This window comes from Cellulomonas sp. S1-8, assembly GCF_026184235.1.
Lineage (GTDB): Bacteria > Actinomycetota > Actinomycetes > Actinomycetales > Cellulomonadaceae > Cellulomonas.
In genome coordinates, this window is the sequence record NZ_CP110806.1 from 566,778 (window position 1) to 1,489,523 (window position 922,746).

At 74.5% G+C, this 922,746-nt stretch carries 769 protein-coding genes, 10 tRNA genes, 3 rRNA genes, 3 pseudogenes and 1 riboswitch (2 of these 786 running past the window's edge); of the genes and pseudogenes, 467 read left to right on the plus strand and 318 right to left on the minus strand.

What is annotated here, in order from left to right; all coding sequences use genetic code 11:
• The 8 genes from OKX07_RS02660 to OKX07_RS02695 all read left to right on the plus strand — a co-directional run.
• A protein-coding gene (locus OKX07_RS02660; protein WP_265630322.1) for an iron-containing redox enzyme family protein crosses the window boundary here: on the plus strand, window positions 1-340 show its 3' portion. The gene continues 725 nt to the left of window position 1, outside the view; the window shows 340 of its 1,065 coding nt (coding positions 726-1,065); its start codon lies off the left edge, out of view; it ends in the stop codon at window positions 338-340.
• On the plus strand, window positions 337-576 hold the full coding sequence (locus tag OKX07_RS02665; protein WP_416220816.1) for a CDGSH iron-sulfur domain-containing protein: 240 nt from the start codon (window positions 337-339) through the stop codon (window positions 574-576). The genes OKX07_RS02660 and OKX07_RS02665 overlap by 4 nt, the downstream gene beginning before the upstream one ends.
• A gap of 36 nt (window positions 577-612) precedes the next feature.
• The gene (locus OKX07_RS02670) at window positions 613-927 is read left to right on the plus strand and encodes a hypothetical protein (protein WP_265630323.1); all 315 of its coding nucleotides are present in this window, start codon (window positions 613-615) and stop codon (window positions 925-927) included.
• On the plus strand, window positions 927-1,166 hold the full coding sequence (locus OKX07_RS02675) for a hypothetical protein (RefSeq protein WP_265630324.1): 240 nt from the start codon (window positions 927-929) through the stop codon (window positions 1,164-1,166). The genes OKX07_RS02670 and OKX07_RS02675 overlap by 1 nt, the downstream gene beginning before the upstream one ends.
• A 181-nt stretch (window positions 1,167-1,347) precedes the next feature.
• Window positions 1,348-2,178, plus strand: a complete 831-nt coding sequence (locus OKX07_RS02680) for a CPBP family intramembrane glutamic endopeptidase (RefSeq protein WP_265630325.1) — start codon at window positions 1,348-1,350, stop codon at window positions 2,176-2,178.
• 2 nt (window positions 2,179-2,180) lie between these two features.
• A complete protein-coding gene (locus OKX07_RS02685) occupies window positions 2,181-3,335 on the plus strand; it encodes a sensor histidine kinase (RefSeq protein WP_265630326.1) in 1,155 nt (384 codons plus the stop codon).
• Window positions 3,332-3,991 (plus strand): response regulator, encoded by a 660-nt coding sequence (locus OKX07_RS02690; RefSeq protein ID WP_265630327.1) that lies wholly within the window; start codon window positions 3,332-3,334, stop codon window positions 3,989-3,991. The genes OKX07_RS02685 and OKX07_RS02690 overlap by 4 nt, the downstream gene beginning before the upstream one ends.
• A gap of 56 nt (window positions 3,992-4,047) precedes the next feature.
• Window positions 4,048-4,236, plus strand: a complete 189-nt coding sequence (locus tag OKX07_RS02695; protein WP_265630328.1) for a hypothetical protein — start codon at window positions 4,048-4,050, stop codon at window positions 4,234-4,236.
• A 5-nt stretch (window positions 4,237-4,241) separates the two neighbouring features.
• Here OKX07_RS02695 and helR read toward each other — a convergent pair whose 3' ends face one another.
• The gene (helR, locus tag OKX07_RS02700) at window positions 4,242-6,392 is read right to left on the minus strand and encodes an RNA polymerase recycling motor ATPase HelR (protein WP_265630329.1); all 2,151 of its coding nucleotides are present in this window, start codon (window positions 6,390-6,392) and stop codon (window positions 4,242-4,244) included.
• Between the two features lie 437 nt (window positions 6,393-6,829).
• Between helR and OKX07_RS02705 the strand changes: the two genes are divergently transcribed.
• Entirely contained in the window at window positions 6,830-7,579 is a 750-nt protein-coding gene (locus OKX07_RS02705) for a DUF4143 domain-containing protein (protein ID WP_265630330.1), read from the plus strand.
• 21 nt (window positions 7,580-7,600) lie between these two features.
• Here OKX07_RS02705 and OKX07_RS02710 read toward each other — a convergent pair whose 3' ends face one another.
• Window positions 7,601-8,170: an NADPH-dependent FMN reductase gene (locus OKX07_RS02710; RefSeq protein ID WP_265630331.1), complete on the minus strand. Its 570-nt coding sequence runs from the start codon at window positions 8,168-8,170 to the stop codon at window positions 7,601-7,603.
• A gap of 192 nt (window positions 8,171-8,362) precedes the next feature.
• On the minus strand, window positions 8,363-9,382 hold the full coding sequence (locus OKX07_RS02715; RefSeq protein WP_265630332.1) for an aldo/keto reductase: 1,020 nt from the start codon (window positions 9,380-9,382) through the stop codon (window positions 8,363-8,365).
• A 145-nt stretch (window positions 9,383-9,527) separates the two neighbouring features.
• Here OKX07_RS02715 and OKX07_RS02720 point away from each other — a divergent pair, with 145 nt between their 5' ends.
• Complete coding sequence (locus OKX07_RS02720) at window positions 9,528-10,118, plus strand: TetR/AcrR family transcriptional regulator (protein WP_265630333.1); 591 nt, start codon at window positions 9,528-9,530, stop codon at window positions 10,116-10,118.
• A 107-nt stretch (window positions 10,119-10,225) separates the two neighbouring features.
• Window positions 10,226-12,187 carry a right-handed parallel beta-helix repeat-containing protein gene (locus OKX07_RS02725; protein ID WP_265630334.1) on the plus strand — a complete coding sequence of 654 codons (1,962 nt, stop codon included), beginning with the start codon at window positions 10,226-10,228 and terminating at the stop codon, window positions 12,185-12,187.
• A gap of 60 nt (window positions 12,188-12,247) precedes the next feature.
• Here the strand turns inward: OKX07_RS02725 and OKX07_RS02730 are convergent, their stop codons facing one another.
• The 4 genes from OKX07_RS02730 to OKX07_RS02745 are packed head-to-tail and all read right to left on the minus strand — an operon-like array spanning window position 12,248 to window position 15,265.
• Window positions 12,248-13,030: an anti-sigma factor gene (locus tag OKX07_RS02730; protein ID WP_265630335.1), complete on the minus strand. Its 783-nt coding sequence runs from the start codon at window positions 13,028-13,030 to the stop codon at window positions 12,248-12,250.
• A gap of 7 nt (window positions 13,031-13,037) precedes the next feature.
• Window positions 13,038-13,610 carry an RNA polymerase sigma factor gene (locus tag OKX07_RS02735; protein ID WP_265630336.1) on the minus strand — a complete coding sequence of 191 codons (573 nt, stop codon included), beginning with the start codon at window positions 13,608-13,610 and terminating at the stop codon, window positions 13,038-13,040.
• Window positions 13,611-13,667: 57 nt separating this feature from the next.
• On the minus strand, window positions 13,668-14,396 hold the full coding sequence (locus OKX07_RS02740) for a class F sortase (protein WP_265630337.1): 729 nt from the start codon (window positions 14,394-14,396) through the stop codon (window positions 13,668-13,670).
• A gap of 23 nt (window positions 14,397-14,419) precedes the next feature.
• The gene (locus OKX07_RS02745; RefSeq protein ID WP_265630338.1) at window positions 14,420-15,265 is read right to left on the minus strand and encodes a DUF4397 domain-containing protein; all 846 of its coding nucleotides are present in this window, start codon (window positions 15,263-15,265) and stop codon (window positions 14,420-14,422) included.
• 306 nt (window positions 15,266-15,571) lie between these two features.
• Between OKX07_RS02745 and OKX07_RS02750 the strand changes: the two genes are divergently transcribed.
• Window positions 15,572-15,868, plus strand: coding sequence for a DUF1540 domain-containing protein (locus tag OKX07_RS02750; protein WP_265630339.1), 297 nt, complete (start codon window positions 15,572-15,574; stop codon window positions 15,866-15,868).
• A 21-nt stretch (window positions 15,869-15,889) separates the two neighbouring features.
• Here OKX07_RS02750 and OKX07_RS02755 read toward each other — a convergent pair whose 3' ends face one another.
• Window positions 15,890-16,642 carry a phosphotransferase gene (locus OKX07_RS02755; RefSeq protein ID WP_265630340.1) on the minus strand — a complete coding sequence of 251 codons (753 nt, stop codon included), beginning with the start codon at window positions 16,640-16,642 and terminating at the stop codon, window positions 15,890-15,892.
• Between the two features lie 60 nt (window positions 16,643-16,702).
• Window positions 16,703-17,782 (minus strand): hypothetical protein, encoded by a 1,080-nt coding sequence (locus OKX07_RS02760; protein WP_265630341.1) that lies wholly within the window; start codon window positions 17,780-17,782, stop codon window positions 16,703-16,705.
• 245 nt (window positions 17,783-18,027) lie between these two features.
• Here OKX07_RS02760 and OKX07_RS02765 point away from each other — a divergent pair, with 245 nt between their 5' ends.
• A complete protein-coding gene (locus tag OKX07_RS02765) occupies window positions 18,028-21,975 on the plus strand; it encodes a sigma-70 family RNA polymerase sigma factor (protein ID WP_265630342.1) in 3,948 nt (1,315 codons plus the stop codon).
• A gap of 103 nt (window positions 21,976-22,078) precedes the next feature.
• On the opposite strand, the gene OKX07_RS02770 is transcribed toward OKX07_RS02765, so the two are convergent.
• Together OKX07_RS02770 and upp are read right to left on the minus strand one after the other, a co-directional pair.
• A complete protein-coding gene (locus OKX07_RS02770) occupies window positions 22,079-22,465 on the minus strand; it encodes a hypothetical protein (protein WP_265630343.1) in 387 nt (128 codons plus the stop codon).
• Window positions 22,466-22,752: 287 nt separating this feature from the next.
• Window positions 22,753-23,388, minus strand: a complete 636-nt coding sequence (gene upp, locus OKX07_RS02775) for a uracil phosphoribosyltransferase (RefSeq protein WP_265630344.1) — start codon at window positions 23,386-23,388, stop codon at window positions 22,753-22,755.
• Window positions 23,389-23,565: 177 nt separating this feature from the next.
• Here upp and OKX07_RS02780 point away from each other — a divergent pair, with 177 nt between their 5' ends.
• Complete coding sequence (locus OKX07_RS02780) at window positions 23,566-23,997, plus strand: nucleoside deaminase (protein ID WP_265631784.1); 432 nt, start codon at window positions 23,566-23,568, stop codon at window positions 23,995-23,997.
• Between the two features lie 185 nt (window positions 23,998-24,182).
• Here the strand turns inward: OKX07_RS02780 and OKX07_RS02785 are convergent, their stop codons facing one another.
• Window positions 24,183-25,073, minus strand: coding sequence for a Sir2 family NAD-dependent protein deacetylase (locus OKX07_RS02785; protein WP_265630345.1), 891 nt, complete (start codon window positions 25,071-25,073; stop codon window positions 24,183-24,185).
• 84 nt (window positions 25,074-25,157) lie between these two features.
• On the opposite strand from OKX07_RS02785, the gene OKX07_RS02790 reads away from it, so the two are divergent.
• Window positions 25,158-25,244, plus strand: a tRNA-Ser gene (locus tag OKX07_RS02790).
• A 143-nt stretch (window positions 25,245-25,387) separates the two neighbouring features.
• Here OKX07_RS02790 and OKX07_RS02795 read toward each other — a convergent pair.
• The 4 genes from OKX07_RS02795 to OKX07_RS02810 all read right to left on the minus strand — a co-directional run bounded on the left by OKX07_RS02795 (window position 25,388) and on the right by OKX07_RS02810 (window position 27,841).
• Window positions 25,388-26,173: a hypothetical protein gene (locus OKX07_RS02795; protein WP_265630346.1), complete on the minus strand. Its 786-nt coding sequence runs from the start codon at window positions 26,171-26,173 to the stop codon at window positions 25,388-25,390.
• A 257-nt stretch (window positions 26,174-26,430) separates the two neighbouring features.
• Window positions 26,431-26,913 carry a hypothetical protein gene (locus OKX07_RS02800; protein WP_265630347.1) on the minus strand — a complete coding sequence of 161 codons (483 nt, stop codon included), beginning with the start codon at window positions 26,911-26,913 and terminating at the stop codon, window positions 26,431-26,433.
• A complete protein-coding gene (locus OKX07_RS02805) occupies window positions 26,901-27,548 on the minus strand; it encodes a hypothetical protein (protein ID WP_265630348.1) in 648 nt (215 codons plus the stop codon). The genes OKX07_RS02800 and OKX07_RS02805 overlap by 13 nt, the downstream gene beginning before the upstream one ends.
• Before the next feature lie 14 nt (window positions 27,549-27,562).
• Window positions 27,563-27,841, minus strand: a complete 279-nt coding sequence (locus OKX07_RS02810) for a hypothetical protein (protein WP_265630349.1) — start codon at window positions 27,839-27,841, stop codon at window positions 27,563-27,565.
• A 221-nt stretch (window positions 27,842-28,062) separates the two neighbouring features.
• On the opposite strand from OKX07_RS02810, the gene OKX07_RS02815 reads away from it, so the two are divergent.
• From OKX07_RS02815 to OKX07_RS02830, 4 genes are all read left to right on the plus strand, one after another.
• Complete coding sequence (locus OKX07_RS02815; protein ID WP_265630350.1) at window positions 28,063-29,121, plus strand: peptidoglycan-binding domain-containing protein; 1,059 nt, start codon at window positions 28,063-28,065, stop codon at window positions 29,119-29,121.
• Window positions 29,109-29,747, plus strand: a complete 639-nt coding sequence (locus tag OKX07_RS02820) for an ABC transporter ATP-binding protein (protein ID WP_265630351.1) — start codon at window positions 29,109-29,111, stop codon at window positions 29,745-29,747. The genes OKX07_RS02815 and OKX07_RS02820 overlap by 13 nt, the downstream gene beginning before the upstream one ends.
• Window positions 29,748-29,836: 89 nt before the next feature.
• Window positions 29,837-30,922 (plus strand): hypothetical protein, encoded by a 1,086-nt coding sequence (locus OKX07_RS02825; protein WP_265630352.1) that lies wholly within the window; start codon window positions 29,837-29,839, stop codon window positions 30,920-30,922.
• Window positions 30,923-31,025: 103 nt separating this feature from the next.
• Window positions 31,026-33,320, plus strand: coding sequence for an esterase-like activity of phytase family protein (locus tag OKX07_RS02830; RefSeq protein WP_265630353.1), 2,295 nt, complete (start codon window positions 31,026-31,028; stop codon window positions 33,318-33,320).
• Window positions 33,321-33,452: 132 nt separating this feature from the next.
• Here the strand turns inward: OKX07_RS02830 and OKX07_RS02835 are convergent, their stop codons facing one another.
• Window positions 33,453-34,709, minus strand: a complete 1,257-nt coding sequence (locus OKX07_RS02835; protein ID WP_265630354.1) for a DUF418 domain-containing protein — start codon at window positions 34,707-34,709, stop codon at window positions 33,453-33,455.
• 141 nt (window positions 34,710-34,850) lie between these two features.
• Between OKX07_RS02835 and OKX07_RS02840 the strand changes: the two genes are divergently transcribed.
• Entirely contained in the window at window positions 34,851-35,642 is a 792-nt protein-coding gene (locus OKX07_RS02840; protein ID WP_265630355.1) for a Pr6Pr family membrane protein, read from the plus strand.
• A 96-nt stretch (window positions 35,643-35,738) separates the two neighbouring features.
• The gene (locus tag OKX07_RS02845) at window positions 35,739-36,515 is read left to right on the plus strand and encodes a class I SAM-dependent methyltransferase (RefSeq protein ID WP_265630356.1); all 777 of its coding nucleotides are present in this window, start codon (window positions 35,739-35,741) and stop codon (window positions 36,513-36,515) included.
• Window positions 36,516-36,600: 85 nt separating this feature from the next.
• Here OKX07_RS02845 and OKX07_RS02850 read toward each other — a convergent pair whose 3' ends face one another.
• The gene (locus OKX07_RS02850) at window positions 36,601-37,590 is read right to left on the minus strand and encodes a pirin family protein (RefSeq protein ID WP_265630357.1); all 990 of its coding nucleotides are present in this window, start codon (window positions 37,588-37,590) and stop codon (window positions 36,601-36,603) included.
• A gap of 104 nt (window positions 37,591-37,694) precedes the next feature.
• Between OKX07_RS02850 and OKX07_RS02855 the strand changes: the two genes are divergently transcribed.
• Both OKX07_RS02855 and OKX07_RS02860 read left to right on the plus strand, forming a co-directional pair.
• On the plus strand, window positions 37,695-38,375 hold the full coding sequence (locus tag OKX07_RS02855) for a hypothetical protein (protein WP_265630358.1): 681 nt from the start codon (window positions 37,695-37,697) through the stop codon (window positions 38,373-38,375).
• Between the two features lie 67 nt (window positions 38,376-38,442).
• Entirely contained in the window at window positions 38,443-39,051 is a 609-nt protein-coding gene (locus OKX07_RS02860; RefSeq protein WP_265630359.1) for a dihydrofolate reductase family protein, read from the plus strand.
• A 26-nt stretch (window positions 39,052-39,077) separates the two neighbouring features.
• Here the strand turns inward: OKX07_RS02860 and OKX07_RS02865 are convergent, their stop codons facing one another.
• The 3 genes from OKX07_RS02865 to OKX07_RS02875 are packed head-to-tail and all read right to left on the minus strand — an operon-like array spanning window position 39,078 to window position 42,255.
• Window positions 39,078-39,794, minus strand: a complete 717-nt coding sequence (locus tag OKX07_RS02865; protein WP_265630360.1) for a glycosyltransferase — start codon at window positions 39,792-39,794, stop codon at window positions 39,078-39,080.
• Window positions 39,791-41,221 (minus strand): bifunctional PIG-L family deacetylase/class I SAM-dependent methyltransferase, encoded by a 1,431-nt coding sequence (locus OKX07_RS02870; protein WP_265630361.1) that lies wholly within the window; start codon window positions 41,219-41,221, stop codon window positions 39,791-39,793. The genes OKX07_RS02865 and OKX07_RS02870 overlap by 4 nt, the downstream gene beginning before the upstream one ends.
• A complete protein-coding gene (locus tag OKX07_RS02875) occupies window positions 41,215-42,255 on the minus strand; it encodes an acyl-CoA dehydrogenase (RefSeq protein WP_265630362.1) in 1,041 nt (346 codons plus the stop codon). The genes OKX07_RS02870 and OKX07_RS02875 overlap by 7 nt, the downstream gene beginning before the upstream one ends.
• A gap of 141 nt (window positions 42,256-42,396) precedes the next feature.
• On the opposite strand from OKX07_RS02875, the gene OKX07_RS02880 reads away from it, so the two are divergent.
• From OKX07_RS02880 to OKX07_RS02890, 3 genes are read left to right on the plus strand one after another with little or no spacing between them, the layout of a single operon-like run.
• The gene (locus OKX07_RS02880) at window positions 42,397-43,791 is read left to right on the plus strand and encodes an FAD-dependent oxidoreductase (RefSeq protein ID WP_265630363.1); all 1,395 of its coding nucleotides are present in this window, start codon (window positions 42,397-42,399) and stop codon (window positions 43,789-43,791) included.
• An 11-nt stretch (window positions 43,792-43,802) separates the two neighbouring features.
• Window positions 43,803-44,228 carry an NUDIX hydrolase gene (locus OKX07_RS02885; RefSeq protein WP_265630364.1) on the plus strand — a complete coding sequence of 142 codons (426 nt, stop codon included), beginning with the start codon at window positions 43,803-43,805 and terminating at the stop codon, window positions 44,226-44,228.
• A gap of 1 nt (window position 44,229) precedes the next feature.
• Window positions 44,230-44,538 carry a hypothetical protein gene (locus tag OKX07_RS02890; RefSeq protein WP_265630365.1) on the plus strand — a complete coding sequence of 103 codons (309 nt, stop codon included), beginning with the start codon at window positions 44,230-44,232 and terminating at the stop codon, window positions 44,536-44,538.
• Between the two features lie 133 nt (window positions 44,539-44,671).
• Here the strand turns inward: OKX07_RS02890 and OKX07_RS02895 are convergent, their stop codons facing one another.
• The gene (locus tag OKX07_RS02895; RefSeq protein WP_265630366.1) at window positions 44,672-45,850 is read right to left on the minus strand and encodes a hypothetical protein; all 1,179 of its coding nucleotides are present in this window, start codon (window positions 45,848-45,850) and stop codon (window positions 44,672-44,674) included.
• A 297-nt stretch (window positions 45,851-46,147) separates the two neighbouring features.
• On the opposite strand from OKX07_RS02895, the gene OKX07_RS02900 reads away from it, so the two are divergent.
• The 3 genes from OKX07_RS02900 (at window position 46,148) to OKX07_RS02910 (ending at window position 50,361) form a co-directional block, all read left to right on the plus strand.
• A complete protein-coding gene (locus tag OKX07_RS02900; RefSeq protein ID WP_265630367.1) occupies window positions 46,148-47,416 on the plus strand; it encodes a threonine/serine ThrE exporter family protein in 1,269 nt (422 codons plus the stop codon).
• Window positions 47,417-47,478: 62 nt separating this feature from the next.
• A tRNA-Ser gene (locus OKX07_RS02905) sits at window positions 47,479-47,568 on the plus strand.
• A gap of 162 nt (window positions 47,569-47,730) precedes the next feature.
• On the plus strand, window positions 47,731-50,361 hold the full coding sequence (locus tag OKX07_RS02910) for a PQQ-dependent sugar dehydrogenase (protein ID WP_265630368.1): 2,631 nt from the start codon (window positions 47,731-47,733) through the stop codon (window positions 50,359-50,361).
• On the opposite strand, the gene OKX07_RS02915 is transcribed toward OKX07_RS02910, so the two are convergent.
• From OKX07_RS02915 to OKX07_RS02925, 3 genes are all read right to left on the minus strand, one after another.
• Complete coding sequence (locus OKX07_RS02915; protein ID WP_265630369.1) at window positions 50,307-53,645, minus strand: hypothetical protein; 3,339 nt, start codon at window positions 53,643-53,645, stop codon at window positions 50,307-50,309. The two genes, OKX07_RS02910 and OKX07_RS02915, sit on opposite strands and share 55 nt — an antisense overlap.
• On the minus strand, window positions 53,642-54,967 hold the full coding sequence (locus tag OKX07_RS02920; RefSeq protein WP_265630370.1) for an SWIM zinc finger family protein: 1,326 nt from the start codon (window positions 54,965-54,967) through the stop codon (window positions 53,642-53,644). Before OKX07_RS02920 ends, OKX07_RS02915 begins: the two co-directional genes overlap by 4 nt.
• A 78-nt stretch (window positions 54,968-55,045) precedes the next feature.
• A complete protein-coding gene (locus tag OKX07_RS02925) occupies window positions 55,046-55,636 on the minus strand; it encodes a hypothetical protein (protein WP_265630371.1) in 591 nt (196 codons plus the stop codon).
• A gap of 352 nt (window positions 55,637-55,988) precedes the next feature.
• On the opposite strand from OKX07_RS02925, the gene OKX07_RS02930 reads away from it, so the two are divergent.
• Together OKX07_RS02930 and glsA are read left to right on the plus strand one after the other, a co-directional pair.
• Window positions 55,989-56,061, plus strand: a tRNA-Arg gene (locus OKX07_RS02930).
• 78 nt (window positions 56,062-56,139) lie between these two features.
• Window positions 56,140-57,138 (plus strand): glutaminase A, encoded by a 999-nt coding sequence (gene glsA, locus OKX07_RS02935; RefSeq protein WP_265630372.1) that lies wholly within the window; start codon window positions 56,140-56,142, stop codon window positions 57,136-57,138.
• A 3-nt stretch (window positions 57,139-57,141) separates the two neighbouring features.
• Here glsA and OKX07_RS02940 read toward each other — a convergent pair whose 3' ends face one another.
• A complete protein-coding gene (locus OKX07_RS02940) occupies window positions 57,142-57,600 on the minus strand; it encodes a hypothetical protein (RefSeq protein ID WP_265630373.1) in 459 nt (152 codons plus the stop codon).
• Between the two features lie 268 nt (window positions 57,601-57,868).
• Here OKX07_RS02940 and OKX07_RS02945 point away from each other — a divergent pair, with 268 nt between their 5' ends.
• The 4 genes from OKX07_RS02945 (at window position 57,869) to OKX07_RS02960 (ending at window position 63,067) form a co-directional block, all read left to right on the plus strand.
• Window positions 57,869-59,167, plus strand: coding sequence for a ricin-type beta-trefoil lectin domain protein (locus tag OKX07_RS02945; RefSeq protein WP_265630374.1), 1,299 nt, complete (start codon window positions 57,869-57,871; stop codon window positions 59,165-59,167).
• Window positions 59,168-59,358: 191 nt separating this feature from the next.
• Entirely contained in the window at window positions 59,359-60,492 is a 1,134-nt protein-coding gene (locus OKX07_RS02950; RefSeq protein ID WP_265630375.1) for an iron-containing alcohol dehydrogenase, read from the plus strand.
• A gap of 199 nt (window positions 60,493-60,691) precedes the next feature.
• Complete coding sequence (locus tag OKX07_RS02955; RefSeq protein WP_265630376.1) at window positions 60,692-61,417, plus strand: ANTAR domain-containing protein; 726 nt, start codon at window positions 60,692-60,694, stop codon at window positions 61,415-61,417.
• A gap of 213 nt (window positions 61,418-61,630) precedes the next feature.
• The gene (locus OKX07_RS02960) at window positions 61,631-63,067 is read left to right on the plus strand and encodes a lectin (RefSeq protein WP_265630377.1); all 1,437 of its coding nucleotides are present in this window, start codon (window positions 61,631-61,633) and stop codon (window positions 63,065-63,067) included.
• 199 nt (window positions 63,068-63,266) lie between these two features.
• Here OKX07_RS02960 and OKX07_RS02965 read toward each other — a convergent pair whose 3' ends face one another.
• Window positions 63,267-63,599 (minus strand): STAS domain-containing protein, encoded by a 333-nt coding sequence (locus tag OKX07_RS02965; protein WP_265630378.1) that lies wholly within the window; start codon window positions 63,597-63,599, stop codon window positions 63,267-63,269.
• Window positions 63,596-64,234: a PAS and ANTAR domain-containing protein gene (locus tag OKX07_RS02970; RefSeq protein ID WP_265630379.1), complete on the minus strand. Its 639-nt coding sequence runs from the start codon at window positions 64,232-64,234 to the stop codon at window positions 63,596-63,598. Before OKX07_RS02970 ends, OKX07_RS02965 begins: the two co-directional genes overlap by 4 nt.
• 312 nt (window positions 64,235-64,546) lie before the next feature.
• On the opposite strand from OKX07_RS02970, the gene OKX07_RS02975 reads away from it, so the two are divergent.
• The gene (locus tag OKX07_RS02975; protein ID WP_265630380.1) at window positions 64,547-64,999 is read left to right on the plus strand and encodes a GatB/YqeY domain-containing protein; all 453 of its coding nucleotides are present in this window, start codon (window positions 64,547-64,549) and stop codon (window positions 64,997-64,999) included.
• A 437-nt stretch (window positions 65,000-65,436) separates the two neighbouring features.
• Complete coding sequence (locus OKX07_RS02980) at window positions 65,437-67,815, plus strand: LPXTG cell wall anchor domain-containing protein (RefSeq protein ID WP_265630381.1); 2,379 nt, start codon at window positions 65,437-65,439, stop codon at window positions 67,813-67,815.
• 173 nt (window positions 67,816-67,988) lie between these two features.
• On the opposite strand, the gene OKX07_RS02985 is transcribed toward OKX07_RS02980, so the two are convergent.
• Window positions 67,989-69,353: an MFS transporter gene (locus OKX07_RS02985; RefSeq protein WP_265630382.1), complete on the minus strand. Its 1,365-nt coding sequence runs from the start codon at window positions 69,351-69,353 to the stop codon at window positions 67,989-67,991.
• 208 nt (window positions 69,354-69,561) lie between these two features.
• Between OKX07_RS02985 and OKX07_RS02990 the strand changes: the two genes are divergently transcribed.
• From OKX07_RS02990 to OKX07_RS03015, 6 genes are all read left to right on the plus strand, one after another.
• The gene (locus OKX07_RS02990) at window positions 69,562-70,533 is read left to right on the plus strand and encodes an ATP-binding cassette domain-containing protein (RefSeq protein ID WP_265630383.1); all 972 of its coding nucleotides are present in this window, start codon (window positions 69,562-69,564) and stop codon (window positions 70,531-70,533) included.
• On the plus strand, window positions 70,530-71,333 hold the full coding sequence (locus OKX07_RS02995; protein ID WP_265630384.1) for an ABC transporter permease: 804 nt from the start codon (window positions 70,530-70,532) through the stop codon (window positions 71,331-71,333). Before OKX07_RS02990 ends, OKX07_RS02995 begins: the two co-directional genes overlap by 4 nt.
• 53 nt (window positions 71,334-71,386) lie before the next feature.
• Entirely contained in the window at window positions 71,387-71,929 is a 543-nt protein-coding gene (locus OKX07_RS03000) for a hypothetical protein (RefSeq protein ID WP_265630385.1), read from the plus strand.
• A 195-nt stretch (window positions 71,930-72,124) separates the two neighbouring features.
• Window positions 72,125-72,322: a hypothetical protein gene (locus OKX07_RS03005; protein WP_265630386.1), complete on the plus strand. Its 198-nt coding sequence runs from the start codon at window positions 72,125-72,127 to the stop codon at window positions 72,320-72,322.
• A gap of 141 nt (window positions 72,323-72,463) precedes the next feature.
• Entirely contained in the window at window positions 72,464-74,947 is a 2,484-nt protein-coding gene (locus OKX07_RS03010) for a glycogen/starch/alpha-glucan phosphorylase (protein WP_265630387.1), read from the plus strand.
• Between the two features lie 265 nt (window positions 74,948-75,212).
• Window positions 75,213-76,661 (plus strand): hypothetical protein, encoded by a 1,449-nt coding sequence (locus tag OKX07_RS03015; RefSeq protein ID WP_265630388.1) that lies wholly within the window; start codon window positions 75,213-75,215, stop codon window positions 76,659-76,661.
• Between the two features lie 146 nt (window positions 76,662-76,807).
• Here OKX07_RS03015 and OKX07_RS03020 read toward each other — a convergent pair whose 3' ends face one another.
• The 7 genes from OKX07_RS03020 to OKX07_RS03050 form a co-directional block, all read right to left on the minus strand.
• Window positions 76,808-77,566: a LysR substrate-binding domain-containing protein gene (locus OKX07_RS03020; protein WP_265630389.1), complete on the minus strand. Its 759-nt coding sequence runs from the start codon at window positions 77,564-77,566 to the stop codon at window positions 76,808-76,810.
• Window positions 77,563-78,294: a tRNA (guanosine(46)-N7)-methyltransferase TrmB gene (gene trmB, locus OKX07_RS03025; RefSeq protein WP_265630390.1), complete on the minus strand. Its 732-nt coding sequence runs from the start codon at window positions 78,292-78,294 to the stop codon at window positions 77,563-77,565. Before trmB ends, OKX07_RS03020 begins: the two co-directional genes overlap by 4 nt.
• Window positions 78,295-78,317: 23 nt before the next feature.
• Window positions 78,318-79,097, minus strand: coding sequence for a VOC family protein (locus tag OKX07_RS03030; RefSeq protein WP_265630391.1), 780 nt, complete (start codon window positions 79,095-79,097; stop codon window positions 78,318-78,320).
• A gap of 131 nt (window positions 79,098-79,228) precedes the next feature.
• On the minus strand, window positions 79,229-80,242 hold the full coding sequence (locus tag OKX07_RS03035; protein WP_265630392.1) for an alpha/beta hydrolase: 1,014 nt from the start codon (window positions 80,240-80,242) through the stop codon (window positions 79,229-79,231).
• A gap of 134 nt (window positions 80,243-80,376) precedes the next feature.
• A complete protein-coding gene (locus OKX07_RS03040) occupies window positions 80,377-81,033 on the minus strand; it encodes a histidine phosphatase family protein (RefSeq protein ID WP_265630393.1) in 657 nt (218 codons plus the stop codon).
• A 117-nt stretch (window positions 81,034-81,150) separates the two neighbouring features.
• The gene (locus tag OKX07_RS03045) at window positions 81,151-81,552 is read right to left on the minus strand and encodes a type II toxin-antitoxin system VapC family toxin (RefSeq protein WP_265630394.1); all 402 of its coding nucleotides are present in this window, start codon (window positions 81,550-81,552) and stop codon (window positions 81,151-81,153) included.
• The gene (locus tag OKX07_RS03050) at window positions 81,549-81,821 is read right to left on the minus strand and encodes a type II toxin-antitoxin system VapB family antitoxin (RefSeq protein WP_265630395.1); all 273 of its coding nucleotides are present in this window, start codon (window positions 81,819-81,821) and stop codon (window positions 81,549-81,551) included. Before OKX07_RS03050 ends, OKX07_RS03045 begins: the two co-directional genes overlap by 4 nt.
• 157 nt (window positions 81,822-81,978) lie before the next feature.
• On the opposite strand from OKX07_RS03050, the gene clpB reads away from it, so the two are divergent.
• Complete coding sequence (gene clpB, locus OKX07_RS03055) at window positions 81,979-84,576, plus strand: ATP-dependent chaperone ClpB (protein WP_265630396.1); 2,598 nt, start codon at window positions 81,979-81,981, stop codon at window positions 84,574-84,576.
• 145 nt (window positions 84,577-84,721) lie between these two features.
• Window positions 84,722-85,420 (plus strand): DedA family protein, encoded by a 699-nt coding sequence (locus OKX07_RS03060; RefSeq protein ID WP_265630397.1) that lies wholly within the window; start codon window positions 84,722-84,724, stop codon window positions 85,418-85,420.
• Between the two features lie 6 nt (window positions 85,421-85,426).
• Here OKX07_RS03060 and OKX07_RS03065 read toward each other — a convergent pair whose 3' ends face one another.
• The 3 genes from OKX07_RS03065 to OKX07_RS03075 all read right to left on the minus strand — a co-directional run bounded on the left by OKX07_RS03065 (window position 85,427) and on the right by OKX07_RS03075 (window position 88,363).
• Window positions 85,427-85,912, minus strand: coding sequence for a septum formation family protein (locus OKX07_RS03065; RefSeq protein ID WP_265630398.1), 486 nt, complete (start codon window positions 85,910-85,912; stop codon window positions 85,427-85,429).
• Between the two features lie 125 nt (window positions 85,913-86,037).
• Window positions 86,038-87,480 (minus strand): DUF4190 domain-containing protein, encoded by a 1,443-nt coding sequence (locus OKX07_RS03070; protein ID WP_265630399.1) that lies wholly within the window; start codon window positions 87,478-87,480, stop codon window positions 86,038-86,040.
• A gap of 88 nt (window positions 87,481-87,568) precedes the next feature.
• On the minus strand, window positions 87,569-88,363 hold the full coding sequence (locus tag OKX07_RS03075; RefSeq protein ID WP_265630400.1) for an exodeoxyribonuclease III: 795 nt from the start codon (window positions 88,361-88,363) through the stop codon (window positions 87,569-87,571).
• A gap of 220 nt (window positions 88,364-88,583) precedes the next feature.
• On the opposite strand from OKX07_RS03075, the gene OKX07_RS03080 reads away from it, so the two are divergent.
• Window positions 88,584-89,336: an SDR family NAD(P)-dependent oxidoreductase gene (locus OKX07_RS03080; RefSeq protein WP_265630401.1), complete on the plus strand. Its 753-nt coding sequence runs from the start codon at window positions 88,584-88,586 to the stop codon at window positions 89,334-89,336.
• A 119-nt stretch (window positions 89,337-89,455) separates the two neighbouring features.
• Complete coding sequence (locus OKX07_RS03085) at window positions 89,456-90,484, plus strand: family 43 glycosylhydrolase (protein ID WP_265630402.1); 1,029 nt, start codon at window positions 89,456-89,458, stop codon at window positions 90,482-90,484.
• Window positions 90,485-90,529: 45 nt separating this feature from the next.
• On the opposite strand, the gene OKX07_RS03090 is transcribed toward OKX07_RS03085, so the two are convergent.
• Window positions 90,530-91,090 carry a hypothetical protein gene (locus tag OKX07_RS03090; RefSeq protein ID WP_265630403.1) on the minus strand — a complete coding sequence of 187 codons (561 nt, stop codon included), beginning with the start codon at window positions 91,088-91,090 and terminating at the stop codon, window positions 90,530-90,532.
• An 11-nt stretch (window positions 91,091-91,101) separates the two neighbouring features.
• On the minus strand, window positions 91,102-92,250 hold the full coding sequence (locus OKX07_RS03095) for a zinc-dependent alcohol dehydrogenase (protein WP_265630404.1): 1,149 nt from the start codon (window positions 92,248-92,250) through the stop codon (window positions 91,102-91,104).
• Between the two features lie 409 nt (window positions 92,251-92,659).
• Between OKX07_RS03095 and OKX07_RS03100 the strand changes: the two genes are divergently transcribed.
• The 5 genes from OKX07_RS03100 (at window position 92,660) to OKX07_RS03120 (ending at window position 95,930) form a co-directional block, all read left to right on the plus strand.
• Complete coding sequence (locus tag OKX07_RS03100; RefSeq protein WP_265630405.1) at window positions 92,660-93,475, plus strand: hypothetical protein; 816 nt, start codon at window positions 92,660-92,662, stop codon at window positions 93,473-93,475.
• Window positions 93,472-93,975 carry a phage holin family protein gene (locus tag OKX07_RS03105; RefSeq protein ID WP_416220817.1) on the plus strand — a complete coding sequence of 168 codons (504 nt, stop codon included), beginning with the start codon at window positions 93,472-93,474 and terminating at the stop codon, window positions 93,973-93,975. The genes OKX07_RS03100 and OKX07_RS03105 overlap by 4 nt, the downstream gene beginning before the upstream one ends.
• Window positions 93,968-94,699 (plus strand): DUF3618 domain-containing protein, encoded by a 732-nt coding sequence (locus tag OKX07_RS03110; RefSeq protein WP_265630406.1) that lies wholly within the window; start codon window positions 93,968-93,970, stop codon window positions 94,697-94,699. The genes OKX07_RS03105 and OKX07_RS03110 overlap by 8 nt, the downstream gene beginning before the upstream one ends.
• 233 nt (window positions 94,700-94,932) lie before the next feature.
• Window positions 94,933-95,280: an STAS domain-containing protein gene (locus OKX07_RS03115; protein ID WP_265630407.1), complete on the plus strand. Its 348-nt coding sequence runs from the start codon at window positions 94,933-94,935 to the stop codon at window positions 95,278-95,280.
• Window positions 95,277-95,930: an ANTAR domain-containing protein gene (locus OKX07_RS03120; protein WP_265630408.1), complete on the plus strand. Its 654-nt coding sequence runs from the start codon at window positions 95,277-95,279 to the stop codon at window positions 95,928-95,930. The genes OKX07_RS03115 and OKX07_RS03120 overlap by 4 nt, the downstream gene beginning before the upstream one ends.
• A 79-nt stretch (window positions 95,931-96,009) precedes the next feature.
• Here the strand turns inward: OKX07_RS03120 and glpK are convergent, their stop codons facing one another.
• From glpK to OKX07_RS03135, 3 genes are all read right to left on the minus strand, one after another.
• Window positions 96,010-97,530, minus strand: coding sequence for a glycerol kinase GlpK (gene glpK, locus OKX07_RS03125; protein ID WP_265630409.1), 1,521 nt, complete (start codon window positions 97,528-97,530; stop codon window positions 96,010-96,012).
• Between the two features lie 63 nt (window positions 97,531-97,593).
• Window positions 97,594-98,331, minus strand: coding sequence for an MIP/aquaporin family protein (locus OKX07_RS03130; protein ID WP_265630410.1), 738 nt, complete (start codon window positions 98,329-98,331; stop codon window positions 97,594-97,596).
• A 110-nt stretch (window positions 98,332-98,441) separates the two neighbouring features.
• Window positions 98,442-100,253 (minus strand): glycerol-3-phosphate dehydrogenase/oxidase, encoded by a 1,812-nt coding sequence (locus tag OKX07_RS03135; RefSeq protein WP_265630411.1) that lies wholly within the window; start codon window positions 100,251-100,253, stop codon window positions 98,442-98,444.
• 174 nt (window positions 100,254-100,427) lie between these two features.
• On the opposite strand from OKX07_RS03135, the gene OKX07_RS03140 reads away from it, so the two are divergent.
• Window positions 100,428-101,405, plus strand: a complete 978-nt coding sequence (locus OKX07_RS03140) for a sugar-binding transcriptional regulator (protein ID WP_265630412.1) — start codon at window positions 100,428-100,430, stop codon at window positions 101,403-101,405.
• A gap of 182 nt (window positions 101,406-101,587) precedes the next feature.
• Entirely contained in the window at window positions 101,588-102,103 is a 516-nt protein-coding gene (locus OKX07_RS03145) for an amino-acid N-acetyltransferase (RefSeq protein WP_265630413.1), read from the plus strand.
• A gap of 85 nt (window positions 102,104-102,188) precedes the next feature.
• On the opposite strand, the gene OKX07_RS03150 is transcribed toward OKX07_RS03145, so the two are convergent.
• Window positions 102,189-103,079 (minus strand): A/G-specific adenine glycosylase, encoded by an 891-nt coding sequence (locus tag OKX07_RS03150; protein ID WP_265631786.1) that lies wholly within the window; start codon window positions 103,077-103,079, stop codon window positions 102,189-102,191.
• Between the two features lie 848 nt (window positions 103,080-103,927).
• On the opposite strand from OKX07_RS03150, the gene OKX07_RS03155 reads away from it, so the two are divergent.
• On the plus strand, window positions 103,928-104,554 hold the full coding sequence (locus OKX07_RS03155) for a hypothetical protein (protein WP_265630414.1): 627 nt from the start codon (window positions 103,928-103,930) through the stop codon (window positions 104,552-104,554).
• A 51-nt stretch (window positions 104,555-104,605) separates the two neighbouring features.
• Here OKX07_RS03155 and disA read toward each other — a convergent pair whose 3' ends face one another.
• Together disA and radA are read right to left on the minus strand one after the other, a co-directional pair.
• Complete coding sequence (gene disA / locus OKX07_RS03160) at window positions 104,606-105,682, minus strand: DNA integrity scanning diadenylate cyclase DisA (RefSeq protein ID WP_265630415.1); 1,077 nt, start codon at window positions 105,680-105,682, stop codon at window positions 104,606-104,608.
• A gap of 44 nt (window positions 105,683-105,726) precedes the next feature.
• Complete coding sequence (radA, locus tag OKX07_RS03165) at window positions 105,727-107,151, minus strand: DNA repair protein RadA (RefSeq protein WP_265630416.1); 1,425 nt, start codon at window positions 107,149-107,151, stop codon at window positions 105,727-105,729.
• A gap of 144 nt (window positions 107,152-107,295) precedes the next feature.
• Here radA and OKX07_RS03170 point away from each other — a divergent pair, with 144 nt between their 5' ends.
• Window positions 107,296-108,135: a hypothetical protein gene (locus tag OKX07_RS03170; protein ID WP_265630417.1), complete on the plus strand. Its 840-nt coding sequence runs from the start codon at window positions 107,296-107,298 to the stop codon at window positions 108,133-108,135.
• Between the two features lie 3 nt (window positions 108,136-108,138).
• Here OKX07_RS03170 and OKX07_RS03175 read toward each other — a convergent pair whose 3' ends face one another.
• The 3 genes from OKX07_RS03175 to OKX07_RS03185 form a co-directional block, all read right to left on the minus strand.
• On the minus strand, window positions 108,139-108,540 hold the full coding sequence (locus OKX07_RS03175; RefSeq protein WP_265630418.1) for a VOC family protein: 402 nt from the start codon (window positions 108,538-108,540) through the stop codon (window positions 108,139-108,141).
• A 100-nt stretch (window positions 108,541-108,640) separates the two neighbouring features.
• Window positions 108,641-109,393, minus strand: a complete 753-nt coding sequence (locus OKX07_RS03180) for a response regulator transcription factor (protein WP_322746820.1) — start codon at window positions 109,391-109,393, stop codon at window positions 108,641-108,643.
• A gap of 91 nt (window positions 109,394-109,484) precedes the next feature.
• Entirely contained in the window at window positions 109,485-110,135 is a 651-nt protein-coding gene (locus tag OKX07_RS03185; protein WP_265630419.1) for a TetR/AcrR family transcriptional regulator, read from the minus strand.
• Window positions 110,136-110,242: 107 nt separating this feature from the next.
• Here OKX07_RS03185 and OKX07_RS03190 point away from each other — a divergent pair, with 107 nt between their 5' ends.
• The 13 genes from OKX07_RS03190 to OKX07_RS03250 all read left to right on the plus strand — a co-directional run bounded on the left by OKX07_RS03190 (window position 110,243) and on the right by OKX07_RS03250 (window position 126,493).
• Window positions 110,243-110,950 carry a DUF998 domain-containing protein gene (locus OKX07_RS03190; RefSeq protein ID WP_265630420.1) on the plus strand — a complete coding sequence of 236 codons (708 nt, stop codon included), beginning with the start codon at window positions 110,243-110,245 and terminating at the stop codon, window positions 110,948-110,950.
• Between the two features lie 76 nt (window positions 110,951-111,026).
• Window positions 111,027-111,989 carry a phosphatase PAP2 family protein gene (locus OKX07_RS03195; protein WP_265630421.1) on the plus strand — a complete coding sequence of 321 codons (963 nt, stop codon included), beginning with the start codon at window positions 111,027-111,029 and terminating at the stop codon, window positions 111,987-111,989.
• Between the two features lie 110 nt (window positions 111,990-112,099).
• A complete protein-coding gene (gene topA, locus OKX07_RS03200) occupies window positions 112,100-114,844 on the plus strand; it encodes a type I DNA topoisomerase (protein ID WP_265630422.1) in 2,745 nt (914 codons plus the stop codon).
• 169 nt (window positions 114,845-115,013) lie between these two features.
• Window positions 115,014-116,003, plus strand: a complete 990-nt coding sequence (locus OKX07_RS03205; RefSeq protein WP_265630423.1) for a hypothetical protein — start codon at window positions 115,014-115,016, stop codon at window positions 116,001-116,003.
• 123 nt (window positions 116,004-116,126) lie between these two features.
• Window positions 116,127-116,972, plus strand: coding sequence for a hypothetical protein (locus OKX07_RS03210; RefSeq protein ID WP_265630424.1), 846 nt, complete (start codon window positions 116,127-116,129; stop codon window positions 116,970-116,972).
• Window positions 116,973-117,050: 78 nt separating this feature from the next.
• Window positions 117,051-118,064: a Gfo/Idh/MocA family protein gene (locus OKX07_RS03215; RefSeq protein ID WP_265630425.1), complete on the plus strand. Its 1,014-nt coding sequence runs from the start codon at window positions 117,051-117,053 to the stop codon at window positions 118,062-118,064.
• Window positions 118,065-118,156: 92 nt separating this feature from the next.
• Window positions 118,157-118,837 carry a dTMP kinase gene (tmk, locus tag OKX07_RS03220; protein ID WP_265630426.1) on the plus strand — a complete coding sequence of 227 codons (681 nt, stop codon included), beginning with the start codon at window positions 118,157-118,159 and terminating at the stop codon, window positions 118,835-118,837.
• Window positions 118,834-119,970: a DNA polymerase III subunit delta' gene (locus OKX07_RS03225; protein WP_265630427.1), complete on the plus strand. Its 1,137-nt coding sequence runs from the start codon at window positions 118,834-118,836 to the stop codon at window positions 119,968-119,970. Before tmk ends, OKX07_RS03225 begins: the two co-directional genes overlap by 4 nt.
• A 103-nt stretch (window positions 119,971-120,073) precedes the next feature.
• Window positions 120,074-121,597 carry an alpha/beta hydrolase gene (locus tag OKX07_RS03230; RefSeq protein ID WP_265630428.1) on the plus strand — a complete coding sequence of 508 codons (1,524 nt, stop codon included), beginning with the start codon at window positions 120,074-120,076 and terminating at the stop codon, window positions 121,595-121,597.
• A gap of 78 nt (window positions 121,598-121,675) precedes the next feature.
• A tRNA-Thr gene (locus OKX07_RS03235) sits at window positions 121,676-121,748 on the plus strand.
• Window positions 121,749-121,936: 188 nt separating this feature from the next.
• Window positions 121,937-125,410 (plus strand): hypothetical protein, encoded by a 3,474-nt coding sequence (locus OKX07_RS03240; protein ID WP_265630429.1) that lies wholly within the window; start codon window positions 121,937-121,939, stop codon window positions 125,408-125,410.
• Window positions 125,411-125,533: 123 nt separating this feature from the next.
• Window positions 125,534-125,728 carry a hypothetical protein gene (locus OKX07_RS03245; RefSeq protein ID WP_265630430.1) on the plus strand — a complete coding sequence of 65 codons (195 nt, stop codon included), beginning with the start codon at window positions 125,534-125,536 and terminating at the stop codon, window positions 125,726-125,728.
• Between the two features lie 54 nt (window positions 125,729-125,782).
• The gene (locus OKX07_RS03250) at window positions 125,783-126,493 is read left to right on the plus strand and encodes a LiaI-LiaF-like domain-containing protein (protein ID WP_265630431.1); all 711 of its coding nucleotides are present in this window, start codon (window positions 125,783-125,785) and stop codon (window positions 126,491-126,493) included.
• A gap of 22 nt (window positions 126,494-126,515) precedes the next feature.
• On the opposite strand, the gene OKX07_RS03255 is transcribed toward OKX07_RS03250, so the two are convergent.
• Together OKX07_RS03255 and OKX07_RS03260 are read right to left on the minus strand one after the other, a co-directional pair.
• Window positions 126,516-126,860 carry a hypothetical protein gene (locus OKX07_RS03255; RefSeq protein ID WP_265630432.1) on the minus strand — a complete coding sequence of 115 codons (345 nt, stop codon included), beginning with the start codon at window positions 126,858-126,860 and terminating at the stop codon, window positions 126,516-126,518.
• A gap of 32 nt (window positions 126,861-126,892) precedes the next feature.
• Window positions 126,893-128,527 carry a hypothetical protein gene (locus OKX07_RS03260; protein ID WP_265630433.1) on the minus strand — a complete coding sequence of 545 codons (1,635 nt, stop codon included), beginning with the start codon at window positions 128,525-128,527 and terminating at the stop codon, window positions 126,893-126,895.
• Window positions 128,528-128,687: 160 nt separating this feature from the next.
• On the opposite strand from OKX07_RS03260, the gene OKX07_RS03265 reads away from it, so the two are divergent.
• Window positions 128,688-129,710 (plus strand): M15 family metallopeptidase, encoded by a 1,023-nt coding sequence (locus tag OKX07_RS03265; protein ID WP_265630434.1) that lies wholly within the window; start codon window positions 128,688-128,690, stop codon window positions 129,708-129,710.
• A 4-nt stretch (window positions 129,711-129,714) separates the two neighbouring features.
• Here the strand turns inward: OKX07_RS03265 and OKX07_RS03270 are convergent, their stop codons facing one another.
• The 5 genes from OKX07_RS03270 to OKX07_RS03290 are packed head-to-tail and all read right to left on the minus strand — an operon-like array spanning window position 129,715 to window position 135,440.
• Window positions 129,715-130,182: a hypothetical protein gene (locus tag OKX07_RS03270; RefSeq protein ID WP_265630435.1), complete on the minus strand. Its 468-nt coding sequence runs from the start codon at window positions 130,180-130,182 to the stop codon at window positions 129,715-129,717.
• Complete coding sequence (locus OKX07_RS03275) at window positions 130,179-131,186, minus strand: MFS transporter (protein ID WP_265630436.1); 1,008 nt, start codon at window positions 131,184-131,186, stop codon at window positions 130,179-130,181. Before OKX07_RS03275 ends, OKX07_RS03270 begins: the two co-directional genes overlap by 4 nt.
• A gap of 16 nt (window positions 131,187-131,202) precedes the next feature.
• Window positions 131,203-132,267 carry a non-homologous end-joining DNA ligase gene (ligD, locus tag OKX07_RS03280; protein ID WP_265630437.1) on the minus strand — a complete coding sequence of 355 codons (1,065 nt, stop codon included), beginning with the start codon at window positions 132,265-132,267 and terminating at the stop codon, window positions 131,203-131,205.
• 3 nt (window positions 132,268-132,270) lie between these two features.
• A complete protein-coding gene (locus OKX07_RS03285; protein WP_265630438.1) occupies window positions 132,271-135,240 on the minus strand; it encodes a helix-turn-helix transcriptional regulator in 2,970 nt (989 codons plus the stop codon).
• Complete coding sequence (locus OKX07_RS03290; RefSeq protein WP_265630439.1) at window positions 135,237-135,440, minus strand: hypothetical protein; 204 nt, start codon at window positions 135,438-135,440, stop codon at window positions 135,237-135,239. Before OKX07_RS03290 ends, OKX07_RS03285 begins: the two co-directional genes overlap by 4 nt.
• A 329-nt stretch (window positions 135,441-135,769) precedes the next feature.
• Between OKX07_RS03290 and OKX07_RS03295 the strand changes: the two genes are divergently transcribed.
• Both OKX07_RS03295 and OKX07_RS03300 read left to right on the plus strand, forming a co-directional pair.
• A complete protein-coding gene (locus OKX07_RS03295) occupies window positions 135,770-136,003 on the plus strand; it encodes a PspC domain-containing protein (protein ID WP_265630440.1) in 234 nt (77 codons plus the stop codon).
• Between the two features lie 69 nt (window positions 136,004-136,072).
• The gene (locus OKX07_RS03300) at window positions 136,073-136,507 is read left to right on the plus strand and encodes an ATP-binding protein (protein ID WP_265630441.1); all 435 of its coding nucleotides are present in this window, start codon (window positions 136,073-136,075) and stop codon (window positions 136,505-136,507) included.
• Window positions 136,508-136,534: 27 nt separating this feature from the next.
• Here the strand turns inward: OKX07_RS03300 and OKX07_RS03305 are convergent, their stop codons facing one another.
• Window positions 136,535-139,024: an InlB B-repeat-containing protein gene (locus tag OKX07_RS03305; RefSeq protein ID WP_265630442.1), complete on the minus strand. Its 2,490-nt coding sequence runs from the start codon at window positions 139,022-139,024 to the stop codon at window positions 136,535-136,537.
• Between the two features lie 270 nt (window positions 139,025-139,294).
• Here OKX07_RS03305 and OKX07_RS03310 point away from each other — a divergent pair, with 270 nt between their 5' ends.
• From OKX07_RS03310 to OKX07_RS03330, 5 genes are all read left to right on the plus strand, one after another.
• Complete coding sequence (locus tag OKX07_RS03310) at window positions 139,295-140,761, plus strand: Fic family protein (protein ID WP_265630443.1); 1,467 nt, start codon at window positions 139,295-139,297, stop codon at window positions 140,759-140,761.
• A 242-nt stretch (window positions 140,762-141,003) separates the two neighbouring features.
• Window positions 141,004-142,590 (plus strand): MinD/ParA family ATP-binding protein, encoded by a 1,587-nt coding sequence (locus OKX07_RS03315; RefSeq protein WP_265630444.1) that lies wholly within the window; start codon window positions 141,004-141,006, stop codon window positions 142,588-142,590.
• A gap of 177 nt (window positions 142,591-142,767) precedes the next feature.
• The gene (locus OKX07_RS03320; RefSeq protein ID WP_265630445.1) at window positions 142,768-143,343 is read left to right on the plus strand and encodes an RNA polymerase sigma factor; all 576 of its coding nucleotides are present in this window, start codon (window positions 142,768-142,770) and stop codon (window positions 143,341-143,343) included.
• 124 nt (window positions 143,344-143,467) lie between these two features.
• Complete coding sequence (locus OKX07_RS03325; protein ID WP_265630446.1) at window positions 143,468-145,123, plus strand: hypothetical protein; 1,656 nt, start codon at window positions 143,468-143,470, stop codon at window positions 145,121-145,123.
• 42 nt (window positions 145,124-145,165) lie between these two features.
• The gene (locus tag OKX07_RS03330; RefSeq protein WP_265630447.1) at window positions 145,166-146,149 is read left to right on the plus strand and encodes a 5'-3' exonuclease; all 984 of its coding nucleotides are present in this window, start codon (window positions 145,166-145,168) and stop codon (window positions 146,147-146,149) included.
• A 102-nt stretch (window positions 146,150-146,251) separates the two neighbouring features.
• Here the strand turns inward: OKX07_RS03330 and OKX07_RS03335 are convergent, their stop codons facing one another.
• The 4 genes from OKX07_RS03335 to OKX07_RS03355 form a co-directional block, all read right to left on the minus strand.
• Window positions 146,252-146,788 carry a hypothetical protein gene (locus OKX07_RS03335; protein ID WP_265630448.1) on the minus strand — a complete coding sequence of 179 codons (537 nt, stop codon included), beginning with the start codon at window positions 146,786-146,788 and terminating at the stop codon, window positions 146,252-146,254.
• 132 nt (window positions 146,789-146,920) lie between these two features.
• Window positions 146,921-147,814, minus strand: coding sequence for a DUF3806 domain-containing protein (locus OKX07_RS03340; RefSeq protein WP_265630449.1), 894 nt, complete (start codon window positions 147,812-147,814; stop codon window positions 146,921-146,923).
• A 141-nt stretch (window positions 147,815-147,955) separates the two neighbouring features.
• The gene (locus tag OKX07_RS20390) at window positions 147,956-152,080 is read right to left on the minus strand and encodes a S8 family serine peptidase (RefSeq protein ID WP_322746821.1); all 4,125 of its coding nucleotides are present in this window, start codon (window positions 152,078-152,080) and stop codon (window positions 147,956-147,958) included.
• A 247-nt stretch (window positions 152,081-152,327) separates the two neighbouring features.
• Window positions 152,328-152,732: a hypothetical protein gene (locus tag OKX07_RS03355; RefSeq protein ID WP_265630450.1), complete on the minus strand. Its 405-nt coding sequence runs from the start codon at window positions 152,730-152,732 to the stop codon at window positions 152,328-152,330.
• 220 nt (window positions 152,733-152,952) lie between these two features.
• Between OKX07_RS03355 and OKX07_RS03360 the strand changes: the two genes are divergently transcribed.
• The 8 genes from OKX07_RS03360 to OKX07_RS03395 all read left to right on the plus strand — a co-directional run bounded on the left by OKX07_RS03360 (window position 152,953) and on the right by OKX07_RS03395 (window position 165,674).
• Window positions 152,953-154,146 (plus strand): M15 family metallopeptidase, encoded by a 1,194-nt coding sequence (locus OKX07_RS03360; protein WP_265630451.1) that lies wholly within the window; start codon window positions 152,953-152,955, stop codon window positions 154,144-154,146.
• Window positions 154,147-154,176: 30 nt separating this feature from the next.
• Window positions 154,177-155,331, plus strand: a complete 1,155-nt coding sequence (locus tag OKX07_RS03365; protein WP_265630452.1) for an AAA family ATPase — start codon at window positions 154,177-154,179, stop codon at window positions 155,329-155,331.
• A gap of 68 nt (window positions 155,332-155,399) precedes the next feature.
• Entirely contained in the window at window positions 155,400-155,840 is a 441-nt protein-coding gene (locus OKX07_RS03370) for an OsmC family peroxiredoxin (protein WP_265630453.1), read from the plus strand.
• 57 nt (window positions 155,841-155,897) lie between these two features.
• Window positions 155,898-156,161: a FeoA family protein gene (locus OKX07_RS03375; RefSeq protein ID WP_265630454.1), complete on the plus strand. Its 264-nt coding sequence runs from the start codon at window positions 155,898-155,900 to the stop codon at window positions 156,159-156,161.
• A complete protein-coding gene (gene feoB / locus OKX07_RS03380) occupies window positions 156,158-158,092 on the plus strand; it encodes a ferrous iron transporter B (RefSeq protein ID WP_265630455.1) in 1,935 nt (644 codons plus the stop codon). Before OKX07_RS03375 ends, feoB begins: the two co-directional genes overlap by 4 nt.
• A gap of 61 nt (window positions 158,093-158,153) precedes the next feature.
• Complete coding sequence (locus OKX07_RS03385; protein ID WP_265630456.1) at window positions 158,154-158,387, plus strand: hypothetical protein; 234 nt, start codon at window positions 158,154-158,156, stop codon at window positions 158,385-158,387.
• A 134-nt stretch (window positions 158,388-158,521) separates the two neighbouring features.
• A complete protein-coding gene (locus OKX07_RS03390) occupies window positions 158,522-162,622 on the plus strand; it encodes a cutinase family protein (RefSeq protein ID WP_265630457.1) in 4,101 nt (1,366 codons plus the stop codon).
• Between the two features lie 73 nt (window positions 162,623-162,695).
• The gene (locus OKX07_RS03395) at window positions 162,696-165,674 is read left to right on the plus strand and encodes an FAD-binding and (Fe-S)-binding domain-containing protein (protein WP_265630458.1); all 2,979 of its coding nucleotides are present in this window, start codon (window positions 162,696-162,698) and stop codon (window positions 165,672-165,674) included.
• A 27-nt stretch (window positions 165,675-165,701) separates the two neighbouring features.
• On the opposite strand, the gene OKX07_RS03400 is transcribed toward OKX07_RS03395, so the two are convergent.
• Window positions 165,702-165,995: an MTH1187 family thiamine-binding protein gene (locus OKX07_RS03400; protein WP_203674967.1), complete on the minus strand. Its 294-nt coding sequence runs from the start codon at window positions 165,993-165,995 to the stop codon at window positions 165,702-165,704.
• A gap of 215 nt (window positions 165,996-166,210) precedes the next feature.
• On the opposite strand from OKX07_RS03400, the gene OKX07_RS03405 reads away from it, so the two are divergent.
• The gene (locus OKX07_RS03405; RefSeq protein WP_265630459.1) at window positions 166,211-167,569 is read left to right on the plus strand and encodes a hypothetical protein; all 1,359 of its coding nucleotides are present in this window, start codon (window positions 166,211-166,213) and stop codon (window positions 167,567-167,569) included.
• A 40-nt stretch (window positions 167,570-167,609) separates the two neighbouring features.
• Here OKX07_RS03405 and OKX07_RS03410 read toward each other — a convergent pair whose 3' ends face one another.
• The 5 genes from OKX07_RS03410 to OKX07_RS03430 form a co-directional block, all read right to left on the minus strand.
• Entirely contained in the window at window positions 167,610-168,686 is a 1,077-nt protein-coding gene (locus tag OKX07_RS03410) for an alpha/beta hydrolase (protein WP_265630460.1), read from the minus strand.
• A gap of 6 nt (window positions 168,687-168,692) precedes the next feature.
• The gene (locus tag OKX07_RS03415; RefSeq protein WP_265630461.1) at window positions 168,693-169,652 is read right to left on the minus strand and encodes a zinc-binding dehydrogenase; all 960 of its coding nucleotides are present in this window, start codon (window positions 169,650-169,652) and stop codon (window positions 168,693-168,695) included.
• 246 nt (window positions 169,653-169,898) lie between these two features.
• Window positions 169,899-170,621, minus strand: a complete 723-nt coding sequence (locus OKX07_RS03420) for a maleylpyruvate isomerase N-terminal domain-containing protein (RefSeq protein ID WP_265630462.1) — start codon at window positions 170,619-170,621, stop codon at window positions 169,899-169,901.
• 223 nt (window positions 170,622-170,844) lie between these two features.
• A complete protein-coding gene (metX, locus tag OKX07_RS03425) occupies window positions 170,845-172,155 on the minus strand; it encodes a homoserine O-acetyltransferase MetX (RefSeq protein WP_265630463.1) in 1,311 nt (436 codons plus the stop codon).
• A 39-nt stretch (window positions 172,156-172,194) separates the two neighbouring features.
• Window positions 172,195-173,514, minus strand: coding sequence for a bifunctional o-acetylhomoserine/o-acetylserine sulfhydrylase (locus tag OKX07_RS03430; RefSeq protein ID WP_265630464.1), 1,320 nt, complete (start codon window positions 173,512-173,514; stop codon window positions 172,195-172,197).
• Between the two features lie 682 nt (window positions 173,515-174,196).
• Here OKX07_RS03430 and OKX07_RS03435 point away from each other — a divergent pair.
• On the plus strand, window positions 174,197-175,603 hold the full coding sequence (locus OKX07_RS03435; RefSeq protein WP_265630465.1) for an NlpC/P60 family protein: 1,407 nt from the start codon (window positions 174,197-174,199) through the stop codon (window positions 175,601-175,603).
• A 100-nt stretch (window positions 175,604-175,703) separates the two neighbouring features.
• On the opposite strand, the gene OKX07_RS03440 is transcribed toward OKX07_RS03435, so the two are convergent.
• Complete coding sequence (locus tag OKX07_RS03440) at window positions 175,704-176,201, minus strand: inorganic diphosphatase (protein WP_191780394.1); 498 nt, start codon at window positions 176,199-176,201, stop codon at window positions 175,704-175,706.
• Window positions 176,202-176,350: 149 nt separating this feature from the next.
• On the opposite strand from OKX07_RS03440, the gene dacB reads away from it, so the two are divergent.
• The 22 genes from dacB to OKX07_RS03550 all read left to right on the plus strand — a co-directional run bounded on the left by dacB (window position 176,351) and on the right by OKX07_RS03550 (window position 211,269).
• A complete protein-coding gene (dacB, locus tag OKX07_RS03445; RefSeq protein ID WP_265630466.1) occupies window positions 176,351-177,763 on the plus strand; it encodes a D-alanyl-D-alanine carboxypeptidase/D-alanyl-D-alanine-endopeptidase in 1,413 nt (470 codons plus the stop codon).
• A 97-nt stretch (window positions 177,764-177,860) separates the two neighbouring features.
• Complete coding sequence (locus tag OKX07_RS03450) at window positions 177,861-178,952, plus strand: zinc-dependent metalloprotease (RefSeq protein ID WP_265630467.1); 1,092 nt, start codon at window positions 177,861-177,863, stop codon at window positions 178,950-178,952.
• A gap of 84 nt (window positions 178,953-179,036) precedes the next feature.
• On the plus strand, window positions 179,037-180,263 hold the full coding sequence (gene tilS / locus OKX07_RS03455) for a tRNA lysidine(34) synthetase TilS (RefSeq protein ID WP_265630468.1): 1,227 nt from the start codon (window positions 179,037-179,039) through the stop codon (window positions 180,261-180,263).
• Between the two features lie 3 nt (window positions 180,264-180,266).
• The gene (gene hpt / locus OKX07_RS03460) at window positions 180,267-180,821 is read left to right on the plus strand and encodes a hypoxanthine phosphoribosyltransferase (RefSeq protein ID WP_265630469.1); all 555 of its coding nucleotides are present in this window, start codon (window positions 180,267-180,269) and stop codon (window positions 180,819-180,821) included.
• Window positions 180,822-180,956: 135 nt separating this feature from the next.
• The gene (gene ftsH, locus OKX07_RS03465; RefSeq protein ID WP_265630470.1) at window positions 180,957-183,008 is read left to right on the plus strand and encodes an ATP-dependent zinc metalloprotease FtsH; all 2,052 of its coding nucleotides are present in this window, start codon (window positions 180,957-180,959) and stop codon (window positions 183,006-183,008) included.
• Window positions 183,009-183,081: 73 nt separating this feature from the next.
• A complete protein-coding gene (gene folE / locus OKX07_RS03470) occupies window positions 183,082-183,684 on the plus strand; it encodes a GTP cyclohydrolase I FolE (RefSeq protein WP_416220860.1) in 603 nt (200 codons plus the stop codon).
• Between the two features lie 9 nt (window positions 183,685-183,693).
• The gene (gene folP / locus OKX07_RS03475) at window positions 183,694-184,638 is read left to right on the plus strand and encodes a dihydropteroate synthase (protein WP_416220818.1); all 945 of its coding nucleotides are present in this window, start codon (window positions 183,694-183,696) and stop codon (window positions 184,636-184,638) included.
• Window positions 184,635-186,128 carry a 2-amino-4-hydroxy-6-hydroxymethyldihydropteridine diphosphokinase gene (folK, locus tag OKX07_RS03480; RefSeq protein ID WP_265630471.1) on the plus strand — a complete coding sequence of 498 codons (1,494 nt, stop codon included), beginning with the start codon at window positions 184,635-184,637 and terminating at the stop codon, window positions 186,126-186,128. The genes folP (OKX07_RS03475) and folK overlap by 4 nt, the downstream gene beginning before the upstream one ends.
• A complete protein-coding gene (locus tag OKX07_RS03485; protein WP_265630472.1) occupies window positions 186,125-186,619 on the plus strand; it encodes a DUF3180 domain-containing protein in 495 nt (164 codons plus the stop codon). The genes folK and OKX07_RS03485 overlap by 4 nt, the downstream gene beginning before the upstream one ends.
• A gap of 187 nt (window positions 186,620-186,806) precedes the next feature.
• A complete protein-coding gene (locus tag OKX07_RS03490) occupies window positions 186,807-187,328 on the plus strand; it encodes a PH domain-containing protein (protein WP_265630473.1) in 522 nt (173 codons plus the stop codon).
• Window positions 187,325-188,983 carry a PH domain-containing protein gene (locus tag OKX07_RS03495; RefSeq protein WP_265630474.1) on the plus strand — a complete coding sequence of 553 codons (1,659 nt, stop codon included), beginning with the start codon at window positions 187,325-187,327 and terminating at the stop codon, window positions 188,981-188,983. Before OKX07_RS03490 ends, OKX07_RS03495 begins: the two co-directional genes overlap by 4 nt.
• Window positions 188,980-190,035 (plus strand): Rossmann-like and DUF2520 domain-containing protein, encoded by a 1,056-nt coding sequence (locus OKX07_RS03500; protein WP_265630475.1) that lies wholly within the window; start codon window positions 188,980-188,982, stop codon window positions 190,033-190,035. Before OKX07_RS03495 ends, OKX07_RS03500 begins: the two co-directional genes overlap by 4 nt.
• On the plus strand, window positions 190,032-191,018 hold the full coding sequence (gene panC / locus OKX07_RS03505; RefSeq protein WP_265630476.1) for a pantoate--beta-alanine ligase: 987 nt from the start codon (window positions 190,032-190,034) through the stop codon (window positions 191,016-191,018). The genes OKX07_RS03500 and panC overlap by 4 nt, the downstream gene beginning before the upstream one ends.
• The gene (gene panD / locus OKX07_RS03510) at window positions 191,015-191,485 is read left to right on the plus strand and encodes an aspartate 1-decarboxylase (RefSeq protein ID WP_265630477.1); all 471 of its coding nucleotides are present in this window, start codon (window positions 191,015-191,017) and stop codon (window positions 191,483-191,485) included. Before panC ends, panD begins: the two co-directional genes overlap by 4 nt.
• Before the next feature lie 24 nt (window positions 191,486-191,509).
• Complete coding sequence (locus OKX07_RS03515; protein ID WP_265630478.1) at window positions 191,510-193,228, plus strand: L-aspartate oxidase; 1,719 nt, start codon at window positions 191,510-191,512, stop codon at window positions 193,226-193,228.
• A 160-nt stretch (window positions 193,229-193,388) separates the two neighbouring features.
• Complete coding sequence (locus OKX07_RS03520; protein WP_265630479.1) at window positions 193,389-199,061, plus strand: endo-1,4-beta-xylanase; 5,673 nt, start codon at window positions 193,389-193,391, stop codon at window positions 199,059-199,061.
• 256 nt (window positions 199,062-199,317) lie between these two features.
• Complete coding sequence (locus tag OKX07_RS03525; protein WP_265630480.1) at window positions 199,318-204,255, plus strand: endo-1,4-beta-xylanase; 4,938 nt, start codon at window positions 199,318-199,320, stop codon at window positions 204,253-204,255.
• 310 nt (window positions 204,256-204,565) lie between these two features.
• The gene (locus tag OKX07_RS03530; RefSeq protein ID WP_265630481.1) at window positions 204,566-207,736 is read left to right on the plus strand and encodes an endo-1,4-beta-xylanase; all 3,171 of its coding nucleotides are present in this window, start codon (window positions 204,566-204,568) and stop codon (window positions 207,734-207,736) included.
• A gap of 426 nt (window positions 207,737-208,162) precedes the next feature.
• Entirely contained in the window at window positions 208,163-209,080 is a 918-nt protein-coding gene (nadC, locus tag OKX07_RS03535; protein ID WP_265631791.1) for a carboxylating nicotinate-nucleotide diphosphorylase, read from the plus strand.
• 105 nt (window positions 209,081-209,185) lie between these two features.
• On the plus strand, window positions 209,186-210,652 hold the full coding sequence (lysS, locus tag OKX07_RS03540) for a lysine--tRNA ligase (RefSeq protein WP_265631792.1): 1,467 nt from the start codon (window positions 209,186-209,188) through the stop codon (window positions 210,650-210,652).
• Between the two features lie 22 nt (window positions 210,653-210,674).
• The gene (locus OKX07_RS03545) at window positions 210,675-210,839 is read left to right on the plus strand and encodes a hypothetical protein (RefSeq protein WP_265630482.1); all 165 of its coding nucleotides are present in this window, start codon (window positions 210,675-210,677) and stop codon (window positions 210,837-210,839) included.
• A gap of 82 nt (window positions 210,840-210,921) precedes the next feature.
• Window positions 210,922-211,269, plus strand: coding sequence for a histone-like nucleoid-structuring protein Lsr2 (locus OKX07_RS03550; RefSeq protein WP_265630483.1), 348 nt, complete (start codon window positions 210,922-210,924; stop codon window positions 211,267-211,269).
• Window positions 211,270-211,491: 222 nt separating this feature from the next.
• Here the strand turns inward: OKX07_RS03550 and xylB are convergent, their stop codons facing one another.
• Entirely contained in the window at window positions 211,492-212,931 is a 1,440-nt protein-coding gene (gene xylB, locus OKX07_RS03555) for a xylulokinase (protein ID WP_265630484.1), read from the minus strand.
• A gap of 146 nt (window positions 212,932-213,077) precedes the next feature.
• Entirely contained in the window at window positions 213,078-214,268 is a 1,191-nt protein-coding gene (gene xylA / locus OKX07_RS03560) for a xylose isomerase (protein ID WP_265630485.1), read from the minus strand.
• Window positions 214,269-214,368: 100 nt separating this feature from the next.
• Here xylA and OKX07_RS03565 point away from each other — a divergent pair, with 100 nt between their 5' ends.
• Both OKX07_RS03565 and OKX07_RS03570 read left to right on the plus strand, forming a co-directional pair.
• Window positions 214,369-215,688 (plus strand): ROK family transcriptional regulator, encoded by a 1,320-nt coding sequence (locus OKX07_RS03565; RefSeq protein ID WP_265630486.1) that lies wholly within the window; start codon window positions 214,369-214,371, stop codon window positions 215,686-215,688.
• Between the two features lie 169 nt (window positions 215,689-215,857).
• Entirely contained in the window at window positions 215,858-216,940 is a 1,083-nt protein-coding gene (locus tag OKX07_RS03570; protein WP_265630487.1) for a lactonase family protein, read from the plus strand.
• 80 nt (window positions 216,941-217,020) lie between these two features.
• Here OKX07_RS03570 and OKX07_RS03575 read toward each other — a convergent pair whose 3' ends face one another.
• Window positions 217,021-217,608 carry a TetR/AcrR family transcriptional regulator gene (locus OKX07_RS03575; protein WP_265630488.1) on the minus strand — a complete coding sequence of 196 codons (588 nt, stop codon included), beginning with the start codon at window positions 217,606-217,608 and terminating at the stop codon, window positions 217,021-217,023.
• Window positions 217,609-217,661: 53 nt separating this feature from the next.
• Here OKX07_RS03575 and OKX07_RS03580 point away from each other — a divergent pair, with 53 nt between their 5' ends.
• The 4 genes from OKX07_RS03580 (at window position 217,662) to OKX07_RS03595 (ending at window position 221,061) form a co-directional block, all read left to right on the plus strand.
• The gene (locus OKX07_RS03580; protein WP_265630489.1) at window positions 217,662-218,132 is read left to right on the plus strand and encodes a DUF2867 domain-containing protein; all 471 of its coding nucleotides are present in this window, start codon (window positions 217,662-217,664) and stop codon (window positions 218,130-218,132) included.
• 166 nt (window positions 218,133-218,298) lie between these two features.
• Window positions 218,299-218,748: a hypothetical protein gene (locus tag OKX07_RS03585; RefSeq protein ID WP_265630490.1), complete on the plus strand. Its 450-nt coding sequence runs from the start codon at window positions 218,299-218,301 to the stop codon at window positions 218,746-218,748.
• A gap of 71 nt (window positions 218,749-218,819) precedes the next feature.
• A complete protein-coding gene (locus OKX07_RS03590) occupies window positions 218,820-220,154 on the plus strand; it encodes a glycosyltransferase (protein WP_265630491.1) in 1,335 nt (444 codons plus the stop codon).
• Window positions 220,155-220,320: 166 nt separating this feature from the next.
• Entirely contained in the window at window positions 220,321-221,061 is a 741-nt protein-coding gene (locus tag OKX07_RS03595) for a phosphoglyceromutase (protein ID WP_265630492.1), read from the plus strand.
• Window positions 221,062-221,167: 106 nt separating this feature from the next.
• Here the strand turns inward: OKX07_RS03595 and phoU are convergent, their stop codons facing one another.
• Entirely contained in the window at window positions 221,168-221,842 is a 675-nt protein-coding gene (gene phoU / locus OKX07_RS03600; RefSeq protein ID WP_265630493.1) for a phosphate signaling complex protein PhoU, read from the minus strand.
• 159 nt (window positions 221,843-222,001) lie between these two features.
• Between phoU and OKX07_RS03605 the strand changes: the two genes are divergently transcribed.
• The 6 genes from OKX07_RS03605 (at window position 222,002) to pstB (ending at window position 228,276) form a co-directional block, all read left to right on the plus strand.
• Window positions 222,002-223,264: a sensor histidine kinase gene (locus OKX07_RS03605; RefSeq protein ID WP_265631793.1), complete on the plus strand. Its 1,263-nt coding sequence runs from the start codon at window positions 222,002-222,004 to the stop codon at window positions 223,262-223,264.
• On the plus strand, window positions 223,261-223,971 hold the full coding sequence (locus OKX07_RS03610) for a response regulator transcription factor (protein WP_265630494.1): 711 nt from the start codon (window positions 223,261-223,263) through the stop codon (window positions 223,969-223,971). Before OKX07_RS03605 ends, OKX07_RS03610 begins: the two co-directional genes overlap by 4 nt.
• Before the next feature lie 198 nt (window positions 223,972-224,169).
• Window positions 224,170-225,291 (plus strand): phosphate ABC transporter substrate-binding protein PstS, encoded by a 1,122-nt coding sequence (pstS, locus tag OKX07_RS03615; protein WP_265630495.1) that lies wholly within the window; start codon window positions 224,170-224,172, stop codon window positions 225,289-225,291.
• Window positions 225,292-225,395: 104 nt separating this feature from the next.
• Window positions 225,396-226,397 carry a phosphate ABC transporter permease subunit PstC gene (gene pstC, locus OKX07_RS03620; protein WP_416220819.1) on the plus strand — a complete coding sequence of 334 codons (1,002 nt, stop codon included), beginning with the start codon at window positions 225,396-225,398 and terminating at the stop codon, window positions 226,395-226,397.
• Window positions 226,397-227,461, plus strand: coding sequence for a phosphate ABC transporter permease PstA (gene pstA / locus OKX07_RS03625; protein WP_265630496.1), 1,065 nt, complete (start codon window positions 226,397-226,399; stop codon window positions 227,459-227,461). The genes pstC and pstA overlap by 1 nt, the downstream gene beginning before the upstream one ends.
• 35 nt (window positions 227,462-227,496) lie before the next feature.
• Window positions 227,497-228,276, plus strand: a complete 780-nt coding sequence (gene pstB, locus OKX07_RS03630) for a phosphate ABC transporter ATP-binding protein PstB (protein WP_265630497.1) — start codon at window positions 227,497-227,499, stop codon at window positions 228,274-228,276.
• A gap of 93 nt (window positions 228,277-228,369) precedes the next feature.
• On the opposite strand, the gene OKX07_RS03635 is transcribed toward pstB, so the two are convergent.
• A complete protein-coding gene (locus OKX07_RS03635) occupies window positions 228,370-228,975 on the minus strand; it encodes a hypothetical protein (RefSeq protein ID WP_265630498.1) in 606 nt (201 codons plus the stop codon).
• A 342-nt stretch (window positions 228,976-229,317) separates the two neighbouring features.
• Here OKX07_RS03635 and OKX07_RS03640 point away from each other — a divergent pair, with 342 nt between their 5' ends.
• The 4 genes from OKX07_RS03640 to OKX07_RS03655 all read left to right on the plus strand — a co-directional run bounded on the left by OKX07_RS03640 (window position 229,318) and on the right by OKX07_RS03655 (window position 231,560).
• A complete protein-coding gene (locus tag OKX07_RS03640; protein ID WP_265630499.1) occupies window positions 229,318-229,800 on the plus strand; it encodes a CarD family transcriptional regulator in 483 nt (160 codons plus the stop codon).
• Between the two features lie 121 nt (window positions 229,801-229,921).
• On the plus strand, window positions 229,922-230,665 hold the full coding sequence (gene ispD / locus OKX07_RS03645) for a 2-C-methyl-D-erythritol 4-phosphate cytidylyltransferase (RefSeq protein ID WP_265630500.1): 744 nt from the start codon (window positions 229,922-229,924) through the stop codon (window positions 230,663-230,665).
• The gene (ispF, locus tag OKX07_RS03650) at window positions 230,662-231,150 is read left to right on the plus strand and encodes a 2-C-methyl-D-erythritol 2,4-cyclodiphosphate synthase (protein ID WP_265630501.1); all 489 of its coding nucleotides are present in this window, start codon (window positions 230,662-230,664) and stop codon (window positions 231,148-231,150) included. The genes ispD and ispF overlap by 4 nt, the downstream gene beginning before the upstream one ends.
• A gap of 140 nt (window positions 231,151-231,290) precedes the next feature.
• Window positions 231,291-231,560: a hypothetical protein gene (locus tag OKX07_RS03655; protein WP_265630502.1), complete on the plus strand. Its 270-nt coding sequence runs from the start codon at window positions 231,291-231,293 to the stop codon at window positions 231,558-231,560.
• Here the strand turns inward: OKX07_RS03655 and OKX07_RS03660 are convergent.
• Both OKX07_RS03660 and OKX07_RS03665 read right to left on the minus strand, forming a co-directional pair.
• Window positions 231,550-232,485 (minus strand): NADP-dependent oxidoreductase, encoded by a 936-nt coding sequence (locus OKX07_RS03660; protein WP_265630503.1) that lies wholly within the window; start codon window positions 232,483-232,485, stop codon window positions 231,550-231,552. The two genes, OKX07_RS03655 and OKX07_RS03660, sit on opposite strands and share 11 nt — an antisense overlap.
• A 93-nt stretch (window positions 232,486-232,578) precedes the next feature.
• Entirely contained in the window at window positions 232,579-233,922 is a 1,344-nt protein-coding gene (locus OKX07_RS03665; protein ID WP_265630504.1) for a D-arabinono-1,4-lactone oxidase, read from the minus strand.
• A 143-nt stretch (window positions 233,923-234,065) separates the two neighbouring features.
• On the opposite strand from OKX07_RS03665, the gene OKX07_RS03670 reads away from it, so the two are divergent.
• The 4 genes from OKX07_RS03670 to rlmB are packed head-to-tail and all read left to right on the plus strand — an operon-like array spanning window position 234,066 to window position 238,470.
• A complete protein-coding gene (locus OKX07_RS03670) occupies window positions 234,066-234,767 on the plus strand; it encodes a TetR/AcrR family transcriptional regulator (RefSeq protein ID WP_265630505.1) in 702 nt (233 codons plus the stop codon).
• Window positions 234,764-235,969 carry an alanine racemase gene (locus OKX07_RS03675; protein ID WP_265630506.1) on the plus strand — a complete coding sequence of 402 codons (1,206 nt, stop codon included), beginning with the start codon at window positions 234,764-234,766 and terminating at the stop codon, window positions 235,967-235,969. Before OKX07_RS03670 ends, OKX07_RS03675 begins: the two co-directional genes overlap by 4 nt.
• A gap of 57 nt (window positions 235,970-236,026) precedes the next feature.
• Window positions 236,027-237,469, plus strand: coding sequence for a cysteine--tRNA ligase (gene cysS, locus OKX07_RS03680; RefSeq protein WP_265630507.1), 1,443 nt, complete (start codon window positions 236,027-236,029; stop codon window positions 237,467-237,469).
• Window positions 237,469-238,470, plus strand: a complete 1,002-nt coding sequence (rlmB, locus tag OKX07_RS03685) for a 23S rRNA (guanosine(2251)-2'-O)-methyltransferase RlmB (RefSeq protein ID WP_265630508.1) — start codon at window positions 237,469-237,471, stop codon at window positions 238,468-238,470. The genes cysS and rlmB overlap by 1 nt, the downstream gene beginning before the upstream one ends.
• Window positions 238,471-238,572: 102 nt before the next feature.
• Here rlmB and OKX07_RS03690 read toward each other — a convergent pair whose 3' ends face one another.
• The 3 genes from OKX07_RS03690 to OKX07_RS03700 form a co-directional block, all read right to left on the minus strand.
• On the minus strand, window positions 238,573-239,877 hold the full coding sequence (locus OKX07_RS03690; protein WP_265630509.1) for a DUF4032 domain-containing protein: 1,305 nt from the start codon (window positions 239,875-239,877) through the stop codon (window positions 238,573-238,575).
• A gap of 109 nt (window positions 239,878-239,986) precedes the next feature.
• On the minus strand, window positions 239,987-241,111 hold the full coding sequence (locus OKX07_RS03695; protein WP_265630510.1) for an ABC transporter ATP-binding protein: 1,125 nt from the start codon (window positions 241,109-241,111) through the stop codon (window positions 239,987-239,989).
• A gap of 166 nt (window positions 241,112-241,277) precedes the next feature.
• On the minus strand, window positions 241,278-242,012 hold the full coding sequence (locus OKX07_RS03700) for a DUF4386 domain-containing protein (protein WP_265630511.1): 735 nt from the start codon (window positions 242,010-242,012) through the stop codon (window positions 241,278-241,280).
• A gap of 87 nt (window positions 242,013-242,099) precedes the next feature.
• Here OKX07_RS03700 and OKX07_RS03705 point away from each other — a divergent pair, with 87 nt between their 5' ends.
• The gene (locus OKX07_RS03705) at window positions 242,100-242,774 is read left to right on the plus strand and encodes a TetR/AcrR family transcriptional regulator (protein WP_265630512.1); all 675 of its coding nucleotides are present in this window, start codon (window positions 242,100-242,102) and stop codon (window positions 242,772-242,774) included.
• 13 nt (window positions 242,775-242,787) lie between these two features.
• Here OKX07_RS03705 and otsB read toward each other — a convergent pair whose 3' ends face one another.
• Together otsB and OKX07_RS03715 are read right to left on the minus strand one after the other, a co-directional pair.
• A complete protein-coding gene (gene otsB, locus OKX07_RS03710) occupies window positions 242,788-243,588 on the minus strand; it encodes a trehalose-phosphatase (RefSeq protein ID WP_265630513.1) in 801 nt (266 codons plus the stop codon).
• 1 nt (window position 243,589) lies between these two features.
• Complete coding sequence (locus OKX07_RS03715; protein WP_265630514.1) at window positions 243,590-245,026, minus strand: alpha,alpha-trehalose-phosphate synthase (UDP-forming); 1,437 nt, start codon at window positions 245,024-245,026, stop codon at window positions 243,590-243,592.
• A gap of 110 nt (window positions 245,027-245,136) precedes the next feature.
• Here OKX07_RS03715 and OKX07_RS03720 point away from each other — a divergent pair, with 110 nt between their 5' ends.
• The 4 genes from OKX07_RS03720 to OKX07_RS03735 all read left to right on the plus strand — a co-directional run bounded on the left by OKX07_RS03720 (window position 245,137) and on the right by OKX07_RS03735 (window position 249,259).
• Window positions 245,137-247,512, plus strand: coding sequence for a serine/threonine-protein kinase (locus OKX07_RS03720; RefSeq protein WP_265630515.1), 2,376 nt, complete (start codon window positions 245,137-245,139; stop codon window positions 247,510-247,512).
• Between the two features lie 71 nt (window positions 247,513-247,583).
• A complete protein-coding gene (locus OKX07_RS03725; RefSeq protein WP_265630516.1) occupies window positions 247,584-248,123 on the plus strand; it encodes a hypothetical protein in 540 nt (179 codons plus the stop codon).
• Window positions 248,124-248,183: 60 nt separating this feature from the next.
• Window positions 248,184-249,104 (plus strand): DsbA family protein, encoded by a 921-nt coding sequence (locus OKX07_RS03730; RefSeq protein WP_265630517.1) that lies wholly within the window; start codon window positions 248,184-248,186, stop codon window positions 249,102-249,104.
• A gap of 78 nt (window positions 249,105-249,182) precedes the next feature.
• Window positions 249,183-249,259 (plus strand) — tRNA-Thr (locus tag OKX07_RS03735).
• 34 nt (window positions 249,260-249,293) lie between these two features.
• Here OKX07_RS03735 and OKX07_RS03740 read toward each other — a convergent pair.
• Window positions 249,294-250,055, minus strand: a complete 762-nt coding sequence (locus OKX07_RS03740; protein WP_265630518.1) for a deoxyribonuclease IV — start codon at window positions 250,053-250,055, stop codon at window positions 249,294-249,296.
• 55 nt (window positions 250,056-250,110) lie between these two features.
• A complete protein-coding gene (locus tag OKX07_RS03745) occupies window positions 250,111-250,782 on the minus strand; it encodes a response regulator (RefSeq protein ID WP_265630519.1) in 672 nt (223 codons plus the stop codon).
• Between the two features lie 84 nt (window positions 250,783-250,866).
• Here OKX07_RS03745 and OKX07_RS03750 point away from each other — a divergent pair, with 84 nt between their 5' ends.
• The 5 genes from OKX07_RS03750 to OKX07_RS03770 all read left to right on the plus strand — a co-directional run bounded on the left by OKX07_RS03750 (window position 250,867) and on the right by OKX07_RS03770 (window position 255,000).
• On the plus strand, window positions 250,867-252,039 hold the full coding sequence (locus OKX07_RS03750; protein WP_265630520.1) for a sensor histidine kinase: 1,173 nt from the start codon (window positions 250,867-250,869) through the stop codon (window positions 252,037-252,039).
• A 140-nt stretch (window positions 252,040-252,179) separates the two neighbouring features.
• Window positions 252,180-252,647: a hypothetical protein gene (locus OKX07_RS03755; RefSeq protein ID WP_265630521.1), complete on the plus strand. Its 468-nt coding sequence runs from the start codon at window positions 252,180-252,182 to the stop codon at window positions 252,645-252,647.
• Between the two features lie 620 nt (window positions 252,648-253,267).
• Window positions 253,268-253,825 (plus strand): hypothetical protein, encoded by a 558-nt coding sequence (locus OKX07_RS03760; RefSeq protein ID WP_265630522.1) that lies wholly within the window; start codon window positions 253,268-253,270, stop codon window positions 253,823-253,825.
• A 63-nt stretch (window positions 253,826-253,888) separates the two neighbouring features.
• Window positions 253,889-254,485 (plus strand): signal peptidase I, encoded by a 597-nt coding sequence (locus OKX07_RS03765; protein WP_265630523.1) that lies wholly within the window; start codon window positions 253,889-253,891, stop codon window positions 254,483-254,485.
• Complete coding sequence (locus tag OKX07_RS03770; RefSeq protein ID WP_265630524.1) at window positions 254,482-255,000, plus strand: hypothetical protein; 519 nt, start codon at window positions 254,482-254,484, stop codon at window positions 254,998-255,000. Before OKX07_RS03765 ends, OKX07_RS03770 begins: the two co-directional genes overlap by 4 nt.
• Window positions 255,001-255,003: 3 nt before the next feature.
• Here the strand turns inward: OKX07_RS03770 and OKX07_RS03775 are convergent, their stop codons facing one another.
• Complete coding sequence (locus OKX07_RS03775) at window positions 255,004-255,822, minus strand: SGNH/GDSL hydrolase family protein (protein WP_265630525.1); 819 nt, start codon at window positions 255,820-255,822, stop codon at window positions 255,004-255,006.
• Window positions 255,823-255,845: 23 nt separating this feature from the next.
• Window positions 255,846-256,520: a uracil-DNA glycosylase gene (locus OKX07_RS03780; protein WP_265630526.1), complete on the minus strand. Its 675-nt coding sequence runs from the start codon at window positions 256,518-256,520 to the stop codon at window positions 255,846-255,848.
• 150 nt (window positions 256,521-256,670) lie between these two features.
• On the opposite strand from OKX07_RS03780, the gene OKX07_RS03785 reads away from it, so the two are divergent.
• The 3 genes from OKX07_RS03785 (at window position 256,671) to OKX07_RS03795 (ending at window position 258,041) form a co-directional block, all read left to right on the plus strand.
• On the plus strand, window positions 256,671-256,982 hold the full coding sequence (locus OKX07_RS03785; protein ID WP_416220820.1) for a DUF3263 domain-containing protein: 312 nt from the start codon (window positions 256,671-256,673) through the stop codon (window positions 256,980-256,982).
• Window positions 256,983-257,081: 99 nt separating this feature from the next.
• A complete protein-coding gene (locus OKX07_RS03790; protein WP_265630527.1) occupies window positions 257,082-257,699 on the plus strand; it encodes a LytR C-terminal domain-containing protein in 618 nt (205 codons plus the stop codon).
• Between the two features lie 138 nt (window positions 257,700-257,837).
• On the plus strand, window positions 257,838-258,041 hold the full coding sequence (locus OKX07_RS03795; RefSeq protein ID WP_265630528.1) for a cold-shock protein: 204 nt from the start codon (window positions 257,838-257,840) through the stop codon (window positions 258,039-258,041).
• 66 nt (window positions 258,042-258,107) lie between these two features.
• Here OKX07_RS03795 and OKX07_RS03800 read toward each other — a convergent pair whose 3' ends face one another.
• On the minus strand, window positions 258,108-259,565 hold the full coding sequence (locus OKX07_RS03800) for a glycoside hydrolase family 15 (protein WP_265630529.1): 1,458 nt from the start codon (window positions 259,563-259,565) through the stop codon (window positions 258,108-258,110).
• A gap of 228 nt (window positions 259,566-259,793) precedes the next feature.
• Between OKX07_RS03800 and groL the strand changes: the two genes are divergently transcribed.
• Both groL and OKX07_RS03810 read left to right on the plus strand, forming a co-directional pair.
• Window positions 259,794-261,419, plus strand: a complete 1,626-nt coding sequence (gene groL, locus OKX07_RS03805) for a chaperonin GroEL (protein ID WP_265630530.1) — start codon at window positions 259,794-259,796, stop codon at window positions 261,417-261,419.
• A gap of 160 nt (window positions 261,420-261,579) precedes the next feature.
• Complete coding sequence (locus OKX07_RS03810) at window positions 261,580-262,038, plus strand: hypothetical protein (RefSeq protein WP_265630531.1); 459 nt, start codon at window positions 261,580-261,582, stop codon at window positions 262,036-262,038.
• Between the two features lie 7 nt (window positions 262,039-262,045).
• Here the strand turns inward: OKX07_RS03810 and OKX07_RS03815 are convergent, their stop codons facing one another.
• From OKX07_RS03815 to OKX07_RS03860, 10 genes are all read right to left on the minus strand, one after another.
• Window positions 262,046-262,552, minus strand: coding sequence for a hypothetical protein (locus OKX07_RS03815; protein ID WP_265631984.1), 507 nt, complete (start codon window positions 262,550-262,552; stop codon window positions 262,046-262,048).
• A gap of 26 nt (window positions 262,553-262,578) precedes the next feature.
• Entirely contained in the window at window positions 262,579-263,808 is a 1,230-nt protein-coding gene (locus OKX07_RS03820; RefSeq protein WP_322746822.1) for a pyridoxal phosphate-dependent aminotransferase, read from the minus strand.
• 171 nt (window positions 263,809-263,979) lie between these two features.
• The gene (locus OKX07_RS03825) at window positions 263,980-264,762 is read right to left on the minus strand and encodes an urease accessory protein UreD (protein ID WP_265630532.1); all 783 of its coding nucleotides are present in this window, start codon (window positions 264,760-264,762) and stop codon (window positions 263,980-263,982) included.
• A 92-nt stretch (window positions 264,763-264,854) separates the two neighbouring features.
• Window positions 264,855-265,661, minus strand: coding sequence for an urease accessory protein UreG (gene ureG, locus OKX07_RS03830; protein WP_265630533.1), 807 nt, complete (start codon window positions 265,659-265,661; stop codon window positions 264,855-264,857).
• Entirely contained in the window at window positions 265,654-266,436 is a 783-nt protein-coding gene (locus tag OKX07_RS03835; RefSeq protein ID WP_265631797.1) for an urease accessory protein UreF, read from the minus strand. The genes ureG and OKX07_RS03835 overlap by 8 nt, the downstream gene beginning before the upstream one ends.
• Before the next feature lie 135 nt (window positions 266,437-266,571).
• Window positions 266,572-268,275, minus strand: a complete 1,704-nt coding sequence (locus OKX07_RS03840; RefSeq protein WP_265630534.1) for an urease subunit alpha — start codon at window positions 268,273-268,275, stop codon at window positions 266,572-266,574.
• Complete coding sequence (gene ureB, locus OKX07_RS03845) at window positions 268,276-268,614, minus strand: urease subunit beta (RefSeq protein ID WP_265630535.1); 339 nt, start codon at window positions 268,612-268,614, stop codon at window positions 268,276-268,278.
• A gap of 70 nt (window positions 268,615-268,684) precedes the next feature.
• The gene (locus OKX07_RS03850) at window positions 268,685-268,987 is read right to left on the minus strand and encodes an urease subunit gamma (protein ID WP_265630536.1); all 303 of its coding nucleotides are present in this window, start codon (window positions 268,985-268,987) and stop codon (window positions 268,685-268,687) included.
• 125 nt (window positions 268,988-269,112) lie between these two features.
• Complete coding sequence (locus tag OKX07_RS03855) at window positions 269,113-269,643, minus strand: hypothetical protein (protein ID WP_265630537.1); 531 nt, start codon at window positions 269,641-269,643, stop codon at window positions 269,113-269,115.
• Between the two features lie 95 nt (window positions 269,644-269,738).
• Entirely contained in the window at window positions 269,739-269,966 is a 228-nt protein-coding gene (locus OKX07_RS03860; RefSeq protein WP_265630538.1) for a hypothetical protein, read from the minus strand.
• A gap of 445 nt (window positions 269,967-270,411) precedes the next feature.
• Between OKX07_RS03860 and OKX07_RS03865 the strand changes: the two genes are divergently transcribed.
• The 9 genes from OKX07_RS03865 to OKX07_RS03905 all read left to right on the plus strand — a co-directional run bounded on the left by OKX07_RS03865 (window position 270,412) and on the right by OKX07_RS03905 (window position 279,086).
• Window positions 270,412-271,263: a peptidoglycan-binding domain-containing protein gene (locus OKX07_RS03865; protein ID WP_265630539.1), complete on the plus strand. Its 852-nt coding sequence runs from the start codon at window positions 270,412-270,414 to the stop codon at window positions 271,261-271,263.
• Window positions 271,264-271,265: 2 nt separating this feature from the next.
• Window positions 271,266-271,907, plus strand: a complete 642-nt coding sequence (locus OKX07_RS03870; protein WP_265631798.1) for an ABC transporter ATP-binding protein — start codon at window positions 271,266-271,268, stop codon at window positions 271,905-271,907.
• Entirely contained in the window at window positions 271,904-272,992 is a 1,089-nt protein-coding gene (locus OKX07_RS03875; RefSeq protein ID WP_265630540.1) for a hypothetical protein, read from the plus strand. The genes OKX07_RS03870 and OKX07_RS03875 overlap by 4 nt, the downstream gene beginning before the upstream one ends.
• A 201-nt stretch (window positions 272,993-273,193) precedes the next feature.
• Complete coding sequence (urtA, locus tag OKX07_RS03880) at window positions 273,194-274,477, plus strand: urea ABC transporter substrate-binding protein (protein ID WP_265630541.1); 1,284 nt, start codon at window positions 273,194-273,196, stop codon at window positions 274,475-274,477.
• A 115-nt stretch (window positions 274,478-274,592) separates the two neighbouring features.
• Entirely contained in the window at window positions 274,593-275,477 is an 885-nt protein-coding gene (gene urtB / locus OKX07_RS03885; RefSeq protein WP_265630542.1) for an urea ABC transporter permease subunit UrtB, read from the plus strand.
• Entirely contained in the window at window positions 275,474-276,691 is a 1,218-nt protein-coding gene (gene urtC, locus OKX07_RS03890) for an urea ABC transporter permease subunit UrtC (protein ID WP_265630543.1), read from the plus strand. The genes urtB and urtC overlap by 4 nt, the downstream gene beginning before the upstream one ends.
• A complete protein-coding gene (gene urtD / locus OKX07_RS03895; RefSeq protein ID WP_265630544.1) occupies window positions 276,688-277,596 on the plus strand; it encodes an urea ABC transporter ATP-binding protein UrtD in 909 nt (302 codons plus the stop codon). Before urtC ends, urtD begins: the two co-directional genes overlap by 4 nt.
• Window positions 277,596-278,291 carry an urea ABC transporter ATP-binding subunit UrtE gene (gene urtE, locus OKX07_RS03900; RefSeq protein WP_265630545.1) on the plus strand — a complete coding sequence of 232 codons (696 nt, stop codon included), beginning with the start codon at window positions 277,596-277,598 and terminating at the stop codon, window positions 278,289-278,291. The genes urtD and urtE overlap by 1 nt, the downstream gene beginning before the upstream one ends.
• Before the next feature lie 72 nt (window positions 278,292-278,363).
• Window positions 278,364-279,086 (plus strand): GntR family transcriptional regulator, encoded by a 723-nt coding sequence (locus OKX07_RS03905; protein ID WP_265630546.1) that lies wholly within the window; start codon window positions 278,364-278,366, stop codon window positions 279,084-279,086.
• A 69-nt stretch (window positions 279,087-279,155) separates the two neighbouring features.
• Here OKX07_RS03905 and OKX07_RS03910 read toward each other — a convergent pair whose 3' ends face one another.
• Complete coding sequence (locus OKX07_RS03910; RefSeq protein ID WP_265630547.1) at window positions 279,156-279,290, minus strand: methionine/alanine import family NSS transporter small subunit; 135 nt, start codon at window positions 279,288-279,290, stop codon at window positions 279,156-279,158.
• Complete coding sequence (locus OKX07_RS03915) at window positions 279,287-280,954, minus strand: sodium-dependent transporter (RefSeq protein WP_265630548.1); 1,668 nt, start codon at window positions 280,952-280,954, stop codon at window positions 279,287-279,289. The genes OKX07_RS03910 and OKX07_RS03915 overlap by 4 nt, the downstream gene beginning before the upstream one ends.
• 164 nt (window positions 280,955-281,118) lie before the next feature.
• On the opposite strand from OKX07_RS03915, the gene uca reads away from it, so the two are divergent.
• From uca to OKX07_RS03930, 3 genes are all read left to right on the plus strand, one after another.
• Entirely contained in the window at window positions 281,119-284,796 is a 3,678-nt protein-coding gene (uca, locus tag OKX07_RS03920) for an urea carboxylase (protein WP_265630549.1), read from the plus strand.
• Window positions 284,793-286,610: an allophanate hydrolase gene (atzF, locus tag OKX07_RS03925; protein ID WP_265630550.1), complete on the plus strand. Its 1,818-nt coding sequence runs from the start codon at window positions 284,793-284,795 to the stop codon at window positions 286,608-286,610. Before uca ends, atzF begins: the two co-directional genes overlap by 4 nt.
• Window positions 286,611-286,808: 198 nt before the next feature.
• Complete coding sequence (locus OKX07_RS03930) at window positions 286,809-287,825, plus strand: energy-coupling factor ABC transporter permease (RefSeq protein WP_265630551.1); 1,017 nt, start codon at window positions 286,809-286,811, stop codon at window positions 287,823-287,825.
• 49 nt (window positions 287,826-287,874) lie between these two features.
• On the opposite strand, the gene OKX07_RS03935 is transcribed toward OKX07_RS03930, so the two are convergent.
• Window positions 287,875-288,144 carry a DUF4031 domain-containing protein gene (locus tag OKX07_RS03935; RefSeq protein ID WP_265630552.1) on the minus strand — a complete coding sequence of 90 codons (270 nt, stop codon included), beginning with the start codon at window positions 288,142-288,144 and terminating at the stop codon, window positions 287,875-287,877.
• Between the two features lie 165 nt (window positions 288,145-288,309).
• Between OKX07_RS03935 and OKX07_RS03940 the strand changes: the two genes are divergently transcribed.
• A complete protein-coding gene (locus OKX07_RS03940) occupies window positions 288,310-288,600 on the plus strand; it encodes a WXG100 family type VII secretion target (RefSeq protein ID WP_265630553.1) in 291 nt (96 codons plus the stop codon).
• A gap of 26 nt (window positions 288,601-288,626) precedes the next feature.
• Here the strand turns inward: OKX07_RS03940 and OKX07_RS03945 are convergent, their stop codons facing one another.
• The 3 genes from OKX07_RS03945 to OKX07_RS03955 all read right to left on the minus strand — a co-directional run bounded on the left by OKX07_RS03945 (window position 288,627) and on the right by OKX07_RS03955 (window position 291,844).
• Entirely contained in the window at window positions 288,627-289,403 is a 777-nt protein-coding gene (locus OKX07_RS03945) for a hypothetical protein (protein ID WP_265630554.1), read from the minus strand.
• An 83-nt stretch (window positions 289,404-289,486) separates the two neighbouring features.
• On the minus strand, window positions 289,487-290,959 hold the full coding sequence (locus OKX07_RS03950) for a sensor histidine kinase (RefSeq protein ID WP_265630555.1): 1,473 nt from the start codon (window positions 290,957-290,959) through the stop codon (window positions 289,487-289,489).
• Window positions 290,960-291,115: 156 nt separating this feature from the next.
• Window positions 291,116-291,844: a response regulator transcription factor gene (locus OKX07_RS03955; RefSeq protein WP_265630556.1), complete on the minus strand. Its 729-nt coding sequence runs from the start codon at window positions 291,842-291,844 to the stop codon at window positions 291,116-291,118.
• Window positions 291,845-292,035: 191 nt separating this feature from the next.
• On the opposite strand from OKX07_RS03955, the gene OKX07_RS03960 reads away from it, so the two are divergent.
• Window positions 292,036-292,821, plus strand: coding sequence for a type 1 glutamine amidotransferase (locus OKX07_RS03960; RefSeq protein WP_265630557.1), 786 nt, complete (start codon window positions 292,036-292,038; stop codon window positions 292,819-292,821).
• 82 nt (window positions 292,822-292,903) lie between these two features.
• On the opposite strand, the gene OKX07_RS03965 is transcribed toward OKX07_RS03960, so the two are convergent.
• A complete protein-coding gene (locus OKX07_RS03965; RefSeq protein WP_265630558.1) occupies window positions 292,904-293,683 on the minus strand; it encodes a Crp/Fnr family transcriptional regulator in 780 nt (259 codons plus the stop codon).
• A gap of 162 nt (window positions 293,684-293,845) precedes the next feature.
• Here OKX07_RS03965 and OKX07_RS03970 point away from each other — a divergent pair, with 162 nt between their 5' ends.
• Entirely contained in the window at window positions 293,846-294,109 is a 264-nt protein-coding gene (locus OKX07_RS03970; protein ID WP_265630559.1) for a heavy-metal-associated domain-containing protein, read from the plus strand.
• A 75-nt stretch (window positions 294,110-294,184) separates the two neighbouring features.
• Complete coding sequence (locus OKX07_RS03975) at window positions 294,185-296,050, plus strand: heavy metal translocating P-type ATPase (protein WP_265630560.1); 1,866 nt, start codon at window positions 294,185-294,187, stop codon at window positions 296,048-296,050.
• Here the strand turns inward: OKX07_RS03975 and OKX07_RS03980 are convergent.
• From OKX07_RS03980 to OKX07_RS04010, 7 genes are all read right to left on the minus strand, one after another.
• Window positions 296,043-297,080 carry a GNAT family N-acetyltransferase gene (locus OKX07_RS03980; RefSeq protein WP_265630561.1) on the minus strand — a complete coding sequence of 346 codons (1,038 nt, stop codon included), beginning with the start codon at window positions 297,078-297,080 and terminating at the stop codon, window positions 296,043-296,045. The two genes, OKX07_RS03975 and OKX07_RS03980, sit on opposite strands and share 8 nt — an antisense overlap.
• 106 nt (window positions 297,081-297,186) lie before the next feature.
• The gene (locus OKX07_RS03985) at window positions 297,187-297,966 is read right to left on the minus strand and encodes a PspA/IM30 family protein (RefSeq protein ID WP_265630562.1); all 780 of its coding nucleotides are present in this window, start codon (window positions 297,964-297,966) and stop codon (window positions 297,187-297,189) included.
• Window positions 297,967-298,082: 116 nt separating this feature from the next.
• Window positions 298,083-300,167 carry a TPM domain-containing protein gene (locus OKX07_RS03990; protein ID WP_265630563.1) on the minus strand — a complete coding sequence of 695 codons (2,085 nt, stop codon included), beginning with the start codon at window positions 300,165-300,167 and terminating at the stop codon, window positions 298,083-298,085.
• Between the two features lie 165 nt (window positions 300,168-300,332).
• The gene (locus OKX07_RS03995; RefSeq protein ID WP_265630564.1) at window positions 300,333-301,868 is read right to left on the minus strand and encodes a hypothetical protein; all 1,536 of its coding nucleotides are present in this window, start codon (window positions 301,866-301,868) and stop codon (window positions 300,333-300,335) included.
• Window positions 301,869-302,062: 194 nt separating this feature from the next.
• Window positions 302,063-303,709, minus strand: coding sequence for a DNA repair helicase XPB (locus OKX07_RS04000; protein ID WP_265630565.1), 1,647 nt, complete (start codon window positions 303,707-303,709; stop codon window positions 302,063-302,065).
• Window positions 303,710-303,829: 120 nt separating this feature from the next.
• Window positions 303,830-306,211, minus strand: coding sequence for a helicase-associated domain-containing protein (locus tag OKX07_RS04005; protein ID WP_265630566.1), 2,382 nt, complete (start codon window positions 306,209-306,211; stop codon window positions 303,830-303,832).
• An 85-nt stretch (window positions 306,212-306,296) separates the two neighbouring features.
• Entirely contained in the window at window positions 306,297-307,217 is a 921-nt protein-coding gene (locus tag OKX07_RS04010) for a hypothetical protein (RefSeq protein ID WP_265630567.1), read from the minus strand.
• Between the two features lie 211 nt (window positions 307,218-307,428).
• Here OKX07_RS04010 and OKX07_RS04015 point away from each other — a divergent pair, with 211 nt between their 5' ends.
• Complete coding sequence (locus OKX07_RS04015) at window positions 307,429-308,673, plus strand: M20 metallopeptidase family protein (protein ID WP_265630568.1); 1,245 nt, start codon at window positions 307,429-307,431, stop codon at window positions 308,671-308,673.
• 7 nt (window positions 308,674-308,680) lie between these two features.
• On the opposite strand, the gene OKX07_RS04020 is transcribed toward OKX07_RS04015, so the two are convergent.
• The 17 genes from OKX07_RS04020 to OKX07_RS04100 form a co-directional block, all read right to left on the minus strand.
• On the minus strand, window positions 308,681-310,207 hold the full coding sequence (locus OKX07_RS04020) for a sugar transferase (protein WP_265630569.1): 1,527 nt from the start codon (window positions 310,205-310,207) through the stop codon (window positions 308,681-308,683).
• An 83-nt stretch (window positions 310,208-310,290) separates the two neighbouring features.
• Window positions 310,291-311,307 (minus strand): glycosyltransferase family 4 protein, encoded by a 1,017-nt coding sequence (locus tag OKX07_RS04025; protein WP_265630570.1) that lies wholly within the window; start codon window positions 311,305-311,307, stop codon window positions 310,291-310,293.
• Window positions 311,308-311,314: 7 nt separating this feature from the next.
• A complete protein-coding gene (locus OKX07_RS04030) occupies window positions 311,315-312,472 on the minus strand; it encodes a hypothetical protein (protein ID WP_265630571.1) in 1,158 nt (385 codons plus the stop codon).
• Window positions 312,469-313,467 (minus strand): glycosyltransferase, encoded by a 999-nt coding sequence (locus OKX07_RS04035; RefSeq protein ID WP_265630572.1) that lies wholly within the window; start codon window positions 313,465-313,467, stop codon window positions 312,469-312,471. Before OKX07_RS04035 ends, OKX07_RS04030 begins: the two co-directional genes overlap by 4 nt.
• Window positions 313,468-313,663: 196 nt before the next feature.
• Window positions 313,664-314,944: a hypothetical protein gene (locus tag OKX07_RS04040; RefSeq protein WP_265630573.1), complete on the minus strand. Its 1,281-nt coding sequence runs from the start codon at window positions 314,942-314,944 to the stop codon at window positions 313,664-313,666.
• A gap of 34 nt (window positions 314,945-314,978) precedes the next feature.
• Window positions 314,979-316,694 carry a hypothetical protein gene (locus tag OKX07_RS04045; protein ID WP_265630574.1) on the minus strand — a complete coding sequence of 572 codons (1,716 nt, stop codon included), beginning with the start codon at window positions 316,692-316,694 and terminating at the stop codon, window positions 314,979-314,981.
• Entirely contained in the window at window positions 316,691-318,160 is a 1,470-nt protein-coding gene (locus OKX07_RS04050) for a hypothetical protein (protein WP_265630575.1), read from the minus strand. Before OKX07_RS04050 ends, OKX07_RS04045 begins: the two co-directional genes overlap by 4 nt.
• 29 nt (window positions 318,161-318,189) lie before the next feature.
• Entirely contained in the window at window positions 318,190-319,434 is a 1,245-nt protein-coding gene (locus tag OKX07_RS04055) for a glycoside hydrolase family 5 protein (protein WP_265630576.1), read from the minus strand.
• A 114-nt stretch (window positions 319,435-319,548) separates the two neighbouring features.
• Window positions 319,549-320,655 carry a polysaccharide pyruvyl transferase family protein gene (locus OKX07_RS04060; protein WP_265630577.1) on the minus strand — a complete coding sequence of 369 codons (1,107 nt, stop codon included), beginning with the start codon at window positions 320,653-320,655 and terminating at the stop codon, window positions 319,549-319,551.
• Window positions 320,656-320,678: 23 nt separating this feature from the next.
• Window positions 320,679-321,638 carry a glycosyltransferase family 2 protein gene (locus OKX07_RS04065; protein ID WP_265630578.1) on the minus strand — a complete coding sequence of 320 codons (960 nt, stop codon included), beginning with the start codon at window positions 321,636-321,638 and terminating at the stop codon, window positions 320,679-320,681.
• The gene (locus tag OKX07_RS04070) at window positions 321,635-322,576 is read right to left on the minus strand and encodes an alpha/beta hydrolase (RefSeq protein ID WP_265630579.1); all 942 of its coding nucleotides are present in this window, start codon (window positions 322,574-322,576) and stop codon (window positions 321,635-321,637) included. The genes OKX07_RS04065 and OKX07_RS04070 overlap by 4 nt, the downstream gene beginning before the upstream one ends.
• Entirely contained in the window at window positions 322,573-323,748 is a 1,176-nt protein-coding gene (locus OKX07_RS04075) for an acyltransferase family protein (RefSeq protein WP_265630580.1), read from the minus strand. Before OKX07_RS04075 ends, OKX07_RS04070 begins: the two co-directional genes overlap by 4 nt.
• Window positions 323,741-324,646, minus strand: a complete 906-nt coding sequence (locus OKX07_RS04080) for an alpha/beta hydrolase family protein (RefSeq protein WP_265630581.1) — start codon at window positions 324,644-324,646, stop codon at window positions 323,741-323,743. The genes OKX07_RS04075 and OKX07_RS04080 overlap by 8 nt, the downstream gene beginning before the upstream one ends.
• A 53-nt stretch (window positions 324,647-324,699) precedes the next feature.
• Complete coding sequence (locus tag OKX07_RS04085; RefSeq protein ID WP_265630582.1) at window positions 324,700-326,175, minus strand: lipopolysaccharide biosynthesis protein; 1,476 nt, start codon at window positions 326,173-326,175, stop codon at window positions 324,700-324,702.
• A complete protein-coding gene (locus OKX07_RS04090; protein ID WP_265630583.1) occupies window positions 326,172-327,200 on the minus strand; it encodes a glycosyltransferase in 1,029 nt (342 codons plus the stop codon). Before OKX07_RS04090 ends, OKX07_RS04085 begins: the two co-directional genes overlap by 4 nt.
• Window positions 327,201-327,446: 246 nt before the next feature.
• Window positions 327,447-327,785, minus strand: coding sequence for a TraR/DksA family transcriptional regulator (locus tag OKX07_RS04095; protein WP_265630584.1), 339 nt, complete (start codon window positions 327,783-327,785; stop codon window positions 327,447-327,449).
• Between the two features lie 77 nt (window positions 327,786-327,862).
• Complete coding sequence (locus OKX07_RS04100; RefSeq protein ID WP_265630585.1) at window positions 327,863-329,485, minus strand: hypothetical protein; 1,623 nt, start codon at window positions 329,483-329,485, stop codon at window positions 327,863-327,865.
• Window positions 329,486-329,616: 131 nt separating this feature from the next.
• Here OKX07_RS04100 and OKX07_RS04105 point away from each other — a divergent pair, with 131 nt between their 5' ends.
• Genes OKX07_RS04105 through OKX07_RS04120 form a run of 4 tightly spaced genes read left to right on the plus strand, consistent with a single transcriptional unit; the run spans window position 329,617 to window position 334,854 of the window.
• Entirely contained in the window at window positions 329,617-330,000 is a 384-nt protein-coding gene (locus OKX07_RS04105) for a cold-shock protein (protein ID WP_265630586.1), read from the plus strand.
• A gap of 1 nt (window position 330,001) precedes the next feature.
• Window positions 330,002-330,952: a DUF3027 domain-containing protein gene (locus OKX07_RS04110; RefSeq protein WP_265630587.1), complete on the plus strand. Its 951-nt coding sequence runs from the start codon at window positions 330,002-330,004 to the stop codon at window positions 330,950-330,952.
• Window positions 330,949-333,996 (plus strand): sacsin N-terminal ATP-binding-like domain-containing protein, encoded by a 3,048-nt coding sequence (locus OKX07_RS04115; protein ID WP_265630588.1) that lies wholly within the window; start codon window positions 330,949-330,951, stop codon window positions 333,994-333,996. Before OKX07_RS04110 ends, OKX07_RS04115 begins: the two co-directional genes overlap by 4 nt.
• A 57-nt stretch (window positions 333,997-334,053) precedes the next feature.
• Complete coding sequence (locus OKX07_RS04120) at window positions 334,054-334,854, plus strand: CAP domain-containing protein (RefSeq protein ID WP_265630589.1); 801 nt, start codon at window positions 334,054-334,056, stop codon at window positions 334,852-334,854.
• A 6-nt stretch (window positions 334,855-334,860) separates the two neighbouring features.
• Here the strand turns inward: OKX07_RS04120 and OKX07_RS04125 are convergent, their stop codons facing one another.
• Both OKX07_RS04125 and OKX07_RS04130 read right to left on the minus strand, forming a co-directional pair.
• The gene (locus OKX07_RS04125; RefSeq protein WP_265630590.1) at window positions 334,861-335,154 is read right to left on the minus strand and encodes a DUF2530 domain-containing protein; all 294 of its coding nucleotides are present in this window, start codon (window positions 335,152-335,154) and stop codon (window positions 334,861-334,863) included.
• A gap of 43 nt (window positions 335,155-335,197) precedes the next feature.
• Window positions 335,198-335,767: a low molecular weight phosphatase family protein gene (locus tag OKX07_RS04130; protein WP_265630591.1), complete on the minus strand. Its 570-nt coding sequence runs from the start codon at window positions 335,765-335,767 to the stop codon at window positions 335,198-335,200.
• Between the two features lie 442 nt (window positions 335,768-336,209).
• Here OKX07_RS04130 and OKX07_RS04135 point away from each other — a divergent pair, with 442 nt between their 5' ends.
• Together OKX07_RS04135 and OKX07_RS04140 are read left to right on the plus strand one after the other, a co-directional pair.
• On the plus strand, window positions 336,210-338,012 hold the full coding sequence (locus tag OKX07_RS04135; RefSeq protein WP_265630592.1) for a DUF4012 domain-containing protein: 1,803 nt from the start codon (window positions 336,210-336,212) through the stop codon (window positions 338,010-338,012).
• A 76-nt stretch (window positions 338,013-338,088) separates the two neighbouring features.
• Entirely contained in the window at window positions 338,089-338,622 is a 534-nt protein-coding gene (locus OKX07_RS04140) for a peptidase (protein ID WP_265630593.1), read from the plus strand.
• Between the two features lie 285 nt (window positions 338,623-338,907).
• On the opposite strand, the gene OKX07_RS04145 is transcribed toward OKX07_RS04140, so the two are convergent.
• The 13 genes from OKX07_RS04145 to OKX07_RS04205 all read right to left on the minus strand — a co-directional run bounded on the left by OKX07_RS04145 (window position 338,908) and on the right by OKX07_RS04205 (window position 354,298).
• Window positions 338,908-340,317, minus strand: a complete 1,410-nt coding sequence (locus OKX07_RS04145; protein WP_265630594.1) for a hypothetical protein — start codon at window positions 340,315-340,317, stop codon at window positions 338,908-338,910.
• Between the two features lie 150 nt (window positions 340,318-340,467).
• A complete protein-coding gene (locus OKX07_RS04150; RefSeq protein WP_265630595.1) occupies window positions 340,468-341,646 on the minus strand; it encodes a lipopolysaccharide biosynthesis protein in 1,179 nt (392 codons plus the stop codon).
• The gene (locus OKX07_RS04155) at window positions 341,643-342,566 is read right to left on the minus strand and encodes an ATP-grasp fold amidoligase family protein (RefSeq protein ID WP_265630596.1); all 924 of its coding nucleotides are present in this window, start codon (window positions 342,564-342,566) and stop codon (window positions 341,643-341,645) included. Before OKX07_RS04155 ends, OKX07_RS04150 begins: the two co-directional genes overlap by 4 nt.
• 62 nt (window positions 342,567-342,628) lie before the next feature.
• Complete coding sequence (locus OKX07_RS04160; RefSeq protein ID WP_265630597.1) at window positions 342,629-343,840, minus strand: glycosyltransferase; 1,212 nt, start codon at window positions 343,838-343,840, stop codon at window positions 342,629-342,631.
• Window positions 343,837-344,946: a non-hydrolyzing UDP-N-acetylglucosamine 2-epimerase gene (wecB, locus tag OKX07_RS04165; RefSeq protein WP_265630598.1), complete on the minus strand. Its 1,110-nt coding sequence runs from the start codon at window positions 344,944-344,946 to the stop codon at window positions 343,837-343,839. The genes OKX07_RS04160 and wecB overlap by 4 nt, the downstream gene beginning before the upstream one ends.
• A gap of 16 nt (window positions 344,947-344,962) precedes the next feature.
• Entirely contained in the window at window positions 344,963-346,072 is a 1,110-nt protein-coding gene (locus tag OKX07_RS04170) for an NAD-dependent epimerase/dehydratase family protein (protein WP_265630599.1), read from the minus strand.
• On the minus strand, window positions 346,069-347,100 hold the full coding sequence (locus OKX07_RS04175) for a polysaccharide biosynthesis protein (protein ID WP_265630600.1): 1,032 nt from the start codon (window positions 347,098-347,100) through the stop codon (window positions 346,069-346,071). The genes OKX07_RS04170 and OKX07_RS04175 overlap by 4 nt, the downstream gene beginning before the upstream one ends.
• Window positions 347,093-348,421 (minus strand): glycosyltransferase family 4 protein, encoded by a 1,329-nt coding sequence (locus OKX07_RS04180; protein WP_265630601.1) that lies wholly within the window; start codon window positions 348,419-348,421, stop codon window positions 347,093-347,095. Before OKX07_RS04180 ends, OKX07_RS04175 begins: the two co-directional genes overlap by 8 nt.
• Entirely contained in the window at window positions 348,418-349,053 is a 636-nt protein-coding gene (locus OKX07_RS04185; RefSeq protein WP_265630602.1) for an acetyltransferase, read from the minus strand. The genes OKX07_RS04180 and OKX07_RS04185 overlap by 4 nt, the downstream gene beginning before the upstream one ends.
• Window positions 349,050-349,706 (minus strand): sugar transferase, encoded by a 657-nt coding sequence (locus OKX07_RS04190; RefSeq protein ID WP_265630603.1) that lies wholly within the window; start codon window positions 349,704-349,706, stop codon window positions 349,050-349,052. Before OKX07_RS04190 ends, OKX07_RS04185 begins: the two co-directional genes overlap by 4 nt.
• On the minus strand, window positions 349,703-350,842 hold the full coding sequence (locus OKX07_RS04195; protein ID WP_322746823.1) for a DegT/DnrJ/EryC1/StrS family aminotransferase: 1,140 nt from the start codon (window positions 350,840-350,842) through the stop codon (window positions 349,703-349,705). Before OKX07_RS04195 ends, OKX07_RS04190 begins: the two co-directional genes overlap by 4 nt.
• On the minus strand, window positions 350,842-352,656 hold the full coding sequence (locus tag OKX07_RS04200; protein WP_265630604.1) for a polysaccharide biosynthesis protein: 1,815 nt from the start codon (window positions 352,654-352,656) through the stop codon (window positions 350,842-350,844). Before OKX07_RS04200 ends, OKX07_RS04195 begins: the two co-directional genes overlap by 1 nt.
• Window positions 352,657-352,738: 82 nt before the next feature.
• Entirely contained in the window at window positions 352,739-354,298 is a 1,560-nt protein-coding gene (locus tag OKX07_RS04205) for a polysaccharide biosynthesis tyrosine autokinase (protein WP_265630605.1), read from the minus strand.
• A 101-nt stretch (window positions 354,299-354,399) separates the two neighbouring features.
• Here OKX07_RS04205 and OKX07_RS04210 point away from each other — a divergent pair, with 101 nt between their 5' ends.
• Complete coding sequence (locus tag OKX07_RS04210) at window positions 354,400-354,894, plus strand: CAP domain-containing protein (RefSeq protein WP_265630606.1); 495 nt, start codon at window positions 354,400-354,402, stop codon at window positions 354,892-354,894.
• 100 nt (window positions 354,895-354,994) lie between these two features.
• Window positions 354,995-356,476 (plus strand): NCS2 family permease, encoded by a 1,482-nt coding sequence (locus OKX07_RS04215; RefSeq protein WP_265630607.1) that lies wholly within the window; start codon window positions 354,995-354,997, stop codon window positions 356,474-356,476.
• A gap of 283 nt (window positions 356,477-356,759) precedes the next feature.
• Here OKX07_RS04215 and OKX07_RS04220 read toward each other — a convergent pair whose 3' ends face one another.
• The 12 genes from OKX07_RS04220 to OKX07_RS04275 form a co-directional block, all read right to left on the minus strand.
• Window positions 356,760-357,482 carry a YoaK family protein gene (locus OKX07_RS04220; protein ID WP_265630608.1) on the minus strand — a complete coding sequence of 241 codons (723 nt, stop codon included), beginning with the start codon at window positions 357,480-357,482 and terminating at the stop codon, window positions 356,760-356,762.
• Window positions 357,479-358,561 carry an acetamidase/formamidase family protein gene (locus tag OKX07_RS04225; RefSeq protein ID WP_265630609.1) on the minus strand — a complete coding sequence of 361 codons (1,083 nt, stop codon included), beginning with the start codon at window positions 358,559-358,561 and terminating at the stop codon, window positions 357,479-357,481. The genes OKX07_RS04220 and OKX07_RS04225 overlap by 4 nt, the downstream gene beginning before the upstream one ends.
• Window positions 358,558-359,064: an NADPH-dependent FMN reductase gene (locus tag OKX07_RS04230; protein ID WP_265630610.1), complete on the minus strand. Its 507-nt coding sequence runs from the start codon at window positions 359,062-359,064 to the stop codon at window positions 358,558-358,560. Before OKX07_RS04230 ends, OKX07_RS04225 begins: the two co-directional genes overlap by 4 nt.
• 40 nt (window positions 359,065-359,104) lie before the next feature.
• Window positions 359,105-360,328, minus strand: coding sequence for an MFS transporter (locus OKX07_RS04235; protein WP_265630611.1), 1,224 nt, complete (start codon window positions 360,326-360,328; stop codon window positions 359,105-359,107).
• The gene (locus tag OKX07_RS04240) at window positions 360,325-361,440 is read right to left on the minus strand and encodes an LLM class flavin-dependent oxidoreductase (RefSeq protein ID WP_265630612.1); all 1,116 of its coding nucleotides are present in this window, start codon (window positions 361,438-361,440) and stop codon (window positions 360,325-360,327) included. The genes OKX07_RS04235 and OKX07_RS04240 overlap by 4 nt, the downstream gene beginning before the upstream one ends.
• 71 nt (window positions 361,441-361,511) lie before the next feature.
• Complete coding sequence (locus OKX07_RS04245; protein ID WP_265630613.1) at window positions 361,512-363,161, minus strand: ABC transporter substrate-binding protein; 1,650 nt, start codon at window positions 363,159-363,161, stop codon at window positions 361,512-361,514.
• Window position 363,162: 1 nt separating this feature from the next.
• Window positions 363,163-364,170 (minus strand): ABC transporter ATP-binding protein, encoded by a 1,008-nt coding sequence (locus OKX07_RS04250; RefSeq protein WP_265630614.1) that lies wholly within the window; start codon window positions 364,168-364,170, stop codon window positions 363,163-363,165.
• On the minus strand, window positions 364,167-364,979 hold the full coding sequence (locus OKX07_RS04255; RefSeq protein ID WP_265630615.1) for an ABC transporter ATP-binding protein: 813 nt from the start codon (window positions 364,977-364,979) through the stop codon (window positions 364,167-364,169). The genes OKX07_RS04250 and OKX07_RS04255 overlap by 4 nt, the downstream gene beginning before the upstream one ends.
• Window positions 364,976-365,860 (minus strand): ABC transporter permease, encoded by an 885-nt coding sequence (locus tag OKX07_RS04260; RefSeq protein ID WP_265630616.1) that lies wholly within the window; start codon window positions 365,858-365,860, stop codon window positions 364,976-364,978. Before OKX07_RS04260 ends, OKX07_RS04255 begins: the two co-directional genes overlap by 4 nt.
• Window positions 365,857-366,957 carry an ABC transporter permease gene (locus OKX07_RS04265; protein ID WP_265630617.1) on the minus strand — a complete coding sequence of 367 codons (1,101 nt, stop codon included), beginning with the start codon at window positions 366,955-366,957 and terminating at the stop codon, window positions 365,857-365,859. Before OKX07_RS04265 ends, OKX07_RS04260 begins: the two co-directional genes overlap by 4 nt.
• Window positions 366,947-368,194 (minus strand): amidohydrolase family protein, encoded by a 1,248-nt coding sequence (locus tag OKX07_RS04270; protein WP_265630618.1) that lies wholly within the window; start codon window positions 368,192-368,194, stop codon window positions 366,947-366,949. Before OKX07_RS04270 ends, OKX07_RS04265 begins: the two co-directional genes overlap by 11 nt.
• Window positions 368,194-368,754 (minus strand): flavin reductase family protein, encoded by a 561-nt coding sequence (locus tag OKX07_RS04275; protein WP_265630619.1) that lies wholly within the window; start codon window positions 368,752-368,754, stop codon window positions 368,194-368,196. Before OKX07_RS04275 ends, OKX07_RS04270 begins: the two co-directional genes overlap by 1 nt.
• Before the next feature lie 247 nt (window positions 368,755-369,001).
• Between OKX07_RS04275 and OKX07_RS04280 the strand changes: the two genes are divergently transcribed.
• Window positions 369,002-369,703 carry a GntR family transcriptional regulator gene (locus tag OKX07_RS04280; protein WP_265630620.1) on the plus strand — a complete coding sequence of 234 codons (702 nt, stop codon included), beginning with the start codon at window positions 369,002-369,004 and terminating at the stop codon, window positions 369,701-369,703.
• Window positions 369,704-369,709: 6 nt separating this feature from the next.
• On the opposite strand, the gene OKX07_RS04285 is transcribed toward OKX07_RS04280, so the two are convergent.
• The gene (locus OKX07_RS04285; protein WP_265630621.1) at window positions 369,710-370,159 is read right to left on the minus strand and encodes a VanZ family protein; all 450 of its coding nucleotides are present in this window, start codon (window positions 370,157-370,159) and stop codon (window positions 369,710-369,712) included.
• A gap of 65 nt (window positions 370,160-370,224) precedes the next feature.
• Here OKX07_RS04285 and OKX07_RS04290 point away from each other — a divergent pair, with 65 nt between their 5' ends.
• On the plus strand, window positions 370,225-371,550 hold the full coding sequence (locus OKX07_RS04290; RefSeq protein WP_265630622.1) for a UDP-glucose dehydrogenase family protein: 1,326 nt from the start codon (window positions 370,225-370,227) through the stop codon (window positions 371,548-371,550).
• 52 nt (window positions 371,551-371,602) lie between these two features.
• On the opposite strand, the gene OKX07_RS04295 is transcribed toward OKX07_RS04290, so the two are convergent.
• Window positions 371,603-372,898 (minus strand): hypothetical protein, encoded by a 1,296-nt coding sequence (locus tag OKX07_RS04295; protein ID WP_265630623.1) that lies wholly within the window; start codon window positions 372,896-372,898, stop codon window positions 371,603-371,605.
• A gap of 108 nt (window positions 372,899-373,006) precedes the next feature.
• Here OKX07_RS04295 and OKX07_RS04300 point away from each other — a divergent pair, with 108 nt between their 5' ends.
• From OKX07_RS04300 to OKX07_RS04315, 4 genes are all read left to right on the plus strand, one after another.
• Window positions 373,007-373,465 (plus strand): MarR family winged helix-turn-helix transcriptional regulator, encoded by a 459-nt coding sequence (locus OKX07_RS04300; RefSeq protein WP_416220821.1) that lies wholly within the window; start codon window positions 373,007-373,009, stop codon window positions 373,463-373,465.
• Window positions 373,462-374,850 carry an MFS transporter gene (locus OKX07_RS04305; RefSeq protein WP_265630624.1) on the plus strand — a complete coding sequence of 463 codons (1,389 nt, stop codon included), beginning with the start codon at window positions 373,462-373,464 and terminating at the stop codon, window positions 374,848-374,850. The genes OKX07_RS04300 and OKX07_RS04305 overlap by 4 nt, the downstream gene beginning before the upstream one ends.
• 84 nt (window positions 374,851-374,934) lie before the next feature.
• Window positions 374,935-376,731: a DUF4012 domain-containing protein gene (locus tag OKX07_RS04310; protein ID WP_265630625.1), complete on the plus strand. Its 1,797-nt coding sequence runs from the start codon at window positions 374,935-374,937 to the stop codon at window positions 376,729-376,731.
• Window positions 376,732-376,873: 142 nt separating this feature from the next.
• Window positions 376,874-377,566, plus strand: coding sequence for an LPXTG cell wall anchor domain-containing protein (locus tag OKX07_RS04315; RefSeq protein WP_265630626.1), 693 nt, complete (start codon window positions 376,874-376,876; stop codon window positions 377,564-377,566).
• Between the two features lie 114 nt (window positions 377,567-377,680).
• Here OKX07_RS04315 and serC read toward each other — a convergent pair whose 3' ends face one another.
• Window positions 377,681-378,823, minus strand: coding sequence for a phosphoserine transaminase (gene serC, locus OKX07_RS04320; RefSeq protein ID WP_265630627.1), 1,143 nt, complete (start codon window positions 378,821-378,823; stop codon window positions 377,681-377,683).
• Between the two features lie 152 nt (window positions 378,824-378,975).
• On the opposite strand from serC, the gene OKX07_RS04325 reads away from it, so the two are divergent.
• The 4 genes from OKX07_RS04325 (at window position 378,976) to OKX07_RS04340 (ending at window position 382,695) form a co-directional block, all read left to right on the plus strand.
• Window positions 378,976-379,665, plus strand: coding sequence for a metal-dependent transcriptional regulator (locus OKX07_RS04325; protein WP_265630628.1), 690 nt, complete (start codon window positions 378,976-378,978; stop codon window positions 379,663-379,665).
• 206 nt (window positions 379,666-379,871) lie between these two features.
• Window positions 379,872-380,101: riboswitch (cyclic di-AMP (ydaO/yuaA leader) on the plus strand.
• A 3-nt stretch (window positions 380,102-380,104) separates the two neighbouring features.
• A complete protein-coding gene (locus tag OKX07_RS04330; RefSeq protein WP_265630629.1) occupies window positions 380,105-380,872 on the plus strand; it encodes a C40 family peptidase in 768 nt (255 codons plus the stop codon).
• 188 nt (window positions 380,873-381,060) lie between these two features.
• A complete protein-coding gene (locus OKX07_RS04335) occupies window positions 381,061-381,609 on the plus strand; it encodes an HNH endonuclease (RefSeq protein ID WP_265630630.1) in 549 nt (182 codons plus the stop codon).
• A gap of 153 nt (window positions 381,610-381,762) precedes the next feature.
• Window positions 381,763-382,695 (plus strand): universal stress protein, encoded by a 933-nt coding sequence (locus OKX07_RS04340; RefSeq protein WP_265630631.1) that lies wholly within the window; start codon window positions 381,763-381,765, stop codon window positions 382,693-382,695.
• Window positions 382,696-382,750: 55 nt separating this feature from the next.
• Here the strand turns inward: OKX07_RS04340 and OKX07_RS04345 are convergent, their stop codons facing one another.
• Window positions 382,751-383,233, minus strand: a complete 483-nt coding sequence (locus OKX07_RS04345; RefSeq protein ID WP_265630632.1) for an Lrp/AsnC family transcriptional regulator — start codon at window positions 383,231-383,233, stop codon at window positions 382,751-382,753.
• A gap of 165 nt (window positions 383,234-383,398) precedes the next feature.
• Here OKX07_RS04345 and OKX07_RS04350 point away from each other — a divergent pair, with 165 nt between their 5' ends.
• The gene (locus OKX07_RS04350; protein ID WP_265630633.1) at window positions 383,399-384,730 is read left to right on the plus strand and encodes a CAP domain-containing protein; all 1,332 of its coding nucleotides are present in this window, start codon (window positions 383,399-383,401) and stop codon (window positions 384,728-384,730) included.
• A 118-nt stretch (window positions 384,731-384,848) separates the two neighbouring features.
• Here the strand turns inward: OKX07_RS04350 and rocD are convergent, their stop codons facing one another.
• The 3 genes from rocD to OKX07_RS04365 all read right to left on the minus strand — a co-directional run bounded on the left by rocD (window position 384,849) and on the right by OKX07_RS04365 (window position 387,608).
• Window positions 384,849-386,072 carry an ornithine--oxo-acid transaminase gene (gene rocD, locus OKX07_RS04355; protein WP_265630634.1) on the minus strand — a complete coding sequence of 408 codons (1,224 nt, stop codon included), beginning with the start codon at window positions 386,070-386,072 and terminating at the stop codon, window positions 384,849-384,851.
• A gap of 3 nt (window positions 386,073-386,075) precedes the next feature.
• Window positions 386,076-386,903: a dimethylargininase gene (gene ddaH / locus OKX07_RS04360; RefSeq protein ID WP_265630635.1), complete on the minus strand. Its 828-nt coding sequence runs from the start codon at window positions 386,901-386,903 to the stop codon at window positions 386,076-386,078.
• Window positions 386,904-387,104: 201 nt separating this feature from the next.
• Window positions 387,105-387,608, minus strand: coding sequence for an SRPBCC family protein (locus OKX07_RS04365; protein WP_265630636.1), 504 nt, complete (start codon window positions 387,606-387,608; stop codon window positions 387,105-387,107).
• 33 nt (window positions 387,609-387,641) lie between these two features.
• Here OKX07_RS04365 and OKX07_RS04370 point away from each other — a divergent pair, with 33 nt between their 5' ends.
• Window positions 387,642-388,634: an aldo/keto reductase gene (locus OKX07_RS04370; RefSeq protein ID WP_265630637.1), complete on the plus strand. Its 993-nt coding sequence runs from the start codon at window positions 387,642-387,644 to the stop codon at window positions 388,632-388,634.
• Between the two features lie 129 nt (window positions 388,635-388,763).
• On the opposite strand, the gene OKX07_RS04375 is transcribed toward OKX07_RS04370, so the two are convergent.
• The 3 genes from OKX07_RS04375 to OKX07_RS04385 are packed head-to-tail and all read right to left on the minus strand — an operon-like array spanning window position 388,764 to window position 391,408.
• Entirely contained in the window at window positions 388,764-389,513 is a 750-nt protein-coding gene (locus tag OKX07_RS04375) for a hypothetical protein (protein WP_265630638.1), read from the minus strand.
• A 1-nt stretch (window position 389,514) separates the two neighbouring features.
• On the minus strand, window positions 389,515-389,982 hold the full coding sequence (locus OKX07_RS04380; RefSeq protein ID WP_265630639.1) for an OsmC family protein: 468 nt from the start codon (window positions 389,980-389,982) through the stop codon (window positions 389,515-389,517).
• A 46-nt stretch (window positions 389,983-390,028) separates the two neighbouring features.
• Window positions 390,029-391,408, minus strand: coding sequence for a GntP family permease (locus OKX07_RS04385; protein WP_265630640.1), 1,380 nt, complete (start codon window positions 391,406-391,408; stop codon window positions 390,029-390,031).
• Window positions 391,409-391,672: 264 nt separating this feature from the next.
• Between OKX07_RS04385 and OKX07_RS04390 the strand changes: the two genes are divergently transcribed.
• From OKX07_RS04390 to OKX07_RS04410, 5 genes are all read left to right on the plus strand, one after another.
• Window positions 391,673-392,080, plus strand: a complete 408-nt coding sequence (locus tag OKX07_RS04390; RefSeq protein ID WP_265630641.1) for a transferase — start codon at window positions 391,673-391,675, stop codon at window positions 392,078-392,080.
• A 154-nt stretch (window positions 392,081-392,234) separates the two neighbouring features.
• Window positions 392,235-393,152, plus strand: a complete 918-nt coding sequence (locus OKX07_RS04395; protein WP_265630642.1) for a hypothetical protein — start codon at window positions 392,235-392,237, stop codon at window positions 393,150-393,152.
• 8 nt (window positions 393,153-393,160) lie between these two features.
• Window positions 393,161-393,832, plus strand: coding sequence for an AIM24 family protein (locus OKX07_RS04400; RefSeq protein ID WP_265630643.1), 672 nt, complete (start codon window positions 393,161-393,163; stop codon window positions 393,830-393,832).
• A 129-nt stretch (window positions 393,833-393,961) separates the two neighbouring features.
• A complete protein-coding gene (locus tag OKX07_RS04405; RefSeq protein WP_265630644.1) occupies window positions 393,962-395,227 on the plus strand; it encodes a hypothetical protein in 1,266 nt (421 codons plus the stop codon).
• A 20-nt stretch (window positions 395,228-395,247) separates the two neighbouring features.
• A complete protein-coding gene (locus tag OKX07_RS04410) occupies window positions 395,248-396,498 on the plus strand; it encodes a hypothetical protein (protein ID WP_265630645.1) in 1,251 nt (416 codons plus the stop codon).
• Between the two features lie 86 nt (window positions 396,499-396,584).
• Here OKX07_RS04410 and OKX07_RS04415 read toward each other — a convergent pair whose 3' ends face one another.
• Complete coding sequence (locus OKX07_RS04415) at window positions 396,585-396,998, minus strand: DivIVA domain-containing protein (RefSeq protein WP_265630646.1); 414 nt, start codon at window positions 396,996-396,998, stop codon at window positions 396,585-396,587.
• A 230-nt stretch (window positions 396,999-397,228) separates the two neighbouring features.
• On the opposite strand from OKX07_RS04415, the gene OKX07_RS04420 reads away from it, so the two are divergent.
• Entirely contained in the window at window positions 397,229-397,483 is a 255-nt protein-coding gene (locus OKX07_RS04420; RefSeq protein WP_265630647.1) for a PLD nuclease N-terminal domain-containing protein, read from the plus strand.
• A gap of 63 nt (window positions 397,484-397,546) precedes the next feature.
• Window positions 397,547-398,005 (plus strand): hypothetical protein, encoded by a 459-nt coding sequence (locus OKX07_RS04425; protein ID WP_265630648.1) that lies wholly within the window; start codon window positions 397,547-397,549, stop codon window positions 398,003-398,005.
• Between the two features lie 56 nt (window positions 398,006-398,061).
• On the opposite strand, the gene OKX07_RS04430 is transcribed toward OKX07_RS04425, so the two are convergent.
• On the minus strand, window positions 398,062-398,883 hold the full coding sequence (locus tag OKX07_RS04430) for a hypothetical protein (protein ID WP_265630649.1): 822 nt from the start codon (window positions 398,881-398,883) through the stop codon (window positions 398,062-398,064).
• 120 nt (window positions 398,884-399,003) lie between these two features.
• Between OKX07_RS04430 and OKX07_RS04435 the strand changes: the two genes are divergently transcribed.
• The 4 genes from OKX07_RS04435 to OKX07_RS04450 all read left to right on the plus strand — a co-directional run bounded on the left by OKX07_RS04435 (window position 399,004) and on the right by OKX07_RS04450 (window position 401,129).
• Window positions 399,004-399,588, plus strand: coding sequence for a type IV toxin-antitoxin system AbiEi family antitoxin domain-containing protein (locus OKX07_RS04435; protein WP_265630650.1), 585 nt, complete (start codon window positions 399,004-399,006; stop codon window positions 399,586-399,588).
• Entirely contained in the window at window positions 399,585-400,199 is a 615-nt protein-coding gene (locus OKX07_RS04440; RefSeq protein ID WP_265630651.1) for a nucleotidyl transferase AbiEii/AbiGii toxin family protein, read from the plus strand. Before OKX07_RS04435 ends, OKX07_RS04440 begins: the two co-directional genes overlap by 4 nt.
• Window positions 400,200-400,449: 250 nt before the next feature.
• Entirely contained in the window at window positions 400,450-400,899 is a 450-nt protein-coding gene (locus tag OKX07_RS04445; protein WP_265630652.1) for a hypothetical protein, read from the plus strand.
• A 157-nt stretch (window positions 400,900-401,056) separates the two neighbouring features.
• Window positions 401,057-401,129 (plus strand) — tRNA-Arg (locus tag OKX07_RS04450).
• Window positions 401,130-401,223: 94 nt separating this feature from the next.
• On the opposite strand, the gene OKX07_RS04455 is transcribed toward OKX07_RS04450, so the two are convergent.
• The 3 genes from OKX07_RS04455 to OKX07_RS04465 all read right to left on the minus strand — a co-directional run bounded on the left by OKX07_RS04455 (window position 401,224) and on the right by OKX07_RS04465 (window position 402,551).
• A complete protein-coding gene (locus tag OKX07_RS04455) occupies window positions 401,224-401,466 on the minus strand; it encodes a toxin (RefSeq protein WP_265630653.1) in 243 nt (80 codons plus the stop codon).
• A complete protein-coding gene (locus OKX07_RS04460; RefSeq protein WP_265630654.1) occupies window positions 401,463-401,696 on the minus strand; it encodes a ribbon-helix-helix protein, CopG family in 234 nt (77 codons plus the stop codon). The genes OKX07_RS04455 and OKX07_RS04460 overlap by 4 nt, the downstream gene beginning before the upstream one ends.
• A 213-nt stretch (window positions 401,697-401,909) precedes the next feature.
• On the minus strand, window positions 401,910-402,551 hold the full coding sequence (locus OKX07_RS04465; RefSeq protein WP_265630655.1) for an FMN-dependent NADH-azoreductase: 642 nt from the start codon (window positions 402,549-402,551) through the stop codon (window positions 401,910-401,912).
• Between the two features lie 93 nt (window positions 402,552-402,644).
• Here OKX07_RS04465 and OKX07_RS04470 point away from each other — a divergent pair, with 93 nt between their 5' ends.
• Window positions 402,645-403,217, plus strand: coding sequence for a MarR family winged helix-turn-helix transcriptional regulator (locus tag OKX07_RS04470; protein WP_265630656.1), 573 nt, complete (start codon window positions 402,645-402,647; stop codon window positions 403,215-403,217).
• On the opposite strand, the gene OKX07_RS04475 is transcribed toward OKX07_RS04470, so the two are convergent.
• From OKX07_RS04475 to OKX07_RS04485, 3 genes are all read right to left on the minus strand, one after another.
• Window positions 403,214-404,008 (minus strand): DinB family protein, encoded by a 795-nt coding sequence (locus tag OKX07_RS04475; RefSeq protein WP_265630657.1) that lies wholly within the window; start codon window positions 404,006-404,008, stop codon window positions 403,214-403,216. The genes OKX07_RS04470 and OKX07_RS04475 overlap by 4 nt on opposite strands.
• A gap of 67 nt (window positions 404,009-404,075) precedes the next feature.
• Window positions 404,076-404,465 carry a hypothetical protein gene (locus tag OKX07_RS04480; RefSeq protein WP_265630658.1) on the minus strand — a complete coding sequence of 130 codons (390 nt, stop codon included), beginning with the start codon at window positions 404,463-404,465 and terminating at the stop codon, window positions 404,076-404,078.
• 56 nt (window positions 404,466-404,521) lie between these two features.
• A complete protein-coding gene (locus OKX07_RS04485; RefSeq protein WP_265630659.1) occupies window positions 404,522-405,052 on the minus strand; it encodes a CGNR zinc finger domain-containing protein in 531 nt (176 codons plus the stop codon).
• 157 nt (window positions 405,053-405,209) lie between these two features.
• On the opposite strand from OKX07_RS04485, the gene OKX07_RS04490 reads away from it, so the two are divergent.
• The gene (locus tag OKX07_RS04490) at window positions 405,210-406,013 is read left to right on the plus strand and encodes an alpha/beta fold hydrolase (RefSeq protein WP_265630660.1); all 804 of its coding nucleotides are present in this window, start codon (window positions 405,210-405,212) and stop codon (window positions 406,011-406,013) included.
• Window positions 406,010-406,402 carry a thioredoxin gene (gene trxA, locus OKX07_RS04495; RefSeq protein WP_322746824.1) on the plus strand — a complete coding sequence of 131 codons (393 nt, stop codon included), beginning with the start codon at window positions 406,010-406,012 and terminating at the stop codon, window positions 406,400-406,402. Before OKX07_RS04490 ends, trxA begins: the two co-directional genes overlap by 4 nt.
• Window positions 406,403-406,472: 70 nt before the next feature.
• Here the strand turns inward: trxA and OKX07_RS04500 are convergent, their stop codons facing one another.
• Window positions 406,473-407,099: a hypothetical protein gene (locus OKX07_RS04500; RefSeq protein ID WP_265630661.1), complete on the minus strand. Its 627-nt coding sequence runs from the start codon at window positions 407,097-407,099 to the stop codon at window positions 406,473-406,475.
• A gap of 81 nt (window positions 407,100-407,180) precedes the next feature.
• Window positions 407,181-407,306 carry a hypothetical protein gene (locus OKX07_RS04505; protein ID WP_265630662.1) on the minus strand — a complete coding sequence of 42 codons (126 nt, stop codon included), beginning with the start codon at window positions 407,304-407,306 and terminating at the stop codon, window positions 407,181-407,183.
• A 369-nt stretch (window positions 407,307-407,675) separates the two neighbouring features.
• On the opposite strand from OKX07_RS04505, the gene OKX07_RS04510 reads away from it, so the two are divergent.
• The 4 genes from OKX07_RS04510 to OKX07_RS04525 all read left to right on the plus strand — a co-directional run bounded on the left by OKX07_RS04510 (window position 407,676) and on the right by OKX07_RS04525 (window position 414,485).
• Complete coding sequence (locus OKX07_RS04510) at window positions 407,676-409,505, plus strand: endo-1,4-beta-xylanase (RefSeq protein WP_265630663.1); 1,830 nt, start codon at window positions 407,676-407,678, stop codon at window positions 409,503-409,505.
• Between the two features lie 203 nt (window positions 409,506-409,708).
• Entirely contained in the window at window positions 409,709-410,710 is a 1,002-nt protein-coding gene (locus OKX07_RS04515; RefSeq protein ID WP_416220822.1) for a 3-oxoacyl-ACP synthase III, read from the plus strand.
• Window positions 410,707-413,496: an alpha/beta fold hydrolase gene (locus OKX07_RS04520; RefSeq protein ID WP_265630665.1), complete on the plus strand. Its 2,790-nt coding sequence runs from the start codon at window positions 410,707-410,709 to the stop codon at window positions 413,494-413,496. Before OKX07_RS04515 ends, OKX07_RS04520 begins: the two co-directional genes overlap by 4 nt.
• Window positions 413,493-414,485, plus strand: coding sequence for an NAD-dependent epimerase/dehydratase family protein (locus tag OKX07_RS04525; protein WP_265630666.1), 993 nt, complete (start codon window positions 413,493-413,495; stop codon window positions 414,483-414,485). Before OKX07_RS04520 ends, OKX07_RS04525 begins: the two co-directional genes overlap by 4 nt.
• A gap of 57 nt (window positions 414,486-414,542) precedes the next feature.
• On the opposite strand, the gene OKX07_RS04530 is transcribed toward OKX07_RS04525, so the two are convergent.
• Window positions 414,543-415,151, minus strand: coding sequence for a hypothetical protein (locus OKX07_RS04530; protein ID WP_265630667.1), 609 nt, complete (start codon window positions 415,149-415,151; stop codon window positions 414,543-414,545).
• Between the two features lie 498 nt (window positions 415,152-415,649).
• Here OKX07_RS04530 and OKX07_RS04535 point away from each other — a divergent pair, with 498 nt between their 5' ends.
• Window positions 415,650-417,839: a DEAD/DEAH box helicase gene (locus OKX07_RS04535; RefSeq protein ID WP_416220823.1), complete on the plus strand. Its 2,190-nt coding sequence runs from the start codon at window positions 415,650-415,652 to the stop codon at window positions 417,837-417,839.
• A gap of 238 nt (window positions 417,840-418,077) precedes the next feature.
• Here OKX07_RS04535 and OKX07_RS04540 read toward each other — a convergent pair whose 3' ends face one another.
• Entirely contained in the window at window positions 418,078-418,635 is a 558-nt protein-coding gene (locus OKX07_RS04540; RefSeq protein ID WP_265630668.1) for a DUF427 domain-containing protein, read from the minus strand.
• A 204-nt stretch (window positions 418,636-418,839) separates the two neighbouring features.
• Here OKX07_RS04540 and OKX07_RS04545 point away from each other — a divergent pair, with 204 nt between their 5' ends.
• The 3 genes from OKX07_RS04545 (at window position 418,840) to OKX07_RS04555 (ending at window position 421,063) form a co-directional block, all read left to right on the plus strand.
• Window positions 418,840-419,919 carry a hypothetical protein gene (locus tag OKX07_RS04545; RefSeq protein WP_265630669.1) on the plus strand — a complete coding sequence of 360 codons (1,080 nt, stop codon included), beginning with the start codon at window positions 418,840-418,842 and terminating at the stop codon, window positions 419,917-419,919.
• Between the two features lie 92 nt (window positions 419,920-420,011).
• Window positions 420,012-420,503: a helix-turn-helix domain-containing protein gene (locus OKX07_RS04550; RefSeq protein WP_265630670.1), complete on the plus strand. Its 492-nt coding sequence runs from the start codon at window positions 420,012-420,014 to the stop codon at window positions 420,501-420,503.
• The gene (locus tag OKX07_RS04555) at window positions 420,500-421,063 is read left to right on the plus strand and encodes a PIN domain-containing protein (RefSeq protein WP_265630671.1); all 564 of its coding nucleotides are present in this window, start codon (window positions 420,500-420,502) and stop codon (window positions 421,061-421,063) included. Before OKX07_RS04550 ends, OKX07_RS04555 begins: the two co-directional genes overlap by 4 nt.
• Window positions 421,064-421,131: 68 nt before the next feature.
• Here OKX07_RS04555 and OKX07_RS04560 read toward each other — a convergent pair whose 3' ends face one another.
• Window positions 421,132-422,007, minus strand: a complete 876-nt coding sequence (locus OKX07_RS04560) for a nuclease-related domain-containing protein (RefSeq protein WP_265630672.1) — start codon at window positions 422,005-422,007, stop codon at window positions 421,132-421,134.
• 172 nt (window positions 422,008-422,179) lie between these two features.
• On the opposite strand from OKX07_RS04560, the gene OKX07_RS04565 reads away from it, so the two are divergent.
• Window positions 422,180-422,815, plus strand: coding sequence for a hypothetical protein (locus tag OKX07_RS04565; RefSeq protein WP_265630673.1), 636 nt, complete (start codon window positions 422,180-422,182; stop codon window positions 422,813-422,815).
• A gap of 19 nt (window positions 422,816-422,834) precedes the next feature.
• On the opposite strand, the gene OKX07_RS04570 is transcribed toward OKX07_RS04565, so the two are convergent.
• Window positions 422,835-424,034 (minus strand): PP2C family protein-serine/threonine phosphatase, encoded by a 1,200-nt coding sequence (locus OKX07_RS04570; RefSeq protein WP_265630674.1) that lies wholly within the window; start codon window positions 424,032-424,034, stop codon window positions 422,835-422,837.
• Entirely contained in the window at window positions 424,031-424,828 is a 798-nt protein-coding gene (locus OKX07_RS04575) for an alpha/beta fold hydrolase (protein ID WP_265630675.1), read from the minus strand. The genes OKX07_RS04570 and OKX07_RS04575 overlap by 4 nt, the downstream gene beginning before the upstream one ends.
• Window positions 424,829-425,078: 250 nt before the next feature.
• Here OKX07_RS04575 and OKX07_RS04580 point away from each other — a divergent pair, with 250 nt between their 5' ends.
• The 3 genes from OKX07_RS04580 to OKX07_RS04590 all read left to right on the plus strand — a co-directional run bounded on the left by OKX07_RS04580 (window position 425,079) and on the right by OKX07_RS04590 (window position 427,701).
• Window positions 425,079-426,335, plus strand: coding sequence for a hypothetical protein (locus tag OKX07_RS04580; RefSeq protein ID WP_265630676.1), 1,257 nt, complete (start codon window positions 425,079-425,081; stop codon window positions 426,333-426,335).
• Window positions 426,332-426,757 carry an NAD(+)--rifampin ADP-ribosyltransferase gene (arr, locus tag OKX07_RS04585; protein WP_265630677.1) on the plus strand — a complete coding sequence of 142 codons (426 nt, stop codon included), beginning with the start codon at window positions 426,332-426,334 and terminating at the stop codon, window positions 426,755-426,757. Before OKX07_RS04580 ends, arr begins: the two co-directional genes overlap by 4 nt.
• Before the next feature lie 62 nt (window positions 426,758-426,819).
• The gene (locus tag OKX07_RS04590; protein WP_265630678.1) at window positions 426,820-427,701 is read left to right on the plus strand and encodes a L,D-transpeptidase; all 882 of its coding nucleotides are present in this window, start codon (window positions 426,820-426,822) and stop codon (window positions 427,699-427,701) included.
• A gap of 18 nt (window positions 427,702-427,719) precedes the next feature.
• Here the strand turns inward: OKX07_RS04590 and OKX07_RS04595 are convergent, their stop codons facing one another.
• Complete coding sequence (locus OKX07_RS04595) at window positions 427,720-428,256, minus strand: Uma2 family endonuclease (protein WP_265630679.1); 537 nt, start codon at window positions 428,254-428,256, stop codon at window positions 427,720-427,722.
• Window positions 428,257-428,434: 178 nt separating this feature from the next.
• Between OKX07_RS04595 and OKX07_RS04600 the strand changes: the two genes are divergently transcribed.
• A complete protein-coding gene (locus tag OKX07_RS04600) occupies window positions 428,435-428,569 on the plus strand; it encodes a hypothetical protein (RefSeq protein ID WP_265630680.1) in 135 nt (44 codons plus the stop codon).
• Window positions 428,570-428,657: 88 nt separating this feature from the next.
• Window positions 428,658-430,250, plus strand: a complete 1,593-nt coding sequence (locus tag OKX07_RS04605) for a DNA polymerase ligase N-terminal domain-containing protein (protein WP_265630681.1) — start codon at window positions 428,658-428,660, stop codon at window positions 430,248-430,250.
• Window positions 430,251-430,268: 18 nt separating this feature from the next.
• Here the strand turns inward: OKX07_RS04605 and OKX07_RS04610 are convergent, their stop codons facing one another.
• Both OKX07_RS04610 and OKX07_RS04615 read right to left on the minus strand, forming a co-directional pair.
• Window positions 430,269-431,372: a YihY/virulence factor BrkB family protein gene (locus OKX07_RS04610; protein ID WP_265630682.1), complete on the minus strand. Its 1,104-nt coding sequence runs from the start codon at window positions 431,370-431,372 to the stop codon at window positions 430,269-430,271.
• A 110-nt stretch (window positions 431,373-431,482) separates the two neighbouring features.
• Entirely contained in the window at window positions 431,483-432,520 is a 1,038-nt protein-coding gene (locus OKX07_RS04615; protein WP_265630683.1) for a LacI family DNA-binding transcriptional regulator, read from the minus strand.
• A gap of 158 nt (window positions 432,521-432,678) precedes the next feature.
• Between OKX07_RS04615 and OKX07_RS04620 the strand changes: the two genes are divergently transcribed.
• The gene (locus OKX07_RS04620) at window positions 432,679-434,343 is read left to right on the plus strand and encodes a GH39 family glycosyl hydrolase (protein ID WP_265630684.1); all 1,665 of its coding nucleotides are present in this window, start codon (window positions 432,679-432,681) and stop codon (window positions 434,341-434,343) included.
• 77 nt (window positions 434,344-434,420) lie between these two features.
• On the opposite strand, the gene OKX07_RS04625 is transcribed toward OKX07_RS04620, so the two are convergent.
• The 4 genes from OKX07_RS04625 to OKX07_RS04640 all read right to left on the minus strand — a co-directional run bounded on the left by OKX07_RS04625 (window position 434,421) and on the right by OKX07_RS04640 (window position 438,176).
• Entirely contained in the window at window positions 434,421-435,731 is a 1,311-nt protein-coding gene (locus tag OKX07_RS04625) for a sensor histidine kinase (protein WP_265630685.1), read from the minus strand.
• Entirely contained in the window at window positions 435,728-436,423 is a 696-nt protein-coding gene (locus OKX07_RS04630; RefSeq protein WP_265630686.1) for a response regulator, read from the minus strand. The genes OKX07_RS04625 and OKX07_RS04630 overlap by 4 nt, the downstream gene beginning before the upstream one ends.
• The gene (locus OKX07_RS04635; RefSeq protein WP_265630687.1) at window positions 436,420-437,673 is read right to left on the minus strand and encodes a sensor histidine kinase; all 1,254 of its coding nucleotides are present in this window, start codon (window positions 437,671-437,673) and stop codon (window positions 436,420-436,422) included. Before OKX07_RS04635 ends, OKX07_RS04630 begins: the two co-directional genes overlap by 4 nt.
• A gap of 104 nt (window positions 437,674-437,777) precedes the next feature.
• Window positions 437,778-438,176 carry a hypothetical protein gene (locus OKX07_RS04640; protein WP_265630688.1) on the minus strand — a complete coding sequence of 133 codons (399 nt, stop codon included), beginning with the start codon at window positions 438,174-438,176 and terminating at the stop codon, window positions 437,778-437,780.
• Window positions 438,177-438,292: 116 nt separating this feature from the next.
• On the opposite strand from OKX07_RS04640, the gene OKX07_RS04645 reads away from it, so the two are divergent.
• Entirely contained in the window at window positions 438,293-439,327 is a 1,035-nt protein-coding gene (locus OKX07_RS04645; RefSeq protein ID WP_265630689.1) for a CPBP family intramembrane glutamic endopeptidase, read from the plus strand.
• Between the two features lie 57 nt (window positions 439,328-439,384).
• Window positions 439,385-440,680, plus strand: a complete 1,296-nt coding sequence (locus OKX07_RS04650; protein ID WP_265630690.1) for a helix-turn-helix domain-containing protein — start codon at window positions 439,385-439,387, stop codon at window positions 440,678-440,680.
• A gap of 400 nt (window positions 440,681-441,080) precedes the next feature.
• On the opposite strand, the gene OKX07_RS04655 is transcribed toward OKX07_RS04650, so the two are convergent.
• Window positions 441,081-441,305 (minus strand): hypothetical protein, encoded by a 225-nt coding sequence (locus OKX07_RS04655; protein ID WP_265630691.1) that lies wholly within the window; start codon window positions 441,303-441,305, stop codon window positions 441,081-441,083.
• 90 nt (window positions 441,306-441,395) lie between these two features.
• A complete protein-coding gene (locus OKX07_RS04660) occupies window positions 441,396-442,688 on the minus strand; it encodes an MFS transporter (protein ID WP_265630692.1) in 1,293 nt (430 codons plus the stop codon).
• A 357-nt stretch (window positions 442,689-443,045) separates the two neighbouring features.
• Between OKX07_RS04660 and OKX07_RS04665 the strand changes: the two genes are divergently transcribed.
• Both OKX07_RS04665 and OKX07_RS04670 read left to right on the plus strand, forming a co-directional pair.
• Window positions 443,046-447,602, plus strand: coding sequence for a hypothetical protein (locus OKX07_RS04665; protein WP_265630693.1), 4,557 nt, complete (start codon window positions 443,046-443,048; stop codon window positions 447,600-447,602).
• A gap of 229 nt (window positions 447,603-447,831) precedes the next feature.
• Window positions 447,832-448,155: a hypothetical protein gene (locus OKX07_RS04670; RefSeq protein ID WP_265630694.1), complete on the plus strand. Its 324-nt coding sequence runs from the start codon at window positions 447,832-447,834 to the stop codon at window positions 448,153-448,155.
• 36 nt (window positions 448,156-448,191) lie between these two features.
• Here the strand turns inward: OKX07_RS04670 and mscL are convergent, their stop codons facing one another.
• Window positions 448,192-448,851, minus strand: coding sequence for a large conductance mechanosensitive channel protein MscL (gene mscL, locus OKX07_RS04675; RefSeq protein ID WP_265630695.1), 660 nt, complete (start codon window positions 448,849-448,851; stop codon window positions 448,192-448,194).
• Between the two features lie 46 nt (window positions 448,852-448,897).
• On the minus strand, window positions 448,898-449,608 hold the full coding sequence (locus tag OKX07_RS04680) for an SAF domain-containing protein (RefSeq protein WP_265630696.1): 711 nt from the start codon (window positions 449,606-449,608) through the stop codon (window positions 448,898-448,900).
• Window positions 449,609-449,660: 52 nt separating this feature from the next.
• Here OKX07_RS04680 and OKX07_RS20395 point away from each other — a divergent pair, with 52 nt between their 5' ends.
• Window positions 449,661-450,035: a hypothetical protein gene (locus OKX07_RS20395; RefSeq protein WP_322746855.1), complete on the plus strand. Its 375-nt coding sequence runs from the start codon at window positions 449,661-449,663 to the stop codon at window positions 450,033-450,035.
• Between the two features lie 14 nt (window positions 450,036-450,049).
• On the opposite strand, the pseudogene OKX07_RS20400 reads toward OKX07_RS20395, so the two are convergent.
• A pseudogene (locus tag OKX07_RS20400) lies at window positions 450,050-450,430 on the minus strand (FmdB family zinc ribbon protein); the annotation flags it as partial.
• Here OKX07_RS20400 and OKX07_RS04690 point away from each other — a divergent pair.
• Entirely contained in the window at window positions 450,416-452,995 is a 2,580-nt protein-coding gene (locus OKX07_RS04690; RefSeq protein ID WP_265630698.1) for a penicillin acylase family protein, read from the plus strand. The pseudogene OKX07_RS20400 and the gene OKX07_RS04690 overlap by 15 nt on opposite strands.
• Before the next feature lie 67 nt (window positions 452,996-453,062).
• Here OKX07_RS04690 and OKX07_RS04695 read toward each other — a convergent pair whose 3' ends face one another.
• Window positions 453,063-453,728: a 5-formyltetrahydrofolate cyclo-ligase gene (locus OKX07_RS04695; RefSeq protein WP_265630699.1), complete on the minus strand. Its 666-nt coding sequence runs from the start codon at window positions 453,726-453,728 to the stop codon at window positions 453,063-453,065.
• Window positions 453,729-453,850: 122 nt separating this feature from the next.
• Here OKX07_RS04695 and glp point away from each other — a divergent pair, with 122 nt between their 5' ends.
• From glp to OKX07_RS04765, 14 genes are all read left to right on the plus strand, one after another.
• A complete protein-coding gene (gene glp / locus OKX07_RS04700; RefSeq protein ID WP_265630700.1) occupies window positions 453,851-455,086 on the plus strand; it encodes a gephyrin-like molybdotransferase Glp in 1,236 nt (411 codons plus the stop codon).
• Window positions 455,087-455,359: 273 nt separating this feature from the next.
• Window positions 455,360-455,962, plus strand: a complete 603-nt coding sequence (locus OKX07_RS04705) for a GNAT family N-acetyltransferase (RefSeq protein ID WP_265630701.1) — start codon at window positions 455,360-455,362, stop codon at window positions 455,960-455,962.
• 97 nt (window positions 455,963-456,059) lie between these two features.
• Window positions 456,060-457,202: a hypothetical protein gene (locus OKX07_RS04710; protein ID WP_265630702.1), complete on the plus strand. Its 1,143-nt coding sequence runs from the start codon at window positions 456,060-456,062 to the stop codon at window positions 457,200-457,202.
• 122 nt (window positions 457,203-457,324) lie between these two features.
• Window positions 457,325-457,397, plus strand: a tRNA-Ala gene (locus tag OKX07_RS04715).
• 188 nt (window positions 457,398-457,585) lie between these two features.
• Complete coding sequence (locus OKX07_RS04720; protein ID WP_265630703.1) at window positions 457,586-458,839, plus strand: hypothetical protein; 1,254 nt, start codon at window positions 457,586-457,588, stop codon at window positions 458,837-458,839.
• A gap of 148 nt (window positions 458,840-458,987) precedes the next feature.
• A complete protein-coding gene (locus OKX07_RS04725) occupies window positions 458,988-462,590 on the plus strand; it encodes a DUF4132 domain-containing protein (RefSeq protein WP_265630704.1) in 3,603 nt (1,200 codons plus the stop codon).
• Window positions 462,591-462,592: 2 nt separating this feature from the next.
• Window positions 462,593-466,213 carry a DUF4132 domain-containing protein gene (locus OKX07_RS04730; RefSeq protein WP_265630705.1) on the plus strand — a complete coding sequence of 1,207 codons (3,621 nt, stop codon included), beginning with the start codon at window positions 462,593-462,595 and terminating at the stop codon, window positions 466,211-466,213.
• 2 nt (window positions 466,214-466,215) lie between these two features.
• Window positions 466,216-467,319: an ATP-binding protein gene (locus OKX07_RS04735; protein WP_265630706.1), complete on the plus strand. Its 1,104-nt coding sequence runs from the start codon at window positions 466,216-466,218 to the stop codon at window positions 467,317-467,319.
• On the plus strand, window positions 467,316-469,772 hold the full coding sequence (locus OKX07_RS04740) for a DUF5682 family protein (protein ID WP_265630707.1): 2,457 nt from the start codon (window positions 467,316-467,318) through the stop codon (window positions 469,770-469,772). The genes OKX07_RS04735 and OKX07_RS04740 overlap by 4 nt, the downstream gene beginning before the upstream one ends.
• Window positions 469,769-470,908 (plus strand): VWA domain-containing protein, encoded by a 1,140-nt coding sequence (locus OKX07_RS04745; protein WP_265630708.1) that lies wholly within the window; start codon window positions 469,769-469,771, stop codon window positions 470,906-470,908. Before OKX07_RS04740 ends, OKX07_RS04745 begins: the two co-directional genes overlap by 4 nt.
• Entirely contained in the window at window positions 470,905-472,959 is a 2,055-nt protein-coding gene (locus OKX07_RS04750) for a hypothetical protein (protein WP_265630709.1), read from the plus strand. Before OKX07_RS04745 ends, OKX07_RS04750 begins: the two co-directional genes overlap by 4 nt.
• A 160-nt stretch (window positions 472,960-473,119) precedes the next feature.
• Window positions 473,120-474,019, plus strand: coding sequence for a F510_1955 family glycosylhydrolase (locus OKX07_RS04755; protein ID WP_265630710.1), 900 nt, complete (start codon window positions 473,120-473,122; stop codon window positions 474,017-474,019).
• A 126-nt stretch (window positions 474,020-474,145) separates the two neighbouring features.
• A complete protein-coding gene (locus tag OKX07_RS04760) occupies window positions 474,146-475,711 on the plus strand; it encodes a hypothetical protein (RefSeq protein WP_265630711.1) in 1,566 nt (521 codons plus the stop codon).
• Between the two features lie 51 nt (window positions 475,712-475,762).
• On the plus strand, window positions 475,763-477,193 hold the full coding sequence (locus tag OKX07_RS04765; RefSeq protein WP_265630712.1) for a 4Fe-4S binding protein: 1,431 nt from the start codon (window positions 475,763-475,765) through the stop codon (window positions 477,191-477,193).
• Between the two features lie 40 nt (window positions 477,194-477,233).
• Here OKX07_RS04765 and heR read toward each other — a convergent pair whose 3' ends face one another.
• From heR to OKX07_RS04780, 3 genes are all read right to left on the minus strand, one after another.
• The gene (heR, locus tag OKX07_RS04770; RefSeq protein ID WP_265630713.1) at window positions 477,234-478,037 is read right to left on the minus strand and encodes a heliorhodopsin HeR; all 804 of its coding nucleotides are present in this window, start codon (window positions 478,035-478,037) and stop codon (window positions 477,234-477,236) included.
• 142 nt (window positions 478,038-478,179) lie between these two features.
• Window positions 478,180-479,301: a sensor histidine kinase gene (locus tag OKX07_RS04775; protein ID WP_416220824.1), complete on the minus strand. Its 1,122-nt coding sequence runs from the start codon at window positions 479,299-479,301 to the stop codon at window positions 478,180-478,182.
• Window positions 479,298-480,017 carry a response regulator transcription factor gene (locus tag OKX07_RS04780; protein WP_265630714.1) on the minus strand — a complete coding sequence of 240 codons (720 nt, stop codon included), beginning with the start codon at window positions 480,015-480,017 and terminating at the stop codon, window positions 479,298-479,300. The genes OKX07_RS04775 and OKX07_RS04780 overlap by 4 nt, the downstream gene beginning before the upstream one ends.
• Window positions 480,018-480,190: 173 nt before the next feature.
• Between OKX07_RS04780 and OKX07_RS04785 the strand changes: the two genes are divergently transcribed.
• Entirely contained in the window at window positions 480,191-480,793 is a 603-nt protein-coding gene (locus tag OKX07_RS04785; protein WP_265630715.1) for a DUF305 domain-containing protein, read from the plus strand.
• Between the two features lie 124 nt (window positions 480,794-480,917).
• Here OKX07_RS04785 and OKX07_RS04790 read toward each other — a convergent pair whose 3' ends face one another.
• Window positions 480,918-481,376, minus strand: coding sequence for a nitroreductase/quinone reductase family protein (locus OKX07_RS04790; protein WP_265630716.1), 459 nt, complete (start codon window positions 481,374-481,376; stop codon window positions 480,918-480,920).
• A 276-nt stretch (window positions 481,377-481,652) separates the two neighbouring features.
• Window positions 481,653-482,492, minus strand: a complete 840-nt coding sequence (locus tag OKX07_RS04795) for an SMP-30/gluconolactonase/LRE family protein (protein WP_416220825.1) — start codon at window positions 482,490-482,492, stop codon at window positions 481,653-481,655.
• Window positions 482,493-482,686: 194 nt separating this feature from the next.
• On the opposite strand from OKX07_RS04795, the gene OKX07_RS04800 reads away from it, so the two are divergent.
• On the plus strand, window positions 482,687-484,078 hold the full coding sequence (locus OKX07_RS04800; RefSeq protein ID WP_265630717.1) for a UTP--glucose-1-phosphate uridylyltransferase: 1,392 nt from the start codon (window positions 482,687-482,689) through the stop codon (window positions 484,076-484,078).
• A gap of 103 nt (window positions 484,079-484,181) precedes the next feature.
• On the opposite strand, the gene OKX07_RS04805 is transcribed toward OKX07_RS04800, so the two are convergent.
• Window positions 484,182-484,451 carry a GlsB/YeaQ/YmgE family stress response membrane protein gene (locus OKX07_RS04805; protein ID WP_265630718.1) on the minus strand — a complete coding sequence of 90 codons (270 nt, stop codon included), beginning with the start codon at window positions 484,449-484,451 and terminating at the stop codon, window positions 484,182-484,184.
• 194 nt (window positions 484,452-484,645) lie between these two features.
• On the opposite strand from OKX07_RS04805, the gene OKX07_RS04810 reads away from it, so the two are divergent.
• Window positions 484,646-486,115 carry a family 20 glycosylhydrolase gene (locus OKX07_RS04810; protein WP_265630719.1) on the plus strand — a complete coding sequence of 490 codons (1,470 nt, stop codon included), beginning with the start codon at window positions 484,646-484,648 and terminating at the stop codon, window positions 486,113-486,115.
• 25 nt (window positions 486,116-486,140) lie between these two features.
• Here the strand turns inward: OKX07_RS04810 and OKX07_RS04815 are convergent, their stop codons facing one another.
• Window positions 486,141-488,012 (minus strand): dolichyl-phosphate-mannose--protein mannosyltransferase, encoded by a 1,872-nt coding sequence (locus tag OKX07_RS04815; RefSeq protein ID WP_322746826.1) that lies wholly within the window; start codon window positions 488,010-488,012, stop codon window positions 486,141-486,143.
• A 259-nt stretch (window positions 488,013-488,271) separates the two neighbouring features.
• Here OKX07_RS04815 and rsmI point away from each other — a divergent pair, with 259 nt between their 5' ends.
• The 16 genes from rsmI to OKX07_RS04895 all read left to right on the plus strand — a co-directional run bounded on the left by rsmI (window position 488,272) and on the right by OKX07_RS04895 (window position 506,661).
• Window positions 488,272-489,114, plus strand: a complete 843-nt coding sequence (gene rsmI / locus OKX07_RS04820) for a 16S rRNA (cytidine(1402)-2'-O)-methyltransferase (protein WP_265631806.1) — start codon at window positions 488,272-488,274, stop codon at window positions 489,112-489,114.
• Window positions 489,115-489,169: 55 nt separating this feature from the next.
• Window positions 489,170-490,459 (plus strand): PQQ-dependent sugar dehydrogenase, encoded by a 1,290-nt coding sequence (locus OKX07_RS04825; RefSeq protein ID WP_265630720.1) that lies wholly within the window; start codon window positions 489,170-489,172, stop codon window positions 490,457-490,459.
• 169 nt (window positions 490,460-490,628) lie between these two features.
• Window positions 490,629-490,796: a hypothetical protein gene (locus OKX07_RS04830; protein WP_265630721.1), complete on the plus strand. Its 168-nt coding sequence runs from the start codon at window positions 490,629-490,631 to the stop codon at window positions 490,794-490,796.
• Between the two features lie 52 nt (window positions 490,797-490,848).
• A complete protein-coding gene (locus OKX07_RS04835) occupies window positions 490,849-492,012 on the plus strand; it encodes a PH domain-containing protein (RefSeq protein WP_265630722.1) in 1,164 nt (387 codons plus the stop codon).
• Between the two features lie 9 nt (window positions 492,013-492,021).
• Window positions 492,022-493,809, plus strand: coding sequence for a methionine--tRNA ligase (gene metG / locus OKX07_RS04840; RefSeq protein WP_265630723.1), 1,788 nt, complete (start codon window positions 492,022-492,024; stop codon window positions 493,807-493,809).
• A 1-nt stretch (window position 493,810) separates the two neighbouring features.
• The gene (locus tag OKX07_RS04845) at window positions 493,811-494,758 is read left to right on the plus strand and encodes a TatD family hydrolase (RefSeq protein ID WP_265630724.1); all 948 of its coding nucleotides are present in this window, start codon (window positions 493,811-493,813) and stop codon (window positions 494,756-494,758) included.
• Between the two features lie 356 nt (window positions 494,759-495,114).
• Complete coding sequence (locus tag OKX07_RS04850; RefSeq protein ID WP_265630725.1) at window positions 495,115-496,311, plus strand: ubiquitin-like domain-containing protein; 1,197 nt, start codon at window positions 495,115-495,117, stop codon at window positions 496,309-496,311.
• A gap of 230 nt (window positions 496,312-496,541) precedes the next feature.
• Window positions 496,542-497,858 carry a resuscitation-promoting factor gene (locus OKX07_RS04855; RefSeq protein ID WP_265630726.1) on the plus strand — a complete coding sequence of 439 codons (1,317 nt, stop codon included), beginning with the start codon at window positions 496,542-496,544 and terminating at the stop codon, window positions 497,856-497,858.
• Between the two features lie 203 nt (window positions 497,859-498,061).
• The gene (gene rsmA / locus OKX07_RS04860) at window positions 498,062-499,021 is read left to right on the plus strand and encodes a 16S rRNA (adenine(1518)-N(6)/adenine(1519)-N(6))-dimethyltransferase RsmA (protein ID WP_265630727.1); all 960 of its coding nucleotides are present in this window, start codon (window positions 498,062-498,064) and stop codon (window positions 499,019-499,021) included.
• Window positions 499,018-499,956, plus strand: coding sequence for a 4-(cytidine 5'-diphospho)-2-C-methyl-D-erythritol kinase (locus OKX07_RS04865; RefSeq protein ID WP_265630728.1), 939 nt, complete (start codon window positions 499,018-499,020; stop codon window positions 499,954-499,956). The genes rsmA and OKX07_RS04865 overlap by 4 nt, the downstream gene beginning before the upstream one ends.
• Window positions 499,957-499,984: 28 nt before the next feature.
• Entirely contained in the window at window positions 499,985-501,454 is a 1,470-nt protein-coding gene (locus tag OKX07_RS04870; protein WP_265630729.1) for a sensor histidine kinase, read from the plus strand.
• On the plus strand, window positions 501,451-502,155 hold the full coding sequence (locus tag OKX07_RS04875; protein WP_265630730.1) for a response regulator: 705 nt from the start codon (window positions 501,451-501,453) through the stop codon (window positions 502,153-502,155). The genes OKX07_RS04870 and OKX07_RS04875 overlap by 4 nt, the downstream gene beginning before the upstream one ends.
• A gap of 148 nt (window positions 502,156-502,303) precedes the next feature.
• Entirely contained in the window at window positions 502,304-503,221 is a 918-nt protein-coding gene (locus tag OKX07_RS04880) for an ABC transporter ATP-binding protein (protein WP_265630731.1), read from the plus strand.
• Window positions 503,218-504,333 (plus strand): ABC transporter permease, encoded by a 1,116-nt coding sequence (locus OKX07_RS04885; RefSeq protein ID WP_265630732.1) that lies wholly within the window; start codon window positions 503,218-503,220, stop codon window positions 504,331-504,333. Before OKX07_RS04880 ends, OKX07_RS04885 begins: the two co-directional genes overlap by 4 nt.
• Before the next feature lie 96 nt (window positions 504,334-504,429).
• A complete protein-coding gene (locus OKX07_RS04890) occupies window positions 504,430-506,304 on the plus strand; it encodes an ABC-F family ATP-binding cassette domain-containing protein (protein WP_265630733.1) in 1,875 nt (624 codons plus the stop codon).
• Window positions 506,305-506,307: 3 nt separating this feature from the next.
• Window positions 506,308-506,661 (plus strand): ArsR/SmtB family transcription factor, encoded by a 354-nt coding sequence (locus OKX07_RS04895; protein ID WP_265630734.1) that lies wholly within the window; start codon window positions 506,308-506,310, stop codon window positions 506,659-506,661.
• A 1-nt stretch (window position 506,662) separates the two neighbouring features.
• On the opposite strand, the gene OKX07_RS04900 is transcribed toward OKX07_RS04895, so the two are convergent.
• A complete protein-coding gene (locus OKX07_RS04900; RefSeq protein WP_265630735.1) occupies window positions 506,663-507,889 on the minus strand; it encodes a CynX/NimT family MFS transporter in 1,227 nt (408 codons plus the stop codon).
• Window positions 507,890-507,911: 22 nt separating this feature from the next.
• Entirely contained in the window at window positions 507,912-508,430 is a 519-nt protein-coding gene (locus OKX07_RS04905) for a MarR family winged helix-turn-helix transcriptional regulator (RefSeq protein ID WP_265630736.1), read from the minus strand.
• 223 nt (window positions 508,431-508,653) lie between these two features.
• On the opposite strand from OKX07_RS04905, the gene OKX07_RS04910 reads away from it, so the two are divergent.
• Genes OKX07_RS04910 through OKX07_RS04920 form a run of 3 tightly spaced genes read left to right on the plus strand, consistent with a single transcriptional unit; the run spans window position 508,654 to window position 511,354 of the window.
• Window positions 508,654-509,856, plus strand: a complete 1,203-nt coding sequence (locus tag OKX07_RS04910; protein ID WP_265630737.1) for an SPFH domain-containing protein — start codon at window positions 508,654-508,656, stop codon at window positions 509,854-509,856.
• A 2-nt stretch (window positions 509,857-509,858) separates the two neighbouring features.
• Entirely contained in the window at window positions 509,859-511,076 is a 1,218-nt protein-coding gene (locus OKX07_RS04915; protein ID WP_265630738.1) for a TFIIB-type zinc ribbon-containing protein, read from the plus strand.
• Window positions 511,073-511,354: a hypothetical protein gene (locus OKX07_RS04920; RefSeq protein ID WP_265630739.1), complete on the plus strand. Its 282-nt coding sequence runs from the start codon at window positions 511,073-511,075 to the stop codon at window positions 511,352-511,354. The genes OKX07_RS04915 and OKX07_RS04920 overlap by 4 nt, the downstream gene beginning before the upstream one ends.
• A gap of 41 nt (window positions 511,355-511,395) precedes the next feature.
• On the opposite strand, the gene OKX07_RS04925 is transcribed toward OKX07_RS04920, so the two are convergent.
• Window positions 511,396-512,001, minus strand: a complete 606-nt coding sequence (locus OKX07_RS04925) for a TetR/AcrR family transcriptional regulator (RefSeq protein WP_265631807.1) — start codon at window positions 511,999-512,001, stop codon at window positions 511,396-511,398.
• 124 nt (window positions 512,002-512,125) lie between these two features.
• Here OKX07_RS04925 and OKX07_RS04930 point away from each other — a divergent pair.
• Both OKX07_RS04930 and OKX07_RS04935 read left to right on the plus strand, forming a co-directional pair.
• Window positions 512,126-512,197: transfer RNA gene (locus OKX07_RS04930), tRNA-Gln, on the plus strand.
• Window positions 512,198-512,353: 156 nt separating this feature from the next.
• Window positions 512,354-513,076, plus strand: coding sequence for a hypothetical protein (locus OKX07_RS04935; RefSeq protein ID WP_265630740.1), 723 nt, complete (start codon window positions 512,354-512,356; stop codon window positions 513,074-513,076).
• Here OKX07_RS04935 and OKX07_RS04940 read toward each other — a convergent pair.
• The 6 genes from OKX07_RS04940 to OKX07_RS04965 all read right to left on the minus strand — a co-directional run bounded on the left by OKX07_RS04940 (window position 513,060) and on the right by OKX07_RS04965 (window position 519,656).
• Window positions 513,060-514,292 carry an MFS transporter gene (locus OKX07_RS04940; RefSeq protein ID WP_265630741.1) on the minus strand — a complete coding sequence of 411 codons (1,233 nt, stop codon included), beginning with the start codon at window positions 514,290-514,292 and terminating at the stop codon, window positions 513,060-513,062. The two genes, OKX07_RS04935 and OKX07_RS04940, sit on opposite strands and share 17 nt — an antisense overlap.
• A 10-nt stretch (window positions 514,293-514,302) precedes the next feature.
• Window positions 514,303-514,932: a TIGR00645 family protein gene (locus tag OKX07_RS04945; protein WP_265630742.1), complete on the minus strand. Its 630-nt coding sequence runs from the start codon at window positions 514,930-514,932 to the stop codon at window positions 514,303-514,305.
• A gap of 119 nt (window positions 514,933-515,051) precedes the next feature.
• Window positions 515,052-515,567, minus strand: a complete 516-nt coding sequence (locus tag OKX07_RS04950; protein ID WP_265630743.1) for a gluconokinase — start codon at window positions 515,565-515,567, stop codon at window positions 515,052-515,054.
• Window positions 515,564-516,802, minus strand: a complete 1,239-nt coding sequence (gene manD / locus OKX07_RS04955; protein ID WP_265630744.1) for a D-mannonate dehydratase ManD — start codon at window positions 516,800-516,802, stop codon at window positions 515,564-515,566. The genes OKX07_RS04950 and manD overlap by 4 nt, the downstream gene beginning before the upstream one ends.
• Before the next feature lie 25 nt (window positions 516,803-516,827).
• A complete protein-coding gene (locus tag OKX07_RS04960) occupies window positions 516,828-518,264 on the minus strand; it encodes a mannitol dehydrogenase family protein (protein WP_265630746.1) in 1,437 nt (478 codons plus the stop codon).
• Between the two features lie 378 nt (window positions 518,265-518,642).
• Window positions 518,643-519,656 (minus strand): LacI family DNA-binding transcriptional regulator, encoded by a 1,014-nt coding sequence (locus tag OKX07_RS04965; RefSeq protein WP_265630747.1) that lies wholly within the window; start codon window positions 519,654-519,656, stop codon window positions 518,643-518,645.
• Window positions 519,657-519,794: 138 nt separating this feature from the next.
• On the opposite strand from OKX07_RS04965, the gene uidA reads away from it, so the two are divergent.
• The 9 genes from uidA (at window position 519,795) to OKX07_RS05010 (ending at window position 531,347) form a co-directional block, all read left to right on the plus strand.
• The gene (gene uidA / locus OKX07_RS04970) at window positions 519,795-521,588 is read left to right on the plus strand and encodes a beta-glucuronidase (protein WP_265630748.1); all 1,794 of its coding nucleotides are present in this window, start codon (window positions 519,795-519,797) and stop codon (window positions 521,586-521,588) included.
• 60 nt (window positions 521,589-521,648) lie between these two features.
• Window positions 521,649-523,064 (plus strand): glucuronide transporter, encoded by a 1,416-nt coding sequence (gene uidB, locus OKX07_RS04975; RefSeq protein ID WP_265630749.1) that lies wholly within the window; start codon window positions 521,649-521,651, stop codon window positions 523,062-523,064.
• A 2-nt stretch (window positions 523,065-523,066) separates the two neighbouring features.
• Entirely contained in the window at window positions 523,067-524,476 is a 1,410-nt protein-coding gene (gene uxaC / locus OKX07_RS04980) for a glucuronate isomerase (protein WP_265631808.1), read from the plus strand.
• A gap of 118 nt (window positions 524,477-524,594) precedes the next feature.
• On the plus strand, window positions 524,595-526,274 hold the full coding sequence (gene glmU, locus OKX07_RS04985; RefSeq protein ID WP_265631809.1) for a bifunctional UDP-N-acetylglucosamine diphosphorylase/glucosamine-1-phosphate N-acetyltransferase GlmU: 1,680 nt from the start codon (window positions 524,595-524,597) through the stop codon (window positions 526,272-526,274).
• Window positions 526,271-527,254 carry a ribose-phosphate diphosphokinase gene (locus OKX07_RS04990; protein WP_265630750.1) on the plus strand — a complete coding sequence of 328 codons (984 nt, stop codon included), beginning with the start codon at window positions 526,271-526,273 and terminating at the stop codon, window positions 527,252-527,254. Before glmU ends, OKX07_RS04990 begins: the two co-directional genes overlap by 4 nt.
• A gap of 1 nt (window position 527,255) precedes the next feature.
• Window positions 527,256-527,915, plus strand: a complete 660-nt coding sequence (locus tag OKX07_RS04995; protein ID WP_265630751.1) for an SIMPL domain-containing protein — start codon at window positions 527,256-527,258, stop codon at window positions 527,913-527,915.
• Window positions 527,916-528,216: 301 nt separating this feature from the next.
• Window positions 528,217-528,837: a 50S ribosomal protein L25/general stress protein Ctc gene (locus tag OKX07_RS05000; RefSeq protein ID WP_265630752.1), complete on the plus strand. Its 621-nt coding sequence runs from the start codon at window positions 528,217-528,219 to the stop codon at window positions 528,835-528,837.
• 151 nt (window positions 528,838-528,988) lie between these two features.
• Entirely contained in the window at window positions 528,989-529,609 is a 621-nt protein-coding gene (gene pth, locus OKX07_RS05005) for an aminoacyl-tRNA hydrolase (protein WP_265630753.1), read from the plus strand.
• 211 nt (window positions 529,610-529,820) lie between these two features.
• On the plus strand, window positions 529,821-531,347 hold the full coding sequence (locus tag OKX07_RS05010) for a sugar transferase (RefSeq protein WP_265630754.1): 1,527 nt from the start codon (window positions 529,821-529,823) through the stop codon (window positions 531,345-531,347).
• 16 nt (window positions 531,348-531,363) lie between these two features.
• Here the strand turns inward: OKX07_RS05010 and OKX07_RS05015 are convergent, their stop codons facing one another.
• Window positions 531,364-532,551, minus strand: a complete 1,188-nt coding sequence (locus tag OKX07_RS05015) for a lipopolysaccharide biosynthesis protein (protein ID WP_265630755.1) — start codon at window positions 532,549-532,551, stop codon at window positions 531,364-531,366.
• A gap of 137 nt (window positions 532,552-532,688) precedes the next feature.
• On the opposite strand from OKX07_RS05015, the gene OKX07_RS05020 reads away from it, so the two are divergent.
• The 3 genes from OKX07_RS05020 to OKX07_RS05030 all read left to right on the plus strand — a co-directional run bounded on the left by OKX07_RS05020 (window position 532,689) and on the right by OKX07_RS05030 (window position 536,770).
• Entirely contained in the window at window positions 532,689-534,062 is a 1,374-nt protein-coding gene (locus OKX07_RS05020) for an O-antigen ligase family protein (protein ID WP_265630756.1), read from the plus strand.
• On the plus strand, window positions 534,059-535,117 hold the full coding sequence (locus OKX07_RS05025; RefSeq protein WP_265630757.1) for a glycosyl transferase: 1,059 nt from the start codon (window positions 534,059-534,061) through the stop codon (window positions 535,115-535,117). Before OKX07_RS05020 ends, OKX07_RS05025 begins: the two co-directional genes overlap by 4 nt.
• A gap of 168 nt (window positions 535,118-535,285) precedes the next feature.
• A complete protein-coding gene (locus OKX07_RS05030; protein WP_265630758.1) occupies window positions 535,286-536,770 on the plus strand; it encodes a polysaccharide biosynthesis tyrosine autokinase in 1,485 nt (494 codons plus the stop codon).
• Window positions 536,771-536,849: 79 nt separating this feature from the next.
• Here the strand turns inward: OKX07_RS05030 and OKX07_RS05035 are convergent, their stop codons facing one another.
• From OKX07_RS05035 to OKX07_RS05055, 5 genes are read right to left on the minus strand one after another with little or no spacing between them, the layout of a single operon-like run.
• Entirely contained in the window at window positions 536,850-538,301 is a 1,452-nt protein-coding gene (locus tag OKX07_RS05035; protein ID WP_265630759.1) for a lipopolysaccharide biosynthesis protein, read from the minus strand.
• Window positions 538,298-539,425, minus strand: coding sequence for a polysaccharide pyruvyl transferase family protein (locus OKX07_RS05040; RefSeq protein WP_265630760.1), 1,128 nt, complete (start codon window positions 539,423-539,425; stop codon window positions 538,298-538,300). The genes OKX07_RS05035 and OKX07_RS05040 overlap by 4 nt, the downstream gene beginning before the upstream one ends.
• A complete protein-coding gene (locus OKX07_RS05045) occupies window positions 539,422-540,765 on the minus strand; it encodes an O-antigen ligase family protein (RefSeq protein ID WP_265630761.1) in 1,344 nt (447 codons plus the stop codon). The genes OKX07_RS05040 and OKX07_RS05045 overlap by 4 nt, the downstream gene beginning before the upstream one ends.
• Window positions 540,762-542,525 carry a WecB/TagA/CpsF family glycosyltransferase gene (locus OKX07_RS05050; RefSeq protein ID WP_265630762.1) on the minus strand — a complete coding sequence of 588 codons (1,764 nt, stop codon included), beginning with the start codon at window positions 542,523-542,525 and terminating at the stop codon, window positions 540,762-540,764. The genes OKX07_RS05045 and OKX07_RS05050 overlap by 4 nt, the downstream gene beginning before the upstream one ends.
• Entirely contained in the window at window positions 542,518-543,720 is a 1,203-nt protein-coding gene (locus tag OKX07_RS05055) for a glycosyltransferase family 4 protein (RefSeq protein WP_265630763.1), read from the minus strand. Before OKX07_RS05055 ends, OKX07_RS05050 begins: the two co-directional genes overlap by 8 nt.
• A 463-nt stretch (window positions 543,721-544,183) precedes the next feature.
• On the opposite strand from OKX07_RS05055, the gene OKX07_RS05060 reads away from it, so the two are divergent.
• The 7 genes from OKX07_RS05060 to OKX07_RS05090 all read left to right on the plus strand — a co-directional run bounded on the left by OKX07_RS05060 (window position 544,184) and on the right by OKX07_RS05090 (window position 556,177).
• The gene (locus OKX07_RS05060; protein WP_265630764.1) at window positions 544,184-545,743 is read left to right on the plus strand and encodes a hypothetical protein; all 1,560 of its coding nucleotides are present in this window, start codon (window positions 544,184-544,186) and stop codon (window positions 545,741-545,743) included.
• Window positions 545,744-546,106: 363 nt separating this feature from the next.
• The gene (locus OKX07_RS05065) at window positions 546,107-547,630 is read left to right on the plus strand and encodes a hypothetical protein (protein WP_265630765.1); all 1,524 of its coding nucleotides are present in this window, start codon (window positions 546,107-546,109) and stop codon (window positions 547,628-547,630) included.
• 195 nt (window positions 547,631-547,825) lie between these two features.
• Window positions 547,826-548,956, plus strand: coding sequence for a DUF1972 domain-containing protein (locus OKX07_RS05070; protein WP_265630766.1), 1,131 nt, complete (start codon window positions 547,826-547,828; stop codon window positions 548,954-548,956).
• Window positions 548,953-549,678, plus strand: a complete 726-nt coding sequence (locus OKX07_RS05075; RefSeq protein WP_265630767.1) for a hypothetical protein — start codon at window positions 548,953-548,955, stop codon at window positions 549,676-549,678. The genes OKX07_RS05070 and OKX07_RS05075 overlap by 4 nt, the downstream gene beginning before the upstream one ends.
• A 3-nt stretch (window positions 549,679-549,681) precedes the next feature.
• Window positions 549,682-554,253 (plus strand): PKD domain-containing protein, encoded by a 4,572-nt coding sequence (locus tag OKX07_RS05080; protein WP_265630768.1) that lies wholly within the window; start codon window positions 549,682-549,684, stop codon window positions 554,251-554,253.
• Window positions 554,254-554,255: 2 nt separating this feature from the next.
• On the plus strand, window positions 554,256-555,431 hold the full coding sequence (locus OKX07_RS05085; RefSeq protein WP_265630769.1) for a glycosyltransferase family 4 protein: 1,176 nt from the start codon (window positions 554,256-554,258) through the stop codon (window positions 555,429-555,431).
• Window positions 555,428-556,177 carry a CDP-alcohol phosphatidyltransferase family protein gene (locus OKX07_RS05090; protein ID WP_265630770.1) on the plus strand — a complete coding sequence of 250 codons (750 nt, stop codon included), beginning with the start codon at window positions 555,428-555,430 and terminating at the stop codon, window positions 556,175-556,177. The genes OKX07_RS05085 and OKX07_RS05090 overlap by 4 nt, the downstream gene beginning before the upstream one ends.
• 4 nt (window positions 556,178-556,181) lie before the next feature.
• Here OKX07_RS05090 and OKX07_RS05095 read toward each other — a convergent pair whose 3' ends face one another.
• Both OKX07_RS05095 and OKX07_RS05100 read right to left on the minus strand, forming a co-directional pair.
• On the minus strand, window positions 556,182-556,667 hold the full coding sequence (locus tag OKX07_RS05095) for an adenylyltransferase/cytidyltransferase family protein (protein ID WP_265630771.1): 486 nt from the start codon (window positions 556,665-556,667) through the stop codon (window positions 556,182-556,184).
• The gene (locus OKX07_RS05100) at window positions 556,664-557,920 is read right to left on the minus strand and encodes an acyltransferase family protein (RefSeq protein ID WP_265630772.1); all 1,257 of its coding nucleotides are present in this window, start codon (window positions 557,918-557,920) and stop codon (window positions 556,664-556,666) included. The genes OKX07_RS05095 and OKX07_RS05100 overlap by 4 nt, the downstream gene beginning before the upstream one ends.
• A 358-nt stretch (window positions 557,921-558,278) precedes the next feature.
• On the opposite strand from OKX07_RS05100, the gene OKX07_RS05105 reads away from it, so the two are divergent.
• From OKX07_RS05105 to OKX07_RS05135, 7 genes are all read left to right on the plus strand, one after another.
• On the plus strand, window positions 558,279-558,890 hold the full coding sequence (locus OKX07_RS05105; protein WP_265630773.1) for a hypothetical protein: 612 nt from the start codon (window positions 558,279-558,281) through the stop codon (window positions 558,888-558,890).
• Window positions 558,887-562,453, plus strand: a complete 3,567-nt coding sequence (locus tag OKX07_RS05110; protein WP_265630774.1) for a PKD domain-containing protein — start codon at window positions 558,887-558,889, stop codon at window positions 562,451-562,453. Before OKX07_RS05105 ends, OKX07_RS05110 begins: the two co-directional genes overlap by 4 nt.
• Before the next feature lie 166 nt (window positions 562,454-562,619).
• Entirely contained in the window at window positions 562,620-566,267 is a 3,648-nt protein-coding gene (gene mfd / locus OKX07_RS05115) for a transcription-repair coupling factor (protein WP_265630775.1), read from the plus strand.
• An 89-nt stretch (window positions 566,268-566,356) separates the two neighbouring features.
• A complete protein-coding gene (locus OKX07_RS05120; protein WP_265630776.1) occupies window positions 566,357-566,935 on the plus strand; it encodes a hypothetical protein in 579 nt (192 codons plus the stop codon).
• Between the two features lie 124 nt (window positions 566,936-567,059).
• Window positions 567,060-568,613, plus strand: a complete 1,554-nt coding sequence (locus OKX07_RS05125; RefSeq protein WP_265630777.1) for a Re/Si-specific NAD(P)(+) transhydrogenase subunit alpha — start codon at window positions 567,060-567,062, stop codon at window positions 568,611-568,613.
• A 5-nt stretch (window positions 568,614-568,618) separates the two neighbouring features.
• Window positions 568,619-570,010: a Re/Si-specific NAD(P)(+) transhydrogenase subunit beta gene (gene pntB / locus OKX07_RS05130; RefSeq protein WP_265631810.1), complete on the plus strand. Its 1,392-nt coding sequence runs from the start codon at window positions 568,619-568,621 to the stop codon at window positions 570,008-570,010.
• Between the two features lie 75 nt (window positions 570,011-570,085).
• A complete protein-coding gene (locus OKX07_RS05135) occupies window positions 570,086-572,197 on the plus strand; it encodes an endo-1,4-beta-xylanase (protein ID WP_265630778.1) in 2,112 nt (703 codons plus the stop codon).
• A gap of 212 nt (window positions 572,198-572,409) precedes the next feature.
• On the opposite strand, the gene OKX07_RS05140 is transcribed toward OKX07_RS05135, so the two are convergent.
• Window positions 572,410-573,276, minus strand: a complete 867-nt coding sequence (locus OKX07_RS05140) for a putative protein N(5)-glutamine methyltransferase (protein ID WP_265630779.1) — start codon at window positions 573,274-573,276, stop codon at window positions 572,410-572,412.
• 151 nt (window positions 573,277-573,427) lie between these two features.
• Here OKX07_RS05140 and eno point away from each other — a divergent pair, with 151 nt between their 5' ends.
• The 7 genes from eno to OKX07_RS05175 all read left to right on the plus strand — a co-directional run bounded on the left by eno (window position 573,428) and on the right by OKX07_RS05175 (window position 580,908).
• Window positions 573,428-574,708: a phosphopyruvate hydratase gene (gene eno, locus OKX07_RS05145; RefSeq protein WP_265630780.1), complete on the plus strand. Its 1,281-nt coding sequence runs from the start codon at window positions 573,428-573,430 to the stop codon at window positions 574,706-574,708.
• A gap of 278 nt (window positions 574,709-574,986) precedes the next feature.
• Window positions 574,987-575,733, plus strand: a complete 747-nt coding sequence (locus tag OKX07_RS05150) for an FtsB family cell division protein (protein WP_265630781.1) — start codon at window positions 574,987-574,989, stop codon at window positions 575,731-575,733.
• Window positions 575,734-575,786: 53 nt separating this feature from the next.
• The gene (locus OKX07_RS05155; RefSeq protein WP_265630782.1) at window positions 575,787-576,401 is read left to right on the plus strand and encodes a DUF501 domain-containing protein; all 615 of its coding nucleotides are present in this window, start codon (window positions 575,787-575,789) and stop codon (window positions 576,399-576,401) included.
• A gap of 80 nt (window positions 576,402-576,481) precedes the next feature.
• Complete coding sequence (locus OKX07_RS05160) at window positions 576,482-577,435, plus strand: Ppx/GppA phosphatase family protein (protein ID WP_265630783.1); 954 nt, start codon at window positions 576,482-576,484, stop codon at window positions 577,433-577,435.
• A gap of 219 nt (window positions 577,436-577,654) precedes the next feature.
• A complete protein-coding gene (locus tag OKX07_RS05165; RefSeq protein WP_265630784.1) occupies window positions 577,655-579,106 on the plus strand; it encodes a hemolysin family protein in 1,452 nt (483 codons plus the stop codon).
• Window positions 579,107-579,253: 147 nt separating this feature from the next.
• A complete protein-coding gene (locus OKX07_RS05170) occupies window positions 579,254-580,723 on the plus strand; it encodes an NAD(P)/FAD-dependent oxidoreductase (protein WP_265631811.1) in 1,470 nt (489 codons plus the stop codon).
• A gap of 111 nt (window positions 580,724-580,834) precedes the next feature.
• Window positions 580,835-580,908: transfer RNA gene (locus tag OKX07_RS05175), tRNA-Leu, on the plus strand.
• Between the two features lie 12 nt (window positions 580,909-580,920).
• On the opposite strand, the gene OKX07_RS05180 is transcribed toward OKX07_RS05175, so the two are convergent.
• The 3 genes from OKX07_RS05180 to OKX07_RS05190 all read right to left on the minus strand — a co-directional run bounded on the left by OKX07_RS05180 (window position 580,921) and on the right by OKX07_RS05190 (window position 582,861).
• Entirely contained in the window at window positions 580,921-581,313 is a 393-nt protein-coding gene (locus OKX07_RS05180; protein ID WP_265630785.1) for a PLD nuclease N-terminal domain-containing protein, read from the minus strand.
• A gap of 74 nt (window positions 581,314-581,387) precedes the next feature.
• Entirely contained in the window at window positions 581,388-581,852 is a 465-nt protein-coding gene (locus tag OKX07_RS05185) for a YciI family protein (RefSeq protein WP_265630786.1), read from the minus strand.
• A 121-nt stretch (window positions 581,853-581,973) separates the two neighbouring features.
• Window positions 581,974-582,861 (minus strand): siderophore-interacting protein, encoded by an 888-nt coding sequence (locus tag OKX07_RS05190; RefSeq protein WP_265630787.1) that lies wholly within the window; start codon window positions 582,859-582,861, stop codon window positions 581,974-581,976.
• A gap of 199 nt (window positions 582,862-583,060) precedes the next feature.
• Here OKX07_RS05190 and OKX07_RS05195 point away from each other — a divergent pair, with 199 nt between their 5' ends.
• Window positions 583,061-586,192, plus strand: coding sequence for an efflux RND transporter permease subunit (locus tag OKX07_RS05195; protein WP_265630788.1), 3,132 nt, complete (start codon window positions 583,061-583,063; stop codon window positions 586,190-586,192).
• Window positions 586,193-586,281: 89 nt separating this feature from the next.
• Here OKX07_RS05195 and OKX07_RS05200 read toward each other — a convergent pair whose 3' ends face one another.
• Window positions 586,282-587,145 (minus strand): ABC transporter permease subunit, encoded by an 864-nt coding sequence (locus tag OKX07_RS05200; protein ID WP_265630789.1) that lies wholly within the window; start codon window positions 587,143-587,145, stop codon window positions 586,282-586,284.
• Window positions 587,142-588,110, minus strand: a complete 969-nt coding sequence (locus tag OKX07_RS05205; RefSeq protein WP_265630790.1) for an ABC transporter ATP-binding protein — start codon at window positions 588,108-588,110, stop codon at window positions 587,142-587,144. The genes OKX07_RS05200 and OKX07_RS05205 overlap by 4 nt, the downstream gene beginning before the upstream one ends.
• A 237-nt stretch (window positions 588,111-588,347) precedes the next feature.
• Between OKX07_RS05205 and OKX07_RS05210 the strand changes: the two genes are divergently transcribed.
• The 9 genes from OKX07_RS05210 to OKX07_RS05250 all read left to right on the plus strand — a co-directional run bounded on the left by OKX07_RS05210 (window position 588,348) and on the right by OKX07_RS05250 (window position 599,652).
• Window positions 588,348-589,178 carry a Bax inhibitor-1/YccA family protein gene (locus OKX07_RS05210; protein WP_265630791.1) on the plus strand — a complete coding sequence of 277 codons (831 nt, stop codon included), beginning with the start codon at window positions 588,348-588,350 and terminating at the stop codon, window positions 589,176-589,178.
• Between the two features lie 185 nt (window positions 589,179-589,363).
• Window positions 589,364-590,770: a cystathionine beta-synthase gene (locus tag OKX07_RS05215; protein ID WP_265630792.1), complete on the plus strand. Its 1,407-nt coding sequence runs from the start codon at window positions 589,364-589,366 to the stop codon at window positions 590,768-590,770.
• A gap of 91 nt (window positions 590,771-590,861) precedes the next feature.
• The gene (locus OKX07_RS05220) at window positions 590,862-591,860 is read left to right on the plus strand and encodes an acetylxylan esterase (RefSeq protein ID WP_265630793.1); all 999 of its coding nucleotides are present in this window, start codon (window positions 590,862-590,864) and stop codon (window positions 591,858-591,860) included.
• 159 nt (window positions 591,861-592,019) lie between these two features.
• Window positions 592,020-592,424 (plus strand): FKBP-type peptidyl-prolyl cis-trans isomerase, encoded by a 405-nt coding sequence (locus OKX07_RS05225; protein WP_265630794.1) that lies wholly within the window; start codon window positions 592,020-592,022, stop codon window positions 592,422-592,424.
• 163 nt (window positions 592,425-592,587) lie between these two features.
• Window positions 592,588-593,529, plus strand: a complete 942-nt coding sequence (locus OKX07_RS05230) for a transglutaminase-like domain-containing protein (RefSeq protein WP_265630795.1) — start codon at window positions 592,588-592,590, stop codon at window positions 593,527-593,529.
• A 219-nt stretch (window positions 593,530-593,748) separates the two neighbouring features.
• Window positions 593,749-595,053: a prolyl oligopeptidase family serine peptidase gene (locus OKX07_RS05235; RefSeq protein ID WP_265630796.1), complete on the plus strand. Its 1,305-nt coding sequence runs from the start codon at window positions 593,749-593,751 to the stop codon at window positions 595,051-595,053.
• A 139-nt stretch (window positions 595,054-595,192) separates the two neighbouring features.
• Window positions 595,193-597,148 (plus strand): purple acid phosphatase family protein, encoded by a 1,956-nt coding sequence (locus OKX07_RS05240; protein WP_265630797.1) that lies wholly within the window; start codon window positions 595,193-595,195, stop codon window positions 597,146-597,148.
• 87 nt (window positions 597,149-597,235) lie between these two features.
• Window positions 597,236-598,432 carry a hypothetical protein gene (locus OKX07_RS05245; protein ID WP_265630800.1) on the plus strand — a complete coding sequence of 399 codons (1,197 nt, stop codon included), beginning with the start codon at window positions 597,236-597,238 and terminating at the stop codon, window positions 598,430-598,432.
• A gap of 158 nt (window positions 598,433-598,590) precedes the next feature.
• Entirely contained in the window at window positions 598,591-599,652 is a 1,062-nt protein-coding gene (locus OKX07_RS05250; protein ID WP_265630803.1) for a WxL protein peptidoglycan domain-containing protein, read from the plus strand.
• A gap of 104 nt (window positions 599,653-599,756) precedes the next feature.
• Here OKX07_RS05250 and OKX07_RS05255 read toward each other — a convergent pair whose 3' ends face one another.
• From OKX07_RS05255 to msrA, 4 genes are all read right to left on the minus strand, one after another.
• Window positions 599,757-601,031: an FAD-binding protein gene (locus OKX07_RS05255; RefSeq protein ID WP_265630805.1), complete on the minus strand. Its 1,275-nt coding sequence runs from the start codon at window positions 601,029-601,031 to the stop codon at window positions 599,757-599,759.
• Between the two features lie 11 nt (window positions 601,032-601,042).
• Window positions 601,043-601,786 (minus strand): type II CAAX prenyl endopeptidase Rce1 family protein, encoded by a 744-nt coding sequence (locus OKX07_RS05260; RefSeq protein ID WP_265631812.1) that lies wholly within the window; start codon window positions 601,784-601,786, stop codon window positions 601,043-601,045.
• A gap of 369 nt (window positions 601,787-602,155) precedes the next feature.
• Window positions 602,156-603,724 carry an ATP-dependent DNA ligase gene (locus tag OKX07_RS05265; protein WP_265630807.1) on the minus strand — a complete coding sequence of 523 codons (1,569 nt, stop codon included), beginning with the start codon at window positions 603,722-603,724 and terminating at the stop codon, window positions 602,156-602,158.
• A gap of 185 nt (window positions 603,725-603,909) precedes the next feature.
• A complete protein-coding gene (msrA, locus tag OKX07_RS05270; protein WP_265630808.1) occupies window positions 603,910-604,587 on the minus strand; it encodes a peptide-methionine (S)-S-oxide reductase MsrA in 678 nt (225 codons plus the stop codon).
• Between the two features lie 117 nt (window positions 604,588-604,704).
• Between msrA and OKX07_RS05275 the strand changes: the two genes are divergently transcribed.
• Genes OKX07_RS05275 through ilvA form a run of 3 tightly spaced genes read left to right on the plus strand, consistent with a single transcriptional unit; the run spans window position 604,705 to window position 608,416 of the window.
• Window positions 604,705-605,940, plus strand: a complete 1,236-nt coding sequence (locus OKX07_RS05275; protein ID WP_265630809.1) for a cystathionine gamma-synthase — start codon at window positions 604,705-604,707, stop codon at window positions 605,938-605,940.
• Complete coding sequence (locus tag OKX07_RS05280; RefSeq protein WP_416220826.1) at window positions 605,937-607,208, plus strand: AI-2E family transporter; 1,272 nt, start codon at window positions 605,937-605,939, stop codon at window positions 607,206-607,208. The genes OKX07_RS05275 and OKX07_RS05280 overlap by 4 nt, the downstream gene beginning before the upstream one ends.
• Window positions 607,205-608,416, plus strand: a complete 1,212-nt coding sequence (gene ilvA / locus OKX07_RS05285) for a threonine ammonia-lyase (RefSeq protein WP_265630810.1) — start codon at window positions 607,205-607,207, stop codon at window positions 608,414-608,416. Before OKX07_RS05280 ends, ilvA begins: the two co-directional genes overlap by 4 nt.
• Before the next feature lie 84 nt (window positions 608,417-608,500).
• On the opposite strand, the gene greA is transcribed toward ilvA, so the two are convergent.
• Window positions 608,501-608,986 carry a transcription elongation factor GreA gene (gene greA, locus OKX07_RS05290; RefSeq protein WP_265630811.1) on the minus strand — a complete coding sequence of 162 codons (486 nt, stop codon included), beginning with the start codon at window positions 608,984-608,986 and terminating at the stop codon, window positions 608,501-608,503.
• A 312-nt stretch (window positions 608,987-609,298) separates the two neighbouring features.
• Window positions 609,299-609,703, minus strand: a complete 405-nt coding sequence (locus tag OKX07_RS05295) for a DUF4307 domain-containing protein (RefSeq protein WP_265630812.1) — start codon at window positions 609,701-609,703, stop codon at window positions 609,299-609,301.
• Window positions 609,704-609,853: 150 nt separating this feature from the next.
• On the opposite strand from OKX07_RS05295, the gene mca reads away from it, so the two are divergent.
• Genes mca through OKX07_RS05310 form a run of 3 tightly spaced genes read left to right on the plus strand, consistent with a single transcriptional unit; the run spans window position 609,854 to window position 611,906 of the window.
• Window positions 609,854-610,717, plus strand: a complete 864-nt coding sequence (gene mca, locus OKX07_RS05300; RefSeq protein WP_265630813.1) for a mycothiol conjugate amidase Mca — start codon at window positions 609,854-609,856, stop codon at window positions 610,715-610,717.
• Window positions 610,714-611,064: a hypothetical protein gene (locus OKX07_RS05305; RefSeq protein ID WP_265630814.1), complete on the plus strand. Its 351-nt coding sequence runs from the start codon at window positions 610,714-610,716 to the stop codon at window positions 611,062-611,064. Before mca ends, OKX07_RS05305 begins: the two co-directional genes overlap by 4 nt.
• Window positions 611,061-611,906, plus strand: coding sequence for a carbon-nitrogen hydrolase family protein (locus tag OKX07_RS05310; RefSeq protein ID WP_265630815.1), 846 nt, complete (start codon window positions 611,061-611,063; stop codon window positions 611,904-611,906). The genes OKX07_RS05305 and OKX07_RS05310 overlap by 4 nt, the downstream gene beginning before the upstream one ends.
• 35 nt (window positions 611,907-611,941) lie before the next feature.
• Here the strand turns inward: OKX07_RS05310 and trhA are convergent, their stop codons facing one another.
• Window positions 611,942-612,745, minus strand: a complete 804-nt coding sequence (gene trhA / locus OKX07_RS05315; RefSeq protein ID WP_265630816.1) for a PAQR family membrane homeostasis protein TrhA — start codon at window positions 612,743-612,745, stop codon at window positions 611,942-611,944.
• A gap of 146 nt (window positions 612,746-612,891) precedes the next feature.
• Between trhA and OKX07_RS05320 the strand changes: the two genes are divergently transcribed.
• Together OKX07_RS05320 and OKX07_RS05325 are read left to right on the plus strand one after the other, a co-directional pair.
• Entirely contained in the window at window positions 612,892-613,653 is a 762-nt protein-coding gene (locus OKX07_RS05320) for an isoprenyl transferase (protein ID WP_265631814.1), read from the plus strand.
• A 370-nt stretch (window positions 613,654-614,023) separates the two neighbouring features.
• Window positions 614,024-615,391, plus strand: a complete 1,368-nt coding sequence (locus OKX07_RS05325) for a PhoH family protein (RefSeq protein ID WP_265631815.1) — start codon at window positions 614,024-614,026, stop codon at window positions 615,389-615,391.
• 44 nt (window positions 615,392-615,435) lie between these two features.
• Here OKX07_RS05325 and OKX07_RS05330 read toward each other — a convergent pair whose 3' ends face one another.
• A complete protein-coding gene (locus tag OKX07_RS05330; protein WP_265630817.1) occupies window positions 615,436-615,906 on the minus strand; it encodes a MarR family winged helix-turn-helix transcriptional regulator in 471 nt (156 codons plus the stop codon).
• A gap of 57 nt (window positions 615,907-615,963) precedes the next feature.
• Here OKX07_RS05330 and OKX07_RS05335 point away from each other — a divergent pair, with 57 nt between their 5' ends.
• The 5 genes from OKX07_RS05335 (at window position 615,964) to OKX07_RS05355 (ending at window position 624,528) form a co-directional block, all read left to right on the plus strand.
• Entirely contained in the window at window positions 615,964-616,575 is a 612-nt protein-coding gene (locus OKX07_RS05335; protein ID WP_265630818.1) for a class I SAM-dependent methyltransferase, read from the plus strand.
• Window positions 616,576-616,796: 221 nt separating this feature from the next.
• Window positions 616,797-620,921 carry a carbohydrate binding domain-containing protein gene (locus OKX07_RS05340; protein ID WP_265630819.1) on the plus strand — a complete coding sequence of 1,375 codons (4,125 nt, stop codon included), beginning with the start codon at window positions 616,797-616,799 and terminating at the stop codon, window positions 620,919-620,921.
• 191 nt (window positions 620,922-621,112) lie between these two features.
• Window positions 621,113-621,646, plus strand: a complete 534-nt coding sequence (locus OKX07_RS05345) for a hypothetical protein (protein WP_265630820.1) — start codon at window positions 621,113-621,115, stop codon at window positions 621,644-621,646.
• Window positions 621,643-622,719 carry a glycoside hydrolase family 53 protein gene (locus OKX07_RS05350; RefSeq protein ID WP_265630821.1) on the plus strand — a complete coding sequence of 359 codons (1,077 nt, stop codon included), beginning with the start codon at window positions 621,643-621,645 and terminating at the stop codon, window positions 622,717-622,719. Before OKX07_RS05345 ends, OKX07_RS05350 begins: the two co-directional genes overlap by 4 nt.
• A gap of 129 nt (window positions 622,720-622,848) precedes the next feature.
• Window positions 622,849-624,528, plus strand: coding sequence for an MDR family MFS transporter (locus OKX07_RS05355; protein ID WP_265630822.1), 1,680 nt, complete (start codon window positions 622,849-622,851; stop codon window positions 624,526-624,528).
• A 736-nt stretch (window positions 624,529-625,264) separates the two neighbouring features.
• On the opposite strand, the gene OKX07_RS05360 is transcribed toward OKX07_RS05355, so the two are convergent.
• From OKX07_RS05360 to OKX07_RS05390, 7 genes are all read right to left on the minus strand, one after another.
• Window positions 625,265-628,042, minus strand: coding sequence for an FtsX-like permease family protein (locus OKX07_RS05360; RefSeq protein ID WP_265630823.1), 2,778 nt, complete (start codon window positions 628,040-628,042; stop codon window positions 625,265-625,267).
• Window positions 628,039-631,353 carry an FtsX-like permease family protein gene (locus tag OKX07_RS05365; protein WP_265630824.1) on the minus strand — a complete coding sequence of 1,105 codons (3,315 nt, stop codon included), beginning with the start codon at window positions 631,351-631,353 and terminating at the stop codon, window positions 628,039-628,041. Before OKX07_RS05365 ends, OKX07_RS05360 begins: the two co-directional genes overlap by 4 nt.
• 86 nt (window positions 631,354-631,439) lie before the next feature.
• Window positions 631,440-632,165, minus strand: a complete 726-nt coding sequence (locus OKX07_RS05370) for an ABC transporter ATP-binding protein (protein WP_265630825.1) — start codon at window positions 632,163-632,165, stop codon at window positions 631,440-631,442.
• Window positions 632,162-633,202, minus strand: a complete 1,041-nt coding sequence (locus tag OKX07_RS05375) for an ABC transporter ATP-binding protein (protein WP_416220861.1) — start codon at window positions 633,200-633,202, stop codon at window positions 632,162-632,164. Before OKX07_RS05375 ends, OKX07_RS05370 begins: the two co-directional genes overlap by 4 nt.
• 17 nt (window positions 633,203-633,219) lie before the next feature.
• Window positions 633,220-636,000, minus strand: coding sequence for an FtsX-like permease family protein (locus OKX07_RS05380; protein WP_265630827.1), 2,781 nt, complete (start codon window positions 635,998-636,000; stop codon window positions 633,220-633,222).
• The gene (locus OKX07_RS05385) at window positions 635,997-639,347 is read right to left on the minus strand and encodes an FtsX-like permease family protein (RefSeq protein WP_265630828.1); all 3,351 of its coding nucleotides are present in this window, start codon (window positions 639,345-639,347) and stop codon (window positions 635,997-635,999) included. Before OKX07_RS05385 ends, OKX07_RS05380 begins: the two co-directional genes overlap by 4 nt.
• Window positions 639,348-639,564: 217 nt before the next feature.
• Window positions 639,565-641,007, minus strand: a complete 1,443-nt coding sequence (locus OKX07_RS05390; RefSeq protein ID WP_265630829.1) for a class II fumarate hydratase — start codon at window positions 641,005-641,007, stop codon at window positions 639,565-639,567.
• 142 nt (window positions 641,008-641,149) lie between these two features.
• On the opposite strand from OKX07_RS05390, the gene OKX07_RS05395 reads away from it, so the two are divergent.
• Genes OKX07_RS05395 through OKX07_RS05410 form a run of 4 tightly spaced genes read left to right on the plus strand, consistent with a single transcriptional unit; the run spans window position 641,150 to window position 645,521 of the window.
• A complete protein-coding gene (locus OKX07_RS05395; RefSeq protein WP_265630830.1) occupies window positions 641,150-642,433 on the plus strand; it encodes an extracellular solute-binding protein in 1,284 nt (427 codons plus the stop codon).
• Entirely contained in the window at window positions 642,430-643,386 is a 957-nt protein-coding gene (locus tag OKX07_RS05400) for a carbohydrate ABC transporter permease (protein WP_265630831.1), read from the plus strand. Before OKX07_RS05395 ends, OKX07_RS05400 begins: the two co-directional genes overlap by 4 nt.
• Window positions 643,383-644,216: a carbohydrate ABC transporter permease gene (locus tag OKX07_RS05405; RefSeq protein WP_265630832.1), complete on the plus strand. Its 834-nt coding sequence runs from the start codon at window positions 643,383-643,385 to the stop codon at window positions 644,214-644,216. Before OKX07_RS05400 ends, OKX07_RS05405 begins: the two co-directional genes overlap by 4 nt.
• A gap of 33 nt (window positions 644,217-644,249) precedes the next feature.
• Window positions 644,250-645,521: an ABC transporter ATP-binding protein gene (locus tag OKX07_RS05410; RefSeq protein ID WP_265630833.1), complete on the plus strand. Its 1,272-nt coding sequence runs from the start codon at window positions 644,250-644,252 to the stop codon at window positions 645,519-645,521.
• Window positions 645,522-645,623: 102 nt separating this feature from the next.
• Here the strand turns inward: OKX07_RS05410 and OKX07_RS05415 are convergent, their stop codons facing one another.
• The 4 genes from OKX07_RS05415 to xseA all read right to left on the minus strand — a co-directional run bounded on the left by OKX07_RS05415 (window position 645,624) and on the right by xseA (window position 648,925).
• The gene (locus tag OKX07_RS05415; RefSeq protein ID WP_265630834.1) at window positions 645,624-646,295 is read right to left on the minus strand and encodes a carbonic anhydrase; all 672 of its coding nucleotides are present in this window, start codon (window positions 646,293-646,295) and stop codon (window positions 645,624-645,626) included.
• Window positions 646,292-647,263: a carbohydrate kinase family protein gene (locus OKX07_RS05420; protein ID WP_265630835.1), complete on the minus strand. Its 972-nt coding sequence runs from the start codon at window positions 647,261-647,263 to the stop codon at window positions 646,292-646,294. The genes OKX07_RS05415 and OKX07_RS05420 overlap by 4 nt, the downstream gene beginning before the upstream one ends.
• Window positions 647,260-647,526 (minus strand): exodeoxyribonuclease VII small subunit, encoded by a 267-nt coding sequence (locus OKX07_RS05425; protein WP_265631816.1) that lies wholly within the window; start codon window positions 647,524-647,526, stop codon window positions 647,260-647,262. Before OKX07_RS05425 ends, OKX07_RS05420 begins: the two co-directional genes overlap by 4 nt.
• Before the next feature lie 193 nt (window positions 647,527-647,719).
• Window positions 647,720-648,925: an exodeoxyribonuclease VII large subunit gene (xseA, locus tag OKX07_RS05430; protein ID WP_265631817.1), complete on the minus strand. Its 1,206-nt coding sequence runs from the start codon at window positions 648,923-648,925 to the stop codon at window positions 647,720-647,722.
• A gap of 158 nt (window positions 648,926-649,083) precedes the next feature.
• Between xseA and OKX07_RS05435 the strand changes: the two genes are divergently transcribed.
• A complete protein-coding gene (locus OKX07_RS05435) occupies window positions 649,084-650,136 on the plus strand; it encodes a 4-hydroxy-3-methylbut-2-enyl diphosphate reductase (RefSeq protein WP_265630836.1) in 1,053 nt (350 codons plus the stop codon).
• A gap of 51 nt (window positions 650,137-650,187) precedes the next feature.
• On the opposite strand, the gene rmuC is transcribed toward OKX07_RS05435, so the two are convergent.
• Entirely contained in the window at window positions 650,188-651,585 is a 1,398-nt protein-coding gene (rmuC, locus tag OKX07_RS05440) for a DNA recombination protein RmuC (protein ID WP_265630837.1), read from the minus strand.
• A 104-nt stretch (window positions 651,586-651,689) separates the two neighbouring features.
• On the opposite strand from rmuC, the gene OKX07_RS05445 reads away from it, so the two are divergent.
• From OKX07_RS05445 to ychF, 3 genes are all read left to right on the plus strand, one after another.
• On the plus strand, window positions 651,690-652,544 hold the full coding sequence (locus OKX07_RS05445) for an ABC transporter ATP-binding protein (RefSeq protein ID WP_416220827.1): 855 nt from the start codon (window positions 651,690-651,692) through the stop codon (window positions 652,542-652,544).
• Window positions 652,520-654,076: a hypothetical protein gene (locus tag OKX07_RS05450; protein WP_265630838.1), complete on the plus strand. Its 1,557-nt coding sequence runs from the start codon at window positions 652,520-652,522 to the stop codon at window positions 654,074-654,076. The genes OKX07_RS05445 and OKX07_RS05450 overlap by 25 nt, the downstream gene beginning before the upstream one ends.
• A gap of 88 nt (window positions 654,077-654,164) precedes the next feature.
• The gene (gene ychF / locus OKX07_RS05455) at window positions 654,165-655,250 is read left to right on the plus strand and encodes a redox-regulated ATPase YchF (protein ID WP_265630839.1); all 1,086 of its coding nucleotides are present in this window, start codon (window positions 654,165-654,167) and stop codon (window positions 655,248-655,250) included.
• 82 nt (window positions 655,251-655,332) lie between these two features.
• Here ychF and arfB read toward each other — a convergent pair whose 3' ends face one another.
• Window positions 655,333-655,773 (minus strand): alternative ribosome rescue aminoacyl-tRNA hydrolase ArfB, encoded by a 441-nt coding sequence (gene arfB, locus OKX07_RS05460; protein ID WP_265630840.1) that lies wholly within the window; start codon window positions 655,771-655,773, stop codon window positions 655,333-655,335.
• Between the two features lie 113 nt (window positions 655,774-655,886).
• On the opposite strand from arfB, the gene OKX07_RS05465 reads away from it, so the two are divergent.
• The 4 genes from OKX07_RS05465 (at window position 655,887) to OKX07_RS05480 (ending at window position 661,556) form a co-directional block, all read left to right on the plus strand.
• Entirely contained in the window at window positions 655,887-656,546 is a 660-nt protein-coding gene (locus OKX07_RS05465) for a 4a-hydroxytetrahydrobiopterin dehydratase (RefSeq protein WP_265630841.1), read from the plus strand.
• A 321-nt stretch (window positions 656,547-656,867) separates the two neighbouring features.
• Window positions 656,868-658,727: an ABC transporter family substrate-binding protein gene (locus tag OKX07_RS05470; protein WP_265630842.1), complete on the plus strand. Its 1,860-nt coding sequence runs from the start codon at window positions 656,868-656,870 to the stop codon at window positions 658,725-658,727.
• A gap of 202 nt (window positions 658,728-658,929) precedes the next feature.
• Window positions 658,930-660,450, plus strand: coding sequence for an ABC transporter permease (locus tag OKX07_RS05475; RefSeq protein ID WP_265630843.1), 1,521 nt, complete (start codon window positions 658,930-658,932; stop codon window positions 660,448-660,450).
• Window positions 660,447-661,556, plus strand: coding sequence for an ABC transporter permease (locus tag OKX07_RS05480; protein WP_265630844.1), 1,110 nt, complete (start codon window positions 660,447-660,449; stop codon window positions 661,554-661,556). The genes OKX07_RS05475 and OKX07_RS05480 overlap by 4 nt, the downstream gene beginning before the upstream one ends.
• 32 nt (window positions 661,557-661,588) lie before the next feature.
• Here the strand turns inward: OKX07_RS05480 and OKX07_RS05485 are convergent, their stop codons facing one another.
• Window positions 661,589-662,209 (minus strand): hypothetical protein, encoded by a 621-nt coding sequence (locus OKX07_RS05485; protein WP_265630845.1) that lies wholly within the window; start codon window positions 662,207-662,209, stop codon window positions 661,589-661,591.
• A gap of 75 nt (window positions 662,210-662,284) precedes the next feature.
• On the opposite strand from OKX07_RS05485, the gene OKX07_RS05490 reads away from it, so the two are divergent.
• The 7 genes from OKX07_RS05490 (at window position 662,285) to OKX07_RS05520 (ending at window position 673,726) form a co-directional block, all read left to right on the plus strand.
• Entirely contained in the window at window positions 662,285-664,123 is a 1,839-nt protein-coding gene (locus OKX07_RS05490; RefSeq protein ID WP_265630846.1) for an ABC transporter ATP-binding protein, read from the plus strand.
• A gap of 220 nt (window positions 664,124-664,343) precedes the next feature.
• A complete protein-coding gene (locus OKX07_RS05495; RefSeq protein WP_265630847.1) occupies window positions 664,344-666,368 on the plus strand; it encodes an ABC transporter substrate-binding protein in 2,025 nt (674 codons plus the stop codon).
• 45 nt (window positions 666,369-666,413) lie between these two features.
• Window positions 666,414-668,363, plus strand: a complete 1,950-nt coding sequence (gene typA, locus OKX07_RS05500) for a translational GTPase TypA (RefSeq protein WP_416220828.1) — start codon at window positions 666,414-666,416, stop codon at window positions 668,361-668,363.
• Window positions 668,364-668,375: 12 nt separating this feature from the next.
• Complete coding sequence (locus OKX07_RS05505; protein ID WP_265630848.1) at window positions 668,376-669,332, plus strand: PIG-L family deacetylase; 957 nt, start codon at window positions 668,376-668,378, stop codon at window positions 669,330-669,332.
• A 5-nt stretch (window positions 669,333-669,337) separates the two neighbouring features.
• On the plus strand, window positions 669,338-669,709 hold the full coding sequence (locus OKX07_RS05510; RefSeq protein ID WP_265630849.1) for a hypothetical protein: 372 nt from the start codon (window positions 669,338-669,340) through the stop codon (window positions 669,707-669,709).
• Between the two features lie 10 nt (window positions 669,710-669,719).
• Entirely contained in the window at window positions 669,720-670,217 is a 498-nt protein-coding gene (locus tag OKX07_RS05515; RefSeq protein ID WP_265630850.1) for a flavin reductase family protein, read from the plus strand.
• 140 nt (window positions 670,218-670,357) lie between these two features.
• Complete coding sequence (locus OKX07_RS05520; protein ID WP_265630851.1) at window positions 670,358-673,726, plus strand: VanW family protein; 3,369 nt, start codon at window positions 670,358-670,360, stop codon at window positions 673,724-673,726.
• A gap of 2 nt (window positions 673,727-673,728) precedes the next feature.
• On the opposite strand, the gene OKX07_RS05525 is transcribed toward OKX07_RS05520, so the two are convergent.
• Entirely contained in the window at window positions 673,729-674,007 is a 279-nt protein-coding gene (locus OKX07_RS05525; protein WP_265630852.1) for a hypothetical protein, read from the minus strand.
• A gap of 92 nt (window positions 674,008-674,099) precedes the next feature.
• On the opposite strand from OKX07_RS05525, the gene fdxA reads away from it, so the two are divergent.
• The 3 genes from fdxA (at window position 674,100) to OKX07_RS05540 (ending at window position 677,152) form a co-directional block, all read left to right on the plus strand.
• A complete protein-coding gene (fdxA, locus tag OKX07_RS05530; protein WP_265630853.1) occupies window positions 674,100-674,426 on the plus strand; it encodes a ferredoxin in 327 nt (108 codons plus the stop codon).
• 28 nt (window positions 674,427-674,454) lie between these two features.
• The gene (dapC, locus tag OKX07_RS05535; protein ID WP_265630854.1) at window positions 674,455-675,603 is read left to right on the plus strand and encodes a succinyldiaminopimelate transaminase; all 1,149 of its coding nucleotides are present in this window, start codon (window positions 674,455-674,457) and stop codon (window positions 675,601-675,603) included.
• A gap of 238 nt (window positions 675,604-675,841) precedes the next feature.
• On the plus strand, window positions 675,842-677,152 hold the full coding sequence (locus tag OKX07_RS05540) for a citrate synthase (RefSeq protein WP_265630855.1): 1,311 nt from the start codon (window positions 675,842-675,844) through the stop codon (window positions 677,150-677,152).
• Window positions 677,153-677,200: 48 nt separating this feature from the next.
• On the opposite strand, the gene OKX07_RS05545 is transcribed toward OKX07_RS05540, so the two are convergent.
• Window positions 677,201-678,100: a hypothetical protein gene (locus OKX07_RS05545; protein ID WP_416220829.1), complete on the minus strand. Its 900-nt coding sequence runs from the start codon at window positions 678,098-678,100 to the stop codon at window positions 677,201-677,203.
• Between the two features lie 4 nt (window positions 678,101-678,104).
• Window positions 678,105-679,100, minus strand: coding sequence for a 2,3,4,5-tetrahydropyridine-2,6-dicarboxylate N-succinyltransferase (gene dapD, locus OKX07_RS05550; protein WP_265630857.1), 996 nt, complete (start codon window positions 679,098-679,100; stop codon window positions 678,105-678,107).
• Between the two features lie 40 nt (window positions 679,101-679,140).
• Here dapD and dapE point away from each other — a divergent pair, with 40 nt between their 5' ends.
• The 6 genes from dapE (at window position 679,141) to OKX07_RS05580 (ending at window position 685,364) form a co-directional block, all read left to right on the plus strand.
• On the plus strand, window positions 679,141-680,256 hold the full coding sequence (gene dapE / locus OKX07_RS05555) for a succinyl-diaminopimelate desuccinylase (protein WP_265630858.1): 1,116 nt from the start codon (window positions 679,141-679,143) through the stop codon (window positions 680,254-680,256).
• Between the two features lie 23 nt (window positions 680,257-680,279).
• On the plus strand, window positions 680,280-681,182 hold the full coding sequence (locus tag OKX07_RS05560; RefSeq protein WP_265630859.1) for a TIGR00730 family Rossman fold protein: 903 nt from the start codon (window positions 680,280-680,282) through the stop codon (window positions 681,180-681,182).
• On the plus strand, window positions 681,176-682,123 hold the full coding sequence (folP, locus tag OKX07_RS05565; RefSeq protein ID WP_265630860.1) for a dihydropteroate synthase: 948 nt from the start codon (window positions 681,176-681,178) through the stop codon (window positions 682,121-682,123). Before OKX07_RS05560 ends, folP (OKX07_RS05565) begins: the two co-directional genes overlap by 7 nt.
• Window positions 682,120-683,448 carry a hypothetical protein gene (locus tag OKX07_RS05570; RefSeq protein ID WP_265630861.1) on the plus strand — a complete coding sequence of 443 codons (1,329 nt, stop codon included), beginning with the start codon at window positions 682,120-682,122 and terminating at the stop codon, window positions 683,446-683,448. Before folP (OKX07_RS05565) ends, OKX07_RS05570 begins: the two co-directional genes overlap by 4 nt.
• Before the next feature lie 139 nt (window positions 683,449-683,587).
• A complete protein-coding gene (locus OKX07_RS05575; protein ID WP_013116243.1) occupies window positions 683,588-683,755 on the plus strand; it encodes a DUF3117 domain-containing protein in 168 nt (55 codons plus the stop codon).
• Window positions 683,756-683,765: 10 nt separating this feature from the next.
• The gene (locus OKX07_RS05580) at window positions 683,766-685,364 is read left to right on the plus strand and encodes a leucyl aminopeptidase family protein (RefSeq protein WP_265630862.1); all 1,599 of its coding nucleotides are present in this window, start codon (window positions 683,766-683,768) and stop codon (window positions 685,362-685,364) included.
• 28 nt (window positions 685,365-685,392) lie between these two features.
• On the opposite strand, the gene OKX07_RS05585 is transcribed toward OKX07_RS05580, so the two are convergent.
• Window positions 685,393-686,025: an O-methyltransferase gene (locus OKX07_RS05585; protein WP_265631820.1), complete on the minus strand. Its 633-nt coding sequence runs from the start codon at window positions 686,023-686,025 to the stop codon at window positions 685,393-685,395.
• Window positions 686,026-686,242: 217 nt separating this feature from the next.
• On the opposite strand from OKX07_RS05585, the gene sigE reads away from it, so the two are divergent.
• The 7 genes from sigE (at window position 686,243) to OKX07_RS05620 (ending at window position 691,883) form a co-directional block, all read left to right on the plus strand.
• The gene (gene sigE, locus OKX07_RS05590) at window positions 686,243-686,872 is read left to right on the plus strand and encodes an RNA polymerase sigma factor SigE (protein WP_416220830.1); all 630 of its coding nucleotides are present in this window, start codon (window positions 686,243-686,245) and stop codon (window positions 686,870-686,872) included.
• The gene (locus OKX07_RS05595) at window positions 686,869-687,771 is read left to right on the plus strand and encodes a zf-HC2 domain-containing protein (protein WP_265630863.1); all 903 of its coding nucleotides are present in this window, start codon (window positions 686,869-686,871) and stop codon (window positions 687,769-687,771) included. Before sigE ends, OKX07_RS05595 begins: the two co-directional genes overlap by 4 nt.
• On the plus strand, window positions 687,756-689,240 hold the full coding sequence (locus tag OKX07_RS05600; protein ID WP_322746828.1) for a S1C family serine protease: 1,485 nt from the start codon (window positions 687,756-687,758) through the stop codon (window positions 689,238-689,240). The genes OKX07_RS05595 and OKX07_RS05600 overlap by 16 nt, the downstream gene beginning before the upstream one ends.
• A 36-nt stretch (window positions 689,241-689,276) precedes the next feature.
• A complete protein-coding gene (locus OKX07_RS05605) occupies window positions 689,277-689,687 on the plus strand; it encodes a Sec-independent protein translocase TatB (RefSeq protein WP_265630864.1) in 411 nt (136 codons plus the stop codon).
• A gap of 66 nt (window positions 689,688-689,753) precedes the next feature.
• Window positions 689,754-690,278, plus strand: coding sequence for a hypothetical protein (locus OKX07_RS05610; RefSeq protein WP_265630865.1), 525 nt, complete (start codon window positions 689,754-689,756; stop codon window positions 690,276-690,278).
• A gap of 17 nt (window positions 690,279-690,295) precedes the next feature.
• Window positions 690,296-690,841: a 2'-5' RNA ligase family protein gene (locus OKX07_RS05615; RefSeq protein ID WP_265630866.1), complete on the plus strand. Its 546-nt coding sequence runs from the start codon at window positions 690,296-690,298 to the stop codon at window positions 690,839-690,841.
• Window positions 690,842-690,851: 10 nt separating this feature from the next.
• Window positions 690,852-691,883, plus strand: coding sequence for a YihY/virulence factor BrkB family protein (locus OKX07_RS05620; protein ID WP_265630867.1), 1,032 nt, complete (start codon window positions 690,852-690,854; stop codon window positions 691,881-691,883).
• Between the two features lie 66 nt (window positions 691,884-691,949).
• Here the strand turns inward: OKX07_RS05620 and OKX07_RS05625 are convergent, their stop codons facing one another.
• The 5 genes from OKX07_RS05625 to sdhC are packed head-to-tail and all read right to left on the minus strand — an operon-like array spanning window position 691,950 to window position 696,325.
• On the minus strand, window positions 691,950-692,792 hold the full coding sequence (locus OKX07_RS05625; RefSeq protein ID WP_265630868.1) for a phosphotransferase: 843 nt from the start codon (window positions 692,790-692,792) through the stop codon (window positions 691,950-691,952).
• 1 nt (window position 692,793) lies between these two features.
• Window positions 692,794-693,579 (minus strand): succinate dehydrogenase iron-sulfur subunit, encoded by a 786-nt coding sequence (locus OKX07_RS05630; RefSeq protein ID WP_265630869.1) that lies wholly within the window; start codon window positions 693,577-693,579, stop codon window positions 692,794-692,796.
• Complete coding sequence (sdhA, locus tag OKX07_RS05635; protein WP_265630870.1) at window positions 693,579-695,399, minus strand: succinate dehydrogenase flavoprotein subunit; 1,821 nt, start codon at window positions 695,397-695,399, stop codon at window positions 693,579-693,581. The genes OKX07_RS05630 and sdhA overlap by 1 nt, the downstream gene beginning before the upstream one ends.
• A gap of 39 nt (window positions 695,400-695,438) precedes the next feature.
• On the minus strand, window positions 695,439-695,897 hold the full coding sequence (locus OKX07_RS05640) for a succinate dehydrogenase hydrophobic membrane anchor subunit (protein ID WP_265630871.1): 459 nt from the start codon (window positions 695,895-695,897) through the stop codon (window positions 695,439-695,441).
• Entirely contained in the window at window positions 695,897-696,325 is a 429-nt protein-coding gene (sdhC, locus tag OKX07_RS05645) for a succinate dehydrogenase, cytochrome b556 subunit (RefSeq protein ID WP_416220831.1), read from the minus strand. Before sdhC ends, OKX07_RS05640 begins: the two co-directional genes overlap by 1 nt.
• A 208-nt stretch (window positions 696,326-696,533) precedes the next feature.
• Between sdhC and OKX07_RS05650 the strand changes: the two genes are divergently transcribed.
• The 12 genes from OKX07_RS05650 (at window position 696,534) to OKX07_RS05705 (ending at window position 711,406) form a co-directional block, all read left to right on the plus strand.
• The gene (locus OKX07_RS05650) at window positions 696,534-697,673 is read left to right on the plus strand and encodes a mannose-1-phosphate guanylyltransferase (protein ID WP_265630873.1); all 1,140 of its coding nucleotides are present in this window, start codon (window positions 696,534-696,536) and stop codon (window positions 697,671-697,673) included.
• 67 nt (window positions 697,674-697,740) lie between these two features.
• Window positions 697,741-699,027 (plus strand): amidohydrolase, encoded by a 1,287-nt coding sequence (locus tag OKX07_RS05655; protein WP_265630874.1) that lies wholly within the window; start codon window positions 697,741-697,743, stop codon window positions 699,025-699,027.
• A gap of 221 nt (window positions 699,028-699,248) precedes the next feature.
• Window positions 699,249-700,355: a BMP family lipoprotein gene (locus OKX07_RS05660; protein WP_265630875.1), complete on the plus strand. Its 1,107-nt coding sequence runs from the start codon at window positions 699,249-699,251 to the stop codon at window positions 700,353-700,355.
• Between the two features lie 163 nt (window positions 700,356-700,518).
• Window positions 700,519-702,036 (plus strand): ABC transporter ATP-binding protein, encoded by a 1,518-nt coding sequence (locus OKX07_RS05665; protein ID WP_265630876.1) that lies wholly within the window; start codon window positions 700,519-700,521, stop codon window positions 702,034-702,036.
• A gap of 47 nt (window positions 702,037-702,083) precedes the next feature.
• Window positions 702,084-703,352 (plus strand): ABC transporter permease, encoded by a 1,269-nt coding sequence (locus OKX07_RS05670; protein WP_265631823.1) that lies wholly within the window; start codon window positions 702,084-702,086, stop codon window positions 703,350-703,352.
• A complete protein-coding gene (locus OKX07_RS05675) occupies window positions 703,349-704,644 on the plus strand; it encodes an ABC transporter permease (RefSeq protein WP_265630877.1) in 1,296 nt (431 codons plus the stop codon). Before OKX07_RS05670 ends, OKX07_RS05675 begins: the two co-directional genes overlap by 4 nt.
• A gap of 14 nt (window positions 704,645-704,658) precedes the next feature.
• Entirely contained in the window at window positions 704,659-705,093 is a 435-nt protein-coding gene (locus tag OKX07_RS05680) for a cytidine deaminase (RefSeq protein ID WP_265630878.1), read from the plus strand.
• Entirely contained in the window at window positions 705,090-706,385 is a 1,296-nt protein-coding gene (locus OKX07_RS05685) for a thymidine phosphorylase (protein ID WP_265630879.1), read from the plus strand. Before OKX07_RS05680 ends, OKX07_RS05685 begins: the two co-directional genes overlap by 4 nt.
• A 92-nt stretch (window positions 706,386-706,477) precedes the next feature.
• Complete coding sequence (locus tag OKX07_RS05690; RefSeq protein ID WP_265630880.1) at window positions 706,478-706,714, plus strand: hypothetical protein; 237 nt, start codon at window positions 706,478-706,480, stop codon at window positions 706,712-706,714.
• Window positions 706,711-707,847 (plus strand): adenosine deaminase, encoded by a 1,137-nt coding sequence (locus tag OKX07_RS05695; RefSeq protein WP_416220832.1) that lies wholly within the window; start codon window positions 706,711-706,713, stop codon window positions 707,845-707,847. The genes OKX07_RS05690 and OKX07_RS05695 overlap by 4 nt, the downstream gene beginning before the upstream one ends.
• Entirely contained in the window at window positions 707,844-708,563 is a 720-nt protein-coding gene (gene deoC / locus OKX07_RS05700; protein ID WP_265630881.1) for a deoxyribose-phosphate aldolase, read from the plus strand. The genes OKX07_RS05695 and deoC overlap by 4 nt, the downstream gene beginning before the upstream one ends.
• A 464-nt stretch (window positions 708,564-709,027) precedes the next feature.
• The gene (locus OKX07_RS05705) at window positions 709,028-711,406 is read left to right on the plus strand and encodes a DUF6055 domain-containing protein (RefSeq protein ID WP_265630882.1); all 2,379 of its coding nucleotides are present in this window, start codon (window positions 709,028-709,030) and stop codon (window positions 711,404-711,406) included.
• A 40-nt stretch (window positions 711,407-711,446) separates the two neighbouring features.
• Here the strand turns inward: OKX07_RS05705 and OKX07_RS05710 are convergent, their stop codons facing one another.
• Together OKX07_RS05710 and OKX07_RS05715 are read right to left on the minus strand one after the other, a co-directional pair.
• Entirely contained in the window at window positions 711,447-713,273 is a 1,827-nt protein-coding gene (locus OKX07_RS05710; RefSeq protein WP_265631825.1) for a phospho-sugar mutase, read from the minus strand.
• 182 nt (window positions 713,274-713,455) lie between these two features.
• On the minus strand, window positions 713,456-714,331 hold the full coding sequence (locus OKX07_RS05715) for a purine-nucleoside phosphorylase (protein WP_265630883.1): 876 nt from the start codon (window positions 714,329-714,331) through the stop codon (window positions 713,456-713,458).
• A gap of 41 nt (window positions 714,332-714,372) precedes the next feature.
• Here OKX07_RS05715 and OKX07_RS05720 point away from each other — a divergent pair, with 41 nt between their 5' ends.
• Window positions 714,373-715,899, plus strand: coding sequence for an NAD(P)H-quinone dehydrogenase (locus tag OKX07_RS05720; RefSeq protein ID WP_265630884.1), 1,527 nt, complete (start codon window positions 714,373-714,375; stop codon window positions 715,897-715,899).
• Between the two features lie 27 nt (window positions 715,900-715,926).
• Here the strand turns inward: OKX07_RS05720 and efeB are convergent, their stop codons facing one another.
• The 6 genes from efeB to OKX07_RS05750 form a co-directional block, all read right to left on the minus strand.
• Window positions 715,927-717,309 carry an iron uptake transporter deferrochelatase/peroxidase subunit gene (gene efeB / locus OKX07_RS05725; RefSeq protein ID WP_265630885.1) on the minus strand — a complete coding sequence of 461 codons (1,383 nt, stop codon included), beginning with the start codon at window positions 717,307-717,309 and terminating at the stop codon, window positions 715,927-715,929.
• A gap of 4 nt (window positions 717,310-717,313) precedes the next feature.
• The gene (gene efeO, locus OKX07_RS05730; protein ID WP_265630886.1) at window positions 717,314-718,528 is read right to left on the minus strand and encodes an iron uptake system protein EfeO; all 1,215 of its coding nucleotides are present in this window, start codon (window positions 718,526-718,528) and stop codon (window positions 717,314-717,316) included.
• A 56-nt stretch (window positions 718,529-718,584) separates the two neighbouring features.
• Window positions 718,585-719,448 carry an iron uptake transporter permease EfeU gene (gene efeU, locus OKX07_RS05735; RefSeq protein WP_265631826.1) on the minus strand — a complete coding sequence of 288 codons (864 nt, stop codon included), beginning with the start codon at window positions 719,446-719,448 and terminating at the stop codon, window positions 718,585-718,587.
• Window positions 719,449-719,576: 128 nt separating this feature from the next.
• A complete protein-coding gene (locus OKX07_RS05740; protein WP_265630887.1) occupies window positions 719,577-720,059 on the minus strand; it encodes an NUDIX hydrolase in 483 nt (160 codons plus the stop codon).
• Between the two features lie 13 nt (window positions 720,060-720,072).
• Window positions 720,073-721,890: a biotin carboxylase N-terminal domain-containing protein gene (locus tag OKX07_RS05745; protein ID WP_265630888.1), complete on the minus strand. Its 1,818-nt coding sequence runs from the start codon at window positions 721,888-721,890 to the stop codon at window positions 720,073-720,075.
• Window positions 721,891-722,018: 128 nt separating this feature from the next.
• The gene (locus OKX07_RS05750) at window positions 722,019-722,684 is read right to left on the minus strand and encodes a Maf family protein (protein ID WP_265630889.1); all 666 of its coding nucleotides are present in this window, start codon (window positions 722,682-722,684) and stop codon (window positions 722,019-722,021) included.
• A 196-nt stretch (window positions 722,685-722,880) separates the two neighbouring features.
• Here OKX07_RS05750 and OKX07_RS05755 point away from each other — a divergent pair, with 196 nt between their 5' ends.
• The gene (locus tag OKX07_RS05755; protein ID WP_265630890.1) at window positions 722,881-723,609 is read left to right on the plus strand and encodes a vitamin K epoxide reductase family protein; all 729 of its coding nucleotides are present in this window, start codon (window positions 722,881-722,883) and stop codon (window positions 723,607-723,609) included.
• A 29-nt stretch (window positions 723,610-723,638) separates the two neighbouring features.
• Here the strand turns inward: OKX07_RS05755 and OKX07_RS05760 are convergent, their stop codons facing one another.
• The 4 genes from OKX07_RS05760 to OKX07_RS05775 form a co-directional block, all read right to left on the minus strand.
• Window positions 723,639-725,345, minus strand: a complete 1,707-nt coding sequence (locus OKX07_RS05760) for a DUF885 domain-containing protein (protein ID WP_416220862.1) — start codon at window positions 725,343-725,345, stop codon at window positions 723,639-723,641.
• Between the two features lie 68 nt (window positions 725,346-725,413).
• The gene (locus OKX07_RS05765; RefSeq protein WP_265630892.1) at window positions 725,414-725,671 is read right to left on the minus strand and encodes an acyl-CoA carboxylase epsilon subunit; all 258 of its coding nucleotides are present in this window, start codon (window positions 725,669-725,671) and stop codon (window positions 725,414-725,416) included.
• A complete protein-coding gene (locus tag OKX07_RS05770; RefSeq protein WP_265630893.1) occupies window positions 725,668-726,243 on the minus strand; it encodes a hypothetical protein in 576 nt (191 codons plus the stop codon). Before OKX07_RS05770 ends, OKX07_RS05765 begins: the two co-directional genes overlap by 4 nt.
• Window positions 726,244-726,262: 19 nt before the next feature.
• A complete protein-coding gene (locus tag OKX07_RS05775; RefSeq protein WP_416220833.1) occupies window positions 726,263-727,891 on the minus strand; it encodes an acyl-CoA carboxylase subunit beta in 1,629 nt (542 codons plus the stop codon).
• Between the two features lie 141 nt (window positions 727,892-728,032).
• On the opposite strand from OKX07_RS05775, the gene OKX07_RS05780 reads away from it, so the two are divergent.
• The 3 genes from OKX07_RS05780 (at window position 728,033) to OKX07_RS05790 (ending at window position 731,326) form a co-directional block, all read left to right on the plus strand.
• Window positions 728,033-728,902 (plus strand): biotin--[acetyl-CoA-carboxylase] ligase, encoded by an 870-nt coding sequence (locus OKX07_RS05780; RefSeq protein ID WP_265630894.1) that lies wholly within the window; start codon window positions 728,033-728,035, stop codon window positions 728,900-728,902.
• A gap of 14 nt (window positions 728,903-728,916) precedes the next feature.
• Window positions 728,917-730,044: an adenylate/guanylate cyclase domain-containing protein gene (locus OKX07_RS05785; protein WP_265630895.1), complete on the plus strand. Its 1,128-nt coding sequence runs from the start codon at window positions 728,917-728,919 to the stop codon at window positions 730,042-730,044.
• A gap of 307 nt (window positions 730,045-730,351) precedes the next feature.
• Window positions 730,352-731,326, plus strand: coding sequence for a type IV toxin-antitoxin system AbiEi family antitoxin domain-containing protein (locus tag OKX07_RS05790; RefSeq protein WP_265630896.1), 975 nt, complete (start codon window positions 730,352-730,354; stop codon window positions 731,324-731,326).
• Window positions 731,327-731,375: 49 nt separating this feature from the next.
• Here OKX07_RS05790 and OKX07_RS05795 read toward each other — a convergent pair whose 3' ends face one another.
• The gene (locus tag OKX07_RS05795) at window positions 731,376-732,170 is read right to left on the minus strand and encodes an SOS response-associated peptidase (protein ID WP_265631828.1); all 795 of its coding nucleotides are present in this window, start codon (window positions 732,168-732,170) and stop codon (window positions 731,376-731,378) included.
• Window positions 732,171-732,272: 102 nt separating this feature from the next.
• Here OKX07_RS05795 and OKX07_RS05800 point away from each other — a divergent pair, with 102 nt between their 5' ends.
• Window positions 732,273-733,571 (plus strand): multidrug effflux MFS transporter, encoded by a 1,299-nt coding sequence (locus OKX07_RS05800; protein ID WP_416220834.1) that lies wholly within the window; start codon window positions 732,273-732,275, stop codon window positions 733,569-733,571.
• Between the two features lie 4 nt (window positions 733,572-733,575).
• Here OKX07_RS05800 and OKX07_RS05805 read toward each other — a convergent pair whose 3' ends face one another.
• From OKX07_RS05805 to OKX07_RS05835, 7 genes are all read right to left on the minus strand, one after another.
• A complete protein-coding gene (locus OKX07_RS05805; protein WP_265630897.1) occupies window positions 733,576-734,784 on the minus strand; it encodes a pyridoxal phosphate-dependent aminotransferase in 1,209 nt (402 codons plus the stop codon).
• Window positions 734,785-734,831: 47 nt separating this feature from the next.
• On the minus strand, window positions 734,832-734,957 hold the full coding sequence (locus tag OKX07_RS05810; protein ID WP_265630898.1) for a molybdopterin oxidoreductase: 126 nt from the start codon (window positions 734,955-734,957) through the stop codon (window positions 734,832-734,834).
• A gap of 108 nt (window positions 734,958-735,065) precedes the next feature.
• Window positions 735,066-735,647, minus strand: coding sequence for a hypothetical protein (locus tag OKX07_RS05815; protein ID WP_265630899.1), 582 nt, complete (start codon window positions 735,645-735,647; stop codon window positions 735,066-735,068).
• Between the two features lie 235 nt (window positions 735,648-735,882).
• Complete coding sequence (adhE, locus tag OKX07_RS05820) at window positions 735,883-738,540, minus strand: bifunctional acetaldehyde-CoA/alcohol dehydrogenase (RefSeq protein WP_265631830.1); 2,658 nt, start codon at window positions 738,538-738,540, stop codon at window positions 735,883-735,885.
• Window positions 738,541-738,905: 365 nt separating this feature from the next.
• A tRNA-Arg gene (locus OKX07_RS05825) sits at window positions 738,906-738,978 on the minus strand.
• Window positions 738,979-739,017: 39 nt separating this feature from the next.
• Window positions 739,018-739,671 carry a FadR/GntR family transcriptional regulator gene (locus OKX07_RS05830; protein ID WP_265630900.1) on the minus strand — a complete coding sequence of 218 codons (654 nt, stop codon included), beginning with the start codon at window positions 739,669-739,671 and terminating at the stop codon, window positions 739,018-739,020.
• Between the two features lie 231 nt (window positions 739,672-739,902).
• Window positions 739,903-740,562: a 4'-phosphopantetheinyl transferase family protein gene (locus OKX07_RS05835; RefSeq protein ID WP_265630901.1), complete on the minus strand. Its 660-nt coding sequence runs from the start codon at window positions 740,560-740,562 to the stop codon at window positions 739,903-739,905.
• An 82-nt stretch (window positions 740,563-740,644) separates the two neighbouring features.
• Between OKX07_RS05835 and argS the strand changes: the two genes are divergently transcribed.
• Both argS and lysA read left to right on the plus strand, forming a co-directional pair.
• Window positions 740,645-742,327, plus strand: a complete 1,683-nt coding sequence (argS, locus tag OKX07_RS05840; RefSeq protein WP_265630902.1) for an arginine--tRNA ligase — start codon at window positions 740,645-740,647, stop codon at window positions 742,325-742,327.
• Window positions 742,324-743,706, plus strand: a complete 1,383-nt coding sequence (gene lysA, locus OKX07_RS05845) for a diaminopimelate decarboxylase (protein ID WP_265630903.1) — start codon at window positions 742,324-742,326, stop codon at window positions 743,704-743,706. The genes argS and lysA overlap by 4 nt, the downstream gene beginning before the upstream one ends.
• Before the next feature lie 83 nt (window positions 743,707-743,789).
• Here the strand turns inward: lysA and OKX07_RS05850 are convergent, their stop codons facing one another.
• Window positions 743,790-744,464, minus strand: a complete 675-nt coding sequence (locus OKX07_RS05850; RefSeq protein WP_265630904.1) for a heme oxygenase (biliverdin-producing) — start codon at window positions 744,462-744,464, stop codon at window positions 743,790-743,792.
• Between the two features lie 253 nt (window positions 744,465-744,717).
• On the opposite strand from OKX07_RS05850, the gene OKX07_RS05855 reads away from it, so the two are divergent.
• The 22 genes and pseudogenes from OKX07_RS05855 to nucS all read left to right on the plus strand — a co-directional run bounded on the left by OKX07_RS05855 (window position 744,718) and on the right by nucS (window position 765,880).
• Window positions 744,718-746,034, plus strand: coding sequence for a homoserine dehydrogenase (locus tag OKX07_RS05855; RefSeq protein WP_265630905.1), 1,317 nt, complete (start codon window positions 744,718-744,720; stop codon window positions 746,032-746,034).
• A gap of 47 nt (window positions 746,035-746,081) precedes the next feature.
• Entirely contained in the window at window positions 746,082-747,173 is a 1,092-nt protein-coding gene (gene thrC / locus OKX07_RS05860) for a threonine synthase (protein WP_265630906.1), read from the plus strand.
• 7 nt (window positions 747,174-747,180) lie between these two features.
• Window positions 747,181-748,152, plus strand: coding sequence for a homoserine kinase (gene thrB / locus OKX07_RS05865; protein ID WP_265630907.1), 972 nt, complete (start codon window positions 747,181-747,183; stop codon window positions 748,150-748,152).
• 348 nt (window positions 748,153-748,500) lie between these two features.
• Window positions 748,501-750,561, plus strand: a complete 2,061-nt coding sequence (gene rho, locus OKX07_RS05870) for a transcription termination factor Rho (RefSeq protein ID WP_265630908.1) — start codon at window positions 748,501-748,503, stop codon at window positions 750,559-750,561.
• A 131-nt stretch (window positions 750,562-750,692) separates the two neighbouring features.
• Window positions 750,693-751,157, plus strand: coding sequence for a type II toxin-antitoxin system PemK/MazF family toxin (locus OKX07_RS05875; protein WP_265630909.1), 465 nt, complete (start codon window positions 750,693-750,695; stop codon window positions 751,155-751,157).
• A 217-nt stretch (window positions 751,158-751,374) separates the two neighbouring features.
• Window positions 751,375-752,547: an NAD(P)-dependent alcohol dehydrogenase gene (locus tag OKX07_RS05880; RefSeq protein ID WP_265630910.1), complete on the plus strand. Its 1,173-nt coding sequence runs from the start codon at window positions 751,375-751,377 to the stop codon at window positions 752,545-752,547.
• A gap of 172 nt (window positions 752,548-752,719) precedes the next feature.
• Window positions 752,720-752,929, plus strand: a pseudogene (gene rpmE, locus OKX07_RS05885) (50S ribosomal protein L31); the annotation flags it as partial.
• Window positions 752,930-753,187: 258 nt separating this feature from the next.
• Window positions 753,188-754,252, plus strand: a complete 1,065-nt coding sequence (gene prfA, locus OKX07_RS05890; protein ID WP_416220863.1) for a peptide chain release factor 1 — start codon at window positions 753,188-753,190, stop codon at window positions 754,250-754,252.
• Entirely contained in the window at window positions 754,249-755,175 is a 927-nt protein-coding gene (prmC, locus tag OKX07_RS05895) for a peptide chain release factor N(5)-glutamine methyltransferase (RefSeq protein WP_265630912.1), read from the plus strand. Before prfA ends, prmC begins: the two co-directional genes overlap by 4 nt.
• Window positions 755,172-755,918: an L-threonylcarbamoyladenylate synthase gene (locus OKX07_RS05900; protein WP_265630913.1), complete on the plus strand. Its 747-nt coding sequence runs from the start codon at window positions 755,172-755,174 to the stop codon at window positions 755,916-755,918. The genes prmC and OKX07_RS05900 overlap by 4 nt, the downstream gene beginning before the upstream one ends.
• Window positions 755,915-757,030: an MraY family glycosyltransferase gene (locus OKX07_RS05905; RefSeq protein ID WP_265630914.1), complete on the plus strand. Its 1,116-nt coding sequence runs from the start codon at window positions 755,915-755,917 to the stop codon at window positions 757,028-757,030. Before OKX07_RS05900 ends, OKX07_RS05905 begins: the two co-directional genes overlap by 4 nt.
• Window positions 757,027-757,491 (plus strand): hypothetical protein, encoded by a 465-nt coding sequence (locus tag OKX07_RS05910; protein ID WP_265630915.1) that lies wholly within the window; start codon window positions 757,027-757,029, stop codon window positions 757,489-757,491. Before OKX07_RS05905 ends, OKX07_RS05910 begins: the two co-directional genes overlap by 4 nt.
• Before the next feature lie 161 nt (window positions 757,492-757,652).
• On the plus strand, window positions 757,653-758,438 hold the full coding sequence (atpB, locus tag OKX07_RS05915; RefSeq protein ID WP_265631831.1) for a F0F1 ATP synthase subunit A: 786 nt from the start codon (window positions 757,653-757,655) through the stop codon (window positions 758,436-758,438).
• Between the two features lie 105 nt (window positions 758,439-758,543).
• A complete protein-coding gene (gene atpE, locus OKX07_RS05920; protein ID WP_265631832.1) occupies window positions 758,544-758,774 on the plus strand; it encodes an ATP synthase F0 subunit C in 231 nt (76 codons plus the stop codon).
• Entirely contained in the window at window positions 758,771-759,352 is a 582-nt protein-coding gene (locus OKX07_RS05925) for a F0F1 ATP synthase subunit B (RefSeq protein ID WP_265630916.1), read from the plus strand. The genes atpE and OKX07_RS05925 overlap by 4 nt, the downstream gene beginning before the upstream one ends.
• Window positions 759,352-760,164 carry a F0F1 ATP synthase subunit delta gene (locus tag OKX07_RS05930; RefSeq protein ID WP_265630917.1) on the plus strand — a complete coding sequence of 271 codons (813 nt, stop codon included), beginning with the start codon at window positions 759,352-759,354 and terminating at the stop codon, window positions 760,162-760,164. Before OKX07_RS05925 ends, OKX07_RS05930 begins: the two co-directional genes overlap by 1 nt.
• A 68-nt stretch (window positions 760,165-760,232) precedes the next feature.
• On the plus strand, window positions 760,233-761,861 hold the full coding sequence (atpA, locus tag OKX07_RS05935; RefSeq protein WP_265630918.1) for a F0F1 ATP synthase subunit alpha: 1,629 nt from the start codon (window positions 760,233-760,235) through the stop codon (window positions 761,859-761,861).
• Between the two features lie 2 nt (window positions 761,862-761,863).
• Complete coding sequence (locus OKX07_RS05940; protein ID WP_265630919.1) at window positions 761,864-762,760, plus strand: F0F1 ATP synthase subunit gamma; 897 nt, start codon at window positions 761,864-761,866, stop codon at window positions 762,758-762,760.
• A 72-nt stretch (window positions 762,761-762,832) separates the two neighbouring features.
• The gene (gene atpD, locus OKX07_RS05945; RefSeq protein WP_265630920.1) at window positions 762,833-764,320 is read left to right on the plus strand and encodes a F0F1 ATP synthase subunit beta; all 1,488 of its coding nucleotides are present in this window, start codon (window positions 762,833-762,835) and stop codon (window positions 764,318-764,320) included.
• Between the two features lie 47 nt (window positions 764,321-764,367).
• Entirely contained in the window at window positions 764,368-764,655 is a 288-nt protein-coding gene (locus tag OKX07_RS05950; protein ID WP_265630921.1) for a F0F1 ATP synthase subunit epsilon, read from the plus strand.
• A gap of 30 nt (window positions 764,656-764,685) precedes the next feature.
• Entirely contained in the window at window positions 764,686-765,126 is a 441-nt protein-coding gene (locus OKX07_RS05955; RefSeq protein WP_265630922.1) for a DUF2550 family protein, read from the plus strand.
• A 58-nt stretch (window positions 765,127-765,184) separates the two neighbouring features.
• Window positions 765,185-765,880 carry an endonuclease NucS gene (nucS, locus tag OKX07_RS05960; RefSeq protein WP_265630923.1) on the plus strand — a complete coding sequence of 232 codons (696 nt, stop codon included), beginning with the start codon at window positions 765,185-765,187 and terminating at the stop codon, window positions 765,878-765,880.
• On the opposite strand, the gene map is transcribed toward nucS, so the two are convergent.
• Window positions 765,877-766,677: a type I methionyl aminopeptidase gene (gene map / locus OKX07_RS05965; RefSeq protein ID WP_265630924.1), complete on the minus strand. Its 801-nt coding sequence runs from the start codon at window positions 766,675-766,677 to the stop codon at window positions 765,877-765,879. The genes nucS and map overlap by 4 nt on opposite strands.
• 63 nt (window positions 766,678-766,740) lie before the next feature.
• Between map and OKX07_RS05970 the strand changes: the two genes are divergently transcribed.
• The 5 genes from OKX07_RS05970 (at window position 766,741) to OKX07_RS05990 (ending at window position 770,066) form a co-directional block, all read left to right on the plus strand.
• The gene (locus OKX07_RS05970; protein WP_265630925.1) at window positions 766,741-767,043 is read left to right on the plus strand and encodes a helix-turn-helix domain-containing protein; all 303 of its coding nucleotides are present in this window, start codon (window positions 766,741-766,743) and stop codon (window positions 767,041-767,043) included.
• 75 nt (window positions 767,044-767,118) lie between these two features.
• Window positions 767,119-767,640 carry a hypothetical protein gene (locus tag OKX07_RS05975; RefSeq protein ID WP_265630926.1) on the plus strand — a complete coding sequence of 174 codons (522 nt, stop codon included), beginning with the start codon at window positions 767,119-767,121 and terminating at the stop codon, window positions 767,638-767,640.
• Complete coding sequence (locus OKX07_RS05980; protein WP_265630927.1) at window positions 767,637-768,299, plus strand: TetR/AcrR family transcriptional regulator; 663 nt, start codon at window positions 767,637-767,639, stop codon at window positions 768,297-768,299. The genes OKX07_RS05975 and OKX07_RS05980 overlap by 4 nt, the downstream gene beginning before the upstream one ends.
• Window positions 768,296-768,730: a hypothetical protein gene (locus OKX07_RS05985; protein WP_265630928.1), complete on the plus strand. Its 435-nt coding sequence runs from the start codon at window positions 768,296-768,298 to the stop codon at window positions 768,728-768,730. The genes OKX07_RS05980 and OKX07_RS05985 overlap by 4 nt, the downstream gene beginning before the upstream one ends.
• Window positions 768,731-768,818: 88 nt before the next feature.
• Entirely contained in the window at window positions 768,819-770,066 is a 1,248-nt protein-coding gene (locus OKX07_RS05990; RefSeq protein ID WP_265630929.1) for an N-acetylglucosamine-6-phosphate deacetylase, read from the plus strand.
• 33 nt (window positions 770,067-770,099) lie between these two features.
• Here OKX07_RS05990 and OKX07_RS05995 read toward each other — a convergent pair whose 3' ends face one another.
• Entirely contained in the window at window positions 770,100-772,967 is a 2,868-nt protein-coding gene (locus OKX07_RS05995) for a glycoside hydrolase family 3 C-terminal domain-containing protein (RefSeq protein ID WP_265630930.1), read from the minus strand.
• Between the two features lie 336 nt (window positions 772,968-773,303).
• Here OKX07_RS05995 and OKX07_RS06000 point away from each other — a divergent pair, with 336 nt between their 5' ends.
• The 3 genes from OKX07_RS06000 to OKX07_RS06010 are packed head-to-tail and all read left to right on the plus strand — an operon-like array spanning window position 773,304 to window position 776,976.
• The gene (locus OKX07_RS06000; RefSeq protein ID WP_265630931.1) at window positions 773,304-774,962 is read left to right on the plus strand and encodes an extracellular solute-binding protein; all 1,659 of its coding nucleotides are present in this window, start codon (window positions 773,304-773,306) and stop codon (window positions 774,960-774,962) included.
• Window positions 774,959-775,993 carry an ABC transporter permease gene (locus OKX07_RS06005; protein ID WP_416220835.1) on the plus strand — a complete coding sequence of 345 codons (1,035 nt, stop codon included), beginning with the start codon at window positions 774,959-774,961 and terminating at the stop codon, window positions 775,991-775,993. The genes OKX07_RS06000 and OKX07_RS06005 overlap by 4 nt, the downstream gene beginning before the upstream one ends.
• Complete coding sequence (locus tag OKX07_RS06010) at window positions 775,990-776,976, plus strand: carbohydrate ABC transporter permease (RefSeq protein ID WP_265630932.1); 987 nt, start codon at window positions 775,990-775,992, stop codon at window positions 776,974-776,976. Before OKX07_RS06005 ends, OKX07_RS06010 begins: the two co-directional genes overlap by 4 nt.
• A 44-nt stretch (window positions 776,977-777,020) precedes the next feature.
• On the opposite strand, the gene OKX07_RS06015 is transcribed toward OKX07_RS06010, so the two are convergent.
• Complete coding sequence (locus tag OKX07_RS06015) at window positions 777,021-778,028, minus strand: LacI family DNA-binding transcriptional regulator (RefSeq protein ID WP_265630933.1); 1,008 nt, start codon at window positions 778,026-778,028, stop codon at window positions 777,021-777,023.
• Between the two features lie 281 nt (window positions 778,029-778,309).
• Between OKX07_RS06015 and OKX07_RS06020 the strand changes: the two genes are divergently transcribed.
• The 6 genes from OKX07_RS06020 (at window position 778,310) to OKX07_RS06045 (ending at window position 786,482) form a co-directional block, all read left to right on the plus strand.
• Entirely contained in the window at window positions 778,310-780,361 is a 2,052-nt protein-coding gene (locus OKX07_RS06020; protein WP_265630934.1) for a beta-galactosidase, read from the plus strand.
• Entirely contained in the window at window positions 780,358-782,631 is a 2,274-nt protein-coding gene (yicI, locus tag OKX07_RS06025) for an alpha-xylosidase (RefSeq protein WP_265630935.1), read from the plus strand. The genes OKX07_RS06020 and yicI overlap by 4 nt, the downstream gene beginning before the upstream one ends.
• A gap of 137 nt (window positions 782,632-782,768) precedes the next feature.
• Window positions 782,769-784,214, plus strand: a complete 1,446-nt coding sequence (locus tag OKX07_RS06030; RefSeq protein ID WP_265630936.1) for a GH1 family beta-glucosidase — start codon at window positions 782,769-782,771, stop codon at window positions 784,212-784,214.
• Between the two features lie 147 nt (window positions 784,215-784,361).
• The gene (locus OKX07_RS06035) at window positions 784,362-784,667 is read left to right on the plus strand and encodes a hypothetical protein (RefSeq protein ID WP_265630937.1); all 306 of its coding nucleotides are present in this window, start codon (window positions 784,362-784,364) and stop codon (window positions 784,665-784,667) included.
• Entirely contained in the window at window positions 784,664-785,560 is an 897-nt protein-coding gene (locus OKX07_RS06040; RefSeq protein WP_265630938.1) for an HAD family hydrolase, read from the plus strand. Before OKX07_RS06035 ends, OKX07_RS06040 begins: the two co-directional genes overlap by 4 nt.
• Before the next feature lie 172 nt (window positions 785,561-785,732).
• Window positions 785,733-786,482, plus strand: a complete 750-nt coding sequence (locus OKX07_RS06045) for an alpha/beta fold hydrolase (protein WP_265630939.1) — start codon at window positions 785,733-785,735, stop codon at window positions 786,480-786,482.
• A 20-nt stretch (window positions 786,483-786,502) separates the two neighbouring features.
• Here the strand turns inward: OKX07_RS06045 and OKX07_RS06050 are convergent, their stop codons facing one another.
• Window positions 786,503-786,949, minus strand: a complete 447-nt coding sequence (locus OKX07_RS06050) for a hypothetical protein (RefSeq protein ID WP_265630940.1) — start codon at window positions 786,947-786,949, stop codon at window positions 786,503-786,505.
• Window positions 786,950-786,959: 10 nt separating this feature from the next.
• Window positions 786,960-789,236, minus strand: coding sequence for a hypothetical protein (locus OKX07_RS06055; RefSeq protein WP_265630941.1), 2,277 nt, complete (start codon window positions 789,234-789,236; stop codon window positions 786,960-786,962).
• Window positions 789,237-789,577: 341 nt separating this feature from the next.
• On the opposite strand from OKX07_RS06055, the gene OKX07_RS06060 reads away from it, so the two are divergent.
• The 6 genes from OKX07_RS06060 to rrf all read left to right on the plus strand — a co-directional run bounded on the left by OKX07_RS06060 (window position 789,578) and on the right by rrf (window position 799,850).
• A complete protein-coding gene (locus OKX07_RS06060; protein ID WP_265630942.1) occupies window positions 789,578-791,641 on the plus strand; it encodes a hypothetical protein in 2,064 nt (687 codons plus the stop codon).
• On the plus strand, window positions 791,638-792,702 hold the full coding sequence (locus tag OKX07_RS06065; protein ID WP_265630943.1) for a hypothetical protein: 1,065 nt from the start codon (window positions 791,638-791,640) through the stop codon (window positions 792,700-792,702). The genes OKX07_RS06060 and OKX07_RS06065 overlap by 4 nt, the downstream gene beginning before the upstream one ends.
• A gap of 145 nt (window positions 792,703-792,847) precedes the next feature.
• Window positions 792,848-793,780 (plus strand): tetratricopeptide repeat protein, encoded by a 933-nt coding sequence (locus OKX07_RS06070; protein WP_265630944.1) that lies wholly within the window; start codon window positions 792,848-792,850, stop codon window positions 793,778-793,780.
• Window positions 793,781-794,604: 824 nt separating this feature from the next.
• A 16S ribosomal RNA gene (locus tag OKX07_RS06075) occupies window positions 794,605-796,123 on the plus strand.
• Window positions 796,124-796,545: 422 nt separating this feature from the next.
• Window positions 796,546-799,655, plus strand: a 23S ribosomal RNA gene (locus OKX07_RS06080).
• 78 nt (window positions 799,656-799,733) lie between these two features.
• A 5S ribosomal RNA gene (gene rrf, locus OKX07_RS06085) occupies window positions 799,734-799,850 on the plus strand.
• The 16S, 23S and 5S rRNA genes sit together here, the layout of an rRNA operon.
• 294 nt (window positions 799,851-800,144) lie before the next feature.
• Here rrf and glgB read toward each other — a convergent pair.
• From glgB to OKX07_RS06100, 3 genes are all read right to left on the minus strand, one after another.
• Window positions 800,145-802,358 carry a 1,4-alpha-glucan branching protein GlgB gene (gene glgB / locus OKX07_RS06090; protein ID WP_265630945.1) on the minus strand — a complete coding sequence of 738 codons (2,214 nt, stop codon included), beginning with the start codon at window positions 802,356-802,358 and terminating at the stop codon, window positions 800,145-800,147.
• Between the two features lie 72 nt (window positions 802,359-802,430).
• A complete protein-coding gene (locus tag OKX07_RS06095) occupies window positions 802,431-803,273 on the minus strand; it encodes a LacI family DNA-binding transcriptional regulator (protein ID WP_265630946.1) in 843 nt (280 codons plus the stop codon).
• A 65-nt stretch (window positions 803,274-803,338) separates the two neighbouring features.
• On the minus strand, window positions 803,339-805,915 hold the full coding sequence (locus OKX07_RS06100; protein WP_265630947.1) for a glycoside hydrolase family 2 protein: 2,577 nt from the start codon (window positions 805,913-805,915) through the stop codon (window positions 803,339-803,341).
• Window positions 805,916-806,068: 153 nt separating this feature from the next.
• On the opposite strand from OKX07_RS06100, the gene OKX07_RS06105 reads away from it, so the two are divergent.
• Entirely contained in the window at window positions 806,069-808,261 is a 2,193-nt protein-coding gene (locus OKX07_RS06105; protein WP_265630948.1) for an alpha-galactosidase, read from the plus strand.
• 90 nt (window positions 808,262-808,351) lie between these two features.
• Window positions 808,352-809,602 (plus strand): ROK family transcriptional regulator, encoded by a 1,251-nt coding sequence (locus tag OKX07_RS06110; protein WP_265630949.1) that lies wholly within the window; start codon window positions 808,352-808,354, stop codon window positions 809,600-809,602.
• Window positions 809,603-809,617: 15 nt separating this feature from the next.
• Here OKX07_RS06110 and OKX07_RS06115 read toward each other — a convergent pair whose 3' ends face one another.
• The 3 genes from OKX07_RS06115 to OKX07_RS06125 are packed head-to-tail and all read right to left on the minus strand — an operon-like array spanning window position 809,618 to window position 815,003.
• On the minus strand, window positions 809,618-810,910 hold the full coding sequence (locus OKX07_RS06115) for a maltokinase N-terminal cap-like domain-containing protein (protein ID WP_265630950.1): 1,293 nt from the start codon (window positions 810,908-810,910) through the stop codon (window positions 809,618-809,620).
• Window positions 810,907-812,874 carry a maltose alpha-D-glucosyltransferase gene (treS, locus tag OKX07_RS06120; RefSeq protein WP_265630951.1) on the minus strand — a complete coding sequence of 656 codons (1,968 nt, stop codon included), beginning with the start codon at window positions 812,872-812,874 and terminating at the stop codon, window positions 810,907-810,909. Before treS ends, OKX07_RS06115 begins: the two co-directional genes overlap by 4 nt.
• Window positions 812,871-815,003, minus strand: a complete 2,133-nt coding sequence (locus tag OKX07_RS06125; protein ID WP_416220836.1) for an alpha-1,4-glucan--maltose-1-phosphate maltosyltransferase — start codon at window positions 815,001-815,003, stop codon at window positions 812,871-812,873. Before OKX07_RS06125 ends, treS begins: the two co-directional genes overlap by 4 nt.
• A gap of 238 nt (window positions 815,004-815,241) precedes the next feature.
• Between OKX07_RS06125 and glgP the strand changes: the two genes are divergently transcribed.
• A complete protein-coding gene (gene glgP, locus OKX07_RS06130; RefSeq protein ID WP_265630952.1) occupies window positions 815,242-817,812 on the plus strand; it encodes an alpha-glucan family phosphorylase in 2,571 nt (856 codons plus the stop codon).
• Between the two features lie 1,286 nt (window positions 817,813-819,098).
• Here the strand turns inward: glgP and OKX07_RS06135 are convergent.
• The gene (locus OKX07_RS06135) at window positions 819,099-820,754 is read right to left on the minus strand and encodes an FAD-binding dehydrogenase (RefSeq protein ID WP_265630953.1); all 1,656 of its coding nucleotides are present in this window, start codon (window positions 820,752-820,754) and stop codon (window positions 819,099-819,101) included.
• Window positions 820,755-820,789: 35 nt separating this feature from the next.
• On the minus strand, window positions 820,790-822,997 hold the full coding sequence (glgX, locus tag OKX07_RS06140; protein ID WP_265630954.1) for a glycogen debranching protein GlgX: 2,208 nt from the start codon (window positions 822,995-822,997) through the stop codon (window positions 820,790-820,792).
• Between the two features lie 103 nt (window positions 822,998-823,100).
• On the opposite strand from glgX, the gene OKX07_RS06145 reads away from it, so the two are divergent.
• The gene (locus OKX07_RS06145) at window positions 823,101-823,895 is read left to right on the plus strand and encodes an electron transfer flavoprotein subunit beta/FixA family protein (protein ID WP_265630955.1); all 795 of its coding nucleotides are present in this window, start codon (window positions 823,101-823,103) and stop codon (window positions 823,893-823,895) included.
• Window positions 823,896-823,951: 56 nt separating this feature from the next.
• On the plus strand, window positions 823,952-824,932 hold the full coding sequence (locus tag OKX07_RS06150; RefSeq protein ID WP_265630956.1) for an electron transfer flavoprotein subunit alpha/FixB family protein: 981 nt from the start codon (window positions 823,952-823,954) through the stop codon (window positions 824,930-824,932).
• A gap of 18 nt (window positions 824,933-824,950) precedes the next feature.
• On the opposite strand, the gene OKX07_RS06155 is transcribed toward OKX07_RS06150, so the two are convergent.
• On the minus strand, window positions 824,951-825,943 hold the full coding sequence (locus tag OKX07_RS06155) for a phosphotransferase (RefSeq protein ID WP_265630957.1): 993 nt from the start codon (window positions 825,941-825,943) through the stop codon (window positions 824,951-824,953).
• Between the two features lie 142 nt (window positions 825,944-826,085).
• On the opposite strand from OKX07_RS06155, the gene OKX07_RS06160 reads away from it, so the two are divergent.
• The 5 genes from OKX07_RS06160 to OKX07_RS06180 are packed head-to-tail and all read left to right on the plus strand — an operon-like array spanning window position 826,086 to window position 831,196.
• Window positions 826,086-827,291 (plus strand): cysteine desulfurase family protein, encoded by a 1,206-nt coding sequence (locus OKX07_RS06160; RefSeq protein WP_265630958.1) that lies wholly within the window; start codon window positions 826,086-826,088, stop codon window positions 827,289-827,291.
• Entirely contained in the window at window positions 827,291-828,415 is a 1,125-nt protein-coding gene (gene mnmA / locus OKX07_RS06165; protein ID WP_265630959.1) for a tRNA 2-thiouridine(34) synthase MnmA, read from the plus strand. The genes OKX07_RS06160 and mnmA overlap by 1 nt, the downstream gene beginning before the upstream one ends.
• The gene (locus OKX07_RS06170; protein ID WP_265630960.1) at window positions 828,412-829,431 is read left to right on the plus strand and encodes a hypothetical protein; all 1,020 of its coding nucleotides are present in this window, start codon (window positions 828,412-828,414) and stop codon (window positions 829,429-829,431) included. The genes mnmA and OKX07_RS06170 overlap by 4 nt, the downstream gene beginning before the upstream one ends.
• The gene (locus OKX07_RS06175) at window positions 829,428-829,859 is read left to right on the plus strand and encodes a hypothetical protein (RefSeq protein ID WP_265630961.1); all 432 of its coding nucleotides are present in this window, start codon (window positions 829,428-829,430) and stop codon (window positions 829,857-829,859) included. Before OKX07_RS06170 ends, OKX07_RS06175 begins: the two co-directional genes overlap by 4 nt.
• Window positions 829,860-829,867: 8 nt before the next feature.
• The gene (locus OKX07_RS06180; RefSeq protein WP_265630962.1) at window positions 829,868-831,196 is read left to right on the plus strand and encodes a hypothetical protein; all 1,329 of its coding nucleotides are present in this window, start codon (window positions 829,868-829,870) and stop codon (window positions 831,194-831,196) included.
• Here OKX07_RS06180 and OKX07_RS06185 read toward each other — a convergent pair.
• The 4 genes from OKX07_RS06185 to OKX07_RS06200 all read right to left on the minus strand — a co-directional run bounded on the left by OKX07_RS06185 (window position 831,193) and on the right by OKX07_RS06200 (window position 834,166).
• A complete protein-coding gene (locus OKX07_RS06185; protein WP_265630963.1) occupies window positions 831,193-831,879 on the minus strand; it encodes a hypothetical protein in 687 nt (228 codons plus the stop codon). The two genes, OKX07_RS06180 and OKX07_RS06185, sit on opposite strands and share 4 nt — an antisense overlap.
• Window positions 831,876-832,547, minus strand: coding sequence for a hypothetical protein (locus OKX07_RS06190; protein ID WP_265630964.1), 672 nt, complete (start codon window positions 832,545-832,547; stop codon window positions 831,876-831,878). The genes OKX07_RS06185 and OKX07_RS06190 overlap by 4 nt, the downstream gene beginning before the upstream one ends.
• Window positions 832,544-833,230 (minus strand): hypothetical protein, encoded by a 687-nt coding sequence (locus OKX07_RS06195; protein WP_265630965.1) that lies wholly within the window; start codon window positions 833,228-833,230, stop codon window positions 832,544-832,546. Before OKX07_RS06195 ends, OKX07_RS06190 begins: the two co-directional genes overlap by 4 nt.
• Before the next feature lie 297 nt (window positions 833,231-833,527).
• On the minus strand, window positions 833,528-834,166 hold the full coding sequence (locus tag OKX07_RS06200; protein ID WP_265630966.1) for a hypothetical protein: 639 nt from the start codon (window positions 834,164-834,166) through the stop codon (window positions 833,528-833,530).
• Window positions 834,167-834,345: 179 nt separating this feature from the next.
• Here OKX07_RS06200 and ligA point away from each other — a divergent pair, with 179 nt between their 5' ends.
• The 3 genes from ligA (at window position 834,346) to OKX07_RS06215 (ending at window position 838,617) form a co-directional block, all read left to right on the plus strand.
• Window positions 834,346-836,856, plus strand: a complete 2,511-nt coding sequence (gene ligA / locus OKX07_RS06205; RefSeq protein WP_265631835.1) for an NAD-dependent DNA ligase LigA — start codon at window positions 834,346-834,348, stop codon at window positions 836,854-836,856.
• Window positions 836,857-836,864: 8 nt separating this feature from the next.
• Entirely contained in the window at window positions 836,865-838,121 is a 1,257-nt protein-coding gene (locus tag OKX07_RS06210) for a GNAT family N-acetyltransferase (RefSeq protein WP_265630967.1), read from the plus strand.
• Between the two features lie 73 nt (window positions 838,122-838,194).
• Complete coding sequence (locus OKX07_RS06215; RefSeq protein WP_265630968.1) at window positions 838,195-838,617, plus strand: pilus assembly protein CpaE; 423 nt, start codon at window positions 838,195-838,197, stop codon at window positions 838,615-838,617.
• Here OKX07_RS06215 and OKX07_RS06220 read toward each other — a convergent pair.
• Window positions 838,589-839,389 carry a hypothetical protein gene (locus tag OKX07_RS06220; protein WP_265630969.1) on the minus strand — a complete coding sequence of 267 codons (801 nt, stop codon included), beginning with the start codon at window positions 839,387-839,389 and terminating at the stop codon, window positions 838,589-838,591. The two genes, OKX07_RS06215 and OKX07_RS06220, sit on opposite strands and share 29 nt — an antisense overlap.
• 95 nt (window positions 839,390-839,484) lie before the next feature.
• Between OKX07_RS06220 and gatC the strand changes: the two genes are divergently transcribed.
• The 5 genes from gatC to OKX07_RS06245 all read left to right on the plus strand — a co-directional run bounded on the left by gatC (window position 839,485) and on the right by OKX07_RS06245 (window position 844,456).
• On the plus strand, window positions 839,485-839,781 hold the full coding sequence (gene gatC / locus OKX07_RS06225; RefSeq protein WP_265630970.1) for an Asp-tRNA(Asn)/Glu-tRNA(Gln) amidotransferase subunit GatC: 297 nt from the start codon (window positions 839,485-839,487) through the stop codon (window positions 839,779-839,781).
• A 2-nt stretch (window positions 839,782-839,783) separates the two neighbouring features.
• Window positions 839,784-841,301, plus strand: coding sequence for an Asp-tRNA(Asn)/Glu-tRNA(Gln) amidotransferase subunit GatA (gatA, locus tag OKX07_RS06230; RefSeq protein WP_265630971.1), 1,518 nt, complete (start codon window positions 839,784-839,786; stop codon window positions 841,299-841,301).
• Window positions 841,298-842,809 carry an Asp-tRNA(Asn)/Glu-tRNA(Gln) amidotransferase subunit GatB gene (gene gatB, locus OKX07_RS06235; protein WP_265630972.1) on the plus strand — a complete coding sequence of 504 codons (1,512 nt, stop codon included), beginning with the start codon at window positions 841,298-841,300 and terminating at the stop codon, window positions 842,807-842,809. Before gatA ends, gatB begins: the two co-directional genes overlap by 4 nt.
• Before the next feature lie 148 nt (window positions 842,810-842,957).
• Entirely contained in the window at window positions 842,958-843,506 is a 549-nt protein-coding gene (locus tag OKX07_RS06240) for a GNAT family N-acetyltransferase (protein WP_265630973.1), read from the plus strand.
• Between the two features lie 8 nt (window positions 843,507-843,514).
• Entirely contained in the window at window positions 843,515-844,456 is a 942-nt protein-coding gene (locus OKX07_RS06245; RefSeq protein ID WP_265630974.1) for a 2-hydroxyacid dehydrogenase, read from the plus strand.
• A 55-nt stretch (window positions 844,457-844,511) separates the two neighbouring features.
• Here OKX07_RS06245 and OKX07_RS06250 read toward each other — a convergent pair whose 3' ends face one another.
• The 6 genes from OKX07_RS06250 to OKX07_RS06275 form a co-directional block, all read right to left on the minus strand.
• Window positions 844,512-845,189, minus strand: coding sequence for a cation transporter (locus OKX07_RS06250; RefSeq protein WP_265630975.1), 678 nt, complete (start codon window positions 845,187-845,189; stop codon window positions 844,512-844,514).
• Window positions 845,190-845,330: 141 nt separating this feature from the next.
• Window positions 845,331-846,728 (minus strand): cryptochrome/photolyase family protein, encoded by a 1,398-nt coding sequence (locus tag OKX07_RS06255; RefSeq protein ID WP_265630976.1) that lies wholly within the window; start codon window positions 846,726-846,728, stop codon window positions 845,331-845,333.
• A 49-nt stretch (window positions 846,729-846,777) separates the two neighbouring features.
• Window positions 846,778-847,143, minus strand: a complete 366-nt coding sequence (locus OKX07_RS06260) for a hypothetical protein (RefSeq protein WP_265630977.1) — start codon at window positions 847,141-847,143, stop codon at window positions 846,778-846,780.
• The gene (locus tag OKX07_RS06265) at window positions 847,140-847,811 is read right to left on the minus strand and encodes an NAD(P)H-dependent oxidoreductase (protein ID WP_265630978.1); all 672 of its coding nucleotides are present in this window, start codon (window positions 847,809-847,811) and stop codon (window positions 847,140-847,142) included. The genes OKX07_RS06260 and OKX07_RS06265 overlap by 4 nt, the downstream gene beginning before the upstream one ends.
• A gap of 34 nt (window positions 847,812-847,845) precedes the next feature.
• Entirely contained in the window at window positions 847,846-848,325 is a 480-nt protein-coding gene (locus OKX07_RS06270) for a MarR family winged helix-turn-helix transcriptional regulator (protein ID WP_265630979.1), read from the minus strand.
• Between the two features lie 138 nt (window positions 848,326-848,463).
• On the minus strand, window positions 848,464-849,471 hold the full coding sequence (locus tag OKX07_RS06275; RefSeq protein ID WP_265630980.1) for a LacI family DNA-binding transcriptional regulator: 1,008 nt from the start codon (window positions 849,469-849,471) through the stop codon (window positions 848,464-848,466).
• A gap of 116 nt (window positions 849,472-849,587) precedes the next feature.
• Here OKX07_RS06275 and OKX07_RS06280 point away from each other — a divergent pair, with 116 nt between their 5' ends.
• The 5 genes from OKX07_RS06280 (at window position 849,588) to ilvD (OKX07_RS06300) (ending at window position 857,227) form a co-directional block, all read left to right on the plus strand.
• Complete coding sequence (locus OKX07_RS06280; RefSeq protein WP_265630981.1) at window positions 849,588-850,886, plus strand: ABC transporter substrate-binding protein; 1,299 nt, start codon at window positions 849,588-849,590, stop codon at window positions 850,884-850,886.
• Between the two features lie 65 nt (window positions 850,887-850,951).
• The gene (locus tag OKX07_RS06285) at window positions 850,952-851,932 is read left to right on the plus strand and encodes a carbohydrate ABC transporter permease (protein WP_265630982.1); all 981 of its coding nucleotides are present in this window, start codon (window positions 850,952-850,954) and stop codon (window positions 851,930-851,932) included.
• Window positions 851,929-852,813 (plus strand): carbohydrate ABC transporter permease, encoded by an 885-nt coding sequence (locus OKX07_RS06290; protein ID WP_265630983.1) that lies wholly within the window; start codon window positions 851,929-851,931, stop codon window positions 852,811-852,813. Before OKX07_RS06285 ends, OKX07_RS06290 begins: the two co-directional genes overlap by 4 nt.
• Window positions 852,814-852,940: 127 nt before the next feature.
• Window positions 852,941-855,223 carry a glycoside hydrolase family 3 N-terminal domain-containing protein gene (locus OKX07_RS06295; RefSeq protein ID WP_265630984.1) on the plus strand — a complete coding sequence of 761 codons (2,283 nt, stop codon included), beginning with the start codon at window positions 852,941-852,943 and terminating at the stop codon, window positions 855,221-855,223.
• A 141-nt stretch (window positions 855,224-855,364) separates the two neighbouring features.
• Entirely contained in the window at window positions 855,365-857,227 is a 1,863-nt protein-coding gene (gene ilvD / locus OKX07_RS06300; protein WP_265630985.1) for a dihydroxy-acid dehydratase, read from the plus strand.
• A 39-nt stretch (window positions 857,228-857,266) separates the two neighbouring features.
• On the opposite strand, the gene OKX07_RS06305 is transcribed toward ilvD (OKX07_RS06300), so the two are convergent.
• The gene (locus OKX07_RS06305) at window positions 857,267-857,824 is read right to left on the minus strand and encodes a hypothetical protein (protein ID WP_265630986.1); all 558 of its coding nucleotides are present in this window, start codon (window positions 857,822-857,824) and stop codon (window positions 857,267-857,269) included.
• Window positions 857,825-857,980: 156 nt separating this feature from the next.
• Here OKX07_RS06305 and ilvD (OKX07_RS06310) point away from each other — a divergent pair, with 156 nt between their 5' ends.
• The 16 genes from ilvD (OKX07_RS06310) to OKX07_RS06385 all read left to right on the plus strand — a co-directional run bounded on the left by ilvD (OKX07_RS06310) (window position 857,981) and on the right by OKX07_RS06385 (window position 884,309).
• Window positions 857,981-859,699 carry a dihydroxy-acid dehydratase gene (gene ilvD, locus OKX07_RS06310; protein ID WP_265630987.1) on the plus strand — a complete coding sequence of 573 codons (1,719 nt, stop codon included), beginning with the start codon at window positions 857,981-857,983 and terminating at the stop codon, window positions 859,697-859,699.
• Window positions 859,700-859,884: 185 nt separating this feature from the next.
• Window positions 859,885-861,594, plus strand: coding sequence for a carbohydrate-binding domain-containing protein (locus tag OKX07_RS06315; protein WP_265630988.1), 1,710 nt, complete (start codon window positions 859,885-859,887; stop codon window positions 861,592-861,594).
• Between the two features lie 113 nt (window positions 861,595-861,707).
• Window positions 861,708-863,396: a phenylacetate--CoA ligase family protein gene (locus OKX07_RS06320; protein WP_265630989.1), complete on the plus strand. Its 1,689-nt coding sequence runs from the start codon at window positions 861,708-861,710 to the stop codon at window positions 863,394-863,396.
• Window positions 863,396-864,196 carry a hypothetical protein gene (locus tag OKX07_RS06325; RefSeq protein ID WP_265630990.1) on the plus strand — a complete coding sequence of 267 codons (801 nt, stop codon included), beginning with the start codon at window positions 863,396-863,398 and terminating at the stop codon, window positions 864,194-864,196. Before OKX07_RS06320 ends, OKX07_RS06325 begins: the two co-directional genes overlap by 1 nt.
• Window positions 864,193-865,341 carry a hypothetical protein gene (locus tag OKX07_RS06330; protein ID WP_265630991.1) on the plus strand — a complete coding sequence of 383 codons (1,149 nt, stop codon included), beginning with the start codon at window positions 864,193-864,195 and terminating at the stop codon, window positions 865,339-865,341. Before OKX07_RS06325 ends, OKX07_RS06330 begins: the two co-directional genes overlap by 4 nt.
• A complete protein-coding gene (locus tag OKX07_RS06335) occupies window positions 865,338-866,432 on the plus strand; it encodes a hypothetical protein (RefSeq protein ID WP_265630992.1) in 1,095 nt (364 codons plus the stop codon). Before OKX07_RS06330 ends, OKX07_RS06335 begins: the two co-directional genes overlap by 4 nt.
• Before the next feature lie 180 nt (window positions 866,433-866,612).
• Window positions 866,613-867,452: a hypothetical protein gene (locus OKX07_RS06340; protein ID WP_265630993.1), complete on the plus strand. Its 840-nt coding sequence runs from the start codon at window positions 866,613-866,615 to the stop codon at window positions 867,450-867,452.
• A 55-nt stretch (window positions 867,453-867,507) separates the two neighbouring features.
• A complete protein-coding gene (locus tag OKX07_RS06345) occupies window positions 867,508-867,783 on the plus strand; it encodes a hypothetical protein (RefSeq protein ID WP_265630994.1) in 276 nt (91 codons plus the stop codon).
• Window positions 867,784-867,914: 131 nt separating this feature from the next.
• Window positions 867,915-869,012: a hypothetical protein gene (locus OKX07_RS06350; RefSeq protein WP_265630995.1), complete on the plus strand. Its 1,098-nt coding sequence runs from the start codon at window positions 867,915-867,917 to the stop codon at window positions 869,010-869,012.
• Between the two features lie 161 nt (window positions 869,013-869,173).
• Window positions 869,174-869,440 carry a hypothetical protein gene (locus tag OKX07_RS06355; protein ID WP_265630996.1) on the plus strand — a complete coding sequence of 89 codons (267 nt, stop codon included), beginning with the start codon at window positions 869,174-869,176 and terminating at the stop codon, window positions 869,438-869,440.
• 172 nt (window positions 869,441-869,612) lie between these two features.
• The gene (locus tag OKX07_RS06360; RefSeq protein WP_265630997.1) at window positions 869,613-873,983 is read left to right on the plus strand and encodes an FtsK/SpoIIIE domain-containing protein; all 4,371 of its coding nucleotides are present in this window, start codon (window positions 869,613-869,615) and stop codon (window positions 873,981-873,983) included.
• A complete protein-coding gene (locus OKX07_RS06365; protein WP_265630998.1) occupies window positions 873,980-877,015 on the plus strand; it encodes a hypothetical protein in 3,036 nt (1,011 codons plus the stop codon). The genes OKX07_RS06360 and OKX07_RS06365 overlap by 4 nt, the downstream gene beginning before the upstream one ends.
• The gene (locus OKX07_RS06370) at window positions 877,012-879,903 is read left to right on the plus strand and encodes a hypothetical protein (protein ID WP_265630999.1); all 2,892 of its coding nucleotides are present in this window, start codon (window positions 877,012-877,014) and stop codon (window positions 879,901-879,903) included. The genes OKX07_RS06365 and OKX07_RS06370 overlap by 4 nt, the downstream gene beginning before the upstream one ends.
• Window positions 879,900-880,871, plus strand: a complete 972-nt coding sequence (locus tag OKX07_RS06375) for an AAA family ATPase (protein ID WP_265631000.1) — start codon at window positions 879,900-879,902, stop codon at window positions 880,869-880,871. Before OKX07_RS06370 ends, OKX07_RS06375 begins: the two co-directional genes overlap by 4 nt.
• 10 nt (window positions 880,872-880,881) lie before the next feature.
• Complete coding sequence (locus OKX07_RS06380; RefSeq protein ID WP_265631001.1) at window positions 880,882-882,069, plus strand: DUF58 domain-containing protein; 1,188 nt, start codon at window positions 880,882-880,884, stop codon at window positions 882,067-882,069.
• Complete coding sequence (locus tag OKX07_RS06385; protein ID WP_265631002.1) at window positions 882,066-884,309, plus strand: transglutaminase-like domain-containing protein; 2,244 nt, start codon at window positions 882,066-882,068, stop codon at window positions 884,307-884,309. Before OKX07_RS06380 ends, OKX07_RS06385 begins: the two co-directional genes overlap by 4 nt.
• A gap of 9 nt (window positions 884,310-884,318) precedes the next feature.
• Here the strand turns inward: OKX07_RS06385 and OKX07_RS06390 are convergent, their stop codons facing one another.
• Together OKX07_RS06390 and OKX07_RS06395 are read right to left on the minus strand one after the other, a co-directional pair.
• Window positions 884,319-885,986: a serine/threonine-protein kinase gene (locus OKX07_RS06390; RefSeq protein WP_265631003.1), complete on the minus strand. Its 1,668-nt coding sequence runs from the start codon at window positions 885,984-885,986 to the stop codon at window positions 884,319-884,321.
• 51 nt (window positions 885,987-886,037) lie between these two features.
• A complete protein-coding gene (locus OKX07_RS06395) occupies window positions 886,038-886,964 on the minus strand; it encodes a hypothetical protein (protein ID WP_265631004.1) in 927 nt (308 codons plus the stop codon).
• Between the two features lie 186 nt (window positions 886,965-887,150).
• On the opposite strand from OKX07_RS06395, the gene OKX07_RS06400 reads away from it, so the two are divergent.
• The 4 genes from OKX07_RS06400 to OKX07_RS06415 all read left to right on the plus strand — a co-directional run bounded on the left by OKX07_RS06400 (window position 887,151) and on the right by OKX07_RS06415 (window position 891,490).
• Entirely contained in the window at window positions 887,151-888,881 is a 1,731-nt protein-coding gene (locus OKX07_RS06400; protein ID WP_265631005.1) for a glycoside hydrolase family 13 protein, read from the plus strand.
• Between the two features lie 8 nt (window positions 888,882-888,889).
• The gene (locus tag OKX07_RS06405) at window positions 888,890-889,471 is read left to right on the plus strand and encodes a pyridoxamine 5'-phosphate oxidase family protein (RefSeq protein ID WP_265631006.1); all 582 of its coding nucleotides are present in this window, start codon (window positions 888,890-888,892) and stop codon (window positions 889,469-889,471) included.
• A gap of 91 nt (window positions 889,472-889,562) precedes the next feature.
• Window positions 889,563-890,498, plus strand: coding sequence for an ABC transporter ATP-binding protein (locus tag OKX07_RS06410; RefSeq protein ID WP_416220837.1), 936 nt, complete (start codon window positions 889,563-889,565; stop codon window positions 890,496-890,498).
• On the plus strand, window positions 890,495-891,490 hold the full coding sequence (locus tag OKX07_RS06415; RefSeq protein ID WP_265631008.1) for a hypothetical protein: 996 nt from the start codon (window positions 890,495-890,497) through the stop codon (window positions 891,488-891,490). Before OKX07_RS06410 ends, OKX07_RS06415 begins: the two co-directional genes overlap by 4 nt.
• Before the next feature lie 12 nt (window positions 891,491-891,502).
• Here the strand turns inward: OKX07_RS06415 and OKX07_RS06420 are convergent, their stop codons facing one another.
• The 4 genes from OKX07_RS06420 to OKX07_RS06435 all read right to left on the minus strand — a co-directional run bounded on the left by OKX07_RS06420 (window position 891,503) and on the right by OKX07_RS06435 (window position 894,886).
• Window positions 891,503-892,159 carry a hypothetical protein gene (locus OKX07_RS06420; protein ID WP_265631009.1) on the minus strand — a complete coding sequence of 219 codons (657 nt, stop codon included), beginning with the start codon at window positions 892,157-892,159 and terminating at the stop codon, window positions 891,503-891,505.
• A gap of 80 nt (window positions 892,160-892,239) precedes the next feature.
• The gene (locus tag OKX07_RS06425; protein WP_265631010.1) at window positions 892,240-893,271 is read right to left on the minus strand and encodes an NAD(P)/FAD-dependent oxidoreductase; all 1,032 of its coding nucleotides are present in this window, start codon (window positions 893,269-893,271) and stop codon (window positions 892,240-892,242) included.
• 9 nt (window positions 893,272-893,280) lie between these two features.
• Window positions 893,281-893,805, minus strand: a complete 525-nt coding sequence (locus OKX07_RS06430) for an isoprenylcysteine carboxyl methyltransferase family protein (RefSeq protein ID WP_265631011.1) — start codon at window positions 893,803-893,805, stop codon at window positions 893,281-893,283.
• Window positions 893,806-893,809: 4 nt separating this feature from the next.
• A complete protein-coding gene (locus tag OKX07_RS06435) occupies window positions 893,810-894,886 on the minus strand; it encodes a type III polyketide synthase (RefSeq protein WP_265631012.1) in 1,077 nt (358 codons plus the stop codon).
• A 57-nt stretch (window positions 894,887-894,943) separates the two neighbouring features.
• Here OKX07_RS06435 and OKX07_RS06440 point away from each other — a divergent pair, with 57 nt between their 5' ends.
• From OKX07_RS06440 to OKX07_RS06470, 7 genes are all read left to right on the plus strand, one after another.
• Entirely contained in the window at window positions 894,944-895,834 is an 891-nt protein-coding gene (locus tag OKX07_RS06440; RefSeq protein ID WP_265631013.1) for a UbiA family prenyltransferase, read from the plus strand.
• Between the two features lie 292 nt (window positions 895,835-896,126).
• Window positions 896,127-897,995: an acetolactate synthase large subunit gene (locus OKX07_RS06445; RefSeq protein ID WP_265631014.1), complete on the plus strand. Its 1,869-nt coding sequence runs from the start codon at window positions 896,127-896,129 to the stop codon at window positions 897,993-897,995.
• 16 nt (window positions 897,996-898,011) lie between these two features.
• Window positions 898,012-898,536, plus strand: a complete 525-nt coding sequence (ilvN, locus tag OKX07_RS06450; protein ID WP_265631015.1) for an acetolactate synthase small subunit — start codon at window positions 898,012-898,014, stop codon at window positions 898,534-898,536.
• Between the two features lie 76 nt (window positions 898,537-898,612).
• Window positions 898,613-899,641, plus strand: coding sequence for a ketol-acid reductoisomerase (gene ilvC / locus OKX07_RS06455; protein WP_265631016.1), 1,029 nt, complete (start codon window positions 898,613-898,615; stop codon window positions 899,639-899,641).
• Window positions 899,642-899,924: 283 nt separating this feature from the next.
• Window positions 899,925-900,476 (plus strand): ASCH domain-containing protein, encoded by a 552-nt coding sequence (locus tag OKX07_RS06460; RefSeq protein ID WP_265631017.1) that lies wholly within the window; start codon window positions 899,925-899,927, stop codon window positions 900,474-900,476.
• 53 nt (window positions 900,477-900,529) lie between these two features.
• Complete coding sequence (locus tag OKX07_RS06465) at window positions 900,530-901,594, plus strand: 3-isopropylmalate dehydrogenase (RefSeq protein WP_265631018.1); 1,065 nt, start codon at window positions 900,530-900,532, stop codon at window positions 901,592-901,594.
• A gap of 122 nt (window positions 901,595-901,716) precedes the next feature.
• Window positions 901,717-902,823 (plus strand): branched-chain amino acid aminotransferase, encoded by a 1,107-nt coding sequence (locus tag OKX07_RS06470; protein WP_265631019.1) that lies wholly within the window; start codon window positions 901,717-901,719, stop codon window positions 902,821-902,823.
• A 78-nt stretch (window positions 902,824-902,901) separates the two neighbouring features.
• Here OKX07_RS06470 and OKX07_RS06475 read toward each other — a convergent pair whose 3' ends face one another.
• Window positions 902,902-903,462 (minus strand): DUF6069 family protein, encoded by a 561-nt coding sequence (locus tag OKX07_RS06475; protein WP_265631020.1) that lies wholly within the window; start codon window positions 903,460-903,462, stop codon window positions 902,902-902,904.
• A 402-nt stretch (window positions 903,463-903,864) separates the two neighbouring features.
• Between OKX07_RS06475 and cimA the strand changes: the two genes are divergently transcribed.
• From cimA to OKX07_RS06490, 3 genes are all read left to right on the plus strand, one after another.
• On the plus strand, window positions 903,865-905,496 hold the full coding sequence (gene cimA, locus OKX07_RS06480; protein WP_265631021.1) for a citramalate synthase: 1,632 nt from the start codon (window positions 903,865-903,867) through the stop codon (window positions 905,494-905,496).
• A gap of 87 nt (window positions 905,497-905,583) precedes the next feature.
• Entirely contained in the window at window positions 905,584-906,489 is a 906-nt protein-coding gene (locus OKX07_RS06485; RefSeq protein ID WP_265631022.1) for a hypothetical protein, read from the plus strand.
• A 45-nt stretch (window positions 906,490-906,534) separates the two neighbouring features.
• Window positions 906,535-907,611, plus strand: coding sequence for a lipoate--protein ligase family protein (locus OKX07_RS06490; protein ID WP_265631023.1), 1,077 nt, complete (start codon window positions 906,535-906,537; stop codon window positions 907,609-907,611).
• A gap of 36 nt (window positions 907,612-907,647) precedes the next feature.
• Here OKX07_RS06490 and OKX07_RS06495 read toward each other — a convergent pair whose 3' ends face one another.
• From OKX07_RS06495 to OKX07_RS06510, 4 genes and pseudogenes are all read right to left on the minus strand, one after another.
• Window positions 907,648-907,869, minus strand: a complete 222-nt coding sequence (locus tag OKX07_RS06495) for a hypothetical protein (protein ID WP_265631024.1) — start codon at window positions 907,867-907,869, stop codon at window positions 907,648-907,650.
• Window positions 907,866-908,000 (minus strand): annotated as a pseudogene (locus OKX07_RS06500) (DUF202 domain-containing protein); the annotation flags it as partial. The gene OKX07_RS06495 and the pseudogene OKX07_RS06500, both read right to left, overlap by 4 nt.
• Entirely contained in the window at window positions 907,997-908,377 is a 381-nt protein-coding gene (locus tag OKX07_RS06505; protein ID WP_265631025.1) for a YidH family protein, read from the minus strand. The gene OKX07_RS06505 and the pseudogene OKX07_RS06500, both read right to left, overlap by 4 nt.
• A 56-nt stretch (window positions 908,378-908,433) precedes the next feature.
• The gene (locus tag OKX07_RS06510) at window positions 908,434-909,189 is read right to left on the minus strand and encodes a YggS family pyridoxal phosphate-dependent enzyme (protein WP_265631026.1); all 756 of its coding nucleotides are present in this window, start codon (window positions 909,187-909,189) and stop codon (window positions 908,434-908,436) included.
• A gap of 122 nt (window positions 909,190-909,311) precedes the next feature.
• Here OKX07_RS06510 and OKX07_RS06515 point away from each other — a divergent pair, with 122 nt between their 5' ends.
• The 3 genes from OKX07_RS06515 to OKX07_RS06525 all read left to right on the plus strand — a co-directional run bounded on the left by OKX07_RS06515 (window position 909,312) and on the right by OKX07_RS06525 (window position 912,559).
• Window positions 909,312-909,863, plus strand: a complete 552-nt coding sequence (locus OKX07_RS06515) for a YqgE/AlgH family protein (RefSeq protein ID WP_265631027.1) — start codon at window positions 909,312-909,314, stop codon at window positions 909,861-909,863.
• 123 nt (window positions 909,864-909,986) lie between these two features.
• Window positions 909,987-912,041, plus strand: a complete 2,055-nt coding sequence (locus OKX07_RS06520) for a S8 family serine peptidase (protein ID WP_265631028.1) — start codon at window positions 909,987-909,989, stop codon at window positions 912,039-912,041.
• Between the two features lie 119 nt (window positions 912,042-912,160).
• Window positions 912,161-912,559: a YccF domain-containing protein gene (locus tag OKX07_RS06525; protein ID WP_265631029.1), complete on the plus strand. Its 399-nt coding sequence runs from the start codon at window positions 912,161-912,163 to the stop codon at window positions 912,557-912,559.
• Window positions 912,560-912,584: 25 nt separating this feature from the next.
• Here the strand turns inward: OKX07_RS06525 and ybaK are convergent, their stop codons facing one another.
• From ybaK to OKX07_RS06545, 4 genes are all read right to left on the minus strand, one after another.
• Window positions 912,585-913,085: a Cys-tRNA(Pro) deacylase gene (gene ybaK, locus OKX07_RS06530; RefSeq protein WP_265631030.1), complete on the minus strand. Its 501-nt coding sequence runs from the start codon at window positions 913,083-913,085 to the stop codon at window positions 912,585-912,587.
• A gap of 17 nt (window positions 913,086-913,102) precedes the next feature.
• Window positions 913,103-913,708 carry a VIT1/CCC1 transporter family protein gene (locus tag OKX07_RS06535; protein WP_265631031.1) on the minus strand — a complete coding sequence of 202 codons (606 nt, stop codon included), beginning with the start codon at window positions 913,706-913,708 and terminating at the stop codon, window positions 913,103-913,105.
• 282 nt (window positions 913,709-913,990) lie between these two features.
• A complete protein-coding gene (locus OKX07_RS06540) occupies window positions 913,991-916,594 on the minus strand; it encodes a DEAD/DEAH box helicase (RefSeq protein WP_265631032.1) in 2,604 nt (867 codons plus the stop codon).
• A 40-nt stretch (window positions 916,595-916,634) separates the two neighbouring features.
• Entirely contained in the window at window positions 916,635-917,453 is an 819-nt protein-coding gene (locus OKX07_RS06545; RefSeq protein WP_265631033.1) for an aminoglycoside 3'-phosphotransferase, read from the minus strand.
• Between the two features lie 87 nt (window positions 917,454-917,540).
• On the opposite strand from OKX07_RS06545, the gene OKX07_RS06550 reads away from it, so the two are divergent.
• Genes OKX07_RS06550 through rnhA form a run of 4 tightly spaced genes read left to right on the plus strand, consistent with a single transcriptional unit; the run spans window position 917,541 to window position 920,403 of the window.
• A complete protein-coding gene (locus tag OKX07_RS06550) occupies window positions 917,541-919,247 on the plus strand; it encodes an AMP-binding protein (protein ID WP_265631034.1) in 1,707 nt (568 codons plus the stop codon).
• A 52-nt stretch (window positions 919,248-919,299) separates the two neighbouring features.
• The gene (locus OKX07_RS06555) at window positions 919,300-919,518 is read left to right on the plus strand and encodes a type II toxin-antitoxin system Phd/YefM family antitoxin (RefSeq protein ID WP_265631035.1); all 219 of its coding nucleotides are present in this window, start codon (window positions 919,300-919,302) and stop codon (window positions 919,516-919,518) included.
• Window positions 919,509-919,907 (plus strand): type II toxin-antitoxin system VapC family toxin, encoded by a 399-nt coding sequence (locus tag OKX07_RS06560; RefSeq protein WP_265631036.1) that lies wholly within the window; start codon window positions 919,509-919,511, stop codon window positions 919,905-919,907. The genes OKX07_RS06555 and OKX07_RS06560 overlap by 10 nt, the downstream gene beginning before the upstream one ends.
• A gap of 55 nt (window positions 919,908-919,962) precedes the next feature.
• Window positions 919,963-920,403: a ribonuclease HI gene (gene rnhA / locus OKX07_RS06565; RefSeq protein WP_265631836.1), complete on the plus strand. Its 441-nt coding sequence runs from the start codon at window positions 919,963-919,965 to the stop codon at window positions 920,401-920,403.
• 39 nt (window positions 920,404-920,442) lie between these two features.
• Here rnhA and OKX07_RS06570 read toward each other — a convergent pair whose 3' ends face one another.
• The 3 genes in view from OKX07_RS06570 to OKX07_RS06580 are tightly spaced (at most 1 nt apart) and all read right to left on the minus strand, a layout consistent with a single transcriptional unit that may run on beyond the window.
• Window positions 920,443-921,624: a Gfo/Idh/MocA family protein gene (locus OKX07_RS06570; RefSeq protein ID WP_265631037.1), complete on the minus strand. Its 1,182-nt coding sequence runs from the start codon at window positions 921,622-921,624 to the stop codon at window positions 920,443-920,445.
• A gap of 1 nt (window position 921,625) precedes the next feature.
• Entirely contained in the window at window positions 921,626-922,723 is a 1,098-nt protein-coding gene (locus OKX07_RS06575; RefSeq protein ID WP_265631038.1) for a Gfo/Idh/MocA family protein, read from the minus strand.
• Window positions 922,708-922,746: the end of a ThuA domain-containing protein gene (locus OKX07_RS06580; RefSeq protein WP_265631039.1), read on the minus strand. 648 nt of this gene lie beyond the right edge of the window; only the last 39 of its 687 coding nucleotides appear in the window; its start codon lies off the right edge, out of view; its stop codon occupies window positions 922,708-922,710. Before OKX07_RS06580 ends, OKX07_RS06575 begins: the two co-directional genes overlap by 16 nt.

The following is a 922,746-nucleotide window of genomic DNA, read 5'->3' on the forward strand; positions in this document are numbered from 1 at the left end:
GTTCGGGCTGCACCGGCGGCTGCGCGGCGCGATCGTCGGGCACCTCGCGGCGTTCGAGATGACGTCGTCGGTCCCCAACCGCCTCTACGGCAACGGCATGCGGCGCGTGGGCCTCGGGACGGACGTCACCGAGTACTTCGACGAGCACGTCGAGGCCGACGCCGTGCACGAGCAGATCGCCGGACGCGACCTGGCGGGCCGGCTCGTCGAGCAGGAGCCGACCCTCGGGTCCGACGTCATGTGGGGCGCCGCGGCGTGCCTCGCGCTCGACGGGCTGTGGGCGGAGCACGTCCTTGCGCTCTGGGACGCGGGCGAGTCGTCGCTGCGGCAGGCGCTGTGACGGCCGCCGGCGGTACGGACGCCGACACGGGCGTGGGCTCGCGCCGCCCGGTCCGCATCACGCAGTGCCCGGACGGTCCGCTGCTGGTCCGCGGCCCGATCGAGCTCGTCGGCCCCGACGGCGAGCCGGTCCCGACGCGACGGCGCACGGTCGCGCTGTGCCGGTGCGGCGGCACGGCGGCGCCGCCGTGGTGCGACGGCACGCACAAGGTGAACGGGTTCCGCACGGCCGACTGACGGTCGCGGCGGGGCGTCGTGCGCCACCATGGGCCCATGGCAGGCGGCGTGTTCGTGTCCGAGGAGAGCTACTGGGGTGTGAACTCGTGGGTCTTCTCCTGGGCGGTGGAGACCCTGGCCGAGCGTGTCGCGTCGGTCCCCCTCGCCGAGCAGCTGCGGGAGATCGAGGAGCACCACCTCGGCAGCTTCGCCCTCGCGCAGTTCCCGCCCGAGCAGCGTTCCGAGCTCGTCGCGCAGATCCGCCTGCTGCCACAGGTCGCCGAGGACACGCTGGACGAGTCGGAGGGTCGCCCGCACGTCATCGCGTGGCTGCAGGAGCTGGCCGACATGGTGACGGCGGCGGAGGCGTAGTGGGCGCGGCGGCGTACGGGTCCCGGCTCAGCCAGGACGACGTCCACGTCCGGTACTCCTTCGGGGTCGACCCGGGCGTCCCCGAGGGGGTGCTGGTCATCCCGCTCGACGACCCGGGCGCGGTGTACGCCGAAGATCGCGACCGGCTGCCGATGGACGCCGAGCGCGTCTTCTGGAAGGCGCTGCGGATGCACCGCCAGACCGGGACCTGGCCGGAGCACGTGGCCTTCCAGTCGTAGGCGCGGCCTGCGGCAGACCCGTCGACCGCACCGCCGTCGGCACGGGCGCCGCACGCCAGGGGTCCCCCAAGCGAGGGACACCGAAGTGTCCACCCCGCGGTGACGATCGCCGGTCGCCTGGTCCCTAGCGTTCCAGGAGGCTGCAGCGCACCGCTGCGGCAGTCTGGCGGGAGGACGTGTCATGCGGGTGCTGAAGCAGGTCGTGGTCGTGGTGGGGGTCGCCGCCGTCGGCAGCCAGGTCGTGATGGCCGTGGAGGGCAGCTGGCCGCTGCGGTTCGTCGTCGGGGTCGCGGTGGCGGTGCTCGCGCTGCTCGCCTACGCGTGGGTGGTGCGCCGCACCGAGCACCGGGCGCCCGTCGAGGTGGGTCGGGCGCGGGCGGGCGGCGCGTTCGGACGCGGGCTGCTCCTCGGTGCGCTGTGGTGCGGTGCGGTGATCGCGTGCATCGCCGCGGGCGGTGGCTACCGGGTCGAGAGCGTCGGGTCGCTGACCGTCGTGGTGGGCATGGTCGGGTTCCTGGCCGCCGGCGCGGTGGCCGAGGAGCTGATGTTCCGCGGCCTGCTGTTCCGGCTCGTCGAGGAGCGCACGGGGACGTGGGTCGCCCTGGTCGTGAGCGCCGTGCTGTTCGGTGCGATCCACCTGATGAACCCCGACGCGTCCCTGTGGGGCGCCGTCGCGATCGCCGTCGAGGCCGGCGGGGTGCTGGGCGCCGCGTATGCCGCAACCCGCACCCTGTGGCTGCCGATCGGCCTGCACCTGGGGTGGAACTTCGCGCTGGGCGGCGTCTTCGGCGCCGAGGTCTCGGGCAGCGACATGACGCAGGGCCTGCTGCACGGGGTGACGTCCGGTCCGCAGATCCTCACCGGCGGCGCCTTCGGCCCGGAGGGCAGCATCTACGCCGTGGCGGGGGGCGTCGTGCTGACCGGTGCGTTCCTCCTGCTCGCCCACCGGCGCGGCACCTTGGTGCCGATGCGGCGACGCGAGGCGCGCGACGCCGCGCCCGTTACGTTGTGACCGTGATCGACGTGCCGCGGCTGCGGGACCTGTGGCACCGGCAGAGCGTCGTGGCACGGGACCTCCCGCTCGCGCTCGTGCTGGCCGCCGGCCCCCTGATCCCGTCGTGGCAGGACCAGGGGACGCAGATCGGCAACCTGCCGGACCGCCCGCTGGACGCCCTCGCGGTCGTCGCCGTCGCCCTGCAGTGCCTGCCGCTGGCGGTGCGCCGCCGGTGGCCGGCGGTGTGTCTCGCGCTGGTGTGCGCGGGCTTCGCCCTCGACCAGCTCCGCGGGTACCACACGGCGGCCGGCACCGCGCTGGCCGTGGCGCTCGTGAGCGCGGGCGCCCACCTGAACGGCCGCCGGAACGCGGCCGCGGTCGTCGCCACCGGCGCGTACGTCGCGCTGGCGGTGGCGCTGCACCAGCAGGGGTCGACCGAGGGCGTCAGCGGGTTCGTGACCTTCTACGTCCTGCTGGTCCTCGCCTGGGGCGTCGGGGCGTGGCTGCGGCGGTCCCGCGCCGCCGAGGCGGAGCACCGCCGTCGGGTCGCCGACGACGCCCGCGCAGCCGAGCGCGCCCACATCGCGCGCGAACTGCACGACGTGGTCACCCACCACGTGACGGCGATGGTCGTGCAGACGGAGGCGGCGCGGTACCTGACCACGCAGCCCGACCGCCTCGACCGGAGCCTCACCGCCGTCGCAGGCACGGGCCGCCAGGCGATCAGCGACCTGCGCCGGCTGCTCGACGTGCTCGACCCGGACCACGGTGCCGACGCGCGGACGCCGACGGTCCGCGAGATCCGTGCCCTCGTCGAGCAGACCCGACGGGCCGGCCAGCCCGTGGAGTACGTCGAGGAGGGGGCCACGCCGCCGACGCAGGGCAGTGCGCAGGTCGCGGCCTACCGCGTGGTGCAGGAGGCCCTGACGAACGCGTTGAAGCACGCCCACGGAAGCCGCACGACGGTGCACGTGCACCACGGCGACGACGCGATCACCGTCGAGGTCGGCACCGACGGGTCCGGCACGCGCGTCGCATCGCCCGGCGGGAGCGAGCGTGGGCTCGCCGGGCTGCGCGAACGGGTCGACATCCTCGGCGGCGAGCTCACCGCGCGGCCGCGGACCGGAGGCGGGTTCGTCGTCCGGGCCCGCATCCCCGCCGGGAGCGCGTCGTGACCGGGCCGATCCGGGTGCTCGTCTGCGACGACCAGCCCCTCATCCGCACGGGGTTCGCGACGATCATCGGCGCCCAGCCCGACCTCGAGGTGGTGGGGGAGTGCGGCGACGGGCGCGCGGCGGTCGACCTCGCCGCCCGCGTCGCGCCGGACGTGGTCGTCATGGACGTGCGGATGCCGGTGCTCGACGGCATCGAGACGACCAGGCTGCTCGCGGGCGTCGGCGTCGCGGACCCCGTCAAGGTGCTGGTGGTCACCACGTTCAACCTGGACGAGTACGTGTACGAGGCCCTGCGCGCCGGCGCCAGCGGCTTCCTGCTGAAGGACGCACCACCGGCGCAGCTGCTCCACGGCATCCGCACGGTCGCGTCCGGTGCCGCGCTGCTCGCGCCCGAGGTGACGCGGCAGCTCGTCGGCCGGTACGCGAGCCGGATCAGCCCGCCCGAGCGCACGCCCCACGACGCCGCGCTGACCCCGCGCGAGGTCGAGGTGCTGCGCCTGATCGCCCGCGGCATGTCGAACGGCGAGATCGCGGCCACCCTCGTGATCAGCCACGAGACCGTCAAGACGTACGTGTCGCGCATCCTCGCCAAGCTGGACCTGCGTGACCGCGTGCAGGCGGTGGTGTACGCGTACCGGAGCGGCCTGGTGGCCTAGGTGCCCCCAGGCGCCACCAGCTGCTGCGTCGTGCAGGTCACTGGCTCCCGTGTGACGTGGAGTGCAGCCGGTCGTACGGCCTCCTGGCCTCGGCGGCGCGCGCGACCGGTGCGACGGTGCGCGGCAAGGATGCCCTCATCGCGGCGCAGGCCCACCGGTACGGTGCCGAGGTCATGACCGCGAACGTCGCCGACTTCCGACAGTTCGACCACCTCGTCGAGGTGCGTGCGCCGGTGCGGCGCTGAGGCCGTCACCCGCCCGTCAGCACCACCAGCTGCTGCGTCGTGCGCGTCATGGCGACGTACCGGTCGACGGCGCCCTCGATCCCATCCCCGAACTGGTCGGGCTCGACCAGCACGACCAGGTCGAACTCCAGCCCCTTCGCGGTCTCCGGGGTGAGCGACCGCACCCGCGGTCCCGCCGGGAACGTCGGGTCACCGATGACGCACGCCACGCCGTCGTGCGCCGCGAGCCAGTCCTCGACGACGCGCGCGAGGTCGGCGCGTGCCCCGTGCACCACGGGCAGCCCGGTCGACCGCACCGACGTCGGCACGTTCGCGTCCGGGACCGCTCCCCGGATGACCGGCTCGGCCTCCGCCATGACCTCGGTGGGCGTGCGGTAGTTGATGCGCAGCGACGTCAGCGCGACGCCGCGCAGCCCGACGCGTTCCAGGCGCTCGGCCCACGACTCGGGGAAGCCGTGCCGCGCCTGCGCGCGGTCCCCGACGATCGTCACGCTGCGCGACGGGCAGCGGGTGAGCAGCATCTGCCACTGCGCGTCGGTGAGCTCCTGCGCCTCGTCGACGACGACGTGCGCGAACGGCCCGGCGAGCAGGTCGGGGTCAGCGGTCGGCAGGCCCGCCTCGTCGACGAGCGCGCTGCGCATGTCGTCGCCACCCAGCATGTGCATGACGCCCAGCGTGGAGTCGTCGCCGGCGACGAGGTTGTCGACGACGTGCCCCATGTACTCCCGCTCGGCGGTGACGGTCGCGGCACGCCGGCGGCGGCGCCGGGACTCCTCGGGGTCGCCGAGGCGGCGGCGGGCGGCGTCGAGCAGCGGCAGGTCCTCCACCGTCCACGCGCGCGGGTCGTCACGCTGCAGCGCACGCACCTCGTCGGCCGTCAGCCACGGCGCGCACAGCCGCAGGTACGCGGGCACGGACCACAGGTCGGCGACGAGGTCCGCGGCCTCGAGGATCGGCCACGCGCGGGTGAACGTGCTGGTCAGGTCAGGGATGCGCGTCAGCGCGCGGCGCAGCTGGTCGCGGGGGACGTCGTCGGCGTGCCCCGCCGCGAGGATCTCGACGAGCGCCTCCCACGCCTGGTCGCGCGCCTCGTTGTGCGGGATGCCCGGGTCGGGGGCGTCGAACGCGTCGGCCCAGTCGTCCGCGCTGAGCGGGACCACGGCCCAGGGCGTCTGCACGCGCATGGCCACGGTGGGCGGGCGCTCCGAGAACCGCACCGCCGGCTCGATCGCCCGAACCATGGCGGCCGACCCCTTGAGCCGCGCGACCTGCGGATCGGCCTCGGGCAGCGCCGTGGCGCCCTCGGCGACCATGTCCCGCAGCGTGCACGTCTGCACGCCCTCCTCGCCCAGCCCCGGCAGGGCGTCGGCCACGTACGCGAGGTACGGACGGTGCGGGCCGACGAGCAGCACGCGGCCGTGCCGGTCCCGCAGCCGCGGGTCCGAGTGCAGCAGGTACGCGGCGCGGTGCACCGCGACGACCGTCTTGCCGGTGCCGGGCCCGCCCTCGACGACGAGCGGCGTGCGCGACGCGGCCCGGATGATCGCGTCCTGGTCGGCCTGCAGCGTGCCCAGCACGTCGCGCATCTGCGCGGACCGGCTCGCCCCGAGGCTCGCGATGAACGCCGACTGCTCGTCGAGCGCGACCTGCTGGTCGTACCCCTCGGGCGTGAACACCTCGTCCCAGTAGTCGGTGACGCGGCCCCCGGTCCAGCGGTACCGGCGCCGGCTGACCAGGCCCATCGGCCGTGCGAGCGTCGCCGCGAAGTACGGCTCGGCAGCCGGCGAGCGCCAGTCGACGAGCAGCCGCTCACCCGTGCTCGTCGTCAGGCCGAGGCGTCCGACGTAGACGGGCTCGGGGCTGTCCTCCAGGACCATGCGCCCCAGGCACAGGTCGAGCCCGAACCGCTCGAGCAGCCGCAGCCGGCCGCTGAGCCGGTGGATGTCCTGGTCCCGGTCGAGGGCGGCCTGACCGTGACCACCGGGGGCGCGACGCAGGCGGACGATCCGCTCCCGCAGCGCGGCCACCTGCTCCTCGAGGGTCGCGGCGAGCGCCGCGAACAGCTGCTCGTCACGGGCGACCAGCGCCGCGTCGGCCTTGGCCGCACGGCTCTGGGGGAGGGCGAACGCCGACGTGGACGCAGCGGGGGTGGGCACGGGACGGCTCCTCGGCACGGGGGTGGACGCCGCGCGACGACCGCGGCACGGGCTCGATCATCCGCCCTCGCCGGGGTCTTGCCGCAAGGCACCCCCTGCGCTATACGTTGACAAGGGAGAGCACAGGGGTGCTCTCCCTTCGTGCGGCGCGGGGGTCAGCCGGCTCCGCACCGGCGTCCGGGCCCGTCGGAGTAGGCCGTGCGCGTTCAAGGCGTGCAGATCTTGCATCCGGCGCAGGTGCGAAACTTGTATCTCATCGAGATGTGGAATGTGTACTCGGCAGCCATGGCAGCGAGGGTGCGCAGGTCTCGCTGCGGCGGATGTTCGAGGGTGCGGCGCCCCGCGGGTTCGACGCGGCCTGGGACGCGACCTCTGCACGACAGTCGATCGCGGAGCGGGTAGTCGTCGGTGGGTGGCCGGCCCACCACCGGCGCAGTGTGGCAGCAGCAGCCAGGGCGAACGAGAGCTACCTCGCCCTGATCCGTCGGCACGACATCTCGCGTGCGACCGGCCAGCAGCTCAGCCCCGACGTGGCCGAGAAGGTCATGCGGTCTCTCGCCCGCGGCGTCGCCACCCAGATGGGAGAGTCGGCGGTCGCGCGAGACGCGCACGGCGCCGAGCCCGGGCGCACGCTGCTCGCCGACGAGAAGGGTCCGGACGCCACGAGCCGCACGGCAGTGGCAGCGCACCTGGATGCGTTGCGGCGCTTGCGGATCATCGAGGACCAACCCGCGTGGGGGGCGAGCATGCGCTCGGCCCGTCGCCTGCAGGCGACGCCGAAGCGGCACTTCGTGGACCCGTCGTTGGCGGCCGCCGCGCTCGGTGCGGGCGTGGAGAGACTGACCTCCGACGTGCTCACGCTGGGACTGCTCTTCGAGTCGCTGGCGATCCGCGACCTGCGGGTCTACGCCCAGCCTCTGCGAGGGCGCGTCGCGCACTACCGGGACGACAGGAAGCTCGAGGTCGACGCCGTCATCGAGCTCCCCGACGGTCGCTGGGGAGCCTTCGAGATCAAGCTCGGAACGACGCAGCGGGTCGTCGACGGCGCAGCCGCGACTCTGCGCCGCATGGCCTCGCTCGTCGACGACAACCGCTGCGCGTTCCTCGCAGTCCTCACGAACGGTGGGATCGCCACCCGCCGCGACGACGGCGTCGACGTCGTCCCCCTGACGATGCTGGCGCCCTGACGCCGTCGTGGGCGCCGCCTCTCAGCGCCGCGGCAGGACCGTCAGGACGCGCTCGACGTGCGTGTGGAACTCGCGCATGAAGGCGCGCAGGAACACCGCCGTCTCCTCGTCGGTGACCTCGCCGGAGTCGGTGTAGAACTCGGGTCGGAAGTAGATGTACGCCTCGGGTGCCGTCATCTGGCGGGCGTTGCAGAAGGTGAGGACGCCCCGCAGGCTCTGCTGGGCGACCGCGGTGCCGATCTGGCCGATGGACGCGCCGATCACCGCGGCCGGCATGTGGTCGAAGGAGTTCTGTCCCCAGGGCCGCGACGCCCAGTCGATCGCGTTCTTCAGCGCTCCGGGGATCGACCGGTTGTACTCCGGGGTGACGAACAGGACGGCGTCGCAGCCTGCGAGCGTGTCCTTGAGCGCCCGCGCCTCCGGCGGGTAGTCCTCGTCGAAGTCGGGGCTGTAGAGCGGCAGGTTGCCGATCGGGATCTCGGTGAACTCGAGCTCCTCCGGCGCCAGCCGGATCAGCGCCGTGCTGAGCAGCCGGTTGATCGACGTGGACGAGAGGCTGCCGACGAAGTACCCGACCTTGTACGCGCTCATGGCGACTCTTCTCGCTCGGGGCCTCGACGCGTCGCCGAGGTCGGGGTGGACCTGCCTCGTCCACCTTCTCAGGGGGTGCGCGGGTGCCGCCACCGGACCCGCCCGTCGCCCGAGCCCGTTGCCCGAGCCCGTCGGCGAGAAGCGTTCGGGACGCCCAGCGTCCCGAACGCTTCACGCCACGTCCCGGCGGGGTCAGCGTCGCCGCAGCCGCGCGTCCAGCAGCGCCGGCGGGGTGTCGTACTTCTCCTCGGGTGCCAGGTCGACGCCGGGCGGGACGATCGCGTCGATCGCGTCCAGGACGTCGTCGGAGAGCACGGTGTCGGCGGCCGCGAGCTGCGCGCGCAGGTGCTCGGGCGTGCGTGGGCCGATGAGCGCGCTCGTCACACCCGGGTGCGCGGTGACGAACCCGAGCGCGAGCTGGATGAGGGTCAGGCCCGCGTCGGCGGCGACCTTCGCGAGCTGCTCGACCGCGTCGAGCCGGGCACGGTTCGCGGGCACGTCGAGGTCGAAGCGCTCGGGCAGGACGCCGGCGCGGTGCGTGCTCGCCGGCTGCCCGGCGCGCACCGCCCCGGAGAGCCAGCCCGACGCGAGCGGGCTCCATGCCAGCACGCCCAGGCCGTGCTCCTGCGCGACGGGCAGCACGTGCGCCTCGATGCCGCGCTGCAGCGCCGAGTAGCTGGGCTGCTCGGTGACGTAGCGGGACAGGCCGCGCTCGCGGGCGGTCCACTGCGCCTGCACGATCCGGTACGCGGGGAACGTCGAGGAGCCGAGGTAGCGGATCTTGCCGGCGCGCTGCAGGTCGGTCAGGGCCGACAGCGTCTCCTCGTCGGACGTCTCGGGGTCCCAGCGGTGCACCTGGTAGAGGTCCACGTGGTCGACGCCGAGCCGACGCAGGCTGTCGTCGAGCGCGCGCGTCAGCCAGCGGCGGGAGCTTCCGCGGTGGTTGGGCTCGTCGCTCATGGGCATGTACGCCTTGGTGGCCAGGACGACGTCGTCGCGTCGGCCGGCGATCGCCCGGCCGACGAGCTCCTCGGACTGCCCGCCGCTGTACCAGTCGGCGGTGTCGATGACGTTGACGCCCGCGTCGAGCGCGGCGTCGACGATCGCCGTGGCGTCGTCCTGGGTGGTGCGTCCGATGGCGCCGAAGTTCATGGCGCCGAGGGCGAGGGTGCTGACCTGGACGCCGGTGCGTCCGAGCGTGCGGTAGCGCATGAGGGTCCTCCGGGGTGGGTGGGTGGGGGCCGGTCTGCCCCCGGACGGGCTGGCTCCGATGCGGCGGTGCTGCGAGGATGTGAAACGGAGCGCCGCTCCACAACATACGGAACAGTGTTCCGTTTAGCAAGAGGAGAGCACTGCCGTGGCCCCGACCGACCCGTCGACCGACGCACCGCGCCCCCAGCGCGCCGACGCGCGTCGCAACCAGCGCGCGCTGCTCGACGCCGCGGCAGCCGTCTTTGTCACGTCCGGCGTCGACGCCCCGGTCCGCGAGGTCGCCGCCGCCGCCGGGGTCGGCATGGGCACGATCTACCGGCACTTCCCGACGCGCGCCGACCTCGTCGTCGCCGTCTACCGCCACCAGGTCGAGGCCTGCGCCGACGCGGCGCAGGACCTGCTGCGCGAGCAGCCGACCCCGTACGCGGCCCTGGTCGCCTGGGCCGACCTCTTCGTCGACTTCCTCGCCACCAAGCACGGGCTGGCCGCCGCCCTGCACGACGACCGCGCCGGCTTCGAGACGCTGCACGCGTTCTTCCTCGAACGCCTCGTCCCGGCGTGCGAGCTGCTGCTCGGCGCCGCGGTCGAGGCAGGGGAGGTCCGTGACGACGTCCCGGCGCTCGGCCTGCTGCGTGGCATCGGGAACCTGTGCGCGTCGGGCGCGTCCGACCCGGGCTACGACGCGCGCGCGATGGTGCGGCTGCTGCTCGCGGGACTCCGCCGGCCGGCAGGCTGACGCGCGTCTCGGTCGAGCACCCGCACGGATCGTCGGCGGGTGCCGGCGCCGGCGTGAGGGACGCGACACGTCTCCTTCCCGGGCGCCGCCGCGCTTAAGGTCGGTCCATGGCACACGATCTCCATGTCTCCGTCCACGGGTCCGACGACGCCGACGGCACCCAGGACGCCCCGCTGCGCAGCATCGACCGCGCGGCCCGGCTCGCTCGCCCCGGCGACACGGTCACCGTCCACGCCGGCACCTACCGCGAGTGGGTCCGCCCGCGCCGCGGCGGCACGGGCGAGAACCGCCGCATCACGTACCAGGCGGCGCCCGGTGAGCACGTCCGCATCACGGGCTCCGAGCAGGTCGGCGGCTGGGAGAGCGTCGGCGACGGCGTCTGGCGCGTCGAGGTGCCGAACGCGCTGTTCGGCGACGTGAACCCGTTCGCGGTCGAGATCGACGGCGACTGGATCGTCCGTCCGGGTCGCGACGACCCGCGGCAGCACCTCGGTGCGGTCTACCTCGACGGCCGCCGCCTCGGTGAGGTCGCGAGCGTCTCCGACGTCGCGGACGCCCCCCGCCGCACCGAGATCGTCGACGACTGGACCGGCACGACCGTCCCCGTCCGGGACCCCGACTGGACGCCGCGCGTCTGGCACGCCGAGGTCGGCGCCGACGTCACGACGATCCACGCGAGCTTCGGCGACGCGGACCCGAACGCCGCGCTGGTCGAGATCAACGTGCGGCCCGCGGTGTTCTGGCCCGTCGACCACCACGTCGACTTCATCACCGTGCGGGGCTTCGAGCTCGCCCAGGCCGCGACGCAGTGGGCGCCCCCGACGGCGAACCAGCCCGGTCTGATCGGCCCCAACTGGGCGCGCGGCTGGGTCATCGAGGACAACGACATCCACGACGCGACGTGCTCGGCGGTCTCGCTGGGCAAGGAGGCGTCCACGGGTGACAACTACGCGAGCGACCGCGGCGACAAGCCCGGCTACCAGTACCAGCTGGAGTCGGTGTTCTCGGCCCGGCAGATCGGCTGGGACCGCGAGCACGTCGGCTCGCACGTCGTGCGCCGCAACCACATCCACCACTGCGGCCAGAACGCCGTCGTGGGCCACCTGGGCTGCGTGTTCTCGACCATCGAGGACAACCACATCCACGACATCGCGACCGACCGCGCGTTCTACGGCCACGAGATCGCCGGCATCAAGCTCCACGCGCCGATCGACGTCGTCATCGCGAACAACCGGATCCACGACTGCTCGCTCGGCATCTGGCTGGACTGGCAGACGCAGGGCACGCGCATCACGCGCAACGTCCTGTGGGACAACAGCCGCGACCTGTTCATCGAGGTCAGCCACGGCCCGTACGTCGTCGACCACAACGTGCTCGCGTCGCCCGTGTCCGTCGAGAACCACAGCCAGGGCGGCGCGTACGTGCGCAACCTGCTGTGCGGGACGGTCGGCCTCAAGCAGATGCTGGACCGCGCGACGCCGTACCACCGCGCGCACAGCACGCAGGTCGCCGGGTTCGCGGTCACCCTGTGCGGCGACGACCGGTGGATCGGCAACGTGTTCGCGGCCGGGGACCTCGACGCGGCGTACGACGCCGACTCGTGGGGCCGCATCGGCTCGCAGACCGGGACCAGCGCGTACGACGGCTACCCGACGTCCCTCGAGCAGTACCTCACCGAGATGGGCGACCGCTGGGACGGCGACCACAACCGGTTCGGCAGCCGCGTGCAGCCGTACTGGTCGCGGTCCAACGTGTTCGTCGGCGGCGCCCGCCCGGCCGACGTCGAGCACGAGCCGCTCGTGCTCGACGGCCCGGCGCGTGTCGAGGTCGTCGCGCAGGGCGACGAGGTCTGGCTGGAGGTCGACGTGCCCGGCGCGGACGCCGCCGTGCTCGACGTCGTCACCGGCGCGGACCTGCCGCCCGTGCGGCTCGTGGGCCTGGACTTCGAGGACCGCGACGGCCATGCGGTCCGCTTCGACACGGACCTCACGGGCGCCGTCCTCGACGGCGCGCACCCGGCGGGCCCGCTCGCCGGCGGCCTCACCTCCGCCCGCATCCGCCTCCTCTGACCCACGAGACCGAGGAATCCGGGCACACGACCCCCGGATTCCTCGGTCTCGTCAGACCGGTCAGATCTCCAGGGCGCCGCGGACGACCGAGACGCCCGAGTGGGCCGGTTCGCCGTCCAGGGGCTCGTCGCTGACGTCCACCACGGGGAACTCCGTCAGGTCCAGGCCCGCGGGGAGCGCGAACTCGCCGCTCGTCCCGTCGAGCGTGCCCAGGCTGACGAGCCCCGAGACGTCGGGGCGCAGCAGCCAGACCTCGAGGAACCCGTCGCCACCGGGCTCCGCGTCCAGGTCGACGACGAGCGAGCGTGACCCGTCGGACGCCGTGCGCACCTCGGCCGTGCCGCCGGGCGTCCAGCCCGGCAGCGGCTCCAGGACCGCGCTGGCGAGCAGGGTCGACCGGTCGGCCTGCTCCTGCCACAGGGCGGTCGCGCCGGCGCCACCGACGACGAGCCCCGCCGCAGCGGCCACCGCGAGCCACGCACGTCGCACGCGCCGACGCGGGCCCAGCGGTGTGACGGTTGCCTGCTCCCGGCCGGCCGGGGCGTCCTCGGTGGTGGTCCGGGCGGACGGGTCCGGGTGCGGCGGCAGCGGCAGCGACCTCACCCCGCCGGCCGCCGCGTACGCGCGCTCACCGAGGCCCAGCTCGGCTGCGACCCGGTCCCACACCTGCGGCGCGGGCGCCACCAGCTGCGGCTCCGGGCCCGACTCGCGCGCCAGGTCGGCGACCCCGCGCAGGGTCGCGACCTCGTCGCCGCACCGCGTGCAGGCGTCGACGTGCGCGAGCTCCTCACCGGACCCCACCTGCTCGCCCAGGGCGAGGAGGGCGAGCGTCTCGTCATCCACGTGCAGGTCATCGGACGGCACCATCCACCTCCCATCGGGTCCGCAGGCGCGCCAGGCTACGCCGCACGTGACTCTTCACGGTCCCGAGCGGCAGGCCCAGCCGAGCAGCGATCTGGTCGTGCGTGAGGTCGTCGAAGAACGCGAGCCGCAGGATCGTGCGCTGCGGGTCTCCCAGGTCCTCCAGGGCGTCGGCCACGACGACCCGGTCGACGACCCGTTGGTCGAGCGTCGGCACCGCCGCGCGGTCCGGGTCGCCGGCCACCTGCGGCTGCTCGCGCAGCCGCCGGTCGCGGGTCCGCTTCTCGTGCGCGTCGGCCACCGCGTGCTTCGTGATGCCCAGGAGCCAGGCGGGCAGGCGGGCACGGTCCGGGTCGAACCGCGCCCGTCCCCGCCACGCCTCGACGAACACCTGCTGCGTGACGTCCTCCGCGTCCGTCGTGTCGCCGAGCGAGCGCAGCGCGACCGTGTGGACCAGGGCGGACCACCGGCGGTACGCCTCGCCGATCGCCGCCTCGTCCCCGGACGCGAAGGCTCTTCCGAGCTCCTCCACGTCGTCGGGCACGGTGGTCGACGTGCTCACACCAGCTCCCTCCGACGCCGCCCCGGCATCGCGCGTACCGCGCCTCTCCCACGCCGCTCACCCACCTGCGGCGTCCACGACGGGGTCGGCGGTGACCGCGACGTTGTCGGCATAGTGCCCTACATCGCGGTCGAACGCTCCCCCACACGTGACGAGCACGAGCCGTGGTGCCCCCGTCCGGTCGAACCACTGCGCGACCGGCGCGTCCTGCTTGGGCACCTGCGTGACCTCCCGGACGACGTACGCGTGGACGCCACCGTCGGCCGTCGTGATCTCGATGCGAGCCCCGACGGCCACGTCGCGCAGCCGGGAGAACGGCCCGACGCCGGTCGACCAGGAGTCGACGTGGGCGGCCACGACGGTCGCCCCCTCGGGGGTCGCGGGGGCGGGTCCGTAGCGGTACCACCCCGCACGGCCGGCGTCCTCGGGGATCGTCATGGTGCCGTCGTCCTCGACTCCGACCGCGTCGACCGGCATGTCGAGGCCGAGGTCCGGCACGACGACCCGGGTGGGCGCCGGTGCCGCGGCCGGTGCGGGCTGCGCACCGAGGCTCGCGTCGCGGATCGGGACGTCCGGGACGGCGGGTCCCGCGGGGGGTGCCGCGGACGGGGACGCCGTCACGGAGGGAGCGGGCGTGGCCGCCGGGGGAGCGGCCGGCGGCGACGAGCACGCCGCCAGGAGCGCCACCACCGCCGCCGCGCACGCGGTGCGCGCGCGGCGGCGGTGGACGGACGCGCCCGGCGTCCGGCCGGCAGGGGCGGGCCGGTCGCCGGGCACGTCACGCATCACAGCTGCTCGTCCTCCGGGGTTCAGCGGCCGGCGGTGGCGCGGCGCGCGACCTGACGTCCGGCCACGGCCAGGCCGGTGAGCCCGGCGGCGACCAGCATGGTCAGGGCGACGGGCAGCACGGTCGAGCGCTGGTCGGCGGCGAGGCCCACCTGCCCGGCCTGCACGGCCGACGGGTCGGAGTGCAGACCCGAGACCGTCTGGGTCGCGAGCGCGAGGTTGCCCGCCTCGGCGGAGCCCCACGCGTAGACGACCGTCAGGGCGCCCTCGGTGACGGCCACGTCGGCCGGGCCGAGCAGCGCCGGCTCCGTCGTCCCGGTCGCGACCACGGAGGCCGAGACCGTGCCGGCGGGCAGGTCGAGCGTCTGCTCGTTCGGGTTCGTCAGGTTGGACACGACGGCGGCACCACCGGCGAGGACGTCGACGCCCGGTGCTGCGGCGACGTGCCGCACCGTGAGCCGGCCCTCGCCCGCGGCGGTCGCGGACGTGTCGTTGGTGAACAGCGTGGCGGTCGGGTCGCCCGACGCCCCGAGGTGCGCGACGGCGGTGTAGTCCATGCCGCCCGCGAGGGTCAGGTCGACCGGGCCGATGGCCGGTGCCGACGCGTCGGCGGCGTCGGAGGCCGTGATCGCGACGGTGTACGTGCCGGCCGGCAGCTCGAGCGGGCCCGCGAGGGTGCCGGGCGTGAAGTCGTCGAGGGTGCGCTCACCGTTGACGTACACGTCCACGGTCAGGTCCGGGACGCCGTGGAGCACGGAGAGCTTCGCGGTGCTGCCGGTGGCCGCGGTCGCTGGCAGGGCGGCGAGGGTGGCGACGAGGCCGAGGGCCATCGCTCCGGCAGCGGTACCGGTGAGGAGTCGTGCGCGCATCGGGGGGTCCTTCCACTGGGCCCGCGCGGTGGCGGGCATCGACGTGCTGACACCCCTACTTCCCCCGCAGGTGCCCATCCGGATGCACCTGGCGCGAGAAATCTTCGGCGGATCGTGGGGAACGCCCGTCTCCCGCGGTCCGAGGCCGTCGCGGTGACCTGCGCCGACATGCTTTGCAACACCACGCGTCCGTAAAAAAGGGCCTCTGACCTGCGGGTAAGCAAGTCCTGCCTTGCTGGCGGCACGGTCGCGACGGGGTTACCGTCGAGACGTACCGTCCTCGTCCCACTCCCCGGAGGTTTCACCATGAGCACCCTCGCAGAGCTCCCCGCCGTGGCCGAGTGCTCGGTCGCCGGCTGTTCGTACAACGACCACTCGTCCTGCCACGCCGCCGCCGTCACCATCGGCGGGGTCGGTGACGCGCAGTGCGCCACGTTCATCCCCCTGGGCGTCAAGGGCGGCCTCGACCGCGTCGTGTCGCACGTCGGCGCCTGCCAGCGTCAGGACTGCTCGCACAACTCCCACCTCGAGTGCGGCGCGCCGTCCGTGCGCATCGGCGCCGGGCACGACATCGCCGACTGCCTCACCTACGCCGCGCGCTGACCCCGGCACCCCGCGCGCGACTCAGAGGCGTGCGGTGAGCTCCAGCAGCGCGCGGACCAGGGCCGCCGCCTCCGGGACCAGCTCGCGCTCACCCGGCAGCAGAACGGGCGCGACCGAGCGCAGCGCCGCCGCGTCGTCGAGCGCGGCCAGCGGCGAGACGTCGCTCGCGTGCAGGAACGCGGCGAGCAGCGCCCGCGCCGCCTGGGAGTAGTCGCCGCCCGCGTCGACCGCGACCTCGGCCACGAGCACCGCGGTCAGCGCGACGTCGAGCTCCGCCGTCCCGGCCCGTGCGTTCGCCCAGTCGACGACGCCCGGCCCCGACTCCGTGAGGATGACGTTGCCCGGGTGCAGGTCCAGGTGCACCACGACGGGGCCGCCGTCGAGCTGCGGCCAGTCGTGGTCCGCCGGCACGGCCCACGACGGGGGTGCGGGGACCAGGTGCAGCCGGTGGTGCAGGGCCGCGAGCGTGTGCGCGGCGTCGGCGATGGAGATCTCGCCCGCGCCCAGCGCCTGGAGCAGCGTCGGGCCGTGCAGCCGACGCATGACGATGTCGGACCCTGACGCGTCGAGCACGTCCGGGGCGGGGAAGTCGTGCGCGCGCACGTGGCGCAGCAGCTCGACCTCGGGTGTCGCGTCGCGGCCGGCCCGGTAGCGCCGGAGCACGCGCTCGTCGTCGAGCGCGTACACGTCGGCGGAGGTACCCGAGGCCAGCAGCGGACCGGGCACCTCGGCGGGCGGCGCCGCGTCCGGAGGAACGACGTCGGCGGGTGACATGAGACCGACGGTAGCGCTGAGCGCAGGACCTGTCGCGGGGTGCCGCCGGGCGGCGGCGACCTACGGCGTCGGCCCGGTCCCGTCCTGCGGGCCCTCGGCGTGGCCCTCGGGCGGGCGCGACCGGTCGACGTGCCGCCCCGGCGCGGAGCTGTCCGCCGCGGAGCCGTCCGCCGCGGAGCCGTCCGCCGCGGACCGGGGGAGACCGCTCGGGCCACCGGGCCACAGGTCGGCCGACAGCAGCCCCGGCGGCAGCGCCGAGCCGATCTGCCCGATCGCCGTGCCCGCGCCCGTCCGTCGCGCGTGCTGGGGTCGGGGGACGTCCTGGTCGTGCGGCCCGGCGGGCCGCGGGATGCCGGCCCACGGCTCGGGCCGCGCCAGGGACGCGAGCCGGTGCACGGCCTCGGCGTGCGACTCGGGCAGCGGCTCCACCCACACCCGCACCGGCTGCCGCACGCTGATGCGCACGTCGATGTCCTCGCAGCGACGCGCGATGTCCGCGCGCAGGTCCGCGACCCGGGCGTCCACGTCGTCGTCGGTCCGCGTCAGGACGACGAACACACCGCCGCCGAGCGTGGCCATCGGGTGCCCCGTGCCGAACGCCTCGCGCAGCGCGGCGCCGACCGCCGCGGACCGTGCCGCGCGCATCATGCCGGTGACGTGGCCGGCGGCGACGTCCACGACCGCCAGCCGGTGGAGCATCGCCGGGTCCACGTCGTCCTGCTCCGCCTCGAGGTACGCCTCCGAGAGCCGCACCCCCAGGTACTGCTGCGTGGGCAGGCCCGTCTCCGGGTCCACGCACGCGCCCGTCGTGACGAGCGCCGCCTGCGCGTCCGACCAGCCCTCGTTGAGGGCGCGGACCGCGTCCATGGGCGGGGTCGCACGGCCCGTCGAGCGGTAGAGGCAGACGAGGTCGTCGAGCGCCTCGCCGATGCCGACGCCGTGCTCGCCGCGTGCCCGGCCCAGCTCCCAGGCGGCCGCCGACGGGTCGGCGTCCGCGAGGACGGCGACGGCGAGCGCGTCGACCGCGGGGTGGTACCAGTCGGAGGGGCGTCGCCAGACCGACGCGACGCTCTCCTCGCGCCAGCGCTCCCGCAGCCCCTCGGGCACGGCGTACCCGTCCTTGCCGATGTTGGTCGTCACACCGGATGAGAGTGGCGCCGGGGCGGATCGTGACGCGGTTCTGCGGACTTTTCACCCAGACGGACCTGCGGGGCCGATGACGGCCGAGAACGTTTGCCCCCGTGGAGTGCCGTGCACACCGGCTCCGACGGGGGATATAGCCAGGACTCCGCGTCCTGTTCATCCCTTCGGTCGGTTATGGCACTCTGTACCGGCGAGGTGGCCCGGTGGACGGCGACCTCACGAGCACATGACGAGGACTGCGCGTGGTAGTAGGCGCGAACCAGGGCGGGGTCATCGAGGATGACGCCGCGCTCCTGCGAGCCACCCGGGAGGGTGACGCCGCGGCATTCGGGCACCTGTACGAGCGGCACGCGGGGGCCGCGCTCGTCGTCGCCCGGCAGTACACGGACTCCGCCGCGGACGCCGAGGACGTCGTCGCGGACGCGTTCGCCAACATGCACCGCGCGCTGCTCGGCGGCGTCGGCCCCGAGTCCGCCTTCCGCGCGTACCTGTTCACCGTCGTGCGGCGCGTCGCCACCGTGCACCGCACCGCCGGCCGCCGCGCGGAGCCCACCGACGACGTCGCGACCCTCGAGACCGCGTCGACACCGGTCGAGACGGCCGAGGAGCCCACGCTCGCCGGCTTCGAGCGCAGCGTGGTCGCCCGCGCGTTCCGCTCCCTGCCCGAGCGGTGGCGCGAGGTCCTGTGGCACAGCGAGGTCGAGGGGCTGACGCCCGCCCAGATCGCGCCGATCGTCGGCCTGTCCGCCAACAGCACCGCCGCGCTGGCGTACCGGGCCCGCGAGGGCCTGCGCCAGGCGTACCTCCAGCAGCACCTGCAGGACCCCCTCGACGACGGCTGCCGCGCCGTCGCAGGCAAGCTCGGTGCGTACGTCCGTGGGGGCCTCGCCGCCCGCGACACGGGCCACGTCGAGACGCACCTCGACGAGTGCGCGCAGTGCCGGGCGCTCGTCCTCGAGCTCGGCGACGTCAACCACGGGATGCGCGCGGTCGTCGCCCCCCTCGTCCTGGGGCTGCTCGGCCTCGGTGCGCTCGCGCACGACCTGCCGGTCGGCGGCGGGCTCGCCGCCGGTGCGGTCGCGCTCGGCCAGCCCGCCGCCCCTGCCGCCGCGTCGGGCGGCTCGGGTGCTGCGGGCGCGGGTGCGTCGAGCGCTGGGGCGAGCGCCACGGGCACGGCGGCCGCGGGCACGGCGGCCGCGGGCACGGCGGCTGCCGGGACCACGGCCACGGCCACGGGCGCGGCCGGTGTGGTCGCGGGCATGTCGGCGAGCGCGATCGCCATCGCCGTCGCGGCTGTCGTGGTCGTCGCCGCCGCGATCGTCGGTGCGGTCCAGCTGCTGTCCGGCCCCGATCCGGTCGCCGGGCCCTCGCCCGACGTGTCCGGGGCCTCCGAGTCGGCGTCCGAGAGGCCCGGGGCGACCGCGACCCCGGGCAGCACGCCGTCCGCCACCACCCTCCCGTCCGTCTCCCCGTCAGCGGCGCCGACCGCGGACGACGACGACGCGCGGCCGGGCGCCAGGCCGAGCAGCGCACCGACGTCCCCGCCCCTGGCCGGCCCGCCGCCCGGTGCGCCGCCCGTGGTGCCCGCCGGCCCGACGCCGGGGCCGACGACCGCACCGACCACTGCGCCGACGACCGCCCCGACCACCGCACCCACCGCGGAGCCCACCCCGACCCCGTCGCCCCCGCCGGCGCCCGCCGACGTCGTCGTCGTCGGCCCCGACGGCGGCATTGCGCTGACCGCCGGCGCGGCGGGTCAGGCCATCGAGCTCTCGGTGAGCAACGCCGGGGGGCTGCCCGCGGCGGAGCTGGTCGCCGAGGTCGACCTGCCGCTCGGAGTGACGCTCGACGCCGATGCCGTGGCGGACCTCGGCTTCGGGTTCGCTCCCGCCGACACCGCGTGGCAGTGCGTGACGAGCGAGGAGGGGCGCTCCGCGACGTGCGTGCTCAGCGAGCTCCCGCCCGGTCAGGCCGCGGTCCTCGCCCTGCGCGTCACCGTCGACGAGTCGTACCTCTCCTCCGGCGACGAGGTCGTGAGCCTGCGGATCACCGGCGGCGGTCGCACCTGGGAGCCGGCACCGATCCGCATGCACGTCGCGTCCTCGCCCCCGCGGCTCGCCTTCGACGAGCAGGTGCCGACCGAGGTGCAGCTGGTCACCGGGCGCACCCGCACCCTGGACCTGCCGGTGCGCAACGCCGGGGGCACGGCGGTCACCGAGGTGCCGGCCGTCGTCGAGCTCGCCCTGCCGTCCGGCGTCACGGCCACGGCCTCCGCGCCCTGGACGTGCACGGGTGGCACGGGCCCTCTGCTGACGTGCGAGCACGCCGGGCTCGCGGCGTTCGAGCGGTCGACGCTCGCGCTCACGCTCGCCGCTGCGGACGGCGCCCCCGCCGCCGGTTCGATGCACCTGCGCCTCACGCCGTCCGCGTACCGGCCCGTCGAGACGCACGACGTCGCCTACACCGTCGTGCGGCCCGCGACGCTGACCGTCGAGGCGCCGACCGCCCTCGACGTCGCCCCGGGCACCGACGCGACGCTGGGTGTCACCGTCGCCAACGGCGGGGACCTGACCGCGGGCGGTGCCACGGTCTCGCTGACCGTGCCCGTCGGCGTCGACCTCACCGCGGTCGCGGGTGACGGCTGGACGTGCACGCTCGCCGACGCGACGGGCACGTGCGCGAGCGACCTCGCGGCGGGGGCACGCGGTGAGGTCGTCGCGACGCTCGGCGCCCCCGCGGGCACCGTGGGCGACCTCGGCCCGGTGACGGTCGCGGTGGTCGGCGACGACGCCGACGTGCCCGCCGCGCCCACCACGACGGCCCTCACCGCGATCGAGCCCGTGCTGTCCGTCACGGACACCACGGCCGTCGTCGACACCGTCAACGGTGGCGTCCTCGCGTTCGTCGTCCACGTCGCCGGCGAGCGCGAGGACGGCCGACCCGCCGCGGCCGCCTCCGACGTGCGCGCCGCCGTGACCCTGCCGCCCGGCGTCACCACCGACCCGCTCGCCGTGGGGACCCCGACGGCCGGGTGCACGACCGCCGGATCGGTCGTCACCTGCCCGCTCGGCGACCTGCCCGCCGGGTCCGACGTGCCCGTGCAGCTCAACCTCCGGGCCGCGGGCGCGGTCCGCGGCAGCCTCGACGTCCGCGTCACGGCGACGGGCGCGGCGCCCGCGTCCGCGTCGACGCGGGTGGTCGTGCCGTCGGCCAACCTCACGCCCGTGTGGTCCGGCGTCGGCGACCTCGAGGTCACCGAGGTGGGTGCGCCGCTGCTCGGCTGCGTCGACTCCTACGGCGCCACGTGCTCGGCCGTGCGCCTCGAGCGCGACAACAACGGACTCGACATGCGACCGCTCGACCAGGCCGCACCCCCCGGCGCGCGCGCGACGATCCCCGTGTCCTCGACGACGGGGCTCGAGGTGCGCGACGCGCGACCGGTCGTGTGGGCCGGGCTGTACTGGTCGGCCGTGCGCGGCTCCGCGGACTCCTGGAGCGGGGCGTTGGACACCGCGAGGCTCCTCGGCCCCGACGGCGTGTGGACGGACGTCACCGCCGAGTCCGTCACCCGGGTGACGGACAGCAGCCAGCGGCAGTACTACCAGGCGTCCGTCGACGTCACCGACCTCGTCGCGCGCGGCGGTGCCGGTGCGTGGTCGCTCGCCGACGCCGCCGTCAGCGCCGGTCGGACCGACCGCGACCCCAGCTACTACGCCGGGTGGTCGCTCGTCGTCGTCCACGGCACGCAGGCCGCGCCGGGCACCGCGGGGGAGTCGTCGGTGACGGTGCACGAGGGCGGCGCGTGGATCGGCTCCAACTCCACGGCGCCCGCGTTCGCGTTCGTCGGGGAGGCCGGGGCGCGCACCCGCATCGGCGTCGTCGCGTGGGACGGCGACCGCGGCACGACCGGCGACCGGCTCACGCTCTCGGGCGTCGGCGCGCTTACCCCCATGCGGTGGGACGGGACGGGTGTGGTCGGCGGCGGGTCCGCTGCCAACGCGCTCGACTCGACCGCGACGGGCTGGATGCACCCGAACGCCCTTGGCGTCGACGCCAAGGGCTTCGCCGAGGTCACGCTGCCGTCCGGGGTCGGCATGCTGACCCCGAGCACGGCGGGCGACCAGTACCTCATCGGGGTCGTCACGGTCCGCACGGCGTCACCGCCGCTGCTCACGACGCCCGCCGGCTGACGTCGGCGGCCCGCCGGCCGACGTCGGTGCCGGACCGGGAAGGTGCGCTGCCGAGCCGGTCGGGGTCCCCCGATCCCGGGCCCCGGCTCGGCAGCGCGTGTCCTCAGCGGGCGTCCCCCGAGCCGCTGAGGACGTCAGGGGCGCCCGGCGCCGCGTCGTCCACCGGGGCGAGGAGCCGCAGGTGGGTGAGGCGGTCGCCGACGCCGCGCTCGTCCCCGGTGGTGCCGGGGGCGAGCGAGATCGCCGCGAACGTCTCCGAGCCCGGCAACGCCTCCTGCGCGAGCTCGCGCAGGAGGTCGGCGGTCTCGGCGAGCTGCGCGCTGGTCGGACGGGGCGGGGTGCCGGCATCGTCGGGTCCATCGTCCGGGAGGCTGACGTAGAGCACGAAGCCGGCACGGTGGCCGAGCGTCGGCGGTGCGACGGGCGCCACGGGACGGGGAGCAGGGCGGTGGTCGGCGCGACGGGCGCGCAGACGAGCGGGTGTGGTCATGGTGGTGGTCTCCGTGAGCGACCGGCGGTGAGGCCGGAGGCGGTCGGCGGGATGGGCGGTCCGGCGGTCGGGTCAGGCCCGACAGCAGCCCGGATGCCACCCGGACGGGCGTGCGCGGCCGGGGCCGACGCAGGTCGTCACGAGGTTCACGGTGCTCACAGGGACGATCGTGGCACGTCCGGAGGTATCACCCCAAGGGGTTACGAGCCCCGTCTCAGGCCGTGGGATCGTGCCCACGCCCTGGTCAGCGGTCCAGGAAGCCCCGCGGACGGCGCGCCCGTCGGGTGTCAGACGATGCCGTAGAGGCGGTCGCCCGCGTCGCCGAGGCCCGGGACGATGTACGCGTGCTCGTCGAGACGCTCGTCGACCGCCGCGACGACGACCTGCACGTCCGCCCGGTCCCCGACGAACTGCTCGACGACCCGGATGCCCTCGGGCGCGGCGATGAGGCAGACGGCCGTCACGTCGCGCGCGCCGCGCTGCAGCAGGTAGTCGATCGACGCGACCAGGGTGCCGCCCGTCGCGAGCATCGGGTCCAGCAGGAAGCACTGCCGGCCCGTCAGGTCGTCGGGGAGACGGTTGGCGTAGGTGATCGCCTCGAGCGTCTCCTCGTCGCGCTGCAGGCCCAGGAACCCGACCTCGGCGGTCGGCAGCAGGCGCGTCATGCCCTCGAGCATCCCGAGCCCGGCGCGCAGGATCGGCACGACGATGGGGCTGGGGTCCGCGAGCTTCACGCCGGTCGTCGTCGCGACGGGCGTGACCACCTCGACCTCCCGCGTGCGCACGTGGCGCGTCGCCTCGTAGGCGAGCAGCGTGACCAGCTCGTCGACGAGCTGGCGGAAGATCGGGCTCGGGGTGGCGGAGTCCCGCAGGACGGCGAGCTTGTGGGCGACGAGCGGGTGGTCCGCGACGTGCAGGCGCATGTCGGCCAGGGTAGTGCGAGGATGCCCCCGACCGCCCGGGTCGCAGGTCGGGTGTCCGGATCGGGTACGGCCGGTTCGGGTGCGGTCCGCAGGACGGGGAGGTGCGGGGTGGAGGGGTCGTCGGACGTCGTCGTCGGCGCGCCGTCCCCGTTCGCGACGCCCGCGGACGAGGCCGCGATGGACCTCGCGCTGGCCGAGGCGCGGGCCGCGCTGGGGAGCGCGGACGTGCCGGTCGGCGCCGTCGTGCTGGGTCCCGACGGCGCCGTCGTCGGCCGCGGGCGCAACGTGCGCGAGGCGGACGGCGACCCGACGGGCCACGCGGAGGTCGTCGCGCTGCGGGCGGCCGCCGCGACGCTCGGCCGGTGGCGGCTGGACGGCTGCACGCTCGTCGTGACCCTCGAGCCGTGCCTCATGTGCGCGGGTGCGCTGCTGCAGGCCCGCGTGGAACGGCTCGTGCTGGGCGCGTGGGACGAGAAGGCCGGCGCGTGCGGCTCGCAGTGGGACGTCGTGCGCGACCGCCGCTCCCCCCACCGCGTCGAGGTGGTCTCAGGCGTCCGTGCGGCGGAGTCGGCCGACCTCCTGCGCACCTTCTTCCACCCCCACCGCTGACCCCACCTCCGACGACGGGCCCGCGCACCTCTCCCGGCGCATCCCTCCACGCGCCCCCCGCGCACCGCCTTCCCGCGAGTGCGGGGGCTACCGCACGAGTGCGGGGGTTGTTTCCCCCGTACTCGACGTGTTTCCCCCGCACTCGCGGAGGGTGGGGCGCGCGGGGGTGGGGCGCGCGAGGTGGGTCAGGGGGGTGGGGTGGGGAGGGTGGTGGACAGGGCCGTCAGGGTCTCGCTCGTGCCGGCGTCCAGGCGGACGTCCGCGTAGCGGTCGCCGCGGGTCGCGCCGCGGTTGACGACGACGACGGGCCGGCCGGTCTGCGCGGCGTGCCGGACGAACCGGCGCCCCGACTGCACCGTCAGCGACGAGCCCGCGACGAGCAGCGCGTCCGCCGCCTCGACCATCGCGAACGCCCGGTCGACGCGCTCGCGCGGCACGTTCTCCCCGAAGTACACGATCTCCGGCTTGAGCAGCCCCCCGCACCGCGGTGCGGCCCCGTCCGGGTCCGGCGCCCAGCACGCCTCCACGCGGAAGTCGGCGGTCTGCTCGACGACCGCGTCGGCGTCGGGCGCGATCTCGACGTCCGCGACCACGCCGACCCGCTCGGCGAAGCCCGGGTTGAGCGCCTCGAGCCGCTCCGCGAGCGCCGAGCGCGGCACCACGCGCCCGCACCGCAGGCACGCGACGCGGTCGTAGCGGCCGTGCAGGTCGATGACGTGCTGCGAGCCCGCGGCCTCGTGCAGCAGGTCGACGTTCTGCGTGATCACCCCGTGCACGACGCCCCGGGCCTCCAGCGCGGCGAGCGCCCGGTGCCCCGCGTTGGGCTGCGTGCGGTGCACGTGCCGCCACCCGACGTGGTTGCGCGCCCAGTAGTGCCGGCGGAACGCCGCGTCGCCGACGAACTGCTGGAACGTCATCGGCGTGCGCGGCGGTGAGTCCGGGCCGCGGTAGTCGGGGATGCCGGAGTCCGTCGAGACGCCCGCACCCGTCAGCACCGTCAGCCGACACCCCGCGAGCAGGGCGACGACGTCCGCGAGGGTGCCCGTCGAGGCGGGGGCGACCGGCGGCGTGCTCACGCGTCCACGGTACGACGGGCCCGGCCGGGAGGCGCCGGGGCGGATTGGGTCGCTGAGCGCCGAGCGGGTACTCTGAGCCGCCGAGGTAGCGTGTCCGAGCGGCCTAAGGAGCACGCCTCGAAAGCGTGTGTGGGTGAAAGTCCACCGTGGGTTCAAATCCCACCGCTACCGCCGCGGGGTACTGACGAAGCTCAGGCCCGAGAAGTGACAGAACCCCTCGCGGGGGCCCGGAAGGGCATCCCGCGGGGGGTTCTGTCGTTCTGGACGATCGCACGGGCGGTCATGCCGCGGTCGGGACCCCGCCGCGGCGGTCGTCACAAGACGCGGGTGTCGGAGCCTTCCGGCTGGCGGTGTCCGTACTTGTCCCGGAGGAAGATGCCGGTCGTGCTCAGCTCCGCCGTCAGGCGTCGGTGGTGGCTCGCGTCGAGAGCGTCGGCCTGGCCCGACAGGATCCACAGCTGCTGGGTCAGCTCCTCGACGGGGGTGCGCCCGTCGGGCTGGCGCTCGTGCACCCTGCTCGGCGAGATCGCCAGGTAGTTCCTGAGGACTGCGGGCAGGTACTCGCGGGCCATCGCGTCCAACTCGTACTCGAACCGCGGGTCTGCGGTGCGCTCATGCTGCTCGGCCGCGATCACGTCGTCCAGGACCTGGCAGATCTGCAGCACGGTCCGGTGGGTGTCGCCCGGCAGGCGGCGCCTGTTCCGGTCGGCGTGCAGGCGGACCCACGCGACCGACGAGGGCAGGTGCTCCGACCCCGCGACGACGATGGTGTGCCGCGTGCGTGCCCGATCGACGACGGTGGATGCCTCGGCCAGGGCGCGCTTCCACCACCGGCGACGCGCCGGGAGCCACAGGTCCCGCAGATGCCAGGAGCGGACGCCCGACGCGACCATGGCCGTCAGCGCGAGCAGGGCGGGCGGTCCCCAGACGTCGAGCACGAAGACGGCCATGGAGAACGTCACGGCGTAGAGCAGGCCTTCCAGCGCCGTCCTGAGGTCCTTCCGCACCGCGCCGATGACGAGCACCAGGTACGCGATCAGGGGCAGGAAGACGAGGACGGCCGCCACCTTGACGACGTTGCCGAACGTCAGCCGCGACACGGTCAGCGCCTCCCCAGGTCCGCTGTGACGGCGTCGGAGGAGCGGCCGACCTGCCCCGGCGACGGTGACTCGTCCCGGCCGAGGACGCTCGGGTTCGACATCAGGCCTCCCTCGAGCACTCGGCGTCTGAGTCGATCCTCTCAAACCTGTCAACGGCGAAGGCGTTGTCGCCGTGAGGTCGCAGGGCATCGGCAACTGGCAGGACCCTCGGGGGTCCCGCCAGATGAGTTGCCGGGGTTCATCGTCGAGGGTGCGCGTCAGCTCTCTCGCACGAGGAAGGCGACACTGGCTCCCGACGTCTCCGGGGCCGATCCGAGCGACATCTGGGTCGCTTCGTCGAGGTCGAACGCCCGGCGGACAACGGGGTCGTCCCCTTCGGGGCAGTCGACGAGGACGTCCTCGAATAGGTCGAGCGGGTGCTCCGACCGCAGCGTGTACGTCCCCGACGTCTCGCACAGGAGCACGATCGAGTACGTCCCCGCGTCGAGCCGGACGTCGGCGACGGACGAGCCGGAGCCGTCGGCGCAGTCCACGAGTGCCGTGCCCTCAGGAGCGGGCAGGGTGCCGCAACGGTCCTCGAGCGCATCCCCACCCTGACCGGCGAGCTGCATCGCGCCGACGTCAACGAGCGTCGGCTCGGGCTCCGCGGTGCAGGCGGCGGTCGCAAGGATCGTGAGCGTGACGCCCGCTGCAGCCCGGAAGACGTGCCGCCGGGCCGTGCGTGTGGTCAGCCCTTCCACGTCGTGTACCCGCTCTCGGTGATGCAGTCGGCCCCCTCGTCCTTGCTCTGCAGGTCCGTCGCGGCGTGGATCATGTCGAGCATCGTCGCGTCGTCGGGGAGGTCGACGTCGTGCTTCTCGAGGCAGGCGCGCATGATCGGCTTGATGGCGGCGTCGCGACGCTCTGCGTAGGCGATCGCGTCAGGGCTGGACACCTGCCAGAACCTGTCCACCTCGGTGCTCCAGGTCGTCCGGCACTCCTCGATGAGGGCGCGAGCGGATTCTGACTCCAGGTCCGTCCCGGAGGAGGTGCCCTCGACCTCGTAGTCGAGGAGCGTGACCCCGTTCGACGGCACCGTCCCCTTGACCCTGACCTCGAAGCCGCGCTCGCGCATGCACTCGAACGACCGGTTCATCGCGGACTCGTACTCGTCGTAGGTCACGGTGCCGTCCTGGAGGATCTCGACCTGGCTGGCGTCGGCGCCGGCGGCACGCGCGGCGAGGGCAGGTTCATCGGCGGCGCCCTGTTCGCTGGTGCTCGGCGCGCCACAACCGGCCGTCGTGAGCAGGAGCAGCGCAACGCCCGCGGCGGCGGCGGACCGGGGCAGGTGCCACCCGTCCGCCGCCGAGCGAGGACGACCAGTCGTCGTCGACATGAAACGGCTCGGGATCAGGAACCGGAGTGCTTGGAGGAGGTCAGCTCCGCCGCACTACCTGTCTGGGCCACGTCGCCGCCGTACTTCCACCCGGTGAAGAGGGAACCGCCTCCCCATGGCGTGAAGTAGTGCGCCGCACCGACGGAGCTGCACCCGCCACTCGCGTCGGTCGTCCGGGCGTAGTCCGAGGCCGTGTTGTTGTACTTCGTGATGAAGCAGCTCGCCGCGCTGGCGGGCGCGGCAGCGCCCGCGAGGCCCACCGACGCGACGACAGCGCCGACCAGGACGGCCACGAGAGGCTTCTTGCGCATGTGCTTTCCCCCTGACGTCTGGGCGGCCCGCGTCATCGGGAGCCTGGAGCCCCCTTGCGCAGGGCAACTTATCGGCTTCGCCATGACCTCGACAAGCACCCTGAGACGCTCTGGTCGGTCCGGCCTCGGGGCGCTAGCCTGCGATGTCACGTTCGCTCATGACTGGATGTCGAGCGGATCTGCGTCCCCGAGGAAGGTCCGCCGTGAGTCGTCGCAGCGGGCGCGACGGCGCGCCCCTCACCGCCTGGGTCGTGCTGACCGGGCTCCTCGTGGTGCCCGTGCTCGTGCTCGGTGGTTGGTGGGCGGTCGCGCGCGCGGACAATCCGACCCGTGCTGCGGCGCAGGTCGAGGCGGTCGTCGTCCCCGTGACGCACAGCGATGTGCGCGCCGAGACGGGCGTGACGATCAAGCTCGGCGATGCCCCCGGCCGCGCGGCGACCACCTCCGCTGCCGGCACGGTCACGTCGGCGCCCCGGGTCGGCGCGGCGCTCGACAACGGTGTCGAGGTCCTGCGCGTGGACGACCGTCCCGTCCGGGCGATGGTCTCCGCCGCGCCCCCGTGGCGTGCGCTCGCGGTGGGTGACTCAGGGCCTGACGTCGCGCGCCTCCAGGAGTTCCTCACGACCCTCGGCCTGTATGAGGGTCCCGTCGACGGCAAGTTCGGTCCGGCGGTGCGGCGCGCCGTCGAGCAGTTCAACGTCGAGGCAGGCCTGGGGCGCGCCGTGGCGGGGTTCGACCCGGCGACGGTCGTGTGGGTGGGGCCGACGCCGACCACGGTCGCGGAGGCCCTCGTCACGGAGGGCACGGCGGTCGCGCCCGGGGTGCCTGTGCTGAGCGGGCCGGCACGGCACGACGCGGTCGTGGTCCTCGAGCCGCAGGGGGGCATCGCGACCTCCGGCGACTTCGGCGGTGCCGCGACGTTGACGGTGGGCGCCGCGACCGTCGCGTACGCGCCGGGCTCGGGATCGGTCGACGACGCGGCCGCGGTCGAGGCTGTCCGCGCCGCGCTCGCCCCGGCGACCGAGGGCACGGCGCGCGTCGCGGCCGACCAGGCCCGCGAGGTCGCGGTCGTCCCGGCGTCGGCTCTCGTCCAGGGCGCGGACGGGACGCTGTGCGTCTACGGGTCGCCCGACGAGCCTCCGGTGGAGGTGGCCCCCGTCGGCGGGGGCGTCGGCAGCGTCCAGCTCGGCCCGGACCTGCCGCTCACCGAGGTGGTGTCCAACCCCGGCCGGGTCGGGCTGGAGACACCGTGCGGCTCGTAGCCGACGGGCTGGTCGTTCGGTACCCCGGCGCCGCGCGGCCGGTGCTCGTCGGTGCCGACCTGGACGTCGACGAGGGCGAGAGCGTCGCGATCCTCGGACCGTCGGGCTCTGGCAAGTCCACGCTGCTGTCGGTCCTCGGCGGTCTGGTACGCCCGGACGGCGGCACCGTGCGCGTCGACGACGACGAGGTGTCGGCCGCCGAGCTGCGCCGCCTGACCGCGTGGATCCTGCAGACCGTCAACGTGCTGCCCGAGCGCTCGGTGCTGGACAACGTGCTCGTGGCCGCCCTCACCCGTGGATCGACTCCTGCGCACGCGCGAACGGAAGCCGTCGCCCGGCTCGAGGCCGTCGGCCTCGCGGACCGTGCGCACGACCGGACGCGGCTGCTGTCGGGCGGTGAGGTGCAGCGCGTGGTGATCGCCCGCGCACTCGTCTCCGGGCGGCCGTTCCTGCTCGCGGACGAGCCGACCGGTCAGCTGGACCGCGCCACGTCCGAGGTCGTGCTCGACGGTCTGTTCGACGCCACGCGCGACGCCGGGGTGGTGGTCGTGACGCACGACCCGGCGGTCGCCGCACGGTGCACCCGCACGGTCCACATCCTCGACGGCGTGGTCGTCGCCGCATGAGCGTGCTCCGGGTGCCGCCGCCCGAGGCAGCACCGGGTCGCGACGCCGGGCCCGTACGCCCCCGGGTGAAGGGGGCGGGGGGGTGGCGGGTGCGGTCGTCACTCCGCGAGGGTGTGCTCAACCTGCGCGACGGTGCGACCCTCGGTGTCACCCTGGTCGCCCTCGTCGCGACGATGATCGCGGGGGCGGTGATGCTCGACGTCGTCACCGCGACACGCGTGGTTCGCGCCGAGCAGGAGTACCTCGACGCCGGTGGCGACCTGCTCGTGGCGATCTCCTCGGGCGATCGGCCCGTCGACGTGCCGGCGTGCCTGGCACTCCAAGGTGCCCGCGGGGTGCGCGCCGTCGCCGCCGTGTCCGTGCGGCCCGGCGCTGCGCAGATCGTCGGACGACCTGAGAGCAGCCAGACCCTCGTCACCGCGACCGCGGGCGTGCTCGACCTCCTTGGCGTACCGAAGCTCGCCGCCACCGAGGTCGTCGCTTCGCAGGCGATCGCGGACCGCTGGCAGTGGACGGTGGGCAGCCACCTTCAGCTCGACCGGGTGGCCGCGGCGCGGCTCGGTGCTCCGGCCGGCGTCCTGACGGTCGGCGCAGTGGCCGACCTCGGACTGCTCAGTGAGGGAGCTTCGACCGGCGTTCTCGCGATCAGCCCGCCGACGGGCACGGCTGACGGGTGCTGGGTGCGGATCGGACCGCAGTACCGCGAGGACCTGCACGCGGCGATCCCGGCGGTCCTCGGCGAGACGGGCACGACGTCCGTGACCGTCGCTGACCGGCTCCCCGCGGGCCCGCTCGCGCAAGATCCCGCAGCCGCCTTCGCTGGCCGCACGACACGTTGGGCGGGCGCGGCCGCGGGTGCGCTCGTCGGGCTCGTCTGGTGCCTGGTTGCGTGGACCCGGCGGGGCCGCGCCGCGCTGTATGCCTCCCTCGGTGTGCCCTGGAGCGGCGGGGTCCTGATCCGCTGGACCGAGGGCGCGTGCGTCGTCGTCGTCGGGACGCTGTGGGGCGTGGCCCTCGGTACGACGGGCGCTGTGGTGCTCACCGGTGCACCGCCGAGCCTGGCGCTCGACCTCGCGCTGCGCGCGGGCGCCGTGGCGCTCTGCCTGTCCCTGACGCTCGTGGTCGCGATCGGTCTGTGGCGTCCACCGACGCTGGCGGCACTCAAGGACCGCTGACGGCGGCTCGAGGCGTGCGTCACACCGGGCCGTTCACCACATCGACACTGCGTGCTCGCCAGGCGCTCGCCCGGAGGTGGTCCGACGGCGCTCCACTTGTCGGATGAGACGCGCATCACACCTCGCTGCGGCCGTTCTGACGGTCGCCCTCGTCCTGCCCGCCACCGGCGCGCTCGCGGCCGGTACCGACGGCAGCACCGACGCCGTCGCCGGGTCGTCGGCCGACGGCAGGCCGCACCCCGGGAAGCCGGGCAAGGGCCCGGGCACCGTCGTCGAGCCCACCCTCGTCGCGCGTGCGACGCTGTCCGCCGACCACCTCACCGAGGGGCCGCCGTCGGGCGCGCTCGCCACGCCGGCCAACGGCCGCCAGGGGCCGTTCGCCGGTCAGGTGGTGCCCGGGTTCTCCGCGATGGTCGAGGACCGCGACGGCACGTTCTGGGGCCTGCCGGACAACGGGTTCGGCTCGAAGGGCAACTCCGCGGACTTCCATCTGCGGATCTACCACGTCACCCCGCAGTGGCGGACGGCCGACGGTGGAACGGGTGAGGTCGTCCTCGACCGGTTCGTGCAGCTGCGCGACCCGAACCGCCTCGCGGGCTTCCCGATCGTCCACGAGGACACCGCGGACAGGCTGCTCACCGGCGCGGACTTCGACGTCGAGTCCCTCGTCCGCGCGCCCGACGGCACCTTCTGGATCGGGGAGGAGTTCGGGCCGTTCCTCCTGCACGTCGACGCGGACGGTGTGCTCCTCGCCCCGCCGGTCGAGCTGCCGGGCGTCCGCTCCCCGCAGCACCCGCACCTGGCCGAGGGTGAGCAGCCGACGCTCGCCGCGAGCAAGGGCTTCGAGGCGATGGCCGGCTCGGCGGACGCTCGGTACCTCTACCCGATCACCGAGGGCGCGCTCCTGACGGACCCCGACCAGCGCAACCGCACGATCCACGAGTACGACACCCGTCGCGGGGTCTGGACCGGCCGCACCTGGTCCTACGAGGTGGACCGCACGATCAACCTCACCGCCGACGCGTTCATGACGGGCCGCCACACCATGCTCGTCCTCGAGCGGGACGACTTCGACGGCGCGGCGTCCATCACCAAGCGGGTGTACGAGATCGACCTGCGCAAGGTCGAGCGGGACGGGCACCTCGCGAAGACGCTCGTGCTCGACGCGCTCGCGATCGCGAACCCGGACGACCTCGCCCCGGACGCGGGCTACGGCACGGGGGCGGAGTTCGCGCTGCCGTTCCAGTCGCTCGAGACCGTCGTCCGGCTGCGTGACGGGCGTCTGCTCCTCGCCAACGACAACAACTACCCGGGCAACGCCGCGCGCGTGCCCGGCACGCCGGACGACACCGAGCTCGTCGTCGTCGACCTGCGCAAGACGCGGGCGGCGGGTGGCACGGCGACGGTGATCGCGCACCGCGGCGCGTCCGGCTACCGCCCCGAGCACACGCTCGCGGCGTACGGTCTGGCGATCCGGCAGTGCGCGGACTACATCGAGCCGGACCTCGTCGCGACGAAGGACGGCGTCCTCGTCGCCCGGCACGAGAACGAGATCAGCGGCACCACGGACGTCGCTCAGCGACCGGAGCTCGCGGACCGCCGCACGACGAAGGTCGTCGACGGCGTCGAGATGACCGGCTGGTTCACCGAGGACCTCACGCTCGCCGAGCTGCGCAGCCTGCGCGCGGTCGAGCGCATCCCGGACGTGCGCCCGGGGAACACCGCCTTCGACGGGAAGTACGAGGTGCCCACGTTCGACGAGGTGCTCGACCTGGCGCGCCGGTCGCTGACCTGCGACGGCGAGCCGGTGGGCGTGTACCCGGAGACCAAGCACCCGACGTACTTCGACTCCATCGGCCTCTCGCTCGAGGAGCCGCTGGTCGCCGACCTGAAGGCGAACGGGCTCGACGGGCCGCGGGCGCGTGTCACGGTCCAGAGCTTCGAGACGGCGAACCTGCAGCAGCTCGACCGCATGACGCGCGTGCCGCTCGTGCAGCTCGTCAACTGCTCGGGTGCCCCCTACGACCTCGTCGCCGCGGGCGACGCACGCACCTACGCGGACCTCGTGACGCCGGCGGGCCTGCGGCAGGTGGCGCGGTACGCCGACGGCGTGGGGCTGTGCAAGAACGTGATGATCCCGCGGACGTCCGCCGGGACGCTCGGTCAGCCGACGCCGGTGATCCGGGACGCCCACCGGGCGGGGCTGGACGTGCACGGGTGGACCTTCCGGGCGGAGAACCAGTTCCTGCCCGCGGAGTTCCGCGTCGGCGACGACCCGGCCGCGCACGGTGACCTGGCCGGGGAGATCAGGGTGTTCCTCGACGCCGGGATGGACGGGCTGTTCAGCGACCACCCGGGCCTCGCCGTCGCGGCGGTCGAGGGGGACGGGCGCGGCTGAGCCGTTCACTCGGGCCGGGTCGCGGTGGGCGCCGTGACCCGGCCCGGGCCCGTCCCTGTGTGGGCGGCGGTCACGCCGTCGTCGGACACAGAGTCGCCCTGCGGGTCTGAGCGTCATCTCCGTCGCCGACGTTCACGATGGAGTGGAGACGCTCGAGTGCTGGTTTCGCCGTCGTCCGTAGGTCCACCGACGCAGCAGCGCCTCGAACGGGCCCGTCCTGCCGGCCCGCTGCAGCCCCACGGCCACACCGACGGTCACGGCCCACACGACCACCGCCAGCGCGGCGGCCTGCGCGGTGCCGAGTCGCGCACCCAGCCCGAGGCCCCACGCGCTGAGCAGCGGCGCGAACATGACCGACTGCAGCAGGTAGGACGTCAGCGACCGTTCGCCCGTCGCCGCGACGGCGCGCACGACGGGGCCCTGCCGACGGTCGGCCCACACGGCGGCGAGCCAGCCGAACAGGCAGACGTAGGCCAGTCCCGCGGCGATGCCGGACAGCTCGTGGGCCAGCAGGACGGTCGAGGCGAGCGCCCCCTGGGGATGCCACAGCTCGACCACTGCCAGCGCGTACGGCGCGTTCACCGCGATCGCCCCGAGGCCGGCGATCCCCGCGGTGCGGGCCAGCTGCACCCGGTGCCGCCCGGGGTCGGTGAGCCACCCCGAGCGCGCGAGCAGGATGCCGAGGACCACGTGCGGGACGAAGAACAGCAGCACCCCGGACAGCACGCTCGTCGTCGCGGCGTCGACGAGCCGCTCGACCGCCGAGGCGGCGTAGTCGGTGGTCGGTGCCTCCGCGTCGTCGCCCAGGTCGACCAGCCCGTACAGGACGGGGACGCCGGTCGCGGTCATCAGCGCGAACGCCCCCCAGAACCAGCGCAGCAGGACGGTGCGGCTGCGGTGCACGAGCGCCAGCGCCAGGAGCCCGGTCACGCCGTACGGGGCCAGGATGTCGTCGCCGAAGAGCAGGGCGGCGTGGGCGAGCCCCAGCACGATCAGCCCCACCGAGCGCCGCGCGAGGACCGCACGGACGTCGCGCGGCCCCCTCCCGCGTGCGGCGAGCCGCGCGGCCATCGTCGCGATCCCGAAGCCGTACAGGATCGCGAACATCGGGCGGGTCCTGCCGTCGACCAGCAGGGCGGTCAGCCCGTCGACGAGGCGGTCGACGTCGGACCCGTCGGCGGGCCGCTCACCCAGCGCGGTGAGGGCGCCGCCGTACAGGTACGTCCACACGTTCGCCAGGGCGATGAACAGCAGCAGCGCACCCCGGGCCAGGTCCGGCGCGAGCGACCGGCCGGGCGGCTGGGCCGCCCGGGGCGACGGCGGTTCGAGCACGGCCGGGCGGGCGGGTCCGGGAGCACGCAGACCGGCCGAGGGGGCGTCATCGCTCATGCCGTCGACGCTAGGACGGTGACGTCGCGCGCCACGAGGGGGCCGGCCCACGACCCCGGGTAGGGCCGACCCACCGGTCCACGAGGGCCGGCGGCGACCCGCGCCGAGGTGGCGACGTGGGCTCTCGCTAGGGTGGCGGACGTGTCGACCCCCCACCCGCCCGACGCCTCCGCGCGGCCTCTTGGCGCCGCCGCGCGACCTCTCGGCGCCTCCGCGCGATCCCTCGGCGCCTCCGCGCGATCCCTCGACGCCTCCGCGCGACGGATCGCCGTCGCCCGGGTCGTCACCGGTGCGCTCGTCGTCGGCGTGCTGGCGATCGCGTACGCCGCGGAGCGCGCGGGCGGCCGCGGCAGCCTCCTCGACTACCTCGGGTACTTCACGAACCAGACGGCGCTGCTCGCGAGCGTCGTGCTGGTCGTCACCGGAGCACGCACGCTCGCGGGGCGGCCGGCCCCGGCGTGGTGGACGCTCGCGCGGGGGGTCGCGACGGCGTGCCTGCTGGTCGTCGGCGTCGTCTACAACCTCGTGATCCCCGGGACGGGGTCCGCGGCGACGTGGATCAGCGTCGTGCTGCACGTCGTGCTGCCGGTCGTCGTGGCGCTCGACTGGCTGCTGGTCGCCGACCGCCCGGCGCTCCCGTGGCGGCGGCTGTGGCTGGTCCTGCCCTACCCGCTGCTGTGGCTGGCGGTCGTGCTGGTCCGCGGTGCGACGGACGGCTGGGTGCCGTACGGGTTCCTGCTGCCGGAGCGCGGGGCGGTGTCGCTCGGTGCGCACGTCGCGGGGCTGCTCGCCGCGCTGCTCGCGGCGGGGGCGCTGGTGTGGGCGGTGAGCCGGACGCGTGGGGTGTGGTTGCGGCCGCAGGTCCTCGTGCCGGCGGCGCAGGAGGAGCCCGCAGCCGGGCCGGTCAGCCGGTCGGGCTCTGCGGGCCGCTGAGCATCGCCGCCGCGTCCTGCTCTTCCCGCGCGGTCGGGCCGTCCAGGGGTGGGGGTGCGCCACCGCCACCCTCCGCGCGCCGGTAGGTTCACGCCCATGGGTGTGCGACAGCTCGCGTGGCGGGCCTGCTACGAGCTGCTGGGTGCGCGCGTCAAGCAGCCCGAGTGGACGTTCATGAACTACGGCTACGCGCCCGTGGACGACGCCGCGCCGCCGCTCGCGCTCGACCCCGCCGACGAGCCGGACCGCTACGGCATCCAGCTCTACGCGCACGTCCTCGAGGGTGTCGACGTCACCGGCGCGGACGTCCTCGAGGTGGGCTCGGGGCGTGGCGGGGGTGCGTCGTGGGTGGCGCGCACCCTCGGGCCGGCGACGACGACGGGCGTGGACCTCGCGGCGTCGGCGGTGGCGCTCAGCCGGCGCGAGCGCAGCGGGCCGGGCCTGCGGTTCGAGCAGGGCGACGCGCTGGCGCTGCCGTTCCCCGACGCGTCGTTCGACGTCGTCCTGAACGTCGAGTCGTCGCACTGCTACCCGTCGATGGAGGCGTTCGTCGCCGAGGTGCACCGGGTGCTGCGCCCGGGCGGCACCTTCGCCTGGGCGGACCTGCGCGCGGCCGACGAGGTCGAGGAGACCCGCGCGCAGCTGCGCTCCAGCGGGCTGGTCCCCGTCCGCGAGGACGACGTCACCGCCGAGGTCCTGCACGCGCTGCGCCTGGACGACGCGCGCCGTACCGAGCTGGTCCAGGCGTGGATCCCGCGCGTCGCGCGGCCGGCGTTCCGGCCGTTCGCCGCCCTCGACGGCTCGCGCACCCACGAGCGGTTCACGACGGGCGCGCTGCGATACCTCCGGGCACGGCTGGTGCGCTCGGCCTGAGGGCCGCCCGGAAGTGGTCACATCTGCGGGCGCGGAGTGCGGAAGTGGGCAGTTCTGTGACCACTTCCGGCCGGCGCCCGGGCCGTCAGCGCTCGCGGGGGCGGAGGCGGACGTTCGGGAGGTCCGGGGCCGGGAGGGGGGTGCCCTCGTAGCCGGTCACGCGGCCGTAGCGGGCCTCGCCCGTCGGGTCGCCGGTGATCGCGGCCTGCCACCGGGTGCGGGCCTCGACCACCTCGTCGTGCGTGCGGGCCACGAAGTTCCACCACATGAGCACCGGCTCGTCGAACGGCACGCCGCCGAGCAGCACCGCGCGCACCGGCTCGTCGCCCGCCTCGAGGACCAGGGCGTCGCGACCCGGCGGCGCGTACGCCAGCCACGACGGCGCCACGTCGTGACCCTCGAACCGCAACCGGCCGGAGTCGACCAGCACGCCGTGCTCGAAGGCGGCGTCGACGTGCAGCACCACGCGCGCACCGGCGGGCACGTCGACCTGCGCGGCGACGAGCGGGGAGAAGGCCTTGGCCGGTGACGCGACGCCCCCGAGCCGACCCAGGAACACCTGCACGTCGGCGCCGTCGACGGTGAACCGCGGGACGTCGGCGACGTGCTCGAACGCCCCGGGCCCGTGCCGCGCGGACTCCGGCAGGACGGTCCACAGCTGCACACCGTGCAGGACGCGCTCGCGGGGGAAGTGCGCGGGCGTCGCCTCCTCGCTGTGGCAGATGCCGTGGCCCGCGGTCATGAGGTTGAGCTGCCCGGGGGCGATGGTCTGCTCCGACCCGAGCGCGTCGCGGTGCAGCACGGCACCCTCGAACAGCCACGTCACGGTCTGCAGCCCGGTGTGCGGGTGCGGCGGGACGTCCATGCCGCCGGTCGCGGCGACGTCGTCGGGCCCGTAGTGGTCGGCGAAGCAGAACGGCCCGACGAGCGAGCGCGCCCGCGACGGCAGGGTGCGGCGCACGGTCATCGCGCGCGGCCCGCCCAGCGGCACGTCGCGCGGCTCGACGAGCTCGACGTCGGCGGCGGGGCCCGCGACGCACACCTGCTCCACGGGGTGCGGGTCGTGGTAGGTCACGTCGGCCAGGCTACGTGCGAGGGCCGCGGACCGCGCCGAGACTGGGGGCGCCGGGTCCGGCAAAACCGGCAGCACCCGCCGTGCGCTGCCCGTACGGTGGCCGCGTGAGCGACTCGCCGTACCTCGTCGCGGCCGGTGCCGCCTGGGACGACGGCCCCGACGCCGGTGCCTGGATCGCCGCGGGCCTCGGACCGTTCGGCGCGAGCATCGGGCACGCGGTCCCGCACGGGTACGCCGCGTACGCGGTCGTGACCTTCCGGCAGGCCGACGACCCGGGCGAGACGCTCGACGACGCCGACGTCCTCGCGCTCGTGCTCGACGTCCTCGCGGACGCCACCGGCGACCAGCCCGTGCACTGCGGCCTGTGGGAGGGCTGGGGGTTCCTGTACGACCACGGCGCGGACCCGCGCGGCGCGCCCGGCATGGGGGCGTTCGTCGCGTGGGACGGCGACGGGGTCCCCGACCCCGCGGAGCGGGAGCGCGCACTCGCCGAGGCCCGGGAGGCGCTCGCCCTGAGGCGCGTCGAGCGACCGGCCGCCGGGCGGCTGCACCTGCCGCACCGGGCCTACCACCTGTGGACCGGCCCGCTGCGGGCCGCGCTCGCGCTGCGCCACGAGGCGGTGCCCTCGCTGGTGTGGCCCGACGACCGTTCCTGGTTCGTGGGCGTGCCGATCTACACGCGGGAGATCGCGGTCGGTGCGGCCGCGGACGTCGTCGACGCGTTGGTCGTCCGGGCCTCCGCGCGCCGCGCCACCCTCGACGAGCTGCTCGACAGCGACGACTGACCCCGATGAGTCGCGCGGTCCGCGCGGGTCTTGACCCCTGACACACCGACACCCCGGAGGTACTGCCATGGCGACCGTCGTCTCGTCCCTGTTCATCTCGCTCGACGGGGTGGCGGAGATCGACCCCGAGTGGCACTTCCCGTACTTCGACGAGGCCATGGGCGCGGCCGTCGGCGAGGACTACGAGGACGTCGACGTGCTGCTGCTCGGGCGCGTCACGTACGACTCGTTCGCCGGGGCGTGGCCCGAGCGCGAGCAGGCCGGCGGTGAGGACGCGTCGTTCGCGGCGCAGCTCGGGGACACCCGCAAGCTCGTCGCGACGCGCGGTGACGCGGACCTCGGCTGGCGCAACGTCGAACGCACCGCCGACCTGCTCGCGTCCGTCCGCGCGCTGAAGGACGACCCCACGGTGGGCAAGGTGCTGGTCGGTGGCTCGCTCTCCGTGGTCCGCCAGCTGCTGGACGCACGTCTGCTCGACGAGCTGCGGCTGTTCGTCCACCCCGTCGCTGCGCGCACGGGCGAGCGCCTGTTCGGCGACGCGGACACGATCCAGCCGTTCACGCTGCTGCGCACCGACGTGTTCTCCCGGGGTGTCGTCAAGCACGTCTTCGCGCCGGGCGAGCTGCCCCCGGCCGCGACGTACGACGACGCGAAGGAGCACCTGCCGGACGCCTGACGGGCGCCACCGGTCCGCGCGCCGGCTCAGACCCGCAGCAGCCCCGCACGCAGGTGCCCGGCGTACCCGCCGGGGGTGCGGCCGGCTGCGCGGCCCGACGTGCGCACGTCGACCGCGTCGGACGCGACGACCCGCGCACCCGTGCCGCGCAGCCGGGCCACGAGGTCGACGTCCTCGTGCTCCGGTGCCGGGGCGAACCCGCCGGCGCGCAGGTACGCCGACGCGCGGACGCCCAGGTTCGCGCCGTGCACGTGCCCGTTGGGCCGGCCCGGGACGTGGGTGGCGCGCCACGCCGCCCACTGCGCGGGGGTGAGGTCGGCAGGGTCGGGGTGCACGGTCCCGACGACGACGTCCGCGCCCGCGTCGGCCAGCCGCACGTGCTCGACGAGCCAGTCCGGTGCGACGGCCGAGTCGGCGTCCGTGCAGGTCAGCCACGTGCGGGCGGGGTCGACGGGGGTCACCGCGAGCGCCGAGCGCGCGCCCGCGAGCCGCGCGGCGCCGACGTCGCCCGCGTCGAGCTCGACGACGCGCACCGACCCGTACCGGGCCACGACGTCCGCGCTGCCGTCGCGGCACGCGTCGAGCACCACGACGACGTCGACCGTGCACGCGCCGCGCACCAGCAGGGCACGGCGCGCCACCGCCACCGACCGCAGGCAGCGGCCCAGCAGGAGCTCCTCGTCGCGCACGGGGACCACGACGGCCACGTGCGCGACGCCGGTCTTCCCGTCTCTGCCCCTCACCGCAGCCCCGTGCGCTCGGCGACCGACCGCGGGTCGCGGCTCCACACGTCGAGCAGCAGGTCGACCTCGCGGTGCTCGACGAGCCGCGTCAGGCCGGCGTCCTGCGCGGCGTGGGTCAGCGCGCGGTGCACGGCGTCGCCGGGCAGCGGGTAGTCCTCGACGGCGTGCCGCCAGTGGCACGCGACGATCGTGCCGCCGCGTGCCAGCCGTGTCAGCAGGTCCGGCAGGGCTGCCGTGAGGTCCGCCCACGACAGGTAGTACCCGACCTCCGAGAGCACGACGAGGTCGAAGAGCCCGCCGGGCAGCGCGTCGTCCCCGGACCCGCCGAGCGCGCCGCGCACGAGCCGCACGTGCGGGGCGTCGACCAGCCGGCCGCGGGCGCGCTCCAGGGCGGCGTCGGCGACGTCCGTGCCGGTCAGCGCGTCGCAGCGGTCCGCGAGGTCTGCCGTGAGGACGCCGATCGAGCAGCCGACCTCCAGGGCGCGGGCGTAGCGCTCGTCGGGCAGGCTCGCGAGGGTCAGCGCGCGCTTGCGGGCCTCGTACGGGCGGTCGGTGAAGCCCCACGGGTCGTCGTGGCGGGCGTAGGTGTCGTCGAAGTACGCGGCCGGCAGGGTCGCGGGGTGGCCGCCACTCGCGTCGCCGGCCGCGCCCGCACCCGCGTCGGACGCCGGCCGCGCGGGCTCCCGCACGACGAACGGCTCCAGGTCCCGGTCGAACCCGCGCAGGAACCGCGGGTGCAGCACGGGCACGTCGGCGGGGTGCTCGGACAGCGCCTGCACCTGCGTCTCGTGCGCCGCGACGGCCCGCTGCTTGAGCACGACGGCGTGGTCGGACAGCGGCAGCGCGCACAGCTCGTCCCACGGGACCGCGGGGTGGTCGGGCGTCGCCCAGTGCCACAGCCACAGGGGCGCCTGCGCGAGGGTGCAGCCGAGCTCGGCAGCCAGGACCTCGCAGACCTCCGCGAGCACCCGGTGGTCGCGGTGCTCGTCGCCGGCCCACGTCGTGACGATCGTGCGCACCGCCGGGCCCTCCAGCAGGACCGCGCGCAGGTCCGCCGTGACCTCGTCGCGGGCCTCCCGCAGACGTCCGTCGGGGTGGCCCAGCAGCGTCACGCGCGACGCGGGCGACAGGATCTCGACCGCGCGGCGCACCTCGTCGACGCGGCGGCGCGCGAGGGACGCGGGGTCCAGCGTGGGGGAGCCGGGGTGCGAGCCGGCGCCGTCCGTCACGACGACGACGTCCGCCGGGTGGCCCGCCGCGGCGAGCTCGGCCAGCAGCCCGCCCGCCGTCAGGGTCTCGTCGTCGGGGTGCGCGGCGACGACGACGGTGCGCCCGTCGCGCGGCAGCGACCACGGCGGCAGGGCCGCGAGACGCGCGTCCCACACGTGCGGGTCCGTGCCGGCGGCCCGCGCGTCGAACGTCACCACGGGGCCACCTCCCGGCCGGCGAGGGTCGCGCCCAGGGACGCGTCGTCGCGCTCGGCGTGCTGCTGGCGCACGTAGACCTGCAGGTCGGCGACGCGCTTGGCGTGCTCGGGGTCCAGGGCGAGGGGCGCCGGGCCCAGCGCGTGGCCGACGCGCGTCAGGACGTCCTCGCAGGTCCGGGCCACGGTCGCGCGCACCCGCTTGGCGACGACCGACCCCGGGACACCCGCGTCGAGGTCCCCGTCGACGACGCGCGCCGCCTCGGCGAGCGCCCGGCGGGCGTCCTGCAGCGCGGCGTCCACGGCGCCGAGGTGCATCGCGACGAGCCGGTCGTCGTCCGTCGTCGCGCGCCGCCACAGCGCCCGGGCCAGGCCCACGGCCCCGCCGTACCAGCAGGCCGCGACCCCCACGCCGCCCCACCAGAACCCGGGGCGCTCCAGGTACCAGCCCGGCGCGCCGACGGGTGTGGCGGGGACGGCGTCGAACGCGACGGGCGTGGACGGGATCTCGGCGAGCCCGCGCGCGGCCCAGGGCGCCTCGACGAGCGTGACGCCCGCGGTGGTCAGGTCGGCCGCGAACAGCGCGCGCCCGCCGTCCGGCAGGTGCGCCGTGACGAGCGCCGAGTCCAGGCGGTCGGCCAGCGAGCACCACGGCTTGACGCCGGTGAGGAGCCAGCCGGGGGTGCCGCCGGGGTCGTCGGTGCCGGCGGCGCCGTCGGCCCGACGCGCGTCGAGGCGCACCCCCGGGCCCTCCGCGGCGAAGACGCCCCACGTGCGGGAGTCGTCGGCGGGCAGCCCCGCCTGGTCGCGGATCGCGAGCGCGTCGAGGTGCGGCTCCACCGCGCGGGCCACCCCCAGGTCGTGCGCCGCGAGCGACGCCAACGTCGACCACAGCGCCGCCGTCGCGCCGGCGCCCGGACGCAGGTCCGCGGGCCAGGACCGGACGACGGCGAGGGCGTCGTCCGGGTCGGCGGGCGGGGCGTCGGGCAGCCACGGCGGCGCGTCGCCGATCTGCACGGGGGTCGCGAAGGTGGGCACGGGCGTCCTCGGGGAGTCGGTGGGCCGCGCTGCGAGGCGGTCCCGCCGATCATCACCGCCGAGCGGCGCACCGGCGACCGGAACGCGGGGACGGTGGCCGGCCCCCTGGTCCGCGGGCGGGTGGCGCGGCGATGATGAGCCATGGCTGCGGACGGGGAGCACGTGCGGGACGTCGTCGTCGTGGGCGCGAGCGTGGCCGGGCTGCTGGCCGCCGCGGCGCTCGCCCGGGACGGACGCACCGTGACCCTGCTCGACCGTGACGACCTGCCCGCCACCCCCGAGGCGCGCCGCGGCGTGCCGCAGGGCCGGCAGCCGCACCTGCTGCTGCACCGCGGGCTGCGCGCGATCGAGGGCCTGCTGCCGGGGTTCGCGGACGACCTGCGCGGCGCCGGGGCCGTCGCCGTCGACACCGGGCACCTCGCGTGGCTCGGGTCCGTCGGGTGGTCGCCGCGGTCGCGGCAGCTCGACGTGCTGCTCGCGACGCGTCCCCTGGTCGAGCACCTGATGCGGCAGCGGGTCCGCGCGCTGCCCGGCGTGCGCGTCGTCGCGGGGGCCAGGGTCGAGGGGCTGCGGCGTCGCGACGTCGGCTGGTGGGTCGACACCGCCGAGCAGGCGTGGCCCGCCGACCTCGTCGTCGACGCGTCCGGACGGTCGTCACGCCTGCCGACGTGGCTCGACACGCTCGGGGTGGCACCGGCGACCGTCGAGGAGGTCGACGCGCACGTCGGCTACTCGACCGTCCGCGTGCGGCTGCCCGCCGACCGCGTCGGCGCCGCGGGCGTCGTCGTGCTGCAGCAGCGCGGCCGCGGGGGCGGTCTCGCGCTGCCCGCCGAGGGCGGCTGGTGGACCGTGACCGGCATCGGCGCCGGCGAGCAGCGACCCCCGCGGGACCTGGCGGGCCTGCGGGACTTCCTCGCCGCGCTGCCCGACGACTCCCTCGCCCGCATCGCCGCCGCCGGCCCGCTCGACGGCGACGTCGTCACGCACCGGCAGACCGGCAACCTGCGGCACCGGTACGACCGCGTGCGCGGGTGGCCCGACGCGCTCGTCGTCGTCGGGGACGCGCTGTGCGCGTTCGACCCCGTGTACGGGCAGGGCATCACCGTCGCGGCGCTCGAGGCGCACGTGCTGCGCGAGGCGGACCGCCGCGGACGGCTCACGACGCCCGGGGGAGCCGCGCGCGTCGTGCGGACGTGCCTGCGGCTGGGCGCGGTGCCGTGGCAGATCGCGACGGGGGAGGACCGCGCGCTCGCCGGGCTGCCCGCGTCGCGCGCCCCGATGTCGGTGCTCGCGGGACGCTGGATCGGCGAGCTCGGGAAGATGAGCGCGCACGGGGACGCCGACGCGCAGGTCGCGCTGGGGCGGGTGTACCACCTGGTGGCCCCGCCGCTGGCGCTGTTCCACCCCCGGCTGCTCGCGCGGGGGCTGCGAGCCCGCGTCCGCGGGTACGGCCCGCCCGTGCCGCGGCCCGTCGTGCTGCCCGACGACGTCCCGGGCGAGGTGCACGAGGCCGGCGTCGTCGGTGGCGGACGGTAGCGTCGTCGCCCGTGGAGATCCGGGTCGCTGCGTACGCCGTCGTCGTCGACGAGGGGCGGCTGCTGCTCGCCCACTGGGCGGAGGGCGGCCTGTCCGGCTGGACGATGCCCGGCGGTGGGATCGACCCCGGCGAGGACCCCGCGCACGCCGCCGTGCGGGAGGTCCGCGAGGAGACGGGGTACGACGTCGAGCTCGACGAGCTGCTCGGCATCGACTCGGTCGTCTTCCTCAGCGCGGACCGCGTCATCCCCGGCCCCGACCGGCACGCGCTGCGGATCGTCTACCGCGCGCACGTCGTCGGCGGGGAGCTGACGCACGAGGCCGACGGGTCCACCGACGAGGCCGCGTGGGTCCCGCTCGACGAGGTCGACGACCTGCACCGCGTCGGCCTCGTCGACGTCGCGCGTCGGTTCGCCGGGCTGCCCGTGCGCTCCTGACGTGCCGTCGTACCGCATCACCGCGACCGTCGGCCTGCTGCGCCCCGGGACGTCCGCCCCCGACGTGCTGCCGCAGGCCGTCGCCACCGCCCGCGCGCTGACGACCGTCGAGGCGTACGACGTCAGCGTGGTGCGCGGGCAGGCGCGCGTGCTCGTGCGGTTCGAGGCCGACGACGACCCGGCCGCCCGACGCATCGGCTGGGCCGTCCTCGAACGCCTCGACGAGCTCGCCGAGACCACCGACGGCCACCTGACCCGCCGCTACGGCAACCGCTGGTACCCCCCGCGCCGCCCGACCCACCACCCCTGAGCCCGGCCCAGCCCCACCCCACCTCCGTCGGTGAGAGAGCAATCCAGCACCACCCCACCCCCGTCGGTGAGAGAGCAATCCAGCACCACCCCACCCCGTCGGTGAGAGAGCAATCCAGCCCTACGAGGGACGGCTACGTCAGGTCGTCGGCCGCGCGGCGCTCCAGGTCGCGGGCGCGCTCCGCGGCCGCCGTCGCGCGGTCGAGCTCACGAACGGCGGCACGGACCGCCTTCTCGCGCTCGCGGGCGCGGCTCTTGGCCGCGACGAGCGTCTCGTCCGCCCGTGGCAGCGCGGCCCGGGCGTCGGCCAGGCGACGCCGCACGTCCGCGAGCGCGCGCACCAGCTCCTCCTCCGCCGCGTACGCGTCCGACGAGGCCGTCTCCGCATCCTCCAGCGCGGTGACCGCGTCGCGCTCGGCCGTCGCGGCGTCCTCGTGGCGCGTACGCAGGCGCTCCAGCTCGGCGTCCGCCTCCTCCCGCGCCGCGACCGCCTGCTCGTGGCGCCGCCGCAGCTTCTCCTGCTCGCGCTCGCGCTTCTCCTGCTCGCGGAGCCGCGCCGCCTCGGCGCGCTCCGCCCGCGCGGCGTCCGACGTCCCCCGCGCCTTGGCCGTGGTGTCCGACGTGCCGGTGTCCACCGCCGTCGATCGAGGCCCGCTGCGACTGCTCGCCGTCGTGCCCGACGCGCTCCGCTTCCTCGTCGTCGACGCCCCGGACCCCGCGCCGGCATCGTCCGCCGACGCGTGCCCACCACGACCGGCCGTCCCCGTCGACGCTGGGTCGACGGCGGGTCCACCCTGCGGGGCGTCGCCGGCGCCGTCGTCGGGACCGCGAGCGACCGTGGTGTCCGCGGCGCCGAACCCGACGTGCTCCGTGCCGTGCGTGAGCGTGCCGGCGGCGACCGCGTCCGCGACGCGCGGGTCGGCGAGCGCGGCGGTGAGCGTGCGCTCGACCTCCTGCGCGGCGGCCGTCGACACCCGCTGGCCGGCGTCGACGGCGAGACGGCGAGCGCGCGCCACGAGCCCCGACACCAGGGCGCGGCGCTGCTTGCCGAGCTCGCGCAGCGCGGGCCCGTCGAGCGACCGTTCCGCGTCGCGCATCCCCTCGCCGAGGTCGCGGAGCGTGCCCCCGAGCGTCGGGTCGTCCCGGACCAGCAGGTTCACCGCCCACGCGGCGAGCGTCGGCTTGCGCAGCGACGCGATCCGCCCGGCGAGGTCGCGGTCCTTCGCGGCCCGGGCGGCGCGCACGGCGGCGTCCCGACGCGCGACGAAGTCGTCCAGCGTCCCGCCGTAGAGCTCGTCGACGACGTCGTCCATCCCGGCCACACCCCAGCCTGCCCGTCGCGCCACCACGACCCCCACCCCGCCACGCCGGGCACCACCCCCCACCCCCGTCGTGAGAGAGCAATCCAGCACCACGGCGAGGGGGGTCGAGCACGCGGACCGCCGGTTGGATTGCTCTCTCGCGGGCCTGGGGGTGCTGGATTGCTCTCTCGCGGTGGAAGGGGTGGTGCTGGATTGCTCTCTCGGCGGGGGAGGGGAGGGTGCAGGTGTGGGGGGATCGGTAGGGCGGACGTCCCGTCGTGGGCGGGCGTGTCCGGCGATGATGGGCCCGTGCCCACCGAACCGGACGACGACGAGCTCGAGCTGATCCGCCGCTCGGGTGCGGTGCTGCGCGTCGGGCGGCTCAGCCTGGCGTCGGGCACCGGGTCGTACCGCGTGAAGGCGTCGATGGCGCGGGTCGCGCGGGCGCTGGGCATCGACCGGCACCAGGCGCACGTCACGCTCACGGAGATCACGACGACGTCGCACCGGGGACGCTCGTTCCGGACGGAGGTCACCGAGGTCCGGACGGTCGGCGTGAACACCGACCGGCTCGCCGAGCTCGAGCTGCTGTCGCAGCGCGTCGAGGCGCGCGCACCGGTGACGGTCGACGAGCTCACGACCGAGATCGACCGCATCACCGCCAAGCCACCGCTGTACCCCGTGGCGCTCAACGCGCTGTGGGCGGCGGTCGCGTGCGCGGCGTTCGCCTTCCTCAACAACGGCGCCGCGGTCGAGGTCGTCGGGGCGTTCGTCGGTGCAGGGCTGGGGCAGGGGCTGCGGCGGATCATGCTGCACCGCGGGTTCAACCAGTTCGGCGTCACGATGCTCTCGGCGAGCCTCGCGAGCCTGTCGTACCTCGGGTTCGTGCAGGCGTTGCACGCGCTGGGCGTCACCGGGGGCGCGCACGAGGCGGGCTACGTCGCCGCCGCGCTGTTCCTCGTGCCCGGGTTCCCGCTGGTCACCGGCGCGCTGGACCTCGCCAAGCTGGACTTCTCGGCCGGGGTCGCGCGTCTGACGTGGGCGGTCATGATCTTCGTGTCCGCGGCGTTCGCGGTGTGGGCCGTGTCGATCGCCGTCGGCCTGAGCCCGGACCCGCCGCAGGAGCTCGCGCTCGACGCCACGACCATGACGCTGCTGCGGGTGCTCGCGTCGTTCGTCGGCGTGCTGGGCTTCGCGCTCATGTTCAACAGCCCGTGGACGATGGCCCTGGTCGCCGCGAGCGTCGCGGCGCTGCCGAACCTGCTGCGCATCGAGGCCGTCGTCCAGCTCGACTGGCCGCCGCAGGCCGCCGCGGCGGTCGCCGCGTTCCTCGTCGGCCTGCTCGCCGCGTGGGTCGCGCCACGGCTCAACATCCCGCGGATCACGGTGTACGTGCCGGCCGTGACGATCATGGTCCCCGGCGTGCCCGCGTACCGGGCGGTGTACCACCTGAGCAACGGCGACGTCACGCAGGCGATGACGTACGGGGTGTCCGCCGCGCTCGTCGTCACCGCGCTCGCCGTGGGCCTCGCGGTGGCCCGCATGTGCACCGATCGCGAGTGGGGATTCGAGCACTGACCTGCCGTGCCGGTGCTCGCTTTGGTCCCACGACGGGCGCCCGGTACCCTGTGCAACGTCTTGGAGACGTCGCATAGCCCGGTCTAGTGCGCGGCCCTGCTAAGGCCGTGAAGGGGTCAACCCTTCCGTGGGTTCAAATCCCACCGTCTCCGCGTAGGGCGTCGAAGGACGCTGACGACAGCCCGGGCCCCTGAGGGTCCGGGCTGTCGTGCGTCCGCGGGCCCGTGACACCCGGCCCCTTCCCCCGTTGCGTCCGGATGCACCGCACGTCATGCTCGACGCACTGACGGCGTCGACGGAGACGGGGGGCCTCGATGCGTCGCATGCGTCGGGTCGTGCAGGTCGTGGTGGTGGCGCTTCTCGCAGCGGGGACGACGGCGGCGCTGTCGCCGCCGGCGCTCGCGGCGACGGTCCCCGCGGGGTTCACGGACGCGCTGGTCGCGGACGTCGACAACCCGACGGCGATCGCGTTCACCGCGGACGGGCGCATGCTCGTGGCGCAGCAGGCCGGGCGCCTGCGGGTCCGCACCGCGGCCGGCTCGCTGCTGGCGACCCCGGCGCTCGACCTCGCGGGCCGGCTGTGCACCAACTCGGAGCGCGGCCTGCTCGGCGTCGCGGTCGACCCCGATCCCGCGACGCGCGCGATCTACCTGTTCTACACGGCGCGCGGCACGAGCTCGTCGTGCCCGACGAGCCAGGGCGCGAACCCCGCGGGCGCCCCGACCAACCGTGTCTCGCGCTTCGTGCTGGGCGACGACAACACGGTCGACCCGGCGAGCGAGACGATCCTGCTCGACGGCATCTACTCCTCGGCGGGCAACCACAACGCCGGTGACCTGCACGTCGGCAAGGACGGCTACCTGTACGTCACGACGGGCGACAGCGGCTGCGACTACGCGGGCGACAGCGGGTGCGCAGGCAACAACGACGCGGCGCGGGACCGTCACGTGCTCAACGGCAAGGTGCTGCGCGTCGACCGGACCACCGGCGCCCCGGCCCCCGGCAACCCGTTCCTGGGGACCGGGACCGCGAGCTGCCGGCTCGCGCCGGCGGCCGCGGGGACGATCTGCCGCGAGACGTTCGCGTGGGGCCTGCGCAACCCGTTCCGCTTCGCGTTCGACCCCGACGCCGCGGGCACGGTGTTCCACGTGAACGACGTCGGCCAGAACGCGTGGGAGGAGATCGACCTCGGGACCGCGGGCGCCGACTACGGCTGGCCGGTCCGCGAGGGGCACTGCGCGAACACGGGGTCGGCATCGAGCTGCGGCGGGGCGCTCCCTGCGGGGATGACCAACCCGATCCACGACTACAACCGGTCCGGCGGCTGCGGCTCGATCACCGGCGGCGCGTTCGTGCCGAACGGCGTGTGGCCCGCCGCGTACGACACCGCGTACCTGTTCGCCGACTACGTGTGCGGCCGGATCATGTCGTTGTCCGGCAGCACGAGCACGAACCTGGCGACGGGCCTCGGCGGGGCCGTCCACCTCGAGTTCGGGCCGCACTCCGGGAGCCAGGCGCTGTACTACACGACGTACGCGAACGGCGGCGAGATCCGGCGGATCGCGTACACGGGCACCGCGAACCGCCCGCCGACGGCCGTGGTCACCGCGACCCCGGCGACGGGGGCGGCACCGCTCACCACGACGCTCGACGGCTCCGGCAGCAGCGACCCCGACGGCGGCGCGCTGACCTACCTGTGGGGCTTCGGGGACGGCACGCCCGACGCGACCACGACGACCCCGACCGTCGCGCACACCTACGCCGCCGGAGCGTGGACCGCGACCCTGCGGGTCCGCGACGCGGCGGGTGCGACGTCCGCGGCGGTCACGGTCCGGATCAGCTCCGGCAACACCGCACCCGTCGCGACGATCACGTCACCCGCGGCGGGGGCGACGTTCACCGTCGGCCAGACGATCCAGCTGTCGGGCTCCGCGACGGACGCGCAGGACGGCACGGTGCCCGGCACACGCCTGAGCTGGACCGTCGAGCGCGTCCACGACGCGCACACCCACCCCTTCCTCGGCCCGGTCACCGGGACGGGCACGACCTTCACCGCACCCGGCCCCGAGGACCTCGCCGCGGCGGCGAACAGCTACCTGCGGGTCATCCTCACGGCGACCGACTCCCAGGGCGTCGCGACGACCGTCAGGCGTGACCTCCAGCCACGCAAGGTCGCCGTCACGCTCGGCACCTCGCCCGCCGGCCGCACGCTGACCGTCAACGGCCAGACGGTCACCGGAGCGACGACCCTGACCTCGTGGGCGGGCTTCGACCTGCGGCTCGCCGTGCCCACGCAGGCCGACGCGCAGGGCGTCGCCTACGTGTTCGACCGGTGGTCCGACGGGTCGACGACGGCGACCCGCACCTGGACGACCCCCGCGAACGCGACGACGCTCACGGCCGTGCTGTCCCAGCGGGGTCTGCGCGGCACGTACTTCGACAACGTGAACTTCACGGGGACGAGCGTCACGCGCATCGACCCGTCGGTGAACTTCAGCTGGGCCAGCGGGGCGCCGGTGGCCGGCTTCGGCGTCGACACGTTCTCGGTGCGGTGGGCGGGCTCGGTGGTGCCGCGCTACTCCCAGACGTACACGTTCTCCACGACGAGCGACGACGGCGTCCGTCTCTGGGTCGACGGCACGCTCCTCATCGACCAGTGGAACGTCCACGGGACGCGGGTCGACACCGGGAGGATCGCGCTGACGGCCGGGCAAGCCGTGCCGATCCGGCTCGAGTACTTCGACGAAGCGCGGCTCTCGGTCATCCAGCTGCGCTGGTCGAGCAGCTCGCAGACCTCCGAGATCGTCCCGGCCGCGCGGTTACGCCCGGGCGGCCTGACCGTCGCGGCGGGCAGGGTGGGGCCGAGCGCGGCGACGCCGCGCACCACGGGTCAGGCCTTCATCGCGTCCGCGCCCGCCGGCGCCCGGTCCGCCGGCGCCCGGTAGGCCGACACCTGGTCGAGGTGTGCCGCGGCCTTGCGCCGGACGGTCGCCGATCCCGCGCCGGCCGCGAGGTCGTGCAGGCCCGGCCACGCGGCGGCGTCGGCGGGCAGGAGCCCGCGGTGCGCCGCCTCCCGGAGCGTGGCCGCGTGGTGCAGCGCGAGGTCGAGCACGCGGTTCAGCCAGCGTGGCGGTGCGCCGTCGACCGCGGCCGCGTGCCGGACGGACTCGACCAGGACGGGCCACAGGACGGGCAGGGTCGTGGCGTCCTCGTCGAGCAGGCGGAGCATGCGCGCCGGGCTGACGTCCGGGGAGGGCGCGAGCGCCCGCATCGCGAGCGTCACCGCGGCCGAGCCGACGCGCACCTCGTGCAGGATCGACGCGACGTCGTACGTGGGCGGGTGCTCCTGGCACAGCGCGAGCAGCAGCACGGCGACCATCGACGTGGTCAGGGGCGGCACGTCCCCGCGGCGCAGCGGCTCGTCGTCCCCGTCGCGCCAGTTGCGGTGCGGCGAGACGACGAGCCGGCCGGCCGACGCGTCCCACCGCAACCAGGAGTCGATGCGCGCCGACGCGTCCGCGGGCAGCGACCGTGCCGGGCACTGGCCCTCACGCGCGAGCGCGACCATCCACGACGGGCTGACGCGGTACGTCCCACCCCCGGGCAGGACGAGCTCGAGCGCGGGCGGCTGACGGGGTCCGGGGGCGGGCAGCACGGTGAGCGACGCGCCGTCGACGACCGGCGGCAGCGTCCCGGCGTCGACGGGCCACAGCCCGTCGAACGGACGTCCCGCGGGCGCGACCACGGGCGGCGCGACGGCCGGCTCCGGGAGTGCCGCGACCACGGCACGCGCCGCGACGACGGCCCGTGAGGACCCGCCCCGCGCGGCGAGCGCCCGCACGCCGGGCAGGTCGAGGGCCGACGACGGGGCGACACCGTCCGCGACGGCTGCCCGCACGTCCGGCAGCAGCGTCCGCGCGGCCTCGGCGATCTCGGCCGTCCCCGCGAGCAGTCGCGACGCCCCGAGCGAGACCTGCAGCAGGTCGTCGAGCAGCGGCCACACCACGGACAGCAGCCCCTCGTCGGCGAGCTGCGTGCACGCCCGCGCGAGGGCCGCGAGGTTCGACGGCGTCTGCGTCCAGTCGAGCAGACGGACGTCGGCGACGCCGGGACGCAGCAGCCCGCGCTCCCACGCCTCGTGCACGGCGGCGGTGCCGTCCGCGGCGGCGGCGGGGTGGAAGCCGCGCTGCGCACCCAGCAGGTTGACCGCGAGGCCGGGTGTCAGCGGGGTCGCGCGCCGGGCGAGCTGGCGCAGGACCAGGCCCGTGCCGGACTCCTTGTCGGCGCTGACGCCCGTGGACGCCGCGTCGCCCCAGGTCGGGAACTCGGCGGGGTCGGCGCGCAGGACCCAGCGGTGCGTGGCGACGCGCGCCGGGAACGCCGCCAGCGAGGCCGGGAGGGGTCCCTCCTCGGGGGTCCACTGCTGCCACTCGCCGAGGACCAGCGCAGGCTCCCGCACCGGGTCCCGCACGTACGCGGCCAGCGCCGGCCCCGCCGTGAACGCGGCCGACGCGCCGGACTGCAGCACCACGGGCACCGGCAGGGCCGCGAGCGCGGCCACCACCTCGTCGGTCGCGAGCGTGACGTCGCAGCGGGTCGCCGCGAGGAGCACGTCGGCCTCGGACGCCACGGCGTCCGCGTCGGCGTACGCGCGCAGCCGCGTGACGAGGTCCGCGGGGTCGATCCGCAGGTCGACCCACGTCGGCGTCGACAGCAGGACCGGCACCTCGCCGAGGCGCTGCACGACCGCCGCCTCGCGGGCCGTCAGCGGGTCGTAGACCGTCGGCGAGCGGTGCCGGTCGGCGGGGCGGTCCAGCCACCCCCCGGGCGTCCCCGCGACCCACGCAGCCACGCCCGCCAGCCCCGGCACCGACGTGGGGCGCACACCCCCGAGCGCGGTCCTCGCCGCGTCGCGGTCGGCGCGGGCCAGCGCGTTGGCCAGGGCGAGGAAGCGGTCGACCTCGATGTCGAAGCCCTCGTCGGGGCGGCCGGTGAGCGCGGCGGCGGCGGCCGTCAGGGCGGTGCCGCTGACGTCGCCGACCTCGAACTGCGGGACCTGCCACACGGGGGGAGTGGCGCGCCACCGGTGGGGCGGGGCGGAGTCGGGATCGGCGGTGCCCGCGGGCTCGTCGGCCGTCAGGTCCCACGCCTGGACCAGCGCGGCGGCGGCGCGGGCCAGCGCCCGGTCCGGGCTGGAGGCGTGCGGCGTCACGAGCGGCGCGACCGCCTCGCACGTGCTCGCGTGCGGGCGGGGGCGTGCGGCGGCGGCGGTCAGGACGGTCCGCAGCACGGCCCGCGTGCGGACGGGGAGCGCCACGACCAGGACGTCCGCGAGCGTGTCGTCGTCGACGCCCGCGACGAGCGCCGGCGCGAACGCCGCGACCACCGCCGCGTCACCGTGCGCGAGCACGGGCACGAGCACGTCGGCGCGGGCGACGACCTCCGCGTCGCTCAGGGCCAGCGACCCGGTCAGCACCTGCGCCCAGACCTTCCGGTCCCCGGGGCGCTGCGCGGCGTCGAGGGCGGCGAGGACGAGGTCGACCGCCTCGTCCCGGCCGAGCATCCCCTGCGCGACGGCGGCGGGCAGCACCGTGCCGAGCGGGCCCGTCGCCGGCACCCCCGCGGCGACGGCCGCGCGCACGTGCTCCCGCAGGCGTCGCGTCACGACGTGCGGCGGCGCCCAGCCGCGCTCGGACGGGTACAGGTCACCGCCCTCGCCGGTGAGCGTCCCCGACGCGTAGACCACCCAGTCCCGCAGGTACTCCACGTCGTCGGGCACGGGCAGGTCGTGCAGGTCGACGAGCCGCACGACGGGTCCGGCCAGCGCCGTCGTCGAGTGCTCCCACGGGCGGCGGACGGGACGGTACGCGGCGTCGAGCAGCGCGCCGGCGAACCGGGGGCCGCGGGCGGCCAGCACGCGGGTGAGGAGCTCGTCGTCGACCCTGCCGGCGCGCGTCACGCGGACCACGCGTGCAGCGTCGACCCCGACACGCGCGGCGAACACGCCGAGCATCACCTCGTCGACCTCGACGTGGCTGGTCCAGCCGTAGGTGCGCTCGTCGAGCTGCCCGTACTCCCCCCACTCGCCCTTCGCGAGGCCCGCGCGCGCGACCTGCTGCTGCTCGGGGGTGCCGATCGGCAGGTCCGCGGCGTCCTCGAGGCGCGCGTCGGCCCAGCCGAGCTCCCGGAAGACCTCCACGGCCGCGGCCAGGGCGGGGGTCGTGCTCATGCGTCCTCCTCCGTCACGATGCGGACCGCGAGCACGTGCGCGCACGGGCCGCGCCCGGTGCCGTGCCGCAGGTACCACGGGCAGGTGCAGCGGGCGTCGCGCCCGTCGCGGGTCACGCGGTACGCCGGGCCGTCGCCCGTGCGGCGGCGCACCGACCAGCCGTCGCCGTCGGGGACGACCCCGCCGTCGTCGACGAGCCGGCGTGCGCCGACGAGCCGCGGGTTGTCCTTCTCGACGCGTGCCGGGTCGTGCGGCAGCTCGCGGTGGAACCACGCGGCGTCGTGCAGGTCCCAGCCGATGCGCCCGTCGGCGGCGAGGACCGCGAGCGCGGCCCGCGCACGCGGCTCGTCGAGCGCGGTGTCGCGGGCGAGCCGCGGCACGTCCACGACGGGCTCGAACGCCAGAAGCGCGGCGACGAGGTCGGCGTCCTCGACGACCGTCGCCCCGGCGAGGGCCGACAGCAGCGACCCCTCGCCGGAGTGGCCGCGCCACGCCTCGTCGGTCAGGCCCAGGACGAGCCGGGCGCCGGGCAGCGCGAGCTCGACGACCACCGGGCCGGGCTCGGCCGTGCCGTGCACGGTGAGGCCCGTGACGTGCGTGAGCAGGCGCTTCGCGGCGCTGAGCCGGTGCAGGCCCACGACGTGCACGCCGCCGGGCGTGGCGCGCGGGGCGACCCGGACCGCGTCCCGCGCGGCGACGAGCCAGCCGGAGCGGCCCGCGGCCGTCGCGGGCGGGAGCGCGGCGACGAACGCGCGGGCGCCGGCCGCACCGACGGTGAACGCGTGCGGCAGCCCGTGGTGCAGCTCGGCGACGTTCCCCAGCGCGCGCACCCAGCGGCCCGGCATCTCGACGGGCCGCTCGACTGCCGTGCCGTCGGGGCCGGACACCGTCACGCCGTCGCGCCCGACGTCGAGGTGCAGCAACCGGTCCCGGCCCACGTGCGTCAGCGCCGCGCGCGTCGCCGGGCCGATGTCGACGTTCGTCGTCCCGCGGCCGAGGGTGCCGGAGTCGAACGCGTCGGGCAACAGGTCGAGCCGCGCGTACACGCCGTTGCACGCCGAGAAGCACTCGGCCCGCAGCCGGTCGCCGTGCGCCGTGAGGACCGGGTCACGCAGGCTGGTCGGGGTGTACTGGAAGTACCGCGTCGCGGTGACGTCGGCCAGCGTGACCAGCCCCCGCGCGAGCACCTGCGGGTGAGCCGCGAAGCCGTGGCAGAAGCTCGGGTCGGTGTCGAGGCCGTCAGGGGTCAGGGCCGGGGCCAGACCGAGCACGAGCCCGTCGTCCCCCAGGTGGGAGGCGCGGGCGAACGTCCGGGTCGTCACGGCGCGGAGTCTAGGGGTGGGCACCGACGCCGCGCGGGCGCGTGCTGCGGTTCCACACGGAAGGCCGCGGCGTCGGTCCTACGTGACCTCGGTGCGGGGCTGGTGCGGTGACTCGGTCAGGTGGGTCAGGTCGACGTCCCACGTGCCGTCGCGGGCGATGCGCCAGGTGCCCGTGTCGAGCATGTCGTGCCAGCGGGCGATGCGCTGCGGCAGCGTGGAGTGCGCGACGACGAGCCGGTCCGCGTGCGGGTCGTGGCGGAACGTGTCGGGGCCGGGCCGGGCGCCGTCCAGGACGAGGGGCAGCGCGTGACCGTGGACGGCGACCACCCAGTGCGGCTGCCACGGGACCCCGACGGCGGTCCCGGCGCGCGCGTCCGCGAGGGACGCCTCGAGGTAGTCGCGGGACCGGCGCAGGCTGTCGTCGAAGGACGCGAAGTCCTGACCGGGCGCGAGGTGCGCGGGTGCGCGGCCCGGACGCGCTCCCACGCCGTCGCGCCACGTCCACAGCGCGTAGACCTCCTCGCTCAGCTCGTAGCCGTGCAGGTGAGCCGTGTCCTGGGCCTCCGTGAGGGTCAGGCCGGGGCGCAGGCGCGTGACGACGATCGCGCCGAGCGACACGAGGCGGGCGGCCCACCCGTGCAGGGCGTCGTGCACCTCGCGTGCGCTCACCGCGCGCCCTCGTCGACGGGCGAGTGCGGACCCGCCCGCGTCGCCTCGCCGCGGTCCCGGAGACCGGCCACCGTGCCCTCCTTCATGCCTGTGACGTGCGGGGACGTCGTCGGACCCGCAGCGGGTCGTCACCGTGACACACCTGCGCACAGCGCGGCAGGGTGGGCATGACACGCCACCCGGTCGGCGGAGCGTGAGCGGGTGAAACGCAGCCCGAACGGCCCCTTACCGACCGGTAGCGCATCGTGGCCGGCAGTGGCCCGGTCAGGGCGTCGTGGCGCAGGTCGCACGGATCGGGTTTGGGCTGCAGCCGCCCGTGCCTGTATCGTTCTGGTCGGCCCGTGAGGGTCGTGCGCCCGTAGCTCAATGGATAGAGCATCTGACTACGGATCAGAAGGTTGGGGGTTCGAGTCCCTTCGGGCGCGCAGGTCGAGAGCCCGGCACACGACGTGCCGGGCTCTCGTCGTTCCGTGCTCTCGTCGTCCCGGGCCGCAGGAGGACACGTGCACCCCGTTCCCGTCCCGCAGGTCGCCTCCACCGGTGCGCTACCCCCGTGGGAGCGCGTCGAGGAGCTCGTGCAGGAGGCGCACGCGGCCTACCGGGACGACGACAGCGGTGAGGTCGCGGACTACATCCCGGTGCTCGCGCACGCCGACCCGGACCTGTTCGGGCTGTGCGTCTGCGAGGTCGACGGCGGGATGCACGTGGCGGGCGACGTGGACCACGCGTTCTCGGTGCAGTCGATCTCGAAGGCGTTCGTCCTGGCGCTCGTGACGCAGGCTCGTGGGCACGACGCGGTGCGCGAGCAGCTGGGCGTCGACAGCACGGGCCAGCCGTTCGACTCGATCGTGGCGGTCGAGCAGGCGGGCGGGCACCCGCGCAACGCCATGGTCAACGCGGGTGCCCTGGTCGCGACCGCGCTGGTGCCGGGCGGGTCCGTCGACGAACGGTGGGCGGCCGTGCACGACGGCCTGTCGAGGTTCGCGGGCCGCCGCCTCGAGCTCGACGAGGACGTGCTGGCCTCGGAGATGGCGGGCAACCAGCGCAACCGCGCCGTCGCGCACCTGCTGGCGAGCCACGGCCGGCTGCCGCAGGACCCGGCGGAGGTCGTCGACGTCTACACGCGCCAGTGCAGCCTGCTCGTCACCGCGCGCGACGTCGCCGTCATGGGCGCGACGCTCGCCGACGGCGGCGTGAACCCGCTGACGGGGGAGCGGGTCGTCGCGGCGGACGTGTGCCGCGACACCCTGGCCGTGCTCGCCACCGCCGGCATGTACGAATGGTCAGGACGGTGGCTCTACGAGGTCGGGCTGCCCGCCAAGTCGGGCGTCGCGGGCGGGCTCGTCGCCGTCACGCCCGGCAAGGCCGGGATCGGCGCGTTCTCACCGCGGCTCGACGGCGCGGGCAGCACGGTGCGCGGGCAGCGCGCGGTCGCGCACCTGGCGCGCTCGCTCGGGCTCAACCTGTTCGCGTCGGACGCGCACCCGTCGCACCGCGCCTGACGCTCACTCCACGGTGAGCGAGCTGCCGTCGACCTCCACGGTCAGGCCGGCGGCGTCGGGGGCCTCGTCCGGCAGGGCGACGACGCTGGTGGTCGGGGCCATGTCCATGGTGCAGGCCCGGTCGGCGTACGCCTCGTTGTCGGTGAGCTCGATCTGCAGCACCTCGGCGGTGGCGTCCCACATGACGTCGGTGGGCAGGACGGGGCAGGTGCTGCTGCCGAAGGTCACGACGAGGAGCTGCCGCGGGTCGTCGCCCGCGTGGACGGTGGTGCCGTCACCTTCGACGCCGTCGGGCGCCCCGGGGAACATCGTCTCGGCGACGTTCGGGATCTCGGCGGGGGCGGCGCTCTCGGCGGGGTCCGCCGTGGCGGTGTCGTCCATGCCGGTGTCCTGGGCGCCGGGCTCCTCGCTGCTCGCGCAGCCCGCCAGCAGGAGGGCTGTCACGGCCCCGGTCATCGTCATCGCTGCTCGTCGCACGGCACGAACCCCCTCGTCGCGCGGCCACCCGGCCAGCAGCCGTTCCCGGACATAGTGGCACGGTGGACGGCTGCGCGGGCAGGGTCACACCAGGTGTTGACCGTCCGTTTCGTCCGGCGCTACCGTCGGCAACATCAACTGACAGACCTGTCAGTGACCGGTGGCGTCGACGGCGACGCGCGACGCGGCGGACCCCCGCCCGCCGCCCTGGCCGTGTCCGGCGATCGCCGGAGCCGTCCCGCCAGGAGGCCCCATGCACCCCCGTCCCCGCCACCGGCCGTCCCGTCTGCTCACCGCCGCCGTCGCCGCAGCCGCGCTGGTCGTCACCACGCTGGCCGCCACCACCGCGGCCGCCGACCCGCTCGCCACCGGCACGCTGGCGACCGGCGCGCTCGCAGCCGCACCCGGCGCCGTCGTCTGGTCCCAGGAGTTCGACGGCCCCGCCGGCACCGCCCCCGACCCGGCGGTGTGGAACCACGACGTCGGCGCGAACGGCTGGGGCAACGCGGAGCTGCAGAACTACACGACGTCGCGCGCCAACTCCGCGCTCGACGGCGCGGGCAACCTCGTCATCACGGCACGCCGCGAGGCCGACGGCTCGTACACCTCCGCCCGCCTGCACTCCAACGACAAGGTCGAGCTGCAGTACGGGCGCATCGAGGCGCGCATCCAGATCCCGCGTGGCCAGGGCATCTGGCCGGCGTTCTGGATGCTCGGCGGCGACTTCCCCGGCAACGCGTGGCCGGGGTCGGGCGAGATCGACATCATGGAGAACGTCGGCAAGGAGCCGCACCTGGTGCACGGCACCGTGCACGGCCCGGGGTACTCGGGTGGCGGCGGCATCACCGGCAGCGCCATGCACCCGCAGGGCTGGTCGTTCGCCGACACGTTCCACACCTTCGCGGTCGACCGGAAGCCCGGCGAGATCACCTGGTACGTCGACGGCGTTCAGTACCACCGCGTGACGCGTGCGAGCGTCGGGTCCAACGCCTGGGTCTTCGACAAGCCGTTCTTCCTCATCCTCAACGTGGCGGTCGGCGGGCAGTGGCCCGGCTACCCCGACGGCAGCACGACGTTCCCGCAGTCGATGAAGGTCGACTGGATCCGCGTCACCGACAACGGCGCCACCGGCGGCGGCACGGGCGGCGGGACCGGCGCGGGCGCGCTCCCGACGGGCGTCGGCACGCTCCGCGCAGACGGCGGCCTGTGCCTCGACGTGCCGTGGGCCGACGCGTCCGACGGCAACCCGATGCAGGTCGTCAACTGCAGCGGCAACACCGCGCAGCGCTGGACCCGCGGGTCCGACGGCACGATCCGCGCGCTGGGCAAGTGCCTCGACGTCGCCGGCGGCGGTACCGCGGACGGCACGCGGGTCCAGCTGTGGCAGTGCAACGGCACGGGCGCGCAGAAGTGGACGTTCGACGCGGGCACGCGCGCGCTGCGCAACCCGCAGTCCGGCCGGTGCCTGGCGGTGGACGGCGCCCTGACCGACGGCCAGCGCGTCGTCATCCGCAGCTGCTCCGGCACGCCCCAGCAGCGCTGGGTGTTCTAGACGCCTTCCGGCGGCGTCGGCGCGCAGCGTTCGGGACACCAGGTGACCCGAACGCTGCGCACGCCCGCATCCGGGACGCATGCACACATGACGCGTGCGCCCAGGGCCCTTCGGCGCGCGTGTGCCCGCCGACTGGCAAGCGCACCTGCACCGTCAGGCCGGCGGGCGGGTCGCGGGCCTAGCCTCGGGGCATGTCCACGTTCTCCACCGCCGGTCGCATCGTCGTGGGTGCCGGTGTCGCCGCGCAGCTCGGTGACCTCGTCGCAGGTCTGGGCGGGCGCGTGCTCGTCGTCGCGGGACGCTCCGCCGACGTCGACGCGCTGACGGCCGGCCGCGACGCGTCGGTGTGGCGGTGGCGCGGCGAGCCGGACGTCGACGCGGTGCGGGCGGCGGTCGCGCACGCCCGGGAGGTGCGCCCGGACGTGGTCGTCGGCTGGGGCGGCGGGTCCGTGCTGGACCTCGCCAAGTGCGTCGCGGTGCTCGCACCCGGCACGACGGACGTGCTCGACCACCTCGAGGTCGTCGGACGCGGGCTGCCGCTGCCGGGCGGCGCGCTGCCCGTCGTCGCCGTGCCGACGACGGCCGGGACCGGCGCCGAGGTCACCGCGAACGCCCCCGTGCGGGTCCCCGACCGGGGAGTCAAGGCCAGCCTGCGGGGGCGCGCGATGCTGCCGGCGGTGGCCCTGGTCGACCCCGTCCTGACCCTCGGCTGCCCGCCCGACGTCACGGCGGCCGCGGGGGCGGACGCCCTCACGCAGTGCCTCGAGGCGTTCACGACGCCGCAGGCCACGCCCCTGACGGACCCGCTCGCCCACGACGGTCTGGTCCGCGCCGGCCGCAGCCTGCTGCGGGTGCACACGCACGGTGACGACCTCGACGCGCGTACCGACCTGGCCGTCGCGGCGCTGCTGTCCGGCATGGCGCTGGCCAACGCGCGCCTCGGCGTCGTGCACGGGCTCGCGGCGGCGCTCGGCGGGCGGCTCGGCGCACCGCACGGGCAGGTGTGCGCGGCTGTCCTCGCCGCCGCGACGGCGGCCAACGTCGCGGCGCTGCGGCGACGCGACCCCGACGGGCCGGGGCTCGCGCGGTACGACGCGGCGGCCGTCGCCCTCACCGGGCGGCCCGGGGCGCGCGCGGACGACGCCGTCGCCTGGCTCGCCGCCACCGTCGAGGCGCTCGCGGTGCCCGGCCTCGACGCGCTGGGCCTGGACGCGGCCGACGTGCCGGACGTCGTGGCCGCCACGCTCGCGGCGTCCAGCACCCGCGGCAACCCCGTCGTGCTGACGCCCGACGAGCTGCGCGACGTCCTCGCGGCGTCCCGCTAGCAGCCCCCACCCCACCCAGCCCGTGAGAGGGCGATCCGGCCCGTGGCCACGCGGTCCGCGTGGGGCGCCCCCGCGGGCCGGCCCTCCGGGGGTCGGCCACCCGCGGGGTGGGCTACCGTCGGACACTGGATCTGCGATCCACGACCCGCATCGCGGCGCCACCCGGACGGCCGGGGAGCGCGCCGGCAAGGAGGCCCCCGTGCTCGACGAGCAGCTCGGCGACACGATGACCCGTCTGCACACCTCGCTGGTGGCGGCGACGCAGGTCGAGCAGGTCGTCACCGCGGTCGTCGACAGCGCGGCGGCCGCCATGGCGGGTGCCTCGGAGGTGTCCGTCACGCTGCGGCGCAACGGCGCCTACCGGACGGTCGGGGCGAGCGGGGAGCGCGCGCTGCGCTGCGACGAGGCCGAGTACGAGGCAGCCGCCGGCCCCTGCCTCGACGCCGCCGACACGTCCCTGACGGTGCTGGCACCCGACCTGAGCACCGAGGTGCGTTGGCCGCACTGGACCCGCACGGCACTCGCCGAGGGCTTCGCCGGCGGCGCGGCGTTCCCGGTCGGCGGCGCCGACACCACCGTCGCGCTCAACGTGTACTGCGAGAGCCCGATCGAGTGGGACGACCGGACCGTCGTCATCGGCCAGCGGTACGCGGCCGAGCTCTCCCGCATCCTCGACTACTCGGTGCGGCTGGTCGACCTGGCCACCGAGACGTCGGACCTGCGCGCCGCGATGGAGTCGCGGTCGGTCATCGACCAGGCCATCGGCATCGTCATGGCGCAGAACCGATGCTCGGCGGACGCCGCGCTGGACCTGCTGCGGCGGGCGTCCCAGCGGCAGAACCTCAAGCTGCGCGACCTCGCGCTGAGCATGGTCGAGCGGGTCGGCGGGGCAGAGTCGGAGATCCTGTTCGTCCAGCGCAGCTGACGCGCCTCGGCCTCCCGCACGGGGCCCAGGGGCCCGCCCCGTGGGTTGACTGTCCGTTTCGTCCGATACTACGGTCGAGACTCCGCTTACAGATTGGTCAGTGAGTGGTGGCGCCCGCAACGGCGCGGGTCGGGGGGAACAACGGGGCCTGCCTCGCCGGCGTCGCCGCACCGACCGCCGGTTCCGTCCCGGAGCCGGACGTCAGGAGGCTCGATGTCCCCCCGCACCCGTCCCGGTCGCACCCGGCTGCTCTCCGCAGCCCTCGCGGCCGTCGTGCTCACCGCCCCCGTCCTCGCCGCCGCCGCGGCCCCCGCAGCCGCCCTGCCCGGCGGTGCCGCACCCGCGGCCGTCGGCGACGTCCTGTGGTCCCAGGAGTTCGACGGACCCGCCGGCACGTCCCCCGACACCACCCAGTGGCGCTTCGACACCGGCGCCAACGGCTGGGGCAACGCCGAGCTGCAGAACTACACGACGTCCCGCGACAACTCCGCGCTCGACGGTGCCGGCAACCTCGTCCTCACCGCCCGCAAGCAGGCCGACGGCTCGTACACGTCGTCCCGGCTGACCACCAAGGGCAAGGTCGCCCTGACGTACGGGCGCATCGAGGCACGCATCGACCTGCCGGAGGGGCAGGGGATCTGGCCCGCGTTCTGGATGCTCGGCGACAACAACGCGACGTGGCCCGCGACGGGCGAGATCGACATCATGGAGTACGTCGGCAAGGAGCCGAACTACGTCTACGGCACGGTCCACGGCCCCGGCTACCTCGGCGCGGGCGGCATCAGCGGCGCGTACCGGCACCCGCAGAACCAGGACTTCGCCGACGGGTTCCACACCTACGCGATCGACTGGAAGCCCGGCGAGATCACCTGGCTCGTCGACGGCCAGCAGTTCCACCGCGTCACGCGCGCCGACGTGGGCGCCAACCCGTGGCTCTTCGACGCGCCGTTCTACCTGCTGCTCAACGTCGCCGTCGGCGGCGAGTGGCCCGGCTACCCCGACGCGACGACGACCTTCCCGCAGGCGATGAAGGTCGACTGGATCCGCGTGACGGACAACGGGTCGAACCCGACGGTGTCGCCCACGCCGACGACGCCGCCCCGCCCCACCGCGACGCCGACGCCCTCGACGACGCCGAAGCCGTCCGCCACCCCGACGCCGTCCGCGACGCCCTCGGCCACCCCGAAGCCGTCCGCCACGCCGAAGCCGTCGGCCACCCCGACGCCGTCCGCGACCCCCACCGCCGCCCCCGGCCCTCTGCCCACCGGCACGGGCACCATCCGCGCCGACGGCACCCTGTGCCTCGACGTCCCGTGGGCGAAGACGCACGACGGCAACCCGATCCAGATCGTCCACTGCAACCGCAACGCCGCGCAGGACTGGACGCGCGGCACGGACGGCACCGTGCGCGCGCTGGGCAAGTGCCTCGACGTGGCGGGCGGCGGCACCAAGGCCGGCACGCAGGTCCAGCTGTGGACCTGCAACGGCACCAAGGCGCAGCGGTGGACGTTCGACGCGTCGACCGGCGCGCTGCGCAACCCGCAGTCCGGCAAGTGCCTCGACGCCCGCGACGGCCTGCCGCTGCGCGACGGTCAGCGCGTCATCATCTGGACCTGCCACGGCGGCGCGAACCAGCGCTGGGTGCTCTGACAGGTCCGCGCGAGCCGGGCCGAGCCGGGCCGAGCCGGGCCGAGCCCGTCCCGGCCGGTCCCGGTGCACGACCGGCGCAGGGCCCCGCGGTCACGTGACGACCGCGGGGCCCTGCGGGGCGTCCGCCGCCGAGCGGGTGCCGCTGAGCGGGTCAGCTGCCGAGCCGGTCAGCTGCCGAGCCGGTCAGCCGCCGAGCCGGTCAGCCGCCGAGCCGCACGCCGACCGCGTCGGCGACACGTCGCACCGGCTCCGGGACGGGCCCCACGATCCTGCCGAGCTGCCCGTCCAGGTGCCCGAGGGCCATGAGCAGCAGGGCCAGCCCGCGCGCGTCGAGGAACGTCACGCCCGACACGTCGACGTCCAGGCCCCCGCGCGCGGCCGCCGCGACGCGCTGCAGGAGGGCGTCGTCGACCAGGGCCGCGTCGACCTCACCGCGCAGCACGAGCAACGCCCGCGGCCCACGGCCCAGCACGACGTCGCCGGCGGGCGACGCGGACCCGGCGCCCGGTGCGTCGCGCGGTCGCCGCCTCATGGAGGGTCTCGGCGCGCCTGCTGCGGGCGCGCCTTGCCCAGCAGCAGCGCGACGTCGCCGGCCAGCGGCTCGACGGTGGCGCCACCACGGGCTGCGACGTGGTCGACGACCTGCTGCGCGATCGCACGCAGGTTGACGTTGCGGTGCATCGACGCCGTGCGCAGCAGCGTGAACGCCGCGTCGACGTCGAGCCCGTACGCGGCGGCGGCGACACCGGTGGCCTGCTCGATCGTCGCGCGTGACGCCGCGGCAGCGGTGATCTGCTCGGTCGCCAGGCGCCCGCCCTCGGCGGCGACGACGCGGGTGAGGTCGACGAGCAGCACGTCCACCGCGGCGTCGTCGGTGCGCCGGGCCACGCCGACGACCTGGAGCGGGCGGCCCGCCGCGTCACGCAGGCGGACGATGGCGTGCGCGCCGTCGCCGGACGCGGACCGCAGCGTCTCCCACCAGGTGTCGCGGTCCTCGGGGTGGACGTGCGCCAGCACGAGCTCGGTCGTGGGCACGACCTCACCCACGGCGAAGCCGTGCAGGAGGAAGCACGCGTCCGACCACCACCAGGTGCCGTCGGCCTGCAGGCGCAGACGTGCGGTGGTGGGGCGGGGAGGGACCGGCAGGTCCTGACTCGTCGTGGACACGTCGTTGGCCTTCGGATGTCGTCGTCCGGAGGGCCGTGTCCTGACCCGTGGCAGAACTTAGGTGACCGGTGGGCCGCGGCGCAAACCCCCGCACGGGGTCGCGTCAGCCGCCTGCGCGCGCCGGCGAGGACGGCGGAGCGTCGGCCGTCCTGAGGCGTGAGATGCATGCTCGTCGAGACCGTGCCGAGTCGTCGAAAGGGCCCTCTGACGGTGACTCAGCACGGTCTCGATGACGGGCCGTCTCACGGATCGGCCAGCGGGGGGTCGGTCAAACAGCGGGCGCTCCGGCCGGATCGTCGCGAGGATGGACCCATGAGCACCCTCGACCGCCTGACCGCCGACCTGACCACGTCCCTCAAGGCACGCGACACCCTGCGCACCAGCACCCTGCGCCAGGTCATCGGCGCCGTGCGCCACGAGGCGAAGGCCGGCACGGTCGAGCGCGAGCTCACGGAGGACGAGATCCTGCAGGTCCTGGCCCGCGAGTCGAAGAAGCGCCGCGAGTCCGCGCAGATCTACACCGACGCGGGCGCCCCCGAGCGTGCCGCGACGGAGACCGCCGAGGCGGACATCGTCGACGGGTACCTGCCGACGCGCCTCACCGACGACGAGCTCGCCGCGCTGGTCGACGCCGTCGTCGCCGACACCGGGGCGTCGAGCCTCAAGGACATGGGCACGGTCATGAAGGAGGCGGGCGCCCGGGCGCAGGGCCGCGCGGACGGCAAGGCGCTGTCGACGCTGGTCCGCGCCCGCCTCGCCGGCTGACGCCGAGCCCCGGCCCGGTGCTGATCGCTCTCCCACCTGGTGGTGAGAGAGCAATCCAGCACACCGAGAAGTCGCGCCTGCACTCCCACCTGGTGGTGAGAGAGCAATCCAGCACGCCGACGCGTCGTTCCAGCCCCCCCGGGGGGTCGTGACCACTGGTGCTGGATTGCTCTCTCGCGCATGGGGTGTGAGGGGTCAGGGGCAGGCGGCGCTTCGTCCTCGAGAGGTTCGGCCTGCACCGCGTCGGTCAGCGGTCCCCGAGGGCGTCCTGGGGTGCCGGGCCGTCCTGCGGCATGGCTCGTCCGGCGTGCCGTCGCGTCACGGGCGGCCGTCTCCCGCCTGCGGGTGAAGCGTCCACGGGTTAATGCTTGACCCTTCTGTGCTAATTGGGACAATCTGGCGGGGTTTGCGTCGTCGCTGGTCTGAGGGGGCCCCAGATGGACGTGTCACGCCAGGACCAGCCGCGCACGCAGCAGAGGCGTCGAGAGCGGCTCCGCCGCCTGCTCGTCCTCGCCACCGGGTTCCTGCTCGCCGTCCCGGGCGTGCTCGTCCCCGTCGGCGAGGTGGAGGCCGCGCCCCGCTTCGACGTCCGGTGCGACGAGCTGATCGACGGCATCGACGGCACGGCGGGGGACGACGACCTGCCCGGCGGCAAGAACGTGCCGGCCGGGCACAAGGAGAAGATCCCGGACTACACCTACGAGAACTCCTCCGAGGCTTTCAGGAATCGCGTGGCACCCACCCCGGCGGAGCTCAACGCGCTGCAGGGCGAGTACAAGAGCTTCCCCGCCGGGACCGAGGACCACATGCTCCGTCGCTGGAAGGAGTACCAGAACAACGGCGGCGAGTGGGACTGGGAGCGCTGGCGCAACACGTACATCCCGAACATGGCCAACGACTCGCGGGGTGACGGGTTCCACCGCAACGTCGGGCGGCGCCTCAAGCTCAGCGGACCGGACTGGATCTGCGAGGACACCAAGCTCTGGAACGAGAAGGGTCTCGGTTACGAGCGCCGGTACGACTCCGTCAACCGGGCGAAGGAGGTCGCCTTCGAGCTCAAGTCCGGTGGCTCACCCCTCAAGCTGGAGCAGCTCAAGGCTGATCAGGCCCTGATGCGGGGCTCGAGCTGGAGGGTGTACTACGTCTTCAGCCAGGAGCCGCTCCCCGGCCAGATCCGGCTGATGAACCAGCACGGGGTCAAGTACGTCGTGCTGGAGTCCAACGCCCGCCTGCAGAACCCGCCGGCGAAGCCGGCCAACACGGCCATGAACCCCGACCCGAACAAGCCGACCGGCGGGTCCGCCAAGGACCTCGCCTCGCGTTCCGGACGGACGGCGGCCGACGCCCGCGAGGCGCGGCGCCTCGCGGAGGACTTCTCGAACGACCAGCGCCGCCAGGGCTTCGGTTCCCGGCGTCCGGGCGGTATCGACTGGACCTCGCTCGAGCTCCACTACGTGTCCGACAACCCGCAGACCAAGGACTTCGGGTACGCGTTCTCCGCCGCGGAGCTGCCGGACGACGGCGAGGCCGAGCCGGGATTCGGGGGAGAGGCTGCGCTCGACCTCTCGTCGGACGCGCTGTTCACCTGGCTGGCTCTGGACCAGGCCCAGTTCTGGGTCAACCTCAACCCGGACACGCCGGAGTCCATCATCGACCCGCAGTTCGCGACCACGGACGCGGGGCGCGTGCTGCTGCAGGCGGACCTGCGTTTCAAGGAGACGCAGAACGAGTACATGGACCCGGGGACAGAGCACGGCCAGGCGTTCTGGGACTCGATGGAGCGCACCTCGGAGGGCCTGATCTGCCACGGGTCCTACCGGATGTGGGTCGAGCCCAAGCCGGCCACCGTCCGCGAGGACGGCGACCAGCTCTACATCCTGGACGCGCCCCTGGCGGCCAGGTACGAGCCGATGGACATCGACTGGCGCCCGCCGGGACAGGGTGAGGACCTCTGCGAGGACGCGCCCCAGGACATCGTGGACCGCAACACGCAGCGGATCGCCGACACGTTCGCGCCGCTGCTGGAGCAGCGGGTGAACACCGCCCCGGAGTACGCAGACCTTCGTCGCGTGTACACCTCGCGGGTGGCCGCCCAGTGGCTCAAGGAGCGTGACGCCGAGCGCCCGGGCGTGTTCCACGACGTCATCGGCTCCGGCGACGTGTCGCAGTGGCCGGCGCGTACCGCGTGGGACCCGCAGGACGTCTTCGACACGTACATCGAGGAGCTGAGCACACCGCTCTTCCGGTACGAGTGGACCCACGGGGACATGGAGTACTGGATCGACATCGTCGGCGGGGTCACCCTCCCGGACACGCCACGTGAGGCGATGCCCGCGGAGCAGTTCCAGCAGGAGCACCCGACCCTGCCGACGACCGTGCAGTCCTCGGTCCACGAGGCGGTCAGCGTGCCACTCGCCGCCCCGACCGGCGACGCCCTGGGCACCTTCGCCGAGGGCACGGAGAGCATGGCGTGGCTGGGCGGAGGGCCGATCGTCCAGCTCGCGCCGGAGCCGGAGCCGACCGACCCGCCGGACCCCGGCCCCACCGACCCCGGCCCCACCGATCCGGGCCCCACCGATCCCGGCCCCACCGACCCGGGCCCCAACGACCCGGGCCCCGGCGCGGCGCCGGGCGGCCCCGCCGACGGCCCGGCCCGCCCTCGCGGCGGCTCGCCCCGCGAGGGCGTGGCCTGGGCCGGCGGGACGCTGCCCAGGACGGGCTTCTCGGAGCCCTGGATCGTCCCGACCGCGCTCGGGCTGATCCTGGCCGGCGGGGCGCTCCTGGTGCTGCGGCACCGCTGGCCGCGGCGCCGGTGACCGCGCCGGCCTCGCCGGCTGACCCCCGGCCCAGCACCTGGTGCTGGATTGCTCTCTCGCGCCCGGGGGTGGGGCTGGATTGCTCTCTCGCGCCCGGGGTGGTGCTGGATTGCTTTCTCGCGCCCGGGGGTGGGGCTGGATTGCTCTCTCGCGCCCGGGGGTGACGGGACGGGTCAGGGGCGGGGGGCGGGTTCGTCCTCGAGAGGTTCGTCCTGCACCGCGCCGGTCAGCGCGCCCGCGTCGGCGTCCTGCGGCGCCGGTCCGTCCTGGAGCGCGGGGTCGTCCTGCGTGCCGTCCTGCGGGGCGGGGGCCTCGGCCTCCGCCATCGCGCGTCGTCCGGACGGCAGCGCGACGCCCGCGACGACGACGAGCATGAGCGCGATGCCCGCGGCGACCAGCAGCGACTGCACCGTGAACCGGTCGGCCAAGGGGCCGAACACGGCCATGCCCAGCGGCATCGCGACGGCCATGACGATGCCGACGAACCCGAAGACGCGGCCCTGCCGCTCGGGTTCGACCCGCTCCTGCAGGACCGTCATCGTCGGCGTCGAGAAGAACGGCACGCCCAGGCCGATGAGGAACATGAACACGAAGAACACCCACATGTTCGTCGACAGTCCCAGCCCCACGTTGAGCACGCCGAACACACCGGTCGTCAGGACCACCATGTGCACGCGGTTGCGCATGCCGCCCCACCACGCGATGACGACGCCGCCCAGCGTCATGCCGATGCTGAACGCGAGCTCGTTCACGGTGAGCTTCCACACCTCCTCGCCGAACGTCCGCACCACCATGAGCGGGGTGAGGAACGACGGAGCGACGATGAGCACGAACACGACGCCCCACATCGCGAGGATCCACCGCACGAACGGCGTCGTCGCGACGTAGCGCACGCCGCCGACGAGGTCCGCGAGGTACCCGCGCACTCCGGCGACCTGGTCGGTGCGCACCAGGCGCGGCACGGGGACCAGCAGCAGCATGCCGATGCCGATGACGGCGGTGACGACGTCGGCGAAGAAGATCGCCTCGATCGACGCCCAGGCGTACAGGCCCGCGGCGACCGCAGGTGCGACCAGCATCATCGCGGCCTGGATCGTGGCGTTGATGCCGTTGACGCGCATCAGCTGGTCGGTCGGGACGATCTGGGGGAGCAGCGCACCGACCGCGGGGGTCTGGATGCCGGCACCGGCGGAGCGGATCGCGGCGGCCACGTACAGCAGCCACAGGTCGTCGTACCCGGACAGCATGAGCAGCGCGAGCGCGAGGGTGGTCGCGGCGATCGTCGCGTCGGCCCCGATGATGAGGGCCCGCCGGTCCAGACGGTCGGCCCAGACGCCCCCGAACACCGAGACGACCGCCTGCGGCAGGAACCCGACGGCCGCGTAGACGGCCATGACGGTCCCCGACCGGGTCTCGAGCGTCAGGTGCCACAGGATCGCGTACTGCACCAGCATCGACCCGAGCAGCGAGAACGTCTGACCGGTGAGGAAGACGGTGACGTCCCGCCGCCAGCGGGGGCGGTCGGTCGAGGTCGTCATGGTGAGGCCTTCGCAGCTGGGGGGTGGGTCGCGAGGATAGACCGGGGCCGACCGCCGGAGTCATCGGGTTTTCCGGTGCCGACGTGATGCGGGGCGCGTTGTCGGTGGGCGGGTGCAGGATCGGGGTACGGGCGACGAGTTCGCGGTGCGGCGCTGGTCGGTAGGGGACGACGGACGACGACGGACGCGACGACGGGCGAGGAGTGCGATGACGGCCACCATCACCGCTCACGGGCTGGTCAAGCGGTACGGCGCGGTCGAGGCCCTGCGGGGGCTCGACCTGGAGGTGCCGGAGGGCACCGTGCTGGGCCTGCTGGGACCCAACGGCGCGGGCAAGACGACCGCGGTGCGCATCCTCACGACGCTGCTGCGCCCCGACGAGGGCACGGCGAGCGTGGCGGGCGCGGACGTCCTGCGTGCGCCGGAGGAGGTGCGACGCCGCATCGGGTTGTCCGGCCAGAACGCGGCGGTCGACGAGAACCTCACCGGTGCGGAGAACCTCGAGATGATCGGTCGGCTCTACGGGTTCCCGCGCCGACGCGCGCGCGCCCGTGCGGACGTGCTGCTGGGCGGCTTCGACCTCGCCGACGCCGGCGGGCGGCCCGCCAAGACGTACTCCGGCGGCATGCGACGGCGCCTGGACCTGGCGTGCGCACTGGTCGCCGAGCCTCCCGTGGTGGTGCTCGACGAGCCGACGACGGGCCTCGACCCCCGCAGCCGGCTGCAGATGTGGGAGGTCATCACGGACCTGGTGCGCGAGGGCACCACCGTGCTGCTCACCACGCAGTACCTGGAGGAGGCGGACCGCCTCGCGGACGCGATCGTCGTCATCGACCACGGCCGCGCGATCGCGCGCGGCACGGCCGACGAGCTCAAGGCGCAGGTGGGCGGCGAGCGCGTCGAGGTGCTGCTGGCCGACGTGGCCGGGTCGTCGGCCGCGCGCGCGGCGCTGGCCGCGGTCGCAGCCGGCGACGAGGTGCACGCCGACGGTGACGGTCGCGCGCTGTCGGTCGCCGTCGTCGACGGGGCACGAGCGCTGCGTGACGTGCTCGACCGGCTCGACGCCGACGGCGTCGCGGTCCTCGAGGCGGGCCTGCGACGCCCGACCCTGGACGACGTGTTCCTCACCCTGACCGGCCGCCCGGCCGAGGACGACGCCGCACCGGAGGTGGCCCGATGAGCACGCTGAGCCGCGCGCTGGTCGACACGCACGTCGTCGCCAAGCGCAACCTCATCAAGATCGTGCGCGTCCCCGAGATCCTCGTGGCCGTCCTCATCTCGCCCATCATGTTCGTGCTGCTCTTCGCGTTCGTGTTCGGCGGGGCGATCGACCCCGGGGACGGCGTCAGCTACCGCGAGTTCCTGATCCCGGGGATCTTCGCCCAGACCGTCGTGTTCGGCGCGACGTTCACGGGGGCGGGCATCGCGGAGGACATGCAGAAGGGCATCATCGACCGGTTCCGCTCGCTGCCGATGTCGCAGTCGGCGGTGCTCGCCGGCCGGACCATGTCCGACGTCGTGTACAACGTGCTCTCGCTCGCCATCATGGCGCTGACCGGGCTGCTCGTCGGGTGGCGGGTGCGCGGGTCGTTCCTCGACGCCCTCGCGGCGTTCGGGCTCCTGCTGGCGTTCTCGTACGCGGTGAGCTGGATCATGGCCCTGGTCGGTGTGCTCGTGCCCAGCGTCGAGGTCATCAACAACGCGTCGTTCATCGTCATCATGCCGCTGACGTTCGTCTCGAACGCGTTCGTGCCGCTGGAGTCCTTCCCGGAGCCGCTGCAACGGATCGTCGAGTGGAACCCGGTGTCCACGCTCACGCAGGCGTGCCGCGAGCTCTTCGGCAACACCAACCCCGCGGCACCCGTGCCCGACGCGTGGTCCATGCAGAACCCCGTGCTGTACACGCTGATCTGCGTGGTCGTCATCCTCGTGGTGTTCGCACCGCTGGCCATCGCGCGGTACCGGCACACGTCGCGCTGAGCCGGACGGATCGCCGGCGCGAGCCTCCGGCGGCGAGGAGAGGGGTGGCGGTCATGACGGGCTGCAGGGTCCAGGCAGGCGTGGCCCTCGTCGCCGGGCTCGTGCTGGTCGCGGGGTGCTCGTCGTCCTCCGGCACCGGGACGGAGCCCGTCGCAGGGACCACCGCGTCAGCGACCGGGAGCCCAGGTGCCGACGGGACGGCGTCGGTCGAGCAGTGGGCGTCGACGATCACGCCGATCGCCGAGGACCACGAGACGGCCGCGGTCGACTGGGACGCGGCCGGTTGCTCGCCGTCGGTGCTGGCAGCCGTCCCGGACTGCTCCGCCCGTCTCGCGGCGATGGTCCTCACTGCGGAGACGGCGGCCGTCACGATCGAGGGCCTGCGGGACGAGTCCGGCCCGCAGTACCTCGGTGAACCCCCGGACGAGATCGCGAGCCTCGTCGAGCAGACGGGCGTCGCCGCTCGAGCCGCAGCCAACGCGGGGAGCGGCGTGCGGTGCCCGGGGGAGGACTGCACCGTGACGGCGGACAAGTTCTCACGGGCGTGGGACGCACTGGGTGACGCGTACGCCGGCTGGGGTGCCGAGCGCGACTGAAGCGGACGACGCGCACGGGCCGCGGACGAGACGCACGAGGCACGTCTCGGCGCGTCGGCGGGTCCCGGAGCGGCGCAGCAGCGCCGGCGCTACGGCGATCGAACCGATTCGTTCGGCGTCCTCGCAGGTCAGCGCATCAGCGCTACCTACTCAGGCCACTGCGGGACCGCACTACGTGCCGCGTGCCCCGGCAACGTGTTCCTCGTCGGAAGCAACCGCCCCGGCGAGAACGTCATCGTCGGCCCCGCCGGCACGCCGATCGACGCCCTCTCCGAGAGCATCACGGTCGACGTCGTCCTGGCCGGGGTGCCCGCGGGCGGCTTCGGCCCGGGCACGACCTCCGTCGACGCGACCGTCACGATCGCGTTCGACGAGCCGCGACCGGCGAGATGAGCCTGGGCCTCGACCTGGGTGCCGCAGTGTGAGACACCGCACGGGACACGCCGGGGAACACGCAGGTCGCGGTGGTTTGTGATGAAGTGTCCGGGTCGATCGGCCTGGTCTCACCGTCACCGGGGAACTACCGTTGCGCAAGTGACTGAGAACCGTGCCAACGGCATCGCGCCGGTAACTGCCCCCCAGCATTCCGTCGAGGGCTTCGTGAAGGAGTTCCTCCACGAGCTGCACTTCGGGCAGGGGGTCACGATCGACCGCGCGAGCGTGAACGACCAGTACCTGGCGCTCGCCCGCACGGTGCGGGAGTACCTGATGGCGCGTTGGCTCGAGACGCTGCGTCGCCAGCGGGACGCCCAGGCCAAGTCGGTCGCCTACCTGTCGGCCGAGTACCTGCTCGGGCGGCAGCTCGACAACGCGCTCATCGCGACCGACATGGCGGAGATCGTCGAGGAGGGCCTGGCGTCCCTGGGCGTCGACCTCGGGACGCTGCGTGAGCAGGAGGTCGAGCCCGGCCTCGGTAACGGCGGCCTCGGGCGCCTCGCCGCGTGCTTCGTCGACTCCCTCGCGACGATGAACGTCCCCTGCATCGGGTACGGCATCCGGTACGAGTACGGCATCTTCCGTCAGACGTTCGTCGACGGCTGGCAGGTCGAGCAGGCCGACACGTGGCTGTCGCTCGGGGCGCCGTGGGAGTTCCCGCACCCGGAGACCGCGGTCACCGTGCACTTCGGCGGGGCGACCGAGCGGTACACCGACGACGACGGCGTCGAGCGCACCCGGTGGGTCCCCGCGTGGGACGTCCTCGGCGTGCCCTACAACTACATGGTCCCCGGCTACCAGAACGGCCGCGTCAACACGCTGCGGCTGTGGAGCGCCCGGGCCACCCGCGCGTTCGACCTCGCGATCTTCAACTCCGGCGCGTACGTCGAGGCCGTGCGCGCGCAGACGTTCGCGGAGAACATCTCCAAGGTCCTGTACCCGGAGGACTCCACGCCGCAGGGCAAGGAGCTGCGCCTGCAGCAGCAGTACTTCTTCGTGGCGTGCTCCCTGCGCGACTTCGTCGACAACGTCCTCCCCGAGGACTTCGACCTGCACAACCTGCCCGACCGCATCATCTTCCAGCTCAACGACACCCACCCGGTGATCGCCGTGCCGGAGCTCATGCGCATCCTCGTCGACGAGCAGAAGTGGGACTGGGACGAGGCCTGGGCCGTGACCCAGAAGTGCTTCGCGTACACCTGCCACACGCTGCTGCCCGAGGCGCTCGAGGTGTGGCCGGTCGAGCTGCTCGGCCGCCTGCTGCCGCGGCACCTCGAGATCATCTACCGCATCAACGACGACTTCCTCGAGGAGGTCGCCGAGCGCTTCCCCGGGGACGAGCTGCGGCTGCGCCGCATGTCGATCATCGCCGAGTACCCCGAGCGCTCGGTGCGCATGGCGTACCTCGCGACGATCGCCGGGTCGAAGGTCAACGGCGTCGCCGCGCTGCACTCGCAGCTGCTGCGGGACAAGGTGCTGCCCGACTTCTCGGAGTACTGGCCGGACAAGTTCACCAACGTCACCAACGGCGTCACGCCGCGGCGCTTCGTCCGCCTCGCCAACCCGGCCCTGTCGGACCTCATCACCGACGCCATCGGCCCGGGCTGGCTCACGGACCTGGGTCGCCTGCGCGAGATGGAGCCCTTGGCCGACGACGCGGAGTTCCGGGTCAGGTTCCGCGAGGTCAAGGCGCACAACAAGCGCCGGCTCGACGCGCTGCTGCAGCGCCGCGACGGCATCACGCTGCCGGGCGACGCGATGCTCGACGTCATGGTCAAGCGGCTGCACGAGTACAAGCGGCAGACCCTCAAGGTCCTGCACATCGTGTCGCAGTACGAGCGCATCATCAGCGGCGAGCTGGACCCGACGTCGATCCCGCCGCGTGTCTTCGCCTTCGGTGCCAAGGCCGCGCCGGGGTACAAGATGGCCAAGCAGACCATCGGCCTGATCAACCACGTCGGCGAGACGGTGAACAAGGACGCGCGCGTCAAGGGTGCGCTCACCGTCGTCTTCCCGCCCAACTACAACGTCACGCTCGCCGAGACGCTGATCCCGGCGGCGGACCTCTCCGAGCAGATCTCGCTGGCCGGCAAGGAGGCGTCGGGCACGGGCAACATGAAGTTCGCCCTCAACGGCGCGCTGACCATCGGCACCGACGACGGCGCCAACGTCGAGATCCGCGAGCTCGTCGGCGACGACAACTTCTTCCTGTTCGGCCTCGTCGAGCCCGAGGTCGAGAAGGTCGTCGCCGCCGGCTACCACCCGTCGCGGTACTACGAGGAGAACCCCCTGCTGCGCCGGGCGATCGACCGGATCGCGTCGGGGGCGTTCGCCGGCGGCGACCGCACGGTCTTCGAGCCGATCGTGTCGAACCTCCTGCACGAGGACCGGTTCCTCGTCCTGGCGGACTTCCAGTCCTACATCGACGCGCAGGACCGGGTCGACGCGGCGTACGTCGACACCGAGGCGTGGACCCGCTCGGCGATCCTCAACGTCGCACGCAGCGGCTTCTTCTCCTCCGACCGGTCGATGTGGGACTACATCGACCGCATCTGGCACACGCAGCCGCTGAACGGGCGCTGACCCGCCCGGCAAGGACCGGCCCCGCACCCCCGGCGACACCGTCGCGGGGGAGCGGGGCCGTCCTGCTGCCGGGGGCGTTCACGCGAACGTGGACGCGCGTCCAACAGTTCACCCGTCTGCGCCGTCCGGTTGCTCCGGAACCGCCGGTTCTGTGGGGTTTCTGATGAATGACCTGCACCGATGCCGCCCATAGCCTCGACGCGCAGCGTTTCCGTGCAACCCTGCCCGCCGGCGATGCGTTGGACGGGCACCGAAGGAGCAGCCCGTGTCCCCCACCCCCTTCCGGCGAGCAGCGGCAGTCGCCGCGCTGTCGGTCCTCGCGCTCGGCGGCAGCGCGCTCGGCGCCCAGGCCGTGCCTGTGGCGCCCCCCACCGTGGCCGAGTGCAGCTCCCCCCTCACGGGCCCGACGTACACGAGCTTCGAGGGCCCGGCCATCGAGGCCACCCTCACCGACGGCACGGCGGAGATCGTCGAGGGCGGCCTCGCGATCAGCACGACGAACGGCCAGGTCGCGTTCACCGACTACGGCATCACGTCCTTCCCGCTCACGGCCGCGGGCAGCCCGTCGCTCGACTACACCGCGACCAGCGGCTCCCTCCCGGGCCTGACGATGTCGTACGCGCTGGACGGCGCCTGGGCCGGCACGCTCGTCTACGAGCCGACGGTCTACGGCGAGGGCGAGTGGTGGAGCACGCGTGCCGTCGCCGACTTCGACCGCGCCGAGCTGTTCACGCTGAACGAGCTCCTCGCCGTCGAGCCCGACACGACGATCATCGGTGTCGGCTTCTCGCTGGGCTCCGGCGCGACCGGCGCGGGCACGGTGCACGGCTTCACGGCCGGCTGCACCACCTACGCGTTCGACGTCGAGAGCACCCCGACGCCCACGCCCACCCCGACGCCGTCCCCCACGCAGGAGCCGACGCCGACCCCGACGTCGACCCCGACCCCGACGCCGGCCCCGACGCAGGAGCCGACGCCCGCCACGGTCCCCGTGCCGGCGCTGACCGTCACCCAGCCGACGTGCAACGGCCTGGCCGTCGTCCCGAACGGCCGCTTCGTCATCGAGCCGGCGCCGTCCGTCGAGTGGCTCGTCACCCGCACGGGCGTGCTCTACGGGCTCAGCGAGGACGACGTCTTCGGTCAGGGCGAGGCCGGTGTCCGCGGCGACGTCGTCGTCCCGCCGGGCGTGTACGACATCTTCGCGTTCGCCGGTGAGGGCAAGGCGTTCGGCGACCTGGGTCAGTGGCAGCAGGTCCCCGACGAGGACTTCGTCTACCAGACCATCACCGTCACCGCGTTCACGGGCACCTGCCCGGTCGTCGGTGAGCTGACGGACGGCACCAAGGGCGGCTTCACCAGCCCGGCGACCGTCGGCACGGGCGGCGCGCTCGTCCTGTCCGGCCTGCCTGCCGGCGAGGTCCTGCACGCCTACCTGTTCTCGGTGCCCACCGACCTCGGTGTGGCGACGGTCGCCGCCGACGGCACGCTGCGTCTGACGATCCCGGCCTCGGTGGCCGCGGGCACGCACCGCGTCGCGCTGTACCGGGCGGACGGCACGCTCCTCGGCTGGCAGTACGTCGAGGTCCTCGCGGCCGGCGGCGGCACCCTGGCCGCCACCGGTGCCGACCCGCGCGCGGGCATCATCGGAGGGCTCGTGCTGGTCGCGGCCGGCGGGGCGCTCGTCCTGGCCCGTCGTCGCGTGACGACCCGCTGACCCACCCGCACCACCGCACCATCCGGCGCCCGGCCGGCCACCGCACGGTGGCCCGCCGGGCGTCGGCGTGCGTGGGTGTCGGCGTGCGTGGGTGTCGGCGTGCCCGGGTGTCGGCGTGTGCCGGGTGTCGGCGTGAGCCCGGCAGGTCAGCGGCCGCGGCGCGGCTGCGTCCGACCCGGTGGGCGGCCCGTCGTCCGTCCCGGCGTCCGGCCCTGGGCGGGGCGGGGCGTCCGCGGCGCGCGTGGCGGCGTCGTCGGCTCGTCGCCCCGCCCGTCGGCGCCCCGCCCGCGGGAGCTGGCCACGGTGCGCCCGCGCACGATCCCGACGAGCTCCTGCGCGTGCGGGTGCTCGCGGTCGGCGAGCCACACCAGCACGACGGGGGAGCCGGGGGCGTCGGGCACGGTCCGCACGGCGGTGCCCGGGCGGTCGTGCAGCCGCGCGAGGGCGTGGGGCACGAGCAGCACGCCCTGGCCGGCGACGACGAGGTCGGCGGCCGTGGGCACGTCGGGCACGTCGACGACGTCGACGTCCGGCGGCAGCCAGCCGAGCACGTCGTCGCCGGGCACCAGCACCGTCTCGCCCGCGAGGTCCGCGACGGCGACCTCCTCGACGACCGTGAGCACGTGGTCCTGCGGCGCGACGACGACGCTCTGCTCGGTCCACAGCGCGACCACCGCCCAGCCGGTGGCGGTGGTGGGCGTCGTCGTGGGCAGCCCGGACGGGGGAGCGCCACCGCCGGCGGGCGGCAGGCGCAGCACGGCCGCGTCGACGTCGCCGCGCAGGACGGCCGCGGCGGCGTCCGCCGGGGTGCCGTGGACGACGTCGAGCGGCTCGTCGGGCAGGCGCTCGCGCCACACGCGCGCCCACCGGTCGGGGCTGGTGCCGGGCACCAGGAGCAGCCTCATCGCACGCGCCGCACGATCACGTCGGTGACGTCGTGCCCCAGCGCCCGGCCGCGCTCCTCGAACCGCGTGACGGGCCGGTGGTCGGGCCGCCGCACGACGCCGCCGTCGAGGTCCGGGTCGCCACCGAGCACGTCGGCCATCTGCCGGGCGTAGTCCGCCCAGTCGGTCGCCACGTGCAGGGTCCCCCCCACGCGCAGCCGGTCGCGCAGCAGCGCGACGTGCGTCGGCTGCACGAGCCGCCGCTTGTGGTGGCGGGCCTTGGGCCACGGGTCGGGGAAGTACGCGTGCACGGCGTCGAGGCTGCCGGGGGCGACGTCGGCGCGCAGCAGCCGCAGCGCGTCGCCGTGCGCGACGCGCACGTTGGTGAGGCCCTCCCGCTCGACCAGCAGCAGCAGCGCCGCGACGCCCGGCTGGTGCGCCTCGACCGCGAGCCAGTCGCGGTCGGGGTCGGCGGCGGCCATCGCGGCGGTCGCGTCCCCCATGCCGGACCCGATCTCGACGACCAGCGGGGCCGCCCGGCCGAACAGCGCGACCGTGTCGAGCAGACCGTCGGGCGTCCGCGGCGGGGGGAGGCGCGCGTCGTCGACCGAGAAGCCCCACCGGGGGAAGAGGCGCTCGAGCGCGTCCGTGCGGTCCGTGCCGAGCGCGGTGCGGCGCGGGTGGAACGTGCGCAGCGGCTCGTGGGGTCGCGACGCGCGGTGGGTGAACACGTCGTCCGGGGGTGGCACGCCGTCCACCCTACGCAGCGCCGTCAGGCGACGAGGTCGTCGTCCGTGGTCTGCAGCAGCGCGACGACCTCGCCCGACGGGCCGCGGACCAGCAGCATCCGCCCGTACGGGGTGTCCTCCGGTCCGCTCACGACCTCGCCCCCCAGCTCGGCGACGTGCGGGGCGACCGCGTCGGCGTCCTCCACCGCGACGTACCAGGTCCAGGCGGCGGCGACGTCACCCGCGCCCGGGCCGTACCCGCCGATGCCGGCTGCCGGCGTCCCGCCGACGGACAGGGACGTGTACGTGAAGTCCGGGGCGCTCATGTCCTGCTGCTCGTACCCGAACACGGTGGTGTAGAAGCGGCGGGCGGCGACGGGGTCGTTCGACATCTGCTCGGCCCACGCGAAGGCACCGGGTGCGTCGGTCAGCTCCCAGCCGGTGTGCGTCCCCGACTCCCACAGCCCGACGACGGCGCCCGTCGGGTCGGCCAGCACCGCCGCCCGGCCCATGTCCGGGACCGTGACAGGTCCGGCGACGACGGTCGCGCTCGCCTCGACCGCACGTGCCACGCATCGCGCGACGTCGTCCGTCGCGAGGTACACGCACCACCCGGCCGGCTGCGGCGCGGCCGCGACCCGCAGCCCCGCGACCACGTGCCCGTCGACCGTCGCCGTGACGTACCCGCCCGTCTCGGGGCCGCCGACGCGCAGCTGCCAGCCGAGCAGCCCGCCGTAGAACCGCTGCGTCGGGCCGAGCTCCGTGACGGTGATCTCCGCCCAGGCGGGCACACCGGCGGGCCAGGGGCTCGCGCTGACGGTCATGGGGGTCCTCCGGGGTCGGGGGTGCGGACGTCGTCCGCGGTGGGGCGAGCACAGCCAACCACCGCCGTCCGGGTCGCGCACGACGTGCTCGTCGGCGGTGGGGCGGGGCCGCGCCGTCGGGTGGTGGTCGGTCAGTCCGCCGGCAGGCGGGTCGTGAGGAAGTCGGTGACCTCGTGCAGGTAGCGCTCGCGGGCGACGGGGCCGGACAGCGCGAGGTCGTGCGCACCGCCCGGCACCTCGACGTACGTCACGTCGGGTCCCAGCCGGTGTGCGCGCTGCGCCATGTGCGCCGGGTCGAGCACGGAGTCCGTGCTGAGCAGCGCGTCGTGCGCCGTGCGGTGGGGGCCGGCGGCGTCCGACGCGAGCACGATCACCGGGACGTCGACCTCGAGCCCGCGGGCGACCCGCGCGTGCCCGCGGCGCACCGAGCGCACGAAGCCGGCGCGGACGGGGAAACCGGCGTGCGGCTTCCACGCGAGGTCGAAGTCCCACTCGCCGCCGGTGTCCCGGTGCAGCGCCTGGCCGTAGTACGGGGCCACGGTGCGGACCTTGACACGCGGCACGGGCCGACCGATCACGTCGACCGCGCGCGCGAGCAGCGTGCGCTCGAAGAGCGTCCCGCGCACGTCGAGCCACGGGGAGTTGAGCACGAGGGCGTCCACGAGCCCGAGGCCGCGGCGGGCGTCGGCCCACAGCGCGGCCGTCAGGCCGCCGGTGGAGTGGCCCATCAGGACGAGCACGTCGTGCTCGGCGTGCAGCAGCCGGACGGCCGCGTCGAGCTCCTCCGCGTACACCGCGAGGTCGGTCGTGTCGTTGGGCGGGCGGCCGGTCCGGATCGAGCGGCCGTGGTCGCGCAGGTCGAGCGCGTACGTGTCGTACCCCGCCGCGGCGAGCGCGTCGCCGACGTGCGGGTGGAAGAAGTAGTCGATGAACCCGTGCAGGTACAGCACGGCACCGCGGGTGGGGGCGGCGTCGGCGTCCGGGACGCGGCGGACCAGCGTCGCGACGGGGTCGACGCGCGTGCGGCGCGTGACCGCGTCGGGACGCAGGTGCAGCGTGCGCGCACGCCACTGCTCGCCGAGCACGTCGGTGCGTTCGTCGTCCCACCGGCCAGGGGCCGGGCGGGGGTCCTCGTCGTCGGCCACGCGCCGATCCTCGCACGCGGCCCGCCGCGCACACGGGGACCCCACTGCCCAGCGTCCCTGGAAGTGGGCACATCTGGTGGTGCGGTGACCGGTAGTGGTCACTCGTGTGACCACTACCGGGCCTGCCGGGGCCGTCAGGCGACCGAGGGGACCGGGGTCGGGGTGCGCATCGGGCGGGCGGCGATGTGGCCCTGGCCGGCGACGTCGAGCGCGAGGGCCGTGATGCGGGACGTGCCGTCCGGGTCCACCTCGACCGTCGTGACCGACGCGTTGGGCAGGGGCACGAGGCCGACGTCGTCGACCATCGCGAGGTACGCGCCCAGCGCGAGCCCGTGACCGACGACGAGGACGTGCCCGTCGCGCTGGGTCTGCGCGATGCGCGCGAACACCTCGCGCGTGCGGTGCATGAAGTCGGCGCCCGGCTCGCCCCCCGGCAGGCCCGGGTGGGTGCCGGCGAGGACGTCGGTGACGAGGTCGGTCCACTGCACGACCTCGTCGAGGACGCGCTCGGGCCGCTGCTCGTAGATGCCGAAGGAGTACTCCAGCAGGTCGGGGTCGGTGCGCAGCGGGATCTCGGGGTGGTGGCGCAGCAGCTCGACGGCGGTCGCGACGGCACGTCCCGACGGGGACGACCAGGCGGCCGTGAACGGGGTGTCGGCCAGGTGGCGTGCGGTGGTGCGGACGCCGACGCGGCCGTCGCGCGTCAGGGGCGAGTCGCAGCGGCCCTGCAGGATGCGGCGGGCGTTGAAGTGGGTGCGGCCGTGGCGGACGAGCGTCATGGTGAGGGTCATCGGTGCCCTGCTCTCTCGTAGTTGTCGCATCGACGCTAGGGGCCCCACGTGTCGCGCCGACGACGCCGGTGTGACGCGTGCGTGACGGTTCGCCGTCCTCAGCCGGCCGGCGTGCCGTCAGTCCCGTGCCCGGGCGGGACGCAGGTCCGTGTGGGAGAAGTCGTCGCCGACGAACAGCAGCGGCTCGTCCTGCTCGGTGGCCAGGGCGTAGGAGAAGCAGTCGCCGAGGTTCAGGCGGGCGGGGTGCCCGCTGCCACGGCCGAGCTCGCGGTACGCGTCGGCCGCGATCCGGGCGTGCTCGGGCGTCATCGCGACCACCTCGATGCCGAGCCGCTCGAGCAGGGACTCGACGCGCCGGCGCTGCTGGGGCGCGCCCTTCTGGGCCACGACCGCCGAGAGCTCGACGAACGTCGGCGCTGACATGCGCGGGCGCGGGTCGGCCAGGACCGAGCGAACGAGCTCGTCGGCACCCGGCTCTCCCAGGAGGATCGCGACGACGGCCGAGGTGTCGACGATCACCTGGGGAGGCCGAGGTCGTCGTAGAGCGCGGAGTCCGCGTCCGCGATCCGGGCGCGGTCCTGCGGGCTCAGGTCGGCCCGGTAGTCGACGAGGAGCCGCTGCACGTCGGCCCACCGCGTGTCGACCCGCCCGACCGGGGCGAGCGACTCGACCTCCGCGAGGCGGCGCGCGACCGCGTCCTCCACGGCGGCGGTCTGAGACTGCCCCGTCAGCTCGGCGAGCCGGCGGACGAGGGCGTGCGTCCGCTCGTTCTTGATGTTGAGCGACATGGCGAGATTCTACCGTCGCTCCTTCTTCCGTCTACCCTCCCCGCTGCCCGCCGACGGTGGGCTCGCCGGCCGAAGTTGAGCGGAATACACTCAACTTCGCGGACCGTTGAGCATGACGGCACCACATCGACGCGCGACGTACGCACAGGAGGTCCCGTTGGACGCGAAGTTCACCACCCGCTCGCAGGAGGCGCTCGGCGACGCCATCGCCCAGGCGAGTGCGGCCGGCAACCCCCAGCTCGAGCCCGCCCACGTCCTGAACGCCCTGCTCCAGCAGGAGGGCGGGGTCGCGAACGGCCTGCTCGACGCGGTCGGCGCCGACCGCGCGACCCTCGGCCGCGCCGTGCGCGGCATCCTCGTCAACCTGCCGTCGTCGTCCGGCGCGTCCGTCGCGCAGCCGTCGGCGTCCCGGCAGACCGCCGTCGCGCTCGAGGCAGCGAACGCCGAGGCCCGCAGCCTGGGCGACGACTACGTCTCGACCGAGCACCTGCTCGTCGGGCTCGCCGCCGGGCAGTCCGGCGTCGCCGACGCGTTGCGCGCCGCCGGGGCGTCCCGTGACGCCCTGCTCGCCGCGCTGCCGACCGTGCGGGGCAGCGCACGGGTCACCAGCCCCAACCCCGAGGGCACGTACAAGGCCCTCGAGCAGTACGGCGTCGACCTCACGCAGCACGCCCGCGACGGGCGGCTCGACCCCGTCATCGGCCGCGACGCCGAGATCCGCCGCGTCGTGCAGGTGCTGTCGCGGCGCACCAAGAACAACCCCGTGCTCATCGGCGAGCCCGGCGTCGGCAAGACCGCCGTCGTCGAGGGGCTCGCGCAGCGCATCGTCGCCGGCGACGTCCCCGAGTCCCTGCGGGGCAAGACGCTCGTGTCGCTCGACCTCGCGTCGATGGTCGCGGGCGCCAAGTACCGCGGCGAGTTCGAGGAGCGCCTCAAGGCCGTCCTGGCGGAGATCACCGCGTCCGACGGTCAGGTCATCACCTTCATCGACGAGCTGCACACCGTCGTCGGCGCCGGTGCGGGCGGCGAGGGTGCCATGGACGCGGGCAACATGCTCAAGCCCATGCTCGCCCGCGGCGAGCTGCGCCTCGTCGGCGCGACGACGCTCGACGAGTACCGCGAGCGCATCGAGAAGGACCCCGCCCTCGAACGGCGCTTCCAGCAGGTGTTCGTCGGCGAGCCGTCCGTCGAGGACTCCATCGCGATCCTGCGCGGCCTGCGCGAGCGCTACGCCGCGCACCACCGCGTCGAGATCTCCGACGGCGCGATCGTCGCCGCGGCCACCCTGTCCGACCGGTACATCACCGGCCGTCGGCTGCCCGACAAGGCCATCGACCTCATCGACGAGGCCGCGTCGCGCCTGCGCATGGAGCTGGACTCCTCACCCGTCGAGATCGACGAGCTGCAGCGCGCCGTCACCCGCCTGGAGATGGAGGAGTCGTTCCTCGCCAAGGCCGACGACCCCGCGTCGAGCGCCCGCCTCGAGCGGCTGCGCGCCGACCTCGCCGACCGCCGCGAGGAGCTCGCCGCCCTCAACGCGCGCTGGGAGAAGGAGAAGGCCGGCCACAACCGCGTCGGCGACCTGCGCGCCCGCCTCGACCAGCTGCGCGCCGACGCCGAGCGCGCCCAGCGCGAGGGCGACCTCGCGACCGCCGGGCGCCTGCTCTACGGCGAGATCCCGGCCGTCGAGAAGGAGATCGCCGCCGCGGAGGAGTCCGAGGCGGCGGACGTCGAGCAGACGACGCTGCCGCCGATGATCGCCGAGAAGGTCGGCCCCGACGAGGTCGCCGAGGTCGTCGCCGCGTGGACCGGCATCCCCGCCGGTCGCCTGCTGGAGGGCGAGACCGCCAAGCTGCTGCGCATGGAGGACGTGCTGGGGACGCGGCTGATCGGGCAGAAGGCGGCCGTCGCGACCGTGTCCGACGCGGTGCGTCGTGCCCGGGCCGGCATCTCCGACCCCGACCGCCCGACCGGCTCGTTCCTGTTCCTCGGGCCCACCGGCGTCGGCAAGACCGAGCTGGCCAAGGCGCTCGCGGACTTCCTGTTCGACGACGAGCGCGCGATGGTCCGCATCGACATGTCCGAGTACGCCGAGAAGCACTCGGTGGCCCGGCTCGTCGGCGCGCCCCCCGGGTACGTCGGCTACGAGGAGGGCGGGCAGCTCACCGAGGCCGTGCGGCGCCGGCCGTACTCCGTCGTGCTGCTCGACGAGGTCGAGAAGGCGCACCCCGAGGTCTTCGACGTGCTGCTGCAGGTGCTCGACGACGGTCGCCTGACCGACGGCCAGGGCCGCACGGTCGACTTCCGCAACGTCATCCTCGTGCTGACGTCGAACCTGGGCTCGCAGTACCTCGTCGACCCGACGTTCGACGACGCCGCGCGACGCGACGCCGTCATGGGCGCCGTGCGGTCCGCGTTCAAGCCGGAGTTCCTCAACCGGCTCGACGACATCGTGCTGTTCGACGCGCTCACGCTGGGCGAGATCGGACGGATCGTGGACCTGCAGGTCGAGTCGCTGGCCCGTCGCCTCGCCGACCGCCGCCTCACCCTCGAGGTGTCCGAGGGTGCACGGGAGTGGCTCGCGCTCGAGGGCTACGACCCCGCGTACGGGGCGCGACCGCTGCGCCGCCTGGTGCAGAAGGAGATCGGCGACCGCCTCGCGCGCTCCCTGCTGGCGGGTGAGATCCGCGACGGCGACACGCTCCACGTCGACCTCTCCGACGCCGGCCTGACCCTGCGCACCACCACCCCCTGACCCGACCACCGCGAGCGCGGTACTCCGCGGCCGAGTGCGGTACTCGTTCGTGCCGCGCTCGGCCGTCGAGTACCGCGCTCGGCGTGGGGAGGGAGTGCGGGGGCGTGCGCGCGGGGCGGGTGGGGGCGTGGCAGCATCCGGAGACATGCCCCTGATCGCAGCCGCAGCCGACGCCGCACCCGAGCTCACCGGGCTGGCGGGGTGGGTGGTCTCCGTGATCGAGGCGCTCGGGCCCCTCGGCGTCGGGTTGCTCGTCGCCCTCGAGAACCTCTTCCCGCCGATCCCGTCCGAGGTCGTGCTGCCCGTCGCCGGGTACGTCGCCTCCCAGGGCGGCATGTCGCTGGTGTGGGCGGTCGTCGCCGCGACGATCGGCGCCGTCGTCGGCGCGTGGGCGCTCTACGGGCTCGGCCACGGGCTCGGACGCCTGCGCGTCCGCCGGTGGCTGAGCCGCATCCCGCTCATGGAGCCCGAGGACCTGGACCAGGCCGAGCGGTGGTTCCAGCGGCACGGCGACGTCGCCGTGCTCGTGGGCCGCTGCATCCCCGTCGTGCGCAGCCTCATCTCCGTGCCCGCGGGCGTCGCCCGTATGAGCTTCGTGCGGTTCACGCTGTACACGCTCATCGGGTCGGCGGTCTGGAACGGCGGGCTGGTCTGGGCCGGGTACGCGCTGGGGTCGCAGTGGGAGGACATCGGCCGGTACAGCGACTGGCTCAACGCGGCCGTGTACGCCGTGATCGCGGTCGTGCTCCTGCACTTCGTGTGGGCGCGCACCGGTGCGCGCGGCGAGCGGCGCCGGGCGGCGCACATCTCCGCGCAGGGCGACGCGACGGACCCGGTGGCCTGACCGGCCTCAGCCTGCGGGGGTCGGTGACTCGCCCGCCGGCGTCGCCGTGCCGTCGACGAACGACCCGGTCACAGGTCCCGTCGGCACCGCGAGGCACAGCCCCGTCCGGTCGCCGCGGGACCACCCGGCCTCGCTCGGCGCCCACGTCACCAGGCGGACGCCCGCGGCGACCTCCTCGTCGCTCAGGACGCAGGCCCGGGTGACGCGCTGGTGCGCACCGTCCTGCCCCGGCCAGGCGGCCGCGGCGTCGAACGCGTACTGCGCGACGACCTGCGCGGCGTGCGGGTCGGCGCACGGCACGACGCCCACGCGCCCCACCTCACCGTCGGCGGGCAGCGCCTCCAGGCACGACCCGGTGACGAGCTGCACCGCGTACGCCTCGACCGGCTGGGCGACGTCCGGTGCCAGGGGCCTGCTGCGGTAGTCGCTCAGCGTGCGCGTGCCCACCACCGCGAGCGCCGCGAGCACGACGACCGCCCCGGCGCCCGCCACACCGAGGACGACCCGGCGGCGTGCCCGCGAACGCTGGGCCGCCGCCTCCGGCCAGCCCTGCGCGTAGTGCGTCGGCGGGTTCGGGTCCTCGGGGACGTCCGGGACGGGGCGCGTGTCGTCGGAGGTCAGGACGACACCCCGGAGGCCGGTGCGACGAGCGAGCCCGTCGTGCCGAAGGTGTCCTCGTACACGCAGTAGCCGACGAGCTGACCGGCGGCGACCTGGTCGGGGTGGGGCAGCCACACGTCGGTGTAGCCCCAGCCCAGCAGCCCCGGGTCGAGCGCCTCGACCGCCGAGTCGCACTGCGCGTACGCCTCGGCGAGCACCGGGTCGTCGACCGTGAGGTCCGTGGCCGGCGCACCCGTGGCGGTCAGCAGTGCGACCACCTCGACCTCGTGGTCCTCGTCGCACGGCACGGTCACGGCGTCGGACAGGTCGTAGAACTCCGGCAGCGTCGCCCAGCACGTCCCGAGCGCGACGTCCTGCGGCAGGGCGTACGACGGCAGCACGTCGGCCTCGGGGTCGCCGAGCCCGTCGCCGAGCTGCTCGTCGAGCTCGTCCAGCAGCCCGTCGAGGTCGTCGGTGGTCCCGCTGTCGCTCTCCAGGTCCTCGAGCATCTCGTCGAGGCCCTGCTCGTCGAACGCGTCCGTCGCGTCCTGCGCGTAGGACGACTCGAGCTGCGCGAACCAGACGGTGACCCAGACGACCAGCGCGAGCACCACCGTCGCGACGGCGCCGACGACGATGCCCGCGATCGCCATGCCGCGGCCGCGGGCCCCGGTGCGGCGGATGCGCGCGAGCGCGCCGATGCCCAGGCCGATGCCGATGGGCCCCGTCGCACCCGCGAGCAGCACCAGACCGCCGACCGACGTGACGAGCGACGCGACCGCCAGCCCGTCGGTGGGCTGCGGCGGCGCCCAGCCGTACGGCTGCCCGGGTCCGCCGTAGGGGGGCGCACCCTGCCCGGGTCCGCCGTACCCAGGGCCACCCTGCCCGGGTCCGCCGGATCCCGGTCCGCCGGATCCCGGTCCGCCGTATCCCGGTCCGCCGTACGGCGGACCGCCGGGGGCCGGCCCCGCCTGCGGCGCGGTCCCGTACGGCGCGGCACCGTAGGCCGCGGTGCCGTACGGCGCAGCGCCGGAGGGCTGCCCGCCGAACGTCGGCGCCGCGGGCGGGGGACCTGCGGGCGGTGTCCCGTAGACGGGCGCGGGCGCACCAGGGGCAGCGCCGGACCAGGCGTCCTGCCGCACCGCCCACGGGTCGGCCGCCGCCGGGCCCGGTGCGGGCGCGGGCGGCGGCGTCGCCGTCAGGCCACCCGGCACGAGCGCGGGCGGCGTGGGTGCGGTCCACGCCGGGGGCTGCTGCGGGCCCGTCGCGAGCGGCTGGGTGTCCGCGAGGGTCGTCGTCAGCGGCTGCGTGTCGTGCACGCCCGCGCGGTAGACGGGGGAGGACGTCGTGCCCCACGACGCGGAGTCCGGGGCCGGGGCCGCGTCGGCGGTCGGGGGCTCCGGGACGGGGGGTGCCGCGGGCCCCTCGGGGGGCTCTGGCGTGCGGTCGTCGGACGTCATGAAACGCAACCTAGCCGAGCGCGGGCGCGCCCACGTCCCCCGGTCGGTCGTCGTTCCCGATACCACCCGCTCCCGCGGGGCGTCCGTGTCACGGCGTCCGGATCTCGAGGATCACGGGCACGTGGTCGGACGGCTGCTTGCCCTTGCGCTCGTCGCGCTCGATGCGCACGCCGTCGACGCGCGCGGCCAGCGCAGGGCTGGCGTACGTGAGGTCGATCCGCATGCCCTCGTTGCGGGGGAACCGCAGCTGCTGGTAGTCCCAGTAGGTGTAGGTGTGCTCCGCGGGGACGTGCACGCGGGACACCTCGGTGTAGCCGACGTCCGCGAGCGCCTCGAACGCGGCGCGCTCGGCGGGGGTCACGTGCGTGCGGCCCACGAACCGGGCGACGTCCCACACGTCGGTGTCGAGCGGGGCGATGTTCCAGTCACCGACGAGCGCGACCTGCGCCTGCGGGTCCGCGGCGAGCCAGCCCTGCGCGGCGTCGCGCAGCGCGCCCAGCCAGTCGAGCTTGTACGTGTAGTGGGGATCCTCGATCTCGCGGCCGTTCGGCACGTACAGGCTCCACACGCGCACCCCACCGCACGTCGCGCCGAGCGCGCGCGCCTCGGCGGCGGCAGGGTCGCCCCACGTCGGCTGACCGGGGAAGCCGCGCTCGACGTCCGTCAGGCCGACGCGTGAGATCACGGCCACGCCGTTCCACTGCGAGTACCCGTGCGTCGCGACCTCGTACCCCAGGGCCTCGAACGGCTCGCGCGGGAACGCCTCGTCCTTCACCTTCGTCTCCTGCAGCGCGAGGACGTCGACGTCCGCGCGCTCGAGGAAGGCGACGGCCCGGTCGAGCCGGGCGCGGATGGAGTTGATGTTCCAGGTGGCGAGGCGCATGGCGTGGAACGCTACCGGCGCCCACCGACGCCGGTCCTCCCGGAGGCGTCGCACTGGTCGGTCGGGGATGTCCGGTTCGTCCGGTCCGGTGACAGCGCTGCAGGTCGCTGGTGATCCGGACGGTCCGCGGTTACCGTGCGGTACCCGACATGCCGGGCGTCGGGCGACCGCGCGACCGCGGGTCGGCACACCGTCCCGCAGCGCCACGGAGGACCCGCCCATGACGTCCGACCTCGCCGGCCGCCGCGCCCTCGTCACCGGCGGCGCGGTCGGCATCGGCCGCGCCGTCGCGCTCGGCCTTGCCCGCGCCGGGGCCGACGTCGCGATCACGCACCTGGCGCACGACGCCGCGTCCGTCGTCGAGGAGATCGAGGCGCTCGGCCGTCGCGGCTTCGCGGTCCAGCTCGACGCGCGCCACAGCTGGGACGTCGACGCGGCCGTCGCGGCGGCCGCGGACGCGCTCGGCGGGCTGGACGTGCTCGTCAACAACGTGGGCGGGCTCGTCGACCGACGGCCCCTGACCAGCACCGACGACGCGCACTGGCACCACGTGATGGACCTCAACCTCTCGTCCGCGTTCTACGCGACGCGCGCCGCGCTCGCCCTGCTGCCCGACGGCGGCCGCGTCGTGACGATCAGCTCCCAGGCCGCGGTCGCCGGCGGCGGGTCCGGCGGGGTGCCGTACGCGACGGCGAAGGCCGCCGTCGAGGGCTTCACGCGGGCGCTGGCGCGCGAGCTCGGCCCGCGGCGCATCACGGTCAACGCGGTCGCGCCGGGGTTCGTCTCCGGCACGCCGTTCCACGCGACGCACACCCCGGAGCCCGCGCAGCGCGCGGCGGTCGCGGCCACGCCGCTGGGCCGTGCGGGCGTGCCCGACGACGTGGCGGCCGCGGTCGTCCACCTGGTGTCCGACGGTGCGTCGTTCGTCACAGGGACCGTGCTCGACGTCAACGGCGGCGCGTGGTTCCGCTGACGAGACGGGTGCCGGGACTTTCGGTGACGCTCCCGCAACAGAGCGGACACGCGGGGCCGGTATTCTGCCCAGGCGTCGCGTCCGAGACCGGGCCGGCGGCACCCAGGAGGTAGCACGTGGTGAGCGGAGCAGGCGCGGGCGTCGAGGACGCCCTGCGCGTGGCGGGGGCGGACGGCACGGCGACGGAGACGGTCGTGCTGGACGGGCCCCTCGTCGAGGGGGTGTGGACGGCGGACCCGTCAGGCCACGTCTGGGACGGCGTCCTGTACGTCTACACGTCGCACGACGAGGAGACGGGCGTCGCGCGCGACGACGACGGCAGCCACTACGACATGCGGGACTACCGGGTGATCGAGCTGCGCGACGCCGGCGGCCCGGCGCTCGACCACGGGGCCGTCCTGCACGTCGACGACGTGCCGTGGGCGGAGCGCCAGATGTGGGCCCCGGACGCGGCGCGACGCGGCGATACTTTCTATCTCTTCTTCCCGGCCAAGGACCTCGACGGCGTCTTCCGGATCGGCGTCGCGACGTCGTGCTCGCCGACGGGCCCGTTCACGGCCGAGCCCGAGCCCATCGCGGGGATCGGCAGCATCGACCCCGCGGTGCTCACGGACGACGACGGCAGCGCCTACCTGTACGTCGGCGGCATCATGGGCGGGCAGCTGCAGCGCTGGGACGGCGCCACCTACACCGGTGTCGACGCCTACCCCGCGCCCGACGCCCCCGCCCTCGGCCCGCGCGTCGCGCGCCTGACCGACGACCTGCTCGCGCTCGCCGAGCCGGCCCGCGAGGTCGTCGTGACCGACGCGGACGGGCAACCGCTCACCCAGGGCGACCCGCGCCGCTTCTTCGAGGGTCCGTGGGTCTCGCGGATCGACGGCGTCTACCACCTGCTGTACTCCACGGGCGGCGCCCACACGCTCGTCCACGCGACCTCCGACTCGCCGTACGGCCCGTTCACGTTCCGCGGCACGGTCCTCGAGCCCGTCGTCGGGTGGACCACGCAGGGCTCGATCGCGCAGCTCGACGGCCGGTGGTACCTGCTCTACCACGACGCCCGGGCGTCGGGCCACGACCACCTGCGCAACGTGCGCATCGCCCCGCTGACCGTGCACGCCGACGGGCGTCTGACGGCCGACCCGCGCTGACCCCGACAGGTCGCGCGGGCCGACCGCGTCTCGGACGTGCCGGTCTCAGACGCGTCGTCGCAGGGCGCGCACCGCTGCCAGCACCGCGACGCCCCCGACGATCCACGGCCCGGCGACGATGAGCGGGTCGAGCAGCTGGTGCCGCACGTCCGTGCGTCCCCGGCGGGACGCGACGGGGTGGCGGCGCAGCTCGGACAGGACGCCCGTCTCGGTGATCGGGTTGTCCGGCCGCAGCGTCGCCAGCGAGCGCAGGTGGGCACCGGCGGCGTCGACGCGGTCGGCCGCGATGAGCAGCAGCCAGTGTGCTGCGCGTGCCTCGCTGAAGCGCTCGTAGGAGTACCGGCGGATGGCACCCGACAGGCCGTGCGGCGGCTGCGCGGTGCCGAACACCGGCGTCAGCATCTCGTGCTCGATCGACCGCTCGCGCGGGTACGTCTCGGGCTGCCGCTCCGGGAGCTCCCAGTGCGCACCGTTCGGCAGGTCGGACCGCTCGCGCGGCACCTGCGGGCGGTTCGCGGTGTCGAGGTCGGCACCCCAGCCGGGGATGCGGGCACGCAGCTCGTCGGGCGTCTCGGGGAGCGGCGGCTTGGCGGCGGTGTACGGCATCGGCGGTCCTCTCAGTCCTCGGACGGGATGATCAGCGGCTTGATGCAGCCGTCGAGCTTGGACGACATCACGTGGTACGCCTCGGCGATGTGCTCGAGCGGGAAGCGGTGCGTGACGACGTCGCTGGGCCTGAGGTAGCCCGCCTGGATGTGCTCGAGCAGCCGCGGCCACTGCCGCTTCGCCGGCGCCTGGTTCATGTTCAGGGTCAGCCCCTTGTTCATGGCGTCCCCGAACTTCACGGCCGAGAAGAGCGGCCCGTACGCGCCGAGCACGGACACGGTCCCGCCCTTGCGGACGGCGTCGATCGCCCAGTTGAGCGCGACGGGGGAGCCGCCCTGCAGCTTGAGCTTCGCGGCGGTGATGTGCTGGGTCAGGTTGCCGTCCGCCTCGGCGCCGACGGCCTCGATGACGCGGTCCGCCCCGAGCCCGTCGGTCGCCTTCTTCAGCTCCACGACGATGTCGTCGTGCTCGTTGTAGTTCCGGGTCTCCGCGTAGGCGAACTCCCGGGCCTTGGCCAGGCGGTACTCGAGCTGGTCGACGACGATCACCCGGCCGGCGCCCATGAGCCAGGCCGAGCGTGCCGCGAACAGCCCGACCGGTCCGGCGCCCAGCACGACGACCGTGTCGCCCTCGACGACGTCCGCGATCTGCGCCCCGAAGTAGCCCGTGGCCAGGGCGTCGGTCATGAGCACGGCGTCGTCGTCGTCGAGCCACGCGGGGATCTTCGAGGGCCCGACGTCGGCGAAGGGCACGCGGACGTACTCCGCCTGCCCGCCGTCGTACCCGCCCGTGGAGTGCGAGTAGCCGTACATCCCGCCGATGGCGGTCGCGTTCGGGTTTACGTTGTGGCAGTTCGAGTACAGACCGCGGGCGCAGAAGAAGCACGTGCCGCAGTAGACGTTGAACGGCACCATCACGCGGTCGCCGACCTGCAGGTTCCGGACCGACGACCCGACCTTCTCCACGACCCCGACGAACTCGTGACCGAACGTGTGACCGATCCGCGTGTCCGGCATCATGCCGTGGTAAAGGTGCAGGTCGGAGCCGCAGATGGCGGCACGGACGACCCGGACGACGGCGTCGTTGGGGTGCTCGATCGTCGGGACGTCCTTCTCCTCGACGCGGACCTTGTAGGGCCCGCGGTAGGTCATCGCGCGCATCGGTCACCTTCCGGCTGGGGGCTCCAGGGTGCGCACCACATGTCCGGATCCGCATCCCGAGGACCGGCGTCGGACCGGCGGGGCTCTCGCCGCGCGCCGACCGCCGGGACGACCTAACGTTCGGGGAGCGGAGCACAGCTGCCCCGCACATCGCACCGACGGAGGAAGCCCGTCGGCGCCTACCCGGTCACGCCGGGCGGCGCCTGACCTGGCCCCGTCCTGCAGCCGTGGTTCTCCCTGCATCACCCCGTGCACGTCGCTGCGGTGACGGTCACGTGGGTGGCGCCCGACGCCGGGAGGCCTCGCCGACCACGCCCGACACGCGCACCACGGACCCCCCCGGTGCCGGACGTCGTGGGGCGGGCACCGGGACGCACGGACAGCTTCACGAGTGAGTGAGAGGACGACCATGACGCACGACATCCAGGGTGCGGCCGCTGCGACGGCGGGCACCGCGAAGCAGGAGACGGCCGACCTGGCCCACGCCGCGGTCGACAGCGGCCACGACCTGCTGCACGAGGTCAAGTCCGAGGCGGCAGGCATCGCCTCCGAGGCCGCCGGTCAGGCACGGGACCTGTTCGGCGAGGCCCGGGCGGGCCTGACCGACCAGGCCTCCGAGCAGCAGGTGCGCGCCGCAGCGGGACTGCGGGCACTCGGCGACGAGCTCGGGCGGATGGCCGACGACTCGCAGGACGCCGGGCTGGCGACGGACCTGGTCCGTCAGGTCTCCATGCGCACGGGCTCCGTCGCGACGTGGCTCGAGGACCGCGAGCCGGGCGACGTGCTGCACGAGGTCGCGGACTTCGCGCGGCGCCGTCCCGGTGTGTTCCTGGCGATCGCCGCGGGCGCCGGCGTCCTGGCCGGTCGGCTCACGCGCGGCCTGAAGGACGCGCCGCCGCCGCAGCCCCGGTCGCACCGCGCGCCGGGTGCGGCCACGACGACGGCACCCCCGGCTCCCACCGCCCCGACCCCTCCGCCGGCCCCGGTGGCGCCGGTCAGGACGACCGCCTACGACACGCCGTCCGCGGCCGGCCTGGGCACCTCCACGTCGCAGCCCGCGACGACGACCTCGTGGCCCCCCGTCGCGGGCGGGACGGCCGGCACGTCGTCCGTCGGCGGCCCGACGCCGGTCGCACCCGCGTCCGGCCACCTCGCGGGCTCGGGTGACGGGGGCACCGCCGGTGGTGACCCGCTGGCAGGGCTGACGCGCGAGGACCGGCCGTGACGGGCCCCGACCCCACCGTCGCGGGCACGCGCGCGACGCCGGGCGTCCCGCCGACGGGCGCCTACCCGCCGCCCGGCACCCCGCTGGGTGCGGGAGCCCCGCCGGTCGGCGCCGACGACGATCGCCCGTCCCTCGGTGATCTCATCAGCGCCGTCACGCAGGACCTCTCGCTGCTCGTGCGGCAGGAGGTCGAGCTGGCGAAGGCGGAGCTCTCGCAGACCGCCAAGCGCGCCGGCACGGGGAGCGGCCTGCTCGCCGGGGCCGGCGTGGCCGGGCACTTCGTCCTGCTGTTCCTGTCCCTGGCGCTGTGGTGGGGCCTGCCGATGGGCCGCGCCTGGGCCGCACTCGTCGTCGCCGTCATCTGGGCGATCATCGCGGCCGTCCTCGCCAAGCGCGGGCGCGGCGAGCTCAAGCGCGTCAAGGGCATGCCGCGTACCGCGGAAACCGTCAAGAAGATCCCGAACGCCCTGAAGGGTGACGAGGAGGCCAACCATGAGTGAGAGCCCGGAAGAGATCCGTCGTCGCATCGAGGCGACCCGTGCCGACCTGTCGGCGAACGTCGACGCGGTCGGCGACACGCTGGACCCGCGCCAGATCGCGCACCGGCAGGCCGACAAGGTGCGCGGCCGCGCGACCGCGGTCCGTGAGCGGGTGATGGGCACCGCGCAGGACGCCCGCGACCGTGTCATGGGCTCGGCGCACGACGCGGGTGACTCCGTCGGTGCGGGCGTGGGCGGTGCGGCGGACGCCGCACGGTCCGCCGCGGGGTCGGTCGCCCAGGGCGTGAAGGACGCGCCCGGCGCGGTGGCGCACCAGGCGCAGGGCAACCCGCTGGTCGCGGGGCTCGTCGCCTTCGGTCTCGGCTGGCTGGCGTCGTCGCTGGTCCCCGCCTCCAAGCCCGAGCAGCGGGCCGCGCAGTCGGTCAAGGAGAGCGCGCAGGCCGTCGTCCCGCAGGCGAAGGAAGCGGCGCAGCAGGTCGCCGACGACCTGCGCGGCCCCGCGCAGGACGCGCTCCAGGCCGTCAAGGACCGGGCCGCGGAGGCGGCGGCCGGGGTCAAGGAGCACGGTGCCGAGGCGGCGACGGACCTGCGCGACCAGGCGCAGCACTCGGCCGAGGAGGTGCGCCAGGCCCCCCAGCAGGGAGGGTCGCCGTCGCAGGACGGCGGGTCGCCCTCGCAGCACGCCGGCCCCAGCACCCCGTACGGCAGCCCGGCGCAGCACTAGCGGTACCGAGGTACGGGCCCGCCCCGGACGCCCCGCGCGTCCAGGGCGGGCCCGTGCCCGTGGGCCTTCCTGGGCGAATTCTCCCCCCGGTGTCGGATACCCCCGAACGGTGCGACCCTGAGGAGGTGCGGGGCGTCGCCGCACGAGATCCGGGCCCTGGAGCCCACGCGGCGTGTATGGCCGCTTCAGGACACGGGGTGGCGCGCCGGCCAGTCCCCTCAAGGGTCGTCCTCATGCCCAGCTACGCCTCCCTCCCCGGCTCCGTCACCGTCGAGCCGCACGGTTCCGTGACGCTCGTGCGTCTGCGCGGCGAGATCGACATCTCGCTGCGCGACCAGGCCTCCAGCGCGCTTCCCCGGCTGCTCGACCCCCGGCTGCCCGTCGAGGTCGACCTCGCCGAGGTGCGCCTGCTCAGCGCCACCGGGTTGTCCTTCCTGGTGCAGTGCAAGGACGCCTGCACCCGGGCGGGGCTGTCCTGCGTCCTGCGCGGGGTCCCGGCGCACGTCGCGGTGGTGCTCGCCGCCGCCGAGCTCACCGCCTACCTGGGCGACGACGACCGCCACGGGCGGGTGTCGTCATGACCACGCTCGCGCCCCGCGCCACACCGGCGGTCGACGTCCCGCCGGGCAGCCCGGCCGTGGTCGCCGTCCTGCGCCGCACGGTCGAGGAGAAGCTGGGCCTGCCCGTCGACGTCCGCGTGACGGCGGACGTCGCGGGGCACGCGCAGCACCTGACCTCGACGTCGGGGGCCGTGGCGCCGGACGTGGCGTGGCCGACCAGCGGCACCCCGGAGCCCCGCGCGGTCGTCGCCCAGCACGCGAGCGCCGGCGTGCTGACGTCGGTCGCCGCACGCGCGCCGATCGCGGTGGACTGGTCCGTCGTGGCCACCGACCTGGACGAGGCGGCGGCCGTCCTGGCGGTCATGGTGTCCGACCGGGTCGCCCTGACCGACCTGCGTCAGGACGTCGCCGACCTGACCGCGGCGATGGCGAGCCGCGAGGTCATCGACCAGGCGCTGGGGGTCGTGATGGCGCACCGCCGCTGCGCCCCGGCCGACGCCCTGCAGGCCCTGCGTGTCGCGTCGCAGCGCCGCGGCGAGAAGGTCAGCGTCGTCGCCGCGCGCATCGTCGCGCAGGTCGCCGGACCGCAGCCGGACGCCCCGCGCCCGTTCGTCTCCCGGCGCCACCCGTCGACGTCGCGCCCGGCGGGCACGGCGCTGCCGGTGACGTGACGAGACCCGGGGCTCCCCCTCCGCGCCCCGGGTCCTCGCCGTCCCCGGCACCCGGACTGCCGGGACCGGACGCAGCGCGTCAGCGCACGTCGTCGTCCACCCAGTCGAACGACTTGGTGACGGCCTTCTTCCACAGCCGGTACTGCCGGTCGCGCTCGTCGGAGTCCATCGACGGCTCCCAGCGCTTGTCCTCGGCCCAGTTGTCGATGACGTCCTGCTCGCCGGACCAGTACCCGACGGCGATGCCGGCGGCGTAGGCGGCACCGAGCGCGGTGGTCTCGGCGATCTTGGGCCGGATGACGGGGACGCCGAGGATGTCGGCCTGGAACTGCATGAGCGCCTCGTTGGCGACCATGCCGCCGTCGACCTTCAGCTCCGTGAGGTCGACGCCGGAGTCGGCGTTCATGGCGTCCAGCACCTCGCGCGTCTGGAAGGCCGTGGCCTCCAGCGCAGCCCGCGCGATGTGCGCCTTGGTGACGTACCGAGTGAGGCCGACGAGCGCACCGCGCGCGTCGGAACGCCAGTAGGGCGCGAAGAGCCCGGAGAACGCGGGGACGAAGTACGCGCCGCCGTTGTCCTCGACGCTCGCCGCGAGCTGCTCGATCTCGGGTGCCGAGGAGATGATGCCGAGGTTGTCGCGCAGCCACTGCACGAGCGACCCGGTCACCGCGATCGACCCCTCGAGCGCGTAGACCGCGTCGGCGTCGCCGATCTTGTAGCAGACGGTCGTCAGCAGGCCGTTCTTGCTCGGCACCGGTGACGTCCCGGTGTTGATGAGCATGAAGTTGCCGGTGCCGTAGGTGTTCTTCGCGTTGCCGACCTCGAAGCACGCCTGCCCGAACGTCGCGGCCTGCTGGTCACCGAGGATCCCCGCGATGGGGACGCCCGCGAGCAGGCCCTTCTCGCGGTCCTTGCCGTACACCTCGGACGACGAGCGGATCTCGGGGAGCATCGACAACGGCACGCCCATCTCCGCGGCGATCTCCTCGTTCCACGTGAGGCTGTCGATGTTCATGAGCATGGTGCGCGACGCGTTGGTGACGTCGGTGACGTGCACCCCGCCGTCGGGGCCGCCCGTCATGTTCCACAGCAGCCACGCGTCGGTGTTGCCGAACGCGAGGTGCCCCGCCTCGGCCTTCTCGCGTGCGCCCTCGACGTTGTCGAGGATCCACCGGATCTTCGGGCCGGAGAAGTAGGTCGCGAGCGGCAGCCCGACGCGGTCCTTGTACCGCTCGGCGCCGCCCCCCAGCGCCGCGAGCTCGTCGCAGATCTTCTGCGTGCGCGTGTCCTGCCAGACGATCGCGTGGTGGACGGGCTCGCCCGTGCGGCGGTCCCAGACCACGGCCGTCTCGCGCTGGTTGGTGATGCCGACCGCGGCGATGTCGGTGTTCTGCAGGCTCGCACGTCCCAGGGCCTGGCCGACGACCTCACGGGTGTTCGCCCAGATCTCCGTGGCGTCGTGCTCGACCCAGCCCGCCCTCGGGAAGATCTGCTCGTGCTCCTTCTGACCGACCGCGATGATGGCGGCCTTCTGGTCGAAGACCATCGCGCGTGTGCTCGTCGTTCCCTGGTCGATCGCCATGACGTACTTCTCGGACATGTGTCGTCCCTTCGGCGTGGGGTGGTCGGTGCGGGTGCGGTGCGGGTGTGCGTCGAGGGTCGGTCAGCCGAGGTACACGCGGGCGACGAGCCCGGCGAGGACGCCGCCGACCATCGGGCCCACGATCGGGACCCAGGAGTACGCCCAGTCGGAGGAGCCCTTGCCGCGGATCGGCAGGAGGGCGTGCGCGATGCGCGGGCCGAGGTCACGTGCCGGGTTGATGGCGTAGCCCGTCGGCCCGCCCAGGCTCGCGCCGATGCCGACGACCAGCAGGGCCACGGGCAGCGCCCCGAGGTCCGCCGGCGACTTCGCGAACGCGAGGACGATGAAGACGAGCACGAACGTGCCGATGATCTCGGTGACGAGGTTCCAGCCGTAGGAGCGCACCGCGGGGCCCGTCGAGAACACCGCGAGCTTGGTGCCCGGGTCGGCGTCCTCGTCGAAATGCTTCTTGTACGCGAGGAACGCGAACGCGGCACCGATCGCCGCGCCGGCGATCTGCGCCGTCACGTACAGCAGGCCGTTGACGACGGTCACGGGGATGCCGGGGGCGAACTCCTCGGCGCCGGTGGCCCAGATGCCGACCGTGACGGCGGGGTTGATGTGCGCGCCGGACTTGAACGCGGCGTAGACGCCCGCGAAGACCGCGAGCCCCCAGCCGAAGTTGATGAGGAGCCAGCCGCCGCCGAAGCCCTTGGTCTTCGGCAGGATCGCGTTGGCGACCACGCCCGCGCCGAGCAGCAGGAGGAGCGCGGTGCCGACGAGCTCGGAGACGAACGCCTCGCCGATGGTGTAGTCCACGGTCGACCTCTTTCGTTGACGTCGTTGTCACGGGGCCGTGCGTACCGCCGGGGAGGGCGGGTGGTGCGGGCCGACGCCGGCGGGTCGGCGGGACCCACCGGCGCCGGCGATCAGGTGCCGGCGGGGCCGGCGGAGCCGCGACCTGCGGGCGAGCCCGGCTTGGTGCCCGGGTCGGCGCCCCCGCCGAGCGGCAGCAGCGGGGCGACGTCCACCGCGGCGAGGCGGACCTGCTCGGCCGACGCGTCGTCGGGCTGGGCGGCCGCGGCCTCCTCGGCCTCGGCACGGGCGCGGTACGTCTCGATCTCGCGCAGACGCGTCGCGTCGTCCCAGCCCAGGACGGGCGCGACCAGGTCGGCGATCTCGTCGAGCGCGCCGACGCCCCGGTCGGCCTGCTCGTAGTTGAGGCGGGTCCGGTGCATGAGGACGTCGTCGAGGTGCAGCGCGCCCTCGTGGCTGACGGCGTAGACGATCTCGGCGCCGATGTACGCCGGGGCGTGGGGCAGCGGCTCGGCGAGCTCGGGGCGCTCGTCGCACAGGTCGGTGAGCTCCTGCAGCAGCGAGCCGTACCGGTGCAGCAGGTGGTCCATGCGGGGGCGGTCCCAGCCGTACCGGGCGGCGGTCGCCCGGGACTGCCGCTGCACGACCTTGAGTCCCGCGGCGCCCACGAGCGGCACCTCGTGCGTGATCGACGGCAGCGTCGTGGCCCGGGAGCCGAGCGCGAAGTCCACCGCGTCCTTCGCCATCACGCGGTAGGTCGTCAGCTTGCCGCCCGCGACGACCGTCAGGCCGGGTGCGGGGGAGGCCACGGTGTGCTCGCGCGAGACCTTCGCGGACGACGTGCCCGCCTTGGTGCCCGGCTGCAGCAGCGGTCGCAGCCCCGCCCAGGTGCCGATCACGTCGTCGCGCGTCAACGGGCGGGACAGCACCTGGTTGGCGTGCTCGATGACGTAGTCGATGTCGGCGCTCGTCGCGACGGGGTGCGTCAGCTCCTGCTCCCACGGGGTGTCCGTGGTGCCGATCACCCAGTACCGCGACCACGGGATGATGAACAGGACCGACTTCTCGGTCTGCAGGATCAGGCCCGTGTCGCCCTCGATGCGCCGCCGCGGCACCACGATGTGGATGCCCTTCGACGCCAGCACGCGCAGCCCGCCCTCGCTGCCCGCGAGGGACTCGGTCTGCTCGGTCCACACGCCGGTCGCGTTGATGACATGGCGCGCGCGGACGTCGATCCGGTCCCCGGTCTCCAGGTCCACGACCTCCGCGCCCGTGACGGCGCCGCCCGTCGTGGTCTGCATGCCGACGACCTGGGTGCGCGTCGCGGCGTGCGCGCCGTAGCTGACCGCCGTGCGCACCAGGGTCTCGACGAGCCGCGCGTCGTCGACGCTCGCGTCCCAGTACCGGACGGCGCCGATCGCGGCGTCGTGCCGCAGGTCCGGGAACAGGCGCTCCATGCCCTTGCGGGTCAGGTGCGTGTGCATCGGCATGGCGCGGCGGCTGCCGGAGACCGACGCGAGGGTGTCGTACAGCGCGACGCCCGCGCCCACGTACGCCCGCTCCCACACGCGGTTCTCCAGCGGGTAGAGGAAGCTGACGGGCTTGACCAGGTGCGGCGCGAGGTGCGTGATCAGCAGGTCGCGCTCGGTGAGCGCCTCGCGGACCAGGTGGAAGTCGAGCATCTGCAGGTACCGCAGGCCGCCGTGCACGAGCTTGCTGGACCGGCTCGACGTGCCGGACGCCCAGTCCTGCCCCTCGACGATCGCGGTCGACAGACCGCGGGTGACCGCGTCGAGCGCGATCCCGGCCCCGGTGACCCCACCGCCGACGACCAGGACGTCCAGCTCGCGGCCGCCCTCGGAGCTGCGGCGCAGCGCGGCCAGCGCGTCCTGTCGTGCCTGGGCTGTTAGCGGTGCGGTCCTCATGCGGCGGTCCCTCCCGTGGAGCCGTCCCCGGCGGTCGCGACCCCGCGGTCGGGTGGCGCTCGCCCGCCGGGTGCGTCGCCGCTATGGTCATCACGTCCAGAACGGACGCGCAACTCGGGTGCACGAACGTGCACGGGTTGACGCTCCCATGGGGATCCCGAGAGGCGGTGCTGGGTGTTCGTGGAGCGGGAGCAGGACGTGCTGCGCGCGGCGTCCATGTACTACCTGCAGGACCTCAAGATGGAGGTCATCGCGCGGCACCTCGGGACGTCCCGATCGACGGTGTCGCGCCTGCTCAAGCGGGCGCGCGAGACCGGCCTCGTCGAGATCACCCTGCGCCCGTCGAGCACCCGCGCACCCGGTCTGGGGCGCTCGATCTCGGCGGCGTTCGGCATCGACACGTACGTCGTCCCCGTGCCCGACTCCGCCGGATCCGTCGAGCGCCTCGACCAGGTCGCCATGACCGCCGCACGTCTGCTCGCGTCGTGGTTCGACTCCGACATGGTCCTGGGCGTCGCCTGGGGCACGACCGTCGCCGCCGTGTCCCGGTACCTCGCCCCCAAGCCGACGCGCGGGTCCGCGGTCGTCCAGCTCAACGGCGCCGCGAACATGCGCACGTCCGGCGTGGACTACGCGTCCGACCTCATCTCGTCGTTCGGCTCCGCGTTCGGCGCCGCCGTCCACCACTTCTCCGTCCCCGCGTTCTTCGACTACCCCGACACCAAGGACGCGATGTGGCGCGAGCGGTCCGTGCGGCGCGTGCTGGACATGCAGCGTCGCGCCGACATCGCCGTGTTCTCCGCCGGGGCCGTCGCCGGGGCCGTCCCCTCGCACGTCTACTCGGCGGGCTACCTCGACGAGGCCGACGTGCGCTGCCTGCACGACGAGGGCGTCGTCGGCGACGTGTGCACGGTGTTCCTGCGCGCCGACGGGTCCTGGTCCGACGTGTCCCTCAACAGCCGCGCCACGGGCCCGACGCCCGACGAGCTGCAGCGCATCGCCCGCCGCGTGTGCGTCGTCGCCGGCGACAACAAGGTCGCCCCGCTGCTCGCCGCCCTGCACGCCGACGTCGTCACGGACCTCGTCGTCGACGAGATCACCGCCACCGCCCTCGTCGACGCCGTCACCACCCGCCCCCACCGCCCCCACTGACCCCGACCGGAACCCCACTCACGGTGTGGCGGCCGAGACGGTGACCGGTGTGCCGTTCGACGCCGCACGACTCGCCGACCGGAACACGGGTCCCCGTCCGACGGGCTGGACGAGGAGCCGTGTACCGGTCGCGGGCGGGTGGGGCGGCGGCCGAGCGGCGTGGCCGTGCGTAGGTTGAGCCCGTGAGCACCCCCGCACCCGTCGACGTCGCACCGGCTCTCCCCGCGGACGTCCGCGCCATCCGCCGCCTCGTGGAGCCCTACGCGCAGGAGCGCATCCTGCTCGCCAAGGAGTGGGTCGGGTACTACGAGGCCGTGCAGGAGTTCCTCGTCGCGCGCCCGGCGGACGGCGCCGACGTCGTCGGGTGCGGGGCGCTGCACGTCATGTGGGAGGACCTGGCCGAGATCCGCACGCTCGCGGTCGACCCGGCCTACCGCGGGCGCGCCGTCGGGCACGCGCTCGTCGACGGCCTGATCGAGCGGGCCCGGGGCCTGGGGCTGCGACGCGTGTTCTGCCTGACGTTCGAGGTCGACTTCTTCGCCCGGCACGGCTTCCGCGAGATCGAGGGCACCCCGGTGCCCACGGACGTCTACGCCGAGCTGCTGCGGTCCCACGACGACGGTGTCGCCGAGTTCCTCGACCTCGCCCGCGTCAAGCCGAACACCCTGGGCAACACCCGCATGCTCCTCGACCTCTGACCCCACCCTGCGTCGAGTGCGGGGGTCGTTTCCCCCGCACTCGAGCGGTAACCCCCGCACTCGTGGGAGTGGGGTGGGCGTGGGGTCAGTGGGGGAGGCGGTACGTCGCGGCCGACGGGTCCGGGTCGTCGCCCGGAGGGGCGTCGCGCACGACGAGGCCGTCGGTGACCAGCGCATCCACGCACCGCGCCAGCTGGGCCGGGTCTGGCCAGACCACCGCGACCGCGTCGTGGGGGACCGGGCCGAGCGCTCCTCGCAGCAGGGCCATGACCCGGCCGCGGGCCTGTCGGTCCGTCCCCGCCCACGCCTGGGTCCTGCGCCGGTGCGCGTGCAGGTCGGGCGGCCGGCCGGCGGCGAGCCAGCGGCAGCGGTCGGCGACGGGGCACGCCTCGCACCGGGGTGCGCGCGCCGTGCAGACCAGCGCGCCCAGCTCCATCGACGCCGCCGACCACCGTGCCGCCGCCGCGTCGTCGTCGGGTACCCACGTGCCCGCGAGCTGCATCTCGGCGACGGTCTGGGTCGGCGCAGGCAACGCCTCGCCCGCCGCGAGCCGCGCCAGCACCCGTCGGACGTTGGTGTCGAGCACCACCGACCGTCGCCCGAACGCGAACGCCCGCACCGCCGCCGCCGTGTACGCGCCCACGCCCGGCAGCGCGAGGAGCGCGTCCTCGTCGTCGGGCAGCACCCCGCCGTGCCGCTCGACGACCACCCGTGCGCACTCCTGCAGACGCAGCGCCCGCCGCGGGTAGCCGAGCCGGTCCCACGCGCGCAGCACGTCCGCCGTCGGTGCGGCCGCCAGGTCGGCGGGCGTCGGCCACCGGTCCAGCCACGCGCGCCAGGCCGGTACGACGCGCACGACGGGCGTCTGCTGCAGCATCACCTCGCTGACGAGCACCCCCCACGGCGTCCGGTCCGCCGCCCGCCACGGCAGGTCGCGCGCGTGCTCGTCGAACCACGCGACGACGTCCGCGCGCACCCCCGCGATGTCCGCCGAGACGTCCTCCGCTGCGTCCACCGCGACGTCCTCCGGTGCGTCCACAGCGACGTCCTCCGCGATGTCCGCAGCGACGCGGTGTGTCGCAGTCGCGGGGGTCGGCGACGCGGGGCGGGGCGCGGGGTCGACGAGCACGCCCCATCGTCCCGCACGCAACGCAGCGGGGCTGGTCGGCCCTCTCGTCAGGGTGGGAACGTCTCGCCTGCGTCGGGAGACGTCGATCCGGCCCCGCGACGCTGGGGTAGGGGCTGGATCACCCTCTCCCGGGAAAGGGGTGGGGTCGGTGTGGGTCGCGCGCTCACCAGGGGGCTCCTCGTCCTGTCGCGAGAGAGCGAACCAGTTCCGGGTGCTGGGGGCTGGGTGGGGCTGGATTGCCCGCTGACGGGGGAAGGGGTGCCTCACCCTGTTGCGAGAGGGCCATCCAGCCCTTGGTGAGGGCCGTGGTCGAACTGGATTGCTCTCTCGCGGGGGGAGGGGGTGCCACACCCTGTCGCTAGGGCGATCCAGCCCTTGGTGATGGCCGTGGTCGAACTGGATTGCTCTCTCGCGGGGGGTGGGGAGTGCCTCACCCTGTCGCGAGGGCGATCCAGCCCTTGGTGATGGCCGTGGTCGAACTGGATTGCTCTCTCGCGGGGGGTGGGGGGTGCCACACCCTGTCGTGAGAGAGCAATCCAGTTCCGGGTGCTGGGGACTGGGTGGGGCTGGATTGCTCTCTCGCGGGGTTGGGGTTTGGGGTGGGTGTGGCGCGTCGGACGGGGCGACGGCAGGGTCGGGCTCGTACCGTGGGCAGCGACCCGCGGCGCCCGCGGACGCCCCGGACGGAGGTCCCGATGAACGACCGGCAGCGCCCTCCTGGCCCCGACCCCCGGTCGGCCGTGCCACCCCGGCCGCCCGCGCGGGTCTTCTGGATCCGACGGGTCGTGGTGCTCGGGCTGCCGCTGCTGCTCGTCGTCGCGCTCGTCGTCTGGCTGACGGGCCGCGGCGGCGACGCCGACCCCGTCGCCGGTCCGCAGGCCACCGCACCGGTGCCCGCACCTCCGCCCGAGGACGAGGACGACGCAGGGGTGGCCGACTGCGTGCCTGCCGAGCTCGCGCTCGCGGTCGCACCCGGCGCCGAGGCGTTCCCGGCGGGCGTGGAACCCACGTTCCAGGTGTCGGTGACCAACGCCGGTACCGAGCCGTGCCTCGTCGACACCGGTGACGGACAGCGCGAGGTCCTCGTGACGTCGGGCGACGACCGGGTCTGGTCGAGCCGCGACTGCGCGCCCGTCGAGGCGGACGCGCGGACGCTGCTGCTGGCAGGTGGCCAGAGCGACGTCACGCAGATGGCCTGGCCGCGCGTGCGGTCCGCCGAGGGATGCCCCGGTGAGCTGCCGTCGCCGGGCGCCGGGACCTACGCGGTGACCATGTCCGTGGGTGGTGCGACGTCAGCGGCCGCGGTGTTCGGCCTGGGGTGAGGCGGGGAAGCAGCGCGCGTCAGACGTCACGCACGTCAGGCGTCACGCATGTCAGACGTAACGCTCCAGGATGCTCGACTCGGCCAGACGCGACAGCCCCTCGCGCACGGAGCGGGCCCGCTGCTCGCCGACACCCTCGACGGTCATGAGGTCGTCGATCGTGGCGGCCAGCAGCTTCTGCAGGCCGCCGAAGTGTCCGACGAGGCGGTCGACGACGGGCCCGGGCAGGCGGGGCACCTTCGACAGCAGCCGGTACCCACGCGGGCCGACGGCGGCGTCGAGCGCCTCGCCGCCGCCCGGCAGGCCGAGCACGCGCGCGATGTGCGCGATGTCGAGCAGCTCGGTCGAGTCGAGCTCGGACAGCGCGTCGGGCACGGTCTCGACCGCCCGACGCGTCGTGTCGACGTAGTCGCGGATGACGAGCTCGCGCTCGGTGCCGACGCCGCCGACGAGCTCGTCGAGCTGCAGGGTCAGCAGGCGGCCGTCGGTGCCGAGCTCCACGACGTAGCCGGAGATCTCGTCGGAGATGCGGCGCACCATCTCGAGCCGCTGCACGACCGCCGACACGTCGCGGACCGTCACGAGGTCCTCGATCTCGAGCGCGGACAGCGTGCCGCTGACCTCGTCGAGCCGGGCCTTGTACCGCTCGAGGGTGGCGAGGGCCTGGTTGGCGCGCGACAGGATCGTCGTCGAGTCCTCCAGGACGTACCGCTGCGCACCGACGTACAGCGCGACGATCCGCATCGACGCGGACACGGAGATGACGGGCAGCCCGGTCTGCTTGGCGACGCGCTCGGCGGTGCGGTGCCGGGTGCCGGACTCCGAGGTCTGGATCGAGGGGTCGGGCAGCAGCTGCACGGCCGCGCGGACGATGCGGTCGCGCACCGGGTCGATGACCACGGCGCCGTCCATCTTCGCCAGCTCACGCAGGCGGGTGGCGGAGAACTCGACGTCGAGCACGAAGCCGCCGGAGCACAACGACTCGACCGTCGCGTCCATGCCGAGCACGATGAGCGCACCCGTCCGGCCGCGCAGGATCCGCTCGAGGCCGTCGCGCAGCTCGGAGCCGGGCGCGACCGCGGCGAGCGTCGACCTCAGCAGGTCGTCCTGGGGGTGCTGGTGCGGCACGGTCGAATCGTATCGGTGGCGTGACGTGTTGTCCGAGCCAGTTCTCACCCCGTCTCACCGGACGGGGCCAGACCCGCCAGGACGGCCGCCGCCAGGTCCGCCGCCTCGACCACCCGCAGCCCGTCCGGGACGGTCACCTCGGCGAGCGTCCCGGCGGGGACCACCGCGCGCGTGCAGCCCAGCCGGGCGGCCTCGGCCAGGCGTCGCCCCACGCCCGAGACCGAGCGGATCTCACCGGCGAGACCCACCTCGCCGATGGCGACGAGCCCCGCGTGCACGGGGACGTTCTCGCGGCCGCTCACGGCGGCGAGCGCGAGCGCGAGGTCCGCCGCGGGCTCGACGACGCGGGCGCCGCCGACCGTCGAGACGTACACGTCCTGGTCGGCCAGGCGTGCGCCGAGACGGCGCTGCAGCACGGCCAGGACCATCGCGAGCCGGCTGCCGTCGACGCCGCTGGTGGTGCGGCGCGGGTTGGGCACGACGCTCGGCGCGACGAGGGCCTGGACCTCCGCCGCGAGAGGCCGGCGCCCTTCCAGCGTGACGGTCAGGCACGTCCCCGGCACGTCGCTGACCAGGCGCGACGTGAACAGCCCGGACGGGTCGGCCAGCCCGACGATGCCGTGCTCGGACAGGTCGAAGCAGCCCACCTCGTCGGTAGGGCCGTACCGGTTCTTGGTGGCACGCAGCAGCCGCAGCCGGGAGTGGCGCTCGCCCTCGAACTGGCACACGACGTCGACCAGGTGCTCGAGTGTCCGCGGACCCGCGACCGACCCGTCCTTGGTGACGTGCCCCACCAGCACGACGGGCAGCGCGCGCGACTTCGCGGCCGTGATGAGTGCCGCCGTGACCTCCCGCACCTGCGAGATCCCGCCGGGGGACCCCTCGACCTGCGCGGACGTGAATGTCTGCACGGAGTCGAGCACGAGCAGGTCGGGGTCGACGCTCTCGATGTGGCCGAGCACGGTGCCGAGGTCCGTCTCGGCGGCCAGCAGCAGCGTGGGGGCCAGCGCGTTGATGCGGCCCGCGCGCAGGCGCACCTGCGCGGCCGACTCCTCGCCGGTGACGTACAGCACACGCCTGCCGGTGCGCGCGGCGCGCGCGGCGACGTCGAGCAGCAGCGTCGACTTGCCCACGCCCGGCTCGCCCGCGAGCAGCACCACGGCGCCCGGGACGAGCCCGCCGCCGAGCACGCGGTCGAGCTCGTCGACGCCCGTCGCCCGGGCGGCCGCCGCGTCGACGTCGATCTCCTCGATCGGGCGCGCGGGGTTGCGGGTCGGTGCGACCGCGACGGTCCGCGGCCCGCCGGACCCCGGCCCCGCGTCCTCGACCACCGAGCCCCACTCCTGGCACTCGCCGCAGCGACCGACCCACTTGGTCGCGGTCCAGCCGCACTCGGTGCAGCGGAACCCCGGGCGCTCGGGGGAGCGCTCACCCCCGGCACGGGCACGGCGCGTCGTCGTCTGGCTCACGTCGCGCACCGTACGCGGGACCACCGACAGCGCCGGGACGCCGCGGGCTCGCCGGTGCGGCGTCGCGACACCGACGGCTCGGCGATCGGTAGGCTGCGCGTGCCCCGGCGCTCAGCCGGCGCGCGACACGAGGGGAATCGGCGCATGAGCCACACGGGACGACCCGGGGAGCCCGAGCAGCGCCCGGGTGCCACGGGACCGACGCACCGACCTGCCGCGACGCCGCAGGGTGCGCCCGCGCCCGCCGCCGGCGGCTGGGCGTCGGAGCCCACGGACCCGACCCTCGACCCGGCCGGCCCGACCCTCGACCCGGTCGGCGACGCCGCACCGGCGTCCGGCCGCCCGGCGTGGCTGGTGCCGGTCGCGATCGGCGTGGCGGTGCTCGTGGTGATCGGCATCGTCCTGGGGATCGTGCTCACGCGCGACGGCGGCGGTGACGCGCAGGGCGCGACCCCCGCCGCGTCGACGGTCGTGGCGCCGCCCCCGACGCCCGCGGTCGAGCCTGCGGCACGGACGGCCACCACCGCGTTCGCGGCGGCGCTGCCGACCACGGTCCTGCAGTACGCGCTCGAGTCGTCGCAGGACGACGCCGAGTGGCTGGGGGCCGGTGCGCTCGAGGCGTACACGGAGACGTTCACGGACGGCGACGGTGCGACGCTGACGGTGCGCGCGGCGCAGCTGGAGACCCCGCAGGACGCGACGGCGCTGCTGCAGCAGCTCACCGCGGCGCTGCCCGTCGCGGCACCGGCCGCGGACCCGTCGGCCTCGGCGGCCACGGACGCTGCCGCCGACGCCACCGAGACGCCCGCGGACCTGCCGCAGACCGGTGAGGTCCTGGTCGCAGGGACGGCGGTCGGCACGTTCACGGTCGTCGACGCCGGCGACGGCACCGGTGTCGCGGTGTGGCAGAACGCGACAGCCGTGTTCCGGATCACCGCCCCCCTGGCCGACATCTTCGACGCCTACCAGGCCTACGGCTTGTGACGTTCAGCGGCGCAGGAGTGCGACGACGTTGCCCGCGGGGTCGGTGAACCAGGCGATGTCGGGGCCCTGGTCGCCGCCGCGCGCGATCCCGTCGTCGTCCGCCGGGATGCCCTCGTAGCGCTCGAACGTCACGCCCCGCCGCGTCAGCCACGCGACGACGCCCTCGAGGTCGTCCACCGCGAGGTTGAGGACGGTGAACGAGGCCGGCCGGTGCGCGTCGCCCTTGGGGTAGACGAACACGTCCGTCGCGGGCGTGCCCCCCTCGCCGCCCGGGCGGCCCGGGCGCAGCCACAGGCCCATGGGCGTGCGCTCGACGTCGAGGCCGAGCACGTCGGCGTAGAACCGTTCTGCCGTGTCGACGTCGTCGACCGAGAAGCTGCTGAAGGCGTGCGCGTCGTCGAGCATGATGCTGTCCTCCTGTGTCCGGCGCGGGCGACCGGGAGGCTGCCCCGCAGGTACGGACCCGCCGCCGCGACGCCGATGGGTCACCCGGACGGGCGACGCCTCAGTGCGCCGGGCGCAGCACGTACCCGACGCCGCGCAGCGTGTGCAGCACCGGGGCGCGGCCCTTGTCGATCTTGCGCCGCAGGTACGACACGTACAGCTCGACGACGTTCGCCTGCCCACCGAAGTCGTACTGCCACACCCGGTCGAGGATCTGCGCCTTGCTGAGCACGCGGCGCGGGTTGCGCATGAAGTACCGCAGCAGCTCGAACTCCGTGGCGGTGAGCCGGACCGCGTCGTCGCCGCGCCACACCTCGTGGCTGTCCTCGTCCATCCGCAGGTCGCCGACGACGAGCACGGGGCTGTCGCGCTGCGAGACCGCACCGGCGCGGCGCAGCAGCCCGCGCAGCCGCGCGACGACCTCCTCCAGCCCGAACGGCTTGGTCACGTAGTCGTCGCCGCCGGCGGACAGGCCCGCGACCCGGTCCTCGACCGCGTCCCGCTCGGACAGGAACAGCACGGGCACGTCGGGGCGGGACTCGCGGATGCGGCGCAGCACGTCGGGGCCGGGCAGGTCGGGCAGCCCGACGTCCAGCAGGACGACGTCGGGCTCCAGGGTCCGCGCCCGCGCGACGGCGTCGCCGCCGGTCAGCGCGTGCTCCACCTGCCACCCCTCGTACCGCAGCGCCGTGCACAGCAGCGCACCGAGCGCGGCCTCGTCGTCGACGACGAGCGCGCGCACCGGGGTGCCGTCGGGGCGCGTCAGCATCTCGGGCCGACGCGTCGGGTGCGGGGCGGGTGCGGTCGTGGTCATGCGACGAGGGTGGCCGCACCCGCTGGGGTGCGGCTGGGGCGTTCCTGTGAGTTCGCTGAGCGAGCGCGCGCACCGGCGACGGTCGCTCCGGTCAGACGACGTCGCCCACGGGGCGCGGGGCGTCGGCGCCGGCGAGCGTCGCCGCGAGGATCGCCTCGATCGCGAACGTCGTCGCCTCCGGCAGGTCGACGGCGTCCGCGTCGAGCAGCCACTGCACCTGCAGGCCGTCCATCACCCCGATGACCGCGGCGGCCGCGCGGACCGCCGCGTCCCGCGTCACGTGCGGACCCATGGCCTGCACCGCGTCCGCGATCTCCTCGCGCAGCACCGCGAACCGCCGCGTCACCCAGTCCCGGGCGGGGTGGCCCTGGGTGACCGACTCACCGACCAGCACCGTGTACCCCTGGATGATGCCGGGGCGCCCCTCGTTGGCGCGCACCGTGCGGACCAGGTGCCGGAAGAGCTCGCGCCCGCCGGGGATGTGCTGTCCCTCCAGGTCGCGCACACCGTCGTCGTCGCGCTGCTGCAGCACCGCGACGAGCAGCTGCTCCTTGGACCCGAAGTGGTGCAGGACCCCCGCGTGGGTGATGCCGACCTGCTCCGCGACGTCGACGAGCGAGCCGGTCCGGTACCCCTTGGCCGCGAACGTCCGCGACGCGGCGCGCACGATCTCCTCGCGTCGCGCCTGCGTGCCCGCACGTGGCCGCGTCACCTTGCCCGTCGTCGTCGCCGGCTCAACCATGGCCGAACTCTAGGCCGCGGGGAGGTGACGGGCCGATGATTCGGTGACGCGCCGCGGGTCGTCCCACAGGACGCGGCACGCGGCCACCGACCGACGAGGAGACCCGCATGAGCGCCACCGACCCCGGGGCCCGCGCCCCCCGGCCCGGCCCCCGGTCGCGTCCCGTCGACGTGGGTGCGGCCGTGACCCGCTCGCTCCTCGGCTGGGGCGTGGTCGCCGGGCCGTTCTACCTGGCCGTCGGGCTGACGCTGGCGCTCACCCGCGAGGGGTTCGACCTGGCCCGCCACCCGCTGAGCGCGCTCATGCTCGGACCCGGCGGCTGGATGCAGCGCACCACCCTGGTGCTCACCGGGTTGATGGTCGTCGCGGCCGGGATCGGGTTCCGGCGCGTGGCCCGGGCGGGCGTGCCCGCGCGCGGCGGCACGGCCGTCGTCGTCGCCGGCTGTGCAGCCGTGGTCGGGGGGATCGCGGTGCCCGACGCCGTCGCGGGTTTCCCGCCCGGGTCGGCGGGCGGGAGCGTCTCGGTGAGCGGGCTCGTGCACCTCGCGGCCGGCGGGGTGCAGCTCGTCGCGCTCTCGGTCGCCGCGCTCGCGCTGGGTGCGGCCGTCCGGCGGGCCGGGCGCCGGGCCGGGGGCCGGTGGTCCCGCGTCGCGGCTGTCGTCGTGCTCGTCGGGTTCGTCGGCGGGGCGGCGCTGTCGTCGGGGCCCGTCGGGATCCTCCTGCTGTGGTGCGCGGTCGTGGTGGCGTACGCGTGGCTCGCCGTCTCGTCCGTGCGCCTCTACCGGGAGTCCCCTCACCCTGAGGGCACGCGCTGACGCAGGGCCGCCCGCGGCCCCGGCCCTGACCCCGCTCCCGGCGCCGGGAGCCCGCCGGGTGCCCTACCGTGTGACGGTGCGCAAGGGCCTCTCCGTCCCGGTCGTCCCGGGCCCGTCCGCGCAGCGTCGGCCGCGAGCGCGTCGATGGGTCGTCCCCGCCTGCGGGTTCGTCGCCGTCCTGTGCGTCGTGGGCGTGTGGCTGCTGTGGCGCGTCTTCGTCGACACGTGGGCCGGGCAGCGCGTCGAGGACGCCGCCCTCGACGGCGCGGCCATCGGCCAGGGGGCGCTGTGGCAGGTCGCCGAGCCCGTGCTCGACGTCGTGTCCGTCGGGTTCGTGGCGGGTGGGCTGCTGGGTGCCGCGGCCGTCGCCGTGGCCCGCCGCCGGTGGAGCCTCGCGCTGCAGGTCGCGGTCCTCGTGGGCGGGGCCAACCTGACCACGCGCCTCGTCAAGAACGAGGTGCTGACCCGTCCCGTCCTGGGGGTGGGCGCCGACTACGGCAACACCCTGCCGAGCGGTCACACGACGGCTGCCGGGTCGGTGGCCGCCGCGGTGCTGCTGGCCGCGCCGCCGCGCGCGCGTCCCCTCGTCGCGGTGCTGGGCGCGGCGTACACGGCGCTGACGGGTGTCTCGACGCTCGTCGGGCAGTGGCACCGTCCGTCGGACGTGGTCGCCGGGACGCTCGTCGTGGTGCTCTGGACGGCGATCGTGTGCGGCGCCATGGCGGCGCGGCCCGGCGCCGCGGCCACCGCGACGGCGAGCCTGCGACGCGTCGGCGGCCCCGACCCGTGGTGGTTGCGGACCCGGCGCACGGCGTCGGCACTGGTCGTGCTGGGCGTCGTCACGGGGGGCGCGGCCCTCCTGCTGCTGGCGCGCACGTGGGCGTTCCGTGCGGGACCGGTGAGCCGCGCCGACGAGCTCCTGGCCTACGGTGGGGGTGTCGCTGGCGTCGTCTGCGCGTGCTGCCTGACCTTCGCGGTCATGCTCCTGCTGCGTCACGCGGCGGGTTCGCGGGACGAGACGGCGTCCCCGTCGGCTTGACCTGAGCACGTAGAGTCCCCTCGCAGGTGGGGTGCAGGCGTCGTGGCACGCCCACGGTGTGCCACGAGTTCGTCGTCACCCCGCCGCCAACGGCACGGAAGGCCGGTCAGATGTCTGCAGGTCGCAAGCTCGTCATCGTGGAGTCCCCCGCGAAGGCGCGCACGATCGCCGGGTACCTCGGCGAGGGGTACGACGTGGAGGCATCCGTCGGGCACATCCGCGACCTGCCGCAGCCCTCCGAGCTGCCCGCGGACATGAAGAAGGGCCCGTTCGGCAAGTTCGCGGTCGACGTCGACAACGGGTTCACGCCGTACTACGTCGTCGACGCGGACAAGAAGAAGAAGGTCGCCGAGCTGAAGAAGCTCCTCAAGGAGGCCGACGAGCTCTACCTCGCCACCGATGAGGACCGCGAGGGCGAGGCCATCGCCTGGCACCTGCTGGCCGAGCTGAAGCCGAAGATCCCCGTCAAGCGCATGGTGTTCCACGAGATCACGCGCGAGGCGATCACCCGGGCGCTGGAGAACACGCGCGAGCTCGACGAGCGGCTCGTCGACGCGCAGGACACGCGCCGGATCCTCGACCGGCTGTACGGGTACGAGGTCAGCCCCGTGCTGTGGCGCAAGATCGGTCAGGGCCTGTCGGCGGGTCGCGTCCAGTCCGTGGCGACGCGCCTGGTCGTCGAGCGTGAGCGCGAGCGCATGGCGTTCGTCGCGGCCGACTACTGGGACGTCACCGGCACGTTCGCGGTGGCCGACGCCACCGAGCCGACGTTCTCGGCGCGCCTGACGGGCGTCGGGGGCGCGCGCGTCGCGACGGGCCGCGACTTCGACGACCGCGGGACGCTGAAGACGCGCGACGCCGTGACGCTCGACGAGGCGCGGGCGAACGCCCTGGTCACCGGGCTCGACGGGGCCGCGTTCACGGTGCAGTCGCTCGAGACCAAGCCGTACACCCGTCGGCCCGCCGCGCCGTTCACGACGTCGACCCTGCAGCAAGAGGCGTCGCGCAAGCTGCGCATGAGCTCGCGGCAGGCGATGCGCACGGCGCAGTCGCTGTACGAGAACGGCTACATCACCTACATGCGGACCGACTCGCCCGCGCTGTCGACGCAGGCGATCGACGCCGCGCGCCGGCAGGTCGCCGAGCTGTACGGCTCCGAGTACGTGCCCGACAAGCCGCGCGTGTACACGTCGAAGGCCAAGGGCGCGCAGGAGGCCCACGAGGCCATCCGCCCCGCGGGTGACCACTTCCGCACCCCGGCGCAGGTCGCGCGTGAGCTGTCGGGCGACCAGTTCAAGCTGTACGAGCTGATCTGGAAGCGCACGGTCGCCTCCCAGATGGCCGACGCGCGCGGGCAGACCGCGTCCGTGCGGCTCGCGGCGACCGCGCAGGTCGCAGACGGGCCCGTCGAGACCGTGTTCTCCGCGTCCGGCACCGTCATCACGTTCCGCGGCTTCCTCGCCGCGTACGAGGAGGGCCGCGACCGCGGGCGGTACGACGAGACCGAGACCGAGGGCGGCGCCGGCGCCGCGTCGGCCGCGTCCGACGACGCCCGGCTGCCGCAGATGGCCCAGGGCGACCCGGTCACCGGATCCGACCTGACCGCCGACGGCCACCGCACGTCCCCGCCGCCGCGGTTCACGGAGGCGTCGCTGGTCAAGGCGCTCGAGGAGCGCGGCATCGGCCGCCCCTCGACGTACGCCGCGACGATCGGCGTCATCCAGGACCGCGGGTACGTCACCAACCGCGGGCAGGCGCTGGTGCCGACGTGGCTCGCGTTCGCGGTCACCCGGCTGCTGGAGGAGAACTTCGACCGGCTCGTCGACTACGGGTTCACGGCCGGCATGGAGGAGGGCCTCGACGCCATCGCCGCAGGTCAGAAGGGTCGCGTCGAGTGGTTGACGGAGTTCTACTTCGGTGACCGCTCGGACTCCGTGGAGACCGGCGGGCTGCGCGGGCTCGTCGACAACCTCGGTGAGATCGACGCGCGCGAGGTCAACTCCATCCCCATCGGCGACGGCATCACGCTGCGCGTCGGGCGGTACGGGCCGTACCTCGAGGCGCCCGGCGAGGGCCCCGACGACGACCCGCGCCGCTCGTCCGTCCCCGAGGACCTGGCCCCCGACGAGCTGACGGTCGCCAAGGCCCGCGAGCTCCTCGAGACCATGCCCGACGGCGACAAGGTGCTGGGGAACGACCCCGTGACGGGGACGCAGATCGTGGCGCGCAACGGCCGGTACGGCCCGTACGTCACCGAGGTGCTGCCCGAGCCCGAGCTGGACGAGGGGCTGTCCGCCGCCGCGCGCAAGAAGGCCCTCGCGGCCGCGCCGAAGCCCCGGACGGGGTCGCTGTTCAAGTCCATGACGCTGGCGACGGTGACGCTGGACGACGCGCTGCGGCTGCTGTCGCTGCCCCGCGTCGTGGGCGTCGACCCGGAGTCGGGTGCGGAGATCACCGCGCAGAACGGCCGCTACGGCCCGTACCTGAAGAAGGGCACGGACTCGCGGACCATCGCGTCGGAGGAGCAGCTCCTCGAGATCACGCTCGAGGAGGCGCTGGCGATCTACGCGCAGCCCAAGCGCGGGCGTGGCCAGAGCGCGACGCCACCGCTGCGCGAGCTCGGCGACGACCCGACGAGCGGCAAGCCGATCGTCGTCAAGGAGGGTCGCTTCGGTGCGTACGTCACCGACGGCGAGACCAACCGCACCCTGCCCCGCGACGTGACCCCCGAGTCGATCACCCCGGAGCAGGCCGTCGAGCTGCTGGCGGAGAAGCGCGCGGCGGGTCCCGCCAAGAAGCGCCCGACGGCCCGCAAGCCGGCGACGCCCCGCAAGAAGTCCCCGGCCAAGGGCTGACGCGGCGCGACCCTGGGTCCACGAGACCGGCCCTGGGTCGCTCATCGCTGTCGATGAGCGATCCAGGGCCGGTCTCGCGAGCCGACCACAGGCCCCGGGGGTGGGCAGCCGGTCCACCGTGACGCGGCGGGCCCGTCGATCGAGGTGGCCCGCGTGGTCGGGTCAGGGGATGCGACCCGCAGCACCGCTCCCTGACCGTCTGCTGGCGACCGCCCGGGCGCAGGAAGGCCTGCTGAGCGCTCGCCAGTGCGACGACGGTGGCGTCGGATCCGCGCGCCGGGCCGCGCTGCGCGAGGCAGGACTCCTGCGGCCGGTCGTCCGCGGTGTGCACGACGCGGCGGCGGCGCTGGTGCAGACACGGGCAGCCCGAGCCGGCGGGTGGGGCTCCGCGGATCCTGCGGACCGTGACCGTCGACGGAGCGCGTGGCTCGCGGTGCTCGCCCTCGGCCCTGAGAAAGCCGTCGCCGTCGGGTCGTGCGCCCTGGCGCTCTACGGTGTCCAGGGTCTGCCGCCGCGGATCCGCCCCGAGGCCTCACTCCTGGACGGCTCCGACCGGTCGCCGGGCGGCGGTATCCGCGTGCGCTGCACGGCCCCGAAGGACGTCCAGCGCATCGGGACGATCCTGGTCACGGGGCCGGTGACGGCACTGGCACAAGCCGTCTGCGAGCTGCCGCGCGACAGGGCGGTCGCCGTGCTCGACTCGGCCGTGCAGACCCGGCTGCTGCGAGCGGATCAGGTCGAGGACGTGCGCCGCGCGGTCCTCGGTCGCCGCGGCAGCCGACGGACCGCCGGGTGGTGGGGTCTGGTCGACGGTCGCGCACAGTCTCCGCTCGAGACCGTGGCCCGCCTGCAGTGCGTCGACGCCGGGGTCCCTCCGCACGACCTCCAGGTGCCGGTGCTCGACGCGGCGGGGCGCGCGTTCGCGTTCGCCGACCTGGGGTGGTGGCTCGCGGACGGCCGGCTGCTGGCTGCGGAGATCGACGGTGCGGGGCCGCACGGCGCACCGGAGGCCCTGTTCCGCGACCGGGAGCGCCAGAACCGCGTCGTCGCGACGGGCGCGGTCGTCCTGCGGTTCACGGCCCAGGACATCCGGGCGGGCCGGGTGGCCGGGACGATCGCGGCCCACACCCGGCCGTCGCGACTCACGAGACCGGGCTGAGGTCGCTCATCACCTGCCATGAGCGACCTCAGCCCGGTCTCGTTCGGGTGGGTGTCCAGGATGTGACCTTCTCCGGGGTGTGGCGCGGCCGTCGGGTGGGGGCGCGTCCGGCACCATGGGGTCGTGCGCAGCGATCAGGTCCCCGGGGCCCGACGAACCGGTGTCCTGGCCCTGGTCGTGGGGCTGCTCGTCGCAGGCTGCACGGGTGACCCCGCGCCGACCGTCCCGTCGCCCACGGTGTCGCCGACGCCGACCCCGGTGGCGACGCTGACGTTCGAGCAGGCCGCCGCCGCACTGGTCCCCGACCTCGTGCCGACCGCCGAGGTCCAGCCGTGCGAGGAGTACGAGGCCGGGTCGCCGGAGGCGCAGGAGTACCTGGACCGACTCTCGGCGGAGATGGGAGCGGCGTCGGACGAGGAGGCCGCAGCCGCCGTGACTGCGCCGACGCCGACCCTGCCGTCCTGCGGGTTCGCGGGCCTGGAGTCGGTGCGTGCCGCGAGCATCACGGGCTTCGCGCACGGGCCGGCCGACCCGGTCGTGCTGCCCGTCGCCGGGGGCGCGGCGCGGATCGTCGAGGTGTACGAGCTCGCGGACGCGCAGGCCGCGGCGACGACGTACGCGGCGCGGGTCGCCGACGAGGAGGGCTGGGCCGCGGACCAGGAGATCCCCGCCGAGGAGCTCGAGGGCGGCCACTACCAGCCACGGCGCGTCGTCAGCGGTGCGCGCCTGGAGGCGGTGGACCTGCCCGGGTGGACGGCGACGACCATGAGCCGCGACGAGGCGAGCTTCACGCGCGACGGCGCCCCGGCGTCCGACCCGGTGTCCTACGGCTACCTGTGGGCGGTCCGCGACGCGATCGTCGTCCGCGTGCAGGTCGCGGGCGACGCGCCCGGGGCCGCCGCCGCGACCGCGCTCGACACGGCACGCGCGCTCACCGCCGGGATCGAGGGTGCGTCGGCGGGCGGCTGACCCGGCCGGCCGGACCGTCGGGGTGTGACGTACGGGCCACGGCCTGCCAGTGTCCCCGTCGGACGCTAGGTTGGCGCCATGGCTCGCACCGAGGACCCCCGCACCGCACCGCCGATCCGCTGGGGCATCATCGGCCCCGGCGGCATCGCCAGCCAGTTCGCGAACTCCGTCCGTGAGTTCACGCGCGCGCAGCTCGTCGCCGTCGGCTCGCGCCACCGCGACCGCGCCGAGCGGTTCGCGACCGGGCACGGCATCCCGACGACGCACGTCGGCTACCGCGACCTCGTCGAGGACCCGCAGGTCGACGCGGTGTACGTCGCGACCCCCCACTCGGAGCACCGCGAGCACGCGCTGCTGGCGATCCGGGCCGGCAAGCACGTGCTCGTCGAGAAGGCGTTCACGCGCAACGTCGCCGAGGCGCAGGAGGTCTTCGACGCGGCACGCGAGGCCGGCGTCTTCGTCATGGAGGCGATGTGGACGCGGTTCCTGCCGCACGTCGCCGCGCTGCACCAGGTGATCGAGGCGGGCGAGATCGGCGACATCGTCAGCATCCGGGCGGACCACGGGCAGTTCTTCCCGTTCGACGCCGCGAGCCGGCTGTACGACCCGGCGCTCGCCGGGGGCGCGCTGCTCGACCTCGGGGTGTACCCGGTGTCGTGGGCGCACGACTTCCTCGGGGTGCCGACGGGCGTGCACGCGTACGGGCAGCTGACGAGCACGGGCGTCGACGGGCAGATCGCGATGGTCCTGGAGTACGGCCAGAACACGATCGCGACGCTGAACACGACGCTGTGGTCGAAGACGCCGACGACGTCGTCGATCTCCGGCACCGAGGGCTTCATCCGGGTCGCGGGCAGCTTCTACGCGCCGACCGTGTTCCGGGTGGAGCGCCGCGACGGGCGGCAGTGGACGTTCGAGCAGCCGTCGCCCCGGGGCCTGCAGTACGAGGCCGCCGAGGTCGCGCGGCGGGTGGCCGCCGGCGAGACCGAGAGCCCGCTGATGAGCTGGCAGCACACCCTCGACGTCATGACGACGATGGACGAGGTGCGCCGCCAGGTCGGCGTCGTCTACCCGGGCGAGGGCGGGGCCTGAGGCGCTGCCGCGCGCAGCCTGAGGCGCTGCCGCGCGCAGCCTGAGGCGCTGCCGCGCGCGGCGCTGTCGGCGGCGGCGGCTAGCCTGACGCCGTGAGCACCGACCCCGTACCCGCCGGCGACGACGCGGCACCCGCGGGGGTGTTCGTGTCGTTCGAGGGCGGGGATGGCGTGGGCAAGTCCACGCAGGTCGCGCTGCTGGGCGAGCACCTGACGTCCCTGGGCCGCGAGGTCGTCGTGACGCGGGAGCCGGGCGGGACGGCCCTGGGTCTCGAGCTGCGGCGCGCGGTGCTGCACGGCGAGCACCTCGACCCGCGGACGGAGGCGCTGCTGTACGCCACGGACCGCGCGCACCACGTCGCCTCGCTCGTGCGGCCGGCGCTCGCCCGTGGGGCCGTCGTCCTGACGGACCGGTACCTCGACTCGTCGGTCGCGTACCAGGGCTCGGGCCGCGGGCTCGGCGCGGACGAGGTCGAGCGGCTGTCGCTGTGGGCCGTCGAAGGGCTGCTGCCGCACGTGACCGTCCTGCTCGACCTGGACCCCGTGGTCGGGCTCGCGCGCCTGACGGGCGACCCGGACCGGCTCGAGTCCGCGGGCGACGCGTTCCACCGCGCGACGCGCGACGCGTTCCTCGCGCGTGCCGCCGCGGACCCCGACCGGTGGCTCGTCATCGACGCGACGCTGCCCGCGCAGGACGTCGCGGCCCTGGTGCGCGCCCGGGTCGCGCCGCTGCTCGGCGGCGTGGCGACCCCCGGCAGAGGGGATGCGGCGTGAGCGTCTGGGACGACCTGGTCGGGCAGGAGCCGGCCGTCGCGGTGCTGCGCCGGGCGGTCGAGGACCCATCCGCGATGACCCACGCGTGGCTGCTGACGGGGCCGCCCGGCTCGGGCCGGTCCAACGCGGCGCGCGCCTTCGCGGCGGCCCTGCAGTGCCTGGAGCACGGCTGCGGCACGTGCCACGCGTGCACGACCGTGCTGTCCGGCGCGCACCCCGACGTCACGTTCGTCGCCACCGAGGGCGTGTTCATCCGCGTCGACACGACGCGGCCGCTCGTCGAGCTCGCGCAGCGCTCCCCGTCGCAGGGCCGGTGGCGCGTCATCGTCGTCGAGGACGCCGACCGGTTCAACGACCAGAGCGCGAACGTGCTGCTCAAGGCCGTCGAGGAGCCGCCGCCGCGCACGGTGTGGCTGCTGTGCGCGCCGAGCCCCGAGGACGTCCTGGTGACGATCCGCTCGCGCAGCCGGTCGGTGGGGCTGCGCGTCCCCCCGGTCGACGCGGTCGCCGAGCTGCTGGTGCGTCGCGACGGCGCCGACCCGCGCACGGCGTACGTGGCCGCGCGCGCCGCGCAGAGCCACATCGGCATCGCGCGCCGCCTGGCCCGCGACCCGCTGGCCCGGGAGCGTCGGGCCGCGGTGCTGTCGCTGGCGTCGCGCGTCCGCGGCGTCGGGGACGCGGTGCTCGCCGCCGGGGAGCTCGTCGAGACCGCGCAGGCCGACGCCAAGGCCGCGACCGAGGAGCGCGACGCCGCCGAGCGCAACGAGCTGCTGCGCGGCATGGGCGCCGAGGGCGCGAACGTGCTGCCGCCGTCGCTGCGCGGGCAGGTGCGCCAGCTCGAGGAGGAGCAGAAGCGCCGCGCGACGCGGGCGCAGCGCGACGTCCTCGACCGCGCCATGGTCGACCTGCTGTCCCTGTACCGGGACGTCCTGGTCGTGCAGCTCGGCGCGGGCGTCGACCTGGTCAACGTCGAGCAGGAGGATGCCGTGCGGGCGCTCGCGGCCGACTCCGCACCCGAGCAGACGCTGCGCCGCATGGACGCGGTCGGTCAGGCGCGCACGCGGCTCGCGGGCAACGTCGCACCCCTGCTCGCGGTCGAGGCGATGGCGATCGCGCTGCGCCCGCAGGGGTGAACGGGGGCCGCGTCGCGGTGCCCGGCGGCACGGTACGGGACGTCCGGCCGTGGCGCAGGGCGTCGGTCCCTGGAGTGCCCGCCGGGACGACTACCGTAGGCGCATGCCGACGCATCCCGCCCTGCGCCGGTGCGCCCTCGTCGCCCTCGTCGTGCTCGGTCTGACCGGATGCGTCGCGCCGAAGCACCAGGCCTCCTCGCCGTCCTCGGACGCCTCGACGTCCGGCACCTCCGACCCCTCGCTCGCGCGGTTCTACGACCAGGTCCTGGAGTGGACGACGTGCGGCGACGAGCAGTGCGCGGACGCGACGGTGCCGCTGGCCTGGGACGACCCGGACGGTGAGACGATCACGGTCGCGCTGCGGCGCGCGCCCGCGTCGAGCGGCTCGCCCGTCGGGTCGCTGCTGGTGAACCCCGGCGGGCCGGGGCGGTCCGCCGTCGACAACGTGAGCTTCTTCCGGCAGATCGTGTCGCGCGAGGTGCTGGCGGCGTACGACCTGGTCGCGTTCGACCCGCGCGGTGTGCAGCACTCGTCGCCCGTGACGTGCGTGGACCCCCCCGAGCTCGACGCGCTCACGGCGTGGGTCCCGGACTTCACGACGGACGAGGGCATCGCCGACGCGATCGCCCGCAACGGGGAGTTCGGCCAGGCGTGCCTGGACCGGACCGGACCGCTGCTCGGCCACGTCGACACCGCCAGCGCCGCGCGCGACATGGACGTGCTGCGTGCCGCGCTGGGCGACGAGGCGCTGACGTACCTCGGCTACTCCTACGGCTCCGAGCTGGGCGCGACGTACGCGGCTCTGTTCCCCGAGCGCGTCGGCCGGCTCGTGCTCGACGGTGCGCTGGACCCCACGCTGGACTCGGGCGAGGTCGCGGCCGGCCAGGCCGCCGGGTTCGAGGGTGCGCTGCGCGCCTACGTCACCGACTGCCAGGCGGGGCCGTCGTGCCCCCTCGAGGGTGACGTGGACGAGGGCCTCGCGCAGATCGGGGAGATGTTCGACCGCATCCGGGCGAACCCGCTGCCCACGGGCTCCGACCGGGAGGTGACGGTCGCGCTCGCGTTCAGCGGCGTCGCCGCCCCGCTGTACACGCAGTCGAGCTGGCCGCTGCTCACGCAGGCCCTCACCGGTGCGATCGAGCGCGGCGACGGCTCGGTGCTGCTGCAGCTCTCCGACGGGTACTACGGGCGGCAGGCGGACGGGACGTACTCCTCGAACCAGAACGAGGCGTTCTCCTCGATCCTGTGCCTCGACGAGCGTCCGTCGGCCGACCCGGAGCAGATGCGCGCCGACGCCGCGGACGTGCAGGAGGTCGCCCCGACGGTCGGGGAGTTCTTCTCCTACGGCGGTGCGGCGTGCGCGGCCTGGCCGGTCCCCTCCGTCGGCGGGCTCCCGTCGTACGAGGCGCAGGGCGCGGCGCCCATCCTCGTCGTCGGCACGACGAACGACCCGGCGACCCCGTACGCGTGGGCGGAGCGGCTGGCCGACCTGCTGTCGTCGGCCGTGCTGCTGACCTTCGAGGGGGAGGGGCACACGGCGTACGGGCGGTCGAACCAGTGCATCAAGGGCGCCGTGGACACCTACCTGCTGACCGGCACGCCCCCCGCCGAGGGCACCCGCTGCTGACTTTGGAGACGGGCCGCGTGCCGGGTACAGTGGGCGCGCTCGCCGAACGGTCGTGGTCCTCCGCTGCCGCGCGACGACGCCGCCTTAGCTCAGTCGGCAGAGCGTCTCACTCGTAATGAGAAGGTCTGGGGTTCGATTCCCCAAGGCGGCTCGTAGACGACAAGGCCCCACCAGCAGCTGACCGCTGCGGTGGGGCCTTCGTCATGAGACGCGGCGCGCTGACCTCGACGGTTGCCTTCGCAGATGACACGTGCCAGCGTATGGGAGCGCACCCACGACCGCACCGACGCGGTCCCGCCCCGATCCGGCGGGGAGCGCTTCGACAGAGGGACATCGACGATGGCGTCGCAGACTTTCACGCTCGCACCCACGGACGAGACCGGCAGCGAGGGCCCGGTGCCCGACGCCCCCACGTCCGGGCTGGTCGACCTCGACGGACGTCGCTTCTACCGGATCGCGTCCTACGACGACCTGCCGCCGTTCTTCATGACGCTCGTCGGGGCGAGCGACCTGTGGGTGTTCATCTCCAGCACCGGCGGCGTCACCGCGGGCCGGGAGCAGGCCGACCGGGCGCTGTTCCCCTACGCCACCGAGGACAAGGTCGCGGCCGGTGCCGGCCGGACCGGCGGGCTCACGCTGCTGCGCGTCGACACGGACGACGCCCCGGTGTTCTGGCAGCCGTTCGCGCCGCGCCGGCCGGGGGACCCGGACGCCGAGCGGCACCTGCTCAAGGACCCGCTGGGCACGACCCTCGTGTTCGAGGAGACCCGCCCTGACCTGGGCCTGCGCGTGCGTGTGACGTGGGCGACCGCCGCGCGGTACGGCGTCGTGCGTGAGGTCGAGGTCGCCGCGACGAGCGACCGGACCGTCCGGGCCGAGGTGCTGGACGGCTTCGTCGACCTGCTGCCCGCGGGCGTCACCGTCCAGACGCAGGGCGAGCTCAGCAGCCTGCTCGACGCGTACAAGCGCGCTGAGGTCGACGCGGCGACGGGCCTCGGGCTCGTCTACCTGAACTCGACGCTCACCGACAAGGCCGACCCGAGCGAGTCGCTCTCCACGACGGTCGCCTGGCAGGTCGGCCTCGACGACGTCGACCACCTGCTCTCCGTGCGCCAGGTCGGCGCGTTCGCGACCGGCCGGCCCGTCGTCGCGGAGCACGAGGTGCGCGGCGAGAAGGGCGCCTACCTCGTCCGCGCCCACCTCACGCTCGCGCCGGGTGAGCAGCGCCGCTGGAGCGTCGTCGCCGACGTCGACCAGAGCGCCGCCGACGTCGTGCGCCTGCAGGCCGCGCTCGCCGACCCGGCCGCGGCCGCCGCGGCGCTCGCGGCGGACGTCGAGGGCACGCGCGACCACCTCGACCGGCTCGTCGGCACCGCCGACGCCGCGCAGCTCACGGGCGACGAGCTCGCCGCCGCCCACCACCGCGCGAACGTGCTGTTCAACGTCATGCGCGGCGGGGTCCCCGCCGACGGGTACACGGTCCGCACGGCCGACCTGCGGGCGTTCGTCGCGCAGCGCAGCCCCCGGACCGCGGAGCGCCGGGGCGCGTGGTTCGACGCGCTCGCCGCGACCGCGCAGGTCGACGACCTCGTCGACCGGGCCGACGTGTCCGGCGACCCGGACCTGCTGCGCCTCGTGCGGGAGTACCTGCCGCTGACGTTCAGCCGCCGGCACGGCGACCCGAGCCGCCCGTGGAACAAGTTCGCGATCGCCCTGAACGACGCCCGCGGCGAGACGCGCGTCGACTTCCAGGGCAACTGGCGGGACATCTTCCAGAACTGGGAGGCGCTGGCCTGGTCGTTCCCGGAGTACGTGGAGTCCATGGTCGCGGTGTTCCTCGACGCGACGACGGCCGACGGGTACAACCCGTACCGCATCTCGCGCTCCGGCATCGACTGGGAGGTGCCCGAGCCGTCGAACCCGTGGGCGAACATCGGCTACTGGAGCGACCACCAGGTGATCTACCTGGTCAAGCTCCTGGAGGCGTCGCGGCGGTTCCACCCCGGCCGCCTGGAGGCGTTCGTGGACCGTGCGGTGTTCACGCACGCCGACGTGCCGTACCGCATCGCGACGTACGAGCAGACGCTCCTCGACCCGATCGCGACGATCACGTTCGACACCGAGACGGAGGAGCGGGTCGTCCGGCGCGTCGCGACGCAGGGGGCGGACGGGCGCCTCGTGCACGGGCCCGACGGCGACCTGGTGCGCGTGTCGTTGGGCGAGAAGCTGCTGCTGATCATCCTGGCGAAGGTCGTCAACCTGGTGCCGGACGGCGGCATCTGGATGAACACCCAGCGCCCCGAGTGGAACGACGCGAACAACGCGCTCGTCGGCAAGGGCCTGTCGGTCGTCACCCTCGCCTACCTGCGCCGCGCGCTGACCCTGGCCCGGCAGCTGCTGGGCGACGGGTTCACGGTGACGAGCGAGCTCGCGGGCCTGCTGACGGACGTGCACGCGGCTCTCGACGGGCCGCTCGACCAGGCCGAGAGCGGGTTCGACGACCACGGCCGGCGGGCCGTCATGGACGCGCTCGGCGCCGCGGGCACCGCGTACCGCACGCGCGTGTACGCCGGGTTCAGCGGCACGCACACGCGCGTGTCGGCACCGGCGGTCCAGGCGTTCCTCGCGGACGCCCAGACCTACGTCGACGCCGCGCTGCGGGCCAACCGCCGGCAGGACGGGCTGTTCCACGCCTACAACCTGCTCGACCTGCGCGACGGGGCGACGGTGGGCCATCTGCAGGAGATGCTCGAGGGTCAGGTCGCGGTGCTGTCCTCCGGGCTGCTGAACCCCGCCGAGGCCCTGGACCTCGTGCAGGCCCTGCGGCGCAGCGCGCTGTACCGCGCTGACCAGGACTCCTACCAGCTCTACCCGGACCGCGACCTGCCGACGTTCCTGGCGCGCAACCTCGTCACCGCGGAGCAGGCCGCCTCCGCGCCGCTGCTCGCGGCGCTCGTCGCGGCCGGCGACTCCTCGATCGTGCTGCGCGACGTGCACGGCGACCACCGGTTCGCGCCCGGTCTGCACAACGCGCGGGACCTCGCCGCCGCGCTCGACGCGCTGCCCGGGCAGGTCCCCGGAGTGACCCCGCAGCAGGTCGCCGACGGGCGCGAGGCGGTGCTCGACGTGTTCGAGCAGGTGTTCCGCCACGCCCGGTTCACCGGTCGGTCGGGGTCCTTCTTCGCCTACGAGGGCCTCGGCAGCATCTACTGGCACATGGTGTCCAAGCTGCTGCTCGCCGTGCAGGAGAACCACGAGCGCGCGGTCTGCGAGGGTGCCGACGCCGCCGTCGTGGCCGGCCTCGCCGACGCCTACGAGGACGTCCGGCGCGGCCTCGGCTACTGCAAGACCCCCGAGGTGTACGGCGCGTTCCCCGTCGACCCGTACTCGCACACCCCCGCCGGCAAGGGTGCGCGCCAGCCCGGCATGACGGGCCAGGTCAAGGAGGAGATCCTCGCGCGGCTCGGCGAGCTGGGGCTGCGGGTCGAGGACGGGCGGGTCGTCGTGCGGCCGGTGCTGCTGCGCGCCGACGAGTGGACCGCGACGCCGGCGACGTTCACGTACCACGACCACGCCCACCAGGAGCGGGCGCTCACGCTCCCCGCGGGTGCGCTCGCGTTCACGTTCTGCCAGGTGCCGGTCGTCTACCGGCGCGTCGACGGACCCGGTGCGGCGCTGACCGTCGTCGCGCACCTCGCGGACGGCACCTGGGTCGAAGGCGTCGGCGGCGTGCTCGACGCTGCCGTGAGCACGGCCGTGTTCCGGCGCACGGGCGACGTCGTCCGACTGGAGGTCGAGGTCCCCGCCCCCTGACGGCCCGGCGGACGGCCCGGTGGACCTCAACGGACCGAGGTCCCTGTTCCCGGGTCGCCGCGCCTCCTAGCCTGCGAGAACGGCCCCGACGACGGGGTCCGGCGTCTCGGCAAGGAGGCCGACATGCACGTTCGTCCGTACCACTCCGCCCGCAGCGGCGCGCCCCACGTCTTCCACGAGGACGACGACTGTCCCGCCGGTGGCCGGCTCGCGTGGTTCGACAAGGTCGACGGGAAGGAGGACCGCGAGCCGTGCCCGCAGTGCGTGACCGCGACCGCCCGCACCGAGCACGCCGGGGCCGCCGCACCGGCGTCGTGACCTGGGCCGTCCGACCCGCGACGGGCGGGGCCCGGTGACGCTAGGTTGACCCCCATGGAGGGTCGCCGTTCGCTGGGTCAGGTGCTTGTCGGTGTGCTCGTCGTGCTCGCCGGGGTGGTGCTGCTGCTGGAGCGCACGGGCGCCATCGACGTCGACCTCGGGACGGTCGTGGGCACGCTGTGGCCGCTCGCGATCGTGCTCGTCGGCGCGACGTCGTTGCTGCTCGTGCCGCGCGCGTGGTTCGGGCCCGCGGTCATCACGGCCATCGGCGTCGTGCTGCTGCTCGACCAGCTCGACGTGCTCGACGTCAGCGTGTGGGACTACCTGTGGCCCGTCGCGCTGATCCTCATCGGCCTCGGCATCACGTTCGGCGCCACCGGTCGCGGCGAGCAGGAGGACCGCGTCACGGCGATCGCGTTCTGGTGGGGCGCCGAGCGGCGCACGCGGACACGGCACTTCCGGTCGGCCAGCCTCACGGCGATCATGGGCGGCGTCGAGCTCGACCTGCGCGAGGCCGACATCGAGGGCTCCGCCCGCATCGACGTCTTCACGTTCTGGGGCGGCGTGGAGATCAAGGTGCCGCGCACGTGGGAGGTCCGCACGTCGGGCCTTCCGCTGCTCGGCGGCTGGGAGAACAAGACCGAGCCGCCCGTGGGCGGGGGTCCGGTCCTCGACATCCGGATCGTCACGATCATGGCCGGCGCCGAGGTGCGGCACGGCAAGCAGAAGGTCGCCCCGGACGTCGAGGACGCGCCCGTCGTCTGACGGCCCACCCCGTGCCCGACGGTCAGACGGCGACGTACGCCAGCGCGGCCGCGACGTGGTCGTGCCAGACCTGCGGGTCGTCGGACAGGACCGCGACCCACTCCCGCATCGCCGGACGCCCCGACGGGAACGGCGCGCCCTCGCCCGAGGCGACGAGCTCCGCGACCCGCGCCGCGGGCAGCTTGACGACGAGGTGGTCGCCCGGTGTGAAGGCGGCGATCCGACCGTCCACCCGGAGCGTCGCGGTGCCGAAGTGCCGCGAGCCCGCAGCGGGGAGGACGACCCCCGGGAGGTCGGCGAACACGTCGGCCACCGCGTGCAGGCGTGCCTCGGCAGCCGCGTGGGCGGGCGTCAGACGGTCGGCCATGCGCCGAGCGTAGGACGGGCCGCCGACACCGGCTAGAGAACCGGGGCGGACTGCCCGACGACCTGCGGGCCGCCGATCTCGCGGCCCCCGTGCTCGTCGTGGGCGAACGAGTGCGCGACCCGGATGCCCGGTCGCCCCGCCGCCGACGCGTCGACGACGACCCGGGGGTAGGGGCGGGTGGCGTCGGCTGGGCTGGTCCACGCGACGGCCGCCGCGGTGTACGCGCCGCGGCGCGCGTCCTCGCGCGCCTGCGCGAGACCCGCGTCGGAGTGGGGGAAGTCCAGCACCGTGACGTCGTAGTCCTCACGCACGAGCACGAACGGCGCGCAGCCCGCGACGTCGGACACGGCCCGGTCGAGCGCGAGCTCGAGCGCCCGCAGCGCGAGGTCCTGGACCCGCTCGGACGGCCGGTGCGGCAGGTCCTCCGGTGTGAGCGGCTGGTCCGCTGAGACCGGCAGGCCGCGGCTGGGCGTGGGGGAGGTCGCGCCGACGGGGAACGAGTCGTGGCGCGGCGCGGCCGGGGCGTAGGGCCGCGGTGCGGCGACCGGCTCGACGGGCGCGAGGTCGACGGGCGCGAGGTCGACGGGTGCGAGGTCGATGGGCGCGAGGTCGATGGCGGCCGGCTCGACGGGCGCGGGTGCGGGTGCGACGACGACGTCGGCATCGGCCGGCTCGACGGGCGCGGGTGCGGGTGCGACGACGACGTCGGCATCGGCCGGCTCGACGAAGGTCGGCGTCCACAGCGGCGCCGCCGGGGTCGCCGCCGCGACGTCGGGCGCGGTCCGGTTCCACGCCATGGCCTCGGGCGTCGTCCGCTCGACGCGCAGCGGCGTCGGGGCCCACGCGGCGGCGGGCTGCTCGACGGGGTCGGCCTCGATCGCGGGCGCGATGACGTCCGTCTCCACGGGCACCGTCTCGGCGGTCGGCTCCGTGTGGTCGGCCGGGACGTCGACCGCGACGTCGACCGGCACGTCGTGCGTCCCGCCGACGACAGCCCCGTCCGCGACGTCGACCGCGTCCGCGCCCTCGTCGGCAGCGTCGCCCTCGTGGGCGGCGTCGACCTCGTGGGCGGCGTCGCCCTCGTCAGCAGCGACGATCTCGTGGGCAGCGACGACCTCGTCAGCGGCCATGACCTCGTCGACCGCGACGTGGCCGCCCGTGCCGACGTGCGCGACGGGCGACTCCGCCTCCGCCGCGGGGTGCGGCGTCGGGACCTGCCGGCCGGACTGCAGGTGCGCGGCCGCGCGCCCGACGTAGTCGCCGGTCCAGCCCGGGGAGCGCACGCGCCAGCGGGCGTGCGCGTCGAGGACCGGCAGGACGGGCATGTGCGGGCGGTCGAGCAGCAGCACGCCGGGCGTGGCGCCCTCGGGTCCGGGGCACATCATCCAGACCGCGTCGGTGACGGACGCGACGAGCAGGTCGCCGATGGCGATGCCGATCGCGGCGGCGACGCCCGCGGGCGCCGGGGCGTCGGCGGGGTGCGTCGCGAGCAGGCGTGACCAGCGGGCATCGAGCGCGGCGGTGTCGTGCGCGTCGGTGCCCTCACCCCGCAGCCAGGCCCGCAGCCGGTCGAGGTGCGCGGACTCGCCCGGGGACAGCGGACGTGCGAGCAAGGGAGCCGTGGGGACGGCGGACCTCGCCGCGAGAGCAGGCGAGAGGGTGTCCATGCCGGGACATCGGCGCGCCCCGTGCGCGTCTTGAGTTCTCGGACGTGTGATGCGTCGTGAGGCTCGGGGGCGGCGACCAGTGCCGGCCGTTGAGCACGGCCGCCGGGTGGGGCGCGCGCCTCTCGGCTACCGTGGCGTCCGTCCCCGGGGGAGGTCGCCTGTGCGTCGCGTCGCTGTCGCCGCCGTCACCGCGGTCTCGCTGACCCTCGGTGTCGGCACGGGTGCCGCCCTGTGGGTGGCGGGGGAGCGGCAGGACGTCCGCGACGCGCGCGACCTGGCGCAGGCCCGCGTCGAGGACGCGCTGGTGGCGGTCCGTGACGACGCGGCGGCACGTGCGGCGCTGACGGCGTCGGCCGACGTGGCGGGCGGCTCGGCCGTGCTCGCCGACGCCCGCGGGGCGCTCGACGCGGCGCTCGCCCAGGGCCGGCAGACGTGGGAGGCCTCGGCGGGGCAGGTCGGCGACGACGACGCGCCGCGCGCCGCCCTGGCCGCCCAGCTCGAGGCGGCGCAGGCGGCCGTCACCACGGCGTCGCCGGCGGTGGCGCGCGCGCTGGCCGCCGGGGTCGCCGGGTCGGACGCGGCGGTGCAGGCGGCGGTCACCGCGGAGCAGACCCGGGCGGCCGCGGCGCAGGAGGTGGCCCGTGCGGCGGCGGCGCAGCGGCCCGCGGCCCGTCCGTCGCCGGGCGGGTCGACCGGTGGGACCGACCGCTGTGCGACGACGTACAGCGGCCCCGCGTTCTACACCTCCGCGCCGACGGACGGCGGCGACGGCTCCAACGGCCGGCTGCCCGCCTCCGCGCTGGCCGCGGTGTCGTGGGCCCGTGACTCCCGCGGCACCCCGTTCTACCTGCGGGCCGACGCGACGGCGGCGCTCGAGCGGCTCAACGGCGCGTTCCGTGCCGCGCTGGGGCACGACCTCGCGCTGGACCTCACGTACCGCGACCTCGACACGCAGGTGGCGATGCGGGCGGCGCTCGGGTCGGTCGCGGCCGTCCCCGGCACGTCGTCCCACGGGACGGGCCTGGCGCTCGACGTCCCGGAGCTCCCGTGCGACTACGGCTGGGACTCGGCGGCGCGCGCGTGGCTCGTGGCCAACGGCCCGGCGTACGGGTGGGTCTCCCCGACGTGGGCGCAGCGCACCGGCTCGAACCCCGAGTACTGGCACTACGAGTACCGCGGCTGACCCGTCACACGCCGCCGGTCCCGCTCGCGGTCCCGCTCCCGGTCCCGCTCCCGGTCCCCGGAACGGCGGGCTCGGGTGGGCGGACGTCGGCGGCGGTGCGCGGCACGGTCACCCACGCGACCGCGGCCCCCGCGGCGAGCAGCACGGCGCACACCAGCATCGCGGTGCGGTGCGCCGGGGCGAGCCGGTCGGGGTCCGTGAGCGTCGCGCCGACGCCCGCGACCAGCGGCAGCACCGCGACGGCCAGCAGACTGCCGATGCGGGCCACCGCGTTGTTGACGCCGCTCGCGACGCCCGCGAGCCGGTCGGGGGCGGCGGCGAGCGCGGTGGTCGTCAGCGGGGCGACCGTCAGGACGAGGCCGATCCCCTGCAGGGTGACGCCCGGCAGGACGTGCATGACGTAGTGCGCGTCCGGGCCGACGAAGGCGAGCAGGACCGTGCCGAGCGCGACGACGAGCGGCCCGACCGTCATCGGGACCCGCGGACCGATGCGCATGCCGAGGCGCCGGCCCGCGGCGAGAGCGCGAGCAGCAGCAGCGTCGTCGGCAGGGGAGCCAGGCCCGCGGCGAGCGGCGAGTACCCGGAGACGACCTGCAGCGTCACGACGAGGAAGAAGCCGATGCCGGACAGCGCCGCATACACGAGGAACGTCGCGAGGTTGACGCCGGCGAACGGTCGCCAGCGGAACAGGTGCGGCGGGACGAGCGGTGCGCGGGCGCGGGCCTCCACCCGGACGAACGCGACCAGCGCGGCTACGCCGACGGCGAGCGTCCCGGCGACGAGCACCGGGGGCGCCCCGGGCGCGGTCCACACCGTGAACCCGTAGGTCAGGCCGGCGAGGCCGAGGGCGCCGAGCACCGTCCCGGCGACGTCCACCCGGGCCTGCGCGTCGGGGTCGGCGGACTCGGGCACGTGCCGCAGCGCGACCACCACGACGAGCGCCGCGAGCGGCACGTTGATGCCGAACACCCACCGCCAGTCGGCGACCTGCACGATCCAGCCGCCGATGAACGGTGCCGACGCCCCGGCGATGCCGCCGAGCCCCGACCACGCGCCGATGGCCCGGCCGCGGTCGTCGCCCGCGAACGTCGACTGCAGGATCGCGAGCGACCCGGGGGTCAGCAGGGCGCCGCCCACGCCCTGCAGGACGCGCGCGGCGACCAGCGTGCCGACGTCCGGCGCGAGCGCGCACCCGACCGACGCGAGCGCGAACCACACGACACCGAGCAGGAACACGCGCCGGCGGCCGAACCGGTCGCCCAGCGCGCCGCCCAGCAGCAGGAACGCCGCGAGCGTCAGCGCGTAGCCGTTGACGGTCCACTGCAGGTCGGCGGTCGACGCGTCCAGGTCCTCGGCGATGCGGGGCAGCGCGATCGTGACCACCGTCGCGTCGATGAACGCCAGCGACGACCCCAGGACGGTGGCGAGCAGCACCCACCGGCCCGCGGCCGAGCGGTACGCGACGGGCCCGCTCACGGGCTGGCCGGAGGAGTCATCGGGGGCGGTCGCGGTCCTTGCTCGGCTGCACGCGCTTGGGCTCGCCGGGCATCTTCGGGTACTCCGGCGGGTAGGGCAGGTCGCCGTGGCCGTCGTCCCGCTCCTGGCGGTCCGCGAGCTCGAGCAGGGAGTCGAGGCGGTACCGCGGTGCGGCGTGCGCGACGAGCGGGGCGTACAGGTCGCCCACCGCGGCGAACCGGTCGGGCATCGTCAGGACGTCGAAGTCGTCGGGGTGGACCTGGGGGACCTCGTCCCAGGTCAGGGGCGCGGAGACCGTGGCGCGCGGGTTCGAGCGGATCGAGTACGCCGACGCGATCGTGCGGTCGCGCGCCATCTGGTTGTAGTCGACGAAGATCTTGGCGCCGCGCTCCTCCTTCCACCACTTCATCGTGACCTCGTCCGGCATCCGCCGTTCCAGCTCGCGGCCCAGGGCGATGGTCGCGCGGCGGGCGTCGGTGAACGTCCACTCCGGCTCGATGGGCACGAAGATGTGCAGGCCCCGGCCGCCGGAGGTCTTGGGGTAGCCCTCGAGGCCGTGCTCGGCGAGCAGCTCGCGCACGAGCGGCGCGACGCGGGCCGCGTCGTCGAAGTCGGTGCCCGGCTGCGGGTCGAGGTCGATGCGCACCTGGTCGGGCAGGTCGACGTCGTCGCGGACGACGGGCCACGGGTGGAACGTCAGCGTGCCCATGTTCACGGCCCACGCGACCACCGCGAGCTCGGTCGGCGCGACCTCGTCGGCCGTGCGCCCCGAGGGGAACGCGATGCGCGACGTCTCGACGTAGTCCGGTGCGCCCTTCGGGACGCGCTTCTGGTAGAACGCGTCGCCCGACGAGTCCTGCCGGGTCGACATCCGCGCGCCCTCGAACACGCCCTTCGGCCACCGCTCCAGCGTCGTGGGGCGGTGCAGCAGTGCCCCCAGGATCCCGTCGCCGACGGCCAGGAAGTACTGCGCGACGTCGAGCTTGGTGAGCCCACGCTCCGGGAACACGACGCGGTCCGGGCTGCTGATGCGCACCGTGCGGCCGCGCACGTCCAGCTCCACCGCCGAGGTCTGTGCCATGGCTCACACCGTAGGGCCGGGCGCCGACACGCGCTCCCCGCCGTCGGCGTCGTCGCGGGGGCGTCCCAGCAGGCCGCGCTCGTGGGCGATCGCGACGGCCTCGGTGCGGCCCGACGCGCCCAGCTTGGCCAGCAGGTTCGACACGTGCACCGACACCGTCTTGCCGGAGATGAACAGGCGCTCCCCGACCTGCCGGTTCGACAGCCCCTGTGCGACGAGCCCCAGCACCTCGGCCTCGCGGGCCGTCAGGACGTCGGCGGTCGACGCCGCCGCACCGCCGGCGGTGAGCCGCGCGCGCCGCACGAGGTCCGCGACAGCGTCGGCCAGCGGTGTCGCGCCCAGTGCGCGGGCCTCGGCGAGCGCGGCCCCTGCCTCCGTCCGCGCCGCGGCACGGTCCCCGGTCGCGACGAGCGCCTCGGCGAGGCGCCAGCGGGTGCGCGCGGCCTCGTACCGGTGCCCGTACGCGAGCTCGGCGACGGCGGCGCGCCACAGGTCCGGGGCGGCAGTGCCCGTCGCGCGGGCGTGCTCGGCCCGTGCGCGGGCCAGCCACGCGCGGCCCTCGGGGCCGAGCCGCCCGCCGCGCGGCCGGCCGTGCTCGGCGGTGTGCTCGACGCGTGCGAGCCGGGTGTCGGCCTCGGCGAGCAGCTCCGTCACGTCGTCACCCGCGGACCGCCGCGCGACGGTCTCGTCCGCGACGGCGGCCAGCGTCAGTGCCGTCAACCAGATCCCCCCGAGGTACTCGGGCGACCACAGGGAGCGCACGTGCGCGTCGACCCGGTCGGCGTGCTCGCGTGCGGCCGCGGTGCGCCCCTGCCACGTCAGGGCGTCGACCGCGTTGCCGCCCGCGACCAGCGCGACGAGCGCGTCGCGCGCCCACCAGGGCGCCAGCGCGTGGGCGCGCTCGACCACGTCGGTGTCGCCGCGGGCCGTCGCGGCGTACAGGTCGATGGCCGCGACCAGCGCTCGCGCGTACCCGGGGGCGCCGTCGGCGTCCGCTGCCGGTGCGGGCGTGAGGTCCCCGCGGACGAACCGGACCAGCGCGTCGAGCATCCGCAGGTCGACGCCGTGCGGCGCCCACGTCATGCCGAGCTCGACCGCGCGCCGCCGGCCCGCGGACGCCTCGGCAGCGGCCCGGGCGAGGTCGCCCGCGTAGTAGCAGGTGGCGGTGAGGTTGAAGCGGATCCGCAGCTCGATGGCGTGGTCGTCGGTCTGCGTCGCGCGGGCCAGGGCCTCGGTGAGCAGGCGCGTCGACCGCTCGTGGTCGAGGCGCTCCGCGACGGCGCTCGTCGTCAGGGCGTCGGACTCCGCCGCCGCGTCGCCGACCTCGCGCGCGATCTGCGCCGCGCGCGTCGCGACCTCCTCGGCCTCGTCCTCGCGGCCCAGGTTGAGGGCCGCGCGTGCGTACGTCGCGAGCGCCCAGGCGCGCTGCGAGGACGGGGAGCCGGGCAGCTCGGTGAGGGCGGTCGCCGCCTCGGTCAGCGCGGCGTCGACCTGCTCCAGGCCGAGCAGGTGCCGTGCCAGGACCGTGCGGGCCTCGGCGCGCGCCACGGGGTCCTCGCCCGCGGCGGCCAGCGCCGACCGGGCGAGCTGGACGGCGCGCTCGGACTCCCCGGCGCTGCTCGCGGCGCCGGCGGCGAGCCGCAGCACCGCGGCGTGCGGCTCGGGCAGGGTCGCGGCGACGTCCGGCAGGGCGTCCCACAGCCGCAGGACGACCTGCAGGTGGCGCAGCTGCTCCGCGGGGGCCAGCACGCGCCGGGCCTGGAGCGCGGCCTCCCACGACGCGGTCAGCGCGACCGTGAGGTCCGGCACGCGCAGCGCGTGCGCGGCCCGCTGTGCGGCGGCCCCGGGGTCGTCGGCCGTGCTCAGCGCGACGAGGAACGCACGGTGCGCCGCGGCGGCCTCGCCCGGCAGCAGGTCGCCGTAGACGGCCTCGGCGAGCAGCGCGTGACGGAACGCGATCGCGCCGTCCTCGACGACGAGCACGTGCTGCGCGACCGCCTCCCGCAGTGCCGCGTCCACGGAGTCCTGCGGGGTACCGGGGCGCGACGCCGCGTCGGCAGCAGCCCGCAGCAGCGGCTCGGCGACGCGCCGGCCCGCCGCGGACGCGAGCTGCACGAGCCGCACCGTCGTCGCGTCGAGCCGCTCGACGCGTGTGCGCAGCACGTCGGTCAACGACCACGGCAGCGCGTCGGAGTCCGCACCTGCCTCGATGAGCTCCTCGGTGAAGTAGGCGTTGCCCTCGGCGCGCTCGCGCAGCCGGTGCAGCAGGGGGTCGGGCAGCGGGTGGCCGGCGACGGCCGCGGCGAACTCCCGCAGCTCGTCGCCTGCGAACGCCGCGAGCGCGAGGTGCTCGCTGCGAGGGTGCCGCGCCAGTTCTGCCGCCACGGGACGCCACGGGTGGCGGCGGTGCAGGTCGTCCGTGCGGTACGTCGCGACGACGAGGACGGGCTGCGCGGCCAGGCGCGACACGACGAACCGCAGCAGGTCCCGGCTGGACGCGTCGGCCCAGTGCAGGTCCTCCAGGACGAGCAGCAGCGGGTGGCCCGGCGACGCGCACGCCGTGAGCGCCTCGACGACGCCCTCGAACAGCTCGCGTCGCTCGTCGGTGCCCGACGACGACGCGACGTCGGCCCCGGCGGCGACCCCCGGGCCCCCGCCCAGCAGCCGCCCCAGCGCGGGCCGCGCCGCGACGACGCCCGCGACCGCGTCGGGGTCCAGCGTGCGCAGCACGCCCAGCGCCTCGGCGAAGGGCAGGTACGGCAGCCCGATCTCGCCCAGGTCCACGCAGTGGCCCGTCACGACGCGCGCGCCGTCCGCGGCGACCACGTGCCCGACGTGCCGCAGCAGGCGCGTCTTGCCGACGCCCGCGTCCGCGCCCAGCAGGACGAGGGACGGCGCGCCGGAGCGCGCGCGGTCGAGCGCCTCGGTCAGCCGGGCGACCTGCTCCGCGCGTGCCACGAACGGTGTGCTCATCGGGCCACGTGCCACGTCCCCGATCCAAGCAGCCACCACCGACGTCGGGAACGACGGACCGCGCGCGCGCCGCCCCCGACGGGTGCGGACGCCGCCCGCACCGGTCGCCGCTCGCGCGCCCGGCGCAGCCCCTCGACCAGCGACTCGCGGCGGTACGCGATCTCCGCGTCCAGCGCCGGGCCCCACAGCTCCATGCTCATGTCGTCCTCCTCGCCTCCGGCCCGCGGCCTCCACGTCGTCCCCGTCGTGCCGGCGGCGGACCTTCCCCGGCACGTCCTCCACGGTCGTCCTGAGGGCGGCACCCGTACATCGGTCGACCGCCCACACCGGCGCCCGTGGACGCGTCTGAGGTACCTCAGACGCGCTCGACCCCTCACCGCGCCGGGGCGGTCCGGGCCCGCACCAGGGTCGGGTCAGGGACGGATGGGGGACGGTCCCGGAGGCGCAGCGGTGCGCGGATCCGCCAGACTCGTCCTACTGACGGCAGGCGACGTGCCGACGTCGATGAGACGACGAGCAGGGAGAACCGATGGACGGGATACGCGGGGCGTTCGCACGGGCCGGTCTGGTGCGGCCGCAGACGGGTCGCTGGCTGGCCGGCGTGTGCGCGGGAGTGGCCGCGAAGCTGGGGATCGAGCCCTGGATCGTGCGGCTCCTGCTGGTGGTGTCGATCGTGCTGCCGGGCACCCAGGTGCTGCTCTACGCGGCCCTCTGGTTCTGCATGCCGCCCCAGGGCTGGGTGGCCCCGATGCGCGCCTCCTGACCCCCAGGTCGGGTGTCCGGGTCGTGGTCCGAGCGGCGCGACACGCCGACCTCGTGCACGCTGGTGCACGTGGGAGACGTCCGGGACCTTCGTAGCCGCCGCGGCACACCTCCGCCCCTGCTCGACGACGAGATCGTCCTGGTCGCCGAGCGCACCACCCCCCGGCAGGCGCGGCACTGGGTGATGCGGGCGGTCGCGGGCGCGGGCGTCGGGGGTGCGTCGAACCAGGTCATCGAGCTGCTGGCGGGTGAGCTGGTCTCCAACGCGGTCGTCCACGGCCCTTCCGGCGAGCCCGTCCGGGTGGCCGTCCGGGTGGACGGGTACGTCGTGCGCGTCGCCGTCACGGACCGTGGTGGCGGCACCCCGACGGTCCGCCACCCCGAGCCCACCGCGCCCAGCGGGCGCGGCATGGCTCTCGTCGAGGCCCTCTCGACGAGCTGGGGGTCCGCCCGGCTGCCCGACGGCGGCACGTGCGTGTGGTTCGAGGTCGACACGGACGAGTGACTTCTCGGGCCGTCGTGGCCCGCTGCGTCATCCCGCGCGGGACAACAGGTACACGTCGGTCCGGTTCGGTCGGTCGTCGTAGTAGTCCGAGTAGACCTCTGCCCGCAGCAGCGCGCCGTCGCGGCTCAGCGTCACGTGCCGGTCTGCCGCGTTGAGGTTGTCGTACAGGACGAAGACCGTCCCACCCGAGACGGTGCCCGGCTTGTTCCCCCAGTAGCACCCGGTCGGCGCGCAGGAGCCCCAGAACTCGAAGGCGCCCGACGCGGCACCGGTCGCGGTGACCACCGCCTGCAGGGTGGTCCCGTCGACGTCGTGCCACGTACCGGCGAAGGAGCCGATCGGGTACGGCTCGAAGGTCGCCCCGACGGCCGGGTCGGTGTCGACGGTGAGATCGCAGGTCGTGGACGTGCCGCTGCAGTCCTGCGCCCACGCGACGAAGCGGGCGTCCTCGTCCTGCGTCGCCGTGAGGGTCACGACCGCGCCCTCGTCCACCCACTCGTCGCAGTCGCCCGGGCAGTCGATCCCCGGCCCGGTGATCCGGCCGCCGGTCGGCTCCGTGACCGTGACGAGCTGCGGCTGCACGAACGTCGCGGTGACGGTCCCGCCGGCGCCGGGTGGGAGCTCGCAGTGGCGGCTGGAGCAGTCGCCGGCCCACGTCCCGCCCCGCGACCCGGGGTCGGCCACGGCGGTGAGCAGCACGGTCACGTCGGGGCTGAAGTCGGCCGTGCACGGGCTGGACGCGGGGTCGCAGGTCAGGCCGGGCGGGTCGCTCACGACGGAGCCGGGCCCCACGACGGTCACCACGACGGTGGCGCGGGCGGGCGGGTCACCGAACGTCGCTCCCGCCGCCGCCGCGCTCTGCACGGTGATCCGGCACGGCTCCCCGGCCGGGACCGCGCTGCACGCCCCGGACCAGCCGAGGTGGACCGCCGACGGTCCCGGGACGGCGGTCAGCGTGACCTCGGTGCCGGGGGCGACCAGCGCCTCGCACGTGCCCGGGCAGTCGATGCCCGCCGGCGTGCTCGTCACCCGGCCGGCGCCGGCCACGGTGACCTGCACGGCGACCCGCGTCGGCGGGGGAGGGGTCGTCGGTGCGGGGCTCGACGGGCTGGGGCTCGGCGTCGGCTGCACCGGGCCCGGCCCGCCGGGGCCCGGCACCGACGGTCCGGTCGGGGGCCAGGGGGCCGCGGGCTGCCCGAACGGTGCGGTGTCCGGCTCCCGCACCGGTGGCGTGGGCCCTGCCTCCGGCGTCCCCGCGTCCGGGGCCGGGGCGCCGGCGTCCGGCACGGGGTCGGGCTCGTCGGGGGTGACGACCGCGACCGGCTCGCCGTCGCCCCGGTCGTACTTGCTCAGCGCCGCGCCCTGGACCCAGACCCCGCCGGCCAGGTGCAGGACGCCGACGGCGTCGCCGTCGAGGTCGTTGTAGAAGACCACGCCGTCCTTGGCGACGAGCTGCAGCCGGTTGCCGGCGGGCGTGAGGTCCAGCCGCCCGGCCACCGCGTCGTCGCGGAGGTCGACCACGACCACCTGCCCGGTGAGGTGGTTGGGCACGAAGAGGAAGCGACCGCTCTGGGCCAGGGGGCCGAAGTCCACGGGCGTCCCGGGCTCCTCGACGGGGACCACGCGACCGCAGTCGTCCCGGCCGACCGCGGCGATCACGAGCGTCCCGGTCTCGGCGATCGTCGCGTAGACCTCGTCGCGGTCGGTCGAGCCGAGCACCTGCACGGTGTCGTCTGCACGCACCTCGAGGCACGACCGGGTGCCCACGGCGCCGGTGTCGCCGAGCGGTGCGACCGTGCGCCCCGAGGGGTCGACGAGCACCGGCCGCCCGCGGACCAGGACGAGGCGGTCGTCCGCGTCGGCCGCGTCCCGCTGCACGTGGTGCGTGCCGTCGAACCAGGTCAGCCCGCCGCCCTCGTCGTCGACGACCCACAGGCGCCCGTCGTCGTCGACGACCGCCTGCCCTGGCCCCGGACGCGCGCTGAGCGACACCTCGTCCAGGGCGCCGAGCGTCCGGGGGTCGACGACCGTCGCGGTGCGTCGTGTCGCGTCGAGCACGTAGACGTCGTCGACCCCCTGCAGCACCGACAGCGACCCGCCGGGCGTCCCGAACGCGATCGGTGCCGTGACCTCGTACGTCGCACCGTCGATCCGCGCGACGGTGCCCGCCGCGTCGTCGACGACGTACGCGGACGACCCGTCCTGCTCGACCTCGAGCGTCGCCGCCGGCGGGACCCGCAGGGCCGCCGCGACCGCGTCGGACGCGCCGTCCACCAGGGACACGATGCCCTGCTGGGGCGAGGCGACCCACGCGCTGCCGTTGGTCTGCGCGAGCTCGCGGATCGCGTGACCCTGGCCGAGCACCGCGACCAGGACGAGCGGGACGGCGACCGCCGAGGCGGTGGCGGCCCCGGTCCAGCGCGCCGGCCCGCCCCGCGGGAGGCGGCGCAGGACGCCACGCAGCCGGGCGGCGGGACGTGCGGCGACGACCCTGTCACCGCGTCGACCGATGGACAATGCTCCCCCTGGGCTGCCCCGCCCGCGCAGCCGGTGACCGGCAGGGTGTGGAGAAGGACAGACAGAGACATTTCACACCCTGGACGTGCCGGAGGGAAGGTGCTGACCGGGCGAGGTACGCGAGCCGGGATCGGACCGGCCGGTCCGGTGGGCAGGTGGCCACGGGTGGGGCGTTGCGAGGGCCGCCGCCTCTATCCGACACTTCCGTGCTCTAATCGACACTTTCCTGTAGGGTGGCGGTCGTAGACGACGGTTCTCGACGGGAGCGGCATGACCTTCTTCACCGCTGACGGTCGTACCGCCGTCGAGCACCGAGCAGGGCGGCTCCGACGGGTCACCCGCGGCCTGTACACCGACGACCTGACGACGCCCCTCGACGAGCAGGTGCGCCGGGGGTGGCGGGACGTCGCCGCGCTCACGGTGCCGGGCGCCGTCGTGACGGCACGTTCCGGCCCGACCGGGGCGCCGGTCGACGGTGTCCTGTTCGTCGCGGGTGGGCGGGCGCGCCCTCTCGTCCTGCCGGGACTCACCATCGTGTCGGTGCCGGGACCAGGTCCTGCACACGGCGACGTCCGGCTGGCCGACGCGCTGTGGTGGGCCACCGAGGCGCGATGGGTCGTCGACAACGCACGACCCAGCCGGGCCGTCGGTGGGCGGCCGCCCGCGACCCTGAGCCGAGCGGAGCTCCACGACCACGTCGCCCGCCTCGTCGCCTCCCGGGCGGCGGTGCAGGTGGACCGGGTGCTGGAGGCGGTCGCGCGCTACGCGGCGGACGCGGACCTGGTCGCGCAGGGCGAGTCCGTCGCCGTGTTCGTCGAGTCCGCCCGAGGCGGCCGTCCGACGGTGGAGACGGCGTCGACGGCGATGCGGTCGGCCCGGATCGGTCACGGTGTCGACGCCGCCCGGCTCGACACGCTCGCCCGGGTCGTGGGCCGGCTCGCGGACGTCCCGCCCCAGGTCCTGCCCGCCGCCCCCGGGTCCGTGACGCCGTTCTTCGAGGCGTACTTCTCCAACTTCATCGAAGGGACCGAGTTCACGGTCGACGAGGCCCGGCGGATCGTCGTCGAGCACCAGGTGCCCGACTCGCGGCCCGAGGACGCCCACGACGTCCTCGGCACGTACGCCGCGATCGTCGACGACGCGCTCGGCGGCGCGGTCACCCGTGATCCGGGCGACTTCGTGGAGCTCGTGCGCGCGCGCCACCGGCACGTCATGGAGGGACGGCCTGCGGCCGGGCCGGGCCGGTTCAAGGATCGCGCCAACCGCGCCGGGGTCACGGAGTTCGTCGCACCGCACCTCGTCGAGGGGACGTTGCGCGAGGGTTGGCGTCTCGCCGACGGCCTCCTCGACCCGTTCGCACGTGCGGTCTACGCGATGTTCCTCGTCAGCGAGGTCCACCCGTTCGCGGACGGCAACGGACGCGTCGCGCGCCTGACGATGAACGCCGAGCTGACCGCGCGAGCGGAGACGCGGGTCGTCCTGCCGACGATCCTGCGCGCGGACTACATGTCGGCCCTCGTCAAGGCGACGACGCACGCCGAACCCTCCGGCCTGGTCACCGTCCTGGGCTACGCGCGGCGCCACACCGCGCAGATGGACTACGGCGGTTTCGACGCCGCGGTCCGGATGCTGACCGCCACCCATGCCTTCACCGATTCCCGCGAGGCCGAGCGTGGGGGGGTGCGCCTGCTGCTGCCGTCGGCGCTCGAGCCCGAGTGGCGCTACCCACCACCGTGAGCCGGTCCGCGCGTCGTGCTGCTGCCGAGATCGACCGCTCGCGGTGAGGGGTCGTGCCACCTGAGCCCCGGTCCCGCGGGCGGTCGGCGGGTGTTCGTGCAGGTGCGCGCCGCGCGCCGCGGAGCCCTCCGTTGTGCGCGGATCGAGGTCTGGCGATACGTTCGTCCAGGATGTGGCGTGCTCGCGCCTGCGGGGTGCCGGTGACGGTAGGTCGCGTGCCGGGCAGGACGTAGGGAGCAGACATGAGGGGCAAGGGCGGCAACGTGGTCACGGAACCGGACACCGCGACGGACACGTCCGCGGCGACGGACGGCACGGACGCGGCAGCGCGACTGCCGCTGATCCTCGCCGAGGTCCGCGAGGACGGCACGGGCGAGATCTCGGTCGACGGCGTCCGCGAGACGATCGCGATGGCGGACCTCGCCGAGGCGGGGGCGGCGGTGACGTCGCGCATCGCCGCGATCGCCGCGGACGCCGGGCGGCCCCTGCCGGTCGAGGTGCGTGACCCCGACGGGCTGTGGGCGCTGCTCATCCACCCCGACGGTCGCGTCGACGAGGCCGACGAGTCGGACCTCGCGCCGCTGAGCGCACCGGTGCCCGTCGTGGCCGCCGCGTGGACGGAGCCGGACGCGCTGTCCACCCCGACGCCCGCGGTCCTGACGGGCGCGACACCCGTCGTCCCGACCGGCGCGACGCCCGTCGTCGCGGAGGCGCCGTCGGTCGTCGCGGAGGCGCCGTCGGTGATGTCGGCGCCCACCCCGGTCGCCCCGGACCCCGCCGGCGACGGGACGTACGCCGAGACGCGCGCCGAGAGCAGGACCGAGGCGCGCGCCGAGAGCAGGTCCGAGGCGCGCGGTGAGACGCGGGCCGAGCGCCGGGCGTCGGACACGACGTCGCTGCCCACGCTCGACGACCTGCTCGCCGCCCGCCACCCGGCCCACGAGGGCCCCGCCGAGCGCGGCTGGCAGCGCACCGTACGGCGCCTGACGTTCGGCGCCGTCTCCCCGCGCCCCGGGACCGCCGAGCGCGCCCGGCGCTCGCAGATCGAGGCGATCCGTCGCACGTTCGACGGTCCGCGCACGGTCGTCGTCGTCAACCCCAAGGGCGGCGCGCACAAGACGACCGCGACGATGCTCCTGGCCTCGACGTTCGGCCTGGCCCGCGGTGGCTACACGCTGGCGTGGGACAACAACGAGACGCGCGGCACGCTGGGCTGGCGGTCGTCGCACGGGGACCACACGCGCACCGCGGTGGACCTGCTGCACGCGCTGCCGGACCTGACGCAGCGCGGCACGCTGCGCATCGGCGACCTCGACGCGTTCGTCCGCACGCAGCAGGACGAGCAGTTCGACGTGCTCGCGTCCGACGAGAACGCGGCGTCGATCGAGAGCGTCGACGCGGCGTCGTACCGGTCGCTGCACGACGTGCTGACGCAGTTCTACCGCGTGCTCGTCGTCGACACCGGCAACAACATGCGCGCCTCCAACTGGCAGGCCGCGGTGCAGTCGGCCGACCAGCTCGTCGTCGTCTCGACGCTCCGTGAGGACACCGCGCAGTCCGCCGCGTGGGCGCTGGACGCGCTGCGGGCGACGGGCCAGGAGGAGCTGGTGCGGCAGGCCGTGACGATCCTGTCGTTCCCCGAGCCGAAGGTCGACAAGGACCTGCGCCTGCGGCTGCGCTCGCACTTCGGTGCGCTGACGCGTGCCGTCGTCGAGGTCCCGCACGACAAGGCGCTCGTGACGGGTGGTCCCATCGACCACGCCGCGCTGCGCCCGGCGACGCGCGACGCGTGGCTGCGGGCGACGGCGATCGTGGCCGACGGGCTCTGACGAGCTCTGACAGCGCGGGCAGGGCGGCGCGAGCGGGCGGGCGGCGCGGGCGGGCGGTGACGGGTGCACGACGACGTGCAAGATCCGCGCGTGCCACGACACCGGGAGGGTGAGGGCGGTGGTCGCACCGCGCCGCCCGCACACCCGTCCGCCCGCACGCCCGACCCGGGAGCCGCAGTGCCCGCGCACCCTGAGCACGACACCGACGCCCACCCTGCCCCCGGCGCCGGCGAGGACGCCGCCGCCGACGGTCCGGATCCCGGCGCCGACGGTCCGCGCGACGCCGCGTGGTTCACGCGGCTCGTCCACGCGCACGCGACGGCCGTCCACCGGTACGTGGTGCGACGGGTCGGCCCGTCCGACGTCGAGGACCTCACCGCCGACGTCCTGACCGTGGCGTGGCGCCGACGCGCCGACGTGCCCGCGGGTGCGGAGCTGCCGTGGCTGTACCGCACGGCGGGGTACGTCGTCGCGAACCACCGGCGCAAGAGCCGACCCGTGCTCGTCGCCGACGTGCCGGAGGAGACCGACGCCGACGACCCCGCGCTGCGCGCCGTGCGCGACGAGACGGTCCGCACGGTGCTGGCCGGACTGTCGGCCCGCGACCGCGAGGTGCTGCTGCTGCACGCCTGGGAGGGCCTGACGGGCGAGGGGCTCGCGGCGGCCCTCGGCATCGGGCGTGGCGGGGCGGACGCGGCGCTGTCGCGCGCGCGGTCGCGGCTGCGGGCGGCGTTCGAGGCCGCCGGCGCCTGACCGGCCGGAGGACCGGCCGGAGGGGCTGGGGCGGCCGGACGACGGGCCGGTGCAAGACGCGGCGTGCCCGGCACACAGACGGGGTAGAACCCGATCGGGCCCGCACGCCCCCCAGGAGGACCAGATGACCGACCCCCGCGACCCCCGCGCCACCCCGACCCCCGGCGACGACCCGCGCGACGCCGTCGCCGCCGACCGGTCGATGACGGCGCCGGGCGGTGCGCCGGACGACGCGCCGTACGACGCGACGGGCCGCGCGTCCGACGCCGCCGTGGCCCGCGTGCGGGCCGCCGACCCGGCCGTCGGCGCCACGCCGGACACCGCCCGGCTGCACTCCCACCTCGCCGACGCGACGGGCGTGGCGTTCGGCGCGGACGCCGCGACCGCGACGTCGGGCGCCGCGGCCACCGGTGCGGCACCGCCCGCGGACGAGCTTGCCGCCGCACGTGCGCGGCGCGGAGTCCCCGCGCGCTGGCTGCAGGTCGCCGCCGTCGCGGCGGGTGTCGCCCTGGTCGGCAGCGGCGGGTACGCGGTCGGCGCCGCCGGGACGGACGACCCCGCGGCGCCGCCGATCGCGCTGCAGGGCGCCGCCGGGGCCCAGGGCGCCGGCGCCGGTCTGGGAGCACCGGAGAGCGCCATGGCCTCGAGCGACGCGATGACCAGCAGGATCGCACCCGGCTGGTTCGGGGGCCGGACGGTCTTCACCGGCAGCGGGCTGGAGGGCGCTGCCGGGTCGGCGCGCGCGTGGACGTTCGACGCGTCGTCGGCGGCGACCGCCGCGACGACGGCACGCGTGGCCGCGGTGCTGGGCGTCGCGGGCGAGCCGCGGCAGGAGTGGGGGCAGTGGGTCGTCGGTGCGAACGACGGCATGGGCGCGAGCGTGCAGGTCGGCATCGACGGGCAGGCGCACATGTGGTTCTACGACCGGGCGTGGGACCCGTCGCTGTGCAGCAGCGGCCTGCCCGAGACCCTCGACGGCAGTGGTGCCGGCGGTGCCGAGCCGGGCGTCGTCGAGCCGGACCTGGCGGAGCCGGACGTGGCCGTGGACCCGGTCCCGGCCGTCGAGCCGGTGCCCGCGCCCGGCGACGCCCGCACCCTGCCCGACGACCAGGCGATGTCCGAGCCGGCCCTGCCGCAGGACCCGCCCCCGGCCGACCCCAGCGTGTGCGACCCCGCGAGCACCCCCACGGGAGACGCGGCGATCGCGGCGGCGCGCGACCTGATGTCGCGCCTCGGCGTCCCCTCCGACGGGTACGAGCTCACGGTGTCCGACGACACGGGCATCCCCGGGCTCGTGAGCGTGACGGGCGCGCAGGTCGTCGACGGCACGCAGACCGGGCTGGGCTGGTCGGTCCAGCTCGCCGGGACGGGCGTGCAGTCCGTGTCCGGCCCGCTGGCCTCGCTCGTCGAGCTCGGGACGTACGACCACATCAGCGCGGACGAGGCCGTCGAGCGGCTGAACGACCCGCGGTTCGGGGCGTCGTACGGCGGCATGATGCCGCTGGCCGCGCGGTCGGGGGAGATGCTGGCCGACGACTCCGCGACGATGGAGGCGCCCGCCGACGAGCCCACGGTGCCGCCGGTGCCCTCGGCCGGCGACCCCGTGGCGTGGCCCGTGCAGGAGGTGACGCTCACCGGTGCGCGGCTCGGCGTGACCCTGCTGGGGACGCCCACGGGCGCGAGCCTGCTCGTGCCCGCCTGGGAGCTGACGGACGCCGACGGCGCCACGTGGAGCGTCATCGCGGTCGTCGAGGAGCAGCTGGACCTGAGCGTGGGCTGACGCGCCCTCGTGGCTGTCGGCGGCGCTCGGTAGCGTGCCTCCATGACCGCCACCGCCGGCCCCGCCGGACGTCTGCTCCTGCTCGACTCCGCGTCGCTGTACTTCCGGGCGTTCTTCGGGGTCCCGGACTCGGTGCGCGCACCCGACGGGACGCCCGTCAACGCGGTGCGCGGGCTGCTGGAGATGGTTGCGCGGCTCGTCGTCGACCACCGCCCGACGCGCCTGGTGGCGTGCTGGGACGAGGACTGGCGGCCGGCGTTCCGCGTCGACGCGCTGCCGTCGTACAAGGCGCACCGCGTCGCGCACGAGGTGCCGGGCACCACCGGTGCCGAGGAGGTGCCGGACGCGCTGACGGCGCAGGTGCCCGTGATCGTCGAGGTGCTCGCGGCGCTCGGGATCCCGCGGCTGGGCGCGGCGGGGTACGAGGCCGACGACGTCATCGGCACGCTCGTCGCGCGCGAGGCGGCCCGCCCGGCGGGCACGCGTGCCGCGGTCGACGTCGTCACGGGCGACCGGGACCTCTTCCAGCTCGTCGACGACGCCGTGCCGGTGCGCGTGCTCTACCCCGTGAAGGGCGTCAAGGAGCTGCTGATCGTCGACCAGTCGGTGCTCGAGGAGAAGTACGGCGTGCCCACCGGCCGGGCGTACGCCGACATGGCGGTGCTGCGCGGCGACCCGAGCGACGGGCTGCCCGGCGTCCCCGGGATCGGGGAGAAGACCGCGGCGACGCTGCTGGGCCGCTACGGCACCCTCGAGGGCGTGCTCGCGGCCCGCGACGCGGGGGACCGCGGGCTGACGGCGACCCAGCGGACCCGGCTCACGGACGCCGCGGACTACCTGGCCGTCGCGCCGCTCGTCGTCACCGTCGCCCCCGACGCGCCCGTCGCCGACGTCGACGACCGGCTGCCGACCACGCCGGCGGACCCCGACGCGCTGGTCGCGCTCGCGGAGCGCTGGGGGATCGCGTCCAGCGTGCGACGCCTCGTCGACGTCCTCACCGACGCCGCCGCGCGCCGCGCCACCTGAGCCCACAGCCACCGGCGAGCGCGGCACACGACCGTCGAGCGCAGGGGAGACGACTACCGCGCTGGGCCGTCGACTACCGCGCGCGGTGGGACGGAGCGGGACTCAGTCGGCGGCGGGTGCGTCGAGGACCCAGATGTTCGTCCCCGCGGCGCGCCAGCCCTCGGCGGGGTCGGGCGCCGGCGCCTCGTCGGTCCCGAGGCGCACGCGTGAGCCGTCCGCGCCCGTGAGCGTCACGGTCGCGGCGGCGGCGGACGCGACGCACACGGCACGAGCCGCGTCACCGTCCGGCACGACGACGAGGCACAGGTCACCGTTCCACCGCAGAGCCGCGTAGTGCTGGCCGGCCGTCGTGCGGACCGCGAACCGCGAGCTCGACGGGTCGATGCCCGTCTCGTCGACGACGCCGGCCGTCAGCTCGTCCGTCGGCTGCGCCTCGCGGGTGAGCAGCCCCACGGACATCGGCTCCGCGGCAGGCCCACCCGAACCGCCGACCGCCAGGAGCCACACGACCCCCGAGGCGACCAGCAGGGCGGCGACCACGAGCACGACGACGACCCGCGCACCGCGGCGCGGGGGGTCGGACTCGTGCTGGTCAGCGTCGACCAGCTCGAAGATGCCGGTGTCGTCGAACGTCGTCACCGCACCAGTATCGGCACGTCCGGTGCCCGACGTGAGCCGACTCGCGGCTAATCGTCCCTTCCGTGCACCGAACGCGGGCCCCAGCGCCTCGCGGGGGACGGCGAGGCGCCGGGCCCACGGGCCGGTGGGACGTCAGACGTCGGTGGGCGTGAGGTCCGGCACGACGCCGCGCACGACGTTCGCGAGGTGCGTGATGAACCAGCCGGGCGCCGCCGCCTGCCAGGACTGCGCGACGGCCGCGATCGGGTACACGAGCACCTCGGGGTCCTCGCGTGCCAGGACGATCTCCGTGCCGAAGCGGTCCGCGCAGGTCGCCCACCCCAGGTCGGGTGCCTCGGCGCACACCAGGTCGCCGAGCGCGACACCGAACGCGTCGGCCAGCGGGCCCGGGTCCGGCGGGTCCTCCGCGTCCCGCCACTGCGCACGCACGCGGTCGAACAGCGCGCCGACGGCCGCGGCGTCCGTGGTGTCGGGGCACAGGTCGCCGATCAGCGCGCGCTGCTGCGCGAGGAAGATGCGCTCGGCCGGGTTCAGCTCGTCGATCCGGTGCCGCGTGTCGGACAGTGCGGCGGCCACGGGGCCGACCACGTCGACGGGTGCCGCGTCGGGGGAGGACGCGGCGTCGTCCGGTGCGTCCTCGTCCGGTGCGTCCTCGTCCGGTGCGTCCTCGTCGCCCGCGACGTCCGAGGCTTCGCCCTCAGGGGCCGCCGTGTCCTCGGCGTCCTCGTCGACCGCCGTCTCGTCGACCGCCGTCTCGTCGACCGCCGTCTCGTCGACCGCCGTCTCGTTGACCGCCGTCTCGTCGCCCGCCGACCCCTCGCCCGCCGCTTCGTCGCCCGCCGACGCCTCAGCCGGGGGTTCGTCCCCCGGATCCTCGGCCCCGTCCTCGATGTCCGGCACCTCCGCGAGATGCTCGACCACGCGCAGCAGCGCGACCTCGTCCACGGTGCGGCCCGCCTCCACGGTGACGTCCGCCGCACCCGCGGGTACGGGTGCATCGGCTGGTCCGTGGGGTGTGGGCAGCACGGATCCGCTCCCTTGCGGTGTCCGTCGGTCCAGTCCCATGTGGGGACAATCGGTCGCAGGGGGGTGCGCCTTGACACGCCGGAGCGGGTGTCGCCCGGACGGACGCCCGGTCGACACCCGCTCGTCGGCGGTCTGCGGGCGTCAGCCCACGCGCAAGACGCGTGCCGTCGCGGTCGGCAGGTAGCCGTCGTCGCCGAGGTACAGCACCGTCACGACGGTCGACGACCTGACCGCCGGCAGCCTCACCGCGGCGGCGCCGTCGACCAGCGTGTAGTAGCCGACGGGCCGCACGCCCAGCAGCACGACGACCCGGCCGGTGGCGGGCGGCGAACCCGCACCACCGTCGACTCGCACGGTGACGGTCGGGGTGCTCCCCGACGGCACGGTCCACGACTCCGTCGTGAGCGTCGCCGTCGAGTACCCCTGGATGACCCGCACCTGGCTGGTGCCCTGGGAGGCCTCGACGTCGGCCGTGCCCTCGAAGACCGCCACGAGCGGGTGCGTGCCGACCCGCAGGTTCCGCGGCAGCTCGATCGTCGCGGTGCCCGTGAGCCCGTCGACCGTGAGGTCGGCGGTCGCGACGACCCGGCCGCGCTCGCGGATCGTCACGGGTCCCGACGGTGCCCAGCTCTGCCCCGTGACCGTCACGGTGGCGACCGCCGGCTGCCCGTACCGCACCACGGCCGGCGTGACCTTCAGCGTGGTGGTCGACGCCGACGGTGCGAGCTCGATCTCCACGACGGGTGACGACGACGGCGCGTACAAGGGCGTGTCGGGCGTGTACTGCGCGCGCAGCAGGTGCGGACCGGCACCCAGGGTGTAGCTGCTCCAGACCCCGGCCCCGTCGACGACCTCGGTGGTCCCGAGCTCGGTGTCCCCGTCGTAGAGCGTGAACGTGCCCGTGGCCTCCCGCGGGCTGACGGTCATCTGGAACAGCGTCTCCTCGCCGGCGATCCACACCGACTCGACGTCCAACGTGGTCGTGGTCTCGATCACGTCGGGCACGGTCACCCCGACGACCTGGGCGCGGTCGCCCGTGCCGTTGAGGTGGTGCAGCACCAGCACGTCGGCGTCCGCCGCCCCCGGGCCGCCGTGGACGGCGACGGTCGCGCCGTCGAACGTCTGGGACACGAAGTCGGCGCCGATGTTCGACTCGAACCACAGCGGCGGGTCGTACGGGTCGACGCTGAACGACTCGACCTCGTCGACGATGCCGTCGGCGGGGAAGGCGTAGGAGCTACGCATCTGCGTCCGCACGCCGACCTGCGTGCCCGGCTCGATGCCGAGCGCGGCGAGCGGGATCGGCACGACGACCGTGCTGTTGTCGAACGCGCCCATCTCGATGTCGCCGCCGAACGGGTAGAGCAGCTCCGGATCGACGAGCAGGTCGCCCGAGTCCCAGTCGTAGGTCTCGACGATCGAGTAGTCGGTGTCCGTGAGCTTGCTGACGATCGACGCGACGTCGGTCTCGCCGTCACCGTCGGTGTCGAGCAGGACCCACGGCTGCAGGGAGTGGCCCAGGACCGCCCAGTCGCCGTCGGTCGCGATGCCGACGCCCAGGTAGCCGTCGGCGGCCGGGTCGCCGCCCGCGGCCTCGACCGCGGGTGCGCTGGACGCCCAGCCGACGTGCCGGATGTCACCGGCAGCGATCGTCGAGCGGGACGTCTGCGCGTTCGCCGGCAGCTGCTCCAGCCGCGGCGAGTCGGCCGCGTGGATCAGCGGCGTGGCGAGCCCGTACCAGCCGTCGGACACGACGTCGCGCCCGCTGAACGCGAGCTCGGCCGTCCCCGCCGTCGGGTCGGGGAACGTGACGTCCGCCGCCTCGAGGTCGGTCGTGGGACGCGGCGTGCCCTGCACGGGCAGCCGCCACTGGGTGTCGCCGGACGTCAGGACGAGGCGGCCGGACACCTGCGAGACGAACTCGCGCGGGAGCCCCTCGATCTGCTCGACCTGCTGCGTCGGGTCGATGTCGCGCGCGACGCCTGCGGGGTCTGCCGTGAACGTCAGCGTGACGATCCCGGTGCCGCCGGCGGGCACCCGCAGGCTCGCGGGTGCGGCCGTGATGGTCGCGTCGCCGGACGTGGTGCTCGACGTGACCTGCGTGCTGTAGGTGCGGGCCGTCGAGCCCAGGTTCTGCACGGTGACGGCCTTGCGGATCGTCACCGGCTCGTCCGCCAGCGGGACGACACCGAAGCTGACGGAGGTCTGCTGCGGCCGCTCCGCGTTGTACAGGAGCGTCTCGTTGGTGACCGCGGCGAGCGCGTCGACGCGACCGGACCCGACGCGGGCCGGGCCGTAGAACAGGTCGCCGCCGGCCTCGGTGGCGAGGTCGTGGGTCGCGGTGTTGACGATGGCGGCCTTGATCTGCGCGGCCGACCAGCCCGGGCGGGCCTCGCGGACGAGCGCCGCGATGCCGGCCACGTGCGGCGCCGCCATGGACGTGCCGTTGTTCGACGTGCCGCCGTTGCCGGAGCCGACGTTCGCGGACACGATCTGCTGGCCGGGTGCCGCCACGTCGGGCTTGCCCCAGCCGAGGGAGCCGTGCACGCCGCGCGACGACGACGAGCTGAGCGTGTCGGGGGCGACGTCCTGGCGTGCGCTGAGTGCCAGCGACGGGCCGATCTGCGCGACGAGCGTGCCTGCCTCGATCTCCGGCAGGAGCGTGTCGGTGGCCGCGGCGGTGAGCTGGAACCCGGGGATGGCGGCGTTGCCGGCGATGCCGGCGGCGAACACGTCGAGCTCGGTCGGCAGGATCACCCCGACCGCGCCTGCGGCCGCGGCGTTGTTGAAGCGCATGCCGGAGCCGCACGCGCGGGTCGCGTCGTCGTCGTCCCACCACAGGTAGGCGATCGTGCCGGCGACGGCGGCGGCCTGCTCGGCGGTGAACGCGGTGCAGCCGTCGAACGTGGCGCCGAGGTAGGTGACGGGCGCCGTGACGTCCTCGCCGGAGTAGCTCACCGAGTTCTGGCCGGCGTACGGGCCGACGAGGGCCTCGTCGGACGCCTCGGTGACGAGCAGGCCGTCGAACGCGAGGTCCTTGCCGATGGACCAGGCGACCGTCAGGCCCGAGAAGCCGTTGCCGGGGGAGCCGCCGATGTCCTCGATGTCGCCCTCGTTGCCGGCGGACAGCACGACGGTCGTGCCCAGCGCGGTGAGCTCGGCGACCTGCGCGGACTCGGGGTCGTCGGCCGGTGCGCCGGCGGCGCCGAGCGACAGGTTGAGGACGTCGAGCCGGTCGTCGTAGGCGCCGTCACCGTTCGGGTCGGCGGCCCAGTCGAGCGCGAGCGTGGTCAGGTCGGTCGAGCCGGCGATGTCGCCGAAGACCTTGAGCGCGTAGAGGCCGGCGCGGGGTGCCGTGCCGGGGCCGACGGGCCAGTCGAGCACCGAGGTGAGGGCGGTGTAGTCGCCGTCGAAGGTCTCGCCGTCGGGCGTGATGCCGTACCCGGCGGCCGTGCCGGCGACGTGGGTGCCGTGCCCGTTGACGTCGATGGGGTTGACGTCGGGGGCGGGGACGCGCTGCGCGGGCGTGCCGCCGGCGTGGTAGTCGAAGCCCGCGAAGTCGTAGCCGCCGAGGTACTTGGCGGGGTCGAACGAGCCGTCGGGCACCGGTGCGGTGCCGTCCTCGCCGTACGCGGCCTCGTAGGCCTCGACGGTGCCGGGCCCACCGAAGGCGGCGTGCGTGTAGTCGATGCCGGTGTCGATGACGCCGACGGTCACGTCCTGGCCGAGCACGCCCGTGTCCTGCCACGTCGCGAGGGCGCGGGTGAACTCGACCTGCGCGGCGTTGTCGAGCGTGCGCGCGGCGACGAGCCGCACGGAGAGCACCGTGGGGTCGTCGGCGAGGGCGCGCAGCTGGGCGGCGTCGCCCACGACCAGCGCACCCGACACGAGGTTCGTCACGGTCGCGAGGCGCTGCGGTGCGGCCTGCGACGTCCGGGCGGCCGCGTCGGACGCCTCGGCCGGGACGAGCTCCTGCGCGGCGTCCTGCGTGGCGTCGGCCGCGGCGAGGACCTGGGCGGGGCTGCCGCCGTCGGCCGTGACCTCGACGCCGGACGGCGTCGTCAGCTCGACGAACGCGGTGACGGCGCCCTCCGCCTCGGCGAGCGCGTCACCGACGCCCTCGACCCTGTCGACGGGGACGTCGCTCGCGACGAGCAGGCCGGACAGGTCGTCCGGTGGTGCCGCGCTCGCCACGGGGGCTGCCAGCAGGGCGGTGGTGAGGGCGACGGACGCGGCCGTGAGGCCGGCGAGCAGACGACGTGGCATGGAAGGCTCATCCCGGTGTGTCGGACGACGAGAAGCGGTCAGGTGTCGCGGCGGTCGCGGACGACCGCCGGACGTCATACGCGGGTATGGCTGAGGTCACAGCCCCGCACCCTGCGCACGCTACTGACCAGTAGGCGTTTCGTCACCCCTTCGGGCCAGATTGCCCGTCCGGGTGCTTCGTCGGGTTCGTCGGACCTCTGCGCGCGGTCACGTCGGCCCTGCGCCCAGCAGGGCGTTCAGGGTGGTCTCAGCGTGCGGAGAGGGCGTCGTCGCCCTGCGGCGGCGCGGGTGAACTGTGCAGGACGTGCCCCGGGGTGCGCACCGTCACGATCGGGATCGACCCGGTGCGCGGCACGTCGGCGGCGGCGGGCGCGGCCGTGAAGCGCGGCTTGCGGCCAGGTCGGCGGCGGAACCGGCGGTCCTCGATGCCCTCGAGCGTCGTCGCGCGCCAGACGGCGCCGCCGTTGAGGCGACCGTCGGGCGGCGGCAGCCACGGCACCTTGCGGGACAGCCACACGCGGATCGTCGCGTGCTCGACGTCGAGACGTCGGGCGAGGCGGGCGATGTCGTAGAGGTCGTCGAGCCCGCCGACGTCGGACGCGGGCGGGGGGACGGTGTCGACCACGGCGGGTCGGACGTCGTCTGCGGGCACGTCTCAGAGCGTAGTGCGCCGACCTGCCCGGGCGTGTGACGGCCTGGTAACAGGATGTGCACACGATCTTCGCGACCCGAAAGGGCTCAAGTGTGCTGGACGATCGTCCGACACACTTAACGTGTTTCGCGTGAGTGACAGATTGCCGAGCCGTCGGCGTCGGTCGGCGGGCGGCAGGCATGTCGCCCCACGTCCGTCGTCGGCCGCCCTTCCACGCGCCGTGCGCATCTCCGCCGGCCTCCCCACCCGGGTCGCCCAGGGTGGCGTCGCCCTCGGGCTCGTCCTGAGCATGGGCGCCGTCGTGGTGACCGCCGACGGCGGGGAGCGGACCGGGCCGACGACCTCGGTCGTCGACGGCGACCTCTCGCTCGCCCGCGCCGCCGCCGACCGCGCCGCCGCCGCCACGACCGCGCAGATGCGCGTCGAGGCCGTCGAGGCCGCGCAGGTCGCCGTCGACGAGGTGTCGCGCGTCCGGTCCGACGCCGCGCAGGCCGCCGTCCCCGACGACGCCCTCGCCGAGCTCGACGCCGCGACCGCCGCCCTGCAGGAGGCCATCGAGGGCGTGGACGGCACGGCACTCCTCCAGCGCAGCAGCTCCGCCTCGCGCAGCTCCGAGCGCACCGAGCCCGCCGCCACCACGACACCGGACGCGGCCGCCCTCGCTGCGACCGCGGAGACCGCCGGCCCGCCGGCACCGACGACGCCGGCGCCGACGACCGAGGCACCCACGACCGAGGCGTCCGCACCCGACGCCCCCCTGACGTCCGACGCCCCCGCCGTCGACCCCGCGACCCCCGCGGACCGGCTCGCGGGCGTGACGCTCCCCGACACCGCGGACCCGGCGACGACGCCCCTGCGTGCGGCGCTCGACCGGGTCAAGCAGGCCGCCGAGGCCGTGCTCACCACCACCGAGCAGAAGAAGGCCGAGGCCGCCGCCGCGCAGGCCGCCGCCGAGGAGGCCGCGCGCCTCGCCGCCGAGCAGGCCGCCCAGCGCGCCGCCTGGAAGGCCTCGCTGCGGGGCTACGCGAACGGGAACGTCCCCGCGTCCGCGCTGTGCGCGCTGTCCTTCGACCGCTCCGCGCTGCTGCGGTGCGACGCCGCCGAGGCGCTCGAGGGGCTCGACGCCGCGTTCGTCGCGGAGTTCGGCACGCACATGGACATCTCCGACACGTACCGCTCCTACTCCGCGCAGGTCGCGTGCCGTGCCGCCAAGGGCAACATGTGCGCGGCACCCGGCACGTCGAACCACGGGATGGGGGTGGCCGTCGACCTCGGGGGCCGCATCCAGACCTTCGGGACCGCGCAGCACCAGTGGATGCGCGAGAACGCCCCGGCGTTCCAGTGGACCCTGCCGGACTGGGCGCGCGCCGGGGGCAGCAAGCCCGAGCCGTGGCACTGGGAGTACGTCGGCTGAGTCGCCCGTTCGGGCCATACGATCGGCTGCATGACCGAGCCCACGTCCCCCGCGCGCCCGCTGGTCGGGCGCGGGGCCGAGCTCGACGACATCGACGAGCTGCTGTCGTCCGTGTCGTCCGGCGGCGGCGCGACGGTCCTGCTCGAGGGCGAGGCCGGCGTCGGTCGCACACGCCTCGTGGAGGCGCTGCAGCGGGCCGCCGAGCTGCTGGACGTCGAGGTCTGCCTCGGCCGGGCCGTCGGCCCGTCGGCGCCGCCCTACGCGCTGCTCACCGACGCCCTGCTGGGCCCCGCGCCCGGCCGTGACGACCGCGGCCCCGTCGTCGCCGAGCTCACGGCGCTGCTCGAGGTGCTGCCCGCCGACCGGGCAGCCGCGCCCGCCCGCTTCGGGCGCGCCGACGAGCTGTTCGGGGCGCTCGTGCGGCGCCGTGGCGAGGCCGGGCCCTGGGTGCTGGTGCTCGAGGACGTGCACCTGGCCGACACCTGCACCCTGCAGCTCCTGTCCGGCCTCGCCGGTCTGGGAGCGCTGCCCCGCGCGCTGACCGTCATGACGATGCGCGCCGTGCCGCACCGCACCGAGCTCGACGTCGTCGTCGCGGGGTGGACCCGCGCCGGCGCCCGCTACCTCGAGCTGCGGCCGCTGGGTCCCGCGGCGACGCTCGAGCTCGCGCAGCGGCTGCTGCACGCGAACCCCGGCCCGGCGCTGCGCGGGGTCCTCGCGACCGCCGGCGGCAACCCGCGGCTCGTCGTCGAGATGCTGCGCACGGCCGAGGCCTGCGGCGTGCTGGAGCGCAGCGGCGGCGTCGTCGAGGCCGTCGGCACGGGCTGGCTCGACGAGCTCGCCGAGGTCGGGCGCGCACACGTGCAGCACCTGGGGCCGCAGGTCCTGACGATGCTCGGGCAGGCGTCGGTGCTCGGCACGTCGTTCGTCGTCGGGGACCTCGCGGCGCTGGCGGGCGAGCCCGTCACCGAGTGCTGGCGCACGCTGCGCCACGGCCTGGCCGCGGGCGTCGTGCACGCGCGCGGCGACCGGCTCGTGTTCCGCCACGACCTGGTGCGCACGTCGCTGTACGGGGCGCTCGACGAGGGGCAGCGCCGCGCGCTGCACGCCCGCGCGGCGTGGGCGCTGCGGGCGGCCGGGGCCCCGGGGCACGTCGTCGCGGCCCACCTCGAACGCGCGCGATGACGCCGGGCGCCGCCTAGGGTCGAACCCGGGCGCTGCTCGCGCCCACCACCGACGTACGAGGAGTGGACATGCCCACGCGCAGCGCACGCACGGCCTGGAACGGCACCCTGCAGGAAGGTGGCGGCCAGGTCGAGCTGTCCAGCTCGAAGGTCGGCACGTACGACGTGTCGTTCCCGAAGCGCGCGGCCGACGACGCCGGGGGCACCACGAGCCCCGAGGAGCTCATCGCCGCGGCGCACTCGTCCTGCTACGCCATGCAGCTGTCGGCGGACATCGCCGCGGCCGGTGGCACCCCCGTCGCGCTCGAGGTGACCGCCGACGTGACCCTCGGCCCGGACCCCGCGGGCGGCTTCCGCATCACGGGCATCGCCCTGACGGTCCGCGGCGAGGTCGAGGGCCTGGACGCGGCCGGCTTCCAGCAGGCCGCCGAGGCCGCCAAGGCCGGCTGCCCGGTCAGCAAGGCCCTGACGGGCACGGAGATCACGCTGGACGCCGCGCTGGAGTCCTGAGCGGTCCGGGACCTCCGTCCCATGAGGTGAGCCTTCCCTCACCTCTACGTTGGCGCCGTGGAGCTGAGCGGTGTGCCGACCGGGGGGTCCGCCCGCGTCGTGGCGATCGACCTGGACGACGGGCCGCGCGTGCGGCTGCGTGAGCTGGGACTGCGACCCGGGGGTGACCTGCGGGTCACCCACCGGGGCGCGTTCGGCGGGCTGGTCGTGGCGGTCGGCGCGGACAGGTTCGCCGTCGACGCCCGCACGGCGTCGCACGTGCGCGTCGACGTGGGGCCCGGTACGCCGCCCGCGACGGGGACGACGGGCGCGACCTCGTGAGCTGTCACGAGGTCGCGCCCGCCGACGGCACCACGGCCACCCTCGCGGTGCCGCTCGTCGTGCTCGTCGGCAACCCGAACGTCGGCAAGTCCACGCTCTTCAACGCGCTGACCGGGGGTCGGCAGCGCGTCGTCAACGCGCCCGGCACGACCGTCGAGCTCCAGACCGGCACGTGGCGACCGGACGGTCCCGAGCCGAGCCCGCTGCGTCTGGTGGACCTGCCCGGTGCGTACAGCCTGCTGGCCCGCACCCCGGACGAGCAGGTCACGGCGGACGTCGTGGGCGGCGCGAGCGCCGTGGGCGTGCCGGACGTCGCCGTCGTGCTGGTCGAGGCCGGGGCGCTGTCCCGCTCGTTGTACCTGCTCGGGCAGGTCGCGCGGCGGGGCCTGCGCGTCGTCGTCGCGCTGACCATGCTCGACGTGGCCCGCAGCCGCGGCGTCGACGTCGACGCCGCGGCCCTCGCAGACATGCTCGGGGTGCCGGTCGTGCCCGTCCACCCCCGCCGCGGGGACGGCGTCGACGCCCTCGAGCACGCGGTCGTCGCCACCGTCGCGGACCCGGGAGCGGGCCGCGTCCGGCTGCCCGTGGACGTCGCGGACGCGCCGCCCGACGACGTCGAGGCGCTGTTCGCGTGGGTCGACGACGTCGTCCGGTCCGTCGGCGGGATCGCGCCGGCCGGCGTGCGGACGTGGTCGGACCGGCTCGACCGTGTCCTGCTGCACCCGGTCCTCGGGGTACCCGTGCTGCTGGCGGTGATGTGGGGGCTGTTCCAGCTCGCCACCACCGCCGCGGCCCCTCTGATGGCCGCGGTCGACGGGCTCGTGAACGGCGTGCTCGCCGGTGCGGTCACGGCCGGGCTCGACGCGGTGCGGGCACCCGCGTGGCTCGAGGGCCTGCTCGTCGACGGCGTGCTGGCCGGCGTCGGCACCGTCGCCGCGTTCGTGCCGCTCATGGCACTGATGTTCCTCGCCGTGGCCGTGCTCGAGGACTGCGGGTACCTGGCCCGTGCCGCGTTCGTCGCCGACCGCGCCATGCGGGCCATCGGCCTCGACGGCCGCGCGATGCTGCCGTTCGTCGTCGGCTTCGGCTGCAACCTGCCCGCACTCGCCGCGACGCGCACGCTGCCGCACGCCCGCCAGCGGCTCATGGTCGGCCTGCTCGTGCCGTGGACGACCTGCCCGGCGCGCCTCACGGTGTACGTGCTGCTGGCCTCGGTGTTCTTCCCGGCGCACGCGGGCACCGCGATCTTCCTCATGTACGTCGCGAGCATCGCGCTCGTCGTCGTCGGCGGGCTGCTGCTGCGGGCGACCCTGTTCCGCGACCTGGTGCGCGACCCGCTCGTCCTGGCGCTGCCCGCCTACCAGCGGCCGCGGCTGCGCGCGCTGGCCGCCTCGACGTGGGCGCGCGTGCGCTCGTTCCTCACCAAGGCGGGGCAGGTCATCGTGGTGACGCTCACCGTGGTCTGGGTCGCGCTCGCCGTGCCGGTCACCGGCGGGCACGCCGTGGCCGACGTGCCCGTCGCGGACTCCCTGTACGGGCGGGCGGCGCTGGCGGTCGCACCCGTGCTGGCGCCCGCGGGGTTCGGGGACTGGCACGCGTCGGCGGCGCTGGTCACGGGGTTCGTCGCCAAGGAGGTCGTCGTCGGTGCGCTCGCGCAGGCGTACGCGGTCGACGAGCCGGACGACCCGGCCGCGTCGGGCGACCTGGGGGACCGGCTGCACGCGACGTTCGAGGAGTCGTCCGGCGGGCACCCCGGTGCGGCGGCCGCCGCCTTCATGGTGTTCGTGCTCGCCTACACGCCGTGCCTCGCGACGGTCGCCGAGCAGTGGCGGCTGTTCGGTGCGCGCTGGACCCTCGGGTGCGTGGGCGTGCAGCTGGCGGTCGCGTGGCTGCTGGCGGTCGCGGTGTTCCGCATCGGGTCGGTGCTGTGAGCGGCGGGCGCGGCGGGCGAGTCGGGCACGGCGTGGCCGTCGTCCGCGGCGGGCTGCGGCGATGAGCCTGCTCGCGGACGTCGTCGCGGCGTCGGGTCGCGGTCTGGGGCCGGCGACGGTCGCGCGCGAGCTCGGCGTCGACGTGGGCCTCGTCGCGACCGTCCTCGACCACGCCGCACGCGTCGGGCTGGTCCAGACGTCGTCGTCGGCGCTCGGCCGCACGGGCTGCGGCACGTGCCCGCCGGCCGACGCGCGTCCACCGGCGTGCGCGGCCTGCCCGCTGAGCACCGGCTGATGCCGCCCCGTCACGGCGCCGTCCGGGCCGACGTGGGGGCGAGGGGAGCTCGGGGCTCAAGCGCAACCACCGACCCGCCGATGTCCCAACGACGGTTCGTCCCCGACCGCCCCCCATCGTCCGCGGAGACCGGCATGCCCGTTCCATCTTGCTTCGTCAGGCGCCTGACGTCCGTGCTCGTCGTGAGCCTCGTCGCCGTCCTCCTCGCAGTCCCGGGGGCGCCACCCGCCGCCGCCGCCGCCGCGACCTGGCCCGCGCCGGTGCCGCACGGTGACACCGCGCTGCAGGGCTGCGCGGACGTCCTCGTCGTGGGCGTCAGGGGCTCCGGTCAGACGAGCGACCAGAGCGGCGGGTTCGGGGGGGAGGTCGCCGACGTCCGCGACCACCTGCAGGCCATCGTCGGGGACCGGCGCAGCGTCCGGCAGGTGCAGGTCGACTACCCGTCGGAGCCCGTGAGCGCCGCGCTGTTCCTGGACGTGAGCCCGTCCCACGTGAGCAGCGTGTACCTCGACAGCATCGGGGCGGGGTACGACGCGCTGAACACCGTGATCGACGACTCGCAGACCCGCTGCCCGGACGAGTCGATCGTGCTGGTCGGCTACTCGCAGGGCGCCCTCGTCGTGCACAAGTCCGCGGCCGTCCACGCGTCGGACCCGGACAAGTTCGCCGGCATCGTGCTGGTCGCGGACCCCGCGCGGAACAGCGAGGGAGGTCTCGTCGCCCTGGGCACGGCCGCCCCGGGGACGGGCCTCACCGGCTGGGCCGGTGACCTGTCGTCGCTGCCGCTCGGCGACCTGCAGCCGATCACCACGTCGGTGTGCCAGCTGTACGACGTCGTGTGCGACACGAGCAACCTGTTCGCGACGCCGGAGGCGGTCGCGAGCCCGCTGGGCGCCGCGACGGCCGGGGCGGCCGTGCACACGTCGTACACCGGGACTGCCGTGCTGCAGGAGGCGGCCGCGCGGGTCGCGCAGCGCCTCCTGGGCTACGCCGTGCCCACGGAGACGACCCGGGACGTGCCGATCGGCTCCCCGTTCACGGTCCAGCTCACGACGAAGCCGATGGCGACCGGCGCCACGGCCACCTGGCGCCTGGACCCGGTGTCGACGGCGCCCGCGTCCGTGGCGCTCACGGCGCAGGGGTCCCTGACCGGCGAGCTCGGGCAGCAGGGCATGGCGAGCATCCAGGTGCAGGTCAAGGGCGCGTCCGGGACGTGGCGGCACGAGACGATCGGGCTCCGCGTGGGTGCCGGGCAGTACTGCCCCGCGGCCGCGGACCTCCTGCGCCTGACGGCGACCCCGCGGACGGACGACGAGATCTGGGGCCGGCAGTCGTCGTTCGGGGCGACCGCGCGGGCCGATGAGGGCCTGGCGCCGGCCGCGGCGGCGAGCGGGGCGACGGACCCGGTCGCGACGTCCGACGCCGGCGTGCTGGAGAACGTGCTCGTCTCCCGCGAGGGTTCCTCGCGTCGTGACCCGGACCCGCATCTGGAGGGGCAGCGGCTCGTCTCGCCCGAGGGGCAGGTCGTCCACGTCCACCGCTACGTGGGGTCGATGGGCACGCTCGTCTACCGGACGGGCTCGCCGGACCCGGTGCGCGACCTGGACCAGTCGCCCACCTGGGACGGGAACGACCCGCGCTGGCTCCGTGGCGACCTCATCACCGGCTCGGTGGGGTACTCCCTCGACGAGATCGTCTGGGAGGACCTGGCAGGGACCCGGTCCGGCCGCGCGGAGGTCGAGGGCACGTTCCTGACGGGGTCGGACACCGGGTGGTACGAGTCGTACCGCTGGCCGAGCACGTTCGGCTGCGTCACCGACGGGAGCCTCGTGGTGCGCAGCGTCGACGTCACGGGGGCCGTGGTCGTCCGGACGAACGTCGCGGTCGCGCCCTCGGGCGTCGCCCGCGGCGCCGAGCCGCTGCTGGCGGAGTCCGGGCCCGACGGGCGCAGCCTCGGGATCCTGGTCGGTGTGCGCGACACCGGCCACCCGACCGACCTGACCGTGCTGGGCTGGCAGGCCGGCGAGCCGGACCTGCGCGTGCTCGGCGCCGTCCCTGACGACGAGATCACGGGGGGCAGCCCCTCGGAGTGGCAGTACGGGCCGGGTGCCTCCTACGCGCCCGCGGCCTCGAAGCTCGCCGTCTCCGGCGCCGTGGTGAGCGTGCAGCTGGCGCAGTGGTGGAGGGACCCCGGGGTGAGCGGGACCGGGAAAGCCGGCGACGGGTCGGTCTCCGCGGCGGTCTACCGGTTCGCCCCGGACGCCCCGACCCGGCGGTGGGACGCGCAGCGGCACTCACCCCTGCTCACGCTCCCGGACTCGACGATCTTCTCCGGTCCCGACCACCGGACCCTGACGATCGGCCGGGCGGACGGCAGCACGGCCGCCTCCCAGCTCTCGATGCACGACACCCGGGGCCAGCTCACCGCGTCCTCGGACGGCCACGTCGTCTACATGCCACCGGCAGGCAACGGTCCGCTCAGCCACCCGTGGGTCGGTACGGATCAGCTGCTGCGGGGCTACGTCTACCGCTACGACGACCCGGCCGTGTACACGCCCGTGCCCGTGATCGCCACGCCGGTGCTGGGCAACGTCGGGACGGTCTACGCGCTGTCCGTGAGCGGCGACTCGGTGACCTGGACCGACGACTCCGTCACGGGCGGGGCGCAGTGGACCCGCGGCTACACGCGGGACGGCCGGACGGTCGCGTTGGCGGCGCAGAAGACACGGACCGCCGACATCAGCTCGCGCTCCGAGAGCCTCCACAACGCCCCCTGGCGGGAGGGCGGCCTCGACGTCCACGTCACGCCGGACGACCAGGGGTACTCGGAGCTCACGGTCTTCGACGGCACGACCGAGCTGTGGTCCACCTCGATCTCCGACGACCACGCCAACTACCGGATCCACGACGGCCGCATCGACCTCACGAGCGACTGCCGGACGTACGACCTGCGCACCGGCGCCCTGGTGTTCGAGACGGAGGTCTGGCACTACGGCCGACCGGTCTTCACGGACCGGGACAACGGCTGCTACCTCGCCAGCGAGGGTTCGGTCGCCGTGTGGGTGGATCAGCGGACGGGGGAGGTGTGGGCGATCGACACCGCGACGACCCGACCCGCGGTCCTCGTCGGCAGGGTGCCGGGCGCGCAAGCCGTCCCGGTCCACGGGTACGTGAACCACCTCAGCATCGAGGACGGTCGGCTGCTGCTGTGGCTCGAGGAGGTCCCCGAGTCCACCTGGGAGCCCGCTCACACCTTCTACGTCGCCGACCTGCGCGACCTCGCCCACCCGGGTCCGCTGGTGCCGCACGAGGGGGCCGCCGACGCCGTCGAGGCCGGCACGGACGACGGCTGGGGCCTCGTCCAGCTCTCCCGCTCCGGCGCGGCGTTCGCGCTCTCCCTCGTGAGCGACTGGGAGTACCGCCAGGACGAGAAGGTCGAGTACGGCGGCTACCGCGACGCGTCGGTCCAGGTCTTCTCCCTCGACGCGGACGCACCCTTCGCGACCGTGCGGCCTGCCGACGAGCCGTACTACATCTACGGCCCGGCGATCTCCCTGTCCGGCGACCTGCTGGGCTGGTCCGACGGGTCGGGGGGAGTCGTGCTGTCACGGCTCGCGGTCCCCGACGCCTCGGAGCCGGCCGACCTCACGGCCGCGCCGGTGCCGACGATCACGGGCACGGTCGCGGTCGGCTCGGTGCTGACCGCGAGGCCCGGGACCTGGGGACCCGCACCGGTGGGCCTGTCCTACCAGTGGTTCGCCGCGGGCGTGGCCGTCGGTGGCGCGACGAGCTCGACGTTCGTCCCCGGCGCCGCCCACCGCGGCACGACGATCACCGTCGCCGTCACCGGCACCAAGGTCGGCTACGCCACGGTCGTGCGGACCTCCGCGCCGACCGCCGCCGTCGCCCCGGGCACGCTGACGTCCTCGACCCCCCGGATCAGGGGCGCCGCGCGGGTCGGCAACCAGCTCGTGGCGGTGCCGGGCACGTGGACCAGCGGCACGACGCTCACCTACCAGTGGTCCGTCGCGGGGGTGGCCGTGGCCGGCGCGACGACGTCGAGGTTCGTGCTCACCGCGGCTCACCGCGGCAAGGCCGTCACCGTCAGGGTCACCGGCACCCGGGCGGGCTACACCTCGGTCGCCACCACGTCGGCGGCGACGGCCGCGGTCGACGCCGCCAGCCCGCTCAAGGCCGCGAAGGCGATGGTCGGGCGCACCTCGCGGACGGGCTGACCCGGGCCCGGTCGACGGCGCGGACGTGGACCGGGCGCGCAGGTCCTACGCGGCGGATGGGAGACTGCGCACCGTGGCTGTGACGACCGACGTGTCCGGGAGCGCCGTCCGGGAGGTCGTGCACGCGCTGCGCGGCGTCGTCCGCGGCAGCGTCGACGACTCCACGCGCCGCCGGGCGGAGTACTCGACCGACGCGTCGAACTACCGGGTCGTGCCGCAGGTCGTGGTGTTCCCGCGGGACGTCGACGACGTCCTCGCGGCGCTGGCGGTCGCCCGCGAGACCGGCACGCCGCTGACGTCGCGCGGCGGCGGCACGTCCGTGGCCGGCAACGCCGTGGGCACCGGCATCGTCCTGGACTTCTCGCGGCACGTGAACCGGGTCCTGGAGATCGACCCCGAGGCCCGCACGGCCCGCGTCGAGCCGGGCGTGATCATGTCGCACCTGCAGCAGGCGGCCGCGCCGTACGGCCTGCGGTTCGGCCCCGACCCCTCGACGCAGGCCCGCGCGACCCTCGGCGGCATGATCGGCAACAACGCGTGCGGGCCGCGGGCCGTCGCGTTCGGGCGGACCGCGGACAACGTCGTCGACCTCGACGTCGTCGACGGCACCGGCCGCCGGTTCACGGCCGGCGCGGGTGCGGGCGCGCTCGACCCCGTCCCCGGCCTGGACGCCCTGGTCCGCGCCCACCTCGACGTCGTGCGCACCGAGCTGGGCCGGTTCCGCCGCCAGGTGTCGGGGTACTCCCTGGAGCACCTGACGCCGGAGAACGGCACCGACCTGGCCAAGATGCTCGTCGGCACCGAGGGCACGCTGGTCACGCTGCTGGGGGCGACGGTGAACCTCGTGCCCGTGCCGTCGGCGCCCGTGCTCGTCGTCCTGGGCTACCCCGACATGCCGACGGCCGCCGACGCCGTCCCCGCGCTGCTCGCGCACGCGCCGCTGGCGATCGAGGGCATGGACTCGCGGCTCGTCGACGTGGTGCGCCGCGTCAAGGGCGCGTCCGCCGTGCCGGACCTGCCGCCCGGCGGTGGCTGGATGATGTGCGAGGTCGGCGGTGCGACGCTCGACGAGGCGATGGTGACGGCGCGCGCGCTCGCGGCGGACTCCGGCACGGATGCGGTCGCGATCTTCCCGCCCGGACCCGAGGCCGCCGCGATGTGGCGGATCCGCGAGGACGGCGCCGGCCTGGGCGGGCGGACGCCGTCGGGCGAGCAGGCGTGGCCCGGGTTCGAGGACTCCGCCGTCCCGCCGGAGCGGCTGGGCGCCTACCTGCGCGAGCTCGAGGCGCTGATGGCCGACCACCGCGTCGACGGCCTGGCCTACGGGCACTTCGGCGACGGGTGCGTGCACCTGCGCCTCGACATCCCGCTGGCCCGGTCCGGGGACCCGCTGCGCGCGTTCATGGAGGACGCGGCGGCGCTCGTCGCCTCGCACGGCGGCTCGCTGTCCGGCGAGCACGGTGACGGACGCGCACGCTCCGAGCTGCTGCCGCTCATGTACTCGCCGCGCACGATCGACCTGTTCGGCGCCGTCAAGGACCTGTTCGACCCGTCCGACCTGCTCAACCCCGGCGTCCTGGTCCGGCCCCGCCCGCTCGACGCGGACCTGCGCCGCCCCGCCGCGCGGTCGCTGCTGGCCGGGTCGGGCGGCTTCGCGTTCGCGCACGACGACGGCGACATGACGACCGCCGTGCACCGGTGCGTCGGCGTCGGCAAGTGCCGTGCCGACACCAGCGCGTCGGGCGGGTTCATGTGCCCGTCGTACCTCGCCACCAAGGACGAGAAGGACTCCACGCGCGGCCGCGCCCGCGTGCTGCAGGAGATGGCGAACGGGTCGCTGGTGTCGCGGGGCTGGTCCTCGCGCGAGGTGCACGAGTCCCTCGACCTGTGCCTGAGCTGCAAGGCGTGCTCGTCGGACTGCCCCGCGGGCGTCGACATGGCGCAGTACAAGTCGGAGGTGCTGCACCGTACGTACCGGCGGCGGCTGCGGCCGGTCAACCACTACGCGCTCGGCTGGCTGCCGCGGTGGGCGCGGCTCGTCACCGGGGTGCCGGGGCTCGCCACGCTCGCCAACGCCGTCCTGGGCGTGCGGCCGGTCGCCAAGGTCGTCCTGGCGCTGGGTGGCATGGACACGCGTCGAGGCATGGTGAGCTTCGCGCCCGTGCCGTTCCGGACGTGGGCGCGCGGCGCGGGACGCCGGGCGGGTGACGTGCGCGTCGTGGGACGTCGCGACGCCGCCACCGTCACGCTGCCGATCGACACGGTCGACGCCGCCGGCGTCCCCGACGCGCCCGGGACGCCCGCCCCCCGCCCGCCCGTGCTGCTGTGGACCGACTCGTTCAGCGACACGCTCGCCCCGTCGGTCGCGCACGCGGCCGTCGCGGTGCTGCGCGACGCCGGCTACGACGTGCTCGTCCCGGACCACGACGCCTGCTGCGGCCTGACGTGGATCAGCACCGGTCAGCTCGACGGCGCCCGCCACCAGCTCGAGCACCTGCTGGAGGTCCTCGGGCCGTTCGCCGTCAACGGCATCCCGATCGTCGGGCTCGAGCCGTCGTGCACGGCCGTGCTGCGCAGCGACCTGGTCGACCTGCTGCCCGACGACCCGCGGGCCGTCGCCGTGCAGCGCGAGACCCGCACGCTCGCCGAGCTGCTCACCGCCCCCGCGCCGGTCGGCCCCGGCGACCGCTGGCAGGTCCCCGACCTGTCCGACGTCACCGCCGTGGTCCAGCCGCACTGCCACCACTACTCCGTCATGACGTGGACCGCCGACCGCCGCCTGCTCACCGATGCGGGCGCCACGTTCTCCACGCTCGCCGGCTGCTGCGGCCTCGCCGGCAACTTCGGCATGGAGAAGGGCCACTACGACGTGTCGGTCGCGGTCGCCGAGAACGCGCTGCTGCCCGCGCTGCGTGCCGCAGCCCCCGGCGACGTCTACCTGGCGGACGGCTACTCGTGCCGCACGCAGGCCGAGCAGCTCGCGGACGTGACCGGCGTGCACCTCGCGGAGCTGCTCGCGTCACGCCTTGCGGGACGGGACCCGGCGACCTGACGCACGCGGGCACGCGCCTCGGGGGCGTCAGTCCGTGAGCAGGGCCTCGACCCGTGCGACCTTGCCGTCGAGCTCGCCGGTGTGCCCCGGGCGGATGTCGGCCTTGAGCACCAGGCTCACGCGGTGCCCGTGCGCGCCGACCGCCTCGGTCGCACGCCGCACGACGTCCATCACCTCGTCCCACTCGCCCTCGAGGGTCGTGAACATGGCGTCCGTGCGGTTGGGCAGGCCCGATTCCCGCACGATGCGGACGGCGTCGGCGACGGCCTGGGAGACGGACTCGCCGGCACCGAGCGGCGCGACGGAGAAGGCGATGAGCATGAGCCCACCCTGCCCTCGGGGTCTGCGCGCGTCCACCCGGGGGAGGATCACCTGAACGGTTGACCGACACCCTGGACGGACCCCCTGTCGCCCGTCCGACGGGCTGACTCGGTAGCCCGAGTTGTGGGACAGTGTCCGGGCGACGATCGCACGCCGCACCCGCCGCGTGCCGCCGTCTCGACCGCCCCGCTGTGCAAGGAAGGCCCGGACGCGACATGCCGATCTTCGAGCTCGACGACGGGCGCCCACGCCTCGTCCAGCCGATGCAGCCGCTCGCCGGGTCCTTCGCGCAGGAGGTCACCGCCCTGGTCACGCACCACCTCGCGGCCGTCGCCGGCGAGCCCCTGTTCGTCGTGCGGGCGCGCGGCGCGTCCGACCGCGCCGACCTGCCCGAGCTGCTGGCGCTCGACGCGTCCGGGCGTCCCGTCGTCGTGGCCGTCGCGCAGGTGCTGGACGACGACGCGATCGTCGCGGCGCTGCGGCACGGGGGTGCGGCCGCGCGGATGACGACCGGGGACCTGGCCCGCGCGTACCACGTGGACCCGAGCCGGTTCGCCGTCGACTTCGCGGCCTTCCGCGAGCACGTGCCCTTCGGCTCGGCCGCCGGGCGGACGCGCGGCGGGGTGCGCCTGCTGCTGCTGTGCTCCGAGGTCGCGGCCGAGGCCACGGATACCCTGGGCTTCCTGCGCGGCGGCGAGCACCAGGTCGACGTCATGCAGGTCGGCGTCGTCCGCGGCGACGAGCGCCGGCTGCTGGAGGTGTCGCCCCTCGCGCTGCACGAGGGCCTGCGCCGCCCGGTCGAGCCCACGGCGCTGCGCCTGGTGCGCTCCAGCGAGGCGTTCGCGACGGCCATGGCGTACGACTCCGAGCGGGCCGCGGGCCTGCCGTCGGGCCGGTCCAAGTCCCTGCCGACCGGCGAGCTGCGCGCCGTCACGCCCCCGCCGGAGCAGACCGAGCCGCCGGCGCCGACGCCCATCGGCCGGCGCGGCAGCGTGACCGAGCCGACGCCGCTGCCGTTCCGCACCGCCGGGCCCACGGCGCACCCGCCGGAGCCTCCCACCGACTCCCCACGACCCGGCGCTCCGGGCCGCCCCGACATGACCGAGTGGCCCCGCGACACGTCCGTGCCGCCGACGTCGTCGATGCTCGAGGGCCCGCCGACGCTCACGCCCGTCGCCGGGCTGCGCGCCGCCGTCGTCGACGGCTCCCCGCCGCGTGCGTCGGGCGCGCCGGGTGGTGCCGACGCCCCGACGCCGCCGCGCGGGCAGCCCGTCCCCGACGTCCCCGACGCGCGTCGCCCGGCGCGCCCTGACTGGCCGTTCCCCGAGCTCGCGATGCTGGCCAAGCGCCGCCGCGCCGTCACGACGCTGGTGTGGGTGCGCGAGCGACGCGGGCAGCGCTTCTCGGCGGTGCTGCGCCCCGACGGCATGATCGAGCTGCCCGACGGCACGGTCCTGCCCGACCCGGACGTGGCCGCCCAGACCCTCTCGGGCGTCGAGGGCGTCGACGGGTGGCGTGCGTGGCGCATCGGCGACGGCGGTCCGACGCTCGCGGAGGCCACGGGCGCGCTGTGATGCCGCGGGTCGGCACAGGCCGCGCAGTCCGTGCGGCCTCTCAGCCCCAGCCGTACGCGATCAGCCAGCGCGTGATCTCGGCGTAGAACCGCTCGCGTGCCGGCCGCGCGGACAACGTGAGGTCGTGCATGCCGCCCGCGACGCGCACGAGCGTCGTCACGGGTCCGAGCTGCGCGGTGCGTCGCGCGATCACCTCGGTGTCGAGGACGACGTCGGCCGACCGCATCTCCTCGCTCCACCGTGGGCTGATGAGCGAGCGGTCGGAGAGCGCCGTGAGCACCGGCACGTCGATGCCCAGGCCCCGCGCGACAGTCGCGTGCCCCGCCATCACCGCGCTGAGCCAGCCCGCTCGCACGGGGAACGTCGGGGTGGGACGCCACCGTTCGTCGACCGTCCAGTCCCCACCCGTGGCCGCGTCGATGGTGCGCGCGTAGTACCCGGGGTCGATGTTGGGCAACGCGGCCTTGGGGCTGAACCGCGCGAGCCGGCTGATGGCCGGCGCGGACAGGTGCCGCGCGAGCGACGACCCCTGGAGCTCCAGCCACGGCGCGTTCAGGACGAGCCCTCGCACGATCCCGGGGTGCCGCGCCAGCCACAGGCTGAGGACCAGCCCGCCCGTCGAGTGGCCCATGAGCAGGACGCGCGCCACGGGCCCGAGCTCGGTGCGGACCACGTCGAGCGCCGCGCCGATCTCCTCGTCGTAGGTGCGCAGGTCGTCGACGTAGCCCGGGGTCTGGTGCTCGCGCAGCGAGCGACCGTACTTGCGCAGGTCGAGCGCGTAGAACGCGGCTCCCTGCGCGTGCCAGAACCGTGCGAGCGGCGCCTGGAAGAAGTAGTCGGACCAGCCGTGCACGTACAGGACGGCACGCGCGGGGCGCAGCGTCGCGTCGGGTCGGTGCCGCACGAGCGTGGCGGTGACCTCGCCCTCGTCGTCGTCGGCCAGGTCGAGACGACGGGCCTCGAAGCCGTCACCGAGCGCGTCGGGCGACCAGGACGTCGTGAGCGTCGCGCCGTCCCACGCGGCGCTGCCCGGCGGCGCGGGACCGTCGGGCCGGGTGGCCGGAGCCTCGGCGGCCGCGTCGGCGGCCGGGCCTGTGAGGTCGCGCGGCTGCTCCACGCGCCCTCAGACCTCGAGCACGATCTTGCCGACGTGGGCGCCGGCAGCCAGACGGGCGAGCCCGTCGGCGGCGCGGGAGAGCGGGTACGTGGAGTCGACGAGCGGCCGGACGCCCGTGCGGGCGAGGAACGCGAGCACGTGACCGAGCTCGTCGCGGGTGCCCATCGTGGCGCCCACGATGCTGATCTCCTGGAAGAACACCCGGGTCAGCGACGCCGGCGCAGGGTCGCCGGACGTCAGACCGGCGACGACGACCCGTCCGCCCGGCCGGACCGAGCGGACCGAGTGCTCCCAGGTGGCCTTGCCGACGGTCTCCAGGACCACGTCGACCGGGCCGACGCGCGTGCCGGGCTCGACGGCCTGCGTGGCGCCCAGCGCCAGCGCGCGCTCGCGCTTGCCCGCGTCGCGGCCCGTCACGACCATCTCGAGCCCCGCCGCGGAGCCCAGCTGCACGGCCGCGACCGCGACCCCGCCGCCCGCACCCTGCACGAGCACCCGCTGCCCGGGCTGCGCGCCGCCGGAGCGGAACAGCATCCGGTACGCCGTGAGGTAGGCGGTCGGCACGCACGCCGCCTCGACCCACGACAGCTCCGCGGGCTTGTCGACGAGGTTCCACGCGGGCACGGCGACGCGCTCGGCGAGCGTGCCCGGGTACCGCTCGGAGAGCAGCGTGCGCGGTTCGTCGACGTCGACCCCACGCCCGTCCGGCCCGCCGACCACCGCGTGCACGACGACCTCCCGTCCGTCGCCCGTGACGCCGGCGGCGTCGGTGCCGAGCACCATCGGCAGCTGCGCCGCGCGCAGCCCGACGCCCCGCAGGGACCACAGGTCGTGGTGGTTGAGCGACGCCGCGCGCACGTCGACCGTCTCCCAGCCGTCGGGTGCGGGCGCGGCGGGCGCGTCGTCGACCACGAGACCCGTCAGCGGGTCGTCGGGGGAGAAGGACACCACGCGCGCCGACAGCATGCACCCCACGCTAGCCCGCACGGCCACCGCCCGCCGGACGCCCCCGCGCGCCGCCCCGCCCCGCCACCCCAGGATCGCGAGAGGTCGTTCCCGCCCCGGGTCGGGCGTGCTGGATTGCTCTCTCGCGGGGGTGGGTCCCGCCCCTGGTGGTGAGAGAGCGATCCAGCTCGGGGTCGGGTGTGCTGGATTGCTCTCTCGCGGGGGTGGGGGGGACTCACCCCCGGTGAGGGGGTGGTCCGGCCCTCGTCAGAGGAGGGGGAGCATGCGGCCCAGGTCGGGGACGGCGTCGGAGGTGTAGCGAGCCTGCAGCGCGAGGGCGAGCTCGTCGACGTCGTACGGCGAGCGCCCGGTGGCGAGGCGCATCCAGCGGCGGGGGTCGACGACCTCGAGGTCCCAGCCGCCGCGCGCGCGGACGATCACGAGCAGCTCGTCCGCGACGAGGGCGAGGGCGTCACGGTCCACGGGGTCGGGCCCGGCGTCGGCCCCGCGGACGCGCCGCACCGAGCGGTACAGGTCGTCGCCGTGCACGACCAGCTCGAGCACGCGCGACACCGTCATCGTCGACAGGCGCACCGGCCCGCGGCGGGCCTGCACGACCGGGTCGCCGGGGGCGAGCGCGTCGAGCGTCCGGAACGCTGCCGCGGCCGAGGTCCGCACGTACCCGACGGGGTCGTGCGCGTGCTCGGCCGCGAGGTGGCGTGTGGTGTCGGCGATGTCCTGCGCGCGGCCCGCGTACGTGCCGACGTACTCGCCGAGCGAGAGGGGGATCGTGTCGTCGGGGAGCGGCGTGCAGGCGGCGAGCGCGTCCATCGCCCGGCCCAGGTGCGCCCACAGCTCGACGACGGTCCAGCCGTCCAGCACCGACGCCTCCCGGCCGAGGCGCGGGTCCGCGACCTGCTCGGCCCACCCGTGCAGGCGGTCCCACTGGGTCCGGAGGGCGGCGGCGGCGGTCGTGACGTCCACAGGCATGGCGCCCATCGTGCCGTGCGCGGCCGGGTCGGCCAACCGCTGACCAGGTGCCCGCCCCGACATCGTCGCCCGGCCTCATCCACATCCCGGACATCCGGGCGGGCGAACCACGCCTTCGGCGGCTTCAGGACGTCGGGAAGCGGCCCAATGCGTGGTTCGCCGGAGGGTGGGGGTGACGGGAGAGGGCCGGGCGGGGGAGCGTGCGGGATGCGGGCCGACGGGGTCAGGGGGTGTGGGCCGCCTCGCGGAGGAAGTCCGCGACGTGGCGGCCGACCTGGTCCTCCTCGATGAGGAACCCGTCGTGGCCGTAGTCCGAGTGCACGTACCGCACCGGCCCGGCGCCGGGGATGGCGGCGGCGACCCGCTCGGACTGCTCCGGGGTGAACAGCCGGTCGGAGTCGACCGCGACGATCAGGGCACGCGCGGTGACCTGGGCGAGCGCAGCCTCGACGCCGCCGCGGTCGCGGCCCAGGTCGTGCGTGATCATCGTGCGAGTCAGGGTGACGTACGAGTTCGCGTCGAAGCGCCGGGCCAGCTTGTCGCCGTGGTGGTCGAGGTAGGACTGGACGGCGAAGCGCCCGCCCTCCAGCGGGTCCTCGGCGCCCTGCGGGATGCGGCCGAACCGGGTGTCGAGCTCCGCGGCGGAGCGGTACGTCTGGTGCGCGATCTGCCGGGCGATGCCGAGGCCGACGTGCGGGCCGTCGCCGTCCGGCACGTCGTAGTAGTCGCCGTCGCGGTAGCGCGGGTCGGCGCCGATCGCGGCGAGCTGCGTGTGGAATCCGGCGATCTGGTCGCCGGTCGTCTGCGCGCACGTCGCGATGGCCGCGATCGCGTCGACGCGGTCCGGGGCGGTGGCCGCCCACTCCAGGACGCGCTGCCCGCCCATGGACGCGCCGATGACGAGCGCCCACGCGTCGATGCCGAGCAGGTCGGCCAGGCGCAGCTCGGCGGCGACCTGGTCGCGGACCGTCAGCAGGGGGAACCGGCTGCCCCAGGGGCGCCCGTCGGGCGCGGTCGTCGCCGGGCCCGTCGACCCCTGGCACCCGCCCAGCACGTTGGGCACGACGACGAACCAGCGGTCGGTGTCGATCGGCGCGCCGGGCCCGACCATCGACTGCCACCAGCCGGGCGTCGGGTGCCCCGGCCCGGCGTCGCCGGTGACGTGCGAGTCGCCCGTCAGTGCGTGCAGGACGAGGACCGCGTTGCTGCCGTCCTCGTCGAGCTCACCCCACGTCTCGTACGCGAGGCGCACCGTGGGCAGCCGGCCGCCCGACTCGAGCTTGAGCGGGCCGAGGTCGGCGAACTGCCGCCGACCCGGTTCGGCGCCGTCGCGCCACGCCGCGGTGGCCGGCACGGGCGGACGCTGCGGCAGCGGGCGTCGGCTGCCGAGCGTCGCACCACGCCGCGCACGGCGCCCGACGAGCGGGTCCGGCACGTCGAGCGCGTCCGACCCCGCACCGGGCTGCGCGCCGGGCATCGCACGCCGTGCGGGCGTACGGTCCGGGGCGTCGGTGCGGGGGTCGGGGTGCGTCATCGTGCCGGTGCCTTCCGTCGGTGCTCTGGCAGCAGGGTCTCAGGCGTCCTTGGCCGCGCGGAAGCCTGCGTCCAGGTCGGCAAGGATGTCATCGATGTGCTCGATGCCGACAGCCAGGCGCACGAGGCCCGGCGTGACGCCCGACTGCAGCTGCTGCTCGGGCGTGAGCTGGCTGTGCGTCGTCGACGCGGGGTGGATGACGAGCGAGCGCACGTCGCCGATGTTCGCGACGTTCGAGTGCAGCTCGAGCGCGGACACGAACGCCTGACCGGCGGCCGCACCACCGTCGAGCTCGAAAGCCAGGACCGCGCCGGCGCCGCGCGGCGCGTACTTGAGCTGGTTGGCGTGCCAGGGGCTCGACTCCAGGCCCGCGTAGTGGACCTTGCGCACCTCGTCGCGTGCCTCGAGCCACCGGGCGACCTTCTGCGCGTTCTCGACGTGCCGCTCGACGCGCAGCGACAGGGTCTCGATGCCCTGCGCGATGAGGAACGCGTTGAACGGGCTGATCGAGGCGCCCAGGTCGCGCAGCAGCTGCACGCGCGCCTTGAGGATGAACGACAGGTTCACGCCGAAGGCGCCGCCGACGCCCAGGTCCCGCGCGAACACCAGGCCGTTGTACGACGGGTCGGGGGTGTTGTAGTTGGGGAAGCGCTCGGGGTGCTGCGCGTAGTCGAACGTGCCGCCGTCGACGATCACGCCGCCGATCGCGGAGCCGTGCCCGCCGAGGTACTTGGTGGCCGAGTGCACGACGACGTCCGCGCCCCACTGGAGCGGGTTGATCAGGTACGGCGTCGCGACGGTGTTGTCGACGACGAGCGGCACGCCGTGCTCGTGCGCGACACCCGCGACCAGCTCGATGTCGAGCACGTCGGCCTGAGGGTTCGGGATCGTCTCGGCGAAGAACAGCTTGGTGTTCGGGCGGATCGCGTCGCGCCACGCCTGCGCGTCGTGCGGGTCGCTGACGAACGTCGTCTCGATGCCGAGCTTGGGCAGCGTGTGGCGCAGGAGGTTGTAGGTGCCCCCGTACAGGCTGGGGGAGGCGACGACGTGGTCCCCGGCCTCGGCGACGTTGAGGATCGCGAACGTCGACGCCGACTGGCCGGATGCGAGCAGCAGCGCGCCGACCCCGCCCTCGAGGCTCGCGATGCGGTTCTCGACGACCTCCGTCGTCGGGTTGCCGATGCGCGTGTAGATGGGCCCGAGCTCCTTGAGCGCGAACCGGTCCGCGGCCTGCTCGGCGGAGTCGAAGACGAACGACGTCGTCTGGTAGATCGGCAGGGCGCGTGCCCCGGTCGTGGGGTCGGCGGTCTGGCCCGCGTGGATCTGGCGGGTCTCGAAGCTCCAGCTCTCGTTGCTCATGGTGTGCTCCTCGCCGGCGTGCTGCCGGTGGTCGGTGGGCGATGGGGGGAGGTCGCCCGAGGAGCGCGCAGTCGACGCCCGCCCCGCGGGGGGTCAGGGGGATGCGCACGTGCCGAGCCGTGGCCGGGACGCGGAGCCGGTGACCCCGACGTCGGGGTGGGCGGTCCGCGGGCAGGCCGAACGTGCGCTGGTCAGCGACACATTCGACGGAACATGGCAAGGAGAGTACGTCGGCCGTCCCGATCCCCGACACGCACGTCTCACGATCAGAGACGATCGTGCCCATCGTCTCGGTGCCGCGCCGCGACATCTCACCCGCCGCCCCCCGCCTCAGGCACCCCACCCACCCCGACCGGAACGTGGGTACTCGTTCACGGGTCGTTGGCGTGAGCGGTGTTCCGGTCGACGGTGTGAGTGGGCTCCGACCGGAACGTGGGTACCCGTCCCGGGGGCGGTGACGTGAGCGGTGTTCCGGTCGGGAGGGGTGGTGGCGCGGCGGTTCACCCGGATGGCCGCAGGGGTCTGTCCGGGTTGCTCCCGAAGCACAACGATGTGACTTCTGGGACCGGTGTGACAGGTGTTCTCTTGTGGGAATCCCACAGGTAGCGTCCCAGACGTGCGTGACGCAGGCGTGACACCCGACCCCCGTCCGGCTCCCCGACGAGGGTCCGACGGGGGGCACGTGCGCGCGCCACGATCCACCCGCCGTGGCGTCCACCGCTCGCTGGTCGCCCTGCCCGTCGGCCTGCTGGCGCTCGGGCTCGTCGTCCCGCCGGCCACCGCCGCACCGTCCGCCGACGACGTGCGCGACGCCCGCGCCGCCGTCGGCCGCGCGCAGCAGTCCGTCGCGCAGATGGAGGTCCGGCTCGCCGAGCTCGCGGCGTCCGCCGAGGCCGCCGAGGTCGCGGTCCAGACCGCCGCCGAGGGCTACACGCAGGCCGTCGCGGACGCCGAGGCCGCCCGGGTCCGCGCGCAGGACGCCGCCGCGCGCTCCGCCGAGGCCGGTGACCAGGCCGAGGTGGCCCGCCGCAAGCTCGTCGCGTTCGCCCGTCAGCTCGCCCGCAGCGGCGGCTCCGCGGAGGTGCTCGAGGCCGCGCTGTCCGCCGACGGGTTCCAGGACGTCGCCCGGCGCACGACCGCCCTCAACCAGGCCACCGGCAAGGCCGACGAGGCCGTCCAGGAGTACCAGGCGACGCTGCTCGTCGCCGGCACCATGGCGCGCCGCTCCGCCGACGCCGCCCAGGACGCCGACGACGCCGCCGGTGCCGCGCAGACCGCGCTCGACGACGCCGAGCGCACGCAGACCGAGGCCACCGCGTCGTTCACCGCGGGCCAGGCGGAGCGCGACGGTCTCATCTCCGCGCTCGCCGCGGCGCGCCAGACCAGCGCCGAGGTCGAGCGGGCCCGGCAGGACGCCCTCGACGCCGAGCGCCGGGCGCGTGCGGAGGCCGCCGCGCAGACCCAGCGCAACCAGCCCCCGGCCGTCGCGACGCCCTCCGGAGGGTCGTCGTCGGCGCCGACGAGCGGTGGTGCCGCGCCCGCCCCGGCTCCGGCGCCCGCCCCCGCACCGGCTCCCGCACCCGCTCCTGCCCCCGCGCCCGGCGCACCCCCGGCCCCGGCCCCGGCGCCCGCCCCCGCACCCGCCCCGGCTCCCGCACCCGCCCCGGCTCCGGCCCCGTCGAACCCCTACGGCCTGGGCACCGGCTCGTCGCGCGGCTCGGCCGGTGCCGGTGAGGCTGCGGCCGCCTGGGCGCAGAGCAAGGTCGGCCTCGCGTACGTGTACGGCGGCAACGGCCCCGACGGCTACGACTGCTCCGGGCTGACCAGCCAGGCGTGGCGCGCCGCGGGCGTGAGCATCAACCGCACGTCGCGCGACCAGTACAAGCAGGTCCTCAAGATCAGCTACGACCAGCTGCGCCCCGGCGACCTGGTGTTCTGGGGCAGCAACGCCAACGACCCGAACAGCATCTACCACGTGGCGATGTGGGTCGGGAACGGCCAGATCATGGAGGCCTCGCGGCCCGGCGTCCCGCTGCGCATCACGTCGATGCGCTGGTCGAGCACCATGCCGTACGCCGGGCGCCCCTGACGCCCTCCGGCGGCGCACCCGGCCGCAGACGCGACGACGCCCTCCCGCCTGCCGGTGGGAGGGCGTCCGTGTCGATCAGCGACCGGGCTCGGCCGGCGCGTCAGTGGTTGTAGTACCCCGAGTCGATCGCGCGCTGCCGGGAGCGCTCGATCTCGGCCTCCGCCTCGGCGCGGCCCGTCCAGTGCGCACCCTCGACGGACTTGCCGGGCTCGAGGTCCTTGTAGACCTCGAAGAAGTGCTGGATCTCCAGGCGGTGGAAGTCGGAGACGTCGTCGATGTCCTGGCGCCACGCGGCGCGCTGGTCGCCCGTCGGGACGCACAGCACCTTGTCGTCGCCGCCCGCCTCGTCGCGCATGCGGAACATGCCGAGCGCGCGGCAGCGGATCAGGCAGCCCGGGAACGTCGGCTCCTCCAGGAGCACGAGCGCGTCCAGCGGGTCCCCGTCCTCGCCGAGGGTGCCCTCGATGAAGCCGTAGTCGTCGGGGTACCGGGTCGAGGTGAAGAGCATCCGGTCGAGGCGGATGCGCCCGGTGGCGTGATCCACCTCGTACTTGTTGCGCTGCCCCTTGGGGATCTCGATCGTGACGTCGAACTCCACTGTGCTTCCCTCCACGCGTCCCCGGCCCGTCGGCGGTGGGGGTCGATGCACTTCTGGCGCGTCGTCCTCGTCGTCGCCGCTGTCTCGGACAGTAGTCTGACGCACCGATGCGGCGGTACCGGGGCCGCCGCACGACGAGACGGGTGACGATGACCACAGCGGCACGGGTGGCGGGCGTGGGCACCCTCGTGGTCGTCCTCGCGGCCGGGGCGTACGGCACGGCCGACGCCTACGACGTCGTGCCGGGCATCGTCACCGTCGCGCCGCCGATCGCGGACCCGCTGCCGTTCCCGACGGCTCCCGGTGCCGTCGAGCCGACGGCCGTGCCGCGCGCGCTGGGCGACCTCGACCCCCAGGTGCCGCTGCCCGCCGCCGCCGCCGTCCAGGCCCTCGTCGACGCGCTCGTCACCGACGCGCGGATGGGCCCCTCCGTCGGTGTCGCGGTCGTCGACCAGCTCACGGGCGAGCTGCTCGCGGGCAACGTCCCCGACGCGGGCCGCGTCCCGGCGTCCACCGCGAAGGTCCTGACCGGCGTCGCCGCGCTGACGGCCCTGGACCCCGACGCGACGCTCGCCACGCGCGTCGTGCGCGTCGACGACGGCACGATCGCGCTCGTCGGGGGCGGCGACATGATGCTCGCCGCGGGCGCGGGGGACCCGTCCGCGACGGTGGGCCGTGCCGGCATGGCGGACCTCGCGCAGGCCACCGCGGCCGCGCTCGCGCTGCAGGGTGTCGCGAGCGTGCGGCTGCTCGTCGACGACTCGCTGTTCAGCGGCCCGACGACGAGCCCCGCGTGGGACCCCTCCTACGTCCGCGACGGGTACGCGGCGCCGGTCACGGCGCTGGCGGTCGACATCGCCAAGCTGCGCGAGGGCGAGTACGCCCAGCGCTCCGGCGACCCGTCGCTGGCGGCGGCGGCGGTCTTCGCGCAGCGCCTGGCGGAGCTGGGCGTGGCGGTGCAGGGGTCCCCCGCGCGGACGGACCCCGTGGGGGATCGGACCGAGATCGCACGCGTGGAGTCGGCGCCCGTCGTCGACGTCGTGCACTACTTCCTCGAGACGTCGGACAACACGATCACCGAGGTCGTCTCGCGGCTCGTCGCGCTGGACGGCGGGCTGCCGGCGAGCTTCGACGGCGGCACGCAGGCGGTGCTGCACCAGGTCTCGACCCTCGGTGTCGACCTGACCGGCGCGCGGCTCGTGGACGCGTCGGGCCTGGCCGCGGGGTCGGTGATCGCGCCGTCGCAGCTGGCCGCCGTCCTGCGGCTGACGACCGACCCGGCCCACCCCGACCTGCGCGACGTCGCCGTCGGCATGCCCGTCGCGGGGCTGTCGGGGACGCTGTCCGACCGGTTCACCCGGTCCGACGCCCGGGGCCTGGTCCGCGCCAAGACCGGGTCGCTGCCCAACGTCACGTCGCTCGCGGGCACGGCCCTGGACGTCCAGCGCCGCCAGCTCGTGTTCGTCGTGATGGCCGACCAGACGCCCGAGGGCGGGCAGTGGGCGCCGCGCCAGGCGATCGACGGGTTCGTGGCCGCGCTGGCGGGATGCGGCTGCCGCTGACGCCCGTCGGCGGCCGTCCGCGACCGACAGCGACCGACGACCCGCGACCGCCGACCCGCGCCCGGCACGCCGGCCGACCGCGGGTTACCGTGGCCCGGTGCAGCCCACCCCCCGCGGGCCCGTCGACTGGCGCGCAGCCGCGCGGCTCGCCGGCCGCCTCGCCGCCCCCGGTCCCGTCGCGGACCGCGCGACCCTCGTCGAGCTCGTCGCGGACCTGCGCACGGCGGCCACCGCCGCGGCCGGGCACGTCGTCGAGGCGACGGGCCTGACCCCGGCCGACGGCCGCGACCCGGCTGCGATCTCACGGGTCGTCGTCGTCGACCGGCCCCGGTGGGCCGCCGCGAACGCCGAGATGTTCGCCGTCATGGCCGCACCCCTGGCGACGCGTCGCGACGGCACCCCCGTCGAGGTGCCCGACGCGGCCCGCCTGGCCGCCGCCGCGCAGGTCGGGGGCGTCCTGGCGCTGCTGTCGGGCAAGGTCATCGGCCAGTACGACCCGTTCACGAGCGCGCCGGGCGAGCCCGGCCGGCTGCTGCTGGTGGCCCCCAACGTGCTGGCCACGCAGCGGCAGCTCAAGGTCGACGGCCGCGACTTCCGCCTCTGGGTGGCGCTGCACGAGCAGACGCACGCCCTGCAGTTCGCGGCCGCGCCCTGGCTGGCCGACCACCTGCGCGCACGCTCCGCCGAGCTCATGGGTGACCTGGCCGACCTGGCGCCCGGCGGTGGCCACGACGAGCGGTCCGCGCTGCCGCGCCTGGACGACGTGCTCGGCGCCCTCGTGCGTGCCGTCACCGACGGCGACGGCGGCGTCCTGTCGCTGCTGACGCCCCGGCAGCGGAAGGTGTTCGACGAGGTCGGCGCCGTCATGTCGCTGCTCGAGGGGCACGCCGACGTGATGATGGACGAGGTCGGGCCGGCGGTCGTGCCGAGCGTGCGGGCGATCCGCCGGGCGTTCGAGCGGCGCCGTGACGAGTCCGCGAAGGCCACGGGCCTGGACCGACTGGTGCGGCGCCTGCTGGGCATGGACCTCAAGCTCGCGCAGTACCGCGACGGCGCGGCGTTCGTGCGGGCCGTGCGCGAGCGCGTCGGGCTCGACGGGCTCAACGCCGTGTGGAGCGGCCCGCAGACGCTGCCCAGCGCGGCGGAGATCAGCGACCCGGCCGCGTGGGTCCGTCGCGTGCACGGCTGACGCGACGGGGACGGACGTGAGGCACGGACCGGCCAGGCGTGCGGCAGGCACGGGCCGACGTCCCGCGACGGTCGGCGCCGGGCGGTGAGCGGGCCCGCACCGGCCGTGGCGGCCGTCCGCGTCGCCGTGCGGCGCTCGCTCGCGGACCTCGCGCCGGACGCGACCGTGCTCGTCGCGTGCTCGGGCGGTGCGGACTCCCTCGCGCTGGCCGCCGGGCTCGCGTGGGAGGCGCGCGCGGACGGCACGTGGCGCGCAGGCGCGGTCGTCGTGGACCACGGTCTGCAGGCCGGGTCGCACGACGTCGCGCAGGCGGCCGCCGCCGCGTGCCGCGGGCTCGGTCTGGACCCGGTGCGCGTCGTGCGCGTCGACGTCGGCGCGGACGGCGGGCCCGAGGGTGCCGCGCGCGCGGCACGCCTCGCCGCGCTGCACGCCGTCGCCGACGAGCTCGGCGCGTCGGCCGTGCTGCTGGGGCACACGCTCGACGACCAGGCCGAGACCGTGCTGCTGGCGCTCGCCCGCGGGTCGGGGGAGCGCGCGCTGGCGGGCATGCGGCCCGTCCGGGGCCGCCTGCGTCGCCCGCTGCTCGCGCTGCGGCGTGCGGACACCGAGGGCGCGTGCGCGGCGCAGGGCCTGGTGCCGTGGCACGACCCGACCAACGGCCGCGCGCCCGTCGTCCCGGGTCGCTCCGTCGTCCCGGGTCGCACCGACGCCCCGGACCCGCTCCCGCTGCGCAGCCGCGTCCGCGCCGACGTCCTGCCGGTCCTCGAGGCCGTCCTCGGACCGGGCGTCGCGCAGGCGCTGGCCCGCACCGCGGACGCGCTCGCGGACGCCGCGGACGCCCTCGACGCGGCGGCGGACGACGTCCTGGCGGCGGTGCTCGTGACGACGCCCGCGGCGGACGGCGATCCCGGCGTGGCGGATGGTGTGGCGGACGGCGTGGGGCCCGGCGCGCCCGGAGAGGTGCCCGGCGCGCCCGGCGTGGTGCTGGACGTGGCGCGCCTGGCCACCGCACCTGCGGCGGTGCGTCGGCGCGTCCTGCACGCCGCGGCCGTCCGGGCGGGCGCCCCCGCGGGAGCCCTCGCGCGCGTGCACGTGCTGGCCGTGGACGCGCTCGTGACCGACTGGCACGGGCAGGGTCCCGTCCACCTGCCGGGAGGCCGGGTCGCGTCACGTGCGTGTGGCAGGCTCTACCTCGGCCTGCCGTCCGCGGCGGGCAGCGGGCCTGCAGCACACCCGCACGCGCAGGGGGACCCTGGGCCACGGCCCGACGATCACGACGATCACGACGATCACGACGACGACCGGGAGTGAGCGGTGGACGCGGCGGACATGGGTGACGACCTCGAGCGGGTCCTGCTGAGCGAGGAGCAGCTCCACGCGCGGCTGGACGAGATGGCGGCGCAGATCGACGCCGACTACGCGGGCGAGCCGCTGCTGCTGGTGGGGGTGCTCAAGGGCGCCGTCATGGTGATGGCGGACCTCGCGCGCCGGCTGCGCGGCAACATCGCGATGGACTGGATGGCGGTGTCGTCCTACGGGTCGGGCACCAAGTCGTCGGGCGTCGTGCGGATCCTCAAGGACCTCGACACGGACCTGACGGGCCGGCACGTGCTGATCGTCGAGGACATCATCGACTCGGGCCTGACGTTGTCGTGGCTGCTGTCGAACCTGCGCTCGCGCGGTCCGGCGTCGGTCGAGATCGCGACCATGCTGCGCAAGCCCGAGGCGGCGAAGGTCGACGTCCCGGTGCGGTACGTCGGCTTCGACATCCCGACCGAGTTCGTCGTCGGGTACGGGCTGGACTACGACGAGCGGTACCGCAACCTGCCCTTCGTGGGGACGCTCGCACCGCACGTCTACCAGCACTGACGACGGCCGCGACGCCCGGCACCGGGGCCGGTGTGCCCTGGGCGAACACCCACCGGGACCCACAGGTCCTGCGTGTACTTTCAAGGGCTAGAGTCCCTGCGAGCGGAGGATGAGGGGCCACGGCCCCGATCGCCCATGAATGTCAAGCGTCTCTTCCGCGGCCCCTTCATCTGGGTCGCCCTGGCCGTCGCCCTGTCGTTGGCCGCCTTCGGCATGCTCCAGATGCCGTCGGTCCAGCAGATCGACACGTCCGCGGGCCTGCAGCTCCTCGAGGACGGCAAGGTCGAGCAGGCCCTCGTGACGGAGGGGACGCAGCGCGTCGACCTCACGCTGAGCGAGGCCTACGACCCCGACCCGGACGAGGACGGGGACCTGGGCACGCAGGTCTACTTCTTCTACGTCACGCCGCAGGGCCTGCAGGTCGTCGACGCGATCACGGCCGCGGACCCGACGGACGGCTTCACCTCGAAGGTGCCGCAGCCGTCGTGGTGGGGGAGCCTGCTGACCCTGGTCCTGCCGTTCATCATCATCCTGGGCCTGTTCTGGTTCCTCATGTCCAACATGCAGGGCGGCGGCTCGAAGGTCATGAGCTTCGGCAAGTCCAAGGCGAAGCTGGTGAGCAAGGAGTCGCCGCAGGTCACGTTCGCCGACGTCGCGGGCGTCGACGAGGCGGTCGAGGAGCTGCAGGAGATCAAGGAGTTCCTCGCGGAGCCGGCCAAGTTCCAGGCCGTGGGCGCGAAGATCCCCAAGGGCGTGCTGCTCTACGGGCCCCCCGGGACCGGCAAGACGCTGCTCGCGCGTGCCGTCGCGGGCGAGGCGGGCGTGCCGTTCTACTCCATCTCCGGCTCGGACTTCGTCGAGATGTTCGTCGGCGTCGGTGCCAGCCGCGTGCGCGACCTGTTCCAGCAGGCCAAGGAGAACAGCCCGGCGATCATCTTCGTCGACGAGATCGACGCCGTCGGCCGCCACCGCGGCGCCGGCCTCGGCGGCGGTCACGACGAGCGCGAGCAGACGCTCAACCAGATGCTCGTCGAGATGGACGGCTTCGACGTCAAGACGAACGTCATCCTCATCGCGGCGACCAACCGCCCCGACATCCTCGACCCCGCGCTGCTGCGCCCCGGCCGCTTCGACCGGCAGGTCGCGGTCGACCCGCCGGACCTCAAGGGCCGCGAGCGCATCCTCGCGGTGCACTCGCAGGGCAAGCCGATGGCGCCGGGTGTCGACCTGGCGGTCGTCGCGCGCCGCACCCCGGGCTTCAGCGGCGCGGACCTGGCCAACGTGCTGAACGAGGCCGCGCTCCTGACAGCCCGCCAGGGCGGGCAGGTCATCGACGACCTCACGCTGGACGAGGCGATCGACCGCGTCATCGCCGGTCCGCAGAAGCGCACGCGCGTGATGAACGTCAAGGAGCTGAAGATCACGGCGTACCACGAGGGCGGCCACGCCCTGGTGGCGACCGCGCTGCGGTACACCGACCCCGTGACGAAGGTGACGATCCTGCCGCGCGGGCGGGCGCTGGGCTACACGATGGTCATGCCGATGGAGGACAAGTACTCCACGACGCGCAACGAGCTGCTCGACGTGCTCGCGTACGCCATGGGGGGCCGCGTCGCCGAGGAGCTGGTGTTCCACGACCCGACGACCGGCGCCAGCAACGACATCGAGAAGGCCACGTCGACGGCGCGCAAGATGGTCACGCAGTACGGCATGAGCGCACGCCTCGGCGCGATCAAGTTCGGCCAGGAGTCGTCCGAGATGTTCCTCGGCCGCGACGTCGGCCACCAGCGCGACTACTCCGAGGAGATCGCGGGCACCATCGACACCGAGGTGCGCGAGCTCATCGAGCGCGCGCACGACGAGGCGCGCGACATCCTGGTCGAGTACCGGGACGTGCTCGACGCGCTGGTCCTCGAGCTGCTGGAGAAGGAGACGCTCAACCAGGAGCAGCTCGCCGCGATCTTCACGCCGATCGTCAAGCGCCCGCCGCGCGAGATCTGGCTGTCCGGCGAGGAGCGCTCGGTGTCGGACCGGGGGCCCGTCATGACGCCGGGGGAGAAGGCCGCGCTCAACGGCCACCCGGTGGTGCCGCAGGACGAGGCCGCCGCCGCGCACGCGGAGCGTCCGGCGAGCGCCGTCGTCGAGCTGCCCCCGCAGGGCACGCCGGACACGGACGGGCCGCACTGACGTGACCGACGCGACGACCCCCACCCCGCCGTCGATCGACGGCAGGGCGTCGAGCGACACCCCGCCGTCGACGATCACCCGCACCCGCGTCGACGGCGGCCGGGCGATCGCGCCCTACGACGAGGAGCGGGCCGCGCGCGCGGTGCGTGAGCTGCTGTTCGCCGTCGGCGAGGACCCCGACCGCGAGGGGCTGCGCGAGACGCCCGCCCGGGTCGCCCGGGCGTACCGCGAGATCTTCGCGGGGCTCACGATGGACGCGCGCGACGTCCTCACCACGACCTTCGACCTCGGCCACGAGGAGATGGTGCTGGTGAAGGACATCGAGGTGTACTCGACGTGCGAGCACCACCTCGTGCCGTTCCACGGCGTCGCGCACGTCGGGTACATCCCGGGGGCCGACGGCCGCATCACGGGTCTGTCGAAGCTCGCGCGGCTCGTCGACGTCTACGCGCGCCGACCGCAGGTGCAGGAGCGGCTGACGTCGCAGGTCGCCGACTCGCTCGTCGCGGAGCTGAACCCCAAGGGCGTCCTGGTCGTCATCGAGTGCGAGCACCTGTGCATGTCGATGCGCGGGGTCCGCAAGCCGGGCTCGCGGACCGTGACGTCCGCGGTGCGCGGCCAGATGCGCGACGCCGCCACCCGGGCCGAGGCGATGAGCCTGGTCGTCGGGCGCTGACGGGCCGACGTGGACACGCGGGCGAGCGCGCAGGGTCCGGCCGGGTCGCGCCTGACGGCGCTGCCGCCGGCACTGCGCACGCCTGACCGCACCCTGGTCATGGGGGTCGTCAACGTCACCCCCGACTCGTTCTCGGACGGCGGGCGCTGGTTCGACGTCGAGACGGCCGTGGCCCGGGGTCTGACGCTGCTCGACGAGGGTGCCGACCTGCTCGACGTGGGCGGGGAGTCGACGCGCCCCGGCGCGGCGCGCGTCCCCGTCGCCGAGGAGCTGGCCCGCGTGCTGCCGGTCGTCGAACGGCTCGTGGCCCACGGCGCGACGGTCAGCGTCGACACGACCCGCGCGGACGTCGCGGCGCAGGCCGTCGAGCGCGGCGCGGTGCTGGTCAACGACGTGTCGGGCGGCATGGCGGACCCCGCGATGGCGGCCGTCGTGGCGCGCACGGGTGCGGCGTACGTCGCGATGCACTGGCGCGGGCACGCCGAGGTGATGGACTCCCGCGACGTGTACGACGACGTCGTCGGCGAGGTCCGTCGCGAGCTGGCGCAGCGGGTCGACGCCCTGCGCGCCGCCGGGGTGCACGACGACCAGGTCGTGCTGGACCCCGGTCTGGGGTTCGCGAAGACCGGGGAGAGCAACTGGCCCCTGCTGGCGCACCTGCCGCAGCTCGTCGCCGACGGGTACCCGGTGCTGGTGGGCGCCAGCCGCAAGCGGTTCCTCGGGCACCTGCTCGCGGGGCCGGACGGGACGCCCGCGGCGCCACCGGACCGCGACGACGCGACAGCCGCCGTCACGGCGCTGGCCGCGGCCGCCGGTGCGTGGGCGGTCCGGGTGCACGAGGTGGCGGCGTCGGCCGCGGCGGTCCGGGTGGCCGCCCGCTGGACGGACGCGCAGCAGGACCACAGGTCGGGACGGCACGCGACGACGGGTGCCGCACGGGAGGGAGCACGGTGAACGCGCAGGACGACGCGCACGACGACGGCGGGCGCCGGCTGGACCAGATCCGGCTGACGGGCATCAGCGCGACCGGGTACCACGGGGTGTTCGAGCACGAGCGACGCGAGGGCCAGACGTTCGTCGCGGACGTCGTGGTGCACGTCGACACGCGCCGCGCGGCCGCGGGCGACGACCTGGCGCACACCGTCGACTACGGCGAGCTGGCCCAGCTGGTCGCCGCGGTGCTGTCCGGTGAGCCCGTGGACCTCATCGAGACGGTCGCGGAGCGCATCGCCGCGACCGTGCTCGCCCGCCCGCTCGTGCAGGCCGTCGACGTCGCGGTGCACAAGCCGCAGGCGCCCATCACGGTGCCGTTCGGTGACGTCGTCGTCTCGATCCGGCGCGACCGGACCAAGCTGCCGGCCGCGGAGCCGTACCGGCCCGCGACCGGTCAGGTGCGCCGGTCGGACGGCGAGCCGCGCCCGCGCACGGCTGCGCTGCCGGTGTCGCAGCCCGTGGCCGTGTCGGCGCCGCCGCCCGCGCCGCCGGGCCTGCCCGTACCGGTGGCGCAGGCCCCCGCAGGGATGGTCGGCGCGTCGGCGACGCCCGGCGGCGGCCCGTCCGGCGAGGTCCCGGCGGCTCCCGAGGTACACCGCCTCGGGCACGACACGGGACCCGACGGTGCGGGGACGGTCGTCGTCGGCCCGGCGCCGACGGGTGCCGTCCCGACGGGTGTGCTGCCGGCGGTCGCGGCGGCGTCCGGTGCCGCGCGGCCCGTCGCAGGCCCGGTCGACGTCGGCCCGGACCCGCTCGACGGCCCCCGCACGCAGGTCATGGCTCCCGTCCCGGACGTCGAGCGGACCGAGCTGATGGCCCCGGTGCCGGACGTCGTCGAGGGCGAGCTGGTCCTCGACGCGCTCGACGAGCCGCCCACGCGCCCGGTCCGCGCGGTGCTCGCCCTGGGCGCCAACCTCGGTCCCGCGCAGGACACGCTGCGCCAGGCCGTGGACGACCTCGCGGCCACGCCGGGCATCGAGATGGTGGCCGTGTCCCCGTTGGCGAGGACGGCCGCGGTCGGACCCGAGCAGCCGGACTTCCTCAACGCGGTCGTCCTGACGCGCACGACGCTCGCGGCGCGCGAGCTGCTGCGGGCCGTGCACGCGGTCGAGCAGCGGCACGGACGCGAACGCCACGAGCACTGGGGCCCGCGCACGCTCGACGTCGACATCATCGTCTACGGGGACACGCTGGCCGTGACCGACGACCTCGAGCTGCCGCACCCGCGCGCGCACGAGCGGGCCTTCGTCCTGCAGCCGTGGGCGCAGGTGGACCCCGACGCGCAGCTCCCGGGCCTCGGCGGCGGCCCCGTCGCGCAGCTCGCGGCGACAGCGCCGGACCGTGACGGCGTGCGGTGGATGGCGCTCGACTGGCTCACCGCGCCGGTCCCCGCGGCCAACCCCGAGCCGGACGGCACGGACCCGAGCGCACGCGAGGCGCACCTGCCGTGAGCGCGACACGTCGCCGCACGCTCGTGCTGCTCGCGGCCGGCGTCGCCGCCGTCACCTGGTGGGCGATGCGGCTGACGGTCGGGCGGGGGGCCGCCACACCGCCCGACATCCCCTGGCTCGTCGTGGCGGTCGAGCTGGTCATCGCCGGGGTCGTGCTCTCCATGGGCTGGGCGGTGCGTCAGTACCAGCGCGGCAAGCGGCCGACCCTCGACCCCGTGCGGGCTGCCCGGACCGCGGTGCTCGCCAAGGCGTCCTGCTACACCGGTGCGCTGCTCACGGGCTGGTACGGCGGGCAGGCGCTGTCGCTGCTGACCGACGCCGACGTGCCGGGCAGCACGACGCTCGCGGCGGCCGCGGGCGTCGCCGTGCTCGGCGCCGTCGTGCTCGCCGTGGTCGGCCTCGTCGTCGAGCACTGGTGCCGCGTCCCGCCGCCGGCGGGGGACGAGCCGGTCCGGCCGCTGGCCGCGGACCCCGACCCGGCGGCCGGCTGAGCCGGACCCCGGCCCGGTCGTCCGGCGCGCACCGCCGAACGCACCACCACACCCCGACCCGACCCCCGTCAGGGGAGCCAGGTTCCGGTCGGCGGGGGGCGTGGCGGTGGCCTGGCCGGCTCGCGGTGCGGCGGGCTCGTCCGCGGGGCGGACCCGGCGCCCGTCGCGGTGCGCGAGGATGGATGCCATGACCGCGACCCCCGAGGAGCCCGGCGCCGTGACCGACGCCGACCCGTTCGACCTGCACGACGTGGCCTGGACCGCGGTGTCGCCGCGGCTGGCGACCGCGCGGCTGGTGGTGCTGGCGATCTGGGCGGTCGTGCTCCTCGTGCCCACGACGGCGCTGGCTGCGGCGTTCGACGTGGCGTGGCTGTGGGCCGTGCCCGGCGTCCTGGCCGTGCTGTTCGTCTGGGGCGCGCTGCTCGTCCACCGGCAGGTGCGTGCGCTGCACTACGCCGAGCGCGCCGACGACCTGCTGATCCGCCACGGCATCATGCTGCGTCAGCTCGTCGTCGTCCCCTACGGCCGCATGCAGTACGTCGACGTGAGCTCGGGCCCGCTGGCACGCCGCCTGGGCATCGCGACCGTGCAGCTGCACACCGCGGCGCCCGGCACCGACGCGACCATCCCGGGGCTCCCGCCGGCCGAGGCGGCGCGCCTGCGCGACCGGCTCGCGTCGCGCGGTGAGGCCCGCCTGGCGGGGCTGTGAGCACCGCGCTGCGGCCCGTGCCGGAGTCGGCGGGCGAGGAGGGCTACGACTGGCGTCGGCTGCACCCGGTGACACCGGCGCTGCGCGGCTGGAAGGTCCTCGTCGCGTTCGTCGCGATCATCGGGTTCCAGATGTCCGAGACGCTGCAGGAGATCGCCGAGGCCCTCGGGCCGGGGCGGGCCTGGCTCGTCGTGCTCGGGGTCGTCCTGCTCGTCGGGGCCGTGGGCTTCGTGTACTCCGCGCTCGCGTGGCGCGTCATGCGGTACGCCGTGACGGACGGCGCCGTCCACCTGCGCACGGGCCTGGTGTTCCGCCAGCAGCGCCAGGCGCGCCTGGACCGGCTGCAGGCCGTCGACGTCGTGCAGCCGCTGCTCGCGCGGCTGCTGGGGCTCGCCCAGCTCAACCTCGAGGTCGCGGGCGGCTCCGGCTCGGCCGTGCAGCTCGCGTTCCTGCGCGAGTCCGAGGCGACGGCGCTGCGCGCGCAGATCCTCGCGCTCGCGGCGGGCGTCGGACCGCAGCGGGTGGCGGCGGCCGTCGCTCCCGGCGAGGGCGCCGCGGCACCGTCGGGCGAGGCACCCGCCGGGGAGCCGGGGACGGCGCCGGTCGCCCCGCCGCTCGCGGCACCCGTGTACGAGGCGGCGCCCGAGCGCCAGGTCTACGAGCTGCCGATGTCGCGGCTCATCGGGTCGATCCTGCGGTCCGTCGCGCCGTGGCTGCTCCTCGCGATCATCGTCGCCGCGGTCGTCGGCAGCATCCTCATGGGCGACGTCTCCGGCATGTTCGTGCTGGTGCCGGCCCTCATCGGCGCCGGCGGGTACGTGTGGGGACGCGTGAACACCGGCGCGACGTTCCGCGCCGCGGTGTCCCCCGACGGCATCCGGCTGCGGCACGGCCTCACGGAGACCCGCACGCAGACCGTCCCGCCGGGCCGCGTGCAGGCCGTCCGCCTCAGCCAGGGGCCGCTGTGGCGCCGCGCCGACTGGTGGAAGGTCGAGATCAACGTGGCCGGCTACGGCGCCGAGTCGGCGACCGAGTCCGTGCTGCACCCCGTCGCGACGCGCGCCGAGGCCGCGGTCGCCCTGTGGCTCGTCCTGCCGGACCTGGGCGTCGACGACCCGGTCGCGACGCTCGACGCCGCGCTCGCGGGCCTCGACCAGGACGGCGGGTTCACCGCCGCGCCGGAGCGGGCGCGCTGGGTCGACCCGCTGAACCGGCGCCGGCACGGCGTGCTCGTGACCCGCACGGCGCTGCTCATGCGCTCGGGACGGTGGTGGCGCACGGTGATCGTCGTCCCGCACGAGCGCACGCAGAGCCTCGGGCTCGTCCAGGGCCCGGTGCAGCGTCGGCTGCGGCTCGCGTCGTTCGTCGCGCACTCGACGCCCGGTCCGGTGTCGCCGCGCGTCGAGCACCTCGACCAGCACGTGGCCGCGGCGCTCCTCGAGGAGCAGGCGCACCGGGCACGCGAGGCCCGGGCCGTCGCCCGGCCCGAGCTGTGGATGCGGACGGCCGACGCGGACCTGGGCGCAGGCGGGGACGTGGCCGGTGCGGAGCCGCCGCGCCCCGCCGACCCGCTGCCCGCCGACCCGCGCACCGCCGACCAGCGCACCGCCGACCCCCGCCCCGTCGACCCGCTGCCCGCGGAGCCGCGTCCGTGAGTGCGGACCCGGCCTCGCGCCCGGGCCGCCTCGGCGTCGGGGTCATCGGCGCCGGACGCGTCGGCGCGGTCCTCGGCAGCGCGCTGCGCGGCGCCGGGCACCCGGTGGTCGGGGTGTCCGCGGTGTCGGACGCGTCGCGCGAGCGGGCGGCCGTCCTGCTGCCGGGCGTCCCGGTGCTCGTGGTGCCGGAGGTCGTGCGCCGCGCGGAGCTCGTGCTGCTCGCGGTCCCCGACGACGCGCTCGCGCCCCTGGTGCGCGGGCTGGCGGACACCGGTGCGTGGCAGGCGGGGCAGATCGTCGTGCACACGTCGGGCCGGTTCGGGGCCGCCGTCCTGGCGCCCGCCCGGCAGGCGGGCGTCATCCCGCTGGCGCTGCACCCGGCGATGACGTTCACGGGCACGTCGTTGGACCTGGCCCGGCTGATCGGCTGCTCGTTCGCGGTGACCGCGCCGTCCCCCGTGCTGCCGATCGGCCAGGCGCTCGTCGTGGAGATCGGGGGCGAGCCCGTCGTCGTCGGGGAGGACCAGCGCCCGCTGTACCACGCGGGTCTCGCGCACGGCGCGAACCACCTGGTCGTGCTCGTCGCGCAGGCGGCGCAGGCGCTGCGGGCCGCGGGCGTCGACGAGCCGGGGCACGTCCTGCGCCCGCTGCTCGAGGCCGCGCTCGACGGTGCGCTGCGCGCCGAGGACGGTGCCGGCGACGGCGGCACGGGTGCGATCGCCGCCCTGACGGGACCGGTGCGCCGGGGCGACGCGGGCACGGTCGCCGACCACGTCGCGGTGCTGTCGGCGTTCGGCGCGACCAGCGGTGCGGTCGACGTGCCGGCGGGTTACGGTGCCCTGTCCCGCGCGGCGGCGGCGCGTGCCCTGGGCGCGGGCCTCGTCGGGCCGGTGGCCGCGCAGCAGGTCCTGGACGCGCTCGCGGGCATCAACCCGCACCCGCCGGTGTTGGATCAGGAGGAGCACGAGGACCGCGCGCCGCGCCCGGGACACCCCGACGGGCCGCCCGGTCCGGTCGACGACGGCGGGCCCCCGCCGCAGGAGGACGCATGAGCACCACCCACCCCGCGCTGGTGCGCGACCGTGACGGCCTCGCTGCGGCGCTCGCCGCGCAGGACGCCACGACGCTGCCGCGCCCGGAGGCGGACACCACCCGGCGGCCGTACCGGCGCGCCGTCGTCATGACGATGGGGGCGCTGCACGCGGGGCACCTGGCGCTCGTGGAGCACGCGCGGTCGCTCGCGGAGGTCGTCGTCGTGACGATCTTCGTCAACCCGCTGCAGTTCGGCCCCACGGAGGACCTCGCGCGCTACCCGCGGGACCTGGACGGCGACCTGGCGCTGCTGTCCGGCCCGGGTCTGCTGCGCCCGCAGGACGTGGTCTTCGCGCCCGACGTCGCCGTCGTGTACCCCGACCCGGGCCCCGTGGTCCGCGTCTCCGCGGGCCGGCTGGGCGCGGTGCTGGAGGGCGCGTCGCGTCCCGGGCACCTCGACGGCGTCCTCACGGTCGTCCTGAAGCTGCTGCACCTGACGCAGCCGGACGTCGCGGTCTTCGGTCAGAAGGACGCGCAGCAGGTGGTCGCTGTCCGGCGCATGGTCGCCGACCTCGACGTGCCGGTCCACGTGGCCGTGCACGCGACGGTGCGCGAGGGCGACGGCCTGGCGCGCTCGAGCCGCAACGCCTACCTGACGGGTGAGGAGCGCACGCGGGCCGTCGGCCTGTCGGCGGCGCTCGCCGCGGGTGCGCGGGCGGCCGACGCCGGGGGGAGCCCGGACGTGGTCGTCGCGGCCGCGCGGGCGGTGCTCGACGAGCACCTGTCCGCACAGGACACGATCGACTACGTCGCGCTCGTCGACGCCGCGACCTTCGACACCGCCGGCGCCGGCACCGCGGACGCGCTGCTGCTGCTCGCGGCGCGCGTCGGGGCGACCCGCCTCATCGACAACGCGCCGCTGACGCTGCGCCCGGCCGGTCTGGCCGCGGCGGGGTCCACGTCGGGTGGCGGGGCGGGCCGCGGGGCCGGGGGTCACGCATGACGACGCTGCAGCGCACGATGATGACCGGCAAGGTGCACCGGGCGACGGTCACGGCTGCCGACCTGCACTACGTGGGCTCCATCACGATCGACGCGGAGCTCCTCGCGGCCGCGGACGTGCTGCCGGGCCAGCAGGTCGACGTCGTCGACGTCACCAACGGCGCGCGCCTGACGACGTACGCGATCGCGGGCGACCCCGGCAGCGGGCAGGTGTGCGTCAACGGCGCCGCGGCGCACCTGGTCCACCCGGGCGACGTCGTCATCGTCATCGCCTACGGCACCATGTCCGACGCGCAGGCCCGCACGTACACCCCGCACGTCGTGCTCGTCGACGCGGACAACCGCATCGTCGACCACGGGGACGACCCGGGCCAGGTGCCCGAGGAGTGGACCGCGCGGACGGGTCTCGTCCCGTCCGGCCTGCCGCTGACGCGCGGACGCGCCGCGGTGCAGGACGCGGCGCCCTGACCGCGCCGCGCTAGTGTCCCCTCCGTGCTCGTGACGCCCGACCTGCCGTCCGTCCGCCTCGCCACGCGCCTCGCGGCGCCGGAGCCGGGGTGGACGGTCCGCGCGGACGCCGTCGTGGTGGGCTCGGGGATCGCGGGCCTGACGGCCGCCCTCGAGCTGCGCACGCGCGTGCGCCGGGTGCTGCTCGTCACCAAGGGCGTCCTGTCGTCCGGGTCGACGGTGTGGGCGCAGGGCGGCATCGCGGCCGCGCTGGACCCGGGCGACTCGCCCGCGGCGCACCTGCACGACACGCTCGTCGCGGGCGGCGGGCTGTGCGACCCGCGGGCGGTCGAGACGCTGGTCACCGAGGGCCCGCGCCGCGTCCACGAGCTGGTCGCACGCGGTGCCGTCTTCGACACGACGCCCGACGGCGAGATCAGCCTGACGCGCGAGGGCGGGCACCTGACGGACCGCATCGCGCACGCGGGCGGCGACGCGACGGGCGCGGAGATCTCGCGCGCGCTCGTCGCGCAGATCGAGGCGGTGCGCGACGACCCGGGCATCGAGGTCATCGAGCACGCGCTGGTGCTCGACGTGCTGACGGGTGCACCGGGCCCCGACGGGGGACCGGGTCCCGTGACGGGGGTGACGCTGCACGTCATCGGCGAGGGGTCGCGCGACGGCGTCGGCGCGGCGCTCGCCCCGGCGGTCGTGCTGGCGACCGGCGGCATCGGTCAGGTGTACCGCTCGTCGACGAACCCGGCGCAGGCGACGGGCGACGGGATCGCGGCGGCGCTCCGGGCGGGCGCGCTGCTCGGGGACCTGGAGTTCGTGCAGTTCCACCCGACGGTGCTGTGGCTGGGCACAGGTGTGAAGGGGCAGCTGACGCTCGTGAGCGAGGCGGTGCGCGGCGAGGGTGCGCTGCTGCTCGACACCGACGGCGTGCGCTTCATGCCGGACGTGCACCCGCTGGCGGAGCTCGCGCCGCGGGACGTCGTCGCGCACGCGATCGTGCGCCGCACGGCCGCGACGGGCTCGGACCACGTGTGGCTGGACGCACGGCACCTGGGGGCGGACTTCCTGCGCCGGCGCTTCCCGACGATCCACGAGCGCCTGGCGGAGCACGGCATCGACCCGGCCATGGACCTGGTGCCGGTGGCGCCGGCCCAGCACTACCACTCGGGCGGTGTCGTGACGGACCTCGACGGCCGCTCGTCGCTGGTGGGGCTGTACGCGGTGGGGGAGGTCGCGTGCACGGGGGTGCACGGGGCGAACCGGCTCGCGTCGAACTCGCTGCTCGAGGGCCTGGTGTTCGCGCACCGCGCGGCGCGGGACGTCGCGGCGCGCATCGAGGGCGGGTTCCTGCCCCTCGTCGAGCCGGTGCTGCGCCCGGGACCCGAGGCGCTGGTCGCGGCGGCGGCGCGGGCGCGTATCCAGCGGGTCGCGACGGACGGGCCCGGGGTGCTGCGGTCGGGCGACGGGCTGCGGCGCGCGCTCGACGCGCTGGGGGCGATCCCGACGGACGCGCAGCAGCGCCGCGACGACGGCCGGCCGCTGGGCGAGCCGCAGCTCGCGGAGTGGGAGACCACCAACGTGCACCAGGTCGCGACCGTCCTGACGCTCACCGCCCTGGCGCGCGAGGAGTCACGAGGAGGGCACGCACGCGCCGACTTCCCGCTCACGTCGGACGAGTGGCGTGTGCGGGTCGGGGTGAAATCCATATCGGACGGAACGGTCGAGATCGGGCGTCGACCCGTCGGTTAGTCCGATGACCACGCTCCCATCGACGAAACTGTCGGCATTCGTCGGATGACCAGCCCGCACCTGAACGAGTGACCTGTACTGCTTTCACCTGCGCTTCCACCAACACTGGCTCTCTGACCCGTCAGCGGGGGTCGCCATGTTGTTGCGCAAGGGAGCGTCGATGTACACGAAGCAGCGCCGGAAGGCGTCCGAAACTATCGGGGTGGGAGCGGCCGTCCTGGCCCTCGTCGCCGCCCCCATGGTCGGGACGAGCCTGTCGTCCGCCCGGGCCGCCGAGCCCGTCACGATCCTGTCCGCCGACTTCGAGGACGGCACCGCCAACGGCTGGACCCAGAGCGGCGGTGCCGGTCTGAGCTACCCGACGGACACCGTCCTGCAGGTCGCCGACCGCGTGGAGGACTGGGACGGCCTGACGTCACCGGCCATCGCGGTCGAGGCGGGCGTCACCTACACCTTCAGCGCACGCGCGAAGCTCGCCGACGGCACCGTCGGGACCACGTCGATGCGGTTCCAGACCGGAGCCCCGACGTACAGCTGGATCGGCAACACCAGCGGCATCAACGCCGCGGCCTGGACGACGGTCACCGGCACCTGGACCGCTCCCGCGACCGCGGACGAGCTCATCACGTTCAGCGGCTCCGACCTCGACGGCTCGTCGGCCGCGTTCACCTACCTCGTCGACGACCTGCGCGTCACCCGGCCCGGCACCGAGGCCGGCACGACCGTCACGGTCGCCGCCGCCGACTTCCAGACCGAGGGCCGCGGGGGCTGGACCCAGAGCGGCAACCCGACGCTGTCCGAGGTCTCCCTCGGCCGTCACCTGCAGGTCGCCGACCGCGTCAACGGCTACGACGGCATCAAGTCGCCGGCCGTGGACCTCGAGGCGGGCGTCGAGTACACCGTCTCCGCGCGGGCGCGCCTCGCGGCGGGCACCGTCGGCACTGCCGGCTTCCGGTTCGTCACCGACCCGGGGTACGACTGGGTCGGCAACACCACCATCGACGCGACCGGCTGGACCACGGTGACGGGCACCTACACGCCCACCGCGGACACCATGCAGGCGCTGTTCCTCGGCACCGACGACCTCGTCGGCGGCTCCGGCGCGTACACGTACCAGGTCGACGACATCCGCGTCACGCGTCCCGCGCCCGAGGAGGAGGAGCCCACGCCCGACGTCACGACGGTGGCCGCGGCCGACTTCGACGACAGCACCCTGGGTGACCTGCGGCAGAGCGGTACGCCGACGCTCGGCTACGTCCCCGAGGGCGACGGCATGGCGCTGAGCGTCACCGGTCGTGGCCAGACCTGGCACACCGTGGAGTCCGCGACGGGCATCTTCGCCTCGGACGTCGAGTACACCTTCAGCGCGCGCGTCCGGCTCCTGACCGCCGACGCCGACGCGGTCGGCCGCTTCACGCTGTACGACGGCTCCTACACCCCCGTCGGACCGACGCCGCTGAGCACCGGCGCCTGGACGACCGTCACCGGCACCTACACGGTGCCCGCGGGCGTCGACGCGTCGACCGTGAAGTTCGCGGTCGAGGCCGGCAGCTGGGCCGGCTCCATGCCGGACTACCTGGTCGACGACGTGCTGGTCACCCGCGCGGCGGGCGACGAGGAGCCGGTCGACCCGGAGGAGCCGGTGACCGTCACGGTCCTCGACTCGACCTTCGAGTCCGGCACGGCCCCCTGGGCCGGTCGCGGCGCGGGCGTCACGGTCGCCCGTACCACCACCGACGCGCACGGCGGCACGGGCAGCCTGCTCGTCACCGGCCGGTCGCAGAACTGGCACGGCACGCAGACCGCCATCAACCCGATCTTCGCCCCCGGCGGCACCTACGCCGTCTCGGCGTGGGTCAAGCTGGCGCCGGGCGAGGCCGACACGACGATCAAGATGACCGTCGCCGAGGTCCCGGACGCCTGGATCGAGGCCGCACCCGCGGTCGCCGTCACGGACGACGCCTGGGTGCAGGTCAGCGGCACGTACACGCGCGGGGCGGGTGTCACCGGTGGTGACATCTACTTCGAGGCCGCCGGCGTCACCACGAGCTTCCTCGTCGACGACGTCGTCTTCGTCGGCCCCGCCGTCGAGGGTGGGGACGAGTGGGTCCCGGACCTCGAGGGCTTCGTGCCCGGGGGTGCGGTCAACCCGACCACCACGCCCGTGACCACGGCACGCACCGTCGAGGGCGCGACCAACACGGCCGCGCTGACGTTCGACGACGGCCCCAACGGTGCCGACACGGCCGAGCTGCTCGACTTCCTGGCAGCCAACGACGTGGTCGCCACGTTCTGCGTCATCGGCCAGAACGTGACGGCGCCCGGTGGTGCCGCGACGCTGCAGCGGATCGTGTCCGAGGGGCACACGCTGTGCAACCACGGCACGACCTACGCCGACATGGGCGCCATGTCCAAGGCCGAGGCCGAGGCCGACATGAAGGCGAACCTCGCCCTCATCCGCACCGCGCTCGGTGACGACAACGCCCAGGTGCCGTACTTCCGTGCACCCAACGGCAGCTGGGGCCAGACGGCCGAGGTCGCCGTGGCGCTGGGCATGCAGCCCCTCGGTGTGGTCAACACGATCAACGACTGGGACACCCAGGACGAGGCGACGCTGACCGCGAACCTGCGGACCGCGATGCGCAACGGCGAGATCGTCCTCGTGCACGACGGCGGCGGCAACCGTGCCGGGTCCGTCGCGGCAGCGAAGACCGTGATCGCCGAGCGGCTCGCCGCGGGCTGGTCGTTCACCCTGCCCAGCGGTGGCGCGGACGGCTCGTACGTCCCGTCGGGCAGCATCGACGCGGACTTCGAGGACAACACCCTGCAGGGGTGGTCGGGTCGCGACGCCGGCAACGGTGCACCGACCGTCGAGGTCGTCGCCCCGGGCCGCGACTCGCAGTACGCGGCGCGCGTCTCGAACCGTGACGGCCAGGGCGAGGGCCTGCAGCACAACGTGGCGGGGATCTTCGAGCCCGGTGCGACGTACGACGTGTCGGCCTGGATCAAGTTCGAGGGCACCCCGGGTGACATCACCCTGAGCGCCCACGTCGAGGCCAACGGCTCGTCGTCGTACCCGAACCTGATCTCGTTCCCCGGCATGTCGAACGAGTGGGTGCAGGTCACCGGCACGTTCACGATGCCGAACTACACGACGGCGGCCGAGGTCTACTTCGAGACCGCGTGGGCCGGGGGCGCGGCGGGCAACACGTCCACGTTCCTCGTCGACGACATCACGTTCGAGGTGCGGCCCGACGCGGTCGTCCAGGACCTGCCGTCGCTGCAGAGCTCGATCGACGTGCCGTTCGGCGTGGCGGCGGACTCCCGGGAGACCTTCCGGTCCGCTGCCGAGCTGCTGAACAAGCACTTCACGCAGCTCACGCCGGAGAACTCCATGAAGCCGGAGGCGTGGTACACCGCGGACGGGACCTTCCAGCCCAGCGCGGACGCCGAGGCCCTCATGGACTTCGCCGTCGAGAACGACCTGCGGGTCTACGGGCACGTGCTGGTCTGGCACGCGCAGACGCCGGCCTGGTTCTTCCAGGACGGCGCCGGCAACGCCCTGCCGGTGAACGACGCCAGCGCGGTGATCGTGCGCGAGCGCATGCGGACGCACATCAACTCGATCGCCGAGTACATGGCGGACCGCTACGGCCTGTTCGGCTCCGACGGCAACCCGCTCGTCGCGTGGGACGTCGCCAACGAGGTCATCGCGGACAGCGGTGAGTACTCCGACGGCATGCGTCGCTCCGACTGGTACAAGTACCTGGGCGAGGAGTTCCTCGACTCGGCGTTCGAGTACGCGAACGACGCCTTCAACGGCACGTACGCGGCCCCGGGCGTCAGCCACCCGGTCGAGCTGTTCATCAACGACTACAACAGCGAGCTCCAGGGCAAGCAGCAGCGGTACTACGACCTGATCGAGCGCCTGCTCGCCCGGGGCGTGCCGCTGGACGGCGTGGGCCACCAGTTCCACGTGTCGCTGTCGCTGCCCGTCTCCTTCCTCGGCGACACCCTGGAGAAGTTCTCCGACCTGGGTCTGCAGCAGGCGGTCACCGAGCTCGACGTCACCACCGGTGTCCCGGTGACCGAGGCGCTGCTCGTCGACCAGGGTCACTACTACCGCGACGCGTTCCGCGCGTTCCGGGCGTACGAGGACCAGCTCTTCTCGGTCACGGTGTGGGGTCTGTACGACACCCGGTCGTGGCGCAACGGCAACGGTGCACCGCTCGTCTTCGACGAGGACATGCAGGCCAAGCCCGCGTACCACGGGATCATGGAGAACGGTGAGCTCGCCCCGCGCATCCGCCGGGGCAACGCGTTCCACGGCGACGTGACGCTGGACGAGAAGGCGACGTCCGACGTCATGTGGTCGCAGCTCCCGCTGCAGCGCGTCGACGAGCTCGAGGACGTGGCGAGCTTCCAGGCGCGGTGGTCCGACGACCACCTCACCGTGTACGTCGAGGTGGCGGACGCGTTCGACTCCCTCGAGCTGCAGGTCGGCGACGAGACGTTCGCGGTCTCGCGGGACGGCTCGGGCGACGTCGAGGGCGTGGTCACGGAGACGGCGAGCGGCTGGACCGCCGTGGTCCACCTGCCGGTGGCGGGTCTGACCGAGGGCGACACGGTGCAGTTCGACCTGCGGGCCCTCGACGGGGACCGGGTGGTCGGCTGGAACTCGCCGGGCATCCTGGGTGACCTGGCGCTCGTCGAGGCGCTCTCGACGGTCGACGTCCTGAGGGCGACGTCCGCTCCGACGGTCGACGGCGACGTCGACGAGGCGTGGGCGCAGGCCTCGACCGTCTCGACGGCCAAGGAGATCCAGGGCACGGGCGGCGCGACCGCCACGGTCCGGACCCTGTGGAACGGCGCGACGCTGTACGTGCTGGCCGACGTCCTCGACCCCACGGTGGACACGTCGTCGACCGCAGCGCTCAACGAGGACTCGCTCGAGATCTTCCTCGACGCGGGCAACTTCAAGAACGGTCCGTACCGCTACGACGACACCCAGGTGCGGATCAGCGCCGACAACGCGGTGACGTTCGGCACCGGTGACCTCGGCTTCCAGCAGGCTCGCGTCGAGTCCGCTGTCTCGCCGACGGCGACCGGCTACCGCGTCGAGGCGGCCATCGGCCTTCTCGAGTCGGGCGGTCTGGGGACGTTCCACGGCCTGGACTTCCAGGTCAACGACGCGACCGACGGCGAGCGCACCTCGGTGCGCACGTGGGCGGACCCGACCGGCCTGGGCTACCAGTCCACGGCGCGCTGGGGCGTGGCACAGCTCGTGTCCGAGCTGGCGCCGCCCGTCGACGGCGTCGAGCCGACGCTGTCGCTGTCGACGCCGTCGGTCAAGGCCGGCACCGCGGTGACGGTCGACCTGGCCGGGTTCACGCCCGGTGACACCGTGAGCATCGCTCTCGGTGCCGGGGCGACGTCGTCCGGTGGCCTGGGTGGTGTCGGTGCCGCGGTCGCGGCCCCGACGGGGACCACGCTGCTGGGGTCGGTCGTCGTGGCCGGCAACGGCGCGGCGTCGGTCACGGTGATGATCCCGGTCGCGACGGCAGCGGGCACGTACCGCGTCGTCGGGGCCGTCGGCGGGGACGTCCTCGCCGAGGCTGCACTGACCGTCACGGCGGCGGACGCCGCGGGCGGGCCGTCCGGTGGTCCCACCACCGGCCCGGCCCCGGCCGCCGGTGGCACCCTCGCCACGACGGGTGCGGGTCTCGGCCTGGGCCTGCTGGCCCTGCTGGTCCTGCTGACGGGCACGGTTCTCCTCGTGGCCCGTCGTCGCGGCCACCTCGCTGACGAGGTGGGTCGCACGCTGCGCCGCTGACGCGCAGCGGTTCGTCGCGGGGGCCCGACCCCCCGTGACCTCCCGGAGCCCCACCGGCTGGATCCCCCTCCAGCCGGTGGGGCTCCGTCGTGCGCCGTCCGTCCGTCGTTCACCCACAGGAGCGATGTTTCGGAAACTTTCGGTATCGATTCTGCAACCATCCGGGTGGCAACGTTCACGACACCTGGCTGTATGTCCAGTTTGGCGCGTACGTTGGCCAGGCGATATCAGACTTTCTGCGCGCAAGGGAGCGTCAATGGGTCGGACCCGGCACCGCAAGGTGCTCGAAACTATCGGTGTCAGTGCGGCAGCAGCCGCCCTGGTCGCCGCGCCAATGGTCGTGATCGGCACCTCTGCCGGCGCGGCGGACTCGCAGGTCGTGCTCGGCGTCGACTTCGACGACGAGACGATCGGGACCTGGAGCACCGCAGGCGAGGTCACCCTCGGCTACGTCGACACCGACAGCGGCAAGGCCCTCGAGGTGGCCGGCCGCGCCAACGACTTCCACGGGATCAAGTCGCCCGAGGTCGCCTACGAGGGCGGTGTCGCCTACACGTTCTCGATGCAGGCCAAGCTGCCCGAGGGCACCGAGGGCACCGCCGACATCCGCTTCGTCGTCGACACCGACTACACGTGGGTCGGCAACACGACGATCTCCGCCGCGGACTGGACGACGGTCACGGGCGTCTACACGCCCGCCGACGACCGCACGCGGCAGGTCTACCTGGGCACCGGCGCCCTGGGCGCCGCCGACATCACCGCGCCCTACACCTACCTGGTGGACGACATCGAGGTGACGCGTCCCGCCGCCGACGGCGGTGGTGGCGAGGCCGAGATCGTCCTGAGCAGCGACTTCGAGTCCGACGTCGCGCCGTGGGTCGGCCGCGGTGCCGCCACGGCCGCGCGCACGACCGACGACGCGCGCTCCGGCGAGGGCAGCATGCTCGTCAGCGGCCGGACCTCCAACTGGCACGGTGCGCAGACGCCGATCGCGTCGCTCTTCGCGGCCGGCTCGACGTACGACGTCTCCGCGTGGGTCAAGCTCGCGCCCGGTGAGGCGTCGACCACGGTCAACATGACCGTCGCCGAGGTCCCCGAGGCCTACACGCAGGTCGTGCCCGCCGTCGCCGTGACCGACCAGGACTGGGTCGAGCTCACCGGCACGTACACGCGCGGCGAGGCCGTCACCGGGGGTGACCTCTACTTCGAGGCCGCCGGCGCGACGACCAGCTTCCTCGTCGACGACGTCGTCATCACCGGCCAGACCGTGACCGACGACTGGGAGCCGGACCTCGAGGGCTTCGTCCTCGGCGGTGCGGTCGACCCGACCAGCACCCCCGTCGGCGCCGCGCGCGGCACCGGCAACGTGGCGGCGCTGACGTTCGACGACGGCCCGAGCGGCACCGACACCAGCGACCTGCTCGACTTCCTCGGCGAGAACGACCTGCCGGCGACGTTCTGCGTCATCGGGTCGCAGGTCACCGCCCCGGGCGGTGCGGACCTGCTCCGCCGGATCGTGTCCGAGGGCCACACGCTGTGCAACCACAGCACCGGCTGGGCCGACATGGGCGCGCTGTCCAAGGCCGAGGTCGAGGCCGACCTCAAGGCGAACCTCGCGATCATCCGCACCGCGCTGGGCGACCCCGAGGCGAAGGTGCCGTACTTCCGTGCGCCCAACGGCTCGTGGGGCCAGACGATCCCCGTGGCCGTCGCGCTCGGCATGCAGCCGCTCGCGGTGTCCAACACCATCTCCGACTGGGAGACCCAGGACGAGGCCACCCTGACGGCGAACCTGCGTGCGGCCATGGTGCCGGGACGCATCGTCCTCGTGCACGACGGCGGCGGTTCCGGCGACGGCGGGCGGGCGGCGTCGATCGCCGCGACGCGCACCGTCGTCTCCGAGCGTCTGGCCGACGGCTGGACGTTCACGCTGCCCCAGGGCGGCGCGGACGGTGAGGGCTCCGGCACGAACCTGTCCTTCGACTTCGAGGACGGCACGCTGCAGGGCTGGGCGCCGCGCGCCACCGAGGAGGGCGCCGCGACGGTCGGCGTGACCGAGGAGGGCGGGCACGACTCCGCCCGCGCGGCACGCATCTCGGACCGCGTCCACCAGGGTCAGGGTCTGCAGTACGACGTGACGGGCCTGCTCGCCGCCGGTCAGACCTACCAGTTCGAGGCGTGGATCAAGTTCGAGGGCGAGCCCGGCGACGCGACGCTGAGCGTCCGCACCGAGACGGGCGGCACCAGCGCCTACGGCAACCTCGCCAGCCTCACGGGGCTGTCGACCGAGTGGACCCGCGTCGCCGGCACGTTCTCGCTGCCGTCGTACGAGACCGCGGCCGAGATCTACTTCGAGACGGCGTACGACGGCGGCAACGCCGGCAACACGTCGACGTTCCTGCTCGACGACATCTCGATCACGAGCCCCGGCCCGATCACGATCGAGGACCTCCCGCCGCTGAAGGACACGGTGCCGTTCCCCATGGGCATCGCGATCGACAGCCGCGAGACGATGGGCTCGCCCGCCGAGCTGACGAACCTGCACTTCAACCAGTACACGGGCGAGAACCACATGAAGCCCTACGCCTGGTACGACGACGACCGGAACTTCCGGATCGACCCGCAGGCGACGGCCATCATGGACGCGGCCGTGGCCAACGACGCACGGGTCTACGGCCACGTGCTCGTGTGGCACAGCCAGAACCCCGGCCAGACGGCGGCGGACCCGGAGACGGGCACCCCGGCCAACCCGGGCTGGATGTTCTACGGCGACGACGGCGAGCTGCTGACGTCGAGCGAGGCCGACCAGGCGATCCTCCGGGAGCGGCTGCGGACGCACATCTTCGCCGTGGCGGAGAACCTGCACGACACCTACGGCGCCTTCGGGTCGGACACCAACCCGCTCGTGGCCTGGGACGTCGTCAACGAGGTCGTGTCCGACGGGGCCGAGAACCCCGACGGTCTGCGGCGGTCCGCGTGGTTCAACATCCTCGGTGAGGAGTTCATCGACCTCGCGTTCATCTACGCGGACGAGGCCTTCAACGAGGAGTACGCGGCGGCGGGTACCGACCGTCCGGTCACGCTCTTCATCAACGACTACAACACCGAGCAGGTCGGCAAGCAGGACCGGTACTTCGCCCTGGTCGAGCGTCTGCTCGAGCGCGGCGTGCCGATCGACGGCGTGGGCCACCAGTTCCACGTCAACCTGACGCTGCCGATCTCGGCGCTCGAGAACGCCCTCACGCGGTTCGAGTCGCTCCCGGTGGTCCAGGCCGTGACCGAGCTCGACGTCGCCACCGGCACGCCGGTGACCGACGCCCGGCTCATCGACCAGGGCTACTTCTACCAGGAGGCGTTCGACGTCTTCCGGGCGCACGCCGACAGCCTCTTCTCGGTGACGGTGTGGGGTCTGAACGACGGTCGGAGCTGGGTCAACGCCAACGGCGCCCCGCTGCTCTTCGACGACCTCCTGCAGGCGAAGCCGGCGTACTACGGTGCCGCCGGTGCCGAGCTGCCGGGCCGCATCCGGACGGCCAACGCCTTCGCGGGCGAGGTCGCGATCGACGAGGACGCCACGTCCGCGATCGAGTGGCAGCAGCTGCGGCTCATCCCCGTCGGCGACGCCGGCGCGTTCCAGCTGCGCTGGGCCCCGGACACCCTGGCGGTGTTCGTGGACGTCACCAACGACGACGCCGACGCGCTCGAGCTGCAGGTCGACGACTCGACCTTCGCGTTCAACCGTGACGGCACGGGCGACGTCGACGGCGTCGTCACCGAGGTCGACGGCGGCTGGCAGGCCGTCGTGCACCTGCCGCTCGACGGCGCCACCGAGGGCGGCACCCTGTCGTTCGACGTGCGCATCGCCGACGGCGACGACGTCACGGCCTGGTCGGGCTCGCCCGACGCGACCGGCACGCTGACCCTCCTCGAGGAGCTGTCGTACCTCGAGGCCCCGCAGGCGTCCGTGGCACCGGAGATCGACGGCGACGTCGACGGCGTGTGGGACGACGCGACCGGTGTGGTGACCGCCAAGCAGGTCTCCGGCACCAACACGGCCGTCGCCGAGGTCCGCACCCTGTGGCGGGACGACTCGCTGTACATCCTCGCCGAGGTCACCGACCCCGACATCGACGTCACGGGCAGCGACCCGTGGATCCAGGACTCCGTCGAGATCTACGTCGACGCGGGGAACTACAAGAACGGCGCCTACCGCCCCGAGGACATGCAGATCCGCATCAACGCGGACAACGTCGTGTCGTTCGGTGCCGGTGACCCGGCGGTCCAGGACGCCCGTGTCGAGTCGGCCACCAGCCGGACCGACGACGGCTACCTGGTCGAGCTCTCCGTCGACCTGCTCGAGGAGAGCGGCCTCGGCACGTTCCACGGCCTGGACTACCAGGTCAACGACGCGTCCGGCGGCTCGCGCCTCGGCATCACCAACTGGGCCGACCCGACGGGCCAGGGCTACCAGTCCAACGCCCACTGGGGCGTGGGCCGGCTCGTCGAGGCCGGCGGGCCTGAGCCGACCCCGACGGTGACCCCGACTCCGACGGTGAGCCCGGAGCCCACCACCAGCCCGGAGCCCACCACGAGCCCGGAGCCGACCACGAGCCCCGAGCCGACCACCGGCCCGACGCCGAACCCGACCACCACGGCCGGGCCTTCGCCCACGCCGACGGCGGGACCGACGGACCCGCGTCCCGACGCGAGGATCACGCTCGGTGCCTCGCAGGTGCGGGCCGGTACGGCGGTCTCGGTGCGGCTGCAGGGCTTCGAGCCCGGTGACCGTGTCGCGCTCGCCCTGGGTGCCGGCACCACGGCCTCGGGTGGTCTCGGAGGTGTGGGTGCCGCAGCAGCGGCGCCCGGACGGACGACGCAGCTGGCGACGGTCGTCGTCGGTGCGGGTGGCACGGGTGTCAGCAACGTGACGATCCCGGCCGGCACGGCAGCGGGCACCTACCTGGTGCTCGCGGCCGTCGACGGCACGGTCGTCGCCGACGCGGCCCTGCAGGTCCTCGCGGCAGCACCGGGCACGGCCGCCGGTACCGGCACGGGCTCCGGCCTGGCCGTCACCGGTGCCGGTCTCGGGCTCGCGGGCCTGGCGCTCCTCGCCCTGACCGCCGGTGTCCTGCTGGTCGTCGCCCGGCGCCGTGGGATGACCCTCGAGGGGGTGCGCGAGTCGCTGCGGCGCTGACCCGCAGCAGCGGGCCGGGGTGACACGTCACCTCACCCCGGCCCTCACGCAGAGCCCCGCCGGCTGATCCCCCCCGACAGCCGGCGGGGCTCCGCCGTACCCGCCTCCACGCCGCGCCGACCGGAACCCGACTCCCCGAACGGGCACCCCGACGGGGAGTCGGGTTCCGGTCGGCGGGGTGGGGTGTCGGAAACTTTCGGTCTCGGTTGTGCAACGTTGGACGGGCGGGAGGGTCTACCGCTGGCCGTATGACCCTGTTGCCGCTTACGGTGGCCGCGCAGTATCAGACTTTCTGCGCAAGGGAGCGTCAATGGGTCAGGCACGGCACCGCAAGGTGCTCGAAACTATCGGCATCGGGATGGCGGCGACTCTCGTCGCAGCTCCACTGGCGGTGGTCGGCACCGCTGCCGGCGCCGCGGCGGCGGACCTGGTGCTCAGCAGCGACTTCGAGACGAGCGTCGCCCCGTGGACAGGTCGCGGCGACGCGACCGCCACCCGGACGACCGACGACTTCCACACGGGTGCCGGCAGCATGCTGGTCGCCGGGCGGACCGCCAACTGGCACGGTGCAGCGACCTCCATCGCCTCGCTCTTCGTGAGCGGCGGGACGTACGACCTGACCGCGTGGGTGAAGCTCGCCCCGGGCGAGGAGGACACCACCGTCAAGGTGACCGTCGCCGAGACCCCCGAGGCGTACACCGGGGTCACGGAGGACGTCGCCGTGACGGACGACGCCTGGGTGGAGCTGACGGGCACCTACGTCCGCGGCGACGCCGTCACGGGCGGTGACCTCTACTTCGAGGCCGCGGGCGCCACGACGAGCTTCCTCGTCGACGACGTCGTCATCATGGGCGAGGCGCCCGAGGTCGAGATCCAGGACCTCACGCCGCTGCACGAGACGGTGCCGTTCCCGATGGGCGTCGCGATCGACGACCGCGAGACCACTGGCGCGCCGGGGCAGCTCGCGGCGCTGCACTTCAACCAGATCACGGCCGAGAACCACATGAAGCCGTACGCCTGGTACGCCGAGGACCGCTCGTTCCGCACGAACCCCGTCGCCAGGACGCTCATGGACACCGCCGTGGCCGAGGACCTGCGGGTCTACGGGCACGTGCTGGTCTGGCACGGCCAGAACCCGGGCCAGACGGACGCCGACCCGGCCACCGGCACGCCGGCGAACCCGGGCTGGATGTTCTTCGGCGACGACGGTGAGCTGCTCACCTCCAGCCCCGAGGACCAGGCGATCCTGAGCGAGCGCATGCGCACGCACATCTTCTCGGTCGCCGAGGCGCTGTCCGACGAGTACGGCCTGTTCGGCTCCGACACCAACCCGCTGGTCGCGTGGGACGTCGTCAACGAGGTCGTCGCCGACGGCGGCGAGAACCCCGACGGCCTGCGCCGGTCGCAGTGGTTCAACGTGCTGGGCGAGAACTTCATCGACCTCGCGTTCACGTACGCGAACGAGGCGTTCAACGAGATGTACGCGGTGCCGGGGGACAGCCGTCCCGTCACGCTGTTCATCAACGACTACAGCACCGAGGCCGTCGGCAAGCAGGACCGGTACTTCGCGCTCGTCGAGCGGCTCCTGTCGCGCGGCGTGCCGCTCGACGGCGTCGGCCACCAGTTCCACGTCAGCCTGACGACGCCGATCTCCGCGCTCGAGGCCGCGCTCACGCGGTTCGAGGCGCTCCCGGTCACCCAGGCCGTCACCGAGCTCGACGTCGCCACGGGTACGCCCGTGACCGAGGCCAAGCTCATCGAGCAGGGCTACTACTACCGCGACGCGTTCGACGTGTTCCGCGCCAAGGCGGACTCCCTGTTCTCGGTCACGGTGTGGGGTCTCTACGACAGCCGCAGCTGGGTGGTCGACAACGGCGCGCCGCTGCTGTTCGACGACCGCCTGCAGGCCAAGCCCGCCTACTACGGTGCAGCCGGTCTCGAGCTGCCGGGCCGGGTCGCGTCGGCCGACTCGTTCGGTGGCCTGGTCGCCGTCGACGACGCCGCGCCGTCCGCACCCGAGTGGGAGCAGCTGCCGCTCGAGCCGATCGGCGAGGACGGCGTCGCCGGGGGACTGCAGACCCGCTGGACGGCGGACACGCTGACCGTCCTGGCCGAGGTCCCGGCGACCACCGACGCCCTGCGCGTCACGGTCGGCGAGACGACCTACGAGGTCGTGCGCACGGGCGAGGGTGACCTGCCCAGCGTCTGGGCGGAGCACGGCGACGGCCTGCGGGTCGTGCTGCAGGCGCCGCTCGACGGCGCCGAGCAGGGCGACGTGCTCGCGTTCAACCTGGGCGTCGTCCAGGGCGAGCAGGTCACGTCCTGGTCCGGCAGCGCGGGTTCGCTGTCGCTCGTCGAGCCGCTGTCCTCCGTCGAGGTCCCCTACGCGGCCGCGGACATCCCCGACGTCGACGGTGCCGTGGACGAGGTGTGGACCGCTCTCCCCGCGATCCTCACGGGCAAGCAGGTCAACGGCACGGGCACGGCGACCGCCGAGGTCCGCACGATGTGGGACACGGACACGCTCTACGTGCTCATGGACGTGACCGACCCCGACATCGACGCCACGGCCACCCAGCCGTGGGAGCAGGACTCGGTCGAGATCTACCTCGACCTGGGCAACGCGAAGAACGGCACCTACCTGCCCACCGACATGCAGCTGCGCGTCGGTGCCGACAACGCCGTGTCCTTCGGCAACGGGCCGGCCGAGCAGGGTGACCGCGTGCGGACGGCGACGTCCCTCACGGACACCGGGTACGTCGTGGAGGTCGCCATCGGCCTGCTCGGCCTCGGCGGCGCGGACACCGTGCACGGGGTCGACTTCCAGGTCAACGACGCCAGCGGCGGCACGCGCCTCGGCATCACCAACTGGGCCGACCCGACGGGCCAGGGCTACCAGTCCACCGGCCGCTGGGGCGTCGCCACGTTCGTCGAGGGTCCCGTCGAGCCGGCCGAGCCGAGCATCACGCTCAGCAGCGACCAGGTGCGGGCCGGTGAGCAGGTGCAGGTGACCCTCACGGGCTTCGAGCCGGGCGCCGAGGTGGCGATCGCGCTCGGCGCGGGCGTCACCGCGACGGGTGCGCTCGGTGGTCCGGGCACGGCGGTGGCCCCGGAGGGCACGACGCTCCTCGGGACCGTCACGATCGGTGCGGGCGGCACGGCCGTCACGACCGTCACCGTGCCGGCGTCGACGGCGCCGGGCACCTACCTGGTGAGCGGTTCGGTCGGCGGCACCGTCCTGGCCGACACCGTGCTCTCCGTCCTCGCGGCGGCGCCCGTCGACGGCGGGCCCGGCACGGGAACGGGCACGGGCACCGGTACCGGCGCTGGGACGGGCGCGGGCGGCAGCCTGGCCGTCACCGGGGCCGGGCTCGGGCTCGCCGGCCTGGCGCTCCTCGTCCTGACCGCGGGTGTCCTGCTGGTCGTCGCACGACGCCGCGGGATGACCCTCGAGGGGATGCGCGAGTCGCTGCGGCGCTGATCCGCAGCAGCGGGCCGGGGTGACACGTCACCTCACCCCGGCCCACGCAGAGCCCCGCCGACTGTCCCCCCCCGACAGCCGGCGGGGCTTCGCCGTCCCCACCCCCACCACCCGTCCCCACCCCCTCCCAGCCCCCCGCCGAGCGGAACCTCCCTCACCGAACGACGTCGCGTGCGGGTACCCAGGTTCCGTTCGCCGCCCAACCCCCTCGCCGAGCGGGACCTTGGTACCCGATCGGGGCGTCATCCGGGGAGTGGTGTGCCGCTCGGCGGGGGTGGGCGGCGGTGCATGGCCTAGCGTGAGCGGGTGCCGACCGACCGTGAGCCCGCCGTTGACGTTGCCGCGATCCACGCGCCGAGCACCGGGGGAGCGGCGCCCCACGACGGACCGGTCCTCCCCGGTGACGTCGGACCCGAGCCGTTCGCGCTGACCCGCCTGGTCGCGGTCGCGCTCGACGAGGACCTCGGCCCCGCGCCCGGCCGTGACGTCACGACGCAGTCCACGGTGGACGCTGCGGTTCGTGGGCGCGCCGACGTGGTCGCGCGCGAGGCCGGGGCGATCGCCGGGCTCGTCGTCGTCCCGGAGGTCCTGGACCAGGTCTCCCACCGCCTCGGCCTGCCGCGTGCCACGGTGACGTGGCACGTGCGCGACGGCGCCGTCGTCGACGGCGGCGCGGTCCTCGCGACGCTCGAGGGCCCGACCCACGTGCTGCTCGTCGCCGAGCGCACGCTGCTCAACCTGGTGTCGCGCGCGTCGGGTGTCGCCACGCACACGTACCGTTGGACCCGAGCTCTGAGCGGCACCGGGGCGCGGGTGCTCGACACCCGCAAGACGACGCCGGGGCTGCGCGCGCTCGAGAAGTACGCCGTGCGGTGCGGCGGCGGCACCAACAAGCGCATGGGCCTGTACGACGTCGCGATGGTGAAGGACAACCACGTCGTCGCGGCCGGGTCGGTCGCTGCCGCGGTGCGCGCCGTGCGCGAGCGGTTCCCCGACGTCGCCGTGCAGGTCGAGGTCGACACGCCCGCGCAGGCCGACGAGGCGCTCGACGCCGGTGCCGACTTCCTGCTGCTCGACAACATGGACACGGCGACCCTGCAGGCCGCCGTCGCGCGCGTCCGGGCCCGGGAGGGTGGGGCCGGGCACGTCGATCTCGAGGCCACCGGCAACCTCACGCTGGACCGGGCGCGCGAGGTCGCGCTGACGGGCGTCGACTACCTGTCGGTCGGCGCGCTCACGCACTCGTCGCCCATCCTCGACGTCGCGCTGGACCTCGACCCACGGTCGGTGGCGGCGCCGTCCGCCGGCACCGTGCCCGCCGGGGAGCGCGAGCCGCGCCCGTAGAATCATCCGGTGACCGCCCGTACCGAGCCCGCTTCCCCGACGCCCGCGCCCCCGACGTCCGCCGCCGACCCCGCGACCCCCGCGGAGGACGACGTCCCCGAGCAGATGCGGGTCCGCAAGGCCAAGCGTGAGCGGCTCCTCGATGCGGGCGTCGAGGCGTACCCGGTGTCGGTGCCCCGCACGCACACGATCGCGGAGGTCCGCGCCGCGTACCCGGAGCTCGAGCCGGGCACCGAGACGGACGACCTCGTGGGCGTCGCGGGTCGCGTGGTGTTCCTGCGCAACACCGGCAAGCTCGCGTTCGCGACGCTGCAGGACGGCGCCGGCAGCCGCCTGCAGGCGATGCTCAGCGAGAAGGAGATCGGCGCGGACGCGCTCGCCGCGTTCAAGGCCGACGTCGACCTGGGGGACCACCTCTTCGTGCACGGCCGCGTGATCGCCTCACGCCGCGGTGAGCTCAGCGTCATGGCCGACGAATGGCGCATGGCCGCCAAGGCGATCCGGCCGTTGCCCAACCTGTACGAGGGCACCGAGATGTCCGAGGAGGCGCGCGTCCGGCAGCGTTATGTCGATCTCATCGTGCGTCCAGGTGCACGGGAGATGGTGCGGCTGCGCTCGGCGGTCGTGCGGTCGCTGCGGGAGAACTTCTACCGCCGCGGATTCCTCGAGCTCGAGACGCCGATGCTGCAGGTGCGTCCCGAGGGCGCGGCCGCACGCCAGTTCGAGACCCACATGAACGCCTTCGACATGGACCTGTTCCTGCGGATCGCCCCCGAGCTGTTCCTCAAGCGGGCGGCCGTGGGCGGTGTCGAGAAGGTCTTCGAGATCAACCGGAACTTCCGCAACGAGGGCGTGGACTCCACGCATTCCCCGGAGTTCGCCATGCTCGAGGCGTACGAGGCCTACGGCGACTACGACACCATGGCGGCGCTCACGCAGGACCTCGTGCAGACCGCCGCTCTCGACGCGCTCGGCACGACGGTCGTGACGCTCGCGGACGGCAGCGAGTACGACCTAGGGGGGCAGTGGGCCACGCTCACGATGTACGGGTCGCTGTCGCAGGCGCTGGGCGAGGAGATCACCCACGACACGTCCGACGAGCGGCTGCTGGCCCTGCTCGCGGCCGCTGACCTCGAGCTCGCCCCGTCCCAGCGCAACCACGGCAAGCTGGTCGAGGAGCTGTGGGAGCACCACGTCGGCTCGACGCTGTGGGCGCCGACGTTCGTCCGGGACTTCCCCGTCGAGACGTCGCCGCTCACGCGCGACCACCGCACCGAGCGCGGCCTCGTCGAGAAGTGGGACCTGTACGTCCGCGGCATGGAGCTGGCCACCGCGTACTCCGAGCTCGTCGACCCCGTCGTGCAGCGCGAGCGCTTCGAGGCGCAGGCGCTGCTGGCCGCCAAGGGCGACGACGAGGCGATGCGGATCGACGAGGACTTCCTCGCCGCGATGGAGCACGCGATGCCGCCGTCGGGGGGCATGGGCATGGGCATCGACCGCCTGCTCATCGCGATGACCGGTCACGGCATCCGTGACACGATTGTCTTTCCACTCGTGAAGCCGCAGGTCTGACGTTGTCAAAGCTGGAGGACTCGTGAACGGCTGGGATGCAGTTCTCGCGGCGCTGCTGCCGTCGGTCGGCGTCGGTCTGATCTTCTGGTTCGCGATGCGCGCGATCATCAACGCGGACCGGGCGGAACGTCAGGCGGTCGCGCGCATGGACGCGCAGGACGATGAGACGAGCAGCACAGAAGTCTGAGAATTGCCGGAGCGTTTGACGCGCACAAACTCGGGTGAGACAGTGTGCGCGTCAGCAATTTCACTATGCCCGGGAGCATTCCATGGCACAGAAGGTGCAGGTCCTGCTGGTCGACGACGTCGACGGCGGGACGGCGGACGAGACCGTGACCTTCGGGCTCGACGGTGTGACGTACGAGATCGACCTCACGTCCGACAACGCCGCCAAGCTGCGCGACGCTTTCGCCCAGTGGGTCGGCAGCGCACGCAAGGTGAGCGGCCGGTCCTCCGGTCGCTCGGCCGGGCGCTCCTCCTCCACCTCGTCGTCGCGCACCGCGCGCTCGAACGAGGCCCAGGAGGTCCGTGAGTGGGCGAAGACGAACGGCTACCAGGTCTCCGAGCGGGGTCGTATCTCCGCCGAGGTCAAGAAGGCGTACGACGACGCTCACTGAGCACTCGTCGTGACGCGTCGGGGGGCGCGTCGCACACGAGAGGGTCGGCACCACGGTGCCGACCCTCTCGTCGTCCCCCCACTCCTGGCGAGAGAGCAATCCAGCGCGGGGCGGGGGAGCCCCCGCGACGACTGGATCGCTCTCTCGCGCGGGAGGGGTGGCTGGATTGCTCTCTCACCACCCTTCAGAAGGGGGCGAGAGAGCAATCCGGTCCCGGGAGGGTCAGGCCGGGCGGTCGACCGTGAGCTCGCGGGCGGCCGCGTACTGCTCGCGGACGACCGGCGTCGGCTCGCCCGTCATGACCTCGGCACCCGAGGACGCCGACCACGCCGGCGGTGTGTCGGAGCCGGAGAGCACCCAGGCGGCCTGGCGTGCGGCGCCGTCGGCGACGTACTCACCGGGCGTCGGCACCTGCACGTCGACCCCCATGATCGACGGGATGATGCGGCGCACGGCCTCGGACTGCGCCCCGCCACCGATCAGGAAGACGCGCTCGACCGGCACGCCCACGGCGCGCATCGCGTCGATGCCGTCGGCGAGCGAGCAGAGCATGCCCTCGACGGCGGCACGCGCGACGTGCGCGGGCGTCGTGTTCGCCATGCGCATGCCGTGCAGGGCCCCGGTGGACAGCGGCTTGTTGGGGGTGCGCTCACCCTCGAGGTACGGGATGTGCACGAGGCCGTCGGCACCCGCGGGGGCCGACAGCGCGAGCTCTGACAGCGCCGGGTGGTCGACGCCGAGCATCCGGCAGGCCGTGTCGAGCACGCGCGAGGCGTTGAGCGTGACCGCGAGCGGCAGGTAGGACCCGGTCGCGTCGGCGAACCCGGTGACGAGCCCGGTGCCGTCGGCGATCGGCGCGGACGCGATGGCGGACACCACGCCCGACGTGCCGAGCGACACCGCGACGTCCCCGGGCAGCAGGCCGAGCGCGAGCGCGGCCGCGGCGTTGTCACCGGCACCCGGCCCCAGCACGGGCTTGAGTGCGAACGCCGGCGCGACGGGTCCGGCCTCGTTCGCGGCGAGCACGCGCGGCAGGCGCGGCACGCTGCCGAGCGCGAGCTCGAGCAGGTCGGTGCGGTAGTCCTCGGTGAACGGCGACCAGTACCCGGTGCCGGACGCGTCGGACCGGTCCGTGACGAGCCCGTCGAGACCGACCTCGGCCATGCCGCCCGCGAGCTTCCAGGTCAGCCAGTCGTGGGGGAGCGCGACGGCGGCGACGCGCGCGGCGTTGGCCGGCTCCGTGTCGCGCAGCCAGCGCAGCTTGGTGACGGTGAGCGACGCGACGGGCACGGAGCCGATCGCCGACGCCCACGCCTGCGCGCCGGCGACGACGTCACCGTCGCCGAGCTCGGTGATGAGGTCCACGGCGGCCTGCGCCGAGCGCGTGTCGTTCCACAGCAGCGCCTCGCGGATCACCTCGCCGTCGGCGTCGAGCACGACCATGCCGTGCTGCTGCCCGCCGACGCTGATCGCCTCGACGTCGTCGAGCCCGCCCGCGTCCGCGATGGCCGCCTGCAGGGCGTCCCACCAGTGGTGCGGGTGGACCTCGGTGCCGTCAGGGTGCTTCGCGCGGCCCTGCCGCACGAGCGCGCCCGTCTGCGCGTCCCGCACCACCACCTTGCACGACTGCGTGGACGAGTCCACACCTGCCACGAGCGTCATCGCGTGTGCTCCCTTGCGCCAGATGCCCGGTCTGCCGGGCGTGAGGTGTCCGAGCGGTGGTCGCACCGGCCCGCTCGGACGTCGGGTGCCGGGGACGGGCGACGCCCGGGGAGCACGAGGCTCCCCGGGCGTCAGGTGGGGCTGGGTCAGCCGCGCGCGCCCATGGCGTGCTCGACCGCGAGCTGGTTGAGGTGCACGAAGCCGAAGCCGCGCTTGGCGACCTCCTCGACGTCGAAGTCCTCGAACGCGGACCGGTCGGCCAGGAAGTCGGCCATGGTCTCGCCCTCGTTCAGCGTGGGCTTGGCCAGCTCGAAGACACCGGCGGCCTCCATGGCCTCCTGGACCTCGGGGTCGGCGCGGAACGCCTGCGCCCGCTCCTTGAGCAGGATGTACGTCGACATGTTGGCGGCGGCCGAGGCCCACACGCCGTCGAAGTCCTCGGTGCGCGAGGGCTTGTAGTCGAAGTGCACCGGGCCGTCGTACTTGGGGCCGCCGCTGGGGAAGCCGTTCTCGACGAGGTCGACCGTCGCGAACGCGGAGAACAGGTCGCCGTGGCCGAAGACCAGGTCCTGGTCGTACTTGATGCCGCGCTGGCCGTTGAGGTCGATGTGGAACAGCTTCTCGGCCCACAGCGCCTGCGCGAGGCCCGTCGTGTAGTTCAGGCCGGCCATCTGCTCGTGGCCCGTCTCCGGGTTCAGGCCGACGATGTCGCCGTGCTCGAGCTTGGCGATGAGGCCGAGCGCGTGCCCGATCGTCGGGAGCAGGATGTCGCCGCGGGGCTCGTTGGGCTTGGGCTCGATCGCGATGCGCAGGCCGTAGCCCTTCTCCTTGATGTACGCGGCGACGGTGTCGATGCCGTCGGCGTACGCCTGGTGCGCGGCGTTCAGGTCCTTGGCGCTGTCGTACTCGGCGCCCTCGCGGCCGCCCCACATGACGAACGTGTCGGCGTCGAGGGACGCGGCCAGGTCGACGTTGCGCAGGATCTTGCGCAGCGCGTAGCGGCGCACGCGGCGGTCGTTCGACGTGAACGCGCCGTCCTTGAAGACGGGGTGCGTGAACGTGTTGGTCGTGACCATCTCGACCGTGATGCCGGTCTCGGTCAGCGCGCCGCGGAAGCGGTCGAGGACCTTCTCGCGCTCGGCGTCCGAGGAGCCGAACGGGATGACGTCGTCGTCGTGGAAGGTCACGTGCGACGCGCCGAGCTCGGCGAGCTTGTGCACGGACTCGACCGGGTCGAGCCACGGGCGCGTAGCAGCGCCGAACGGGTCCTGCGCGTTCCAGCCGACGGTCCAGAGACCGAAGGAGAACTTGTCTTCAGGGGTGGGCTTGCGAACCATGGACGCCTCCACGTCGAGAGCGGACCGGGCGCGCGTCAACCGAGCGACCGGGTTTTGTTCTTGGGATGAATTTATCCCCGGGAGTCGATAGGGTCAAGCCATGCCGAGGGTGGACGACCAGACGGGCGACACCGCCCCGGACGTCGTGACCCCGATCGCCGCGGACGCGGCGACCGCCGTGGCCGAGCAGCCGCGCACCCGCGAGGGGCGCGCCGCAGAGCGCGTCCCCGACCCGTCGCGTGCCGCCCGGCAGGCCCAGATGCGCGCGCACAACCTCTCGGTCTCGCTCGCCCAGGTCGTCGACGCCACCGTCCCACCCTCGCGTGCGCAGATCGCCGCCGCCACCGGGCTGGCGCGCGGGACGGTCACCGGCCTGGTCGACGTCCTCATCGAGTCCGGCCTGGTCCGCGAGCTCGACCCCGTGGCCGTCGCCCGCGCCGGGCGTCCCGCGGTGCCGCTCGCGCCGGCGCGCGGCCGCGTCGCCGGCGTCGGCATGGAGGTCAACGTCGACTACCTGGGCCTGCGCGCCGTCGACCTCGCAGGCGGCGTCCTCGTCGAGATCGTGGAGGACGTCGACCTGCGCGACAGCGACCCCGACGTCGTCCTCGACCGGCTCGCCACGCTCGTCTCCCCGGTCCTCGCCTCGCTCGCCGCCGACGGCGTGCGCGTGGCGGGCACCGCCCTGGCGCTGCCCGGCCTCGTCGACCGCATCACCGGCCCCCTGCGGTACGCACCGCACCTCGGGTGGCGCGACGTCGACGTCGTCGCCCGGCTCGTCGCGCACCCCGTCCTCGCGGACCTGCCGCCGCGCCTGGCCAACGAGGCGAACCTCGCCGCCCGCGCCGAGGCGCACGCGCGCCGCGGCAGCCTCGCGCCGTCGTTCCTGTACGTGTCCGGCGAGGTCGGCGTCGGTGGCGCGCTGGTGCTCGACGGCGAGATCTTCCTCGGTCGGCACGGCTGGAGCGGGGAGATCGGCCACGTCGTCGTCGACGGCGGACCGGGCGGCACGCGCCCCGTCTCCCTCGAGCAGCACGCCGGGCAGGACGCCATCGCGCGCGCGGCGGGCCTCGCGGAGGGCGCGCCGTTCGCGGACGTCGTCGCGGCCGTGGCCGCCGGGGACGCCCGCGCGCTCGAGGCGGTGCGCGGCGCGGCACGCTGGCTCGGCCTCGCGGTCGCGACCGTCGCCAACGTCGTCGACGTCAGCGAGGTCGTGCTCGGCGGGACGTTCGGGCTCGTGTTCGACGAGGTGCACGACGCGGTCCGCGACGCCCTCGCCGACCGCGTGATCTTCGCGGACTGGTCGGCGCCGACGGTCAGCCGAGCAGCCGCGGGGGACTACCCGGCGATGACCGGCGGCGCCCTTGCGGTCCTGCGCACCGTCGTCGCCGACCCCACCCCCTGGCTCACCCCCACCCCCTGATCACCCATCCCCCCGCCGACGGGTCGATCGAGCCCCGTCGACCTCGTCCTTCGGCGGGTTCCGACGTCCCGTAGGCCGCCGCAGTGCGAGTTCGCGGGAGACGCTGGGGTGGCTGCGGTGCTCGGCGGGCGGGCGGCGTGGCGGCGTCGCGCTGCGTAGGGTCGTCGGCGTGAGCGCGACGACACCCCTGTGGATCGGCACCTTCCCGCACGCCGGCATCGGCACCCCGGCCGGTCTCGGCGAGGGGGTGTGGCAGGTGGACCTCGACGCGGCGACGGGCGCGCTCGGCGAGCCGCGGCTCGTCGTCGAGACGCCCGCGCCGACGTATCTCGCGACGCACCCCGGGGGGCGCTGGCTGTACGCCGTGGGGGAGAGCGCACCGGGCAGCGTGACCGCGTTCGAGGTCGGTGACGACGGTGGGCTCACGGCGCGGGCCACCGTCGCGTCGGGCGGGACGTCCCCGTGCCACCTCCTGGTCGTCGAGGACACGCTGTACGTCGCGAACTACATCGACGGCGTCCTCGGCGTCGTGCCGCTGACGGCGGACGGTGCGTTCACGCCCGACGTGGTCGCGTCCGGGCTGCCCGCGCAGGAGTTCGCGCACGCCGGCACCGGCCCCGACGCGGACCGTCAGGAGGGCCCCCACGCGCACTTCGTCGCCCTGACGCCGGACGGGCGGCACGTCCTCGTCGCGGACCTCGGGACCGACGAGCTGCGCCGGTACGCGCGCGCCGCCGACGGGTCGCTCACGCCCGACGGCGTCGCCGCGCGGCTGGCGCCCGGGACGGGTCCGCGGCACGTCGCGTTCGCGGCCGACGGTGCGCACCTGTACGTCGTGGGTGAGCTCGACGCGAGCGTCCACGTCCTGCTGTGGGACGCGGCCACGGCGACCGGGACCGACGTGCAGCGGGTCGCGGCCGTCCCGGCGGAGGAGTCCGCGGACGGTGTGCGCCGCTCGCCGTCGCACGTCCTGCTGGACGGCGACCGGCTGCTGCTCGGTGTCCGCGCGCTGGGCCTGCAGGGCCCCGACGCCGTGAGCGTGCTCGACGTGCACGCCGACGGCTCCCTGGGCGCCGCTCGTCCCCAGGCGCTGTCCGGACCGACGCCCCGCCACCTCGCGGTCGTGCACGGCTGGACGGTCGTCGCGCTGCAGGACGCCCACGCCGTCGTCGTGCACGACGCCCACGGCACGCAGGCGTCGAGGGTCGACCTGCGCTCACCGGCCTGCGTCGTGCCGGTCGTCGTGCGCTGACGCCGCGGCCGGCACCGGCGCCCACCCCGGGGTGGGTGGTCCCGGACTCGTCGGAGGCGACGGCCGGCCGCGCGTGCGCATCAGCGCGGGCCCGGTGGTGCGAGAGCCATCTGCAGCGCGGCCGCGACGAGCGTGCGACGGTCCGTGCCCGCCGGCAGGGCGTCGGTGAGCTGGTCGGCGCCGACGGCCGACGCGAGCGAGACGACGGCGCGGGGGTGGGCCACCTCCGCGGGGAGGCCGTGCTCGACGAGCAGCGCGGCGACGTGGTCGATGCGGCGCGCGGTGACGCGGCGCACGGCGTCCTGGACGCCCTCGTCGGCGGCCTGGAGGTAGAGGCGTCGCTCGCCGCCGCGTCCGGGCGCGCTCGCGGCGACGTCGGTGAACAGCGCGGCGAGGCGGTCGGCCGGGGTCCCCTCGGCGCCGGTGCGCGCGATGACGTCCTCGGTCTGCTCGGTCTCCCAGCGGGCGACGACGGCGTCGACCAGGGCGCGGCGGTCGTCGAAGTGCCAGTAGAAGGAGCCCTTGGTGACGCCGAGCGTGCGGGCCACGGCCTCGACGCGCACCGCGGCGAGGCCGTCGGCGTGGAACGCGGTCGCTGCGGCGTCGATCCACTGCTCCCGGGTGACGCGGGGGGTGGTGCGGCGGGGCGAGCGGGCTGACGGCGACACGTCCGTACGCTAGCGTATGGAGAACCATACGCCGCCGTACGGAAGGCTCTCCGTTGACCGCCGCACCCTCGTTCGTCTCCCTCGCCCTGCGCGACCTGCCGCGCCCGGACTTCTGCGACGTCACGGTCGTCCCCCTGCCGGCCGACGCCGCCACCGACCCCGCCGCGTGGGCGCTCGCGGTGTTCGACGTCGCCCGCGGACCGCGGTGGGTCGCCGCGCTCATGGGCGTCCGGCAGGCTGCCGTGCGGCTCCTCGGCCTGACGCCGGCGCCGCGCGACACGTTCGCCGTGCGCGAGGTCCAGGGGGAGGAGGCGCTGCTCGCGTTCGACGACCGCCACCTCGACTTCCGCGTCGGCGTCGGTGTCGACACCGAGCGGCACCTGCTGCGGGTCGTCACGGCCGTCCGCCTGCACGGCTGGCGCGGCCGGGTCTACTTCGCCCCCGTCCGCCTCGCGCACCCCGTGGTCACGGAGGCGATGATGCGATCGGCCGTGCGTCGACGCGCGGCACGAGGTGAGGAGTAGCGTCCCGTGCGGGTGAGCGGGCCGGCCGCCCCCAGCGTCGTCGCAGTCGAGGAGCCCCGATGTCTCACCCGCAGGTCGTCCCCGTGCCCGTCGCACCCGGCGGTCCGGCCTCGTGAGCGGGAGCGCGGGTGGCCCCACGCTGACGACCGAGCGCGTGTGGAGGACCGTGGCACGCCAGCCGTTCGTCGTCGTGGCGATGGTCAACCGCCGCGGCCAGGGACGCAGCGTCGGCGTGACGCCCGCCGTCCACGGTGACGCCGTGTGGTTCGCCGCCACCGAGACGGACTGGAAGGTCGACCACCTGCGGCACCAGAGCGAGGTGTCCGCGACCGTCCCCGTCCGCCGCGGCGGGCTCCTCGCGCTCGTCGCGCCCATCCCACCGGCGACGATCACGTTCCGCGCCACGGCGCAGGTGGTCCCGGCGGGTGACGCGCCCGCTCCCGTGCGCAAGCGGCTGCTGCGCGGGCTGACCGAGCCGGACAGCGAGCGGGGCGACGTCGTCATGGTCAGGCTGACGCCTCACGGTGACTTCGTCACCTACGGCATCGGCGTGCCCCTGCGGCTGCTGGTGGACACCGAGCGCGCCCGCGGTCGCGTCCCCGTCGCGCGCGGCTGACCCCGACCGGTCGGCCCGCGCCCGGCCGTCCCGGTGGCGGGACCGCGTCCCGGCCGGGTCACAATGGGGTCGTGACCACCGATCGAGCACCCCGCATCGCCATGCTCTCGGTGCACACGTCCCCCCTCGACCAGCCCGGCACCGGCGACGCCGGTGGCATGAACGTGTACGTCCTGGAGCTGGCGCACGCGCTCGCGGCCCGCGGCGCCCGCGTCGAGGTCTTCACACGCGCGACGCGGTCCGACGCCCCGGAGACGGTCGTGCTCGACGGCGCCGACGTCGACGGGCGCCCGCTGTCGGCCGCCGACGCGCGCGACGTCCTGCTCGCCGAGGACGTGCCCCCCGGCGTGACCCCGCCCGTGCTCGTCCACCACGTGCCCGCCGGGCCGTTCGAGGCGCTCGAGAAGAACGACCTGCCCGGCATCCTGTGCGGCATGGCGGCCGGCGTGCTGCGCTCCGAGGCCGCACGTCGCCCCGGCTGGTACGACGTCGTGCACTCGCACTACTGGCTGTCCGGCCAGGTCGGTGCGATCGCGGCGCAGCGGTGGGAGGTGCCGCTGGTGCACACGGCCCACACGCTCGCGAAGGTCAAGAACGCCAGCCTGGGCCCCGGCGACACGGCCGAGCCGGGCGTGCGCGTCGTCGGCGAGGAGCAGGTCGTCGCCGAGGCCGACGCGCTCGTCGCGTCCACACCGGTCGAGGCGCGGGAGCTCGTCGAGCTGTACGGCGCCGACCCCGCACGCGTGCACGTCGTCGAGCCCGGCGTGGACCTCGACCGCTTCCGTCCCGGTGGCCCCGGCGCGCAGGACGACGCACGACGGCGGCTCGGCCTGCCGACCGACCGGCCCGTCGTGCTGTTCGCGGGGCGCGTCCAGCCGCTGAAGGCCCCGGACGTCCTCGTGCGCGCCATCGGGGCGCTGCGCGCGAGCGGGCGCCCGGTCCCGCTGCTCGTGGTGCTCGGCGGCCCGTCGGGGCGGCCGACGGCGGTGCGCGAGCTGCGCGCGCTGGCGGTGACGCTCGGCGTCGACGACGACGTGGTCGTGCGCCCCCCGGCGCCGCGCGACGAGCTCGTGACGTGGTACCGCGCGGCCGACCTCGTGGCGATGCCGTCGCGCTCGGAGTCCTTCGGGCTCGTCGCGGTCGAGGCGCAGGCCAGCGGGACGCCGGTGCTGGCCGCGGCCGTCGGCGGGTTGCGCACCGTCGTCGACGACGAGGTCTCCGGACGCCTCGTGCGCGGCCACGACCCCGAGGTGTGGGCCGACGAGATCGCCGACGCCCTCGCCGACGCCCCGCGCCGCGCCCGCTGGTCCGTCGCCGCGCGCCAGGTCGCCGAGCGCTACGCCTGGTCGACCGCCGCCGACCAGGTCCTCAAGGTCTACGCGATCGCGGCAGAACCCACCCGCTGACCCTGGCTGGATCGCTCTCTCACCACCCTGGGTGGGTGGGCTGGATTGCTCTCTCACCACCCTGGGCGGGTGGGCTGGATTGCTCTCTCACCACCATGGGTGGGGCGGGGCGACCGGGGGACGGACGTCCCTGCGGGGGTCGCGGGCCTGCGGCAGGATGTGGGGCATGACCTACACCCTCGTGCTGCTCCGCCACGGCGAGAGCGAGTGGAACGCCAAGAACCTGTTCACCGGCTGGGTCGACGTGCCCCTGACCGACAAGGGCATCGAGGAGGCCAGGCGCGGCGGCACCCTGATGACGGACGCGGGCGTGTTCCCCGACGTCGTGCACACGTCGCTGCTGCGCCGCGCGATCACGACCGCCAACCTCGCGCTCGACGCCGCGGACCGCCACTGGATCCCCGTGAAGCGCTCCTGGCAGCTCAACGAGCGTCACTACGGCGCGCTGCAGGGCAAGAACAAGAAGCAGACGCTCGAGGAGTACGGCGAGGAGCAGTTCATGCTCTGGCGCCGCTCGTACGACGTCCCGCCGCCGGAGATCGAGCTCGGCTCCGAGTTCTCGCAGGACACCGACCCGCGCTACGCCGGCGAGCCGATCCCGCGTACCGAGGCCCTCGCGCAGGTCCTGGTCCGCGCGCTGCCGTACTGGGACGCGGAGATCGTGCCGGACCTGCAGGCCGGCAAGACCGTCCTGGTCGCCGCGCACGGCAACTCGATCCGTGCGCTGGTCAAGCACCTCGACGACGTCGACGAGCAGACCATCGCCGGCATCAACATCCCCACGGGCATCCCGCTGCTCTACGAGCTGGACGAGCAGACGCTCAAGCCCGTCAAGCCCGGCGGCACGTACCTCGACCCCGAGGCCGCGAAGGCGGCCATCGCGGCCGTGGCGAACCAGGGTCGCTGACCCGCGCCACCCGCGCACGACGCCAAGAGGCGCCCGCCCCCTCCCCGGGACGGGCGCCTCTCGTGTGTGCGGGGCCCGTGGGTCCCGCGGTCCTGGGTGGTGCCGGTCAGCCGCCCCGCACCACGGCGGGGTCCATCGTCTGGGTCGGGTCGCCCGTCACCAGGTAGACCATGCGCCGAGCCACGGATACCCCGTGGTCGCCGAAGCGCTCGTAGTACCGGCCGAGCAGCGTGACGTCGATCGTCTCCTGCGGGCTGCGGTCCCACGGCCCGGACAGCATCGCGCTGAACGTGTCGGAGTGCAGCTCGTCGAGCAGGTCGTCGTCCTGCTGGATGGACTCGGCGAGCGCCATGTCGCGCGTGCCGAGCAGGGTCGTGACACGGCGCGCGACCCGCACGGCCGCGTCCTGCATCTGGGTGAAGGTCGCCTCGGTGCCCACCGGGACGGCGGTGCGGGGGTAACGGGCACGTGCCACCTGGGCGACGTGCCGGGCGAGGTCGCCCATCCGTTCCAGCGACGCGCTCATGCGCAGCGCCGACACGACGATCCGCAGGTCCGTGGCGACCGGCTGCTGCTGCGCGAGGAGGCGCACGCACCGGTCGTCGAGGTCCCGCTCGAGCGCGTCGATGGCGAGGTCGTCGGCAATCACGGACTCGGCAAGCTGGAGGTCGGCGGTGAGCAGCGCGATTCCTGCGCTGCTGATGGCTTGCTCGACCCGGCCGCTCATGGCCACCAGGTCCTCGCCGAGCTGCGTGAGCTCGGCCTCGAAGATGTCCCGCATGTGCTCCTTCTTCCGTGCGCGGTTGCGGCCCACACGGTCGCACGCGTCGGTGAACGACCGTCCCCCGGCAGATGAACACGCGGCGGCGGTTCGGGGCTCCGACCCGCCGATGGTGCGGCGGTCGACGTGACCGCACCTACTGTGGATCGTGTGGAGTGGATGCTGGACGCCGCACCCCTCGTCGCAGGGGTCATCGGCATGGTAGTCGGCGCGGTCGCCGTCGCGGCGTTCCGGTGGAGCGAGCGCGAGCAGCACCGGGTGCCGCCGCAGCCTGCACCGGAGCTCGAGGACAGCTTCGTGCGGACGCTCGCCGTGCTGCGCTCGGCCGCCGTCGTGCTCGACGCGCAGGACGGCGTGGTGCGTGCCAGCCCGCCGGCGCACGCGCTGGGTCTGGTGCGCGACGGCCGCCTCGTGCACCCCTCGATGCGCGACCTCGTCGAGTCGGTCCGTCGTGACGGCGTGATCCGTGACGAGGAGATCGAGGTGCCGCGCGGCCCTGTCGGCCCGTCGCGGCTGCTCCTGCAGGTGCGCGTCGCGCAGGTCACGCCCGAGCACCTGCTGCTGCTCGCGGAGGACCTCACCCAGGCGCGCCGCCTCGAGGCCATCCGTCGGGACTTCGTCGTCAACGTGTCCCACGAGCTCAAGACGCCCGTGGGTGCGCTGTCGCTGCTCGCCGAGACCGTGCAGGACGCGGCCGACGACCCGGAGGCCGTGCGCCGGTTCAGCGGGCGCATGCGCGCCGAGGCGGCGCGCCTGTCCGCCCTGGTCCACGAGATCATCGAGCTGTCGCGCCTGCAGGTCGCGGGTGCCCTGGAGGACGTCGCGGCGGTCGCCGTGGACGACGTCGTCGCGGAGGCCGTGGACCGCGCACGCACCGCGGCGGACGCCAAGCAGGTCCGCCTCGTGGCGGGCGGTGCCGCGGGCGTCACGGTGTTCGGCGACCGCAACCTGCTGGTCACCGCGGTGCGCAACCTGCTGGACAACGCGGTCGCGTACTCGCCCGAGGGCACGCAGGTCAGCGTGGGTGTCCGGCGGCACGGCGACCTCGTCGAGGTGGCCGTGGTCGACGAGGGCGTCGGCATCGCCCCCGCGGACCAGGAGCGCGTGTTCGAGCGGTTCTACCGCGTGGATCCCGCCCGGTCGCGCGACACCGGCGGCACGGGCCTCGGCCTGTCGATCGTCAAGCACGTCGCGTCGGACCACGGGGGCGAGGTGACCGTGTGGTCGCAGCCCGGCCGCGGGTCGACGTTCACCCTGCGCCTGCCCGTGGCCGAGGTCCTGGCCGCCGCGCCCGAGCGAGCCGCCTCGGCGCCGACCTCGCCCGACGACCTCGCGTCGGCCCGCCCCGACACCCCCGCACCCGCTCTGCCCCCGGCCCCCCGGCCGTCCCTCGCCCCCCACCACTCCAGGAGCACCCCGTGACCCGCATCCTGCTCGTCGAGGACGAGGAGTCGTACCGCGACCCGCTGTCCTACCAGCTCAGCAGGGAGGGCTACGAGGTCATCACGGCGTCGACCGGCCCCGACGCGCTGGACCAGTTCGCCGAGCACGGCGCGGACCTGGTGCTGCTCGACCTCATGCTGCCGGGCCTGCCCGGCACCGAGGTGTGCCGCCGGCTGCGCCTGGAGTCCGACGTGCCGGTGATCATGCTGACGGCCAAGGACGACGAGATCGACAAGGTCGTCGGGCTGGAGCTGGGCGCCGACGACTACGTGACCAAGCCCTACTCGTCGCGCGAGCTGCTGGCGCGCATCCGCGCGGTCCTGCGTCGGCGCGAGTCGAACGGGCGCGCCGCGACGGACGAGGACGAGGACGACGCGACGCTGGAGGTGGCGGCCGTCCGGATGGACGTCGACCGGCACACGGTCCACGTCGAGGGTGTGCTCGTGCCGTTCCCGCTCAAGGAGTTCGAGCTCCTCGAGATGCTCATGCGGAACCCGGACCGCGTCCTGACGCGCGGTCAGCTCATCGACCGCGTCTGGGGCTCGGACTACGTCGGCGACACCAAGACGCTCGACGTCCACGTCAAGCGGATCCGCGCCAAGATCGAGCCCGACCCGTCCGCGCCGACGCTCCTGACGACCGTGCGCGGGCTGGGCTACAAGCTGTCGGACGGCACCGAGGAGTGAGGGGGAGGCGTGGCCCGTCACCGTCGACGGGCTCGTGCGCCACGCAGCCGTGACCCAGGTCGCACCTGGACGAGCGTCTGGTCGACGAGCGTTCACCTGGGGTTCACCCTGGGCCGTGGGTGCGGTCACCTGGCGCGCCTAGCGTCGGGCTCGGCCGCGCACCGACCGGTGCGCGCTGAGTGACAGGACGGGAACACAGTGAAGCTCTTCCCCCACAGCCGTATCGGTGCAGTTGCCCTGACGGGTGCGCTGGCACTGACGCTTGCCGCGTGCAGCTCCGGCTCCTCGGCCGAGCCGGGTGCCACGGAGAGCGGCGACGCATCCGCCGAGCTGAGCGGTTCGCTCGCCGGCGCCGGTGCGACCTCGCAGGAGAAGGCGGTCGCTGGTTGGATCGCCGGCTTCAACGACACGAACCCCGGTGTCGCGGTCAGCTACGACGCCGTCGGCTCGGGCGGCGGGCGCGAGCAGTTCCTCGCGGGTGCCGTGCAGTTCGCCGGCTCTGACGCCGCGCTCGACGAGGAGGAGCTGACCGCCGCGACCGAGCGTTGCGAGGGCAGCGAGGCCATCGAGGTGCCGCTCTACATCAGCCCCATCGCCGTCGTCTACAACCTGCCCGCCGTGGACGCCGAGCACCTCCAGCTCTCGGCCGCGACGATCGCGGGGATCTTCAACCGCGAGATCACGACGTGGGACGACGCGGCGATCGCCGCCGAGAACCCCGACGTCACGCTGCCGGCGACCGGCATCATCCCCGTGAACCGCTCCGACGAGTCGGGCACCACGGAGAACTTCACCGAGTACCTCGCGGCGGCGTCCGAGGGCGCCTGGCCGCACGAGGCCTCGGGTGACTGGCCGCTCTCCGGCGGGCAGTCCGGCAACGGCACGCAGGGTGTCATCGACACCGTCACGGGTGCCGAGGGTGCGATCGGCTACGCCGACGCCTCCCGCGCCGGTGACCTGGGCACGGTCGCGCTGAAGGTCGGCGAGGAGTTCGTGCCGTTCTCGGCCGAGGCCGCCGCGAAGGTCGTCGACGCGTCCCCGCGCGCCGAGGACTCCACGGACAAGCGCCTCATCGTCGAGCTCGACCGCACGACGACCGAGTCCGGCGCCTACCCGCTGGTCCTCATGTCGTACTCGATCGCGTGCTCGACCTACGCGGACGAGGCCGACGCGGCCAACGTCAAGGCCTACCTCTCCTACGTCGCGAGCGCCGAGGGCCAGGAGCGCGCCGCCGACCCGAGCGTCGCGGGCTCCGCGCCGATCTCGGACGACCTGCGCGCCGAGGTCCAGGCCGCGATCGACTCGATCACCGCAGGCTGACACTCCGCATGACCGCATCACCGAGCCGTCCCGGGGCGGGGCAGGACGCCCGCCCCGGGACGGCTCGTGCGGTGCCCCCACCCTCCCCGACCGACGGAGCAGCCGTGGCTGTCACCACCACCCCGCCCCCGCGCGGGGACACCTCCCCCCAGCCCGACGACGCGGGCGCCGCCGTGCGCGCCGCCTCCACCGGCCGCGTCGCCAGCAAGGTCTTCGCGGGCCTGTCGACGGGCGCGGGCCTCCTCATCCTCGTGACCCTCGCTGCGGTCGCGCTGTTCCTCGTCGTGCGGGCGTGGCCCGCGCTGACGGCGTCCAGCGAGGAGCTCGCGGAGATCTCCTGGTTCCAGGGCGGCTCGATGGCCGAGTACGTCGGGCCGCTGATCTTCGGCACGCTGCTGGCCTCGGTGCTGGCCCTGGCGCTCGCCGTGCCCGTGTCGATCGGCATCGCGCTGTTCATCTCGCACTACGCGCCGCGCCGCCTCGCGCAGGGCCTCGGCTACCTGATCGACCTGCTCGCGGCGATCCCGTCGGTCGTCTACGGCCTGTGGGGCGCCCTGTGGCTCATCGGACGGCTCGACCCGGTGTTCATGTGGCTGTCGTCGAACCTCGGGTTCATCCCGCTGTTCGCGGAGTACCAGGCACCGGCGAAGAACATCATGTCGGCCTCCGTCGTGCTGGCCGTGATGATCCTGCCGATCATCACCGCCGTGTCGCGCGAGGTGTTCCTGCAGACCCCTCGCCTGCACGAGGAGGCGTCGCTGGCGCTCGGCGCGACCCGGTGGGAGATGGTCCGCCAGGCCGTCCTGCCGTTCGGCCGCTCGGGCGTGATCAGCGCGTCGATGCTGGGTCTGGGTCGTGCGCTGGGCGAGACGATGGCCGTGCTCATGGTCATCTCTCCGGGGCTGCTGTTCTCGTTCTTCCTGCTCAAGCCCGGGCAGCACCAGACGATCGCCGCGAACATCGCCTCGAAGTTCCCGGAGGCCAGCGGTCTGAGCGTCAGCGCGCTCATCGCCACGGGTCTGGCGCTGTTCGTGATCACATTCGTCGTCAACTTCGCTGCGCGCTGGATCATCGCGCGGCGCGCCGAGTTCTCGGGAGCCAACTGATGACCGCCGACGCCCTCGCCGCCCCGTCGGGGCTGCTGACGGACGACGCCTACCGGCGCCTGCCCTCGTGGAGCACCTGGGCGTTCGCCGGCGGCTCGCTCGTCCTGGCGCTGGTGGTCCTGCTGGTCGCGGGGTCGGCGTCGCCGACGAGCGTGATCGTGCTCGGCGCCGTGCTGTTCGTGCTCGTGTCGAGCATCACGTCGCGCGTCGTCGAGGGTCCGCGCCGCGCGGCCGACCGGTTGGCCACGACGCTCGTCACGGGCGCGTTCCTGCTCGCGCTGGTGCCACTGGTCTCCCTGCTGCTGCTCGTCGCGACCCGTGGCGCGCAGGCCTTCGGGTGGGAGTTCCTCACCACCGACATGGTCGGGGTCTTCGGCGACATGACCGAGGGCGGCATCCGGCACGCGCTCATCGGCACGCTGATCGTGACGTTCGCCGCGGCCGTGATCTCGGTGCCGATCGGGCTGCTCACGGCCATCTACCTCGTCGAGTACGGCCGCGGGCCGCTCGCGCGGGGCATCACGTTCCTCGTCGACGTCATGACGGGCATCCCGTCGATCGTCGCGGGCCTCTTCGCGTTCGCGCTCTTCACGCTGATCTTCGGTCCCGCGTTCCGCGCGGGCATCATGGGCGCCGTCGCGCTGTCGCTGCTCATGACGCCGGTCGTGATCCGCTCGGTGGAGGAGATGCTGCGGCTCGTCCCCAACGAGCTGCGGGAGGCGGCGTACGCGCTCGGCGTGCCGAAGTGGCTGACGATCCTCAAGGTCGTGCTGCGCACGGCCGCCGCGGGGATCGTCACGGGCGTGATGCTGGCCGTCGCCCGCGTCATCGGGGAGACGGCACCGCTGCTCCTCACGGTCGGCCTGGTCTCCCAGGTGAACACCGACCTGTTCGACGGGCGCATGGCGACCCTGCCCGTCTTCGCCTACCGGCAGTACGAGCAGGGTGGCACGGGCATCGACCGCGCCTGGGCCGCGGCCCTCACGCTCATCCTCTTCGTGATGCTGCTCAACCTCGTGGCCCGGCTCGTCAGCCGCTGGTTCGCCCCCAAGGGCGCCCGCTGACGCGGGCCCGCACCGAACCGAAGGAAGGACCCACCATGTCCAAGCGGATCGACGTCTCTGAGCTTGACGTCTACTACGGCGACTTCCTCGCGGTCGAGGGTGTCACGATGGCCATCGAGCCTCGCCAGGCGACCGCCCTCATCGGCCCGTCGGGCTGCGGCAAGTCGACGTTCCTGCGCACCCTCAACCGCATGCACGAGGTCATCCCCGGCGCGCGCGTGGAGGGCAAGGCCCTCATGGACGGCCAGGACCTGTACAGCACCGACGTCGACCCGGTGAACGTGCGCCGGCAGATCGGCATGGTCTTCCAGCGCCCCAACCCGTTCCCGACGATGTCGATCTCGGACAACGTGCTGGCGGGTGTGCGCCTCAACAACCGGCGCATGTCGAAGGGCGACCAGGCGGAGCTCGTCGAGCAGTCGCTTCGGCGCGCGAACCTGTGGACCGAGGTCAAGGACCGCCTGGCCCGGCCCGGCTCCAGCCTGTCGGGCGGGCAGCAGCAGCGCCTGTGCATCGCACGGGCCATCGCGGTCCAGCCCCGGGTGCTGCTGATGGACGAGCCGTGCTCGGCGCTCGACCCCATCTCGACGCTCGCGATCGAGGACCTCATCGCCGAGCTGAAGGCGGACTACACGATCGTCATCGTCACGCACAACATGCAGCAGGCGGCGCGCGTGTCCGACCGCACGGCGTTCTTCAACATCGCCGGCACGGGCAAGCCGGGCAAGCTCATCGAGATGGACGACACGTCGACGATGTTCTCGTCCCCGCGCGAGCAGGCGACCGAGGACTACATCTCGGGCCGCTTCGGCTGACCGACGCCGACAGTCGCGCCCGACGCGCGAGGGGCCGACCACCGGACGGTGGTCGGCCCCTCGTGTGCGTGCACGCAGCCCGTGCGGTGGGCGTCAGCCCTCGGTGTCCCCGCCCTCGTCGCCCTCGGGCTCCGAGGCGTCCTGGGTGGCGTCGGCGGTGGGCCGCGCGGTCGGCGTCGCCTCGGAGCGGTCGCCGGCGCCCGGGGTGGGCACCAGGGCCGCGTACTCGGGCAGCGAGCCGTCGAAGACCGGGACGGGCAGCTCGACGGTGCCGCCGCCCGACGTCGTGATCGTGAGCGTCGTGAGCCCGCCCGGGGCCGTGTCGACGGACGCGACGGGCACGTCGAGGGTCCCGTACCGGGCGGGGGCGTCGCTCACGCCGACCAGGACGCTGCCGGAGGCGGGGATCGTCACGCGGACGGGCTCGCTGTCGCCGACGGTCAGCGTGACGTCCTCGTCGTCGGCCCCGCGGTTGGCCAGGGCGCCGCTCAGCACACCGGGCGCACCTTCCGCCGCGGCGACGACGAGCATGTTCTGCACGCGCACGGAGCCGACGGTCGTACCGGCGCCGTCCGACGCCTCGTAGTCCCCGATCGTGGTGATCGGGTTGGTGGCCGAGCAGCCGGTCACCGCGAGGGCGGCGGCCAGGACGAGTCCGGCGGCGGCGGTCCGGGCGGTGCGGGGGCGGAGGCGGGTCACGAGGGCTCCTGCTCGGGTCTCGCGCGCAGAGGCGGCGCGGGCGGGTGGGGCGCGGCTCGCTGCGACCGCAGACCAGCCGCGGCCAGCCTACCGGCGGGCGGCACCCGCAGCGGGTCGGTAGCCCGCGTGCGGCACCCCCCGGCCTCCGCCGGGTCGTCGTCCGGCTGCTGTCCGGCCGGTGACCGGTCCCTGTCCGGCGCCTGTCCGGCCGCTGTCCGGCCGCTGACCGGCCGCTGACCGGCCGCTGACCGGCCGCTGACCAGCACCGACGCTGCTGGACAGGCGGAATCCAGGGGAGGGGGGCGTGATACCATACACGTCTGCGAAAGGGGACACCGACAGATGACTTTCACTGTTGGGGAGACCGTCGTCTACCCGCACCACGGTGCAGCCAAGATCGAAGAGATCAAGAGCAGGACCATCCGGGGCGAGGAGAAGCTGTACCTCAAGCTCAAGGTCGCCCACGGCGACCTGACGATCGAGGTGCCGGCGGAGAACGTCGATCTCGTGGGTGTCCGCGACGTCGTCGGCCAGGAAGGGCTCGACCGCGTGTTCGAGGTGCTGCGCGCCCCGTACACCGAGGAGCCGACCAACTGGTCCCGGCGCTACAAGGCCAACCTCGAGAAGCTGCAGTCGGGCGACGTCATCAAGGTGGCGGAGGTCGTACGCGACCTGTCGCGCCGGGACGCCGACCGCGGGCTGTCCGCAGGTGAGAAGCGGATGCTGGCCAAGGCCCGTCAGATCCTCGTGTCGGAGCTCGCACTCGCCGAGCACACGGAGGAGGACAAGGCCGAGGCCATCCTCGACGAGGTCCTCGCCTCCTGATCCGCACGCACGACGTACGGCACGCACGACGGCCCGGGTGCACCATGCCCGGGCCGTCTGCTGTGTCCCGCCCGCTGTGTCGGGTGCCCCGTCCCGGCCGTGCACCAGGCACGATGCGCACATGACGATCGCCGCCGTCCTGACCGCCGCCGGCAGCGGGTCCCGCCTGGGACGCGAGCTGCCCAAGGCGGTCGTGCCCGTCGCCGGGACCCCGCTGGTGGTGCACGCCGCCCGCGCGCTCCTCGCCGCCCGTGCCTCCGACGGCACGGGGGTCACCCAGCTGGTGGTCACCGCGCCGGCGGCGCACCTCGACGCGATCGCGACGCTGGTCGGTGCGGTCGTCGACGACGCCTCCGGTGACGTCCGGCTCGACGTCGTGGGCGGGGGGCGCACCCGGCAGGAGTCCGTCGCGGCGGGGCTCGCCGAGCTCCTCGACGACGTGGACGTCGTGCTCGTGCACGACGCCGCACGCCCCTTCGCGCCGCCGGAGCTCGTCTCCCGCGTCGTCGACGCCGTGCGGGCCGGTCACGCGGCCGTGGTGCCGGGCCTGCCCGTGGTCGACACCGTCAAGCGGGTGGGCGCCGGCGACCGCACGGGCAGGCCCGTGATCGAGACCGTGCCGCGTGCCGACCTCGTCGCCGTGCAGACCCCGCAGGGCTTCGCGCGGGACGTCCTGGAGCGGGCGCACGCGGTCGGCTGGGGTCGGGGTGCGCACGAGGCGACGGCCGCGTCCGACGACGCCGGGCTGGTCGAGGCGACGGGCGTGGCGGTCTGGGTGGTCCCGGGCGACGAGCGCGCGGCGAAGGTGACGACGGCCCGCGACCTGCTGGTCGCGCAGGCCCTGACGACGGGAGGCCCGGCGTGAACCAGCGCACCGGCATCGGCATCGACGTGCACGCCTACGACCCCGACCCCGCGCCGGACGCCGTCCTGCACCTGGCGGGCCTGGCGTGGCCGGGGGAGCGGCCGCTCGCGGGTCACTCCGACGCGGACGTCGCCGCGCACGCTGCCGCGGACGCGCTGCTGTCGGCCGCCGGGCTGGGGGACCTCGGTGTGCAGTTCGGCACGGACGACCCCCGGTGGGCGGGTGCGTCCGGTGCGGCGCTGCTGGCCGAGGCCGCGCGGCGCGTGCGGGCCGCCGGGTTCACGATCGGCAACGTCGCCGTCCAGGTCATCGGCAACCGGCCCAAGCTGGGTCCGCGGCGCATCGAGGCGCAGGCGGTGCTGTCGATGGCCTGCGGTGCGACCGTGACCGTCGCGGCGACGACGACCGACGGACTGGGGCTGACGGGCCGGGGTGAGGGTGTCGCCGCGATCGCGACGGCCCTCATCGCCCTCGACGTGGCCTGACCGGCACCCCGCGGGCGTGTCACGATGTGGGCGTCGGTGCACCCACGTGGGTGAACTGTCGCGCCCGCATCCTGGACGTGGTGCGGGCCGGGGTGGACGCGCGTCGCGAACCGGACGAAACGCCGGTACCGTCCGTGCACGTGACACTGCGATCCACGGACAGCGAGCGCGCGCCGGCGGCGGCGCCCGCGTCCGGCGCGCCCGCGCCGGTGACCGGCGCCCGCGGCCTGCCGCAGCGTGCCAGGACCCGCCCGGTCCGGCCGCGCAACCGGGTGGCGCTGGACACCCTGGAGGCCACGTTCGCGGGGCTGCAGCAGGTGGACGAGGTCGCACGGCCCGCCGCCCCGCTCGCACCGCCGCCGGACCTCTGGCCGCCGGTGACCGGCAGCCACCCCCGCGTCACCGGGTGACGAGGACCAGCTTGCCGCCCGCGTGACCCTCGCGGCTGCGCCGGTGGGCGGCGGCCGCCTCCTCGAGCGGGAACGTGCCCGTCACCAGCACGTCCAGCGACCCGTCGGCCGCGAGGGACGTGAGCTGGCTGCGAGCCGCGTCCCGGACCGCGTTCCCCGGGTCGGCGCCCGGGCCGTGGCCCAGCGCGAGGATGCCGAGGGCGGCGGCGCGGTCGAGCGCGACCAGCGTCGCGATGCGCGACCTGTCCGCGACGAGCGCGATCGAGGTCTCCAGCGCCTGCAGGGTCCCCGCGGCGTCGATGGCGACGCTCACCGCGCCCAGCCGCGTCGTGAGGTCGCGGACGCGCTCGAGCAGCCCCGGTCCGTACGCGACCGGTTCCACGCCGAAGCGTCGGAGGCAGTCGTGCCACCTCGGCGACGCCGTCGCGATCACCCGGGCACCCCGCAGCACCGCGAGCTGCACGGCCATCCGACCGACCCCGCCGGACGCGCCGTGCACGAGCACGACGTCCTCGTCGCCGACGCCCGTCGCGTCGACCGCGTGCGCGGCCGCGACGCCGGCGCCCAGCAGCGCGGCCGCCTGCACCGCGTCGAGCCGCTCGGGTCGGCGCACCAGCACCCGCTGCGGCACCGTCACCACGTCGGCGTACCCGCCCGTGACGGGCCAGGCGACCACCTCGTCCCCGACCGAGTACCACCGCACCTCGGGCCCGACGGCCTGCACGACGCCGGCGACCTCGAGGCCCAGCCGCACGGGGGGCCGGGCCCCGGAGCCGGGCGCGTACGACTTCCAGTCCCAGGGGTTGACGCCAGCGGCGCGCACGCGCACCTGCACCTCGCCCGGACCGGGGGGCACCGCCGCGGCCTCGACCACCTGCAGCACCTCGGGTCCGCCGAGGTCGGCCGCGACGACAGCTCGTCCCATGTCCGTCATCCGGACAGCCTCGCCGCGGATCGGCCGCCTGGCCAGCGCGGGGGCGTCGCTCGTTCGCCTGAACCGTGGCCGCCGCCGCCCGGCTCAGGGCAGCGGGCCGAGGACGTGGTCGATGTAGGCGTTGCGGAACGTGCCGGTCGGGTCGACGCGCGCCCGGACCCGGTTGGCGTCGGCCAGGCGCGGGTAGAGCCCGCTCAGCCGCGTGTGGTCCAGCCCGTGCATCTTGCCCCAGTGGGGGCGGCCGTCGACGTCCGCGACGATGTGCTCGAGGGCGTCGAAGTACCGCTCGTGCGGCATGCGGTGGTACTGGTGGACGGCGACGTAGCCGGTCGGGCGGCCGTGCGCCGTCGACAGCCACAGGTCGTCGGCGGCGGCGAACCGGACCTCGATGGGGAACGGGACGGGCTCGCCCGAGCGGCGCAGCCAGGCGTCGACCTGCAGCACCACGTCGCCCACGTGCTCGCGGGGCACGGCGTACTCCATCTCGCGGAAGCGCACGCGCCGTCGGGCGACGAACACGTCGGCCGACGCCCCGGTGTACGTACGCGCGGTGAGCGTGCGGTGGGCCACCGCGTTGAGCCGGGGGACCGCCGTCGGGCGGGCCGCCGCCCACCGGTTGAACAGCTCGAACACGCCGTTCGACAGGATCTCGTCGTCCACCAGCCGGCGCAGCGGGGACAGCGGGCGCGCGACGGCGTCGGTGACGCGGTTGTTGCGCTTGGACAGGACGCCCCGCGTGTGCGGGAACCAGTAGAACTCGAAGTGCTCGTTGCCGTCGACGAGGTCGCCGAGGCCCTCGAGCACCGCTTCCAGGGTGGTGGGCTCCTCGCGCGCCTCGAGCAGGAACGCGGGCACCACCTCGAGGGTCACCGCCGCCAGGACGCCCGCGGTGCCGAGCCCGAGGCGGGCGAGCTCGAAGAGGTCCGGGTCGCGCGTCGCGGACGTCTCGACGACGTCACCCGAAGCGGTGACGAGGCGGCAGCCGACGACCTGCGTCGCGAGCCCGCCGACGAGCGCGCCGGTGCCGTGCGTGCCGGTGCTGATGGCGCCTGCGAGGGTCTGGCGGTCGATGTCGCCGAGGTTGCGCATCCCGAGGCCGCGCGCTGCCAGGCCCGCGTTGAGGTCGGAGAGCCGGATGCCGGCGCCGACGGTCACGTGCGTCGTGCCGTCCGGGCGGGGGTCGAGGTGCTCGAACGCGGCGAGGTGGTCGAGGTGGACCTGCACCCCGTCCGTGACGGCGGCGGCCGTGAACGAGTGGCCTGTGCCGACGGCGCGCAGCCGACCACCTGCGGCCGTCGCGGCCGCCACCTCGCGGACCAGATCGTCGATGCCGCGCGGACGCGCGACCCGGATCGGCGTCGCCGCATGCGTCCGCGCCCAGTTGTGCCACGTCCCGACCCCGGGGTCTCCGGGGCCGCCCCAGCCCATATCCCCACAATCCGCTGGGCGCGTGTCCAAGTCAAGTGTGCGAAAACCTTGACTATCGTCACGATCCCCGATGAGATGATGCTCGGGGAGGCGTCGACCGCCGCCGGGGGGGTGTGCGGGTCGAGCGCCCGCGAGGAGGAGCTATGAACCGTCTGCCGGTCGCAGAACGCCGCGAGCAGCTCATCGAGGCAGCACTGAGCGTCGCCAGCAGGGAAGGCATCGACGGCGCCACCGTCCGAGCGGTGGCCGCCGAGGCCGGCGTCTCGCTGGGGGTCGTCCACTACTGCTTCCGTGACAAGGACGAGCTGTTGCGCGCCATGGCGCACACCATCACCGAGCGCAACCTCGCGCGCGGGCTCGCGGAGATGCCGGAGTCGGCGCCCGCGAAGGATCTGATCCTCGGCGTGCTCGAGGGCCTGTGGGCCAACATCCGCGCGACGCGCGGGCCGCAGCTGCTGACCTACGAGCTCACGACGACGTCGCTGCGCCACTCCGAGCTGCGACAGGTCGGCATCGACCAGTACGTCGTGAGCTGGGCGGCCGCCGAGCACTTCCTCGAGGAGGTCGAGCGCGCCGGCTCCGTCACCTGGCGCCTGCCCCGGCACATCATCGCCCGGTCGATCATCGCGGCGGTGGACGGCTTCTCCCTCGCCTGGCTCGTCGACGGGGACGCCGACGCGGGCTACCAGGGTCTGCGCCTGTTCGCCGAGCACCTCGCGACCCTCGCCGTGCCCATGGACGAGGAGGCGATGCTCAGCGGCACCGCCGAGGACCCGCACGAGCCGCGAGGCGACCTGCACCGCCTGGTGAAGCCCGTCGGGGCCGGGGTGACCGCCCTGGCATGATCGCCGTGACGACGGCTCGGGCGCGCACCCTCGGGGAGCGGCTCGACGCGGCGACCACCGGGCTGCCGGCGCCGGTCGTCGTGGTCGACGCCGACGCGCTCGACGCGAACGCGGCGGACCTCGTGCGGCGCGCCGGCGGGAAGCCCGTCCGCGTCGCGAGCAAGTCCGTCCGCGTGCGCAGCGTGCTCGAGCAGGTGCTGGCCCTGCCGGGATTCGCGGGCGTCATGGCGTACGCGGCTGCCGAGGCGCACTGGCTCGTCGGGCACGGGGTCCGCGACGTCCTGCTGGGCTACCCCACGGTCGACACGACCGCGATCGACGCCGTCGCCGCCGACCCCACCGCCGCGGCGGCCGTGACCTTCATGGTCGACGACACGGCACAGGTGGACCTGCTGGCCGCCGCAGCGGGCCGGTACCGCCGACGGCTGCGCGTCTGCCTCGACGTGGACGCGTCGCTGCGCGTGGGCCGCGGCCCGCTCACCGTCCACCTCGGTGTGCGGCGCTCACCCCTGCGGACGCCGGAGGACGTCGCGGCCCTCGCCGTCGCGGTCGAGCAGCGCGGCTCCCTCGAGGTGCGCGGCGTCATGTTCTACGAGGCGCAGGTCGCCGGGCTGCCGGACACGTCCCCGGGGGTGCGGCTCGTCAAGGCCGCGTCCGTGCGGGAGCTCGCGCGGCGGCGCACCGACGTCGTCGACGCCGTCGCGGCGGCGCTCGGGCACCCGCTGGAGCTCGTCAACGCCGGGGGCACCGGGTCGCTGGAGGTGAGCGCCGCGGCGCCGCGGGTCACCGAGGTCACCGCCGGGTCGGGCCTGTTCGTCCCGACGCTGTTCGACGGGTACCGCGCGTTCGACGCGCGCCCCGCCGCGTACGTCGGCCTCGACGTCGTGCGCCTGCCCGGTGCGGGATGGGCGACCGTCTTCGGCGGCGGTTACGTCGCGTCCGGGCCGGCCACGCCGAGCCGGCTGCCGCGGCCCGTGTGGCCCGCCGGCCTGCGGCTGGCACCCCGCGAGGGCGCCGGTGAGGTGCAGACGCCGCTGCGGGTCCCCGCGCGCGCGGACCTGCGCATCGGTGACCGGGTGTGGTTCCGCCACGCCAAGGCGGGCGAGGTGATGGAGCGGTTCACCCACGTGCACCTCGTGCGGGGGGACCAGGTCGAGGCGACCGTCCCGACCTACCGGGGCGAAGGGGTCTGCGTCGGCTGACCGCGTCGGCCCGCTCCACCGGCGGGCGGGGGGCCCGCGCGCCGGTAGCCTGGGCCGGTGACCCTGCGGCTGTTCGACACCGGTGCCCAGTCGGTGCGCGACTTCCTCCCTCTCGTCGAGGGGGAGGTCGGCATCTACCTGTGCGGGGCGACCGTCCAGGCGCCACCGCACGTGGGCCACGTCCGCTCCGCCGTGGCGTTCGACGTGCTGGTCCGCTGGCTGCGCCGCAACGGCGCGCGCGTCACGCTCGTGCGCAACGTCACCGACATCGACGACAAGATCCTCGCGAAGGCCACCGCCGCGGACCGCGCGTGGTGGGCGTGGGCGCTGAGCAACGAGCGCGCCTTCACGGCCGCGTACGACGCGCTGGGCGTGCTGCCCCCCGACTACGAGCCGCGCGCCACCGGGCACGTCCCCGCGATGCTCGAGCTCATGGGCCGGCTCGTGGAGCGCGGCCACGCGTACGCCGCGGGTCCCGGGGACGTGTACTTCGACGTCCGCTCGTGGTCGCAGTACGGGTCGCTCACCAACCAGCGGGTCGACGACATGATGGACGTCCCCGAGGACGCGGGGTCGGGCAAGCGCGACCCGCACGACTTCGCGCTCTGGAAGGCGCCGCGGCCCGGCGAGCCCGCGACGGCGTCGTGGGACACCCCGTACGGACGCGGTCGCCCCGGCTGGCACCTCGAGTGCTCGGCGATGGCGCACCGGTACCTGGGCGAGGAGTTCGACATCCACGGCGGTGGCCTCGACCTGCGCTTCCCGCACCACGAGAACGAGCAGGCGCAGTCGCGCGCGGCGGGCTACGGGTTCGCGCGGTACTGGCTGCACAACGGCTGGGTCACGCAGGGCGGCGCCAAGATGAGCAAGTCGCTCGGCAACGGGCTGCTCGTCACCACGGTCCTCGAGAAGGCGCCGGCGGTCGTCGTGCGGTACGCCCTGACCGCCGTGCAGTACCGCTCGATGCTCGAGTGGACCGACGACACCCTCACCGAGGCCGAGGCCACGTGGGAGCGGCTCGCCGGCTTCGTGCAGCGCGCCGCCGAGCGCGTCGGCCCCGCGACGGACGACGAGGTCGCCCGTGCCGCGCTGCCCGCGGGGTTCGCGGCCGCGCTCGACGACGACCTCAACGTGCCCGCGGCGCTCGCCGTGGTCCACGAGACCCTGCGCGCCGGCAACAGCGCGCTCGCGGCCGACGACGACGCCGAGGCCCGCGCCGCGATGGTCGCGCTGCGCGGCATGCTCGACGTGCTGGGGCTCGACCCCGGCTCCCCGCAGTGGAGCGCCGCGGCCGGCGACGGGCGCACGGCGCTCGCCCTCGACGCGCTCGTGCGTGCCGAGCTCGACGCCCGCGCTGCCGCACGCTCCGCCCGTGACTGGGCCACCGCCGACGCGATCCGCGACCGGCTCACCGCTGCGGGCGTCGTCGTGGAGGACTCCTCGACGGGCGCGCGCTGGACGCTCGCCGCGCCCGCTACCCACCTCTCGGAGGACAACTGATGGCCGGCAACTCTGAACGCCGCGGCGCGACCCGCAAGGCCGGATCGAAGAAGGGCGCCCGCGTCGGGACCGGTGGCCACAGCCGCCGCGCGCTGGAGGGCCGGGGACCGACGCCCAAGGCCGAGGACCGGCCGTACCACGTCGCCGCCAAGCGCAAGGCCGCTGCGGAGAAGGCGGGCGAGGCGGCGGGGAGCTCGGGACGTCCGTCGGCGCGCGCCGCGCGGGGTGCGTCGGGCAAGCGCGGCGGCAAGACCAGCTCGACCCACGAGATCGTCTCGGGCCGCAACTCGGTCCTCGAGGCGCTGCGCGCAGGCATCCCCGTGGCGACCGTGTACCTCGCGTCGCGCCTCGAGGCGGACGACCGCACACGGGAGATCATCTCGACAGCCGCCGACGCGGGGTACCCGCTGCTCGAGGTCGGCCGCGCCGAGATCGACCGGCTCACCGACGGCTCCGTGCACCAGGGCGTCGCCATCCAGGTGCCGCCGTACGAGTACCTCGACCCGGAGGACCTGCTCGACAGGGCCGCCGCCTCGCAGACGCCGCCGCTGGTCGTCGCGCTCGACGGCATCACCGACCCGCGCAACCTGGGCGCCGTGCTGCGGTCCGCCGGGGCGTTCGGGGCGCACGGCGTCCTGGTGCCGGAGCGGCGGGCGGCCGGGGTGACCGCCTCGGCGTGGAAGGTCTCCGCGGGCGCCGCGGCCCGTGTGCCGGTCGCACGCGCGACCAACCTCACGCGCGCGCTGCAGGAGTACCGCCGGGCCGGGGTGTTCGTCGTCGGGCTCGACGCGGGCGGCGACGTGTCCCTGGGTGAGCTGCCCTTCGCGGCGGACCCGCTCGTCCTGGTCGTCGGCTCGGAGGGCAAGGGGCTGTCGCGGCTGGTGCGCGAGGAGTGCGACGCGATCGTCTCGATCCCCATCACGGGCGGCGTCGAGTCGCTCAACGCCGGCGTCGCGGCCGGCATCGCCCTGTACGAGGTGGCACGCCAGCGCACCGAGTGACCACCCCCCACGAGTGCGGGGGAGACACCACGAGTGCGGGGGTCGTTTCCCCCGCACTCGCTCCGTTTCCCCCGCACTCGCGGGGCGGTCGTCAGGCGGTGGTCAGCCGATGAGCTGGTCCGGGTCGAGGTCGTCGTCGATGCGGGGCAGCGTGCCCGTCTCACCGTCGCGCAGGTCCTCGGCGCGGGTGCCGAGCACGGAGTGCTCATCCGGGCGGGTCGGCAGGATGTTCTTCACGTAGCTGGTGACGACCTCGGGCATCGGGACGTCGCGGTGCTGCTGCTGCGAGAGGTACCAGCGGTGGTCCAGCAGCTCGTGGTAGATCTGCGCGGGCTCGAGCTTGCCGCGCAGGTCACGCGGGACGCTGCGGAACGCCGGCTCGAACACCTCGGTGACCCAGTCGTGCGCGACGAAGGCCTCGTCCTCGGCCTGCCGGTCGGTCGCGGCGCGGAACTCGTCGAGGTCGTTGAGCAGCCGACGCGCCTGGTTCTCCTGCACGTCGAGGCCCGTGAGCCGCATGAGGCGACGGGAGTGGTGCCCGGCGTCGACGACCTTGGGCTGGATGCGCACCGAGGTGCCGTCGAGGTCGGTGAGGATGTCGAGCTCGCCGACGTCGAACCCCAGGTCGTTGAGCCGGTCGATGCGCGCCTGCACGCGCCAGCGCTCCCCGAACCCGAACGACTCGGTCTCGGTCAGCGCACGCCACAGCTCCTCGTACCGCACGACGAGGGCCTCGCCGATCGCGACGGCGTCCTCGTCCTCGTCGAGGAAGTCCCCGGCCTGCAGGTCCATGAGCTCGCCGATGATGTTGACGCGCGCGACCTCGAGGTCGTAGCTGCGCTGCCCGGGGCTCAGGACGTCGTGCAGGTCGCCCGTCTCGGCGTCGACGAGGTACGCAGCGAACGTCTCGGCGTCGCGCCGGAACAGCGTGTTCGACAGCGACACGTCACCCCAGTAGAACCCCGCGAGGTGCAGCCGGACGAGCAGGACCGCGAGCGCGTCGATGAGGCGGGTCGCGGTGTCCGGACGCAGCGACTGGCTGAACAGCGCGCGGTACGGCAGCGAGAACTGCAGGTGCTGCGTGATGAGGACCGCCTCGAGCGGCTCGCCGTCGGGGTCGCGCCGGCCGGTGATGACGCCGACGGGCTCCACGCTCGGGACGTCGATCTTGCGGAGCTGGCGGAGCAGCTCGTACTCGCGGTACGCGACCGTCTCCCCGATCTCCTTGATCGCGATGACACGCCCCGACATCCGCGCGAACCGCACGACGTGCCGGGAGATGCCCCGGGGGAGCGCGGCCAGCATCTCGTCGGGCCACTGCTCCAGCGGGATGTGCCACGGCAGGTCGAGGAGGGCGGGGTCCGGGTTCGCTGCCGTGATCTGCAGGCGCTGCGCCGTACCGCTCATGGCTGGATCCTCTCAGGTGCTGCCGACGTCGGGCCACCGAGATCGGCCCCGGGGACGGGCGAGGCGGGCCCGGCTGCGCCGGACCCGCCTCGACACGTGGAGCCGGGTGTCAGCCGATGCGCTCGCCGGAGCCGGCGTGGAACAGGTGCTGCGACTCGGGACGGATGCGGACGTAGATCGTCGCACCCTTCGGCGGGACCTGACGCGGGTCGACGCGCACGATGATCTGCGCGTCGCCGGCGCCGGAGTGCACCTGGGCGGCCTGGCCGAAGTCGTTCGTCAGCCCGGCGTAGACGAACGCGTCCGAGCCGAGCTCCTCGACGATGTTGACGACGACCGGGAACGCGTCCGGCGTGCCCTGCGGGACGACGTCGAGCGACTCGGGACGGAACCCGACGGTGATGTGGCCCTTGTCGTCCTCGGTGAGGCGGGTGATCGCCTCGCGGGGCAGCGCGAGACGCGACTGCCCGACCGACGCGGAGCCCTCGAGCACCGGGAACGTGCCGATGTTCATGGCCGGGGAGCCGATGAAGCCGGCGACGAAGACGTTGGCCGGGGTGTCGTACATGTCACGCGGCGTGCCGACCTGCTGCAGGATCCCGTCCTTGAGGACCGCGATGCGGTCACCCATGGTCAGGGCCTCGGTCTGGTCGTGCGTGACGTAGACCGTCGTGACGCCGAGACGACGCTGCAGCGACGCGATCTGCGTGCGCGTCTGGACGCGGAGCTTGGCGTCGAGGTTCGACAGCGGCTCGTCCATGAGGAACACCTGGGGCTGACGCACGATGGCGCGGCCCATGGCGACACGCTGACGCTGGCCACCGGAGAGGGCCTTCGGCTTGCGGTCGAGGTACTGCTGCAGGTCGAGGATCTTGGCAGCCTCCTCGACGCGCTGGCGGATCTCCGCCTTCGGGGTGCCGGCGATCTTGAGCGCGAAGCCCATGTTGTCGGCGACCGTCATGTGCGGGTACAGCGCGTAGTTCTGGAAGACCATCGCGATGTCGCGGTCCTTGGGCTGCACGTCGGTGACGTCGCGGTCACCGATGAGGATGCGCCCGGCGTTGACGTCCTCGAGACCCGCGAGCATGCGCAGGGAGGTCGACTTGCCGCAGCCCGAGGGGCCGACGAGGACGAGGAACTCGCCGTCCTCGACGTGGAGGTTGAGGGCGTCCACCGCGGGACGCTCGGTCCCCGGGTAGATGCGGGTCGCGTGGTCGAAGCTGACCGTAGCCATGGTTCTGATTCCCTTCACCGGCAGGTACGTGCCGGACGATCCGTCGTGAAGAGTGTCAACGCAGGTCCGCGGGTCCGCGGGCCTGCTGAGCCCTGTGTCTCCGCTGACACGGATCGAGGGGGGTCGACATCCGACCTCCCCCGGTCGCTCGTCAGTATGGCACAGGTCACGTGACGGCCGGCTGGGCCGCGGGCGCCTCGGCGCGACCTCCACCGGGGTGCCGCGGCGCGTCGAACCCGCGGGTGACCAGGCGCAGGCCGAGCGACAGCTCCCACAGGAAGATCGGCGCGACCGCGACGGCGGAGAGCGTCGAGAGCTGGTGGTTGAGGCCGAGGACGGTCAGCACGACGGAGACCACCTGGAGCGGGGCGCCGACGAGCGCGAGCACCGGGATCAGGCGTGGGACGAGGCCCGAGCGCAGCAGGAGCGAGCCGAGCAGCGCGGCGTTGACGGCGGACACGAGGCCCGGCCCGAGCAGGAAGGTCCAGTCGCGCACGGCGACGAGAGCGCCCGCGACGGTGGCGGTCGCGGGGTCGGCGGGCAGGTCGCCGGCGCCCACCTGCTGCCGCAGGGTCACGACGGCGAGCAGTGCGACGACGCCGACGAGGATGATCGCCGCCTCCGTGAGGCGCGCCGCGAGGAACCCGACGGCGCGCGCCTCGCCGCGGTGGCGCAGCAGGGGCAGCAGGACGACGGCGGTGGCGATGCAGGCGACCGCGTTGACGACGTCGAGGAGCGTGCCGAGCAGGACGCGGGTGTCGGCGCCGGGGCCCAGGACGTAGCGCGGGTCGTCGAGCACGGGGCCGAGCAGGAGGAGCGCGGGGATGGAGGACGCGAACGTGAGCAGGTAGAGCGCGCCGGCGAGACGGGCGGCTCGGGCGGTGTGACGGGGGGACGTCATCGGGGGTCCTTCCAGAAGAGGTGTACGGCGTACACCTTCAAGCCGGGACGCTAAGGCGTACTGTGTACACCTGTCAAGGGAGGTGGCATGACGGACGGACGACGGGACCGGCTCAACCGCGGACGGGTGCTGCAGGCCGCGGTCGCGCTCGCCGACCGCGAGGGCGCCGACGCCGTGAGCATGCGGTCGCTCGCCGACCACCTCGGCGTCGTCCCGATGGCGCTCTACAAGCACGTCGCGGGCAAGGAGGACCTGCTCGACGGCATGGTCGACCAGGTCGTCGCCGAGATCGACCCGCCGACGCCCGGCGTGCCGTGGCGCCCGGCCGTCCGCGCCCGGGTCCTGTCCGCGCGCGAGGCGATGCTGCGCCACCCGTGGGCCCGCCGCGTGCTCGAGACCCGCAGGACGCAGACCCCCGCCGTGCTCGACCACCTCGACTCCACGATCGGCATCCTGCGCGGCGGCGGCTTCTCCGACTCCCTCACGCACCACGTCATGCACGCCTTCGGCAGCCGCGTGTGGGGGTTCACCCAGGAGCTCTTCGCCGACGCCCCCACCGCACCGCCGCCCCCCGAGGCCATGGCCGCGCTCGCCGCCCGCTACCCCCACATCGCGGCGACGATGCTCGCGGCGTCCCACGACGCCGGGACGGTCGTCGGCGCGGGGTGCGACGACCAGCAGGAGTTCGAGTTCGCGCTCGACCTCGCGCTCGACGGCTTCGAACGGCTGCGTGCGCAGGGCTGGACCCCGCCCCCGCGCTGAGGGGCCGACGCGGTCAGACCAGCGCGTCCCGCAGCACGACGAGCGCCGCGACCCCCGCCTCGGGGTCGGCCACGCGGAACCGGGCGACCGTGTCGCCCGGACCGACCTTCAGCGTCACGTCGTCCGGGTCGAGGGCCGCGAACGCGTGCTCGTCGGTCACGTCGTCGCCTGCGTACAGCACGACGGGCGCACCGAGCTCGTGGCGCAGCGCCTGCAGCGCCGTCCCCTTGTCGGCCGGCAGCACCGTCAGCTCGACCACGTCCTTGCCGTGCAGCGTGCCCACGCCCAGCTCGGTGCCGAGCGCGAGCGCCTGCGCCTCGGCCGGCGCGGCGACCTCGGGCTCCGCGAGCCGCGTGTGCACGACCACCGCGGTCGGCTTCGTCTCGACCCACACGCCGTCGCGGCCGCGCGCCACCGCCGCCGCGCGGGCCCCGAGCGCCGCGAGGCGGTCGGCCTGCTCGTGCGTCAGCTCGACGACGTCGCGGTCCAGCCCGAACTGCGTGACCCGGGCGCGCTCGGCGCCGTGGCTGCCGACGAGGTACGTGCCCGCGGGCACGTCGGCGAGCGCGTGCAGGTCGGCCATCGCGCGGCCCGAGACCAGGGCCAGCGCGACGCCGTCGAGGGCCGAGAGCTCCGCCAGCACCTCGACGCCCGCGGGCAGGATGCGCGACGCGGACGGGTCGTCCTGCAGGGGTGCGAGCGTGCCGTCGAAGTCCAGCGCGACGAGCACCGGACGCGCGGTGCGGTCGGCGCCCAGCGCGGTGAGGCGCTCGCGCAGGTCCGCGGGGACGCGGGTGTCGGTCCCGGCGTTCACGTCAGCCACGGTATTCCCTGACCGGGACCGCCGTCAGCGAGGCGAGGAACTGCGCGGACCAAGCAGCCACGTCGTGGGTCAGCACGCGGCGCCGCAGGCGACGCATCCGCTTGCGCGACTCCGCGGGGTTCATGTGCACCGCGTACGTGATGGCGTCCTTCATGCCATCGATGTCGTGCGGGTTGACGAGCACCGACCCCACGAGCTCGTCCGCGGCGCCCGTGAACTCGCTGAGCACCAGGGCCCCACGCTCGTCCGACCGGGCGGCGACGTACTCCTTGGCGACCAGGTTCATGCCGTCGCGCAGCGCCGTGACGAGCATGACGTCGGCCGCGAGGTACAGCGCGGCCATCTCCTCCATCGGGAACGACTGGTGCAGGTACTGCACCGGGGCGTGCCCCACCTGCCCGTGGTCGCCGTTGATCCGGCCCACCAGGAGCTCGACGTCGTCGCGCAGCTGCTGGTACGCCCCGACGTTCTCGCGGCTCGGGCTGGCGACCTGAACGAGCGTGGTGTTCGTGGCCGACAGGCGCCCGTCGTCGAGCAGCTCGCCGTACGCCTTGACGCGGTGGCGGATGCCCTTGGTGTAGTCGAGGCGGTCCACCCCCAGCAGCAGGTGCTCGGGGTCACCCAGCTCGCTGCGGATCTGCACGGCGCGCTCCTGGACCTGCGGGCTGCGCGCCAGCTCGTCGAACGCGTGAGAGTCGATCGAGATGGGGAACGCCGCGGCCCGCACGTGGCGGGGCGAGGCGGTGTCCTCGTCGACCGTGACGACCTGACCGCGCGTGGTGAGGTCCGTCAGCCGTCGCACGACCCGCACGAAGTTCGCGGCGTCGCCGCCGCGCTGGAACCCGATGAGGTCCGCGCCGAGCAGCCCCTCGACGACCTGCTTGCGCCACGGCAGCTGCGCGAAGATCTCCAGCGGCGGGAACGGGATGTGGTGGAAGTACCCGATGCGCAGGTCGGGGCGCAGCGCGCGCAGGTACGCGGGGACGAGCTGCAGCTGGTAGTCGTGGACCCACACGGTCGCGCCGGGCGCGGCGTTCGCGGCCGCCGCCTGCGCGAACCGCTCGTTGACCCGGCGGTACGCGTCCCACCACTGCCGGTGGAACTGCGGGGGCGCGATGACGTCGTGGTAGAGCGGCCACAGGGTGTCGTTCGAGAAACCCTCGTAGTACCGCTCGACGTCGGTGTCCGTGAGCATCACCGGCACCAGCTCGGTGCCGTCGACGTCGAACGGCTCGAGCTCCAGGCCCGGTGACCCGCCCCAGCCGACCCAGGCCCCCTCCGCCTTGGACATCACGGGCGCGAGCGCGGTGACGAGGCCGCCGGGCGACCGCGTCCAGCTCGGCGCGCCCTCCTCGTCGAGGCTCACGTCGACCGGCAGGCGGTTCGCGACGACCACCAGGTCGTGGCCGTCGTGCGGCACGTCGGGCACCAGATCAACTCCTCGCAGGTCTCGCGCCACGACCCTAGTCGTCCACCGGGTGACACGCTCGGGCGCGGGACGGCGCGCCGCGTCGCCGTGAGCGGCTAGGTTGCCGGTCTATGGAGCGGATCGGGCTGACGCCGGGGTCGGAGATCGGCGGGTACACCATCGTCGCGCCCCTGGGCTCCGGGGGCATGGGGACGGTGTACCGGGCCGTCGACGGCGGCGGGCACGAGGTCGCGCTGAAGCTGCTGCACCCGCACGTGGGGTCCGACGCGGTCGTGCGGACGCGGCTGATGCGCGAGGTCGCGGCGCTGCAGCGGCTGCGGCACCCCGCGGTGGCGGCCGTCCTCGACGCCGAGGCCGACTCCACCGAGGCCTTCCTGGTCACCGAGCTCGTCGCGGGCGACACCCTCACCGACCACGTCCGCGAGCGCGGCACCCTCGACGCCGACGACCTGCTCACCCTCGCCGAGGGGCTGCGCTCGGCGCTCGCGGCCGTCCACGCGGCGGGCGTCGTGCACCGCGACCTCAAGCCGTCGAACGTGCTGCTGACCGACGACGGCCCCGTGCTCATCGACTTCGGGCTCGCGCAGGGGGTCGACGACGACGCGAACCTCACGAGCGCGGGCTTCGTCCTCGGCACGCCCGGCTACCTGCCGCCCGAGCTGCTCGACGGCAGCGAGCCGAGCGCCGCGACCGACCTGTGGGGGTGGGCGGCGCTGCTCGCGTTCGCCGCGACGGGACGCGACCCGTTCGGCTCCCGACCCCTCGAGGCGGTGCTGGCACGGGCCCGCGCCGGTCAGGTGGACCTGGAGGGCGTCGGCCCGGTGACGGCCGCGGCGATCGCCGGAGCGCTGCGCCCCGACCCCGCCGAGCGCACCGACCCCGAGGACGTCGTCGCCGCGCTGCGCGCCGTCGCGGCCGAGGGCGACCTGCCGCCCGGTGCCGCTGCCACGGTCGTGACCCCGGGCGGGGGCGGCGGGGCGTTCACGGCGGCCGCGGCGGTCGGCGCCGCGGGCCTCGTGGCGGCCGGTGTCGCGGCCGCCGGCGACGACGGGTCGGGCGACGGGTCGGACGACGCCGTGTCGGACGACGACGGCCCCGGCGGGGTCGTCGACGACCCGGACGCCGCGCTCGAGACCGACGACGACGGCGATGACGAGGGCGACGACGAGGGCGCGGACGACGATGGTGAGGTCGACGACGCGGACGACGGTGAGGTCGACGACGCGGACGACGGTGAGGTCGACGACGCGGACGACGACGCGGACGACGACGGTGAGCTCGACGACGCGGACGACGACGCTGAGCTCGACGACCCGGACGACGACGGCGACCCGGCCGACGCCGAGGCGGACGACGACGGCACCGACGACCTCGACGGCGACGACGGCACCGACGACGACGCCGACCTCGACGACGGCGACCTCGATGGCGACGACCTCGACACCGACGACCCCGACACCGACGACCCCGACGGCGACGACCCCGACGACGTCTGGGCCGAGGACGCGCTCCCCACCGAGCTGGTCGCGCAGCGGACGTCGTCGCCGCAGGACGCGTTGCAGACCGTGGCGGTGGGCACCACCGGTGCCGCCGGGGCGATGGCGGCCACGGGCGGGGTGGTGGTCGCACCGCCCGATCCGCCGGTGCGCGACGGGCACACGGTCGCGGTCCCCGTCCGCCGTCCGGCACCGGCGTCCGTCCCGCCGGAGGTCCCGTCCGGACCCGCTGCCGGACCCGCTGCCGGACCCGCTGTCGTGCACCCCGTGGCCCACGACCCCGAGGACCCCGAGGACGTCGACTGGCTCGAGGACGACCTCGGGGACGACCTCGAGGAGCCGGACGACCTCGACGGCGAGGAGCCCGGGTACGTGCGCCCGCCGGCGCGCCGCCGTTGGGGGTCGCTGCTGGCGCTCGCGCTCGTCGTCGCGCTCGCCGGGATGCTCTACCCGGTCGTGACGACGGCGGTCGTGCTCGTGCTCGTCGTCGCGGTCCGGACCGTGGGGGCGACGGTGGAGGCGATGCACGCGCGCCGGGAGCGTCGGGGCGTGCGTCGCAGCGACGGTGTGCTCGCGTGGGCGTCCACGCCCTGGTACCTGCTGCGGTCGGTGCTGGGGGTGCTGCCCGCGCTGCTGGTCGGCGGGGCGGTCGTGCTCATCGTCACGGGCCTGGGCTGGTGGCTGCTGGGGTCGGGTCGCTGGGAGATCGGCGGGTCTGCGCCGGGGGAGGCCCCGCAGGGGTCCACGGCGACGCTGCTCGTCGGGGGCCTGGTGCTGCTCGCGGTCGCGTTCCTGTGGTGGGGACCGCTGTCCCGGATGACGCGCACGGGCGCGCGCCGCACGCTCGCGGCCGTGGCACCCGGGCCCGTCGGCGCCCTGGTGGTGATCGTCGTCGCGCTCGTCGCGGCGGTCGTGCTGGCCGACCGGCTGCTCGACGCGCAGCCGCTGTCGTGGTGGCCGGCGCCCACCCCCACGCTCCCGGCACCCTGACCGGGCCGGGGCCCGCACGTCGGGACCTGCGCCGGGTGACCGGGGGCGTCGCGTGCCCCTACCCTGGTCCCGTGCGTGCGACGTCGACGGTGCGGGCCATGGCCCCCGTCGCTCGGCGCGCCTCCCCGCCCCCTCGCGCCCACCTGCGCGCCCACCTGCTCGGCGCGCTCGGGGCGGCGCTGGCCCTCGCGTCCGTCGTCCTCGGGGTGCAGGGCCGCGTGCTGCTGCACCACTGCGTCACGGCGGACGGCCCGCTCGCGGCCCTCGGCGTCCGGATGGCCGTGCTGCGCTCGGCCGCGGAGTGCCCGGACGGCGCGTTCGGCCTCGGCGCGACGGCGCACGGCGCCGTCCTGCTGCTGAGCGTCGCCGTGCCGGTCCTCGCGGTCCACGTGCTGCTCACCGCGTGCGGGCTGGGCCTCGGGGTCGTGACGCGACGCGCGGTCACGACGGTCGTCGCGCTCCTCGCCACGCACCTCGTCCCGACGACGACGCCCGGGGTCGTGGTCCCGGCCGTGCCCGGGGGAGCGTCCCCGGTCCGGGCGGACGTCGCCGTCCGGCGCGACCGGGGGCACGACCCGGCGCGACCGCACCGGGGCCCGCCGGCCCGCTGACGCGCCCGCGCCCGCACGTCCCCGCCGGCCCCGCCCGGCCCCCGAACCCAGGAGCTACCCGTGCCCACCAACGACCCCCGTCTCACCAAGTCGCAGCGTCGCGACGACGCGCGCGCCAAGGCGCTCGCGATGCGCCAGGAGCAGGAGCGCAAGGCCAAGCGCACCCGGCTGATCGCGATCGGCGGCCTCCTCGCGGCCGTCGTCGTGCTCGGCGGCGTGATCTTCGCGATCGTCCGCCAGGGCCAGGCGAACGCCGAGGCGTACGCCGACGTCGTCTTCGCGGGCGGCACCGAGAACACGCTCGTGCCCGCGTTCGCCGACATCGACACCCCCGACGCCGCCGACGACGCCGGTGGCATCCCCGTGAGCGCCGCGGGCGTCGGGGAGGCAGGCGAGGACGACGTCGTCGTCGAGGTCTACTTCGACTTCATGTGCCCCTACTGCGGCCAGTTCGACGCGGCGAACGCCGGTGAGCTCGAGGCGCTCGCCGCCGACGAGGGCGTGACGGTCGTGTACAAGAACATCGCGTTCCTCGACGGCAACTCCCAGGGCACCTTCTACTCGACGCGGGCCGCCAACGCGGCGGCCACGGTCGCCGCCGAGGACCCCGACAACTACACGGCGTTCATGACGGCGCTGTACGAGAACCAGCCCGAGGAGGGCACGTCGGGCCTCAAGGACGCGCGGATCGCCGAGATCGCCGTCGAGGTCGGGGTCCCGCAGGCGGTCGTGGACACGTTCACCGAGACGGTCGACGGCACCTACGAGGTCGCCACGTCCGAGGACGAGACGGAGTCCCGCGAGGGCACGTGGCGCCGCTACGCGCCGTTCGTCGCCGCGACGACGCAGCAGGCCGGCACGGACCTGGGCGGGCTGAGCACCCCGACCGTCCTCATCGACGGCGAGAAGTGGGAGGGCGACCTCTACACGACCGGCCCGCTGACGCAGGCCGTGCTCGCGGCCGTCTCCGCCAAGGGCTGACGGTCCGGCGCCCCGGGCGCCGTCCCCTGCGAGAGGGACGGGCGCCCGGGGCGCGACGGCCGGTACCCTGGCCGCCGCGCCTCCTTAGCTCAGCTGGCCAGAGCAGCTGTCTTGTAAACAGCAGGTCGTCGGTTCGAATCCGACAGGGGGCTCCAGTGCTGCCGGTTCGGTCGTGGGTCGACCCGGCGATCAGCCGCCCAGCGCCTCGCGCAGGCGGGCGATGTCGTCGGCCTGCGTCTCGGCGGGCGTCTCGACGACGACGTCGCAGCCCGCCTCGCGCACGACGTGGGCGATGAGCTCGGGCGGGATCGTGCCGTCGGCGAAGCCGGCGTGCCGGTCGCGGCTCGAGCCGTGCGGGTCGCGCGAGGAGTTGGCGTGCACGAGGTCGACGCGTCCGGTGATGGCGGTCAGACGTTCCACGAGCGTCTCGAGGTCCTCGCCCGCGGCCCACGCGTGGCACGTGTCAAGGCACACGCCGACGTCGTAGCCGCCGATCGCGTCCCACAGCATCGCCCAGCGGTCGAGCGTGCGGGCGCACGCGTTCTCGCCGCCGGCGGTGTTCTCGACCAGGACGCGCACGGGGAACGTCGCGCGCTCGAACATCTTGCGCCAGTTCTCGATGCCGACCGCGACGTCGTCGCCGTCGCCGACGTGCCCGCCGTGCACGACCAGCCCACGGGCGCCCAGGTCGGCGGCCGCGGCGGTGTGCTGGGCGACCATGGTGCGGCTGGGGATGCGGATCCTGTTGTTGGTCGAGGCGACGTTCACCAGGTAGGGCGCGTGCGCGTAGAGGCCCAGCCCGGAGGCGGTCAGCGCGTCCGCGTCGGGGCGACGCACGGGCTTCTTCCACCCCTGCGGGTCGGCGAGGAACACCTGCACGGCCTGCGCGCCGACGCGCGCCGCCTCGGCGACGGGGTCGTCCCCGCGCACGTGTGCACCGATCAGCACCACGACGTCCTCCTCGGTCCGGGGTCCAGGCGCGTCGGCCTGCCGACGCGGGACGGGTTCACAGGGCCGGCCCGGTCTCCTCGAGCAGCCGCAGCGCCGCGCTCACACGGGGGTTGCGCACCGGGTCTGCGTCGATGCCGAGGGTCGAGTACACCGCGTACACGTGGTTCTGCACCGACTTCTCCGTGATCGCGAGGCGCTCGGCGATCCCCGCGTTCGACAGGCCCTGCGCCAGCAGGCGCAGCACCTCGAACTGCCGCTGCGTCAGCCGCGCCACGGCGGAGCCCGCGCGTGGCGTGACCCGCTCGAGCAGCGCCGGGTCGAGGACGGTCTCGCCCGCGGCGGCCGAGCGCACCGCGTGCAGCAGCGCCGCCTCGCTCGTCGTGCTGGTCTTCGACAGGTAGCACCAGCCGTGCGCGACGTCGCGCGGCAGGTCCAGCAGCAGGTCCATGGCGTCGTGCGCCGACAGCAGCAGCACCCCCAGGTCCGGCTGGGCGCGCCGCAGCGTGACGCCGAGCGCGATGCCGTTGCCGTCCGGCAGGTCGATGTCGAGCACGACGACGTCGACGAGGTCGGGAGTCAGGAGCCGGTGCGCCTCGCCGACGGTGCCGACGGAGACCACCACGTCGAGCTTCGGTACGTCCTGGAGAGTCCGCTCCAGCATCGAGCGGAACAGCGGCTGATCCTCCACGAGGGCGACGCGCAGGGGGCGTGAGGGGGGCGGGATCATCCCGCACAGTATGGTCGCGCCAGGCGGACCCTGCCGGGACGCGCGCCGCGCGTCTCAGGGGGCGGGACGCCGAGGGGGTGGACGATGTCGGCTGCGCGGGAGTCCGTGCCGGCGGCGGTGCGTGCGCGGGACGTCGCCGCGGACCGGGGGTCGCTGCTGCGCGCGACGGCGATCGTCGCGGGCGGGTACGCCGTCGGGGCGTCGCTGCAGAGCGTCTGGATCTACGCCTCGGTCATCCCCGACTGGGCGGGCATCGAGCTGTGGCGCCGCCTCGCGGCCAACGGGATCGCCGTCGTGGGCCTGGTCGTCGGGCTCAGCCTGCTGCGGGTGCACCGCGCGCCCGGACCGTTCGCGATCGCGACGCGCGTCCTGTTCGCGTCGGTGTTCATGGGCCTGGTGCGCATCGGCGTGCAGGTGGGGCTCGGGGTGTACGCCCCGGACCAGCCGACGGCGCTGACGACGGAGCTCGTCACGGGTGCGTTCATCGCCGTGATCGCGTCGAGCTCGGGCGTGTGGGCCATGTCTTCGCGGCGCAGCATGCGGGCGGTGATCCGGGCCGCGGAGCGCGAGACCGTCAGCGTGGAGCTCGCGGTCCAGGCGCTGGAGGCCGAGGAGATCCGCGTGCGCCGGCAGGTGGCGGAGGGTCTGCACGGGACCGTGCAGCAGCGCCTCGTGCTCGTCGACGCACGTCTGGCCGCGGCGCAGGAGCAGGTGGCGCGCGTCCTGCCGCAGGTCGCGGAGGAGATCGCGCTGGCGCGTGCGGAGCTGGCGGAGTCGCGTGAGAACGACGTGCGGCAGGTGAGCCGGCTGCTGTACCCCGACCGCCTGGAGATGGGCCTGGTGCCCGCGGTGCGGGCCCTGCTGAGCCGGCTGCCCGCGACGATCGCGACCCGGCTGCAGGTCGGCGACGAGCTCCGCAAGCTGGACGACCCGGCGCGCGAGGGGCTGACGGTCCCCGAGCGGCTGCTGGCGGTGCGGGTCGTCGAGGAGGCCGTCACGAACGCCCTGAAGAACGGTCCTCCGACGTTCCTGGAGGTGGAGCTCGGTCTCGCGGGCGACACGCTGCACGTGTCCGTGACGAACGACGGCGACCCGTACGACCCGCCGACCGTGCCGGACCCGGCGTCGGGCACGGCCCGGCTGCGCCAGCGCCTGCGTCTGGCCGGGGGGTCGTTGCAGGTGCTGGCACGCGAGCCGACCGGCGTGCGCGTCGAGGCGTCGATGCCTGTCGGCCTGTTACCCCCGGAAGCCCCGTGACGCCACCGGAGGGCGGGTGAAGAAGTGGGACAACTGCGACGCCGTGGGGGAGGTATCACCCAGACGTGGCACGGGTCACCCGTCCACCACCCGGAGGATGGGCGGGCACACGTCCTGCCGACCGAGGGGTTGACCCACCAGTGAGCGCACGCACGGCCCGCCCGGCGTCGCCCCTCCGGTCCGAACGGTGGTGGGCCGCGCGCGCCGCCCTCCAGATGACGGCCTGCGCGGTGGCGGCCTCCGCGGTGGCCTTCCTGTGGCCCGCGAGCCTGGGCGGGTGCACGTCGATCGACGTCGTCCCTGCCGAGACGGCGGGTGCCGACGGCCACGCCGGCGACGTCGTCGTGACGCGCTGCGGGTCGCCCCATGTCGGCGACCGCGTCGTGCACCGCGGGCTCGGCGGGTCGTGGACCCTCGGCCAGGTGGTCGCGCGGAGCGCCGACGGCTGGCGGCTGCGCGGCGACGACGGCGTGGACCGGGCCGTCGCGGCGACCGATGCCGTCGTCGGCGTGGTCCGCCTGCAGCTCCCGACGCCGGCCGCTGCGGGTGTCCCCGTGAGCGGGGCGCCCGCCGTGGCGCCGGCGAAGGCGGGCGGGCACCGGGAGTGACCGACGTCACAGGGTGAGGGAACCGGATGTTCGGCCCCTACCCGGGGCAAGGTCCACGGCCCAGGGGTTGCCACGCCGCCGATCCGCGGCATGATGGCGACAGCGAACTGAACGTTCGTCCAGGGCGAGGACCGGGTGCGAACCCGCCGACGCCCGTCAGGGACACCGTGGCGCGCTCGACGCGCCCCCCGTGGTCCGGTCCCTGATCGCACCACCCCGGACTCCGGTGGCGCTGCGCCCCCCCGCGGCGCCACCGGACACCGCGCCCCGCGGCCGTGCACATCCCGGCCCCGACCGTCCCGGCCTCGTCCCGGCCCCCGACGAAGCACAGACGTCGGGCGCGTCACAGGATGAAGAAGCCCGACAATCACGTCCCCGCAGGACGAAGGCGACGTGCTGCGATCGCCGGATCGCCGCATCGGGGGGAGGGTCGAGGGAGTCGTCCTGGACGGCTGTCCAGGAATCGTCCGTGGCCCCCGCCGCCGGACGCACGACTCCGCTGTCGGACAGCACCGGGATCGCGACAGGCCGACGCCGGGATGGCGTCGACACAGGGCGCACCCGCCCCGTCACCCACCGACCGTCACGGCGTCCACCCGACGCCAGCGAGGAGCACACCCATGACCGAGCTCACCACCACCGCACCCGTGCAGGACGACAAGCGTCGTCGTCGGGGCGGGGTCTTCCTGCGCTTCGGCCTGGCCGGCATCGCCGTGCTCGGCATCGGTGCCGCGGCGACGAGCGCCGCGTGGACCGACCAGGCCTGGTTCGCCGGCAGCGCGAGCGCGGTGACGGTGGAGCTGCAGGGCAGCGTCGACGGCACCACGTGGATCGACGCCGACACCTCGGCGGCCGGCATCGCCGTCGCGATCCCGGAGTCCACCTTCGCCGGCCTCAACCAGGGCGCGGACCGGACCTACACGCTGAACCTGAAGAACAGCGGCAGCACGCCGCTGACGCTGGGCACCGCCACGGTCACCACGGACAGCGGCACGACGACCAGCATCTTCGCCGGTACCACGCCGGCCACCGCGGCCGTCACGGGACCCGTCGCGACCACGCTCGCCGCGGGCGCGACCACCACCGCGACGCTGCGGGTCACCACGCCGGCCGCCTGGCCCGCCACGTACCAGGGCAAGACCGGCTCGCTCACCGTCATGTTCAGCGGCCAGTCCTGATCCACAGCGGTACCCGGGTGGCGCCGCCGCGCGGCGCCACCCCTGTCCGGGAGGTGAGTCGTCGTGCGTGCACTGCGGACCGCAGCTGACGTCCTCGTCTGGGCCCTCGCGGTCCTCGGCGTCCTCAGCGTGGGCCTGTGGGCCGCCGGCTCGGCCGGTCTCGTCGCGCCGCTCGTGGTGGTCTCCGGGTCCATGGAGCCGGGCATCATGACCGGCGACCTGCTGCTCGACACCCCGGTGCCCGTCGCCGACGTCGAGGTGGGAGACGTGCTGTCGCTGCCGAACCCCGTCACCGGGACGCTCGTCACGCACCGCGTGATCGACGTCGCCCAGCAGGACGACGGCGCCTGGCACGTGTGGATGCAGGGCGACGCGAACGACAGCGCCGACAGCGGCGCGTACGTCGTCACCGACGCCACGGTCCTGAGCCCACGCTGGCAGGTCGCCCGCGCGGGCGACCTGCTCGTCCGACTCACCACGCCGGGCACCGCGGTCCCGCTGATGGTGGCGCTCGTCGCGCTGCTCGCCCTGAGTCAGCTCCCGCGCACGCCGAGCCCTGCCTCGGTGCCGCGGCACGGCGCCACGGCACCGGACGCCGTCGCCGACCCGAGCCCCGACCGCCAGAAGGGGCTCACCACGGCACACGGACCCGTGTCATGACCCGCATGCACCTGAGCACGCGCCTGCTCGTCGCAGCCGTCGGGCTCCTGGCCGTCCTCCTCGCCCTCGGTGCGACGACCTCGCGCACCGCAGCCGCCTGGACGGACCGCGCGGCGTTCACGGCGCGCGCGACCGCCGCGACCTGGGTCGTCGGCCCCGTCCAGAAGTGCGAGGTGGTGACGACCGGGGCGCAGCCGCAGGTCGTCTCCGCCTGCACCGTCACCTCCGTGCAGGCGACGAACCAGTGGGGGAGCGCAGGGCCGGACGGCTACGTCACCGGCGGCGGGCTGCAGTTCCAGGTCGCGACCAGCGGGTACACCCCCGCGGCCGGGCGCCAGGCACGCATCACGGTCGACCTGACGCGGATCACCGGGACCACCAGCCGCTGGAACTGGGCGGCGGGCTCCGTGGTCACGTACAACGGCGTGGTGAGCGCGTGGGCGCCGCCGTTCGTCACGTTCACGACGTACGAGTACAACGCCTCGCCGTTCGGGGCCCAGTTCAACGCCCCCTGACCCTCAGGCGACCGGCGTCGGGTCCGGTCGCTTCGGCCCCCGCCGGTCACCCGACGACTGCCGCCGCAGCCGCCGCGTCGCCCACGGGTAGGCGTGCTCCCGCAGCCACCGCGCGTTCGCCCGGGCCTGCTCCATGGTCGGCACCGGGGGCAGCGGGGCGAGCGGGTCGTCCCAGTCGGTGCGGTCGGGGGGTAGCCCCAGCGCGACCAGCGCGGCCTGCGCGACGCGCGTGTGCCCCTGCGTCGTCAGGTGGATGCGGTCCTCGGACCACATGCGCCAGTCGACGAGGCTCCGCATGCCCCACGGGTCCAGCACGAAGGCGCCCTGCCGGCGCGCGATCGACCAGACGTGCGCGCTGTACACGCCGACCCGCGCGCGCGTCGTGCGCACCAGCGGGCTCTTGCGGGCGTCGAACCCGGTGCCGAGCAGCACGTCGACTCCCCGGGCCCGCACGGCGGCCACGACCCGCTCGAGGTCGGCGGCGACCCGGTCGACGTCGACCGACGGACGCAGGATGTCGTTGCCCCCGCCGATGATGCTCACGAGGTCCGGCTCGAGCGCCAGCGCCGCGGGCACCTGCTCGGTGAGGATCGGGCGCATGAGCCGGCCGCGCACCGCGAGGTTCGCGTACTCCAGCGGGGCCAGCCCGGCCGCGGTCCGCCGCTGCGACAGGTGCGACGCGAGCTGGTCCGCCCAGCCCCGCAGCGGCGCGTCCACGCCGTCGGGCGCGTCCCACAGCCCCTCGCTGAACGAGTCCCCGCACGCGACGTACCGCGTCCACCGCGGAGGGTCGGCGGGCAGGTCGGCGGTGGCGGGCGTCATCCCCCCATCATGCGACGCCCCGGTCACGGCAGGCGCCAGTCGACGGGGTCCGCGCCCTGCTCGCGCAGCAGCGCGTCGACCTGGGAGAACGGCCGCGACCCGAAGAACCCGCGCGACGCCGACAGCGGGCTGGGGTGCGCGCTGGCGACGACCGGCACGTCCCCGAGCGCCGGGCGAAGGGACTGCGCGTCGCGTCCCCACAGCACCGCGACCAGCGGGCCTCCCCGCTCCACCAGGGCCATGATCGCCCGGTCGGTGACCTGCTCCCAGCCCTTCCCGCGGTGCGACGCGGGCGCACCGGGACGCACCGTGAGCACGCGGTTGAGCATCATGACGCCCTGGTCGGCCCACGGGGTCAGGTCCCCGGACGTGGGCCGCGGCACCCCGACGTCCTCGACGAGCTCGCGGAAGATGTTGTCCAGGGAGCGGGGCAGGGGCCGCACGTCCGCCTGCACCGAGAACGACAGGCCCATCGGGTGCCCCGGCGTGGGGTAGGGGTCCTGGCCGACGACGAGCACGCGGACGTCGGCGAGCGGGCGGTGGAACGCCCGCAGGATCGCGTCGGATGCGGGCAGGTACTGCCGACCGGCGGCCACCTCCTCCCGCAGGAACTGCCCGGCGGCGCGCAGCGCGCCCTCCGCGGGCGCCAGGGCGCGCGCCCAGTCCGGCGCGACGAGCGAGTCCAGGGGAGCGGTCACGTCGTCGGAGGCTACCCGCGCCAGGGGTGGCGCGGCACGGGTCCGGACGGATCCAGGTGTCCCCCGCGCGCGCGAATGACACCCGTGTGGTTCGCCCCGTACGATGCCGGGCGGAGCCAGACGACGCACGACGCGCGAGGAGGAGGAGCCATGGACGGCACGGCCACCCACATGGTCGCGGACGACCTGCGCGACGACGAGCGCGGCACCGACGGCCTGAGCGAGCGTGACCAGCAGGTCCTCGCCTTCGAGCGCCAGTGGTGGAAGTACGCGGGCGCCAAGGAGCAGGCGGTGCGCGAGCTGTTCGACATGTCGGCCACGCGCTACTACCAGCTCCTCAACGCCCTCATCGACGACCCGGCGGCGCTCGCGGCCGACCCCATGCTCGTCAAGCGGCTCCGCCGGATGCGGTCGTCCCGCCAGCGGGCCCGCACCGCACGCCGCCTGGGCGCCGAGGCCTGAGCCCGCCGTGCGCGTCGCGTCCACGTCAGCCCGGGCCCGACACCCGGCCGCAGGCGGGGCTCACCCGGCCCGGCGCCGCGAGCAGCTAGCCTTGCGGCCGTGAGCAAGGGCGACTACCCCTACCCCGAGGACGAGTTCGACGCGATCGCACCCGACGCGCCGACCGGAGTCCACCGTGCACCCCGGTCCGCGTGGAGCCGGTGGTGGCCGTTCGTCGTCGTGCTCGTCGTCGTGCCGGTGCTCGCGTACGGCGCCGTGGCGTACCTCTCCCGCACCGGTGACCTCCCGCTGCCGGGGGGCTCGTCGCAGGAGCAGACCGCCGACGCCGGCGACGGTGCCACCGAGGGCGAGGGCGACGCCGCTGCCGAGGGTGAGGGTGAGGGCGCGACCGAGGGCGAGGGCACCGTCGAGGAGCCGCCGCCGCCGGCACCGGAGCCCGTGCTCACGACGCCGGTCGCCGTGCTCAACGGCGCGCGCGTGTCCGGGCTCGCCGGACGTGTCGCGGACGAGCTCACCGCCGCCGGGTTCACCGACGTGTCGCCGGACAACGCGACCGACGACCTCCCCGCCACGTCGACCGTCTACGTGGCGTCGGAGGACCTGCGCCCCACGGCCGAGCTCGTCGCCGCCACCGTGAACGTCCCGACGATCGAGGTGTCGCCGGAGCGCGCGGGCACCGGGATCGCCGTCGTCCTCGTCACCGACCCGGACGCCTGACCCCCGTCGAGCCCGGGCCGGGCCTGCCGGCCCGACCACCTGCGCAGACCCTGGTCGCGCGACCACGTCCGCCACTAGGCTCCACGCACCGGGGCGACGGCGGAGCGACCCGGTCCCCAGGACCTCGAGGAGCGCGGCATGGCTCAGGGCACGGTCAAGTGGTTCAACGCGGAGAAGGGCTACGGCTTCATCACCCCCGACGGTGGTGGCCAGGACCTGTTCGTGCACTTCAGCGCCATCCAGGTCGACGGCTACCGCTCCCTGGAGGAGGGTCAGGCCGTCGAGTTCGAGGTCGGCCAGGGCACCAAGGGTCCGCAGGCCGAGACGGTCCGACCCGCCTGACGCCTCCCGCCGGCTCCGCCTGACGCGTCCCGACGGGCCGGCGGGCGGTCGGGACGCGTGGCGGCGTCAGCTCGTCGCGTCCAACGCGTCGATCGCGAGCAGCACGCACGCCGCGCTCCACCCGAGCGGCGCGACGGCCGCGGGTGCGCCGTCCGCGAGGAGCTTCTCCGGGATCGCCCCGGACGGCGTGCGGTGCGCCCCCACGACGTCGAGCCAGCGCATGGCCGTGCCCGCGTCGCCCTGCTCGGCCGCGACCCACGCGTACAGCGTCGTCTGCGGCGTCCACGACACGCCGTCGCGCCGCCAGCCGCCCCCGGGCGCCAGCCCTGCGGCCGGTCGCAGCATCGACGGCACCGAGGCGAGCCACGCCGCGACGCCGCCGTGCGGTGCCTGTGACCAGAACGGCGCGAGCACGAACGCGCTCGCGGCGTCCGGCACCGTGCGCGTCGCGTACCGGCCGTACCCGGTGGGCCCGAAGGCGTCGACGACCGCCTGCCGTGCGTCGGCCGCGCCCGCCGCGACCGTCGCCGCCCGCTCGGGGCGTCCCGCGGCGTCGAGCACGACGGCCGCCTGCTCCAGCCCCGCGACGAGCGGCGCCGCCGTCCCGAGCGTCACCTCGGACTCGGGGACCTCCCAGTAGTCCGGCGACGCAGGCGGCAGCCCGGCCGCGACGAGCCGCAGCGCGCGGTCGGCGGACCGCTCCACGAGGGGCGCGAGGCGCTGCGCGACCTCGACCCGCCGGGCGTCGTCCACCTCGGCGAGGACCAGGCCCGCCGCCCACATCGACCAGCCCGTCCCGTCGGTCTGCAGGCCACGGTCGTCGGGCGGGCCGGACCCGTCGGGCAGGTAGCGCGCCTCGAACGAGCCGTCGGGCTCCTGCACCCGCGCCAGGAAGTCCAGGACGGCGAGGGCGTCGTCGACGTGCCCCGTGCGCGCGAGCGCGACGGCGACGAACGCGGAGTCCCGCGGCCAGACGTAGCGCCACTTCGCCGACCAGCCGGCGACGACGACGCCGTCGGCCACCGTCAGGGAGTGCAGGTCCAGCAGGGCGGAGCGGGCGAGCTCCTCGTGCGGGCCGCCCGCACCCGGGACGTCGCCGGCGGCGAGCCAGGCGCGCTGCTCCGCGGCCGCGGCGGCTGCGGCCCGCGGGCCCAGGGCGGCGGTCGTCGTGGGCGTCGCGCCGACCGCCTCGGCGAGGACTGCCGCCGCCGGGTCCGGCACGCGGGTCCCGGGCAGGTAGACCGCCAGGGCCGCGGCGGGGACCTCGGCGCGGGCGCCGTCGGGCAGCACCGACACCGCCTGCTGGTACAGCGGGATCTGCGCGTGGGCCGTGTCGGACGTCACGCCGACGCCGGTCCCCACGCCGCCGGCGGCACCCGAGCCGGTGGGGTCGGTGCGTCCGGCGGCCGGCGCCGGCGGCGTGCCCGCGGCCGCGCCGACGGCCAGCAGCAGGGTCGCGACCAGCACGAGGGTGCCGCGGGCGCGGGTGCGCGGGACGCGGCTCACGACGGCGGCGTCGGGCACACCGGCACCCTAGGGCTTCGCGCACGGCGTAGGGGAGGACCCGTCTGCTGCTTGCACTCTCAGGGGTCGAGTGCTAACCATTGACTTAGCACTCTCCGGTGGAGAGTGACAGCATCAACCCGGCCGTCAGGTGAGGGTCGTCGCGCGCGGGACGTGAGCGTGCGCGGCGGTCCGTCCGTCGCGGGCACCGACCGGCCACCCACGAACCGGAAGAAGGATCACAGCCCCATGGCCAAGATCATCGCCTTCGACGAGGAGGCCCGGCGGAGCATGGAGCGCGGGCTCAACGTCCTCGCCGACACCGTCAAGGTCACACTCGGCCCGAAGGGCCGTAACGTCGTGCTCGACAAGAAGTGGGGCGCGCCGACGATCACCAACGACGGCGTGTCCATCGCCAAGGAGATCGACCTCGAGGACCCGTTCGAGCGCATCGGCGCCGAGCTGGTCAAGGAGGTCGCCAAGAAGACGGACGACGTCGCCGGTGACGGCACGACCACCGCCACCGTCCTGGCCCAGGCACTCGTGCGCGAGGGTCTGCGCAACGTCGCCGCCGGCGCGAACCCGATCGCCCTGAAGAAGGGCATCGAGAAGGCCGTCGAGGCCGTCACGGCCGAGCTCCTGGCGCAGGCCAAGGAGATCGAGACGAAGGAGGAGATCGCCGCCACGGCCGCCATCTCCGCCGGCGACCAGGCGATCGGCGACCTGATCGCCGAGGCGCTCGACAAGGTCGGCAAGGAAGGCGTCATCACCGTCGAGGAGTCCAACGCGCTCGGTCTCGAGCTCGAGCTCACCGAGGGCATGCGCTTCGACAAGGGCTTCCTGTCGGCGTACTTCGTGACGGACCCGGAGCGCCAGGAGGCGGTCCTCGAGGACGCCTACGTCCTGCTCGTCGAGTCCAAGGTCTCGAACGTCAAGGACCTGCTGCCGCTGCTGGAGAAGGTCATCCAGGCCGGCAAGCCGCTGCTCATCGTGGCCGAGGACGTCGAGTCCGAGGCGCTGGCGACGCTCGTCGTCAACCGCATCCGCGGCATCTTCAAGTCTATCGCCGTCAAGGCGCCGGGCTTCGGCGACCGCCGCAAGGCGATGCTGCAGGACATGGCCGTCCTCACCGGTGGCCAGGTCGTCTCCGAGACCGTCGGTCTCAAGCTCGACCAGGTCGGCCTCGAGGTCCTCGGCACGGCGCGCAAGATCGTCGTGACGAAGGACGAGACCACCATCGTCGAGGGTGGCGGCGAGGCCGGGCAGATCGCCGGTCGCGTCAACCAGATCCGCGCCGAGATCGACAACTCGGACTCGGACTACGACCGCGAGAAGCTCCAGGAGCGCCTCGCCAAGCTCGCCGGTGGCGTCGCCGTCATCAAGGCGGGCGCGGCGACCGAGGTCGAGCTCAAGGAGCGCAAGCACCGCATCGAGGACGCCGTTCGCAACGCGAAGGCGGCCGTCGAGGAGGGCATCGTCGCCGGTGGCGGCGTCGCGCTCATCCAGGCGGGCAAGATCGCGTTCGAGAAGCTCCAGCTCGAGGGCGAGGAGGCGACCGGCGCCAACATCGTGCGGCTCGCGATCGAGGCCCCGCTCAAGCAGATCGCCATCAACGCCGGCCTCGAGGGCGGCGTCGTGGCGGAGAAGGTCCGCAACCTCCCCGCCGGGCACGGCCTCAACGCCGCGACCAGCGTGTACGAGGACCTGCTGGCCGCGGGCGTCAACGACCCGGTGAAGGTCACGCGCTCGGCGCTGCAGAACGCTGCGTCGATCGCCGCCCTGTTCCTCACCACGGAGGCCGTCGTGGCCGACAAGCCCGAGAAGTCGGCTCCGGCCGGCGGTGGCGGCGGCGACGACTTCGGCGGCGGTTTCTGATCCGCTAGCAGTCGCAGCACGAACGGACCGACGGCCGGTCACCCCGCAGGGGGTGGCCGGCCGTCGGCGTCCTCACCCGGGGTGAAAGGCTTCGTCGTCCTGTTCCCGGCGTCGCGCCCCCGGTAGCGTCCGCCGGACCGACGACGTCAAGGGGGACGTGATGCGTGCACGCACGACGAGGACGATCAGCCGCACGGCAGCAGCGGTGGCCACCGCCGGCATGGTGGCGGTGATGATCGCCGGGGCGCCGGCGTCCGCGCAGGTCACACCCGAGCCCGGCCCCACGATCGGTCCGATCCTGCCCGGGCCGACCCTCGGGTGGCGCGTCGCGCTGCGGGACACGTGGACGTCGCCCACCTGGGCGCAGCGCGCCGGCCGGACGACCGTCACGGTGCACCTCGACTGCGGGGGCGCGATCGGCATCCGGCTGCCGCAGTACTACGTCAAGGTCGTCGCGGAGGGCCGGATCGAGCCCGCGGTCATGCCGCGTCCGGTGCCCTGCGGCGTGACCCACACCTTCACGGGCAACCAGCCCGCCGGCAAGTACCACCTGTTCCTGGCGAAGGCGACGTCCGACGCCGCGACCCTGGTCGGCAAGGCCGCGGTGCAGACGCCCTGACCGCGGGTCAGCGCGGCGGGACGTCCGTCGCGGGCGGTGCGCCCGGGGCCGGGGGCGGCTCGTACGGCGGCACGGGGGGCGCCGTGTCGTACGGGGACGGCGCGGGCGTCGGGTGCTCGGGCGTGCCGTACGCGGGTGCGCCGTAGGCAGGCGCGCCGTACGCGGGCGCGGCCGGTGCGCCGTACCCGTAGCTGTCGTAGGCGGGGGCGCCGTAGCCGGGTGCGCTGCCGTCGTACGGCATGCCCGTCAGCTGCGCGAGCCGGGCCTCCGCCTCCCGGACGCGGCGCTCGATCGGCCACTCCATGAACACGAACATGATGACGAAGACCAGGTTCGCCACCGGGACCAGGACGAGCAGGCCGTGCCACAGCGTCCACCCGGCCTTCTTGGCGACGCGCATGTACATGTAGACGGCGAAGGCGATGAACGCGATGTACAGCATCACCGCGATGGTGACGCCGATGGCCTCGCCGACGCCGTTGGACGTGGACGACGAGTAGGGGCTGAGCAGCATGGGTCCTCGATCGGTGGGTGCGGTGGTCAACGCGTCTGACGGTACGACGCGAGGAAGTTGCCCATGCGCTCGACGGCCTCGCCCAGGACGCGTGCCTCGGGGAGGGTCACGATGCGCAGGTGGTCGGGCGTCGGCCAGTTGAACCCGGTGCCCTGCACCAGCAGGATCTGCTCGCTGACCAGCAGGTCGTAGACGAGCTGGGAGTCGTCGACGATGCCGAACAGCTCGGTGTCCAGGCGGGGGAACAGGTACAGCGCACCGTCGGGCTTCACGCACGAGACGCCGGGGATCGAGTTGAGGCCCTCCCAGGCGACCTGCCGCTGCTCGTGCAGCCGCCCGCCGGGGGCGATGAGCGCGTCGATGGACTGCACGCCGCCGAGGGCGGCCTGGATCGCGTGCTGCGCGGGCACGTTGGGGCACAGCCGCGTCGACGCGAGCAGCGTCATCCCCTCGAGGAAGCCCTTCGCGTGCGCCTGCGGACCGGTCATGACGACCCACCCCGCGCGGTACCCGGCGACGCGGTACGTCTTGGACAGCCCGTTGAACGTCAGGCACAGCATGTCCGGGGCGACGCTCGCCATGGGGATGTGCAGCGCGCCGTCGTACAGGATCCGGTCGTAGATCTCGTCGGCGAGGATCAGCAGGCTGTGCTCGCGGGCGATGTCGGCGATCTGCTCCAGCACCTCGCGCCGGTACACCGCGCCCGTCGGGTTGTTGGGGTTGATGACGACGATCGCCTTGGTCCGCGGCGTGATCTGCTCGCGGATGTGCTCGATGTCCGGCTCCCAGCCGTTCGACTCGTCGCACCGGTAGTGCACCGGCTTGCCGTCGGACAGGCTCGTCATGGCCGTCCACAGCGGGTAGTCGGGGGAGGGGATGAGGACCTCGTCGCCCTCGTCGAGCAGCGCCTGCAGCGTCATGGTGATGAGCTCGGAGACGCCGTTGCCGAGGTACACGTCGTCGACGTCGAACAGCGGGAACCCGGCGACCGTCTCGTAGCGCGTGACGATCGCGCGGCGCGCGGGCAGGATGCCGCGCGACTCGGTGTACCCGTGCGCGTGCGGCACGGCGGCGATGACGTCGGCGACGATCTGGTGCGGGGCGTCGAACCCGAACGCGGCGGGGTTGCCCGTGTTGAGCTTGAGGACCCGTCGGCCCTCGGCCTCCATGCGTGCAGCCTCGTCCAGGGCCTTGCCACGGATCTCGTAGAGCACTCCCTTGAGCTTGGCGGACTGGTCGAGCGGGCGCAGCGGCATGGTCGGAGCGTATCGCCGCGCACCCGCCGGGCGGTGCGGCCATTTCGCAGGAGGTGGCCTGGTCGGCGTCCGGCCCGGGTGACGTGCGCCGCCGTCGGACTGCGTCCACGGACCGGGACGTGGCCTCGTCGAGACCGGTCCAGGTCGTCTTCCGGCTGCCCGGAAGACGACTCAGCCCGGTCTCGACGGGGCCACGTCCCGGGATGCGGACGCGGGTGGGGCGATGCCCGGAGCAGTGGCTCGTGCCGCCGCGGCGACGCGGGCGAGCGTGACCGCCGCGGCGAGATCTCCTGCGTGGGCGTGGTCGCCGAACGTGCGGACCAGGGTGCCGGGGCGGTCCAGCTGCAGGAGGTCGGCGCCGGGCGGGGGGTCGGTGACCAGCCGGGCGCCGAGGAGCGTCACCGTGTCGAGGCACCGGGCACCGCCCAGCAGCGCCGGGTCCGCACGCGCCGCGGGGTCGATCGTGAGCGTCTCGACGAGCAGCGGCCGACCCGCCAGGTTCGCGCGCGTCGTCGTCGTCAACCGCCCGCCGGCCTCACCCGTCCGGCCCAGCACGAACGTCTCCCGCAGCACCGCTCGCGCCCCGTCGGCCAGGTCGAGCCCGGTGGTGCGGTGCACGTCGGCCCCGGTCGCGACGACGAACGGCAGTGCGTCCCACACCAGCAGCGCCCCCGCACCGAGCCGCACGTCCACCGTCCACGACGCGCACCCGCCCTGCATGTCGTACGCGACCGTGCCCGTGACCTCGACGACCTCGAGCGCGACGCCCTCGTCGACGTCGACCGTGATCCGCACGTCGTCGCCCGCCAGCAGCAGCGCCTGCGTCGCGACGAGGGCGACGCGCACCGTGCCGTCCTCGTCGGGCAGCCGTCGGCAGCCCAGCAGCCCGCCGACGAGGTCGACGCGGACGCGCCCGTCGGCGGCCCGCCGGACGGCGACCCGTGTCCCGCTCATGCTCGCGGCACCCTGCGTTCCTCTCGTTGCGCGCTGCGCCCTGCGCCCTGCGCCCTGCGCCCTGCGCCCGCGCTGCGAGCGGCTCGACCGGCTCAGACGGTCGGGCGCTCGTGCGCGAGGGCGTGGCGGTGCTCGTGCGGGTGGTCGTGGTCCTGGGACGGCCCGTGGCTGTGGACCGTGACCTGACCGTCCTCGTCGGCGTGGCTGTGCGGCGCCATCGGTCCGGGGTCGACGGGCGTGTGCCGGCCCTCGCGCACGGCCGACGTCATCGCCCGTACCCACGCGGTGAGCGCCTGGACCGACGACGCGTCGTGCTTGGACAGCCCGATGACGGGCCCGCCGTCGCGGGCCGCGGCGGCGTCCGCGAGCATGCGCTCCACGTCGACGTCGACGTACGGGGCGAGGTCCGTCTTGTTGACGACCAGCAGGTCCGCACGCGCGATGCCGGGGCCGCCCTTGCGGGCCACGTCCCCGCCGCCGGCGACGTCGAGGACGAAGATCTGCGCGTCGACCAGCGCGGGGGAGAACGTCGCGGTGAGGTTGTCACCGCCGGACTCCACGAGCACGAGGTCGAGCGGGCCGTGGTCGGCCTCGAGGTCCTCCACGGCGATGAGGTTGGGCGTGACGTCGTCGCGGATCGCGGTGTGCGGGCACGCGCCCGTCTCGACGGCGCGGATGCGGTCGATCTCCAGGACGCCCGCGGCGCGCAGGATCTGCGCGTCCTCGTCGGTGTAGATGTCGTTGGTGACGACGCCCATCTCGATCTCGTCGGCGAGCTCGCGGCACAGCAGCGCGATGAGCGACGTCTTGCCGGTGCCGACCGGGCCGGCGACCCCGAGCCGGAAGGCCCGGGCCGGGACGGTGGGCGCCGGGACGGTGGGGGTGACGGGCTCAGCCATGGAACAGCCTCCGGGTGGTGCGGGCGTGGGCCTGGGCCCACGCGTCGGACATCGGTGCGCCGGACGACGGGAGGTCGTCCGGCTCGGTCAGGTGGGCGACGGACCGCGCCATCGCGACGACCGCCGGGTGCAGGTCGAGCACCCACCGGGTCGTCGTCGCGGGGTCCAGGGGGGTGAGCTTGAGCGCGGCCGACGCGATCGTCTGCACGTCGTCGTAGCCGACGAGCAGCGCCACCTGCAGCGCGTCGAGGCCGGTGACCGCACCGATCGCCCCCGCGACGACGGGCCGCGGGGGTGCGGCGCCGGGCGCGAACGCACCGTCGAGGTCGTCGGGCCACAGCGCGAGCGCGAGCCGCAGGTACCCGCGTCCCAGGCGGCGGGTGGCGTCGCGAACCGCCGGGCTGGGCGTGCGGGCGGCCCACGCGTCCTCGACGGGCGACAGGTCGCGCCGGTCGAGCCACCGGTGCCGCGCCACGACGGCCGCCCCGGCCTCGGTCGCGGTGACCGTCCGCAGCCGCGTCGCCGCGAACGCGGGGATCCGCGCCGTGTCCTCCCCACCCCTCCTCCGCGAGAGAGCGATCCAGTCCGCTGCAGTGGAGCTGGATTGCTCTCTCGCGGGTGGGTGGGGGGAGCTGGATTGCTCTCTCGCGGGTGGGTGGGGGGCTGGATCGACCTCTCGCGGACGGGGTGGGGTGAGGAGGCCTGCCTGGACTGCCGGTTCGAGGCCGGCCGAGTGGGCGTGGGCGCCCGTGGGCAGGCGCGCGTCGGCGAGCATCGCCAGCACGAGCAGCGCACCCGCAGCGCCCCCTTCGGCGTCGCCCGTCACGTCCACCACCCTCACCACCTCCCATCTCAGCCGTGAGAACGAGGATTCCGGGCATCAGGTGCCCGGAATCCTCGCTCTCACGGGTCAGAACATCGAGTAGAGCTGGGCCAGGGGGAGGGTGTCCGCCGGGGTGGGTTGCACCACGTCGCCGTCGATGCGGATCGTGAACGTCTCCGGGTCGACCTCGATGCGCGGCAGCACGTCGTTGTTGACCATCTGCGCCTTGCCGACGTCGCGCGTCGGGCGGACGCCCAGCAGCCGGCGGCGCAGGCCGAGGCGGTCGGCCAGTCCGTCGTCGATCGCGGCCGGCGCGACGAACGACACCGAGTGGTCCGCGCCCGTCGCGTCGGCGAACGACGGCCGCATGAGCACCGGCTGCGGCGTCGGGATGGACGCGTTCGGGTCGCCCAGCGCAGCCCAGGCGATGGACCCGCCCTTGATGACGACGTCCGGGCGGACCGCGAAGAAGCGCGGGTCCCACAGGACGAGGTCGGCGAGCTTGCCGGCCTCGACGGACCCGACCTCGTGGTCGATGCCGTGCGCGACGGCCGGGTTGATCGTGTACTTCGCGACGTACCGGCGGGCGCGCTCGTTGTCCGCCGGCATCGCCGACGACAGCGGCCCGCGGCGGTGCTTCATGACGTGGGCGACCTGCCACGTGCGCATGATGACCTCGCCGATGCGGCCCATCGCCTGCGCGTCCGACGACGTGATCGACAGCGCGCCCATGTCGTGCAGGACGTCCTCGGCGGCGATCGTCGTCGCGCGGATCCGCGACTCGGCGAACGCGAGGTCCTCCGGCACCGACGGGTTGAGGTGGTGGCAGACCATGAGCATGTCGAGGTGCTCGGCCACGGTGTTGACGGTGTGGGGGAGCGTCGGGTTCGTCGAGCCGGGGATGACGTGCGGCAGCGAGGCGACCGTGAGGATGTCGGGGGCGTGCCCGCCGCCGGCGCCCTCGGCGTGGAACGCGTGGATGGAGCGGCCCGCGATCGCGCCGACCGTCGACTCGACGAACCCGGCCTCGTTGAGCGAGTCGGAGTGCAGCGCGACCTGCAGGCCCCAGTCGTCGGCGGCGCGCAGGGCGGCGTCGATCGCGGCGGGCGTGGACCCCCAGTCCTCGTGGACCTTGTACCCGCCGGCGCCGGCCAGGGCCTGCTCGGCCAGGCCCTCGGCGCTCACGGTGTTGCCCTTGCCGAAGAACAGCAGGTTCACCGGTGCGGTGTCGAGCGCGCGGTGCAGCGCGCGCAGGTGCCAGGCGCCGGGCGTCACGGTCGTCGCCTTCGACCCCTCCGACGGCCCGGTGCCGCCGCCCGCGAGCGTCGTCAGGCCCGTCGCGAGGGCCTCGTGCACCTGCGACGGCGACAGGAAGTGCACGTGGACGTCGATGCCGCCGGCGGTGAGGATGCGGCCCTCGCCGCTGATGACGTCGGTCGACGGGCCGATCCGCAGGTCGGGGTGGACGCCGTCGGCGACGTCGGGGTTGCCGGCGCGGCCGACGGCCACGATCCGGCCGTCGCGGATGCCGACGTCCGCCTTGACGACCCCCCACCAGTCGAGCACGAGCGCGTTCGTGATGACGGTGTCGGGTGCGCCCTCGGCGCGCGTCGTCGACCCCTGCGCCATGGACTCGCGGATCGACTTGCCGCCGCCGAACACGGCCTCCTCGCCGCCGACGGTGAGGTCGCGCTCCACCTCGATCCACAGGTCGGTGTCGCCCAGGCGCACCTGGTCACCCGTCGTCGGGCCGTACAGCGCGGCGTACCGCGCACGCGAGATCTCGACCATCTAGAGCGCACCCCCGTCGGCCTTGCCGCGCTGGATGCCGGGCACCCGGCGCTCGCCGCGGATCGCGACGGCGTCGACGGACCGCGACGCGCCCGGTTCGAAACGCTGCGACGTGCCCGACGGCACGTCGAGGCGGAAGCCGTGCGCGGCGGCGCGGTCGAACGCGAGCGCCGCGTTCGCGTCGGGCAGGTGCAGGTGGGAGCCGATCTGCACCGGCCGGTCGCCGGTGTTCTCGACGACGAGCGTGAGCCGCTCGTGCGGCGCGCGGTCGCCGTTCAGCACGACGGTCCCCTCCCGCGTGCGCACGGCGCCGGGCCCCTCACCAGACGTGCCTGCCATGGATGTCCTCCGGGTGGTCGGGGTGGTGAGACAGAGGAATCCGGGCCTCCGATGCCCGGATTCCTCTGTCTCACGAGATGGGGTGGTGGAGTGTGACGAGCTTGCGGCCGTCAGGGAACGTCGCCTCTACCTGGACGTCGGCGAGCATCTCGGGGACGCCTTCCATGACCTGGTCCCGACTCAGCACCGACCGGCCGTCCGTCATGAGCTGGGCGACCCCCACCCCGTCGCGGGCGCGCTCGACGACCCAGGTGCTCAGCAGCGCGACGGCCTCGGGGTGGTTGAGCCGCACGCCGCGGGCGAGCCGGTCGCGCGCGACCATGCCGGCGACGGCCAGCAGCAGCTTCTCGGTGTCGGCGGGGGTGAGCCTCATGGACGGCACCCTACGGCCGTCCGGACCGTCTGTATCCGCATCTGTATACAGCCGAAACCGGATGTTTACATGGCGAGTGGTCCCGCACGGGGGGCCTCAGATGCCCCAAGGACCCGCCGCGGGGTTCACCACCAGATGAAGTCGTCGTAGCAGACCACGGTCTCGGTGGCGACGACGAGCTCCTCGACATGGCGTCGGATTTCGTCGAGGGTGGCATCCGTGGGTACCTCGACGCCGTTCTCCTCGAGGCACGCAAGGACCTGCGGCAGGTCACGACGCATCCGCGCGTCGCGCGCTGCGCCGACCACGGCGTCGTCCTGGTAGGCGGCGGCCGCCCAGTAGCTGTACCGGTCGATGCACGCGTCGCCCATGGCCTGGACCTCGTCGAGCGTCTTGCCCGGCATCTCGGCGGCCCAGCTGTAGGAGGGCAGCGGGAGACCGACCCCGAGCTCGGTCGGCTCGTTCTCGATGTAGTCGATCCCGGCCTCGGTGAAGCAGTCGAACGTGAGCCGCGTCAGCTCCGCCAGGTCCTCGTACTGGACGGTCCCGTCGGCGACGGACCGTTCGAGGACCTCGACCTGCTCGGGACCGGCCCGACCGGACCCGACCGCTTCGTCGAGGTATACGGCCAGCGTCGCCCCTGCTCCAGACGTCACGGGGGTTGCCGAGGGCGCATCGGGCCCCGCACACGCTACGGCGGCGGTGCCGGCCACGGCGACGAGCACCCCGACCAGCACCAGCCGCCGGAGCGTCACCAAAGATCCCAGGTCGAGGTCGAGAGGCGGTGCTGCGACATCGCGAGCTCCGCCGCGGTCGGGGACGTCGACGTGCCCCACGCGGTCCAGTGCAGCCCCCCGCCGGTGACGTGCCGGTGGCGGACGCCTCGCGTGCACGAGCCGCTGTCCAGGCGCGTCGTCGCGAAGTCGACCGCCGCGTAGTTGGTGAACGTGGCCGAGCACGACGGGATCGTCGCCGTCATGGAACCGGCGTATGCGGGAGGTGCGAAAAGTGGTACGGCGAGAACGGCTACGGCGACGAACGAGAACACCCTGGTGCGTCTGCGCATGGTGACCCCCTGCCCGGTGCCCAGGGCCCCTGCACCCGGGCGATTGCCGGGAGCGTATCGGTGCCGCCTCGGCTCCCGCAATCACGCCGCCCGTACGGGCGCGGAATGGCCCGAAGCGCTCGTGAAGACCCGCCACGCTTCTGCTATGTTTTCTCGACCATTGCATGAAAGGGGCGCGAGGGTGGGGTGGCGGTCAGCGGGGGCACCGGCGTTCCTGGCCGCGGTGCTCGTAGTTCCGGCGATTGCGGCGGCGACGTTCGTGGTGGCCCAGGACCGGTCTCCCATGGCATCCGCGGCGCGCCCCGAACCCGTCGTCGGAGAGGTGGCCTCGTCTCGCCGGACCGGTGAGGTGCAGGTCGTGGTGGCGCTCCGGCCGTCGGAAGCGACACCGGTGCGCTCCGCGGCCAGCGGGATGGTCACCCAGGTGAACGTCGTCGAGGGTGACGCCGTGTCGACGGGGACGGTGCTGGTCGCGGTCGGCGACGAGGACGTCGTGGCCTATACCTCGGCGCGACCGATGCACACGGACGTCGCCGAGGGCGACTCGGGAGCTGCCGTGTCCGTGGCGCAGCAGGTCCTGACCGAGCTCGGCCTCTACAGCGGCAACGTCGACGGCAAGGCGCATGCAGGCACCGTCCGCGCGATCGTCGCTTTCAACGAGGCGCACGGCCGCAGCAGGGAGCGCGTGCTGGCGATCTCGTCCCTGGCGTGGCTGGGCCCCGAGCCGGTCACCGCGAAGGACGTGCTGGTGCGGCCCGGGGAGACCGTGGGGCCGGGTACCGACCTGTTCGGCACGGCGGACACCTTCTCCGCCGTCGACGTGAGGTCGGAGGGTGGCTCATGGCCTGACGGACCGCTGGTGCTCGATGTCGGTGGCCTCTCCGTCCCGCTCGACCCGGGTTCCAGGGCCGTGACGGACTCCGTCTTCGTCGACGAGGTCGCACGGATCCTCGGTCCGGACGGCGCTCAGAAGGGTGGGTCGGGCGTGGTCCGTCGCGCCGAGCCCGTCGAGGTCGGCGTCGTGCCAGCGTCTGCGGTCGTCACGGATGCGAGCGGTCGCGTCTGCATCTTCGAGGACCGCGCGGGCGCGGCCGTCGCGATCACGCCCACTGGCGGCTCTCTCGGCACCGTCGACGTGGACGCCACCCTCGTCGGGCGGCCGTTGTTGGTCAATCCGCGCGAGGTCCGTGCAGACCTGGACTGTGGTTGAACGTGCGGCTCGTCGTGCGCAGCCTGCGGCACGCCTACCCGGGTGCAGGCTCGCCGGTGCTGGACGGCGTCGACGTGGACCTGCCCGCGGGGACGGCCGCCGCAGTGGTCGGCCCGTCCGGGTCGGGCAAGACGACGTTCATGGCGCTGCTCGGCGGGCTCCTTCCGGTGCAGGACGGACACGTCGCTGCTGTCGACCAGGACGGTCGCGAGCACCGCGTCGCCGACGTCGCCTCCTGGGTGCTCCAGACCGTCTCGCTGCTCCCCGCCCGGACCGCGCTCGACAACGTGCTCGTCGGAGCCTGGGCGACGACAGCCGACATGGTCGTTGCCCGCCAGCGGGCCGAGGCCGCGCTCGCCGACGTCGGGCTCGCAGCGCGAGCGAAGGACCCGGCCCGGGTCCTGTCGGGTGGCGAGTCGCAGCGCGTTGCCATCGCTCGGGCCATGGCGTCGCAGCGTCCCGTCATCCTGGCCGACGAGCCCACGGGCCAGCTCGACGCAGCCACCTCGGCCATCGTCCTCGACGGGATGCTCGCGGCACGCGGCGAGCGCACTGTCGTGATGGTCACGCACGATGCCGAGGTCGCGGCACGGTGCGACCTCGTGCTCGAGCTGCGCGACGGTCGGCTGCGGGAGCGGTCGTGACAGACCGACGACCTTGGCCGTGGTCGCTGCTGGTGGCCGAGGGCGTCAGGACCGCGCGCGCCGACCGCTGGACCTCAGCCATGGTCGTGGCCGTGGTCGCGTGGGTCTGCGCGGGCATCGGTGCCGCCGACGCCGTCGACGTCTCGCGGGCAGTGCGTGCCGAGCAGGCGTGGATCGAGGCCGGGGCGTACGTGATGCGGGTCCAGGGAGCGATCCGCGACGACGACCGGTTGCCGCTGCCTGCCGCGGTGTGCGAGCAGCTGAGTGACGTCGACGGTGTGAGCGGCGCGTTCTGGGCCACGCCGCGCTCGGACGCCTCGTCGTTCGCCCACGTGCCGGGAGGGCGCTTCTCGATGGTTGACGTGTCGCCGGGTGTGTGGGCGTTCCTCGACGTCGACGTCCCTCCCGTGCCGGCCGTGGTCGTGAGCGAAGGGCTCGCGCGACGAACCGGCGTGGCGGACGGCAGCCCCGTACGAGTCGGGGAGTCGGACGTCGTGACTGCGAGGACGTCGTTCGTCGCGGTCCTGGGAAACGACCTGGACGGCGCGCTCCTGGTGCCCTCCGGCCCGCGCGAGCGGGCCGACGCGTGCTTCATCCGCACGGACGCGTCACACGTCGAGGGTGTCGCCGAGCTCGCGCGGGCAGCGCTCGGCTGGGAGGGCACGGACGCCGTCGTCTCCCCGCGACTCCACGGCGACGAGTTCACGGTCGACTTCTCGCGTGCGCACGAGGAGCGCGAGCTGCGGTGGGCGTGGGTCGCGGGTGGCGCGTTCATGGCGGTGATCTGGGCCCTCATCCTGTGGTTCCGGCGGGGGCAGACCGCGATCTACGCGACCTTCGGTGTGACCACGGCACGCCGGGTCGTCCTGAGGGTCGCGGAGTGGAGCGTGCTGGCGGGGCCTGGGCTGCTGGCGGGATGGGCGCTGGGGTGCCTGGTGGCGCTGGCGCTGGGAGCAGACGCGCGTTCCGCGTTGACGCAGACCTCCGTCCAGGCGATGGCTGCGGTGTCGATGGCCTCGGCGCTCGTCGTCCTGGTGTCGGTGCGCCCCGCCGGCACCCTCATCGACCAGCTCAAGGACCGCTGACCCCGTCTGTATCCGCATCTGTATACAGCCGAAACCGGATGTTTACAGAACCCGTCGGATCCGCGAAACACGGCGTCCCTAGGTTCCTCGGCCATGGGGACCGGTCTGTATACGCCGCGGGACACAGCGCGGTGGCACGCGGACGCACCGGCCCCCGAGCCCGGCACCCTCGCCAAGCTCCTGACAGCGAAAGGCACCCTGTTGACCACACACTCCCTGCCCCAGCGGACGTCCCGACCGCGCGCGCTCGTCGTGTCGGCCACGGCGGTCGCGGCCATGCTCGCCCTGACCGCGTGCGGATCGCGCACCGCCGCGGGCGACGAGGGCACCGCCGCCTCCTCCGGCGGCACGTCCTGCGTCGACACCTCCGGCGACACCGTCAAGATCGGGTTCCTCAACTCGTTGTCCGGCACGATGGCGATCTCCGAGCAGACCGTCCGCGACTCCCTCGACCTCGCGGCGGAGGAGATCAACGCGGCCGGCGGCGTGCTCGGCAAGCAGCTCGAGATCGTCGCCGAGGACGGCGCGTCCGAGCCCACCGTCTTCGCCGAGAAGGCCGAGAAGCTCATCTCGTCCGACTGCGTCGCCGCGGTCTTCGGCGGGTGGACCTCGTCGTCCCGCAAGGCCATGCTCCCGGTGTTCGAGTCCCAGGACTCGCTGCTGTTCTACCCGGTCCAGTACGAGGGCCTCGAGGCGTCGCCGAACATCTTCTACACCGGCGCGACGACGAACCAGCAGATCATCCCCGGCATGGACTACCTGGCCGAGCAGGGCAAGACCAAGGTCTTCCTCGTCGGCTCGGACTACGTCTTCCCGCGGACGGCGAACAAGATCATCAACGCGTACGCCGAGGCCAACGGCATCGAGATCGTCGGCGAGGAGTACGCACCGCTCGGGCACACCGACTTCGCGACCATCGTCAACAAGCTGGGCTCGTCGGGCGCCGACGCGGTGTTCAACACCCTCAACGGCGACTCGAACGTGGCGTTCTTCAAGGAGTACAAGAACGTCGGCCTCACGGTGGACGCCGTCCCGGTCGTCTCGGTGTCCATCGCCGAGGAGGAGGTCGGCGGCATCGGCGTCGAGAACATCGTCGGCCAGCTCACCGCCTGGAACTACTACCAGACGGTCGAGTCGGCGGCGAACGACACCTTCGTCGCGGCGTTCAAGGAGAAGTACGGCGAGGACCGTCCGACGTCCGACCCGATGGAGGCCGCGTACACCTCGCTGTACCTGTGGAAGGGCATGGTCGAGAAGGCCGAGTCGTTCGACGTCGCGGCCATCCAGGAGGCGGCGGACGGCGTGACGTTCGAGGCCCCCGAGGGCACCGTCACGGTGAACGGCGACAACCACCACATCGCCAAGACGGCCTACATCGGCGAGATCGCCGAGGACGGCCTGATCTACCCGGTGTGGGAGTCCGACGGCCCGATCGAGCCGGACCCGTTCCTCGAGGGCTACGACTGGGCCGAGGGCCTGTCCTGACCCACGTCCCGCACGCCAGGACGCACGCCTGAACGCGGTGGCCCGGCCCGACCCCTCGGTCGTGCCGGGCCACCGCAGGCGGGTGCGTCCACCACCTCACGGAAGGCGGCGCCGCATGGACGCCCTGTTCTCCCAGCTCTTCGCGGGCCTGAGCCTCGGCTCGGTGCTGCTGCTCGCGGCGCTCGGCCTGGCGCTGACGTTCGGCCAGATGGGCGTCATCAACATGGCGCACGGCGAGTTCATCATGGCCGGCGCGTACACCGCGTTCGTGCTGCAGCTCGTCATCCCCGACGCCGGGGTCTCGCTGCTGGTGGCGCTGCCCGTCGGGTTCGTCGTCGGCGGTCTGCTCGGCCTGCTGCTCGAGGTCACCCTGATCTCCCGCATGTACCGAAGACCGTTGGACACCCTCCTCGTGACCTTCGGTGTCGCGCTGGTGCTGCAGCAGCTCGCACGCGACATCTTCGGTGCGCCGAACGTCGACGTGCGCGCCCCTGCGTGGCTGTCCGGCGCAGTGCCGTTCCTCGGCATGAACCTGCCGAGGACGCGTCTGTTCATCCTCGCGATCGCGATCCTCAGCGTCGTCGTGCTCTCGCTGGTCCTCAAGCTCACGCCGCTCGGCCGCCGGATCCGCGCGACGGTGCAGAACCGCGACCTCGCCGAGACGTCCGGCGTCTCGACGCGCGCGACCGACCGCCTCACGTTCTTCGTCGGCTCGGGCATCGCGGGGATCGCGGGCGTCGCGCTCACGCTGCTCGGGTCGATCGGCCCGACGCTCGGCACCAACTACATCGTCGACGCGTTCCTCGTGGTCGTCGTCGGCGGCATCGGGCAGCTCAAGGGTGCCGTGATCGCGGCGTTCTCGCTCGGCATCCTGCAGGCGACGTTCGAGTACTCGACGACCGCGAGCCTGGCCAAGGTGCTCGTGTTCGTCGTCATCGTCGCGTTCCTGCAGGTCCGGCCGCAGGGCCTGGTCTCGGTCCGCACGCGGAGCCTGGCATGAGCGCGGCGGCCCAGGGGCCGGCCACGGACGCGTCGGCCACGGACGCGGCGACGCCGTGGTGGCGCCGCCCGGCCATGCGCGTCTGGGGCGGTGTCGCGATCGCCGCGGTCGTGCTGTTCGGGCTCGCCCCGGCGCTGCTGTCGGACTTCCGCCTCAACCTGCTCGCCAAGTTCCTGTGCCTCGCGATGGTCGCGGTCGGCATCGGCCTGGCGTGGGGGCGCGGCGGCATGCTCGTGCTCGGCCAGGGCGTGTTCTTCGGCATCGGCGGCTACCTCATGGCGATGCACATGAAGCTGTCCGACGCGGGCCCCGACGGGGTCCCCGACTTCATGCTGCTGTACGGCGACGGCATCGTGCCGGGCTGGTGGGAGCCGTTCCGCAACCCCGTCGTGACGATCCTCGCGATTCTCGTCGTGCCGGCCGGGCTGGCCGCGCTGCTGGGTCTCGCGGTGTTCCGACGCCGGGTGCGGGGCGCGTACTTCGCGATCCTGTCGCAGGCGCTCGCGGCCGCGTTCGCGATCCTGCTCGTCGGGCAGCAGAAGGTCACCGGCGGCACCAACGGGCTCAACGGGTTCCGGTCGTTCTTCGGCTTCGACCTGGCCGACCCGCTCAACAAGCGGATGCTCTACTTCATCGCCGCTGGCGTGCTCATCGTGATGGTCCTGGTCGTGCGGCTGCTCATGGCGTCCCGCTACGGCGAGCTGCTCGTCGCGGTCCGCGACCAGGAGAACCGCGTGCGGTTCCTCGGCTACGACCCGGCGAACGTCAAGGTCGTCGCGTACGCCGTCGCCGCGTGCTTCGCGGGCATCGGCGGCGCGCTGTTCGCGCCGATCGTCGGCATCATCTCGCCCGCGGACGTCGGGGTGATCCCGTCGATCGGGTTCCTCGTGGGCGTCGCGATCGGTGGCCGCGCGACCCTGCTGGGCCCGGTGCTCGGCTCGATCGCGGTGTCCTGGGCCGAGACCGGCCTCTCCGAGCAGTTCCCGTCGTTCTGGACCTACTTCCAGGGTGCGCTGTTCATCCTCGTCATCGCCTTCCTGCCGCAGGGGTTCGCGTCCCTCGGCGGGCTGTGGCGCCGACGCCGCGGGGCCACGTCCGAGGGCACCCCGCCGGCACCGCCCACCACGACGGCAGCCGCCGTCGACGACGGGGGCGGTGGCGACGACGCGGATGCCGCGGTCGAGTCGTCCCGCACCGCAGGGAGGCACGCATGAGCGAGCAGACGCACACGGGCGTCGAGCCCCCGCTCGACGCGACCGCCGGGCTGGACCCGGAGGCCCTGGAGGCCGTCCTCGCCGCACCCGGCGAGCGGTTCAAGCACGACTACCTGGAGATCCGTGACCTGCGGGTCGTGTTCGACGGGTTCGTCGCGGTCGACGGCGTGGACCTGACGGTCACCCGGGGGGACCTGCGGTTCCTCATCGGGCCCAACGGCGCCGGCAAGACGACGATCGTCGACGCCATCACGGGCCTGGCCCCGGCGCAGGGCTCCGTGCAGTTCGGCGGTGTCGAGCTGGTCGGCAAGCCGTCGCACAAGATCGTGCGTGCCGGGGTCGGGCGCACCTTCCAGACCGCGAGCGTCTTCGACGAGCTCACGGTCCTGCAGAACCTCGACATCGCCGCCGGTGCGGGGCGTCGTCCGTGGACGATGCTGCGCCGCCGCAGCGTCGTCCCGTCCGAGGTCGAGGCCGCGCTCGAGACCGTCGGCCTGGCGCACGTGCGGGACCTGCCCGCGGGCGTCCTCGCGCACGGGCAGAAGCAGTGGCTCGAGATCGGCATGCTGCTGGTGCAGGACGCGCGCCTGCTCCTGCTCGACGAGCCCGTCGCGGGCATGAGCCAGGCCGAGCGCGAGGAGACGGGCCTGCTGCTGCAGCGCATCGGCGAGCAGCGCACGGTCGTCGTCGTCGAGCACGACATGGAGTTCCTGCGGGCGTTCGCCGCGTCGGTCACGGTGCTGCACCAGGGCAAGGTCCTGTCCGAGGGGACGGTCGCGCAGGTGCAGGCCGACCCGCGGGTCGTCGAGGTGTACCTGGGGTCCGGCGCGCACGGCCGCGGACGTGGCGCAGCGTCCACGTCGGCGGCGCCCGCCGAGCCCGTCGCGAGCACGGAGGTGGAGTGATGCTGGAGCTGCGCGGGGTGCACGTCGGGTACGGCCGCACGGCCGTGGTCCACGGCGTCGACATCAACGTGCCGGACGGCGAGGTCGTCGCGGTCATGGGCCACAACGGCGCGGGCAAGACGACGCTGCTGCGGGCCGCGGTCGGGCTGCTGCCCGTGCGGTCGGGCACGGTCGTGCTCGGCGGCGAGGACGTCTCACGGTGGCGCCCGCACCAGCGGGTGCGCGCCGGGCTGGCGTACGTGCCGCAGGGGCAGCAGTCGTTCGGGCAGCTGACGGCGCGGGAGAACCTGCAGCTCGTCGCGGACGTCGCCGGGGCGGCGGGCGCGACGCGCCTCGACGAGGCCCTCGACCTGTTCCCGGCGCTGCGCGGTCTGCTCCAGCGGCGTGCCGGCCTGCTGTCCGGCGGTCAGCGTCAGCAGCTGGCGATCGCGCGCGCGCTCATCACCGGGCCGCGCCTCATCGTCCTCGACGAGCCGACCGAGGGCATCCAGCCGTCGGTGGTCGCCGAGATCGAGGACGCGATCGTGCAGCTCGCCGGCGCGGGCGGGCTGTCGGTGCTGCTCGTCGAGCAGCACGTGGGCTTCGCGCTCGCGGCGGCGTCGCGGTACTACGTCCTGGAGTCGGGGCGGGTCACGGCCGAGGGTGCCGGCGGCGTGGCGCAGGAGGGTGACGTGCGTGCCGCGATGGCGATCTGAGCACGGCCGAGCAGGTGAACCCCGGGACCTGCGTCGCGGGGCGACGGGGGGCAGGGGGCTAGTGTCGTGATCATGTCGAACGGGCCGCGCGAGCGTGCCGCACCGGAGCCGACGGTGGTCGTGCCCGAGGTGTCGTTGCGCGAGCGCGTGTACAGCCGGTTGCGCGACGAGATCCTCAACGGGCGCGTCTCGCCGCGTGAGCGGCTCACCGAGCCCAAGCTGTCCCGGGCGTTCGAGGTGTCGCGCACGCCCGTCCGCGAGGCGCTGTCCCGGCTGCTGTCCGACGGGCTGGTCGAGCGCACCGACTTCGGGTACGCCGTCGTCGTGCCGTCCCTGGCGTCGTTGCGGGACCTGTACGAGCTGCGGATCACGCTCGAGCTGCGCGGCATCGCGCGGGCCATCGAGAACCCGCAGGTCCAGCACGACCGCGCGCTGCTGGGGACCGAGCTGGTGAAGTGGCAGGAGATGCGGGACGTCGTCCCCGACCCGGACCCGAGCTTCGTGGTCCTCGACGAGGGCTTCCACCGGGCGCTGTCGCAGGCGTCCGGCAACGGCCAGCTGACGGACGCCCTCGTGACCGTCAACCAGAAGATCCGTGCGGTCCGCATGCACGACTTCATCGAGGACGAGCGCATCACGGCGACCATCGAGGAGCACCTCGAGATCCTCGACCTCGTCCTCGACGACCGGCTCGGGGACGCCTTGACGGCGCTCCACAAGCACGTGGGCGAGTCCTTGGAGGTCGTCATGGAGCGCGCAGCCCACGCGATGGCCCGGATGGCGGTCGCGGGCTGAGGGACCGCCGCAGAGTGTGAAGGGTTGTTGCCGGATCCCGGCAACAACCCTTCACACTCTGCGGCGGGTCTACAGGTCGCGGCGGACGGGTTCCGTGCGGGTCTCGACCGCGCCGTGGCGCAGCAGGTTGACGACGGACGCGATGAGCCCGCCCCAGATCACGATCATCGCCACCAGCATCATCACGATCGCGCTCGTGCTCATCGGTGGTCTCCCTCGTGGTGCGTGCCGGTCGCGCCGGTGGTCGGGTCGGGTGTCGCGTGCAGGGGCGCCGCGGGGTCGGCGCCGGGTGGCGGTCCGTCCAGGTGGGTGCCGGCCCGCCACGGCAGCCGGGCCAGGAGGAAGCCGACGACCGGCAGCACCAGCACCATGGCCCAGCCGAAGACGACGAGGAGCCAGGTGGGGTAGTCCTCGTACGGTGCGCCGAGGTCGTCGCGGAGCGACAGGACGAGCACGACGGCCAGCCCGGTCGGTGCGACCACGCTCGTCAGCACGCGCCAGGTGGCGCCGACGCGGGGGCGTCCGTGGACGTTGAGGTGCTCGCCGAGGCCGGTCAGGGCCCGGATCGCCCAGACGACGACCAGCATGCTGACCAGGGCCACGACGAGGATGCCGTACTGGTTGACGAAGTGGTCGACGACGTCGAGGACGTAGATGCCGCTCGTCGTGCTGAACAGCACCAGGCTCAGCACCGCCGCGGGGACACCGACCACGAGGGTCGCCGTGAGGCGGCCGGTGTCGAACTTGTCGCGGACCGCGGAGATCACGACCTCGATGACGCTGACGAGCGACGTGAGGCCGGCGATGACGAGCGACCCGAAGAACAGGACGCCGAGCAGCGCGCCGGCCGGGGCCTCGCTGATGATCGTCGGGAACGCGATGAAGGCCAGGCCGATCCCGCCGCCGGCGACGGCGTCGACCGGGACCCCGTTGGCCTGGGCCATGAACCCGAGGGCGGCGAACACGCCGATGCCGGCGAGCAGCTCGAATCCGGAGTTGGAGAAGCCGACGACGAGGCCGGAGCCGATCATGTCCTCGCGCCGGCCGACGTACGAGGCATACGTGATCATGATCCCGAAGCCGATGGACAGCGAGAAGAAGATCTGGCCGAACGCGGCCGCCCACACCGACGCCGAGGTGAGGGCCGACCAGTCCGGCGTGAAGAGCGCGTCGAGGCCGGCGCCCGCCCCGGGCAGCAGCAGCGCCTGCACGACGAGGGCGGCGAAGGCGACCAGCAGGACCGGGATGAACACCAGCGAGGTCGCGCCGATCCCGCGCTGGACGCCGAGGGCCATGATCACCAGGACGCCCAGCCAGACGAGCGCGAGGGGCACGAGGACGCCCGGCACCACGTCGGTGGTGACCCGGACGTCACCGGCCTGGAGGAACTCCCCGAAGAAGAAGGCCTCGGGGTCCGACCCCCACGCCTGGTCGAGCGAGAACAGGGTGTACCGCAACGACCACGCGATCACCGCCGCGTAGTAGACGGCGATGACGAAGCAGATGGCCACCTGCCACCAGCCGAGGGCCTCGGTGCCGCGACGCAGCCGGGCGAAGGACAGCGGTGCGGAGCCGCGGTGGCGGTGCCCGATGGCGTAGTCGAGCAGCAGGAACGGGATCCCGGCGGTCAGCAGCGCGACCAGGTACGGCACGAGGAAGGCGCCGCCACCGTTCTCGTAGGTGACGTAGGGGAACCGCCAGATGTTGCCGAGCCCGACCGCCGAGCCGATCGCCGCCAGGATGAAGACGCGCCGTGAGGTGAAGACCCCGCGCCGCTGCTCCACGTCGGCCTGCGCCGCGCCGGCCCGCCCCGCGCCGGTCTTCCCCGCGCCGGACTTCCCCGCGTGGTCCCCCGCCGTTGCGCTCATCCTGACCTCCGCGTCGTCGTGGGCCGAGCCTGGCAGGGTCCCCGCGCACTGGCAACGGGAGTACGTAACCAGGCGTTTACGTCCGCGCGCGTCCCGGGTAACAGCAACTTCCTACCGTCGGGATACCGGCGTGTATACACGCCTCGCCCGACCTGAAGGACACCGTGTTCGACACCCTGCTCGTGGCCAACCGTGGCGAGATCGCCGTCCGCATCCTGCGTGCGGCGTCCGCCCTGGGGCTGCGGACGGTCGCCGTGCACTCCGACGCCGACGCCGCCGCACCCCACGTGCGCCTCGCCGACGTCGCCGTGCGCCTCGGCCCGGCACCCGCGGCCGAGTCCTACCTGCGCGCCGACGCGCTGCTCGCGGCCGCCGCCGCGACGGGGGCCGGCGCCGTCCACCCGGGGTACGGGTTCCGGTCGGAGGACGCGGGCTTCGCCGCCGCGGTCGAGGCTGCCGGCCTGGTGTTCGTCGGCCCGACGCCCGGGCAGCTGGCCGTCTTCGGTGACAAGCACCGCGCGCGGCAGGCGGCCGGGGCCGCGGGCGTCCCGCTCATGACGGGCAGCGGGCTGCTGACCGACGTCGACGACGCGCTGGCCGCCGCGGAGCGCGTCGGGTACCCCGTGATGCTCAAGGCCGTCGGCGGGGGCGGGGGCACCGGGATGCGCGCGGCCGCGACACCGGCGGAGCTGCGGACGGCGTTCGCGCAGGTCCACGCGCTCGCGGCGGCGGGCGACGGCCTCTTCCTCGAGCGCCTCGTGCGGCGGGCGCGCCACGTCGAGGTGCAGGTCTTCGGCGACGGCGCGGGGCGCGTCGTGAGCCTGGGGGACCGCGACTGCTCGCTGCAGCGCCGGCACCAGAAGGTGATCGAGGAGGCGCCCGCCCCGGCGCTGCCGGACGACCTGCGTGAGCAGCTCGCGGCGTCGGCGCGCGCGCTGACGGCGTCCGTCGGGTACCGGTCGGCCGGGACGGTCGAGTACGTCGTGGACGTCGAGCGCGCCGAGGCTGCGTTCCTCGAGGTCAACGCGCGGCTGCAGGTGGAGCACACGGTCACCGAGGAGGTCACGGGCGTCGACCTGGTCGCGTGGATGCTGCGGCTCGCGCGCGGCGACGCGGACCTGCACGCCGAGCTGGCCGCGCTGCCGGACGCGGGCCCGCCCCTGCGCGGGCACGCCGTCGAGGCCCGCGTCTACGCCGAGGACCCGCGCCGCGGTCACCGCCCCGACGCCGGGCTCCTCACCGCGGTCACGTTCCCCGCGGACGTCCGCGTCGACACGTGGGCCGAGGCGGGCCAGGAGGTCACGGCCCACTACGACCCGCTGCTCGCCAAGGTCGTCGTGCACGGCGCGGACCGCGCGGCGGCCCTCGCGGCGGCCCGCGACGCGCTCGCGGCGACGTCCGTCCACGGGGTCAGCTCCAACCTGCCGCTGCTGCGCGCGGCCGTCGCGGACGACGAGGTCGCCGCGGCCCGCCACACCACGACGACGCTCGCGAGCGTCGTCGACGACGAGCCGTGGGTCGAGGTGCTGCGCCCGGGCGTCATGACGACGGTCCAGGACTGGCCCGGACGCGTCGGCCACTGGCACGTGGGGATCAGCCCGTCGGGGCCGATGGACGACCTCTCGTTCCGGCTCGGCAACGTCGCGCTCGGCAACCCCGAGGGTGCGCCGGGCCTGGAGTGCACGTTCCTGGGCCCGCGCCTGTGGTTCAGCCACGCGGCGGTCGTGTGCGTGACCGGGGCGCCCGCGCCCGTGACGCTCGACGGCGTCCCGGTGCCGCAGTGGGAGCCGTTCGACGTCCCCGCCGGGGCCGTGCTCGACGTGGGCGCACCGCCCGGGCCGGGCCTGCGGACGTACGTGCTGGTGCGCGGCGGGCTCGACGTGCCGCGGTACCTGGGGTCGACGGCGACGTTCGCGCTCGGCGGGTTCGGCGGGTACACCGGCCGCGCGCTCGCCGTCGGGGACGTGCTGGTGCCCGCGCCCGTCGGCGCCGACGCCGGACCGGTCGCGGCCGTCCCGCCGGAGGCGCGTCCTCTGCTGACGCACGCGTGGCAGCTCGCCGTGCAGGAGGGTCCGCAGCCCGCCCCGACGTACCTCACGCGGGACGACATGACGATGCTCTACGGCACGACGTGGGACGTGCAGGCGCACGCCAACCGCACCGGCATCCGGTTGTCCGGCCCGCGCCCGCGCTGGGCGCGTCCCGACGGCGGCGAGGCGGGGCTGCACCCGTCGAACGTGCACGACAACCCGTACTCGGTGGGCGCGCTCAACATCTCGGGGGACACCCCGATCCTGCTGGGGCCGGATGGGCCGTCGCTGGGCGGGTTCGCGTGCCCGGTGACCGTGGTGAGCGGGCACCGTTGGCGCCTCGGGCAGATCCGGCCCGGGGACACCGTGCGCCTGGTCCCGGTGCCCGCGGCGACGGCCGACGCGCTGCGCACGTCGAGCGTCCGGCGCGCGGCCGCGAGCCTGCCGGCGGACCTGCTCACGGGTCCCGACGGCGACGACGGCGTGCTCGCGCACGTCGACGCCGACCCCGACGACCCGCTGCGGTTCCCGGAGGTCGTCTACCTGCGCGGTGCGGACGACAACGTGCTCGTCGAGTACGGCCCGCCGGTCCTCGACCTGGGCCTGCGGCTGCGCGTGCACGCCCTCGCCGAGGCCCTCGGGGCCCGCGACCTGCCCGGAGTCGTCGACGTCACGCCGGGGGTCCGCAGCCTGCACGTGCACGTCGACCCGGCCCTGCTGCCCGTGCGGGACGTCGTCGACGTGCTCGGCGCGATCGAGGCGGACCTGCCCGCGACCGACGACCTCGTCGTCCCGTCGCGGCGCCTGCACCTGCCGTTCTCGTTCGAGGACCCGGCGGTGGCCGAGGCCGTCGAGCGGTACACGGTCGGGGTGCGGGCCCGCGCGCCGTGGCTGCCGTCGAACGTCGAGCTGGTGCGTCGGATGAACGGGCTGGGGAGCGGGGCGGACGTGCTGGCGACGATGACGGCGGCGGAGTACCTGGTGATCGGGCTCGGCGACGTGTACCTCGGTGCGCCCCTCGCGGTGCCGCTGGACCCGCGGCACCGGCTCCAGACCACCAAGTACAACCCCGCGCGGACGTGGACGGCGGCCGGCACGGTCGGGCTGGGCGGGCAGTACCTGTGCGTCTACGGCATGGACTCCCCGGGCGGCTACCAGCTGGTCGGACGCACCCTGCCGGTGTGGGCGGGCCACCGGCAGCACGGGCCCTTCGCGCCCGGCGTGCCGTGGCTGCTGCGGTTCTTCGACCGCATCGTCTGGCACGCGGTCAGCGCCGACGAGCTCGCCGCGCAGCGCACCGCGTTCGCCGCCGGGCGCCTCGAGGTGCACGTCGAGCAGGGCACGTTCTCCGTGCGCGAGCACCTGGACCTGCTCGCCGCGCACGCCGGCGACATCGCGCGCACGCGGGCGCGGCAGGCGGACGCGTTCGCGGCCGAGCGGGCGGCGTGGGCGGCGGCGGGTGAGCTCGACGTGCGCCCCGTCGACGTCGGGACGTCCGGGGGTGCGCCCGGGCGCGCGCCCGACCCTGCGCCCGACCCTGCGCCCGACCTGCAGCCCGACCCCGCCGACGCGGGCACGCTGCCCGACGGGCACGTGCTCGTCGCGGCGCCGATGGTCGGGTCCGTCTGGCGCGTCGCCGCCGTCGTCGGTGCCGACGTGCGTGCGGGTGACCTGCTGGTGGCCCTCGAGGCGATGAAGCTCGAGCTTCCGGTCGCGTCGCCCGCCGACGGTCGGGTCGTCCGCGTGCTCGTCGAGCCGGGTCAGCACGTCGCGCCCGGAGCCCCCCTCGCCATCCTGGAGGTGAGCGCGTGAGCGCCACGACCCGCACCGCAGACGGCCCCGTGGGCGTCGCACCCGGCGGCGACGGACCCGCGCAGGCCCGGGTGCGCGCCGCGTACGCGCGGCTGGCGCAGGTCGACCGGCCCGAGGTGTGGACGCTGCTGCTGCCGCAGGCGCAGGTCCTCGCGGCGGCCGCGCGCGTCGACGACCGGCTCGCGGCGGGTGAGCACCTGCCCCTGGCGGGCACGACGCTCGCGGTGAAGGACAACGTCGACGTCGCGGGGCTGCCCACGACCGCGGGCTGCCCGTCCTTCGCGACCGACCCCCGCGGCCGCCCGGGCCCGGCCGCCGTGACGGCACCCGCCGTGCAGGCGCTCCTCGACGCGGGCGCGGTCGTGCTCGGCAAGACGAACCTCGACCAGTTCGCCACGGGGCTCGTCGGGACGCGCTCCCCGTACGGCGCGGTGCGTCACGCGACGCTGCCCGGCAGGATCTCCGGCGGGTCGTCGTCGGGGTCGGCGGTCGCGGTCGCGCTCGGCGTCGCCGACGTCGGCATCGCCACCGACACCGCCGGCTCGGGGCGCGTGCCGGCGGCGTTCCACGGCCTCGTCGGCATCAAGACGACCGTCGGGCTGGTCCCCACCGAGGGGGTCGTCCCGGCGTGCGCGTCGTACGACGTCGTCACGACGCTGACGCGTGACCTCGAGACGGGCGTGCGCGCGACGCGGCTGATGGTCGACGCCGCGCGGGACGCCGGGCCGACGCGCCGCGGCTGGCCCGCGGACGTGCGGGTCGCGCTGCCCGACGCCCCCGTCGTCGCCGTGCCGCGGGCCGACGACCTCACGTCGCTGAGCCCGTCGTGGCGGGCGGCCTTCGACGCGGCCGTGGCGCGGGCGCGGGACGTCGGGGCGCGGACCGTCGAGGTCGACGTGTCGGGCATGCTGGCCGCCGCCCGCCTGCTCTACGACGGCGCGATCGTCGCCGAGCGGTACGCCGCCGTCGGCGGGTTCCTCCAGACGCACCCGGCGGACGCGGACCCGACGGTCGCGGCGATCGTGCTGGCGGGCGCCGACGTGCCCGCGGCGGCGTACGTGCGGGACCGGGCGGCCCTGGACGCCGCGCGCGACGCGGCGCTCGGCCTGCTCGACGGGTGCGACCTGCTGCTGCTGCCGACGACGACCGAGCACCCGACGCTCGCGGAGGTCGCCGCCGACCCGGTCGGCGTCAACAAGCGGCTCGGCACGTACACCAACTTCGTCAACCTGCTCGACCTGGCCGCGGTGGCGGTCCCGGCCGGCGAGGCCGCGGGCGGGCCGTTCGGCGTCACGGTGCTGGCGCGTGCGTTCGACGACCAGCTCGCCCTGGACCTCGCGGCGCGGCTGCTCACGGGCGCGTCGGGCTCGCCGGCTGCGGGCGCGCCGGCTGCCGACGCGCCGCTCGTCGTGTCCGGGACCGTCGAGCTGCTGGTCGTGGGGGCGCACCTGCGCGGCCAGCCGCTGCAGCACGAGCTCTCCGCCCTCGGCGCGCGGTTCGCGCGCACGGCGCACACGTCGGACGCCTACCGGCTGCTCGCGCTGCCGACGAGCCCGCGCAAGCCGGGGCTGGTGCGCGTCGGCCCGGGGCAGGGGACGACGATCGCCGGTGAGGTGTGGCGGTTGGCCTCGGGGGCGCTCGGGGCGTTCCTCGCGACGCTGCCCGCACCGATGACCCTGGGCCCCGTCGACCTGGCGGACGGGTCGCGGGTCGTCGGGTTCGGGTGCACGGCGCAGGCCGCGGCCGAGGGCTTCGACGTCACCGACGCCGGCGGCTGGCTCGCCGCGCTGGACCGGGGGCTGGTGCCGCGCTGACGATGCCCGCGCCCACCCGGACTCGCTGACCCGGCCCCCTCCCGATCACGCCGCCACCCGATCACTCCGACCCCGTCCCCGGGTCCACCCACCCACACCCCGTCCCGACCACCCGCCCTCACCCCGTCCCGACTACCCGCCCTCCAGGCGCGAGAGGTCGATCCAGCCCCGACCCGCGGACCACGAAGGAGCACGACGATGCACGTTCCCGACCAGTACCTGACCGACCCGGTGTCGGTGACCACCGCGGCGATCGCGGGCGCCGTCGTCGTGGGCGCGGCCCTGCGCGCACGACATGATGCGACGCTCGCGCCCCACCCGGCGTTGATCGGCGCGACCACCGCCGCCGTGTTCGGCCTGCAGATGCTCAACTACCCCGTGGGTGCCGGGACCAGCGGGCACCTCATGGGCGGCGCCCTGGCCGCGGCGCTGCTCGGACCCGTGTGGGGGCTGCTGTCCGTCACGCTCGTGCTCGTCGTGCAGGCGGTGGCCTTCGCGGACGGCGGACTGACCGCGCTGGGGACGAACACGCTGCTCATGGCGGTCGTCGGCACGCTCGTCGGCTGGGCGGTCGCGCGGGGCGTCGTCGGGGTGGCGCGGCGACGTGCCGCCGACGCGCCGGACGTGCGGGCCGTCGGGCCGGTCGCGGCCGCCGCGGGAGGTGCCGCGGGGGTCGTCGCGGCCGCCGCGCTGTTCGTCGCGCTGTACGCCGTGGGCGGGACCGTCGGCGTGCCGCTCGGGACGCTGACGGCGCAGATGCTCGGGGTGCACGCGCTGATCGGGCTCGGGGAGGCCGTGATCACGGGTGCGGTCGTCGCGGTCGTCGTCGCCATCCGCCCCGCGGCGCTCGCGCTGACCGCGCGCGACGGCACAGCGGTGCCCGACGGCGCGCCCGGGCACGCCGGCGTGCCGTTGCGTGCCGGTGCGCTGCGCCCGGCGGGGGTGCTCGCCGGGGTCGCAGGTGTCGCCGCCGTGGTGCTGTCGTCGTTCGCGTCGAGCGCCCCCGACGGCCTCGAGGCCACGGCCGCGCGTGCCGGGTTCGCCGGCGCGGCCCGCGACCACGCGCTCGCGGGGATGCCGCTGGCCGACTACGGCGAGGCGGGCGGGGTCCTGCTCGGCGTCGCCGGTGGCCTCGGGGTCGTCGCGTGCGCGGTGCTCGCGACGGGCCTGGTGGCGGCGCTGACGCGCTCGCGGGCGGTGGCCGTCGAGGCCTGAGCCGTGCTCGCGACCGGCGTCCCGCGACCGGCGTCCCGCGACCGGTCCGTCAGCGGCGCCGGTCGCGGGCGGGGACGCGCAGCCCCGACGCCCGCAGGCGTCGGACGAGGTCGCGGGTGCTCACCGCCTCGGCGCCCAGCGCCACGACGTCGTCCCACCGCTCGACCGGGACGTCGTAGTGGTCGTGGTCGAACGCGCGTCGGGGGATGCCGGCGCGCGCGGCGAACGCGTGCAGCTCGTCGTACGACGTGTCGCTGACGAGGTGGCCCCAGACGGTGCCGTGCCGCGGCCACAGCGGGGGGTCGACGAGCACGCTCACCGCCCGAGGGTACGACGCGAGCCGACCACAGCCCCCGGCGCCGGCGCGCGTCCCCACAGATGTGCTCCCGTGCCGGTGGCGGCCGTGCGGGCACCCCTAGCGTCGTGCGTGCCGTCGTCAGCGGTGCCGCGACCCCGCGGCCGCGACGGCACCGGGAGGACGTCCATGAGCAGGTACGAGGTCGACAGCGCCCAGCTCGACGGGTCGGCGGCAGCCGTGCTGGCGCGGGCCGCGAGCATCCAGGCGGAGGTCGCGGCGATGCAGCGGCAGCTCGTCGAGCTGCAGGCGAGCTGGCGGGGCGGTGCGGCGGGGGCGTTCGGGTCGGTCGTCGCCGAGTGGAACGTCACGCAGACCCGCGTCGAGCAGTCGCTCGCGCAGATCGCCGCGGCGATGCAGGCTGCCGCGCGCGCGTACGCCGAGGCTGAGGCGCACGCGTCGCGGCTGTTCGCGCACTGACGCTCCGGGCGCCCGGTGGGCGGACGTCAGCGCGCCGCGGGAGCCTCGCCCGAGGCTGCCGCGCCGTCGACCACCGTGTCGGCTGCGGCGGCGGCGCGCTCGGCCTCGGCGGCCTCGAGCTTCGCGATCTCCTTCTCGAGGCGCTGCAGCTCCGCGGACACGTTCTGACGTGCCGGCTCCTCCCACGGACGGGCGAGCGGGCTGACGAACAGCGACGGGCGCGCCAGCAGCTTGTGCAGGATGCGCACGCGCGCCCGGATGTAGTCCTCGACCGGCAGGTGCGCGTACTCGGCGCGCACCTCCTGCAGGTAGGACTTGTACCGCTGCGGCTCGGTCGCGAGCATCGCGAGGTCCGCGTCGCACAGGACCGCGCAGTCGATGTCGGTCGGCGACGGGGCGTGCCGCACGAGTGCCGAGACGAGGTCGGCGACGCGCTGCGCGTTCTTCTCCGGGACGCCGAGGCCCGTGAGCTGCTCGCGGGCCAGCACGGCGCTCGCGGCCTCGTCCTCGCCGCCCCGGTTCGCGTACGCCTTGCGCTCCGCGGAGTCGAAGACGGCGCCGTGGTACCACGCGGCCAGCCGGACGAGCTCGGGGTGGTGCGCCTCCTCGTCGAGCTCGTCCACGCGCGCGAGCACGTCGACGAGGTGCTTGAGGTTGTGGAAGTGCCGCTCGGGGCGGGTCCAGCGTTCCAGCAGGTCACCGGCGATGCGCCGGACGTCATCGGGGGATGCGGTGCCACCGGCCTCGGTGACGTTGCGGGTGAATGCCGGGACGAGCCAGGCGGGTGCGTCATGGACGCCCATGGATCAGCCTCACGACGGTGACGACGGACGCGCCATCGTAGCCACCTCCGGCGGCGACGTGCGCACCAAACAGCTCCGGGACGTCAGACGCCGGGGGACATCGGCGGATCCGCACCCGGGTCCGCACCCGGGTCCGCACCCGGAGCCGGCTGGTCGGGCGCCTGGGCCGGGGGCCCGGCCACGGGCAGCTCGACGCGCACCGTCGTGCCGCCGCCCGGCGTCGGGCTCACGGCGACCTGCCCGCCGTGCGACGCGACGATGGCGGCCACGATCGCCATGCCCAGCCCCGACCCGCCGGAGTCGCGCGTCCGGGACGGGTCCACCCGGTAGAACCGTTCGAACACGCGCTCGGCGTGCTCGGGGGCGATGCCGGGGCCGTGGTCCCGCACCTCGAGCACGGCGGTGCGCTCGTCCGCGCCGGCGCCCACCACGATCTCCACGGGGGTGTCGGACGGGGTGTGCCGTGCGGCGTTGCCGACGAGGTTCGCGAGCACCTGCCGCAGGCGGGCCTCGTCGCCGCGCAGCAGCCGGGGTCCCATGACGCCGTCGAGGGAGTCCAGGCGCACCGGTCGCTGCGGGTCGAGCGCGCGCAGGTCGCTGACGGCGTCGGCCGCCAGCACCGTCAGGTCGACCTCGCCGAGCTGCCCGCGGCGACCCTCGTCGAGGCGCGCGAGCGCCAGCAGGTCCTCGACGAGCGATCCCATGCGCGTCGCCGACCCCTCGATGCGGTGCATGGTGTCGGTCACCTGGTCGTCCGTGGTCAGCGCGCCCATCCGGTACAGCTCGGCGTACCCGCGGACCGCTGCCAGGGGCGTGCGCAGCTCGTGCGACGCGTCGGCCACGAACCGCCGCATGCGTGCCTCCGACGCCGTGCGGGCGTCGAACGCCTCCTCGATCTGCGCGAGCATCCCGTTGAGCGCCACGCCGAGGCGGCCGACCTCGGTGGACTCCGGGGCCACGGGCACCCGCTGGGACAGGTCGCCGGCGGCGATCTTCGCCGCGGTCCGCTCGATCTCGCCCAGCGGGCGCAGCGAGCGGCGCACGGCCCAGCCGCCGACGAGCACCCCCGCGACGACGATGAGCAGACCCGAGGACGCCAGGCTCCAGCCCATCGCGACGACCGTGCTGTGGATGTCCTTGAGGGGGAGGCCGACCACGACCGACCCCGTGGTGCCGTCGGGCGCCTGGAACGGGTACGCGACGACCCGCCACGGCGACCCGGCCCTCGTGGACGCCACCGTGAACGGCTGGCCGCTGACCGCGGACGCCGCGGTGGCCGTGAAGTCCTCGACGCGCGGGGTCCCGTACGCGAGCTGCGTCGCGTGACCGACCAGCGGCGCCTCGTCGTCCTCGGTCTGTACGCGCACGTAGTAGTCGCTGGGCCCGAGCAGCCCGCGGCCGTTGCTGAGGAACCACAGGGCGTCCTCGGCCACGACCTGCGCCTCGGTCGCCAGCTTCTCGTCCACGGGCGTCAGCAGGCTGCGCTCGAGCAGGGTCGTGGCGGTCACGCCCGCGACGATCAGGCCCGTACCGAGCAGCACGGCGGTGATCGTCACGAGCCGCCAGTGCAGCGAGGTCGCCCGCCAGACCGAGCGCGCGACCGCGGCCGGGCTCCGTCGCGGTGCGGGCGGGTCGGTGGGGGTCGGCGCGTCGGACGGTGCGGGTGGGTCGGCCGGCGTCGGCGCGTCGTGCGTCGTCCCCCCCCGGGACGCTCACGTGGTCTCGCGCAGCAGGTAGCCCACGCCCCGACGCGTGTGGATGAGCGGCGGCAGGCGCCGGCCGTCCGCGTCGGTGAGCTGGTCGATCTTGCGGCGCAGGTAGGAGATGTACGACTCGACGATGTTGGCGTCGCCGCCCCAGTCGTACTGCCACACGTGGTCGAGGATCTGCGACTTCGACAGCACGCGCTGCGGGTTGAGCATGAGGTAGCGCAGCAGCTTGAACTCGGTGGGGGACAGCTCGACGTCCTGGCCCGCGCGGCGCACCTCGTGCGTGTCGTCGTCGAGCTCGAGGTCCGCGTAGCGCAGCACGTGCGCGTCGAGCCCGTCGTCGGGCTGGGTGCGGCGCAGGATCGCGCGGATCCGCGCGACGACCTCCTCGAGGCTGAACGGCTTGGTGACGTAGTCGTCGCCGCCGACGGTCAGGCCCTGCACCTTGTCGGCCGTGTCGTCGCGTGCGGTAAGGAACAGCACGGGCATGTGCTGACCCTTCTCGCGCAGGCGTCGGGTGACCGTGAAGCCGTCCATGTCGGGGAGCATGACGTCGAGCACGACGAGGTCGGGGTCCGTGTCGCGCGCGAGACGCAGCGCGGACCCGCCGTCGGCCGCCGCGTGGACCTCGAAGCCCGCGAAGCGCAGCGACGTCGCGAGGAGCTCGCGGATGTTCGGCTCGTCGTCGACGACGAGGAGCCGTGCCTCGGGGGTGCTGGACGTGCTGGTCATGGGGTCATTCTCGCGCCGGTTCCTGGGTGGCGCCTGGGTGCCGGGCCGGGATCACCCGACGTCGTCTGGGAGTTTCCTGGACGCGGGCGGGCGGAGGAACGGACATCGGGGGACCAACCGCGCACCCGTCGGATCGTGATGGACATGTGACCTGGAGGTTCGGCGCGGCGTCCGCCGGCCGCTACCGTGGAATGGTGAACGTTCATCTGAGCGACCGCCGGCTGGACGGGGCGACCACAGGCACCGCGCCCGTGGTCACCGTCGTGCAGAGCGCCCCCGACGTGGGCCTCGACCGCTTCGCCGAGTGGCTCCCTGGGCTCGAGGTGCGCCTCGTGCGCGCCGACCTCGGCGAGCCCCTGCCCGGGCCCGCCGAGGTGGGCGACGGCCTGCTCGTCCTCGGCGGCCAGATGTCGGCCCGCGACGACGTGGCGGCGCCGTGGTTGCGCTCCCTGCGGGACCTGCTCGCGGTCGTCAGCGCCACCGACGTGCCCGCGCTCGGCATCTGCCTGGGCGCCCAGCTGCTCGCCATCGGCCGCGGCGGTCGCGTCGAGGTCGCGGCGCCCCCGGGGCGTGAGGCCGGCGTCGTCGACGTCCGGTGGCGGCCCGAGGCGGCGACGGACGCGCTCGTCGCACCGCTCGTGCAGCTCGCCGGGGCCGCGCGCACGAGCCCGCTGCCGAGCATGCACGCCGACGCGGTCGTCGACCTGCCGCGCGGTGCGGTGTGGCTCGCCTCGTCATCGATGTACCCGTTCCAGGCGTTCCGCATCGGCAGCGCCTGGGGAGTGCAGTTCCACCCCGAGGCCGGCCTCGCGACCATGCGTGCCTGGGCGGACGCGCACGACGACGTCGACACCGAGGCCGTCGTGGCGCAGATGACCGCCCGCGCCGAGGCCGTCGAGACGTCAGGCCGCGCGGTCGCCGACGCGTTCGCGCACCTCGTGCGGGACCGCGCCGCCGCGCGCCACCTGCACGTCTGACGGTCCGTCCGAGCACCCGCCCGAACACCCGCCCGACCCGCCCGGCACACGAAGGCCCGTCCGGGACGTCGAGGAGCGTCGCTCAGCCGGCGAGCCGGACGAGTCGTGCCGCGTCGACGACCGACGTCCACCGGCGCCCCGTGGCGACGATGCCGTCCCGCCGCAGCCGGCTCATGACCCGGGACACCGACTCGGGGGTGGACCCCGTCATCGCCGCCAGGTCCGCGCGCGTGAGCGGTAGCTGCAGGAGCGTGCCGCCGGTGCGCTGCTCCTGGCCCAGGCGGTCGGAGAGACGCAGCAGGACGCCGGCGACGCGCTGCTCGACCGTCCCGCTGACGGTCCTCGCCGCCCCGGTCCGCGCGGCCTGGAGCCGGGCGGCGACGTCGTCGAGGACCCGCAGGGCGACGGCCGGGTGCGCGACGAGGACCGACCGGAACGCCTCGACGTCCATGCGCAGCGCGCACACCGTGGTCAGCGCCTGGGCGGTCTCCGGGTGGGTCGGGTCGCCGAGCGTGCTCAGCGTGCCGAACAGGTCGCCGGGGAGCAGGACGTCGGTGATGACGTCGGTCCCGCGCTCGGTGGGGTGGACGACCTTCACGCGGCCCGACGCGAGCACGTACAGGTGCTCGGCCGGGTCACCCGCGCGGTAGAGGGCCTCGCCCTGCGCCCAGGCCAGCGACACGAACCGGCGGTCGACGTCGGCGAGCGCGGCGTCGTCGAGACCCGCGAAGTACCCGATGCGTGACAGCACCTGCAGACGGACCGACGGCGGGCACCGGTGCGGCTCGCCGCAGCCCGTCGAGAGCGGGACGCGTCGCCGGGTGAGGGGCTTCGCGCAGGCCTCGGAGGCATGCGTCGTCATGGCCACCTCCTGCCCCGAGCCTAGGCCGGGCCATGGCCCGTCGCGGGGGACGTGGGTCCCGATCGACCGTCGATTGACGCACGTCATGGTCGACCCGCGCAGCCGTTCGTAACGTCCCTGGTGAGGCGTCGGAACCGACGCACTGCACCCGAGGAGGACCTCATGGACACCACGACGACCGCCACCACGACGACCGACACCGCGACGACCGCGACCACCAGGACCGTGCTGCGCGCCGACGGCTTCAGCTGCCCGTCGTGCGTCGCGACGATCGAGCGCAAGCTCGCACCGCTCGACGGCGTCATCGCCGTGACGGTGCGGTTCGCGTCGGCCCGCATCGAGATCGAGCACGACCCGCAGCGGGTGTCGGTCGACGACCTCGTCGCCGCGGTCGCGCGCGCCGGCTACACGGCGCGTCCCGCCTGACGTCGGCACGTGCGACCCGCACCGCCGACCCGCAGCACCCCGCAGCACCCCGCAGCACCCGATCGAGGAGACATCATGACCACCCCCCGCCGCCGGCCGGACCGCCGCTGGACCGTGCCCGCAGTCGGCGGGCTCCTGGTCCTCGCCGCGCTCGTGACGCGCGGCGCCCCGCCGTGGTCGGACCTGCTCATGGTCGCGGCGGCCGTCGTGGCAGGCGCGGGCACGGTACGTCGCGCGGCACGCGCCCTGGCGGCACGGGTGGTCGGGATCGACCTGCTCGTCGCGGTCGCCGCGACGGGAGCCGTGGTGATCGGCGACTACTGGGAGGCGGCGGCGGTCACGCTGCTGTTCGCGCTGGGGCACACGCTGACGGACGCGACGCTCCACCGGACGCGGGCGGCGCTCGCCGACCTCGTGGCGGCCGCGCCGCGCACCGCGGTGGTCGTGCGGGACGGCGCGCAGGTCGAGGTGCCCGCGGACGAGGTCGTCGTGGGGGAGACCGTCGTGGTCCGCGACGGGACGGCCGTGCCGGTCGACGGCGTCGTGACGGGCGGCACGGGAGCCGTCGACGAGGCGTCGGTGACGGGGGAGTCGATCCCCGTCGAGAAGGTCGTCGACGACCGGGTGTTCGCGGGCACCGTGTCGCACGGCGGGATGCTGAGGGTGCGGGTCACGGGCGTCGGCCAGGACACGACCCTGGCGCGGATCGTGCACCGCGTGGAGGAGGCGCAGGACGCCCGCGCGCGGGCCGCGGCCTTCATGGACCGCTTCTCCGCCTGGTACACGCCGGCGATCATCGCGCTGTCGGTCGTGGCCGGCGCAGCCACCGGGGACGTCGCGCTGGCCCTGACCCTGCTCGTCATCGGGTGCCCGGGTGCGCTGGTGATCTCCGTCCCGGTGGCGATCGTCGCGGGCATCGGACGCGGCGCGCGGGACGGCGTCCTGGTCAAGGGCGGTGAGCACCTGGAGACGGTCGCGCGGGTCTCGGCGGTGGCGTTCGACAAGACGGGCACGCTCACGGCCGGTCGGCCGCGGGTGACGGACGTCGTCCCGACCGACGGCGTCGACCGCGACACCGTCCTGCGGTGGGCGGCCCGCGCGGAGCTCGGCTCCGGGCACCCGCTGGCCGAGGCCGTGGTCGCAGCGGCGTCGGCCGTGCCCGACCTGACCCCGGCCGACGAGGTCCAGCCCGTCGTGGGACGCGGCCTCGTCGCCCGGGCCGACGGTCGACGCATCCTCGTGGGAACCCTCGCGCTCCTGGAGCAGCACGGGGTCGCGACGACGGCGGTCGACGGCGCGGTCACCGCGCTGGCGTCCGCCGGACGCACACCCGTGGTCGTGGCGCTCGACGACGACGTGCTCGGGGTGATCGGCGTCGCCGACCCCGTGCGTCCCGAGGCCGCCGAGGCCGTCGCCCGGCTGCGACGGGCCGGGGTGCGGGAGATCGTCATGCTCACCGGTGACCAGCAGCGCGTGGCCGACGCGGTCGGGGCGCTGGTCGGTGTGACGACGGTCCGGGCCGGGCTGCTCCCCGAGGACAAGCTCGACGCGGTGCGTGACCTGCAGGCCCGCGGGCACGTCGTCGCGATGATCGGCGACGGTGTCAACGACGCCCCTGCGCTCGCGGCCGCAGACGTCGGCGTCGCGATGGGTGCGGCCGGGTCCGCGGTGGCGGTGGAGACGGCCGACGTCGCCCTCATGGCCGAGGACCTGCTGCGCCTGCCGCACGCGCTGGGCCTGGCCCGGCGCACGGTGAGGGTGATGCGGCAGAACGTCGCGGTCGCCCTCGTGACCGTCGCGGCGCTGCTCGCCGGGGTGCTGCTCGGTGGTGTGACGATGGCGGTCGGGATGCTCGTCCACGAGGCGTCGGTGCTCGTCGTCATCGCGAATGCCATGCGGCTGCTGCGGCGCGCACCGCAGCCCGCGGGTCGCGTCAGATGATGCCGGCGTACCGGTGCCAGGACTGCGTCGCGTACGACGTCGTGAAGCCCGACGACAGGTACAGGTCCGCCGCGCCCGTGGGGGAGTCGGCGTCGACCTCGAGCCCGACCCGCTCCCGGCCGCGCTCGGCGGCGTCCGTGACGACCGCGTCGATCAGCGACCGCGCCACGCCGCGCCCCCGGGCGGACCGCGTCACCCCGAGGTACTCGACGTAGCTGCCGACGGCGCGTCCGGCGTCGTCGGTGGACGCGCTGGCGATGAGCACGCCGACGGCCTCGGCCCCGTCGCCGTCGACCAGCTCGGCGAGCCACCAGTGGTCCCACCGGTGGCCCGGGTCCTGCCGCAGCCGGACGAGGAACTCCTCGAACGTCTCCTCGTGGTGGTTGAAGTGGTCGACGAACGCCCGCTCGAGCACGTCGTGCACCGCCACGAGGTCGTCCTCGCCCGGCATCCCACCCTCCGGGCGGCCGAGGTGGCGGACCAGCACGCCCGGTCCCGTGGGCCTGGCGCCGCGGTCGTCCTCGCCGACCGGGCGTCGCATCTGCCACCACGTCCGGACGTGCTCGTAGCCTGCGGCGGCGAGCCGGCGCTGGTGGCGGGCGTCGGCCTCGAAGGCGCCGCTGTCGAGCTGGGTGCGCTCCAGTCCGCGTGCCCGTGCCTGCGCGACCCCCGCGCCCTCGGCCCACGCGAAGAGGTGCGCGGCGATCACGTCGCCCAGGGCGTCGTCCAGGTCGGGGTCGACGACGACGGCGACGAGGACCCGCCCGGCGGCACGGTCGTGGACGGTCGCCCACCCGCGGGCCGCACCGGCCCCGTCCCTGACCAGCAGGTGGGTGCGGGTCGCAGCGCCGTCCCCGGCGACCTCCGCCCGGGCCGCGTCGGGACCCGCGGACTCGGCACCACGGGCTGCGACCTCGTGGCGCGCGCGCAGCGCGTGGAGGCCGGCCACGTCCTCGCGTCCGGGGACGTCGGCGCGCCACCCGTCAGGGAGGTCGGCGGGCAGGTCAGGGGTCGAGCGGTGAGAGGTCATCGGTGCCCAGTGTCGCGCACGTCCTGCCCGCGCACCCCGTCCGGCAGCGTCACGCACCCCTCGTCGCGCACCCCTCGTCGCACGGCGAGGGGTGCGCGACGGACGGTCAGGCGTCGCTGGTGCCCGTGCCGATCTCGGGCGTGACCGTCGTGGCCGCGATCTGCCGCGGGGCGCTGCCCTGCTTGAGCGCCGCGAGCCGCGCCTCGATCTCGATGTGCTCACCGGCCTGCTCGAGCTCGGCGAACTGGGAGTCCAGCGACGACGCCGCCAGCTCGGCCTGGCCCATCGCGTACGCCTCCTCGCGGCGCACCCGCTCCTCGAAGCGCGCGATCTCGCTCGTCGGGTCGAGGACGTTGATCGAGCCGATCGCCTCCTGCACCTGGCGCTGGGCCTGCGCGGACTTCTGGCGCGCGACGAGCGTGTCGCGGCGCGACTTCAGCTGCCCGAGCTTGTCCTTCATCTGCGCCAGGCCGGTCTTGAGCTTCTCGACCGTCTCGCGCTGCGAGGCGATGATCGGCTCCGCGTCGCGGACCTCCTGCTCGGCGGTGATCTGCTTGCCCAGCGCGAGCTTGGCGAGGTTGTCGAACTTGTCGGCGTTGGCGACGTCCCCGGCGGCCCGGAACTGGTCGGCGCGCGACGACGCCGCCACCGCCTTCTGGCCCCAGTCGCGGGACGCGGCGACGTCCTCGTTGTAGTCCTGCTCCGCGAGGCGCAGGTTGCCGATGCTCTGCGCGATGGCCTTCTCCGCGTCGGAGATCGAGCCCGTGAAATCACGCACGAGCTGGTCGAGCATCTTCTGCGGGTCCTCCGCCTGGTCGATGAGCGCGTTGACGTTCGCGCGCGTCAGCTGCGCGATCCGTCCGAAGATCGACTGCTTCTCGGTCATCGTGTCGTGCCCTCCCGTGTGGTGCCGACCCGGACGTCCGCCCGGTGTCACGTGCCGCGGTCGCCGTCGTCGGCGCCCGCGTGAGCCCGTCGTCGCCGGTACGCGGCGACGTCGTGTCAGAACCCGCCGCCGCGCCCCCCGCCGCCGAAGCCGCCGCCGCGCCCGCCGCCGCCGAACCCGCCGCCGAAGCCCCCGCCGTGGCCGCCGCCACCGAACCCGCCGCCGCCACCGAAGCCGCCCCCGCCGCCGCCCCAACCGCCACCGCCGCGACCACCGCCGCGCAGGATCGAGTCGATGAGGATGCCGCCGAGGATCATGCCGCCCACGTTCGTCCCGCCGCCCTGCCCGCCGCGCCGGTCGTCCTCGTCGTACCGCGCGTTCTCGACGTCGACCTGCGCGAGCCGCTGCGCCTCCGCGACGAGCTGCTCGCCGTGCTGGGCCGTCGCGAGCGCCGCCTCGGGGTCGGTGGCTGCCTGGTCGAGCGCGCGCAGCCGCAACCGGTCGGCCTCCGCGAGGCGGGTCCGGGCCTGCGGGCCGACGGCCCCGCGCCGGGTGCTCACGTAGTCGGTCGTGGCGCGGACCGCCGAGTCGAGACGGCCGAGGGTGTCGTCGAGCAGCGCGCGGGCGCGCTGCCCGCGCTCCACGGCGTCGCGTCGAGGTGCCAGTGCCGCGTCGATCGCGGCCTCGGCGGTGGTCAGGCGGCGCAGTGCCGCGAGGGGGTCGCCCGCGCCGCCGCGCGCAGCGGTCGCCGCCTCGACGGCCGAACGCGCCTCGAGGGCGTGCGGCGCGACCTGCGGGTCGCCGGGTGCGAGCCGGGCGGCGTCGGCGAGGTCCGACGTGAGGGACGCGATGCCGGCGTCCAGGCGCGCGCCGGCGGCGGCGAGCTCGCCGTCCGCCGAGTCCACCGCGGCGAGCAGCGTCGTGGCCTGCGCCAACGCCTCCTCCGCGGCGCGCGCGAAGCCGACGGCGCCGGCCTTGTCGCCCGCGGCCGAGCGTGCCCGACCCTGCGTGAGGGCGGAGTCGACGTCGTCGAGCAGCCGGTCCGCCTGGTCGGGGTTGCCCGCGACCGTCCCGAGCGTGTCAGGGGAGTACCGCGTCGTCAGCGCGGCGACGGCCGCGCGCGCCGGGTCGACGCGACCCCGCAGCCGGTCGGTCTCGCGCTGGTGCGCCTCGATCGCGTCGTCGACGCGCGCCTCGATCGCGCGCAGCCGGTCGAACGCGTCCTTCTGCTCGTCGAGCTGCGCCTCCACCTGCCCGCACAGCCGCAGGATCTGCGCCGACGTGGCACGCACCTGCTCCTCGGTGTCGGGGACGTCGTCGTCGAGGGTCTGCCGCAACCGGAACGCCTCGGTCACCGTCTGCTTGCCCTGCACGAGGACGGCCTCGAACTCGCGCGTCGACCCGCCACCGAACTGCGCCTGAGCGAACCCGAGCTCGTCCTCCGACGCCCGCAGCGCGTCATCGAGGGCGACGAGGGCGGACGCCGAGCGGCGGTCCAGCTCGGCCGTCGGCAGCGCCGCGAACTCGTCGGCGGCGACCGCGACGCGCGTCGCGCCCGCGGTGTCCCGCAGGACGCCCGCCGCCTGCTGCGGCTTGCGGCGCAGGAACGTGAACAGCAGGACCGCGACGATGCCGGCCAGCCCGATGAGCAGCAGCGCGGTGAGGCCACCGCCGGACCCGGAGTCGGAGCCGGCGTCGGATCCGCCGTCGGACCCGGTCGCCCCGCCGCTCGCCGCCTCGACGATCCCGGACGCGGCCGCCACCGCCGCCGCGTCCCAGTCGCCGCCGGAGAGCTCCTGCTCGACCTCGGCCGCGACGTCGTCGAGCTGCCCGGACGTGATCGACCCCAGCGTCGTGGGCGCGAGCGTGTACTGCGCGTCGTCGACCGCGACCGCGAGCACCGCGTCCGACGACCCCAGCCCCGACGCGTCGGCGGTGCGCTCGACCCACGTCTCGGGGTCCAGACCGTCGAACGTGTCGACGTACACCACGGTCAGCCGGTACGGCGTGTCCGCAGCGACCTCGTCGACGGCGTCCTGCACGGACGTCACGTCGGACAGGACACCCGCCCGGTCGACGACCGTCGCCCCCGCCAGGTCGAACGGCGCGTCCGCGGACGCACCACCCGCACCCGCGACGACGAGGACCGCCCCGACGGCGACGGCAGCGAGGGGGGTCAGGGCACGACGAGCCAGACGCACGGTGTCGATCCTTTCTTAGGGCTCCACAGGTGGCAACGCGGCCGGGGGGCGGGGGGTTCCGGCTGCCGGGCTGCTGCGTGTGAGCCGGCGGCAGGGCGGAAGTGGTCACTCGTGGTGGGTGCGTGCGGGGTAGTGGGCATGTGTGTGACCACCACTGCGGCCGCCCTACCGGCCGTCCCGGTCGCCGTCGTCGCCGGAGCCGCTGCGCCAGTCCGCGAGCGCACCCAGGAAGCCCTCCTCGGCCCACAGGCCCCCGCCGCTGTCCTCCTCGTCGTGGGGTGGGTCGTGCTCGGGGTCTCCCCAGGCCGACCCGCGGCGGTGCCAGCCGCTGCGGATGCCGCCCGTGGCACCGTGCGCACCGTAGGACGCGCCGTACCGCGAGACGCGGCGCACGTCACGCAGGGCCAGCTTCTCCGCCTCGGCGACGAGCCTCTCGGCCCGCTGTACGTCGGCCAGCGCCGCCACCGGATCGGTCGCGCGCCGACCGCTCGCCCAGACGCGCAGCCGCTCGGCCTCCACGAGCCGGGTACGGGCGCTGGACCCGACCACACCGCGGCGGGACTCGATGTAGAGCGTGGTCGCGCGCAGCGCGACGTCGAGGCGGCTAAGAGCACCGTTGACCAGTGACGCAGCGCGCCGGAGCTGTTCCTCGGCGGCGCGGCTCGGCGCCAGCGCCGCGTCGAGCGCGAGCTCGGCGGCGGCCAGTCGGCGCAGTACCGCGAGCGGGTCGCCCGTGCCGGGACGCGCGGCGCCGGCCGCGGCGAGCGACTCCTGGGCCTCGCGCGTGTGGGCGGCGAGCTGGGGGTTGTCGCACGCCAGTCGCTCGACGTCGGCGAGGTCCGCCGTGAGGGATGCGATGCTCGCGTCGAGCCGTGCGCCGGCGGCGGCCAGCTCGGCGTCCGCGGACTCGACCGACTCGAGGAGCCGTGCGACCTGGGCGAGCGCCTCCTCGGCGACACGCGCGCACCCGACTGCCCCCGGCCGGGCGCCGGCGACCGCCCGCGCACGACCCCTCGTGAGCGTCTCGTCGACCTCCGCGAGCAGCAGCGTGGCCTGGTCGAGATCGCTCGCGAAGGTCACCAGGGCGTCCGGCGAGTACAGGGCGGTGAGCGCGTCGAGTGCCCTCCCGGTGGACTCGGCACGACGGCGCCACCGCGCGGCGTCGTCCCCCAGCGCGACGAGCACGGTCTCGACGTCCGCCTCGAGCGCGCGCACCTCGTCGATCGCTTTCCTCTGGGCCCCGAGCCGCGCCGTCGCCCGCCGGCACGTGCGCACGATCTGCGTCGCGGCATCCCGTACCGCCCGCTCGCTGTCGGGGACCGCGTCGTCGAGGGTCTGCCGCAGCTGGAACACCTGCGCGTGGGCAGCCAGTGCGTCCTTCAGCACGGCCTCGAGCTCCTGCGCGCGGCGCGGTCCCAGCCGGACCCGCGCGAGCGGGAGGTCGTGGTTCGTCGCCCGGACGGCGTCGTCCAGCTCGACCAGGGCGGATGCCGACCGACGGACCAGGTCCGGGGTGTCGACCTCGGCGTGCTCGTCGGCCGCTCTCGTCACCTGCCGCGCACCGGAAGCCCGGGACAGCAGCCGGGCCTCGCGGCGCTGTCGCACGCGCCGGACCAGGGGCGTGCCGACCGCACCGGCGGCGGTGAGGACCACGGCCACCGCCCTGGCGAGGAGCGCGGTGAGCAGGTGGGCGGCAGACACCAGCCGATACTGGCAGAGATGCAGACCTTCCCGACCGCCGAGTTCGCGTCGCGCGACCCGAACGTCGTTGTGGCCGTGCTGACGGTTGCCGCCCTACCGCCGTGTCCCTGCGGGCTGCGGAAGTGGTCACTCGTGGTGGGTGGGTGCGGGGAAGTGGGCGCACATGTGACCACTCCTGCGCCCGGTGCCACCGGTCACCGGGCTACGCCCAGGTCCTCCGCGTCCACGATCGTGTAGGCGTAGCCCTGCTCCGCCAGGAAGCGCTGCCGGTGGGCCGCGAAGTCCTGGTCGACCGTGTCGCGGGCGACGACCGTGTAGAAGTGCGCGGTCTTGCCGTCGGCCTTGGGGCGCATGATGCGGCCGAGGCGCTGCGCCTCCTCCTGCCGGGACCCGAACGACCCCGACACCTGGATCGCGACGGACGCCTCGGGCAGGTCGATGGAGAAGTTCGCGACCTTCGACACGACGAGGGTCGTGATCTGGCCGGTGCGGAACTCCTCGAACAGGCGCTGGCGCTCCCGCACGGTCGTCTCGCCCGTGATCAGGTCGGAACCGAGGTGCTCGGCGAGGTCGTGCAGCTGGTCGAGGTACTGGCCGATGACCAGCGTCTGCTCACCGGCGTGCTTCGCGACGAGCGCGTCGACGACCCGGTTCTTGCCCGCGGCGGTGGCCGCGAGCCGGTACCGGTCCTCCGGCTCCGCCGTCGCGTACGTCATGCGCTCGTGGTCGGGCAGCGTCAGACGCACCTCGACGCACTCGGCCGGCGCGATGTACCCCTGCGCCTCGATGTCCTTCCACGGGGCGTCGAACCGCTTGGGCCCGATCAGCGTGAACACCTCGTCCTCGCGGCCGTCCTCGCGCACGAGCGTCGCCGTCAGCCCGAGCCGACGACGCGCCTGCAGGTCGGCCGTCATGCGGAAGACCGGCGCAGGCAGCAGGTGGACCTCGTCGTACACGACGAGTCCCCAGTCGCGGGCGTCGAGCAGCTCGAGGTGCGTGTACACGCCCTTCCGCTTCGTCGTCAGCACCTGGTAGGTCGCGATCGTGACGGGCCGGATCTCCTTGCGCGTGCCGGAGTACTCGCCGATCTCGTCCTCGGTGAGCGTGGTCCGCTTGACCAGCTCGTCGCGCCACTGCCGCGCGGAGACGGTGTTGGTCACCAGGATCAGCGTCGTCGTCGACGACCGCGCCATGGCCCCCGCCCCGACGAGCGTCTTGCCGGCGCCGCAGGGCAGCACCACGACGCCCGACCCGCCGTGGAAGAACCCGTCGATGGCCTGCTGCTGGTACGGCCGCAGCGACCAGCCGTCCTCCAGCAGGCCGATCGCGTGGGCCTCGCCGTTCACGTACCCGGCGAGGTCCTCGGCCGGCCAGCCGAGCTTGACGAGCACCTGCTTGAGGTGGCCGCGCTCGGACGGGTGCACGACGACGTCCGTCGCGTCGAGACGCTCGCCGAGCAGGCCCGCGGTGCGCCGCGACTTCATGACCTCGGCGAGCACCGCCGCGTCGAGCGCGTGCAGCACCAGGCCGTGCACCGGGTCCTGGACCAGCTGCAGGCGGCCGTACCGCGACATGATCTCGGCCACGTCGACGAGCAGCGCGTGCGGCACGGGGTAGCGGCTGAACTCCAGGAGCGTGTCGACGACCTGCTCGGCGTCGTGCCCGGCGGCGCGCGCGTTCCACAGGCCCAGCGGGGTCAGCCGGTAGGTGTGGACGTGCTCGGGGGCGCGCTCGAGCTCGGCGAACGGGGCGATGGCACGGCGGCACGCGTCGGCCTGGTCGTGGTCGACCTCCAGCAGGAGGGTCTTGTCGGACTGGACGATCAGCGGGCCGTCGGGCACTCGGGTTCTCCCTGGGATCGGTGGTCTCGCGAGACCGAGACTTCTGGGCCGTGCGGTCCCGGGTTTCTCGGTCTCGCGAGACCGAGGTGTCGGGGGGTGGTGGGCCCGGTTCTCTCGGGTTCACGGGGTGGGCGGGTCGGCGGGGGTGACGTCGGCGATGCGGTGGACCGCGACGGTGAGCTCGGCCTCGCGGCGCGGGTCGAGGGCCCGCAGCCGGCCGCCGTCGACCTTCAGCGGGCGGACGAGCCGACGTTCGGCGCGCCCGTCGGCGCCCACGATCTCGACCCACACGGACGTCTTCGCCTGCGCCGCCTCCCGCAGCACGACCAACACGTCCCCGACCTCGGATGTTCCGCGACGCTCCCCGCCGCCACCGTCCGCGCCCGTGCTCCCGGCAGCCCGCACGCCCCCGCCGGACGCCACGGCGGGTGGGGTCCGGCGCCCGGTGGTGGACGGCTGGTGGGTCGGCGGCGTGCGCAGCGGCCGTGGCGGGACCGAGGCCGGCAGCGAGGACACGGCCGCCTCCGGCGCGTCGGAGCGGCGCAGGGTCGCGACGACGGCTGCGGCGCGGTCCGGCACCTGACGGTCGGGCGGCGGGGTGGACCGCCGGCCGCGCGCCCGGACGCGGCGCTCGGGCGCGACGGCGTGCACGACGACGCCGCGCGCGTCCTCGGCGACGGGTGCGAGCCCGCGGGCGCGCAGCGCGGCGAGCAGCTCCGCCGGGGACGCGTCGGCGACGAGGACGGTGGGTGCGAGCAGCCGCAGCCCCAGGACGGCGAGTCGTGGGTCGTCGGCCAGGCCGGCGAGCAACGTGGGGTCGTCGGCGCGCACGTACGACGACGCGGCGCCCGCCCGCACCCGCCCGTGGCGGCGGGCGACGTCCCGCACGAGGTACTCCAGGGCCTGCGGCACGCGGCCGCGGGCCGCCGCGGACAGCCGTCCGAGCAGGTCGTCGGCGCTGGTGCCCGCGTCGAGCGCCCGCAGCACGGAGTCGGCGGTGAACCGCACGGTGACGGCCCCGCCGCGCGACTCGACGTCCGCGGCGCGTTCCAGCAGGTCCTCGAGGTCCTCACCGGGGCGCCCGGGGACGACGCCCGTGAGGTCGCCCTGCAGCAGGATCTCGTCGACGGGGGCGGGCAGGTCGGCGGCCAGCGCGGCGGCCGCGTCGGCGTCGGTGAGCAGCGCGCGCCCCGCCGAGGCCAGTGCGCCCGCGCCCAGGACGCCGAGGCGTGCGGCGTCGGCCAGGACGGCGTCGACCGCGGACAGCGGCGGCACCGACCGGGGCGAGCGCCAGCGCAGCGCCCGGTGGACGTCCTCGGCGGCGACGGCCGCACCGGCGGGCGCCGCGGCGAGCACGTCGAGCACCGCGCGCCGCAGCCGCGGCACCCACGGCCGCGTCAGCTCGGGGTCGAGGGCGGCGCGCAGGGCTCCGCGCTCGTCGCGTCCGCCGACGAGCCACGGCGTGCGCGCCGACGTGAGCCACGCACGCGCGAGCGCCGCCCACCGCGGGGGCACGTCGCGCGCGGCCCACACGTCGGCCTCGAGCGTCGGGACGAACACCGGGGACTCCTCGCCGTCGTCGGCGAGCAGGCCCGCGGCCGCGGCCGTCTCGACGAGCCACGCGGCGTGCGCGTCGTCGACGTCGAGGCCCAGCGCGGTGCGGTGCAGGTCGCGCGCACCCAGGCCGCCGGCGCGCAGGACGTTGGGCGGCGCCTGCTCCCAGCGGATCAGCAGCTGCCGGACCAGCCGCACGGTCTGCTCGGCCGCGGCGGCGGACTCCGCCGCGACGAGCGCCGTGGCCCGCACGGGAGCGCCGGTGAACACGGGCGGGAGCGCCGGGGCGCGGTGCGTGCGGCCGTCGCGCAGCGCGAGCGCGACGGGCCGCGGCAGGATCACGTGACGCCCGTCCCCGCGGGTCAGCAGCCCGCGTGCGAGCAGCCACGCCACGGCGTCACCGGCGCTCGTGCCGGCGGGCGGCACGAGCCCCACGGGCGGCCCCCACGTCAGCGCGTCGAGGACCTGCGCGGCGCCGGCGGGCGCGTCGGCGAGCAGGGCCGCGGGGTCTGCGGGCGGCGTGGGGTCGCCAGCCGCCGCGGGTGCGAGCCCGGCGGGTGACGCACCCAGGGCGTCGACGAGGCCCGGTGCGGCGTGCAGGCCGCCGTCGTCGTCGGGCCACAGCAGCGCGAGCGCCACGGCGTCGTCGACGGCCCGGTCCACCGCGGCCTGGTCGTCGGGGCCCGTGCCCACCGCCGCGTGCACCGCGGCGCGCGACGGCGCGGGCGTCCCGGGGGTCGCGGTGACGACGACGACCGACTCGACGACCTGCAGCACGGCCGCGTCGACCCAGGTCAGGACGCGGTCCAGGCTCGAGCGGCTCGTCGCGCGGGCCGCCAGGGACGCGAGCGTCGCGGGGTGCGGCGTGGCCAGGTCCGGGCGGCGCACGAGCAGCGCGACGAGCTCGTCGTCGCTGCGTGCGCGCAGGTACCCGGTGAACGTGGCCATCCGCACCACGATACGTGCGTCCTGCGCGGTCCCGGTGCCGAGCCCCGAAGTTCTGGGGCCGAGCCTCGTGCCGAGCCTCGTGCCGTCAGGCAGGCCCGGGCGCAGGCGTGGGACCGTCCCCGCCCGTCGGCGGCGGGGTGGTCGGGTCGGGGGACGGCGAGGCCGTCGGCCCCGGGACGTCGGGCGGGGTCCACAGGGTCGGCTCGGGGCTCGGTCGGGGGTCGGTGGTGGGGTCCGCCGCGGGGTCGGCCGGCGTCGGGTCCGGGACCGTGCCGGCCGGCGGGGCGGTGGGCGGCGGTGCCGACGGGGTCGGGGAACGGGTCGCCCGCGCGCCGGGGGTCGTCGGGGCGGGTGCCGGTGAGCCTCCCGGCGTCGCGGTGGCGCGGGAGGACGCCGCGGGGCTGGGCGCGAGCGCCGCGACGAGCGTCGCGAGCGCCTCCCGGTGGGCGGCCACCTCGGTCCGCAGGCGCTCCTCCTCCTGCATCGACGTCGGCGCGGCGTAGGCGTCGAGCCACGCCTGCGCGGCCTCGACTGCCGTCCCCAGCTCGCGGAGCTCGGGCAGGTCGACCGCCTGCGCCTGCCACCCCGACCACGTCGCCCGGGCCACGGCCAGGTCCACCCGGAGGCGGCCCACCTCGCGCGCCAGCTCGGTCGTCGCGGGCGCCTCGGCGGTGACGGTGGTGGACGGGGTGGGCGCGGCGGCCGCGCCGCCGTCACCCCGGGTGCCCCCGATGGCGGTTGCGGTCACGGCTGCTGTGATCACCAGCGCCGCCGCGGTCGCGGCCAGCGTCGCGGGGGGCACGCGACGACGCCCGGGACCCGCGGCACGAGGCGGCACGACGGCCTGCGCGGGGTCCTGCACGGCGGCCTGCGCGGGATCCCGCACGACGGCCTGCGGGTGGGGCGGGGCACCCGGGACCGGTGCCCACGACGGCGTGCGTCGGGGACCCGTCGGCGGCTCGTCCGGCGACGCCGCGGGGCCGCCGGCGCCGGCGCTCGTGGACACGGGGGCAAGGGTAGGCAGCCCCGGGCCGTCGACGTGCCGCGACGCGGCACCCGGGCCGCGGACCCCCCGAACGTGGGACGGCACCCGGGTGGCGGTACTCCTCCCGCCGCGTCCACCGCGTGCACCGCGTCCGCCGCGTCCACCGCGCCGGCCGTGCCTGCCGCGTCCGCGTGCCCGCGTCGGGGCCCCCCGGCTGTGGCAGGGTGGCCGCATGGGGCTGGACGAGTGCAGGGTGCTGGACGAGGGCGTGCTGGCGGCCCTCCGCGACGACGCCGCACTGGAGCTGCCGCGCACGGCCGCGCTGCGCCACGCGCTGCACCGCGTCCCGGAGACGGGCCTGGACCTGCCGCTCACGCAGGCGCTCGTGGTCGACGCGCTCGCGGACCTCGACGTCGAGGTGGTCACGGGACGCGGTCTGTCGTCGGTCACGGCCGTGCTCCGCGGCGCCAGGCCGGGCCCGGCGGTGCTGCTGCGCGGCGACATGGACGCCCTGCCGGTCACCGAGCAGACCGACGAGGAGTTCACGTCGCAGCACCCGGGCGTCATGCACGCGTGCGGTCACGACCTGCACGTCGCGGGGCTCGTCGGTGCGGCGCGGCTGCTCGCGGCGCGCCGGGAGCAGATCGCCGGGTCCGTCGTCCTGATGTTCCAGCCGGGCGAGGAGGGGCACGGCGGTGCGCGCGTCATGCTCGAGGAGGGTGTCCTGGACGCCGCCGGCACGCGCGTCGTCGCGGCGTACGGGGTGCACGTCATGGCCGCGACGATCCCGCTGGGCGTCGTCGCGTCGCGCCCGGGCACGCTCATGGCGGCGTCGGACACGGTGCGCGTCACCGTCCACGGCCGCGGCGGGCACGGCTCCAAGCCGTACCTCGCGGCCGACCCCGTCCCGGTGGCCGCCGAGATCGTGCTCGCGCTGCAGGCGATGGTCACGCGGCAGTTCGACGTGTTCGACCCCGTCGTCGTGTCGGTCGGCCGCATCGCGGCGGGCACCAAGGACAACGTCATCCCGGACCTGGCGCACCTGGACGCGACGGTCCGCACGTTCAGCCCGGCGACGCACGCGGCGGTGCCCGACCGGATCGACCGGCTCTGCCAGCACGTCGCGGCGGCGCACGGCCTGAGCGCGACGGTCGACTACCGCCGCGGCTACCCGGTGACGGTCAACGACGCGGGCGAGGTCGCGCGGGCGCAACGCCTCACGCGCGGGTTGTACGGCGAGCAGGCGTGGGTCGACGCGCCGACGCCCGTGCCGGGGGCCGAGGACTTCTCGTACGTCCTGCAGGAGGTGCCCGGCGCGTTCGTGTTCGTCGGTGCGACGCCCGCGGGCGACGACCCGCAGACCGCCCCGTACAACCACTCGCCGCGTGCGCGCTTCTCCGACGAGGCCCTGACGACGAGCTCGGCGGTCCTCGCGGCGCTCGCGCTCGACCGGCTCGCGCAGGACGCGCCCGCCTGACGGCCCGTCAGTACGCCCCGGCGCGTGCCAGCACGCACCGGAACGTGCGCAGGATGATCATGAGGTCCCCGGACAGCGACCAGTTCTCGACGTACGACAGGTCGAGCTGCACGCTCTCCTCCCACGACAGGTCCGACCGTCCGCTGACCTGCCACAGGCCCGTGATGCCGGGCTTGGAGAGCAGGCGGCGGTGCACGTCGCCGTCGTAGCGGGCGACCTCGCGCGGCAGCGGCGGACGCGGGCCGACGACGGACATGGTGCCGACGAAGGCGTTGAGGAACTGCGGCAGCTCGTCGAGCGACCAGGCGCGCAGGACGTGGCCGACGCGCGTCACGCGCGGGTCGTCCTGCAGCTTGAACAGGACGCCGGCGCCCTGGTTCGCCTGCTGCAGCGCGGTGAGCCGCGTCTCGGCGTCGACGACCATCGTGCGGAACTTCAGCATCGTGAACAGCTGCTCGTGGTTGCCGACGCGCTGCTGCCGGAACAGGACGGGCCCGCCGTCGTCGAGCTTGATCGCCACGGCCACGGCCAGCAGCAGCGGTGAGAGCAGGACGAGCGCGGCGGACGACACCACCACGTCCACGACGCGCTTGGCCGCGTACGCCACGCCCGTGTACGTCGGCAGGGACAGGTGGACCAGCGGCATGCCCTCGACGGGACGCAGGTGGATCCGCGGGCCGGCGACGTACGTGACGCTGCTCGGCAGGACGAGCTCGGTGGCCGCACCCTCGAGCGACCACCCGAGGCGGCGGATCTGCCCGCGGCCGCCGGGCAGGTCGCCCGCGAGCACGACGGTCGTCACGCGCGGGTGGTGCGCGCGGTCCACGAGCTCACCGAGGCCGAACGTCTCGACGTCGTCGATGCGGGTGCCGGGTTCCGGGTCGGCGTCGGTGAGCGCGATGCCGACGACCCGGAAGCCCGCGCGGTGGTTGCGCCGCAGGTCGTGCAGCATCGGCACGACGTCCCGGCGGGGACCCACGAGCAACGCGTTGCGCTTGCACCGCCCGGCGGCCCGCCACGTGATGAGGCGGTGACGCCACGTCAGGCGCATGGCCATGAGCCCCAGCAGGCCGATGCCGAACGCCCCGGCCAGGGTGTCGCGCGCGATCGCCGCGTACCCCAGGAACGCCGCGCTCATCACGGAGCCGAGCGCGAACACGGACGCGTTGAGCACGCGCTGCTGCTCGGTGACACCGACCGCGAGGATGCGCTCGGAGCGCGAGCGCACCGCCGCGAGCGCCAGCAGCCACACCGCGACGACGCCCGCGAGCCACGCCGACGTCGGCACCTCGACGCCGAAGAACGTGACGGCGGGGTCGCGCCGACCCCACCACCACCACGCGGCGACCGTGGCGGTGGTGACGACGACGGTGTCGCTGACCAGCAGCAGCGCGCGGAACCGGACGACCCAGGCGGGCCGGCGCGGCCCGCGGGTGTACGTCCGTGCCGGGTCCCAGCGCAGCGCGTGCGGCGTGGGTCGTCCGGCGCCCGGCGCCCGGCGCCCGCGCGTCGTCACCTCGTGGTCCACGACCATGGTGCCCCCTGGTGCGGTCGGTGCGGTCGGTGCCGACGGCTGGCGCCGGCGGATGTCGGTGGCGGCTGCGGCGTCCTCCGCGCTCAGGCGCGTGCGGCCTCGCGCGTCGCCAGCCACAGCTCCTCGACCCGCGGGTACACCGCGGGTGCGGCGTAGGTCGAGGTGAAGCGCAGGCGGGCGCGGGCGACCAGCGCGGCGCGGGCGTCGTCGTCGCCCGTGACGTGCCGGAGCGCCGCGGTCAGGGCGTCGACGTCGGCGGGCGGCACGACGACGCCGCAGCCGTCGTCGAGCACGGCCGCGATCCCGCCCACGTCGGTCGCGACGAGGCACGCGTCGCGCGCCATGGCCTCGAGCACGAACATCGGCAGGGCCTCGTCGCGCGACGGCAGCACGGCGACCGCCGCGGCGTCGAGCAGCGCCATGAGGTCGGCGTGGTCGAGCGCGCCGAGGAACCGGGCCTGCGGTGTGGTCGCGTCGACCACCGCGGCGTCGGGCACCGGCCCGGCGACGAGCAGCTGCCAGCCGTCGGGCGGCCCGGCGCGTCGCCACGCCTCCTGCAGCACGTCGATGCCCTTGCGGTGCCCGACGACGCCGCCGAACACGACGGTGCGACGCTTGGGCACGGGCGCCCCGGGGGGCACGGCGTTCGGCACGAGCGACACGCGCGACGCCTCGACGAACCGCCGGGCCACGAGCGTGGACCCCTCCGACAGCGTGACGACGTGGTCGGCGGCGCGCAGCACGTCGCCGACGACGCGCGGGTGCGCGTCGGCGAACGCGGCGAAGTCGGCGCCGTGCAGGTGCGCGACGACGGGCAGCCCGAGCCGGTGCGCGTAGCGCAGCACGGCACCCTCGCGCAGGAAGCTGCCGCGCTCCGACAGGTGGACGACCACGACGTCCGCCCCGGGCGCCGCGGCGAGCCGCCGGACGGCCCGCAGCGCGCGGACGAGCCCCCGCGCGGCGGCGACGTGGTCGCCGGGGTCCCCGCGGGACTCGATGACCTCGACGTCGCACCGTTCGAACGGCCACGCGAGGTAGGCGTTGACGACCTGCGTCATGCCGCCGGGGACGTTGCCGCTGCGGCCGACGTGGTGGACCACGGGCCGCCTAGGCAACGCCGACCTGCGCGTGGTCGTCGGTGCCGGCCGCGGGGGCCGTGGTCACGTGCGTGCCGGTCAGCAGCTGCACGACGTCGGCCCGCACGGCGTCGAGCCGCTCCCGGGCGACGAGCAGCGCGTCGAGCGCGGCGGTGCGCCGTGCCGCCGCGGCCCGCACCCCGGCCAGGACGGAGTCGGCGTCGAGACCGGTCGCGTCGACGGTGACGTCGTGGACGCCGATGGTCGACAGGTGGCGGGCCGCCTTGTCGGACGCGTCGAGCTGCAGCGACACGGGGGTCGCCCCCTCGGTGAACGCGGCGATGACGACGTGCAGCCGGTCGCTGAGGACGACGCGCGTGCGCCGGTACAGCTCCCGCAGGCGTGCCTCCTGCTGGTCGTGCCCGACGGGCTCCGGCCAGCCGAGCACCTGCGCGTCGAGGTCCGCGGCGAGCCGTTGCGAACGGGGGTCGTCGACCGAGACCTGCGTGACGACCCACGTGCGCAGGCCCTCCTCGGCGGCGTAGCGGCGGATCGCCTCGATGACGGCAGGCGACGGGTAGGGCCGCGGTGCCACCTCGGCGTCGGCGCGGAACGACACGACGAGCACGTCGCGCTCGTCGTGCCCGTCGCGGGCGGCCCGCAGGGTCGCGGCGTCGGCGCCCTCGGCGTACCCGAGGTCGGGCATCGCGGGCCCGCCGCCCAGGTAGGCGGCGGTCCGCTCGTCGCGCCACCGCGTGTACGTCGTCAGCGCGATCGAGGGGCGCACGAGCGCGCGGGGCAGGGGGGCGAACCCGCGGGCCCCGGCGCCGACGCGCAGGACCGCGCCGCCGCGGGCGCGCACGAGCGCGACCGCGGGCAGCATCACCAGGTGCTCCTTGGTGCCGACGAGCGTCAGCTGGATCTCCCCGGGCTTGAACATGGACGACGCGCGGCCCGCCCCCGCGGCGCGGACGAGCGCGACGTACCAGCGTGCGAACGAGCGGTACACCACGTCGTCGGGCTGCAGGTCGAGGCCCTCGTCGTAGCCGTCGGGCGAGTGCCCGACGTAGACGTGCAGGCGCGCGCCGCTCTCACGGGCCCAGCGCAGCAGGGGCCGCCGCAGCAGCACGTCGCCGACGTTCTCGTACTGGCCACGGGCGACGGCGAAGACGTCCCTGCGGGGGTTCATGCGTTCCTCCTGAGCTGCTGCGGGATCGGGGGCGTGCGCGCCGGCACGACGCGGCGCGTGGCGGCGTGCTCGAGCACGCCGCGCGTCAGGTGCGGACCCTCGACGGGCACGCCGAGGTCGTGGTCGCGCACGAGGTCCGCGATCTGCACCTGGTGGTCGTCGACGTGCTCGCCCCGGGTCGCGCGGCGCACGGCCTGCACGGCGTACACGCCGAGCGCGAGCAGGTCGAGCAGGGTGCCGACGCCGGCGTGTGCCACGACCACGTCCGCGTCGACGGCGCACCGGGCGAACTCGTCGGGCGTGAGCTGGCCGACGACCCGGCCGGGCAGGTCCTCGCGGGTGGTCTCGCCGACCTGCCAGACGGTGCTCTCGTCGGCGAGGCCCGACGCCAGGACGGCGTCGACCACGGAGTCGAAGCGGTAGCCGCGGATCGTGCCGAGGGTGATGAACAGCCGGCGTCCGGTCCGCGGGAGCTCACGGGGGACCGAGCGGTACTCGTCGAGCACGCTGGGATGGGGGCGCCACCGGCCGCCGGCCCAGCTCTCGTGCTGCGTGCGCAGCGCGACGTGGGGGACGCAGGACAGGATCCGCCCGGTCACGGACGGCCCGGCCAGCCGGCAGACGGACTCGATGTAGGTGCTCGGCACGCCGGCTGCGGCGGTGACGGGCAGGGCACCGACGGCGATGGCGGCGCCGGTGCTGACGGCGAGGTCGAAGCGCTCGCGCCGCACGAGGTCGCGGACCTGCGGGATGGCGCGCAGCGTGCCGCGCAGGTCCCGCGGCCCGATGTAGGGCAGGTACTCGACGCGGCGGCCCTCGAGGAGCATCTCGCTCTGCGGTGTGCGGAACGTGACCCACAGCGAGTCGGGACCGGGTTCGAAGGTCGGGGTCAGGCGCAGCAGCTCGTTGAGGTGACCCCCGGTGGAGGCCACGAGCAGGGCCTTCCCCCCGGTCGCGTCCGTGTGGGCGGACGGAAGTACAGCCGTTGCGACCATGACGTGCTCCCCCTTGACGTGCTCTGGCTGACTGCCGACATCGCGACTTTGTGCGATTTCAGTGCAGGCCCCGGCGCGCCATCGGGCGGTAGCCCTTGCGTTCACGATCTTCACATGGAGGGGCATGCCGGGCCACTGGTCAGATTCATCTTCCACTCGTGTTAATCCTATTTTTACATTGCGGCCCCCAGGACTCTCATGAGACCCACACCACGCCGCTCGGGGCCGCCCCGGCGACGTCCAGCGCGTGGAGCGCCGCCCGCACGTCGTCCCGCCGGGTGCGACCCGGTGCGACCAGCAGCACGACCTCGTCGCACGACGCCGCGAGCACGGCCGCACCGACGTCGGCGCGCCCGGTCGCCACCACGACGACCTCGGCGCTGGTCCGCACGTCGTCCCAGGCCTTCTCCGCCTGCCGCGACGCCACGAGGTCCGCGCGGTCGCCCGCCGTGACACCCGCGGGCACGACGCGCAGCGCCGGCACCCCGGCCGGCTGCGCCGCCTCCAGCACCGACGCGGACCCGGCGAGCGCGTCCGCCAGGCCCGGACCGGTGAGCCCGAGACCGGCGGCGAGCTGCGGTGACGCGAGGTCCGCCTCGACCAGCAGCGTGCCGCGGCCCGTCCCGGCGTAGGCGCGAGCGAGCCCTGCCGCGACCAGCAGCGTCGGCTCCCGCACGCACGCCACCACCGCGACCGACGTGTGGGGGCGGTCGCCCGCGCGCGCCATCAGCGCGGTGCGCAGCCCGGCGGCGTCCCCGGGCGGCCGCGTGACCGCGTCCATCAGGCTGCGGCGCGCCGGGACGTGCAGGTGCGCCAGGACGGGCGCCGCCGTCGCGGCGGCCAGGTCGTGCTCGTCGTCGACCACCTGGTCGGTGCGGGCGCGCCACGTGAGCAGCGCGACGGCGAGGAACAGCCCGACGAGCAGGGCACCGGCCATCGTGAGCAGCGGGTCGGGCGCGCTGGGGCGCTCGGGCGCGACCGCGGGGGACACCACCGCGAGGTCGAGCGTGACGAGCGGTGCGTCGGGCGTCGCGGCGACGGGCGTCAGCTGGTCGTCCGCGGCGCGCAGCACGAGCTGGGCGACCAGCGACTCGGCGACGCGCGCAGCCACCTCCGGGTCCCCGAGCGCCACGTCGACGTCGAGGAACGTCCCCGTCGCGGTTCCCACGACGGCCGTGCCCAGGTCCTGCGCCGTGACGTCCTGCAGGTCCAGCTCCTCGATCACGGGCTCCAGGACGACCGGCGACTGCACGAGCTCGGCATCCTGCGCCGCGCGTGCCGCGGCGAGCGCGCCCGCAGGGACCCCCTGGTCGACCGCGGTCAGGCCGGTGACGGCGTACAGGACGCGCACGTTCGCGGTGTAGGTGGGCGGCACGATCTGGAGCACCGCCCACCCGGTGGCGAGCGCCAGCAGGACGATGAGCGCGGCCCACCCGCCGTTGCGGCGCAGCGTCCGCATCGCGACGTCCAGGTGCATGGTGTTCTCCTCTCGGACCCCGGGGGGTCGCGGGTCAGCGGGGGGGCAGCGAGGCCGGGTCGGCGGGGCCGACGCCGTCGGACCACCCGACGCCCTCGACGTGGGAGCCGGCGTCGAGCAGGCGGACCTGGCGCCCGGTGCACGGCAGGATCGTGTGATGTGTCGGCCCGTCGCCGGAGCCGCGCCACAGCACGAGCTCGGCCGGGGCGCTCGGCAGCCGCGCGACCAGGCGGACGGCACCGGTCGACGATGTCCGCACGGTGGTGCGCGCGGTGGGGGACAGGCGGCCGTCGGCGTCGCGCACCGCGGCCCAGTAGCCGTGCTCGCGCCGGGCGCGGAGGCTGCCGCGCCCGGTGTGCCCGGCCGCGGCGGTGGCCTCGAGGTGCGTGGGCGCCTCAGGCGTCCCGGCCGAGGCGGCCACGGAGGCCGACGTCGCCTCGGCGCCCCACGCGCCGGTGCGTCGGCTGACCGCGACGCCCCGGGCGACGAGCGCGACGCCCCGCACGGCCTCGCCGACCTGGCCCGCGCCCGTGAGGCGGGGTCCGGTGGTCGCCACCCACGTCCCGGGGTCGGCGGTGTCGACGCTCATCGCGCGGACGTCGTCGACCCGCACCTCGGTGAGGTCGTGGGCGGAGGCGACGTGCAGCAGCGGGCCGTGGGCGACGTCCGCGTCGCGTGCGTCGTGCAGGTGCACCTCGACGCACGCGTCCAGGCGGACCTGCGACGCGTCGGGCTCCGCCGGGTCGTCGTCGACGAGGATCGCGGGCGTGCTGCCGTCGCGGGTGCTGTAGAACGCGGTCTGCCGGAACGTCACCTGCGAGCGCCGCACGACCACCGCGGTGTGGTCCCCGATGCTGCACTCCTGGTGGCCGCCCTGCACCAGGATCCCGCTGCAGCGGTCGAGCTCGAGGCGTCCGGTGACGTTGCCGTCGACGACCGCGCCGCGGCAGCGGCGCAGCCGCGCGGTGAACAGCCCGCCGTCGGCCTTGCAGCCGCTGATGACCAGGCCGTCGCCGGGGGCGACCTGCTCGACGAGCGCGCCGTCGCGCCGCTCGCCGTCACCGTGGCGCGCGTGGCAGCCGGTCAGGCGCGTGCCGTCGCTGTAGTCGTGCCACGTGACCAGCGCGCGCGCACCCACCATCGTGACGTTGGTCAGCTCGGTGCCGGTGCGGTGCGCCAGGACCAGGCCGGCGGTGGTGCCGCGGCCGTCGAACGTGCCGTCGCGCACCGCGAGCGCCTGCAGCGCACCGACGCGCTCCCCGGTCGCGCGCGTGGCGACGGCGACCTCGACGCGGCCCGCGGCGGCGTCCCACGCGGTGCGCAGCGTGTTGGGCCACAGCATCCAGCGCGTCGCGCGGTCGGGCCAGAACACGTCGCTGGTGGGCAGGTGGTCGCCGGCGACGAGGGTCCCGCCGGCGAGGTCGAGGACGACGCGCTGGTGCGGGTCGGTGCCGTCGACGAAGACGGGGGTGTCGACGAGGTACGCGCCGGGGCCGGGCAGCACGATGTGCCCGCCTGCGTCGACGTGCCGTTGCAGCGCGGGCCCGTTGTCGGTGACGCCGTCGCCGACGAGGTCGGCGGCGAGCCGGCCGGGCAGGTCGCCGGGCGTCGGCGCGGACGTGGGGGTCGCGGCGACGGGTGGGGCCGTCGCGTCCGGCGCGGGGCTGCGCGTGCACGCGGCGAGCACTGCGGCGCCCGCGGCGCCCAGCCCCACGCCGAGGACCGCGCGGCGCGGCAGGTCCGCGCTCACGACGGCCCCCGGGAGCGCGCGTCGAACCGCATGCTCGCGATGATGCCGGGCGCGAGGTACAGCAGCACGTAGGACGGCGGCGAGGACAGCGCGGCGGCACCGACCGAGTCGAGCAGCACGAGCGCGAGGCAGCAGATCCCGCTGATGCGCAGCCAGCGGGTCAGGGGGGTCTCGTCCGGCGTGACGCGGCGCAGCAGGATCACGAACGCGCACACGACGCCCACCGCGTAGCACAGGGTCCCCAGCCACCCGGTCTCGCCGAGCAGCGCCGGCCACTGGGTGTCGAGCAGGTACGCGCCCCAGCCGTCGGCGCGGCCCACGCCCCAGACGTGCTCGAAGCCCAGGCGCACGTACTCGGGGCTGTAGTGCTCGGCGGCCGTCGCGCTGCCGTAACGGCCCAGACCGGCGCCGAGCGGGAAGTCGCGGGCGGCGAGCGCGAACCCGCCGGCGGTGAGCAGCGAGCGCGCCGAGTAGCCGCCGCCGTAGTAGAGCTCGAGGTCGGCGACGACGTAGCGCCAGGCCGTCGGCCCGGCGACGAGGAGCACGGCGGGCAGCGCGACGAGCGCGAGGCGCACGACCGAGCGGTGTCCGGTGCGCAGGCCGACGCCCGTCGTGGCGACCACCAGCCCGACGAACGACTTGACGCGGAACGTCAGCAGCGACAGCCCGGACAGCGCGAGCGCGAGCGTCCACCCGCGCAGCGACGACCGTACGACGAGCTGGTAGGTGAGGGTCGCGGCCGCGAGGATCACGGCGATCCGCCCGTACGCAGCAGGCTGCCGGAACGGCCCGACGACGGCGGCGACCGGGCCGTGCATCTCGGGTCCGGACTGCGCGACGAGCGCCGTCCACGGGCCGGGGAGCACGACGTTGAGCACACCCGTCACGACGAGCACCACGCCGAGCACCACGCCGGCGCGCACGATGCGGGCGATCGCGACGTCGTCCCAGTGCAGCTGCGCGGCGGTGTGCCCCACGAGGACGGCCTTGAGCAGCAGCAGCCCGCCCTGCAGCCACAGGGTCGTCGGGACGTCGTGCTGCAGCGACGACAGGACGCCCGCCAGGCCGAACGCCCCGAACCAGGCCAGGCCCGGGAACCACACCACGCTGCCGTCGCGGACCAGACGTCGCACGGTCACGACGGCCGCGCCGACCACGATCATCCCCTCGTCGACGGCACCGCCCGCCGCGCCGAGCACTCCGAGCTGCGTCGTGAGCACCGCCGCGACCACGGTGGCGAGCAGACCCGCCCGCGGGTGGAGCCAGAACAGCGCGACCAGCCCCGCCAGCGCGATCGCGCCCGCGACGACGAGCGGCGCGAGCACGGCCACGGCGGTGACGACCACCACGACGACGGCACCCGCGGGCACCACGACGGCCGCCGGGAGCGTGCGTCGCGGCAGCGGCGGGGCCGACGGGCCGGCGGCGGGGGTGGTCCGCAGCCGACCCGGCCGCACCGGGGGCACGCCCCCGCGCGGTCCGGGTCGGCGCGGGGTCACCCGGCCCGCCGGGACAGGTGTCGTTCGATGACCTCCGTCTGCGACAGCGCCGTGTCCAGGCCGCTGGACGACGGGTACCCGGGGCTGCTCGCGACGTACGCGAGCAGCGTGCCGGTGGTCTGCGACGACGACGCGGCGAAGTACGTGACGTCCATGCCGTACTGGTCGGCGCGCCGGTAGAACTCCTCGAAGACGAGGTTCCAGCCCTGGGCCGAGAACGACGACTGCACGCCCCCGGGACCGCCCGACGGCCACCCGACCTCACCCACGGTGCACCGCACCTTCCACTTGCCGCACCAGGCACCGAACCGGTCGAGGTCGAGCAGCACGGCGTGGTTCCCCGCGAAGGGGTCGAAGGTCGACCCGATCGGCGAGGGGTAGAAGTGCTGGGAGTACACGACCTTGCCCAGCGGGTCGACGACCCACGGCCCGTCGGGCGCGATGATGTCGAGCCGCCCGCGCTCGCCGAGCATGCGCTGCACCCACAGGGTCTGCTCCGAGCCGGTCCCGCGGACCGCGTCGGCGGCGGCCTGCGTGAACAGCTTGTAGCGCTCGACGCCGAGGTCGAGGTGCGTCTCGTTGAACAGGTCGAACGCGACGACACGCTCGTCGCCGGCGAACCGGGCGGCCACGGCGCTCCACACCTTGGTGACGTCGGCGCGTGTGATGCCGTTGCCGCAGGTCAGCGAGTCGGCGGCCTTGATGTTGGGGTAGCTGCACGCGTTGTGCAGCCCGATGACGGTCCGGATCCCGGCGCGCGCGGCACGGCGCACCTGCTCCTCGACGACGTCGAGGTACGCCTGCGAGACGGGCCCGGCGAGCCCCGCGCTCGCGCCGCCCGACGCCGGCAGCGGCTGCAGCCGCACCCACGAGACGGGCAGCCGCGCGACCTTCACGCCCCGCGCCGCCAGGTAGTCCCAGCTCGCCTGGCTCTCGCCGATCTGCTCGGCCGGGCGCGGTCCGCCGAACACGAGGCTGTAGACGTTGACCCCGCGCAGGTACGTCAGGCCGTTGAGGTACGACCCGTTGCCCCAGCGCTCGACGCCGGACGCCGGCCTGTTCTGTGCTGGCGTGTTGCCACCCGACGGGTCGTGCGACGCGGCGGCCGCGGGTGCGGCAGGGACGAGCAGGGCGACGACGAGCGCGGCCAGTGCGGCCAGCGCGCCCGCGCCCCGACGTGCGCCTCGGCGTGCTGCGCGATCTGCTCCGGTGCTGCCGCTGGTCTGCGACGGTGCTGCCATGTGGTCACTCCCCCCCCAGGAGGACGGCGCCCGGTCGGGTGCCGTCGTGGTCACGCCGCCGCACCGCGTCGACCGTGGGTCGCGTGGTGCGGCGGGTGCATGACGATCGTGCCGTCACGGTGAGGCCCCGGCCGGCACGGCGCGCACGCGCACGGTGCCGGCAGCGGCGTGGATGCGGTCCGCGAGCACGGCGAGCTGCGCGCGAGCGTCGAGGACGGCGTCGACGACGTCGTCGCGGCGGATGCCGGCGAGCGTCGCGTGCGCGCGGTCGACGTCCGTGACGTCGCGGGGCAGGCACGTGCCGACCAGGCCGGCGGCGGTGAGCGTGCGCTCGACCTTGTCGGGTGCGCCGCCGGGGGCGGTCGCGGCGGTCAGGCCGACGGGGACCGCACCCTCCGTCGCGGCGACCACGACGACGTGCAGCCGGTCGCTCAGCACGTAGCGGCAGCGGCGGTACACGTCGCGCAGCCGGTCCTCCTGGCCTGCGTGGTCGTCGTCGTGCCAGGCGACGTGTTCCGCTCCCAGGTCGTGCGCGAGCCGGTCGCCCGTGGGTCCGTCGCGGCCGACCTGCGTGACGACGACGGGGGTGAGGCCGAGCCCGTCGGCGAGGGTCCGCACGCGCGCGGCCCACGCGGCGTCCGGGGGCTCGCGCCGCACGTCGCCCGTGCCCTGGCGCACCGCGACGGCGAGCAGGGGGCGGTCGGTGTCCGCGCGCAGCGTCGTCTCGTCGGGGCCGAGCGCGAACCCCCAGTCGGGTGCGACCGTCCCGACGCGCATGAGGTCCCGGCTGAACCCGTCGCGCCAGGTGACGACGTCGCACAGCCGCAGGACGGCGGAGATCGGCAGCCGCCACGCCTGCGCCTCGCGCACCCCGGTGCCGACCTGCAAGGCGATCCCGCCGCGCGCGCGGTTGACGGCGAGCAGCGGCGCGAGGCGGGCGTAGCGCTTCGCGTAGGGGCGGCGGACCTCGGTCTCACCGCTGTCGAAGCCGTAGCACGCGCCGGTCAGCAGGCCCTGGCGCACGGCGGCGCGCCACGACGCGGGCGCGCGGTGCACGACGTCCTCGCCGCCCAGCCGCAGCCCGGCGACGTACCCGTCGGGCTTGTCGCCGACGAACACGTGCAGGCGCCCCAGGGGGCGGACGACGTCGAGGTACGCGCGCCGCAGCACCGTGTCGCCGATGTTGTCGTGCTGGCCGACGGCGGAGACGAAGACGTCCATGGGCGTCCTTCCCTTCGGGGCGGTCATCGTGCGGCGAGCGCGAGCAGCGCGCGGTGGGCGGGCAGGGAGCAGCGTGCGGTGACGGCGAGCGCGAGGCGGCGGGTGTCGCGGCGGGCCGCCAGCACGCGCAGCTCGCGCGGGCCGATCTCGCGGCGCAGCGCGCGCAGCCGGGTCCCGTCGGGGCGGTCGGACGTCGCGACCAGGTCCTTGACGGCGGACAGCGTGATGTAGCGGCAGCGGAAGTAGTCGTAGTCGGGGTCCCCGGGCCCGATGCCGTGCGCGGCGGCGGTCGCGGCGACGGCGTCCCCGACGATCCGCAGCGACTCCGCGCGGCTGCGCAGGGTGCTGATGATCGACCCCGAGCGCAGCCGGTAGTCGTACACGTGCGCGTCGATGCTCACGGCGGTCCGGGCGCGGCCCAGCGCCGCCGCCGTCAGCGCGAGGTCGGAGTGCACGGGCGCGGGCACGAAGTCGTCGGGGCGCAGCAGGTCGCGGCGCAGCAGCTTGTTCCACAGGTGGCCCGACGCCTCGCCGCGCAGCAGCGCCCGCAGCACGTCCGTGCCGCGCAGCGTGCCGGGCACGGGGCTGGGGACGGCTCGCGTGGTGGCGTCGGCGTGCACGAACCGGGCGCGCGCCAGGACGACGTCGGCGTCCGCGGCGCGCGCCGCGGCCAGCAGCGCCGGTGCCGCGTCGGGGGCCACGTGGTCGTCCGCGTCGACGAGCCACAGGTACTCCCCGCGGGCCTGCTCGACGGCGACCTGCCGCGCGCGGGACACCCCGCCGTTGCGCTCGAGCGCGACGACGCGCAGGCGCGGGTCGGTCGCAGCGAGCGCGCGGCACACGTCGACGGTGCCGTCGCGCGAGCCGTCGTCGACGACGAGCACCTCGAGGTCGGTGACGGCTTGGGCGAGGACGGCGCGCAGCGTCGCCGCGATCCACGGCGCGGCGTCGTAGGTCGGGACGACGACGGTCAGGGCGGTCATCCGGCGGCGCCGGGGGCAGGGGCGGCGAGCCGCTCGTCGAGGAAGGTCAGGACGCGGGCCCACACGGTCTCGTCGAGCAGGTGCGCGCCGTGCGCGTCCCCCTCGACGGTCACGAGGTCGTGCGCGACGCCGGCCGCGGCCAGGGCCTGCGTCATGCGCTCGGCGTGCGGCAGCGGGATCGCCTCGGCGGTCCCGTTGACGAGCAGCGCGGGGCTCGACGCGGGGGTCACGGTCAGCGCGGGCGACGCCGGCTCGCCGACGGGGCACTGCTCCACGTCGGCGCAGCCGAGGTAGGCGAGCGTGGCCCGCACCTCCTCGGGGGACGTCGCCCCGAGGGTCAGGCCGTCGGCCGTCAGCAGCGTCGCGGCGGACAGCGCGACGACGGCGCGCACCCCGGTCTCGGTCGCGGGCCGGGTGCCCAGGGTCAGGGCGAGGGTCGCGCCCGCGGACGTGCCGAGCACGCCGACACGCTCGGGGTCGACGCCGTAGGCGGCCTGCTGCGCGGGGTCGCGCAGCCAGGCGACGGCGGCCGCGACGTCGTCGACCGCCGCCGGGTACGTGTGCTCGGGCGCGAGGCGGTAGGTCACCGTGAACGCGGCGATGCCGTGGTCCTGCAGGCGACGCGCGATCGTCACCATGCCCGCGGTGTCCTTGGCACCGCCGACGAACGCGCCGCCGTGCACGAGCACGACCGCCGGCACGAGTGCCTCGGTCCGGCGCGGCAGGTACGCGTCGAGCGTGAGCGGCACGTCGTCGGGGGCGTGGAACGTGACGTCGCGGACGATCGACGCCGTCCGGGCGTCGGCGGCGGTGCCCGCGGTCGGGTCGAGCGGTCCCGAGCACGCGGCCGTGGCGCCCAGCGTGACGGCGAGCGCGACGACCAGGGCCGCGCGCAGCCGTCGGGCGGCGCGACGCCGGGCGGGCCGGGGGTGGGTCATCGGTCCTCCGTCGGACGGTCGGGGTCGCCGGCGGGCGGTGCGGCGTGGGCGGGGGACGCGAGCGCGGGAGACGAGCCCGTGGGGGTCGCGTGCGCGGGGGTCGCGTGCCTCGTCGTCGACCGGCCGCGGAGCAGCGTGGCCGGCATCTGCAGGAGCCGCCACCGGCTCGGCAGGACGCGCATGAGCAGCAGCGACGCCGCGACGGCGAGCCCGGCGACGAGCAGCACGAGCGGCAGCCCGCGTGCGGGGGTGGAGTGCAGCGCGGGCACCGCGGCGACCGCGATCGTCAGCAGCGCGACGGGGTACAGGTGCACCAGGTACAGCGGCAGGCTGCGTCGTCCGAGCTCGCGGGGCCACCGCGTCCAGCGCTGCCCGGCGACGAGGTGCGCGGTGCCGAACGCCGCTGCGAGCACGGCTGCCTGGCCCAGCAGGGCCGCGCCCGGCACGCGGCGCGCGAGCGGCACGGCGACCAGCACGGCCAGCACCAGCAGCGCGACGCCGGCGGCGGCCGCGACGCGGCGCCACGTCATCGCGCCGACCGCGCGGACCACGAGCGGCCCGGCGTGCACGCCCAGCACGAACGGGGCGAGGAAGGCCAGGGCGCGGTCCCACGCCAGCACGCCCGTGACGAGCAGGCCCGACGTCACGACACCGCTGACGACGAACGCGCCCGCGACCGACGCCTGCGGGTACCGGCGCAGCAACCACGTGAGGGTGGTGACGGCGGCGAGCGCCCACAGGAACCAGTAGATGCTGCTGGGCCCGACGAGCACGAGCAGCAGGTGCCACGGGTCGCGCGCCGACTCGCTCGCGCCGTCGGCGCGCACCATCGGCAACGCCGTGAAGAACGCGAACCGGATGAGCGACCACACGACCAGCAGGTACACCAGCGGCAGCACGCGCCGCCGCCACACCAGGGACCAGGGGGACGTGGTCAGGCGGCGCTGCATGAGGCCCGCGAGCAGGAAGAACGCGGGCATGGGGTACAGCTCGAGCGGCACGCGGGCGCGGCCGAGCGGCGCGACACCCACGTCCGCGGGCTCGAGGAACAGCAGCGCGTGGTACGCGACGACCATGAGGATCGCGACGCCCTTGGCGAGGTCGGCCCAGGCGTAGCGGCCGACGGCGGGCGTGGTCGTGGGCGCGGCGGGCGCCACCCCGGCCTCAGGCACGCTCGGCCTGCCACGCGAGGAACCAGCGCTTGAAGTAGAGGGGCACCTCGTGGCCGACGAACGACGGCGTCGTGTGCCCGAGGCCGTGCGTGCGGATCGAGACGTCGGCGCCCTGCTGCCGCGCGCGCTCGTAGAACGCGATGCCGTGGTGCTGCGGGGGAGTCACCAGGTCGGTGCCCGTGGTGTGGACGATGCGGATGCGGTCGCCCGCCCACGCGGACGCGGGGTGCCGGGCGGGGTTGGTGCGGTCGACCGCCGCGGTGGACCCGCCGTACGCGGACGAGAGCTCCACGCGACCGCCCGTGTCCCACGACCGGCGCACGTCCCACAGGGCGTTGACGAAGTACAGGCCGACGATGTCGGGGATCAGGCCGGCGCCGAGGACCTCGGCGGCGAGCGCGCCGCCGCCGGACGTCGCGCGCAGGAAGTTCGCGCCCACGTCGGCCAGGGACGACACGTACCGCCACCCGGCGGCCTGCGCGGCCATCGCGTACGGCCCGGCGTAGCCGTTGCCGCCCGCGTCCTGGCAGATCGACACCGTGCCCCGGTCGACGAGCTGGCGTGCCTCGTACCCGAAGCCGTTGAGGAGCGCCCCGTGGTCGGACCCCGACCCGTGGTAGAACCACGCCAGCGCGACGGGCTCGTCGAGGTCCAGGCCGCGCGGGACGGTGAGCCACGCGCGGTCGCCCTCGATGTCCACCTCCACGGCGTCGTACCGCGTCCCGGTGCCCGTGCTCAGGTTCGAGCGTCGGCTGATCTCGCCCGGCAGGCGCGGCAGGGCCGCCGCGCTGGCGGGCGGTGCGGTGAGCAGCCCCGCGATCCCGAGGCCCGCGGTCGCGGCCCCGGCGAGGAACGTGCGGCGGCTCGGGTGCGGACCTCCGTGCGTCGTGTCCGTCATCGCTCCTCCTCGTCGGTCGGTCGTGCCCGGGTGGTGCGGGATCCGGCGCCCCGTCATGCGGGGTCCGTGGGTGGCACCCGCAGCCGGTGGCGCAGGCGGGCGACGGTCAGCAGGTCGCGCCGGTACGGCGGGACGACGAGCGCGGCGAGCGCGAGGGCCACGACGAGCGCGAGCGCGCCGACGCCCAGCGCCGCCCACGTCGTGCCGGGGACGAGCCAGCGGGTCGCGGCGGCGCTGGCGAGGAGCGCCCAGCCGTAGACGAGGACGGTGCGGGCGCCGTTGCGCCAGATCTGGCCGACCGGGGCGTCGGACACGCGGCGCAGCCACCACAGGTTCGCGGGCCACTGCAGGACGACGGACACGGTGTACGCCCACGCCACGCCGTACAGGCCCCACTGCGCGCCCGCGACGATCAGGGCGATCTGCAGCGGCCGGGTGACCAGCGAGAGGCGCAGGTGCTGCTTGGTGAGCCCCTGCGACAGGTACACCCAGTAGCAGGCGTACCCGGCCATGGTGAAGAACCCGGCGATCGACAGCACCTGGAACAGGCCGGCCGTCTCCTGCCACCGCGGCCCGAGCGCGACGAGCACGACGGCCGGTGCCTGCGCGGCGGCGAACGCGAGGATCGCGCTGACGAGGTTGAGCATCGCCGTCTGCCCCGTGAGCAGGAACTGCCGGTACCGCGGGGGGTCGTCGACGAGCCGCGACAGGACCGGCAGCGCGACCCGCGTGATGGGGGCGTTGATCTGGTACAGCGGCAGCACGAGCAGCTGGAACGCGCGGTTGTACAGGCCGAGCGGGCCGGCGCCGAGGGTCGAGCCGATGACGACGGAGTCGATGTTGTTGGCCCCGTAGGCCAGCATCTGCCCGCCGACGAGGTTGGCGCCGAACGACACGAGCTCACCGACCGGCTCGTCGCGCGCCCACCTCCCGGGCAGCCAGCGGCAGACGACGAGCAGCAGCACGAGCTGGGAGCCGAGCTGCACGATCTGCTGCGCGACGAGCGCCCAGAACCCCGCGCCTGCCACGGCGAGCGCGATGGCCGTCGTCAGGCCCACGACCTGGCCGCCCAGCTCCAGGCCGGTGAGCCACCCGAACTTCAGGCGTCGCTGCAGGTCGGCCTTGTACTGCGTCATCACGCCGTTGATCACGAACGTCACGGACAGGGCGGCGGCGACGCCCTGCAGCAGCGGCTCGTCGTAGAAGGCGGCGAGCAGCGGGGACGTCGCGAGCACGAGCAGCCCGAGCGCGAGGCCGATGCCGGCGCTGAGCCAGAACAGGTTGGTGCGCTGGCCGCGGCTGAGCGTGCGCGCCTGCACGGCCGCGGAGCCGAGGCCGAAGTCGCGCACGACCTCCGCGATGCCGGTGATGGCCATGACCATCGCGAGCAGGCCGTAGTCGTGCGGTGAGAGCAGCCGCGCCAGGACGACGACGCCCGCGAGCAGCAGCGCGATCCGCGCGCCCTGGCCCACCAGCGTGACGGCGGCCCCCCGCGACGCCGACGTGCCCAGGCTCACCGGCGTCGTCACGAGCGACCCCGGCCGCGAGCGAGCGCGACGGCTGTCCGGTAGGCCTCGAGGTGGGCCGCGCCGATGGCGTCCCAGTCGCGGGCGCGCAGGTCCGGGCGGTCGGCCCGCGGGGTCGTCCGGGCGCGGTGCAGGCCGTCGGCGAGCTGCGAGGGGCCGAACTCGCCGTCGTACTGCAGGACCCAGCCGGGGCCGACCTCGGCGGCGATCGCCGCGTTGGCGGGCGACGCGGGCACGAGGCACGGCCGGTCGAGGGACAGCGCGGCGAGCAGGACGCCCGAGTTGGTCATCTGCCGGTAGGGCAGGACGACGAGCTCGGCGGACGTCACGTGCTGCACGAACGTCGCGTCGGGGACGAACCGCAGGTCCGCCTCGACGCGCGGGTCGCGGACCGCAGCGGCGCGGATCGTGTCGGCGAGGCCGGGTGTCGGCTTGCCCGCGACGGTGAGGCGCAGGTCGGGGTCGGGCTGCGCGTGGAACGCGTCGAGCAGCTCCTCGACGCCCTTGTAGGGGCGCAGCAGCCCGATCGTCACGAGGCGCCCGCGCGTCGCGGACGCGCGCGGCAGGTGGGCGAACACGTCGCGGTAGTGGCCCAGGGGGATCTGCACCGCGGGCGCGCCGCCGGGCGCCGGGGTCGCGCTGGTGAGCAGCACGTACAGCGTCGTGGCGGCGTCGACGGCGGCGAGGGACCGGCCCTCCGCGCCGCCGACCGACTCGTGCGGGACGGTGTTGTGCAGCGTCCGGACCACCGCGACGCGCCGGGCCCGCGCGCGGGCCAGCAGCAGTCGCACCGCGACCCGACGGCCCAGGCGCCGCACGGCCCGCGGGTGGCGCAGGAGCAGCTCGGGCCAGTGCACGTGCAGGACGTCGTAGTCGCCGCGCAGCGCGGTGCGCCACGTGAAGGGCTCGGCGTCGACGTCGCCGCCCTGCCCCCCGAGCATCTGGTCGACGTAGCGCGTCGTGCCGTCGGGGGCGAGGAGCGAGTGCAGGACGCGCAGGCGCGGCAGGTCGGCGGTCGGCAGGGTCACGGCACGTGCCCTGACGGTCGCCACCTGTCCCCGATCCATACCGTGCCCCCCGTGGCGGTGGAACGACCGCGCGCGGTCCCCACCCGCGAGCCGCGGGAGCTGCCGCACGGTCGGCGATGGGGACAGGCGCCGTCGTCGATCCGGACGATCATATGCATCCTTGACTGCAGAAATGACCGGATGTGCGTGAATTGTTCGTTGCGGCGGTAGGTCCGGTCCGTCGGGATCGCCCCGGCGCCCCGGACGTCAGCTGTGGGCGACGCAGGTCGTCGCGGTGGGCCGCGCCTCGAGGCGGGCGTCGTCGATGGGCTCGCCGCCGACCGCGCAGGTGCCGTACGTCCCGGCGGCCAGCCGGGCGAGGGCCGCGTCGACCTCGACGAGCCGTCGCCGGGCGTCGGCGGCCAGTGCCTCGAGCTGCGCCCGCTCGAACGCGATCGTCGCCCCCTCCGGGTCGTGCTCGTCGTCGACGTTGGACCCGCGGGCGGCGTCGACGACCTCCTGGTGCGCGTCCCCGAGCCCTGCCAGCCGCCCGACGGCGTCGTCGCGCAGCCCCAGCAGCAGTCCCCGTGCGTGCTCGTCGTCCACCCGCCCACCTCACCACTGCCGAGGGACGTGCACCAGAGGGTGACCCGTGGTCGCCGGCGGGTGGTCCCGCGCGGCGGTCATGCGTCGACGGGTGTCCCCGGGGTCGCCCGTCGGCTCGCCGCGACGACGTGCCCGTGCGCCGCGTGGGCGTCCTGACGACCCGTCTCGACCGCTCGCACGACATCCCCCACCCGGGCCTGCAGCCGTTGCGCCTCCCGCTCGACGAACTCCACGCTGCGCGTCGCGCGGACGGCGTCCTGACGGGAGCGCTGCACGCGTCCGGCGACGCGCGCCACGGCCGCGATCGTCAGGGCGCCGGCCACGATCGCGGAGAGCCAGCGCAGGTCGCTGCCGTCCACGGCCGTCGCGAGCCAGAAGAGCGCGGCGCCGACGGCGCAGCCGGTCGTCACCCACGTCTCGCGGCGGGTACGCGGGTGCTGCGGTGTGCGCGCGTTCACCAGCGCCTCGTCCTGGCCGTCGACGGGTCCGGTGGGGCGGGCCCGCAGGGTCACCCCCAGGGCGGTCGCCTCGAGGTGGTCGGGCGGCGGCACGTCGGCGTCGCGCAGGTACGTGTCCGCGATCGTCACCCACCACGGTGCGGACGCGTCACGGGCGACGGCACCGGTCGGGTCGTGGCGCGTCAGGGCGTCCTCGCGCAGGAGCGTCAGCAGGTCCCCGGCCGGGGCGTTCCAGGCCGGCCCGGGCGCTGACGACCCGGTGACGACTGCCTCGAGCTCGGCGATGCGGGTCATGAGCACGTGCTCCTCCTCGGCGCCCTCGTCGACGAGCGAGCGCAGGACCGCCACCAGCTCGTCGACCGTCGCGTCCGCAGCAGCGTCCGCGTCCGCGTCGAGGGTCGGCGTCGTCGCGTCGCGGCCGTCGAGCAGGGCGCCCAGCGCCCGGAGCGCGGTCGTCGCCTGCTGCATCTGCGCGACCAGGGAGGCACCTGGGTCGGAGGTGCGGGCGGCGGCGGCGCCGCGGCCCGCGGTCTGGCGCACCTGGTCCGTCCACGCCGCGACGGTCTGCTCGACCGTCGCCGCCGGGAGCGCGTCGACGGCCGCCCGCAACCGCGTCAGCAGCACGTCCCGGGCGTCGGGTCCCAGCCGGCCCTCGGCGGCGGCCACCCACACGGCACGCTGGGCGCGCGTCACCGGGTAGGCGGGGTCGAGCGTGCCGAGCGCGTCGGACGACCAGCGGGCCACGAGGTCCACGCGCCCGCAGGCCGCACCGGCGACCGTCAGGAACGTGGCCGTGCGGCCCCGGTCGATCGCGGCGCCGCGGTCCGCGGCGCTGGCGTCGTCGGGTCCCAGGGCGCCCAGGGCGTCGGCCAGCCAGTAGCCGGGGGCGGCGGGTGCGCCGGCGACGTCCAGGACGGGACCGTCGTCGCCGGTGGTCGTCCCGAGCGCGACGAGCCGCGCACGGGTCGCCTGCCGCACGAGGGCCGGCCCGGCGACGAGCGAGAGCTGGTCGCGCAGCGAGCTGAGCTCGACGAACGCGTCGAACGCCTCGCTCAGCCGCGCGAGCCGTGTCTCGATGGACCCCCGCAGGGACGCCAGGTCGCTGCGCATCGCCGCGGCGGTGCGGTGCTGGTGGGACAGGGAGGAGCGCATCCGGTCGACGTCGTCCGTGAGCTCGCGGAGCCGACGCGACTGCGCGTGGTCCGACTCCTGCATCCAGCCACCGAACGGGTTGTCGGTCATCAGCACGCTCCTCACGGGTCGCCGCGAGGGTAGTGCCCCGCGCGCGGCGAGCAATGCGCGTGCGCGGCCCGGTAGCCTGGGGGCGTCCGGCGCGACGCGCCATGGACGTGCCCGCGTATCGAGGAGCAGCAGTGCCCACCGGCAAGGTCAAGTGGTTCGACACCGAGCGTGGTTTCGGCTTCATCGCCGGCGACGACGGCGGTGAGGTGTTCCTGCACGCGTCGGCGCTGCCCGTGGGCGTCACCGCCCCCAAGCCGGGGACGAAGGTCGAGTTCGGGGTGGCCGACGGCCGCCGCGGCCCGCAGGCCCTGTCCGTCACGGTGCTGGACCCCGTGCCGTCGGTCGTGCGCTCCAAGCGTCCCCCGGCGGAGGAGATGGCCGTGGTCGTCGAGGACCTGATCAAGGTGCTCGACAACGTCGGCAACGACCTGCGCCGCGGCCGCTACCCCGAGGGTCAGCGCTCCGCCCAGTTCGCCACGCTGCTGCGCGGCGTCGCCGACAAGCTCGAGTCCTGACGTGGCTGCCGTCAAGGACGCCGTCCTGGAGCGTGCCGTCGACCTCGCACGCGAGGTCGCGGTCGAGATCGCGGAGGAGCCGGCGGACGTCGGCGAGTACCTCGGTGCCGTCCGCGAGGACGACCGGCTCGTGTCGCACCGCTTCGCGTGCACGGCGCGCGGCTACCGCGGGTGGGCCTGGACCGTCACGGTCGCACGTGTGCCGCGCGGCCGGACCGCGACGGTCTGCGAGGCCGAGCTGCTGCCGGGCGACGACGCGATCCTCGCGCGCCCGTGGCTGCCGTGGTCGCAGCGGCTGCGTCCCGGTGACATCGGCGCGGGCGACGTCCTGCCCTTCCGCCCGGACGACCCGCGCCTCGAGCCGGGCTTCACCCCGACGGGCGACCCGGAGATCGACGAGGTCGCGATCGACGAGCTCGCGCTCGCGCGCGTCCGCGTCCTGTCGCCGCAGGGCATCGACGAGGCGGCGGAGCGTTGGTACCGCGGCACGCGTGGCCCGACGACGCCCGGCGCGGTCGCCTCGGCCGCGGCGTGCGCGACGTGCGGGTTCCTGGTGCCGCTGCAGGGCTCGCTGGGCACGCTGTTCGCGGTGTGCGCCAACGAGTGGTCGCCTGACGACGGCAAGGTCGTGAGCCTCGACCACGGCTGCGGCGCGCACTCCGAGACGGACGTCGACGCGCTGCCCAGCGAGTGGCCCGCCTCGGACCCGCTGTACGACGAGACCGCCATCGACCTCATCGAGCGCCCGGCTCCCGCGGCGGAGCAGCCCGTGGCCGACCCCGTGGCCGAGGCGGACGAGCCCGACTCCCAGCCCGACGAGCCCGACGCCCCCGAGGCGGACGAGCCCGACTCCCAGCCCGACGACGCTCCCCCCGCGGACGCCGACGAGCACTCCGGCGAGCACACGCCCGACCAGCACACCCACGACCAGCACCTCCCCGACGGGTCGTGACCACGGACGTCTTCGGCACGGCCGCGTTGCGCGGTGCGGTGCTGGAGGCGTGGCGGGCGTCGCCGACGCGGTTGCGGGAGGACGCCAACACCGAGGAGGACCACGCCCGCGGGTACTACCGCGACCGGGTGCTGGTCGAGCTCGCGCAGAACGCCGCGGACGCGGCCACCCGCGCGGGCGTCCCGGGGCGCCTGCTGCTGCGCCTGGGAGCCGCGGACGACGGCACCACCGTGCTGGTCGCCGCGAACACTGGTGCACCCCTGGACGCGGCGGGTGTCGCGTCGTTGGCGTCGCTGCGGGCGTCGGCCAAGCGGGACGCGGGCACCGGGACGGTCGGGCGCTTCGGGGTGGGGTTCGCGGCGGTGCGGTCGGTCGCCGACGAGGTGACGGTGTGCTCGACGACGGGCGGGGTGCGGTTCTCGCTGGCGGACACCGCGGAGGTCCTCCAGGACGTCGCGGCGCAGGAGGCCGGCCACGGGCGCACGGCCCTGGCGGACGAGGTGCGCCGGCGTGACGGGTCGCTGCCGGCGCTGCGGCTGCCGTGGCCCACGCAGGGCCGTCCGCCCGCGGGGTACGACACGGCGGTCGTGCTGCAGCTGCGGGACGAGGTCGTGCGCGAGGAGGTCCGGGCGCTGCTCGACGCGGTGGACGACGTGCTGCTGCTCGCGCTGCCGGGTCTGGTCGAGGTGCTCGTCGACGTCGAGGACGCCGGGCCGCGCCGCCTCGCGGACGTCGCGGAGCGCTGGGACGTCCTGACGGTCGAGGGCGAGGTGCCCCTCGCGCTGGTGGCGGACCGCCCGGTCGAGGAGCGCGGTGAGCGGTCGTGGCGCGTGACGTGGGCGCTGCCGCGCGACGGGGCGGACGTGCCGCGGGTGGTGCACGCGCCGACCCCCACGGACGAGCCGTGCTCGCTGCCGGCGGTGCTGGTGGCGACGCTGCCGCTGGACCCGTCGCGTCGGCACGTGGTGCCGGGGCCGCTGACGGACGCGGTGGTCGAGCACGCGGGGCAGGCGTACGCGGAGCTCGTGGGCCGGGCCGCTGCCGCGGGGCGGGACGCGACGGCGCTGGTGCCGACGGGCCTGGCGGCGGGTGCGGTGGACGCGGACCTGCGGGAGCGGGCGGTCGAGGCGCTGGTGCGCACGCCGCTGCTGGTCGCGGCGTCGCCGACGGACCCGCTGGTCACGCCGCTGCGCGCGACGATGGTGCGGGACCTCCCCGACGGGCCGGCGGTCGCGGCGCTGGGTGCGCTGGTCGCGGGGCTGGTCCGGGTGCCGCCGTCGGGTGCGGCGGCGGCGCGCACGCTGGGCGTCGAGGTGCGCTCGCTCGCGGACGTCGTCGACGAGCTGCCGACGGGCGGCGACGTCGACTGGCCGGCCCTGTACGACGCGCTGGACCTCGCCGCGCAGGACGCGACCGCGCGCGAGGGCCTGGCGTCCCTGCCGGTGCCGCTCACGGACGGCCGGGTGGTGCGCGGGCCGCGGGGGGTCGTCGTGCTCGACGACGACGTGGCGGGGCTTGAGCCGGCCACCCTGGACGCGCTGCGCTCGTGGGGGCTACGGGTCGCGCACCCCGCGGTGGTGCGGCCGCTGCTCGCCCGCCTGGGGGCGCAGCGGCTGGACGCGGCGGGCCTGCTGGGGCACGCGGCGCTGCGCGCGGCGGTCCTGGGACAGGCCGACGACGACGACCTGGAGCGCGCCGACGAGGTGACGGCGGCGGTCCTCGACGTCGTCGGGGCCGCGGGTGCGGTGCCGCCGGAGGCCGCCGGGTGGCTGGGGCTGCTGACGCTCGACGCGGCGGACGGCGAGCCGGCACCGGCGCACGGCCTGGTGCTGCCGGGCGGGCCGGCGGCGCGGCTGCTGGACGACCGGGTGCTCGCACCCGTCGCCGCGGCCGTCGTCGAGCGGTGGGGCCGGGACGTGCTCGCGGGTGTGGGCGTGCGGGACGACCTGGTGGTGACGACCGTGCCCGACGTCGTCGCGGGCGCCGTGCCGGACGACGAGGGCGACGACGGCGCGGCGCTGGCGGCCGCGTCCCTGGACGGCTGGGCGGAGTACGTCGACGACCTGGCGGACCTCCTGGACGCCGGCTCGTACTGCGGGGACGTGGCCGCGGTCGCGGACCTGGACGCCGTCGACGACGAGCGCTGGCCGGACCTGCTCGCGCACGTGGCGCGTACGCCGGCGCTGCGGGCCGCCCTCGTGACGCCGGTGCGCGGCGAGGGTGCCGTGGCGACCGCGCCGTCGTACACGGCGTGGTGGCTGAGCACGCGTGCGGACCTGGGGCTGCCCGAGGTGTTCGCGCTGCCGGGCGCGGCGGGGCTGCCCGCGGCGCTCGTGCCGCCCGCGCCGGACGTGCTGCACGGCCTGGACGCCACCGCGCTGCGCGCGCTCGGCGGGGTGGGGTCGCTCGCCGAGGTGCCCGCGGCGCGCTGGCCGGCGGTGCTGGAACGGCTTGGCCCGGTCGGGACGCCCGTGCCGCTGGACGTCGCCGGGCACCTGTGGCGGGCGTGGGCGGCCGGGGCGGGGCCGGTGGAGCCGCCGGCCGTGGTCGTGGCGCTGACGGGCCCGGGGACGGCGCAGGTCGTGCAGGACGCGGTCGTCGCGGACGACCCGCGGTGGTGGCAGCGCGCCGGCGCGGACGACGTGCCGGTCGTGCCCGTGCCGCCGGGGACGGACGCGGCGACGGTCGCGGACCTGCTGGACCTGCCGCTGGCGTCGTCGCAGGTGGACGCCCACGACCTCGACGCGGGCGCCCTCGATGCCGGCGACGGCGACCCGGAGGACGTGCCGGAGGCCCTCGCGGCGCTGCTGCCCGACGTGCCGGCGGTGTGGTGGCGGCACGACGACCTGGTCGTGGCCGGAGTGGCCGTCGGGTGGTGGGTCGTCGGCGACGGTGCGGGCGCGCAGGTGCACGCGGTGCACACGGCGGGGCTGGCGTCCGGTCTGGCGTGGGCGGCGGGCCGGTGGGCGTCGCGCGGCGCGGTCGAGGCGCTGCTCGCGGACCCCGACGACGGGGACGCGGCACTGGGTGTCGTTCTGGGATGAATCGCCCGATCGGGCATGAACTACCGATAAAGGTCACGGTCGGGTAACGTCCACGACGTGCCCGAACCCCGACGTCGCGAGATCCGTCGCTGGCGGGAGCGTCGAGCCCACCGGACCCGCCGGGTGCGGCTGGTCGGGACAGTGGGCGTCCTCGTCGTCGCGATGGGTCTGCTCCTGACCGCCGCGCCCGGCGCGTACGCCCCGACCCAGACCGTGACCCTCGCGCTGACGTCCGGTGACCTGGTGGGCCGCATGGGCGACATCGCCTCGCGCGGCGGCGAGCGCCCTCTGGCGACGGACCCGGCGACGAGCTCCGCGACACCGGAGACCACCGCACCGCCGGCACCCGAGGCTCCGCCGCCCGACGCCCCGGCACCCGAGGCCGCACCGTCCACGGCCCCGCCGTCCGGTGCCGCCGCGCCCGCACCCCGGCCGCAGCCCCCCGCCCAGGCGGCCGCACCGGAGGTGGCGCCGGCGGCCGCCGAGCCGTCCGACCCGGGCGCCGCGCAGTCCGCCGAGATCGTCGCGCTCACCAACGCCGAGCGGGCCGCTGCCGGGCTCCCGGCGCTCGCGGTGTCGGCGTGCGCGACCGACCAGGCGGTCGCCCGCGGGTCGCTGCTGGTGGCCGAGGGGCGCTTCGAGCACGACCCGCTGGGCCCGATCCTCGAGGCCTGCGCCTCGCGGACCGTGGGGGAGAACCTGTCGCTCGGCTACTCCGGGGCGCAGGCCGCGGTGACGGGGTGGATGAACTCGCAGGGACACCGCGAGAACATCCTGCGGGGGTCGTTCTCGCAGATCGGCGTGGGGTGCGTGTCGGGTCAGCGCGGCTGGCTGTGCGTGCAGGTGTTCCTGGGCTGAGGCCGGTCAGGCCGCGTGCTCGTCCTCGTGACCCGGGCGGATCATCGCACCGGAGCCGTCGGCCGCGAGGTGCCCGCTGCGGCGGGCCCACAGCACGCCGAGGAGCCCGAGCACCACGCCGGCGCCGCACATCGCGACCCAGGTGCCGGGCACCGAGCCCAGGCGCCACAGCACGCCGGTGACGACCATCGCGACCGCCCACACACCCGTCCCGACGCCCATGACGCGCGCCAGGTCGACGTCGATCGGTGGTGGTGAGGTGCGCTGAGGGTGCATCAGGGTGTCGATGACGCGGGGCACGGCCCGATCGTAGTGGGCCCGCCCCGGGCCGTGGGGACGTCCGTCAGCGCACCAGCGCGGCGGCGATCGTGTCGACGGCGGGGGCGATCTCCTCGTACGACGCCAGGTACACGGCGTCGGACTGGCCGTACGGGTCGAACACGTCGTCGTCGCCCAGCCCGGCGACGTGCCGCACCCCTGCCGCCAGCGCCGGCAGGGCCCGCAGCCGCGCGGCGGGCGTGTCGCCCGCGGCGTGCAGCGTCTCGAGGTCGAGGTGCGCGACGAGGCGCGCGAGCTCACGCAGCGTGAAGGTGCGGCGCACGGCCGCGGGCACCAGCTCCACGATCGCGGTGCGGTGGCTGCGGGTGAGGGCGAGCACGAGGTCGGCGTCGCGCACGAGCTCGGCGGTGAGCTGCTGCGCGGTGAACCCGGAGGCGTCGGCGCCCGCGGACTGCAGGAGCGGGACCATCGGGGCGGAGACGGGGTTGCCGACGACGGCGTGCGTGCCGGCCGACGCGACCTGGACGTCGGTCCCCGCGAGGCGGGCCGCGAGCAGCCGCTCGACCACTGGCGAGCGGCAGATGTTGCCGGTGCAGACCGCGAGGATCCGTGCGGGGGTCTCGGTGGACGTCATGGGCCCGATGATGCCCGACGACCAGCGTCCGGCGCCCCTCTTCAGCGGGCGATATCGCGGTAGGACCGCAGGTCGGCGGCGGTTTGTCGGTCCTTGTCGGACACTCCCGGCAGCCCCGGCTCCGGCGTGACGACCACACGTGGCGCCGCGCAGGCGAGGGCGGCATCTGTCACGGCGGGCGCGGGTGCGCCTGACCCGGTGGTCGGGCGTCCGGCGGTTACCATCGCACCAGGTGCATCGGGGGGCACACCCCCGACGACCGTTCGCGGGGGCGGAGGAGCGCGTGGCTCATCCCGGTTGGGGGCCGGAGTGGACGACGCAGCAGATCCCTGTGGTGTCCGAATCGTCCGGTAAGCGCGCCACGCGCAGCCGGGAGCCCGCGCCTCCACCCGACCGGCCCACGCGTCCGCGGCGCCACCCCGGCCGCACGCCGCCGCGCGGCATGACGACAGCCGACCTGATGCGCGACGCGCACCCGCGCCGACGGATCGTGTGGCTCAGCCTCATCGGTGCGTCGTTCGTCCTGGGGGCGTCCCTGGCGTGGCTCACGTGGACGGCGATGGAGGCGCGCGACGCCCTGCAGGCCGCCAGGACGGACGTCGGGCTCATGCAGGAGCAGGCGCGCGCCGGCCAGGTCGAGGCGGCGCGGGTGACGCTCCGGCAGGTCCAGGACGACGCGGCGCTGGCGCGCTCCCGCACGTCCGGCCCGCTGTGGGCGGTGGCCGGCGTGCTGCCGGGTGTCGGGCCCAACGTGCAGGCCGTCCAGGCGGTGGCGGGGGCGGTCGACGAGCTGGCGCAGGACGCGCTGCCCATGCTGGTGGAGGCGACGGGCGTGCTGGACCCCACCACGCTCGCACCCGTGGACGGCCGGATCGACCTGGACCCCCTGGTGGCCGTGGCCCCGCAGCTCGTCGCCGCGGACGAGGCCGTGCGGGCCTCGCTCGAGCACCTGACCGACGTGGACGTGGACGGCCTGATGGCGCAGGTCGCGGGCCCCGTCGACCTGCTGCGCAGCCAGCTCGCCGGCGTCGGCGCCGATACCGCCACCGCGGCGCGGGCCGCGGAGCTGCTGCCCGCCATGCTGGGGGCCGACGGGCCGCGGCACTACCTGCTCCTGGTGCAGAACAACGCCGAGCCCCGCGCGCTGGGCGGGATCCCCGGCGCGGTGATCCTGCTGCGCGCCGACGACGGTGCGGTGGAGCTGGTCGAGCTCCGCAACGCCGCGGGCGTCCTGTCGGGTCTGCCGGAGCCCGCGCTGCCACTGACCGACGTCGAGCGCTCCCTGTTCGGTGAGCAGCTCGGCATCTACATGGCCGACGTGACGTTCACGCCGGACTTCCCGCGCGCGGCGGAGCTCGCGCAGGCCATGTGGGAGCAGCGCATCGGCGGCGACATCGACGGCGTCGTCTCGATCGACACGGGCGGGCTCGCCGCCATCCTCGGCGCGACCGGCCCGGTGGACCTGCCGCCGGGACCCGTGGCGGACGAGGCCGGGGGGCAGCTCACCGAGGCCAACGCGGTGGAGGTCCTCAACAACACGGTCTACCGGCTGATCGAGGACTTCGCCGAGCAGGACGCCTTCTACGCCGCGACGGGTGCCGCCATCTTCGGAGCGGCACTGGCGGGCACCGGGAGCCCTGCTCAGACCGTCGAGGCCTTGGCGACAGCGGCCCGCGACCGGCAGCTCATGCTGTGGTCGGCCCACCCCGAGGAGCAGGCCCGGCTGTACGGCACGGTCCTGAGCAACGAGCTGCGCGGACTCCGGGACGGGACTCCGGTGATCGGCCTGTTCGTCAACGACGGCACGGGGTCGAAGATCGGGTACTACCTCGATGCTGATGTGCAGGTCAGCCCCGGTGCGTGTGCGGTGGACGGCTCGCGGCTGATCGACGTCGCGGTGACTTTCACGTCGACGGCGCCGTCCGATGTCGTCGACATGCCCCCGTACATCAGCGGTGGGCGCGTCCTGGAGCCCGGGCGGATGCGGTTCAACATTCTCGCCTACGCCCCCCAGGGCGGACTCGTCGAAGACGTCGAAGTGAGCGACGGGTCGAGGGGAGGGGCGTCCTACGTGCACGACGACCTCTTCGTCGTCGCGAGGACCGTCGAGCTCGATCCCGGTGAATCGAAAGTGGTGGACTACCAATTCCGTACCGGAACGGGCCAAAGTGGGGCACCCGAGGTGCGAATCACACCGTTGGTACGCCACGGGGTGAATCTCGACGACGGCTGGCTTTGCGGGTGAACGTGCGTATGCTGGGGGCGATCGTCATTTTCAAGGCTGCTCGGATGGCCCGCGCAGCCCAAGGGGGGGCCCTGCCGTGAACCGTCGTCTCATCTCGCTCGCTGCTGCTGCTGCACTCGTCATCCTGCCCGCCGCCGCCGCCCAGGCGTATGTCGCGCCCGGTACCGACCTCGAGGTCAGCGACTCGACACCGGCTCCCGGTGAGGGCTTCCAGGTCGTCTTCGAGGGCGCGAACATCGGTGAGGACTACACCCTCACGATCACCTCGAACCCCGCGTCGATCCCGAGCAGCGACATCCTGATCGCCGGCACCGCGTCGCTGACGAAGACGGCGACGAGCGACGTCGTGGCGTTCACCGTCACGCTGCGCTCCGCCGCGAACTTCCGTGTCGCGATCACGGACCAGACGGGCGCCCTCGTGGCCGACTCGACTGTCGTGGTCCGGGCAGCTGCCGGGGCTGCGGCTCCCGGGGCGACGGGTGGCGGGGGAGCGCTCGCGACCACGGGCTCTGACCCGCTCGTCCTCGGCCTCGGCGCCGCCGCCGTGATTGCCCTCGGTGCGGGCACCGTTTTCATCGTGCGTCGCCGTCAGCAGTCTGCGCGCGTCTGACACGTTGTCGTACGAAGGGGGCCGGGGCGGAATGTCGCACCGGCCCCTTCGTATGTGCGCGCCTATCGATGGAACCTGAACGCACCCCGCCGTCGATGACGTGGTCGTCCGCCGCGACCGGCGAGTGACGAGCCGGCGATTCACAGGCTCACGCCGACCGCGGCGCCTGCAACTGCTTACGTGCGCGGCGGCTATGCCGCGCTGAACGTTGCGGGCTGTCATCGAGCCCGCGTGCCCGCCTTGACGCGGTTGGTCTCGCGCGTCTGGTGGCCCTAGAGACCCTTCCTATCGCATTCGGGTCGAAGGTCGACCGCCCGCTGGGAGCTGAGCTGGGCGGTTAGCGCCCACCCCCACCCCTGCCCCTGCTCGGTTTCTCGGGGCAACAGCGGCCATAGCCGTGGGCTCGTGCGAGCCCCGATGCCAGGCGAAGGCGACGAAGAGCACGCCGACCACCAGCAGTCTCGGTCCGACCCGCGATGAGTACGCGAACGTCCCACCCCACACGAGGTCGACGATACTGGCAGACAGAATGACGACTGCGACTGCTTGAAGCAGGTGGCCACGGGTATCAAATCCGGAGGCACTCGAGCCTGAGAGCATCCTGTCCAGCCTCAGCACCAACCAGGCAAGCGCGACCGGCATGACGAGGAGGCCTACCAGTCCTGCAGCGAGGAGGAACTCTCCGGACAGAAGCGCGAGCTCGGAGTGGCCATATGCGGCGTACTCCGGTCGGAAGATCATGGCGAGCTCCGCACCGAGGCCGATAGGCTTGTCGGGCCACAGCTCTCTGGGAACCATCGCGACCAGCGCAGCCCAGAAGGTGCGCAAATAAGAGTGATCCAGGCCACCTGAGGCATTCATGTGCCAAAGCTCGGCAAATCGAATCAACGGTGAGAAGACGGACTCCAGCCCAGTTTCTCTTTGCGCGGCCGAAGCGGATGTCGTCTCTGCGGCGAAGGAGACACGACTCCGGGCGAGATACGCCAGGGCGGGAGCTGAGGTCAGCAGGATCAGCGCCTTGACGCCTCGTCCGCGGAACCTGTGCGCGAGAGTGATCGCCATGGCCAGGCCCAACGCACCCAGCTGGAGCCTTCCGAAGCCGGTGAAGACGAACTGAGCGTACGCAAGTCCGGCGGCGGCAACGAGAACATAGCCCGCGGGCGATACGCGGGATGGTGCCGCGAAGGTCGCCGTGGAGAGCAGCACGACGCCAGTGAACGCGACTCCTGAGGCGAGAAGCTGCTCGCCGACCCCCGTGACGGACGCCGCAGTCCCTGTCGCGGCCAGCATGACTCCGACGACCTGTGCCCACCGCAGCACCCTGGGGCTTGCGACGATCACGGCCCGGTGATCCTTGATGGGGCGATTCTCCCAGACCAGGTGATGCAAGGCCAGCTGGGTGAAGTACCAGTAATTCAAGGCGGACAGCATCGCGAGAGGACCGTGGCGTAGTCCTGCGCCGCCAAGCGCTATCGCGAGACCAGGAAAGAAGACGAACAGTCCTGTGGCGAAGAAGAAGATGGCGGGTACGGTGATGTTCCTCCCGCCATCCCTCCAGAACCCGACCAAGGAATGCGTGAGGCCGGCCAATGACACGAGAATGTGCGTCACGGAAGGAGAGCCGCCAAACGCGGCCGGGAGATTTGCCGCCAATCCGATCAGCACCCATGTGATGAGCACGGGCGAGAAGATCATACGTGCGCGACGAGCGTGCGCGCCGGCACTTCCGGAGATTGCGGACTGGCTCACGGGGCCCCTCTCAGGGTGGTCAAGGCCTCTGGCACAGGAGCGACGGATCCCGGGCGTCATCGGCAGGTCCGGACCATCGAGCGTGATCACTTGGCATCATGTCTCTGTCAGCTTCCTGCTGATGGCGAGCATGGTGATCAGTCGTACCCATGTTGCCACAGTGAATCCTAGCGCCGCTCCGGTCGCTCCATCAGTGGCGGCCCCTACGACAACGCAGACGACGAAGAGGCCCGTCATCACCACCGAATTTACCGCGACCGCGTTGGCCAACCCCCGGCCCTGCAGGATCGTCGCAATGACCGGCAAGGTCGCGAGGGGCGGTACGGCAATGATGAACCACGCCAGCGCGGCCGTGGCCTCGGTGAATGAATCTCCGAGGACGAGCGATACGATCTGAGGTGATAATGCGGCGAGGGCGACCGCAGGTGCAAGCGCTGCCACCGCAGACCAGCCAGTGAAGCGTACTGCGCGTCGAGCACGCGTCATGCTCTCTCTTGCGCTTGCACCCATCGCGACGACGCTCATGTTGTTCGCGAATAGTGATAATGGCGCCACGAGTCGCTGCGCTGCAGCGAAGTCGCCCGCTGCGGCTGAGCCGCTGAGCAGGCCGACGATCCACACGTCGATCTGCCGAACCGCTCCGGCGGCGTTGGAGAACGCGAGGCCGCTGAGCGATTCGAGCGAGCCGTCGCGGGGGCGTCGCCAGATGACGCGCCATTCACGGATCGACAGCGCGAGAACAAGCGCGGCGACAGCAGCGCCGATGAGTCGACCCGAGACGTAGGCGTCGACAGAAGCTCGGTCGGTGATGAGGGCGCCTCCAACGAACGCCAGCGGAACGACCCCGCGAAAGACCAGAACTGCGTTCACGAGTTTCGCCCGGCCAAACTCTGTGCCCAGGCCCACCCGGATGTCTGAGTTCTTCTCAAGAGCGAACGTCAGGGCGAGGCACCCGACGACAAGCAACGGTTCCGCCGTGAGCGAGCCGTAGGCTATCCCGATTGCGACGATCGCCGCGGATGTGTAGAGGTTCAAGGCGATCGCGTACCCGACGGCCTGCTGCCTGCCGAGCACCGCAGCACGAAGGGCGAACGCCGGCATCCCCAGTCCCAGCACCCCCGCGACGGCCGCGAGCACTGACAGGATGACCGCGAGTGCTCCGAAGTCGTTCGCACCGACGGATCGAGCGACAAGGATGAGCGCGCCCGTGTTAGCCAGGGCGCCGAACGCGCGGGCGAAGCTCAGGCCCAGGAAGCGCGCCAGAAGTGGTCTCATGGCGTGGGGGTGGCCGAGCGGTGGAGGTCGGGCCGGTAGTGGACGCCCTCCATCCATCGCCGGCCGAGCCAGAGCTCGAACGCGTAGGGGCGGAAGCGGCGGAGCCCACCGGCAGGGTAGGCCGTGGTCTCGCCGAAGTAGAGGACCCCGTCGACCTCGTAGAAGTCGACGCGAAGGAAGTCGAATCCGGCCGCGATCGTCTCCGCATCGCTCAGCATCTCCGCGAGGCGCGTCGGGGCCGGCAGGTCGTCGCAGCGCGGCCGACTCGTCCTCACCGGCATCGGCTGCCATGTACGGTCGAAATGCGACATCCGGTGGTCCCCGGACCGCCCAGAATGGCCCTGGATCATCACGGCGCGTCCTGAGAACACGAAGACCTTGTAGTCGACGAGCGAGGCACCCAACTCTCCGATGTGTGGCTCCACGAGCAGGAGAGGCCGCGCCTGCGAGTAAGCCCACTCCCCGTTCCGTTCGAAGGGTGTGGTGTTGGCGGCGGCGCCGCGTCGGATGTCCTCCACCGACGAGACAGGTAGGCGACCGCTTCCGAAGTACACCCACCCTGAGCTGTCGTTCCGCTTCAGAACCCAGTGCTCCGGCAGATCAGCGGCAAGGAGCTCGTCGACGCTCGCGCCGGACCAGAGGGTCGGGATCACCCTCGTCGTCGTGGCCATCGAGCTGACGTGGTCCTTCTGCGCCAGCTTGTCGCACGTCCAGATGAGTTCCGGCGATCGGTCGTACACGAGCCGACGCAGGACGAGGTCGGAGTAGGTGCGGGGCTTGGCCAGGCGCAGGAGCCGTCCCTGGTGAAAGAAGAAGACGATCCGCTGTCGCGTGGGCAGGCTCAGCACGCGCAGGGCAGGCTCGATGCGCGAGCGGTAGAACTCCTTGCCCGATGCCAGTGCGCGACCCTTGAGTCCCACGTGATCCACCTGCTTTCGAATGATGCGATGTGCGTTGGTCCTACCTGATGTCGCGACGGACCTCAACGCTCGGCTCGGTGCGCCGACGCCGACGCTCGGGTAGTCGTCTCAGCCGGACGGGGCGCCGTCAGGAGCGCCTCGATCGCCGTCTGGTCGTTGGCGTCCTCCCGCCAGTGCCGGTAAGCGACGAGCGTTCGTTCTTTCGCCGACTGCCGCTGAGCGACGGGCAGAGAGGCCCAGGCAGTGAGCGCTTCCCCCCACGCTGCCGTGCTGAACGTGGGGACGACCACCCCCCCACCGTTCTCCAGCACGGGACCCCACGGGGTCTCGGTCGAGCAGATGACCGGGCAGCCGGCCGCGAGGCTCTCGGCGATGACGTGCCCGAAGTTCTCGCCCAGAGTCGGGAACGCGAAGGCGTCGTATCGCGCCAGGGTGTCGGCCACGGCCGCAGGTGCGAGCTCCCCGCAGTAGCGCACCGTCACGTTCGCCGGCATCCGACTGATGACTTCGGTGTATTCCGCCCAGAGCGCGTGGTCCTCGATGGGTCCGTAGATGTCGAGTGCGACTCGCGATGGCACTGTCGTCAGTGCGTCGAGTGCCAGGCCGAGGTTCTTCTTCCTGCTGATGCGGCTGAGGAAGACGATGCGTGCGTCCGCGTGCGGCGGGAGCGGTGCGTCCCGCGGCGTGGGGCCCGACGAGTTGATCTGCACGATCGAGTGCGACCAGGGCAGGACAGCGGTGATGTGACGCGCCTCGATGTCGGTAGACGCGTGGAACGTCGTCCGTGCGAGCCGCAACAAGGCCGACCAGACGAGGAGGAAGGCTCGCTTCTTCGTACCCTTGAGCTCCAGTGCACCGGGAGAGAGCTCGCCCCGAGGTGCGAGAAGGATTTCGTTCGGTCGCACCAGTCGCACGAGTGCGGCCAGGACGGGCAGCACCGTGAACATGGGGGACCAGAAGCTGTTGAGGTACAGCACCTCGGGACGCGCCCGCCGAGTCAGGCGAAGCGCGCGCATCCAATGGCGCGCATTGGACCTGTCGAGGTAGTACACCTCATGGCTGCCCCGCTGGATGATCCTGCCGCTGAGCCCGGGGTAGGGCTCGCCGTCGCCGAGGTCCCGGTCAGAGGTGATGAGCAGGCAGCTGACCGTCTGATCGAGGCGGTCGAGGATCTCTGCCACCGACTTGATGGGGCCACCGGCCTTGTAGCCCGGGTAGAACGCGAAGTTCGTGATGACGACCCGGTGCCGACGCCCGGCGCCCCGCGCCGTCATCGCAGGCCTGCCCAGGCGGCGTGCCGCCGCGCGGTGGACAGCACGAAGGAGACGGCACGCATCGAGGTGTCGTCGACGAGGTAGTCGACCGGTGTCCGCGAGTGGAGCGCGCGGTCGCCGTGGTTCGCGATGGCGACCTCGACCGCCGCGACGACGTCCCGCGCGTCGAGGCCGGTCATGAGGATGGCGCCGGTGTCGAGCGCCTCGGGGCGCTCGATCGCGTCGCGGAGGGTCACCGCGGGGAATCCGAGGAGCGAGGACTCCTCGGAGATCGTGCCGGAGTCCGACAGGACGCACGCGGCCCCGAGCTGGAGACGGTTGTAGTCGTGGAAACCGAAGGGCTCGTGGAACACGACACCCTCCGGGAGGGGGGTGTCGAGGGCTTCGACCCGCTTGCGGGTGCGCGGGTGCGTGGAGACGTAGACCGGGAGCTGCCACCGTTCGTGCACGGCGGCCAGGCAGTCGAGCAGCATCCGGAGGCGGGTGGGGGAGTCGACGTTCTCCTCGCGGTGCGCCGAGACCAGCATGTACTGGCGCTCGCGCAGGTCCAGGCGCTCGAGGACGTCCGACGCGTCGATCTGCGGACGGTAGTGCTCGAGCACCTCGCGCATGGGTGACCCCGTGAGCGTGATGCGCCGCGGGTGCAGACCTTCGGCGAGGAGGTTGCGGCGCGCGTGCTCGGTGTAGACCAGGTTGAAGTCGGCGACGTGGTCCACCATCCGCCGGTTGGTCTCCTCCGGGACGTTCTCGTCGAACGACCGGTTGCCCGCCTCCATGTGGTAGACGGGGATGCGCATGCGCTTGGCCATGACGGCGGCGATACAGCTGTTCGTGTCACCGAGGACGAGGACGGCGTCGGGACGCTCCTCGAGCAGCACCTGCTCGGTGCGGATGAGGGTCTCGCCCAGCACGTGGCCGAGCGAGGACGTGTCGACGCCGAGGGAGTGGTCGGGCGTACGGATGCCCAGGTCGTCGAAGAACACCTGGTTGAGGGTGTGGTCGTAGTTCTGGCCGGTGTGGACCAGGACGTGGTCGACCGTGCGGTCCAGCCGCGCGATCACGCGCGAGAGCCGGATGAGCTCGGGCCGCGTGCCGACGATCGTCATCACCTTGAGCACAGGGTCACTCGTTCTCTCGGGTCGGGCTGCCGACGGGTTCGGGGACGGTGTCGGGGTCGGCGGGATCGAAAAGCTCCGACGTCCAGAACAGGGTGGTGAGCTCACCGTCGCCGGTGTTCGTGATGTTGTGGGCCCAGCCGATCGGCATGTCGACCGCGACCGGCTCGTCGCCCGACACGTCGAACGTGATGACGTCGTCGTGGAACACCCGCCGCAGCGAGATGCTCGCGCGCCCGCCGATCACGACGAACCGCTCCATCTTGCGCAGGTGGAAGTGCTCGCCGCGCGTCACGCCCGGCCTCGTCGACGACACGAACGTCTGGCCCTGGCCGCCGTGCACGCGGACGACCTCCACGAGGTTCCCGCGGTGATCGGCACGCGGGGTCAGGCGCAGGGGCGCGCGGTCGGGGAACGTCGCGGCGCGCAGCGTGTTGAAGAGGTCCCGGTGGAAGGCGTCGGGGAGCGCAGGGATGTCACCGACCCGGTAGAGCGCGTCGAAGTCCTGCAGCGCTGCCAGGACGCCCGCCACGGTGGCCGGTGCTCCGGCCGGTCGTTCCTCGCGTGACTCGCCGTCCAGGCCGTCGACCAGCGCTCGGGCCGCGCCCTGGGCGTGCAGGAGCTCGACCGGACGGTCCTCGACCTGCGGTGCCTCGCCACGGATGACGGCATGCACGAAGGTCGCGACGAAGGAGTTGTACTGCGGACGGCCGTGCTCCCCGAAGATGTTCGGGAGGTGCATGTCGACGAACGTGCCGCCGAGACGGGCGACGGCGTCGCGGAGCGTCGATGCGGCCTCGGCCTTGCCGGTCCCGTAGGGCGACCCGTTGCCGGCCTGGATCGAGTTGGCGTAGACGACGCGCACCCCCGGGGCCGCACCGGCGAGGGCGTCGGCGACGTCGCGCGCGAGCCGCGCGTTCCCGTCGGCGACGTCGTCGTCGGCACCGCGGTTCACGCCCGCGAGGTGCAGGACCGCGTCGGCGCCGGCGACGAGCGCAGGGAGAGCGCCCCAGGTGGACCGGGAGACCGGGACCACCTCGTGGTCGGTCGTGGCTCGCAGCCGCAGTCGGGTGTGCCACCCGAGGAAGCCCTCGGCGCCGGTGACGACGACCTTCATGCGGACCTGCTGACCAGCTCGGCGACCTTGGGCAGCTGCATGAGCAGCGCCTTGGTCTCCTCGACGTCGAGCCGGTGGGTGTTCTCGGACGTGTAGTCGCGGACCTCGGCGGGCATCTGCTCACCCTGGTCGAAGAACAGCTCGTACTCCAGGGAACGGGCGTCCATGGGGACGCGGAAGTAGTCGCCCTGGTCCTCTGCCTTGAGCATCTCCTCCTGGCCGAGGAGGGTCTCGTGCATCTTCTCGCCGTGGCGGATGCCGATCTTGCGGATCTCGGGGTCCTCGACGCCGAGAAGCGACGCGACGGCGCGCGCCAGGGTCTCGACCGTGCTCGCGGCGGCCTTGCGCACGAAGAGGTCGCCCGGCTCCGCGTGCTGGAAGGCGTAGTCGACGAGGTCGACCGAGTCGTCGAGCGACATGAGGAACCGGGTCATGAGCGGCTCGGTGACCGTGATGGGGTGACCCGCGAGGATCTGGTCGACGAACAACGGGATGACCGATCCGCGGGAGTACATGACATTGCCGTACCGGGTGATCGACACCGTCGTGCGCGAGCCGGGATTGTTGCGCGCGAAAGCCTGCCCGGTCTTCTCCATGAGGGCCTTGGACATGCCCATCGCGTTGACCGGGTAGACGGCCTTGTCCGTGCTGAGCAGGACGACGGACCGAGCGCCCACCTCCGCGGCCGCCGCGACGACGTTGTGGCTGCCTGAGACGTTTGTCGCCACCGCCTGCTGCGGGAAGAACTCGCAGGACGGGACCTGCTTCAGCGCGGCCGCGTGGAACACGTGGTCGACGTCATTCATCGAGCTGCGCACGCTCTCCCTGTCCCGGACGTCGCCGAGGAAGAACTTCAGGCGGCTGTCGGAGAAGCGCCGACGCATGTCGTCCTGCTTGGTCTCGTCGCGCGACAGGATGTTGATGCGGCCGACTCCCCCCTCGAGCAGGTGGGAGACCATCGTGGAACCGAACGAGCCGGTGCCTCCCGTGATCGCCACGGTCGCGCCTGCCATGTAGTCGTCAGCCATCGTCGTCTCTCCTCGGAACTCGACTGTCGGTCCGTCGCCCCCTGCGACGACCACCGGTCCGCGCGACGTCGCTGAGCAACGCCTCGAACCGGCCGACCCCCTGCTGGAGGGCCAGGTGCTGCTGGTAGTAGTCGGCGCCCCGGGCGCCCATCGCGTGACGCTCGTCGGCCGTCATGGACGCGAGCTGGCGCACGGCACGCACGAGGTCGTCGGCGTTCTCCGGCTCGAACGCGATCCCCGCTTCGGCTTGCTCCACCAGCTCGGCCGCGTCACCGCGCACCCCCATGAGGACCGGCCGGCCGGCGCGGAGGTACGCCTGGGTCTTCGACGGCACCGTGATCCTGAACAACGGGTCGTCGCGCAGGTGCACGAGCAGGCCGTCGCCCAGGGCGAGGATCTCGCCGATCTCCTCGGGCGGACGACGCGGGAGCAGCTCGACGTTGAGCAGGCCGCGACGGTCCCGCTCCGCCCGCAACCGGTCGGAGTCGATGCCGCCCCCGATGAGCACGAACCTGATGCGCTCGTCGTCGGCGAGCACGGCCGCCGCGTCGAGGACCACGTCGAGCGCCTGTGCCGCACCCATCTGCCCGGCGAAGACCACGTGCACCTCGGCGGTGAACCCGAGCTCGCGCGCACGCTCGGGTGACGGCCGCGGTGCCACCGGTGCGGTCTCGTGGGTCCAGTTCGGGATGACCTCGACGTGGTCGGGCTTCACCCCGCGCGCGACGATCGACCGCTTGAAGCCGGCGGAGAGCACGGTCACGCGGGCGGCGCTGCCGTAGACCGCACGCATCCACGCGGCGACCAGGCGCAACGCCGTCGGGTTCCGCAGCATCCCGGTGGCTGACAGCGTGTCCGGCCACAGGTCCTGCACGTCGTAGACGAACGGCACGCCGCGCAGCCAACGCAGCACCATCGCGGGCAGGCCCACGGTGGCGGGCGGGTGGTAGACGTAGACGACGTCGGGACGGGGCACGGTCAGGGCGGCGACCGACGCGGATGCCGCGAAGGAGACGTAGTTGAGGACGCGCTTGATCGCCGACCGGTCGTGGCTCGGGTACAGCGGGACCCGGACGACGTCGACGCCGTCCATCCGCTCGTACTGGCGCGCACGGATGCGGTAGCCGTCGTACACGCGACCGCCCGGGTAGTTCGGGAATCCCGTGAGCACGGTGACGCGATGACCGCGCCGCACGAGCTCGCGTGCGAAGAGCAGGCCCTTGAACGCGGGCTCGGGGTCGAACCACTGGGTGAGCAGCAGCACGTGCACGGGCGCGACGCGGGGCGTGCTCGGCGTCGCGCCGGGGGTTGCAGAGGTCACCTCGCCGGTACTCCCTTCACGGTCGTCGACACCGGGACATGGCGGGTGACCACCGCTCCCGCGCCGACGATGGCGTCGGCGCCGACGGTCAGGCCCTGCAGGATCGTCGCGTTGGCGCCGATCAGCGCCCCGGTCCCGACGCTCACCGCTCCCGAGACGCACGCCTGCGGGTTGAGCCGGACGTAGTCGCCGAGGGACGAGTCGTGCCCGACCGTCGCGTTCTGGTCGACGTGCACCTGAGCTCCCACGATGATGTTCGTGCTGAGGCGTGCGCCGGCGGCGACGACCGCCCCGTCGCCGAGGCTCACGCCGGCGCCGACGGTGGCTGCAGGGTGGACGAGGCTCGGCCGCGGTCGGCGCGCGTCGATCCGGCCGTCGAGGGCACGCCGCGCGGTGGGCGAACCGACCGCGAGGACGACCGCCCAGCGGGGGTCCATCGCCTCCAGCGAGGCGACGTCCCCGAGCACCCGGGAACCGGCGGCGCCGACGCGCTCGACGTCGGCCGCGGACGGGGCGTCGTCGACGAAGCCTTCGACCACCCAGTCGTGCCCGTGGGCGCGCAGCTCGAGGAGCAGTGCCAGCACCTCGCGGCCGAAGCCGCCACAGCCGACGATGACGATGCCTCCGCTCATGTCGCCCGGAGGGTGGACGGCTCGGTGGCCCCGGTGAAGAGCGGCATCGTGGCGTGGCCGGTGGCCGAGATCCCCTCGCGGCGCAGGACGCTGCCGAGCGTGCGGATCAGGATGCGCACGTCGCCCGTGAAGGACCAGGTGTCGACGTACTCGACGTCGAGCCGGAGGCGGTCGTCCCACGCCTGGTCGTTCCTGCCGCTGACCTGGGCGAGGCCCGTGAGGCCGGGCCGCACCTCGTGCCGGCGCGCCTGCGTGGGCGTGTACCGCTCGAGGTACTCCATGAGCAGCGGACGCGGGCCGACGAGCGACATGTCGCCGGCGATCACGCTCAGGAGGGTGGGGAGCTCGTCGAGGCTGGCCGCCCGCAGGACGCGTCCGACGGGCGTCAGACGGACCGCGTCGTCGGTCGTCCCGTCGACCTGCTCCGGGAGCAGCATCGTGCGGAACTTCACCATGGTGAAGGGCCTGCCGTGCAGACCGGGCCGCTGCTGGCGGAACAGCACGGGCCGGCCGAGGGCGACCCGCACGGCCAGCGCGGTGGCCAGCTGCACCGGGGCGGTGACGATCACGACGGGCACCGCGACGGCGAGGTCGAGCGCGCGCTTCGCGGCCCGTGCCCCGCGCCGTCCCCCGGTCGAGTGCCGCGCCATCATGCCGCCAGCTCCAGCACGGACCGCACGGTGCCCACGGCGCGCTCGACCTCGGCGTCCGTCAACCCGGACCCGCTCGGCACGGCCAGCCCGGTGCGGAACAGCCGCTCGGACTGGCCGGTCAGCCAGGATCGGCGTCCTTCGAAGACCGGCTGCAGGTGCATCGGCTTCCACAGGTGACGTGCCTCGATCTCGGCGCCGTTGAGGCGGGCCACGGCGTCGTCGACGTCCACGTGCGAACCGGCCGCGTCGAGGACGAGGCAGGTCAGCCAGCAGTTGTCGTCGTCGTCGCTGCGTACGCCGTCGCGGCCGAGCAGCCGCACGCCCGCAGCGGACCCGAGCGCGGACGCGTACGTGTCACGGATGCTGCGGCGCCGCGCGATCATCTCGTCCAGCCGGCTCAGCTGCGCGCGTCCGAGCGCGGCGAGGATGTTCGAGAGGCGGTAGTTGTAGCCGATCTCGGTGTGCTCGTAGTACGGGACCGGCTGCCGGGCCTGCGTCGACAGGTACCGGGCGCGGTCGATCAGCACCTCGTCGTTGCTCAGCAGCATCCCGCCGCCGGACGTCGTCATGATCTTGTTGCCGTTGAACGACAGCGCGGCCGCACGGCCGAAGGACCCGGCGCCGCGCCCGCGGTAGGACGCGCCGAGCGCCTCGGCCGCGTCCTCCAGCAGGGGGACGTCGCGCTCGGCGAGCGCACCGACGAGGTCGTCGTACTCGGCGCACCTGCCGAAGAGGTCGACCGTCATGGCGGCCGTCACGACCGTGCCCTCGCGCCGCAGCGCGTCGACCGCGGTGAGCAGCAGCTCCGGGTCGACGTTGCCGTCCGGCCCGGAGTCGACGAAGACGGGCTCCGCCCCCGTGTACGCGACCGCGTTGGCGGAGGCGACGAACGTCATGGACGGCAGCACCACGGCCGTGCCGGGGCCGGCGCCGAGCTCGAGGAGCGCGAGGTGGAGGGCGGCGGTGCCCGACGCGAGCGCCAGGGCGTGACCGACGCCGACGCGCGCGGCGACCTCCCGCTCGAAGGCGTCGACCTCCGGGCCCAGCGGGGCGACCCAGCCGGACCGCAGCGCCTCGAGGACGTACTTCTCCTCGAGCTCGGTCACGTCCGCCTTGGAGAGGTAGATCCGCCCCATCAGACCTTCACCCGCAGCGGCGTCTGCGCGTGGTTGTTCATCCAGGTCCTCGCGGACAGCCCGTCGCAGTGGGCCTGGACCACGACCTCCGTGGGGCACAGGACCGGGACGTCGACCGTGGTGACCAACGCGTTGCGCGTCGGACGGCGGTCCTCCGAGGGGCTGAACAGCTCCTCGCCCAGCTTCTCGCCGGGGCGCAGGCCGCTGTACCGGATCTCCACGTCACGACGCCCCGACATCCGGATGAGCGTCTGGGCCACCTCGGCGATGCGCACCTGCTCGCCCATGTCGAGCACCAGCACCTCGCCGTCGCTGCCGATGCTGGCCGCCTCGAGCACGAGCTGGCAGGCCTCGGGGATGAGCATGAAGTACCGCACGACGTCCGGGTGCGTCACCGTGACCGGGCCGCCGGACTCGATCTGCGAGCGGAACACGTGCACCACGGAGCCCCGTGACCCCAGGACGTTGCCGAAGCGTACGGAGACGTACCGGCCGGGCTGCGTCGTCGCGTAGTGCGCCGTGAGGCGCTCGGTGACGCGCTTGCTGTACCCCAGGACGGACGTCGGTCGCGCCGCCTTGTCGGTGGAGATGTTGACGAACGTCTGCACGTCCACCTGCGCCGCCGCCTCGAGCACGTTGAGCGTCCCGACGACGTTGCTCTTCCACGCCTCGAGCGGGAACGTCTCCAGCAGCGGCAGGTGCTTGAGCGCGGCCGCGTGGAAGACGATGTCCGGCCGTGCGGCGGCGAAGACCTCCCGCAGGGCCTCGGGGTCCCGGATGTCGGCGAGCAGCACCTCGTCACCGTCGAGCAGGCCCTCGCCCGTCAGGCTGAGCTGCGTGGCCTGCAGCGCGGACTCGTCACGGTCCAGCAGGTAGAGCTTCGCGGGGCCGAACCGGGCGATCTGCCGGCACAGCTCCGAGCCGATCGACCCGCCGGCGCCGGTGACCAGCACGCTGCGGCCGGAGATCTGGTCGGCGATCGCGGTGGTGTCCATGTCGATCGCGCGACGGCCCAGCAGGTCCTGCAGGTCCAGGTCGCGCAGGTCCTTGGTGCTGATGCGTCCGTCGATGATGTCGCCCAGGGGCGGCAGGGTCAGGACGTCGAGCTGCGCCTCCGCGGCGATGTCCGACAGCTCGCGGATCAGCGCCGCGTCGGCTCGCGGGATGGCGATGACGAGCGCGTCGGCGCCGGTCTCGGCGGCCGTCGCGGCGATGAGCGAGCGGTCCCCGCGCACCTTCAGGCCCTCGACGGGCAGGCGGCGCTTGTGGCGGTCGTCGTCGAGCAGCGCGACGGGGTAGTACCCGCTGTCGCGGTCCTGGCTCATCTCGCGGACCAGCCGGTGACCGGCGTTGCCGGCCCCGAAGACGATGACGCGACGCTGCGCGCGGTCCGGTCCGCGACGCCTCGTCCGGAGGCTGCGCACGAGGAACCGGGCGGCGAACATCGCGGCGAGCGCGAGCGCCCCGGCGATCACGGGCACGCTGCGGGGCACCAGGATCGGGTCGAGCAGCAACGCCCAGACGACCATGACGGCTGTCACCACAGCCACGGTGCGGGCGATGTCGATCGACTCCTCGAACGAGCCCCGCACGTGGCCGACGGCGTACGGCCCGACCACGGCGCCGACGACGATCTGGAGCACGACCGCCACGGCCGCGAAGACCGCGACGCGGCCGACGAACTCGTCGATGGCGAAGTCGAATCTCAACCAGGTGGCGATATAGACGGCACCGAACCACACCGTCCCGTCGACGGCCGCCCAGGCCCATCGATTCATCTCATAACGACGCCGCGCAGCCTTCTGCTGTTCCATACCTACGCCCCCCCGGGTGTCACGCAATGACTGCCAGACTAGAGCACTTTCTGGCGAGTTTGAACCGTATCAACCGGAGGTATCACTCCCGGGGTTCCCCTGGCCATCGAGTTACAAGTGTGGCATTCTGCTCCCCGATGGTGTCATCGAGGGTATTGACCACATTTGTCACCGGCGGCCGGTTGGTCCGGCGGGCAGAGCGCTTCTGACCCACGCGTGCATGAGCCACAGGAATTCGCCCGGTGGTTGTCGGTTCTGTCCGACCTGCCCGTTTCACGGTCTTTTCGCCGTCGGGCGCGGCCGGGGTGTAGTCGTAGTAGGAGTACGCGGCGCTCTGCTTGCGCTCGAGGCGGTTGATGACGATCCCGAGGATGCGGGCGCCCACCGCCTCCAGCGCGCCGATCGACTCCTTGAGCTGGTGGCGGTGCAGCTTGTCCGCGCTGACCACCAGCAGTGCGCCGCTCGTCAGTCGCGCGAGGATCGCCGCGTCCGTGACAGGGAGCAGCGGCGGGGTGTCGATGAGGACCACGTCGTAGTTGGCGGCGAGGTGCGCCAGCAGGTCCGCCATCGCGCGGGACCCGAGCAGCTCGCTCGGGTTCGGCGGGATCTGCCCCGACGGCAGCACGTGCAGCTTGCCGTTGCCCCACGGCTGGATGACGTCCTCGATGGTCGCCCGGCCGATCAGCACGGTCGTCAGGCCGGCCGCGCCCTCGAGGCCCATGTACTTGCCGACGGACGGTCGACGCAGGTCGGCGTCGACGAGCGCGACGCGGGCGCCGCCGTCGGCCAGCGCGATGGCCAGGTTGATCGACGTCGTCGACTTGCCCTCGACGGGGAGCGCCGAGGTCACGACGAACATCTGCGGCCCGCCGGACACGTCGAGGAACTGCAGGTTGGTCCGCAGCCGGCGCAGCGACTCCGCGCGCTGGCTGTGCGGGCTCGCCTGCAGGATCAGCGGGTGCGCCTCGGCGTCGTCGTCGACGGGGATCGTCGCGATCACGGAGATGTCCGTGACGGCGCGCACGTCGTCCTCGGTGCGGACGCGCGTGTCCAGCAGCTCGCGGAGCACCGCGACGCCGAACCCGAGGCCGAGGCCCACCAGGACCCCGAGCGCGAGGTTGCGCGTCGTGTTCGGGGACGACGGCGACTCGGGCGGGGTCGCGACGCGGACCGTGCTGATCTGCACGGGGGACACCCCGCCCTCGGGCCGCTCGAGGTCGCCGACCTCGCTCGCCAGGCTCTCGGCCGTCGAGTTGGCGATGTCGCTCGCCGTGCTCGGGTCCGAGTGCGTGACGCGGATGTTGATCAGCGAGCTGTCGAGCATGGAGCCCGCGACGATCGACCCGGCGAGCGCGTCGGGCGTCGTCGGCAGGTCGAGGTGCTCGATCACCGGCACGAGGACGCGTGGCGTCGTGGCCAGCTCGGCGTACGAGCTCACCTGACGTTGCGTGAAGTTGCTGCCTTGCAGCAGGTCAGCCGTCGTTCCCGACGTCCGGACCGACACGTACACCTGCGCGTGGGCCTGGTAGAGCGGTGTGGCCGCGAGCGTCGCGGCGACGGCGGCGGCGGTGACGAGTGCGGCGATCAGGAAGATCGAGACCCATCGCTTACGGACGATCGACAGGTAGTCCTGGAACTCCACAGTTGATGAACCCCCCCGGGCTGCGGACGAACGACGTGCTCGAAGCGCAAGCGACATCGTCTCACGCAAAAGGGATGACGCCAGTCTGAGACCATGTGACGGTGACACCAAAGAGTGGCGGGGTCCTCGCGGTGCTGCTCGTCCTGCCGCTGCTCGTCACCGGGTGCGACGGCGCTCCGACCCCCGAGCCGACGACGAGCGCGCCGGCTGCGTCGGCCACCGAGAGCCTCGACCCGGGCGCGTACGCCGTGGCCGTCGTCGAGAGCACCAACACGGCCCGCGTCGCGGACGACCTGCCCGCGCTGCAGGTCAGCGCGTGCGCGGCACAGGCTGCCGCCGACCGCGCGGCGGACCTCGTCGGTGCCGCCGACCTCGCGCACGCCCCGATGGACGGCGTCATCCGGACGTGCGGGGTCTCCCGGGCTGCGGAGAACCTGAGCCGTGCGAGCGCCCCGGCGCAGGACGTCGTCGCCGCCTGGCTCGACTCCCCGGGGCACCGCAACAACCTGCTCGACCCCGACCTGATGCAGATCGGCGTCGCGTGCGCCCCCGACGGTCCCGACCTGGTCTGCTCCCAGGTGTTCCTCGGGCGCTGAGCGGTCGCCCGTCGCCGTCCGCACACCCTGGGGTCACGGCCGAGTCACGGGCCCGCGGAAGCGTCACGCGAGCCCCGGCTGCTCTGCCACACTTCGCCCCATGTCGACTACGTCCCCCACGGAGCAGACCGACGAGACGCCCGCGCCCCCGCGCAGCGCCGTCGACCGCTTCTTCAAGATCACGGAGCGCGGCTCCAGCATCGGTACCGAGATCCGCGGCGGTCTCGTCACCTTCTTCACGATGAGCTACATCATCGTCCTCAACCCGCTCATCATCGGCACGCTGCCGGACAGCACGGGCGAGTTCCTCGGCGGCGGCGACGCCCCGAACCTCGCGATGATCGCGGCGGCCACGGCCCTGGTCGCCGGGGTCCTGAGCATCCTCATGGGCGTCGTCGCGAACTTCCCGATCGCGCTGGCCGCCGGTCTGGGCCTCAACGCCGTCGTCGCGTACACGGTCGCGCAGCTGCCGGGCATGACGTGGGCGGACGCCATGGGCATCGTCGTGCTCGAGGGCCTGGTCATCCTCGTGCTCGTGCTGACGGGCTTCCGCACCGCCGTGTTCCGGGCGGTCCCGCGGGAGCTGAAGGTCGCCATCGGCGTCGGCATCGGCCTGTTCATCGCGCTCATCGGCTTCGTCAACGCGGGCTTCGTCCGGACGGGCGCGGGCACGCCGCTCGAGCTCGGGTCCGGCGGCTCGCTGGCCGGCTGGCCCGTGGCGGTGTTCGTCCTCGGCCTGATCGCCGCGATCGTCCTGCTGGTCCGCAAGGTGCGCGGCGGGCTGCTGATCGCCGTCGTCGGCACGACGCTCCTCGCGCTGGTCGTCGAGGCAGTCGCCAACGTCGGCCCGGCGGGTGACGACAACCCCACGGGCTGGCACCAGAACGTGCCCTCGCTGCCGTCGTCCTTCATCGACCTGCCCGACCTGTCGCTCCTCGGTCAGTTCTCGCTGCTCGGCGCGGTCGGCAAGATCGGCATCCTGGCCGTCGTCCTGCTGGTGTTCTCGATCCTGCTCGCGGACTTCTTCGACACGATGGGCACGATGGTCGCGGTCGGCCAGGAGGCCGGGCTCCTCGACGAGGACGGCAACCCCCCGCGCACGCAGCAGATCCTCGTCGTCGACTCCCTGGCCGCCGTCGCCGGTGGCATGGGGTCCGTGTCGTCCAACACCGCCTACGTGGAGTCCACGTCCGGGGTCGCCGACGGCGCCCGCACGGGCCTCGCGTCCGTCGTCACCGGCATCGCGTTCCTGCTCGCGACGTTCCTGTCGCCGCTGGTCGCGATGGTCCCGTCCGAGGCGGCGGCGCCCGTCCTCGTCGTCGTCGGCTTCCTCATGGTCACGCAGGTCGCCGACCTCGACTGGAAGTCCCCGGAGATCGCGATCCCCGCGTTCCTCACGCTCGCGCTCATGCCGTTCACGTACTCCATCACGGTCGGCATCGGCGCGGGCTTCATCGCGTTCGTCGTCGTGAAGCTCGCGCTCGGCCGGGCGCGGACGGTGCACCCGCTGATGTGGGGCGCGGCCGCCGCGTTCGTCGTCTACTTCGCGCTCGGGCCCATCCGCGACGTCCTGGGCGTCTGACCTCGACGTCTGACCCCCGCACACCCGACGGGCCGGGACCCGCGCAGCGCGCGGGTCCCGGCCCGTGGTGCACCCGTTCGTGGCCGGGTGCTGCTCGTCACCGCCAGGGGAAGGAACGAGGGGTGGCGGTGACGAACGTGGGGTGGTGTCGTCGACGTGGCCGCTCTCCATCGAGATCCACAGCGGGACGAGGCCGAGCCAATCACACTGACAGGCCTGTCAGTAACCCCTGGGGCCGGACCGGTGCCGGCCAGGTGACGACGGTGACGCGTCGTCCGGTCCGCTAGCCGGCCCAGCGCCGGGCGCCGAGCAGGACCACGAGCGCCGTCAGCCCGGCACCGACGAAGACGGGCACGCTGATGTGCACGAACAGCAGCAGCACCGCCCCGATCGACGCGCCGAGGAACATCATCGCGATCGCACCTGTCCGGCGGTTCAGCCACCGCGGCCCGGCCTTGCCGTGCCACGACTCCCCGGCCAGAGACGTCATGGTCGAGGTGATGACCACGGTCGTCATGTCCTTGACGGCCAGATGGCGGGCGATGAGCGCCTGGGACCCCATGTGCAGCGCGATCGTCGCAGCCAGCGCGACGCCGACCGCACTGCCCCCGGCGCCCGGCTCGAGGACCAGGATCGTCCCTGCGGCGAGCAGGACGAGCACACCGACGCCGAGCAGCACCGTCACGCGCCGGTTCCAGCCGTTCGGCGACCGTCCCAGCACGGCACCGGCGACCGCCGCCCCGGCCAGGAAGCCGGTCGTCGCCAGGAGGGGACCCGCGACGGGCAGGGTGCTCGCGCCGGCGAGACCCATGGCCAGGATCACCACGTTGCCGGTCATGTTGCCGGTGAAGACCTGGTCCAGCCCCAGGTAGCCGACCACGTCCACGACCCCGGTGACGAACGTCAGCAGCATCATCAGCCACAGCCGCAACCGCTCGGGGACGACGACCACAGGGACGTGGTCGACGTCGAAGGCCCGGACATGGCTCGGTCGCGGGGTGGTCACAGGAAGTCCGCCTTCCGGATCGTCGCGTGCACGCCCTTGACGACGTCGACGACCTGGCTGATCCGGAAGTCGGTGGCGGCGCTCAGGTAGGCGTAGGCCAGCCGGGGGTCCATGTCGAACCGCGCCTGGATCAGGGCGATCGCGGCGCGGACGGCACGGCGCACGGCCTCGTCGAGGTCCTCGTCCATCCCGGTCGGGACGAGGAGCTCGGTGGTCTCCGCGAGGGGGCCCGTCAGCTCGCCGAAGGCGCGGAGCGACTCCTCGCGGGCGATGACGTCGAGCCTGACGGTCGCGCGGAGGCTCGCCTCCATGGCGGTGAGGCTCACCTCCCCGTCGCCCTGGGCGAAGTGGGGGTCGCCGACGTAGGCGAGCGCGCCGTCCACCTGGACCGGGAGGTAGAGGGTGCTCCCGGCGGTGAGCAGCCGGATGTCGATGTTGCCGCCGTGCGGGCCGGGCGGCACCGAGTGCGGTCGCTGGTCACCGGGCACGGCGACCCCCATGACGCCCAAGAAGGGCGCCAGCTCGAACCGCACGCTGAGGTCCTGGCCGGGGTGGCGGGGGAGGAGCCCGTACCGGCCGTCCTCGCTCACCTGCGCGAAGGCGCTGAACAGCTCGGCGCCCTCGAGCGGGTACGTGCCGGCGAGCGCTCCGCGGCCGTGCCGGTTGGAGATGACGCCGTAGGGCACCCGGGGCAGCGTCTCCTCGACCGTGATGGCCAGGACGTCACCGCGTCGGGCGCCCTCCACGGCGATCGGTCGTGTCACGACGTGCGGACCGTCGACCCCGATCTCGCGCGGGTACGCGCTGCGCGCCAGCGCCACGGCGTCGGAGAGCACGTCCGTCACGCCGTGAGCACCGAAGAACGCCTCCGGGTCGCGGCCCTGGTCCTCGAGGATGCCCTCGTGGCTGATCGTGTCCAGCGTGACCCGGTCCCCGGCAGCCACGGTCAGCACCGGCTCGTCGGCCTCGCAGGGCAGACGCCCCCACAGGCTCGTCTCCGGTCCGGCAGGCAGGTACGTGTCAGCGGTGATCAGCCCCTGGTGCGGTTGCAGGAAGGGGGACGTCCGAGCGGCGGTCATGTCCCCTCGAGGCTTCGGCGCGCGTCGCGCAGCGACCTCCCCCACCGCTCGACGTAGCGGTCGATCGCACCGTCGTCGACGTACGTCGCGTCGGAGAGGTACAGGCCCGGAGCCGGGGTGACCGCACCGAGCTCGACCAGGACCGGCTTGAGGAGCAGGTCGGGGGCCAGGGCGTGGGCCGCACCCGCACCGAGCATGAGGGGCACCGCAACGGTGCTCCGCAGCCCCTCACCGCCCGGGATCTGGTCGAGGAACAGCTTGAGCAGCCCCGAGTAGGTCGCCTTGAAGGTCGGCGAGGCCACGATGACGAGCGAGCTGGCGCGCACCGCACCGACCGCCCCGGCGACCGCGGGGTCGCCCCAGCCGAGCAGCCCGGGCCCGAGGTCGGGCAGCTCCAGCACGAGGTCGGCGTCCGCCCCGAGCAGGGCCCGGTGGAGCCGCGTGGCGGCATCGAGGGTGCGTGAGTCCCGCTTGGGGTTGCCCACGACGATCGCGGTGGTCATGACAGGTCCTTCCCTGAGGTCCGACGGGTGGCGGAGCGGATCAGACGACCGCCCGCGACAGGGGTGCGGCGGGTTCCGGCTCGGCGAGCACCGAGTGCCGCACGAGCCACCAGGCGGTGCAGCCGGTCGCCAGGACGAGGCACGCCGACGCCAGGAACATCAGACCGGCGCCGCGGACCTCGAGCAGGACACCCAGGACCACCGGGAGGACGAGACCGCCCAGGCTCGGCCACGCGCTCATCGCCGCGACCCGGACGCTCGGGCCGGACGGCATGTCGGTCACGGTCGCCATGGCGAGCAGGTTGGTGGTGGCGATGCACAGGGAGACGGAGACACCCTGGAGCGCTGCGCTCAGGACGACCACGGGCACGTGCTGGGGTGCCACCACCAGCAGCGCGAGACCGGCGGCACCGCAGACTCCGACGCCCAGCACCGCCGCGGTCAGCCCGATCCGTCGGACGATCCTGCCGAGCAGCGGGCTCAGCACGATCGAGGTGGCGTCCCGGGAGACGAGGAACGCGGCGACCAGTCCGGCGCTGCCCCGGATGTCGCCCCCGATCGCCAGCGCGAAGAACGAGTTACCGACGACGAACAGCGCCATCGAGCACAGGGCGACCAGGGAGGAGCCGAGCACGGCACGCTCGCGACTCACCAACCGCCAGCCGAAGCCGAACGCCTCGCCCGGAGTGGGTCCCACCTGCGTCAGGCTGCGCCCGAGCGGCGCCTTCACGACGGGAAGCATGAGCGCGAGGCACACGGCCGCCGCGACCATCCCGACCGCCCACGCCCCCTGCGCGATCAGTGCGGCGGCGGCGGCGGCCGCCAGCGCTGCGGCTCCGCGTTGGGCCAGGCTGTTGAGCCCCTGGATCTCGACGGGCCGTCCGCTGGTGGTGACCTCCGCGAGCAGCGCGGCCATCATGGCGACGCGCACCAGGCCGTACACCAGGATCGGCAGGAGCCAGAACCACAGGCTGCTCCGGTCGTGGACGGCGGCCATCCCCACCGCCGCGGTCACGCCGACGCCTGCCGCGACGCGGATCACCCGCCGTCGGCCCCGGCGGTCGCCGTAGGCCGACGCCGGCAACGCGGTCACCAGGCCGATCCCGTTGACCACCGCGACCATCACCCCGATCACCGCCGGGCTCGCGGCACCGGCTGCCTCGAGCGACAGCGGCAGGAGCGTCTGCATCAGCGTGTCGGCGCCGACGAAGAGGAAGACCAGGAGCAGGGCGCGACCGGACCCCGGGTCCAGACGCCGCCTCACTGCGCGATGTCGAAGTCGAGCAGCGGCACCACCTCGTCACCGAACCGATCCAGCCCCTCGCCGAAGTCGTCGAAGCTGAAGAGCAGCCCGTCGATGCCGCCCACCGCCGCCAGCGCGTTCACCTTGCGGGCCACCGTCGCGGGGGACCCGGCGAAGAGCGAGGCCGAGCCCGGGTCCACCGCCTGGTAGGTCGCGATCGACGCCTCCGCGGCCGCCGAGCTGGTACCGGACGAGTCGACGGCGTAGTGGCCCTTCTGGTTCGCCAGGGCCACGGAGTCGGCACCCGCGTTGATGTGCTCGATGCGCTTGAGGGCGAGCTCGTCGGTGTCGTCGAGGATGACGGACCGCTGCGTGAGGATGCGGACGTCCCGCCCGTTCTCGCCGGCGGCGGCGTGGATCTGCGCCTGCGCGGCACGGATGCCCTCGGTGTCCTTGGCCATCGTGAAGTTGTAGTCCGCGAACTGGGCGGCGAACCGGCGCCCACGCTCGGATGCTCCCGCGGCGGCGATCGGCACGTGGTTCTCGGGGTGGAAGCCCACACGGCAGTCCTCGACCTGGAAGTGCTTCCCCGTGAAGTCGCAGTGCCCGGTCTCGAGCAGCTCGCGGAGGATGGTGGCGTACTCCGTGGCGTAGTCGTAGCGGTACCCGAAGTAGTCGTCGCCCGGCCACATGCCCATCTGCGCGTACTCCGCGCGGTGCCAGCCCGTCGTGATGTTGATGCCGAACCGGCCGGGCGCGACGTCGTTGATCGTGGCCGCCATCCTCGCGACCATCGCAGGGTGGATCGACAGGACACCCACGGACGCGAAGATCGTCATGCTGCTCGTGGTCGCGAGCACCGCCGCGGTCTGGGTGACCGGCTCCGAGGTGTAGTCCCAGTGCTCGGTGCTGCCCCCGTAGCCGCGGAACGAGATCATGCCCAGCCCGAGGCTGAACCCGAAGGACTCGGCACGGCTGACGATGCCCTGGTTGAGGGCGAACGTCGGCATGTACTGGGGTGCCGTCTCCGACAGGATCCAACCGTTGTTGCCCGTCGGGAGGAAGACGCCGAGGCGCATGAGGACTCTCCTTGCCGTGGTGGTGAAGGTCGTGGTGAAGGACGGACGGGACACGCGGACAGGTGTCCCGCCCGAGGGGGCGCGGTCGCACCGCGGCGACCGCGCCACCTCGGGCGTGCTGGTGGCTACTCGCTCGGCTTCAACGTCCAGTAGCGGAGCCCGAACTCGGGTGCGAACGAGGCGTTCGTGAACCCGGGCGCCATGACGACCGTCCTGCCGACGCGGGCGATCGGCAGGAGCGGCGCCGCGTCCGCGACGATCTCCTGCGCCTCCTCGTAGGAGGCGGCACGCTCGTCGGTGAACTCCGCGTACTGGTTGGTCGCGACGATCTCGTCGACCCGCGGGTCCGACCACATCGAGTAGTTGTTGACGCCTCCGGTGGCCGTGGCGTACCCGATCGGGGTCTTCGGGTCGTCGACCCAGGAGCTCCACTTGACCAGCAGGGCGTCGGGGGAGCCTTCGCCGTCGATCGCACGGGACGTGATGAGGTCCGCGAACGCGGCCGGCGTCTCGGGGCGCAGCTCCAGGGTCACGCCGATCTGCGCCAGGTTGTCCTTCAGCAGGATCGCCATGTCCTCGAGCGTCGAGTCGGAGTTGTTGAAGTGCAGCGGGACGGTCACGGCGGGGTCGCCGGCGTCCGCCATCAGCTCCTTCGCCTCGTCGATGTCGAAGGTGTACCTCGCGAACGTCTCCGCGTACCCGGGCGCAGCCGAGTTGACGTAGGACGTCGCCCGTTCGGCACGGCCGAAGAAGACGGAGTCGATGATCTGCTCGTACGGGATCGCGTACCCGATGGCCTGGCGTACCAGCGGGTCGGCCAGGGGGCCGGCCTCCGTGGCGAGCTGGAGGTACGTGAACTCCGGCGTCTTCTCGTGGACGACGTCCATCCCGGCGGTGTCCAGGTCGTTGACGTCCTTCTCGGACAGCCCGTACGACGCGAGGTTGATGGAGCCGCCCTTGAGCAGCGCCGCGACGCTGCCGCTGTTGATGATGCGTGCGGTCACCGACGGGACGCCGGGGGTCACGACGGGGTTGTCGGGCACCGCCTCGATGGTGATCTCCTCGCCCGGGGTGCGGCTCTTGACGTAGTAGGGGCCCGTCCCGGCCACGTTCTCGGCGAGCCACTGCGACGCGGTCGGGTCGGACGACGTCACGTGCTCGGCGGCCTGGACCGAGTCGACGATGCCGAAGGTCGGCATGCGGAACGTCTGCATCAGCGTCGGGGTGGCCGGGATCGGCGCGCCGTCCCTGTTCTCGAAGCTGACGGTGAGGGTGTGGTCGTCGACCTTCGTGAACTGGTCGATGCCGTAGAGGCCGCCGTTGTTCAGGTCGCCGGTGCGGTTGAGCTCGAACGGTCGCGAGAAGGAGAAGATGACGTCGTCGACCGTCAGGGGGTTCCCCGACGGGTGGAACGTCACGTCGTCCCGGAGCGTGAAGGTGGCCGAGGAGCCGTCGAGCTCCCACGACTCGGCGAGCGCAGGCGCGAGATCCAGCCCTCCCCACATCAGGGACCCGGAGGCGGTCTCCGACCACTTCGGCATGACCAGGCCCTGGTAGACGTTCGTGCTCATCTCCCAGTCCTGGGCCGAGGAGGCCTGCGCCGGGTCGAGGGTCGTGACGTCGGTGGGCCACGCGGTGATGACCGCGTCGGTCCCGGCGCCGGACGTGGGGGCCGCTGCGTCGCTCGTCCCGGCGCAGCCTGCCAGGGCGAGGGCAGCGGTCGCCGCCAGTGCCGTGCCGAGCTGCCACCGGCGTGCTCGTGCTGATGTCTCCATCTCAGTTCCTTTCGGGGGAGGGGAAGGGCGGTGCGGTGCCGGTCTCCTCGTCGAGCACGACAGGGCAGGCGACGACGTGCGTGGGGGACACGTCGACGAGAGGGGGCCGCGCCTCGCGGCAGGAGTCCCGGACGAAGGGGCAGCGGCCCGCCAACCGGCAGCCCTGCCCGACGTCGAAGGGGCTCGGGGTCTCACCGGAGAGCCGGAACCGCTCGCCCCTCGGCCCCGGCTCGAGCCGGGGCGCAGCGGCGAGCAGGGCGCGGGTGTACGGGTGCTGCGGCCGGTCGAAGATGTCCTCGGTGGTGCCCGCCTCGACGATGCCGCCGAGGTACATGACGAGCACCTTGTCGGCGATGCGACGCACGACGTCGAGGTCGTGGCTGATGAAGAGGTAGGCCATGTCGTACTCCCGTTGCAGCCGCTCGAGCAGCGCGAGCACGTGACCGCGTACCGACACGTCGAGCGAGGCCGTCGGCTCGTCCAGGAGCAGGACCTTCGGCCGCACCGCGAGTGCTCGGGCGATGCCCACGCGCTGCCGCTGCCCCCCGCTGAGCTGGGAGGGATAGCGGTCGAGGTGCTCGGCCTGCAGGCCGACCGCCTCCAGCAGCTCCAGCGACCTGGCCTCGCGCGCCCGGGCGTCGAGCGAGGTGTGCAGGCGCAAGGGCTCGGCGAGCACCGTCCGCACGGTCATCCGCGGGTTGAGCGAGGAGTTCGGGTCCTGGAAGACCATCTGGATGTCGCCGTACGCCCTGGACAGCGCCCGGAAGGTGAGGTCCCCGAGCCTGCGCCCGTCCACGGCGACGAAACCGCTGGTCGGCTCGATGAGGCGGGCGATGCAGCGCGCCGCCGTCGACTTGCCGGACCCGCTCTCCCCGACCAGGGCGACGGTCTCGCCGGCCACGATGTCGACCGAGACCGAGTCGACGGCGGTGAGGACGCGGGCGTGCCCGCCTCGCTTGACCCGGAACTCCTTGTGGAGGTCGACGACGTTCAGGACGGGACTTGTCATCGGACGACCTCGTCGAATCGGCTCGAGGCGACCAGCGCCTGGGTGTAGGCGTCCTGCGGACGGGTGAGGATGTCGTGGCAGGACCCGGTCTCACGCACCCGGCCCCGGTACATCACGACCACGTCGTCGCACGTCTCTGCGACCACCCCGAGATCGTGGGTGATGAGGCAGGCGGTCAGCCCGCGCGTGCGGGTCAGCTCGACGATCAGGTCCATGATGTCCGCCTGGATCGTCACGTCGAGGCCGGTCGTGGGCTCGTCGAGGATGAGCAGCTCCGGCTCGCAGATCAGCGCCAGGGCGAGCATCACGCGTTGCGCCATGCCGCCGGAGAACTCGTGCGGGTACTGCTTCATCCGTTGCCGGGGTTCCGGGACCTGAACGCTGCGCAGAGCGTTCTCGGCCTCGCTCCGGGCCTCCGCGCTGCTGAGGTCCCGGTGCGCCCGGCAGGCGTCCATCAGCTGCCGGCCGACGGTGAGCACGGGGTTGAGGGCCGCACGCGCGTCCTGGAAGACCATGGCGATGCGGGAGCCCCGCAGGCCCCGCAGCTGCTTCTCCCCGAGCCCGCAGAGGTCGATGCCCGCGAGCTCGATGGAGCCCTGGGTGCGCTCGAACTGCGGCGGGAGCAGGCCGAGGATCGCCAGCGCCGTCACCGACTTGCCGCTGCCGGTCTCGCCGACGATCGCGGTCAGCCGGGAGGTGCGCAGGGACAGGGAGACGTCGTCGAGGACCGGCGTGAGCTCGTCGCCGTTGCGGAAGCCGCCGGACAGGTTCCGCACCACGAGCAGCTCGTCGGGCGCCTGGTCGCTCATCGCCTCTCACCCGCGTTCTTGTCCGAGAGCCCGTCACCGATCAGGTGGAAGGAGATGCAGAGGAGCAGGATGGCCACGCCCGGGAAGAACGAGATCCACCAGTCGCCGCTCACGATGGCGTCCTGCCCGCGGGAGATCATCGAGCCCCACTCGGCGGACCCCGGTTCGATGCCCAGGCCCACGTACCCCAGCGCCGCGATGTTGCCGGTCACCCACGACGCGCTGATCGAGGCGAAGGCGAGCAGCGGGCGCATGCTGTTGGGCACGAGGTGCTTGAAGAGCACGACGACCGGCCGGTTGCCGACCATCCGGGCCGCCTCGGCGAACTGCCAGTTCTTCTTGGACAGCACGTCGGCTCGAGCGAGCCGGACGTAGTCGGGCAACGGGATGATCGCGACGACGAGGACGACGTTGAGCAGTCCCGGTCCGGCCACGGCCACGGCCAGCATCGCCAGCAGCAGGGCGGGGAAGGCCTGGACCACCTCGAGCAGTCGCAGGGTGACGGCGTCGAGAATGCCGCCGTAGAACCCGGCGAGCGCACCCCACAGGGTCCCGACCGTGAGCGCGAGGGCCACCACGGCGATGGTGATGGAGACGTCGGTGAGGCCCGCCGCCACGGTGCGCGAGAACACGTCGGCACCCACGCGGTCGGTGCCGAACCAGTGCTCCGCGCTCGGCGGTGCGTACACCGGGCCGACGCCTGTCGCATCGGGCGGGTACGGCGTCCACACCTTCGAGAGCAGCGCGCTCCCCAGCAGCACGCCGAGCAGCGCGAGGCCCGCCGGGAGCGCCCAGCGTCCCTTGGTGCGCCGTCTGCGACGGCGCGGCTCGACGGCGGGAGCGGAGCCGGCGAGGGTGAGGGCTTCCTGGACCGTCGTCATGGCCGGATCCTCGGGTCGGCCGCCACGTAGGCGAGGTCGGTCAGCTGGTAGATGACCACGTAGAGGACGGCGGCGTAGAGCACGAAGCCCTGCACCGCGGGGAAGTCGGAGGCCTGCATCGCGCCGAGCGCGTACTGCCCGACACCGGGCCAGGCGAACACGCCCTCCACGAGCACGGCACCGGAGAAGGCCCAGCCGATGGTCCCGGCGATCATGGTGAGGACCGGGAGCAGTGCGTTCTTGAGCGCGTAGACGAACCAGGTGCGGCTCCTCGAGAGCCCCAACGACCGCGCGGTCCGGACGTAGTCGGCACGCAGCGCCAGCACCATGGCGGACCGCACGCCACGGGCGATGGGGCTGAAGATGCCGTAGCCCAGCGTCAGGACGGGCAGCCAGAGCTGGCCCAGCACCGGACCCAGCAGCGCGAAGTTGCCCGTGAGGATGCAGTCGACGGCCAGGAGCCCGGTGACGGTGGGCGGACCCTCCACGCCGATGGGCAGCCGACCCGTCGGCCCGGGCGCGACACCGAGCACCACGAAGAAGATCCAGATCAGCATGAGACCGACCCAGAACTGGGGCAGGGCCAGACCCGCGACCGAGATCATGCGGACGAGCTGGTCGAACCAGGAGCCCTCGGTGACCGCGGCGATCACGCCGGCCGCGATCCCGATCACCGTGCCGGCGACCAGGGCGTACAGCGCCAGCTCGAGCGTGGCGGGCAGCCGGTCCATCAGGTCGGTGACCACGGGGCGACCCGTGAGGAAGGAGCGCCCGAGGTCGCCCTGCACCAGGTCGCCGAGGAACCGCAGGTACTGGGTGACGAGGGGGTCGCTCAGCCCCATCGCCTCCCGCACCCGTGCGCGCTCCTGGGCGTCCGCCGTCGGGGAGACGAACATGTTGGTGGGGTCGGCGATGAACACGCGGGTCAGCAGGAAGGTGATCGTGACGACGCCCAGGACGACGAGCAGCGCGCCCGACGCCCGGCGTGCCACGAGCCGCAGGACGGGCCCGAGGCGGGTGGTGCGGACCGGGCGTTGCGCACCGTCGGGTCGCTCGTGGCTGCGGCCCGGCCGCGTCAGGAGGGCGCTAGCCGACATGGGCGTTCTCCGCCCTCGTCGTCGTGGCCGACGTGACGCCGTGCGCAGCCGAGACCAGGTCGGTGGGGCGGGCCGCCGAGCGGATGAGGTCGACGGGCGACTCGACGTCGAAGAGGGCGCCGCCGACCACGTCCCCCAGGGCGATGCCCGGAACCGGACCGGTCAGGAGGGACCGTGGCACGGTGGTGATCGCGTCGAGCAGGGCGAGCTGCCGGGCGGACGTGCTCATGTAGTTGGTCAGCGACGCCAGCCACCCGGCGTGGGTGAGCGACGGCATCGCGACCGGGGTGAAGGCGTTCTCGTGGTTGTTGCTGGCCAGGGCGACGGAGACGCCGGCGTCGACCAGCTCCTGGATGCGAGTCACACCACGGGTGGGGGCGACGTCCTGCGCACGCCCGCTGAGGAAGAGGTCGGTCGTGGGCATGGCGACCACGGCGATCCCCGCGCCGCGGATGACGGCTGCCAGCTCACGCACCCGCTCGGGCGCGAGGGCGGTCAACGTGGTCATGTGCCCGACCGCGGCCCTGCCCTGCAGCCCGGCCCGCTCGATCCGGGGCGCCACCTCCTCGATGAGCAGGTCCTCCGGGCGGTCGCTCAGGTCGAGGTGCAGGTCGATCGGTGCGTCCCAGGAGCGCGCCAGGTCGATGACCTGGTCGAGGTGACGCAGCGGTTCCGGATCGGCGTACGGGCAGCCCGCGACGACGCGGCAACCGGCACTCATGGCCTGCTCCATGCGGCGCACGATCGTCGCGTCGGACGTCGTGCCGTGCTGGGCGAAGGCCGTCAGCTCCAGGACGATCTCGGGATGGCGCTCGGCGAGACCGAGGTGCATGCCGACGGCGGCGGGGTCGGAGGCGCCGGTGATCTCCACGTGGACCCGGGCGGCCACGGTGCCCCCGGCGACCATCATGCGCAGCGCGCGGTCGGCGTTGTGCTCGATGACGGCCAGGTCGAGGGACTGGCGCAGCAGGGCGGTGGACTCGATCGCCTGCTCGAGGCTCCCGGCGCTCCCGTGGGCTCGCTCCAGGCTGGTCAGCTGGAACGCCTTGTCCAGGTGCACGTGGATGTCGACGAAGCCGGGCACCAGCAGGCGGTGCCGACCGTCGACCTGAGGGTGCGGCGACAGGTACGCGCCGGCGACGGTGATCGCCTGGACGTAGCCGTCCGTCACGGTGAGGTCCCAGAGGCCGCTGCGGTCGGCGAGCCGCACCGAGGTGAGGGTGAACGACGCGGCCATCAGACGTCCGCCATGGCGGCGAGGTTCCGGAAGCCGGCGCGGTGGTGGATCAGCGGCTCGGACCCGGGACGCATGTCGACGCCCTCGACCTGCAGCAGCACGACCTCGTGGTCACCGGCGGCGACGACGGCGCTGATCGAGCACTCCAGCCATGCCGCCGCCCGTTTGACGAGCAGGCCGCCGCGCTCGGTCGGCATCGTCTCGAGGTCGGCGAAGCGGCTGCCCGCCTTCGAGGCGATCTGCCGGCACTCGTCGATCTGCTCGTCGCTGAGGATCGACAGGCCGATCCGGCCGGCACGCCGCAGGTAGGGCCAGGTCGTCGAGGACGTCTGCGCCGAGAACGAGACCATCGGAGGGTCGTAGGAGACGCCGACGGCCAGGGACGTGGCCACGATGCCCCGCGGCTCGCCGTCGACGACCGCGCACAGAGCGGCCACGGCGGTCGGGATGCTGTTGAAGACCTCGCGGACCTGCTGGGAGTGCGCCGTCGCCGGCTGCAGGAACATGTCGGCGAACTCAGCGCTCAGGTGCTCTGACCTCGACTTGTCCGGCTTGGTCACGTCCACGGCTGCCCGCCTCTCGTCCGGTGGTGCTGGCGGGTCCAGCGTGCACTCCTCGTCGCGGCGGTTGGTGTCCAGCGTGTTTCCGATTGGTCAACTTATCGCGCTGGATTGGCGCCAATCGTTGCCCACCGTGGCGACGAGTGAGCGCGTGCTTGTACCTTTGCGGGCGGCGTGGGCGTCATCTCTGGTAGAAGAGCAGCGACGCAGCCAGCGCCACGACCACACGCTCGAAAGGGCTCACACGATGCCGCCTCGCCGCTCCAGCGGAGCGCCCGTTCCCACGGGCGGCGACACGCCCGACGGCGTGTACCAGCGGATCTACGACTCGATCCTCGAGCGCCGGCTCCCGCCCGGTACGAAGCTGCCCGAGGAGAAGCTCGCCGCGATCTTCGGCGTGAGCCGCGCGCGGATCCGCAAGGTCCTGGCGCAGCTCGAGCACGACCGCATCGTCGAGGTCTTCCACAACCGCGGTGCGTTCGTGTCCCAGCCCGGTGTCGAGGAGTCGCAGCACACGCTGGAAGCCCGGCGCATCATCGAGCCGGCCATCGTCCAGACGCTCGCCGAGCTCCGTCGCCCGGCCGACGTCGCTGCGCTGCGGCAGCACATCGCCTGCGAGTACGCCGCGATCGAGCAGAACGACAAGTCGACGATCGTCCGGCTGTCCGTCGAGTTCCACAACGTCGCGGCCGAGCTGGCCGGCAACACCCTGCTGGTCAGGACGGTGCGCGAGCTCACCGTCCTGACGTCGCTGATCATCCTGCTCTACGACGCCCCCACCGCATCGGCCTGCCTGCCCGACGACCACGTGCTGCTCACCGACGCCATCGAGCAGGGCGACAGCACGGCGGCCGCCGAGATCATGCTGCGCCACCTCAAGGACGTCGAGACCTCGTTGGTCTTCGAGAAGAGCGAGACCGAGGTGGACCTGACCAGCATCTTCGGCTGATGCCGGTCAGCGGCCCTCGGGACCCGACGTCAGCCGTCCGCGTCCCTCGCGGACCTGCACCACCACCAGCAGCGCGACCACCCCGACGGCCGCGCCGAGCGTGTTGAGCACCAGGTCCTGCAGCGTCGGGTACCGCGTCGGCAGCCACCGCTGGATCGTCTCGATCAGGGCCGAGGTCGTCGCGCCCAGCAGCACCACGACCCACCACGGCCGCCGCAGCAGCAGCCCCACCAGCACCCCGAACGGCACGAACATCACGACGTTCGCGACCGCCTCGAGGCCGCCGAACGTCACCGGCGCCCCGCTGCGCACGAGCCACGCGACGACCGTCCGCACCACTCCCAGCGTGCCGTCGTCGGGCGGTGCCGGGCGCAGCGTCACCACCGCGACGGCGGCCAGGTACACGGCGAGCAGGACGCGCAGCCGCGTCCGCGTCCGGCCTGTGACCGGGGTCACCCGCAGACCGCCGGGCGCTCGCCGGTACGCTGCCCGGAGGTCGGTCTCGAAGCGGGGGAGTGGACGTGCGCATCTCGGTCATCGGTTGTGGGTACCTCGGGGCGGTGCATGCGGCCAGCATGGCGTCCCTCGGGCACGAGGTCGTCGGGATCGACGTCGATCCCGCGAAGATCGCCCGCCTGGCGGCCGGGACGGCCCCCTTCTACGAGCCGGGCCTGCCCGAGCTGCTGGCGGAGGTGTCCGGCACGGGCCGCCTGACGTTCAGCACCGACATGGCCGACGCCGCGGGTGCCCGCATCCACTTCCTGTGCGTGGGGACACCGCAGAAGCACGGCGAGTTCCGCGCGGACCTGTCCTACGTCGAGTCCGCGTTCGAGGACCTGCGCCCGCACCTGGCGCCCGGCGACGTCGTCGCCGGCAAGTCGACCGTGCCCGTCGGCACCGCCGAGGACCTCGCGGCGCGCCTGGCCGGCACCGACGCGACGCTCGTGTGGAACCCCGAGTTCCTGCGCGAGGGCTTCGCCGTCAAGGACACGCTGCACCCCGACCGGCTCGTCTACGGCCTGCCGACGGACGACGAGGGCGTGCCGACCGCGCAGGGCGAGGCCGCCCGCGCGCTCCTCGACGAGGTCTACGCGACGCCGCTGGGCGAGGGCACGCCGCTGGTGGTCACCGACTACGCGACGGCGCAGCTCGTCAAGGTCGCCGCCAACTCGTTCCTCGCGACCAAGATCTCGTTCATCAACGCGATGGCCGAGCTCTGCGAGGCGACCGGCGCCGACGTCACGCGCCTCGCCGACGCGATCGGGTACGACGCCCGCATCGGCCGCCGCTTCCTCAACGCCGGCCTCGGCTTCGGTGGCGGGTGCCTGCCCAAGGACATCCGGGCGTTCATGGCCCGCGCGGGCGAGCTGGGCGTCGACCAGGCCCTGTCGTTCCTGCGGGAGGTCGACGCGATCAACATGCGCCGCCGCGTCCGCATGGTCGACCTCGCGCGCGAGGTCAGCGCCGGCTCGATCGTCGGCAAGCGCGTCGCCGTCCTGGGCGCCGCGTTCAAGCCCGACAGCGACGACGTGCGCGACTCCCCGGCGCTGTCGGTGGCCGCGCAGATGCAGCTGCAGGGCGCGCACGTCACGGTGACCGACCCGCAGGCCGTCGAGAACGCCCGCGCCAAGTGGCCGGACCTCGCGTACGCGGCGACCGCGCTCGAGGCCGCGCAGGGCGCCGACGTCATCGTCCTCGCCACCGAGTGGGACGAGTACCGCGAGCTCGACCCCGACGCCGTCGGCGCGGTCGTCCACCACCGCGCGATCGTGGACGGTCGCAACGTGCTGGACCCCAAGGCGTGGCGCGCGGCGGGCTGGACCTACCGGGCGCTCGGCCGCCCCTGAGCCGTCGGCCGGTCCGCGGCCGTCACGCCCGTGGACGTCAGGCCCGCGGCCGTCAGGCCGTCTGCGCCCAGTGCATGGCGACGTCGTACCGGTCCCACCGCGGCGCGAGGGGGTCGTGCCCCAGTGTGGCGTTGACCAGGACGACGGTCTCCCGCAGCGTCAGCCCGACGAGGCGCGCACGCTCGAGCAGCTGACCGCGGGGGGCGGTGGTGCGCAGCCGCGGGGCGGGCAGGGGCCTCCGGTTCATGTCCAGCCCGCCGCGGGTCGCCGTCAGCACGGTGACGTCGTTGCGGGCGGCGTGGGCGAGGATCGCGGCGTGGACCACGCGGTCGTCGATGTCGAGGTGGGCGCCCTGCTCGAGGTGCGGGTCGAGCAGGATCGCGTCGACGGGCAGCTCGTCGAACGCCGCGAGCGGCTCGCGGCCCGAGCCGTAGGCCGTGAGCACGACGCGGTGCCCGCGGGACCGCAGGGTGCGCAGCGCCTGCATCACCTCGGGGAGCGCCGCCATCCACGACGACACGCCGATCCACACCCCGGGCGGACAGCGGTCGACCAGCAGCTGTGCGAGGTCCGGGCGCGCGATCCCGGTCCCGGAGAGCACGGACGACGCGTCCCAGACGACGGGTCCGGTGTCACGGTCGGGGCCGACCATGCCGGGGACGGCCGCGTGGATGGCGACGGCCGTGTCGAGGTAGCGGGGTGACCGCGTCAGCGACAGCAGCGCCTCGGCGCGCCCGGCGTGCAGGGGGTCGACGCCCAGGGCGTGGATCCGCACCTGGCTGCCGAACCGCGCGCCCGTCACGGCGTCCCACAGCGTCTGCCGCGACGCGGCCGTCGAGGACAGGTGGTTCTGCACGGGCAGGACGCCGCGGGGGAGCACCAGGCGTTCGAGGGCGCGCGCGACCACGTCGGAGGAGTCGTGCGACGCGCCCTGGGCGGCGGACACCAGCGGCATCGGACCGGCGCCGTGGCCGACGCGCGTGGTCAGCTCGGGCAGGTGGGCCCGGATGGTCCTCGCCTCTTCCGGCGTGGTCATGACGAGGTACGCGGCGGCGGCCTCGCCGATCGCGACGACGTTGCCCGAGGGGCCGGCCCACCGGTCCAGCTCGCGGCACAGGACGCGCTCGGCCACGTCGAGGCCACGGGCGCGGCCCGGCAGCGCTCGGGTGGTCGCGGTGTCGTACGCGAGGGTGATGACGGAGACCACCGCGTCCTCGGACCGCATGCGATGGCACTCGGAGCTGAGGGACACCGCGGTCGCGCGATGCGTCACCGGGTCGATGACCGACGCGATGAGGTTCTCGGCCACCAGCGCCCCGCTGGCGACCTCCCAGTCAGACCCGTGCATAGATGTCCCCTCCCCCGGGAACTGACTGTATGCGCACGTCCGGGGGGACGCGCAAGTCTCGGAGCGGGTCAAAACATGACCGTCGGTCATGATGTAAGGTAATGACCTGTGTCCACCATCTCGCCCCGTGACGATGGTCCCGCCGCCGCCGCGGACCTCGCCCTCGCCGCCGACGTGCGCGTGACCCTCGGTCGCGCGACCCGGCGACTGAAGGCCGAGCGCGGCGAGGCCGGGCTGTCCGACCCCCAGTTCAACGTGCTCGCGATCCTGCTGCGCGAGGGTCCCACCAGCCCCGGCCGGCTGGCCGAGCACGAGCGCATCGCCGCACCCGCCATGACCCGCACGGTCGGCTGCCTCGCCGACCAGGGCCTGGTCAGCAAGCAGGAGCACCCCACCGACGGCCGCCAGGTAGTCGTCAGCCTCACCCCCGCGGGGGAGGCCGAGGTCAACGAGACCCGCCGGCGTCGCGACGCCTGGCTCGCCGCCCGCCTCGCCCGCCTCACCCCCGAGGAACGCGCCACCCTGGTGCGCTCCGCCGAGATCCTCCGGAGGATCACCGCGTCGTGACTGCCACGTTCTCGTCCCTGTCGTTCCGCAACTACCGCCTCTGGTTCGCCGGCGCGCTCGTCGCCAACGTCGGCACCTGGATGCAGCGCGTGGCGCAGGACTGGCTCGTCCTGACCGAGCTGACCGACGAGTCGGGCGTGGCCGTCGGCATCACGACCGCGCTGCAGTTCGCGCCCTTCCTCTTCCTGTCCGCGTGGGCCGGGCTGCTCGCCGACCGGTTCGACCGCCGCAAGCTGCTCGTCGCGACGCAGGTGGGTCAGGGCGTGCTCGCGGCCGGCCTCGGCGCCCTCGTGCTGTCCGGCCACGCCCAGCTGTGGCAGGTCTACGTCTTCGCCACCCTGCTCGGCGTCGTGTCCGCCATCGACGCGCCCGTGCGCCAGACCTTCGTCGCCGAGCTCGTCCCCGCCGCCCGGCTGTCCAACGCCGTGGGGCTCAACAGCGCGTCGTTCAACGCCGCGCGGCTGCTCGGCCCCGGCATCGCGGGTCTGCTCATCGCGGCCGTCGGCAGCGGCTGGGTGTTCCTCATCAACGCGGCCACGTTCGCCGCGACCATCGGCTCGCTCGTCCTCATGCGCCGCGCCGAGCTCTACCCGATGCCGCACGCCTCACGCGCCAAGGGGCAGATCCGCGAGGGCATCGCCTACGTGCGCGGACGCTCCGACATCCTCGTCATCATGGTGGTGGTCGGCGTCGTGTCGACGTTCGGCCTCAACTTCCAGCTCACCAGCGCGCTGATGGCGCGCACCGAGTTCGACCGCGGGGCCCAGGAGTACGGCATCCTCGGCTCGGTCCTGGCCATCGGCTCGCTCACGGGCGCGCTGCTCGCCGCGCGCCGCGAACGCCCGCGCGTGCGGCTCGTCATCGGGTCCGCCTTCGCCTTCGGCATCGCGACGGGCGTCATGGCGCTCATGCCGACGTACGTGTCGTTCGCGATCGCGTGCATCCCCGTCGGGCTCGCGTCGCTGACGATGATGACGGCCGCGAACACGAGCATCCAGATGTCCACCGACCCCACGATGCGCGGCCGCGTGATGTCCCTCTACATGGTGGTCTTCCTGGGCGCCACGCCCGTCGGGTCGCCCATCGTCGGGTGGATCGGCGAGACGTTCGGCGCCCGGTGGGCCATCGGCGTCGGCTCGATCTCGGCGATCCTCGTGTCGCTCGGCGCGGCCTGGTGGGCCCGCAACCACTGGGACGTGCGCGTCCGCTACCACGTCATGACGCGCCCCCACGTCGAGGTGCTGCACCCCGCGGACCGCGTCCCCACCCCGATCCCCGCTCCCGACGACGCCGTCCTGGTGACCGCCGCGGGGGAGCGGCGCGCGGGCACGGCCCCGGGCACGGTCGCCGCGCAGGACGCCGCCGACGCGCAGCACGCCGCCTGACCTGCTGCGCCGACCGGGCGGACGTCCGGGTGAAACGCCGGGCACCGGCGATGTCCGGTACGCCCCTTGTGCCACGATCCATGCGTGGAGGCGACGGGGGAGACGGTCGGTGCGGACGAGGTCGCCCCGGGCGACCGCCCGGACGAGGGCACCAGGCCGCGCACCGGCAGGGTCGTGGCGCGTGTCGTCGCCGTCCTCGCCGTGCTGCTCGTGCTGGCCGCCGCGTGGCTCGCGTTCCGCGCCTGGCAGGCGGTCTCCGCGCTGCAGGACGCCCGGGCCCTGCTGACCGGCGTCGAGCTCGACGCGTCGTCCGTCGCGACGGCGTCGGAGGACCTCACCCGGCTCGCGGAGTCGACGTCCGCCGCCGCGTCCGCGGCCTCCGACCCCGTGTGGCGGGCCGCCGAGGTCCTGCCCTGGGCCGGCGACCAGCTCGAGGCCGTCCGCGTCGTCGCGACGTCCCTCGACGCCGTGGTCGCCGACGCCCTGCCCGCCGTCACCGACCTGCGCGCCCTGCTCGACGGGGGTCTGCGCGGCGCCGACGGACGGTTCGACATCGCCGCGCTGCGCACCGTGACCGACCGCGTCGAGACCGCCGCCGTGACCGCCGCCGACGCGCACGCGGACGTCTCCGCGCTCGACCCCGACGCGCTCGCCGGTCCGCTCGCCGACCCGGTGCGCCAGGTGCAGGTCGCGCTCGCGCGCGTCGACGCGTCGCTCGGCCCCGCGGGCCGCGTCGTGGGCGTGCTGCCCGCGATGCTCGGGGGTGACGGCCCGCGCACGTACCTGGTGCTCGCGCTGAACACCGGGGAGCTGCGGGCCGCGGGCGGCATCGTCGGCACCGTGGTCGCCGTGCACGTGGACGACGGCGCCGTGACCATCGTCGACCGCCGCACCACGGTCGACCTGCCCGCGCTCGCCGAGCCCGTCCTCCCCCTGACCGACGAGGAGCTCGGCACCTGGGGCGACAGTCTGGGACGGTTCGTCCAGAACGCCGTCCTGACGCCCGACTTCCCGCGCTCGGCCGAGCTGGTCGCCGCGCGCTGGGCCCGCGACGTCGGCGGCACCGTCGACGGCGTCGTCGCGACCGACCCGGTCGCCGTCGCCGGCCTCGTCCAGGCCACGGGCCCCCTGCCGGACCCCGACGGCGGCACGCTCGACGGCGCCGGTCTGGTCGACGCGCTGCTGCGCGACTCCTACGTGCGGTACCCCGACGCCGCCGGGTCGGACGCGTACTTCGGCGCGGTCGCGGCGACGGTCGTCGAGGCCGTCGGAGCCGGGACGGGCAGCCCGCAGGCCCTGCTCGTCGCGGGGCGCCAGGCCGTCGACGAGCGCCGCGTGCGCGTGTGGTCCGCGTACCCCGCCGAGCAGGAGCGGCTCGCCGCGACCGTCGCGGGCGGTGCGTTCACGTCCGCGACCTTCGCCGACCAGCCCGGCCTGTTCCTCGACGACGCGACGCAGGGCAAGCTCGGCGCGTACCTCGCGACCGGCGTGACGTTCCGCGACGCCCGCTGCACGGACCCGGACCCGAGCGTGACGGCCGTGCTGAGCCTCGACTTCCGCCCGCCCGCCGGCGTCGAGACGTGGTCGCGACTCGTCACCGGCTTCCCCGGTCGCGACGTCCCGCTCGGCACGCTGCTCACCGGCGTCTCGGCGTGGTCCGCGCAGGACGGTGCACCCCTCGTCGTCACACGCGACGGCGCGCCCGCCACGGGCAGCGTGTCGAGCGTCGCCGGCCGGACCGTGCAGCGCGTCGGATCGGTGCTGACCGCGGGGCAGGCGCAGGAGTTCGCCGTCGTCCTGCCGCTGCAGGACGGGGCCGTGACGCTGTGGACGACCCCCACCCTGACGTCCCCCGGCGTCGCGGAGTTCCGCTGCGACTGAGCCCGTCGCGAGCGAGGCGGACGACCGTCCAGTCCGGGTGAAAAGCGTCCGGTCTGTCCGGTTCACCCGATTGCCCGTAGGTTCCCACGCCGCGCGGGGCGAAGATGATACCGAAATGTCCAACTCGACGTGGGAGCCAGCTATGCGCGCGTTCATCAGGGTCTGCGCAGCCGCAGGCCTCGTCCTGGCGGCCGGTGGCCTCGCCCCGGCCGCCGCCACCGCAGCCACCCCCGCCCCGTCCCCGTCCGTCGAGCAGGACGACTGCACGCGGGGCACGGACGGCTACGGCACCGAGCTGCCCTGCGAGGTCGAGCTCACCGTCCTGACGCCCATCTGCGACAACGACGTGCCCCGGCTGCAGTACGCCGTCACGCCCGTCGGCAGCGACGAGACCACCGTGACCATCACGTTCGTCAACCCGACCGGCGACGACCTCGTCTACGCCGACCAGCCGCTGACCGGCTCCGTCCTGTGGCCGGGTGCGGTCGTCGACGGCTCCGGCAAGGGCGTCGACTGGCCGGGCTGGCGCCTGGAGGGCGGCACGTGGGTCCAGGGCGACGAGTACGACTGGGTGCGCCCGTCGGTCGAGGTCGCCTTCGAGGTGAACCCGACCGCGTCCGCCGTCGTCGCGTACCCGCCGTCGAGCCCCGTGTGCCTCACGGCGCCCGAGCGCAGCGACGTCCTCGTCGCCGGCCCCGCGGCCGCCAAGCCGGCCGCGACGGCCGAGGTGCTGTCCGCGACCGGGTCGACGGCCGGCCCGCTCGCGCTGGTCGCCGGGGGGCTCGTGCTCGCCGGTGGGGCCGGTGTGCTCGTCGCCCGCCGACGTCGCTCCTGACGTACGACGTCTGACGCACGACGTCTGACGCACAGCGCCTGACGCACGACGCAGGGCCCGGCACCGTCACGGTGCCGGGCCCTGCGTGCTGCGCGGGCGGCCGCCCGCCCGGCGTCAGCCCAGCCGGTCGACGACGTGGTCGATGCACGCCGTCAGGGCCAGGACGTCCTCGGGGTCGACCGCGGGGTACATGCCCACCCGGACCTGGTTGCGGCCCAGCTTGCGGTACGGCTCGATGTCGACGACGCCGTGGCGGCGCAGCACCGCCGTGACCGTGGCGGCCTCGATCTCCGGCGCCAGGTCCACCGTGCCGACCACGGGGGAGCGCAGCTCCGGGTCCGTCACGAACGGCGTGGCCCAGTCGCGGCTCTCCGCCCAGGAGTACAGGTGGCCCGCCGACTCCGCGGTGCGCTGCGCGGCCCAGTCCATGCCGCCCTGCTCCAGGATCCAGTCGAGCTGCTCGGCCAGCAGGACGAGCGTCGCGAGCGCCGGGGTGTTCAGGGTCTGGTCGGCGCGCGAGTTCGTCACCGCGGTGGTGAAGGACAGGAACTCCGGGACCCACCGGCCCGTCCCCTCGATGCGCGCCGCGCGCTCGACGGCCGCGGGTGACGCCAGCGCCAGCCACAGCCCACCGTCCGACGCGAAGGACTTCTGCGGCGCGAAGTAGTAGACGTCCGTCTGCCCGACGTCGACCGCGGCGCCGCCCGCCGCCGACGTGCCGTCCACCAGCACGAGCGCGCCCGACTCGCGGGAGCCCGCCACCCGCCGCACCGGCGCGATCACGCCCGTCGACGTCTCGTTGTGCGGCCACGCGTACACGTCCACGCCCGGCATCGGCGCCGGCACGGCCACCTGGCCCGCCGACGCGGTCACGACGTGCGACGCGGCCAGGAACGGCGCCCGCGTCGTCGCCGCGGCGAACTTGGCCCCGAACTCCCCGAACCGCGCGTGCGCAGCCCGGTCCTGCACGAGGCACAGCGTCGCGACGTCCCAGAAGGCCGTCGAACCGCCGTTGCCCAGCACGACCTCGTAGCCGTCGGGCGCGTCGAACAGCGCGGCGACACCCGCGCGGACCCGGCCGACGAGGCTGCGGACCGGCGCCTGACGGTGCGACGTGCCCAGCAGCGTCGACCCCACCGCGGCCAGCGCGTCGACCTGCGCCGCGCGGACCTTGGACGGCCCGGACCCGAAGCGCCCGTCGCGGGGCAGCAGGGCGGGGGGGATCGACAGGCGGGCGATGGCGTCGGCGTCGGGCACGAGTGGAGGATAACGACGCACGCGGGTGACGGGCGAGGATGCGCCGGTGCACCCTGCGCGCGGCCCCCCGGGCGCGCACGTCGGCCGACTACCCTGGACGCAGCACGCGGTACGGGTTCCCGGCCGCAGGACGCGACGTGGGAGGCCGAGCGGTGAGCGACCTGATCGACACGACGGAGATGTATCTCAAGACGATCTACGAGCTCACCGAGGAAGGCATCACCCCCCTGCGCGCGCGCATCGCCGAGCGGCTCGGCCACTCGGGCCCCACGGTCTCCCAGACGGTGGCTCGCATGGAGCGCGACGGCCTCGTCGTCGTCACGGGCGACCGGCACCTCGAGCTGACGGGCGACGGCCTGGCCAAGGCGGTGCGCGTCATGCGCAAGCACCGCCTCGCCGAGCGTCTGCTCACCGACGTCATCGGGCTGGACTGGCCGCACGTCCACGAGGAGGCGTGCCGCTGGGAGCACGTCATGAGCGAGCGCGTCGAGCGGCGGCTGGCCGCGCTGCTCGACCACCCGCACTTCGACCCCTACGGCAACCCGATCCCGGGTCTCGACGAGATCGGGGAGGAGCGCACCGACGTGCGCTTCCTCGACGGCGTGGTCGCGCTGACGGCCCCGGGTGCGGCGGCCGACGGCACGGCCGTGGTCGCGCGCATCGGCGAGCCCCTGCAGGTCGACGTCGAGCTGCTGGTGCGGCTCGCGGACGCGGGCGTGCTGCCCGGCGTGCACGTGACGGTCGAGCGCACGCCCGGCGTCGTGACGGTGGGGGTGCCCGGGTCGGGCACGGTGCTGGACCTGCCCGCCGATGTCGCTCGTCACATCTTCGTCGGCGTCTGACGGCCGGCAGCGCCGGCACGGGTGATCCGGTTCGCGCCCCTCGCCCCTGCTGGGCCCGTTTCGTCCCCGCGTGGCGACGGCGTGTCGCCCGGCGCGTCGGACAGACGTCCATGATCGGGCCGAGATCTTCGTGACCGGAGCGTGACAATCCCGCAGGGCGTCATGTACGTTCGTCCTGCTTCTTGGAACCCTCCTCCGTGAAGCCCTCGAGCGGAACGCCTAGCCCTGCCGCCGCTCGCAGGTCCGTACGACTCGCCGGCAGGGGCGGGGGAACCACGGTTTGTGGGCACCGGAAGTTCGGTGTCCTTGGGGTGAAGCCGGGAAGACGGAACGACAGCGGCGCACGCAGGTGCGCAGCAGGTTGCGACGGACGACCGGCCGGGTGTTCTCCCACCCGAACCCGACAGCTCACCTCGTAGGCGCCAGGAGAGGCACGACTTTGTCCGAAAGCATCACCAAGGCGCGTCACCGCGCCGCGCGTCGTCCGTCGACGCCCCTGACCGAGTTCGCCTGCGCTGCCTCCGAGCAGATGGGCACCGTCGGTCGACGGACCGCTGTGGTCGCCGCGTCGTCCGGGCTGATGGTCTCCATGATCGCGGTCCCGTCCCACGCAGCCGATCGCGATGCCGCCCCGGCGCTCGCCGCGGTCGACACGGCAGCCCTCACGGCTTCCGCGCGGGCCGTCCTCAACACCTCTCCCGTCGTGGCCTCGCCCGCCGAGGCCGTCTTCACGGTCGACGCACCGGTCGTCACGGCCGAGAAGCCCCCGCCGCCGCCGGAGCCCGTGCGCACCACGCGCGCCGCGTCCCGCACGGCAGAGCGCGTCGCCACGGCCTCCGCCGAGGTGGCCAGCAACCCGGCCCCGCAGTCGGTCGCCGGCAACGCGGTCCTCGAGATCGCCGCCCGCTACGTGGGCGTCCCGTACGTCTCCGGCGGGTCGTCGCCCGACGGCTTCGACTGCTCCGGGTTCACCTCGTACGTGTACGCGCAGCTCGGCATCTCGCTGCCGCGCACGTCGTCCGCGCAGCGCAACGCCGGGACCGTCGTGTCCCGTGCCGACGCCCAGCCCGGCGACCTGGTCTGGAGCCCCGGCCACATCGGGATCTACGCCGGCGACAACCAGATGATCGACTCGCCGCGTCCCGGCAAGACGGTCCAGTTCCGGTCCATCTGGCAGAGCAACCCCACCTTCATCCGGATCGGCTGAGCCGGTCCCATGCCGCAAGGCCCCGACGACGTCCACGTCGTCGGGGCCTTGTCGCGTCCGGGGGACCCCGCGCGCCGCACCCTCTGAGCACAATGGACGTGCGCGTACCCTGGTCCCGCATCCACGCTGTTCCCTCTCGCCCCGTGCCGGCAGCCAGCCGGCCCGACTCCCGAGGTCAGGAGTGCACCGTGCTGACGACCGCCGCGGACCAGGCCGCCCCCCACGACGTCGGGCGTGCGCCGATGCCGTCACGCACGCTGCTGCTCAACGCGAGCGGTGACCCCCTGTGCATCGTCACGCTGCACCGCGCGGTCGTCCTCGTCATGAGCGGCAAGGCGACCGTCGTGGAGTCCGACGGTCGCGTCCTGCACTCGCCGCACGTGCAGATGCCGCTGCCCGTCGTCCTCGTGCTCACCCGGTACGTCCACGTCCCGATGCGCCGGCCCGTGCCGCCGACGCGGCGCACCGTCCTGCAGCGCGACGACCACCGCTGCGTGTACTGCGGCGGCGGCGCGGACACCGTCGACCACGTGCAGCCCCGGTCCCGCGGCGGACGGCACGAGTGGACCAACGTCGTCGCCGCGTGCGTCCGGTGCAACCACCGCAAGGCCGACCGGACCCTGCGTGAGCTCGGCTGGGAGCTGCCCTTTCAACCGCGGGCACCGCGGTGGTCCGTCACCGTCGGCGGCGCCGCGGGCCGCGCCGAGCCGGCCTGGTCGCCGTACCTCGTCGCCTGACCGCGGCGACGCGTCCGGCGGGCGCGTCCGCGGGATGGTCCCGACGCGCCCACCTCCCGGTTCACCTGGGCGGGGACACCCCGCGCTGTGCCACGATGGCCGGAACCGGACACCCACCGGCGCACCGAGGCGCCGGACGCGACGGAGGTCGGCATGACGCGTGAGCACGAGATCCTCGTGGGGGTGGACGGCTCCGCCGCCAGCCTGCACGCCCTGGACTGGGCCGCCGCCGAGGCCCGTACCCGCGGTCTGGGGCTGCGGGTCGTGGTGGCGTACGCGTTGCCCTCGTTCACCGCGGCGTCGCTCGACGGCGGGTACGCCGCTCTCGACGACGAGACCATCCGCGCCGGCGCGCAGGCCGTGCTCGACGAGGCGCTGACCCACCTGGGCACGCCCGGGGTGCCCGTGCACGGGCGCGTCGTCACGGGCGACGCCGCGGGCGTGCTGGTCGACGAGTCCCGTCGGGTCGAGCTCGCCGTCGTCGGGACGCGCGGTCGCGGCGGGTTCGCGGACCGGCTGCTGGGCACCGTGTCGTCGGCGCTGCCGGCGCACGGGTTCTGCCCGACGGTGGTCGTGCCGCTGCGGGGGGCGGACGGTCAGCCGCTCGCCGACGGTGAGACGGTCGACGTGAAGCCGGTGGGCCGCATCGTCGTCGGCGTCGACGGCTCGCCACCGGCAGAGCGTGCGCTGCGGGCCGCGATCCGTGAGGCCCTGGCGTGGGACGCCGAGCTGTACGCGGTGTCCGGGGTGCCGATCGCGTCGATGACGGGCGCGCTCGCGTGGCTGCCGTCCGCGGTGGACCACGAGCAGGTGCTCAAGGACATGGCTGAGGGGCTCGACGTCGTCGTGGACCGCGCGGTCGCGGAGTACCCCGGTGCGCAGGTGCAGCGGCACGTGCTGGACGGCACGGGAGCCGAGCTGCTCACGGAGTTCTCCGCGGCGACCGACCTCGTCGTCGTCGGGTCGCGGGGTCGCGGCGGGTTCGCCGGGCTGCTGCTGGGGTCGACGAGCCAGGCCGTCCTGCACCACGCGCGGTGCCCGGTGATGGTCGTGACGACCCGCGGCGACGCCCCCGCGTCGAGCTGACGCGTCGCGCCCACGGCCGGGGGCGTTTGCCGGGCGTCGGGCTGGGCCCGTGGTTTCAAGGCGTCGGTGACGGGTCCGGGCTCGGGAGGGCGTCCGGGCGTCGCACCAGGGCGGACAGGACCACCGTGGAGCGCGTGCGGGCGACGAACGACTCCGCCGCGAGCCGTTCGACGACCTCCTCGAGGTGCCGCATGTCCCGTGCTCGGACCTGCACGACCAGGTCGACGTCGCCGGTGACCGTGCTCGCCGAGACGACCTCCGCGTAGCGCTCGACCGCCGCACGCATCGTCGTCGGGCTCGTCGACCCCTGGCAGAAGATCTCCACGAACGCCTCGGTGTGCCAGCCGAGCGCCGCCGGGTCGAGCCGCACCGTGAAGCCGCGGATCACCCCGCGCTCGCGGAGCCGGTCGACACGGCGCTTGACGGCCGGCGCCGACAGCGAGACCTCCGCCCCGACCTGGGCGAACGTCGCGCGCGCGTCGCGGGCGAGCGCCCGCAGGATCGCCTGGTCGAGGTCGTCGAGCCGCTCGGGGTGCACGTGTCCCATCGTGACGGATCAGGGCGGACGTCCCGGTCGCCCGATCTGCACGGATGTGCAAGACAACTGACCATATGTTCCCTGAATTGCGGCGCATTCGCTCAGGTCGGACGCTGCGAGTGCCGATGCGTCGAATAGACGCGACCACGCCTTACGGGGGGACCGATGAGCGGACGGCAGGACACCGGCGCACGCCGGACGACGGGCACGACCGGCACGAGTGCCTCGGCCGCCGCGCCACCGCCCGCCACCGGAGCCCCGCCGGCCGCCGCGCCACCGCCGGGCACCGCGCCCGCGCCGCTCATCCCGACACAGGCCGGGCACGTCGTGTCGGCCCCGGTGCCGGTGGTCCCGGCCCGCGTGACGCTCGTCCCGACGCAGGCCACCGCCCCGACGGGGACGCTGCCCGTCCTGGCACCGCCCGTCCCGACGGGCGCGCCGGTCGGCCCGGTGACGGCGTCGCCCGCACCGGCACCCGCGCTCGAGGACCTGGACGTCGCGCCCGCCGCACAGCCCGCCCGACCGCACAGCCGGCAGGTCGTCGCGCTGCTCACCGCCGCCGCCGTGCTCGTCTCGGCCGGTGGCGTGTGGGCCGTCCAGCAGGACCGGGCGGGGCGCGCCGACGCGCTGCGCGCCACCCAGGCCCGCGTCGCCGTCGCCCAGGCCGCACTCGCCCCGGAGCTCGCCGCCGGCCGTGCCGACGGGATCGTCGCCGGTGCCGCCGTCGCCACCGCCCTGCGCGCCGACACGGCCGCGTCCGGCCGCGCTGCCGTCGACCAGGCCACCGCGACCCTCACCGCCGCAGCGCAGGCCGGTGACGGCCCGCGCGGGGAGCTGCAGACCGCCATCGGCGGGGCGGCGGCCGTGCTCGACGCACCGGCCGTGTCCCTCACGACGCTGCGTACGAAGACGGCGGCGATCGCCGCACCCCAGCAGGCCGTCGTCGACGCGCAGGCCGCGTGGCAGGCCGCCGAGGACGCGCGCATCGCCGCCGAGGCCGCTGCCGCCCAGGCCGCCGCGCAGGCGGCCGCAGCGCGCGACGCGATCCGCGGCAAGGTCACCTCGGTCCGACCCCCGGCGAGCAGCCGGCCGAGCCCGGGTGGGTCCGGCGGTGCCGCTCCGGCCGCGCCCGCGGAGGCGGGGCTCGCCACCGCCGGCTCCGAGGCGTCGTCCGGTGACGTCGGTGCGGCGCTCAACGCGCACCGCGCCGCCAACGGCCTGGGTGCCCTGTCGATCGTGCGCTCCGGTGCCCGCGTCGAGCACGCCATGCAGATGGCCGCGTCGGACAGCATCTGGCACTCCGGCACCCGCGCCGGCTCGCCCAAGGCGCGTCCGGAGATCGTCGGGCGCGTCAGCCCCGGCAACGCGTCCCGCATGATCGCGGCGTACGCGGCCTCGAGCGGACACAACGAGCAGATGCTGGGCGGCTACTCGACGGCCTACATCGGCGCGGTCTCCCACGACGGCTGGCTCTACACGTCCATCACCTTCGGCTGACCACCGACCCACGTCCGACCCCCACCCCACCCACCCGCTGGCGCCGAACTCGTGGTTCGGCGGGCTTCCGGGGGGCGGGAGCCGCTGAACCACGAGCCCGGCGGGCGGGGTCGGGGGGTCAGGGGGTCGTGAGGGCCGTCGTCAGGTGGTCGAGGGCCCGGTCGAGGTCGGCCGGGTCGATCGTCAGGGGCGGGGCGAGGCGGATCGTGCCGCCGTGGGTGTCCTTCGCCAGGACGCCGCGCGCGAGCAGCCGCTCGCACAGCTCGCGGCCGGTCGCCGGGCCACCCGGGACCGACGGGGCGATGTCGAGGCCCGCCCACAGGCCGACCGTGCGCAGGCCGGTCAGCAGCCCGTCGTCCATGAGCTCGGCCAGCCGGTGGCCGACGTGCTCGCCGAGCGTGCGGGCGCGGGCCTGCAGCGTCCCCGGGGTCAGCAGGTCGACGACGGCCAGCCCGACGGCGCACGCGAGCGGGTTGCCACCGAAGGTGGACCCGTGCGTCCCGGCGGTCAGCACCTCGAGGACGTCGGAGCGCCCCACGACCGCGGACACGGGGAGGATCCCGCCGCCGAGCGCCTTGCCGAGGGTCACCAGGTCGGGCTGGACGTCGAACCGTTCGCACGCGAGCGTCGCACCGGCGCGTCCCAGGCCGGACTGGATCTCGTCGGCGATCAGCAGCACGCCCGCGTCGTCGCACAGCGCCCGCACTCCTGGCAGGTACTCCGACGGCGGCACGACGACGCCCTGCTCGCCCTGCACGGGCTCGAGCAGCACCGCGACCGTCGTCTCGTCGATCGCGGCGGCCAGCGCGGCCGTGTCGCCGTACGGCACGGTGACGAACCCGGGCGTGAAGGGGCCGAACCCGCGGCGGGCGTCCGGGTCGGACGAGAACGACACGATCGTCGTCGTGCGGCCGTGGAAGTTGCCGTCCGCGACGATGATCGTCGCGCGGTCCGCGGGCATGCCGCGCACCTCGTAGCCCCACTTGCGGGACGCCTTGATGGCCGTCTCGACGGCCTCGGCACCCGTGTTCATCGGCAGGACGAGGTGCGACGTCCCGGCCAGCAGCGGGCCGACGAGCCCGACGAGGGCGCGCGCGAACGGCTCCAGCAGGTCGTGGTCGAAGGCCCGCGACGTGAGCGTCAGGCGGTCGACCTGCGCGTGCGCGGCCGCGACGAGCGCGGGGTGCCGGTGCCCGAAGTTCAGGGCCGAGTACCCCGCGAGCAGGTCGAGGTACCGCCGGCCCTCGGTGTCGGTGACCCAGGAGCCCTCACCCGTCGCGAGCGTGACGGGCAGCGGGTGGTAGTTGGGGGCCAGCGCGGAGGCCTCGACGAGGGTGCGCACGGCTCAGACCCGGATCTCGAGCGTGCAGCACTTGGCGCCGCCGCCGCCCTTGAGCAGCTCGGACGTGTCGACGGGCAGGGGCGTGAACCCGCGATCGCGCAGCGCGTCGGCGAGGTGCACGGCTCGGGGTGCGACGACGACGTGCTGCCCGTCGGACACGGCGTTGAGGCCGAGCGCGGCCGCGTCGTCGTCGTCCGCGAGGATCGCGTCGGGGAAGAGCTGGGCGAGCACGCAGCGCGACCCGGGGGAGAACGCCGGCGGGTAGTACGCGATCTGCGGCGCCGCCGCGTCCGACGACAGCACGGCCAGCGCGGTGTCGAGGTGGTAGTACCGCGGGTCGACGAGCTCGAGGGAGATCACGGGACGACCGAACAGCTCCTGCGCCTCGGCGTGCGCGCTGCGCTCGGTGCGGAAGCCCGTGCCCGCCAGCACCAGGTCGCCGACGACGAGCATGTCGCCCTCGCCCTCGTTGGTCGACGCCGCCGTGTGCGTGACGTAGCCCCGGTCCGCGAACCACTTCTGGTAGGCGGGACCCTCGGCCTGCCGCTGCGGGTACCGGAACCGCGCCGAGTAGACCATGCCGCCGACGACGGTCGCGCCGTTGGCCGCGTACACCATGTCCGGCAGGCCCGGGACGGGCTCGATGGTGTCGACCGTGTGCCCCAGGTCCAGGTAGGTGTCGCGCAGCGTGCGCCACTGCTGCACGGCCAGCCCCGTGTCGGTGGCGCGCGTCGGGTCCATCCACGGGTTGATCTCGTAGGACACCGTGAAGTGGGTCGGCTCGCACATCAGGTAGTGCCGGGGGGTGGCGCCGGGGGCGTGAGTGGTCATGAGGCTCCTCGCGGGGGGACGGGGCTGCGGGGTCGGCGCCGGGGGGACGGCTCGTGACGAGCGTACGATCGGGTCGGCTGAACAGGGCGTAGGCCACGTTGCGCGCCCATGCGCGATCCATTGCGTGGTCGAGGATCTGGCAAGCGATCTGTTGTGCCGTCACCTACCGGAAACATGGATCGATGTCGCCGGAAACCGGGATCAGTCGCTCGGGCGCTCCGCCGACGTCAGGTCCCGCGCAGCCCGCCGCAGCACCACGCGCAGCATCGCCCCCAGCAGGGGCGCCGTCACGCGGGCGGTGAGCTCCCGGGGCAGCGGTCCCGCCAGCGGCACGTGCTCGGTCCACGTCACGCGGCACGTCGACGGGCCCGTCGGGACGACGACGACGGTCGCCTCGCCCAGCAGCACGGGACCCTGCTTGGCGAACACCGCGACCCCCGTCGCGCCGCCCGCGTCCGTGCCAGGCGGGTCGAACCGCGTGACGACCATCCGGTCGGGCAGGCCCGGCAGCCCGCGGCGCGCCCCCGGCCCCGACACCGCGGCCACCCGCTGCCCCACACCGGTCGGGCCGTCCACCTCGACACGCGTCATCGGCACCCACGCACCGTGCCGTCGCGCGTCGGTCAGGGCGTCCCACGCGACGTCCGCGGGGACGGGCAGGGCGCGGGTCACGGCGGCGGTACCGGGTGCTGCGGCGGGGGTCACCCGTCGATCCTCGCGCGGGGTAGCGTCGTGCGCATGCAGACGCGCGCGCTGGGGCGGACAGGACGTCAGGTCGGGGTCGTGGGGCTGGGCTGCTGGCAGCTCGGCGGGGACTGGGGAGTCGTCGCGGACGACACCGCCCACACGGTCCTGGAGGCCGCGGTCGGCGCGGGCGTGACGTTCCTCGACACCGCCGACGTCTACGGCGACGGACGCTCCGAGCGGACCATCGGCGCGTTCCTCGCGTCTCGTCCCGACGTCGCCGAGCGCGTCACCGTCGCGACCAAGATGGGCCGCCGCGCGGACCCGCACGAGCCGGGCGCGTACACGTACGACGCGTTCTGCCGGTGGACCGACCGCAGCCGCGAGAACCTGCGCACCGACACGCTCGACCTGGTCCAGCTGCACTGCCCCCCGACCGCGGTGCTCAGCACGGACGCCGTCTTCGACGCGCTCGACCGGATCGTCGAGGACGGCCGCGCCGCCGCGTACGGGGTCTCGGTGGAGACGGTCGACGAGGCGCTCGCCGCCATCGCCCGCCCGCACGTCGCGAGCGTCCAGATCATCCTCAACGTGTTCCGACGCAAGCCGCTGGAGCAGGTGCTCCCCGCGGCCGCCGAGGCCGGCGTCGGCATCATCGCGCGCGTGCCGCTCGCGTCGGGTCTGCTGTCCGGCAAGTACGACGAGCACACCCGGTTCGCGTCGGACGACCACCGCAGCTACAACCGCCAGGGCGAGGCGTTCGACGTCGGCGAGACGTTCTCGGGCGTCCCGTACGACGTCGGCGTGGCCGCGGCGCAGGACGTCGCGGCGCTGACCCCGTCGGGCATGACGACCGCGCAGCTCGCCCTCAAGTGGATCGTGCAGCAGCCCGGTGTGTCCGTCGTGATCCCCGGGGCGCGCACGCCCGCGCAGGCGCAGGCCAACGCGGCCACCGACGCCTTCCCCGACCTCCCGCCGGCCACGCTGACGGCCCTCGAGCAGCTCTACGACACCCAGATCCGCCAGCACGTCCACACCCGCTGGTGACCTGACCGCCCCGTCCCAGCCGTCGAGTGCGGGGGAAACGCCACGAGTGCGGGGGTTGTTTCCCCCGCACTCGTGCTGTTTCCCCCGCACTCGACGGGGTGGGGTCCGGGGATGGTCGGGCCTGCTACGTCAGCGGCGGCGGCCCAGGAGGCGGCGTCGGCCGCGGGCGTCGTCCGGTGCCGCGTCGCCGGGGACCGGTGGCAGGGTGCGGGCGTCGGCGGGGCCGACGTCGATGACGCGCGGGAACGTCTCCGGCGGCGGGCCGAACGCGAGCCGCGCGCCCTTGACGACTGTCCCACCGAGGGCGCGTCCGCCCGCGACGCCGACTGCCGCGCCGATGCCGTAGGGCGCGAGGCGTCCCAGCGCGACGCCACCGAACCGGGCGGCCTGCGTGCGCACCAGCTTGCGGGTGAGCTGGTTGTTGACCTTCTTGACCGTGCCCATGGGCATGCGCGTGAGCAGGAGCTTGCCGACCCGGATCGTCGTGAGCTCGGTGACGTCGCCGACGACCTTCGCGCCGGACTCGCCCAGCAGCGTCGCGAGCAGCAGCGCCTTGCGGCGCTCGGTGTCGGCGACCTCGATGCCGTGCACCGACGCCACGGCCAGCGAGAACGCCGCCGACGCGCCGAAGAACGTCGCCACGTCGCTGAGGGTCAGCGCGGTGGCCAGACCCGTCCCGACGATGGGTGCGGCCGCCGCGGCACCCACCGCGCCGCCCGTGCCCGCCACGACCAGCAGGTACTCCTTCTCCAGGAGGCGGATGATCTCGTCCGGCCCCGCACCGGGGTTGCGGCGCTTCACGCCCTCGACGTGCGCGTGGATCGTCGCGGACGGGATCGTCACCGCCTTCTCGAGGGCGGCCTGCACCAGGCGCGGCACGTCAGCGCTCCCCGGCGACGGTGAGCGTGGTCGTCGCGCCGTGCTCGAGCGTCCGGCCCACCGTGCAGTGCTCGTCGACGGACCGGTGCACGACCGTCAGCAGGCGGTCCCGCGCGGCGTCGTCGAGGCTCGTCAGGTCGACCTCCATCACCTCGGCGAGAGCCGGGTACCGGTCCTCCGTGGGGTGGGACAGCCCGCCGACGCGGATCGTCACCTGCACGTCGTCGCCGAGGCGGCGGGCGAGCGCGGCGTCGGACGACAGGCCCGAGCACGCGCCGAGCGCGATCTTCAGCAGCTCGCCCGGGGTGAAGGCGTCGGGGTCCCCGAGGGAGCCGATCCGCACCTCCCCGCCGCGTGAGCTGCGGCCCACGTACTGGCGTGTCCCGGTGCGCTCGAGCCACAGCAGGGTGTCGTCCGCGTTGGCCATCGGGTCCTCGGCGAGGACGCGCGCGTCCTGGTCGGCTGTCATGCGCCCGATCTTCGCACGCACCTTCGACGCGCGCCCCGCGGGCGTCTCACGCGATGCTGAAGAGCAGGAACGCGAGCGCGAAGCCCATGGTGCCGATGATCGTCTCCATGACGGTCCACGTCCGCAGCGTCGTCGGGACGTCCATGCCGAAGAACCTGCCGACGAGCCAGAACCCCGAGTCGTTGACGTGGGACGCCATGACGGAGCCGGCCGCGACGGCCAGGACGATGGTCGCGAGCTGCACACCGGAGAAGTCGCCCGCGGCGACCGCGGGCTGGATGAGTCCGGCCGTCGTGATGAGCGCGACCGTCGCGGAGCCCTGCGCGATGCGCAGGATCGTGGAGATGAGGAAGCCCGCGACGATGACCGGCAGCCCGATGTCGCCCAGCGCCTCCTCCAGCGCTCCTCCGATGCCCGACGCCCGCAGCACCGCCCCGAACATGCCGCCGGCACCGGTGATGAGGATGACCGAGCACACCGGCCCGAGGGCCGACTCGAGCAGCCGCTCGATGGTCGCCTTGTCCCGCCCGCGGCGCGCGCCCATGACGTACGCGGCCACCAGCACAGCGATGAGCAGCGCGACCGGCGTCGACCCGACGGCGCGGGCCACCTGCACCCAGGCCGCGTCCCCGTCGACGACACCCGCGCTGCGCAGCGTGTCCAGCCCGGTGTTGAGGAAGATCAGCGCCAGGGGGAGCAGCAGGACGCCCAGCACGGTGCCCAGGCTCGGCGGGTTGTCGGGCTGCTCCTCCTGCGTGCCCAGCAGGTCCGGCACGGGCAGCCGCCAGCGGCGGCCGGCCCACTGCCCGTACAGGTAGGAGCTGACGAACCACGTCGGCAGCGCCACGACGAGGCCCAGCAGGATCACCATGCCGGGGTCGGCGCCCAGCAGCTCGGACGCGGCGACGGGCCCCGGGTGCGGGGGGACGAAGACGTGCATGACGGAGAACGCGCCCGCCGTCGGCAGGCCGTACGTCAGCACCGACCCGCCGAGCCGCCGAGCGACCGCGAACACGATGGGCAGCATGACGACCAGGCCCGCGTCGAAGAAGATCGGGAACCCGAAGATCAGGGACGCGACGCCCAGCGCGAACGGGGCGCGACGCTCCCCGAACCGGCCCACGAGGGTCTCCGCCATGACGGCGGCACCACCCGACGTCTCGACCATCCGCCCGAGCATCGCCCCCAGGCCGACGAGCAGCGCGACCGAGCCGAGCGTCGTGCCGAACCCCGACGTGATCACGTCGACGACCGACCCCGCCGGCACCCCGGTCGCGAACGCCGTGAGCACCGAGACGAGGATCAGCGCGAGGAACGCGTGCAGCCGCAGCCGGATGATGAGGAAGAGCAGCAGGACGATGGCGGCGGCAGCGATGCCGAGCAGCGGCCCGGCCCCGAGCGTCTGTTCCCAGTCCTCCGGTGGCACGGCGTTCCCCCCGTCGTGCAGGGCCGCCGCCCTCGTCGTCGGGGGCCGGGCGACGCCTACGGGACCCACTCTGGCGGAGACGTCCCGGACCGGCCACCCGGGTGACGCGCGCGCGGTCCCTCACCTGATCAGGTGGCATGCGGGTCGTGCGAATCGCCCGAACCCGGCGTGAGCCACGGGGTTCGCGCGTCGGCCGCGTGAAGGTCGTGTGACGGGCCTTCCGTCGGGAACACCAGGTGCGGTGCGATCGTTTCGATGACCAGGATGAAGAGATACGAGGAACTCGAGACAGAGGACGGCAAGGTCGTCCGTTACCAGCGACACGACAACGGCGGCGGGCTCGTCGCCAAGGGGGCGCAGGTCGACGCCACCGCGTTCGTCGCCGACTCCGCCTGGGTCGACCCCGGCGCGGTCGTCGAGGCGGGTGCGTCCGTCGGCAAGTTCTGCTGGGTGGAACCCGGGGCCGTCGTGCGTGAGCGCGCGCGGCTCGGGTCGCACGTGCACGTCGGCCGCGAGGCGGTCGTCGGACGCGGTGCCCGCCTGGGGGTGCGTGTCGACGTCGGCGCACGGGCTCGGCTCGACGCCGGGCTCGTCGTCGGGCCGGAGGCGCGGGTCGCCGAGGGCGCGCACGTCGAGCGCAGCGGCATCCCGCCGCACGTGCTGGCCGCCTGACCGTCACCGCCTGACCGTCACCGCCTGACCCGTTCGCCGGCGCGCGCGTCGGCCGCACGGGTGACGTGCGTGCGTCCGGCCCCGCGACGCCCGCACGCTCGGGCACCCTGGGTGTCGACGCGGCCGCGGGCCGCCCGGAGGCGTGGGGGTCGGCATGGGGTGGTTCGGGCGCAAGGCGCAGCAGCAGGCGGACGAGGCGCTGCCGTTCCTCGGCGTCGACGACGCCGCGCACCTGCGGACGCTCGCCGCCGACACGTTCGCGCGCGCGGGGTGCCCGGTCGTCGTCCACGACGACCACCTCGCGGCCGCCGACGGCCGGCAGTTCGGCCTGTGGAACATGGCTGCGATGTGCCACGAGGCGGGTCCGCGCAGCGCGTGGCAGGACGTGGTCTCCCGCCACGCCGAGCAGGTGCTGCACCCGCCGCCGGGCCCCGACGAGCTGTCCGCCGACGAGCTGCTCGACATCGTCGTGGAGCGGCTCGCGGCCGTCGACCAGCTCCCCGAGCAGTTCCGGGCGCGGCTCGGCTACGCCACCGAGGTCGGTGAGGGGCTGCTGCGGGTGCTCGTCGCGGACTTCCCGGCGACCGTCGCGACGCTCGGTGACGACGACGTCGCCCGCGTCGGACTCGAGCGCCTGCAGACCGCCGGGCGCGCGCGCCTGCTGGCCGAGCCGACCGCCTACGAGCAGATCGAGCTCGAGGGCGGGGCGCTGCTCGAGATGCTCACCGGGGAGTCCGTGTACGTGGCGAGCAAGCTGCTGGTGCTCGCGGACGTCCTGCGGTCGCTCCACGGCGAGCGCGCCTACCCGGACGGCGTCCTCGTCGGCGTCCCCGACCGGCACAGCCTGATGCTGCACGTGCCGGTCGACGGGGGCGTCGTCGCGGCGCTGCAGAGCATGGCGGGCGGCACCGCGAAGATCTGGTCGTCGGCGCCCGGCGGCGTCTCGCCCTGCGTGTACTGGTGGCGCGACGGCACGCTGACGACGGTCAGCCGGCTCACCGAGCAGGGGCGCGTCGCCGTCGAGGTGCACGACGAGCTGGGAGCCGTGCTGAACCGCCTCGCCGCGGCATGATGTGCGCCATGCGCAGCGACATCTTCGACCAGTCCAACCTCGAGGTGGCCACCGGGGAGCGGTTCGCCCTGCAGAGCCCCAAGATGCTCAAGGTGACCCTCGGTGAGCCGGTGCTGTCCGCCAAGGGCGCGATGGTCGCCTACCAGGGCAACGTGCAGTTCCACCACAAGGGCTCCGACTCGATCACCCAGTTCATGAAGCGGGCCATCAGCAGCGACGACCAGGCGTTGATGACGGTGGCCGGCCAGGGCGACGTGTTCTTCGCGCGCCGGGCCGAGGACGTGTTCCTCATCCAGCTCGAGGGTGACGCGATCAGCGTGGGCGGCACCTCGCTGCTGGCGTTCGACGCGGCCCTGCAGTGGGACCTGCACCGCACGCGCGGCGCCGGGATGATGACCGGCGGCATGTTCAACACGCTGATCCACGGGCACGGGACCGTCGCGCTGACGTCCGACGGCAAGCCCGTCATCCTCGACTGCTCGCAGCAGCCCACGTTCGTGGACCCCAACGCGGCCGTGTGCTGGTCGGCCAACCTCGTGCCCGACGTCGTGTCCAGCATGAACATGACGTCGCTGCTGCGCGGCGGTACCGGCGAGGCGTTCCAGTACAAGTTCCACGGCCCGGGGTTCGTCGTCGTGCAGCCGTCGGAGGGGTTCTCGGGGGCCGTGCAGGCGGGCTGACGCGGCGCGGGTGAGGGCTGTGCGTACCGGGTGAAACCTCGGACGGGTCTGGTTGTCCGGTATGTCCCGGTGCCAGATTGGGTCACGACGCCGGTCGACGACGGCCGGCGCGCGCGGCTGGGGGCCGGCATGAGCGCACGGACGTACGGGTACGGACGGGTCGGACGAGCGGTGCCGGTGGTTGCGGCGTTGCTCCTGGGGCTGGCGGCCGGGCCGGCGGACGCGGCGCCCGCCGTCGACGGGCCCGCCGGCTCGGAGGCGTTGGGGACCTCGGAGCTGGCAGGTGCGCGGGGCCAGGACCTGGTCAGGGGCCGGTACGTCCCGCGGGCCGTGGACCTCGGGGTGCCCGGTGAGCGGAGCCAGGCGCTCATGGTCAGCGAGTCCGGCGTGGTCGTGGGGACCTTCCAGGACCCGGACGGTCCGAGCAGGACGTTCCGGTGGCGCGACGGGACGCTCGAGATCCTCACCGGTGTCGAGAACTCCTACCCCACGGACGTCAACAGGGCCGGCCAGGTCGTGCTGTACGGCGACGGCCCCTGGTTCCGGTCGCAGGCGTTCCTGTGGGACGTGGACGGCACCCTGACCCAGATCTTCGAGAACGACGCGGAGGTCGCCGCCTACGACATCAACGACCGCGGCGTGGCGACCTTCCAGTTCACCTTCATGTTCGGCTCCACCGCCGGGCGCTGGGACCGGGCGCAGGGCCCCCACCTCTTCGAGCCCGAGAACGCGGTCGAGAGCGGCGTCGCCCGGGGCAAGTCCCTCAACGAGCGGGGCGAGGTCCTCGGTTGGCTCCTGGAGCCGGACTACGTGACCGGCGTCGGCTGGGTCTGGCGGGACGGCGCCTTCACGTATCTGCGCGGCCCGGCCGGCGCGAGCGTCACCCCCCGGGCGATCAACGAGCGGGGCCAGGTGCTCGGCTACGCCGGGGCGACCGCGACCGCGGTCCTGTGGGAGCGCGACGGGCGCGTCCGCCCGCTCGACCCGAAGGGGTTGTTCTTCAGCGGCCCCGTGCTCAACGACCGGGGTGTCGCGGCGGGCAAGGCCGTGCCGCCGGGTTCCACGACGTCGCGTGCGGCGATCGCCGACGTCCGCGGGGTCACGTTCCTCGGCGGCTCCGGCGCGTTCCCGAGCGCGGCGGTCGCGCTCACGAACCACGGCCTCGTCGCCGGGTGGGCCGCGCGTGACGCCGCCGGTGCGCCGCGGGCGACCGTGTGGGTGCTGGGCAAGCCGGTCGCGCTGGGGGAGCAGGTCGGGGGCGTCGCCGGCGTCGAGAGCACGGCGCAGGACGTCAACGAGCGCGGGCTGGTCGCCGGCACCGTGACGACCGCGACCAGCAACGGGCAGCCTCTGGCGTCCCGGGCCGTCGTGTGGGAGCTCGTGCCGCGTCGCTGACCGCAGTCGAGGGGGGAGTCATGCGATCGAGTACACGTGGTGCCGGATCCGGTGCGACGGGGGAGCGCGGGCGTGCGGCGGGTGCGCTGCTCGTCGTCGGCGTCGCTGCGGCGTTGCTGGGGACCGTCGTCGCCCCGTCGTCGGCATCGTCCGCGTCGTCCGCGGAGCCGGAGGGTGCGTCGCAGCTGGACGGGGGCCACCGAGGCGGGAGGACGCCGCACCCGGTCGACCTGGGCGTCCCCGGGGAGACCAGCGACGTCGTCGCCGTGAGCGACTCGGGTGTCGTCATCGGCTCGTACTCGGACGACGGCGTCCACACGCGGGCGTTCCGGTGGCGCGAGGGCGTGATCGACGTGATGCCCGGCCTGACGTCCTCCCGGCCGGAGGACGTCAACGACGCGGGGCAGGTCGTGATCAACGGTCGCTACGGCGACGAGCCGCTGCGTCCGTTCCTGTGGCAGCCCGACGGGACCGTCGTGGACCTGCTCGGTCCCGGCGGCGTCGGCAACCCCGGCGGGATCAACTCCCGCGGCGACGTCGCGCTGACCGTGCAGGTGCCCGGGCAGGACGGCCAGCACTACGCCGCCGTCTGGCAGGACGGCGTGCTGCACCGCCTGGCCCCGCCGGAGATCGCGTTCTCGGTCGTCGCGGACGCGCCCGCGATCAACGACCGGGGTGAGGTCACCGGCATCGCGATGGTCGGGACGACGCAGACCGCGTTCGTCTGGCGGGACGGCGCCATGCACCTCATGGACACCCCCGACGGTGGCTACACCCTGGGGGCAGCCATCAACGAGCGCGGTCAGGTGTACGTGGGGACGCCGGACGGCATGGTGGTGTGGGAGCCGGACGGGCGGGTCGGACCGGCGGTCGCGGAGTTCGGGGCGATGGCGTTCGGTGACCGAGGTGGCGCCGTGGGCTTCGTGTCGCCGGCTCCCACGTTCAGGCCCGTCCCCGCCGTTCTCGACCGGCGCGGTGTGACGCTGCTGCCCACCCTGGGTGGCCCCGACGGTCAGGTCTACGGCACGAACGGTCGGGGCATGCACGTCGGGTGGTCCGCGACCGCGCAGGGCGAGCTCCTTCCGACCGCCTGGGTCCGGGGCCGCGCGGTGGCGCTCGGGGGGCGGCTCCGTGGCGTGGGCACGGCGAGCGAGGGGTGGGCCCGGGACGTCGACGCGCGGGGACGGGCAGTCGGCATGCTGCACTTCGCCCCCGGCGGCGAGGACTACGTCGAGCGCGCGGTCCTGTGGGAGCTGGGACGTCACCCGTGACCACCCCCGATCGCTCGCCGGAACCGTGAAGGGTTGTTGCCGGAGTCCGGCAACAACCCTTCACGCTCTCGCCCGGCCGGTGGCGGTCAGGCGCCGAACAGGCGTCGCCACCACGAAGGGCGCGGGGGGACGAGCCCGGGGGTGTGGGTCGAGGCGTCGGTCAGGGGAGGCGCCACGACGGAGGACGGCGGCGGGGGCGGGGGTGCGGCGGCCGGCGCCGGGGCGAGCGTCGGCGGGCGCTCCTGCAGCGTGACGCGGACGCGCTCCAGGAGGTCGTCGACCTGCTGCATGTCGTACCCCTCGCGGAACTTCGTCGCCTGGAACCGCTTCTTCAGCACCGTGTCGGGGGTCACCGGGGCGACCATCGCGATGCCGGCCTCACCGGCCCGCAGCGTCGCGACCACCTCGTCGAGGAAGTCGTCGACCTCGTCCTGGTCGTACCCCTCGACGAACTTGGTGGAGGAGAACTTCTGGTTGAGGACGTCCTCGGCGGTCAGCATGTGCCGATCGTGTCACCGACGGTGTGGCCCCGCGTCGCCCCGTCCACAGCTCACCCGCCTGCGCGGGCGGAGGGCCGGACCCGGAAGTGGGCGAACGTGTGACCACATCCGTCGGCGCCGAAGGTATATGTGACCACGACCAGCCGGGCCGGGGACGGCCGGGTCGGTGTCATCCGGACGGGGGAGCGAGCGTCCCGGGAGCGAGGTGCGGGCGTCGCTAGGGTGGCCCGATGGAGACCGAGCTCATGCCGGCGGCGTACGACATCGTGTGGTCGATCGCCGTGCTGGCCGTCCTGCCGCTCGTGGTCGCCGCGCTGCTGCGGTGGCGGGGACAGGAGGCAACGACCCGAGTTGCCGTCGCGTGGCTGCTCGTGATCCTGCTGGTGCCCGCGCTCGGCGCCGCCGTGTACCTGGCGGTGACGACGGGTCGCGCCCGGCCGGACGGAGCGCAGGCGGCGGGCGGACCCGCGCACGAGGGTCGGTAGATCCGCTCCTCGAGCGGACCTACGTCCCAGGCACCGCCGTGGGCGCGTGACGAGTCTGGCCGCATGGGCACCGACGACGCGACGGACGTCACGTCGCGCGCTGCCCGCAGGACGACGCTCGCGCTCGAGGCGCTGACGGCCGTGGGTGCCGTCGCCGGGGTGCAGGGCTTCCTGGTGGGTGCGTTCGACCCGCTGGTCGACCAGCTCCACGACGCCTGGCCGGTCGTCGCGGGCCGCGTCCTGCCGGCCGTCGCGCTGGGCGCCGCGGTGGCGCTGCCGCAGGGCCTCGCCCTCGTTCTGGGCGTGCGACGTCACCCGCGGGCGGCCGACGTCGGCCTGGTCTGCGGTGCGGCACTGACCGCCTGGGTGACCCTCCAGCTCCCGCTGATCGGCTGGGGCTCGCCGGTGCAGTGGGTGTTCGCCGGTGTCGGCGTCGTGCAGGTCGCGGCAGCGACGGCCTGGCGACGTCACGAGCGGCGGTCCCGAGCGACCGAGCCGAGCAGTGCCGCGTCCCGTGCATGACCGGGATCGGTCGGACGGTCGGGATCGGCCGTCCGGTTGCTTCCCGTCGGCGGAGGTCAGCGCAGCCAGCGCTGGAGCTGCTGCCGGGTCGGCACCAGGTCCCACACGACAGCCCGGCCCTCGTTCGTGGCCTCGTCGCCCGGCAGCCGCACCCAGCCGACGACGCGACCGCGTTCGTCGATGCCGGTGGCACGGCTCTCGACGACCGGGGAGCCGGCAGGCCCGGCGAGGGGCACGGGAATGCCCAGCACCCAGGCCACGGCCTGGCGGCGGCCCTGTCGGACCTCGTCGCCGACGACGATGCCGAGGTCGTTCACCGCGGACGCGGTGCTCGGGCCGCCCGACGTCGTCCGGAGCCGGGTCACGCGGTGGCGGTCCATCGTCACGGCGTCGTGGAGCCATGGTCCGCCGTCGCCCGGGACCGTGCCGCCCTGCCAGACGATGCCGACGGCGACGCCCTTCTCGTTGAGGTCCGCCAGCCAGCCCGGACTCGCGCCGAGGTGCCGCAGGTCCGTGCCGCCGAACCACACGGCGCCGATCTGCGTCCCGGACGCGATCGCCTGGATGTCCAACCCGCCGCGCACGTCACCGCGGTCATTGACCTGGTCGGCGCTGGTGGAGCTCAGGCCCGGCGGGGCGGGCAGGTCGGTGACGACGCCGTCCCGCCACACCCAGGCGGTGTTGTCCCCGCGATGCGTCACGCCGACCACCGCGCCCCGCTCGTTGATGTCCCACGCGACCGCGTCGAACCCTCCGGGGGCTAGGTCGTGCAGCTGTCCGTCGCGCCACGCCACCGCCGTGGAGCCCTCGGACCCCGGTGCCGGTGTGCGCATCGTCGTCCCCCCGACCGCGACCCCGTGGTCGTTGACGTCGACCACGCTGCCCCCTTCGACCTCCAGGGGCAGCGCGGGGTCGGGTTGGGCGACGCGGACGGCCTTGTGTCGCCCTTCGTGCACACGTATCCTTATATGCGTACGGGAAGCGACAGGAGTCGACAGATGGATCGCACTGCGGCGCTACCCCCTCACGCCTTCACCTTGGACGAGGCATCCGCAGCAGGCTTCAACGCCCGGACCGTCCAGCGTCTCGCTGCCGACGGTCGGCTCGAACGACTCGCCCATGGCCTGTACCAACGCCCCGAGACAGCCACCTACGACACGGACCTGTACTCCGCCGCGACGCGCGCGCCCGACGCCACGCTCTGCCTGACGTCCGCGCTCGCGCACCACGCACTCATCGACGCCATCCCCGCGAGGATCGGTCTCGCCCTGCCGCGCGGCACCCGCCGCCCCGCCACAGCAGGAACGATCTCGTGGCACCTCTTCGACGCGGAGACGTTCACCGTCGGACGCACCACCACCCAGATCACCGGCACGAGCGCGGTCGTCGGCCTGTACAGCGCTGAGCGTTCCATCGTCGATGCGTTCCGGCTGCGCGGCGTGGTCGGCTACGAGACCGGCATCGAAGCCCTCCGAACGTGGCTCCGACGACGCGGGAGCACGCCTGCCGCGCTGTTGAGCGTCGCCCGCGCCCTGCCGCGCGCGCAGGGACCACTTCGAGAGGCGCTGACGTACCTCACATGAGACCCGGGCAGACGTACGCCGCCCTCAAGCGCGAAGCCGCGGCACGGGAGCGGACGTTCGGCGAGATCGTCACGCTGTACGCCTTGGAGCGGTTCCTCGCGCGCCTGATGCAGACGCCGCACCGGGACGACTTCGTGCTCAAGGGAGGAGTGCTGCTGGCGGCGTACGGGCTGCGTCGCCCCACTCGCGACATCGACGCCCAGCTCATCGACCAGGCCCTCGACGAAGCCCACGTGCTGGCGGTCGTGCAGGCGATCGCTGACGTGCCGGCCGACGATGCGCTGGTTCTGCATGTCGACAGGGCGTGGGTCGAGCCGATCCGCGACAAGGACGAGTACGGCGGTCTGCGGGTGCACCTCCCGGCGCACGTGCACACCTTCGACGTCCGGACCTTCAAGTTCCCGAGTTTCCAGCAGCGAGCACAGGTGGTGACGATGAGGCTCGAAGACCTGACCCCAGAGCAGCGCGCCGAGCTCGAGCAGCTCGGCGCGACCGCGGCGGACCGATTCGAGGCGCTCGAACCTGACGAGGTCACCCTCGCGCGCGTGGAGGACCTGCCCCCCAGCGCCGCTCGTGTACGCGATTCATCGACCAGCGGCTCTGGAGAATGAGGCGCAATCGGTCCGACGTGAGGCCGTGCTGCGCGCTCGCGCCGCCGGACTCTCGTGGCACTCCGTCGCGCTACCGCTCGGCATCACCGCGGAGGGTGCGCGGAAGCGGTACTCACGCGCCTCCTGACTCTGGGGTGCGTGCACGCCCTGCCGACGAACGTGGCCCCTGCCATGCACGACAAGGCCATGACTGCGGCCCCGGAGGGCATCAGGTTCGCAACGGTCGATCCGGTGCACCGAGGATGACCCCATGAGCACCGGTGGCCTGGCGTGGTCCGAGCCTCAGCCCGTTCCGGACGGGACCTGGCACCGCACCGCCGTCGTGCCGTGCGCCCACCGCACGTGCCCCGATGGGGCGATCGTCGTCAACGTCATGACCGGGACCGGTGGGCCTGTCCCGGGCGTCGTCGCGGACCTGGTGGTGAGCGTCGTCGCTGGGCTGCCCGGGCTGCTCGACGACGCGCTCGCGTACCTCGTCGCCACCGCCCGCGCGGACCCGAGCAGCGTGGGGCTCGACGACGCCCCGGTCGGCGGCGACGTCCTCGGTGAGTTCTCCCTCGTCGTCGACGAGTCCGACGAGTGGCTCGTCCACGTCGGTGAGTGCCCGTTCCCCGTCGCGGACCCCTACGGCATCGCCGTCCGGATGCGCGGGCTCCGCCCGGTCGGCCTCGAGGTCCTCGCGGATGCCGAGGAGATCTGACCTGCTGGCGCATGCGTCAGGCGTGCGCCGGTACCCTTGACCCGCGTCGAGGTGGGTCGTCGAGACCTCGTCGGCGTCGCACGGGCCGACGTGGCCGTGGTCGGGGTGTCGAACGGTGCGCTGTTCGAGAGCTCCGCCGCTGACCGGCGTGGCCCGAGCGCCTGTAGCTCAGGGGATAGAGCACCGCTCTCCTAAAGCGGGTGTCGGCAGTTCGAATCTGCCCAGGCGCACAGCAGGGCTCGAGGCAGGGTTGTCGTGGTGCATGCCACGCGGCAGGACGTCGTGCTGCTCCCACTCGTGGTCCACCGGGACGCGCTTCCGTGCCTACGGCAGTAGGTCGAGGTACTTCCTGCGTGCCGGCATCGCATGGATGACGAGCTCGTCAACGCCGTCGAGCACGAGCACGACCGTCTCGAGCAGGCGCGCGCGGGTGTCGAAGCCGAGGCGCAGCTCGCGGTAGGGCGGACCGTCGTCGTCCAGGGTCTCGATCCAGAGCGACCACTCAGCGGCCTGGACCGCGTCCTCCGCTGCGACGCCGTGCTTGAGTGCGCTGCTGTGAACCCTCACGCAGCGAAATGGGCAAGAGCCGCCCGGATTGCCTCGGACCGGGTCATGTCCTGCTTCGCCGCTGCCGTGTCCAGGGCGTCCAGCTCTTCGGCTGTCAGCCGGACGGCCACGACCTGCATGGGCTCGGCGCCGCGGCCGGGGCGCCCACGCCCTCGGTGCTTCAGTGCGTCGACGTCGTAACCCTGCTCGGCCTCATCGGCCCACTGCTGGATCTGTTCGTCGCTCACCATGCCCTTATCGTATGACGAAAAGGCTGTCGTGGCACGCGTCCTGTCAGCCCACGCACGGGGTGCGACTGCTGGATGACCACACCGCCGCGTCGCTCACGCTCACCCCGATTCCCGATTCCGCCGTCAGCACTCGGCGTCCTCGCGCGCCCACTCGAGCTACGCGGCCCGGCCCGACGCCAGTCCTGTTCCTCCTCGTTCGACAGGACCGCACCGTCACGCGGCCCGGCGCGCCGCGAGCATGCCCCCCGCCTCGGCAGCGGCCTCCTGTGCCTGCTTGTGCAGCAGTGCGGCGGCCTCGGTGAACGCGTCCATCGCCGGGTTCACGCCGACGAGGGTCAGCTCGCGTTCGATGACGGTGAGGTCGGCGCCCCAGACCTCGGCGAGCAGGCGGCGCAGGTAGTCGGTGTTGTGGTCCCAGCCGTGGCGCGGCGTGCCCTCGCCGTACGCCCCGCCGCGGGTGGTGACCAGGACGGTCGGCGTGCCGTCGAGCAGTCGGCTGCCGTAGGGCGCGCCGGCGATCGCGAGGTCGACCCACGTCTTGACGTGCTGGGAGACGCCCCAGTTGTACAGCGGCATGGCGAGCACGACGCTCGTCGCCTCCTGCAGCTCGCGGGCGACCTGCTCGGCGGTCGCGAGGCCCGCACGCTGGAGGTCCGTGCGCTCGGCCTCGGGGGTGAAGCCGGCGGAGACGGCGGCGGCCCACGCGTCTGCGGGCAGCGGGTCCCGGCCAAGGTGGCGACGCACCACGGGCGCGTCCGGGTGGGCGGCGACCAGCTGGTCGAGCACGACGTCGGCGAGCTCGCTGCTTGCGGAGCGGTCGCCCTGGATGGTGGCGTCGACGCGGAGGACGGTCATGGCGGGTCTCCCCAGAGTGGTTGGACTTGAGCGTTCAAGTCGCACAGTAGAGCAGCCGTGTTGAAGGTTCAAGTCCCAGGTACGATGCGTCCTGTGACCCCTGAGCGGCTCCGCGAGCCCGACGCCGATGCCGTCGTCGACGCCGCTGACGCCGCGCCCGCCGACGTCACCGACGCTGCGGTGCCGTGGCTGTCCGCCGAGCAGCAGGAGCAGTGGTGGGAGGTCGCCACCTTGGTCATGACCCTGCCAGGGTTGCTCGACGCCCAGCTCCGCCGGGACGCCGGGGTCAACCTCTTCGAGTACCACGTGCTCGCGGCGCTCTCGGAGGTCCCGTCGCACACCCTCGTGCTGAGCGACCTCGCGGCCCTCGCGCGCGGCTCGCTCTCACGGCTCTCGCACGCTCTCACCCGTCTGGAGCGCGCCGGCTACGTCACGAGGGCCGCCTGCACCGACCGCGGCGTCCGGCGCGTCGAGGCCACGCTCACCGCCGCCGGGTACGCGCGGCTCGAGAGGATCGCGCCAGGTCACGTGCGCGAGGTGCGCCGCCTCGTCGTGGACGCGATCACACCTGAACAGCTCGCCGCCCTCGCCGACGCCTCACGCGCGGTCAACGCCGCGATCGACGCGGATCCGCACGAGGAGTGCACGGGCGGCGACGCCTGCTAGGCGCTGGTGTCCGACGCCGGCGAGTCGATCGGTGCACCCGGCGGCCGGCCCCCGTCGGAGGCACGCAGAAGTGCGAGATCACGTCGGACGTACCGCAGGTGCGCCCACTCCTCCTCCAGGATCACGCGGACGCAGTCCCCGACGGTCGGGTGCCAGTCGCCACCGCCCCACGGGTTGTCGCGCTCCTCGGCGAGCAGCTCCGTCGTGGCGGTGGCCAGGAAGTCGGTCACCATCTGCTGCCGCTCGGCTCGCACCGCGAGGATCTCGTCGTAAGTCGGCGGGCCGACGCGGAAGATCGACATGTCGAAGCCCATCGCCTCGGCGCCGGTGAAGATCTGGCCGAGCTCGTGGAACGGCTGCGGTGTCCGCAGGATCGCGCCGCGCAGCCAGGCGTCGGTCGCCAGGACCAGGTGCCGCAGGGTCTGGGCCAAGGACCACTCGTCCTCGACGTGGGCGTCGACCAGGCCTGGCGGCGTGTTCGCAACCGTCGTCGCCCACGCGGCCTGGACGGCGACCCACCCGTCGCGCAGACCCTCGGGGGTCTGGGCCTTCTGCAGCTCACGACCCGGGAACTGCCGGTTCAGCTCGGCCTCCACGAGGGGGACCACGTCGACGCCGTTGACGATGAGCGTGCCGAACATCAGGTCGTGGCTGTCGATGTCGAGCCCGTCCACGTCGACGCCGCGCATGGTCACGCGGCTGACGTCGGAGAATCGCACGGTGGCGCCCTTGAAGCTCGCCCGGACGAAGGTCGCGCCCTCGAACTCCGTGGTGCGGGAGTAGGTCGTCATCGCGCCATCCTGGCACCGCGGTACGACGACAACGGTCGTGCCCGGCAGGAGGCCCGCAGGCGGCGGCTCAGGCCTGGGCGAAGGCCCGCAGGATGTCGGCGCCCGAGGTCACGACCACGGCCTCGTCGCCGAGACCCTCCGGGAGGTGCGCTCGGGTCGACTCGCTGCAGATCAGCGGCGGCACGCCGGGGGCCATGAGGGTCATGTCGCCTCGCTCGGCCACTGCCGCGACGAGGTCCCAGGCCAGCCGGCCGCTCACGTGGTTGACCATGAACCCCTTGCCGGGCTCGCCGATCCCGTACAGATCCGCCGTTCCGTCGTCGAAGTGCAGCTGAGCGAAGTCGAACGCGGGATCGGTGGTCGTCACGTACGGAGCGATGAGCTCGCTGAGCGCGGCGCTGTCCGCCGCCGCCAGCTCGCCGTCGACCATGCGCTGCACGAACACGTCGAAAGTCATGGGTGGAAGCCTCTCACCGGACGCCCGTCGCAGAGAGCAGCGACCCACCGACAGGGTCAACGGGCCGTGTCCTGCCGGCCCACGCGGCGGCGTTCCCGGTACGCCCTGGCCTTGAAGACGTCTCCGCACTCGCCCATCGCGCACCAGCGTCCTGACCGGTTGCGCGACGCGTCGTAGAACACCCACTGGCACTCCGGGTTGCTGCACACCTTGAGCCGCTGCCACGTCCCGGCCGAGTGCGTCTCGCACATGATGACGAACAGTCGCGCGACTGCGGAGGTGAGCCCGTCCGCCGTCCCGGGCGCGGGGGTGAGGCGTGGATGGGACGTGCCGTCCGCGTTCGACTCGAGCGTGACGGTGAGCGGGTACCGGGCGGCGAGGACCTCGAGCGCGTCGGTGTCGCCCGTCGTCACGTACGTCCGCACCGCGTCCCGGAACGTCACCAGCTCGACCGGTCCGTCGCCCAGGCGGTCGACACCGTGGTAGCGGTCGTCGGTGTTGAGCAGTCCCCGCACGACCTCCAACGGCTGAGGGGCGACACCCGGACCACCGCCGTCGCTCACCCACGCCTCGAGCAGTCCCGCCACGGCACGCTCCCCACCCATTGACACGTCGTCGAACGCTGATCATAGTCGTCACCACCGTAAGAGGTTTACTGGTGACTCACCCACGACGCGAGAGGTGCTCATGTCCACGTCCGAACGAACGGCCCCCGAGCGGCCCGGACGGGTGGAGGTGCACCGGGTGCCGACGCGCCTCGGTGTCCTTGCCGTCCACGAGCACGCCTCACCCGACCCCAGCGCTCCGGTGGCCCTGCTGTGGCACAGCATGTTCGCCGACTCGTCCTCGTGGGCCGAGGTCGTCCCGCTCCTGACCCCTCACCGTCGGCTGCTGGTGGTCGACGGTCCCGGGTACGGCGAGAGCGCGCCGCTGACGCGGGTGAGCAGCATCGGCGAGAGCGCCGAGGCGGGCGAGGCGGTGCTCGACCATCTCGGCCTGGACTCGGTCGACTGGGTCGGCAACGCCTGGGGCGGGCACGCCGGGATGCACCTGGCCGCCACGAGCCCGGAACGCATCCGCACGCTGGTGACGATCAGCTCGCCCGTCAACGCGCTGTCCCGGTCGCAGCTGCGGCAGGTCCGGCTGCTCACGGGACTGGTGGCAGCGCTGGGGCCGGTCCGCCCGATCCGCGACATCATCGCCAAGGTGCAGCTGGTGCAGCCCCGTGGTCCGCACCGACCGGTCCTGGATGCCGCCCTCCGCAGGCCGTCACGACGGAGTGTGGCCACGACGGTCCGCTCCTTCATCCTCCACAGGACGGACCTGTCCTGGGCGCTGCCACAGATCGCGGCGCCCACCCTGGTCGTCGCGACGGAGGACCGCTACGACTGGACGCCCGAACGTGCGCAGGCCTACGCCCGGGAGCTGCCGGACGGCGCGTTCGCCACCATCGCCGGGACGAACATCGTGGCCCCGCTCGAGCAGCCGGAGGCCACGGCGGCCGTCGTCCGGACGTTCTGGGCCGAGCGTGCGGGGAACGCCACGTGAGGGGTCCGGGACCCGTCCCCGCCACGAGCGTGGTGGCCGGTGAGCGACGGCACGGGCCGTCCCAGCCGTGGCCGGTGACCGACGCGACGTTCGTCGACGAGGTGCTGCGGGCCGACCGGCCGGTGCTGGTGGACTTCTGGGCGCCCTGGTGCGGCCCCTGCCGGCTGGTGGTCCCGCTGCTGGAGGAGATCGCCGCCGACCAGGCCGGCTGGATCCACGTGCGCACGCTGAACGTCGACGAGAACCCGGTCACCACGGCCGCCTACGGCATCCTCTCGATGCCTACCCTGCTCGCCTTCGCTGACGGCGAGCTCGTCCAGGCAGTGGTCGGCGCGCGACCCCGACAGGTCCTTCGTGCAGAGCTGGCAGCCGTGCTACGCCCCCGGTGATCGACCGCCTGAGCACCGGCGTTCTTCCATGAGGGCGATGGGCGACCCGCGCCGGCCGGACCGGTGCCGGTCAGCCCGGCGATCCACCGAGCTGGCGCCGCTTCATGGCGATGCGGGTGCCGATGGCGAGGTTGATCGTCCCGACCACGAGCGGGAGGACGCCGGTGCCACCCCCGGGAGTGGCGGCCAGCACGACGCCGCCGAGGACGGGGACCGCCCCGCACACGAGGTACGCCCACATGCGTCGGCGCGACGGGGGGAGCAACGCCACCTGGCGCACGTCGCGGAGGGTCGGCCGTCCGGACTCGATCGTCGGTACGGGCGCCGCGCCGCGCGGCCTCGGTGGCGTCGACGGCCACGGGGAGGCGAGCACGTCGGCCGGGTCGGTCTCGAAGCCCGGGTCGATCGGTGTGCTCGGGAGATGGTCGAACCAGAACCGGTCGACGAGCTCGCCGATCCACTCGACAGCCACCCCGCGGCTCACCACGAGGAGCACCTCGCGGTCCTCGTGGATGACCTCCTCGACGCCAGGGACACGCTCGAGCATCGCGATCGTGCCCTCGACGAGACCCTCGTAGGGGTGAGCGGCGGTGTCCGAGAACCCGAGCTCGGTGCGCAGCCGCCCGTCACCCAGGGCGACCACGTTCTCGATCCAGTACACGGGCTCGTCGCAGAGCAGTCCCGGGAGTCTCTCCATGCCCGAGCATCGGTACACCGCACCCGATGTCTGAGGCGCAGCGGGACGCCGGCGGTCACCCACGAGCCGTCCCCCGCGCGATCACCCTACGGACCCGAGCTTGGGGTCCGCCGCCCCCAGCCCGTCGGTCTCCCGCGCCTGCGAGAGCGCGTCGTGCCCGGCCAGCCAGTCACCTCGGGCACGGGCCGTGCGTCCCGCTGCGGGCACGTCAGGAATGGTCACGGTGAGTGTCCACGCTGGTCGTCCCGGCCCCGCGCGTCAGGAGCCGGGCGTACCTCGTACCGCGCCCCCTCCAGTCCTTGACGTCCCCCCCACCCCTCCCTACGTTGTCACCCACACGGCCCAGCACGCGTTCTCCGTCGACGACGACGTCCAGAGAGTCAGAGGTCCCGCAAGGGCTACGCCCGGGCCGCTGTCAACGTTCGTCGGTACCCGGCGGTGCCTCGTGCGGCACGTGGGCAGATGTCGGCCGGACGGGGGGCTCGCCTCCTGCTGCGCCGGCTCCGGAGCGGCACGCAGGGGGAGCGGAACATGATCGGTCGCACCACACGACGACATGACGGGGCAGCAGGGACGGTGCTCCGCGACAACCGGCGCTGGGTCGCGCGGTGGGTGGGAGCGGGCACCGCGGTCGCGCTCGCGGCCGTCGGCCTGGCCGTCCCGGCGCAGGCCGCCGTCGCCACCTTCGACGTCGAGATCACCGTGTCCGGGTCGGGCACGGTCACCGGCGAGGGCAGCTACGAGGCAGGGGAGACGGTCGAGCTGACGGCGACGCCCGCCGCGTCCCACGTGTGGGGCGGCTGGACGTCGGCCGAGCTCGGGTGGATCGGCGCCCGGGTCGGCTCCTTCACGATGCCGGAGGGCGACGTCGTCCTCGAGGCCTCGTTCCGCAAGCAGATGGCGTCGCTCAAGAACGTCTACCGCGACTACTTCGACGTGGGCAACATCTACTCGGGCCCGCAGACGTACGCGGCGGGGTCGCCCAACTCGGCCACGGTCGACCGGCACTACAGCGTCATGACGGCCGAGAACAACATGAAGCCGGACCAGTTGCTGCCGAACAACAACATCGACCCCGTGACCGGTGAGTTCACGTTCACCTGGGATGCCGCGGACGCCTTCGTCGACGAGACGCTCGCGCGCGGCATGGACGTGCACGGGCACGTGCTCGTCTGGCACGGCCAGTCCCCGCCGCGCATCAACAGCGGCGCCACGGGCGGCACGCGTGCGCAGGCCAAGGCGAACATGGAGCGCTACATCGAGGCGGTGCTGACCCACTTCAGCGGTCGCACCGTCTCCTGGGACGTCGTCAACGAGGCGTTCGTCGACGGGCTCGCGGAGTTCGACCCCGCGACCCAGGACTGGCGCGACTTCCTCCGCGGCGGACCGAACGGCGGGTTCTCCAACTGGTACAGCGCGTACGCCAACGGTGCCGACGCCGCGGCGGGCGAGAGCCCGTCCGACTTCCTCTACGACGCGTTCGTCCTGGCGCGGCAGTACGGGCCGGAGACGCGGCTCGAGTACAACGACTTCAACGTCTTCCAGTCCGAGGGCAAGGCGCAGGCGATCATCGCGATGGCGACCGACCTGAACGAGCGGTACGCCGCCGAGCACCCGGACGACCCCCGGCAGCTCGTCGAGTCCATCGGCCTGCAGTCGCACAACTACATCAACCAGACGCCGGCCCTCGCGTGCACGGGCTCGCGCCTGCCGCAGCTGTCCGACGACGCGGCCGAGGAGTGGCAGCCCGGGGCGTGCTCGGACGAGGCCTCGGTCGAGCGCTCCCTCCAGCTGATCATCGAGGCGGGCTTCACGGCCAGCATCAGCGAGCTGGACCTGCAGGTGTGGGAGGCGTGGAACGGCCAGCCCGAGGGGGACGACCGGTCTCAGTACCGCGACCTGACCGACCCGACCGTCGCGGACCGGATCTCCCGGGGCGAGTTCGACTACTGGGTCGGCAAGATCACCAACCGCGCCGAGCTCGAGGCGATACAGGCCCAGCGGTTCGCCGAGTACTTCGCCGTCTACAAGAAGTACTCGACGGACATCAACCGCGTCACGTTCTGGGGGATCACCGACCAGCTCAGCTGGCGGTCCACCCACAACCCGCTGATCTTCAACAGCGACTTCTCCGAGAAGCTGGGGGCGGCCGCCAGCGCCGCCCCCGAGCGCTGGCTCGGCCTGCCCAAGACGATCGTCGACACCTCGAAGCTCGAGCTCGCCCTCGCGCAGGCCAAGGCGCTGGACCTGCGCGGGAGCGTCTGGACCGGCGTCACCCTCGCCAAGGTGAAGGTCGCCATCGCCCGGGTCGCCGCCGTCCTCAAGGCGGGTGGACCGCAGGCCAAGGTGAATGCTGCGACCGCTGCACTGCTCGACGCCGTGGCCGCGCTCGAACGGAAGAAGTGACCGTCCGGAGGTCGTGACGACGCGCCCTCACGCCGAGGTCCCCGCAGGTCCCGGAGCGGAACGACGCTCCGGCGTCCTGCGGGGCCTCGGCCGTGCGGGGCGCCCCGCGCCGGGGCATCCCGTGCGCGCACCCGCCCGGCGGGGGAGGATGGGGAACTTCCGTGACCTTGAGGGGCGTGTGAGTGGCCGGCAACGCGACATCGATGTACAGCAACGCGTCTCTGCTGTCCCTGGCGGCGGTCACCCCTGACCGGGTGACCACGTCCGCGGAGCTGGACGCTCGCCTGCGGCCCGTCCTGGACCGGCTGCGCCTGCCGACCGGACTGCTCCAGCGCATCGCCGGCGTCCACGAGCGCCGCAACTGGACCGAGGGGCAGAGCTTCGACACCGCGACGATCGAGGCGGGGGAGAAGGCGCTCGCCGAGGCCGGCGTCGACCGCGGGCGGATCGGCCTGCTCATCAACACGTCCGTCACGCGGCCGCACCTCGAGCCGTCCGTCGCGGTGCGCATGCACCACGGGCTGGCCCTGCCGTCGTCGGCCGTCAACTTCGACATCGCGAACGCGTGCCTCGGCTTCGTCAACGGCATGAGCCTCGCGGCCCAGCTCATCGACGCGGGGCAGATCGAGTACGCGCTCGTCGTCGACGGCGAGGACGCCGACGCGGTCCAGCACAACACCGTCGCGCGGCTGTCCCGCGAGGGGACGACCCGTGCCGACTTCATGCGCGAGTTCCCGACCCTGACGCTCGGCTCGGGGGCCGTCGCCGCCGTCCTCGGCCCCGCCGACGCGCACCCGTCGGGCCACCGTCTGCTCGGGGGCGTGACGCGTGCCGCCACCGAGTTCAACGACCTGTGCGTCGGCGGCGTCAACGGCATGTACACGGACGCGAAGGCGCTGCTCAAGGGCGGCATGCAGCTCGTCATGGCCGCGTGGAAGGAGGCCCGTCAGCACTTCGACTGGGCCGACATGGACCGGTACGTGATGCACCAGGTGTCCGACGTCCACACCGACGCGATCATCAAGGCCGCGAAGCTCGACCGGTCCCGCGTGCCGCTGACCTACCCGCGCTTCGGCAACGTGGGCCCGGCGTCCATCCCGATCACGCTCGCGCACGAGGCGGCGAGCCTGTCGCCGGGCGACCGCGTCCTGCTCATGGGCGTGGGCTCCGGCATCAACACCGCGATGATGGAGCTCGCCTGGTGACAGGTGCTCCGACGGCACCCGCCGGGTTCCCCCCGGGCGGCCTGCCGGGGTTGGACCCTGCCTGGTCGCGGCTCGTCGCCGTCCGCGAGACGCCGCTCGACGGGTCGCGCACACCCGACCGGCCGCCTGTGCTCAGCACCGCGGACGACGCGGTGACGCACACGTGGCACGTGCTCGACACCGGCCCGCTCCTCGCCGAGCGCGGGGTCACACCCGTCGGGACCCTGCTGTGCGTGCACGGCAACCCGACGTGGTCGTACCTGTGGCGCGACCTCGTCGCTGCCACGCTGGCTGCCGCGGACGTGGCCGCTGCGGACGGCCCGGCCGCCGACGGCGCCGCCGCCGCGTGGCGCGTCGTCGCCGTCGACCAGCTCGAGATGGGCTTCTCGGGGCGCACCGGCACGCACCGGACGCTGCCCCGGCGCGTGCGGGACCTCGCCGACCTCACCGACGCGCTCGGGCTGGACGGGCCCGTCGTCACGGTCGGGCACGACTGGGGCGGCGTCGTCTCGCTCGGCTGGGCCGTCGACCACCCCGACGCGCTCGCGGGCGTCGTGCTCCTCAACACCGCGGTGCACCAGCCCGCGGACCGGCCGATCCCGCTGCCGCTGCGGCTCGCGCTGGCCGCGGTCGGCCCGTCGACGGTCGCGACGCCCGCGTTCCTCGAGACGACGCTCGCGCTCGCGCACCCGGCACTGCCCGACGAGATCAAGGACGCCTACCGCGCGCCGTACCGCACCGCGGAGCGCCGCTCCGGGATCGGCGGGTTCGTCGCCGACATCCCCGCCGGCCCCGACCACCCGAGCGCCGACGAGCTCGACCGCATCGCCGAGGGGCTCCGCGGCCTCGACGTCCCCGCGCTCCTGCTCTGGGGGCCGCGCGACCCGGTGTTCGGCGAGCCGTACCTCGCGGACCTGCTCGAACGCCTCCCGCGAGCACGGGTGCACCGGTACGAGGGCGCGGGTCACCTCGTCGCCGAGGACGTCGACGTCGCGGGCGCCGTGATGACGTGGCTCGCGGACCGCCGCGACACCGACGGCGAGCCGACCGCGGTCCCGACGTCCGCCGTCGCCCGCACCCCGATGTGGCACCACCTCGACGCGCTCGCGGACGACGACACGACCGCGCTGGTCGAGATGGCGCCGTCCACTGGCGGCGGCGTCCGCACCGTCACGTGGCGTCTGCTCGCGCGGCGCGTGCGGGAGCTGGCGGCGGGACTGCACGCCGCCGGGGTCCGCCGCGGCGACCGCGTCTCGCTGCTCGTCCCACCCGGCGCCGACCTCACCGCGACGCTCTACGCGTGCCTGCGCATCGGCGCCGTCGTCGTCGTCGCGGACGCCGGCCTGGGTGCGCGGGGGCTCACGCGTGCGGTGCGGGGTGCACAGCCCACGGTCGTCGTGGGGGAGCGCAGGGGTCTGGCCGCAGCGCGCGCGCTCGGCTGGCCCGGGTGGCGCGTGTCGACGACCGAGCTGCCGCCCGCGACCGCCGCAGCCCTCGGCGTCGAGCTGAGCCTGCCGGAGCTCGTGGACCTCGGTGCCGGGACCGACCTGCCGGCCGCGCCGTCCCCCGACGACCTCGCGGCGATCCTCTTCACGTCCGGGTCGACCGGACCGGCCAAGGGCGTCGCGTACACGCACGCGCAGCTCGGCGCGATGCGCGACGCGCTCGCCGCCCAGTACGACCTGGGCGTCGGGACGGGGCTCGTCGCGGGCTTCGCGCCCTTCGCGCTGCTGGGGCCGGCGCTCGGCTGCCGTTCGGTCACGCCCGACATGGACGTCACCGCACCCCGCACCCTCACGGCGCGGGCGGTCGCCGCCGCGGCTCACGCGGCCGCGGCCGACGAGGCGGGCACGACGGTGGTGTTCCTCTCGCCCGCGGCCGTCGCGAACGTCGTGGCGACGTCCGGCGAGCTCACGGCGGACGACGCGCGGGCGCTCGGGCGCGTCCGGCTCCTGCTCTCGGCGGGTGCGCCGGTGCGCGAGGGGCTGCTCGCGGCGATCGGGGACCTGCTGCCCGGCGCGGTGCCGCACACGCCGTACGGCATGACCGAGGGTCTGCTGCTCACCGACGTGACGCTCGAGGAGATCCGGGCGGCCGGGTCCGGCGGGGCGTCGGGCGGGGTGTGCGTCGGGCGGCCCGCGGCGGGCGTGACGGTCCGGATCAGCGCCCTCGACGACGACGGGCGCGCGACCGGGGCGCTCGCGGGGACGCCCGACGTGACGGGCGAGGTCGTCGTCGCCGCACCGCACGTCAAGGACCACTACGACCGGCTGTGGCTGACCGACCGCGAGAGCCGGCGCGGGACGCCGGACGGCGACGGGGCGACGCGGGTCGAGGTGGGGTCGCCCGCGGACGACGTCGCACCGGACGCGCGCTGGCACCGCACCGGTGACGTCGGGCACCTCGACGCCGCGGGCCGGCTCTGGGTCGAGGGGCGCCTCGCGCACGTCCTCGTCACCGCGGACGGACCCGTCACCCCGGTCGGCCCGGAGCAGCGCGCGGAGTCCGTGCCCGGGGTGCGGCGCGCGGGCGTGGTCGGCGTCGGGCCGCGCGGCACCCAGCAGGTCGTCGTCGTCGTGGAGACGGACGCGGCAGCCCGCCGGCCCGCGCTCGCGACACCCGCGCTCACCGCGGCGGTGCGGGCCGCCGTCGGACGGGACGTCGCGGCCGTGCTCGTCGTGCCCGACCTGCCGACCGACGTCCGCCACAACTCCAAGATCGACCGTGCCCGGCTGGCCGTGTGGGCCGACGGGGTGCTGGCCGGCGGACGGCTGAGGAAGCCGTGAAGGTCCTGGTCACGGGCGCGTCCGGCCTCCTCGGCCGCACGACCGCCGCGCGTGTCCGCGACGCCGGGCACGAGGTCCGCACGTTCCAGCGCCGGCCCAGCGGGGTCGACGGCGTCCACGACTCCCTCGGCTCCCTGACGGACCCCGACGACGTCGACCGCGCCGTCCGCGGCGTCGACGCGGTCGTGCACCTCGCGGCCAAGGTGTCGCTCAGCGGGGACGCGGCCGACTTCCGACGCGTCAACGTCGACGGCACGGGCGCGCTGCTCGCCGCGGCCGCACGGCACGGCGTCGCGGACGTGGTGCATGCCTCGTCGCCGTCCGTCGCGCACACCGGGACGGCGATCGTGGGCGGGGACGCGGCGCGGGCCGACCCGCTCCGGGCGCACGGCGACTACGCGCGCACCAAGGCCGAGGCCGAGCTCCTCGCGCTCGCTGCCGACGGCGACCTGCGGGTCGTCGCCGTCCGGCCGCACCTCGTGTGGGGGCCGGGCGACGAGCAGCTCGTCGCGCGCATCGCCGCGCGGGCCCGCACCGGCCGGCTCCCGCTGCTCGGCCACGGCGCCGCCCTCATCGACACGACGTACCTCGACAACGCGGCGTCCGCGCTGGTCGCGGCGCTGCACCGGCTCGGCGACGACGACGGGGTCGTGCGCGGTCAGGCCTACGTCGTCACGAACGGCGAGCCGCGGACCGTCGCGGAGATGCTCGCGGGGATCTGCGTCGCCGTCGGAGCCCCCGCACCGTCGTACCGCGTGCCCGGCGCGGTGGCGCGGGGGGCGGGCGCCGCGGTCGAGGCCGCCTGGGACCACCTTCCGCTGCGCAGCGCGGACGGCGAGCCGCCGATGACGCGGTTCCTCGCGGAGCAGCTGTCGACCGCGCACTGGTTCGACCAGCGCCGCACGCGCGCCGACCTGCGGTGGAGGCCGGAGGTGTCGGTCGACGAGGGGCTGCGCCGGTTGGCGGAGTGGCACGCAGCAGGCGGGTGACCGACGACGGGACCGGGCGAGGAACCGAAGTCCACGCCCGGCCCCGTCGTCGAGGCGTCAGACCTGGCCGGGCGAGGGCTGCGGGTCCGTCGCGGGAGCGATCGCGGCCGCAGGGGCGGGCACGGCCGCGGGAGCGGGTGCGGCCTCGGACGCCGACGCGAGGGCGGGCTCGTCCGGCGTCCGCGCGGCGGCGAACGCCGCGCGCAGGGTCGCGAAGGAGCCGAGGGCACCGAAGCCGAGCGCCCAGGCGAAGTCGGGCATGTAGTCGGGGAGAGCCTCGGGCAGGACGTCCCAGAACAGCGGCCAGAAGCCCGCCTGGGTGAAGGACTCCCAGGCGCTGAGCCCGCTCGCCTCGCCGAAGGCCACCGCAGCGTCGTAGACGATCCCGGCGAAGAAGGCGACGACGAGGGTGACGGCTGTCGTCAGGAGCACCACCGCGGCGCCCACCCGGCTGATCCGGCCGGCGCCCCAGACGTACAGGCGCAGTGCGACGAACGCGACGACGGCACCGACGATCGCGGCGACGAAGCCGAGGCCCCACACGATCACCCAGGCCGCGACTCCGACCGGCAGGGTGACGAGGGCGGCGAGCGTCCCGCGTCCGATGTTCTCGCGGGCCGCGGCGGGCGGCGTCGGCGCGACGACGTCGGCGGAGGTGTCAGACATGGGGACTCCCGGATGGTGGCCCAGGACAGCCCTGGGCGAGCGGGAGCAGCGTAGCGATCGGGGAGCACCCTGCACGGGCGTTTTCCACAGGCGCAGGACAGGCGGACACGGCAGGGCGTGCGCGGCCCGCGCCCGGCCTGCAACCGACCCGCAACCGGCCCGCACCCGACCCCCCGAGCGGGTGAGGATCGTCACGGATCATCGTGTCCAGGCGCGGTGGACCCCGACCGTGCGCCAGACTGGAGGTCCTCCGGTCGTCGCGCGCGGTCCCACGGACCGTGCCGCGGTGGTTCACCGGACGCCGGAGCGTGGCAGCATCGGCGTGAGCACAGGGCGGCGCCGACGACGCGCCGCGCGAACGGCCCGGACGTCCGTGTCCGCGCCCGGGCACCGAACGACCGCGTCCGCGGTCGCGAGGTGGCGCCCGACCGTTCGGTGTGGCCGCGACAGTGACGCGCTGCGCCGCGATCGCGGCGCGGACGTCGAGAAGGAGGAGCTGTGGCACGACCTGGCCAGCGCCGGTCCGGTCGCGCGCGCACCGAGCCCGGCGCCGAGCGACGCGGCGCTCCGCGCACCGACCCCGGCACCCAGCGCCGTCGCTCCTCACGTCCCGCCGAGCAGGGCATCATCCCGGTGCTCGCGGGGCTCGCCCGCGAGGTCGACGCCGCGGTGCAACGTCCCCCGACGCGTCCGGCGGTACGCACCAAGTTTCAGGTCGTGGCTCTGCTGGTGCGCGAGGAACGGGCCCGGTTGATGGCCGGCGGCGGCCCGAACGAGCGCCGCGCGAAGGACCTCAAGCGACTCGACGAGGTCGCCACGCAGCTGGCCAGGACGGCGGCCCGGGACACCTCCCTGCTGGAGCTCCTGGCCGAGGACGCCCGCGTCTCCGACGCCGCGAGGGCCTACAAGGCCACCGTGATGCGCGCCGGAGGCCTGGAGCCGCCCGAGGAGCCCGAGCCCGCCGCGCCGGCCGCCCCGGTCGCACCCGCTCCGGGCACCGAGAAGCGCGTGGTGCCGCGCTCGGTGATCTCGCGGCAGCTCGCCAACCCGTTCCTCGCACCGGACTTCGAGGCCGCGGCACAGCGGGCCGCTCCCCGGGCGCGCAGGCTGGCGGGCTGGGAGCTGCTCGACCCCCTCTTCCGGTCCTTCGAGGAGGCGGCGACCGGCGCGCCCGCCTGCATGCCGCTGCCCGAGCCGCGCCCGGTGCCGACGCCCGCCGGCCGGGAGCTGATGCCGCACCAGGCCCGGGTCGTCGCGGCCGCCGCCCGTGGCCACCGCACGTTCCTGCTCGCCGACGAGCCGGGGCTCGGCAAGACCGCCCAGGCTCTGCTCGCCGCCCAGGCGGCCGACGCGTTCCCGCTCCTGGTCGTCGTCCCCAACGTCGTCAAGACGAACTGGGCCCACGAGGTCGGTCTGTGGACGCCGCTGCGCCAGCCCACCGTGGTCCACGGCGACGGCGACAAGATGGACGGGTTCGCGGACGTCGTGATCGTCAACTACGAGATCCTCGACCGGCACGTCGGCTGGCTCGGCGACCTCGGCTTCCGCGGCATGGTCGTCGACGAGGCGCACTTCATCAAGAACACGAGCTCCCAGCGCTCCAAGCACGTCCTGGCGCTCTCCGAGCGAATCCGCGCGCGCACCGCCCGGCCGCTGCTCATGGCGCTGACCGGGACGCCGCTGATCAACGACATCGAGGACTTCCGCGCGATCTGGCAGTACCTCGGCTGGATCGACGCCACCAAGCCGCTCGGCAGCCTGATGGAAGCTCTCGAGGACACCGGCCTCACCCCGGCGGACCGGGGCTTCTACGCCGCCGCCCGCACCGCCGTCATCGACATGGGCATCGTGCGTCGTCGCAAGATCGACGTGGTCGCCGACATCCCGGCGCGCCGGGTGGCGGACCTGCCCGTCGAGCTCGACGGCGCCGTCGGCCGCTCGATCCGTGCCGCCGAGGAGGCGCTCGCCCAGCGGCTGGTCGGCCGCTACCGGGCCGCCGTCGCGGCACGCGGCGCCGAGGTGGACGGGGTCGACCCGGACCTCGCGCGTCGGGTCGCCGCCGCCGAGCTCAAGGACGCGAGCTCGAAGGCCGGGGGCGAGAACGTCTTCACGATGGTCCGCCGGATCGGCCAGGCCAAGGCCGGGCTGGCCGCGGACTACGCCGCGCAGCTGGCCCGCAACGTCGGCAAGGTCGTGTTCTTCGCCAAGCACGTCGACGTGATGGACACCGCCGAGCAGACCTTCGCCGACCGCGGCATCCGGTACGCCTCGATCCGCGGCGACCAGACGCCCCGGGTGCGCGCCAAGAACATCGCCGCGTTCGTCGACGACCCCGAGGTGGCGGTCGTGGTGTGCTCGCTGACGGCCGCCGGTGTGGGGCTGAACCTGCAGGTCGCGTCCAACCTGGTGCTGGCCGAGCTGTCCTGGACGCACGCCGAGCAGACCCAGGCCATCGACCGGATCCACCGCATCGGCCAGGACGAGCCCGTCACCGCGTGGCGGATCATCGCCGCGCAGACCATCGACTCCAGGATCGCCGAGCTGATCGACGCCAAGTCAGGTCTGGCCGCCCGCGCGCTGGACGGGGCGGGGGAGGACGACGACACGTCGTCCACGGACGTGCAGCTCGACGCCCTGGTCGGGCTGCTCACCGACGCGCTCGCGGACGAGGGCGCGGGCTGGGCGTGAGGGTCAGGTTCCTCTGCCGGCTGCTCGGTCACCGCCCGACGAAGATCCCGCGCGACGACGAGGGCGGCGGGTTCTCGTACGCGTGCCTGCGGTGCGGCGCCGAGGGCATCCGCCCCCCGGCACCCCCGTCAGCACGCCGGTAGCGCCCCCCGGGGAACCCCCCCGCGAACCGCTTGCTCGCGGCCCGCGGGACCATCGAGAGCGAGGCTGTCGACCGGCTGCCAGCGGCGACGACGCCTCACCATCCCCGCGTGCCGGCTCCGCCCTTGAACGGACCGACGACCCGGCTGGTCCGCCAGCCGCCGTAGAAGTCACCGTCCTGCGCCTCGACCCGCTCGCCGTCGACGCTGCACGTCAGGCCGTCGGGGTACAGCGCGACGTGGTCGACGAGGGCCTCGTAGCCGGGCGACGGCGTCGGGTACCCCCAGGCGGCTCGCGGCAGCACCACCCGGCGGCCGCGCTCGTCCGTGCCGACGGTGTCGTAGTACACGGCCCGGCCCTTGAACTCGCAGGACGTCGTGACCCCGTCGACGGGCACGAGCGCGCCGTCGGCTACGTCGCTGAGCGGCAGGTAGTACGTCGGCGGGTGCGAGGTCTCCAGGACGCGCAGCGCCCGGCGCGTGTCCGCGACGACGGTCGCGCCGAGGACCACGAGGACGTGCTCCGTGCTCGGCGCCACCAGCGGCGGGCGCGGGTAGTCCCAGACGGACTCCTGACCAGGCCCCGGAGCGACCGCGGCACGGCCCCCCGGCGGTGGTGTGCGCGGTCGCCATGGGCCGCCGTTCTCCGGACTCATGTCACCACTATGACCGCCGGGGCGCGGTGTCGCGGGCGGGCGTCGCGTCTGGGCTCGATCCGTGCGGGCGGCCGGGTGAACTGCTCGTTCGGGCCTACGCCGTCACGGGGCCCGGCGATAGCGTGAAACGGGCGAATCGCCCATGTCACGCGGTCGCTGCCGGTCCGGCCGGCAAGTGACCTGGATCCACCGGGGGGTGGCGTCATGGCTCGGATCGGGGCTGTTCTGCTCGTGGCGGCGATGGGTGCCGGTGCAGCTGCGCCGGTGGCGGAGGGGTACGAGACGGAGGGCCACGGCGGGCCGCCGCCGTACCGGTTCACCTACGAGGCGATCGACCTCGGCAACCTCGGGGACGCCGGGTCCGGGCCGTCGGTCGCAGCCGCCGTCAACGACGCGGGCGTCGTCGTCGGCACCACCCGGACGGTCGACGGGCTCGAGGTGGCGTTCGTGTGGACCAGAGCCGGCGGGATGGCGGCGATCGCGGTGCCCGGGGCGGTCCAGTCGCAGGCCGCCGACGTCAACGACCGCGGTCAGGTCGCCGGGACCGCGACCTACCCGGACGGGGGGACCCGCCCGTTCGTGTGGAGCCCCCGCACAGGTCGCACCACGGACCTCGGGACGCTCGGCGGCCAGTACGCCCGCGCGGCCGCGATCAACGACCGCGGCCAGGTCGTCGGCACGTCGGGGAGCGCCAGCGGGGAGGACCGCGCGTTCCTCTGGAGCCCACGGGCCGGCGCGATGCGCGACCTCGGCACCCTCGGCGGCGGGTCGTCGAGCGCCTACGGCCTCAACGACCGCGGCCAGGTGGTCGGGGACGCCGCGACGGCCGACGGGCTCGGGCACGCGTTCGTCTGGGACCCCCGCAGCGGGCAGATGACCGATCTGGGCGTGCTGCCGGGCGGCGTCGTGTCGTTCGGGCGCGGGATCAACGACCGGGGCGACGTGACCGGGTGGTCGGCCGACGTCGCGGACGACAGCTCCGTGGCCTTCCTCTGGTCGGCGAGGACCCGCACGATGCAGCCGCTCGCCGGGCTCGGTGCGGGGTCGTCGGAGGCGATCGGGATCACCGACAAGGGGGTGGTCGTCGGGACGAGGTCCGCCACTGGGGAGTTCCGCGCCTTCGTGTGGCAGCCGCGACCCGCGGGCGCCGTCGACCTCGTCGGACCGTACGGCGGCAGCTCGTTCGCGTACGGCACCTCCGACAAGGGCTACGTCGTCGGCAGCGCGACGGGCGTCGAGAACGGCGTCGCGGTGCTCTGGCTCCCGCGCAGGGCAGGGCGCTGACGGCTGCGGCGTCTCACGGTCGACGCAGTCGTAGTCGAGGAGCCACTCCCTGAGGGTTGCGGATTTTTCGTTTCACCGCGCATGCTGAGTGCATGAGCGTCGCTATCCCCCTCCCGGTCACGCTGCCGTCCGACGACAGCGCGGCCGTCGACGCGCTCGCGCGGATGCTCCACGCACCCAGCGCCCGCCTCGTCGGTCCTGACGGCACGGAGGTCGCGCTCCCGGCCGAGGTGCACGACGTGCTGCTGCAGGTGGTCGAGGCGATGCAGCACGGACAGGCGATCACTGTCGCCGCACACTCGACGCGGTTGACCACGAGCCAGGCCGCTGAGCTCCTTGGCATCTCGCGACCTACGCTGGTCAAGCTGCTCGAGCGGAACGAGATCCCGTTCGAGAAGTCGAGCCGCCACCGCCGGGTACGGCTCGACGACGTGATCGCCTACCGCGAGCAGCGTCGCGTCGCGCGTCGCGACCTCCTGGACGAGATGACGCGCCATGCCGTCGAGGACGACCTCTACGACGTCGACGCCGCGGACTACACCGACGCCCTGGAGGTCGCTCGGAAGGCGGGACCTGCCGAGTGACGTTCGCCGCCGTGCTGGACGCCAACGTCCTGGTGCCCGTCGCTCTCGCGGACACGTTGCTCCGCGCGGCGGAGGCGGGCCTCTATCGGCCGCTGTGGTCGGCGCGCATCCTGGCGGAGGTCCGCTCCGCGATCCTCCGGGTGCACCCCGGGCTGGACCCCAGGCGCGTCGATGTGCGGCTGCACGCGATGAACCTCGCCTTCGACGATGCGCTCGTCGAGGGGTGGCAGCCGCTCGTCGAGGGCATCGAGCTGGGGGCCGACCCGGATGACCGGCATGTGGTCGCGGCCGCCCTTCGAGGAGGAGCGGAGGCGGTCGTCACAGCGAACGTCCAAGACTTCCCAGCGGCTGCGATGTCCGCGTTGGGTCTGCACACGGTCTCCCCGGACGACTTCCTCCTCGACCTGGCGGATCTCGACGAAGAGACGATGGTGCGCGTGATCCGCGAGCATGCGCAGGCAAAGACCTGGCCGCCGATGACGTCCACGCAGGTGCTCGATGCCCTGGCACGGGCTGGGGTGCCCGCGTTTGCCCGGCATCTCACGGGTCTGACGGGTTGAGGCCACCACGTGGCGGCAGGCTGCCCCACGCTGGTCGCACTCCGCGCGAGCTGCGACACGAGGTCGCGTCAGGCGGCAGGAAAGGCCCGGGCGAGGCTGCGGTGGACCGCCTCGATCTGCTCGCCCGTCATCGCGCCGGGTGCGATGACGCGCTCGACGAGCTTCCGGGGCCACAGGACGGCGACATCGGAGATCAGGAACGAGCCGCCGAACAGTGGCCAGTCGGCGTCGACGAAGCACAACGCTGCGTGCACAGGCGTGTCGGGCCGGTCAGCCGCGTCGAGAGCCGCCCGGACGAGGGCGACCTGCTTGTGGATGCCGTCGACGAGGCCGGTGCAGTCGCGGGACCCGACGGCGAGCTTGTGCACCCGTGGGCGGATGAGCCCGCCTTCGGCGCGGAGGTTCGGCCGACCCTTGTAGCGCTTGGCGTCGATGACGTGGACACCCGTCGGGCCGACGGCGATGTGGTCGATGTTCGCGCGGGTCCGCGGGATGCGGCGGTCGTGCAGCAGTCGGACGCCCCGGGTGGCGAGGGCGTCGAGCGTGGCGCCGAGCAGCTCCTCGCCTCGCGCGCCGCGTGCCCAGGCGGTCGTGCTCTGGGGCTCGTCGCTCACCGCGAGAATGAGCCCACCGAGCCGCGGATGAGCCTCTCGGATCCGCGTCTCGCGCTTGGCCGACCGCCGCTCGTACTCCCGCCGGGCGGACGACCCTGCCGTACCGGACTCGACGGCCGGTTCCGCGGCTGCGGCCAGGTCGGCGGCCGGTGAGCCCGTCGCCGTCGCCGTCGGCTCGGGGCAGACGAGGCACTGGACTGCCCTCGTCGCCTTGAGGTAGACCGCACGCGATCCGGCGTCGAGCGCGGTACCGCACGTCTCGCAGGCCCCCGCGTACCGCAGCCTCATCAACTTCGGCGACGCGCCGGCGATGTCTTCCGAAGGGGTCATGGTGAGGCATCGACAGTGAAGTGGGCACGCTCGAGGCCAGATCGGCGACGAACCTGGCGCGGGGTCGAAGCCGCGGGCAAGGAGCGACCTGCTGACGTCGATGTGTTGACTTCTCGGCACGGTCACCTGGATGGCTGCGGACGCGTCCTCGGCGCGGCAGTACCGTGCGCCCATGACCACCGTCGACGCGGGTGCGCCTGCCCCGGCGGCGGCGCACCCGCTGACCGGGTGCACGACGTTCACCATGCGCCGCCGCATCTCCCGCAAGGAGCAGTTCTACGAGATCCGCCCCGTCGGGCCGGACGGGGTCGAGGGCGACGTCGCGCTGTACGCGAGCCCGAAGCAGCTGAGCCTGCGCGAGGAGTACCGCTTCTCGGCCGACCGGGAGCACACGCGCCGCTGGTTGACAGTCCGGGCGCGCACGCAGATGAACCTCCTCTACGCGGTCTTCGACGCCGTCGACGAGCGCGGCGCCGCGGCCGGCTTCTTCGAGTACCAGTGGGTGGAGTCGGAGCTCTTCCACGTGTGGCGCATCGCCGGGCCGGGGTACGACGTCGTCGGCCGCCAGCGCAACCTCGTCGTCGGCATGGCGCGCCAGGTCTACAGCCGGCTGCCGTTCGCGACCCTCGTCCCGGTGCCGTTCGCCTTCGACGTCGAGTTCCGTGACGCGACGGGCCGGGTGCTGCTGCGTGTCGAGCGTCGGTCCGCGACGCGCAACCGGTTCACGGTGACGACGCCCGGGGGCGTCGTCGACGGCAGGGTGGCGGCGGCGATGACGCTGCTGCTCGACTTCCGCGGTCAGGCCTGACGGACCCGGGCGCTCGAGGTCACTCGACCGCGACCGTGACGACCGCGATGTCGTCGCGCGCGTCGTCGGACTGGAACGCCATGACGTCGGCCAGGATCGCGTCGGTGACCTCGGCGGCCGGTCCGCGGCGTGCCTCGACGAGGGCCTGCAGCCGCGCGACGCCGTAGAACTCCCCGCGCTGCCGGCCCTCGGTGACGCCGTCGGTGAAGAGCACCAGCGCGTCGCCGGACGCGAGCGTGATCTCGGTGTCGACGAAGGTCGCGCGGGGCGTGAGCCCGAGCAGGTACCCGTGCTGCCCGACGGCCTGCACCGGCCGCCCGGGCCGCCGCAGCAGCGGCAGGGGGTGACCGCCGCACGCGACGGTCGCCCGCCACGCACCCCCGGTGCGCCGCAGCCGCACGACGACGGCGGTGCAGAACCGGTCGGTGTCCGCGCGCTGCAGCACCTGGTCGAGGGTGCGCAGCACGTCGCTCGGGGAGTCGTGGTCGACGGCCGCGGCGCGCAGCGTGTAGCGGGCGAGGGTGGTGACGACGGCGGCCTCGGTGCCCTTGCCCTGCACGTCGCCGAGCGTGACGACCCAGTCGTCGGTGGCGACCTGGAACACGTCGTAGAAGTCGCCACCGACGTACCGCCCGTCGCCCGCGGGCCGGTACGCGGCGGCGACGTCGAGGCCGGGGATGCGCGGGGGTGTCGGCGGGATCAGCGTCTGCTGCAGGGTCTGCGCGAGCTCGACGGCCCGCGCCTCGGACTCCTCGGCCCGACGCTTGGCGGCGAGCACCTCCTGCTCGTACCGGCGGCGCTCGGTGGCGTCGAACGCGGCGGTGCGGATGACGAGGGGGTTGCCGTCGGCATCGCGCTCCAGCACGGAGTTGACGAGCACGGGCAGGCGTCGCCCGTCGGCGCAGACGACCTCCAGGGCGATCTCGCGGGCGGTGCCCTGCAGGTGCAGGGTCGGCGCGTAGTGCGTCTCGTGGTAGATCCGCCCGCCGACGGGCAGCAGGTCGATGAAGCGCCGTCGACCGACGAGGTCCTCGCGGTGGTACCCCGTCCACGCGAGGAACGTCGCGTTGACGCGGGTGATGACGCCGTCGGGCGTCGTCGAGAGGTACCCGCACGGCGCGCGGTCGTACAGCAGGGCGGGGTCGTCCTGCAGCAGGGCGTCGTGGAAGGCGGCGTCGGCGTCGTCGCGGGGCGCGGGCGCCGCGCCGGTCCCCGTCAAGCGCGCACGAACGCGGAGATCGCGGCGGTCGTCGCCTCGGGGGCGCTCAGGTTGGGGCAGTGGCCGGTCGCGTCGAGCAGCACGAGCCGGGCGTCGGGGATCGCGTCGCGCACGTACTCCCCGACGGCGACCGGTGCGATCACGTCGTCGGTGCACTGCAGGACCAGCGTCGGGACGCTGACGCCGGGCAGGTCGGCGCGGTTGTCCGACATGAACGTCACGCGCGCGAACCGGCGGGCGATCTCCGGGTCCGTGCGGCAGAAGCTCGCGGTGAGCTCGGCGCCGAGCTCGGGTCGGTCGGGGTTGCCCATGATCACCGGCGCGATCGCGCTGGACCACCCCAGGTAGTTGCTGTCGAGCGACTCGAGCAGCTCGGTGATGTCCGCCTCGGTGAAGCCGCCCGTGTACCCCACGTCGTCGACGTACCGCGGCGACGGGGAGACGAGGACCAGCTTGTCGAAACGCCGGGGGTCGTCGACGGCGGCCAGCACCCCGATCATCGCCGAGACCGAGTGGCCCACGAACACCACGTCCCGCAGCTGGAGCTCCTGCAGGATCGTCAGGACGTCCTGCGCGTAGCCGCTCAGGGTGCCGTGGTGCGCGGGGTCGTACGCCGACGCGTCGGACCCGCCCGCGCCGACGTGGTCGAACGTGACGACCGTGAACTCGTCCTCGAAGTGCGGGGCGACGTGGCGCCACATGTTCTGGTCGCACCCGAACCCGTGCGCGAACACGACGGCCTGCGCCCCGGGTACCCCCGAGACGCGGATGTTGTGCCGGCGGACCGCGTTCACCGGACGAGGGTAGCGACTGGGTGTGACGAAACGCGACGAGGTGACGCCGGATCGCGCGAGCAGGGCGGCGACAGCATCGCCGGCCACGTGTACCCCTGCCGGTCGGGAAGGAGGACATGGCAGAGACAGCGGGCGAAAAGGGCCGATTCCTCTCGTCCTAGGCGCTTCGCCCCTATACGGTCACAGACGTGGTGACTCGTCCGGAGGCGCCGTTGCACCGGGGGCACAGATGAGCAGGTCGGGCAGGCGCGTGTCCAGGAGTCGTCGGACGGGCCGCTGGCTCGCGGTCGCGGGGTTGTGCGCCGTCGTCGTCGCAGCAGGCGGGGCCGTCCCCGCCGCGGCCGGGACCGCGGAGCAGCAGGGCATGACGACGACCGACGCCGAGGCGCTCGGCGTGCCGAAGGGGACCAGGCTGCCGCGGGCCGTCGACCTCGGCGTGCCCGGCGACCACAGCCAGGCGCAGCACATCAGCGACACCGGCGTCGTCGTCGGGATCACGTCCACCGAGGACGAGGTGCAGGTGTTCCGGTGGCGCGGCGGTGTGTCGAGCCTCCTGGAGGTCGAGGGCAGCAGCGTCGAGGCCCGGGACGTGAACCGGCAGGGCCAGGCTCTCGTCAACGTGTACCAGGCGGGCCTGTCGCGCGTGCTGCTGTGGGAGCCGGACGGGACGCTCACGCCGGTCTCTGCCGACGGGGTCTGGTCGTCGGGGACGGACCTCAGCGACGACGGCGCGGTCTCGGGGATCGTCGCGACGGACGACGGACAGCAGCGCGCGGTGGTGTGGCGTGGCGGGCAGGTGCAGGACCTCGGCGACCTGGGCTTCGGGTACGTGTACGCGTCGTCGATCAACAACCGTGGTCTGGTCGCCGGGACCGCGACGCTGGCCGACTGGTCCGACCGTGCGTTCGTGTGGCAGGACGGCACCCTGACCGAGCTGCCGCTGCCCGACGGGATGTCGTCGAGCGTCGCGTACACGGTCAACGAGCGGGGCGACGTGCTGGGCAAGGTCGACGGCGAGGGCGCACCCCCCGGGGGCCGTGCGGTGGTCTGGGACCGCGGGACGACGGTGCGGTACCTCGGGACCGACGGTGTGCGGGCGAACGACATGAACGGCTCCGGCGTGGTCGTCGGGTCCCTCGAGCGGGAGCCTCAGGGGGTGTCCGACGCGGCGGTGATCGACCGGCGCGGAGTCACGCCGCTGCGCACGCCGCGCGGCATGGCGAGCGAGGCTCGCGCCGTCAACGACCTGGGCATCGCCGTCGGGTACGAGATGCAGCCGCCGGGAGAGGGCGGCAGCCAGGCGCTGGCCTGGGTGCTGGGCGTCCCGGTGCAGCTCGCGGGCCCGTCGAGCACGTCGACCGTCTACGGCTCGTACGCGGTCGACGTCAACGGGCGCGGGCAGGCCGCCGGGACGGTGACGTACACGGTCGCCCCGGGGCAGACCGTGGACCGGGCCGTCATCTGGGACCTGCTGAAGTTCAGCGGCCGGATCGTGTCGTCGCAGTGACGGCGGACGGGACGGCCGGCGTCGACGACGCGGGCCCCTTCTTCCACGGCACGAAGGCGGAGCTGGCGGTCGGGGACGTGCTGACCCCCGGCCGCAGCTCCAACTACGGGTCGCGCCGCGCGGCGAACCACGTGTACCTGTCGGCGACGCTCGACGCCGCGACGTGGGGTGCCGAGCTCGCGGTCGGCCCGGGGCCCGGGCGCATCTTCCGCGTCGAGCCGGACGGTCCGATCGAGAACGACCCGAACCTCACCGACCAGCGGTTCCCCGGCAACCCGACCCGCTCCTACCGGACGCGGCACCCCGTCCGGGTCGTCGGGGAGGTCCTGGACTGGCAGCCGCACCCGCCCGAGGTGCTGCAGCAGATGCGGGACCACGTGGCCGAGCTCGCGCGGCAGGGTGTCGAGGCCGTCGACGACTGAGCGCGTTGGGCCGTCCGGGCAGCGTGGTGGTGGGAGCCCCGCACGTCCCGCATCCTTGAGGCGTGACCACCAGGATGCGGGCCCGCGCGCGAGTCGCCGTCGCGTCGTGCGTCGTGGTGCTCGCCGCGGGCTGCGCGCCGGCCCCCGCCGGGCCGCCGCCCGTGGTCGTCGTGCGGGCGTCCGTGGCCGTGCCCAAGGCGGCCGTACCGGCGCCGCCGGCGATCGCACCGGTCGACCTGGCGACGCTGCCGGTCGCCGAGCCGCGCAACCTCGTCCCGGGCCTGCCGGGGACGGACGGGCTCGAGCAGCGCCGCAACGACGACCCCGCGCTGGGCACGTGGCAGACGGCGACCGTCGTGCGGGACACCGCCGGGTACGACGCGCTGCACGGCCGACCCGTCGCCACCGTCCCCGCCGAGACGCTCGACGTGCCGACCGTCCTGCCCGTGCTCGACCGGCGCGGCGGGTGGCTGCGCGTCCTCGTCGCGACCCGCAGCGCGCTGCCCAGCCAGGACGTGGCGCAGGTCAACGGCCGCTCGGTGTGGATCCGCGCGCAGGACACCACCCCCTCCGGGACGGACTGGCGGCTGCACCTCGACCTCACGGCGCTCACGCTCACCATCGACGACGGCGGGACGACCAGCACGGTCCCCGTCAAGGCCGTGGGGGCACCGGGGACGCCGACGCCCGCCGTGGCGCAGTTCGTCGTCGGGTCGCAGTGGGAGCAGCCGGGCACGTACACCCCGCGGGTGCTGCTGCTGTCGAGCCAGAGCGAGGCCATCGACGTCTACGACACGGCGACGGGGACGTCGGCGACCGCGATCCACACCAGCCCGTTCGCGCGCACCGGCCCGATCTCCAACGGGTGCATCCGCGTGAGCGACGAGGTGCTCGACCTGCTGTGGGGCAAGGTCCCGCCGGGCACGCTGCTCACGGTCGCCTGAGGACGTCGGTCCGGCGGATCAGGAGAGCAACGCGTCCACGTCCACGTCGACGGGACCCGCCGGGGTGTCGATCGACACCCGGCCGGCGCCACGCTCGTACACGACCGGCTCGCTCCACGCCTCGCGCGCGCGGTGCAGCACGGTCAGCGACGGGGCGTCCGGGTCGATCAGCCAGTACGAGCCGGCGCCGTAGATCGCGTACTCGACGGTCTTGGTGAGCTCGTCCGTCGCGCGCGTCGTCGGGGAGAGCACCTCGACGACCACCTGCGGCGGGACGGTCACGTAGGTGTCGGCCTGCGGTGCGGGCAGCACGGACACGTCGGGGATGCGCAGCAGACCGTCGCGCAGCAGCCAGTTGTGGCCCGGCAGGACGCGGTCGGCGCCGAAGGCACCGGCCAGGAGGAACGCCGTGCGGCTCACGAACGTCTGGTGACGGGCGCCGGCCAGGGGAGTCACGTGCACCGTCCCGTCGAGGTACTCGCTGCGGGACCCGTCCTCGGGCAGCGCCAGGTACTGCTCCCACGGGAGCCTGGTGCGCTCAGGCGTGACCGTCACCCCGCCAGGATACGCGCGCGCCCCCGCCGGGGGGAGGGTCGCAGAGCGTGAAGGGTTGTTGCCGGGATCCGGCAACAACCCATCACACTTCGGCGCGGCACGTCGGTGCGGCGCCACCGGTTGCGGGGGGTCGTCGGCCACCGCACGCTGACGGCACAGGCGAACCCAGGAGGCAACCGTGAGCGACACGGACGACGGCACCACGGGCACCGACGCGCAGGACCTGTCCGACGACGGCGTCGGCGGGACCGCGACGGACGAGCCGAGCACGTTCGAGCCGGAGGAGGACCCCGACGCCACGGCGAAGGGCTGACACCGAGGGCGCGACCGACCCCGCGACCGACCGCGCGACCGACCCCGCGACCGACCCCGCGCACGCCGACGCGTCGGACGCGCTGGGCATGTACCGGTCGATGCGCGACTTCACGCGCACGTCCGAGCCTGCGGGCGCACCACCGGACGCGGGTGACGGGCCCGCGCGGCGCTTCGTCGTCCAGCGTCACCGCGCCCGCCGCCTGCACTACGACCTGCGGTTCGAGATCGACGGCGTCCTGGCGAGCTGGGCCGTGCCGAAGGGCCCGACGCTCGACCCGGCGGCGCGGCGCATGGCCGTGCACGTCGAGGACCACCCGCTGGAGTACGCGGGGTTCGAGGGCGTGATCCCGCACGGGGAGTACGGCGGCGGCGACGTCATCGTGTGGGACCACGGCACGTGGCACCCCTACAAGTCCGACGACCCGGCGGCGGAGATCCGTGGCGGGCAGCTGCACGCCGAGCTGCACGGCGAGCGCCTGCGCGGCAAGTTCCTGCTGGTCCGCCGCGACGGGCGCGACGGCAGCCGCGACAACGGCAAGGAGCAGTGGCTCCTGCTGCACAAGCGCGACGAGCACGCCGTGCCCGGCTGGGACGCGGAGGACCACCCGACGTCCGTGGTGTCCGGGCGGACCAACGACGAGGTCGCGGCGGCCCCGCAGCGGTTGTGGCGCTCGGGGGTCCCGGCCGCGCAGGCCGAGGTGGCGGCGCACCCGCCCGTCCCGGACGTCGCCGGCCCGTCCGACGACGAGCTGGCGGCCCTCGACGACCTGGGCGCGTCGGGCACGTGGGACGTCCTGGGGCGCCGGCTGCGGGTGACCAACCTCGACAAGGTGCTGTTCGGTGGCCGCGACGACGAGCCGCCCGTCACCAAGCGTGAGCTGCTGCGCTACACGGCGCGCATCGCGCCCGTCGTGCTGCCGTACCTGACGGGCCGTGCGCTCAACATGCACCGGTTCCCGCAGGGCGCGGGCACCGCGGGCTTCTGGCACAAGCAGCTGCCGGACCACGCGCCGGACTGGGTGCCGCGCTGGGACAACCCGGCCGCCGACCCGGGGGAGACGTCGACGTACCTCGTCGTCGACGAGCCCGCGGCGCTGGTGTGGGCGGCCAACTTCGGTGCCCTGGAGTGGCACGCGTGGACGTCTCGGACGGCAGCCCCGGACCTGCCGACGTACGCCCTGATCGACCTCGACCCCGGTCCGGCGACCCCGTGGGAGGACCTGGTGCTGCTCGCGCGGCTGCACCGCGACGCGTTCGAGCACGTCGGCGTGCAGGCGTTCCCCAAGCTCACCGGGCGGCGCGGCATCCAGGTCTGGGTGCCGATCGCCCTCGGCCCGACGTTCGACGAGACGCGCGCGTGGGTCGAGCGGCTGTCACGCACCGTCGGCAAGGTCGTGCCGGACCTGGTGAGCTGGCGCTGGGAGGTCCGCGAGCGCGGCGGCCAGGCGCGCCTGGACTACACGCAGAACGCGGTGAACAAGACGCTCGTCGCGCCGTACAGCCCGCGTGCGGCGCCCGGCGCGCCCGTCTCGACGCCGATCACCTGGGACGAGCTCGACGAGCCGTGGCTGCGACCCGACGCGTTCACGATCCGCACCGTGCTGGACCGGCTCGCCGAGCACGGCGACCCGTTCCGCGGCGCGCTCGCGGGCGACCAGGTGCTCCCGCCGCTGCGCTGAGTCCTCGGCGAGGGGCCGTCAGTCCGAGGCCTCGGCGTCGTCCTTGCGCCGCGTCGCGGACTCACGCAGCTGACGCCCCCGCTCGACGTCCTCCTCGAGCTTGTCGTGCCGCTTCTTGCTGGCGCTGGTGTCGCGGGGCGGGAGCTGGATGCTGCGCTCGGCCTCGATGCCGGCCTGCAGCTGGCGGCCGCGCTCGAGCTCGGCGTCCAGCTCGGCACCGAACAGCAGCGCCAGGTTCGTCAGCCACAGCCACAGCAGGAGCACGATGACGCCGGCGAGCGACCCGTACGTCTCGTCATAGCTGGCGAACGTCGTGACGTACAGCCCCAGCCCCGCGGTCGCCGTGACCCACACGATCAGGGCGAGCAGCGCGCCCAGGCTCAGCCACCGGAACTTCGGCTGCCGCACGTTCGGCGTCCAGTGGTACAGCACGGCGATCCCCGCCACGACGAGCCCCACGACGACGGGCCACTTGACGACCTGCCACACGGACACGACGGTCGAGCTCAGCCCGATCGCGGCGCCGACGCTCTCCGCGACCGGCCCGGACAGCACGAGCAGCGCCACGACGAGCACGGCGATGACGACGAGCACGGCGGTGAGCAGCAGCAGGATCGGTCGCAGCTTCCAGATCGGGCGCCCCTCGTCGACCTCGTAGATGCGGTTCATGCCGCGGCTGAACGCGGCGACGTACCCGGAGGCGGACCACAGCGCGATGACGAGGCCGACGACGAGCGCCACGCCCGCCGCCGGCGACTCGCTGAGGTTCTCGAGCACGGGACGGAAACCCTCGACCTGCTCGCCGGCACCGGCACCGCTCGCCAGGTCGACGATGCCGTCGATCACCTCGTCGGGCTGGTCGACGAGCGACAGCAGGGAGACCACCGCGAGCAGCGCCGGCGCGAGCGCGAGCACCGCGTAGTACGTCAGGGCGGCGGCGAGGTCGGTGCACTGGTCGCCGAGGAACTCGCGGAGCGTGGTGCGCAGCACGTACCGCCAGGACCGTCGGTGCAGGTCCGTGGGGGAGTCGGGCTTGCGCGGGTCGTCCGGGGCGGGTGCGTCCTCCTTGTGGGCGGCAGCGCCGGGGGCGTCGTCGTGCGGAGGTCTGGTCGTGGCGCTCATGGTCGGTCCCGGTCCGGTCGAGAGGGCTGGTCACCCGCCAGCATGCGGCGAGCGCGGCCGGCCCGCACGGGGAGGCGGGGCAGCGGCCCTGGGCAGTCAGGCCGGCGGGGTCAGGCCGGCGGCGCGGTGGACTCCCGGACGACGAGCGTGGTCGCCAGCTGGACGGACCAGGACGCGGGCTCGACGCCGGACGCCATGCCCAGGACGGTCTCGACCGCCATGCGTCCCATGCCGTCGAGCGGCTGGTGCACCGACGTCAGGCGCGGGCTCGTCCAGCCGGCCTGCGGGGTGTCGTCGTACCCGACGACGCTGAGCCGGCCGGGCACGGGCACGTCGAGCTCGTGGGCGGCGGTCAGGACGCCGACGGCGATCTCGTCGTCGCCCGCGACGACGGCCGTCGGGGGGTCGGGCAGGCGGAGCAGCTCACGGGCGTGCCGCGTCCCGGTCTCGACGGCGAACTCGTCGCTGCGCACGAGGGCGGGATCGGGCGGGACGCCCGCGGAGTCGAGGGCCGCGCGGTAGCCGTGCAGGCGCTCGCGGGCGGCCGTCGACCCGGCGGGCCCCCCGATCCAGGCGATGCGCCGGTGGCCGAGGCCCAGCAGGTGCTCGGTGGCCGTGCGTCCGCCCGCCCAGTTGGTCGCGCCGATGCTGACGACCCGCGCCTCCTGCGTGTCGACGGGGTCGACCATGACGAACGGCAGGCCCGCCTCCTGCGCCGCGAGCAGGAGCGCGTCGGGCTGCGCGAGCGTCAGGCCGACGACGCCGACGGCACCGGCGGCGCGCTGCCGCGCCACCCACGCCCGGGCGGCGGCGCGGGTCGTGCGCGCGTCCCGGTCGGGGGCGAGCCGGACGAGCAGGTCGGTGTCGGCGGCCGTCGTGGCGGCGAGGATGCCGCCGAGCACGTGCGTCATGTACGGCGACTCGAGCACGTCCAGGACGGCGACCACGGCGCGCTCCGCGGCCGGCCGGCCGCGGTCGGTCGTGGCGCGGTACCCCATCGCCTCGACGGTCGCCAGGACGCGGTCCCGGGTGTCCGGCGCGATGTCGTCGCGGCCGTTGAGCGCCTTGGAGACGGTCGCCTTGGACACCCCGGCGCGTCGGGCGACGTCGTCCAGCGTGACGCGTCGAGGCGACGGTCGACCTGCCATGGCTGCTCCTCGGGGACGAAACTGTTTCGAGCCTAGACGGCGCGGCAGCTCCCGACAAGGCGCTGTCAGCACCGATTGACCGGCTCGGATCGTCTCCGTACAGTGGCAGTCGCCACCAGGCGTTGCGAAACTGTTTCGACTCTCGACGAGGAGACGTCATGCCGTCCGGGACCTCCGCCACCGCCCGCGCGCTCACGGTCGACGGCGTGCCCGCGGACGGTCGGACGCTGCGTCACGTGTGGAACGAGTGCGTCGGTGCCGGCCGTGCCAACGAGGCCCTGCGCGCCGACTGGCAGGCGCACTTCCGCGAGGCCGTCGACGTGCTCGGCGCCCGGTACGTGCGCTTCCACGGGCTGTTCCACGACGACATGTTCGTCTACCGCGGCGACGACGGCGGGGGCGGGGGCTTCGGGCCGCCCACCCCGCTGGCCGAGCCGGTCCACACGTTCAGCTACGTCGACAAGGTCTTCGACTTCATCCTGTCGACCGGCGCCCGGCCCTTCGTCGAGCTCGGGTTCATGCCCCGCGCCCTGGCGACGCAGACCGAGACGCTGTTCTGGTGGAAGGCGCACTGCAGCCCGCCCACCGACATGGGCCGCTGGGCCGACCTCGTCACCGCGACCGTGCGCCACTGGGTCGAGCGCTACGGGCTCGACGAGGTCCGGCAGTGGCGGTTCGAGGTGTGGAACGAGCCCAACCTCGTCCCGCTGTTCTGGACCGGCACCCGCACGCAGTACTTCGAGCTCTACGAGGCCACGGTCCGCGCGATCAAGGCGATCGACGCCGGCCTGCTCGTCGGCGGCCCGTCCACCAGCGTGTTCGTCCCCGACGCCCGGTACGCCGGCGAGACCGAGGACCGCACCGCGTCGATCGCGACGGGTCAGGCCGAGAACCCCGACGCCCTCGACTGGCGTCCGGTGTGGATCGAGGAGTTCATCGCGTGGTGCGCGCAGCGCGACCTCCCCGTCGACTTCCTCACCGCCCACCTGTACCCGACGGACTACGCCGCCACGCCCGCCGGGGGCCACAAGGAGATCAGCCGCTACGTCGACGCGACGTACGACGACCTCACGCTGCTGCGCTCGATCGTCGCCGCCTCCCCGTACCCCGACGCCGAGGTCCACATCACCGAGTGGTCGACGTCGCCGTCGAGCCGCGACCGCAGCCACGACACGCTGTTCGCCGCCACCTACATCACGCGCGCCTACCTGCGCTGCGCGGGGCTCGCGGACTCCATCGCGTACTGGACGTTCACCGACGTCTTCGAGGAGGGCGGCGCGGGCCTCGGCCCGTTCCACGGCGGCTTCGGGATGGTCAACGAGCAGGGCCTGCACAAGCCGACGTTCCACGCGTTCGCGATGCTCGCGCAGCTCGGCGACGAGGTCCTCGCGGACCTGCCGCACGGCGTGCTCACGCGCGACCGCGCCACCGGACGGGTCGCGGGGGTCCTGCACCACTACCCCGACGAGATGGGCGGGCGGTCGGTCCGCGCGGAGAGCACCTACGACGACGCCCGGCGCCTCGCCGACGTCGGTACGCGACGCACCGTGCGGCACACCGTCGCCGGGTTGCCCGCGGGCGCGACGTTCGACCTCGTCCAGCTCGACGGGGAGCACGGCAACGTCGCCGAGGCGTGGCACGCCATGGGCCAGCCGATCAACCTGACCCTGCAGCAGACCGCGGACCTGCGCGCGGCCGCCGACGCGCTGCTGCGCCGCACCCTGACCGCGTCCGACGACGGCGTGCTGCAGATCGACCTCGACCTGCCCCCGTGGGCGGTCGTCGGCCTCTTCCAGACGTCACCGGCCGCGGTGGGAGCCTGACCCGCGGACCCACCAGCTGCGGCCGTGCCCGTCGTCCTCGTCGTCGTCCTCGACGGGCACGGCCGCGTCACCCCGGGTCACGCCCGACCGTCCGGTCCGGCCGCCCAGGGGAGCCAGGCGTGCACCGCGAACGTGCCGTCCGGACGGCGCTGCGCGTCGAGCTCGCCGCCCGCGAGCCGGAGACGCTCGGCGAGGACGGTCAGTCCCCGGCCCGACGTGGGCAGCGGCGTGGCTGGGGCGCCGTCCGGCACGGGGTTGGTGACCTCCAGGCAGACGCGCTCGCCGGGCGCACCGTGCAGGCGCACCCGGACAGGTGCCGCCGGCGCGTGCTTGTGCGCGTTGGTCAGGGCCTCCTGCACGACGCGGTAGAGGTGGCGGCTGGTCGACAGGGGCAGCCGCGCGATGTCGTCCTCGCGCACGCGGTCCCGCACCACGGTCACGGGTGACCCGGCGGCGCGCGTCCCCTCGACGAGCTCGCCGACCTGCGCGAACGTGGGCTGCGGCCGCGAGTGCTCGTCGGTGGCGGTCGTGTCGCGCAGCAGGCCCAGGACCTCGCGCAGCTCGCCGAGGGCCTCGTGCGCGCTCTGGCGCACCACCGCGGCGCTCTCCCGGACCTGGCCGGGCTCGAGCCCGGCGCGGTGCTCCAGCGCCCCGGCGTGCAGCGCGACGAGCGACAGCCGGTGGGCGAGTACGTCGTGCATCTCGTGGGCGATGCGGTTGCGCTCCGCGGCGCGGGCGCTCTCGTCGCGCGCGTCGGCCTCGCGTCGCGCGATCGCCGCCTGGTCCCGCAGCGAGGCGACGAGCGTCCGACGCCCACCGATGACCAGGCCGGTCAGGACGACGAGCGCCAGGACGACGAGGTGGCCGAGCACGGCCCGCACGTCGTGCAGGACCGGCGCGTCGGCCCGATGGACCACGAACGTGCCGAAGGCGCGGTCGGAGACCATCTCCGCGCCCAGCCACAGCAGGCAGACGGGCCCGATCTCCACCCAGCGCCGGCGGGTCGCCAACGAGACGACGGCGAGCAGCACGACGCCGGTGGCGGCCTGCGAGAACGAGCCGACCGTGACGACCAGGCCCGTCACGACGAGCGGCGCCGCGTGGCGGAACACGTACAGCACGACGCACACCAGCAGGCACAGCACCTCGACGGCGTAGAACCACCTCATGGCGCTCTCCCGCGCCGCCATGCCCGGGTCGGCCTCCAGGCTGACGCCGAAGACCGCGACGGTCAGGACGAGCCCGACGGCCAGGGCGACGAGCAGACGCCAGGTGTGCGACCACGCTCGACGCCCACGGCTCGGCGTGGCGGGCCCGGCGACCTCGGGCACCGCGCGGTACCCGAGGGGCGCCTCGGTCGCGAGGACCGGTCGCGGGGACGAGGTCACACGTCGCCCGCCTCGTGCACGCAGATGGCGATGTGCGTGCGGTTGTCCGCCGGCATCTTCTCCAGGATCCGGCTGATGTGCGTCTTCACGGTCGCGACCGTGATGAACAGCTCCGCTGCGAGCTCGGCGTTCGACAGGCCCCGACCGATGGCGCGGGCGACGTCCCGCTCGCGCTCCGTCAGCCGGTCGAGGTGCTCGCGGGCCACGGTCCGGCGCTCGTCGCGGGGCTGGTGCGTCACCGACGCGATGAGGCGGTCCGTCACCGACGGCGACAGCGTCGTGCGGCCCGCGCCCGCGTCGAGGACGTGCCGGACGATCTCCGCCGGCGGGGTGTCCTTCAGCAGGAACCCCGCGGCACCCAGCCGCAGGGCGCCCAGCACCATCTCGTCGGTGTCGAACGTCGTGAGGATGACGACCCGGGCGTCGGGCTGCCCGGCGAGCAGGCGCTCGGTCGCGGCCAGCCCGTCCAGGCGCGGCATGCGGATGTCCATGAGCACGACGTCGGGGGACGTCCGCTGCACCACGTCGAGCGCCTCGAGCCCGTCGGCGGCCTCGCCGACCACCTCGATGGCGGGGTCCGCCCCGAGGATGAGCCGCAGCCCCACGCGGACCAGCGTCTCGTCGTCGACCAGCACCACCCGCACCGTCGGACCCACGGACCGTCCCACCCCCGGCTCCGCCGTCGTCGTCATGCCTGACCCTCCGTCCCGGCCGCCCACGGCAGCCACGCCTGCACCACGAACGTCCCGTCGCGCCGCTGGACGTCCAGCCCGCCACCCGTCAGCCGCAGCCGCTCGGACAGGCCCGTCAGCCCCCAGCCCGACGTGGGCAGGGGAGCGCTCGGCGGGTGCTCCGGCATCGGGTTGATGACCTCCACGCCGACGCGCTCGCCCGGGGACCCGTGCATCCGCACCTGCACCGGGGTGCCCGGCGCGTGCTTGCGCGCGTTCGTCAGCGCCTCCTGCACGACGCGGTACAGGTGCCGGCTCGTCGACAGGGGCAGCTGCGCCAGGTCGTCCTCCGCGACGTGGTCCAGCACGAACGTCACGGGTGAGCCTGCTGCACGCGTCCCGTCGACGAGGTCACCGACCTGCGCGAACGTGGGCTGCGGTCGTGAGTGCTCCTCGGCCGCGCTCGGGTCCCGCAGCAGGCCGAGCACCTCGCGCAGCTCACCGAGCGCCTCGTGCGCGTTCTCCCGTACCACCGCCGCGGTCTCCTGGACCTGCTCCGGCTCCAGGTCCGCGCGGTACTCCAGCGCCCCGGCGTGCAGCGCGACGAGCGACAGGCGGTGGGCGAGCACGTCGTGCATCTCCCGCGCGATGCGGTTGCGCTCGCCCGCACGGGCGCTGTCGCTCCGGGCGTCGGCCTCGCGTCGCGCGATCGCCGCCTGCTCGCGCAGGGACGCGACCAGCGCCCGCCGCCCGCCGATGAACATGCCGGTGACGACGACGAGCGCGGTGAACACGAGCTGGGCGGCGACCGCCCACACCTCGGCGGAGGGGAACGTCTCGGCCGGCATCACCCACGCGCTGAACGCGCGCTCGCTGACCAGCGTGGCACCGCACCACAGCGCGGCCACCGCCACGATCTCCGACCACCGTCGTCGCGTCGCGAGCGACACCACCGCGAAGACGACCAGGCCGGCCGAGAAGAGCGAGAACGACCCCAGGACCACGATCGCGCCGGTGAGCACCAGCGGCGCGCGGTGCCGCACCACGTACATCGGGAGGCACACGGCCAGGAGCGCCAGGTCCACGAAGAACCACACGGGCGCGGACGGGAGCAGCGCGAACTGGGGGTTCCCCTGCAGGCCCAACCCGTAGACCACGACACCCGCCGAGCCGCCGACGCCGACCGCCAGCAGCAGCCGCCAGGTGTGCGCCCACACGCGGCCGGCCCGGCTCGGCGCAGGCGCCGCGTCGGGGTCGGGCGTCGTGGTCACGTCGTGATGCTAGGCCGCGCGGCGGGGGCGCCGGATCGATCGCAGGGACGACCCGGGAGGTGGCGTGCCGCGCACGACGCCGGCCGCACCCCGGGACGGCCGGTTCAGCGACCCCGGTCGGGGTCGAACGTGAACGGGTCCCCCGTGAAGGGCGCCAGGGCGGCGGGCGCGGGGAACGGCAGCCGGTAGGTCACCAGGCCCGTGCCGGCCTCGCCGCCCAGGGCGTCCAGGTCGTCGGCCTTCACGACGACCCGCGCCGGGCTCACCTCGACCAGCCGGACCCGCACGACCGTGCCGTCCTCGCGGGTCAGCTGCCAGAGGTCCGCGAGCCAGTGCAGGCCGCGCTCGTCCAGCGCAGCCTCGGCGTCGGTCCACCCGACCACGCCCGTCACGTCGCGCCCCAGCCGGTCGACGGCGACGTAGCCGTCACCCGACGGGCGCACCCAGCCCAGCCGCTCGCGGTCCCCGCTGCGGCGGTGCTCGACCCAGGTCTCGTCCGGCATCCCGCGACGGTAGGCCACCACCCCACCGTGCCGGCAGCGATTTCCGCCGAGTGGGCTCCGTGCAGCTCGGTCGCGCGGACGATGCGCCGGGGCTCGCGGCGGGCGAGCATGGTGCCGTGAGCCACCCGCACGTCGTCGTCGACCCGCACGAGGTCCCGGGGACGTACGCGTACCACCGGTTGCCGCGCACGAGCCCCCGCACGCGCTGGTGGCGGCCGCTGCTCGTGGGGCTCGTCGGGGTCGCGGTGTTCGTCGCGCTCCTGGCCGTCGGGGCGGTCGTCGTGCTCCTGACGGCGCTGGCCTCCGGGCCCGGCGGCCTGGACGCGCTCGGCACCCTCGACATCGCCGACCTGGGGGACCCGCTCGCGTTCACGCTCGCGATGCTGAGCATCATCGCGATGCTCCCCGCGGCCGTGCTGGCGACGTGGCTGCTCGGCGCCCGGCCCGTCGGGCTGCTCGCGTCGGTCGCCGGGCGGGTCCGGTGGGGCTGGGCCGCGCGCTGCCTGGCGCTGTCCGCCGCGCTCGCGCTCGTCGTCACCGGCGGCGACCTCGCCCTCGCCGCGCTGCAGGGCGAGGCGTGGCAGCCGCGCGTCGACGCGACGTCCTGGCTGATGATCGGGCTCGTCGTGCTGCTCGTGCCCGCGCAGTGCCTCGCGGAGGAGGTCGTGTTCCGCGGCTACCTGGTCCAGACGGTCGGGACGTGGCTCCGGCATCCGGTGTTCGCGCTCGTGCTGCCCGTCCCGTTGTTCGTGCTCGGGCACGCGTACGTCAACCTCGCGATGGTCGACACCGCCGTGTGGGCGCTCGCGATGGGCTGGCTGGTGTGGCGAACGGGTGGTCTCGAGGCCGCGACCGCGTCACACGTCGTCAACAACGTCCTCGTCTTCAGCCTGGGGGCCGTCGACCTGGCCGACCTGGACCTGGTCGACATCGGCCCGGTCGCCCTCGGGGTGTCGACCGCGTCGACGCTGGCGTACCTGGGCCTGGTCGAGGTGCTGGTCCGGCGCACGGGCGTCGCCACCCGGAGGCTCGTCGCCGCCCCGCCCCCGCCGGACGCCCCGCCCGCCGCGGCGGTCGACGCGGGCGGGCCCGTGGTCGTCCCCGGGCCGCTCGCCGACCCGTCCCGCAGCAGGACGTCACCGCGTTCGTGACAGCAGTCCCGGTGACCCCCCTTCCGTGCAGCCGGGTGGATGCCTATCGTGAGAGCCGTGCATCCTGTCAGTGAACGTATCCGTGACGCCCGTGAGCGCAGCGGCCTGTCCCAGGCCGATCTCGCACGAGCGGCGTTCATGCACCCCAGCTACGTCTCGCACCTCGAGCGCGGCGTGCGTGGCCCGGGCGACGGCGCCCTCGAGCGGCTCGCACGCGCCCTGGGAGTCACGACCACGTACCTGGAGGAGGGCGAGCGCTCGCCCGCCTACCGGGCGTCCGAGGCGGCCGTCGTGCGGGCGCGCCAGCTCGTGCGCTCCGGCCGGGCGACCGAGGCCGTCACCGAGCTCGAGCAGGTCGCGCTCGACTCCCTGGACGTCGACCAGAGCGCGCGGGTCCTGCTCGCCCACGCCGAGGCCCTGGACCTCGCGGGGGACCTCGAGAGGTCGGCCCGGGTCCTCGAGGACACGACGCATCGGCTCGTCCAGGGCCACCGCCCGCAGCGCGCCGCCTACGCCGCCATGCGCCTCGTCATGGCGCTGACCGAGGCCGGTGACCTGCACGGCGCGGTGCGCGCGGGCGAGCAGAACCTGGCCGTGCTCGCCACCACCGCGGCCGGCACGGACGAGCTGATCCGCCTCGAGTCGACGCTCGTGTGGGCGTACGTCGCGCGCGGCGACGTCACGTACGCGCGGGTGCGCGGCGCCGAGCTGCTGACCCGCGCGCTGGTGCACGGGTCCGCGCGCGCGATCTGGTCGGTGCACTGGAACCTCGCGTTCGTCGACGACGCGGCCGGCGACGCCGACGACGCGCTCGCCCACCTGCGCGCGGCGCTGTCGATCGCCGGCGGCGAGGAGGCCGAGCGTGACATGCCGCGCCTGCGCCTCGACCTCGCCCAGCTGCTGCTGGCGGTCACGCCGGCCCGCCCGCGGGAGGCGCTGGCGGAGCTCGACGCCGCCTCGACGGCCCTGGAGGTCGGCGAGTCGCAGGTCGAGCACGCGCGCGCCGCGACCATCCGCTCGCGTGCGTCCCTCGTCCTCGGGCAGAACCGCGCCGCGCTGGTGCACGCCGCCCGCGCCGTCGACCTGCTGTCCACCGGCGAGCGCCGCGACGCCGCGGCCGCGCACGAGGCGCTGGGCGACGCGCTGCTCGCCTCAGGCGAGCGGACCGCCGCCGTCAAGGCGTACCGGCAGGTCGCCGACCGGCTCGACCTCACCCCGGCGGGCCGCACGTCGGCCGTCGCGTGGCGGCGTCTGGGGGACCGGTTGCGCGCCGCGGGCGACGACCGCGCGCGTGTCGCGGAGGCGTACCGGCGCGCGCTGGACGCCGCGGGCGTGGGGACGACGCGCCCCTGACGACCCCCTGCCGCACCCCCTGAGGACCTGCGCGGACGCCACCGCGGGCGACACGCCCGGGTGACGGCCGACATGGGCGTGTCTACCCCGGTGTCGCCTTAGTCATTGCGGTCACGACATCCCCGTAGGGACCATGCCGGAGTGCCGGACAGTCCGGCGCGTCGTTCCGAAGGGGTCCCATCATGAACAAGCTCACCGTTGCCGCCGTCGCCATCCTCGTTGCACTCGGCGGTCTCCTCGGCGCCTCCGCTGCCTCGGCTACCCCCGTGGTCGTCGCCGCTCCCTGCTGCAAGGCCATCTGAGGGAGCGTTCCCGCAATGCGTCGACCGCTCGCGCCGCCGGACCGTCGGACCGCCCCGGTCCCGGTCCGGCGTCGCGAGCCTGGGGGCCCGCGCCGGTGCTACCGGCCGGGCACACCCCTCACCAGCAGCACGGACTCGACGGCGTCGATGCGGATGCAGGGCGCCGCACCCGAGGGGCCGACGAAGATGACGTTGCCGGACAGCAGGCAGGACAGGGGGCCGACGTACTCGCCGCCCGACAGGGTCCGCACGGCCACCTCGCACCCGTCGAGGTGGCTGAGATAGGCGCGCACGCCGGCGAGCGCGGGGTCGAGCGGTTCCATCGAGCGAACCTATCCCGCGTGACCCGGGTGCGGCGTCGCCCGTCCCGGTGGCGTCAGGTGGTCAAGGGTGGAGCACGTGCGTCCCGGCGATCACGACGCGCGCCGACGTCGCCAGACGTCACGCAGCGGCGGCACCGGTGTGCCGGCGGCGGTCAGCGCGGCCCGTGTCCGACGCCGGCTGTGGAGAACGCCGACGACGCCGACGAGCCACGGCACGAGCAGCACGGCGAACGCGGCCCGGTACGCGTCGAGCGTGTAGGTCGTCGCGCCGGCGGGGGACACGAGCTGCAGCACGACGCCGACCGCGAGCACCCCCGCGATCGTCGAGACGAAGCCGCCGGTGTTGACGAACCCGGTCGCGGTGCCGAGCGTGTCGACGGGGGAGAACGTGCGGGCGTAGTCGAGGCCGACGAGCGACACCGGGCCCCCGGCGCCGATGACGACCGCGAACACCACCAGCTGCTCCAGCGGCCGCGGGGTGCTCGGCACCAGCAGCCACACCCACGCCGCCAGGGTCGCCGCGGCGGACGCGAGGACGACCCACGAGCGGCGCAGCGGGTGCAGCGACGTCCACCGGCCCACCAGCGGGCCGGCCGTCATGGCGGCCAGGGTCATCGCGGTGAGCAGCAGGCCGGCCTCCGCCGGGGTGCGGCCCTGCGCGGTGACGAAGAAGGGGACGCCCCACAGCATCGCGACGACGTTGGAGGAGAAGGGCGTGACGAAGTGCGACCAGAACCCGAGCCGCGTCCCGGCGGGCAGCGAGGCGGCGCGGACGGCGTGCACGAAGCGGTCGCGGCGCGCGTCCCCGACGGGCCGCGCCGGTCCGGGTGCGAGGCCGAGCGCCGCGGCCAGCGTGACGACGACGCCCGCGGCCGCGAGCGCGCCGAAGGTCCAGCCCCAGCCGCGGGCGTGCAGCACCGCGGCCACGACCACGGCGGACACGATCTGCCCGGACTGGCCGACGAGCCCGGTGACCTGCACCATCACCGGGATCCGGCGGGGTGGGAACCACTCGGCGATGAGGCGGCACGCGCTGATGAAGATCGCGGCGTCGCCCGCGCCGAGGAGCACGCGGGCGACGAGGGCCGTCGGGACGTCGTCGGCGAGCGCGAGGACCAGCTGGCCGACGGCCATGACGGCCGAGCCGGTCGTGATGAGCGCGCGTGCGCCGAACCGGTCGAGGGCGCGGCCCGCGGGGATCTGCAGGATCGCGTAGACCGCGAGCTGCAGGACGGAGAACGAGGCGAGGCCCGTGGCACTGAGGGTGAACCGCTCGATCGCCTCGACGCCGGCGACCCCGAGCGCCGTGCGGTGGACGACCGCCACCAGGTACGCGGCAGCGGCGACCGCCCAGACGGCGGCCGCGCTCGGGCGCCCGCGCATCGGGTCCTCCGTCCGTCGTCCGGGTCCAGGGTAGGCGTCGCGGACACGTCGTCCGGACGTCAGCTCTGTGAACTTTCACCTTCCGGGTGAGGCCTGGACAGTTGACCAACACCGCCGGATGTCGCACACTTGAACCCGACGGTGCGTATCGCCTGCCCCCTGCGCGGTGCGCACCGTCTCATACTTCAGCATCGACGGGACGGGCCCCTGCGGCCCGTCCCGTCGGTCGTTCCACCCGCATGATTCCGGCGAAGTGCGCCCCGTTCCCCGCCCCCGCCGCCACCCGTCCGGACGCAACCCGCACGGGCACGGCGTGGCCGCCCGGGGATCCGCCCGTCCCGCGGTTACCGTGCCAAGGTGACCGCTCCTGCACGCACCCCCGGCACGGGGACGCCCCCTGCCGGGACCACGCCGTCCCCCGAGGGCGACGTCGCCGCGCCGGACCGGCCCGCGACCGCGGACGGCCCGCCCGTGGCGCTCGTCGAGCCGCCGTCGCCCGCCGAGATGCTCGAGGGCGCCGTCGTCACGTGGCGCGCCGCGCTCGTCGAGGCCGCCGGCGCCTCCACGCTCGCCGACGTCGACCAGCTCGGTGACGCCGCGCTCGACCTGTCGTCCGCGCACCCGTCGGGCATGGCCCAGCTGTTCGCCGGCCGGCCCACCCGGCTGTCCAACCTCGTGCGCGAGCCCGGTGCGCTCTCCGGCGCCCGGCGTCGCGCCCGCGCCGTCAGTGCCCGCGCCGCCGGCTACACCCAGCGTTACGGCATCGCCTCGACGTCCCTGGCGATCGGCGTGGCGACCTGGACCGACCGGTCCAGCGCGGACCTCGCGTCCGACGACGTCGGCGCGCTCGCGCACGTCACCCGCCACCCCCGCACGCCCAGCGGCCGGCCCGCCGGGTCCGACGGCCACGACACCGCCGTGCGGACCGTGCGCGCACCGGTGCTGCTGCGGCCCGTCGGCCTGCGCGCCCGCGGCACCGGCGAGGGCGACTACGAGATCGAGCTCGAGCCCGCGATCGAGGTCAACCCCGTGCTGGCCCGTGCGCTGCGCGGCCACGGCGCCCTGCTCGACCCCGCGGCCGTCGCGCGGGGCACGTTCACCGCCTCCGGGTTCGACCCGCGCGGCGCGCTGCAGCGGCTCGCGTCGCTCGGCGAGGCCGTGCTGGAGGACTTCACGCTCGTCGAGCGCGTCGTCGTCGGCACGTTCGTCCACCCCGGGCAGGTCATCGTCGACGACCTCGACCAGCTCGCGGGGACGCTCGAGCGGCACGACGTGATCCGCGCCCTCGCAGGTCTCGACGACGCCCGCGCGACGCTCGACGTGCCGCTCCCGCAGCCCGTCACGGGCGACCGGGACCCCGCCACGGAACGGGGCGTCGGCGACCTCGACCCCGCGCAGCAGCACGTGCTCGACGTCGTCGCGACCGGCGCCCACGTCTTCGTCGACGCCCCGACCGGCTCGGATGTCACCGGCACGCTCGCCGCGGTCGTCGCCGACGCCGCCGCCGAGGGGCGCACCGTCCTGTACGTGCCCGGGCACCGCCGCGCCGCCGTGTCGCTCGTCGACCGGCTGCGCCGCCTCGGCCTCGGGGAGATCGTGCTCGACGTCGAGCCGCACGCCGGCTGGAGGACCGCCGCCGCGCGTCGGCTGCTCGGCGCGATGACCCTCGAGCCGCCCGTCGTCGACACCGACGCCGTGCAGGCCGTGCGCGGCCCGCTGCTCGAGCACCGCGAGCGGCTGCGCGGGTACGTCGACGCGCTGCACGTGCCGCGCGAGCCGTGGGGCGTGTCCGCGTACGACGCGCTGCAGGAGCTGGCGCGCCTCACCGCGACCCGCCCGATGCCGGCGACGACCGTGCGTCTGACCCCCGACGTCGCGCGCACGCTCGACGCGGGACGCCGCACGCGGCTCGCGGCCGAGCTCGTGCGCGCCGGTGAGCTCGGCGCGTTCGCGCTGCGCCCGCAGGACACTCCCTGGTACGGCGCCGACGTGCGCACGTCCGCCGACGCGCAGGTCGTGCGCCGCCGCCTGGACCGGCTGCTCGACGTGACGCTGCCGCTGCTCGTCGAGCGCGTCGCGCAGGTCGCCGGTGAGACGGGCCTGACCCAGGCGACGACCCTCGACCAGTGGGCCGAGCAGCTGCGCATGCTCGACGGCGTGCGCGCCTCGCTCGACGTGTTCCAGCCGCTGGTCTTCGAGCGCACCGCCGCCGACCTCGTCGCCGCGACCGCCACGAAGCAGTGGCGCGAGGCGAACGACGTGCCCATGGGGTTCTGGGTGCGGCGCCGCCTGCGCAAGCAGGCCAAGGACATGCTGCGCCCCGGCAGGCCCGTCGCCGACCTGCACGGCGCGCTCATCGCGGTGCAGGAGCGCCGCAGCGTGTGGCAGGCGCACTGCCCCGCCGGCGGCTGGCCGCGCCTGCCCGAGAGCCTCGAGGTCATCGAGGACGAGCACCACGCGGTGCGGCAGGACGTCGAGGGCGTCGCCGAGGTGCTGACCTCGACACCCCTGGGCGGGCAGCTGACCTCCACGCCGTTCGACGTGCTGCGCGAGCGGCTGGCGCGGCTGCGCTCCGGCGCGTCCGCGCTGGACACGCTGCCCGAGCGGACGACCCTGCTGCACGGCCTGCGCGCCGCGGGACTCGGCGACCTCGTCGACGAGCTCGCGTCCCGTCGCGTCGAGGCCGCACAGGCGCCCGCCGAGCTCGACCTCGCGTGGTGGAGCACCGTCTTCGAGCACGTCCTGGCCGCCGACCCCGCGCTCGCCGGGTACGACGGCGCAGCGCTCGGTGAGCTGTCCGCGCGGTACGCCGTGCTCGACCGCCGGCACGTCGTCAGCCGGACCGCGCCCGTGCTCGCCACCGCCGTGGGACGCATCGCCGCAGCCGTCCGCTCGCACCGGGACCAGGCCGAGGGCTTGTTCGCCGAGCTCGTCGAGGACCGCATGACGTCGCTGCGGGACACCGTCTCGCGGTACCCCGACCTCGCGCGCCGGCTGCGTCCCGTGCTCGTCGCCGGGCCGATGCTCGTCGCGCAGGTCCTCCCCGCGTCGCGCACCGTCGACCTCGTCGTCATCGACGCCGCCGCGCACCTGCCGATCGAGGCCGCGCTGCCCGCCATCGCGCGCGGCCGCCAGGTCGTCGTCGTCGGCGACGCACGCTGCGCGTCCGGCAGCGCCGTCCGCGACCTCGCGCGCGTCCTGCCGTCCGTCGCGCTGCACGCCGACGCCTCACGCCGCGACCCGTACCTGACGCGGTTCCTCGCCGAGCACGGCTACGAGGGCGTGCTCGTCCCGACGCCGCTGCCCGCGTCGCACCCGCTGGTCACCCTCGAGACCGTCGACGGCACCGGCATGCCCGACCCGGCGACCAGCATGGTCGACTCCACGGCCGTCGAGGTCGAGCGGGTCCTCGAGCTCGTCGTCGAGCACGTCCTGCAGCACCCCGAGGAGTCGCTCGCCGTCGTCACCCTGACCCCCCGGCACGCCGACGCCGTCCGCGAGACGGTCCTGGCCGAGGTGCGCGACAACCCCGCGCTCGCCGCGTTCTTCGACGCCGCACGGCCCGACCCGTTCCTCGTCGTCGACGTCGCGAACGTCGGCGGCCTGCGACGCGACGCCGTCATCCTGTCCGTCGGCCTGGGACGCACCCCGCACCGGCGCGTCCTGCACACGTTCGGCCCCGTCAGCCGGCCCGGCGGGGACGCGCTGCTGCTCGACGCCCTGGGCTCGACCCGGCACCGGCTGACCGTCGTCGCGGCCTTCGGCGCCGACGACCTCGACCCCGAGCGCCTGCGCGGCCCCGGCCCGCTGCTGCTGACCGACGTCCTGCGGTTCGCGGCCGAGCGCGGCGCGCAGGCCGCCGGCCACGCCGCGACCGAGCGCCCGACCGGCGGCCCCGACCCCGACCGTCTCGTGCTGGACCTCGCCGAGCGGCTGTGGCGCCACGGCCTCGTCGTCGACGTCGACCACGGCGTGACCGGCGGTGCCCGCATCCCGCTCGTCGTGGGCCACCCCGACCTCCCCGACGAGATGCTCGTCGCGGTGCTCACGGACGACGCCGCGTACGTCGGTGAACCGAGCGTGCGCGTGCGCGACCGCCTCGTCGGCGACCGGCTCGCGCAGCTGGGCTGGTCGGTCGTGCGGGTGTGGTCCGCCGCCGCGTTCCTCGACCCCCAGGCGGAGGTCGACCGCATCCGCCGCACCGTGCACGAGGCGCTCGTGCAGCGGCTGCCCGACGCCGCCGCACCGGCGCCCTCCACCGTGACGGCCGTGCCGGTGCACGTCGACGACGACGAGGAGAGCGCACCGGTGCGCCCCTACGTCGCGCAGCGTCCCCTGACCGGCGCCGTGCCGGTGGTGCGTCCCGCGACCGGCGCCGTGCCGGTGGCGGGGGGTGCGAGCGGTGGTGCCGCGGTGGTGCGGACCCCGACGGGAGCCGTGCCCGTGGTCCGGACCCCGACGGAGCCCCAGGTGCGTCCGGCGACCGGGGCCGTGCCGGTGGTGCGGACGCCCACGGGCGTGACGCCCGTCGTCGCGACCGGGGCGGCGCGCGCGCCGCAGACGGGCGCGACGCCGGTGGCCCCGACCCCGGTGGCCCCGACGAGCGGACCGACCGCGGCCGGGCCGTCGGCCGGTCCGGTGCAGACCGAGGCGTTCATGGACACCCCCGCGTCGGGCGAGCAGCTCGCGCTGCCCGTGCGGACCGCGACCCGCCCCGACGTGCGGGCCGGGCTGCCGATCAACGCGTACAGCGACGACCAGCTGGACGACCTGGTGCGGTGGCTGCGGTCCGACGGCGCCGAGCACACCCGGGACCAGCTGGCCGACGACCTGCGCGCGGAGCTGGGCATCACGCGTCGGAGCCACCGCGTCGACTCGGCGGTCCGTGCCGCGGTCATGCGCGCCTTCAGCTGACCGACGGCTCGGCTCACGTCGAGCACGTCGCGGATGGCATCCTTCGACCCGCGACGGCGTCCCGTGTCCACGGTGCGGGATGCGGTGCCGTCGAGATCGGCCCTGGGCACCGATACGGCGGTCGTCCGGTGACTCAGCCCGGTCTCGCCGACGAGCCGTCCCACCGACGGGGACGACCGCCGGGGGAGCGGTGGCACCGGGGCGGTGGCGGGTGCGCGAGGATCGGTGCATGAGCAGTGCACCGCGTCGGCCGCGTCGGGCCGTGCGACCGCCCGGGACGGTCGGCAGCGACGAGTCGGTGCTGCGGTCGGTGCTGCCGTCCGCACCGACCGTGATCCCGGCTGAGCCAGCGACGAGACCGGCCGGCCCGGACGAGCCGCTCGGTGCGGACCCGGGGTCGACCGGTTCGCGACCGGCCTCGGCCGGACCCGACGCGGTCGACGACCCGTGGCAGGCGATGCGGTCCGCCGACGACACCGACGGTGGCTGGGGTCGCGAGGAGCCCACGTCGGACGACGACCGCCTGCGACGCGAGAAGCCGCCGCACTGGTGAGTGCGACGGCTTCTCGACGACGGTGGAGCCTGTGACTCAGCCGCCGGGCGGGATGCTCGGTGGCGCACCGGGCGTCGGCGGTGTCCCGGGAGTCCGCGGCGGACCGGCCGCCGGCGACGTGCTCGTCCCGGGCACGGTGCTGCCCTGGCCGCCGGTGGTCGGCGTCGTGTCGTTGAGGATCGCCGGCGAGGGCCGCTGCGCGAGCAGGTCGCGGATCTCCTGGAGCAGCAGGATGTCCTCGGACGGGGCGGCGGGCTCGTCCTCCTCGCCCTTCTTGCGGCGGGCGGCGAGCGCGTTGAGCGGCAGCACGATCAGGAAGTAGATGGCCGCGGCGGTGATGAGGAACTGCAGGAGCGCGTTGAGGATGACACCGACCTGGATCGCGGCGACGGGGTCCTCGCCCGGACCCGGGTCGCGCCACGTGTAGGGCCCGATGTTCCAGACGTTCTCGAGGTCCGGCTTGCCGAAGATCCAGCCGATCAGCGGGCTGATCAGCCCGTTCTGGATCGCGGCGATGACCTGGGTGAACGCCGCACCGACGACCACGCCGACCGCCAGCTCGATGGCGTTGCCGCGCGAGACGAAGTCCTTGAACCCCTGCAGCACCTTCGCCATGCCCGTGACCTGGGGGCTGCCGCCCACGGCCCTGATCCGTTCGCCTGCGCCACGCAGACCACCGCGCACGTCGTCCGACATCCGACCTCCCGCATCAGGGCACACCGCTTCGACGACCTCGCGCAGATCATGGCACGACCACGGCGACCAGCCGGGAGGACACGGACGCCTCCGCGATCCGCACGGCCTCGGCCGGCGTGACGGCGACGAGCACGGGTGGGCCGTCGTCCGCGGCGGCACCACCGCTCAGCAGGCCGGCCGTCGTCGACGTGTCCGCCGGGGCGGGGCGGACCAGCGCCCGGCGGGCCACGGTCTCGCCCGGGCCGCCCTCGAGCCGCGCGGCGACGAGGTCGAGGTGCAGTCCGGGCTCGAGCAGGTCCGCGACCGCGGCGTCGTCGAGACGGACCGCGACGACGACCGTGCCGGGCGGCCCGGTGAGGGTGGAGTCGGCCAGCAGGGCGGGCGTCAGCGGCAGACGGGCCGGCAGGTCGACCGCGGTGACCCGACCGGCCGCGTCGCCGGTCCGCGGCAGCGCACCGGCGGGTGCCACGCCCGGAGGGACGTCGACGACCTCCAGGTCGGCGGCGACCAGAGCGGACCCGGCCGCCACGTCCCGCGCGAGGACGACCACCGGCACGCTCGCCGCGGGCGGTGGCCGGAGCGTGTGGACGGTGACCCCGGCGGCGATCCCCAGGAACAGCGCCGCGACAGCGAACCGCGTCCGCCAGGCGAGCGCCCGCACACGCAGCCGCGTCGGCGGCCGGCCGTGCGGCAGCGGCGGGGGGCGTGAGGCGGCGGCGTCGTGCCGCGGTGACACCGCAGCGGTCAGGAGGGCCATGCCGCGACGCTAGGCGCGCGGCGGGCCGGCCGTGGGGGTGCGCGTCAGACCTGTGGACGCACCCGACGTGCGGTGGTGCTGTGGGCGGCTCGCGTCAGGAGGTGCCGCGGGCGCCGTCGCGCGTCAGGAGGACGCGGCGGGCGCCGACGCGGGTGACGAGGTGCTCGAGCCACCCGACGAGGAGCTGCCCGACGACGTGCTCGACGACCCGCTGCTCGACGAACCACTGCCCGACGACCCGCCCGAGGACGACCCCCCGGACGACGACCCACCGTCCGACGACCCACCCGACGACGACCCGCCACCCGACGAATCCGAGGCCGACGACGTGCTCGACGACCCCGACGAACCGTCCGACGACCCGCTCGACGCGCCCGCCGTGACGGACTTCTTCGTCGACGTCGACGCCCGCGCGTCGTTGCGGTAGAAGCCGGAGCCCTTGAACACGACGCCCACGGACGAGAAGACCTTGCGCAGGCGACCCTCGCACGCGGGGCAGACCGTCAGGGCGTCGTCGGTGAACGACTGCTGGGCCTCGAGGGTGTGCTCGCAGGCCGTGCAGCGGTAGGCATAGGTGGGCAACGTGACTCCCGATCGTCGTCGCCGGGCGTCCCCGGCGGTCCTCGCAGATGGTGCCGGAGGGTGCCGCGGCGCTCGCCGCACGGGCCCGCGGACGGACCGAGTCGATCGACGTGCAGCTCTCGTCGACCTCAGGTTCGCGTGCGGCCCGGCCGTCGTTGGCACTCTCAGGATCCGAGTGCCAACTCTAACGCCACCGTCAAGCGCCCTCACGGGTACCCTGCGACCGTGCCCCGTCGTCACCGCCTGCGTACCGCGCTCGTCGTCATCGCCGTCGTCGTCGTGCTCGCCCTGGTGGTCACGACGCTCGTCCTCGCGCTCGTCGTGCGGCGCCCGCTGCCGGACGTGCAGGGCACGCAGACCCTCGAGGGCCTGGGTGCGGAGGTCGAGGTCACGCGCGACGCCCGCGGCGTGCCGACGATCGTCGCCGAGACGTCGCGCGACCTGTTCGTCGCGCAGGGGTACGTCGCCGCGCAGGACCGGTTCTTCCAGATGGACTACCGGCGCCACGTGGCGTCGGGCCGGCTCGCGGAGCTCGTCGGACCGGACGAGGCCGCCATCGAGGCGGACACGGTGATCCGCACCCTCGGCTGGCGCCGCGTGGCCGAGCAGGAGTGGAGCCTGCTGTCCGAGGAGACGCGCGACCACCTGCAGGCCTACGCCGACGGCGTCAACGCGTACCTCGCGGACCGCGACCCCGGCGCGCTCGCGATGGAGTACACCGTCCTGGGGCTGCGCGTGCCGCAGCAGGCACCGGAGCCGTGGGACCCGATCGACTCGCTCGCGTGGCTCAAGGCCATGGCGTGGGACCTGCGTGCGAACTACGACCGTGAGCTGTCGCGAGCGATGACGTACCGGTTCGTGCAGGACGTCGCGCGCGTCGAGGAGCTGTTCCCCGCCTACCCGCAGGACCGCAACGTGCCCGTGGTCACGGCCGCGGACGTGACCGGCGGCGCGTACCTGACGTCCGCGCAGGTCGGGCAGGACGCCCTGGACCTGGGGGACGGCGCCGTGCAGGACGCGCTGGCGTCCGTCGACCGGGCGCTCGCGGCCGTGCCGCACCTGATCGGCGACGGCGACGGCATCGGGTCGAACTCGTGGGTCGTGGCCGGCGAGCACACGGCCTCCGGCAGCCCGGTCCTGGCCAACGACCCGCACATGGGCATCTCCGCCCCGGGCGTCTGGTCGCAGGTCGGCCTGCGCTGCGCGGACGTGTCCGACGCGTGCCCGTTCGACGTCACCGGCTTCGCGCTCGCGGGGCTGCCGGGCGTCGTCATCGGCCACAACGGCGACCTCGCGTGGGGCCTGACCAACATGGGCGCCGACGTCACCGACTTCTTCCTCGAGCGCATCGAGGACGGCGAGGTGCTGGTCGACGGCGAGCGGGTGCCCCTCGAGGTGCGCACCGAGACCATCGAGGTCGCGGGCGCCGACGACGTCGAGATCGAGGTGCGCACGACGCGGCACGGGCCGATCGTCTCGGACGTGCTCGACCTGGCCGAGGTGCAGCGCGCGCCCGTCCCCGAGGACGCGCCCGGCCTGCGGTTCGACGTCGCGCTCAGCTGGACGGCGCTGACGCCCGGCCGCACCGGCGACGCGATCTTCGCGCTGATGACCGCGCAGGACGCCGACGACGTCGCCGCGGCCGCCACGCTGTTCGAGGTGCCGGCGCAGAACATCGTCTTTGCGACGACCGACGGGCACATCGGCTACCAGGCGCCCGGGCGCATCCCGCAGCGCAACGCGGTCGCCGGCCCCGTCCCGTCGGACGGCACGTGGCCGCGGCCCGGCTGGGACTCGCGCTACGACTGGCAGGGCTGGGTCGACCCGTCCGCGATGCCCCGGGTGCTCGACCCCGCCGAGGGCTTCGTGGTCGCCGCGAACCAGGCCGTGACGCCCGTGGGCGTCGGCCCGTTCCTCGCGGAGGACACCGACTACGGGTACCGCAGCCAGCGCATCCGCGACCTGCTCACGGAGCGCATCGCGTCGGGCGAGCCCGTCGACGTCGCGTCGATGGCGGAGGTCCAGGGCGACCGGCACAGCCCGTACGCGGAGGCGCTCGTCCCCGCGCTGCTGCAGGTCGACCTGGAGGACGAGTTCGACGCCGCGGGGCAGGACCTGCTGCGCGACTGGGACCGGTCGATGGACGCGGACTCGGCGGCCGCGATGTACTTCGCGGCCGTGTGGGCCGACGTCCTGACGCTGACCTTCGCCGACGACCTGCCCGAGGGGCACTCCCCGACGGGCGACTCACGCTGGCTCGAGGTCGTGCGCGTCCTGCTCGAGAACCCCACGTCGATGTGGTGGGACGACCGCTCGACCCCCGGTGTCGTCGAGGGTCGCGACGACGTGCTCGCGCGGGCCCTGGTGTCGGCCCGCCGCGAGCTCACCGCGCAGATCGGCGGACGGACCGACGACTGGGCGTGGGGCCTGCTGCACGTCGCGGCGCCCCGGCACCCCGTGCTGGGCGGCGAGGGCGTGCCCGCCGCGCTGCACACGCTGGTCAACCCCACGCCGCAGCGCGTCGGCGGAGGGTCGTCGATCGTCGACGCCACCGGCTGGGACGCGTCGACCGGGTCGTTCGAGGTGACGTCGGCGGCGACGATGCGGATGGTCGTCGACCTGGGCGACCTCGACTCCTCGACGTGGGTGAACCTCACCGGCACGTCGGGCCACCCGGCGAGCGTCCACTACGACGACCAGCTCGAGGCGTGGGCGCAGGGCCGGCAGTTCCCGTGGCCGTACTCCGCGGCCGCCGTCGAGGCCGACGCGGGGGACCGTCAGACGCTGGCGCCCCCGGAGGACTGACAGGCCCGAGGCCCGAGGGGTCCGCGGACCGACCCTGCCGCAGGCGAGCCCGCGACGACCGTCCAGGTCAGCCCTCGGTCGCCAGGGCGGCGCCGATGCGGCGCCAGCCGTCCGGTGTGGCGACGGCCGTCACCGTCAGGTCGTGGGACTCGCGCGGGACCGTGTCGAGGACCTCGTCCTCGTGGACGAGCGCGACGACGGGCACGTCGGGACGGGCGTGCGCGAGCACGCGGTCGTACCAGCCGCCGCCCTGCCCGAGCCGGGCACCCGAGGCGTCCACGGCGAGCGCGGGGACGAGCACGACGTCGGCGTCGGCGAGCGCCGCGACCCCCAACGGGGCGCCGCTGGGCTCCGGCGGGCGGCCGGGGGCGCGCTCGCGCAGGTCGTCCGCGCCGGTGTACTCGGCCCAGTCGCGCTGCAGGCCCGTGCCCAGGACGGGCAGCAGCAGCCGGACGCCGCGCGCCGCGAGCGCCTCGATGAGCGGACCCGTGCCCGGCTCGGTGGGTCGCGACGCGTACACGCTCACGCAGCGCGCGGCGGCGACCTCCGGGATCGTGAGGACGACCTCGACGAGCCGCTGCGCCGCCTCGGCGCGTCGGCGGGCCGAGCGGTGCGTCCGGCGGGCCCGTACCTGACGTCGCAGGTGGTCCTTCTCCTCGGAGGTGTCACGAGGTCGCGAGCGTCGTGCGGTGCCCTCGTCGGTGTGCCAGGGGGGCTGGGCGACGGCGCTCATGGCATCAGTGTGGCGGAAGCCGGGCCCGGCAGGGGACGCCGGGGCCCGATGTCGCACGTCGGACCGGTCGTCCGGGGCGCGGCGCGCGACCCGGCGGGGGACCCAACGGGCACAATGCGCCCATGAGATCGGTCCAGGACCACCTTGCCGCGGTGCTCGCCGCGGCGGGCCCGGTGTCGCCGCTCGAGGTGATGCTGCACGACGCGTCGGGGTGCATCCTCGCGGCGGACGTCGTCGCGCCGGTCGACGTGCCCGCGATCGCCGTCGCCGCGCGCGACGGGTACGCGGTGAACGCGGACGACACGCAGGCGCCCGGCCGCGACCTGCCGGTCGCCCACGACCTGCACGCGGGCAGCGCCGCAGGCCTGCGGCACGTCGCGGGCACCGCCGTGCGGGTCGCGTCGGGTGCGCCGCTGCCGCTGGGTGCCGACGCGGTCGTGCCCGTCGAGGAGACCGACCGCGGTCAGGCGCGCGTCGCGTTCCAGCGGGTCGCGGCGCCCGGGCAGCACGTGCGGTTCGCCGGTGCGGACGTCCGCGCGGGCGAGGTCGTCCTGACGGCCGGCACGCGCCTGGGGGCCCGGCAGATCGCGCTGGCCGCCGCGATGGGCCGGGGCCGGCTGCCGGTGCACCCGACGCCCCGCGTCGTGCTGCTGTCGGTGGGCAGCGAGCTCGTCGAGCCGACGACCGCCGCCCGCCCCGGCAAGGTCTTCGAGGTCGACGGGCACGCGCTCGAGGCCGCGGTGCGCGACGCGGGCGCGACGCCCGTGCGCGTCGGCATCGTCCCGGACGAGCGCGCGGCGCTGCGCGAGGCGCTCGAGGACCAGCTGGTTCGGGCGGACCTCGTGGTCCTCACGGGCGGGCTGTCCGAGCTGGCGCACGACACCGTCAAGGACGTCCTGGCGCCGCTGGGCACGGTGCGGCTCGACCAGGTCGCCATGACGCCCGGCCTGCGGCACGGGTTCGGGCTCGTCGGCGCGCACGGCCTGGACGTGGGGGAGCCGGGCGGCCGGACCGTCCCGCTGTTCGCGCTGCAGGGGCATCCCGTCGCCGCGCAGGTGTCGTTCGAGGTGTTCGTGCGGCCGGCGCTGCGTGCGATGGCGGGGCACACCGAGCTGTTCCGCCCGTCCGTCGCGGCCGCCGCGACCCACGGCTGGGTGTCCCCGGCGGGCCTGCGGCAGTTCGTCCCCGCGGCGGTCCTCGGCTCCCCCGACGAGGGGTACCGGGCGACCCCGATCGGTGACCCGTCCGCCCCCTCGGTGACCGCCCTCGCCCAGGCCAACGCCCTCGCGGTCGTCGGCGAGGGCGACCGGACGGTGCACCCGGGGCAGGTCGTCCACTGCCTGGTGCTGGAGGGGTGACGTGGAGCGGAGCGGACGGTGCGGGACCGCGGAGCGTCACGCGCCGGGAGCGCAGCGCAGCGGCGCCCCGACCGTGAGTCCGAGGGGTGACGTGGAGCGGAGCGGACGGTGCGGGACCGCGGAGCGTCACGCGCCGGGAGCGCAGCGCAGCGGCGCCCCGATCATGAGTCCGAGGGGTGACGTGGAGCGGAGCGGACGGTGCGGGACCGCGGAGCGTCACGCGCCGGGAGCGCAGCGCAGCGGCGCCCCGATCATGAGCCCGGGGGAGTGAGCGTGGCTGTCGGATGGCCGGTCGTGCTGGTCGACGGAGACGTGCGCCTGCGGCCGCTGCGGCGTCGGGACGCCGACGCGTGGATGGCGTTGCGGGCGCGCAACCTCGGCTGGTTGGAGCCGTGGGACGCGACGAGCCCGGAGCCGGTGCGCGGGCCGCGGCCGACGTTCGGGCAGTTCGTGCGGGCGCTCGCGGCGCAGGCGCGCGAGGGGTCGGCGCTGCCGTTCGCGGTCGACCGTGACGGCGAGCTCGTGGGGCAGCTGACGGTGTCGTCGATCCAGTACGGGTCGCTGCGGTCGGCGGCGATCGGGTACTGGGTGTCGCAGCACGTCGCGGGGCAGGGGATCACGCCGACGGCGGTGGCGCTGGCCACGGACCACTGCTTCGGTGTCCTGGGCCTGCACCGTGTCGAGGTGAACATCCGCCCCGAGAACGGCCCGTCGTTGCGCGTCGTCGAGAAGCTGGGGTTCCGCGACGAGGGCCTGCGCGAGCGGTACCTGCACATCCGGGGGCAGTGGTGCGACCACCGGACGTTCGCGCTGACGGTGGAGGACGTGCCGGAGGGTCTCGTCGAGCGGTGGCACCGCCGCCGCGCCGGCGGGTGAGGTCGAGCGGCCCTTAGCACCGCCCCATGGGGGGACGTCGACGCGACACGCCGCGCCGGTGCGGCGTCGTGGGCGTGCCGCCCCCTACCGTCGTGACGTGAATGGTCTCGCAGGTCCCGCAGCGCTCGCGCTCGTGGTCCTGTGGGTCGCGTATCTGGTGCCGCACCACCTGCGGCACCGCCAGCGGTTGTTGGAGGCCCGGGCCGACGACCGGTTCTCCGCGGGGCTGCGTGTCGTGGCGGTGGCGAGCAGCACGCGCCGCCGGCTGGGACGCAGGGCCGCAGCGGCCGGGATGTGGGGTCCGAGCACGTCGGCGCTGCTGACCCCGGGGACGGGGGTGCCGGCGGCGTACGCCGGCACGCTGACAGGAGGCACCATCGTGGACCGACCGCACGCCACACCCGAGCGCATCTCCGCGGAGGCCGCGCGCCGGCTCGCGCAGGCGCGCGCCGCCCGAGCCGCGTCCGCGGCCCGGCGCGGTGCTGCCGCGCGCCGTCGCGGTCTGCTGGCGGCCGTCCTGGTCGTGGCGTCCGTCGTCGGCTGGGTCGTCGCCGGCGTCGCGCCGGCCGCGACGTGGCTCGTCGGCGCCGTGCCGACGGCCCTGTTCGCGTCCGTCGTCGTGCTGGGGCGCCGCGCGGTGCTCGCCGGTCACGTCGCGGACGCCGAGTGGGTCGCGACCATCGAGCGCGAGGAGCGCCTCGCGGCGAGCCCGCGCACGGGTGCCACGCCCGTCGTCCGGGCGCGCACCGGCGCGACGCCGGCGGTGCGCGTCGACGCGGAGCCGGGGGTGCCGGTGCCGCTGGTGACGGGCCACGCGGTGCGCCCGTCGGACGCGCGCACCGAGGTCTTCGAGCGGATCGTGGCGGACCGCGGCGAGTCCGCGGGTCCGGCGCGGCACGCGACGGGCCAGGTGCCGACGGTGCGACGGGCGGCGACGCACGACGCCGCGACCGCGCAGGACGTCGTACCGGCCGAGGAGCGCGACGGCGAGTGGTCGCCGGTGCGCGTCCCGAAGCCGACGTACGCGATGAAGGCCGCGGCTCCGCGCCGCACGCCCGCACCCCTCGAGGAGTCCGACGCGGAGGCGTCGACCGTCCGCCGCCCCGCGGACGCGACGGCCACGAGCGACGTCGCGACGGCGTCGCCGACCGATGGTGCACGGGTCGAGCCGCCCGCCGCGACGACGGGAAGCATCGACCTGAACGCGGTTCTCGCACGCCGCCGCGCGGCCGGTCAGTAGCCGACGCGCCGGCTGCGGAGGCGGTCCGGCACCCGGTGTGACGTGCACCGCAGCGAGACGTGGGAGCCCGACACGGGTTTCATCCCGTGGCCGCGGTGGTGCTAGTGTGATCCCCGCTTCACGGGGCTGTGGCGCAGTTGGTAGCGCGTCTCGTTCGCAATGAGAAGGTCAGGGGTTCGAATCCCCTCAGCTCCACCCACGTGATGTCGCAGGGCATCGACACCAGGCCGGACCCTCAGGGGTCCGGCCTGATGTGTTGCGGGGGTCCGTCGTCTGCGAAACCGGGTGACATCGGTACGAACCCGTCGACGCGCTCGGTCGCCGCGCCCTACCGTCGACACAGCACGGTCCGCGCCCGTCGGACGTGCCTGGGGGGCACAGCCATGGGGAGATTCCGCGCGACCACGTCCTGCACCTCGGCACGCCGGGTGGTGATCGGCCTGCTCGCCTCGGTGCTGGTCGCGACGTCGACATCGGCCACCGCGGCGGCGACGTCGAGCACCGCGGGAGAGACCAGCCGTGTCGACCTCGGCCGCCTGCTCGTGCCCCGCCTGGTCGATCTCGGTGTGCCCGCGGCGACCAGCTCCGCCTCCTACGTCACCGAGTCCGGGTTCGTCGTCGGGACCTCGGCCGACCACGGCGCGTCCCCGCGGATCTTCCGCTGGAAGGGGGGACGGACCACCTTCCTGCCGGGCGACGTGGTGTGGCACCACCTCGTGGACGTCAACGAGCGCGGCCAGGTCCTGGTCGACGGCAGCCGCGACGGCCGCCACGTCGCCCTGCTGTGGCAGCCCGACGGTACCGTGGTCGACCTCTTCCCGGACCTCGAGTGGGCGTCCGGCCGCGACCTGAACAACCTCGGCGTGGTGGCCGCCGGCGTCAGCGTCGACGGGGAGCAGCGGGCCATGACCTGGGACGACGGCCGTGTGCGCGACCTCGGCGCCGTGGGCCCGGGGACGGACGTGTCGAAGGTCAACGACGCAGGCGTCGTGATCGGCAGCGCCTACCTGCCGGACCGGAGCTCACGCGCGTACGTCTGGCGTGACGGTGCGCTCTCGCTCCTGCCGGTGCCGGACGGGGTGACCTCGACCGCGTTCCTGGTCAACGAGCGCGGTGACGTCGTCGGCAGCGTCGACGGCCTGTCGCCGGACCACGGGCGCTTCCCCCAGAACGTCGTCTGGGAGCGCGGCGAGACGCTCCGGGACCTGGCCACGCCCGGGCTCAGCGTCGTCGCCCTCAACGAACGCGGCGTCATGGCGGGGTACCGGAACCGGGCGCTGACCGAGGACGCACCGCACCACCCCGTGGTCGTCGACCACCGGGGCGTCACCGACCTCCGGACACCACGCGGCGGGCCCGGTGCGGCGACGGCCCTCAACGACCTGGGCGTCGTCGTCGGCTCCGAGGTGCGCGGGACCGATCGGTCCCAGGCGGTCGCGTGGGTCCTCGGCTTCCCGATCGAGCTGGGCGGCCCGACGGGGCGACCCCTGCCGCGCTGGTCCTCGGTGGCGGACGTCACCAACCGGGGGCGCGCGGTGGGAGCAGCGGAGCTGCCGACGGACGGCGGCACCTCACTCCGTGCCGTGATGTGGGACCTCGTGCCCACCAAGAAGCAGATCGAGGCAGTGCTGCCCTGAGCGACCGTGCCGCTTCCTCTGACCACGAGGCAGCAGCAGCAGCCCTCGGCGTCCCGCCGCGAGCACCACCCGTTCGCCGTGGCGGACCGGACCTGCGTGTCGGCGGCCGCCGCTACGCTCGCGAGGGATCGACACCGGGGAGCTGACGATGGCGTTGTTCGGGATCGGACGACGTCCGGAGGCTGACGACGGGCCCGGGCGCGCGTGGTCGAAGGCCCTGGGAAACGTGGTCGCACCGCTCCCGGACGCGCGCGGGATCGCGGACTACGTGCTGACGGGACGCGACCCCGCCCCCCTGGTCGGGCTGCGGGCCGCCACCAGCACCATGCTGCCCTCGTGGCTGCAGTCCCCGCTGACCCAGCCGGGTGTCGACCCGGCGGCGCTGCGGACCCTGTACGGCGGGTTCGGCGGGGTCGACGCGAGCGTCCTGCGGCGATGGGGGCACGTGCTCGACGCGATCCAGGGCAGCCTGGGGGCCTGGGGGACGACGACCGCGCCGGTCGCCGGCGCGTACTGGGCCGACCTGATGATCGCCCACATGATCGCCGCCACCCCCGTCGGCGGGCCCCTGCCTGCCACCCTCGCCGACCTCGCCCGCATCGCCGCCGTGGACGGGGTCGGCCCGCGCGACGTCGTCGCCGCGCTGCTCACGGCCCCCACCGAGGTGCGCTACCACCGCTGGTCGTGCGCCACGCTGGGTCGGCTGCCCGGCCTCGGCGACGCGCTGCTCGAGCACCGCGACCTGGTCACGACGCCCCTGACGACGGGGCAGGTCGACGAGCGGCTCTGGCTGCTGGACATCGTCGGAGCGGCGCTGCCGGACGACCGGCTCGACGCCGTCGCCGACGCGCTCGCACAGGCGGCGGCGACGGCGAGCGCCCCGGTCCGGGAGCGGGCCGAGCAGGTCCTGGTGCGCGCGCCCGGGGCGGCCGCCGCTCTGCGGACCGTCGCGCTGGAGGGCGACGCCCCGTCACGCGGCCGAGCCCTCGAGCTGCTCGCGCAGCAGCCCGACCAGCTCGGGTGGGCCCGCACGACTGCCCTGGCCGACCGCGCCGCGCGCGTGCGGGGCCTCGTCGCACAGTGGGACGAGGCGGCGGCCGCCGCCCACCTGCCGGACGACGACCTGGTGCTCGACCCGCTGCCACCGATCCGCTGGGCGGTACCCCGGCCGGCCGCCGAGGCGTGCGCACGGCGCCTGGTCGACGACCTGGTCGCCGTGATCAGCGCCGAGAACGAGCGCCGGCTCGCGCACCAGCAGCAGGGGCACGGGCAGGCGTACAGGGAGCCGGGGCCCCCCGCGCGGACGTACCGGGACGTCGTCTCCCTCCTCGTCTCCGACGCGCCGCCCCCGACGACCCCGAGCGTGACGGTGCTGTTCTGGACCGCGACGCGCGCACTCGAGAAGCTGGCGGCCGACGGGGCGCTCGACGCCGTGAGCGCGGTCAAGCTGGTCGCGGCGCTCGACCTGCTCGACAAGAACCACGGGAACGGCGGGGGCGGTCTGGTCGTCGCGGCCGTGCACGCCAGGACCGGTGCGCCGGACCTGCGCACCCTGCGGGCGATGTACGACCAGATGGGTCTGGACGGGCGCGCGGTCGTCTGGCGCGCCTACTCCCGCTCCTTCGGGTCGCGCGTGGGTCGCACCTGGGACGACGCGGACGTCTGGCCGTTCGTCGCCGAGAACGTCGACTGGATCATGGGCGACGCGTCCAGCAGCTGGGACGTCGACGACCTCGCGCGGTTCCGCGCCGTGGCGATCCTGCCGCGCCTGCCGGCGCGGCTCGTCGAGCACCTCCTGACGCTCGCCCTCGGCACCCGCAAGACCCTGCGTGGCCCGGCGCAGGAGGCCCTGGCCGGTACCCCGGAGCTCGCGCTGCGGGCCGCCACGGGCCTCGTCGACGGTCGGACCGAGACCCGGCTGGTGGCGGCGCAGTGGCTGACGCGGCTCGCGGACGCGTCGGCTCTGCCCGCCCTGCAGGCCGCGTGGGCGAAGGAGCGGCAGGACGTGGTCCGCGGCGCCCTGCTCGACGCGCTCCTCGCCGTCGGTGAGCGCGCGGAGACCTACCTCGACCCGCGGGCCACGAGCGTGACCGCCGCGAGGGCGGTCGCCAAGGGGCTGCCGGCCGCGCTGGCGTGGTGCGCGTGGGACACCGTCCCCGAGGTCCGGTGGGCGTCGTCGGGCCAGGCCGTGCCGCGCGAGGTCGTGCAGTGGCTCTGCGCGACCGCGGTCAAGGCGAAGTCACCCGAGCCGGACGCGGTGCTGCGGCAGTACGCGTCGCTGTTCGACACCGCGGACCGGGAACGCCTCGCGCACCACCTGCTCACCGGGTGGCTGCGCGCCGACACCCTGCCGCACCCCCCGGCCGAGGCCGAGGACCGTGCCCGCCAGGAGGCCGCGGGCGGCCATCGGTGGCTGACGGACCCCCACGGCCCGTACCCGGGCCTGACGGTCGAGCAGCTCACCGCGGCCCTCCTGCCCGGGTACCTGCGTCAGCCCGCGGGCTCGGAGATCGCGAGCAAGGGGGTGCTCGCGGTGGTCGCCGCGTGCGGGGGTCGCGACGTCGTCGCCCCGGTCGAGCGGTACCTGCGCGAGTGGTACGGCCAACGCGCCGCCCAGGGCAGGGCCCTGATCGCGATGCTGGCGTGGGTCGAGGACCCGTCGGCCACCCAGCTCGTCCTGGCGATCGGCTCGCGGTTCCGCACCCGGAGCTTCCAGGAGGAGGCCGTCGCTCAGGCCGCCGCGCTGGCCGAGCGCAAGGGCTGGACGGTCGACGAGCTCGCCGACCGGACCATCCCGACCGGCGGGTTCGACGACGACGGCGTGCTCGAGCTGCCCTACGGGCCGCGGACGTTCGTGGCCCGGCTGCTGCCCGACCTGACGGTGGAGGTGCGCGACCCCGACGGCAAGGCGGTCAAGACGTTGCCGCCACCACGTCATTCGGACGACGCCGACCAGGCCAAGGAGTCCCGCAAGGCGCTCACCGCGGCGAAGAAGGACGTGCGGACGATCGCCGACCTGCAGCAGCGGCGGCTCTACGAGGCCCTGTGCACCGAACGGTCCTGGTCCGCCGAGGACTGGCGGCGCTACCTGTGCGCGCACCCCGTGCTCGGGCCCGCCGTCCGACGGCTCGTCTGGGTGGCGAGCATCGAGGGCGCGGACCCGGTCGTGTTCCGTCCCCTCGACGACGGCACCCTCACCGACGTCGACGACGAGCCGGTGACCCTGCCGGCCGGGGCGCGGGTGCGTCTCGCGCACGACAGCGTCCTGACACCCGACCAGGTGACCGCGTGGACCGCGCACCTGGCCGACTACGAGATCTCGCCGCTCTTCCCGCAGCTCGGTCGAGGGCTGCGCGCCGTGACCGAGCAGGACCGGGTGCGCCGCGAGCTCGACGACGTCGAGGGACACCTGCTCGGGTCGTACGCCCTGCGGGGCCGCGCCACGCGGCTCGGCTACACGCGGGGACCCACGGAGGACGCGGGCTGGTTCTACTCCTACGTCAAGCGGTTCCCGACGCTCGCGATCGACGCCGAGATCGGGTTCACGGGGAGCTTCCTGCCGGAGCAGGACCGCACGGTGGCCCTGCGCGCGCTCTCGTTCCACCGTCCGGGGCCCGACGGCCGAGCCGAGCCGCTCACCCTCGGCGACGTGCCGGCGGTCCTGGTCTCCGAGTGCTGGCACGACCTCGCCCAGCTGGCCGCGCAGGGCACCGGGTTCGACCCGGACTGGCAGAAGAAGACGGAGTACTGACCGTGGGCATCTTCGGACGGGGTCGACGACGCCCGGACGCCGACGGGACGGCCCCGGGAACGTGGGTCCGGGACCTGCGGTCGGTCGTCTCAGCGCTCCCCGACGCGCGCGGCGTCGCGGACTACGTGCTGACCGGGGGTGACCCCGGGCCCGTGACGGCGCTGACGCGGCCGCCGGGCGTCCCGCACGAGGCGTGGGTCCCGAACCCGTACCGCACGGACGGCCCCGTCGACCTGGCCGCCCTGCGGTCCCTGTACGCGGGGTTCGCCGGCGTCGACGCCGCGGTCCTGCGCCGCTGGGCCCACGTCCTGGACGCGCTCCGGGCCCCGATGCCGGGCTGGCGGAGCACGGTGGCGCCGCTGGCCGGCGAGCAGTGGCACGACCTGGTGCTCATGCACGTGGTCGCGGTCACCCCCGGCACCGAGCCGCTGCCCGTGACCTTCGCCGCCCTGGCCCGCGTCGCCGCGGTGGACGCGACGACCCCTCGCGACCTCGTCACCGCGCTGCTGTCGCCCACCGAGCCGGCGCGCTACTTCCACCGGTACGACGCCGTGCACGTCGGCCGGCTGCCCGGGCTCGGCGATGTGCTCGTCGAGCACCACGACCTGGTCGCGGCCGCCCTGACCACGCGAGAGGTCGACACCCGGGTCGTGCTCCTCGAGATCGTCGACAGCGCGCTGACGGACGACCGGCTCGCATCCGTCGTCGACGTCCTGGCGGACCTGGCGACCATCTCGAACGCGCGACTCCGGGAACGCGCCGAGCCGATGCTCGCGCGCGCGCCCGGGGCGGCCGGCGCGCTCCGGACCGTCGCGGTGGAGGGCAGCCCCGGATCGCGCGCCCGCGCGCTCGAGCTGCTGGCCCAGCAGCCGGACCAGCGCGAGTGGGCCCGTGGCACCGCGCTGGCCGACCGTGCGGCGAGCGTGCAGGACCTGGTCGTGCGGTGGGACGCCGCGGCCACGCTCGCGGACCTCACGCAGGACGACGTGCACCCCGGCCCGCTGGCCGCGATCGTGTGGGCCGTCCCCCCGGAGTCGGCGCAGGCGTGCGCCCGGCGTCTGGTCGACGACCTCACGGAGGTGATCGCGCACCAGAACCACGTGCGACGCTCGAACCCCCGGTACGGCGGGACGCCGCTGCAGACGCTGCCGACGGAGCGCACGTACCACGACCTCGTCGCCCTGCTCGTCGCCGACTCACCACCGTCGCCCGATCCGGTCGTCGCGGCGTGGCACGGGACAGCGACGGACGCGCTTCAGGGGATGGCCCGGGACGGCCTGCTCGACGCCGCGAGCGCGGTCAAGCTCGCGGCCGCGCTCGACCTGATCACCCCCGGCTACGGGCGGGGCACGTGCGACACCACCTTCCACCTCGTGCACGCCCTGACCGGCGGACCGGACCTGCGCACGCTGCAGGCCATGCTCGACCAGTCGGGCGCCGACGGTCGCGCACTGATCTGGCGCTCCTACTGCAGCCGCTACGGGGTGCGACTGGGGCGCACGTGGGACCCGGCGGAGGTGTGGCCGTTCGTCGCGGACAACCTCGACTGGATCATGGCCGACACGTCCGGCGACGAGTGGGCCGTCGACGACCTCGCGCCGTTCGCCGCGTTCGCCACCCTGCCGCACCTGCCCGCGCGGCTCGTGGAGCACCTCCTCGGGCTCGCGGTCGGGACGCCCAAGGCGCGGCGCGCACCCGCGCAGGCGGCCTTGGTCGGCACCCCCGGCATCGCCGCGCGGGCGGCGGCCCGGCTGACGGACACCCGCGCCGACGTGCGGATCGCCACCGCGCACTGGCTGGCGCGCCTCGCGGACCCGACGGTGCTGCCCGCCCTGCAGGCGGCCTGGGCCAAGGAGCGGCAGGACGTGGTGCGCGGTGCCCTGCTCGACGCGCTGGTCGCGGTCGGTGAGCGCGCCGAGACGTACCTCGACCCGCAGGCCACGAGCCGGACCGCCGCCAAGGCTCTCGCCAAGGGTCTGCCCGCGGCCCTGGCGTGGTGCGCGTGGGAGGCCGTCCCGCAGGTGCGGTGGGCGTCGTCGGGCGCGGTCGTGCCGCGGGAGGTCGTGCAGTGGCTGTGCGCGACGGCGGTCCGGTCGAGGTCGGCCGAGCCGGACGCGGTGCTGCGGCAGTACGCCGCCCTCTTCGACCGCGACGACCGGGAGCGGCTCGCGCACCACCTGCTGACGTCGTGGGTGCACGCGGACACCAGGACGCTCACCCCGGCGGAGGCGGAGGACCAGGCGCGGGCGAGCGCGACCGTCCACCACGGGTGGATGACGGCGTCGGGCAGCCCGTACGCGGGCATGACGGTCGAGCAGCTCGCCGCCGCCACCCTGCCCGACCACCTGGGCCAACCGGCCGGGTCGCAGGCCGCGAGCAAGGGCGTCCTCGCCGTCGTCGCGGCGTGCGGCGGCCGGGAGGTCGTCGCCCCGGCCGAGCGGTACCTGCGGACCTGGTACGGCCGGCGTCCCGCCCAGGGCAAGGCCCTGATCGCGATGCTGGCCTGGGTCGACGACCCCTCGGCCACCCAGCTCGTGCTCGCGATGGGTTCACGGTTCCGCACCAGGAGCTTCCAGGACGAGGCGATCACCCAGGCCGCCGCCCTCGCCGAGCGCAAGGGCTGGACGGTCGACGAGCTCGCCGACCGGACCATCCCGACCGGCGGGTTCGACGACGACGGCGTGCTCGAGCTGCCCTACGGCCCGCGGACCTTCGTCGCCCGGCTCCTGCCCGACCTGACCGTCGACCTGCGCGACCCCGACGGCAAGCCGATCACGACCCTGCCGCCGCCGCGTCGGACGGACGACGAGGACCAGGCAAAGGAGTCGAGGAAGGCGCTCACGGCCGCGAAGAAGGACGTGAAGACGATCGCGGACCTCCAGCAGCGACGCCTGTACGAGGCGCTGTGCACGGAACGCTCCTGGTCGGTGGGGGACTGGCAGCGCTACCTGGCCGCCCACCCCGTGGTCGGGCCCGCGATCCGACGGGTGGTGTGGGTGGCCACCGACGCGGGAGCCGCGGACGGCACCGGGCCCGTCGTGTTCCGCCCGCTCGACGACGGCACGCTGACGGACGTCGACGACGAGCCGGTGACCCTGGCGCCCACGGCGCGGGTCCGTGTCGCGCACGACAGCATCCTGACCGGCGACCAGGTCACGGCGTGGACCGCGCACCTGGCGGACTACCAGATCACCCCGCTCTTCGCGCAGCTGGGCCGCGGGGTGCACACCGTGGACGAGCAGGACCTCACGCGGGACGTGCTGAGGGACTTCGAGGGCCACGTGCTCGGGGCGTTCGCGTTGCGACGGCACGCACTGCGCCTCGGGTACGCCCGCGGCCCGGCGGAGGACGGTGCGTGGTTCGCGTCCTACACCAAGCGGTTCCCGACGCTCGGGATCGTCGCGCACCTCGACTTCAGCGGGAACGACCTGCCGGAGCAGGACCGGGCGGTGGCGCTGCGGGCGCTGGGGTTCTCCCGCCAGCGTCCCGGCGCCGATCTCGAGCCCCTCACCCTCGGCGACGTGCCGACGGTCCTGCTCTCCGAGTGCTGGCACGACCTGCGCGACCTGGCCGCGCAGGGCACCGGGTTCGACCCGGACTGGGCGACGAAGACGGAGTTCTGACCATGACCGCCGACCCGACCACCCCCGTCCTGCGCGCACCGGCCGAGGTGCAGTTCGCCGCCGAGCTCGCGGCCCTCGCCACCGCCGACACCGGCAGCCGACCCGCCGGGTGGCGCCTGACGCCGCGCGCCGTCCGCGCCTTCGTCGTCGGGGACCGGGCGCTCGGGGTGACCCGCAAGTTCTACGGCGACGACGCGCTCGTCGACCGGTGCGTCGTCACGCTCATGAGCAGCCGGGGGCTGCTGCTGGTCGGTGAGCCCGGGACGGCCAAGTCGATGCTGTCCGAGCTGTTCGCCGCCGCGGTCTCCGGCGACTCGACCTGCACGGTGCAGGGCAGCTCCGGCACGACCGACGACCAGATCACCTACTCCTGGAACTACGCGCTGCTGCTCGCCGAGGGCCCCACGCCCCGCGCCCTGGTCCGCGGGCCGCTGCACCGGGCCATGACCGACGGTGCCGTGTGCCGCTTCGAGGAGGTCACGCGCGTCCAGCCGGAGATCCAGGACGTCCTCATCGGCGTGATGTCGGACAAGGTGCTGCACGTCCCCGAGCTGGGCGGCCCCGAGGCCGTCGTGTTCGCCGCCCGCGGGTTCAACATCCTGGCCACCGCGAACCTGCGCGACCGCGGCGTCCACGAGATGTCGAGCGCGCTGAAGCGCCGGTTCAACTTCGAGACCGTGCGCCCCATCCGCGACCGGGACCTCGAACGCCGGCTCATCCTGGAGCAGACGGCCGAGCTGCTCGCGCACGCCGACATCGACACCCGGCTGACCCCGGACGTCGTGGACCTGCTGGTCACGGCCTTCCACGACCTGCGCGACGGGGTCACGGCCGACGGGGTCGCGGTCGAGCGGCCGACCGCCGTGATGAGCTCCGCCGAGGCGGTCGCCGTCGGGTACGCCGCGGCGTTGGACGCCCACTGGTTCGGGGACGGCGATGTCGGCGGCGCGCACGTCGCGCGGCAGCTCATCGGCACCGTGCTCAAGGACAACCCCGAGGACGGCACGAAGCTGCAGCACTACTTCGACGTCGTCGTGCGACCGCGCGCGAAGAAGGACCGGCGCTGGAGGTCAGTCCTGGAGACCCGCGGAGAGCTCGACCGTTGACCAGCCGGCCGACCGACGCGCTGCCGACCGGCGCGGACGTGCGGGCGCTGGCCGCCCGGCTCGTGACCGACGACGTCGTCGTGGTCCCCGTGCGGCACCACAGCCCCGCCTGCGCGCGGGCGGTCGCCGCGGCGTTCGCGCGCTTCGCCCCGTCGCACGTGCTCATCGAGGGACCGCGCAGCCTCACCAGCCTGGTCGACCTGCTCTGCCACCCCGAGGCGCGCTACCCGCTCGCCGTGTACGCGTGGTCCCGGCCGGCCGGGCGTGCCACCGCCCCCGGGGAGGGGCACGGCGGGTACTACCCGTTCTGCGACTACTCCCCGGAGCTCGTCGCCGCCCGGCTGGGGCACGCAGCCGGCGTGCCCGTCACGTTCTGCGACCTCGAGGTCGGCGAGCAGGCCGCCGCGGCGGCCGGCGCGGTGCTCCCCGGGGCCGGGTCGCTGCAGCGCGAGGAGTACGCCCACAGCCGGTCCCTGACCGCGCTCGCCGAGCGCCTGGGCTGCCGCGACCACGAGGACCTGTGGGAGCTGCTGTTCGAGTCGGGCCCCGAGGACGGCCCCGAGGACGGCCTGGACGCGCACCTCGCGGCGATGACGGCGTACTGCCTGCTCGCGCGGCACGACAGCACCGAGGCGGAGCTGGACCGCGAGGGCACGCGGCAGCGCGAGGCGGAGATGGTGTGGCACGTGCAGCAGGCCGTGGCCGGACGGGCCCCGGGCGCGGGTCCGGTCATGGTCGTCGTCGGGGGCTTCCACGCCGTCGCGCTGCCGGACCTGCTCGCGTCCCCACCCGCCCGACCGGTGGTGGACGTGGGGGACGTCGAGGAAGGGCACGCGCTCGTCCGCTACGGCTTCGACCGCCTCGACCGGTTGGCCGGGTACGCCAGCGGGATGACGTCGCCGGGGTGGCACCAGCGCATCTGGGACGAGCACCTGCGCGGCAGCCTCCCCGACGCAGCCCGCAGCAGCGCGACGCTCACCACGCTCCTCGACCTCGCGGACGAGCTGCGGACCCGCCACCGCACGCCCGTCGCGACACCGACGCTGGTCGCCGCGCACCGGCAGACGCTCCTGCTCGCCGACCTGCGGGGACGCCCGGCGCCGCTGCGCAGCGACCTCGTCGACGCGGTGACGAGCTGCCTGGTGCAGGGCGACGCCGACGTCGAGGGCGTCGTCGTGGCGTCGGCGACGCGACGCGTGCTCACGGGCGACCGCGTGGGCCGCGTCCCCCCGGGCACCGGCACCCCGCCGCTGGTCCGGGACACCCTCGCGCGCCTGCGCGACCTGCACCTCGACACCGACGCGACTGAGCCACGCACGCTGGCGCTCGACCTGTACCGCAACGCCGGGCACCGGCGCACCAGCCGGGTGCTGCACGGCCTGGTCATGCTCGGGGTCCCGTTCGCGCAGCGCGTCGCCGGGCCGGACTTCGTGCGCGGGACGGGCCTGACCCGGCTGCAGGAGCGGTGGACCTACCTGTGGAGCCCCTCGACCGAGGGGGTGCTCGCGGAGGTCTCGATGCTCGGGTCCACGCTGGACGAGGCTGTGGAGGCGCGGTTCGCCGCGCTGGTCGCCGAGGTGACGCGGGACGGCGCGACGCCGCCGAGCGGGCGGGCTGTCTCCCTGCTCGCCCAGGGTGCCGTCGTCGGGCTGCACGAGCGGACGGCGCCGGTGGTGCGGCTGGTGCGCGAGGCGGTGGGCGCCGAGACCTCGTTCGTCGACGCGGTGCACGCGGCCGGCGCACTGGCGCTGCTGGCGGACGGCAGGGAGGCCGTGGAGTCGGCGCGGCTCGTCGGGCTGGCGGGCCTGGTGACGCACGCGTACGCGCGGTGCCTGTACCTGGGCGGGCAGCTCCAGGGCGACGAGGAGCCCCCGGACGGGGTGGCGTCCGCGCTGTCCCGCCTGCGCGAGCTGCTCGCCTCCCCCGGCGGGCAGGACCTCGACGCGCAACCGTTCTGGGAGCTCGTCGACCGCCTGCGCCACACGCACGACCGGGCGATGGTGCGGGGCGCCGCGGCAGGGCTGGCCTCCACCGCGGGCCGGCTCGACGCCGAGGGTCTGGCACGGGACGTCGCCGGCCACCTGGCCGGGTCGATCGACGCGCACGAGGCGGTCGGGTTCGTCCGCGGGCTGTTCGCGACTGCGCGCGAGACGGTGTGGCAGGAGTCCGGTGTGGTGACGGCCCTGGACTCGCGGCTCGTCGACTGGGACCAGCCGACGTTCCTGTCGACGCTGCCGGACCTGCGCCTCGCCTTCGCCGGCCTGACACCGCGCGAGTCGGACCGCGTCGCCGAGCGCGTGGCGGCGCTGCACGGCGGGGAGCGACCCGACGCCGCGGTGCGCCGCGACGTCGACGCGGGCACCGTCCAGGCCCTCGCGGAGCTGTCCCACCAGCTCCTCGACGTGCTCGAGCGCGACGGCCTGGGTGCCTGGGCGGGCCGGGCGCAGCCGTGAGACCGACCGACCGGTGGCGCCTCGTCCTGGGCCGGTACGCCGAGGACCGACTGCCTCCCCCGCAGGACCCGCGCGGGTCCCGGTACGAGGCCGCCCTGGACTACCTGTACGGCCGGGAGTACGCCGGTCGCGGGGGTCGGGGCGACGACGGGCCGGGCGACCAGGCGGTTCCCGGCCCGGGCTCCCTCGACCCGTCCGCACCGTCCGTCGTCGACTGGCTGGGCGAGGTGCGCGAGCTGTTCCCGCGGGAGAGCGTCGAGACGATCGAGCGGCACGCGCTGGACCGGTACGGCCTGACCGAGCTGGTCACCGACCCCGAGGTGCTCGCCCGGATCGAGCCCAGCGAGGCGCTCCTCAGGACGCTGCTGTCGTTGAAGGGCCAGCTCGACCCGGCGGTGCTGGGCGAGGTGCGCCGGATCGTCCGCGCGGTCGTCGAGGACCTGCGCCGCCGCCTCGCGCAGGAGATCCACCAGGCGCTGACCGGCCGGGTCAGCCAGCACCGGCACTCCCCGCACGCCGTCGCCGCCAACTTCGACCCGCGCGGGACCATCCGCGCGAACCTGCGGCACTGGGACGCGGCCGGCGGGCGCCTCGTCGTCGAGCGCCCCCTGTTCTTCCAGCGCAACACCCGCCGGATCCCGTGGGAGGTCGTCCTGCTGGTCGACCAGAGCGGGTCGATGGTCGGGTCCGTCATCCACAGCGCGGTGATGGCCGGGATCCTGTCCGGGCTGCCGGCCTACCGGCTGCGGCTCGTCGTCTTCGACACCAGCGTCGTCGACCTCACCGACCTCGCCGGTGACCCCGTCGAGCTGCTCATGACCGTGCAGCTCGGCGGCGGCACGAACATCGCGCGGGCGGTCACGTACGCCGGGCAGGCCATCGACAACCCGGCGCGGGCCGTCGTGGTGCTGGTGAGCGACTTCTGCGAGGGTGGTCCGCCGTCGCAGCTGGTCGCGGCCGTGCGGCGCCTCGTCGAGGCGCGGGTGACGACGATCGGTCTGGCCGCCCTCGACGGGACCGCGCACCCGGCGTACGACCGCGCGATGGCCCAGCAGCTCGCCGACGTCGGGATGCCGGTCGCCGCCCTCACCCCGGGAAAGCTCGCGGAGTGGCTCGCGGAGGTGACTGCGCGATGAGCGTCCGCGCCGACGTCGTGGCCGTGCTGGCCCGGTACGACGAGGACGCGTGGGTGGCCCTGGCGAACCGCGGCCTGCTGCGGCGCGCGCGCAAGGACCTGGAGTCGGCGCAGGTGCGCGTCGTCGCGGAGGACGACGTGGCCGTCGAGGTGGCCGTCGGGGACCTGGTGGTGCGGATCGGGGTGGCCGGCCCGGGCGACGCCACCTGCACGTGCCCCAGCCCCGTGACGTGCCAGCACGTCCTGACGGCGGGCCTGTACCTGGCCGCTGCCGATGTCGACGCTGCTGCCGACGTCGTCGAGGGGCAGGACGGTGCGTCGGGCGAGCAGGGGGCGACGGCAGCGGACGACCTGCACGCCGAGCTCATGGCGCTCGACGCCGCGACCCTCACCGCGTCCGCGGGGGTGCCCGGGTTCCGCTGGGCGTGCCGGCTGCTCGACGACGCGGACGAGCCGCCCGTCCTGACGCGGAACGGCTACCTGACCGTGACGTTCCCGCGCCGCGGCCTGACCGCCCGGTACCTGGGCGGTGGGCTCGACGCGCTGGTGCTCGACCAGACGGTGCCGCACGTCGAGCGTTTCCGTGTCGCCGTCGTCCTCGCGTGGCAGCGGGCGCACGGCCTCGTCCTCGAGCCGCCGCCGCCGCGCGGGTCGCGCACCGCGGTGCCGAGCGAGTCGGCGCTCTCGCGCACCGCCTCCCGGCAGCGCCTGCGGAGCACGGTCGCGGCGGTGCTGCGGGACACGGTCCGGGTGGGGGTGTCGCACCTGTCGCCCGCGGTCCACGAGCGCCTGGTGACGTCGGCGGTGTGGGCGCAGGGCGTCGAGTACCACCGGCTCGCGCTGCTGCTGCGCCGAATCTCCGACGAGGTCGAGCTGCTGCTCGTGCGCTCCGCCCGCGCGGACGACCTGGCCCTGCTCGACGACGTCGCCGTCGCGCACGCGCTGGTCTGCGCGCTGGAGGCCACGGCCGGCCGGGAACCGGCCACCCTGGTCGGCCGGGCGCGCACGGCGTACGACCCGGTGCGCCGGCTCGACCTGATCGGCCTCGGGGGCCGTCCGTGGCGGACGGGGTCGGGCTATCACGGGCTCACCTGCCTGTTCTGGGATGCCGCCGGTGGACGCATGCTCACGTGGACGGACGCGCGCCCGGAGTCGCTCGCGGGATTCGACCCCCGCGCCCGGTGGCGGCAGTCGGCGCCCTGGCCCGGCCTGTCCGCGCCCGCGGCAGCGACCGGCCGGGGCGTCGTCCTCACGCATGCCCAGGTCAGCCCGGACGGACGGCTCTCGGGGGTCGAGTCCACGACGGCTGCCGTCGGTGGGGTGGGCGGCGCGGACCTGCTGGGTGCGCTGCCGGTGCGCGACGTGTGGGGCGACCTGGCGCCACGGCGCGTCACCGGGCTGCTCGACGTCGTCGACCAGAACGCGCTGTGGACCGTCCTGCGGCCGGCCGGCGCGCTGCCGGCGCAGTGGGACGCCGTGGAGCAGGTGCTGCGCCTGCCCCTGCTGGACGCCGCCGGCGACGTCCTCGTGCTGGAGGTGCCGTGGTCGCGGCTGCACGCGCACGCCATCGCACGCCTCGAGGCCCTCGGCGTGGACCTGCCTCCCGGGGCGTGTGTCGTGGCCCGCGTGCAGCGGGTGCGGGGTCAGCTGGTGGGGGAGCCGCTCAGCATCGTCCTGCCCGACCGGGCCGACCGCGCGGTCGACGCGCTGCACTTCGACCCGGGCCCCCGGTCCGGGGACCCCTCGGCCCTCGTCGCGGACCTGCTGGCCGCCGGTGCGGCGGACCGACCCACGTCCGAGGGTCCGGACGACGACCCGGGCGTCGTGCCCGGACCTGTGTCGGCCCTGCGCACGGTCGTCGAGCAGGCGGCGCAGCGCGGCTGCGGCGGGACGATCCCGGGGGACGTCCACCGCCGCCTGGCGCAGGCCCACGCGGCCGCCCGGGCCGTCGGGCTGTCGGTGCTCACCGAGCCCGACCCGACCCTCGACCCCGCCGAGCTCCTCCTGCGGTCGTCGTACCTGGTGCAGCAGGTGGAGCGGGCGCTGGGCTGAGTGTCGGACCCCGGCTTCATCGAACCTTGACGCGACCACAACCGGCGATCCGGTCCGGGCAGCGAGGCTGACGGGCGAGGCGCGCCCGCGTGCTCTCACCGATCCGCTGCCCTCGCCGCGACTCCCGTCCCGGCCGGGCGCACCCACGTCAGGAGATCCCATGAACCGCGCTCCACGGCGCGTCACCGCGACGGCGGCCGCACTCGGTCTGTCCCTCGCGGTCGCCGCGTGCTCGCCGGCCGACGGCCCAGGGACCGTGCCGGGCCCGTCGTCGGCCGGCACCTCGGACGCGGGGACCACCCAGGCGGGTGGGGCGTTGCCCGGTGCGCACGTCCACGGCGTCGGGATCGACCCGGAGGACGGGCTGGTCCACCTCGCCACCCATGAGGGGTTGTTCCGCTACGACGCGTCGGGGCCCACCCGCGTGGGACCCGTGATCGACCTGATGGGCTTCACCGTCGCCGGACCCGGTCACTTCTACGCGTCCGGCCATCCCGGGGCCGGCACCGATCTGCCCGACCCGGTCGGGCTGATCGAGTCCACGGACGGTGGCGAGACGTGGACGGCGCTCTCGCGCCAGGGCGAGTCGGACTTCCACGCCCTGACCGCGTCCGGCGCGCGGGTCGTCGCGTTCGACGGCGCCGCGCTGCAGAGCACCGACGACGGCAAGGTCTGGCGCGACCTGGTCGCACCCGTGGCGCCGTTCGCGATGGACGTGTCCCCCGACGGCAGCACGATCGTGGTGACCCATCAGGCGGGCCCGGTCCGGTCCACCGACGCGGGCGGGACCTGGGACCCGGTCGCCGACGCCCCGCTGCTGCAGATCGTCGACTGGGCGGACGACCGGACGGTCGTCGGCGTGACCCCGGACGGGGTGGTCGCCGTCAGCGCGGACGCCGGCGCGACGTGGGACGAGGCGGCGCGCGTCGAGGGCGCCCCGCACGCGGTGGCGGCTCATCGCCGGGCCGGCGGGTCCCTGCGCGTGGTCGTCGTGACCGAGGACGCCGTCCTCGACTCCGTGGACCTCGCGGACGGCTTCGCCCCGCTCGCCGGCTCCTGACTCGCCGGCGGCCGAACCGCCGGAAGTCAACGGGATCTTCATCGGACGGCGAGCGTGCGCGCGGGGAGCGGGACCCAGAGTCAGGAGCGAGAGGTCCGGACCCCTGAACCCGTGTGGAGAGTGCCGATGTCGTCCCCTGCCCGCCGCCCGATCGTCGGCCTCGTCGCCGCCGCGAGCACCCTGCTCCTCGCGGCGTGCGGCTCCACTGCCGGCCCCGCGTCCCCGCCCCCTGCCAGCGCGGCGGCCGAGCCTGCCGGGGCCGGTGCGGTGGCGGGGACGGTGTGGGTCGCGAACGAGGGTGACGGCACGCTGACGGCGATCGACGCGGCGAGCGGTGAGGTCGTGACCACCGTCTCCGGGATCCCCTCGCCGCACAACGTGCAGGCCAGCCCGGACGGCGCCACGGTCTGGGCGGTCAGCGGGGAGAACCGCGCCGTCGCGGTCCTGGACGCCGCGACGTTCGAGCTGCTCGGCACGGCGCCGACGGGGGCGAGCCCCGCCCACGTGGTCCTGTCGCCCGACAGCGCGAGCGTCTACGTCACCAGCGCCGGTGAGGACACGCTGGCGCGGTACGACGCGGCCGGCCCGACGCCCACCGGCACGGTGGCTCTCGGTGCCGGACCCCACGGCCTGCGCCTCGGCGCCGACGGGACGGTCCTCGTCGTGGCGAACACCTCGGCGGGAACGATCGACGTCGTCGACCCCGTCACGTTGACGCGCACCGCGACGATCGCCGTCGGCAGCTCCCCGGTGCAGGTCGCGGTGTCCGCGGACGGGCGCCTCGCGTACGTCAGCCTCGCCGGGCAGAGCGCCGTGGTCGAGGTCGACCTCACGGCCCAGGAGGTGCTCCGTAGCGTCACCGTCCCGTCGCCACCGGTCCAGCTGTACCTGACCCCGGACGGGTCACGCCTGCTGTCGGCCGACCAGGGCAGCACCGACGCCCCCGGCAGCACCGTGTCCGTCATCGACACGGCGACGATGTCCGTGTCGGAGACGGTCCGCACCGGCTCCGGCCCGCACGGCGTCGTGATCGACCCGAGCGGCGTGGTCGCGTGGGTGACCAACCTCTACGACGACACGGTCTCGGTCCTCGACCTGACCACCGCCACCGTCACCGCCACCGTCGAGGTGGGAGACCTGCCCAACGGCATCTCGTTCACCCCCCGCACCGCGTCCCGCCCGTCCACCCCACCGTCCCTCACGGTGCCCGACTACAGCGGGCCCGACGACGGCGGCGGCACCGGGTCCGACCACGGGGACGACGGGCACGCTCACACCGCGGCGTTCACCGACCCGCCCGCGGCCCCCGCCGCCACGTTCCCCGCGTCGCCGGGGGACCACGACCACATCGAGGGCGAGGACGGCCACGACGACCACGGCACCGAGCCGTCGCAGGAGAACCACACCGTCCACGGTGCCGGCCCGGCGCAGGAGGACCACACCCAGCACGGCGCCGACCCGGCGCAGGAGGACAGCAGCCACGCGGGTGCCGGGAGCACCGGTGACGACGGGCACGACGACGGGCACGGTGCGCCGGCCGGGCCCGCCCCGGAGCGTCCCCGGGTCGCGGTCCTGGCGACGTTCGCGGGCGTCAACGGCGCGGTGCTCGTCGCCGCGGCCGTCCTGCGTCGCCGTGACCGGGACCGTCCGCGTCACCGTCCCCGCGCGGGCGCCACACCGTCCCCCGCCTGACCCGCACACGCACCCGAACCCGCGACCGCACCCGAACCCCAGGAACCCGCGATGACGACCCCGACGCTCACCCCGCCGCCGCCTGCCGGGCCGACCGACCCCGACGTCAGCCCCGGTCCCGACCTGACCCCGCCCCCGGTGGGCCGCAACCTCATGACGATCCCCTGGGTCGCGCGGTCGTTGCGCTCCGGCTGGTACCCGAAGATCTTCCAGATCCCGATCGCGGCGGTGTTCGGGCTCGTGGCCTACCAGCTGCTCGCCGGTCCGGACTCGGCCCACGACAACGCCGGGACCGCGTTGATGTGGGTGCTGTGGTGGCCGGTCATCCCGATCGTGTTCGTGCTGCTCGGTCGGTTCTGGTGCGCGGTGTGCCCCTTCGGGGCACTGTCCGATGCGGTGCAGAAGCTCGTCGGGGTGAACCGCCCGGTCCCGGGCTTCCTGAAGCGCTACGGCATCTGGATCATCGACGCCTCGTTCCTCCTCATCACCTGGGCCGACCACGTGTGGGGCGTCGTCGAGTCCCCGTGGGGCTCCGGCATCCTGCTCCTGCTGCTCACCACCGCGGTCATCGCCTCCGGCGCGCTGTTCCAGCGGCGCACGTTCTGCCGGTACCTGTGCTTCCTCGGCGGGCTGGCCGGCAACTACGCCCGCGTCGGGATGGTCGAGCTGCGCGCCGACAGCGCCGTCTGCACGACGTGCAGGTCCAGGGCCGTCTGCTACAACGGCAACGACAAGGTCGCCGGGTGCCCGCTGTTCACGTTCCCCCGGACCATGGAGGACAGCGCCAACTGCAACCTGTGCGCCAACTGCGTCAAGTCCTGCCCCAACGACGCGATCCAGATCCGCCTGCGCAAGCCCACCTCCGAGCTGTGGTTCGTCACCAAGCCGAAGATCGAGCAGTCGATGCTCGCCATGGCGATCATGGGCATCGTCCTGATCCAGAACGTCACCATGCTCGAGGTCTGGGCCGACGTCCTCGCCTGGATCGAGGCCACCACCGGCATCACCAGCTACCCGGTGATCTTCACCGTCGCGTTCGTCGTCGCCGTGTCGGTGCCAGTCGCCCTGCTGGCCGTCGCGTCGCGCGTCGCCGCCGCACGCAACCTCGAGGACACCCGGCTCAACTTCACGCGCTTCGGGTACGCGCTGATCCCGCTCGACGTCGCCGGGCACCTCGCGCACAACCTGTTCCACCTGCTCGCCGAAGGCGGATCGGTCTACTACACCGTGGCGAACGTCTTCGGCGCAGGCGTCAGCGGCGACCCGGCGCTCCTGAGCACCGGGACCATCCAGGTCCTGCAGTTCGCCCTGCTCGGCCTCGGCATCGCAGGCTCGATCTACACCGCGCGTCGCATCGCCCACCGCCGCCACCGCACCGGCGAGCGCCGCCGAGCGACGCTCACCCCGTACGTCGCGATCATCGCGCTGCTCGGGGCGATCAACGTGTGGATGTTCCTGCTGCCCATGGCGCACCGCATGTGACGCGGTGCGACGCGCCACCGGACGGACAGCGACCGGTGGGTCAGCTCGGGACCAGCGTGTTCGCGAAGATCTGCCACGCCAGGAGCGTCTTGGCGACGAGGCTGGCCGTGATGTACGCGCGCTCGCCCAGCAGGTAGTCCGAGAACCTGCCGACCGGCCGGTACTGCAGCCACTGGATGAGCGCGAAGACGTTGAAGAACAGGAAGATCGAGATGATGATCCCGTAGACGAACCCGGGCGGCTCGGCCGCGCTCGTGGATCCGGGCGAGACGACGTAGACCAGGATCGCGAGCCACGGGACCACGCCGGCGATGCAGCCGAAGACGAACGGCAGCCAGCCGCCGTCACCGGGGGTGTGGTACTTCTCCTGCAGCCACCCGAACAGGATCATCGAGGCGTTCACGCCGGCGATCCCGAGCAGCGCGGCGACGTCGGTGATGCCGGTGATCTGCGCGATGAGCACGATCATCAACGTGCTCGACAGCGAGTACTCGACCCAGCGGAAGTAGTTGTGACCCTGCCGGAGACCCGCGGTGTAGCGGCCGAAGCCCCAGGGTGAGGCGACGATCGCGTGGAAGAGCGCCGAGAGCGCGAAGAACGCGGCCACGGCGGGCCCGAGGGGCAGGTCGAGGATCAGCACCGGCTCACCCGCGGGCGTCCCCGGCGGGCCCTCGAGGTAGCTGGCCGTGACGGGCAGCGCGAAGTCGTTGGACAGGGCGACCACGGCGGCGGCCTGGCTCGCGTGCGCGACGGCGGCGATCACGTTGTACCGGCGCAGCGAGCGGAACCGCGCGGTCAGGTCTGCCGCCGGTGTGGTCCCGGTCGGGGGGTTGGCCGTCGCCATGCGTGCGCTCCCTGGTCCGCCGCCACGCCGCGTCTCCCCGCGGCGCGCGCGGATCCCAACCTATCGACAGAGGGGCGACACCGCCCGCGGCCCGCAGGCTCACGACGGACCCGCCGGGACGACCGGGCCGGGACCCGACCGGTCACCCGCCGGGGAGGGTCACCGTGAAGGTGCTTCCGCCGCCCGGGCCCGGGCTGGCGCCGGTGAGCGTCCCGTCGTGGGCGTGCACGAGCGCGAGGCAGATCGCCAGGCCGATCCCTGACCCCCCGCGGGCGCGGTCCCGGGCGGTGTCGGCGCGGTAGAAGCGCTCGAACACGTGCGGCAGGTGCTCGGGTGCGATGCCCTCGCCGGTGTCGTGCACGCTCAGCGCTACCCGCCCGTCGCCCGCGAGGGCGGCGCGCAGCGTGACCGCGCCCCCGGCCGGGGTGTGCCGCAGCGCGTTGGCCACCAGGTTGTCCAGCACCTGCGCGAGCCGCAGCCGGTCCACGTCGACGTCCGGCAGCCCGGCGGCGACGTCGTCGTCGAGGCGCACGCCGCGCTCGGCGGCGCGCTCGCGCGCAGCAGCCAGCGCGGCCGACACGAGGTCGCCCGGGCTGACGGGCCGACGGTCGAGGGCCAGGTCGCCGCTCTCCGCGCGGGTCACGGCCGCCAGGTCCTCGGACAGCCGGGTCAGGCGCGTGGCCTGGTCGCGCAGGAGCGCCACGGTGTCGGCGTCGAGGGCCTGCACCCCGTCCTCGACGGCCTCGAGGTAGGCCGTCATGGTCGCCACGGGCGTCCGGACCTCGTGCGCGACGTCGGCGAGGAGGCGGGTGCGCAGACGCTCGCCGTCCTGCAGCCGGGCGGCCATCTGGTTGAAGGCCTCCGCCAGGTCGTCGAACTCCCGGCCCATCGCGGGTGACGGGACGCGTGAGTCGTACCGGCCCGTGCCCAGGTCGGAGGCTGCGGCGGACAGCGACGCCAGGGAGTGACCGATCCGGCGGGTGAGGACCAGCGACACCGCCAAGCTCGCCACGCCGGCCGCCGCGAGCGCGAACCCCAACGCCATGGTGCTCGCGGACCGGAACGCCTCCTCGGCGTGCAGGACGGCCTCGTCGTGGTCGTCGAGCCCGGCGCGGAGCATGTGCTCGTGGAAGACGGCCGGCCCCACCTGGGTGGCGACCGCCCAGGCGGTGATCGCCCCGGCGAGCATGACCAGGCCGATGCCCGCCAGGAGCCGCCCGGCCAGGCCCCATCGGGCCGGCTCGGCGGGCGTCGGACGCGTCACCGGCCGGGGCCCATGCGGTAGCCGACGCCGCGCACGGTGCGGACGAACCGCTGCTGCTCGGCGCTGTCCCCGAGCTTCTGGCGCACGTGCAGCACGTGGACGTCCACGAGGTGCTCGTCCCCGACCCAGCCCGGCCCCCACACGGCCTCGATCAGCGCGGGCCTGCTGAAGACGAGGCCCGGCCGCGAGGCCAGGGCTGCGAGGACGTCGAACTCGGTGCGTGTCAGGGCGACCGGGTCGCCGTCGACGCACACCTCGCGGGCGGCCGGGTCGATCGTCAGCGACCCGACCGTCACCGCGGGCTCGGCCGCCGGTGGAGCGGCGGCCGGGGAGCGCCGCGGCCGCCGCATCAGCACCCCGATCCTGGCCATGAGCTCGCGAGGGCTGAAGGGCTTGGTCATGTAGTCGTCCGCGCCGACCGACAGCCCGATGAGCGTGTCGACCTCCTCCGCCCGGGCCGTCAGCATGAGGACGTAGCAGTCGGAGAACGTGCGCAGCCGGCGGCACAGCTCGACGCCGTCGACGCCCGGCAGCCCGAGGTCCAGGACGACGACGTCGGGGTCCACCTGGCGCAGCAGGTCCAGCGCCTCGGTCCCGTCGTGGCAGACGTGCACCTCGAACCCGTCCCGTTCGAGGTAGCCGGCGACCAGTCGGGCCAGGGCCTGCTCGTCGTCGACCACGACCGCGCGTCGGCCCACGGGCCCGGGGATGCTCACGCCCTCATTGTGTGGCGGAGCGTCGCAGCCGCAGCGCGTGCGATCGGCACCTTCATCGGATCTTGATCGAACGACGACGACGCGTTCAGCCGCACCCCGCACGCTGGGTCATGTCACCCGGACGGCGCACCACGCGTCGACGACCGCCGCATCCCCGACCCCTGGGAGCTCCCATGTACCGCACGCGTCGACGTCTGGCCGCCGCTGCGGCCGCCCTCGCACTGGGGGCTGCCCTGACCGCGTGCGCCGGGCAGAGCGGGGCCTCGGCGCCGTCGGCGAGCGTCGGGGCAGGGTCCGAGGTCGCGGCGCACAACGACGCCGACACCGCGTTCGCGCAGATGATGATCGTGCATCACGAGGGCGCGATCGAGATGGCCGGCCTCGCGGTCGAGCGAGCGGACGACCCCGCCGTCCTCGCGCTGGCCGAGCGCATCGAGGCGGCCCAGTCCCCGGAGATCGAGCTGATGGCGGGCTGGCTCGAGGCGTGGGGCGAGGACGCGACACCGGTGGGTCACGAGGGCATGGACCACGGCGGCATGCAGATGGAGGGCATGGACCACGGCGAGGCCATGGGCGTGCTCGACGACCTCGAGGGCGACCCGTTCGACCAGCGGTTCCTCGAGCTGATGATCGCCCACCACGAGGGCGCCGTCGTGATGTCCGAGAGTCAGCTCGAGGACGGCGAGAACCCCGACGCCCTGGACCTCGCCCAGCAGATCATCGACGCCCAGACCACCGAGATCGCCGAGATGCAGGCCCTCCGGACGGGCTCCTGACCACCGGCCGAGCCCGCCCCGATCCACCCCGGAACTGGTCGCACATGTGACCACTGCCCGGCCGCGACCGGGCAGATGCGACCACTTCTGGGCCCGGCGGCCCGCCGCGCGTCCGATCGGGGGGCTACCGGTGCTCCAGGACGACGATCGCCGTCGGGCGGCTGCGTCGGGCGGCGTGCTGGGCGGTGCTCGCGTCGATCGCGAGGTACGCGGCCCAGAGGCGGTCGCGCTCGGCACCCTGCGCCGCGCGGGCCCGGACGTCGCGTCGGCCGTCCTTGAGGTCGACCGTCGCCTCCGGTGTCGCCTGCAGGTTCAGCCACCACGCGGGTTCGGGGTCGGCCCACCCGTTCATCGCCAGGGTGACGAGGTTCGGTCCGTCCTCGAGGTAGGCGAGGATCGCCGCGCGTTCGGCGCCGCTGCGCCGGCCCGTCGTGCGCAGGACGACCGTCCCCCACCGACCGGGGCGGGGCGTCCACAGCCCGAACCGCCCGCGGGAGACCCGGTACATCGCCCGGTGCACCACCCACGCCGTCCGGATGAACCAGCGGGGCGGGAGCTTCGGGGTCGGTGCGGCGGCGTCCACAGCAGGTTCCCTCCGGCCCGGGACGTCGGCGGGACGCGACGATCGCGACACCCCTGCGACGGGCCACGCGCCAGCCTGTCCGACATCCGGACGGGCTGTCACCGGTCGAAAGGACGAGCCGCTGCGGCGCACGAGCGCGCTCGCAGGCCGTCATCGCCCCGTGGCGGCAGGTCGCTGCCGCGAGACCGGCCCGTGGTCGCCGACGCGGTGCGGTGGGCGATCTCCGCCCGCTCCCGCGGGGCGGGAGCCCCCCGGGAACGGGACGTCGACGGGGGCTCAGCCGCCGTACGGCAGCACCGCGCGCCCCGGCACGTCGACGCGGACGCGGAACAGCGCGCCCGCCTCCGGCTCGGGGTCGTCGAGGTGCTCGCGGGACGTCGTGATGTACAGGTCCCGCAGGTCCGGACCGCCCAGCGTGCAGGCCGTCACGAGGCGCACGGGCAGCTCGACCTCCGTGAGCACGTCGCCGGACGGGGACACGCAGCGGACGCGGCCGTCGCGGTTCATCGCGACCCACACGTTGCCGGCGGAGTCGACGACGAGCCCGTCGGGGCTCGCGTCCCGGCCCGTGACGAACGGCCGGCGGTGCGTCAGGCGCCCGTCGACCACGTCGAACACGTCGGTCCGGCCGGTCGCGGTGTCGTCGTAGTAGGCGAGCGTGCCGTCGGGGGAGAAGTCGATCCCGTTGGAGATCGTGACGTCGTCGAGGACGACCTCCACGTCGCCGTCCGGTGCGATCCGGTACAGCGCGGCACCGCCGGGCGTCACGTCGTAGGGCATCGACCCCGCGTACAGGTACCCCCACGGGTCGCAGCCGCCCTCGTTCATCCGCACACCGGGGTCGGACCACAGCTCCGGCAGCGGCGTCGGGGCACCGTCCGGGGACTCCGCGAGCCCGATGCCGCGCGCGAGCCCCACGACGTAGCCGCCGCGGCTGCGCGGCCGCACGAACGCGGCGATCTCCCCGACGTGCAGCCGGTCGACCGTGCCGTCGCGCAGCGTCAGCAGGTCGCCCGCGAGCAGGTCGACCCAGCGCAGCCCGCCCCACGTCGGTGACCAGCACGGACCCTCGCCGTGGTAGGCGACGGCGTCGGTGACCTGCTCGGCTCGCAGCACGGTTGCTCCTCGGTGGTCGGGTGGTCCGAGCCTGACGCGCCCACCCCCGCGACGCACGTCGACACCCCGCCCGCTCGCGTCGAGCAGCCGTGGGTCGGGCCCTCCGGTGAGCGTCACGTGAACAACCGCCCCGTCGTGACCGATGTGACCGGATTCACCGGCTCGGGTGACCCGATGCCTCCTACAGTCGACGCATGAACGGACTCGCCCTCGCCCAGCAGAAGATGCGTGACGCCGGCGTGCCCGCGGCCGCCGTCGACGTGTTCACCCGGTTCCACGGACTCCTGGAGTCCGGCAGCACGGGCATCGTCCGGGAGGCGGACGTCGACCCGCTCACGGGCGTGCCGCACCTCGACGCCCTCGACGTCGACGACGCCGCGGCGGCCGACGCCCTCGCGCGCACCGCCGTCATCAAGCTCAACGGAGGTCTCGGGACGTCGATGGGCATGGACCGTGCCAAGTCGCTGCTGCCCGTGCGCGACGGCCGCACGTTCCTCGACGTCATCGCCGACCAGGTGCTCGCGGCCCGCGAGGCGACCGGGGCGCGGCTCCCGCTGGTGCTGATGAACTCGTTCCGCACGCGCGACGACAGCCTCGCGGCGCTGGCCGCCCACCCGGCGCTGGCCGTCGACGGCGTCCCCCTGGACTTCCTGCAGAACCGCGAGCCCAAGCTGCTCGTCGACGGCCTGGCGCCCGTGACCTGGGAGGCCGACCCGACGCTCGAGTGGTGCCCGCCCGGGCACGGGGACCTGTACCCGGCGCTGTTCGCGTCCGGCGTCCTGACGGCCCTGCTCGACGCGGGCTTCCGGTACGCATCGGTCTCCAACTCCGACAACCTCGGCGCCACCCCGGACGCGCGCGTCGCCGGCTGGTTCGCGGGCACGGGCGCACCGTTCGCCGCCGAGGTCGCGCGCCGCACGCCCGCCGACCGCAAGGGCGGTCACCTGGTGGTCCGTCGCAGCGACGGGCGGATCGTCCTGCGGGAGTCCGCGCAGACCGCGCCGCAGGACGCCGACGCCGCCGCGGACATCGCCACGCACGCCTACTTCAACACTAACAACCTGTGGCTGGACCTCGAGGCGCTGGCCGCCGAGCTCGAGCGCACCGGGGGCGTGCTCGACCTGCCGCTGATCCGCAACGAGAAGCACGTCGACCCGACGGACAAGACCTCGCCCAAGGTGGTGCAGATCGAGTCCGCGATGGGCGCCGCGATCGAGGTGTTCGACGGCGCCGCGGTGCTCGAGGTCGGCCGCGAGCGGTTCCTGCCCGTCAAGACGACGAACGACCTGCTCGTCCTGCGGTCCGACGTGTACGACGAGGACCCCGCCCACCGGCTCGTCGCCGTCGTCGACGCGCCCCTGGTCGACCTGGACCCGGCGCACTTCGCGCTCGTCGGGGACTTCGACGCGCACGTGCCGCACGTCCCGTCGCTGCGCGGGTCGACGTCCCTGACGGTGCGCGGGGACTGGACGTTCGGGCGCGACGTGCGGGTCGTCGGTGACGCGGCGCTGGTCGGTGACGGGGGCGTCGTGCCGGACGGCGCGACGCTCGACGCGCACGGTGCCGCCGCGGCGGCGCGCCCCTGATCGGACGCGCGCAACCTCCAGGCCGGCCCGGCCCGGCCCTGCACATGGCGAGGGCCGGCACCCAGGCGCGTGACGCCAGGTGCCGGCCCTCGGGTGCGTCGTCTCAGCGGCGGCGCTTGCCCGCGTAGCCCGCGTACAGCGACACGAACAGGGCCGCGAGGATCACCTGGAAGAGGACCTCGATCCAGTCGATGCCGTCCGTGACGGCGACGCCCACCTGCTGTGCGAGCCACGTACCGATGATGGCCGCGACGATGCCGATGAGGATCGTCACCAGGATGGAGATGTGCTGACGGCCACGCACGACCAGGCGGCCGAGTGCGCCGATGATCGCGCCGACGATGATGGCGCTGATGATTCCGCCGATACCCATGTCACTCCTCAGAGGTCAGGACCGATAGTCGGTCTGGGAGGAAACTAGGGCAGGTCGGGCAACTTCGCCTGTCGAGAGCGTCGCGGACGCGCTTCGACGCGGGAGACGAGACTCCGACGAACCGGGCATGCGGTGTACGCCGGGCCGGTAGGTTGCCGTGCTGGGGGGGCCGTCCACCGTCCCTAGGGAGTCCCGTGTCCGACGCCTTCGCGGTCGTGCCCGCGCCGCTCGTCGTCCAGCCGTTGCCGCTCCAACCGTTCGTGATCACCCGCTCGACCATCGTCGTGGTCGACGCGGACGACGACCTCATGCCGATCGCCGTGCTCACCGCCGACCTGCTGGGCCGGGTCACCGGCCGCGCGGTCGAGATCCGCTACGCCGAGCTGGACGCGGCGGGCGTCGTGCGGATGCGGCTCGTCGAGGACCTGCCGCCGGGCCCGGAGACGTACCGGGTCGTCGTCGGCGCGGGACGGGTGCGCCTCGAGGCGCGCACCACGGAGGGCCTCGTCCACGCCGTCGTGACGCTGCGTCAGCTGGTGCGCGAGCGCCCCGACGGCGGCGTCGAGATCGACGCGGTGCGCATCGAGGACTCCCCGCGGTACCCGTGGCGCGGCCTGTCCGTCGACGTCGCGCGGCACTTCGTCAGCGTGCCGGACCTCAAGGTCGTCATCGGGCTGATGGGCCACTACAAGCTCAACGTGCTGCACCTGCACCTGACCGACGACCAGGCGTGGCGCCTGGACCTGCCGTCACGGCCCGAGCTGGTGCGCCGCTCCAGCGCGCACTCGGTGGACGGCGACCCGGGCGGGCACTACTCGGCCGCCGACTGGGACGAGATCCTCGCGTACGCCCGTGCCCGCGCCATCCGCGTGGTCCCCGAGATCGACGTCCCCGGGCACGTGAACGCGGCCCTGCACGCCTACCGCGAGCTCAACCCGGACGGGGAGCCCGCCGCCGAGTACCTCGGCATCGACGTCGGCTTCTCGCGCCTGTCCGACGACCTGCCCGCGACGCACGAGTTCCTCGCCGACGTCTTCGGGGACCTCGCCGACATGACGCCCGGCGGGTACCTGCACATCGGCGGCGACGAGGTCCTGACGATGGGGCACGAGGAGTACGAGCGGCTCGTCCGGGCCGCGTCGGCCGCGGTGACCGCGCACGGCAAGCGCGTCGTCGCGTGGCAGGAGGTCGCCTCCGTGCCGGACCTGCCGGAGGGGACCGTCGTGCAGTACTGGGACACGCGGGTGGACCCGGCACCGTTCGTCGCCGCCGCCCGGGACGGAGCGCAGATCCTGCTCTCCCCGGGGTCCCGGGTGTACCTCGACATGAAGTACACGCCGGACTTCCCCCTGGGGCTGCAGTGGGCCGGGTGCGTCGACCTGCGGGACGCCTACGACTGGGAGCCGGCGGACCTCGTCGCCGGGCTGCCGCCCGAGGCCGTCATCGGCGTCGAGGCCGCCCTGTGGACCGAGACGCTGCGCACGCTCGAGGACCTGACGACCATGCTGCTGCCGCGGCTCGCGGCCGTCGCCGAGGTCGCGTGGAGCGCGCCCGGGCGCCGGGACTACGACGACTTCGCGGCGCGGCTGCGCCGGCACGGCCGGCACTGGGACCGCATGGGCCTGGTGTGGCACCGCTCGGCGCAGGGCACCTGGGACGACTGACGCCGGCCCGTCAGACCCCGGCCCGTCAGACCCAGGTCGGCAGCCACATCCGGATGTGCCACGCGTCCCACGGGATGACCCACGCCGCCCACACCGGGTAGAAGTACAGCCCCACGCCCGCGACGACGGCGACGAACACCCCCACCGCCACGACCGTCCAGCGCCGCGCGCGGCGCTCGCGCGCCGTGCCGTCGTCGCCGACCGCCGGCCCGACCAGCAGCCCCAGCACGTACACGAGGGTGAGCACGACCCACGGGACGAACGCGACCGTGTAGAACGTGAAGATCGTGCGGTGGGAGTACGCGAACCACGGCACCCACCCGGCGAGCAGGCCGGACAGGACGGCCCCGGCGCGCCAGTCCCGGTACCGCAGCAGCCAGAACAGCGCGACGAGGATCGCGGCCGCGCCGCCCCACCACAGGACCGGGTTGCCGAGCGCGACGATCGCCTGCGAGCAGGACTCCGCACCGCACGCCTGCTGCGCGGCGTCGCCCGTCAGGCCCGAGACCTCCGGCGGGTAGAAGAACGACGTGGGACGCCACTGCACGATCCAGCCGAGCGGGCCGGCGGCGTAGCCGTGCGGCGTCTCGAGGCCGTTGTGGAACCGCCACATGTCCTGGTGGTAGGCCCACAGCGACCGCAGCGGCGCGGGCAGCCACAGCAGGCCCTGCTCGGGGTTGTCCCGCGCCCAGTTGCGGCTCCACGCGTTGTCCGACGCGAACCACCCGGCCCACGACGCCAGGTACGTCAGCAGGGCCGTGGGGACCATGACGAGGAACGCCAGGAGCGCGTCCTTGAGCAGCGTGGCCCGCACCCACGGCCGCACGCCGGCGGTGCGTCGGGCCGTGGCGTCCCACAGGACCGTGAGCAGGCCGAACACGGCGAGGAAGTACATGCCCGACCACTTGGTGCCGATCGCCAGGCCGAGCATCAGACCGGCCGCGAGCCGCCACCAGCGGAACCCCAGGCCCGGGCCCCACCGCAGCGGGTCGCCCGCGTCGAGGATCGCGGCCGTGCGCACGGCGAGGCGCCGCCGGGCCTGCTCGCGGTCGAGGATCAGGCAGCCGAACGCGGCGAGCGCGAAGAACATGAGGAACGGGTCGAGCAGGCTGATCCGGGACTGCACGATCGCCTGCCCGTCGAGCGCGAGGAACAGCCCCGCCGTGGTCCCCAGCGCGGTCGACGCGAACAGGCGCCGCGCGATCCGGGCGATCATCAGGACGGCGAGGGTCCCGCACACGGCCGCGGCGAACCGCCAGGCGAACGAGCTCTCGACCCCGCCTCCCAGCCGCATGCCGAGCGCGATCATCCACTTGCCGACGGGCGGGTGGACGACGTACTCGGGGTCGGTGCCCAGCATGCTCGTGTCGCCGGCCTCGAACCGCGCGTTCGGCTCGTCGCCCCACGACGCCTCGAAGCCGCGGACGAGCATCGAGTACGCCTGCTTGACGTAGTACGTCTCGTCGAAGACCAGGACGTGCGGGCGCCCCAGGTCCCACAGCCGCAGGAACCCGGCCAGTGCCGTGACGCCCAGCGCCCACAGCCAGCCGTGCAGACGGGCGCGCGGGGTCGCGTCGAGCTCGAGCGTCCCGGAGCCGAGCAGGCGGCGCAGCAGGCGCGGCCCGTGCGGTGCCGTGTCGGCGGCGGGCACGACGTCCTCGCCCGACGCGGCGGGATCGGGCACGGGGTCCGGCTCGGCCGCCGGTCCCACGTCCGGCTCGACGTCCGGTCCCACGTCCGGCTCGACGCCGGGCCGGACCTCGGGACCGGCGTGCGCGTCCGGGTCGGGCGGCGCGTCGTCGCTCACGGCCGTGGCTGGGAGCGCGCCCGCGGCGGTCGGCAGGGGAGTCCCCTGGCCGGCAGGCTGGCGCTCGGTGTCGTCTCCGTCGGTCGGCACCGGGCCATCGTAGAGGTACCGGACCGGGGCAATCCGGCAGTCCGCCGGCCGGTGCCCGACGGCCCCGGCGCGCGGCCCGGACGGGCGGCGACGGGCGCGGTGGCAGGCTGGGGCGGTGACCCCGACGCCCCCGGCCCTGCCCGGCCCCGACGCAGGTCCCGACGCGACGCCGGACGCGGCGTCCGACACGACGCCCGGCGCGGCGTCCCACCCGGCCCAGGACGACGCCCCGGCCGCCCGCGTCCCGGCGGCGCGCTCGGTGCGCGGCGGTGCGCTGGTGCTGGCCGCGACGCCCATCGGGGACGCCGAGGACGCGTCGGCGCGGCTGCGCCGGTTGCTGGCGCAGGCCGACGTGGTCGCGGCCGAGGACACCCGCCGGACGCGTGCGCTGGCGGCCCGCCTCGGCGTGACGATCGGCGGCCGCGTCGTCAGCCACCACGAGCACAACGAGGCGGACCGCGCGGACGACCTGCTGGAGGTGGTCGCGGGCGGCGGCACGGTGCTGGTCGTGTCCGACGCGGGCATGCCGACCGTCTCGGACCCCGGGTTCCGCGTCGTGCAGGCGGCCGTGGCCGCCGGGCTGGCCGTGACGGTCGCGCCGGGACCGAGCGCGGTGCTGACGGCGCTCGCGCTGTCCGGCCTGCCGACGGACCGGTTCTGCTACGAGGGCTTCCTGCCGCGCCGGCCGGGGGACCGGGCGCGCGCGCTGGCCGCACTCGCCGCGGAGCGCCGCACGATCGTGCTGTTCGAGGCGCCCCACCGGGTGGCCGACGCGCTCGACGCGCTGGTCGTGGCGTTCGGCCCCGAGCGGCCGGCGGCGGTGTGCCGGGAGCTGACCAAGACGTACGAGGAGGTGCGGCGCGGGCCGCTGGCGGAGCTGGCGGCGTGGGCCCACGCGGACGAGGTGCGCGGCGAGGTCGTGCTGGTCGTCGGCGGCGCACCGGCGGACGGCCCGCGCGACGTCGCCGACCTGGTCCCCGAGGTGCTGGCCCGCGTCGACTCCGGTGAGCGGCTCAAGACGGTCGTCGCGGAGGTCGCCGAGGCCACCGGCGTCCCCAAGCGCGACCTGTACGCGGCGGCCCTGGCCTCCCGCACGACCTGACGCCCGGCCGGCCTCCCGGGCTGCGGTGCCCCCGGGCGCCGGGAAGAGTGGGGGCATGGGACGCCGGACGGGGGACGCACGGGTGCAGGTCGGGGCTGCGCGAGGCGTCGCCCGGTGGTGCACGCGTGACGCGTCGCGGGTGGGTGCGGCCGCGCTCGCGGGGGTGCTGCTGGTCGGCGGCTGCTCGTCCGGCACCCCGGACGCCGCCCCGACGACCTCGCCGGCGGCCGCCACGAGCGCGTCCGCGACGCCGGGGCCGACGCCCACCGCCGCGGCCGACCCCGGGTCGGTCGTCCGCGACGTCCCGACCGTCACGGTCGAGTCGGTGCAGGACGTCGCCACGGGGCTCGACGCGCCGTGGGGGCTCGCGTTCCTGCCCGACGGGAACGCCCTGGTGACGCTGCGCGACGCGGCCGGCCTGGTGGTGGTCGGCGCCGACGGGTCGGTGGCCGACGTGACGGGCCCGGGCGCGGACGAGATCGCGGCCGCCACCGTCGCGCGCGGCGAGGGCGGCCTGCTCGGCGTGGCCGTCGTCCCCGGGGACGCGGCGACCGTCGACGTCGTCGTGTACCTGACGTCGGACGAGGACAACCGCGTCCTGCGCGCGACGCTCGACGGCACCACGCTCGGGCCCACGCGGGTGCTGCTCGACGGCATCCCGCGCGGCCAGAACCACAACGGCGGGCGCCTCGCGTTCGGCCCGGACGGCTACCTGTACGTCACGACGGGCGACGTCTACACGACGCGCCTGGCGCCGGACCCCGGCAGCCTGGGCGGCAAGGTGCTGTGCATCACGGCCGACGGCGAGCCCGCTCCCGACAACCCCGACCCGTCGTCGCCGGTGTGGACGCTGGGCCACCGCAACGTCCAGGGCATCGGCTGGGCACCCGACGGGCGGACCTTCGCCGCGGAGTTCGGCCAGGACACGTGGGACGAGCTCAACGTGCTGCGCGGCGGCGCCGACCACGGCTGGCCGCAGGTCGAGGGCATCGGCGGCGCCGAGCAGGGCTACGCGGAGCCCGTGGCGGTGTGGGCGACGTCCGAGGCGTCGCCGTCCGGGCTCGCCGTGACGGACGAGGGCGTGTACCTCGCGGGGCTGCGCGGCCGCACGCTGTGGCGGGTGCCGCTGCGGCCCGTCGACCCGGCGTCCCTCGACGACCCGGCGCTCGACGCGGCGGGCGTCGGCACGCCGCAGCCGCTGCTCGCCGACGAGCACGGCCGGCTGCGCGCGGTCGAGGTCGCCCCCGACGGGTCGCTGTGGGTGCTGACGAACAACACCGACGGCCGCGGCGACCCGGTCGCCGGGGACGACCGGATCCTGCGCGTGAGCGTGAGAGCAGACTGAGAGTCCGGTTCTGCCCGGCGTGGCCTGTTCGGGCGGATCGTCCGGGATCGGTACTGTGTGCGCCGTCCGGTCGGGCCGCGCCATGCGGCCCCCGGAACCTGCCGGACGACGACGGCGGCGGTGACTCCAGCACGACGACGCGACGACGAGCACACGACAGGAGCCGACCATGCCGGCGAGGGCGAAGAGCATCCTCATGTGGATCGTCGTGATCTTCATCCTCTATGCCGTGGTGACGAACCCGGACCAGGCCGCGGCCGTCGTGGAGGGCATCGGGGACTTCATCTACGGCGCGTTCATGGGATTCGCGCGGTTCTTCGACAACCTGGCGTCCTGAGGGGCGGGACGACGCGCCGGGCGACGGCCGGCCGCGAGCGGGAGGTGACGACGTGACGACCGACCACGCGACGCGCATCGTCATGTCCCACCGCCTGCTGCGGCGTTACGTGCTGCCCGGGGAGCGCGTCGTGCTCGCGACCCGTCGGCACTGGGCCAAGCTCCTCGAGCCGGCCGGGGTCGCGGCCGCGGTGTTCTGCGTGTGCGCCTGGCTGACGTACGTGCTGCAGCCGACGCTGGGGGACGGCGCGCTCGTCGTGTGGTGGCTGTGGCTCGCGGCGCTCGCGCGGTTCGGCTGGTTCCTGCTGGTGTGGCGCGTGGAGTGGTTCGTCGCCACGGACAAGCGGATGCTCCTGCTGACGGGCCTGATCACGCACCAGATCGGCATGATGCCGCTGATGAAGGTCACGGACATGCGGTACTCCCGCTCGGTGCTGGGCCAGGTCCTGGGCTACGGGCAGTTCCTGCTGGAGTCCGCGGGCCAGGACCAGGCGCTGCGGCAGATCAACTGGGTGGCCCGCCCGGACGCGACGTACCGGGACCTGTGCGCGCTGATCTTCACGCCCGTGACGGCGTCGCAGTCGGACGGCGAGGACGACGACGGCGGGCCGCGCCGCGGGCGTGCGCGCCGCGGCGACCGCCCGCCGACCGTCCCGCCCGCTCGGACGCCGTCGCGGACCGCGGCCGGCGGCGGCGTCGCGGTCGCCGACGCCCCCGCGCGCGCCGTCCCGGCCCCGCGGCCGGGGACCGCGCGCACCGCCGCGCCCGCCGACCCGTCGCGCGGCGACGTGCCCGACCTGCCGGACGACGGGGACCCGGGTACCTGGGCGGAGCCCGTCGTGGTGTGGCCGTCGCGCGACCACCCGTTCGAGCCCGACGACACCCAGCCGCTGCGGATCCGTCCGCGGGACGAGACCGACGACGTCGACGCCGAGCCCGACGAGGACATGAGCCCGGAGCGCCGGCTGCCGCCCACCCTCGCCGAGGCGACGGAGGACGGCACGTCGGTGGAGGCCGAGGCCATCGCCGGCGAGGAGGCGCTGCGCCTCGACGAGGAGGAGGCGCAGGAGCGCGCCTGGGACGTCTCCGACTCGACCGCGCGCTTCGTCGACCTGGGGCGCCGGCGGTGGCGCCAGGACCTGGACGCGCCCGACGACGCGACCGAGCCGCCTGCGGGGGGCGATATCGAGGACGGCGACGAGGGGCGTCGCACCTAGGATCGACGCATGTCCCGCATCCTGTCGGCCGTCGCATGGCCCTACGCGAACGGCCCCCGCCACATCGGTCACGTCGCCGGCTTCGGCATCCCCTCGGACGTCTTCAGCCGGTACATGCGGATGGCGGGGCACGACGTGCTCATGGTCTCGGGCACCGACGAGCACGGCACGCCGATCCTCGTGCAGGCCGACAAGGAGGGCGTCAGCGCCCAGGAGCTCGCGGACCGGTACAACCGCGTGATCGTCGAGGACCTCACCGCGCTCGGCCTGTCCTACGACCTGTTCACGCGGACCACGACGCGCAACCACTACGCCGTCGTGCAGGAGATGTTCCGCACGGTGCACAAGAACGGGTACATGGTCGAGCGCACGACCATGGGCGCCGTCAGCCCGTCGACGGGCCGCACGCTGCCCGACCGCTACATCGAGGGCACCTGCCCCATCTGCGGGTACGACGGCGCGCGCGGCGACCAGTGCGACAACTGCGGCAACCAGCTCGACGCGATCGAGCTGATCAACCCGAAGAGCAAGATCAACGGCGAGACGCCGAAGTTCGTCGAGTCGGAGCACTTCTTCCTCGACCTGCCGGCCTTCGTCGACGCGCTCGGGGACTGGCTGCGCACGCGCACGGGGTGGCGCCCCAACGTCTTGAAGTTCTCGCTCAACCTGCTCGACGACGTGCGCCCGCGCGCCATGACGCGGGACATCGACTGGGGCATCCCGGTGCCGCTGGACGGCTGGGAGCAGAACCCGACCAAGCGGCTGTACGTGTGGTTCGACGCGGTCATCGGGTACCTGTCGGCGTCGATCGAGTGGGCGCGCCGCAGCGGCGACCCCGACGCGTGGCGGCAGTGGTGGAACGACCCCGAGGCCCTGTCGTACTACTTCATGGGCAAGGACAACATCACGTTCCACTCCCAGATCTGGCCGGCGGAGCTGCTGGGCTACGACGGCAAGGGGTCGAAGGGTGGGGCGCCCGGCGCGTACGGGTCGCTGAACCTGCCCACGGAGGTCGTGTCGAGCGAGTTCCTCAACGTCGAGGGCAAGCAGTTCTCGACGTCGCGCGGTCGCGTGATCCTGGTCCGCGACATGCTCGCGCGGTACCAGCCGGACGCGCTGCGCTACTACATCTCGATCGCCGGGCCGGAGACGCAGGACGTCGACTTCACGTGGGCGGAGTTCAAGCGCCGCACCAACGACGAGCTCGTCGCGGGCTGGGGCAACCTCGTGAACCGCACGGCGAGCATGGTGCACAAGAGCTTCGGCGAGATCCCCGCGCCCGGGCAGCGGCAGCCGGTCGACGAGGCGTTGAGCGCGGAGGTCACCACGGCGTTCGGGCGCGTCGGGGAGCTCGTCGGGGCGCACAAGCAGCGTCAGGCGCTGCAGGAGGCGATGCGGGTCGTCGGTGAGGCGAACAAGTACGTCTCGGAGACCGAGCCGTGGAAGCTGAAGACGGACCCGGACCGTCTGGCCACGGTCCTGCACACGACGACGCAGGCGGTCAGCGACCTCAACACGCTGCTCGCGCCGTTCCTGCCGCACGCCGCCCAGCAGGTGCACGAGGTGCTGGGCGGGACGGGCACGTTCTCGCCGCAGCCGCGGATCGAGGAGGTCACGGACCTCGACGACGACGCGCGCCGCTACCCCGTCATCACGGGCGACTACCGGGGCGTGCGCGGCACGTGGCAGCCACGCGCGATCGTGCCGGGGACGAAGCTCGACAAGCCGGTGCCGGTCTTCACCAAGCTCGACGACGCGATCGTCGAGGAGGAGCTCGAGCGGCTGCGGCAGTCCTGACGTGGCCCGCAAGCGCCGCGAGACGGGCTGGCCGCCGCCGCCCGAGCCCCTGCCGTCGCCCGTCGTCGACAACCACACCCACCTGGAGTCCGTGGTCGGTTGGCGGGCGGGCGGCTGGGACGTCGACGACGCTGCGGACCCCGCCGCCGCCGCGCACCCCGACCTCGCCGCGCACCTGACGCGCGCGGCGGCGGTCGGGGTGACCCGCATGGTGCAGGTCGGCTGCGACCTCGACGCGGTCGTCTGGACGGACGCGGCGGTGCGCGCGCACCCGGCGCTGCTGGGGGCCGTCGCGATCCACCCCAACGAGGCGGTCCTGCACGCGGGCGTCCGCGAGGTCGCCCCCGACGGGCTCGACCCGGACCCGCAGCCCCGGCACGACGTGCCGCTGGACGAGGCGATCGCGACCGTGGCCGCCGTCGCGCGCGCCAACCCGCGGGTGCGGGCGATCGGGGAGACGGGCCTCGACTTCTTCCGTGCGGGCGAGCGGGGACGCCAGGTGCAGCGCGAGGCGTTCCGGGCCCACGTCGCGCTCGCCAAGGAGCTGGGCCTGGCCCTGCAGATCCACGACCGGGACGCGCACGAGGACGTCGTCGACGTGCTGCTCGCCGACGGGGCGCCCGAGCGGACGGTGTTCCACTGCTTCTCGGGTGGGCCCGGCCTGGCGCGCGTGTGCGCCGACGAGGGCTGGTACTGCTCGTTCGCCGGACCGGTGTCGTTCCCCGCCAACGAGGAGCTGCGGGCCGCGCTCCGCGTGCTGCCGGCGTCGCTGGTGCTCGTCGAGACCGACGCGCCCTACCTGACGGTCCACCCGTTCCGGGGCCGGCCGAACGCGCCGTACCTGCTCCCCGGGACGGTCCGCGCCGTCGCGGACGCCACCGGCAGGCCGCTCGCGGACGTGTGTGCGCAGGTCGGCGCGGCGTCCGAGCAGGTGTACGGCCCGTGGTGACCCCCGTGCGGCGGGTCGGCCGTGCCACGTCCCGACGGCCGCGCGTCAGCACCTGCTGTCCGGACCGTGGGACGTCGGCCCGTCGAGACCGGCCTGAGTGAGCGTCCGGGCCCCGGAATGACGACTCAGCCCGGTCTCACCCGGGCGGATGTCCAGGATGTGGCGGACGAGGGTGCGGCGGTGCCGTGGGGCCGGGCCCGTCCGGCACCAGGCAGCGTCCGGGCACGGGTGTCGCGGCGGTCACGGATCGGTTACGGTCTGACCGGCGCCGTCGGGCCCGCGTGGTCAAGAACCAGCGGCGGCGTGCCGATGACATTGCCGGGGCAGCGATCCCTCCCGCCGACCCGAAGGACTCCGTGACCGCCTCCGACCAGGTACCGGGCCGCCGCGCAGCACGCGCGCGCGACCGGGCCTCTCGCGCCGCCGCGCAGGCGGTGGTGCTCGCGCTCGTCGCGGGCGGCACCAGCGCGTTCGCCGCGATGCACAAGGACGTGACCGTCGACGTCGACGGCACCGAGGTGCAGGTGCAGACGTTCGGGCGCACGGTGTCGGACGTGCTGGCCGCCGGGGGCATCGAGGTGTCCGAGGGCGACCTGGTGGCGCCGGGCCTCGACCAGCCGGTGGGGCGTACGGGTCAGGTCGTCGTGCGGCACGGCCGCGAGATCGCGGTCGAGGTCGACGGTGAGCAGCGCGAGGTCTGGACGACCGCGCTGACCGTGGGCGAGGCCGTCGAGGAGCTGGGGCTGCGCGACGGCGTGCGCCTGTCGGCGTCGCGCTCCGCCACGGTGGGCCGCGACGTGCTGCGCGTCTCCACCGAGAAGACCGTGCACCTCGTCGTCGACGGCCAGGTCATCGACGGCGTGACGAGCGGGTCGACCGTGCGGGACGCGCTGCGGGAGATCGGGCTCGTCCTCGAGGAGGCGGACCAGGTCTCCGTCCCGCTGGACGCGGCGGCCGTCGACGGGCTCGTCGTGCTGGTCACGCGCGCGGCGACCGGCGGCGAGACCGTCACGGAGGCCGTGCCGTTCGCCGAGGTCGAGGTCGAGGACCCGCTGCTCGTCAAGGGCAACCGCGCCGTCAAGACCAAGGGCAAGGCCGGTCTGCGCACGACGACGTACTCCCTGGACGTCGTCGGCGGCGTGGTCGTGGGCCGCACGGTGCTGGCGTCGGTGGTGACCGTGGCCCCGGTCGACCAGGTGACCCGTGTCGGCACGGCCGAGCTGCCGGACCCGTCGACCGTGGCCGTCGAGCCGGGCACCGCCCAGGCGATGGGCAAGGAGATGGCCGCGGCCCGCGGGTGGGGCGACGACCAGTTCGCCTGCCTGCTCTCGCTGTGGAACAAGGAGAGCGGCTGGCGCTGGAACGCCGAGAACAAGTCCTCGGGCGCGTACGGCATCCCGCAGTCCCTGCCGGGCTCGAAGATGGCGTCCGTCGCCGACGACTGGCGCACGAACCCGGCCACCCAGATCACCTGGGGGCTGAACTACATCGCCGGCCGGTACGGCGACCCGTGCGGTGCGTGGGCGCACTCGCAGGCCAAGAACTGGTACTGACCTCCCCTTTCGTCGCCGTCGGCCGTCGCGCGCTGGATTCACACCGCCGGACGGGTGATGTCGACGTGACGCGCGTCTCGTCGCGCAGGGGTTGGAATCCCGGTCACGATTCCGTTACGGTCGCGTGTCACGTTTGCACGGACGGGTGAACCCGCTCGTCCGGGTGACATCGGCGGCCGCTCGCGCGGCCGCTGCGAACCGCCGGATCGGGGTCCCTCCGTCGTGCGGACGTGCACGGCGACCCGTCGCCACGCCACGCCCCGCGGCACCCCGTGCCCGGGCGCGACGACGGCTGGAGCCTCGTGCAGAACTCGACCCGCCACACCGGTCCGACCCCCGCGACGGCCCACACCGCCGCGACCCCGCCCGACACCGGACCGGAGCCGGGTCACCTGCCCGCCGCCACGGCCGCCCCGCGCCGCCGGCTGCGCTGGCCGCTCGTCGCCGCCGGAGCCGCCGTGCTCGTCGTGGGCGCCGGCGGGGCCGCCTACGCGCAGGCCCACAAGACCGTCGCGCTCGACGTCGACGGCGAGCTCACCCACGTCACCACGTTCGCCGGCTCCGTCGAGGGGCTGCTCGCGGCCCACGACGTCGAGGTCGGCGACCGCGACACCGTCTCGCACAGCGGCTCGCTCGCCGACGGCGCCGAGATCGTCGTCCGGCACGCCACCGCGCTCGTCGTGCAGGTCGACGGCACCCGGCAGGTCGTCTGGACCACCGCGCTCAGCGCCGACGAGGCCCTCGACACGCTCGCGTCCCGCGCCCGCACGGTCGCGCTCGTCGCCTCCCGGTCGGCCGACCGCGCCGACCTGCCGCTCGACCTCACGCTGAGCGGGCGCGCGGAGGTCCTCGTCGACGGGGGCGTGATCGACGTCCCCGACGCCGACGCGACCGTCTCGGAGGTCCTCGCCGAGCTCGGCGTCACGCTGCAGCCGCTCGACCGCGTGCACGTGCAGAACGGCCCCACGGGCGTCGTCCAGCTCGTCGTGCAGCGCGTCGTCGTCCAGGACGTCGCGACGACGTCCGAGGTGCCGTTCACGTCGCGCACGCAGGACGACGCGTCGCGGCTCGTCGGCCAGAAGGTCGTCGCGCAGGCCGGCGTGCCGGGCGTGCGCACGGTCGTCGACCGCGTCACCACGGTCGACGGTGTCGAGGAGACCCGCGAGCCCGTCAGCGACGGCGTCACGCAGGCCCCCGTCGAGGAGGTCGTCCACGTCGGCACCAAGCCGCGTCCCGTCGTCGCAGCGGCACCCGCCGCGTCGGCCGGCTCGGCTGCCGCAGGCCCGATCGCCGCCGGCGGCGACGCCGACTCGCTCAACTGGGCCGCGCTGGCGAAGTGCGAGTCCGGCGGCCGCGCCGACGTCGTCTCGTCGACCGGCAAGTACCACGGCCTGTACCAGTTCTCCGTCGCCACGTGGCAGGCGGTCGGCGGTGCCGGCCTGCCGTCGCAGGCGTCGGCCGAGGAACAGACCGCCCGCGCGAAGATGCTCTACAACCGCTCGGGTGCCGGCCAGTGGCCGCACTGCGGCAAGAACCTCTTCAGCTGACCACCGGACTGGATTGCTCTCTCACCAGCCCCTGGAGGGCGTGAGAGAGCAATCCAGTCCGCCCACCGGATCCCCCTGTGGGCGTGAGAGAGCAATCCAGTCTGGCCACCGGACCCCCTGTGGGCGTGAGAGAGCAATCCAGTGCCTCCGCCTCGGGGTGGTGTGGGAGGGCGTCGTCGTCGAGGCCCGTAGGCTCGGGGGCCATGTCGGCGATCACCCTGCTCGGGCCTGCGCAGATCCGGGCGCTCGCGCAGCGCGCCGGCATCCGGCCCACCAAGACGCTCGGTCAGAACTTCGTGATCGATGCCGGCACGGTCCGCAAGATCGTGCGGCAGGCGGACGTCACGCCCGGTGAGCGGGTCGTCGAGGTCGGCCCGGGGCTCGGGTCGCTGACGCTCGGGCTGCTCGAGGCCGACGCCGACGTGGTCGCGGTCGAGATCGACCCCGTCCTGGCGCGCCTCCTGCCGCAGACGGTCGTCGCGCACGTCCCCGGGCTCACCGTGGACACCGCGGCGAGCACGCAGGACGACGGCTCGCGCACCGTCGTGCTGCGCGACGGTGACGGGCGCGCGCGGCTGACCGTCGTGACGCAGGACGCCCTGACGGTCACGGCGCTGCCGGGCCCGCCACCGACCGCCCTCGTCGCGAACCTGCCGTACAACGTGTCGGTCCCGGTGCTCCTCACGTTCCTCGAGCGCTTCGACTCCCTGCAGCGCGGGCTGATCATGGTGCAGGCGGAGGTCGCCGACCGGCTCGCGGCGCCCCCGGGCAGCCGCACGTACGGGGTGCCGTCGGCCAAGGTCGCCTGGTACGCGGCGGCGCGCCGCACCGCGACCGTGGGCCGCGCCGTGTTCTGGCCGGCGCCGCACGTCGACTCGGCGCTCGTCCGCCTGGACCGCCGGGAGCCCCCCGCGGCGACGGTCTCCCGGCGCGAGGTGTTCGCGGTCGTCGACGCCGCGTTCGCGCAGCGCCGCAAGATGCTGCGCTCGGCGCTCGCGGGCATCGCCGGGTCGTCGGCCGCCGCCGAGTCGGCGGTCCGCGCCGCGGGCCTGGACCCGCAGTCGCGCGGTGAGCAGGTCGACGTGGTCGGCTTCGCGCGGATCGCCGAGGCGCTGGAGATCGCGCGGCCCGCGCCGCCGGGACCTGGCACAGTGTCACCGTGACGCTGACCCCCCTGGACGACCTGTCCGACCGCGCCGTCCGTGTGCGCGCGCCCGGCAAGGTCAACCTGTCGTTGCGCGTCGGCCCGCGGGCGCACGACGGCTACCACCCCGTGTCGACGGTGTTCCAGGCCGTGTCGGTCTACGAGGAGGTCGTCGCGACGGCGGCCGAGGTCTTCGGCGTCAGCGCGAGCGGGCCGCAGTCGGAGGCGGTTCCGACGGACGAGTCGAACCTCGCGCTGCGTGCCGCGCGCGCCGTCGCGCAGCGTGCGGGCGTCGACGAGGCCGTGCACCTGCACCTCGTGAAGGGGGTGCCCGTCGCCGGGGGCATGGCGGGCGGCTCGGCCGACGCCGCCGCGGCGCTCGTCGCGTGCGACGCCCTGTGGGGCACGGGCCTGTCGCGCGACGACCTGCTGGAGCTCGCGGCCGAGCTGGGGTCCGACGTGCCGTTCTCGCTCGTCGGGCACACGGCCGTCGGCCAGGGCCGGGGCCACCTGCTGACGCCCGCGCTGAGCCGCGGGGAGTTCCACTGGGCGTTCGCGGTGCAGGACCGCGGCCTGTCCACGGCCGCGGTGTACGAGGCGTACGACGACCTCGTCGCCGAGCACGTCGACCCGCTCGACGACGAGCAGGACGTGCCGCTCATGCAGGCGCTGCTCGCGGGCGACGCGGCCGCGCTGGGCGCTGCGCTGCACAACGACCTCGAGACCGCGGCGCTCGAGCTCGACCCGGCGCTCACCGAGCCGCTCGCCGTCGCGACCGACGCGGGTGCGCTCGGCGTCGTGGTGTCCGGCTCGGGGCCGACGATCGCGGCGCTCGCGCGCAGCCGCCAGCACGCGCTGGCCGTCGCCGCGGCCCTCACGGCGGCGGGCGTCGCCGACCGGGTGCTCACGGCGTCGGGCCCGGTCGCCGGTGCGCGGGTCGTCGCGGGGGAGTGATGCCGGTGACCTGCCCCCGGGGGCGTCGATGACCGACGTGGCGGGACGCACGCTCGACGTCGTGCGCCGCGTCGACGCCGCGCCGCCGGCGCCGACGGACCCCGACGAGCCGGGCTGGGTGCGGCCGTCCCCGGACGCCGACGTGCTCCGCTGGGACGCGCTGCTGGCCGCGGCCCTGTACGTGGGTGCGCTGCTGTCGATGGTGCTCGTGAGCGTGGCCGGGATCTACGAGGAGCCGTCGGAGGGCTGGGTCGCGGCGCTCGCGCTCGCGGCGACCACGCTGCCGCTCGCGGTGCGACGCCGCTGGCCGAGCGCCGTGCTCGTGGTCGTCGGCGCGGCCTTCGTCGTCGCCCAGGTGCTGCAGGTGCCCGAGGTGCTGGTGTCGAACATCGCGCTGTTCTGCGCGATGTACACGGTCGGCGCGTGGGAGACGGACCGGCGCCGCGCGACCACGGTCCGCGGCGTGGTCGTCGTCGCGATGATCGTGTGGCTCTTCGTCGCGCTGTTCCTCGCGGCGACCGACCCGGAGCTGGCCGACGAGATCCCGGACCGCGTCGGCATCTTCTCGCCCTTCGTGTCGTGGACACTGCTGCAGCTGCTGACCAACGCCCTGTACTTCGGCGGGGCGTGGTTCTTCGGTGAGCACGCGTGGCGCTCGGCGCGCGAGCGGTCCCGCACCGCGTGGCGCACGCACCTGCTGGTGCTCGAGCGCAGGCGCGCGGAGGAGCAGGCGGTCGCGCTGGAGCGGTTGCGGCTGGCGCGCGAGCTGCACGACGCCGTCGCCCACCACGTCTCGCTCATGGGCGTGCAGGCCGCCGCGGCGCGCACGGTCCTCCTCGCGGACCCCGTCCGCGCGGCCGACGCGCTCGGCCACGTCGAGCAGGCCGCGCGCGACGCGGTGCGCGAGCTGCACGGCATCCTCGGCATGCTGCGCGACGGCGAGGGCATGGGGGTCGGCGGCGGGGACGGTCCGGCGCGCGCCGTCGACGCGACGGCGTCGGGGGAGGCGCTCGCGTCGCTCGACGTCGGCCGGCTGCCGGACCTCGTCGAACGGGCCCGCGCGGCCGGCCTGCAGGTCGCCTACCAGGAGGTCGGGGAGCCGCAGCGGCTGCGTCCGCTCGCGTCCCTCAACCTGTACCGCATCGCGCAGGAGGCGCTGACCAACACCCGCAAGCACGCGGGCGTCGGTGCGCACGCCGACGTCCGGCTGCGCTGGCTGGCCGACGAGGTCGAGCTCGAGGTGTCCGACGACGGCGGCTCGGGTCGGCGCACCGGGCCGGTGCCGTCGTCGGGCATGGGGCTCGTCGGCATGCGGGAGCGCACCGCCTCCGACGGGGGCACGTTCGAGGCGGCACGGCGCCGATCCGGCGGCTTCGTCGTGCGCGTCCGGCTGCCGCTGGTGGCGCCCGACGACGGCGGGACGACGACCGCGGCACAGGTCGCGGCGCACGACGAGGGCATGGCGGAGGACGAGGGCATGGCGGAGGACCGGGCATGACGCAGGGTGCGGGCATGACGCAGGGTGCGGGCGGGACGTCGGAGGCGGCGCGGGTCAGGGTCGTGCTCGTCGACGACCAGGCGCTGCTGCGCGCCGGCATCGGCACGATCCTGTCGGCGCACCCCGGCATCGAGGTCGTCGGCGAGGCGGGCACCGGCGCGCAGGCCGTCGACCTGGTGCGCGCGACGCGTCCCGACGTCGTCTGCATGGACGTGCAGATGCCGGACATGGACGGGCTCGAGGCGACGCGGCGCATCGTCGCGGATCCCGACCTGCACGCGGCCGTCGTGATCCTGACGACGTTCAACCGCGAGGACTACCTCGTCGAGGCGCTGCGCGCGGGCGCCGTCGGGTACCTGCTCAAGACGTCGCGGCCCGAGCAGCTCACCGAGGCCGTGCTCAGCGCCGCCGCCGGCGAGGGGCTGCTGTCGCCGGAGGTGACGCGCGCGGTGATCGCGCGCGCGGTCCAGGACCGGCCGCCGACCCGCCCCGCGCCGCGGCCCGTCGTCCCGCTGACGGAGCGGGAGCAGGAGGTGCTCACGCTCGTCGCGCGGGGCATGAGCAACGACGAGATCGCGGCCGAGCTGGTCGTGAGCCGGGCGACCGTCAAGACGCACGTGTCGAACCTGCTGGCCAAGCTGGCGTTGCGGGACCGGGTGCAGGCCGTCGTGTACGCGCACGAGCACGGCCTGCTCGGCTGACGCGCCCCCTCGGCTGCGGGCCCTTCTCCGTCCCGGGACGGAGACGCATGATCGGCCGGGCGCCCGACGCGCCGCCGCGGCGCGCCGCCTACCGTCGTGACCAGGACGTCCGGGGCCACCCGGACGCGGACGCGGCAGGGGAGGGACGATGCTCGAGCTGCACGGGATCAGCCGGTCGTTCGGCGACCGGCTCGTGCTCGACGACGTGAGCTTCACCGTCGGGCGCGGGCGGCTCACGGGGTTCGTCGGCGGCAACGGGGCCGGCAAGACCACGACGATGCGGATCATCCTGGGGGTGCTGGCACCGCACGCCGGCACCGTCACGATCGACGGCGCACCGGTGGCCGGTGCCCGGCGCGCCCGCTTCGGCTACATGCCCGAGGAGCGGGGGCTCTACCCCAAGATGGGGCTCGTCGAGCACCTGACGTACCTGGCGCGGCTGCACGGGTTCGACCGGCAGGGCGCCACCGAGCGCGCCGAGGCGCTCGTCGAGCGGATGGACCTGACGGCGCGCGCCAAGGACCCCGTCGAGAACCTGTCGCTGGGCAACCAGCAGCGGGCGCAGATCGCGGCGGCCCTGGTCCACGACCCCGACGTGCTGGTGCTCGACGAGCCGTTCTCGGGGCTGGACCCGATGGCCGTCGAGGTCGTGCAGGGCGTGCTCTCCGAGCGCGCGGCGCAGGGCGTGCCGGTGCTGTTCTCCTCCCACCAGCTCGACGTGGTCGAGCGGCTCTGCGACGACCTCGTCATCATCGCGGGGGGCCGGGTGCGCGCGGCGGGCACGCGGGACGACCTGCGGCGGCAGCACGGCACCGCCCGGCACGAGATCGTCGCCGCCGGCGACATGGGCTGGCTGCGCGACGTGCCGGACGTCCGCGTCGACGAGCTCGCGGGCGGGTCCGCGGTGTTCGAGGCGTCGCAGGACGTCGCGCAGCACGTGCTGAACGCCGCGCTGACCCGCGGCCCCGTGCACGCGTTCACCCCGCTGCGGCCGACGCTGGCGGAGATCTTCCGCGACGTCGTCGCCGACGAGCCCCAGCCCGAGCTGCAGGAGACGACCCGATGAGCACCCGACCGTCCGCACCGACCCCGCCCTCGCAGGTCCGCGCCGCACTGCTCGTCGCCGAGCGCGAGATCACGTCGCAGGTGCGCACCAAGTCGTTCCTCATCTCCACGGCCATCCTGCTGGTGGGGATCCTCGCGGCGATCGTCGTCAGCTCGGTCCTGTCGGGACGCGAGGGCGACGACGTGCCGGTGGCGGTGGTGTCGTCCGTCGCGGCGGGGCTCGACGCGGCCGACGGCCTCGCCGTGTCCGACGTGGCGGACCGCGACGCAGCCGAGCAGGCCGTCCGCGACGGCGACGTGGACGCAGCCGTCGTGCCCGGTGACGGCCCGCTGGGCGTCGAGGTCATCGCGATGGACGCCGCACCGCAGGAGGTCCTCGACGCGCTGACCGAGGCACCGGAGGTCGTGCTGCTGGAGCCGGCCGCCGCCGAGGGCGGCATCCGCTACCTGGTGACGTTCGGGTTCGGCCTGGTCTTCATGATGTCGGCCATCGGCTTCGGCTCGACGATCGCGCAGAACACCGTGACGGAGAAGCAGACGCGGATCGTGGAGATCCTGCTCTCGGCGGTCCCGGCGCGCGCGCTGCTCGCCGGCAAGATCCTCGGCAACTCCGCGCTGGCCCTGGGGCAGACGGCGGCGATCGCGGCGGTCTCGGTGCTGGCCCTGGTCGTCACGGGGCAGGACGACGTGCTGACGATGATCGGGACGCCCATCGTGTGGTTCGTGGTGTTCTTCGCGATCGGGTTCGTGCTCCTGGCCGCGATCTTCGCCGCGAGCGCGTCGCTGGTCTCGCGCATCGAGGACACGGGTGTCGTCCTGCAGCCGGCCATCTGGCTGACGATGCTGCCGTACTTCCTCGTCGTGTTCTTCAACGACAACGCCACGGTGCTGACCGTCATGTCCTACGTGCCGTTCAGCGCCCCCGTCGGGATGCCGGTGCGGCTGTTCCTGGGGGAGGCCGCCTGGTGGGAGCCGCTGCTGTCGCTCGCGCTGCTCGCCGCTGCCTGCCTCGGGGTGATCGCGATCGCCGCGCGGATCTACGAGCGGTCGGTGCTGCGGATGGGCGGGCGGGTCCGGGTCCGCGAGGTGCTGTCGGGCGCGAGCGCCGACTGACGTACGGACGGGGTCGTGGGGTGCCGTCGGCACCTCGCGGCCCCGTCGGCGTCCCGCTTCGACACCCCGCGGGTCACCTGGCAGGCTGACAGCCTCATGCCCCACCTTCTCGGCGCCGATCGCGTCCACCTCACCCTCGGTACCCGCGCACTCCTCGACGGCGTCAGCCTCGGCGTCGACGACGGCCAGCGGATCGGCGTCGTCGGCCCCAACGGCGCCGGCAAGTCCACGCTGCTGCGCGTGCTCTCCGGTCGTCAGGAGCCCGACGAGGGGCGTGTCACGCGCGCCGGGGGCACGCGCATCGCGCTGCTGGACCAGCGCGACGAGATCGAGGCGGGCACCGTCCTGGACGCGGTGCACGGGGACGCCGACGCGCACGAGTGGGCGTCGGACTCCCGCGTGCGCGCCGTGCACGCCGGTCTGCTGTCGGACGTCGCGCTCGACGCGGCGCTGAACGAGCTGTCCGGCGGGCAGCGCCGCCGGGTGGCGCTCGCGGCCCTGCTGGTGCGGGACGACGAGATCCTCGTGCTCGACGAGCCGACCAACCACCTCGACGTCGAGGGCGTCGCGTGGCTCGCGGGGTACCTGGTCGACCGGTACGCGCGCGGCGGCGGTGCGCTCGTCGTCGTGACCCACGACCGGTGGTTCCTCGACGCGGTCTGCACCCGGACGTGGGAGGTGCACGACGGGGTCGTCGACCAGTACGAGGGCGGGTACGCCGCGTACGTCCTGGCGCGCGCGGAGCGCGACCAGCAGGCCGCGGTGGTCGAGGGCAAGCGGCAGAACCTGCTGCGCAAGGAGCTCGCGTGGCTGCGTCGCGGCGCCCCCGCGCGGACGTCCAAGCCGAAGTTCCGGATCGACGCGGCGAGCGCGCTCATCGCCGACGAGCCGCCCCCGCGCGACTCGCTCGCGCTCACCCGCACGGCCACCGCCCGCCTCGGCAAGGACGTCCTCGACCTCGAGGACGTCACCTACACGCTGCCCGACGGCCGCGTGCTGCTCGACGACGTCACGTGGCGGCTCGGGCCGGGGGACCGGTACGGCGTCGTCGGCGTCAACGGTGCCGGCAAGACCACGCTGCTGCGGCTGCTGACCGGCAGCGCCGTGCCCACGTCCGGCCGCGTCCGGCGCGGCAAGACCGTGCGTGTGGCCGAGCTGCGCCAGGACGTCGAGGACCTCGACGAGCTCGCGGGCCTCAACGTCGTCGAGGCGGTCGAGCGCGAGAAGCGGACCGTCGTCGTCGGGGGCAAGGAGCTCACCGCCGCGCAGCTGGTCGAGCGGCTCGGGTTCAGCCGCGAGCGCGCGCGCACCCTGGTGCGGGAGCTGTCCGGCGGCGAGCGGCGCCGGCTGCAGCTGCTGCGGCTGCTCGTCGCCGAGCCCAACGTGCTGCTGCTCGACGAGCCCACCAACGACCTCGACACCGACACGCTCGCCGCGTTCGAGGACCTGCTCGACGGGTGGCCGGGCACGCTGATCGTCGTCTCGCACGACCGGTACCTGCTCGAGCGCGTGTGCGACCGGCAGGTCGCCCTGCTCGGCGACGGCGCGCTGCGGGACCTGCCCGGCGGCGTCGAGCAGTACCTCGAGCTGCGCGGGGTCGCCATCGCCGCCGGGGCCGCCGACGCGCGTGCCGGGATGCAGGCGGCCGCGGCGGCGCGCGGGAACGACGCACAGAGCAGCGGCACGGGCAGCGGGACGGGCAGCGCTGCGGCGGCCGACGCGCCCTCCGCCGCCGAGACGCGCCCCGCGCCCTCCGCGGCCGAGACGCGCGCCGCGCGCAAGGACGTGCAGCGCATCGAGCGCCGCCTGGAGCGCATCACCGCCCTCGAGACCGACCTGCACCGCCGCATGGCGGACCAGGCGACCGATCACACGGCCGTGCAGGCGCTCGACGGCGAGCTGCGTGCGCTGGCGGCCGAGCGCGACGAGCTCGAGGCCGCGTGGCTCGAGGCCGCCGAGATCGTGGGCTGAGCGATGACCGGTGCCGCCCGCGGTGCGACGTCGCGCGACGAGGAGCCCGGCCGCGCGCTCGTCCGCCGGGTCGGCGTGCCGGCGCGGACCCCGGACGACGACCTGGACCGGCTGTTCCGCGCCCTGTCCGACGCGACGCGCCGGGCGGTCGTCGCGCGGCTCGCCGAGGGGGGCGCGTCGGTCACCGAGCTCGCCGCCCCGTTCGCGATGTCGCTGCCCGCGGTCGTCCAGCACCTCGCGGTGCTGGAGCGCGCGGGCGTCGTCGTCTCCGAGAAGACGGGACGCGTCCGCACGTACCGGCTCGCGCGCGACGGCACCGACACGGCCCGGGAGTGGCTGGACGACCTGCGGGCGTAGGTCACCGGGCGCGGGCCGCCAGGCCACCGGCGGCGACGGTGAGCGTGACCGTCGCCAGGGTGAGCAGCGCCGCGATCGTCAGGAGCGGGACCGTCCAGCCGGACGTGGCGGTGAAGAGCGACCCGAGCGCGTACGGGGTCGCCGCCGCGGCGGCGTAGCCGACGGTCTGGACGGTCGCCGACATGCGGCGGACGTCGGCGGAGCGGCCCGCGACGTGCGCGACCACCGTGAACAGCACGACGAAGTTCGCGGCCTGCGCGAGCCCGGCGAGCGCCGTCCAGGCCACCCAGGCGCCCGGGGCGAGCAGCAGCCCGACCGGCAGCGCCAGCCAGCAGGCCGCGACGACGAGCACCAGCACCCGCGGCGGGACCCGACGCGCGAGCGCGGCCGGGACCAGGACGCTGCCGAGCACCCCCAGCAGCTGGAACAGCGACGCCGCGGCGCCGGCGCCCGTGACGCTCAGCCCTGCCGTGTCGTGCAGCACCGACGGCAGCCACGCGGTGACACCCATGTAGGACGACGCCTGCCCGACGAACGCCGCGCACAGCACCCACGTCACCGGCCGGCGCAGCACCGGCACGCTGCCGGGCACGCTCCCCGCCGCGTCCCGGCCGCCGGCCCGGTCGGCCGCGGCCCGCACCGGCCCGCCCCCGTCAGGCGCACCCGCCGCGTGGACCCGCGCCCACCCCACGAGCGCGCCGACCGCCAGCACCCCCCACGCGGCGAGCGCCCACCGCCACCCGACGAGCGCCGCGAGCGGCGCCGTGCCGAGGGTCGTCAGCGCGGCGCCGCCGTTCATCACCGCGATGAACAGGCCCATGACGCGCGGCACCCGGGTGGGGAAGTCCCGCGCGATGACCAGCGGGAGGCCCACGTTGCCCACGGTGATCGCGGCACCGATGACGACCGTCCCGGCGAACGCGCCCGGGACACCGCCGAACGAGCGCAGCAACGTGCCGGCCAGGATCGCCACGAGCGCCGCGGCGAGCATGCGCGTGGTCCCGGCGCGGGCGAGCGCGACGGCCGCGAGCGGGGTCAGCAGCGCGAAGCACAGGATCGGCAGACCGGTGAGCCACCCCGCGGTCGCCGGGCTGAGGGCGAGGTCGGCGGCGACGGCGTCGACGACGGGCGGGAGCGCCGTGATGGGTCCGCGCAGGTTGAGCGCGACGAGCAGCAGCGCGACGAGCAGCGCCGCACCGCCCGCGGGGGCGGCAGCGCGGCGGCTCACGGCAGGAGCGGCGGGCCGGGACTCACGACGCGTCGAACAGCGTGAGCACGTCGCGCAGCAGCTCCGCGAGGCGCTCGCGATCACCCTCCGGCAGGTCGCCGATGAGGCTGCGCTCGACGTCGAGCAGGTCGGCGAACGCCTCGTCGACCCGCTCCGCGCCGGCGGTGGTGAGCTGGACCAGGACGCCGCGGCGGTCGTCGGGCGAGGGGAGCCGCTCGACGAGGCCGTGCTCGACGAGGCGGTCGATGCGGTTGGTCATGGTGCCGCTGGTGACCAGCGTCTGCGTCAGGAGCGCCCCGGGTGACAGCCGGTAGGGGGACCCGGCGCGGCGCAGCGCCGCGAGCACGTCGAACTCCCAGGTCTCCAGCCCGTGGCGCGCGAACGCGCCGCGACGGGCGAGGTCGAGGTGCCGGGCCAGCCTGCTGACGCGGGAGAGGACGGTCAGGGGCCGCACGTCCAGGTCCGGTCGCTCGCGCGCCCAGGCGGCGACGATCCGGTCGACCTCGTCGCGGGGCGGCCGGCCGGTGTGGGTCTCGGCCATGCCCCGACATTAGTCGACATCGAGACACCCGGGCTCGCGTCGGCCCGGTGCGCCGGGACCCGCGCGACGGCGGTGGCCTGCGGCGATGCGCGCCGCGTGACCAGCGGGTGAGATACCGCCCAGGTCCTGCCCGGCGCGCCGTCGGTGGCGATACGGTTCCGCGTGTCAGGCCCGGTCCACGTCGCGGTCCGAGCCCGCACCACCCGTGAGCCGGAGGAGCACCGTGGGATTCATCAAGGCATTCGCCGGGGCGCTGGGCGGCACGCTCGCCGACCAGTGGAAGGACTTCCTGACCCCGCCGGACGGTCTGCCGCCGACGGCCGCGATCTTCCCCGCCGTGCCGCGCGGGCAGAACGCCGGCAGGGGCTCGAACACCAAGGCGTCGGACAACATCATCACCAACGGCAGCCGCATCGTGGTGCCCGAGGGGGTCGCGCTCCTGACGTTCCAGGACGGGCAGCTCACGGGCCTGGTCGCCGAGCCCGGCGGGTACGAGTACCGGTCGGACGACCCGAACTCCCGGTCCGTGTTCGCGGGTGACGGCATCCTCGCCTCGACCGTGCAGACGTCGTGGGAGCGGTTCAAGTTCGGCGGGCAGCCGGGGTCGCAGCAGCTCGCGTTCTACGTGAACCTCAAGGAGATCCCGAACAACCGGTTCGGCACCCAGTCGGAGATCTACTGGGACGACGCGTACCTCAACGCGCAGGTGGGCGCCGTCACGCGGGGCACGTACACGTTGCGGGTCGTCGACCCCGTCCTGCTGGTCAAGGGCTTCGTCCCCCTGACGTACCTCACGCCCGGCGGGCCGGTCTTCGACTTCTCCGACCTGGACAACCCGGCCGCGAGCCAGCTGTTCACGGAGGTCGTCGGCTCGCTGGCCGCCGCGTTCTCGAAGTACACGAACGACCCCGCGCAGGGCAACCGGATCACGCGGATCCAGAGCGACTCGGTCGGCTTCGGGCAGGCGCTCGCCGGTGCCGTCGAGGAGGGGTTCATGTGGACCTCGCAGCGCGGCCTGACGATCGGCAAGGTCGCGATCGCCGCGATCGAGTACGACGAGGACACGCGCGCGCTCCTCAGCGACGTCAAGAAGGCCGACGCGCTCGGCGGGGCGCGCGGCAACTCCTTCCTGCAGCAGTCGGTCGCACGCGGCATGCAGGCCGCCGGCGAGGGCGGTGGCGGCGCGGCCAACATGGCGGTGCTGGGTCTGGGCCTGGGCGCGGCGGGCGGCGCGGCCGGTGCGCTGCAGCAGCCGACGGCGCCCGCACCCGCCCCGCAGGCGGCGACGACTGCGCCGGCCGCCCCGGCGGCGCCCGCGGCCGACGACACGGTCGCCAGGCTCACGCAGCTCAAGGCGCTGTTCGACCAGGGCCTGATCACGCAGGCCGACTACGACGCCGCCAAGGCGAAGGCCCTCGGTCTGTAGCGATGAGCGACGCCGACGCCCCGCAGCCCGGGGCCCCGCCCGACGGTCCGCGCGTCGTCAGCACCGGGGGCGACCGCAGCGACGGGATCGTGCGCTGCGAGCGGTGCGGGGCCAGCGAGGCCTCGCTGAACGTGGCGACCGGCATGCTGCGCTGCGGCTTCTGCCGGTACGAGTGGCGCACCGAGAACGCGCTGGTGACGTTCGACCTCGACGGTGCGATCGGCGAGCTGTCCGGTGTCGTCGTCGGCTCCGGGACCGCGGACGTCACCGCCGACCCGTCGGTCACGCTGCGCTGCACGGCCTGCGGCGCGGACGTCGTCATCGACACCACCGCGGGCGTGCAGGCGCGCTGCCACTGGTGCCGTCACACCCTGTCGCTCACGGAGCAGGTGCCGAACGGTGCGGTACCGGACATGCTCCTGCCGTTCCGCGTCCCCAAGGCCGACGCGGTCACCCGGGTCGCGGAGTTCGTCGGCAAGCGCACGTTCTTCGCCCACCCGCGGTTCCGGGCGGAGTTCACGCCGGAGAACGTCATGGGCGTCTACCTGCCGTACATGGTGGTCGACGTCAACGCCCACGCGCGCGTCGCCGGCGAGGGCGAGCACCAGACCCGCTCGTACACGGTGCAGGTGCGCAACTCCGAGGGTGAGACGCGCAGCGAGCGCCGCTACGACGCCGACGTGTACGACGTGCGCCGCGCGTTCGACGTGCACGTCGACGACCTGACCGTCGAGTCGTCGGCCGAGCGGCTGGACCGCGACACCGAGCGCACGTCGAACAACGTCATCAACACGATCCTGCCGTTCGACGTCGAGAACGGCGTGCGCTACGACCCCCGGTACCTGCAGGGGTTCACGTCCGAGCGCCGGGACGTCGACGTCGACGCGCTGCGGGGTGCCGTCCACCAGCAGGTGGGCGACATCGCGCGCTGGCGAGCCGACGAGACGATCGACCACTACGACCGCGGCGTCCGCTGGGACAGCACGGACGTCGACGTGCACGGAGAGCGCTGGGTCAGCGCGTACCTGCCGGTGTGGCTGTACAGCTACCTCGAGGAGAAGAAGGACGGCTCGACGCTGCTGCACTACGTGGCCGTCAACGGCCGGACCGGGGAGACGATGGGCAGCATCCCGCTGAACAAGGGACGCCTCGCGCTCGTCGCGGGCGTCGTCGAGGCGTTCGCGCTGGTGGCGGCCGTGGTGCTGTGGGTGCTGATGTGACGGGCGCGGTGGTGCTGGCGGCCGACGTCCTGGCGAGCTCCGGGGGCGGTGACGGCAGCGGCAAGGCGATCCTGCTGGCGCTCCTGCTCGCCGGCCCGCTCTTCTACGGCTGGGTCCACCTGCGGTACCGCAACACCGACAAGCGGCATCACCACGAGTCGGAGACCCGCTCGCAGATGCTCGACGTGCAGGCGCAGGACACGCACATCGGGTCGCGCACGGGCCTGACGAGCGCGCGGATGAAGGGCGCGAACAGCCGCAAGGTCCGGGCACCCTGACGGCAAGCGCCCTGACGGCCGGGCCCTGACGGCCGGGCCGCCTACGGCGCGGTCGGCTTGGTCAGCTCGGGGCGTCGCTCCAGGCCCTCCAGGCCGTTCCACGCGAGGTTGACCAGGTGCGCGGCGACGTCGGTCTTGCGCGGGCTGCGGGCGTCGAGCCACCACTGACCCGTCAGCGCGACCATGCCGACGAGCATCTGCGCGTACATCGGGGCGTTGCGCTGGTCCAGGCCCTGCTTCTTGAACTGCGCGCCCAGCAGGTGCTCGACCTGCGAGGCGACGTCGCCGATGAGCGAGGAGAAGGTGCCCGTCGCCTGCGCGACGGGGGAGTCGCGCACGAGGATCCGGAAGCCGTCCTCGGACGCCTCGATGTACGACAGCAGCGCCAACGCGGTCCGCTCGACCATCACCTTGGGGTGCCCACCGAGCTCCAGCGCGGTCGTGAGCGCACCGGTGAGGGCCTGGATCTCGCGGTCGACGACGACCGCGTACACGCCCTCCTTGCCACCGAAGTGCTCGTACACCACGGGCTTGGACACCTCGGCGCGGGCCGCGATCTCCTCGACCGACGTGCCCTCGAACCCCTTCTCCGCGAAGAGCTTGCGCGACACGTCGAGCAGCTGCGCGCGCCGCTGGGTGCCCGTCATCCGTGCACGGGACCGCTTGGAGTCGGTGGTCATCGGGCCATTGTGCCGTGCGGGTCCGGCGCGCCCGGCGACGACCCCCTCCGGAGAGGCACGTCGGCCGTGGGCTGGCAGACTAGGCGGCCGGTCCGCCCTGGTGTAACGGCAGCACGCCGGCCTTTGGAGCCGTGCAGTCCAGGTTCGAATCCTGGGGGCGGAGCGTCGGCCGGTGTACAGCCGAAGTGCAGCGTTCGGGACGTCAGACGTCCCGAACGCTGCACGCCTCGCGTGTCAGTCGGTCTCGGTCTCGCGTGCTGCCCGGTGTCCGCCGACGGGAGGACGCGACCCGCCGCCCGACGCCGCTACCGTCCTCGCGATGGATGCGCCAGGGGCAGCGGACGGCACGGACGTCGAGATCGCGACGGACGTCGAGAGCAGCGGCGGGCAGCAGGCGGCCCGTCGGACCGTGATCGCACGACTCCTCGTCGGGGTGGCGGTCACGCCCGCTGTCCTGGCGTGGGTCACGCTCGCGAGCGAGCAGGTGGCGTGGGCGCTGGCGAGGCGGGGGATGCTGCCGGAGCGCCTGGAGGGTCTGACGGCGGCGCGCGGGATCCACGAGCTCGCGATGTTCGTCAGCTTCGTGCTCGTGATCCCGCTGACGGTCCTGGCGGCGTTCGTCGTCGCCCGTCGTCGCCGCCGGCGGTGGCCGGTCGCCGCGATCACGTGCGTCGTGGTCGTGGCCCTGGTGATGGCCCTCTCCGGTCCGCTCCCCGGGTGGAGGGAGGAGTTCGAGATCCGCCGGCCCGCCTACGAGGAGGCCGTGACGGACGTGCGCGCCCGGTCGGGGTCGTGGGACGGCGTGCGTCTGAGGCCGGAGCACCAGCACCTCACCGCCGGCGGCCGGGTCTACGTGCTGGGGGATCACGTGTTCTTCCCGCTGTGGACGGCCGTCCCCGACGACGCCGGTGGTCTTTTCCACAGCCCGCAGGAGTCGCCGGAGGGCATGGACATGCGCGGGATGCGGTGCGTCGACCCGGTGCGTCTCGACGGTGAGTGGTGGGCGTGCGGGATGGCGGACGTGGTCACCGAGGAGGGGTGACGCGCCCACCCACCAGCACGGTCACGGCGAACACCAGGGGGACCGCCGCGCTGAGCAGCAGCCCGGCGCGCAGACCTGTGCCCGAGTCCGGGGGCAGCGCCGACGCCAGGCCCGCGAGCGGTCCGTCGGCGAGCCCCGCGAACAGCCCGGCGCTGAGCGGACCGATCGCCCCGCCCGCGTCCCCGGCCAGGGCCAGCACCGCGAACATCGCCGCCCCGCCCAACGGGAACCGGGCCGACGTCAGCGAGAACGTCCCGGGCCACAGCAGCGCGACCGCGAGCCCGCACAGCGCGCACGCGGCGAGGCTGACGACGGGCACGGCCGCGGTCGCGGCGACGACGTAGCAGACGGCCGCGGCCACCCCCGAGACGGCGAGCAGCGGCCGCAGCGGCACGTCGTGCCCCCACAGGCCGTAGGCCGCGCGGCCCAGGCCCATGAGGAGCGCGAACAGCCCGGGACCGAGCAGGTCGCCGACCTCCTTGGGCACGCCCGTGCCCTGCTCGGCGAAGAACGACGACCACTGCGCCATCGTCAGCTCGGCCGCGCCGCCGGTCGTCATGAGGACCAGCGCGGCGAGGAACAGGGGGGTGCCGAACAGCGCGCGCAGGGGTGTGCGGTGCTCGTCGGGGACGGTCGGCGGCATCGGCACCCGCAGCAGCGCGACGAGGTTCGCCAGCGGCACCACCGCCCACAGCACGGGCAGCAGCGGCCACAGCTCGGTGCCCAGCACCGCGAGCAGCCCGGTGGTGACCACGACGACCGCGAGCTGGCCCCAGCAGTAGAAGGAGTGGGCCAGCGCCATGCCCGCGGCCTTCGACTCCGACGGGCTGGGCAGGTGCTCGACGACCGGCGACACCAGCACCTCGAGCAACCCGCCGCCCACGCCGTACACGACCACCGCCAGGCACAGCCCCACGAACGGGGACGGCAGGACGAGCGGCAGGACCGCGAGCAGCACGAGCCCCAGCGCCGCGAGGACGTGCGCGAGCACCAGCGGGCGCCGGTAGCCGACGCGGTCGACGATGCGCACGGCGACCAGGTCGGTGAGCAGCTGCACCCCGAAGTTCAGGGCCGCGAGCGCGCCGAGCTGCGCGACCGGCACGTCGAGCGACGTGTGGAACACGACGAACAGCAGCGGCGCGAGGTTGTTGACGATCGCCTGGACGACGTAGCCCGCGTGCGCGGACCGACGGGTGGCGGTGTAGGTCAGGGGCACCCGGACGAGGTTACGGAGCAGCAGCCGGCGCGGGTGCCGGCGGTGCGGGTGCGGCGTGCTGGACGGTCCCGGCCGACATCCGGTCGATCCACGCCAGCGCCAGCGCGGACGCGACGAACGCGACGTGGATGATCGTCTGCCACATCATCGTCTCGGCGCTGACGTGGCCGACCGACGACTCGATGAACGTGCGCAGCAGGTGGATCGAGGAGATCCCGATGATCGACATCGCCAGCTTCGTCTTGAGCACGTTGGCGTTGACGTGGCTCAGCCACTCCGGCTGGTCGGGGTGGCCGTCGAGGCGCATGCGCGACACGAACGTCTCGTACCCGCCGATGATCACCATGATCAGCAGGTTCGAGATCATCACGACGTCGACGAGGCCCAGGACGATGAGCATCGTCGTGGCCTCGGTCCCGAACTCCGCCATCGCCTCGACCTCGTGCCCGAAGACGGCGAAGTCGATGAGGTGCCAGACCTCCTTCATGAACTGCCACACGTAGACGACCTGCGCGACGATCAGGCCCAGGTACAGCGGCAGCTGCAGCCACCGCGAGAAGAAGATCAGCGACGACACGGACTGCCGGTAGGAGCGGCCCGCGGGGGCGGGCTCGGTGATCGGGGGTGGGGTCGACGTCACAGGGTGTTTCCTCGCTGGCTCGTGCGGGCCGTGGCCCGGCGGGGTCGGCGACGTCTGAACGCGTGGCCGCGCGGATCGGTTCCCCGGCGGTGAGGGTGAACCGCGCATCGCGGCAGGCGTCAGGCCGCGACGCGCAGCCGGTCCGCCGCCGCCTCGGCCAGCTCGTCGGGCGGCCACACCACGTTCAGCACCCACCCGGGCTCGTCGTCGTCCAGCGGCTCGAGGGTCGCGAGCTGGCTGTCGAGCAGCGCCGGTGGCATGAAGTGGTCGAGCCGCGCCCCGAGGCGCGCGGCGAGGATCTCGCGCGTCCCGGTGAGGTGCACGAACACCGTGCCCGGCGCTCCGGCGCGCAGCGCGTCGCGGTACCGGCGACGCAGCGCCGAGCACGCGACCACCAGACCCCTGGGCGCCTCCGCGAGCTCGGCGGCCACGGCCGCGAGCCACGGTGCGCGGTCGTCGTCGGTCAGCGGGACGCCCGCGCTCATGCGGGCGACGTTCGCGTGCGGGTGCAGGCCGTCGGCGTCGACGAACGGCACGCCCAGCCGCCGGGCCAGCGCGGACCCGACGGTGGACTTGCCGCACCCCGCGACACCCATGACGACGACCCGGGGGACGGTCCTCCCGGTCCTGGTCACCAGTCGTGCACCGTGCCGTCGGCCAGCCGGTTGTACGGCAGGTACGCCCGCTGGTACGGGTACCTGCCGGCCTCGTCGAGGTCCATCTCGACGCCCAGGCCCGGCTGGTCGCCCGGGTGCAGGAACCCGTCGGTGAACGTCATCGACTGCCGGAACACCTCGTTGGTCCGCTCCCCGTGCTGCATGTACTCCTGGATCCCGAAGTTGTGGATCGCGAGCCCCACGTGCATCTGCGCGGCCAGGCCGACGGGGGAGATGTCGGTCGGTCCGTGGAAGCCGGAGCGGATCTGGTACTGCGCGGCGTAGTCCATGACCTTCTTCAGCGGGCTGATCCCACCGAAGTGCGTGGACGCGGCGCGCACGTAGTCGATGAGCTGCTCGCGGATGATCAGCTGGAAGTCCCACACGGTGTTGAAGATCTCACCGATCGCCAGCGGCGTCGTCGAGTGCTGCCGCACCAGGCGCAGCGCCTCCTGGTTCTCTGCCGGGGTGCAGTCCTCGAGCCAGAACAGGTCGTACGGCTCGAGCGACTTCGCCAGTCGTGCCGCCTGGATCGGGGTCATGCGGTGGTGGCCGTCGTGGAGCAGCGGGAGCTCCGGACCGAACTCGCTGCGCACGGCCTCGAAGACGGTCGGCACGTGCCGCAGGTAGGAACGGGTGTCCCAGTCCTCCTCGGAGGGCAGGTCACCGCGCTGCGCCGGCTCGTGGTCGTACCGCTCGCCCGCGTTGCCGTCGAACGTCGCGTTGGACGCGATGCCGTAGATCGACTTCAGGCCCGGGACGCCCGTCTGGACGCGGATCGCCTGGTACCCCTGCTCCTGGTGCTCGCGGACGGAGTCGAACAGCTCGGGCAGCTCCTTGCCCGACGCGTGCCCGTACGCGAGCAGCCCGCTGCGCGACGCGCCGCCGAGCAGCTGGTACACCGGCATGCCCGCGGCCTTGCCCTTGATGTCCCACAGCGCCATGTCGACGGCGGCGATGGCGGCCATCGTCACCGGCCCACGGCGCCAGTACGAGCTGCGGTAGAGGAACTGCCAGGCGTCCTCGATGCGGTGGGCGTCGCGGCCGATCAGCAGCGGCACGACGTGGTCGCGCAGGTAGGACACGACCGCGAGCTCGCGCCCGTTCAGGGTCGCGTCACCCAGGCCCGTGAGGCCGTCGTCGGTGGTGATCTTCAGGGTGACGAAGTTGCGGTGCGGGCTGGTGACGACGACGTCGGCAGCGACGATCCTCATGGCGGTCTCCGGTGGTGGGTGGTGGTCAGGACGGGGTCAGGGCGTGCCGGGCGGCGACGGCCCCGGCGACGGTGGCGACGAACGTGCGGTCGTCGGCGAGGTCGGGCGCGAGCGCCGCGACGACGAACGCCGCGGCCGTGTCTGGGTCGGCGTCCCGCAGCCGGTCGGCGAGGTGCGCGGCGGCGAGGTCCGGGTGGGCCTCGTCGCCGGCCACGCCGACGCTGTCGCGCAGGTGCTGGGCCCAGTCGGCGAGGACGCCCGCACCGGCCGGGCCCACGGGGAGCCCGGCGTCGCGTCGCGTGCGGGCGACGGCCAGCACGCGCACGGGCAGCTTCTGCGACCCGTCGCGGGCGATCTGCTCCAGGCGGTGCTCGATGCGCGCGTTCGCGAAGCGGGAGCGCAGGTCGGCGAGCGCGTCGTCGAGCTCGCCGCCCGTCAGCGGGAGCACCTCGCGGGCCTCACGCCACAGCTCCTCCAGCCGGGTCCGGACCACGGGGTCGGCGTACGCCTCGGCGACGGTGCGGGCCCCGCGCGGCAGGCCCGCGTACGCGAGCAGCGAGTGCCCGGCGTTCAGCAGCCACAGCTTGCGGTGCTCGTACGGTGCGAGGTCGGCGACGAACCGCGCGCCCGCGACGTCCCAGGCGGGGCGCCCGGCGGGGAACCGGCCGGAGAGCACCCACTCGCGGAACGGCTCGGTCACGACGGGCGCGGCGTCCTGCCGGCCGGTCGCGTCGCGCACGGCGGTGCGGTCGGCGTCCGTGGTGGCGGGCGTGATCCGGTCGACCATGCTCGAGACGAACGCGACGTGCGTCCGGACCCAGCCGGCCAGGTCGTGGTCGACGTCCTCGGCGAGCTCGAGGACGACGCGCCGCAGCGCGTCGCCGTTGTCGGGCAGGTTGTCCAGGCTCACCACCGCCAGGGTTCCGCCGCCGGCGGCGCGTCGGGCGCGCAGCCCGTCGAGCACGCGCCCCGGCGCGGTCGTCGCGGCGCGCGCCGTGCCACCCGCGTCCCCGTCGGCGACGTACCGGCCGAGCAGCGCCGCGTCGTCGCGGACCTGGGCGTCGCGGCGGTCGAGCGCACCCGTGGAGGTCCGCCGGTACCCGGCCTCGGTGACGGTGAGCGTGAGCACCGCGACCTCCGGCCGGGCCAGCAGGGCGCGCCACCGGGTGGCGTCGGCGCCGTCGTGCACCTCCACGAGCGCGTCGACGACCCGGGTCCGGTCACCGTCGACGCCCCGCTCGACGAGCGTGTACCGCCCGTCCTGCGAGGCGAGGTCGTGCGCGGCCCGCGCCGAGCGCCCGGTGAACCCGGCCACACCCCACCGCTGCGCCGGCGGCAGGTCCGCACCGGCGTCCTGCGTGTAGGTCAGCAGGTGGGCGCGGGCGAACGCGCCGAGGCCGAGGTGCACGACGCGGACCGGCGGCGCCGGCTCGTCACGGCGCCAGGCGGGGGAGACGTCCACGGTGCGACCTTCCGACGGGGTGCACCGGTGCGGTGCGCGCTCCCTCGATTGAGCACTGTGGGCCCGTCCCGTGACAACCGGTTGCCGTCAGTTGCCGCCCACCCCCTGGGTCGCGAGAGTGCAATCCAGCCCACCCACAATCCGCGAGAGTGCGATCCAGCCCACCCCTTTGCCGTGAGAGTGCAATCCAGCACAGCCTCTGGCCGCGAGAGTGCAATCCAGCACAGCCTCTGGCCGCGAGAGTGCAATCCAGCTCGCTGCGGACGGTGCTGGATTGCTCTCTCACGCCCATGGGGTGGGGCTGGATTGCTCTCTCGTGCTCATGGGGTGGGCGGGGTGGTGCTGGATTGCTCTCTCGCGGGGGACGGGGGTAGGGGGTCAGGGGGGTGGGGCTGTGGACTCGCGCTCGACCAGGCGGGCGGGGAGTCGCGCGGGACGGACCTCGCGCGGTGTGCGTGCCCGGGCCTCGTGCAGCAGCATGCGCACGGCGTACTGCCCGAGCGCCGTGAGCGGGGCCGCCACCGTCGTGAGCGTCGGCGTGCACAGCTCGGCACCGAAGATGTCGTCGAACCCGACGACGCTCAGGTCCTGCGGGATGCGCACCCCCTGCTGCGTCAGGCGCCGCAGCAGGCCGATCGCGACGAGGTCGTTGTACGCCACGACGCCCGTCACGCCGCTGGCGAGCACCGGCTCGGCTGCGAGCGCGCCGCCGGCCAGCGTCGGGGGGAACGGGCCGACGCGGTGCGCGTGCATCTCCAGGTCGTGCGCGGCCTCCCGCATCGCCAGCCAGCGCGTACCGTCCGCCCACGACGCCTCCGGGCCCGCGACGTACCCGATCGACCGGTGCCCCAGGCTGCCCAGGTGCTCGACGGCCTGCCGCATGCCCTTGGCGTTGTCGGTGACGACGCTCGGGATGCCGGTGACGACGCGGTTGAGCACGACCGTCGGACGTTGTCGCGCGATCACGCGCACCGCGGAGTCCGACATCCGTGACGTGCCCAGCACCAGGCCCTCGACGAACGGGAGGGACCGCTCGAGCGCCGTGCGCTCGACGTGGGCGTCCTCGAGCACGTCGGCGACGAGCAGCGTGTAGTCCTGCTCGTTGGCGGCCGCCTCGGCGCCGCGGATGATCTCGAAGTAGAACGGGTTGGTCACGTCGGACACGACCATGGCCAGCATCGACGTGCGTCCGGTCGGCAGGGCGCGTGCGAGCGCGTTGGCGCGGTAGCCCAGGCGTTCGGCCGCCTCGTGGATGCGCGCGGACGTCTCGACGCTGACGCGTCCGGGCCGGGAGAACGCGCGGGACACCGTCGAGGGCGCGACCCCGACGGCCGCCGCGACGTCGTAGATCGTCGGGGCGGACCGTGCCCGGCCACCATGCCGATCGGCCATGCCCGCGACGCTAGGCCGGATGGCAACTCATGGCAACCACTTGTCGGTACAACACCGCGCACCGCCCAATGAGTGAGGACACACCGTGCCGACCGCCTCATCGAAGGCTCCGGGTCGGCACCGGAGAGGAGAGCACTGATGCTTCGCCCCCAGGACACCGCCACCCGTGAGCGCAAGACGCTGGACGGCTTGTGGGACTTCCGCCTCGACGCCGTCAGCGAGGGCCGTACCGCCGGCTGGCAGCAGGGTCCCCTCACGGGGGCGTCGCGCATGCCGGTCCCGGCCAGCTACAACGACATCGTCCCTGGAGCGCAGGGCCGTGACCACGTCGGCGACGCCTGGTACCAGACGGTCGCCCGGGTGCCGCGCGGCTGGGCGGACCAGCGCGTCGTGCTCCGCTTCGACTCCGCGACGCACGCCGCGACGGTGTGGCTCGACGGGCAGCGCGTGATGCAGCACGAGGGCGGCTACACGCCGTTCGAGGCGGACATCACCCAGCTCGTCACCCCGGGCGCGGAGATCCGCGTCACCGCGCTGGTGAACAACGAGCTGACGTTCCAGACGATCCCCCCGGGCATCGTCCACGACACCCCGCACGGGCGCCGCCAGCAGTACTTCCACGACTTCTACAACTTCTCCGGTCTGCACCGCAGCGTGTGGCTGTACGCGACGCCCACGACCTACGTCGACGACGTCACGGTCGTCACGGGCGTCGACGGCACGGCGGGCGTCGTCCGCTACGACGTGGTCGCCGCCGGCCCGGCAGCCTCGGACCTGACCGTGCGGGTCACCCTGCGCGACGCCGACGGCGCGCCGGTCGCGCAGGCCGACGGCGCGTCCGGCACGCTCACCGTCCCCGACGCCCACCTGTGGGCCCCGGGCGACGGGTACCTGCACGACCTGCACGTCGCGCTGGTCGACGCTGCGGGCGAGGCCGTCGACGAGTACCACCAGAGCGTCGGCATCCGCAGCGTCGAGGTGCGCGGCACGCAGTTCCTCATCAACGGGGAGCCGTTCTACTTCCGCGGGTTCGGCAAGCACGAGGACACCCCGGTGCGCGGCAAGGGGCACGACGACGTGTTCCTCGTCCACGACTTCGCCCTCATGGACTGGATGGGCGCCAACTCGTTCCGCACGTCGCACTACCCCTACGCCGACGAGGTCTACGACTACGCGGACCGTGCGGGCATCGTCGTCATCGACGAGGTCGCGGCCGTGGGCCAGAACATGGGCCTGGCCGGCGGGATCTTCGGCGGGCAGAACTACACGACCTTCTCGCCCGAGACGGTGAACGACGACTCGCAGGCCGCGCACGCCCAGGCGATCCGTGAGCTGGTCGCACGCGACAAGAACCACCCGAGCGTCGTCCTGTGGTCCATCGCCAACGAGCCCGAGTCGGACACCGACGCCGCCCGCGCGTACTTCGAGCCGCTGTTCGCGCTGACCCGCGAGCTCGACCCGTCGCGGCCCGTCGGCTTCGTCAACGTCATGCTCGCGACGCACGGGAAGTGCCAGGTCTCGGAGCTGGGCGACGTGCTCATGCTCAACCGTTACTACGGCTGGTACGTCAACACCGGCGACCTGGCCGCAGCCGAGGACGCCTGGCGCACCGAGCTCGAGCAGTGGGCGGGGGACGGCAAGCCGATCATCATCACCGAGTACGGCGCCGACACCGTCGCGGGCCTGCACTCCCTGACGCCGGAGCCCTGGTCGGAGGAGTACCAGGAGGCGTACCTCGACATGAACCACCGCGTGTTCGACTCCGTCGACGCCGTCGTCGGCGAGCACGTCTGGAACTTCGCGGACTTCCGCACCGCGTCGGCCTCGGTCTTCCGCGTCGACGGCAACAAGAAGGGCGTGTTCACGCGCGACCGCCGGCCCAAGGCCGCCGCGCACCTCCTGCGCCGCCGCTGGACCCGCACCGCCGACTGACCCGTCCACCCATCCCGATCCCGACGGGCGTCGCCCGTCCCCGTACCTCTGGAGCACGCCATGACCAGCACCGCCGCTGTTCCGGCACCCACTGCCGGCGTCCCGCCCAGCACCGCCCCCGGTCGCCTGCGGCTGCGCAACTACCTCGGGTACGGGGCGGGTGACGCCGCGAACAACCTGGCGTTCTCGATGACGTCGATGTTCCTGCTCGTCTACTACACCGACGTCGTCGGGATCTCCGCCGCCGCGGCCGGGACGCTGTTCCTGGTCGTGCGGGTGTGGGACGCGTTCGCCGACATGTACGCCGGCCGGCTCGTCGACCGGACGATGACCCGCTGGGGCAAGTTCCGACCGTTCTTCCTGTTCGGCTCGTTGCCCCTGCTGCTGCTGTCCGTCGCGACGTTCACGGTCCCGGGCGGGCTGTCCGGCACCGGCAAGCTCGTCTACGCGTACATCACCTACGCCGCGCTGGGCCTGGCGTACAGCCTCGTCAACATCCCGTACGGCTCGCTGGCCTCGGCGATGACGCAGGCGTCGGACGAGCGCGCGCGGCTCGCGAGCTTCCGCATGATGGGCACCGCGGCGACGATCCTGCTGCTCGCGTTCGTCGTGACGCCGCAGATCAAGAACGCGGAGAACCTGCAGCAGTCCCTGACGATGACGACCCTGCTGTTCGTGGTCGTGGGGATGGGGCTGTACGCGATCCTGTTCCGCACGTCCCGCGAGACCGTGCAGCGCGACGTCGCGCGGGTGTCGCTGCGCCAGAGCCTGGGGACCCTCAAGGGCAACCGCCCGCTGCTCATGCTGTGCGGCAGCGCGGTGGCGTTCCTCACCGGCATGTTCACGCTGCAGACGCTGCAGCTGTACTACGCCCGCGACGTGCTGGGCGACGCCGGCTACTTCATCCCCCTGACGCTCGTGAGCACCGTCAGCATGTTCGTCGTGTCGCCGCTGGTCCCGCGGCTCGTGCGCCGGTTCGGCAAGCGCCTGTCGTACATCGGGGCGGGCGTCGTCGCGGTGGTCGCGTCGATCGGCATCGCGCTCGCGCCGCCGTCCGTGCCGGCCGTCGCGATCGCGTTCTTCGCGCTCTACGGCGTCGGCCTGTCGGCCGTCAACGTGCTGATGTTCGCCCTCGAGGCCGACACCGTGGAGTACGGCGAGTGGCGCAGCGGCGTGCGGACGGAGGGCACGACGTACGCGGTGTTCTCGTTCACGCGCAAGGTCGGGCAGGCCGTCGGCGGTGCCGCTGCGGCGTACGGGCTGGGGCTCGTCGGGTACGTCGGCCTCGCCGACGTGCAGTCGCCCGCCACCCTCGACGGCATCCGCCACGTCGCCGGGTTCGTGCCCGCGGTGTTCATCACCATCGGCGTCCTCATCATGCTCGTCTACCCGCTGACGGAGCAGGTGCACGCCCGCATGGTGGCCGAGGTCGCCGAGCGTCGTGCCGCGCGCACGGCAGCTGACGGGACGGCGTGACGGTGAGGACCCGCGCGCACCACGACGACCGCCTGCTGCCCCTCGACCCGGGGGTGCGCACCCTCGCACGCGACCTCTACAAGGGCGTCCGCGACCTGCCGATCATCTCGCCGCACGGGCACGTGCCCGCCCAGCTGCTCCTCGACGACGAGCCGTTCCGCGACCCGACGTCGCTGCTGCTCACGCCCGACCACTACGTGACGCGCCTGCTGCACGCGTCGGGCGTGCCCCTCGAGACGCTCGGGGTGGGCGGTGAGCCGCTCGACGCGGACGCGGCCCGGGTGGCGTGGCGCGCGCTGTGCACGCACTGGCACGTCCTGCGCGGCACCGCGGTGCGGTACTGGTTCGACGCCACGCTGCAGGGCGTCTTCGGCACCGACCTGCGACCCGGCGCGGACACCGCCGACGAGCTGTACGACCTGGTCGACGACCGGCTGCGCCGCCCCGCGTTCCGTCCGCGTGCGCTGCTGGACCGGTTCGGCATCGACGTGCTCGCCACCACGGACGACCCGGTCGACGACCTGGCGGCGCACGCCGCGCTGCGCGACGACCCGACCTGCACCACCCGGGTGCTGCCGACGTTCCGACCGGACCGGTACCTGGAGCCGGCCGTCGCGGGCTGGGCGGACGCCGTCGCCCGGCTGGGCGCGGCCGCCGGGACCGGGACCGGCACGTACGCCGGCTGGGTCGCGGCCATGGCCGACCGGCGCGCGTACTTCCGCGCGCACGGCGCGGTGTCGGCGGACCACAGCCACGAGGACGTCGGCACGGCCCCGCTCGACGACGTCGACGCCGAGCTGCTCTACGCCCGCGCGCTGGCCGGCACGGTCAGCGCCGACGAGGGTGCCGCGCTGCGCCGCCACATGCTGCTGGAGATGGCCCGCCTGTCCACGCAGGACGGCCTGACGATGACGCTGCACCCGGGGGTGCGGCGCAACCACCACGGCCCGTCGCACGCGCGGTACGGCCCTGACAGCGGGCACGACATCCCGCTGCCGGGCGCGTTCACCGACCACCTGCGCCCCCTGCTCGAGCGGTACGGCACCCACCCCGACCTGCGGCTGGTGCTGTTCACGCTCGACGAGTCGGTGGTCTCGCGCGAGCTGGCGCCGCTGGCCGGGTTCTACCCGTCGGTGTACGTCGGTGCGCCGTGGTGGTTCCTCGACGCGCCCGCGTCGATCCGCCGGTGGCGCGAGTCCGTGACGGAGATCGCCGGGCTGAGCCGCACGAGCGGGTTCATCGACGACACGCGCGCGCTGTGCTCGATCCCGGCGCGGCACGACATGGCGCGCCGCCTCGACGCCGGGTTCCTCGCGTCCCTCGTCGCCGAGCACCGCCTGGAGGAGGACGAGGCGGCGGACGCGCTCGTCGACCTGGTGACGGGCCGGCCGGCCGCGGTGTTCCGCCTCTGAGGCCGTGACGGTGCCGCATGCCGGACCAGGGCCGCGCCGCTGCCCCGTGCGGCACCGGTAGAGTCCCATCACGGCAGAACCACCGCCCGTCCGCGGGCAGATCCGCGAGGAGCACCCACTGGTGACCGTCCGCCCAGCCGCCGTCGTCGTCCTCGCAGCGGGTGAGGGCACGCGCATGCGCTCCGCCACCCCCAAGGTCCTGCACTCCCTCGGGGGGCGCAGCATGGTCGGGCACGCGCTGGCCGCGGCCCGCGCGCTCGAGCCGCACCGGGTGGCCGTCGTCGTCCGGCACGAGCGCGAGCTCGTCGCCGCGCACGTCCTGCAGGTCGACCCGGACGCGCTGCTCGTCGACCAGGACGACGTCCCGGGCACCGGCAGGGCCGTGCAGGTCGCGATGTCGGCGCTCGACGCCGCCGCGCAGGCCGCCACCGCCGACGTCTCGGCGCGGGGCCACGACGTGGGGGGCTCCGCCGCCGACTCGGTGCTCGCGGGCGCCGTCGTCGTCGTCGCGGGCGACGTCCCGCTGCTCGACGCGGGCACGCTGCGCGAGCTGCTCGCGGCGCACGTCGCCGACGCGAACGCCGTCACGGTGCTCACCACCGAGGTGCCCGAGCCGACCGGCTACGGCCGCATCCTGCGCGAGCCCGGCACGGGCGACGTCCTGGGCATCGTCGAGGAGAAGGACGCCGACGACGCCCAGCGGGGGATCACCGAGATCAACACCTCGGTCTACGTCTTCGACGCGGGCGTGCTGCGCACCGCGCTGGCCCGGCTGCGTCGCGACAACGCGCAGGGCGAGGTGTACCTGACGGACGTGCTCGCGATCGCGCGCACCGACGGCGGTCACGTGCGCGCGCTGCGCACCGACGACCCGCTGAGCGTCGAGGGCGTCAACGACCGCGTGCAGCTCGCGGTGCTGCGCGCCGAGCTCAACCGCCGCGTCCTGGAGGAGTGGATGCGCGCCGGCGTCACCGTCGTCGACCCGGGCACCACGTGGGTCGACGTCGACGTGGAGCTCGGGCGCGACGTCACCCTGCTGCCGGGCACCCAGCTGCACGGTGCGACCGTCGTCGGCGAGGGCGCCACCGTCGGACCGGACACCACGCTCACCGACGTCGAGGTCGGCCCCGGCGCGGTCGTCGTGCGCACGCACGGGTCCCTGTCCGTCATCGGCGCGGGCGCCACCGTCGGCCCGTTCGCGTACCTGCGGCCCGGCACGGACCTGGGCGCGGACGGCAAGATCGGCACGTTCGTCGAGACGAAGAACGCGCAGATCGGCGTGGGGTCGAAGATCCCGCACCTGTCCTACGTCGGGGACGCGACGATCGGCGAGCACTCGAACATCGGTGCCGCGTCGGTGACCGTCAACTACGACGGCGTCAACAAGCACCGCACGGTCATCGGCTCGTACGCCCGCACGGGCTCGGACAACATGTTCGTCGCGCCCGTCGTGGTCGGCGACGGCGCGTACACGGGTGCCGGCACGGTCGTGCGCCGCGACGTCCCCGCGGGGGCGCTCGCCGTGAGCGCCGGCGCGCAGCGCAACATCGAGGGCTGGGTCGCGCGCTCCCGGGCGGGCACGGCCGCGGCCGACGCCGCCACCCGCGCGCGGGGCTCGCGCGACGTCGCGGGGCTGTCCCCGCAGGCGCGCCAGGAGCTCGACCGCGCCGCGACCGCGGCGATCCCCGTGACGCCACCGCCGCACCTGCCCGGCCAGCCCGCCCCGCTGGAGGACCCCACGGACGCCCCGGCGCAGAGCCCGACGACCGGCACGACGACCGAGGACGGGCAGCGATGACCGGCATCATCAGGCACGACGGGGAGAAGCGCCTGGTGGTGGCCTCCGGCCGAGCGCACCCCGAGCTCGCGCAGGACGTGGCACGGGCGCTGGACATCGAGCTGCTGCCGACCACCGCGTACGACTTCGCCAACGGCGAGATCTACGTGCGGTTCGGGGAGTCGGTCCGCGGGTCCGACGCGTTCGTCCTGCAGTCGCACTGCGCGCCGATCAACCAGTGGATCATGGAGCAGCTGCTCATGGTCGACGCCCTGAAGCGCGCCTCGGCCAAGACCATCACCGTGATCGCGCCGTTCTACGGGTACGCCCGGCAGGACAAGAAGCACCGCGGGCGCGAGCCCATCTCGGCGCGGCTCATGGCCGACCTGTTCCTCACCGCCGGTGCCGACCGCCTCATGAGCGTCGACCTGCACGCCGCGCAGACGCAGGGGTACTTCGACGGGCCGGTCGACCACCTGTGGGCGCAGCCGATCCTCGTCGACTACGTGCGCACGCGCGTCGACACGTCGAACGTCACGGTCGTCTCGCCCGACGCCGGTCGCATCCGCGTCGCCGAGCAGTGGGCCGCGAAGCTCGGCGGCGGCCCGCTCGCCTTCGTCCACAAGACGCGCGACATCCGCAGCCCCAACAAGGCGGTCGCCAACCGGGTCGTCGGCGACGTCGAGGGCAAGAGCTGCGTGATCGTCGACGACCTCATCGACACGGCCGGCACGATCGCCGGTGCCGTCCGGGTGGTGCTCGACGCGGGCGCCAAGGACGTCATCGTCGCCGCGACGCACGGCGTGCTGTCGGACCCCGCCGTCGAGCGCCTGCAGCAGTGCGGCGCGCGCGAGGTCATCATCACCGACACCCTGCCGATCGCCGAGGACCGCCGGTTCCCGCAGCTCACGGTCCTGTCGATCGCTCCGCTGCTCGCCCGCGCGATCCGCGAGGTGTTCGACGACGGCTCGGTGACGTCCCTGTTCGACGGGAACGCCTGACGTGTCGCACGACGAGCGCGGTGACGGCGGCCGCCGCGGCGGCGTGACCGTGCGCGGCGCGGGCGCCGCGGAGGCGGTGCCGGACGTCGTCGTCGCCGACCTCGGCACCGAGGTGCGGGCGCCGGACGTCAGCGCCGCGCTGCGGGACGCGACCGACGCCCTTGCGGCCGTCCGCGCCGCGCTGCGCGCCGCGGGCGTCGAGGACCGCGCCGTGCGCACCGGCAGCACGTCCACGTGGACCGAGCAGACCGGGCCCGACGGCGAGGGCCTGCGAGTCGTCGCGCACCTCGGGCTGGTCGTCACGCTGCGGGACGTCGCCACGGCCGGCGACGTGATCGGCGGGGCCCTGGCCGCGGGTGGCGCGCACGTGCGCCTGGGCGGCCTGCGGCTCGTCGTCAGCGACCCCGGACCGGCGCAGACCCGCGCGCGCGAGGCCGCGTGGCAGGACGCCGCGGCGAAGGCCGAGCACCTCGCCGCCCTGGCCGGGCGCCCGCTGGGCCGCGTGCTGTGGGTCCGGGAGGACGAGCCCGGTGGCGGGGCCACGCCCCGGTTCGCGCGTGCGGCGGTCGCCGGGGCGTTCGCGGCGCCCGTCGAGCCCGGCGAGCAGACGGTGCAGGCGGCCGTGACGGCCCGGTGGGCCTGGGCGGACGACCCCGCCTGAGTGGCGTCCGGCGACGTGCGCGTCGTCCGGCGGGTGTCGTCGCCGACGCCGTGTTCCGGTAGGATCGCCAGGTTGCCTCGGCGAGGGACGACGGACGGTCCACCGGTAGCACCACCTCCGGCCGGCACCGCCGGCTCCGTGATCGACTGGGTGGTCGCCTCCGCGTGCCCGTCCTGCGTCCCGCGTCGAGGCCACCGGGCCCTGTGCCCGCACCACCCGAGGAGCCCGCCGGCCCGCCGGGCCCGTCAGACCCCCGCGCCCGCGCACCACCGCGGCGCCACGTCACGCCTGAGGAGCACCCGTGTCCGAGATCAAGCTCGCCGCCATCCCCCGCACCGAGTTCGGCAAGGGCGCAGCGCGCCGCCTGCGCCGCACCAACCACATCCCCGCCGTCCTGTACGGGCACGGCACCGACCCGCTGCACGTGGCGCTCCCGGGCCACGAGACGATGCTCGCGCTGAAGCACTCCAACGCGCTGTACTCGATCGAGCTCGACGGGGTCACGACCCTCGCGATCGTCAAGGACGTCCAGCGCGACGTCGTGCGCCAGATCATCGAGCACGTCGACCTCCTCATCGTGAAGAAGGGCGAGAAGGTCACCGTCGACGTCCCCGTCCACGTGGTGGGTGAGTCCTACCCCGGCACGATCCACGTCGTCGAGACGCAGAACCTGTCCCTCGAGGCCGAGGCCACGCACCTGCCGCAGTTCGTCGAGGTGTCGATCGAGGGCCTGGTCGCCGGCGCGACGGTCACCGCCGGTGACGTCGTCCTGCCGCAGGGCGCGACGCTCCTGAGCGACGCCGACCTCACGGTCGTCGCCGTCAGCGTCCCGCAGGCGTCCGCCGCCGACGTCGCCGCCGACGAGGCCGTCGCCGACCTCGCCGCGAAGCAGTCGGCCGAATCGGCCGCCGAGAGCCTCTGAGCCTGCGCCGCACGTCCCGACGCCCGGTACCGTCCTCGGTGCCGGGCGTCGTCGTACCCCCGTCGGCCTGACGACCGACACCCGTGCCCCCGCCCGCCGGCACGACCGCACCCCGTCCCCCGGCACGACCGCACCCCTGGAGGACCGCCCCGTGAGCGACGGACCCTGGCTCGTCGTCGGCCTCGGGAACCCCGGCGCGCCGTACGCGGGCAATCGGCACAACGTCGGCCAGATGGTGCTCGACGAGCTCGCGCGTCGCGCGGGTGCTGCGTTCGCCACGCGCGGCGGCGGCCTGCTCGGCCGGCGCCCGCAGGCCGCGACCGCGGAGACCCGCCTGGGCACGCTGCCCGGGGGGGTGCCCGGCCCGCGGGTCGTCCTCGCCAAGCCGACGACGTACATGAACGTGTCCGGCGGCCCCGTGGCGGCACTGGCGCGCTACCACGACGTCCCCGTCGAGCGGGTCGTCGTCGTGCACGACGAGCTCGACATCCCGTTCGCGGACGTGCGGCTCAAGCGCGGCGGCGGCGAGGGTGGCCACAACGGCCTGCGGGACACCAGCAAGGCGCTCGGCAGCAAGGAGTACGTGCGCGTGCGCGTCGGCGTCGGTCGGCCCCCCGGCCGTCAGGACCCCGCGGACTTCGTGCTCAAGGACTTCTCCGGGCCGGAGAAGAAGGACCTGCCGTGGCTGGTCGACCGTGCCGCGGACGCGGTCGAGGCCGTCGTCCTCGAGGGCCTGCAGGCCGCGCAGCTGCGCTTCCACACCAAGGCCTGAGCCCCGAGGCGGGGCTTCCTCGGCGTCGTCGCGCCGTCACCCGGTCGGCCCTGCGGCACGGCGAGACGGTGGACCCGCGCGAGTGGTGTGCGTCACGAGTGTGGCGTGAGGGCGTGTACCTGGGGTGAAATCGGACAGAACGGACGCCGTCGGGCGATCCGCCCGTATAGCCTCCGAACATCCCACAACGACGCGAACCGGGGGGCTCATTGTGACCGTGACGGCCGACGGGGTACACCGACACACCGACGACGTCGACGAGCGACGGCGTCCCGCACGCCAGCCGCGACGGTCCTGGGCCTCGCCCCAGCCGTTCATCCGACGGGTCACGCCCTTCAACACCCCGGACGCGCTCACGAGCGCATGGGCCACGGTCGGCAAGGACTACGCGCGCACCTCGGCGCTGTCGGACGGCATGCTCGCGCTCGCGGTGGGTGCCCTGTCGCTGCTGCCCGCCCACGGCCTGACGCTCGGCGTGGTGCTGTGGGCGAGCCTCGGCTCGATCGCCTTCGCGGGTCTCGTCCTCGTCTTCGGCGGGTACCGGCCCGACCACCTCGGCGACGGCCCGGGGGAGCTGCAGGCCGTGCTCCGCGCCGGGCTCGCGCTCGCGGCCTCGCTCATGGCGGTCGCGTACCTGCTGCAGCTCATGGTGCCGCGGCTCGCCGTCGTCGTCGGGATCCCGGTCCTGCTCGTCCTGGCGCTCGGGCAGCGGCACCTGCACCGCACCCGGCTGCACCGGGACCGGACCGCGGGCGCCGGCATGCGCCGCACGCTCGTCGTCGGCGACGCCGCGTCGTCCGCGCGCCTCGTCGGTGACCTCGTGCTCGCGCCGCACCACGGCTACCTGCCCGTCGGCGTGTGCCTCGCCGAGCGCGACAGGGGCGCCCTCGAGGGCGTCCCGGTGCTCGGCGGCCTCGCCGACGTGGTGCAGGTCGTGGCCGACCACGCGGTCGAGACCGTCGTGGTCTCCGGCAGCGAGCTCAGCGGTGACGCGCTGCGTCGCCTGAGCTGGGCCCTCGGCCGCGCCGGCGCCCAGCTGGTCGTGGCGCCCGACATCGTCGAGGTCTCCCGCCCGCGCCTGACGGTGCGGCCGACGGCCGGGCTGTCGCTGCTCGAGGTCGAGGTCGGCGCGCCGCGCCACCGGCTGCTCGTCAAGTCGGTGCTCGACCGCACGTTCGGGTTCCTGCTGCTGATGGCGGCGTCGCCCGTCATCGGGGCGGCGGCCCTCGCGGTCGCCACGACGTCGCCCGGCGGCGCGTTCTACCGCCAGGAGCGCGTCGGCCTGGACGGCACGACGTTCACGATGTGGAAGCTGCGGTCGATGTACATCGACGCCGAGGAGCGTCGCCGTGCGCTGCTCGAGAAGTCCGACCGCGACGGCCTGATGTTCAAGATGCGCGAGGACCCGCGGGTCACGCGCGTCGGCAGGATCCTGCGCCGCTACTCGGTCGACGAGCTGCCGCAGCTCATCAACGTCGTGCTCGGCGACATGTCGCTCGTCGGTCCGCGCCCGCCGCTGCTGTCCGAGGTCTCCCAGTACGCCGACCCGGTCGGTCGTCGGCTGCACGTGCGCCCCGGCGTCACGGGCCTGTGGCAGGTCAGCGGCCGCGCGGACCTCAGCTGGGACGAGTCCGTCCGGCTGGACCTGCGGTACGTCGACAACTGGTCGGTCGCGATGGACCTCACGATCCTGTGGAAGACCGGGCGCGCCGTCGTGCGGGGCTCGGGGGCCTACTGACCCCCGTGCCGCCGCGTCACGCGCCCGGGTCCGCCGGGCGCACGCGCAGGGCGGCGACGACCAGCACGAGGGACCGGGCCACGAAGCTCGCCGAGAGGCCCGCCGCGGCCCCCTCGGGCCCGGCGACGGCAGCACCCACGGCCACGCCCACGAGCAGGACCACCGCGAACACGACGCCGACCACCGCGGCCAGGCGCGCACGGTCCTGGCCCTGCAGGATCGCGGCGAGCGGCGCCGACAGCGCGACGAACGGCATGCCGACGAGCAGCACCCGGAACGTGTCCGCCGACGACGCGTACTGCTCGCCCATGACCAGCACCAGCAGCCACGGCGCGACGAGCGCGAGCGGGATCACGACCACCAGCGAGGCCACGCCGGCCAGCAGCAGGGGTCGCACCATGCGCCGCGACGCCGCCACGCCCACGCGCGCGGCCCGCGGCAGCACGAGCGACGCGATGGTCTGCGGCACGAGCAGCACCGGCTGGACCAGCTTGGAGGCTGCGGCGTACGCACCGGCCGCGGCGGGCGTCAGGACGGCGGCGACGACCGCCGTGTCGAGCATGCGCGACTGCGCCGCGACCGTGTTCCACATGTACGGCGCACCCGTGCGTACCAGCGTGCGCCACGGCACCGTCGGCCGACCCGCGAGCGGGACGAGGCGCTGCGTCATCAGCTGCGCGACCACGGCGCCCACCAGCATCGCGCCCGCGTACGACCACAGCGCGTCCAGTCCCGCCGCCAGGGCCGCGACCAGCAGCCCGACCGCGACCGCGCGGCGTGCCAGCACCGGCCAGCCCGACACCAGGACGCGGCCGTCGGCGATCGGGACGTTGAGCGCCGCGTCCGTCGTGCGCTCCACGGTCAGCGCGAGCGCGATGAGCACCAGGGCCGCCGGCACGTCCGCGAGCGCCGCCCAGCCGCCGAGCGCGAGCGCGAGCACGACCGCCGTCAGGAGCCCCGAGACCCAGGTGAGCCGCACGGCCGACGCGACCTCGTCGGCCCGGCCCTGCGCGTGCGCCCGGGACACGAGGGTGCCCTGGCCCGCTCCGGTGGCGACCAGCACGACACCGACGACGCCGGTGACCGCGGCGACCAGTCCGAAGACCGCGGGCGAGACGTTGCGCGCCAGCAGCGCGAACAGCACGGCCTGGAGCAGCGAGGCGGTGACGCGTGAACCCAGCAGCAGCACGAACTGACGTCCCACGTCCGCCCCTCGGGGTAGGCGACCGGCCGGTCCGGCGCTCGGGTGATGATCTGGCCCCGGCGACTGCGGGCCTGCACCGAGCCCGTAAGTTAGCACCGGGGCGCCCGGTGGGGCCGGGACGATCGGGAGACCACCACATGGCGGGGACGGGGCCGGGCCGCGAGACGGCGGCGCAGGTGCGGACGCGCGTGCGCGTGCTGCTCGCCGCGTGCGTCGTCGGGGCCGTCGTCGGCGGCTGGCTGCTGGCGCAGGGCGTCGCACCTGTCCTCGTCGTGGCGGCCGCGGCCGGCCCGCTGCTGCTCGCCGTCGGGCACCGCTACGGCTTCTGGTTCCTCGCCGGTGCGGTGGTGCTGCGTCCGCTCGTCGACTCGGGTGAGGTGCCGGGGGCGACCGGCGCCCTGGGTGTCGGCGTCCTGGCGCTCGGTCTGGTCGCGGCGCTGCACGACGTGCGCGCGCTCATCCTGCTCGCGCTCGCCGCCGTCCCCGTGGGCGTGGCCACGGCTGTCGGGTACCCCGCGCACGGGATGATCGCCATCGAGGAGGGCCTGCGCCTGCTGAGCGTCGTCGCCGTCGCGGCGGTCGTGCTGGCGGACCGTGCGCGTCCCACGCGGACGCGGGCCGCGCGCGTGGTGCAGGTCGCCGGCATCGTGCCGGCGCTCGTGGCGGTCCAGCAGGCCGTGACCGGGAGCGGGACGACGATCGGCACGACGATGCGCGCGTCGGGCACCCTGTCGCAGGCGAACCCCGCCGCTTTCTTCTTCACGCTGTGCGCGATCGCCTCGCTCGTCCTGGCGTTCGAGGGCACGCGTCGCCGTCTCGACCTCGCCGCCGTGGTCGGGTTCTCGGTCGCGGTCGTCACGACGGGGTCCATCACGGGCCTGATGTCGCTCGTCCTCGGGCTCGTCCTGTGCACGGTGCTCATGCGCGGGCTGCTGTCGCGCGCGACGGGGGTGCTGCTGCTCAGCCTCGGTGTCCTGGTCCTCGGCGCGCTGGCCTCCCCCGTGGGACGGGGCCGGCTGGCGGAGTTCACCGCCGCCCCCAGCGCCGAGGCCGAGGGCAACTCGCTGCTCTGGCGGTACGAGGCGTGGGGCAAGATCATCGACGCGTGGCAGACGTCGCCCGTGACGGGCCTCGGCCTCGGGGCGACGATGCCCGGCGGGGTGCTGGTGACGAACATCCCGCACAACGAGTACCTGTGGCTGCTCGCCGAGATGGGCGTGCTCGGGCTCGGCCTGCTCGTGCTCGTCGTCCTGGCCACCGTCGGCCTGGTCCTGCGCTTCGTGCGGCAGGGCGCGGCGCGGGAGAACGCCGCGCTCGTCGTGACGCTCGTGGCCGCGACGGCGCTCAACGCGTCCGCGGACAACACGCTGCACTTCACGCCCTCGCTGTACGCGCTCACGCTGCTGCTCGCGACGGCGTGGCGGTGCGCGAGCGTCGAGCGCGCGGTCGCGCGCGCGCTCGACCCGCCCGTCGGTCCGCCCCCCCACCTCGACCTCAGGAGAGCGCCGTGACCGACGCGACCCGCCCGCTGCGCGTCATGCAGGTCCTCGACCCGCCCGACGGCACCACCCGGTACGCCGACCAGGTCGTGCGCCACCTGCCCGCCGACGTCGAGATCACGTGGTTCACGTGGCGTCGCGCGTTCACGCAGCGGTACGACGTGCTCCACGTCCACTGGCCCGAGCGTCTCGTGCGCGACGAGCGCCGCGGCGGGGTGCGGACCTGGGCCAAGCGGGCCGCCTGCCTCGCGCTGGTGGCGCGGTGCGCGCTGCTGCGCGTCGCGGTCGTGCGCACCGAGCACAACCTGGCCCCCCACGAGCCCGGGGACCGCGTCGAGTCGTGGGTCCTGGGCGCGCTGGACCGCGCGACCGCGTGGACGATCGTGCTGAACGAGGCGACGCCGGTGCGACCCGGCCGCCCGCGCACCCTGGTGCGGCTGGCGGACTACCGCGAGCCCTTCGGGGCGCACGTGCGCCCCGACCGGGTGGCCGGGCGCGTCCTGAACTTCGGCATCATCCGGGACTACAAGGGGGTCGACAGGCTCCTCGACGTCGTCCGCGAGATCCCCGACGACGGCCTGACCCTGCGCGTCGTCGGCCGTCCCGCGACCGACCGCTGGCGGGAGGTCGTCGAGTCGGCCGCCGCCGCGGACCCGCGGGTCCGGCCCGTGCTCGACTTCGTCCCGGACGCCGAGCTGGTCGCGCACGTCGGCGAGGCCCAGCTCGTGGTGCTCCCGTACCGGGAGCTGCACAACTCCGGTGCGGTCCTGGTCCCGCTCTCGCTGGACCGCCCGGTGCTGGTCCCCCGTACCCCCACCACCGTCGACCTGCAGCACGAGGTCGGGGCGCAGTGGGTGCACCTCTACGACGGCGAGCTGACCGCCGCCGACGTGGTGTCGTCGCTCGCCGCGGCGGCGCGCATCCCCCCGGGGGAGCGGTCCGGGCTCACCGACAGGGACTGGCCGACGGTGGGCCGCCGGCACGTCGAGGTCTGGCGGGCCGCGGTCGCCGCCGTCCGTCACACCCCCGCGCCGGCGCCCGAGGACGTCCCCGCGGTGCGCGGGTGAACGTCGCGTCGCCCTCCTCCTGTGCTGCGTCCCGCTGTGTAGCATCACTCGGCGGGCCGGTCGCCCGCTGGGTGTCGACCTGCCCGCCCCCACACCGTCGTCGGAACCGTCCTTCCGTCGTCGGGCAGTGGTGGTCACCGACTCGGCCGACCAACGGAAGGGTCTGCGATGGACCTGCGTGAGCTCCTGGGTGCCCTGCGCAAGCAGTGGGTGCCGATCCTGGCTCTGACCCTCCTGGGCGCGGTCGCCGCGTTCGCGTTCTCGGTGAACCAGCAGAAGATGTGGACGGCGCAGGCCACGATCCTCGTGCGGCCCGCGTCGGGGCAGTCCACCGCGGACCTCAACAGCGGCGCCGTCTTCGTCGAGCGCGTCGTCGGCACGTACGCGGCGCTCGCGCGCACCCCCGTCGTGCTCGACCCCGTCGCCGACGAGCTGGGCCTCGAGTCGTCCTCCGAGCTGCGGGGCAAGGTGACCGCGGCGATCTCGTCCGGCACGACGTTCATCTCGGTCTCCGCGACGTGGCGGGACGCCGAGGGTGCCGCACGGGTCGCGAACGCCGTCGCGGACGAGATGCAGATCGCGATCGTCGACGCCGCCCCGCTGCAGCAGGGTCAGCCGTCGATCGTCGTGTCGTCGGTCGCGCCCGCGGTCGCCCCCGGCTCGCCGTCGTCGCCCGACGTGACGGCCAACGTCCTGGTCGGCACGTTCGCCGGCTTCCTCGTCGGCCTGGGCTTCGTGCTGCTGCGCTCGGCGCTCGACTCGCGCGTGCGCACCGTGGCGGACGCCCGGCGCCTGACGTCGTCGCCTGTGCTGGGGGAGATCGCCCCGCCCCGTCGGCCGTCGCGCAGCGCGATCCCCGACGCCGACCCGTGGGCGGAGGACTACCGCCGGCTGCGTACGAACCTGCGCCTGCTCGACGTGGGGGAGCGACCCGCGAGCGTCCTCGTCACGTCGTGCACCGCCGACGAGGGGGCGGCGACGGTGAGCCTCGGGCTCGCGCGCACCGCCGTCGAGGGGGGTCTGCGCACCGTCCTGGTCGAGGCGGACCTGCGTCATCCGCGCCTCGCGCAGGACCTGCGCCTGCCGGCCGGCCCCGGGCTCAGCGATCTCGTCGCCACCCGGGGCGACATCGCCGCGGCCGTCCACGTCGTCGACGGCGTGGACGTGCTGCCCGCGGGCGCCGCGGTCGCCAGCCCCGGGGACCTCGTGACGTCACCCGCGATGGGTGACCTGCTCGCACGGCTCGTCGAGGGCTACGACCTCGTCGTGTGCCTGGCCCCGCCGGTGCTGACCGTGACCGACGCGGCGGCGCTCGGCGCCGGCACCCACGGCGTCGTGCTGGTCGTCGGGCGCCCGCGCGTCACGAGCGACCAGGTCACCGAGGCCGTGAACGCCCTGTCGATGGCCGGCGCCAGCCTGCTCGGCGTCGTGATGAACGACGCGGCGTCCGTCGCGCCGGCGCGGTTGTCGCGGCGTGCGGCCGACCGTCCCGGTGCGCCGGGCACGGGGAACGCGCGTCGGCAGCCCGGCGCCCCGGCCGCCCCGGGCGCGGGCGGGTCCGTCCCCGGGCAGGCGGGGTCGCCGTCGAGCGGCACGTCGACGCCCGCTGGCGCCCCGGCCCGGCGCGGCGAGGGCGCGCAGCCCGCTCGCTGAGGGGCCGCGGCCCCGGGGCCGACCGGCACCGGCACCTGTACCGGCATCCGCACCGGCACCGGCCGGCGGCGCCGCGCTCTCAGCGCCGGACGACGAGCCGAGCGGTCCGCCACATCGTGACGGCGTCGCGCCGCACCGCCGGTACGGCCGCACCGACGACGACCGCCGCGACCCCGGCGGCGAGGACGCCGACGAGGACCTGCCAGAACGCCCCGTCGACGAGGCGGGCGGCCGCCCACGCGGCGGCGCCCACGGGGGCACCCACGGCGAACACGGCCAGCGCGGTGGTGCGGACGAGCGGTGCCACGCGCACCCCGGTCGCTCGGCCGAGGGCGACCAGCGAGACGACCCAGTACAGGACGTTCGCGACGAGGTGCCCGACGGCGACACCGACGGGTCCCCACGGCACACCGCCCAGGACCAGCACGATCATCAGCGGCTGCGTCCACAGCTGCAGCCGCAGCAGCTGGGAGGTGCGGCCCGTCGCGAGGTAGCCCCAGTACGCGATCTGCGACACGGAGCGGAAGATGCCGCCGAGGGCGAGCACCGCCAGGATCGGCGCGACCTCCTGCCAGCCCGCACCCAGCACGAGGTCGACGAGCGGCCCGGCGAGCGCGGCCGCGACCACCAGGAGCGGGACGGTGACGTAGCACGCGACGAGCTGCGCGCGCCGCAGACCGGCCGTCAGCTGCTCGCGGTCCTCGTGGACGCGCGCCAGCACGGGCACGGCGACGTTCGTCAGCGGCGCGTTGATCTGGTTGATCGGCACCATGACGAGCTGGTACGCCCGGGAGTACAGACCCAGCTCGGCGGGGCCGCGCACGGCACCGAGCGCCACGTTGTCGACGTTGCGCGTGACGTAGTTCAGCAGCTGGGTGCCCAGCACGTGCCCGCCGAACCGGAAGAAGCGCCCCACGGGCACGTCCCGGCGGTACCGCTGCGGCCGCCACCGTCCCGCGACGACCACGATCACGAGGATCGTCGCGGCCCCCACGAGCTGCTGCGCGACCAGCGCCCACACGCCCGCGCCGGCCGCACCGAGCGCCACGGCCGCGGCGATCCCGGCCGCGGGGCCCGCGAGGTCGGCGGCCGCGACGGTGCCGAAGCGCAGGCGCCGCGCGAGGTCCGCGCGGTACTGCGTCGTGAGCCCGGACAGCAGGAACACGGCGGCCAGCGGCGGCACGACGGCGCTCAGCTGCGGTTCGTCGTAGAGGAGGACGATCGCGGGCGTCAGCGCCGCCGCGAGCAGCGCGCAGGCCGTCCCCAACCCGGCGTTGGCCCAGAACAGGTTGCTGCGCTCGGCGGGGGTGACCTCCTTGGCCTGGACCGACGCGAGCGACAGCCCGAAGTCGCGCAGCAGGTCCGCCACCCCGATGACGGCGGTGACCATGGCGACCAGACCGAACTCCTCGGGCGTGAGCAGCCGCGCCAGCACCACGACCGAGCCGACCTGCAGGACGATGCGGGCGACCTGCGCGCCGACCGTCACGGCACCGCCGCGCGCGGCGGCCCCGGCGAGCGCCGTGCTCATGACCCGTCGACGGGAGCCGCCGACGGCACCACCGCGGTGTCGGCGGCGCGCGGCGCACCGTGGACGAGGCGACCCACCCGGTCCGCGAGCGCGGTGAGGCGGTCGCGCGCGGTGTCGGCGGCAGCGAGCACCGCGTCGCGGTCGTCGAGCAGGGCGTGCACCGCCGGCACGGCGACGGTCGCGTCGTCCGCCGGCACCGCCGAGGCCGCGAGACCCACCGTGGCCATCGTGCGACGGATCTTCGCCACCGCGTGACCGAGACCGACCGGGACCGCCCCCTCCGTGTGACCGACGACCACGGCGTGCAGCCGGTCGCTCACCACGAGGGCGGCGCGGCGGTAGACCGCCCGCACCCGGGCCTCGACGACGTCGTGGGCCCAGTCGTCGCCGTCGACCAGCTCGCCGTCGAGCCGCGCGGCCAGCTCCGCGGCGCGGGTGCGGTCCCGCCCGACCTGCGGGGCCACCACGACGGACAGCCCGCGGTCCGCCGCGACCGCCCGCACCGTGTCGAACCACGCGTCGGACGGCGTCCCGCGGTCGCCGCGCATCGACAGCGCGAGGACGTCACGGCCCTGCGACGGCAGGTCGGCCACGGACGTGCCCGGAGCGGTGCCGCCGGGGCCCGTCGGTCCCGCGGCCCAGCCCCAGTCCGGTGCGGTCGTGCCGGTGCCCACCCAGCGGCGGGAGTCGTCGTCGCGCCACGTCACCAGGTCGCACGGGGCCAGGCTCGCGCGCACGACCGTGCCCCACACCGGGTGCGGGGCACGCAGCCCGAAGCCGAGGTGCACGGCGTGGCCGCCGCGGAGCCGCGCGAGGGCCAGGAGGGGCGCCATGCGGGCGTAGCCGAGCGCCCAGGACCGCGTGAGCAGCGCCTCCCCGGCGTTGTGCGCGAGGACGTCGCCCTGCCGCGCGGCGGCGAGCACCTCCTGCTGCCACTGGGCCCGGGACGTGACGACCGTGTCCTGCGGTCGCAGGCGCAGGCCCGTGACGTAGTCGTCCGTCGTGTCGGCGAGCCGGACGACGAGCCGGCCGTGCGGGCGCAGCGAGTCGAGCAGCCCACGGCGCAGCACCGAGTCGCCGACGTTGTCGCTCTGGCCCTCCGCGGACACGAGGATGCGGGTCATCGGACCTCCTGGTCGCTGCCCGCGGCGGCGGACCGGGCGGGTGCCGGTGCGTCGGCGGTGTCGGGCGGCGCGTGGCGCCGCTCGGGTGGGGTGGCGTCCGGCGCCGGGCGCCACGCCAGGACGAGGACGAGGGGCAGCAGCGCGACCGGTGCGTACATGACCCGGTCCACGACGCCCAGCGGCACCTCGAGGAGCGCCGCGCACAGCAGCGCGACGAGGAACGTCGTCGGCCAGGCGTCGGTCTGCGCCGCCCGCACGGCCCGGACGCCGGCCGCGACCACGGCGGCGCCCACGAGCGCCAGCATGACGACACCCCCCGTGACCAGCAGCTGCACGACCTGGTTGTGCGCCTGGTAGGCGTAGCCGCCCAGCTCGCCGCCCTCGCGCGCGACCCTCGTGTAGTAGTCGGCGCCGTGCCCGAGCAGGGGAGCGTCCCCCCATGCGTCGATGCCTGCGATCCAGTAGGTCGCCCGGTTGGTGAAGGCGGTCGGGTCGCTCACGACGAACGGCAGCACGACGTTCGCCGTGCCGACCGCGCCGAGCGCGAGCGCGGCCAGGACGTCACGCCGGCGCCCGGCGACGTGCAGGGCGAGCGCCGTGACGAGCGCGGCACCGGCAGCGAGCCACGACGCGCGCGACGCTGTCCACGCCAGGGCGGCCAGGACCGTGAGCACGGCGGTCCACCGCAGCCACGCGCGACGCAGCACCAGGACGGCCGGCAGGCCGAGCGCGAGCGCGACGCCCAGGTTGTTGCCCGACGGCAGCACGCCCGCGAGGATGCCGAGCGCGCCGACGGGCTTCTCGTCGGCGACCGCCTCGGGCCGGACGTAGCGTCCTGCGGACGGCAGCAGCAGCCCGAGCACCAGGCTCAGCGCGGCGACGGCCGCGGTCGACGCGCCCACCGCGGCGACGGCCGCACGGCCGGGGCGCAGCAGGGTGCCGGCGGCCACGACCAGCGGGACCAGGACGACGGCGCGCGGCACCTCCGCGTCGTGCGCGATCAGCACGCCGAGCGCGACCGCCCAGGCCGCGAGGAGCAGCGCGGACGGGCCGAGCAGGTCGCGCCAGCGCCGCCGGTGCACCACCAGGACCGTCAGGCACGCGGCCAGGACGAGCAGGTTGCCGACCGTCCCGGCGAGCGCGACGACCGGCGGGTCCGGCACGGGCGCGGCGGTGATCGGGCGGAACTCCTTCACGCCGGTGAGCGAGTCGACCAGCAGCGGCAGGAGGAACCCGACCGTGACCGCGACGACGAGGCCCGGCTCGAGCCACGGCTGGAGCCGGGGCGCGGCGGTGGTCGACCGAGCAGCCCGCCGGTGCGACGTCCCGCGGTCGCTCACAGCGCGCCCGCCAGCACCTCGGTCGCCGGGAGCGCCGGCTGCAGGGGAGGCGGCACCGGGCGCCGGCCGCTCGCCCGGCGCGGGCGGCTGACGAGCAGCGCCGCGCGCCCGGCGGCCGTGGCGGCCGTCCACGCCACCCTGTCGAGGGCGCGCGGGGCGCTGACCCGGCGGATGCCGGCGACGATCGTCCCGATGACGACCTGGTCGCGCAGGCCCAGGAGGTCACGGTGCTTGCGCCGGTAGGCCAGCACCCCCTGGGCGCGCCGCTCGGTCTTGTCGGTGAGCTGGCCGCCCGCGTGGATCCGGTTGCGCACGGTGACGCGCGGCACGACGCAGTACCGCGCACCGGACCGCAGCAGGCGGACGAGCAGGTCCTGGTCGTTCGCGACGCGCAGCGCCGGGTCGAAGCCGCGGACGGCCTGCAGGACGTCGGTGCGGACCAGGAAGTTGCTGCCCACGAACCCCGGGTTGCGGGACACGACGTCGGGCACCCGCAGGCCGGACGTCATGCGGGCGAACACGAACGTGGGGTCGTCGGCGGCCGTCCAGGCGACCGCGAGGTCCGCGTCGTCGCGCGACAGCGACAGGTGGAGACGCTCGAGGTGCTCGGGCAACCACGTGTCGTCGTCGTCGAGGAACGCCAGCAGGGGCGCGGACGCGAGCGCCGCGCCCACGTTGCGCGACGCACCGGCGGTGCCGGCGGCGGGGCCGGAGCTGTCGACGTACCGGACGAGGCCGTCCGTGCGGTCCGTCCACCTGGCCACGACGGTGCGGGTGGTCGCGGACCCGAGGTCGTCGCAGACGAGGACCTCGTGCGCGGGGAGGGTCTGGGCCAGGACGGATGCGATCGCGTCCTCGACCTGCTCGTCGCGGTCGTGGGTGGGGATCACGACGCTGATCCGTGCGGGGAGCGGTGCGCGGCGCTCGCGGGGCCGGTACGCCGACGCGCTGCGGTCGGCACGCGCGACGGGTCGGCCCCGGGCGGCCTGCGCGAGGGAGCGCGCGACGACGCCGAGGAAGAGCGGCCCGCGCAGCAGGTAGCGCCCGGCGAGCCGGCTCGGCTCCTGCGCCAGCCGGTACAGCCACTCGGCGCCGATCGCCTGCACGGCGCGGGGTGCGCGCGAGCGCAGCCCGGCGGCGAAGTCGACGGCGGCACCGGCGCCGACGTACAGGGCGGGCGGCAGGTCGTCCCGCCAGTGCTCCACCCACGCCTCCTGCTTCGGCGCACCGAGGCACACGAAGACGATGTCGGGCCGCGCCTCGCGCAGGGCGTCGACGACGCTGCGCCCGGCCGGGTCGTCGTGACCGTCGAGCAGCGGGAACGGCAGGGCGACGACGTCGGCGCCGCTCTGCTCGCGCAGGTGCTCGGCCGCGAGCTGCGCGACCCCGTCACGCCCGCCCGTCAGCACGATGCGCCACCCCGTGCGCGCGGCGCGCGCGCACGTCTCGGGCAGCAGGTCCGCGCCGGTGAGGCGGTGCAGGTCGCGTGCGCCCAGCAGGCGGGCGAGCCACACCAGCGGTGCGCCGTCGGCGAGCAGCAGGTCGGCGTCCTGCACGGCCCGCGCCATGCGGGCGTCCGAGCGCATGAGCACCGTGAAGTCGGTGTTGGGCGTCACCGCGGTGAGGGTCGCGCTCGCGGGCAGCCGCAGCTCGAGGTGGTCGAGCAGGTCCGCCATGGACCCGGAGACCAGCGGGCGCCCGGCCAGGTGGGCGCGGCGCCTGTGGTCGACGGTGAGGACGACGTCGGCGGTCTCAGCCACGGGGCACCTGCTCCAGCTCGAGGATGCGGGACACGACCTGCTCGGCCGCGAGCCCGTCGACGGACGCGCGCGCACCGGCGCGCGACAGGTCGACCGCGGCGCGCAGGGCGGCGGCGATCTCGTCGGGGTCGCGTCCCGTGACGAAGCCGTTGGCGCCGCCGGTCACGAGCCGACCGGTGTCGCTGCCGTCGGTCACGACGGCGGGCAGGCCCGCGGCGAGCGCCTCGACGAGCACGCGGGGGTGCCCCTCGTAGCCGGCGACGGACGTCATCACGAAGACGCCGGAGCTGCCGAGCAGCTCACCGACCTCGTCCGGGGGCACGGCGCCGGCGAGCCGGACCCGGTCGGCGACCGCGGGGTCGAGCGCGGCGCGGCGCTCCGCCAGGTCGGCGGCGAGCGTGCCGGAGCCGATGACGAGGAGGGACCAGGGGTGCGCGGGGTCGAGCGCGACGAGCGCCGCGAACGCCTCGAGCGCGAGCAGGGGGTCCTTCATCGGCTCGAGCCGGCCGAGCCAGACCACGCGGTACGGCTCGGCGGCCTCGGGCCGGTACCGCACGACGTCGGGCTCGTACCAGTTGGGCGAGAACGCGACGCGCGGCGACCGCTCGCCGAGCGTGCGGGCGTAGTCCTCGTTGAACACGACGGTCGCGCGTGCGCCGCGCACGACGGACCGCTCGAGCGCGGCGTGCACGCGCGGCGCGCGGGCCCAGAAGGAGTCGGTCGCGCCGCTGGTCAGCCCGTTCTCCTGGTTGTGCACGAAGTGCACGAGCGGGGTGCGGGGGAACAGCCGCCGGGCTGCCCACGCGGTGTCGACGCGGTGCGCGTGGACCGTCCGCGCCCGCGGCAGCCGGTGCCGGTGACGCAGGGCGCCGAGCACGAGCCGCACCGAGTGCGGGACGCTGCGGCGCTGGTCGCTGGAGTCGAGCCGTGCGACGGGCAGGAACCAGATCGTGCGCCCGGCCACGTCGTGCCGCTCCCACCGCCCGACGGCTCGTCCGGGCGCCTCGCGGGCGAGCACGCCGACCACCGCGACGACGTCCTGCGCGGGGGCGAACCGCAGGATCCCGCGCACGACGCCGTCGACACCGCCGGGCACGGGGTGCCCGACGTCCAGCTGGTGGACGACGAGGCGGTCGACCGTGGCGGGGCGGGTGTCGTGCGCCGGTGCGGCGACGCTGTCGTGTGCCACGGGCATGCGGGCCTCCGCGTTCGTCTCGAGGGGTGCGGCCGGGCGGTCCGCGCCCGTCGCTCGGGCCCTCCGCACGCCTGTGACCGGTGGTCTGTGCCACCGTGGCCCGTCGTCGAGCCGTGGGGCGACGCTACCAACGTCGTGTGCCCCGGATGTGAAGGATGGGCGGATTTCGCCCGTTCAGCCCGACAGGTGGGCGAACGGGCGAATCGAACGAAGTGTCCACAATGTGACGACGGTCACACACCATTCACCCAGGACTCGCTATTCTCCCCGGAGGCCGTCGCCCGGGTGGACCCTTCCACTCACCCGTCCGGGTGATGCCGACCAGCTCCACCGCGTTCGCTCGTGAGCGCGCGTCCTTCACCCACGGGCGGTCCCCTCCGCCCCCGTTTACGTGTGGCGTCGCAAGCTCGTCGCTGCCCGACGTCCCGCGCCCTGGCGCGGGCACCGTCAGGAGGTCCAGCCCATGATCCGCTACCGATCCCTGCATTCCCGGGGCATCGCCGCTCTCGTCGGGAGCGCTCTCGTCCTCGGAGGGGCGACCGCGGCTCTCGCCGACCAGCGCACCGCCGTCGCCCAGCCTGCCGCGCTGACCGCGCCCGCCCACGGCGACCGCCTCCTCGTCGGGGAGCGCCTGGACGTGGGCGCGAAGCTGCGGTCCCGCAACGGCCAGTACACGCTCACGGTCGAGGCGTCCGGTGCCGCGGCCCTCCTCACGTCCAGCGGGGGTGCGCTGTGGCGCACCCGTGCCGCGGGCACGGGCGCCTACCTGACCGTGAAGGCGGACGGCAAGGTCGTGCTGTACAACCGCAAGGGCGTGCCGGTCTGGTACGGCCCGGCGGTCGGGCGCAACGCCGTCCTGGTCGTGCAGGACGCGGGCCACCTCGTCGAGTACGTCGGCGGCGTCGCCCGCTGGTGGACCACGCGCAAGGCCTACGCGCCGGTGCTGCGGATGCCCGCGGCAGCCGCGACGACCGCCCCGCGGCCGACCGCGTCGCCCACGCCGAGCCGGACGCCGGTCGCGACGCCGTCGCCCACGCCCAGCCCGACGCCGGTCGCGACCCCGTCGCCCACGCCGAGCCCGACGAAGGCCCCGGCGCCGAGCCCCACCCCGTCACCCACCCCGGCGCCGGCCCCACCCGCGCAGGAGGCCGGGGCGCGCGACGCGGCCGTCTACCCGTTCGCCTCGACGTCGATCTGGAACACCCCGATCGGGTCGCGGGCCGCGTTCGACGGGGCGACCAGCGCGCGCACCCTGAGCCTGAACAGCGGCGCCAAGCCCGTGGTCAACCGGGACTCCTGGTCGGTGTCGGTCGCTGCGGCCGTCCCGCAGGACACGCGCGTCACGCTGGAGGCCGTGCGCAACAAGACGAGCTACACGGCCAACATCCCCGCGGGGACCGTGGCGACGGCGGGTGAGGACAAGCACGTGACCGTCATCCAGCCCGACCGGCTCCTCGCGTACGACACGTTCAAGATGGAGAAGGTGTCGAACACGCACTGGGAGGCGCAGGTGGCCTTCCCCGTGGACCTGCGGGGCACGGGCATGGGCACGGGCACCCGGGCCGCGGGTGTCCCCGCGGTGGCGGGCCTGATCCGGGCGCAGGAGCTCGAGCAGAACTCGATCAAGCACGCGCTGGCCCTGGCGATCCCGGGCGAGATGCTCAAGCCCGGACCGGTCTGGCCCGCGTCGCGCCAGGACTCCGACATCAGCGGCTACACGGGTGCCGTCCCCATGGGGACGTTGTTCGCGCTGCCGCCGTCGGTCGACGTCTCCAAGCTCGGGCTGTCGCCCGAGGGCACCGCGCTCGCACGCGCCCTGCAGGACTACGGCGCGTACGTGGTCGACCGCGCCGGGACCGTCGCGCTCTACTGCGAGCTCGCGTGCGACGACGACGGCTACGAGAAGCTGCGTGAGGCATGGCGGGTCCTGCACCCGCAGGTGCGTGCGGTGGCGAACAGCTCCGCGAGCTCCGTCGGGGGTGGCGGCTCACCGCGCGTCCCGCTGCTGGCCGACGTCGGCTGATCTCCGCGTCCGACCGGTCGCGACACCCCGGGCCCGCCCTGCCTCGTGCAGGGCGGGCCCGCGTGCGTTGTGCGCGGATTTGCCACGAGTGCGGCTCTTGCGCCGGCGGATGTGACGACCGTCACGACGCTGGACCTCTCGCGGGCCGCACGAGCGCCTTCGCCGCATCCGCGCAGGTCATCCGCCGCCGTCGCACCTGTCGCATACCTCCGACGCCGGGTGAAACCAGCGCCTGGGTCCGATTTCATGGATCGTCCTGTTAAGTCTTTGAAACGTTCCACCGATCTACAGATCAGCGAGTCACGCCGACGCACCGAGCCCACACGGGGCCAGTCGGACGTGCTCGTGGGGGGGTCGTTTCTCGTGTTCCACCGTCGCTCGCTCTGCCTGTCCGTCGGCATCACACTCGTCGCCGGACTCACCGCCACGTCCGCGTCCGCTGCCACCGCGGCGCCCGTCACGTCGCCGTCGCCCACGTTGTCTGCGAGGTACGTCTCCGTGGTCGGCGCCTCGACCACCGCCGTCGGCGATCGGCTCGCCGCCGGCCAGAAGCTGACGGTGGGGACCCAGCTGGTCTCGCGCGACGGCCGGTACCGGCTCGCGATGCGCGCCGACGGGTCGGCCGCCGTGCTGGACGCCGCCGGTACCGCGCTGTGGAGCACCAAGGCCGCCGGCTCCGGCGCCTGGTTCCAGCTGCGCGACGACGGCAAGACCGTGCTGTTCTCGAGCAACGGCGCCGGCTCCTGGTACGGCCCGCCGTCGGCCGCGGGCGCCGAGCTCATCGTCCTCGACACCGGCGCGATCGCCGTCTTCGTCGCCAAGAAGGCCGTCTGGTGGAGTGCACCGGGCCCGTCGGACCCTGGCGCCGGGGTCGTCCAGACCGGTACCGCGCCCGCGTACCCCGTGACCGCGCCGACCCCGACGCCGACGCCCACCCCGACGCCGACGCCGACGCCGACGCCGACGCCCAGCCCGACCCCGAAGCCCACCCCGACGCCCCCGCCCGTGGCGGCCCGCAACGCGGCCCTGCACCCGTTCTCCTCCACCTCGCCGTGGAACATGCCGATCGGCTCGAACGCGAAGTTCGAGGCCGCGACCGGCGCGCGGACGACGTCGCTCATCAACGCCGGCGGCAAGCCGGTCGTCAACCGCGACCAGTGGTCGGTCTCCGTCTTCCTCGCCACGTCGTCCGACCCGACCGCGACGCTCCTCGGGGTGCGCAACAAGACCTCCTTCCAGGCCGTGCTCCCGCTCGCGACCAAGCCGACCGGTGGCGACGACCGCCACGTGACGGTCGTCCAGCCGGACGGCGTCACCGCGTACGACGTCTACAAGTGGGACTCGTACAGCAACGGCGTCGCGTCGACGCAGATCGCCAACAGGCTCGACCTGCGCGGCAACGGCCTCAACATCGGCGGCCGTGCAGCACGCGTCCCCTCCACCGCGGGCCTGATCCGCTCGCAGGAGCTCAAGGACCTGGCCATCAACCACGCACTCGCGCTGGCCGCGCCCGGCACGGTGCTGAAGTCCGGCTACGTGTGGCCCGCCTCCGCCCAGGACACGGGCGGCGAGACGACCTACACCGGCGCCGCCCCCATGGGCTCGCTGTTCGCCATCCCCGGCTCGGTCGACGTGACGAAGCTCGGGCTCTCGCCCGAGGGTCTCGCGCTCGCCCGCGCCCTGCAGAACTACGGCACGTACCTCGTGGACCGCGCCGGCACCAACGCGCTGTACTGCGAGCTGGCCTGCGACACCGCGCAGTACGAGGCCCTGCGGGTCGCGTGGCGGACCCTGCAGCCGCACGTCCGTGCAGTCACCAACAACACGGCGACGACGGTCGGGGGCGGCGGCACCCCGCGCGTGGCCCTCTCACCCGAGGTCGGCTGACCTCGGCTCACGACGGTGAGCGGGTGAAACCCGCCGCCATCCGGGCGAAGTCTCCTTGACAAGCGTCCATCCCACTCGTCCCCCCGGTTAGTGTGTCCGAATCGTCGCGATTGATCGAGAGAAACCGGATTTGCCCGGTGCCTCCGCTCGCGACATCCGATGACGGACACCCCGGGGGGACGAGTGCGTATTGCCATGGTCGGCACGCGTGGGGTCCCGGCCCGCTACGGCGGGTTCGAGACCTGCGTGGAGGAGGTCGGGTCGCGGCTGGTCGAGCGCGGGCACGACGTCACCGTCTACTGCCGGGCGCCCGACGGGGCGGACCGGCCCGCGTCGCACCTGGGGATGCACCTCGTGCACCTGCCGGCCGTCCGGCGCCGCGCGCTCGAGACCGTGAGCCACACCGCGGTGTCCGTCGGGCACCTGCTGGCCCGCCGGACGGACGTGGCGTTCGTCTTCAACGCCGCCAACGCACCCTTCCTGCCCGCGCTGCGTGCGCGGGGCGTCCCGGTCGCCACCCACGTCGACGGTCTCGAGTGGAAGCGTGCGAAGTGGTCGACCGGTGGGCGCCGCTACTACCGCGTCGCCGAGGCGATGGCCGTGCGCTGGTCCGACGCGCTCATCGCCGACGCCGAGGGCGTCGCCGCGTACTACGCGTCGGAGTTCGACACCCCGACCGTCCCCATCTCCTACGGCTCGCACCCCGTGCCGCAGTCGTCCGTCGACCGCGTCGCGGAGCTCGGCCTCGAGCCGGGCCGGTACCACCTCGCGGTCGCCCGCTTCGAGCCGGAGAACCACGTCGACCTGGTCGTCGGCGGCTACGTGCGCTCCCGGGCAGTGTTCCCGCTGGTCGTCGTCGGGTCCGCGCCCTACGGGCAGGAGTACACGGACCGCGTCCAGAAGCTCGGCGACGAGCGCGTGCGCTTCCTCGGAGGCGTCTGGGACGCGGAGCTGCTCGACGGGCTCTACGCGGGCAGCCTGAGCTACCTGCACGGCCACTCGGTCGGTGGCACCAACCCGTCGCTGCTCCGCGCGATGGGCGCGGGCGCGTCGGTCATCGCCTACGACGTGGGCTTCAACCGCGAGGTGCTCGGGCGGGCCGGGCTGTACTTCCGCGACGCGATCGACGTCGGCGCCCGCATCGAGCGGACCGAGGCCGACCCCGTCGCCGCACGGGCACGGGGCGAGCGCGCGCGGGCGGAGGTCGCCCGGTACGACTGGGACGACGTCGCGCGGCGGTACGAGGACCTCGCGCTGGAGCTGCCGGCGCGCCGCGCGGCCGCCCCGCGCGCCACGGGGCGTCGCGCGATCGGTGGCGCCTGGTGAGCGACGAGCAGGCCGCGGGGCGCCGGACGTGGCTCCCCGGCGCCCTGGCCGGGGTGGTGGCCGCTGCCGTCGTCGTGGCCGCCGCGCTGGCCACCGCCGCGAGCGACCCGACCGCCACCGGGCCGACGTCGTCGGCACCGACCGCGGCGCCCACGGTGGCGTCCGCGACCGCGGACGCCGTGACCACGTCGGCACCCGACGACGCGCCCGCGGCCCCGGGCACCGACGCCTCGACCCCCGTCCCGTCCGCGTCGCCGCTGGCGCAGCCGGTCCAGGACGTGGTCGACCTGGTCCTCGAGCTCGAGAGCGGCTCGCAGGTCGCGACGCCCGTGGGTCTCGGCGCGGACGTCGAGGCGCTGCCCGGCGTCCGGGTGGCGATCGACCGGGTCCAGGTCGTCGACGGTCAGGGGGTCGGTCCGGGGGAGTCGAGCGGCCCGGCGCTCGCGCTCGACGTGCGCATCACCAACGACTCCGGTGCGGCCGTCTCGGCCGACGGGCTGGTCGTCAACATCTACGGCACCGACGGGGTCCCGGGCAGCCAGCTGCTCGGCGACCCGCGCTCGGTGCCGCTGCAGGGGGACATCGCAGGGGGAACCTCCGCTCAGGGGGTGTACGTGCTGACGGGCCCGGGTGGGAGCACCACCGGGCCTCACGTGGTCTCGATCGCACTCGGTGCCGGCTCGGCCACCGCCCTCGTCGTCCTCACCCCGGAAGCAGGCTGACCCATGCCGTCCCGTGCCCCCCGCACGCCCCGCCGCCTCGTCGCGGCGCTGGGCGCGGTCTGCGCCCTCGCCCTGCCCCTGGTGCTCGCGCCCGCCGCGAACGCCGCCGCCGTCGTGCCCGCGGCCCCCGTGGCCGCCGCACCCGACGCGGTCACCACCGCACCGACGGGCCCGCCGCCGGCGATCACGCAGCAGACGGTCTCCACCGACGCGCTGCCGACCGTGCAGACCAACGGCATCGTGTGGGCGCAGGTCGTGGTCGGCACCACCGTCTACGCGACCGGTGACTTCACGAGCGCGCGCCCCGCGGGCGCCGCGCTCGGCACGAACGAGACCGCCCGGGGCCGGCTGCTGGCCTACGACATCCGCACGGGCGAGCTGATCGCCTCCTGGGCGCCGACGATCAACGCGGTGGGCCGCGCCATCGAGGCGTCCCCCGACGGTCGGACGATCTACGTCGGTGGCGACTTCACCGCGGCCAACGGGTCGACGCGCGGCCGGTTCGCGGCCTTCGACGCGACGACGGGCGCCCTGAGCACGACGCTCAAGCCGCTCGCCAACGCGTCCGTGCGCACCATCCTCGCGTCGGGCAACACCGTCTGGTTCGGCGGCAGCTTCGAGAACGTGACGGTCGCGCCGGCGGCGTCGGTGCGCAAGCCCCGCGTCGCGGCGATCAACGCGACGACCGGGGCGCTCCTGCCGTTCTTCACCGCGGCGAACCCGGCACAGGTCGAGGCGCTGGCGCTGACGCCCGACGCGGCGCGCCTCGTCATCGGAGGGCGCTTCCAGTACCTCAACAACATCTACAACCCGGGGATCGGCTGGGTCGACGCGACGAGCGGCGCCGTGCTGCCGTTCCCGGCGAACACGGTGGCGAAGAACTGGGGCTACGCCGCGGGCTACTACAGCCTGACGGTCACGGGTGACCAGATCGTCGGCACCGGGTTCGGCTTCATCAAGAACGCGACCAGCGCCGCCAACGTCGAGGGCATGATCTCCGCCGACGCCACGACGGGTGAGCTGCGCTGGATCCAGAACTGCCTCGGCGACTCGTACGACGCGTACTCGTCGGCGGACGGCTTCCTGTACCTGGCGGGTCACCCCCACACGTGCGCCAACGCAGCCGCGTTCCCCGAGGCCTCGCCGCGCATCTTCCGCTACGGGCTGGCGTTCACGCAGGACGCCCGCCACCCGACGGTGAAGAACGCGGCGTCCGGGTACGCCGAGTGGGCGGGCACGCCGTCGCCCGCGATCGGCAACTGGTTCCCCACGTTCACGCCCGGCACGTTCTCCGGGCAGGCGCAGGCCGGCTGGTCCGTCGAGGGCAACGACGACTACGTCGTGTACGGCGGGGAGTTCCCGACCGTGAACGGGACCCCGCAGATGGGGCTCGTGCGGTTCGCGCGGCGTGACCTCGCGCCCAACGCGCGGGGTCCGCAGGTCACGGGCACGACGACCCGCCCGTCGGCCGTCTCCCGGGCGCGCGGCACGGTGCAGGTCTCGTGGCCCGTCAACTGGGACACCGACGACGCGACGCTCACCTACACGGTCGTGCGCGACGGCGACACGGCGAACCCGGTCGCGGTGCTCACGCACACCGCCGCGTACTGGGACCGCTCGCGCATGTCGTTCACCGACTCCGGCCTGGCGAACAACCGCTCCTACTCCTACACAATCGTCGCCTCCGACCCGTGGGGCAACGCGGTCACGTCGCCGTCGGTCTCCGTGACCACCACGGGGGCGAGCGCGTCCCCGCTGTCGCTGTACGCGCAGACCGTCCTGGCCGACTCGCCCGGCAACTACTGGCGCATGGACGACACGTCCAACGTGCTCGCGTCGTGGACCGCGGGCAGCAACGGGGTCTCGCCCGGTGCCGCGCGCGGCGTCGCGGGCGTCGTCCCCGGCGACCCGAGCACCGCGATGACGTTCACCGGGTCGTCGTCCTCCTACGCCCGGTCCGGGTCCACCGAGACCGGCACGGACACCGTCTCGATCGAGGCGTGGTTCCGGACCACGACGACCAGCGGCGGCAAGATCGTCGGCATGGGCACCGGGTCGAGCGGCTCGAGCGGCAGCCACGACCGGCACGTCTGGATGGCCGACGACGGCACCGTCAGCTTCGGGGTCTACCCGCAGACGACCAAGGTCGTCACGTCGCCCGCGGCGTACAACGACGGTGCGTGGCACCACGTGGTCGCCACGCTCGGCGTCACCGGCCAGCGGCTCTACCTGGACGGCGCCCTCGTCGGCCACGATCCCGGCGTCGTGTCGGCGCAGCAGCCGCTGACCGCCTACTGGCGGATCGGCGGTGACGCGCTCGGCGGGTGGGCACCCACGGCGACGTCCGGCTACTTCGCGGGCTCGATCGACGAGGTCGCGACGTACAACAGGATCCTCACGCCCGAGCAGGTCGTCCTGCACCACACCATCGGGTCGACGGGCGAGCCGCCCAACCAGGGACCGACGGCCGCCGTCACCGCTGCGGCCGAGCGGCTGACGGTCGCGCTCGACGGCACCACGTCGAGCGACCCCGACGGCACGGTCGCCGCGTGGGACTGGGACCTCGGCGACGGCAGCACCGCGCAGGGCGCCACCGTGGCGCACACCTACGCCGAGCCCGGCACGTACACCGTGACGCTCACGGTCACCGACGACGACGGCGCGACCTCCCAGGTCGCGCAGGAGGTCACGGTCATCACCGGGCTGCCCTCGGCGCAGCTCACCGTGGCGGCGGACCGTCTGACCGTCGCGCTCGACGCGTCCGCGTCGAGCGACCCGGACGGGACGCTCGCGGCGCACGACTGGACGTTCGGCGACGGCGTCACCGGCACCGGCGCCACCGCGGAGCACACGTACGACGAGCCCGGGACGTACACCGTGACGCTCACGGTCACGGACGACGACGGGCAGGTCGCCACCGCGAGCCAGGACGTCACGGTCGGCACGGGTGAGCCCGTCGCGTCCTTCACGACCGCCGTGGACCGCCGCGTCCTGACGCTCGACGCGGGCGGGTCGAGCGACCCCGACGGCGAGATCGTCGACTGGCAGTGGGACCTGGGCGACGGGACCGCCCTGACCGGGCCGACCGTCGTGCACACGTACGACGGGCCGGGCGCGTACCTGGTCACGCTCACGGTGACCGACGACGACGGCCAGGTCGCGTCCGCGACGCGCAGCGTCATGGTCACGCTCGCCGACCCGGTCGCGGGCTTCACCGTCACCACGGCCCGCCTGGCGGCGGCGTTCGACGCGGCCGGCTCGTCCGACCCCGACGGTGCCCTCGTCTCCTGGGACTGGGACTTCGGTGACGGCACGACGGCCACGGGCCCGACGGCGGAGCGCGAGTTCACCGCGGCCGGGACGTACACCGTCACCCTCACGGTGACCGACGACGACGGTCGCACCGGCACGACCGCGCAGGACGTCACGGTCGCGCTCGCGGCGCCGGAGGCGTCGTTCGCCCTGACGTCGGCGCTGCGGACCGTGCAGGTCGACGGGTCCGCGTCCGGCGACCCCGACGGCACCGTCGTCGCGTGGGACTGGACCTTCGGTGACGGCGCCACGGCGAGCGGCCCGACCGCGTCGCACACCTTCACGACGGCGGGCACGCACACCGTGAGCCTCACCGTGACCGACGACTCCGGGCTCACCGCGACGATGGACCGCACGGTCGAGATCGCGCTCGCGGCGCCGTCGGGCGCGTTCTCGGCGGTCGCGTCGCAGCTCGCGCTCGCGGTCGACGGGTCGGCGTCCGCGGACACCGACGGCACGGTCGTCACCTGGGACTGGGACTTCGGCGACGGGGGCACGGCCACCGGCACCACCGCGTCGCACACGTACACCGCGGCGGGCACGTACACCGTCCGCCTCGAGGTGACGGACGACACCGGTCTGACGCACGTCGCGACGACCGACGTCACGGTGACCCCCGCGCCCGCCGTCCTCGGCCAGGACACGTTCACGCGCGCGCTCACCGGGAGCCTCGGCGACGCCGAGGTGGGCGGCGCCTGGGTCGCGACGGCCGGGGTGTCGAGCGTCGCCGGCGGCGTCGCGCGGCTCTCGCTGGCGACCAAGAACTCGGCCGCGGGTGCCCGGCTGCCCGGGGCCGCGGGGGCCACCACGGTGACGCGCGTGACGTGGGCGACCGACAAGCGGGCCAACGGCCTGGGCTCGTACGCCCTGGTCCGCGGCCGCATCGCCGCCAACGGCGACGAGTACCGCCTCAAGCTGCAGCTCGACGCGTCGGGCAAGGTCAACGCGCGCCTCGTGCGGTCGGTGTCGGGCACCGAGGTGCTCGTCGCCGGGCCCGTGACCCTGGCGGGCACGCTGCCCGTCGGCGGGCGGGTACGGTCGGTGCTCTCGGTCAGCGGCGCGTCGCCGACGCTGCTCCAGGCCAAGGTCTGGTTCGACGGGCAGGCGGAGCCGGCCGGGTGGACGCTCGAGGCCACCGACACCGCGGCGTCGCTGCAGGTGCCGGGCCACGTCGGTCTGCACGCCTCGCTGTCGTCGTCGACGACGAACGGACCGGTCGTCGCGTCGTTCGACGACCTCCTGGTGACGGAAGGGATCGGCTGAGCATGACGGCTCCCGCGCGCGTGGTCGTGGTCCACCCGTCCGACGAGATGTACGGCGCCGACAAGGTGCTGCTCGAGGTCACGGGGATCCTGCGCGCGGGGGCCGCCGGCACGCCGGTGGACGTGCACGTGCTGCTGCCGGACGACGTCGACTACCCCGACCGGCTGCTCTCGACCGAGCTGACGCGCCGCGGTGTCCCCGTCGACGTCGTCGCGCTGCCGGTGCTGCGCCGCGACTACCTGGGTCTGCGGGCGCTCCCCGGTCTCGTCCGACGGGCGTGGTCGACGTGGCGGCTGCTGCGCCGCGAGCGTCCGGACGTCGTCTACCTCTCGACGTCGGCGACCCTCGCGGTCGCGCCCCTCGCCCGCGCGGTGGGTGCGCGCACGGTGCTGCACGTGCACGAGACGTGGTCGGGCACGGAGCGACGCCTGCTGGGTCCGCTGCTGCGGGCCTGCGGGACCGTGCTGGCGGTCAGCCGGCCCGTCGCGGACGCGCTGCCGCTGCCCGCGGGCCGTGCCACGGTCGTGCACAACGGGTTCGACGTGCCGGTCACGACGCCGGGCCGGGCCGCGGACCTGCGGGCCGAGCTGGGGGTCGGTGACGACGAGGTGCTCGCTCTCGTGGCGAGCCGCTGGAACGCCTGGAAGGGTCACGACGTCCTCCTCGAGGCGTGGGCGGGGCTCGCGCGCACCGACCTGCACCTCGCCGTGCTGGGCGCGCCGCCGCCGTCGGGGGGCACCGTCGACGTGCCGACGATCGTGCGCGGCCTGCCCGACCCGACGCGCGTGCACGTGGTCGGTGAGCGCACGGACGTCGCCGACTGGGTGTGCGCCGCCGACGTCGTGCTCGTGCCCAGCACCCGCCCGGACCCGCTGCCGACCATCGCGATCGAGGCGGCCGCGCTGGGACGCGCGGTCCTGGCGTCGGACTCCGGCGGGTTGCCGGACATCGTCGACGACGGCCGCAGCGGGGCACTCGTCGCGACGGGTGACGCCGCGGCCTGGTGCGCGGCGCTCACGCGGCTCGACCGTGCCGAGCTGGTGCTCCAGGGTGAGCACGGGCGGGGTGTCTACGCCGAGCGCTTCCGGCGCGAGGCGTTCCGGGATCGGTTCGCGCGCGCCGTCGCCGGTGCGCTGGACGAGGGGGAGCACGTGCCGACGAGCAGGGGGACGCGATGACGACCACGACCACGGGCCGGTCGCCGCTCGCGCGGTACCGCGAGGGCGTCGCGACGCTCGCCGCGCGCCAGAAGTCGTCGAAGGGCGCGCCCGCGTACTCGCGGTGGGTCAACCGCGGCATGGGTCGGCGGCTCGCCGCCGCGGCGAACGTCGTCGGGCTGACGCCCAACGCGGTCACGGGGCTGTCGGCGCTCGCGACCTTCGGTGCGATCGCGCTGCTCGCGACCGTCGCGCCGACGCCGGTGGTGTCGGTCGCGGTGGGGGTCCTGCTGGTCCTGGGGTACGCGCTCGACGCGGCCGACGGGCAGCTCTCCCGGCTGCAGGGCACGGGGTCCCGGGCGGGGGAGTGGCTCGACCACGTCGTCGACGCCACCAAGACCGCGTCGCTGCACCTGGCCGTCCTGGTCGGGGTCTACCGGTTCGGCGACGTGCCCGACGCGTGGCTGCTCGTGCCGCTCGTCTACTCGGTCGTCTCGTGCGTGTTCTTCTTCGCGGTGACCCTGACCGACCAGCTGCGGCGCGCCGCGCAGCAGCGCGAGGCGATGTTCATGGCCGCGGACGGCACGTCGTCCACGGCCTACTCGCTCGCGGTGCTGCCCACCGACTACGGCGTCCTGTGCCTCGCGCTGGGCCTCGTGGCGTGGCCGGCGGTCTTCTGGCCCGTCTACGCGCTGCTCGGTGCGGCGACCGCCGGGTTCCTGCTGCTGGCGCTGCCGAAGTGGTACCGGGAGATGCGCCGGTCCTGACCGGTCAGTCCGCGACTGCGGTCGCGGGCAGCGCGGCCTGCCCGTCGAGGTGGGCCTGCCCGTCGACGTGCGTCTGGCCGTCGAGCGCGGCGAGCGCGCGCCGCAGGATCGTGCTCGACGTCGCGACGGTGTACGGGAAGTACACGACGCGGACGCCGACCTCCGCGAAGCGGCGCTCGAGCGCGGCGCCCTTCGGCGTGCCCCGCCAGTCGTCGCCCTTGAAGAACACGTCGAACGGGCGCTCCTGCCACGTGACGAGCTTGTCGGGCTGGTGCTCGACGTACACCTCGTCGACGTAGCGCACGTGACGGACGATCTCGGCCCGCTCGGCCGTGGGGACCACCGGCCGGCGGCCCTTCGCGAGCTCGAGCATCTCGTCGTCGACGACCCCGGCGACCAGGTGGTCGCAGTGGTCGCGGGCGTGCCGCAGGATGTTGAGGTGGCCGACGTGGAACAGGTCCCACGCTCCCGGTGCGTAGCCGACGATCATCGGGTGCCTCCTGCGGTGGTCGTCGGGACGACGTCGGCCCGGGTCTCCGGGTCCCCGGGGTCCCGGGTACCGGGCGCTGGGTCGGCCGGCGGGTCCGTCGGGGCGGCGTCGGCCGCGCGACGTGCGGTGTGGGCGGCGGCGCGCGAGCGCATGAGCCGCATCTTGTACGCCTCGACGGGGCGTTCGACCCAGAACCACACCGCCACCCCGAGGCCCGTGCCGGCCACGACGGCGAGCGTGAAGACCACCGGTCCGGGCAAACCGGGGAGCAGCCGCTCGACGGCGACGGCGACCCCGAGGTGCGCGAGGTAGATCGCGTACGACGCCAGGCCGATCACCTGGACGAGCCGCAGACCGGCCACCCGCCCGAGCGTGGTCCGCAGCAGGCCGTCCTGGCGCTCGAGCCCGTAGAGGATCACGGCGGCGGCCGCGATCGCCTGCAACGAGTAGCGCAGCGTCTCGCGGAACCAGGGGTCGCGCACGAGGAGCGACGTCAGGTAGAGCGCGAGCGCGAGCACCGGGACCCAGCTGCTGCCGATGGCCCGGCGCCACCGCGGCGAGAGCGTGCCGTGCCGTGCGTGCGCGAAGACGACCGCGGCGAGGATGCCGAACGCGATCCCGTCGGCCCGGGTGTCCGTGCCGTAGTAGACGCGGCGGTGGGCCTCCTCGGCGCCGACGGAGGCGACGACCACGAGGCGGACGACGAGCGCACCGACGACCGTCGCCAGCGCGAGCGCGGTGAGCGCCGCGAGGCGGCGGCGCAGCAGGACGGCGCCCATCCAGACGAGCGCGAAGACGATGTAGAACTGCTCCTCGATCGCCAGGCTCCACACGACCGCCGAGCCGGGCAGCACGTCCGGCACGCCCTGCATGTAGACCCAGTTGAAGGCGAAGAAGATCTGGGCGGCGAAGGCACCGCCGTCGACGTGGTTGCCGAGCGCGGCCCACACGACGGTGGGGAGCGCGATCAGCAGCAGGAAGGGCGGCGCGAGCTTCAGCACCCGGCGCAGGTAGAAGTCCGTGAGGCGGAAGCCCCCGGTGCGTTCGTGCTCGACCAGCAGGATGTGCGTGATGATGAAGCCGGAGATGGCGAAGAAGATCGTCACCCCGCTGCCCCCGGGGACCACGTGCCCGAGGCCCGCGTGCGCGACGACCACGAGCATCACCGCGAGCGCCCGCAGCGCGTCGACGTGCTCGTAGCGTCCCCGCGACGACACGCCGAGGAGGGCGGGGGTCGAGGGGGCGCTCGTCACGACGGCCTCCGAGGGGCTGGGGGTGGGCCGCGGACGTCGTCGGAGCTGCGGCGAATGGTCCGGATCGTACCGAGCATGGACGGGCACCGACGAGGCCTGGTGCCCGGATTGGGCTGAACGGGACGGGTTTCACCCGCGCTGCGGTGCTTTTTGGGGGTTTTCACCCGGGTGCGGACGGGTGAATCGGCTCTGCCGCCATGTCCGAGATGTCCGTATCCGACGTATCGTCGAAGCCGTTGCCTGGTCAAGCGTCCAGGCAGTGGTGAGGCGCTCCCGCGCGACCGCCCCACGAGCCCCCGGAGGTACCGTGCGCACAGTCCCACGACAGGCTTGGCCGCTCGTCGGTGCCGTGGTGGCCGTGGTGGCCGTGGTGGGCGGGACGCTCGCCCTGGCGTCCCCGGACGGCGGCACGTCCGCGCCGTCGCTCGCTCCCGCGTCCTCGGCGTCGCCGTCCTCGTCATCGACGGACCCGGTCCCGGTCCCGACGGACACCGTCGCCGAGCCCACGCCCCAGGCGGCCGACGACGACGTCGCGCCGCCCGACGCCGCGGTCCCGGCCGCGCCCGTCGCGGACTACCTCGAGCTGCCGCCCGTGACGCTGGACGCACCCGCCGACTACGGCAACGGCACCACGGCCCGCGTCGTCGGCCTGGCGGCGGTGCAGGCGGAGGCCCACGGCGTCGGCGAGGTCTCCGGCCCCGCGGTCGCCGTGACGGTCGAGCTGACCGCGGGGAGCGAGCAGGTCGACCTCGGTGACGTCGTCGTCAACCTCTACGGCCCGTCCGCCGCCGCCGCACCGGTCGTGGCCGGTGACCCCCACCACGAGCCCTTCGCGGGCGTCCTGCGCGCGGGGTCGTCCGCACGTGCCACCTACGTGCTGCGCCCGGCCGAGCCGGACGCGGTCGCCCGCATCACCGTCGCGTACTCCGGCGCCGTCCCCGCCGCCACGTTCGAAGGGCCCCTGCCATGACCTCGACACCGCCCGCCCCCGTGGCCGCCACCGACCGCGCTGCCCGCCGACGTCCCTGGCCACGGTGGGCAGGTCTGGGCACGGCCCTCGCCGTCGCCCTCGCGGGCGTCGTGCTGCCCGCGAGCGGCGCCGCCGCCGACTCGGCACCCGTGACGCCGGGGCAGGACGCGACCGTCACCACGGACGCCCTGCCGACCGTGCAGATCGACGGGGTCGCGTGGGACCAGGTCGTCGTCGGGGGCACGGTCTACGTGGCCGGTGCCTTCACGACCGCCCGTCCCGCGGGTGCGGCGCCCGAGACGAGCACGGTCACGCGGTCGAACCTGCTCGCCTACGACCTGGCGACCGGCGAGCTCGTCGCGGCCTGGGCGCCCACCCTGAACGGCGCGGCGTACGCCATCGCGGCATCCCCGGACGGCAGCCGCATCTACGTCGGCGGCGACTTCACACGTGTCAACGGTGTGGCACGCAACCGGTTCGCGGTGCTCAACCGCGCGACCGGTGCGCTCAACACGACCTTCACGGCCGGGGCGAACGCCGCGGTGCGCACCATCGAGGCATCCGCGTCGGCGGTGTACATCGGGGGCAACTTCAACACCGTGGGGGGTCAGGACCGGCCGCGCGTCGCGTCGTTCGACGCGACGACGGGCGCGGTGCGCAGCTGGCGCGCCTCGGTCCAGCCCGCCCAGGTCGACTCGATCGTCCTGAGCGCCGACGGGTCGCGCCTCTTCATCGGTGGCCGGTTCAGCTACATCAACAACCAGTCGCGCCTCGGCACGGGCGCCGTCGCGACGTCGAACGCAGCCCTGCTGCCGTGGACCGTCGGCGACGAGCTGTACTCCTACGGCTACGCGGCGGGCATGCAGAGCCTGGCCACCGACGGGGTCAACGTCTACGGCACGAGCTTCGCGTTCCTCACCGGCTCGACGGGGTCGTTCTCGAACATCGAGGGCCCGTGGGCCGCCGACGCCGGCACGTCGGAGGTGCGGTGGGCGGCCGACTGCCACGGTGACACGTACTCGGTCTGGAACGACCGTACCAAGGACCACATCTACGTCTCCGGCCACCCGCACATGTGCTCCAACATCGGGGAGTTCCCCGAGGTGAGCCCCCGCGTCCAGCGGTACGGCCTCGCGTTCGCGAAGGCGCCGCGCGGCGAGGTGCAGCCGAACACGCAGACCGGCAACTACCAGAGCATCGAGGGCTTCCCCGCCCCCGAGGTGCGCACCTTCTACCCGACCTTCACGTCGGGCACCGCCTCGGGCCAGAAGCAGGCGACGTGGGACGTGACGGGCGCCGGTGGGTACGTGCTCTTCGCGGGCGAGTTCCCGACGGTCAACGGCGTGGGTCAGCAGGGCCTCGTGCGGTTCGCGCCGCGCTCGGCCGCACCCAACGCGCGCGGCCCGCAGTTCTCCGGCTCGACCCTCGCCCCGACGGCGCGGTCCCACGCGGCCGGGACGATCCAGGTCGCGTGGCCCAGCAACGCGGACCCCGACGAGGCGACGCTGCGGTACGAGGTGCTGCGCAACGACGAGGTCGAGCCGGTCTACACGGTCGCGCGCCCGTCCCGGTTCTGGGACCGTCCGACGTTGTCGTTCTCCGACACCGGGCTCACCCCGGGGACGACGTACACGTACCGCGTGCGCGCGGTCGACGCGGGCGGCAACACCATGACGTCGCCGTCGGCCTCGGCGCAGGTGGTCACCGGCGCCGGCGCCCCGGTGCTGGGCGACTACGCGTCCCGCGTCCTGGCGGACAACCCTGCCGGCTACTGGCGCCTGTCGGAGGGGTCCGGCACGTTCCGCGACTGGACGTCGTGGGCCGACGCGTCGAGCGGGTCGGGGGTCGGCCGCGGCGCGCCGGGTGCCCTGACGGGCGACACCGACGGGGCCGCGACGTTCACGGGGATGGGTGCGTCCCGGGCCTACACCACCCGCCAGGTCGTCGCGCCGCACCGGCTGTCGGTCGAGACGTGGTTCCGGACCACGTCGACGACGGGCGGCGTGCTCGTCAGCTTCGGCAACAGCCGCAGCACGAGCAACTCCTCGTCGCACGACCGGAAGCTCTACATGGGCGCCGACGGGCGCCTCACGTTCGGCATCTACCCGGCACGCGTGCGGGAGATCACGTCGATCGCCGCGTACAACGACGGCGCCTGGCACCACGCGGTCGCGACGCTCGGCCGCGACGGCATGCAGCTGTTCGTCGACGGCACGAGCGTGGCGGCGCGCGACGACGTGACCTTCGGGCAGTACTACAACGGGTACTGGCGGATCGGCGGCGACACGATCGCGGGCTGGCCGCAGGCCGGTGAGCAGAACTTCGTCGGGGAGCTCGACGAGGTGGCGATCTACCACCGCGCGCTCACGGCGGAGGACGTCGCGGTCCACCGGTCCCTCGGCCTGTCGGGGGAGATGCCCAACCTGGCACCGACGGCTGCGGTCGTCGCGACCGGCGGCGAGCTGTCCGCGCAGGCGGACGGCTCCGGGTCGTCCGACCCCGACGGCGAGATCGTGTCGTACGCGTGGGCGTGGGGCGACGGCACGACGACCACGACGACCGACCCCACCGCGTCGCACGTCTACGAGGAGGGCGGCACCTACACCGTGACCCTCACGGTCACCGACGACGGCGACGCGACCGCGTCGGCGGAGACGACCGTCGAGGTCACGGCGCCGAACGCCCCGCCCGTCGCGGAGTTCGAGGCGGAGGCGAACGGCCTGACCCTCACGCTGGACGCGGGTGCGTCGAGCGATCCGGACGGCTCGATCGACACGTGGGAGTGGGACCTCGGCGACGGCCAGACCCGTACCGGGTCGACCGTGTCGCACACCTACGCGGCCAGCGGCACCTACGAGGTGACGCTCACCGTGACCGACGACGACGGCGCGCAGGACACCGTGACGCAGGAGATCGAGGTCCTGCAGCCGCTGGACACCGTCATCGCACGCGACGCCTTCGGCCGGACGTTCGCGTCGGGCTGGGGTGCCGCCGACCTCGGCGGCTCCTGGACGACGACGGCCGGTGCGGCGCGGGTCGACGGGTCCGCGGGCCTGCTCACGGTGACCACGCGCGGTGGCCTGGCCGGTGCGCGGCTGCCGGGACCGACGTCGGCGAACACCGACGTCACGGTGACCGTCGCGCTGGACAAGCGGCCGTCGGGCGGGGGCTGGACGCTCGTGCGCGGTCGCATCACCGACGGCGGCGAGTACCGGCTCAAGACGTCCTTCACGGCCGGCGGCGGGTTGTCGGCCTGGCTGGTCCGCACGACGGCCGCCGGTGCGGAGACGTCGATCACACCGGTCACGACCGTCAGCGGGTCCTACACCGCGGGCACCGTGGTCCGGATGCGGCTCGCGGTCTCGGGCACCTCGCCGACCACGCTGCGGGCCAGGGTGTGGACGGGGGCGACGGAGCCGACCGCGTGGCTCCTGTCGACGACCGACGCGACCGCGGGCCTGCAGGTCCCGGGCCACGTCGGCCTGGCCGGGCTGGTCTCGTCGGCGTCGACGAACGTGCCGGTGGCGTTCCGCTGGGACGACCTGGTGGTGGACGCGGGCTGACGCGTCGGCTGCTGCACCGACGCGGGCAGCCCCATCGCCGGCACGACCGCGCCGTCGGGTTCCTCCCCGGCGGCGCGGCCGTGCGTCGGCGCGGGTCCGTAAACTGGTCCCACCCGGGTCCGTGCCGTTCCCGGGTCCTCGTGCTGCCCGTCCCAAGGACCCCCTCATGGATCTCACCGGACTCCTGCCCGCCCTGCTCGTCGACCCGGCCGCCGCCGAGGCGGTCTCGTCCGTGCGCGCCCGTGGTGAGCTCGACGTCGTCGGGCCCGCCGGTGTGCGCCCTCCGCTGCTCGCGGCGCTCGCGGGCGCCGTGCCCACGTCGGCCGGCACGGATCAGGCGCGCGGCGGTCGCCCGCTGGTCGTCGTGACCGCGACGGGCCGCGACGCGGACGAGCTCGCGGCGGCCCTGCGCTGCTACCTGCCGGACGACGACGTCGCGGTGCTGCCGAGCTGGGAGACGCTGCCGCACGAGCGGCTCAGCCCGCGCTCGGACACGGTCGCGCGCCGCCTCGCGGTGTTCCGGCGCCTCGCGCACCCCGACCCGCAGGCCGGCCCGTCCGGTCCGGTGCGGGTGCTGGTCATGCCCGTGCGCGCGCTGCTGCAGCCCGTCGTCGACGGGTTGGGCGAGCTGGTCCCCGTCGAGGTCCGCACGGGGGACACCCTCGACCTCGCCGACGTCGCGCAGCGGCTCGTCGACGCCGCGTACACGCGCGTCGACATGGTCGAGCGCCGCGGCGAGTTCGCCGTCCGTGGTGGCATCCTCGACGTGTTCCCCCCGACGGAGGACCACCCGCTGCGCATCGAGCTGTGGGGCGAGGACGTCGAGGAGATCCGCTGGTTCTCCGTCGCCGACCAGCGCAGCCTCGAGGTCGCCGACCACGGGCTGTGGGCGCCGCCGTGCCGGGAGATCCTGCTGACGGACGCGGTGCGCGCGCGTGCGGCGGCGCTGCGGGACCAGCTGCCCGGGGCGCTGGACATGCTCGACCGGCTCGCCGAGGGCATCGCGGTGGAGGGCATGGAGTCGCTCGCCCCCGTGCTCGTCGAGCGCATGGTGCCGGTGCTCGAGCTCGTGCCCGAGGAGTCGCTGCTCGTCGTCGTCGACCCCGAGCGGGTGCGCCGCCGTGCGCACGACCTCGTCGCCACGACGCAGGAGTTCCTCGCGGCCGCGTGGACGTCCGCGGCGGCGGGAGCGTCCGTCCCGCTGGACCTGTCGTCGGCGTCCTTCGCGTCGTTCGCGCAGGTGCGGGCCCTGGCCGCCGTGCGCGCGCTGGGCTGGTGGACGCTGTCCGGGTTCACGCTCGACGCCGACGCCGCGACCGGCGGCTCCGCCGACCCCACCGGTGACGGCCCGGACGCCGCGCCGGACGCGCGCACGGTCGTCCTCGGGGCACGGGAGGTCGAGCGCTACCGCGGCGAGGTGGCGCGCGCCGTCGACGACGTGCGTCGCCTGCAGCAGCAGGGCTGGCGGCTCGTCATGGCGACCGAGGGCCACGGCCCCGCGCAGCGCATGGTCGAGCAGCTGCGGGCCGCCGAGGTGCCGGCGCGGCTCGTCGCGACCGTCGACGACGAGCCGGAGGGCGGCGTCGTCCTGGTCACGCCCGCCCCCCTGGGGCCGGGGTTCGTCCACGAGGCGCTGCACCTCGCGGTGTTCAGCGAGTCCGACCTCACGGGGCGCGCCGGGTCGAGCACCCGCGACATGCGGCGCATGCCGAGCAAGCGGCGCAACGTGGTGGACCCGCTGCAGCTGCGCCCGGGCGACTTCGTGGTGCACGAGCAGCACGGCGTCGGGCGGTTCGTCGAGCTCGTGCAGCGCACCATCGGGTCCGGGGCGTCGGCGGCGACCCGCGAGTACATGGTCGTGGAGTACGCGGCGAGCAAGCGCGGGCAGCCGGGCGACCGGCTCTACGTCCCCACCGACCAGCTCGACCAGGTGACGAAGTACGTCGGCGGTGAGGCGCCGTCGCTGCACCGCATGGGCGGCTCGGACTGGCAGAAGACCAAGGGTCGCGCGCGCAAGGCGGTCAAGGAGATCGCCGCCGAGCTCATCCGCCTGTACTCGGCGCGCATGGCGACACCGGGCCACGCGTTCGGGCCGGACACGCCGTGGCAGCGCGAGCTCGAGGACGCGTTCGCGTACGTCGAGACCCCGGACCAGCTCGCGACGATCGACGAGGTCAAGGCCGACATGGAGAAGACGGTCCCCATGGACCGGCTGGTCTGCGGCGACGTCGGCTACGGCAAGACGGAGATCGCGGTGCGTGCCGCGTTCAAGGCCGTGCAGGACGGCAAGCAGGTCGCGGTGCTCGTGCCGACGACGCTGCTGGTGCAGCAGCACCTCGACACGTTCGCCGAGCGCTACGCGCCGTACCCGGTGACCGTGAAGGCCCTGTCCCGCTTCCAGACGGCCAAGGAGTCGAAGGCCGTCATCGAGGGCCTCGCGGACGGGTCCGTCGACGTCGTCATCGGCACCCACCGGCTCATCACGGGCAGCGTCGGGTTCAAGGACCTCGGGCTCGTCGTCATCGACGAGGAGCAGCGCTTCGGAGTCGAGCACAAGGAGACGCTCAAGGCGCTGCGCACCAACGTCGACGTCCTGGCGATGAGCGCGACGCCCATCCCGCGCACGCTCGAGATGGCCGTCACCGGGATCCGGGAGATGTCGACGCTGGCGACGCCGCCCGAGGAGCGGCACCCCGTGCTCACGTTCGTCGGCCCGTACGAGGAGCGGCAGATCTCCGCCGCGCTCCGCCGCGAGCTGCTGCGCGAGGGCCAGGTCTTCTACGTGCACAACAAGGTCGAGACGATCGAGCGCACCGCGCTGCGCCTGCGCGAGCTCGTGCCCGAGGCCCGGGTGGCCGTCGCGCACGGCAAGATGGGCGAGCACCTGCTCGAGCAGGTCATCGTCGACTTCTGGGAGAAGAAGTTCGACGTCCTGGTCTGCACGACGATCGTCGAGACGGGCCTCGACATCTCCAACGCCAACACCCTGATCCTGGAGCGCGCTGACCGCCTGGGGCTCTCCCAGCTGCACCAGCTGCGCGGGCGCGTCGGGCGGGGCCGCGAGCGCGCGTACGCCTACTTCCTCTACCCGCCCGAGGTGCCGCTCACCGAGACCGCGCACGACCGTCTGCAGACCATCGCCGCGCACACCGACCTCGGCGCGGGCATGGCGGTCGCGATGAAGGACCTCGAGATCCGCGGTGCGGGCAACCTCCTGGGCGGCGAGCAGTCCGGGCACATCGAGGGCGTCGGGTTCGACCTGTACGTGCGCATGGTCGGCGAGGCCGTCGCGTCCTTCAAGGGGGAGACGCCCCAGGAGCAGCCCGACGTCACGATCGAGCTGCCCGTCGACGCGCACATCCCGCACGACTACATCGCGCACGAGCGGCTGCGCCTCGAGGCGTACCGCAAGATCGCCGCGGCGATCACGGAGTCCGCGCTGCGCGAGGTGCACGCCGAGCTCGTCGACCGGTACGGGCCCGTGCCGGCGGCCGTCGACAACCTGTTCGAGGTCGCGCAGCTCCGGATCCACGTGCGGGCCGCGGGGCTCGCGGACGTCACGGCGCAGGGCCGGTACGTGCGGTTCGCACCGGTCGTGCTCGCGGAGTCCGCGCAGCTGCGCCTCAAGCGCCTGTACCCGGGGGCGGTCGTCAAGCCCGCCGTGCGCACCGTGCTCGTGCCGTTCCCGACGACCGCCCGCATCGGCGGGCGGCCGCTGCACGGCCGCGAGGTCATGACGTGGGCCCGGCAGTTCGTCGACGCCGTCGTCCAGGGCGACGTCGCCGCCGCGGCCGCGGTGGGGACCACCCGGTGAGCGGCGTCGTCCGCACGGCCTACGATGTCCGCGACCCTACGGACGCTGAGCGGGAGGCCCTGGTGGCGGTGCGACGGACGCGAGGACGCGTGCGGCTGGTGACGGCGGTGGTCGTGGCGGGCGGACTGCTCGCGGGATGCTCCGGGCAACCGGGGGCGGCGGCGGTCGTCGACGGGCGCACGATCACGACCGCGGAGCTCGCGACCGCGTACGACGAGCTCATGCCGATCTTCAACGGCGCCGGTGCGCAGGACGTGCTGGGTGTGCTCATCACCGAGCCGTTCGCCGCGGAGGTCGCTGCCGAGAACGGCGTCGGCGTGAACGACGAGCAGGCGCTCGAGCTGCTGCGCTCGGTGGCCGTGCAGGCCCTCGGCGAGGAGGAGGGCGCAGCCCTCGAGTTCGGTCCCGGTGCGATGGCCGTCGGCCGGTACTCGCTGGCGGCGAGCGCGCTGCAGGACCTGCCCGACGCGGACGCCGCCGCGGCCGAGTACCAGGAGCGGGTCGCCGCCGCCGACATCGAGGTCAACCCCCGGTTCGGTGAGTTCACGGACACGTTCACGGTCGCCCCGCCGACGGCGCCGTCCTGGGTCGTGCCCGCGGGCGGCAGGGACGCCGTCGCCCCCGACGCGACACCCGCGGCCGTGCCGGACACCTCGCCGACCCCCTGACTCCCCGGCGGGAGGCTCCGACCGGGCCCAAGGTCCGACACCGTCGGTGCCGGGTCCGACCAGGATGGGCGGTGCGAGCGGGACCCACGTCCCGAGCGCGACCCACCGTCGAAGGAGAGCACGCATGAGGATCGGCGTCCCACGCGAGCAGCGCCCGGGGGAGCGGCTCGTCGCCGCGACACCCCGGACCGTCGCGAAGCTGCGCGACCTCGGGTACGACGTGCTCGTCGAACGGGAGGCCGGCGCTGCGGCGACCTTCGCCGACGAGGCCTACGCGGCCGCCGGCGCCCAGGTCGTCGACCGTGCCGACGTGCTGGCCTGCGACGTGGTCGTCGCCGTCCACCTGCCGTCGGACGTCGGTGCGATGCGCGCGGGCGCGACGCTCGTCGCCACCATGGCGCCGTTCGCCGACCCCGACCTGGCCGCACGGCTCGCGGGCCACGGCATCACGGCCCTCGCCCTCGACGCGGTCCCGCGCATCTCCCGGGCGCAGGCGCTCGACGTCCTGTCCACCCTGTCGAACGTCGCGGGCTACCGGGCGGTCGTCGAGGCGGCCGGCGAGTTCGGCGGGATGTTCACCGGCCAGGTGACCGCCGCCGGCAAGACCCCGCCCGCCAACGTGTTCGTCATCGGCGCCGGTGTCGCCGGGCTCGCCGCGCTCGGCACCGCGAACAGCCTGGGCGCCCAGGTGCGGGCGTTCGACGTGCGACCCGAGGTCGGCGAGCAGATCGAGTCCATGGGCGCGACGTTCGTCCAGGTGCAGGGCGCGGGCCAGGAGGTCTCGACCGACGGCTACGCACGTGAGCTCACGGCCGAGCAGGAGCGCCTCACGGCGCAGATGTACGCCGAGCAGACGGCCTGGGCCAACGTCGTCGTCACCACCGCGCTCGTGCGCGGGCAGGCGCCACGCACCATCACCAAGGACATGGTCGCGGCCATGACGCCCGGGTCGGTCATCGTCGACCTGGCCGCGTCGGGCGGCGGCAACTGCGAGCTCACCGTCCCGGGCGAGCGCGTCGTGTCCGACAACGGCGTGATCGTCCTGGGGTACACCGACCTGCCCAGCCGCATGCCGCAGCACACGTCGCAGCTGTTCGGCACGAACATCGTGCACCTGCTCGCGCTGCTGACGCCCGGCAAGGACGGCGAGGTCGTGCTCGACCTCGACGACCCGGTGCAGCGCGGCATGACCGTCACCACCGGCGGTGACGTCACGTGGCCGCCGCCGCCCGTTGCCGTCTCCGCGGCCGCGCCCGTCGCGACCGCACCCGCCGCCACCCCGGAGGAGCTGGCCGCGACGAAGGCCGCCGCCGTCGCGGCCGCCCAGCGCCGCTCCCGGCGCAACGCGGTCCTCGCGGGTCTCGGCGCCGTGCTCGCGGCCGCCGCCCTGACGGCCGCGCCCGCGTCCTTCCTGGGGCACGCGACGGTGTTCGCGCTCGCGGTCGTCGTCGGGTACTACGTCATCTCCAACGTCAGCCACTCGCTGCACACCCCGCTCATGGCGACCACCAACGCCATCAGCGGGATCATCCTGGTCGGCGCGCTGCTGCAGATCGGCCACGCGAGCTGGGTCGTCAGCACGCTGGCCTTCGTGGCGGCCACGGTCGCGGCGATCAACATCTTCGGCGGGTTCCTCGTCGCGTTCCGCATGATCCACATGTTCCGGAAGGAGGCGTGACGGCCGTGCTCACGTCCCTGGCCCAGGCCGTCTACCTCGTCGCCGCGATCCTGTTCGTCCTGTCCCTCGCCGGGCTGAGCAAGCCCGAGACCGCCCGGCGCGGCAACCTCTACGGCATCGCGGGGATGGTGCTGGCGCTGCTCGCCACGGTCGCGCTCGCGGCCGACCGGTCGCAGCGGCCCGTCGTCGTCACGCTGCTGCTCATCGCGATGGCGCTGACCCTCGGGGCCGTCGTCGGCATCGGGCGCGCGCGCCGCGTCGAGATGACGCAGATGCCGGAGATGATCGCGATCCTGCACTCCTTCGTGGGGCTCGCGGCCGTGCTCGTCGGGTTCAACTCCTTCCTCACCGAGGAGCCGGACGCGGTGCACCTCGTCGAGGTGTTCCTCGGTGTGCTCATCGGGGCGATCACGTTCACCGGGTCGGTGGTCGCCTTCCTCAAGCTGTCGGCGCGCATCAAGAGCGCCCCCCTGATGCTGCCGGGCCGCAACTGGCTCAACCTCGGGGCCCTGGTCGCGTCGGCCGGCCTCCTGGCCTGGTTCCTCGACGCGCGCACGCTGCTGCCGCTGGTGCTGCTCACCGTCGTGGCGCTCGCGCTCGGCTGGCACCTGGTCGCCTCGATCGGCGGCGGCGACATGCCCGTCGTGGTGTCGATGCTCAACTCGTACTCCGGGTGGGCCGCGGCCGCCGCCGGCTTCATGCTGAGCAACGACCTGCTCATCATCGTCGGCGCCCTGGTCGGCTCCTCCGGCGCGATCCTGTCGTACATCATGTGCAAGGCGATGAACCGGTCGTTCGTCTCGGTGATCCTCGGCGGGTTCGGGGCCGAGGGCGGCACGGTCGCCTCCGGTGACCACGACTACGGCGAGCACCGCGAGATCACGGCTGTCGAGGTGGCGGACCTGCTGCGCGAGGCGCGCCGCGTCGTCATCGCCCCCGGGTACGGCATGGCCGTCGCCAAGGCGCAGTACCCGGTGGCCGACCTGGTCGCCCGGCTGCGCGGGCAGGGCATCGACGTGCGGTTCGCCGTCCACCCCGTCGCGGGCCGGCTGCCCGGGCACATGAACGTGCTGCTCGCCGAGGCGCGGGTGCCGTACGACATCGTGTTCGAGATGGACGAGATCAACGACGACTTCGCGGACACCGACGTCGTGCTCGTCATCGGTGCCAACGACACCGTGAACCCCTCCGCGCTCGACGACCCGTCCTCCCCGATCGCGGGCATGCCGGTGCTCGAGGTGTGGAAGGCGAAGCAGGTCATCGTGTTCAAGCGGTCCATGGCCACGGGGTACGCGGGCGTGCAGAACCCGCTGTTCTTCCGGGAGAACACGGCGATGCTGTTCGGTGACGCGAAGGAGCAGGTCGAGCACATCGTCGCGCCGCTGGCCGTCGGCTGACGACTGCTGCGCCGGAAACGATTCGTGTGCTGACGGGGTGCGGCGCGGGCACCTAGCCTCGCGCCGGGTCGTGCTGTGACGATCCAACCCCAGCGCGAGGAGCTCGTCATGCCGTCCGTACGCCCCGCACCGTCCACGGCGGGACCGGTGGTCGCCGTGATCGTCGCCCTCGCGCTCGTCGCCGTCGGCGCCCTCGTCGCCCCGTTCGCCGCGCCGGCGCGCGCCCTGTCGCCGATGGTCGTCCTGCAGACCGGGTTCGAGACCGACCTCGGCGGGTGGGGTCCGCGCGGCGCCGCCGTCACCACGACGGCGACGACGACCGACGGTCCGCGCGGCAACCGCAGCCTGCTCGTGCAGGGGCGCGCGGACTGGTGGGACGGCGCCGCCGTCCCCGTGACCGACGTCTTCGAACCCGGGACGACGTACACGATCGGCCTGTCGCTCAAGCTCCCCGCGAGCGGTGCCGGATCGGCCGACCTGCGCGTGTCCGTGCAGCGGGACAACGACGGCGTCGCCTCGTACGACACCGTGACGACGGTGACCGGCGTGACCGGTGAGTGGCGGACCGTCCAGGCGTCCTACACGCCGGGCGAGTTCGACACCGCGACGCTGTACGTCGAGTCCACGGAGTCCCTCACGGACTTCATGGTCGACGACGTGCTGGTCACGGGCATCCGGTACACCCCCGACCTGTCCGTGCCGTCGGTTGCCGACGCCGTCGCCGACTCCTTCCCGTTCGGCATCGCCGTCGAGCCGCAGGACACCATCGGCGGGCGCGGCGAGCTGCTCGCGCACCACGCCGTGCAGATCACCCCCGGCAACCAGATGAAGCCGGACTCGATCCAGCCGAGCGAGGGCACCTTCACGTTCGACGCCGCCGACGGTCTCGTCGACTGGGCGATCGAGCACGACATGCGCGTCTACGGGCACACGCTCCTGTGGCACCAGCAGACGCCCGCCTGGTTCTTCCAGCGGGCCGACGGGTCCGCGCTCACGACGTCCGCCACGGACCAGGCGCTGCTCCGCGAGCGGCTGCGCACCCACATCGAGGCGATCGCCGACCACTACCGCGACACCTACGGCGCGTACGGGACGCCCGGCAACCCGATCTTCGCGTTCGACGTGGTCAACGAGGTCATCGACGAGAGCCAGGCCGACGGCATGCGCCGCAGCGAGTGGCACCGGATCCTCGGCCCGTCGTACATCGCCGACGCGTTCCGGTACGCGCGCGCCGCCTTCGGCCCCGAGGTCCTGCTGTTCATCAACGACTACAACTCCGAGTACCCGGACAAGCGCGCGCCGTACCTGCGGCTCGTGCGGGAGCTGCTCGCGCAGGGCGTGCCCGTCGACGGCGTGGGCCACCAGCTGCACGTCGAGGTCGGGCGCTCGATCCCCATGATCGAGGACACGATCGAGGCCTTCGAGGCCCTCGACGTGACGCAGGCCGTCACCGAGCTCGACGTCTCGGCGTACCGCGACTCGAGCGAGTCGTGGGGCGCGCCGCCCGCCGCGCGGCTCCTGGAGCAGGGCTACTACTACCGCGACATGTTCGCGATGCTCGAGCGGCACGCGTCGTCGCTGACGTCCGTGACCGTCTGGGGCCTCGAGGACTCGCGCACGTGGCTGCGCTCCGGTGCCGCACCGCTGCTGTTCGACGGCACTCTGCAGGTCAAGCCCGCGTACTGGGGGATCGTCGACCCGTCGAGGATCGGGGTGACGCCGACCCCGACGCCGACGCCGACTCCCACCCCGACACCGACGCCGACGCCGACGCCCACCCCGACGCCGACTCCCACCCCGACGCCCACCCCGACGCCGACGCCCACGCCGACGCCCACGCCGACGCCCACCCCCACGCCCACGCCCGGTGCGTCGTGCCGCGTCGCGTACTCCACGAACGACTGGAACACCGGCTTCACGGCGGGTGTCCGCGTGACCAACGTCGGCACCCGGCCGCTGACCGGCTGGACGCTCACGTTCACGTTCCCCGGCTCCCAGAAGGTGACCCAGGGCTGGTCGGCGACGTGGTCGCAGAGCGGTGCCACGGTCACGGCGGCCAACGCGGCGTGGAACGGTTCGCTCGCCCCGGGCGGCACCGTCGACATCGGCTTCAACGGCTCGCACACCGGCAGCAACCCGCGCCCGACGTCGTTCTCCCTCAACGGCGCCACCTGCACGGCCGGCTGACGGCCCGGCGTCCCACCCTCCGGGACGCCGCCCCATCGAGACCGGGCTGGGTCGTCGTCAGAGCCGCAGACGACGACCCAGCCCGGTCTCGCCGACGGCCCGGTCCGGCATGCGGACACCGCCGCCGTCCGAACACGTCGAGACCGGGCTGAGGTCGCTCATCCGTCGCGATGGGCCACATGAGCCCGGTCTCGCGACGGTTCGGCGGGGGGTCAGGTGGGGCGGCGGGCCGTCACCACCGTGCCGTCGACGTCGTCGTCCCGCAGCACGTCGACCGTCCAGCCGTCGGGGCACGCCGCGCGCGTCAGCTCGGCCTGGCCGCGGCTCGTCTCGATCAGCACCCAGCCGCCGGGGCGCACCCACGTCGGTGCGAGCGCGAGCAGCCGGCGCTGGACGTCGACGCCGTCGGGTCCGCCGTCGAGCGTGACGTGCGGCTCGTGGTCGCGCGCCTCGGGTGGCATGGTCGCGATCGCGGCGCGCGGCACGTACGGGGCGTTGGCGACGAGCACGTGGACGGACCCGCGCAGCCGGGCGGGGACGGGGTCGAGGAGGTCACCGGTCCACACGTGACCGCGTCCGGCGAGGTTCCGCGCGGCCCACCCGACCGCGACGGGGTCCAGGTCCGCGGCGTGGACGTCGGCGCCCGGGACGTCGTGCGCGACGAGCGAGGCGACGGGCGCGACGCCGCAGCACGCCTCGACCACGACGGGCGACGGGCCTGCCGCGCGTGCGAGCCGCACCGCCGTCCGTGCGAGCAGCTCCGTCCGTCGCCGGGGGACGAACACCCCGGGGCCGACGCCGAGCCGCAGCCCCGCGAAGGCGACCCACCCCAGCACCGTCTCGAGAGGCTCACCCGCGACCCGCCGCTCGACCAGCGCCTCGAGCGGCCCGTCGTGCCCGGGGTCGACCCCCGGCGTCCCCCTGTGAGCGTCCCGCGCGGCGGCCACGAGCAGCACCGCCTCGTCCTCAGCGAAGACGCAGCCTGCGGCGCGCAGGCGGGCGACGAGGTCGGCGGGGGGCGGGGCAACCCGCTCGCCGGGGGTGCCGGCAGAGGACGGGGACGACGCCGCAGAGGTCACGTCGCATGCTCGCACGCCGCCCCGCACGCGGCGGCGTGGCGTCGCCGCTGGTCATGGCGTCGGCGTCCACCTGCCGAAGGTCCCGACGTCCCGGCTGACCAGCGGCACTAGGCTAGGTGCGCAAACCCACCCGTCTGTCGAAGGAGCACCCATGGCCAGCATCGAGGCCGTTGGCGCCCGCGAGATCCTGGACTCGCGCGGCAACCCCACTGTCGAGGTCGAGGTCGCTCTCGACGACGGCACCATCGCGCGGGCGGCGGTCCCCTCGGGGGCGTCCACCGGTGCGTTCGAGGCCGTCGAGCGACGTGACAGCGACGACCCCCGGTACGGCGGCAAGGGCGTCCAGGGCGCCGTCAACGCCGTGATCGACGACATCGCCCCCGAGCTCATCGGCTTCGAGGCGAGCGAGCAGCGCCTGGTCGACGGTGCGCTCATCGAGCTCGACGGCACGCCCAACAAGGGCAAGCTGGGCGCCAACGCGATCCTGGGCGTCTCGCTCGCGGTCGCGAAGGCGGCGGCCGACTCGGCCGACCTGCCGCTGTTCCGCTACGTCGGCGGCCCCAACGCGCACGTCCTGCCCGTACCGATGATGAACATCCTCAACGGTGGGTCGCACGCCGACTCCAACGTCGACATCCAGGAGTTCATGGTCGCGCCCATCGGTGCCACCACGTTCCGTGAGGCGCTGCGCACCGGCACCGAGGTCTACCACGCGCTGAAGTCCGTGCTGAAGAGCAAGGGCCTGAGCACCGGCCTGGGCGACGAGGGCGGCTTCGCGCCGAACCTCGACAGCAACCGTGCCGCTCTCGACCTCATCCTGGTCGCGATCGAGAAGGCGGGCTTCGTGCCCGGCAAGGACGTCGGTCTCGCGCTCGACGTCGCGGGGACGGAGTTCTTCCGCGACGGTGCCTACCAGTTCGAGGGCGCCGCGAAGACCCCGGCCGAGATGATCGCGTACTACACGCAGCTCGTCGCGGACTACCCGCTGGTCTCCATCGAGGACCCGCTGTCCGAGGACGAGTGGGACTCGTGGTCGCAGCTCGTCACCGAGGTCGGCGACAAGGTGCAGATCGTCGGCGACGACCTGTTCGTCACCAACCCGGAGCGCCTCGCCAAGGGCATCGCGCTGCGGTCGGCGAACTCGCTGCTGGTCAAGCTCAACCAGATCGGCACGCTCACCGAGACGCTCGACGCGGTCGCGCTCGCGCACCGCTCGGGCTTCACGACGATGACCTCGCACCGCTCCGGCGAGACCGAGGACACGACGATCGCCGACCTGTCGGTCGCGACGAACGCCGGCCAGATCAAGACCGGTGCACCCGCCCGTGGCGAGCGCATCAACAAGTACAACCAGCTCCTGCGCATCGAGGAGGAGCTCGACGACGCCGGCATCTACGCCGGTGCGAGCGCCTTCCCGCGCTTCCAGGGCTGACCCGCCCCACTGACGACGCCCGGTCCACCGCCACGGTGGGCCGGGCGTCGTCGCGTCCACCCCACCCACCGACCGTCACCTGACTCCTCCCCGGGGCGCCGGGACGGGGACCCGTGTCCCGCTCGACGAGGAGGGCCCGCCGACCGGAACCTGGGTCCCGTCATGGGTGCCCCGACGGGGAGCGGTGTTCCGCTCGGCGGGTGGGGTGGGGACGGGGTTGCGGGGACACGGGTGGGCGGGTCCGGCCGATCCGGCGCGGGCGGGGCACAATCGACGCCATGTCGTCCCCCCGTCGCCCTCCCACGCCCGGCTCCGGCCGACGCCCGGGGCGTGACGAGACGCCGTCGGGCGCGGTGCCGCGGGCCGGCCGGGCGCCGTCGGGCAAGCCGGGGGCGTCGTCCACGTCACCCCGCGGGGTCCGCGCTGCCGCACCGCGCTCCGGCTCGGTGCCGAAGGTCGGCGCGCCGGCGTCCCGTCCGGGCGCGGGCCGCACGTCGGGACGCCCCGGGACGGGCCGCTCGGGCACCCCGCCGCGCGGTACCCCCGGCGCCGGGTCGCCGCGGCTGCCGGTGCCGCGCATGTTCACGGTCCGGGCGATGGTGTTCTCGCTGGTCGTGCTGGTCGCGTTCGTGCTGGTCTACCCGACGTTCAGCTCGTACCTGCAGACGCGCGCCGAGGTCGAGCAGCTGCGCGCGGAGCGGGAGGCGGCGCAGGCGGAGAACGCCGACCTCGAGGCGGACCTGCGGCGGTGGGACGACAGCGCGTACGTCATGGCGCAGGCGCGTGAGCGGCTGTCGTTCGTCATGCCGGGGGAGACCGCGTTCCGCGTCGTCGACCCCGAGACCGTGCCCTCGACCCCCGGCGCGGACACCGGGCCCGTCCCGACGGCGACCGACGGGGTGACGCGTCCCTGGTACGCGACCGTGTGGCAGTCGGTGCAGATCGCGGGGGAGCTCGACGTCGACGGCGAGGCTCCGGCGGCACCAGCGTCCACCCCGGACCCGGCGTCGACGCCCGCGGGCTGACGGCCGGATGGGCGACAATGGGCGGTCCGCCCCGACCGACCGAACGGACCGACGTGCCCGCACCTGACCCCACCACGCACCGCGACGTCCCCGGCCCGTCCGCGCGTGCCGGCGACGCGCCGGCCGACGGGCCCGGCGCCGGAGCCGACGGGCCCGCCGTCGCCATCGGGGCTCCCGTCACCGACCCGGTCGGCCCGCGGGACGTCGAGGTGCTCCGCGAGCAGCTCGGCCGCCCCCCGCGCGGCGTCGTCGGCGTCGCGGCACGGTGCGTGTGCGGGCGTCCGCTGGTGGTGCGCACCGCACCGCGGCTGGACGACGGCACGCCCTTCCCGACGACCTACTACCTGACGTCCCCGCAGGCGGTCGCCGCCGTGAGCGCGGTCGAGGCGTCGGGCGTCATGAAGGAGCTGACGGCCCGGCTGACGCAGGACGAGGAGCTCGCGGCGGGGCACCGGCGTGCGCACGAGGCGTACCTGGCGGACCGCGAGGCCCTCGGGCACGTGCCGGAGATCGCCGGCATCTCTGCCGGCGGCATGCCGCACCGTGTCAAGTGCCTGCACGTGCTGGTCGCGCACGCGCTGGCGGCAGGTCCCGGGGTCAACCCGGTGGGCGACGAGGTGCTCGCGACGGTCGCCGACCGGTGGCGCCCCGACCGCTGCACCTGCTGACGGCGCGGCCCGCGGAGCCGGGATCTGCCCGCTGTGAGCCGCTGGGCGCCGGTGTCGGTCGGCGGTGGCACGATGAGCCGGTGACACGCGTGGCAGCCATCGACTGCGGGACCAACTCCATCCGTCTGCTCGTCGCCGACGTCGACCCGGTCGCGGGCACGCTCGTCGACCTCGAGCGCACGAACGAGGTGGTGCGGCTGGGCCAGGGGGTCGACCGCACGGGCCTGCTCGCCCCGGAGGCGCTCGCGCGCACGCTCGACGTCGCCCGCCGGTACCACGAGGTGTGCGAGCGCCTCGGCGTCGAGCAGGTGCGCTTCGTCGCGACGTCGGCGACGCGGGACGCCCGCAACCGGGACGAGTTCGTCGCGGGTGTGCGGGCCGCGCTGGGCGTCGACCCCGAGGTCGTCGCGGGGGACGAGGAGGCGCGGCTGTCGTTCCGCGGGGCGACGGGCGTGCTCGCGAGCCGGTTCGACGGGCCGTTCCTCGTCGTCGACCTGGGGGGCGGGTCGACCGAGCTGGTGCTCGGGACGGGCGCGCCGGAGGCCGCGGTGTCGATGGACGTGGGCTCGGTGCGGCTGACCGAGCGCCACCTGCACGACGACCCGCCGACGGCCGCGCAGGTCGCGGCGGCGGACGCGGACGTGCAGGCGGCGCTCGACGCGGCGGCGGCGGTCGTCCCGCTCGGGCGGACCGTCACGCTCGTCGGCCTGGCCGGGTCGGTCACGACGCTCACGGCGCACGCGCTGGGGCTGGAGCGGTACGACCGCGACCGCATCGACGGCGCGGTCCTGGCCGTCGACGACGTGCTCGCGGCGTGCGACGACATGCTCGCCCGCACGGCGGAGCAGCGTGCCGCGATGCCGTACCTGCACCCGGGCCGGGTCGACGTCATCGGTGCGGGGGCGCTGGTGTGGCGTGACGTGGTGCGACGCGTGCGCGCCGAGGTCGCCGCCGCGGGCGGTGAGCTGACGTACGTCGTGACGTCGGAGCACGACATCCTCGACGGCATCGCCTGGAGCATCGCCGAGCGCTGAGGCGTCAGGGCGCCGACCGCCCGCGCGTCGGACAACCCCACCCCCACCCCTTGACGCCGAGCGCGGCAGTCGACGGCCGAGCGCGGTACTCGTTTCCCCCGCGTTCGGCCGTTTCCTGCGGCGCTCGCGGGCGACCGCCCCGCGCGGTGGGGCCGGGACGCGCAGGCGGGGTGCGCCACCTAGGCTGGCGTGGCCCCGTCGTCGACACCGGAAGCACCCGTGACCGCTGACATCTGGGCCGACATCGGCCTCGTCCTGCTGTTCGTCCTGGTCGGCGGCGTGTTCGCCGGCACCGAGCTCGCGCTGGTCTCGCTGCGGGAGTCCCAGCTCGGGCAGATCGAGAAGCAGGGGGCCCGCGGTGCGCGGGTCGCCGCGGTCGCCCGCAACCCCAACCGGTTCCTCGCCGCCGTGCAGATCGGCGTCACCGTCGCGGGGTTCTTCTCGGCCGCGTTCGGCGCGTCGACGCTCGCCGCCTCCCTCGCGCCCGTCTTCGAGGGCTGGGGCCTGGCGCCGGGGACCGCCGACGGTGTCGCGCTCGTCGTGCTCACCCTGGTGATCGCCTACCTGTCGCTCGTGCTGGGCGAGCTGGTGCCCAAGCGGATCGCGATGCAGCAGGCCGCGCGCGTCTCCCTGTGGGTCGGGCCCCCGCTCGACCGGTTCGCGGCGCTGATGACACCGGTCGTCTGGCTGCTGTCGCACTCGACCAACGTCGTCGTGCGCCTGCTGGGCTTCGACCCGGCCGCGTCGAGCGACCAGATCAGCGACGAGGAGCTGCGGGACCTGGTCCGCACGCACCCGGACCTGCCGGAGGACGAGCGTCGGCTCATCGACGACGTGTTCGACGCGGGCGACCGGTCGCTCGTCGAGGTCATGCGACCCCGCGCCGACGTGACGTTCCTCGCCGCCGACGCCCCCATCGCGCAGGCCTCGCGGGTCGTCGGCTCGCTGCCGTACTCCCGCTACCCGGTGACGGGGGAGGACTTCGACGACATCGTGGGGTTCGTGCACGTCCGCGACCTGCTGGCGCCGGTGGCACGCGCGGTGCAGGAGGCGGACGAGGACCCGGACACCCGGGGCCGCGGCGGCATCGTGGAGGCGATCGTCGAGGTCGCGGCGACGACGGTCGGCGACGTGACCCGTCCGATCGTCTCCCTGCCCGGCACCAACGCCGTGCTGCCGACGCTGTCGACCATGCGGCGCACGGGCGCGCACATCGCGGTCGTCGTCGACGAGTACGGCGGCACCGACGGCATCGTCACGCTCGAGGACCTGCTCGAGGAGCTCGTCGGCGACATCGTCGACGAGTACGACCACGTCCCGGTGCGCGTCGCCGGGGACGAGGACGTCGACGCGGGACTCACGATCGAGGACTTCGCGGACCGCACGGGCGTGGTCCTGCCGGAAGGGCCGTACGAGACCGTCGCCGGGTACGTGCTCGCGCAGCTCGGACGCATCCCCGAGCCGGGCGAGGTCGTCGAGGTCGCGCCGTTCCGCGGGGACGACGATCCGGGCGACGGGCCCCGCACGCGGCTGCGGGTGCGCGAGGTCGACCGGCGACGCATCACGTGCGTGCGCGTCGAGCGCACCCCCGACGTCGCGCCGGGCTCCGCCCCCGACGTCGTTCCCGACGCGGGCGCCGCCCTCGCTCCCGAGGTGCGCCGGGAGCCCTGAGCCGCGACCTCACAGCGCCCGGCCGCCCGGTGTGCGCGGTATCACCGGGCGCGAGGGGGGCGTGGGAGCGGGTGCACGTCTACCGTAGGAGGCATGCCTCCGTCGTCCTCCGCCGCCGTCGACGCGGCCCGCCCGTCCGGCGAGCTCATGCCGGCACCGGCCGGCAAGCCCCGCAAGGTGCCCCGCGTCGTCGTCCTCGGCGGCGGCACGGTCGGTCTGTACTCGGCGCGGCGGCTGCGCCGCCGGCTCGGCAGGCGCGACGCCGCGATCGTCGTCGTCGACCCGCGCCCTTACATGACGTACGCGCCGTTCCTGCCCGAGGCGGCGGCCGGGTCGATCGACCCGCGCAACGTCGTCGCCCCGCACCGTCGCGCGCTCAAGGGCGTCGACGTGCTGCAGGGGCACGTCACGCAGATCGAGCACGCGCACCGCCGGGTGCAGATCACGCCGATCGAGGGCGACGCGTACTGGGTGACGTACGACCACCTCGTCGTCGGCCTCGGCTCCGTCGCGCGCACGCTGCCCATCCCCGGCCTGGCCGAGTACGGCATCGGCTTCAAGAACGTCGAGGAGGCCATCGCGCTGCGCAACCACGTGCTGGGCCGCATCGACGTCGCGGCGTCCACGTGGGACCCAGAGCTGCGCCGCAAGATGCTGACGTTCGTGTTCGTCGGCGGCGGGTTCGCCGGGGTCGAGGCGCTCGGCGAGGTCGAGGACATGGCCCGCTACGCCGTGCGGCACTACAAGCAGATCGAGCCCGAGGAGATGCGCTTCGTGCTCGTCGAGGGCAGCCCGCGGATCCTCCCCGAGGTCAGCGAGGAGCTGGGCGGCTACACCCTGGAGCAGCTGCGCAAGCGCGACATCGAGATCTTCCTGTCGACGTTCCTCAACTCGTGCGTCGACGGGCACATCGTGCTGTCCAGCGGGGTCGAGTTCGACGCCGAGACGGTCGTGTGGACCGCGGGCGTCAAGGCCAACCCGGTGCTGAAGGACTCCGACCTGCCGCTGGACAAGCTGGGCCGCGTCATCTGCAACGAGTACCTGCAGATCACCGGCGAGGACGGCACGGTCGTGGCCGACGCCTGGGCCGCGGGCGACTGCGCCGCCGTGCCCGACCTGTACAACCCGGGGGCGTTCTGCCCGCCGAACGCCCAGCACGCGCTGCGCGAGGGCAACCACATCGGCGACAACCTCGCGCTCGCGCTGCGCTCGGCGCCGCCCACGGTGTACAAGCACCGCAACGTCGGGGCGGTCGCGTCGCTCGGCATGTACAAGGGCGTGGCGCAGATGTTCGGGCGCATCAAGGTGCGCGGGTTCTTCGCGTGGGTGCTGCACCGGACGTACCACGTCTTCGCGATGCCGACGTTCAACCGCAAGCTGCGCATCGCCGCCGGCTGGACCGGCTCGCTGCTGCTGCGTCGCGAGGTCGTCGCACTCGGCTCGCTGCACGACCCGCGCGCGGAGTTCCGCGCCGCGTCCGTCCCGGCCAAGCCGAAGGTCGAGCAGACGTCGCAGGACACGGCACCCACGGACGGCGCGACCACCGACCCCGCGCTGCCGCCGTACAAGGCCGAGAAGGACTCCCCGGCCGCGAAGGACGAGGCGAACACGCCTTGACGTCACGGGCCGTCGGGGCTGGATCGCCCTCTCGCTGAGGTGGGGGCGGGTGCCCTCGCCACCTGGTGGTGAGGTCGGTCCAGCCCCCCGTCCTGGCAGGATGACGGGCGCGCCCCCGTAGCCCAACCGGCAGAGGCAACCGGCTTAAACCCGGTCCAGTCCGGGTTCGAACCCCGGCGGGGGCACCGGGCGTGACGTCAGGCGTCCGGGCGGTCGCGCTCCGTCGCCCGCTCACGGGCGCGGAGCTGCGCCTCCCACTCGCGCAGCATCTGCTCGTGGAGCTGGTCGGACCGGCGCTCCTCGGCACGGCGGCGCTCCTCGGCCAGGGCGTCGTCGCCGTAGCGGCGGGGACGCTCGTGCTCGGGGAAGCCGGCGGTCTCGGTGGCCCGCCACGGGACGTGGGTGCGCGGCGTCTGCGGGCGTCCGGCGACGAGCCACGCGACACCGCCGACCAGCGGCAGCACGACGATGAGGACGATCCACCAGCCCTTCGACAGGTTCCGCACGCGGTCGGGGTCGGACTGGATCGCGTCGATGAGGCAGAACACCAGCAGGGCGATCTCCGCGATCACCGGCAGGAAGCGCAGCACCCGACCCCCTTCGTCGTCACGGGCAGGTGAAAACTAGCGTTCCTGGGCGTCTGCTGTGACCGGTTCGGGGCGCCTCACCCGTTCGGACGTGCGGGAACGTCGCCCCCGACGGTGTCCTGCAGCCACCGGGTCATCGAGGCGGCGTCCGACGGGCCGGTGTCGAGGACCTCCCGGACCTGCACGGGCTGGCCCGTCGGGACACCGCCGCGGCCCGGCACGGCGGAGACGCGCGCCGCGATCTCGAGCGCGCGGTCCAGGGACGCCACGTCGACGACCTGGAAACCCGCCACCCACTCGGAGAACTCCGCGAACGGGCCCTCGGTGACGGTCGTGCCGGCGCGTCCGTCCGACCGCACGACGTGGGCGATGTCGGGCCCGTCGAGCACGACGAGGCCCGTGAGCTCGCCGTTCGCGCGCAGCTCGTCGTTGAGCGCGCCGTAGTGGTCGAGGTGCGCCTGCACGTCGGCCGGGTCCCACTCGTCCATCGTCGTGGGGTCGGCGCCGGGCTGGAAGTCGACGATGAGCAGGTACCTCGGCATGGCGTTCTCCGTCTCCTCGGGGTGCCGGGGTGGCGCCCACACCTCCATGACGCGCGGCGGGTCGGGTTCTCGACCTTCCCGCCGGTCCTTGCCCCGGTCGGGTCCGCCCGTCGGCCCCGGGTCAGTCCAGGCCCGCCGCCGCCTCGGCCTGCTCGATCTGCGCGTTCCAGGCGCGCTTGCCCGCGCGCCAGCCCTCGTCGTCGGCGCCCAGGCGCCAGTAGCCGGAGATCGACAGGTCGCCGCGCGCGACGCGGTGGTCGACCCGCAGGTGGGCGCGCAGCTCCTTGACGGCGCCCGCCTCGCCGTGGACGAACGCGCCGACGCGCCCCGCGGGCCACGGCCACGCGCGGACGGCGTCGGCGAGCGTGGATCCCGCCGGTGCGTCGCCGTGGTGCAGCCAGTGCACGTCGACACCGGGGGGTGCGACGAGGTCGAGCTCGTCGTCGGGGCCGTGGACCTCGACGAACGCGGCACCGACCGCACCGGGCTCGAGGCCTTCGAGGGTGGCCGCGACGGCGGGCAGCGCGCTCGCGTCGGCGACCAGCAGGTGCGTGTCGACGTCGGTCTGCGGCGACCAGGCGCCGCCGGGACCGTGCACGAGGACGCGGTCGCCCGGCACGGCCGCGAGCGCCCACGGCCCGGCCACGCCCTCGTCGCCGTGCACGACGAGGTCGACGGTGAGCTCGCGCGCCGCACCGTCCCAGGCGCGCACGGTGTAGGCACGCAGGCGGACGTCGACGCCGTCCGGCAGGGACGCCCGCAGGGCCGGGACGTCGACGCGGCCGTCCGCACCGAGCGGGCAGGCGTCGAGCGCACCGGCGGGCAGGAACCCGAGCTTGACGTAGGAGTCCGTGTGGGTCGGCGCGTCGAGGGGAGCCAGGCCGGGCCCGCCGAGGACGACCCGCGCGAGGTGCGGCGTGAGCCGAGCGGTCCGGACCACCTCGGCGAGGACCGGCGCGGGACGCCGGGACGGTGCGAGGGGCAGCGTGCTCGGCCCGGCGGTGGTCATGAGGCGACCCTAACCTCGGCGGACGCACCGCACCCGCGGGCCGATGCCGGGGTGTGATGCGGGCCACGTCCCCGGTGTGCAACGCCGCTCACCGGTCGGCCGTTGGGGAGGCGGGTGCCCCCGCCCCCGGCGGACGTACGCTCAGGCGTACGCCGCGCACCACCCGCTGACCGCCGCCCCGCGGCCACCCGGAGGAACCGTGTCACGCCTCGCCCGGCTCTCGCTCGCCAACCGCTCCGTCGTCGCCCTGCTCACGGTCGCGATCGCGGTGTTCGGGTGGTTCAGCCTCGGTTCGTTGAAGTCCGAGCTGATCCCCTCGCTGCAGATCCCCACCGCGTTCATCGTGGCCGTGGACCCCGGGTCGTCACCCGAGCTGGTGGAGCAGCAGGTCACGGAGCCGATCGAGCAGGCGCTCTCGGCCGTCGCGGACGTCGAGTCCGTCACGTCCACGTCGTCGACGTCGGTGTCCACGACCGTCGTCGAGCTGACGTACGGCGTCGACGTGGACGCGCGCGCGCAGGAGATCCAGAGCGCGCTCGACCGGATCGGCTCGTCCCTGCCGGACGGCGTCGACCCGAACGTGTTCACCGGCTCGATCGACGACTTCCCGGTCGTGCAGCTGGCCGTCGCGGGCACCCCCGACGACGTGCGCGACGGCGAGGACCCGCAGGCCGCGCTCGCCCGCGTCGTGCAGGACGTCGTCGCACCGCGGTTCGAGCAGATCGAGGGCGTGCGCGACGTCGCCGTCACGGGCGTCGCGGACCAGGCCGTCACCGTCACCCTCGACCTGCCGGCCCTCACCGCGGCCGGGCTCTCGCCGCTGGCCGTGCAGACCATCCTGCAGGACAACGGGGTCGTCCTGCCCACCGGCACGGTCGACGACGGGGACCTCACGCTGTCCGTGCAGGCGGGCTCGGAGATCACGTCCGTCGACGACCTGCGCGCGCTGCCGCTGCTCGGGTCGGGTCGGCCCACGACCCTGGGCGACATCGCGGACGTCGTCGTCGCCCCCGTGCCGGCGGCGGGCTTCTCGCGCCTCGACGGGGAGCCCGCGCTCGCGGTCTCGCTGACCAAGACCCCGGCGGGCAACACCGTCGACGTGTCGCACGGCGCGCAGGACGCCGTCGCGGAGCTGCGCGACCAGCTCGGTGACGACGTCGACGTCGCCGTCGTGTTCGACCAGGCACCGTTCATCGAGGAGTCCATCGAGGGGTTGGCGACCGAGGGGGGTCTCGGCCTGCTGTTCGCGGTCCTCGTGATCCTCGTGTTCCTCGGCTCGGTGCGCTCGACCCTGGTGTCGGCCATCTCGATCCCGCTGTCGCTGCTGGTGACGTTCATCGGCCTGCGCCTGGCGGGGTACTCGCTCAACATCCTCACGCTCGCCGCGATGACCATCGCGATCGGCCGCGTCGTCGACGACTCGATCGTCGTCATCGAGAACATCAAGCGGCATCTGTCGTACGGGGAGCCCAAGCGCGACGCGATCCTCACGGCGGTCCGCGAGGTGGCCTCCGCGATCACGGCGTCGACGATCGCGACGATCGCGGTGTTCCTGCCGATCGGGCTGGTCGGCGGCATGGTGGGCGAGCTGTTCCGCCCGTTCGCGTTCACGACGGCGATCGCGCTGGCGGCCTCGCTGCTGGTCTCCCTGACGATCGTGCCGGTGCTCGCGTACTGGTTCGTCAAGGCGGGCTCGACCGACCCGGCCGAGGCGGCGCGCGTGCGGACCGCGGCGGAGACCAAGGAGCGGCGCTCGTTGCTGCAGCGCGGCTACCTCGCGACCCTGCGCGGCTCCCTCGCGCACCCCGTCGTGTCCGTCGTGGCCGCGCTCGTCGTGTTCGCCGGGACCGTCGGGCTCGCGACGCGCCTGGAGACCAACTTCCTCGGCGACGCCGGGCAGGACACGCTCACCGTCACGCAGACCTTCCCGCCCGCGACGTCGCTGGAGGCGCAGGACGCGGCCGCCCGCGACGTCGAGGACGCGCTCCGGGACGTCGACGGCGTCGAGACCGTCCAGACGACCGTCGGGTCGTCGGGCGGCATCGAGGCCGCGTTCAGCGGGGGCGGCGCACCGAGCGCGACCTTCGCGCTGACGCTCGCGTCCGACGGGGACACCACCGCGGTCGCCGACGACGTGCGCGACACCGTCGCCGGGCTGGACGTCGCCGGCGAGGTGGCCGTCGCCGGCGCGGACGCCGCCTTCGGGTCGTCCACGGTGGACGTCGTCGTGCAGGCCGACGACGGCGCCGAGCTGGCGGCCCTGGCGGCGCAGGTACGCGACGTCGTCGCCGGCGTCGAGGGCACGACCGACGTGGTCAACGACCTCGCGGCCGACCAGCCGACCGTGCGGGTCACCGTCGACCGGGCCGCCGCCGCGGCCGCCGGTCTCAGCGAGACCGCCGTGGTGGGGACCGTCGCCGGGCTCATGAGCCCGCAGCCCGTGGGCACCGTCGACCTGGGCGCCGGGCCGGTGGACGTCACGATCGTCACGCTGCCCGCACCGTCGAGCGTCGCCGACCTCGAGCAGCTGGTGCTGCCGACGGCCACCGGCGTCATCCCGCTGACGGCCGTCGCGAGCGTCGAGCAGGTCGAGGTGCCGGTGTCGACGACCCGCATCGACGGGTCGCGTGCCGCGACGGTGTCGGCGACACCCGCGGACCAGGACCTCGGTGCCCTGACCCAGCGGCTGCGCACCGCGCTCGAGGACGTCGAGGTGCCCCCGGGCGCGAGCCTGGTCGTCGGCGGCGTCGCGGCGGACCAGGAGGACGCGTTCGCGGACCTCGGGCTCGCACTGCTCATCGCGATCGTCATCGTCTACGTCGTCATGGTCGCGACGTTCCGCTCGCTGCTGCAGCCGCTGATCCTGCTGGTGTCGGTGCCGTTCGCGGCCACCGGTGCGCTGCTCGGCCTGCTGCTGACCGGGACCCCGCTGGGCGTGCCCGCCCTCATCGGCGTGCTCATGCTCATCGGCGTCGTCGTGACCAACGCGATCGTGCTGGTCGACCTGGTCAACCAGTACCGCGAGCAGGGCCGGGACCTCGACGAGGCCGTCACCGAGGGGTCGCGCAAGCGTCTGCGGCCCATCCTCATGACGGCCGCGGCGACGATCTTCGCTCTCGTGCCGATGGCGCTGGGGATCACGGGCGGCGGGGTGTTCATCTCGCAGCCGCTCGCGATCGTCGTCATCGGCGGGCTGTTCACCTCGACGCTGCTGACCCTCGTGCTGGTGCCGGTGCTCTACACGCTGGTCGAGCGGGGTCGGCTGCGGGGGGCGGCGCGGCGTGCGTCGCGCCGGCGGACCCCGGCACCGGACGGTGCCACCGCGGCCTGACGACCGGCGGCGCACCACCCACGAACGACAGCGGCGCACCGTCGTCCCCCTCCGGGACGGCGGTGCGCCGCTGTCGTTGCGCGGACGTCTCAGACGTCGCGCGTGCGCAGCCGGACGGCGCCGGCCGCGAGCAGGACGACGACCCAGCCGACCAGCACCGCGTAGCCGCCCCACGGGGACAGCTCGACGGCCAGGGGCGACATCTGGTTCGTCATCTCGATCATCTCCTCGGGCGTCGCGACCCGTGCACCTGCCGACGACGGCAGGAACGGCCGGACCCACTCCAGCGGCTTCCAGGAGATGAAGCTCAGGACGCTCTCGACGACCAGCACGAAGCCGATCACCGTCGCGATCGTGGCCGCCGTGTTGCGCAGCAGGGTGCCGAGCGCGAACCCGAGCAGCGCCACCGTCGCGATGTACAGCGGCGTGCCCAGCACGATGCGGAGCATCTCGGGGTCCGACCAGTCGGGCTGCATCGCAGGCACGATCATCCCGGCCAGCAGCAGCGACAGCGCCGTCCCGACGGCAGCGGTGGCGAACGTCACGAACGCGACGACGAGGCCCTTCGCCCACAGGACGGGCAGGCGGGTCGGCACGGCTGCGAAGGTCGAGCGGACCTGCCCGGTGCCGTACTCGCCGGTCACCGCGAGCGCCGCGAGCACCACGAGCACGAGCGAACCGAAGATCTGGCCCGGCGCGAGCACCAGGTAGATGATCGACGCGCTGCCGTCCGCGCCCTCGAACTCCTCGGGAGCGAAGCTGGCCGACGCGGCCATCGCCCAGGCGAGCAGGACGAGGACGACGATCGTCAGGCCGATCGTCCAGAACGTCGAGCGCAGGCTCCACAGCTTGATCCACTCGGAGCGCAGGACGCCCCAGGGGCTGAGGCGCACGCCGGACGCGGGTGCGGCGGCCGCGGCCGGCGCGGTGCGGGGGGTGGTCGCGGTGCTCATCGGTGCGCCTCCGGGCTGGTCGGGCCGGCGGTCCCGGCGGTGGTGGGGGTGCCGTCGGCGGGCACACCCGAGTGGTACTCGACCGCGTCGGCGGTGAGGGACATGTACGCCTGCTCGAGCGAGCCGCTGACGGGCGTGAGCTCGTGCAGGACGAACCGGGACGCGGCGGCGAGCTCGCCGATCTCGGCGGCCGTCGGGCCGTGCACCTCGAGCAGGCCGGGCTCGATCGCGTCGATCGTGGCCTCGGGCCCGGACAGCGCGGCGGCGAGCTCGGTCGCGTGCGGGGACCGCACCCGGACCGTCGTGGTCGTGGCGCGCGAGATGACGTCGCCCACCGGGCCCTGCGCGACGATCTTGCCGCGGCCGATGACGAGCAGGTCGTCGGCCGTGACCGCGACCTCGCTCATGAGGTGCGAGGACAGGAAGACGGTGCGGCCCTCGGACGCCCAGTGCTTGGCGAGCCCGCGCACCCAGGCCACGCCCTCGGGGTCGAGCCCGTTGACCGGCTCGTCGAGGATGAGGGTGTGCGGGTCGCCCAGCAGGGCCGCCGCGATGCCGAGGCGCTGCCCCATGCCCAGGGAGAAGCCCTTGACCCGCTTGTTCGCGACGGCGCCGAGGCCGGCGAGCTCGATCACCTGGTCGACGCGCTTGTCGCCGATGCGGTGCGTCGCCGCCATCGCCCGCAGGTGCTGACGTGCCGTGCGCCCGGGGTGCACGGCCTTCGCCTCGAGCAGCGCCCCGACCTCCGTCAGCGGGGAGCGCAGCTTGGCGTACGGCCGGCCCTGCACCGTCACGGTGCCGGCGGTCGGGTGGTCGAGGCCGACGATCATGCGCATGGTCGTCGACTTGCCGGCCCCGTTGGGGCCGAGGAAGCCGGTCACGCGGCCGGGTCGCACCGTGAAGTCGATGCCGTCGACGGCGGTCTTGCTGCCGTACCGCTTGGTCAGTCCGTGCGCCTCGATCATCGGGTCCCCTGGGGTCGCGTCGTTCGCGTGGTTGTGCTCACGGGAGACGACGGTATTCCTGCCGGGGCCGGTCGCGGCACCCTCCCGCGACGGAGGGGGGCGCCCGTGGTCTCATCCGCGAGGACGAGGCGCACCAGGGGTGCACTCGGGGTCGTGGGGAGCGGGAACGTCCGGGGCACCCGCTACGTTGATCACGACGTCGACAGCAATTCCCGGCCGGTCCGACCAGGAGAACGCATGAGCAACCCCGTCTTCAACAACAGTCCCGTCTTCGGGGACCCCCGCCAGCAGCGGCGCGGCGGCCGGCAGACGGCCGTCCAGGGGCCCGCGTGGGGCACCCCCGGCGCCCAGGCCGCGGACTCCGCGGTCCTCGAGCAGATGTACGACGCGCCCCCCGCGACCACGCGGGACACGGGCCGCCTGACGTACGACGACGTGATCATCAAGACCGGCGGGCTGCTCGCGCTGCTCGTCGTGGTCGCGGCCGCCACCTGGGTGATCGCGCCCGGGCTGTGGATCGTCGGCGCGATCGTCGGCCTGGTCCTCGGCCTGGTCAACGCGTTCAAGAAGGAGCCGAGCCCGGTCCTCATCACGCTGTACGCGGTGGCGCAGGGCGTGTTCGTCGGTGGCATCAGCGCGTTCTACGAGTCGGCCTTCAACGGCATCGTGGGGCAGGCCGTCCTGGCGACCCTCTCGGTGTTCGCGGTCGCGCTGGTGCTCTTCCGCTCCGGCAAGGTCCGCGTCACGCCGAAGTTCCGTCGTGCCGTGCTCATCGGCATGGTCGGGTACCTCGTGTACTCGCTGGTCAACCTGGGCCTCATGCTGTTCGGTGTCGGCGGCGGCGAGTACGGCCCGCTCCGTTCCGGGCCGCTCGGCATCGGCATCGGCCTCCTCGCCGTCGGCCTGGCCGCCGCGTGCCTGATCATGGACTTCGACTCCATCAAGCGCGGTGTCGACCAGGGCGTGCCCGCGAAGTTCGCGTGGGCCGCGGCCTTCGGCCTCATCGTCACGCTGGTGTGGCTCTACCTCGAGCTGCTCCGCCTGCTGGCGATCCTGCGCGGCGAGTAGCCGCCACAGCAGTCCACGACACAGCAGTCCACGACGCCCCGTCGGCCTCCCGGTCGACGGGGCGTCGCGCTGCCCGGACCCGCCCCCACCGCCCACCGGAACACCACTCACCGTTCGAGCGGGCGATCCGTGAGTGACGTCCCGCTCGACGGGGGTGGGCGACGGGTGGGTGAGAGGATCGGGGAGTGAAGTACGCCCAGCACATCTCCGAGCTCGTCGGCGGCACCCCGCTCGTCCGGCTCACGTCCGTCACCGCCGGCCTGACCGCCACGATCCTGGCGAAGGTCGAGTACCTCAACCCCGGCGGGTCCGTGAAGGACCGCATCGCGCTGCGGATGATCGAGGCCGCGGAGGCGTCGGGGGAGCTGCAGCCTGGCGGCACGATCGTCGAGCCCACGTCGGGAAACACGGGCGTCGGCCTCGCGCTCGTCGCGCAGCGCAAGGGGTACCGCTGCGTCTTCGTCTGCCCGGACAAGGTGAGCCAGGACAAGCGCGACGTGCTGCGCGCGTACGGCGCCGAGGTCGTCGTGACCCCGACGGCCGTGCCGCCCGACCACCCGGACTCGTACTACTCGGTGTCCGACCGCATCACGCGCGAGACGCCCGGCGCCTGGAAGCCCAACCAGTACGCCAACGTCAACGGCCCGGCCAGCCACTATGCGACCACGGGCCCGGAGATCTGGGCCGACACCGACGGGCGCATCACCCACCTGGTCACGGGCGTCGGCACGGGCGGCACGATCACCGGCACGGGGCGCTACCTGCACGACGTGTCGGCGCAGCGTCCGGCTGCGGACGGCGGCCGCGTGGTCGTCGTCGGCGCCGACCCCGCCGGCTCGGTGTACTCCGGGGGCGACGGGCGGCCGTACCTCGTCGAGGGCGTCGGGGAGGACTTCTGGCCGACGGCGTACGACCCGGCGGTCCCGGACGAGATCCTCGCGGTGTCCGACGCGGACTCGTTCGCGATGACGCGGCGCCTGGCCCGCGAGGAGGGGCTGCTGGTCGGCGGGTCGTGCGGGATGGCCGTCGAGGCGACCCTGCGGCACGCGCGCGCCCTGCAGGACGCGGATCCCGAGGCCGCCGCCCGCGCCGTCTACGTCGTGATCCTCCCCGACGGCGGCCGCGGCTACCTGTCGAAGATCTTCAACGACTCGTGGATGCGCTCGTACGGGTTCCTCGCCGGCGGCGAGGGCGCGACCGTCGCTGACGTCCTGCGCACCAAGGACGGCGCCCTGCCCGCGCTCGTGCACACGCACCCCACCGAGACCGTGCGCGACGCCATCGAGATCCTGCGCGAGTACGGCGTCTCGCAGATGCCGGTCGTCGGCGCCGAGCCGCCCGTGATGATCGGCGAGGTCGCCGGGTCGGTGAGCGAGCGGGAGCTGCTCGACGCGGTGTTCTCCGGTGCGGCCTCCCTCGCGGACCGCGTCGAGGTGCACATGTCCCCGGCCCTGCCGCTCATCGGCTCCGGCGAGCCCGTCGACGCGGCGCGCGCGGCGCTCGAGAAGGCCGACGCCCTCATGGTCGTCGACGACGGCCGGCCCGTCGGGGTGCTGACGCGGCACGACCTGCTGGGGTTCCTCACACGCTGACGCGCGGCGCGCGACGGCCCCGGAGCGCGCAGCCACCGGCGCGTTAGCATCGGCCGACCCGATGGGCCGTACCCGCAAAGGACCAACCGCGATGGCGCTGTTCGACCTGCCCCTGCCCGACCTCGAGCGCTACCTGCCGGAGCTCGACGAGCCCGCGGACCTCGACGCGTTCTGGGCGTCGACGCTCGCGGAGACCCGGGCGTTCGACCTCGACGTGCGCCGCGCGCCGTGCGACGCCGGGCTCACCCTGGTCGACGTCGAGGACGTGACGTTCGCCGGGTTCGGCGGGCACCCGGTCAAGGCGTGGGTCACGCGGCCGGCGGGGTCGGCCACGGACGGGTCGTCGCTGCCGGCCGTCGTGGAGTTCCTCGGGTACGGCGGCGGTCGTGGGCGCCCCCACGAGCGCCTCGCGTGGGCCGCGGCCGGGTACGTGCACCTGCTGATGGACACGCGCGGTCAGGGCTCGGGGTGGGGCAGCGGCGGGCAGACACCCGACCCGGTGGGGTCCGGCCCGCACGCGCCGGGCTTCTTGACGCGGGGGATCCTGGACCCGGCCGAGCACTTCTACCGGCGGGTGTTCACCGACGGCGTCCGTGCGGTCGAGGCCGTGCGTGCTCTGCCGGGGGTGGACCCGGCGCGGGTGACGGTGACGGGTGGGAGCCAGGGAGGCGCCGTCACCCTGGCCGTCGCCGGGTTGGCCGACGGCCTGGTCGCCGCGATGCCGGACGTCCCGTTCCTGTGCCACGTCGCGCGTGCGATCGACATCACCGACGCGTCCCCGTACCACGAGGTCGTCGGGTACCTCGCGGTGCACCGCGACCACAAGGCCGCCGCGCTGCGCACGCTGTCCTACCTCGACGGCATGCACCTCGCGCGCCGCGCGACGGCCCCGACGCTGTTCTCGGTGGCGCTGCGCGACCCGATCTGCCCGCCGTCCACCGTGTTCGCGGCCTACAACCACTACGGCACCCTGGCCGGCTCCCGACCGGACCGCGCCATCGAGGTGTACGAGTTCAACCAGCACGAGGGTGGCGGCGGCTTCCAGGTCGACGCCCAGCTCCGCTGGCTCGCGGGCGTCCTCGCCCGCTGACCCACCCACGCCGACCGGAACCCCAGTACCCGAACGGGCGCTCGTTCGGTGAGCCAGGTCCGCTCGGCGGGAGGGGTCGTCGGGGGTGGCCGGTCGGCGGGGCCGGCGTGCGCAGGGCAGGATGGACGGGCACTGTCATCCACCGAAGGAGAAGTCGACATGGCCGCAGCGCTGCCCGAGGTCTCGGGCGCTCCCGGCAGCAAGCCCGCCCTGACGTTCCCCGACGCGCCGCCGTCGGGCGAGCTCGAGGTGGTCGTGCTCAGCCGCGGCGACGGTCCGCTCGTCGAGGCGGGTCAGGACATCGAGGTGCACTACCTCGGCCAGGCATGGCAGGGGGGCGTCTTCGACAACTCCTTCGACCGTGGCTCGTCCATCAGCTTCCCCATCGGCGTCGGCGCGGTCATCGCCGGGTGGGACGAGGGCCTCGTCGGCCAGCAGGTCGGGTCGCGCGTGCTGCTGTCGATCCCGGCGCACCTGGGCTACGGCGACCGCGGCGTGCCGCAGGCCGGCATCAAGGGTGGCGACACGCTCGTGTTCGTCGTGGACGTCGTCGGCGTCAGCTGACGGGACCGCACACCACCGCGCGCCGCCGGGACCCGACGAGGGCACCGGCGGCGCGCGAGCGTCCGGCCCGCACCGCCGCCGGCTCCGGGCCGATGAGTCCGGACCTCGTCGCCTGTCTGTCTCTCCGGGACGCCCGACGGCGGGCGTCAGGACGGAGGCGACGATGCAGGGTCCGACGCGGGACGCAGCCCACGGTCCGGGGGAGTGGGCCCACCACTCGCCCTACAGCGACCCGGGGCAGCACGCCGGCGTGCTGGCCGCGCTGGGGACGGACCCCGCCGACGTGCACGCCGCCGCGACCGGCCTGATCGCCCACTACCGCGCGGAGGCCGGCACGCTCGACGAGGACCGGCTGCCCACCGTGAACCTGCGCTGGCTGGACGCGATCCTCGCCGCCGGCCTCGCGCTGGCGCCGGGTCCCTTCGCCGGCCGCCCGCCGACGGACCGGATCGCCGGCTGCTGCCGCGACCACACGCTGTTCGGCGTGGGCCTGCTGCGGGAGCACGGCATCCCCGCGCGTTCGCGCATCGGGTTCGCGCGGTACTTCGCCCCCGGCTTCGCGCACGACCACGTCGTCGTCGAGCGGTGGGACGGGCAGCGCTGGGTGCGCGCGGACCCCGAGCTCGACGCGGCGTTCGGTGCGGCGCCGCCGGCAGGCCCGCCGTTCGACCCGTTCGACATGCCGACGGGCCTCGACAGCCCCTTCCCGACCGCGGCGGAGCTGTGGCTCGCGCACCGGCGCGACGGGCTCGACCTGAGCGCGTACGGCGTCTCGCAGGCGATGCCGGAGCTGTGCGGCCCCGACTTCGTGCGCGGGTACGTGCTGCTGGAGGCGGCGCACCGCCGCCGCGAGGAGCTGCTGCTGTGGGACGTGTGGGGTGCCGAGCTCGCGGCCGCACCCGACGAGGCCGCTGCCCTGGCCGACGAGGTCGCCGACCTGCTGGTCCGCGCGGACGCCGGCGACGCCGACGCGGAGGACTCGCTGGCCTGCCGGTACGCCGCCGACCCGCGGCTGCATCCCGGGTCGCGCGTGCGCACCCTGTCGCCGCTGGGCCGCGAGGGCTGGACGGACCTGGGTACCCGCGTGACCACCTGGGACGCCTGACCGCCGGCTGGAACGGCGTGGAGCGTCCGGGACGTCAGGCGTCCCGGACGCTGCACCCCGTCGGGTGGGGTCGGATGCGAATCCGTTCGGTTGTTGACGGGCCGGCCGGCGGGGCGCTCGGATGGGCTCGGCGCGGCCACGGCGGCCGCCGCAGGGCGCCGGGGGGCAACGATGACGGGTCGAGCACGCCTGACAGGTCGAGCACGACTGGCAGCGGTCGTGGCGGGAGCCGCACTGGCCGTGGGGGTCATGGGTCCCGCGTCCCCGGCCACCGCGCGCGGGGTGCCGCAGGTCGTCGGGGTGGACGTCGTCGTCCAGGTGGGGCCGCTGGGCGCCGCGGTCACGGCGGTGGCGCTCGAGTACGACCGGTCCATCAGCGCGCGACCCGGGACGCTCGACGAGACGGCGTTCGTCGTCGAGGTGACGCTCGACGACGTCACCTCGGCCCGCACGGTCACGGACGCCTACGTCAGCGGCTCCGCGGAGCCGGGCGCGCCGCGGCGCAGCGGCCGGTTCCTCGTCGTCGCGCTCGACCCCGCGGACGCGAACGCCTCCGTCCTCGCGTACGACGGCGAGCTCAACCACCGCATCGACCTCGACGGGGCCTACACCGTCGACCTGCGGGACGACCTCGTCGACCGGTCCGGGCGCGTGGTCGTGCCGGCGACGGTGGACGCGCTCGCCAACGACGACGTCGTGACGCCCGTCGTCGACGACTTCGTGCAGCGCTCGACGACGGCCTCGTCCGGGGTGCGCCTGCGCTACGGGCTGTTCTCCCCGGACGTGGACCGCGCGGGCGCGGAGCTCGTGCCGCTCGTCGTCGCGCTGCACGGCGCGGGCGAGCGCGGCACCGACGGGCACGTCCAGCTGCTCGCGAACGAGCTCGGCGTCGCCTTCGCCGCGCCGTCGCGGCAGCAGAGCGACCCGAGCTTCGTGCTCGTCCCGCAGGCCCCGCCACCGTCGGTGCAGCCCGTCGGGGACTGGGTGGGGGTGTGGGACGTCCCGGAGGTGCAGTCCGCGCTGCTCGAGCTCGTCGACCGGACGATCGCGCAGCACCCCGTCGACCCCGACCGTGTGTACGTCACGGGTCTGTCGATGGGCTCGATGGGGACGTTCCAGGTCCTCGCCGAGCGCCCGGACCTGTTCGCGGCGGCGCTGCCCGTGACCGGGTACGCCGACCCGCGCTTCGCGTCGGTGTTCGCTGCCGTCCCGACGTGGGCGACGCACTCCGTGGACGACGAGGCCGTGCCGTTCGACCACCCGTACTCGGACTGGAACCTGCTGACCGCGATCGAGGCGACCGGTGCCGCCGTCACGCGCGACGAGTGGGCCGCGAACCTGCCCGACGCGGAGAACGAGGCCCGGGCGCAGGCGCAGTGGGACCGGGCGCGGGCCGAGGGCAGCCACACGCTGTTCACGGCGTGGACCGCCGGGACGACACCCGTGAACGCGCACTTCGCGTGGGTGCCGACGTACTCGAACGACATCATGGTCGACTGGTTGTACAGCCACGAGCGCGGGTGACGTCGGGAGGGCGTCCGCACCCGACGACCTCGATCTGAGCGTGTTCTCACCCGTGCCGTGGGGTCCATCGTGCGTACGTCTGCGCGTCGCCTGAGCCCGACACCGTCGGGGCGTCACTTCCGACGCAAGGAGACGCTTGATGCGAACGCCCAGCCTGTCCCGCGCACGTGCGGCCGGGTCCCTGAGCCACCGGTTCACCGCCGTGGTCCTCGGTACCGCCCTCGTCGCCGCGGGCGCCCTGGCGACCGCCACCCCCGCGGCCGCCGACCCCGGCACCACGACGGACCGCCTGATCCTCACCCCCACGGACCAGCCGACGACGTCGCAGTTCGTCACCTGGCGCAGCACGGTCGCTGCCGCCGGTGCCGTCGAGTACCGCCTGCCCGGTGGCGGCACGACGACCGTCGCCGCGACCGTCGCCGACACGATCGGCGAGCACACCCACCTGTCGGCGACGATCACGGGTCTGACGGCCGGCACGGCGTACGAGTACCGCGTCGGGCAGGACGGCGACTGGACGACGTGGCGGACGTTCCGCACCGCGTCGGGCACGGCGGAGCCCTTCTCGTTCCTCTACTACGGCGACGCGCAGATCAGCCTGGACACCACGTGGCCTGCCGTCGTGCAGGCGGCGCACGCCAAGGCGCCGCAGGCCGTGGGCAGCGTCCACGCCGGTGACCTCATCGACACCGCGAGCAACCAGACGCAGTGGACCAACTGGTTCCTCGGCATGGGCGAGTCGGCGATGACCACGCAGGTGCTCGCCGCCCCCGGCAACCACGAGTACAGCGGCGACCAGACCATGCGGAACTGGAAGGCAAACTTCACGTACGCGCACAACCAGCCGAGCCGCGCGACGATCGGTGACCTGGCCCGGCTCGCCGAGGGCGACACGCCGGCCGCGCAGCAGACGGCCGCGTACTTCGACCACTTCACGACGTTCGCCGCGGAGACGGTGTACTACGTCGACTACCAGGACGTCCGCTTCATCACGCTGAACGCGACGCGGAGCTCCGGGTTCCTCACCCCTCCGAGCCTGCCCGCGTGCAGCGAGGGCTGCCCCAACGCCGGCCAGCTGTGGATCGACTTCCAGGCCGCCTGGCTCGACCACATCCTCACGGACAACCCGAACACGTGGGCCGTCGCGACGTTCCACCAGCCCGTCTACAGCGTCTCCAGCGGGCGCGACGAGCCGATCCTGCGCGCCGCCTGGGTGCCGGTGTTCGAGAAGCACAACATCGACCTGGTGCTGCAGGGCCACGACCACACCTACGCGCGCGGGTTCAAGGACACGACCGCGACGGACACGCCCGGCGTCACCAACGGCCCCGTCTACGCCGTGTCGAACTCGGGCGGCAAGTACTACGAGCTCGCGCCGGAGGGTGACAACGTGTGGACGCGCAACGGCGCGACGCAGGTCAAGCGCGGCGCGAACGTCTCGACGTACCAGGTCGTCACGGTCGACGGCGGGTCGCTGCGCTACGAGTCCTACGTCGCGGCCGTCACGGGCGGGGCGACCGAGCAGCTCGGCGACCTGTACGACAGCTTCACGATCACGAAGAACGACGCCGGCAAGGTCGTGACCGAGGACGGCGTCGCCATTCCCGGTGCCGACGCCCAGCGGCTGGCCGTGACGGTGCCCGAGCAGACCGGTGAGCCTGGCGAGTTCGTCTGGGCCATCGACGGTGGCAACGGGCTCGTGGACCTGGGTGTCGCGCAGGACGCCGGCGACCACTTCCGCGCCGCCGGTGCCCTGAACCCCGTGCGGGTGACGGACACGCGTCGGGACGCGCCCGCCTGGTCGCTCTCGGGCCAGGTGAGCGACTTCGTGTCCGGCGACCAGACCGTCGACGGCAAGCACCTCGGGTGGACCCCGTCGGTGAGCGAGAACACCGGCGGGGCCGTGGCCGGTGCCGCGGTGGCCTCGGGCTTCGTGTCCGGTGAGGGTCTGTCCGCGCCGGCCGTCCTCGGCTCCGCCGCGGCGGGGCACCAGCGGGGCTCGGCGCTGCTGGGTGCCGAGCTGGACCTGCGGCTGCCGATCTCGGTGGCCGAGGGCCGGTACGCCGCGACCCTGACGCTCACGGCGCTGAGCTGACGTCGGTCTGACGTCGAGCGGCCCCGCCGGTCCCCGCGACCGGCGGGGCCGCTCCCACCCCGATCCTTCCCCCTGAGGAGCACGCCCATGTCCGTCCCCCGTCCCCGGCATCGCCTGGCGCAGCGGCTCGTCGCCGTCGTGACAGGTGCGCTCGTCGCCACCCCCCTCCTCGCTCCGGCGGCCGTCGCCGCCCCGTCCGAGCCCGTCGAGCTGCCCCTCGTCACGTCCGCCACCACCTGGCGCTACCTCGACGACGACACCGAGCCGCACGGCACCGCACCCGACGTCCTCGCCTGGACCGCGCCGGGGTTCGACGCCACGGGCTGGACCAGCGGCACCGGCCCGTTCGGCGCCAAGAACGGCGCACTGGGCGACCTCGGCGGGGGCTACCGACCCGCCACGCTGCTCGAGCACTACGCGAACGGCGTCTCCGGCACCACCGTGCCGACGTACTTCTTCCGGACCACGGTCGAGCTCGACGCGGCCGCCCTGGACCGCCTGGTGTCGCTCCAGGGCCAGATCGCGTACGACGACGCGGTGCGCGTCTACCTCGACGGCGTCCTCGTCTTCCACGACCGGGACGACCGGGCGAGCGACCCGACCCGCAACCTGCAGTACGCGGGCGTCTCGGCCGGCAGCCCGGTGTCGAGCACGTTCACGATCGACCCGGCGGACCTGCCCGACGGCACGCTGGTGCCCGGCACCCACACGATCGCGGTCGCGCTCTACCAGGACCGCGCCTCGAGCTCCGACGTCTACCTCGACATGTCGTCGCTCACCGCGACGATCGCGCCGGAGCCCGCGCCCGACGCACAGAGCCTCGAGGTCACGGTGCCCGCGGTGGACGTCGGGCAGCTCGTGTGGGCGATCGACGGGACCAACGACCTCGTGGACCTGGGCGTCGCCGAGCGTGAGGGCGACCGGCTCGCCGCGCGCGGCTCGCTGAACCCCGTGCGGGTGACGGACACCCGGCGTGGGGCGCCGGCCTGGTCGCTGTCCGGCCAGGTCAGCGACTTCGTGTCCGGCGACGAGGTCGTCGACGGCAAGCACCTGGGGTGGACGCCGTCGGTCGGCGAGAACACCGGCGGTGCCGTGGCCGGTGACGCCGTGGCCTCGGGGTTCGTCGCGGGCGAGGGTCTGTCCGTCCCGGCCGTCCTCGGCGCCGCGCCTGCCGGGCACGCGCCCGGCTCCGCGCTGCTGGGGGCGGACCTCGAGCTGCTGCTGCCCGTCTCGGTCACGCAGGGCCGGTACGCCGCGACCCTCACGCTCACCGCACTGAGCTGACCACCACCGAGAGTGACCAGCACTGAGCTCGACCACCGCTGAGCTCGACCACCACTGCCGAGCGCCTGGCTCGGTCCACCCCGGTGCCCAGTGCGGCGCCGGGGTGGACCGGGCTCGGCGACCCGATGATCCCCGTACGCCTCCCAGGAGCCATGCCCATGTCCCGCACGCCGGCCCGTACCGCGGCCACGCTCGTCCCTGCGTCCCTCGCCGCCGCGCTGCTGGGCGCGGTGCTCCTCGTCGCGCCGGCGCACGCCGTCACCGAGACCGACACCACGACCGACACCACGACCGTGACGTGGGGGGTCCGACCGGCCGACGCCCCGCAGCACGATCCCGGGCGGCCGAACTTCGCGTACGTCGCCACCCCCGGCGAGACCGTGGAGGACGGGCTCGTCGTGAGCAACCACGGCGCCGCGGAGACGACGCTGCGCGTGTACGTCGCCGACGCGTTCACGACGTCGCGGGGCGTGCTCGACCTGCTCCGCCCCGACGAGGAGTCGACGGGCGTGGGGGCGTGGGCCACGGTCGCGACCCCCGAGATCACGATCCCGGCGGGCGAGAGCGTCGTCGTGCCGTTCACGCTGGCCGTGCCGGTCGACGCGGAGCCCGGTGACCATGCCGGTGGCGTGGTCACCTCGTTGGCGAGCACCCAGGCGGACGGCGTGAGCGTCGACCGGCGCCTGGGGGCGCGGATCCACCTGCGCGTCGACGGGCCGGTCACCCCGGGGGTCGCGCTCGAGGACACGCGCGTGGCGCACCGCGGGGTGCTCAACCCGGTGGGTGCCGGGTCGGCGGTCGTGGACGTCGACGTCGTCAACACGGGCAACGTGCGGGTCGGCGGTGAGGCGACCGTGACGGTGGCGGGCCCGTTCGGGTGGGGGGAGCGGGTCGAGCGGGTCGACGTCCCCGAGCTGCTGCCGGGGGAGCGGACGACCGTCGCGGTCACCGTCGGTGACGTGCTCCCGCTGCTGCGGCTGGGTGCCACCGTGCGTCTGGCCCCTCAGGTGGCCACCGACGGCTCGGCGCTCGAGGCCGTGACGGCCACGGCGGCGACGGCCGCCGTGCCGTGGTCGCTGCTGGTGCTGATCCTGCTCGCGGTGGCGGCGGTCGTGGCGGCCCGGTGGCGCGCACGCCGACGTGCCGCGGCGACGGAGCGGCTCGTCGCGGAGGCCGTGGCAGCGGCCCGCGCGGAGGCCGACCCGGTCGCCGTGCCCTGACGCGCGGCAGGCGGTCCCGTCGGCGTCGCCGTGCAGCGTCGCCGTGCAGCGTTCGGGACCTCAGGTGTCCCGAACGCTGCTCGCCACGGTCGGTCGCGGCAGCGTCAGCCGCGCAGGCCGTGGCGGAGCAGGAAGTCGTTCGCGAAGACGCCGTCGGGGTCCCGGCGCGCCAGCAGCGCGAGCTGGTCGTCCCAGCGGGGGTAGAGGTCGCGCAGCGCGTGGCGCTCGTCGGCGAAGAGCTTGCCCCAGTGCGGGCGGGCGCCGAACGGGGCCAGCGCCTCCTCGATGACGGGCAGCGCGGCGTCGACCTGCGCGCGCAGCGGCAGCCACGTGAAGTGCAGTGCGACCCGGTCGCCGCCGTGGGCGGTCGACAGCCACAGGTCGTCGCCGGCGACGGACCGCACCTCGCTGATCAGCAGCAACGGGGTGACGAGGTCGCGCAGGTCGCGCAGCGCCTCGATGGCCGCGACCGCGTGCGCGCGGGGGACGAGCCACTCGGACTGCAGCTCCGCGCCCGCGCTGGGCGTGAACTCGAGCCGGAAGTGCGGCAGGCGCTCGTGCCACGGCCCGGGCACGCTGCCCTGCACCGTGCAGGCCGCCGGGTCCTGGCCGGGCACCGGGTGCACCGGCTGCTCGGCGCGTCGCGCACCGGCGAGATCCGGCCCGCCGCCCAGCGTCCCGCCGCCGAACGTCCCGCCGTCGACGCGGTGCTTGCGCCACACCTGCTTCACCGTGTCCCCGGTCCAGTCCGTGAAGAGGCTCACCGAGTACGCCGACGACATCAGCGCGTCGAACCCGTCGAGCGCCGCGGACCACGGCAGGTCCAGCCAGACCTCCTGCGCGACGTCGTACGTCGGCTGCACCGCGAGGGTCACGCGCGTCGCGACGCCCAGGGCGCCGAGCGCGACCACCGAGCCCGCCAGCTCGGGGTCGTTCGGGCCGAGCGTGCGGATCTCGCCGCCCGCGCCGACCAGCTCCAGCCCGCGCACCGCCGACGACAGGTTCGGGGCCGTGTCACCCGAGCCGTGCGTGGCCGTCGCGACCGTGCCCGCGACCGCGATGTGCGGCAGCGACGCCATCGTGTGCAGCGCCCAGCCGGCCGCGTGCAGGTCCCGCGCGAGCTCGCCGTACCGCACCCCGCCGCCCACCGTCACGGTGCCCGCGTCGGGGTCGATCACGGTCGGCACGTCGAGCCGGTCGAGGACGACGAGCGTCCCGGGACCGTCCGCGAGGTCGTGGAACGAGTGCCGGGAGCCCAGCGCCCGCACGTGCCGGGCGCCCGCGACGACGTCCGCGACCTCGTCGACCGTCTCGGGGTGGACCACCGGGCCGCCGCGGAACGTGTGGCTGCCGGCCCAGGTCATGAGGTCGTCGGTCATGGGTCTGCCTCTCAGCGTGCGGGCGCGGTGACGAAGAAGTCGAAGAGCTCCGGTGTGTGCGCGTGCACCAGCACCATGAACACGACGGCGTCGAACAGCAGGTGCACGACGAGGACGTACGTCAACGACTTCGTCAGGTTGAACGTGAAGCCCTGGATGAGCGCGAACGGGATCGTCAGGAGCGGGCCCCACTCGCGGTATCCGAGCTCCCAGAGGAACGAGACGAACACCATCGCCTGCAGCACGTTGGCGGTCCACAGGCCGAAGTGCCGGCGCAGCAGCGCGAACACCGTGCAGATGAAGAACAGCTCGTCCCACGTGCCCACCGCGTTGACGCCGACGAACAGCCGCGCGATGTCCTGCCCCTCGATGACGGTCGGCCAGTTGAGGTAGGCGCCGGACGACAGGAAGTAGAACGGCAGCACCAGGTACCCCGCGCCGACGACGAACAGCAGGTACATCCACTGCGTGCGGGTCCACCGCTTGCCGGTGCGCCACGGGAACCGGATGACGTCGTCGCCGTTGACGTGCCGCGACAGCACGAACGGGATGATCACGGCCAGGGACAGGGCGATGGTGAACTGCAGCATCCCGAGGTCCGTCAGGTCCGCGGCCAGCGGGATCGTGCTGACGATGCCCATGCCTGCCGCGATGACGAGCAGGTCGCGGCCGAGCACGCGGTCGACCGCCCACCCCAGGGCGACGCCGAGCACGAGCGGCAGGTACGCCAGCGGGCGCACGTGGATCGCGAACATCAGGATCGCCGACCCGCACACGAGCGCCGCGGCGGCCAGTCGCCAGACCGCGATCCGCTGCCGGGCCCAGGCGGGGGTGGCGCGCTCGTCGGCCGTGGCGCCGGCTGCCGCGCCGCCTGTCGCGGCACCGGCCCGGTCGCGACGTCCCGCCGCCGCGTCGTCCGGCACGGCGGGGCCGGTCACTGCCTCGTTGGTCGCCACCCGCACACCCTGCCAAACCCAGCCCGCCAGGGCGATCCGACGCACCCGCCGACACATTCGCCCTCGGTTGTCGCGAGAGGTCGATCCAGCCCGTCGATCCAGCGACGAACCGCGACTTCGGCGGCTCATCACGGGTCGTGAGCCGCCGAAGTCGAGGTTCGTCGGGTGCTAGGGACTGGCCAGCGAGCGGACCGCGTCGATCGTGTCCGCCTCGGCGGCCGGCTTGTCGTCGCGGTAGCGCAGGACTCGCGCGAAGCGCAGGGCCACACCGCCCGGGTAGCGCGTGGAGCGTTGCAGGCCGTCGATCGCGATCTCGACGACCTGCTCGGGCCGCAGGGTCACGACCCGGCCGTCGTCGGCGACCTCGAGCTCGCGGAAGCGCTGCGTCTGCCACGCGAGCATCTCGTCGGTCATGCCCTTGAACGTCTTGCCGAGCATGACGAACCCGCCGGCCGGGTCGCGTGCGCCCAGGTGGATGTTGGAGAGCATCCCTGCACGGCGCCCGGATCCGCGCTCGACGGCCAGCACGACGAGGTCGAGGGTGTGTCGCGGCTTGACCTTGACCCACGCCGCGCCGCGACGGCCGGCCTCGTACGGGGCGTCGACGGCCTTGACGACGACGCCCTCCTGCCCGGCGGCGACGACGGACGCGAAGTGCGCGGCCGCGACCGCGGCGTCCGACGTGACGACCCGCCCGACGACGTGCGGCGCGGCGACCTGGTCGAGCACCGCGAGCCGCTCGTGCAGCGGGGCGTCGAGCAGGTCGCGGCCGTCGACGTGCAGGACGTCGAAGAAGAACGGGGACAGCTCGGACGACGCGGCGAGCTCGGAGTCGCGGGTGGCGCTGCGCGACGCCGTCTCCTGGAACGGGCGGGGCCGCCCGGCGGCGTCGAGCGCGAGCGCCTCGCCGTCGAGGACGAGCGTCCGCGCGGGCAGCGCGAGGACGGCAGTGACGATCTCCGGCACGCGCGCCGTGATGTCGTCGAGGCTGCGCGTGTAGACGCTGACGTCGTCGCCGTCGCGGTGCACCTGGATGCGGATGCCGTCGAGCTTGGTGTCGACGACGACCCGGGCGCGTGGTGCGTCGTCGGCGCCTGCGGTCCCGACGAGCTGGGCCACCGCCGTCGCGACGTCCGGCGCCGACTGCGCGAGCATCGGCCGCACGGGGCGTCCGACGGCGAGCGTGAACGCGGCGAGCGCCGTGCGCGCGTCGTCGGGGGAGGGCGCCGCCAGCGCGGCGACCGCCACGGCCTCCGTCTCACCGGCCAGCATCGCGGCGCGTCGGACGACGTCTGCCGGGACCCCCGCGGCCTCGGCGACCGCGTCGAGCAGCAGCGCGTCGAGCGCACCCTGCCGCAGCTCGCCGCTCACCAGACCGCCGAGCAGCCGCTGCTCGCGCTCGGTGGCGGCGGCGAACAACGCGCGTGCGGCCTCCGTGCGCGCGGTCGACGAGCCTGCCCCGGACATGCCCGCCATCAGGGCGAAGGTCGCGTCGACGTCGCGCACGGTCAGCGTCGGCGCGTCCGCGGGTCCGGGCATCCCGGCCAGCGACCGCCACCCCAACCCCGTGCGCCGCTGCCGCAGCTCCCCGCCGAGGTAGCGCGACACGACCGCGACGTCCTCCGGCCCGTCGGCCGCGGCCCGCCGCAGCACGTCGACCAGCACCGCGCGCTTCGCCAGCCGGGACCGGGTGGCGGCGACCTGCGCGGACGCGTCGGCGACGTCGTCGAACAACATGCGCCCATCCTGACCCGCCCCACCGACACCCGCCCCCGCAACCCCTCAAGGGCCGCGAGAGAGCAATCCAGCGCGGGCTGGATTGCTCTCTCACCACCGGGGGGTGGGCTGGATTGCTCTCTCACCACCTGGGGGTGGGGTGGATTGCTCTCTCACCACCGGGTGAGAGAGCAATCCGGCTCGCATCACGCCTGCGGCATCGGGCAGGCGACGCCCGTGGAGTTGACCGGGCAGTAGCCGCCCGGGTTCTTGCGCAGGTACTGCTGGTGCGGGCCCTCGGCGTAGTAGAACGTGCCGGCGTCCTCGACGGACCGGATCTCCGTGGTCACGTCGCCGTAGCCGCGGGCCTTGAGCAGCGGCGCGTAGGTGTCGCGGGTCTCGCGCGCGGCGGCCTCCTGCTCGGGCGTCGTGAAGAACACCGCGGAGCGGTACTGCGTGCCCACGTCGTTGCCCTGGCGGAAGCCCTGGGTCGGGTCGTGCTCCTCCCAGAAGTGCCGCATCAGGTCGACGTCGGACAGGACGGTCGGGTCGTACGCGACCATCACCGTCTCGGTGTGGCCCGTGCGGCCGGTGCACGTCTCCTCGTACGTCGGGAAGGGCGTGAAGCCGCCCATGTACCCGACAGCGGTGGTGACGACGCCTGGGAGCTGCCAGGCCTCCTTCTCCGCACCCCAGAAGCACCCCGACGCCAGGTACAGCACGCGGGTGCCCTCGGGCCACGGGCCCTGCAGCGGCGTGCCCAGCACCGCGTGCGTCCCGGGCACCGGGTACGCGGACGCTTCCCGGCCCTTCATCGCGTGCTCCGCGTCCACCATGGTGGTGCGCAGGGACGTGCCGAGCAGCGTCTCGAACAACGAGGCCATGATCATCTCCTTGAGAATCGGCTCCACGACGTGCAACAGCCGCCCCACGGGCCGTGTTCCGCCGCCTGGTGCGTGCCGCCACGCGCTCGTGCGTCGTCCTGCGCCTAGCCTGGGTGCGTGACCCACGACCCGCTTGCGCACACCCACGACTGGACCGACTCCGGCTTCTCGACCCGCGCCATCCATGCAGGTCAGGACCCCGACCCCCGCACAGGTGCGGTCGTGCCGCCCATCCACCAGGTCTCCACGTACAAGCAGGACGGCGTCGGCGGCCTGCGTGGCGGCTACGAGTACTCCCGCTCGGGCAACCCGACGCGCGATGCGCTGCAGGAGGCGCTGGCCGCCGTCGAGGGCGGTGCGGCGGCGTTCGCGTTCGCGTCCGGCCTGGCGGCGGAGGACACGCTGCTGCGCGCGGTGCTGCGGCCCGGCGACCACGTGGTGATCCCCAACGACGCGTACGGCGGCACGTACCGCCTGGTCGCGCGGGTCCTGGGCCCGTGGGGGATCGACCACACGCCCGTCGACCTGTCCGACGCCGATGCGGTGCTCGCGGCGATCCAGCCGGGCCGCACCAAGGTGATCTGGGTCGAGACGCCGACCAACCCGCTGCTCGGCATCGCGGACATCGCCGCCATCGCGACGCACGCCCGCTCGGCCGGCGCGGTGCTCGTCGTCGACAACACGTTCGCCACGCCGTACCTGCAGCAGCCGCTCGACCTCGGTGCGGACGCGGTGGTCCACTCGACGACCAAGTACATCGGGGGTCACTCCGACGTGGTGGGCGGCGCCGTGGTCGTGGCCGACGGCGCGCAGCTGCCGGCCGGCACCGAGGGCCCCACGGGGACGACGGCGCTGCGCGACGCGGTCGGGTTCTTGCAGAACGCGTCCGGCGCCGTCGCCGGCCCGTTCGACGCGTGGCTGACCCTCCGCGGCCTGAAGACGCTCGCCGTCCGCATGGACCGGCACGTCGCCAACGCGCAGGCCGTCGCCCGGTTCCTCGTCGAGCACCCGGGCGTGCGCGAGGTGCTGTGGCCCGGCCTGGCGGAGCACCCGGGCCACGAGGTCGCGGCCCGTCAGATGCGCGGGTTCGGCGGCATGGTCGCGTTCCGCACCGGCTCGGTCGACTCGGCGGTCGCGGTCTGCGCGGCGACGCACGTGTTCACGCTCGCGGAGTCGCTCGGCGGGGTCGAGTCGCTCGTCGAGCACCCGGGGCGCATGACGCACGGGTCCGTCGCGGGGACCGCCCTGGAGGTGCCCGACGACCTCGTGCGGCTGTCGGTCGGCATCGAGGACCTCGACGACCTGCTCGCCGACCTCGAGCAGGCGCTCGCGACCGCGGGTCTCGGTCGGTGAGCACGTCGCAGGCGCCCGACCACGACCCGGCCCTGCCGGTGGTCGGCGTGACCGAGCGTCCGGACCCCGTGCCGGCGACGGTGCGCGCGTGGGCGGGCTGGTCGTGGCGCGCGCTCGTGATCCTCGCGGCGATCGCAGCGGGCCTGTGGCTCGTCGCGGCGCTCAAGGTGATCGTCGTGCCCGTCGCCGTCGCGCTGCTGCTCACGGTGCTGCTCTCACCGGTGGTGCGGGCGCTGCAGCGGTACGCCCGGCTGCCGCGGGCCGCCGCGGCCGGCACGGCGCTCGTGCTGCTCCTCGCGCTCGTCGCGGGCATGCTCACGCTCGCGGGACGCTCCATCGTCAACGGCATCGCCGAGCTGTGGGACCAGGCCCAGGACGGCTTCGCGCAGCTCACGACGTGGCTCGCCGAGGGACCCCTGCAGCTGGGGACCGCGGAGATCGACGCCTACCTGCAGCAGCTGCAGGACGCGACCGCGTCGAGCGGTCAGCAGATCGTGTCGGGGGCGCTGTCCGTCGGCGTGACCGTGGGGCACGTCGCCGCGGGCACGTTGATCGCGCTGTTCTGCACGCTGTTCTTCCTCATCGACGGCCGGTCGGTGTGGGCGTGGCTCGTCGGGCTGCTGCCCCGCGGGTCGCGCGAGCGGGTCCATCAGGCGGGTCGGCGCGGCTGGGTGACGCTCGGCGCGTACACCCGGACGCAGATCCTCGTCGCGGGCGTCGACGCCGTCGGCATCGGCCTCGGGGCGGCGTTCCTGCAGCTGCCGCTCGTCGTGCCGCTGGCCGTCCTGGTGTTCTTCGGCTCGTTCATCCCGTTCGTCGGCGCGATCATCACCGGCTCCATCGCCGTCCTGGTCGCGCTGGTCACGCAGGGCTGGGTGTCCGCGCTCATCATGCTGGGCGTCGTGCTGCTCGTGCAGCAGCTCGAGGGGCACGTGCTGCAGCCCTTCCTCATGGGCCACGCGGTGTCGCTGCACCCCGTGGCGGTGCTGCTCGTCGTCACGTCGGGCTCGCTGGTCGCCGGGATCGTCGGCGCGTTGTTCGCCGTACCGATCGCCGCAGTCCTCAACACCGTCGTCCTGTACCTGCACGGCCACGACAAGTTCCCCCAGCTCGGGATGGGCGACCACGTGCCCATCCGCGCCAAGGGCCACCCCGTGCTCGACCGTGCGGTGGCCGCCGCCGCGGAGGCGGAGTCGGAGGCGCAGGCGGCACGTGACGGCGCGGGCGGGGTTCCGGGCGCGACGGGCGCGCCGCCCGCGGCGCCGTGATCGGCCCGGCGGACGTCCGTGCCGCGGCGGTGCTGCTGCAGGGCGTCGCGGAGCGCACGCCCGTGCAGCGCAGCCGGGCCCTGTCGCAGCTGGTCGGCGCGGATGTCTGGCTCAAGTGCGAGAACCTGCAGCGCGCGGGCTCGTTCAAGATCCGTGGCGCCTACACCCGCATGGCGCGGCTGACCGCGGACGAGCAGGCCCGCGGGGTCGTCGCGGCGAGCGCCGGCAACCACGCGCAGGGCGTCGCGCTCGCCGCCGGGATCCTCGGGCTCGACGCGGTCATCTTCATGCCCGTCGACGCCGCCCTGCCCAAGATCGCGGCGACGCGGGGGTACGGCGCGCACGTCGAGCTGGTCGGCACGTCCGTCGACGAGGCGCTCGTCTCGGCGCGCGAGCACGCGGAGCGGACGGGCGCCGTCCTCATCCACCCCTTCGACCACCCCGACGTGGACGCCGGTCAGGGCACGGTCGCGCTGGAGGTGCTCGAGCAGGTCCCCGACGTGGGCACGATCGTCGTGCCCGTCGGTGGCGGGGGGCTCGCCGCGGGCATCACGGCGGCGCTCGACGACCGGCCCGACGTGCGCGTCGTCGGCGTGCAGGCCGCCCGCGCGGCGGCGTACCCGGTGTCGCTCGCGGCGGGGCGGCCCGTGGCCGCGCCGGAGCTGCGGACCATGGCCGACGGCATCGCCGTGGGCACGCCGGGGGTCGTCCCGTTCGAGGTCCTCCACAGCCACCGCGTGCCGGTGCGGACGGTCTCGGAGGAGGACCTGTCGCGGGCGCTGCTGCTGGTCGCCGAGCGCGCCAAGCTGGTGGTCGAGCCGTCGGGGGCGGCCGCCGTCGCGGCGCTCATGGCGGACCCGCGGGGCATCGCCGGCGGGGACGGCCGGCCGGTCGTGTGCGTGCTGTCGGGCGGCAACATCGACCCGCTGGTGCTGCTGCGCGTCGTGCGGCACGGGTTGGCGTCCGCGGGGCGGTTCCTGCAGCTGCACGTCGTCGTCGAGGACACCCCGGGTGCGCTCGCGGAGCTGCTGCGGGAGGTCGCGACCATGGGCGGCAACGTCATGCACGTGAGCCACCTGCGCACGGGCGGCGACCTGGCGTTCAGCGACGTCGCGATCGACCTGCAGATCGAGACGAAGGGCCCGGAGCACTGCGCCGTGGTCCTGGCAGGCCTGCGCACCGCGGGCTACCGCCTCACGGACGCCTAGACGCCGAGTGCGGGGGAACCGGCTCGACTGCGGGGTTCGTTCCCCCCGTGCTCGAGCCGCTTCCCCCGCACTCGGCGGGGCGGGTCAGCCCTGGAAGGGGCTGGCCGCCTTGATCTCGACCGGGATCTCGCGGCCGGTGGGCGCCTCGTAGGACGTCGTGTCGCCGACCTTGTGGCCGTGGATCGAGGCCCCCAGCGGCGACGTCGGGGAGAAGACGTCGATGTCGGCGCTGCCCGCGATCTCGCGGGAGCCGAGCAGGAACGTCATCTCGTCCCCGCCGACGACCGCGGTGACGACCATGCCGGGCTCGACGACGCCGTCGTCGGGCGGCGTGCCGATCTGCACGTTGCGCAGCTTGGCCTGCAGCTCGCGGATGCGCGCCTCCTGCTTGGCCTGCTCCTCGCGGGCGGCGTGGTAGCCGCCGTTCTCCTTGAGGTCGCCCTCGTCACGGGCCGCCGCGATGCGGTCCGTGATGTCCCTGCGCCCCACCGTCTCGAGGTGCGCGAGCTCCTCCTTGAGGCGGTCGTAGGCCTCCTGCGTCAGCCATGTGGCGACAGTCGTGTCGGTCACGATCGCTCCTTCCCTCACCTGGGTGGCCGCCGGTGCCCGGCGACGCGAACGCCCTGGTCCAGCACGTCCGACAGATGTGCTGCGACATGCGGCGAGGGCAGCCAGTGCCTGCCACCGCGGTCGCGTCCACCTGTCGTACGACGCCGGACCGGGGGCGGCGTAAACGTCCATCGTACCAACCGCACGGCGGCAGGGTGTGACAGGCCTCGACGGACGGTGGACGGGCGGTGGACGGGCGCTCGGACAGACGGTGGGACGGGCCGGCGGACGGGTGCGTGACGACGCCTGGGCGGGCCGTCAGCCCGCGGCCCGTCAGCCCGCGGGGCGGCAGTCGTCCACGACGCCCGTGACCGCGAGCTCCACCGTCGGCACCGTGACGGTCACGCGGCGGGTGCGGGTCTGCGCGGCAGGCACGGGGACGTCCCGGACCCCCACCTGCGCGTACGACGCGGACAGGGCCTGCACCCGGCACGTCACGGCGGTGCCTACCGCGCTGGTGACGTCGAAGGTCACCTCCGTGGACGACGGCCCGTCGACGCGGTAGCCGACGTCCTGCCACTGCACCGGGTCGCGCAGGACCCCGCTGCCGATCCAGCCGAGCACCAGCATCGCGACCACGACGAGCGAGGCGAGCCCGAGGCGCTGCAGCCGGCGGGTGCCGGCGGTGGGTTCCGGTCCGTAGCGCCCGGCGGGCGGGCGGGGGGCCGGTGCGACCACGGTGGGGCCTCCAGTGTCGGTCGGCGGTCGGTCGCCGCGCCGCGCGTCGGGTGCTCGCGCGCGGGAATGTCGGCGGGGTGAGGGATCATTGTCTCTCGTCCCACGACCTGCACGGGAGGATCCACGGTGAGCTCGGACCGGCTACGGCTGATGGCAGTGCACGCGCACCCGGACGACGAGTCCAGCAAGGGCGCCGCGACCACCGCCCGGTACGCGGCCGAGGGTGTCGAGGTGCTCGTCGTGACGTGCACGGGCGGGGAGCGCGGCGACGTGCTGAACCCGCACTACGGACCCGCCCCGGTGGGCCTGGAGGCGATCCGTGCCGTCCGCCGCGAGGAGATGGCCGCGGCCGCCGCGGCCCTCGGCGTGCAGCAGCGCTGGCTGGGCTTCGTCGACTCGGGGCTGCCCGAGGGTGACCCGCTGCCGCCGCTGCCCGAGGGCTCGTTCGCGGTGGTCCCGCTCGAGGAGGCGTCGGCGCCGCTCGTCGAGGTCGTCCGGGAGTTCCGCCCGCACGTCGTGACGACGTACGACCCGACGGGCGGGTACCCGCACCCCGACCACATCATGTGCCACCGGGTCTCCGTCGAGGCGTTCGCCGCGGCCGGTGACCCCGAGCGGTACCGGGGTCGAGGGACCCCCTGGACGCCGCTGAAGCTCTACTACAACCACGGCTTCTCGCTCGCGCGCATGCGGGCGGTGCACGACGCGATCGTCGCGGCGGGCGGTGAGTCCCCGTTCAGCGACTGGATCGACTCGCGGCAGGCGCGCGAGGTCCCCGAGCGGGAGGTCACGACGCGGATCGAGTGCTCCGCGTACTTCGCGCAGCGCGACGCCGCCCTGCGCGCGCACGCGACCCAGATCGACCCCGAGGGCTGGTTCTTCGCCGTCCCGCGGGAGGTCGAGGCGGCGACGTGGCGTGACGAGGAGTACGAGCTCGCGCAGTCCCGCGTGGAGACGACGCTGCCGGAGACCGACCTGTTCGCGGGCATCCGCGGGACGGAGCACGCACGATGAACCCGCTGGTGGCGACGGCCCTGGTCGCCGGCGTGCGGTGGACCGAGCGGTTGCCCGGGCCCACGATCGAGAGCCCGGAGGAGGGCTCGCCGGGGTTCGCGGGCTTCGTCGCGACGTTCCTGCTGGCGCTCGCGATCATCGTGCTCGCGGTGTCGTTCACGCGGCGCATGCGCCGCGCCGACCACCGCGAGCGGCTCCGGACGTCCGCGGCGCCGTCTCGCGGGGCAGTGGCGGGTCCGGCCGTGCCGTCGGCCGCTGCCGCGCGCGACGACGCGGCCGGGGACGACCCGCCGGACGACCCGCCGGACGCGCCGCCCGGCCGCCGCACGGACGACGAGCCGCGATGAGCGACCGGCCCGCACCCCCGCAGCGACCGGCCGTGCGCGTCACCGTCGCGCAGCTGGAGGTCGGCACCGACCGGGACGCCAACCGGATCGCGGCGCACGACGCCGTGCGGACGGCGGCGCGCACCCGGGCCGACCTGGTCGTGCTGCCCGAGTACGCCGCGGCCTACGACCCGCGCGGCGTCGGCGTCGAGCTGGCCGAGCCGCTGGACGGGCCGTTCGTCACGATGCTGCGCGAGGACGCGGCCGCGTCCGGGGTGGCAGTGATCGCGGGAACGGTGCTGCCCGGCGGTGCGCCCGACGCGCAGGGGCGCCCTCGCGCCGTGAACGCGGTCGTGGCCGTCGACGGGGCCGGGCAGCTCGTCGGCGTGTACCGCAAGGTGCACCTCTACGACGCGTTCGGGCACCGCGAGTCGGAGCGCCTCGCGCCCGGCCCCGTGGACGCGCCCCCGCTCGTGCTCGACGTCGCCGGCCTGCGGTTCGGTGTGATGACCTGCTACGACCTGCGGTTCCCCGAGTCGGCGCGCCGCCTGGTGGACGCGGGCGCGCAGGTGCTGGTCGTGCCGGCCGCCTGGGCGTCCGGCGACCTCAAGGCCATGCACTGGCGGGCGCTCGCGGTCGCGCGCGCGATCGAGAACACGGCGGCGGTCGTCGCGGTCGGGCAGGCGGGACGCGGGGTGGTCGGACGGTCGCTCGTCGTCGGGCCGGACGGCGTGGTCGGGCTCGAGGCGGACGAGAAGCCCCAGCTGCGCACCGTCGACCTGGACGCGACCGAGCTCGCGGGGGTCCGCGAGCGCAACCCGTCTCTCACCAACCGTCGGTACGCGGTGGTCCCGCGGGACTGAGGGCGCGAGGCGCGGCGCGGTGCGGCCCGGCGGTGTCAGCCGGCGCGCGACGTCGCGATCGCCACCGCGACGAAGTGGCAGGTGTAGCCGACCACGGTCAGCACGTGGAAGACCTCGTGGAACCCGAACCAGCGCGGGCTGGGGTTGGGACGCTTGAGGCCGTAGACGATCGCCCCGACGGTGTACGCGAGGCCGCCGACGGCGATGAGCCACACGATGGTGGCCCCACCGGTGCGCCAGAACTGCGGGAAGTACCCGACGGCGACCCAGCCGAGGGCCAGGTAGATCGGCACGTAGACCCAGCGCGGCGCGCCGAGCCAGAAGACGCGGGCCAGCACCCCGACGAGCGCACCGGTCCACACCACGACCAGCAGCGTGCGGGCCGTCGCGGCGGGGAGCAGGAGCACCGCGAGCGGCGTGTAGGTGCCCGCGATGATGAGGAAGATGTTGGTGTGGTCCAGGCGTCGCAGCGTGGCCTGGACGCGGGGCGTCCAGGTGCCGCGGTGGTAGACGGCGCTCGTCCCGAACATCAGGACGGCCGACACCCCGAAGACGGCGTTGGACCACCGGGCGGCCGGCGTCGGGGACATCGCGACGAGCACGAGGGAGGCCACCAGGACGAAGGGCGCGACCCCGGCGTGGACCCAGCCGCGCAACCGGGGCTTGAGGGTGTCGACGGCGGCCTCGACGGCGTCGCCGACGGCGTCCGCGGCGCGTGCCACGGGGCCGTCGTCGGTCGTGCCGGTCGCGCCGGGACCGGACCCGTCCACGGGCTGCAGCGACGGGTCGTCGTGCGAGGACCGGACCGGGTGCCGACCGTGTGCCGGGGGAGTGCTCATCGCTGGGGTGACCGCCTTCGTGCTCGAACCTACGTACCCGTAGGTTACGACACCGTAGGTGGGACCGATCCAGGACCTCGTCCCGCGCGTGCGCCGTGGCGAGTACCGTGGACGCGATCCACCGGTTCGTCCCCTGGAGGCTACGCGTGCGCCTGCCGCACCCGCTGTACGGCCTGTACGAACGCCGCCTCGCCGCCTCGCTGCCCGCGGACCAGGTGCCGCGCCACGTCGGTGTCATCCTCGACGGCAACCGGCGGTGGGCGCGCGGCAGCGGGCTGTCGTCCGCGCACGGGCACCGCAAGGGCGCGGACAAGATCAGCGACCTGCTGCAGTGGAGCGAGGACATCGGCGTCGAGGTCGTCACGCTGTGGCTGCTGTCGACGGACAACCTCGAGCGCGACCCGTCCGAGCTCGGCGACCTGCTGCAGGTCATCGAGGACGTCGTCGGGGAGCTCGCCGCCGAGAGGCGGTGGCGCGTGCAGGCGGTCGGGGCGCTCGACATGCTGCCCGACTGCACGGCCGCCGCGCTGAAGGCCGCGCAGGACGCCACCGCCGACGTGCAGGGGCTGCACGTCAACGCCGCCGTCGGGTACGGCGGGCGGCGCGAGATCGCGGACGCCGTGCGCGCGTTCCTGCGCATGCACGCCGACTCGGGATCGAGCCTCGACGACCTCGCGGAGGCGTTCGACGTCGAGCACATCGCCGAGCACCTCTACACCAAGGGCCAGCCCGACCCGGACCTCGTCATCCGCACGTCGGGGGAGCAGCGGCTCGGCGGGTTCCTGCTGTGGCAGAGCGCGCACTCCGAGTTCTACTTCTGCGAGGCATACTGGCCGGACTTTCGGCGCGTCGACTTCCTGCGCGCCGTGCGGGCCTACAGCCAGCGCGAGCGTCGCCTCGGCCGCTGAGCCGGGGCGTGCCGGCAGCTCCCCGGACGGGGCTGGATCGCCCCCTCGCGACGTCGGGTACGTCGGGCGTGTGAACGGCACGTGACTTCTCGCGTGTCGTGACGCGTGTCGTGTCGTCGCGCTTCCGAAGCGGGTTACGTTCGGCGTGAAGGACGACACCCGTCGTCCCGGGAGGCCAGCCCATGGAGCATGCGCTCCGGGAGGAGGGCCGGATCCGGCCCTCGGCCGGCCGACCCCGTCCCGACGCCGAACGTCGATCCGCGTGCGCAGCCGCGCCAGGGACCGTCGCGAAGCGCCCAGACCGGCGCCGAGGCGCCGAGGGGAGCCTGCCGTGGACCACACCTCGCAGCACGACCTGGGAACCACGCCCGTGACGAGCGACGACGCCGCCGCCGGGACCACCGTCGACCCCGCCCCCCGCCTGACCTACGTGATCGACACGTCCGTCCTGCTGTCCGACCCGCGCGCGATCCTGCGGTTCGCCGAGCAGGACGTCGTGCTCCCCGTCGTCGTGATCACCGAGCTCGAGGCCAAGCGCCACCACGCCGAGCTCGGCTACTACGCGCGCAGCGCGCTGCGCCTCCTGGACGACCTGCGCATCAAGCACGGGCGCCTGGACGCGCCCCTGCCGGTGACCGACGAGGGCGGCACGCTGCGGGTCGAGCTCAACCACGTCGACCCGTCCGTGCTGCCCGCCGGCTTCCGCCTGGGCGACAACGACACGCGCATCCTGGCGGTCGCGGCGAACCTCGCCGCCGAGGGGCAGCACGTGATCGTGGTGTCGAAGGACCTGCCCATGCGCGTCAAGGCCTCGGCCGTCGGCCTCAAGGCCGAGGAGTACCGCGCCGGGCTCATGGTCGACTCCGGCTGGACGGGGATGGACGCGCTCGACGTGACCGAGCAGCAGATGGCCGACCTGTGGGAGCACGAGTCGGTCGCGCTCGCGGACGTGGCCGCCGCGGGCTCCGCGCTCACGGCCGGTCCGACCGACCTGCCGTGCCACACGGGCCTGGTCCTGCACAGCCCGCGCGGCTCGGCGCTGGGACGGGTCACGGCGGACAAGCACGTGCAGCTCGTCCGCGGCGACCAGGACGTGTTCGGGGTGCACGGCCGGTCGGCCGAGCAGCGCGTCGCGATCGACCTGCTCCTCGACGAGGAGATCGGCATCGTGTCGCTCGGCGGCCGGGCGGGGACGGGCAAGTCGGCGCTCGCGCTGTGCGCGGGTCTCGAGGCCGTCCTCGAGCGCCGGCAGCACCGCAAGGTCATGGTGTTCCGGCCGCTGTACGCGGTGGGGGGGCAGGACCTGGGCTACCTGCCGGGCGACTCGGCCGAGAAGATGAGCCCCTGGGCGCAGGCCGTGTTCGACACCCTGGGTGCGATCGTCAGCAAGGAGGTCGTCGAGGAGATCCTCGACCGCGACATCCTCGAGGTGCTGCCGCTGACGCACATCCGCGGCCGGTCGCTGCACGACGCGTTCGTGATCGTGGACGAGGCGCAGTCGCTCGAGCGCAACGTCCTGCTGACGGTGCTCTCGCGCATCGGGCAGTCGTCGCGCGTCGTCCTGACGCACGACGTCGCGCAGCGCGACAACCTGCGCGTCGGCCGGCACGACGGGGTCGCGGCGGTCATCGAGGCGCTCAAGGGGCACCCGCTGTTCGCGCACGTGACCCTCACGCGCTCCGAGCGTTCGCCCGTCGCGGCGCTGGTCACCGAGCTGTTCGAGGGCATCGAGGCCTGACGCGGTCCGGACGCCCGGGCCCGCCGTCGTGCGGGTCCGGGCGTTCAGCCGTGCCCGGGGTCGGCGTGCCAGGCGGCCAGCTCGCGGACGAGGGCGCCGAGCCCGACGCCGAGCGCGCGGCGCTCCGTGGCGCTGAGCCGTGCGAGCAGGTGCTCGTGGTGGGCGCGCACCTCGGCGCCGACGCGGTCGGCCACGTCCTTGCCCTCGGGCGTCAGGCGCAACCGGTACAGGCGGCGGTCGTCGTCGGCGCGCTCGCGGGTGAGCCAGCCGCGGTGCGCCATCCCCTCCGCGAGCCGGCTGACGGTGCTCTTCTCCAGGCCCAGCCGGTCGGCCAGCTCCTGCTGAGAGAGGACCTCGGCCTCGGCCAGCTCGCCCAGGGCGAACGTCTCGGACACCGACAGCCGGATCCCGGCGTGCTCGTGGGGCCGTCCGGCGACGTCGAGGAGCCCGCTCGTGCGGGCGACCTGCTGCAGGAACCGGCGCAGCACGTCGTCCGGAAAGGTTGTGCTCTGCAACTACATCACCTACTGTTCCCGTGAAAGTTGTGAATCGCAACTATAGAGGAGACGGCCATGACCGACACGGGTCAGCAGCACGGACAGCCCGGCCACGCCCACGGGCCATGGCACGGGCGCGGCATGGGGGCCATGGACGACCCGCAGCGGTACGCGCGCTTCTCGGGGTGGGTCGCGGGGCGGCTCTACCGGCGGGTGGCCCGCGACGTCACCGCCCTCGGGCTGCCCGCGGGTGCGCGGGTGCTCGACGTCGGCACGGGTCCGGGCGCGCTGCCGCGGCTGGTGGCCGCGGCGAACCCCGGGGTCCGGGTCGACGCGGTGGACCTGGCACCCGAGATGATCGCGTTCGCGCAGCGGACCGCCACGGCGGGCGTGACCTACGCGGTCGCCGACGTCGCGGCGCTGCCCTGGCCGGACGGCACGTTCGACCTCGTCGTGTCCACCCTCAGCCAGCACCACTGGGCCGACCCGACCGCGGGCCTGCGGGAGCTGCGACGGGTGCTGCGCCCCGAGGGGCGGGCCTGGGTCTACGACGTGCGCTGGGCGCTCCCGCAGGCCCACGCGTCGGCAGGGGCCCTGGGGTCGGGCACCTCCGTCGTCCGGGAGGGTCGGCTGTCCCGGACGTCGTGGCTGAACCCGGTGGGGCGCCTGGTGGTGCGCCCGACGTGACGGGACGCGTGCTGCGCCGCGCCGCGCGAGCCTGTCGCGGCGCGGCTCACGGCATCGCTTCGTAACGATTCGGCTCGATCTGTTGATCGCCTCGCCTACCGCTCGGTAAGTTCCGTGGACACGTTCCCAGGAACGCGCCGCGGCGCCCGCGAGGAGGCGGGACCGCCGGGTCCGGCGCGTCCGTCGTACCCTGCGCCCCGCCGTCCACTGGAGCTGCAACGATGCACCCGCTCACCGGCCCCCGCACGCCCTCCCGCCCCTCGGCCGCGGCCCCGCGCCCGCGCCGCGCCGCCGCCCTGGCCGCCCTGACCGCGCTGCTCGCCGGCACGGTCGCGCTCGCGGCCCCGACCGCCTCGGTCGCTGCCGACGACGTCGTCGACCTCGTGCACGACTTCGAGTCCGGCGACACCGGGCCCGGCTACATCCAGTGGGCCAACGCCGGCTCCGGCGTGCGGGCCGTCCCCGGCGACGGGCTCCCCGCCCGCCCCGACGGCGCCGCGAGCGCGCACGCGCTCAGCTACGGCTTCGACACCGCGACCGACCCGTTCTACGGCGGCATCGGCTGGGAGTACGCGGACGCGCCGCGGGACTTCTCGGGCTACGACGGCGTGCAGCTGTGGGTGTACGGCGACGGGTCCGGCGCGACCTTCCAGGTCGAGCTGCTCGACGCGACCGGCCCCGGGGCGGGTCCGTACGAGCGGTTCGACGTCACGGTTCCCGTCGGGGAGGCCGGGTGGCGCCAGGTCCGGCTCGCGTGGACGGACTTCGCGCGTGCCACCGACTTCCAGGACACGGGCGCCCCCGCCGACGGGCTCGGCCTGACGCACGTGCGCGGGCTGCTGCTGCCCGCGGCGTCCGGCACGGCGACCGTCGTCGTCGACGACCTGGCCGTGTACTCCACCGACGGGCCGGTGACGCCGTCGGTCGGCGTCGGGTCCGCCGCGGTCGGCGTGACGGAGTCCGCCGGCGCGGCCGAGGTCGCGGTGCGGCTGAGCACGGCGAGCGCTGATGAGGTCACGGTCGGCTATGCCACCGCCGACGGCACCGCGCTCGCGGGCACGCACTACACGGCGACGTCGGGCACGCTGACGTTCCCCGCGGGCACGACGACGCTCACGGTCCCGGTCACGGTGGCCGACGACGACGTCCCCGGCCCCAACCGCACGTTCACGCTCACGCTGACCGACCCCGTCGGCGCGACGCTGGGCCTGGCGACCGCCACGGTGACGATCCGCGACGACGACGCGGCGCCGTCGACGGGCACGTCGCTGCTGCACCGCGTGGTCGACGGGTTCGAGGAGCCGCTCGTGCTGGGCGACCCCGCCGCCGCGCCGCCGCTCGGCTGGTTCACCGCGCAGGGCGCGGGCAACGTGCCGGAGTTCGCGCGCAGCACCACGCCGCCGACGCCCGTCCCCGGTGCGTCGGACGGCAACAGCGTCCTGCGCCTCGGGCTCGACAACGCCTCCTGGGCGGCCCTGCTGCACACGTTCACCGACGACGGCACGACGTGGCAGACGCAGGACTGGAGCGACTACCGCGGCCTCGGGTTCTGGCTGCACGGCGCCAACTCGGGCGCGCAGCTGTTCGTCGACGTCCTCGACAACCGCAACCTCGGTTCGACCGTCGACGACGCGGAGCGCTTCTCGACGCGCCTCGTCGACGACTGGAACGGCTGGCGCTTCGTCGAGATCCCCTTCGCCGACCTGCTGCGCAAGAACGTCAACAACGGCGCACCCGACGACGGCCTGGGCCTGACCGAGGTGCACGGCCTGGCGATCGGCATCGAGCAGACCGCCGCGCGCGCGACGCCGGTCCTGTGGCTCGACGACCTGGCGCTGGTCGAGCACCAGGACGTCGTCCTGGACTTCGAGCAGCCCCTGGTCACGGGCTCGACGGCGACCCCGCCCGTCGGCTGGGTGACGGCGTCGGGTGCGGGCAACGACCCGGTGCTCGACCGCGTCACGACGGCTCCCGCGGGCACGCGTCCCGGTGCCGCGGACGGCAACCACGTCCTCGCGCTCGGCATGACGAACCCGAGCTGGGCCGTGGCGGTGCACAACTTCACGACGGACGGCACGACGTGGACCCCGCAGGACTGGAGCGCCGCGACGACGCTGAGCTTCTGGTTCCACGGCGCGAACACCGGTGCGCGGTTCGACGTCGACGTGCTCGACAACCGCAACCCCGGCTCGACCGTCGACGACGCCGAGCGCTTCACGGCCTCCTTCACGGACGACACGACGGGCTGGCGGCGCGTCGTCGTCCCGTTCGCCGACCTGGTCCGCAAGGGCGGCGGGCAGCCGTCCACGGCCCCCGACGACGGCCTGACGCTCACGGCCGTGCACGGGTTCGCGCTCGCGATCCAGGGCTCGCCCCCGTCGGTCGACGCGACGTTCCACGTGGACGACGTGACGGTCTCGGGCGCCTCGCTGGTCCGCAACCCCGTGCGGGTGCGCCTCGCGCAGGCGATCGTGCCGGTGACCGAGGGCGAGTCCGCGCAGGTGGCGGTGGCCCTGACCCGCGTCTCCGAGCAGGACGTCACGGTCGCGTGGCGCACCGAGGAGATCGTCGAACGGACGTCGGAGGCAGCCGCGCTGCGCGCACGCGACGGGCGGGACTTCGCGTCCGCGTCGGGGACCGTGACGATCCCCGCGGGGGAGCGCCAGGCGGTCGTGGAGGTCGCGACGCTCGACGACGCGAAGCCCGAGTACGACGAGCCGTTCGCCATCGCCCTCTCCGACCCCGAGGGTGCGCAGCCCGGTGAGCCGCTGGTCGGCCAGGTCGTCGTCGAGGACGACGACGTGCGCGACCCGCTGATGATCGAGGACGTCGAGGACGGCATCGGTCTGCTCGAGCCGCTCGGCCCTGCTGCCCTCGAGGCACGCGAGGTCGAGGCGGGCACCGACGAGGCGTACCCGGGCGCGGACACCTACGAGCACGTGCTCGACGTCCTCGGCGACGGCGGGTTCCGCCGCGGGTTCGCCCAGCCGCAGGACTGGTCGGCCACCGAGGGGCTGAGCATGTGGTTCCACGGCCGCGGCGACGGGCGTCCGGTGACCGTCACGGTCGAGGACGACGCCACTGCCGACCCGGGCCCGCAGGACTGGGAGCTCGCGTGGTCCGACGAGTTCGACGGTGCGGCCGGCACGCCCGCCGACCCGAGCCGCTGGACGTACGAGACCGGCGGCTGGGGCTGGGGCAACGACGAGCTGCAGTACTACACCGACTCGACCGACAACGCGGCGCACGACGGCGCGGGCAACCTCGTCATCACGACGCGCGAGGTCGACCCGGAGACGTCCGGGCTGTCGTGCTGGTACGGACCGTGCACGCACACGTCCGCGCGGCTCATCACCGAGGGCAAGGCCGAGTTCCAGCACGGGCGCATCGAGGCCCGGGCGAAGCTCCCGCAGGGCGCGGCCGGCATCTGGCCCGCGTTCTGGTCGCTCGGCACCGACTTCCGCGACGTCGGCTGGCCGCAGACCGGCGAGATCGACGTCATGGAGTACGTCGGCAAGCTCCCGGAGGAGATCTTCGGGACGATCCACGGTCCCGGGTACTCGGGTGGTGACGCGTTCGGCTCGACCCACGACTTCGGGCGGAACCTCGGTGGCGAGTGGATGACGTTCGCGGTCGAGTGGGAGCCCGAGGAGATCCGCTGGTACGTGACGGAGGACGGCGGCGAGCCGATCCACTTCCACACCGCCACGCCCGCGGACGTCGCACCGGACTCGTGGGTGTTCGAGCACCCGTTCAACCTCATCGCGAACATGGCGGTCGGCGGCAACTTCGGTGGCCCGCTCGCCGAGGACCTCACGTTCCCGCAGCAGCTCGTCTTCGACCACGTCCGCGTCTACCAGGCGCCGGACACCGCCGAGCGGTTCACCGCGGAGTTCGTCGACGACACCGCGGGCTGGCGTCAGGTCGTCCTGCCGTTCGACGACTTCGAGCGTGGCGCGCAGCAGCCGGCGGGTGCGCCCGACGACGGGCTGACGCTCACCGGGGTGCGCGGGCTGACCGTCGCGACGGCAGGCGCCGGTGCGGGCCCGGCGGGCCCGGTCGCGCTGGCGCTGCCGCACGACGGCGTCGCGCTCGACCGCGTCGCGCTCGTGGCGGACCTCGACGAGGGTCCGGGCGGGGGTACCGACGGTCCCGGCGGTGGCGGTCCCGGAAGCGGGGGGACCGGCAGCGGGGTCGGTGGTGCGTCGGGTGGCTCCGGCACGCCGACGGGCGGTCTCGACGGACGCCTCGCGGCCACCGGGGCGTCGGTGCCGATCCTGCTCGGCATCGCGCTGGCGCTGCTCCTCACCGGTGCAGAGCTGGTGCGTCGGCGCCGCAGGGCGTGACGCCACGGGCCTGACGCGCCTCCACGTCGCAGGAGGCGCGTCAGGTCCCGTGCCGGCGCGAGACGTTTCACCCCTGCCGACGGGCCGCGCCGGCGCAGTACCGTGCCGTCCCACGGCGCTGCACCGGAGCGGTCACCGGCGAGGTCAGTGACGACCCTGCCCCCTCCCGTGCGGTCCCGCGAGGAGGACCCATGCGGTTGGTCACGGCACGGCCGACGCACGCGGTCAGGTGGGCGGCGGCGGCCGTGGGCGCGGCGCTGGTCGGCGCCGCCCTCGCGGTCCCGGCGCAGGCGGCGCCGACCGTCGCCAACCCCGGCTTCGAGTCCTCCGGCAGCGCGCTGCCCGGCTGGAACGTCACCGGGGCGACGTCCGCGGTGAGCGTCGCCGGCGACGCGCGCAGCGGGTCACGACGCGCCAACGTGTGGTCGTCGGGCGCGTACACGACCGAGCTGCGCCAGACGGTGCAGGGTCTGAGCCGCGGCTGGTGGACCCTGCGGGTCTGGGCCAGGTCCGGCTCGGCGACGCCGGGGCAGGCGCTCGACGTCACGCGGATCGGCCTCGAGCACTGCGGCGCGGCCTGGCGGTACCAGACCGTTCCCAGCACCGAGCAGGACAACGGCTGGGTGCAGGTCGCGGTGTCCGCGTACGTGACCCGGTCGAGCTGCACGATCGCCTGCGCACCGCCACGACGGTCGGCGGCGCCTGGGCCCACTACGACGACGTGACGCTCACACCCGGGCGCATCACCCGCTCGATCCGCGGCATGGACATGTCGTCCGTCCCGAAGAACCAGGACAAGGGCGCGGTGTGGCGCACCGCGTCGGACGTCGCGGGCGACCCCGTGACGATCCTGCGCGACGCGGGCGTCAACTACGCGCGCCTCAAGGTCTGGGTGAACCCCGCGGACGGGTACAACAACAAGGCACGGGTGCTCGAGATGGCCCGCCGCGCCGAGGCCGCCGGCATGGGGCTGCTCATCGACTTCCACTACTCCGACACGTGGGCCGACCCCGGGGCGCAGAAGATCCCGGCCGCGTGGTCGTCGTACGCCCTGCCGCAGCTCGCGGACGCCGTCGCGCACCACACCACCGACGTCCTGACGGCCCTGCGCCGGCAGGGCACGCCGGCGGACATGGTGCAGATCGGCAACGAGATCAACCCCGGCATGCTCGTCACCGGCGGCGCGGCCTCCGGGGCGTCGTCGAGCTTCGCGGACCTCGGGACCCTGCTGCGGGCCGGCGCGTACGCGACGCGTGCCGTGCAGCCGGACGCGAAGATCGTGCTGCACCTCACCGACCTGGGCGCGGGCGTCCAGCACCTGCAGTGGTGGTACTCCCAGGCCCGGGCGCAGGGCGTGCCGTTCGACGTCATCGGCCTGTCGTTCTACGGCTACTGGCACGGCAGCCTCGCCACGCTGCAGAGCGGGGCGACGACGCTGCTCCAGGCGTTCCCCGGCACGCAGCTCGCCGTCGTCGAGACCGCGTACGGGTTCACCACGGCCCAGGACGACGCGCAGCCGAACATCTTCGGCCCGGACCAGGTCATCCCCGGGTTCCCGGCGACCGAGGCGGGTCAGGCGTCGTACGTCCGGGCCGTCCAGAACGTCGTCGCGAACCTGCCCGACGGCCGCGGACTGGGCGTCGTCTACTGGGAGGGACCCTGGACGGCCGTGAGCGGGGCGGGCTGGGACCCCACGGACCCGTCGTCCGGCAACGGGTGGGAGAACCAGGCGGTGTTCGACTACCACGACCGCCTGCTGGGCGTGCGCTGGGAGTTCGCGCCCGACCCCGGCGCCTGACGCGCTCCGCGCCACCCGGAGAGCCGCTGTCTGCGGCGAGGCGTAGTGTGACCGGCCGGGCCAGGGACCGAGGTCCCGGGTGCCCGGGGACACCGCGCCACACCGGCGCCGCGCAGACCGGAGCACGTCATGACCACCACCGCCCCCGGCGTCGACCTGCAGGGGCGCAGCCCGTGGAGCATCCTGCCGCCGCTGTGCCTCGGCTTCTTCATGATCATGGTCGACACGACCATCGTGAACATCGCCGTGCCGACCCTGCAGGCCGAGTTCGACGCGAGCCTCGTCACCGTCGGCTGGGTCAACAGCGCGTACCTGCTGACGTTCGCGGTGCTGCTGCTGGTCACCGGGCGGCTCGGCGACCGGTACGGCCCGCGGCCGGTGTTCGTCGCCGGGCTGGTCGTGTTCACGCTCGCGTCGCTGGCCTGCGGCCTCGCCGGGTCGGTCGGCGTGCTCATCGCCGCGCGCGCCGTGCAGGGCATCGGCGGGGCGCTCATGACGCCGCAGACGATGGCGATGATCACGCGCGTGTTCCCGGCGCACAAGCGCGGCGCGGCGATGGGGATCTGGGGCGCGGTCGCAGGTGTCGCGACGATCACCGGACCGGTGCTCGGCGGCCTGCTCGTCGAGACCGCGGGCTGGGAGTGGATCTTCTTCGTCAACATCCCGGTGGGGTTCGTCGCGCTGTGGCTCGCGCGCACGCGGCTGCCCGCGCTGCCCACGCACGAGCGGTCGTTCGACGTGCTGGGGGTCGTGCTGTCGGTCGTCGGACTGGGGCTGCTGGTGTTCGGCCTGCAGGAAGGCGCTGCGTACTCCTGGGGGACGATCGTCGGGCCCATCACGGTGCCGCTCGTCATCGGGGCGGGTGCGGTGGTGTCGGGCGCGTTCCTGCTGTGGCAGCACCACCAGGGGGACGACGCGCTGCTGCCGCTGCGGCTGTTCCTGCACCGCAACTTCGCGCTCGCCAACGTCGCCGGGGCGGCCGTGACGTTCGCGATGACCGGCATCTTCTTCCCCTTCACGCTGTACCTGCAGCAGGTGCTGGGGCTGTCCCCGCTGCACGCGGCGCTCGTCGGGCTGCCGGGGTCGCTGATCTCGGGCGTCGTCGCGCCGTTCGCGGGGCGCCTCTCGGACAAGGTGGCGCCCAAGTGGGTCGTCGCGAGCGGGTTCGCGGTGCTCGCCGTGTCGATCGGGATCCTCGCGACGCAGGTCCAGCCGGACGTCGACATCTGGCGGTTGGTCGTGCCGATGCTCGGCTTCGGCGTCGGGACGGGGCTGGTGTTCTCACCGTTGGCCAACGTCGCGACGTCGGGCCTCGACCACCGCACAGCGGGCGCGGGTGCCGGGGCGTTCAACACGAACCGGCAGGTCGGCGGGGTCATCGGGTCGGCCGTCGTCGTCGCCGCACTGACGTCGCGGCTGGCCGTGACGATGCCCGCCGCGGCGCAGGACGTGGCCGCGACGCTGCCCGCCGACGTGCGTGAGCCGTTCGTCGAGGGCTTCCGGCAGGCCGCGGCGGAGGGCCTGGGTGCCGCGGGCGGTGTGTTCGACCTGCCCGCGGACGTGCCGCCCGACGTCGCCGAGCAGGTGCGGGCCGCCGCCCAGACCGCCGTGGACGCGGGCTTCGCGACGGCCGCGGCGCAGACGCTCGCCGTCACGGTGCTGGTGCTGGTGCTCGGGGTGGTGTGCGCGCTCGCGATGCGCGGGGGGCGTCCGGACCGCGGGGTGCCCACGGGGGTCCCGACGTTCGCCGACGCGACCGGTCACACGACCACCGACGAGGTCGTCGCCACACACCGTGACGACGACTGACCGGCGCGTCCGGCTGCTGGACGTGAATGTCCTGCTGGCTCTCGCTCACCCGACCACGTCCACCACGATGCCGCGCACGCCTGGTTCGCGACGGCGGTGGCCTTCGCCACCACCCCCGTCACCGAGACCGCGCTCGTCCGGCTCAGCCTGAACCCGGACGTCGTCGGCCAGGTCATCACGCCCCCGATGCGCTGGGGCTGCGCGCCGCGATCCGGTCGCTTCCCAGCCACCACTTCCTCCCGGACACCGCGAGCCTGGCAGCGCCCGTGATCACGAGCCGACCTGCGGGCAGCGAGCAGGTCACCGACCTGCACCTGGTCAAGCTTGCCGCGTCCGCCGACGCGACCTGATGACGTTCGACGCCCGACTCGGGCGATCCCTGCACCCGGACGACCGCCGGCGCGTGGAGGTCGTCGCGCCCTGATCTGCGCCGGTCGAGCTCTCCGGAGGACGGCGGCGCCCACCGGTCGCACGAGCGCGGGGGCTGGATCGACACCCGGCCGACCCACGGTCGCCGCCGCGACGAGTCGATCCGGTCCGTCCCACATCCCTGGGAGGGGGCTTCGTCGAGACCGGGCTGAGTCGTCCCATTCCCCTTCTGAGGGCGACTCAGCCCGGTCTCGACGAGCGCTCGTCTCACGATCCGAGCCGACGTCAGGGCGATGACGTCGCTACCTCAGCCGCGGTGGCGATGCCCGGTTCACCGGTGGTGTCGACGACGAGCGACCGCTGGGTCTCAGCGGGCGCCCACGCGCAGGACCTCGCCGAGCCGCTGGCGTCGCCGCACGGCCTGCTCGACCGTCACGGCGACCACCAGCGCGACCACGAGCGCCCCGGCCGCGAGCAGCACGGGCCACCACGCGAGCGTCACCGGGACGTCGCCCGGCGCGGCGGTGACCCACTGCAGCCCGAGGGCGTCGCCGACGAGCAACGGCAGCGCGAGCCCGATGGCCGTCCCGCCGACGAGCCCGCCGAGCACGAGCGGTGCGAGCTCGCCGAGCGTCGCCCACCGGGCCGTGCGGGCGTCGAGCCCGATCGTGCGCAGGGTCGAGAGCGTGCGTCCGCGCTCACCGGACGTCGCGACGACCACGAGCACGAGGGCGACGACGGCCAGCAGCGCGAGCGCGCCGACGGCCGCGAGCAGCAGCGCGGTGAGCGCGGAGGGCAGCGGCGCCTGCGACCAGGCGCGCCACCACCCGTCGACGGTCGTCACGGTGACGCCCGGCAGCTCCGCGAACCCGGCGTCCGCGACGGCCTGCGCGGCACCCGGCCCCGACACCCAGGCCACCGACGTGTCCGGGAGGCGTCGCGCGGCGGCGGTCACTGCCGCACGGTCCACGACCACCAGGCCGTCGTCCGCGGTCGTGGTCACGTGCGCCGCCCGCACGTCCACGGGGGGTGCGCCCCCGTCGGCGACGAGCGTCGTGGCGCCGCGCACGTCGAGCTCCACGGTGTCGGAGAGGATCTGCACGAGGCCGCCGTCGGCGGTGTCGGCCCGCGCGAGCAGGTCCGCGCTCACCAGCGCCGGCACCGCACCGTCCGACGCCTCGCCGAGGCCGGCGAGCCCCGGGTCGACCTCCAGTCCGCGTGCCGCCCGCACCTCGGCGAGGGCGGCGGTGTCGACGACGAGCACGGAGGCCGTCAGCCCGGTGCCGCGCCCGTACGTCCGGTCGACGAGCTGCATCCCCGTCGCCACCGCGTCGACCCCCGGCGCCGCGGCGAGCGCCTCCAGGGCCTGCGCGGCCTCCGGGGTGGCGAGCGCGCCGTCGAGGCGCACGTCGGCGCCGACGAGCCGGTCGGCCGCGAGCCGCTGACCGTCCTGCACGTTCTGCACCAGCACCCCGCTGAGCACCATCAGCGCGACCGCGACCGTCACGGCGACCACCGGGAGCAGGGACGTGGCGGTGCGCTGCGCGCGCGTCGCGGCGAGCGGGGCCGCGAGCCCCCGGGACCGCACGGCCCACCGCGCCGCCACGCGCACGACGACCGGCGCGATGCGTACGACGACGACCGCCGCGGCCAGCGCGAGCAGGAACGGCGTCACCAGCAGCAGCGGGTCCGCCTGCGACGACGCGCCCGGCACGAGCCCTCGCCCGCGCAGCGACACCAGGGCGACGACGGCGACGGTGACGACCGCCACCTCGACGACCAGGTGACGCGCGCGCCGCAGCCCGGTGACACGGGAGCGCTCGCGACGGTCGATCGGCACGCGTCGCCCGCCCCACGCGACCCCCGCGGCCCGCGCGGCGAGGACGGCCGGCGCGACCGCCGCCACGGCGGCGACCGCGGCGGGCAGCCACAGGGACGCCGAGCGGTCGGGGAGCCACCGGTGGACCACGACGCCCGCCACCACGGCCGCGCCGAGCGCGGTGGGCACCGACTCCATCGCCCCGCGCAGCGCGACGGAACCGAGGGACGCACCGCGCGCACGCTCGCCCGAGAGGAAGGTGCGACGGCGCTCGACGAGCAGACCGGCGGCGAGCAGCAGGCAGCACGCCGCCGCGGCGCCGACCCCTGCGATGACGAGCGACGCCTGCGCGCGGGTCGCGTCGGCGTGCGCGTCGAACGCGTCGACGATGTCCGGCAGCCCGCTGGTCAGGTCCGGCAGGACGACCGCCTGGGCCCGCAGCGAGCGGCGCAGCTCGTGCGCCTCGGCCACGGTCAGGTCGTCGGCGTCCACCAGCGCGACCGCCTCGGCGAGGATCGCGGGGGAGTGCGCGACCCGCCACATGTCGGGGCGGGCGTCGGTCGGGACGTACAGCGCGGCCGACGTCGCGGCACGCTGCTGCGGCTCGGCGCGCACCGCCCCCAGCAGGTCCGGCACGGTCGTCCAGCGCGGGTCCGCCGGGTCCACGGGCTCGTACAGGCCGGTGACCCGCGCCTCGTGGGTCAGGCGACCCACGGCCAGGGCGACGGAGACCGGCCCGGCCGTGGGGTCGATGCCGAGGGTCCGTGCGGCGTCGACGCTCAGCCCGACCTCGACGGCGTAGGAGCGGCTGGTGTCGAACAGGGTGCCGCTGAAGGAGTACGGAGACCCGGCGTAGACCTGTTCCTCGATCACCGCGGGGGCCCGCCCCGTGGTCCACCGCACGGGCTCGGCCGGATCTGCGGGCGTCGCGAGCGTGACGAGCCGCGTCATGAACTGGTCCTCGCCGAGCGTGGCCGTCACGGTGCCCGAGGGGGCGATCGCGGTCGCGGGATGCAGGCCCTCCAGCATCCGGTCCAGCCACTGGGCCTCGGTGAGCGCCGCGTCGAGCGGCGGCGCCGGGAAGTACGGGTCCTGCGGTCTCGGGACGACGACCGCGGCGTCGGTGCCCGCGTTCGTGATCGCCTCACGGAGCGCCTCGTCGGCGGTGCGCGCCAGGAGCCGGGGGGCGGCGAGCATCGCGATCAGCGTCGCCACCAGCAGGATCGCGGTCCCGAGCAGGAGCCCGGCGTCCTGACGTGCGCGGCGTCGGGTGACGAGCGGAGCGTCGGCCGTCGTCGCGCGCACACGCGTGGCGAGCGCGCTCATCGGTCGTCCCCCAGCCGCAGCGCCGCACCCGAGGCGCGACGCACCCCGAGGGCGGCGACCAGCCCCACGACCGCGGCCGTCCCGAGGACGACCGCGAGCGTGCGGGAGGCCTGGTCGCGCCACTGCCACACGAGCCACGGCTCCGGGACGGGGGTGCGGCCGTCGGCCGACATCGTGAGCAACGGGGCGACGACGGCCGCCAGGCCGTACCCCGCGAGCAGCCCCACCACCGCGCCCACGACGACGAGCAGCGCGTTCTCGGCGAGCAGCCCACCGGCGAGGCCGCTGCGGGACGCCCCCAGGGCCTGCAGGCGGGCCAGCTCGGTGCGGCGGGCCCGCAGGGACGCGGCGGCCACGGCACCCGTGCCGACGAGGACGAGGAGGATCGCAGCCCCCGTCACCAGCGACAACGCGGCGGGGACGGCGACGCGGACGGGGCCCGCCAACGACTCGTCCCGCTGCTCCGCGCGGGTCGTGACGACCGCGTCGACGGTCTCGGTCACGCGGTCCGCGACCGCCGCCGCCGTGGCCGGCGGTGCGGCGACCCACCAGGAGTCGAGCAGCTCGGGTCGCCCGCCGGCGTCCAGCACGGCACGCGCGAACGCGGTGCGGTCGACGAGCACGCCCACGCCGCGCGGGACCCCCGGGAGGTGGTCGGCGAACCGCTCGATCCGGACGGTCAGCGGTGCCCCGCCGACGTCGAGGACGAGCGTGCGGCCCACGCCGACGCCGAGGGTCTCGCTCAGCTCGCTGCTCACGACGGCGGGGACGACCGGTGGTGCCGGCCAGGCTCGTACGACCATCTGGACCGGTGGCGGCGTCCCGCTGCCGTCGACGACGACGTCGCCCGCGGCCCGCAGCACGCCCCCGTCCGCGGTCTCGACCGTCCCCGCCTTGACCGCCGGACCCGAGTCCGAGCCCTGCCCGGGCTGCCGGACCGCGGCGGTCCACCCGTCGCCGCGCACCTCGACCGGCGTCCCGACGGCGGGGTCCAGTGCCGCCCAGTCGGTGTCGATCCCGGCCGACCGGGGCACGGTGCGCACGCCGACGAGGTCGATCCGCAGCGGCATCGCCTGGGGGCGGCCGGCCTCCCAGGCGGCGGCGAGGACGTCCTCGGGGACGGACTGGAGCGCGAGGAGCGCATGGACCGCGACGATGCGCAGCGGTCCGGTGTCGGGGACCTCGAAGGCCAGCACGAACTCCTCCTCGAGCGCCACGTTCCGCGACGGGAGCTGGACCAGGACTCCCTGGTCGTCCTCGACCGTCAGCCCCACCATGGCGCTGCCGACGGCGACCGGCTCGGTGGTCACGACGCCCTGCACCGTGATCCACTGCGTCCCCGCGGGCACGGGGAGCGCCGCTGCGGGCACCGGGTCGGTGCCGGCCAGGCCCGCGAGGACCTGGTCCCAGGAGGTCGCGGAGTACCCCCGCACGTCCTGCGGCCGCGAGGTGTCCAGCCCGATGAGCCGCCCGGAGAGCTGGGTACCGACACCGGCAGGGCCGATGCCGACGACCCGGTCGAGCACCGGCTGCCCCACGGCGTCCGGGTGCTCGGCGGTGGCGGCGGCGAGGGCCGCCGAGGCGACCAGCGGCTCGTCCTGCAGGGCGTCGACCCGCAGGTCCGTGCCCAGGGCCAGGTCGACCTGCGCGAGCTGGGACGTGCGCCACGTCGCCAGGAACGCGGCGCTGAAGGTGCCGGCCGCGACGGCGACGACGACCACGAGCACGGTGCCCGTCGCGATCGACGACCGGCGCGCGACCTGCCACGCCGCGAGCGGGATCACGAACGACCGGGCGCGCGCGGCCAGCAGGTCCGCGCCGCGCGCGACCGGGCCGACGAGGCGCAGCGCGACCGTCGCGGCGGCGAGCGTGACGAGCGCGGGCCCGGCGACCAGGACGGGGTCGAGCTGCCGGCCGCCCGGTCCGCCCGTCAGGGGTGAGCCGTACGCGACGAGCTGCCACACCGCGAGGCCCGCGAACGCGAGGAGGGCGAGGTCGCCGCCGGCGCGCAGCAGCCCTGCGTGGCTCGTCGTCGTGCTCGACCCGGAGGTGTGCCAGGCAGGCACGCACAGCGCGACGGCGAGCACGGCGGCCATCGCGGCGCACACGAGCAGCACCGGGGTCTCCACACCGGGGCCGACGACGTACCCGGCCTCGGCGAGCGCACCCGACCGGGTCATCAGGCCGAGCGCCCACGTGGCGAGCCACGGCGACGCCACCCACGTGACGCCCGCCAGCACGACCGCCTCGAGGACCACCACCGAGCGCAGCTGCCCGGCCGACGCACCCCGCGCGGCCAGCAGCTCCGCCTCGACGGCCCGGCGCTCGGCCAGCAGCCGCGCCGCCAGCAGCATGACCGTGGTCGCGAGGGTCGCCAGCAGCAGCCCGATGGCGGCGACGCCGGCCCGTGTGACGACGGCCTCGCGCCACGTCGCGTCGATCGCCGTCGCGGCGTCCGTGACGAGCCGACCGCCCGTGCGCTCCCCGAGCGCCTCGGACACCAGGGCCGCGCCGTCGCGCAGGTGCTCGCGCATCGCGGCGACCGCCGCGCGCGACGCACCGTCGAGCTGCGGGTCGACGGCGACGTAGGCCGTGTCGACCTGCCCCTCACCGGCGAGCGCGGCGGGGTCGACCACCAGGGGGCCCCACGCGACGGTCTTGATCCGACCCGCGGCGCCGGGCAGGTTGAACTCGGGGTCGATGCCGGCGCCCCGCAGGCGGTCCCGGGACCAGGCGCTGCGCGACCCGGCGGACTCGTACGTGCCGACGACCACCCACGCGCGCTGGTCCTCGGTGCCCCACAGCCGGGCGTCGATGCGCGTGCCGACCTGCCAGCCCAGCGCCTCGGCCGCGACCGTCGGCACGGTGACCTCGATCGTGCCGTCCGCGGGCTCGCCGGCCGCCCAGCGGCCCGTCACCAGGCGCGTGAGGCCGTCGGTGGCCGGCAGGGAGGAGAGGTACGCGAGCTGGGGCTGGGTGCCCGCGGCGGACGGCAGCGCGTGCAGCATGCCGATCTGCCACGTCTCCTCGGTGGTCGGCACGTCCCCGGTGATCTGTGCGAGCCCGCCGCGCGCGCGCTCGAGCGCCGCCACCGAGTCCTCGCCGTCGACCCAGACGGTCGCCTCGAGGCGCACCTGCTCCGGTGCGAGGCGGCCGAGCGCGGTCGGGACGGCATCGTTCTCGGCGATGTGGAGCAGGAGCGCGAGCACGCCCAGCAGGGCCGTGGCCAGCACGGCGACGGCCGTCACCATGAGCACGACCGGTGCCTGGTCGCGCAGCCGTCCCTGCAGCACCCGGGGGCGCCAGCGCATGTCCGCTCCTTCCTGCTCCGTGGTGGGTTCCGTCGTGGGCCCTGCCGTGGCCCCGCCCTGCCGTGCGTCGTACGCCGTGCCCCGCGTCAGGCGGCGTCGACCAGCCGACCGTCGGCCAGGTACACGACGCGGTCCGCGAGCGCGACCATCACCGGGTCGTGCGTCGAGACGATCGCGGTCATGCCCTCCGCCTCGACGACGGCCCGGATCAGCGCCATGACGGCCATGCCGGTCTCGGAGTCGAGCTGCCCGGTGGGCTCGTCGGCGATGAGCAGGCGCGGGGAGTTGGCCAGGGCGCGGGCGATGGCGACCCGCTGCTGCTGGCCGCCGGACAGCTGCCCGGGCCGCTGCTTGGCGTGCGGGCCCAGCCCGACCAGGTCGAGCAGCAGCTGCACGCGCGCCTCCCGCTCGGCGACGGGGGTGCGGCGCATGCGCAGCGGCACCCCGACGTTCTCCGCGGCGGTGAGCACGGGCACCAGCCCGAACGTCTGGAACACGAACGCGACGACGTCGCGGCGCAGGGACACCAGTCCGCGCTCGTCGAGCGACGACACCTCACGGCCCGCGACGACGATGCGGCCCGCGTCGGGGCGGTCCAGGCCGCCGATGGTGTTGAGCAGCGTCGTCTTGCCGGAGCCGGAACGCCCGACGAGGGCGACGAGCTCGCCCGGGGCGACCTCGAGCGAGATGTCGCGCAGCGCGTGCACCGCGGCGTGGCCGGACCCGTAGGTGCGGTCGACGTGCTCGACGCGGACGAGCGGCCCGTCGCCGGCGCGGGCCGCACCGTGCGCGGCGGTCGTGGTGGCGGTCATCGGGCTCTCCGTCCGTGTCCGTGCCGGGGACCGGCGCCGTCGTCCGTGCCGCGGCGCCCGGCGGCGTCGGCGGGGTGCTCGTCCTGGCGGCCGTTGTGGACCGCGATGTGCGACTGCTCCAGCGTGAGGCGCACGCGGCCGACGAGCTCGAGGGCCTCCCGGTACTCACGGGGCAGCTGGACGCGGCCCGCGCGGTCCAGGACCGCGAACTCCTCGGCGACCTCGTGCTCCGTGCCGTCGTCGCGGGTGGCCGTGCGGCGCAGCACCTCCGACGACGTGCGCCCGTCCCGGATCTCGACGGTGCGCTGCACGTGGTCCCGGACGCTCGGGTCGTGCGTGACGACGACCACCGTCGTGCCCAGGTCCCGGTTCACCGCGCGCATCGCCTCCAGCACGTCGTTCGACGTGGCGGTGTCCAGCTCGCCCGTGGGCTCGTCGGCGAAGAGCACCCGCGGGGAGTTCGCCAGGCCCACGGCGATCGCGACCCGCTGCTGCTCACCGCCGGACATCTGGCTGGGCCGCCGGTCCGCGCAGTACGCGACGCCGAGCACGTCCAGCAGGGCCGCGGCCTCGGTGCGCCGCTGCTTGCGCGGGCGCCCCGCGAGCGCCATCGGCAGCGCGACGTTCTCGGCGGCCGTGAGGTACGGGACGAGGTTGCGGGCGGTCTGCTGCCACACGAACCCGACCGTCGAGCGGCGGTACGTGACGCGCTCGCGGGCGGTCATCGTCATGAGGTCCCACTCGCCGACGCGCACGTTGCCGGCCGTGGGCACGTCCAGCCCCGACAGCACCGACAGCAGCGTCGACTTGCCGGACCCGGACGCACCGACGACGGCGACCAGCTCGCCCTCGTCGACGAGCAGGTCCAGGCCCTGCAGGGCCTGCACCTCGATCCCCTCGGACTGGTAGATGCGCACGAGGGACTCGCACACGATCAGCGACGTCCGCCCGAACGCCTCGGGACGTGCCCGGGCACGTTCCTCCAACGTCGCCAGGCTCGTCGGGGGTGCGTCCTGCACCGTCGACCCGTGGTCCATGGCCTGCTCCATCCTGGTCATCGTTCACCCACCCGCAGCACTTCGCCCAGCCTGTCCCGCCGCCGTACCGCCTGCTCCACGGCGACCGCCACGGCGAGCGCGACGACGAGTGCCGCCACCGCCGCCGCGACCGGCCACCACGTGAGGTCCACCGTCGCACCCCCGGGTTCCGCCGTCAGGAGCTGGAGCCCGAGCGCGTCACCGATCAGCACCGGCACGCCGAGCCCGATCACGACGCCGCCGACCAGCCCGCCGAGCACCAGCGGCGCGAGCTCGCCCAGCGTCGCCCATCGCGCGGTGCTCGCGTCGAGCCCGAGGGTGCGCAGCGCCGACAGGGTCCGGCCCCGCTCGCGGGCCGTCGCGACGACGACCAGCACGAGCGCGAGCACCGCCAGCCCGGCGAGCACACCGACCGCCGCGAGGAACAGGGTCGTCAGCGCCGAGGTCAGCGGGGCCTGCGACCACGCGCGCCACCAGCCGTCGCGGGTCGTGACGGTCACGCCGGACGACCCGGCGGGCGCGATGTCCGCGGCCTCGACGGCCTCGACGGCACCCGGCCCGCCCACCCACGCGCGGTCGACCGTCGGCTCCTGGTCGGCGACGGCGGCGAGCAGAGCGCGGTCGACGACGACGAGGCCGTCGTCCTCGTCGTCCGTGGTCGCGACGCGCGCGTCGAGCGTCGGGATCCCGCGGTCGGGCGGCAGGGCGGTCGTGCCGCGCACGTCCAGCCGGAGCGTGGCGTTGAGGGCCGACATGAGGGCCTCGGTGCCCTCGACCTCGGCGCGGTCGAGCAGGTCGGCGCTGACGAGCGCGGGCACCGTCCCGGCGGGACCGGCCTCGCCGAGCGTCGCCAGACCGTCATCGACCGGCAGGCCCGCCGCGTGCCGTACCGCCGCGTACTCGGCGGAGTCCACGACCAGCAGCGTCGCGGACAGACCGGTCTGCTCGCCGAACGCGCGGCTGCCGACCTGCGCGCCCGTGGCCGTCGCCGTGACGCCGGGAGCGGCCGTGATCCGCGCCAGCACCTCCGCGCCGCTCTGGGTGCCGAGCCGGCCGTCGAGGCGCACGGGTGCGCCGACGAGCTCACCGGCCGCGGCGAGCTGACCGGTGCGGACGGTGTGGACGAGGGTCCCGGACAGGACGACCAGCGCGACGGCCACGGTGACGGTGAGCAGCGGCGCGACCGCCGTCGTCGCCCCGTGCGCCCGGGCGACGGCGAGCGGTGCGGCCAGCCCGCGCGTCCGCGACGCCCACCGGCCGGCACCGCGCACCACGGCGGGGGAGACCCGCACGACGACGAGCGCCGCCGCGGCCGCCAGCAGCACGGGGGCGGCGGCGAGCAGCGGGTCGACCTCGCCGGAGGACAGGGGGACCAGGCCGCGGCCCCGGACCGACACGACCGCGGCGACCGCGAGCAGGACCACGAGCGTCTCGACGACGAGCCGGCGGGCCTGCAGGCGCGCCCGCTGCGCCGCGCGGACGCGCCGGTCGGCGGGGACGCGGCGGCCCGCCCACGCACCGGCCGCCTCGCGGGCCGCGAGCACCGCCGGGGCCAGCGCGGCCACGACGGCGACGGCGCCCGCGAGCAGCGCCGACCCCGGCTGGTCGTGCAGCCACCACGCGACGGCACCGGCGGCGAGCGCACCGACGACCAGCACGACCGGGACCGACTCGAGCAGCCCGCGCGTCACGACGGACACGATCGACGCGCCGCGGGCGCGCTCGGCCGCGAGGAACGGACGCCGACGTGCCGCCAGCAGCGACGCGGCGAGCACGAGGCACAGCGCGGCCGCGGTGGCGACCCCGGCGACCACGAGGGACGCCTGGGCGCGCGCGGCGGACATGCGCTCGTCGAACGCCGTGACGATGTGCGGCAGCCCGCTGGCGATGCGCGAGGTGCGGGCGGCCTGCGCCTCGATGTCGCGCACGAGCGCGTGCGCGTCGGCGACGGTCATGCCGTCGGTGGTCACGGACGCCCGGCCCGCCCCGGCCACGGCGCGTGCGCCCACCACGTGCAGCATGTCGCCGATCGCGTCGTACGGCACGTACGCGGAGGTCTGCCACCGCGTCGCCGTCCCGGGAGGCGACGCGATCGCGCTGAGCAGGCCGGTCTGACCCACCCACTGCGCGGCGTCCGGGTCGACGGCCTCGTAGAGCCCCGTCACGACGATGTGGTCGTAGGTGCTCGTGGCCTGCCGGCGCAGGATGAACGGCCCGTCCTCCAGCGTGATGCCGAGCTCCGCGGCGGCGGCCGCGCTCAGGCCCACCTGGACGATGCGCGGGCCCTCGTCGTCCCAGGTCAGGCCGTTCTGCTCGGCCTGCGGGACGGGACCGGGCGCGGTGCCGGCGACCCACCGCAGGGCCGGCTCCTGCTCCTGCTGCAGCGTCGCGACGTGCACGAGGTTCACCGCGAACGCGCCGACGGGGGAGCGCACGGTCGTGTGGACCGACGCGAGGGTGACGACGGGCTCACCGACGGCGTCCCCGAACTCCGTGTCGAGCCACTGCGCGGCGCCGTAGGCCTCGCTCTGGGGCTGGGGCACCTGGCCGCCGAGGACCGGGTCCGGCAGCGTGACGGCGACCAGGTCCGCGTCGGTGCCGGCCACGCGGATCGTCTCGCGCACCGCGACGTCGGCGGTGCGCTCCACCAGGCGCGGCACGGCGAGCGTCAGGACCAGGGTGGCGAGCAGCAGCAGGGCGCTGCCGACGAGCAGACCGGTGTCCTGCGCGGCGCGCCGCCGGGTGACGAGCAGCGCGTCGGCCGTCGTGGCGCGCACGCGCGTGGCGGTGGCGCTCATCGGTCGTCCCCCAGTCGCAGCAGTGCACCCGAGGCGCGTCGGACCAGCGCGGCCGCGAGCACGGCGACCACCACGCACGCCGTCAGCACCAGGCCGCCCGTGATGGCCAGGGCCGCGCCGTCCTCCCAGCTCAGCAGAGGCACCGGGACGGGTCTGCGCCCGTCGGGGGAGACGGTCAGGACGGGTGCGACGACCCGCGACAACCCGTAGCCGATCGCGAGCCCGGCACCCGCGCCCAGCGTGATCAGCAGCGCGTGCTCGCCCAGCAGGCCCACCACCAGCGACCGGCGGGCGGCGCCGAGCGCCTGCAGGCGGGCGAGCTCGAGGCGTCGGGAGCGGACCGCGGCGGTCGCGCTGGCGCCCAGCCCCACCAGCACGAGGACAGCGGTGGCGGCGGTCACGAGCGACAGGGCGGCGGGCACGGCGGCCCGTAGCGGTCCGGCGACGGCCGACGCGCGCTCGGTGACCCGCACGGCCACGTCGCCGCCGGTGGCGCGCGCGACGTCCGCAGCGAGCGCGGCGGCGTCCTGGTCGTCCGCGGTCAGCCACCACGCGTCCACGAGCGCGTCCGTGCCCTCGGCCTCGACCACCGCGCGTCCCAGCACCGTGCGGTCGACGAGCAGTGCGGTGCCGCGCGGCGCCCCGGGCAGGTACGGCACGACGTGCTCCGCCCTGACCTGCAGCTGCGCGTCCCCGACGCGGACGAAGAACACGTCGCCGGGTGCGAGGTCCGCACGGTCGGCCAACGGCTCCGTGATCACCGCGCGCACGGCCTCGGTCGTGGGCCACGAGTGCGCGACGAACCGGCCCGACGACGTCAGCGCCACCATGTCGAAGGTCCCGGCGAGGACGAGCGCGCCCGGGCCGACCTCCGCCGCGGCCGGCACCGGCGCCTCGGCCCCGCCCATCGCGGGGCGTTCGATCCCTCCGCTGGACGCCGTGCCCTGCCACCCGGTGCCGTCGAGGGCCACGGGCGTGCCGGGCGCGTCGAACGCCTCGCCCTGCGACGTCACCCCCGCGGCGCGGTCGACGACGCGGACGTCCTGCAGGGCGAACCCCACGTGACCCAGACGGCCGGTCGGGGTGTTGCTGTTCACGGCCTGCTCGGGCGGTGTCGCGAGGGCGACGACCGCCGACGCGGCGACCACGCGCAGCGTCCCGAGCGCGGGGGGCACCGCCAGGGCGACGGTCGTCGGCTGGTCGAGCTTGAGCTCCGGGCCGCTGAGCCAGGCCCGCACCCCCGCGTCGTCCTCGACGGCCAGGTTCAGGTAGAACACGCCGGTCGCGACCGGGGCCGAGCCGGGCGTGACGGTCGCGACGATCCACTGCGGGTCGCCGGGCAGCGGCGTACCGGTCGCCGCGGGCGGCTCGTCCGTGCCGGACGCGCCGGGTGTCCCCAGGGTGTCGACCAGCTCGGACCAGGGCGTCGCCGACCGGCCGCGCAGCGCGTCGGGGTGCTGGGTGTCGACCGCGAGCAGCTCGGCGTCGATCGACGAGCTCCCTCGGTCCGCCCCGAGCACGCGACCGACCTGCACCACCCGGTCCGCGACGGGCTGCAGCCGTGCGCCGGCGGGGGCGTCGGCGACCGCGCCGCGCACGTCCGCGGAGACGGTCAGCCGCTCGCCGCGCATGCCGTCGATGCGCGCGTCGGTGCCGAGCGCCAGGTCGACCTGCTCGAGCTGCGAGCTGCTCCACGTCGCGAGGAAGGCGTGCGAGAACGTCGCGACGGTGACGGCGAGCACCACGACGAGCGTCGTGCCGGTCGCGGCGGCGGGACGGCGGGCGACCTGCCACGCCGCCAGGGGCGCGACGAGGGACCGGCTGCGTCGCGCGAGCGCGTCGGCGCCGCGACCGACGGGCGCCACGAGCCGCAGCGCGAGCACCGCGGCGCCGAGCGCGACGAGCGCCGGCCCTGCGACGAGCACGGGGTCGAGCCGTGCGCCCTCCGCGCCGCGGGTCAGCGGCGCGCCGTAGTCGAGCAGCTGCCACAGCGCCACGGCACCGAGCGCGACGAGCGCGAGGTCCGCACCCGTCCGCACGAGCCCGGCGTGCGCGGCGGCGCTCGACGAGCCGCTCGTGTGCCAGGAGGGGATGACGAGCGCGACGGCCAGGACGGTCGCGACGGCCGCGCACGCGAACCAGACGGACAGCGGGACGCCGGTCGGTGCGTCCAGGCCGGCCGCGCCCAGCCCGCCCGGCGCGGCGAGCTGCACGTACCCGGCGCGCGCGACCCACGGGGCGAGCGCCGCGGCGGACGCCGCGAGGAGCACGGCCTCGAGGACCGCGAGGGAGCGCAGCTGGGCGGGCGACGCGCCGCGGGCGGCGACGAGCTCACCCTCGGCCGCACGACGTTCCCCCAGCAGGCGCGCGGCCAGCAGCATGACGGTCGTGGCCAGCACGACGAGCAGCAGGCCGACGACGACCACGCCGACCCGCGTGACCGTGAGCTCGCGCCACGCACCGTCGATCGTGTCGTCCAGCTCGGTGCGGACGTACCCGCTGACGTCGGCCTCGTCGAGCGCCGCGGACAACCGCACCTGGCCGTCCTCCAGGGCGTCGCGCGTCGCGGCGAGCGCACCCCGCGGGGCGTCGGCCAGGGTGGGCGTGACGAGCAGGTGCGCGGTCTCGGTGATCCCGGCGCCCAGGAGCGCCTCGGGGGCGACGACCATCGGCCCCCAGGCGTCGGTCACGAGCCGGCCCATCGTGCCGGGCACGGGGTAGCGGCCGTCGTGGGACGCGCCCCCCAGCAGGTCGCGCGACCACGAGGAGGTCGACCCGGTCAGCGCGTGCGTCCCGACGACGACCCAGGTGTCCGTGGCCTGCCCGCCGAGCGTCCGGACCGGCACCTCGGTGCCGACGGTCCAGCCGTAGCGCTGCGCGGCGACGTCCGGGACGTTGACGGCGAGCCGGCCGGCGTCGTCGCGGGCGCGGTCGGGCCAGGTGCCGGACACGAGGTCGCCCTGGGCGGGTAGCAGGGGGGTGCTCGCGGGGTAGGCGAGCGGCGTCGTGGGGCTGGCGTCGTTCCGCGGCAGCGCCCACATGCGCCCCGTGAGCCACGTGCTCCGCTCGGCCGGCAGGACGCCCAGCGTCGCGGCGAACGTCGAGTCGGCCGCGTCGAGCGCGGCCTGCGCGTCCTCGTTCTTGACGCGGATCACGGCCTCGAGCGTCACCGCGGAGTCCGGGACGCGCTCGAGGGCCGCGTCGACGGCGTCGTTGCTGGTGACGTCGAGGAGGAACGCGAAGGTGCCGAGCAGGGTGGTCGCGACGAACGTCACCAGCGCCACCGTCGCCAGGACGGTGGCCTGGTCGCGCAGGCGTCCCAGGAGGACCTGCGACCGCCACCCCATCTGTCCCACCCTCTGCCCAGCGCCGCCGGAGCCCCGCGTCGTCGGCAGGGCGCCGTCCGGTGCCGGACGGCTGACGGCGATGCTAGGTGACGCAAACCCGCAGGTGGAGGTGGCCGAAACACCCGTTCGGGTGACAGGAAAGGTTGGGTGGGCAGGGGGGTGGATTCACCCTCTCGGGTGGTCCGGGTCGTGGGGCGACCCGGACCACCGGGAGACGTCAGGCCTGCGGCGGACGCGTCATCGCGAGCACGTCGAGCGCCGTGTCCAGCTGCTCGAGGGTCAGCTCACCGCGCTCGACGAAGCCCAGGTCGAGGGTCGCCTGGCGGATCGTGACGCCCGCCTTCACCGCGTGCTTGGCGATCTTCGCGGCGTTCTCGTAGCCGATCGTCCGGTTCAGCGGCGTGACGATCGACGGCGAGGACTCGGCCAGGGCACGCGCGCGCTCGACGTTGGGCGTCGTGCCCGCGATCGTCCGGTCGGCCAGGACGCGTGAGGCGTTGGACAGCAGGCGGATCGACTCGAGCACCGCCGAGGCGATGACGGGGATCTGGACGTTCAGCTCGAACGAGCCCGACGCACCGGCCCACGCGACCGTCGCGTCGTTGCCCACGACGCGCGAGCACACCATGAGCACGGCCTCGGGGACGACCGGGTTGACCTTGCCCGGCATGATCGACGAGCCGGGCTGCAGGTCGGGCAGCGCGATCTCGCCCAGCCCCGTGTTGGGCCCCGAGCCCATCCAGCGGATGTCGTTGCAGATCTTGGTGAGGCTGACGGCGATCGTGCGCAGCGCGCCCGACAGCTCGACCAGGCCGTCGCGGGACGACTGCGCCTCGAAGTGGTCGCGCGCCTCCGTCAGCGGCAGGCCGGTGTCCTCGACGAGCAGCGCGATGACACGCTGCGGGAAGCCCGCGGGCGTGTTGATGCCGGTGCCGACGGCCGTCCCGCCGAGGGGGACCTCCGCCGCACGCGGCAGCGCGGACCGCAGCCGCTCGACGCCGTAGCGCATCGCGGCCGCGTACCCACCGAACTCCTGGCCGAGCGTCACCGGCGTCGCGTCCATGAGGTGCGTGCGGCCGGACTTCACGACCTGCGCCCACGCCGTCGCCTTCTCCTCCAGCGCACCGGCGAGGTGCTCGAGCGCCGGGACGAGGTCGTGGACGACGCCCGCCGTCGCGGCTACGTGCACCGACGTCGGGAAGACGTCGTTGGACGACTGCGACGCGTTGACGTGGTCGTTCGGGTGCACGTCGCGGCCCAGCAGGCGCGTCGCCAGGGTCGCGAGCACCTCGTTGGTGTTCATGTTCGAGCTGGTGCCCGAGCCCGTCTGGTAGACGTCGACGGGGAAGTGCGCGTCGTGCACGCCGGACGCGACCTGGTCCGCCGCGGCGACGATCGCGTCGGCGACGTCCTGCTCCAGCACGCCCAGCTCGGCGTTCGCGCGCGCCGCGGCCTTCTTGACACGCGCCAGCGCCTCGATGTGCCCGCGCTCGAGCGTGCTGCCCGAGATCGGGAAGTTCTCGACCGCGCGCTGCGTCTGCGCCCGGTACAGGGCGTCCGCGGGGACGCGGACCTCACCCATGGTGTCGTGCTCGATGCGGAACTGGGGCGGGGCGCCGGTACCCGTGGCCGCGACGTCGGGACCGTTCGTGTCAGTCATGGGCTCATCCTTCCATCGCTGCCCCGGCCGCGTCCGGCGGCCCGACGTGACGCGGGCGCTCTCCGGTGGCGGAACGCAGCCACTCGTAGTCGGATGTTCAACGAACCGACCTTCCCGACGACGTGAGAGGTCAGGTACCTCCGTGCGACGACGCGCCGCCCTGCTCGCCCTGGTGCTCGTCGCGCCCCTGGCGGCGTGCGCGACGGCCGAGGCCGGACCGCCCACGCTGCTCTGGTACATCAACCCGGACTCCGGCGGTCAGGCGCGCATCGCGGCCGAGTGCACGGAGGAGTCCGACGGCGCGTACCGGCTGCAGACGTCGCTGCTGCCGCGTGACTCGCCGAGCCAGCGTGAGCAGCTCGTGCGTCGGCTCGCGGCCCGCGACGCGTCCATCGACCTCATGAGCATCGACCCGCCGTTCATCCCCGAGTTCGCCAACGCCGACTTCCTCGCCCCCGTCCCGCCGGAGGTCGCCGAGGCGGTCACGCAGGACGTCGCCGAGGGCGCCGTCGCGGGGGCCACCTTCGACGACGAGCTCGTGACCGTGCCCTTCTGGGCGAACACGCAGCTGCTCTGGTACCGCCGGTCGGTCGCCGAGGCCGCGGGCCTCGACATGACGCAGCCCGTCACCTGGGACCAGGTCATCGCGGCCGCAGCCGACCAGGACGTCACCGTCGCGGTCCAGGGGGTGCGCGCCGAGTCGTTGACGGTCTGGGTGAACGCGCTCGTCGAGTCCGCGGGCGGGCACATCCTGGAGAACCCGCAGGAGCAGGACCCGATGGCGGTCGTCCCGAGCCTGGACTCCGAGGCCGGGCGCACGGCCGCGCAGATCATCGCGGACCTCGCCGCGGCGGGCGTCGGGGGAGCGCAGCTGTCCAACGCGAATGAGGACATCAACGCCTCGATGTTCGAGGGCGACTCCGCCGGGTTCATGGTCAACTGGCCGTTCGTCTGGCCGCGCGCGCAGGCGGCCGTCGAGGGCGGCAGCCTCGAGCAGGCGGCGCTCGACGACTACGGCTGGGCGATGTACCCGCAGGCGGTCGAGGGCGAGGAGGCCCGACCGCCGTACGGCGGCATCAACCTGGGCGTCGGGGCGTTCAGCGAGCACGTCGACCTGGCGTACGAGGCGGCGCAGTGCATCGCCGACCCGCAGAAGCAGGCCGAGTACTTCCTGTCCGACGGCAACCCGCCGGCGTCGCTCAGCGCGTTCGACGACCCCGAGGTGCAGGAGACGTTCCCCATGGCGGACGTCATCCGCGAGTCGCTGCAGAACGCCGCCCCGCGCCCGCAGACCCCGTTCTACAACGAGGTGTCCTCGAGCGTGCAACGCACCTGGCACCCGCCCCGGTCGGTGTCCCCGGACACCAGCCCGGAAGCCGCCGACCGGCTCATCACCGACGTCCTGCAGGGGAGGTCGCTGCTGTGACCGCGACGACGACCACCGGCCCCACCGCGACGCCGGACGCCCCCCGCCGCAAGCCGCACCGCTCCGACCGCGCCCGCCAGGAGGCCCGCCTGGGCATGCTGCTGTGCGCCCCCGCGATCGTCGTGCTGGTCGCGGTCGTCGGGTACCCGATCCTGCAGGCCGTGTGGGACTCGCTGTACAGCTACAAGCTGACCAACCCCGACGCCCGCAGCTTCGTCGGCCTCGGCAACTTCGCGCTCGTCCTGTCCGACCCGATCTGGTGGCGGGCCCTGGGCGTGACCGTGCTGATCACGGTCGTCACGGTCGCCGTCGAGCTGGTCCTGGGGTTCGCGCTCGCGCTGGTGATGAACAACGCGCTGAGCACGCTGCGGCCCGCGCTGCGCACCGCGATCCTCATCCCCTACGCGATCATCACGGTCGTCTCGGCATTCGCGTTCCGGTTCATGTTCGACCTGACCAGCGGGTTCGTGAACGTGTGGCTGCCGTTCGTCGCCGACGACGTCGACTGGTTCGCGTCGTTCGGCACGTCCATGGCCGTCGTCGCGCTCTCGGAGATCTGGAAGACGACGCCCTTCATCTCGCTGCTGCTGCTCTCCGGCCTGGCGCAGGTGCCGGGCGAGCTGCAGGAGGCGGCCAAGGTCGACGGGGCGTCGTGGTGGCAGCGGATGCGCCGCGTGACGATCCCGAACATGAAGGCCGCGATCATGGTCGCCCTGCTGTTCCGCACGCTCGACGCGTTCCGCATCTTCGACAACATCTTCATCATGACGAACGGCGCGGCCGGCACCGAGTCCGTCGCCTTCCTCGCCTACCGGCAGACGATCCAACGGCTCGAGATCGGCATCGGCTCGGCCGTCTCGGTGCTCCTGACGATCGCGGTCGCGCTCATCGCGCTGATGTTCGTCAAGGGCTTCAAGGTCAACCTGGCGGCGTCGACGAGGGCGGGACGATGAAGGAGCGCAACAAGGCCTGGTGGTGGGTCGGGGGCCTCGCCATCTTCCTGTACTGCCTGTTCCCCGTCGCGTGGATCGTGTCGCTGTCGCTCAAGGCGCCGTCCGACCTCGACAACCGGTCGTTCCTGCCGTCTGCCGTCACGTTCGAGAACTACCAGCTGATCCTCACCGGCTCGGCCTCCGAGCTGTTCCTGCCGGCGCTGCGCAACTCCATCGGGATCTGTCTGATCGCCACCGGCATCGCCGTGGTCCTCGCCGCGCTGTGCGCGTACGCGGTGGCGCGGCTGGACTTCCCCGGCAAGGCGTTCGTCCTGGGGCTGTCGCTCGCGGTGTCGATGTTCCCGGTGATCTCCATCGTCACGCCGCTGTTCAACATCTGGCGCGCGATCGGCCTGTTCGACACGTGGGCGGGGCTGGTGATCCCGTACCTGTCCATCACCCTGCCGCTGTCCATCTGGACGCTCACGGCCTTCTTCCGGGAGATCCCCTGGGAGATGGAGCAGGCCGCGCAGGTCGACGGCGCGACGACCGCGCAGGCGTTCCGCAAGGTCATCGTCCCGCTCGCCGGTCCCGGTGTGGCGACGACCGCGATCATCGCGTTCTTCCTCGCCTGGAACGACTTCGTCTACGGCATCTCGTTGACGTCCACCGAGGCGGCGCGGCCCGTGCCGGCCGCGCTCGCGTTCTTCACCGGCGCCTCGCAGTTCGAGGAGCCCACCGGGGCGATCTCCGCCGCCGCCGTCCTCGTCACCGTGCCCGTCGTCGTGCTGGTGCTGCTGTTCCAGCGCCAGATCGTCGCGGGCCTCACCCAGGGTGCCGTCAAGGGCTGACCCGTCGTCCCACATCTCCCCAGGAGGAACGCCATGGCCGCGATCACGCTGAGCCACGTGGTGAAGAAGTACGCCGACGGGTTCCCGGCCGTGAACGACGTCAGCCTCGACATCGACGACGGCGAGTTCGTCATCCTCGTCGGGCCGTCGGGCTGCGGGAAGTCGACGCTGCTGCGCATGGTCGTCGGCCTGGAGGACATCACCGACGGTGAGATCAGGATCGACGGCGACGTGGTCAACGACAAGGCGCCCCGCGACCGCAAGCTCGCGATGGTGTTCCAGAACTACGCGCTGTACCCGCACCTGAGCGTCTACGAGAACATCGCGTTCCCGCTGCGCCTGGAGAAGGGCAAGTACTCCGAGGACGAGGTGCGCGCCCGCGTCCAGAAGGCCGCCGACACCCTCGAGCTGCACGAGCACCTCGAGCGCAAGCCCGCCAACCTGTCCGGCGGGCAGCGGCAGCGCGTCGCGATGGGACGCGCGATCGTGCGCGACGCCCGCGCGTTCCTCTTCGACGAGCCGCTGTCGAACCTCGACGCCAAGCTGCGCGGCCAGATGCGCACCGAGATCGCGCGCATGCAGCGCCGGCTGGGCACGACGACGCTCTACGTGACGCACGACCAGACCGAGGCCATGACGCTCGGCGACCGGGTCGCGGTGCTCAAGCGCGGTGTCCTGCAGCAGGTCGCGAGCCCGCGGGCGCTGTACGAGCAGCCCGTCAACCTGTTCGTGGCCGGCTTCATCGGGTCCCCGCCCATGAACTTCCTCCCCGGCGAGATCGACGGGGACGTCCTGCGGCTGCCCCTGGCCGACGTCCCGCTGACCGACGGCCTGCGCGCGCGCATCGGTGACCGGGACCTCGTCATCGTCGGGCTGCGCCCCGAGCACATCGAGGACGCCGGCACGCTCGACGACGACACGACCGCCGGCGGCGTGACGTTCGAGGCCGACGTCGACGTCGTCGAGTGGCTGGGCGCGGACCTCTACGCGTACGTGCCGTTCGAGACGCGCGACGACGTCGCGAAGACCCTCGAGGAGCTGGACCGGGACCTCGACGGGGAGGGCATGCGCACCCAGCTTGTCGCGGCCCTCGGTGCGGAGTCGCGCGTGCGCGACGGCGACGTCGCCGAGCTGTGGTTCGACCCGTCGCGGCTCCTGATCTTCGACCCCGAGACGGGCGACAACCTCACCTTCGACGAGGACTCCGCCCGCCGGTCGGACGACGAGAGCGTCGAGGAGCGCCGCCGCGCGACGGAACGCGCCCGCAAGCGCGCCGAGTCCCGCACGACCGCCCCCGCCGCCTGACCCACCCGCCCCCTGCCACCCCGCCCGCCGAGCTCGCACCTCCGGCGGGTCCTGGCTGGTGGCAGGCCGCCGAGGCACGAGCTCGGCTGCCGGGGTGGGGCGTCAGCCCTGGGGCGGGATGACGCCCGGGCCTGCGCCGATGTCGCCGATGACGTGCGCCGGACGGGTCCGGCCGTCGGCCAGGGTGTACTCGAGCGCGACGATCGCGCAGCGCCCGGCGGCGACCTCCTCCGCGAGCGACACCGAGTAGCCGTGGAGCTGACGGGCGGTGTGGAGCACGTGCTCGTGGCCGAGCGTCGCGGCGTCGAAGGAGTCCAGCGGCCGGCCCGTCGCGGTGAGGCGGACGATCGACGGGATGACCCGGTCGACGACGGCCTGCACGAACCCCGGCGGCACGTTGCCGTGCGTCATCGCGTCGACCGCCGCGGCGACCGCGCCGCACGAGTCGTGCGCGAGGACCACGACGAGCGGCGCGCCGAGCACCGTGACGCCGTACTCGATGGACCCGATGACGGTCGTGTCGAGCACGTGCCCGGCGGTCCGGACGACGAACAGGTCACCGAGCCCCTGGTCGAAGATGATCTCGGCGGCGACCCGGCTGTCCGAGCAGCCGAACAGCACCGCGAACGGGTGCTGCTCGGCGCTGAGCTCGGTCCGCCGGTCGATGCCCTGCGACGGGTGGAGCATGCGGTCGTCGACGAACCGCGCGTTGCCCGCGCACAGCTCGGCCCAGGCCTCCGCGGGGGTCCGCGGCGAGACCTCGCCCGCGCTCACGCGTCCGCCCCGGTCGAGACGGCGTCGCGCTGCTGTGCGGCCTCGAGCTCCGCGCCGGACGGTGGGTCGGCCCCGGGCCGCGACACCGTGAGGGCGGCGATGAGGGCGCACCGCGCGAGGACGCGCTCGACCGTCGCCGCGTCCACCTCGTGCAGCGCCGCGCGTCGGTCGGCGCCCAGCAGGCCCGCGGACCACAGCCCGTCGATCAGGCCACCCATGAAGGAGTCGCCGGCACCGACGGTGTCCGCGACCGTGACCCGCGGGGCGGGCACGCTCAGCCGTGCCCCGGCGGACGTGCTCGCGAATGCACCGTCCCCGCCGTGCGTGACGACGACGAGCGCGGGACCCGACCGGCTCCAGTCCTCGGCGACCTCGGCCGGTGCGACGCCCGGCAGCAGCCACGCCAGGTCCTCGTCGCTGACCTTGACGACGTCGGCCGCGCGGACCAGGCGCTCGACGACGGGCAGCACGTCGGCAGGGTCCCCCATGAGGGCCGGGCGCAGGTTCGGGTCGTACGTGGTCGTCGACGTCGCGCGCCGGCTCTCGAGCAGCTCGGCGACCCGGGGGGCGCCCGGCGTCAGCACCGTCGCGATCGACCCGGTGTGCACGACGAGCGCGTCGTCGTCCTCGTCCCACGTCGAGGGCAGGTCCCACTCGAGGTCGAACGCGTAGGTCGCGACACCGGCCGCGTCGAGGTGGGCGGTCGCCACGGGGGTGCGCGCGGGCGCGCGGTCCCCGCGCAGCACGCGCACACCCGACGCCTCGAGGTGGCGGCGCACGAGGTCGCCGTGCGCGTCCGGCGCGAGCCAGGTCAGCAGGTCGACCCGCCGGCCGAGCCGTGCCAGACCGAGCGCCACGTTGGCGGGGCTGCCGCCGGGGAAGTCGTCGCGCGACCCGTCGGGTCGCCTCACCGCGTCGACCAGCGCCTCGCCGATCACCAGGGCACGTCCGTGCGTGCTGTCGCTCACCGCTCCTCCTCCTCGTCGGGGCTGCCCGCCGGCTCCTCGCTCAGGTCGGGTCCGCCGTCGTCCGCCGCCGGCCCGCCGCGCGCGGCGGTGAGCCGGGCCCGGGCCCCGTCGAGCCACTGCTGGCAGCGCGCGGCGAGCGCCTCGCCCCGCTCCCACAACGCCAGGGACTCCTCGAGCGTGCCCGTGCCCGACTCGAGCCGAGCGACGATCGAGACGAGCTCGTCGCGGGCCTGCTCGTAGCCGAGGGCCGCGGGGTCGGGCAGGGCGGGGGTGGCGGCGCCACCCGTGCTGCTCGTCCCACCCGTGCTGCTTTTCCCACCTGTGCTGCTCGTCCCACCGGGGTCCGTCGTCTCGCGCGCTCGTGCCACGCGCACAGTCAACCAGCCCTCGCCGACAGCCCGCCCGTCGGCGACGACGGGTGGACGGGCCCGCCCGTCGTCGGTCCCGTGCGGGGGCTCACGCGTCGACCACGTCGGCCGCGAGCTCGCCCGCGGCGACGCGCACCCGCAGCCGGTCGCCCGCCGTGACCTCGTCGGGGCTGCGCACCACGGCGCCGTCGGCACGCTGGACGACCGCGTAGCCGCGCGCGAGCGTGGCCGCGGGGGACAGGGCGCGGACCTGGCCGGCGAGACGCGCGGTCGTCGTCGCGGCCTGGGCGAGCGCGGCGTCGAGCAGGGAGCGCGCGCGTGCGGTGTCCCGGTGCAGCGCGTCCTCGTGCGGCGCGACGAGCGTCTCGGGGCGCGCCATGACGGGCCGCGTGCGCACGTGCGCGAGCGCGGACTCCTCGCGGGCGATCCGGTGGGTCACCGCCGCGCGCGAGCGGGTCCGCGCCTGGACGATCCGTGCGCGCTCCTCGGTGACGTCCGGGACGACGCGCTTGGCGGCGTCGGTGGGCGTCGAGGCGCGCAGGTCGGCGACGAGGTCGAGCAGCGGGGTGTCCAGGTGGTGGCCGATGGCGCTGATCAGCGGCGTGCGGCAGGCGGCTGCCGCCCGCACGAGCGTCTCGTTGCTGAACGGCAGCAGGTCCTCGAAGGAGCCCCCGCCGCGCGCGACGACGACGACCTCGACGCGGGGGTCGGCGTCGAGCTCGGCGATCGCGGCGCTCACCTCGGGCACGGCGGAGGGGCCCTGCACCGTGACGCGCCGGATCTCGAACTGCACCGCCGGCCAGCGGGCCCGCGCGTTCGACACGACGTCGTGCTCGGCGTCGCCCTGCTGCGCGCAGACCAGCCCGACGACCGCGGGCAGGAACGGCAGGGGGCGCTTGCGGGAGTCGTCGAACAGCCCTTCGGCGGCGAGCACGCCCTTGAGGTGCTCGATGCGGGCGAGCAGCTCACCCAGCCCGACGAGCCGCACGCGGTCCGCCGCGAACCCCAGCGACCCCTTCTTCACCTGGTACTGCGGCCGTGCGTGCACCACGACGTGCGCGCCGTCGGCGAACTTCTCTCCCAGGCTCATGGCCGCGACCGCGGGCAGCGTCACCGACAGCGACATGTCGAGGTCGGTGTCGCGCAGCGTGAGGAACAGCAGCGTGTTCCAGCGGCGCACGTTGAGCACCTGGCCCTCCACCCACACCGGCGGCATGCGGGCGACGTAGTCCGCGACCTTCGGGGCCAGGTGCCGCACGGGCCACGGGCGCTCGGGTGTCGTGTCGCCGGCCATCAGGGGCAGTGGCAGGCGCTCCTGCGGTGCGTTCGTCGGGTCGGGCACGCCCCCAGCCTGCCCCACGCCGGTGACACCAGGCGGCGGTGTCGTGGAGGTCGGGTGACGGTGGCGCCCGTCACCCCGGGTCCGGGCGGGGTCCCGCCTAGACTGGTGGGGTGACCCAGCCCGCCCCCGCCCCCCTCGACGTGCCTGCGGACCGTCCCCGCAAGCGTGTGCTGCTCGCGGCTCCCCGCGGGTACTGCGCGGGAGTGGACCGCGCGGTCGTCGCGGTCGAGAAGGCGCTCGACCACTACGGCGCCCCGGTGTACGTCCGCAAGGAGATCGTGCACAACCGGCACGTCGTCGAGACGCTGGCGGCGCGTGGCGCGGTGTTCGTCGACGAGACCGACCAGGTCCCCGAGGGCGCGCGCGTGGTGTTCTCCGCTCACGGCGTCTCCCCGGCCGTCAAGGCGTCGGCCGCCGCCCGCAACCTGCAGACGATCGACGCGACGTGCCCGCTGGTCACCAAGGTGCACAAGGAGGCCGTGCGGTTCGCGGCCGAGGACTACGACATCCTGCTCATCGGTCACGACGGGCACGAGGAGGTCGAGGGCACGCAGGGTCACGCGCCCGAGCACATCCAGGTGGTGAACTCCCCGGCCGACGCCGACCACATCGAGGTGCGCGACCCGCAGCGGGTCATGTGGATCTCGCAGACCACGCTGTCGGTCGACGAGACGATGGAGACGGTCCGCCGGCTGCGCGTGAAGTTCCCGCACCTCGAGGACCCGCCGAGCGACGACATCTGCTACGCGACGCAGAACCGCCAGGTGGCGGTCAAGAAGCTCGCGCCGGCGTGCGACGTCGTCATCACGGTCGGGTCGTCCAACTCCTCGAACTCGGTGCGGCTCGTCGAGGTCGCGCTGGACGCGGGCGCCCGCTCGTCGTACCGCGTCGACAAGGCCTCCGAGATCGACCCGGCCTGGCTCGACGGTGCGACGACGGTCGGTGTGACGTCGGGCGCATCGGTGCCGGAGATCCTCGTGAACGACGTGCTGGCCTTCCTCGCGCAGCACGGCTTCGCTGACGTCGAGGAGGTGCGGACGGCGACCGAGGACCTCATGTTCTCGCTGCCTCGCGAGCTGCGCGCCGACCTCAAGGCCGCCGGGGAGAACCCCGGTCGGCCGCGCCCGGAGGGGCGTCGGAGTCTCGCGGTCGAGCCCGTCTGACGCCGGGACGCCCGCGCCGCGCGCGGGCGTCGGCGGTCCGGTGGGCAGCGGTCACGCCGTCGACGCCCCCGGGTCCACCCGCGAGCGCGTCGCGACCTCGTCGTCGAGCGCTCGTGCGTCGCGTCGCGCGGCCCGGTCACCGAGCACCAGGTCGTCCAACGCGATCACCTGGTCCGTCTCCGACGCGACGAGCTCGGGTGCGCTGAGCGCCGTCAGCCGCGGGTTCGCCGGCTCGGGGGTGGGCAGGTCGCCGTCGACCACGTGCAGGTCGGCGAACCGCCGCGCGCTGACCAGCACCCGCGTCTCGAGCGACCCGACGGCCTGGTTGTAGGCGCCCGCCGCGGCGTCGATCGCGCGTCCCAGCCGGCCCAGGTGGCTGCCCATCGTCGCGAGCCGGCCGTGCAGCTCCTTGCCGAGGGTGAGCACCTGCTGGGCGTTGGCGGCGAGCGCGTCCTGCCGCCACGCGTACGCGACGGTTCGCAGCAGCGTGAGGAGCGTGACGGGGGTGGCGATGACGACGTTGCGCTCGAAGGCGTACTCGATGAGCGTCGGGTCCTGCTCGGCGGCGGCGTGCAGGAACGACTCGGCCGGCACGAACATCACGACGAACTCCGGCGCCGGCGCGAACTGGTCCCAGTAGCGCTTGGACGCGAGGTCGTCGACGTGCTTGCGGACGTGCCGTGCGTGGGCCGCGAGCCGCTGCGCGCGGACCGTCTCGTCGGAGGCCTGCGCCGCGTCGAGGAAGCCGAGGAACGCCACCTTCGCGTCGACGACCACCTGCTTGCCGCCCGCCAGGCGCACCACCATGTCGGGTCGCTGCAGCCCGTCGTCCGTGCGCACCTGCTCCTGCTCGACGAAGTCGACGTGCGCGAGCATGCCCGCCGCCTCGACGACGCGACGCAGCTGCACCTCGCCCCACCGCCCCCGCACCTGCGACGAGCGCAGGGCGGTGACGAGCTGGGAGGTCTCGCCGCGCAGCTGCTCGGACGCTGCACGCATCGCCTTGACCTGCTCGCCGAGCGCGGCGTTGCCCTCGATCCGGGCGCGCTCGGCCTCGACGAGCTCGGACCGGACGTGGTCCAGCGTGCGCGACAGCGGCTCGACCATCGCGCGCACCGCCTGCTCGCGCTGCACGAGCTCACCGACCTGCGTCTGGTGCTCCGCGGCGAGCCGCTGGTGGGCGAGGGCGAGGAACTGCTCGCTGGTCGCCGCGAGCGCCTCGTCCGCGAGCGCCCGGAACCGGTCGCCGGCGCCGGCCCGCTCGGCCTCGAGCTGCGCGCGCGCCCGTGCGGCGTCGACCTGGGCGTCGCGCAGGCTCTCGTGCGCGGCCCGGGCGGTGCGCGCCGAGGCCAGCACCCAGGCGACGACGCCCCCGAGCGCCGCCCCCACGAGCAGGGCGCACAGCAGCAGCGGCACGGCGGCGGTGCCGAGGGCGGCGTCGGGGTCCATGGTGCGCAGCGTGCCAGGGACCACCGACACCCGTCCTGCGACGGAGCCGACCATCCGTCCGGCGGCCGATCCGCGGGCGTGCACGGACCCCTATCCTCGGTCGGGTGACGACGCCCGCCCCGCTCCCGCCGTCTGCGCCCGGCCCCGTGCCCGGGCCCGTCCCGGGACCCGCCCCCGGGACGCCCGCACCGGTGCCCGGCGCGCCGGCGATCGTGCTGCAGAACCTGTGGCGGCGCTTCGGGCAGAAGGTCGCGGTCGCCGGCGTCGGCCTGACGATCCCCACCGGGTCGTTCTACGGCCTGGTCGGCCCCAACGGCGCCGGCAAGACGACGACGCTGTCGATGGCCACGGGCCTCCTGCGGCCCGACGCGGGCACCGTCCACGTGCACGGCGTGGACCTCTGGGCGCACCCGGTCGAGGTCAAGCGGACCATCGGGGTGCTCCCGGACGGCGTGCGCCTCTTCGACCGGCTCACCGGCGCGCAGCTCGTCACGTACGCCGGGCTGCTGCAGGGCCTCGACCGCCCCACGGTCGTGTCGCGCACGCGCGACCTGCTGGCGGCCGTCGGGCTCGAGCAGGACGCCGACACGCTCGTCGTCGACTACTCCGCGGGCATGACGAAGAAGGTCGCGCTCGCGTGCGCGCTCGTCCACGCGCCACGCGTCCTGGTGCTCGACGAGCCGTTCGAGGCCGTCGACCCGGTCTCGGCGGCGAACATCCGCGAGATCCTCCACCAGTACGTCGCGGGCGGCGGGACCGTCGTCGTGTCGTCGCACGTCATGGACCTCGTGCAGCGCATGTGCGACCACGTCGCCGTGATCGCCGAGGGGCACGTGCTCGCCGCGGGCACCGTCGACGAGGTCCGCGCGGGACGTTCGCTCGAGGAGCGGTTCGTCGACCTCGTCGGCGGCCGGATCACCGGGGAGGGCATCGCGTGGTTGCGCACCTCGTCCGACTGAAGCTCACGCTGCTGCGCAACGGCCTGCGCCGCAGCCCGTGGCAGGTCGTGGGCGTCGTCCTCGGCGCGGTGTACGGCCTGTCGGTGCTGGCGCTCGCGCTCGCGGGGCTGTTCGCGCTGGGCTTCGCCGACGAGGACGTCCGCGCCGACGTGCTCGTCGTCGCCGGCTCGCTCGTCGTCCTGGGCTGGTGGGTCGTCCCGCTGGTGGCCTTCGGCGTCGACGCGACGCTCGACCCCCGGCGCTTCGTGACGTTCGGGGTGCCGCGCCGCGACCTGCTCGTCGGGCTCACGCTCGCCGGGCTGATCGGCGTCCCGGGACTCGTCACGACGCTGACCGCGCTGGCGACGCCGCTGGCGTGGTGGCGTGACCCCGCCGCGGCGCTCGCGGCCCTCGTCGGCGGTGCGCTCGCGGTGCTGGCGTGCACCGTGGGGGCCCGTGCGACCACGACCTCGCTCGCGCCCGTCATCGGTCGGCGGCGCGTGCGGGAGGTCGCCGCAGGGCTCGCGATCCTGCCCTTCCTCTTCCTCGGCCCGATCCTCAGCGCGGTCGCGGAGGGCGCGTCGAGCGTCGAGAGCCTGCGGTCCGTCGCGGACGTGCTGGCGTGGACGCCGCTCGGCGCCCCCTGGGCCGTCGCACCGGCGGTCGCGGCGGGCGACTGGACGGCGGCCCTCGTCCGGCTCGCGGTCGCCCTGGTCACGATCGTGGGGGCGACCCGCGTCTGGTCGTGGGCGCTGGACCGCACCCTCGCCGAGCCCGTGAGCGCGGGCGGGGACTCGCGCGCCCGCGGCCTCGGCTGGTTCGCCCGGATGCCCGCGACGCCGACGGGTGCCGTCGCGGCGCGCGCCGCGACGTACTGGCTGCGCGACCCGCGGTACGCGATCGCGGTGGCGATCGTGCCCGTGATCCCCGTCCTGCTCGCCATCTCCTCGCCGGACGGCACGATGGTCCTGATCGCCGGGCCGGCGGCGGCGCTGACGGTCGGCTGGAGCATCTCGGCCGACCTCGCGTACGACGGCACGGCGTACGCGGCGCACCTCGCCTCCCCGCTGCGCGGCGTCGCCGACCGGTGGGGCCGGGTCGCGGTGGCGGGGACGCTCGGTCTCGTCGTGACGCTCGTCCTGGTGGTCGGGACGGTCGCGTACGTCGACCGGTGGGACACCCTGCCGGCCCTCCTGGGGGCGAGCGTGGGCCTGCTGCTCACGGCGCTGGGCGGGGCGAGCGTGGTGTCCGCCGCCGTCGTGTACCCCGTGCAGCAACCGGGGGAGAACCCGTTCGGCACCAAGCAGGGCGCCAGCGCGGCCGCGTTCACCTCGCAGATGGCGGGGTTCACGGCGGTGGCCGCGCTCGCGGCGCCGACGCTGGTCCTGGCGCTGCTCGCCGTCGGCCGCGGCTCTGCCCTGCTCGGCTGGGTGACGCTGGTGGTGGGCGTCGCCCTGGGCGCGGTGGCGCTGGTCGTGGGGGTGCGGCTGGGCGGGTCGATGCTCGACCGGCGCGGCCCCGACCTGCTGCAGCGCATGCGCGCGTTCACCTGAGCCGTGCGCACCGCCGCCGGCACGGTGCCATGGTGCGGGTCCGGCTGCGGGTCCGCCGTGTGACGGCGCCCGCGTAGACTCGTCCCCCGTGGCTCTCACGATCGGTATCGCCGGACTGCCCAACGTCGGCAAGTCCACCCTCTTCAACGCGTTGACCCGTGCGCAGGTCCTCGCGGCGAACTACCCGTTCGCGACGATCGAGCCGAACGTGGGGGTCGTCCCGCTGCCGGACCCGCGCCTGGCGACGCTCGCCGAGATCTTCGGCTCCGAGCGGATCCTGCCCGCGACGGTGTCGTTCGTCGACATCGCGGGGATCGTCCGCGGCGCGAGCGAGGGCGAGGGCCTGGGCAACAAGTTCCTCGCGAACATCCGGGAGGCCGACGCGATCTGCGTCGTGACGCGCGCGTTCGCCGACCCCGACGTGGTGCACGTCGAGGGGCGCGTCTCCCCGAAGGACGACATCGAGACGATCCACACCGAGCTCGTCCTGGCGGACCTGCAGACCCTCGAGAAGGCCGTGCCGCGTCTCGAGAAGGAGGTCCGGACCAAGAAGGCGGACGCCGCCGAGCTCGCCTCGGCGCAGCGGGCGCTGACGCTCCTCGAGGCGGGCACGCCCCTGTTCCAGGGTGCCGCGGCCGCGGGTCTGGACCTCGCGGACCTCGCGACGTTCCAGCTCATGACGACCAAGCCGTTCATCTACGTCTTCAACACCGACGACGCGGGCCTCGCGGACGAGGCCATGCAGGCGGACCTGCGCGCGTACGTCGCCCCGGCCGACGCCGTCTTCCTCGACGCCAAGTTCGAGTCGGAGCTGGTCGAGCTCGAGGAGGACGAGGCGCGCGAGATGCTCGAGTCCAACGGTCAGGACGAGGCGGGCCTCGACCAGCTGGCACGCGTCGGCTTCCACACCCTGGGCCTGCAGACGTACCTCACGGCCGGCCCCAAGGAGTCGCGCGCCTGGACGATCCGGAAGGGCTGGACGGCCCCGCAGGCCGCCGGCGTCATCCACACGGACTTCCAGAAGGGCTTCATCAAGGCCGAGGTGATCTCGTTCGACGACCTCGTCGAGACAGGCTCGGTCGCCGCGGCCCGCGCCGCCGGCAAGGCCCGCATCGAGGGCAAGGACTACGTCATGTCCGACGGGGACGTGGTGGAGTTCCGCTTCAACGTCTGACCGCGCTCCGGGCCGCGCTCGAGGGATGCCGGTGCCGGATCGTCGGGCGACCGTCGTCGCCCGGGTCGATGTGGCCGCGGGCTCAGTCCGGGCCGGGACGCCGGCGGTCCTGCTTGAGCGCGGCGCGCTCGCTCTTGTCCTGCAGCCGGCGCCGGTGCGACCCGCGCGTGCGTCGGGTCGGACGTCGCGGCGTCGGGGGAGCGACGGCCTCGCGCAGCAGCTCGGCGAGCCGGTGCCGCGCGGCGGTCCGGTTCTGCCGCTGCGAGCGGTGCTCGGCGGCGCTGATGGTGAGCACGGTGCCCGACAGCCGCGGCGCGAGCCGGTCGAGGACGAGCGCGCGCTGGGCGTCGTCGAGGGCCGTCGTGGTCCCGAGGTCGATGCTGAGCTGCACGCGCGAGTCGGCGGTGTTGACGCCCTGCCCCCCGGGCCCGGACGAGCGGGAGAACTGCTCGACCAGCTCCCCGGCGGGCACCGTGAGGCCCGCGGGGGCGCCGGGTCCGGGGGAGACGTGCAGGTCGTCCACGCCCTCAGTGTGACGCGTGTGCGCGCACCGGCGTCACCCGTGGGTCCGCAGCGCGGCCGGCCCGTCATCGCGTGACCTGGCGTGATCGGCGTCACCACGCCACGATGGGGTGCATGGCGACGACGCTGACGGGGACGCAGGTCGCGGACCTGGGCCTGACGGGGTGGGTCTACCTGGTGGGCGCGCTGCGCACCCGGGTCGCGACGGGGGACTTCACGGGCGGCCTCGCGCTGGTGCAGGCGATCGGCGCCGCGGCCGAGGAGGCCGACCACCACCCGGACCTGGACCTGCGGTACGACCGCGTCGACGTGCGGCTGCACAGCCACGACGCCGACGGCGTGACGCAGCGCGACGTCGACCTGGCCCGGACGATCTCGCGCCTGGTCACCGAGGCGGGCCTGACGCACGACGGGTCGGCCCTGCAGAGCGTCGAGCTGGCGCTGGACTCGCCGGACGCCGCCGCGATCCTGCCGTTCTGGGGTGCCTTCCTCGACTACGAACGCCGGCCGGGCACTGACGACGAGGTCCGGGACCCGACCGGTGCCCACCCGACGCTCTGGGTCCAGGCGTCGGGTGCGGACGAGCCGCGGCAGCGCTGGCACCTCGACGTGTGGGTCGACCCGTCCCGGGTGCAGTCGCGCATCGACGCGGCCGTCGCGGCGGGCGGGCGCGTGGTGGACGACTCGGCGGCGCCGAGCTTCTGGGTGCTCGCCGACGCCGAGGGCAATCGCTCGTGCCTGTGCACGTGGCAGGACCGGGAGGCCGGGGAGTGACCCCGTCCACGCGACGCGCGCGCCCCCCATAGCAGATCACGGGCGGCAGTGCGTCCACCGGACGAGTGGAAACACCCGATCGTGGGATGTGTCGGCGTCGTTACGGGGGAGTTTCCCTCGATCACGTCTCGCATCATGGACGGTACTGACCAGTATCAATCAGGTAACGATCGACATGGGCGCTCGTCCATGTCTCCTATGTCCCCTCTGCCGGGGCTAGCGTGGCTCCAATTCCGGCGGACGAGCGCCCCGGCCCCCGTGCGTCCACCGTGGCCACAGGCGGGTTTGCGCGGCTGCGTCCACCACATCTCAGGAGGAACATTGAGGATCACACGCAAGGCTGCCCTCGCGTCGGTCGCGACGGTCAGCGTGCTCGCGCTCGCTGCCTGCTCGGGCGCCGACGAGGGCGCCGACGGCGACGACGGCGACAACGCGGGCATCAACACCGACACCGCGATCAACATCGCCTGGAACCAGCCCTTCTCGTCCTTCAACGGCGAGAGCATCACGGGCAACGCGACGGCCAACAACATCATCACGTACATGGCCAACTCGCGGTTCAACGACTACAACACGGACCTCGAGCTCGTCATGGACGAGTCGTGGGGCACGTACGAGAAGACCTCGGACGACCCGCTGACCGTCACGTACACCTACGCCGACACAGCGAAGTGGTCGGACGGTGTCGCCGCCGGTCCGGCGGACCTCCTCCTCGAGTGGGCCGCCCAGAGCGGCAAGTTCAACAACGTCGAGCCGGAGTACGACGAGGAGGGCAACGTCACCAACCAGGAGGCGCTGGACGCGGGTGTCTACTTCGACGCCGCGAGCCCGGCCGTCGCCCTGATCACGGAGACGCCCGAGATCGACGACGCCTCCATCACGCTCGTCTACTCCAAGCCGTACGCCGACTGGGAGGTCGCGATCGACAACAACCTCCCCGCGCACATCGTGGCGCAGCGTGCCCTCGGCATCGAGGACCCGGCCGAGGCGACCGACGCGCTCGTCGCCGCCATCACGGACGAGAACGTCGAGGACCTCTCCAAGATCGCCAAGGTCTGGAGCGACGACTGGAACTTCGCGTCCCTGCCGGACGACCCGCAGCTGCTGGTCACCTCCGGTGCGTACACGATCACGGAGTTCGTCGAGGAGCAGTACCTGACGCTCACGGCCAACCCCGACTACGAGGGCGACAAGGGCGCGGTCTTCGAGAACGTCACCATCCGCTACAACGGTGACCCGATGGGCCAGGTCCAGGCGCTGCAGAACGGTGAGGTCGACCTCATCAGCCCGCAGTCGACGGCAGACGTCCTCACCGCGCTGGAGGCCATCGACGGCCTGACCGTCGAGACCAACGTCGAGGGCACGTACGAGCACGTCGACCTGCAGCAGGGCAACGGCGGCCCGTTCGACCCCGCGACCTACGGCGGCGACGCCGAGGTGGCGCACAAGGTCCGCCAGGCGTTCCTCAAGACCATCCCGCGCGAGAAGATCGTGTCGGACCTCATCGTCCCGCTGAACCCGGACGCCGAGGTGCGCAACTCCTTCACGCAGGTCCCCGGCTCGCCGATGTACGACGGGATCGTCGCGGCGAACGGCCAGTCCGAGCAGTACGCCGAGGTCGACATCCCGGGTGCGCAGTCGCTGCTCGCCGAGGCCGGCGTCCCGGGCATGCAGGTCCGCCTGCTGTTCGACCCGAACAACACGCGTCGCGTGAACCAGTTCGAGCTCATCAAGGGCTCCGCCGCCGAGGCCGGCTTCGACGTCGTGCCCTACACGGTCCAGACCGACTGGGGCACGGACCTGTCGAACGCCACGTCGTTCTACGACGCGGCACTGTTCGGATGGCAGTCGACCTCGACCGCCGTCACCGACTCGGACGCGAACTACCGCACCGGGGCGACGAACAACTACTTCGGGTACTCCAACCCCGAGGTCGACTCGCTGTACGACGACCTGCAGACCGAGACCGACCCTGCTGAGCAGGAGCGGATCCTCAGCGAGGTCGAGACCCACCTCGTCGACGACGCCTTCGGCGTGACGATCTTCCAGCACCCGGGTGTCACCGGGTGGAACCCCGAGAAGATCGGCAACGTCCAGAAGCTGGGGATCGCGCCGACGATCTTCTACGGCTTCTGGGAGTGGACCGCCGGCGACGCGGCCACCGAGGACGCAACCGAGTGACGTCTCGGGCCCCGGCGCACCCGCGCCGGGGCCCGAGCGGCTCACCGCACGACGAGGGCGCCGAGGGTCTGCGCGGCCCGCGGCGCCCTCGTCGTGCGGTGAGCCGCTCGGTGCGCCCCTCCCACTGGTCCCGCACCGGCCTGGACGTCACGGGATACGATCCCGGACGACCGGCTTCCCGTCACCCTCGAGGTAGCCCCCCGTGCTGAACTTCCTCATCCGCCGCACAGCGGCCGGGATCGCCACCCTCGTCGTGGCGCTCTTCCTCATGTACCTGCTCGTCGATCGGGCGATCGACCCGCTGCAGGACCTCATCGAGAGCACCGCGCCCAACAAGCAGCAGCTCATCGACCAGCGCATCGCCGACCTGAACCTCGACGTCAACGTGGTCGTCAGGTTCTTCGAGTGGTTCGGCAACCTGCTGACCGGTGACCTGGGGACCGCCTGGCGGTCCGGCCGGGCGGTCGACAGCCTGCTGACGCACGCGATCGGCTCGACGCTCGAGCTCGTCACGGCGGCCACGGTCCTCGCCGTCGTCCTGGGCGTCACCGTCGGCATCGTGTCCGCGCTGCGCCAGTACAGCGCGTTCGACTACGTGATCATCTTCCTGTCGTTCCTGCTGTACTCGCTGCCGTCGTTCTGGGTCGCCGTCCTGCTCAAGCAGTGGGCCGCCATCGGCTTCAACGACTTCCTGCGCGACCCCGTGATCGCGTGGCCCGTGATCGTCGGGGTGTCGCTGCTCGTCGGCCTGCTGTGGTCGCTCGCGATCGGCGGCAGCCCCGCGCGTCGCCTGCAGGTCCTGGGCCTCGCGTCGGCGGCCAACCTCGCGATCCTGGCGTACATCCAGCTGACGGGCTGGTTGGAACGGCCGCAGATCGGCCCGGCGCTGCTGGCCGTGCTGGGTGCCGGCACCGCGTTCGCCGTCGTCGGCGTCTTCGCCGGCCTGCACAACCGCCGCGCGCTGTGGACGGGGCTGACGGTCGTCGTCCTCGGCGTCGCCCTGTACTTCCCCGTGCAGGTGCTGTTCGACTCCGTCGTGGAGTCGCACTGGGTGATCTTCGGCCTGGCCGTCCTGACCGCGGGCCTCGGCTACCTCGTCGGACGCCTGTACGGCGGCCCGGACTGGCAGCTGTCCGCCCGCACGGGCGCGGCGGTCGCGCTCATCATGGGCGGCCTGGTGTTCGTCGACCAGGTCATGCAGGTGTGGAAGCCGTACTTCGAGGCGCTGGACGGCCGGCCCATCCCGACGTTCGGGGACCGGACGCCGAACCTCGGCGGCAACTACTGGGTGCAGGTGCTCGACTCGTTCACGCACCTGGCCCTGCCGACGGCGACCCTCGTGCTCATCGCCTTCGCGTCGTACACGCGCTACTCGCGCTCGAGCATGCTCGAGGTGATGAACCAGGACTACATCCGCACGGCCCGCGCCAAGGGCCTGCCGGAGCGGCTGGTCATCGTCCGGCACGGGTTCCGCAACGCGCTGATCCCGCTCGCGACGGTGGTGCCGATCGACGTCATCACCCTGCTCGGCGGCGCGATCATCACCGAGGCCGTGTTCGCGCGGCCCGGCATGGGTCAGCTGTTCGTCCGCTCGCTGGAGGACGCCGAGATCGAGCCCGTCATGGCCTACCTGCTCGTGACCGCGAGCCTCGCCATCCTCGCCAACATCATCGCGGACATCGTGTACGCGACGATCGACCCCCGGATCCGGTTGGACGCATGAGCACCCCGATGACACCTCCGTCCGGCTCGCCTGCCGAGGACGAGCACGTCGAGAACGAGATCGAGCTCAAGGAGGTCGCGGGCCTCTCCCAGGGGCAGATCGTCCGGCGGCGCTTCTTCCGTCACAAGGGCGCGATCCTGGGCCTGGTCATGCTGGGCGCGACGACGCTGCTCGCGCTGAGCTCGGTCGGCGTCGGGCCGCTGCCCGGGTGGTGGCAGTGGACCCCGTACGAGACTCCGTCGGTGCAGGACGCCGGCCGGCCGAGCCTGGCGCTGCCGACGTGGCTCGGCGGCACCGGCTTCATGCTCGGCGAGCACCCGTTCGGTCAGGACGAGATCGGGCGCGACATCTTCGCCCGCGTCATGGCCGGCGTGCAGACGTCGCTGATGGTGATGGTCGTGATCGGCGGCGTGTCCGCGGTCATCGGGATCCTCGTGGGTGCGGCGTCCGGGTTCTTCCGTGGCCGCTCGGACACGGTCCTCATGCGCCTGACGGACCTGGTGATCACGGTCCCGACGCTCGTCATCGGCGCCGTGGTCGGCAAGATCGCCGGCGGGGTCAGCGGCCTGGTCTTCGCCATCGCGATGGGGCTGATCCTGTGGACGACGCTCGCGCGCCTCGTCCGTGGCGAGTTCCTGTCGCTGCGCGAGCGCGAGTTCGTCGACGCGGCGCGGGTCGCCGGTGCGAGCAACGTGCGGATCATCTTCAAGCACATCCTGCCGAACGCGATCGGCACGGTCATCGTGTCGGTGACGCTGCTCATGAGCGCGGCGATCCTGCTCGAGACGGCCCTGTCGTTCCTCGGGTTCGGCATCCAGCCGCCGGAGATCTCGCTCGGCCAGCTCATCAACCAGTACCAGCAGGCGTTCGCGACGCGGCCGTGGCTGTTCTGGTGGCCCGGCCTGTTCATCGTCATCATCGCGCTGAGCATCAACTTCATCGGTGACGGCCTGCGCGACGCCTTCGACCCGCGCCAGAAGCGCATCCCGTCGGAGCGCAAGATGGCCAAGGCCATGGAGGCCGACGCCTCGGCGGCCCGCGCGATCACCTCGACGGTGCGCCCCGGTGACGACGTCCGCAACGCCGGCACCGGCATGGGCTCGTGATCCAGGCGCAGCCCGGCACCGACCGGGACCGCTCAGGAGGTGGCGAGCACGACGCCGCTCAGCGCGACCAGCGCGACGACGGCGGCCGCCGTCGCCACGTGCACGCGCCGCGTCGTCGTCAGCCCGAGCTCGACGCGCACCCGCTCCGCACCGTCCAGGTGCCCGGCTCGGACCAGCGCGTCGTGGCGTGCCTCGATCGCGGCGCCGACGCTCTCGGCCGTCGCGCGCAGCGAGCGCACGACGGGGCCGTCCGGTGGCACGGTCGTCGGTGCGTCCGGGTCGTCGCTGCGCCCGGCGCGCAGCATGCGGGCCGTGGAGCTGGCGCGCGGTGCGGCGAACGCCGTGACGTCGCCGTCGGCGGTGCGCACGACCAGCGACCAGCCGTACTCGACCTCGCGGTACGTCGGCCAGGGGATGCGCACGGTGCTCAGCACGTTGCGCACGACGACCTCGCCGTCGGACACCTCGACGCCGGGCACCCAGAACAGCGCCCCGACCACGACCACGACCAGGCAGACGAGCGGCAGCGCGCGCAGCGCCTCGCCGGGCCCGTCCTGCACCGTGACCGCGACCAGGGCGATCAGACCGATCGCCGCGGCGGCGGCCGTCAGACCGCGCCCGTAGCCCGACGTGAACTCCTGCGTGGCACCCACGTGACCATGCTCGCAGACCGGCACCCCGCCGCCCCCACCGGGTCGACGGCACGGGTGCAGGAAGGACGCTGAACGGTGACCCTCGACACGCCTCCCGTCCCCACCCGCACCGACGAGCCCGTGCTGTGCGTCCGGGACCTCGGCGTCGACTTCTACGTCGACGGCACCTGGTACCCGGCGGCGGCCGACGTCAGCTACGACGTGCACCCCGGTGAGGTGCTCGCGATCGTCGGCGAGTCCGGCTCCGGCAAGACGCAGTCGTCCATGGCCCTGCTCGGGCTGCTGCCGCCCAACGGCCGTGCCCGCGGGTCGGCCAAGCTGGACGACCGCGAGCTCGTCGGGATGCCGCGCAACAAGCTGCGCCGCATCCGCGGCAAGGAGATCGCGGTGATCTTCCAGGAGCCGATGACCGCGCTGAACCCGGTCTTCCCCATCGGTTACCAGATCGTCGAGACGCTGCGCGCGCACTTCGAGATCGGCCCGGCGGAGGCACGGCAGCGCGCGGTCGAGCTGCTGCGGCTGGTCGACCTGCCGGACCCGGAGACGCGCGTCGACGCGTACCCGCACCAGCTCTCGGGTGGTCAGCGGCAGCGCGCGATGATCGCGCAGGCCCTGGCGTGCGACCCCAAGCTGCTCATCGCGGACGAGCCGACCACCGCGCTCGACGTGACGGTCCAGGCCGAGATCCTCAAGCTCATGCGCGACCTGCGCGAGCGCATCGACGCGGGCATCGTGCTCATCACGCACGACATGGGCGTGGTGGCCGACATGGCCGACAAGATCGTCGTGATGAAGGACGGCCGGATCGTCGACCAGGGCACGACGCTCGACGTCTTCCGCAACCCGCAGCACCCGTACACGATCAAGCTGCTCGACGCGGTGCCGCACCTGGGCCGCGGCTCCGGCCGCACGGCCACGACGACGGCGGTCCCCGTCGACGCGCCGGCCGACGCACCCGCCGGCACGTCGGACACCGACGAGCCGCTCGCCCTCGACGCCCACGACCTCGTCATCGAGTACCCCGGTCGCCGTCGCACGCCGACGTTCCGGGCCGTCGACGGCGTCTCGCTGCAGATCCGCCAGGGCGAGGTCGTGGGGCTCGTCGGCGAGTCGGGGTCGGGCAAGACGACCATCGGCCGCGCGGTCGTCGGTCTGCTGCCCGTGACCAGCGGGTCGCTGAAGATCGTCGGCCAGGACATGGTCGGCGCGTCGAACAAGGACCTCAAGCCGCTGCGGACCAAGGTCGGCATCGTCTTCCAGGACCCGGGCTCGTCGCTCAACCCCCGCCTGCCGATCGGCGAGTCCATCGCGGAGCCGCTGCTGCTGCACCGCGGCGTCAAGGGGCAGGCGGCGCAGCGCGAGATCGAGCGGCTGCTCGACCAGGTCCGCCTGCCGCGTGCCATGCGCAACCGCTACCCGCACGAGCTGTCGGGCGGTCAGCGCCAGCGCGTCGGCATCGCGCGCTCGCTCGCGCTCGAGCCGCGCCTGCTGGTCGCGGACGAGCCCACGTCGGCCCTGGACGTGTCGGTGCAGGCCGCGGTCCTCGACCTGTTCCAGGAGCTGCAGCGCGAGCACGGGTTCGCGTGCCTGTTCATCAGCCACGACCTGGCGGTCGTCGAGATCCTCGCGGACCGCATCGCGGTGATGCGCAACGGCAAGCTCGTCGAGGTGGGCGACGCCGCGCAGGTCGTCAACGAGCCGCGCGACCCGTACACGCAGCGGCTCATCGCCGCGGTGCCGGTGCCGGACCCGGAGGTGCAGCGCGAGCGTCGCATCGCCCGCGACGCCCTGCTCGAGGCGCAGCACGCCGAGCTCGTGGCGGAGGAGGCGCGGCACGCGGTCGACGCCTCGCGGCACGACCGCCGCGGCATCGACGAGGTCGACAACGAGCGGACGCACGGCACCGGCGTCTGAGCCGCGCCGCGCGCACCGCCGCGCAGACCCGCACGACGCCCGGTCACCGCACGGTGGCCGGGCGTCGTCGTGCCCGGTGTGTGCCCATGCGGGACGCGCCGCCCGTTTCGCGGCTCTCGTGGGGTTCAGTCCGCGCGTCCGCGCGCCGATGCACGGGTGGGCGTGGCAGGGTCCGGACGAGGACCGGGGCGGGTGCGGACGTGGCGTGGGAGGCGGACGGGTGAGCAGCACGACGGTGCGGGCGACGGTCGGCGCAGGACGGGACGCGTCGCGGTTGCGGCGGCGTGACGCGCGTCGGACGGCCGGGGCGGTGGCGCTGGTGCTGGGCCTCGGCGCGACGGCGGCGTGCACCACCGAGCCCGAGGACCCGTCGCGGGCCGGCACGGTCGTCGTGTCGGCGGACCTGCCGTTCGCCTCGCTCAACGGGGCGACGGCGGCGGGTCGCGCACCGGGCAGCGTGCTGGTGCGCGGGCTGGTGCAGTCGGGCTTCACCGTGCTCGCGCTCGACGGGACGGTGACGACGGACCCGTCGTTCGGCACGGTCGAGAAGGTCGCGGACGCGCCGCTCACCGTGCGCTACACGATCGCACCGACGGCCACGTGGTCGGACGGCGTCCCCGTGACGCCCGCGGACCTGCTGCTGGAGTGGGCGGCCCGCAGCGGGCAGCTCGACGAGGTGGTGCCGCAGCCCGGTCCCGACGGCCGTCCGGGCGAGGTGCCCGACGACGTCGTCGCGTTCGGCGCGACCTCGGCGGTCGTGGCCCGGGCGTCCGCGGTCCCCACGGTCGACGGCGCGACGGTGACCGTCGTGTACGACACCCCGGTGGCCGACTGGCTGCCCGCCCTGGACGTCAACCTGCCGGCGCACGTCGTCGGCCGGCTGGCGCTCGACCCGGACGCGCCCGACCTCCCCGCCGCACGGGACGACGCGTCACCCACGTCGACCCCCTCCGCGTCCCCGGCGGACGCCGCCGACGGCACTGCGACGCCCTCCGCGACGCCGACCGCGGACGCCACCGTCGAGCCGACCGCCGGACCGACGGCCGAGCCGACGGACACCCCGACCGGCGACGCCGTCGAGCAGGCGACCGCGTGGGCGCAGGCCGTGGTCACGGCCGTGCAGCAGCAGGACCGCGCGGCGCTCGTGCCGCTCGCGCAGGTGTGGCGTGCGGCGGGGCGGACGGGCGACGTCGCCGACGACCCGACGCTGACCACGACCACCGGCCCGTACGTGCTGGCGCGCGTCGACGCCACCGGCGTCGAGGCCGTCCGCAACGACGCGTACACGGGGGACGGGCCCGCGGCGTTCGACCGGGTGCGCGTGCGGACCGACCTCGACCCGCTGGCCCAGGTCGACGCGCTCGCCGCCGACGAGGTGGACGTGGCCGCGCCGCTGAGCACGCCGGACGTGCTGGCGGCGGCCGAGGCCCTCGAGGACGTCGCGCTGCGCACCGACGGCGACGCCGTGCTCCAGGTGGTCCTGCAGCAGGGTGGCGGCGGCGTGTTCGACCCGGCCACGCACGCGTCCGCCGCCGACCCCGCGGCCGTCACGGCCGCGCTGCGCACCGGGTTCCTCGCGAGCGTCCCGCGCGAGCAGGTCGTGGCCGACGCCGTGCGCCCGCTGTGGGCGCGCGGCGAGGTCTCCGACGTCGTCGCCGCGCAGGTCGGCCCCGCCGCGCCCGGCAGCACGCCCGTGGACGACGAGGACGCGACGCCGGCCCCGCCGGACGAGCCGCTCACCGTCCGGGTGCTCACCAACAGCGCCGACCCGCTGCGCGCCACGGCTCTCGAGCTGCTCACGGCCGCCGCTGCGGACGCGGGGTTCGAGGTCGTGGCCGTCGCCGCGGACGACCCCGCGCAGGCGCTGCGCACCCGCCCGGAGGACTGGGACGCCGCGCTCGTGCCCGTGGTGCAGGAGGACCTGCCCGTCGCGGGGTTCGTGACCCGCTGGCGCAGCGGGGGAGCCACCAACGTCACGGGGCACGCCGACCCGGCGCTCGACGTGGTGCTCGACGCGCTCGCGGCGCAGACCGACGCGCAGGACGCGGCCGACGGGGTCACGACGGTCTCGGACGCCCTGCGGGCCGGGGGCGCGGTGCTGCCGGTGGTGCGCACGCCCGTGCTCACGGTGGCGGCCGCGCGCGACGCCGAGAGCGACCCCGGCCTGCCCGTCGTCGCCGACGTCCCGGTGCTGACGCCCGCTGCGGCGGACCTCACATGGTGGTGGGGCTGGACACGACGGTAGGATGGGACGCTGCGCCGACGCCCGGCGCGCCCCCAGCCTCCTGAGATGAGCACCCGCATGCCCGCAACCGACCAGGCCACCGGCGCCGCCGTGCGCTCCGACCTGCGCAACGTCGCCATCGTCGCGCACGTCGACCACGGCAAGACGACCCTCGTCGACGCGATGCTCTGGCAGTCGGGTGCGTTCGGTGCACACGACCACGTGGACGAGCGGGCGATGGACTCGGGCGACCTCGAGCGCGAGAAGGGCATCACGATCCTCGCGAAGAACACCGCGATCCGGTACTCCGGACCCGCAGCGGCGAAGGCCGGCGAGCCCGACGGCATCACGATCAACGTCATCGACACCCCCGGTCACGCCGACTTCGGCGGCGAGGTCGAGCGCGGGCTGTCGATGGTCGACGGCGTCGTCCTGCTCGTCGACGCGTCCGAGGGCCCGCTGCCGCAGACGCGCTTCGTCCTGCGCAAGGCGCTCGAGGCGAAGCTCCCGGTGATCCTCGTGGTCAACAAGGTCGACCGCCCCGACGCCCGCATCGACGAGGTCGTGCACGAGGCGACGGACCTGCTGCTGGGTCTGGCCTCCGACCTGCACGAGGACGTGCCGGACCTGGACCTCGACGCGATCCTCGACGTCCCCGTCGTCTACGCAGCCGCGAAGGTCGGCAAGGCCTCGCGCACGCAGCCGGCCGACGGCGAGATGCCCGACAGCCCGGACCTCGAGCCGCTGTTCGCGACGATCCTCGAGAAGATCCCGGCGCCGACGTACGACCCGACCGCGCCGCTGCAGGCGCACGTCACCAACCTCGACGCGTCGCCGTTCCTCGGTCGCCTGGCGCTGCTGCGCATGTACAACGGCACGCTGCGCAAGGGGCAGACCGTCGCGTGGGCGCGCCACGACGGCACGCTGCAGAACGTCCGCATCACCGAGCTCCTCGAGACCAAGGCGCTCGACCGCGTGCCGACGGACGAGGCCCGGCCCGGTGACATCGTCGCGGTGGCCGGCATCGAGGACATCACGATCGGCGAGACGCTCACGGACCCCGACGACCCGCGGCCGCTGCCGCTCATCACGGTCGACGACCCGGCGATCTCGATGACGATCGGCATCAACACGTCCCCCCTGGCCGGCAAGGGTGGCAAGGGGCACAAGGTCACGGCCCGCCAGGTCAAGGACCGCCTCGACCGCGAGCTCATCGGCAACGTGTCGCTGCGCGTCCTGCCCACCGAGCGTCCGGACGCGTGGGAGGTGCAGGGCCGTGGCGAGCTGGCCCTGGCGATCCTCGTCGAGCAGATGCGTCGCGAGGGCTTCGAGCTGACGGTCGGCAAGCCGCAGGTCGTCACCAAGAAGATCGACGGCAAGGTCCACGAGCCGACCGAGCGCATGACGATCGACGTGCCCGAGGAGTACCTGGGCTCGGTCACGCAGCTGCTCGCGCAGCGCAAGGGCCGCATGCAGACCATGAGCAACCACGGCACCGGCTGGGTGCGCATGGAGTTCATCGTGCCGGCGCGCGGGCTCATCGGCTTCCGCACGCGGTTCCTCACGGACACCCGCGGCACGGGGATCGCGTCGTCCATCGCCGAGGGGTTCGAGCCGTGGGCGGGCCCGATCGAGACGCGCGTGAACGGTTCGCTCGTCGCGGACCGCGCGGGTGTCGCGACGCCGTTCGCGATGCTCAACCTCCAGGACCGCGGCGCGTTCTTCGTCGAGGCCACGGCCGAGGTGTACGAGGGCATGGTCGTCGGCGAGAACGCGCGCAACGAGGACATGGACGTCAACATCACCAAGGAGAAGAAGCTCAACAACATCCGCTCGTCGACGTCGGAGTCGTTCGAGAACGTGGTGCCGCCGCGCAAGCTGACGCTCGAGGAGTCGCTCGAGTTCGCCCGCGAGGACGAGTGCGTCGAGGTCACGCCCGAGGTCGTCCGCATCCGCAAGGTCGTCCTCGACCAGACCGACCGTGCCCGGACCACCGCCCGCAACAAGAAGGCCTGACACCGCGCGACCATGACCGGAGGCCTGCTGGCGGTGCACGCGCACCCCGACGACGAGTCCCTCGCGACGGGTGCGCTGCTCGCGACGTGGGCGGCCGACGGCCGCCCCGTCACGGTGGTGACCGCGACGCGCGGCGAGCGCGGCGAGGTCATCGGGCGGCGGTGGGCGCACCTGGCGGGTGACCCGGCCGCCCTCGCGGACCACCGCGAGGGCGAGGTCGCGGCGGCGCTGGCCGAGCTCGGCGTCCACGACCACGGCTTCCTCGACGAGGCCGTCGCCGCGGACGTGCGGTACGAGGACTCCGGCATGGCGTGGGTCGGCCCGGGCCGGGCGGGGGAGGTCGACGACGTCCCGCCCGGCGCGTTCGCCGTCGCGTCGCTCGAGGAGGCCTCGCAGGCGCTCGCGCGCGTGCTGCGCTCCCGGCGCCCCGCGGTGGTCGTGACGTACGAGCCCGGCGGCGGTTACGGCCATCCCGACCACGTGCGTGCGCACGACGTGACGCTGCACGCGCTCGAGCTCGCCGCGCGTGAGGGTGACACCACCTCCCCGGCGCACGTCGTGCCCGTCGTCCTGTGGTCGGTGGTCGGGCGCTCCACGTTGCGCAGTGCGCGGACGGCGCTCGCGGGCGAGGCCGTGCTCGCCGCGCTGGGCGCCACGATCGCTGGGCTGACGCTGCCGGACCCCACCGCCGAGCCGCCCGCGATGGCCGTGCCGGACGACGACGTCGACGTGCTTGTCGACGTCGCACCGGTCCGCGCGCAGCTGCTGGCCGCCCTGCGCGCACATGCCACGCAGGTCCAGGCCGTGCGCCCGGTGGACGGCGACGACACGCTGCTCGGGTGCTACGCGCTGAGCAACGCCGTGCTGGCGGCGGTGCCGACCACCGAGGCGTACCGCTACGCCCCGGGCAGCCTGCGCGCCGCAGAGGCCGGCGTGGCCTGGCCCGTCGGTGTGCGACCGGTAGCCTGAGCGCCGTGCAGCCGCCCACCGCCGCGACCCTCTGGCGCGCCGTCGCCGCCCTCGCCGCCGGCGTGTTCGCCGGGATGCTCGGCACGGTCATGCACCGGGCCCTGCGCCCCTGGGGTCTGGTCGTCTGCCTGCTGCTGGTGCTGGTGGTCGCGCTGACCGCGCGCGCCTGGGCCGGCTGGTTCGGGTACGTCGGCAGCGCCGGGGGCACGCTGATCGCGGTGCAGGTCCTCGCTGGTGGCGGGCCGGGAGGCGACGTCCTGGTGCCCTCCACGGACCTGTGGGGCTGGGCGTGGGCGGTCGGCGCGGTCCTGGCGGTGACGGCCGTGGCCTTCGTGCCACGCCGCTGGGTCGAGGACGAACGGCCGACGACGCCGTGACGGCGCACGCGTGACCGAGCAGGGCGTCACGTCGGACGCGTTCCGGGCGGTGGCCGCCCGGCTCGCCGCGGGCGTCGTGGTCGTGTCCGCGGTGCGCCACGGGGTCGCGCACGCGGCGACCGTGAGCTCGGTGGCGTCGGTGTCGCTCGATCCCGCGCTCCTGCTGTTCTGCGTCCACGTCGACGCCCGGCTGCGGGACGTCCTCGACGACGTCGACACGTGGGCGGTCTCGGTCCTGGCGGACGACCAGGCCGACGTCGCCGACTGGCTGGCGTCGCCCGGGCGCCCGGCGGTCGGCCAGCTCGACCGCGTCTCGCACCGGCCCGGCCCCGTGTCGGGTGCCGCGTGGATCGACGGGGCGGCCGCCTGGTTCGACTGCCGCACCGAGGCGGTGCACGCCGCGGGGGACCACGACGTCGTCATCGGCCGTGTGCTGGCGGCCGGTGAGGGGTCGGCTGTCGCCGGTGCCCTCGTCCACCTGCGAGGACGTGTGCGCACCGTCCGCTGACGGGGCCTGCGCGGGGGCGTCGGGCGGGGTGCGTCACAGATCGGCCACGGCCTGGGCCCGCAGCCCCGTCCGCGCAGGCCGTCACCGTAGAATCGCCGCGCGCGCGTCGTGCGCGCAGCAGGACGCCTCACGGGGGATCGATGACGCACGGGACCGACCGCGACACACCGACCGACGACAGCACCGACCGCGGGACCGCGGCGGTGCCCGCCGGGTCCGAGGTGCGCACGGGCGACGGGACCGTCGTGGACGGGGTGTCCGACATCGAGGAGCCCGACGCGCGCCCGGCGGGCGAGGACGTGACCGTCGAGGACGTGACCGTCGAGGACGTGACGGGCGACGACGTCCCCGCCGACGAGACGACCGCTGCCGACGCCGACACCGACACCGCTGCCGATGCCGACGTCGAGCGCGCCGACGTGACGGCCGCCGACGTGGCTGACACCGACGTGGCTGACGCCGACGTGGCTGACGCCGACGTGGCTGACGCCGACGTGGCTGACGCCGACGTGGCTGACGCCGACGTGGCTGACGCCGACGTGGCTGACACCGACGTGGCTGACGCCGACGTGACCGCTGGTCCTGTGCCCACCGCAGCCGGGACTGTCGTCACCGAGCCCGCCGCCGCGCCTGGCGTCGACGCTGCCGAGCCCGATGCCGTCGCGGCCGAGCCCGCCGCCGTCGAGCCCGCCGCCGTCGAGCCCGCCGCCGTCGAGCCCGATGCGGTCGAGCCCGATGCGGTCGAGCCCGCCGCCGTCGAGCCTGATGCGGCCGAGCCCGCCGCTGCCGCGCCCGGCGCCACCGGACCCGTCGTCGACACGACCGCGGAGCCCGCCGGGCACGACGCGACCGGCGACCGGCGACCGCGCGTGGTCGCCGCGTCGCGGCCCCCGGCGCCGCCCACGGGTGCGCCGATGGCCGCGTGGCCGTCCTGGGACGACGTCGCCGTCACGGCCCCCGAGGGGTCCGACGTGGACCGCGTGGTCCCCGTCGTGGCCGACGCCGACCTCCCTGCCGACCCGGCGGCCGAGGTTGCCGCCCCGGCGGCCGACGTTGCGGACCCGGCGGCCGTCGCTGCCGACCCGACGACGGACACGGTGGCCTCCGGCGACGAGAAGTCGCGCACCGGGCCGCCGCCCGTCCAGCTCGGCGGGCTCTCCGCGCTCGCGTTCACCGCGCTCAACGCCGCGTCGGTCGGCGTCGCCGCCCACGCGCTCGCGAAGAGCCCTCTGCCGGGCGCCGACGAGCGCGCCGCCGCCGGTGCGCCGGACGCTGCCGGTGCGTCGGCCGCCGACGGGGCCGCCGCCGCTGCCGCGCAGACCCCCGCGGCCGCCGACGCGCCGGGCCTCGTGGGCGACGACTCTGAGGTCACCGCGGGCGCTCGCCCGGACGCCACGGCCGACGAGCCCGACGTCGACGGTCCCGACACCGCCGGCCCCGACACCGCCGGCCCCGCTGAGCACGCCCCCGACGTCGACGGCGCCGACACCGACGGCCCCGACGCCCACGGGCCTGTGAAGGGCTCCGCGGCCGTCGGCACCGTTCCCGTGGTGCCGGCTGCTGCCGCCGGCCCCGCCGGCCCCGCCGTCGACGAGACGGCCGTCCTGGCCGCCGCGGGCACGGTGGCCGTCGCCCGCACCGGCGCACCCGCGCCCGCGCCCGAGGACCTCACCACGCGCGCCGTCGCCGTCGTGCCGACGTCGACGCGCCCGCCGAGCGCCGGCGACACCCGACCCGCGCCGGGCTCACCGTTCGACCTCCTGGGTGACGACGACGAGGAGTCGCCGCTCGACGTGTTCGAGCCGGAGGACGGACGATCCCGCTGGCCGCGGGCGCTCGCGATCACCGGGGGCGCCATCGTCCTCGTCGCCGCGCTGTACGTGGGCGCGGCGTACGCGCTCGCGGACCGCGTCCCGCGCGGCGCGACCGTCGCCGGCGTCGAGATCGGCGCCATGTCGTCGGACGAGGCGGAGGAGGTCCTCGCGTCCGAGCTGGCCGACCGCACGACGTCGGCGGTGCCCGTGGTGGCCCAGGACGTGCAGGCCGAGCTGGACCCGGCCGCCGCAGGGCTGCAGCTCGACACCGGTGCGACGGTCGCGCGGCTGACGGGCGTCGACCTGGCGGAGCCGGTGCGGCTGTGGCGCCACCTCGTCGGGATCGGCGCGCAGCCGCCGGTGACGCAGGTCGACCAGGGTGCCCTGGACGCCGCGCTCACCGAGCTCGGGGGCTCCCTCACGCTCGCCCCGGTGGACGGCACCGTGGTGTTCGCCGACGGGGCCGCGCACGCGACCGCCGCGGCCGACGGGTGGGAGCTCGACGCGTCGAGTGCCGCGGCCGTCCTGGAGGACGGCTGGCTGACCGAGCTGCGCCCGGTGGTGCTGCCGACCACGGTCGTGGCACCGGCGGTGACCGAGGACGAGACGCAGCGCGCCCTGGCCGAGCTCGCGCAGCCGCTCGCGGCCGCGCCGGTGACCGTGCAGGTGGGCGACCGTCAGGCCGTGCTGGACGTCGCCACCCTCACGGCGCACGCGTCGCTCGTCCCGGTCGACGGTGTGCTGGCCCTGCAGCTGAACGGCCAGGCGCTGGCGGACGCCGTGCTCGGGCAGGTCCCGGACCTGCTCACGACGGCGTCGGACGCACGCTTCGAGTTCCAGGGCGGGGCGCCCGTCATCGTGCCCGGGACGCCCGGCACGACGCTCGACGCCGCGGCGCTCGCACCGGCGGTCGCCCTGGCCGCGACGGCAGGCACCGACCGGGTCGCGAGCGTCGAGCTCGTGCAGTCGGACCCCGCCGAGACCACGGCGGCGCTCGAGGCGCTCGGCGTCAAGGAGATCGTCTCGGAGTTCTCGACGCCGCTGACGAGCGAGCCGCGGCGCACGGGGAACATCGCGACCGGCCTGGGGAACATCTCGGGCACGCTCGTGCGCCCGGGCGAGACGTTCAGCCTGACCGAGGCGCTCGGCCCGATCGACGCCGCCCACGGGTTCGTCGAGGCGGGCGCCATCGTCAACGGCGAGCACCGCGACGCCTGGGGCGGCGGGTTGTCGCAGGTGTCGACGACGACGTACAACGCGGGCTACTTCGCCGGTTTCGAGGACGTCGAGCACACCCCGCACAGCGAGTGGTTCCAGCGGTACCCCGAGGGGCGCGAGGCCACGATCTTCACCGGCGTCATCGACATGAAGTGGAAGAACAACACGCCGTACGGTGCGCTCGTCCAGGGCTTCGTCGCCGACGGGCGCGCACACGTGCGCATCTGGAGCACCAAGCACTTCACGGTCGAGACCGAGAAGAGCGGGCGCTCCGGGGTGGTGTCCCCGACGACCGTCTACTCGCAGTCCGCGACGTGCGAGCCGCAGAGCGCGGGCAACCCGGGCTTCACGGTCACCAACACGCGGCGCGTCCTGCTCGCCGGTGAGGTCGTCGACACCGAGTCGCACACGTGGAAGTACAAGGCGCAGAACCGGGTCGTCTGCGGGACGGCACCCGAGGCGCCGCCGGCGCCCTGACGTCAGGACGCCGCGTCGCCCCGGGGTGCGCGGCGCACCGGGGCGGGCGGCACGACCTTCGCGCGCACGACGTCGCCCGCGGGGACGTGCACGTCCCCGCGGCGCGTCCGCACGGTCAGGCCGTCGTCGTCGACGGCGACGACGTCGCCGAGCACGTCGGTGAACTGCGGCTCGCCGCCGTGCAGCGTCCCGGCGACCTCGCCGGGCTGCAGGTCGTCGCGGCGGCGGCGCACGACGACGCGCGTACCCGGGGCCCACGACCGCCATGTGGCGGTACTCACGTACGTCCCGCCGTGTCGGTGGTTGGACGCCGGGTCGTGGCTGCTCGCACGTGGGGGATACTAGGGCGACCGCTGCACCGTGTGGAGGACCTGTGACGTATGTGATCGCCGAACCCTGCGTGGACGTCAAGGACAAGGCGTGCATCGAGGAGTGTCCGGTCGACTGCATCTACGAGGGCAAGCGCTCCCTGTACATCCACCCCGACGAGTGCGTGGACTGCGGTGCCTGTGAGCCGGTCTGCCCCGTCGAGGCGATCTACTACGAGGACGACGTCCCGGAGCAGTGGGCCCCGTACTACGAGGCGAACGTGCACTTCTTCGACGAGGTCGGCTCGCCCGGCGGCGCCGCGAAGATGGGCATGATCGAGCACGACCACCCGATCATCGCCGTGCTTCCGCTGCGCATCCACGGCGAGTGACGCCCCGGCGCCGCACGACGGGGGACGCGTGGGCCTGCTGACCGGCGCGCTGCCGGACTTCCCGTGGGACTCCCTCGGGCCGGCGGCGGAGCGTGCCCGCGCGTACCCCGGCGGCATGGTCGACCTGTCGGTCGGCACTCCCGTGGACCCGACGCCCGCGCTGGTGCGCGAGGCGCTGGCGGCCGCGTCCGACGCGCACGGCTACCCCACGACGCACGGCACGCGCGCGCTGCGCGAGGCCGTCGTGGCGTGGTTCGCGCGCCGTCGCGGCGTGCCGGGGCTCGACCCGGACGCGGTGCTGCCGACGGTCGGCTCGAAGGAGCTGGTCGCGTTCCTGCCGTCGCTGCTGGGCCTGGGCGCCGGCGACGTCGTGCTGCACCCGGCGACCGCGTACCCGACCTACGACGTCGGGGCGCGGCTCGCCGGTGCGCGCCCGCTGCCCACGGACGACCCCGCGACGCTGCTGGCCGCGCGGGACGACGTACGGCTGGTGTGGCTGAACTCGCCCGGCAACCCCGACGGCTCGGTGCTGGGCGTCGACGAGCTGCGGGACGTCGTGCAGGCCGCCCGTGCGGCGGCGGCGCGCACGGGTCGACCCGTGGTCGTCGCCTCCGACGAGTGCTACGCCGAGCTCGCGTGGGACGAGCCCTGGGTCGGCCAGGGCGTGCCGAGCGTGCTGGACCCCCGCGTGACCGGCGGCGACCTCACCGGGCTGCTGGCGGTGTACTCGTTGTCGAAGCAGTCGAACCTGGCGGGGTACCGCGCGGCGTTCGTCGCCGGCGACCCCGCGCTGGTCGCGGGTCTGCTCGAGACGCGCAAGCACGCGGGCATGATCGTGCCCGCGCCGGTGCAGGCGGCGATGACGGCGGCGCTGCACGACGACGCGCACGTGGCCGAGCAGCGTGAGCGCTACCGGCGGCGACGGGTCGCGCTGCGCACCGGCCTGGAGGCGGCCGGCTACGTGGTCGACGGGTCGCACGCCGGGCTGTACCTGTGGGTCCGGCCCGACGGGGGTCCGCAGGACGCGTGGGCGACGGTGCACGACCTCGCGGGCCTGGGGCTGCTGGTGGCGCCCGGCGCCTTCTACGGTGCGGCGGCGGCCGGGCACGTCCGGGTGGCGCTGACGGCCACGGACGAGGACGTCGTCGAGGCCGCGGCGCGCCTGTCCGGCGCGTAGGGGCGGGGCATGGGCTGCCCCGTCCGCGTCGCCACCGGCGTACATTGGCGACATCCTCTGTGAGGAACCTCACATCCAGGCCAAGGGTCCGTCGCGCGTTGGTCAAGACCGGTGTACCGCGTATACCGTCACTGCGGGCCGACGGCGGTCAGCACCCGGGCGTCGGCCACCCACCGGCCCGCTCGGCGAATCGCCGGGGCCGGCTGGACCCCGCTCGTCGGCGCAGGAAGGAACACCTATGTCGGACGTCGTCACCGCACCGGTGCAGGCCCCCGTCCAGCTCGTGGTCCACGGGGAGGCGCGCGACCTGCCCGTCGTGCCCGCCACCGAGGGCAACGACGGCATCGTCGTGTCGTCCCTGCTGCGCGACACGGGGATGGTGACCGTCGACCCGGGGTTCATGAACACCGCGTCGTGCGAGTCGCAGATCACCTACATCGACGGCGACGCGGGCATCCTGCGCTACCGCGGGTACCCGATCGAGCAGCTCGCCGAGCACGCCTCGTTCCTCGAGGTCGCGTACCTGCTCATCCACGGCGAGCTGCCGTCGGCCGACGCGCTGTCCGCGTTCGAGGAGCGCGTCAACCGGCACACGCTGGTCCACGAGGACTTCCGGACGTTCATGGGGACGTTCCCGCGCAACGCCCACCCGATGGCCGTCATGGCCTCGGCGCTCAACGCGCTCTCGACGTTCTACCCCGAGTCGCTCGACCCGTTCGACCCCGAGACGGTCGAGCTCGCCACGGTCCTCATCCTCGCCAAGACGCGCACGATCACGTCCTACGTGCACCGCGCCTCGAAGGGGGAGCCGCTGCTGTACCCGGACTACTCGCGCGGGTACGTCGAGGACTTCCTGCGCATGACGTTCGCGGTGCCCTACCAGCAGTGGGACCCGGACCCGATCGTCGTCAACGCCCTCGACAAGCTGCTGATCCTGCACGCCGACCACGAGCAGAACTGCTCGACGTCGACGGTGCGGGTCGTCGGGTCGAGCCAGGCCAACATCTACGCGTCGGTCTCGGCCGGCATCAACGCGCTGTCCGGGCCGCTGCACGGCGGCGCGAACGAGGCCGTGCTGGCGATGCTCGACGAGATCAAGGCGAACGGCGGGGACGCCACGGCGTTCATGCGCCGCGTGAAGAACAAGGAGGACGGCGTCCGCCTCATGGGCTTCGGCCACCGGGTCTACAAGAACTACGACCCGCGTGCCGCGATCGTGAAGCAGAGCGCCCACGAGGTGCTGGAGGCGCTCGGCGGCGCCGACGAGCTGCTGGACATCGCGATGGGGCTCGAGGAGATCGCCCTGTCCGACGACTACTTCATCTCCCGCAAGCTGTACCCCAACGTCGACTTCTACACCGGCCTGATCTACAAGGCGATGGGCTTCTCCGAGCGGATGTTCACGCCGCTGTTCGCGCTGGGCCGCATGCCCGGCTGGATCGCGCAGTGGCGCGAGATGATGAACGACCCGCAGACCAAGATCGGCCGCCCGCGCCAGGTGTACACGGGCGCGACCGAGCGCGCGTACGTCCCCGTCGAGCGCCGCTGACCCACCTGTTCGGGGCTGGATCGTCCTCTCGCGGGTGGCACGGGAGGGTCAGCCGGCGACGGTGAGGCGGACCTGACCGGCGGGCAGGGGCGGCGCGCCCGTGGGCTGCCAGGTCGGCTCGGCGCGCGTCCACGTCGAGTCGCCGACCGTCACGGCGTCCAGGCCGACGTCGGCGGCGACGGCCACGGCCCACTGGGCGAGGGACCAGCCCGCGCGCGCCGCGTCGTCGATCGGCAGCGCCGTGCCGGGCAGGTCGACGGTCGCCGGGGTGCCGGCGTCGGCGTCGGCGGGCGCGACCGTCGGCGCGACGTCGCCGAGGTCGCGGGCCACGCGGGCGAGCACCGGCTCGGTGCCCGCAGGTGCGTCGACGGGGTGCAGGGTGCACGACAGCGCCGCGGGCGAGAAGCCGGTGAGGGCCGACGCCCAGGCGCGTGCGCGCACCTCGTGCTGGGCGTACGCGTCGGGGAAGCCGCTGCGCTGGACGGCCTGCGCGGCCTCGGTGACCGCCATGTCCTGGTAGCCGTCGACCTGCTCGAGCCCCTCGAAGAACTTCGTCGTCGAGTACACGGGGTCCATGATCTGCTCGACCGTGCCCCAGCCCTGCGACGGCCGCTGCTGGTACAGGCCGACGGAGTCGCGGTCGCCGTAGTCGATGTTCTCCAGGCGGGACTCCTGCAGCGCGGTCGCGATGCCGATGGTGACGGCCCGCGCGGGCAGCCCGCGGCGCGTCGCGACGGCTGCCGCGAGGGCCGCGTGCTGCGCCTGGTCGGGGCTCAGGCTCCAGTCGGTGCCGTCGAGGTGCGCGACGCAGCGCTCGGCGACGGGTCCGGGGGACCCCGTGCGGTTCAGCAGCGCGACGACGGCGCCCACCGCGACCGCCGCCAGGACGAGCACGAGGCCGACGGTGACCAGCACCGGTAGGCAGCCCCGCCGCCGTTCGGCTGCCACGACGTCAGTTCGCGTGCAGCGCGGAGTTGAGCTGCACCCCGGCGCCGGAACGCGCGACCGCCTCGACCTCGCCCGTGCGCGAGTTGCGGCGGAACAGCACGTTGTCCGCACCAGCCAGCGCGCGGGCCTTGACGACGCGCGCGTCGCCCTCGTCGACGGCGCCCGGCACGTCGAACCCGACGAGCCGCACCTTGGTCCCGGCGGTCACGTACAGGCCCGCCTCGACCACGCAGTCGTCGCCGAGGGGGATCCCGAGCCCGGAGTTCGCCCCGAGCAGCGAGCGCCGGCCGATGGACACGACCTCACGTCCGCCGCCGGACAGGGTCCCCATGATCGACGCCCCGCCACCGACGTCCGACCCGTCGCCGACGACGACGCCCGCGGAGATCCGTCCTTCGACCATCGACGTGCCCAGCGTCCCGGCGTTGAAGTTGACGAAGCCCTCGTGCATGACGGTCGTGCCCGGTGCCAGGTGGGCGCCGAGGCGCACGCGGTCCGCGTCGGCGATGCGCACGCCCGACGGCAGCGCGTAGTCGACCATCCGCGGGAACTTGTCGACGCCGTACACGGTGACCGGCGTGCCCGTCGCCGCGCGCAGCCGCAGGCGCGTCGCCTCGAAGTCCTCGACCGCGCACGGGCCGCGGTCCGTCCACACGACGTTGGGCAGCACCGCGAAGACGCCGTCGAGGTTCTGCCCGTGCGGTGCGACGAGCCGGTGCGAGAGCAGGTGCAGCCGCAGGTAGGCGTCGGCGGTGCCGGCGGGCGGGGAGTCGAGCTCGACGACGGTCGCGACGAGCACCACGCGCACGCCGCGGGCCGCGTCCGTGCGCTCGCAGGAGGCCAGGTCAGCGGGGGCGTTCCGCCGGACGGACGCGTCGTCGTCGACGTCGAGCGTCACGGGCGGTGCGCCGAGGGCGGGCGTCGGGTACCAGACGTCGAGCGTCGTGCCGGCGTCGGTGACGGTGGCCAGGCCGAGGCCCCAGGCCGTGCGGTCGGTCATGCGGACAAGCCTACGGTGCGCCGAGCGTAGGGTCGGTGACGTGCCTGCCGACGCCCTCCTGGACCTGTCCGCCGACGTCGTGACGCTGACGCGCCGGGTGTGCGACGTCGCGTCCGTCAGCGGTGACGAGACGCTGCTCGCCGACGCGGTCGAGGCCGCGCTGCGCGCGCACCCGCACCTCGAGGTGCTGCGCGACGGGGACACCGTCGTCGCGCGCACGCACCTGGGACGGGCGCGCCGGGTCGTGGTGGCCGGGCACCTCGACACCGTCCCGATCGCCGACAACCTGCCCACGCGCCTCGAGGACGACGTGCTGTGGGGCCGGGGGACCGTCGACATGAAGGGCGGGGTCGCCGTCGCGCTGTCGCTCGCGGCGGCCCTGACCGCGCCGGTGCACGACGTGACGTGGGTGTTCTACGACCACGAGGAGGTCGCCGCCGACCTCAGCGGCCTGGGCCGCGTCGTCGAGCACCACCCGGACTGGCTCGCCGGCGACTTCGCGGTCCTGGGGGAGCCGAGCAACGGCGGCATCGAGGGCGGCTGCAACGGCACGCTGCGTGCCGAGGTGCGCCTGACCGGCGTCGCCGCGCACTCGGCGCGCGCGTGGGTCGGCGTCAACGCGGTGCACGCCGCGGGCGAGGTGCTGCGCCGTCTGGCGGCGTACGAGCCGGCGACCGTCGAGGTCGACGGCCTGGCCTACCGCGAGAGCCTCAACGCCGTGCTCGTCTCCGGTGGCGTCGCGGCCAACGTCATCCCCGACGCGTGCGTCGTGACGGTCAACTACCGCTTCGCGCCGTCCCGCACCGTCGACGAGGCGTTCGCGCACGTGCGCGACCTGCTCGCCGGGTACGACGTCGTCCTCACCGACGCCGCGGCCGGCGCGCGCCCCGGCCTCGACGCACCCGCCGCGCAGGACTTCGCCGCCGCGGTCCTGGCGGTCACGGGCGGGCGTCCGGCACCGAAGTACGGCTGGACCGACGTCGCGCGGTTCAGTGCGCTCGGCGTCCCGGCCGTGAACTTCGGCCCCGGTGACCCGCTGCTCGCGCACAAGGACGACGAGCGGGTGCCGGTCGCGCAGATCGAGCTGTGCCACCGCGCGCTGCGCGCCTGGCTGACGGGCGAGCAGCCGCGGGACCTGCCGCTCGGCACCGCCTGAGGTCGGCCGCATAGGCTCCTCGCATGACCCCTGACGACTCGTCGGCACCGGCGCCGGAGTACCGCCGCGGTCCTGTGCTCCTGCGCCGCGACCAGATCCCCACCACCACGTCCGACCAGCGTCTGCTGTCCGGCGCCCAGGGCGCGTCGTGGCTGCACGACGACCCCTGGCGGGTCATGCGGATCCAGAGCGAGTTCGTCGAGGGCTTCGGTGCGCTCGCGGAGGTCGGGCCGGCGGTGAGCGTGTTCGGCTCGGCGCGCGTCACGCCCGACGACCCGTACTACGCGCTGGCGCAGGACGTCGCCCGCGGCCTCGTCGAGGCCGGGTACGCCGTCATGACCGGGGGCGGCCCGGGGATCATGGAGGCCGCCAACAAGGGGGCGTCCGAGGCGAACGGGCTCTCGGTCGGGCTCGGCATCGAGCTGCCGTTCGAGCAGGGCATGAACCAGTGGGTCGACCTCGGCGTCAACTTCCGGTACTTCTTCGCCCGCAAGACGATGTTCGTCAAGTACTCCGAGGGGTTCGTCGTCCTGCCCGGCGGGTTCGGGACGTTCGACGAGCTGTTCGAGGCCCTCACGCTCGTGCAGACGCACAAGGTCACCGGCTTCCCGATCGTGCTGCTCGGGGCGGACTACTGGACGGGCCTGCTGACCTGGCTGCGCGACACCGTGCACGCCCGGGGCATGATCGGCGCCGCCGACGTCGACCTCATGCAGGTCGCGGGCAGCGCGCAGGAGGCCGTCGACATCGTCGTGCGGCGCGGTGCCGAGCTGCGGGCGCAGGAGCAGGCCGCGGCACGCGCCACCGAGCGCGACCAGCGCGCGGCCGCCTCCGCCGGCGACCGCCGCGCCCGCGAGGAGCGCGCGGCCGGCGACGGGGCGGGCGATCCGCACGCCGACGACGCGCTCACGGACGGCGGGTGGTGACCTCGGGGTCGCTGCCGGGCCCGTCTGTCCTGCCGGGCGTGCCCGCCGGCGCCGCGCCGCTCCGGCTGCGTGACCGCACGTTCGGACCCGACCGGCCCGTCGTCATGGCGGTCGTCAACCGCACACCCGACTCCTTCTACGCGGCCGCGCGCCACGGCGTGGACACGGTCGACGCGGCCGTCGACCGTGCGGTCGAGGAGGGCGCCGACGTGCTGGACGTCGGCGGGGTGCGCGCGGGGCGCGGCCCCGCCGTCGACGAGGCCGAGGAGATCGCGCGCGTGCTGCCCGTCGTGGAGCGCGTGCGCGCCCGCCACCCCGACCTGCTGGTGAGCGTCGACACGTGGCGCGCGGGGGTCGCGCGGGCCGTCGCCGACGCGGGCGCCGACCTGCTCAACGACACGTGGGCGGGCCACGACCCGGGGCTGGTCGAGGTGGCCGCCGAGCGCGGCCTGGGCGTCGTGTGCTCGCACACCGGGGGAGCGGCGCCGCGCAGCGACCCCTTCCGCGTGACCTACCCCGCACCCGACGGCGTGGACCCGCTCGACGGGGTCGTCGCGGACGTCGTGGCGACCCTCACCGCAGCGGCCGCGCGGGCCGTCGCGCTGGGCGTCGACCCGGCGTCGGTGCTCGTCGACGCGACCCTCGACTTCGGCAAGACGACCTGGCACTCGTTGCACCTGCTGAGAAATACCCCACAGATCGTGCAGATCGGGCACCCTGTGCTCATGGCGATCTCACGCAAGGACCTCGTCGGGGAGACCTTGGACCTGCCACCCGAGCAACGGCTCGAGGGCACGCTGGCCGCGACGGCCGTCGCGGCGTGGCTCGGCGCCCGCGTCTTCCGCGTCCACGACGTCGCAGCGACGCGACGCACGCTGGACATGGTCGCGGCGATCCGGGCCGACCGCGCCCCCGCCGTCGCCCTGCGGGGCATGCTGTGAGCGCCGACGCGCCGCGCGCCGACGTCGCCGACGTCGCCGACGACGTCGTCGTCGGCGCCGACGTCGTCGCGGCCGAGGTGGGGCCCGCCGCGGCCGCGAGCACCGCCCCCGGGTGGTGGCAGCGGGTGCGCACGTGGCCCTGGTGGGTGCACGTGCTGCTGGTGTGGGCCGCGTCGCGGCTGCTGGGCGTCGCCGCGTTCGTCTGGACCGCGACGTTCCAGCGGGAGAACCACTGGACGGGTGCGAACCCGTCGTACCAGGAGTTCGTCGGGCTGCTGTACGACGCGGGCTGGTACCAGCAGATCGCCGAGGGCGGCTACCCGTCCGAGCTGCCGCGCGACGACCAGGGCCTCGTCCAGCAGAACCCGTGGGCGTTCTTCCCGCTGTTCCCGATGCTCGTGCGTGCGCTGATGACGGTCACGGGCGGGTCCTGGATGGTCGTCGCGCCGACCGTCGCGCTGCTGCTGAGCGCCGGGGCGATGCTCGTCGTGCACGAGGCGGTCCGGCAGGGCGCGCCCCGTGCCGTCGCCGCGCGCCCGGGCCTACCGCTGGCCACCGTCGCGCTGGTCTGCGCCTTCCCCACGGCGCCCGTGCTGCAGGTCGCGTACACCGAGTCCGCGGCGCTGCTGCTCATCGCGTCCGCGCTGCTCCTGCTGGTCCGCCGCCAGTACGCCTGGGCGGCGCTGGTCGTCGTGCTCCTGGGGTTCACCCGGGCCGTCGCGCTGCCGATGGCCGTCGTGGTCGTGGTGCACGCGGCCGTGCGCTGGTGGCGGGCGCGGCGCGGTACGGACGGCGAGACGTTCGGCTGGCGCGACGGCGTGGGCCTGACGGGCCTCGCCGCGGCCGCGGGCGTCTCGGGCATCGCGTGGCCCGCGATCTGCGGGTGGGTCACGGGCGTGCCGGACGGGTACCTGCAGACCCAGGAGGCGTGGCGCGGCGTCCGGGAGGTCGTCCCGTTCTCGGGGTGGACGTACGTGCCGCAGTTCTGGCTCGGCGACTGGGGCACCCCCGTGATGGTCGCGGGGTTCGCGCTCACCGCGGCGATCCTGCTGGTCCCGGCCGCGTGGCGGCTCGGGCCGGAGCTGCACGCCTGGTCGGCCGCGTACCTCCTGTACATCCTCGCCGTCATCGAGCCCGGCTCCAGCCTGGCCCGGTTCCTGCTCCTGGCCTTCCCGCTGGGCGCCGCGACCGCGGGCGTCGTCCTGCGCCCCGCGTGGGCGCGTCGTGCGTGGTTCACGGCCGTGCTCGTCCTCATGCTCGGGCTGCAGGTGCTGTGGGTCCGGCAGATGTGGGAGTTCAACCCGGGGGGCGACTGGCCGCCGTGACCCGTTCGTGCTGGTGGCGCCCGGGCGGGGTCGGTGAGCGGTGAACTAGGATGGCCGCTGGACAACCGGCTGATCAGGAGGTTGTCGGGGCTGCCCGGCAACCGTCGGCCGGCACGGACACGTGAAGGAGAGGCCCCGGATGGCCGCGATGAAGCCGAGGACCGGCGACGGACCGCTCGAGGTGACCAAGGAGGGACGTGGCATCGTGATGCGCGTCCCCCTCGAGGGCGGCGGACGGCTGGTGGTCGAGCTCAACGCGACCGAGGCTGCCGAGCTGGGCGAGGCCTTGACCTCCGTGGTCGGCTGACGACCTGCGGATGAGTCCCCGCACCAGCGGGCCGGCGGCCGCGGCGGCGCAGCGCACGCCCCCGGTCGTCACGCTGCACGCCGCGACCGTCGTCGACTCCCCGCTCCTGACGGACGGGTCGGTCGACGCGGTCGCCGTGCAGGTCGCACCCAGCCGCGCGGGCGACGACGCGCTGCAACCACGCTCCGGGACGCCGCAGGCCGCGGCCCGCTACGGCATCGACCTGGCCGAGCTCGCGGAGCGGGCGGGGCTGACCGGTGCGGCCGGCGAGGCGTTCACGGTCCACCTGCCGCTACCCGTCGGCTCGTCCGTCGCGCTGCCGTGGGCGGGCCTGCCGCCCCGCATCGTGCTCGTGGGCGTCGGCGACGAGAGCCCGACCGCCCTGCGGCGGGCCGGTGCGGCGCTCGCCCGCGCCACCCGGGGGCTGCGCCGCGTCGCCGCGACGGTGGGCGCGCAGACCCACCACGACGAGGCGGGAGCGGCGCAGGCCGCGCGCGCCGTCACCGAGGGCTACCTGCTCGCGGCCTACACGCCGCTGCGGATGACGGCGAAGCCGGACCCGAAGACACCCGCCGAGCTGGTGCTGCTCGGCCGGGACGGTGCGGCCGTCGCCGCCGCGGTCGACGTCGCCCGCATCGGGGCGAGCGCGACCTGGCTGGTCCGGGACCTCACCAACACGCCGTCGAACGTCAAGGACCCGGCGTGGCTGGCCGACCGGGCGCGCCGCCTCGGGACGAAGGCCGGGCTCGACGTGCAGGTCCTCGGGCCGCGCGAGCTGGCCGCGGGCGGCTTCGGCGGCATCCTGGCGGTCGGTGCCGGGTCCGCGTCCCCACCGCGCCTGGTCCGGGTCACGTACACCCCCGCGGGCGGCGGCGGGCGGCACGTCGTGGTCGTCGGCAAGGGCATCACGTACGACACGGGCGGCCTGTCCATCAAGCCGCGCGAGGCGATGGTGCCGATGAAGACCGACATGGCGGGTGCCGCTGTCGCGCTCGCGACCGTCCTGGCCGCCGCGCAGGCGAAGGTCGCGCACACGGTCACCGCCGTCCTGCCGCTCGCCGAGAACCACGTCGGCGCCGCGTCCTACCGGCCCGGCGACGTCGTGACGATCCACGGCGGCACGACCGTCGAGATCGCCAACACCGACGCCGAGGGCCGCCTCGTGCTCGCTGACGCGCTCGCCTGGGCGGACGCGACCCTCGCGCCCGACGTGCTCGTCGACGTCGCCACGCTCACGGGCGCCGCGAGCCTCGGCCTGGGCAAGCAGCACGCCGCGCTCTACGGGACCGACGACGCGCTCGTCGCCGCGCTGTCCGCGGCGGGGGACCGCACGGGCGAGCTGGTCTGGCACATGCCGCTCGTCGCGGACTACGAGGAGGCCGTGCGCTCGTCGATCGCCGACCTGCGCCACGTCCCCGAGGACCGCCGGATCGGCGGCGGGTCCATCACGGCCGCGCTGTTCCTGCGGCGGTTCGTCGGGCAGCGCGCGTGGGCGCACCTCGACATCGCGGGACCGGGCCGCTCGACGTCGGACAAGCACGAGGTCACCGAGGGCGCCACGGGCTACGGCGCGCGCCTGCTGCTGGAGTACCTGACCGCGAAGGAGTAGGGGCGCCGGAGCAGGAGTCGTCCCGAGCTCAGCGGCGGACCGCGACCAGCAGGCCGTCACCCGTGGGCAGCAGCGCCGGCAGCAGCCGGTCGTCCGCCCGCACCTGCTTGCCCACGTCGCGCACCGTCGTCGTCGTCTCGTCGCGGCGCGCGGGGTCGGCGACCCGGTCGTGCCACAGCGCGTCGTCGACGGCCAGGACGCCGCCCGGGCGCAGCAGGCGCACGGCCTGCTCGACGTACCCGGGGTAGTTCTCGACGTCCGCGTCGATGACCACCATGTCGTAGCCGCCGTCCGTCAGCCGCGGCAGCACGTCCAGCGCCCGCCCCGAGATCGCGCGCGTGCGGGTGCTGCGCACCCCCTCCTCGGCGAACGCCTCCTTCGCGGCGCGCTGGTGCTCGAGCTCGAGGTCGATCGTCGTCAGCACGCCGTCCGCCGGCATGCCGCGCAGCACGTACAGCGACCCGACGCCGGCACCCGTCCCGACCTCGACGACCGCACGGGCCTGCACGGCGGCCGCCAGCACGCTCAGCACGGCACCCGCACCGGGCAGCACCGGCGTGCAACCGAGGTGCGACGCGCGCTCGCGGGCCCGCAGCAGGACGTCGTCCTCCTCGAGGAACTCCTCGCAGTAGACCCAGCTCTGCGCCTTGTCGGTGGAGATGACGGCCTCCTCGTCGTGCGCCTGCGGACGGGCGCGCCTGCGCGTCAGAGTAGACCCGCGCCCGGGGCGCACGACGGAGGCGCTCGCCGCCACGCGGCACGCGTGGCGCAGCACGGTCCGGCGCGGCGGGTTCCGCCCAGGACGAACACAGGCGAGGGTCTCGCCCCGACCTGGGAGACTGGGCGCCAGCGACCCGACCGAGGAGAGAACCCCGCAGATGAGCGTCCAGCCCGCCGAGTGGCAGGCCCCGTCCTGGGAGGAGATCGTCCGCGAGCACTCCGGCCGCGTGTACCGGCTCGCGTACCGGCTGACGGGCAACCGGCACGACGCCGAGGACCTCACCCAGGAGACGTTCGTGCGCGTCTTCCGGTCGCTGCACACCTACACCCCCGGCACGTTCGAGGGCTGGCTGCACCGCATCACCACCAACCTCTTCCTCGACACCGCCCGGCGGCGCCAGCGCGTGCGCATCGAGCCGATCGGTGACGACGCCGAGCGGTGGGCGTCGCCCGACCGGCTCTCGACGCCCGAGCGCGCGTTCGAGGCCGGCAACCTGGACCACGACGTCCAGCGAGCCCTGGACGACCTGCCCCCCGAGTACCGCGCGGCCGTCGTGCTGTGCGACATCGAGGGTCTGTCGTACGAGGAGATCGCCGTGACGCTGGGCATCAAGCTCGGCACCGTGCGCTCGCGCATCCACCGCGCACGGGCGCGGCTCCGGATCGCGCTCGAGCACCGTCGTCCGTACCCGGCGCTGCCGGACGATCTCTCCGCGGCGGACGAGACCGGGTCCGGGTCCGGCGGGTCCGGGTCCGGCGTACCCCGCGCCGAGGTGGCAGCCGGATGATGCACCTGGGGTCGCGGATCAGCGCGCTCGTCGACGGACAGCTCGACCCGGCCGCGACCGAGCGCGCCCTCGCCCACGTGGCGACGTGCGGCGCCTGCGCGCACGAGCTCGCGTCCGCCCGCGCCGCGCGCCGCGCCCTCGCCGCGGCCGAGCCGGTGCAGCCCCCCGAGGACCTCACCGCCCGCCTGCTCTCGCTGTCGGCGCAGGGGCCGCCCCTGCCCCCGCCGGCGCCGCGCGACCCCTTCACGGTCGGCGGTGGGGCCGCGCTGCCGTTCGCCGCGACGCACGCGCTGCGCGGCGACGTCGTCCGCCGCACGTCGGCGCGTCGGGTCGTCGGCTCCGTCGCCGGCCTGGGCGCCGTCGCGGCCGGCCTGTTCCTGCTCGGGGAGCGGCCCGTCGTGACCCCGACGAACCACCCGGCCGCCGTCCTCGGGCTGCTCGCGCACACCTCCCCGCCGGGCGAGGCCGTGCCCGCGGACGACGAGACCGTCGGGTGGCTCCGCGCGCAGGGCTGGACCTTCCCCAGCCGCCTGCCCGCGGGGTGGCAGGTCGGTGCGATCAGCTTCTCGACGAACGGGCCGCGCGTCCTCGAGGTGGACGTCACCGGACCGGCGGGCACGTTCGTCGTGACCGAGCAGCAGGGTCGCCTCGACACCGGCGCGCTCGCCGGTGCCCCCGTCCGGGAGGTCGGGGGCCGCCAGGTGCACGTGCTGTCCGTGGAGCCGTGGCAGGTCGCGTGGCAGTCCGAGGCGACGGTCGTGCAGGTCGTGGCCGCGCAGGACGAGGGCGAGATCGACGCGCTCGTCGCCGCCTTCCCCTCCGGGGGCTACGACGACACCGTCACCGGGCGCATCGGCCGGGGCTGGCAGACGGTCACCGCCGCGTGGGCACGCCCGTGAGCGACACCGAGCCCACCCCGGCCGACGCGCCGGTCGGGCCACCCCCGCCGGTCCCGCAGACCCCGGTGCCCCCTGCTGCGGTCCTGCCCGCTCCGGTGCCCCCTGCTCCGATGTTTGCTGCCCCGTCGTCGTACCGGCGTGCGGCGTCCGACCTCCCGTCCGGTGGCGTCGCACCGCCGGAGACCTCGCCGTACGCGCCCCCGGCGGCCGCACCGTCCGAGCCGCCGTCCGGACCTCCCTTCGGCCCGCCGGTGTTCGGCCCGCCGCCGACGGCGCCCCCGTCGTTCGCGGCGCCCGGGCACGGCGGCGTGCGTCCGCTCGCGTCGGACGGCACCCTGCTGCAGCACGTTCCCGCGCCGCCGGTCCCGTCCCGTCGCCGCCGCGCGCTGTCGGCGGTCTGGATCGCGCCGCTGGTCGCCGTCTCCCTGCTCGCCGGCTTCCTGGGCGGGCTGCTCGGCGGCCGCGTGCTGCCGGACGACGGGCGCCGCGTGGACGCCGGGCTGCCCGTGGTCGCGGCACCCGGCACGCCCGTCGACCGCGCCCCCGAGTCCGTCGCGGGCATCGCCGCGGGCGTCCTGCCGAGCGTCGTGTCGATCGAGGTCACGAGCGCCGACGGGTTGGGCTCGGGCTCCGGGTTCGTCCTGCGGCAGGACGGCTACGTGCTCACCAACAACCACGTCGTCGCCGGCGCCGGGGACGGCGGGCTGGTCGTCCAGTTCGCCGACGGCACCGAGCTGCCGGGCACGGTCGTCGGGGCGACGGCCGAGTACGACCTCGCCGTGGTGAAGGTCGAGGCGACCGGGCTGACGCCGCTGGCCCTCGGTGACTCCGACGCGGTCGTCGTGGGTGACCCCGTCGTCGCGATCGGCGCCCCCCTCGGGCTCGTCGGCACCGTGACCACGGGCATCGTCAGCGCGTTGAACCGGCCGGTCGTCGCCGGCGAGGCGGACGACGCGGCCTTCATCAACGCGATCCAGACCGACGCGGCCATCAACCCGGGCAACTCCGGAGGCCCGCTCGTCAACGCCCGGGGCGAGGTCGTGGGCATCAACTCCGCGATCGCGCAGCTGCCCGGCAGGCTCACGAGCGCGGGCAGCATCGGCCTGGGCTTCGCGATCCCGTCGAACCAGGCGCGCCGCACGGCCGAGCAGCTCATCGAGACGGGCCGTGCCGTCTACCCCGTGATCGGGGTCGTGCTGGACCCCGAGTACTCGGGCGAGGGCGTGCGCGTCTTCGAGCAGGACCCCCAGAACACGCGGGCGGTGACGCCCGACGGCCCCGCCGACCGCGCGGGCATCCGGCGTGGCGACGTCATCCTCGAGATCGACGGACGGCCCGTGACGGCCTCCGAGGAGCTGATCGTCGCGATCCGCGCCCGGCAGCCCGGCGACACCGTCGTGCTGCGCGTGCGCACGGGTGAGGACGAGCGCGAGGTGCGCGTCCGGCTGGACGAGGGACCGACGGGCTGAGCCCGCCCGCCGCGCCCGTCGCGGTAGCCTGAGCGGGTGTTCGGGATCAACGGCGGCGAGCTGCTCATCCTGCTCCTCGTCGCCGCACTGGTCGTCGGGCCGGAGCGGTTGCCGGCGTACGCGGAGCAGCTCGCGGGGTGGGTGCGTCAGCTGCGCGACGTCGCCCGCGACACCAAGGACCGCGTCGACGCGGAGCTGGGTGTCGACGACGTCGACTGGGCCGCGCTCGACCCGCGCCGGTACGACCCCCGGCGGATCGTGCGGGACGCCCTGCTCGACGACCCCCCGCCCCGGACACCGTCACGGCCCGCGACGCCCCGCCCCGGGCGGTCGCGCCCCACGGCCGGGGGCGCAGCGGCGACGGGCGCGGCCACCTCCGCGTTCGCCGGGGCCGCCGGCCCGCCCGACGCAGGCGCGCCCGCCCCGTTCGACGACGAGGCGACCTGAGCCGCACATGGCACGCCCTCGCACGACCCCCGGCCTTCGGCCGACCACCCTCAGGAGGCCCGCGCAATGACCCAGGTGCTGTCCACGTCGCCGCCCCCCACGCCGGCGACCACCGGCGGTCGCATCGTCTCGGGGATGCAGCCGACGTCGGACTCGGTCCAGCTCGGCAACGACCTGGGCGCGCTGACCCAGTGGGTCGCGCTGCAGCACACGCACGACGCGATCTGCGTCGTCGACCGGCACGCGCTCACGGTGAGCCCCGACCCGACGGTGCTGCGTGAGCGGACCCGGCGCACGGCCGCGCAGTACCTGCTGACGATCCTCGCGGCGCTGTCGGGTCGCAGCATGCCGACCCTCGAGGCGGACGACGAGGGCAAGGGGTACGGGGACCTCAAGAAGGGCCTGGCCGAGGTCGTCGTCGACTTCCTGGCGCCGTTCCAGGGGCGGGTGCGGCACCACCTGTCGGTCCCCTCAACCCTCGACGTCGTGCTGGCGGACGGCGCCGCGCGCGCACGCGAGCTCGCGACGCCCACCCTCGAGCGGGTGTACGACCGCTCGGGCCTGCTCCCGCGGCGTCGGGCGCGCGCGTGAGGCTTCCCCTCGCCGGCGTGGGCGAGACGATCGTCGGCGTCGCTGTCGTCGTGCCCGACCCGTTCCGGAGCCAGCTGCACGACGCGCGCGTCCGGTTCGGCGACCCCCAGGCGCGCGCCATCATCCCGCACGTGACGCTCATCGGGCCGACGCCCGTCGCGGACGACCGGTTCGACGAGCTGGACCACCACCTCGCGCGCACGGCTGCGTGCCACGAGCCGTTCCGGGTGCTGCTGCGCGGCACGCAGACCTTCCGGCCCGTGTCGCCCGTCGTGTTCGTCGGGCTGGAGGACGGTGCGGCGCAGTGCGCGGCGCTCGAGTCGGCGCTGCGGGCCGGTCCGCTCGGGGTCGCCGCGTCGTTCCCCTACCACCCGCACGTCACCGTCGCCCACGACCTCGACGACGCGGCGCTCGACGCGGCCCAGACGGCGATGGCGACGTACCAGGCGGCGTTCGACGTCACCCACGTCCACCGGTTCGTCCACGACGGCGAGGCGTGGCGGCCCGTGCACCGCTTCGCGCTCGGTGCGACCGCGGATGCCCCGGCGGGGGACCGCGCCTAGATTCGACGGCATGGAACGCCCGACCCCCCGCGAGCGGACCGTCGCCGGACCCCCCGCCGGCGCCGGGGCCGCGCACGTCCACGCGACCGCGGGATCGCCCGACCCGCTCGCGGGTCCACGATGGGCGCCGGGGTTCGGCGGTCTCGTCGAGCGCGCGAAGGCCCTGCTCGCGTGGTGGCAGGGCACGCGCCCCGCGCGCGCGAACGCGCGGTTCGGACGCGCCGGGGGCGGCCTGCTCACCGGCGGGATCGCGTACACGGCGCTGTTCAGCGTGTTCGCGGGCGTGACCATCGGGTACACGGCCTTCATGGCGGTGCTGGGCGGCAACGACGAGCTGCGCGAGACGGTCCTGCGCACGGTCGGCGAGGCCCTGCCCGGTCTGATCGACACCGGCGACGGCAACGGTCTGCTCGAGCCGGACGACCTCGTCCTGAGCCCGGGGCTCGGCGTCGCGGGCGCCGTCGCGTTCGTCGTGCTGCTGTTCAGCGCGATCTCGGCGACCGCGGCGCTGCGGCGGGCCGTCCGCGCGATGTTCGACGCCTACGACGGCGGCAACGCGGTCGTCGGCAAGCTGCGCGAGCTCGGCGGCTTCGTGGGGATCGCGTTCGCGGTCCTGCTGTCCGCGGTGCTCGGGATCGCCGTGACGACCGCCACCGACTGGTTCCTGGGTCTGCTCGGCTGGTCCGACGCGTCGGGGACGGTCGTGCGCGTCGTCGGGATCCTCGTCGTGCTCGTCGTGGACGCCGCCGTGTTCGTCATGGTGGTGCGGGTGCTCGCCGACCAGTCGCCCCCAGGTCGCGACCTGCTCGGCGGTGCGGCGATCGCTGCCGTCGGGCTCGGGGTCGTGCGGCTGCTCGGCACGTCGGTGGTCGCGGGCACCGTGAGCAACAACCCGGTGCTCGCGTCGTTCGCGGTGATCGTCGTGCTGCTGCTGTGGATCAACCTCATCGCGCGCATCGTGCTGCTGGCCGCCGCGTGGACCGCGGACCCGCCCGCGCCCGCGCCGGGCTCCCCGCACCCGGACGGCGCCCTCGCCCCCTGACCCCGACCGGAACCTGGCTCACCGAATGGGCAGCGCGACGGGGAGCGGTGTTCCGGTCGGCGGGGCTCAGGGGGTGGGCTGCGGCTCGAGGTGGCCGACGAGGGACGGCAGGCGGTCCGCGTACGCCGCGAGCTGCGCGCGCGTGCGGGCCGGCTCGCCCACCTGCAGCAGGTTGCGCATGCCCTCGTCGCCCGCCTCCTGGCCGGCGGCGATGCGGTCCGTCGCGGCCGCCATCCGCAGCACGACGTGCCGGGCCACGTCGACCGCCGACGGCGAGGGGACGCCCAGGTCGTCCGCCTGGCGACCGTAGGCGTCGGCAAGCACACGGAGCCTGCGCGCGCCCTCCTGCGGGCCCGGGTCGGTGTAGAACGGCACTCCGCTCCAGGCGAGCATCGCCAGGTCGTCCAGCGGGACGCCCGGCCCGGAGACGTCCCAGTCCACGACACCCACGACCTCGTCCGACCCCGGTCCCGCGACGAGCATGTTGTACATCGTCGCGTCGTGGTGGCAGACGATCTCGCCCGGTGCCAGGTCGCGCTCCTCGAAGCGCCACCGCACGCGCCCCGGCCGGAGGTCGGCGACCGCCGCGTGGTAGCGCGCCAGCCAGGCCGCGCCCGACGCGAGCCGCGCGTCGGTGACCTCGGCGAGGTCGACGACCTCGCCGGGCAGGAACTCCAGGACCTCACGGCCCTGCGCGTCGATGCCGAGCGGTTCCGGGACCCCGTCGAGACCGCGCGAGCGCACGTGCGCGAGCAGCGCGTGCACGGCCGGCGTCCACGGGCCTGCCGGCCGACGGACGGTCGTCCCCACACGCACCGCACCCCCCACGTTGCCGCCGGGCAGCCGGACGCCGGGCTCGGCCGGCTCCGGTTCGACGTAGCGGGGGAGCGCGGCGAGCAGGTGGGTCACGTCAGAAGGCGCGCGTGATCATCGCGCGCTTGACCTCTTGGATCGCCTTCGTCACCTCGATGCCACGCGGGCACGCCTCGGTGCAGTTGAAGGTCGTGCGGCAGCGCCACACGCCCTCCTTGTCGTTGAGGATCTCGAGGCGCTGCGTCCCGCCCTCGTCGCGGCTGTCGAAGATGAAGCGGTGCGCGTTGACGATCGCGGCGGGACCGAAGTACTGGCCATCGGTCCAGAACACGGGGCACGACGACGTGCACGCGGCGCACAGGATGCACTTGGTGGTGTCGTCGTAGCGCTCGCGCTGCTCGGGGGACTGCAGGCGCTCCTTGGTGGGCTCCGTGCCCGTCGTCACGAGGAACGGCATGATCTCGCGGTAGGAGGCGAAGAACGGCTCCATGTCGACCACGAGGTCCTTGACCACGGGCAGGCCCTTGATCGGCTCGATCGTGATCGGCTTGCTCGGGTCGAGGTCCTTGAGCAGGGCCTTGCACGCGAGGCGGTTGCGGCCGTTGATGCGCATCGCGTCGGACCCGCAGATGCCGTGCGCGCACGACCGGCGGAACGTCAGCGAGCCGTCCATCTCCCACTTGATCTTGTGCAGCGCGTCCAGCACGCGGTCCGTGCCGTGGACCTCGACCGTGAACTCGTCCCAGCGCGGCTCGGCCTCGAAGGGTGCCCCGAAGGCGGGCATGTCCTCGTCCGCCGGCAGGAACCGCCGGATCTTCAGCGTGACCTGGAAGGACGGCACGGCGCCGACCTCGGCTGCGGGGGACTCCACGGTGGCGGTCATCAGTACTTGCGCTCCATCGGCTGGTAGCGGGTGACGGTCACGGGCTTGGCACCCAGGACGAGCCGGTAGTCGTCGAACTCCTCGGACCGGGTGAACGCGCCGGCGGCGGGGACCGTGGTCGTCAGCGGGCGGCGGTAGGCCATCGTGTGCTGCATGAACCGCTGGTCGTCGCGGTCCGGGAAGTCCTCCCGGAAGTGCCCGCCGCGGGACTCCTCGCGGTTGAGCGCACCGACCACGACCGTCTCGGCGATGTCGAGCAGGAAGCCCAGCTCGACCGCCTCCAGCAGGTCCGTGTTGAACGTGCGGGTCTTGTCCTGCACCGAGACGGCCCGGTACCGGGCGCGCAGCGCCTTGAGGTCGGCGAGCGCCTGCGTGAGGGACTCCGCGGTGCGGAAGACCTGCGCGTTCGCGTCCATCGTCTCCTGCAGGGCGCGCCGGATGTCGGAGACCCGCTCGCCGTCGGCACGCGTGCGGATGGTCTCGAGGTCCGACTCGACGCGCGTCGCCGGGCTCTCGGGCAGGTCGACGTACTCGATGGTCGCCGCGTACGCCGCGGCCGCCCTGCCGGCCCGCTTGCCGAACACGTTGATGTCGAGCAGCGAGTTGGTGCCCAGGCGGTTCGACCCGTGCACCGAGACGCACGCGACCTCGCCCGCGGCGTACAGGCCCTTGATGACGTCGGTCGCGTTGCGCAGGACCTCGCCCTCGATGTTCGTGGGGATGCCGCCCATCGCGTAGTGCGCCGTCGGGTACACGGGCACGGGCTCGGTGTACGGCTCGATGCCGAGGTAGGTGCGCGCGAACTCCGTGATGTCGGGCAGCTTGGCGTCGATGTGCGCCGGCTCGAGGTGCGTGAGGTCGAGCAGCACGTAGTCCTTGTTGGGGCCGGCGCCGCGGCCCTCGCGCACCTCGTTGGCCATCGACCGCGCGACGATGTCGCGCGGGGCGAGGTCCTTGATGGTGGGGGCGTAGCGCTCCATGAAGCGCTCGCCCTCGGAGTTGCGCAGGATGCCGCCCTCGCCGCGCGCGGCCTCCGAGAGCAGGATGCCCAGGCCCGCGAGGCCGGTCGGGTGGAACTGGAAGAACTCCATGTCCTCCAACGGGATGCCGCGGCGGTAGGCCAGCGCCATGCCGTCGCCCGTGAGGGTGTGGGCGTTGGACGTCGTCTTGTAGATCTTGCCCGCACCACCCGTGGCGAACACGACGGACTTGGCCTGGAAGACGTGGATCTCGCCCGTGGCCAGGTCGTACGCGACGACGCCCGTCGCGTTGACCTCCTCGCCGTCCGGCACCTCGCCCGCGGCGAGGTCGTGGTCGACCAGCAGGTCCAGGACGTAGAACTCGTTGAAGAACTCGACGTCGTTCTTGACGCACTGCTGGTACAGGGTCTGCAGGATCATGTGGCCCGTGCGGTCCGCGGCGTAGCAGGACCGGCGCACGGCGGCCTCGCCGTGGTTGCGGGTGTGCCCGCCGAAGCGACGCTGGTCGATGCGGCCCTCGGGCGTGCGGTTGAACGGCAGGCCCATCTTCTCCAGGTCGAGCACCGCGTCGATGGCCTCCTTGGCCATCACCTCGGCGGCGTCCTGGTCGACCAGGTAGTCACCGCCCTTGACGGTGTCGAACGTGTGCCACTCCCAGTTGTCCTCCTCGACGTTGGCCAGGGCGGCGCACATGCCGCCCTGCGCCGCACCGGTGTGGGAGCGCGTGGGGTAGAGCTTGGAGATGACGGCCGTGCGCACACGCGTCGAGGACTCGAGCGCCGCGCGCATCCCGGCGCCGCCCGCGCCGACGATGACGACGTCGTACTGGTGGGTCTGCATCGGCTGCGAGGCCTTCCTTGCTGGGGGGCGTCCGGTGGGTCAGGCCGTGCAGAACGACGGCAGGAGGTCCGCCGGGCTGTTCGGGGGGCACGGGTCGAACGTGAAGATCACGAGGGTCCCGAGAGTGATCACCAGGACCGTGGCCGCGTACAGCGCGACCTTGAGCACCAGGCGGGTGGTGTCCTTCTCGGCGTAGTCGTTGATGATCGTCCGCATGCCGTTGGTGCCGTGCAGCATCGCCAGCCAGAGCATCAGCAGGTCCCAGACCTGCCAGAACGGCGAGGCCCACTTGCCGGCGACGAACCCGAAGTCGATCGCGCTGATGCCCTCGCCGACCATGAGGTTGACGAACAGGTGGCCGAAGATCAGCACGATCAGGATGACGCCCGAGCCGCGCATGAAGACCCAGCCGTACAGCTCGAAGTTGCCGCGCGTGGTGCGCCGCGACGGGCCGGGGCGCGAGGCGCGCGGGGCCTTGGGATCGGCGATGGTGCTCATCAGTGCCCCCCGAAGACGTTCATCAGGTGGCGCGGCAGGAAGCCCGCCATCGTCACGGCGACCAGGCCGAGGACGACCCAGAGCATGACCCGCTGGTACCGCGGTCCCTTGGCCCAGAAGTCCACGAGGATGATGCGCACGCCGTTGAAGGCGTGGAAGGCGATCGCGAGGACCAGACCGGCCTCGCCCAGACCCATGATGGGGTTCTTGTACGTGCCGATCACGTCGTTGTAGGCCTCGGGGGAGACCCGCACCAGCGCCGTGTCGAGCACGTGCACGAGCAGGAAGAAGAAGATCGCGAACCCGGTGATGCGGTGGGCGACCCACGACCACATGCCTTCGCGCCCGCGGTAGAGCGTTCCGGCCGGCCGCGTTGGCGCGGTGGGCGCTGAGGACACGGTGGGGGGCCTCCTGTGGCGAGTTCGCATGCGGACGGCGTTGTCCTGGACGTTCCCCACACTGTAATGACCCCGCGACCCGACGGCCGCCCGCCGGTGGGCCCCGGGTCGCACCAGCCTGGGTTTGTGACCAACCCCACAGGCCCCGGGGGTGCCGCGGGGACCTCCGTCCCCCGCGCCCCCTTCGCGTCCGGTGGTTCGGACGGGACGGGGCGGGGTCGGCCGCTACCGTTGCCGCATGCCGGACGCGCCGATCCATGACTTCCACGCCGTCGTGCCCGCGGGAGGCGCCGGGACGCGCCTGTGGCCGCTGTCGCGCGCCGGGCACCCCAAGTTCCTGCTGGACCTCACGGGAGCGGGCCGCACGCTGCTGCAGGGCACGGTGGACCGGCTGCTGCCGCTCACCGGCCCGGGCCACGTCCTGGTCGTGACGGGCACGCGCCACGCGGCCGCGGTGGCCGCGCAGCTGCCCGAGCTCGGCCCCGAGCACGTGCTCGCGGAGCCCAGCCCGCGCGACTCGATGGCGGCGATCGGCCTGGCGGCGGCGGTCCTCGCCGAGCGCCACGGGCCCGACGTCGTCCTCGGGTCGTTCGCGGCCGACCACGTCATCACCGGGCTGCCGCAGTTCGAGGCGACGATCCGCGAGGCCGTCGCGGCGGCGCGCACCGGCGTCGTCGTCACCGTCGGCATCCGCGCGACGGAGCCGTCGACCGCGTTCGGCTACGTGCGCAGCGGTGACCCGCTGGGCGCACAGGGTGCACCTCACGCCCACCGCGTCGTCGGCTTCACCGAGAAGCCCGACGCGCAGACCGCGGCCGAGTACCTCGCAACCGGCCGGTACAGCTGGAACGCCGGGATGTTCGTCGTCCGCGTCGGTGTGCTGCTCGACCACCTGGCCGCGCAGCTCCCGACGCTGCACGACGGCCTGCGGACCATCGCCGCCGCCTGGGACACCGCCGACCGGGACGCACGGCTGGCCGACACCTGGCCGGGCCTGACGAAGATCGCGATCGACCACGCGATCGCCGAGCCGGTGGCGGCCGCCGGGGGCGTCGCGGTCGTGCCGGGCACGTTCGGGTGGGACGACGTCGGCGACTTCGCGTCGCTCGGCACGCTGCTGGCTGCGGCTGCGGCTGCCGGCGGAGACGGCGACGGCGACGGCGACGCGACGCTGGGCGACGCGGCGCACGTGCTGCGGATCGACGCCGACGGGGCGGTCGTCGTCACCGGCGGTCGCACGGTGAGCGTCGTCGGCGTGCCCGACGCGGTCGTCGTCGACACCCCCGACGCGCTGCTCGTCACGACGCGCGCGCACGCGCAGCAGGTCAAGCAGGCCGTCGACGCGTGGCGCGAGCGCGGGCGCGACGACCTGCTCTGACCGTGCGCCCGTGGTGCTCCCGCGGGCGCCAGCGGGCCCCGGGGTGCCACGGCGATACCCTCGGACCGTGCCCACCCCTGCCGTCGACCACCCCACCGTGCCCGTTGCCGCGCAGGACGTCCCCGCGCTGCGCACCCTCGCCCCCGGGCCGACCGACCCGGTGGCGCGCGCGCTGGCGGCCACGCTCGACGAGCTGCGGGCCGAGCTGGTGGCGATCAGACGCGACCTGCACGCGCACCCCGAGCTGGGGCGGACCGAGGAGCGCACGACGCGCGTCGTCGCCGAGCGGCTGCGCGCGGCCGGCCTGACGCCGCACCTGCTCCCCGGGACGGGCCTGTGGTGCGACATCGGCCCCACGGTCGTCGCGACGGGCGCGCGCCGCATCGCGCTGCGGGCCGACCTCGACGGCCTCCCGCTCCCGGACACCTGCGGCCTGCCGTGGGCGTCGGTGCACCGCGGGATCACCCATGCGTGCGGGCACGACGTCCACACCACGGCGGTGCTCGGCGCCGGGCTCGCGCTGGCGCGGCTCGCCGCGGCCGACGGGCTCGACGTGGGGGTGCGCCTCATCTTCCAGCCGGCCGAGGAGGTGCAGCCCGGCGGCGCGATCGACGTCGTCAACGAGGGCGGCCTGGACGGTGTCGGGGAGATCTTCTCCGTGCACTGCGACCCGAAGCTCGACGTCGGGCTGGTGGGGACGCGGATCGGGCCGATCACGTCGGCGTCGGACGAGGTCACCGTCACGGTCACGGGGAGGGGCGGCCACACGTCCCGGCCGCACCTCACCGGCGACGTCGTGTTCGCCCTCGGCCAGGTCATCACGCAGGTGCCCGCGGTGCTGGGCCGCCGGCTGGACCCGCGATCGGGCGTGAACCTCACGTGGGGTGCGGTGCGGGCCGGGACGGTGCACAACGCGATCCCGGCGACGGGCACGGTCATGGGCACGCTGCGGTGCCTGGACGTGCGCGCGTGGGAGCGGGCGTCGGCGGTGTTCGAGCAGGCGGTGGAGTCCGTCGTCGCACCGCTCGGCGTGGAGGTCGAGGTCAAGCACCAGCGCGGCGTGCCGCCGGTGGAGAACCGCGCCGAGAGCACGGAGGTGCTGGAGGCGGCCGCCCACGACGTGCTGGGGCCGCAGTCCGTGCGGCTGACCGAGCAGTCGCTGGGCGGCGAGGACTTCGCCTGGTACCTGACCAAGGTGCCCGGTGCCATGGCCCGGCTGGGCACGCGCATGCCGGGCGGGCACACGTTCGACATCCACCAGGGCGACCTGCAGGTGGACGAGCGGGCGATCGAGGCAGGGGCGCTGCTGCTCGCCCGTGCCGCCCACCTGGCGGGTCGACGCGCGGTCTCCTAGGGCGTCTCGCCCCTCGGACAACGCGACCGAAGGTCGGGACGAGGTTGCGAATTCATCACGGAACCTGCGCGGATACCCAGCGGTAACAACGCCGTGACGTGCGGGTGCCTAGTGTCCGAGGTGATCAAGCCGACCGGTCCCGGACCTCGGCGGTGCGACGGTGCGCCGTCCGTGACCCGGGACGACCGTGCGGCGCGACGTCGAGACGCAGGAGAACCGCCGTGAAGAAGAACATTCGAGTGGCCGCACTGGGTGGGGCGGTCGCCCTCGCGCTCGCGGCGTGCGGCAGTGCGCCCGAGGCCGAGCCGGCAGCCGGGGGCGACGAGAGCGCAGCAGCCAGCGACTTCAAGGCGTGCGTCGTCTCGGACGCCGGTGGCTTCGACGACAAGAGCTTCAACCAGCTCAGCTACGAGGGCACCAAGGAGGCGGCCGAGGAGCTCGGCGCCGGCTTCGCCGAGGTGCAGTCGGACTCGGAGGCGGACTTCGCGACGAACCTCGAGAGCCTCGTGGCCGAGAGCTGCAACGCGATCGTCTCCGTCGGCTTCGCCCTGTCGGCCGCCACGGTCGAGTCGGCCACCGCCAACTCGGAGATCGACTACATCCTCGTCGACGACGCCGCTGACGCGGAGTTCGACGGGACGACGGACGCCGAGAACATCAAGCCGCTGCTGTACGACACGGCGCAGGCCGCGTTCCTCGCCGGCTACCTGTCGGCCGGCTACTCGGCCACGAGCGGCGTCAACAAGGTCGGCACGTACGGCGGCGAGCCGTACCCCACCGTCACGATCTTCATGGACGGTTTCAAGCAGGGCGTCGAGTACTACAACGAGGTCAAGGGCGCGGCCGTCCAGGTCGTGGGCTACGAGGGCGGCGACAAGGGCTCCTTCACGGGCGGCTTCGCGGCGAACGACCAGGCCAAGCAGGTCGCGGCGGGCATCATCGACCAGGGCGTCGACGTCATCCTGCCCGTCGGTGGTCCGATCTACCAGTCCGCCATGGACGCCATCGCCGACTCCGGCCGTGAGGGCATCGCGCTCATCGGGACCGACGCCGACCTCTTCGAGTCGGACCCCTCGACGCAGGACCTCGTGCTGACGTCGATCCTCAAGAACATGAAGCTCTCGACGTTCGACGCCGTGACGGCATCGGGCAACGGCGAGTTCGACCCCACGACCTACGTGGGCACGCTGGAGAACGACGGCGTCGGCATCGCGCCGCTGCACAACTTCGAGTCGAAGGTCTCCCCGGAGCTCGTCGCCGAGGTCGAGGCGCTCCAGCAGCAGATCATCGACGGCGAGATCACGGTCACCTCGTACCTCAACCAGTGAGCGTGAGCTCGTCCGCATGACACGACGCCCCGGGCGCGCCGGCAACGGCTCACCCGGGGCGTCCGCGTGCGACGATCGCACGGTCGGGCCAGCACGCACCCGGCACTCCACCTGGCACGTCCCGCAGTCCTGAGCCGCACGTCCCGACCCGAGGAACCCGCCCATGAAGCTCGAGCTTCGCGGCATCACCAAGCGCTTCGGCGCGCTCGTCGCCAACGACCACGTCGACCTCGTCGTCGAGCCCGGCGAGATCCACTGCCTGCTCGGGGAGAACGGCGCCGGCAAGTCCACCCTCATGAACGTGCTGTACGGCCTGTACCAGGCCGACGAGGGCGAGATCCTGCTCGACGACACGGTGCAGCACTTCGCCGGTCCCGGCGACGCGATGGCCGCCGGCATCGGCATGGTCCACCAGCACTTCATGCTCGTGCCCGTCTTCACGGTCGCCGAGAACGTCATGCTCGGTCACGAGCAGACGCGCTCGGGGGGCCGGCTCGACCTCGATGCCGCGCGCACCCAGGTGCGCGAGATCGCCGACCGGTTCGGCTTCCACGTCGACCCCGACGCGCTCGTCGAGGACCTGCCGGTCGGCGTGCAGCAGCGCGTCGAGATCATCAAGGCGCTGTCGCGCGACGCCCGCGTGCTCGTGTTCGACGAGCCCACCGCCGTCCTGACGCCGCAGGAGACCGACGAGCTCATGGGCACCATGCGTCGGCTGCGGGACAGCGGCGCCGCCATCGTGTTCATCACGCACAAGCTGCGCGAGGTCCGCGAGGTCGCGGACCGCATCACGGTCGTGCGCCGCGGTGCCGTCGTCGGCGAGGCCGCTCCCACCGCGACCGACGCCGAGCTCGCCTCGCTCATGGTCGGACGCCCCGTCGAGCTCACCGTCCACAAGGAGCTGCCGCAGCGCACCGCCGGCGGGTTGCGGGTCACGAACCTGCAGGTCACCGACGTGCGTGGCGTCGTCCTGGTCGACGACGTGTCGTTCGACGTGCCCGGTGGCGAGATCCTCGTCGTCGCGGGCGTGCAGGGCAACGGGCAGACCGAGCTGGTCGAGGCGCTCGCCGGGCTGCAGGTGCGCGCGGCCGGCAGCATCGAGCTCGACGGCACGCAGCTCGTCGGGCGCACGGTGCGGCAGGTGCTCGACGCGGGCGTCGGGTACGTGCCCGAGGACCGCACGCGGGACGGGCTCGTGGGGTCGTTCACGGTTGCCGAGAACCTCGTGCTCGACCGCGTCGACGGACCACCCTTCGTGCGCGGCGGAGCACTCCAGCTGCGCGTGCGCGACGCGTTCGCGCGCGAGAAGGTCGAGGAGTTCGACATCCGCACGCAGGGCATCGACGCCCCCGTCGGCCGGCTGTCGGGCGGCAACCAGCAGAAGGTCGTCGTGGCGCGCGAGCTGTCGCGCGACCTGCGGCTGCTGGTCGCGGCGCAGCCGACGCGCGGCGTCGACGTCGGCTCGATCGAGTTCATCCACAAGCGGATCGTCGAGACCCGCGACGCGGGAGTCCCGGTCGTCGTCGTGGCCACCGAGCTCGACGAGGCCGTCGCCCTGGGCGACCGGATCCTCGTGATGTACCGCGGCCGCGTCGTCGGCATCGTCCCGTCCGACACCCCCCGCGACGTGCTCGGCCTCATGATGGCCGGCGTCGCCCCCACCGAGGGAGAGGCCGCGTGAGCGAGCCGCAGCACCCGACCGGCGGCGACGTGGCCGTGCCCGGCGTCGTGGCGACCGACGTAGGAGGCGACGACGCCGGTCCCCCGGCGGTCGAGCGCGACGCGCGCTGGGCCGAGGCGCTGGCCCGTGTGGTGTCCGGTGGCTGGGCCGTCTCGCTCGGTGCGGTCGTGCTCGCGGTGCTCGCGGGCTCCGTGATGATCGCGTTCACCGACGAGAACGTGCAGGCTGCGTCACAGTACTTCTTCGCACGTCCGGGCGACCTGTTCGCCGCGGTGGGGCAGGCCGTCGGCGGGGCCTACGCGGCGCTGTTCCGCGGTGCGGTCTACAACTACACGGCCGACTCGTTCGAGCAGGCCATCCGCCCGCTCACGCAGTCCATGACCTACGCGACCCCGCTCATCGCCGCGGGCCTCGGCCTGGCGGTCGGCTTCCGGTCGGGCCTGTTCAACATCGGCGGGCAGGGGCAGATGCTCATGGCCGCGGCCGGTGCCGGCTGGGTCGGCTTCGCCTGGGACCTGCCCGCCGGGCTGCACGTGGTCGTCGCGATCGTCGTGGGCGTCGCGGCAGGTGCGCTGTGGGCCGGGATCGCCGGGCTGCTCAAGGCGATGACGGGCGCGCACGAGGTGATCGTGACGATCATGCTCAACTACGTGGCCTTCTACCTGCTGGCGTACCTGCTGGCCACCCCGGGCCTGCTGCAGGCGCCCGGGTCTGCCAACCCCAAGACGCCGCCGATGGCTGATACGGCGCTGCTGCCGCGGCTGCTCGGCCCGGAGTTCCGCCTCCACCTGGGGTTCCTGCTCGCGCTGGTCGCGGTCGTGCTCGTGTGGTGGATCCTCGAGCGCTCGCGGCTCGGGTTCGCGCTGCGCGCGGTGGGGGAGAACCCGTACGCCGCCCGCGTCGCCGGCATCGACGTGCCCCGCTCGACGGTCCTGGCGATGCTCGTGTCCGGTGCGCTGATCGGCCTGGCGGGCAGCACGCAGGTGCTCGGCCTGATCACGACCGGGTTCAGCAACGACATCGACGCGGGCGTCGGCTTCGACGCGATCACGGTCGCGCTGCTCGGCGCGTCGAACCCCGGCGGGGTGCTGCTCGCGGGTCTGCTGTTCGGGGCGTTCAAGGCCGGCGGGTCGGTCATGCAGGCGTCCGAGAACATCCCGATCGAGATCGTGCTGGTCGTGCAGTCCCTGATCGTCCTGTTCATCGCGGCGCCGCCGCTGGTGCGTGCGGTGTTCCGGCTCCCGCAGCCGGGCAGTCGCGCACCGGCCACGGGCCGTCGGTCGGGCGCCGCGCGCCGCAAGGAGGTCCAGCGGTGACCGCGACGACGGCGGACCGCGTGCCCGCACCCGACGAGGTCGTCGAGCCGCGTCAGGTGACGGTGGTCTCGCGCAAGGTACCGGTCCTGCTCGCGGTGGTCACCGCGCTGTTCGCGCTGCTGCTCGGCCTGCGCCCCCGCGAGGGGGACGCACGGTTCCGCCTCGCGACCCCGAGCGACGTGGTGACCCTGCCCGACCTCGTGGTGCCCGGCACGGCCGCAGGGTGGGTCTGCGCTGCGGTCATGGCGTTGCTCACCGTGCTGGCGTTCGTGCGCGTGGGTCGGCGGCGCCGGGTCCCCTCGTGGGTGGCGATGGCCTTCGCGGTGGCATTCCTCGTCGGCTTCCTCGCGTGGGCGGCCGCCGGCAGCCCGAGCGACATCCCTGCGGTCCGCGTCGTCGGCGGCTCGGTGCTGCTGGCCGTGCCGATCGTCTTCGGTGCGCTGGGCGGGGTCATCGGCGAGCGCGCCGGTGTCGTCAACATCGCGATCGAGGGGCAGCTCCTCGCGGGCGCGTTCTGCGCGGCGGTGGCCGGCTCGGTCACGGGCAGCCCGTGGGTCGGCCTGCTCGCGGCGGTCGTCGCGGGCGTGCTCGTCGGCGCGGTCCTCGGCGTCTTCACGATCACCTACAAGGTCAACCAGGTCATCGTCGGCGTCGTGCTCAACGTGCTCGTCATCGGCCTGACGAGCTTCCTGTACTCGCAGGTCCTGGTGCCGAACGCCGAGCTCAACAGCACGACGCGGTTCTCCAACATCGCGATCCCCGGGCTGTCCCAGATCCCGGTGATCGGCCCGTCGCTGTTCAACCAGACGGTCGTCGTCTACCTCATGTACCTGGCCGTGCCGGGCGTGTGGTTCGCGCTGTACCGCACGCGCTGGGGCCTGCGGCTGCGCGCGGTCGGCGAGCACCCGAAGGCCGCGGACACGGTCGGCATCAAGGTCGAGCGCACGCGCTACCGGGCGCTCCTGGTGGCCGGTGCGATCGCAGGCGTCGGCGGCGCGTTCTACACCGTCGTGTCGGTGTCCGCCTTCGGCAAGGAGATGACCGCCGGCGCGGGCTTCATCGCGCTCGCCGCCGTCATCTTCGGCAAGTGGGACCCCGTCAAGGCGGCGCTCGCGGCCCTGCTGTTCGGCTTCGCCTCGAACCTCGAGGGCGCCCTGAGCATCGTCGGCGCCCCCGTGCCGAGCCAGTTCATGCTCATGCTGCCGTACGTCGTGACGATCCTGGCGGTCGCCGGACTCGTCGGACGCTCGCGCGCCCCGGCGGCGTCGGGCGAGCCGTACGTCAAGGAGTGACCCGAGGAGTGGACATGCCCCGCACCACGCAGACCGTCGACTGGGACGGCCTGCGGGCCGCCGCACGCGACGTCATGACCCGCGCGTACGCCCCGTACTCGAAGTTCCCGGTGGGTGTCGCGGCGCTCGTCGACGACGGCCGCGTGATCGTCGGGTGCAACGTGGAGAACGCGTCGTACGGCGTCGGGCTGTGCGCCGAGTGCGCCCTGGTGTCGATGCTGCACGTCACCGGTGGCGGGCGCCTGGTGGCCTTCACCTGCGTCGACGGGCACGGGGACGTGCTCATGCCGTGCGGACGCTGCCGCCAGCTGCTGTTCGAGCACGGTGGGCCCGACCTGCTGGTGGAGACTGTGCGAGGGATCGTGCCGATGAGCGAGGTGCTGCCCGACGCGTTCGGGCCGGCCGACCTCGTGGAGCGCGCGGCGGACGACGACGGGGGTGCACGATGAGCGAGCAGTTCGACGCGGTCGACGTGATCGTCGCGAAGCGCGAGGGACGCCGGCTCACGGACCCGCAGATCGACTGGGTCCTCGACGCGTACACCCGCGGCGCCGTCGCGGACGAGCAGATGTCCGCCCTGGCCATGGCGATCCTGCTCAACGGCATGGACCGCGGCGAGATCGCGCGCTGGACGGCCGCGATGATCGCCAGCGGCGAGCGCATGGACTTCTCGGGCCTGTCGCGCCCCACGTCCGACAAGCACTCCACGGGGGGCGTCGGCGACAAGATCACGCTGCCGCTGGCCCCGCTCGTCGCGGTGTTCGACGTGGCGGTGCCGCAGCTGTCCGGCCGGGGTCTGGGGCACACCGGGGGGACGCTCGACAAGCTCGAGTCGATCCCCGGCTGGCGGGCGTCGCTCAGCAACGACGAGATGATGCGCCAGCTCGAGGACGTCGGCGCGGTCATCTGCGCCGCGGGCGCCGGCCTCGCGCCCGCCGACCGCAAGCTGTACGCGCTGCGCGACGTCACCGGCACGGTCGAGGCGATCCCGCTGATCGCGAGCTCGATCATGAGCAAGAAGATCGCCGAGGGCACGGGGTCGCTCGTCCTCGACGTCAAGGTCGGGTCGGGCGCGTTCATGAAGGACGTCGACCGGGCGGGCGAGCTGGCCCGCACGATGGTCGAGCTCGGCACCGACGCGGGCGTGCGCACGGTCGCGCTGCTCACCGACATGTCGACGCCGCTGGGGCTGACGGCCGGCAACGCGCTCGAGGTGCGCGAGTCGGTCGAGGTGCTGGCCGGTGGCGGCCCCGCGGACGTCGTCGAGCTCACGGTCGCGCTCGCGCGCGAGATGCTCGACGCCGCCGGACGCCCCGACGCCGACCCCGCGGCGGCGCTGGCCGACGGCCGCGCGATGGACGTGTGGCGCCGCATGATCGCGGCGCAGGGCGGGGACCCGGACGCGACGCTGCCCGTCGCTCGGGAGCACGAGCAGGTCCTCGCCGAGGCGGACGGGGTCCTGACGACGCTCGACGCGTACGCGGTGGGCGTCGCGGCGTGGCGCCTGGGCGCCGGCCGCGCCCGCAAGGAGGACCAGGTGCAGGCCGGCGCCGGCGTGGAGCTCCACGCGCGCCCGGGCGACACGGTCCGCGCGGGACAGCCGCTGCTGACGCTGCACACCGACACCCCCGAGCGGTTCGCGCGGGCCCGTGAGGCCCTCGTCGGGGGCGTCGTCGTCGACCCGCAGGGCGCGCCGGGGGAGCGGCGGGCCCTCGTCCTGGACCGCGTGGCCGCGGGCTGACGCCCTGCCGGTCCCGGTCGCGGCGCCCCCGCGGCAGGGCCACGATGAAGGACGCCCGCTGCCGGCGGATGACCCACCCTGATGGAGGAGCCATGAGCACCGTCCCCGGATCGCAGTCCTGGCGTGACGCCGGGCTGGCGCCTGTCGACACCGCGCAGCCGCTGCGGCTGACGGACTCCGACGAGACCCCCGAGCACCCGGACGGGAGCGACCCGGAGGAGCACGTGCCGACGTCCCCGCGCGCGGACCGCGACGGGCTCGCCGAGGAGGCCGACGTCGCCGAGCAGGCGATCGAGGTCCCGCTCGACGACGAGGACGGCGACGCGTGAGACACCCTGTCTCACCCGTGGTCCCGGCGGACCTCGCCGATCTCGACGCCGCGCTCGTCGCGCTCCCCACGGTCCTGCTGCACGACCACCTGGACGGCGGCCTGCGCCCGGCGACGATCGTCGACCTGGCCGCCGCGGCGGGCCACACGCTGCCGACGACCGACCCCGACGCGCTGGGACGGTGGTTCGTCGAGGCGGCCGGGTCGGGCTCCCTGCCCCGGTACCTCGAGACGTTCGTGCACACGCTCGCCGTCATGCAGACCGCCGACGGGCTGCGCCGGGTCGCCCGCGAGGCGGTCCTCGACCTCGCGGCCGACGGTGTCGTGTACGCCGAGGAGCGGTACGCGCCCGAGCAGCACCAGGTGGGCGGGCTGACGCTGCAGCAGGTCGTCGACGCGGTGGGCGCGGGGCTCGCCGAGGGCGAGGCGCAGGCGCGGGCCGACGGCCACGAGATCCGCGTCGTGCAGGTGCTGTCCGCGATGCGGCAGGCCGACCGGTCGGGCGAGATCGCGGCGCTCGCGCTCGCGAACCGCGATGCGGGCGTCGTCGGCTTCGACATCGCGGGCCCCGAGCAGGGGTTCGGGCCGTCGCGGCACGCCGCGGCATTCCGTGCCGTGCGCGACGCGAGCTTCCCGGCGACCGTGCACGCCGGCGAGGACGGCGGCCTGGACTCCGTCGCCGAGGCGCTGCACGTCGCCGGGGCCGTGCGCCTGGGCCACGGCGTGCGCCTCGCGGACGACGTGCACGCGGGGCCGGACGGCACGTGGCGGCTCGGTGTTCTGGCGCACTGGGTGCGCGACCGGCGCGTGCCGCTGGAGGTGTGCCCGTCGTCGAACGTGCAGACCGGCGCGGCGTCGTCGGTCGCCGACCACCCCGTGACGCTGCTGCGCCGCGCGGGCTTCGAGGTCACCGTGAACACCGACAACCGGCTGCAGTCCGGCACGTCGCTGTCCCGCGAGCACGGGCTGCTGGTCCGCGAGGCGGGCTGGACCTTCGACGACGTCGTCGACGTCACCCTCACCGCGGCGCGGAACGCGTTCCTGCACGACGACGAGCGCCGCGCGCTCGTCGACCGCATCGTCCGCCCGGCGGCCACGCCGGGAACCGCACGCCCCGGGAGGCACCGCGCATGACCACCGACGACACCACCCCCTCGCACGTTCCGCTCGACGCGGTCGGGCTCGCGCGGGTCGTCGACCACACGCTGCTCAAGCCGGAGGCGACGCGCGCGGACGTCGAGGCGCTGGTGGCCGAGGGCCTGCGGCTCGGCGTGTACGCGGTCTGCGTCTCGCCGTCGTTCCTCCCGCTCGAGATCCCCGTGGGGCTCGACGGGGAGCCGGACCTGCTCGTGGCCACCGTCTGCGGCTTCCCGTCGGGCAAGCACCACAGCGACGTCAAGGCCGCCGAGGCGGCGCGGGCCGTGCGCGACGGTGCAGCCGAGGTCGACATGGTCATCGACGTCGGCGCCGCCAAGGAGGGCCGGTTCGCGGACGTCGGCCGGGACATCGGGGTCGTGCGCGCCGCCGTCCCGGCACCGACCGTGCTCAAGGTCATCATCGAGTCGGCGGCGCTGAGCGACGACGAGATCGTGCACGTCTGCCAGGCCGCCGAGGCGGCGGGTGCGGACTACGTCAAGACGTCGACCGGCTTCCACCCCGCCGGCGGGGCGACCGTCCACGCCGTGCGGCTCATGTCGCAGACGGTCGGCGGACGCCTCGGCGTGAAGGCGTCGGGCGGGGTCCGGACCGCCGCGGACGCGCTCGCGATGGTCGAGGCGGGCGCGACGCGGCTGGGGCTGTCCGGCACCGCCGCGGTGCTCGGCGGGCTCACCGCCGACGGCGACTACTGAGTCGCGGCGTCGCGCAGGGATCGCGTGGCCGAAGCGCCGCCGACGCGTCCCCCTCGGTCCGCTCCCTGAGACGCGGCCTCGACCAGACCGGCCTGAGTCGTCCATACAGCCTGAGAAGACGACTCAGGCCGGTCTCGCTGCCGGTTCGTCCCACCTGCCGGACCTCACCTCTCGCCACGACGGGCCGGATCGACCTCTCACCACCTGGGGTGGGGCGGGCTCGCCCGACGTCCGCATCGGGCCGTGAGCGATGAGAGGGACGTGAGAGTTCGGCCTCCCAGCGGGTGAATGACGGCCGATCCGGACGTTTCGGGCGTTGACTGGAGCCCGCAGGTCGGACGATGGTGGACGGTCGTCCGGTTCGGCGTGGGATCGTGACCGACGACGGCGTAGGTCATGAGCAGGTGCACCCGGTCCGACGACCCCGACGGCGCGCGCACCCGCGGGGAGGAGACGCGCGCGGCATGGGCCGGATCAGGCGCGGCACGATCGTCGTGGCGCTCGTCGTCGCCTTCGTGCTCGGCGCCGCTCTGGCGACCGCCCTCGGCGACCGGACCGCCGGACCGCGGGACCTCGTCGTCCCCGACGGCTGGCGCGCCGCCTGGGCAGACGCGCACGTGCTCGAGGGCGACGCGGTCGCGCTCGCGTGGGGCGACCGCGCCGGCGAGGACCCCCGCACCGCGCCCGACGGCCTGCGCTTCGACCCCGCGGTCGTCGTCGCGCAGCTCGAGGCCCTGCACGCGCTCGACGTCGACGCGCTCGGCCTGGGCGCCCACGATGGACCGCTGGGGGACCGCAAGCTCGTCGTCGTCGTCGACGGGACCTGGTCGGCCGGCCCCGGCGCACCGGGGGACGGCGCGGTCGCGGCCCTCGACGGCGGCCTGTCCACCGGGGACGGCGCGCAGCCGCTCACGCGGGGCGCGGTCGTCGGCGGTGTCGGGCTGCTCCGGGTCGAGCCGGGCGTCCTCGCGTCGTCGACCGAGCCGACCCCCGCGGCCGTCCCGACGCCCGAGCCGACCGGCCCGGACGCGGGCACCGCGCTGCCGCAGGTGCCGACCGGGACGCCGTGGGAGCTCGCGCGCGGCGTCGCCGAGACGGTGCAGCACCTCACGGAGGCCGCGAACCCGGGGCACGGACTGACGACGGAGGCCGCCGCGACCCTGCGCACCGCCGCGTCGGCGTACCTCGCGACGCTCGCCGTCCCCGGGCAGTACGCCGACGTGTCCGACCACGTGCTCGCACCCCAGCTCGCCTGGGGCAGCCCGCGGCACGGTGCCGCCGGGTGGTTGCTCCTGCAGCACCTGGCCGACCGGTCGTCGCCGACGGTCGTGCGGGACCTGTGGACCCGGTCCCTCGACACCGAGCACGTCCTCGGCGCCTACGCGCGCCTCACGTCGTCCAACGCGTCCGCGCTCAACCGGCGCGTCGCGCAGTACGCGATGCGCGCCGCCGTCGGCGACGTCGGCGGCACGGGCGACCCCGGCGCGCTGCTGGCGGGACTCGACCCGGTGCTGGCGGCCCACCGCACGACGCCCGTCGAGTCGGTGCCGGACGACCCCGGCCACCACCGGGTCACCGGGACCTTCGCGCCCGCCGCCTACGGCTACACCGTGGTCCGGCTCGTGCCGGACGGCTCGGGTGCGGACGTGCGCGTCCGGGTGCGTGGGCACGCCGAGGCGCTGGCCGACGGGCACCCCGGCTGGAGCTTCGGCCTCGTCGCGGTCGGACCCGCCGGGCCGCGGTACAGCCCGGTCACCGAGGCGACCGACGGGGAGGTGCGGCTCGCGCTGCGGCCGGGGGAGGGCGAGGTGTACCTGGTGGTCACCGCGACCCCCGCCGAGGTCGTGCCGGCGGCGGCCGAGACCTTCGCGTCGACCGTGCGCTTCCCCTACGAGTTCCGCGTGGCCGGTGCGGGCCTGTCCGACCCCGCCGCCGACGTCGCCGTCGAGGGCGGGCACCGGCACCCGAACGGCGGCGGGTGGGTCGACGACGCGGCCACCGTCGACGACGGCGCCTACGTCGCGCCGGGCGCCGTCGTGCGGGGCGACGCCTCCGTCGGGCCGGGGGTGCGGCTCGAGGGGCGTGCCTGGGTCGAGGCCGGGGCGCAGCTGTCCGGGGACGTCGTCGTGCGCGACGTGGCCGTCGTGCGGGGGACGGCGCGGCTGTCCGGCGCGGTGCTGGTCGGCGGCGACGCCGTCGTCGGCTTCACGTGCGACGTGGGCGCCTACACGTCCTACCGGGCGGGTGCCGTGTGCGATCCCGCCGCCGTCGACAGCGACGTCAACCCCGTCGTCGTCCCGTTCGCCCCGGGGGAGACCGCCCTGAACGCGAACGCCCCGACCACCACCCCGACCCCGAGCCCGACCACGCCCGTCACGCCCGGGACGCCGCCCCCGTCGACGTCCTCGCCGTCCGTGCCGGCGACGCCCACGACCCCGCCCGGGGTGGCCCCGGCGACCGCGGCGCCGGCCCCCAACCCGCCGCCGCCCGCGGGCGAGCCCGGCGTCGCCCCACCGCCCGCCGCGGTGCCTGCGGGCGCGTGCACCGCCACCTACGAGATCGTGAACTCCTGGCCCGGCGGCATGCAGGTGACGGTGACGGTGACCGCGACGACGTCGGGCGTGCGCGGCTGGCTCGTGACGTGGACGCAGCCCGAGGGCCTGGAGATCTACGACAAGTGGGCCGTCGACCTCACCCGCAGCGGCAGCACCACGACCGCCGAGAACCTGTCCTGGAACGGGGCGATCGCCGACGGCCAGAGCGTGACGTTCGGGTTCAACGCCGCGACGGCGAGCGACGCCTCACGCGTCGTCCCGCAGCTGCGCTGCACCCGGAGCGGCTGAGACCTCCCCGGGCTGAGACGTCTCGGCTCAGACCCTCGACTCAGAGCCCGTCGAGGCCGAGGACCGTGCGCACGTCCGCCGCGAGGTGGTCGAGCCGCCCGCGCGCGGACCGGTGCGCGGCGTCCACGGTCGGTCGGTCGGCGTCGGTCGCCACGGGCACGACCACCTCGAGGTAGGCCTTGACCTTCGGCTCCGTGCCGGACGGCCGGACCACGACCCGGGTGCCGTCCGCCGCGAGCAGCCGGACGCCGTCCGTCGGGGGCAGGCCGTCGCGGTCGTCGTCGGTCCCGGCAGCCAGGTCGACGACCTCGACGACCGGTGACCCGGCCAGGTGCGACGGCGGGCCCGCGCGCAGGGCCGCCATGGTGGCGCCGATGCCGGCCAGGTCGGGGTAGCGGGCGCTGACCTGGCCCGTCGCGTGCAGCCCGTGGGCGCGCGCCAGGTCGTCCAGCGCGTCGACGAGCGTGCGCCCCTGCGACGCCAGCCGCGACGCCAGGTCGCACACGCGCACGGCCGCGGAGATGCCGTCCTTGTCGCGGACGTGCGCAGGGTCCACGCAGTAGCCCAGCGCCTCCTCGTACCCGTACACCAGGCCGTCGACGCGCGAGATCCACTTGAAGCCCGTGAGCGTGGGTACCCACCGCAGCCCGGCCTCGGCCGCGACCGCGGCGAGCAGCCGCGACGACACGATCGACGACGCCAGCGTCGGCGTGGTGCCGTCGGGGACGCCGGCCGCACGGGTGCGGGCAGCGGCGTCGGCACCGAGCAGCGCCCCGACCTCGTCGCCCGTGAGCATGCGCCAGCCGTCGGCCTGCGGGGTCTGCGGTCCGCGCGCGGCGACGTGCGCGCGCGGGTCGAGGACGGCCACGGCGCAGCGGTCCGCGTCGGGGTCGACCGCGACGACGAGGTCCGCGCGCATCGCCGCGGCCAGCGCGAGCGCCAGGTCCGTGGCGCCGGGCTCCTCGGGGTTGGGGAACGCGACGGTCGGGAAGTCGGGGTCCGGCTCGGCCTGCTCCGGGACCAGCGTGACGTCACCGAAGCCCGCGCGACCCAGCACGTCGTGCGTCAGGGCCCCGCCGACGCCGTGCAGGGGTGTGAGCACGACCGTCAGCGCGGCGCGGGCCGCCGCATCACCCCCGGGCGCGACGCCCGCGGCCGTGGCCGCGTACTCCTCGACGACGTCCTCGCCGAGCACCGTCCAGCCCGTCGCGGCGCGGGGCACCGAGGCGACCGACGGGACGCGCGCGATCTCGGCGGCGATGGCCGCGTCCGCGGGGGGCACGATCTGCGCACCCTGGCCGCCGTCGGTGACGACCCGCCCGCCCAGGTAGACCTTGTAGCCGTTGTCGCGCGCGGGGTTGTGGGACGCGGTGACCATGACGCCCGCGTCGGCGTCGTGGCGTCGCACGGCGTACGCGAGCACGGGCGTCGGCAGTGCGCGGGGCAGCAGCAGGACGTCGATGCCGACGGCCGTCATCACCTCGGCGGTGTCGAGCGCGAAGCGGTGCGAGTTGTGCCGCGCGTCGTACCCCACGACGACCCGTGGCGCCGGGGTGGCGCCCTCGAGCTCGCCCAGCAGGAAGTCCGCGAGCCCCGAGGCGGCGCGGATCACCACCGCGCGGTTCATGCGGTGCGGGCCGCCGCCGAGCTGCCCGCGCAGGCCCGCGGTGCCGAACTGCAGGAGGCCGGCGAAGCGGTCGGCCAGGTCCTGGCGGGCGGCGGACGCGTCCCCGCGGACGAGGTCCGCGAGGGGCTCGCTCGCACCGGGCTCGGGGGTCGAGCCGGCCAGGCGCAGCAGCCGCGTGAGCTCGTCCGCGGTCCGCGGGTCCGGGTCGTCCGCGATCCACTCCTCCACCCGTGCGACCAGCCGCTGCCAGTCGGCATCGCGGTCGGGGCCGTGGTCGGGGCGGTCCTCCGCGTCGGCGGGGCGGTCGTTCCGGGCGGCAGCCGACGGGGCGTCCCCCCGGAGCACGTCGTCGTGGTCGTCGGTGGTGCTCACACCGTCCAACCTAGCGGCGCGCCGCGTCGACGCGCGTCAGGGACGCCGCGTCACAGGCGGCGCACGACGTCGGCGAGCAGCGCGCTGATCCGGGGTCCCGCCGCGCGGCCGGCCGCGAGCACCTCCGCATGGTCCAGCGGTTCAGGGCTGATGCCCGCGGCGAGGTTCGTGACGAGCGAGATGCCCAGGACCTCCAGGCCGGCGTGCCGTGCCGCGATCGCCTCCAGCGTCGTCGACATGCCGACCAGGTCGCCGCCGATGCGCCCCGCCATCGCCACCTCCGCCGGGGTCTCGTAGTGCGGTCCGGGGAACTGCACGTACACGCCCTCGTCGAGCGACGCGTCGACCTCGCGCGCGACGGCGCGCAGCCGGGCGGAGTACAGGTCCGTCAGGTCGACGAACGTCGCGCCCTCGAGCGGGGACGTCGCCGTGAGGTTGATGTGGTCGCGCACCAGCACGGGGGTCCCGGGAGCCCACGCGAGGTTCAGGCCGCCGCACCCGTTGGTCAGCACGACGGTCGACGCGCCCGCGGCAGCGGCCGTGCGCACGCCGTGCACGACGCGCCGCACGCCGCGCCCCTCGTACAGGTGCGTGCGCGACCCCAGGACGAGCGCGTACCGGTCGGGCCGGCCGGCGTCCCCCGCGATGCGCACCGAGCGCAGCGTCCCGACGTGCCCCTGGACGGCGGCCCGCGAGAAGCCCGGCACCTCGTGGCTGGGCAGCTCGGCGACCGTCTCGCCCAGCAGGTCGGCCGCGCCGCCCCAGCCGGAGCCGAGCACGAGCGCGACGTCGTGCCGCTGGACGCCGGTGCGGCGCGCGATCACCTCCGCCGCGATGCGTGCGACGTCGAACGGGTCGGTCGCGGGGTCGTCGAGGCTGGGCACGGCGCCGCCGGTGAGGTCGCGGGCGGGGGAGACATCGGTCATGGGGACAGGCTAACCAGGGTCCGCCGGGGCAGGATGGTGCCGTGAGCAGCCAGCAGACCGCCGCGACCCCCGACCAGCCGCAGGTGTCGTCCTCGACGGCCGCCTCGACCGTCCGGGAGGCCCCCGACGACCCGCCCACGGGGCACGTGGTCGTCATCGGCGGCGGCCCCGGCGGGTACGAGGCCGCGCTGGTCGCACGCCGGCTCGGCGCCCGCGTGACCGTCGTCGAGCGCTCCGGGCTGGGCGGGTCGGCCGTGCTCACCGACGTCGTGCCGTCCAAGACGCTGATCGCGACCGCCGAGTGGATGACCATCGCCGACCGCGCCCCCGAGCTCGGGATCCGGCTGGACGGCCTGGCGGGCAGCGGCGCCGCGGGGGGTCCCGTGGGTGCGGCGGACGTGCTGCGGCACCGGATCGACGTGCCGGCGGTCAACGCCCGCGTCAAGACCCTCGCGACGGCGCAGTCGCAGGACATCCGCACCCGGCTCGAGCGGGAGGGCGTCGACGTGGTCGCGGGGACCGGCCGGCTCGTCGACCCGGAGCACGTCGCCGTGACCGACGCCGACGGGCGCGAGCGCGAGCTCACGGCGGACGTGGTCCTCGTCGCCACGGGCGCGACGCCGCGGGTGCTCCCCGACGCGCGGCCGGACGGCGAGCGCATCCTCACCTGGACCCAGATGTACAACCTGTCCGAGCTGCCGCAGCGGCTGATCGTCGTCGGCTCGGGCGTGACGGGCGCCGAGTTCGCCGGCGCCTACACCTCGCTCGGCGCCGACGTCGTCCTGGTGTCCAGCCGCGACCGCGTGCTGCCCGGTGAGGACGCGGACGCCGCCGAGCTCATCGAGCGCGTCTTCACGCAGCGCGGCATGACCGTCATGTCGCGCTCGCGGGCGTCGGCGGCGCGGCGCACGGCCGACGGGGTCGTCGTCACCCTGGAGGACGGGCGCACGGTCGAGGGGTCGCACGTGCTGTTCGCCGTGGGGTCGGTGCCGACGACGCGCGGCATGGGCCTCGAGGAGGCGGGCGTGCGGCTGACGCCGTCGGGGCACATCGAGGTCGACAAGGTCTCGCGCACCAACCTGCGCGGCGTGTACGCGGCCGGCGACTGCACGGGCGTCCTGCCGCTGGCGTCGGTCGCGGCGACGCAGGGGCGCATCGCGATGTCGCACGCGCTCGGCGACGCCGTGCGTCCGCTGTCGCTGCGCACCATCTCCGCGAACATCTTCACGGCACCCGAGATCGCGACCGTCGGCCTGTCGGAGACGCGGCTGCGGGAGATGGGCACGCACTACCGGACGAGCATGCTGCCGCTGTCGCGCAACCCGCGCGCCAAGATGCTCGGTGTGCGCGACGGGTTCGTCAAGGTCTTCGCGCACTCCGGCACGGGCACCGTGCTGGGGGCGGTCGTCGTGGGCCCGCGCGCGAGCGAGTCGATTTTCCCGCTCACGCTGGCGGTCACGCACCGCCTCACGGCCGACGAGGTCGCGGAGGCGTCGACGGTCTACCCCTCGATGTCGGGGACGATCGCCGAGGTCGCCCGCATGCTGCACCAGCGCAGCACGGACTGACAGGAGCGGCCGGCGAGGCCGGCGCGCTCAGGCGAGGAGCGTGTGGCCCCAGAACGGGCCGTCGGGCGTGAGCAGGGCGCCGCCGTCCTCGCCGAGCGGAAGATCGGGTACCCCGGGAGGGACCGCGTACAGGCCTGACCCCGTGTGCTGCAGGTACTCCGACAGGCGGTCGTCGCGGGACAGCGTCGCCTGAATGGGGACGTACTGCGTCCGCGGGTCGCGCACGAACGCCAGGAAGAGGAGTCCGGCGTCGAGGCGTCCCAGGGCGTCGTTGCCGTCGGTGAAGTTGTAGCCGCGGCGCAGCATGCGTGCGCCTCCGTTGGCGTCGGGGTGCGCGAGCGCGACGTGGGAGTCGACGGCGATCAGGGGGGTCCCGTCGCCGCCCGCGAGCGCGAAGTCCGGCGCGCTGTGCTCGGTGCCGCCCGACAGGGGTGCGCCCTCACCTTTGGTGCGCCCGATGATCGTCTCCTGCTCGCGCAGCGACGAGCGGTCCCACGTCTCGATGGTCATGCGGATCCGTCGGGCCACGAGGTACGTGCCGCCCGCCAACCAGTCACCCGCGGGGTCGTCCGGCCGCACCCAGACGTGCTCGTCGAGCGCGTCGTGCTCCTCGGCCATGACGTTGGCGGTGCCGTCCTTGAACCCGAACAGGTTGCGCGGCGTGCGCTGGGTGGTGCTCGTGGAGGACGTCCGCCCGTACCCGAGCTGCGCCCAGCGGATCGTCGCGGTGCCGAAGGCGGCGCGCGAGAGGTTGCGGATCGCGTGCACCGCGACCTGGGGGTCGTCGGCGCACGCCTGCACGACGAGGTCGCCGTCGCACCGCGCGGGGTCGAGCACGTCACCCGCGAACTGCGGCAGGGCGACGAGCGCGGCGGGCAGCCGGTCGGCGAGCCCGAAGCGGTCGATCCCCGGCGAGCCGTCGGCCTTCGGGGTGCCCACGAACAGCGAGCGGCCGAACCCGACGGTGATGGTCAGGCCCGCGGCCGGCAGGTCGAGGGCCTCGCCGGTGTCGTCGGGCGGGGCGTCGTAGGGGCCGGACGTGGGACCGAACGGCCCGGCGGGCAGGCCCTGCGTGAGCCGGCTCGCCATGACGGTCCACCGGCGCAGGAGGTCGACGACGTCGGCGCGGTCCGTGGTCGTCAGGTCGAACGCCGCCAGGTGGAGGCGGTCCTGCGCGGGCGTGACCACGCCGGCCTGGTGCGCACCCGCGAACGGGTAGGTCCGCGCGGCGCCCGTGGGGGCGACGCCGGCAGCTGCCGGTGCGGTTGCCCGCCCGGCACCCAGCCCTGTCAGGCCGGCGCCGACGGCGACCGCCCCGCCCCAGCCCAGCAGGGCGCGCCGGCTCATGCCGCGGGGCGGGTCCTCGCGGGTCTCGTCCCGGTCGGGGTCGGTGGCGGTCGGTCCGGTCATCGCGTCACGCGCTCGTCACGGTCGCCGTGAGCTGCGACAGCGGCTCGGACAGCGCGTCCACCGCGGCCGCGAGGTCCTTGACCTCGGCGGCGGTCAGCTCGTCGTACCCGACGAACCCGTCCTCGATCGACCCGTGCTGCGTGAGCAGGTCCTGCAGCGCGGTGAACCGATCGTCGAGGTCGGCGGCCAGGTCCGGGTCCGCGGCGACGACGACGTCCTGCACGACCTCGTACGCCACCCGGGCGCCGTCGACGTTGGCCGCGAAGTCCCACAGGTCGGTGTGCGACCAGATCTCCTCCTCGCCGGTGACCTTGCCGGTGGCGACCTCGTCGAGGAGCTCCTTGGCACCGTTGGTGATCTGGAACGCCTCGAACGTGAAGGCGGGGTCGTTGACCTCGTCGACGAGCTGCTGCGTGTAGGTGACCAGGTCGTCCGCCGCGGCCTGCCGCTGCTGCGGGGTCAGCGGCACGTACGCGACGCCGCCGTTCGCGTCGGCCGTCGGCTGCCACAGGTCCTTCTCGACGAGGTGCCAGCCGCTCCACGTGTCGCCGTCGACGAGGTCCGCCTCGCGCAGGTCCAGCAGCGGGTCGAGGTCGCCGAAGGACTCGGCCACGGGTTCGACACGCTCCCAGTGCACGCGCGTCGCCGCGTACAGCGCGCGCGCCTTCTCGTCGTCGCCCGCGGCGTACGCGACGGCGAACTCCTCGGTCCCCGAGATCAGCGTGCCGACCTGGTCCTTGACGTACGCGACGTACGACGCCTCGGCGGTCGCAAGCTGCTCGGCGACGTCACCCGTGGGGCCGACCTCGGTGCCCGAGTCCGTCACCGTGAACGCGGCCTGCAGGCCCTCGCCGACCATGCCGGGCTTGCACGCCGTGAAGTACGCGCCCGGGCGGGCCTGCACGACGAGGTCCCGCGACAGGCCCGGGCCGATGTTCTCCACCTCGGACACGACCCGCAGGCCGTCCTCGCCCAAGAGGTAGAACTCGGTGACGTCGTCGCCCGTGTTCGTGACGGTGAAGGTCAGCGTGCCCGACGGTGCGGTGCTGGTGGACGTGGTGCACGCGTCGGCGCTGGACTCGACGGTGATCGCGCCGGCGGCGCCGGACTCCCCGGCGGTGGCGTCGTTGGCGACGCAGGCGGCCAGGAGCGGCAGGCCGAGCATGGCGACCAGGCCGGGACGCAGGTGGCGACGCGGGTGGCGGGCGGGCGCGGACATGTGTCTCCTCGGGTGGGCGCGGTGCGCCGGGGTGGGTGCGGAGGACGGGTGCGGAGTCAGGCGGCGGCGTGGGCGTTCGCGGCGACGGCTGCCGCCGGGGACGCCGGGCGTCGGGGTGTCCCCCAGGTGGTGCGGACGAACAGGACCGTCGTGGGCACCACGTAGCACGTCCAGGCGATCGCCTGCAGCCAGGTGGTGGCGGGGGAGAAGTTGAGCACGCCCTTGAGCACCGTGCCGTACCAGCTCGACGGCGGGACCGCCGCCGAGACGTCGAAGGCGAGCGTGTGCAGGCCGGGCAGGAGGCCCGCCTCCTGCAGGTCGTGGATGCCGTACGCCAGCACCCCGCCGGCGACGACGATGAGGAACAGACCGGTCCAGGCGAAGAAGCGGCGCAGGTCCAGGCGGACGGCTCCGCGGTACAGCGCCCATCCCAGCAGGACCGCGACCGCGATCCCGAGGGCCGCACCGAGCAGCGGGGCCGTGGTCGTCGTACCGGCCGCCTTGGCGCCTGCCCACAGGAACAGCGCGGTCTCCAGCCCTTCGCGGCCCACGGCCAGCAGCGCGACGACCGCGACGCCCCGTCGGCCCGTCGCCACCGCGCCGTCGAGCTGGTGCTGCAGCTCCGAGCGCAGCGTGCGGGCGGTACGCGCCATCCAGAAGATCATCCAGGTGATGAGGCCGACCGCGAGGATCGACAGCGCGCCGCCGATGGCCTCCTGCGCCTCGAACGTCAGGCCCTGCGGGCCGAACGTCAGGAGAGCACCGAAGGCCAGGGACGTGCCGACCGCCACCCCGACGCCCGACCACAGCGCCGGCAGCAGGTCACGACGGTCGAGCTTCACGAGGTAGGCGACGAGGATGCCGACGACGAGCGCGGCCTCGAGGCCCTCGCGGAGCCCGATGAGGAAGTTGGCGAACATGGTGTCCCTGGGTGCGCCGGGCAGGACGACGAGCGGAAACCCGCCCATCGGAAGGTAAGGCTATCCTCACCGTGGGCGAGCGTACTCCAGCAGGTCTCCGGCGCACAGGGGTGAGCGCGTGGCGAGGATCACTCGTCCAGGCGCGACCGCAGCAGCGGCCACGCGTCGGCGAACGCAGGGAGCAGGCTCCGGTCGGTGACCTCGTCGAGCGGCACCCAGAGGACCTCGAGGCTCTCGGTGTCCGTGACGGCGGGCGTGAACGGCGCGACCGCGTGCGCGATCACGGTGGTGTACGACCAGTCGGGGTGCGCCAGCACGTGCTCACCGCGGACCGCGACGACGCGCGGGTCGACGCCCGCCTCCTCCTGCGCCTCGCGCAGGGCGGCCTGCACGGCGGTCTCGTCGGGCTCCCGGGCGCCGCCCGGCAGGCCCCACGTGCCGCCCTGGTCGGACCACAGCGCACGGTGCTGCAGCACGACGTCCGTCGCGAGCCCGCCCGTGTCGCGGCGCACGAGCAGCAGACCGGCGGCGCCGTGCAGGCCCCAGTGCCGTCGCCCGCACGCGCAGACGACCCAGCCGTCCCCGGGGCGGGGGTGCCGTGGTCCGCTCACGCGCGTGCCGCGGTCAGCCGACGATCTCGCAGATCGCGCCGCCGGCGCTGACGCTCGACCCGACGCCCGCGGTCAGCGACTGCACGGTGCCGGCGCGGTGCGCGACCAGCGGCTGCTCCATCTTCATGGCCTCGAGCACGACCACGAGGTCGCCCTCGGCGACCAGCGCGCCCTCGGCGACCGCGACCTTGACGATCGTGCCCTGCATGGGCGACGCCAGCGTCGTACCGTTCGACCCGCCCGAGCGGGCAGCGCGCGGCCGCGCGGTGCGGCGCGGCCCGGCGCCGGGTCGGTTGCCCGCACCGGCGCGCCCCGGCCCCGTGCCCGAGCCGCGGCCCAGGCCGAGCGCGGCAGGCAGGACCACCTCGAGGCGCTTGCCCCCGACCTCGACGACGACGCGCTCGAGCGCCCCGACGGGCAGCTGCTCCTCGTCGTGCGCGGGCGCGGAGGTGCGGCCCAGGCCGGCGACGGTCGCGGCGAACTCCGTCTCGATCCAGCGCGTGTGGATCGCGAACGGCTGCGCGTCGTCGGTGGGCACGAACGCCTCGGCGTCGAGCACCGCGCGGTGGAACGGCACGACCGTCGGGATGCCGACGACCTCGAGCTCGGCGAGAGCGCGGCGCGCGCGCTCGACGGCCTGCCGCCGCGTCGCGCCGGTGACGATGACCTTGGCGATCATCGAGTCGAACATGCCGGACACGGTGTCGCCCTCGACGACGCCGGAGTCGACGCGCACGCCCGGACCGGACGGGAAGCGCAGGCGCGTGATGCGACCGGGCGCCGGCAGGAAGCCCGCGGCGGGGTCCTCGCCGTTGATGCGGAACTCGATCGAGTGCCCGCGCGTCGTGACCTCGGTGTACCCGAGGGGCTCCCCGGCGGCGATCCGCAGCTGCTCGCGCACCAGGTCGATGCCGCTGATCTCCTCGGTCACCGGGTGCTCGACCTGCAGCCGGGTGTTGACCTCGAGGAACGACACGGTCCCGTCGAGGCCGACGAGGAACTCGCAGGTCCCGGCGCCGACGTACCCGGCCTCCCGCAGGATCGCCTGCGACGACTTGATCAGGGTCGCGTTCTGCTCGTCGGACAGGAACGGCGCGGGCGCCTCCTCGACCAGCTTCTGGTGGCGACGCTGCAGGGAGCAGTCGCGCGTCGAGACGACGACGACCGTGCCGTGCGTGTCGGCGAGGCACTGGGTCTCGACGTGGCGCGGCCGGTCGAGGTAGCGCTCGACGAAGCACTCGCCGCGCCCGAACGCCGCGACCGCCTCGCGTACCGCGGACTCGTACATCTCGTCGATCTCGTCGGCGGTGCGGGCGACCTTCAGCCCGCGACCGCCGCCGCCGAACGCCGCCTTGATCGCGATCGGCAGGCCGTGCTCCGCAGCGAAGGCGTGGATCTGCGACGCGTCGTCGACGGGGTCGGGGGTGCCGGCCACCAGCGGCGCGCCCGCGCGCTGCGCGATGTGCCGGGCGCTGACCTTGTCGCCCAGCGCCTCGATCGCCGCGGGCGGCGGACCCACCCACACCAGGCCGGCGTCGATCACGGCCTGGGCGAACTGCGCGTTCTCGGCCAGGAACCCGTAGCCCGGGTGCACGGCGTCGGCCCCGGCGCGCCGCGCGACGTCGAGCAGCTTGGCGATGTCGAGGTACGTCTCCGCCGCGCGGGCACCGTCGAGCGCGTACGCCTCGTCCGCGACGCGCACGTGCAGCGCCTCGCGGTCGGTGTCCGAGTACACGGCGACGGACGCGACACCGGCGTCGCGGCAGGCGCGGGCGATGCGGACGGCGATCTCCCCGCGGTTCGCGACGAGGACCTTGGTGATGAGTGGCACGGCTCACCGTAGCGCGCGCGCACCGGCGTGCCCGCGGCGCGGCCCACCGTCGGCGCAAGATTGAGGCAACCTTCAAGGCCGCACCGGCGACTCTTGTAGGAACCCTCCACGGCGAGCCCGCGGACGGGTCAGGGCCGCCAGAACGTCGGGATCGTCAGGTCGATCTCCGCCAGCAGGTGACGCAGCAGCGGCAGGCTCACGCCGACGACGTTGTGGTGGTCGCCCTCGATGCGCTCGACGAAGGGGCCACCCAGGCCGTCGACCGTGAACGCACCCGCCACCGCGAGGGGCTCGCGCGTCGCGACGTACGCGGAGACCTCCGCGTCGGACAGGTCCGCGAAGTGCACGACCGTGGACGCCGTCGCGCCGAGCGTCGCGCGCGTGCCGCCGTCGGCGGGGTCGCGCTCGTCGACGAGCCAGTGGCCCGTGTGGAGCGTGCCCGTGCGGCCGCGCATGGCGTGCCAGCGCGCGACCGCGTCGTCGGCGTCCGCCGGCTTGCCGAGGACCGCGCCGTCGATCTCGAGCATCGAGTCGCAGCCGAGCACCACGACGTCCTCGTCGTCGCCCCAGCCGTCGACGTCGATCTCGTCGAGACGCCGCGCGACGTCCTCCGCCTTGGCCTGCGCGAGCACGAGCACCGCGTCGGCCGGCTCGAGGTCACCGAACCGCTCGCGGGCCGCGGCCAGGACGGCGTCCTCGTCGACGCCGGACACCGCGACCAGCGGCGCGAGCCCCGCGGCGGTGAGCGTCGCGCGGCGGGCAGGGGAGGCGGAGGCGAGCAGCAACCGGATCACGGGGCCGACCCTAACGGCCCGCGCGTCCCGAGACCTCCGCCCGTGCGTCCGTCGAGACCCCCGCCGTGCCCCCGCAGGGGCGTCCGCAGGCACGCGCCCGGAGGCCCGGGGCGGGTGCCGGGACGTCCGACCTGCCCCGGCGCACAGGTGCGCAGGGCACAATGGCGCGTCGGACTGCAGGGGCGAGGAGGCCACGGTGAAGGAGACGACCCAGGACGTGCGCGGCGGCGACGCCGGGCACCCGGTCGACGAGCACGACGACGCGCTCGACGACCCGGGCGCCGATCTGATCGACGACGACCCGGACCTGCTGCGGCCCGCGCCGCTGGCGTGGCGGCGCCGCACGGCGATCGAGATGCTCGTCTCCGGGCTCATCGGGCTGTACACGTCGTTCGTGCTGTCGTACGAGGCCATCCCGATCGCCGTGGCCAGGGCGACCAACACGACGGCGTCGCTGAGCTGCGACCTCAACTCGGTCATCTCGTGCGGGAAGGTCGGCGCGAGCTGGCAGGCCGCGCTGTTCGGCTTCCCCAACGCGTTCCTCGGGATCGCGGCCGAGGCCATCGTCATCACGGTCGCCGTCGCGATGGCCGGCGGCGTGCTCTTCCCCCGCTGGTTCATGCTCAGCGCCCAGGCGATCTACACGGCCGGCCTGGTCTTCGCCTGGTGGCTGTTCCAGCAGTCGTTCTTCGTGATCGGCGCCCTGTGCCCCTGGTGCCTGCTCATCACGGTCACGACCACGCTCGTCTGGGCGGGGCTGACCCGCGTGAACGTGCGAGACGGCCATCTGAAGCTTCCCGGGCGCTGGGGACCGTGGGGTCGGCGGTTCGTCGCGTCGGGCAACGACTGGTTCGTGACCGTCGCGGTGCTCGTGCTGTTCGCCGCGGTGGTCTTCGCCAAGTACGGCTGGACGCTGTTCGTCTGACCGGTGCCCCGTTCCCGGGGCACCGGCGGTCAGGACGCGAGCGCCGTCGGCAGCACGGCCAGCGGGACCGACCCGAGCGCGAGCGCGCGCGCGTGGAAGTCCCGCAGGTCGAACACCTGGCCGCGCGCCGCCGCGGCGTCGCGCGCGTGGTCCCGCGCCTGCTCCCACAGCCGCTGCCCGACCTTGTACGACGGGGCCTGCCCCGGCCAGCCGAGGTAGCGCGTGAACTCGAACCGCACGAACGAGTCCGACATGGCGACGTTGCCGCGCAGGAAGTCCCACCCCGACGCGGGCGTCCACGTCCCGACCTCGGCCGGCGCAGGCAGCCCCAGGTGCATGCCCAGGTCGAACACGACGCGTGCGGCGCGCAGCCGCTGCCCGTCGAGCATGCCGAGGCGGTCGCCCGGGTCGTCGAGGAAGCCGAGGTCGGCCATGAGCCGCTCGGCGTACAGCGCCCAGCCCTCGCCGTGCCCCGACGTCCACGCCGCGAGCCGACGCCACGAGTTCAGCGTCGCGCGCTCGTAGACGGCCTGCGCGATCTGCAGGTGATGGCCCGGCACGCCCTCGTGGTAGACGGTCGTGCGCTCGCGCCACGTGGAGAACGACGTGACGTCCGGCGGCACCGACCACCACATGCGGCCCGGGCGGCTGAAGTCGTCGCTGGGACCGGTGTAGTAGATCGCCCCGGTGTGCGACGGCGCGATCCGGCACTCCAGCGTGCGCACCGGCGCCGGGATGTCGAAGTGCGTGCCGTCGAGCGCCTCGATCGCGGCGTCGGACGTCGCCTGCATCCACGCGCGCAGCGCGTCGGTGTCCGCGAGCCGGCGCGCCGGGTCGGCATCCAGCAGCGCGACGGCCTCCGCGACGCCCGCCCCGGGACCTGCGACCTGCGCCGCGACGTCGGCCTGCTCGGCCTGCACGCGGGCGAGCTCCTCGAGCCCCCACGCGTACGTCTCGTCGAGGTCGACGTCCGCGCCCAGGTGGTTGCGGGACCACAGGGTGTAGCGCTCGCGGCCGACCGCGTCCTGCACCGGCGCGTGCGGGGCCAGCTCGTCGGCCAGGACGCGGGCGAGGTCCGCGTACGCGTCCCGCGCGGAGGTGGCGGCACGTTCCAGGTCCGCCTGCAGCGGGTGGTCGTCGCCGAGGACGCGTCGCGCGTCGTCGCCGCGCACGAGCCGCGTGAACGGCGACGCCTCGGCGTCGGCCACCTCGCGCGCCTGCGCGACGACCGCCTCGACCTGCCGGACGGCGGCGACGTGGCCGCGGGCCGCGGCCGACCGCAGCGACGTGACGTACGACGCGAGGGACGCCGGCACCTGCGCGAGGCGTGCCGCGACGTCGTCCCACGCCTCCTCGGTGTCCGTGGCCATGAGGTCGAAGATCTCGACGACCTTCTGCGACGGTGACGCGAGGTTGTTGAGCAGCCGCTCCTCCTCGCCCGCGTCGTGCAGGTCGATCTCGCTGCGCAGCGCGTAGCGCATCGCCCCGACGGTGACCTCGTCGACGGCGTCCGCGTGCGGGAGCCCCTCGAGCGCCAGCAGGGCCGAGCGGGCGCGGTCGGCGCGCTCGGCCGCGGCGTCGGGCGAGAAGTCCGTCAGCTCGCGCTCGTGGCCCGGCACGCCGAGGTACGTCGCCGCGATCGGGTGGAGACGGGCGAGCGCACCGACGTAGGCGTCGGCGACGCCGTCGACGGGGCTGACGGGACGGGGGCCGGTCGCGGGGGACGTCACGCGCAGCACCCTACGACGCGTCGGCCGTCGGGCGCCGCGCGTGACCGCGCCTCACCGCGGGCCCGCGGCGGTGCTCAGGGGTGCAGGCTCCAGCGCCACGCGTCCGGTCCGTGCACGGGCGCCGTCGTGCCGCGCAGGCGGCCCGGTGCGGTCCACCGGGCGCGCGCTGCGCGGGCGGGCAGGTCGGGCCCGTCCTCCTGCGGGGCGCGTCGCGACGCGGCGGCGACCAGCCCGGCGACGAGCGCCGCCAGCTCGACGTCGTCCGGCGTGCCCCGCACCACCTGCACGTGCGCGTCCGACCGCACGGCGTCGTCGTCGTCCGACGTGCTCACAGACCGTCCTCGTCGTCGTCGTCGTCCTCGTCGTCGAGCAGCACCGGGGCGCCGCGCCCGGCCCCCCACTCGCCGACGACGAACCCGCGCGCACCCAGGGTGTGCGCGATCTGCGCGCCCCCGTCGTCGACGATGTCGATGACCGCGTCGAGCGTCAGGTCGCTGACCGTCGCGGGCAGCTCGACGACGAACCCCAGGTGGAACGTGTCGTGGTCGCCCGGGGTGACCGGGGCGTCGTCGTCGGACCCCGAGTCGTCCCAGGTCATGCCCGTGAGGTCGGCGTGCAGCCCGAGGCGGGCGTGCAGCAGGTCGTACAGCCGGGCGTTGAGCCCGCCGACGCGGGCCTCGAGCGCGAGGACCCGGGGGTCCTCGTCGGCCTCCCGCGCACCGAACTCCGCGCGCACGCCCACGGCCGTCTCGACGTACGCGTGCAGCGCCGCCGACAGCTCGTCGACCGTCGCGTGCAGGTCGCGGGAGTCCACGCCGGTCAGCGGCTCCCGGCCGTGCGACGCGGGGTCGTGCTCGTCGGGGTGGCCGGCCTCGCCGTGGTGGTCGTGGTCGTCGTGGTTCATGCGGTGCTCCCGTCGCGGGTCACAGGGGGATGTTCCCGTGCTTCTTGGGGGGCAGGCTCGCACGCTTGGTGCGCAGCAGACGCAACGCGCGGACCACCTGTGCGCGGGTCTGCGACGGCTCGATGACGTCGTCGACGTACCCGCGGTCGGCGGCGTCCCACGGGTTGACGATCGCGTCCTCGTACTCGGCGGTGAGGCGGCGGCGCTCCGCGTCGACGTCGCCGCCGGCCTCCGCGACGGTCTTCAGCGCACCGCGCTGCAGGATGTTCACGGCCCCGCCGGCGCCCATGACGGCGATCTGCGCGGTGGGCCAGGCCAGGTTGACGTCGGCACCGAGCTGCTTGGAGCCCATGACGATGTACGCGCCGCCGTACGCCTTGCGCGTGATGACCGTGACCAGCGGGACGGTCGCCTCGGCGTACGCGTAGATGAGCTTGGCGCCGCGCCGGATGATGCCGTTCCACTCCTGGTCCGTGCCGGGCAGGAAGCCCGGGACGTCGACGAACGTGAGGACGGGGATGCCGAACGCGTCGCACGTGCGCACGAACCGGGCGGCCTTCTCGGCCGCGTTGATGTCGAGGGTGCCGGCCATCTGCATCGGCTGGTTCGCGACGACCCCGACGGGCTGCCCCTCGACGTGCCCGAAGCCGACGACGACGTTCTGCGCGTAGAGCGACTGGATCTCGAGGAAGCTGGCGTCGTCCAGCACCGTCTCCAGGACGGTGTGCATGTCGTACGGCTGGTTGTCGGAGTCCGGCACGAGGGTGTCGAGGACGCGGTCGTCGTCGGTGGGCTCGAGGTCCGCCTCGTGCGCGTACGCGGGCGGCTCGGCGAGGTTGTTGGTCGGCAGGTACGCGAGCAGCGTGCGGACCCAGTCGATCGCGTCGTCCTCGTCCGACGCCATGTAGTGCGCGACGCCCGAGCGCGTCGAGTGCGTGGTGGCGCCGCCCAGCTCCTCGAAGCCGACGTCCTCGCCCGTCACCGCGCGGATCACGTCCGGGCCCGTGATGAACATGTTCGACGTGCCATCGGCCATGACGATGAAGTCGGTGAGCGCGGGGGAGTACACCGCACCGCCTGCCGACGGGCCGAGGATGAGGCTGATCTGCGGGATCACGCCCGACGCGGCCACGTTGCGCCGGAAGATCTCCGCGAACTGCGTGAGGCCCGCGACACCCTCCTGGATGCGCGCACCACCGCCGTCGCTGATGCCGACCAGCGGCACGCCCGTGCGCAGCGCCAGGTCCATGACCTTGGTGATCTTCTGGCCGTGCACCTCGCCCAGCGACCCGCCGAAGACCGTGAAGTCCTGCGAGTACACGCACACCGGCCGGCCGTCGACGGTGCCGTGGCCCACGACGACGCCGTCGCCCGCGATGCGCTTCTTCTCGAGCCCGAAGTTGGTCGAGCGGTGCCGCACGAACGCGTCGAGCTCGACGAACGAGCCCGGGTCGAGCAGCGCCTCGATGCGCTCCCGCGCCGTCTTCTTGCCGCGCGCGTGCTGCTTGGCGACGGCGCTCTCCTCGGGCACGTCGACGGCTGCGGCGCGCCGCGCGCGCAGGTCGTCGAGGAGCCCGGCGGTGGTGCGCGCGGGGCCGGCGGTGGGTCCGGGCGGGGCGCCGGCTGCGGTGGGGTCGTCCTGGGTCACCCGACGAGGCTAGTTGTGGACGTCCACCTGCCGCGTGCACTGCGCCGACCGTGTTGCCGGAGGGTGCCTGTGGGGACCCCACAACGCGCACCCCGCACGACCGTGGGGCAGCCACCGTCCCCGCTGCGCGATGATGGCCCGATGGCGATGCGTCCGCCCCTCGGGGTCTCCACGTTGCGGGACCTGCTCCTCGCGCCCGCGGGTCCCCTCGCGCGCCTCGACGTCGTCGCGGAGTCGCCGTCGACCAACGACGACGTGGTGTCCGGGCTGGCGCGCGACCCCGATGCGTGGCCGCACGCGTCCCTGCTCGTCGCCGAGCACCAGACCGCGGGCCACGGACGCGCCGGCCGGACCTGGACGACACCGCCGCGGGCCGCACTGACCTGCACGTTCGTAGCGCGGCCGCGGTCCGGGCCCGCGACGTACGGGTGGCTGCCGCTGCTCGCCGGGCTCGGAACGGTGCGGGCGCTGCGCGCGACCGCGGGCGTCCGGGCGCAGCTCAAGTGGCCCAACGACGTGCTCGTCGAGCTGGGTGACCGTGTCGAGCCGATCGACGGCTGGGGCACGACGCGCAAGGTGGCGGGCGTGCTCGCGCAGGTCGTCCCGCAGGTGCCCGCGGTGGCCGTGGGCATCGGCGTCAACGTCGACCAGCGCGCCGACGAGCTGCCGGTGCCGTGGGCGACGTCGCTCGTCCTGGCCGGCGCGCGCTCCGCCGACCGCGAGAGCGTGCTCGTCGCGCTGGTCGCGGCGCTCCACGAGGTCGCGCAGCGCTGGGTCGAGCACGACGGCGACGCCGCCGCGGCGGGGCTCGTCGAGGAGGTCGCGTCGGTGTGCGCGACCGTCGGGCAGCGCGTGCAGGTCGACCTGCCCGACGACAGGGTCCTCGTCGGCACCGCGACCGGTCTGGCCCCCGACGGTGCGCTCGTCGTGCGCGACGACGCCGGGGTCGAGCGGCGGGTGCTCGCCGGGGACGTGACGCACGTGCGTGTGGCCGGCGCCGCAGGTCCGTGAACTAGGCTCGTCGCGTGCCGCAGGCTGAGGGACGCGCGAGCGAGCCGGCGACCGGCCCGGCGCTCCCGACGCCCGGGACGGGCGCGCCGACCACCTGGCGCACCGGCACGACGGACGAGCTCGACGAGCTGCTGCTCGGCGGGCCCCGCACCCTCAGCGCGCGGGACCTGGCCCGCCGCACCGGCATCGACCTCGAGGCCGTCCGCGTGTTCTGGCGGACCCTGGGCCTGCCGAGCCACGGCGACGACGAGGTCATGTTCACCGAGCGCGACGCCACGGCGCTGGCCATGGCCGAGGTGCTCGTCGTCGAGCACGGCCTGGCGATGAGCACCGTGATCACGGTGATCCGCGCGCTCGGCCACACGTCCGACCGCCTCGCGCTGTGGCAGGTGGAGGCCCTCGTCGAGGACATGGCGACGCGCTACCAGCTCGACGACACGACCGCGCGCCTGCTGGTGCTCGACCGGCTGCGGGACCTCGCGCCGCTGCTCGAGCAGCAGCTCCTGCACTCCTACCGCCGCCAGCTCGCGGCCGTCGCCGACCGGTACGCCGCCGAGTTCGGGCACCTGCGGGACGTCGCGGTCGACGGCCGGCTGCTGCCGCTCGCGCGCGCCGTCGGGTTCGCGGACATGGTGTCGTTCACGCGCCGCACCGCCGGCCTGGGCTCGACGGACCTGTCGCTGTTCGTCCAGCGCTTCGAGACCGCCGCGCGCGACGTCGTCGCCGCGGCGGGCGGGCGCGTCGTCAAGACCATCGGCGACGCGGTGCTGTTCATCGCCGACACCCCCGGCGCGGGTGCTGAGGTCGCCCTGGGGCTCGCGGACGCGTTCGGCTCGTCGCTCGACGTCGAGGCGGCCCGCGGCGCGGGCGGCCTGGCCGAGGGTGCGCGCGGCGTCACGCCCGTCCGCGTGGGTCTGGTGTGGGGGCGCGTGCTGTCGCGGTTCGGCGACGTGTTCGGCCCGACGGTCAACCTCGCGGCCCGCCTCACCGACATCGCCGAGCCCAGCGGCGTCCTCGTCGACGCCGCGACGGCCCAGGTCCTGGGTGGGGACCCCCGGTTCCGGCTGACGGAGCAGCCCGCGCGCGAGCTCGCAGGCGTGGGCGAGGTCGTCCCGTACCGCCTGGACGCGGCGCCGGCCTGACGACCCGCCCCACCCACCCAACCCCCCGCCCACCCAACCCCCCGCCCACCCAACCCCCCGCCCACCCAACCCCCCGCCCAACCCCCCGCCCACCCACCCAACCCCCCGCCCACCCACCCAACCCCCCCGGCCCCCTCTCACCGGGCCGCCCCGGCGCAGTCGGGTTGCAGCGTTCGGGACCTCAGGTGTCCCCAACGCTGCAGCGCGAGCGGATCGGTGTGGTGTGGTGGGCGGCGGCGGGTGCGCGGTAGTCCACAGATGCGGCGGATGCCCGTTCCGGAGGGTCGTTCGGTGCCACGCTCGCCGCGTGGTTCTGCTCTCGGCACCGCGCGCGGTGAACCTGCCCGACGTCATCGCCCTGCCCGAGCCGGTGCGCTCCCGGGTCGTCCGGCAGGAGGGCGTGGCGAGCGTGGCTCAGCTCGAGGAGGCCGGCGTGCCGCGCCGCACGGTCGCCCGACGCGTGGCCTCCGGGCGGTGGCAACGGTTGCACCGCGGCGTCGTCGTGCTGCAGTCCGGCGCGGTGACGTGGCGCCAGGTCGCGCACGCCGCGCTGGTGGCGGCCGGGGACGGCGCCGCCCTGTCGCACTCGTCCGCCGGGTACGTGCACGGACTCGTCCGTGAGGCGGGGCCGGTCGTCGTCGTGAGCGTTCCGGCTTCCCGGTGGGTCCGGCCGCAGCCCGGTCTGGTCGTGCACCGCCGCAGCCCGATGCCCCACGCGGCGGGACGGCTCCGGGCGGTCGACGTCGTCGAGACGGTGCTCGACCTGCTGGGTCAGGCGGCCGACGACGACGCAGCCGTTGCCGTCGTCACGTCGGCCGTGCGGCAGGGTGTGACCCCGTCACGCCTCCTGCGGTGGGCGGAGGAGCGACACGCGCTGGCCCACCGCGCTCTGCTGCGTGCGGTGCTGGGCGACCCCACGCTCGGCATCGAGTCCCCGCTGGAGCACCGGTACGTCCGGGACGTCGAGCGGCCCCACCGGCTGCCACGGACGATCGGACAGGTGCGGCAGCGGGTCGACGGCGGCTGGATCCGTGCCGACCGAGTGCACGAGGGGATCGGTGTGCGGATCGAGCTCGACGGCCGCCTCGCGCACCCGGGCGGCACGACGGACCGCGACGTCTGGCGCGACAACGCGGTGCTGATCGAGCACGACGACCTGACGCTGCGGTACCGCTGGCGGCACGTCGCGGGCCGGCCGTGCGCGGTCGCCCGTCAGGTCGCGCTGGCACTCACCCGCGCGGGCCGACCGACGGAGGCGTCCCGCTGCCCCCGATGCCCGTGACCGCCAGGCGTCGCCCCGGTGGCTGCCAAGGGGTGCAGCGTTCGGGACCTCATGTGTCCCCAACGCTGCGATCGGCGGGGTGACCAGTCGGACTGGGCGGGTCGACGCGTGTCGGTTCGATGAGGTCCGGGGTGTTGTTGGCCACCGAGTTGACGCGGGTCCCGACCGGCGTCGCCGTCAGGGGCGGGGGAGTCACCGCGAGGAGCGCGCGGGCGTCGTCCGCGCCGACGGCCGGGTCGAGCCACGCCGACCACGCGTCGGGCGGCAGCAGGACGGGCTGCCGGTCGTGGATCGGGGCCATCGCCTCGGTCGCCGCGCGGGTCACGACGGTCACCGAGACGAGCCAGCGGTCGGGGTCGTCGTCGTCCCGGGACGGGTCGCGCCAGAACTCGTAGAGCCCGGCCAGGGCGGCGACCTCGTCGTCGGGCAGGTGGATCCAGTAGGGCTGCTTGGCCGGGCGGCGTGAGCGGGGCGTGCCCGCCGGGGGTTCCGGTGCGGCCTGCCACTCGTAGTAGCCGTCCGCGGGCAGCAGCGCGCGACGCATCGCCAGCGGACGGGCGAACGCCGACTTCTCCGCGACCGTCTCGGCGCGCGCGTTGATCATGCGGCTGCCGATCGACGGGTCCTTCGCCCACGACGGCACGAGGCCCCAGCGCGCGACCCGCAGCTGCCGGGTGATCTCGCCGGTCGCGCGGTCGGCGCGCTCGACGACCATGCGCACACCGTCGGTGGGGGCGACGTTCCACGACGGCGGCAGCAGCCGCACGTCGTCCGCGACGGTCGCCACGGCGAACTCGTCGGCGATCGCCTGGTCCTCCCGGAAGGACGCGTACCTGCCGCACATGCGGGCCAGCCTCTCACCGCCCACCGACAGCCGCACGCGTGCGCAGCGTCACGGTCGAATCGATTCGTCCTGCGGTGTGGGCGGTGCGACCATGGAAGGACCATGCGCCAGCCCAGTCCCTCCACCTCCGCCTCGCTGCACGTCGCCACCACCCCGGCCGACGGGCGAGCCGGCGCGACGCAGCCCGACGACGCCCCCCGCTACCGGCCCGACGCCAAGCACATCCTGCTGCTCGGCACGATGGCCGCGCTGCCCGCGGTCTCGACCGACATCTACCTGCCGTCGCTGCCCGACGTCGCCCGCGACCTCGGCACGTCCGCCGCCGCCGCGCAGCTGACGATGACGGGGATGCTCATCGGCGGCGCGATCGGCCAGCTGGTCATCGGCCCGCTGTCCGACCGGTTCGGGCGCCGCACGCCCGTGCTCATCGGCGTCGCGCTGCACGTGGTGATCTCGCTGCTGTGCGCCATCGCGCCCTCGATCGTCCCGCTGGTCGCGCTGCGCGTGGCCCAGGGGTTCTTCAACGCGTCGGCCACGGTCGTCGCGATGGCACTGATCCGCGACCGGTTCACCGGGTCGGACGCCTCGCGCCTGATGTCGCGGCTCATGCTCGTCATCGGGGTGGCCCCGCTGTTCGCGCCGTCGCTCGGCGGGCTGATCGCCGGGCAGTGGGGGTGGCGCGCCGTCTTCGTGGTGCTCGCCCTGTTCGGGGTCGCGCTGTGGTTCGTCGTCCTGCTGCGCATGCCGGAGACCCTGCCCCCCGAGCGACGCCGACCGGGCGGCGTCCGCACCGCGCTGTCGGGGTACGCGCACCTGCTGCGCGACCGGCACTTCGTCGCCCTCGCGGTGCTCCCCGGCCTCACGATGGCCGTCCTCATGACCTACGTCGTGGCCTCGCCGTTCGTGCTGCAGGTCGGGTACGGGATGACGAGCCAGCAGTTCGCGCTGCTGTTCGCGGTGAACGGGATCGGCCTGGTCCTCGGTGCGCAGGTCAACGCGTCGATCGTGCGGCGCGTCGCCCCGATCCGGATCCTGCGGGTCGCGGTGGTCGCGACGGTCGTGCTCACCGGGGTCCTGCTCGCGCTCGCGCTGACCGGCGCCGGCGGGTTGTGGGCGCTGCTCGTCGTGCTGTGGCTCGTGCTCGCGCTCGTCAACTTCGCTCCGCCCAACGCCAGCGCAATCGCGCTGGGACGTCACGGCGCCATGGCGGGGACGGCGGCGGCGTTCATCGGCTCGCTGCAGGCGGGCACCGGTGGTGTCGTGGCGAACCTCTCCGGCGTGCTCGGCGGCGGGGCGGTCGCGATGGCCGCGGTCATGCTCGGTGCCGCGGTCGTGGGGCTCGCGGTGCTCGCCCTGGCGACCCCGGCCTTCCGCCGCGGCGGGGCCTGGCAGCTCGGCTGACGCGTCAGGCGAAGGCCGTCCGCAGCCGGGCGACCGCGTCCTCCAGGACGTCGCGCCGCTTGACGAACGTGAACCGCACCCACGTCCGCAGGGCGTCGTGCGTGGCGGACCCCGGGCGGGTGAACGCGCTGACGGGCACGCCGACGACACCTGCCCGCGCGGGGAGCTCGCGGCAGAACGCCGCACCGTCGACGGCGCCCAGGGGGGCGGCGTCCGCGAGCACGAAGTACGTGCCGTCGGGCCGGACCACGTCGAAGCCCGCGCCGCGCAGGCCCGCGCACAGCAGGTCACGCCGCTCGGCGAGCGAGGCGACGAGCCCGTCGACCCACGCCAGGGCCGCGGGGTCCGTCAACGCGTGCGCCACGGCCGGCTGGAACGGTGCGCCCGACACGTACGTGAGGAACTGCTTGACGGTCCGCACGGCCGTCACCAGCTCCGCCGGGCCGCTGACCCAGCCGATCTTCCACCCCGTGAACGAGAACGTCTTGCCGCTCGACGAGATCGTCAGCGTGCGGGCCGCCATCCCCGGCAGCGTCGCGATCGGCACGTGCTCGACCCCGAACACCAGGTGCTCGTACACCTCGTCGGTCACCACGAGCAGGTCGTGCGCGACCGCGACCCGTGCGACCGACGCCAGCTCGTCGCGGCTCAGCACCGCACCCGTCGGGTTGTGGGGCGAGTTCAGCAGCAGCAGCCGCGTGCGCGGCGTGACCGCGCGCTCGAGCGCGTCGACGTCGAGGCGGAAGCCGTCGGTCGTCGCGCGCAGGGGAGCGGTGGTGTGCGTGGCCCCGGCCATCGCGACGACCGCCGCGTAGGAGTCGTAGTACGGCTCGAGCGTGAGGACCTCGTCGCCCGGGGACGCCAGCGCCAGCACCGCCGCCGCCAGCGCCTCGGTCGCACCCGCCGTGACCAGCACCTGCGTGTCCGGGTCGACCTCGATCCCGTAGCGCGTGCGCTGGTGGGAGGCGACGGCGGCGCGCAGCGGCGCGATCCCGGGGCCGGGTGGGTACTGGTTCACGCCCGCGAGGATCGCGTCGGCGGCCGCCCGGGCCACCGCGGCGGGGCCGTCCACGTCGGGGAAGCCCTGCCCGAGGTTCAGCGCCCCCGTGCGGGCTGCCAGCACGGACATCTCCGCGAAGATCGTCGGGCGCGCCGTGCCGTCGTCGTCCAGCAGACCCGCTGCCGCTGCCACCTGCTGCCACCTGCTCGTCACGCCGCGAGCATAGGGTCGCCCGACGTGGCGGGCGCCGTGCGTCGGCGTCAGAGCAGGCCGGCGGCGGCGAGGAGGCCGCTCACCACCAGCAGGGCGAGCGACGACCACGCGGCCACGACCCACCACTCGGTGCGGTGGCGCCGGACCTCGCTGGTCTGCGTGCGTGCGGTCATACCTTCAAGATCGGCAGGTGGGGGGCGACGGACAACGCCCGGGGGGGCATGTCGCGGATTTCACCCGACGGGTGTCCGGCTTGCCCCGCCGACGCCCCCCCGCGGGACTCACTGCGTGGCGGCCTGGAGGTCCTGCCCGAGGTTCGCGAGCTCGGCTCCGACGGCCTGCAGCGCGCCGCCCGCCTCGGCGCCGGCGCCCGCTGCGGCGGCGTTCAGCCCGGCCTGCGCCTCGGCGACCCCCGCCTGCGCCTCGGCGAGCGCCTCCGCGGACGCCTCCTGGCCCTCGGCCTTCGCCTGCGCGAGCGCCGCCTCCGCCTCGTCCACCGCGGTCTGCGCGGACGTCACGGCGGCGTCGGCCTCGCCGCGCGCCTGGTCGTCGAGCGACGCCAGGGACGCGCGGGCCTCGTCGATGCTCGCGCGCGCCTCGGCCGCGTGCGCCTCGCCGTCCGCCAGGATCTGCTGGAGCTGGTCGCCCGCGGCGGTGAGCTCGTCCGCGGCGCCCTGCGCGGCGCTCGCGACCCCGTCGGCGGCCTGCTGCACGTCGCCGTCGGTGCACGCGGACAGGCCCAGCGCGAGGACCCCGGTCGCGGCGGTCACGGCGAGCAGCCGCGCCGCACGGTGCCGGGGCGCACCTGCGCCGGTGGTGGTCAGGGGACGGGGACGGCGGGCGGACGTGCCGAGCGCTGCCACGGGAGGCTCCTTCGGTCGGGAGACGGTCGGCCGGTCGACGAGCGACCGGGGCCGCCCAGTTTGCCCCGAGTTGCTCCGTCACGCACGGTGTCCGGCCGAGCCGCCGACCGGACCCGCGCGTCGCGGCAGGGGCGGGGCCACGCGACGACGCCCCCGCCGGCAGTGCCGGCGGGGGCGTCGGGAGCGGTGACGGGGGCCGCGCCCGTGGGGCGGGCGCGGACCGTCGGGGAGTCGGTCAGGCCCCCGCCCGCTCGCGGCGGTTCCGGACGTCCTCCAGAGACGTGCCGTAGTAGGCCGCGGTCATGATGTCCTTCATGTCGGCGATCATCGGCATGCGCGGGTTCGCCGGGGCGCACTGGTCCTCGTAGGCACCCATGGCCACCTCGTCGAGCCGGTCCATGAACTCCTGCTCGGCGACGCCCTGCGCCTCGAAGGACGCCGGGATGCCCACCTTGGAGCGCAGCGACTCCACGGCCAGCGCGAAGGACTCGACACCCTGCTCGGGGGTCGCGGCCGGCAGGCCGAGCATCTGCGCGATCTGCGCGAACCGCTCGGGGGCGACGTAGGACTCGTACTTCGGCCAGCTCGTGAGCTTGGTCGGGACCGTGCCGTTGTACCGGATCACGTGCGGGAGCAGCGTGGCGTTGGTCCGGCCGTGCACCAGGTGGTACGTCGAGCCGACGACGTGGGCCATGGCGTGCACGATGCCGAGGAACGCGTTGCCGAACGCCATGCCGGCGATCGTCCCGGCGTTGTGCATCTTCTCGCGGGCGTCCTTCGTGGCCGGGTCGGTCGGCTCGCCGTTCACCGACTGCGCCAGGTTGTCGAAGATCAGGCGGATGGCCTGCAGGGCCATGCCGTCGGTGAAGTCGTTCGCGTACACCGACACGAACGCCTCGATCGCGTGCGTCAGGGCGTCGAACCCGGAGTCGGCGGCGAGCGAGCGCGGCATCTTCGCGGTGAGCACCGGGTCGATGATGGCGACCGTCGGGGTCAGCGCGTAGTCCGCCAGCGGGTACTTCTTGCCCGCGTCCGGGTCGCTGATCACGGCGAACGGCGTGACCTCGGCGCCCGTGCCCGACGTCGTCGGGATGCAGACGAGCTTGGCGAGCTCGCCCAGCGTCGGGAACTTGAACGCGCGCTTGCGCACGTCGAAGAACTTCTGCTTGAGGTCGGAGAACACGATCTCCGGGTGCTCGTACAGCAGCCACATGACCTTCGCGGCGTCCATGGGCGAGCCGCCGCCGAGCGCGATGATCGTGTCGGGACGGAAGTGCCGCATCTGCGCCGCACCGGCCTGCACGGTCTTGACGGACGGCTCGGGCTCGACCTGGTCGATGATCTGCACGGCGACGTTGTTGGTGCGGTGCCGCAGCACGTCCAGGACCTTGTCGACGAACCCGAGGGTCGTCATGGTCGCGTCGGTGACGATGGTGACGCGCTCGACGTCGGGCATGTCCGCGAGGTAGCGGATCGCGTTGGGCTCGAAGTACGTCTTGGCGGGGACCTTGAACCACTGCAAGTTGTTGTTCCTCCGGCCCACGCGCTTGACGTTGATCAGGTTGACCGCCGACACGTTGTTGCCGACCGAGTTGCGGCCGTACGACCCGCAGCCCAGCGTGAGCGACGGGATGAACGCGTTGTAGATGTCGCCGATGCCGCCGAGCGAGGACGGCGCGTTGCAGATCACGCGGATCGCCTTGACGCGCTTGCCGAACTCGATGGTCAGGGCGTCGTCCTGCGTGTGGATGGCCGCCGAGTGGCCCAGGCCGTCGAACTCGACCATCTGCTCGGCCAGGGAGATGCCCTCGTCGGTCGACGACGCGCGCAGCACCGCCAGCACCGGGCACAGCTTCTCGCGCGTCAGGGGCTCCGCGGGGCCGACGCCGGAGACCTCGGCGAGGATGATCGACGTGTCCGCCGGGACCGTGAAGCCGGCCTGCGCCGCGATCCAGACGGGGGACCTGCCGACGACCGCGGGGTTGAGCTTCGCTCCGGCGCAGTTCTCGCCGCCGGCCTCGACACCGAAGATGAACTGCTCGAGCTGGGCCTTCTCCGTCGGGTTCGTGCGGTAGGCGTGCAGCCGGGAGAACTCCGCCATCGCGTCGTCGTAGATCTCCTCGTCGAGGATCGCGGCCTGCTCGGACGCGCAGATCACGCCGTTGTCGAAGGCCTTGCTCAGGACGATGTCGTTGATCGCGCGCTTGAGCTTCGCGGTCTTCTCGACGTAGGCGGGGACGTTGCCGGCCCCGACGCCCAGCGCGGGCTTGCCGCACGAGTACGCGGCCTTCACCATCGCGTTGCCGCCGGTGGCGAGGATCGTGGCGACCCCCGGGTGGTTCATGAGGGCGCCGGTCGCGGCGAGCGACGGGAGCTCGACCCACTGGATGCAGTGCTCCGGGGCGCCCGCGGCCACGGCGGCGTCGCGCACGATCCGCGCTGCGGCCACCGAGCACTGCTGGGCGTTCGGGTGGAACGCGAAGATGATCGGGTTGCGGGTCTTCAGCGAGATGAGCGCCTTGAAGATCGCGGTCGAGGTCGGGTTGGTCACCGGGGTGATGCCCGCGATGACGCCGACGGGCTCGGCGATCTCGGTGATGCCGTTGATCTCGTCGACGTTGATGACGCCGACCGTGCGCAGGTTCGCCATCGAGTTGGTGACGTGCTCGCACGCGAAGATGTTCTTCACGGCCTTGTCCTCGAAGACACCGCGCCCGGTCTCCTCGACCGCGAGCTTCGCGAGCTGGCCGTGCTGGTCGAGCGCCGCGACGGCGCCCTTCTTGACGAAGCGGTCGACGTCCTCCTGCGTCATCGACTCGAACTCGGCGAGCGCCTTGGTGGCGTTCGCGACGAGCCGGTCGACGGCCTGGGCGACCTCGTCGACGTCGCTCACACCGAGCGCGGCGCCGGCGGGCGCCGCGACGGCGGGCGCCGCGATGGCGGGCGCAGCGACGGCGATGGCCGAGGTGACCTCGGCGGGCGCGTCGGCGAGGGCCTTTGCGCGGGTGCTCTTCTTGATGGTCTCGGACACCGTCGACTCCCCGGGTAGTGGTGAGAGGTGACGGGGGCTGGAGGCACTCCGTCGCTGTCTCCGACGCTAGGGAACGCACGCTCCGAAAAGGTGGGATGAAAGTCCCCGAGGGTCGGGGACGACGTCCGGAGGGGCTGTCTCGGCCCGTCTGGGGGGACCTCGGTCCCGGTGCCGGCCGGGAACGACGAAGGCCGTGCCGCGGTGTGCGGCACGGCCTGCGTGGTGGGTGCGCCCGAAAGGATTCGAACCTTCGACCTTCTGCTCCGGAGGCAGACGCTCTATCCGCTGAGCTACGGGCGCGCAGCGATCCCCGACACTACCAGCCCAGGACGGGACGGATCACGCGTCCTCGAGCAGCCCGGAGAGGTACGCGCTGGTCTCCGTGGCGGCCCGGTCGGGGTCGCCCGCGACGATGGCCTCGACGAGGGAGTCGTGCGCGTCGTGGGCGTGGACGTCGGTGACGAAGTTGAACCGGATGTTGTCGCCGATGGCCTCGAGGAGGTTGTCGTACAGGGACCGCAGCACCGGGTTGCCGGCCGCCCGCACGATCGAGCGGTGCAGCTCCAGGTCGGTCGTGACCATGAGGTCGAGGTCGCCACCGGCGTACGCGTCGGCGCGGGCGTCGCGCCGGGCGAGCAGGTCGGACGCGTCGGTGGCGGTGCGACGGCGCGCGGCGAGCCGGGCGGCCTCCATCTCGAGCGCGCGCCGCACGGACACGACGTCGCGCTGCCTGGCGTCGGCGATCTGCCGGCCCATGCTCACGGCGAGCTCGGACGTCGACAGGACGTAGGTGCCCGACCCCTGGCGCCGCTCGAGCAGCCCGGCGTGCACCAGGGACTGCACCGCCTCGCGCACGGTGTTGCGGCCGACGCCCAGCAGCTCGACGAGCGCGGGCTCGGGGGGGATGCGCGACCCCACGCGCCACTCGCCGGAGCTGATGCGCGACCGCAGCGCCTCCACGGCGGTGTCGATCAGTCCGGCGCGTCGCACCATGGGGGTCGGCTCCTCGTCGTCGGCGGCGGGGCGTGCGCCGCTGCCTCGACGGCCACGGTGCCCCGGGCCCGAGTCAACACGTCCGACGACCCGACGACCAGTCCCGCGCTCCGGACGGCGCCCCGTGTCGCCCTCACCGCACCCCGCCCACCGGCACCTGGCTACTCGATGGGCGGGTGAGTCGGTGAGGGGGGTGCCGGTCGGCGTCGCCGGGCGTGACGTCCCGCCGGGTCAGCGCGGCAGCGTCAGCGCTGTGACGACGAGGCCGTGGCCCGTCGTCCAGCGGCCGTGCAGCACGTCGACGCCCAGGCCGGGGCGGTCGACGTGAGCGGTGAACGTGCCCGCGCCGAGGCGCACGTGCACGTCCTCGAATCCGAGCCACGTGCGCACCACCGGCGACCAGACCTTGTAGACCGACTCCTTGGCGGAGAACAGGACCCGGTCCGGGCACAGCGCGGGGTCGACGTCGGCGAGAGCCGCGCGCTCGTCGTCGGACATGACGAGGTCCGCGACGCCGTCCGGCAGCGGCGCGAGCGGCTCGGCGTCGATCCCGACACCGACCCACGCCCCCGCGCGGGCGACGGCCGCGGCCCGGTACCCGTCGCAGTGCGTCAGGGCGCCGACGACGTCCGCGGGCCACACGGGTGAGCGGTCGGGGGCGCTGGGCACCGGGGGTCGCCCCGCGCCCAGGGCGGCGAGCGCGTCGCGGGCGCACACCCGCACGGCGGCGTACTCGGTCCGTCGTGCCGGCACCGCCCGCGCGACGGCCGCCGCCTCGTCCCCGAGCAGCGGCCCCGCCACGGCGGGCCCGAACGCCTCGACCCCCACGACCCCGGACGGCAGCAGCTGGATGAGCACGGCGACCAGTCTGCCGTCGTCGGGTGCGTGCACCTGGTGGTTCCCTGCACCACCCGCCTGCGCACCTGTGGATTCCCGTCGCGAAGGCACCATGCCGGTCGCCTACCCTTGACCCGTGACCCCCGACCAGCTCGCCGACGCACTGCGCGGCGCTCTCGTGCACGCCGTCGACGACGGCACGTTCGCCCTCGACCCGGCCGCAATCCCGGCCCACGTGCACATCGAGCGACCCCGTCAGCGCGAGCACGGGGACTGGTCCACCAACGTCGCGCTGCAGCTCGCCAAGAAGGCGGGCGTCAACCCGCGGGCGTTCGCCGAGGAGCTCGCGCGCCGCCTGGGCGACGTCCCGGGCATCGCGGCGGTCGAGATCGCCGGACCCGGGTTCCTCAACATCCGCCTCGACGCCGCCGCTGCCGGTGAGCTCGCGCGCGGCATCGTCGAGCAGGGCACGGCCTACGGCACCAACGACACGTTCGCCGGGCTCAAGGTCAACCTCGAGTTCGTCTCCGCCAACCCCACCGGCCCGCTGCACATCGGCGGCGTGCGCTGGGCGGCCGTGGGCGACGCGCTCGCCCGCGTGCTCACCGCGTCCGGCGCCGAGGTCGCGCGGGAGTACTACTTCAACGACCACGGCGCGCAGATCGACCGGTTCGCGCGCTCCCTGGTGGCCCGCGCCCGCGGCGAGGAGCCGCCCGAGGACGGGTACGGCGGCCCGTACATCGCCGAGATCGCCGACCAGGTCATCGCCGACGCGCTCGCGGCCGGCGAGCCGGACCCGCGCACCCTGCCGGACGACGAGGCGCGCGAGGCGTTCCGGGTGCGCGGCGTCGACCTGATGTTCACCGAGATCAAGCAGTCGCTGCACGACTTCGGCGTGGACTTCGACGTGTACTTCCACGAGGACTCGCTGCACGAGTCCGGTGCCGTCGACCGCGCCGTCGCGCGGCTGCGGGAGTCGGGCCACATGTTCGAGGCCGACGGCGCGCTGTGGCTGCGGACGACCGACTTCGGCGACGACAAGGACCGGGTCGTCATCAAGTCCGACGGTCAGGCGGCGTACATCGCGGGTGACATCGCCTACTACCTCGACAAGCGCGAGCGCGGGTTCGACCGCGTCGTCATCATGCTGGGCTCGGACCACCACGGGTACGTCGGCCGCATGATGGCCGTGTGCGCGGCGTTCGGCGACACCCCGCACGTCAACCTCGAGCTCTTCATCGGTCAGCTCGTCAACCTGGTCAAGGACGGCGGGCCGGTCCGCATGTCCAAGCGCGCGGGCACCGTCCTGACGATCGACGACCTGGTCGACGCCGTCGGCGTGGACGCCGCGCGCTACGCGCTGTCGCGCTCGTCGGCCGACCAGCAGATCGACCTCGACCTCGACCTGCTGTCCAAGGCGACCAACGAGAACCCCGTCTACTACGTGCAGTACGCGCACGCGCGCACGGCGTCCGTCGCGCGCAACGCGGCCGACGCCGGCGTGCGCCGCGAGGACGGGTTCGACGCCTCGCTGCTCGACCACGAGTCCGAGGCCGTGCTCCTGGGTCTGCTCGCCGACTTCCCGCGCGTCGTCGCCCAGGCCGCGGACCTCCGCGAGCCCCACCGCGTCGCGCGCTACGCCGAGAACGTCGCCGGGGCGTACCACAAGTGGTACGACCAGAAGCTCCGGGTGGTGCCGTTCGGCGACGAGGAGGTCACCGACGCGCACCGCACGCGCCTGTGGCTCAACGACGCGACCCGCCAGGTGCTGGCGAACGCGCTCGGGATGCTCGGGGTCGGCGCGCCGGAGCGGATGTGAGCCGGGGCGCGTCCGGCCTGCCCTGGTCCTCGGGCGTCGTGCGTGGTGCCGACGGTGCCGTGCGGGTCGCGGGCGTCGACGTGCGCGACCTCGCCGCGACCCACGGGACGCCGGCGTACGTGGTCGACGAGGCGGACCTGCGGGCCCGCGCCCGCGGCTACCGCGCAGCGTTCGAGGCCGCGTGCGCGCAGGTCGGCACGGGCTGCGACGTGTACTACGCGGGCAAGGCGCTGCTGACGCGCGCGGTCGCGCGGTGGGTGCACGACGAGGGCCTGCGGGTCGACACGGCGAGCGGCGGCGAGCTCGCCGTCGCCCTGGCCGCGGGCGTGCCGGGCGCGCACCTCGGGCTGCACGGCAACAACAAGTCCGACGACGAGCTGCGCGCGGCCCTCGACGCGGGCGTCGGTCGCGTCATCGTCGACTCGCTCGTCGAGATCGACCGCCTGGCGGCCCTGGTCCGCGCGCACCGCGGCCCGGGCGGTGCCCCCGCGCCGGTCATGGTGCGCGTGACGACGGGCGTGCACGCCGGCGGGCACGAGTTCATCTCGACCGCGCACGAGGACCAGAAGTTCGGCCTGTCGCTCGCGGCGGGCCCCGGCGGGGGCGACAGCCCGGCGCTGCGGGGTCTGCTGCGCGTCCTGGACCACCCCGAGCTGCACCTGCTCGGCATCCACTCGCACATCGGCTCGCAGATCCTCGACGCGTCGGGGTTCGCGGTCGCGGCGCAGCGCGTGCTGGCGCTGCGCGCGACGCTGCGGGACCGCGCGGGCGTGCTCGTCGACGAGGTCGACCTGGGCGGCGGCTACGGCATCGCCTACCTGCCCGGTGAGGTCCCGCTCGACCCCGACCGGATCGCCCAGGAGGTCGCGCAGGCCGTCGCCGACGCCGCGCGCGAGCTCGGGACGCCGCTGCCGCGGCTCTCGATCGAGCCGGGGCGGGCGATCGTCGGACCTGCGGGCCTGACGCTGTACACCGTCGGCACGGTCAAGCCGGTCCGCCTCGACGACGGCCGCGTGCGGACGTACGTCTCCGTGGACGGCGGCATGAGCGACAACATCCGCCCGGCGCTGTACGGAGCGCAGTACCACGCGGAGGTCGTCTCGCGGGAGTCCGACGCCGAGCCGGTGCTGGCGCGCGTCGTCGGCAAGCACTGCGAGAGCGGCGACATCGTCGTCCACGAGGTGCAGCTGCCCGGGGACGTGCGCGCGGGCGACCTGCTCGCGGTCGCCGCGACGGGCGCGTACGGCCGCTCCATGGCGTCGAACTACAACCTGCTGACGCGTCCGCCGGTCGTCGCGGTGACGGCGGGGGAGTCCCGCGTGCTGGTCCGCCGCGAGACGGTCGACGACCTCCTGGCCCTGGACGTCTCCACCGACTGACCCGGCCGACGACCCCCGGTTCGCGTCGATCATCACCGTCGGTGAGCCACCGGATCCGTGGGTCGATCGACGTGCCACACGCGTCAGCGGACGTGCGCCTCGGCGAGGTCGGCGAACAGCGCGCGGTTCAGACGGAACGCGACGCGGGCCTCCTCGACGACCTCGTCGCGCTGCGCGGGCGTCAGGGCGAGCGCGTCGAGCCGCTCCCGGTAGACGTCCTTGAACGGCTTGAGCCGGTGGATCTGCGGGAAGTCGTAGAACGAGACCCCGGCGCCGCTCAGGCCGTGGTGCCGCTCGATCATCCGCTTGAGCACCTGGCCGCCGGACAGGTCGCCGAGGTAGCGCGTGTACGCGTGCGCCGCGTAGCGCGGCAGGTCGTCGCCGACCTCCGCGAGCCGCGCCACGTACGCCGTCGTCGCTGGCAGCTCCCGCACCTGCGCGCGCCAGTCGTCGCCGAGCAGGTGCGCGAGGTCCGCCTCGATGGCGGGCACGCGCACGAGCTCGGAGAACACGAGGCCCCCGTCGGTGCCGGCGGCGACGAGCCGGTCGCCCGCCGCCTCGAGCGCCGTGTACACCGCGTGCTGCTGCGCCGCGAGGTCCACGTACCCCGCGAGGGGGAGCGTGCCGCCGACGAGGTGCTCGACGAACGCCGACCGCTCGGCGGCCGCGTGGTCGTCGCGCGTGCCGGTGCGCAGCGCGACGGACAGCGGGACGTCGGTCGCGGGGTCGAGGACCTCGGCGGGCGGTGAGACGGTCATGGTGCGGCTCCCGGTGCGGCGCGGTCGACAGCAGGTTGCTGACACGCCGTCAGGTCCTCACCGTAGATCAGGTGAGGGCGCCCTCACCAGAGCATCCGTCCAGGTGGTCCGCGCCCGCAGCCCGGACGTCCGGGGCGGCGCCGCGCCCACCCGCCCTATCCTGGGCGACGACCGTGCCGCTGCCCCCAGACGCGCACGGTCCGACGACCCACCCCGGCGGCCCTGTCGACCGCCCCGCTCGGAAGGCACCTGCGTGGCCCTCACCCCCGGCACCCACCCGTCCCTGCGCGTCGCCGTCCTCGGCTGCGGCGTCGTCGGCACGGAGGTCGTGCGTCGGCTGGTCACGGAGGACGCCGAGCTCGCGGCGCGCGTCGGCGCCCGGCTGGAGCTGGTGGGCGTCGCCGTCCGCTCGCTCGACGCCGACCGCGACCCGGTGGTCGACCGCGCGCTGCTGACGACGGACGCCGAGTCGCTCGTCGACAAGGCCGACGTCGTCGTCGAGCTCATGGGCGGCATCGAGCCCGCCCGCACGCTGGTGCTGCGGGCCGTCGAGCACGGCGCGTCCGTCGTCACCGCCAACAAGGCGCTGCTCGCCCAGGACGGGCCGACGCTGTACGCCGCCGCCGACGCCGCGGGCGTCGACCTCTACTTCGAGGCCGCTGTCGCGGGCGCCATCCCGATCGTGCGGCCCGTGCGCGAGTCGCTCGCGGGCGACACCGTGCAGCGCCTGGTCGGGATCGTCAACGGCACCACCAACTACGTCCTCGACTCGATGACCACCGCGGGCCTCGGCCTCGACGAGGCCGTCGCCGAGGCGCAGGCGCTGGGCTACGCCGAGGCCGATCCCACCGCCGACGTCGAGGGGTACGACGCCGCCGCGAAGGCCGCGATCCTCGCCTCCCTCGCGTTCCACACGCGGGTCGCGCTGGACGACGTCGACCGGACCGGCATCACCGCCCTGACGGCCGACGACGTCCTGTGGGCCGGGCGCACCGGGTACGTCCTGAAGCTGCTCGCGGTCGCCGAGCGCGCCCGGTCCGCGCAGGGCGTGGACGGCGTGCTGGTGCGCGTGCAGCCGACCCTGGTGCCGTCGGACCACCCGCTGGCGGGTGTCCGCCAGGCGTTCAACGCCGTCTTCGTCGAGGCCGAGGCCGCAGGAGAGCTGATGTTCTACGGCCGCGGCGCGGGCGGCGCGCCGACGTCGTCGGCCGTGCTCGGTGACCTCGTGTCGGTGGCCCGGCACCGCGTGCTGGGTGGCAAGGGACCCGTCGAGTCGTCGCACGCCGACCTGCCCGTGCTCGACGGCGGCGAGGCGCGCTCGCGCTACCAGGTGCGCCTCGAGGTCCACGACCGTCCCGGCGTGCTCGCCCGCGTCGCGGCCGAGCTGGCCGCGCAGGACGTGTCGATCGAGTCCGTGCGCCAGACCCCGCAGGTCACGGGCGACGACGCCTCGGCCACCCTCGTCATCACCACGCACACCGCGCCCGTGCACGCGCTGCGCACCACGGTGGACGCGGTCGCGGCGCTCGACGTCGTCCGCCGCGTCGTGTCCGTGCTGCCGGTGCTCTGACCCACCCCTGCCGAAGACCGACCCCACCCACGCGAGGAACGGACCCCATGGCCCACCAGTGGCGCGGCGTCATCGCCGAGTACGCCGACCGTCTGCCCGCCCACGTCCAGGAGCGCATCGTCACGCTGGGGGAGGGCGGCACGCCGCTCGTGCCTGCCCCGGCGCTGTCGGCCCGCACCGGCGCCGACGTGCACGTCAAGGTCGAGGGCATGAACCCGACGGCGTCGTTCAAGGACCGCGGCATGACGACGGCCATCTCGGCGGCTGCCGCACGCGGCGCGAAGGCCGTGGTGTGCGCGTCGACGGGCAACACGTCCGCGTCGGCCGCCGCGTACGCGACGCGCGCGGGGATGGTCTGCGCCGTGCTGGTGCCCGAGGGCAAGATCGCGATGGGCAAGCTCAGCCAGGCCGTCGCGCACGGGGCGCTGCTGCTGCAGGTCGACGGCAACTTCGACGACTGCCTCATCGCGGCCCGCAAGCTCGCCGAGGCCTACCCGGTCGAGCTGGTCAACTCCGTGAACCCCGACCGCATCGAGGGCCAGAAGACCGCGGCGTTCGAGATCGTCGACGCGCTCGGCGACGCGCCGGACATCCACTGCCTGCCCGTCGGCAACGCCGGGAACATCACGGCCTACTGGAAGGGCTACCGCGAGTACGCGGGGCTCGACGCGGGCGCCCACCTGCCCGCCGTGGCGACGCGGACGCCGGCCGTGTGGGGCTTCCAGGCCGCGGGTGCCGCGCCGATCGTGCTCGGCCACCCCGTGGACCAGCCCGAGACCATCGCCACCGCGATCCGCATCGGCAACCCCGCGTCCTGGCAGCAGGCCGAGGAGGCGCGCGACGTGTCCGGCGGCGTCATCGAGTCCGTCACCGACGAGCAGATCCTCGTCGCGCACCGCGTGCTGTCGGCCGAGGTCGGGGTCTTCGTCGAGCCGGCGTCGGCCGCCGGTGTGGCGGGCCTGCTGGCACGCGCCGAGCGCGGCCTGGTCCCGGCCGGTGCCCGGATCGTCGTGACCGTCACGGGCCACGGGCTCAAGGACCCGCAGTGGGCCCTGCGCACCGCCGACGGCAGCGAGGTGCTGCCCGTGCGCGTCACGACGGACGTCGTCTCGATCGCCGACGCCCTCGGCCTGGGCTGAGCGCGCCGTGCAGCTGCGCGCGGCGCACGTGCGGGTCCGGGTCCCCGCCACGTCGGCCAACCTGGGTCCCGGCTTCGACGCGCTCGGGCTGGCGCTGGGCCTGCACGACGAGCTCGAGGTGCGCGCGCTGGGCGCGTCCGGCGTGCGGGTCGAGGTGCGCGGCGAGGGCGCCGGCACGGTCCCCGACGACGAGACGCACCTCGTGGTGCGGGCGCTGCGGGCCGCGCTCGACCACGTCGGCGCACCGCAGACCGGGCTGCACCTGCTGTGCCACAACCGGGTCCCGCACGGGCGCGGCCTGGGGTCGTCGGCCGCGGCCGTCGTCGCCGGCGTGCTCGCGGCCCGCGGCCTGATCGCGGAGCCCGAGGCGCTCGACGACGACACCGCGCTCGCGCTCGCGACGCAGCTCGAGGGGCACCCGGACAACGCGGCGCCGGCGCTGCTCGGCGGCCTGACCGTCGCGTGGACGGACGACGCGCCGGGGTCGCACGACCCGTCCGCCCCCGCACGCGTCCGGGCGGTGCGCCTCGCGGTGCACCCCGACGTCGTGCCCGTCGCGGTCGTGCCGCCGGGGCACCTGTCGACGAAGGCCGCGCGCGGCGTGCTGCCCGCGCAGGTGCCGCACGGCGACGCCGCCTGGCAGGCCGGGCGCGCCGCGCTGCTGGTCGAGGCGCTCGGACGTCGCCCCGACCTGCTGCTCGAGGCCACGGGGGACCGGCTGCACCAGGGCTACCGCCGGAAGGTCATGCCGTCCTCGCTCGCGCTCGTCGACGCGCTGCGGGCCCAGGGCGTCGCCGCCGTCGTGTCCGGCGCGGGGCCGACGGTCCTCGTGCTGGCGCGCCGGACGCCGGGCGCGCCGGACGGGACCGACGCCGACGCGGCGGTCGCGCAGGCGTTCGGCGGCGTGATGGCGGGGTGGCGTGTGCTGCCCCTGCCGGTGGACCACGCGGGGGCGTCGGTCACGGCGATGCTCGACTGAGTCGCCGTTCGCAGGCACCCGTGCGCCCGCGGGTGAACCGCACGACCGCGCACCGGGCGTCGGACCTGCGGTGCTAGGCTTGGCGGCGTTCCCCGGACCTCGTCCTCCGGCCTTTCGCAGACTCGACAGTGAGCTTCGCGAAGGACCACCCATGGTCTCCGGCTCCCCGATTACCCCCGGATCCCGCCGGACGGTCTCCTGAGTCGACGACGAGGGGAACACCCAGCCCGCGCGAGCAGACGTCGTCGTACGCAGCGCGCGTGGCACTCTCCGCCAGGTCATGCCGACCGGGCGCAGGCCCCCTCCCGGGCGGACCGGTAGGGCCCCGACGAGGGGGAAGGATCCTTCGTGACAGACACCATCGATGCCGCCGCGACCACCACGGGCGGCTCGGGCTCCGGAAGCATCTCCGCGATGCGACTGCCGGAGCTTCAGGCCCTGGCCTCGCAGCTCGGCGTCAAGGGCACGAGCAAGATGCGCAAGGGTGACCTGGTGCAGGCGATCTCCGCCGCGCGCTCCGGTGACCGGCCGCAGGCCCTCGAGACGCGCACGTCGACGCGTCGCGCGCGGGCCGTGGTCGACGAGCGCCCCGAGACCACCGCGTCCCCGCAGGACGCGCCCACGGAGCGCCCCGAGCGCCCGACGCGCACCGCGGAGCGCTCCGGCGGCGGCCGTGACGCGCTCGCGGGCCTCGAGGCGGCGCTGGACGCGCGTCTGGCGCCGGCCGAGCAGCGCGACGACCGTGCGGCGCGTGCCGCTGACGCCGCGGGTGCCGTGACGGGTGAGCGACGCTCGCGCCGCGCGGGTCGCAGCGTCGGCGCCCCGGTGGCGTCCGAGGGTCCGCAGCAGGACGAGCAGGCCGAGCGTGCCGCGAACGACCGCCTCCAGGGCGAGCGCCGTCAGGTCGACCGCCAGCAGGTCGAGCGCCAGCAGGTCGACCGCCAGCAGGCCGACCGTCAGCAGGACGAGCGCCAGCAGGCCGACCGTCGTCAGTCCGCGCAGAACGGTGCCGCCGTGGCGGCCCCCCAGGCCGCGGGTGCGCCGGCCGGCGCCGACCGCCAGGCCGGCACCGGCCCGGAGGACGACGAGCGCGGGGGCCGACGGCGCCGCTCGCGCGACCGCTACCGCGACCGCGACCGGGACCGGGACCGCAAGCGCGGCCGCCCCCGTGGCGCCCCGGGCGAGATCGCGGGTCTCGACGACGTCGAGGTGACCGAGGACGACGTCCTGCTGCCCGTCGCCGGCATCCTCGACGTGCTCGACTCCTACGCGTTCGTCCGGACGACCGGCTACCTGCCGGGGCCCAACGACGTGTACGTCTCGCTCAACCAGGTCAAGAAGAGCAACCTGCGGCGGGGTGACGCGATCACCGGTGCGGTGCGCCAGCCGCGTGAGGGCGAGCAGACGGCGCAGGGCAACCGACCCAGCAAGTTCAACGCGCTGGTCCGGCTCGACACGATCAACGGCGCCACCCCCGACGAGGCGCGCGACCGGCCCGAGTTCAGCAAGCTGACGCCGCTGTACCCGCAGGAGCGGCTGCGCCTGGAGACCGAGCCGGGTCGTCTGACGCCGCGCGTCATCGACATCGTCGCGCCCATCGGCAAGGGCCAGCGCGGCCTCATCGTCGCGCCGCCCAAGGCGGGCAAGACGATCATCATGCAGCAGATCGCCAACGCGATCACGACGAACAACCCCGAGGTCCACCTCATGGTCGTGCTCGTCGACGAGCGCCCCGAAGAGGTCACGGACATGGAGCGGACCGTGAAGGGCGAGGTCATCGCCTCGACCTTCGACCGGCCCGCCTCCGACCACACGATCGTCGCGGAGCTGGCGATCGAGCGCGCCAAGCGCCTGGTCGAGCTCGGCCAGGACGTGGTCGTGCTGCTGGACTCGCTGACCCGCCTGTCGCGCGCCTACAACCTGGCCGCGCCGGCGTCGGGCCGCATCCTGTCCGGCGGCGTGGACGCCTCGGCGCTGTACCCGCCCAAGCGGTTCTTCGGTGCGGCCCGCAACATCGAGAACGGCGGCTCGCTGACGATCCTCGCCTCGGCCCTGGTCGAGACGGGCTCGAAGATGGACGAGGTCATCTTCGAGGAGTTCAAGGGCACCGGGAACATGGAGCTGCGGCTGTCGCGCTCGCTCGCGGACAAGCGCATCTTCCCGGCGGTGGACGTCAACGCGTCCGGCACCCGCCGCGAGGAGGTCCTCATGAGCAACGACGAGCTGAAGATCATCTACAAGCTGCGCCGTGTGCTCGGCGGGCTCGACCAGCAGCAGGCCATCGAGCTGCTGCTGGGCAAGCTGCGCGAGACCAAGTCCAACGTCGAGTTCCTGCTCCAGGTGCAGAAGACGACCCCGGGCGGCAGCGGCCCGGCCATCGAGGACGGCGTCAGCCGCACCGTCGTCTGACCTGACCGCCGGCACCGCGCGGCCCTGCACCCCTCGCCGGGGTGCGGGGCCGTCGGCGTCGTGCGACCCCGGTGACGACCTCACCCCCGACGAGGGCCCGGTCGGCGGTCCCGCCCGCTAGCCTCGCTCCCGTGCCGTTCGACCCCGGGGACCTCGCGAGCCTCGCCGGCCGACCCGAGGTGCTCGGGTTGCTGGCCCTGCTGGCGGTCGTCCTGCTCCTCGGCAGGCGTCGACGGCGCCGGGGTCGCGCACCCCGCCCGTCCGCGCGCCGGCCACAGGTCGGCGACGTCTGGTTCGCCGACGTCCCGTTCGCGGACGGCACGGGCAGCAAGGACCGGCCCGTCCTGGTCCTGAGCGTCGGCGGTCGCACGTGCGAGGTCGCGCGGTTCACGTCGCAGGACCGCAGCGATCGACGTGACCACGTGCGCCTCCCCGCCGGGTTCCCGGGCCTGACGCGCGCGAGCTGGATCGACCTGCGCCCCCAGACCCTCCCGCTGGCGGCGGTGCGCCGTCGGTCGGGCCACGCGGGCGAGGCGCTCGTGGTGTGGTACCGCGGCGCGGCCGACGACCGCGGCACCGCTGGCCGCTCGTCCTGACCGGGCTGCACGGGCCGCCGCCGCAGGCCTCCACGGGCACGCGAGCTGGGCATCTGTCCTGGTCAGAGGCCTGAAAGAGATCGTCTCGGCACCTTGTCGACGCCCTGCCGACGTCCCTACGATCGGACCAGTTCCCCACGCCCGTCCGCGGCGCGACACCCCACGTCGCCGCTCCGGCCCCCGCCGGCGAAGAAGCCGGCACGGCGAGAGGACTGCCATGACCACGACCGTCACGCCCATCGTTCCCGGCGGCGCGCAGGCGGCCGGTGACCCACCGGCGCCCGCACCCCGCCTCACCCGGGCCGCCGTGCTGACGGCGCCTCGCACGCGCTTCGAGGTGCGCGACGTGCGCCTCGCCGCGCCCCGTCCCGACGAGGCGCTCGTGCGGGTCGTCGCGACGGGGGTGTGCCACACGGACGTCGCCGTGTGGGCGGGCGGCCTCCCGTTCGCACTGCCGGGCGTGATCGGCCACGAGGGCGCCGGCGTCGTCGAGCAGGTCGGGGCGGACGTGACCGACGTGAGCCCCGGCGACCAGGTCCTCATCAGCTTCTCGTCGTGCGGTGCGTGCGACGCGTGCGGGGACGACCACCCCGCGTACTGCGCGACGTGGCTGCACCGCAACGTGCTGGCCGGGGCCCGCCCGGACGGGACGAGCCCGCTGAGCGAGGGGGACACGCCGCTCGGGGCCCACTTCTTCGGCCAGTCGTCGTTCGCCGAGCACCTCGTCGTGCAGGCGCGGCAGCTCGTCGTCGTCGGCCCGGGCGCGGACCTGACGATGCTCGCGCCGCTGGGGTGCGGCGTGATGACCGGGTTCGGGTCGGTGTGGAACGTGCTGGACCCGCGCCCGGGAGCCCGCCTCGCGGTGTTCGGCACCGGCGCCGTCGGCCTGTCCGCCGTCGTCGCCGCGGCCCAGCGCGACCCGGAGCTGCTCGTGGCGGTCGACCTGGTGCCCGAGCGCCTCGAGCTCGCGCTCGACCTCGGCGCCACCCACGCGCTGCACGCGCGCGCCGACGACGTCCCGGCGCGCCTCGCGGAGATCGTCGGGGGCCGCGGTCTCACCGGCGCGCTGGACACGACCGGCGACCCGCGAGCGGCCCGGATCGCGCTCGACGCGCTCGGGCTGCGCGGCGAGCTCGTGGTCTGCGGCGCCCCGCCGCCGGGCACCGAGATCCCCGTCGACATCCAGCCGATGCTCGGGGGCAAGGTGCTGCGCGGCGTGACGATGGGGGACGCCGACCCGCGCCGGCTCCTGCCACGCATCGTCGAGCTGGTCGAGAACGGCACGCTCCCGCTGAACCGGCTCGTGCGGCACTACCCGCTCGAGGACCTCGACCGGGCGTTCGCGGACATGCACCACACGAGGACGGTGAAGCCGGTCGTGGTCCTGTGACGTGTGCTGCGCCGTCAGCGTGTCCAGTGCCGTGAGCGTGTGCTGCGCCGTGACCACCGCGAGGGAAGGTTTCGCGGCCGCGCGTCGTTCTGGCACAATGGTCCGTCGGTCTGCGGTTCACCGGCGCGAGTCACGCGTCCGGACCCGGAGGCAAACCCCAAGGAGAACTCCCGTGAAGTCTGGTATCCACCCGGAGTACGTGCTCACCGAGGTCACGTGCACCTGCGGCAGCACGTTCGTCACGCGCTCGACCGTGCCGAACGGCAAGATCCACGCCGACGTCTGCAGCGCCTGCCACCCGTTCTACACGGGCAAGCAGAAGATCCTCGACACCGGTGGCCGTGTGGCCCGGTTCGAGGCCCGCTACGGCAAGAAGACGGCTCCGGCCGAGACGGCTCCGGCCGAGACGGCTCCGGCCGAGACGGCCCCGGCCGAGACGGCCCCGGCCGAGACGGCCCCGGCCGCCGACTAGCTCCTCCGCAGCGCCGGTGCGTCCGGCGGACGACGACCCTCCATGGTCGTGTCCGCCCACGCACCGGCGCTGTCGCTTTGTGCGGCTTCATCGTGTGCGGCCGTCGGCCGGGCGCGTCGGTGAGGAGTGGGAGGACAGCAGGTGGAGCAGCTCGACGCGGTCGAGGCGATGCTCGTGGAGCACGCGCAGATCGAGCGTGACCTCTCCGACCCGGCGGTCCACGCGGACGCGGCGCGCGCGCGCCGGCTCGGGCGGCGCTACGCCGAGCTCGGGCGCGTCGTGCAGGCGTACCGCCAGTGGCGGGCGGCCGCCGACGACGCCCAGGCCGCGGCCGAGCTCGCCGCGGAGGACGAGGCCTTCGCGGTCGAGGTCCCCGCGCTGCAGGCCGCCGCGGCCGAGGCCGCCGACAGGCTCCACCGGGTGCTCGTCCCGCGCGACCCGGACGACGCCCGCGACGTCATCCTCGAGATCAAGGCGGGGGAGGGCGGCGAGGAGTCCGCGCTGTTCGCCGGCGATCTGCTGCGCATGTACACCCGGTACGCCGAGCAGCAGGGCTGGAGCGTGCAGGTGCTCGACGCGACGCCGTCGGACCTCGGCGGCGTGAAGGACGCGCAGGTCGCCGTCAAGGCGCGCACGGCCGGCCCGCCCGAGGACGGGGTCTGGGCCCACCTGAAGTACGAGGGCGGGGTGCACCGCGTGCAGCGCGTGCCCGTCACCGAGTCGCAGGGCCGCATCCACACGTCCGCCGCGGGCGTCATGGTGTTCCCGGAGGCGGACGACGACGGTGACGTGGACGTCGACCAGAACGACCTGCGCATCGACGTGTACCGCTCGTCGGGCCCCGGGGGGCAGTCGGTCAACACGACGGACTCCGCGGTGCGGATCACGCACCTGCCGACGGGGATCGTCGTGTCGATGCAGAACGAGAAGTCGCAGCTGCAGAACCGCGAGCAGGCGATGCGGGTGCTGCGGGCGCGGCTGCTCGCGGCCCGTCAGGAGGAGGCGGCGGCCGCGGCCAGCGAGGCCCGCCGCTCGCAGGTGCGCACGGTGGACCGCTCCGAGCGCATCCGGACGTACAACTACCCCGAGAACCGGATCGCGGACCACCGCACGGGCTTCAAGGCCTACAACCTCGACCACGTGCTCGACGGCGACCTCGGACCGGTCATCGCGTCGGCGGTCGAGGCCGACGAGGCCGCGCGGCTCGCCGTCGCGGGCGGTGGCGCGGCGTGAGCGAGCGGACGGCGACGCGGGCCGACGCGCCCGGGCTGCGGGCGTACGTCGACGGGGCGACGGCCGTCCTCGCGGAGGCCGGTGTCCCGTCGCCGCGGCACGACGCGCTGGCGCTCGCCGCGTACGCCCTGGGACTGCCGCGCGTCGAGCTCGTGCTGCCGCCGCCGCTGCCCGACGGCTTCGCCGCGGAGTTCGCCGACCTCGTCGAGCGGCGCCGCGCGCGCGAACCGCTCCAGCACATCGTGGGGTACACGGTCTTCCGGTACGTCACGCTGCGCGTCGAGCCGGGCGTCTTCGTGCCGCGACCCGAGACCGAGACGGTCGCGCAGCTCGCGATCGACGAGGCCGCGGCGCTCGCGGCCCGCGGCGCCCGGCCGCTCGTCGTCGACCTGTGCACCGGCACCGGCGCCATCGCGATCAGCGTCGACGTCGAGGTGCCCGCGAGCCGTGTGGTCGCGGTCGACCTGTCCGACGAGGCCGTCGGGCTCGCCAACGCCAACGCGGGCGCGGTCGCCGGCCTCGACCTGCGCGTCGTGCAGGGCGACGTCCGCGACCCGGCGCTGCTCGCCGAGCTCGACGGCACGGTCGACGTCGTCGTGTCGAACCCGCCCTACATCCCGCCCGACGCCGTGCCGCTCGACCCCGAGGTCCGGGACCACGACCCCGACGTCGCGCTCTACGGCGGCGGCGCCGACGGGCTCGACGTGCCGCGCGCCGTGATCGCCGCGGCGGCGCGGCTGCTCGTCCCCGGCGGGCTCCTCGTCATGGAGCACGCGGAGGTGCAGGACGCCGCCGCGCGCGCCGCGGCGTCCGCGACGGGCGCCTTCGCGGACGTGCGGACCGTGGCCGACCTCACGGGCCGCCCGCGCACCCTCGTCGCCCGGCGGGTCGCGCGCGCGGTCGTGGGAGACTCGCCCGCGTGAGCCTCATCCGGATCAAGGACGCGACCGACCCGGCGACCTGGGGCCCCGCGATCGACGAGGCGGTCAACGCCGTCGGCCGCGGTGAGCTCGTCGTGCTGCCCACGGACACCGTCTACGGGATCGGTGCGGACGCGTTCGCACCGCGGGCCGTGCAGGCCCTGCTCGACGCCAAGGGACGCGGTCGTCAGATGCCCCCGCCGGTCCTCATCCCGGACGTGCGGACGCTCGACGGCCTGGCCACCGACGTCCCGGACGGCGTGCGCGCGCTGGCCGAGGCGTTCTGGCCGGGTGGCCTGACGATCATCCTGCGCGCCCAGCCGTCACTGGCCTGGGACCTGGGCGAGACGCACGGCACGGTCGCCCTACGCATGCCGGACCACCCGGTCGCGCTCGCGCTGCTGCGCCGCACGGGCCCGCTCGCGGTCTCGAGCGCGAACCTCACGGGCCGTCCCGCGGCCACGACGGCGGCCGAGGCGTACCGCCAGCTGGGCGCGAAGGTCCCCGTGTTCCTCGACGGCGGCACCGCACCGGGCGGCGTCGCGTCGACGATCGTGGACGCGACCGGCCCCGAGCTGCGCATCGTGCGCCTCGGGGCGCTCGACCTCGCGACGCTCGCGGCCGTGGCCGCCGTGCGCGCACCGGCGCCGGTGGCCCCGGAGCCGCCGGAGCAGCAGGTCGCCCCGGGCGACGCGCCGCCGGTGACCGCGCAGGGGGCGGACGTGCCGGAGGCGCCGGCGCCGTGAGGGCCTACCTGCTCGTCCTGGTGATCGCCGCGGTCGTCACGTACCTCACGACGCCGCTGGCGCGGTGGTGCGCGCTGCGCTGGGGGGCCATCACGGCCGTCCGCGACCGTGACGTGCACGCGATCCCGACGCCCCGCCTCGGCGGCATGGCGATGTTCGCGGGCCTGCTCGTGGCGCTGCTCATGGCCTCGCGGCTGCCGTTCCTCGAACCGGTCTACGCCAACCCGCGCCCGATCTTCGGCATCGTCGGCGGTGCCGCCCTGGTGTGCGCGCTCGGCGTCGCGGACGACATCTGGGACCTGGACTGGCTCACCAAGCTCATGGGGCAGGTGCTCGCGGCCGGGTTCCTGGCGTGGCAGGGCGTCCTGCTCTACCAGCTGCCGATCGCCGACAACGTGGTCAGCGGGTCGGCGCGCTGGACCGTCTTCATCACCATCGTGTCCGTCGTGGTGGCCATGAACGCCGTGAACTTCGTCGACGGGCTCGACGGGCTCGCGGCCGGCGTCATCGCGATCGGGGGTGCCGCCTTCTTCCTGTACGCCTACCTCCTCACCGTCGAGACCGGCCGGGACAACTACTCCAACCTCGCGACGCTCGTCGTCGGGACCCTCGTGGGGGTGTGCGTCGGCTTCCTCCCGCACAACCTCTACCCGGCGCGGATCTTCATGGGGGACTCCGGGTCGATGCTGCTCGGCTTCGTCATCGCGGCCGCGGCGATCGTCGTGACGGGCCAGATCGACCCCGCGGCGGTCGTCGACCGGGTGCAGTTCCCCGCGTACGTGCCGATCCTGCTGCCCGTCGCCGTGCTGGTCCTGCCGCTGCTCGACATGGGCCTGGCGATCGTGCGGCGGCTGATCAAGGGCAAGAGCCCGTTCCACCCCGACCGGCTGCACCTGCACCACCGGCTCCTCGCCCTGGGCCACAGCCACCGCCGCGCCGTGCTCATCATGTACATCTGGACGGGTGTGCTCGCCTTCGGCGTCGCCGCGCTCGCCGTCTGGTCGACCACGACCGTGCTCATCGCCACCGGCGCGGGCGTGGTCGTGGCGACCGTCCTGACCCTGGGCCCGCTGCGCGGGCGCACCCCGACCTCCGTGGAGGCCCCCTCATGACCAGCGCACCCGACGCGACACCCGTCCCCGACCCGAGCCCCGCGCCGGACCCGACCGCGGCGGTCTTCCGCCGCGCGCTGCGGGACACGGGCATCCTGCTCGGTGTGCTGACGGTCCTCGGGCTGGGCATCGGGGCCCTGGTCGCGGGCATGCCCGGCGTGTGGGGCGCCCTCATCGGCGTGGCCCTCGCGCTGGTGTTCTCCGGGACGACGGTCGTGGCCATGCTGCGCACGTTGCACTCGCCCCCGCACACCATGGCGGCGGTCGTCATGGGGACGTGGCTGGCCAAGGTGCTGGTGGTCGTCGTGGTGCTCGCGCTGCTGCGTGACCAGGACTTCTACTCCCGCGGCGTGCTCGCGGCGGTGCTCGCCGTGGGCGTCATCGGGTCCGCCGTGCTCGACTTCCGGGCCGTCAACGGGGGCCGCGTGCCGTACGTCGAACCGGGCGCCCCTCGACGGTGATCCGCGTCACCGTGCCGGGCGCGGACGGGGGCCGGACCTAGGTCACCCATGGGTTACGCTTCCCCCATCCACGACGGCCAGGTGCTGCCGGTGTGCCCGCGACGAGGCGGCACCGGCCATCACGACCACAGGAGACCGCACTGTCCAGCATCGCGACGATCCTGCCGCTCGCCGCGGACGAGGGCGGGTTCCATACGCCCACGATCGCGGACTTCTTCCCGGCCCCGTTCCTCTTCGAGGGCACGCTCTTCGAGTTCAACCGGATGCAGCTGGTCCGCGTCATCGCGACCGTCGCGCTCGTGGTCGTCATGGTCGTCGCCGCCCGCAAGGCCAAGCTGGTGCCGAACCGCGGCCAGAACGTCGTCGAGCTGCTGCTGGACTTCGTGCGGATCAACGTCGCCGAGGACATCATCGGCAAGGAGAAGGCGCACAAGTACGTCGCGCTGCTCACGACGATCTTCTTCGCGATCCTCGCGTTCAACATCACCGGCATCATCCCCGGCCTCAACATCGCCGGGACGTCGCTCATCGGCCTGCCGGTCATGCTCGCGCTGTGGGTATACGTGATGTACCTCGGCGCCGGCATCCGCGCGCACGGGGTGGGGGGCTTCCTCAAGACGAGCCTGTTCCCGCCCGGCGTGCCGCCGCTGCTCTACGTGCTCCTGACCCCGGTCGAGTTCCTCACCGTCTTCATCCTGCGCCCCATCACGCTGGCCCTGCGACTCATGGCCAACATGGTCGCCGGTCACCTCATGCTCGTGCTCTGCTTCGCGGCGACGGACTTCTTCGTCCGCTCGATGTCGGGCATGAGCGTGTTCGCGGTGCCGAGCCTGGCGGGTGGGTTCGCCATCACCCTGTTCGAGGTGTTCGTCTCCGCCTTGCAGGCCTACATCTTCGTCGTCCTGGCGGCCGTCTACATCAGCCAGTCCATCTCCGACGAGCACTGACACCACACCCCGCGGGGTCGTGGTCCCGCACATCTGCAGTACGAGCCCCCGGCCGACCGGCCGGGGACCCAACGGAAGGAACGAGCCACCGTGGCAGACACCAGCATGATCCTCGCCGCAGCTGACGCCGTCTCCGGGAACATCGCGACCGTCGGCTACGGCCTCGCGGTGCTCGGCCCGGGTATCGGTCTGGGCATCCTCATCGGCAAGACCGTCGAGGGCATCGCGCGCCAGCCCGAGGTCGCCGGACAGCTCCGCACCACCATGTTCATCGGGATCGGGTTCGTCGAGGTCCTCGGCCTCCTCGGCCTCATCACCGGGTTCCTCTTCCCGTGAGCACCGCCGCGGTCTCCGCGGCCGTCGTGACGGCCGCGGGGGAAGAGCCCGCGGGGATCCAGCTGCTCCTCCCCGCCGGCTACGACATCCTGTGGTCGTCCGTCGTCCTGGTCGTCATCGCCGTCGCGTTCTACAAGTACGTGCTGCCGAAGTTCCAGGCGGTGCTCGACGAGCGCACGGCGAAGATCGAGGGCGGCCTGGCCAAGGCCGAGACGGCCCAGGCCGAGGCGGCCGCGCAGCTCGAGGAGTACCAGCAGCTGCTCGCCGACGCCCGCTCCGAGGCGGCCCGCATCCGTGAGGACGCGCGCGCCGAGGGCGGTCAGATCCTCACGGAGTCGCGCACGCGCGCCCAGGAGGAGGCGGCCCGCATCGTCGAGACGGCCCAGCGCCAGATCGACGCCGAGCGCCAGCAGGCCGCGGTCTCGCTGCGCGCCGACGTCGGCACGCTCGCGACGCAGCTCGCGTCGAAGATCGTGGGCGAGTCGCTCGAGGACGAGGCACGGCGCTCGCGCGTCGTCGACCGCTTCCTCGACGACCTCGAGACCAGCACCACCACGAGCGCAGGCAAGGGGAACTGATGCGCGGGACGAGTCGCGCCTCGCTGCAGGCGGTGGAGAACCGGTTCGCGCCGGACGTCCGCACCGCCGGCGGTCAGGCACGCAGGATCGGCGAGGAGCTGTTCGCCCTCGTCGACGCCCTCGACGGGTCGGGGTCGCTGCGCCGCACGCTGGCGGACCCGTCGCTCGACGCCGCACCGAAGAGCGGGCTGGTCGCCCGGCTGCTCGACGGCGCGGACCCCCGCACCGTCGCGATCGCCCAGGCGCTCGTGAGCTCGCGGTGGTCGGCGGACGCCGACCTGGCGCACGCCACCGAGCGGCTCGCGTTCGTGGCCCTGCTCTCGTCCGCCGACGAGGACAGCTCGCTGGCGCAGGTGGAGGAGGAGCTGTTCTCCCTCACCCGCGCGCTCGCCGGGCAGCGCGAGGTGCGCCGGTACCTGCTGGACCCGGCGTACCCCGCGCAGGCGCGCGGGGAGCTCGTCGACCGGCTGCTCGGAACGCAGGGCTCCGTGGTCACGCGGGCGGTCGCACGCCGTGCGGCGGTCGCTCCGCGCGGTCGCCGGTACGTCACCACGCTGCAGCACGTCGGCGACGTGATCGCCGAGCTGCGCAGCCGCGAGGTGGCCACCGTCGTTTCGGCGTCGCCGCTGACCCCGGCGCAGACGGCGCGCCTCACGGACCTGCTCGGCCGCGCGCTGGGCCGGGCCGTCCAGGTCAACGTCGTCGTCGACCCCGGCGTCGTGGGTGGTCTGCGCGTGCAGGCCGGCCCCGACGTCATCGACTCGACCGTCCTCTCCCGACTCGCCGACGCCCGCCGGCAGCTCGCCGGCTGACAACGCCGGAGCACCGGCCCACGACACACCGCACGCGCGACGCGCGTGCGTCAGATGAGGAGAACGCCATGGCTGAGCTGACGATCCGGCCGGAGGACATCCGCTCCGCGCTGGACAGCTTCGTGAAGTCGTACGAGCCGAAGGGCCCGGCGACCGAGGAGGTCGGACGGGTCGCGGTCGCCGGTGACGGCATCGCCCAGGTCGAGGGCCTGCCCGGCGCGATGGCCAACGAGCTGCTGAAGTTCGAGGACGGCACGCTGGGCCTGGCGCTGAACCTCGACGTGCGCGAGATCGGCGTCGTCGTGCTCGGTGAGTTCACCGGGATCGAGGAGGGCCAGGAGGTCCGCCGCACCGGCGAGGTCCTGTCCGTCGCCGTCGGCGACGGCTACCTCGGTCGCGTCGTCGACCCGCTCGGCGCCCCGATCGACGGGCTGGGCGAGGTGGCCACGGACGGCCGCCGCGCGCTCGAGCTGCAGGCCCCGGGCGTCATGGCCCGCAAGTCGGTGCACGAGCCGCTGCAGACCGGCCTCAAGGCGATCGACTCGATGATCCCGATCGGGCGCGGGCAGCGTCAGCTCATCATCGGCGACCGCCAGACCGGCAAGACCGCGATCGCGATCGACACGATCATCAACCAGAAGGCCAACTGGGACTCCGGCGACCCGAGCAAGCAGGTCCGCTGCATCTACGTCGCCATCGGCCAGAAGGGCTCGACGATCGCGTCGGTCCGCAGCGCGCTCGAGGAGGCCGGGGCGCTCGAGTACACGACGATCGTCGCCGCCCCCGCGTCGGACCCCGCGGGCTTCAAGTACCTCGCGCCGTACACCGGCTCGGCCATCGGCCAGCACTGGATGTACCAGGGCAAGCACGTCCTCATCGTGTTCGACGACCTGTCGAAGCAGGCCGAGGCCTACCGTGCCGTGTCGCTGCTGCTGCGGCGCCCGCCGGGCCGCGAGGCGTACCCCGGTGACGTCTTCTACCTGCACTCCCGCCTGCTGGAGCGTTGCGCCAAGCTGTCCGACGAGCTCGGCGCCGGCTCGATGACGGGCCTGCCCGTCATCGAGACCAAGGCGAACGACGTCTCGGCGTACATCCCGACCAACGTCATCTCCATCACCGACGGCCAGATCTTCCTGCAGTCGGACCTCTTCAACGCCGACCAGCGCCCCGCCGTCGACGTCGGCATCTCGGTGTCCCGCGTCGGTGGTGCCGCGCAGGTCAAGGCGATGAAGCAGGTCTCGGGGACGCTGAAGCTGGACCTGGCGCAGTACCGCTCGCTCGAGGCGTTCGCGATGTTCGCGTCCGACCTCGACGCCGCGTCGCGCGCCCAGCTGACGCGTGGTGCGCGCCTGATGGAGCTGCTCAAGCAGGGCCAGTACTCGCCGTACCCGGTCGAGAACCAGGTCGCGTCGATCTGGGCCGGCACCAAGGGCAAGCTCGACGACGTCCCGATCGAGGACGTCCGTCGCTTCGAGACCGACCTGCTGGACCACCTGCGCCGCAACACCGACGTCCTGTCGACGATCGCGGAGTCGGGCAAGCTCGAGTCCGCGACCGAGCAGGCGCTGTCCGACGCGATCGACGAGTTCCGTCTGGGCTTCATCACGTTCGACGGCAGCCCGCTCGTGGGCAGCGACGAGGACGAGGCGGACGTCGAGGTCGAGCAGGAGCAGATCGTCCGACAGAAGCGGGCCTGAGCATGGCGGGTCAGCAGCGGGTCTACAAGGCGCGGATCAAGAGCACGCAGTCGCTCAAGAAGATGTTCCGCGCGCAGGAGCTCATCGCGGCGTCGCGCATCGGCAAGGCGCGCGGCCGGGTGACGATGGCGACCCCGTACTCACGGGCGATCACGCGTGCCGTGTCGGCCGTCGCGACGCACTCCGACGTGTCGCACCCGTTCCTCGTGGAGCGGGACGACACGAAGCGCGTCGCGGTCCTGCTGATCGCGTCGGACCGCGGCATGGCGGGCGCCTACTCGGCGAGCGTCATCCGGGAGACCGAACGCCTCATCAAGCGGCTGGAGTCCGAGGGCAAGGAGATCGCCCTCTACGTCGCCGGCCGTCGCGCGGTGGCTTACTACACGTTCCGCCAGCGCGAGCTCGCGGGTGCGTGGACGGGTTTCTCGGACGCCCCGACGCCCGAGGTCGCCGACGAGATCGCCGACGCGCTGCTGGCCGCGTTCCGCGCGCCGGCCGACGAGGGCGGCGTGCGCGAGGTGCACGTCGTGTTCACGCAGTTCGTCAACATGGTCACGCAGCGCGCCCGGGTGATCCGGATGCTCCCTCTCGAGGTCGTCGAGGGCGTGGAACCGGCGGGCGAGCACGACGCCCTCCCGCTCTACGAGTTCGAGCCGAGCCCGGAGGAGGTCCTGGACGACCTGCTGCCGCGGTACGTGCGCACGCGCATCTACGCGAACCTGCTCCAGGCCGCGGCCTCCGAGCTGGCTGCGCGTCAGCGGGCCATGCACACGGCCACCGAGAACGCCGAGGACCTGATCCGCATGTACACGCGGCTGGCCAACCAGGCGCGCCAGGGCGAGATCACCCAGGAGATCAGCGAGATCGTGTCGGGTGCCGACGCCCTCGCGTCCGCCTGACCCCGAACGACCAGCACGACACCGACCCCAGCCGGGCATCCGAACCGCCCGGACGAGCGAAGCGAGGCAGACATGACCGCCACCACCGTCGACCCGACGGCCGCGAACGCCGGCACGCCCGGCGTCGGCCGGGTCGCGCGGGTCATCGGGCCCGTCGTGGACATCGAGTTCCCGCCGGACCAGATCCCGGAGATCTACAACGCGCTCGAGGTCGAGATCGACCTCTCGACGCAGGGCGAGGGTGAGGCCACCGGTGGCTTCACGATGACGCTCGAGGTCGAGCAGCACCTGGGCGACTCGCTCGTCCGTGCGGTCGCGCTGAAGCCGACCGACGGACTGGTCCGTGGCGCGCAGGTGCGCGACACGGGTCAGCCGATCTCGGTGCCCGTCGGCGACGTGACCAAGGGCCACGTCTTCAACGTCATCGGTGAGGTGCTCAACCTCGCCCCCGGCGAGAAGCTCGAGATCACCGAGCGCTGGCCGATCCACCGCAAGCCCCCGGCCTTCGACCAGCTCGAGTCGAAGACGACGATGTTCGAGACCGGCATCAAGGTCATCGACCTGCTCACGCCGTACGTGCAGGGCGGGAAGATCGGCCTGTTCGGCGGCGCGGGCGTCGGCAAGACCGTCCTGATCCAGGAGATGATCCAGCGCGTCGCGCAGGACCACGGCGGTGTGTCGGTGTTCGCCGGTGTCGGTGAGCGCACGCGTGAGGGCAACGACCTCATCGTCGAGATGGAGGAGGCGGGGGTCTTCGACAAGACCGCCCTCGTCTTCGGCCAGATGGACGAGCCGCCGGGCACGCGTCTGCGCGTCGCCCTGTCGGCGCTGACGATGGCGGAGTACTTCCGCGACGTGCAGAAGCAGGACGTGCTGCTGTTCATCGACAACATCTTCCGCTTCACGCAGGCCGGTTCCGAGGTCTCGACGCTGCTCGGCCGCATGCCGTCCGCGGTCGGCTACCAGCCGAACCTCGCGGACGAGATGGGTCAGCTGCAGGAGCGCATCACCTCGACGCGCGGGCACTCGATCACGTCGCTGCAGGCCATCTACGTGCCCGCCGACGACTACACCGACCCCGCGCCGGCGACGACCTTCGCGCACCTCGACGCGACGACCGAGCTCAGCCGTGAGATCGCGTCGCGCGGCCTGTACCCGGCCGTCGACCCGCTCTCCTCGACGAGCCGCATCCTCGACCCCCGGTACGTGGGCCAGGAGCACTACGACGTCGCGACGCAGGTCAAGTCGATCCTGCAGCGCAACAAGGAGCTCCAGGACATCATCGCGATCCTCGGTGTCGACGAGCTGTCGGAGGAGGACAAGACGATCGTGGCGCGTGCGCGCCGCATCCAGCAGTTCCTCTCCCAGAACACGTACATGGCCGAGAAGTTCACCGGCGTCGTCGGCTCGACGGTGCCCGTCACCGAGACGGTCGAGGCGTTCAAGAAGATCGCCGAGGGCGAGTTCGACCACATGGCGGAGCAGGCGTTCTTCAACATCGGTGGCCTCGAGGACCTCGAGCGCAACTGGGCCCGCATCCAGAAGGAGTACGGCGTCTGAGCCCTCGGGCGACAGGCGACGTACCCACGGACTCAGGAGGCTTCACGGTGGCACAGCTCGAGGTCGACATCGTCGCAGCGGACGGCAAGGTCTGGTCCGGCGCGGCGCGTCTGGTGTCGGCTCCCGCCGCCGACGGTGACATCGGCATCCTCGCGGGGCACACACCGATCCTGTCGGTGCTGCGGCCCGGCGCGGTGCGCGTCGTCCCGGCCGGCGGCGGCGCGTCGCTCTCGTGGCAGGTCGACGGCGGTTTCCTGTCGGTCGACTCGGACCAGGTCACGGTGGTGGTCGACTCCGTCTCCGGGTCGGCCGACGCCGCCGCGACCGGGCACTGACCGGTCCGACGTCGGCGTGGAGGTCGCGGCGTGAGCGGTGCGGTGCTGGTCGCCGTCGTCGTGGCGTCGCTCGTCGTCGTCGTCGGCGCCACGGGCTGCCTGTGGCTGTCCCGCACACGCACGCTGGCGCGGCGGGTCGGCGCGTTCTCGTGCGTGCTGTGCGAGGACGTGGCGTCGTCGTCGGACCGCGGCGTCGCCCAGTACGGGGCGGTGACCCTGTACTGGTGGCGGCGGATGTCGGTGATGCCGCGGCCGGCGCGCACGTGGAGCCGCAGCAGCATCGTCGTCCTCGAGCGCATCGTGCTGCCGCCCGTCCCGGGTCGCCCGCAGGCCGTGGTGGCGCGCTGCCGCGTGGTGCCGTCGGGCGGCGGCCCGGAGCGGGAGATCCGGCTGCAGATGTCGCAGGACGCGTACGCCGGGTTCACGTCGTGGCTCGAGGCGACACCGGCGAGGGTCGGCAAGGTCATCTGACGGCGGGCGGTGCGGGTGCCACGGGCGCCGCGGTCCGCCCGGCAACGAGGAGGAGTGCATGCGGCTGGTGGTCGCGGAGTGCGCCGCGCGGTACACGGGCCGGCTGTCGGCGCACCTGCCGCGGGCGCGCCGGCTCCTCGTGGTCAAGGCCGACGGCTCGGTGCTGCTGCACTCCGACGGTGGGTCGTACAAGCCGCTGAACTGGATGAGCCCGCCCTGCTCGCTCGCGGTGGGGGAGCCGGACGACGAGCAGCGTGCCGCCGGCGTGACGCAGGTGTGGACCGTGCAGCACGCCAAGTCCGACGACCGCCTCGTCATCGACCTGTTCGACGTGCACCACGACTCGGCGCACGCGCTGGGCGTCGACCCGGGGCTGGTCAAGGACGGCGTCGAGGCGCACCTGCAGGAGCTCCTGGCGGCGCAGATCGCGCTGCTCGGCTCCGGGCACACGCTGGTGCGCCGCGAGTACCCGACGCCGATCGGGCCCGTCGACATCCTGGCGCGGGCACCTGACGGCGGCAACGTGGCCGTCGAGATCAAGCGCCGCGGGGACATCGACGGCGTCGAGCAGCTGACGAGGTACCTCGACCTGCTCAACCGCGACCCGATGCTGAGCCCGGTGCGCGGCGTGTTCGCGGCGCAGGAGATCAAGCCGCAGGCCCGGGTGCTCGCGACGGACCGCGGGATCGCGTGCCTCGTGCTCGACTACGACGCGATGCGGGGCGTCGACGACGTGGACTCGCGGCTCTTCTAGCCCGCGGCGCCCACCGCACCGACCTCCTCCGACCGCCGCGTGAGGACCTCTGGACCGTCGTCGGTGATCGCGATCGTGTGCTCGCTGTGCGCGGTCCGGCAGCCGGTCGCGCTGCGCAGGGTCCAGCCGTCGGCGTCGGTGACGAGCTCGGCGGTGTCCGCCATGACCCACGGCTCCAGCGCCAGCAGGAGCCCGGGGCGCAGCCGGTACCCGCGGCCGGGGCGTCCGGTGTTGGGCACGTGCGGGTCCTGGTGCATGGTCGAGCCGACGCCGTGACCGCCGAACTCGGTGTTGATCGGGTACCCCGCGTCGGTCAGGACCGTGCCGATGGCATGGGCCAGGTCCCCGATGCGGGCGCCGGGGACGGCGGCGGCGATCCCCGCCGCCAGCGCGCGCTCGGTCGCCCGGATCAGCGCCGCGTCCTGCGGGGACGCGACGCCGCCGACGACGAAGCTGACGGCCGAGTCCGCGACGATCCCGCCCGTGGCGACCGCGAGGTCGAGCGTCAGCAGGTCGCCGTCGACGAGCGTGCGGTCGTGCGGTCGGCCGTGGAGCACGGCGTCGTTCACGGACGTGCAGATGTGGTGGCCGAACGGTCCGCGCCCGAAGGGCGGCGCGTAGTCGACGTAGCAGGACCGGGCGCCGGCGTCGGTGATCATGGTGCGCGCCCACCGGTCGATGTCGAGCAGGTTCGTCCCGGCGGTGGCGCGGCCTCGCAGGGTCTGCAGGATGTCGGCGACGAGGGCGCCGGCGGCTCGGGCGCGGGGCAGGTCCGCCGGGCGGTAGATCTCGATCATCGGGTCGCGTCCTCCTGGTCCAATAACTATCCCGGCCAGACTATCCCGGTCTAGGATCGCGCCATGGTCCGACTGCCCCTCACCCCCGCCGAGGTCGAGCGCGGACGGCGCCTCGGCGCCGCCCTGCGCCGCGCCCGTGGCGCCCGGTCGATGCTCGTCACCGCGCTCGACGCGGGGGTGTCGCCGGAGACCCTGCGCAAGATCGAGTCCGGCCGCGTGGCGACCCCCGCGTTCCCGACCGTGGCCGCGATCGCGGCCGTCCTCGGGCTCTCGCTGGATGCCTTGTGGGCGGAGGTCGACGACCCGGTCGCTGACGCGGACCGGCACGCCGCAGGCTCACGAGCCCCCTCACGCCTCGCGTCCTGACGGCGGTCCCTGATGAGCGCCGGTGTGACCCACCACCCACTTGAACATGTTCATCTGAACGTGTTCACTCAACCCATGGACACGATCCCCGCCGCCGCAGCTGCCCCCGAGGTCCCGCGAGCGAGCCTCCGCGCCGAGGACCACGGCCCCCTGGCCGTGCTCGAGCTGACCGGCTGGTGCGGTCTGCTGCTCGTGGTGGTGCACGTCGCCCTCGCCGTCGTCGGCTTGGCGCTGTCGTCCGTCTGGCCCGGCGTGGCAACGGTCGGCATGATGCTCGCGTTCGCGTCCTTCATCGCGCTGGTGCCCGTCCTCGTGATCGGTTGGCCGCTCGGCGTCCTGACCGCCGGGCTCCTGCGGCGCGAACCGCGGGAGAGCCGCCACGTGGCGGTCTTCGCGCTGGTCGGCGCCGTCTCGTGCGTCCTGCTGTGCGGCGTGGGCCGGACGTACGCCCTCGACGCTCCCCTCGTGCTGCTGGCCGCGGCGGAGGGCGCCCTGGGCGCCGGCGGCGGTCGGTTCCTGCTGGGGGTCGCCCGTCGGCGCCGCGCCCGGCGCTGGGCCGACGCGCCGTCGCCCGTCGACGCGGTGGTGGCGGCGTGAGCGCCCGCCGCTCGGCGGACGAGACCCGCGAGCTCATCCGCACCACGGCCCTCCGGCTGTTCCGCGAGCGCGGTCACGACGCGACGACCATGCGCGTCGTCGCCCAGGAGGCCGGCGTGGCGGTCGGCAACGCATACCACCACTTCGGTTCCAAGGACGACCTGGTGCAGGAGCTCTACCTCGAGGTCAACCGGACGCAGGTCGCGCAGGCGCGCGCGCTCCTGCAGGACGGTGGCGACCTGGCCGCGCGCCTGCGGACGGCCCTGCACGCCGGGATCGACGCCTTCACGCCGTACCGCCAGTTCGGCGTGGAGTCGGTCGGCGCGGCGATCCGGCCCGGGTCGCCCGCGAGCCCCTTCTCGGACTCGTCGGCGTCGACCGCGGACCTCAGCCGCTCGCTGTTCCGGGAGGTCGTCGACGGCGCGCGGCCCGCGGTGCCGGCCGCGCTGCGCGCCGACCTGCCCGAGCTGCTGTGGCTCGCGCAGGTCGGGCTCACGGTGTTCTGGGTGCACGACACCTCACCGGACGCGCGCCGCACGCGCACGCTCGTCGACGGCGTCGCGCCGCTCGTCGGTCGCCTCGTCTCCCTCTCGCGGCTGCCCGTGGCGTCGGGTGCAGCACAGGACGTGCTGCGCCTCTTCGCGTCCGTCCGCTCGTGACGCGGCACTGGACGGCCCCGGCGGTGGTGGGGGTCGTGGTCGCCGTGCTCACGGTGTGGCTCGTGCGCGCGGTGTCGGTCCTGGTCGCCGACGGTCCGGGCGCGGGCGTCGTCACGGAGCCGACGGTGTGGCTCGTCTACGCCGCGGGACCGGCCGTGCTGTGCGCCGTGCCGCTGGTGGTGCTGGCGCGCGCCGTCCTGCCGCGGGCCGGTGGTTCCCTGGCGGTCTACGCCGTCCTCGGCCTGGTCGGCGGGCTGCTGATCGGCGTCGTGCAGACCTGGGTGCTGACCTCGGCGTGGCCGTGGCAGTCGTCGGCCGGGGTCGTGCACGACCTGGTGACGCTGCCGGCGATCGGCGGTCTCGTGGGCGGCGCCGCGGCGGGTGTCGTCCGTCGGCGACGCGACGCCAGGAGCCAGGCCGAGTCACCGTGACGAACCGCGACTTCGGCGGCTTCTGACCCGTCACGGGCCGCCGAAGTCACCGTTCGGCGGGTGTGGGGGCATGCGGGATGATGCGGGCATGGTGAACGACCTCCCCGACCTGGCCGGTGCGCTGCTGATCCGCGGGGACGTCGTCACCCCGACGGCGGTGCTGCCCGACGCGGTCGTCGTCGTCTGGGACGAGCGGGTCGCGTGGGTCGGGCCGGCGGCGGACGTGCCGCCCGAGCACCTGCCGTCGGCACCCGCGGCAGGCACCCGGGTGCTGCCCGGACTGGTCGACCTGCACTGCCACGGCGGTGGCGGCGCGGGCTTCCCCGACGCGACCGGCCTCGACGACGTGCGCCGCGCCGCCGACGAGCACCTGCGCCACGGCACGACCACGCTGGTCGCCTCGCTGGTCACCGCCCCACGGGACGTGCTGCTGACCCGCACCGCCCTGCTGGCCGAGGCCGCGGACGCCGGCGTCGTCGCCGGGATCCACCTCGAGGGCCCGTTCCTGTCCCGCGTGCGCTGCGGTGCGCAGCACCCGCAGGACATGGTCGCGGGCGACGCGGACCTGGTCCGTGAGATCGCCGCCGCGGCGCTCGGCCACCTGGTCTCGATGACGGTCGCCCCTGAGGTGCCGGGGGTCGCGGACGAGGGCGACGACGTGCTCGCCGCGCTCGTCGCCGCCGGGGCGCTGCCGTCGATCGGGCACACGGACGCCTCGGCCGAGGAGGTCGAGGCCGCGGTGACGCGGGCGTTCGACCTGCTCGCCACGGCGCCGCGGGCCCGGGGGCCGCGGGCCACGGCCACCCACCTGTTCAACGGCATGCGCCCCTGGCACCACCGCGACCCCGGTCCGGTGGCCGCGTGCCTCGCGGCGGCGGCGCGCGGCGAGCTGGTCGTCGAGCTCGTCGCCGACGGCACGCACCTCGCGCCCGCGACGGTGCGGACGGTGCTGGACCTCGTCGGGCCGGACGGCGCCGTGCTCGTGACCGACGCGATGGCGGCCGCCGGCATGCCCGACGGCGACTACCGGCTGGGGCCGACGACGGTGCGCGTGGCGGACGGTGTCGCGCGGGTCCTCGAGCACGACGCGGACGGCACGCCGCACGGCGGTGCGATCGCGGGCGGTGTCGCGCACCTGCTCGACGTCGTGCGCGCGACCGTCGGGGCGGGGGTGCCCCTGGTCGACGCGGTCCGCGCCGCGTCGGCGACCCCCGCGCAGGTGCTGGGCCGGCACGACGTGGGCGCGCTCGTCCCGGGCCGCCGCGCCGACCTCGTCGTCACGACGGCCGACCTGCGCCCCGTGCGGGTCGCGCGCGCGGGCGCCTGGGTCGCCTGACGCCGGTCCACCCCTCCGGGGACGCGGCGACGGTCACGTCAGGCGGATCGTGGCGACGCGGGCGGCGCCGTGCAGCCGCAGCCGCAGGTCGCGCACAATCCCGTCGTCCGGTGCCGAGCCGAGCGGCAGCGGGGGCCGCGCGGCCGGGGTGAGCGGGACCGTCACCGTCCGCCAGTCGTGCCGCGCACCGTCGGCGGGGACGTCGGCGCGGGCGAGCACCGTGCCCGTCGCGTCGTCCACCACCTCGACCGACGCCGTCCCGGGCCGGGTGCGCGCGACGGTGAGCTCGACGCCGGCCGCGGAGCCGACGACGCAGTCGCGCAGGAGCACGCTGCCGCCCGCACGCCCGCGCCGCACCTGCACGCACGTCCCGGCCTCCCGGGTGGTCTCGGCGAGGTCGACGTCGGTGAGGTCGTCGGCGTCGGCGGCGCGGACGGGCCGTGTCGCCACGTCCCGCGGCGGCACGGGCTCGCCGTCGACGTCCACCTCGACCCGGAGCGTGGCGAGCGCGCTCGACGGCCCGGCGGACAGCACGTAGCGGCCCGGCTCGACCACCCACCGGTCGCGCGTGACGTCCCAGACGGCGAGGTCGGCGACGGGCACGTGCAGCGTGGCGACGACCTGCGCGCCCGCCGGCACGTCGACCCGCGCGTGCGCGACGAGCCGGTGCGGGTAGGGCAGCCGGTGCCCGGGGGCGTCGACGTACACCTGGACGAGCTCGCGCGCGGGCCGCACGCCGCGGTTCTCGACGGTGACGTCGACGACGACCTCGTCGCCGTGGCGGACGAGGCCCGCTGGGGCACCGCGTCGCAGGTCCGTGTACCGGACGTCGCCGTACGTCAGTCCGTGCCCGAGCCCGTAGCGCGGCGGCGTGGGGGAGTACCAGTGCGTCGCGCGCGTCGCGAGGATGTCGTGGTCGAGCAGATCGCCCGCCTGGGCCGCGTCGGCGGGCCACTCCTGGGCGAGCCGCCCGGTGGGCTCGACGTCGCCGAGCAGCACGTCGACGAGGCCGTGGCCGAGCTCCTGCCCGCCGTGCGACGACCACACGACCGCGACCGCGTCGTCGGTGGCGGCGACGAGCACGTAGGGGTACGACGACACGACGAGCAGCACCGCCCGCGGCGCGGCGTCCGCGGCGGCACGCCACAGGTCGACCTGCCGGTCGGGCAGGTCGAGGTGCGGGCGGTCCTCGGTCTCGCGTCCGTGCAGGTGGGGGTCGTTCCCGGCGGTGACGAGGACGACGTCGGCGGCACCCGCGGCCCGCGCGACGTCCTGCACGCCGTCGCGCAGCAGGCGGACACCGAAGCGCTCGGCGTGCGCGACGTCGTGCGCCTCGGCGACGAGCGTGCCCGCCTCGTCGTGCTGCACGCGCACCCAGCGCCCCGAGCCGACGTGCTGCAGCGACCACGTCCCGTCGCCGTGGCGGTGGTGGCGGAACGACTCCTGGACGACCCACCCGCCGACGCGCGTGGCGTCGGCGCGCACGACCCAGCCGGCGCCGCTCCACAGCCGGTCGGAGGCGACGTCCCGCAGGGTGAGCAGGCCGTCGCCCCAGTCGGTGACGTCGTGGGCGCTCGTCTTGTCGGCGTCGGCGTCGGCGTCGGCGACGAGCGTGCCGTCCGCCAGCGCGCGAACGCCGCGGCCCGTGCTCGACGACGTGAGGGCGACGCGGTCGGCGCCGTCCGCGACGTGCACGCGACCCGCGCCGAGCCGCTCGGCGAGCGCGGTGCCCAGGCCGACGAGGTACGGGGGCGTCCCGGAGTACCAGTCGTGCAGGACACGGCTCGCGTGCGGTCCGACGACGGCCACGGACGCGTCGGGGGGCAGCGGCAGCACGCCGTCGTTCTCCAGCACGACGACCGCGCGGGCGGTGGCCTCGCGGGCCAGCGCGCGGTGCGCGGGCAGGTCGAGCGCGTCCGCGCCGACCCGCCACGGGTCGAGGTCGGGGTCGAGCTCACCGGTGCGGATCCGCAGCTCGAGCTGGCGCAGGACGGCGCGGTCGACATCGTCCGGCGTGAGCAGACCGCGGTCCAGAGCGGCCGTGATGCGCTCGACGGTGGGTGACGGGTCGGCGTCGTTGTCGGTGAACGAGTCGATGCCGGCCCGCAGCAGGGCGGCGTGCGACGCGACGTGGTCGTCGTGGTAGCGCTGGGACGTCACGACGTTGCCGGGGGCGGCCGCGTCGGACACGACGAGCAGCGAGGTGCGGGCGGCTGCGCGCAGCTCGTCGAGCAGCTCGCCCGACAGGTGCGTGGGCCGGCCGTTCACGAGGTTGTACGACGGCATGACGGCCCCGACGACGCCGGCGGCGACCGGCCCGAGGTAGGCGGGCAGCTCGTACTCCCGCAGGACGCGCGGGCGCAGCTGCGCGCTCGCCACTGCGCGGTCGGTCTCGGCCCCGTACCCGAGGAAGTGCTTGAGGGTCGGGACCGTGCGCCAGTACGTCGGGTGGTCGCCGCGCAGGCCGCGCGCGTAGGCCCCGGCCAGCCACGCGGTCACGTGGGGGTCGCTCGAGAAGCCCTCCTCGGTGCGCCCCCAACGGGGGTGGCGCAACGGGTTGACCACGGGCGCCCAGACGTTGAGCGAGACCGTGGGGTCCGCGGCGTGCTTGGCCCGCAGCTCGGTGCCGACGACCGCGCCGACGCGCTCGAGCAGGTCCGCGTCCCAGGTGGCCGCGAGCCCGACGGGCTGGGGGAAGACGGTGGCGGTCCCGAGCCACGCGACGCCGTGCAGCGCCTCGGCGCCGGTGCGGAACGCGGCGAGCCCGAGCCGGGGAACGCCCGGCGCGTGCTGGTGCAGCAGCGCGACCCTCTCGGTGCGGGTGAGGCGGGCGAGCAGCGCGGCGGCGCGCTGCGGGACGGGCAGGTCCGCGTCGAGCCAGCCGCGGGCGTCGTCGGCCACGTCACTCCTCGTCCTGCGTCGTCGGTCGCTGGTGCGGTCGTCCGGTTTCCGGACCCATCGCGATCGAACCGTTTCGATGACTGGACCCGGGAGCCGCGATCACCCATGGTGGTCGAATCGTCCGGAGGTGACAACTTTCCGCTGTCTGCTTCGCGCATCTTGCCTCCGATGCGTGACGTGGCTTACATTTCCGGAAGCGAACTGCATCGAACCGCTTCGACTGTCAGCCGCCCCGTCGGGTCATCGAAGCCCCGACCCCCGTCGTCGCCGGGGAGCGAGGAGTCCAGGCAGCCGGACCACCGCACGTCCACCGTCACGAGGGAGTGAAGGGCGCTGATGAACACCACCACCTCCACCACGCGCATCGGGGAGCTGCCGGTCCGCCGTCGCTCGTTCCTCGGCATGGTCGCCGCGGGCGCCGCCGTCGTCGGCGTACCGTCCCTGCTCACCGCCTGCGGCTCCGGTGACGCACCACCGGCCGCAGCCCCCGGCGCCCCGCCGTCGGGCGACGTCCTGCCGACGTACGTCCCGATCGACTACGTCGAGCCGGACTTCCCCAGCGTCAACGGCTCCACGCCGGGCTACGCGACGCTGCCGAGCGAGCTGGTGCAGTCGGTCCCCGGGGCCCCCGGGAGCGGGTCGACGTTCACCGCCATGACCCCGCTGTGGGGCACGATCCCGCCGTCGGACGGCAACCAGTACTACGCGGCCGTGAACGACATGCTGGGCTCGACCGTCGAGTTCCAGATCACCGACGGCAACACCTACGGCGACAAGCTCGCGACCGTCCTCGCCTCGGCCAAGGACGTCCCGGACTGGGTCTGCGTCCCGACGTGGAACGTCCCGTCGCGCTTCGGCTCCGAGATCGTCCCGAACGTCTTCCAGGACCTGTCCGACCACCTGGGCGGGGACAAGGTCAAGGACTACCCGAACCTGGCGAACATCCCCACCGACGCGTGGCGGTTCTGCGTCTTCAACGGCCGGCTCTACGGCCTGCCGTTCCCGGGCGAGATCATCACCGACGCGACCTTCTACCGCAAGGACGTCCTGGACGGGCTCGGCATCACCCCCGACGTCCGCACCGGACAGGACCTCCTCGACCTGGCCCAGGAGCTCACGGGCGGCGGGCGCTGGGGCACCGAGGACCTGTGGAACACCGCCGCGATGATCCACTCGGTGCCGCCGAAGTGGCGGCTCGACGGGGACCGGCTGGTGCACCGCGTCGAGACTGAGGAGTACCGGGCCGCGCTCGCCTGGAACGCCGAGCTCTTCGCGTCCGGCGCGGTCCACCCCGACGCGGTCGCCGACCAGAGCGGCGAGGCCAAGACACGGTTCCAGTCCGGGGCCTCGCTGATCATGAACGACGGCATCGGCGCCTGGCACGAGGCGCTGCGCGATAACCTCGCGAGCAACCCCGCGTACTGGCAGCAGCCCTTCGACCCGTTCGAGGCGTCCGGCGGCACGCCCGTGCTCTTCAAGGGCAACCCCGCCAACATCTTCTCGTTCCTCAAGAAGACCGACGACGAGGCGCGGATCCGCGAGCTCCTGCAGCTCGCGAACGTGCTCGCCGCACCCTTCGGGACCACCGAGTTCGACCTCGTGCAGAACGGCGTCGAGGGCGTGCACTTCACACGGGGCGACGACGGTCTGCCGGTCCCGACCGAGCTCGCGGCGACCGAGCTGCAGCCGACGTACATCTTCCTCGTCGACGGTCCGATCGCGAACACCCGCGTGCAGTACCCGGGGTTCGTCGAGGCGTCGTCGGTGTGGCAGCAGAACGCTGCCGAGCACATCACGGACCCGCTGTTCTACGCCCAGCAGATCGTCGAGCCCACGCAGTTCGCGTCCATCGCGCAGCCGTTCGTCGACCTCGAGAAGGACATCTCGCGAGGACGCAAGTCCCTCGACGACCTCGACGGCGCGGTCGAGACGTGGCGGTCGTCCGGCGGCGAGGAGCTGCGCGTCTTCTACCAGGAGATCCTGGACGCGCAGTGACGAGCCTCGACGAGATCGCGCGCCGCGGCGGCGGGGGGGCCGCCGCGACGCCCGACCCGGTCCGGGCCCCGGCGGCGACGCCCCGGGGGCCCCGGCGAGACACGCCCCCCGTCCGCCGGCTCTCGCTGCGCACCCGGCTGCGGCGCGACGGCGCCCTGCTCGTCATGGTGCTGCCGGCGGTGCTGCTGCTCGCCGTGTTCGCGTACGTCCCGATGCTCGGCAACATCATCGCCTGGCAGAGCTACTCGCCGTACGCGGGCTTCCTCGCCAGCCCGTTCGTCGGGTGGGCCAACTTCGAGCGCGTCTTCTCGAACCCGCTGTTCCTCGACGCGGTCGAGAACACCCTCGTCATCACCGCGTTCCAGCTCGTGTTCTTCTTCCCCGTGCCGATCGTGCTGGCCCTGCTGCTGCACAGCGTGATCACGCCGCAGGTCCGCACGACGATCCAGTCGATCGTCTACCTGCCGCACTTCTTCTCGTGGGTGCTGGTCGTGACGATCTTCCAGCAGATCTTCGGCGGGGCGGGGCTGATCAACCAGACGCTGCGCGACGCGGGCCTCGGGTCGGGCTTCGACCTCATGACGAACCCCGACACGTTCCTCGTCCTGGTGACCATGCAGTCGGTCTGGAAGGACGCTGGCTGGGGGATCATCATCTTCCTCGCCGCCCTCTCGACGGTCTCGCCCGAGCTGTACGAGGCCTCCGCGGTCGACGGCGCGAACCGGTGGCGCCGGATGTGGCACATCACGTTGCCCACACTGCGGCCGGTCATCGTCCTGCTGCTGATCCTGCGGCTGGGCGACGCGCTCACCGTCGGGTTCGAGCAGCTGATCCTGCAACGCGGGGCCGTGGGGGCCGATGTCGCAGAGGTCATCGACACGTTCGTCTACTACCAGGGCGTCATCTACGGGGACTGGGGCTTCGCGGCCGCGGCCGGCCTCGTCAAGGGCGTCGTCAGCCTGGCGCTGGTCCTCGGCGCCAACAAGCTCGCGCACGTCTTCGGCGAGTCGGGGGTGTACCAGAAGTCATGAGCACCGGATCTCCTCAGAGCCCGCAGATCGACGCCGGGGTGGCGCTCGTGCCATTCGCCCGGCCACCCGCGCGTCGCCGTCGGCGCTCGCGCCACCGCCCCGCGTGGGAGGAGCCGGCGACGCCCGTCGGTGCCGTCGTGAAGGTCGTCGTCCTGGCGTGCGTCGTGCTCGCGGTGCTGTTCCCGCTGTGGACGGTGGTCCTGACGAGCCTGTCGACGCAGGCCGAGACGATCCGCGCGGGCGGCCTCGTGACGGTCCCGGGTGAGCTGACGCTCAACGCCTACCGGCAGATCCTGTCGGGCGGCATCGTCACGCGGGCCGCGCTCGTCAGCTCGGGGATCACGGCGGTCGGTACCGTGCTCTCGACCATCGTGTCGGTGCTCGCGGCGTACGGGCTGTCGCGCCCGTCGTCCCTGTGGCACCGCCCGATCCTGTTCGTCTTCCTCATCACGATGTTCTTCGGTGCGGGCTTGATCCCGACGTACCTGCTGGTCAGCGAGCTCGGGCTGATCGACTCGTACTGGGCGCTGATCCTGCCCGGGGCGGTCTCGGCGTTCAACGTGCTGATCCTGCGGAACTTCTTCATGCACCTGGAGCCGGCGATCCTGGACGCCGCGCGCGTCGACGGCGCGGGGGACTGGCGCATCCTCGGGCGGATCGTGCTGCCGATGTCCCGCGCGGTCGTCGCGGTCGTCGCCCTGTTCTACGGCGTCGGCTACTGGAACGCGTTCTTCAACGCGATCCTGTACATCAACGACAACGCGAAGTGGCCCCTGCAGCTCGTGCTGCGGTCCTACGTGCTGCAGGGCGTGACCCTGCCGGGGTCGGGCGTCGGCCAGGTCGACGTCGCGACCGGTGCGGTCACCGGTCTGCCGGTGAAGATGGCGGTCATGGTGCTGGCGATCGTGCCGATCCTGATCGTCTACCCGTTCGTGCAGCGGCACTTCACCAAGGGCGTCATCTTCGGCGCGATCAAGGGCTGAGCGGCGTGGACGACGCAGTGGGACCGACGGTCCCGGGTCGAGGGTCAGCGCCGGGGGGCGACCGTGCTCGCGCGCTCGACGAGGACCGGCGCCAGCAGCCGGGTCTCGGCGGGCTCGTCCCGCTCGACGCGCGCCATGGCCATCTCGACGGCGACCTTGCCGATGGTGTGGGCGGGGATGTCGACGTTCGTCAGCGGCAGGGGCTGCCCGGCTGCGACGTCGGGCGGGCACACCGCGACGACCGAGACGTCGTCCGGCACGTGACGGCCGCGGTCGCGCAGGGTCGCGATCACCCAGGGCAGGGCGACCTCGTTGTGCACGACGAGGCCCGTGACGTCGGGCAGCCGGTCGAGCACGCGGTCGACCGCGGCGACCGCGCCCACCATCGAGGACTCGCAGGGCTCGATGACACCCTCGATGCCGGCGTCCGCCGTCCCGCGCCGGAAGCCGTCCATCATGCGCTGGGCGTAGGACGTGTGACGTTCGAGGACCGCACGGGGCGACCCGATGAGGGCGATCTTCCGGTGGCCGAGGCGCGCCAGGTGCCGGACGGCGAGCTGCCCGGCGGCGTCGAAGTCCAGGTCGACGCACGACAGGCCCTCGGGGTCGCGCGGCAGGCCGATGAGGACGGCGGGCTGGCTCAGGCTCGCGAGCACGGGCACGCGCGGGTCGTCGGCCTCGATGTCCATCATGACCAGGGCGTCGACCATCGAGCCGGACGCGACGCGCTCCATGCCGGCGATCTCGTCGGCCGTGAGCAGCAGGACGTCGTGGTCGAAGGTGCGGGCGGCGGTGACGACGCCGGTGACGAACTGCATGATCACCGAGACGTCGACGTCGACGCGCAGCGGTGCCATGAGGGCCAGCACGTTGGTGCGGCTGGACGCGAGCGCGCGGGCGCCGGCGTGGGGTCGGTAACCCAGGTCGCGGATGGCGCGCTCGACCCGCTGGCGGGTCGGTGCGGAGATCGGCCGCTTGCCGGACAGCACGTAGGACACGGTGGAGGTCGACACCCCTGCCGCCCGTGCCACATCGTCGATGGTGATCGCCACGTCGCTCCGTTCGTCACGTGCCGCGCGCCTGTTGTCTCGCGCCCGCACCGCGTGATCCGCATCACCCTAGCGTGCGGTGGGCGCGTGCGGCCGCGGACGCCGGGACGTCGTGGCGCGGCCGGCTGGCGGGTCGTCACACGTAAGCGCTTCACCTGCGACCTGGTCAGGTGTCCTGCTGCTGGCCGGGGTTGTGGCGGGGTCGGGGGCGGCCGTGGAACCCTGTTCCTCGTGAAGCGCTTCGACGACCGCGTGCCGCCGCACGACGACACCGGGGCGCGACGATGACGGCCTCCGCAGGGCTCGCGTCGCACGCGCGGCTGTCCCGGCTGACCGACGACGTCGGCCTGCTCTACGGCGCGGACTGGAACCCCGAGCAGTGGCACCCCGACGTGTGGCGCGAGGACGTCGCGCTCATGCGCGCCGCCGGCGTCAACCTCGTCACCGTCGGCGTCTTCTCCTGGGCGACGCTCGAACCCCGGCCCGGCCGCTACGAGCTCGACTGGCTCGACCGCGTCGTCGACCTGGCCGCCGACCACGGCATCCTCGTCGACCTCGCGACCCCCACGGCGTCGCCCCCGCCGTGGCTGGGCACGCGGTGGCCCGGGACGCGTGCCGTCACCGCCGACGGCGTGCGCCTGTCCCACGGCTCGCGCAACCACTTCTGCCCCTCGTCCCCGCACTACCGCGAGCGGGCGCTGTCCGTGGCGCGCGTGCTCGCGGCCCGGTACGGCGCCCACCCGGGCGTCCGGATGTGGCACGTCGGCAACGAGTACGGCCAGGTCTGCTTCTGCGAGCACTGCGCCGACGCCTTCCGCGCCTGGCTGCGGGAGCGCCACGGGACCCTCGACGAGCTCAACCGGGCGTGGGGGACGACCTTCTGGAGCCAGCGCTACGACGAGTGGACGCAGGTGCTGCCCCCGCGCGCCGCCCCGTACCTCATCAACCCGACCCAACGGCTGGACCACCGGCGCTTCGCCTCCGACCAGCTCCTCGCCCTCTACCGCGAGCAGCGCGACGTGATCCGCGAGCACGCGCCCGGTGTCCCTGTGACCACCAACCTCATGGGCTTCCACCACCCGACCGACTACTGGCGCTGGGCGCCGCACCTCGACGTCGTCGCGGACGACGTCTACGGCGACCCCGCGGACCCGGCGGACGTCGTGCGGGTCGCGCTGCAGCACGACCTCGCGCGCGGGCTGGCAGGCGGACGACCGTGGCTGGTGATGGAGCAGGCCGCCGGTGCGGTCAGCTGGCGGCCGCACAACGTGCCCAAGACGGCCGCGCAGCTGCGCCTCGACTCGCTGCGGGCGGTGGCACGCGGCGCGGACGGCTCCTGCTTCTTCCAGTGGCGCGCCTCGGTGGTCGGCGCCGAGCGCTTCCACTCGGCGCTCGTCCCGCACGCCGGGCCGGACACGGCGCTGCACCGTGCGGTCGTCGCGCACGGTGCCGAGCTCGCGCGGCTGCGGCCGGTCGTCGGGGCGCGGGTGCCGGCGCGCACCGCGCTGGTCGTCGACTGGGCGAGCTGGTGGGCGGCCGAGGAGCCCGGCGGCCCCTCCGACCGGCTGCGCGTGCTGCCGCAGCTCCTCGCCTACTACCGGCCGCTGTGGGCGGCGGGCATCGGCGTCGACGTCGTGCCGCCCGGTGCGGACCTCGACGCGTACGACCTGGTGGTCGCGCCGCAGCTCTTCCTGGTCGACGACGCGCACGTCCCGGGGCTGCGTCGCGTCGTCGAGCGCGGCGGCGTGCTGCTGCTCGGGCCGTTCTCCGGCGTGACCGACCAGGACGCGCACGTGCGCACCGGGCGGTTCCCGGCCCCGTTCGCCGATCTCGTCGGCGGATCGGGGGAGGAGCACGTGCCCCTGGCCGCCGCGGGGGTGCGCGTGCGCTCCGCCCTGCTGGGCGACGGGCAGGTCCACGACTGGGCCGAGCGCCTGCGGGTCGACGACGGCGAGGCGCTCGCGACCGTCGACGGCGGGGACCTCGACGGCTGCCCGCTGGTGCTGCGCCGCCGGCACACCGGCGGCGGCGAGGGCTGGTACGTCGGCGCGCTGCTCGCGCAGGACGGGGTCGCCGCCGTCGTGCGCGCGTGCCTCGACGCGGCCGGCGTCGCGGGTCCCGTCGGCGTGCGCGCCGACCCCGACGTCGAGGTCGTCCGTCGCGGCGACGTCGTCTTCTGCCTCAACGCGAGCGACCGGCCGCGCGCCGTGGAGCTCGACACCGTCTGCGGCACCCCCGGTGCCCCGTGGCACGACCTGCTCACCGACACGGCCGTCGCCGGCCGCGTGCCGCTGCCCCCGCACGGCGCACTTGCCCTGATCGAGAGGACCCGATGAAGTTCACCGACGGCTACTGGCAGCTCCTGCCCGGCGTGACCGAGCTGCGCCCGCGACAGGTCGACGACGTGGTCGCGGGCGAGGACACCCTCACGGTGTACGCGTCGACCGCGCCCATCGTCAGGCGCGGCGACACGCTCAACCGGCCCCTGGTCACCGTGACGCTGCACTCGCCGATGGACGGCGTCGTGGGCGTGACGATCGAGCACTTCCAGGGTGGCCTGGACCGGGGTCCGCGGTTCGAGCTGCACCGCAGCGTCGGGGACGTGAAGATCACGACGCCGCAGCTCACCGGTGAGCCGGTCGCGACCCTGCGCTCGGGCTCCCTGGAGGCGCGCGTCGCGACGGAGGGTGACTGGTCCGTCGAGTTCGTGGCCGACGGGCGGGTGCTGACGTCGTCCATGGCGCGCAGCGTGGGCGTCCTCACCGACGCGGCGGGGCGGCACTACGTGCGCGAGCAGCTGACGCTGGGCGTGGGGGAGCACGTGTACGGGCTCGGGGAGCGCTTCGGGTCCCTGGTGAAGAACGGCCAGACCGTCGACATCTGGAACGCCGACGGCGGCACGGCCAGCGACCAGGCGTACAAGAACGTGCCGTTCTACCTGTCCGACGCGGGGTACGGCGTGTTCGTCGACCAGCCCGAGCGGGTGTCGTTCGAGATCGGCACCGAGGTCGTGTCGCGCGCGCAGTTCTCCGTCGAGGGGCAGTCCCTGACGTACTTCGTCATCGCCGGCCCGACGCCCAAGGACGTCCTGCGTCGGTACACGGCGCTGACGGGCCGGCCGGCGCGCGTGCCCGACTGGTCGTACGGCCTGTGGCTCTCGACGTCCTTCACGACGAGCTACGACGAGGCGACGGTCACGCACTTCGTCGACGGCATGGCCGAGCGCGACCTGCCGCTGAGCGTCTTCCACTTCGACTGCTTCTGGATGCGGCGGTTCCACTGGAGCGACTTCATCTGGGACCCGGGCACGTTCCCGGACCCCGAGGGCATGCTGCGCCGGCTCAAGGACCGCGGTCTGCGCATCTGCGTGTGGATCAACCCCTACATCGCGCAGCGCTCGGTGCTCTTCGCCGAGGGCATGGACCTCGGCTACCTGGTGAAGAACCCCGACGGCTCGGTGTGGCAGTGGAACCTGTGGCAGGCCGGCATGGGGCTGGTCGACTTCACGAACCCCGACGCGGTGGCCTGGTACCAGGGCAAGCTGCGGGTCCTGCTCGACCAGGGGGTCGACTGCTTCAAGACCGACTTCGGCGAGCGCATCCCCACGGACGTCGTCTGGCACGACGGCTCGGACCCGCAGCGCATGCACAACTACTACACGCACCTGTACAACCGGTGCGTGTTCGACCTGCTGGAGGCCGAGCGCGGGCCCGGCGAGGCGGTGCTGTTCGCGCGCTCGGCCACCGCGGGCGGCCAGCAGTTCCCCGTGCACTGGGGCGGGGACTGCGAGTCGACGTTCGTCTCGATGGCGGAGTCGCTGCGCGGCGGGCTGTCCCTCGCGCTGTCCGGCTTCGGGTTCTGGAGCCACGACATCGGCGGCTTCGAGGGTGCGCCCGACGCGGCGGTCTTCAAGCGGTGGCTGCCCTTCGGCCTGCTGTCGTCGCACAGCCGGCTGCACGGCTCGGACTCCTACCGGGTGCCGTGGGCCTTCGACGACGAGGCGGTCGACGTCACGCGGCGCTTCACGCGGCTGAAGATGTCGCTCATGCCGTACCTGTCGCAGGCGGGGCGCGTCGCGCACGAGGAGGGCCTGCCGGTGATGCGCCCGATGGTGCTCGAGTTCCCGGACGACCGCGGTGCGGCGACCGTCGACACCCAGTACATGCTGGGGGAGTCGCTGCTGGTGGCGCCCGTGTTCTCCGCGGCGGGCGACGTCGACGTGTACGTGCCCGACGGCACGTGGACGTCGCTGCTGAGCGGTGAGCAGGTCACGGGTCCCCGGTGGGTGCGCGAGCGGCACGGGTTCGACTCGGTGCCGCTGTACGTCCGCCCGGGGACGGTGCTGCCGGTGGGGGCGCACCACGACCGGCCGGACCGCGACCACGCCGACGGCGTGACGCTGCTGCTCGTCGAGCTGCCCGACGGTCACCGCTCGACGCTGCGCGTGCCCAGCGGTGCCGGGGAGGCCGTCTTCGACGTGCGTCGGGAGGGCGGGACGGTCCGCGTCCGCGCGACGGGCGCGCCCGGTGCGTGGGCCGTCCAGGTGCACGGTCGCGAGCGTCACGACGTCCCGGCGGGGACCGCGCACGTCGAGGTGCCCGCCTGACCGTGGGGCCCGTCCGGGGCCTCCGCAAGTCGTCCCAGGGGTGCGGGAGCGGTCCCAAGGTGTGTATCGTATCGATTCGATCTGCGCGGCACCGGTGCTGCGCGACCACCTGACCCCCCACGCCCGGAGGCCACCACATGACCAGCACCACCCGGACGTCCGGCCGCAGCTTCCCCGGGGACTTCCTCTGGGGCTCGGCCACCGCCTCTTACCAGATCGAGGGCGCGGCCCACGAGGACGGCCGCGGACCGTCGATCTGGGACACGTTCTCGCACACCCCCGGCAAGGTCCTCAACGGCGACACCGGCGACGTCGCCGTCGACCACTACCACCGCGTCCCGCAGGACGTCGCGATCATGCAGGACCTCGGCCTGCAGGCCTACCGGTTCTCGATCGCGTGGTCCCGGGTCATGCCCACGGGCACCGGCGAGGTCAACCAGGCCGGGCTCGACTTCTACTCCGACCTCGTCGACCGGCTCATCGCCGCGGGCATCAAGCCCGTCGTGACGCTGTACCACTGGGACCTGCCGCAGGCGCTCGAGGACGAGGGCGGCTGGACCAGCCGCGCCACCGCCCTGGCCTTCGCCGAGTACGCGCGCGTCGTCGCCCGCGCCCTGGGCGAGCGCATCCACCTGTGGACGACGCTCAACGAGCCCTGGTGCTCGTCGTTCCTCGGCTACGGCTCCGGCGTCCACGCCCCCGGCGTCGCCGACCCCGCCGCCGCGCTCGCCGCGGTGCACCACCTCAACCTCGCGCACGGCCTGGCCGCCACCGCGATCCGTGACGAGCTCGGTGCCGACACCCCCGTCTCGATCACGCTCAACCTGCACGTGACCCGCGCTGCGTCGCCCGCGCCGGCCGACGTCGAAGCCAAGCGCCGCATCGACACCGTCGCGAACGAGGTCTTCCTCGGCCCGCTCCTCGACGGCGCGTACCCCGAGCGCGTGTTCGCCGACACGGCGGCGATCACCGACTGGTCCTTCGTGCAGGACGGCGACCTCGAGCTCATCCGCGTGCCGATCGACGTGCTCGGCGTCAACTACTACTCCACGGGTCGCGTGCAGCACGGCACCCCGCCCGTCGGCGACGGCAAGCCCGGCCCCGACGGCCACCGGTCGTCCGTCGTCAGCCCCTGGGTCGGGGCCGACCACGCCGAGTGGCTCAAGCAGCCCGGCCCGTACACCGCGATGGGCTGGAACATCGAGCCGCAGGGCCTCGTCGACCTGCTGCTCGAGCTCCACGAGCGCTACCCCGCGCTGCCGCTCGCGATCACCGAGAACGGCGCCGCGTTCTACGACACGGTCGAGGACGGCCGCGTGCACGACGTCGACCGCGTCGCCTACCTGCACGACCACCTCGACGCCGTCGGCGAGGCCATGGACAAGGGCGTCGACGTGCGCGGCTACTTCGTGTGGTCGCTCTTCGACAACTTCGAGTGGGCCTACGGCTACGACCGGCGCTTCGGCGTCGTGCACGTCGACTACGACACGCAGGTGCGCACCCTGAAGGACTCCGCCCGCTGGTACCGAGAGCTGGTCCGTACCGGCGCGATCCCCACGCCGGAGTCCGCCGCGACCCTCTGACACCCGCAAGGCCGCCCGACCACGCCGACCGGAACACCGCTCCCCGTACGACGACCCGTGCGGGGAGCAGGGTTCCGGTCGGCGTGGTGTCGGCGCCGGTGGGTCGGCCGTTGGTGCGGGCGGCGTCGGCCGGGCGAGGATGGTGCCGTGCCCCGCTCCCGCCGCTCCGAGCGCCGACCGTACGGCGCGCCGTACGTGCCGCTCGACGTCGAGCGCGCCACGGGCGGCCGACGCGCCGAGGCGGGGCCCGACGGGGAGTGGGTCGTGCAGCAGGTGCGGGGCTCCGACCGGGAGTACCGGTGCCCCGGCTGCGACCAGACCGTCCCGGCAGGCATCGACCACGTCGTCGCGTGGCGCACCGACACCTGGCGGGGCGACGGCCTCGACGAGCGCCGGCACTGGCACCCCGCCTGCTGGCAGGCCCGCACCCGACGCGGACCGACGCGCCGGTGAGCGCCGCCCCCCGCGACACGCGCCCGACCCGTGCGGTGGGCCCGGACGACGTCCGTCTCGTCGCCAGCGACCTCGACGGCACGCTCCTGCTGCCCGACGGCACCGTCTCGGCGCGCACCGCCGCCGCGCTCGCGGACGCGGAGTCCGCCGGGCTCGACGTCGTGTTCGTCACGGCCCGGCCGCACCGCTGGCTCGCGGACCTCGCGTCCCACGTCGCCGGCCACGGCGTCGCGATCTGCGCCAACGGCGCGTCCGTCGTGGACGTCGCCGGGCTGCGCGTGCTCGAGGAGCACGGCATGGACCGCCGCCGCGTCGCCGCCGTCGCCGCCCGGCTGCGCGCGGCGTGGGGCGACGACGCGGTCCACCTGGCGGCCGAGAGCGCCCAGGGGTTCGCGTCCGAGCACGGCTTCGTCTCCGAGCACGTCGTGCCTCCCGGCAGCCCGAGCGCCGCGCGCCTCGAGGACGTGCTGCCGGCCACGACGCTCAAGCTCCTGCTGCGGGCGCCGGGCCGCGCGCAGGACGCCGACTCGTTCGTCGCCGACGCGCAGGCCGTGATCGGCGACCTCGCGCACGTGACCTCGTCGGCCGCGGGGGCGCTCGGTGAGATCGCGGCGCCCGGGGTGACCAAGGCGGCCACGCTCGCGGCGTGGGCCGCGGCCCGCGGCATCGCGCCCGCGCACGTGTGGGCGGTCGGCGACGCGCCCAACGACCTGCCGATGCTCGGCTGGGCAGGACGTGCCTTCGCGGTCGCCAACGCCCACCCCGCGGTCGCGGCGGCGGCGCACGAGACGCTGCCCTCCAACGCCGACGACGGCGTCGCGGTGCTGCTGGAACGCGCCGCCCTCGTCGCGCGCGCCCGCGCCCGGGCCGCGGAGGGGCCACGCCCTCGGTAGTGTCGACGGCGATGCGCACCGCCGCCGCACGACGGCACCGGCACCACTCCCTGACCGTCCAACCGCACCCGCGAGGACGTCGCGCTGCGCACCCCGGACAGCTCACCCCCGTCGGCGAGGTCCCACGGCCGACACGGCCGACGCGGGTCCCGACCGCACCGAAGGAGGACGCATGACCGCGACCCCGATCGTCCTGCTGCACGCCTTCCCGCTCGACCACCGGATGTGGGACGCCGTCGCCGCCGACCTCGCCGGCACCCGGGAGGTGATCGCCCCCGACCTGCCCGTGCCCGCCGGTGACGAGCTGCCGGCGCCCGCGCTCGAGGAGGCCGCCGACCGCGTCGCGGACCTGATCCGGGCGGCCGGCGGGCGGGCCGTGGTCGCCGGTCTGTCGATGGGTGGCTACGTCGCGCTCGCGCTGCTGGACCGCCACCCCGACCTCGTCGCCGGGCTCGCGCTCGTCGACACCAAGGCGACCGCGGACACCCCCGAGGCTGCCGCCAACCGTCTGCGCATCGCGCGCGACGTCGAGGACGCGGGCAGCGTCGAGCCGGTGCGCGGCATGGTCGACGTCCTGCTGGGGGAGTCGACCCTCGCCGCGCGGCCCGAGGTCCGCGACCGGGTCGCCGCCTGGGTCGAGGAGCAGGACCCGGCGCGCGTCGCCTGGGCGCAGCGGGCGATGTCCGCACGCCCCGACCGCACGGACGCGCTCCGGGCGTTCGACGGGCCCGTCACGGTCGTCGTCGGCGACGAGGACACCGTCACGGGGACCGACGCCGCCGAGCACATGACGACGACGGCGGCGCGGTCGCTGCTCGTCGTGGTCCCGCGCGTGGGACACCTGTCCGCGGTCGAGGACCCCGCGGCCGTCGCGACCGCGCTCGACGAGCTCGCGCAGCGCGCCGACGGCCCCACCGCGTAGGTGGTGGGGCCGACGGCTGGCTAGTCGCCGCCCGCGAGCACCCGTGCGAGCGCGTCGGGCAGGTCGATCGACTCCCCGTCCTTGCCGCCCGCGCCGATGACCAGCGGCGGATCCTGCGGCTCGGGCCGAACGCCGCGGAACCGCGCGACCAGGCTCGGCGGCGCGGTCAGCACGTAGAACTCGCCGGCGGTGTCGACGCCGACGGTCTCGTCACGCCGCAGGTACCAGCCCTCCAGCGGTGTGCGGTAGCGCGCGCGACCGTCGTAGGACCGCACGTGCAGCCGCACGGGCGCGACCGACCCGGCGCGGGCGTCGGCCACGAACTGCGCGATGAGCGCGCGCGCCCGCGTCGACTCCGCCCGCTGCCGGCCGGCCAGCGCCGCGGCGTGCGCGGCGGCCGCCTCGCGGCGCTGCGCCCGCCACTGCGCCGCGGGGTCCGTCGGGTCGACCGGCTGCTCGGTGCTCACGGGACGCCGCTCAGCGCGAGCCCGACGCCGCGTCCTGCGCGGAGCCGTCCGCGCGGACCGCGCCGCCGTCCTGCTGGTCGCGCACCGCCGGGGACGGCACGACCGGGACGGCCGCCGAGACCGGTGCGGGCCGCGCCTTGGACGTGCGCGCCGGCCGGACCGGCCGAGACGGGCGCGCGGGACCGTCGCCCGTGCTCGCCGCGTCGCCCGTCGGCGCGGCGTCGTGCGCGTCGCTCGACCCGGAGCCCTGCGGGGCGGACTGCGGCGACTCGGACTGCGACGGCTCGGACTGCTGCGGCTCGGACTGCGACGGCTCGGACTGCAGCTCGGGCTCCGCCCGCTCGGACGTCGCCGGCTCGGGCACGGCACCGGCGGTGCCGGCGGTGCCGGCGGTGCCGTGCGCCTGCGCCTTCTCCTGCTCCTTGACGAACTGCTCCTCGATCTTCGCGGCCTTCTCGATCGCCGCACGGTCGGGGTTGGACCCCAGCAGGTGCCGCAGCTCGTCGAGGTAGGACGTGATCGACTCCCGCTGGCGGTACAGGTCCTCGACCTGGCGGGTCGCCGTGACGCGCTCGCGCTCGGACTCGGTCATCGCGTCCGTGATCTGCTTCTCGGCGTGCTCGCGCGCCTCGGCGACCACGCGGTCGGCGTTGCGACGTGCGTTCGCGAGCAGGTCGGCGGCCTGCTTCTCGGCGTCGGTGCGCACCTTCTCGGCGTGCGCGAGCGCCTTCGCGACGCGCTCCTCGGCCTCCGACGCGTGCGCCTCGGCGTCCGCGACGAGCCGCTCGGTCTCGCCGCGCGCGGCGTCGTGCCGGTCGGCGTCGTGCCGCTCGGCGGCCTCGTGCTGCGCGGCGATCGCGAGCTCGGCGTCGGCGAGCTGCTGCTCGGCGCGGTGCACCAGGTCGTCGGCGCGCGTGCGGGCCTGCGTCGTCGCCTCGGAGATCGCCCGTCGCGCCTCGATCTGCAGCCGGTCGATCTCCAGGCGGGTGCGCTCGCGGAGCTCGGTGGTCTCGCGGTCGGCGGCGGAGCGGGCGCCGGCCGTGTCGCGGTCCGTGGTCGCCCGCAGCTCGTCCGTCTCGCGCTCCGCGGTCTCGCGCAGGTGCGCCACCTCGTAGCCCGTGCGCTCGCGCTGCTCGGTCGTCTCGCGCTCGGCCAGCGCGCGCAGCGAGGCGGCGTACTGCTCCGACTCCGTGCGCAGCGTCGCGACGGCGTCCTCGGCCTCGGCACGTGCGCGGGCGATCTCGTCGGACGTCGTGGCGCGCAGCTCGCCGGCCTCGCGCTCGGCGGTCGCACGCACGGAGGCGGCGTACTGCTCGGCCTCGGTCCGCAGGGCCGCCACCTCGGCGGTGATGCGCTGCTGCAGCGCGGCGGCGTCGCGGTCGGCGGCCGCGCGGGTCGCGTCGGCGTACTCGGCCGCCCCGGCCCGCAGGGCCGTCGTCTCCTCGGCAGCCGCCTGCCGCCAGGCGGCGACCTCGGCGTTGACGTCGGACCGCATGCGCGCCGCGTACCGCTCGGCGTCGTCGCGCAGCGCCGCGACCTCGGCCTCGACGCGCTGGCGCAGCTCGGTGGTGTCCTGGTCGGCGTTCTGGCGCAGGTCCTGCGCGTAGCGCTCCGTCTCCTCGCGCAGGGCCGTCGTCTCGGCCTCGGTGCGGCTGCGCAGCTCGGTCGCCGTCCGCTCGGTCGCGATGCGCAGCTGCGTCGCCTCGTGCTCGACCCGCGCGCGCAGCGTGCCCAGCTCGCGCTCCAGGGACGTGCGACGGTCGCTCTCCTCGGTCGCGACCGCGCTGCCGATGCGGGCCGCCTCCCGCTCCGCCGATCCCACCAGCTCCTCGGCGCGCCGCTGCGCCGCCGCCAGCGAGCTCTCGGTCTCCGCCGCCGCGGTGGTCCGGACCTCGTCCGCCTCGCGGCGCGCGGTCGCGAGCAGCTCGGCCACCTCGTTCTCCGCGCGGGCCCGCAGCTGCCCGGAGGCGAGCTTGGCGCGGGCGAGCGCGTCGGCGGCCTGGGCGTTCGCCTGCGTCATGACGTCGGACGACTGCTCCTCGGCCGAGCGCAGCAGCTGCTCGATGCGCGACCCCAGCCCGGCGTACGTGGGCCGGTCCGCCTCCCGCAGCTGGCGGTGCGCCTCGGACAGCTCACCCGCGACCTGCAGCTTCTCGGAGTCGAGGGCCTCGACCTGCGAGCGAGCGTCGGCCAGGGCCTTCTCGAGCGAGCCGATGGTCTCGTCGACCGCGTCGCGGTCGTAGCCACGGAAGTTGACGACGGGGAACGGGTTCCGGGCTTCGGGCACGGGTGATCCTCCTGGGAGAGGGGCCCGGCGGGCGGCGGTGGCCGAGGTCCTCCTCGACGGGCCGGTGCCCCGTCGTCAGGATACGCGGCGAGGCGGCCGTGACCAGGGGTGTTCGCCCTGCGGGCGGCGCCCGGAAGGACCGGCGCGTGCCCGCGGCGGGCGGTTCGAGGAGTCCCGCACTGAGCGCGTGCCCGGTTCGTCCCGTAACGTCCGATCCGGTCGTGCGGGCGTGGCCGACGCGTGGAGGTGGCGTGCCGATCACGGCCCGCGACCCGTCCCGGTTCGGCCCGTCGCGGCCCGTCTGCCTATCCTGGGTCGTTCGTCGGCTGAGAGGACTGTGCGTGCGCAAGCGACTCGTCGTCGCCGTCATCGGGCTCCTGGGCGTGGTCGTCATCGCCCTCGGGGTCGCCTCGGCGACCCTCTGGCGTGCCGACGACGTGCTCGTCGCGGACCTGCAGGCGCGGGAGCACCTCGTCGTCACGGATCCCGGGGTGCTGGAGCTTGCGGCGACCGAGGTGACGGTGCGGGTCGAGGCCGACGGCCCGGTGGTGCTGGCGATCGGCCGCGACACCGACGTCGTGGGCTGGGTCGGGACCGACGCGCACCAGCGCGTCACGGGCCTGGCCGGCTGGCACGACCTGGCCGCCGAGGACGTCGCCGCACCGACGCCCACCACGGCACCGCAGGACGAGGTCGCCCCCGAGGGTGAGGTGGTCCCGGAAGGTGAGGTCGCCCCCGAGGGTGAGGTCGCTCCGGAGGGTGAGGTCGCTCCCGACGGTGAGGTGGCCCCCGAGGGTGAGGTCGCCCCGGAGGGCGACGCCGCCGGGCAGGCGGACGTCGAGCCCGCCGCCGTGCCGGACCCGACCGGCTCCGACATGTGGGTCGTCGAGGCGACGGGTGACGGCGAGGCGGAGATCACCTGGACCGCTCAGCCGGGTCGCTGGAGCGTCCTCGCGGCGAGCACCGGGCAGGAGCCGCCGCGCCTGTCGCTCGCCTGGCCCCAGGTCGTCACGACGCCGTGGCTGTGGCCCTGCGTCACGGTGGGCAGCCTGCTCGTGCTCGCGGCCGGCGCCCTCCTCCTGCGGGACGCCCGGCGCCGACGCCGGGGCACGGACACCGACTGGACCCCCGTCCTCACGGGCCCCCTGCCCGTGGTCGGCGCGGACGGCGCACCGGTGCAGCTCACCCGGCGCCAGCTGCGGGAGCTGACGGCGTTGGGCGCCGTGACCGACTCCGGCGTGCGCGCCCCGCGCGACGACTCCTCGACGCCCCCGGACCCGACGCCCCCGGACCCGACGCGCCGGCACCCGGCGCGCGAGGCGCCGGCACCCGTCGGCGCGGGCGCACGTGCCGTCCCGCCCGTCGGCGCACCCGACCACGCACCCGATCGCGCTCCGGTCCCCGCCGGGCAGGCCGGCGCCCGGGCGAACCGCCCGCCGTCCGTCGCGACCGACCCCGCCCACGGCCCGGACCCGTCCCGTCGGCCCGGGACCGTCCCCGGGGCGCCCGTCCCCGGCGCGCAGCCGGCCGCCGCCCCGCGGTGGTCGACCGGTTCCGGCACGTCCCCGTGGGGCGCGACGCCGGCCGGTCCCGGCTCCCCGGCACCTGACGCTCCGGCCCCGGTCGGTCCGGCCCCCGTCGGACCGGGGCGGGCGGGCGCAGGTCCTGGCCCGACCGGCTGGGCCCCGTCGCCGGACTCCCGCGCGGGCGCTCCCGCCGGACGGCCGGGTGCCGCCTCGACGGGCCCGACCGACGGCCCCCCGCACGGCAGGCCGGCGTGGCTCGGGGCCGGGCCCGCGGACACCGCAGCAGGTCCGCCGTCGGCCGCTCGCGCCGCCGCGCGCGGTCCGGTGCCCGCCCCCGGGGCGGCCTCGGACCGGTACGCACCGGGACCCGTGCCGCCACCGTCGTCGGCACGTCCGACCGTGGCGGACCCCCGCACGGCTCGTCCCGGCGCAGCAGGTCCGGGCGCAGCAGGTCCTGGCGGAGCAGGTCCTGACACCGCCACGGCCGCCGGCGCGTCTCGCACGGCCAGGCCCGGGTGGGCACCCGTGCCCCCCGCGCCGGGTGCGGTCGCCGGCCGGTCGTCCGGCCCCGACGCACCGCGGGCAGGGGGACCGTCGCGACCCGCGAGCGGCCCCGGTCCGGATCGCGGCGCACCTCCGTCCCCGCCCCCCGCGACGCGGTGGCCGACACCCGCCGCACCGTCGTCGCCCACCGGACCACCTGCCCCCGCGGACCCCCCACGGCCGGCCTGGCTGCGGGACACGCCCGTGCCCTCCGGACCTCGCGCCGGGGCGGCGACGCCGTCGGAGCAGTCGGCCGGGTCACGCGCCGACGCCTGGCGGCGCGCCTGGGGCCTGGCAGGGACCGACGACGACACGAGCACCGAGGAGGGACGATGACGCGGGCCGGCACGACGACGACCGACACGGGGCACGGCCCCTCCGCCACCCGGCCGGGGGCTCCGCGGCGCCGCCGCGCCGCGGCGGTCGCCCTCGCCGTCCTCCCGCTCCTGGTCCTCGGTGGGTGCGGTACCCCGCTGCCGACGGCCGCACCCGAGCCGGTGCCCGCGGTGGCCCCGCCGGTCGTCTCGGTCGCGCAGGCCCAGCGCGTGCTCGGCGCCGTCGCGGACGTGGTGGCCGCCGGGGACGCGGGCAACGACCCGGCCGGCCTGCCCGCGCGCCTCGAGGGCCCCGCGCTCACCACCCGCACCGCCGAGTACATCCGCAACGTCACGACCGGCGGCGCGCGCCCCCCGACGGTCCTGCCGTTCGACGAGCAGGCCCTGCTCGTCCCCGAGACGGACACGTGGCCCCGGACCCAGCTCGTCGTCACGGAGCAGCCGGACGACCTGCAGGCCCCGCGGGTGCTGGTGCTGCGGCAGGCCACACCGCGCGACCCGTACCGCCTGTGGGGTTGGGCGCGGCTCCTGCCGTCGGTCCAGATGCCCGCGACCGCCGCACCGGAGGAGGGCAGCCCCACGCTGCCGCCTGACGCCGCCGGCCTCCTCACGACGCCCCTCGACGCCGTCGTGCAGTACGCCGACGTGCTCGGGAACGGCGACGCCTCGCCCCACGCCGCGTCCTTCGCGCCGGACGCGTTCCGGACCGCGATCGAGTCCGAGCGTGCCGGGGTCGTCGGGCAGCTGGCCGACGCGGCGACGCTCTCCCAGACCTATACGGCAGCCCCCGAGCCGATCGTCACGCTCGGGACGGTCGACGGCGGTGCCGTCGTCGTCAGCGAGATCTCGACGACGTCCACCGTGACGCTCTCCGCCGCGGGCGGCAGCATCACGGTCGAACCCTTCTACTCGGCGCTCGCCGGCGGGGCCACCACCGCGGGCACCAGCCTGACGCGGATCTTCACCGGGGTCGTCGTGATGTACGTGCCGCCGGCCGACAGCGGGGCCCAGGTGCAGGTGCTCGCGGGCGAGCAGTCCGTGACGTCCGCCGTCGTGCAGTGACGATGCTCGCAGCACCGCGGTGGACGCCGCGGACGACGACTGTCGCGCACAGGGGACAATCGCTCCCGGACACCGCACGTGCCGCCCGCGCCTCACGCGGTCACGTCCCGACCCGCCCGACCACGACGTACCCGAGGAGCCCGTGATGTCGCAGCCGTCGCAGCAGCCCCGCCCCCGGCTCGACGCGCGCGGAGCCGTCGACCTGTCGGCGCTGGCCCGTCCCGCCACGCCGCCCCCGGGCAGTCCCGGGGGGCTGCCGACGCCCGCGACCTACGTGCGGGACGTCGACCAGTCGACGTTCGCCGACGTCGTGCAGTCGTCGGCGCAGCACCCGGTCGTCGTCGTGCTGTGGGCGCCGTGGAGCGAGGTGAGCCAGCAGGTCGCCGGCGACCTCGCCGCGATCGCCGAGGAGGACGCGGGCGCGTGGTTGCTGGCACGCATCGACGCGGAGGCCAACCCGCAGGTCGCGGCAGCGTTCCAGGCGCAGTCGGTGCCGACGGTCGTGGCGGTGCTCGGCGGGCAGCCGGTGCCGCTGTTCCAGGGCGCGTACCCGCGGGAGCAGGTCCGCGCGCTGCTCGACCAGCTGCTCGCCGCCGCCCAGGCGAACGGTGTGACCGGGAGGGTGGCGGCAGGACCGGCGCCCGAGGTGCCGCCCGAGCCTGCGCTGCCCCCGCTGCACCAGGCGGCGTACGACGCGATCGAGAGCGACGACCTCCCGGCGGCGCGCGCGGCCTACGACCAGGCCCTGCGGGAGAACCCCCGGGACGTGATGGCGCGGGCCGGGCTGGCGCAGGTCGGCCTGATGGAGCGGACGGCGGGGATCGACCTACGCGCCGTGCGGGAGGAAGCCGCGGCCCGACCCGACGACGTCGACGCGCAGCTCGCGGTCGCGGACGTCGACGTGTTCGGCGGCGCCGTCGAGGACGCCTTCGACCGGCTCGTGGAGCTCGTCCGGCGGACGGCCGGCGACGAGCGCGAGCGGGTCCGGCTGCGTCTGGTGGACCTGTTCGAGCTGCTCGGGACGGACGACCCCCGTGTCGTCGCGGCGCGCCGCGCACTCACGTCCGCGCTGTACTGACGCGCAGGCCCGCCAGGCAGGACCGGCGGGCGGCGGGCAGGACCGACGAGCAGGACCGACAAGCTGGCCCGTCGGACGGCAGGCCGGCGGAGCGAGGCTGTCGACGATCGACGAGTCGGTCAACGGACCGCCCCCGCCTGAAGCCGCACGTCGCAGGCCTGTTCCGGGGCATTTGCGGACCGGTTCCGGGCGCGGTGCGACAGGGGACTTGCGCCGGGGGCCGGCGCTGCGTAACGTACTCCCGGCCGCCCGGCAGGGAGGAACGGACACCGAGCTCAGCTCGATGGTCGGTCCCCCGGGACGGCACCCCACAGCACTCTGAACGGCGTCCTTCGTCGTGCTCAGTGGTGCCGGGGGAGGGCGCGACCGGATCGCCGAGGCACCGAACAGGTGCCGCGCGGATCAGGTACGTTGCTCCAGCCGCAGCAGCCCTTCGGGGGTGGTGCGGACCGGGTCCACGGATCAGGTACGGTCATCCAGCCGCAGCAGCCCTCCGGGGCAGGTGCGGACGGAGCCGACCGGGTCCATGTACCCAGGTGAACGCGACAACCGAGCCACAGAGGCGAAGTTGACCGGGAGCCGCAGATCGGCTAAGTTAGAACGGTTGCCTCCACACCGGGTCGAAAGGCCAGGATGGATGCGCGTCTGTTCCTTGAGAACTCAACAGTGTGCCAAGTAGTCGATGCCATATTTTTGGTGTCGAGCTCAGGTCAGGTCCACCCCGTGGGTCTGGTCTGGGATGATGCCAGATTGATGCCCCAATCTTGGGGTTCTTTGTTGTGTCTGTTGCTTGTCGGCTTTGGTCGGTGGGTGGCTGTTTGACATTTACGGAGAGTTTGATTCTGGCTCAGGACGAACGCTGGCGGCGTGCTTAACACATGCAAGTCGAACGGTGACGACCAGCTTGCTGGTCTGATCAGTGGCGAACGGGTGAGTAACACGTGAGCAACCTACCCTTCACTCTGGGATAAGCCTTGGAAACGAGGTCTAATACCGGATATGAGACGCACAGGCATCTGTAGCGTCTGGAAAGATTTATCGGTGGAGGATGGGCTCGCGGCCTATCAGCTTGTTGGTGGGGTAAAGGCCCACCAAGGCGACGACGGGTAGCCGGCCTGAGAGGGCGACCGGCCACACTGGGACTGAGACACGGCCCAGACTCCTACGGGAGGCAGCAGTGGGGAATATTGCACAATGGGCGCAAGCCTGATGCAGCGACGCCGCGTGCGGGATGACGGCCTTCGGGTTGTAAACCGCTTTCAGCAGGGAAGAAGCGAAAGTGACGGTACCTGCAGAAGAAGCGCCGGCTAACTACGTGCCAGCAGCCGCGGTAATACGTAGGGCGCAAGCGTTGTCCGGAATTATTGGGCGTAAAGAGCTCGTAGGCGGTTTGTCACGTCTGCTGTGAAAACCTCAGGCTCAACCTGGGGCTTGCAGTGGGTACGGGCAGACTAGAGTGCGGTAGGGGTGACTGGAATTCCTGGTGTAGCGGTGGAATGCGCAGATATCAGGAGGAACACCGATGGCGAAGGCAGGTCACTGGGCCGCAACTGACGCTGAGGAGCGAAAGCATGGGGAGCGAACAGGATTAGATACCCTGGTAGTCCATGCCGTAAACGTTGGGCACTAGGTGTGGGGTCCATTCCACGGATTCCGTGCCGCAGCAAACGCATTAAGTGCCCCGCCTGGGGAGTACGGCCGCAAGGCTAAAACTCAAAGAAATTGACGGGGGCCCGCACAAGCGGCGGAGCATGCGGATTAATTCGATGCAACGCGAAGAACCTTACCAAGGCTTGACATACACCGGAAAAGTGCAGAGATGTGCTCCCCGCAAGGTCGGTGTACAGGTGGTGCATGGTTGTCGTCAGCTCGTGTCGTGAGATGTTGGGTTAAGTCCCGCAACGAGCGCAACCCTCGTCCCATGTTGCCAGCGGGTTATGCCGGGGACTCATGGGAGACTGCCGGGGTCAACTCGGAGGAAGGTGGGGATGACGTCAAATCATCATGCCCCTTATGTCTTGGGCTTCACGCATGCTACAATGGCCGGTACAAAGGGCTGCGATACCGCGAGGTGGAGCGAATCCCAAAAGCCGGTCTCAGTTCGGATTGGGGTCTGCAACTCGACCCCATGAAGTCGGAGTCGCTAGTAATCGCAGATCAGCAACGCTGCGGTGAATACGTTCCCGGGCCTTGTACACACCGCCCGTCAAGTCATGAAAGTCGGTAACACCCGAAGCCGATGGCCCAACCTTTTGGGGGGAGTCGTCGAAGGTGGGACTGGCGATTAGGACTAAGTCGTAACAAGGTAGCCGTACCGGAAGGTGCGGCTGGATCACCTCCTTTCTAAGGAGCATCTGGCACCGGGTCGTCCTGTCATGGGGTGGCTTGCGGTGTCCAGGCCCACGCCCCCGCCGCATGTGTGGGGGTGGTGCTCACGGGTGGAACATCGACTACTGGTCGGCTCGTCGAGTCGGTGGCTCCTAGTACGCCCGCAGCTTGCTGTGGGGAGGGAACGGAAGGTCATCGGTGAGGTTCGGGTCGGCTTGGCACGCTGTTGGGTCCTGAGGGAACAGCCCTGTTGGGGTGTTGCCTTGGTCGGGATCGTCTGGTCCGGTCGAACCGCCGGCTCATGGCCGGGTGTCCGTCTTCCTTCGGGGGGGTGGGCACCTTGCACTGTGAGCTGGTAGGCGCTGGGACATCAGGTGGTGACCGGTGGTTGCTTGAGAACTGCACAGTGGACGCGAGCATCTTTGAATGATCTATGTGGTCAAGTTTATAAGTGCACAGGGTGGATGCCTTGGCACCAGGAGCCGAAGAAGGACGTAGTAGCCTGCGATAAGCCTCGGGGAGTTGGCAAACGAACCGTGATCCGAGGATTTCCGAATGGGGAAACCCCGCACGAGTCATGTCGTGTGACCCGCACCTGAATATATAGGGTGCGTGGAGGGAACGCCGGGAAGTGAAACATCTCAGTACCGGCAGGAAGAGATATTCCGTGAGTAGTGGCGAGCGAAAGCGGATCAGGCCAAACCGAGCGCGTGTGATAGCCGGCAGGCGTTGCGCGTTCGGGGTTGTGGGACCTTTCAGTGAGGGCTGCCGCCTTCGCAGGGAGTCAGAAAGCCGCGTTATAGTCGAAGGGTCTTGAAAGGCCCGGCACAGAGGGTGTTACCCCCGTAGACGAAATGACGCGGCCTCCCGAAGGGGATCCCAAGTAGCTCCGGGCCCGAGAAACCCGGAGTGAATCCGCACAGACCACTGTGTAAGCCTAAATACTACCTGGTGACCGATAGCGGACAAGTACCGTGAGGGAAAGGTGAAAAGTACCCCGGGAGGGGAGTGAAATAGTACCTGAAACCGTGTGCATACAATCCGTCGGAGCCTCCCTAGCAGGGGTGACGGCGTGCCTTTTGAAGAATGAGCCTGCGAGTTAGTGGTACGTGGCGAGGTTAACCCGTGTGGGGAAGCCGTAGCGAAAGCGAGTCCGAATAGGGCGACCGTAGTCGCGTGCTCTAGACCCGAAGCGAAGTGATCTAGCCATGGGCAGGGTGAAGCGCGGGTAAGACCGCGTGGAGGCCCGAACCCACCAGGGTTGAAAACCTGGGGGATGACCTGTGGTTAGGGGTGAAAGGCCAATCAAACTTCGTGATAGCTGGTTCTCCCCGAAATGCATTTAGGTGCAGCGTCACGCGTTTCTTGCCGGAGGTAGAGCTACTGGATAGCCGATGGGCCCCACCAGGTTACTGACGTTAGCCAAACTCCGAATGCCGGTAAGCCAGAGCGTGGCAGTGAGACTGCGGGGGATAAGCTCCGTAGTCGAGAGGGAAACAGCCCAGACCACCAGCTAAGGCCCCTAAGCGTGTGCTAAGTGGGAAAGGATGTGGAGTTGCACAGACAACCAGGAGGTTGGCTTAGAAGCAGCCACCCTTAAAAGAGTGCGTAATAGCTCACTGGTCAAGTGATTCCGCGCCGACAATGTAGCGGGGCTCAAGCACACCGCCGAAGCTGTGGCATTCACACTCGTGACAAGCCTTCGTGGTTCAGTCGTGTGGATGGGTAGGGGAGCGTCGTGCCGGCAGTGAAGCCGCGGGGTGACCCAGCGGTGGAGCCGGCACGAGTGAGAATGCAGGCATGAGTAGCGAATGACGGGTGAGAAACCCGTCCGCCGAATGACCAAGGGTTCCAGGGCCAGGCTAATCCGCCCTGGGTAAGTCGGGACCTAAGGCGAGGCCGACAGGCGTAGTCGATGGACAACGGGTTGATATTCCCGTACCGGCGAAGGACCGCCCATACCGAGCCCGGTGATGCTAACCGTCCGAGCCTGTCTCATCGTCCTTCGGGACACCGAGGCAGGGGAGCACGGGACCCGAACCGGTAGTAGGTAAGCGTATTAACAGGGGTGACGCAGGAAGGTAGCCCAGCGTGGCGATGGTAGTCCACGTCTAAGGTCGTAGGGTGAGGTGTAGGCAAATCCGCACCTCGTGAAGCCTGAGAGCCGACAGGTACCGTGTATGCGGGAAATGGGTGATCCTATGCTGCCAAGAAAAGCCTCGACGCGAGGTTCTAGCCGCCCGTACCCCAAACCGACTCAGGTGGTCAGGTAGAGAATACCAAGGCGATCGAGAGAATCGTGGTTAAGGAACTCGGCAAAATGCCCCCGTAACTTCGGGAGAAGGGGGGCCTCAAGCGTGAACCGGCATGCCCGGGGAAGCGTGGAGGGCCGCAGAGACCAGGGAGAAGCGACTGTTTACTAAAAACACAGGTCCGTGCGAAGTCGCAAGACGATGTATACGGACTGACGCCTGCCCGGTGCTGGAAGGTTAAGAGGACGGGTCAGCACGCAAGTGCGAAGCTCAGAATTTAAGCCCCAGTAAACGGCGGTGGTAACTATAACCATCCTAAGGTAGCGAAATTCCTTGTCGGGTAAGTTCCGACCTGCACGAATGGCGTAACGACTTCTCCGCTGTCTCAACCGCGAACTCGGCGAAATTGCACTACGAGTAAAGATGCTCGTTACGCGCAGCAGGACGGAAAGACCCCGGGACCTTTACTATAGCTTGGTATTGGTGTTCGGTGCGGCTTGTGTAGGATAGGTGGGAGACTGTGAAGCCGGCACGCCAGTGTCGGTGGAGTCAACGTTGAAATACCACTCTGGTCGCTCTGGATATCTAACCTCGGTCCGTAATCCGGATCAGGGACAGTGCCTGGTGGGTAGTTTAACTGGGGCGGTTGCCTCCTAAAATGTAACGGAGGCGCTCAAAGGTTCCCTCAGCCTGGTTGGCAATCAGGTGGCGAGTGCAAGTGCACAAGGGAGCTTGACTGTGAGACTGACAGGTCGAGCAGGGACGAAAGTCGGAACTAGTGATCCGGCGGTGGCTTGTGGAAGCGCCGTCGCTCAACGGATAAAAGGTACCCCGGGGATAACAGGCTGATCTTGCCCAAGAGTCCATATCGACGGCATGGTTTGGCACCTCGATGTCGGCTCGTCGCATCCTGGGGCTGGAGTAGGTCCCAAGGGTTGGGCTGTTCGCCCATTAAAGCGGTACGCGAGCTGGGTTTAGAACGTCGTGAGACAGTTCGGTCCCTATCCGCTGCGCGCGCAGGAAACTTGAGAAGGGCTGTCCCTAGTACGAGAGGACCGGGACGGACGAACCTCTGGTGTGCCAGTTGTTCCGCCAGGAGCACGGCTGGTTGGCTACGTTCGGAAGGGATAACCGCTGAAAGCATCTAAGCGGGAAGCCTGCTTCAAGATGAGGTTTCCACGCCCTTCGGGGTGAGAGGCTCCCAGCTAGACCACTGGGTAGATAGGCCGGACGTGGAAGGCAGGACGAAAGACTGCCGCAGCTGACCGGTACTAATAAGCCGACAACTTGACTAACATCATTCATTGCTACGCGTCCACTGTGCGGTTCCCGAGAAACCAACGGCTCATACCCGTTTGGCAACTCGACAGCGTTACGGCGGTCATAGCGAAGGGGAAACGCCCGGTCCCATTCCGAACCCGGAAGCTAAGCCCTTCAGCGCCGATGGTACTGCACCCGCCAGGGTGTGGGAGAGTAGGACGCCGCCGGACAATCATTCACGAAAGGCCCACCCCTCACGGGGTGGGCCTTTCGTGTTTCCACGATCGCCGTGCCGTGCCGTGACGCCGTGACGTGACGCGGCCGCGCTGCCTGGCGGCCGGCGCCTGCAGGCTCGGACGACGTCCCCTCGGAGGACGCGTCGCGTCAGCGCAGCAGGCCCCTTGCGCGCACCTCGTTGATCAGTGCTGCGGCGGCTCCGACATGCACGAAGCCCCACGGGCGGCGATCGTGCATGCCGGCCGTGGGGCCGTGGAAGGGCGGGCGTCGCACCGGTCGATGCGCCCCTACAGCTCCGGCGGGCTGCCGGGTTCCTGGTCGTCGGCGACGAAGACGACAGCTCCCAGCGGGGGAACGCGGATCGAGGCCGACCACGGCCGGTCGTAGTGCGCGACGGGCTCGGCCTGGATGGTGCCGAGGTTGCCCACGCCGGAACCGCCGTAGGCCTCGGAATCGGAGTTGAAGGCCTCGCGCCACGTGCCCCCCTGGGGCAGCGGGAGGCGCCACGCCTCGTGCGGAACTCCCGCGAAGTTGACGACCACGACCGCGGGTGGCGTGCCGTCGGCGCCGTACCGGACGTACGCCAGGAGGTTGAGGCCTGCCTCGTCCGACGCCAGCCAGCCGAAACCGGCGGGGGTGTGGTCGAGCTCCCAGAGCGCGGGCGTCGCGCGGTAGACGGCGTTGAGGTCCCGCAGTGCGTGCTGCACCCCACGGTGGGCGGGGTCGTCGAGCAGGAACCAGTCCAGCGACCGCGCCTCCGCCCACTCGCCCTGCTGCGCCATCTCCTGGCCCATGAACAGCAGCTGCTTGCCGGGATGGGTCCACTGGTACGCGAGCAGCGCGCGGACACCCGCGAGCTTCTGCCAGTGGTCGCCCGGCATGCGGCCGTACAACGAGCCCTTGCCGTGCACGACCTCGTCATGGCTGATCGGCAGCACGAAGTGCTCGGAGTACGCGTACACCATCGAGAACGTGATCTCGTGGTGGTGGTACCGGCGGTTGATCGGCTCCTCGCGCAGGTAGCGCAGGGTGTCGTTCATCCAGCCCATGTTCCACTTCAGGCCGAAGCCGAGGCCCTGGGCGGAGGTCGGCGCTGTCACGCCCGGCCATGCCGTCGACTCCTCGGCGATCATCATGATCCCCGGGGTGCGCCGGTACGCCGTCGCGTTCGCCTCCTGCAAGAACGAGATGGCCTCCAGGTTCTCGCGACCGCCGTACTCGTTGGGGCGCCACTGGCCGGGCTGCCGCGAGTAGTCGAGGTAGAGCATCGAGGCGACGGCGTCGACCCGCAGGCCGTCGATGTGGAACTCCTCGAGCCAGTACGTGGCGTTGGCGACGAGGAAGTTGCGCACCTCCGGGCGACCGAAGTTGAAGACGTACGTCCCCCAGTCGGGGTGCTCGCCCAGCAGCGGGTCGGGATGCTCGTAGAGGGCCGTGCCGTCGAACTGCGCCAGCGCCCACTCGTCCTTGGGGAAGTGCGCCGGGACCCAGTCGACGAGCACGCCGATGCCGGCGCGGTGCAGGCAGTCGACCAGGTAGCGGAAGTCGTCGGGGTGGCCGAACCGGGACGTCGGTGCGAAGTACGACGAGACCTGGTACCCCCACGACCCGCCGAACGGGTGCTCCGCGACGGGCAGGAGCTCCACGTGCGTGAAGCCCAGGTCCAGCACGTACTCCGTGAGCTGGTGCGCCAGGTCGCGGTACGACAGGCCCTGCCGCCACGACCCCAGGTGCACCTCGTACGTGCTCATCGGTCCCGCGTGCGGGTCCCGCTCCGCGCGGGCGGTCATCCAGCCACCGTCGGACCAGTCGTAGCTGGACTCGACGACCACGGACGCCGTCGCGGGCGGGATCTCCGTGCCCTTGGCGAGCGGGTCCGCCTTCTGGCGCCACGACCCGTCCGCGCCGAGGATCTCGAACTTGTACCGGGCGCCGGCGTCGACGCCCGGGGCGTAGAGCTCCCAGATGCCCGAGTCGCCGAGCGAGCGCATGGCGTGCGTCGCGCCCTGCCAGTGGTTGAAGTCGCCGATGACGCGCACCGCGCGCGCGTTGGGGGCCCACACCGCGAACGACGTCCCCCGCACCTCGCCGAGCTGCCCCGGATAGATGCGGATGTTCGCCCCGAGCACCTGCCACAGCTGCTCGTGACGGCCCTCCCGCACCAGGTGCCGGTCCAGCTCCTGCACGGTCGGGAGGAAGCGGTACGGGTCGTCGACCACGGTCGACCAGCTGGAGTACGCGACCTCGACGCGGTAGTCCGGGACGGCGGTCCCCGGCAGCAGCGCGTACCAGATGCCGTCGACCTCGTGCTGCGCCTCGAACGAGGCGTCCGCGGTGACGACCACGACACGGTCCGCGAGCGGGCGCAACGTGCGGACGGTCACCGTGCCGTCACCGACGTGGGGGCCGAGCACGGCGTGGGGGTCGTAGTACGCGCCCGCCGCGACCGCGCGAAGCGTGTCGAGGTCGACGGGCACGGGGGACGGTGCGGCCGCAGTCATGCCCCTACCCAACCACCCTCACGGCCTTGCTGCAGGTGGTCGCGCATGTGGGTCTCGCCGCTGCCCGGCTGCTCAGCGCGGCCGGCGCGCCGTGCTGCCGCGGGCGACGAGGCGGGGGAGCGGTGCCGTCGACGTCGTCGGGCGTCCCGACGCCAGCAGGTTGAGGGCGGCGTCCGCGACCTGCACCCCCATGGCGTGAACGTCGAGGCTCATGGCGCTGAGGGGTGGGTGCGACAGGCGGCACAGCGGCGAGTCGTCCCACGCGAGCAGCGAGACGTCGCCGGGGACCGTCAGGCCGAGCTCGTTCGCGACGCCGAGGCCCGCGACGGCCATGACGTCGTTGTCGAACACGAGCGCAGACGGCGGGTCGTTGCGGCCGAGCAGGGTCCGCGACGCCCGCGTCCCCGACGCCTCGCCGTAGTCACCCTCGACGACGACGCCCCGCGCGCCGCGGGCGGCGCACTCGGAGAGGAACGCGTCGGTGCGGGAGCGTGTGTGGGCGAGGGCGGCCGGCCCGGAGACGCGGCCGATCGTCTCGTGGCCCAGGTCGACGAGGTAGCCGACCGCGTCGCGCATCGCCTGCCCGTTGTCGATCCAGACGTGCGCGACGCGCGGCAGCGACCGGTCGGGGCCCCCGACGACGACCGTGGGGATCGCGAGCTCGCCCAGCACGGCCAGGCGCGGGTCGTCGACGACGAGGTTGACGAGCACGACCGCGTCGACCAGGTGGCCCTGCCCCCAGCGGCGGTACGCGGCGATCTCCGCCGGGTGGTCGGGGACCACGTGCAGGAGCAGCGAGCGGTCGTCCGACGACAGCGTCTCCTCGATGCCGCCGATGAGCTCCATGAAGAACGGTTCGATCCCGAGCATCCGCGCCGGGCGTGCCAGCACCAGTCCGATCGCGTCAGCGCCCACGGCGGTCAGCGTACCGGCCGGTCCCGGCGCCCCGTCGTCCGCGCTGACGTGCACGGACGCATCCGTCACGCCCCGGCGACGTGGGTGACCGGGCGGGGCTCGTCCGGCACGCGGCGCGTCACGACGACGTCGTTGGCGCTGCGCAGCACGGGTGCCGTGGTGAGCACGGCGGCGTCGAGCGTCGCGGACGTGCGGACCCGGAAGGTCGCACGGGTGCCCGCGGGCAGCGTGACCAGCGCGTCGTCGACGGTCGCGTCGGGGTCGAGCCGGTCGACCAGGAGCGTGAGGTCGCGCACCAGCGCGCGCGCCGTGACCACGACCTCGTACCCGTCCTGGACCGGGTGCACGCGCGCGTCGAACGGTGCGGGGTCGAGCGCCAGGTCGACGTCCTCGAGCCAGGTGTGCACCGCGCGGCGGCGGTCGAGGGTCACGACGAGCACCTCGCGCGTCGGGTCGTCCGGTGTCCGCAGCGCCGCTGCGACGGGGAAGGTGCCCACCGACCATGCGCCGACCGTCAGCGGCCGCTCCGCGCGGGCGAGGACGTGCCCGTCGAGCGTCTGGCGTTCGAGCACCGCCGTGGCCTTCCACAGGGTGGGGGTGTCGTTGACGACGACCAGCACCTCACGCCCGTCGCGCGGCTGGACGGTCACCATGCGCTCGGCGAACGCCGCCCGCATGGCCCACCACGACGGCTTGGGCCGGCCGTCGCCGTCGATCGCGGCCCAGGAGGTGACCGGCCAGCAGTCGTTGAGCTGCCACACGATCGCCCCGGCGGTGGTCGGCCACCACGAGCGGTAGTGCTCGATCGCGAACCGCACGGCGCGCGCCTGGTTGAGCTGCGCCGCCCACAGCCAGTCAATGAAGTCGTGCGGGACGCCCAGGTGCGGTGCCATGCCGCGGTCCAGCTTGCGGTTCCCGTCCTCGGCCTTCTGGTGCAGCAGGAACGTCGGGTGCTCCTTGCGTGCGACGGTGCCGTCCTCCGCGCGGACCGCGCGTTGCAGCGTCGTCCACGTCGGCGGACCCTGGAAGCCGAACTCCGAGCAGAACCGGGGGACCTCGTCGCGGTACGCGGTGTAGTCGATGCGGTTCCACACGTCCCACTGGTGGTGGGTGCCGTGGCCGAGGTCGTTGGGGTGGACGTCGTGCAGGTCCAGGTTCGGGGACGCCGGGCTGTTCGCGAGGTACGGGCGCGTGGGGTCGAGCTCGGCGACGATCGTGGGCAGCAGCTCGGTCGCGTACCGACGACCCCAGGTGCGGCCCTCGAGCTCGGCCTCCCACCCCCAGTCGCGGAAGCCCCACAGGTTCTCGTTGCCGCCGTTCCACAGCACGAGGGACGGGTGCGGCGTCAGGCGCGCGACGTGCTCGCGGGCCTCGGCCTCGATCTCCTCCCACAGGGGGGACTCCTCGGGGTACGCGGCACACGCGAGCAGGAAGTCCTGCCAGACGAGCAGGCCGCGCTCGTCGCACAGCTCGTAGAAGTCCTCGGACTCGTAGCGGCCGCCACCCCACACCCGCAGGAGGTTGAGGTGCGCGCCGAGCGCCTGGTCGAGCCGCTCGGCGAGCCGCCCGCGGGTGAGGCGGGTCAGCAGGTGGTCGTCGGGGATCCAGTTGGCGCCGCGCACGAACAGGGGGCGGCCGTTGACGCGCAGGGTGAACGCGGACCCGTGGTCGTCGGGCGCGGTGTCGAGCTCGACCGAGCGGAAGCCGATCCGGCGCGACCACGTGCCCAGCACGGGTCCGGTGCCGCGAGGTCCGGCCGGTGCGGCAGGGTCGGCCGCGCGCAGCTCGACCCGCAGGTCGTGCAGCGGCTGCGCGCCGTGGCCGACGGGCCACCACAGGGGCGCGTGCGGCACCTCGAGCCGCACGGTGGCGGCCGTGGCCCCGGACGCGACCTCGACGACGGCGTCGGCGCCCGCGACGCGCGCCGTCACGACGAGCCGTCCGTCGCCGCCGGCCAGGCCAGAGCGCTCGATCTCGACCACGACCCGCACGACCCCCGTGCCGTCGGGCTGGACGGTGACGAGCGGCCGCACGGACGCGAGACGTGCGGCGCGCCACCGTTCGAGCCGCACCGGACGCCACAGCCCGGCGGTCTGCAGGTCCGGCCCCCAGTCCCAGCCGAACGAGCACGCCATCTTGCGCACCATGTTGAACGGCTGGGGGTAGGCCGCAGGGCGGGGGCCGAGCCGTGCGGCCTCGGCCTCGGCGTAGGTGAGGGCGGAGGTGAGCGCGACGCGCAGCACCTGCGCGCCGGGACGCAGGTGGTCGCGCAGGTCGACGCGGTAGGTGCGGTGCTGGTTCGCCGTGCGGGCCAGGACCACGCCGTCGAGGAGGACGTCGGCGACGGTGTCGACGCCCTCGAGCACGAGGTCGACGCGCTCGCCCGGCCCTGCCGGTGCGGCGCCCAGCGTCCGCTCGTACGCCCAGTCGACGCGGCGCATCCAGGCGAGCTGCTCCTCGTTGCGGTCGAGGTACGGGTCCGGGACGAGGCCCGCGTCGAGCAGGTGGGTGTGGCTGGTGCCGGGGACGCGGACGCGCAGGCCGGTGCGGAGCGTGTCGGCGAGGGGACGCGGCAGGTCAGGGGGCAGGGTGTCGGCTGCCGCGGTCAGCGTCCAGCCGTCGTCGAGAGGGTCGTGGATCATGTGCGTGGTGCTCCTGGGTCCGCGGCCCCGATCTGCGCGTCGTTGCGCGGGAAGGCCGTGGCCGACCGGAGGAGCCGGGCCCATTGTTAGGCAACTGAACGAAGTGAGTCAACGGGTCGGCGCTGGTGCCGACCCACCACGGAGGTGTGCGGAATGACCCGACGTCCCGACGACGCGACGACCGACCCGACGACCCGCCCGACGAGCCAGGAACCGGAGGGCCTGCTCCACCTGCGTGCCGCCGGGGTGAGCCTCGTCCTCGACCTGACGGGCCTGCCCCGCGTGCTGCACTGGGGCGCCGACCTGGGGGAGCTCGACGCCGCTGCGCTCGCGGACCTGCACCTCGCCGCGCGGCCCACGCCGATCGGGTTCCCCGTCGACGGGGACGTCGTGCCGTCTGTCCTGCCCAGCCACGCCGACGGCTGGCTCGGCACACCGGGCCTCACCGGCTCGCGGGCCGGTCGCGCGTGGTCGCCCGCCTTCGTCGCCGGTGCCGCGTCCCTCACGCGCACCGCGGACGGCGGTGCGGTGCTCGTCGTCCCCGCCGCGGACACGGCGGCAGGTCTCGCACTCGAGCTGGTCCTCGAGCTCACGCCCCAGGGCCTCGTGCGGCAGCGCGCGACCCTCACCAACACGGGCGAGGACGGCTACGACGTCGGCGGGCTGCTGCTCACCCTGCCGGTCCCGGCGCGGGCCACGACCCTGCTCGACCTGGGCGGCCACTGGGGTCGCGAGCGCGACCCGATGCGCACCGCCTTCACGCACGGCACCCGGCTGCGGGAGACCCGGCGGGGGCGCACCGGGTTCGACTCCCCGTACGTGATGGTCGCCGGCACCGACGACCTCGCCCACCGCCGCGGCGAGGCGTGGGGGTGGCACGTCGCGTGGTCGGGCAACCACCGCAGCCTGGCCGAGCGGTCCCACTACCACGCCGGCCTGCTCGGCGGCGGTGAGCTGCTGCTCGCCGGTGAGGTGCGTCTCGCGTCCGGGGAGTCGTACACGAGCCCGTGGGTCTACGGGTCGTACGGCGCGCGGGGGCTCGACGAGCTCGCCGGCCGGTTCCACGCGTGGCTGCGCGCCCGGCCGCAGCACCCGAGCACACCCCGGCCCGTCACGCTGAACACCTGGGAGGCCGTGTACTTCCACCACGACCTGGCGCGGCTCGTCGAGCTGGCGGACGCGGCAGCCGCCGTGGGCGCCGAGCGCTTCGTGCTCGACGACGGCTGGTTCGGGTCCCGTCGCGACGACACCCGCGGGCTCGGGGACTGGTACGTGTCCGACGAGGTGTGGCCCGACGGCCTGCACCCCCTGATCGAGCACGTCACGGGCCTCGGCCTGCAGTTCGGCCTGTGGGTCGAGCCCGAGATGATCAACCCCGACTCCGACCTGGCGCGCGCGCACCCCGACTGGATGCTGCGGCTGCCCGACCGGCTGCCCCGGCCGTCGCGCCACCAGCAGGTGCTCGACCTCGCGCGGCCGGACGCGTTCGAGCACATCCTCGGACGGCTCGACGCCCTGCTGACCGAGCACGACATCGCCTACCTCAAGTGGGACCACAACCGCGACCTCGTCGACGCCGGGCACGGCCCCGACGGCGTCCCCGGCGTCCACGGGCAGACGCACGCCGTGTACCGCCTGCTCGACGCGCTGCGGGAGCGGCACCCCCGGGTCGAGATCGAGTCGTGCTCGTCGGGCGGCGCACGCATCGACCTGGAGATCCTGCAGCGCACCGACCGGGTGTGGGCGTCGGACTGCATCGACGCGCTCGAGCGCCGGTCCATCCAGCCGTGGACCAACCTGCTGATCCCGCTCGAGCTCATCGGCTCGCACATCGGGTCGGGGTCGGCGCACAGCACCGGGCGCAGCGCCTCGCTCGGGTTCCGGGCCGGCACCGCGCTGTTCGGCCACCTCGGCATCGAGTGGGACCTGCGGGAGGCCGACGACGCGCAGCGCGCCGAGCTCGCCTCCTGGGTCGCCCTGTACAAGGAGGTGCGCGGCCTGCTGCACAGCGGGGTCAGCGTGCACGCCGACGTCGTCGATCCCGCCTACGACGTGCACGGGGTCGTCGCGCAGGACGGCGCGGACGCGCTGTTCGCGATCGCGGCCGTCGCGTCGTCGGCGCAGATGCCGGCCGGCGCGGTCCAGCTGCCGGGCCTGCTCCCGGACGCGACGTACCACGTGCGGCCGCAGGCGCCCGGCGACGTCCTGTCGCACGGGCGGCCGGCGCCGTGGTGGGGCCCGGACGGCATCCGGGCCACGGGCCGGGTGCTCGAGCACCTCGGTGTGCGCGCGCCGCACCTGTCGCCCGAGCGGCTCGTGCTGCTGCGCGCCACGAGGGTCGGGTAGGAGCCGGCGGCGCCCGGGCGGACGACCGGGGCGGCGGTCGTTAGGCTCGACGCGCCGCCGCCCGGCGGTCGATCGTCGACGGGAGCAGGAGTGGACGCAGGGGGAGCCGGACCGGGCACGGCACCGACCAGCAGCGGGAGCGCGATCCTCGACGTCATCCGCGCCGCCGGCACGATCAGCCGCGTCGAGCTCACGCGCGCGACCGGGCTCACCGCCGCGACCATCTCCACCGTCGTGCGGCGGCTCATCGACGAGGGGCTCGTCGTCGAGGCCGGCCGCGCGGAGTCCACCGGCGGCAAGCCGCGCATGCTGCTGCAGCTCGACCCCGCCGCGCGGTTCGCGGTCGGTGTGCACCTCGACCACGCCGGGATCACCTACGTCATCGCGAACCTCGGCGGGCAGGTCGTCGCCCGCTGGCGTCGTCCCGGCACCGGCTCCGACGACCCGCGCGACGTCGTGGCGCGCATCGCCGCCGAGATCTCCGCGACGGTCGCTCGCGTCGGCGTCGACCCCGCCCGCCTGCTCGGCGTCGGCGTCGTCTCACCCGGACCCCTCTCGACGTCCACCGGCATGACGCTGGCTCCGCCCGTCATGCAGCACTGGGCCGACTTCCCCCTCGCCGAGGCCATCGAGGACGCCGTCGGGCTCCCCGTGCTGCTCGACAACGACGCCACCGCGTCCGCGCTGGGGGAGTACTGGTCCGGCGGCGTGCCCACGGGTGCCGTCTGCGCCGCGCTGTACATGGCCACCGGTATCGGGGCCGGCATCATCGTCGACGGCACCGTCTACCGCGGACGCTCGTCGAACACCGGCGAGATCGGCCACGTCTGCGTCGACGTCGACGGACCGCGCTGCTGGTGCGGCGGCCGCGGGTGCGTCGAGGTGCTCGCCGGGCCGACCGCCGTCGTCGCACGCGCCACCGCCGCCGGGATCGCACTGCCCGGGCGCAACGTGACCGAGGACTTCGCCGCGCTCGCGCGGGCGGCCTCGCGCGGCGAGGACGTGCCGATGCGGCTCCTCGCGGAGTCGGCCCGCTACCTCGGCGTCGCCGCCCAGGCGCTCGCCAACATCCTCGACCTCGACCTCGTGGTGCTCACCGGCGCGTCGTTCGCGCACGCGGGCTCGCTCTACCTGCCGATCGTCCAGGAGCAGCTGCGCACCGGGTTCTTCGCCCGCGCGACGCACGACGTCCGGGTGACGATCTCGTCGCACGCGTCGGAGTCCGCCGCCGTGGGGGGCGCCGCGCTCGTGCTGCAGGCCGAGCTCGCGCCGCGGCAGGCCCGCATGCGGATGGTCGTGGACACCCTCACCGAGATGCCGGCGGGGTCGGGCGTCGCCTGAGCGGGACGACCGCCCTCAGCCCAGCAGCCGGTCCAGGCCCGCCTGCGGGATCGGCTCCCACGTCGGACGGTTGCGCGCCTCGTACACCGCTTCGTACAGCGTCTTGTCCAGCTCGAGGGCCCGCAGCAGCAGCGAGCTCGCGTCGTCGCCGTCGACGCCGTAGCCCGCCAGCAGCCCGGCGCGCGCGTCCGCCGTCCACGCCGCCGCCGGCGCGCCGGTCAGCCCGCCGACCGCGGCCGCGTAGTCGAACGAGCGCAGCAGCCCGGCGACGTCCCGCAGGGCAAGGTCCGGGCGCGTGCGGGCCTCCAGCGGGGCCAGCGGCTCCCCCTCGAAGTCGATGACGAACCAGCGGCCCGTCGAGCGCAGCACCTGACCCAGGTGCAGGTCGCCGTGCACCCGCTGCCGCGGGGGCGTGGCCGCGACCCGCGCCACCTCGTCGGCGAGCGCGCGCACCCCGTCGGCGCGGGCAGCGAGCGACGGGACGGCCGCGGACGCCCACGCGAGGCGGTCCATCAGGGCACGCGCGAGCGCGGCACCACCGTCGGGCGTCGCCTCCGCCCCGAACGCCCGGACCAGCGCGCCGTGCATGCCCGCCACCGTGGCGCCCAGCTCACCCGCCAGGTCACCGAACGCGCGGCCCTCCCCGGCCCGCGCGCACGCCAGCTCGAAACCGTCCTGCGCACCGGGGACGAACGCGCTGAGCACGCCCAGGTAGCCGACCGCGGTCGGGCCGCCCGGCGGCGTCCAGCGCGCCTGCACCCACGCGAGCGGCGCCGGCACGCCGTCCCAGCCCGACTCGACCAGGTGACGCGGCACGTCGATGTCGGGGTTCACGCCGTCAGCGACCGTGCGCAGCACCTTGAGGATCCCCAGCGGCACCCCGTCCGGCCCGGGGAGCACCACCGAGGTGTTCGACTGCTCACCGGTCACGACGCGCGCCGCGGCCACGTCGACCTGCGCACCCGGCCCGTCGGCGCCCGCGAGCCACGACGCGAGGAACCGCGCGTCACCCGCCGCGTCCAGCACGGTGCGACCGCCCGCCGTGCCCACGACGGCCGCCGGGTCGGTGCCCGGTGGCGGCGCACCGGAGACCAGCACGACCGGCACCTGCAGCACCACGTCGACCGCGTCCGCCCGGGCGTGCACCAGCAGCACGCGCACGTCGTCCGCCAGGTGCACCGTCCCCACCGGCGTCAGCTGCGCGTCGACGCCCTTGGCCGGGTACCAGCGTCGCCGCGGCAGCCAGGCGCCCAGCAGTCCGACGACCTCGTGGTCGACCTGGTCGGGGACGACCGCGTCGAGGATCACCGCGGCGCCAGCTCGAACCAGTAGAACTCGCGCGAGCCCAGGGTGAACGTCATGGTCCCGTCGTGGCCCACGTCGGGGAACTGCGCCCCGCCGAAGGCGTCGCGCACCGTCCAGCCCGCCTGGCGGGAGAGCGTGACGGTGGCCGCGCGGGCCGTCGCCGCCAGGTTGGCGACGACCAGGATCGTCTCGTCGTCCGTGCGCCGCAGGAACGACAGGACGGCCTCGTTGTCGCTCGGCGCGACCTCGAACGTCCCGAGCCCCAGGGCACGGTGGCGGCGGCGCACCGCGAGCATCCCGTGGACCCAGTGCAGCAACGACGTCGGCTGCGCGAGCTGGGACTCCACGTTGATGTTGCCGTAGTGGTAGACGAGCGACTGCACGAGCGGCAGGTACAGCTTGCCGGGGTCCGCCGTCGAGAAGCCCGCGTTGCGGTCCGGCGTCCACTGCATCGGCGTGCGCACCGCGTCGCGGTCCGCCAGCCAGATGTTGTCGCCCATGCCGATCTCGTCGCCGTAGTACAGGCACGGGCTGCCCGGCAGGCTCAGCAGCAGCGCGTGCGCCAGCTCGATCTCCTTGCGGGAGTTGTCGAGCAGCGGCGCCAGGCGACGGCGGATGCCGACGTTCGCGCGCATGCGCGAGTCCGGCGCGTACCAGCCGTACATCGACGCGCGCTCCTCCGTCGAGACCATCTCGAGCGTCAGCTCGTCGTGGTTGCGCAGGAACGTGCTCCACTGCCCGCTCGACGGGATCGCGGGGGTGTCCGCCAGGATGTCGATGATCTGCGTCGCCCGCTGGTCACGCAGCGCGTAGTAGATGCGCGGCATCACGGGGAAGTGGAAGCACATGTGGCACTCGGGGTGCTCGTCGGTGCCGAAGTAGTGCACGACGTCCTCGGGCCACTGGTTCGCCTCGGCCAGCATGATGCGCCCGGGGAACTCCGCGTCGATCACCTTGCGGACCTTGCGCAGGAACTCGTGGGTCTCCGGCAGGTTCTCGCAGTTGGTGCCCTCGGCCTCGAACAGGTACGGCACGGCGTCCAGCCGGAAGCCGTCGACGCCCAGGTGCAGCCAGAACCGCGCGACGTCGAGCATCGCGTCGACGACCCGCGGGTTCTCGAAGTTCAGGTCCGGCTGGTGGCTGAAGAACCGGTGCCAGAAGTACTGGCGCCGCACGGGGTCGAACGTCCAGTTGGACGTCTCCGTGTCCACGAAGATGATGCGCGCGTCCTGGTAGCGCGTGTTGTCGTCGCTCCACACGTAGAAGTCGCCGTACGGGCCCTCGGGGTCCGAGCGCGACGCCTGGAACCAGGGGTGCTGGTCGCTCGTGTGGTTCATGACGAGGTCGACGACGATCCGCATGCCGCGGCGGTGGCACTCCGTCACCAGCGTGCGGAAGTCGTCGAGGGTGCCGTACTGCGGCGCCACGGCCGTGTAGTCGGCCACGTCGTACCCGCCGTCCCGCAGCGGGGAGGGGTAGAACGGCGGCAGCCACAGGCAGTCGACACCCAGCCACTGCAGGTAGTCCAGGCGCTGCACCAGGCCCGGCAGGTCACCGCTGCCGTTGCCCGCCGAGTCCGCGAACGTCCGCAGCATGACCTCGTAGAACACCGCCGTGCGGTACCACTCGGGGTCGGCGTCACGACCGCCGGTCGCTGCCGGGGTCGGGACCTCGGGCGCACGACGGCCCGGCAGGCCGCGCAGCGCGATCGCCGCGGTCGTGGGGGGAGGCTCACGGTGGTGCGCCCCGCCTGCTCCGGCGGCTGCGGCCGACGCACCCGGCGACGGCGGCAGCGGGACGGGCGCCGGTGCGCCCGGCACGGCGTCCGGGGACAGCGACGAACCCGGAGGCGGCGTGCCCGGAGGCGGTGCGTCCGACGCGGGCGTGCCGAGCACCGGGGTGCGCGGCGTGCGGGGATCGTTCGACGCGGGCGTGCCCCCGCCGCGGGACGTGCCGGCGGGGCTCATCGTGCCTCGGAGGGGTGCTCGAGGTGCACGACGTGCGCGACGCGCACCAGCGGGTCGAGGCGCACGTAGGGCGCGTCGGACCACGCGAACGTCTCGCCCGACAGGACGTCGTGGGCGATGACGCCGCGGTCCGTCGGCAGCCCGAACGACGCGAGGTCCAGGTTCACCACACCCTCCCGGGCGCCGTGCGGGTCGATGTTGACGACCACGACCACGGTGTCCGCCCGGCCCGTGGGGGAGTGCGCCGCGTCGAGGTGCCGCGAGAAGCACACCAGGGCGTCGTCGCTGGTCGGGTGGACGCGCACGTTGCGCAGCTGCTGCAGCGCCGGGTGCGCGCGTCGGATCTCGTTCAGCCGCCCGATGAGCAGCGCGATCCCCAGGTCGTCGGCCTTCGCCCAGTCCCGCGGCCGGAACTCGTACTTCTCGTTGTCGATCTGCTCCTCGACCCCGGGCCGCGGCACGCTCTCCACGAGCTCGTAGCCGGAGTAGATGCCCCACGTCGGCGCGCCGGTCGCCGCGAGCACCGCGCGGACCGCGAACCCGCCCACCCCGCCGTGCTGCAGGTACGGCGGGAGGATGTCGTGCGTCGTCGGCCAGAAGCTCGGCCGCAGCCAGGCCGCCTCACCCCCGCCGACCCGGGCCAGGTACTCCTCGAGCTCGGCCTTGGTGTTGCGCCACGTGAAGTACGTGTACGACTGGTGGAACCCGATCTTCGCGAGCGTCAGCATCATCGCCGGCCGCGTGAACGCCTCCGACAGGAACAGGACGTCCGGGTGGGACGCGCGGACGTCCGCGAGCAGGCGCTGCCAGAACGACAGCGGCTTGGTGTGCGGGTTGTCGACGCGGAACGCCGTCACCCCGTGGTCGATCCAGACCTGCAGCACGCGGCGGACCTCCGCGTAGATGCCCTCGGGGTCGTTGTCGAAGTTCAGCGGGTAGATGTCCTGGTACTTCTTGGGCGGGTTCTCCGCGTACGCGATGGTGCCGTCGGCGCGCGTCGTGAACCACTCCGGGTGCTCCGTGACCCACGGGTGGTCGGGGGACGCCTGCAGCGCGACGTCGAGCGCGACCTCCATGCCCAGCGACCGGGCCCGCGCGACGAACGCGTCGAAGTCGTCGAACGTGCCCAGGGACGGGTCGATCGCGTCGTGCCCGCCGTCCGGCGACCCGATCGCGTACGGCGACCCGGGGTCGCCCGGCAGCGCGGCCAGCGCGTTGTTGCGGCCCTTGCGGTACGTCGTCCCGATCGGGTGGATCGGCGTGAGGTAGACGACGTCGAAGCCCATCGCCGCGATGCGGGGCAGCTGGGTCGCTGCCGTGCTCAGCGTCCCGGACGTCCAGGTCTGCGTCGCCTCGTCGAACGTCGCACCGTGCGACCGGGGGAACATCTCGTACCAGGACCCGGCCAGCGCCAGCCGGCGGTGCACCACCAGCGGGTACGTGCGCGACGCCGTCACCATCTCGCGCAGCGGGGTGCGGGACAGCGCCTGGCGGACCTGCGGGGACAGCGCCGCCGCGAGCCGCGCCAGCGGGGGTCGCGACGTGTCGCGCAGCGCCGTCGCGGCGTCGAGCAGGACCCGCTCGTCCCGCGGCACGGGCGCGTCGGCGCCGGTACGGCCCGCGGCCCGCTCCAGGACCAGCACGCCCTCGGTGAGCATCAGCTCGACGTCGATGCCGGCCTCGACCTTGATCGCCGCGTCGTGCGCCCAGGTCCCGTACGGGTCCGACCAGCCCTCGACGCGGAACGACCAGTCGCCCTCGGCGTCGGGCACGAGGTGCGCCTCGTAGCGGTCCAGGCCGGGCGCCACGTCGACCATGCGCGCGGTGGAGTGGACGGTGCCGTCGGGCCGCAGCAGCACGGCCGTCGCCCCCAGCGCGTCGTGGCCCTCCCGGAGCACCGTCGCCCGGACCGGGACCGCCTCGCCCACCACGGCCTTCGCGGGGAAGCGGCCCTCCTCGGCGACGGGGGAGACGTCGAGCACCGGGATGCGACCCACCGTCTCGACCTGCGGGGCAGCCGCCGGGAGGGGTGTCCCGGTCGTCGGCGTCGGCGGCACGGACGTCGGCACGGCCGGGTCGGTGGCGGCACCCGTCGGGGCGTCGGCGGGGGGCTGCTCCGGGGTGGGCACCGGGGAGGCGGCACGTGCACGGCCGTCGGATGTGGCCGACGACGTGCGACGAGGGCGGCGGGGTGTCGTCACGCCTCTGAACTTATCCGCCCCGCCGGGGTGGAGGCATCTGCAGGGCGGCGCGTCGGGCGGGCACGCCGGGTCGTCGGGGCCCCGGCGCGGGCCCGACCCGGACGGTCGTCCGGGTCCGGGGCGTGCGGGGGCTGTGCGGCGCGTCCGTTCTGCGTAGTCTGCGCCCGTGAGAGCGATCCGCCGGTTCACGGTCCGCACCGTCCTGCCCGCAGCCCTGGCCGAGCTCGACGCGCTCGCGCGCAACCTCCGCTGGTCGTGGCACCCGGCCACGCGTGCCGTCTTCGCCGACATCGACCCCGTGCTCTGGGACGAGGTCGGGGGCGACCCCGTGGCGTTCCTCGGCGCGCTCAGCCGCGAGCGCCTCGACGAGCTGGCCGGCGACGCCGATCTCGTGGCACGGGTCCGCGCGGCCTCCGCCGACCTGCGGCACTACCGCGAGAACCCGCGGTGGTACCAGCGCCAGACGGGCCCCACCCTGCCTGCGTCGATCGCGTACTTCTCGCCCGAGTTCGGTGTCGCGGCCGCGCTCCCGCAGTACTCCGGAGGGCTGGGGGTGCTCGCGGGCGACCACCTCAAGGCGGCGTCCGACCTGGGCGTGCCCGCCGTCGGCGTCGGGCTCCTCTACCGCTCCGGCTACTTCCGCCAGGCGCTCGACCGCTCCGGCCGTCAGACCGAGACCTACCCCGTCCTCGACCCCGACGGCCTGCCGCTGACGCTCCTGCGCGAGGAGGACGGCGCACCGGCGCGCCTCACCCTCGCCCTGCCGGGCGGGCGCGTGCTGCACGCGCAGGTGTGGATCGCCCAGGTCGGTCGCGTCCCCCTGCTGCTGCTCGACTCCGACGTGCGCGCGAACGACGACGCGGCGCGCGCGGTGACCGACCGGCTCTACGGCGGCGTCGGGCCGCACCGGCTCGAGCAGGAGCTGCTGCTGGGCGTCGGCGGGGTGCGGGCGCTGCGCGCGTACTCCCGCCTGACGGGGGCACCGGCACCCGACGTCTTCCACATGAACGAGGGCCACGCCGGGTTCCTGGGCGTCGAGCGGATCCGGGAGCACGTCGCCGACGGCACGGCGTTCGAGACCGCCCTCGAGCTCGTCCGCGCGACGACGGTCTTCACGACGCACACCCCCGTCCCCGCGGGGATCGACCGGTTCGAGGCGCGACTGGTCGAGCAGTACGTCACGGCGCTCGACGACGCCCACGACCTGCCCGTCGCCGACGTCCTCGCGCTGGGCGCCGAGGACCACCAGGGCGGGGACCCGCTGATGTTCAACATGGCGTTCATGGGGCTGCGGCTCGCGGGCCGCGCCAACGGCGTCTCGCGCCTGCACGGGCGCGTCTCGCGCGAGATGTTCGCGGGGCTCTGGCCGGGCTTCGACGCGCAGGAGGTGCCGATCGGGTCGATCACCAACGGGGTGCACGCTCCCACGTGGGTCGCGCCCGAGGTCACGGCCCTCGCCGCCCGGCGGATGACAGCGCACGACCTCGCCACGGGCGCCGGCTGGGAGGCCGAGGGGGCCGTCACGGACGCCGAGCTGTGGGAGCTGCGCCGGCGCCTGCGCAGCCGGCTCGTCGACGACGTCCGCTCCCGCGTCCGCGCGTCGTGGCTGCGGCGCGGCGCGCCGGCCGCCGACCTGCGGTGGGTCGACGACGCGCTGTCCGCCGACGTGCTGACCATCGGCTTCGCCCGGCGCGTCCCGACGTACAAGCGGCTGACCCTCATGCTCACCGACCCCGACCGCTTCGCCGCGCTGCTGCGGCACCCGGAGCGACCCGTGCAGGTCGTCGTGGCCGGCAAGGCGCACCCCGCCGACGAGCCGGGCAAGCGGCTCGTCGCCGAGCTCGTCGCGTTCGCCGACCAGCACGAGGTGCGCGACCGCATCGTCTTCCTGCCCGACTACGACATGCGCATGGCCGCGACCCTGTACCCCGGGTGCGACGTGTGGCTCAACAACCCGCTGCGCCCGCTCGAGGCGTGCGGCACGTCCGGCATGAAGGTCGCGCTGAACGGCGGGCTGAACCTGTCCGTCCTGGACGGCTGGTGGGACGAGTGGCACGACGAGGACAACGGCTGGGTCATCCCGACGGCCGACGGCCTCGACGACCCCGAGGCGCGCGACGCAGCCGAGGCGGCGGCCCTGTACGACGTGCTCGAGCAGCAGGTGGTGCCGACGTTCTACGACCGCGACGCCGACGACGTCCCGGGGCGGTGGCTCGCGATGGTCCGGCACACGCTGGCGACCCTGGGCCCGAAGGTGCAGGCCACCCGCATGGTCGCCGACTACGTCGCGCACCTGTACGCGCCCGCCGCGGCGGCGGGTGCTTCGCTCGCGGCCGACGGTCTGGCCGGTGCGGCCGAGCTGGCGTTCTGGCGCGGACGCGTGCACGCCGCGTGGCCGGACGTCCGGGTCGACCACGTCGACTCCGAGGGCGTGGGTGAGTCCCCGCAGGTCGGCGACCGGCTGCACGTGCAGGCGTGGGTCGCCCTCGGCGAGCTGTCGCCCGACGACGTCGAGGTCCAGGTCGTCCACGGCCCCGTCGGCCCGGACGACCAGATCACGGAGCTCACGGTCGACGCCCTGACCCTGGACGACGCGTACGAGGCGGACCGCCACGGCTACGCGGGCGAGGTCGAGCTGACGGCCACCGGGCCGTTCGGCTACACGGTCCGCGTCGTCCCCCGCCACAAGGCCCTCCCCTCGGTGGCCTCAACAGCCCTGATCCGCACGGCCACCTGACCCGACACCGGGCTGCGAACCACGGATCCGGTTGCCCATCACGACGGATGAGCGACCCGATCCGTGGGTCGTCGGGTGGCGCGGTGCTCGTCGAGCCGACAACAGGTCACCGGCCGGGACGTGCCGTCCACCACCTCGGCCCGGGGCGGCGTCGCGGCCGGTGTCGGCGTGCTGGAGTCGGGACGTGCGCCCGACCTCACCACCGCCCGACGACCTGCTCCGTCGTGCGCTGGCGCAGGAGGGGCTGGTGTCGTCCGCCCAGTGCGACGCCGCCGGCGTGACGTCGGCACGGCGCGCGTCCCTCCACCGCGCGGGCCAGGCCTCACCCGTCCTGCGTGGCGTGCACGACATGGCGGTCGCGGTGGTGAGGCGCTTCGGCCCGGAGGTCCTCGCCGGCGTCCCGACGACGAACACCGGCCAGGGCACCCGCCCGTCCGGCGACGACGTGGTGCGTGGACCCGACCACGTGCGCCGACGCGCCGCGTGGACGGCGTTGCTGGCGCTCGGACCGGACCGTGCCGTGGCGGTCGGCGCCTGTGCGCTGGCTCCGCACGACGTCCAGGGACTGCCGATCGACATCCGCCCGGAAGCAGCGTTGCCAGGGGCAGCGCGCCGGGAGACCCGGTGCGGGGTCGTGACCCGGTGCTTCACGACGGGGCCTGTCGTGATGGTCCGTGGCGCCCGGGTCGTCCCGCCCGACCTCGCGTTGGCGCAGGCCGTGTGCGAGCTGCCTCGGGCCCGGGTGGTCGCGGTGCTCGACTCCGCGCTGCAGCTCGGGCTCATCGACGGCGACGGGCTCGCGCAGGTGCGCGACCTCACGCGGGGGAGACGCGGCTCGGCCCGCCTCGCGCCCTGGTGGGCACTGGTCGACGGACGGTCGCAGTCGCCTCTCGAGAGCCTCGCGCGACTTCAGTGCCACGACGCAGGGATCCCACCCCACGAGCTCCAGGTGCCCGTGGTCGACGCCCGCGGGCGTGTCGTGGCGCGAGGGGATCTCGGATGGTGGTGTGCCGACGGACGTCTGCTCGTCGTCGAGCTCGACGGGGTCGGTCCGCACGGCACGCCGGAGGCGCTCTTCCGTGACCGGTCACGGCAGAACGCGGTCGTGGAGGCAGGCGCACTCCTGCTGCGCTTCACGTCACGCGAGGTCCACGGGCGGACGGTGGCGCCGACGGTGGCGCGTCACCTGGCTGCCCGAGGTGGACCGGCCCGCCGACCCACGGATCAGGCAGCAGAACGGCGGGGGATGAGCTCCCGGATCGGTGGTTCGACGCGGGAACGGGGGGTCAGAGGGCGTCGACCAGGGCTCGGCCTGTGGTGCGGCCCGTGTAAAGGCAGCCGCCCAGGAACGTGCCCTCCAGGGCGCGGTGGCCGTGGACGCCGCCGCCGCCGAAGCCCGCCGCCTCGCCGACCGCCCACAGGCCGGGCAGGACCTCGCCGTCGGGGCGCAGGACGCGGCCCTCGAGGTCGGTCGCCAGGCCGCCGAGGGTCTTGCGCGTCAGCACCGACAGCCGGATCGCGTACAGCGGACCGTGCGCGGGGTCGAGCAGCCGGTGCGGGGGCGCCACCCGGATCGCCCGGTCGACGACGTACCGCCGGGCCATGGCCGTCACGGTGACCTGGAGGTCCTTGCCCAGGCCCGTCGCCACCTGCGCGTCGCGCGCCGCGATCGTGCGGGCGAGCGCGTCCGCGTCGATGCGCGTCGTCCCGGTCAGCGCGTTCATGCCCGCGGCGAGCTCGGCGGGGGTCGATGCCGCGACGAACTCCTCCGACCGCTCGGCGAACGTCTCGACCGGCCCGACGGCACCCCGCCGCACCCGCTGCAGCAGCAGGCCCACGTCGCGGCCCGTGAGGTCGGGGTTCTGCTCCGACCCGGACAGGGCGAGCTCCTTGCCGAGGATCGTGCGGTCCAGCACGAACCACGAGTGGTCGTCGCCGCGGGCCGTGACGTGCTGCAGCGCCCCGAGGGAGTCGAAGCCGGGGAACAGGGGCGCCGGCAGGCGTCGGCCGTCGGCGTCGAGCCACAGCGAGCTGGGCCCCGCCAGGATGCGGATCCCGTGCGACGACCACACGGGCGAGTGGTTCGTGATGCCCTCGGGGTAGTGCCACGTGCGGTCGGTGTGAGCGACGTGCGCGCCCACGTCGCGCGCCGCGGCGATCCCGGAGCCGTCGACGTGGTCGGGGACCCCGGACAGCAGGCGTGCGGGGAGCCGGCCTGCGGTCGCGGGCCAGGCCGCGCGGACCAGGTCGTGGTCCGCGCCGATGCCGCCGGTCGCGACGACGACGGCCGACGCCTCGACCTCGAACGGTCGCAGCACGGCGCGGGACGACGGCGCACCGCGTTCGGCGGCGTCGGCCGCCAGGACGTCGCCCCGCACACCGGTCACGCGTCCGTCGGTCGTCGTCAGGGCGGTGACGCGGTGCCGGAACCGCACGTCCGCCCGGCCGTCGCGGTGCCCGGCCAGCAGCGCGCGCACGAACGGCTCGAGGATCGCGGGCCCGGTGCCCCACGTGACGTGGAACCGGGGGACCGAGTTGCCGTGGCCCTCCGCCAGGTACCCGCCGCGCTCGGCCCACTGGACCAGCGGGAACCAGCGCACGCCCTGGCGGTGCAGCCACGGGCGCAGGTCGCCCGCGGCGAACTCGACGAACCCCTCGGCCCAGGCGCGGCCCCACCGGTCCGACCCGTCGTCCGCGAACGCGGCCGATCCGAGCCAGTCCGCGAGCGCGAGCTCGGCGCTGTCCCGCACGCCGAGCCTGCGCTGCTCGGGGGAGTCGACGAGGAACAGCCCGCCGAAGGACCACCACGCCTGCCCGCCGAGGCTCGCGGGCGGCTCGGCGTCGAGCAGCAGGACGCGCCGTCCCGCGGCCAGCAGCTCGGCGGTCGCGACCAGGCCCGCGAGCCCGGCTCCGACGACGACGACGTCGTGGGGGTGCCTCATGCGGGCACGCTACCGCCGTGCCGGCGCCGGCGGTCTCAGGGACGCACGTACACGCGCATGCTCAGCGGCTCGATCGTCGTCACGGTGTCGCCCGGCAGGTGCAGCCCGCCCGTGATGGCGACCGTCGACACCTCCGACGGGTGCTCCCACACCGAGTCCCAGGCCAGGGTCCAGGGACGGGCGTCGTCGTCGACGAGGCGCACGTCCACGGCGTCGAGCGCGCCGTTGACGACGAGCAGCACCTCGTCGTCGTCGGGTGGTGGCGCGCAGCGCACCATCTGGAACGTGCGGATCGACGCGTCGTGCCACCGGCCGTGGTCGAAGGGGGCGCCGTCGGCGCCGTACCAGCCGAGGTCCGCCGGGCCGTCGGCGGTGCGCGGCCGGCCCGAGTAGAACGTCTCGGTGCGCAGCGCCGGGTGGTCGCGCCGCAGGGCGAGCAGGTGCCGCGCGGTCGCGAGCTGGGCCGCGCGCCACGGCGCCAGGTCCCACCGGACCCACGAGATCGCGTTGTCCTGGCAGTAGGCGTTGTTGTTGCCGCCCTGGCTGCGGCCCATCTCGTCGCCCCCGGTGATCATGGGGGTGCCGGCGGCGAGCACGAGCGTGGCGAACAGGTTGCGCACGGAGCGGCGCCGCAGCGGTGCGATGTCGGCGGCCGGCGAGTCCCGCTGGACGGGCCCCTCGACGCCGTGGTTCCACGACCGGTTGTCGTCCGACCCGTCACGGTTCTGCTCGCCGTTGGCCGCGTTGTGCTTGTGCTCGTAGGCGACGAGGTCCGCCATCGTGAACCCGTCGTGCGCCGTCACGTAGTTGACCGACGCCCGGGGCCCGCGCACGAACGGCGGGGTGCCGCCCCCGAACAGGTCGACCGACCCGGACAGCCGCGTCGCGAGCTCCCGGACCCGGTGGCCCGGCAGGCCGTGCGCCGCCCGGCCCGGGTCGGCGAGCCAGAACGAGCGGACGGCGTTGCGGAACCGGTCGTTCCACTCGGCGAACGGTGCGGGGAACTGCCCGGTGCGCCAGCCCCCGGGGCCCACGTCCCAGGGCTCGGCGACGAGCTTGAGGCCGGCGAGGTGCGGGTCGGTCGCGGCGGCGACGAGGGTCGCGTGGTCCGTCCGGAACCCGTCGGCGCTGCGCCCGAGCGTCACGGCCAGGTCGAAGCGGAACCCGTCGACGCCGACCACGTCGGCCCAGTACCGCAGCGAGTCCAGGGTCAGGGCGACGACGCCGGTGCGACGGAAGTCGAGCGAGTTGCCGGTCCCGGTGACGTCGACGAGCGTCGCGGGCACCGCCCCGTCGTGCGCGTAGTAGTACGCGTTGTCCAGACCGCGGAGGGACACGTGCTGCCCGGGCAGCCCGCCCTCGCACGTGTGGTTGTAGACGACGTCGAGCAGCACCTCGAGGCCCGCCTCGTGCAGCGCGTGCACCGTGGCGCGCAGCTCGGCGAGGACCGCGGCCGGCCCCGCCGCGCGAGCCGCGGCCGTCGCGTACGCCGCGTGCGGCGCGAAGAACCCGAGCGTCGAGTAGCCCCAGTAGTTGGTCAGGCCCTTGGCCTCGAGGTGCGGCTCGGAGGTGAACGCGTGAATCGGCAGCAGCTCGAGCGCGGTGACGCCCAGGCCCAGCAGGTGGTCGACGACGGCCGGGTGCGCGAGGCCCGCGTACGTGCCGCGCAGCTCCTCGGGGACGTCGGGGTGCAGGCGGGTCAGGCCCTTGGTGTGCGCCTCGTACACGACCGAGCGGGACCAGGGTGTCCAGGGCCGGTTCGCCGCCGGGTCGGGCCCCGGCAGGGCGCGGGTGTCGACCACGACCCCGTGCGGCACGTGGCCCGCGGAGTCGCGCTCGTCGCGCGCGCCGTAGGGGTCCCCCGCGAGGTCCTCGCCGACGACGTGCCCGTACGTGTGCGGCCCGTACCCCAGCTCGCCGACCAGACCGCGGGCGTAGGGGTCGACCAGCAGCTTGGCGGGGTTGTACCGCAGGCCGTAGGACGGCTCCCACGGCCCGTGCGCGCGCAGCCCGTACCGCTGGCCCGGGCGGACGTCGGGCACCGACGCCGTCCACACCCCCAGCCGGGGGCCGGACAACGGCACCCGGCGCTCGGTGGGCGCGTCGAGGGGGCCGTCGAGCAGGCACAGCTCGACGGCGGTGGCGTGCGGCGCGACGACGGCCACGTCGACACCGGTGTCGGTGACGTGGACGCCGAGGGGGTACGGCCGACGCTGCTGCCCGGTCGTCACGGTCTCGGTCACCCCGCCATGGTGCCAGGACGGGCGTCCGATTCGTGTCACGGGTGTTTCCACCTGGCGAACACCCCACCCGGCGGGCCCGGGTGCAGGCGGTAACGTTCGGCCGGTGAGGATCGTCGCCTGCGTGAAGTTCGTCCCCGACATCCAGTCCGACCGGCAGCTCGGTCCCGACGGGCGCGTCGTGCGCGACGGCGGTGACGGCACCCTCAACGAGCTCGACGAGAACGCCGTCGAGGCGGCGCTCGCGCTCGCGGAGGAGCACGACGGCGAGGTCGTCGTGCTGACCGTCGGGCCCGACGACGCGGTCGACGCGGTCCGCAAGGGCCTGCAGATGGGCGCCGACGAGGCGGTCCACGTGCTCGACGACGGCATCGCGGGCTCCGACGCGATCGGCACCGCGATCGTGCTGGCGGCGGCGGTGCGGCACCTGGGTGCGACCACGCCGGTCGACCTGGTCGTCACGGGCATGGCCGGCCTCGACGGGCTGACGTCGCTGCTGCCGACCGCGCTGGCCGAGGCGCTCGACCTGCCGGCGCTGCCGCTCGCGTCGTCCCTGACGGTGGACCCGGCGGCAGGGACGGCCACGGTCGTGCGACGTCTGGACCACGCCGAGGAGACCCTGACGGCGCACCTCCCTGCCCTGGTGTCGGTGACAGACGGCATCAACGAGCCGCGGTACCCCAACTTCAAGGGCATCATGGCGGCCCGCAAGAAGCCCGTCACGACGCTGGACCTCGCCGACCTCGGGGTCGACCACGCGACCGTCGGCGCGGCCGGCGCGCGCACGCAGGTGCTCGAGGCCGCGCCGCGCCCCCCGCGCGAGGACCGCGTGCTCGTGACCGACACCGGCGACGCCGGTACCCGGCTGGCCGCCTGGCTCGTCGAGCGCAAGCTCGTCTGACCGGCCCCGCCGCCCGCCCCGCCCATGCGTGCTCGCACCACCCCGGAGGACCCGTCGTGACCGCCACCCCCGTGCTCGTCCTGCTCGACCACGCCGCCGACGGCACGCTGCGCACGCCCGTGCGCGAGCTGCTGACGCTCGCCCGCGGGCTCGCGGGGGACGCGGGCGTCCACGGGGTCTGGGCGGGGGGCGAGGACGTCGCCGCGGCCGTCCCGGTGCTCGCCGCGCAGGGCGTCACGACCGTCCACCGGCTCGTCACCGACGCGGACGTGCACCTGTCCTCGGTGCTGGCCGACGGGCTGCAGGCGGCGCTCGCGGCGTCGGGCTCGGCGCTGCTGCTGCTCGTCTCGTCGTTCGAGAACAAGGAGGCCGCGGCGCGGCTGGCCGTGCGGACCGGTGCGGGCGTCGTGACCGACGCCGACGGGGTCTCGCTCGACGGCGCGCGCGTCGTGGCGCACAAGACGGTGCTCGCCGGCACGTGGACGACGAGCTGCGCGGTCACCGCGCCGACCGCGCTCGTCCTGGTGAAGGCCAACGCCGTGACCGCGCAGGACGCCGCGGTCCCGTCGGCCCCGCAGGTCGTCGACCTGCCGGTCGAGGTCGGTGCGGCGTCGGGCCGCGTCCGGCTCGTCGCGCGCACCGAGCACGCCGCGTCCGGGCGCCCCGACCTGGGCTCGGCGCACGTCGTGGTCGTCGGCGGGCGGGGCACCGAGGGCAACTTCGCCGCGGTCGAGGAGCTCGCCGACGTGCTGGGCGGCGCCGTCGGCGCGACGCGCGTCGCGACCGACGAGGGCTGGATCGGCCACGACGCGCAGATCGGGCAGACAGGCGTGACGGTCGCGCCGCGGCTCTACGTCGGCGCGGGCGTCTCGGGTGCCGTGCACCACCGCGGCGGCATGCAGGCGTCGGGGACGATCGTCGCCGTCAACAGCGACCCCGACGCGCCGATCTTCGAGATCGCGGACTTCGGGATCGTGGGCGACCTGTTCACGGTGCTGCCGCAGGCCGCGTCCGAGCTGCGGCGCCTGCGGGGCTGAGCCCGCCCGCCTCGCCCGTCAGCTCAGGTCGCGCAGCCAGCGCAGGGTCGCGCCCGCCTGTGCGGCCTGGAAGGTGCGCAGGTTCGGGATGCCCGTGGGCGCCGGCTGGCACGACGACCAGGCGAAGTACCCGGAGAGCCCCGCGAGGGCCGCGCGCAGGTCGTCGATCCCGACGCCGTCGGCGACCTCGCGCTGCGAGAACAGCCACGCGGGGTCGCCCGCGCCGCCCTGCAGCGCGACGGACGGCAGCATGAACGCGAGGTCGATCCACGGTGCGCCGACGCTGGCGTGCGGCCAGTCGATCATCCACACCCGGTCGTGGGTCTCCTCGATCATGACGTTGTCCGCACGCAGGTCGCCGTGCACGAGCACGTCGCCGGCGCACACACGCAGCGCGTCGTGCTCCCACCGCACGAGGTCGTCGAGGTGGTCGAGGGCCCACTGGCCGGTCTCGTCGAGGCGCTCCGCGACGTGCCCGCGCTGGTCGGACGGGGCGGCCAGCACCGACCGCCAGCCGGTGAAGTTGTCGGCCAGGAGGTCCTCGGTGCGCGGCAGGGCGTGACCCGGTGCGGGCGCGCAGCGCGCGAGGTCGTCGATCGCGGACAGCACGAGCGCGAGGTCGTCGGCACGCCAGGGCAGCTCCGGAGAGCGGCCGTGCACGGCGTCGAAGCCGAGCAGGACCCAGTCGCCGTCGTCGTCCCACCAGCGCAGCGTCGGCGCCGGCACCTGCGGCGGCAGCGCGCGGGCCGCGCGGATCTCGGCACGGGCGAGCTCGGGGGAGTGCGGGTTCTGCTCGGACGAGACGGCCTTGACGAAGACGGCGCGGCCGTCGGTGAGCTCGAGCACGGCGCAGAAGCCGGGGGAGAAGCCGCTGGTGGCGGACATCTCGGCGGTCACCCGGGCCCCGGCCAGGGTCTCGATGCGCTCGCGGACGGCCCGCGGCAGGTCGCGCCAGTCGAGCCGCTGTCCGCCGAAGGCGAGCGGCAGCGCCATGACGTCGTCGGCACTCACTCGCACATCCTGTCAGTACGCGCGTCGCCACCGTGCCACCTTTCGTCGCACACGTGCGGGGGAAAGGTGGAGGGAGCAGGGGGACGGCGTGCACGACGGACCACGGCGGGTGCCGCGCGCGCACGTTCGTAGACTGTCGTGCGTGAGTGCTCCCCGCCCCTGCGCGGCCTACCTCGACCACGCGGCGACCACGCCGATGCGGCCCGCCGCGATCTCCGTCCTGACCGCCGCGCTGGCGAGCAGGGGCAACCCCTCGTCCCTGCACACCGCGGGTCGGACGGCGCGCCGCACGGTCGAGGAGGCGCGCGAGCGGCTCGCCGCCGCCGTCGGTGCGCGGCCCAGCGAGGTCGTGTGGACCGCGGGCGGGACCGAGGCGGACAACCTGGCGGTCAAGGGGCTGTTCTGGGCGCGCCGCACGCAGGACACGGCGCGGCGGCGCCTGGTGGTCTCGGCGGTCGAGCACCACGCGGTGCTGGACCCGGCGTTCTGGCTCGCGGAGCACGCGGGTGCGGAGCTGGTCCTGCTGCCGGTCGACGCCGACGGCGTCGTCGAGGTCGACGCGCTGCGGGCCGAGCTCGACGAGCACGGCGACGCGGTGGCGCTGATCTCCGTGATGTGGGCGAACAACGAGGTCGGTGCGCTGCAGCCGCTCGACGACGTGGTCGCGCTCGCGCACCGGCACGGGGTGCCCGTGCACGCGGACGCCGTGCAGGCGGTCGGGCAGGTGCCCGTCGACCTGGCCGCGTCCGGCCTGGACGCGCTGACGCTCAGCGGCCACAAGGTGGGCGGCCCGGGGTCGGCGGGTGCGCTGCTGGTGCGCCGGGGCCTCGACGTGACGCCCGTCCTGCACGGCGGTGGGCAGGAGCGCGGCGTGCGGTCCGGCACCCTCGACCCGGCGCTGCTCGCCGCGTTCGCGGTCGCCGTCGACGAGGCCGTCGCCGCGCGTGAGACCCACGCGGCCCGTGTCGGCGTGCTGCGGGACGACCTGGTGGCCCGGGTTCTGGCCGGTGTCCCGGGTGCGACGCTGCGCGGTCCGTCGGACCCCGCGCACCGGCTGCCCGGCAACGCGCACCTGACGTTCACGGGCTGCGAGGGCGACTCCCTGCTGTACCTGCTCGACGCCGCGGGCGTCGAGGTGTCGACCGGCTCCGCGTGCCAGGCGGGCGTGCCCCGGCCGTCGCACGTGCTGCTCGCGATGGGGGTGGGCGAGGACGAGGCGCGCGGCGCGCTGCGCTTCTCGTTCGGGTGGACGTCGTCGTCCGACGACGTCGACGCGGCCGTCGCGGCGCTGCCGGCGGCTGTCGAGCGTGCCCGTGCCGCCGGCCTGTCGACGCTGGTGGGTGCCTGATGCGCGTGCTGGCGGCGATGTCCGGGGGCGTCGACTCCGCGGTCGCGGCGGCGCGGGCCGTCGACGCGGGCCACGACGTCGTGGGCGTGCACATGGCGCTGTCGCGCACGCCGGCGCAGGAGCGTACGGGGTCGCGCGGCTGCTGCTCGATCGAGGACGCGTCCGACGCCCGCCGCGCCGCCGACGTCCTCGGCATCCCGTACTACGTGTGGGACATGTCGGAGCGGTTCGAGGCGACGGTCGTCGCGGACTTCCTGCGCGAGTACGCCGCGGGCCGCACGCCCAACCCGTGCGTGCGGTGCAACGAGCACGTGAAGTTCGCGGCGCTGCTCGACAAGGCGCTCGCCCTGGGGTTCGACGCCGTGTGCACCGGGCACTACGCACGGGTCGTGGAGGGCGCCGACGGGGTGCGCGAGCTGCACCGGGCGGCCGACGCCGCCAAGGACCAGTCGTACGTGCTCGCCGTCATGGGCCCGGCGCGCCTCGCCCGGGCGATCTTCCCGCTCGGGGACGTCGCCTCGAAGTCGCAGGTCCGCGCGGAGGCCGTCGCGCGGGGCCTGTCCGTGGCGGCCAAGCCGGACTCGTACGACATCTGCTTCGTCGCCGACGGCGACACCTCGGGCTTCCTGCGGCGCGCGCTCGGCGAGCAGCCGGGCGAGATCGTCGACGAGGCGGGGGCGGTGCTCGGCACGCACGACGGCGCCTACGCCTACACCGTCGGGCAGCGACGTGGCCTCGCGCTGGGCCGCCCCGCACCCGACGGGCGTCCCCGCTACGTGCTGTCGGTGGAGCCCGTGCAGCGCCGCGTGGTCGTCGGGCCGGCGCAGGCGCTCGACGTCGCGCACGTGCGCGGCGACGCGGCCGTGTGGTTCACGGGCGTCCCGGCCGACGGGGCCGCCTGCACGGTGCAGGTCCGCGCGCACGGCGCCGACCTCCCGGCCCGCGTCGTCTGCGCCGACGACACGTCCGTGACCGTCGACGTCGCCGGCGCCGGCCTGCGGGGCGTGGCACCCGGGCAGTCGCTCGTCCTGTACGACGGCAGCCGCGTCGTCGGGCAGGCCACGGTCGCCTCGACGCGCGCAGCCGCCGACCTCGCCGACGCGGGTGCGGGCGGCCACGCGTGACCGCCGTCAGCGGCGTCGGACCCTGGCCCGGGACCGACGCGCTCGAGGCCGCGACCACGGTCGTCGGCGACCTCGCCGACAGCCCCGGCGAGGTCGAGGGCGCACCGTTCACCGTGCTGCTGCCCGCCCGCGGCCCGTGGGGCGACGCGACCGGCGCGGCCGTCGCGCTGCTGACCGACCTCCCCGCCGAGCTCGGCCCGCACGGGTGGAAGCTCGCCGACCGCCCCGGCCGGGACCTCGAGCGCGCACGGTCGTACGCCCGCGAGGACCTCGACGCCCTCGCGGTGGCCGCGCACGGCTACCACGGACCGTTCGTCGTGCCCGTGCTGGGGCCGTTCTCGCTGGCCGCCGACGTGTACCTCGCGCGCGGCGACCGCGTGCTGTCCGACCCCGGCGCCCTGCGGGACACGGTCGCCTCGACGGCCGAGGGCGTCGCCCACCGCGTCGCCGAGGTCCGGCGGGTCGTGCCCGGCGCCGACGTCCGCGTGCTGGTGCACGAGCCGCTGCTCGCGCCCGTGCTCGCCGGTGCGATCCCCGGCTTCTCCGGCCGCTCGCCGCTGCGACGCGTCCACGGTCCCGTCGTCGCCGAGAGCCTGAGCGCGCTCGCGGACACCGTGCGCGGCGGGGGTGCCTCCGCGGTCGTCGTGCACGGCGGGACCGCGTGGTCCGCGCTCGCGGCCGTGCGCGAGTCGTCCGCCGACGGCGCGGCGCTCGCGATCGCCGGCATCGGGGAGCGGGGCTGGGAGGTGCTCGCGGGCCTCGTCGAGGGCGGGCAGGCGTTGTGGGCGGAGCTGCCTCCGCAGGCGTCGTCGCAGTGCGCCGGACCCGACGTCGTCGGGCAGGCGGACGCCCTGACGCGGCCGTGGCGCGCCGTGGGCCTGACCGCCGCCCGGCTGCGCGACGTCGTCCTGCTGGCCGCCGCACCCCCCGAGCACGCGACGCCCGACGACGCGCGCGGTGCGCTCGCCGGGCTCGTGCGCGCCGCGAGCATCGTCGCCGAGAGGGCCGAGTCATGACCGCGTCCGCCGTACCCACGCGTCGCCGCGGGCGGTCCCGGCGCCGCACGCTCGCCCTGCTCGTCGCGTCCGGGTGCGCGCTCGTCGGCGTCGTCCTGCTCGCGGTCGCGTGGTTCGGGCTCGGGGTCCGCGCGCTGCAGGCGTCCACGACCGGGGACGTCCCGTGCCTCGTCGCCTACGAGGACGACCCCGACGTGAGCGTGCACTTCGAGCTGCTGCCCCCGCGCGCCGTGTGCGTGCGGGAGACCGGTGACGAGCGGCAGGAGGTCGTCGTCGCGACGTCCCCGACCGCGCTCGTCGTGGGCGGGCTCGCGCTGGGGGTCGGAGGGATCGTCGGGTCCGTCGTCGCGCTGCGGCCGCCGCGCGCACGCGTCGGAGCGGGTGACTTCGCGCGCGGCGGCCCCACGGGCGGCGTCGGCCCAGCATGATGTCCGGCGTGACCGACGCACCGACGCCTGCTCCCGCCCCGCGTGCCGGATCACGTCCCGGGCTGCGCGCCTGGCTGCGTGACCTGGGTGCCGTCGTGGCGCACGGCGCGCGGCTGTGGGTGCGGACGTGGCCCTTGCTGCTGGTGATCGCCCTGCTCGCGGTCGCCGGGCGGCACGCCGCGGGCTGGGCCGCCGTCAACGTCGCGACCCTCAACAACACCCTCGGGTGGGCTGTCCTGGTGCTCGCACCGCTCAGCATGGTCGCCGGGATCGTCGCGATGCTGCACGTGCTGCGGCGCGACCTGCCCGCGCTCGACGCGATCGGCCGCGCGCGAGGGCCCGACGACCGGACCTCGGGTCACGAGCGCGGTCTGGTCGACGTGCTCGCGTCGGTGTTCGTGCCGTTCCTCGCGCTGTACGCGTCGTACGGGTTCCTCGCGGAGGACCAGTCGCGGTTCCGCAACACCGCGACGGCCCGCGAGTACCTCGAGGGGACGTGGCTGCTCGGGGAGGCGGCGGACTTCTCCTACGCCGATGTCGCCACCGGGTGGGCCCTCGTCGCCGTCGTCGTGGTGGCCGTCGTGCTGCGGTGGCTGCTCGGTCGGTGGGAGGGGCACAGCCACCGCCGCGCGCTGGCTTTCACCGGCGCCTACGTCGAGGCCTTCTGGCTCCTGGCCGTCGCGACGTCCGTGACCGGGCTGCTCGACGACGTCTGGGCGTGGGTCGAGAGCAGGCGCGCCGTCGCGATCGTCCTCGAGTGGTGGCTGACGGTGCTGGACGCGCTCGGACCGGTTGCCAGGCCGGTCGACACGGTCGTCGACACCGTCGCCGGCGTGCTGGGCAACCTCGACGACCTCGTCGTCATCCCGATCGCGTGGCTGACGGTGGGCGCCGTCGTCTACGGTCACAAGCTCGCCGCCCTGCCGACGCGCGAGCGCACAGGCCCTGCCGTGTGGCAGCGCGTGCCGGGGCCCGTGCGCCGCTGGACGACCGAGGCGGCTGCGCCCGTGATCGGAGACGTGCGTGGCCGATTCGTGGCGCTCGTGGACGGGCTGCGCCGGCTCGCCGTGGCCGGCCTGGGTCCGATGCTCGTGTTCGCGCTCGCGTTCCTCGTCGCGACCCGCGTCGAGGAGGGGATCCTGCTCCTCGACCGAGTCGTCAGTGGAGCGCAGGACGTTGACACCTGGCTCGCGTTCGCGCCCCTGGTGTCGTCGGTCGCGACGGCCGTCGGGCTGACGCTCACGGTGGCGCTGCTCGCCGCCGGGGTCGACCGCGTCCTCGCGGGTCAGGAGGCGACCGTGCGGGCAGCGGAACCCGATCCGGCGGACGCCGTCTAGGAGCCCGGTACGTCGAGGCGCACGTACTGCGGCAGCTGCCACCACAGGACGACGTCGGTGACGTCGACGTCCTCCGGGACGACGACCACCGGCGACACCGACCAGGTCGGCGGCCGGGGCCCACTGGTCTCGTCGGGCGTGGTGGTCTTCTCGTCGAGCTCCTCGCCCAGCGAGGGCCACGGACCGGTCGCGTCGGCGGGGACGCACGGCGTGCCGGACTGGGTGGCGCCCCACGCGCTCGAGACGTAGTCGTAGCGCGTGCCGTCCGCGTCGCGCACCGCGAGCCGGCAGGTCACCAGCACGCTGTCGGGGTCCGCGCCGAGCGTGAGGTCGACCCGCACGGCCCGGGTGCCGGCGGGCAGCACCATGCGGTCCGGGAGGTCGCCCGCGTCCTCCACGCCGTCGAGGTGGACCTGCACGTCGATCGGGTAGGTGCCCCCGAGGCCGTCGCGGACCTCCTGGTGGTAGGCAACGGTCTCGCCGGCGGCGGCCGCGGCCGGGCGGCGCAGGTCCTGCTCCCACCACATCGTGCGCACGCGGTCGCCCGACGCGATGAGCGCGAGCGCCAGCGCGACGGGCAGCGTGACGAGAGCCCAGCGGTTGCGGCGCCACCAGCCGCCGCCGGTGGGGGCCTCCGGTGACCGCGACGGTGGGGGCGCAGGCGGGTCGGACAGCGCGCTCATGACTCCTCCGGCGGCTCGTCGGACGACCTGACGGCGACGACGGGAGTGTCGTTCGCTGCCCACGCCTCCGCGTCGGCCTGCGTGAGACCCAGGTCGATGTCCGCGACGTCGTCACGGCGCTGGTCGTCCAGGTCCAGGCCGACGCGCAGGTGCGCGCCGGGGAGCGCCTCGACGGGGACCTCGACGCTCACCGCCGCGTACCGGGGGATGCCCGGCTGGGCGGTCCCGGGAAGGAACGACGAGCGTCCGCTCGTGAAGACGGTGTAGGTGCGACCGTCGCCGCCCTGCAGCTCCGCGAAGCCGAGCGTGCGTGGCTGGCCGAGCGCCTCGATCGTCAGCGGGACCGTCAGCCACACGCCGGGTGTCGCGAGGAGGGTGCCGAGCCCAGGGTCGAGGACTGTCGACCCCGCCGGGTCGCCGGCGGTGAGTCGGGCGTACCGCAGCTCCACGGGCTGTCCGATCGTGGCGGGGCGGGCGAAGGGCGCCGGCACCCGGTCGTCGACCGGGAACGCCGTGACGACGACGTGGCCGACGGCCAGGGCCGCGAGGACGGCGGCACCGGCACCCAGCAGTCGAGGCCGGGGCCGCACGAGTCGCGGTGCCGTCGGGTCAGGTCCGGCGGGCTTGCGGCCCGTGTCGTCGGCGGGGGCGGCGTTGGTCGCGCTCATGCGCCGTCCTCGGTGTCCTCGTCGGCTTCGTCCGAGACTGCCGCGCGGACGTCGAGCTCCCCGCGCCACGTCGTCGTCGGGTGCAGCCACCGAAGCGTCAGCCCCTCGAGCCTGTCGACGCCCCAGGTCTGCTGCTGCAGCAGCACGGTCGCGGTGGTGGGCGGCGCGACGGACCCGTCGTGCTCGTACAGGAACGCGACCTCGTACGTCAGGCCCGGCTGCACGGGGTTGAGCGACGAGCCGTCCGCTAGCACCGCGATGGTCGCGGTGGGCCTGGTGGTGCCGGGCTGGGTCACGAGCCCCTCGACGTCGGTGAGCGCCAGGGCGTCCCGCAGCGTGATGCCCAGGACGCCGGCGTCGCTCGTGTTGCGCACGGAGGCGACGACGCCGAGCCACCGGTTACCGTCGGACAGCGTCCGGCCGGGCAGGTCCGTGGTCCACACGACGCGGTGCACGGTCAGCTCGAACGGGGCGACGTCGACGGCCGTCTCGACGGCGAGAACCTCGGGCCCGTCCTGCGTCTGCTCCTCGAGCCCGCCGAACGCCGCCGTGGCGGCGAGCAGCACGAACGCGCCGCCGAGGCCGATGCGTCGCAGCGGCTGGTCGAGGACGCGGCGCGCGACCTTGCTGCCGCTGTCCCGCGCGCGGGCTCGCAGGTCGGGTGGGGCGGCGGGTCCGGACACGCGGCCGAGTGTAGGGGGGCGTGCGTCCGGGGACCGCGTGGGCGCCGGGTGAGGTCCGCCCGGAGGCGGCCTCCGGCGAGGCCGCGCGACCTGGAGAGCACCGCGCCGGTCGACTACCGGTGCGAGCTGACGTTCGACGGCCTCAGCTCGACACACCAGGACCTAGGAGCTGTGGCGGGTCCTGGTCGCACTCTGCGTGCCAGGCGGACGCGGTGTCCGTCGCGCGGCATGCGCGGCGGACACCGCGTGACCCCGGGACGTCGGAACGACCGGGGCATCCGCTCCGGGTAGCTGCCCTCAGCAGACGCCGAACAGCTCGCAGCCGTAGTTGGGAACACGATCCGCGTCGTTGTACGCCTCGCCGATGTGGGCAAGTGATGGGAGGGTGACGACGACCTCCAGGGCCTCGATAGGCAGAGCGCGCCCCGTCGTCCCGGCAGTCTGACCCTGCGTCCTCCACGCCTGCCAACCCACGTTGCGGATGTGGGCCCGGTACCTGATGGAGACGTTGGAGCACGTCGACCACACGCGGATCGCCTCGAGGCCGAGGCCTCGGCCCCGGGTGCCGGCAACCCTGCCTCTGCTCTGCCAGCCGATGTTGCTGACGTGACCCTGAACCTGGAAGCACTCCCTGTCAGTCGTCGTACCGCTGCCGTCGATCGGGAGTGACAAGGGTCCTGCGACCACCTCCTCGAGCCGCAAGGCCCTGCCGGTCGTGCCGAGGGTGAAGCCCTGGACGTTGCGCTCCCAGATCAGGTCCGTTCGAAAACCTACCGATTCGTTGCCGATATTCTGGATGTGGCCTCTCCAGGTGGTCGAGGCGGGCGCGATGGGCCTGGTCGTGAGGGAAGCCTCAGCAGGTTGAGCGCCCACTACGGCAAGGAGAAGAAGCGCGACAGTGATAGCGCTCGTACGACGGCCAACGGATCGCGTCATGAGTTCTCCAGGTGGTGGATTGGGTACAGCGGGCTGGCGACGTGCAAAGTGCCAGCGGAGAGTACCGGGGTAGGTGCGAGAAGCACGTGGATGGCTCGGAGGGCGTCGTCGATCCGCATGACTCGCGGGAGCGCGGGCTGCGTGTCGGTGCCGCACGCCATGATGAGGTCGTGAACGAGATGACCCCCGCGCCCGACGTTCAGGACGTGCTGGCGCAGGCCCGGCACCGGTGGGCGGAGCTGGTCGAGCTGATCCAGGCCGACCAGTTCGCCTACTACGTCCGCGACGCCCCGAGCGCGTCCGACGCCGAGTACGACGAGCGGATGCGGGAGCTGTCCCGGCTGGAGGACGAGCACCCGGGCCTGCGGACGCCGGACTCGCCGACGCAGCGCGTGGGGGGCACGTTCTCCACCGAGTTCACGGCCGTCGACCACGTGCAGCGCATGCTGTCGCTCGACAACGCGTTCTCGCGCGAGGACCTCGTGGCGTGGTCCGAGCGGGTGCACCGCGACCTGGAGAGCACGGCGCCCATCGACTACCTGTGCGAGCTGAAGATCGACGGGCTGGCGATCGCGCTGCTCTACGAGAAGGGGCGCCTGGTGCGCGCGGCGACGCGCGGCGACGGGCGGACGGGTGAGGACGTGACGCTCAACGTCCGCACCATCTCGACGATCCCCGACGTCCTGGCGGGCGACCCGGCGACGCACCCGGACCTCATCGAGATCCGCGGCGAGGTGTTCCTGCCGGTCGAGGCGTTCCGGGAGCTCAACGAGTCCCAGGTGGCGGCCGGCAAGGCGCCGTTCGCCAACCCGCGCAACGCGGCCGCGGGGTCGCTGCGTCAGAAGGACCCCCGCGTGACGGCGTCGCGGACGCTGCGGATGTACGCGCACGGCATCGGGGCGCTGACCTGGGGGGAGGGTCGCGGCACCGGGATCGACCGGCAGTCGCAGGTGTACGACCTGCTGGCCGGGTGGGGCGTGCCGACGTCGGCGCACACGCGCGTCGTCGCCGGGCTCGACGAGGTGTGGGACCGGGTCGTGCACACCGGCGAGCACCGGCACGACGTCGAGCACGAGATCGACGGGGTGGTCGTCAAGGTCGACGAGATCGCGCTGCAGCGCCGCCTCGGCTCGACCAGTCGCGCGCCCCGGTGGGCGATCGCCTACAAGTACCCGCCGGAGGAGGTGAACACGCGCCTGCTGGCCATCGAGGTCGGCATCGGCCGGACGGGCCGCGCGACGCCGTTCGCCGTGATGGAGCCGGTGCTCGTGGCCGGCAGCACCGTGCGCCAGGCGACCCTGCACAACCAGGACGTCGTCCGGGTCAAGGGGGTGCGCGTCGGCGACATGGTGGTGCTGCGCAAGGCCGGCGACGTGATCCCCGAGATCGTCGGCCCCGCCCCGCAGGCGCCGGACGACGACGTGCCGCGCGTCGAGTGGCACATGCCGGCCGACTGCCCCGAGTGCGGCACGCCGCTGCGCCCGATGCGCGAGGGCGACGTCGACCTGCGCTGTCCCAACGCGGAGTCCTGCCCGGCGCAGGTGCGCGGCCGCGTCGAGCACATCGGGTCCCGCGGCGCGTTCGACATCGAGGCGCTCGGCGAGGTCACCGCCGCGGCCCTCACGCAGCCCGACGTGCCGAGCACGCCGCCGCTGCGGACCGAGGCCGACCTGTTCGACCTGGTCGGCTACCCGGCCGACGCGAGCGACCGGGAGCGCGAGGACGTACGCCGTCGCAGCCTCGACCTGCTGGGGCAGATCGTGGTCGTCGTGCGCGACCCCGAGACCGGGCTGCCGCGCGAGGACGAGGACGGCACCCCGCGCCGCCGCACCCCGTTCCGGCGTCGCCTCACCTGGTCCAGGAAGCAGCAGACCGAGGCCGCCGCGGAGGGACGCGAGCTGCCCGACGCCGAGCCGTCCGAGGCCGCGCGCACGCTCCTCGACCAGCTCGACCTCGCCAAGTCCAAGGAGCTGTGGCGCGTCCTGGTCGCCCTGAGCATCCGCAACGTCGGGCCGACGGCCGCGCGGGCCCTGGCCCAGGAGTTCGGGTCCATGGCCGCGCTGCGCGCGGTCGTCGACGCGGACGAGGTCGGGGACGGGGCGGACGACGCCGCGCAGGACGCCGACCCGGAGCAGACCGACGCGGCCGGCTCGGACGACACCGCCGACGTCGTCGTCGACCCGCGCGCCGCCCGTCGGGCGCGCGCGGTCGAGCGGCTCGCCGGGGTCGAGGGCGTGGGCCCGACGATCGCGCAGTCGCTGCTCGACTGGTTCGCCGAGCCGTGGCACCGCGAGATCGTCGACCGGTGGGCCGCGGCGGGCGTCGTCATGGCCGACGCCGTGGACGAGTCCACGCCGCGCACGCTCGAGGGCGTGACCGTGGTCGTCACCGGCAGCCTCGAGCGGTTCAGCCGCGACGGTGCCAAGGAGGCGATCCTCGTCCGCGGCGGCAAGGCGTCGGGCTCGGTGTCGAAGAAGACCGACTTCGTGGTCGTCGGCGAGAACGCCGGGTCCAAGGAGGCGAAGGCGCGCGAGCTGGGCCTGCGGATCCTCGACGAGGCGGGATTCGAGGCGCTGCTCACCGGTGGGCCGGCCGCGGTCCCGCCGCCGGAGGTCCCGGCCGGGGCGGCCGACGGGACTGCCGACGACGCGACGGACGAGGCGGCCACCGACCCGGCGACCGACGAGTGAGCACGTCCGTGCCTGCTGTCACCGTGCGGCACGCGGCCGACGCCGACCTCGCGCAGGTCGGGGCCGTCACCGCCCACGCGTACGTCGCGGACGGGATCGTGGATGCCGACCACTGGTACGCCGACGAGCTGCGGGACGCCGCCGCCCGCGCGGCCGCCGCGACGGTGCTCGTCGCCGTCGACCCGGGCACCGGCCGGGTGGTCGGCACCCTCACGCTCGCCGCCGCCGGCTCGCCCTTCGCCGAGATCGCGCGCGACGGCGAGATCGAGCTCCGCATGCTCGCGGTCGACCCGGGGTCGCGGGGCGCGGGGATCGCCGAGCAGCTCGTCGTCCACGCGCTGCGCGAGGCCGTGGGCCGCGGGGTGCGTGACGTCGTGCTGTCGACGCTCGAGACGATGCACGCGGCGCACCGGCTCTACGCGCGGCTCGGCTTCGTCCCCCGCCCGGAGCGCGACTGGAGCGACGAGGTCACGATGCGCGTCCACGCGTGGCGCGCGCCGCAGCCGCCGGGCGCGCTCGTCGAGGCAGCCACCTGGCCGTCGCCGCGCACGGCTGCCGTGGACGGGTGGCGGGTCGGGCTGTCCGGCGGGGTGACCCGCCGCGCCGGTTCCACGATCGCGCTCGTCGACGTGCCCGACGTGCGGTCCGCCGTCGACCGCGTCGAGCAGCTCTACCGCCAGGACGGCGCACCGGCGGTGTTCCGTGCCGGCGACCCCGAGAACCCGGCCGGCCTCGCGGTCGAGCTGGACCGCCGCGGGTACACCGCCGCCGCGGTGACGGACGTGCTCGTGCGCGACCTCGTCGCCGCACCGCCCGCCCCCGGCGCCGCGGCGCTCGCGGGTGCGGCCGTGACCGTGCGCGTCGCCCAGGAGCCCGACGACGCCTGGCTCGACGTGTGGCTGGGCGGCAAGGGCGGGGCACGCGAGCCGTCGCACGCGATCGTGGCCGGTGCGCCCGCGACCTACGTGACCGCCACCGACGCCCGGGGCGTCGACGTCGCTGTGATCCGCGCCGCACCGGTCGACGACTGGGTCGCGCTGTCGTGCCTGCAGGTGGTGCCCGGCGCGCGCCGACGCGGTCTCGGGCGCGCACTGACCGAGCAGGCGCTCGCCCTCGCTGCCGCGGACGGTGCGCAGCGGGCGTTCCTGCAGGTCGAGGCCGGGAACGCCGCCGCGCTACGGCTCTACGGCGCGCTCGCGTTCCGTCCCGCGCACCGGTACGCGTACCGCGTCCAGCCGCTCCGGGACGCCGGCACCGGCTGCTGACGACCCCGGCGGCCGGCGGTGGGCCCACGCTCCGCGGCGGGCCGATCGGCGAGGGGGCACCGATACTGGACGCATGCTCTCGACCGACAACGCCGTGGCCCTCGAGGCCGCCGGGCTGCAGTGGCACCCGCGCGCCGGTGACCGCTTCGTGCTGCGCAGCGCCGACCTGGGGGGCGAGGTCTTCACGATCTCCGAGATGGTCGTCGAGGCGCACGAGTACTCGACCGGGACGGTCCTGGGGTTCAACGGGACCACGGAGTGGGCGTTGGACTCCGTGCGCCAGGAGGACGCGCTGTGGCTGCCGCGCGAGGACCAGCTGCGCGAGCTGCTCGGCGGCACGTTCCGCAGCCTGGCCCGCTCGACCGACGGGCGGTACCAGGTGCTCGTCGAGATCGGCGGTCAGCCCCCGCGGGTCTTCACCTGCGACGCCGCGCCGGACGCGTACGCCGAGGCGCTGCTCGCGCTCGTCAGCGCGGCGACGTCGCAGGTGGGCTGACAGGCGGTGGGCTGACAGGCGGTGGGCCGACAGGCGGCCGGCCGACAGCCGGCCGGCTGACCGCCGGCAGGTCCAGGGTCGCGATCTTCTGCCAGATCTTGGTCGACATGCCGCCGGTGACGTTCTCCACGGTGCTGACCGTGTCGAGCACGACGGGGTCGGTCGACTCCTCGGCGCACAGCGCCGCGGCCTTGGCGACGAGGCTCAGCAGCTCGGTGCAGTAGTCGAGGTACGCGGCGAGGCCGTCGGCGTCGAGGTCGACGGTGACGGACTGCGACGTCGCGCGGAACGAGGGGCGCAGCCGCTCGGGGTCCTTGGTGAGCTGGTGCATGTCGATGACGTGCGCGAGCGAGCGCAGCCGGTGCAGGCGCCGCAGCGTCGCCGCGCGCTGCAGGCGGCCGGGGACGGCGAGCAGGAACCACACGGCGATCCCCGCGAACACGGTGTCGTTGATCGCGCTCTCCAGCACGGGCAGCCACTCGAACGCCCGCAGGGACGTCGCGGCGGCCAGCGCGTCCCGCGCCGCGAGGGTCAGCGCGACGGCCGTCCCCCCGACGACCAGCACCACCACGACCAGGGACACGACCCGTGCGACCTGCTGGTGGCGGCGCGTCCGGGCGCCCTCCTCGCCGAGGTCGCGCACCAGCCCCGCGAGCTCCGCGGCGACGTGGCGCAGGTTGCGCTCGGGGAAGCGGGCGCCGATGCGCGCGTGGAGGCGGTCGACCGTCTCGCGCACCGCGCCGGGGTCGAGGCGCTCGTACCGTCCGGTCACGGGGGCCACGGTAACGCGCGCCCCGGGGAGGGGGTGCGTCCGGGGTGCACGCGGGGCCGACGGGGACCACCTGCCCACGACTAGACTCACCGACCATGTCCACCCTCTCTCGCGACGAGGTCGCGCGCGTCGCCGTGCTCGCCCGGATCGACCTGACGCCGACCGAGATCGACCGGCTGGCGGGCGAGCTCGACGTCATCGTCGAGTCCGTCGCCCGTGTCTCCGAGGTCGCCACCCCGGACGTCCCCGCGACGAGCCACCCGCTGCCGCTGTCCAACGTGTTCCGCGCCGACGTGCCGGTCGCACCGCTCGACCGCGACGAGGTGCTCGCGCAGGCTCCCGCGGCCCGCGACGGCAAGTTCCTCGTCCCGCAGATCCTCGGGGAGGAGTGATCGTGACCGACCTGACCCGGCTGACCGCCGCGGAGCTCGCCGACCGGCTCGCCGCGCGCGAGGTGAGCAGCGTCGAGGCGACGCAGGCGCACCTGGACCGCATCGCCGCCGTCGAGCCCGCCGTTCACGCCTTCCTGCACGTCGCGGGCGAGCAGGCGCTGGCCACCGCGGCCGACGTCGACGCGCGCCGCGCCGCGGGCGAGGACCTGCACGTGCTGGCGGGCGTGCCGATCGCCGTCAAGGACGTCGTCGTGACCCGCGGCCTGCCGACCACCGCGGGCTCCCGCATCCTCGAGGGCTGGGTGCCCCCGTACGACGCGACGCTCGTCGAGCGGATCAAGGCCGCGGGCCTGCCCGTCCTCGGCAAGACGAACATGGACGAGTTCGCCATGGGGTCGTCGACCGAGCACTCGGGCTACGGCACCACGCACAACCCGTGGGACCTCGACCGCATCCCCGGCGGCTCCGGCGGCGGGTCCGCGGCGGCCGTCGCGGCGTACGAGGCCCCGCTGGCCATCGGCACCGACACCGGCGGCTCGATCCGCCAGCCGGCGGCCGTCACGGGCACCGTCGGCGTGAAGCCGACGTACGGCAGCGTGTCCCGCTACGGGCTCGTGGCGCTCGCGAGCAGTCTCGACCAGGCGGGCCCGTGCACGCGCACGGTGCTGGACTCGGCGCTGCTGCACGAGCTCATCGGCGGGCACGACCCGCGCGACTCGACCTCGTTGACCGATCCCGCGACGGGGTACGTCGCGGCGGCGCGCGCCGGTGCGGGCGCGGACCTGACGGGCACGAAGGTCGGCGTCATCCGTGAGCTGCAGGGCGAGGGCTACCAGCCGGGCGTCCTGGCACGCTTCGAGGACGCGCTGACCGCGTTGCGCGGCGCGGGCGCCGAGGTCGTCGAGGTGTCCTGCCCGTCGTTCGCGTACGCGCTGGCGGCGTACTACCTGATCCTGCCCGCGGAGGCGTCGAGCAACCTCGCGAAGTTCGACGGCATGCGCTTCGGCCTGCGCGTCGAGCCCACCGAGGGTCCGGTGACGGCGGAGCGCGTCATGGCCGCCACGCGCGGCCAGGGCTTCGGCGACGAGGTCAAGCGCCGCATCATCCTCGGCACGTACGCCCTCAGCGCTGGCCACTACGACGCCTACTACGGCTCGGCGCAGAAGGTCCGCACGCTCATCCAGCGGGACTTCGCGGCCGCGTTCGAGGCCGCCGACGTCCTGGTCTCGCCGACGGCGCCGACCACCGCGTTCAAGCTGGGCGAGAAGCTCGACGACCCGCTGGCGATGTACCTCAACGACGTCGCGACGATCCCGGCGAACCTCGCCGGGGTGCCGGGCATGTCGCTGCCGGCCGGCCTGTCCGACGACGGCCTGCCCGTCGGGTTCCAGATCCTGGCCCCGGCGCGCGCGGACGCGCGGCTCTACCACGTGGGGGCGGCGCTCGAGGCGCTGCTCGAGACGAGCTGGGAGGGCCCGCTGCTGGGCCGCGCCCCCGAGCTGGCCGGAGGTGCCCGATGAGCACGCAGACCCCTGTCGACCTGGTCGACTACGACGACGCGGTCGCGCGGTACGACACCGTCATCGGCATCGAGGTGCACGTCGAGCTGGGCACGCGCACCAAGATGTTCGACGGCGCCGAGCAGTCGTTCGGCGAGGAGCCGAACACGCAGATCACGCCCACGAGCCTCGGCCTGCCCGGCGCGCTGCCCGTCGTCAACGGGACCGCCGTCGAGTACGCGATCCGCATCGGGCTCGCGCTGAACTGCTCGATCGCGCAGTCCTGCCGTTTCGCGCGCAAGAACTACTTCTACCCGGACGTGCCGAAGAACTTCCAGACCTCGCAGTTCGACGAGCCGATCGCGTCGGAGGGCTTCGTCGACGTCGAGCTCGAGGACGGCACGACGTTCCGCGTCGAGGTCGAGCGCGCGCACATGGAGGAGGACGCCGGCAAGAACACGCACGTCGGCGGCGCCACCGGACGCATCCACGGGGCCGAGTACTCCATGGTCGACTACAACCGGGCGGGTGTGCCGCTCGTCGAGATCGTCACCAAGCCCATCACCGGCGCCGGCGAGCGGGCACCGGAGGTCGCGCGCGCCTACGTGCAGACGCTGCGCGACATGTTCCGCGCGCTCGGCGTCTCCGAGGCCCGCATGGAGCGCGGCAACGTGCGCGCCGACGTCAACGTGTCGCTGCGCCCGACGCCGGGGTCCCCGCTGGGCACCCGCACGGAGACGAAGAACGTCAACTCGTTCCGGTCGGTCGAGCGGGCCGTGCGGTACGAGGTCACCCGCCAGGCGGCGGTGCTCGACGCGGGCGGCACGATCGTGCAGGAGACGCGGCACTGGCACGAGGACACCGGCATCACGACCGCCGGCCGCGTGAAGTCCGACGCCGAGGACTACCGCTACTTCCCGGAGCCTGACCTCGTGCCCGTGGTCCCGGACCGCGCCTGGATCGAGGAGATCCGTGCGGCGCTCCCGGAGCTGCCGGCCGCACGCCGTCGCCGCCTGCAGGGCGAGTGGGGGTACGCCGACGCCGAGATGCGTGACGTCGTCAACGCCGGTGCGATCGAGCTGATCGAGGCGACCGTCGCCGCGGGCGCGAGCCCCGCCGCCGCGCGCAAGTGGTGGATGGGCGAGCTGGCCCGCACGGCCAAGCTGCAGGACGTCGAGCTCGCGGACCTGCCGATCACGCCCGCGCAGATCGGGGCGCTGCAGCGGCTCGTCGACGCGGGCGGGATCAACGACAAGCTGGCCCGGCAGGTCCTCGAGGGCGTCCTGGCGGGGGAGGGTGACCCCGAGCAGGTCGTCGCCGCGCGCGGCCTGGGCGTCGTGTCGGACGACGGCCCGCTGCTCGAGGCGATCGACGCGGCGCTCGCGGCACAGCCGGACATCGCCGAGAAGATCCGTGGCGGCAACCTCGGCCCCGTCGGCGCGATCATCGGCGCCGTCATGAAGGCGACCCGCGGGCAGGCCGACGCCGGTCGCGTCCGCGCGCTCGTGCTGGAGCGCGTGCAGGCCTGAGAGCCCGTACGAGCTGATCCCACGTCGGCGTGCGACGTGTCGCAACGTCCCGGTCATCCCGGTTACGTACGATGCGTCGCACGCCGGAGGGCAGTCGGTGGCGGTGCCCGGTGAGCGGGTGCCGAGGCCGAGCGCGACGGAGGTAGCGATGCAGAAGCCGACCCTGCAGGGCGAGATGATCGTCCTGCGCCCGATCCGGGCGGACGACGCGGACGCGATGTGGGACATGCTCGACGACGCCGAGGGCAACCGCCTGACAGGGACGACCCGCGTGTTCACCCACGAGGAGGTCGACGCGTGGTGCGCCGGCCGCGAGGCGGCGCAGGGGCGCTACGACTTCGCGGTCACGGCGAACGGCGACGACGAGTACCGCGGGGAGATCGTCCTCAACGACATCGACGAGGACGTGCGCTGCGCGGGCCTGCGGCTGGCGATGCGCCCGGCGTACCGGGGCCGCGGGTATGGCACCGAGGCGATCGAGCTGGTGCTCGGGTTCGCGTTCGACGGGCTGGGGCTGCACCGCGTCGAGCTCGACGCGCTGAGCATCAACACCCGCGCGATCTCGCTGTACGAGAACATCGGCTTCCGCCTCGAGGGGCGACGCCGCGACGCGTACCGCGACGGCACCGGCTGGTGCGACGCCGTCATGATGTCGATGCTCGAGGACGAGTACCGCGCCGGCCGCGTGAGCGCCTGAGGCAGGGCGTGCTCACCGCGACCGTCCCCGACGACGACCTGCTGACCCGCCTCGCCGACCTCGCCGCCGCGCACACGGCCGACCTGCGGCTCGTGCGGTGGGACCTGTCGGCCCCGCTGGACGCGGCCACGGCCGCCGACGTCGACCTCGTCGTGATCCCGCACTACTTCGTGCGGCCCGGCGGCTTCGACGTGCTGCGGGACCTGCCGCGCCTGAGGTACGTGCAGCTGCCGAGCGCCGGCTACGAGCACGCCCGCCCGCACCTGCCGCCCGGCGTCGTGCTGTGCAACGGGCGCGGCGTGCACGACGCGGGCACGGCCGAGCTCGCGGTGGGCCTGACGCTCGCGATGCAGCGCGACCTGCCCCGCGCGGTCCGCGCCATGGACGAGGGGCGCTGGGACAACCCCTTCGGTCCGTCGCTGGCCGACCGGCGGGTGCTGGTCGTGGGGCAGGGGTCCGTGGGCCAGGCGGTCGTCGCGCGCTTCGGTGCGTTCGAGGTCGACGTCGTCCGGGTGGCCCGCACGGCGCGCGACGACGCGGACGGGCACGTGCACGGCGTCGCGGAGCTGGGCGACCTGCTGCCGGGCGCGGACGTCGTCGTCCTGGCCCTGCCGCTGTCGCGCACGTCGCACCACCTGATCGACGCCGCGGCGCTGGCCCGCATGAAGGACGGCGCGCTGCTCGTCAACGTCGCGCGCGGGAAGGTGGTCGACACCGACGCGCTGCTCGCCGAGCTCACGTCCGGCCGGCTGCGCGCCGCGCTCGACGTCACCGACCCCGAGCCGCTGCCCGCCGACCACCCGCTGTGGCACGCGCCGCACGTCCTGGTCACGGCGCACCAGGGTGGCAACACGGACGCGACGTACCCGCGCGTCGCGGCGCTCGTCCGACGTCAGCTGACCGCGCTGCTGGCAGGGCAGCCGCCGGTCAACGAGGTCGCGCGCACCTGATGCCCGCGTCCGGTGCGCCGCCCGCGCCGGTGCGCAGCCCGGGGTGCGCCCTCGCTCAGGCGCGGTCCCCGACACCCACGACGTCGTCACCGTCGCCGTCGTCCTCCACCAGCTCGCCCTCCCAGGCCTCCTTGCCCTCGTGGATCGCGAACGCGGCGATCACGAACGCCGCCGCCGGGTCCAGCCACGCGGCGCCGGTCAGCTGGAAGAGGAGGACGCCGGCGAGGGTGGAGATGCTCAGGAGGACGCAGATCCGCGTCTCGGCGGCGTCGGCGAGGATCAGGTTGTCGCCGAGCGCCAGACCGACCCTGCGTTTCATCGCCGCGAGGACCGGCATGACGACGATCGAGGCCACCAGCAGCACGACCACCGGGGTCGAGGTCGCGGGCGTCTCCCCGCCGGTCAGGCTCCGCACCCCCTCGAACGTGACGTAGCCCGCGAGGAGGAAGAACGTCGCGGCGACGAGCCTGAGCGTGATCCGTTCCTTGCGCTCGTCCGGCTCCCCGTGCCGCAGCCGGCCTGCCAGGCGCAGCCCGACCAGCACCGCCGCGATCGACTCGATCCCGGAGTCGATGCCGAACCCGACCACCGAGACCAGCCCGGCCAGCAGGCCCAGGGTGATCGCCGCCGCGCCCTCGACGACGTTGTAGGCCACGGTGAGCTGGGCCAGGCGCAGCCCGCGGCGGGTGAGCCGCTCGACCTCGGACGCGTCGAGCCCGCGGTTCGCGCTCACGCCGACGCCACCGCCCCGGTCTCCCGGCGCCTCGCAGAACGATCGCTGAATCTCTCTGACATCGTCATAGGGCGATGCTAGTGCGCCCGACGGTTCCGGCGGAAGCCGCCGGGAGGCCGCGGGGCGGCGGGCACCGGACGCTCAGCCCGGGCGGCGGGCGTGGTCCGCAAGGGCGACCTCGCGCTCGCGGGCGTGGTCGACGATGCGCGCGGGGTAGCCGGCCGGCGGTCCGTCGGGCAGCTTCCACGGCTCGTGCACCGCGCCACCGGGCACGTCGCGCAGCTCCGGCACCCAGCGCCGCACGTACGTACCGTCCGGGTCGAACTTCCTGCCCTGCGTCACGGGGTTGAAGACGCGGAAGTACGGCGCGGCGTCGCGGCCGGTGCCCGCGACCCACTGCCAGTTGAGCTGGTTCTGGGGCACGTCGCCGTCGACGAGCCACGCCATGAAGTGCGCGGCGCCGCGCTGCCAGCGCACGTGCAGGTCCTTGACCAGGAACGACGCGACGACCATGCGGACCCGGTTGTGCACCCAGCCCTGTGCGCGCAGCTGGCGCATGCCCGCGTCGACGAGGGGGTAGCCGGTCCGTCCGTCGGTCCACGCGGCGAATGCGCGGTCGGCGTCCGGGCCGTCCGCCCAGGCGTCCTCGGGGACGACGGGCCGCAGCGACTCCGTCGCGGCGCCGGGGGAGTGCCACAGCACGTCGGCGTGGAACTCGCGCCACGCGAGCTCGGAGCGGTACGTCGCCACGGACGTCGCGAGGTCACCCGTGGCGCCCCGGCCCGCCTGCGCCAGCTCGGCCAGCATCGTGCGCGGGTGGATCTCGCCGTACTTGAGGTGCACGGACATCCACGACGTGACGTCGAGGTCGGGGCGGTTGCGGTCGACGTCGTACCCCGCGAGGTCCTCGCGCAGGAAGTCCTGCCAGCGCTCGCGCGCGGCGCGTTCCCCGGCGTCCGGGAGCTGCACGTCGGTCGCCGGGGCGTCGGGGAGGCCGTCGGTGCGCACCGTCGCCCACGGCACGTCACGCGGACGCGGCGCGGGGTCGCGCCAGCCGTGGTCCAGCCACGCCGTGCGGAAGGGCGTGAACACCTTGTACGGCCCGCCCTGGCCGGTCTGCAGGCGTCCCGGCGCCACCGCGTACGGGCAGCCGGTCCGCACCAGCGGGACCCCGGGCCCGTCCGGTACCGCGGCCGCGAGCGCCGCCTCGACGGCGTCGTCGCGGCGCCGTCCGTACGGCTCCGTCGCGGCGCTGACGTGCACCGACGTCGCCCCCACCTCGCGGGCGAGGGCGGGCACGACCTGCTCCGCGGGGCCGTGGCGCACGACGAGCCGGCCGCCGGTGGTCTCGTCGAGAGCGCGCAGCGACGCCGCGAGGTACGCGAGCCGCGGGGCGCCGGAGGACCGCCACAGCGCGGGGTCGAGCACGTACAGCGCAACGACCTCGTCGTCCGCGGCGCGTGCTGCCTCCACGGCCGCGACGAGCGCGGGGTGGTCGGCCAGGCGCAGGTCACGGCGGAACCAGCAGATCGTCGGCACGTCGCACGCTAACCCGGGGGGCGGGGCGGGGGCGCGTCGAGGGGCGCCGTCACTCCTCGAGCGTGTGCCACTCGCCGGTGAGCACCGACTCGACGGCCAGCTCCACGTCGAGCATGTCCGGGTCCACGAGCGTCGGGCGCAGGGTCCGGCCGTAGGCGACGGCGTCGACGTAGCCCAGCGCGCCGCGGTGCGCGACGGCGTGCAGGGCGGAGGCGAGCTCGCGATCGATCTGCGTCGCACCGGCGAGCTCGTCGAACAGGGTGCGCAGGTCGGCGACGAGGCGGGCGAAGTACGCGGGTCCCGGGTCCTCGCCCGCCCGCGCCGACGCGGGCAGGCCGTCGAGGGACGTCGCCGCCTCGATCACCCGGGCGGCGGCCTCCGACCGCATCGGGCGGCCCACGGCGTCGTCGCTCACGGGCTCGGGACGGCGTCGCGGGACGGTGCCGGTGCCGTCGCGGGCGGAGACGGTGCCGGCGCCCGGCGGGAGCGTGACGCGACGTCGCGGTGCCCGAGCCGCGCGGCCTGGGCGAGCCACCGCGCTCGTCGCTCGGGGGACGAGAAGCGCACGGCCGGGAACGTCGTGCGGCCGACGAGCCGGTAGCCGCAGAAGGCGAGCGTCGCGCGACCCAGGGACGCCCCGGCGGCGTCGCGGTAGGCCAGCAGGTTCCAGGCCCGGGGCGAGTCCATCGTCATCAGCGTGCGCGCGGTCCGACCCCGCATCAGCCGCCGCGGCAGGTGCCCGTCGCCGTACCGGAACGCCACGCCGGGGAGCATCACGCGGTCGAGGAACGCCTTGAGGACCGCGGGGTACGTGCCCCACCACTGCGGGTGCAGGACCACGAGGTGGTCGGCGGCGCGGACCTGCTCGACCATGGCGGCGACCGCGGGGTCGAGGTGGTCGGTGGAGCCGTCGTGGGCCGCGAGGTCGGTGCGGCTGACGGGGTCGTGCGGGAAGGGCGTCGTCGCGAGGTCGAGGACGCGGACGTGGGCGCCGGCGGCCGTCGCGGCCTCGGCGTACGCCTGGGCGAGCGCGTGGGTGAACGAGCCGGTCAGCGGGTGGCCGACGACGACGAGGACGTGCACGAGGAGGACCTCCGGGGTCGGGGTGGTGGGGTGGTCAGACGAGCGGCGAGCCGGGGACCCGCTCGGCGAGCGCGCCCCGCATGGTGGAGAGCACCGTCGTGAGGTCGACGTGGAGCGCACCGAGGTCGACCTGCTCGACGTGCGCGAAGGCCGCGGTGAACTCGTCCTCGAGCTGCCGGCCGGCCACGTCGACGAGCGTCGCCCCGGCGGGCGTCAGCTCGAGCACCACGCGGCGGGCGTTCGCGGGGTCGCTCACCGTGCGGATCCAGCCCGCGTCGACGAAGGAACCGACCCGTTTGCTCACGGCCGCCTTGGTGACCCGCAGGCAGCGCGCGAGCGTGGTGACGTCGGGGTGGTCGAGGTCGGACAGGACCGCGAGGAACAGGTACTGGCTGAGCGTGACGCCGTGGCCGGCGCGCAGCAGGTGGTCGGCGTACTCGTCGAGGACGTCGACCAGGTGGTGCAGCGTGACGGTGACGCGGTTGCCGAGAGGATGGTCGGCGGGTCGGCTCACAACGAGAGTCAACCTGTTGACTCCCCGTGTGTCAACGGGTTGACATCACGGTACGGAGTCGAGCGTCACGGTACGGACACGGCGGGGTGTGTCGTCCGCGACGCCCCGCAGGTTTTCACCCGGTCGGGGCGACGTGCCTCAGGCCGGTCGCGGTGGTGCGGTCGAGGCGCGCCGGACCAGGGAGGTCGGCAGGCGGCGGTGCGTCGGTACCTCCGCGCCCGCGATCAGGTCGACGAGCAGGTGCAGCGCCGCCGCACCCATGTCCTGCAGCGGCTGCGCCACCGTCGTCAGCGGGGGTGAGCTGAGCGCCGACTCGGGCACGTTGTCGAAGCCGATGACCGACAGGTCGGAGGGCACCGCCAGGTGCAGCTCGCGTGCCACGTCGAGCACCCCGAGAGCCGACAGGTCGTTGGCGGCGAACACCGCGGTGGGGGGGTCGCGGCGGTCGAGCAGGACGCGCGCAGGGACCTGCGAGGTGCCGCGGCGGTAGTCGCCCATCCCGACCAGCGTCTCGTCGACGAGGACGCCGGCGCCGGCCATCGCACGGCGAAAGCCCTGCTCACGCAGCCGCGCGGACTCCAGGTCGGGTCGGCCGCCGAGGAACGCGATGCGGCGGTGGCCCAGGTCCAGCAGGTGCTGGGTCGCGAGCACCGCGCCCGCGAGGTTGTCCGAGTCGACGGTCGGCATGCCGGACGGGCCGGCGTGCGGGTCGACCGCCACGACGGGCACGCCGGGGTGCGCCTCGACGACCGTCGGGGTCACCAGGATCGCGCCGTCGATGAGGGTCCCCGAGAGGCGCGACAGGTAGCGCCGCTCCCAGCCGATCACCGACGAGCCGCCGCCGCCGGAGTACGCGAGCAGCTCGTACCCCGTGGCCGTCACGGCGCCCCCGACGCCCTTGAGGAGCTCGGCCGAGAACGGCTCGAACTCGGCCACGAGGATGCCCAGGACGTTCGTCCGGAAGGACCGCAGGGACCGCGCGCCTAGGCTCGCCTCGTACCCGAGGTCCTCGATCACCTCCTGGACACGCTCAAGTGTGCGCTGCGACACGCCGTAGCGACCATTGACGACCTTGGAGACAGTGGCGACGGAAACCCCGGCAGTTCGGGCGACATCGGCCATCTTGACGCGGGGGAGCGAGTCCATGCGGTGATCGTAGGACATCGTGTCGATAACGTTATCGACATCGATTGACACCGCTCCTGGACCACTGTCAACCTAGGCGCCGTCCGACCTCTCAGCGACGACGAGGAGATTCAAAGATGAAGAGGACTGCGGCACTGCGCGCGGTCGCGCTCGGCGCAGCGGTAGCGATGATCGCCACCGCCTGCAGCTCCGGGAGTGGCTCCGACGACGCAACCGAAGGCGCCGGAGAGAGCACCACCCTCACGTGGTGGCACAACTCGAACACCGGGGCCGGCAAGGACTACTACGACCAGCTGGCCGACGAGTTCGAGGGTGACCACCCCGGGGTCACGGTCGAGGTCAGCGCCCTGGCGCACGAGGACATGCTCACCAAGCTGGACGCTGCGTTCCAGACCGGTGACCAGCCCGACGTGTTCATGGAGCGTGGCGGCGGCGAGCTCAAGGCGCACGTCGAGGCGGGTCTGGTCAAGGACATCTCCGACTCGGCAGCCGACACGATCTCGGCCATCGGCGGCTCCGTCGCCGGCTGGCAGGCCGAGGGCCAGACCTACGCGCTGCCCTTCTCCCTGGGCGTCGTGGGCTTCTGGTACAACAAGCAGATCTTCGCCGACGCGGGCATCACCGAGGCCCCGACGACGATGGACGACCTCTACGCCGCGATCGACACCCTGAAGGCTGCTGGCATCGAGCCGATCTCGGTCGGCGCCGGTGACAAGTGGCCTGCCGCGCACTACTGGTACTACTTCGCGCTGCGCCAGTGCTCGCAGGAGGTCCTCACGGACGCCGTGCAGACGCTGGACTTCTCGGACGACTGCTGGGTCCGTGCGGGCACCAGCCTGGAGGAGCTCGTCGCGAAGGAGCCGTTCAACACGGGCTTCCTGGCGACGGTCGCCCAGACGGGCCCCGCCTCGGCGTCCGGCCTCCTCGCGACCGGCAAGGTCGCCATGGAGCTCGCCGGTCACTGGGAGCCCGGCGTGATGCAGGGCCTCACCGACGACGGCCAGGGCCTGGGTGAGAACACGGGTTGGTTCGCGTTCCCCGAGGTTGCGGGCGGCGAGGGTGACCCCAAGGCACAGCTCGGTGGCGGTGACGCGTGGGCGTGCTCGAACGACGCTCCTGACGTCTGCGTCGACTTCCTCGAGTTCATGCTCTCGAACGACGTGCAGAAGGGCTTCGCGGAGCTCGACATGGGTCTGCCGACGCTCCCGTCGGCCACGGCCTTCGTGTCGGCTCCCGAGCTCGCCCAGCTGCTCGCCGTCCGTAACGAGGCGCCGTACATCCAGCTGTACTTCGACACGGCGTTCGGTGAGTCGATCGGTGGCGCCATGAACGACGCCATCGCGAACGTGTTCGGTGGCGTGGGCTCTGCCCAGGACGTCGTCGACGCGACCGTGGCCGCGGCCGAGAGCGCGTGACCGACGTGGCAGGAGACCTGACCCCCCGTGGGGGACGATCCACCAGGACTGCTGCCGCCACCGCAGTGAACCCGGGAGCCACCGACCAGGCCACGGCCTGGTCGGTGGCCTCCGGGCCGCGGGGGCGCGGAGCGTCGTCGAACCAGTGGCGAAAGCGCCTCGAGATCACGTTCTTCGTGGCCCCGGCCCTCCTGCTGTTCGCAATCTTCGTGATCGTGCCTGTCCTCCAGGCCGGTCGCTACTCGGTGTTCAACTGGAACGGCCTGGGACCGCTCGACAACTTCGTCGGGCTGCAGAACTACGTCCAGGCACTCGGCGACGAGATCTTCCAGCGCGCCGTCCGGAACAACCTGACCATCGCGTTCTTCTCCATCGCCATCCAGCTGCCGATCGGCATCATGGTGGCGCTCCTGCTGAACCGGAAGTTCCGCGGTCAGACCGCGATGCGCGTCATCGTCTTCGTCCCGTACGTGCTGGCCGAGGTCGTGGCCGGTGTCGTGTGGGTGCTCATCCTGCAGCCGAACGGGCCGCTGGACGCCGTCCTGGACACCCTGGGCCTCGGCTTCATCGGCCAGGTCTGGCTCGGTGACCCGAGCGTCGCCCTCTGGACCGTCATGGGCGTGCTGACCTGGAAGTACAGCGGCCTGGCGATCGTCCTGCTGCTCGCCGGCCTCCAGGGCGTCCCCGAGGAGCTCCACGAGGCCGCGTCGATCGACGGCGCCACGTGGTGGCAGGTGCAGCGGAAGATCACGATCCCCCTGCTCGGCCCCACCATCCGCACCTGGATCTTCCTGTCGCTGATCGGCTCGTTGCAGCTGTTCGACATGGTCTGGATCCTCACCAAGGGTGGTCCGGTCAACGCGACCGTCACGATGGCGACCTACCTCATCAACCAGGGCACCGATCGTCAGCAGTATGGCTACGCGTCCGCGGTCGCGATCCTGCTCTTCTGCATCTCGTTCATCCTGGCGATCCTCTACCAGACGCTGTTCCTGAACCGCGACGCGGGAGTCGACAAGCCCCGTCGGAAGAAGGTGACCCGATGACCTCCATCGTCGCCCCGCCCTCGCGCGGTTCGCGGACGTCCGGCGCCCGCTCGGCCTCGGGCAGCCGCCGGCGCGTCAGCCCTCTGGTGTACATCGCCTCGGTGTTCATCGCACTCGTCACGCTCTCACCCGTGATCTACGCGGTCCTGGGCGGCTTCCGGTCCAACGGTCAGCTCGCCGAGAGCCCCGCCGGTCTGCCCAGCCCCTGGATCTTCACCAACTACATCAGCGTCATCACCTCGTCGAGCTTCTGGCAGTACGGCCTGAACTCGATGATCATCGCCGCCGTCACGACGGCACTCGTGGTCGTCGCCGGCGTCATGGCCGCGTACCCGCTCGCGCGGTACCGGTTCAAGGGTCGGCAGGCACTGTTCAACGTGTTCGTCCTCGGTCTGCTGTTCCCGCTGACCGTCGCGATCATCCCGCTGTTCCTCATGGTGCGTGACCTCGGTCTGACCAACTCGTACTGGGGCGTGGCGCTGCCGCAGGCGGCGTTCGCGCTGCCGATGACGATCGTCATCCTGCGGCCGTTCCTCATGGCGCTGCCGAACGAGCTCGAGGAGGCGGCCATGCTCGACGGCGCCTCGCGCATCGGCTTCTTCTGGCGGATCCTGATCCCGCTGTCGGGACCGGGCATGGTGACGGTCGGCGTGCTGGCCTTCGTGGCCTCCTGGAACGGGTACCTGCTGCCGCTGCTGTTCCTCAACGACCCGGCCCTGAAGACACTCCCGCTGGGTGTGGCCGACTTCTCGACGCAGTACTCCGCCGACACGGCCGGTGTGCTCGCGTTCACGTCGCTCGCCATCATCCCCGCGCTGGTGTTCTTCCTGACGATGCAGAAGCGGATCGTCAGCGGCCTGCAGGGGGCCGTGAAGGGCTGACACCCTTCCCCCTGCTTTCCCCACCCCGGCCTCCCGGTGACCCCGCAGGCAGCACCTGCCTGCGGGGCCCGGGACGGCCTGCGCCCGGACGACGACGGCGGGCGCACTTGCGAAGGAGACTTGTGCAGTGACGGAGCTCGAGGTGTCGGCAGGACCCCGCGTGTCGGAGCGGGTGAGCGGCCTCCTCGGTCGCATGACGCTCGAGGAGAAGCTGGCGCAGATCGTCGGGTTCTGGGAGAAGAGCGAGGGCGAGGCCGTCGCCCCGCTGCAGGGTGAGTTCGAGGTCGCGCGCGGCCTCGACGACGTCATCGCCGACGGCCTCGGCCACCTCACGCGGGTCTACGGCACGCGTCCGGTCGACGCGGTCGAGCGCGCGCGGTGGCTGTGGACCAAGCAGCGCTGGTTCGTCAACGAGACCCGCCTCGGCATCCCCGCGCTGGTCCACGAGGAGTGCCTCACCGGCCTGTCGGCCTGGGGCGCCGCGACGTACCCGACGCCCCTGGCGTGGGGCGCCTCCTTCGACCCCGATCTCGTGACGCGGATGGGCGAGCTCATCGGCGGGTCGATGCGCACGCTCGGCATCCACCAGGGTCTCGCGCCCGTGCTCGACGTCATCCGGGACCCCCGCTGGGGCCGGGTCGACGAGTGCATCTCGGAGGACCCCTACCTGGTCGGCACGCTCGGCACGTCGTACGTGCGCGGGCTGCAGTCGACGGGCGTGCACGCCACCCTCAAGCACTTCGTCGGGTACTCGGCGTCGCAGTCGGGCCGCAACTTCGGTCCCGTGCACGCCGGCCCGCGCGAGCTCGCCGACGTCCTGCTGGTGCCGTTCGAGATGGGCGTCGTCGACGGCGGCGTCCGCTCCGTCATGCACTCCTACGCGGAGATCGACGGCGTGCCCGTCGCCGCCGACCCGCACCTGCTGACCGGTGTCCTGCGCGAGCGCTGGGGCTTCGACGGCACGGTCGTCGCCGACTACTTCGGCGTCGCGTTCCTCCACCTGCTGCACCACGTGGCCGCCGACCTCGGCGACGCCGCCGGTCAGGCGCTGGCCGCGGGTGTCGACATCGAGCTGCCCACGGGCGACGCCTACCTGGCCCCGCTGGCCGCGGCCGTCCGCGCCGGCACGGTCGACGAGGCGCTGGTCGACCGCGCGGTGCTGCGCGCCCTTGCCCAGAAGGAGGAGCTCGGGCTGCTCGACGCGACGTTCGACGACGAGCCCCCCACGGAGGTCGACCTCGACTCGCCGGAGCACCGGGAGGTCGCCGCGCTGCTCGCCGAGCGCTCGCTCGTGCTCCTGAGCAACGACGGCACGCTGCCGCTCGCGCCCGACGCGAGCATCGCGGTGATCGGCCCCAACGCCGACCGGGCGGCGGCCCTCTTCGGCTGCTACTCCTTCCTCAACCACGTGCTCGCGCACCACCCGGACGCCGCCGTCGGCATCGAGACGCCGACCGTGCTCGAGGCGCTCCGCCGTGAGCACGGCGACGGGCACGTCACGTCCGCGCACGGCTGCGACGTCGACACCGACGACCGGTCCGGGTTCGACGCCGCCGTCGCGACCGCTGCCGCCGCGGACGTCGCGGTGCTCGTCGTCGGCGACCACGCCGGCCTGTTCGGCCGTGGCACGGTGGGCGAGGGCTGCGACCGCGACGACCTCGAGCTGCCGGGCGTGCAGCGTCAGCTGGTCGAGGCGGTCCTCGACACCGGGACGCCCGTCGTGCTGGTCCTGCTCACCGGCCGCCCCTACGCCGTCGACTGGGCGCTCGCCCGCACCGCGGCTGCCGTCCAGGCGTTCTTCCCCGGCGAGGAGGGTGGCAACGCGATCGCCGGCGTCCTCTCCGGACGCGTCAACCCCTCGGGCAGGCTCCCGATCAGCATGCCGCGGTCGGCCGGTGCGCAGCCGTACACCTACCTGCACCCTGCGCTGGGCGGCGACGGCGACGTCACCAACCTCAGCACCGTGCCGACGCTGCCGTTCGGGCACGGGCTGTCGTACACGTCGTTCACGCACTCCGACCTGCGGGTCGCTCCCGGTGCGTCGACGAGCGGCGGCCTGACGGTCACCATCACCGTCACGAACACCGGCCCGCGCACCGGTGCCGACGTCGTGCAGGTGTACGGCAAGGACGTCGTCGCGAGCGTGACGCGCCCCGTCGCGCAGCTGCTCGGCTACCACCGCATCGAGCTGGCGCCCGGCCAGAGCGCCGACGTCGAGCTCGCGGTCCCCGCCGCGCGCCTCGCGTTCACCGACCGCTCGGGCCGACGCGTCGTCGAGCCCGGTGAGCTCGAGGTGTGGGTCGGGTCGTCCTGCGCGCAGCGGGACGTCGAGGCGAGCGTCGAGCTGACGGGCGAGACGTACCCCGTGACGATCGACGACGCGCGCTGGACCGGCGTCACCGTCGCCTGAGAGCCCCGCCGGCGACGGGAGCAGCCGTCGCCGGCGGATCACAGGTCGGACGCCCGACACGCCGGGCGCCGCGCCGACGTAGCGTGACGCCGCGGCCCTCCCGGAGGGGCGCCGCGCCCCCGGGAGAAGGAGACCCCCGCGATGAGCCGTCCGCTGCGCTCACGTACCTCGACCCACGGTCGCAACATGGCCGGCGCCCGTGCGCTGTGGCGCGCGACCGGCATGACCACCGAGGACTTCGGCAAGCCGATCATCGCGATCGCGAACTCGTACACGCAGTTCGTGCCCGGGCACGTCCACCTCAAGGACATGGGCGACCTGGTCGCCGGTGCGATCCGCGAGGCCGGCGGCGTCGCCAAGGAGTTCCACACGATCGCCGTCGACGACGGCATCGCGATGGGCCACGCGGGCATGCTCTACTCGCTGCCGAGCCGCGACCTCATCGCCGACTCCGTCGAGTACATGGTCAACGCGCACTGCGCCGACGCGCTGGTGTGCATCTCCAACTGCGACAAGATCACGCCGGGCATGCTCAACGCGGCGCTGCGCCTGAACATCCCGGTGATCTTCGTGTCCGGCGGGCCGATGGAGGCCGGCAAGGCGGTCGTCGCGGACGGCGTCGCCACGACGCCTCTCAACCTCATCAACGCGATCAACTACGCGGCTGACGACAACGTGTCCGACGAGGCGCTGGGCCGCGTCGAGGAGAACGCGTGCCCCACGTGCGGCTCGTGCTCGGGCATGTTCACGGCGAACTCGATGAACTGCCTGACCGAGGCCCTCGGGCTCTCGCTGCCGGGCAACGGGTCGACGCTCGCGACCCACACCGCGCGGCGTGAGCTGTTCCTCGAGGCCGGCCGCACGATCGTCGACCTCGCGCGCCGGTACTACGAGGACGAGGACGACACCGCGGCACCGCGGGCCATCGCCACCCGGGCGGCGTTCAGCAACGCGATGACCCTGGACGTCGCGATGGGCGGCTCCACCAACACGGTGCTGCACATCCTCGCGGCCGCGCAGGAGGCCGAGCTCGACTTCACGCTCGCCGACATCGACGCGATCAGCCGGCGTGTGCCGTGCCTGGCGAAGGTCGCGCCCAACCACCCGGACTTCCACATGGAGGACGTCCACCGCGCGGGCGGCATCCCCGCCCTCCTGGGGGAGCTGGACCGCGGCGGGCTGCTCGACCACGACGTCACGAGCGTGCACACCCCGACGCTGCGCGCCTGGCTCGACGACTGGGACGTCCGCGGCGGTACGGCCACGCAGCGTGCGCTCGACCTCTTCCTCGCGGCACCCGGCGGGGTGCGCACGACGCAGGCCTTCTCGACCTCGAACGTGTGGCGCTCGCTCGACACCGACGCGGCCGACGGCTGCATCCGGGACGTCGCGCACGCCTACACCGTCGAGGGCGGGCTGGCGGTGCTGCGCGGCAACCTGTCGCCGGACGGCGCGATCATCAAGACCGCCGGGATCGACCCCGACGTCTTCCACTTCGTGGGTCGTGCGCTGGTCTGCGAGTCGCAGGACGAGGCCGTCGACAAGATCCTGCGCAAGGAGGTCGAGCCCGGGCACGTCGTCGTGGTGCGCTACGAGGGCCCCGCGGGCGGGCCGGGCATGCAGGAGATGCTGTACCCGACGTCGTTCATCAAGGGGCGCGGCCTGGGCAAGGTCTGCGCGCTGATCACCGACGGCCGGTTCTCGGGCGGGTCCAGCGGCATCTCCGTGGGCCACGTCAGCCCGGAGGCCGCCGCGGGCGGCACGATCGGGCTGGTCGAGGACGGCGACGAGATCGAGATCGACGTCGAGACGCGCCTCATCCGCGTGAACGTCCCGGACTCCGTGCTGGCCGAGCGTCGCGCCAAGATGGAGGCGAGCGAGAACCCGTGGCAGCCGGTCGACCGCGACCGCGTCGTGTCGCCTGCGCTGCAGGCCTACGCCGCCATGGCGACGTCGGCGGACCGCGGCGCGGTGCGCGACGTCAGCCGGCTGCGCCGCGGCTGAGTCCCGGTCACCCGGGGACGTCCGGCGCGGTGCGCCGCGTCAGCACTCCGCGCGGGCGCGCTCGGAGAGCACCCAGTGGCCGTCGCCGGGCTGCAGGACGACGGTGCCGCAGCTGGTGCCCGCCACGTAGACGACGTGGAGGACCGCGCGGTCGGCGGCCTCCTCGCGGAGCTCGACGGTCGCCTCGGAGGCCTGGCCGGCCGCGGCGAACAGCCCGGACGTCATGGTGATGAGGCTCGCGCAGTCGGTGATCCCGGGGAAGCCCTGCGAGGTGATCTCGTCGACCATGCTCTGCGCCAGCTCGGGCGTCATGTAGGCGCACGCGGTGTCGACGTCGGGCGCGCGGCTCGCGGCGAGCCACGTCAGGAAGCTCTCCTCCGGGCCCCCGGCGGGGGCGTCGGGTGCGGCCTCCGCGGGCGGTGGCTCGCTGGGCGTGGGCTCGACGCTGGGCGCCTCCGTCGTGGTGCTCGGCGTGGCCGCACTGCTCGCCGGGTCGTCGGGCTCGCCCCCGGTGCACCCGGCCAGCAGGACCGCACCCAGCAGGGGCGCGGCCAGCCAGCGCGAGGAAGGACGACGGACGGCAGGCAGGAGGCTCACACCTCCCATTCTGACACCGGCTCGTGAGAACTGGTCAGGTCTCGGTGCCGCGCCCGCGGTGGTGGTCACCGATGTGACCACCGCTCGAGGACACCCGCGGGCGGGGGCCCGGGCGCGTGGGCGGCGCGGGGCGCCTGGCGTGGTTAGGGTCGCGGGATGACGACAGTGCACGGCGGGGACGGTCCGGGGATCGACATCAAGCCGCGGTCGCGGCAGGTCACGGACGGGTTGGAGGCGACGGCGTCGCGCGGCATGCTGCGGGCCGTCGGCATGGGCGACGACGACTTCGCGAAGCCGCAGATCGGCGTCGCGAGCTCCTGGAACGAGATCACGCCGTGCAACCTGTCGCTCGACCGGCTGGCCAAGGCCGTCAAGGGCGGCGTGCACGCCGGGGGCGGGTTCCCCCTGGAGTTCGGCACCATCTCGGTGTCCGACGGCATCTCCATGGGCCACGAGGGCATGCACTACTCCCTGGTCAGCCGGGACATCATCGCGGACAGCGTCGAGACGGTGATGATGGCCGAGCGGCTCGACGGGTCGGTGCTGCTGGCCGGGTGCGACAAGTCCCTGCCGGGCATGCTCATGGCCGCGGCGCGTCTGGACCTGGCGTCCGTCTTCCTCTATGCGGGCTCGATCATGCCGGGCTGGGTGAAGCTGTCGGACGGCACGGAGAAGGAAGTGACGATCATCGACGCGTTCGAGGCCGTCGGCGCGTGCGCGCGCGGCCTCATGTCGCGCGAGGACGTCGACCGCATCGAGCGCGCGATCTGCCCGGGCGAGGGCGCGTGCGGCGGGATGTACACCGCGAACACCATGGCGTCGGTGGCCGAGGCCATGGGGATGTCGCTCCCGGGGTCCGCGGCGCCGCCGTCCGCCGACCGGCGCCGCGACCAGTACGCCCACCGCTCGGGCGAGGCCGTCGTCGAACTGCTGCGGCGCGGCATCACGGCGCGGCAGATCATGACGAAGGAGGCGTTCGAGAACGCGATCGCCGTGGTCATGGCCTTCGGCGGGTCCACGAACGCCGTGCTCCACCTGCTGGCCATCGCGTACGAGGCCGAGGTCGACCTCACGCTCGCGGACTTCACCCGCGTCGCTGCCCGGGTCCCGCACCTGGGCGACCTCAAGCCGTTCGGCCGGTACGTCATGAACGACGTCGACCGGGTCGGCGGTGTGCCCGTCGTCATGAAGGCCCTGCTCGACGCCGGGCTGCTGCACGGGGACTGCCTGACCGTCACCGGACGCACCGTCGCGGAGAACCTCGCCGAGATCGCCCCGCCGGACCCCGACGGCAAGATCCTGCGCGCCCTCGACAACCCGATCCACCGCACGGGCGGCATCACGATCCTGTCGGGGTCGCTCGCCCCCGACGGTGCGGTCGTGAAGTCCGCGGGCTTCGACTCCGACGTCTTCGAGGGCACCGCGCGGGTCTTCGAGCGCGAGCGGGCGGCGCTCGACGCGCTCGAGGACGGCACGATCCAGGCCGGCGACGTCGTGGTCATCCGGTACGAGGGCCCCAAGGGCGGGCCGGGGATGCGCGAGATGCTCGCCATCACCGGCGCGATCAAGGGCGCGGGCCTGGGCAAGGACGTCCTGCTCGTGACGGACGGCCGGTTCTCGGGCGGCACGACGGGCCTGTGCGTCGGCCACATCGCGCCCGAGGCCGTCGACGCCGGCCCGATCGCGTTCGTCCGCGACGGGGACCGCATCCGCCTCGACGTCGCCCACGCGACGCTCGACCTCGTCGTCGACGAGGCCGAGCTCGCGACCCGGCGCGCGGGCTGGGAGCCGCTGCCCCCGCGGTACACCCGCGGCGTCCTCGGCAAGTACCAGAAGCTCGTCCAGTCGGCCTCGAAGGGCGCGGTCCTGGCCTGACCCGCCACCCCCCCCACCCCGCCGAACGGAACCTCGCTACCCGTTCCGGGGCCCTGACGAGGAGTCGTGTTCCGCTCGGCGGTGGGTTGGGGCGGACATTGAACGTTTCATGTGGCGACGTGGGGGGGTCGCGACCGCTTGTGTGGCCGTGTGTGCGGGCAGCACACGGGACGTAGGGAGCGGACATGCGACGAGGAACCACACCCGCGGCGGTCGCCGTGGTGGTCGTGACCAGCGTGATCGGGAGCACCGCGGCGAACGCGGCGGATCCCGCGGTCGAGGCGGCGCTCGGCGCCAACGCCGGCGTGCACGACACCGCGGACGCGCTGGTCTGGGACGCAGGTGCCGAGACGGCGATCGGGCTGACGGGCGCGTCCGCGACGGTGACCGGCCCCGGCGCGAGCGCGGACGGTGGCACGGTGACGATCACCGCGCCGGGCACCTACCGCGTCCGCGGCACCCTCGCCGACGGGGCGCTTGTCGTGGCGTCGCCCGGTGACGGTGTCGTGCGCGTCGTCCTGGACGGCGCCTCGATCACGTCCGCCACGACGTCCCCGCTGCAGGTGCTCGACGCCGACGAGGTCGTCGTGGTCCTGGCCGACGGGACGACGAACCGGCTCACCGACCCGGCGACGTACGTCTTCCCCGAGGGCCAGGACGAGCCGAACGCGACGCTGTTCTCCGCGGCGGACCTGACCATCGCGGGCGGCGGTGCCCTGACGGTCGTCGGCAACGCGAACGACGGCATCGCGTCCAAGGACGGTCTGGTCGTCGCCGGCGGGACCCTCAGCGTCACCGCCGCGGACGACGGCATCCGCGGCAAGGACTACCTGGTGGTGACCGGTGGCACGCTCGACGTCACGGCGGGCGGCGACGGGCTGAAGTCCGACGACGACACCCCCGAGGCGGGGTTCGTGCACGTCGCGGGCGGGACGACACGGATCACGTCGGGTGACGACGGCATCACGGCGGCGTCCGACGTGATCGTGTCGCACGGCGACCTGGCGGTGACGTCCGGGGGCGGGGTCGCGGGGACGGGGGACGGGTCCAAGGGGCTCGTCGGTGACGTGTCGGTCGTGGTCGGCGGTGGCTCCGTGGTCGTGGACGCCTCCGACGACGCGGTCCACTCCGACGGGACGATCACGTTCGCGGACGGCAACGCGACGCTCGCCGCCGTCGAGGACGGGGTCGACGCGGGTGAGCGCCTGGTCGTCACTGGCGGCGCGCTCACGGTCACGACGTCCTCCGAGGGCCTCGAGTCGAAGGTCGTCGAGATCTCCGGCGGTCTGATCGGCGTCACGGCGACGGACGACGCGATCAACGCGTCCGACCCCGCGGCGCCCGACTCGGTGGGCGCGATCCCGGGTGTCGTCGTCACGATCAGCGGCGGGCTGATCGTGCTCCGTGCGGCCACCGGTGACGGTCTGGACTCGAACGGCAGCGCCAGCATCACCGGTGGCACGCTCGTCGTCGACGGGCCGACGGAGTTCATCAACAGCGCGGTCGACGTCAACGGGACCTTCCCGATCACGGGGGGCACCGTGATCGGCGTCAGCTCGAGCGGACTGGTCGGCACGCCGACCGCGTCGTCGCCGCAGACGTGGGTGTCGCTCGCCTCGGAGCAGCCGGCGGGCACCCTGCTGCACGTGCTCGCGCCCGACGGCGCGGTCCTCGCGTCGTTCCGCACCACCAAGGCCTCGGGCAACCTGCTGTTCTCCCACGCCTCGCTCCAGGTCGGGGCGCAGTACCGGCTGGCGGTCGGCGGCAGCGCCGACAGCCCGACGACGGGCGGGTACCACGCGACACCCGGCGACGCGTCGGGCGCCACCGTCGTCGCGACGGCCACCGCGGCGACCGCCCCGGGCGGCGGCTGGGGAGGGTGGCCGCCGCGCTGACGACGACGTCGGCGACGGCCGCGTCCGGGAGGGTGGGCGGTCGACCGGGTGAAACGCGCCCGGATCGTGAGTCCGCCCTGCCGGTGCGTCCCGTCATCGGCGATGGTGTGCGCATGACGACCGCCCGGCGTGACCCCACCGTCCGGACGGGACCCTCCCGGCGCACCAGCGCGCTGCGGCAGGCCGCGTTGCGCGTCGCCACCTGGTGCGTCACCACGGTGTACCGCGCCTACCGCCTGCACCCGGCGCTGTGGCGGTTCACGGCGCGCCACTACCACCCCGCGATGGAGCGGTTCGCGCGCCTCAACGCGTGGATGATCTGCCAGCACGCCTACCTCGACGTGCCCGCGTACCGGCACTACGTCGACGAGGCGGGCTTCCGGTTCCGGTGGTGGGACCTGACGCGCTACCGCCCGACGTCCAAGCACGAGTACGTCGACCGGTACCCCGAGGACGCGCGCTGCTGGGACGGGGTCATCGAGACGGTCGGGACGGTCGTCGACGAGTCCAGCGGGTCGTCGGGCACGCCGTACAACTGGATGCGCTCGCGGCGCGAGCTGGCGACGGTCCACAAGAACGTCGCCGGGTACGTGACGTCGCTGTTCGGTACGCGGCGGCTGTTCGCGGTCAACGCGTTCTCGATGGGCGCGTGGGCGACGGGCACCAACACCGGGATCGCGATGTCGCGCATCGCGATGGTGAAGAACACCGGGCCGGACATCGACAAGATCGTCGACACGCTCCGGCACTTCGGCCCGCGCTACACCTACCTGGTCTGCGCGTACCCGCCCTTCCTCAAGCACCTGCGCGACCGGCTCGACGCGGACGGATTCGACTGGGACTCCTACGACCTCAACGGGTTCGTCGGCGGCGAGGCGCTGACCGAGGGGCTGCGCGACTACCTGGAGGACCGGTTCGGGCGCGTCTACTCCGGGTACGGGGCGTCGGACCTGACGATCGGGATGGCGGGGGAGAGCGACCTCGCGGTGTGGGTGCGGCGCACGCTCGCCGCGGGCGGGCCGCTGCGCGAAGCGCTGCTCGGCGCCGACGAGACGCGCACGCCGATGGTGTTCCAGTACAACCCGCTCGAGACGTACATGGAGACGACGGCGGACCGGCACCTGCTCGTCACCCTCAACTCGGCCGACATCATGAGCCCGAAGCTGCGCTACGACATCGGCGACGAGGCCCAGATCGTCACGTTCGACGTGATGAAGGCCGCCATCGCGGCGCTGCCCGAGCAGCAGCGCCACCGCCTCGCCTTCGGGTTCGAGCGCGCGTACGCGATCCAGCGGATGCGCCTGCCGTTCCTGCTGCTGTACGGGCGCAAGGACTCCACGATCTCGTACATGGGCGCGAACCTGTACCCGCTCGACGTCGAGAACGGCCTGTACCTCGACAACCCGCACGCCGCGGCCATCGAGTCGTTCAAGCTGGCGCTCGTCGACATCGGTGAGCACGAGCAGCGTCCGGCGATCCACCTGCAGCTCCGCGCCGACGCAGCCCTCTCCGATGCGGACCGGACCGTGCTCGCGGAGCGTGCCGCGGCGGGGGTCCTGGGACATCTCGCGTCGGTGTCGCGCGACGTCGCGCAGTCCCTCGAGGAGGACCCGACGGCGGCGGACCTGCGGGTGCACGTCCACGACCACGGCACCGGCCCGTTCGCGGGCGGCAGCACGAAGATCAAGAACGTGTACCTCGTCGACCCCGACGACCGGGACACCGCGACGGCGCACCCCGGGCCCGCCCGGACCGCGGGCTCCGCGGCGCGGCTCGCGCCCGCGGAGGGCGGCGCGGCCTGATGCGCACCCGCGACTTCTCCCGTGCGCCCGCGCCGGCCCGCGCGGACGCGCTCGTCGTCGTGGAGCGCCCGGGCGCCGACCGGACGTGGGCGCGCGCCACCCGGCGCGCGGCGCGGGCCGCGGACGGCTACGCGTGGAGCGCGGGCGTGCGGGCGCGCGACGGCCGCAGCCGGGTGCGCGGCCGGGTGGTGTGCTTCGCGACGCGGGCGCAGGCCGACCGGTTCGTGACGCACCTCGACCCCGCGCAGGACCGCTGGCGCACGTTCCACGCCGAGGCCGACGGCTACTCCAACGGCGTGTGGCGCGCCGAGGGCGACGTCATGGCGCACATCGAGCGGTTCTCGCCGCTGAGCGGCGAGACGGCACGCGGGCGCACGCCACCGCGCGTCGCACCGGCCCCGTCCCGCCGGGACGGTCCCCGGCGCGCGCCGAGCGGCACGTCCCCGAAGCCGCCGCCCACCGACGCGCCCCGCACGCCGGCCGGGGCGACCGCGATGTTCCTCGGTGCGACGCGGTACCGGGGACCGCACTCGTGGCTGGTGCTCGCCCGCGAGTGGTACCCCATGGTGGCGGCCATGCGGCGCATGACGGGGTACGTGTGGCACCGGGTGTACTGGGAGCCGCCGTTCACGCTCGGCACGCTGGCCTTCTTCGCGGACCGCGACGCGCTCCTGGTGTTCGCGCGGATCCCGGCGCACCGGCGCCTCATGACGTGGATCACGCGCGACCGGCGGTACGGCACCGGCGGGTACATCCGCGTGCACGTCGCGGGCCCGGGCGCGGCAGGCGGGACCCCGTGAGCGACCTCACCGTCGTGCCCGTCGGCTCGCGCGCCGACCTGCGCGACTTCCTGGACCTGCCGCAGCGGCTGCACCCGCGGCACCTGGCGGTGCCGCTGCTGGCGTCGACCGTGGAGTCCTGGTGGCGCGGGACGTCGCCGCACGCCGAGCCGGTCGAGCTGCTGCTCGTGCGTGACGCGGCGGGCCGCGCCGTCGGCCGGACCACGGCCCACACCGACGCGCGGCTCGACACCCGCCTCGGCGTGCCGTCCCTGCTGTTCGGCGCGACGGAGTTCGCCGACGCCGGGGCCGCGGGCGCCCTCGTCGCGGCGCTCGAGGAGCGTGCGGCCGGCCGCGCGCAGCTGTTCGGCCCGGTGTCGCTGCTGCCGAACCAGTCCGGGGGCGTCATCACGTCGGGCTTCGAGGACCGCGGGTTCGTCGACTCGCCCTGGAACCCGGCCCGGGTGCCCGCGACGTACGAGGGCCTCGGGTTCGAGCGCTGGGGCGAGTCCGACACGTGGGTCGTCGACGTCGCCGCGGCGTCGGCCGCCGGCCTGCCGACGGCGGACGAGTGGCGCGCCGCGGGGCTGCGCCTGGACCGCGGACGGCGCGCGCACATCGAGCGCCTCGTGCCCGAGGTGCTCGTGGTGCTCAACCGCGCGTTCGCCGCGCTCCCGTACTACACGGCGATCACCGACGCGGAGATGGCGGCGGCGACGGACGGCCTCGGCCACCTCGTCGACGAGGACCTGCTGCTGCTGGCGCGCGACGCGCAGACCGGTGCGCTCGTGGCGTTCGTCCTGGTGGTCCCCGACATCACGGCGTACGTGCAGCGCGTCGGCGGCCGCCTCGGGCTGCTGCAGCAGCTGCGCCTGCTGGTGACGCGCCACCGGTACCGACGCGACGCGGTCCTGGTCATCCAGGGCACCGACCCCGACCGGCAGGGCCGGGGCGTGCTCACCCTGCTGTCCCGCACGCTGCACGCGCACCTCGCGACCGGCGGGTACGCGCGGCTGCGCTCGACGTTCGTCGGGCGGGACAACCCGGCCTCCGCACGGCAGTTCCAGCGCGTCGGCGGGCGTCCCCTGCACGGCGTCACGTTCTACCGTCGGCCGCTCCCGCGGCCCGACGCGACAGCCGCCCCCGCGGCGGAGGAGACCCGATGACCTCGACGCACGACGACGACCTGCACCGCTGGGTCCGCACCGCCGGCCGGGCACCGTCCGCCCACAACACCCAGCCGTGGTCCGCGCGCGTCGTCGACGGCCGCATCGAGGTCGCGGTCGTCCCCGACCGGGTGCTCGCGGCCGGGGACCCGTCGTGCCGCGACCTGCTGCTGTCGCTCGGTGCGTGGGTCGAGTGCGTCGCCGTCGCCGCGGCGGCCGACGGACGCGGCGTCGTCGTCGCGGCGACCCCCCACCTGGACCGGCTCGCGGACCTGCCGGTGCGCGGTCCCGCCGACGCGGACGCGCCCGTCCTGGTGCTGCGTCCCGACGCGACGCCGTACGCGACGCCGTTCACGCCCGACGACGTGCGGGAGCGCCGCACGTACCGCGGGCGCCTGGAGGCCGCGCCCGACCTGCGCGTGGACGCACCCCCGCTGCCGCCGGGTCTCGCGCTGCTCCAGGTCGACGACCCGGCGATGCGCCACCTCGTCCGCCTCGGCGGCGCGTGGACGGCCTCCCGGCCGGCGGTGGCAGCCGAGCTCGTGCGGTGGCTGCGCCTGGGCCCCGCGCACCCCCGGTACGCGCAGGACGGCATGACGGACCGCATGCTCCTCCTGCCGCCGGCGCTCGCGCGCGTGGCGGCGCCCCTGACGCGTCGCCCCGCGCTGCACGACGCGGCGCTGACGGTCGCCGGGTGGGCGGGCCGCGCGGTCGAGGCGGTCGGCCGGTCCCGGTCGCTGCCGCCGGCGCCCGCACCCGGCGAGCCGCTCGAGGGGCCGCAGCACCTCGTGCTCGTCGCCCGCACCCCCGGCGTCCTCGGCGCCACGGAGGCGCTCGACGCGCGCCTCGGGCTGCCGCCGGTCGACGTGGTGGACGCGGGTCGCGCGCTGCAGCGGACGTGGCTGCACGCCCGGCGCGTGGGCCTCGCGGTCGCCCCGCACTCCGAGGTGGTCGACTCCCCGCACGCCGTCGCGGGGCTGCGCCGGCGACTGGGCCTGCGGCGCTCGCAGGTCGCGCTCGCGGTCTTCAGCGTGGGACGGGCGACGGCCGAGGTGCCGCGGTCACCGCGGCTGACCGACCCCACCGGCTGACCCGCCACGACGGGAAGGTCCGGCGTCCCCCCGGGACGACAGCGCCACGGCACCGGGACGACGTGGCGGACGCGAGCCCGCGGAGTCGGCCGGATCCGTCAGGATGGCTCCCATGACCAGCCACCGGGGTGACCGCACCGTGCGGACGGGGTCGGCGTGCTGCGGGTGACGCTGCGCGGCGTGGGTGTGCCCACCGTCGTCCTCGGCACGGGGGAGACGCTGCTCGTCGGCCGCGACCCGCACCGGTCCCTGCCGGCCGACGACCCCGACGCGCAGCTGCGCAGCACCGCGCTGACCCTGCCGCGGGCCGCTCCGCACGTGTCGCGCGTCGTCGGGGAGATCGTCGTCGGCGAGGAGGTCGTGCGGCTGCGCTGGCGCGGCTCGACCGAGGCGCAGCTGTCCAGCCTCTTCGACGCCCCCGGGGGTGCGCGGCGCGTCGCGCTGAGCGACGGCATGGCGGCGCTGCTCGACGAGGGCGAGAACCACGTGCTGCTGCTGCGGGGCCGCCAGACGGCACCCGGCCGGTACACCGACCTCGTGCTCGTCGTCGACGTCACGATCCCCGCGGACCCCGCCGACGCGCGCCCCTGGGTGCCGGACCCGGACCTCGAGGGGGCGGTCACGGCGCCCGCACCCCGGCTCGAGCGGTGGTCGCGGGAGTGGTACGTCGCGCTCGCGCTCGCCGAGCCGTGGCTCGTCGGCGCCGACGACTACCCGCGTCCCGCGTCGAACCGCGAGATCTACGAGCGGGTGCTGACGTGGCGCGGCCACGCGTGGAACCTCGAGCGGGCGCAGCGGGTGGACGACGCGATCCGCGTCATCGCACGCATGGCGTTCGGCCCCGCGGACGACCCGTTCTCCCAGGGGCCGGGCCGCGTGCAGAACGTGCGCTTCGCGGTGGGACGACGCTCGGCGGAGGTGCGGCTCGTCACGGCCGACGACCTGGCCGTCGTGGAGGCCGCGCGGGCGCGCGGCGAGGGTCTCAACCCGGAAGGTTCCACCCCCCGCGCCCTGTCCTGACGGGCGGGCCCTGCCTAGCGTCGCGGCACAGCCACGACGACGCGGGGAGCCCGGCATGTACGACAAGAGCACGTTCCACGGCATCGACGCCCAGCACTCCCGGCAGCAGGCCCGGGCCATGCAGACGGGGGCGGGCGACCTCGACGGCATCGTGGGGCAGATCGGCTCGCTGCTGAGCCAGGTCCAGTGGTCCGGCGCCGGTGCGCAGCGCTTCCTCGGGGAGTGGGACGGCGCGCTGCGCCCCGAGCTGCAGGCCGCCGCGGAGAACATCCGGCAGAACGCCGTCGAGCTCGACCGGCGCGCCCAGATGCAGGAGGACGCGAGCCGCTGACCCGCGACGCGGCGGCCACGCGGCGGAACCTTCCACCCCACCGACGCTGGCCGCGCGGCCCTCGCCGTTCCTAGCGTCGAGCCCGCACCCACCGACCCCGCCGGACCACCGGCCCACCCAGGAGGCACCCGATGTCCCAGCTCCAGGCCGGCTCGTTCCGCGGGTCCGACGTCGACGGGCTCGACCGGATCGTCCGCACCATGAGCGACGCGGCCGAGTTCGCGGACGACGTCGCGACGGCCCTGCGGGTTCTGGCCGCGGCGCTCGACGCGATGTCCTGGACGGGCTGGGCCGCGGCGTTCGCCCGGTACCTGCGTGCCGTGGTCATCCCGTGGGTCACGACCGTCGCCCGGTACCTGCGCGGGTTCGCGCAGGTGCTGGCGCTGATCTCCCAGACGCAGAAGGACACGAGCGCGGACACGCCGACCGTGCACATCCCGGCGGCGGCGTTCACGCCCGTGCGGCTGCCGGGCACGTCGGCCGCGAACGCCCCCGCGCTGACCGCGCCGGGGACGGCCGTGGCGCCGGCCCCGCAGGGCGGCGGCGCGGCGGGTGCGGGTGCGCAGGTCGTCGTGCCGGTGTCGATCGGCTCGATCACGATCCACGTGGACGGCGCGGGCGGTGGTGGCGCGCAGGTGACGACGCCCGCTGCCCCGACGGCTCGGTTCGACGCCGCGGGCGGTGCGACGGGCACCGGCACCGGCACCGGCACCGGCACCGCCGGACTTTCCGCCGGGAGCATCGCCGGCGGCCTGGTCCGCGACCCGCAGGGGACCCTCGGTGCGGTCGGCGGCGGGATCGTCGGCGGGGGCGGCCCCGGCGGCGGGTCGGGGGGCGGGGCCGGTGGCCTCACCCCGACGTCGGCGTCCATCGGCGCCCCTGTGGACGCACCTGCCGGCGGCGCGGGTACGGGGTCGTCCGGCCCGGGCGCGTCCGGCGTGGACGCCCGGGGGGTCGCGGGGGACCCGCCGGTCAGCGCGACGCCCGTCGGCATCGGCCCGTCGCCGATCGGCGGGACCGAGGGCGCGCGCGCCGCGGCCGCCGCCGGGTTGGCCGCGCTCGAGACCGGCTCCGGCGCCCCCGTCGCGCTCGCCGCGGCGCCGCTCGGCCTCGCCGCGCTGGGCGCCGCGACGCTCGGCGCGCTGCGCAGCGGCAGCGACGAGGACGAGACCGACGGGGACGGCACCCCCGTCGCCGTCGAGGTCGCGATCGACCGGCAGGCCCGGTGATGAGCGCAGCCGACCTCCCGGGGCTCCGCGACGCCGTCGTGGGCGCGCCCCCCTCCGTCCGGCTCGGCGTCGCCGACCCGGCTCCGGCCTGACCACCACCCGGCACGGCCACCACCCCGGCACCGGGCACCGCGCCCGGGCCCCACCGAAGGAGACCCACCATGAGCAACGTCCTCGGCATGGACATCGCCGCCGCCCGCGACCTCGTGCGCATCATGAACGTCGACGCCGACGCGATCACGCAGATCACGAGCCGCCTCACCCAGCAGCTGCAGTCGACGCCCTGGTACGGCCCGGACTCCCAGCGCTTCAACGCGGACTGGTCGGGCCAGTACGTGCCGGCCCTGCAGCGGGTCGTCGAGGCGCTGCAGGCCAACGCCGCCGCCCTGTCGCAGCAGGCCGACGACCAGGAGATGGCCTCCTCCTGACCCCCACCGGAACCCGGGTCACCGTCAGGGGGCCGAGAGGGTGACCGGTGTTCCGGTGGGCGAGCACCCCTCTCGCCGACCGGAACCCGGGTCACCGTCTCGGGCCCGATGACGTGACCGGTGTTCCGGTGGGCGTTGCACTGACCGCGTTCGACGAGCACCGGGAGCAGCCATGTGGCGCCTGAGCATCCAGCCGACCCGCGACAGCGGCCTGCGGGCCGTCGACGTCGAGGTCGTCGCGCGGGACGGTGCGCGGGTCGCCGACCTGGCGCGGGCCCTCGCCGGGCACCTCGGCGCGGGCGCCGGCGCTCTGCTCGCCCCCACGACCGACGGCGCCCCGTGGCCGGCCGCGCTGCCGCTCGCACAGGCGCCGCTGCGCACGGGCGCCGTCGTGCCGGTGGCGTCCGTGCCGGCCACGTGGCTCGACCGCCCCGGCGCACGACGCCCCGTCCGGGCCCGCGTGCGGGTCGTCGCCGGCCCCGACGCGGGGTCCGAGACGGACGTCGAGTCGGATGCGTTCACGATCGGCCGCGGCTCGGTCGCCACCGTCCGGCTGACCGACCCGTCGGTGTCCCGCGTGCACGCGCGCGTCCTGCTCACCGGCGGCGTCGTCGTCAGCGACGAGGGCTCCGCGCACGGCACCCGCGTGGCGGGTCGCCCGGTGCTGCGCGCCCAGCCGGTCGGCTGGGGCGAGCGCGTCGAGGTCGGGCGCACGACGTTCGAGGTCCACCGCGGCGACGCCACGCCCCTGCCCGCCGACAGCGGCGTGCTCCGTCCCCCGCGCTTCGGTGCGCAGCTCGCCGCGGCCGAGCTCGAGGTGCCCGCCCCGCCGTCCGCGCCGCGCCGCACCCCGATGCCGTGGCCGATGATGCTCATGCCGGTGCTGCTGGGCGGCGCGATGTTCGCGGTGAACCGCAGCCCGTTCTCCCTGGTCTTCATGCTGGGCTTCCCGATGATGATGGTCGTCCAGCACGTCGTGGCCCGCCGCCAGCAGGTCGCGGAGCACGACGCGCAGCTGCAGGCCTGGCAGCGCGACGTCGACGACGTCGTCGGGCGGCTCGACGACGCGGCCCGCGTGCAACGGGAGCGGGCCGCGCAGGACGAGCCCGACCTGGTGACCGTGCGCGAGCGGCTCGCCGCGCGCGACCCCGGGACGTGGGCGCGGCAGCGCGCCGACGAGGACTTCCTGCAGGTGCGCGCCGGGCTGGGCCCGCGGCCCGCGCTGGTCACGGGCGCGGTCGCGCGCGGCGGCGACCGCGTGCAGCGCGACCTGGCGGTCCGCGAGCTGACGGCGCGCGGCACGCTGACGGACCAACCCGTGCCGCTCGTGCTGGGCGGCCACCGGCTCGCGGCGGTCGTCTGCGCCGACCGGGACCGCGCCGACGCGGCCGTGCGCGCGCTGCTCGTGCGCCTCGCGGCGGCGCACTCCCCGACGGACGTGACGTTCGCGGCCGTCCTCGGCACCGACGCGACGCACGTCGAGACGTGGCTGCGCTGGCTGCCGCACACGGCGCACCGCGTCGGCGGGCTGCCGCCCGTGGCGGTCGGTGCCGCCGACGGCGGCGCGCTGCTCGAGGCGCTCGTCGCCGCGGACGGTGCCCGCGGGCACGTCGTGTGCCTGGTCGACGAGGACGCGGGCGTGCCGCGCCGGGCCGTCGAGGCCGTCGCCGCCGCCGCGTCGGACCGCGGCGTGCACCTGCTGTGGGTCGGACGCGACGCGGCCCGCGTGCCGTCCGCGACGGACGTCCTGCTCGACCTCGACGCCCGCCTCGTGCGGCGCCGCGACCGGGGCGGGGACGACGTCGTGGACGTCGTCGACGAGCTCGACCTCGCGGCCGCCTGGCACACGGCGCGCACGCTCACGGCGTTCCGCGACGAGGCCGCGGTCGTCCCGCCGGACTCCGCGCTGCCCGGAGCGGTGCGCCTGCCGGACCTGGGGACGGACCTGCGCGACCCGGACGACGCGACCGCGGTCCTCGACCGGTGGGCGTCGTCGGCGGGCCTGCGCGCCCAGCTCGGTGCGGGGGCGGACGGCGTCGTGACGATCGACCTGCGCGAGGACGGCCCGCACGGCCTGGTCGCGGGCACCACGGGCTCCGGCAAGAGCGAGCTGCTGCAGACGCTGCTGTGCTCGCTGGCGACCAACAACCCGCCGACGCGCATCACGTTCCTGCTCGTGGACTACAAGGGCGGTGCGGCGTTCCGCGAGTGCGCCGACCTGCCGCACACCGTCGGGTACATCACGGACCTCACGCCTGCGCTCGTGCAGCGGGCGCTGGTGTCGCTGCGCGCCGAGCTCACGTGGCGCGAGCACCTGCTCGCCGAGCACGGCGCCAAGGACCTCGTCGCGCTCGAGCGGCTGCGCCCCGACGTCGCGCCCCCCAGCATGCTCATCTGCGTCGACGAGTTCGCGGCGCTCCTGGGCGAGGTCCCGGAGTTCGTCGACGGCGTCGTCGACGTCGCGCAGCGCGGGCGGTCCCTCGGGATGCACCTGCTGCTCGCGACGCAGCGCCCCGCCGGGGTCGTCACGCCGCAGATCAAGGCGAACACCGACCTGCGGATCGCGCTGCGCATGGCGTCGACCGACGACTCGACGGACGTCGTCGAGGCCCCCGACGCCGCGACCCTGTCCCGTCGCACCCCGGGCCGCGCGTGGCTGCGACGCACGGGGCACGGCACGCGCGAGCTCGTGCAGGTCGCCTGGGTCGGGGCGCACGAGCCCGTCCACGACGAGGCCGTCGCCGTGCAGGTCCGGGCGTTCAGCGCACGGACGGAGACCGCGGCCCCGGGTGCGTCGGGCCGGGTGCACGAGCGTTCCGACCTCGAGCGGCTCGTCCTGACGGTCGGCGAGGCGTTCGCCCGCTCCGGCCTCGCGGCGCCCAAGCGCCCCTGGCTGCCCGCGCTGCCCGACGAGGTGCTGCTGGCCGGCGGCGCGCCGGGTGCCCTGCTCCTGGGCGCCGACGCGCGCGACGAGGCGGCCGTCCCGGGCGCCACCGACGACGTCCACACGTGCGTGCCCGCCCCCGGCGTGCTGCCCGTCGGCATCGCGGACCTCCCGGGTGAGCAGACGCAGCACCCGCTGCTCGTCGACTACGCGCGCGCCGGTCACCTGCTGGTGCACGGTGCGTCGGGGAGCGGCAAGACCGAGCTGCTGCGCACCGTGGCCCTCGCGGCGACCCTCGCGCACGACCTGGCGCCCGCGCTGGTCTACGGCATCGACTCCGCGGGCGGCGGGCTGTCCGTCCTGGAGGCGCTGCCGTCCGTCGGGTCCGTGGTCGTCGAGCAGCAGCCCGAGCGCGTCACGCGGCTCCTGCGGATGCTCCACCGCACCCTCACCGAGCGCAACGCGCTGCTCGCCCGGCACGGCGCCGCGGACGTCGAGGCGCTCGCCGACACCGGCGTCGTGCTGCCGCGCGTGCACGTCCTCGTCGACAACCTGCCGCAGCTCGTCGAGCACCTCGAAGGTGGCGGACCGCTGCGCCGCGGTCACGTCGACCAGCTCGTCGCCGTGCTGCAGGACGGGCGCCGCTGCGGCGTGCACGTCACCGCCACCACACCGCGCCGCACCGGGCTGCCGTCGGCGCTCGCGGGCGCGTTCGGGCAGAGGCTCGTGCTGCGGATGACGTCGGTCGACGACTACCAGGTGCTCGGCGTCCCGCCGAGCGTGCTCGACGACCGCACGCCCCCGGGGCGCGGCCTGCTGGGACGCACGGAGGTGCAGGTCGCGACGGTCGGCGGCGCGGGCACCCCGCAGCAGGGCGCGCTGCTGCGTGACGTCGCCACGCGCGAGGCCGGCCGGTACGCGGCGCAGCCGCCCGTCACCGTGCCCGCGATGCCCACGCGGGTGCCCGTCGACCTGGTCCCCGCCCCCGAGCGCGACGACGTGTGCGTCGGCGTGGACGGCGACCTGGCCACGGGTGTCGTGCTGTCGCTGCTGCCCGCGCCCCTGCTCGTGCTCGGGCGTGGCGGGTCGGGGCGCACGTCGTTCCTCGTCGGGCTCGCCCACGCGGTCGGGCGGGCGGTGCACCGCCCGGACGCGGTCCACCTGCTCGGCCCGCGCGCCCGCCCCGCCGCGGGCGTCGATGCCGCCGTCAGCGACCCGGCCGCGGCGACCGCGCTGCTGGAGGAGCTGCTGGCCGCCCCGGCGCCCACCGACGACGCCTGGCGCGTGCTGCTCGTCGACGACGTCCACGAGTGGGAGCGCGGGTGGGAGCGCGGCGGTGACGACCGGCGGCTGGTCGAGCTGCTCGCCCGGGTCGTCGAGGAGGCGCCCGCGCGGCGGGTCGCGGTCGTCGTGGCCGCCGACGCCGACGAGGCGCGCGCCCGGCAGCACGTCGCGGGCGCGGTCGCCGCGGCCCGCCGCGCGCGCCGTGCCGTCCTGCTCGGACCCGAGATGGCGGACGGCTCGTTGGTCGGCGCCACGGTCCCGATGCACACCCACGAGCCGACGGGTGGCGTCGGGCGCGGGCTGCTGGTCAGTGCCGGAACTGTCCGAGTTGTCCAGGTACTATCGCCCTCTGCCGACCGGGAGCCCGTCCGTTGAACCGCTCGACCACCACCTCAGGCCTGCTGCGGCGCCTGACGGGCCGCCCGGGTGACCGGCAGCGCGGCTTCGCCGAGGCCGGTGTCGCCGTGACGGGCGCCGCTCTCGTACTGGGCGCCGCGCTCGGCTCGGGTGTGGCCTCGACCGTCGTGAGCATGTCCGACGGCGTCACCTGGCTGCCCGACGACGAGACCGGTCAGGTCGTGCAGATCAACCCGGGCACGGGGCGTGCCGAGCGTCGTCTGCAGGTGGCCGAGCCGGGCAGCGCCCTCGCGATCAGCCAGCGCGACGGGCACCTCGTCGTCACCGACGCGGGCACCGGGACGATGACGAGCATCGACCTCGCGACCCTGATGGCCGCCGGGCAGCGCCGCTCCGACGAGCCGGCGCGCGTCCTGGTCGGCGGGGGCCAGGTGTACCTCGTGACGACCGCCACCGGTGTCGTGCGGGCGGTGGACCCGCTCTCGCTGCAGGACCTGGGCTCGCCCTTCCGCGTCGGCGTCGGGCTGGCCGACGCGGTCGTGGACGGCAGCGGTGCGGTGTGGGTCGTGACGACCGCGGGCGACGTCCGCTCGGTGACCTGGTTGCCCGACGCCAGGCGTTTCGACGCGAGCGACCTGCGACCCGTGCGGGGCGCGGGCACCGGGACCCGCCTGCTCCCGCACGCCCGTGGCGTCACGGTCTTCGCCCCCGACGGGGGTGCGGTGCTGCAGGTCGGCGTCGGGCGCGACCTCGCGGTCGCGGTGCCCGCCCTGACGGGCGAGGTGCTGCCTGCGTCGACCGCGCCCGCGGACCTCGCGCCGGCGGGCGTGCCCGACAGGTCGACGGTCGTGATGCTCGCGGGCGACCGCCTGCTCGAGATCGGTGTCGGTGAGCTCGGCTGCCCGCGACCCGGACGCCCCGCCGTGTTCGCGGGACTCGTGTACGTGCCGTGCACGGGCGCCGGTCGTGTCCTGATCCTGCGGCCCGACGGGACGCGGGCGCGCCCCGACGTCGTCGTCCCGGCCGGTCGGGACCCGCGCCTGCTCGTGGACGACGGCCGGCTCGTCGTGCACTCGGAGGACGGGGCGCGCGCGGTCGTCGTCGAGGCCGACGGCACGACACGCGTGATCGACACGGGTCGCGACGACGCGGCGGTGCACGACCCGCGCGACGGCGGCGCGGCGGCGGTCGCCGCACCACCTCCGCACCGCCCCCCGTCGTCGCACCGTCCGGACGACGCGCCGCAGCAGGGCCCGCAGCAGGGCCCGCCGCAGGGTCCGTGGCAGGGCGGCCCCTGGGAGGGCGGCCCCTGGCAGGGCACGCCACCCCCGGGACCGGATGTCCCCGTGGCGCCGCCCGTCGCGGACCTGCCCGGTCCGGACGCGACCGCGGGGCCGTCTGCCGACCCGACCGTCGACCCGACGGCAGACCCGTCCGCCGACCCGTCGGCGGATCCGTCCGCGCGACCGAGCGCGACGCCCGGTCCGCTCGCCTCACCGGGCGACCGCCCCACGACGACGGCCCGCCCCACGACGACGGCCCGCCCCACGGCGACGGCCCGCCCCACGAGCACGGCTTCGCCCACCGCGTCGCCTCGCCCGTCCGCGGCCCCGGCACCCGACGCGCCGACCGGCGTCGTGGCGACGCTCGGGGAGCAGCAGCCCAGCGGGGGGACGGACGTCGTCGTCGTGTGGCGGGCGGTCACGCCGCGACCCGACGCGTACGTCGTGCGCGCGACCACGAGCGACGCCTCACCCCTCCTGGGCGTTCCCGAGCCGATCGAGCTCCGCGGTACGGTCCCGACGTCCGCGACGTTCCTGCAGGTCGGGTGCGACGCGCGGTTCGTCTTCACGGTGGAGGCCGTGGTCGACGGCGTCGCGTCGACGCCCGGCGCGAGCGCGTCGGTCCGCACGCCGCGCTGCGTCGGGCCGCTCCAGGCGCCCGTGGCCCCGACGGGCGTCACGGCGACCCCGCACGCGGACGGCACCGTCACGGTGTCGTGGACGCCGGCCACCGGTGAGGTCGACTCCTACCTCGTCGGCCCCCTCGGTGGGTCGACGACCAGCACGGACGAGAGGGCGACCGCCGTGGTGCTGCGGGACGTGCCCCGCGGCACCGCGCTGCAGTTCGTCGTGCAGACGGTCCTGGGCGAGCAGACCGCGGCGTCCGACCCGTCGGCGCCGGTCACGGTCGCCGGACCGCCGGGTGCCGTGACCTCGATCGCGGAGAGCCGGGGTCGGGCGACCACGGACGGCGACCGCGAGGTCAGCGTGTTCTGGGGAGCCGCACCCGGCAACGGCTCGCCGGTGGAGGCCTACGACGTGGCGTGGAGCGGCGGCGGCCTCAGCGGCAGCCTCACCACCGCCTCGACCTCCGCACTCGTCGCCTTCAACTGCGCAGGGATGAGCCTGTGCCACGAGGGCGGCGACGTGACCATCACGGTGACCGCGCGCAACGCCGTCGGGCAGGGGCCCGCGACGAGCTACGTGCACGAGCTGATGCCGTACGGCCGGCCCGTCGACGGCGACCGGGTCGTCGCGTCGGTGCGGGCCGGTGAGCCGGGCAGGAACGACCCGGGCGTCCCGATGTACGCGACGTTGGCGCCGCCCGCCTGGTGGGTCTCGCACACGGGCGGCTGCACGCTCGTCGTGACCCACGGGACGACGACCACGCGGGCCGTGCCGTGCGCCGCGGGCGAGGTGTCCGTCGGGGTGTTCGACGGCGGGGGCGGCACCGTGACGGTCGCCGTCCGCGCCGAGGGGGTGGCCGGGGGGACGGCGACGTCCGCCGCGGTCGCCGAGCTCGTGCCCGACAGACGCACGTGGGCGTACTGCGACCTGCAGACCGGGATCTGCACGGATCCCGTCGGTCTGGTCGACCCGGACGTCGTGGTCGTCCCCCTCCCGTGGGCGCCGCGCGCCCCGAGCGGCCCGGAACGGCCGCCGCTGGCCGCCACCGGGCTCGGGCTCCTGCTGGCCGCCGGCGCCCTGCGCGCCGCGCGCCGCCACGGCGTCGATACCGCCGCCGCACCCGCGGGGCTCCCCGGGTGAGCGGCACGGGATCCGGGGTGGTGCGGCGTCTGCTGGGCCGTGCGGGGGACCGGCAGCGCGGGTTCGCCGAGGCCGGCGTGGCGGTCACGGGTGCGGCGCTCGTGCTGGGCGCCGCGCTGGGCTCGGGCGTCGCGTCGACCGTGGTGACGATGTCGGACGGCGTGACGTGGCTGCCCGACGACGCGACCGGTCAGGTCGTGCAGATCAACCCGGGCACGGGACGCGCGGAGCGTCGTCTGCAGGTCGCCGAGCCGGGCAGCGAGCTCGAGATCAGCCAGCGCGACGGGCACCTGCTGATCGCCGACGGGCGCACGGGGACCCTGCACAGCATCGACCTGGCCACGCTCATGGCCGGGGGGCAGCGCCGCGCCGACGAGCCGTCGCGCGTCCTCGTCGGCGGAGGGCGGGTGTACCTGGTCACCCCGTCGTCGGGCGTCGTGCGGGCCGTGGACCCCCTGACGCTGCGGGACCTCGGTGCGCCGTACCGCGCGGACGCCACGCTGGCGGACGCGGTCGTCGACGCCGCGGGTGCGGTGTGGCTCGTCACGACCAGGGGCGACCTGCGCTCGGCGACGTGGTCACCGCAGGACGGGGCGTTCGACGCCGGTGACGTCAAGCGGGTGCACGGCGCCGGCGCCGGGACGCGGTTGCTGCCGCACGCGCGCGGGGTCACCGTCTTCGCGCCGGACAGCGGCACCGTGCTGCAGGTCGGCGTCGGGCGGGACCTCGCGGTCGCGGTCCCGGACCTGTCGGGCGAGGTGCTGCCCGCGGCGACCGCGCCCACCGACCTCGCGCCGGCGGGCGTGCCCGGCCGGTCCGCGGTGGTGATGCTCGCGGGCAACCGCGTCCTCGACGTCGACGTCGGTGCGTCGGGGTGCGCCCGCCCCGGCAGCCCCGCGGTCTTCGCGGGGCTCGTCTACGTGCCGTGCGCCGGTGCCGGTCGGGTCGTGGTCCTGCGTGCCGACGGGTCGCGTGCCCGGGCGGACGTGCTGCTGCCCGCGGGCCGCGACCCCCGCCTGCTCGTCGACGACGGGCGGCTCGTCGTGCACACCGAGGACGGTGCGAAGGCGGTGGTCGTCGAGGCCGACGGCCGGACGCGGGTGATCGACACGGGTCGCTCGCAGGCGGCGGTGCACGACCCGCGCGACGGCGGGTCGGCCCCGGTCGCGGCGCAGCCGCCCCCGCGACCTTCCGTGCCGCAGGGCACCGCCGGGGAGCCGCCGCCCGGCGCGTGGTCCGGTGCCGTGGTCGTCGGGCCGGACGGCCCGCCCGCGGGGTCCGGGGGGACCGCGGACGACGGGTCGGGTCCGGGCCCCGGGCCGACCGACGCCCCGTCGCCCGGGCCCTCGCGCAGCCCGGCCCTGGCCCGCCCGAGCGCCGGCGCCGGTGCGACGCCGGAGCCGACCGCGCGTCCGCCGGCCGCCCCCACCGGGGTCGAGGCCACGCCGGGACCGCTCGACGACGAGGCGCTCGCGGACGTCGTCGTGACCTGGCAGCACGCGTCGAGCCCGCCGGACGCCTACGTCGTGCGGACGTCGGTGGTGGGCGTGGCCCCGCTCGAGGTCGACGGCGGCGCCACCGGTGCGACCGTCCGCGGCGTCGTCTGCGGCATGCGCGGGACCTTCACGGTCGAGGCTGTCGACGGCTCCGCGCGGTCTGCCGCGGCGTCGAGCCCGGCGGTGCGCACGCCCCCGTGCCCGGCGGCACCCGCCGCCCCCCGCGGGGTGACGGCCGTCGCCCACCCGGACGGGTCGGTCACCGTCTCCTGGGAGGTGTCGAGCGATCCGGTCGACTCCTACCTGGTGGGTCCCGACGGCGGCTCGACGACCACGGCCGGTGCGGCGGCGACGTCGATCGTGCTGCGGGACGTGCCGCCGGGGCCTGCCGTCCGGTTCGGCGTGCGTGCGACCCACGGGCGCCTGACGAGCGCGGCGGTGCTGTCCCCGGCGGTCGCGGTCGCGGGCGCGCCGGGGCCCGTCGCACCGATCACGGTGACCCTGGAGCGGCGCCTCGACCGGGAGATCACGTTCGTCGTGCGCTGGACCCCGCCGGACGACAACGGTTCGTCCCTGACCCGCTACGTCGTGACGTGGACGGGGACGGGCATCAGCGGGTCCTCGACCCCGGGCGCCGTCTCCGGCTGCTCCGCGGGCCAGGGCTGCGGGTCGGGTGCCGCGCAGCGCACCGAGGTCCAGGTCGACGCGCCGTGCTCGGGCGCCGGGGTGTGCGCCGACGGCGGGCCGCTGACGATCACCGTGGCGGCGGAGAACGGCGTCGGCACCGGCCCCGTCGCGAGCGCCGAGCTGGACGTCCCCCCCGCCTCGGGCCGGACGACCGTGATCGCGGGGGTCGAGGCGGTCACGCCGGCGCTGAACGACCCCGACGTGCACATGGTGGTGCACCTCGATCCTCCGCCGGTGTTCCGCGACCACCCGGGCGCGTGCCTGCTCGAGGTCGAGCACAGCGCCGGCAGCCGGTCGACCTCAGGGTGGTCGTGCCAGCCGGGGGACGTCGTGATCGGGCCGTTCCCCGAGGGTGTCATCACCGTCACCGCCAGGACCGTGAGCCCCGACGGGTCCGCCGGCTACGGCTCCATGCCGTCCCGCGCGGACGTCCCGCCCCGCAACCAGTGGGCGTACTGCGACCTGACGACGGGCATCTGCACCGACCCGGTGGGTCTGGCCGGTCCGCCGGTGGTCGTCGTCCCCGTCCCGTGGACGCCGCGCCTGCCCGTCGGGCCCGAACGTCCCCCGCTCGCCGCGACCGGTGCGGGCCTGCTGCTCGCCGCCGGTGCGCTGCGGTCCCTGCGCCTGCGGCGGGCCGAGCGCGCCGCCGCCGCCCACCCGCGACCGACCCCGCACGCCACCACCGAGGAGACCCCCGCATGATCGACGACCCCGCCGCCACCGTCGCCGAGTTCCGTGTGCTCCACGGCCGCGTGGTCGACGCCGTCGAGCACGCCGTGCACGGCAAGCGACCCGTCGTCGAGCTCGTGGTCGCCGCGCTGTTCGCGGGCGGGCACGTGCTGCTCGAGGACGTGCCCGGCACGGGCAAGACGACGCTCGCCCGCGCGCTCGCCGCGGCGCTGGGCGGCACGTCCCGCCGCATCCAGTTCACGCCGGACCTGCTCCCTGCCGACGTCACGGGCACGTCCGTGCTCGACCCGGCGACGGGGGCCGTGCGGTTCCGCCCCGGCCCGGTGTTCACGCACGTGCTGCTGGCCGACGAGATCAACCGCGCGGCCGCCAAGACGCAGTCCGCGATGCTCGAGGTCATGGCCGAGGGCACCGTGACGGCCGACGGCACGACGCACGCCGTGCCGGACCCCTTCCTCGTCGTCGCGACGCAGAACCCCGTCGACCTCGACGGCACCTACCGCCTGCCCGAGGCGCAGCTCGACCGGTTCCTGCTGCGGGTGAGCCTGGGCTACCCGGACCTCGAGCACGAGCTCGCGGTGCTGCAGCCGGGGTCGTCGGCGGGCGACGTCTCGTCCGTCCCCACGGTGACGACCCCCGCGGACGTCGCCCGGCTGACCCGGGCGCTGCGCGGCGTGCACGTGGCGGACCCGCTGCTGCGGTACGTGCGCGCCCTGGGGGAGGCCACGCGGACCGACGCCCGCACCCGGCTGGGGGCGAGCACGCGTGCGCTGCGTGCGCTCGTCGCCGCGGGGCAGGTGCAGGCCGCCGCGCAGGGCCGGCACTACGTCGTGCCCAGCGACGTGCAGTCCCTCGCGCACGCCGTGCTGGAGCACCGGCTGATCCTGCGGCGCGAGGCGCTGCTCGAGGGCGTCACCCCGGCGGACGTGGTGGCGGCGGCGGTCGAGGCCGTCGACGTGCCGCGGCCGGCGGCGGTCTGAGGGCCGGGTCGTGTCCCGTCGACTGCGCCCGACCGCGCGCGGGGTCGCGCTCGCCGCGCTGGGCGTGCTCACGCTGGGCCTGGGGCTGGTCGCCCGGTACCCGGGGCTCGTCGCGATCGGCGTCGCCGCGCTGGGCCTCGTGGCGGCCGCGGTGGTCACGCTGCTCCTGCCCGTGCCGCTCGACGTGACCCACCGGCTGGTCCCCGAGCGCGCACCGCGGCTCGGGCCGGCCGCCGCCCACGTGTCCCTGCGCAACGCCTCGCCCTGGTTGCCGCTGCTCGTGGCGGGCACCGACCACGTCGCCGGACGCGACGTGCCGCTCGCCCCCATCCGGCTGGCGCCGCAGGGCTCGGGTGTCGTCGAGGTGCCCGTCCCCACGGACCGCCGGGGCCTGCTCCCCGTCGGCCCGTTCGTGCTCGAGCGGCGTGCCGTGGCCGACCTGGTGCGCTCGCGGGAGCAGCGCGGCGGGTCGTCCACGCTGGTGGTCACGCCGCGGCTGCTCGTCGCGTCGGGCCCGCCGACGGGCCGGCGTCGCGGGCACGCGGGTGCGCAGGAGCGCGTCGAGCACGGCGGCACCGACCTGGTGGGGCTGCGGGAGTACGCGCCGGGTGACGACCTGCGCCGCGTGCACTGGGCCAGCAGCGCGCGGCACGGCACACCGATGGTCCGCGAGGACGCGGACCCGGCCGAGCCGCACCTGACCGTCCTGCTCGACGACCGCGCGGCCGCGTACCGGCCGGGTGCGGCTGGGGACGGGTTCGAGGAGGCCGTCGACGTGGCCGCGTCCCTGGTGCACGCGTGCGTGGCCGCGGGCGTGCCGGTGCGGTGCGTGACCGTGTCGGGGTCGCTCGACGTCGACGCGCCGGCCGGTGTGCCCGGCAGCGGGGAGCCGCTGCGCGCGGCGGCGCACGCCGTGGACCGGCTGACCCTTCTCGCCGCGACCGACCGACCGGTGACGGACGCAGTCGCCGTGCCACCGGGCGGTGGTCCGGCGCCGGACGTGCTCGCGGTGGTCACGGGTGCCGGCGCGCCCGTCCCGCCGCTGCTGCTCGCCGCGCGGGGCGCGGACACCGTCGCCCTGCTCGTCGTCGACCCCGCGCCGCTGCGGTCGCTCGGCGCCGCGGCGTCGGCCACCGTGGTGCGTGGCCCGCGGGCCGAGGACCTGCTGCGGGGCTGGGACCTGGCGGTGGCGCCGTGACGGGCGGGGCAGCGGCGGCACGGGGCGCCGTGCGGGAGGCCGGGCCCGGGACCGCGGTGACGCTCTGGGCCGTCGCGCTGCTCGCGGTGGCGTGCGTCCCGCTCGCGGCCGCGTTCACGTCGCCCGTCGTCCTCGCGGCGCTCGCGGGCGCGGTCGTGCTGCCGTTCGGTGTCGTCGCGCTCGCGCGGCGGCTCAGCGTGCCCGCCTGGGCCACCGGCGCGGCCGGCGTGACCCTGGTGCTCGCGGTCGCGACGTCGTTCGCGCGCGTCGCGGACGACCCGATGCCCGACGTCGCCGCGGCCGGGTGGCGGACCACGCCCGCGGCGCAGGTCCTCGGTCCCGTGGCCGACGCGGTCGCGCGACTGCTCACCGCGCCCCGCCCCGCCGCGCCGGCGCTCGCGCTGCCGGTCGTCGTGCTCGCGGCGCTCGTGGCGCTGGCCGTCGCGCTCGCGCTCGGTCGCCGGGCGCCGGCACGCGTCGCCCCCCTGGTCGGCGCGGTCGTCCTCTACGGCGCTGCGCTGCTGCTCACGGCGGGGCAGGCCGACCGCGGTCCCGTGGGCGCCGTCCTCGTCGCGCTCACCGCGGCGGGCTGGTCGCTGCTCGACGGGGACGCGCTCGCGCACCGCCGCGACGCGCCGCGCCTCGGTCGCGCGCCGGTCGGGCCCCGGCCCCGGTGGCGCGCCGGCGGGGTGGTGGGTCTGCTGGTCGTCGCGCTCGTCGCCGCCGGTGGTGCCGCGGCCGCGGGCGCGGTGACGGGCCGCGCCTTCGAGCCCCGGGACCACGTCACGCCACCGCGTCTGTCGGCCGACGCCGTCCACCCCCTCGCGGAGCTGTCGCGCTGGCAGACCGACGCCGACGCCACCGTGCTGCGCGTGCGCGGGACCCACCCGGGGTACCTGACGTGGGTCGCGCTGCCCGACTTCGACGGCGCGGGGTGGTCCGCGGACCTGGACCTGCGCGCGCTGGGCACGGTCGTCGAGCCGTCGTTGCCGCCCGGCCGTGCGCGGCAGGACGTCGACATCGAGGTCGAGCTGGTCGACCTGGCGGGCCCGTCCGGGTCGCCGGGGTCCTGGCTGCCCTCGTCAGGGGCGGTCGCGGCGTCGTCCGCCCGGGACTCCCTGGTGGACGTCGACGCGGGCGTCCTCGCGGTGCCGCCGGCGGGGGACGGCCGGCTGCCCGCGGGGCTGACGTACCGGGTGCGAGGCACGGTCGACCGGCCCGATCCCGCGGCCGCCGCGCGCGCGGGCGTGCCGGGAGGCCCCGAGGTCGACCGCTACCTGCGCCTCGACCGGTTCCCCGCGGACCTGCGCACGTACGCCCAGGACGTCGTCGCGGGCGCGTCGTCACGGCTCGACCAGGCCGAGCGCCTCGCGGCGACCGTCCGCGGCGACCGGGAGCTGGCGGCCCAGGCCGTGAGCGGTGCGTCCTACGCCCGGTTGCGGGAGTTCCTGTTCGCGGACCGCGCCGCCGGGGGGCAGGTGGGCACGAGCGAGCAGTTCGCCGGGGCCTTCGCGGTCCTCGCGCGGGCCGTCGGGCTGCCGTCGCGCGTGGTCCTGGGGTTCGTCGTGCCCGGCGGCGCCGCGGTGGGCGACGACGTGCCGCGCGACGTCCACGGGCAGGACGTGCGCGCGTGGGCCGAGGTGTACCTCGCGGGGCCCGGCTGGGTGCGGTTCGACCCGGCGCCGGACGCCGTCACGGCGTCCGCGCTGGACGAGGTGATCACCGAGCAGGGTGCGGAGCCGGCGGTGCAGGACGAGCCGGCCGTGGACCCGCCGGACGAGGCGCCCGCGGACGAGCCGGTCACCGAGCGGACCGGCGGCCAGGACGCGGGCGTGGGGCGCGGCGTCGTCGTCGCTGCGGTCGCGACCGTGCTGGTCGCCGGCCTCGGCGCCGCGCTGGTCGCGGCGATCGGGGCGCGTCTGGTGCGACGCCGCCGGCTGCGGGCCGCGGGTGCCGTCGGCGCGTGGCAGCACGCGGCGGACGCCCTGCTGCTGCGCGACGGCCCGGCCGCACCGGCGGCAACGGCGGACGTGCTCGCGTCCCGCATGACCGCGCTGTCCGGGGTGCCGACGCGCGGCCTGGCGACCGCGGCGCAGGCCGCCGCGTTCGGCACGGGCGCCGTCGCAGCGGGGGACACCTGGCGCACGGCCGTCGAGGTCGAACGTGGTCTGCGGTCCGGTGGCTCGTGGCGCCGCCGGCTCACGTGGTGGTGGGACCCCACCCCGCTGCGCCGGCGCTGAGCGCCGGGATCACCGGGTGCGGCACTCCTCCTCGGACACGCCCTGGCGATCGACGTCGGCCTCGACGATCGCGACCACGGCCACGCAGACCTGTGCGGCCTGCGGGTCGACGCCCTCGAGGGTGACGTCCGTGACGCCCGCCGCCGCCCGGACGACGGGTGCGCCCTGGGGGTCCTGCGCGTACGGGCCGACGACGACGAACGTGGCGGCGCCGGCGCTGGGGTCCGTCCAGCTCACGTCCAGGCTCGTGCCGTTGTCCACCACGGCGAGCTCGGTGGGAGTGATCGACGGGTCCGAGACCGGGGCCTGCTCGGGTCCGGTCGGCGTGGGCAGCGGCCCGTCGTGCTGGGGGACGTCGACGACCGTGGGAGCAGCGCTCGGCGTCGGGACGGCCGAGGCCGTGCGCTGCGTCGCCGCCCACATCGTGACCGCGACGCCCACGGCGCTGCCGAGCAGCACCGCCCCGCCCATGAAGGCCGCCACGGGCACCCACGCGGGACGCCGACGACCGGGAGGTGCACCCGCGGGCCCTGCGCCCTGCGCGGCTGCCGCGGCCGGGTGCAGGCCCGTGACCTCGTCGTCGACCGGGGCGACGGCTGCGGGTGCGCCCAGCAGCGAGAGAGCGGACGGGGCGAGCGACCGGTCGTCGTCGGCGTGCACGGGCGCCACGGGCGGCTGGTCGAGCGGTGGCGCAGGAGCCGGCGCGGGCGGCACCGGGTCGGGTCGGTGCGCGGCGGTCACGGCGCGCGTGCCACGGACCGGGGTCGACGTCGTGGCGGCGTCCGCCGGCGCCCCGGGGGACCACGAGCGCGTCTCGGTGGGCAGCGCCAGCAGGGCGGCGTGCACGTCCTCGGCGGCGGCGTACCGGTCGTCGCGCGCGGGCGCGAGGCAGCGTCGGACGATGGCGCGCAGCCCGTCGGGCACGTCGGTGCGCCCCAGCGGGCGGCGCTCACCGGTGCGGACGCGCCGCAGGTAGCCCAGCGCGGTGTCGTCCGCGGGGTCCGGGGCCGCGAAGGGGGCCCGCCCGTCGAGCAGGGTGAAGAGCGTCGAGCCCAGCGACCAGACGTCGTCGGCGGCGGTCGGCTCGAGGCCGTCGAGCACCTGCGGGGACGCGTGCCGGTAGCTGAACCGCTCGAGCGACGCGGTGTGGCCGGCGTCGGCCATGCGCGCGATCCCGAAGTCGGTCAGCACGTAGGACGTGGGCAGCACGAGCACGTTCTGCGGCTTGACGTCACGGTGCAGGACGCCGTGGGCGTGCGCGAACGCCAGGGCGTCGGCCACGGCCGTCCCCGCGGCGACGACCTCCGCGACCGGCAGCGGGCCGTGGCTCCGGAGGCGGTCGTGCAGGGAGCCGAGGTCGTGGAAGTCCATGACGAGGCACGGGTGGCCCTGGGCGGTCGTCACGGTGTCGAGGACCGTCACGACGTGGGGGTGCTGCCGGCCCAGCCGCACGGTGATCTCGAGCTCGCGCGCGAACCGGGCGACCGTCGCGGGGTCCGTCTCGAGCAGCACCTTGATCGCGACGTCGCGGTGCAGCGCCGGCTGCCGCGCCCGGTACACCACGGAGTCGCCCCCGCGCGCGACCTCGCGCACGTCGGTGTACCCGGGCAGCCCGAGGTCGACCTCGGGCCGGGTCGTCCGCGCCGGCGCGGGTGCCCACCGCTCGTCGTCGTCCATCGCTCCCCGGTCCACCGCTCGTCGGACGCCTCCGGGCGCCCGGAGGCGAGACTAGCGGCGACCGTCGGGCGTGCCGTCGTCCGTCCCGGCACCGCCCGCCAGGACGTCGCGTGCCTGGAGGGCGACCTCCTCGGCGCCGGTGACCAGCAGCGCGCCGGGAGTGTTGAGCACGCCCCACGCCCCGCCCACGTCGAACGCGGCGTCCATGCGCTCGGTGAAGCGGTCGTGGAAGTCCGTGCCCTGCATGGCGTCGTTCGCGGCGGTGCCGATCGCGGTCCCCGCGTCCCAGGAGACGCCCAGCGCGGTGCTCGCGACCGCGAGGCCGGGCACGAAGCCCCCGGCTCCCAGCACCGCGGACACCCCGCCGTCGACCGTCCCGTGGAGGTCGCCCGCGCCGTGGGCCCGGTAGGCGCCGTAGGCGTCGGACGCGACGCCGAGCGCGGCGGCCCCCTGCAGGACGCCGCCGACGGCCGGTCCGATGTGCGCCTCCTGCATGACCGACAGCCCGTGGTCGAGGGTGCGCAGCGACGCCCCCGACGCGACGTTCTCCCAGCGTCCGGCGGCCTGCGCGAGCAGGTGCGCGTCCGCCGTCGTCGCGACCGCGCCGATGCGGTCGAGCGCGGTGCTCGTGACGTCGTGCGCGCGGTCGAGGAACGCGCGGACCCCGTCCCAGGCGATCGCCGAGTCACCCGCGCCGGCGGTTCCCGCGCCGCCGCTCGCCGCCTCCTGCGTGTCGGCCTCGTCGAGCAGCCGGCGCGCCGCCTCCTGCATCGCGACGGCGCAGGTCAGCAGCGTCCGGGCGTGACCCGTGCGCCACGCGTCGCGCGTGCGCGCGGCGTCGGCGCCCTGCCATGCGAGAGCGTCGAGCGCCGCGCCCGTGCGCTGCGCGCAGGTGGTGAGCGTCTGCGCCGCCTCGTGCAGGCTCAGCGCCTGCGCGCGCAGGGCGCCGGGGTCGGCGCCGTGGAACGCCTGGGTCATCTCGGCTCCCGGGGTCGTGGGTGTGGGCCTGGGACGAGCGTCGTCGTGCCGGGCGTGGGCGTCGAGCCCGCCGGGGGTGGAAGGTTCCGCCGCGTGCCCCGAGGTCGATCGGTGGCCGGCCGCGGGTGCGCGGCCGGCCAGGACGTGGAAACGTCGACGGGACCGACGCGCAGAGGAGCGCCACCCATGACCTTCACCGTCGACGACGCCCCCTGGTGGACCGGTGCGGTCGTCTACCAGATCTACCCGCGGTCCTTCCAGGACTCCGACGGCGACGGCGTGGGTGACCTGCGCGGGGTGCTGCAGCGCGTCGACCACCTGGCGGAGCTGGGTGTGGACGTCGTGTGGTTCTCCCCGGTGTACCGCAGCCCGCAGGACGACAACGGCTACGACATCAGCGACTACCAGGACGTCGACCCGCTGTTCGGCACGCTGGAGGACCTCGACGAGGTCGTCGCCGCGCTGCACGCGCGCGGCATGAAGGTCGTGATGGACCTCGTCGTCAACCACACGAGCGACGAGCACCCCTGGTTCGTCGAGTCGCGCGCGTCGCTCGACTCGCCGAAGCGCGACTGGTACTGGTGGCGGCCCGCGCGCGCGGGCATGGAGGTCGGGGCACCGGGCGCCGAGCCGACCAACTGGGGATCGTTCTTCTCCGGCCCCGCCTGGGAGCTCGACGAGGCGACGGGCGAGTACTACCTGCACCTGTTCAGCCGCAAGCAGCCCGACCTCAACTGGGAGAACCCGCAGGTCCGCGAGGCGGTCTACGCGATGATGCGCTGGTGGCTCGACCGGGGGGTCGACGGCTTCCGGATGGACGTCATCAACCTGATCTCGAAGGTCGTCGCGGCGGACGGGTCGCTCGCGGACGGGCCGGTGAGGTCGGGGGCGCTGGGGGACGGGTCGGAGCAGTACGTCCACGGGCCCCGTCTGCACGAGTTCCTCCGGGAGATGCACCACGCGGTGTTCGACGGTCGCCGTGACGGGCTGCTGCTCGTGGGCGAGACCCCGGGCGTGACCGTCGACGACGCCGTCCGGTTCACCGACCCTGCGCGCCTCGAGCTCGACATGGTGTTCACGTTCGAGCACGTCGGCCTGGACCACGGACCGGGCGGCAAGTACGACCCGGTCCCGCTCGACCTGCGGGACCTCAAGGCCGTGCTCGGCCGCTGGCAGGCCGGCCTCGCCGAGACGGGCTGGAACTCCCTGTACTGGGACAACCACGACCAGCCGCGGATCGTGTCGCGCTTCGGCGACGACGGCGAGCACCGCCGCGCGTCGGCCACCATGCTCGCCACGGTGCTGCACCTGCACCGCGGCACGCCGTACGTCTACCAGGGCGAGGAGCTCGGGATGACGAACGCGCACCTGCGCTCGTTCGACGACTACCGCGACATCGAGGCGCTGCGGTACGTCGAGCAGACGCGTGCGCTCGGGCACGTGAGCGACGACCGGGTGCTCGAGGGCCTCGCGGCGATGGGCCGCGACAACGCCCGCACGCCCGTGCAGTGGGACGCCTCGGAGCACGCGGGCTTCACGACGGGCGAGCCGTGGCTCCCGGTCAACCCGAACCACCGGCACGTGAACGCCGAGGCGGAGCGCGCCGACCCGTCCTCGGTGTTCCACCACTACCGCCGTCTGATCGCGCTGCGGCACGAGGACGCGACCGTGCGCCTCGGCGACTTCACGATGCTGCTCCCCGAGCACCGGTGGGTGTACGCGTTCACGCGCTCCCTCGACGGCGACGCGCTGCTGGTCCTGGGCAACTTCTCGCCGGACGAGCAGCAGGTCGACGTCGATGCGGCGTGGGACGGCGCCGACGTCGTCCTGGGCAACGTGCCCGCGCCCGCTGTGCCGGACGGCGGGAGTGTCCGGCTCGCGGGATGGGAGGCCGTGGTGCTGCGCCGCCGGGCATAGTGACCCGCATGGGCAAGGTCCACGAGAACATCAGCGAGCGCATGCGGGCGTGGCTGCTCGCGCAGCACGTCTTCTTCGTCGCGACGGCCCCCAGCGGGCCCGACGGGCACGTCAACGTGTCGCCCAAGGGCATCGGCGGCACGTTCGCCGTGCTCGACGAGCGCACGGTCGCGTACGTCGACCTCACCGCGTCGGGCTCGGAGACCATCGCCCACCTGCGCGAGAACGGGCGCATCACGCTGATGTTCTGCGCGTTCGACGGCCCGCCGGACATCGTGCGCCTGCACGGGCGCGGCCGGTTCGTCACGCTGTACGACGAGGGCTTCGAGGACCTGCTGGGGCACTTCGACGGCGACGTCGACGAGTCCCGGGGTGCGCGGGCCGTGATTGTCGTCGACGTCGAGCGCGTCTCCGACTCGTGCGGCTACGGCGTCCCGCTCATGGAGCACCGCGGCGAGCGCGACCTGCTGCCGGCGTACATGGCCCGCAAGGGCGTCGACGGGCGGGCGGCATACCGCCGGCTCAAGAACCGCACGAGCCTCGACGGGCTGCCCGCGTTCGACATGGACCCGGTGGCCGCGGACGGGTGAACTCCGGCGCGCGGGCTCGTGCGCCGCGCTGCACCGGCCGTAGCCCCGGGGGATGACGACTGCGCGGACGCCACCTGGCGCGGTCCCTGCCGTGAGCGTGCGGGGGCTGCGCAAGACCTACCGCTCGTTCACGCTGCGCCAGGTCGTCGCGGTGGACCGTCTCGACCTGACCGTCCCGGCCGGGGGTGTGCACGCGTTCCTCGGCCCCAACGGCTCCGGCAAGACCACGACGATCCGCATGCTCCTGGGCCTCGTGCGCCCGGACGCGGGCACGGTGCACCTGTTCGGCACGCCCGTGCCGTCCCGGCTGCCGGACGTCGTCGGGCGCGTCGGTGCGGTCGTCGAGAACCCGAGGTTCGTGCCCGGCTTCTCGGGTCGACGCAACCTGCGGCTGCTCGCGACGGCGGTCGACGTGCCGCACGCGCGCGTGGAGGACGTCCTCGAGCGCGTCGGGCTGCGCGACCGCGGGCAGGACCAGTTCCGTCGCTACTCGCTGGGCATGAAGCAGCGGCTCGCCATCGCGGCGACCCTGCTCAAGGACCCCGACCTGCTGGTGTTCGACGAGCCGACGAACGGGCTCGACCCCGCCGGCATCCGCGACGTGCGCGCCACGATGCGCCGCCTCGCCGACGAGGGACGCACGGTGCTCGTCTCGAGCCACGTCCTGGCCGAGGTCGAGCAGGTCGCCGACACCGTCTCGGTCGTCGCCCGCGGGCGCCTCGTCGCGCAGGGCACGGTCGCTGACCTCCTCGCGGGGGGTGGTGCCGCCGTGGTGCGCGTCGGCGTGGCCGACCCCGGCCGGGCCGGGGCGCTGCTCACCGCGGCGGGCTGGACGGTCGGACGCGACGGCCCGGTGCTGCTGGTCACGGGGGCGCCGGGCGCCGCGCAGGTCACCGAGGTGCTGGCCCGCGGCGAGGTGTACGCGCACGAGATCGGTGTCGTGCGCCGCGACCTGGAGTCCGTGTTCCTCGAGCTCACGGGCGCGCCCGTCGCCGTCGACGCCGCGGGTGCGGGGCCGACGCCGTGAGGTCGCTGCTGCGCGCCGAGCTCGCGCGGGTCCGCGCCCGTCCGCTGGTCCTGGGCGTGCTGGTGGTCGTGACGCTCGGTGCGGTGGGCCTCGTCCTCTTCGGCTGGTGGGACACGCGACCGCCGACGGGTGCGCAGGTCGAGGCCGCGCACGTCCAGCTCGCCGAGGCCGAGCGGCTGTGGCAGGCCGAAGGGGAGGCGGTCGTCGAACGCTGCAAGGAGCTGGAGGCGGGGGCCCGCGCGAAGACGCCGGAGGTGAGCTTCGGGTGCGACGCGATGGCGCCGGTCGTCGAGGCGTACCTGCCCTACCGGCCCGACCTCGCGACGGTGCTGGTGGAGCGGCTGCCGACGGTCTGGCTCATGGCGGTCATCGGCATGCTCATGACCGGCGTGGGCCTGGTCACCGCGGAGTTCCGGTCGGGTGCCATCGCGACGTGGCTGACGTTCGCGCCGCGCCGCGGGCGGGTGTTCCTCAGCAAGCTCGTCGCCGCGTGCGTGGCGGCGCTGGTCGTCGCGGTCGTCCCGACCGCGGTCGCGCTCGGCGGCCTGGTCGCGGTGTGCGCCCTCAACGGCGCCGCCACGGGGGTCGACGCTGTGGTCGCGGGCGGTCTGGCGACGAGCGCGGCGCGGTGGATCGCGGTCGGGATCGCCGCCACCGTGGCCGGGCACGGGCTCGGCTTCGCCGTGCGGCACGCCGCCGGCGTGACCGGGATCGTCGTGTGGTGGGCCGCCACGGTCGAGAGCGCGCTGCCGCTGGTGCTGCCCGCCGCCGGGTGGGTACGGACGTCCACCAACCTCGAGGCGTGGCTCACGGGGCAGGCCACGTACACGGTGGTCACGTGCGTCGCCGACCCGCGTTCCCCCGAGGGGCGGTTCTGCGAGGGGCTGGTGCACACGGTCGGCGCGGGGCAGGGGGCGCTCGCCACCGGCGTGCTCGTCGCGGTCACCCTGCTCGCGGGGTGGCTGTCGTTCCGGCTGCGCGACGTGACGTGACCGCGCGTGCGGTCAGTCGTCCTGGACGTCGACCACGATGCGCACGGGGTCGGCGAGCACGAGGACGCGGAACGCCCGCGGCCCGTCGTCGAGGCCGACGAACGACTGGCTCATGCCCTCGAACGTGAGCGGGCGCACGACGTGCTCGATCTCGCCCTCGTCGGGCCGCAGGTCCTCGGTGAACTCCTGCGGTCCGCCCTCCACGGGGTAGGTCGTGCCGATGAGCACGACCTGCAGGATCGTGTCGCCGTCGACCTCGCGGACCTCGCCGCTCGGGTCCTCGACGGCCTGGTCGACGTAGCCCACGCGGTAGCCGGGCGTGCCCTCGCCACCCGCGAGCTCGTAGACGACGCGGTCGTACCCGTCGTGCTCGCCGGTGCGCACCTGGGTCACGACGTAGAACAGGCCGTCGCCCTGCGACGTCAGCTCGGTGCCCGGCGCGGTGAACTCACCGAGGGCGTCGGTGGGCTCGGGTGCGCTCGTGGGCGAGGCGGCCGGTGTCGACGTGGCCGACGCCGTCGGACCGGCCGAGGTGCCACCGGACGACGGCGTGGGTGTCGCCGTCACCGTCTCCTGCGGGGTGCCCCCTCCGGCTGCGCACGCGGTCAGGAGGAGCGCGAGCGCCACGCCGGTGGTCGTCGTGGTCGCCCTGCGTGCGGTCGGGTGCACGTCCCACCGTCCTCGTCGTCGTCGCGGGTGCGTCCAGCCCACCGTACGGCGACCGGGTGGCCGCCGCCCCGACGCGCGCGTCACCCGGCGAGTCGCTCCACCGCGGCGGCGAACAGCGCGGGGGACCGGCGCGCCACCGGCACGAGCGCGGGCCGCAGGGGCGACGCGGCCCAGGCCACGAGGGCGGACGTCAGGATGCGGTAGTCCCGGGTGGCGGCCCACCACGCACGCTCGTACGCCGCCGCGTCGTCGAGCGTCGCCACGGCGGCCCGTGCCTGCGCGAAGCCGACGCGCAGGCCCTCGCCGGTCAGCGCGTCGACGTAGCCCGAGGCGTCGCCGACGAGCCGGACCGGACCGGCGGTGCGGCGCGTGCTGCGCTGGCGCAGCGGACCGGCCCCGCGGACGGGGCCCGCCGTCGCACCCTCCAGGCGAGCGGCCAGCTCCGGCAGCGCCGCGAGGGCGGACTCGAGGGACGCACCACGCGGCCCGAGGAGCGCGACCCCGACCAGGTCGGGACCGACGGGCGTCACGTACAGCTCGGCGACGGGTGACCAGTGCACCTCCACGAGGTCCGTCCACGGGGCGAGCCGGTAGTGCCGCCGCAGGCCGTACCGTCGGCGGTCCTCGCGGCCCGCCCGACGTGCCGGGGGAGGGGCTTCCAGGCCCACGAGGCGCCGGACGGTCGAGTGCAGCCCGTCGCACGCGAGCAGGTGGCGTGCGGAGATGCCGGCCACCTCGACCCCCCGGGGTGTCACCCGCACGTCGTCGGCCCGTCCGGTCACGGTCGTCGCGCCGAGCGCCGCGGCGCGCTCCCGGAGCGCGTCGTGCAGGGCGGTGCGCCGCACCCCGCGTCCGGACGCGCCCCGGAAGCGGTGGTCGACGTGCCCCGCCGGTGAGCGGTAGCTGATCCCTGCCAGCGGGTGCCCGGGGGGGTCGATCTCCCACTCCTGCAGCAGCCGCAGGGCCCCGGGCATGAGGCCCTCGCCGCAGGCCTTGTCGACCGTCCCCGGGCGCGGCTCGAGCACGACGACCTCGTGACCGCGCCGGCGTGCCTCGACGGCGGCGGCGAGGCCGACCGGCCCGCCCCCGACGACGAGCACGTCGGTGTCCACGTCGGCCGCCTAGCCCCCGGCGGACGCGGCCTGCAGCGCGCGCTCCTCCGCCGGGATGCGGAAGCGCAGCAGCAGGACCGCGTTGAGCACCGTGAACACCAGCGCGGTGACCCACGCGGTGTGCACGAGGGGCAGCGCGATCCCCTCGACCACGACGGCCACGTAGTTCGGGTGCCGGAACCAGCGGTAGGGGCCCCGGTCCACCAGGGGGAGCCCGGGCACCACGACGACCCGGGTGTTCCAGCGCGGGCCCAGCGTGGCGATGCACCACCAGCGCAAGGCCTGGCTGGCCACGACGAGGGCCAGCGCGGGCCACCCGAGCCAGGGCAGGAAGGGGCGGTCCGCGACCAGCACCTCCACGACGCAGGCGACGAGCAGGGCGGTGTGCAGCAGCACCATGGCGGGGAAGTGGCCGCGGGCGCTCTCCACGCCCCCACGCTCGAAGGACCAGCGGGCGTTGCGCTGGGAGACCACGAGCTCGGCGAGGCGCTCGAGGGCCGTGAGCCCGACGACGACGACATAGAGGGCGATCATGGACTCAGCCTGCCGCGGGCCAGTGCAGGAGCACCAGTTCGGCACTGACCCCGGGCCCAAAGGCGAGCAGCACCCCCGGTGAGCCCGCGGGCACCCCGGCACGCTGCGTGCGGTCGAGCACGTCGAGCACGGACGCCGACGACAGGTTCCCCACGGCGGACAACGACTCCCGGCTCGCGTCGAGGGCACCGTCCGGCAGGTCGAGCGACGCCGCGACGGCGTCGAGGATCCGGGGGCCTCCGGCGTGCACGACCCACCGGCTCACGTCGCCGGTCTTGAGGCCGTGCGCCGCCAGGAGCCCGTCGACGTCGCAGCGGAGCTCGGCACGGACGACGTCGGGCAGCTCGGCGGACAGGACGATGCGGAAGCCCGACGCCCCGACGTGCCAGCCGAGGTCGCCCGCGGTCCCGGGGTACAGCCGGCTGCGTGCCCCCACCACCTGCGGTCCGGTCCCGGTGCTCGCCGCCGGGTGCGCGTCCCCGACGAGGACGGCGACGGCGGCCCCGTCCCCGAACAGGCCGCTCGCCACCAGGGACGCCGGGTCGGTGTCGCCGTGCTGCAGCGTGAGCGAGCACAGCTCCAGGCAGACGAGCAGCGCGGTGTCGTGGGGGTGCCCGGTGAGGTAGTCGTGCACCCGGGCGAGGCCGGCCGCGCCGCCGCTGCACCCCAGGCCGAACGACGGCAGGCGCTTGACGTCGCTGCGCAGCCCCAGGCGCCCGACGAGGGCGGCGTCGACCGACGGCGCCCCGATGCCCGTCACCGAGGTGAACAGCACGAAGTCGACCTCCGGTGCGGCGACGCCGGCGCGGGCGAGCGCGTCCCGTGCCGCGCGTTCCGCGAGGTCGGTGCCGATCGAGAGGTAGAGGTCGTTCGCCTGGCCGAAGTCCCGGACGTCGGCGTAGTCCTCGGGTGCGAGCGCGAGGTGCCGCGTGGTCACGCCGCTGTTGCGGTGCAGGCGTCGCATCAGCTGTCCCGCCCGGCCGTCGTCGCCCGTGACGAGCGGCGCGATGATCTCGCTGATGGCCCGCTGGTCGCGCGGCGGCCCCGGGAAGGCGGGGGCGACGGCGATCAGGCGCGACATCCGGGAATCGTGTCACGCACGCCGCCGGACGGCGCGGGGGCGGGCTACGGTCGCACCGTGCCCGACGCCTCGACGACCGACCCCCTGCCGGTGGGCCCGGCGGCCCCGTCCCGGCGCGCGCAGGCGGTGGCCCTGGCGCAGGCGTGCCACCTCGGTCCGACGGTCGTGGTGACGGCGCTGTGCACGGCCCTGGCCGTCGCGATCGACGCCCGGGGCGGCACGGTGCTCCTGGTGCTCGGTGTCGTCCTGGCCGGTCAGCTCTCGATCGGCTGGTCGAACGACTGGCTGGACGCCGAGCGCGACCGGGCCGTCGGACGGACGGACAAGCCGGTCGTCGCCGGGGCCGTGACCCCCCGCACGCTGCGCACGGCCGCCCTGGTCGCCCTGGCGTCGAGCGTGGTGATCTCGCTGCCGGCCGGTCCCGCGGCGGTGCTCGCCCACGCGGTGGCGGTCGCGATGGGGTGGGCCTACAACCTCGGCCTCAAGGCCACCGCGGCGTCGTGGGTGCCGTACGCGGTCGCGTTCGCGCTGTTCCCGTCCTTCGTCGTCCTGGCGGGGCCGGACGACGCCGTGCCGGCGGGGTGGCTGGTGAGCGTCGGTGCGCTGCTCGGCGTGGGGGCGCACCTGGCCAACGTCATGCCCGACCTGGAGGACGACGCCGCCACCGGTGTCCGGGGGCTGCCGCACCGGCTGGGGCGCCGGGTCACCGGCGTGCTGGCGCCGACCGTGCTCGCGGTGGCCGTCGTGGTCGCCGTGCTGGGGCCGCCCGGCCCGCCGGGTGCGGTGCCGCTCGTCGTCGGCGTGGTGGCCGTCGCGGTCGCGGTGGCCGCCGGGACGGCCGGCCTGCTGCGTGCGCGCAGCAGGCTGCCGTTCACCCTCGCGCTGGTCGTGGCGGCGCTCTGCGTCGTCGTGCTGGTGTTCGGCGGCGCCCGCGGCATGGCGGCGTGAGCACCCTGGTCCCGTGGGCACGGTCCAATGGGTGGAACCGTGAACCACCATGCGAGATGTCCGCGAGGGGATGTGACATCCCTCCGGGACAGGCGTAGGGTCGGAAGCGTGCAGATGATCCTCGTAGTACTTCCTGAGCGCGCCGGCTGACGCCACCGCACAGGTTGCTCGTCGCGCGCGCTCGCCCCTCGTCCATCCCGGTGCCCGGGTCGAGGGGCTTTTTCGTGCCCGGCGTTCGTCCGGCCCCGCACCGGACGACACCACACCCGCACTCGACCCGCAGGAGACGACGATGGTCCAGGGTCCCCACCCCGCACCCCCGCGCACCCCGGTGCGCCCCGTGCGCCCGGCCGCAGAGACGCTGCCCCGCCCCACCGAGCCGTCCGTCGACGCGTCGCGCCGGCTCGGCCCGGAGGACGTCACGGGCGCGCAGTCGATCGTCCGCTCCCTCGAGGAGGCGGGTGTCGAGGTCGTCTTCGGCATCCCCGGTGGTGCGATCCTGCCGACGTACGACCCGCTGATGGACTCCCAGCGCGTCCGGCACATCCTCGTGCGCCACGAGCAGGGCGGCGGGCACGCGGCCGCGGGCTACGCGTACTCCTCGGGCAAGGTCGGCGTGACGATGGCGACGTCCGGCCCCGGCGCGACCAACCTCGTGACCGCGCTCGCGGACGCCAACATGGACTCCGTGCCGATGGTCGCCATCACGGGCCAGGTCGCCGCGGCGATGATCGGCACGGACGCCTTCCAGGAGGCGGACATCGTCGGCATCACCCTGCCGGTCACCAAGCACAACTACCTGGTGACCGACCCGGACGACATCCCGCGCACGATCGCCGAGGCCTTCCACATCGCGTCGACCGGGCGTCCCGGTCCCGTGCTCGTCGACATCGCGAAGTCCGCCATGCAGGCGCGCACCACGTTCTCGTGGCCGCAGGACATCGGCCTGCCCGGCTACCACCCGGTCACCAAGCCGCACGCCAAGCAGATCCGCGAGGCGGCGCGCCTGCTCGCGACGGCGCGCCGGCCCGTGCTGTACGTGGGCGGCGGCGTGGTCCGCTCCGGTGCGTCGGACCTGCTGCGCCGGCTGACCGACGCGTCCGGCGCCCCCGTCGTGACGACGCTCATGGCGCGCGGCGCGCTGCCCGACTCCCACCCGCAGAACCTCGGCATGCCTGGCATGCACGGCACCGTCGCCGCGGTCGCCGCGTTGCAGAAGGCGGACCTGGTCGTCGCCCTGGGCGCGCGGTTCGACGACCGGGTGACGGGCCTGCTCGCGTCCTTCGCACCGCACGCGGCCGTGGTGCACGCCGACATCGACCCGGCCGAGATCGGCAAGAACAAGCGTGCCGACGTCCCGATCGTGGGGGACCTGCGCGAGGTCATCGGCGACCTGCTGCCCGAGCTCGAGCGCGAGCACGGCCAGCACGGCAAGCCCGACCTCGAGGCGTGGTGGCGGCAGCTCGACGAGTGGCGCTCGACGTTCCCCCTCGGGTTCGACGAGCCGTCGGACGGCCACCTCGCGCCGCAGCACGTCATCTCCCGCATCGGCGACATCTCCGGACCGGAGTCGATCTTCGTGGCGGGCGTGGGCCAGCACCAGATGTGGGCCGCGCAGTTCATCACGTACGAGCGTCCGGGCGCGTGGGTGAACTCCGGCGGCCTGGGCACGATGGGCTTCGCGGTGCCCGCGGCGATGGGCGCGAAGGTCGGCGACCCCGACCGCACCGTGTGGGCCATCGACGGCGACGGCTGCTTCCAGATGACCAACCAGGAGCTCGCCACCTGCACGATCAACGAGATCCCCATCAAGGTCGCGGTGATCAACAACAGCTCGCTCGGCATGGTCCGCCAGTGGCAGACCCTGTTCTACGAGTCGCGCTACTCCAACACCGACCTGCACACGGGTCACGGCACGGCGCGCGTCCCGGACTTCGTCAAGCTGGCCGACGCGTACGGCGCGGTGGGCCTGCGGTGCGAGACCAAGGCGGACGTCGACGCGACCATCAAGCGCGCGATGGAGATCGACGACCGGCCCGTGGTGGTCGACTTCACGGTGTCGCGCGACGCGATGGTGTGGCCGATGGTGGCCGCCGGCGTCAGCAACGACGCCATCCAGTACGCGCGCGGCATCAGCCCCGCGTGGGACCGCGAGGACTGAGGAAGGAAGCCGAGCCATGACCCGTCACACCCTGTCCGTCCTCGTCGAGAACAAGCCCGGCGTGCTCACGCGCGTCGCGGGGCTGTTCGCGCGGCGGTCGTTCAACATCCACTCGCTCGCGGTCGGCCCGACCGAGCACGACGAGATCAGCCGCATCACCGTCGTCGTCGACGTCGACGCGCTCCCGCTGGAGCAGGTGACCAAGCAGCTGAACAAGCTGATCAACGTCATCAAGATCGTCGAGCTCGAGGACTCCGCCTCGGTGCAGCGCGAGCTGCTGCTCGTCAAGGTCAAGGCCGACGTGGCGCAGCGGACGCACGTGCTCGAGGTCGTCCAGCTGTTCCGCGCGCACGTCGTCGACGTCGTTCCCGACACCGTCGTCATCGAGGCGACGGGCGGCCCCGGCAAGCTCGACGCGCTGCTCACGGCCCTGGAGCCGTTCGGCATCCGTGAGATCGTGCAGTCCGGCACCGTCGCCATCGGCCGCGGCTCGCGGTCCATCACCGACCGTGCGCTGGAGCGCGTGAGCCGGTCCGCCTGACCCCGTTCACCCGCTCGACCCCCCGTACCACCCCCGCACCACCCTGTACGCACGACCACACACGAGGAGATCCACCGTGGCTGAGCTGTTCTACGACGACGACGCCGACCTGGCGATCATCCAGTCCAAGAAGGTCGCCGTCATCGGCTACGGCAGCCAGGGGCACGCGCACGCGCTGAACCTGCGCGACTCCGGCGCCGACGTCACCGTCGGCCTGCGCGAGGGGTCGTCCTCGCGTGCCAAGGCCGAGAACGAGGGGCTGAAGGTCGCGAGCGTCGCCGACGCCGTCGCCGGTGCCGACGTCGTCGTCGTCCTCGCGCCCGACCAGGTGCAGCGGATCGTCTACCGCGACGAGATCGAGCCGAACCTCAAGGACGGCGCGGCCCTCGTCTTCGGCCACGGCTTCAACATCCGCTTCGGCTACATCAAGCCGGCCCCGGGCCTCGACGTGCTGATGGTCGCGCCCAAGGGCCCGGGCCACCTGGTCCGTCGCGAGTACGTCGACGGGCGCGGCGTGCCGGTCATCGTCGCGGTCGAGCAGGACGCGTCGGGCTCCGCCTGGGAGCTCGCGCTCTCGTACGCCAAGGGCATCGGTGGCCTGCGCGCCGCCGGCATCAAGACGACGTTCACCGAGGAGACGGAGACCGACCTCTTCGGCGAGCAGGCCGTGCTGTGCGGCGGTGTCTCGCAGCTCGTCCAGTACGGCTTCGAGACCCTGACCGAGGCCGGCTACCAGCCGGAGGTCGCGTACTTCGAGGTCCTGCACGAGCTGAAGCTGATCGTCGACCTGATCTTCGAGGGCGGCATCACCAAGCAGCGCTGGTCCGTCTCCGACACCGCGGAGTACGGCGACTACGTCTCGGGCCCGCGCGTCATCACGCCGGACGTCAAGGCGAACATGCAGGCCGTGCTGGCCGACATCCAGAACGGCGCGTTCGCGGAGCGCTTCATCGCGGACCAGGACGCGGGCGCCCCGGAGTTCCAGGCGCTGCGCGCCAAGGGCCAGAACCACCCGATCGAGCCGGTCGGCCGCGAGCTGCGCCAGCTCTTCGCGTGGGTCAAGCCGTCGGAGTCGGACTACCAGGAGGGTTCGGCAGCACGCTGACCCACCCTGACCCACCCCCCGTTCGCGAGAGAGCAATCCAGTCCGACTGGATTGCTCTCTCGCGTCGTGGGAGGGGCGAGGAGCGGGGCGACCGACCGGTCAACCCTCCCTCCTGTCCGCGAGCGAACGATCGAGTCCGACTGGATTGCTCTCTCGCGGACAACGGGGGGAGGAGGGCGGGGCGGCGGGTCGTGGCGTGCGTGTCCGCCCACCGTGCGGGAGGATCGCCGCGCGGTCCCGCCCGGCGGGTGCCGTGGTGCACAGACGACGACGAGGGGTAGCGATGACCGAGCAGCAGCCGACGGCAGGCGCCGAGGCCGGTACGCAGGACACGCGGATCGCGGACTTCTGGGACGCGGCCCGGGGGCACCTCGGTTGGGGCAAGCTCGACGCGGTGCTGGGGGAGTCCGTGACGGGGGCGGTGCCGCCGCAGGCGTGGGCCTTCGGGGACGACGCGCGGCTGGCGGACGAGCTGCTCGCGCTGGTGCTGACGGGCCGCAAGACGGGCACGTCGACGGCGCTGGTGGAGTACACGGCCGTGGACGAGCCGCTCCCGCGCGTGGGGGACGTGTCGATCGTGCTGGACTCGGCGGGGGACCCGCGGGCGCTGCTGCGCACGACGGAGGTCGCGGTCGTGCCGTTCGACCAGGTCGGTGCGGAGCACGCGGTGGCGGAGGGCGAGGACGACCTGTCGCTGGAGTCGTGGCGCCGCGAGCACGAGGTGTACTGGCGTCGGCTGCTGGGCGACGAGGCCTTCGCGACGTCGATGGACGTCGTGACGGAGCGGTTCGAGCTGGTGTACCCGATGGACGGGCCGACGCCCCCGGTCGACTGACCGGTGCGTGAGACGCGCATCCCGAGGAGTGGACGCGGCGGTAGGCTCCTGCCATGACTGACGCGACCTCTCCCTCGACCCTGAACCTGGCTGTCGTGGCCGGCGACGGCATCGGGACGGAGGTCGTCGAGCAGGGGCTCCTCGTGCTCGAGCAGGCGCTGCACGGCACCGGGACGTCGGTGCGCACGACGGACTTCGACCTCGGCGCCCGCCGCTGGCACGCGACCGGCGAGACGCTGACGGACCAGGACCTGGCCGCGATCCGCACGCACGACGCGATCCTGCTGGGCGCCATCGGCGACCCGGGCGTCCCGTCGGGCGTGCTCGAGCGCGGTCTGCTGCTCAAGCTGCGCTTCGCGTTGGACCACTACGTCAACCTGCGCCCCGGCAAGCTGTTCCCCGGGGTGACGAGCCCGCTGGCCGCGCCCGGCGACGTCGACTTCGTCGTGGTCCGCGAGGGCACCGAGGGCCCGTACGTCGGCAACGGCGGCGCGATCCGGGTGGGCACCCCGCACGAGGTGGCCAACGAGGTCAGCGTGAACACGGCGTTCGGCGTCGAGCGGGTCGTGCGGGACGCCTTCGCCCGCGCCGCGGCGCGTCCCCGCAAGCAGCTCACGCTGGTGCACAAGCACAACGTGCTCGTGCACGCCGGGCACCTGTGGCGCCGCACGGTCGAGGCCGTCAACGCGGAGTTCCCCGACGTGAGCGTCGACTACCTGCACGTGGACGCCGCGACGATCTTCCTGGTGACCAACCCGTCGCGCTTCGACGTGATCGTGACCGACAACCTCTTCGGCGACATCCTCACGGACCTCGCCGCCGCGATCACGGGCGGCATCGGGCTCGCCGCGTCCGCCAACATCAACCCCGACCGCACGGCTCCCAGCATGTTCGAGCCCGTGCACGGCTCCGCGCCGGACATCGCCGGCCAGGGCAAGGCCGACCCGACCGCCACGGTCCTGTCGGTCGCCATGCTGCTCGACCACGTCGGCCTGGGCGACGCCGCCCGTGCGGTCGAGACCGCCGTCGCGGCCGACCTCGCCGAGCGCGGTACCGCGGAGCGAGTACGGTCGACGGCCGAGGTGGGCAAGGACCTCGCCGCTCGCGTCGCCGGCTGACGGCCCCGAGAAGGGCTGCTCCGACCGCGCCGAGCCCGTCGGTCCGCGGGCGCACGCCCGCACCTGTCCTCCCGGCCGTCCGCACCGGTACCGTCGACGTCGACCCTGGTGAAAGGCCCCTGATGAGCACCGTGACGACCCCTGCGTCCCCGACGTTCCAGATCCACCGCAGCGACACCCCCGCGTCCGACGCCGAGCGCGCCGCCGCGCTCGCCGCGCCGCGGTTCGGCACCGTCTTCACCGACCACATGGCGCGCGTCTCCTGGACGCACACCGACGGCTGGACCGGACGCCGGGTCGAGAGGTACGGGCCGCTGCAGCTCGACCCCGCGACCGCCGTCCTGCACTACGCGCAGGAGATCTTCGAGGGCCTCAAGGCCTACCGGTACCCCGACGGCTCCGTGTGGTCGTTCCGTCCCGAGGCGAACGCCGCGCGGTTCGCGCGGTCCGCGCGCCGGCTCGCCCTGCCGGAGCTGTCCGAGGCCGACTTCCTCGGCGCGATCACCGCCCTCGTGGAGGTCGACAGCGCGTGGGTGCCGTCGGGCGAGGAGACGAGCCTGTACCTGCGCCCGTTCATGTACGCCTCGGAGCCCTTCCTCGGGGTGCGCGCGTCGCGCGAGGCGGAGTTCCTCGTCATCGCCTCGCCCGTCGGGCCGTACTTCCCGGGCGGCGTGAAGCCGGTGTCGATCTGGGTGTCGCAGGAGTACCACCGGGCGGGCGACGGCGGTACGGGCGCCGCGAAGTGCGGCGGCAACTACGCGGCGAGCCTGCTGCCGCAGCAGGAGGCGTCCGCCAAGGGCTTCGAGCAGGTGTGCTTCCTCGACGCGCGGACGAACACGCAGCTCGAGGAGCTCGGGGGCATGAACATCGTCGTGGTGCACGCCGACGGGTCCGTGGTGACGCCCGCGGTGTCCGGGACGATCCTCGAGGGCGTGACACGTTCGTCCGTCCTCACGCTCCTCGAGCAGGCGGGGCACGCGGTGTCGGAGCGCCCGGTGCTGCTCGACGAGCTGCGCGCCGGGCTCGCCGACGGCAGCGTCACCGAGGTCTTCGCCTGCGGCACCGCCGCGGTGATGACGCCCATCGGGCGCCTCGCGAGCGACGACTTCGACCTGCTGGTCGGCGACGGCGCCGCCGGCCCGGTGACCACCGGGATCCGCGCCCAGCTCACCGACATCCAGTACGGCCGCGCCGCCGACCCGCACGGCTGGATGCACCGGCTCGTCTGACGGCCCCCGCAGGGCCGGGCACGCAGCCGGCAGGGGCGCGCACCGGATCCGGTGCGCGCCCCTGGTCGTGCCGAGGCGTCAGACGGAGACGCGCCGCACCGTCCAGCCGAGCACGCCGCTGAGGAGCGACCACACGGCGATGCCGATGAGCAGGTTGACCACACCGGAGGCGATGGCCGAGCTGAGCTCGTCGGTCCACGTCAGGGGCAGGAGGGTGGCCATCACCGTGGCCAGACCCAGGATCCAGCCGAAGAACGCGCGGGGTCGCGGCGTCGTGAGCACGAGCAGCTGCAGCAGCCCGGCGGCGACGAGGGAGACGAGCACGCCGGCGACGACGTAGGCGCCCATCGCGGAGCCGGCACCGAACGGGTCGCGGAACACCAGGTCGATCCGCAGGATCTGCTCGAGCACGATGACGCCGACCACGCCCACCAGCGACGCCACGAGGGCCGTGGCCGCGGCGCCGGCCCAGAACCTGCCGGTCTCGACCGTGAGGCGGGTCTCGGTGCGGCGGGGTCCGGCAGCGGGCTCCGGGGGTGCGACGGGGACTGCGGGTGTGGCGGGTGTGGCGGCGGGGGGCACCGCCGAGTACCTGCGGGTCGGCTCTTCCTGCGGCCGGCCGGAGGTGGGGATCGACATCGTCGGCTCCTGTCTCGCACGGGACGTCGGGACGCGCGTACGCGTGACGTCGCAGCACACGCTAGCGACCAGGTGCCCGTTCAGCACCGTTGCGTCCCGGTTCGGTGCGTGGCGGGAGCCGCAAACCACCCGTCCGCATGATGGACGCGGTGCCGCGCGCGCGTGTCGTGTGCCACCATCGGCCTGTGACCCGCTTCACGCTCATCATCGTGTAGCGCGTCGGCCCACCCGCCGACGCGCAGACCTCCCGTACCCCGGGGGGTCTTTTTGTTGGTCCAGACGTCACCGGGCACCACCCCCGCCCGGCCTGACACGTCGACGAGGCACCGGCACCACCCCCGCCGGTCGAGCACCCGCTCCGCGCCACCGTCGACGCACGCCCGCACCACCTGAGGAGCCTTCGTGACCGAGCCCACCCCGACCCAGTCCGGGACGTTCCACGTCTACGACACGACGCTGCGCGACGGCGCCCAGCAGGAGGGGATCAGCCTGTCGGTCGCCGACAAGCTGATGATCGCCCCGATGCTGGACGAGCTGGGGGTCGGGTTCATCGAGGGCGGCTGGCCGGGCGCCGTGCCGAAGGACACCGAGTTCTTCAAGCGGGCCGCCAAGGAGCTGGACCTGCGCAACGCCGAGCTCGCGGCCTTCGGCGCGACGCGCAAGGTCGGGGTGCGGGCCGTCGACGACCCTCAGGTGCGGGCGCTGCTCGACTCCGAGGCACCGGTCGTCACGCTCGTCGCCAAGACCGACGTGCGGCACGTCGAGCGCGCGCTGCGCACCACGCAGGACGAGGGTCTGGCGATGATCGTGGACACCGTCGCGTTCCTCGTGCGCGAGGGCAGGCGCGTGTTCGTCGACGGCGAGCACTTCTTCGACGGGTTCCGGTACGACGCGTCGTTCGCGCGCCGCGCCGCGATCGAGGCGTTCGGCGCGGGCGCCGAGGTGGTCGCGCTGTGCGACACGAACGGCGGGATGCTGCCCGACCAGGTGCGCGACGTCGTGCTCGACGTGCGCGACGCCGTGGGTCCCGACGCGCTGCTGGGGATGCACGCGCACAACGACTCGGGGTGCGCGGTCGCGAACACCCTCGCGGCCGTCGACGCGGGGTGCGTGCACGTGCAGGGCACCGTCAACGGGTACGGCGAGCGCACCGGCAACGCCGACCTGCTCTCGGTCGTCGCGAACCTCGAGCTCAAGCTGGGTCGGCGGGTGCTCGCCCGTCACGGCGACAGCCCGGGCGGCCTCGCCGAGCTCACGCGCATCGCCCACGCGATCAGCGAGATCACGAACATCTCGCCGTTCGCGCGGCAGCCGTACGTCGGGGCGAGCGCCTTCGCCCACAAGGCCGGGATCCACGCGTCGGCCATCAAGGTCGACCCCGACCTCTACCAGCACACCGACCCGGGGCTCGTCGGCAACGACATGCGCATGCTCGTCTCGGACATGGCGGGCCGCGCGTCGATCGAGCTCAAGGGCCGTCAGCTGGGCATCGACCTGGCCGAGCGCCCGGACGTCCTGTCGCGCGTGACGAACCGCGTCAAGGACGCCGAGGCGAACGGGTACACGTACGAGGCCGCGGACGCGTCGTTCGAGCTGCTGCTCGTCGAGGAGCTCGACGGCGCGCGCCCGGCGTACTTCCGGGTCGAGTCGTGGCGCGCGATCGTCGAGCGCAACGGCGGCCGGGGCGCCCCAGCGACGGCGGAGGCGACCGTCAAGCTGCACGCCGGCGGTGAGCGCATCGTCAGCACGGGGGAGGGCAACGGCCCGGTCAACGCGCTCGACCACGCGCTGCGGTCGGCGCTGACGCGCGTCTACCCGGAGCTCGAGGCGTTCGAGCTCATCGACTTCAAGGTCCGCATCCTCGACCAGATGCACGGCACGGACGCCGTGACGCGGGTGCTGATCGAGACGACCGACGGACAGACCTCGTGGAGCACGGTCGGCGTGGGGCCGAACATCATCGAGGCGTCGTGGGAGGCTCTCACCGACTCCGCGATCTGGGGCCTGCGGCACCACGGCGTGCTGCCGCGCTAGCAGCGGCGGTTGTCGCGCAGGGGGCGCGCGCACCGCCTAGCCTCGGGGATGGCACCGAGGCCAGAGCAACCGGAAGGAGCCCGTCGCGTGTCCGGCACCGCCCCCCAGCCCCCCGACGACCCCAGGACGCCCCCGGACGCCCCGGCGGACGACGACGGCCCCGCGCAGCCGCGCGGTCGTGACCTGCGCGGGTGGTGGCTCCTCGCGGTGCTCGTCGTCGTGGCCGTGGTCCTCCTGGTCTGGCGTCCGTGGGCGGCCGAGCCCGCACCGACGCCGACGGTCACCTCGCAGTCGCCGACGCCCACGCCGTCACCGAGCCCCACGACGAGCCCGACACCGTCACCCTCGCTGACCTCCGTGCCGGCGCCGGGCGCCGACGCCGTGTTCGACGCGACGACGGCGGGCACGCTGTTCGTGACGGCCGCCGACGTGGAGCGCGCCGTCCCGGGCGCGTCCTCGGGCGTGACCCGCGGGGTCGAGCCCGGCACGCGGCCGTGGGGCCTGCCTGAGGGGTCCGTCGTCGAGCCGGCGTCGTGCACGACGGCCGTGACGGTGGTCGACCAGCCGCCCGCGCACCACGACGCGACCTCGTGGTTCAACGACGAGGTGATGATCGACCAGGACGTCGTCGTGCTGCTCGACGCCGCGGCCGCCCGCGCCGCGTTCCGGGCGCTCGTCACGACCCTCGACGAGTGCCCGCAGTACGCGCAGGTGGACCCGGGCGTCGACGGTCCGCGGTGGACCGCGGACCCGGCGCTGGAGGGTCAGGGCGTGTTCCCCGCGATCGTGCACGACGTCACCGTGCAGATCGAGGGGGACTCCTCCGAGCAGACGGCGGGCCACGTCCTGGTCGGCAACGCGATCGTGACGTGGACCGCGACCGCGCTCACGGCCACCGACCGCGAGGAGGCCCGCGAGGCGATCGGCGAGCCCGAGGAGCTCAGCGCGATGATCGAGGAGAGAGCGCTCGCCGCGGTGCGCGCGATGTCCTGACCTGCGCCCCACGCGGGGCCGGCTGCACCCGCCTAGGGTGGGGACGTGCACGGTGAGTACAAGGTGCCCGGGGGCAAGCTCGTGGTCGTGGACCTCGAGGTGGACGACGGGCTGCTGCGGGACGTGAGCGTCTCGGGGGACTTCTTCCTCGAGCCCGACGAGGCGCTCGGCGTGCTGTCCGGCGCGCTCGACGGCGTCCCCCACGACGCGGGCGTCAGCCGGCTCGTCACTGTCCTGGACGACGCGCTGCGCCTCGCCCTCGACCAGGGCCGGATCCTCGGGCCCGTCGTGACCGTCGGGTTCGACACGCGCGCCGTCGCGCTGGCGGTGCGGCGCGCCCTGGGCCTGTCGACCACGTGGGCCGACCACGAGATCGCCGTCCTGCACCCCGGCCCGATGCCGCCGGCCGTGCACGCTGCGCTGGACCAGGTGCTCTCCGAGGAGCTCGACGCGGGTCGGCGCGGCCCGACGCTGCGGTTCTGGGAGTGGGAGGAGCCGGCCGTCGTCATCGGGTCGTTCCAGTCGCTGCGCAACGAGGTGGACCTCGAGGCGGCCGCGCGGCACGGCGTGACGGTCGTGCGGCGCATCTCCGGCGGCGGCGCGATGTTCATGGAGGCCGGCAACTGCATCACGTTCTCGCTGGTCGTCCCGGGGTCGCTGGTCGACGGGATGTCGTTCGAGGACTCCTACGCCTTCCTCAACCAGTGGGTGCTCGGTGCGCTTGCCGACGTGGGCGTGACGGCCACGACCACCGGGCTCAACGACATCGCGTCGCCCGCCGGCAAGCTCGCCGGCTCCGCGCAGAAGCGACTCGTGGGGGGCGCGGTGCTGCACCACGTGACGATGGCGTACGACATCGACGCGGACAAGATGCTCGACGTGCTGCGCATCGGCCGCGAGAAGCTGTCCGACAAGGGCACCCGGTCCGCGAGCAAGCGCGTCGACCCCGTGCGCTCGCAGACGCAGCTGCCGCGCGCGCAGGTCGTCCAGGCGTTCCTCGCGCACTTCCGTGCCCGGTACCGCACGGTCGACGACGAGCTGCGGCCCGCCGAGCTCGCCCGCGCGCACGCCCTCGTCGAGACCCGGTTCAGCGATCCCGCGTGGACCGCGCGGGTCCCCTGACAGCGCTGGCCCCTGCCGTCCGCACGGCCGGGGGCGTCAGGCCGACCAGGTGACGACGAGGGCCAGGGCCGCGAGGCCGAGCAGCAGCAGGGCTGCCGCGCACACCGTGACGAGCCGGCCGCCGGGGTCGCGGCCCACCGTCCGCGCCGCCGCGGCGCCGGGCCGCCACGAGCGCAGCCCGCGCACCCCGTGCGGCGCCGGTGCGCCGCGCGCAGCAGCGCGACCGCCATCACCGTGCCGGCCGCGGTCACGGCCCACGCGGACGCACCCCACGGCTCGGACAGCAGCCGCCCCGCTGCGACGGACCCGGCGACCAGGGCCAGCGCCGTGCGGCGCCACGCCAGGGCGGTGCGCTCGGCGGCGAGCGACGGGGGCGGCGGGCCGCTCACGCGCGCAGCAGGCCGACGAGGACGAGCACGCCCGCGATCCCCACGCCGACGACGAGCAGGGCGAAGCCGACCGGCGGCGGCAGCGGGTCGCCCCGTCGCATCGCCCGCTCGGCGCGCGCCCAGCCCCACCACGAGATCGCGGGGGCGAGCGTCCCGAGCGCGATGAGCACGACCGCGGCGGCGAGCCGCATACCTGGTTCGACCGGCAGGTCGAGGGCCTCCAGGGCGACACCACCCGCGAGCAGCGCGATGGCCGTGCGCGCCCAGGCGAGGAACGTGCGCTCGTTGGCCAGCGAGAAGCGGGCGTCGGGCTCGGTGCCCTCGTCGTACACCCACCGGGGGAAGCGCCGGTCAGGTGCGCGCTGGTCGGGGTCCATGCGCCCATCCTCCCAACCCGTGGGGTGCGCCGCCGCCGGGTGTGCCGACGCCGGGCTCACGCGGAGGGTGCCGCGGGCGCCGGGCGCGCACCGAACACGGCCGTGCCGATCCGGACGACGGTCGCGCCCTCCGCGACCGCGGCCTCGAGGTCACCGCTCATCCCCATCGACAGCCCGTGGGCGTCGCGGGTGCCCGGAGCGCCGCCGCCCACGACCGCGTCGCGGATCGCGCGAAGCCGCGCGTACCCGGCGCGCACGACCCGCTCGTCGTCGCTCCGCGCACCCACCGTCATGAACCCCGCGAGCCGCAGCCCCGGCAGGGCGGCGACGCGGGCGGCCAGGTCCACCGCGTCGTCGGGGTGCGCCCCGTGCTTGGTGGGCTCGCCCGACACGTTGACCTGCACCCACACGTCGAGCGGTGCGTCGCGGCCCTGGACGCGGCCCGACAGGCGCTGCGCGAGCGCGTCGTCCGCGACCGACTGCACCGCCGACGCCCACCGCAGCGCCGCGGTGACCTTGTTCGACTGCAGCGGACCGATGACGTGCCACTCGGGGGCGAGGTCCGCGAGCACGGGTGCCTTGGAGACGAGCTCCTGGACCCGGTTCTCGCCCAGCAGCACCGGAGCCGTGCGGGAACCTGCGGCACGCGCGGCCGCGTCCGCGACCAGCGCGACGCGCACGGCGTCCGCGTCCATCGTCTTCGACGCGAGCAGGACCCGGACCTCGTCGGACGCGCGACCCGCCGCCGCGCACGCCGCCGCGACCCGATCGTTCAGCTGCGCCAACCGCGCCGCGACGTCCCCGCTCTCCACGACCCCCGACCGTACCCGCCCGCGCGGCGCCCGCCGCCCTCGGCCGGTGGGGTGGGCGAAAACGCGGATCGCGTCCGCGTCACCTGTGGCGCACCCGGCGTGCCGGGACGCATGCTGGCCGCATGGAGGGGTGCACCGGACGACTGCTCGTCGCGACTCCCGGACTGCGGGACCGCAGCTTCCGGCGCACGGTCGTGCTCGTGCTCGAGCACACCGCGGAGGGCGCGCTGGGTGTCGTCCTCGACCGCCCGCTCGACCTGGACGCGACGGCCGTGCTGCCGCAGTGGCAGGCGCACCTCAGCTCACCCGGCCGCCTGTTCCAGGGCGGGCCCGTGGCCCGCGACACGGCGCTGGCGCTCGCGGACGTGACCGGCGTCGACGCCCCGCCCGGGGTGCGCCCGCTGGCGGAGCGGCTCGGTGTCGTCGACCTCGACGCCCCGCCCGCGCTCGTCGTGGACGCCGTCCGCGGGCTGCGGGTCTTCATCGGCTACGCGGGCTGGACGGCCGGGCAGCTCGACGACGAGATCGACGTGGGCGGCTGGTTCGTCGTCGACCACGAGCCGGGCGACGTCTTCAGCGCCGACCCGCGCGGGCTGTGGCGGCGGGTGCTGCGGCGGCAGCCCGGGGACCTGGCGCTGCTGTCGACGGCGCCGGACGACGCGTCGTTGAACTGAGGTCTGTGACGGAGTCGTCGAAGCAGATGGGTGTCTGCGCTAGAAATCGCTGACTCGGACGGGGCTGCACCGGCACCATGGGCGGTTGCGGCCGCGTCGGTCGCGCCACAAGGGAGGCACCCCGTGCGTCGAGCACTCCTGGCAACCGCCACAGCCACGGTCATGGCCGTCGCGGGGCTGCCGTCCCTCGACCCTGCGGTCGCGCAGGACGGCGAGGGTCCCACCACGACGTTCCTGGTCCAGGCGGAGGACGGCGCCACGCCCGCCGCGCGCGAGGCGCTGGCGGACCTCGGTGCCGAGCCCTCCGAGCAGTTCGAGCGGGCTCTGGAGGGCTTCACGGCCGAGCTGACCGAGGCGCAGGTGGCCACGCTCGCCGCCGACCCGGACATCCGGTCCGTCACACCGGAGAACGTCTTCACCGCGCAGGGGTTCACGGAGCAGCTCTCCCCGACCTGGGGGTTGGACCGTATCGACCAGGCCCGGCTGCCTCTGGACGGGTCCTACACCTCGCCGACCGACGGCGGTGCCGGCGTGCGCGTGTACGTGGTCGACACCGGAGTGGTCCCGCACCCCACCCTGGCGGGGCGGCTGGCTCCGGGCTACTCCTCGATCGCGGACGGCAACGGGACCTACGACTGCGACGGGCACGGGTCCCACGTCGCCGGGACCGTCGCCTCCACCCTGTACGGCGTGGCGAAGGCCGCCACCGTCGTTCCCGTGCGCGTCCTGGACTGCGAGGGGAACGGCACGACGACGACCGTCGTCGCGGGTCTGGACTGGGTGCTCGCCCACCACCCCGCAGGTACGCCCGGCGTGGTCAACCTGTCACTCGGGGGCCCGCACGACACCGCTCTCAACACGGCCGTCGGCCGCACGACCGCAGCCGGCCTGATCGTTGTCGGCGCCGCCGGCAACGAGAACGACGACGCGTGCACGGGTTCGCCGGCCTCCGCGCCCTCGACCGTGACGACCGCGGCGAGCACCAGGACCGATGCCCGCGCGGACTTCTCCGACTGGGGCTCGTGCGTGGACCTGTTCGCGCCCGGCGAGAACATCCGGTCCATCTACGCACCGAACGAGAACCGCGTCTCGGAGATGTCCGGCACGTCCATGGCAGCGCCCCACGTGGCGGGCGTCGCCGCGCTCTACCTGGGCGTGTACCCGACCGCTGCGCCGGCTGCCGTGACCGCCGCGCTCCTCGGTGCGGCCACCCCCGGGGTCATCACCCGGACCGCCGGCTCCCCGAACCGGCTGCTCTCCTCACGGGTCTTCCCGCTCCCGGGTGCGCCGACCGCCCTCCAGGTCACGTCGACGTCGGTGACGGCGCTCTCGATCCGCTGGGCCGCGCCCACCACCGGCAGCGTCCCGACCGAGTACCAGGTGTCGTGGCGCACGGGCACCGGGTCGTGGTCGTCGCAGGCGCCGACGGCCGCCACGACCAGGACGGCGACCCTCGACGGCCTGTCGCCCGGCACGCCCTACGAGGTCAGGGTGACGGCGCGGAACCAGTACGGCTCGACCTCGGCGTCCCTCGCGGCTGCGACCTCACCGCGACCTGCACCGGGGACGCCGACCGGTCTCGCCTTCTCGACGGTGACCCCGACCGGTGCGGTCGTGAGCTGGTCCCCGGGGTCGGGAGTCCCGACGGCGACGTACCAGGTCGCGAGGCGGACCGGTACCGGTCTGTGGACCCTGCTGCCGACCGTTCCTGCCTCGACGCCGACGACGACCCTCACGGGCCTGGCACCGAGCACCAGCTACGAGGTCCGCGTGGTGGCGTACGACGCGTACGGCACCGCATCGGCCGCAGTCCACGGCACGGTGGTCACGACCTCCGCGGGAGTGTCCGCCCCGAGGACGGTGGCCGTCGCGGTGTCCGCGACCGGGCGCGCCCGTGTCGGGTGGGCGCCGCCGAGGACCGGCGCCGAGAACGTGGTCGGGTACGTCGTCCAGCACGGCAACGCCACGGTCGGGCGGAGGACGACGACCGCGGCGGTGACGGCCCGGAGCGTCCTGCTCACGGCGCTGCGCGCGAAGACCAGCTACGAGTTCCGCGTCGGGGCCCGCTCCGTGTCCGGTGGCGTCGTCTGGTCGGCACCCGTGACCGTCCGCACCCCCGCCCCGCCGGCCGGGGGGACGTTCCGCGTCGTACCGGGCTCGGTGGCGGGTCCGTCCTAGTGGCGGGTCCGTCCTGGTGGCGGGTCCGTCCTGGCGCCGGCGCCCCACGGCGCAGACCAGGGGAAGGTCGGGGTGTTCCCGGATGTCGCCGGGGTCGGCCGCCGTGGGACCGTTGACCCGTGAAGACCCTGCTGAACGTCATCTGGCTCGTGTTCGCCGGCGCGTGGCTCGCCCTGGGCTACGTGCTCGCGGGCGTCATCTGCTGCGTCCTGATCGTGACGATCCCGTTCGGGATCGCGTCGTTCCGCATCGCGAGCTACGTGCTCTGGCCGTTCGGGCGGACCATCGTCGAGAAGCCGACGGCCGGGGCGTTCTCCACCATCGGCAACGTCATCTGGGTGCTGGTCGCGGGGATCTGGCTCGCGATCGGGCACATCACGACCGCCATCCCGCTGTTCGTCTCGATCATCGGGATCCCCCTGGGTATCGCGAACCTCAAGCTCATCCCGATCTCCCTGGTCCCGCTGGGCAAGGAGATCGTGCCGACCGACAACGCGTTCGCGGCCTACGGGCGCTGAGCGCTGTTCGGCGCGCTGAGCGCGGTCAGTCCCGCGCGACGTCCGCGACGGTCGCGTCCGTGAGCCGCACGAGGGCGTCGGGGGCGAGCTCGACGTCCAGCCCGCGGCGCCCACCGGAGACGAGCACGGTGTCGAACAGCCACACGGTCTCGTCGACGACGGTCCGCAGCGCGGTGCGCTGGCCCAGGGGCGAGATGCCGCCGACGACGTACCCCGTGGCGCGCTCGGCGGCATGCGGGTCCGCCATCGTGGCGCGCTTGCCGCCCACGGCCGCCGCGAGCGCCTTGAGGTCGAGCCGGCCGGTGACGGGCACGACGGCGACGGTGAGCGCGCCGTCGACGTCGGCGACGAGGGTCTTGAAGACCTGCTCGGGCGGGACGCCGAGCAGGTGGGCGGCCTCCAGGCCGTAGCCGAGGTCGCTCGCCGCGTCGTGCTCGTACGTGCGCGGCGTGTGCGGCACGCCGGCCGCGGTCAGGGCGACGAGCGCGGGGGTGCCGGCGGGCGTCCGCACGTCCTTCCTGGCCACCCGCCCAGGGTAGGGCGTCAGAGCGCGGTGCCGACGAGCACGCCGACGCCGTACGTCACGGCCATCGCTAGCGACCCGCCCAGGACGTTGCGCAGCACCGAGCGCGCGTGCGACGCACCCGTGAAGCGCGACGACGTCCACCCCGTCAGGACGAGCGCGAGCAGGACCGCCGCGAACGTCGCGGGGACGCGTGCGGCGATCGGCCACGGCGCCAGGACGACGAGCAGGGGGATGAGCGCCCCGGCGGTGAACGCCACCATGGACGCGAGCGCCGCGTGCCACGGGTTGGTGAAGTCGTGGTCCACGTCGTTGATCGGGCTGCCGGCCGCGGCGGCGACACGCTCGGCGTCACGCTGGCTGCTGACCGACACGTACTCGCCCGACGCCATCGACAGGGCACCGGCGACCAGGGCAGCGCCGCCGGCCAGGGCGATCGTCGACGTCGACGCCGCCGCACCCGCGACACCCACCACGGTTGCCGCGACGGACACGATGCCGTCGTTGGCACCGAGCACGCCCGCGCGCAGCCAGTTCAGACCGGCGTTCGACGCGGCCGCGGCCGGACCCGGCGTGCGGTGGAGCAGCGCGCCGAGACCTGTGGGGCGTTCGGTGGTCGTGGTCATGTGTCCACGATAGGTCCGTCCGCGGGCGTTGTCATCGCAGGAAAGCCTGCCCTGACCTGCACAGACGCAGGTTTGCCTACCCTCATCAGGGCTGGATCGACGTCGCACGAGAGGGCCTGCGGGAACTGGATTGCTCTCTCGCGCGGGTGGGGGGTGGGGGTGGCTGGATTGCTCTCTCGCGAGAGAGCAATCCAGTCGCGAGAGAGCAATCCAGTGGCGAGAGAGCAATCCGGTCGAGAGAGCAATCCGGTGCGGGTCGGCTCCCGTGCGGTGGGGAGGGGGCTACAGGGGGCCGGCGGTCAGGATGCGGAGGCGGACCTCGCCGGCCTCGTCGGACGCCGGGAGATCGACGAGGGCGTCGATGCGCCAGTCGTGGTCGCCTGCGGGGTCGTCGAGGATCTGCCGGACGTGCCACGTGCCGGCCGCGGGGCCGTGCGCGTCGGCCGCGGTCCCGGGCGTCACCTGGAACAGGCCCGGGCCGCGGGCCGCGGGTCCGGTGCCGATCTCGTCGTGGTCGTCGAAGTACGGCTCGACGGCGTCGGCCCACCGGTCGGCGTCCCACAGGCCGCCCTCGGCGTCGACGTCCCCGAGCGCCGCGAGCGCGCCCCAGCGCTCGCGGGCGACGAGCTCGACGCGGCGGAACATCGCGCCGCGCACCAGCGCCCGGAACACGCGCGGGTCGGCCGTGACGGGCGGCGGGGGCGCGTCCCCGCTCTCGCTCTCGGCGACGGCAGCGAGCGCGGCAGTCGGGTCGGACAGCCGCTCCCACTCGTCGAGCAGGCTCGAGTCGGTGCGTCGCACCAGGTCACCGAGCCACGCGACGAGCTCCTCGAGCTCCTCGGTGCGCCGGTCCTCCGGGACGGTGCGGCGCAGCGCGCGGTACGCGTCCGCGAGGTAGCGCAGCAGCACGCCCTCGGTGCGGTCCAGGGAGTACAGCTGCACGTACTCGGCGAACGTCGCGGCGCGCTCGTGCATCTCGCGCACCACGGACTTCGGGGACAGCGTGAGGTCGGCGACCCACGGGTTGGTCAGGCGGTACGTCGCGAACGTCGCCTCGAGCAGCTCGGCCAGGGGGCGCGGGTAGGTGACGCCCTCGAGCAGCGCCATGCGCTCGTCGTACTCCAGGCCGTCGGCCTTCATGCGCGCCACGGCCTCGCCGCGCGCCTTGTTCTCCTGCGCGGCGAGCACCTGGCGCGGGTCGTCGAGCGTGGCCTCGATGACCGAGACCACGTCGTGCGCGTACCCGGGGTCCTGCGGGTCGAGCAGGTCGAGCGCGGCGTACGCGAACGGCGACAGGGCCTGGTCGAGCGCGAACGTCGCGGGCAGGTCCGCGACGAGCTGCACGGTCCGGCGCCGCCCGCCGGGGGCGGCCGGGTCGTCGACCCAGGGACGCTCGACGACGCCCCCCGCGCGCAGCGACCGGTACACGTCGACCGCGCGCCGCACGTGCCGCGCCTGGGCACCCTCCGGCTCGTGGTTGTCCGTGAGCAGGTGCGTCATGACGGCGACGGGGTCCCCGCGCCCGTCGCGCCCGCGCTGCAGCACGTGCAGGACCATCGCGTGCGACACCTGGAAGCTCGACGTCAGGGGCTCGGGCGGGGCGTCCCGCAGGCGCTCGAACGTCTTGTCCGTCCAGTTCACGTGCCCGGACGGCGCCTGCTTGCGGACGATCTTCTTGAGCTTGCGGGGGTCGTCGCCGGCCTTGGCCAGCGCCTTGCGGTTCTCGACGACGTGCTCGGGCGCCTGCACGATCACCTCGCCCACCGTGTCGAAGCCGGCGCGCCCGGCGCGTCCGGCGATCTGGTGGAACTCGCGGGCCGACAGGTGCCGCATGCGCACGCCGTCGTACTTCACCAGGCTCGTCAGGACGACCGTGCGGATCGGCACGTTGATGCCGACGCCCAGGGTGTCGGTGCCGCACACGACCGGCAGCAGGCCCCGCTGCGTCAGGCGCTCGACGACGCGCCGGTACTTGGGCAGCATGCCGGCGTGGTGCACACCCACGCCGTGCCGCAGCAGCCGCGACAGGGTCTTGCCGAACCCGGGACCGAACCGGAAGCCGCCGAGCTCGGTCGCGATCGCGTCGCGCTGCTCGCGGCTGGCCAGAGGCGTCGACATCAGCGTCTGCGCGCGCTCGACGGCCTCCTTCTGCGTGAAGTGCACGACGTACACGGGGGCGCGGCGGGTCGACACGAGCTCGTCGAGCAGCTCGTGCAACGGCTCGACGGAGTAGGAGAACGTCAGCGGCACGGGCCGTTCGGTGTTGGCGACGACGGCCACGTCGCGCCCGGTGCGGCGCGTCAGGTCCTCGGCGAAGAACGCGACGTCGCCGAGCGTGGCCGACATCAGCAGGAACTGCGTGCGCGTCAGCTCCAGCAGCGGCACCTGCCACGCCCAGCCGCGCTGCGGGTCGGCGTAGTAGTGGAACTCGTCCATGACGACCAGGCCGACGTCGGCGTCGGCACCGTCGCGCAGCGCCTGGTTGGCGAGGATCTCCGACGTGCAGCACACGATGGGCGCGCCCGCGTTGATCGCCGAGTCCCCGGTCATCATCCCGACGTTCGCCGACCCGAACACGTCGACCAGCGCGAAGAACTTCTCGCTGACCAGGGCCTTGATGGGGGCCGTGTAGTAGGAGCGGCGGCCCTGCGCCAGCGCCACCGCGTGCGCGGCGACGCCCGCGAGCGACTTGCCCGACCCCGTCGGCGTCGACAGGATCACGTGGCTGCCCGTCAGGAGCTCGAGCAGCGCCTCCTCCTGGTGGGGGTAGAGCGGCAGGCCCTGCTCCGTGGCCCAGGTGCTGAAGACCTCGTAGAGCGCGTCGGGGTCGTGCGCGGCGTCACCGGTGGGCAGGCGGTCGGTCAGGGTGACGTCGGGGGAGGGCACCCGGCGATCCTCGCACGGCCGGGCGGGCGCACGACGGGCGTCAGCTCGCGTCCCACAGCAGCCGGTAGTACGCGATGCGCGCGGCGTCGGGCTCGACGCCGTACGCCTCGTAGACGTGACGGTCGTACCCGGGGCCGTAGTTCCACTCGGTGCTCCAGGCCGCGGTCGCCAGGTCGGCCCACCGGTCCCCGACACCCAGTCGGCCCAGGTCGACGTGGGCGGCCCACCGGCCGTCGTCGCCGATGAGCGTGTTGGGCGCGCACGCGTCGCCGTGGCAGACGACGAGCACGTCGACGGGCGGCACGTCGAGGAGGCGGGCGCGGGCGTCGTCGGCGCCGAGGTCCCGGTGCTCGGGCGACCAGGACGCGGGGGTGTCGCCGGCGTCGAGGTGCTCGAGCGCGCGGACGACGCGGGACCCGGCCGACCAGTCGAAGGGGCACGGGCCGACGGGCAGCGCGTCGTGCAGCGCCCGCAGGCCGGCGCCGATCGCGGTCGCCGCCTCGACGGGACGGTCGACCCACGGAGGGACGACGGCGCTGCGAGCGGGGATCGCCGCCGTGACGAGCCAGGTGCCGTGCTCGTCGGCGCCGAGGTCCAGCACCTCCGGCACGGGCGTGAACGGCGCGGCCCACGCGAGGCGCTCGGCCTCGGCCGCGAGGTCGAGCTCCGGCACGCCGGCCGGTGCCCACTTGACGTACCGCTCGGCCCCGAGCCGGAACGTCACGCCGCCGACCTGGTTGACCCACACGGGCTCGACGGCGGCGCCGCCCGCGATGCGCGCGACCGCCTCGGGGACGGCGACCGGGCCCTGCGGGATCTCCGGGGGGCCGCCGCGGGCGGGGCGTGTGTCTGAGGGCACCGGGCGATCCTGCCATCGCGCGCGAGCCGTCGTGCAGCGCGCACCTACGGACGCGTAACCTACGCTCCCGTAGGTTACGCTGCGGCAGTGACCACGCCCGCTGCTGGACCTGTCGGACCCGACGACCTCCCGGCGGCCTGGCCGCACGGCGTCCCGCGTGACATCGAGATCCCCGACGAGCCGCTCACCGCCACGCTCGACCGGGCCGTCCGCGACCACGCCGACCGCGTCGCCGTCGACTTCCTCGGCCGGGCGACGACCTACGCGGAGCTCGGCGCCCAGGTCGAGCGCGGGTCCCGCGTGCTGCACGACCTCGGGGTCCGCGCAGGCGACCGCGTCGCGCTCGTCCTGCCCAACTGCGCGGCGCACGTCGTCGCGTTCTGGTCCGCGCTGCGCCTCGGCGCGGTCGTCGTCGAGCACAACCCGACGTACACGGCCGAGGAGCTCGCCCACCAGCTCGCCGACTCGGGCGCGACCGTCGCGCTCGTGTGGGAGCAGGCCGTGCCGCGCGTCCTGCAGGTGCGCGACCGCACGCAGCTGCGGCACGTCGTCGCCGTCGACCTGTCCGCCGACCTGCCGCGGCTGTCGCGCTGGGCGTTGCGCCTGCCCGTCCCGACGGCCCGGAAGACCCGTGCCGCGATGTGCGGCCCCGTCCCCGCCGACGTCCCGCACTGGCACCGCCTGGTCCGCGCGGCCGCACCGCTCGTCCCCGACACCGCGCCGAGCAGCGCCGACGTCGCGCTGCTGCAGTACACCGGCGGCACGACCGGCACCCCCAAGGCCGCCGTGCTCACGCACCGCAACCTCGTCGCGAACGCCCTGCAGGGGCAGACGTGGACGCAGGCCGCGTCGGGCACCGAGGTCGTCTACGGCGTCCTGCCGTTCTTCCACGCGTTCGGCCTGACGCTCTGCCTGGCGTACTCCGTGCGGATCGCCGCGACGCTCGTCGTGCTGCCCTCGTTCGACCCCGCGCGCGTGCTCGCCGCGCAGCGCCGACGCCCCGGGACGTTCCTACCCGCGGTGCCGCCGATGCTCGACAAGCTGGCGGCCGCGGCGGAGGCGTCCGGCGCCGACCTGACGTCCTTCCGCTACTCCATCAGCGGCGCGATGGCGCTGCCGCGCGAGACGGCCGAGCGCTGGGAGCGGGTCTCGGGCGGGCTCGTCGTCGAGGGCTACGGCATGACCGAGACGTCACCCGTCGCGCTCGGCAACCCGCTGAGCCCCGACCGCCGGCCCGGCTCGCTCGGCCTGCCCTTCCCGTCGACCCGCATCCGCGTCGTCGACCAGGAGGACCCCACGCGCGACGTCGCGACGGGGGAGCAGGGCGAGCTGCTCGTCTCCGGCCCGCAGGTCTTCCAGGGGTACTGGCAGCGTCCCGACGAGACCGCGCACCAGCTGCTCGACGGCGGCTGGCTGCGCACCGGCGACGTCGTGCGCGTCGACGACGACGGCATGGTCGTCCTCGTCGACCGCATCAAGGAGATGATCGTCACCGGCGGCTTCAAGGTGTACCCCTCGCAGGTCGAGGACCACCTGCGCGGCATGCCGGGCGTGCGGGACGTCGCGGTCGTCGGGGAGCCCTCAGGTGCGATGGGGGAGAGCGTCGTCGCCGCCGTCGTCCTCGACGACGACGCCCACGGCGTCGACCTCGCCGCCGTGAAGGCGTGGTGCGAGACGCGCCTGGCCCGGTACGCGGTGCCGCGCCGGCTCGTCGTCCTCACCGAGCTGCCGCGCTCGCAGGTCGGCAAGGTGCTGCGGCGCGTCGTGCGCGACCAGCTGAAGCCGTCGGCCTGACCTGGACCAGGAAGTCTGGACCAGGGTGTTGGTCGAGGGCTATCGTCGGGCCATGACGACCATGAACGTGCAGGATGCCAAGGCGCACCTGTCCGACCTCGTCGCGCGCGCCGAGCGCGGCGAGGACGTCGTGATCGCACGCGCCGGACGCCCCGCCGTGCGGCTCGTCCCCGTGGCCGCGAGCCCGCGTGTCTTCGGCACGATGAAGCTCACCGTGCCGGACGCGTTCTTCGCCCCGCTGCCGGAGGACGAGCTGGCGGCGTGGGAGTGAGTGCGTACCTTCTCGACACGCACGTCCTGCTCTGGTTGCTCGGCGAACCGCGCCGTGTGCCCCTCGACGTGCGGGACCGGCTCGCCGATCCCGAGATCGACCTGTTCGTCTCGGCGGTGTCCGCGCTCGAGATCGCGACGAAGCAGCGGCTCGGCAAGCTCGAGGCGGGCGACCTGGTCGATGCATGGACGCACCGGTTGGCTGAGATCGGCGTCACCGAGCTCCCGGTGACCGCCGAGCACGCCCTGCTCGCGGGTCGCCTCCAGTGGACCCACCGCGACCCGTTCGACCGGCTGCTCGTGGCGCAGTCCGTCGTTGAGAACGCACGACTCGTGACGCAGGACGCGGCGATCACGGGGTTCGACCGTGCGCCGGTGCTCACGTGGTGAGCGACCGACGTACCGTGTGCGCGTGAGCGAGACGGACGACGTGGCCCTGGTGGAGATGTGGACCGACGGCGCCTGCAAGGGCAACCCCGGGGTCGGGGGGTGGGGGGCCTGGATGCGCTTCGGCGACCAGGAGAAGGAGCTGTGCGGTGGTGAGCTCGCGACCACGAACAACCGCATGGAGCTGACGGCCGTCATCGAGGGGCTGCGCGCGCTGCGCCGGCCGTGCCGCGTCACGTTGCACGTCGACTCGACGTACGTCATGAACGGGCTCACCAAGTGGCTGCCGAACTGGAAGCGCAACGGCTGGCTCACGGGGGAGAAGAAGCCCGTGAAGAACAAGGAGCTGTGGCAGGCCCTCGAGACCGAGGTGGAGCGGCACCACGTGACGTGGGTCTGGGTGAAGGGTCACGCGGGCGACCCCGGCAACGAGCGCGCCGACGGGCTGGCGAACCAGGGCGTCGACGCCGTGCGCGCGGGGGCGACGGCCCGGGGCTGAGCCCCGGGCGCGTCGACCCGCGACCGTGCGGGGCGCCGGTCAGACCGCGACGGGCGTCCACCGCGACTCGTCGGCGGCCGAGCGCTCGACCGCGTCGAGCACCTGCTGCACCTGCAGGCCGTCGGCGAACGTCGGCGCCGGGTGGGTGCCCGCCCCGATGGCCTCGACGAGGTCCACGACCTGGTGCGTGAACGCGTGCTCGTACCCCAGGCCGTGGCCGGTGGGCCACCAGCTGCCGGTGTAGGGGTGCTCCGGCTCGGTCACGTACACGCGCCGGAAGCCCTGGAGACCCGCGGGGTCGTGGGCGTCGTACACGTGCAGGACGTTCATGTCCTCGAAGTCGAACGCGAGCGACCCGTCGGTGCCGTTGATCTCGACGCGGATCGCGTTGCGTCGGCCGAGCGCGAACCGCGTCGCCTCGAACAGCGCGAGCCCGCCGCCGGAGAGTCGCGACGTGAACACCGCGGCGTCGTCGACCGTGACGGGTCCCGTCGTCCCGCCCGCGTCCCCGACGCCCGACAGGCCGCCGAACGACGCCGCGACGGGCCGCTCCTCGACGAACGTCGCGAGCTGCGCGGAGACCCCCGTGAGGTGCTCGCCGGTGATGTGCTGCACGAGGTCGATGACGTGGGCGCCGATGTCCCCGAGCGACCCCGACCCGGCAACGGCCTTGTCGAGCCGCCACGACAGCGGCGTCGCGGGGTCGGACAGCCAGTCCTGCAGGTACAGGCCGCGTGCGTGCCGCACGGTCCCGATGCGCCCCTCGGCGACGAGCCGGCGTGCCAGCGCGATCGCCGGGACCCGGCGGTAGGAGTACCCGACCATCGCGACCTGGTCGGGTGCGGCCTCCGCGGCGGCGACCATGGCCTGCGCCTCGGCGACCGAGTTGGCCAGCGGCTTCTCGCACAGCACGTGCTTGCCGGCCTGCAGCGCCGCGATCGCGATCTCGGCGTGCGTGTCGCCCGGGGTGCAGATGTCGATCAGGTCGACGTCGTCGCGCCTGAGCAGCTCGCGCCAGTCGGTCGTCGACGTGCGCCAGCCCAGCCGGTCTGCTGCGGTGGCCGTGCGCTGCGCGTCGCGCCCGGCGACGACCGTGAGGTCCGGCGTCAGCGGCAGGTCGAAGAAGCGTGGCGCGGTCTGCCAGGCGTGCGAGTGGGCCAGGCCCATGAACGCGTGGCCGATCATGCCGACGCCCAGGCGTGGGGCGGGGGTGCGGACCATGTCAGGCCTCCGGTCGGGTCGCGAGGGCGGTCAGCGGGACGAGCGGCGGGACGTCGCACGTGCTGGCGACCTCCAGCCTCGCGCCCGCGTCGGCGGCGCGCAGCACGGTCTCCATCGTGTCGAGCACGTGCAGCGCGACGCCCGCGGACGCGCGCGTGGTGCGGCGGTCGGCGCTGCGGGCCGCGTCGACGAGCCCGGCGCCGCGACCGGCGCCGACGTAGCCGGCCGACGGGGGCAACGTGCGCCACTCGTCGCCGCGCGCGTGGACGCGCACGTCGCCCTCGAACCGGTTGGGGTCGGGGACCAGCAGGGACCCCTCCTCGCCGTGGATCTCGAGCGGGCGGGCGAGGGAGGCGGGCGCGTCGAAGCTCATGAGGAGCGTCGTGACGGCGCCGGACGCGTGCTCGACGAGCGCGGTGACGTGCGTCGCGACGTCGACGGGCACGCGCTCCCCGGAGCGTGGTCCCTGGCCGATCGTGCGGTGGGCGCGCGGTCGCGTCGCGACGCCCTGCACGGCCGTCACCGGACCGAGCAGGTGCACGAGCGCCGTCAGGTAGTACGGGCCCATGTCGAGCAGCGGACCGCCGCCGGGGGCGTAGTAGAAGTCGGGGTGCGGGTGCCAGGCCTCGTGCCCGCCGGACGCCATCGTGGCGGTCGCGGCGACCGGCCGGCCGATGGCCCCGGACTCGACCGCCGCGCGGGCCGTCTGGACGCCCGTGCCGAGCACGGTGTCCGGCGCACCGCCGACCGCGACCCCTGCCGCCGCCGCGGCGTCGAGGACGCGGTGCGCCTGCTCGACCGTCGCGCACAGCGGCTTCTCGTTGTAGACCGACCGGCCGTGCGCGACGGCCGCCAGGGCGACCTCCTCGTGCGCGGCGGGCGTCGTGAGGTCGAGCACCCACTCCAGGCCGTCGAGCGCCAGGAGGTCCGGCAGGTCGACGGCGCGCACGCCGTGGCGGGCGGCGGTCGCGTCGGCGCGGGCGCGGTCCAGGTCGGCGACGGCGACGATCTCGAGGTCGGGTGCGCCCGCGGCCGTCGTCAGGTAGGCCTCGGAGATGACGCCGCACCCGACGACGCCCACCCTCAGCGGCTCGCCCACACCATGCTCCGCTCGATCATCGT

Bases quoted from the DNA above. Each gene is read 5' to 3' on its own strand.
- OKX07_RS05110 (WP_265630774.1), top strand. From the start codon at position 558,887: ATGACCTCGACACCGCCCGCCCCCGTGGCCGCCACCGACCGCGCTGCC.
- OKX07_RS05975 (WP_265630926.1), top strand. From the start codon at position 767,119: ATGGACACGATCCCCGCCGCCGCAGCTGCCCCCGAGGTCCCGCGAGCG.
- OKX07_RS06350 (WP_265630995.1), top strand. From the start codon at position 867,915: ATGTCCCAGCTCCAGGCCGGCTCGTTCCGCGGGTCCGACGTCGACGGG.
- OKX07_RS05385 (WP_265630828.1), bottom strand. From the start codon at position 639,347: ATGGGGTGGCGGTCGCAGGTCCTCCTGGGACGCCTGCGCGACCAGGCC.
- OKX07_RS03155 (WP_265630414.1), top strand. From the start codon at position 103,928: ATGAACGACCGGCAGCGCCCTCCTGGCCCCGACCCCCGGTCGGCCGTG.
- ilvD (WP_265630987.1), top strand. From the start codon at position 857,981: ATGACGACAGTGCACGGCGGGGACGGTCCGGGGATCGACATCAAGCCG.
- OKX07_RS04500 (WP_265630661.1), bottom strand. From the start codon at position 407,099: ATGGAGAGACTCCCGGGACTGCTCTGCGACGAGCCCGTGTACTGGATC.
- OKX07_RS05715 (WP_265630883.1), bottom strand. From the start codon at position 714,331: ATGACCGATGTCTCCCCCGCCCGCGACCTCACCGGCGGCGCCGTGCCC.
- OKX07_RS02910 (WP_265630368.1), top strand. From the start codon at position 47,731: ATGCGTCGCATGCGTCGGGTCGTGCAGGTCGTGGTGGTGGCGCTTCTC.
- OKX07_RS05230 (WP_265630795.1), top strand. From the start codon at position 592,588: ATGCAGGGTCCGACGCGGGACGCAGCCCACGGTCCGGGGGAGTGGGCC.
- panD (WP_265630477.1), top strand. From the start codon at position 191,015: ATGACGACGCTGCAGCGCACGATGATGACCGGCAAGGTGCACCGGGCG.
- OKX07_RS05190 (WP_265630787.1), bottom strand. From the start codon at position 582,861: ATGACCACCGCCGGGCCGAGCACGCTGCCCCTCGCACCGTCCCGGCGT.
- OKX07_RS06375 (WP_265631000.1), top strand. From the start codon at position 879,900: ATGATCGACGACCCCGCCGCCACCGTCGCCGAGTTCCGTGTGCTCCAC.
- OKX07_RS04005 (WP_265630566.1), bottom strand. From the start codon at position 306,211: ATGGCCACGTTCACCGGGTACCTGCGCGCACGCAGCGACGACGAGCTC.
- OKX07_RS05390 (WP_265630829.1), bottom strand. From the start codon at position 641,007: ATGACTGACACGAACGGTCCCGACGTCGCGGCCACGGGTACCGGCGCC.
- mfd (WP_265630775.1), top strand. From the start codon at position 562,620: ATGGATCTCACCGGACTCCTGCCCGCCCTGCTCGTCGACCCGGCCGCC.
- ligA (WP_265631835.1), top strand. From the start codon at position 834,346: ATGACCCCCGCGCCCGACGTTCAGGACGTGCTGGCGCAGGCCCGGCAC.
- OKX07_RS03175 (WP_265630418.1), bottom strand. From the start codon at position 108,540: ATGCTCGACGACGCGCACGCCTTCAGCAGCTTCTCGGTCGACGACGTC.
- OKX07_RS03110 (WP_265630406.1), top strand. From the start codon at position 93,968: ATGAGTGAGAGCCCGGAAGAGATCCGTCGTCGCATCGAGGCGACCCGT.
- OKX07_RS04060 (WP_265630577.1), bottom strand. From the start codon at position 320,655: ATGGACGTCTTCGTCTCCGCCGTCGGCCAGCACGACAACATCGGCGAC.
- OKX07_RS05060 (WP_265630764.1), top strand. From the start codon at position 544,184: ATGATCCGCTACCGATCCCTGCATTCCCGGGGCATCGCCGCTCTCGTC.
- groL (WP_265630530.1), top strand. From the start codon at position 259,794: ATGGCCAAGATCATCGCCTTCGACGAGGAGGCCCGGCGGAGCATGGAG.
- OKX07_RS02915 (WP_265630369.1), bottom strand. From the start codon at position 53,645: ATGAGCACGACCCCCGCCCTGGCCGCGGCCGTGGAGGTCTTCCGGGAG.
- OKX07_RS04070 (WP_265630579.1), bottom strand. From the start codon at position 322,576: ATGACCCACCCCCGGCCCGCCCGGCGTCGCGCCGCCCGACGGCTGCGC.
- OKX07_RS02715 (WP_265630332.1), bottom strand. From the start codon at position 9,382: ATGCGCTACCGCACGCTCGGACGCACCGGCGTCCAGGTCAGCACCCTC.
- OKX07_RS04655 (WP_265630691.1), bottom strand. From the start codon at position 441,305: ATGGAACCGCTCGACCCCGCGCTCGCCGGCGTGCGCGCCTATCTCAGC.
- OKX07_RS04895 (WP_265630734.1), top strand. From the start codon at position 506,308: ATGACCGGTGCCGCCCGCGGTGCGACGTCGCGCGACGAGGAGCCCGGC.
- OKX07_RS04260 (WP_265630616.1), bottom strand. From the start codon at position 365,860: ATGACGACGGTCCAGGAAGCCCTCACCCTCGCCGGCTCCGCTCCCGCC.
- OKX07_RS06395 (WP_265631004.1), bottom strand. From the start codon at position 886,964: ATGACCCAGGCGTTCCACGGCGCCGACCCCGGCGCCCTGCGCGCGCAG.
- glp (WP_265630700.1), top strand. From the start codon at position 453,851: ATGAGATCGGTCCAGGACCACCTTGCCGCGGTGCTCGCCGCGGCGGGC.
- OKX07_RS05770 (WP_265630893.1), bottom strand. From the start codon at position 726,243: ATGAACCACGACGACCACGACCACCACGGCGAGGCCGGCCACCCCGAC.
- OKX07_RS05665 (WP_265630876.1), top strand. From the start codon at position 700,519: ATGAAGCTCGAGCTTCGCGGCATCACCAAGCGCTTCGGCGCGCTCGTC.
- OKX07_RS05810 (WP_265630898.1), bottom strand. From the start codon at position 734,957: ATGACCGCACGCACGCAGACCAGCGAGGTCCGGCGCCACCGCACCGAG.
- OKX07_RS05465 (WP_265630841.1), top strand. From the start codon at position 655,887: ATGGCGACGACGCTGACGGGGACGCAGGTCGCGGACCTGGGCCTGACG.
- dacB (WP_265630466.1), top strand. From the start codon at position 176,351: ATGACCACAGCGGCACGGGTGGCGGGCGTGGGCACCCTCGTGGTCGTC.
- OKX07_RS04755 (WP_265630710.1), top strand. From the start codon at position 473,120: ATGAACCGCGCTCCACGGCGCGTCACCGCGACGGCGGCCGCACTCGGT.
- OKX07_RS04340 (WP_265630631.1), top strand. From the start codon at position 381,763: ATGACGCGTGAGCACGAGATCCTCGTGGGGGTGGACGGCTCCGCCGCC.
- OKX07_RS03185 (WP_265630419.1), bottom strand. From the start codon at position 110,135: ATGGTTGAGCCGGCGACGACGACGGGCAAGGTGACGCGGCCACGTGCG.
- OKX07_RS02755 (WP_265630340.1), bottom strand. From the start codon at position 16,642: ATGTCACCCGCCGACGTCGTTCCTCCGGACGCGGCGCCGCCCGCCGAG.
- urtC (WP_265630543.1), top strand. From the start codon at position 275,474: ATGAGCGCGGCGGCCCAGGGGCCGGCCACGGACGCGTCGGCCACGGAC.
- rlmB (WP_265630508.1), top strand. From the start codon at position 237,469: ATGGCCGGCAACTCTGAACGCCGCGGCGCGACCCGCAAGGCCGGATCG.
- OKX07_RS04965 (WP_265630747.1), bottom strand. From the start codon at position 519,656: ATGGCCGATCGGCATGGTGGCCGGGCACGGTCCGCCCCGACGATCTAC.
- OKX07_RS03325 (WP_265630446.1), top strand. From the start codon at position 143,468: ATGACCGACCCCCGCGACCCCCGCGCCACCCCGACCCCCGGCGACGAC.
- OKX07_RS03230 (WP_265630428.1), top strand. From the start codon at position 120,074: ATGCCGACGCATCCCGCCCTGCGCCGGTGCGCCCTCGTCGCCCTCGTC.
- OKX07_RS04250 (WP_265630614.1), bottom strand. From the start codon at position 364,170: ATGACAAGTCCCGTCCTGAACGTCGTCGACCTCCACAAGGAGTTCCGG.
- xylA (WP_265630485.1), bottom strand. From the start codon at position 214,268: ATGGTTCGCAAGCCCACCCCTGAAGACAAGTTCTCCTTCGGTCTCTGG.
- OKX07_RS03840 (WP_265630534.1), bottom strand. From the start codon at position 268,275: ATGGTCGAGATCTCGCGTGCGCGGTACGCCGCGCTGTACGGCCCGACG.
- OKX07_RS02880 (WP_265630363.1), top strand. From the start codon at position 42,397: ATGGCTGCGGACGGGGAGCACGTGCGGGACGTCGTCGTCGTGGGCGCG.
- OKX07_RS04350 (WP_265630633.1), top strand. From the start codon at position 383,399: ATGAGCGGACGGCAGGACACCGGCGCACGCCGGACGACGGGCACGACC.
- OKX07_RS05410 (WP_265630833.1), top strand. From the start codon at position 644,250: ATGGCCGCGATCACGCTGAGCCACGTGGTGAAGAAGTACGCCGACGGG.
- OKX07_RS04695 (WP_265630699.1), bottom strand. From the start codon at position 453,728: ATGAGCGCCGTCGCCCAGCCCCCCTGGCACACCGACGAGGGCACCGCA.
- OKX07_RS04630 (WP_265630686.1), bottom strand. From the start codon at position 436,423: ATGACGACGACGGCGGAGCCGGGGGTGGGACGGTCCGTGGGTCCGACG.
- rnhA (WP_265631836.1), top strand. From the start codon at position 919,963: ATGTGGACCGACGGCGCCTGCAAGGGCAACCCCGGGGTCGGGGGGTGG.
- OKX07_RS03825 (WP_265630532.1), bottom strand. From the start codon at position 264,762: ATGAGCGGGACACGGGTCGCCGTCCGGCGGGCCGCCGACGGGCGCGTC.
- OKX07_RS06135 (WP_265630953.1), bottom strand. From the start codon at position 820,754: ATGAGGCACCCCCACGACGTCGTCGTCGTCGGAGCCGGGCTCGCGGGC.
- ilvN (WP_265631015.1), top strand. From the start codon at position 898,012: ATGACCCGTCACACCCTGTCCGTCCTCGTCGAGAACAAGCCCGGCGTG.
- OKX07_RS03930 (WP_265630551.1), top strand. From the start codon at position 286,809: ATGCACGTTCCCGACCAGTACCTGACCGACCCGGTGTCGGTGACCACC.
- OKX07_RS03100 (WP_265630405.1), top strand. From the start codon at position 92,660: ATGACGCACGACATCCAGGGTGCGGCCGCTGCGACGGCGGGCACCGCG.
- OKX07_RS04215 (WP_265630607.1), top strand. From the start codon at position 354,995: ATGTCGACTACGTCCCCCACGGAGCAGACCGACGAGACGCCCGCGCCC.
- OKX07_RS06185 (WP_265630963.1), bottom strand. From the start codon at position 831,879: ATGAGCGCGCTGTCCGACCCGCCTGCGCCCCCACCGTCGCGGTCACCG.
- manD (WP_265630744.1), bottom strand. From the start codon at position 516,802: ATGAGGATCGTCGCTGCCGACGTCGTCGTCACCAGCCCGCACCGCAAC.
- OKX07_RS03400 (WP_203674967.1), bottom strand. From the start codon at position 165,995: ATGCTCATCGCCTTCTCCGTCGCGCCGCTCGGTGCCGGCGAGTCCGTC.
- mnmA (WP_265630959.1), top strand. From the start codon at position 827,291: ATGCGCGTGCTGGCGGCGATGTCCGGGGGCGTCGACTCCGCGGTCGCG.
- OKX07_RS05380 (WP_265630827.1), bottom strand. From the start codon at position 636,000: ATGAGCGCCACCGCCACGCGCGTGCGCGCCACGACGGCCGACGCGCTG.
- OKX07_RS04800 (WP_265630717.1), top strand. From the start codon at position 482,687: ATGAACGGACTCGCCCTCGCCCAGCAGAAGATGCGTGACGCCGGCGTG.
- OKX07_RS03665 (WP_265630504.1), bottom strand. From the start codon at position 233,922: ATGGGCTGGGGCGGCCCCGGAGACCCCGGGGTCGGGACGTGGCACAAC.
- OKX07_RS04015 (WP_265630568.1), top strand. From the start codon at position 307,429: ATGGGGCTGGACGAGTGCAGGGTGCTGGACGAGGGCGTGCTGGCGGCC.
- OKX07_RS03565 (WP_265630486.1), top strand. From the start codon at position 214,369: ATGCCGAGGGTGGACGACCAGACGGGCGACACCGCCCCGGACGTCGTG.
- OKX07_RS02980 (WP_265630381.1), top strand. From the start codon at position 65,437: ATGGACGTGTCACGCCAGGACCAGCCGCGCACGCAGCAGAGGCGTCGA.
- OKX07_RS06010 (WP_265630932.1), top strand. From the start codon at position 775,990: ATGAGCACCGGATCTCCTCAGAGCCCGCAGATCGACGCCGGGGTGGCG.
- OKX07_RS03850 (WP_265630536.1), bottom strand. From the start codon at position 268,987: ATGAGGCTCACCCCCGCCGACACCGAGAAGCTGCTGCTGGCCGTCGCC.
- OKX07_RS05685 (WP_265630879.1), top strand. From the start codon at position 705,090: ATGAGCGAGCAGTTCGACGCGGTCGACGTGATCGTCGCGAAGCGCGAG.
- OKX07_RS05200 (WP_265630789.1), bottom strand. From the start codon at position 587,145: ATGAGCACCGCGACCACCCCCCGCACCGCGCCGGCCGCGGCCGCCGCA.
- OKX07_RS05690 (WP_265630880.1), top strand. From the start codon at position 706,478: ATGAGCACCGTCCCCGGATCGCAGTCCTGGCGTGACGCCGGGCTGGCG.
- OKX07_RS02975 (WP_265630380.1), top strand. From the start codon at position 64,547: ATGAGCACCCTCGACCGCCTGACCGCCGACCTGACCACGTCCCTCAAG.
- OKX07_RS03095 (WP_265630404.1), bottom strand. From the start codon at position 92,250: ATGCGCGCGATGACCTACCGCGGGCCCTACAAGGTCCGCGTCGAGGAG.
- OKX07_RS02895 (WP_265630366.1), bottom strand. From the start codon at position 45,850: ATGGACGACGTCGTCGACGAGCTCTACGGCGGGACGCTGGACGACTTC.
- OKX07_RS03810 (WP_265630531.1), top strand. From the start codon at position 261,580: ATGCGTGCACGCACGACGAGGACGATCAGCCGCACGGCAGCAGCGGTG.
- OKX07_RS04225 (WP_265630609.1), bottom strand. From the start codon at position 358,561: ATGACCGCCGCTCGGACGTCCCCCTTCCTGCAACCGCACCAGGGGCTG.
- OKX07_RS03290 (WP_265630439.1), bottom strand. From the start codon at position 135,440: ATGAGCATGGAGCTGTGGGGCCCGGCGCTGGACGCGGAGATCGCGTAC.
- OKX07_RS02680 (WP_265630325.1), top strand. From the start codon at position 1,348: ATGCGGGTGCTGAAGCAGGTCGTGGTCGTGGTGGGGGTCGCCGCCGTC.
- OKX07_RS04370 (WP_265630637.1), top strand. From the start codon at position 387,642: ATGCAGACGCGCGCGCTGGGGCGGACAGGACGTCAGGTCGGGGTCGTG.
- OKX07_RS04515 (WP_416220822.1), top strand. From the start codon at position 409,709: ATGTACAGCAACGCGTCTCTGCTGTCCCTGGCGGCGGTCACCCCTGAC.
- nucS (WP_265630923.1), top strand. From the start codon at position 765,185: ATGCGGCTGGTGGTCGCGGAGTGCGCCGCGCGGTACACGGGCCGGCTG.
- OKX07_RS02725 (WP_265630334.1), top strand. From the start codon at position 10,226: ATGGCACACGATCTCCATGTCTCCGTCCACGGGTCCGACGACGCCGAC.
- OKX07_RS03775 (WP_265630525.1), bottom strand. From the start codon at position 255,822: ATGACGCCCGCCACCGCCGACCTGCCCGCCGACCCTCCGCGGTGGACG.
- urtB (WP_265630542.1), top strand. From the start codon at position 274,593: ATGGACGCCCTGTTCTCCCAGCTCTTCGCGGGCCTGAGCCTCGGCTCG.
- OKX07_RS04410 (WP_265630645.1), top strand. From the start codon at position 395,248: ATGCGATCGAGTACACGTGGTGCCGGATCCGGTGCGACGGGGGAGCGC.
- OKX07_RS05245 (WP_265630800.1), top strand. From the start codon at position 597,236: ATGTCCGTCCCCCGTCCCCGGCATCGCCTGGCGCAGCGGCTCGTCGCC.
- xseA (WP_265631817.1), bottom strand. From the start codon at position 648,925: ATGGCCGGCGACACGACACCCGAGCGCCCGTGGCCCGTGCGGCACCTG.
- OKX07_RS05240 (WP_265630797.1), top strand. From the start codon at position 595,193: ATGCGAACGCCCAGCCTGTCCCGCGCACGTGCGGCCGGGTCCCTGAGC.
- OKX07_RS04425 (WP_265630648.1), top strand. From the start codon at position 397,547: ATGGGCACCGACGACGCGACGGACGTCACGTCGCGCGCTGCCCGCAGG.
- OKX07_RS03910 (WP_265630547.1), bottom strand. From the start codon at position 279,290: ATGAGCACGAGCGCGATCGTGATGATGCTGGTGGCGATGATCGTGATC.
- OKX07_RS05930 (WP_265630917.1), top strand. From the start codon at position 759,352: ATGCGCGGGACGAGTCGCGCCTCGCTGCAGGCGGTGGAGAACCGGTTC.
- OKX07_RS02990 (WP_265630383.1), top strand. From the start codon at position 69,562: ATGACGGCCACCATCACCGCTCACGGGCTGGTCAAGCGGTACGGCGCG.
- OKX07_RS03675 (WP_265630506.1), top strand. From the start codon at position 234,764: ATGATCGCCGTGACGACGGCTCGGGCGCGCACCCTCGGGGAGCGGCTC.
- OKX07_RS02770 (WP_265630343.1), bottom strand. From the start codon at position 22,465: ATGACCACACCCGCTCGTCTGCGCGCCCGTCGCGCCGACCACCGCCCT.
- OKX07_RS06070 (WP_265630944.1), top strand. From the start codon at position 792,848: ATGTCGCAGCCGTCGCAGCAGCCCCGCCCCCGGCTCGACGCGCGCGGA.
- OKX07_RS03075 (WP_265630400.1), bottom strand. From the start codon at position 88,363: ATGCGCCTCGCCACCTGGAACATCAACTCCATCCGCGCCCGGCTCGAC.
- OKX07_RS04530 (WP_265630667.1), bottom strand. From the start codon at position 415,151: ATGTCTGACACCTCCGCCGACGTCGTCGCGCCGACGCCGCCCGCCGCG.
- dapD (WP_265630857.1), bottom strand. From the start codon at position 679,100: ATGACCGACCGCACGGCCTGGGGCCTCGGCCTGGCCACCGTCACCGAC.
- OKX07_RS03330 (WP_265630447.1), top strand. From the start codon at position 145,166: ATGACCGCCACCGCCGGCCCCGCCGGACGTCTGCTCCTGCTCGACTCC.
- OKX07_RS03415 (WP_265630461.1), bottom strand. From the start codon at position 169,652: ATGCTGTCGGCGCGCGTGGTGTCCTTCTCCCCCGACGACCCGCTGACG.
- treS (WP_265630951.1), bottom strand. From the start codon at position 812,874: ATGAGCCCCGCCGGCACGTCCCGCGGCGGGGGCACGCCCGCGTCGAAC.
- OKX07_RS03390 (WP_265630457.1), top strand. From the start codon at position 158,522: ATGCCCGTTCCATCTTGCTTCGTCAGGCGCCTGACGTCCGTGCTCGTC.
- OKX07_RS05620 (WP_265630867.1), top strand. From the start codon at position 690,852: ATGGAACGCCCGACCCCCCGCGAGCGGACCGTCGCCGGACCCCCCGCC.
- OKX07_RS05970 (WP_265630925.1), top strand. From the start codon at position 766,741: ATGGTCCGACTGCCCCTCACCCCCGCCGAGGTCGAGCGCGGACGGCGC.
- OKX07_RS03750 (WP_265630520.1), top strand. From the start codon at position 250,867: ATGTCGGCTGCGCGGGAGTCCGTGCCGGCGGCGGTGCGTGCGCGGGAC.
- rmuC (WP_265630837.1), bottom strand. From the start codon at position 651,585: ATGGACCCCGACGCCGCCCTCGGCACCGCCGCCGTGCCGCTGCTGCTG.
- OKX07_RS04395 (WP_265630642.1), top strand. From the start codon at position 392,235: ATGGGGTGGTTCGGGCGCAAGGCGCAGCAGCAGGCGGACGAGGCGCTG.
- OKX07_RS04245 (WP_265630613.1), bottom strand. From the start codon at position 363,161: ATGGAGACATCAGCACGAGCACGCCGGTGGCAGCTCGGCACGGCACTG.
- uidB (WP_265630749.1), top strand. From the start codon at position 521,649: ATGACCAGCACCGCCGCTGTTCCGGCACCCACTGCCGGCGTCCCGCCC.
- OKX07_RS05020 (WP_265630756.1), top strand. From the start codon at position 532,689: ATGGCGGGGACGGGGCCGGGCCGCGAGACGGCGGCGCAGGTGCGGACG.
- OKX07_RS03115 (WP_265630407.1), top strand. From the start codon at position 94,933: ATGCCCAGCTACGCCTCCCTCCCCGGCTCCGTCACCGTCGAGCCGCAC.
- OKX07_RS04610 (WP_265630682.1), bottom strand. From the start codon at position 431,372: ATGAGCGCCACGACCAGACCTCCGCACGACGACGCCCCCGGCGCTGCC.
- mca (WP_265630813.1), top strand. From the start codon at position 609,854: ATGGCAGTGCACGCGCACCCGGACGACGAGTCCAGCAAGGGCGCCGCG.
- OKX07_RS04135 (WP_265630592.1), top strand. From the start codon at position 336,210: ATGACGACAGCCGACCTGATGCGCGACGCGCACCCGCGCCGACGGATC.
- OKX07_RS03955 (WP_265630556.1), bottom strand. From the start codon at position 291,844: ATGACCAGCACGTCCAGCACCCCCGAGGCACGGCTCCTCGTCGTCGAC.
- OKX07_RS02805 (WP_265630348.1), bottom strand. From the start codon at position 27,548: ATGTCGACGACGACTGGTCGTCCTCGCTCGGCGGCGGACGGGTGGCAC.
- OKX07_RS05345 (WP_265630820.1), top strand. From the start codon at position 621,113: ATGCGGTTGGTCACGGCACGGCCGACGCACGCGGTCAGGTGGGCGGCG.
- OKX07_RS03255 (WP_265630432.1), bottom strand. From the start codon at position 126,860: ATGGCCGACCGTCTGACGCCCGCCCACGCGGCTGCCGAGGCACGCCTG.
- glgB (WP_265630945.1), bottom strand. From the start codon at position 802,358: ATGACTGCGGCCGCACCGTCCCCCGTGCCCGTCGACCTCGACACGCTT.
- OKX07_RS05265 (WP_265630807.1), bottom strand. From the start codon at position 603,724: ATGTTGTTCGACGACGTCGCCGACGCGTCCGCGCAGGTCGCCGCCACC.
- OKX07_RS03215 (WP_265630425.1), top strand. From the start codon at position 117,051: ATGGCTCGCACCGAGGACCCCCGCACCGCACCGCCGATCCGCTGGGGC.
- OKX07_RS03020 (WP_265630389.1), bottom strand. From the start codon at position 77,566: ATGAGGCTGCTCCTGGTGCCCGGCACCAGCCCCGACCGGTGGGCGCGC.
- OKX07_RS05375 (WP_416220861.1), bottom strand. From the start codon at position 633,202: ATGGACCACGGGTCGACGGTGCAGGACGCACCCCCGACGAGCCTGGCG.
- OKX07_RS03250 (WP_265630431.1), top strand. From the start codon at position 125,783: ATGGAGGGTCGCCGTTCGCTGGGTCAGGTGCTTGTCGGTGTGCTCGTC.
- OKX07_RS04480 (WP_265630658.1), bottom strand. From the start codon at position 404,465: ATGACTTTCGACGTGTTCGTGCAGCGCATGGTCGACGGCGAGCTGGCG.
- OKX07_RS03690 (WP_265630509.1), bottom strand. From the start codon at position 239,877: ATGAGCGGTACGGCGCAGCGCCTGCAGATCACGGCAGCGAACCCGGAC.
- OKX07_RS03975 (WP_265630560.1), top strand. From the start codon at position 294,185: ATGACCACCCCCCGCCGCCGGCCGGACCGCCGCTGGACCGTGCCCGCA.
- OKX07_RS05340 (WP_265630819.1), top strand. From the start codon at position 616,797: ATGCACCCGCTCACCGGCCCCCGCACGCCCTCCCGCCCCTCGGCCGCG.
- sigE (WP_416220830.1), top strand. From the start codon at position 686,243: ATGAGCGTCCAGCCCGCCGAGTGGCAGGCCCCGTCCTGGGAGGAGATC.
- OKX07_RS04195 (WP_322746823.1), bottom strand. From the start codon at position 350,842: ATGGGGCGGATCTACCTCTCCAAGGCGGACGTGACCGAGCTCGAGGAG.
- OKX07_RS02780 (WP_265631784.1), top strand. From the start codon at position 23,566: ATGGACCTCGCGCTGGCCGAGGCGCGGGCCGCGCTGGGGAGCGCGGAC.
- OKX07_RS04805 (WP_265630718.1), bottom strand. From the start codon at position 484,451: ATGGGTATCGGCGGAATCATCAGCGCCATCATCGTCGGCGCGATCATC.
- OKX07_RS04905 (WP_265630736.1), bottom strand. From the start codon at position 508,430: ATGGCCGAGACCCACACCGGCCGGCCGCCCCGCGACGAGGTCGACCGG.
- OKX07_RS05040 (WP_265630760.1), bottom strand. From the start codon at position 539,425: ATGACCCGCATCCTCGTGTCCGCGGAGGGCCAGAGCGACAACGTCGGC.
- OKX07_RS06315 (WP_265630988.1), top strand. From the start codon at position 859,885: ATGCGACGAGGAACCACACCCGCGGCGGTCGCCGTGGTGGTCGTGACC.
- typA (WP_416220828.1), top strand. From the start codon at position 666,414: ATGAGCACCCGCATGCCCGCAACCGACCAGGCCACCGGCGCCGCCGTG.
- OKX07_RS05035 (WP_265630759.1), bottom strand. From the start codon at position 538,301: ATGAGCACGGCGCTCGCCGGGGCCGCCGCGCGCGGCGGTGCCGTGACG.
- OKX07_RS03835 (WP_265631797.1), bottom strand. From the start codon at position 266,436: ATGCTCGCCGACGCGCGCCTGCCCACGGGCGCCCACGCCCACTCGGCC.
- OKX07_RS04620 (WP_265630684.1), top strand. From the start codon at position 432,679: ATGCCGTCCGGGACCTCCGCCACCGCCCGCGCGCTCACGGTCGACGGC.
- OKX07_RS06030 (WP_265630936.1), top strand. From the start codon at position 782,769: ATGACCAGCACCACCCGGACGTCCGGCCGCAGCTTCCCCGGGGACTTC.
- OKX07_RS04440 (WP_265630651.1), top strand. From the start codon at position 399,585: ATGAGACCCGGGCAGACGTACGCCGCCCTCAAGCGCGAAGCCGCGGCA.
- OKX07_RS02670 (WP_265630323.1), top strand. From the start codon at position 613: ATGGCAGGCGGCGTGTTCGTGTCCGAGGAGAGCTACTGGGGTGTGAAC.
- OKX07_RS02985 (WP_265630382.1), bottom strand. From the start codon at position 69,353: ATGACGACCTCGACCGACCGCCCCCGCTGGCGGCGGGACGTCACCGTC.
- OKX07_RS05125 (WP_265630777.1), top strand. From the start codon at position 567,060: ATGAGGATCGGCGTCCCACGCGAGCAGCGCCCGGGGGAGCGGCTCGTC.
- OKX07_RS05990 (WP_265630929.1), top strand. From the start codon at position 768,819: ATGGTGAACGACCTCCCCGACCTGGCCGGTGCGCTGCTGATCCGCGGG.
- OKX07_RS03170 (WP_265630417.1), top strand. From the start codon at position 107,296: ATGAGCCACACGGGACGACCCGGGGAGCCCGAGCAGCGCCCGGGTGCC.
- OKX07_RS02950 (WP_265630375.1), top strand. From the start codon at position 59,359: ATGTCCACGTTCTCCACCGCCGGTCGCATCGTCGTGGGTGCCGGTGTC.
- OKX07_RS03240 (WP_265630429.1), top strand. From the start codon at position 121,937: ATGGCGTCGCAGACTTTCACGCTCGCACCCACGGACGAGACCGGCAGC.
- OKX07_RS06470 (WP_265631019.1), top strand. From the start codon at position 901,717: ATGAGCACCGTGACGACCCCTGCGTCCCCGACGTTCCAGATCCACCGC.
- pstB (WP_265630497.1), top strand. From the start codon at position 227,497: ATGTCCAAGCGGATCGACGTCTCTGAGCTTGACGTCTACTACGGCGAC.
- OKX07_RS02835 (WP_265630354.1), bottom strand. From the start codon at position 34,709: ATGAGCGATGACGCCCCCTCGGCCGGTCTGCGTGCTCCCGGACCCGCC.
- OKX07_RS06360 (WP_265630997.1), top strand. From the start codon at position 869,613: ATGTGGCGCCTGAGCATCCAGCCGACCCGCGACAGCGGCCTGCGGGCC.
- OKX07_RS02750 (WP_265630339.1), top strand. From the start codon at position 15,572: ATGAGCACCCTCGCAGAGCTCCCCGCCGTGGCCGAGTGCTCGGTCGCC.
- OKX07_RS04550 (WP_265630670.1), top strand. From the start codon at position 420,012: ATGAGCGTCGCTATCCCCCTCCCGGTCACGCTGCCGTCCGACGACAGC.
- OKX07_RS03285 (WP_265630438.1), bottom strand. From the start codon at position 135,240: ATGAGCACACCGTTCGTGGCACGCGCGGAGCAGGTCGCCCGGCTGACC.
- OKX07_RS05705 (WP_265630882.1), top strand. From the start codon at position 709,028: ATGGGCCGGATCAGGCGCGGCACGATCGTCGTGGCGCTCGTCGTCGCC.
- OKX07_RS04080 (WP_265630581.1), bottom strand. From the start codon at position 324,646: ATGACGGACACGACGCACGGAGGTCCGCACCCGAGCCGCCGCACGTTC.
- OKX07_RS06100 (WP_265630947.1), bottom strand. From the start codon at position 805,915: ATGATCCACGACCCTCTCGACGACGGCTGGACGCTGACCGCGGCAGCC.
- OKX07_RS03060 (WP_265630397.1), top strand. From the start codon at position 84,722: ATGCCCCTGATCGCAGCCGCAGCCGACGCCGCACCCGAGCTCACCGGG.
- OKX07_RS02845 (WP_265630356.1), top strand. From the start codon at position 35,739: ATGGGTGTGCGACAGCTCGCGTGGCGGGCCTGCTACGAGCTGCTGGGT.
- OKX07_RS04405 (WP_265630644.1), top strand. From the start codon at position 393,962: ATGAGCGCACGGACGTACGGGTACGGACGGGTCGGACGAGCGGTGCCG.
- OKX07_RS04435 (WP_265630650.1), top strand. From the start codon at position 399,004: ATGGATCGCACTGCGGCGCTACCCCCTCACGCCTTCACCTTGGACGAG.
- OKX07_RS04420 (WP_265630647.1), top strand. From the start codon at position 397,229: ATGGAGACCGAGCTCATGCCGGCGGCGTACGACATCGTGTGGTCGATC.
- glpK (WP_265630409.1), bottom strand. From the start codon at position 97,530: ATGTCCGAGAAGTACGTCATGGCGATCGACCAGGGAACGACGAGCACA.
- OKX07_RS03315 (WP_265630444.1), top strand. From the start codon at position 141,004: ATGAGGGGCAAGGGCGGCAACGTGGTCACGGAACCGGACACCGCGACG.
- OKX07_RS06465 (WP_265631018.1), top strand. From the start codon at position 900,530: ATGACTGACGCGACCTCTCCCTCGACCCTGAACCTGGCTGTCGTGGCC.
- OKX07_RS06000 (WP_265630931.1), top strand. From the start codon at position 773,304: ATGAACACCACCACCTCCACCACGCGCATCGGGGAGCTGCCGGTCCGC.
- OKX07_RS06190 (WP_265630964.1), bottom strand. From the start codon at position 832,547: ATGAGCGCGACCAACGCCGCCCCCGCCGACGACACGGGCCGCAAGCCC.
- OKX07_RS04055 (WP_265630576.1), bottom strand. From the start codon at position 319,434: ATGGCAGCACCGTCGCAGACCAGCGGCAGCACCGGAGCAGATCGCGCA.
- eno (WP_265630780.1), top strand. From the start codon at position 573,428: ATGGCCAGCATCGAGGCCGTTGGCGCCCGCGAGATCCTGGACTCGCGC.
- OKX07_RS05795 (WP_265631828.1), bottom strand. From the start codon at position 732,170: ATGTGCGGCAGGTACGCGTCCTTCCGGGAGGACCAGGCGATCGCCGAC.
- sdhC (WP_416220831.1), bottom strand. From the start codon at position 696,325: ATGCGAACTCGCCACAGGAGGCCCCCCACCGTGTCCTCAGCGCCCACC.
- OKX07_RS04415 (WP_265630646.1), bottom strand. From the start codon at position 396,998: ATGCTGACCGCCGAGGACGTCCTCAACCAGAAGTTCTCCTCCACCAAG.
- OKX07_RS03985 (WP_265630562.1), bottom strand. From the start codon at position 297,966: ATGACCGAGAAGCAGTCGATCTTCGGACGGATCGCGCAGCTGACGCGC.
- OKX07_RS04925 (WP_265631807.1), bottom strand. From the start codon at position 512,001: ATGACGGGCACCCAGCGGCGCGCGCAGCTGCTCGACGTGTCGCGCAAG.
- OKX07_RS05405 (WP_265630832.1), top strand. From the start codon at position 643,383: ATGAAGGAGCGCAACAAGGCCTGGTGGTGGGTCGGGGGCCTCGCCATC.
- ispD (WP_265630500.1), top strand. From the start codon at position 229,922: ATGACGATCGCCGCCGTCCTGACCGCCGCCGGCAGCGGGTCCCGCCTG.
- OKX07_RS06555 (WP_265631035.1), top strand. From the start codon at position 919,300: ATGACGACCATGAACGTGCAGGATGCCAAGGCGCACCTGTCCGACCTC.
- OKX07_RS06505 (WP_265631025.1), bottom strand. From the start codon at position 908,377: ATGGACCCCGACCAGCGCGCACCTGACCGGCGCTTCCCCCGGTGGGTG.
- OKX07_RS06535 (WP_265631031.1), bottom strand. From the start codon at position 913,708: ATGACCACGACCACCGAACGCCCCACAGGTCTCGGCGCGCTGCTCCAC.
- OKX07_RS04295 (WP_265630623.1), bottom strand. From the start codon at position 372,898: ATGCACGGGTCTGACTGGGAGGTCGCCAGCGGGGCGCTGGTGGCCGAG.
- msrA (WP_265630808.1), bottom strand. From the start codon at position 604,587: ATGGCCTCGTTGTTCGAGACGCTGCTCGGCACGTCCCTGCGCACCACC.
- OKX07_RS05225 (WP_265630794.1), top strand. From the start codon at position 592,020: ATGGCCGCAGCGCTGCCCGAGGTCTCGGGCGCTCCCGGCAGCAAGCCC.
- OKX07_RS06175 (WP_265630961.1), top strand. From the start codon at position 829,428: ATGACCGCGTCCGCCGTACCCACGCGTCGCCGCGGGCGGTCCCGGCGC.
- OKX07_RS03695 (WP_265630510.1), bottom strand. From the start codon at position 241,111: ATGGCTACGGTCAGCTTCGACCACGCGACCCGCATCTACCCGGGGACC.
- OKX07_RS03705 (WP_265630512.1), top strand. From the start codon at position 242,100: ATGACGGACGGACGACGGGACCGGCTCAACCGCGGACGGGTGCTGCAG.
- OKX07_RS03120 (WP_265630408.1), top strand. From the start codon at position 95,277: ATGACCACGCTCGCGCCCCGCGCCACACCGGCGGTCGACGTCCCGCCG.
- OKX07_RS04315 (WP_265630626.1), top strand. From the start codon at position 376,874: ATGCGCGCGTTCATCAGGGTCTGCGCAGCCGCAGGCCTCGTCCTGGCG.
- OKX07_RS03190 (WP_265630420.1), top strand. From the start codon at position 110,243: ATGAGCGCCACCGACCCCGGGGCCCGCGCCCCCCGGCCCGGCCCCCGG.
- OKX07_RS03945 (WP_265630554.1), bottom strand. From the start codon at position 289,403: ATGGGCGTCCATGACGCACCCGCCTGGCTCGTCCCGGCATTCACCCGC.
- OKX07_RS02710 (WP_265630331.1), bottom strand. From the start codon at position 8,170: ATGAGCGCGTACAAGGTCGGGTACTTCGTCGGCAGCCTCTCGTCCACG.
- OKX07_RS04400 (WP_265630643.1), top strand. From the start codon at position 393,161: ATGCGCAGCGACATCTTCGACCAGTCCAACCTCGAGGTGGCCACCGGG.
- OKX07_RS06280 (WP_265630981.1), top strand. From the start codon at position 849,588: ATGAAGAGGACTGCGGCACTGCGCGCGGTCGCGCTCGGCGCAGCGGTA.
- OKX07_RS03820 (WP_322746822.1), bottom strand. From the start codon at position 263,808: ATGCCGCTGCGCCCGCTCGACCAGTCCGCCAAGCTCAAGGGAGTGCTC.
- OKX07_RS03745 (WP_265630519.1), bottom strand. From the start codon at position 250,782: ATGATCCCGCCCCCCTCACGCCCCCTGCGCGTCGCCCTCGTGGAGGAT.
- OKX07_RS06460 (WP_265631017.1), top strand. From the start codon at position 899,925: ATGACCGAGCAGCAGCCGACGGCAGGCGCCGAGGCCGGTACGCAGGAC.
- OKX07_RS02960 (WP_265630377.1), top strand. From the start codon at position 61,631: ATGTCCCCCCGCACCCGTCCCGGTCGCACCCGGCTGCTCTCCGCAGCC.
- OKX07_RS03905 (WP_265630546.1), top strand. From the start codon at position 278,364: ATGTCGAACGGGCCGCGCGAGCGTGCCGCACCGGAGCCGACGGTGGTC.
- OKX07_RS04725 (WP_265630704.1), top strand. From the start codon at position 458,988: ATGGCGTTGTTCGGGATCGGACGACGTCCGGAGGCTGACGACGGGCCC.
- OKX07_RS05800 (WP_416220834.1), top strand. From the start codon at position 732,273: ATGCGCCAGCCCAGTCCCTCCACCTCCGCCTCGCTGCACGTCGCCACC.
- OKX07_RS03640 (WP_265630499.1), top strand. From the start codon at position 229,318: ATGACTTTCACTGTTGGGGAGACCGTCGTCTACCCGCACCACGGTGCA.
- OKX07_RS03490 (WP_265630473.1), top strand. From the start codon at position 186,807: ATGACCGCGACCCCCGAGGAGCCCGGCGCCGTGACCGACGCCGACCCG.
- OKX07_RS05255 (WP_265630805.1), bottom strand. From the start codon at position 601,031: ATGACCGACGACCTCATGACCTGGGCCGGCAGCCACACGTTCCGCGGC.
- ftsH (WP_265630470.1), top strand. From the start codon at position 180,957: ATGAATGTCAAGCGTCTCTTCCGCGGCCCCTTCATCTGGGTCGCCCTG.
- OKX07_RS04200 (WP_265630604.1), bottom strand. From the start codon at position 352,656: ATGGAACAGCAGAAGGCTGCGCGGCGTCGTTATGAGATGAATCGATGG.
- OKX07_RS03970 (WP_265630559.1), top strand. From the start codon at position 293,846: ATGGACACCACGACGACCGCCACCACGACGACCGACACCGCGACGACC.
- OKX07_RS02860 (WP_265630359.1), top strand. From the start codon at position 38,443: ATGGCGACCGTCGTCTCGTCCCTGTTCATCTCGCTCGACGGGGTGGCG.
- sdhA (WP_265630870.1), bottom strand. From the start codon at position 695,399: ATGCAGACCCACCAGTACGACGTCGTCATCGTCGGCGCGGGCGGCGCC.
- OKX07_RS04760 (WP_265630711.1), top strand. From the start codon at position 474,146: ATGTCGTCCCCTGCCCGCCGCCCGATCGTCGGCCTCGTCGCCGCCGCG.
- OKX07_RS05355 (WP_265630822.1), top strand. From the start codon at position 622,849: ATGACCACCACCGCCCCCGGCGTCGACCTGCAGGGGCGCAGCCCGTGG.
- OKX07_RS06325 (WP_265630990.1), top strand. From the start codon at position 863,396: ATGCGCACCCGCGACTTCTCCCGTGCGCCCGCGCCGGCCCGCGCGGAC.
- OKX07_RS05030 (WP_265630758.1), top strand. From the start codon at position 535,286: ATGGACCTGCGTGAGCTCCTGGGTGCCCTGCGCAAGCAGTGGGTGCCG.
- OKX07_RS03050 (WP_265630395.1), bottom strand. From the start codon at position 81,821: ATGTCGCTCAACATCAAGAACGAGCGGACGCACGCCCTCGTCCGCCGG.
- OKX07_RS04100 (WP_265630585.1), bottom strand. From the start codon at position 329,485: ATGACCGACAACCCGTTCGGTGGCTGGATGCAGGAGTCGGACCACGCG.
- OKX07_RS05085 (WP_265630769.1), top strand. From the start codon at position 554,256: ATGACGGCTCCCGCGCGCGTGGTCGTGGTCCACCCGTCCGACGAGATG.
- OKX07_RS05480 (WP_265630844.1), top strand. From the start codon at position 660,447: ATGAGCACCCCGATGACACCTCCGTCCGGCTCGCCTGCCGAGGACGAG.
- metX (WP_265630463.1), bottom strand. From the start codon at position 172,155: ATGACGCACCCCGACCCCCGCACCGACGCCCCGGACCGTACGCCCGCA.
- OKX07_RS04885 (WP_265630732.1), top strand. From the start codon at position 503,218: ATGAGCACCCGACCGTCCGCACCGACCCCGCCCTCGCAGGTCCGCGCC.
- OKX07_RS06320 (WP_265630989.1), top strand. From the start codon at position 861,708: ATGACGACCGCCCGGCGTGACCCCACCGTCCGGACGGGACCCTCCCGG.
- OKX07_RS04615 (WP_265630683.1), bottom strand. From the start codon at position 432,520: ATGGCAGGTCGACCGTCGCCTCGACGCGTCACGCTGGACGACGTCGCC.
- OKX07_RS04565 (WP_265630673.1), top strand. From the start codon at position 422,180: ATGACCACCGTCGACGCGGGTGCGCCTGCCCCGGCGGCGGCGCACCCG.
- OKX07_RS04445 (WP_265630652.1), top strand. From the start codon at position 400,450: ATGAGCACCGGTGGCCTGGCGTGGTCCGAGCCTCAGCCCGTTCCGGAC.
- OKX07_RS05305 (WP_265630814.1), top strand. From the start codon at position 610,714: ATGAACCCGCTGGTGGCGACGGCCCTGGTCGCCGGCGTGCGGTGGACC.
- OKX07_RS04020 (WP_265630569.1), bottom strand. From the start codon at position 310,207: ATGGTCGTGGACCACGAGGTGACGACGCGCGGGCGCCGGGCGCCGGGC.
- OKX07_RS03040 (WP_265630393.1), bottom strand. From the start codon at position 81,033: ATGACCCTCACCATGACGCTCGTCCGCCACGGCCGCACCCACTTCAAC.
- OKX07_RS03310 (WP_265630443.1), top strand. From the start codon at position 139,295: ATGACCTTCTTCACCGCTGACGGTCGTACCGCCGTCGAGCACCGAGCA.
- OKX07_RS05205 (WP_265630790.1), bottom strand. From the start codon at position 588,110: ATGATCGAGGCGCACGGACTGACCAAGCGGTACGGCAGCAAGACCGCC.
- pstA (WP_265630496.1), top strand. From the start codon at position 226,397: ATGACCGCCGACGCCCTCGCCGCCCCGTCGGGGCTGCTGACGGACGAC.
- OKX07_RS04185 (WP_265630602.1), bottom strand. From the start codon at position 349,053: ATGAGCGGAGGCATCGTCATCGTCGGCTGTGGCGGCTTCGGCCGCGAG.
- OKX07_RS06020 (WP_265630934.1), top strand. From the start codon at position 778,310: ATGACGGCCTCCGCAGGGCTCGCGTCGCACGCGCGGCTGTCCCGGCTG.
- OKX07_RS05680 (WP_265630878.1), top strand. From the start codon at position 704,659: ATGCCCCGCACCACGCAGACCGTCGACTGGGACGGCCTGCGGGCCGCC.
- OKX07_RS03940 (WP_265630553.1), top strand. From the start codon at position 288,310: ATGAGCAGGTACGAGGTCGACAGCGCCCAGCTCGACGGGTCGGCGGCA.
- OKX07_RS05505 (WP_265630848.1), top strand. From the start codon at position 668,376: ATGACCGGAGGCCTGCTGGCGGTGCACGCGCACCCCGACGACGAGTCC.
- efeO (WP_265630886.1), bottom strand. From the start codon at position 718,528: ATGTCCGCGCCCGCCCGCCACCCGCGTCGCCACCTGCGTCCCGGCCTG.
- OKX07_RS04735 (WP_265630706.1), top strand. From the start codon at position 466,216: ATGACCGCCGACCCGACCACCCCCGTCCTGCGCGCACCGGCCGAGGTG.
- efeU (WP_265631826.1), bottom strand. From the start codon at position 719,448: ATGTTCGCCAACTTCCTCATCGGGCTCCGCGAGGGCCTCGAGGCCGCG.
- OKX07_RS06355 (WP_265630996.1), top strand. From the start codon at position 869,174: ATGAGCAACGTCCTCGGCATGGACATCGCCGCCGCCCGCGACCTCGTG.
- phoU (WP_265630493.1), bottom strand. From the start codon at position 221,842: ATGCGGGACATCTTCGAGGCCGAGCTCACGCAGCTCGGCGAGGACCTG.
- topA (WP_265630422.1), top strand. From the start codon at position 112,100: ATGTCTGCAGGTCGCAAGCTCGTCATCGTGGAGTCCCCCGCGAAGGCG.
- OKX07_RS05150 (WP_265630781.1), top strand. From the start codon at position 574,987: ATGTCGTCCCCCCGTCGCCCTCCCACGCCCGGCTCCGGCCGACGCCCG.
- rsmA (WP_265630727.1), top strand. From the start codon at position 498,062: ATGTCGGCGATCACCCTGCTCGGGCCTGCGCAGATCCGGGCGCTCGCG.
- OKX07_RS04475 (WP_265630657.1), bottom strand. From the start codon at position 404,008: ATGACGACCTACTCCCGCACCACGGAGTTCGAGGGCGCGACCTTCGTC.
- OKX07_RS06105 (WP_265630948.1), top strand. From the start codon at position 806,069: ATGACCCGACGTCCCGACGACGCGACGACCGACCCGACGACCCGCCCG.
- OKX07_RS03135 (WP_265630411.1), bottom strand. From the start codon at position 100,253: ATGAGGACCGCACCGCTAACAGCCCAGGCACGACAGGACGCGCTGGCC.
- OKX07_RS04265 (WP_265630617.1), bottom strand. From the start codon at position 366,957: ATGTCGGCTAGCGCCCTCCTGACGCGGCCGGGCCGCAGCCACGAGCGA.
- gatC (WP_265630970.1), top strand. From the start codon at position 839,485: ATGTCCACCCTCTCTCGCGACGAGGTCGCGCGCGTCGCCGTGCTCGCC.
- OKX07_RS04560 (WP_265630672.1), bottom strand. From the start codon at position 422,007: ATGACCCCTTCGGAAGACATCGCCGGCGCGTCGCCGAAGTTGATGAGG.
- OKX07_RS03430 (WP_265630464.1), bottom strand. From the start codon at position 173,514: ATGAGCAACGAGAGCTGGAGCTTCGAGACCCGCCAGATCCACGCGGGC.
- OKX07_RS04270 (WP_265630618.1), bottom strand. From the start codon at position 368,194: ATGGCCGCGTCGTTCACCCTCACCTCGGTGCGGCTCGCCGACCGCAGC.
- OKX07_RS04880 (WP_265630731.1), top strand. From the start codon at position 502,304: ATGCTCGAGCTGCACGGGATCAGCCGGTCGTTCGGCGACCGGCTCGTG.
- urtD (WP_265630544.1), top strand. From the start codon at position 276,688: ATGAGCGAGCAGACGCACACGGGCGTCGAGCCCCCGCTCGACGCGACC.
- urtE (WP_265630545.1), top strand. From the start codon at position 277,596: ATGCTGGAGCTGCGCGGGGTGCACGTCGGGTACGGCCGCACGGCCGTG.
- gatB (WP_265630972.1), top strand. From the start codon at position 841,298: ATGAGCACGCAGACCCCTGTCGACCTGGTCGACTACGACGACGCGGTC.
- OKX07_RS05630 (WP_265630869.1), bottom strand. From the start codon at position 693,579: ATGACCGCCACCGTGGAGTCCCCCGCAGCCGAGGTCGGCGCCGTGCCG.
- OKX07_RS05210 (WP_265630791.1), top strand. From the start codon at position 588,348: ATGAGCAACCCCGTCTTCAACAACAGTCCCGTCTTCGGGGACCCCCGC.
- OKX07_RS06570 (WP_265631037.1), bottom strand. From the start codon at position 921,624: ATGGTCCGCACCCCCGCCCCACGCCTGGGCGTCGGCATGATCGGCCAC.
- OKX07_RS03180 (WP_322746820.1), bottom strand. From the start codon at position 109,393: ATGACCACGACCGCACCCGCCCCGCACCCGACGCGTCGGCCCGAGATG.
- OKX07_RS03295 (WP_265630440.1), top strand. From the start codon at position 135,770: ATGGACGGGATACGCGGGGCGTTCGCACGGGCCGGTCTGGTGCGGCCG.
- OKX07_RS04765 (WP_265630712.1), top strand. From the start codon at position 475,763: ATGACGACCCCGACGCTCACCCCGCCGCCGCCTGCCGGGCCGACCGAC.
- OKX07_RS03420 (WP_265630462.1), bottom strand. From the start codon at position 170,621: ATGCCTGTGGACGTCACGACCGCCGCCGCCGCCCTCCGGACCCAGTGG.
- OKX07_RS05540 (WP_265630855.1), top strand. From the start codon at position 675,842: ATGTCGGACGTCGTCACCGCACCGGTGCAGGCCCCCGTCCAGCTCGTG.
- OKX07_RS04160 (WP_265630597.1), bottom strand. From the start codon at position 343,840: ATGACGGCGCGGGGCGCCGGGCGTCGGCACCGGGTCGTCATCACGAAC.
- OKX07_RS04890 (WP_265630733.1), top strand. From the start codon at position 504,430: ATGCCCCACCTTCTCGGCGCCGATCGCGTCCACCTCACCCTCGGTACC.
- OKX07_RS03000 (WP_265630385.1), top strand. From the start codon at position 71,387: ATGACGGGCTGCAGGGTCCAGGCAGGCGTGGCCCTCGTCGCCGGGCTC.
- OKX07_RS03245 (WP_265630430.1), top strand. From the start codon at position 125,534: ATGCACGTTCGTCCGTACCACTCCGCCCGCAGCGGCGCGCCCCACGTC.
- OKX07_RS03260 (WP_265630433.1), bottom strand. From the start codon at position 128,527: ATGGACACCCTCTCGCCTGCTCTCGCGGCGAGGTCCGCCGTCCCCACG.
- OKX07_RS02745 (WP_265630338.1), bottom strand. From the start codon at position 15,265: ATGCGCGCACGACTCCTCACCGGTACCGCTGCCGGAGCGATGGCCCTC.
- OKX07_RS04280 (WP_265630620.1), top strand. From the start codon at position 369,002: ATGCCGCCTCGCCGCTCCAGCGGAGCGCCCGTTCCCACGGGCGGCGAC.
- OKX07_RS03720 (WP_265630515.1), top strand. From the start codon at position 245,137: ATGGAGCGGATCGGGCTGACGCCGGGGTCGGAGATCGGCGGGTACACC.
- OKX07_RS03080 (WP_265630401.1), top strand. From the start codon at position 88,584: ATGACGTCCGACCTCGCCGGCCGCCGCGCCCTCGTCACCGGCGGCGCG.
- OKX07_RS05185 (WP_265630786.1), bottom strand. From the start codon at position 581,852: ATGCCGAGGTACCTGCTCATCGTCGACTTCCAGCCCGGCGCCGACCCC.
- OKX07_RS06430 (WP_265631011.1), bottom strand. From the start codon at position 893,805: ATGATCGCCCTCTATGTCGTCGTCGTCGGGCTCACGGCCCTCGAGCGC.
- OKX07_RS05095 (WP_265630771.1), bottom strand. From the start codon at position 556,667: ATGATCGTCGGCTACGCACCGGGAGCGTGGGACCTGTTCCACGTCGGC.
- OKX07_RS06515 (WP_265631027.1), top strand. From the start codon at position 909,312: ATGGAGGGGTGCACCGGACGACTGCTCGTCGCGACTCCCGGACTGCGG.
- map (WP_265630924.1), bottom strand. From the start codon at position 766,677: ATGATCGAGATCTACCGCCCGGCGGACCTGCCCCGCGCCCGAGCCGCC.
- OKX07_RS03550 (WP_265630483.1), top strand. From the start codon at position 210,922: ATGGCACAGAAGGTGCAGGTCCTGCTGGTCGACGACGTCGACGGCGGG.
- OKX07_RS04460 (WP_265630654.1), bottom strand. From the start codon at position 401,696: ATGGTGAGCGACGAACAGATCCAGCAGTGGGCCGATGAGGCCGAGCAG.
- OKX07_RS04390 (WP_265630641.1), top strand. From the start codon at position 391,673: ATGAAGAGATACGAGGAACTCGAGACAGAGGACGGCAAGGTCGTCCGT.
- OKX07_RS06345 (WP_265630994.1), top strand. From the start codon at position 867,508: ATGTACGACAAGAGCACGTTCCACGGCATCGACGCCCAGCACTCCCGG.
- atpE (WP_265631832.1), top strand. From the start codon at position 758,544: ATGATCCTCGCCGCAGCTGACGCCGTCTCCGGGAACATCGCGACCGTC.
- OKX07_RS03960 (WP_265630557.1), top strand. From the start codon at position 292,036: ATGGTGAACGTTCATCTGAGCGACCGCCGGCTGGACGGGGCGACCACA.
- OKX07_RS03365 (WP_265630452.1), top strand. From the start codon at position 154,177: ATGACCGAGCCCACGTCCCCCGCGCGCCCGCTGGTCGGGCGCGGGGCC.
- OKX07_RS03385 (WP_265630456.1), top strand. From the start codon at position 158,154: ATGAGCCTGCTCGCGGACGTCGTCGCGGCGTCGGGTCGCGGTCTGGGG.
- OKX07_RS04175 (WP_265630600.1), bottom strand. From the start codon at position 347,100: ATGGCTGACGACTACATGGCAGGCGCGACCGTGGCGATCACGGGAGGC.
- OKX07_RS04540 (WP_265630668.1), bottom strand. From the start codon at position 418,635: ATGAGTCCGGAGAACGGCGGCCCATGGCGACCGCGCACACCACCGCCG.
- OKX07_RS06240 (WP_265630973.1), top strand. From the start codon at position 842,958: ATGCAGAAGCCGACCCTGCAGGGCGAGATGATCGTCCTGCGCCCGATC.
- OKX07_RS02740 (WP_265630337.1), bottom strand. From the start codon at position 14,396: ATGCGTGACGTGCCCGGCGACCGGCCCGCCCCTGCCGGCCGGACGCCG.
- OKX07_RS06390 (WP_265631003.1), bottom strand. From the start codon at position 885,986: ATGGACGACGACGAGCGGTGGGCACCCGCGCCGGCGCGGACGACCCGG.
- OKX07_RS04465 (WP_265630655.1), bottom strand. From the start codon at position 402,551: ATGACCGTCCTCCGCGTCGACGCCACCATCCAGGGCGACCGCTCCGCA.
- OKX07_RS05910 (WP_265630915.1), top strand. From the start codon at position 757,027: ATGACCAGCGCACCCGACGCGACACCCGTCCCCGACCCGAGCCCCGCG.
- OKX07_RS05220 (WP_265630793.1), top strand. From the start codon at position 590,862: ATGGCGCTGTTCGACCTGCCCCTGCCCGACCTCGAGCGCTACCTGCCG.
- OKX07_RS06065 (WP_265630943.1), top strand. From the start codon at position 791,638: ATGACGCGGGCCGGCACGACGACGACCGACACGGGGCACGGCCCCTCC.
- OKX07_RS03660 (WP_265630503.1), bottom strand. From the start codon at position 232,485: ATGGGACGAGCTGTCGTCGCGGCCGACCTCGGCGGACCCGAGGTGCTG.
- ligD (WP_265630437.1), bottom strand. From the start codon at position 132,267: ATGGCACAGACCTCGGCGGTGGAGCTGGACGTGCGCGGCCGCACGGTG.
- yicI (WP_265630935.1), top strand. From the start codon at position 780,358: ATGAAGTTCACCGACGGCTACTGGCAGCTCCTGCCCGGCGTGACCGAG.
- upp (WP_265630344.1), bottom strand. From the start codon at position 23,388: ATGCGCCTGCACGTCGCGGACCACCCGCTCGTCGCCCACAAGCTCGCC.
- ureB (WP_265630535.1), bottom strand. From the start codon at position 268,614: ATGGCAGGCACGTCTGGTGAGGGGCCCGGCGCCGTGCGCACGCGGGAG.
- OKX07_RS04870 (WP_265630729.1), top strand. From the start codon at position 499,985: ATGACCGACGTGGCGGGACGCACGCTCGACGTCGTGCGCCGCGTCGAC.
- OKX07_RS02940 (WP_265630373.1), bottom strand. From the start codon at position 57,600: ATGACGATGACCGGGGCCGTGACAGCCCTCCTGCTGGCGGGCTGCGCG.
- OKX07_RS04750 (WP_265630709.1), top strand. From the start codon at position 470,905: ATGAGCGTCCGCGCCGACGTCGTGGCCGTGCTGGCCCGGTACGACGAG.
- OKX07_RS06045 (WP_265630939.1), top strand. From the start codon at position 785,733: ATGACCGCGACCCCGATCGTCCTGCTGCACGCCTTCCCGCTCGACCAC.
- OKX07_RS03270 (WP_265630435.1), bottom strand. From the start codon at position 130,182: ATGACGGTCGGGCCGCTCGTCGTCGCGCTCGGCACGGTCCTGCTCGCC.
- OKX07_RS05610 (WP_265630865.1), top strand. From the start codon at position 689,754: ATGACCCAGGTGCTGTCCACGTCGCCGCCCCCCACGCCGGCGACCACC.
- OKX07_RS05335 (WP_265630818.1), top strand. From the start codon at position 615,964: ATGACCGACACGGGTCAGCAGCACGGACAGCCCGGCCACGCCCACGGG.
- OKX07_RS06400 (WP_265631005.1), top strand. From the start codon at position 887,151: ATGACCTTCACCGTCGACGACGCCCCCTGGTGGACCGGTGCGGTCGTC.
- OKX07_RS05170 (WP_265631811.1), top strand. From the start codon at position 579,254: ATGCCGGCACCGGCCGGCAAGCCCCGCAAGGTGCCCCGCGTCGTCGTC.
- OKX07_RS04150 (WP_265630595.1), bottom strand. From the start codon at position 341,646: ATGAGACCACTTCTGGCGCGCTTCCTGGGCCTGAGCTTCGCCCGCGCG.
- OKX07_RS05880 (WP_265630910.1), top strand. From the start codon at position 751,375: ATGACCACGACCGTCACGCCCATCGTTCCCGGCGGCGCGCAGGCGGCC.
- heR (WP_265630713.1), bottom strand. From the start codon at position 478,037: ATGGCGACGGCCAACCCCCCGACCGGGACCACACCGGCGGCAGACCTG.
- OKX07_RS05780 (WP_265630894.1), top strand. From the start codon at position 728,033: ATGGCGATGCGTCCGCCCCTCGGGGTCTCCACGTTGCGGGACCTGCTC.
- OKX07_RS04830 (WP_265630721.1), top strand. From the start codon at position 490,629: ATGCCGGCGAGGGCGAAGAGCATCCTCATGTGGATCGTCGTGATCTTC.
- OKX07_RS05560 (WP_265630859.1), top strand. From the start codon at position 680,280: ATGACCCCTGACGACTCGTCGGCACCGGCGCCGGAGTACCGCCGCGGT.
- OKX07_RS04030 (WP_265630571.1), bottom strand. From the start codon at position 312,472: ATGAACCCCCGCAGGGACGTCTTCGCCGTCGCCCGTGGCCAGTACGAG.
- OKX07_RS04065 (WP_265630578.1), bottom strand. From the start codon at position 321,638: ATGACCGCCCTGACCGTCGTCGTCCCGACCTACGACGCCGCGCCGTGG.
- OKX07_RS04035 (WP_265630572.1), bottom strand. From the start codon at position 313,467: ATGGTCGCAACGGCTGTACTTCCGTCCGCCCACACGGACGCGACCGGG.
- OKX07_RS06475 (WP_265631020.1), bottom strand. From the start codon at position 903,462: ATGTCGATCCCCACCTCCGGCCGGCCGCAGGAAGAGCCGACCCGCAGG.
- OKX07_RS02965 (WP_265630378.1), bottom strand. From the start codon at position 63,599: ATGAGGCGGCGACCGCGCGACGCACCGGGCGCCGGGTCCGCGTCGCCC.
- OKX07_RS05650 (WP_265630873.1), top strand. From the start codon at position 696,534: ATGCCGGACGCGCCGATCCATGACTTCCACGCCGTCGTGCCCGCGGGA.
- OKX07_RS04680 (WP_265630696.1), bottom strand. From the start codon at position 449,608: ATGGCCCTCCTGACCGCTGCGGTGTCACCGCGGCACGACGCCGCCGCC.
- OKX07_RS03795 (WP_265630528.1), top strand. From the start codon at position 257,838: ATGGCTCAGGGCACGGTCAAGTGGTTCAACGCGGAGAAGGGCTACGGC.
- panC (WP_265630476.1), top strand. From the start codon at position 190,032: ATGAGCACCACCCACCCCGCGCTGGTGCGCGACCGTGACGGCCTCGCT.
- deoC (WP_265630881.1), top strand. From the start codon at position 707,844: ATGACCACCGACGACACCACCCCCTCGCACGTTCCGCTCGACGCGGTC.
- OKX07_RS06335 (WP_265630992.1), top strand. From the start codon at position 865,338: ATGACCTCGACGCACGACGACGACCTGCACCGCTGGGTCCGCACCGCC.
- OKX07_RS05055 (WP_265630763.1), bottom strand. From the start codon at position 543,720: ATGCCCGTGGCACACGACAGCGTCGCCGCACCGGCGCACGACACCCGC.
- trhA (WP_265630816.1), bottom strand. From the start codon at position 612,745: ATGAGCACTCCCCCGGCACACGGTCGGCACCCGGTCCGGTCCTCGCAC.
- OKX07_RS05365 (WP_265630824.1), bottom strand. From the start codon at position 631,353: ATGCGCTGGCGCCCCCGGGTGCTGCAGGGACGGCTGCGCGACCAGGCA.
- atpD (WP_265630920.1), top strand. From the start codon at position 762,833: ATGACCGCCACCACCGTCGACCCGACGGCCGCGAACGCCGGCACGCCC.
- OKX07_RS06215 (WP_265630968.1), top strand. From the start codon at position 838,195: ATGCTCTCGACCGACAACGCCGTGGCCCTCGAGGCCGCCGGGCTGCAG.
- OKX07_RS02945 (WP_265630374.1), top strand. From the start codon at position 57,869: ATGCACCCCCGTCCCCGCCACCGGCCGTCCCGTCTGCTCACCGCCGCC.
- OKX07_RS03860 (WP_265630538.1), bottom strand. From the start codon at position 269,966: ATGACGGCGACGATCCCGTCGTGCTCGGCCACGTTCACCAACTACGCG.
- OKX07_RS04230 (WP_265630610.1), bottom strand. From the start codon at position 359,064: ATGACCACCGCGATCGTCGTGGGCAACCCCAAGCGGGACTCACGCACC.
- OKX07_RS05850 (WP_265630904.1), bottom strand. From the start codon at position 744,464: ATGACCGTCTCACCGCCCGCCGAGGTCCTCGACCCCGCGACCGACGTC.
- OKX07_RS06405 (WP_265631006.1), top strand. From the start codon at position 888,890: ATGGGCAAGGTCCACGAGAACATCAGCGAGCGCATGCGGGCGTGGCTG.
- efeB (WP_265630885.1), bottom strand. From the start codon at position 717,309: ATGACCGGACCGACCGCCACCGACCCCGACCGGGACGAGACCCGCGAG.
- ureG (WP_265630533.1), bottom strand. From the start codon at position 265,661: ATGGCTGAGCCCGTCACCCCCACCGTCCCGGCGCCCACCGTCCCGGCC.
- metG (WP_265630723.1), top strand. From the start codon at position 492,022: ATGTCCCGCATCCTGTCGGCCGTCGCATGGCCCTACGCGAACGGCCCC.
- OKX07_RS04130 (WP_265630591.1), bottom strand. From the start codon at position 335,767: ATGACGTCCACCGAGACCCCCGCACGGATCCTCGCGGTCTGCACCGGC.
- OKX07_RS03595 (WP_265630492.1), top strand. From the start codon at position 220,321: ATGACCTACACCCTCGTGCTGCTCCGCCACGGCGAGAGCGAGTGGAAC.
- OKX07_RS04380 (WP_265630639.1), bottom strand. From the start codon at position 389,982: ATGACAGCCGACCAGGACGCGCGCGTCCTCGCCGAGGACCCGATGGCC.
- OKX07_RS03525 (WP_265630480.1), top strand. From the start codon at position 199,318: ATGGGTCGGACCCGGCACCGCAAGGTGCTCGAAACTATCGGTGTCAGT.
- OKX07_RS05595 (WP_265630863.1), top strand. From the start codon at position 686,869: ATGATGCACCTGGGGTCGCGGATCAGCGCGCTCGTCGACGGACAGCTC.
- OKX07_RS04145 (WP_265630594.1), bottom strand. From the start codon at position 340,317: ATGATCTTCTCGCCCGTGCTCATCACATGGGTGCTGATCGGATTGGCG.
- OKX07_RS04670 (WP_265630694.1), top strand. From the start codon at position 447,832: ATGAGCAGTGCACCGCGTCGGCCGCGTCGGGCCGTGCGACCGCCCGGG.
- OKX07_RS04720 (WP_265630703.1), top strand. From the start codon at position 457,586: ATGGGGAGATTCCGCGCGACCACGTCCTGCACCTCGGCACGCCGGGTG.
- uidA (WP_265630748.1), top strand. From the start codon at position 519,795: ATGCTTCGCCCCCAGGACACCGCCACCCGTGAGCGCAAGACGCTGGAC.
- OKX07_RS05080 (WP_265630768.1), top strand. From the start codon at position 549,682: ATGCCGTCCCGTGCCCCCCGCACGCCCCGCCGCCTCGTCGCGGCGCTG.
- OKX07_RS03770 (WP_265630524.1), top strand. From the start codon at position 254,482: ATGACCCGCATGCACCTGAGCACGCGCCTGCTCGTCGCAGCCGTCGGG.
- OKX07_RS04875 (WP_265630730.1), top strand. From the start codon at position 501,451: ATGACGCAGGGTGCGGGCATGACGCAGGGTGCGGGCGGGACGTCGGAG.
- OKX07_RS03090 (WP_265630403.1), bottom strand. From the start codon at position 91,090: ATGCCGTACACCGCCGCCAAGCCGCCGCTCCCCGAGACGCCCGACGAG.
- OKX07_RS03530 (WP_265630481.1), top strand. From the start codon at position 204,566: ATGGGTCAGGCACGGCACCGCAAGGTGCTCGAAACTATCGGCATCGGG.
- OKX07_RS06200 (WP_265630966.1), bottom strand. From the start codon at position 834,166: ATGACGCGATCCGTTGGCCGTCGTACGAGCGCTATCACTGTCGCGCTT.
- OKX07_RS05310 (WP_265630815.1), top strand. From the start codon at position 611,061: ATGAGCGACCGGCCCGCACCCCCGCAGCGACCGGCCGTGCGCGTCACC.
- OKX07_RS03815 (WP_265631984.1), bottom strand. From the start codon at position 262,552: ATGCTGCTCAGCCCCTACTCGTCGTCCACGTCCAACGGCGTCGGCGAG.
- OKX07_RS05640 (WP_265630871.1), bottom strand. From the start codon at position 695,897: ATGAGCACCATCGCCGATCCCAAGGCCCCGCGCGCCTCGCGCCCCGGC.
- OKX07_RS05575 (WP_013116243.1), top strand. From the start codon at position 683,588: ATGGCCGCGATGAAGCCGAGGACCGGCGACGGACCGCTCGAGGTGACC.
- prfA (WP_416220863.1), top strand. From the start codon at position 753,188: ATGCTCGTGGAGCACGCGCAGATCGAGCGTGACCTCTCCGACCCGGCG.
- ilvD (WP_265630985.1), top strand. From the start codon at position 855,365: ATGAGCCGTCCGCTGCGCTCACGTACCTCGACCCACGGTCGCAACATG.
- OKX07_RS02995 (WP_265630384.1), top strand. From the start codon at position 70,530: ATGAGCACGCTGAGCCGCGCGCTGGTCGACACGCACGTCGTCGCCAAG.
- OKX07_RS05940 (WP_265630919.1), top strand. From the start codon at position 761,864: ATGGCGGGTCAGCAGCGGGTCTACAAGGCGCGGATCAAGAGCACGCAG.
- OKX07_RS03980 (WP_265630561.1), bottom strand. From the start codon at position 297,080: ATGACCTCTCACCGCTCGACCCCTGACCTGCCCGCCGACCTCCCTGAC.
- atpA (WP_265630918.1), top strand. From the start codon at position 760,233: ATGGCTGAGCTGACGATCCGGCCGGAGGACATCCGCTCCGCGCTGGAC.
- OKX07_RS03965 (WP_265630558.1), bottom strand. From the start codon at position 293,683: ATGACGACGCATGCCTCCGAGGCCTGCGCGAAGCCCCTCACCCGGCGA.
- OKX07_RS03520 (WP_265630479.1), top strand. From the start codon at position 193,389: ATGTACACGAAGCAGCGCCGGAAGGCGTCCGAAACTATCGGGGTGGGA.
- OKX07_RS03760 (WP_265630522.1), top strand. From the start codon at position 253,268: ATGACCGAGCTCACCACCACCGCACCCGTGCAGGACGACAAGCGTCGT.
- OKX07_RS03670 (WP_265630505.1), top strand. From the start codon at position 234,066: ATGAACCGTCTGCCGGTCGCAGAACGCCGCGAGCAGCTCATCGAGGCA.
- OKX07_RS03605 (WP_265631793.1), top strand. From the start codon at position 222,002: ATGCTGGACGCCGCACCCCTCGTCGCAGGGGTCATCGGCATGGTAGTC.
- OKX07_RS20390 (WP_322746821.1), bottom strand. From the start codon at position 152,080: ATGCCACGTCGTCTGCTCGCCGGCCTCACGGCCGCGTCCGTCGCCCTC.
- OKX07_RS05520 (WP_265630851.1), top strand. From the start codon at position 670,358: ATGACGCACGGGACCGACCGCGACACACCGACCGACGACAGCACCGAC.
- OKX07_RS05250 (WP_265630803.1), top strand. From the start codon at position 598,591: ATGTCCCGCACGCCGGCCCGTACCGCGGCCACGCTCGTCCCTGCGTCC.
- mscL (WP_265630695.1), bottom strand. From the start codon at position 448,851: ATGTCGGACGACGTGCGCGGTGGTCTGCGTGGCGCAGGCGAACGGATC.
- OKX07_RS02830 (WP_265630353.1), top strand. From the start codon at position 31,026: ATGAGACGCGCATCACACCTCGCTGCGGCCGTTCTGACGGTCGCCCTC.
- wecB (WP_265630598.1), bottom strand. From the start codon at position 344,946: ATGACGATCGTCGGCACGCGGCCCGAGCTCATCCGGCTCTCGCGCGTG.
- OKX07_RS06445 (WP_265631014.1), top strand. From the start codon at position 896,127: ATGGTCCAGGGTCCCCACCCCGCACCCCCGCGCACCCCGGTGCGCCCC.
- OKX07_RS05260 (WP_265631812.1), bottom strand. From the start codon at position 601,786: ATGTTCGCGATCCACGTGCGCCCGCTGGCGTACCTGCCGCTCGTGCTC.
- OKX07_RS03785 (WP_416220820.1), top strand. From the start codon at position 256,671: ATGGACGGCACGGCCACCCACATGGTCGCGGACGACCTGCGCGACGAC.
- OKX07_RS03070 (WP_265630399.1), bottom strand. From the start codon at position 87,480: ATGACGTCCGACGACCGCACGCCAGAGCCCCCCGAGGGGCCCGCGGCA.
- OKX07_RS03370 (WP_265630453.1), top strand. From the start codon at position 155,400: ATGCCCACGCGCAGCGCACGCACGGCCTGGAACGGCACCCTGCAGGAA.
- OKX07_RS03915 (WP_265630548.1), bottom strand. From the start codon at position 280,954: ATGAGCGCAACGGCGGGGGACCACGCGGGGAAGTCCGGCGCGGGGAAG.
- OKX07_RS03030 (WP_265630391.1), bottom strand. From the start codon at position 79,097: ATGACCGTCAGCGCGAGCCCCTGGCCCGCCGGTGTGCCCGCCTGGGCG.
- OKX07_RS05830 (WP_265630900.1), bottom strand. From the start codon at position 739,671: ATGGTGCGACGCGCCGGACTGATCGACACCGCCGTGGAGGCGCTGCGG.
- xylB (WP_265630484.1), bottom strand. From the start codon at position 212,931: ATGACGCTCGTGGCAGGTGTGGACTCGTCCACGCAGTCGTGCAAGGTG.
- OKX07_RS04825 (WP_265630720.1), top strand. From the start codon at position 489,170: ATGGGACGCCGGACGGGGGACGCACGGGTGCAGGTCGGGGCTGCGCGA.
- OKX07_RS06275 (WP_265630980.1), bottom strand. From the start codon at position 849,471: ATGGACTCGCTCCCCCGCGTCAAGATGGCCGATGTCGCCCGAACTGCC.
- OKX07_RS05070 (WP_265630766.1), top strand. From the start codon at position 547,826: ATGGTCGGCACGCGTGGGGTCCCGGCCCGCTACGGCGGGTTCGAGACC.
- OKX07_RS03700 (WP_265630511.1), bottom strand. From the start codon at position 242,012: ATGACGTCCCCCCGTCACACCGCCCGAGCCGCCCGTCTCGCCGGCGCG.
- OKX07_RS04990 (WP_265630750.1), top strand. From the start codon at position 526,271: ATGACCGGCATCATCAGGCACGACGGGGAGAAGCGCCTGGTGGTGGCC.
- thrC (WP_265630906.1), top strand. From the start codon at position 746,082: ATGGCCCACCAGTGGCGCGGCGTCATCGCCGAGTACGCCGACCGTCTG.
- OKX07_RS04915 (WP_265630738.1), top strand. From the start codon at position 509,859: ATGAGCGACGCCGACGCCCCGCAGCCCGGGGCCCCGCCCGACGGTCCG.
- OKX07_RS04605 (WP_265630681.1), top strand. From the start codon at position 428,658: ATGTACCGGTCGATGCGCGACTTCACGCGCACGTCCGAGCCTGCGGGC.
- OKX07_RS06435 (WP_265631012.1), bottom strand. From the start codon at position 894,886: ATGTCGCGCCTGATCGCCGTCGCCCCCGCCTTCCCGGGGCCGCCGCGC.
- OKX07_RS05090 (WP_265630770.1), top strand. From the start codon at position 555,428: ATGACGACCACGACCACGGGCCGGTCGCCGCTCGCGCGGTACCGCGAG.
- OKX07_RS04545 (WP_265630669.1), top strand. From the start codon at position 418,840: ATGGCTCGGATCGGGGCTGTTCTGCTCGTGGCGGCGATGGGTGCCGGT.
- OKX07_RS04190 (WP_265630603.1), bottom strand. From the start codon at position 349,706: ATGATGGCGCGGCACTCGACCGGGGGACGGCGCGGGGCACGGGCCGCG.
- OKX07_RS04785 (WP_265630715.1), top strand. From the start codon at position 480,191: ATGTACCGCACGCGTCGACGTCTGGCCGCCGCTGCGGCCGCCCTCGCA.
- OKX07_RS05370 (WP_265630825.1), bottom strand. From the start codon at position 632,165: ATGACCGCCACCACGACCGCCGCGCACGGTGCGGCCCGCGCCGGCGAC.
- OKX07_RS05580 (WP_265630862.1), top strand. From the start codon at position 683,766: ATGAGTCCCCGCACCAGCGGGCCGGCGGCCGCGGCGGCGCAGCGCACG.
- ddaH (WP_265630635.1), bottom strand. From the start codon at position 386,903: ATGACCACTCACGCCCCCGGCGCCACCCCCCGGCACTACCTGATGTGC.
- lysS (WP_265631792.1), top strand. From the start codon at position 209,186: ATGCGGGTCCGCAAGGCCAAGCGTGAGCGGCTCCTCGATGCGGGCGTC.
- OKX07_RS04040 (WP_265630573.1), bottom strand. From the start codon at position 314,944: ATGCACCTGGACGTCGCGATGCGGACGCTGCGCCGCAACGGCGGGTGG.
- OKX07_RS04255 (WP_265630615.1), bottom strand. From the start codon at position 364,979: ATGAGCGACCAGGCGCCCGACGAGCTGCTCGTGGTGCGGAACCTGTCC.
- OKX07_RS04660 (WP_265630692.1), bottom strand. From the start codon at position 442,688: ATGCGCGGGCGCCCGAGCGCGGCCGCCGTCTGGGCGGTCGCCGCTGCC.
- OKX07_RS04935 (WP_265630740.1), top strand. From the start codon at position 512,354: ATGGATGCGCCAGGGGCAGCGGACGGCACGGACGTCGAGATCGCGACG.
- OKX07_RS04640 (WP_265630688.1), bottom strand. From the start codon at position 438,176: ATGCCGGACGAGACCTGGGTCGAGCACCGCCGCAGCGGGGACCGCGAG.
- OKX07_RS06290 (WP_265630983.1), top strand. From the start codon at position 851,929: ATGACCTCCATCGTCGCCCCGCCCTCGCGCGGTTCGCGGACGTCCGGC.
- OKX07_RS03205 (WP_265630423.1), top strand. From the start codon at position 115,014: ATGCGACCCGCAGCACCGCTCCCTGACCGTCTGCTGGCGACCGCCCGG.
- OKX07_RS04170 (WP_265630599.1), bottom strand. From the start codon at position 346,072: ATGAAGGTCGTCGTCACCGGCGCCGAGGGCTTCCTCGGGTGGCACACC.
- OKX07_RS03405 (WP_265630459.1), top strand. From the start codon at position 166,211: ATGCCGATCTTCGAGCTCGACGACGGGCGCCCACGCCTCGTCCAGCCG.
- OKX07_RS05360 (WP_265630823.1), bottom strand. From the start codon at position 628,042: ATGAGCGCGCTCGCCACGCGTGTGCGCGCGACGACGGCCGACGCTCCG.